General features: G+C 43.3%; 763 protein-coding genes, 18 tRNA genes and 3 pseudogenes (2 of these 784 running past the window's edge). 407 read left to right on the top strand and 377 right to left on the bottom strand.

Annotated elements, in window-relative coordinates; all coding sequences use genetic code 11:
* Together AVL57_RS04050 and AVL57_RS04060 are read left to right on the top strand one after the other, a co-directional pair.
* Window positions 1-454: the 3' portion of a fructose bisphosphate aldolase gene (locus tag AVL57_RS04050; protein WP_057793695.1), read on the top strand. Its footprint begins 446 nt before the window's first position; 454 of the gene's 900 nt are visible here — the last part of the coding sequence; its start codon lies off the left edge, out of view; the stop codon is at window positions 452-454.
* 437 nt (window positions 455-891) lie between these two features.
* A complete protein-coding gene (locus AVL57_RS04060; RefSeq protein ID WP_082604964.1) occupies window positions 892-3,012 on the top strand; it encodes an alpha/beta hydrolase family protein in 2,121 nt (706 codons plus the stop codon).
* A 113-nt stretch (window positions 3,013-3,125) separates the two neighbouring features.
* On the opposite strand, the gene ppx is transcribed toward AVL57_RS04060, so the two are convergent.
* The 3 genes from ppx to AVL57_RS04075 all read right to left on the bottom strand — a co-directional run bounded on the left by ppx (window position 3,126) and on the right by AVL57_RS04075 (window position 7,394).
* Window positions 3,126-4,655 carry an exopolyphosphatase gene (gene ppx / locus AVL57_RS04065; RefSeq protein ID WP_057796332.1) on the bottom strand — a complete coding sequence of 510 codons (1,530 nt, stop codon included), beginning with the start codon at window positions 4,653-4,655 and terminating at the stop codon, window positions 3,126-3,128.
* Window positions 4,656-4,678: 23 nt separating this feature from the next.
* Window positions 4,679-6,760, bottom strand: a complete 2,082-nt coding sequence (gene ppk1 / locus AVL57_RS04070) for a polyphosphate kinase 1 (protein WP_057793693.1) — start codon at window positions 6,758-6,760, stop codon at window positions 4,679-4,681.
* A gap of 127 nt (window positions 6,761-6,887) precedes the next feature.
* On the bottom strand, window positions 6,888-7,394 hold the full coding sequence (locus AVL57_RS04075) for a glycine cleavage system transcriptional repressor (protein ID WP_057793691.1): 507 nt from the start codon (window positions 7,392-7,394) through the stop codon (window positions 6,888-6,890).
* 250 nt (window positions 7,395-7,644) lie between these two features.
* Here AVL57_RS04075 and AVL57_RS04080 point away from each other — a divergent pair, with 250 nt between their 5' ends.
* From AVL57_RS04080 to AVL57_RS04100, 5 genes are all read left to right on the top strand, one after another.
* Window positions 7,645-9,828: an ABC transporter permease subunit gene (locus AVL57_RS04080; protein ID WP_057793689.1), complete on the top strand. Its 2,184-nt coding sequence runs from the start codon at window positions 7,645-7,647 to the stop codon at window positions 9,826-9,828.
* Window positions 9,821-11,398, top strand: a complete 1,578-nt coding sequence (gene pstA, locus AVL57_RS04085; RefSeq protein WP_061093574.1) for a phosphate ABC transporter permease PstA — start codon at window positions 9,821-9,823, stop codon at window positions 11,396-11,398. Before AVL57_RS04080 ends, pstA begins: the two co-directional genes overlap by 8 nt.
* Window positions 11,399-11,406: 8 nt before the next feature.
* Entirely contained in the window at window positions 11,407-12,213 is an 807-nt protein-coding gene (gene pstB, locus AVL57_RS04090) for a phosphate ABC transporter ATP-binding protein PstB (RefSeq protein WP_057793688.1), read from the top strand.
* Window positions 12,214-12,249: 36 nt separating this feature from the next.
* Window positions 12,250-12,966, top strand: coding sequence for a phosphate signaling complex protein PhoU (gene phoU, locus AVL57_RS04095; protein WP_013785311.1), 717 nt, complete (start codon window positions 12,250-12,252; stop codon window positions 12,964-12,966).
* 290 nt (window positions 12,967-13,256) lie between these two features.
* Window positions 13,257-14,525: an inorganic phosphate transporter gene (locus AVL57_RS04100; RefSeq protein ID WP_057793685.1), complete on the top strand. Its 1,269-nt coding sequence runs from the start codon at window positions 13,257-13,259 to the stop codon at window positions 14,523-14,525.
* Between the two features lie 118 nt (window positions 14,526-14,643).
* On the opposite strand, the gene AVL57_RS04105 is transcribed toward AVL57_RS04100, so the two are convergent.
* The gene (locus AVL57_RS04105; protein WP_057793683.1) at window positions 14,644-15,642 is read right to left on the bottom strand and encodes a universal stress protein; all 999 of its coding nucleotides are present in this window, start codon (window positions 15,640-15,642) and stop codon (window positions 14,644-14,646) included.
* 199 nt (window positions 15,643-15,841) lie between these two features.
* On the opposite strand from AVL57_RS04105, the gene AVL57_RS04110 reads away from it, so the two are divergent.
* From AVL57_RS04110 to AVL57_RS04125, 4 genes are all read left to right on the top strand, one after another.
* Window positions 15,842-16,750, top strand: coding sequence for a hydrogen peroxide-inducible genes activator (locus tag AVL57_RS04110; protein WP_057793681.1), 909 nt, complete (start codon window positions 15,842-15,844; stop codon window positions 16,748-16,750).
* A 92-nt stretch (window positions 16,751-16,842) separates the two neighbouring features.
* A complete protein-coding gene (locus AVL57_RS04115; protein ID WP_057793679.1) occupies window positions 16,843-17,373 on the top strand; it encodes an RNA polymerase sigma factor in 531 nt (176 codons plus the stop codon).
* On the top strand, window positions 17,374-18,096 hold the full coding sequence (locus AVL57_RS04120; protein WP_057793677.1) for a hypothetical protein: 723 nt from the start codon (window positions 17,374-17,376) through the stop codon (window positions 18,094-18,096).
* Window positions 18,097-18,112: 16 nt separating this feature from the next.
* The gene (locus AVL57_RS04125; RefSeq protein WP_057793675.1) at window positions 18,113-19,024 is read left to right on the top strand and encodes a hypothetical protein; all 912 of its coding nucleotides are present in this window, start codon (window positions 18,113-18,115) and stop codon (window positions 19,022-19,024) included.
* Between the two features lie 110 nt (window positions 19,025-19,134).
* On the opposite strand, the gene AVL57_RS04130 is transcribed toward AVL57_RS04125, so the two are convergent.
* The 7 genes from AVL57_RS04130 to AVL57_RS04160 all read right to left on the bottom strand — a co-directional run bounded on the left by AVL57_RS04130 (window position 19,135) and on the right by AVL57_RS04160 (window position 26,879).
* Window positions 19,135-19,650, bottom strand: coding sequence for a protein-tyrosine phosphatase family protein (locus tag AVL57_RS04130; RefSeq protein WP_057793673.1), 516 nt, complete (start codon window positions 19,648-19,650; stop codon window positions 19,135-19,137).
* Complete coding sequence (gene trhA, locus AVL57_RS04135; RefSeq protein WP_057793671.1) at window positions 19,647-20,282, bottom strand: PAQR family membrane homeostasis protein TrhA; 636 nt, start codon at window positions 20,280-20,282, stop codon at window positions 19,647-19,649. Before trhA ends, AVL57_RS04130 begins: the two co-directional genes overlap by 4 nt.
* 388 nt (window positions 20,283-20,670) lie before the next feature.
* Entirely contained in the window at window positions 20,671-22,275 is a 1,605-nt protein-coding gene (locus AVL57_RS04140) for a sensor domain-containing diguanylate cyclase (protein ID WP_057793669.1), read from the bottom strand.
* On the bottom strand, window positions 22,268-22,711 hold the full coding sequence (locus tag AVL57_RS04145; protein ID WP_057793667.1) for a hypothetical protein: 444 nt from the start codon (window positions 22,709-22,711) through the stop codon (window positions 22,268-22,270). The genes AVL57_RS04140 and AVL57_RS04145 overlap by 8 nt, the downstream gene beginning before the upstream one ends.
* Before the next feature lie 10 nt (window positions 22,712-22,721).
* Window positions 22,722-23,969 carry a hypothetical protein gene (locus tag AVL57_RS04150; RefSeq protein ID WP_057793665.1) on the bottom strand — a complete coding sequence of 416 codons (1,248 nt, stop codon included), beginning with the start codon at window positions 23,967-23,969 and terminating at the stop codon, window positions 22,722-22,724.
* A 244-nt stretch (window positions 23,970-24,213) separates the two neighbouring features.
* Complete coding sequence (locus AVL57_RS04155) at window positions 24,214-25,632, bottom strand: sugar porter family MFS transporter (protein ID WP_057793663.1); 1,419 nt, start codon at window positions 25,630-25,632, stop codon at window positions 24,214-24,216.
* A gap of 32 nt (window positions 25,633-25,664) precedes the next feature.
* A complete protein-coding gene (locus tag AVL57_RS04160; protein ID WP_057793661.1) occupies window positions 25,665-26,879 on the bottom strand; it encodes a XylR family transcriptional regulator in 1,215 nt (404 codons plus the stop codon).
* Between the two features lie 172 nt (window positions 26,880-27,051).
* Between AVL57_RS04160 and xylB the strand changes: the two genes are divergently transcribed.
* Window positions 27,052-28,512 (top strand): xylulokinase, encoded by a 1,461-nt coding sequence (gene xylB, locus AVL57_RS04165; RefSeq protein ID WP_057793659.1) that lies wholly within the window; start codon window positions 27,052-27,054, stop codon window positions 28,510-28,512.
* 71 nt (window positions 28,513-28,583) lie between these two features.
* A complete protein-coding gene (xylA, locus tag AVL57_RS04170; protein WP_057793657.1) occupies window positions 28,584-29,903 on the top strand; it encodes a xylose isomerase in 1,320 nt (439 codons plus the stop codon).
* A gap of 334 nt (window positions 29,904-30,237) precedes the next feature.
* Here the strand turns inward: xylA and AVL57_RS04175 are convergent, their stop codons facing one another.
* On the bottom strand, window positions 30,238-32,007 hold the full coding sequence (locus AVL57_RS04175) for a glycoside hydrolase family 9 protein (RefSeq protein ID WP_057793655.1): 1,770 nt from the start codon (window positions 32,005-32,007) through the stop codon (window positions 30,238-30,240).
* 241 nt (window positions 32,008-32,248) lie between these two features.
* Here AVL57_RS04175 and AVL57_RS04180 point away from each other — a divergent pair, with 241 nt between their 5' ends.
* The gene (locus tag AVL57_RS04180) at window positions 32,249-33,409 is read left to right on the top strand and encodes a helix-turn-helix domain-containing protein (RefSeq protein WP_057793653.1); all 1,161 of its coding nucleotides are present in this window, start codon (window positions 32,249-32,251) and stop codon (window positions 33,407-33,409) included.
* Between the two features lie 96 nt (window positions 33,410-33,505).
* On the opposite strand, the gene AVL57_RS04185 is transcribed toward AVL57_RS04180, so the two are convergent.
* Both AVL57_RS04185 and AVL57_RS04190 read right to left on the bottom strand, forming a co-directional pair.
* The gene (locus AVL57_RS04185) at window positions 33,506-35,011 is read right to left on the bottom strand and encodes a tryptophan halogenase family protein (protein ID WP_057793650.1); all 1,506 of its coding nucleotides are present in this window, start codon (window positions 35,009-35,011) and stop codon (window positions 33,506-33,508) included.
* A 63-nt stretch (window positions 35,012-35,074) separates the two neighbouring features.
* On the bottom strand, window positions 35,075-38,131 hold the full coding sequence (locus AVL57_RS04190; RefSeq protein WP_082604963.1) for a TonB-dependent receptor: 3,057 nt from the start codon (window positions 38,129-38,131) through the stop codon (window positions 35,075-35,077).
* Between the two features lie 464 nt (window positions 38,132-38,595).
* Between AVL57_RS04190 and AVL57_RS04195 the strand changes: the two genes are divergently transcribed.
* On the top strand, window positions 38,596-41,193 hold the full coding sequence (locus AVL57_RS04195) for a glycoside hydrolase family 3 C-terminal domain-containing protein (RefSeq protein ID WP_057793648.1): 2,598 nt from the start codon (window positions 38,596-38,598) through the stop codon (window positions 41,191-41,193).
* An 88-nt stretch (window positions 41,194-41,281) separates the two neighbouring features.
* On the opposite strand, the gene AVL57_RS04200 is transcribed toward AVL57_RS04195, so the two are convergent.
* The gene (locus AVL57_RS04200) at window positions 41,282-41,746 is read right to left on the bottom strand and encodes a MarR family winged helix-turn-helix transcriptional regulator (protein WP_057793646.1); all 465 of its coding nucleotides are present in this window, start codon (window positions 41,744-41,746) and stop codon (window positions 41,282-41,284) included.
* A gap of 201 nt (window positions 41,747-41,947) precedes the next feature.
* On the opposite strand from AVL57_RS04200, the gene AVL57_RS04205 reads away from it, so the two are divergent.
* From AVL57_RS04205 to AVL57_RS04215, 3 genes are all read left to right on the top strand, one after another.
* Complete coding sequence (locus AVL57_RS04205; RefSeq protein ID WP_057793643.1) at window positions 41,948-42,376, top strand: organic hydroperoxide resistance protein; 429 nt, start codon at window positions 41,948-41,950, stop codon at window positions 42,374-42,376.
* A gap of 168 nt (window positions 42,377-42,544) precedes the next feature.
* Complete coding sequence (locus tag AVL57_RS04210) at window positions 42,545-44,476, top strand: M1 family metallopeptidase (protein WP_057793641.1); 1,932 nt, start codon at window positions 42,545-42,547, stop codon at window positions 44,474-44,476.
* A gap of 137 nt (window positions 44,477-44,613) precedes the next feature.
* A complete protein-coding gene (locus AVL57_RS04215) occupies window positions 44,614-45,150 on the top strand; it encodes a peroxiredoxin-like family protein (protein ID WP_057793639.1) in 537 nt (178 codons plus the stop codon).
* Window positions 45,151-45,306: 156 nt separating this feature from the next.
* Here AVL57_RS04215 and AVL57_RS04220 read toward each other — a convergent pair whose 3' ends face one another.
* Window positions 45,307-45,912 (bottom strand): YigZ family protein, encoded by a 606-nt coding sequence (locus AVL57_RS04220; RefSeq protein ID WP_057793636.1) that lies wholly within the window; start codon window positions 45,910-45,912, stop codon window positions 45,307-45,309.
* An 88-nt stretch (window positions 45,913-46,000) separates the two neighbouring features.
* Complete coding sequence (locus AVL57_RS21530) at window positions 46,001-47,299, bottom strand: methyl-accepting chemotaxis protein (protein WP_057793634.1); 1,299 nt, start codon at window positions 47,297-47,299, stop codon at window positions 46,001-46,003.
* 187 nt (window positions 47,300-47,486) lie between these two features.
* Here AVL57_RS21530 and sbcD point away from each other — a divergent pair, with 187 nt between their 5' ends.
* The 3 genes from sbcD to AVL57_RS04240 all read left to right on the top strand — a co-directional run bounded on the left by sbcD (window position 47,487) and on the right by AVL57_RS04240 (window position 54,316).
* Complete coding sequence (gene sbcD / locus AVL57_RS04230) at window positions 47,487-48,776, top strand: exonuclease subunit SbcD (RefSeq protein ID WP_057793632.1); 1,290 nt, start codon at window positions 47,487-47,489, stop codon at window positions 48,774-48,776.
* Complete coding sequence (locus tag AVL57_RS04235; protein WP_057793630.1) at window positions 48,773-52,444, top strand: AAA family ATPase; 3,672 nt, start codon at window positions 48,773-48,775, stop codon at window positions 52,442-52,444. Before sbcD ends, AVL57_RS04235 begins: the two co-directional genes overlap by 4 nt.
* A gap of 240 nt (window positions 52,445-52,684) precedes the next feature.
* Window positions 52,685-54,316 carry a GGDEF domain-containing protein gene (locus AVL57_RS04240; protein ID WP_158443234.1) on the top strand — a complete coding sequence of 544 codons (1,632 nt, stop codon included), beginning with the start codon at window positions 52,685-52,687 and terminating at the stop codon, window positions 54,314-54,316.
* A 48-nt stretch (window positions 54,317-54,364) separates the two neighbouring features.
* On the opposite strand, the gene AVL57_RS04245 is transcribed toward AVL57_RS04240, so the two are convergent.
* Window positions 54,365-55,015, bottom strand: a complete 651-nt coding sequence (locus tag AVL57_RS04245) for a sulfotransferase family 2 domain-containing protein (protein ID WP_057793625.1) — start codon at window positions 55,013-55,015, stop codon at window positions 54,365-54,367.
* A gap of 291 nt (window positions 55,016-55,306) precedes the next feature.
* Between AVL57_RS04245 and AVL57_RS04250 the strand changes: the two genes are divergently transcribed.
* The 3 genes from AVL57_RS04250 to AVL57_RS04260 all read left to right on the top strand — a co-directional run bounded on the left by AVL57_RS04250 (window position 55,307) and on the right by AVL57_RS04260 (window position 59,171).
* The gene (locus tag AVL57_RS04250) at window positions 55,307-56,248 is read left to right on the top strand and encodes a glucosamine kinase nucleotide-binding domain-containing protein (RefSeq protein ID WP_061093575.1); all 942 of its coding nucleotides are present in this window, start codon (window positions 55,307-55,309) and stop codon (window positions 56,246-56,248) included.
* A complete protein-coding gene (gene nagA / locus AVL57_RS04255; protein WP_057793620.1) occupies window positions 56,248-57,369 on the top strand; it encodes an N-acetylglucosamine-6-phosphate deacetylase in 1,122 nt (373 codons plus the stop codon). Before AVL57_RS04250 ends, nagA begins: the two co-directional genes overlap by 1 nt.
* 98 nt (window positions 57,370-57,467) lie before the next feature.
* Window positions 57,468-59,171, top strand: a complete 1,704-nt coding sequence (locus AVL57_RS04260; RefSeq protein ID WP_057793618.1) for a patatin-like phospholipase family protein — start codon at window positions 57,468-57,470, stop codon at window positions 59,169-59,171.
* A gap of 115 nt (window positions 59,172-59,286) precedes the next feature.
* Here the strand turns inward: AVL57_RS04260 and AVL57_RS04265 are convergent, their stop codons facing one another.
* Complete coding sequence (locus AVL57_RS04265; protein ID WP_057793616.1) at window positions 59,287-60,879, bottom strand: ABC-F family ATPase; 1,593 nt, start codon at window positions 60,877-60,879, stop codon at window positions 59,287-59,289.
* Window positions 60,880-61,068: 189 nt separating this feature from the next.
* Window positions 61,069-62,979, bottom strand: a complete 1,911-nt coding sequence (locus AVL57_RS04270; RefSeq protein ID WP_082604961.1) for a metallophosphoesterase family protein — start codon at window positions 62,977-62,979, stop codon at window positions 61,069-61,071.
* Window positions 62,980-63,115: 136 nt separating this feature from the next.
* Between AVL57_RS04270 and AVL57_RS04275 the strand changes: the two genes are divergently transcribed.
* Together AVL57_RS04275 and AVL57_RS04280 are read left to right on the top strand one after the other, a co-directional pair.
* Window positions 63,116-64,240: a Ca2+-dependent phosphoinositide-specific phospholipase C gene (locus AVL57_RS04275; RefSeq protein ID WP_057793612.1), complete on the top strand. Its 1,125-nt coding sequence runs from the start codon at window positions 63,116-63,118 to the stop codon at window positions 64,238-64,240.
* Window positions 64,241-64,282: 42 nt separating this feature from the next.
* Complete coding sequence (locus AVL57_RS04280) at window positions 64,283-67,048, top strand: TonB-dependent receptor (protein ID WP_057793609.1); 2,766 nt, start codon at window positions 64,283-64,285, stop codon at window positions 67,046-67,048.
* Between the two features lie 75 nt (window positions 67,049-67,123).
* Here AVL57_RS04280 and AVL57_RS04285 read toward each other — a convergent pair whose 3' ends face one another.
* The 5 genes from AVL57_RS04285 to AVL57_RS04305 form a co-directional block, all read right to left on the bottom strand.
* Entirely contained in the window at window positions 67,124-70,033 is a 2,910-nt protein-coding gene (locus tag AVL57_RS04285) for a TonB-dependent receptor (protein ID WP_057793607.1), read from the bottom strand.
* Between the two features lie 119 nt (window positions 70,034-70,152).
* Window positions 70,153-71,148 (bottom strand): FecR family protein, encoded by a 996-nt coding sequence (locus AVL57_RS04290; RefSeq protein ID WP_057793605.1) that lies wholly within the window; start codon window positions 71,146-71,148, stop codon window positions 70,153-70,155.
* Between the two features lie 71 nt (window positions 71,149-71,219).
* Window positions 71,220-71,753, bottom strand: coding sequence for an RNA polymerase sigma factor (locus AVL57_RS04295; protein WP_057793603.1), 534 nt, complete (start codon window positions 71,751-71,753; stop codon window positions 71,220-71,222).
* Between the two features lie 130 nt (window positions 71,754-71,883).
* On the bottom strand, window positions 71,884-72,966 hold the full coding sequence (locus AVL57_RS04300; RefSeq protein ID WP_057793601.1) for a patatin-like phospholipase family protein: 1,083 nt from the start codon (window positions 72,964-72,966) through the stop codon (window positions 71,884-71,886).
* 103 nt (window positions 72,967-73,069) lie between these two features.
* A complete protein-coding gene (locus AVL57_RS04305) occupies window positions 73,070-73,945 on the bottom strand; it encodes a hypothetical protein (protein ID WP_057793599.1) in 876 nt (291 codons plus the stop codon).
* Window positions 73,946-74,173: 228 nt separating this feature from the next.
* Here AVL57_RS04305 and AVL57_RS04310 point away from each other — a divergent pair, with 228 nt between their 5' ends.
* Both AVL57_RS04310 and AVL57_RS04315 read left to right on the top strand, forming a co-directional pair.
* Window positions 74,174-74,545, top strand: coding sequence for a PA2779 family protein (locus tag AVL57_RS04310; protein ID WP_057796328.1), 372 nt, complete (start codon window positions 74,174-74,176; stop codon window positions 74,543-74,545).
* Window position 74,546: 1 nt separating this feature from the next.
* Window positions 74,547-75,485, top strand: coding sequence for a PA2778 family cysteine peptidase (locus tag AVL57_RS04315; RefSeq protein WP_057793597.1), 939 nt, complete (start codon window positions 74,547-74,549; stop codon window positions 75,483-75,485).
* Between the two features lie 86 nt (window positions 75,486-75,571).
* Here AVL57_RS04315 and AVL57_RS04320 read toward each other — a convergent pair whose 3' ends face one another.
* The 4 genes from AVL57_RS04320 to AVL57_RS04335 all read right to left on the bottom strand — a co-directional run bounded on the left by AVL57_RS04320 (window position 75,572) and on the right by AVL57_RS04335 (window position 81,639).
* Window positions 75,572-75,766: a hypothetical protein gene (locus AVL57_RS04320; protein WP_057793595.1), complete on the bottom strand. Its 195-nt coding sequence runs from the start codon at window positions 75,764-75,766 to the stop codon at window positions 75,572-75,574.
* A gap of 188 nt (window positions 75,767-75,954) precedes the next feature.
* Window positions 75,955-79,083 carry a TonB-dependent receptor gene (locus tag AVL57_RS04325; protein WP_057793593.1) on the bottom strand — a complete coding sequence of 1,043 codons (3,129 nt, stop codon included), beginning with the start codon at window positions 79,081-79,083 and terminating at the stop codon, window positions 75,955-75,957.
* Between the two features lie 460 nt (window positions 79,084-79,543).
* Window positions 79,544-81,064, bottom strand: a complete 1,521-nt coding sequence (locus AVL57_RS04330) for a type I restriction-modification system subunit M (RefSeq protein ID WP_057793591.1) — start codon at window positions 81,062-81,064, stop codon at window positions 79,544-79,546.
* Window positions 81,061-81,639 carry a restriction endonuclease subunit S gene (locus AVL57_RS04335; RefSeq protein ID WP_057793589.1) on the bottom strand — a complete coding sequence of 193 codons (579 nt, stop codon included), beginning with the start codon at window positions 81,637-81,639 and terminating at the stop codon, window positions 81,061-81,063. Before AVL57_RS04335 ends, AVL57_RS04330 begins: the two co-directional genes overlap by 4 nt.
* Window positions 81,640-82,534: 895 nt before the next feature.
* On the opposite strand from AVL57_RS04335, the gene AVL57_RS04345 reads away from it, so the two are divergent.
* The 5 genes from AVL57_RS04345 (at window position 82,535) to AVL57_RS04365 (ending at window position 85,046) form a co-directional block, all read left to right on the top strand.
* Window positions 82,535-82,912, top strand: coding sequence for a hypothetical protein (locus AVL57_RS04345; protein WP_057793585.1), 378 nt, complete (start codon window positions 82,535-82,537; stop codon window positions 82,910-82,912).
* Window positions 82,913-83,055: 143 nt separating this feature from the next.
* Entirely contained in the window at window positions 83,056-83,334 is a 279-nt protein-coding gene (locus AVL57_RS04350; RefSeq protein WP_057793582.1) for a DUF5681 domain-containing protein, read from the top strand.
* A gap of 352 nt (window positions 83,335-83,686) precedes the next feature.
* Window positions 83,687-83,914, top strand: a complete 228-nt coding sequence (locus tag AVL57_RS04355; protein WP_057793579.1) for a hypothetical protein — start codon at window positions 83,687-83,689, stop codon at window positions 83,912-83,914.
* Entirely contained in the window at window positions 83,904-84,131 is a 228-nt protein-coding gene (locus AVL57_RS04360) for a hypothetical protein (RefSeq protein ID WP_057793577.1), read from the top strand. Before AVL57_RS04355 ends, AVL57_RS04360 begins: the two co-directional genes overlap by 11 nt.
* A gap of 90 nt (window positions 84,132-84,221) precedes the next feature.
* Complete coding sequence (locus AVL57_RS04365; protein WP_057793575.1) at window positions 84,222-85,046, top strand: hypothetical protein; 825 nt, start codon at window positions 84,222-84,224, stop codon at window positions 85,044-85,046.
* A gap of 59 nt (window positions 85,047-85,105) precedes the next feature.
* On the opposite strand, the gene AVL57_RS04370 is transcribed toward AVL57_RS04365, so the two are convergent.
* Window positions 85,106-85,182 (bottom strand) — tRNA-Ile (locus tag AVL57_RS04370).
* 462 nt (window positions 85,183-85,644) lie between these two features.
* Here AVL57_RS04370 and AVL57_RS04375 point away from each other — a divergent pair.
* Window positions 85,645-86,472 carry an MbnP family protein gene (locus AVL57_RS04375; RefSeq protein WP_232363247.1) on the top strand — a complete coding sequence of 276 codons (828 nt, stop codon included), beginning with the start codon at window positions 85,645-85,647 and terminating at the stop codon, window positions 86,470-86,472.
* Between the two features lie 284 nt (window positions 86,473-86,756).
* Window positions 86,757-87,086, top strand: a complete 330-nt coding sequence (locus tag AVL57_RS04380; RefSeq protein ID WP_057793573.1) for a hypothetical protein — start codon at window positions 86,757-86,759, stop codon at window positions 87,084-87,086.
* Window positions 87,087-87,107: 21 nt separating this feature from the next.
* Here AVL57_RS04380 and AVL57_RS04385 read toward each other — a convergent pair whose 3' ends face one another.
* Window positions 87,108-87,767 carry a hypothetical protein gene (locus AVL57_RS04385; protein ID WP_057793571.1) on the bottom strand — a complete coding sequence of 220 codons (660 nt, stop codon included), beginning with the start codon at window positions 87,765-87,767 and terminating at the stop codon, window positions 87,108-87,110.
* A gap of 239 nt (window positions 87,768-88,006) precedes the next feature.
* On the opposite strand from AVL57_RS04385, the gene AVL57_RS04390 reads away from it, so the two are divergent.
* The 8 genes from AVL57_RS04390 to AVL57_RS04425 all read left to right on the top strand — a co-directional run bounded on the left by AVL57_RS04390 (window position 88,007) and on the right by AVL57_RS04425 (window position 95,016).
* A complete protein-coding gene (locus tag AVL57_RS04390) occupies window positions 88,007-88,339 on the top strand; it encodes a DUF3718 domain-containing protein (protein ID WP_057793570.1) in 333 nt (110 codons plus the stop codon).
* 360 nt (window positions 88,340-88,699) lie between these two features.
* Complete coding sequence (locus AVL57_RS04395; protein ID WP_057793568.1) at window positions 88,700-89,173, top strand: CidA/LrgA family protein; 474 nt, start codon at window positions 88,700-88,702, stop codon at window positions 89,171-89,173.
* Window positions 89,157-89,876 carry an LrgB family protein gene (locus AVL57_RS04400; RefSeq protein WP_057793566.1) on the top strand — a complete coding sequence of 240 codons (720 nt, stop codon included), beginning with the start codon at window positions 89,157-89,159 and terminating at the stop codon, window positions 89,874-89,876. The genes AVL57_RS04395 and AVL57_RS04400 overlap by 17 nt, the downstream gene beginning before the upstream one ends.
* A gap of 184 nt (window positions 89,877-90,060) precedes the next feature.
* Window positions 90,061-91,056 carry a response regulator gene (locus AVL57_RS04405; protein ID WP_057793564.1) on the top strand — a complete coding sequence of 332 codons (996 nt, stop codon included), beginning with the start codon at window positions 90,061-90,063 and terminating at the stop codon, window positions 91,054-91,056.
* Window positions 91,056-91,547: a PAS domain-containing protein gene (locus AVL57_RS04410; RefSeq protein WP_057793560.1), complete on the top strand. Its 492-nt coding sequence runs from the start codon at window positions 91,056-91,058 to the stop codon at window positions 91,545-91,547. Before AVL57_RS04405 ends, AVL57_RS04410 begins: the two co-directional genes overlap by 1 nt.
* A gap of 209 nt (window positions 91,548-91,756) precedes the next feature.
* Window positions 91,757-93,475: an Lcl C-terminal domain-containing protein gene (locus AVL57_RS04415; protein ID WP_232363291.1), complete on the top strand. Its 1,719-nt coding sequence runs from the start codon at window positions 91,757-91,759 to the stop codon at window positions 93,473-93,475.
* Between the two features lie 2 nt (window positions 93,476-93,477).
* Entirely contained in the window at window positions 93,478-94,005 is a 528-nt protein-coding gene (locus tag AVL57_RS04420) for an Lcl C-terminal domain-containing protein (RefSeq protein ID WP_057793558.1), read from the top strand.
* A gap of 201 nt (window positions 94,006-94,206) precedes the next feature.
* The gene (locus AVL57_RS04425; RefSeq protein ID WP_138118100.1) at window positions 94,207-95,016 is read left to right on the top strand and encodes a YggN family protein; all 810 of its coding nucleotides are present in this window, start codon (window positions 94,207-94,209) and stop codon (window positions 95,014-95,016) included.
* A gap of 50 nt (window positions 95,017-95,066) precedes the next feature.
* Here the strand turns inward: AVL57_RS04425 and hemW are convergent, their stop codons facing one another.
* From hemW to srmB, 3 genes are all read right to left on the bottom strand, one after another.
* Window positions 95,067-96,206: a radical SAM family heme chaperone HemW gene (hemW, locus tag AVL57_RS04430; protein ID WP_057793556.1), complete on the bottom strand. Its 1,140-nt coding sequence runs from the start codon at window positions 96,204-96,206 to the stop codon at window positions 95,067-95,069.
* Entirely contained in the window at window positions 96,199-96,801 is a 603-nt protein-coding gene (gene rdgB, locus AVL57_RS04435; RefSeq protein WP_057793554.1) for an RdgB/HAM1 family non-canonical purine NTP pyrophosphatase, read from the bottom strand. The genes hemW and rdgB overlap by 8 nt, the downstream gene beginning before the upstream one ends.
* A 231-nt stretch (window positions 96,802-97,032) precedes the next feature.
* Window positions 97,033-98,283, bottom strand: a complete 1,251-nt coding sequence (gene srmB, locus AVL57_RS04440; RefSeq protein WP_057793551.1) for an ATP-dependent RNA helicase SrmB — start codon at window positions 98,281-98,283, stop codon at window positions 97,033-97,035.
* Between the two features lie 99 nt (window positions 98,284-98,382).
* Between srmB and AVL57_RS21175 the strand changes: the two genes are divergently transcribed.
* The gene (locus tag AVL57_RS21175) at window positions 98,383-98,544 is read left to right on the top strand and encodes a hypothetical protein (RefSeq protein WP_156454869.1); all 162 of its coding nucleotides are present in this window, start codon (window positions 98,383-98,385) and stop codon (window positions 98,542-98,544) included.
* On the opposite strand, the gene AVL57_RS04445 is transcribed toward AVL57_RS21175, so the two are convergent.
* Window positions 98,533-99,708 carry a tRNA nucleotidyltransferase/poly(A) polymerase-related protein gene (locus AVL57_RS04445; RefSeq protein ID WP_057793550.1) on the bottom strand — a complete coding sequence of 392 codons (1,176 nt, stop codon included), beginning with the start codon at window positions 99,706-99,708 and terminating at the stop codon, window positions 98,533-98,535. The genes AVL57_RS21175 and AVL57_RS04445 overlap by 12 nt on opposite strands.
* Window positions 99,709-99,838: 130 nt before the next feature.
* Between AVL57_RS04445 and AVL57_RS04450 the strand changes: the two genes are divergently transcribed.
* Together AVL57_RS04450 and AVL57_RS04455 are read left to right on the top strand one after the other, a co-directional pair.
* On the top strand, window positions 99,839-100,750 hold the full coding sequence (locus AVL57_RS04450) for an ExeA family protein (RefSeq protein WP_057793548.1): 912 nt from the start codon (window positions 99,839-99,841) through the stop codon (window positions 100,748-100,750).
* Window positions 100,743-101,945 carry a general secretion pathway protein GspB gene (locus tag AVL57_RS04455; RefSeq protein ID WP_057793545.1) on the top strand — a complete coding sequence of 401 codons (1,203 nt, stop codon included), beginning with the start codon at window positions 100,743-100,745 and terminating at the stop codon, window positions 101,943-101,945. The genes AVL57_RS04450 and AVL57_RS04455 overlap by 8 nt, the downstream gene beginning before the upstream one ends.
* A 67-nt stretch (window positions 101,946-102,012) precedes the next feature.
* Here the strand turns inward: AVL57_RS04455 and AVL57_RS04460 are convergent, their stop codons facing one another.
* The 5 genes from AVL57_RS04460 to leuA all read right to left on the bottom strand — a co-directional run bounded on the left by AVL57_RS04460 (window position 102,013) and on the right by leuA (window position 108,069).
* Complete coding sequence (locus AVL57_RS04460; protein WP_057793543.1) at window positions 102,013-103,236, bottom strand: cyclic di-GMP phosphodiesterase; 1,224 nt, start codon at window positions 103,234-103,236, stop codon at window positions 102,013-102,015.
* A gap of 151 nt (window positions 103,237-103,387) precedes the next feature.
* Window positions 103,388-103,999, bottom strand: a complete 612-nt coding sequence (gene leuD, locus AVL57_RS04465; RefSeq protein ID WP_057793541.1) for a 3-isopropylmalate dehydratase small subunit — start codon at window positions 103,997-103,999, stop codon at window positions 103,388-103,390.
* Between the two features lie 3 nt (window positions 104,000-104,002).
* The gene (leuC, locus tag AVL57_RS04470) at window positions 104,003-105,403 is read right to left on the bottom strand and encodes a 3-isopropylmalate dehydratase large subunit (protein WP_057793539.1); all 1,401 of its coding nucleotides are present in this window, start codon (window positions 105,401-105,403) and stop codon (window positions 104,003-104,005) included.
* A gap of 8 nt (window positions 105,404-105,411) precedes the next feature.
* Window positions 105,412-106,509, bottom strand: a complete 1,098-nt coding sequence (gene leuB / locus AVL57_RS04475; RefSeq protein ID WP_057793537.1) for a 3-isopropylmalate dehydrogenase — start codon at window positions 106,507-106,509, stop codon at window positions 105,412-105,414.
* Complete coding sequence (gene leuA, locus AVL57_RS04480) at window positions 106,510-108,069, bottom strand: 2-isopropylmalate synthase (RefSeq protein ID WP_057793535.1); 1,560 nt, start codon at window positions 108,067-108,069, stop codon at window positions 106,510-106,512.
* A 503-nt stretch (window positions 108,070-108,572) separates the two neighbouring features.
* On the opposite strand from leuA, the gene AVL57_RS04485 reads away from it, so the two are divergent.
* Window positions 108,573-109,562, top strand: coding sequence for an alpha/beta fold hydrolase (locus AVL57_RS04485; protein ID WP_057793533.1), 990 nt, complete (start codon window positions 108,573-108,575; stop codon window positions 109,560-109,562).
* Between the two features lie 84 nt (window positions 109,563-109,646).
* Here the strand turns inward: AVL57_RS04485 and AVL57_RS04490 are convergent, their stop codons facing one another.
* Window positions 109,647-110,372 (bottom strand): hypothetical protein, encoded by a 726-nt coding sequence (locus AVL57_RS04490; protein WP_057793531.1) that lies wholly within the window; start codon window positions 110,370-110,372, stop codon window positions 109,647-109,649.
* A gap of 675 nt (window positions 110,373-111,047) precedes the next feature.
* Between AVL57_RS04490 and AVL57_RS04495 the strand changes: the two genes are divergently transcribed.
* Window positions 111,048-114,005 (top strand): TonB-dependent receptor, encoded by a 2,958-nt coding sequence (locus AVL57_RS04495; protein ID WP_057793530.1) that lies wholly within the window; start codon window positions 111,048-111,050, stop codon window positions 114,003-114,005.
* A gap of 352 nt (window positions 114,006-114,357) precedes the next feature.
* Here AVL57_RS04495 and eno read toward each other — a convergent pair whose 3' ends face one another.
* The 3 genes from eno to mutS form a co-directional block, all read right to left on the bottom strand.
* A complete protein-coding gene (gene eno / locus AVL57_RS04500) occupies window positions 114,358-115,650 on the bottom strand; it encodes a phosphopyruvate hydratase (protein WP_057793528.1) in 1,293 nt (430 codons plus the stop codon).
* 59 nt (window positions 115,651-115,709) lie between these two features.
* Window positions 115,710-117,341, bottom strand: coding sequence for a CTP synthase (pyrG, locus tag AVL57_RS04505; RefSeq protein WP_057793526.1), 1,632 nt, complete (start codon window positions 117,339-117,341; stop codon window positions 115,710-115,712).
* A 178-nt stretch (window positions 117,342-117,519) separates the two neighbouring features.
* A complete protein-coding gene (mutS, locus tag AVL57_RS04510; RefSeq protein ID WP_057793524.1) occupies window positions 117,520-120,165 on the bottom strand; it encodes a DNA mismatch repair protein MutS in 2,646 nt (881 codons plus the stop codon).
* A gap of 292 nt (window positions 120,166-120,457) precedes the next feature.
* Here mutS and AVL57_RS04515 point away from each other — a divergent pair, with 292 nt between their 5' ends.
* The 5 genes from AVL57_RS04515 (at window position 120,458) to AVL57_RS04535 (ending at window position 125,303) form a co-directional block, all read left to right on the top strand.
* Window positions 120,458-120,946 carry a CinA family protein gene (locus tag AVL57_RS04515; RefSeq protein ID WP_057793522.1) on the top strand — a complete coding sequence of 163 codons (489 nt, stop codon included), beginning with the start codon at window positions 120,458-120,460 and terminating at the stop codon, window positions 120,944-120,946.
* 254 nt (window positions 120,947-121,200) lie between these two features.
* The gene (gene recA / locus AVL57_RS04520; protein WP_057793520.1) at window positions 121,201-122,241 is read left to right on the top strand and encodes a recombinase RecA; all 1,041 of its coding nucleotides are present in this window, start codon (window positions 121,201-121,203) and stop codon (window positions 122,239-122,241) included.
* A gap of 221 nt (window positions 122,242-122,462) precedes the next feature.
* On the top strand, window positions 122,463-123,269 hold the full coding sequence (locus tag AVL57_RS04525) for an ABC transporter ATP-binding protein (protein ID WP_057793518.1): 807 nt from the start codon (window positions 122,463-122,465) through the stop codon (window positions 123,267-123,269).
* Complete coding sequence (locus tag AVL57_RS04530) at window positions 123,253-124,449, top strand: ABC transporter permease (RefSeq protein ID WP_057793516.1); 1,197 nt, start codon at window positions 123,253-123,255, stop codon at window positions 124,447-124,449. The genes AVL57_RS04525 and AVL57_RS04530 overlap by 17 nt, the downstream gene beginning before the upstream one ends.
* Before the next feature lie 101 nt (window positions 124,450-124,550).
* Window positions 124,551-125,303, top strand: coding sequence for a hypothetical protein (locus AVL57_RS04535; protein ID WP_057793513.1), 753 nt, complete (start codon window positions 124,551-124,553; stop codon window positions 125,301-125,303).
* Between the two features lie 6 nt (window positions 125,304-125,309).
* Here AVL57_RS04535 and AVL57_RS04540 read toward each other — a convergent pair whose 3' ends face one another.
* Both AVL57_RS04540 and fliK read right to left on the bottom strand, forming a co-directional pair.
* Window positions 125,310-125,621, bottom strand: a complete 312-nt coding sequence (locus AVL57_RS04540) for an EscU/YscU/HrcU family type III secretion system export apparatus switch protein (RefSeq protein WP_057793511.1) — start codon at window positions 125,619-125,621, stop codon at window positions 125,310-125,312.
* Complete coding sequence (gene fliK, locus AVL57_RS04545) at window positions 125,618-128,131, bottom strand: flagellar hook-length control protein FliK (protein ID WP_057793508.1); 2,514 nt, start codon at window positions 128,129-128,131, stop codon at window positions 125,618-125,620. The genes AVL57_RS04540 and fliK overlap by 4 nt, the downstream gene beginning before the upstream one ends.
* Window positions 128,132-128,315: 184 nt before the next feature.
* Here fliK and ccmA point away from each other — a divergent pair, with 184 nt between their 5' ends.
* Genes ccmA through AVL57_RS04595 form a run of 10 tightly spaced genes read left to right on the top strand, consistent with a single transcriptional unit; the run spans window position 128,316 to window position 136,496 of the window.
* Window positions 128,316-128,969, top strand: coding sequence for a cytochrome c biogenesis heme-transporting ATPase CcmA (ccmA, locus tag AVL57_RS04550; RefSeq protein ID WP_057793506.1), 654 nt, complete (start codon window positions 128,316-128,318; stop codon window positions 128,967-128,969).
* Window positions 128,966-129,634 (top strand): heme exporter protein CcmB, encoded by a 669-nt coding sequence (gene ccmB, locus AVL57_RS04555; protein WP_013785234.1) that lies wholly within the window; start codon window positions 128,966-128,968, stop codon window positions 129,632-129,634. The genes ccmA and ccmB overlap by 4 nt, the downstream gene beginning before the upstream one ends.
* The gene (locus AVL57_RS04560; protein ID WP_057793504.1) at window positions 129,634-130,383 is read left to right on the top strand and encodes a heme ABC transporter permease; all 750 of its coding nucleotides are present in this window, start codon (window positions 129,634-129,636) and stop codon (window positions 130,381-130,383) included. Before ccmB ends, AVL57_RS04560 begins: the two co-directional genes overlap by 1 nt.
* Window positions 130,383-130,598 carry a heme exporter protein CcmD gene (gene ccmD / locus AVL57_RS04565; protein WP_057793502.1) on the top strand — a complete coding sequence of 72 codons (216 nt, stop codon included), beginning with the start codon at window positions 130,383-130,385 and terminating at the stop codon, window positions 130,596-130,598. Before AVL57_RS04560 ends, ccmD begins: the two co-directional genes overlap by 1 nt.
* 35 nt (window positions 130,599-130,633) lie before the next feature.
* Window positions 130,634-131,188, top strand: coding sequence for a cytochrome c maturation protein CcmE (ccmE, locus tag AVL57_RS04570; RefSeq protein ID WP_057793500.1), 555 nt, complete (start codon window positions 130,634-130,636; stop codon window positions 131,186-131,188).
* 2 nt (window positions 131,189-131,190) lie between these two features.
* On the top strand, window positions 131,191-133,236 hold the full coding sequence (locus AVL57_RS04575) for a heme lyase CcmF/NrfE family subunit (RefSeq protein ID WP_057793498.1): 2,046 nt from the start codon (window positions 131,191-131,193) through the stop codon (window positions 133,234-133,236).
* Window positions 133,233-133,871, top strand: a complete 639-nt coding sequence (locus tag AVL57_RS04580; protein WP_057793496.1) for a redoxin family protein — start codon at window positions 133,233-133,235, stop codon at window positions 133,869-133,871. Before AVL57_RS04575 ends, AVL57_RS04580 begins: the two co-directional genes overlap by 4 nt.
* Window positions 133,868-134,311: a cytochrome c-type biogenesis protein gene (locus AVL57_RS04585; RefSeq protein ID WP_057793494.1), complete on the top strand. Its 444-nt coding sequence runs from the start codon at window positions 133,868-133,870 to the stop codon at window positions 134,309-134,311. Before AVL57_RS04580 ends, AVL57_RS04585 begins: the two co-directional genes overlap by 4 nt.
* A complete protein-coding gene (ccmI, locus tag AVL57_RS04590) occupies window positions 134,308-135,636 on the top strand; it encodes a c-type cytochrome biogenesis protein CcmI (RefSeq protein WP_057793491.1) in 1,329 nt (442 codons plus the stop codon). The genes AVL57_RS04585 and ccmI overlap by 4 nt, the downstream gene beginning before the upstream one ends.
* Window positions 135,636-136,496: an MlaA family lipoprotein gene (locus AVL57_RS04595; protein ID WP_082605058.1), complete on the top strand. Its 861-nt coding sequence runs from the start codon at window positions 135,636-135,638 to the stop codon at window positions 136,494-136,496. The genes ccmI and AVL57_RS04595 overlap by 1 nt, the downstream gene beginning before the upstream one ends.
* Before the next feature lie 151 nt (window positions 136,497-136,647).
* Here AVL57_RS04595 and galE read toward each other — a convergent pair whose 3' ends face one another.
* The 8 genes from galE to AVL57_RS04635 form a co-directional block, all read right to left on the bottom strand.
* Window positions 136,648-137,670, bottom strand: coding sequence for a UDP-glucose 4-epimerase GalE (gene galE, locus AVL57_RS04600; protein WP_057793487.1), 1,023 nt, complete (start codon window positions 137,668-137,670; stop codon window positions 136,648-136,650).
* A complete protein-coding gene (locus AVL57_RS04605) occupies window positions 137,667-137,969 on the bottom strand; it encodes a DUF6170 family protein (RefSeq protein ID WP_057796321.1) in 303 nt (100 codons plus the stop codon). Before AVL57_RS04605 ends, galE begins: the two co-directional genes overlap by 4 nt.
* 144 nt (window positions 137,970-138,113) lie before the next feature.
* Window positions 138,114-139,634, bottom strand: a complete 1,521-nt coding sequence (locus tag AVL57_RS04610; protein ID WP_057796319.1) for a peptide MFS transporter — start codon at window positions 139,632-139,634, stop codon at window positions 138,114-138,116.
* Between the two features lie 354 nt (window positions 139,635-139,988).
* The gene (locus AVL57_RS04615) at window positions 139,989-141,113 is read right to left on the bottom strand and encodes a KpsE/RkpR family capsule polysaccharide export protein (protein WP_057793485.1); all 1,125 of its coding nucleotides are present in this window, start codon (window positions 141,111-141,113) and stop codon (window positions 139,989-139,991) included.
* Window positions 141,114-141,124: 11 nt separating this feature from the next.
* A complete protein-coding gene (locus tag AVL57_RS04620; protein WP_057793484.1) occupies window positions 141,125-141,799 on the bottom strand; it encodes an ABC transporter ATP-binding protein in 675 nt (224 codons plus the stop codon).
* Window positions 141,796-142,575: an ABC transporter permease gene (locus AVL57_RS04625; protein WP_057793482.1), complete on the bottom strand. Its 780-nt coding sequence runs from the start codon at window positions 142,573-142,575 to the stop codon at window positions 141,796-141,798. The genes AVL57_RS04620 and AVL57_RS04625 overlap by 4 nt, the downstream gene beginning before the upstream one ends.
* Window positions 142,576-142,577: 2 nt before the next feature.
* Entirely contained in the window at window positions 142,578-144,398 is a 1,821-nt protein-coding gene (locus AVL57_RS04630) for a polysaccharide biosynthesis/export family protein (protein ID WP_057796317.1), read from the bottom strand.
* 7 nt (window positions 144,399-144,405) lie between these two features.
* Window positions 144,406-144,810, bottom strand: a complete 405-nt coding sequence (locus AVL57_RS04635; RefSeq protein WP_057793479.1) for a hypothetical protein — start codon at window positions 144,808-144,810, stop codon at window positions 144,406-144,408.
* Window positions 144,811-145,231: 421 nt separating this feature from the next.
* Between AVL57_RS04635 and wecA the strand changes: the two genes are divergently transcribed.
* The 4 genes from wecA (at window position 145,232) to galU (ending at window position 149,448) form a co-directional block, all read left to right on the top strand.
* Window positions 145,232-146,287: a UDP-N-acetylglucosamine--undecaprenyl-phosphate N-acetylglucosaminephosphotransferase gene (wecA, locus tag AVL57_RS04640; RefSeq protein ID WP_057793477.1), complete on the top strand. Its 1,056-nt coding sequence runs from the start codon at window positions 145,232-145,234 to the stop codon at window positions 146,285-146,287.
* A 128-nt stretch (window positions 146,288-146,415) separates the two neighbouring features.
* A complete protein-coding gene (locus AVL57_RS04645; RefSeq protein ID WP_057793475.1) occupies window positions 146,416-147,303 on the top strand; it encodes a glycosyltransferase in 888 nt (295 codons plus the stop codon).
* Window positions 147,300-148,169 (top strand): glycosyltransferase family 2 protein, encoded by an 870-nt coding sequence (locus tag AVL57_RS04650; protein WP_057793470.1) that lies wholly within the window; start codon window positions 147,300-147,302, stop codon window positions 148,167-148,169. The genes AVL57_RS04645 and AVL57_RS04650 overlap by 4 nt, the downstream gene beginning before the upstream one ends.
* Window positions 148,170-148,554: 385 nt before the next feature.
* Complete coding sequence (gene galU, locus AVL57_RS04655; RefSeq protein ID WP_013785214.1) at window positions 148,555-149,448, top strand: UTP--glucose-1-phosphate uridylyltransferase GalU; 894 nt, start codon at window positions 148,555-148,557, stop codon at window positions 149,446-149,448.
* Between the two features lie 95 nt (window positions 149,449-149,543).
* On the opposite strand, the gene AVL57_RS04660 is transcribed toward galU, so the two are convergent.
* From AVL57_RS04660 to queF, 7 genes are all read right to left on the bottom strand, one after another.
* Window positions 149,544-149,861 carry a ComEA family DNA-binding protein gene (locus AVL57_RS04660; RefSeq protein WP_057793468.1) on the bottom strand — a complete coding sequence of 106 codons (318 nt, stop codon included), beginning with the start codon at window positions 149,859-149,861 and terminating at the stop codon, window positions 149,544-149,546.
* Window positions 149,862-150,107: 246 nt separating this feature from the next.
* Entirely contained in the window at window positions 150,108-151,115 is a 1,008-nt protein-coding gene (locus AVL57_RS04665; protein WP_013785212.1) for an isocitrate dehydrogenase, read from the bottom strand.
* Window positions 151,116-151,316: 201 nt separating this feature from the next.
* On the bottom strand, window positions 151,317-153,023 hold the full coding sequence (locus AVL57_RS04670; RefSeq protein ID WP_138118094.1) for a histidine kinase: 1,707 nt from the start codon (window positions 153,021-153,023) through the stop codon (window positions 151,317-151,319).
* Complete coding sequence (locus AVL57_RS04675; RefSeq protein ID WP_013785210.1) at window positions 152,980-153,354, bottom strand: DUF3192 domain-containing protein; 375 nt, start codon at window positions 153,352-153,354, stop codon at window positions 152,980-152,982. The genes AVL57_RS04670 and AVL57_RS04675 overlap by 44 nt, the downstream gene beginning before the upstream one ends.
* 166 nt (window positions 153,355-153,520) lie before the next feature.
* Entirely contained in the window at window positions 153,521-154,879 is a 1,359-nt protein-coding gene (ppnN, locus tag AVL57_RS04680) for a nucleotide 5'-monophosphate nucleosidase PpnN (protein ID WP_057793464.1), read from the bottom strand.
* Window positions 154,880-154,881: 2 nt separating this feature from the next.
* Window positions 154,882-156,435: a GGDEF domain-containing protein gene (locus AVL57_RS04685; RefSeq protein WP_057793461.1), complete on the bottom strand. Its 1,554-nt coding sequence runs from the start codon at window positions 156,433-156,435 to the stop codon at window positions 154,882-154,884.
* Window positions 156,436-156,508: 73 nt separating this feature from the next.
* Window positions 156,509-157,360 carry an NADPH-dependent 7-cyano-7-deazaguanine reductase QueF gene (gene queF, locus AVL57_RS04690; protein ID WP_057793459.1) on the bottom strand — a complete coding sequence of 284 codons (852 nt, stop codon included), beginning with the start codon at window positions 157,358-157,360 and terminating at the stop codon, window positions 156,509-156,511.
* Between the two features lie 99 nt (window positions 157,361-157,459).
* On the opposite strand from queF, the gene syd reads away from it, so the two are divergent.
* Window positions 157,460-158,017 (top strand): SecY-interacting protein, encoded by a 558-nt coding sequence (gene syd / locus AVL57_RS04695; protein WP_057793457.1) that lies wholly within the window; start codon window positions 157,460-157,462, stop codon window positions 158,015-158,017.
* A 147-nt stretch (window positions 158,018-158,164) separates the two neighbouring features.
* Here syd and AVL57_RS04700 read toward each other — a convergent pair whose 3' ends face one another.
* Window positions 158,165-158,455, bottom strand: coding sequence for a hypothetical protein (locus AVL57_RS04700; protein ID WP_063458211.1), 291 nt, complete (start codon window positions 158,453-158,455; stop codon window positions 158,165-158,167).
* A 245-nt stretch (window positions 158,456-158,700) separates the two neighbouring features.
* On the opposite strand from AVL57_RS04700, the gene AVL57_RS04705 reads away from it, so the two are divergent.
* The 3 genes from AVL57_RS04705 (at window position 158,701) to AVL57_RS04715 (ending at window position 160,397) form a co-directional block, all read left to right on the top strand.
* Complete coding sequence (locus AVL57_RS04705) at window positions 158,701-159,066, top strand: DUF3192 domain-containing protein (protein WP_013785204.1); 366 nt, start codon at window positions 158,701-158,703, stop codon at window positions 159,064-159,066.
* A 108-nt stretch (window positions 159,067-159,174) separates the two neighbouring features.
* Window positions 159,175-159,900, top strand: a complete 726-nt coding sequence (locus AVL57_RS04710; protein ID WP_232363246.1) for a GNAT family N-acetyltransferase — start codon at window positions 159,175-159,177, stop codon at window positions 159,898-159,900.
* A 68-nt stretch (window positions 159,901-159,968) separates the two neighbouring features.
* Window positions 159,969-160,397, top strand: coding sequence for a GFA family protein (locus AVL57_RS04715; protein ID WP_057793452.1), 429 nt, complete (start codon window positions 159,969-159,971; stop codon window positions 160,395-160,397).
* A gap of 33 nt (window positions 160,398-160,430) precedes the next feature.
* On the opposite strand, the gene AVL57_RS04720 is transcribed toward AVL57_RS04715, so the two are convergent.
* Window positions 160,431-161,687 (bottom strand): Y-family DNA polymerase, encoded by a 1,257-nt coding sequence (locus AVL57_RS04720; RefSeq protein ID WP_057793450.1) that lies wholly within the window; start codon window positions 161,685-161,687, stop codon window positions 160,431-160,433.
* Window positions 161,687-162,100, bottom strand: a complete 414-nt coding sequence (locus tag AVL57_RS04725; RefSeq protein ID WP_057793447.1) for a LexA family protein — start codon at window positions 162,098-162,100, stop codon at window positions 161,687-161,689. The genes AVL57_RS04720 and AVL57_RS04725 overlap by 1 nt, the downstream gene beginning before the upstream one ends.
* Before the next feature lie 289 nt (window positions 162,101-162,389).
* Between AVL57_RS04725 and AVL57_RS04730 the strand changes: the two genes are divergently transcribed.
* Both AVL57_RS04730 and AVL57_RS04735 read left to right on the top strand, forming a co-directional pair.
* A complete protein-coding gene (locus AVL57_RS04730; RefSeq protein ID WP_057793446.1) occupies window positions 162,390-164,459 on the top strand; it encodes a S9 family peptidase in 2,070 nt (689 codons plus the stop codon).
* Between the two features lie 404 nt (window positions 164,460-164,863).
* Window positions 164,864-165,031 carry a hypothetical protein gene (locus AVL57_RS04735; protein ID WP_156454627.1) on the top strand — a complete coding sequence of 56 codons (168 nt, stop codon included), beginning with the start codon at window positions 164,864-164,866 and terminating at the stop codon, window positions 165,029-165,031.
* Between the two features lie 590 nt (window positions 165,032-165,621).
* Here AVL57_RS04735 and AVL57_RS04745 read toward each other — a convergent pair.
* Both AVL57_RS04745 and AVL57_RS04750 read right to left on the bottom strand, forming a co-directional pair.
* The gene (locus AVL57_RS04745; RefSeq protein ID WP_013785197.1) at window positions 165,622-165,927 is read right to left on the bottom strand and encodes a DUF3301 domain-containing protein; all 306 of its coding nucleotides are present in this window, start codon (window positions 165,925-165,927) and stop codon (window positions 165,622-165,624) included.
* A gap of 3 nt (window positions 165,928-165,930) precedes the next feature.
* The gene (locus tag AVL57_RS04750; RefSeq protein WP_057793440.1) at window positions 165,931-166,977 is read right to left on the bottom strand and encodes a DUF3549 family protein; all 1,047 of its coding nucleotides are present in this window, start codon (window positions 166,975-166,977) and stop codon (window positions 165,931-165,933) included.
* 162 nt (window positions 166,978-167,139) lie between these two features.
* On the opposite strand from AVL57_RS04750, the gene AVL57_RS04755 reads away from it, so the two are divergent.
* From AVL57_RS04755 to AVL57_RS04765, 3 genes are all read left to right on the top strand, one after another.
* The gene (locus tag AVL57_RS04755; protein WP_057793438.1) at window positions 167,140-167,463 is read left to right on the top strand and encodes a YqcC family protein; all 324 of its coding nucleotides are present in this window, start codon (window positions 167,140-167,142) and stop codon (window positions 167,461-167,463) included.
* A gap of 3 nt (window positions 167,464-167,466) precedes the next feature.
* Window positions 167,467-168,264: a tRNA pseudouridine(65) synthase TruC gene (truC, locus tag AVL57_RS04760; protein ID WP_057793436.1), complete on the top strand. Its 798-nt coding sequence runs from the start codon at window positions 167,467-167,469 to the stop codon at window positions 168,262-168,264.
* Window positions 168,265-168,333: 69 nt separating this feature from the next.
* On the top strand, window positions 168,334-168,783 hold the full coding sequence (locus AVL57_RS04765; RefSeq protein ID WP_057793434.1) for a flavodoxin: 450 nt from the start codon (window positions 168,334-168,336) through the stop codon (window positions 168,781-168,783).
* Window positions 168,784-168,867: 84 nt separating this feature from the next.
* Here AVL57_RS04765 and dapD read toward each other — a convergent pair whose 3' ends face one another.
* The 3 genes from dapD to map form a co-directional block, all read right to left on the bottom strand.
* On the bottom strand, window positions 168,868-169,692 hold the full coding sequence (gene dapD, locus AVL57_RS04770) for a 2,3,4,5-tetrahydropyridine-2,6-dicarboxylate N-succinyltransferase (protein WP_013785192.1): 825 nt from the start codon (window positions 169,690-169,692) through the stop codon (window positions 168,868-168,870).
* Window positions 169,689-172,340 (bottom strand): [protein-PII] uridylyltransferase, encoded by a 2,652-nt coding sequence (gene glnD, locus AVL57_RS04775; RefSeq protein WP_057793432.1) that lies wholly within the window; start codon window positions 172,338-172,340, stop codon window positions 169,689-169,691. Before glnD ends, dapD begins: the two co-directional genes overlap by 4 nt.
* Window positions 172,341-172,839: 499 nt before the next feature.
* A complete protein-coding gene (gene map / locus AVL57_RS04780; protein ID WP_057793431.1) occupies window positions 172,840-173,634 on the bottom strand; it encodes a type I methionyl aminopeptidase in 795 nt (264 codons plus the stop codon).
* 363 nt (window positions 173,635-173,997) lie between these two features.
* Here map and rpsB point away from each other — a divergent pair, with 363 nt between their 5' ends.
* The 17 genes from rpsB (at window position 173,998) to tilS (ending at window position 193,628) form a co-directional block, all read left to right on the top strand.
* On the top strand, window positions 173,998-174,729 hold the full coding sequence (rpsB, locus tag AVL57_RS04785) for a 30S ribosomal protein S2 (protein WP_013785189.1): 732 nt from the start codon (window positions 173,998-174,000) through the stop codon (window positions 174,727-174,729).
* 123 nt (window positions 174,730-174,852) lie between these two features.
* Window positions 174,853-175,725, top strand: coding sequence for a translation elongation factor Ts (gene tsf / locus AVL57_RS04790; RefSeq protein ID WP_013785188.1), 873 nt, complete (start codon window positions 174,853-174,855; stop codon window positions 175,723-175,725).
* A 241-nt stretch (window positions 175,726-175,966) separates the two neighbouring features.
* Window positions 175,967-176,704 (top strand): UMP kinase, encoded by a 738-nt coding sequence (pyrH, locus tag AVL57_RS04795; protein ID WP_013785187.1) that lies wholly within the window; start codon window positions 175,967-175,969, stop codon window positions 176,702-176,704.
* A 22-nt stretch (window positions 176,705-176,726) separates the two neighbouring features.
* Entirely contained in the window at window positions 176,727-177,284 is a 558-nt protein-coding gene (gene frr / locus AVL57_RS04800; RefSeq protein WP_013785186.1) for a ribosome recycling factor, read from the top strand.
* A gap of 8 nt (window positions 177,285-177,292) precedes the next feature.
* On the top strand, window positions 177,293-178,075 hold the full coding sequence (gene uppS, locus AVL57_RS04805; RefSeq protein ID WP_082604957.1) for a polyprenyl diphosphate synthase: 783 nt from the start codon (window positions 177,293-177,295) through the stop codon (window positions 178,073-178,075).
* A 54-nt stretch (window positions 178,076-178,129) separates the two neighbouring features.
* The gene (locus tag AVL57_RS04810) at window positions 178,130-178,993 is read left to right on the top strand and encodes a phosphatidate cytidylyltransferase (RefSeq protein ID WP_057793430.1); all 864 of its coding nucleotides are present in this window, start codon (window positions 178,130-178,132) and stop codon (window positions 178,991-178,993) included.
* The gene (gene ispC, locus AVL57_RS04815; protein ID WP_057793429.1) at window positions 178,993-180,180 is read left to right on the top strand and encodes a 1-deoxy-D-xylulose-5-phosphate reductoisomerase; all 1,188 of its coding nucleotides are present in this window, start codon (window positions 178,993-178,995) and stop codon (window positions 180,178-180,180) included. Before AVL57_RS04810 ends, ispC begins: the two co-directional genes overlap by 1 nt.
* Entirely contained in the window at window positions 180,174-181,526 is a 1,353-nt protein-coding gene (gene rseP, locus AVL57_RS04820) for a sigma E protease regulator RseP (protein ID WP_057793428.1), read from the top strand. The genes ispC and rseP overlap by 7 nt, the downstream gene beginning before the upstream one ends.
* Before the next feature lie 58 nt (window positions 181,527-181,584).
* Window positions 181,585-184,062, top strand: a complete 2,478-nt coding sequence (gene bamA / locus AVL57_RS04825) for an outer membrane protein assembly factor BamA (RefSeq protein WP_057793427.1) — start codon at window positions 181,585-181,587, stop codon at window positions 184,060-184,062.
* Between the two features lie 56 nt (window positions 184,063-184,118).
* A complete protein-coding gene (locus AVL57_RS04830; protein WP_013785180.1) occupies window positions 184,119-184,634 on the top strand; it encodes an OmpH family outer membrane protein in 516 nt (171 codons plus the stop codon).
* 174 nt (window positions 184,635-184,808) lie between these two features.
* Window positions 184,809-185,258 carry a 3-hydroxyacyl-ACP dehydratase FabZ gene (gene fabZ, locus AVL57_RS04835; RefSeq protein WP_013785179.1) on the top strand — a complete coding sequence of 150 codons (450 nt, stop codon included), beginning with the start codon at window positions 184,809-184,811 and terminating at the stop codon, window positions 185,256-185,258.
* A gap of 1 nt (window position 185,259) precedes the next feature.
* Window positions 185,260-186,030, top strand: a complete 771-nt coding sequence (gene lpxA / locus AVL57_RS04840) for an acyl-ACP--UDP-N-acetylglucosamine O-acyltransferase (RefSeq protein WP_013785178.1) — start codon at window positions 185,260-185,262, stop codon at window positions 186,028-186,030.
* A 15-nt stretch (window positions 186,031-186,045) separates the two neighbouring features.
* Window positions 186,046-187,194: a lipid-A-disaccharide synthase gene (lpxB, locus tag AVL57_RS04845; protein WP_057793425.1), complete on the top strand. Its 1,149-nt coding sequence runs from the start codon at window positions 186,046-186,048 to the stop codon at window positions 187,192-187,194.
* The gene (gene rnhB / locus AVL57_RS04850; RefSeq protein ID WP_057793423.1) at window positions 187,187-187,762 is read left to right on the top strand and encodes a ribonuclease HII; all 576 of its coding nucleotides are present in this window, start codon (window positions 187,187-187,189) and stop codon (window positions 187,760-187,762) included. Before lpxB ends, rnhB begins: the two co-directional genes overlap by 8 nt.
* Window positions 187,763-187,764: 2 nt before the next feature.
* The gene (dnaE, locus tag AVL57_RS04855; protein WP_082604956.1) at window positions 187,765-191,229 is read left to right on the top strand and encodes a DNA polymerase III subunit alpha; all 3,465 of its coding nucleotides are present in this window, start codon (window positions 187,765-187,767) and stop codon (window positions 191,227-191,229) included.
* A 68-nt stretch (window positions 191,230-191,297) separates the two neighbouring features.
* The gene (accA, locus tag AVL57_RS04860) at window positions 191,298-192,254 is read left to right on the top strand and encodes an acetyl-CoA carboxylase carboxyl transferase subunit alpha (protein ID WP_057793421.1); all 957 of its coding nucleotides are present in this window, start codon (window positions 191,298-191,300) and stop codon (window positions 192,252-192,254) included.
* 60 nt (window positions 192,255-192,314) lie between these two features.
* Window positions 192,315-193,628 carry a tRNA lysidine(34) synthetase TilS gene (gene tilS, locus AVL57_RS04865; protein WP_057793419.1) on the top strand — a complete coding sequence of 438 codons (1,314 nt, stop codon included), beginning with the start codon at window positions 192,315-192,317 and terminating at the stop codon, window positions 193,626-193,628.
* A 291-nt stretch (window positions 193,629-193,919) separates the two neighbouring features.
* Here the strand turns inward: tilS and AVL57_RS04870 are convergent, their stop codons facing one another.
* The gene (locus AVL57_RS04870; RefSeq protein ID WP_057793416.1) at window positions 193,920-194,819 is read right to left on the bottom strand and encodes a GGDEF domain-containing protein; all 900 of its coding nucleotides are present in this window, start codon (window positions 194,817-194,819) and stop codon (window positions 193,920-193,922) included.
* 261 nt (window positions 194,820-195,080) lie between these two features.
* Here AVL57_RS04870 and AVL57_RS04875 point away from each other — a divergent pair, with 261 nt between their 5' ends.
* A complete protein-coding gene (locus AVL57_RS04875; RefSeq protein WP_138118088.1) occupies window positions 195,081-197,048 on the top strand; it encodes a monovalent cation:proton antiporter family protein in 1,968 nt (655 codons plus the stop codon).
* Between the two features lie 94 nt (window positions 197,049-197,142).
* On the opposite strand, the gene AVL57_RS04880 is transcribed toward AVL57_RS04875, so the two are convergent.
* Complete coding sequence (locus tag AVL57_RS04880) at window positions 197,143-197,376, bottom strand: hypothetical protein (RefSeq protein ID WP_057793414.1); 234 nt, start codon at window positions 197,374-197,376, stop codon at window positions 197,143-197,145.
* Window positions 197,377-197,766: 390 nt separating this feature from the next.
* On the opposite strand from AVL57_RS04880, the gene tadA reads away from it, so the two are divergent.
* Window positions 197,767-198,309: a tRNA adenosine(34) deaminase TadA gene (gene tadA, locus AVL57_RS04885; protein ID WP_057793412.1), complete on the top strand. Its 543-nt coding sequence runs from the start codon at window positions 197,767-197,769 to the stop codon at window positions 198,307-198,309.
* Between the two features lie 283 nt (window positions 198,310-198,592).
* Here the strand turns inward: tadA and mltF are convergent, their stop codons facing one another.
* Entirely contained in the window at window positions 198,593-199,960 is a 1,368-nt protein-coding gene (gene mltF, locus AVL57_RS04890; protein ID WP_057793410.1) for a membrane-bound lytic murein transglycosylase MltF, read from the bottom strand.
* 176 nt (window positions 199,961-200,136) lie between these two features.
* Between mltF and purL the strand changes: the two genes are divergently transcribed.
* Entirely contained in the window at window positions 200,137-204,036 is a 3,900-nt protein-coding gene (gene purL, locus AVL57_RS04895; RefSeq protein ID WP_061093576.1) for a phosphoribosylformylglycinamidine synthase, read from the top strand.
* Between the two features lie 235 nt (window positions 204,037-204,271).
* Window positions 204,272-204,412 (top strand): hypothetical protein, encoded by a 141-nt coding sequence (locus tag AVL57_RS21285; protein WP_013785166.1) that lies wholly within the window; start codon window positions 204,272-204,274, stop codon window positions 204,410-204,412.
* Between the two features lie 91 nt (window positions 204,413-204,503).
* Here AVL57_RS21285 and smrA read toward each other — a convergent pair whose 3' ends face one another.
* Window positions 204,504-205,094: a DNA endonuclease SmrA gene (gene smrA, locus AVL57_RS04900; RefSeq protein WP_057793406.1), complete on the bottom strand. Its 591-nt coding sequence runs from the start codon at window positions 205,092-205,094 to the stop codon at window positions 204,504-204,506.
* Between the two features lie 305 nt (window positions 205,095-205,399).
* On the opposite strand from smrA, the gene AVL57_RS04905 reads away from it, so the two are divergent.
* Window positions 205,400-206,476 (top strand): transporter substrate-binding domain-containing protein, encoded by a 1,077-nt coding sequence (locus tag AVL57_RS04905; RefSeq protein WP_057793404.1) that lies wholly within the window; start codon window positions 205,400-205,402, stop codon window positions 206,474-206,476.
* A gap of 41 nt (window positions 206,477-206,517) precedes the next feature.
* Here the strand turns inward: AVL57_RS04905 and AVL57_RS04910 are convergent.
* The 5 genes and pseudogenes from AVL57_RS04910 to AVL57_RS04930 form a co-directional block, all read right to left on the bottom strand.
* Window positions 206,518-206,592, bottom strand: a tRNA-Arg gene (locus tag AVL57_RS04910).
* Between the two features lie 222 nt (window positions 206,593-206,814).
* A pseudogene (locus AVL57_RS21495) lies at window positions 206,815-223,101 on the bottom strand (BapA/Bap/LapF family large adhesin); the annotation flags it as partial.
* A gap of 752 nt (window positions 223,102-223,853) precedes the next feature.
* A complete protein-coding gene (locus tag AVL57_RS04920; RefSeq protein ID WP_057791739.1) occupies window positions 223,854-225,254 on the bottom strand; it encodes a DEAD/DEAH box helicase in 1,401 nt (466 codons plus the stop codon).
* Window positions 225,255-225,346: 92 nt separating this feature from the next.
* Window positions 225,347-226,003: a CoA transferase subunit B gene (locus AVL57_RS04925; protein ID WP_057791741.1), complete on the bottom strand. Its 657-nt coding sequence runs from the start codon at window positions 226,001-226,003 to the stop codon at window positions 225,347-225,349.
* Window positions 226,003-226,734 (bottom strand): CoA transferase subunit A, encoded by a 732-nt coding sequence (locus AVL57_RS04930; RefSeq protein ID WP_057791743.1) that lies wholly within the window; start codon window positions 226,732-226,734, stop codon window positions 226,003-226,005. Before AVL57_RS04930 ends, AVL57_RS04925 begins: the two co-directional genes overlap by 1 nt.
* A 205-nt stretch (window positions 226,735-226,939) precedes the next feature.
* Here AVL57_RS04930 and AVL57_RS04935 point away from each other — a divergent pair, with 205 nt between their 5' ends.
* A complete protein-coding gene (locus AVL57_RS04935; RefSeq protein WP_057791746.1) occupies window positions 226,940-227,827 on the top strand; it encodes a LysR family transcriptional regulator in 888 nt (295 codons plus the stop codon).
* 27 nt (window positions 227,828-227,854) lie between these two features.
* On the opposite strand, the gene AVL57_RS04940 is transcribed toward AVL57_RS04935, so the two are convergent.
* On the bottom strand, window positions 227,855-228,610 hold the full coding sequence (locus AVL57_RS04940) for a hypothetical protein (protein ID WP_057791748.1): 756 nt from the start codon (window positions 228,608-228,610) through the stop codon (window positions 227,855-227,857).
* A 72-nt stretch (window positions 228,611-228,682) separates the two neighbouring features.
* A complete protein-coding gene (locus tag AVL57_RS04945; protein ID WP_057791750.1) occupies window positions 228,683-229,384 on the bottom strand; it encodes a sensor histidine kinase in 702 nt (233 codons plus the stop codon).
* 245 nt (window positions 229,385-229,629) lie between these two features.
* Here AVL57_RS04945 and cysB point away from each other — a divergent pair, with 245 nt between their 5' ends.
* Window positions 229,630-230,604 (top strand): HTH-type transcriptional regulator CysB, encoded by a 975-nt coding sequence (gene cysB, locus AVL57_RS04950; RefSeq protein WP_013784052.1) that lies wholly within the window; start codon window positions 229,630-229,632, stop codon window positions 230,602-230,604.
* Between the two features lie 181 nt (window positions 230,605-230,785).
* Here the strand turns inward: cysB and AVL57_RS04955 are convergent, their stop codons facing one another.
* From AVL57_RS04955 to pabB, 3 genes are all read right to left on the bottom strand, one after another.
* Window positions 230,786-232,159 carry an L-serine ammonia-lyase gene (locus tag AVL57_RS04955; RefSeq protein ID WP_057791752.1) on the bottom strand — a complete coding sequence of 458 codons (1,374 nt, stop codon included), beginning with the start codon at window positions 232,157-232,159 and terminating at the stop codon, window positions 230,786-230,788.
* Window positions 232,160-232,331: 172 nt separating this feature from the next.
* Window positions 232,332-232,904, bottom strand: a complete 573-nt coding sequence (locus AVL57_RS04960) for a CoA pyrophosphatase (RefSeq protein ID WP_057791754.1) — start codon at window positions 232,902-232,904, stop codon at window positions 232,332-232,334.
* Window positions 232,891-234,396 (bottom strand): aminodeoxychorismate synthase component I, encoded by a 1,506-nt coding sequence (gene pabB, locus AVL57_RS04965; RefSeq protein ID WP_057791756.1) that lies wholly within the window; start codon window positions 234,394-234,396, stop codon window positions 232,891-232,893. Before pabB ends, AVL57_RS04960 begins: the two co-directional genes overlap by 14 nt.
* Window positions 234,397-234,659: 263 nt before the next feature.
* Between pabB and AVL57_RS04970 the strand changes: the two genes are divergently transcribed.
* Window positions 234,660-236,189, top strand: a complete 1,530-nt coding sequence (locus AVL57_RS04970; protein WP_057791758.1) for a fumarate hydratase — start codon at window positions 234,660-234,662, stop codon at window positions 236,187-236,189.
* Between the two features lie 83 nt (window positions 236,190-236,272).
* Window positions 236,273-237,664 carry a DNA recombination protein RmuC gene (rmuC, locus tag AVL57_RS04975; RefSeq protein WP_057791760.1) on the top strand — a complete coding sequence of 464 codons (1,392 nt, stop codon included), beginning with the start codon at window positions 236,273-236,275 and terminating at the stop codon, window positions 237,662-237,664.
* 116 nt (window positions 237,665-237,780) lie between these two features.
* Here rmuC and AVL57_RS04980 read toward each other — a convergent pair whose 3' ends face one another.
* Window positions 237,781-242,667 carry a S8 family serine peptidase gene (locus AVL57_RS04980; RefSeq protein ID WP_057791762.1) on the bottom strand — a complete coding sequence of 1,629 codons (4,887 nt, stop codon included), beginning with the start codon at window positions 242,665-242,667 and terminating at the stop codon, window positions 237,781-237,783.
* 514 nt (window positions 242,668-243,181) lie between these two features.
* Here AVL57_RS04980 and AVL57_RS04985 point away from each other — a divergent pair.
* The 28 genes from AVL57_RS04985 to rmf all read left to right on the top strand — a co-directional run bounded on the left by AVL57_RS04985 (window position 243,182) and on the right by rmf (window position 283,194).
* Window positions 243,182-244,369 carry a thiamine pyrophosphate-dependent dehydrogenase E1 component subunit alpha gene (locus AVL57_RS04985; RefSeq protein ID WP_061093577.1) on the top strand — a complete coding sequence of 396 codons (1,188 nt, stop codon included), beginning with the start codon at window positions 243,182-243,184 and terminating at the stop codon, window positions 244,367-244,369.
* Window positions 244,369-245,346, top strand: a complete 978-nt coding sequence (locus AVL57_RS04990; protein ID WP_057791764.1) for an alpha-ketoacid dehydrogenase subunit beta — start codon at window positions 244,369-244,371, stop codon at window positions 245,344-245,346. Before AVL57_RS04985 ends, AVL57_RS04990 begins: the two co-directional genes overlap by 1 nt.
* Before the next feature lie 15 nt (window positions 245,347-245,361).
* Entirely contained in the window at window positions 245,362-246,705 is a 1,344-nt protein-coding gene (locus AVL57_RS04995) for a 2-oxo acid dehydrogenase subunit E2 (RefSeq protein WP_057791766.1), read from the top strand.
* 268 nt (window positions 246,706-246,973) lie between these two features.
* The gene (locus AVL57_RS05000; protein ID WP_231751169.1) at window positions 246,974-247,849 is read left to right on the top strand and encodes a 23S rRNA (adenine(2030)-N(6))-methyltransferase RlmJ; all 876 of its coding nucleotides are present in this window, start codon (window positions 246,974-246,976) and stop codon (window positions 247,847-247,849) included.
* Between the two features lie 85 nt (window positions 247,850-247,934).
* A complete protein-coding gene (locus AVL57_RS05005; RefSeq protein WP_057791768.1) occupies window positions 247,935-249,842 on the top strand; it encodes a protein kinase domain-containing protein in 1,908 nt (635 codons plus the stop codon).
* Window positions 249,835-250,698: an acyl-CoA thioesterase II gene (gene tesB / locus AVL57_RS05010; RefSeq protein ID WP_057791770.1), complete on the top strand. Its 864-nt coding sequence runs from the start codon at window positions 249,835-249,837 to the stop codon at window positions 250,696-250,698. Before AVL57_RS05005 ends, tesB begins: the two co-directional genes overlap by 8 nt.
* A 53-nt stretch (window positions 250,699-250,751) precedes the next feature.
* Window positions 250,752-251,270 (top strand): gamma carbonic anhydrase family protein, encoded by a 519-nt coding sequence (locus tag AVL57_RS05015; protein ID WP_057791772.1) that lies wholly within the window; start codon window positions 250,752-250,754, stop codon window positions 251,268-251,270.
* Window positions 251,271-251,899: 629 nt separating this feature from the next.
* Window positions 251,900-253,021 carry a pyridoxal-phosphate-dependent aminotransferase family protein gene (locus AVL57_RS05020; RefSeq protein ID WP_197483366.1) on the top strand — a complete coding sequence of 374 codons (1,122 nt, stop codon included), beginning with the start codon at window positions 251,900-251,902 and terminating at the stop codon, window positions 253,019-253,021.
* 221 nt (window positions 253,022-253,242) lie between these two features.
* Window positions 253,243-253,977: an SIMPL domain-containing protein gene (locus AVL57_RS05025; protein ID WP_138118256.1), complete on the top strand. Its 735-nt coding sequence runs from the start codon at window positions 253,243-253,245 to the stop codon at window positions 253,975-253,977.
* A 12-nt stretch (window positions 253,978-253,989) separates the two neighbouring features.
* On the top strand, window positions 253,990-254,451 hold the full coding sequence (gene msrC, locus AVL57_RS05030; RefSeq protein ID WP_057791774.1) for a free L-methionine (R)-S-oxide reductase MsrC: 462 nt from the start codon (window positions 253,990-253,992) through the stop codon (window positions 254,449-254,451).
* The gene (locus AVL57_RS05035; protein WP_013784069.1) at window positions 254,448-254,738 is read left to right on the top strand and encodes a hypothetical protein; all 291 of its coding nucleotides are present in this window, start codon (window positions 254,448-254,450) and stop codon (window positions 254,736-254,738) included. The genes msrC and AVL57_RS05035 overlap by 4 nt, the downstream gene beginning before the upstream one ends.
* Before the next feature lie 17 nt (window positions 254,739-254,755).
* Window positions 254,756-255,427, top strand: a complete 672-nt coding sequence (gene proQ, locus AVL57_RS05040; protein ID WP_057796152.1) for an RNA chaperone ProQ — start codon at window positions 254,756-254,758, stop codon at window positions 255,425-255,427.
* 2 nt (window positions 255,428-255,429) lie between these two features.
* Window positions 255,430-257,469, top strand: coding sequence for a carboxy terminal-processing peptidase (gene prc, locus AVL57_RS05045; RefSeq protein ID WP_057791776.1), 2,040 nt, complete (start codon window positions 255,430-255,432; stop codon window positions 257,467-257,469).
* Between the two features lie 86 nt (window positions 257,470-257,555).
* The gene (locus tag AVL57_RS05050) at window positions 257,556-258,890 is read left to right on the top strand and encodes a sodium-dependent transporter (protein ID WP_057791778.1); all 1,335 of its coding nucleotides are present in this window, start codon (window positions 257,556-257,558) and stop codon (window positions 258,888-258,890) included.
* Between the two features lie 23 nt (window positions 258,891-258,913).
* On the top strand, window positions 258,914-260,395 hold the full coding sequence (nhaC, locus tag AVL57_RS05055) for a Na+/H+ antiporter NhaC (protein WP_082604918.1): 1,482 nt from the start codon (window positions 258,914-258,916) through the stop codon (window positions 260,393-260,395).
* A gap of 33 nt (window positions 260,396-260,428) precedes the next feature.
* Entirely contained in the window at window positions 260,429-263,077 is a 2,649-nt protein-coding gene (pepN, locus tag AVL57_RS05060) for an aminopeptidase N (RefSeq protein ID WP_057791782.1), read from the top strand.
* Window positions 263,055-263,297 carry a DUF2835 family protein gene (locus AVL57_RS05065; protein WP_057791783.1) on the top strand — a complete coding sequence of 81 codons (243 nt, stop codon included), beginning with the start codon at window positions 263,055-263,057 and terminating at the stop codon, window positions 263,295-263,297. Before pepN ends, AVL57_RS05065 begins: the two co-directional genes overlap by 23 nt.
* A gap of 256 nt (window positions 263,298-263,553) precedes the next feature.
* Entirely contained in the window at window positions 263,554-265,617 is a 2,064-nt protein-coding gene (locus tag AVL57_RS05070; RefSeq protein WP_057791786.1) for a DUF1302 domain-containing protein, read from the top strand.
* 12 nt (window positions 265,618-265,629) lie between these two features.
* Window positions 265,630-266,997, top strand: coding sequence for a DUF1329 domain-containing protein (locus tag AVL57_RS05075; RefSeq protein WP_057791789.1), 1,368 nt, complete (start codon window positions 265,630-265,632; stop codon window positions 266,995-266,997).
* 78 nt (window positions 266,998-267,075) lie between these two features.
* Window positions 267,076-268,122 carry a WD40/YVTN/BNR-like repeat-containing protein gene (locus AVL57_RS05080; protein WP_057791791.1) on the top strand — a complete coding sequence of 349 codons (1,047 nt, stop codon included), beginning with the start codon at window positions 267,076-267,078 and terminating at the stop codon, window positions 268,120-268,122.
* A gap of 15 nt (window positions 268,123-268,137) precedes the next feature.
* A complete protein-coding gene (locus AVL57_RS05085) occupies window positions 268,138-270,456 on the top strand; it encodes an efflux RND transporter permease subunit (protein ID WP_057791793.1) in 2,319 nt (772 codons plus the stop codon).
* 172 nt (window positions 270,457-270,628) lie between these two features.
* Window positions 270,629-275,467: an NAD-glutamate dehydrogenase gene (locus AVL57_RS05090; protein WP_057791795.1), complete on the top strand. Its 4,839-nt coding sequence runs from the start codon at window positions 270,629-270,631 to the stop codon at window positions 275,465-275,467.
* Window positions 275,468-275,544: 77 nt separating this feature from the next.
* Window positions 275,545-276,552: a quinone-dependent dihydroorotate dehydrogenase gene (pyrD, locus tag AVL57_RS05095; RefSeq protein ID WP_057796154.1), complete on the top strand. Its 1,008-nt coding sequence runs from the start codon at window positions 275,545-275,547 to the stop codon at window positions 276,550-276,552.
* Window positions 276,553-276,627: 75 nt separating this feature from the next.
* The gene (rlmKL, locus tag AVL57_RS05100) at window positions 276,628-278,769 is read left to right on the top strand and encodes a bifunctional 23S rRNA (guanine(2069)-N(7))-methyltransferase RlmK/23S rRNA (guanine(2445)-N(2))-methyltransferase RlmL (RefSeq protein ID WP_057791797.1); all 2,142 of its coding nucleotides are present in this window, start codon (window positions 276,628-276,630) and stop codon (window positions 278,767-278,769) included.
* Complete coding sequence (locus AVL57_RS05105) at window positions 278,766-278,999, top strand: glutaredoxin family protein (RefSeq protein WP_013784083.1); 234 nt, start codon at window positions 278,766-278,768, stop codon at window positions 278,997-278,999. The genes rlmKL and AVL57_RS05105 overlap by 4 nt, the downstream gene beginning before the upstream one ends.
* A complete protein-coding gene (uup, locus tag AVL57_RS05110; protein WP_057791799.1) occupies window positions 278,996-280,936 on the top strand; it encodes an ATP-binding cassette ATPase Uup in 1,941 nt (646 codons plus the stop codon). Before AVL57_RS05105 ends, uup begins: the two co-directional genes overlap by 4 nt.
* A gap of 12 nt (window positions 280,937-280,948) precedes the next feature.
* Window positions 280,949-282,715, top strand: a complete 1,767-nt coding sequence (locus AVL57_RS05115; RefSeq protein WP_057791801.1) for a DUF3466 family protein — start codon at window positions 280,949-280,951, stop codon at window positions 282,713-282,715.
* 302 nt (window positions 282,716-283,017) lie between these two features.
* Window positions 283,018-283,194, top strand: a complete 177-nt coding sequence (rmf, locus tag AVL57_RS05120; RefSeq protein ID WP_013784086.1) for a ribosome modulation factor — start codon at window positions 283,018-283,020, stop codon at window positions 283,192-283,194.
* A gap of 83 nt (window positions 283,195-283,277) precedes the next feature.
* On the opposite strand, the gene fabA is transcribed toward rmf, so the two are convergent.
* Complete coding sequence (gene fabA / locus AVL57_RS05125) at window positions 283,278-283,796, bottom strand: bifunctional 3-hydroxydecanoyl-ACP dehydratase/trans-2-decenoyl-ACP isomerase (protein ID WP_057791803.1); 519 nt, start codon at window positions 283,794-283,796, stop codon at window positions 283,278-283,280.
* 131 nt (window positions 283,797-283,927) lie between these two features.
* On the opposite strand from fabA, the gene AVL57_RS05130 reads away from it, so the two are divergent.
* The gene (locus AVL57_RS05130; protein WP_013784088.1) at window positions 283,928-284,203 is read left to right on the top strand and encodes a hypothetical protein; all 276 of its coding nucleotides are present in this window, start codon (window positions 283,928-283,930) and stop codon (window positions 284,201-284,203) included.
* 124 nt (window positions 284,204-284,327) lie between these two features.
* Here the strand turns inward: AVL57_RS05130 and AVL57_RS05135 are convergent, their stop codons facing one another.
* Entirely contained in the window at window positions 284,328-285,641 is a 1,314-nt protein-coding gene (locus tag AVL57_RS05135; protein ID WP_057791805.1) for a DASH family cryptochrome, read from the bottom strand.
* Between the two features lie 111 nt (window positions 285,642-285,752).
* On the opposite strand from AVL57_RS05135, the gene AVL57_RS05140 reads away from it, so the two are divergent.
* From AVL57_RS05140 to AVL57_RS05165, 7 genes are all read left to right on the top strand, one after another.
* Window positions 285,753-287,198 (top strand): cryptochrome/photolyase family protein, encoded by a 1,446-nt coding sequence (locus AVL57_RS05140; RefSeq protein WP_057791808.1) that lies wholly within the window; start codon window positions 285,753-285,755, stop codon window positions 287,196-287,198.
* A 7-nt stretch (window positions 287,199-287,205) separates the two neighbouring features.
* A complete protein-coding gene (locus AVL57_RS05145; protein ID WP_057791810.1) occupies window positions 287,206-288,744 on the top strand; it encodes a cryptochrome/photolyase family protein in 1,539 nt (512 codons plus the stop codon).
* The gene (locus tag AVL57_RS20980; protein ID WP_082604920.1) at window positions 288,731-288,868 is read left to right on the top strand and encodes a DUF2256 domain-containing protein; all 138 of its coding nucleotides are present in this window, start codon (window positions 288,731-288,733) and stop codon (window positions 288,866-288,868) included. The genes AVL57_RS05145 and AVL57_RS20980 overlap by 14 nt, the downstream gene beginning before the upstream one ends.
* Window positions 288,869-288,910: 42 nt before the next feature.
* The gene (locus tag AVL57_RS05150) at window positions 288,911-290,299 is read left to right on the top strand and encodes a DUF2254 domain-containing protein (protein WP_057791812.1); all 1,389 of its coding nucleotides are present in this window, start codon (window positions 288,911-288,913) and stop codon (window positions 290,297-290,299) included.
* A 96-nt stretch (window positions 290,300-290,395) separates the two neighbouring features.
* Window positions 290,396-290,743, top strand: coding sequence for a hypothetical protein (locus AVL57_RS05155; RefSeq protein ID WP_057791814.1), 348 nt, complete (start codon window positions 290,396-290,398; stop codon window positions 290,741-290,743).
* Window positions 290,744-292,081: 1,338 nt separating this feature from the next.
* The gene (locus AVL57_RS05160; protein WP_057791816.1) at window positions 292,082-293,206 is read left to right on the top strand and encodes a tyrosine-type recombinase/integrase; all 1,125 of its coding nucleotides are present in this window, start codon (window positions 292,082-292,084) and stop codon (window positions 293,204-293,206) included.
* A 306-nt stretch (window positions 293,207-293,512) separates the two neighbouring features.
* Window positions 293,513-293,869, top strand: coding sequence for a hypothetical protein (locus AVL57_RS05165; RefSeq protein ID WP_057791818.1), 357 nt, complete (start codon window positions 293,513-293,515; stop codon window positions 293,867-293,869).
* Between the two features lie 66 nt (window positions 293,870-293,935).
* Here the strand turns inward: AVL57_RS05165 and AVL57_RS05170 are convergent, their stop codons facing one another.
* Both AVL57_RS05170 and AVL57_RS05175 read right to left on the bottom strand, forming a co-directional pair.
* Window positions 293,936-294,292: a diacylglycerol kinase gene (locus AVL57_RS05170; protein ID WP_057791820.1), complete on the bottom strand. Its 357-nt coding sequence runs from the start codon at window positions 294,290-294,292 to the stop codon at window positions 293,936-293,938.
* 118 nt (window positions 294,293-294,410) lie between these two features.
* A complete protein-coding gene (locus AVL57_RS05175; RefSeq protein WP_057791822.1) occupies window positions 294,411-294,833 on the bottom strand; it encodes a universal stress protein in 423 nt (140 codons plus the stop codon).
* 136 nt (window positions 294,834-294,969) lie between these two features.
* On the opposite strand from AVL57_RS05175, the gene AVL57_RS05180 reads away from it, so the two are divergent.
* Complete coding sequence (locus AVL57_RS05180; RefSeq protein ID WP_057791824.1) at window positions 294,970-295,458, top strand: c-type cytochrome; 489 nt, start codon at window positions 294,970-294,972, stop codon at window positions 295,456-295,458.
* On the opposite strand, the gene AVL57_RS05185 is transcribed toward AVL57_RS05180, so the two are convergent.
* A complete protein-coding gene (locus AVL57_RS05185) occupies window positions 295,455-297,086 on the bottom strand; it encodes an FMN-binding glutamate synthase family protein (protein WP_057791826.1) in 1,632 nt (543 codons plus the stop codon). The two genes, AVL57_RS05180 and AVL57_RS05185, sit on opposite strands and share 4 nt — an antisense overlap.
* Before the next feature lie 320 nt (window positions 297,087-297,406).
* On the opposite strand from AVL57_RS05185, the gene AVL57_RS05190 reads away from it, so the two are divergent.
* The 3 genes from AVL57_RS05190 (at window position 297,407) to bfr (AVL57_RS05200) (ending at window position 300,061) form a co-directional block, all read left to right on the top strand.
* Window positions 297,407-298,981 (top strand): cation:proton antiporter domain-containing protein, encoded by a 1,575-nt coding sequence (locus tag AVL57_RS05190; RefSeq protein ID WP_057791829.1) that lies wholly within the window; start codon window positions 297,407-297,409, stop codon window positions 298,979-298,981.
* 136 nt (window positions 298,982-299,117) lie between these two features.
* Complete coding sequence (gene bfr, locus AVL57_RS05195; RefSeq protein WP_057791831.1) at window positions 299,118-299,594, top strand: bacterioferritin; 477 nt, start codon at window positions 299,118-299,120, stop codon at window positions 299,592-299,594.
* Window positions 299,594-300,061, top strand: a complete 468-nt coding sequence (gene bfr, locus AVL57_RS05200) for a bacterioferritin (protein WP_057791833.1) — start codon at window positions 299,594-299,596, stop codon at window positions 300,059-300,061. Before bfr (AVL57_RS05195) ends, bfr (AVL57_RS05200) begins: the two co-directional genes overlap by 1 nt.
* 6 nt (window positions 300,062-300,067) lie before the next feature.
* Here the strand turns inward: bfr (AVL57_RS05200) and AVL57_RS05205 are convergent, their stop codons facing one another.
* Complete coding sequence (locus AVL57_RS05205; RefSeq protein ID WP_057791836.1) at window positions 300,068-300,547, bottom strand: hypothetical protein; 480 nt, start codon at window positions 300,545-300,547, stop codon at window positions 300,068-300,070.
* A gap of 229 nt (window positions 300,548-300,776) precedes the next feature.
* Here AVL57_RS05205 and ccoN point away from each other — a divergent pair, with 229 nt between their 5' ends.
* The 12 genes from ccoN (at window position 300,777) to AVL57_RS05265 (ending at window position 311,791) form a co-directional block, all read left to right on the top strand.
* Window positions 300,777-302,210 carry a cytochrome-c oxidase, cbb3-type subunit I gene (gene ccoN / locus AVL57_RS05210; protein WP_013784112.1) on the top strand — a complete coding sequence of 478 codons (1,434 nt, stop codon included), beginning with the start codon at window positions 300,777-300,779 and terminating at the stop codon, window positions 302,208-302,210.
* A gap of 15 nt (window positions 302,211-302,225) precedes the next feature.
* Window positions 302,226-302,831, top strand: a complete 606-nt coding sequence (gene ccoO, locus AVL57_RS05215) for a cytochrome-c oxidase, cbb3-type subunit II (protein ID WP_013784113.1) — start codon at window positions 302,226-302,228, stop codon at window positions 302,829-302,831.
* Between the two features lies 1 nt (window position 302,832).
* The gene (locus tag AVL57_RS05220; RefSeq protein ID WP_013784114.1) at window positions 302,833-302,994 is read left to right on the top strand and encodes a cbb3-type cytochrome oxidase subunit 3; all 162 of its coding nucleotides are present in this window, start codon (window positions 302,833-302,835) and stop codon (window positions 302,992-302,994) included.
* Window positions 302,995-303,010: 16 nt separating this feature from the next.
* Entirely contained in the window at window positions 303,011-303,964 is a 954-nt protein-coding gene (gene ccoP, locus AVL57_RS05225) for a cytochrome-c oxidase, cbb3-type subunit III (RefSeq protein WP_057791838.1), read from the top strand.
* 137 nt (window positions 303,965-304,101) lie between these two features.
* Window positions 304,102-304,581, top strand: coding sequence for a FixH family protein (locus AVL57_RS05230; protein ID WP_057791840.1), 480 nt, complete (start codon window positions 304,102-304,104; stop codon window positions 304,579-304,581).
* Window positions 304,581-306,983, top strand: coding sequence for a heavy metal translocating P-type ATPase (locus AVL57_RS05235; RefSeq protein ID WP_057791842.1), 2,403 nt, complete (start codon window positions 304,581-304,583; stop codon window positions 306,981-306,983). Before AVL57_RS05230 ends, AVL57_RS05235 begins: the two co-directional genes overlap by 1 nt.
* A 1-nt stretch (window position 306,984) precedes the next feature.
* A complete protein-coding gene (ccoS, locus tag AVL57_RS05240; RefSeq protein WP_013784118.1) occupies window positions 306,985-307,200 on the top strand; it encodes a cbb3-type cytochrome oxidase assembly protein CcoS in 216 nt (71 codons plus the stop codon).
* Complete coding sequence (locus tag AVL57_RS05245; protein WP_057791844.1) at window positions 307,187-307,846, top strand: sulfite exporter TauE/SafE family protein; 660 nt, start codon at window positions 307,187-307,189, stop codon at window positions 307,844-307,846. Before ccoS ends, AVL57_RS05245 begins: the two co-directional genes overlap by 14 nt.
* 49 nt (window positions 307,847-307,895) lie before the next feature.
* A complete protein-coding gene (gene fnr / locus AVL57_RS05250; protein ID WP_057791847.1) occupies window positions 307,896-308,636 on the top strand; it encodes a fumarate/nitrate reduction transcriptional regulator Fnr in 741 nt (246 codons plus the stop codon).
* A 97-nt stretch (window positions 308,637-308,733) separates the two neighbouring features.
* A complete protein-coding gene (gene uspE, locus AVL57_RS05255) occupies window positions 308,734-309,657 on the top strand; it encodes a universal stress protein UspE (protein WP_057791849.1) in 924 nt (307 codons plus the stop codon).
* 190 nt (window positions 309,658-309,847) lie between these two features.
* Entirely contained in the window at window positions 309,848-310,789 is a 942-nt protein-coding gene (ttcA, locus tag AVL57_RS05260) for a tRNA 2-thiocytidine(32) synthetase TtcA (RefSeq protein WP_057791851.1), read from the top strand.
* Window positions 310,790-311,791 carry a patatin-like phospholipase family protein gene (locus AVL57_RS05265; RefSeq protein ID WP_057791853.1) on the top strand — a complete coding sequence of 334 codons (1,002 nt, stop codon included), beginning with the start codon at window positions 310,790-310,792 and terminating at the stop codon, window positions 311,789-311,791.
* Here the strand turns inward: AVL57_RS05265 and AVL57_RS05270 are convergent.
* From AVL57_RS05270 to AVL57_RS05305, 8 genes are all read right to left on the bottom strand, one after another.
* Window positions 311,783-312,418: a DUF2987 domain-containing protein gene (locus tag AVL57_RS05270; protein WP_057791855.1), complete on the bottom strand. Its 636-nt coding sequence runs from the start codon at window positions 312,416-312,418 to the stop codon at window positions 311,783-311,785. The genes AVL57_RS05265 and AVL57_RS05270 overlap by 9 nt on opposite strands.
* Window positions 312,415-313,206, bottom strand: a complete 792-nt coding sequence (locus AVL57_RS05275) for a glucosaminidase domain-containing protein (protein WP_057791857.1) — start codon at window positions 313,204-313,206, stop codon at window positions 312,415-312,417. Before AVL57_RS05275 ends, AVL57_RS05270 begins: the two co-directional genes overlap by 4 nt.
* The gene (locus tag AVL57_RS05280; protein WP_232363281.1) at window positions 313,199-313,960 is read right to left on the bottom strand and encodes a stress protein; all 762 of its coding nucleotides are present in this window, start codon (window positions 313,958-313,960) and stop codon (window positions 313,199-313,201) included. The genes AVL57_RS05275 and AVL57_RS05280 overlap by 8 nt, the downstream gene beginning before the upstream one ends.
* A 138-nt stretch (window positions 313,961-314,098) precedes the next feature.
* Window positions 314,099-314,791, bottom strand: coding sequence for a LysE family translocator (locus AVL57_RS05285; protein ID WP_057791860.1), 693 nt, complete (start codon window positions 314,789-314,791; stop codon window positions 314,099-314,101).
* Window positions 314,792-314,893: 102 nt separating this feature from the next.
* Complete coding sequence (gene cobB / locus AVL57_RS05290; RefSeq protein WP_057791862.1) at window positions 314,894-315,610, bottom strand: Sir2 family NAD+-dependent deacetylase; 717 nt, start codon at window positions 315,608-315,610, stop codon at window positions 314,894-314,896.
* 58 nt (window positions 315,611-315,668) lie between these two features.
* Window positions 315,669-316,493, bottom strand: coding sequence for a sulfurtransferase (locus AVL57_RS05295; RefSeq protein WP_057791864.1), 825 nt, complete (start codon window positions 316,491-316,493; stop codon window positions 315,669-315,671).
* A 77-nt stretch (window positions 316,494-316,570) separates the two neighbouring features.
* Window positions 316,571-317,065, bottom strand: a complete 495-nt coding sequence (gene tpx / locus AVL57_RS05300) for a thiol peroxidase (protein ID WP_057791866.1) — start codon at window positions 317,063-317,065, stop codon at window positions 316,571-316,573.
* A gap of 65 nt (window positions 317,066-317,130) precedes the next feature.
* Window positions 317,131-317,838 (bottom strand): tRNA-uridine aminocarboxypropyltransferase, encoded by a 708-nt coding sequence (locus tag AVL57_RS05305; protein WP_057791868.1) that lies wholly within the window; start codon window positions 317,836-317,838, stop codon window positions 317,131-317,133.
* A 310-nt stretch (window positions 317,839-318,148) separates the two neighbouring features.
* Between AVL57_RS05305 and AVL57_RS05310 the strand changes: the two genes are divergently transcribed.
* From AVL57_RS05310 to AVL57_RS05320, 3 genes are all read left to right on the top strand, one after another.
* A complete protein-coding gene (locus tag AVL57_RS05310) occupies window positions 318,149-319,279 on the top strand; it encodes a DUF2589 domain-containing protein (RefSeq protein ID WP_057791870.1) in 1,131 nt (376 codons plus the stop codon).
* 64 nt (window positions 319,280-319,343) lie between these two features.
* Window positions 319,344-320,021 (top strand): hypothetical protein, encoded by a 678-nt coding sequence (locus AVL57_RS05315; protein WP_061093578.1) that lies wholly within the window; start codon window positions 319,344-319,346, stop codon window positions 320,019-320,021.
* A 1-nt stretch (window position 320,022) separates the two neighbouring features.
* The gene (locus tag AVL57_RS05320; protein WP_057791875.1) at window positions 320,023-320,973 is read left to right on the top strand and encodes a DUF2589 domain-containing protein; all 951 of its coding nucleotides are present in this window, start codon (window positions 320,023-320,025) and stop codon (window positions 320,971-320,973) included.
* A gap of 574 nt (window positions 320,974-321,547) precedes the next feature.
* On the opposite strand, the gene AVL57_RS05330 is transcribed toward AVL57_RS05320, so the two are convergent.
* From AVL57_RS05330 to AVL57_RS05350, 4 genes are all read right to left on the bottom strand, one after another.
* Entirely contained in the window at window positions 321,548-322,336 is a 789-nt protein-coding gene (locus tag AVL57_RS05330) for a hypothetical protein (RefSeq protein ID WP_057791878.1), read from the bottom strand.
* A 986-nt stretch (window positions 322,337-323,322) separates the two neighbouring features.
* Window positions 323,323-326,256, bottom strand: a complete 2,934-nt coding sequence (locus tag AVL57_RS05335; RefSeq protein ID WP_057791880.1) for a DUF927 domain-containing protein — start codon at window positions 326,254-326,256, stop codon at window positions 323,323-323,325.
* A gap of 358 nt (window positions 326,257-326,614) precedes the next feature.
* Window positions 326,615-326,905, bottom strand: coding sequence for a hypothetical protein (locus AVL57_RS05345; protein ID WP_057791884.1), 291 nt, complete (start codon window positions 326,903-326,905; stop codon window positions 326,615-326,617).
* Window positions 326,905-327,129, bottom strand: coding sequence for a helix-turn-helix transcriptional regulator (locus AVL57_RS05350; RefSeq protein ID WP_057791886.1), 225 nt, complete (start codon window positions 327,127-327,129; stop codon window positions 326,905-326,907). Before AVL57_RS05350 ends, AVL57_RS05345 begins: the two co-directional genes overlap by 1 nt.
* A 357-nt stretch (window positions 327,130-327,486) precedes the next feature.
* Here AVL57_RS05350 and AVL57_RS21180 point away from each other — a divergent pair, with 357 nt between their 5' ends.
* Entirely contained in the window at window positions 327,487-327,702 is a 216-nt protein-coding gene (locus tag AVL57_RS21180; protein WP_138118254.1) for a hypothetical protein, read from the top strand.
* A 5-nt stretch (window positions 327,703-327,707) separates the two neighbouring features.
* Here AVL57_RS21180 and AVL57_RS05355 read toward each other — a convergent pair whose 3' ends face one another.
* The 16 genes and pseudogenes from AVL57_RS05355 to AVL57_RS05430 all read right to left on the bottom strand — a co-directional run bounded on the left by AVL57_RS05355 (window position 327,708) and on the right by AVL57_RS05430 (window position 344,234).
* On the bottom strand, window positions 327,708-329,039 hold the full coding sequence (locus tag AVL57_RS05355) for a hypothetical protein (RefSeq protein ID WP_057791888.1): 1,332 nt from the start codon (window positions 329,037-329,039) through the stop codon (window positions 327,708-327,710).
* 2 nt (window positions 329,040-329,041) lie between these two features.
* Window positions 329,042-330,052: a hypothetical protein gene (locus AVL57_RS05360; RefSeq protein WP_057791890.1), complete on the bottom strand. Its 1,011-nt coding sequence runs from the start codon at window positions 330,050-330,052 to the stop codon at window positions 329,042-329,044.
* Window positions 330,053-330,498: 446 nt separating this feature from the next.
* Window positions 330,499-331,383, bottom strand: a complete 885-nt coding sequence (locus AVL57_RS05365; protein ID WP_057791892.1) for a hypothetical protein — start codon at window positions 331,381-331,383, stop codon at window positions 330,499-330,501.
* Between the two features lie 89 nt (window positions 331,384-331,472).
* Window positions 331,473-331,937, bottom strand: coding sequence for a hypothetical protein (locus AVL57_RS05370; protein WP_057791895.1), 465 nt, complete (start codon window positions 331,935-331,937; stop codon window positions 331,473-331,475).
* Window positions 331,938-331,979: 42 nt separating this feature from the next.
* Complete coding sequence (locus tag AVL57_RS05375) at window positions 331,980-333,218, bottom strand: tyrosine-type recombinase/integrase (RefSeq protein ID WP_057791896.1); 1,239 nt, start codon at window positions 333,216-333,218, stop codon at window positions 331,980-331,982.
* A 217-nt stretch (window positions 333,219-333,435) separates the two neighbouring features.
* Window positions 333,436-333,522, bottom strand: a tRNA-Leu gene (locus AVL57_RS05380).
* Window positions 333,523-333,583: 61 nt separating this feature from the next.
* Window positions 333,584-333,657, bottom strand: a tRNA-Cys gene (locus AVL57_RS05385).
* A gap of 14 nt (window positions 333,658-333,671) precedes the next feature.
* Window positions 333,672-333,747: transfer RNA gene (locus tag AVL57_RS05390), tRNA-Gly, on the bottom strand.
* A gap of 151 nt (window positions 333,748-333,898) precedes the next feature.
* Window positions 333,899-334,477 (bottom strand): CDP-diacylglycerol--glycerol-3-phosphate 3-phosphatidyltransferase, encoded by a 579-nt coding sequence (gene pgsA, locus AVL57_RS05395; protein WP_057791898.1) that lies wholly within the window; start codon window positions 334,475-334,477, stop codon window positions 333,899-333,901.
* A gap of 114 nt (window positions 334,478-334,591) precedes the next feature.
* Window positions 334,592-336,409 carry an excinuclease ABC subunit UvrC gene (gene uvrC / locus AVL57_RS05400; RefSeq protein WP_057791900.1) on the bottom strand — a complete coding sequence of 606 codons (1,818 nt, stop codon included), beginning with the start codon at window positions 336,407-336,409 and terminating at the stop codon, window positions 334,592-334,594.
* Between the two features lie 6 nt (window positions 336,410-336,415).
* On the bottom strand, window positions 336,416-337,060 hold the full coding sequence (gene uvrY / locus AVL57_RS05405) for a UvrY/SirA/GacA family response regulator transcription factor (protein ID WP_057791901.1): 645 nt from the start codon (window positions 337,058-337,060) through the stop codon (window positions 336,416-336,418).
* 205 nt (window positions 337,061-337,265) lie between these two features.
* The gene (locus AVL57_RS05410; RefSeq protein WP_057791902.1) at window positions 337,266-337,991 is read right to left on the bottom strand and encodes a pirin family protein; all 726 of its coding nucleotides are present in this window, start codon (window positions 337,989-337,991) and stop codon (window positions 337,266-337,268) included.
* 263 nt (window positions 337,992-338,254) lie between these two features.
* On the bottom strand, window positions 338,255-339,688 hold the full coding sequence (locus tag AVL57_RS05415; protein ID WP_057791904.1) for an aminotransferase class I/II-fold pyridoxal phosphate-dependent enzyme: 1,434 nt from the start codon (window positions 339,686-339,688) through the stop codon (window positions 338,255-338,257).
* A 61-nt stretch (window positions 339,689-339,749) separates the two neighbouring features.
* On the bottom strand, window positions 339,750-341,852 hold the full coding sequence (gene ovoA, locus AVL57_RS05420) for a 5-histidylcysteine sulfoxide synthase (RefSeq protein ID WP_057791906.1): 2,103 nt from the start codon (window positions 341,850-341,852) through the stop codon (window positions 339,750-339,752).
* Between the two features lie 636 nt (window positions 341,853-342,488).
* Window positions 342,489-342,575, bottom strand: a tRNA-Ser gene (locus AVL57_RS05425).
* A gap of 192 nt (window positions 342,576-342,767) precedes the next feature.
* Window positions 342,768-344,234 (bottom strand): annotated as a pseudogene (locus tag AVL57_RS05430) (DUF3360 family protein).
* Between the two features lie 640 nt (window positions 344,235-344,874).
* Here AVL57_RS05430 and AVL57_RS05440 point away from each other — a divergent pair.
* Window positions 344,875-345,546, top strand: a complete 672-nt coding sequence (locus AVL57_RS05440) for a hypothetical protein (protein WP_057791907.1) — start codon at window positions 344,875-344,877, stop codon at window positions 345,544-345,546.
* A 4-nt stretch (window positions 345,547-345,550) separates the two neighbouring features.
* Here the strand turns inward: AVL57_RS05440 and AVL57_RS05445 are convergent, their stop codons facing one another.
* The 4 genes from AVL57_RS05445 to AVL57_RS05465 all read right to left on the bottom strand — a co-directional run bounded on the left by AVL57_RS05445 (window position 345,551) and on the right by AVL57_RS05465 (window position 349,776).
* On the bottom strand, window positions 345,551-346,582 hold the full coding sequence (locus tag AVL57_RS05445; protein WP_057791909.1) for an alpha/beta fold hydrolase: 1,032 nt from the start codon (window positions 346,580-346,582) through the stop codon (window positions 345,551-345,553).
* Between the two features lie 112 nt (window positions 346,583-346,694).
* Window positions 346,695-347,888, bottom strand: coding sequence for a sensor histidine kinase (locus AVL57_RS05450; protein WP_167542079.1), 1,194 nt, complete (start codon window positions 347,886-347,888; stop codon window positions 346,695-346,697).
* Between the two features lie 25 nt (window positions 347,889-347,913).
* On the bottom strand, window positions 347,914-348,603 hold the full coding sequence (locus AVL57_RS05455) for a response regulator transcription factor (RefSeq protein WP_057791912.1): 690 nt from the start codon (window positions 348,601-348,603) through the stop codon (window positions 347,914-347,916).
* 591 nt (window positions 348,604-349,194) lie between these two features.
* The gene (locus AVL57_RS05465) at window positions 349,195-349,776 is read right to left on the bottom strand and encodes a putative outer membrane beta-barrel protein (protein ID WP_057791916.1); all 582 of its coding nucleotides are present in this window, start codon (window positions 349,774-349,776) and stop codon (window positions 349,195-349,197) included.
* 205 nt (window positions 349,777-349,981) lie between these two features.
* Here AVL57_RS05465 and AVL57_RS05470 point away from each other — a divergent pair, with 205 nt between their 5' ends.
* On the top strand, window positions 349,982-351,136 hold the full coding sequence (locus tag AVL57_RS05470; RefSeq protein ID WP_063457309.1) for a serine hydrolase domain-containing protein: 1,155 nt from the start codon (window positions 349,982-349,984) through the stop codon (window positions 351,134-351,136).
* Between the two features lie 92 nt (window positions 351,137-351,228).
* Here AVL57_RS05470 and AVL57_RS05475 read toward each other — a convergent pair.
* A tRNA-Ser gene (locus AVL57_RS05475) sits at window positions 351,229-351,318 on the bottom strand.
* Between the two features lie 237 nt (window positions 351,319-351,555).
* On the opposite strand from AVL57_RS05475, the gene AVL57_RS05480 reads away from it, so the two are divergent.
* The 6 genes from AVL57_RS05480 (at window position 351,556) to AVL57_RS05505 (ending at window position 354,863) form a co-directional block, all read left to right on the top strand.
* Window positions 351,556-352,221 (top strand): Bax inhibitor-1/YccA family protein, encoded by a 666-nt coding sequence (locus tag AVL57_RS05480; protein WP_013784150.1) that lies wholly within the window; start codon window positions 351,556-351,558, stop codon window positions 352,219-352,221.
* A 114-nt stretch (window positions 352,222-352,335) separates the two neighbouring features.
* Window positions 352,336-352,725 (top strand): sulfurtransferase complex subunit TusD, encoded by a 390-nt coding sequence (tusD, locus tag AVL57_RS05485; RefSeq protein WP_057791920.1) that lies wholly within the window; start codon window positions 352,336-352,338, stop codon window positions 352,723-352,725.
* Complete coding sequence (locus AVL57_RS05490; protein WP_057791922.1) at window positions 352,725-353,087, top strand: DsrE family protein; 363 nt, start codon at window positions 352,725-352,727, stop codon at window positions 353,085-353,087. Before tusD ends, AVL57_RS05490 begins: the two co-directional genes overlap by 1 nt.
* On the top strand, window positions 353,087-353,446 hold the full coding sequence (locus AVL57_RS05495) for a DsrH/TusB family sulfur metabolism protein (protein WP_057791924.1): 360 nt from the start codon (window positions 353,087-353,089) through the stop codon (window positions 353,444-353,446). The genes AVL57_RS05490 and AVL57_RS05495 overlap by 1 nt, the downstream gene beginning before the upstream one ends.
* Before the next feature lie 190 nt (window positions 353,447-353,636).
* Window positions 353,637-353,984, top strand: coding sequence for a TusE/DsrC/DsvC family sulfur relay protein (locus AVL57_RS05500; RefSeq protein WP_057791926.1), 348 nt, complete (start codon window positions 353,637-353,639; stop codon window positions 353,982-353,984).
* A gap of 60 nt (window positions 353,985-354,044) precedes the next feature.
* Window positions 354,045-354,863 (top strand): HAD family hydrolase, encoded by an 819-nt coding sequence (locus AVL57_RS05505; RefSeq protein ID WP_057791928.1) that lies wholly within the window; start codon window positions 354,045-354,047, stop codon window positions 354,861-354,863.
* 202 nt (window positions 354,864-355,065) lie between these two features.
* Here the strand turns inward: AVL57_RS05505 and serS are convergent, their stop codons facing one another.
* The 6 genes from serS to lrp all read right to left on the bottom strand — a co-directional run bounded on the left by serS (window position 355,066) and on the right by lrp (window position 362,322).
* Entirely contained in the window at window positions 355,066-356,358 is a 1,293-nt protein-coding gene (gene serS / locus AVL57_RS05510) for a serine--tRNA ligase (protein ID WP_057791930.1), read from the bottom strand.
* A 10-nt stretch (window positions 356,359-356,368) separates the two neighbouring features.
* Window positions 356,369-356,752 carry a fluoride efflux transporter CrcB gene (gene crcB / locus AVL57_RS05515; protein WP_057791932.1) on the bottom strand — a complete coding sequence of 128 codons (384 nt, stop codon included), beginning with the start codon at window positions 356,750-356,752 and terminating at the stop codon, window positions 356,369-356,371.
* A gap of 5 nt (window positions 356,753-356,757) precedes the next feature.
* Window positions 356,758-358,092: a replication-associated recombination protein A gene (locus tag AVL57_RS05520; RefSeq protein ID WP_057791934.1), complete on the bottom strand. Its 1,335-nt coding sequence runs from the start codon at window positions 358,090-358,092 to the stop codon at window positions 356,758-356,760.
* 10 nt (window positions 358,093-358,102) lie between these two features.
* Window positions 358,103-358,903: an outer membrane lipoprotein periplasmic chaperone LolA gene (lolA, locus tag AVL57_RS05525; RefSeq protein ID WP_057791937.1), complete on the bottom strand. Its 801-nt coding sequence runs from the start codon at window positions 358,901-358,903 to the stop codon at window positions 358,103-358,105.
* A gap of 5 nt (window positions 358,904-358,908) precedes the next feature.
* The gene (locus tag AVL57_RS05530) at window positions 358,909-361,596 is read right to left on the bottom strand and encodes a DNA translocase FtsK (RefSeq protein WP_057791940.1); all 2,688 of its coding nucleotides are present in this window, start codon (window positions 361,594-361,596) and stop codon (window positions 358,909-358,911) included.
* Window positions 361,597-361,836: 240 nt separating this feature from the next.
* On the bottom strand, window positions 361,837-362,322 hold the full coding sequence (lrp, locus tag AVL57_RS05535) for a leucine-responsive transcriptional regulator Lrp (RefSeq protein WP_013784161.1): 486 nt from the start codon (window positions 362,320-362,322) through the stop codon (window positions 361,837-361,839).
* 146 nt (window positions 362,323-362,468) lie between these two features.
* Between lrp and ald the strand changes: the two genes are divergently transcribed.
* Window positions 362,469-363,599: an alanine dehydrogenase gene (ald, locus tag AVL57_RS05540; RefSeq protein WP_057791942.1), complete on the top strand. Its 1,131-nt coding sequence runs from the start codon at window positions 362,469-362,471 to the stop codon at window positions 363,597-363,599.
* A 130-nt stretch (window positions 363,600-363,729) separates the two neighbouring features.
* Here the strand turns inward: ald and pyrF are convergent, their stop codons facing one another.
* The 10 genes from pyrF to gyrA all read right to left on the bottom strand — a co-directional run bounded on the left by pyrF (window position 363,730) and on the right by gyrA (window position 376,595).
* Window positions 363,730-364,425 carry an orotidine-5'-phosphate decarboxylase gene (gene pyrF, locus AVL57_RS05545; RefSeq protein ID WP_057791944.1) on the bottom strand — a complete coding sequence of 232 codons (696 nt, stop codon included), beginning with the start codon at window positions 364,423-364,425 and terminating at the stop codon, window positions 363,730-363,732.
* Window positions 364,426-364,432: 7 nt separating this feature from the next.
* The gene (lapB, locus tag AVL57_RS05550; RefSeq protein ID WP_057791946.1) at window positions 364,433-365,602 is read right to left on the bottom strand and encodes a lipopolysaccharide assembly protein LapB; all 1,170 of its coding nucleotides are present in this window, start codon (window positions 365,600-365,602) and stop codon (window positions 364,433-364,435) included.
* Between the two features lies 1 nt (window position 365,603).
* On the bottom strand, window positions 365,604-365,861 hold the full coding sequence (locus AVL57_RS05555; protein ID WP_057791948.1) for a LapA family protein: 258 nt from the start codon (window positions 365,859-365,861) through the stop codon (window positions 365,604-365,606).
* Between the two features lie 95 nt (window positions 365,862-365,956).
* Complete coding sequence (locus AVL57_RS05560; RefSeq protein WP_057791950.1) at window positions 365,957-368,296, bottom strand: PilZ domain-containing protein; 2,340 nt, start codon at window positions 368,294-368,296, stop codon at window positions 365,957-365,959.
* A gap of 153 nt (window positions 368,297-368,449) precedes the next feature.
* Window positions 368,450-368,737, bottom strand: coding sequence for an integration host factor subunit beta (gene ihfB, locus AVL57_RS05565; protein WP_013784167.1), 288 nt, complete (start codon window positions 368,735-368,737; stop codon window positions 368,450-368,452).
* A gap of 76 nt (window positions 368,738-368,813) precedes the next feature.
* The gene (gene rpsA / locus AVL57_RS05570) at window positions 368,814-370,484 is read right to left on the bottom strand and encodes a 30S ribosomal protein S1 (RefSeq protein ID WP_013784168.1); all 1,671 of its coding nucleotides are present in this window, start codon (window positions 370,482-370,484) and stop codon (window positions 368,814-368,816) included.
* Window positions 370,485-370,605: 121 nt separating this feature from the next.
* On the bottom strand, window positions 370,606-371,277 hold the full coding sequence (gene cmk / locus AVL57_RS05575) for a (d)CMP kinase (protein WP_057791952.1): 672 nt from the start codon (window positions 371,275-371,277) through the stop codon (window positions 370,606-370,608).
* A 156-nt stretch (window positions 371,278-371,433) separates the two neighbouring features.
* The gene (gene aroA / locus AVL57_RS05580; RefSeq protein ID WP_057791953.1) at window positions 371,434-372,714 is read right to left on the bottom strand and encodes a 3-phosphoshikimate 1-carboxyvinyltransferase; all 1,281 of its coding nucleotides are present in this window, start codon (window positions 372,712-372,714) and stop codon (window positions 371,434-371,436) included.
* A gap of 2 nt (window positions 372,715-372,716) precedes the next feature.
* Window positions 372,717-373,802 (bottom strand): 3-phosphoserine/phosphohydroxythreonine transaminase, encoded by a 1,086-nt coding sequence (gene serC, locus AVL57_RS05585; RefSeq protein WP_057791955.1) that lies wholly within the window; start codon window positions 373,800-373,802, stop codon window positions 372,717-372,719.
* A 96-nt stretch (window positions 373,803-373,898) separates the two neighbouring features.
* Window positions 373,899-376,595 carry a DNA topoisomerase (ATP-hydrolyzing) subunit A gene (gene gyrA / locus AVL57_RS05590; protein WP_057791957.1) on the bottom strand — a complete coding sequence of 899 codons (2,697 nt, stop codon included), beginning with the start codon at window positions 376,593-376,595 and terminating at the stop codon, window positions 373,899-373,901.
* 410 nt (window positions 376,596-377,005) lie between these two features.
* Here gyrA and ubiG point away from each other — a divergent pair, with 410 nt between their 5' ends.
* The 4 genes from ubiG to yfaE all read left to right on the top strand — a co-directional run bounded on the left by ubiG (window position 377,006) and on the right by yfaE (window position 382,150).
* A complete protein-coding gene (gene ubiG, locus AVL57_RS05595) occupies window positions 377,006-377,710 on the top strand; it encodes a bifunctional 2-polyprenyl-6-hydroxyphenol methylase/3-demethylubiquinol 3-O-methyltransferase UbiG (RefSeq protein ID WP_057791959.1) in 705 nt (234 codons plus the stop codon).
* Window positions 377,711-378,264: 554 nt separating this feature from the next.
* Window positions 378,265-380,586 (top strand): class 1a ribonucleoside-diphosphate reductase subunit alpha, encoded by a 2,322-nt coding sequence (nrdA, locus tag AVL57_RS05600; RefSeq protein ID WP_057791960.1) that lies wholly within the window; start codon window positions 378,265-378,267, stop codon window positions 380,584-380,586.
* An 86-nt stretch (window positions 380,587-380,672) separates the two neighbouring features.
* Window positions 380,673-381,803: a class Ia ribonucleoside-diphosphate reductase subunit beta gene (gene nrdB / locus AVL57_RS05605; RefSeq protein WP_057791963.1), complete on the top strand. Its 1,131-nt coding sequence runs from the start codon at window positions 380,673-380,675 to the stop codon at window positions 381,801-381,803.
* A gap of 74 nt (window positions 381,804-381,877) precedes the next feature.
* Window positions 381,878-382,150 carry a class I ribonucleotide reductase maintenance protein YfaE gene (gene yfaE / locus AVL57_RS05610; RefSeq protein ID WP_057791965.1) on the top strand — a complete coding sequence of 91 codons (273 nt, stop codon included), beginning with the start codon at window positions 381,878-381,880 and terminating at the stop codon, window positions 382,148-382,150.
* 93 nt (window positions 382,151-382,243) lie between these two features.
* On the opposite strand, the gene AVL57_RS05615 is transcribed toward yfaE, so the two are convergent.
* From AVL57_RS05615 to AVL57_RS05630, 4 genes are all read right to left on the bottom strand, one after another.
* The gene (locus AVL57_RS05615) at window positions 382,244-383,731 is read right to left on the bottom strand and encodes a sensor histidine kinase (RefSeq protein WP_057791968.1); all 1,488 of its coding nucleotides are present in this window, start codon (window positions 383,729-383,731) and stop codon (window positions 382,244-382,246) included.
* A gap of 4 nt (window positions 383,732-383,735) precedes the next feature.
* Window positions 383,736-384,449 carry a winged helix-turn-helix domain-containing protein gene (locus tag AVL57_RS05620; protein WP_057791969.1) on the bottom strand — a complete coding sequence of 238 codons (714 nt, stop codon included), beginning with the start codon at window positions 384,447-384,449 and terminating at the stop codon, window positions 383,736-383,738.
* A 131-nt stretch (window positions 384,450-384,580) separates the two neighbouring features.
* Entirely contained in the window at window positions 384,581-385,303 is a 723-nt protein-coding gene (locus AVL57_RS05625; protein ID WP_057791971.1) for a spondin domain-containing protein, read from the bottom strand.
* Window positions 385,304-385,313: 10 nt separating this feature from the next.
* Window positions 385,314-386,018 carry a spondin domain-containing protein gene (locus AVL57_RS05630; RefSeq protein WP_057791978.1) on the bottom strand — a complete coding sequence of 235 codons (705 nt, stop codon included), beginning with the start codon at window positions 386,016-386,018 and terminating at the stop codon, window positions 385,314-385,316.
* Window positions 386,019-386,295: 277 nt separating this feature from the next.
* Between AVL57_RS05630 and AVL57_RS05635 the strand changes: the two genes are divergently transcribed.
* Window positions 386,296-388,272, top strand: coding sequence for an AsmA family protein (locus AVL57_RS05635; protein ID WP_057791981.1), 1,977 nt, complete (start codon window positions 386,296-386,298; stop codon window positions 388,270-388,272).
* 272 nt (window positions 388,273-388,544) lie between these two features.
* Here the strand turns inward: AVL57_RS05635 and AVL57_RS05640 are convergent, their stop codons facing one another.
* From AVL57_RS05640 to AVL57_RS05660, 5 genes are all read right to left on the bottom strand, one after another.
* The gene (locus tag AVL57_RS05640; RefSeq protein WP_082604922.1) at window positions 388,545-389,537 is read right to left on the bottom strand and encodes an NAD-dependent epimerase/dehydratase family protein; all 993 of its coding nucleotides are present in this window, start codon (window positions 389,535-389,537) and stop codon (window positions 388,545-388,547) included.
* A gap of 72 nt (window positions 389,538-389,609) precedes the next feature.
* Window positions 389,610-389,981, bottom strand: coding sequence for a MerR family transcriptional regulator (locus AVL57_RS05645; RefSeq protein ID WP_057791983.1), 372 nt, complete (start codon window positions 389,979-389,981; stop codon window positions 389,610-389,612).
* 99 nt (window positions 389,982-390,080) lie between these two features.
* Complete coding sequence (locus AVL57_RS05650) at window positions 390,081-390,770, bottom strand: hypothetical protein (RefSeq protein ID WP_057791985.1); 690 nt, start codon at window positions 390,768-390,770, stop codon at window positions 390,081-390,083.
* 80 nt (window positions 390,771-390,850) lie between these two features.
* A complete protein-coding gene (locus AVL57_RS05655) occupies window positions 390,851-391,405 on the bottom strand; it encodes a GNAT family N-acetyltransferase (RefSeq protein ID WP_057791987.1) in 555 nt (184 codons plus the stop codon).
* 427 nt (window positions 391,406-391,832) lie between these two features.
* Window positions 391,833-392,294 (bottom strand): hypothetical protein, encoded by a 462-nt coding sequence (locus AVL57_RS05660; RefSeq protein ID WP_057791989.1) that lies wholly within the window; start codon window positions 392,292-392,294, stop codon window positions 391,833-391,835.
* 142 nt (window positions 392,295-392,436) lie between these two features.
* Here AVL57_RS05660 and AVL57_RS21405 point away from each other — a divergent pair.
* A pseudogene (locus AVL57_RS21405) lies at window positions 392,437-392,633 on the top strand (IS110 family transposase); the annotation flags it as partial.
* 103 nt (window positions 392,634-392,736) lie between these two features.
* Here the strand turns inward: AVL57_RS21405 and AVL57_RS05665 are convergent.
* From AVL57_RS05665 to AVL57_RS05685, 5 genes are all read right to left on the bottom strand, one after another.
* Entirely contained in the window at window positions 392,737-393,339 is a 603-nt protein-coding gene (locus tag AVL57_RS05665; protein WP_057791991.1) for a class I SAM-dependent methyltransferase, read from the bottom strand.
* A gap of 160 nt (window positions 393,340-393,499) precedes the next feature.
* Window positions 393,500-394,015, bottom strand: a complete 516-nt coding sequence (locus AVL57_RS05670; RefSeq protein ID WP_057791993.1) for a hypothetical protein — start codon at window positions 394,013-394,015, stop codon at window positions 393,500-393,502.
* A gap of 302 nt (window positions 394,016-394,317) precedes the next feature.
* Complete coding sequence (locus AVL57_RS05675) at window positions 394,318-394,806, bottom strand: hypothetical protein (protein WP_057791995.1); 489 nt, start codon at window positions 394,804-394,806, stop codon at window positions 394,318-394,320.
* 222 nt (window positions 394,807-395,028) lie between these two features.
* Window positions 395,029-395,241: a hypothetical protein gene (locus tag AVL57_RS05680; protein WP_057791997.1), complete on the bottom strand. Its 213-nt coding sequence runs from the start codon at window positions 395,239-395,241 to the stop codon at window positions 395,029-395,031.
* An 88-nt stretch (window positions 395,242-395,329) separates the two neighbouring features.
* Window positions 395,330-395,989, bottom strand: a complete 660-nt coding sequence (locus AVL57_RS05685) for a hypothetical protein (protein ID WP_138118023.1) — start codon at window positions 395,987-395,989, stop codon at window positions 395,330-395,332.
* A gap of 126 nt (window positions 395,990-396,115) precedes the next feature.
* Between AVL57_RS05685 and AVL57_RS05690 the strand changes: the two genes are divergently transcribed.
* Window positions 396,116-397,270 (top strand): IS110 family RNA-guided transposase, encoded by a 1,155-nt coding sequence (locus AVL57_RS05690; RefSeq protein WP_057792000.1) that lies wholly within the window; start codon window positions 396,116-396,118, stop codon window positions 397,268-397,270.
* A 407-nt stretch (window positions 397,271-397,677) separates the two neighbouring features.
* On the opposite strand, the gene AVL57_RS05695 is transcribed toward AVL57_RS05690, so the two are convergent.
* The 5 genes from AVL57_RS05695 to AVL57_RS05715 form a co-directional block, all read right to left on the bottom strand.
* Complete coding sequence (locus AVL57_RS05695) at window positions 397,678-398,577, bottom strand: hypothetical protein (protein ID WP_138118025.1); 900 nt, start codon at window positions 398,575-398,577, stop codon at window positions 397,678-397,680.
* A gap of 101 nt (window positions 398,578-398,678) precedes the next feature.
* Window positions 398,679-399,800: a PIN domain-containing protein gene (locus AVL57_RS05700; RefSeq protein ID WP_057792005.1), complete on the bottom strand. Its 1,122-nt coding sequence runs from the start codon at window positions 399,798-399,800 to the stop codon at window positions 398,679-398,681.
* Between the two features lie 91 nt (window positions 399,801-399,891).
* A complete protein-coding gene (locus AVL57_RS05705) occupies window positions 399,892-400,380 on the bottom strand; it encodes a hypothetical protein (protein WP_057792007.1) in 489 nt (162 codons plus the stop codon).
* 124 nt (window positions 400,381-400,504) lie between these two features.
* On the bottom strand, window positions 400,505-400,963 hold the full coding sequence (locus AVL57_RS05710; protein ID WP_057792009.1) for a hypothetical protein: 459 nt from the start codon (window positions 400,961-400,963) through the stop codon (window positions 400,505-400,507).
* A 245-nt stretch (window positions 400,964-401,208) separates the two neighbouring features.
* A complete protein-coding gene (locus AVL57_RS05715) occupies window positions 401,209-402,381 on the bottom strand; it encodes a glutathione S-transferase (protein ID WP_057792011.1) in 1,173 nt (390 codons plus the stop codon).
* Between the two features lie 218 nt (window positions 402,382-402,599).
* Here AVL57_RS05715 and AVL57_RS05720 point away from each other — a divergent pair, with 218 nt between their 5' ends.
* Genes AVL57_RS05720 through AVL57_RS05735 form a run of 4 tightly spaced genes read left to right on the top strand, consistent with a single transcriptional unit; the run spans window position 402,600 to window position 408,280 of the window.
* Window positions 402,600-403,319 carry an ABC transporter ATP-binding protein gene (locus AVL57_RS05720; RefSeq protein ID WP_057792013.1) on the top strand — a complete coding sequence of 240 codons (720 nt, stop codon included), beginning with the start codon at window positions 402,600-402,602 and terminating at the stop codon, window positions 403,317-403,319.
* Entirely contained in the window at window positions 403,319-404,761 is a 1,443-nt protein-coding gene (locus AVL57_RS05725; protein WP_057792016.1) for an ABC transporter permease, read from the top strand. The genes AVL57_RS05720 and AVL57_RS05725 overlap by 1 nt, the downstream gene beginning before the upstream one ends.
* Window positions 404,758-406,083, top strand: coding sequence for a DUF3526 domain-containing protein (locus AVL57_RS05730; protein ID WP_057792018.1), 1,326 nt, complete (start codon window positions 404,758-404,760; stop codon window positions 406,081-406,083). The genes AVL57_RS05725 and AVL57_RS05730 overlap by 4 nt, the downstream gene beginning before the upstream one ends.
* Entirely contained in the window at window positions 406,073-408,280 is a 2,208-nt protein-coding gene (locus AVL57_RS05735; RefSeq protein WP_057792020.1) for a TonB-dependent siderophore receptor, read from the top strand. The genes AVL57_RS05730 and AVL57_RS05735 overlap by 11 nt, the downstream gene beginning before the upstream one ends.
* A 243-nt stretch (window positions 408,281-408,523) precedes the next feature.
* On the opposite strand, the gene AVL57_RS05740 is transcribed toward AVL57_RS05735, so the two are convergent.
* From AVL57_RS05740 to dapA, 5 genes are all read right to left on the bottom strand, one after another.
* A complete protein-coding gene (locus tag AVL57_RS05740; RefSeq protein WP_057792022.1) occupies window positions 408,524-408,847 on the bottom strand; it encodes a hypothetical protein in 324 nt (107 codons plus the stop codon).
* A 168-nt stretch (window positions 408,848-409,015) separates the two neighbouring features.
* Window positions 409,016-409,978, bottom strand: coding sequence for a DMT family transporter (locus AVL57_RS05745; RefSeq protein ID WP_057792024.1), 963 nt, complete (start codon window positions 409,976-409,978; stop codon window positions 409,016-409,018).
* 198 nt (window positions 409,979-410,176) lie between these two features.
* Window positions 410,177-410,890 carry a phosphoribosylaminoimidazolesuccinocarboxamide synthase gene (gene purC / locus AVL57_RS05750; RefSeq protein ID WP_057792026.1) on the bottom strand — a complete coding sequence of 238 codons (714 nt, stop codon included), beginning with the start codon at window positions 410,888-410,890 and terminating at the stop codon, window positions 410,177-410,179.
* A gap of 12 nt (window positions 410,891-410,902) precedes the next feature.
* Entirely contained in the window at window positions 410,903-412,006 is a 1,104-nt protein-coding gene (gene bamC, locus AVL57_RS05755) for an NlpB/DapX family lipoprotein (protein WP_057792028.1), read from the bottom strand.
* A gap of 12 nt (window positions 412,007-412,018) precedes the next feature.
* Window positions 412,019-412,903, bottom strand: coding sequence for a 4-hydroxy-tetrahydrodipicolinate synthase (gene dapA, locus AVL57_RS05760; RefSeq protein ID WP_057792030.1), 885 nt, complete (start codon window positions 412,901-412,903; stop codon window positions 412,019-412,021).
* Window positions 412,904-413,083: 180 nt separating this feature from the next.
* On the opposite strand from dapA, the gene AVL57_RS05765 reads away from it, so the two are divergent.
* Both AVL57_RS05765 and bcp read left to right on the top strand, forming a co-directional pair.
* The gene (locus AVL57_RS05765) at window positions 413,084-413,647 is read left to right on the top strand and encodes a glycine cleavage system transcriptional repressor (protein ID WP_057792032.1); all 564 of its coding nucleotides are present in this window, start codon (window positions 413,084-413,086) and stop codon (window positions 413,645-413,647) included.
* Entirely contained in the window at window positions 413,625-414,095 is a 471-nt protein-coding gene (gene bcp, locus AVL57_RS05770; protein WP_057792034.1) for a thioredoxin-dependent thiol peroxidase, read from the top strand. Before AVL57_RS05765 ends, bcp begins: the two co-directional genes overlap by 23 nt.
* Window positions 414,096-414,201: 106 nt before the next feature.
* On the opposite strand, the gene AVL57_RS05775 is transcribed toward bcp, so the two are convergent.
* Window positions 414,202-415,278, bottom strand: coding sequence for an AI-2E family transporter (locus AVL57_RS05775; protein WP_057792036.1), 1,077 nt, complete (start codon window positions 415,276-415,278; stop codon window positions 414,202-414,204).
* Window positions 415,279-415,558: 280 nt separating this feature from the next.
* Here AVL57_RS05775 and bepA point away from each other — a divergent pair, with 280 nt between their 5' ends.
* Window positions 415,559-417,028, top strand: coding sequence for a beta-barrel assembly-enhancing protease (gene bepA / locus AVL57_RS05780; RefSeq protein ID WP_061093579.1), 1,470 nt, complete (start codon window positions 415,559-415,561; stop codon window positions 417,026-417,028).
* Here the strand turns inward: bepA and AVL57_RS05785 are convergent.
* Window positions 417,023-417,550, bottom strand: coding sequence for a TlpA family protein disulfide reductase (locus tag AVL57_RS05785; RefSeq protein WP_232363282.1), 528 nt, complete (start codon window positions 417,548-417,550; stop codon window positions 417,023-417,025). The two genes, bepA and AVL57_RS05785, sit on opposite strands and share 6 nt — an antisense overlap.
* Window positions 417,551-417,885: 335 nt before the next feature.
* Between AVL57_RS05785 and arsC the strand changes: the two genes are divergently transcribed.
* Genes arsC through AVL57_RS05805 form a run of 4 tightly spaced genes read left to right on the top strand, consistent with a single transcriptional unit; the run spans window position 417,886 to window position 421,298 of the window.
* Window positions 417,886-418,239 (top strand): arsenate reductase (glutaredoxin), encoded by a 354-nt coding sequence (gene arsC / locus AVL57_RS05790; protein ID WP_057792040.1) that lies wholly within the window; start codon window positions 417,886-417,888, stop codon window positions 418,237-418,239.
* Window positions 418,239-418,970, top strand: coding sequence for an NAD(P)H-dependent oxidoreductase (locus AVL57_RS05795; RefSeq protein ID WP_057792041.1), 732 nt, complete (start codon window positions 418,239-418,241; stop codon window positions 418,968-418,970). Before arsC ends, AVL57_RS05795 begins: the two co-directional genes overlap by 1 nt.
* Window positions 418,960-419,379, top strand: coding sequence for a DUF2069 domain-containing protein (locus tag AVL57_RS05800; RefSeq protein ID WP_057792045.1), 420 nt, complete (start codon window positions 418,960-418,962; stop codon window positions 419,377-419,379). The genes AVL57_RS05795 and AVL57_RS05800 overlap by 11 nt, the downstream gene beginning before the upstream one ends.
* Window positions 419,380-419,381: 2 nt before the next feature.
* Window positions 419,382-421,298 carry a hypothetical protein gene (locus tag AVL57_RS05805; protein WP_057792047.1) on the top strand — a complete coding sequence of 639 codons (1,917 nt, stop codon included), beginning with the start codon at window positions 419,382-419,384 and terminating at the stop codon, window positions 421,296-421,298.
* 152 nt (window positions 421,299-421,450) lie between these two features.
* Here the strand turns inward: AVL57_RS05805 and hda are convergent, their stop codons facing one another.
* Window positions 421,451-422,185 carry a DnaA regulatory inactivator Hda gene (gene hda / locus AVL57_RS05810; protein ID WP_057796162.1) on the bottom strand — a complete coding sequence of 245 codons (735 nt, stop codon included), beginning with the start codon at window positions 422,183-422,185 and terminating at the stop codon, window positions 421,451-421,453.
* Window positions 422,186-422,195: 10 nt separating this feature from the next.
* Window positions 422,196-423,575, bottom strand: coding sequence for a DUF2066 domain-containing protein (locus AVL57_RS05815; RefSeq protein WP_057792049.1), 1,380 nt, complete (start codon window positions 423,573-423,575; stop codon window positions 422,196-422,198).
* 277 nt (window positions 423,576-423,852) lie between these two features.
* Between AVL57_RS05815 and purM the strand changes: the two genes are divergently transcribed.
* From purM to AVL57_RS05840, 5 genes are all read left to right on the top strand, one after another.
* A complete protein-coding gene (gene purM, locus AVL57_RS05820; RefSeq protein ID WP_057792051.1) occupies window positions 423,853-424,893 on the top strand; it encodes a phosphoribosylformylglycinamidine cyclo-ligase in 1,041 nt (346 codons plus the stop codon).
* A complete protein-coding gene (purN, locus tag AVL57_RS05825; protein WP_057792053.1) occupies window positions 424,890-425,540 on the top strand; it encodes a phosphoribosylglycinamide formyltransferase in 651 nt (216 codons plus the stop codon). The genes purM and purN overlap by 4 nt, the downstream gene beginning before the upstream one ends.
* Entirely contained in the window at window positions 425,500-426,243 is a 744-nt protein-coding gene (locus tag AVL57_RS05830; RefSeq protein ID WP_231751173.1) for a DUF3108 domain-containing protein, read from the top strand. The genes purN and AVL57_RS05830 overlap by 41 nt, the downstream gene beginning before the upstream one ends.
* A 299-nt stretch (window positions 426,244-426,542) precedes the next feature.
* Window positions 426,543-429,005: an acyl-CoA dehydrogenase FadE gene (fadE, locus tag AVL57_RS05835; RefSeq protein ID WP_057792058.1), complete on the top strand. Its 2,463-nt coding sequence runs from the start codon at window positions 426,543-426,545 to the stop codon at window positions 429,003-429,005.
* Window positions 429,006-429,123: 118 nt separating this feature from the next.
* A complete protein-coding gene (locus AVL57_RS05840) occupies window positions 429,124-429,672 on the top strand; it encodes a CAP domain-containing protein (protein WP_231518672.1) in 549 nt (182 codons plus the stop codon).
* A gap of 120 nt (window positions 429,673-429,792) precedes the next feature.
* Here AVL57_RS05840 and AVL57_RS05845 read toward each other — a convergent pair whose 3' ends face one another.
* Window positions 429,793-430,428 (bottom strand): response regulator transcription factor, encoded by a 636-nt coding sequence (locus tag AVL57_RS05845; RefSeq protein WP_057792062.1) that lies wholly within the window; start codon window positions 430,426-430,428, stop codon window positions 429,793-429,795.
* Between the two features lie 177 nt (window positions 430,429-430,605).
* Between AVL57_RS05845 and cmoA the strand changes: the two genes are divergently transcribed.
* The 8 genes from cmoA to AVL57_RS05885 all read left to right on the top strand — a co-directional run bounded on the left by cmoA (window position 430,606) and on the right by AVL57_RS05885 (window position 439,986).
* The gene (gene cmoA / locus AVL57_RS05850) at window positions 430,606-431,334 is read left to right on the top strand and encodes a carboxy-S-adenosyl-L-methionine synthase CmoA (RefSeq protein WP_057792064.1); all 729 of its coding nucleotides are present in this window, start codon (window positions 430,606-430,608) and stop codon (window positions 431,332-431,334) included.
* Window positions 431,335-431,466: 132 nt separating this feature from the next.
* A complete protein-coding gene (gene cmoB / locus AVL57_RS05855) occupies window positions 431,467-432,450 on the top strand; it encodes a tRNA 5-methoxyuridine(34)/uridine 5-oxyacetic acid(34) synthase CmoB (RefSeq protein ID WP_057792066.1) in 984 nt (327 codons plus the stop codon).
* A gap of 95 nt (window positions 432,451-432,545) precedes the next feature.
* Window positions 432,546-433,427 carry a kinase gene (locus tag AVL57_RS05860; RefSeq protein ID WP_057792068.1) on the top strand — a complete coding sequence of 294 codons (882 nt, stop codon included), beginning with the start codon at window positions 432,546-432,548 and terminating at the stop codon, window positions 433,425-433,427.
* Window positions 433,427-434,236: an HAD-IIB family hydrolase gene (locus tag AVL57_RS05865; protein WP_057792070.1), complete on the top strand. Its 810-nt coding sequence runs from the start codon at window positions 433,427-433,429 to the stop codon at window positions 434,234-434,236. Before AVL57_RS05860 ends, AVL57_RS05865 begins: the two co-directional genes overlap by 1 nt.
* Window positions 434,237-434,248: 12 nt before the next feature.
* A complete protein-coding gene (locus tag AVL57_RS05870; RefSeq protein WP_013784255.1) occupies window positions 434,249-435,472 on the top strand; it encodes a glycosyltransferase family protein in 1,224 nt (407 codons plus the stop codon).
* A 6-nt stretch (window positions 435,473-435,478) separates the two neighbouring features.
* Complete coding sequence (locus tag AVL57_RS05875; protein ID WP_057792072.1) at window positions 435,479-437,233, top strand: sugar phosphorylase; 1,755 nt, start codon at window positions 435,479-435,481, stop codon at window positions 437,231-437,233.
* A gap of 150 nt (window positions 437,234-437,383) precedes the next feature.
* Window positions 437,384-438,619 (top strand): molybdopterin molybdotransferase MoeA, encoded by a 1,236-nt coding sequence (gene moeA / locus AVL57_RS05880; RefSeq protein ID WP_057792074.1) that lies wholly within the window; start codon window positions 437,384-437,386, stop codon window positions 438,617-438,619.
* A 2-nt stretch (window positions 438,620-438,621) separates the two neighbouring features.
* The gene (locus tag AVL57_RS05885; RefSeq protein ID WP_082604926.1) at window positions 438,622-439,986 is read left to right on the top strand and encodes an MATE family efflux transporter; all 1,365 of its coding nucleotides are present in this window, start codon (window positions 438,622-438,624) and stop codon (window positions 439,984-439,986) included.
* 24 nt (window positions 439,987-440,010) lie between these two features.
* Here AVL57_RS05885 and AVL57_RS05890 read toward each other — a convergent pair whose 3' ends face one another.
* The 3 genes from AVL57_RS05890 to AVL57_RS05900 form a co-directional block, all read right to left on the bottom strand.
* Window positions 440,011-440,652 carry a nucleotidyltransferase family protein gene (locus AVL57_RS05890; protein ID WP_057792077.1) on the bottom strand — a complete coding sequence of 214 codons (642 nt, stop codon included), beginning with the start codon at window positions 440,650-440,652 and terminating at the stop codon, window positions 440,011-440,013.
* A 78-nt stretch (window positions 440,653-440,730) separates the two neighbouring features.
* The gene (locus AVL57_RS05895) at window positions 440,731-441,912 is read right to left on the bottom strand and encodes a vWA domain-containing protein (protein WP_057792079.1); all 1,182 of its coding nucleotides are present in this window, start codon (window positions 441,910-441,912) and stop codon (window positions 440,731-440,733) included.
* Entirely contained in the window at window positions 441,912-442,748 is an 837-nt protein-coding gene (locus AVL57_RS05900) for an AAA family ATPase (RefSeq protein WP_057796164.1), read from the bottom strand. The genes AVL57_RS05895 and AVL57_RS05900 overlap by 1 nt, the downstream gene beginning before the upstream one ends.
* A 201-nt stretch (window positions 442,749-442,949) precedes the next feature.
* Between AVL57_RS05900 and cysK the strand changes: the two genes are divergently transcribed.
* Complete coding sequence (gene cysK / locus AVL57_RS05905; protein ID WP_013784262.1) at window positions 442,950-443,915, top strand: cysteine synthase A; 966 nt, start codon at window positions 442,950-442,952, stop codon at window positions 443,913-443,915.
* Between the two features lie 308 nt (window positions 443,916-444,223).
* Window positions 444,224-444,682 (top strand): nuclear transport factor 2 family protein, encoded by a 459-nt coding sequence (locus tag AVL57_RS05910; RefSeq protein ID WP_057792082.1) that lies wholly within the window; start codon window positions 444,224-444,226, stop codon window positions 444,680-444,682.
* Between the two features lie 123 nt (window positions 444,683-444,805).
* Here the strand turns inward: AVL57_RS05910 and ggt are convergent, their stop codons facing one another.
* Window positions 444,806-446,563 carry a gamma-glutamyltransferase gene (gene ggt, locus AVL57_RS05915; RefSeq protein ID WP_057792084.1) on the bottom strand — a complete coding sequence of 586 codons (1,758 nt, stop codon included), beginning with the start codon at window positions 446,561-446,563 and terminating at the stop codon, window positions 444,806-444,808.
* A 15-nt stretch (window positions 446,564-446,578) separates the two neighbouring features.
* Window positions 446,579-447,343, bottom strand: coding sequence for an enoyl-CoA hydratase (locus tag AVL57_RS05920; RefSeq protein ID WP_057792086.1), 765 nt, complete (start codon window positions 447,341-447,343; stop codon window positions 446,579-446,581).
* A 142-nt stretch (window positions 447,344-447,485) separates the two neighbouring features.
* On the opposite strand from AVL57_RS05920, the gene rrtA reads away from it, so the two are divergent.
* The gene (rrtA, locus tag AVL57_RS05925; RefSeq protein WP_057796166.1) at window positions 447,486-448,070 is read left to right on the top strand and encodes a rhombosortase; all 585 of its coding nucleotides are present in this window, start codon (window positions 447,486-447,488) and stop codon (window positions 448,068-448,070) included.
* Window positions 448,071-448,159: 89 nt separating this feature from the next.
* Here rrtA and AVL57_RS05930 read toward each other — a convergent pair whose 3' ends face one another.
* From AVL57_RS05930 to AVL57_RS05945, 4 genes are all read right to left on the bottom strand, one after another.
* Window positions 448,160-450,697, bottom strand: coding sequence for a S9 family peptidase (locus AVL57_RS05930; RefSeq protein WP_057792088.1), 2,538 nt, complete (start codon window positions 450,695-450,697; stop codon window positions 448,160-448,162).
* A 252-nt stretch (window positions 450,698-450,949) separates the two neighbouring features.
* Window positions 450,950-451,558: an FMN-dependent NADH-azoreductase gene (locus tag AVL57_RS05935; protein ID WP_013784273.1), complete on the bottom strand. Its 609-nt coding sequence runs from the start codon at window positions 451,556-451,558 to the stop codon at window positions 450,950-450,952.
* Window positions 451,559-451,948: 390 nt separating this feature from the next.
* Window positions 451,949-453,202: a cystathionine gamma-synthase family protein gene (locus AVL57_RS05940; protein ID WP_057792090.1), complete on the bottom strand. Its 1,254-nt coding sequence runs from the start codon at window positions 453,200-453,202 to the stop codon at window positions 451,949-451,951.
* A 19-nt stretch (window positions 453,203-453,221) separates the two neighbouring features.
* A complete protein-coding gene (locus tag AVL57_RS05945) occupies window positions 453,222-453,827 on the bottom strand; it encodes a 1-acyl-sn-glycerol-3-phosphate acyltransferase (protein ID WP_057792092.1) in 606 nt (201 codons plus the stop codon).
* A 129-nt stretch (window positions 453,828-453,956) separates the two neighbouring features.
* Here AVL57_RS05945 and AVL57_RS05950 point away from each other — a divergent pair, with 129 nt between their 5' ends.
* Together AVL57_RS05950 and AVL57_RS05955 are read left to right on the top strand one after the other, a co-directional pair.
* Window positions 453,957-454,721 (top strand): NRDE family protein, encoded by a 765-nt coding sequence (locus AVL57_RS05950; protein ID WP_057796169.1) that lies wholly within the window; start codon window positions 453,957-453,959, stop codon window positions 454,719-454,721.
* Window positions 454,722-454,928: 207 nt separating this feature from the next.
* Window positions 454,929-456,119: an amino acid aminotransferase gene (locus tag AVL57_RS05955; protein ID WP_057792094.1), complete on the top strand. Its 1,191-nt coding sequence runs from the start codon at window positions 454,929-454,931 to the stop codon at window positions 456,117-456,119.
* A gap of 158 nt (window positions 456,120-456,277) precedes the next feature.
* On the opposite strand, the gene AVL57_RS05960 is transcribed toward AVL57_RS05955, so the two are convergent.
* The 4 genes from AVL57_RS05960 to AVL57_RS05975 form a co-directional block, all read right to left on the bottom strand.
* The gene (locus tag AVL57_RS05960) at window positions 456,278-456,727 is read right to left on the bottom strand and encodes a YaiI/YqxD family protein (protein WP_013784278.1); all 450 of its coding nucleotides are present in this window, start codon (window positions 456,725-456,727) and stop codon (window positions 456,278-456,280) included.
* A gap of 21 nt (window positions 456,728-456,748) precedes the next feature.
* On the bottom strand, window positions 456,749-457,510 hold the full coding sequence (locus AVL57_RS05965) for an SDR family oxidoreductase (RefSeq protein WP_057792096.1): 762 nt from the start codon (window positions 457,508-457,510) through the stop codon (window positions 456,749-456,751).
* A 76-nt stretch (window positions 457,511-457,586) separates the two neighbouring features.
* Window positions 457,587-458,351 carry an SDR family NAD(P)-dependent oxidoreductase gene (locus tag AVL57_RS05970; protein ID WP_057792099.1) on the bottom strand — a complete coding sequence of 255 codons (765 nt, stop codon included), beginning with the start codon at window positions 458,349-458,351 and terminating at the stop codon, window positions 457,587-457,589.
* 75 nt (window positions 458,352-458,426) lie between these two features.
* Window positions 458,427-460,229, bottom strand: coding sequence for an acyl-CoA dehydrogenase (locus AVL57_RS05975; protein WP_057796171.1), 1,803 nt, complete (start codon window positions 460,227-460,229; stop codon window positions 458,427-458,429).
* A 138-nt stretch (window positions 460,230-460,367) separates the two neighbouring features.
* On the opposite strand from AVL57_RS05975, the gene AVL57_RS05980 reads away from it, so the two are divergent.
* Both AVL57_RS05980 and AVL57_RS05985 read left to right on the top strand, forming a co-directional pair.
* Entirely contained in the window at window positions 460,368-461,357 is a 990-nt protein-coding gene (locus tag AVL57_RS05980; RefSeq protein ID WP_057792101.1) for a GlxA family transcriptional regulator, read from the top strand.
* Between the two features lie 122 nt (window positions 461,358-461,479).
* On the top strand, window positions 461,480-463,729 hold the full coding sequence (locus AVL57_RS05985; protein WP_057792102.1) for a TonB-dependent receptor: 2,250 nt from the start codon (window positions 461,480-461,482) through the stop codon (window positions 463,727-463,729).
* A 319-nt stretch (window positions 463,730-464,048) separates the two neighbouring features.
* Here AVL57_RS05985 and AVL57_RS05990 read toward each other — a convergent pair whose 3' ends face one another.
* The 3 genes from AVL57_RS05990 to AVL57_RS06000 form a co-directional block, all read right to left on the bottom strand.
* A complete protein-coding gene (locus AVL57_RS05990) occupies window positions 464,049-464,474 on the bottom strand; it encodes a hypothetical protein (protein ID WP_057792104.1) in 426 nt (141 codons plus the stop codon).
* A gap of 146 nt (window positions 464,475-464,620) precedes the next feature.
* On the bottom strand, window positions 464,621-467,770 hold the full coding sequence (locus tag AVL57_RS05995; protein ID WP_057792106.1) for an efflux RND transporter permease subunit: 3,150 nt from the start codon (window positions 467,768-467,770) through the stop codon (window positions 464,621-464,623).
* The gene (locus tag AVL57_RS06000) at window positions 467,770-469,026 is read right to left on the bottom strand and encodes an efflux RND transporter periplasmic adaptor subunit (protein WP_057792108.1); all 1,257 of its coding nucleotides are present in this window, start codon (window positions 469,024-469,026) and stop codon (window positions 467,770-467,772) included. Before AVL57_RS06000 ends, AVL57_RS05995 begins: the two co-directional genes overlap by 1 nt.
* A 361-nt stretch (window positions 469,027-469,387) precedes the next feature.
* Here AVL57_RS06000 and AVL57_RS06005 point away from each other — a divergent pair, with 361 nt between their 5' ends.
* Entirely contained in the window at window positions 469,388-469,696 is a 309-nt protein-coding gene (locus AVL57_RS06005; RefSeq protein ID WP_057792111.1) for an isoamylase early set domain-containing protein, read from the top strand.
* Between the two features lie 96 nt (window positions 469,697-469,792).
* On the opposite strand, the gene AVL57_RS06010 is transcribed toward AVL57_RS06005, so the two are convergent.
* The gene (locus tag AVL57_RS06010) at window positions 469,793-470,719 is read right to left on the bottom strand and encodes an electron transfer flavoprotein subunit alpha/FixB family protein (RefSeq protein WP_057792113.1); all 927 of its coding nucleotides are present in this window, start codon (window positions 470,717-470,719) and stop codon (window positions 469,793-469,795) included.
* The gene (locus AVL57_RS06015) at window positions 470,716-471,468 is read right to left on the bottom strand and encodes an electron transfer flavoprotein subunit beta/FixA family protein (RefSeq protein WP_057792115.1); all 753 of its coding nucleotides are present in this window, start codon (window positions 471,466-471,468) and stop codon (window positions 470,716-470,718) included. Before AVL57_RS06015 ends, AVL57_RS06010 begins: the two co-directional genes overlap by 4 nt.
* A gap of 365 nt (window positions 471,469-471,833) precedes the next feature.
* On the opposite strand from AVL57_RS06015, the gene AVL57_RS06020 reads away from it, so the two are divergent.
* The 5 genes from AVL57_RS06020 to fldA all read left to right on the top strand — a co-directional run bounded on the left by AVL57_RS06020 (window position 471,834) and on the right by fldA (window position 475,784).
* On the top strand, window positions 471,834-473,483 hold the full coding sequence (locus AVL57_RS06020) for an electron transfer flavoprotein-ubiquinone oxidoreductase (RefSeq protein ID WP_057792117.1): 1,650 nt from the start codon (window positions 471,834-471,836) through the stop codon (window positions 473,481-473,483).
* A gap of 114 nt (window positions 473,484-473,597) precedes the next feature.
* On the top strand, window positions 473,598-473,999 hold the full coding sequence (locus tag AVL57_RS06025; protein ID WP_057792120.1) for an H-NS histone family protein: 402 nt from the start codon (window positions 473,598-473,600) through the stop codon (window positions 473,997-473,999).
* A gap of 119 nt (window positions 474,000-474,118) precedes the next feature.
* Window positions 474,119-474,901: an alpha/beta fold hydrolase gene (locus AVL57_RS06030; RefSeq protein ID WP_057792122.1), complete on the top strand. Its 783-nt coding sequence runs from the start codon at window positions 474,119-474,121 to the stop codon at window positions 474,899-474,901.
* Between the two features lie 110 nt (window positions 474,902-475,011).
* On the top strand, window positions 475,012-475,230 hold the full coding sequence (locus tag AVL57_RS06035) for a DUF2788 domain-containing protein (protein ID WP_057792124.1): 219 nt from the start codon (window positions 475,012-475,014) through the stop codon (window positions 475,228-475,230).
* A gap of 29 nt (window positions 475,231-475,259) precedes the next feature.
* Complete coding sequence (gene fldA, locus AVL57_RS06040; RefSeq protein ID WP_013784294.1) at window positions 475,260-475,784, top strand: flavodoxin FldA; 525 nt, start codon at window positions 475,260-475,262, stop codon at window positions 475,782-475,784.
* Between the two features lie 96 nt (window positions 475,785-475,880).
* Here the strand turns inward: fldA and AVL57_RS06045 are convergent, their stop codons facing one another.
* Window positions 475,881-477,887 (bottom strand): methyl-accepting chemotaxis protein, encoded by a 2,007-nt coding sequence (locus tag AVL57_RS06045; RefSeq protein ID WP_057796173.1) that lies wholly within the window; start codon window positions 477,885-477,887, stop codon window positions 475,881-475,883.
* A 314-nt stretch (window positions 477,888-478,201) separates the two neighbouring features.
* On the opposite strand from AVL57_RS06045, the gene fur reads away from it, so the two are divergent.
* Complete coding sequence (gene fur, locus AVL57_RS06050; RefSeq protein WP_057792126.1) at window positions 478,202-478,627, top strand: ferric iron uptake transcriptional regulator; 426 nt, start codon at window positions 478,202-478,204, stop codon at window positions 478,625-478,627.
* A 301-nt stretch (window positions 478,628-478,928) separates the two neighbouring features.
* On the opposite strand, the gene AVL57_RS06055 is transcribed toward fur, so the two are convergent.
* On the bottom strand, window positions 478,929-480,269 hold the full coding sequence (locus tag AVL57_RS06055) for a GntP family permease (protein WP_057792128.1): 1,341 nt from the start codon (window positions 480,267-480,269) through the stop codon (window positions 478,929-478,931).
* A gap of 284 nt (window positions 480,270-480,553) precedes the next feature.
* Between AVL57_RS06055 and AVL57_RS06060 the strand changes: the two genes are divergently transcribed.
* Both AVL57_RS06060 and AVL57_RS06065 read left to right on the top strand, forming a co-directional pair.
* Window positions 480,554-481,147 carry a gluconokinase gene (locus AVL57_RS06060; protein ID WP_057792130.1) on the top strand — a complete coding sequence of 198 codons (594 nt, stop codon included), beginning with the start codon at window positions 480,554-480,556 and terminating at the stop codon, window positions 481,145-481,147.
* Between the two features lie 96 nt (window positions 481,148-481,243).
* Window positions 481,244-482,251 (top strand): LacI family DNA-binding transcriptional regulator, encoded by a 1,008-nt coding sequence (locus AVL57_RS06065; RefSeq protein WP_057792132.1) that lies wholly within the window; start codon window positions 481,244-481,246, stop codon window positions 482,249-482,251.
* Window positions 482,252-482,387: 136 nt separating this feature from the next.
* Here the strand turns inward: AVL57_RS06065 and AVL57_RS06070 are convergent, their stop codons facing one another.
* The 4 genes from AVL57_RS06070 to AVL57_RS06085 form a co-directional block, all read right to left on the bottom strand.
* On the bottom strand, window positions 482,388-483,254 hold the full coding sequence (locus AVL57_RS06070) for a D-amino acid aminotransferase (protein WP_057792133.1): 867 nt from the start codon (window positions 483,252-483,254) through the stop codon (window positions 482,388-482,390).
* A gap of 2 nt (window positions 483,255-483,256) precedes the next feature.
* Window positions 483,257-484,189, bottom strand: a complete 933-nt coding sequence (locus AVL57_RS06075; protein WP_057792135.1) for a 5-oxoprolinase subunit C family protein — start codon at window positions 484,187-484,189, stop codon at window positions 483,257-483,259.
* Window positions 484,179-484,883 (bottom strand): 5-oxoprolinase subunit B family protein, encoded by a 705-nt coding sequence (locus AVL57_RS06080; protein WP_057792137.1) that lies wholly within the window; start codon window positions 484,881-484,883, stop codon window positions 484,179-484,181. Before AVL57_RS06080 ends, AVL57_RS06075 begins: the two co-directional genes overlap by 11 nt.
* 111 nt (window positions 484,884-484,994) lie before the next feature.
* Window positions 484,995-485,723: a 5-oxoprolinase subunit PxpA gene (locus AVL57_RS06085; protein WP_057792138.1), complete on the bottom strand. Its 729-nt coding sequence runs from the start codon at window positions 485,721-485,723 to the stop codon at window positions 484,995-484,997.
* A 65-nt stretch (window positions 485,724-485,788) separates the two neighbouring features.
* On the opposite strand from AVL57_RS06085, the gene AVL57_RS06090 reads away from it, so the two are divergent.
* The 5 genes from AVL57_RS06090 to AVL57_RS06110 all read left to right on the top strand — a co-directional run bounded on the left by AVL57_RS06090 (window position 485,789) and on the right by AVL57_RS06110 (window position 494,834).
* The gene (locus tag AVL57_RS06090) at window positions 485,789-486,661 is read left to right on the top strand and encodes a CvfB family protein (protein ID WP_057792140.1); all 873 of its coding nucleotides are present in this window, start codon (window positions 485,789-485,791) and stop codon (window positions 486,659-486,661) included.
* Window positions 486,662-486,687: 26 nt separating this feature from the next.
* Entirely contained in the window at window positions 486,688-487,095 is a 408-nt protein-coding gene (locus AVL57_RS06095) for an OsmC family protein (RefSeq protein ID WP_057792142.1), read from the top strand.
* A gap of 193 nt (window positions 487,096-487,288) precedes the next feature.
* Window positions 487,289-488,365 carry an efflux RND transporter periplasmic adaptor subunit gene (locus AVL57_RS06100; protein WP_057792144.1) on the top strand — a complete coding sequence of 359 codons (1,077 nt, stop codon included), beginning with the start codon at window positions 487,289-487,291 and terminating at the stop codon, window positions 488,363-488,365.
* 24 nt (window positions 488,366-488,389) lie between these two features.
* Window positions 488,390-491,767 carry an efflux RND transporter permease subunit gene (locus AVL57_RS06105; RefSeq protein ID WP_057792146.1) on the top strand — a complete coding sequence of 1,126 codons (3,378 nt, stop codon included), beginning with the start codon at window positions 488,390-488,392 and terminating at the stop codon, window positions 491,765-491,767.
* Window positions 491,754-494,834: an efflux RND transporter permease subunit gene (locus AVL57_RS06110; RefSeq protein ID WP_057792148.1), complete on the top strand. Its 3,081-nt coding sequence runs from the start codon at window positions 491,754-491,756 to the stop codon at window positions 494,832-494,834. The genes AVL57_RS06105 and AVL57_RS06110 overlap by 14 nt, the downstream gene beginning before the upstream one ends.
* Window positions 494,835-494,951: 117 nt before the next feature.
* Here AVL57_RS06110 and AVL57_RS06115 read toward each other — a convergent pair whose 3' ends face one another.
* Entirely contained in the window at window positions 494,952-495,269 is a 318-nt protein-coding gene (locus AVL57_RS06115) for a DUF3718 domain-containing protein (protein ID WP_057792150.1), read from the bottom strand.
* A gap of 370 nt (window positions 495,270-495,639) precedes the next feature.
* Window positions 495,640-496,434 carry a DUF2189 domain-containing protein gene (locus AVL57_RS06120; RefSeq protein ID WP_057792152.1) on the bottom strand — a complete coding sequence of 265 codons (795 nt, stop codon included), beginning with the start codon at window positions 496,432-496,434 and terminating at the stop codon, window positions 495,640-495,642.
* A 362-nt stretch (window positions 496,435-496,796) separates the two neighbouring features.
* Here AVL57_RS06120 and AVL57_RS06125 point away from each other — a divergent pair, with 362 nt between their 5' ends.
* Genes AVL57_RS06125 through AVL57_RS06135 form a run of 3 tightly spaced genes read left to right on the top strand, consistent with a single transcriptional unit; the run spans window position 496,797 to window position 499,976 of the window.
* On the top strand, window positions 496,797-498,017 hold the full coding sequence (locus tag AVL57_RS06125; RefSeq protein ID WP_057792153.1) for a pyridoxal phosphate-dependent aminotransferase: 1,221 nt from the start codon (window positions 496,797-496,799) through the stop codon (window positions 498,015-498,017).
* A 1-nt stretch (window position 498,018) separates the two neighbouring features.
* Window positions 498,019-498,618 (top strand): 5'-deoxynucleotidase, encoded by a 600-nt coding sequence (gene yfbR / locus AVL57_RS06130; RefSeq protein ID WP_057792155.1) that lies wholly within the window; start codon window positions 498,019-498,021, stop codon window positions 498,616-498,618.
* Between the two features lie 14 nt (window positions 498,619-498,632).
* Window positions 498,633-499,976: an anti-phage deoxyguanosine triphosphatase gene (locus AVL57_RS06135; RefSeq protein ID WP_057792157.1), complete on the top strand. Its 1,344-nt coding sequence runs from the start codon at window positions 498,633-498,635 to the stop codon at window positions 499,974-499,976.
* A 42-nt stretch (window positions 499,977-500,018) separates the two neighbouring features.
* Here AVL57_RS06135 and AVL57_RS06140 read toward each other — a convergent pair whose 3' ends face one another.
* Window positions 500,019-501,068 carry an RDD family protein gene (locus AVL57_RS06140; protein ID WP_057792158.1) on the bottom strand — a complete coding sequence of 350 codons (1,050 nt, stop codon included), beginning with the start codon at window positions 501,066-501,068 and terminating at the stop codon, window positions 500,019-500,021.
* A 389-nt stretch (window positions 501,069-501,457) separates the two neighbouring features.
* On the opposite strand from AVL57_RS06140, the gene msrP reads away from it, so the two are divergent.
* Both msrP and msrQ read left to right on the top strand, forming a co-directional pair.
* Entirely contained in the window at window positions 501,458-502,468 is a 1,011-nt protein-coding gene (gene msrP, locus AVL57_RS06145) for a protein-methionine-sulfoxide reductase catalytic subunit MsrP (protein WP_057792160.1), read from the top strand.
* Window positions 502,468-503,124 (top strand): protein-methionine-sulfoxide reductase heme-binding subunit MsrQ, encoded by a 657-nt coding sequence (msrQ, locus tag AVL57_RS06150; RefSeq protein ID WP_057792162.1) that lies wholly within the window; start codon window positions 502,468-502,470, stop codon window positions 503,122-503,124. Before msrP ends, msrQ begins: the two co-directional genes overlap by 1 nt.
* A gap of 23 nt (window positions 503,125-503,147) precedes the next feature.
* On the opposite strand, the gene AVL57_RS06155 is transcribed toward msrQ, so the two are convergent.
* On the bottom strand, window positions 503,148-503,549 hold the full coding sequence (locus AVL57_RS06155) for a YqaA family protein (RefSeq protein WP_057792164.1): 402 nt from the start codon (window positions 503,547-503,549) through the stop codon (window positions 503,148-503,150).
* A 392-nt stretch (window positions 503,550-503,941) separates the two neighbouring features.
* Between AVL57_RS06155 and AVL57_RS06160 the strand changes: the two genes are divergently transcribed.
* The 4 genes from AVL57_RS06160 to AVL57_RS06175 all read left to right on the top strand — a co-directional run bounded on the left by AVL57_RS06160 (window position 503,942) and on the right by AVL57_RS06175 (window position 507,470).
* The gene (locus AVL57_RS06160) at window positions 503,942-504,370 is read left to right on the top strand and encodes a hypothetical protein (protein ID WP_041452892.1); all 429 of its coding nucleotides are present in this window, start codon (window positions 503,942-503,944) and stop codon (window positions 504,368-504,370) included.
* A 75-nt stretch (window positions 504,371-504,445) separates the two neighbouring features.
* Window positions 504,446-504,973, top strand: a complete 528-nt coding sequence (locus AVL57_RS06165) for a YchJ family protein (RefSeq protein WP_057792166.1) — start codon at window positions 504,446-504,448, stop codon at window positions 504,971-504,973.
* A gap of 465 nt (window positions 504,974-505,438) precedes the next feature.
* On the top strand, window positions 505,439-506,416 hold the full coding sequence (locus AVL57_RS06170; protein WP_057792168.1) for a DUF1852 domain-containing protein: 978 nt from the start codon (window positions 505,439-505,441) through the stop codon (window positions 506,414-506,416).
* Window positions 506,417-506,441: 25 nt separating this feature from the next.
* A complete protein-coding gene (locus AVL57_RS06175; protein ID WP_057792170.1) occupies window positions 506,442-507,470 on the top strand; it encodes a methionine synthase in 1,029 nt (342 codons plus the stop codon).
* Between the two features lie 79 nt (window positions 507,471-507,549).
* Here the strand turns inward: AVL57_RS06175 and AVL57_RS06180 are convergent, their stop codons facing one another.
* On the bottom strand, window positions 507,550-508,581 hold the full coding sequence (locus AVL57_RS06180) for a DUF4350 domain-containing protein (protein WP_057792172.1): 1,032 nt from the start codon (window positions 508,579-508,581) through the stop codon (window positions 507,550-507,552).
* A gap of 187 nt (window positions 508,582-508,768) precedes the next feature.
* Here AVL57_RS06180 and AVL57_RS06185 point away from each other — a divergent pair, with 187 nt between their 5' ends.
* Window positions 508,769-509,563 (top strand): hypothetical protein, encoded by a 795-nt coding sequence (locus tag AVL57_RS06185; RefSeq protein ID WP_057792174.1) that lies wholly within the window; start codon window positions 508,769-508,771, stop codon window positions 509,561-509,563.
* A gap of 86 nt (window positions 509,564-509,649) precedes the next feature.
* On the opposite strand, the gene AVL57_RS06190 is transcribed toward AVL57_RS06185, so the two are convergent.
* From AVL57_RS06190 to AVL57_RS06200, 3 genes are all read right to left on the bottom strand, one after another.
* Window positions 509,650-510,309: a YoaK family protein gene (locus AVL57_RS06190; RefSeq protein WP_057792176.1), complete on the bottom strand. Its 660-nt coding sequence runs from the start codon at window positions 510,307-510,309 to the stop codon at window positions 509,650-509,652.
* Between the two features lie 167 nt (window positions 510,310-510,476).
* Window positions 510,477-510,950 carry a LabA-like NYN domain-containing protein gene (locus tag AVL57_RS06195; RefSeq protein ID WP_057792178.1) on the bottom strand — a complete coding sequence of 158 codons (474 nt, stop codon included), beginning with the start codon at window positions 510,948-510,950 and terminating at the stop codon, window positions 510,477-510,479.
* A gap of 74 nt (window positions 510,951-511,024) precedes the next feature.
* Window positions 511,025-511,243, bottom strand: a complete 219-nt coding sequence (locus tag AVL57_RS06200; protein WP_057792179.1) for a VF530 family protein — start codon at window positions 511,241-511,243, stop codon at window positions 511,025-511,027.
* A 157-nt stretch (window positions 511,244-511,400) separates the two neighbouring features.
* Between AVL57_RS06200 and AVL57_RS06205 the strand changes: the two genes are divergently transcribed.
* The 3 genes from AVL57_RS06205 to AVL57_RS06215 are packed head-to-tail and all read left to right on the top strand — an operon-like array spanning window position 511,401 to window position 513,795.
* The gene (locus tag AVL57_RS06205; protein ID WP_082604927.1) at window positions 511,401-511,802 is read left to right on the top strand and encodes a DUF4870 domain-containing protein; all 402 of its coding nucleotides are present in this window, start codon (window positions 511,401-511,403) and stop codon (window positions 511,800-511,802) included.
* Between the two features lie 39 nt (window positions 511,803-511,841).
* Window positions 511,842-512,348 carry a GNAT family N-acetyltransferase gene (locus tag AVL57_RS06210; RefSeq protein ID WP_057792181.1) on the top strand — a complete coding sequence of 169 codons (507 nt, stop codon included), beginning with the start codon at window positions 511,842-511,844 and terminating at the stop codon, window positions 512,346-512,348.
* Window positions 512,349-512,364: 16 nt separating this feature from the next.
* Window positions 512,365-513,795 (top strand): ATP-binding cassette domain-containing protein, encoded by a 1,431-nt coding sequence (locus tag AVL57_RS06215; protein ID WP_057792183.1) that lies wholly within the window; start codon window positions 512,365-512,367, stop codon window positions 513,793-513,795.
* A gap of 94 nt (window positions 513,796-513,889) precedes the next feature.
* On the opposite strand, the gene AVL57_RS06220 is transcribed toward AVL57_RS06215, so the two are convergent.
* Window positions 513,890-514,183: a DUF1244 domain-containing protein gene (locus AVL57_RS06220; RefSeq protein WP_057792185.1), complete on the bottom strand. Its 294-nt coding sequence runs from the start codon at window positions 514,181-514,183 to the stop codon at window positions 513,890-513,892.
* Between the two features lie 133 nt (window positions 514,184-514,316).
* On the bottom strand, window positions 514,317-516,428 hold the full coding sequence (gene pnp, locus AVL57_RS06225; protein ID WP_057792187.1) for a polyribonucleotide nucleotidyltransferase: 2,112 nt from the start codon (window positions 516,426-516,428) through the stop codon (window positions 514,317-514,319).
* Between the two features lie 336 nt (window positions 516,429-516,764).
* Here pnp and AVL57_RS06230 point away from each other — a divergent pair, with 336 nt between their 5' ends.
* Window positions 516,765-517,325, top strand: a complete 561-nt coding sequence (locus AVL57_RS06230; RefSeq protein WP_057792189.1) for an HNH endonuclease — start codon at window positions 516,765-516,767, stop codon at window positions 517,323-517,325.
* Here the strand turns inward: AVL57_RS06230 and AVL57_RS06235 are convergent.
* The 5 genes from AVL57_RS06235 to AVL57_RS06255 all read right to left on the bottom strand — a co-directional run bounded on the left by AVL57_RS06235 (window position 517,308) and on the right by AVL57_RS06255 (window position 523,735).
* The gene (locus AVL57_RS06235; protein WP_057792191.1) at window positions 517,308-518,213 is read right to left on the bottom strand and encodes a mechanosensitive ion channel family protein; all 906 of its coding nucleotides are present in this window, start codon (window positions 518,211-518,213) and stop codon (window positions 517,308-517,310) included. The two genes, AVL57_RS06230 and AVL57_RS06235, sit on opposite strands and share 18 nt — an antisense overlap.
* A 175-nt stretch (window positions 518,214-518,388) precedes the next feature.
* Entirely contained in the window at window positions 518,389-519,636 is a 1,248-nt protein-coding gene (locus tag AVL57_RS06240) for a glutamate-5-semialdehyde dehydrogenase (RefSeq protein ID WP_057792193.1), read from the bottom strand.
* Entirely contained in the window at window positions 519,633-520,742 is a 1,110-nt protein-coding gene (proB, locus tag AVL57_RS06245; protein WP_057792195.1) for a glutamate 5-kinase, read from the bottom strand. The genes AVL57_RS06240 and proB overlap by 4 nt, the downstream gene beginning before the upstream one ends.
* Before the next feature lie 15 nt (window positions 520,743-520,757).
* Window positions 520,758-522,257 (bottom strand): sodium/proline symporter PutP, encoded by a 1,500-nt coding sequence (gene putP, locus AVL57_RS06250; protein WP_057792197.1) that lies wholly within the window; start codon window positions 522,255-522,257, stop codon window positions 520,758-520,760.
* A gap of 443 nt (window positions 522,258-522,700) precedes the next feature.
* A complete protein-coding gene (locus AVL57_RS06255; RefSeq protein WP_057792199.1) occupies window positions 522,701-523,735 on the bottom strand; it encodes a DNA topoisomerase IB in 1,035 nt (344 codons plus the stop codon).
* Window positions 523,736-524,340: 605 nt separating this feature from the next.
* Between AVL57_RS06255 and AVL57_RS06260 the strand changes: the two genes are divergently transcribed.
* A complete protein-coding gene (locus AVL57_RS06260) occupies window positions 524,341-524,892 on the top strand; it encodes a hypothetical protein (RefSeq protein ID WP_057792201.1) in 552 nt (183 codons plus the stop codon).
* Window positions 524,893-525,025: 133 nt separating this feature from the next.
* On the opposite strand, the gene AVL57_RS06265 is transcribed toward AVL57_RS06260, so the two are convergent.
* Complete coding sequence (locus AVL57_RS06265; protein ID WP_057792203.1) at window positions 525,026-525,565, bottom strand: DUF2878 domain-containing protein; 540 nt, start codon at window positions 525,563-525,565, stop codon at window positions 525,026-525,028.
* 219 nt (window positions 525,566-525,784) lie between these two features.
* Between AVL57_RS06265 and AVL57_RS06270 the strand changes: the two genes are divergently transcribed.
* Window positions 525,785-527,437 carry a diacylglycerol kinase family protein gene (locus tag AVL57_RS06270; RefSeq protein WP_057792205.1) on the top strand — a complete coding sequence of 551 codons (1,653 nt, stop codon included), beginning with the start codon at window positions 525,785-525,787 and terminating at the stop codon, window positions 527,435-527,437.
* A 210-nt stretch (window positions 527,438-527,647) separates the two neighbouring features.
* Window positions 527,648-528,091: a hemerythrin domain-containing protein gene (locus AVL57_RS06275; protein ID WP_057792207.1), complete on the top strand. Its 444-nt coding sequence runs from the start codon at window positions 527,648-527,650 to the stop codon at window positions 528,089-528,091.
* Between the two features lie 97 nt (window positions 528,092-528,188).
* Here AVL57_RS06275 and AVL57_RS20985 read toward each other — a convergent pair whose 3' ends face one another.
* The 9 genes from AVL57_RS20985 to rlmE all read right to left on the bottom strand — a co-directional run bounded on the left by AVL57_RS20985 (window position 528,189) and on the right by rlmE (window position 537,323).
* Window positions 528,189-528,347, bottom strand: coding sequence for a YqaE/Pmp3 family membrane protein (locus tag AVL57_RS20985; RefSeq protein ID WP_013784353.1), 159 nt, complete (start codon window positions 528,345-528,347; stop codon window positions 528,189-528,191).
* 130 nt (window positions 528,348-528,477) lie between these two features.
* Window positions 528,478-530,772 carry a bifunctional diguanylate cyclase/phosphodiesterase gene (locus AVL57_RS06280; RefSeq protein WP_057792209.1) on the bottom strand — a complete coding sequence of 765 codons (2,295 nt, stop codon included), beginning with the start codon at window positions 530,770-530,772 and terminating at the stop codon, window positions 528,478-528,480.
* A gap of 174 nt (window positions 530,773-530,946) precedes the next feature.
* A tRNA-Leu gene (locus tag AVL57_RS06285) sits at window positions 530,947-531,032 on the bottom strand.
* Between the two features lie 7 nt (window positions 531,033-531,039).
* The gene (gene secG, locus AVL57_RS06290; RefSeq protein ID WP_057792211.1) at window positions 531,040-531,489 is read right to left on the bottom strand and encodes a preprotein translocase subunit SecG; all 450 of its coding nucleotides are present in this window, start codon (window positions 531,487-531,489) and stop codon (window positions 531,040-531,042) included.
* A 10-nt stretch (window positions 531,490-531,499) separates the two neighbouring features.
* The gene (gene tpiA / locus AVL57_RS06295; RefSeq protein ID WP_082604928.1) at window positions 531,500-532,246 is read right to left on the bottom strand and encodes a triose-phosphate isomerase; all 747 of its coding nucleotides are present in this window, start codon (window positions 532,244-532,246) and stop codon (window positions 531,500-531,502) included.
* A gap of 95 nt (window positions 532,247-532,341) precedes the next feature.
* Window positions 532,342-533,685, bottom strand: coding sequence for a phosphoglucosamine mutase (gene glmM, locus AVL57_RS06300; RefSeq protein WP_057792213.1), 1,344 nt, complete (start codon window positions 533,683-533,685; stop codon window positions 532,342-532,344).
* Window positions 533,686-533,694: 9 nt separating this feature from the next.
* On the bottom strand, window positions 533,695-534,519 hold the full coding sequence (gene folP / locus AVL57_RS06305) for a dihydropteroate synthase (protein WP_057796179.1): 825 nt from the start codon (window positions 534,517-534,519) through the stop codon (window positions 533,695-533,697).
* A 117-nt stretch (window positions 534,520-534,636) separates the two neighbouring features.
* Window positions 534,637-536,583, bottom strand: coding sequence for an ATP-dependent zinc metalloprotease FtsH (ftsH, locus tag AVL57_RS06310; RefSeq protein ID WP_057792215.1), 1,947 nt, complete (start codon window positions 536,581-536,583; stop codon window positions 534,637-534,639).
* A gap of 110 nt (window positions 536,584-536,693) precedes the next feature.
* Complete coding sequence (rlmE, locus tag AVL57_RS06315; RefSeq protein ID WP_057792217.1) at window positions 536,694-537,323, bottom strand: 23S rRNA (uridine(2552)-2'-O)-methyltransferase RlmE; 630 nt, start codon at window positions 537,321-537,323, stop codon at window positions 536,694-536,696.
* A 95-nt stretch (window positions 537,324-537,418) separates the two neighbouring features.
* Between rlmE and yhbY the strand changes: the two genes are divergently transcribed.
* Together yhbY and AVL57_RS06325 are read left to right on the top strand one after the other, a co-directional pair.
* Window positions 537,419-537,712 carry a ribosome assembly RNA-binding protein YhbY gene (gene yhbY / locus AVL57_RS06320; protein ID WP_013784361.1) on the top strand — a complete coding sequence of 98 codons (294 nt, stop codon included), beginning with the start codon at window positions 537,419-537,421 and terminating at the stop codon, window positions 537,710-537,712.
* 137 nt (window positions 537,713-537,849) lie between these two features.
* Window positions 537,850-538,680 (top strand): 3-hydroxyacyl-CoA dehydrogenase, encoded by an 831-nt coding sequence (locus tag AVL57_RS06325; RefSeq protein ID WP_231701290.1) that lies wholly within the window; start codon window positions 537,850-537,852, stop codon window positions 538,678-538,680.
* Between the two features lie 77 nt (window positions 538,681-538,757).
* Here the strand turns inward: AVL57_RS06325 and AVL57_RS06330 are convergent, their stop codons facing one another.
* A complete protein-coding gene (locus AVL57_RS06330) occupies window positions 538,758-541,133 on the bottom strand; it encodes a Lon protease family protein (RefSeq protein WP_231518625.1) in 2,376 nt (791 codons plus the stop codon).
* Between the two features lie 408 nt (window positions 541,134-541,541).
* Between AVL57_RS06330 and leuS the strand changes: the two genes are divergently transcribed.
* The 13 genes from leuS to lipA all read left to right on the top strand — a co-directional run bounded on the left by leuS (window position 541,542) and on the right by lipA (window position 554,637).
* Window positions 541,542-544,145, top strand: coding sequence for a leucine--tRNA ligase (gene leuS, locus AVL57_RS06335; protein ID WP_057792221.1), 2,604 nt, complete (start codon window positions 541,542-541,544; stop codon window positions 544,143-544,145).
* Between the two features lies 1 nt (window position 544,146).
* On the top strand, window positions 544,147-544,668 hold the full coding sequence (locus AVL57_RS06340; RefSeq protein ID WP_057792223.1) for an LPS-assembly lipoprotein LptE: 522 nt from the start codon (window positions 544,147-544,149) through the stop codon (window positions 544,666-544,668).
* 2 nt (window positions 544,669-544,670) lie between these two features.
* On the top strand, window positions 544,671-545,699 hold the full coding sequence (gene holA, locus AVL57_RS06345; RefSeq protein ID WP_057792225.1) for a DNA polymerase III subunit delta: 1,029 nt from the start codon (window positions 544,671-544,673) through the stop codon (window positions 545,697-545,699).
* A gap of 4 nt (window positions 545,700-545,703) precedes the next feature.
* On the top strand, window positions 545,704-546,414 hold the full coding sequence (gene nadD / locus AVL57_RS06350) for a nicotinate (nicotinamide) nucleotide adenylyltransferase (RefSeq protein ID WP_082604929.1): 711 nt from the start codon (window positions 545,704-545,706) through the stop codon (window positions 546,412-546,414).
* Between the two features lie 8 nt (window positions 546,415-546,422).
* Window positions 546,423-546,740, top strand: a complete 318-nt coding sequence (rsfS, locus tag AVL57_RS06355; protein WP_013784368.1) for a ribosome silencing factor — start codon at window positions 546,423-546,425, stop codon at window positions 546,738-546,740.
* 78 nt (window positions 546,741-546,818) lie between these two features.
* Window positions 546,819-547,289 (top strand): 23S rRNA (pseudouridine(1915)-N(3))-methyltransferase RlmH, encoded by a 471-nt coding sequence (rlmH, locus tag AVL57_RS06360; protein ID WP_013784369.1) that lies wholly within the window; start codon window positions 546,819-546,821, stop codon window positions 547,287-547,289.
* 14 nt (window positions 547,290-547,303) lie between these two features.
* Entirely contained in the window at window positions 547,304-549,193 is a 1,890-nt protein-coding gene (gene mrdA, locus AVL57_RS06365; RefSeq protein WP_057792227.1) for a penicillin-binding protein 2, read from the top strand.
* Window positions 549,193-550,308 carry a rod shape-determining protein RodA gene (gene rodA, locus AVL57_RS06370; protein WP_057792230.1) on the top strand — a complete coding sequence of 372 codons (1,116 nt, stop codon included), beginning with the start codon at window positions 549,193-549,195 and terminating at the stop codon, window positions 550,306-550,308. Before mrdA ends, rodA begins: the two co-directional genes overlap by 1 nt.
* Window position 550,309: 1 nt before the next feature.
* Window positions 550,310-551,209 (top strand): septal ring lytic transglycosylase RlpA family protein, encoded by a 900-nt coding sequence (locus AVL57_RS06375; RefSeq protein WP_057792232.1) that lies wholly within the window; start codon window positions 550,310-550,312, stop codon window positions 551,207-551,209.
* Window positions 551,210-551,486: 277 nt separating this feature from the next.
* Complete coding sequence (locus AVL57_RS06380) at window positions 551,487-552,671, top strand: D-alanyl-D-alanine carboxypeptidase family protein (RefSeq protein ID WP_057792234.1); 1,185 nt, start codon at window positions 551,487-551,489, stop codon at window positions 552,669-552,671.
* Between the two features lie 90 nt (window positions 552,672-552,761).
* Complete coding sequence (gene ybeD, locus AVL57_RS06385) at window positions 552,762-553,025, top strand: DUF493 family protein YbeD (protein WP_057792236.1); 264 nt, start codon at window positions 552,762-552,764, stop codon at window positions 553,023-553,025.
* Window positions 553,026-553,682: a lipoyl(octanoyl) transferase LipB gene (lipB, locus tag AVL57_RS06390; RefSeq protein ID WP_057792238.1), complete on the top strand. Its 657-nt coding sequence runs from the start codon at window positions 553,026-553,028 to the stop codon at window positions 553,680-553,682.
* Window positions 553,675-554,637, top strand: a complete 963-nt coding sequence (lipA, locus tag AVL57_RS06395; RefSeq protein WP_057792240.1) for a lipoyl synthase — start codon at window positions 553,675-553,677, stop codon at window positions 554,635-554,637. Before lipB ends, lipA begins: the two co-directional genes overlap by 8 nt.
* 62 nt (window positions 554,638-554,699) lie before the next feature.
* On the opposite strand, the gene AVL57_RS06400 is transcribed toward lipA, so the two are convergent.
* Window positions 554,700-556,580, bottom strand: a complete 1,881-nt coding sequence (locus AVL57_RS06400; RefSeq protein ID WP_057792242.1) for a DUF885 domain-containing protein — start codon at window positions 556,578-556,580, stop codon at window positions 554,700-554,702.
* A gap of 164 nt (window positions 556,581-556,744) precedes the next feature.
* Between AVL57_RS06400 and ansA the strand changes: the two genes are divergently transcribed.
* Together ansA and AVL57_RS06410 are read left to right on the top strand one after the other, a co-directional pair.
* Window positions 556,745-557,752, top strand: a complete 1,008-nt coding sequence (ansA, locus tag AVL57_RS06405; RefSeq protein WP_057792244.1) for an asparaginase — start codon at window positions 556,745-556,747, stop codon at window positions 557,750-557,752.
* 9 nt (window positions 557,753-557,761) lie between these two features.
* On the top strand, window positions 557,762-558,604 hold the full coding sequence (locus tag AVL57_RS06410; protein ID WP_057792246.1) for a DUF2797 domain-containing protein: 843 nt from the start codon (window positions 557,762-557,764) through the stop codon (window positions 558,602-558,604).
* Window positions 558,605-558,808: 204 nt separating this feature from the next.
* On the opposite strand, the gene AVL57_RS06415 is transcribed toward AVL57_RS06410, so the two are convergent.
* Both AVL57_RS06415 and AVL57_RS06420 read right to left on the bottom strand, forming a co-directional pair.
* Entirely contained in the window at window positions 558,809-559,360 is a 552-nt protein-coding gene (locus AVL57_RS06415) for an NAD(P)H nitroreductase (RefSeq protein WP_057792248.1), read from the bottom strand.
* 94 nt (window positions 559,361-559,454) lie between these two features.
* Window positions 559,455-560,072, bottom strand: coding sequence for an HvfX family Cu-binding RiPP maturation protein (locus AVL57_RS06420; RefSeq protein ID WP_057792250.1), 618 nt, complete (start codon window positions 560,070-560,072; stop codon window positions 559,455-559,457).
* Window positions 560,073-560,132: 60 nt separating this feature from the next.
* Between AVL57_RS06420 and AVL57_RS06425 the strand changes: the two genes are divergently transcribed.
* The 3 genes from AVL57_RS06425 (at window position 560,133) to AVL57_RS06435 (ending at window position 562,841) form a co-directional block, all read left to right on the top strand.
* A complete protein-coding gene (locus AVL57_RS06425) occupies window positions 560,133-560,342 on the top strand; it encodes a hypothetical protein (protein WP_057792252.1) in 210 nt (69 codons plus the stop codon).
* Window positions 560,343-560,443: 101 nt separating this feature from the next.
* Window positions 560,444-562,309 (top strand): signal peptide peptidase SppA, encoded by a 1,866-nt coding sequence (gene sppA / locus AVL57_RS06430; protein ID WP_057792253.1) that lies wholly within the window; start codon window positions 560,444-560,446, stop codon window positions 562,307-562,309.
* 64 nt (window positions 562,310-562,373) lie between these two features.
* Window positions 562,374-562,841, top strand: a complete 468-nt coding sequence (locus AVL57_RS06435) for a SprT family zinc-dependent metalloprotease (protein WP_057792255.1) — start codon at window positions 562,374-562,376, stop codon at window positions 562,839-562,841.
* Between the two features lie 107 nt (window positions 562,842-562,948).
* On the opposite strand, the gene yfbV is transcribed toward AVL57_RS06435, so the two are convergent.
* On the bottom strand, window positions 562,949-563,398 hold the full coding sequence (gene yfbV, locus AVL57_RS06440; RefSeq protein ID WP_057792258.1) for a terminus macrodomain insulation protein YfbV: 450 nt from the start codon (window positions 563,396-563,398) through the stop codon (window positions 562,949-562,951).
* A 625-nt stretch (window positions 563,399-564,023) separates the two neighbouring features.
* Here yfbV and trxB point away from each other — a divergent pair.
* From trxB to infA, 4 genes are all read left to right on the top strand, one after another.
* Window positions 564,024-564,989, top strand: a complete 966-nt coding sequence (gene trxB / locus AVL57_RS06450; protein WP_057792262.1) for a thioredoxin-disulfide reductase — start codon at window positions 564,024-564,026, stop codon at window positions 564,987-564,989.
* Window positions 564,990-565,042: 53 nt separating this feature from the next.
* Entirely contained in the window at window positions 565,043-565,789 is a 747-nt protein-coding gene (aat, locus tag AVL57_RS06455) for a leucyl/phenylalanyl-tRNA--protein transferase (RefSeq protein WP_057792264.1), read from the top strand.
* A complete protein-coding gene (locus tag AVL57_RS06460; RefSeq protein ID WP_057792266.1) occupies window positions 565,786-566,499 on the top strand; it encodes an arginyltransferase in 714 nt (237 codons plus the stop codon). The genes aat and AVL57_RS06460 overlap by 4 nt, the downstream gene beginning before the upstream one ends.
* 75 nt (window positions 566,500-566,574) lie before the next feature.
* On the top strand, window positions 566,575-566,793 hold the full coding sequence (gene infA / locus AVL57_RS06465; protein ID WP_013784390.1) for a translation initiation factor IF-1: 219 nt from the start codon (window positions 566,575-566,577) through the stop codon (window positions 566,791-566,793).
* 379 nt (window positions 566,794-567,172) lie between these two features.
* Here infA and clpA read toward each other — a convergent pair whose 3' ends face one another.
* Window positions 567,173-569,449: an ATP-dependent Clp protease ATP-binding subunit ClpA gene (clpA, locus tag AVL57_RS06470; RefSeq protein ID WP_057792268.1), complete on the bottom strand. Its 2,277-nt coding sequence runs from the start codon at window positions 569,447-569,449 to the stop codon at window positions 567,173-567,175.
* Between the two features lie 24 nt (window positions 569,450-569,473).
* Window positions 569,474-569,794, bottom strand: a complete 321-nt coding sequence (gene clpS, locus AVL57_RS06475; protein ID WP_057792270.1) for an ATP-dependent Clp protease adapter ClpS — start codon at window positions 569,792-569,794, stop codon at window positions 569,474-569,476.
* Window positions 569,795-569,992: 198 nt separating this feature from the next.
* Between clpS and cspD the strand changes: the two genes are divergently transcribed.
* Window positions 569,993-570,211: a cold shock domain-containing protein CspD gene (gene cspD, locus AVL57_RS06480; protein WP_013784394.1), complete on the top strand. Its 219-nt coding sequence runs from the start codon at window positions 569,993-569,995 to the stop codon at window positions 570,209-570,211.
* Between the two features lie 408 nt (window positions 570,212-570,619).
* Here cspD and AVL57_RS06485 read toward each other — a convergent pair whose 3' ends face one another.
* Window positions 570,620-572,839, bottom strand: coding sequence for an NADP-dependent isocitrate dehydrogenase (locus AVL57_RS06485; protein ID WP_057792272.1), 2,220 nt, complete (start codon window positions 572,837-572,839; stop codon window positions 570,620-570,622).
* Window positions 572,840-573,262: 423 nt separating this feature from the next.
* Between AVL57_RS06485 and AVL57_RS06490 the strand changes: the two genes are divergently transcribed.
* The 7 genes from AVL57_RS06490 to AVL57_RS06520 all read left to right on the top strand — a co-directional run bounded on the left by AVL57_RS06490 (window position 573,263) and on the right by AVL57_RS06520 (window position 580,300).
* The gene (locus tag AVL57_RS06490; protein WP_057792274.1) at window positions 573,263-573,805 is read left to right on the top strand and encodes an rRNA large subunit pseudouridine synthase E; all 543 of its coding nucleotides are present in this window, start codon (window positions 573,263-573,265) and stop codon (window positions 573,803-573,805) included.
* 289 nt (window positions 573,806-574,094) lie between these two features.
* Window positions 574,095-575,222, top strand: coding sequence for a tRNA 2-thiouridine(34) synthase MnmA (gene mnmA / locus AVL57_RS06495; RefSeq protein WP_138118032.1), 1,128 nt, complete (start codon window positions 574,095-574,097; stop codon window positions 575,220-575,222).
* Complete coding sequence (gene hflD / locus AVL57_RS06500) at window positions 575,222-575,848, top strand: high frequency lysogenization protein HflD (RefSeq protein WP_057792276.1); 627 nt, start codon at window positions 575,222-575,224, stop codon at window positions 575,846-575,848. The genes mnmA and hflD overlap by 1 nt, the downstream gene beginning before the upstream one ends.
* A gap of 14 nt (window positions 575,849-575,862) precedes the next feature.
* Complete coding sequence (gene purB, locus AVL57_RS06505) at window positions 575,863-577,230, top strand: adenylosuccinate lyase (protein WP_057792278.1); 1,368 nt, start codon at window positions 575,863-575,865, stop codon at window positions 577,228-577,230.
* A gap of 68 nt (window positions 577,231-577,298) precedes the next feature.
* On the top strand, window positions 577,299-578,606 hold the full coding sequence (locus AVL57_RS06510) for an adenylate/guanylate cyclase domain-containing protein (RefSeq protein WP_057792280.1): 1,308 nt from the start codon (window positions 577,299-577,301) through the stop codon (window positions 578,604-578,606).
* 41 nt (window positions 578,607-578,647) lie between these two features.
* Complete coding sequence (locus tag AVL57_RS06515; protein WP_082604930.1) at window positions 578,648-579,823, top strand: JmjC domain-containing protein; 1,176 nt, start codon at window positions 578,648-578,650, stop codon at window positions 579,821-579,823.
* Between the two features lie 9 nt (window positions 579,824-579,832).
* Window positions 579,833-580,300, top strand: coding sequence for a GNAT family N-acetyltransferase (locus tag AVL57_RS06520; protein WP_057792284.1), 468 nt, complete (start codon window positions 579,833-579,835; stop codon window positions 580,298-580,300).
* A gap of 35 nt (window positions 580,301-580,335) precedes the next feature.
* On the opposite strand, the gene AVL57_RS06525 is transcribed toward AVL57_RS06520, so the two are convergent.
* Both AVL57_RS06525 and ydiJ read right to left on the bottom strand, forming a co-directional pair.
* A complete protein-coding gene (locus AVL57_RS06525) occupies window positions 580,336-580,758 on the bottom strand; it encodes a DUF4826 family protein (protein ID WP_057792286.1) in 423 nt (140 codons plus the stop codon).
* A 64-nt stretch (window positions 580,759-580,822) separates the two neighbouring features.
* A complete protein-coding gene (gene ydiJ / locus AVL57_RS06530; protein ID WP_057792288.1) occupies window positions 580,823-583,906 on the bottom strand; it encodes a D-2-hydroxyglutarate dehydrogenase YdiJ in 3,084 nt (1,027 codons plus the stop codon).
* Between the two features lie 254 nt (window positions 583,907-584,160).
* On the opposite strand from ydiJ, the gene ppnP reads away from it, so the two are divergent.
* The 5 genes from ppnP to AVL57_RS06555 all read left to right on the top strand — a co-directional run bounded on the left by ppnP (window position 584,161) and on the right by AVL57_RS06555 (window position 587,941).
* Window positions 584,161-584,445, top strand: a complete 285-nt coding sequence (ppnP, locus tag AVL57_RS06535; RefSeq protein WP_057792290.1) for a pyrimidine/purine nucleoside phosphorylase — start codon at window positions 584,161-584,163, stop codon at window positions 584,443-584,445.
* 581 nt (window positions 584,446-585,026) lie between these two features.
* Window positions 585,027-586,436 carry a serine hydrolase domain-containing protein gene (locus AVL57_RS06540; protein WP_057792292.1) on the top strand — a complete coding sequence of 470 codons (1,410 nt, stop codon included), beginning with the start codon at window positions 585,027-585,029 and terminating at the stop codon, window positions 586,434-586,436.
* A gap of 52 nt (window positions 586,437-586,488) precedes the next feature.
* Window positions 586,489-586,821 carry a hypothetical protein gene (locus tag AVL57_RS06545; protein ID WP_057792294.1) on the top strand — a complete coding sequence of 111 codons (333 nt, stop codon included), beginning with the start codon at window positions 586,489-586,491 and terminating at the stop codon, window positions 586,819-586,821.
* 44 nt (window positions 586,822-586,865) lie between these two features.
* On the top strand, window positions 586,866-587,420 hold the full coding sequence (locus AVL57_RS06550; RefSeq protein ID WP_197427695.1) for a hypothetical protein: 555 nt from the start codon (window positions 586,866-586,868) through the stop codon (window positions 587,418-587,420).
* Between the two features lie 113 nt (window positions 587,421-587,533).
* Window positions 587,534-587,941, top strand: coding sequence for a GNAT family N-acetyltransferase (locus AVL57_RS06555; RefSeq protein ID WP_057792296.1), 408 nt, complete (start codon window positions 587,534-587,536; stop codon window positions 587,939-587,941).
* A gap of 307 nt (window positions 587,942-588,248) precedes the next feature.
* On the opposite strand, the gene AVL57_RS06560 is transcribed toward AVL57_RS06555, so the two are convergent.
* Complete coding sequence (locus AVL57_RS06560; RefSeq protein WP_057792298.1) at window positions 588,249-588,530, bottom strand: type II toxin-antitoxin system RelE/ParE family toxin; 282 nt, start codon at window positions 588,528-588,530, stop codon at window positions 588,249-588,251.
* Window positions 588,527-588,811, bottom strand: a complete 285-nt coding sequence (locus AVL57_RS06565; RefSeq protein WP_057792300.1) for a type II toxin-antitoxin system RelB/DinJ family antitoxin — start codon at window positions 588,809-588,811, stop codon at window positions 588,527-588,529. The genes AVL57_RS06560 and AVL57_RS06565 overlap by 4 nt, the downstream gene beginning before the upstream one ends.
* Before the next feature lie 120 nt (window positions 588,812-588,931).
* Here AVL57_RS06565 and AVL57_RS06570 point away from each other — a divergent pair, with 120 nt between their 5' ends.
* The gene (locus AVL57_RS06570) at window positions 588,932-589,456 is read left to right on the top strand and encodes a YcxB family protein (RefSeq protein ID WP_057792301.1); all 525 of its coding nucleotides are present in this window, start codon (window positions 588,932-588,934) and stop codon (window positions 589,454-589,456) included.
* Window positions 589,457-589,570: 114 nt separating this feature from the next.
* Here the strand turns inward: AVL57_RS06570 and AVL57_RS06575 are convergent, their stop codons facing one another.
* The 3 genes from AVL57_RS06575 to AVL57_RS06585 are packed head-to-tail and all read right to left on the bottom strand — an operon-like array spanning window position 589,571 to window position 591,823.
* Entirely contained in the window at window positions 589,571-590,842 is a 1,272-nt protein-coding gene (locus AVL57_RS06575; protein ID WP_057792304.1) for a metallophosphoesterase, read from the bottom strand.
* Window positions 590,835-591,413: an HAAS signaling domain-containing protein gene (locus AVL57_RS06580; RefSeq protein WP_057792306.1), complete on the bottom strand. Its 579-nt coding sequence runs from the start codon at window positions 591,411-591,413 to the stop codon at window positions 590,835-590,837. Before AVL57_RS06580 ends, AVL57_RS06575 begins: the two co-directional genes overlap by 8 nt.
* A 5-nt stretch (window positions 591,414-591,418) precedes the next feature.
* Window positions 591,419-591,823, bottom strand: a complete 405-nt coding sequence (locus AVL57_RS06585; RefSeq protein ID WP_057792308.1) for a PadR family transcriptional regulator — start codon at window positions 591,821-591,823, stop codon at window positions 591,419-591,421.
* A gap of 619 nt (window positions 591,824-592,442) precedes the next feature.
* Here AVL57_RS06585 and AVL57_RS06590 point away from each other — a divergent pair.
* From AVL57_RS06590 to AVL57_RS06610, 5 genes are all read left to right on the top strand, one after another.
* Complete coding sequence (locus tag AVL57_RS06590; RefSeq protein ID WP_138118034.1) at window positions 592,443-592,673, top strand: hypothetical protein; 231 nt, start codon at window positions 592,443-592,445, stop codon at window positions 592,671-592,673.
* Between the two features lie 75 nt (window positions 592,674-592,748).
* Window positions 592,749-593,213, top strand: coding sequence for an energy transducer TonB (locus AVL57_RS06595; protein WP_057792312.1), 465 nt, complete (start codon window positions 592,749-592,751; stop codon window positions 593,211-593,213).
* Between the two features lie 54 nt (window positions 593,214-593,267).
* Window positions 593,268-593,861 carry a rod shape-determining protein gene (locus tag AVL57_RS06600; RefSeq protein ID WP_057792314.1) on the top strand — a complete coding sequence of 198 codons (594 nt, stop codon included), beginning with the start codon at window positions 593,268-593,270 and terminating at the stop codon, window positions 593,859-593,861.
* A gap of 89 nt (window positions 593,862-593,950) precedes the next feature.
* Window positions 593,951-594,280 carry a hypothetical protein gene (locus AVL57_RS06605; RefSeq protein WP_057792316.1) on the top strand — a complete coding sequence of 110 codons (330 nt, stop codon included), beginning with the start codon at window positions 593,951-593,953 and terminating at the stop codon, window positions 594,278-594,280.
* Window positions 594,281-594,403: 123 nt separating this feature from the next.
* Window positions 594,404-595,264, top strand: coding sequence for a PhzF family protein (locus AVL57_RS06610; RefSeq protein ID WP_057792318.1), 861 nt, complete (start codon window positions 594,404-594,406; stop codon window positions 595,262-595,264).
* Window positions 595,265-595,787: 523 nt separating this feature from the next.
* On the opposite strand, the gene AVL57_RS06620 is transcribed toward AVL57_RS06610, so the two are convergent.
* The 4 genes from AVL57_RS06620 to AVL57_RS06635 form a co-directional block, all read right to left on the bottom strand.
* Window positions 595,788-598,076 (bottom strand): polysaccharide lyase 6 family protein, encoded by a 2,289-nt coding sequence (locus AVL57_RS06620; protein WP_376738712.1) that lies wholly within the window; start codon window positions 598,074-598,076, stop codon window positions 595,788-595,790.
* A gap of 156 nt (window positions 598,077-598,232) precedes the next feature.
* Window positions 598,233-598,721, bottom strand: a complete 489-nt coding sequence (locus AVL57_RS06625) for a gluconokinase (RefSeq protein ID WP_057792322.1) — start codon at window positions 598,719-598,721, stop codon at window positions 598,233-598,235.
* Window positions 598,722-598,733: 12 nt separating this feature from the next.
* Window positions 598,734-599,978, bottom strand: coding sequence for an Nramp family divalent metal transporter (locus AVL57_RS06630; RefSeq protein WP_057792323.1), 1,245 nt, complete (start codon window positions 599,976-599,978; stop codon window positions 598,734-598,736).
* A 198-nt stretch (window positions 599,979-600,176) separates the two neighbouring features.
* Entirely contained in the window at window positions 600,177-600,944 is a 768-nt protein-coding gene (locus AVL57_RS06635; RefSeq protein ID WP_057792325.1) for an SDR family NAD(P)-dependent oxidoreductase, read from the bottom strand.
* Between the two features lie 760 nt (window positions 600,945-601,704).
* On the opposite strand from AVL57_RS06635, the gene AVL57_RS06640 reads away from it, so the two are divergent.
* From AVL57_RS06640 to AVL57_RS06670, 7 genes are all read left to right on the top strand, one after another.
* Entirely contained in the window at window positions 601,705-604,638 is a 2,934-nt protein-coding gene (locus AVL57_RS06640) for a TonB-dependent receptor (RefSeq protein ID WP_061093580.1), read from the top strand.
* Window positions 604,639-604,870: 232 nt separating this feature from the next.
* Window positions 604,871-606,049 carry a polysaccharide lyase family 7 protein gene (locus AVL57_RS06645; RefSeq protein ID WP_057792329.1) on the top strand — a complete coding sequence of 393 codons (1,179 nt, stop codon included), beginning with the start codon at window positions 604,871-604,873 and terminating at the stop codon, window positions 606,047-606,049.
* Between the two features lie 57 nt (window positions 606,050-606,106).
* Window positions 606,107-607,126, top strand: coding sequence for a LacI family DNA-binding transcriptional regulator (locus tag AVL57_RS06650; RefSeq protein ID WP_057792331.1), 1,020 nt, complete (start codon window positions 606,107-606,109; stop codon window positions 607,124-607,126).
* A gap of 150 nt (window positions 607,127-607,276) precedes the next feature.
* Window positions 607,277-608,209 (top strand): AEC family transporter, encoded by a 933-nt coding sequence (locus AVL57_RS06655; RefSeq protein ID WP_057792332.1) that lies wholly within the window; start codon window positions 607,277-607,279, stop codon window positions 608,207-608,209.
* Between the two features lie 144 nt (window positions 608,210-608,353).
* Window positions 608,354-608,569, top strand: coding sequence for a tellurium resistance protein TerC (locus AVL57_RS06660; protein WP_057792334.1), 216 nt, complete (start codon window positions 608,354-608,356; stop codon window positions 608,567-608,569).
* A 242-nt stretch (window positions 608,570-608,811) separates the two neighbouring features.
* Window positions 608,812-609,324, top strand: coding sequence for a (2Fe-2S)-binding protein (locus tag AVL57_RS06665; protein WP_057792336.1), 513 nt, complete (start codon window positions 608,812-608,814; stop codon window positions 609,322-609,324).
* On the top strand, window positions 609,321-611,576 hold the full coding sequence (locus AVL57_RS06670; RefSeq protein WP_057792338.1) for a xanthine dehydrogenase family protein molybdopterin-binding subunit: 2,256 nt from the start codon (window positions 609,321-609,323) through the stop codon (window positions 611,574-611,576). Before AVL57_RS06665 ends, AVL57_RS06670 begins: the two co-directional genes overlap by 4 nt.
* 135 nt (window positions 611,577-611,711) lie before the next feature.
* Here the strand turns inward: AVL57_RS06670 and ppsA are convergent, their stop codons facing one another.
* On the bottom strand, window positions 611,712-614,084 hold the full coding sequence (gene ppsA / locus AVL57_RS06675) for a phosphoenolpyruvate synthase (RefSeq protein ID WP_057796191.1): 2,373 nt from the start codon (window positions 614,082-614,084) through the stop codon (window positions 611,712-611,714).
* Window positions 614,085-614,355: 271 nt separating this feature from the next.
* Here ppsA and ppsR point away from each other — a divergent pair, with 271 nt between their 5' ends.
* The gene (ppsR, locus tag AVL57_RS06680) at window positions 614,356-615,168 is read left to right on the top strand and encodes a posphoenolpyruvate synthetase regulatory kinase/phosphorylase PpsR (protein ID WP_057792340.1); all 813 of its coding nucleotides are present in this window, start codon (window positions 614,356-614,358) and stop codon (window positions 615,166-615,168) included.
* Window positions 615,169-615,234: 66 nt separating this feature from the next.
* Here the strand turns inward: ppsR and AVL57_RS06685 are convergent, their stop codons facing one another.
* The 10 genes from AVL57_RS06685 to AVL57_RS06725 form a co-directional block, all read right to left on the bottom strand.
* On the bottom strand, window positions 615,235-615,450 hold the full coding sequence (locus AVL57_RS06685) for a hypothetical protein (RefSeq protein WP_057792341.1): 216 nt from the start codon (window positions 615,448-615,450) through the stop codon (window positions 615,235-615,237).
* A gap of 21 nt (window positions 615,451-615,471) precedes the next feature.
* Window positions 615,472-616,308, bottom strand: a complete 837-nt coding sequence (gene rhlP / locus AVL57_RS06690) for a rhombotarget lipoprotein (protein ID WP_057792343.1) — start codon at window positions 616,306-616,308, stop codon at window positions 615,472-615,474.
* A 185-nt stretch (window positions 616,309-616,493) separates the two neighbouring features.
* Window positions 616,494-616,880, bottom strand: a complete 387-nt coding sequence (locus AVL57_RS06695; RefSeq protein WP_057792345.1) for a tautomerase family protein — start codon at window positions 616,878-616,880, stop codon at window positions 616,494-616,496.
* A gap of 42 nt (window positions 616,881-616,922) precedes the next feature.
* Entirely contained in the window at window positions 616,923-618,143 is a 1,221-nt protein-coding gene (locus tag AVL57_RS06700) for an alpha/beta hydrolase-fold protein (RefSeq protein WP_057792347.1), read from the bottom strand.
* Window positions 618,144-618,228: 85 nt separating this feature from the next.
* The gene (locus AVL57_RS06705) at window positions 618,229-618,606 is read right to left on the bottom strand and encodes a DUF1294 domain-containing protein (protein ID WP_057792349.1); all 378 of its coding nucleotides are present in this window, start codon (window positions 618,604-618,606) and stop codon (window positions 618,229-618,231) included.
* Window positions 618,597-619,055, bottom strand: coding sequence for a methyltransferase family protein (locus AVL57_RS06710; RefSeq protein ID WP_057792351.1), 459 nt, complete (start codon window positions 619,053-619,055; stop codon window positions 618,597-618,599). The genes AVL57_RS06705 and AVL57_RS06710 overlap by 10 nt, the downstream gene beginning before the upstream one ends.
* A 90-nt stretch (window positions 619,056-619,145) precedes the next feature.
* On the bottom strand, window positions 619,146-619,655 hold the full coding sequence (locus AVL57_RS06715; RefSeq protein WP_200965819.1) for an RDD family protein: 510 nt from the start codon (window positions 619,653-619,655) through the stop codon (window positions 619,146-619,148).
* Between the two features lie 14 nt (window positions 619,656-619,669).
* Window positions 619,670-620,179 (bottom strand): M23 family metallopeptidase, encoded by a 510-nt coding sequence (locus AVL57_RS06720; RefSeq protein ID WP_057792353.1) that lies wholly within the window; start codon window positions 620,177-620,179, stop codon window positions 619,670-619,672.
* 118 nt (window positions 620,180-620,297) lie between these two features.
* Window positions 620,298-620,480, bottom strand: a complete 183-nt coding sequence (locus AVL57_RS21500; protein ID WP_082604931.1) for an SEC-C metal-binding domain-containing protein — start codon at window positions 620,478-620,480, stop codon at window positions 620,298-620,300.
* 110 nt (window positions 620,481-620,590) lie between these two features.
* Window positions 620,591-620,920: a hypothetical protein gene (locus AVL57_RS06725; RefSeq protein WP_057792355.1), complete on the bottom strand. Its 330-nt coding sequence runs from the start codon at window positions 620,918-620,920 to the stop codon at window positions 620,591-620,593.
* 309 nt (window positions 620,921-621,229) lie between these two features.
* On the opposite strand from AVL57_RS06725, the gene AVL57_RS06730 reads away from it, so the two are divergent.
* The 3 genes from AVL57_RS06730 (at window position 621,230) to AVL57_RS06740 (ending at window position 626,997) form a co-directional block, all read left to right on the top strand.
* Window positions 621,230-623,053 carry a M2 family metallopeptidase gene (locus AVL57_RS06730; RefSeq protein WP_057792357.1) on the top strand — a complete coding sequence of 608 codons (1,824 nt, stop codon included), beginning with the start codon at window positions 621,230-621,232 and terminating at the stop codon, window positions 623,051-623,053.
* A 162-nt stretch (window positions 623,054-623,215) separates the two neighbouring features.
* Window positions 623,216-626,179 carry a ligand-binding sensor domain-containing diguanylate cyclase gene (locus AVL57_RS06735; RefSeq protein ID WP_057792359.1) on the top strand — a complete coding sequence of 988 codons (2,964 nt, stop codon included), beginning with the start codon at window positions 623,216-623,218 and terminating at the stop codon, window positions 626,177-626,179.
* Window positions 626,180-626,361: 182 nt separating this feature from the next.
* Window positions 626,362-626,997 (top strand): SDR family oxidoreductase, encoded by a 636-nt coding sequence (locus AVL57_RS06740; RefSeq protein ID WP_057792361.1) that lies wholly within the window; start codon window positions 626,362-626,364, stop codon window positions 626,995-626,997.
* Window positions 626,998-627,178: 181 nt separating this feature from the next.
* Here the strand turns inward: AVL57_RS06740 and AVL57_RS06745 are convergent, their stop codons facing one another.
* From AVL57_RS06745 to yceD, 14 genes are all read right to left on the bottom strand, one after another.
* Complete coding sequence (locus tag AVL57_RS06745) at window positions 627,179-627,736, bottom strand: pyridoxamine 5'-phosphate oxidase family protein (RefSeq protein ID WP_057792364.1); 558 nt, start codon at window positions 627,734-627,736, stop codon at window positions 627,179-627,181.
* 19 nt (window positions 627,737-627,755) lie between these two features.
* The gene (locus AVL57_RS06750) at window positions 627,756-628,535 is read right to left on the bottom strand and encodes a TatD family hydrolase (RefSeq protein ID WP_057792366.1); all 780 of its coding nucleotides are present in this window, start codon (window positions 628,533-628,535) and stop codon (window positions 627,756-627,758) included.
* A 43-nt stretch (window positions 628,536-628,578) separates the two neighbouring features.
* Window positions 628,579-629,475, bottom strand: a complete 897-nt coding sequence (locus AVL57_RS06755) for a DNA polymerase III subunit delta' (protein WP_057792368.1) — start codon at window positions 629,473-629,475, stop codon at window positions 628,579-628,581.
* Window positions 629,475-630,092: a dTMP kinase gene (gene tmk / locus AVL57_RS06760; protein ID WP_057792370.1), complete on the bottom strand. Its 618-nt coding sequence runs from the start codon at window positions 630,090-630,092 to the stop codon at window positions 629,475-629,477. The genes AVL57_RS06755 and tmk overlap by 1 nt, the downstream gene beginning before the upstream one ends.
* Window positions 630,093-630,113: 21 nt before the next feature.
* Window positions 630,114-631,157: an endolytic transglycosylase MltG gene (mltG, locus tag AVL57_RS06765; protein WP_057792372.1), complete on the bottom strand. Its 1,044-nt coding sequence runs from the start codon at window positions 631,155-631,157 to the stop codon at window positions 630,114-630,116.
* Window positions 631,141-632,076, bottom strand: coding sequence for an aminodeoxychorismate lyase (gene pabC, locus AVL57_RS06770; RefSeq protein WP_057792374.1), 936 nt, complete (start codon window positions 632,074-632,076; stop codon window positions 631,141-631,143). The genes mltG and pabC overlap by 17 nt, the downstream gene beginning before the upstream one ends.
* Window positions 632,077-632,195: 119 nt before the next feature.
* Window positions 632,196-633,434 carry a beta-ketoacyl-ACP synthase II gene (fabF, locus tag AVL57_RS06775; RefSeq protein WP_057792376.1) on the bottom strand — a complete coding sequence of 413 codons (1,239 nt, stop codon included), beginning with the start codon at window positions 633,432-633,434 and terminating at the stop codon, window positions 632,196-632,198.
* An 86-nt stretch (window positions 633,435-633,520) separates the two neighbouring features.
* A complete protein-coding gene (acpP, locus tag AVL57_RS06780) occupies window positions 633,521-633,760 on the bottom strand; it encodes an acyl carrier protein (protein ID WP_013784457.1) in 240 nt (79 codons plus the stop codon).
* Window positions 633,761-633,959: 199 nt separating this feature from the next.
* Window positions 633,960-634,700, bottom strand: a complete 741-nt coding sequence (gene fabG / locus AVL57_RS06785; RefSeq protein WP_057792377.1) for a 3-oxoacyl-ACP reductase FabG — start codon at window positions 634,698-634,700, stop codon at window positions 633,960-633,962.
* 9 nt (window positions 634,701-634,709) lie between these two features.
* Entirely contained in the window at window positions 634,710-635,639 is a 930-nt protein-coding gene (fabD, locus tag AVL57_RS06790) for an ACP S-malonyltransferase (protein WP_057792379.1), read from the bottom strand.
* 72 nt (window positions 635,640-635,711) lie between these two features.
* Window positions 635,712-636,677, bottom strand: a complete 966-nt coding sequence (locus AVL57_RS06795) for a beta-ketoacyl-ACP synthase III (RefSeq protein WP_057792381.1) — start codon at window positions 636,675-636,677, stop codon at window positions 635,712-635,714.
* Window positions 636,674-637,699 (bottom strand): phosphate acyltransferase PlsX, encoded by a 1,026-nt coding sequence (plsX, locus tag AVL57_RS06800; RefSeq protein WP_057792382.1) that lies wholly within the window; start codon window positions 637,697-637,699, stop codon window positions 636,674-636,676. The genes AVL57_RS06795 and plsX overlap by 4 nt, the downstream gene beginning before the upstream one ends.
* A gap of 15 nt (window positions 637,700-637,714) precedes the next feature.
* Window positions 637,715-637,885, bottom strand: coding sequence for a 50S ribosomal protein L32 (gene rpmF, locus AVL57_RS06805; protein ID WP_013784462.1), 171 nt, complete (start codon window positions 637,883-637,885; stop codon window positions 637,715-637,717).
* A gap of 3 nt (window positions 637,886-637,888) precedes the next feature.
* Entirely contained in the window at window positions 637,889-638,422 is a 534-nt protein-coding gene (gene yceD / locus AVL57_RS06810) for a 23S rRNA accumulation protein YceD (protein ID WP_057792384.1), read from the bottom strand.
* 326 nt (window positions 638,423-638,748) lie between these two features.
* Between yceD and AVL57_RS06815 the strand changes: the two genes are divergently transcribed.
* On the top strand, window positions 638,749-639,396 hold the full coding sequence (locus tag AVL57_RS06815; RefSeq protein ID WP_057792386.1) for a Maf family protein: 648 nt from the start codon (window positions 638,749-638,751) through the stop codon (window positions 639,394-639,396).
* Between the two features lie 34 nt (window positions 639,397-639,430).
* On the opposite strand, the gene AVL57_RS06820 is transcribed toward AVL57_RS06815, so the two are convergent.
* Complete coding sequence (locus AVL57_RS06820) at window positions 639,431-640,078, bottom strand: HAD-IIIA family hydrolase (RefSeq protein ID WP_057792388.1); 648 nt, start codon at window positions 640,076-640,078, stop codon at window positions 639,431-639,433.
* 87 nt (window positions 640,079-640,165) lie between these two features.
* Window positions 640,166-641,110 carry a 23S rRNA pseudouridine(955/2504/2580) synthase RluC gene (rluC, locus tag AVL57_RS06825; protein WP_057796195.1) on the bottom strand — a complete coding sequence of 315 codons (945 nt, stop codon included), beginning with the start codon at window positions 641,108-641,110 and terminating at the stop codon, window positions 640,166-640,168.
* A gap of 703 nt (window positions 641,111-641,813) precedes the next feature.
* On the opposite strand from rluC, the gene rne reads away from it, so the two are divergent.
* Entirely contained in the window at window positions 641,814-645,113 is a 3,300-nt protein-coding gene (gene rne / locus AVL57_RS06830) for a ribonuclease E (RefSeq protein WP_082604932.1), read from the top strand.
* A 152-nt stretch (window positions 645,114-645,265) separates the two neighbouring features.
* Window positions 645,266-646,357: an oxidoreductase family protein gene (locus AVL57_RS06835; RefSeq protein WP_057792390.1), complete on the top strand. Its 1,092-nt coding sequence runs from the start codon at window positions 645,266-645,268 to the stop codon at window positions 646,355-646,357.
* On the opposite strand, the gene AVL57_RS06840 is transcribed toward AVL57_RS06835, so the two are convergent.
* The gene (locus AVL57_RS06840) at window positions 646,354-646,932 is read right to left on the bottom strand and encodes a TetR/AcrR family transcriptional regulator (protein ID WP_057792392.1); all 579 of its coding nucleotides are present in this window, start codon (window positions 646,930-646,932) and stop codon (window positions 646,354-646,356) included. The genes AVL57_RS06835 and AVL57_RS06840 overlap by 4 nt on opposite strands.
* A 228-nt stretch (window positions 646,933-647,160) precedes the next feature.
* On the opposite strand from AVL57_RS06840, the gene AVL57_RS06845 reads away from it, so the two are divergent.
* Window positions 647,161-647,931 (top strand): haloacid dehalogenase type II, encoded by a 771-nt coding sequence (locus tag AVL57_RS06845; RefSeq protein ID WP_171008953.1) that lies wholly within the window; start codon window positions 647,161-647,163, stop codon window positions 647,929-647,931.
* Between the two features lie 62 nt (window positions 647,932-647,993).
* On the opposite strand, the gene AVL57_RS06850 is transcribed toward AVL57_RS06845, so the two are convergent.
* On the bottom strand, window positions 647,994-648,452 hold the full coding sequence (locus AVL57_RS06850) for a GNAT family N-acetyltransferase (RefSeq protein ID WP_057792394.1): 459 nt from the start codon (window positions 648,450-648,452) through the stop codon (window positions 647,994-647,996).
* A 165-nt stretch (window positions 648,453-648,617) separates the two neighbouring features.
* On the opposite strand from AVL57_RS06850, the gene AVL57_RS06855 reads away from it, so the two are divergent.
* Window positions 648,618-648,845 (top strand): hypothetical protein, encoded by a 228-nt coding sequence (locus AVL57_RS06855; protein ID WP_057792396.1) that lies wholly within the window; start codon window positions 648,618-648,620, stop codon window positions 648,843-648,845.
* Between the two features lie 104 nt (window positions 648,846-648,949).
* On the opposite strand, the gene AVL57_RS06860 is transcribed toward AVL57_RS06855, so the two are convergent.
* Window positions 648,950-649,852, bottom strand: coding sequence for a LysR family transcriptional regulator (locus AVL57_RS06860; protein ID WP_063457120.1), 903 nt, complete (start codon window positions 649,850-649,852; stop codon window positions 648,950-648,952).
* A 153-nt stretch (window positions 649,853-650,005) separates the two neighbouring features.
* Between AVL57_RS06860 and AVL57_RS06865 the strand changes: the two genes are divergently transcribed.
* The 5 genes from AVL57_RS06865 to add all read left to right on the top strand — a co-directional run bounded on the left by AVL57_RS06865 (window position 650,006) and on the right by add (window position 655,839).
* Window positions 650,006-650,467, top strand: a complete 462-nt coding sequence (locus tag AVL57_RS06865; protein WP_082604933.1) for a nuclear transport factor 2 family protein — start codon at window positions 650,006-650,008, stop codon at window positions 650,465-650,467.
* An 11-nt stretch (window positions 650,468-650,478) separates the two neighbouring features.
* Complete coding sequence (locus tag AVL57_RS06870) at window positions 650,479-651,174, top strand: glutathione S-transferase family protein (protein ID WP_057792398.1); 696 nt, start codon at window positions 650,479-650,481, stop codon at window positions 651,172-651,174.
* Window positions 651,175-651,182: 8 nt separating this feature from the next.
* Window positions 651,183-652,190, top strand: coding sequence for a pyridoxamine 5'-phosphate oxidase family protein (locus tag AVL57_RS06875; protein ID WP_057792400.1), 1,008 nt, complete (start codon window positions 651,183-651,185; stop codon window positions 652,188-652,190).
* Between the two features lie 229 nt (window positions 652,191-652,419).
* A complete protein-coding gene (locus AVL57_RS06880; protein WP_156454870.1) occupies window positions 652,420-654,420 on the top strand; it encodes an SH3 domain-containing protein in 2,001 nt (666 codons plus the stop codon).
* 411 nt (window positions 654,421-654,831) lie between these two features.
* Complete coding sequence (add, locus tag AVL57_RS06885; protein WP_057792404.1) at window positions 654,832-655,839, top strand: adenosine deaminase; 1,008 nt, start codon at window positions 654,832-654,834, stop codon at window positions 655,837-655,839.
* 82 nt (window positions 655,840-655,921) lie between these two features.
* Here add and AVL57_RS06890 read toward each other — a convergent pair whose 3' ends face one another.
* The gene (locus AVL57_RS06890; RefSeq protein WP_057792406.1) at window positions 655,922-657,037 is read right to left on the bottom strand and encodes an MFS transporter; all 1,116 of its coding nucleotides are present in this window, start codon (window positions 657,035-657,037) and stop codon (window positions 655,922-655,924) included.
* Between the two features lie 127 nt (window positions 657,038-657,164).
* Between AVL57_RS06890 and AVL57_RS06895 the strand changes: the two genes are divergently transcribed.
* Window positions 657,165-658,052 carry a LysR family transcriptional regulator gene (locus tag AVL57_RS06895; RefSeq protein ID WP_057792407.1) on the top strand — a complete coding sequence of 296 codons (888 nt, stop codon included), beginning with the start codon at window positions 657,165-657,167 and terminating at the stop codon, window positions 658,050-658,052.
* A 129-nt stretch (window positions 658,053-658,181) separates the two neighbouring features.
* On the opposite strand, the gene AVL57_RS06900 is transcribed toward AVL57_RS06895, so the two are convergent.
* Window positions 658,182-658,733 (bottom strand): DUF2058 domain-containing protein, encoded by a 552-nt coding sequence (locus AVL57_RS06900; protein WP_057792409.1) that lies wholly within the window; start codon window positions 658,731-658,733, stop codon window positions 658,182-658,184.
* Window positions 658,734-658,746: 13 nt separating this feature from the next.
* Window positions 658,747-661,413 carry a type I DNA topoisomerase gene (gene topA / locus AVL57_RS06905; RefSeq protein WP_057792411.1) on the bottom strand — a complete coding sequence of 889 codons (2,667 nt, stop codon included), beginning with the start codon at window positions 661,411-661,413 and terminating at the stop codon, window positions 658,747-658,749.
* A 398-nt stretch (window positions 661,414-661,811) separates the two neighbouring features.
* Here topA and astB point away from each other — a divergent pair, with 398 nt between their 5' ends.
* A complete protein-coding gene (astB, locus tag AVL57_RS06910; protein WP_057792413.1) occupies window positions 661,812-663,152 on the top strand; it encodes an N-succinylarginine dihydrolase in 1,341 nt (446 codons plus the stop codon).
* Window positions 663,153-663,195: 43 nt separating this feature from the next.
* Here astB and AVL57_RS06915 read toward each other — a convergent pair whose 3' ends face one another.
* Window positions 663,196-665,403, bottom strand: coding sequence for an Ig-like domain-containing protein (locus AVL57_RS06915; RefSeq protein WP_057792415.1), 2,208 nt, complete (start codon window positions 665,401-665,403; stop codon window positions 663,196-663,198).
* Window positions 665,404-665,511: 108 nt separating this feature from the next.
* Here AVL57_RS06915 and AVL57_RS06920 point away from each other — a divergent pair, with 108 nt between their 5' ends.
* On the top strand, window positions 665,512-666,858 hold the full coding sequence (locus AVL57_RS06920; protein ID WP_057792417.1) for a dicarboxylate/amino acid:cation symporter: 1,347 nt from the start codon (window positions 665,512-665,514) through the stop codon (window positions 666,856-666,858).
* A 128-nt stretch (window positions 666,859-666,986) separates the two neighbouring features.
* Here the strand turns inward: AVL57_RS06920 and lolE are convergent, their stop codons facing one another.
* The 9 genes from lolE to dnaQ form a co-directional block, all read right to left on the bottom strand.
* A complete protein-coding gene (gene lolE / locus AVL57_RS06925) occupies window positions 666,987-668,213 on the bottom strand; it encodes a lipoprotein-releasing ABC transporter permease subunit LolE (RefSeq protein ID WP_057792420.1) in 1,227 nt (408 codons plus the stop codon).
* Window positions 668,213-668,908, bottom strand: a complete 696-nt coding sequence (gene lolD, locus AVL57_RS06930) for a lipoprotein-releasing ABC transporter ATP-binding protein LolD (RefSeq protein ID WP_057792422.1) — start codon at window positions 668,906-668,908, stop codon at window positions 668,213-668,215. Before lolD ends, lolE begins: the two co-directional genes overlap by 1 nt.
* Before the next feature lie 65 nt (window positions 668,909-668,973).
* The gene (locus AVL57_RS06935) at window positions 668,974-670,536 is read right to left on the bottom strand and encodes an EAL domain-containing protein (protein WP_057792424.1); all 1,563 of its coding nucleotides are present in this window, start codon (window positions 670,534-670,536) and stop codon (window positions 668,974-668,976) included.
* 494 nt (window positions 670,537-671,030) lie between these two features.
* Window positions 671,031-671,107 (bottom strand) — tRNA-Asp (locus tag AVL57_RS06940).
* Window positions 671,108-671,138: 31 nt separating this feature from the next.
* Window positions 671,139-671,215: transfer RNA gene (locus AVL57_RS06945), tRNA-Asp, on the bottom strand.
* A 33-nt stretch (window positions 671,216-671,248) separates the two neighbouring features.
* Window positions 671,249-671,325, bottom strand: a tRNA-Asp gene (locus AVL57_RS06950).
* Window positions 671,326-671,352: 27 nt separating this feature from the next.
* Window positions 671,353-671,429: transfer RNA gene (locus tag AVL57_RS06955), tRNA-Asp, on the bottom strand.
* Window positions 671,430-671,750: 321 nt separating this feature from the next.
* Complete coding sequence (locus AVL57_RS06960) at window positions 671,751-673,256, bottom strand: TIGR03503 family protein (RefSeq protein WP_057792426.1); 1,506 nt, start codon at window positions 673,254-673,256, stop codon at window positions 671,751-671,753.
* 90 nt (window positions 673,257-673,346) lie between these two features.
* Complete coding sequence (gene dnaQ, locus AVL57_RS06965; RefSeq protein WP_057792428.1) at window positions 673,347-674,069, bottom strand: DNA polymerase III subunit epsilon; 723 nt, start codon at window positions 674,067-674,069, stop codon at window positions 673,347-673,349.
* 103 nt (window positions 674,070-674,172) lie between these two features.
* Between dnaQ and rnhA the strand changes: the two genes are divergently transcribed.
* The gene (rnhA, locus tag AVL57_RS06970; protein ID WP_057792430.1) at window positions 674,173-674,640 is read left to right on the top strand and encodes a ribonuclease HI; all 468 of its coding nucleotides are present in this window, start codon (window positions 674,173-674,175) and stop codon (window positions 674,638-674,640) included.
* 129 nt (window positions 674,641-674,769) lie between these two features.
* On the opposite strand, the gene AVL57_RS06975 is transcribed toward rnhA, so the two are convergent.
* Window positions 674,770-675,747 (bottom strand): NAD(P)H-quinone oxidoreductase, encoded by a 978-nt coding sequence (locus AVL57_RS06975; protein WP_057792431.1) that lies wholly within the window; start codon window positions 675,745-675,747, stop codon window positions 674,770-674,772.
* Window positions 675,748-676,223: 476 nt separating this feature from the next.
* Here AVL57_RS06975 and AVL57_RS06980 point away from each other — a divergent pair, with 476 nt between their 5' ends.
* Window positions 676,224-677,417: a class I SAM-dependent rRNA methyltransferase gene (locus tag AVL57_RS06980; protein WP_057792433.1), complete on the top strand. Its 1,194-nt coding sequence runs from the start codon at window positions 676,224-676,226 to the stop codon at window positions 677,415-677,417.
* Window positions 677,418-677,610: 193 nt separating this feature from the next.
* On the opposite strand, the gene AVL57_RS06985 is transcribed toward AVL57_RS06980, so the two are convergent.
* The 6 genes from AVL57_RS06985 to AVL57_RS07010 all read right to left on the bottom strand — a co-directional run bounded on the left by AVL57_RS06985 (window position 677,611) and on the right by AVL57_RS07010 (window position 686,677).
* The gene (locus AVL57_RS06985) at window positions 677,611-677,865 is read right to left on the bottom strand and encodes a DUF2061 domain-containing protein (protein WP_057792435.1); all 255 of its coding nucleotides are present in this window, start codon (window positions 677,863-677,865) and stop codon (window positions 677,611-677,613) included.
* A 236-nt stretch (window positions 677,866-678,101) separates the two neighbouring features.
* Entirely contained in the window at window positions 678,102-678,404 is a 303-nt protein-coding gene (locus AVL57_RS06990) for a PilZ domain-containing protein (protein ID WP_057792437.1), read from the bottom strand.
* Between the two features lie 158 nt (window positions 678,405-678,562).
* Window positions 678,563-682,573, bottom strand: coding sequence for an ATP-dependent RNA helicase HrpA (gene hrpA, locus AVL57_RS06995; RefSeq protein WP_057792439.1), 4,011 nt, complete (start codon window positions 682,571-682,573; stop codon window positions 678,563-678,565).
* 397 nt (window positions 682,574-682,970) lie between these two features.
* Complete coding sequence (locus AVL57_RS07000; RefSeq protein WP_057796205.1) at window positions 682,971-684,284, bottom strand: Na+/H+ antiporter NhaC family protein; 1,314 nt, start codon at window positions 684,282-684,284, stop codon at window positions 682,971-682,973.
* A 231-nt stretch (window positions 684,285-684,515) separates the two neighbouring features.
* On the bottom strand, window positions 684,516-685,634 hold the full coding sequence (locus AVL57_RS07005) for a helix-turn-helix domain-containing protein (RefSeq protein ID WP_138118038.1): 1,119 nt from the start codon (window positions 685,632-685,634) through the stop codon (window positions 684,516-684,518).
* Complete coding sequence (locus AVL57_RS07010; protein ID WP_232363284.1) at window positions 685,634-686,677, bottom strand: GGDEF domain-containing protein; 1,044 nt, start codon at window positions 686,675-686,677, stop codon at window positions 685,634-685,636. Before AVL57_RS07010 ends, AVL57_RS07005 begins: the two co-directional genes overlap by 1 nt.
* Before the next feature lie 405 nt (window positions 686,678-687,082).
* Here AVL57_RS07010 and AVL57_RS07015 point away from each other — a divergent pair, with 405 nt between their 5' ends.
* From AVL57_RS07015 to AVL57_RS07025, 3 genes are all read left to right on the top strand, one after another.
* Entirely contained in the window at window positions 687,083-689,788 is a 2,706-nt protein-coding gene (locus tag AVL57_RS07015) for a TonB-dependent receptor (protein ID WP_057792443.1), read from the top strand.
* A gap of 144 nt (window positions 689,789-689,932) precedes the next feature.
* On the top strand, window positions 689,933-690,919 hold the full coding sequence (locus AVL57_RS07020; RefSeq protein WP_057792445.1) for a metallophosphoesterase: 987 nt from the start codon (window positions 689,933-689,935) through the stop codon (window positions 690,917-690,919).
* Entirely contained in the window at window positions 690,912-693,368 is a 2,457-nt protein-coding gene (locus AVL57_RS07025; protein WP_057792446.1) for a phytase, read from the top strand. Before AVL57_RS07020 ends, AVL57_RS07025 begins: the two co-directional genes overlap by 8 nt.
* Before the next feature lie 163 nt (window positions 693,369-693,531).
* Here the strand turns inward: AVL57_RS07025 and AVL57_RS07030 are convergent, their stop codons facing one another.
* Together AVL57_RS07030 and AVL57_RS07035 are read right to left on the bottom strand one after the other, a co-directional pair.
* Window positions 693,532-693,951, bottom strand: a complete 420-nt coding sequence (locus AVL57_RS07030; protein ID WP_057792448.1) for a CBS domain-containing protein — start codon at window positions 693,949-693,951, stop codon at window positions 693,532-693,534.
* Window positions 693,952-694,202: 251 nt separating this feature from the next.
* Window positions 694,203-697,862, bottom strand: a complete 3,660-nt coding sequence (locus AVL57_RS07035; RefSeq protein WP_158443230.1) for an ATP-binding protein — start codon at window positions 697,860-697,862, stop codon at window positions 694,203-694,205.
* A 166-nt stretch (window positions 697,863-698,028) separates the two neighbouring features.
* On the opposite strand from AVL57_RS07035, the gene sbcB reads away from it, so the two are divergent.
* Both sbcB and AVL57_RS07045 read left to right on the top strand, forming a co-directional pair.
* Window positions 698,029-699,462, top strand: a complete 1,434-nt coding sequence (sbcB, locus tag AVL57_RS07040; RefSeq protein WP_057792452.1) for an exodeoxyribonuclease I — start codon at window positions 698,029-698,031, stop codon at window positions 699,460-699,462.
* Between the two features lie 148 nt (window positions 699,463-699,610).
* Complete coding sequence (locus AVL57_RS07045; RefSeq protein WP_057792453.1) at window positions 699,611-701,266, top strand: FapA family protein; 1,656 nt, start codon at window positions 699,611-699,613, stop codon at window positions 701,264-701,266.
* 107 nt (window positions 701,267-701,373) lie between these two features.
* Here AVL57_RS07045 and AVL57_RS07050 read toward each other — a convergent pair whose 3' ends face one another.
* Together AVL57_RS07050 and AVL57_RS07055 are read right to left on the bottom strand one after the other, a co-directional pair.
* A complete protein-coding gene (locus AVL57_RS07050) occupies window positions 701,374-702,834 on the bottom strand; it encodes a diguanylate cyclase (protein WP_082604934.1) in 1,461 nt (486 codons plus the stop codon).
* Window positions 702,835-703,161: 327 nt separating this feature from the next.
* Window positions 703,162-704,337, bottom strand: a complete 1,176-nt coding sequence (locus AVL57_RS07055; protein ID WP_057792455.1) for a thiolase family protein — start codon at window positions 704,335-704,337, stop codon at window positions 703,162-703,164.
* 268 nt (window positions 704,338-704,605) lie between these two features.
* Here AVL57_RS07055 and AVL57_RS07060 point away from each other — a divergent pair, with 268 nt between their 5' ends.
* The 7 genes from AVL57_RS07060 to AVL57_RS07090 all read left to right on the top strand — a co-directional run bounded on the left by AVL57_RS07060 (window position 704,606) and on the right by AVL57_RS07090 (window position 712,979).
* Window positions 704,606-705,013, top strand: a complete 408-nt coding sequence (locus tag AVL57_RS07060) for a MerR family transcriptional regulator (protein ID WP_057792458.1) — start codon at window positions 704,606-704,608, stop codon at window positions 705,011-705,013.
* Window positions 705,010-706,179 carry an isovaleryl-CoA dehydrogenase gene (locus AVL57_RS07065; RefSeq protein ID WP_057792460.1) on the top strand — a complete coding sequence of 390 codons (1,170 nt, stop codon included), beginning with the start codon at window positions 705,010-705,012 and terminating at the stop codon, window positions 706,177-706,179. Before AVL57_RS07060 ends, AVL57_RS07065 begins: the two co-directional genes overlap by 4 nt.
* Window positions 706,180-706,254: 75 nt before the next feature.
* Window positions 706,255-707,862: a carboxyl transferase domain-containing protein gene (locus AVL57_RS07070; protein ID WP_057792461.1), complete on the top strand. Its 1,608-nt coding sequence runs from the start codon at window positions 706,255-706,257 to the stop codon at window positions 707,860-707,862.
* 16 nt (window positions 707,863-707,878) lie between these two features.
* Window positions 707,879-708,673: an enoyl-CoA hydratase/isomerase family protein gene (locus AVL57_RS07075; RefSeq protein WP_057792464.1), complete on the top strand. Its 795-nt coding sequence runs from the start codon at window positions 707,879-707,881 to the stop codon at window positions 708,671-708,673.
* Window positions 708,670-710,763, top strand: coding sequence for an acetyl/propionyl/methylcrotonyl-CoA carboxylase subunit alpha (locus tag AVL57_RS07080; protein WP_057792466.1), 2,094 nt, complete (start codon window positions 708,670-708,672; stop codon window positions 710,761-710,763). Before AVL57_RS07075 ends, AVL57_RS07080 begins: the two co-directional genes overlap by 4 nt.
* A gap of 14 nt (window positions 710,764-710,777) precedes the next feature.
* The gene (locus tag AVL57_RS07085) at window positions 710,778-711,722 is read left to right on the top strand and encodes a hydroxymethylglutaryl-CoA lyase (protein ID WP_057796209.1); all 945 of its coding nucleotides are present in this window, start codon (window positions 710,778-710,780) and stop codon (window positions 711,720-711,722) included.
* 276 nt (window positions 711,723-711,998) lie between these two features.
* The gene (locus AVL57_RS07090) at window positions 711,999-712,979 is read left to right on the top strand and encodes a hypothetical protein (protein WP_057792468.1); all 981 of its coding nucleotides are present in this window, start codon (window positions 711,999-712,001) and stop codon (window positions 712,977-712,979) included.
* Window positions 712,980-713,546: 567 nt separating this feature from the next.
* Here AVL57_RS07090 and AVL57_RS07095 read toward each other — a convergent pair.
* From AVL57_RS07095 to AVL57_RS07110, 4 genes are all read right to left on the bottom strand, one after another.
* Window positions 713,547-716,180: an EAL domain-containing protein gene (locus AVL57_RS07095; protein WP_057792469.1), complete on the bottom strand. Its 2,634-nt coding sequence runs from the start codon at window positions 716,178-716,180 to the stop codon at window positions 713,547-713,549.
* A gap of 115 nt (window positions 716,181-716,295) precedes the next feature.
* Window positions 716,296-717,456, bottom strand: coding sequence for an MFS transporter (locus AVL57_RS07100; RefSeq protein WP_057792471.1), 1,161 nt, complete (start codon window positions 717,454-717,456; stop codon window positions 716,296-716,298).
* Window positions 717,457-718,184: 728 nt separating this feature from the next.
* Window positions 718,185-718,718: an SRPBCC family protein gene (locus tag AVL57_RS07105; protein ID WP_057792473.1), complete on the bottom strand. Its 534-nt coding sequence runs from the start codon at window positions 718,716-718,718 to the stop codon at window positions 718,185-718,187.
* A gap of 44 nt (window positions 718,719-718,762) precedes the next feature.
* Window positions 718,763-719,734 (bottom strand): nucleoside hydrolase, encoded by a 972-nt coding sequence (locus tag AVL57_RS07110; protein WP_057792475.1) that lies wholly within the window; start codon window positions 719,732-719,734, stop codon window positions 718,763-718,765.
* Window positions 719,735-719,954: 220 nt separating this feature from the next.
* On the opposite strand from AVL57_RS07110, the gene glgC reads away from it, so the two are divergent.
* On the top strand, window positions 719,955-721,229 hold the full coding sequence (glgC, locus tag AVL57_RS07115) for a glucose-1-phosphate adenylyltransferase (RefSeq protein ID WP_057792477.1): 1,275 nt from the start codon (window positions 719,955-719,957) through the stop codon (window positions 721,227-721,229).
* Here glgC and AVL57_RS07120 read toward each other — a convergent pair.
* Together AVL57_RS07120 and AVL57_RS07125 are read right to left on the bottom strand one after the other, a co-directional pair.
* A complete protein-coding gene (locus AVL57_RS07120; RefSeq protein ID WP_057792478.1) occupies window positions 721,226-722,035 on the bottom strand; it encodes an alpha/beta fold hydrolase in 810 nt (269 codons plus the stop codon). The genes glgC and AVL57_RS07120 overlap by 4 nt on opposite strands.
* A gap of 122 nt (window positions 722,036-722,157) precedes the next feature.
* Window positions 722,158-723,477, bottom strand: a complete 1,320-nt coding sequence (locus AVL57_RS07125) for a spinster family MFS transporter (RefSeq protein ID WP_057792480.1) — start codon at window positions 723,475-723,477, stop codon at window positions 722,158-722,160.
* A 170-nt stretch (window positions 723,478-723,647) separates the two neighbouring features.
* Here AVL57_RS07125 and AVL57_RS07130 point away from each other — a divergent pair, with 170 nt between their 5' ends.
* Window positions 723,648-724,463 carry an acyl-CoA thioesterase gene (locus AVL57_RS07130; protein WP_057792482.1) on the top strand — a complete coding sequence of 272 codons (816 nt, stop codon included), beginning with the start codon at window positions 723,648-723,650 and terminating at the stop codon, window positions 724,461-724,463.
* Between the two features lie 199 nt (window positions 724,464-724,662).
* Here the strand turns inward: AVL57_RS07130 and AVL57_RS07135 are convergent, their stop codons facing one another.
* On the bottom strand, window positions 724,663-725,508 hold the full coding sequence (locus AVL57_RS07135) for an HDOD domain-containing protein (protein WP_057792484.1): 846 nt from the start codon (window positions 725,506-725,508) through the stop codon (window positions 724,663-724,665).
* Between the two features lie 362 nt (window positions 725,509-725,870).
* On the opposite strand from AVL57_RS07135, the gene AVL57_RS07140 reads away from it, so the two are divergent.
* Complete coding sequence (locus AVL57_RS07140; protein ID WP_057796211.1) at window positions 725,871-727,172, top strand: glycosyltransferase; 1,302 nt, start codon at window positions 725,871-725,873, stop codon at window positions 727,170-727,172.
* On the opposite strand, the gene AVL57_RS07145 is transcribed toward AVL57_RS07140, so the two are convergent.
* Together AVL57_RS07145 and AVL57_RS07150 are read right to left on the bottom strand one after the other, a co-directional pair.
* Window positions 727,167-727,532, bottom strand: a complete 366-nt coding sequence (locus tag AVL57_RS07145; protein ID WP_232363285.1) for a SufE family protein — start codon at window positions 727,530-727,532, stop codon at window positions 727,167-727,169. The two genes, AVL57_RS07140 and AVL57_RS07145, sit on opposite strands and share 6 nt — an antisense overlap.
* Before the next feature lie 97 nt (window positions 727,533-727,629).
* Complete coding sequence (locus AVL57_RS07150) at window positions 727,630-728,034, bottom strand: DUF2750 domain-containing protein (protein WP_057792488.1); 405 nt, start codon at window positions 728,032-728,034, stop codon at window positions 727,630-727,632.
* Between the two features lie 267 nt (window positions 728,035-728,301).
* Here AVL57_RS07150 and AVL57_RS07155 point away from each other — a divergent pair, with 267 nt between their 5' ends.
* The 3 genes from AVL57_RS07155 to AVL57_RS07165 are packed head-to-tail and all read left to right on the top strand — an operon-like array spanning window position 728,302 to window position 730,548.
* Complete coding sequence (locus AVL57_RS07155) at window positions 728,302-729,015, top strand: heme oxygenase-like domain-containing protein (RefSeq protein ID WP_057792490.1); 714 nt, start codon at window positions 728,302-728,304, stop codon at window positions 729,013-729,015.
* A gap of 49 nt (window positions 729,016-729,064) precedes the next feature.
* On the top strand, window positions 729,065-729,874 hold the full coding sequence (xthA, locus tag AVL57_RS07160; protein WP_057792491.1) for an exodeoxyribonuclease III: 810 nt from the start codon (window positions 729,065-729,067) through the stop codon (window positions 729,872-729,874).
* 32 nt (window positions 729,875-729,906) lie between these two features.
* On the top strand, window positions 729,907-730,548 hold the full coding sequence (locus tag AVL57_RS07165) for an energy-coupling factor ABC transporter permease (RefSeq protein ID WP_057792493.1): 642 nt from the start codon (window positions 729,907-729,909) through the stop codon (window positions 730,546-730,548).
* Between the two features lie 660 nt (window positions 730,549-731,208).
* Here AVL57_RS07165 and AVL57_RS07170 read toward each other — a convergent pair.
* Together AVL57_RS07170 and AVL57_RS07175 are read right to left on the bottom strand one after the other, a co-directional pair.
* Complete coding sequence (locus tag AVL57_RS07170; protein WP_057792497.1) at window positions 731,209-731,775, bottom strand: phosphoribosyltransferase; 567 nt, start codon at window positions 731,773-731,775, stop codon at window positions 731,209-731,211.
* Window positions 731,776-731,851: 76 nt separating this feature from the next.
* Window positions 731,852-733,066 carry a lipoprotein-releasing ABC transporter permease subunit gene (locus AVL57_RS07175; protein WP_057792499.1) on the bottom strand — a complete coding sequence of 405 codons (1,215 nt, stop codon included), beginning with the start codon at window positions 733,064-733,066 and terminating at the stop codon, window positions 731,852-731,854.
* A gap of 107 nt (window positions 733,067-733,173) precedes the next feature.
* Between AVL57_RS07175 and AVL57_RS07180 the strand changes: the two genes are divergently transcribed.
* The 4 genes from AVL57_RS07180 to AVL57_RS07195 all read left to right on the top strand — a co-directional run bounded on the left by AVL57_RS07180 (window position 733,174) and on the right by AVL57_RS07195 (window position 739,506).
* Complete coding sequence (locus AVL57_RS07180; RefSeq protein ID WP_057792501.1) at window positions 733,174-733,773, top strand: PilZ domain-containing protein; 600 nt, start codon at window positions 733,174-733,176, stop codon at window positions 733,771-733,773.
* Window positions 733,774-733,854: 81 nt separating this feature from the next.
* Window positions 733,855-737,361 (top strand): transcription-repair coupling factor, encoded by a 3,507-nt coding sequence (mfd, locus tag AVL57_RS07185; RefSeq protein WP_057792502.1) that lies wholly within the window; start codon window positions 733,855-733,857, stop codon window positions 737,359-737,361.
* A 1-nt stretch (window position 737,362) separates the two neighbouring features.
* The gene (locus AVL57_RS07190; RefSeq protein ID WP_057792504.1) at window positions 737,363-738,937 is read left to right on the top strand and encodes a CsiV family protein; all 1,575 of its coding nucleotides are present in this window, start codon (window positions 737,363-737,365) and stop codon (window positions 738,935-738,937) included.
* A gap of 53 nt (window positions 738,938-738,990) precedes the next feature.
* Window positions 738,991-739,506: a cob(I)yrinic acid a,c-diamide adenosyltransferase gene (locus tag AVL57_RS07195; protein ID WP_057792506.1), complete on the top strand. Its 516-nt coding sequence runs from the start codon at window positions 738,991-738,993 to the stop codon at window positions 739,504-739,506.
* 100 nt (window positions 739,507-739,606) lie between these two features.
* Here AVL57_RS07195 and AVL57_RS07200 read toward each other — a convergent pair whose 3' ends face one another.
* Window positions 739,607-740,998 (bottom strand): SLC13 family permease, encoded by a 1,392-nt coding sequence (locus AVL57_RS07200; RefSeq protein ID WP_057792508.1) that lies wholly within the window; start codon window positions 740,996-740,998, stop codon window positions 739,607-739,609.
* Window positions 740,985-742,043, bottom strand: coding sequence for a beta-N-acetylhexosaminidase (nagZ, locus tag AVL57_RS07205; RefSeq protein WP_057796213.1), 1,059 nt, complete (start codon window positions 742,041-742,043; stop codon window positions 740,985-740,987). Before nagZ ends, AVL57_RS07200 begins: the two co-directional genes overlap by 14 nt.
* A 98-nt stretch (window positions 742,044-742,141) precedes the next feature.
* On the opposite strand from nagZ, the gene AVL57_RS07210 reads away from it, so the two are divergent.
* Together AVL57_RS07210 and ybaK are read left to right on the top strand one after the other, a co-directional pair.
* Window positions 742,142-744,616: a penicillin acylase family protein gene (locus AVL57_RS07210; RefSeq protein ID WP_057792509.1), complete on the top strand. Its 2,475-nt coding sequence runs from the start codon at window positions 742,142-742,144 to the stop codon at window positions 744,614-744,616.
* A 4-nt stretch (window positions 744,617-744,620) separates the two neighbouring features.
* Complete coding sequence (gene ybaK, locus AVL57_RS07215) at window positions 744,621-745,091, top strand: Cys-tRNA(Pro) deacylase (protein ID WP_057792512.1); 471 nt, start codon at window positions 744,621-744,623, stop codon at window positions 745,089-745,091.
* Between the two features lie 62 nt (window positions 745,092-745,153).
* On the opposite strand, the gene AVL57_RS07220 is transcribed toward ybaK, so the two are convergent.
* The 4 genes from AVL57_RS07220 to pheS all read right to left on the bottom strand — a co-directional run bounded on the left by AVL57_RS07220 (window position 745,154) and on the right by pheS (window position 749,548).
* Window positions 745,154-745,744: a hypothetical protein gene (locus AVL57_RS07220; protein ID WP_057792514.1), complete on the bottom strand. Its 591-nt coding sequence runs from the start codon at window positions 745,742-745,744 to the stop codon at window positions 745,154-745,156.
* Between the two features lie 118 nt (window positions 745,745-745,862).
* Complete coding sequence (gene ihfA / locus AVL57_RS07225; RefSeq protein WP_013784550.1) at window positions 745,863-746,162, bottom strand: integration host factor subunit alpha; 300 nt, start codon at window positions 746,160-746,162, stop codon at window positions 745,863-745,865.
* Window positions 746,163-746,165: 3 nt separating this feature from the next.
* Window positions 746,166-748,553: a phenylalanine--tRNA ligase subunit beta gene (pheT, locus tag AVL57_RS07230; protein WP_057792515.1), complete on the bottom strand. Its 2,388-nt coding sequence runs from the start codon at window positions 748,551-748,553 to the stop codon at window positions 746,166-746,168.
* Between the two features lie 14 nt (window positions 748,554-748,567).
* Window positions 748,568-749,548, bottom strand: a complete 981-nt coding sequence (pheS, locus tag AVL57_RS07235; RefSeq protein ID WP_057792517.1) for a phenylalanine--tRNA ligase subunit alpha — start codon at window positions 749,546-749,548, stop codon at window positions 748,568-748,570.
* A gap of 350 nt (window positions 749,549-749,898) precedes the next feature.
* Here pheS and AVL57_RS07240 point away from each other — a divergent pair, with 350 nt between their 5' ends.
* From AVL57_RS07240 to AVL57_RS07260, 5 genes are all read left to right on the top strand, one after another.
* Window positions 749,899-750,687: a hypothetical protein gene (locus tag AVL57_RS07240; protein WP_057792519.1), complete on the top strand. Its 789-nt coding sequence runs from the start codon at window positions 749,899-749,901 to the stop codon at window positions 750,685-750,687.
* A gap of 389 nt (window positions 750,688-751,076) precedes the next feature.
* The gene (locus AVL57_RS07245; protein ID WP_138118042.1) at window positions 751,077-753,620 is read left to right on the top strand and encodes a right-handed parallel beta-helix repeat-containing protein; all 2,544 of its coding nucleotides are present in this window, start codon (window positions 751,077-751,079) and stop codon (window positions 753,618-753,620) included.
* Window positions 753,621-753,663: 43 nt separating this feature from the next.
* A complete protein-coding gene (locus tag AVL57_RS07250) occupies window positions 753,664-754,437 on the top strand; it encodes a sulfotransferase family 2 domain-containing protein (protein WP_057792521.1) in 774 nt (257 codons plus the stop codon).
* A 98-nt stretch (window positions 754,438-754,535) separates the two neighbouring features.
* Window positions 754,536-755,942 (top strand): mannose-1-phosphate guanylyltransferase/mannose-6-phosphate isomerase, encoded by a 1,407-nt coding sequence (locus tag AVL57_RS07255; RefSeq protein WP_057792523.1) that lies wholly within the window; start codon window positions 754,536-754,538, stop codon window positions 755,940-755,942.
* A 54-nt stretch (window positions 755,943-755,996) separates the two neighbouring features.
* Window positions 755,997-756,806 carry a polysaccharide pyruvyl transferase family protein gene (locus tag AVL57_RS07260; protein ID WP_057792525.1) on the top strand — a complete coding sequence of 270 codons (810 nt, stop codon included), beginning with the start codon at window positions 755,997-755,999 and terminating at the stop codon, window positions 756,804-756,806.
* 459 nt (window positions 756,807-757,265) lie between these two features.
* Here the strand turns inward: AVL57_RS07260 and AVL57_RS07265 are convergent, their stop codons facing one another.
* From AVL57_RS07265 to AVL57_RS07295, 7 genes are all read right to left on the bottom strand, one after another.
* Window positions 757,266-757,907, bottom strand: coding sequence for a hypothetical protein (locus tag AVL57_RS07265; RefSeq protein WP_057792527.1), 642 nt, complete (start codon window positions 757,905-757,907; stop codon window positions 757,266-757,268).
* Between the two features lie 162 nt (window positions 757,908-758,069).
* A complete protein-coding gene (locus tag AVL57_RS07270; protein ID WP_057792529.1) occupies window positions 758,070-759,506 on the bottom strand; it encodes an oligosaccharide flippase family protein in 1,437 nt (478 codons plus the stop codon).
* 16 nt (window positions 759,507-759,522) lie between these two features.
* The gene (locus AVL57_RS07275) at window positions 759,523-760,494 is read right to left on the bottom strand and encodes a glycosyltransferase family protein (protein WP_057792531.1); all 972 of its coding nucleotides are present in this window, start codon (window positions 760,492-760,494) and stop codon (window positions 759,523-759,525) included.
* 46 nt (window positions 760,495-760,540) lie between these two features.
* On the bottom strand, window positions 760,541-761,407 hold the full coding sequence (locus tag AVL57_RS07280) for a glycosyltransferase family 2 protein (RefSeq protein ID WP_232363286.1): 867 nt from the start codon (window positions 761,405-761,407) through the stop codon (window positions 760,541-760,543).
* On the bottom strand, window positions 761,404-762,516 hold the full coding sequence (locus tag AVL57_RS07285) for a glycosyltransferase family 4 protein (protein WP_057792533.1): 1,113 nt from the start codon (window positions 762,514-762,516) through the stop codon (window positions 761,404-761,406). The genes AVL57_RS07280 and AVL57_RS07285 overlap by 4 nt, the downstream gene beginning before the upstream one ends.
* Window positions 762,513-763,844: an O-antigen ligase family protein gene (locus AVL57_RS07290; RefSeq protein ID WP_057792535.1), complete on the bottom strand. Its 1,332-nt coding sequence runs from the start codon at window positions 763,842-763,844 to the stop codon at window positions 762,513-762,515. Before AVL57_RS07290 ends, AVL57_RS07285 begins: the two co-directional genes overlap by 4 nt.
* 6 nt (window positions 763,845-763,850) lie before the next feature.
* On the bottom strand, window positions 763,851-764,987 hold the full coding sequence (locus tag AVL57_RS07295) for a glycosyltransferase (protein ID WP_057792537.1): 1,137 nt from the start codon (window positions 764,985-764,987) through the stop codon (window positions 763,851-763,853).
* 505 nt (window positions 764,988-765,492) lie between these two features.
* On the opposite strand from AVL57_RS07295, the gene AVL57_RS07300 reads away from it, so the two are divergent.
* The 5 genes from AVL57_RS07300 to AVL57_RS07320 all read left to right on the top strand — a co-directional run bounded on the left by AVL57_RS07300 (window position 765,493) and on the right by AVL57_RS07320 (window position 770,777).
* The gene (locus AVL57_RS07300) at window positions 765,493-766,191 is read left to right on the top strand and encodes a transglutaminase-like cysteine peptidase (RefSeq protein WP_057792539.1); all 699 of its coding nucleotides are present in this window, start codon (window positions 765,493-765,495) and stop codon (window positions 766,189-766,191) included.
* Window positions 766,188-768,131, top strand: a complete 1,944-nt coding sequence (locus AVL57_RS07305; RefSeq protein ID WP_057792541.1) for a bifunctional diguanylate cyclase/phosphodiesterase — start codon at window positions 766,188-766,190, stop codon at window positions 768,129-768,131. Before AVL57_RS07300 ends, AVL57_RS07305 begins: the two co-directional genes overlap by 4 nt.
* A 105-nt stretch (window positions 768,132-768,236) precedes the next feature.
* Window positions 768,237-768,815 carry a hypothetical protein gene (locus tag AVL57_RS07310; RefSeq protein WP_057796216.1) on the top strand — a complete coding sequence of 193 codons (579 nt, stop codon included), beginning with the start codon at window positions 768,237-768,239 and terminating at the stop codon, window positions 768,813-768,815.
* Window positions 768,816-768,992: 177 nt separating this feature from the next.
* Window positions 768,993-770,282: an O-antigen ligase family protein gene (locus AVL57_RS07315; protein WP_231751178.1), complete on the top strand. Its 1,290-nt coding sequence runs from the start codon at window positions 768,993-768,995 to the stop codon at window positions 770,280-770,282.
* Between the two features lie 84 nt (window positions 770,283-770,366).
* On the top strand, window positions 770,367-770,777 hold the full coding sequence (locus AVL57_RS07320) for a hypothetical protein (RefSeq protein ID WP_057792545.1): 411 nt from the start codon (window positions 770,367-770,369) through the stop codon (window positions 770,775-770,777).
* 100 nt (window positions 770,778-770,877) lie between these two features.
* Here the strand turns inward: AVL57_RS07320 and AVL57_RS07325 are convergent, their stop codons facing one another.
* The 5 genes from AVL57_RS07325 to AVL57_RS07345 are packed head-to-tail and all read right to left on the bottom strand — an operon-like array spanning window position 770,878 to window position 776,343.
* Window positions 770,878-771,627: a VpsP family polysaccharide biosynthesis protein gene (locus tag AVL57_RS07325; RefSeq protein ID WP_057792547.1), complete on the bottom strand. Its 750-nt coding sequence runs from the start codon at window positions 771,625-771,627 to the stop codon at window positions 770,878-770,880.
* Complete coding sequence (locus AVL57_RS07330) at window positions 771,614-772,342, bottom strand: tyrosine-protein phosphatase (RefSeq protein WP_057792549.1); 729 nt, start codon at window positions 772,340-772,342, stop codon at window positions 771,614-771,616. The genes AVL57_RS07325 and AVL57_RS07330 overlap by 14 nt, the downstream gene beginning before the upstream one ends.
* 7 nt (window positions 772,343-772,349) lie before the next feature.
* Window positions 772,350-774,566 carry a GumC family protein gene (locus tag AVL57_RS07335; protein WP_057792551.1) on the bottom strand — a complete coding sequence of 739 codons (2,217 nt, stop codon included), beginning with the start codon at window positions 774,564-774,566 and terminating at the stop codon, window positions 772,350-772,352.
* A 29-nt stretch (window positions 774,567-774,595) separates the two neighbouring features.
* A complete protein-coding gene (locus AVL57_RS07340; RefSeq protein ID WP_057796218.1) occupies window positions 774,596-775,096 on the bottom strand; it encodes a polysaccharide biosynthesis/export family protein in 501 nt (166 codons plus the stop codon).
* A 44-nt stretch (window positions 775,097-775,140) separates the two neighbouring features.
* Window positions 775,141-776,343 carry an outer membrane beta-barrel protein gene (locus tag AVL57_RS07345; RefSeq protein ID WP_057792553.1) on the bottom strand — a complete coding sequence of 401 codons (1,203 nt, stop codon included), beginning with the start codon at window positions 776,341-776,343 and terminating at the stop codon, window positions 775,141-775,143.
* Between the two features lie 751 nt (window positions 776,344-777,094).
* Here AVL57_RS07345 and AVL57_RS07350 point away from each other — a divergent pair.
* The gene (locus AVL57_RS07350) at window positions 777,095-778,549 is read left to right on the top strand and encodes an undecaprenyl-phosphate glucose phosphotransferase (RefSeq protein WP_057792555.1); all 1,455 of its coding nucleotides are present in this window, start codon (window positions 777,095-777,097) and stop codon (window positions 778,547-778,549) included.
* A 243-nt stretch (window positions 778,550-778,792) separates the two neighbouring features.
* Entirely contained in the window at window positions 778,793-779,695 is a 903-nt protein-coding gene (locus AVL57_RS07355) for a hypothetical protein (RefSeq protein ID WP_057792557.1), read from the top strand.
* Window positions 779,696-779,885: 190 nt separating this feature from the next.
* On the opposite strand, the gene rplT is transcribed toward AVL57_RS07355, so the two are convergent.
* From rplT to thrS, 4 genes are all read right to left on the bottom strand, one after another.
* Window positions 779,886-780,242 carry a 50S ribosomal protein L20 gene (gene rplT, locus AVL57_RS07360; protein WP_013784592.1) on the bottom strand — a complete coding sequence of 119 codons (357 nt, stop codon included), beginning with the start codon at window positions 780,240-780,242 and terminating at the stop codon, window positions 779,886-779,888.
* 17 nt (window positions 780,243-780,259) lie between these two features.
* Entirely contained in the window at window positions 780,260-780,457 is a 198-nt protein-coding gene (gene rpmI / locus AVL57_RS07365; protein WP_012518091.1) for a 50S ribosomal protein L35, read from the bottom strand.
* A gap of 113 nt (window positions 780,458-780,570) precedes the next feature.
* Window positions 780,571-781,119, bottom strand: a complete 549-nt coding sequence (gene infC / locus AVL57_RS07370) for a translation initiation factor IF-3 (RefSeq protein ID WP_126873690.1) — start codon at window positions 781,117-781,119, stop codon at window positions 780,571-780,573.
* A gap of 98 nt (window positions 781,120-781,217) precedes the next feature.
* Entirely contained in the window at window positions 781,218-783,134 is a 1,917-nt protein-coding gene (gene thrS / locus AVL57_RS07375; RefSeq protein WP_057792559.1) for a threonine--tRNA ligase, read from the bottom strand.
* A gap of 81 nt (window positions 783,135-783,215) precedes the next feature.
* Here thrS and AVL57_RS07380 point away from each other — a divergent pair, with 81 nt between their 5' ends.
* The 3 genes from AVL57_RS07380 (at window position 783,216) to AVL57_RS07390 (ending at window position 785,744) form a co-directional block, all read left to right on the top strand.
* On the top strand, window positions 783,216-783,425 hold the full coding sequence (locus tag AVL57_RS07380; RefSeq protein ID WP_057792561.1) for a hypothetical protein: 210 nt from the start codon (window positions 783,216-783,218) through the stop codon (window positions 783,423-783,425).
* A 251-nt stretch (window positions 783,426-783,676) separates the two neighbouring features.
* The gene (locus tag AVL57_RS07385; protein WP_082605048.1) at window positions 783,677-784,540 is read left to right on the top strand and encodes an SDR family oxidoreductase; all 864 of its coding nucleotides are present in this window, start codon (window positions 783,677-783,679) and stop codon (window positions 784,538-784,540) included.
* Between the two features lie 22 nt (window positions 784,541-784,562).
* A complete protein-coding gene (locus AVL57_RS07390; RefSeq protein ID WP_167542081.1) occupies window positions 784,563-785,744 on the top strand; it encodes a DUF3080 family protein in 1,182 nt (393 codons plus the stop codon).
* Between the two features lie 124 nt (window positions 785,745-785,868).
* On the opposite strand, the gene AVL57_RS07395 is transcribed toward AVL57_RS07390, so the two are convergent.
* Complete coding sequence (locus AVL57_RS07395) at window positions 785,869-787,167, bottom strand: mechanosensitive ion channel family protein (RefSeq protein WP_057792565.1); 1,299 nt, start codon at window positions 787,165-787,167, stop codon at window positions 785,869-785,871.
* Window positions 787,168-787,319: 152 nt separating this feature from the next.
* The gene (locus AVL57_RS07400) at window positions 787,320-787,949 is read right to left on the bottom strand and encodes a CPBP family intramembrane glutamic endopeptidase (RefSeq protein WP_057792568.1); all 630 of its coding nucleotides are present in this window, start codon (window positions 787,947-787,949) and stop codon (window positions 787,320-787,322) included.
* 409 nt (window positions 787,950-788,358) lie between these two features.
* On the opposite strand from AVL57_RS07400, the gene AVL57_RS07405 reads away from it, so the two are divergent.
* From AVL57_RS07405 to AVL57_RS07460, 12 genes are all read left to right on the top strand, one after another.
* Complete coding sequence (locus AVL57_RS07405; protein ID WP_057792570.1) at window positions 788,359-789,216, top strand: MurR/RpiR family transcriptional regulator; 858 nt, start codon at window positions 788,359-788,361, stop codon at window positions 789,214-789,216.
* 195 nt (window positions 789,217-789,411) lie between these two features.
* Window positions 789,412-789,975, top strand: coding sequence for a DUF924 family protein (locus AVL57_RS07410; protein ID WP_057792572.1), 564 nt, complete (start codon window positions 789,412-789,414; stop codon window positions 789,973-789,975).
* A 180-nt stretch (window positions 789,976-790,155) separates the two neighbouring features.
* On the top strand, window positions 790,156-791,466 hold the full coding sequence (locus AVL57_RS07415) for an amidase (protein ID WP_057792573.1): 1,311 nt from the start codon (window positions 790,156-790,158) through the stop codon (window positions 791,464-791,466).
* A gap of 114 nt (window positions 791,467-791,580) precedes the next feature.
* Window positions 791,581-793,158, top strand: a complete 1,578-nt coding sequence (locus AVL57_RS07420; RefSeq protein ID WP_057792576.1) for a gamma-glutamyltransferase family protein — start codon at window positions 791,581-791,583, stop codon at window positions 793,156-793,158.
* A gap of 158 nt (window positions 793,159-793,316) precedes the next feature.
* Entirely contained in the window at window positions 793,317-794,135 is an 819-nt protein-coding gene (locus AVL57_RS07425; RefSeq protein WP_057792578.1) for a sulfite exporter TauE/SafE family protein, read from the top strand.
* Between the two features lie 9 nt (window positions 794,136-794,144).
* On the top strand, window positions 794,145-795,380 hold the full coding sequence (gene pucG / locus AVL57_RS07430) for a (S)-ureidoglycine--glyoxylate transaminase (protein ID WP_057792580.1): 1,236 nt from the start codon (window positions 794,145-794,147) through the stop codon (window positions 795,378-795,380).
* Window positions 795,373-796,605 carry an allantoate amidohydrolase gene (locus AVL57_RS07435; RefSeq protein ID WP_057792582.1) on the top strand — a complete coding sequence of 411 codons (1,233 nt, stop codon included), beginning with the start codon at window positions 795,373-795,375 and terminating at the stop codon, window positions 796,603-796,605. The genes pucG and AVL57_RS07435 overlap by 8 nt, the downstream gene beginning before the upstream one ends.
* A 75-nt stretch (window positions 796,606-796,680) precedes the next feature.
* A complete protein-coding gene (locus AVL57_RS07440; RefSeq protein WP_013784606.1) occupies window positions 796,681-797,046 on the top strand; it encodes an AraC family ligand binding domain-containing protein in 366 nt (121 codons plus the stop codon).
* 225 nt (window positions 797,047-797,271) lie between these two features.
* A complete protein-coding gene (locus AVL57_RS07445; protein ID WP_057792584.1) occupies window positions 797,272-798,729 on the top strand; it encodes an adenosine deaminase family protein in 1,458 nt (485 codons plus the stop codon).
* Window positions 798,730-798,731: 2 nt separating this feature from the next.
* On the top strand, window positions 798,732-800,117 hold the full coding sequence (locus AVL57_RS07450; RefSeq protein ID WP_057792586.1) for a uracil-xanthine permease family protein: 1,386 nt from the start codon (window positions 798,732-798,734) through the stop codon (window positions 800,115-800,117).
* 257 nt (window positions 800,118-800,374) lie between these two features.
* Window positions 800,375-802,804, top strand: a complete 2,430-nt coding sequence (locus AVL57_RS07455; protein WP_057792588.1) for a TonB-dependent siderophore receptor — start codon at window positions 800,375-800,377, stop codon at window positions 802,802-802,804.
* Window positions 802,805-802,899: 95 nt separating this feature from the next.
* Window positions 802,900-803,976, top strand: a complete 1,077-nt coding sequence (locus AVL57_RS07460) for a purine nucleoside permease (RefSeq protein ID WP_057792590.1) — start codon at window positions 802,900-802,902, stop codon at window positions 803,974-803,976.
* 44 nt (window positions 803,977-804,020) lie between these two features.
* On the opposite strand, the gene AVL57_RS07465 is transcribed toward AVL57_RS07460, so the two are convergent.
* The 3 genes from AVL57_RS07465 to AVL57_RS07475 all read right to left on the bottom strand — a co-directional run bounded on the left by AVL57_RS07465 (window position 804,021) and on the right by AVL57_RS07475 (window position 809,328).
* Window positions 804,021-806,033, bottom strand: a complete 2,013-nt coding sequence (locus AVL57_RS07465) for an ATP-binding protein (RefSeq protein WP_057792592.1) — start codon at window positions 806,031-806,033, stop codon at window positions 804,021-804,023.
* A gap of 144 nt (window positions 806,034-806,177) precedes the next feature.
* Window positions 806,178-807,095 (bottom strand): GGDEF domain-containing response regulator, encoded by a 918-nt coding sequence (locus tag AVL57_RS07470; RefSeq protein ID WP_057792594.1) that lies wholly within the window; start codon window positions 807,093-807,095, stop codon window positions 806,178-806,180.
* A gap of 124 nt (window positions 807,096-807,219) precedes the next feature.
* Complete coding sequence (locus AVL57_RS07475; protein WP_057792595.1) at window positions 807,220-809,328, bottom strand: GGDEF/EAL domain-containing response regulator; 2,109 nt, start codon at window positions 809,326-809,328, stop codon at window positions 807,220-807,222.
* Between the two features lie 358 nt (window positions 809,329-809,686).
* On the opposite strand from AVL57_RS07475, the gene AVL57_RS07480 reads away from it, so the two are divergent.
* On the top strand, window positions 809,687-810,037 hold the full coding sequence (locus AVL57_RS07480) for an Hpt domain-containing protein (protein ID WP_057792597.1): 351 nt from the start codon (window positions 809,687-809,689) through the stop codon (window positions 810,035-810,037).
* Window positions 810,038-810,077: 40 nt separating this feature from the next.
* On the opposite strand, the gene AVL57_RS07485 is transcribed toward AVL57_RS07480, so the two are convergent.
* Window positions 810,078-811,082, bottom strand: coding sequence for an adenosine deaminase (locus tag AVL57_RS07485; protein WP_057792599.1), 1,005 nt, complete (start codon window positions 811,080-811,082; stop codon window positions 810,078-810,080).
* A gap of 288 nt (window positions 811,083-811,370) precedes the next feature.
* Here AVL57_RS07485 and AVL57_RS07490 point away from each other — a divergent pair, with 288 nt between their 5' ends.
* Entirely contained in the window at window positions 811,371-812,702 is a 1,332-nt protein-coding gene (locus AVL57_RS07490; RefSeq protein WP_057792601.1) for an NCS2 family permease, read from the top strand.
* A 137-nt stretch (window positions 812,703-812,839) separates the two neighbouring features.
* On the opposite strand, the gene AVL57_RS07495 is transcribed toward AVL57_RS07490, so the two are convergent.
* The 3 genes from AVL57_RS07495 to AVL57_RS07505 are packed head-to-tail and all read right to left on the bottom strand — an operon-like array spanning window position 812,840 to window position 814,724.
* Entirely contained in the window at window positions 812,840-813,097 is a 258-nt protein-coding gene (locus AVL57_RS07495) for a hypothetical protein (RefSeq protein WP_057792604.1), read from the bottom strand.
* A 51-nt stretch (window positions 813,098-813,148) separates the two neighbouring features.
* On the bottom strand, window positions 813,149-814,075 hold the full coding sequence (gene puuE, locus AVL57_RS07500) for an allantoinase PuuE (RefSeq protein ID WP_057796222.1): 927 nt from the start codon (window positions 814,073-814,075) through the stop codon (window positions 813,149-813,151).
* Window positions 814,065-814,724 carry a TetR family transcriptional regulator C-terminal domain-containing protein gene (locus AVL57_RS07505; protein ID WP_057792606.1) on the bottom strand — a complete coding sequence of 220 codons (660 nt, stop codon included), beginning with the start codon at window positions 814,722-814,724 and terminating at the stop codon, window positions 814,065-814,067. Before AVL57_RS07505 ends, puuE begins: the two co-directional genes overlap by 11 nt.
* A 308-nt stretch (window positions 814,725-815,032) precedes the next feature.
* Between AVL57_RS07505 and xdhA the strand changes: the two genes are divergently transcribed.
* The 7 genes from xdhA to AVL57_RS07540 are packed head-to-tail and all read left to right on the top strand — an operon-like array spanning window position 815,033 to window position 823,103.
* A complete protein-coding gene (xdhA, locus tag AVL57_RS07510; RefSeq protein WP_057792608.1) occupies window positions 815,033-816,508 on the top strand; it encodes a xanthine dehydrogenase small subunit in 1,476 nt (491 codons plus the stop codon).
* Window positions 816,501-818,864, top strand: coding sequence for a xanthine dehydrogenase molybdopterin binding subunit (gene xdhB, locus AVL57_RS07515; RefSeq protein WP_057792609.1), 2,364 nt, complete (start codon window positions 816,501-816,503; stop codon window positions 818,862-818,864). Before xdhA ends, xdhB begins: the two co-directional genes overlap by 8 nt.
* Window positions 818,861-819,730, top strand: a complete 870-nt coding sequence (gene xdhC, locus AVL57_RS07520; protein ID WP_057792612.1) for a xanthine dehydrogenase accessory protein XdhC — start codon at window positions 818,861-818,863, stop codon at window positions 819,728-819,730. The genes xdhB and xdhC overlap by 4 nt, the downstream gene beginning before the upstream one ends.
* Complete coding sequence (gene uraD, locus AVL57_RS07525) at window positions 819,727-820,245, top strand: 2-oxo-4-hydroxy-4-carboxy-5-ureidoimidazoline decarboxylase (RefSeq protein WP_057792614.1); 519 nt, start codon at window positions 819,727-819,729, stop codon at window positions 820,243-820,245. Before xdhC ends, uraD begins: the two co-directional genes overlap by 4 nt.
* Window positions 820,245-820,565: a hydroxyisourate hydrolase gene (uraH, locus tag AVL57_RS07530; protein WP_057792616.1), complete on the top strand. Its 321-nt coding sequence runs from the start codon at window positions 820,245-820,247 to the stop codon at window positions 820,563-820,565. Before uraD ends, uraH begins: the two co-directional genes overlap by 1 nt.
* A 5-nt stretch (window positions 820,566-820,570) precedes the next feature.
* Window positions 820,571-821,887: a guanine deaminase gene (guaD, locus tag AVL57_RS07535; RefSeq protein WP_057792619.1), complete on the top strand. Its 1,317-nt coding sequence runs from the start codon at window positions 820,571-820,573 to the stop codon at window positions 821,885-821,887.
* On the top strand, window positions 821,874-823,103 hold the full coding sequence (locus AVL57_RS07540) for a urate hydroxylase PuuD (RefSeq protein ID WP_057792621.1): 1,230 nt from the start codon (window positions 821,874-821,876) through the stop codon (window positions 823,101-823,103). Before guaD ends, AVL57_RS07540 begins: the two co-directional genes overlap by 14 nt.
* A 90-nt stretch (window positions 823,104-823,193) precedes the next feature.
* Here the strand turns inward: AVL57_RS07540 and AVL57_RS07545 are convergent, their stop codons facing one another.
* Window positions 823,194-824,639 carry a GGDEF domain-containing protein gene (locus AVL57_RS07545; RefSeq protein ID WP_082604936.1) on the bottom strand — a complete coding sequence of 482 codons (1,446 nt, stop codon included), beginning with the start codon at window positions 824,637-824,639 and terminating at the stop codon, window positions 823,194-823,196.
* 340 nt (window positions 824,640-824,979) lie between these two features.
* Here AVL57_RS07545 and AVL57_RS07550 point away from each other — a divergent pair, with 340 nt between their 5' ends.
* Window positions 824,980-826,110 (top strand): MBL fold metallo-hydrolase, encoded by a 1,131-nt coding sequence (locus AVL57_RS07550; protein WP_171008956.1) that lies wholly within the window; start codon window positions 824,980-824,982, stop codon window positions 826,108-826,110.
* Between the two features lie 167 nt (window positions 826,111-826,277).
* Here the strand turns inward: AVL57_RS07550 and AVL57_RS07555 are convergent, their stop codons facing one another.
* Both AVL57_RS07555 and AVL57_RS07560 read right to left on the bottom strand, forming a co-directional pair.
* On the bottom strand, window positions 826,278-827,906 hold the full coding sequence (locus tag AVL57_RS07555) for an Aq_1262 family (lipo)protein (RefSeq protein ID WP_376738720.1): 1,629 nt from the start codon (window positions 827,904-827,906) through the stop codon (window positions 826,278-826,280).
* Window positions 827,907-828,008: 102 nt separating this feature from the next.
* On the bottom strand, window positions 828,009-829,874 hold the full coding sequence (locus tag AVL57_RS07560) for an alkaline phosphatase PhoX (protein WP_057792624.1): 1,866 nt from the start codon (window positions 829,872-829,874) through the stop codon (window positions 828,009-828,011).
* Between the two features lie 388 nt (window positions 829,875-830,262).
* Between AVL57_RS07560 and AVL57_RS07565 the strand changes: the two genes are divergently transcribed.
* Window positions 830,263-832,185, top strand: coding sequence for a tetratricopeptide repeat-containing diguanylate cyclase (locus AVL57_RS07565; protein ID WP_057796226.1), 1,923 nt, complete (start codon window positions 830,263-830,265; stop codon window positions 832,183-832,185).
* Window positions 832,186-832,195: 10 nt separating this feature from the next.
* On the opposite strand, the gene AVL57_RS07570 is transcribed toward AVL57_RS07565, so the two are convergent.
* Together AVL57_RS07570 and AVL57_RS07575 are read right to left on the bottom strand one after the other, a co-directional pair.
* A tRNA-Val gene (locus AVL57_RS07570) sits at window positions 832,196-832,272 on the bottom strand.
* 143 nt (window positions 832,273-832,415) lie between these two features.
* Window positions 832,416-833,498 (bottom strand): patatin-like phospholipase family protein, encoded by a 1,083-nt coding sequence (locus tag AVL57_RS07575; protein WP_082604939.1) that lies wholly within the window; start codon window positions 833,496-833,498, stop codon window positions 832,416-832,418.
* Window positions 833,499-833,755: 257 nt separating this feature from the next.
* On the opposite strand from AVL57_RS07575, the gene hmgA reads away from it, so the two are divergent.
* Both hmgA and hppD read left to right on the top strand, forming a co-directional pair.
* Window positions 833,756-835,057: a homogentisate 1,2-dioxygenase gene (gene hmgA / locus AVL57_RS07580; RefSeq protein ID WP_208858295.1), complete on the top strand. Its 1,302-nt coding sequence runs from the start codon at window positions 833,756-833,758 to the stop codon at window positions 835,055-835,057.
* Between the two features lie 320 nt (window positions 835,058-835,377).
* The gene (gene hppD / locus AVL57_RS07585; RefSeq protein ID WP_057792632.1) at window positions 835,378-836,454 is read left to right on the top strand and encodes a 4-hydroxyphenylpyruvate dioxygenase; all 1,077 of its coding nucleotides are present in this window, start codon (window positions 835,378-835,380) and stop codon (window positions 836,452-836,454) included.
* Between the two features lie 131 nt (window positions 836,455-836,585).
* Here hppD and AVL57_RS07590 read toward each other — a convergent pair whose 3' ends face one another.
* Window positions 836,586-836,951: a VOC family protein gene (locus AVL57_RS07590; RefSeq protein WP_057792634.1), complete on the bottom strand. Its 366-nt coding sequence runs from the start codon at window positions 836,949-836,951 to the stop codon at window positions 836,586-836,588.
* A gap of 404 nt (window positions 836,952-837,355) precedes the next feature.
* Here AVL57_RS07590 and AVL57_RS07595 point away from each other — a divergent pair, with 404 nt between their 5' ends.
* The 6 genes from AVL57_RS07595 to AVL57_RS07620 all read left to right on the top strand — a co-directional run bounded on the left by AVL57_RS07595 (window position 837,356) and on the right by AVL57_RS07620 (window position 840,761).
* A complete protein-coding gene (locus AVL57_RS07595; RefSeq protein ID WP_057792636.1) occupies window positions 837,356-837,745 on the top strand; it encodes an ACT domain-containing protein in 390 nt (129 codons plus the stop codon).
* Window positions 837,745-838,248, top strand: coding sequence for a PTS sugar transporter subunit IIA (locus AVL57_RS07600; RefSeq protein ID WP_057792639.1), 504 nt, complete (start codon window positions 837,745-837,747; stop codon window positions 838,246-838,248). The genes AVL57_RS07595 and AVL57_RS07600 overlap by 1 nt, the downstream gene beginning before the upstream one ends.
* Before the next feature lie 96 nt (window positions 838,249-838,344).
* Window positions 838,345-838,680, top strand: coding sequence for an ArsC family reductase (locus tag AVL57_RS07605; protein WP_057792640.1), 336 nt, complete (start codon window positions 838,345-838,347; stop codon window positions 838,678-838,680).
* Window positions 838,674-839,807, top strand: coding sequence for a succinyl-diaminopimelate desuccinylase (dapE, locus tag AVL57_RS07610; RefSeq protein WP_082604940.1), 1,134 nt, complete (start codon window positions 838,674-838,676; stop codon window positions 839,805-839,807). The genes AVL57_RS07605 and dapE overlap by 7 nt, the downstream gene beginning before the upstream one ends.
* Window positions 839,804-840,487: a M15 family metallopeptidase gene (locus AVL57_RS07615; RefSeq protein ID WP_057792642.1), complete on the top strand. Its 684-nt coding sequence runs from the start codon at window positions 839,804-839,806 to the stop codon at window positions 840,485-840,487. The genes dapE and AVL57_RS07615 overlap by 4 nt, the downstream gene beginning before the upstream one ends.
* A gap of 106 nt (window positions 840,488-840,593) precedes the next feature.
* A complete protein-coding gene (locus AVL57_RS07620; RefSeq protein WP_082605049.1) occupies window positions 840,594-840,761 on the top strand; it encodes a DUF2897 family protein in 168 nt (55 codons plus the stop codon).
* Window positions 840,762-840,890: 129 nt separating this feature from the next.
* Here AVL57_RS07620 and AVL57_RS07625 read toward each other — a convergent pair whose 3' ends face one another.
* The 7 genes from AVL57_RS07625 to seqA form a co-directional block, all read right to left on the bottom strand.
* Window positions 840,891-841,217 (bottom strand): heavy metal-binding domain-containing protein, encoded by a 327-nt coding sequence (locus tag AVL57_RS07625; RefSeq protein ID WP_013784663.1) that lies wholly within the window; start codon window positions 841,215-841,217, stop codon window positions 840,891-840,893.
* Between the two features lie 144 nt (window positions 841,218-841,361).
* Window positions 841,362-841,763 carry an HIT domain-containing protein gene (locus tag AVL57_RS07630; protein WP_057792646.1) on the bottom strand — a complete coding sequence of 134 codons (402 nt, stop codon included), beginning with the start codon at window positions 841,761-841,763 and terminating at the stop codon, window positions 841,362-841,364.
* Window positions 841,756-842,793: a succinylglutamate desuccinylase gene (gene astE, locus AVL57_RS07635; protein ID WP_057792647.1), complete on the bottom strand. Its 1,038-nt coding sequence runs from the start codon at window positions 842,791-842,793 to the stop codon at window positions 841,756-841,758. Before astE ends, AVL57_RS07630 begins: the two co-directional genes overlap by 8 nt.
* A gap of 91 nt (window positions 842,794-842,884) precedes the next feature.
* Window positions 842,885-844,186: a putative bifunctional diguanylate cyclase/phosphodiesterase gene (locus tag AVL57_RS07640; protein WP_057792649.1), complete on the bottom strand. Its 1,302-nt coding sequence runs from the start codon at window positions 844,184-844,186 to the stop codon at window positions 842,885-842,887.
* A 251-nt stretch (window positions 844,187-844,437) separates the two neighbouring features.
* Window positions 844,438-846,915 carry a glycogen/starch/alpha-glucan phosphorylase gene (locus tag AVL57_RS07645; protein ID WP_057792651.1) on the bottom strand — a complete coding sequence of 826 codons (2,478 nt, stop codon included), beginning with the start codon at window positions 846,913-846,915 and terminating at the stop codon, window positions 844,438-844,440.
* Between the two features lie 217 nt (window positions 846,916-847,132).
* The gene (gene pgm, locus AVL57_RS07650; protein WP_057792653.1) at window positions 847,133-848,785 is read right to left on the bottom strand and encodes a phosphoglucomutase (alpha-D-glucose-1,6-bisphosphate-dependent); all 1,653 of its coding nucleotides are present in this window, start codon (window positions 848,783-848,785) and stop codon (window positions 847,133-847,135) included.
* A gap of 27 nt (window positions 848,786-848,812) precedes the next feature.
* On the bottom strand, window positions 848,813-849,550 hold the full coding sequence (gene seqA / locus AVL57_RS07655) for a replication initiation negative regulator SeqA (RefSeq protein ID WP_057792655.1): 738 nt from the start codon (window positions 849,548-849,550) through the stop codon (window positions 848,813-848,815).
* A gap of 218 nt (window positions 849,551-849,768) precedes the next feature.
* Between seqA and AVL57_RS07660 the strand changes: the two genes are divergently transcribed.
* From AVL57_RS07660 to cynS, 6 genes are all read left to right on the top strand, one after another.
* Window positions 849,769-850,680, top strand: coding sequence for an AAA family ATPase (locus AVL57_RS07660; protein WP_057792657.1), 912 nt, complete (start codon window positions 849,769-849,771; stop codon window positions 850,678-850,680).
* A gap of 3 nt (window positions 850,681-850,683) precedes the next feature.
* Window positions 850,684-851,763 (top strand): DUF58 domain-containing protein, encoded by a 1,080-nt coding sequence (locus AVL57_RS07665; RefSeq protein ID WP_057792658.1) that lies wholly within the window; start codon window positions 850,684-850,686, stop codon window positions 851,761-851,763.
* On the top strand, window positions 851,760-853,787 hold the full coding sequence (locus AVL57_RS07670; protein ID WP_057792660.1) for a transglutaminase TgpA family protein: 2,028 nt from the start codon (window positions 851,760-851,762) through the stop codon (window positions 853,785-853,787). Before AVL57_RS07665 ends, AVL57_RS07670 begins: the two co-directional genes overlap by 4 nt.
* A 426-nt stretch (window positions 853,788-854,213) precedes the next feature.
* The gene (locus AVL57_RS07675; RefSeq protein ID WP_057792662.1) at window positions 854,214-855,062 is read left to right on the top strand and encodes a formate/nitrite transporter family protein; all 849 of its coding nucleotides are present in this window, start codon (window positions 854,214-854,216) and stop codon (window positions 855,060-855,062) included.
* A 44-nt stretch (window positions 855,063-855,106) separates the two neighbouring features.
* The gene (locus tag AVL57_RS07680) at window positions 855,107-856,930 is read left to right on the top strand and encodes a bifunctional protein-serine/threonine kinase/phosphatase (RefSeq protein ID WP_057792664.1); all 1,824 of its coding nucleotides are present in this window, start codon (window positions 855,107-855,109) and stop codon (window positions 856,928-856,930) included.
* A 39-nt stretch (window positions 856,931-856,969) separates the two neighbouring features.
* Window positions 856,970-857,419 (top strand): cyanase, encoded by a 450-nt coding sequence (gene cynS / locus AVL57_RS07685; protein ID WP_057792666.1) that lies wholly within the window; start codon window positions 856,970-856,972, stop codon window positions 857,417-857,419.
* Window positions 857,420-857,552: 133 nt separating this feature from the next.
* Here cynS and fusA read toward each other — a convergent pair whose 3' ends face one another.
* The 5 genes from fusA to AVL57_RS07710 all read right to left on the bottom strand — a co-directional run bounded on the left by fusA (window position 857,553) and on the right by AVL57_RS07710 (window position 863,021).
* The gene (gene fusA, locus AVL57_RS07690) at window positions 857,553-859,637 is read right to left on the bottom strand and encodes an elongation factor G (RefSeq protein WP_057792668.1); all 2,085 of its coding nucleotides are present in this window, start codon (window positions 859,635-859,637) and stop codon (window positions 857,553-857,555) included.
* A gap of 194 nt (window positions 859,638-859,831) precedes the next feature.
* Window positions 859,832-860,926, bottom strand: a complete 1,095-nt coding sequence (gene rlmM, locus AVL57_RS07695; RefSeq protein WP_057792670.1) for a 23S rRNA (cytidine(2498)-2'-O)-methyltransferase RlmM — start codon at window positions 860,924-860,926, stop codon at window positions 859,832-859,834.
* Entirely contained in the window at window positions 860,919-861,263 is a 345-nt protein-coding gene (locus AVL57_RS07700) for a DUF423 domain-containing protein (protein WP_057796232.1), read from the bottom strand. The genes rlmM and AVL57_RS07700 overlap by 8 nt, the downstream gene beginning before the upstream one ends.
* Window positions 861,264-861,428: 165 nt before the next feature.
* Window positions 861,429-862,097, bottom strand: a complete 669-nt coding sequence (locus tag AVL57_RS07705; RefSeq protein WP_376738713.1) for an alpha/beta family hydrolase — start codon at window positions 862,095-862,097, stop codon at window positions 861,429-861,431.
* Window positions 862,098-862,127: 30 nt separating this feature from the next.
* Entirely contained in the window at window positions 862,128-863,021 is an 894-nt protein-coding gene (locus AVL57_RS07710; RefSeq protein ID WP_057792672.1) for a transcriptional regulator GcvA, read from the bottom strand.
* Between the two features lie 228 nt (window positions 863,022-863,249).
* Here AVL57_RS07710 and AVL57_RS07715 point away from each other — a divergent pair, with 228 nt between their 5' ends.
* Complete coding sequence (locus tag AVL57_RS07715) at window positions 863,250-863,537, top strand: hypothetical protein (protein ID WP_057792674.1); 288 nt, start codon at window positions 863,250-863,252, stop codon at window positions 863,535-863,537.
* A 62-nt stretch (window positions 863,538-863,599) separates the two neighbouring features.
* Here AVL57_RS07715 and kdsA read toward each other — a convergent pair whose 3' ends face one another.
* The 6 genes from kdsA to hemA all read right to left on the bottom strand — a co-directional run bounded on the left by kdsA (window position 863,600) and on the right by hemA (window position 869,880).
* Window positions 863,600-864,454, bottom strand: coding sequence for a 3-deoxy-8-phosphooctulonate synthase (kdsA, locus tag AVL57_RS07720; protein WP_057792676.1), 855 nt, complete (start codon window positions 864,452-864,454; stop codon window positions 863,600-863,602).
* 24 nt (window positions 864,455-864,478) lie between these two features.
* Window positions 864,479-864,850 carry a SirB2 family protein gene (locus AVL57_RS07725; protein ID WP_057792678.1) on the bottom strand — a complete coding sequence of 124 codons (372 nt, stop codon included), beginning with the start codon at window positions 864,848-864,850 and terminating at the stop codon, window positions 864,479-864,481.
* 78 nt (window positions 864,851-864,928) lie between these two features.
* A complete protein-coding gene (locus tag AVL57_RS07730) occupies window positions 864,929-866,503 on the bottom strand; it encodes a DUF3369 domain-containing protein (protein WP_057792680.1) in 1,575 nt (524 codons plus the stop codon).
* A gap of 85 nt (window positions 866,504-866,588) precedes the next feature.
* Window positions 866,589-867,500: a peptide chain release factor N(5)-glutamine methyltransferase gene (gene prmC, locus AVL57_RS07735; RefSeq protein WP_057792682.1), complete on the bottom strand. Its 912-nt coding sequence runs from the start codon at window positions 867,498-867,500 to the stop codon at window positions 866,589-866,591.
* Window positions 867,501-867,504: 4 nt separating this feature from the next.
* Complete coding sequence (gene prfA / locus AVL57_RS07740) at window positions 867,505-868,590, bottom strand: peptide chain release factor 1 (protein ID WP_057792684.1); 1,086 nt, start codon at window positions 868,588-868,590, stop codon at window positions 867,505-867,507.
* A gap of 15 nt (window positions 868,591-868,605) precedes the next feature.
* Entirely contained in the window at window positions 868,606-869,880 is a 1,275-nt protein-coding gene (gene hemA / locus AVL57_RS07745; protein ID WP_057792686.1) for a glutamyl-tRNA reductase, read from the bottom strand.
* A gap of 114 nt (window positions 869,881-869,994) precedes the next feature.
* On the opposite strand from hemA, the gene lolB reads away from it, so the two are divergent.
* The 16 genes from lolB (at window position 869,995) to AVL57_RS07825 (ending at window position 882,835) form a co-directional block, all read left to right on the top strand.
* Window positions 869,995-870,615, top strand: coding sequence for a lipoprotein insertase outer membrane protein LolB (lolB, locus tag AVL57_RS07750; RefSeq protein ID WP_057792688.1), 621 nt, complete (start codon window positions 869,995-869,997; stop codon window positions 870,613-870,615).
* 13 nt (window positions 870,616-870,628) lie between these two features.
* Window positions 870,629-871,504: a 4-(cytidine 5'-diphospho)-2-C-methyl-D-erythritol kinase gene (gene ispE / locus AVL57_RS07755; RefSeq protein ID WP_057792690.1), complete on the top strand. Its 876-nt coding sequence runs from the start codon at window positions 870,629-870,631 to the stop codon at window positions 871,502-871,504.
* A 5-nt stretch (window positions 871,505-871,509) separates the two neighbouring features.
* A tRNA-Gln gene (locus AVL57_RS07760) sits at window positions 871,510-871,585 on the top strand.
* Between the two features lie 43 nt (window positions 871,586-871,628).
* A complete protein-coding gene (locus AVL57_RS07765) occupies window positions 871,629-872,567 on the top strand; it encodes a ribose-phosphate pyrophosphokinase (protein ID WP_208806010.1) in 939 nt (312 codons plus the stop codon).
* A gap of 276 nt (window positions 872,568-872,843) precedes the next feature.
* On the top strand, window positions 872,844-875,225 hold the full coding sequence (locus AVL57_RS07770) for a putative bifunctional diguanylate cyclase/phosphodiesterase (protein WP_057792693.1): 2,382 nt from the start codon (window positions 872,844-872,846) through the stop codon (window positions 875,223-875,225).
* Between the two features lie 72 nt (window positions 875,226-875,297).
* Entirely contained in the window at window positions 875,298-875,750 is a 453-nt protein-coding gene (locus AVL57_RS07775; protein WP_057792695.1) for a hypothetical protein, read from the top strand.
* A gap of 106 nt (window positions 875,751-875,856) precedes the next feature.
* Window positions 875,857-876,858 (top strand): NADPH-dependent aldehyde reductase Ahr, encoded by a 1,002-nt coding sequence (gene ahr / locus AVL57_RS07780; RefSeq protein ID WP_057792697.1) that lies wholly within the window; start codon window positions 875,857-875,859, stop codon window positions 876,856-876,858.
* A 205-nt stretch (window positions 876,859-877,063) separates the two neighbouring features.
* Complete coding sequence (locus AVL57_RS07785; RefSeq protein WP_057792698.1) at window positions 877,064-877,696, top strand: 50S ribosomal protein L25/general stress protein Ctc; 633 nt, start codon at window positions 877,064-877,066, stop codon at window positions 877,694-877,696.
* A 5-nt stretch (window positions 877,697-877,701) separates the two neighbouring features.
* On the top strand, window positions 877,702-878,283 hold the full coding sequence (gene pth, locus AVL57_RS07790) for an aminoacyl-tRNA hydrolase (protein ID WP_057792701.1): 582 nt from the start codon (window positions 877,702-877,704) through the stop codon (window positions 878,281-878,283).
* Between the two features lie 38 nt (window positions 878,284-878,321).
* Window positions 878,322-879,413: a redox-regulated ATPase YchF gene (ychF, locus tag AVL57_RS07795; RefSeq protein WP_057792703.1), complete on the top strand. Its 1,092-nt coding sequence runs from the start codon at window positions 878,322-878,324 to the stop codon at window positions 879,411-879,413.
* Between the two features lie 180 nt (window positions 879,414-879,593).
* A complete protein-coding gene (locus AVL57_RS07800) occupies window positions 879,594-880,556 on the top strand; it encodes a peptidylprolyl isomerase (RefSeq protein WP_231751179.1) in 963 nt (320 codons plus the stop codon).
* A gap of 171 nt (window positions 880,557-880,727) precedes the next feature.
* A tRNA-Met gene (locus AVL57_RS07805) sits at window positions 880,728-880,804 on the top strand.
* A gap of 39 nt (window positions 880,805-880,843) precedes the next feature.
* Window positions 880,844-880,928, top strand: a tRNA-Leu gene (locus AVL57_RS07810).
* A gap of 4 nt (window positions 880,929-880,932) precedes the next feature.
* Window positions 880,933-881,008, top strand: a tRNA-Gln gene (locus AVL57_RS07815).
* Window positions 881,009-881,049: 41 nt separating this feature from the next.
* Window positions 881,050-881,125, top strand: a tRNA-Gln gene (locus AVL57_RS07820).
* A gap of 306 nt (window positions 881,126-881,431) precedes the next feature.
* Window positions 881,432-882,835: an alanine/glycine:cation symporter family protein gene (locus AVL57_RS07825; RefSeq protein ID WP_057792705.1), complete on the top strand. Its 1,404-nt coding sequence runs from the start codon at window positions 881,432-881,434 to the stop codon at window positions 882,833-882,835.
* Between the two features lie 91 nt (window positions 882,836-882,926).
* Here AVL57_RS07825 and AVL57_RS07830 read toward each other — a convergent pair whose 3' ends face one another.
* The 3 genes from AVL57_RS07830 to AVL57_RS07835 all read right to left on the bottom strand — a co-directional run bounded on the left by AVL57_RS07830 (window position 882,927) and on the right by AVL57_RS07835 (window position 885,119).
* Entirely contained in the window at window positions 882,927-883,544 is a 618-nt protein-coding gene (locus AVL57_RS07830; protein WP_057792707.1) for a flavin reductase family protein, read from the bottom strand.
* A gap of 556 nt (window positions 883,545-884,100) precedes the next feature.
* Entirely contained in the window at window positions 884,101-884,274 is a 174-nt protein-coding gene (locus AVL57_RS21290; RefSeq protein WP_167347515.1) for a hypothetical protein, read from the bottom strand.
* Window positions 884,275-884,567: 293 nt separating this feature from the next.
* Window positions 884,568-885,119 (bottom strand): carboxymuconolactone decarboxylase family protein, encoded by a 552-nt coding sequence (locus tag AVL57_RS07835; RefSeq protein ID WP_057792709.1) that lies wholly within the window; start codon window positions 885,117-885,119, stop codon window positions 884,568-884,570.
* Window positions 885,120-885,275: 156 nt separating this feature from the next.
* Between AVL57_RS07835 and AVL57_RS07840 the strand changes: the two genes are divergently transcribed.
* Window positions 885,276-885,857 carry a TetR/AcrR family transcriptional regulator gene (locus AVL57_RS07840; RefSeq protein ID WP_057792711.1) on the top strand — a complete coding sequence of 194 codons (582 nt, stop codon included), beginning with the start codon at window positions 885,276-885,278 and terminating at the stop codon, window positions 885,855-885,857.
* Between the two features lie 476 nt (window positions 885,858-886,333).
* Here AVL57_RS07840 and AVL57_RS21295 read toward each other — a convergent pair whose 3' ends face one another.
* Window positions 886,334-886,510, bottom strand: a complete 177-nt coding sequence (locus AVL57_RS21295; RefSeq protein ID WP_167347516.1) for a hypothetical protein — start codon at window positions 886,508-886,510, stop codon at window positions 886,334-886,336.
* On the bottom strand, window positions 886,498-887,754 hold the full coding sequence (locus AVL57_RS07845; RefSeq protein ID WP_057792712.1) for an FAD-dependent monooxygenase: 1,257 nt from the start codon (window positions 887,752-887,754) through the stop codon (window positions 886,498-886,500). Before AVL57_RS07845 ends, AVL57_RS21295 begins: the two co-directional genes overlap by 13 nt.
* Before the next feature lie 352 nt (window positions 887,755-888,106).
* Between AVL57_RS07845 and miaB the strand changes: the two genes are divergently transcribed.
* The 5 genes from miaB (at window position 888,107) to lnt (ending at window position 893,639) form a co-directional block, all read left to right on the top strand.
* Complete coding sequence (miaB, locus tag AVL57_RS07850; protein WP_057792714.1) at window positions 888,107-889,540, top strand: tRNA (N6-isopentenyl adenosine(37)-C2)-methylthiotransferase MiaB; 1,434 nt, start codon at window positions 888,107-888,109, stop codon at window positions 889,538-889,540.
* A 26-nt stretch (window positions 889,541-889,566) separates the two neighbouring features.
* Window positions 889,567-890,679 (top strand): PhoH family protein, encoded by a 1,113-nt coding sequence (locus AVL57_RS07855; protein ID WP_057792716.1) that lies wholly within the window; start codon window positions 889,567-889,569, stop codon window positions 890,677-890,679.
* Window positions 890,676-891,143, top strand: coding sequence for an rRNA maturation RNase YbeY (ybeY, locus tag AVL57_RS07860; protein ID WP_057792718.1), 468 nt, complete (start codon window positions 890,676-890,678; stop codon window positions 891,141-891,143). Before AVL57_RS07855 ends, ybeY begins: the two co-directional genes overlap by 4 nt.
* A gap of 127 nt (window positions 891,144-891,270) precedes the next feature.
* Complete coding sequence (locus AVL57_RS07865) at window positions 891,271-892,128, top strand: CorC family transporter (protein ID WP_013784735.1); 858 nt, start codon at window positions 891,271-891,273, stop codon at window positions 892,126-892,128.
* 5 nt (window positions 892,129-892,133) lie between these two features.
* Entirely contained in the window at window positions 892,134-893,639 is a 1,506-nt protein-coding gene (gene lnt / locus AVL57_RS07870) for an apolipoprotein N-acyltransferase (protein WP_231751180.1), read from the top strand.
* Window positions 893,640-893,868: 229 nt separating this feature from the next.
* Here the strand turns inward: lnt and pta are convergent, their stop codons facing one another.
* Window positions 893,869-896,004: a phosphate acetyltransferase gene (gene pta / locus AVL57_RS07875; protein ID WP_057792720.1), complete on the bottom strand. Its 2,136-nt coding sequence runs from the start codon at window positions 896,002-896,004 to the stop codon at window positions 893,869-893,871.
* Window positions 896,005-896,068: 64 nt separating this feature from the next.
* Window positions 896,069-897,250 carry an acetate kinase gene (locus AVL57_RS07880; protein WP_057792722.1) on the bottom strand — a complete coding sequence of 394 codons (1,182 nt, stop codon included), beginning with the start codon at window positions 897,248-897,250 and terminating at the stop codon, window positions 896,069-896,071.
* Between the two features lie 524 nt (window positions 897,251-897,774).
* Here AVL57_RS07880 and AVL57_RS07885 point away from each other — a divergent pair.
* On the top strand, window positions 897,775-898,218 hold the full coding sequence (locus AVL57_RS07885) for an Hsp20 family protein (RefSeq protein WP_057792724.1): 444 nt from the start codon (window positions 897,775-897,777) through the stop codon (window positions 898,216-898,218).
* Window positions 898,219-898,319: 101 nt separating this feature from the next.
* Here AVL57_RS07885 and AVL57_RS07890 read toward each other — a convergent pair whose 3' ends face one another.
* From AVL57_RS07890 to dapB, 8 genes are all read right to left on the bottom strand, one after another.
* Window positions 898,320-898,709, bottom strand: a complete 390-nt coding sequence (locus tag AVL57_RS07890) for a DUF3224 domain-containing protein (RefSeq protein ID WP_057792725.1) — start codon at window positions 898,707-898,709, stop codon at window positions 898,320-898,322.
* Between the two features lie 145 nt (window positions 898,710-898,854).
* Entirely contained in the window at window positions 898,855-899,400 is a 546-nt protein-coding gene (locus tag AVL57_RS07895) for an NUDIX hydrolase (protein WP_057792727.1), read from the bottom strand.
* Between the two features lie 89 nt (window positions 899,401-899,489).
* A complete protein-coding gene (locus AVL57_RS07900; RefSeq protein WP_057792729.1) occupies window positions 899,490-901,355 on the bottom strand; it encodes a hypothetical protein in 1,866 nt (621 codons plus the stop codon).
* Window positions 901,356-901,544: 189 nt separating this feature from the next.
* The gene (locus AVL57_RS20995) at window positions 901,545-903,533 is read right to left on the bottom strand and encodes a methyl-accepting chemotaxis protein (RefSeq protein ID WP_063457187.1); all 1,989 of its coding nucleotides are present in this window, start codon (window positions 903,531-903,533) and stop codon (window positions 901,545-901,547) included.
* Window positions 903,534-903,834: 301 nt separating this feature from the next.
* On the bottom strand, window positions 903,835-904,311 hold the full coding sequence (gene greA / locus AVL57_RS07910; protein WP_057792731.1) for a transcription elongation factor GreA: 477 nt from the start codon (window positions 904,309-904,311) through the stop codon (window positions 903,835-903,837).
* A gap of 127 nt (window positions 904,312-904,438) precedes the next feature.
* Window positions 904,439-907,654 (bottom strand): carbamoyl-phosphate synthase large subunit, encoded by a 3,216-nt coding sequence (carB, locus tag AVL57_RS07915; RefSeq protein WP_057792733.1) that lies wholly within the window; start codon window positions 907,652-907,654, stop codon window positions 904,439-904,441.
* A gap of 13 nt (window positions 907,655-907,667) precedes the next feature.
* On the bottom strand, window positions 907,668-908,798 hold the full coding sequence (gene carA / locus AVL57_RS07920) for a glutamine-hydrolyzing carbamoyl-phosphate synthase small subunit (protein WP_057792735.1): 1,131 nt from the start codon (window positions 908,796-908,798) through the stop codon (window positions 907,668-907,670).
* Between the two features lie 343 nt (window positions 908,799-909,141).
* The gene (gene dapB / locus AVL57_RS07925; RefSeq protein WP_057792737.1) at window positions 909,142-909,942 is read right to left on the bottom strand and encodes a 4-hydroxy-tetrahydrodipicolinate reductase; all 801 of its coding nucleotides are present in this window, start codon (window positions 909,940-909,942) and stop codon (window positions 909,142-909,144) included.
* Window positions 909,943-910,185: 243 nt separating this feature from the next.
* Between dapB and AVL57_RS07930 the strand changes: the two genes are divergently transcribed.
* Window positions 910,186-910,866, top strand: coding sequence for a cytochrome b/b6 domain-containing protein (locus AVL57_RS07930; protein WP_057792739.1), 681 nt, complete (start codon window positions 910,186-910,188; stop codon window positions 910,864-910,866).
* 50 nt (window positions 910,867-910,916) lie between these two features.
* Here the strand turns inward: AVL57_RS07930 and AVL57_RS07935 are convergent, their stop codons facing one another.
* The 6 genes from AVL57_RS07935 to grpE form a co-directional block, all read right to left on the bottom strand.
* A complete protein-coding gene (locus AVL57_RS07935; protein WP_057792741.1) occupies window positions 910,917-912,809 on the bottom strand; it encodes a propionyl-CoA synthetase in 1,893 nt (630 codons plus the stop codon).
* Between the two features lie 198 nt (window positions 912,810-913,007).
* Window positions 913,008-915,563, bottom strand: coding sequence for a GGDEF domain-containing phosphodiesterase (locus tag AVL57_RS07940; protein ID WP_057792743.1), 2,556 nt, complete (start codon window positions 915,561-915,563; stop codon window positions 913,008-913,010).
* Between the two features lie 296 nt (window positions 915,564-915,859).
* A complete protein-coding gene (locus tag AVL57_RS07945; RefSeq protein WP_082604943.1) occupies window positions 915,860-916,360 on the bottom strand; it encodes a c-type cytochrome in 501 nt (166 codons plus the stop codon).
* A gap of 155 nt (window positions 916,361-916,515) precedes the next feature.
* Entirely contained in the window at window positions 916,516-917,652 is a 1,137-nt protein-coding gene (dnaJ, locus tag AVL57_RS07950) for a molecular chaperone DnaJ (protein WP_013784754.1), read from the bottom strand.
* A gap of 179 nt (window positions 917,653-917,831) precedes the next feature.
* Window positions 917,832-919,766: a molecular chaperone DnaK gene (dnaK, locus tag AVL57_RS07955; RefSeq protein ID WP_057792745.1), complete on the bottom strand. Its 1,935-nt coding sequence runs from the start codon at window positions 919,764-919,766 to the stop codon at window positions 917,832-917,834.
* Window positions 919,767-919,883: 117 nt separating this feature from the next.
* Window positions 919,884-920,504 (bottom strand): nucleotide exchange factor GrpE, encoded by a 621-nt coding sequence (grpE, locus tag AVL57_RS07960; RefSeq protein ID WP_057792747.1) that lies wholly within the window; start codon window positions 920,502-920,504, stop codon window positions 919,884-919,886.
* 239 nt (window positions 920,505-920,743) lie between these two features.
* Between grpE and AVL57_RS07965 the strand changes: the two genes are divergently transcribed.
* A protein-coding gene (locus tag AVL57_RS07965; protein ID WP_057792749.1) for a hybrid sensor histidine kinase/response regulator crosses the window boundary here: on the top strand, window positions 920,744-922,746 show its 5' portion. Its footprint extends 1,483 nt past the window's final position; the window shows 2,003 of its 3,486 coding nt (coding positions 1-2,003); it begins with the start codon at window positions 920,744-920,746; its stop codon lies beyond the right edge, outside the window.

Here is a 922,746-nt window from a genome sequence, read left to right on the forward strand (position 1 = left end):
ACTGGCAAATCATCAAGGTATCAAAGATGTAGTAGAGCAGCAGTTTGAAGTAGGTAAGCAAATTATCGCAGCAGGTTTAGTGCCTATCATTGAGCCTGAAGTGGATATTCATAGTCCTCAAAAAGCGGAAGCAGAAGCACTGCTTAAACTTGAAATTCTTACTCAGCTTAATTTGTTGAGCGAAGGCCAAGAAGTGATGTTAAAGCTAACACTGCCTAATGAAGCTAACTTCTATAAAGAGCTTGTTGATCATCCTCGTGTACTTAAAGTGGTAGCGTTGTCTGGCGGTTACAACCGTGAAGAAGCCAATGCGAAGCTTTCAGAAAACCAAGGCATTATCGCAAGTTTCTCAAGAGCGCTAACTGAAGGTGTTTCTGACAAACAGTCTGATGACGAGTTTGCAGCTACACTAGATGGTGCGATTGAAGGTATTTACCAAGCTTCAAAAGCATAAGCTTTATTATTGAAAGGGGCGCTGAGAGCGCCCTTTTTTGTTAGCTATCTCCATCCCCCCCTAATTGGTTAAAAATCACACCAAAACTACCCCAAATTCATCTTACAACCAGGTTTACTCACCGTTTATTTTTAAAACAGATGATTTATTCCGTAATACCAGTCCGCATAGATAATTACCCTCTCAGCGAGACTTAAAATGTTCGTAATCGCGGCGTGTTACCACAGGTATAGTGGTTCTACATCAAGGTAACATTAAACTCGCCCTTCGGGAAGGTCTGGCAAGCTTCCTAGCTTCATTCTGGAAATTTGAAAGGGAACAGCCATTCCTGTATTCCCACGCTTTGCTAGGAAACTTGCCAGCGCCTTCTGAGTGGGCGATTATCTATGCGGATTGGTATAGGATAAAGAAACACCAATAAAAATATCAGGGGTATCATGTTTTCAACTCAAATTGTAAGTTGTCAGCGAAGACGAGGTAGACGAGATTTTCGTGTTACAACAGGTTTAACCGTATTCTTTCTATGTATCTGTGCAGGCCTTTCATCATTCTCGTACGCTGATGATGTGAAGGAAGATACTGATAATGATATGTTTTTTCAATCTGAAGATATATTCGATTTAGAGTACGTGAGTGATGTACGGGTATCGCCCAATGGTAAACAAATCGCCTACGTTCGTCGTTCTAATGACATTATGACAGACAGCACACGCTCGAACATTTGGCTGGCGTCAGTGGATGGAAAGTCTCATCGCCCATTATTATCATCTAAGAAAAGTTACTATTCTCCAAGGTGGTCGCCAGATGGTAAGCGGCTCGCCTATTTGTCTAATGAAGAGGGCAAACCTCAGCTTTATGTGCGTTGGATGGATACGGGGCAAACGGCGCTAATCACCAATGTTACGTCATCCCTTGGCAATATCACCTGGTCTCCTAACGGTAAACATATCGCATTTACCATGAGTGTGGATGTTGAAGAAAAGCCCCTAAAAGTTAATTTGCCTAAGAAGCCAAAAGGCGCAAAGTGGGCGCCTAAATTTGAGTACATTACCAAAGCGCGTTATCAAGCTGACGGTAAGGGAATTTTAGAACCTGCTTATACGCATATATTTATTGTTTCAACTGATGGTGGCACGGCTCGGCAACTCACCTCTGGTAACTATCATCATAGGGGAGGTTTAAGCTTCTCTCCTGATTCGCAAAAAATATTCTTTGCGGCTAATCGCAGCGATAACTGGGAATATGAGCCGGTGGAATCCGATATCTTTACGGTAAATATGCAAGGTGTTATTGAGCAGCTTACCGACTTTAAAGGTACGGAGTCCGCTCCGGTAGTATCACCGAATGGAAAGTATGTGGCGTATTCACGTCGTAGTGACGATAAAGTCATGTATAAAAACCGCTATTTATACATCATGAATGCAGATGGTACTGAGCACAAAAACCTTACCGCTGATATCGATAATTCGGTGTCTAACTTTCAGTGGAAAGGTAACAAGAGTATCTACTTTCAGCAATCGGTACGCGGCCTCGCTCAAGTTGATGTTGTTACGCTATCTGGCAAAGTTAAATCTGTTGCCAAAGGCTTAGGGGGCACTACGTTAGGGCGCCCTTATGTATTTGGTATGTATCATGCTGCAGACAACGTAGTGGCTTATACCAAAGGGCGTACCGATCGCCCCGCAGATGTGTTTGTTACCACACGTAGCGAACAACAACTTACGTTTTTGAACGAAGATGCGCTAGGTCATAAGCAGCTTGGTGAAGTTAAAGAAATTATGTATCGCTCATCAATCGATGATGAGGAAATTCAAGGCTGGTATATCTTACCGCCTGATTACGATGAAACTAAAAAATACCCGCTTATTCTAGAGATTCACGGTGGACCAAACTTGGCGTACGGGCCGGTGTTCACTGCCGAGCTACAGCGTATGGCAGCAGAGGGCTATATTGTATTTTATGATAACCATCGCGGTAGTACAGGATACGGCGAGCGCTTTGCACTGCTATTGCAAGGTAAGTACAGTTCTAAGTACGATTTTGCAGACCATATGTCTGGCGTTGATGCTCTTATTGATAGAGGGCTAGTCGACCCTGAAAAGCTCTTTATTACAGGCGGCTCTGCAGGAGGAATAGCATCAGCTTATGCTATAGGGTTAACCAACCGCTTTAAAGCGGCTGTTGTTGCTAAGCCGGTTATTAACTGGCTTTCAAAGGTACTTACTGCTGACTCAGGGCTATATCAAATTCCTTTCCAGTTTCCCGCTAAACCATGGGAAAATATCGCGCATTACTGGCAGCGTTCGCCGCTTTCGTTAGTAGGAAATGTGACAACGCCAACCATGTTAATTACCGGCACAGAAGATAAGCGCACGCCTTCATCTGAAGCCGAGCAGTTTTACCAAGCGCTTAAGCTTCAAAAAGTGGATACGGTATTAGTGAAAGTGCCCGGCTCCCCCCATGGCATCGCTTCGAAACCTTCCCGAATGATAGGCAAGGTAGAGAATATATTGGCATGGTTTAAGAAGTATTCCGCCGAGCACAATGACGAGCATTAATTGATTGCACGCTTTTGTAAAACCTAAAGCGTAAAACGCAAAAAGGGAGCATTAATGCTCCCTTTTTATTCTTCGCAAACCGGCTTATTTGACAAAGATTATTTAAACGGGGTTTACTTAATAGAAAGCGTTAAGTCTAACGCTTTCCAATAGGCACTTTCTCGAACCAAGTCGGCTGCCAGAATAGGCTTTTCTTCCAACCAATCTTTAGGAAAAGTAAGGCTTAAGCCGCTCTTATCTACATCAATTTCTAGATTGGGCAAGAAGCCCTCTTGGCGTTTAATATTAAGCAACGCGCCAATGCGCAACAAGGCGATAAGCTTTTTAACCGCAGCTAAATCATACAAATTAAAATTAGGAAGGTCGTTAGCCCGTACTTTCTTTCTATGAAAGCGTACTAGGGTTGCCAATAATTCCTGTTGTTCTTGCGTAAAGCCAGGCATATCAACGTTAGCCAGAATATAGGCACTGTGGCGCTGTACACCCCGAGAGTTAATTTGAATACCCACTTCATGCAACAACGCCGCCCAACCCAGCATACTTTTGAAATCGTGATGTTTAAGTTTCCATGCCTTTTCAGCATGACTAAAGAGGTTAAGTGACGTGTTAAGCACAAGCGTGGCTTGTGCGGTATCAACATCGTAGCGAGTGGCCAAGCTGCTGGCAGTTCTGCCTCGTATATCGGCATGATGCAGCTCATCTTCCATCTGGTAAATCACCCCTTCACGCAAGGCGGCAGGGGAATAAACTAAGGTATCTATTTCTAGGGCTTTAAATACTGCAATTAAAATAGCCAAGCCGCCAGCAATAACCACGCGTCTATCTTCGGTTAAGTCCGGGTAGCTAAGCTTGTCGATATGGCCTGCACTAATAAACTGCTTCATTAGGTTACGTAGGCTTTTAAGCGTAACGGGTATATCGTGATCGTTGGGCTTATCTTGTTGACACAGCGTAAACAAAGAGCGGATCGTGCCCGATGTACCAATACATTGCACCCAACCTAGCTTGCGGTACTTATCTTGAATAAATTCCAGTTCTTGTTCAGCAGCAGTAATCGCCAGCTCAAAAGATTTGTTCTTTAAAGTCCCATCTGGGAAAAAGCGCTTGGTGTAGCTCACACAGCCCATTTGTAAGCTTCTACAAATAAGTGGGTTAAACCCTTCGCCAATGACAAATTCTGTAGAGCCACCGCCAATATCTACCACCAGCTGCTGACCATCAGCATGGTTGGTATGTGCTACGCCAGAGTATATCAAACGGGCTTCTTCTACCCCCGAAATAACTTCTACGGGGTAGGGCAGAATATCTTTTGCAGCATTAATGAAGTGGTGGGCGTTTTTTGCTTTGCGAAGCGTGTGGGTAGCGACAATACGCACCGAGTCGGGTTCAAAACCACGCAGGCTTTCAGCCACAATACGGAGCATTTTTAAGCCGCGCTCCATGGCTTCGTCCGACAGAATATTATCGTCGTCTAAGCCTTCAGCCAATCGCACTTTTTGCTTAACTCGATGCAGAATTTGCACAGACCCAGCAACAATACGCGCTACCACAAGGTGAAAGCTATTCGAGCCAATATCTAACGCGGCTACCTTATTAACCTCACGGCTTTCAACGGTATCAAAAACAGATTCATGCTGAGTCATTTCATGCTGAGTCATTTAGGGTTCTATTTTCCTGCTTCTTTTTCTTCTTCTTTCACAAGATAGTCGTAAATCTCTATCTGTGAACGTAATTTTTTACGATTGCCTCGGGCAACGTACTTGTTGCTTTGTTCCTTGTCAATCACTCTCGCTTTTAGCGTATCACGGAATTGTATGTCCATAATATCGACAATGCGCTGTTGCAGGTTTTTATCGTATATAGGGCAACCGACTTCAATGCGATTATCCATGTTACGGGTCATCCAGTCAGCAGATGAAATAAACACTTTCCTCTCGCCGCCGCCTTCAAATACCATCACCCTAGGGTGCTCTAAGAACCTATCGACAATAGAAATAATCTCGATGTTTTCGCTAATACCTCTTAAGCCCGGTATTAACGAACACATACCACGTACAATGCCGCGAATTTTCACCCCAGCTTGGCTGGCACGATACAAGTCATCCATCAATTCATTATCAACAAGGTTATTAATCTTGAAGGTGATTTGCGCAGGGCGGCCTTCTTTCAAGTGTTGAATTTCTTGACGAATAAGCGACTGAATACGGGTTCTGGCGTTTAAGGGGGAAATCTGCAAATGCTGGAATTTATACCGGCGGAAAGGGTATTGAATTAAATCGAACACGGCTACTGCTTCATTTGCTAACTCTTGGTTTCGCGTAAATAAGCTGTAATCGGTGTAGATTTTGGCGGTTTTTTCGTTGAAGTTCCCTGTGCCGAAATGCGCATAGTTAATCATCGCACCACGTTCTTCACGGGTGATCACGCAAAGCTTCGAGTGAATCTTTAATGTGGGCACGCCTAGAACCACGCGAATACCCGCATCAGTCATACGTTTCGACCACTCAATGTTGGCCTCTTCATCAAAACGGGCCCGAAGTTCAACGACTACGGTAACTTTCTTACCGTTATCTACCGCATCAATTAGCGAGTTGATAATACGAGAGTTGCTGGCCACACGATAAATATTAATGCGGATAACTTTTACGCTAGGGTCGAAGGCCGCTTGACGTACAAATTCGGTAACATGTAGAAATCGGTGATACGGGTAGTACAGCAGAATGTCGTGGGCGGTAATGGCATCGAATACCGTATTGAATTTAGAAAAGGCATTGCTGTCAATCGCCGGTAGTGGTGCGTGCTCTAAGTATTCGCGGCCCACATTTGGAAAACCAATGAAATCTTTAAAGTTACGATAGTGCCCCGCAGCATGCATGGTATCGAGTTTAGTTATACGTAAACGCTTGCGTAAGTCCTGCATCATATCTTCAGGCATGTCGTTATCATAGATAACCCGAACAGGCTCGGCAATTAAGCGCTGTTTCATGCTCTCAGACATTTTCTCAACATAACTTTCATCAATCTCGTCATTGATAGAGTACTCGGCGTCTCGAGTCATCTTGAATGAAAACGACTCTACCTCGTCGAATTTCACAAAGCCGCGGAAGATGTCTTCTAAGCAAAGCTGAATCATGTCATCCAGCATAATAATATGTTTTTTCTTTCGGCTTTTTTCCGGCGGAATAAGCATAAAGCGAGACATGTCAGATGTAGGCACCTGAATAACCGCATAGCGAGTATTGCGGTCTTTACGGCGCAGGGCGACATACAAATAGACAGATGTGCCATTTAGTCGGCTCAACAAATCCATCTTCTTATCAATAATAATAGGGGCAATATGGCGAAGCACCTTATTTACAAAGAAATTGCGCACCCACTGCTTTTGATAGTCATTTAATTCATGCTTTCGCAAAATGTGAATATTGTAACGTGCAAGCGCTTTCAATACGTCTTTGTGGATATGGTCGAACTTGTCGGAAAGTTGTACTACTTTTTGCTGGATAATAGCCATTAACGCTGTTTGTTTTTCAGCTTCTTCTTCGTTGCCATCATTTTGGGCAATAGTAATTTGGCGCTTCACGTCAGCAGCACGAACACGATAAAATTCGTCAAGATTGTTGGAGTAAATACCTAAGAACCGAATACGTTCTACAACAGGGTTGTTCTTATCAGCAGCTTCCTGCAAAACCCTTTCGTTAAATGCTAGCCAGCTAAGCTCTTTGGGATAATATAATTCTGGGTTATCCATAATTTATCGTTTTTTCACTTCTTAAAATGGCCAAAGACTGACATCAGTCAGTGACATTACTGTGACAACCCTTAGATATAATAGGGTTAATTCGTAGTCCTTTACCTCAACGAGGTGGTTCTAAACCTTACTGCTTGGCCTGTATATCCACTACCAAGTCGTTCGCCAACGATTCAAGGGCATCTTGCAGTGCATCGTCATCAAAATCTTCAGGTACTGCAATAACCGCATTGGCCTTAAAGATTAAACTTCCCCAGTTAGGCGCGCTTTCGCAACGTGATGAAAAGTTGAGGATGTTAAGGTTAAATTGGTTTAGCACTGAAGTTAGCTCTTGCACTATGCCTGCTTTGTCGTTGCCCATAACATCAACGGTTAGTTGGTTCGTTAATGTATTGCTCGCGGTATTAACTGCCACAGACTGAACAGACAAGTCGGAAATAGCGTTTAGAGCATCGACCAGTTTTTCGTTCTCGTCAGCGGGAACATGTACTTCAACAAAACCGGTAAACATGCCTGCCATATGCGCAAAGCTTGAACCTTGCCAATTGCCTTTGTGCTTGTAAATGCACTTAGCTAGCGCATCAACCAAACCCGGTTTGTCTTTACCCATAATACTGATAATGAGCGATTGCATGAGAAACTCCTATTTCAGAATCTGTAGAAATACGTTTGCTACTGTGGTTTTACGGTAATACCATAAGTCACACTGAAAAAACGCTACTGGTTAGTATTGCTAATAAAACTTGATAACAACAGTGGTTGAGGCAGCCTACTTTAGGCGTTATTCACCCGAATTAACCTAAAAGTTTTCGCTTGCTATTAGCATAACAAAACTTACACTGCTCACCAGTGTAATTTACACCTGATAATATTATTAAATAAGAATGACTTCCTATAGCGACAGCATCAATAGAAAACGCCAGCGCAACGATAGGTGGGGGCGGTATATCGTCACCGGCTTTGGTGGTTTGGTATTGCTGACGCTGGTTATCTTAATTTCGCACCTAGTCAGTCAGGCTTTACCCTTGGCGTTAGTGCCTAACATTGAGAAAGAGCACCAGTTCGCATTACCCCAAGGCAGCCATGTTGAAAACGCCGGCGATTTGCTTGGTGGCCAGTTAGTGGTAATTAGCGGCGAGGAATGCCGCTTTAGCTTATTTGGTTACAGCGATAATAATATCACTAAGCATCACGACTATATTCGCCCTTGTGATCATCAATTGTCGACCACCTCATTAATGGGCGAAAATGCAATTGTAGATATTTCCGCTGGTGGACAAGTTCGCGTGGTGCCCGTCAGGTCGTTAGCGTATCGCAGTGTATTGATTGCGAATAATTCAGATCCTATAGCTCAGTCTTCAAGCCTAGCATCCTCGACAATATCTTTTGCACTACCGAGCAAATATTGGTCACAAACTTCGTCCTGGCATTTTGCTTTGTCGTCTAAGTGGTCGGCAATAGCGTTACATACACCATCAGGTACTTTTATTCGCTGGGTTAATCAACTTAATCCCACGCAAATGATTGATAAGTTCTTTGCCAATGTCGATAAAGTACATTTGTTACCTGGTGCACAAATGATGTTGGTAGAAAAAGAAGCACATTTGTTCCTTTCACGTCTTTTTGAGGACGAATCAGAACTCTCGCTATTAACGTCTTTTAATAAGCCCAGCAGCCACGACACTTCTATTTTAAGCCTAGAAAAAGACAGAACCTTTTTCTTGCAAGATGGCGCTAGCCACGTTAGCCGGTGGGTAATACATCGCGATGCTAACAAGCTTGGCTTCATTGAAACTTACCAGTTCTCGTTAAATGTGGGCGAACGGTTGGTTGATATAAAAGAGCATGCCAGTATTAATGTGGTGGCAGCGCTTACTGATAAACATCGCCTACTATTTATCAATCGAGTATCAGGTGAAGTGGTCACAACCATTGATTTACCTGAACCTATACAGTCAGTTTCTTGGTTCGGTAACCGACTTTACGGCTACAATGATGACGCTATTTTCATTTGGCAGGCAAACCACCTAAGCGGTATTACGACGTGGCGCTCGCTATTTGCACCGCAACATTATGAAGGATATACCGATGTAGATACGGTGTGGCAAACCACAAACGCCACCGATTTCCAAGAAGCAAAGTTTAGCCTTACGCCATTAATAATAGGTAGCATGAAGGCATCACTACTGGCGTTATTTATTGCCATTCCGGTAGCAATCGGTGCAGCCATTTACACCGCCTTTTTTGCTAAAGAGCGACTTCGTCATGCCCTAAAACCCGCCATTGAGATGCTAGAAGCTGTCCCCAGTGTGCTTATTGGCTTTATCGCCGCCATTTGGCTATCACCCATGGCCGAACAATTTCTCTTCTCTTTTGCTTTTTTTCTTATTGTTATTCCATTTGTATTGATTGCAGTAGCCTTTGTTCAACGCCCCATTGCCGATCGCTTGCCGGCTAAAATTCGACATGGTGCTGAGTTAGGCTTTGCGATACTTGGCGTATTTATATTGGGTTATATAAGTGTGGTATGGGCGCCAGAGTGGTTCTTTAGCGTAATTAATGTAGATGGTTTTGACATGCTAGCCGCTGAGTCTGATAGCCCTATAGGTAAAACGACGATAGTTGTGGCGTTAGCGCTGGGCGTCGCTATTTCACCGAGTATTTACTCTATTGCTGAAGATGCCATAGGTGGTGTGCCCGATGAATTAAAGCATGCTTCGTTTGCGCTAGGGGCTACGCGGCTTCAAACCCTTAAACATGTGGTATTGCATGTCGCCTTTCCAGGTATTACGGCGGCGATTATGCTTGGATTTGGTCGCGCATTCGGGGAAACCATGATTGTACTTATGGTGACAGGGAACACGCCGATATCAAGTTGGGGCTTAATTGAAGGCTTACGTGCATTAACGGCCAACTTAGCCATTGAATTACCCGAAGCCGATGTATCATCGGCGCATTATCAAATTCTTTTCTTTACCGCTGGCATACTCTTTGTTTTTACTTTTGTTGTAAATACGATTGCTGAATTTACTCGTCAACGCCTACGCAGTAGATCTTATTATGAATAATATTTTCAATGGAGGCTTTAACGCCGTTCATCGCCAGTCGTTAGTTATATCGTTAACGGCGTTTTTGACGAGCTTGCTATTAATTGCTTTGGTCAGTGTGTTGTTCCTTATCACCTTTCGTGGCGGTGCGTATTTTTGGCCCGAGCCTATTTACAAGGTGACCTATAAAGTTGCTACAGCCAATGAAAGCGCTCAGTCCGACAGTAGGATGTTCGCTCAGCTTTATATGGCTGACGAAGATGAGCAAATCTATCAAGTTCACTTTGCTGACGAGCAAAGCCCGTATGGTTCACAAATGCAGTTGGCCAGCGCGCATATCATTAACAAAGAACTTGCTTATGGCAGTGCCGAAATAAAAGTTAAAGACGGGCGTTTCGTATTGGGGCAGCCTGAGTTTTTAACCACACCGGACAGCCGACGGGAAGACTTATCGCTATTTTCAGATATTCAAGACAGAGTATCCGCACTAAGTGCGCAAATTGAGAAAATCAGAAGCGAACGACTATCGCCCATTCATGAGTCGTTGGCATCACTAGATAGCAAAGGTGTGGATCAAAATGCGCCGGCAAGAAAGCGCTTAGAGACGCAGTTCGAACGCTGGCAGCACGAAGTTATTCACCTTGAGGAAGAGCGAGACGAATATGAACTCAGTGTTACTTTTGCCAATGCGCAAGCGTACGCTATTCGAGTGTCTGAAATTAAAAGCGTCGATTATGTAAGCCAGCTTAACTATTTTGAAAAGTGGCAGGTGGCATTGAGTCGTATCGCGACCTTCCTGACTGATTCGCCCAAACAGGCGAATACGTCTGGTGGGGTGTATCCCGCGCTATTTGGCACTGTGCTAATGGTATTTTTAATGACCATTATAGTGACGCCGTTTGGCGTGCTGGCAGCGATTTATTTAAGTGAATACGCTCCTGATACGCCGTTTACCACCGCCATAAGAATAAGCGTTAGCAATATGGCAGGCGTACCTTCCATTGTTTATGGGGTTTTTGGTTTAGGCTTTTTTGTTTATACCTTGGGCGGCAATATAGATGCACTTTTCTTTGCAGATAAATTGCCCGCACCCACCATGGGAACCCCGGGTGTGTTCTGGGCGAGTTTGACCATGGCTATTTTAACCTTGCCGGTCGTTATTGTTGCCACCGAAGAAGGCTTGCGACGAGTCCCCGAGGGGTTAAAACGGGGGAGTTATGCCCTTGGTGCCACCAAGGTTGAAACTATCGCTAAAACCATTCTGCCCATAGCGTCACCTGGAATAATGACAGGCGTTATATTAGCGATTGCTAGGGCGGCTGGTGAAGTCGCACCTTTAATGTTAGTTGGGGCGGTGAAATTTGCCCCAACGCTACCTATAGACGGTGAGTTCCCGTATCTGCATCTAGAACGGCAATTCATGCATTTGGGCGTACTCATTTATGATGGCGCTTTTCATAGTCATACTGATGCGAAGAACTCTTCAATGATGTTTGCCGCCTGCTTGCTGCTATTAATCGTGGTATTTGTATTGAATGTGCTTGCAGTTATACTAAGAACGCGGTTAAGAAAGCGCTATTTACAAGGGTAACCTTTTACATGCTGAAGTTGTTTGAACGCAATACGCTCAACGTGGCTGACATCACAGATGACACCACGGCTATCGATGTGCGTAACCTCAATTTATGGTTTGGAAATAAGCATGTGCTTAACGACATTTCAATGCGTATTCCAAAAAATAAGATCACCGCATTAATTGGCCAAAGTGGGTGCGGTAAATCTACCCTAGTAAACTGCTTTAACAGACTTAACGATTTGTACGATGGCTGCAAATACGAAGGCGAAATTATTATTGGTGGTCGCAATATCAATAGTAAAAAGGTGAACGTATCGCGGCTACGCACTCAAGTAGGTATGGTATTTCAGCGGCCTAACCCTTTTCCCATGAGCATTTACGATAATGTTTGTTACGGGCTTCGCTTGCAAGGTATTAAAACCCGACGCCACTTAGACGATGCGGTAGAAAGTGCGTTAAAAGAAGCTGCATTATGGGATGAAGTTAAAGACAGATTGTTTGAATCGGCTAACGCGTTATCTGGCGGTCAGCAGCAGCGCTTAGTTATTGCCAGAGCACTAGCCCTTAAACCCGATATTTTGTTACTAGATGAGCCTACCTCGGCGCTTGACCCATTAACGACCTTGTTTATTGAAGAATTAATGGCTGAGCTTAAGAAGCGTTGTACCATCGTGATTGTTACCCACAATATGCAGCAAGCCTCAAGGGTTTCAGATTACACGGCGTTCTTCCATCAGGGGCGATTGGTTGAATATGCAGACAGCGATTCGCTATTTACCATGCCAGAGAAGAAACAGACTGAAGATTATATTACTGGCCGCTATGGCTAACTAGCTAAAACAGCAGTAGCGAATAGGAGCGATACAATGCGTCAGGTTGCACTGAATACCCATATTTCCGGAACCTTTAATATCGAGTTAGAAAACTTAAGAAACTCGGTGTTAACCATGGGCGGCGAAGTAGAGCAGCAATTACTTGATACCTTGAAAGCACTCAAATTAAATCACCCTGGCTTGGCTGAAAAAGTAGTGTTGAATGACCTTAAGATTAATTCTATGGAAATTCAGATAGACGAAGAGTGTATTCGGATTATTGCCAAGCGCCATCCTACCGCAAGCGATCTTCGCTTAATCATGACCATATCTAAAGCCATCACTGACATTGAAAGAATGGGCGATGAAATAGAACGTATTGCTAAGCTGGTCACCCGCAACAAATTACCTAGCTCTGACACTATCAAAAGCAGCATGTTGTTAATCGGCGAGCGAGTAGCGGCGATGATGCGAGGTACTTTCGATGCGTTTGCACGTCAGGACGAAAGTGCGGCTTTGGCGGTGTATAAACAAGACAACCGAATAGACAGCGAATATAAACGCTTGCTCACTTACACCACCACAGAAATGGAAAAAACCACAGAAGATATGCAAGATTGGCTAGACGTATTGTGGGCCATGCGTTCATTAGAGCGTATTGGTGACAGGTGTAAAAACGTGTGCGAATACGTGGTTTATTTAACCAGAGGGACAGATGTAAGGCATACGCCGCTAGAAAACATTCACCAAAAGTTAGAAGATTTGAGTTAAAAATTGCTCAAAAACTGTCACAAAACCGCAATACTTGCCCAAATTATCATCGTATGAATTTAATTCCGTTGCGTTTTCTGTTTTTTCGTAGATTTTCACTATGGCTCTGCAGACGATTACGCTATCATGCGCCGCAGCAAAGTATAATTCGTGCAAAAAATAATCTAAGCCTTTGCTAAGAATCGTTTTGCCGTGTAACTATCATTTTTTGTCTACATCACAGCCGCACATTTGTCGGGTGATGTGGCAGTAGCTAGCTTAAATCGCGTAAAGATCAGGAGCGGTTATCCGTGGAATTTTTCGAGAGTTATGGTCTCATTCTTATTCTCCTTGCTGCCGGTGTCGGCTTCATTATGGCTTGGGGTATTGGTGCAAATGACGTCGCCAATGCAATGGGAACATCTGTTGGTTCTAAAGCGTTAACGATAAAACAGGCAATTGTCATTGCCATGGTTTTTGAATTCGCCGGAGCATACTTAGCGGGTGGGGAAGTTACTTCTACCATTCGTAAGGGTATTATTGATCCAGAGTATTTTTCTGCTATTCCTGAGTACCTTGTGCTCGGTATGATTTCTTCCTTGTTTGCAGCAGGTATCTGGTTAGCCTTTGCATCTTGGTTGGGATGGCCTGTATCTACCACTCACTCTATTATCGGCGCTATTATCGGTTTCACCGCAACTGGCGTAAGTATGGACGCGGTTGCATGGGGCAAAGTAGGTGGTATTGTTGGTAGTTGGGTAGTAACGCCTGCTATTTCGGGCATTATTGCTTACCTCATCTTCATGAGTGCCCATAAACTTATATTTGAAACCAAATCTCCGTTTGAAAATGCCAAGCGTTATGTTCCGTTTTATATGGCACTAGCAGGCTTCATTATGTCGCTAGTTACCATTAAAAAAGGGCTAAAGCACGTGGGCTTAGAAATGAGTGCCATGAACGGTTATATATTGGCTGTGGTTATCGCTATTATTTTGGCCATCATTGGTAAGTGGTTTATTGGTCGCATGAAGTTCAGTGGTTCAGAAGACGCTGATTTACAAGCTGCCAACGTAGAAAAAGTATTCGCCTTACTGATGGTAGTGACTGCCTGCTGTATGGCTTTTGCGCACGGCTCAAACGATGTTGCTAACGCTATTGGGCCATTGGCTGCGGTAGTGAGTGTTGTGACATCTGGCGGAGAAATTAATGCCAATGCTAACTTAGCATGGTGGATTTTACCTTTAGGTGGCTTGGGTATTGTGCTTGGTTTAGCCATATTCGGTCATCGCGTAATTAAAACTATTGGCCAAGGTATTACTCATCTTACGCCAAGCCGTGGTTTCGCCGCTGAATTAGCCGCCGCCACAACCGTAGTGATAGCGTCAGGCACAGGCCTTCCTATTTCGACTACGCAAACCTTGGTAGGTGCAGTTTTAGGAGTAGGGCTTGCTCGAGGCGTGTCTGCGCTTAATCTTGGGATAGTAAGAAATATCGTGGTGTCGTGGATTGTTACCCTGCCTGCAGGCGCTATCCTTTCTATTATTTTCTTCTTCGCACTAAAAGCAGCCTTCGGCGTTTAATTGCCTATTAAAGCTTGAAAACAAAAAACCGCGTTAAACGCGGTTTTTCGTTTTTAAATAACGCGTATTTTTAAATAGCGAGGTAGCCTGGGCTTATTGTATGTTTACTCTAAAGCATTTACTCTTCAGCTTGTTCAGGTTCATCAAGCTTGATGGGAGAGTCAAACCCTTCGGGCTTAATGCCTACCACGGCGCAGTTAAGTTGTTGAATAGTCTCTTCTGCCGTTCCGCCCATAATAAAGCCTGGAACCCCAATACGTGCCACCGTACCCATTACAATCACATCAGTGTTAAGTGATTTTGTGGTGGCCGCAATTTCTCTTCGAGGGTACCCATGCACGATATGCCTTTCAGGTTGCAAGAAATCGATAATGTCAGGGGCTAGCTCACTTTCTAATTCGCTCAATAACGATTCGAGGGCTAGCTCTCTTTCATCATGAATTTTTGCGAGATCGGTTTCCATTTGGTCGTTGTCTACACTAATAAAACCATCTCGTACAATGTTCTCAGGAACCGCATCAAAAACGTGCACAATATGAAGCTGGGCAAATTCCAACATGGCGATGCGGGCAGCATGGCGTAATATATCTAAATTCAGCTTTTTACGAATTGAGATTTCATGTTTAGGATAGTGGTAATTTAAATCCAGTGCCGCCACCACGTTTTTATATTGGCTACGGTTCTTCTTGCTTAACACCCAAACCGGACAAGGGCATTTACGAAACAAGCGTATATCTAGCCCTCCAAAGAGGCGGTCTAAAAAGCCCTCTTCACTTCGTTTAATAACCAAGTCGTAATTATGCCTTAGCACGTCGGTTACAATATCAATAAGTGGGTGTCCAATTTTAACCACAGTTTGCACAGGGTACTCTTTCGACCAAGTCTCTTCCTGCTCACTTAGCCAATGTTTAGCCTGAGACTCCATAGATTGGTGAGAGTCAATATAGGCAAATGACTCCATGACCATGTTGGCATTAGGCGGCAGAGCTTCTAATGTAAGCATGATAGTTAATGATGCTTGGTTGCTCTTTGCAATATGAATGGCCTGAGCAACCACATCGTCTTGTCGATGTGAGTCACTAAGTACACATAAAATATTAGTAAAATGGCTGTCCATAGAAATCCTTAGCTATTAATGCGCTATATGCTCTTATACTTCATCCTAACGCTTGAATTGCATGCTTGCTACCTTGAAAACATGATTTACATCATAACAAAGCTCGATTTCATAAAAGGGTAATAACCGTATTCTTATTGGGTCTTTGTAATCTTTGTGCTAGATTAAAACCTAATTTTCTAATCAGTAAAGAGTTGTTATGAAGTGGCCTAATCTCAAACACTTACATTACCTAGTTACCTTATATCAAGAGCAGCATTTTCACCGTGCTGCCCAGCGCTGTAATGTAAGCCAATCTACATTGAGCACGGCAATTCAAAACCTAGAAGAACATTTTGGTAGCCAGTTGCTTGAACGGGAACACAAGACTTTTGTGTTTACTTCTTTGGGGTTAGATATTGTTGAGCGAAGCAAGTTGTTGCTGCAAGAAGCCGGTGAGTTGGTGGAATACGCACAAAATGCGGGAAATTGGCAACGAGGCACACTCAAATTAGGGGTTATTCCTACCATCGCGCCCTTTTTGTTTGAAGGTATGCTGGGAGCATTTAACGCATTCTTGCCTGACATTAACGTAGAGATGCAAGAAGACACCACCGAAAAGCTGCTTCAGCAGTTAATCGATGGGCGATTAGATTTACTTATTTTAGCGTTACCGATGGAAACCCCAGGATGTAAGCAAATGGTATTGGGGCACGACCCGTTTCATCTTGTGGCCCATGAAGAAATGGCTGACAAACTGCCTGACCCCGTCGATATTTCTTCTTTACCTAAGAAGAGTATTTTCTTGCTTCAACAAGAGCACTGTATGACCGGCCACGCGGTAAGCGCATGTAACCTGCAACACAGCGACCAAATTAGCTCGGTAGCGGCCAGCAGTTTGTACACCTTGGTTCAGTTAGCAAACAGTAAAATGGGTTATACCTTCTTACCCGAGCTTGCCATTAATCAATCAATCTTGGCTCATACTCACCTAAAAAGCTTTGCTGCCGAAGAGCAAGGCTTCAGAGAAATAGGTTTAGTGTGGCGTTCAGGCACCACGCGTATGCAATTGTTCCGTCGTATTGGCGAAATTATCTCTCCACTTCTACCTGTCCCCACCCTTAAATAATGTTTTTGGCGAAAAAGTTTCAAACTTTTTCGCCCACTGCTTCGACTCTAAGAGTAGGGAATATAAAAAACACCTATATCGCGGGGAACGCAGTGTTCATAAAACGGGATGAAAAGCTCGTACAACAAGCATTAAAAGGCAATAGAAAAGCGTGGTTCACGCTTATTTCACGCTATGAAACGGCCATGTACCAATACGGTATTCGCATGACTGGAACTAGCCATGACGCCTCTGATTTGATGCAGGATATCTTTGTTTCGGTTTATCGAAGCCTAGCGAATTATCGCGGCGAAGGCACATTTAAGAGCTGGTTGTATCGAATAGCCCATTGCCGATGCATGGAGTTATACCGAAAGCGAAAAGCATTTACCGACATTGATGATATTCCAGAGCCTTTATGTGAAACATCATGCCCTGAAATGCAGCTTACTAGCGACCGTCAAAGTCGGGCGGTAACGCAAGCTATGCAAGCTTTGCCGTTGGCACAAAAAGCCGTGGTGGAGCTCAAATTCTTTGGGCAATTCACCTTTGAAGAAATTGCAGAGCAAATGGATATTTCGGTGAATACCGCCAAGTCGCGTTTGTATAGCGCACTAACCAAATTAAAGTTGGAGTTGGAATAAATGAATCAACCTGATCATACCAATGAAGCATTAATTATCGCGTGGGTAAATAACAGCCTTACCCAAGAGCAGAAAGCCACATTTACTAAAAAATACGCCCAAGATAGCGTGTTTGCGGCGGCGGCTGATAATGCCAGTTTACTGGCTGGCAGCGCCAGTGAATTTGTTGCACCGCCATTGCCTGATTGGAATAAAGCGCAGCTATTTCCGGCACAAGATAAATCTAGTTGGTTTCAGTGGCAAGGCTTTCCTGCACTGGCTTGTGCGCTATCAGCAGTTGCTATTGTATTAGTGTTTACGGGAATGCCTAATAAAGATAATGGGAAGTCTTTAGCGGCGCAGGCACCTAACAATGTGGATGCTGAGCAGCTATCGAACTTGGTTGCCGAACAAGTACGTGTGCAAGTGCAGCAGCAAGTAATTCAGCAGCGAGAAATGTACCAAGAAGCCAACCAAGTGTTATTTAAAGAATATGCACAATCACTTGCGGCACAGCAACAGCAGACGAGTGCCGATCTTACTCAGTATTTATTGGCCTCTAGTCGGGAGGCACGTAAGCAAGATTTTGCCGAGTTACTTCAATTTATTAACGATCAGCGTATTGATGATCAGCGATTTTACGCCCGTCAGTTCAGTAAATTACAAGATGAAATTGATGGCATAGGTATGGGGTATAGCGTTGTGCTTCCCAACTCGAATTCAGCGTCTTCAGAAGACGAATAACCAACAGGTAGCCCTTATGAAAAGACTATTATCTCTATGCTTACTCACCAGTGTTAGTGCGTTAGCTTTTGCGCAAAGTAACTCCACTTCGTATGCTTCATTGTCAGATGAATTGGAAATTATGTCGGGCGTAATGAACACCGCTTTTCGTCAAAACGCCAACCCGAAAGGGTGGCGGGTATCGCGACTAGAAAGCAGTTATCTGGCAGGGCAGGGGGCCGTGTTCACGGTATCTGTACGAGGCAAAAGTGCTGATTGGATCCGCGATATTGAAACCATGGTGGAAGGTATGCCAACCCCTCCAGCAGCACCGGTTGCTCCAGAAGGTGGCGGTATTGTTTTTGAGCTAAGCCGCGAATGGGAAGATTTTGCTGGTGAAGCAAGCCGTCGAATTGCTGAGGTTTTTGAAGATAATAATGACCAAATACGTGATATTCGCTCTCGCTCTAGAGAATTGGCATGGGAAACCCGCGAGCTAGAGCGCCGCAAGCGCGATATGTCTTTCGAATTACGACAAGCTGACGACAATAGAAAAGAAGCACTTCAAAAAGAAATGCAGGAACTCGAGTCATCTTTAGCATCTATAAATGCTCAGTCGGCGGAACTGGAAGAGGAAGCGCGTCAATTAGAAGGTGAGCAACAGGCGAAGCTAGCTAAACAAAAGGAGAGCCGTCAGCAAGCTTATCGTTCATTTTTGGCTAACTTTGAAGCCAGCATTGGCGGCACATTTTGCCGATTCGGCTCAGGACTTCGGGGGTTACCTGAAGGAGAGCACGTCAGCATGATATTAAAAGACTTTGAATACGGCGATGATAACAACAAACACGACCGAATTTATGTGTTTAGCAAAGCGAATATAAAAGCGTGTGTGCAAGAGCGGATTGATGCCGAAGCGCTATTGACCAGCGCCACTATCTACACGTTCTAACTGTAGCTTGGGCTATAGCTGTAAGAACTATAACGCTTAGGGCTAAAACCATAAGCTATAGCTTCGACATCGGCGCTTAATTAACAGCGCGAACTGAGTACAAAGCGTCATTAAGGGGCGGTATGACCAAGCTCTGCCGCCCATTGTAGTTCACCGCGCGACAACCCATTTGCCGAATTAGCTCCAAAGCTATGCAATGCGCTGTAGGCACTGTTTGAAGGCACACGGCAGTAATGACACAAGGCATAAAATAATAGGCTACAGCGATGCTGTGAACCATCACAGTGTAGATACACGCTGGCACCTTCAGTGAGCATTTGCGACAGTTCGTGTAAATATTGATGTAAGTGAACATCGTCGGTAGGTGATTCTGCGGAAGGGTGCAAAAAAGGCAACCATATCCATTCTAACCCGGCGGCTTTAGCACCATCGCGAATAATAGGGGCATCTTCCTCACCGGTTTGTACCGTGGCAAGGTGGGTAACACCCAGCCCTTTCAACCTAGCATAGGTATCTGATGTCGGTTTTTGTCCCAGACAGATTTTTCCCGCGCTAAGTGAAAACCACGCCAGAGAAGTTTGGCTACTTGACCCTTTAGATACAGATGATGATTCGATTTTATTCATACCACATAATAATATATTGAGAAGTAATGGCAGCTGCACCCGCCCAATACGAATACATGCCAGATAGCATGGGTGTATTTTACCTTTTTTGCCACATAAAAACACACTCCAAGGCTGAAGCATAAACCACCCGCGACCAGCAACCATAAACCAGCACCGGGTAGCGCAATATAAAGCGGGTAAATAAGGCCAATAGCAATCCACCCCATCAACAAATAAGTCATCACGGATATTTTTGGAAAACGGTGCTGCGCAACTAATTTAAAAGTCACGCCACCTAGTGCCAAACACCAAATTACCGCTGTCATAGTAATTCCGAGCACGCCTCCAATCGACACTAATAGTAAAGGTGTGTAAGTACCTGCTATCAACAAATATATTGCACTGTGGTCGAATAGTTTCAACCAACCCTTTGCTCTATGGTTCGATGTTGCATGGTAAAGGGTAGAGCTCAAAAACATAAGAATGAGTGTCGCGCCGTATATTGCGGCGGCGGTAATGGTTAGCGTGTTGTCTGCGCGGTAGAGTAAAAATACCATGCCTACTATGGCAGCAATAAACCCCACACCATGACTAATACTATTAAGCCATTCTTCCAATACAGAATAGGCTTTTGCCGTAATGCTTGTCATGACTTCCTCCAACTCTGTTTTAATCTAGCGCCCATAATGACACGTGCGTACTATTACTTATGTACTCATATTTTTGTATCTTGGCGCCTATCATTTATATAACGCAAATTCTTTCAGCGTACACTTGTTCGCTAAATTGTAACAGAAGCGTATTCAGCGAGTATGACAATTTTAAATGGCGCGATGATGAAAACGTGGTGTTTAGTATCTTAGATACTAAAAGTATCCGCCACATATCTCATAGCGTGTGAATAGCAAATAGCAAAAGTATTGAACGCAGAGTCTTGTTTAAATATTGAGGTTAGGTATTTAAGACAAGTATTTGAATTAGCTAATTGGGAGGCGGAGGAACACTATTGGTGAGGCGGTAAACTCAATTGGCTTCGCTTTACTGGTTATCGCTGCTGCTTAACCCCTCGGGGTCAGCAAAAATAAGATAGTTGTCTGGGGCAGCTACCTTATTTTGCTTGGCTTTATACATAGCGATATCTGCTAGCTTTATTAACGTATTCATGTTGCGACTCATGCGAGGGTAAAACGCCACCCCCACGCTCATAGAGACCACTGTGGGTGCAGTATCATCATTAAAATAAAACGGCTGCTTCACCCCTTCATTCACCTTTGATATGACTGTTTCAACAGACTTTTCGTCTTCAGCCTGTAAAAGCAGCACAAATTCATCGCCGCCCCAGCGAACCGCCACATCAACTTTGCGGATTTTTTCTCTTAATTGCTCAGATACAAAAATAAGCACTTCGTCGCCCGCATCGTGGCCGAAAATATCATTCACGGCTTTAAATCCGTTTAGGTCAATTAACGCTAGTGCAAAGTGGTGGCCTTTGCTCATCAGCTTAGCAATGAGCTTTTCACCACCATTTCGATTGTATATTCCGGTTAGTGAGTCGAAGTCCGCTTGCAATGCCAGCTTTTGCAGTTCACGTTTTCGAGTTGAAATATCATTGAAGGTAATTTGATAAAAACGCTCACCATCGTCAGTAATTAATGGGCTAGCAATCAACTGAACCCAAATGGCGGTTTTATTGGCTCCTGACTTCAATTTGAATTCGCCCGTGGCAAACTCGTTGCGTGAAAATGCCTCTAGAAGTGAGGTTTTTATTGCGACAGGGTTTTCAAATAACTCTTCTAATAGTTCGCCATAGTCCTGTTTTTCTTCAAGACCGATTTTTTCAACGAGGTCGATAAAAGCTTTATTCTTGAGTTCAATTATTCCACTTTCAGTCATTAACACCGTGGCTGACTTCGCATTTTCAAAAAGCATTCTAAAACGCATTTCCAAAAACTCAATTTCTTCTCTTAATTGCCGTTCTTGAGAAAACTGTTCTTCAACCTTGCCTAGCAGCTCATTGGTATCATGCACAAGTGCACCAATTTCACTGTCAGTGTGGTATTCAGGCACAGCAATACGCTGGGTTGTACCTGGTGTGATTTCATGTAGTGAACGCCCCACACGAAGCATGGGTGAAATGATGATGTAGTAAGTAATGATCAAGGCAACAATACCCACAACAAGCGCTTCTATGTATAGCGAATAGCTGTTGTCGGTACTGATTTTCTCGGCTTGCTGGATGATATGATCGAAGTTTGGGTAAATGTTAACTTCCGCTAACGATTCTTCAGGTATGAAAGGGTGTCGAACTAAAAATACCCGAGGCTCAGTGCCTTTGTTAATCGCATCGGTAACATTAAGCTGGTAATACAAAGCGTCACTTTTGATAGACGCTGCAAGAATTTTTTCACTCTTAACTAATCCGTTTATCGCCTCTTTGGCTAAATCTTCTTCTTCTAAAAATGAAGCTATGGACGCGGTTGCGCCAACGGTTCGATAGAGTTCTTCGATATCGTGGTTTGCTTCAGTGATCTCGTTCTCGTATGTGATGCGATAAAAAAACTCCGCGGTGGTAAGTACCACCAACATGGCGGCAGCCACCAAGAAAAGCGAAAAACGAAAACCTAAACCTCGAATATTAATCAAAGCGATACACTACCTTCATCTTGTCGGTAACAGACGACTCATAAATGTAAGCTAAGGCCGATTCATCCTTTTCGAGTCGCTGTTTAACGTCATCTATTGTCAGTTCGATTTCAGGTGGTTTAACCCGACCGGAAAACTTTAACCTAGCCCAATAGGCATTAACGCGAGCGGGGGGTAAGCCGACTAATGCCTTGTAAAATTGCGCTTTAAGTTTAGCTTCGAGTTCAATGTCGATGGGCGTAGCTTGTTTCCCATTGGGAAACGCAGAGTACTTGCCCATAAAAAGATTAATTAAGCCTTTTTTATCCAATACTTCCACATCGTTTTTTGGATTTGTAACGACGACAATCTTCTCTGATGTGTATGCAAAGCAAGTGAAGCTGTGTAATGCTATTAATGCAGTAAAGATGAGAGAGATGAGACGATAAAATTTCATATCCCCACCCCTAAAAACTAAAGTTTAGTGCGAGAAACAGGGTATGAGCAATGTTGTCTTCATCATCATCGACAACTAGTCCTTCTCGGGCTCTAAGGCCGCTTCCTCTTGCTTCTATATCGGTTCTTTCTACTTGCACTTTAAAGGCTAAATTTTCTTTTACATCCCAACGCCAGCCTAAGGAGAATGATTGTTGATAATGTGCCAAGGTACTGGCGACTTCTTCTACAAACACGGCTAACTCGGCTGTATTCGCATTAATCGGAAAGTTGGGCTGTTCTTCGCGTAAGAAATAGGCGTCTGTTTTTGCAAACGAATACAAGCCATAGAAGGTATGCGCACCATGGAAATAGCTTATATTTACAAATCCATTTAAAGAAGGCCTTAATGCAATTGAGTCAGAATCAATATGAGACAACTCGCCAGAGACTTCCCAGTCGCCTAAGAAGCGATTTAAATAAACAGAGGTGTATTGAATAGACGCACCGCGTAAGCTCAATGAATCTGCGAAGGCGGTGGCACCACTCCAGAACTGCTGTAACTGTTCCACGCCAGAGGTAACCAATGCTATATCTGCGTTATCATTTTCAGCTTCAATTCGTGTGTGTTTAAATGCAACACTCCAATCAAATGAGGCAAGTTCAATACCTACAGAGCGCAAATCATTAAAGATTACTGGGCTATAATCGTTTCTGGTATAGTCGCTTTCACCTTGGCCCCAGAAGGTTTTGATTTTTAAGTTAAAATCGCGATAGGGTTTGAGGTAGCTGATATCCGCTCCATCAAAACTTCTGGCTGGCACAATGCCATAAACTTCTGTAGGCACTTTTACCCAAGGATAAGCAATCGAGACGTCTCTGGTATCACTAAAGTGAAAGATATCGGCGGCAAGTCTTCCTGCTCTTAATTGCCACGAAGGCGTGATGCCGTATCTAAGAAAGGCCATTTGCGCAATTGAGTCTAGGTTTTGTTCATCTTGTTCTCGATAAACAAATTGGCCAACAAAATCGAGGTTAGCTGAAAAGCTGTAGTCGACTTGTAAGCCAATTAAACTCAAAGGTTTAAAGGCCAAACCGTCTTTTTTAGCTGATTCTGCTTGTGAGCGGTCGGTGCGGAATTGATAAGTCCGAGTATCGGCGGTTGCTGAAGCTAACGTCCCAAACCCGCTAATTTTGAGTTTTTCTTGTTCTGCTAAAACGCTAAAAGTTGTCAGCAAGCTCATCATTATTGCAATGAGAGAAAACTGCTTTTTTATCATTTATCTTTACCTTTATCTTGCCCATGTGGAAGATGGTTCTTGCGCACCCTGAAAGTTCTTAAATTTTAGTATTGTTGCTACTTCAAGCATAGTAAATAAACGAAAAAAAACGACTGATAAATCAGCCGTTTTTTTCTTACTTATATTATATTGTAAATATTAATAGACCAGATAAGGCGTATGAACTTACCAGTAGCGCCTTTTGTTCCTACAAAGGGCTTTGAATACACAGGCTCCGGAGCTGTTACCCTTTCATCTCCTCTAATTCTAAGCCCTTTGTTTCATACACATAGCGAAGGACGAAGCCGATAGAAAGCAGGGCAAAGAAAGCATACAGACCATAAGCACCCGCAAGCCCTATTCCTGCAAGAAGCATTGGGAAAGACCAGGTGATAACAAAATTAGTAAACCACTGCACTAACCCAGTTACGGCCAAGCCAGAGCCTCTTAGCTGGTTTGGGAACATTTCGCCTAGCATTACCCACATTACCGGGCCCCAAGAAAAGTTGAAGCAGAAAACATAAAGATTGGCAGCGATAAGTGCAACAGGCCCCCAGTCATTCAACGCCAACCTTCCATCAACATGTTGTTCTGAATTTAGGAACGCTAACGTTACCACGGCGAGAGACACTGTCATGCCTATAGAGCCCCACTTGAGCAAAGGTTTTCTTCCAATTTTGTCAATAACAGATAACGCCACAACACATGCAGCAATGCTGATAGCCCCGCTTATAACATTAATAAGTAGTGCATCTGCTTCTGAAAAGCCAACCGCTTGCCACAATACGGCTCCGTAATAGAAAACAACGTTTATGCCGACTAACTGTTGAAGTGCAGCTAGCCCAATCCCTACCCAAACGATTGGCCTTACTTTTCCAGAGTTTTTATCGATAAGGTCTTTTAATTGTGGTTTATGATCTTGCGACAAAGAGGCTTCAATTTCGGCCAGTTTATTTTGTCCACTAGCCCCATAAAGTTTGTGCAATACTTCGCTCGCTTGCGCTGTTTTTTTCTTAACCACTAAAAAGCGTGGGCTCTCTGGTATAAAAAGTAACATCAGGAAAAAAAGTAACGCTGGGATGATTTCCATCCAGAACATCCAACGCCAAGCTTCAAAGTTTAACCAAAGCACTTGCGTAGAGCCTGATGCATAGTCGGCAAGAAAATAGTTACTTAGAAAAGCAGCGAACAAGCCGCTAATAATGGCTATTTGTTGAATAGACGCAAGGGTACCGCGATACTTTGCCGGTGAGACTTCTGCAATGTAAGCCGGTGCCATGACTGACGCAGCCCCTACAGCAAGGCCTCCAATAATGCGAAATAAAACGAATTCTAACCCGCTGCCTGCTATGCCTGATCCCCAAGCGCTGATAAGGAAAAAGACTGCTGCGACAAGGAGCAATGACTTCCTTCCGTATCTATCGGCTAAGCGACCGGCAAAAAATGCACCTACTGCACACCCAAGTAGCATGCTGGATACATTAAATCCTGTACCGACGCTCTGTGATTGAAACGCTTCGCTTAGCCCATCAACTGTTCCGTTAATGACACCGCTATCGAACCCAAATAAAAAGCCCCCTATGGTAGCCACGATAGTAATAAATAGAACGAAGCCATTACCCGAGGCTTCGATAGGCAGGTCAATATTTGTTGTAGTGTCCATATTATTATTCTCTTTAAGGTGAGGTTCCGATTTCAAATGACTTTTATGACTGACGAGCGAGGCTCATCTTCAAAATGATTTGGCTGTGAATCTTGGCGGTACTCAACGGGGGTTTTATCAAAGTGCTTTCGAAATAAAGCATACATATACTGAACCGACGGGTAGCCGCATCGCTGCGCTATATCACCACTATTAGCATCAGTTTCTTTGAGCATTTGACATGCGCGGCTTAGTTTCTCGTTATGTATTTCTGTATGAATGCTGTGGCCTCTTTCTTCCCGAAATCGTGATTCTAAGTTAGATCTTGAGATGCCTACATGATCTAGCACCTGATCTACTTTAATTCCCTTACACGCATTCATGTGTATGAAATGGGATGCTTGCATCACAAGTGGATCTTTAATCGCTTTGAAGTCGGTAGACTGACGCTCTGCTACAGTTACAGGTGGCACTAGCAATTGCTTGTTTTTTATCAATCTTCCGTTTAATTGCTTGTGCAATAATCGTGCTGCCTGATACCCCATTTCCAAGCTGCCTTGCCGCACAGATGTTAAGCTAACTCGGCTTAAAAAACGTGTTAGTTCATCGTCGTCAATGCCTATGACGGCAAATCTTTCGGGAATAAGAAAGCCTAGGTGGTCGCACGCCTGAAGTAGGTGGCGCGCGCGGGAGTCTGTCACTGCCACTATACCGGTGGGTGAGGGCAGGCTTTTGAGCCAATCGGTTAGACGTTTCTGAGAATATTGCCACGTTTCGGCTCTCACTGCATGACCCCGATAGACATAGCATTCATAGCCATAATGTTTCGCGAGAGACAGCATGGCCTGCTCTCTTTCTTGTGCCCATCTTTGCTCTCTACTGATTGGCGAGCCGTAAAAGGCAAACCTTTCAATTCCCTTGTGCCGCAAATGATTGAAAGCCGCTTCCACTAAAGCGTAGTTATCTGTTGCTACATAGGGCACATTTGGATAGCTAGCGTCATCTTGGTAAGAGCCGCCTATCGCAACTACCGGTACTTTGGTATTACTCAGCGCTCGTTCGATAGCAGGGTTGTCAAAGTCTGCAATAACGCCGTCACCACTCCACTCATCAAAATGTTCTAGACGAGTTAAGAAGTCTTCTTCTAAATACAAATCCCAATCGGCATTTGATGATTGTAGGTAGCTTCCGATACCTTCAATTATCTGCCTATCAAATATCTTACTCGCATTTAAAAGCAGCGTAATACTGTGCGCTTTTTCGACCATGGTTCATTCCTGAATATAAACAAATTACGTAAAGCTAATTACGTTTATTGGTTTTAAATATACTAAACGAGTAAGTGGTAATTAACAAAACGATTACAAAATTTCATAATTGATATTGACGCTTTTAGTAATCAATATTTAACGCATAGCTTTATATAACCGCGGAAAGACTATGTACTTAGGAATAGATTTAGGCACATCCAGTGTAAAAACAGTGTTAATGGATGAGGCAGGGATAATTAAACTCTCAGTGAGCCGGCCTCTTAATATTTCTATGCCTAAACCATTGTGGTCAGAACAAGATGCTGGCGAATGGTGGCAGGCAACATGCGATTGTTTGGATGAGTTATCTAAACAGATTAAATTGTCTAACGTTAAATCAATAGGGTTAAGCGGACAGATGCATGGCGCAACACTGATTGACCAGTCAGGAAGCGTGCTAAGACCTGCAATTTTGTGGAACGACGGACGTTGCGTTGCCGAATGTGAGGAGCTAAGCAAGGCCGTTCCTGATTCAGCTATGCGCACCGGCAATATTATTATGGCTGGGTTCACTGCACCAAAACTGCTTTGGGTCAAAAAGTACGAACCCGAGGTATTTGCGAATGTAAGTAAAGTACTGCTACCCAAAGATTTTTTAAGGTATCAACTCTGCGGCGAACTTGCTTCTGATATGTCTGATGCTGCCGGCACCATGTGGTTGAATACCGAGACTCGTCAATGGGATGAAGTGTTACTAGCTGCATGTGGTCTTACTATTGATAACATGCCCGCACTTTTTGAAGGAAATGAAGTCACCGGCACACTGAAAGCTACACTGGCTAAGCGTTGGGGTATGCATGATGTCGTGATTGCAGGTGGCGCAGGGGACAATGCCGCAGGAGCGATAGGCTGTGGTATTTTCGAGCCCGGACATGCCATGTTGTCACTTGGAACCTCTGGGGTTTATTTCGCCGTTACCGACAGATTTTCAGTAAATACCGCTCAAGCTGTTCATAGTTTCTGTCATGCATTGCCAGACAGGTGGCACATGATGTCCGTCATGCTCAGTGCGGCAAGTTGTTTAGAATGGTATTGCACGCAAAGTGGCTACGAAGATGTAGCCGAAATGTTTTTAGACGTACAGAACAATACTTCCCACTTAGATCCTCAAATCCCACTATTTTTACCTTACTTAACGGGTGAAAGAACACCTCACAATAACCCAGCAGCAAAGGCCGCATTCTTCGGTGTATCTGTGTCGACTCGCCGTGTACATATGGCTCGCGCTGTTGTTGAAGGGGTATCAATGGCGCTTGCAGATGGCATTGATGCAGTACACCAAAGTGGCGTGACGACAACGTCTATTAGTCTCATTGGAGGGGGCGCTAAAAGTATATTCTGGCGACAGCTTCTCAGTGACATTAGTGGGTACGACTTAGAGTACCGAGAGGGTGGCGATGTAGGGCCAGCATTGGGCGCAGCACGATTAGCAAAGCTTGCTGCCAACCCAGATTTATCACCCAGTGATGTTTGTTTTAAGCCGCATCTTGAGGCGTCCTACACACCTCAGAAAGAAATTCACAATGCATACCTCATCAAGCGCCAAAAATTCAGAGAACTTTATTACGCAGTAGAGCCTTTTTTCTCGTAGCGACGCACGCAAGCCACGGAAAATTAAAATCCTATTGTCATTTATTACGCATTCTAGAGAAAGGAAAAAACATGAATAACTACTTCGAAAATATCCCAGCCATAAAATATGAGGGTGCAGAATCGACAAACCCTCTTGCCTTCAAGCACTATAATCCGAAAGAAGAGATTGGTGGGAAAACGATGGAAGAGCACCTGCGCTTTGCGGCGTGCTATTGGCATAATTTCTGTTGGGATGGCGCTGACGTATTTGGCGCTGGTACGTTCAATCGACCTTGGCTTGCAGCGGGCAATCCTATGGAGCGTGCCAAGCAAAAAGCCGATGTGGCCTTTTCTTTTTTTGAAAAGCTAGGCGCACCTTTCTACTGCTTTCACGATATTGATGTCGCACCTGAAGGTGAGTCAGTCAATGAATACATTCGCAATCTTTCAGAGATGACAGATGTGCTTGCGCGTAAGCAAGACGAGACGGGTATGAAGTTACTTTGGGGTACAGCAAATGTATTTAGCCACCCACGTTATATGTCTGGCGCTGCAACAAACCCGAACCCAGAAATATTCACTCGTGCCGCAACCCAAGTTTATCACGCCATGAATGCAACAAAGACGCTTGGCGGTGAGAACTATGTATTGTGGGGTGGTCGAGAGGGCTATGAAACACTGCTAAATACAGATCTTAAACGAGAACGTCAGCAATTTGGTCGCTTCATGAATATGGTTGTTGAGCATAAACACAAAATTGGTTTTAAAGGGCTATTGCTCATCGAGCCAAAGCCGCAGGAGCCTACTAAGCATCAGTACGACTACGATACGGCTACCGTACATGGGTTCTTAAAAGAGTTCGGGTTAGAGAAAGAGTTTGCGGTTAACATCGAAGCGAATCACGCCACACTTTCTGGGCATTCTTTCCACCACGAAATAGCGACAGCGTTTGCGCTAGATATTTTTGGTTCCATTGATGCGAACCGTGGTGATCCGCAATTGGGCTGGGACACCGATCAATTCCCTAACTCGGTAGAAGAAATGACTCTTATTTGCTACGAGATATTGAAAAATGGCGGCTACACATCAGGGGGCTTTAACTTCGATACCAAATTACGACGCCAAAGTTTAGATGCTGAAGATTTGTTTTTAGGCCATATAGGTGGCATGGACACCTGTGCGCTAGGTTTAAAGAAAGCCTATGAAATGCTTTCAAATGACATACTCTCAGAGAATGTGAAAAGTCGCTATGCTGAATGGGATTCAGCCTTGGGGCGTAACATTCTAGAAGGTAATATGTCTTTAGCATCCTTAGCTGAACATGCACAAACCAATGGATTAGAGCCTAAGCCGGTTTCTGGTAAACAAGAGGGCTTAGAGAATTACGTAAACCGAATTATTTATAAATAAATTGGTGTGAAAACGTAAAAAAGCTGCCAAATGGCAGCTTTTTTCTTTTAGACGAGAAGCCTTAGAAGAAAAACACTTAGCCTAGAACGGTTTATGACATGTTGTTCTAACCCATACTTACTACACCAATTAGAAACTCCTACCTAGTGGTACGCAGCCACTTGCGTCAACTCACCGTTGTTTAGGGCGTTTCATGCCAAAGCGCTTAATAACAAAACGCTTGATAATAGAGCTTAGTGCAAACCGCATTCACCAAATGAAGCACAAAAAGCGCAGCGGAATCGACATTCGATACCGTGCGCGTTCAGTTTGATTTAGGTATCACCAAGCAGGTCTACTGTGATAACGCGTTAATAGCACCTAGCACATATACCAAAGGGGCGTTCCAATTAATGGCAATCTCATTGGTAGAAAAGCTGCACCAATCGTCAATGTAGGAGTCTGCTGGTTTAAGGTAGGGGTAATCGCATTCATCTTGACGCCCGGCATGCGGACCACCTACCAGCATGCCGGGTATGGGCGCTATCACCCCATCGCTTGCTGATATGCGATGATGTGGCGACATAGGCGTGAGGCTTCCATAGCCCGTAACAAAGCTATAGCCGGTTGGGTTCATACCGAAAATATAAGAAATGCTGTCGTAGACGGCATCTTTATATTTAGCATTGCCGTTGAGTTCGTAGGCGGTTAATAGAATTAAGGCTTTATTCAGCAGCACACTATTACTCCCCCATACAAAATCATCTTCTTGCATTGGCACTAAATAAGGTGAAGTGGGTATCTGCTCGGTAATATTCTCTGCCAGCTTAATAAAAGCAGATTCTAGCCGAGCAAATTCTGAAACTGACAGCATATCCTGCGCATTCTTTAATAATGAAATGAGGCCTAATGTTTCAACATCGGCCCACCCAGGTACACCAAAATTCACTTCATTATCTATAATCGAGCTGAGGTAGAGGGTATTCCCTGTGGCAATAAATAACTCGGACGCCGCCCAGAAAAACTCGTCAACAAACTTGTCATCGCCATACTCGCCGCTTTGTACATCGTCAGGTTGAACATAACGAACATCTGGGTTGAGCACAGCCCATTGCCAAGCGGCTTCAGCCTGTAGTAACCATTGGTTGGCTATATTAGGTGCTAGGTCTTTATAAATACGGCTCGCCGTGGCCATGGTAGCGGCAAAATCTAACGTTGCGCTCGTCGATACACCAATCATAAAGCGCTGCGACTTATCTTCATGGGGCATCTCTATACCCGCCCATTCCAGCGTAGTGAGTTTGTGAAAGACAGCGCCGTCATGTCGCTGCATACTCGCCATCCAGTCTAGGTTCCATCGTAGTTCGTTTAGTAAATCGGCAACGTCATCACCTGATTCTGGGATAGCGACGTCTACTGCTTGATAGTATTGAGGGAAATGTTCGTAGGCAGCAAGTAGTGTGTAAGTCGCAATGCCAGCATTAACACTATATTTCCCGTAGTCGCCTGCATCATACCAGCCCTTTTCAGAGGACAAAGTGGTAAGAGCATCCATTGAAGAGGTAGTTGCAGAGTGGTGCACATTTACTTGAGTATCCGGATGACCAACTGGTCGTTTCCATTGCCCTGCATATTCTTCGCTTAGCGCCATACCAGAACGATTAAAATAGTAGGACTTTAATGCAGCGCGAAGGGCGTCGTCATAAATGGTTGGGCTTATTGAAAATGGCAAAGAGGGCGGTACACCTTCAACGTCTATGTAAAACTCTCCAACATCATCGAAGTCACTAAAACGGGCTAATTTTAAATATGGGTCATTACTGAGCTCCCACACCTTCAACTCTTCCAGCTCTCCTTGATAGACAATGTCATCGCTTGTTGCGCGTTTTATTACAAAGTTGCCTGATGTAGAGGTTGGCACTAGGGCATGCTTTTTCCCACTTGGCAGGTATCCCACCTGATTAAGTTTAATACTCAATGGTTTTTCTGAACGGGCTTGTTGAAATTTGGATTTGCGATTGTCATCTGAACATCCGGTCATAAATAAGCTAGTCAGACCTGCGAATAGCAAAAGTAAAAAGGTTCGGCTTTTAAAACGCAAACTAACAGATAAAAAACGATACATGAGAGACCCTAGTGTTATATAGTTTTTAGTTGTTACATTTTTGTCAAAATGCAAAGATATGTCGTCTTTCTAAAGGCAGTAAACGTAAAAATAAACGCTTGATACCTGTATTTAAACGAATTTAGTCATGTTTAGTTGAAGGCTAAGAAAAAACATTCTATTTACACGCTTTAGGTTAATTCGCTTCTTGCGTCACGGTATTGAACACGTTATAAAACAATAAAAAAGTGTTTGGTTATTAATGAAAGCCGTTTTATTTAACATACATGATCTGGTGTTGCTATTTACTGTTTTTCAGTGTCTCTTATTTGCTCTTTTCTTGGTAACACTTAAGCGTGGCAAAAGAAAAACACATTTATTGCTTGCCGCCTTTTTGCTTTCACAAGCTGCAATTCCTTTAGATAATCTCATCAACTTTGGTGAAATGTTCCGGTCTACGGCTTTGTCTTTTTCACCTAACCTATTCTACTCATTCGGGCTAGCTTACTGGGTTGAAGCGCCATTATTACTTTTTTACATTCGAAGCCTAATATACAAAGACTACCAATTTAGACGTTATGACCTGCTTTTCTTGCTGCCTTTCGTTGCCTATAGCATTTATTTCGCGAATACCTGGTGGCTAGAAGAAGAGTTAGTAAAAATTGCCGCATTGCAGGGAGATACCATTGCTAATACTCCATTCGAAGAACGGGCAATACATTTTTTCCGTGAAGCCTTTCGAGTGGCATGTGGCGTGCTGTGTTTAATAGAACTGAATAATTACCAGAAGCAGTTGAAACAACAAGTAGCAGAAACGGAGAGTGTCGATTTGACGTGGTTAAAAGCGCTGGTAGTGGGCTTTTTAATCGTCAGAGTTGTGGCAGTATTAACAGCGCTTGCCATTATCTCCGCGTATGAATTGGGAGTCTACATCGACCATGAATTTTTAGGCCTAAGTTCAAACTATGCTGTCTTGTTAATGATATCTGGATTGATATTCTTTAGTGCGGGGTATTCCACCATATTTAGAGGCATTGACAGTAAACTGACTCCTGCAGCGACAAAAGAAAAGCCGAAAATCGACCTTCGCCAGGTTGATAAAATTACCCGATATATGCGTTTGAATAAACCCTATTTAAACCATTTGCTAACATTAGAAAATCTTGCCAACCAGCTGGATATTCCACCACGGGTGCTGTCTCATATTATTAATCATCATTTTAATAAAAACTTTTTTGAGTTTATTAATCATTACCGAATAGAAGAGAGTAAATTGCTATTGGAAAGCGAGTCGAATCGCCGGGCGACTATGCTAGATATAATGGATTCTGCGGGCTTTAACAGTAAAGCTACGTTCAATACATTTTTTAAGAAATTGACGGAGAAAACACCTACTCAGTATCGAAAAGACTACTGGGAATAGACGGCAACACTTTCGTCGCTGCATAGCTAGGCAACTGAGCAGCATGGGTTAAGTGACATGAACGTCACTTGAACCATGCTACTTTGTCACTAACTGCTACTTTACATTAAGTTGTGCAATAAAGTGTGCATGTTCGGGAAGTAAAGACGCTGACTTATTTATTACACTTGCAATGTGGCTAAGTCGCTCATCAATTAATGAAGTACTCATTCTATCGACTAGCGGGTGGTATCCTTCACTTCGCAACCCTTGTCCATGCATAACGGCAAGCCAGGATGTCTCATTAAATAACTCATTGTCTATGCGGAAAATGCGGCCTGAGTCTTTGTACAATTGCACTTTTTGCTCCAACGACTCACTCAATGATATGTTGCGACAGTAACGCCAAAATTCACTATCGTTTCTTTCTGTTAAAGCATAGTGCAACACAATAAAGTCTCTAATCTGTTCAAACTCTTTTGTGGTTTGCCGGTTGTACATATCAATGTCACTTTGACAAAAACGGTTGCTAGGAAAGAGTGTCATCAATCGTGCTATCGCAGATTGGATCAAATGCAGTCCGGTAGACTCTAGTGGCTCAATAAATCCAGCTGATAGCCCTATACCTAAACAGTTTTTTATCCAACTTTGAGGACGCATTCCCGTTTTCCAAGCTAAGAAGTTGGGCTCAGCTAAAGGTTCTCCTTCTAATTGTGCCATCAGATCATCTAGCGCGGCTTCTTTTTCAGTAAATTTACTCGCGTACACATAACCATTTCCAATTCGATGTTGCAACGGAATTCGCCATGTCCAACCAGCGTTTTTTGCTGTTGATTGGGTGTAAGGTTTTAACATGCTATCGGCAGATTTACACGGGATAGCAATGGCACTATCACAGGGCAATAGGTCACTCCAATCATTAAATGTTGCGCCCATTTCTTTTTCCAAGAGCAAGCTTCGAAAACCACTACAATCAATATAAAACTCACCATCAATACAGTGCCCGTTCTGAAGCGTTAGCGTATTGATATGACCATTTGGGTGCTTGGAAACCGCTTCGACTTTGCCCTTGATATGCCGAACTCCGCGCTTTACTGCAAAGTCGCGTAAAAAGTTAGCGTATAAAGTACTGTCAAAATGATATGCATAGCTCATATTGGCTAGGGGAGAATTGTTCTGCGCATTAACCTTGCCAAACCGCCCACTTTTAGCCGCCATCGCTTCAATTGAATACGAACAAAGATCCCCACCCGCACCTTCATTGAATCGCTTGAGCCAAAAATGATGAAACGGCAATGCTTCCATGTTAATACCGAAGGTGCCGAAGGGATGAAAATAGGCGTGACCTTTGCGCTTCCAGTCTTTAAATTCGATACCGAGCTTGTAAGTCGCGTTAGTGGCACGGATAAAGTCCGCCTCATCGATACCCAAAATTCGGTTAAATAGCGTAATTTGAGGGATGGTCGCCTCACCCACAGACACCCCTTTAATGTCCTCGCTTTCAATAAGCGTGACACTATATTTTGAGAGGTCTAACACCTTGCTAAGTGTTGCTGCGGTCATCCAGCCTGCCGACCCGCCGCCTACAATCACGATAGACTTAATAGACATTGATTGAGACATAACTACCTCATAACGTTATAGGTATGCCACGTTTGTGACATACCTGATTTATTCTCAAAACGGTTAAAAGGTCCCTTTGGCGACCAAGCTTATTCGGCGGTCGTTAACAAACCACGACCGACCCACTTGATTCCCTTCTGCATCAACTTGCATAGAGGTACGAGTGACCGTATTGCTTAAATTCGTGCCCTGCAAACCCAATTCTATATTGTCTGAGAACCGGTAAAAAAACGAACCATCAAGCTGTCCATTTGCCTCATTGAAAATAGGAAGCTGAGTAATGACATCTTTTGTGGTTAACAGGTATTCGGAGCGCCAATTATAAGCTAGGCGAGCGTTAAACCCGTTCTTCTCATACATAGCAACAATGTTCACGTTGTCTTTGGAAAGCCCCTCAAGCGGTAAGTTATCAAAGGCAACGCCTTCCCCTTCAGAAGAGTCTGGCTTGTCTGGCGATAACCCAGGATTCGGTGAGCCCTCATCTTTCACATACGTGTAGTTAAATTGAAGTCCAAACCCACTCCACGCGCCAGGTAAAAAATCAAAAAACTGCTGATAAGCAATCTCCACACCTTTTACACTGCCTTCATCGCCATTAGTGGCGCCATCAACTTGAACGACTTGCGTCACGCCATTATTCTCATAAACGCGATCGGTGGAGCCGTTTATAAAGTAGTTACTTAAATCTTTATAAAAGAACGATGTGGTTAACGAGCCAACGGTTTCTGGAAAATACCATTCAAAAGCGAAGTCGTAGTTATTGGCTTCCATCGGCTTAAGAAAGGGGTTACCAGATTTTGCGGTATAGCGTTGGTATTGCGCACTGGTTATCTCTCTATCGTCGCCTTCACCTGAGTACTCAATCTGCAAATTATCGCCCTGTATTTCAACGTAATTGCGAAGGTTTCCAAGATCAGGCAGCGCAATGGCCTTAGAGTAACCAAAGCGCAATAGCATATCGTCGTTCAAATTCAGTTTGAGATTGAAGCTGGGTAGTAATTTACTGTAATCACTCACTGCTGTTTGTTCCGTTGAGGCAGCATTACCGAACGCGGCTTGATCAGATGGTAAAAAGTTTTCAGGATCATCATCTTGAACAGCTAGATTATCGGGGAATGTAATAAACCCATCCGTCTCATTTTCAATTTTAACGTAGCGTGCCCCCACATTACCGCTGAAAAAGAGCCCTTTAACTTCCCCCTCGAAATTACCTTGTATGAAAAAGGCGTTATTCGTTTCAGTAGTTTCGTTTATCTCATTGGGTAAAAAGTCACCTATAGCACCTGGTCTGCTTGCTAACGCTACCCAGCCTGGCATAAGGCTTGCGAATGTGGACTTGGCATCACGATAATTATCGGCAACCGACTCATTAGGAAAAAGAAAGGTATTGCCGCCAGGTGTCGTCAAAACACCCCCCCTTGCGAAGTCGTCGAATGACACGGCTTCGTATAAATCTCCTAGCCCTGCGCCAAGTTCATCACCTTGGGCATCGAACCAAGCATTGCCGTTCCCCGCCCACGCCTCAGACAACCAGCCCCAGTTAAATGTGGATTGGCGGGTGGTTTGTTGTCTTTTGGCATAACGGGTGCCCACTTTTACAGATGTAAATAAACCGTCTTCGAACGTATATTTAGCATCTAACGCTACGGCCGCTTCATCGCCCTCGTTGGCCGAAACATGGTCCATCGCACTGCGCCAAAAATAATTATAAGGGTTGGTGAAATGCGTTTCGTCGTTGGCGTTAGCGGGGTCGGTTAAAAATATATCAGGGGTGCTGTCTCCGTTATTGGTAATTCCAACCACGGTACGAGTGGCGCCCATTACCGAGAAATCAACAATATCTGAGGTTGACTCTACGTATTGCAAATCCGCGCTAAACGCCCACTCATCATTAGGGCGGTAGCGCACATTTAATCCAATATCATCTACCACGGAATGTTGCTCTCTGGCACGTGTAATCATTGCGTGTTGAGCACCGAAAATGCCGCCGGGCTGACGCTCGGCATCATTTCCTCTCCAACCCGCGTTAGACGTAATTAATCCCGATTCGAACAAACCCTGCTCGTCGATATCAAAAGTTGTACCCTCTGCTGGCACAAGGTCATTTATGACTGCATCATCTGCCAGTTCAATAGCGCGCTCGGTCCACGACAAAGATGAATCGGAGCGTATAAACTGTGCCGTAGCGAGTATGGTGTCATCTACGTTTTCCCATTGGAGCGCTGCTGCTAGCCCTTGACGCTCTCGAAGGTCTTGTTTCCGGGTTAAACGAGTGGTGCGAGGCACCATGACACTTTCGCCATCAACTAAGTGGTTTTGTGTTTCAAATCGCCCTACTTGGGTACCGTCCGATTGCGCTTTAAGTGTGGAATCTGAAAAGTTTAGCAGCAAGCCCCATTTGCCATAGTCACTTTCAAACACATCCGAATACAATGCAGAAAAGGTTGGGGTAGTTTTCTCGATAAAATCGCTATAGGTGGCATCGGCTGAAAACGCTAAAATACGCTTGTCACTATCAAAGGGTTTGCGAGTGATTAAATTTACGGTACCCGCAATACCTCCTTCAATCATCTCTGCCGATTGATTCTTATACAACTCTACGCCGCCCATTAATTCAGGAGGAACATCCTGAAAACTAAGTCCTCTTCCAGAGTCGGCAGTAAAGGTATCGCGACCGTTAAATTCACTTCTAGTGTGGGTTAACCCCCTGACCACAACGCCACTTCCTTCAACGCCGAAATGGTCTGGGTCGTTGGCGCCCGCAAAACGTTCAATGGAAACACCAGGTAATCGAACGATAGCTTCCAGCACACTCCTATCAGGCAATGCGCCAATATCCTTTGCTGATATTGCATCAAGAAAGGTATCACCGTAGCGCTTAAGTAATTGTGCGTCTGCTAAGTTTTCCTTTATACCTCGAACCTCAATGACCTCAACATCTTCTACGTCGTCGCCAGTCTGGTTTTTTTTAACGTCTTCTGAGGGTAAATTCGACTGCGCAAAAGCGAGTTGGGGTTGGAAAGCTAATAGCGTACTTAACAGGGCGCTGGATACAAGTGAGAGTTTAAAGCTAGGCTTTCTCACTGTATTAGTTATTGTTGATTTATTATGTGTTTTCATTTTTTTTCCCTAGTCACATTTCCAATAAACACCGAAGTGCTTAATCTCCATTTAAAAAATAACAACATAAATACAACAATTCGCCCAGCATAGTCGCGATTGGCTAATTTGAACGCAAAAATTTACACTAATGTAAGGTTTTGAATTTAAACTTATGATTTTATTAGTTTAAATTTTGGGTTTAAGTTTGTGTAAAACGCATAGATGAACGCCTTTAAAATTGATAGAGGCAATAAATAAACATATTTGTTACATTTATTTATCATTATGATGGGTTGGGAGTGCCGGTTTCATTGGGGTTGCAGCGTATAGGGCGCAACGTAGGTTTATTTATTGCGCTTTCTCGTAAAGTAGCAGTGAACTGAACGTTCAAATACGCAAAAGTGACATTGGTTTGACGATTTTTATTTTTCAAATGGTTAGCGTAATCATCCCTTAGGACAAGACATGAGACATTTAAATTCATGAATCGAATAATCAAAAAACTGCCTGAGCGAATTCTTATATCCGCCTGCTTTTTACTTACTTCCCACAGTCATGCTGAAACACTGCCATTTCAAAACCAATCGCTGCCGGTTGAGACTCGTGTCGCAGATTTAGTTGACCGCTTAACCTTGGAAGAGAAAGTGAGTCAATTATTTGATAAGTCAGCAGCAATAGAGCGCCTTGCCATTCCCGAATACTATTGGTGGAACGAAGCATTGCATGGGATAGCAAGAGCAGGTAAAGCAACCGTATTTCCTCAAGCTATTGGTATGGCGGCGACCTTTGACGAGCCTCTTATTTATCGTATAGCATCTACAATTTCAGATGAAGGGCGTGCTAAGCACCACGAGTTTTTACGAGAAGATACCAATGCAATGTACGGAGGCCTTACTTATTGGTCGCCTAATATTAATATTTTTCGCGATCCTAGATGGGGCAGAGGCCAAGAAACTTACGGAGAGGATCCGTTTCTAACTTCTCGAATGGCGGTCAATTTTGTAAAAGGCCTTGAAGGTCAGGATCCCACCTACCTTAAGTCGGTCGCCACGTTGAAGCATTATGCTGTTCATAGTGGCCCGGAAGTTTCTAGACACAGCGACGATTACGCAGCGTCTGAAAAAGATTTAACGGAAACCTACCTCAGAGCATTTGAAGACACGATTGCAGCTACAAATATATCATCTGTAATGTGCGCATATAACCGAGTTAATGGTTCGCCTGCTTGTGGTAGTGAAGCGCTTCTTCAAAATACGCTACGAGATAAATTTAATTTCTCCGGTTACGTTGTTTCAGATTGCGGCGCTATTGCTGATTTTTATGATGAAAATTCCCATCATGTAGTGGACAGCCCTGCTCAAGCAGCCGCGAGTGCCTTAAAATCAGGTACAGACTTAAATTGCGGAGACCATCACGGCAATACATTTAGCTATCTAATAGAAGCCGTGGCAGAAGATTTGGTAGAGGAAAGTGATATTGACCAAGCGCTTACCCGGCTACTTACTGCACGCATGAAACTGGGAATGTTTGATAACAGCAGTACACATGCATATACCAAAATGCCTATGTCAGTGGTTGGGTCGAAAAACCATCTTGAATTGGCACGAGAAGCGGCAGAGAAATCCATGGTTTTACTTAAAAACGATGGTGTGTTGCCTTTGAAACGCAATAGTAAAATAGCACTTATTGGGCCGAATGCTGACAATCCCGCCATACTTGTGGGTAATTATCATGGCACACCCGTGCAGCCGGTCACGCCGAAAGAAGCCTTTTCGCAGGCACTGCCTTCAAACCAAATTGGTTACGCGCCAGGAAGCAGTATAACTGAAAACATTTTTACGCATTTTAGTCCTGTCCCTTCCAGCGTTTTCACTCATGTAAATATGCAAGGCGAATCAAAACCAGGTTTAGTTGCTAAGTATTACCCATCGAGTCATTTCAATCTTCAGCCAAGCAAACGGCACGTTGAAATGAACATCAATTTGAAGAGCGAAGACATACCTTTCAACAAAGCATCAAATCAAGAATTTGCAGTGCGATGGACGGGAAAAATTACCCCTCAAGAATCTGGTAATTATTACTTTAAAATGAAAAATGTAGAGGTCTATCTAGACGGTGAGCTTACAGACGAAAGCCGCTATCTTGAAGCAGGCAGGTCTTATGACTTCAAAGCTGAATCACTTATTCGGCGTTTTTGGCACAGCAATGTGATTGAACCAGAGATCAGCTTCAACTGGTTAATAGAGGATAAAAATTTAGATAGTGAAGCGCTTAGGGTGGCAAAGGAATCTGATGTTATCGTATTTGTCGGGGGCATTAGCGCGGAATTGGAGGGGGAAGAAATGCCTCTTGAGATTGATGGGTTCTCCCATGGGGATAGAACGAATATCAAATTGCCCGAGAGCCAATCATCACTACTAAAAGCGCTTCATAAACTAGGCAAACCCATGGTTATGGTTAACATGAGCGGAAGCGCAATAGCGCTAAACTGGGAGGATAAAAACCTCAACGCTATTATTCAAGGCTTCTATCCTGGAGAGCAAACTGGGCCAGCACTACTGAACCTTCTTTATGGTGATACCAGTCCTTCCGGCCGACTACCGGTAACCTTTTATTCTTCGGTTGACGACTTACCGGACTTTAAAAATTACAATATGGTAAATCGAACCTATAAGTATTACGAGGGAACCCCGCTTTATCCATTTGGTTACGGTCTTAGCTATGCAGACTTCCGTTACGATAAGCTAAAGATCACTCGCTCTGAAAAGGGTCTTAATATTGCTACCACGTTATCTAATAAAAGTGATATCAGTGCTCAAGAAGTTGTTCAAGTTTATCTTGGAATGCCCGATGCACCCATTCGTACGCCTCAGCGAGAGTTGGTCGCCTTTAAGCGTGTAAACTTAGCGGGTGGGGAAAGTCAGTCAGTGAAGTTCACCATTAATGAATCGCAACTTGTTTATGTTGATGAGCAGGGGCAGCGCCAACCTTATAAGGGTAAATTACTCGTGACGCTTGGTGGAGGACAAGGTGTGAAACGTAGCGATAACGTTGTGCAACACAGCATTAATCTTCCCTAATATTATGTTCGTTCATCCATAGTAAATGGATGAGCGAGCATACTTGTTATATTGCAGCAGTCAGTGCCATAGTTATGGCACTGACTTTTTAATCAGCATTGAAGCACCCTTGTAGTTTGTCCATTAATACAATAAGTTGCTTTGCTTCAGCTTTCGACATGCCATCTAGTTTACATAACATTTGTGCGGGAACATCCCGTGCTATTATTTTGGCATCTTGCCCCGATTTTGACAGCATTACTCGGCGTACCCGTTTGTCCAGTTCATCTTTAACCACGCTTAACAGCCCTTTTTGCTCTAGTTTTTTTAAAATCAGCGTCATAGCACCGCCATCTATCACAGTTTTATCCAACAATTCTGCAATGGTGACGTTAGATTGTTCCCACAAGGCCATCATCACTACGTACTGTGGATACGTGATATCAAGGCTTTTAAGCAATGGGCGATAGGCACGAGTAAATGCATTAGACAGCGTGTAAAAGCGGTGGCACAACTGGCTTTCTAATTTAAGCGTATCGGGCGCAAGTTCATCAAGTTTAGCTTCATCAGACATGAGCGTTCCTAGAGGAGTTAAAAAGCATGAATAATATTTTGCATGCAAAGGACTTGATCTGCAAGCGGCATTGGTGTTAATTTAGTTTGTATGCAAAATAAGTTGCATTTACTTTCTATTAGATATTTTCATTACGCGATTTCATTACTGGGCTTCAATAAAGAATGCTCAAGTTGAGCGAAGCAAACGAGGATTTATACAATGCATACACTTCAACAAGTGGTTTATACCGGTACAGCAACTGCAACAGGTGGTCGTGAGGGAACAGCAAAATCAAGTGACGGAAGCTTAGATGTTACCCTTTCAACACCAAAAGCATTAGGTGGAGCGGGTGGCAATGGCACTAACCCAGAGCAAATGTTTGCAGCTGGCTATTCAGCGTGTTTCATTGGTGCACTAAAGCATGTTGCTGCGGCTGAAAAAATTAAATTGGGCAGCGATATAAGCGTAACTGGCGATGTATCTATTGGGCCTATCGAAGTCGGTTTTGCTATTGCAGTAAAACTAAGCGTCGATTTAGGTGATATGGAGAAATCTGTAGCAGAAAGCTTAGTGGCTAAAGCGCACCAAGTATGCCCATACTCAAATGCCACACGTGGCAATATTGATGTGCAAATTTCAGTAGCCTAGACATCTTAATACCTTTCTTCCGCTTGATCATCTGTGTAGCTGCAAAGGCAAGGGAAAGGGGGGAAACGTTAATTTAACCGCTGGTGTCGTTGCTTGTCGTTTTGGGCTTAAGCATTCAGGTACTTCTTTGTTATTATGAGTAAGACAGAAAAAATAACAGGAAGTATTATGAAGAATATAGGCTGGGTAGCCATTTGTGCGCCAATATTGTTTGCGTGTAGCGAACAACCCTCACAAGAACCGACAGCACCATCAGCGGTTTCTGATAGTGCCGATAGCAAAATTGCTGCCGAGAGCGCGGTATCTAAAGTAGATGTGCTCAGTGAAATAGAGGCGGGTAAAGATTACCACTCATTCGCCAATCCATCAGAAGTGCGAGTTACTCATTTAGATTTAGACTTAACTGCAGATTTTGAAACATCAACATTATCCGGCAGTGCTACGCTAACCGTTGAGCGCAGTGCACCTAACTTTAATGCGGTAGTTCTTGATACTCGTGCACTGAATATTACATCAGTTACGGTTGACGGCGATGCAGTGCCTTTTGATATGGGCGACACCGATCCTGAACTTGGCACGCCACTTTCTGTTGAATTACCTGAAGGAGCAGATAAGCTAACCATTGCCTATTCTACCTCGCCTGAAGCATCGGGTGTTCAGTGGTTAACGCCAGCACAAACCGCAGGAAAGCAACATCCTTTCTTGTTTACCCAAGCGCAAGCTATGCATGCAAGAAGCTTTATTCCACTGCAAGACTCTCCACAAGTACGGGTGACCTACACAGCCACCATACATACCCCTGAAGCTTTATTGGCAGTAATGAGTGCGTCTAACGATCCTACTACGGCTCGTGATGGTGAGTACTCGTTTACTATGCCGCAGCCTGTACCTTCGTACTTAATCGCATTAGCAATTGGTGATTTGAAATTTAAACCAATGGGCGAGCGCACGGGGGTTTATGCCGAACCTAGTATGTTAGACGCAGCGGCAAAAGAATTCGAAGATACCGAAGCCATGTTAGAAGTTACGGAAAAAACCTATGGCCCATATCAATGGGATCGTTACGACTTACTGATTTTACCGCCTTCTTTTCCCTTTGGCGGAATGGAAAACCCACGCTTATCATTTATTACCCCTACAGTGATCGCTGGGGATAAAAGCTTAGTGTCACTGATTGCGCATGAACTGGCGCATAGCTGGTCGGGCAATACGGTTACCAATGCCACGTGGCGCGATCTGTGGTTAAACGAAGGTTTCACCACCTATTTAACTTACCGTATTATGGAAATGATATACGGACACGACCGATTTAAAAAAGAAGCGGTTTTGGGATACCAAGATTTACAAAACGATATACAAGCCCTCAACGAAGAAGATGAAATTCTAGCTATCGATCTTCGCGGAAGAAATCCAGATGATGTTTTCTCAAATATTCCTTACGAAAAAGGCGCGCTCTTTTTACGTGAAATTGAAAACAAAATTGGTCGTGAAAATTTTGATGCGTTTTTAATGCAGTACTTTGAAGATTTCGCGTTTAAAAGCATTACCACTGATACGTTTTTAGCCTACCTGGATGAAACCTTGTTGGTGCAATACCCAGATAAGTTAAGCAAAGCACGCATTCAAAAATGGGTGTTTGAGCCTGGTATTCCTGAAGGGGCGCCTGTGCCAGAGTCGGATGCCTTTGATAAAATTGATACCACTCGTAAGGCTTGGTTAGCCGGTGAGGTAGAAGCGGCAAATATAGATACCGAGCAATGGACAGTGCATGAGTGGTTGTATTTCTTGAACAATATGCCAAAGGAACTATCCGCAGAGCAACTGGCTGCACTAGATGCTGCGTTCTCGTTGACCACCACGCAAAATAATGAAATAGCCCACAGTTGGTTGATGATTGCAGTGGCAAATGAGTACAAGCCGGCCTACGACCGATTGTACGAGTACCTAGTTAACATTGGTCGCAATAAGTTAGTTAAGCCGCTATATCGTTCGCTTTCTGCAACACCCGAAGGCAAAGCTTTTGCTAAACGTGCCTTTGAAGAAGCAAAGCCGGGTTATCACCCTTTAACCATTAGAGCCAACGAAGGCTTTGTGGAATAAAAGCGATCTTTACAAGCCTTAAGGCGTAGAACTAATTAGGTATCATCAGTAGCACTAACGGGATGGTTAGCGCTACTGATGACGCATATTACCGATGTAATTGGTTCATGTAGCTAATACGCAATTAAGGAGACTGTATGTATACGCAAAAACTACAACCTGATTCTTCATTTCCCGATGTGCAAGTAACGCTGAGCACCGGTGAGGTTGTTTCATTAAGCAACAAACGTGAAGGTTGTGATTGGAAGATGGTGGTTGTTTACCGTGGTAAGCACTGTCCTATCTGTACCAAGTATCTAAACGCGCTGGAAGACTACAAAGGGCGTTTGTTAGAGCTTGGCGTTGATGTCATAGCGGTATCAGCTGACAGTCAATCTCAGTTAAAAGAGCATCTTGAAGATTTATCGATTACGTTCCCTATTGCTTCGGGGTTAAGCGAAGAAGATATGAAAGGGCTAGGTTTATATATTTCTGTGCCTCGCAGCGAAAAGGAGACCGATCACAATTTCGCAGAGCCCGCGTTGTTTATTCTAAATCAAGATAACACTATTCAAATAAGTGAGTTGGCTAATGCGCCTTTTGTACGCCCTGATTTAGAGCAGCTGGTATCCGGTTTGGAATTCATTCGCAACCCAGAAAATGATTACCCAATTCGCGGCACCTTTAGTGGATAGCGCTAATGGTTAGCTCTGATGGATAGCATTATCAGATAGCAACATCGCTGCTTATATGAAATGTTTAGGAACAAGAAGCCCGCATAGCGGGCTTTTTTATGCTTGTCACAAATGCTCTTCATATATTCAAGAAAAGCACCGGGATACCAGTAATACTTAGATACTCTCAGGGCGAGTAAAATCGATCGCCATGGCAGCGGTTTTTTCTTGAAACTCATCAATGGCATGATTTGGCAATTGTACATTTACGGTAACGTGCTGTGCATAGTCACAACTGACTATCTTGCCTGAAAATTGTTCGCATAAATGTCGGACGAATTGCTCGTGCTTAAAGTCGATATCAATAGAGATATCATAAAGGCGCACTTCTTCTCGGGTGGGAAGTTGTTCCATAGCTTGCTGCGCTGAGGTTGAGTAAGCACGCACTAACCCACCTGCACCTAGTTTAATGCCACCAAAATAGCGGGTAACAATAATCATGACATCGCCCACCCCCTTGTGCTGTAGAACATTGAGAATGGGCTTTCCGGCCGTGCCACTTGGTTCGCCATCGTCAGCCATTGCTGCGCTTGATGGGGAGTGGGGATTGCCAAGTAAATACGCCCAACAATGGTGGCGAGCATCTGGATATTTTTGCTTCACATTTGCGAGGTGTGACATCGCGGCTTCGCGACTATCTGCAAAGGCGGCAAAGGCAATAAACTTACTTTTTTTAATCTCGTACAGGTTTTCAATCTGCTGAGCGGGGACGGGATATGACATGCCGCCATTGTACCTGAATTTCGCCTCTGGCTAAATACAGGTACAACAGCGTTTTGCGCTTTACTACTTTACTAGAAGCTACTTTGCATTAACGTAGAATGCCTGAAACCGTTTCTGATACGTTTGTCGCACCTTTAAGAATTTCATCCATCACACCTTGAACTTGGGTGATCTGTTGACTGTTAAGGTCTACGTTATCCTTCACAGTTGCCATCTTACTGGTAGACTTGTTTGCCAGTTTGCGGTTTTCAGCCACTACAGATTCAATTTCTACAGTTGAATCACTGGTACGCTGTGCTAGTTGGCGAACTTCGTCAGCAACTACAGCGAAACCACGACCTTGTTCCCCAGCTCGGGCTGCTTCAATAGCAGCGTTTAGAGCAAGAAGGTTAGTTTGATCTGCAATACCACTGATGGTGGTTACGATAGTTTCAATTTTAAGTGATTGCTCACTAAGTTCGTGCATCAATTTATTGGTTTGATCAACTTCATCTAGCGCCACTTGAAAAACATCAATACTACGTTGAAGCGATGACGCGCCGTCTGCGGCAATCTGTGAGGTTTCTTCTGCGGTAGATACGGCAAGTTCAGCAGCTTGTGAAATGGCGTGCTTTTCTTGAACTTGCGCTGTAACGTCCGATGCAAACTTGATAACTTTGACAACTTTACCAGTGCCATCAAACACGGGGTTATAAGTGGCTTCAAGCCATAATGTTTCTCTATCTGCGTTAATACGCTCAAAAGTGCCCGACGAGAACTGTCCACTAGCTAAAGATTGCCAAAATTGAGGATTGTTCTGATAGAAGTCTTCTTTACAGAACATACGATGGTGCTTGCCTTTAATTTCATCAAGACTGTATTTTACTGTCGCGGTGAAGTTTTCGTTGGCGGTAACAATGGTGCCATCTGGTTCAAACTCGATAACCGCCATCGACTTATTCAGTGCATCGGTGATCGCTCTACCAGAAAAAACAGCATTCTCTTGCTCGGTAACATCATGATAAATGGCGTTAATTTCAACACCTTCACCATTACGAACGCTAACATAGCTGGCTTTTAGCCATTTTGTTTCACCGGTCTCTGCTTTCATCGCAACGGTATTCGTGTAAGATCCACCGTTTAACAATGACTGCCAAAATAGACGATAATCGTTGTCGCTCTGAATACCTGGCACACGAAGATCTTTGTGGTTGAAAGAGGGCGTTCCTGTATTTGGGCGCGCTAAAATGTTTAAAAGCGGAGATGATGCGTATAAACAATCTCCTCTCTCAGAATACACTGCGTAAGCAAGGTTTTCTTTCAATGTACTTAGCGTTGTTGCTAAGCTGGTATTCTCGTCCGTGAGTGAGGAAACTTCCTTATTATATCGTGAACTAGATACAAACATGTTGGCTCCGTTACCTTCTAATAAAGTATGCTTATTATAGAGCGGTTATTTTTGCAGCGCTTTTAGACAATAGGCGCAATTGATGGGATTTTAGGTATGTAATTTAATACCAATTAGGTGAGGTTACTATTTTTTAATACTTGAGCCGTAATTAGTCCATTCTCAAACAAAATCAGAGTCAATTTACATGAAAGTTCTCCACACCTCAGATTGGCATTTAGGTCAAAGTTTCTTCACCAAAAGCCGTAAAAATGAACACGAGCAATTTTTTAAATGGCTACTTGGGGTGGTTGAGCAAGAAAACATAGATGCCGTTGTTGTGGCCGGCGATATTTTTGATACCGGCACACCGCCAAGTTATGCGCGGGAACTTTATCATCAACTTGTAGGTGACTTTCAGGGGGTGGGATGCACCTTGGTGGTGTTAGGCGGCAATCATGACTCGGTGTCGGTATTAAACGAAAGCAGGGAATTGTTGTCTTACCTAAACTGCCACGTTATTGCTAGTACCTATGGCAATACCGAAGCGCAAGTTTTACCCTTGCGCACCCGAGGTGGTGAAATAGGCGCAATATTGTGCGCTGTACCTTTTATTCGTGCTAGGGATGTTTTAAAAAGCGAGGCTGGGGAATCAGCGATTGAAAAACGTCAGGCGCTGGGCGAGGCCATTAAACAGCACTATGCCAATCTTTATCAAATTGCATTAGATAAACGCAGCGTGTTGAACGTCGATGTGCCCATTATTGCTACCGGACACTTAACGGCCCTTGGGGTAAGTCAAAGTGAAAGTGTGCGCGACATTTATATAGGAACGCTAGAAGGTTTTTCAGCTGAGGGGTTTCCTCCAGCAGATTATATCGCACTTGGGCACATTCACCGCCCACAAAAAGTGGCAGGCTGCGACCATATTCGATATTCCGGTTCGCCTATTCCGTTAAGCTTCGATGAACTGAAATCACAAAAACAGGTACTAATAGCCACATTCGACAACAAAACGTTAGTCGAAGTAGAAAGTAAGCCTATTCCTCGTTTTCAAGCGATGGCAGTGTTGCGAGGTAATTTAGAAGACATTGAGCTTGCCTTACAGCAAAACGAGGCGGTAAAAAGCGCAAGCGCTGAACACCCAGCTTGGCTGTGTATTGAAGTAGAAACTCAAGATTACTTAACCGACCTGCAACAGCGCATTCAAGCACTAATAGACGACAAGCCTGCCGAAATTTTGCAATTAAAGCGAATGCGAAAGCAAAGAGCCAGCGCTATTTCAGCAGAAGAAAACGTCAACTTAAGTGAGTTGTCTGTACGTGAGGTTTTTGATGCAAGACTATCGTTGGAAGCCTTTGAGTCTGACGAAGATAAACAACGCAAACAGCGAATTCAAACCCTGTTCGAACAGGTAGTAGACGATGTGCAGTTATCCCATGAGGGCAGCGAAGATGCAGTCGATGCCAATGCACAGGCGAATGAGGGGAACCTATGAAAATTCTTACCCTCAGGCTTAAAAATTTAAATGCCTTAAAAGGAGAGTGGAAGATAGATTTCACCCAATCTCCTTTCATCGACAACGGCTTGTTTGCCATTACCGGTCCTACTGGAGCGGGTAAAACAACGTTACTTGATGCTATTTGTTTAGCGCTCTATCACCAAACGCCACGCTTGGGCACTATTTCGGCCACCTCGAACGATATTATGACTCGCGGCACGTCAGAGTGCTTGGCAGAAGTTGAGTTCGATATAAAGGGCAAAGCGTATCGCGCATTTTGGAGTATGCGGCGCGCTAGAGGAAAAGCTGACGGCAATTTGCAATCTGCCGATGTGGAATTAGCAGAAGTAGAATCTGGTAAAGTATTGGCCACTCAGGTGAGACCTAAGAGCGAAGAGATAGAGCGCCTTACTGGGCTTAACTTTGCGCGCTTTACAAAATCGATGATGCTATCTCAAGGTGATTTCGCTGCCTTTTTAAATGCAAACGAAGGCGACAGGGCTGAATTACTAGAAGAGCTTACCGGCACTGAGATTTATGGCCAGTTATCTCAAGCAATTCACGAGAAATATAAAGCAGCAGAAACGACAAAACGGGAATTCAAGCTAAAGCTAGAGGGCGTAGCTTTGCTCAGTGAAGCGCAGCATAATGAACTTAGTGCGCAGCTGGACCAATTCAAAACCCAGCTCCTCACTATAAATACTGAGATTGTCTCGCTTCAAGAGCGACATCGATGGCAACAGGCGTGTGAGCAAAATCAACATGAGCTGACTAAGGCTAACGCGGCATTAGTTGAAGCGAATAGCGTTTATGAACAGGCGAAAGACGAATTAGCGCTATTAGTGGCCGGCGAGCCAGCTGAATTACTTCGTTTGCCTCATTCTGCGCTTAGTCAGCTTTGCGAAGATGTGCAACGTATTGCCAAAAATCTCACCTTGAAACAGCAGCAATTACCTGACCTGGAAAGCCAGCAGCAAACTCGGCAGGCCGAATTTGAAAACAGCGAAACGAACTTTGCGACTGCGAAAGCCCACCAACAGCGTTTTGAAACCTTGATCAATGAACAAATCATTCCGATTGATACTGAAATCAATAAGCTTTCTAATCGTATAGAGACAAACCAGCAGTCATTAGCGGATGCGAAATTTAAGCAGGGCAAGGCGCAAGAAAGTCATCAAGCATACTATGATGAACTTGAAGGTAAAAAGCGCATGCTAGATGAGCTAACCACCTACCTTAATGCTAATGCGGCAAATGGTAAAATGGCAGGTGAAATCAGTGGTTGGAAAGAAAAAGCGGCCCGTTTTAGCGATGACGAAAATACCCTTGCAGAATTAACCCAAAAAATAACAACAACGCAGCAGCTTAAAGACAGCGCTGAGGCTGACTTAACTGAGAAACAACACTACAAAACGAATGTGGTGTTGTTACATCAACAAAGCGCAGATAACGTTTCACAGTGTGAGGCTAACCTCAATCAACTACTTAGCAATGGCGACGCGGCCAGTGTTAATGCAGATATAACTGCGCTCAATAACAACTGGCCTGTTCTTGCTTCTTGCGAACAATGGCAGCGGCTTTATATCAGTCACACAAATAGCCATGCAGACAAAGCCAAAAGACTAACCACCTTGTTATCAAGTATTGAAACCCTTAAACAAGAGCGAGCAGAGTTAGCGGCAAGTTATAAAGCAACGCAAAGTCATTTAAAAGACGTTGAGTCGTTAATTAAGCTAGATGCTGAGCTTGCTCATTTGCGTCAAGCGCTCTCGCCAGGCGATGCGTGCCCCTTGTGCGGTGCAACTGAGCACGATGCTTCTTTAATGAATATCGATGTGCCCGAAACTATTGCTAAGCGCGACGAGTTAACCCGAACACTTGAGAATATTGAAAAGTTGGGTACGCAAAAGCGAGAGCAAATCAGTACCGCAGAGTTCGAAAAACAGCAGTGCGAGAAGGTGGTTGCAGAGGCAAAAACTGCCTTTTCTCAACTAGAAGCCGACTGGCAGCAGGCTATGTTAACGTTAAATGCGAGGGTTGAAATTTCAGATATTGAGTCATTTAACCAGCTTCAACTTAGCTGCAAAGAACGTCAATCTCGTTTAAGCGCACAGCTTAGTAATATACAAGCTAGCGAGGCTAAATTGGCCGATGCCAAAAACGATACGCTTTTGCATCAACAGCAAATAGACTCTATTAACAGTGAGATAGCGCTTTTAACAGCAAAAACATCGCAGCTGGAAGGGCAGCTACACGACTTAAACAATACAAAATCTAAAGTTGAAAGTGCACTTGTCAATAACCGTCGCACACTTATTAACGAGATTGAAAGGGTGGGGTTAACACCGGATGCAAACATAACTAAGTGGCTTACTCAAAAGCACAACGATGTGGAAGCGTTTCAAGAGAAAACCCATTTACACAATAGTTTGTCTCACGAGTTAAAAGCCCTTGAAAGCAAATTGGTTGAGCTAAGCGAAGCTAAAGCGTCTGCGGATAAAGAAACCCAGCTATACAGCACGCGTATTCAAGAGACTGAAGCGAAGCGCGAAGTGCTGCTTACTAAACGTCATGCTTTATTCCCCGAAGCAGATATCGGCGCTGCTAGACGTGAAATTCAAAACACCCTCTCGGCAAAAGAGCAGATATTTAAAAAATGTGATACTCACCTTCGTGAGGCGCAACGAGCGTTAGAAAATGCTACCGCCCAGTTAAAAGTACTTACTGTAGAATTAGAAGAGAAACAACAAGCCAAACAAGTGAAACAAGTCGCCTTCGATACCGCATTGCAGCAAAGCCCATTTGCTGATGAAACCGAGTTTTTAAATGCATTATTACCCTATGAGGAGCGCCAGCGTTTACTTCAAAAGAAACAGTTGATTGAGCGAGAGCAGCAGAATGCGCAGTTGTTACTGGGTAACGTCACGCAGAAGCACAACACTCTATTAGCACACGAACGCGCCTCTGAATGGCAACAATCGACTGTTGAAGCCACTCAGGTCAGCTTGAATCAAAAAGGTGAGGAAAAAGATCGGTTACTTGCACAACAAGGGCAACTATTTCAACAATTAGAGAGTAATAGGCAGGCGGTTGAAAAACAGCAAAGCTTAATCAATGAAATGCGTGAATTTGAAACTTCGTATGATGATATTACTTATCTACACTCGCTTATTGGTTCAGCCAGTGGAGATAAATTTAGGCGATTTGCGCAAGGTTTAACGCTAGATAATTTGGTTCGACTTGCCAATCAACAGCTCGATAGGTTGCACGGGCGGTATCAACTTACCCGCAACACAAAAGACAGTTTAGGTTTAAGTGTATTAGATACGTGGCAGGGTGATGTGGTACGAGATACTAAAACGCTATCAGGGGGCGAAAGTTTTCTGGTGAGTTTAGCGCTAGCGCTGGCACTGTCTGATTTAGTGAGCTTTAAAACAAGCATAGATTCTCTTTTCCTCGATGAAGGCTTTGGTACGCTAGATGCCGAAACCCTAGACGTAGCGTTAGATGCATTAGATAACCTAAATGCTAGCGGTAAAATGATTGGTGTTATTAGCCACATAGAAGCAATGAAAGAACGTATTCCTACCCAGCTGAAAGTCATAAAACGAAATGGAGTAGGGTTAAGTGCGCTGGAAAAATGTTACTCAGCGACAGAAATTTGACGGGAATTTGGCAGGTTTCATTTTTTGAAGCTACACTACATATAGCCTTTAGTGATTTATCGCATACAACACTGCGATCTCAAAGGTGATACCGACTACGCTGTGTTGTAATTTTAACGGCGCATATCGTTTAGTCAGGGTGATGTTTATAAGGTAATTACACGCAAAGTGGATCTTGCACAAGTACAGATTGTTGGGGGCGTGTAACCTTCCATGTGCGACCTGAATGCAAGATGGCGAGTGAAATTTCTGATTGCCGCTTTGTGTATTTTGATAAGTGAGAGTGTGTTCGCGTCGTGCGTTATTACCTCACCATTAAAAAGCAAAGTGGGCACACCTATACCAATGGTGAAAGGCGAGCAGCATTTAACACTAAACTGTGATTTAGCCCTCCCGCATATTTTTCATTTTCCTCGTAACTTTGTGAATAAAGCCGTGCTGTATCGGCTAGAGGCTGATGCTTCTAAAACAAATAGTCCTACACCAAATCATTCTGGAACATCCAGCTTCGAAACGGCCAGCTCCGAAAAAGAGAGCGCCGGAAGAAACAGCTTAGAAGCGCCCACGTTAACCCCGCCCATCGAGCTGCCTAGCGCGCGGCAAGCTTATATACTTCCCATCGGTGCGGCTTCATACATCTTAAAGGTGGATGCGCAATTCGCTAGGGCACTGTACCCGAGCTTATCCACAGTACCTGACTTCCACGCATTTAATACTATTCATACCTTAACGCTAAGTGCATTTGCTGGATTTTGCTTTGCGTTGGCTATCTATGTTGGGGTGTTGGGCAACAGTATGCGAAGTTTTGGGTTCTATTCTTACAGTTTTTACGTGGCAAGTGCGGCCATCTTTTTCTTGTTGCAAGAAGGCATTTTTTACGCCTTGTTACCCAATATACAGTTTCTAAATAGCGTACAGCTAAGTGTGCTTTTTGCTGGGCTAACCATTTTTGCTTCTTTGCGCTTTCTAGATCAATTACTCGATTTTAAAGCTATGCTAAAAAAGTGGCAACGCAGCACACTGCATGGTTTATCGCTAATAATATTAGTTTTGGTGAGCGTGCAGTTAGTGTTAAGTAGTGATGTGAGCATGATGGTAAACAAAGTCATGTCGAAACTCACTTTGGTTATCATGGCCGGTATTTTATCAGCAATACTTTATGCGGCGTATCATAAAGTACACTGCGCTAAACTAGTGTTACTGGGGGTCTCGACAATAATGCTGGCTATGCTCGCCAGGTTTTATTTGAAAGACTATAGTCCGTTCCTTCAGCGGTACGGGCTTATTATTGCCGTCACGATAGAAGCCTTGATATTTGCTTTTGCTGCCGCGCAAAAAGTGAAAAAGTTAGATGATGACAGAATGGCCGCGTTCAAACGGGCAGCTACCGACCCCTTGTGTCATATTCTTAATCGCGACGGATGGGAAGGGGCTGCAAAAATACTCTTAGATGAATTTAATCATCACGGTGGTTTCATAACCTTGATGTTCATTGACGTGGATAATTTTAAACGAATTAATGATTCGTTTGGGCATCAATCAGGCGACGATGTACTGCGTATTATTTCAAAAATTCTTAAAGGGCAATGCCGCGAGCAAGATGTGGTGGGAAGACTAGGGGGCGATGAGTTTGTAGTGCTAAGTTATTGCCACAGTTGTAGCCAATCTAAGCGTCTGGTAAAGCGTATTCAGCACAGGTTTAGTGACTTAGTTATACAAACGCTTAACGCACAAATTCCAGTTTCAGCCAGTGTTGGGGGCTTAATTATAGATATGCCTTGTAGCGACTTAGAGGCGTTACTCGACCAGGCTGATACACTGATGTACGAGCAAAAAAAGGCACATCAAAGTGCAATGACGCAGCCCATTTAAGCGGGGATTTAACGAAGAGTTTGCCTTAAAAAACTGTCGGTAATCAGATTAAAACGTATAGCCCAACAATTGAATATCTTGAGCGAAGTGGTTATCAACTAGAGCTTTAATTTTATCGGTGTAATACCCTTGATAGCTACTTCTATCAGTGGCTTTACGCTTGTGTGGAAGTATTGATGTGGGAATGGCTAGGTGTTCGCAAATTGCGTCGAAATCTTGCTGCAAATTCTCATAGTAACCAATAAAGTTAGTTAATAAATTGCCATGTAAATCTACAAGGTAATCGCTTTGCAATTGCAGAGAAGTGTCTATGTGGTATTGATACGCTCGTGCAGGATTAAATTTCCATTGCATGAAACTTGCGAAAGTTTCATGGCCTTCCATGACATGAGGACGTTCGCGCTTAATGTGATGATACGAGCTAACTTGCAAGTCCCACGGGTTTCTCACTACGGCAAACTTGTACAACCCATTAAAAAAATCTTCAGGTAACATTTCTTTTGCAGCAATAATACGCGAATGGCGAGGAAAGCGGCTACCAATCTTATGCCCACAAAGCTGACTCATTTTATTACTGATAAACTGTGCTGCGGCATAACGATGCCCCCAACGATACTGTGAAAGGGCATCACGAATACTCGTGCCACCCGTCTTGGCAATGTGTACAAAGAGAAACTGTTTACTGTGGGAAAGTAGCACCGGGTATTATCCTAGTCTTAGGTGATATAAGTATCGATACAGTGTGGCTGTTAAATGTGACAAGTATATGGATGCTTGGGTCATACCTACTATGGAATAGACGCTGCAAAGTTGCGAAATCGGTTGGCTTTTGCTTTTTGTCGGTTGAGAGTAAAGCTATGATAAAATACCGTTAAATGAAGCTATGACAAGGGTAGTGCGACACAGAAAATGAGTATGTACATAGCTTCAATGAGTACACCCTATTGCCACTAATGACAGCACGAAAACGAAAGTGAAAATGGAAATTAAATGGTAGATCAGAGTTATTATATTGGTGTGGATGGTGGCGGCACGCATTGCAGAGTGCAGTTAGAAGATAAGCAAGGTAACGTATTAAGTTGCGCCGAAGCTGGTCCTGCCAATATGATGACCAATGCTGCTGGCGCAATGCAGTCAATTATTAGCGCTAGTGAAAAAGCCATCAGCGCAATAAGTCGGCCCGCCAAATCGGCAATCAAGCTCAATCAAATACACCTAGCGGCAGGGCTTGCTGGCGCAAATATTCCCAGTGCGTTAAACGAGTTTTTAAATTTACACCACCCCTTTAAAAGCATTAACGTCATCAGTGATTTGCATGCCGCATGCCTTGGGGCGCATAACGGCCAATCAGGTGCATTGATTATCTGCGGTACTGGGTCAGCGGCTACGGTTTTTACTGGCTCCAGCACCAGTACTAATTCGCACCGGTTTAATGATAAGGGCGGTTATGGCCTTTCAATTAGCGACAATGCAAGTGGTGGTTGGTTAGGTCTTGAAGCGGTTAAGCAAAGCTTGTTGGTGTTCGATGAACTTATCCCTAAGAGCCTCTTATTTACATCAGTTTGTGATAGATTGGCCGTAACAAATGCACACCAATTGGTATCAAAAGTGGCGGGGTTTAAAGGGAAAGAGTTTGGTGCATTGGCACCATGTGTTGTGGCAGCCTACGAAAGAGGGTGCCCCGCAGCCAAGGTACTAATTGAACAAGGTGCTAGCTACCTCAATGGTGTTGGTGAAGCACTTACCTGCAATAGAATTGACGATAAAGCATTCTCCAATGATCAAGATTTGCCCCTTTGTTTAGTGGGTGGGCTAAGCCATGTGTATCAGCCACTATTAAGTGCTGGTCTTCAAGCTAGGCTAGTTGAACCTAAATCATCACCTCAAGCAGGGGTTATTCAATACGTAAAACAACAGGCAGCACTGGCTTAATGCAAACAATTACCGCACACAAAGTACTGACCACCTCAGGTATTAAGTTTAACAAGACGCTATGCATAGAACAGGGCGTGATTAAAAGCATTCGAGATGCCACAAAGCAAGAGCTTGCAAATGAGCGTGAAGGCACGCTTATACCTGGGTATGTTGATACCCAAGTCAATGGTGGTGGGGGAATACTGTTTAACCATACGCCCACGTACAATGCGTTAAAAACCATGGCGCATGCCCATTTGCAGTTCGGCACTACCAGTATGTTGCCTACGCTTATTACCGATAATGCGATTACTATGGCAAATGCCGCCGATGCAGTAAGTGAGGCCATTGCAGATAGTCATCCCACTATTGAAGGTATTCATTTTGAAGGGCCATTTTTGAGCACTGCGAAAAAAGGTGTGCATGAAGAAAGCTTTATTCGTACCCCTAGTGATAGTGAATTGGCGACCTTGTGCCGAAAGGATATTGGCAAGGTATTGCTAACAGTAGCACCTGAAAGCGTGAGCCTCAGTTTTATTAAAGAAATGGTGGCAGAAGGGATAGTGGTTGCACTGGGGCACACCAATGCTAGTTTCGAACAAGTGAGCGATGCGCTTAACGCTGGTGCGACAGGGTTCACTCATTTGTACAATGCGATGTCGGCATTTACATCGCGTGCGCCAGGCGCTGTGGGCGCAGCTTTGTTATTTGATAACGCGTATAGTGGGTTAATTGTGGATCATCACCACGTACACCCTAAAAGTGCCGAATTAGCCATAAAGGTTAAAGGCAAAGAAAAGATCATGCTTGTGACCGATGCCATGGCGCATGTGGGAAGCAACCTAGACACGCTTGCGTTTTTCAATACAGAAATTAAGCGTAGCGGCAGCAAACTCACTACGCCTGATGGCACATTGGCCGGCTCATGCCTAGACATGCATGGGGCCGTAATAAATACTTGTCATGATTTGAGCGTAAGTTTAACCGACGCAAGTGCAATGGCCAGTACTACGCCTGCCACCTTCATGGGAATGCAACAAAAACTAGGCAGTCTCGCAGCAGGGCAGTATGCGAATGTATTACTAGTAGATGACAATGTTAACTTGGTCGACATTTGGGTAAAAGGAAGGCTTCAATAACACAAGCTTCAAGGGTATATTACCCCAATGTGCTGTGGATCAGCGTTCTGAGACTGCCCTCTCGGTGATTCAAAAAATTGAATTTTCTGGAGAGTAACATGACCTACCGCGTTGCAATTGCCATTTCAGGCGCCGTTTCTTTGGGTTCATATGAAGCGGGTACGCTTTATGAAATAATAAAAGCGTTAAAAGAACATAACGAAAACCCTGCCAATCCAAAAATTGAAATAGATGTGCTTACTGGCGCTAGCGCGGGTGGCATGACCGCCGCAATGATAGCGCAAAAACTCTTATATGATGGGGATGCTTTATCGGGTGAAAACACCAACGTGGCTTACGAAGCATGGGTTAAGTCGGTTGATATCAACGGATTATTGACGCCCTTGCCGGGGGACAATGCCAAAAATTCACTCCTCTCAAATGGCTTTGTAAAAACCATAGCGGATAAGCTCATTAATAGCCGATACGTGAAATCATCCTCGCCTAGCGCTGCGCAAACACCGTTACCCCCACCGCTAGTGCAAACACCTCATGTGGCCAGTGCAACCTCTATCAGGTTGGGGTTGGCGATGTCTAACTTAAATGGCGTAGATTACGAGGTAGATACCTACGCATATTTAACGGAAACCTTGGGGAAAGGGAAGTTCACCCAAACACGCCATCAAGACAGATATACCGTCACGCTGGATAACACAACAGATAATCAGGCTGTTTGGAACGAGATCAGTGCAGCGGCGAGAGGATGCGGTGCCTTCCCAGTAGCGTTCTCTCCGGTATCGCTCACGCGTAACTGGATGCACGGCGATTACCGCGGCCGTGGCGCCGTTAAATTTGAAAACAGTACCTTTAGTTTTATGGATGGTGGTGCATTTAATAACTACCCTCTTGGTATGGCAGTATCTTTGGCTGAACAAAATGATACTAGCTATACCGACTACGAAAACCGCTTTTACTTTTACATTTCACCTAACCCTAGGGAAAGTGCTGCCAATCCAGAATTTGATGCTAGCACAGCATCCTTTGCTGACAGTGCCAAACAAATGCTCAATAGCGTGTTTCTACAAAGCGGGTTTCAAGAGTGGTTAATTCAAGAGAAAGATAACGAAAAAATTCTCAGGTTAGATAAACAAGCCGACACTTTACGCGAAAAATTATACACCACAAGCAGCGAAGAGGTGTTCGCAGAGCAAGCCATTATAGATTCAATGATTGGCTTGGTTTATGGCGCTAATGAAGCAGAATATGCCGCCGATGTTGCTCGACTGGCTACACAATATCGGGTTGATGTTGAAGAAAAACCGCTCCCGCCAAGCCATTTCAAACTATGGATAGATACGATTGCTGTACTAGAACATGCTGCGGGGCTGGGCCCAACCAATTTAAAAACTATCTATACTATTACAGCAAAAAAAGACGAGCTTAGCGGTGAGTTGCTTGGGGCATTTTTGGGCTTTTTTGACGAGCGCTTTCGGCAATATGATTACGAACGGGGCAGATTAAATGCCATGCTGACCATTAATGGAATATTAGATAAGCAGCGAGACGAAGCCGTAATTCAAAAGCAATTACCACTGAACATAGAAAAGCGTGATCATCATAGTATTCAACAGTTTTTAGATTCATCGCATTTAAATCATGCGTCTATGGCTGATGTGCAATACGAAAACAGGCAGTTGGCATACAAGCGCGTTAAAGCGCGCTTTTTTGCGTTTGCAAAAGACGCAGGTATAGCAAGTGTTGCACGCTTTTTTGCTTGGAATTTCATTGTTAGAAAAACGGTAAAAAAGGTATTGGTGTTATAGCTTAAAAGCCATTTTGACAGGTATTTCAAAGTATATTTAAGGCAATAAATTAAAAAGCCCAGCAAGGTGAATTTACCATGCTGGGCTTTAGCAATAATATTAACTATTCAAAGGATTACTTGCCTTCGCTATGCGCCAAGAACTCTTCGTAGTTACCTTCAAAGTGGTTAAGCTTATTATCTTTAATTTCGATGATTTGCGTGGCCAATGATGAAACAAACTCGCGGTCGTGGCTTACAAAAATAACCGTGCCGTCGAATTTATAAAGCCCGTTGTTTAGCGCTTCAATAGATTCCATATCCAAGTGGTTTGTTGGTTCATCCATGACCAATACGTTGATGTCTTGCAGCATTAGCTTACCGAACAACAAGCGGTTCTTTTCTCCACCAGAACAGACTGCTACCTTCTTGTTGAAGTCGTCTGAGCTAAACAATAAGCGGCCTAGCATACCACGAACTTGTAGGTCGTCGTGCTTAGGTAAGCGCCATTGACTCATCCAATCGAACAAGGTTAAATCGCAATCAAAGTCTTTGGTGCTATCTTGCGGAATATAACCAATCGCGGCGTTTTCTGCCCACTTAATAGTGCCGTGCTCTGGTGATAATTCATCAACTAAACATTTCAATAGCGTGGTTTTACCTGCGCCGTTTTCACCAATAATGGCAAGGCGTGAACCTGCTTCTAACAACAGGTTGGCGTTGTTAAATAATGGAAGTTCTGGGTAGCCATGACCTAAATCTTCTAGGGTAATTGCTAAGCGATGAAGCTTCTTATGTTGTTCGAACACAATGTAAGGCTTGCGACGGCTTGATGCTTTAACTTCAGCAAGCTCAATTTTTTCTAATCGCTTAGCACGAGACGTAGCCTGTTTTGCTTTAGAAGCATTTGCCGAGAAACGTGCCACGAACCCTTGAAGTTCTTCAATTTCAGCAGACTTTTTCGCGTTTTCATTAAGTAACTGCTCTTGAACAAGCATAGATGCCTCAATGAACGCATCGTAATTACCAGGGTAAACACGTAATTCACCGTAATCGATATCAGCCATATGAGTACATACTGAATTTAAGAAGTGACGATCGTGAGAAATAATCAACATGGTCGATTTACGCTTGTTAAGCTCATCGGCTAACCACGTAATGGTGTAAATATCCAAGTTGTTAGTTGGTTCGTCGAGCAACAAAATATCAGGATCGGCAAACAAGGCTTGTGCTAATAACACACGTACTTTTTTACCAGGCGCGACTTCTTTCATCAAACCAAAGTGATAATGCTCTTCAATGCCAGCAGCATTCAGAATGTCACCCGCGCGGGCTTCGGCGGTGTAGCCATCCATTTCAGCAAATTGAGTTTCTAAGTCGGCAACACGCATGCCGTCTTCTTCACTCATATCTAACTTGCTATAAATTTCATCACGTTCTTTTTTAACTTCCCATAATTCACGGTCACCCATGATCACGGCATCAACCACACTGAATTCTTCAAATGCGAATTGATCTTGGCTTAAGATACCTAATTTAGTACCTGGCGCCATGGAAACGTTACCCGCACTTGGGGTTAACTTACCGCTCAAAATTTTCATGAAGGTAGACTTGCCGCAACCGTTTGCGCCGATAAGGCCATAGCGGTTGCCGTTACCAAATTTGGCAGAGATATTTTCAAACAAGGGTGCAGAACCAAACTGCATGGTGATATTGGCGGTGGTAATCAAAACAGGTATCCAGCGGGTAAATCAGAAGAAAAAAGATAGCTTGTCGTTACACCCAAAATAGAGGTGCTACACGAGTAAGCTTTGGGCGCGCACTATAAGGAATTAAGGCTACTATGTCGAGGAAATTTTGAGCTATTAGGCTTATCTTCACATAAATGTAGTGAACAGTGTGTTTAAGGTTGACGATATCTATACGCCTTTGACGGTAACCTCAGTTCTGTCGATAGCCAAAGCGGCGTTATGCAACAGCGAGAGAAAACCTATGAGTAGGCGTTGCAGATCGTTTGCTATTGGTAAACTGCACCCTGTTAGCCGGTCTTCATTGAAGCCACTTATGTACCACTTTTCGCGCCCTGAAATATCGGCAAATGCGCCAGCATTCCGTAATTTATAATAATCGTAAGCTAGCACTAGTGCAGGTTGTGAAGTAATTTCAACAGGCAAGTCCTTTGTTAAATCGGGACACGGTGATTGGTTGATCACATCGCCAATTGTATGGTTTTTAATATAAGTGGAAAGCGCGTTTGGCCATTCATTCTCTACGTAACGCTGGCGCACGACCTCTTTTAAATGGTGCTCGGTAAAATCGAGATAGTGGGGCGACGTGAGTATATCTTTGTTCCATAGCGTTTGCCCGCCACGTTGTCGATACTGCCACTCTTTGTAATAAATAGGGAATAAACGGTCAAAATCTTCGACTTCGCGCTGAATAATAGTTTCTACCTTAGCGTGTTGGTCAGGTAATAAGGTTACTACACTGTAGCCAGGCTGATACGCTGCTAGCGATGGCACTTGAATGTTTACCAACCCCGTAGGATTCTCAGGTGGTGCAACATCATAAAGATGCATGTGGCCTGCCATGTGAAGTTTCAGGCCCGTCTCGTCTAGTGCTTCAGTGGTGGTGGGAAGCGGCATTCGTTTAAGCTGATTTGAGCTTTTACCAAACAGGCTTTCCAATTGTGATTGGGTGTTGTCGTAAAAGTCTGCCATGGGAAAATGGCTAAAGGCGATAAGTCTTTTATTGTTTGCTTTTGCCCGTTTAACGATGGTTGTTATCCACCGCAGTAACGCTGGTTTATAGGTCAATAAGGCGTTATAACCAGCGTTGCCAGAGCCCTTAAAATTTCCATCAGCGTACTGCCCCTTCGGAATATACACATTGGCATCGATAGCCAATAACCACACGTCTTTAATTGGCTCTACTAAGTAACTGGCGTCAGGCATAAAAATACACGATGCTTCATCGCACCACTGCCAACCTCGTTTTTCGTATTCAATACTGTCGAAGGGCGTTTCGTACAGCAAATCCTGTGTGTTCGCAGAAAAACCATGATTTTTAAGCGTTTGCATAATCTCTCGATAGCCCCACTCACGAATGTCATCCATACAGTGCCACGCACGGTTATTAATACAACGAATGTGATCTGGGCTATAAATAGCTGCTTCATTGCCTTTTGCTGCCAGAAAATCTGGTTTACCTCCTGGTCGTGTAAAAGGTCGCACAGGGTCGTGGTTACCGGTAATCGCAAAAAAACGCATGCCATAGCGCGTGTGGTATTCGTCTAAAATACGCGCAAGCGCTTTCACATTTGCTGGCTGCCCATCGTCAGAAAAGTCGCCGGGCAGGGCTACCAGTTTAATTCCGCGGTCGGCAATATCATCTAGTGCTGCACGAAACGCAAAATAGTTCTCATTGAATAAACGCGTAGACGTCAACTGTGACTGCATGCTGCGCATGAGCAACGGTGCTTGTGTCTCTGGGTCTTTTGGGAACTGGTTTGCTGACCCGGATTTTTGGCTACTCATACCTGAAGTGTTAGCGTCGAAAGAGGTTACATCTTGTGAACCATGGCCGAAAGCCAGTGTTGCTGGCGCAGCGTAAATGTCGTGTAAGTGCACATCGGCGATAAATGCGACCTCTGTGTTCGCGGCCTGTTTAAGTGCATTCTGCACGAGATTAGCGTCCAAATGCTCCTGCGCAGTTGCCTTACTGTAATTTATCAGCAAACACGCCATTACCAGCATGCCACAGGTACAGGTTTTGACTACGTGGTTCATTAAGCCGAATAACCCTATTCGCCATAGATGATATTGGTTCATATACACCTCATTTTTTATATCAATTAGATAAAGACGCAGCAGACAAATAAATGGGGACAGGTTGATGTTCAATGTCACAAAAGATTCATCGATAGTATGACATTTTTATTAAAATTAGGGGGTTAGCTGTTTTTTCATGTCCCCGCTCTTAGGTTATTTCCTTCTACCTCACATTGAAATTCAAGAGCAAAGAAAAATGTTGTTTTGGTTGTTACTTTGGTTGAGCACAGGTTTTGCCAGCGCAGCTGATTTTGATGAGAACCTACCCTTAAATCACTATCAATGGATAGGCTCGCATAACAGCTATAAGCGAGCGCTTCCCGATAGTGTTTATCAGCTTCTTAGTTTGAAAAATACGAACAAGGCCAACCAACTTAACTATGCCCACCTTTCGCTGAATGAGCAGTTATCTCTCGGTCTGCGTCAGCTAGAAATTGATGTGGTTAATGATCCCAGCGGTAATCAATATCAGCAGGTTGAGCTCGCATCCCGTCTAAATGAAAACTGGTTGTCTGCTCATGAGGTTAAACAGTTAGCAAAACCTGGTTTTAAAGTAATGCATATACCGCATGTCGATGTGATGACGCATTGCGCGACATTAAAAGTATGCTTGAAGCAGCTAAATGCTTGGTCTGCCTTCCACCCAGAACATTTTCCTATTGTCGTTATGATGAATGCGAAAGAAACGCAGCCCGATTTTTTGAAAAGTAACAAGCCGGTTCTTTTTGATGAAGCTGCCTTCGCTAGTTTAGATGAAGCTATACGCAGTGGTTTACCAGGTCGACTTGTTACCCCAGACGACATTCGAGGGAATGCAAAATCATTACAAAGTGTTATTACGAATAACGGTTGGCCCAGCGTTAAAGCGTTGCGTGGAAAATTCATATTTTTGTTCGATGGCAATGAAAAGCAGCTTGATAGATACACCCAAGGTCAAAATAACCTGAAGGGAAGAAGCATGTTTGCATCGTTTGAACCCGGACATCCTTCAGCGGCCATTATGATCCGCAACAACCCCATTAACCAACAACAAGACATTCGCCAGTTGGTGGAGTCTGGCTATTTGGTTCGTACCCGCGCGGATGCCAATTTATCGGCTTCTAATGAACAAAAAGCACTGCAACAAGATGCGGCATTTCAAAGCGGGGCACAACTTATCTCTACCGACTTTTATTCCCAGTCTCCCCAAGCAAAGCGCACCCAATACTCAGTGCATTTTGAACAAGGAAGATTGATGCGCACCAATCCAATTAACTACTAAAAATCGACATAATTTAAATCACTATTTTAAAAGGAATACACAATGCAAGCTTCATTCAAAAAGCACACTTTAGCACTGGCTGTGTTAAGTAGCGTAGGCGCGCTATCTTTTCCCACTTTTGCGCAAGAAGTACCACAAACTAATACCGCTGAAGACGATATTATTGAGCAAATCGTAGTGAGCGGTTTTCGTAGCTCTTTAATAAAAGCTAAAGATCTTAAGCGTGATGCGCTAGGGTCGCAAGATTCGATTGTGGCTGAGGATATTGCTGACTTCCCCGATTTGAACTTAGCAGAATCGTTGCAACGTATCCCAGGTGTAACAATTACGCGTGAGGCTGGTGAAGGGCGCCAAATTTCACTTCGTGGTCTGAATGCTGATTTCACTCAAGTACAGCTTAACGGTATGGAAGCGTTAGGTACGTCTTCATCTGCCATGGACAGCCGAGGTACCACCAACACCTCACGCTCGTTCGATTTTAATATTTTTGCGTCTGAGTTATTTAACCAAATTGATGTGAAAAAGTCGTACTCTGCTGACATGGACGAAGGGGGAATTGGTGGTACGGTAGCACTGCATACCGCAAAACCTTTTGATTACGAAGGTTTCAAAGGTGCACTTAGTGTACAGGCCGGACAAAATTCACTGACTGAAGATACGAGTCCCCGCGTGGCGGCGTTAGTATCAAATACCTGGGACAAGTTTGGGGCATTATTCTCTATTGCTTACAGCAAACGTGATACCAGTGAGCAAGGTTATAACACCTACCGTTGGCGGCCACGAACAGACCAAGGTTCAGATATTTCGGGCTTGTCAGAAGCCGACCAAGCGGCTGTAGAAAGTGGTGAGCTACGCTTCTCTCGCGGTAGTCGCTACTCGCAGTTTAATAGCGACCAAACACGGGTAGGCGCAACCGTGGCCTTACAGTATCGTCCAAGTAACGATTTATCATTCGGTCTTGATGCACTTTATGGAAAACTGGAGAGTGACAGGAAGGAGTATCATCTTCAAAGCCGAGGTTCTAGCTCTACGGCATTAGGGTGTACTGGCCCAGATTATAACGACGGAGCACGTTACTTCTGTTCAGAACTCGTAGATTTAGACTATAACGAAAACAACGAAGTTATATACTCGCAGTGGGCTAATGCAGCCTTGCATTCTGAAAGCCGCAGTCAAATAGCTGAGACAGAAATTACACAGGTTGTTTTAAATGCTGATTGGGTGGTGAGCTCTGATTTATCGCTTTCTGGTTTAATCGGCACAATGAGCAGTGATTACACCAGTAATAGCGCCAAAGTTTACTTAGAGTCTTTTGCTGACATGACAATTGATTATCGCGATGATCGTTTTTACGGTACTAACTCATATATTGGCGACTACGATCCGACAGACATTAACGAATTTCGCTATCACGAAATTGATCTTGCAGAAAACGAAGTTAATAACAGCTTCGATGTGGCTAAATTAGATGCCGATTATGCGTTAAATGATCAAAGCAGTTTGAAATTTGGTGTGTCAATGAAGCAGTTCGAACATGAAAGTGGCGATGTTCAAACGGCAAATGTATTGCGCAGCGAATGGCAAAGTGGTGAGATTTCAGACGTGGTTGATGCGAGCTATACGTTCATCAATGATAACCACGAGAAGCAAAATTGGTTAAGTGTTGATGTAGACGGTGTACTAGGCAGTTTTAGCGTTAACCGCGATTTAGCTGCATCGCAAACGCCAGATAAAGTAGAAGAAGAAACGCAAGCTGCTTATGCCGTGTATGAATTGGACATGCTACTGGGCGACAGCGAACTTCGTGCTAACGTAGGACTTCGTTATTACAATACGGAAATTAACTCTTCCGGCCTGGTCAATGGTACTGAGTACGTTACTGTAACACGAGAGTACGACGGTATATTGCCTGCGATGAATGTGGCGTGGTATGCCACAGATAATTTAGTCGTGCGTGCTAGTGCTGGTAAAAACCTAACGCGCCCTACATTGGGGAGTTTGTCAGTAAGCGGTACCGTAAACACAGATCCACTATCGGGTTCAAGTGGCCTTAATATTGGCGCTGGTAATCCCGCATTAGAGCCTTTTGAAACATTAAATATGGAAGTGGGACTAGAGTACTACTTCGATGAAGTAGGCTATGTTTCTGTTTCACACTTTCGTAAAGACATCGAGAACTTTATAGCGTCTACCACAGTAAGCATTCCTTATGGCGATACGGGCTACCCATTGGCGTTAATCGAAGGTGCGATTGATGAAGATGGCAACCCTCAAACCGCAGCAACCTTGTACAACTTCTCGCAACCGCAAAACCTTGATGATAGTGACTTTTCTGGATGGGAGTTTGGTGTTCAACGGGATTTTGATTTCCTGCCTGCGCCATTTGATAATTTTGGTGCTATTGCTAATTATACGTACGCCGATGGCGAATCGCTTCACAATATATTGGTTGATGGTGAAACAGTTCAGGTTTCGCGTCCTTTCTATGGGCTATCTGAGCATACTTACAACTTCACACTTTATTTTGAAACGGAAACTTGGGGAGCGCGAGTGTCTACCGCATACCGCGATGATTATTTAGTGACGGTTGAAACTTCAAGCTCCGATCAAGATGAAGCGGGCTTTCACGGCTCAACTTACTGGGACTTTTCGACATTTTACAATGTGAATGACGCATTAAAAGTGACACTGGAAGGGGTAAACCTAACTAATGAGCGGGAAGAGCAGTATTCAGACTCAGATGATCGTCTTTACAATACCACGGTAAGCGGAAGAACCTTTTACCTAGGCTTTACTTACGCGATGTAATTGTAAGCATAGTCATGCTGAGAAAGTATTAAAGGGCACCTTAGGGTGCCTTTTTCATACAGTGAGAGATGTTAACTAATGGCGGTAAGTCACACCAAGATAAACATTTCTTCCACTGAATGTGGTGTTGTAAGCACGATGTGTAGAATCAGAATACTGTTCTTCACGTTCGTTAGTCAGATTCGTCGCTTCGGCGCGCAATTCCCAATGTTCTCCTAAGTGGTAGGCGATAACGGCATCTAAATACATGCTTTTTTCAAACCCAGTTTCGTCTTCATCAATGATGGTTTCGTCACCGATGCGGGCTAAATAACTATCGCGGTAGGTCGCGGATAGCCTAGCACTCAATGCGTAACTTTCCCAATATGCGGTAACGTTGGCAAGCCAAGGTGATAAATAGGGAAGTGAGGTATACTGCAGCTTTTCGCCAGTGACGGAACTAAAATATTGTACGTGTCCTTGGGTGTAGCTTAGGTTGCTTATCACACCTATCTTGTATTCAGGGTGCGTAGGCCATGACGTTTCTAGCTGGTAACTGCCCTCCAATCCATACAACCACGCGTGCTGTGTGTTAGATGCGGTAATGCGTTTTACTAGTGTATCTGCATTTATGGTGTCGCCGGTCCAGTTTGTGTATTCAGGTGTGTTTGAAAACCGCATTGTTTCAGAGGTGTAAGCAATGTAGTTATCTAAATATTTGCTAAATGCTGATAGTGAAAACTGACTGACCCCATTTGTGTATTTTTCTAATGCAATGTCTAGGTTGTAAGAGGTATAAGGACGCAAGTTTTGGTTAAAACCATACAGAGAGTTAGTCTCAGGCAAATATTCTACAGGGCGCGTAATATCATTGAGTTGGGGCCGCCCCATGGTTCGGCTCAATGCCATTCTATATAGCGTATCTTGCTGCAACTCATAGGTAATATTCAATGATGGCAGCCAGTTAATGTAGTGTATATTGGGGATGCTACTTAACAGAGCATTTTCATTGTTAACGCGTGTGTGCTCATACTCTACTCGTAACCCACTGTTAACATGCCAACGGCCGACGTCATGCTGCCATTGCGTAAATAGGGCAATGCGGGACTCGGTAACGCTACTTTGGTAGTGTGAAGGGGGTTCATGAGTAATATGGTTTATATTTTGAAGCGCTTGGGTATTGGTAGGCAGATTGAAATAACGAAATACCTTGTTGGTATCAAGGGTTAACCAGTTTAATTTAGGATGTGTGGTAAGCGCTGTACCAAGGAACGCGGGAACCGTGCTATTAATGCTAGTTACATCATCGCTAGTGGTTTCTCCGGCTGGTATGTCGTTAAAGTGCGCTTCCCACTCTTTATCTAAAAAGTTTTGAATGTTAAGCAACTCTGATTTGTTTTCAAACCTGACGGCGTCCACTCCCCATTGCCATGTACTTGTTACTGATGGCTCGAAACTCAGCGTGTATTTGGCATTTATAAACTGGGTAGAGGTAAAGTATTGCTCACTATCCAACTCTTTCATTCGCCAAAAAGAGGGGGCGGTTAAATCGTCTGAGTAGGTTATATTGGCGAAGCGGCTATCTTGACGGTAGTCAATGACGACGTCGGTAACACCTTGCATATAGGCTTTATTGCTGGTGGGGATGTCGTAAGATGCCCCTTCCAAGCCAAGTAATAGATGGCCTTTCCAAGCACTGCTAATATCATGATGTGAGTTTAATACCCATTGGTTGTAGGTTGTGGAAACGTGTTGAAAACGACTTTCTGTGCCAACTTGGGCATGTTCGTACGCCGCATAGATCAATTCGTTTTTTTCGTTCACGTCGGCAGCAGTAATAACCGTTTCGCCCGCTACAATGGGAGTGGAATTTTTGCCTCTAGGGTAAAGGTGGTACTCAAAACGGTTTCCACTTAAGCTGCCATAGAGCCAGTCGAAGGTGGTGTGCTGATGGACCGTTTTGTATTCTATCGAGGCGCCCACACCGAGCCGTTTCATATCACTTTGCCATACCGAATAGCGATTTCCCCGTGGTACGCGATATTCGCCATTATTCCAAGCAGCAGTGAAATCTGGGTCCAGCTTAGAGGTATCAGCGCCATCGGGGGGGATTTCCCGCCAGCGGAAGGTATTTGCGCCCATTTCTTGTGATTCACGAAGCCCGTAACTTATTGAGAAAAGGGCTCCCCACTTATCGTTGGTTGAAGATACCATTGCCGAAAGCTTTTTCGACAAATGATCGCTAAATTGATTATTACCTAATTGTTGAGTAACACTCCAGTTTAATCCCGGATTGTCGAATGGATGTGCCGTTTCTAGCGCTGCAATACCCGCCATGCCACCAGAAGCTTGATTCGCCGAATAACTCTTAAGAACCTGTATTTCACTAAATAAATCAGTGGAAAACAAATTCAAATCAAAGGTTCTGTCTTGTTGTTTTTGTTGCCGACTGTCCATGGGAGAATCGTTGTTTGCCAACACTGGCATGCCATTTAATGTAACTAAGGTGAAATCGGGGTTGAGCCCGCGCAGCATTATTTGACGTCCTTCACCGGCTTCTCTGGTTATCGAAATACCGGATATACGCTGCATCGATTCGGCCAAATTACGATCGGGGTAGGTGGCAATGTCGTTAGACGCAATAACGTCAGATATGACTCGATTTTCCCGTTTTCGTTTGCCAGATATATTTAACGAGGCGCGTATACCGGTTACGGCTATTTCTTCAATTGCGATATCTGCAACAGGCGTTTCACGCTCTTGAATCAGCGTGAAACCGTGTGGTTGAATTAGGTAAGCATAGCCCGTGTCATGTAACAATAACGTTAGCGACGCCGCAAGAGTGTAGTGCCCTTCAATCTTTGGCGCCTCAATATTGGCAATATCTTGTTGATTAACCGCGAAAGGGCGATTGAATTGTGTAGCAAGTGCTTGCAGGCTTAGTACGAGCGGCTGGGGCTCAAGATATACCGGTTTTGTTTCTTCATTGGTTTGCGCTGCCCGCAAAGCGAAACTTGTTATGAAAAGTGCAGGTAAGCAGAGGCACCAGCATACAACGCTCATCCGTAATAGAGAGAAATATACCGTTGAAGCGTTATTCGCTCTCATCATCTATCAGTAAAACATTAGCGAGCAGTTTCGATTAAAACAAAGCGGTCCTGGTGCTCTTCTAAGATTAATCCTTGTGCGCTAGCTAACAATTTTAGTGCTGCTTCAGGTTCGGCTACGTTGAACCGTCCGGTTAGCAAAGCGTCTTTGTTAGCAGTGATTTCTACCGGTTTTTGTAAGTAGCGAGAAAAGCGCTCTACCGCAAGGTAGAGGGGTTCATTGAAAATATCTAGCCAGCCACTTCGCCATGCCGGTAATTGATCATCCACTAATCTAAAGGTTTGGCTCCAAAGGTTGTTCTCTAGCACAATACCTTCACCTTTAGTGAGGGTATGGGTTTTGTCTGCAATAATTTTCACAATACCATCATATACACGAATAACGGTCTTATCAGAGAGTTTGTCTATGTCAAAAGCAGTACCTACTACTTCTACTTTCACTTTGTCTACGCTGACGATAAACGGCCTAGATGGCTCGTGTGCTACATCAAAATAGGCCTGCCCTTTACGTAAGCTCACTTCACGTAAAGTGGCACTATGGTTAACATTTAAATGTGAGTCACCATTTAAGTACACCGCAGAACCGTCTTTAAGCACTTGAGAAATACGCTGAGCTTTGGGGGAAGATAGCTGCATGGTTTCTGATAATAGTGCCACGGTATCATCGGCGATGTTGTGTGAGGGTGTTGGCTGGTTTAATTTTAAAAACGCGACAAGAACGGCAACCACCACAATACTTGCAGCCATGGCCCAATAGTGAGTATGGGATGTGTGAGGTTTTTTGTTCAGTGCGCTATTGCGCTTCAGGTTAGACTGTTCGCGAAGATTAGCGGCAACGTTTATTGCTGCCATTGCAACTTCAGGCTGTCCGAATGCTTGTGCAATTCGTTGAAATGCAAGTTGATGCTGCTTGTCACTTAACCACACTGATAAGGCAATTTTGCCTTTTTCGTCTAATTCGTCGAAGCGATCAAACCAATCAGCTGCCTGGTCTAAATGCTCTTGTTGTTCCATCTATGCCTCTGTTACCCGTCTACTTATTAGTAGAGTGTTTGCCGCCTAAAGTGGGGACATTAATGAGTGGGTTAGTGATTGTTTTTTTCCCAACCTGCTGCTTCTAACTTTAACGTAAGTTCTACCATGGCGCGGGTGAGGTGTTTTTTAACGGCCTCTACACTTAAATTCAATGTGCAGGCTATTTCATCTCGGCTTAGGCCATCTACTCTTCGTAGTATAAACACTTCGCGTCGCAGTGGTGTCATATCCGCGAGTACTGTCTCGATAAAGGCGAGCTTCTGTGCATTGTGGTAGCTCTTTTCGGGGCTGTCATTTGCGGCTTCAAGTTCTTCGGTTTGCCAATCTACCGACGAAGGGAGTTTTTTGCGTTGGTGATCGTAAAGGACTGACTTCGACACCGTAATCATATAAGCAAGCGGATTGTCCAGTTCGGCGTATTGCGCGCTTTTGCTAGTTCTAAGCAGAGTTTCTTGCAGTACATCGTCAGCAACGATATTGTCGTTGGTTAGCCCACGAATAAATGCCCTCAACGCGTTGTACCGCTCGAGGCCTTCGTCTGCCGATAATATTTGCCAGTCTAATGTGTTGGGTGGTTGAGTCACAAAGCAACGTATTTACACAAATAATTTAACTAAGTGTATTGCACATATATTTCATTGATGTGACGACCTTTAAGTTACCTAAATACTAGATTTAGTGTGTGTTATTCATTGCGAATATCTCTAATCCGAATTAAGCAGACAGTTTGTGATGCTCACTTTGCGGTATTGCAGCGGTACTAGGTAATACGCTGGCTATATCAGATAATTTACTTTTCACATCGATATTAAGCGGCGTAGGCTTGGACGCTAATTGTTGCATTAAGTAACTTTTCCCAGCCGCTACACCCACCTTATAATCGTGGCGAAGATCACTATCCGCGCTACCGAGTAATTTGCTCTGTAATTTAGTGCCTGCGAAAATTTGAACAATCTCGGCATCCGCTGGAGGGTTAGCAATAAAGGCTAACTCTTGCTGATAAGCTTGTTCATGTTGAACTAAATAGTTAATCGTTTTTGGGCAGTGACCTGTTGCGCAAACTAATGATTTAAGCTTGTGTAACCATGCCGATTGCGCTTGAAAATTCACATCACCAGTACGAATAACCACAATTTTTCTAGCCCCGCGTTCATAAGCCTCACGCACAGGTAAAGGCGCACCTAAACCACCATCTAAATAGTAGTCGGATTCAGGTTGTGCCTGAGGAAGCTCTGTTGTTACGCTTTCATTAACCGACACCGCGTTATAGTCAGTAGTCAGCTTTACACCTTGTTTGTATAAGAAGGGCAGCGCACTCGAGGCTTTCAACAGTTCACGCCATTGATTACCATTGCCTTTCGGGCTTAAAAAGTATGGCTTACGATCACGAGAGTTTGTGGCGGTAATGAATAGCTCACGATCTCCTAGGCTTTCTTTTGCGGCCTTGAAATCTAAAATTCGGTTGGCTTCTTTCGTTTTGTCAAAATACCAATCTAAATCGACAATATGTTTGCCCACCAGTCCGCGACCTAACTGGAAGAAACGTTTGTGTCGAGATAAACCTCGAATTAATCGTTTGGCATAGCCTTTTTGCCGGGCTAAAAAGCTTGTTAAGTTCTGTGACCCTGCTGACGTTCCAATGAACATATCGAAAGGATCGTACCCTTCTTCTAGCCAGGCATCTAACACGCCAGCTGTGAAAATCCCTCGCTGCCCACCACCTTCAGCGATGAGTGCAAGTTTCGTGCGCTCGGTGGCATAAAGAGGAAAGGACGTGGGCGCAGCAGAGGAATTCATTTCATTACCTGTTTATTAAACCTGTTTAGTTGATTTAACTAATGTAACGAAAGGTGCAGCTGTTCGAAAATTGAAAGAATGAATCGGTGTGATAGGAAAAAACCTACAGGATGTTAGCTACCTGTTGCTGTATTGCTCGCTCGATTATCAGCTTCGAATTTACAGGAAGGTATTTTGTGTGTACCTCGATAAAAATTGGCTTTGTATAAATATTTTTTATCGCCGCGTTTACTTTCTCAATAAAGGCCAGTGCTTCTGGCGTTTTACCGCATATCACGTGGCCAGATACGAACTTTGGGTTGTTCGCAATAGCGTAACTTCTCATTTCAACGGGCTGGGTATTGCCAAATGATCTATTTAGTGATGCAGGGAATATAAGTGCAAAATCAGCTTTACCTGCTGAAATAATCTTTATAAAACGGCTAAAGAATGTAGGGTTGCTCAAAGCTATTACCTGACTCTCATCAATGTTGCTTAAGTCATTATCTACCCGCTCACCATAAGAATAGGTTTCTGGCAGCACAATAGCTGATGCGTTAAATGCATTTAAAGCCTTGTGAATGCTGACTACTTCGCCATTCTCGTTTAGTAATTCTGGAGCCAAAGGCGGAAGTGAGGCGAGCTGATACAGTTGTTGCGTTTGAAAGAAGTTTAGCGGCAAAGAAAAAGTATACTTCTTTTCTCGCTCGGCTGATTTTATCTTGTTGATCACACAAACAGATTCGCCATTATCTATCTGTTGGAATGAACGTTTAAGTGAGACTTCTAAAATAGGCTTGTCGTAGCCTATGGCATGAACCAATAATTGCGCGGTGTCTACACTGGCCGAAAAAGGGGAGTGTGGTTGATTAATTCTGCTTGTTAAATTGTGATCGTCAGTATGAAGCGTTATTGAAGATGTATTAATAACGTTTCCACTCACCAACCCTGAAATAAATAAGCTGAAAAAGAAAGTGGCCAAAAAGGCGAAAAAGCGCATAGAGAGAAAAGTTGGTTACTCTTAATTACTATGCGTGAAGGGTAAACCTATTTCACTATTTTTAAAATACTTGATAGTAAAGATATGGGGTTTATATACACCTAACTCCCCATCACATTAAATAAGGCCAAGCCGTTATTTTTCGAAATATGAACCGAAACTACCTGTTATATGTACGAAATGTAATGTTGTAGATTGTAAAAAGACAAAGGAAGCCTTATGAATTGTATGTCTAAATTATTGGTTGGCGCCGCGGCCGCTATCGTTGTTACCACGGGAACGGTGCAAGCTGAAGCAGTATCTTCTCACAATGTAATGCAGGCGCAAGCTCACGCGTACAACAAACAGCAACTTCTTGAAATGGTCAACCGTGCTGATGTGCAGGAAAAATTGGTAAGCTTAGGTGTATCACAGGGCGATGCTGTTTCTCGTATAAATGGTATGACTAACAGTGAAATAGCGCAGCTTAACAGCCAACTGAATGATGCACCTGCAGGTGGTGTAGTGGGTGCAGTAATGACGGTGCTAGCCATTATCGCAATTTTGGATTTAGTAGGTGTAACCGACGTATATCCCTTTATTCGTCCAATAAATAGTTAACATGAATTTTGATGTATTCTTCAAGGCCTGCTTTTTTGCAGGCTTTTTAATACTAAGCGGGTGCCAGGGAACGCCGCAGGCCGATCGTATCGCGCTACACCAACCTACTGGTGTGCCATTACGCCACACTATTGATAGGGTTCCGTTTTATGCTCAAGAACAGTTTTACTGTGGCCCCACCACATTATCTGAAGTATTCGAGTATTACGGCCACAGTGTCAGTGCGAATGACTTAGCGCCCCAAATATTTATTCCTGATAAAGAAGGCAGCTTACAGCTAGAAATGATTGCGGCAACGCGCCAGTATAATTTTTTACCTTATACCGAACGGGGTACGCTGACTAAATTAATGCAGTTAGTGAGTAGTGATATACCTGTCATTGTATTTCAAAACTTATCTATTCAACTGCTACCCCAATGGCACTATGCGGTAGTGACAGGTTTCGATTTAACCACACGCACAATAACCTTGCATACAGGCGTTACTCCCAACCACATGATGTCCTTCGAACTATTTGAAAAAACATGGGGTAGAGGAAATTATTGGCTACTTGCACCCGTTCCCTTGAATATAACCAGCGGTAGCATGAACCCGTTTACTTATGTCAGTGCTGCGTACGATATGCTAGAAGTGGGTAAAGGCGAGCAAGCTGCGGCTTTTTTACAAACTGCTACCAAGCAGTGGCCTAATCAATGGTTAGCCTATTTCTTATTAGGTAATTACTATTTAGAAGAACAGCCAGAGAAAGCGGTAGAATGGTTTGAGCAGGGGTATCAGGTAGGTCAAAATCAAGCAGCCTACATGAACAATTATGCTTACGCCCTTGCCAGAAGTGACAATCTAACGCGTGCGCTAACAGTCATTAATGAAGCCTTGTTGCGGTTTCCTGACGATGACAATGTAAAGAAAACCGCGTTAACCATAAAAGCAGATGAGTGACTACTGCCAGTAGTTGATTGTTATCTTTGGCTGATAATTAATTGCAAAGCGCACATGTTTTTAAACTCAAGCTTTTAAATCAGGCCCTAATGCATAATTGACCCAATAGCAGGTGATTCTTTGACTTTTGCTGCGCTATTGAGGTTACCTAATTCGCTAGCTTCTTCAACTAGTGCGGTCATCGCGTTAATGATATCAAGAAAATTGGAAAGCTGGTCATGAGACAAATCCTTAGATAGCGTTTCAATTTTACTAACAAGCTGTTTAGTGGGTAAGCGCATAGTGTCAAAATCTCGTTGTTTAGTGCGTATTACGCAGTTATTTGGTCAATACCTGCCCTTGAACTTTCAATTAGCTTGCCAACTTTTTTTGACGCAACCCTTACGATAAAAAGTGCATAGTTAATACAAAAAAGAAAAGCCAGCTGAATAGCAGCTGGCTTTATAGATGGGAACGCTAAGCTTAATAATTAGAAACTATATCTAACGCCTACTTTTATTCTCCAAGTCGACTGCTCTTCATCAAACGAATTATAGTTGCTGGTGTCAGTACCACCATAGGCTTCTGAGTAAACATACTGGCCCGCATCATTAATGTCATAATCGAACAATATTTGTTGTGGGTAGCTTAAATCATATACCTTACCCCAATCACTATTTAGCAGGTTGGCGAAGTTATCGATGTTCAGATAAATGCGCCCTTTATGGCCCTCAACAAAACCAGGGATTTCTTGCGAAATCGCCAAATCTACTGTGGTTATCCATGGTTGGGTCGATGAATATTTACTTACATAACCGCCAGCACTGCCGGCTACACCTGCTTGCTCAGCAATAGCCATGATTTCGTCGTAACTAAGGCCACTGGAGAAATCAATTGCTGCGTCGTTAGCACCCGATGGAATGTAAGGTAAATAAACGTCTGAATCGTCAAATTCAGACTGGTCACCCAACCCCCCGTCTTGGTATGCACCTAGTACCCAAGAGAAAGGCTGACCAGAACGGCGTTCAAAGAATAAATTAACGTTAGTGTTGTAGCCGTCGAAAAACTGGTGGGTGTAACCAAGATTCACTAGAAAACGGTGTTTGATTTCGTAATAAGCCGTGCCCACTAAAGGGTCGTTACGATTAACTGTAACTTCATACTGATAGTTGGATTCCGCCGTTGAACTTGTACCAGGGTTCACCTCAGTAATATCTTGATGAGTATAAGAGGTATTGAGGCTTAAACCGTTATCCCATTGCTTAGCCAGCGCAGTGGTAAATATAATGCTGCGGCCGCCATCATCAGAATTGGTTAGCTGTATATCGTAGTTATCTTCATATTCAGTACCATCATAAACGTTGTCCCAAATAATACGGCCATCTGGGGTACTGTTACCATTATCGATACGAGACAAGTCTTCCCAGTAAGCCGCATTTTGGCGGTCAACGTAAGTTAATTCAGTCGTCCACGCAAAGTTATCTCCTAGGGTAGGGATGTCGAAAGTGTAGTCTGCAGCAATCTGATAACGCCAGTCAGAAGGCAATTCAAAATCAGGATCGATTGAGTTAGTGCTTCCCGCTCCTTGCATTAACGCACTTTGTGCTTCAGTAGGAACTGAAGTGAAGTCTACCGAACTTGCGTCAAGGCTAGAAAAGGATACTGAGTCATTGGTTACACCATCGGTGGTGTATGCGTTAGAGATCCACACCAGTGGCATACCACCATAGAAACGGCCGGCACCACCTCGTAGAGTTAAGTCGTCATTGATATCCCAGTTAAAACTTACCCGAGGAAGGAAAATATCGAAGCCATCAAGATTTTCGGTATTAGTAAAGCCGTAAGTGTTGCTGAAGTTATCGTTTAGCTGAGGAGAATCTTCAACGGTAAGATATTCGTATCGCAAGCCTGCCGTAACAGTAAAGTCGTCGAATAACTCATACGTGGCATCGCCATAAAGCGAGTAAACAGTACTTTCAACATTATAGGCAAGATCTTCAACATCGTTGGTATACGCATTAGCGTATTCGAAATAATAAATTTCCTGATTAGCGAATGCCTCAGTATCATCAAAATACCACGTACCTAAAGAGTCTCGGCCGTAAAGATTGTAGTTCCATGTGTTTTCTATTTCGGTACCGAATTTGTACTCAATATCTCCCGCTAAATAAGTCGCGTGGAAGGCGAAGTTCCACACTTCATTTGCGAGGACATTGGCATGACGGTTCTCATCCGCCCCACCAACTATGCTGTAGCCACTGTCTGAACCCGCGGCAGTGTCGATATTGATTTCACCCCAATCGGAAGCTGTAACAGAAGCTTGCTCAAATTCTTTGTATGAAAGACTTACTTCTGTTTGAAGGTTATTTGACCAATCTGAATAAACGTGGGCAGTGTAATATGTATTTTTCTGCGCTAAGGTCCAAGCACTTGATGATAATAGGATAGTTTCTGAATCGTCGTTATAGTTTTGTGCTGCGGTATTTTCTTGATAGCTATAGGTAAAATCAGCACGGTGGTCGTTGTTAATATTCCAATCTAGTTTGATGAGATATTTTTCGTCTTCGTCTGCATCGGGTGCGCCTGCAATCGAATCTTCAAGGCCGTAAGTGTCACTGAGGGCAGAAATCACTTCTTCAGCCGCACTGACAAGTTCCGTAGGGTATGCAGAAGCGTTAAAGCCAGTATCAATTTCTTCTTCCCATTTTTCATAAGAACCAAAGAAGAAAAGCTTATCTTTTATTAACGGGCCACCTAATGTAAAGCCGTAAGACGATTCGTCGTTATCAACATCATAGTCGGTGTTGTAAAGTTTTGTGTCTTTTGCAGTACCAGAAAAAGGGACTTCTTCATAGAAAGCGGTACCATGAAATTCGTTGGTACCAGACTTGGTGACCACATTCACATTACCGCCACCAAACTTACCTGCACGAGCGCTGAAAGGCGTAAATTCGACAGAGACTTGGCTGATGGCGTCTAAGGATACCGGAGGACGTGACGTAGGATAGCCATTGCTCTGCAGGCCAAAGGTGTCGTTTACCCCTACACCATCAACAGTGAATGTGTTGTATTTAGGATTCGAGCCCGCAATACTTAACTCTTCACCATCAGCACTAACAACAGCTAGTGGGTTGGAACGAACAATATCTTTGATGTCGCGGTTAAAGGTGGGCATGTTTTCAATGGCAGATTCGCCAAACACTGAATTCGACCCGTTATTTGAGAAGAAGTCGCGAGTACCGGTAACCGTAACACGCTCTATATCTGAGACAGATTGAAGTGCTGCATCTAGTTCAAATGTGTCGTTTAGTTCTAAATACACACCTTCAATAACACGACTTTGGAACTTTTCTGACTCGACTACAATCATATAAGGACCACCAACACGTAAACCACGTGCTGAGAATGTTCCTTCTTCATTAACGGTTATCTCTTTTACCGTACCTGAGGGCTGGTGAATGATGGTAATAGCGCTGCCTACCGCGGGGTTACCTTGAGGACCCAATATGGTTCCTCGCATAGACGATGATTGACCAGTGGCTGCAACGGCTGTTGTTGCGACCCCAATAGACAATGCCACAGCCATCGCGATGCGATTGAACTGAATCTTATTATTCATGTGTGTCTCGTTGTAGATCAAGGTTGGGTTCTGTGCCCAGCTAGCCACGCATGCTGAAATGAGCACAGTCGTATTACTGCTGCCTAAGAAAGCGCAACTGTTGGCTTTATATATCTCTTAGTTATTTTTTACGGCTTAATTTTGATTTTTTAACCTTATGAAATAAAAGGTTATTTGAGCTTTTCGGGAGGGTTTGGGTCAATCGCTTTTACGTGTTTTTACATGCTTTACATGTATTTACTCAATGGCTAGGTTGAATTGCGTTAAACCTACAATACATGAGAGGAAATACGAGCTAACTAGTAAAGCCAGCTAATCGGTTGAAATCCGACTTCATTGCTTTTGGCATGAAGTCAAAAAGTGCTTTCACCCTAGCGGCGTTTTCTAGATCTTTGTGGGTCATCATCTGAATCGACCAGACTTTACTAGACAGATTTTCGTTTGAGTCGCTACCCAGCCCTTAGGCACCATAACCTAACTCCTGTAAGTAGCCTTTCATCTCTACTTCAAGCTGATTCAACTCTCTTTGTAGTTGTAAACGTTCAGCCTGCACAGCTACTAAGTCAATTTCAGCCACTTCTTCAAATGTATCCACATAACGAGGGATATTGAGATTAAAGTCATTTCTTTCTATTTCATCAAATGACGCTAAATAGGCATATTTATCAACGATCTCGCGGGTTTCATATGTGCCAATAATCTTCTGAATATTTTTTTCTGTAAGCTGGTTCTGGACTTTTCCTGGCTTAAACTCACGGCTAGCATCAATGAATAGTACATTCTCATCGGCTTTATCTTTTTTAAAAATTAGAATCACCGCAGGAATGCCTGTACCGAAGAATAGTTTTTCTGGTAGGCCAATAACTGCATCAAGTAAGTTTTCTTTTATGAGTTGTTTGCGGATCATACCTTCGCTTGCGCCTCTAAAAAGAACACCATGTGGAACTACAACCCCCATTCGGCCAGATTCAGGCTTTAACGTTTCTATCATATGGCTGATAAACGCATAGTCACCTTTAAGTCTTGGTGGAATACCTCTGTGAAAACGAGCAAATTTATCATTTGCTGCGTCTTCGTATCCCCAATTACTTAATGAGAATGGAGGGTTCGCAGCAACAACGTCAAAGTGCAATAATCCAGAACCGTCTTTATTAAGTAGCATTGGTTGGCGAATTGTATCTCCCCATACAATGTGGTGATTTTCCTCACCATGAAGGAACATATTCATCTTGGCAAGTGCCCAAGTAGAACCTAAAGCTTCTTGTCCAAAAAGCTCGTACTTGTGAGGGCCATTAAAGTTGCTTCGGATCATTCTTCCACACTTAATTAAAAGCGACCCTGATCCACATACTGGGTCACAAATTTGATCACCTTCTTGTGGAGCAAGTATTGCCGCTAACAGATCCGATATTTCTGGCGGGGTATAGTATTCACCTGCTGCCTTACCACCAATCTCAGCAAACTTCTTAATCAAGTATTCATAAGTGTTGCCAATAATATCATTTGAGCCGACTCGACTTGGGCGCAAGTCTAAAACCTCACTACCGAAGTCTTCTACTAAATGGCGAAGCCTTTCGTTCTTTTGCTTTTCGGAGCCTAGCTTGTCAATATTAAAACTGATGTCTTGGAAAACATTTTTTAACTTGTCTCCATTTGCTTTTTCTATGGCGAAAAGTGCTTGGTCGAAACGTTGTCCGCTTCCCGCTTCATGACGTTTTTCATATAAATCCCAAAAGCTTGCACCTTCAGGCAATACAAAACGTTGCTTTGTCATTATTTCATGAATTAAGTCAGGCTGATCACCATATTGTTCTAGTAACTTGTCGTATTCATCCCGGTAAACATCAGAAATAGACTTCAAGAAAAACATAGCCAATATTAAATCTCTATAGACTGAAGCATGGATTGCCCCTCTAAAGATATCGCAAGCAGCCCATACAGCTTTGTTAATTTCATCTTGGTTAATCTGAAGATGTCTCATTTAAGTTTACCTGTATACAGTTCTTCACATATACCCTGGCTCATAGTATCTCCATTGCTAATCAGTTGTTGATAAATTGCTCGCTGCTGGAACCAGTTAGATTGAATATTAGCAATTTTTTGTTGAACTCTTAGGTCAGGTAAACTCATTTCCATTTCACCCAAAATTTTGGAACTAATTTTGTTTATATTGGAACCTTCATTTTTGCTTTCAAAATAGCGCTTTCCAAATGTAGAATTCAAATACCAATTTAAATAATGAGGGCTGACCCTGTTTGGGTCACATGAAATAACCGCCACCTGGTTTGTTGTAACGGCACTATAATCTTTATCAAATACTGCTGATGAAAAAACAGGCCCTCTCAGTCTGATAAGTATTTCGCCTTTACTTATAATATGTTTGCTAGGGTCTGATTCAGGATTTACGACGGGCGGGGATAAATTACTATTTAAGCCTTCGGCGACTATGTCTTTCGCTTGAATCAAGGATACGATGCCTAATTCTCCCAAGTCATTGATAGCAGACTTGAAGGCCATACCTAATCGAATTTGTGTAAAATCTTTCAATTTTTCCATAGAGTTTTAAGGGGGATTACTCCCCCTTATCCTTAGAAACCGAAAAAGTCACTTGTTGCTCAAATTGAAACTCTCCAACACTACCGCTTGTGTGCCATTCAAACGAGATGTGCGGGATAGTTTGAAAAATACTTATAAAACAGGTATTTAAAATAAATCGCTTTAAGTACCTAGAATTTTTGTGTTTCTTTTGATATTTTGTGTCTTGCATAGGCTCACTCCTGTTAGTTAATGCGCCGTCTATAAATCACGAACTAAGTACCAGTTAGAACGTGATTTAATCCAAGTTAGTAGTACGGCGCTACTACTTAACTTGGTTGTAGATTAACCTCAAATATGACATATGACAAGTAGTAGAAGCCTACTATTTTTTATTGATCTTATATAGTTCCTCCCGAATCCTTTTATTATGATAGTTAAATCAACTAGTTATGGGTTGATTGTATTAAGAAGAAAATTTCAAAAAACTGCATTTTTTTGTTTAAACGTAAAATAATGAATGGATATTTGAGTTAAACTTGGCAAAGTTTTAATGCTAAGTTAGAGGATTCTTGGAAAATACGAACTAAAAGGATGCAAAAACTAATATTTGATTTATATAACCTAGTTAAATACTAATACCTACTATCCTTTATCAATTTGAAAACTCATTTAACCGCCTATTTCCAAATCAATTTCGGGAACTAATTCACCGACTTTACATTCTAGCGCTTTTGCGATCCTACATAATTTAATCACAGTCACATATACAGCGGGCTACATTGAAAGCGCCAAGGCTGCACTAGAGTTAGCTTATAAATCTCTTGGCGCGGTACATGGTGCGCGAACAAAAGTTAATGACAATTCTGCGTGGTCAAAAGAAAATCTAAGAACTTGCTGAGTTTGGTGAAAAAATATGGACAGAATTTTAGCCGTATTAGATAGCGCAAGAACAAAACTTGGATCTGGTATCAAAAGTGTCGAGCAGGCAATGAGCGAATCACTTGGCAAGCCTAATCCTGCACTAGCCCAAGAAATTAGAGCGCACATCAAAACTTTGGACAGAACGGCAATAGCTGAATTAGTGCAAAAGTTTTTTGCTGAAAAGAATTATGAAGTAGTGAATGCAATAATTGATGCACCAGCATTTTTGTCTGGGATTACTACAGAAGAACGTGAGAACTACAAACGCAAGCTACACGAGACTACTAACCCCGAGCTTGTTAAACGCGTAAAAGTTATGAAGTCTGCACTTTCTATTATGGAGAGTAGAGGCCCACTTGTCATGGTTTAAACTGAAAAGGCTATGGGCGCTGACTTTGACTTTATTAAAAAGGTACGTAGTGAAGAAAGTGCATCGCGACGCGCCCTGATTATTAAAGACCACGAAGAAAGCCAAGCCTGATCTATTGTTGATCTTTTCAGGAGGGGAAAATTATGTCAGAGCCAGCAGTAAGTGGAAGTAAAGCTTGGGTAAAAGGAATGAAGTCACTCAATCCAAATGGGCGTCCAAAGGGAATAGTAGATCGAAGAGCAAAGATTATCGAGAGCATGTTAACGGATGCATCGGATATAGTTGAAGCGGTAGTTGCCAAAGCAAAGAAGGGTGATGTGCAAGCTGCACACCTAATTATTTCGCGGGTATTACCCACATTAGCAGTGCAGAGCGAAAAGGTTGAGTTCGAGCTCGACACCGCTGTGCCTTTAGCGGAGTAAACGGAGCAAGTTTTAGCGGCAACCTCAAAGGGCATTTTGTCACCTGACAGTGCGCAGCGAATTATTCAGATCATTGGTGCACTTGGTGAAATCCGCCATCTTGAATATATTGAAGATCGTTTAGCTGCTCTGGAGGGCAATGCCAATGTCTAAGATCAATATAGAAGAACGCTTCATCATCCCGACAAACAAGATGAAAGAGTTTGCGCCAGTGTTATATAGATTTATACCACAGGACTTCTTTCGGCTGATTAAGTTCTACGATGATTGTGGTCAAATGTTTTGGCCACATGATAAGCATTAAAAGAATGCTCGCTGCCTTTTACTTCAAACAGGGCAGGGAGTATTTAATTTGGTATATGAGGACAAGATAGAAACGCTTTTTGATAACAGTGATAAGAATATTCCAGCTACCTGTATTCGCTGTGATGTGCCTGCAAATGAGCTGGCCAGTTTTATGGGACCAGAGCTTGGGATTGCCAGTTTTATTGCTGTTCGCCATCCACATCACAACCAGCGTGTTGAGATGCTATGTATGCTTGCTGATATTTACTTCCCGAGTAAAGATAATGCGGCATAGCTCGAAAGCGAAAGTGCTGCAACGGATTGCAGCACTTGAACAAAGTAGGACAAGGAAGACTAATAAGCCGATTGCGTTGTTTCCAGAACGAACACTTGTCGAACATTGGGGGCGTCATGCTGCGGCCATGCAAATAATCCTTAAACAGAATGTGATTGAAGCTACTCCACCGGACTACGGGGAGCTTCGAGTTGTAAAACTAATTCCTCACACCTAGCCTACCGCGTTAGCGAAACCCTTACTTGCAGATTCTTACCGTACATGGTTCACTTTCTCTTTCGAAAGCATTTAGTATGGAACCTCACGAATGGAGCAAGAAATAAGTAAGGAAATGATAGGATTGTATGGAGCTATTGGCGGTGCAGTTCTAACGCTAATAGGAACGATCATATCTCAAGTTCTAACTGTAATTAAAGACTACCAAGTTGCTAAATCAAATCGAGAAGATAAGAAGTCGGAAAGGGAATTCGAGAGAGGAAGTCGGGAGAAAGTTGAGTTAGTGGTAACCTTCCAAAAATGCCTATCATCTTTAGGGGTATTTATTCAGAAGGTAAGCTCGACACCAAATAAAGAACCAAGTTACTTCCAAGATGAAATAACAGCAGTTCAAAATAGCATATCCGAGTTGGCTGTGAAATTTATTGATAAAGACTTAGAAAATGACCTTATTAGTTTTATTCAGTTCCCGAGTGAAGATCATGCTATATATTTAAGAGGTCGAATTACTACTATTCTTGAAAACAATTCGGAAATCGGTGCTAAAGTTCTGTCATCCGCAAATGACAACGACCAACAAGATCAAACAGGATTTTCAGTACTAATAAGCTCTGCGTATCGGCAAAAGCATTTTGAACTGACTGGTGTAATGTTAGAAGGCAGAACAATCTTTAGTTACAAACCTGAAGCGCTAAGCCCTGAAGTTCGAAAGCTATTAGTGAAGGTATACTTTTTCGGAACAGAATTTGGGTTACGCAATCTTCAACCACTTTACGTTCCTGGCGGGCCAAATATCAAAATAGCTAAAACAGCATGGCACGCCGATTTTAATCCAGATGACAAAGATGCAGAGTTTATTTTTAATGAATGGATGAATGAATATAGGCGGGTCGAGGCTAGTTATACTTCGAAATGATAAAACTTTGAAACCGATAAATTAAAAAGCCCTAGACAGTAATGCCTAGGGCTTTAATTTGGTGGCCCAACCCTGACTTGAACAGGGGACCTGCCGATTATGAGTCGGATGCTCTAACCAACTGAGCTATTGGGCCGAAAACTTTTTATTTTACTTACAACAGGCTTACTCAATTTTCGAGTAGGTTTTTACTCTTTAGTAACCTATTGTTTTTAATCTATTTTATCTCTTTCTAAATGACCAGCGCAACTTATTATGAGTCGGATGCTCTAACCAACTGAGCTATGGGGCCATATTTGAAATGCGTTTGCATTAATACGCGAAACGTATCAATGAAAAGCGAGCGCAAGTATAAGCAGTTTTATTTGCCTTGTCACGCCTAGGGTTAGGCTTTGTGAACAGTTTGCTTTATTTTTGTTCAGCTTTGCACGCATTTGTGATGAATTTGCATTCTTATCACCTTCTTTATCTTAGTCGGTAACCTCAATCCTTGACGAGCCAGCCACATTGGCAGCACTATGAAGCTTAGCAATGGGTCTGTTGATGTTTAACACCGCTGGGCGAAGGGGGAAACCCCACTTGGCGGTGGCCCACGCACATGAAATTCAAACAGGAAGTACAAATAGAAATGAAAATGCACAGGCGTTTAGGTGTCATATTAGCGATTGTTTTAGGTTTGTCGGGCTGCGATAAGCTGGGCATGAGTGAACGTGAAGTGGGCGAGATCCCATTTACGCTTACGGGCATAGAGAATGGCGCATGCCCGTTAATGGTAAAAGTCGGGCCTACGAAATGGCAATTAGATTACTTTGGCTTTTATCTAACCAAACCTGAAGTGCGTATTGACGGCAAATGGCAGCGAGTATCATTTAAGCAAACGCAATGGCAAACCCAATCTACGGCGTTATTAAAGTTTCATACACTGTGTAGCGACCCACAAAATGCAAACAATAAAATTATTCTTGATGTTTCTGAAGGCCTTTTAAAACTGGCCACAAACCTTCGGTTTACGATGGGGCTTCCTTTTGATGTAAATCATACCGATCCATTAGCTCAGGCATCACCGTTAAGTGATGCCGGCATGTTTTTAAACAAACAGGCAGGACATCGTTTCTTACGTTTAGATTTATCTCACGCGGGGGCAAATGATAAACAGTGGCAGTATCATTTAGGCAGCGCTAATTGTGTGTCTGAATCCGTCGATACGGCGCCTGAAGCATCTTGTGCTTTTACAAACAGGGTAGAATTTATTTTACCGATGACTCAGCTCGACAGCGAGCTGGAACTTGAGATTTCGGTTTCGAATATACTCGCTCAGGTGGACCTTTTAGAAGCCGATAGCTGCGAATTTGGAAGCCCCGAAGCACCACCATGCAAGCAATTATTGCGTAACTTACTGAATAGACCATGGATAAAGTGGGATTAAACACATAGTAAGCGTTCAATGTAGACTTTCGGATACTAGAGAGGCAGGTCTTCGCAGGTCATAATAATGCTAGCGAATGGCTAACCTGAGTATTAGCTACGTGAAATAACATTTTTAATTGATGATAGATGCATTTATACGCGTGAACGTCGTTTTATGCTTATACTTTAAGTCGAGATAATAACCTATCGCCAATAGGTTATGCTGTGCACATAGTCTCAAAATTTGCTATCTTAATAAAATTGAAATTTTCCTGAACAGGGCGAACTGGCGCGGAGAAAAGAATGACAGAGAAGGCCTACCTGATAAGCGGTAGAAATACCATTATCCATAAAATTCGAAAATTAGACTTGTTAGTAACCAATGGCGACGATAATCCGCCCATTATTGTTACTTACAAAGGTATCAAGCAATACGAAGGGAAAATCCCTGACAACAAGCGCGATGCCAAAATGATGGACATGGAGCTTGTTGACATTACAACAGGAGATGTATTTGGTGATGAAAAAACCTTAGTCTTTATTCAAACCCTTAATGGGAAAGAATACAAAATCGATTACACAAAAATCGGTACCAGCATGTTCATCAAAATCCATCAAGATAGCATTTTCTAGTCATTAGAAATTATAGTGGGGTCAGCAAACCTGCCCCCAGTTATCTGCCAACTGCGTATTAAACCCCGCAATTGGCCGTGCTTCTCCCTTAAGTTGCACATAGCGCTGTTCAAATATTGAAAACCTACAAATATCTACCGGCGTGACTTCTGACGCGTTAACGCTATTGATAATACCTGCAGTTTCCAACCCCTCGGCAATGAGTTCGGAACAAAACCAACTACTGAAGTCTTCTTGGTTGTAACTGATGCTTCCTAAAATAGGGTGACTATCTAATGCGTCTACAGCGGAGCCGAAAAGTTGTAGTACATCATAAGCCTTCCCTTCTTGAGCAAACATGAAATTAAAGAATTCACGCTTGTTTTGCTCGAACATATTGCGAGCGGATTCACCTAACGGTAACCACCACATGTCGCCGTCGTAAGTATGCACCCGCTCACTTAATCGATTAGTCATCACGCCTTTTTTTCCTTCATAGACGGTAGCTTCCATAACTTGATTAAAGTATCGACCAGACGCTTCATCACGCATTTTGGTTTGCATAACAATGGCAATGTGCGTAACGGCTGAGCGGGTAGTTAACTTTGTCCAGCGAGAAAAAAGGCTATTTCCGCCAAAAGCGATAATATCGCCTGGGCGCATTTGTTCTCTAATATGATGGTATTTTTGCTGTTCTAACATGTTTACCTCCTTGTTTAATGACTGAGTGACTTGTATCAAAGTGTGTGCAACCCGCGACCAGTAAGCGTTTTAGTATGGTTAATTATCGGCTTTTATCGTCCGTTTATCGCTTGGTCTCACGTAATAGAGTTTTAACCTTTTTATAGCGCGAATGTCATATTTTTTCACTAGTTTATGCTCGCGAAGACAAAAGTAGTTGTCGACGCATCATTTAACTAATCTCATTTGAGGAACTTGATATGGATATGTCACGCCACGTTAGATTACCTGCTTTGTTTGGTCTTGGGCTCACACTTGCGCTATCTGCAAGCCTAGCCAATGCAAATGGGTATCCTGAAAGTACTGAAAAAGACCTTGTAGCAGTTTGTGAAGCGATAAAAGAAGATAATCGTTTAGCGTTGCACAAAGCAGTAAAACGCAGTCGTATTAGTTATAAAAATTTGCACAAAGGATTAGTGTGTAACGGCGAAGATATGCTTTCTTTCGCCCAGTCGCATAACGCGACGTCAACAGGCGATTATCTTGCACGTAGACTGAACGCTAATAAATCAGTCTTAACGGCGAAACGTTAATAGCAAGAAAATCAGACTTTATGATTGAATTTTAAATCCCTGGATTTGGAGCTACTGTTTTTCAGTAGCTCTTTTTTATTTAATGGTTTCGTAATCCATTAATAAAAGAGTAATACTTTTTCGCACATGCCCTCTACGCACAAATCCTCTAGGTATAAATCTAATGCGCACAACCCTAATGAGCATAATCCTAATGAGCATAGTCCGTCTATTACTGCCTGATTCAGCTTAGAGAGAAAAACCTCGATAAAGACCAATGTCTTACTAGCGTCCTATTCGTTCAGCCGATAGACTGTTTTCGGTAAGAGGGAAATGATTCTTCTACAGATTTACCGTGCTTTCAGGAGAACAATAAGTGTGATGGTTGGACTACAAAAATGGATAACCGGCGCGATATTAGTACTTGGGTGTTATTACCTCGGGACATGGCTGTCTTTCTCAACAGGACTGCCATTGCCTGGCGCGCTTACTGGCTTGCTCATTCTTCTGGCCGTGCTTTTTATCGTCCCTAAAGCAGAGCCTCTTGTAGCGCGTGCCGCTTCCCCCTTACTCAGTCATATGTCGGTGTTGTTTGTACCTGCGGTTCTTGGTGTTAGCGCATATTGGAAAGAGATAGCACAAAACGGGTGGGCTATTGGGATCGCCATCGTTTTCACTACCTGCATGAGCTTGGGGATTAGCGCTAAAATAGCCGAAAAGCTACTTGCCTCACGTCATGGGCACTTTTCGCAAGTACCTACCGACAAAAAAGTACCTGCCAACAAAAAAGTAGCTGAACAAGTCACCGAGCAACAGGACGTAAAAAAGGGAAGTGAAAATGATAGAGGCTATTAGAAATGCCACCACGCTTTCGGGTATTGCTTGGCTTGCAATTACGCTTCTTTTTTATTGGATTGGATTAGCGATAAATCGTAAATATTACCGTTACCCGATTTCTCACCCACTTATTTTTACGGCGCTAAGTGTAGGTTCGGTTGTGTATTTATCAAATACTGCTATGGCGCATTACCAGCAGTCTGCTAGCTTGCTACATTGGTTGTTAGGCCCTGTCACCGTCGCGTTGGCATTGCCGATTTACCGACAATGGCAACGCTTGCGTCACTATGGTTTACCTTTGCTGCTAAGCATTATGGCTGGCGGAATTGTAGCACCTATTTTGGCATGGGCAGCGCTGTGGGTATTCAACTCGCCAGTCAGTATTCAACTCACCATGTTAGCCAAGTCTATTACTACACCTCTAGCCATGGAAGCATCGGCTCAAATAGGTGGGATTCCAGCCCTTGCTGCTGTGTTTGTTATTACTACCGGTGTGGTGGGTGCCATTGCGGCAACAAGTGTTTTTCGTGTTTTTAAGGTATCCGATACTCAATCTCAAGGTGTTGCACTTGGGACTGTTGCCCATGCGGTAGGAACCGCGAAATCTCTACACATGGGCGATGAAGTGGCTGCCATGGCAACACTCGGTTTATGTGTGAACGGCATATTTACCGCTATTATTTTGCCATTATTATTTAGTTTTCTCTCACCATCGCTTTAATATTGACTACAATGGATAAAAGCATTTCATTCGAAAGTGCTATTGTTAGTTACGACGTGTCAGGTCAATATATGAACCGTCAAAATTTATCGCTTCAGTTCGAAGTATTAACGCCGATACAGTATTGATTACAACACATTGTAATTTTCACTGTTATCAAAAAGCTAGGTGGTAAGATTATTCAATGTTTTCTGTACTCGTCTGTGACGACTCATTAGTCGCTCGAAAACAAGTTGCAAAATGTTTGCCTCAGGACTGGGAAGTTGCTGTGCATTTTGCAAAGAATGGCCAGGAAGCTCTCGTCGCGCTTAAAGAAGGAAAAGGTGACTTACTGCTGCTTGATTTGAACATGCCTATACTTGATGGTTATGGCACGTTAGAAGCAATTAAAGCCGAAGGTTTGTCCACGAAGGTCATTGTAATTTCAGGCGATATTCAACCTGAAGCCTACGATAGAGTAACGGCCTTGGGGGCATTGGACTTTATCCGTAAGCCCGTATCGCCTCAAACGCTTGCTGAAGTACTCGATAAATTTGACATACTGCACAGTGAGCCAGAACCTGTTGTTGAAGCTGCCCCTTTAGATCCTGACATTCGTGACTGCTACCAAGAAATAACGAATATTGCCATGGGGCAAGCCGGTGACCACTTGGCGCGTATCATGAACGTGTTCGTTCGACTTCCTATTCCCAATGTAAACCTTATTGAAGTATCTGAATTGCACATGATGCTTTCAGATATTGAAAGCCATGAACAAGTTACCGCCGTGTGTCAGGGCTTTTTAGGGCCGGGCATCAGTGGCGAAGCCATTTGTATTTTAAGTGACTCAAGCTTTGAAGATGTGGCAAAAATTTTAAATGTGGAAGGCGAAGTGGATGATCAGCTTCAGCTAGAACTTTTAATGGATGCGGCAAGTATTCTTATTGGCACTTGCCTTACTGGACTAGCAGTGCAAATGGATGTTAACTTCAGCCAAGGTCATCCTATTGTTTTAGGGCAGCACAGAGCCATTACTGAAATTATCAGTATGAATCAGATTCGATGGAAAAGAACCCTCGCCATTGAGCTAAGCTATGGCTTAGAAGGTTACAACGTGCAATGTGATTTGATTTTGTTATTTACAGAAGAGTCGATGAAAATGATGAATTCGAAACTTGCCCACTTGTTGGAGGACTTCTAATGAGCCAGCATTTGGACGATTTACTCGAATTCCATTGGATGATGGATATGCTACAAACGGTTGATGTTGGCATCGTTGTGCTAAACCGACAGTTTAAAATTCAAGTCTGGAACGGCTTCATGGAAAGTCATAGTGGTATGTTGCCCAGTGACGTTCGTGATAAGTCGCTTTTTGATTTATTTCCTACCATTAAAGAAGACTGGTTTAAGCAAAAGTCTAAACCGGTATTTGAGCTAAAAACCAGAGCCTTTATGACCTGGGAACAGCGCCCTTATTTATTTAAGTTTCCTAACTACCGGCCGATTACAGGTAGTGAATCATTTATGTATCAAAACATCACACTGTCGCCATTAATATCGGCTACAGGAAATGTTGAGTACATCAGTATGATGATTTACGACATGACAGATGTTGCGGTTGGTAAAAAGCAACTTGAAGCCATACAAGTGCATATGACGGAAGCACAAGAGCGAAATCAGCTCGCCCGCTAATATCCACTTTAATCGCTACAAGTAACATGCGAACCAACCCTCCATTTTTTATTCGAGTTAATCGACACGTGGCCGTAGTTCTGCGTGTTGCCGGAGTCATTATGCGAACGTTTTTCCAGTTTCTACTCTCACCCTTTTTATGGCCTTTAGAGGCGAAAGCAAAAGCTATTGCTTCGACAAAGCATTCCATTCTAGTCGCTACGGTTTTTATGTTAGCAGCATGTGGCGGCGGAGGCGGTGATTCAGATAGCGGCAGTGGCGGTGGCAATAGTGACTTAGTGATTAACGCCGGTGACGATGCAACGGTTACCGAGGGGGCAAGCTATTCATTGAGTGCGGTAGTGAGCGGCGGGAACGAAGAGTATACCTATCGTTGGTCGGCATCGCCTTCATTGACAATCACGCACGAAGACACGAGCGATTCTGCTGCTAGCTTTGAAGCGCCAAGCGTATCTAGTGCCACCGAATATACTATTACGGTAACGGTGAACGACACGGGGGGCAACGAAGCTAGTGATTTAACGGTTATTACTGTAGTGCCGATTAATATAGCCCCAGAGGCGATTATTGAAGTACCTGAGTGGGATGGGCTAGACGCAAATAATTTCCCTGGTGGCGTAGAAGTTATTTTTGATGGTAGTAGCAGTACCGATGATGACGCCGCCGACGACAGTGCATCTATTTCTGATTACAGCTGGACGCAAACCGACGGCACTAATGTTATTACCGGTGAAGAAACGAATTTATCAACCCTTACTATCGTCACGCCTATTGCCAATGATGCGCAGACCCTAAGTTTCGAGCTAACAGTCACCGATAGTGAAGGTACCACCGACACGGAATCTGTCACTATTTTTGTGCAGTCAGAGTCAGACACGCTACCTGTGGTTGACGCAGGTTCTTCGCAAGGCGTTTTCAGCGGTGAAACTATTATACTAGATGGCGATGCCAGTACCAGTATTCCAAGCGCGTTACCTCTTACTTACGATTGGGAGCGTAGCAACAACGTATCTTCAACAACGCTACCTGTTAATGCAGCAGATGCAGCTACCTTAAGCCAAAACGTAGATATTCAAGCCATAGACGATGAAGATGACTTATCTACTTTTGCTATCGCGCCTGCGGTAACTGAATATACCGTAGTGGCTTACACATTAACTGTGACCGATGCCAACGGTAATCAAGTAGAAGACACCATTAATGTGGGCGTACGCCCCATGCCCACCCCGTTAATTAATGATACTGGCGTGTTGCAGCAAGCAACTAATAATGCGCTGACTGAAGCTCAACAAAATGAGTGGCCAGGTCAAGATGGTCAACGTGGTGCAGATGTTGTTGAGCAAAATGGATTAATTGAGAAAGCAGGAAGAGGCAAAGCGGGCTTCGATTATACCCGTTTGAATGCTAATGGTGATGAACAGGATGCCAGTGCAGATACGTGGTCATGCGTACGCGACAACGTAACGGGCTTAGTGTGGGAAGTGAAAACCGACGACGGCACACTGCAAGATAAAGACTACACTTATTCATGGTATAGCGACGATGTTAATGGTGGCTATGAAGGTGACTTAAGCGGTAGCGGTACGGTGTGCTCGCTGACTAGTTGTAATACGCAAGCCTATGTCACGGCACTTAATGCTCAAGGACTATGTGGGTTTTATGACTGGCGTATGCCAACTCATCAAGAGCTTTTCTCGCTCATGCATTTAGGCATCTCTGATAGCATGACCATTGATGAAGACTACTTTCCTTATACCGGTGTACTTTCAGCAAACCCAGTGTGGTACTGGACTTCTGTGCCTAGCGCTGACGGTGTAAACAGTGATGATGCGCAAAATGCATGGGCGCTGGATTTCGATTCTGGGGTAGATAACTTTTTAAATAAATCCTCGGCGGCAAAAGTGCGCTTAGTAAGAGCGGGGAGATAATCATGAAAATTTTAGCACCTGTATTAGCACCACTAGCAGCATCATTGATGTTAGTTTCTACTAGTTTGTCTGCACAAACCTGTTTGTCAGATGGGCTTGAAACCACACCGGATGAAGACTTTACCACCATCACCAGTAGTACGGTGTTACATGAGCCAACCGACTTGGTGTGGGAGCGCTGTGCAGAAGGCCAAACGTGGGACGGGTCTACCTGTGATGGCGAAGCGGTGAAGTACACGTGGCAGCAAGCCTTAAAATTAGCGCAAGCGGCCAGTGACGAAGACTTATTAGGCTGGCGACTTCCCAATGTTAAAGAACTTGCCACCATTGTTGAGCGTGATTGTGTACGCCCCGCTGTGAACAGCACTATGTTCCCCGAAACACCACCCGATGACTTCTGGACTTCTACTCCTTCAGTTGATGATCCTGATAGGGCTTGGGTAGTGGCTTTCTTCAATTCGAGCCATTCAATCAAAGAGAAAGATCGCTTTATTTACGTTAGATTGGTGCGAACGTACACAAACGATTAGCGAATAGGCGCAAACCTTCAGTTTATACTTTAGACTAGTGCTAAGGTTGTAAGGTAGGAAATGCGAAAGCGCGCACTTATAATGCGCGCTTTTCTTATTGCTAGCAGGCATCCATGTTTACCTTGATACTTCACCCTGATTTTTCGCAGTTTAGACTCATGTCACCTTCCTATTTGCGTGCAAGCTAGCCACAATAGTCTCATGAAATATTTTGAACGCCTTTTACTAGGTATTGTAAGCACCGTGCTACTTGTTGGGTGGGTTAAACCAGCCTCGGCAGAAATTGCGTGCAACATTGATTTTGCTTATGGCTTAGCTGTAAACGACACTCAACTTCGCGTTATGGAAAAGTCCCGCACACGGGTGCAAATTAACGATCAAACTCAGCTTTTTATTGATGGGCGTTGGCAGACCCTTTCCGCTGAACAAAGCGAGTGGTTAGGAGAGTACGCCCACGGTCTGCATTATGTGGTGCCTAAAATGATTGTTTTGGCTACCGAGGGTGTCGACTTAGCAGTAGATACTATTGAAAGTGTTTATCTAGGTTTAGTGGGAAGCGATCACGACAGCTACGAGCGCTTAAATAGCGCCATGAAGCGAGTAAAAGTAAGGGTTAAAGACAAGTTCCGTCATGCAAGTAATCACTATTTCATTGGCCCAGGATCGCTTGAAAGCGTGGACGATTTTGTTGATAGTGAGATTGAAGCCCAACTGGAAGAGGCTATTTCTACCTCGGTAGGTGGTATCTTGTCGGCTATTAGTGGTATTAATACCAACAGCGATGAAGTGAACAGTGAGAAGGTCGCTGAAATTACCCGTCAATTAGGCACGGTAGGTGAGCAGCTTGAAAGAGATATGAATAGCAAAGCAACCAGCCTGCGAAATAAAGCAGAGTGGATTTGTAACAAGCTAAAACGATTAGATGTTGCTGAAGAAAAGCTTCGCGCTTCAATTCCGGCACTGCAACCGTATAACCTCATTACTTCCCATTCCCCAGAAGAAACGGAATAGCAGGTAGCCTTGCGCTAGGCTCTGATAATTCAAGCCAACCCAAACCGTACTTATACAAAACAAGACAGTAACGTATTCAGGTAGCGCCTGCCTTTGGCGGTTACCTGCCAGTGGGTATCGGTAATATCGAGTAGCCCTTGGGTCTGTGCATCATCCAAAGCGTCTTGATATTCTTTTGTCAGTTCCACGCCAGTTAGTGCGGTGTAATCCTCAATAGGGCAGGGCTCTACCAATCTAAAGCGATTCATGAAGAATTCAAAAGGTAAGTCATCAGTTGGTACTTGAGTTTCAGTATCCAAGTAAGGGCGGGTTATTTCCATGTAGCCACGAGGATGTTTTATTTTGACTGTACGCGTAATAGTACCCGTGGCGATATCCGTAATCTTGCCGTGGGCACCGCAGCCTATTCCTAAGTAGTCTCCAAAGCGCCAGTAGTTAAGATTATGCTGACACTGATGTCCTGCTTTTGCGTAAGCAGAAATTTCGTATTGCTCGTAACCTGCCGCTTTTAAACGTGCATGCCCTTGTTCTTGAATATCCCACAAAATATCGTCATCGGGTAATTCAGGCGGGCGAGAATAAAAGGGGGTATTAGGCTCAATCGTTAGCTGATACCACGACAAATGATAGGGTGATAACGCTAAGGCTTTATCTACATCCGACATGGCATTTTCCACACTTTGCTCAGGCAAACCGTGCATCAAATCTAGATTAAACGTGGGTAGGCCAGCACTATGCGCTTGATTTATCGCCTCTATAGCTTGGGTATCGTCGTGAATGCGGCCAAGCACCTTTAAGTGGGCTGGCTGAAAGCTTTGTATACCTACAGATATGCGGTTTATACCGGCTTGATAGAATCCAGCAAAACGTCCACTTTCCACCGTGCCAGGGTTTGCTTCCATGGTAATCTCAGCATTATCCGCTAAGTTCACCCGCGTGCGAATACCGTTAATTAAGTCGCTCATCGCTTCGGCTGAAAATAAACTTGGGGTGCCCCCGCCTATGAAAATAGTTTCTATTGGCCTATCGCCAATGCGCTTAGCATCTATGGCCAAGTCATCCAGCAAGTGAGCCACGTACTCTTTTTCGGGCAGCGCAGACTTTAAACCGTGTGAATTAAAATCGCAGTAAGGGCATTTTTGTACGCACCAAGGAATGTGCACGTACAAACTTAGCGGAGGATTACGCAAAGGTGTTTCTCATCGTTTCTAATAATATAGCTAGGGCATTTCCGCGATGACTGATACGGTTCTTTTCAGTTTTATCTAATTGTGCGGCGGTACAATTGTGCGACGGCACCTTGAACACAGGATCGTAACCAAAGCCACCATCACCTTCACGGGTATCAAGAATTTCACCTTCCCATTTACCTTGGCTAACTAGCGGCACTGGGTCGCCAGCGTGGCGCATAAAAACCAATGTGCAAAAGAAGTGGGCTTTGCGATTATCAGAACTGGCTAAATCCAGTAATAACTTATCGATATTGTCGCTGTCGGTAGCATCTTCGCCAGCAAAACGAGCTGAATAAATGCCTGGTGCGCCGCCCAGAGCATCAACCACTAAACCCGAATCGTCAGCAATAGCAGGTAAACCTGTTACCTTGGCAGCATGTCGAGCTTTAATAATGGCATTCTCAACAAAGGTAGTGCCCGTTTCTGGCACGTCTTCCACGCCCAATTCCTTTTGCGCGATAACATCTACACCGTATTCAGCAAACAAGCTGGTGAACTCACGCACCTTGCCCTGATTACCAGACGCAAGCACTATCTTTTGAGGAAAAGTCATAAAAATACCTTAACAAATTTAATTTTTGGCTAGTTTGCTGATGCAGTATACCTAGGATTCACTGTCGCTGGACGATAACTAGTGCGGTCAAGTAGGTGTGTTGGCTGCGTAGCAAACCCTCCGCCGCATGGATGCGGCGGCGGAGCGTACAGGGACATATTTACCGCGTGTTTGTGGAGCAGCCAACACACCTGATTGGCCGTGTCAGCGTTACCATACCGTTGCATCGCGTTAGCGCTTTTTAGTGCGTACTTTGGTTTTGTTCTTTGGCTTCGCTTTAGACTTGGCTTTTGCTTTGTCTTTGGCCGTTAGCTTTTTCTTTCTTGGGCCAATCTTGGGAGCTTTATTTTGCGGACGAAGTTCTGCAATCACGCGTGCTTTGATAGGCTCTTCGGTGTAGCGTGCGGCTTTGGAGATAAATTCAAAGTCGTGGGCTTCTATCAGCGATATTGCAGTGCCTTTAGCGCCAGCACGGCCGGTACGGCCAATTCGATGAACATAGACATCGGCTTTACGTGGCATATCGAAGTTAATAACATGACTAACTTCAGGTACATCAATGCCTCGCGCAGCTACATCGGTGGCCAGTAATACTGGCACTTCGCCACTTTTAAAGCGCGTTAAGGCTGCCATACGTTTATCTTGTGGCATTTCGCCTTGTAACCAGCACACCATAATATCTTGCGATGCTAAGTAATCTTTTAGCATTTGTAGGCGTTCACGGGTTTTAACAAAAACAACCGTAGTAGTCGCTTGTTCTTTTAATATATGAACGAGCAATGCTTTTTTATGGTTCAAGTCATCAGCTAAGTGATACCACTGGTGAATTTTGTTCTTTTCTTTACGTGACGGAAACGCTTCAATCACTTCAGGATTTTGCAGAATGTCTTTGGCAAACTGACTTACACCACCGCCTTCTAACGTGGCAGAAAATAGCATGTTCTGTTTGCGCCAGCGGGCTTCACTCGCAATCTGGTTCACAATAGTGCGAAAACCCATATCTAGCATGCGGTCGGCTTCATCTAGTATAAGGCACTCGATGTCACGGCAATCGGCCATTTCATTTTGAATATGCTCGAACAGACGCCCTGGGGTCGCCACCAAAATATCGATGCTTTGGCTAAGGGTTTCTCTATCGGTACCGTAGTTAATACCACCAGTGATCACACCACTAACAATGTCAGTGTGCTTGGTTAACTCAATAGCTTGTTCATACACCTGAAGCGCAAGTTCGCGGGTAGGGGTAAGAATAAGAATGCGGGTTGAACCTGGTTGTTTACGCGGGTAGTCGAGTAAAAACTGACAAACAGGTAACAAGAACGCAGCGGTTTTTCCCGTGCCTGTGGGCGCAGAAGCTAAAATGTCGCGTCCGTCCATTGCATGAGGAATAACCAAAGATTGTACGCTGGTGGGGCTCTCGTAGCCCATATCCGCCACCGCGTGGCAGAGTTCTTCGTCTAATTCGAGATCTTCGAAAGTCATAGTATAAAAACGCTTATATTGAATGGGGCGTATTGTAGCATTTATGGTACAAAACGTAGAAAAAAAACACGTAATAGATAATTTACTGAAGTGTTTTGTGTGAACACCTCACAAATCCATGTTGAAAGCACCTTTTTAAAGCGCTATGAGAAACTAATTTATTACAGCGGGTGTTCAGTGCGCCTTATTGAAGGCGATTTACCTGTGCGATTTTCTCGTGCGACTAATAAAGGGAAAAACGTGATCGCCTTAGCACAGTAATGCGCTTATTTTCTCTAATTTAGCGTTGTTCAGTGCTTCGCGAATTTCTGGGCCTTTAAATCCTTGTGCAATAATGTGCTGAACATCCACTGCATTGGCGGCCACTAATGCCTGCGTTATCAAAGTTTCGCGCTCTGACCAATGTGATGAATTCATAGTGCCGGTCTGCTTCGGATCAGAAAATTGTAGTGCAATAGGCAGCAGGGCATTGAGAAAAAGCCTAAAGCGTTCAGGTCGTCGCCATGCATCGGTTTTATTAAACACAGTTAACAAGGTTTCGGCTTCTAGTTTGTCGTTATTAATAAGTGAAGCTTTGTGCTCACTCACCATTTCGGCAATGTCGCTTACCGTGTTCTGCACTTTCAATCGCTTACATAATTGCTGAACCTGTTTATGTGATAAGCCCGAACAAAGCGCAGCAAAACGCACTTCTATTGAGGCTGTATAATTGGCGCCCTGATTTTGAGGTTGAGTGCGTGTTTGAATTTGTTGAAGTGCCTGAATACCAGTATCAAAAGCGCTTTCAGACTCGCTAAGTTCTGCAAACCAGTCGTCTAAGCCGTGGCACGCTTTTAATGTTTTGAAAAATACTTCGGGCGTGGCTTCAAGCAAACTTCGCTTGGTTTCTTGCCATACTCTTTCTGCACTTAGGCTGGTTAACTCACCAGACTTGGCCATGGCGGTCATCAGGCTTAAGGTTTCTTCAGCAATGGTAAAGCCTAAATAGGCATAGCGGGTGGCAAAACGGGCTACGCGAAATACCCGCAAAGGGTCTTCACTGAAAGCCTCTGAAACATGACGAAGCACTTTATTTTGTAAATCTTGTTGGCCATGATAGGGGTCGATAAGTTCGCCGTCTTGGTCTCGAGCAATCGCATTTACAGTTAAGTCGCGGCGTTTTAAATCTTCTTCTAGTGTTACCGACGTAGAAGCATCACATTCAAAGCCAGTATAGCCGCTACCCATTTTACGCTCGGTACGGGCAAGTGCGTATTCTTCCGAGGTTTTAGGGTGTAAGAATACAGGAAAGTCTTTACCCACTTGCGTAAAGCCTTTAGCTAGCATTTGTGCCGGTGTTGCCCCTACCACCACATAATCACGTTCGGTAACTGTTCTCCCTAATAGGGTGTCGCGCACCGCGCCGCCAACTAAATAAACCTGCATGTAACCTCTATATCGTAAATTTTCTTAAGCCAATGGGTATTATTACAGAAGCAGTTTACATAAGCACACTTTGACTTCTGTTCACGCTCTGGTAGTTTAAATCGCGTTTTCAACTTCAACAGCGAATACCATGTATTTGAATTACTTTGGGTTAAGCGATAATCCGTTTTCAATCGCGCCAAACCCCGATTACCTCTATATGAGCCCGCGGCACAAAGAGGCGTTAGCGCACCTTACTTTCGGTTTAAGTGAAAGTGGCGGTTTTGTTATGCTTACCGGCGAGGTAGGTACAGGGAAAACCACGGTTTCTCGTAAGTTATTGCAACAGTTGCCCGATAACACCCAAGTAGCAATGATACTAAACCCAACGCTTTCTGCGCTGGAGTTGCTCGCCACTGTGTGCGATGAACTTGGTTTACAATACCAAGAAGAGAAAGCCAGTTTAAAATACTTTACCGACTTAATTTTATCTAAGCTTGCAGAAAATCACCAACAGGGTATGAATACCGTGTTAATGGTTGATGAAGCGCAGCATTTATTGCCGGAAGTATTGGAACAGTTACGGTTACTCACTAATTTAGAAACTAACCGTGAAAAGCTATTAAAAGTAGTATTAATTGGCCAGCCAGAATTACAGCAATTATTAAAGCGCAACGAGCTCAGACAGCTCGCACAGCGTATTACTGCGCGGTATCATTTACTGCCACTTACCGCGCCGGAAGTTAGTGCTTACATCGCACATAGATTAAGCGTAGCTCACGGAGATGTGAGTATTTTCAGCAAATCTACCTTGCGTGCAGTGCATCAAATAACGGGGGGGATTCCAAGGGTTATAAACCTGCTGTGCGATAGAGCGTTAACACTTTCTTTCACTAAACAACATGCGGTAGTGCAAAAGCCTATTTTTCTTGCCGCAGCACAGCAAATTCTTGGTGAAGATGTGGTAAGCCAGCGTATGCAGGGTAATCGCAAATGGTGGCTTTTCAGCGCATTTGTGGTGGCTGTGTTCTGTGGCTATGGTCTAGGGAGTTTATATGTCTAATATACTTAGTATTAATGACTTAAAGCCCGGCATGGTGATTGTTAGAATAACGCAACAGAACGGGCCGGTTAAAATTCGAAAGTCAGGCTTGGTATCTAGCGATGCTATGGTGCAAGGCTTAGCAGAAATGGGTGTTCAGGAAATAGAAATAGATCCTGACCAAACTGTAGAAATTGCGCCTTCAACTACAGCCGGAACTGGACATCGCACGCAAACCCAAGCGCTATTACGTGGTCAGCACGATACCAGCGCAAAGTTCGACAAAACGCTATCTGACCAATTTAATCGCAGTTTGTTTTTGCCTACTGTACAAGGGCTGCCTTCGGTGTGGAAGGTATACGGCAAAGAGCTTGCAACTTACTCGGCTATTGTTGCAGTTGGTTTATGCTTAGGGTTTCTGGTTGCTACGCGAGGTGAGTGGTGGCCTGCGGTTACGGCGTCGGTTGTGGAATCTATTCAACCTGAAGCCTCAACGGCGACGGATAGCTCGCTAATGGGTCAAAAAACGCTGACACAAACACCCTCACCGTTAACGGAACCCGGCAGCGGGCAAGGTAATGGACAAACAACAGCGCAAGCAACTATACCGCAGGAGGAGTCTAATGTACCTGAACAAGGAGCGACATCTAGCGCAAATTTACCTTCTGAAAAACCCGACTCGCAAAATGTTGGTTCAGATAACATAGCTCAGGCCTCTGGCGCTAATGCTAAACCAAACTTGCAAACTTTGTCTAAGCAAGCCACGGCAGAGGATGAAAATGGTTCTGAGGATACCTTCGATTTAGCAGCGGCTGAACAAGAAGGGCGTGTGCTTAATGCTCAAGGTGACCAAGAAGACAATAAAATTGAAGTATCACCAGAGCTATTAGCTCGCTTTAACCAAGCGGTGGCAGCACTGGATACCCAAGCCGAGAATGATGATTTTGAGCCAAAAACGAAAGTAACGGTACGAGATAACATTCAGCGTGTTGATCAATTGCCTGTGCGGCTACTAACGCGTTTGCCCTCTATGAATTTCAGTGCGCATATGTACGCATCTCGGCCTGATGATCGTTGGGTGCGAGTGAATGGCATACAAATGACTGAAGGCGATTGGATTGACGATAAAGTGCAAATTGTCAATATTGAAGCGCAGCAAGTGGTATTAGGTTTTGAAGAAGAACTTTTCACCATGGCGGCGCTTACTGACTGGTAATGGCAAAGGAAAAGCAACGGGTATTGAAGTGAAAATTAATACCCTTGGCTTATAGTCAGGATGCTAATTAGTCTGGCGCTTGGTTTACCAAAACATCTTGAAAGAAAGTCGACAAGTTCACGTTGAAATCATCGGGCCGTACGCCCGATACAATTTCGTCATCATTCGCACTTAAATCTAGTCGAGTAATATCGCCATATTGCTGCGAGGGGACACTATAAAATGTCATCACAATGGGGCTCATCGTGCTAAGTGGGTTTTGTTGGCTGACAATGGCAAGTTTTCCACTTTTTAGCCTAACAATTGAGCCTACCGGGTGCACCCCCATGCATGTAACAAACTGGCTAACTAAGGTTTGGTCGAGTCTGTCGTCTTCTGTTAGTCGTTTGAGTGCTTGTGTAGGGCTAATGCTTTCTTTATGGGGGCGGTTAGACACCATAGCATCGTAAGTATCAATAATGCCTGCAATGCGCGCAAATTCGGAAATTTCTATTTCTTTTAATGCATTAGGGTAACCGCTGCCGTCTATACGTTCGTGGTGTTGCGCGATAATCGATAACACTAAATCTGAAATCTCACCGCACTGCTGAACAAGCTCAACACCAATATCAACATGAGTTTTCATCACTTCCCAATCTGCCGCTGACAAATCCTCAACGTTGTTATGAACATCCATAGGTAAGGACGACATGCCAACATCCATTAACAAAGCCCCTAAACTCGCTTGGTCTATGGTTTCTCTGTCATAGCCTAGAAATTGGGTAAACATGCCCATTAAAATACTACAGTTGATGGAGTGTTCTAGCAGGTAAGCGTTGTTGTTTTTTATCAGGGTTAAGCAGGACAGGGCGTCTTTGTTATCAAATATACTATCGATAAGGCTTTGTGCTAGGTCTTTCACTAACTTTAAGTCGTTTACTGCACCGCGGTTAAGCGCTGATAAAAAGCCGTTTTGTATATTTACCGCATCAAAGTAAAGCCCGTTGGCTTCTTTCATTGCGTTTCGTGTAAGGCTGTTTTGCGCGATCTGTTGGCCTTTTTCTAGTTTAGTAGGCGCTTGAGTGCTTGCTTCTGGTGTGGAAAGTGGGACTGAATCGGTCGATGGTTCGTGATTAAGAGATTTCTCGAAGTCTACTTGAACAGTCTGTATCCCGCGAGATTTTAAGGTGTTGATAACCGTTTGGTGTTTTACAAGACCCTTTGAACGCATCCGTAAGCTGCCAGTTTGTTTAAGTACTTGGTTGATGTACATCCCTGGTTTGAGATCATCAATAGGTACTGCTTTCAGCATAAAGACTCCATTCAACTTTTTGAGCGATGTTAACTAGTTATTAAAGTTAGGCGAAGTAGGAGTACTTCGCCATTACTACGGGGCAAAATTGTGCCGAATTACACTAAAATTCAAACCTAGTGCTTAAAGCTTAGTATTTAATAGCCAGTATTTAAGCCCAAGCAGGTTGCTTTGCTTCATAAGCCGAAATTTTGTCGGTAAGCTCTAAGGTTTGACCAATAGCATCTAACCCTTTTAGCAAGTTAGTTTTATGATGATCGGCAATGTCGAAGCTAAAGCTAGTCTCAGCAAATGATACAGTTTGCTCTGGTAAGTTAACCGTAATTTCTAATGCAGGGTTAGCTTCAACTGCTGCAAATAACGCATCCATTTCGCTGCTGGCAAGCGCAACCGGTAATAATTGGTTATTAATGCAGTTACCATAAAAAATATCAGCATAACTGGTGGCAATAATGGTTTTAAAACCAAAATCGTTCAGCGACCATGGCGCATGTTCACGGCTAGAACCACAACCGAAGTTTTCTCGGGTAAGAAGAATACTTGCACCGGCAAACTCAGGTTTGTTCAATGAAAACTCTGGGTTAGGTACTTTTTCTTCTAAATCCAAATAACGCCAATCGTGGAACAAATGCTTTCCGTAGCCAGCGCGAGTTACACCGGTTAGAAACTGCTTAGGAATAATTTGGTCGGTATCGACGTTTGCTTGGTCTAGCGGTACAGCTGAACCTGTATGGGCGGTAAAACCTTGTGTTGAATCAGACATAGGTTACTCCTGAAAATCTCTAACATCGGCGAAACGGCCAGTAATAGCAGCTGCAGCAGCCATTGCAGGGCTTACCAAATGGGTACGTGCACCACGCCCCTGACGGCCTTCAAAATTTCGGTTACTGGTTGACGCACAGCGATCGCCAGCAACAAGTTTGTCGTCGTTCATACCCAAGCACATAGAGCAGCCAGGTAAACGCCATTCAAAGCCTGCATCAGTAAAGATTTTATCTAGCCCTTCTGCTTCAGCTTGTTTTTTCACATGACCTGAGCCTGGAACTACAATGGCGGTAACCGTATCGACTACTTTGCCGTTTTTGGCAATATGGGCAGCAGCACGTAAATCTTCAATACGACCATTGGTACAAGAACCAATAAATACGTGGTTTACGGCAACATCTGCAAGCTTATCGCCTGCTGATAATCCCATATAGCCCAAAGCTTTTTTGGCGCTTTCTTTTTCGATAGGATCAGAAAAGTCATCCGGACCCGGCACTGGAGTATCAACACCAATAACTTGGCCTGGGTTTGTGCCCCACGTTACTTGCGGTGCAATGTCGGCAGCCTCAAGTTCTACTACTGTGTCGAAGCTTGCGCCTTCTTCTGTGTAAAGGGTTTTCCAATAGGCTACTGCATCTTCCCAATTTTGGTCTTTTGGTGCGTATTCACGGCCTTTAAGGTATTCAAAAGTGGTGTCATCAGGGGCAATTAAGCCCGCTTTAGCGCCAGCTTCAATACTCATATTACACACAGTCATGCGTTCTTCCATGGTTAAACCAGAAATAGCTTCACCAGCGTATTCAATTACATGCCCAGTGGCCCCTGCGTGACCAATTCTGCCGATAATAGCTAGAATGATGTCTTTCGCAGTAATGCCCACAGGAAGCGCGCCATTAACCTTAATAAGCATGCTTTTCGCGCGGCTTTGCTTAAGGGTTTGCGTAGCTAATACGTGCTCTACTTGAGAGGTACCAATACCAAACGCTAGGGCACCGAATGCACCATGGGTGGCGGTGTGTGAATCACCACATACCACAGTCATGCCCGGTTGAATAAGACCTAGTTCAGGGCCCATAACATGCACGATACCTTGCTTTTGGTGACCCACAGGGAATAACTGAATACCGTGTTGTTCACAGTTGTTAGCAAGAGTATGAAGTTGAAGCGCATTTTGCGGTCCACATGCATCTATCGCCAACGAGCGAGTAGAGATACTGTGATCCATTGTACCTACAGTACGCTCAGGGCAACGTACTTTACGGCCTTTTTCATTTAAGCCAGCAAAAGCCTGAGGTGAAGTCACTTCGTGAATAAGGTGGCGATCGATATAAATTAAGCTGTCTTCGCCTAATTGATCGATAATATGTGCTTGCCACACTTTGTCGTATAAGGTCTTGGCCATGGTGTTAATTACTCCTGCGCCATTAATTGTTTTACTATCTCATCACCGACTTGAGAGGTGGTAGATGCGTTTTCTCGCTTATCATCAGGAAGAAGTTCGCCTGTAAGAACTCCCGCTTCTAATGTGGCAATAACCGCTTTTTCGATGGCATCGGCAGCATCAGTTAGGTTCATGCTGAAACGTAGCATCATGGCGGCAGAAAGCACCTGTGCAATAGGGTTAGCAATGCCTAAGCCTGCAATGTCAGGGGCAGAGCCACCTGCTGGCTCGTATAAACCAAAACCGTCTTCGTTCATGCTAGCTGAAGCCAATAAGCCCATTGAGCCCGTCATCATGGCACATTCATCAGAAACGATATCGCCGAACAAGTTAGAACACAGCATTACATCAAACTGCGCTGGGTTCTTCATGATTTGCATGGTCGCGTTATCAATGTAGATATGGTCAAGCTCTACGTCTGGGTAGTCTTTTGCTACTTCTTCAGTCACTTCACGCCACAAGCGGCTGGTAAGTAACACATTAGCTTTATCTACAGAGGTCACTTTACCGCGGCGTTTTTGCGCAGCTTCAAAAGCGGCAACGGCAATGCGGCGAATTTCACGTTTGCTGTAGCGCATAGTGTCAAAAGCGAACTCTTCTTCGCCTTCACCTTCGCGTCCTTTGGGCTGGCCAAAGTAAATACCGCTGGTAAGTTCACGCACTACCAATACATCTACGCCAGATTTAGCAATGTCTTCACGCAGTGGAGACAAGGCTTCTAACCCAGGATAAATACGGGCAGGGCGCAAGTTACTGAATAAATCAAAATGGCTACGCAATGTTAATAACGCGGCACGCTCTGGGCGCTGCTCTAGTGGTAAGGTGTCCCACTTAGGGCCGCCAATACTGCCAAATAAAATGGCATCGGCTTGCTCACAACCTAATAAGGTTTTTGAAGGAAGGGCTTCACCTTCAGTATCTATAGCGTAACCGCCGACAGGGTAAGCCGTGCGGTTAAATGCTACATTGAATTTTTTTTCTACCGCATCTAAGACCTTGTTGGCCTCTTGCATTACTTCTGGGCCTATACCGTCTCCGGCTAATACGGCAATTGAGAACTGGCTCATTTAAACTCCTGCAACGCGTTCTTGTTGATTTTTTTGCTGGTCAATTTGATCAGCTAAATAAGTGTTGTTTAATACAAAGATAAGGGCTTTAACACCTGCTTCAACAATATCGGTGGCAAGACCAATGCCGTGGAAACGACGCCCTTTATAAGTGGCGATTACACTCACTTGTGCTAGGGCATCGGCCCCTTCGCCTTTTGAATCTAATTTGAAGTCTACAACTTCAACATCTTCATGACCCAAGATAGCTCTAATCGCATTGTATGCGGCATCAACCGGACCATTACCAATACTAGATTGAATAATTTCTTCTTCGCCCACTTTTAATTTTACTGTAGCGCTTGGAATAATTTCGCGACCTGAACTGGCTTGCAAGTACATTAATTGATAATGCGCATGGTCATGCTTTTGCTTATCGAAGAACAACAAAGCTTCTAAGTCGTAATCGTAAACTTGGCCTTTTTTGTCGGCCAATTTTAAGAATGCGTCGTAAACCGCTTCCAAATCGTAATCTTCTACTTTGTAACCTAATTCGGTTAAGCGATGCTTAATTACGTGGCGACCTGAGCGAGACGTTAAGTTTAGGTTGTTTTTATTAATACCTACACTTTCAGGTGTCATGATCTCATAAGTATTTTGCGCTTTTAATACACCGTCTTGGTGAATACCCGATGAGTGACTAAATGCGTTCGCACCTACAATGGCTTTATTCGCTTGAACCGGCATATTACATAATTGGCTAACCAATTTAGAGGTGCGCGAAATTTCCTGTGAATTGATGTTTGTATTGATACCCAACATGGCTTGGCGGGTTTGCAAAATCATTGCAATTTCTTCTAGCGAAGCGTTACCGGCTCGTTCACCAATACCGTTAATAGTACATTCAACCTGACGAGCACCTTGCTCAACCGCGGCTAATGAGTTTGCAACGGCTAATCCTAAATCGTTGTGGCAGTGAACAGAAATCACCGCTTTATCAATATTTGGAACACGGTTAAACAATTGTTGAATAATACCGCCGAATTCCGTTGGCGTGGTGTAACCAACCGTATCAGGAATATTTACTGTGGTAGCACCTGCATTAATAGCAGCTTCTACCATGCGGCATAAGTAATCTATGTGGGTACGACCCGCATCTTCACATGAAAACTCTACGTCATCTGTGTATTTACGGGCATGTTTCACTGCCGCAACTGCCATATCTACTACTTCATCATGAGATTTTCGTAACTTGGCACCTACGTGAATTTCTGAAGTGGCGATAAAGGTGTGAATACGAAACTGCTCGGCTACACCAAGGGCTTGGCCGCAAGCATCAATATCTTTTCCCAACGCACGTGATAAACCGCATATAACCGAATTTTTAACTTCTTTTGCAATCATTTGTACCGAGCGAAAGTCGCCTGGTGATGAAACAGGGAAGCCTGCTTCAATGATATCAACACCTAAACGTTCGAGCGCTAGAGCGATCTGCAGCTTTTCTTTGGCACTTAAGCTTGCAGGTAAGGCCTGCTCACCGTCTCGCAATGTGGTATCAAAGATTTTCACTTGATTAGTCATAACGCTCTCTCGTTTATAAAAGTTAAAAAAAAACCCGTGCTAAGCACGGGTTTCTGTGTAATTAATCGCTGGTCGCAATCTACCCGTGCAGTCTTGCTGCCATAAGGAGTAGAGTTAGAAGAAAGCGATTGCGCATCATTTGCGTATTTTTCTTTGCCGACCAGTTGATAGCGACAATGTACCCATCCAGGCCTTTAAGGTCAACCTTTGATTCTAATAATGGGTATAAAATTTGGTTATAAATAATGGTTTTTTTAAAATAGGGTGTTTATCCTATTTTTTGGGATTATTTAATGTATATATTTCACCTGGTTTAAATTTAGCGGGTGAGGAGCTGGTCGTTAGGATATATATACTAATTTCATGAAATTGATAAAGCGCCAATATTGTCTATTTAGTTGCCAAATTGCGATGGAATAGCGAATTTCGCTGCTTAACAAAGGCGTATTGTTTCAGCGATTTTGATAGGGTAAATCACCTAATATCTTCTTGAGAGCAAAATGATGAAACGCGCTATTTTTTCTTTAGGTTTTTCGTTTCTTATCTTCACGTTTTCAACCATTGTTTTTGCAAAACCCTTTTCGAAAAATCTAACAGACTTCGAGTATCCTTTTGATGTTCACACCATGGCATTTGAATCTCAAGGGCAAGGGTTAGCCATGGCATACATGCATTTACCGGCAAAGGAAGGGCAACCCACAGTACTGTTGTTGCATGGTAAGAACTTTGCCAGTAGTTATTGGGAAACCACAGCCAATTGGCTGCATGAGCAAGGGTATGGAGTTGTCATCCCTGATCAAATTGGCTTTGGTAAATCAGATAAGCCAATTAATTATCAATATAGCTTTGCGGCACTAGCGAACAACACCAAACAGTTGCTGACATCACTAAATCTAGAAGATGTGATAGTGACAGGTCATTCGATGGGGGGCATGGTGGCGTCACGATTTGCGCTAAATTATCCTGAAAGTGTGAGCAAGCTCGTACTTATCAACCCCATTGGATTGGAAAATTATTTGCAGTATGTGGACTATAAAGATGTCGAATTTTTTCAGCAAAATGAGTTGAAGAAAACGCCTGAAAACATTGTTAATTACCAAAAGACAAACTATTACGATGGTGATTGGAATGACACCTATGCCTTTCATGCAAGCCATTTAATGGGATGGATTGAAGGTGATGATTGGCCCCAACTAGCCAAAGTGAGTGCGTTAACTTACGACATGATATTTACCCAGCCCGTTATAGAGGAGTTCGATAGATTCCAAGTACCGGTGACCTTAATTTTAGGCACAAGGGATAGAACTGGGCCCGGACGCGGCTGGAAAAAAGAAGGGGGTACGCGGGAGTTAGGTCGTTACGATAGACTTGGCGCTGAAGTTAAAGCCCGCAACAATGCCATAACGGTGAAAGAGCTTGACGGTTTAGGGCACTTACCACACATTGAGGGCTTCTCTCGCTTTATCAAATTGTACGAAGAAGCGCTGGATTAACTGCTCTTACAGGGTATCAATTCAAGGTAACTGTAGTTAATCAATACCGCTATACATTTGCATCGGATGCGCTGTAACTGATTACTAGGCTTGGCCTTTCAGCGTGAAATTCTTCCAGTTTATGTGAGTGGACAGACGCATTTCTCGCAATGAAAGTGCTCGAGGTGCCCCCTTCGATTTATGACGCCACATATGCCCACTGCACGCAGATGCCATAATTGCAGTTGTAGGTTTCAAAAGCTGTCGCTTTAATACCGCATTTGCATCGGTAAAGCTGGACGTGCCGAACCCTGCTTTGTGCTGACTTGTTTCAGCTTCCCTATGTGCCATCTCGCCATCAAAAGAAAACCATCCGTGTTTATTGGTATGAAGCGTGTTTGTGGCGTGATTCACGCTATCTATTGAGTCGAGCTCTATATGCATACCTTCTAACGTAGTTATGCAAATAGGTATAACCAAACCGTAATCTGCGTATTGACCATACCACGGACGTTTTTTATCAATAGGTTGGCTGTGCCCTGGGCACTTACCAGGTTGCTTAATAAACCAACTTCCATTGTGGGGATCAATATCTAGCGGTGAGTTATTGTCAATGAGGTATCGTGCCACACTTCGAATATGGTGGGTCAGGCCGGCTAATCTTCGGCGCAATATAGACACATTTGAGGGGCCTTTATGCGCTATGAGCAAAAGCTCTCTTTCATATAACGCAGTACAAATTTCAGTGAACTGCGGTTGTGCACCGCCGAGCTCGCCCGAATTACTAAAAAAACCTGATTGTGTGGAAGACGTATGTCCGTCGGATGCCATAATACTGGTAAGACAATAAAAAGACGCAATAAACCTACGTTAGCAGGATTTATGCTGGGTATCCAGAAACCCAATGCGACCAACCTATAAATTGAAGCATCTACTTTGGCGGTAAGAGAGCTCAAAGAGCATCACCGAGTTAACAGTCTTAAACGTGTTAAAAGGCTTTAATTTAATAAAATTAAGCTAACTCAAAAATATATTTAACTAGCTGACTGAAATAATGGCCATTAACATTTTACATTACCAATCTAGTGGCATCGAATATATTTATATAAGCAATTAGTATTACCACTTTTGAATTAGCCTTCATCTAGCGAAACAATACTAAAGAATAATCATTTAATTTACCTCACATTTTTTACTTAAAAAACAACAAAAAAATGCAGTTAATTAAAAGTAACTACTTGATAGTTATGCAGTATTGTATGGCTTTTGGGGTGGGGGTTTTTATTGGTTAGTTACGCTCTTGTTAATTGGCATTACAATTAGTGTTAATAATTCTGTGTTTTTAAGTGATCAAAGGTTGACCATTGTATGTTTTTCGTCTAGGTTTGTAATCATCTTGTAAATGAAGTGTATCTTTAATAGTGCAGGATGTAACCACACATAACTTAGCAACGCTGTTTTGAAAGCCTGAAGGCTCGGTTCAAAACGCTGCAAGAGGAAACACACATGGGACACAAATTATCTAAAATCACATTAGCGATGTTGTCTGCAACATCGTTGAGTTTTGCCACTTCTACCCTTGCTCAAGAAGCTCAACAAGAAGCCGAAAAAGACGTAGAAGTTATTCAGGTTTCTGGTATTCGCGCCTCGTTAGCCAGTGCTCTAAATGAAAAACGTTTTACAAACAATTTAGTAGAAGTCATTGAAGCTGAGGATATTGGTAAATTGCCTGACCAAAACTTAGCGGAAGTGTTAGAAAACATCACGGGTATTCAAATCACTCGTGAAGCAGGTGTTGGTACGGGTGTTCAAATCCGTGGTACAGATGCCAACCGAACAGAGATTAACGGCGTATCAACGGTAGGCTCAGGCGCAGGCCGAAGTGGTATCGATTTTGAAGATGTGTCAGCAGCAATCATTGCGGGCTTGGAAGTTACCAAGTCACCAGATGCGAAAACAATTGAAGGTTCTGTTGGTGGTACCATCAATCTTAAGACAATTCGTCCTCTACAATTGACTGAGCGATTGACGTCGATTCGTGTTCAAGGTGAAAACAGTAGTTTATCTACAGATAGCGGTTTCCAGCCTCGTCTTTCAGCGACTTTTGGTGATAACTGGGAAAACGACCACGGTAAATTTGGTGTTGTAGTGAGTGGTAGTTATTCAGAACAAGATGTATCTGCATTTAGACCACGTGCTGACCGAGATAACCTAATTGCTTCTGACAGCGGCGTAGCAAGTGCCCAGTCATTCGACTTCCTTCCCATTCAGTTTTTCGTACAAGATTACGACAACTACGAATATGAAACGAAAAACTTCGTAGGTACCTTTGAATGGCAGCCTAACGACAACACTAAGTTTTTCTTCGACGCCATCATTAATGACCAAGAACGTTTGCAAGAAAGTTCACGTGTTCAGGCATCAGGCGTAAGTGCACTTAACGATATTTCAGTACCTGATGCATTTGAAACGATTAACTTCGGTTCGTTAGGTGGTACTGATTTAGGTTCAATGCAGGCTGCGCTTCGCGGTGTTATTCCAGTGAATCTTGATAACGATGACGACGATCCTAACCTTCGTTTGTCGACCGATACAAACTCTCGTATTACAGAGAGCCAGATCTTTAGATTAGGTGGTGAATGGCAAGGCGAGAAATGGTTTGTAAGTGCTGAAGTTGCATCTTCATCTTCAGATACTACCACACCTAGCTTTAATACTACGCTTAACTTCATCAACCCTAATGCACCATTAGATGCTGGTGGCGGTAACGATAACAGTGTTCCGTTTGAATATGATTTATCTGGCGGCTCATTAGCGTTCGGTATTGCATCTGGTGCGGAATATGCGCCAACAGTAGAGCAGCTTTTAGACCCTTCAAATGTTGTTCTACGTGATGTAAACATTGGTAGAGATACCACTGAAAACTCAGAAGATGCGATTCGTTTTGACTTTTCATACTACGTAGACTCGATGATTACGTCAGTTGACTTTGGTTATCGCTATAACAAATCAACTAGCACCCGTGATGATGTTAGTACTAGCGTTGGTTTGAGAAGCATGGAAGACAGCCCTCGAGGCGATTTGTTCTCTGAATTGCTAGTCGCAGGACCTAACAACTTCAATGATGCGGATGGTCGCGAACTTTTCGTTCGAGACTTCTTAATCATTAATCCTGAATTAGTGGCTTCAGATCCAGATGGTGTTTTAGCTTCATTACAGCAAGCTATGGACGCACATGGCTCTACAGCTACATTAAACGCACCAACATCTAGCTCGTCTGGTTTCTTCGACATCGAAGAAGAAACACATGCTCTTTATGCGCAAGCGAACTTTGAATATGAAATGTTCCGCGGTAATTTCGGCGTACGTTATTTGCAAACAGACGTTACCTCTGTGGGTAACTCAATTACGGTAGACGGTGACGGAAACGAATTGGTATCGCAAGTAACTAATACCGGTGATTACGATTTCATTCTACCTCGCTTAAATATTGTTGCTGATGTGGCTGATGATGTTGTACTTCGCTTTGGTGCCGGTAAAGATATACGCCGTCCTAACTTTGATGACTTATCTACGTCAGTAACATTCAGTACCAGCCCTAACCCAAATGTGGCTATTGGTAACCCAGGGCTAGAGCCTGAAGAAGTAACATCTTTCGACTTAGCGGCTGAATGGTATTTTGCTGAAGCAAGTGTGTTAAGTGTTGGTATATTCCACAAAACACGTAAAGCATTGCACGTTGACCAAATCGTGAGCCCGTTTGAAGATCCGGTAACAGGTTATCGTGACTTAACCGACCCTTGTGAAGGTGGCGGTGTGTTTAACCCCATTGCTGATATCAACGTTTTTGGACCTGACCTAGGTACAGGTATTTGTGTCGGTACAGAGACTAAGATTAACGATGCTGGCGAAACTACGCAAAAAGGTATCGAAATTGCCGTTCAATATGACCTTTCAAGCTTTGAAAAAGAGCTAGGTTGGGCTTCAGGTTTCGGTGTACTTGCTAACTACACTATTCAAGAGTTTGACGGTGGTGATTCTGAAAATACAGCAACAAGTCGTGCGGCAAATGTATTCGCAGCCTCTACAGGTATTGATGATATTGAAGTGTCAGCAGTTCAAGGTCTACTGAACTTATCTGAAAATGCGTATAACTTCACCTTGTACTATGAGAAGTTTGGTTTATCGGCGCGTATGCGTTACACATGGCGTGAAGCGTATCGTTCGGATGACTTCGGTAGCACATCAAGCTTCCCTTGGGGCTTCCCAGTGGTTCAGGAAGATCGTGGTCAGCTTAATGCAAGTATTAACTACGACGTGAACGAAGACTTCAACATAGGTATTGAGGCGGTGAATATTACTGAATCAGAAGTTGAACAGTCTTGTATCAATGAAGGTGCGTTATTGTGCTTCCAAGGTCTTACCGACCGCCGAGTGACTTTAGGTGCTAACTACCGCTTCTAATTAGCGTAGCTTCACTAACAACACTAAATTAAAATACCCCAGCACGAGCTGGGGTATTTTTTTGTCTTAAATTAAGCTCGCTAGTCCTTAATCATTGTCATCTTTTTTGAATGGGGCGTTATTAAAAGGATGTTATTAAAAGGGCGTTATTGAGGGGGGGGGGGCTAGGGAAGGGGGGCTACTTAAGGGACGTGAGGGAAGGGCTTCAAACAGGCACAAAAAAGCTGCGTAAAGGTTATCCAAAATTATGGGTCTTTACGCAGCTTTTGATTAGATAAGTAACCAGTACACTTATATATTAAGCGCACTCTTGTCTCAAGTGCGCTCTTGTCTTAAGTGCACTATGAATAGGCTACTGACCTTTAATTTCAGAGCGACCTTTATAAGTTGCCGCATCACCCAAGGCTTCTTCAATGCGAAGAAGTTGGTTGTACTTAGCAACACGGTCAGAACGACACAGTGAACCAGTTTTGATTTGGCCAGCCGCAGTACCTACTGCTAAATCAGCAATAGTAGCGTCTTCAGTTTCACCTGAACGGTGAGAGATAACAGCAGTGAAGCCTGCATCCTTTGCCATCTTAATTGCGTTCAATGTTTCAGTCAGTGAACCAATTTGGTTGAACTTGATAAGAATTGAATTACCAATACCGTTATCAATACCACGCTTAAGAATTTTAGTGTTAGTTACAAACAAGTCGTCACCAACAAGTTGTACTTTTTCACCAATCTTATTGGTTAAGCTTGCCCAACCGTCCCAATCACTTTCGTCTAAGCCATCTTCAATAGACACAATAGGGTACTTGTCAGAAAGGTCGGCTAGGTAATCACCAAAGGCTTCAGAATCGAAGCTCTTGTCTTCACCAGACAAGACGTACTGGCCATCTTTGTAGAATTCAGATGCCGCACAATCTAGTGCAAGCGTAATATCTTCATTCATTTTGTAGCCAGCGTTTTCGACTGCTTGAACGATAACCGCTAGCGCTTCAGCGTTAGAGCTAAGGTTTGGTGCGAAACCACCTTCGTCACCAACGGCCGTGTTCAGGCCTTTAGCAGAAAGTACTTTCTTCAGTGAATGGAAAATTTCAGCACCCATGCGAAGGGCTTCTTTGAAGCTCTTTGCGCCTACTGGCTGTACCATGAATTCTTGAATATCTACGTTGTTGTCTGCGTGCTCGCCACCGTTGATGATGTTCATCATAGGTACTGGCATTGAGTATTGACCAGGAGTGCCGTTAAGATCTGCAATGTGCTCGTAAAGGGCAACGCCTTTTTCTAAAGCCGCTGCTTTAGCAACCGCTAGCGATACCGCTAGAATAGCATTTGCACCATGAGTTTCTTTATTTTCTGTGCCGTCTAGGTCAATCATGATAGCGTCGATATCAGCTTGCGCTAGTGCATCTTTACCTAAAAGCGCAGGTGCGATGGCATCGTTAATAGCGGCTACGGCTTTCATTACGCCTTTACCTAAATAACGAGACTTGTCACCGTCACGAAGTTCTAGTGCTTCTCGGCTACCGGTTGAAGCGCCAGATGGTGCCGCAGCACGACCCATAACGCCTGATTCTAAATACACGTCGGCTTCTACGGTAGGATTACCGCGTGAGTCCAGAATTTCGCGACCAATAATGCGACTAATTTTCGCCATGTTTTTTCCTTAACAATTGTTTGGGAACACAACGGGAGAAAGTGTTCCCTTATTAGAAATTAATGATTCTCTTTTTGATACTGTCCAGCAGCAGCGACAAACCCTTTAAATAATGGGTGTCCATCACGTGGGGTTGACGTAAACTCAGGGTGGAATTGACCCGCAATAAACCAAGGATGGTCAGGTATTTCTATTACTTCTACAAGTCGTTTATCAGTGGACAAACCACTTACCTTTAACCCTGCTGCTTCAATTTGTTCACGAAGGTTGTTATTTACCTCGTAGCGATGGCGGTGACGTTCATAAATTTCAGCACTGCCATACATTTCATGTACCTTAGTACCTTCAATTAAATGGCAAAGCTGACTACCTAAACGCATAGTGCCGCCTAAGTCTGAATTCTCGTTGCGAACTTCAGTGGTACCTGCTTCATCAAGCCATTCTGTAATTAAGCCAACGACAGGGTAAGGCGTTTCAGGATCAAACTCTGAGCTATTGGCATCTTCCATACCTGCTACATTACGAGCGAACTCAATGAGTGCTACTTGCATACCTAAACAAATACCTAAATAAGGCACTTTGTTTTCACGAGCATAACGTGCGGCGGCTATTTTGCCTTCGATACCGCGCTCACCAAAACCACCAGGCACTAATATAGCATCTAGTTTTTCTAGAATTTGTGGGCCCTTGCTTTCAACATCTTGCGAGTCGATATGGTGAATATTTACGGTTAAGCGGTTCTTCAAGCCTGCATGTTTAAGAGCTTCATTAACTGACTTATAAGCATCCGGTAATTCTACGTACTTACCAATCATACCGATATTAACTTCAGCAGTTGGGTTAGATTCTGCGTAAAGTACCTGTTCCCATTCTGATAGGTCGGCTTCTTTACAGTCTAAACCAAAACGGTCTACCACAAGCTGATCCATACCTTGCGCTTTAAGTGCAGCTGGAATGCGGTAGATGCTGTCTACGTCTTTAAGGGAAATAACCGATTTATCATTTACGTTAGTGAACAATGCAATTTTAGAACGCTCAGTTGATGGTAATGCACCTACAGAGCGGCACACTAGAATGTCTGGCTGAATACCAATCGAACGAAGCTCTTTCACTGAGTGCTGAGTTGGCTTAGTTTTTACTTCACCAGAAGCTGGCATGTAAGGCACTAAGGTTAAGTGCATGTACATGGCTTTTTCGCGGCCAAGCTCGGTACCAAGCTGACGGATTGCTTCTAAGAAAGGCTGTGATTCAATATCACCTACCGTTCCACCAATCTCAACAATAGCCACATCGTGACCTTCGGCGCCTTCAACCACACGACGTTTAATTTCGTTGGTAATGTGTGGGATGACCTGAATAGTGGCGCCTAAGTAGTCGCCTCGACGTTCACGTTTTAGTACTTCTTCGTATACCCGTCCGGTAGTGAAGTTATTACGCTTAGTCATTCGGGTGCGGATAAAACGCTCGTAGTGACCAAGATCCAGATCGGTTTCTGCGCCATCATCGGTAACAAATACTTCGCCATGTTGAATAGGGCTCATGGTGCCTGGGTCGACATTAATATACGGGTCGAGTTTTAACATGGTGACGGTGAGCCCGCGAGCTTCAAGAATTGCGGCTAACGACGCAGCGGCAATACCTTTACCTAGCGATGAAACTACACCACCGGTGACGAAAATATAATTTGTCATGCGAAACCTAGAACGTTGAGTTGTATTGGGTAAATATGAGTGTAGTTTAGGAACTAAACTACCCATACTTTGGACGGGATAATAGTATACGCAAGTTAGTGTGAGCAGACAATCTGTTTGCCCACACAATCGCTTCTTTTACCTATTTGAGCGCAGCTTTTGAGGCTAGCGCTTCTTTTTAGGACTGACTTAAACGCTTTAGCGTGTAAATGAGGTCTAGCGCTTGGCGTGGGGAAAGCTCATCCGGTGATAAGTTTTCCAACGCTTCAACAACCGGATGCGGTTTATCTGGGAACAACAGTTGAGACTGAGATTGAGATTGAGATTGTGATGGTGAAGTTGAAGATACAGCTGCTTTTTTACTGGTTGCTTTAGCGTGTTGCTTACCAGTTTTATCCGCAGTTTTAGATGACTTATCAGTAGTATTCCCAACACCGGATTCAGTTTCAGAGATAAGATGCGCGTTTTCCAAAATAGCGAGCTTTTGCTGCGCCGCTTTAATGACAGGTTTAGGCACACCCGCAAGCTGGGCAACCTGTAAACCGAAGCTCTTACTGGCCGCGCCATTTTGTACACTATGCATAAACCGGATGGTATCGTCGTGTTCTACTGCATCTAAATGCACATTAACCACGCTCTTTTCAGTATCTGGTAACTCGGTGAGCTCAAAATAGTGGGTTGCAAATAGGGTGTAAGCATTCAGCTTTTGAGCAAGATAGCTGGCGCATGCCCATGCCAATGACAAACCATCGTAAGTACTGGTGCCGCGGCCAATCTCATCCATTAAAACTAACGAATGCTCTGTGGCGTTGTGCAGAATGTTGGCAGTTTCTGTCATCTCTACCATAAAGGTTGAGCGACCAGAGGCTAAATCGTCAGATGCACCAATACGGGTAAAGATCCTGTCGATTTTACCAATATGGGCGTTTTGTGCGGGCACATAGCTGCCAATATAGGCTAGCAGCGCAATTAAGGCAGTTTGGCGCATATATGTTGATTTACCGCCCATGTTAGGGCCAGTAATAATAAGCATACGCTGGCATTCGTTAAGCGTTAATGGATTGGCAATGAAAGGGTCTTTCATAACCTGTTCCACCACAGGATGTCGGCCTTCTTCGTAGGTCAGTGCACTTTCCATACTTAACGTAGGGCGATGCCAATCAAGACTTAACGCGCGCTCGGCAAAACAGCATAGTACATCGAGTTTAGCCAGTGCTGCGGCGGTTTCAATTAGCGCATTCAAGCATGGTGCAATTTCATCGAAAAGCGCTTCATAAAGCTGTTTTTCAAGGGCTAGAGCACGGCCTTGGCTGGTTAGTACTTTATCTTCGTGCTCTTTTAGTTCAGGTGTAATAAAGCGTTCTGTATTTTTAAGGGTTTGCCTGCGAATATATTCGGCGGGTGCTTTGTCGCTATTAGCGCGGCTTATTTCGATAAAGAAACCATGAACCCGGTTGTAGCCTACTTTTAAGGTTGAAATTCCCGTGCGTTCACGTTCCCGTTGCTCCATGGCGTCGAGATAATCGGTAGCACCTTGAGACAGTTTTCGAAGCTCATCTAATTCACTATTAAAGCCTTCTGCAATAACGCCGCCATCGCGGATAACCACAGGCGGGTTATCGATAATCGCGTTATTTAATAAGGTTTGTAGCTCTGGGTAGGTACTGATGGCCAGTTTTAATTCATTAAGCTGTGCAACGTTATACGCCCCTAGCGCTTCTTGAAGGGCGGGCAGGGTATTCAGCGCGTTTTTGAGCCTTGCGAAATCCCTAGGCCTTGCTGAACGTAATGCCAACCGTGCCATTATGCGTTCAATATCACCAATGGTTTTTAAATGGCTGCGAATAGCTTCTGGCTCATTGTCGATTAGTGCTTCTATAGCATCTTGTCGGTTATGTAATTCGTGCTGGTCGGTGATAGGCGAATGAATATAGCGTTGTAATAACCGGCTACCCATAGCGGTAGTGGTCGTATCCATTACGCTAAACAGGGTATTTTCAATACCGCCGGCTAAATTGTGGGTAAGTTCTAAGTTTCTGCGGGTTGCAGCATCTAGCTGTACACGGCTGTCTTGTTGTTCTTTTTGAATGCGCCGAATATGAGGCAGCGCCGTACGCTGGGTATCTTTCACATATTGGAGTACACAACCCGCGGCGCCAATGCCTTTGGTTAAGTCTGACACGCCAAAGCCTGCAAGCTCTTTAGTTTGAAACTGAGCGGTTAATTGTTCGGTAGCGGTATCGATATCGAATTCCCACTCGGGACGCCGACGCAAACCTTTGCGCTGTTCTATCAGCGGTAAGCTTTCAAACCCTTCAGGGTAGAGCAGCTCAGCAGGGTTAATTCGTTGAAGTTCACCTAGCAAGGCATCGTCGGTGTCGCACTCAACCACTACAAAACGGCCACTGGTCACATCTAATGTCGCCACGCCATAATGCATACTGTGGCCGCATACTGCTGCTAATACATTATCGCGGCGTTCTTCTAATAAGGCTTCATCGGTAACCGTACCTGGGGTAACGATGCGCTGAACCTGACGTTCAACGGGGCCTTTACTGGTAGCAGGGTCGCCTACTTGTTCGCAAATGGCTACCGATTCGCCCATTTTTACCAAGCGGGCTAAGTAACTTTCCACTGCATGGTAAGGTACACCAGCCATGGGGATAGGATCGCCGCCGGATTTACCCCGTGCGGTTAACGATATATCAAGCAGTTCTGCGGCTTTCTTGGCATCATCGAAAAACAACTCGTAAAAGTCGCCCATACGGTAAAACATCAAAATGTTAGGGTGCTGCGCCTTTATCGTTAAATACTGGCGCATCATAGGAGTGTGTGATTCCAAAAAATGCCTCGTGCTTTTTTATTGCTGATACTTGCGATAACTCAATTTGTTATATTAACAGAAGAATTATTAACAGAAGAGTGATTAAAAGAGCAGGGGTGCTAAAATAATCGCTTTTCACGTTTGCTGAGTATTATTGATATGGGTACGGAATTTTCAACCATTTCCTGTTTTCATTAATAGATTGATAGCTGACGCCTGTTAGCACATCAGCACAGTTTAACGCCTTACGGCCAAAGCTGATAACAGTGCCGATAGCAATAAAAGGACATTCATGGTATCTGACAATACAACAGAGATGGTGACTGCGTTAGGTAATGCCCTTCGCCGCAAAAGCTGGACGGTCTCAAGCGCAGAATCTTGCACAGGGGGCGGAATTGCTTTCGCCTTTACCAGTATTGCTGGCAGTTCGGACTGGTTTAATCAAAGTTGGGTGACGTATTCAAACGACGCCAAAATGCGTGAGTTAGCCGTAAAACCAGAAACCTTAGATGCGTATGGTGCTGTGTCGTTGCAGACCGTTGAAGAGATGGCGGCGGGGGTTAAGCACAAAAGCGGCGCGAATGTCGTGGTAACCGTAAGCGGTATTGCAGGCCCTGGCGGGGGCAGCGAAGAAAAGCCCGTGGGTACGGTTTGGTTTGGATTTATTTGCGGTGAAAAGCAAGAAAACATCAAACAGGTTTTTGCTGGAGACCGCGAGGCCGTTCGCTTGCATGCGATAGAATTTGCTATTACTTACCTATTAGCGATGTTGGCTGACTGATTCGACGATCAGCCAAGAAGCATCCAATGAGAGCCCAATAAGCAAAATAAAATGAAAACTCAGGTTGAAACTGTATGCTTGTACAGTATAGAATGCACGCAACACTTGGTAAGGTGTCGGTAAGCAAATGTTGATGCAATAAATGTTAGCAGTGCTAGTGAAGGTTCTCTTAACGAAGTCTGCATCAATGAAGAAAGCTTCAACGAATACATTATCAATAAAGAATTTAACCGCTAATCCTAGAGGATATTGACGTGGACGATAACAGATCTAAAGCTTTAAGTGCCGCACTTGGGCAAATTGAAAAGCAGTTCGGCAAAGGCGCAATTATGCGTTTAGGCGACAACCAAGCGATGGACATTGAGGCTATCTCTACAGGTTCACTAACCATTGATATCGCTTTGGGCATAGGCGGCTTGCCATGCGGTCGTGTGGTAGAAATTTACGGACCAGAAGCATCGGGTAAAACGACACTTACCTTGCAGGTAATTGCAGAAGCGCAGAAAAATGGCAAAACCTGTGCCTTCGTAGATGCAGAGCACGCGCTAGACCCTATTTATGCATCAAAACTTGGTGTGAATATTGATGAGCTTCTAGTCTCTCAGCCTGATACGGGTGAACAAGCCCTTGAAATCTGTGACATGTTGGTTCGCTCTGGCGGTGTTGATGTAGTAATTGTTGATTCGGTTGCTGCCCTTACGCCAAAAGCAGAAATTGAAGGCGACATGGGTGACTCACACGTAGGTTTACAAGCACGATTAATGTCGCAAGCATTGCGTAAGCTTACAGGTAACATCAAGCGTTCAAATACCTTATGTATTTTCATTAACCAAATTCGTATGAAAATTGGTGTAATGTTCGGAAGCCCAGAAACAACAACAGGTGGTAACGCTCTTAAGTTCTACTCCTCAGTACGTTTAGATATCCGTCGTATTGGTGCGGTTAAAGAAGGCGATGAGGTGGTTGGTAATGAAACTCGCGTTAAAGTAGTGAAAAACAAAGTGGCACCGCCATTTAAGCAAGCTGAATTCATGATTCGCTATGGTGAAGGTATCAGTAAAGAAGCTGAACTTATCGACTTAGGTGTTAAGCAGAAATTGGTTGATAAAGCCGGTGCTTGGTACAGCTATAAAGGCGACCGAATTGGTCAGGGTAAAGCGAACGTAATGAAGTTCCTGAAAGAAAACCCAGCTATTGCCGATGAGATTGAAAAACAAATTCGCGCTGAGCTACTTTTACCTAAAACAGTGAAAGTAGAAGAAGCACCTGCTGCAGAAGATGATGCTCAGCAGTAACTCACAACGTACTATTTGTAATAGATAGTCGCGCTCTAGAGTTATCGAAAAGCCCACCAAATGGTGGGTTTTTTTGTGCTCGAAAAACATACTTCTTAACACTTTAATTCCATACTCTGCATTGAATTAAAATAAAAAAACAGTAAAGCTGTAATAAAAATAGAAAGGCAAAGACTAGTACGGTAAGCATTCGATTTAAATAATAAAAAAGGGAAGGGATAATGATTGAAATATCTAGTCTTGCTAAACGCTTTGAGGTGGATAACCCCAAAAAGCTAAGTGAGCAAGAGAAAAAGGATCCACGATTAAAAGGGCGCTACTTTCAATCAGTGAAAGATGTTTCGTTTTCATGTGGTCACGGAGAAGTTCTTGGTTTACTAGGGCCAAACGGCGCAGGAAAAACCACGACATTACGCATGCTTTCAACAGCACTTAAACCAGATAGCGGTACCGTGGTGATTGATGGCGAAGACGTGTTAGCCAACCCAATTATTGCGCGTAAAAAAATAGGGTTTCTGTCTAGCTCAACCGGCTTGTATGGCAGGCTGACTGGGCGGGAAAATATTGCTTATTTTGGCGAATTGCATGGTATTGATAAATCGACAATATCAGCACGTATTGAAGAAATGGCTGACTTACTTGATATGCAGAGCTTTTTGGACAGACGCGCAGAAAATTTTTCATCTGGCATGAAACAAAAAACAGCCATTGCCCGCGCTGTTATTCACGAACCTTCCTTAGTAGTGCTTGATGAGCCTACCACTGGTTTAGATATTATGGCTACGTCTACAGTCATGGACTTTATCCAACGACTTAAAGATAAAGGGACGCCGGTTATTTTTTCTACCCATCACTTAGATGAAGTTCAAATGCTTTGCGACCGAGTAACAGTGATTAATCAAGGCGAAACAGTATTCAACGATTCCCTTGCCGCCTTTAGTGCGCTATCGGGCGGACAAATGCATAAAAGTTTCTTACAAACATTAAAAATGGATATAGGGGAGGTGGGCAATGTGGTTAATCTTTAAAAAGGAATTCAAAGAGTTACTACGCGACCGCAAAACCATTATTTTTATGATTGTTCTGCCCTTGCTGCTTTTCCCATTGATTTTTGGTGTAGCGATGTTTTTCATGAATTCAGCCACTGAAAAAGCCGAAAACGTAGTATTGAAATATGCCATTGTGGGCGAGCAATATGCACCAGAGATGTCGAAGCAATTCGCTAGTGAAACCAATAAATTTACGGTGGTGGATATACAAGATGAAGCCGACTACGCCAAGCTCATTAAAAATGAAACGGTAGATTTTGTTTTGGTGATACCTGAAAGCTTCAATAGTGATGTGCTTGCTTCTGGACAGCATAAGCTTCAATTGTATTTGAATGATGCTGGGTTAAATAAAGTAATGGGGCGAGTCTCTGAAATTGTTGATATTCACACCAACGAATTTCAAAAGACAGCTTTTGCTAAATTAGGACTGGATGAAGCCCAGCAACAAGCGTTATTAGCGCCAATTGTGATTGAAAAAGAAAACATAGCGGATGATCGTGAAGTATGGGGCGAGCGATTAGGTGGGTTATTACCTTATTTTATTTTCATTTTATGCCTACAAGGTGCTATGGCACCAGCATCAGACTTAGGTGCGGGTGAAAAAGAGAGAGGGACGTTAGAGACGTTGTTGATATCGCCTATGGATCGCTACAAGCTTGTACTAGGTAAATTTTTGACCATCGGTATAGCGGGGCTAATTACTGCCCTTATCACCGTTTCCTCCATGGCCATATGGGGCATTGTCTTATCGCAAGGAATGGCGATTGAGTTTGTGGCTGAGGTGATGGCGATGATCGGCATTATTGATTTTGTGCTTATCTTTTTAATGCTAATACCGGTAGTGGCGATATTTGCCGCGGTCTTATTATCACTTTCTATTTATGCTCGCTCATTCAAAGAAGCACAAAGCTACATGGGGGCGCTGATTATGGTGGTAATTTTCCCTGTGCTGATTGCCATGATGCCTGGGGTTAAATTAGAGGGGGGTTGGATTTGGGTGCCGCTTACCAATGTCGCGTTAGCGATGAAAGAACTATTTAAAGGCACTATGGATTACTTTGCTCTGTTCGGCATATTTACATCTACAGTAGCCATCGCCGCAGCACTCATTGCATTTTGTGTGTATTGGTTTAATAAAGAGAAGGTACTATTTAGGTAACGTTTATAGTGTTTTAGCCTTATCTTGAACTTCATTGAGTTTTAAGTCAGTATGGATTTTAAACAATGATGTAATTGTATTGCTGATAGGATATCAAGCTAATGTCAATTAAAAGTAAAATAGATAAGGCGCTCTTAATTCTTAAACACCCGAGCGTATTGTTAGGAAAGCAAAATTATATTCTAATATTGAGTCATATGCGCAGTCGGTCTTCCCTATTGTCGCATGTACTTGGCAGTCATGATGAAGTGTGTGGGTATGGTGAACTTCACTATGACTATCCTAAAAAAAGTTCGCTTCTTAAAATGCACGTGGAATTGCTAAAAGACACTGGGCAATCAACTACGAAAGGCTTTTTTCTAGACAAATTGCTACATAACAGTTTTGTTGTTTCACATGATATTTTAAAAAGAAAGAATGTGTACATTTTAATTTTAGTTCGGGAACCAGAAGCAACAGTAAAAAGTATTGTTAAAATGGGAGAAGTTACTGGTGACGAAGGTTACCTAGATGTCGATGCTATGCTTAAATACTATACAAATCGACTCAATTACTTATACCAAATAGCTCAAAAATATGAAGGCGTTCTGATGATCGACTCTGATAATATTGTTGATTCTACATCTGAAACTTTAAATCGAATTAAAAATTGGTTGGGCCTGGGCGACGAATTAACCAGCTCATATAAAAAATTTAAGAAGACCGGGAGTGCTGGTCATGGTGACCCTTCATTGAACATATCTGCTGGTGAAATAATAAAAACGCAAAATGACTTAGCGTTGGAATTCGAACCCACTTTATTGAACAATGCCAAGGAAATTTACTCGAAAGTGATTGGGTTAAAAGCCTCTTGAAAAGACTTATAACTCATAATTTATATGCTTAACCACACCTTCCCACCCCGGCGGTATTTTTCCTTGTAGAACATAGGAATATGCTAGTAGCTCTGCAATAACAAAATATAACGATTCAGGTATATCTTGCCCCAAATCTAAGGTACTAAGCACTTCGCTAAGATAAGGGTCTTCATGGATAAGAATGCCTGACTCTTCAGCCATGGCGATAATCGCTTCTGCAAGGTCGCCGTAGCCTTTAGCGACAACTTTTGGGGCTGTTTTTTTATCGCCACCATCATATTTGAGCCCAATTGCACGCTTCGCTTTCTCACTCATACTCTTGTCTCAAAAATTTGATGCGGACGTTTATTTAATGTTTCAGGTATATGGCCTCGCTGAAAACTCATTTTCTCAACATTCAGTCCTAAATCCGCTAATCTTCGCTCTAAAAAAGGCAAGGTATCAGCAACCCGAGTCAGTACGGTTTCGTTGGAAGTATAAAGGTCAATAGTGATGGTATCGGTGTCTATCTTGGATTTAGCGAGTAGTTGGCCCGCATCACCAATATCTAGTTTCATGGTGACATTCCATAAACGTCGATCTCCGTCTTTACCCTCTTTTTCGTGTTGCCGGTCAGGCTCTCTTTGCACTAAAAGTTCTGCGGGTGCGTAATGTTGAGTCACAGAAGGTAATGCATAGAAAAAACTATCTTGCCCTTGAACCCGAGTTTCGGCCTGAGCGACTTTGCTGTGTTGATGGTTTGCCAATAAGGTTTTTAAATTAGCCAGTAAATTTGTGCGACTATCAAGATTGGCAACATCTTGGGCAACACGGCTAGAGAGGACAGTACCAGACGTATTCGTTATCGTTTTACTTATAATGCTATCCGGTGAATCAATTTGTGCTTTAAGAGAGGGTTGCTTTGATAGCGCTCTACCCGCCAATGATAACTGTAACAATGCCACCAAACCTTGCACAAAATTGGAAGCCGCAATTGGAGACGTTAAGGTTAGCGGCGTTACCGCGATAGCGGGGGCGTTGATTAACGCATGAATGCGCGAAGCTATAGATGCGTCGGCGTTATTTTGAGTCGCCTGGGTGTTATGTTGGGTATTTGGCGTTGAGGATTTTGTCTCTAAACCGTTTTTGTCTCCATCCTGTAAACTAGTTGCTTGAGTTGCTGTTTTATCACTTGATGGGGCTGTATTTGAAGGGAAACCAATGTTGTTGCCCTGTGTTGCATTTCCGCGAATGCCATTCCCCGACCCACCGAGCAAAGCGATTAGCTGAGAAATGCCTTTTCGCAAACTGGTATCAGCGTTACCTGTATTTATATCTCCGGCGCCTTTCTTAATGCCAGCAGTATCATCATTTGTAGAAGCGATACTCTCTTGGCTCGAATTAGATGAGGCCGATGTGGTAGTTGTATTAGCCGGTTGGGGGGAAGATAGTGGCTTAGCACTGGGTAATGCGTTGCTGTTTATTCCCGTAATTTGCTTAGCTATTTGATTTAATACGGCAGTGGTTTTATCGCTGCCTTCGACAGTCCCATTAAGTATAGCCGTTAACTGTGTTAGCGCTTGTTGGGTAGAACCTGTCTGGCTAAGCAAAGCGCGAGATAAAGTAATGATGGCTTTGTGAACATCAGTCCCTTGTATCAAAGCACTTTTGCCATCTACTGCGGTTGAGAATTCCGGCGATGATTTAATTGATGGAGAACTCGACGCTTGATTAGCATTATCTGCTTTTGCTCGTTGAACTAAATTGTCACTACCGTTTGCCGAAGTTTTTACTGTGGTATCAGACACAATGGAATTATTTCCAGCCGTTTTTTCAACCCCTTTTCCAATCCCTTTTCCAACTATTGCTCCCACAGGAATAGCTAAAGCGCTAAGTTTGGCGGCAAGTTGCTCTGAAGCCCTTGGAATGACAGTACTACCTTCAGGTGAAGGGAACTTCAATACTGCCTGACTGGCAGCGGAATACGATGTTAGTGTATTGCCCTTAAGACTAAGCATAGATACCTGCTGCAAGGTATTTTGTGTTTGAATATTCGGAAGTTGCTTAGCAATTGTATCTGGAACATTAGCGTTGCCTAGGTTGCCATGTCCGAAAGCGATACCTTGGAAGCGCAACGCATTGGTGATGACAGCCGAAACTTTGCTATCTGTTATCGATAAGGGGGCGGCTTGTAAAGTGGAAGCTGCTGATTGAGCACCCTGTGCCGCCAAGTATGTTTGTTTCGATGACGTTATTGCAACTGCTAATTTGCCCGTATCACCAGGCACCTGATTAAGTGACAGTGAAACCAGCTTGCCATTGTTTTTGATATCGCCACTCAATTGCGCTGCGGCGTCAGGCTTTAGTTGTAAGTTTAACTGCTGACCATCTGCTAGCGATAGACTCAGTTGATTATTCGTTAATTGTGTAACAGTTGCCTGCACATTAACGCGCATGTTCTGTTGTGGGGTCGGCATAGATGCCAACATTGTCGCTAACGAAAGTGAAAGGGTTTTAAGCTGCATCGCCGTAACTTGACTGGTACTCATTCCTGTTTCAGTGCTAATAAGGGCAGCTTGAGTTCCGCCGTTTTGACTGAAAGAGATCAACTGGGGGCGCTGTGGTGGCAGTAAATCTGCGCTTTTCAAAAGTGAAACTTGTGTTGCCGGTTGCCCTTGCGTTTGAATAGCAAGTATCTGTTCGGGCAATCGCGCCACGGTTACCTTCGCGGCGGTATCAAGCGCAGCAGCTTGGGATAAATTATTCAGCACAGATGCTGCCGACGATTTCGACCCTGAAGTATTCTGAGTAATATTTGAAAGCAGTGCGCTTAACTGTGATGTCATAACGAGCTTATCGGCAAGGTGAGCGACGAGTTTAATCGGTTATATGAAGTATAGGTAATAAGCGAGGCATATCACCGCGTTTGTGATTGAAGTAAATCATATTTAATCATAATTCGCGACTGCGAAAGAATCTTACTGTGATAAACTACGCCGGTTTTGAACAGTCAATAGTAAAGGAGCGTGCGTGTCCGGTTTATGTGCATCTGGACTAACTTGCATAAAACGCGATCGTGTTTTGTTTGACGATTTTTCGTTAAATCTTAATGCAGGGGAATTAGTATATTTGCGTGGGCCTAACGGTGCAGGCAAAACCAGCCTTTTGCGTATCCTTACTGGCTTGAGTTCGCCCGAACACGGTGACGTGACTTTCGACGGCGTGAATATCAATAGCAATCCTTCATTATATTATAAAAACCTTATTTATTTAGGCCACAAAAGTGCTTTGAACGGCGCTTTGTCTGCCATTGATAACTTACGCTTTTGGCTAGCGCAACACGGTATTCAAAATAAAGATCTGACCCAAGCATCTAATATCGATAACACTATTTACCGTGCTCTTGAAAACTTAGGGCTAGTTGGCCTTGAAGATGTGCCCGTCAGATTCTTATCTGCGGGACAACAACGTCGCGTTGCACTGAGTCGGCTTTGGCTCAAGCCTGCAGCGGTATGGATATTAGATGAACCTTTCACCGCCCTTGATACCGCTGGCGTAATATTACTTGAGCGAAAAATGAAACAGCATGTGGCTGATAGGGGCATGATTATTACCACATCCCACCAAGCACTGTCTTCTGAAGCGGGCACGCACCGCTGTGTTGATTTGGAGTACCGGTTTTGAATCCGTTGCTACTAGGTATATTCAAACGTGATATGCAGATTGCGTTTCAGCAAAAAGCTGAGCTGGTTCAACCCCTCATGTTTTTATTGATGGTGGTGACCCTATTTCCCTTGGGCGTAAGCCCTTCTCCTGAAACACTGCAACGTATTGGCCCAGGCGTTATCTGGATAGCGGCTATATTGTCATCCTTGTTAGGGATGGAACGTCTTTTTCGTGATGATTTTATTGATGGTTCATTAGAGCAATACACATTAAGTGGCATGTCACTGCCAGCCGTTGCTACGGTTAAAGTACTGGCACATTGGCTAGTGAGTTTCGTGCCCTTGTTAATATTGTCACCGTTGCTCGCGATGTTTTTAAACCTAAGCATGGATATGTTTATAGCATTAATGCTTACTTTGTTAATTGGCACACCTTTGCTGTCGTTAATAGGCGCCATTGCTGTAGGACTAACGGTTGGATTGGCGAGGGGCGGGCTACTTTTAGCACTACTTTTAATCCCTGTTTTTATTCCGTTACTGATTTTTGCCACGTCAGCTGTAGATTCTGCCGCACTGCAATTACCTTATCATCCCCAACTTGCTATTATTGGCGCCATGCTGTTATTGGCTGCTGCCGCTGCGCCGTTTGCCATAGCTTATTCTTTGAAAGTGAGTCAAAACTGATGTGGAAGTGGTTACATCCTTACGCTAAAACAGAAAATGCTTACCAATTGTGCGTGACCTTGCAACCTTGGTTGTGGGTAGGTGCATTGTTGTGCTTGTTAGTAGGTACGGTGTGGGGGCTAGCGTTTGCACCACAAGATTATCAACAAGGCGATTCGTTTCGCATTATCTACATTCATGTGCCAAGCGCCATGTTATCTATGGGCACTTATGTAGCGATGGCGATAGCAGCGTTGGTGGGTATGGTGTGGCAGTGGCGAACGGCTTATATGAGCATGATAGCCATGGCACCGGTAGGTGCAGTGATGACCTTTATTGCGTTATTTACCGGTGCCGCATGGGGTAAACCTATGTGGGGCGCTTGGTGGGTGTGGGATGCACGCCTTACTTCAGAACTTATTTTGTTATTTTTGTATATTGGTGTTATTGCGCTATACGGCGCCTTTGAAGATAAACAACAAGCGGGTAAAGCCGCAGGCGTGATGGCGTTAGTCGGTGTGGTGAATATTCCTATTATTCATTATTCCGTAGAGTGGTGGAATACCTTGCATCAAGGTGCCACCATCAGCAAATTTGATCAGCCTTCAATTGCGCCTGAAATGTTGTGGCCATTATTAATTAGCTTGTTAGGTTTTGCTTTTTTTATTGGGGCTGTGACCACAGTAAGGCTACGCAGCGAAATTGTGCGCCGTGAAATGCATCGTCCTTGGGTGCAAAAGTTAGCGCACGAAACAAGTGAGAATAGCTAATGCAGTTTGATTCTTTCTCAGCATTTTTAGAGATGGGAGGCTATGCCTTCTATGTCTGGTTATCTTTTGGTGTAACCTTTGGCGTAATGATACTACTAGTGGTATTAAGTTTCCGCCAACATAAAGGGTTACTGAAATCGGTTTTAAAAGAACAGCAGCGTCAGGTGCGAATTAAAGAAGCGAGAGAAAAATCACACGCTTCATCAGCACAGTAAGTTGTAGTCAGTAGTTTTTAAAGTGAGATAGTTGCATGAACCCTAGAAGAAAGCAGCGTTTGGCGGTAGTGGGTATTGTTGGGCTGTTAATTGCCAGCGCTATTGGCTTAATGCTTTATGCATTGAACGACAGTATCGATTTATTTTACACGCCAAGTGAAATTATTGAAGGTAAGCAAGGGCAAATGCCTCATGTTGGTCAACGTCTTCGTATTGGCGGCATGGTTGTGCCCGGTAGTGTGAGCCGCGACAGCAAAAGTTTAGCGGTTTCCTTTGACTTAATAGATACGGGGCCCATCGTTACTGTGACATACACAGGAATACTGCCTGACTTGTTTCGTGAAGGCCAAGGCATTGTGGCTACCGGTGTGCTTACTTCGGCAACAGAAATTACCGCGCAAGAAGTGCTGGCTAAGCATGATGAAGAATACATGCCACCTGAGTTGGCGGAAAAAATGAAGGGTATTAAGCATGAAAAGCCTGCCAATATGCCTGTTACCGATGCGTCATCTTCTTATCAATATGACGCGATACCAAATTCTAAATTCAAGCCAGAGTCAGAGCCAAAGTTTAAACCAGGAGCCCAGTAGTTATGGTACCTGAGATTGGGAATATCGCATTAACACTTGCTTTAGTGTTATCTATTTTGCTTGCAGTCTATCCGCTATGGGGGGCTCATCGTGGTCATGATACACTCATGGCTACCGCAAAACCCCTGGCTATCGGCTTGTTTGTGTTCACCCTTATTGCTTATCTGTGTTTAACCTACGCCTTCGTTACTGATGATTTTAGTGTCGAGTATGTGGCGCAGCATTCCAACAGCCAGCTTCCGCTTATTTACAAAATTACTGCAGTCTGGGGCGGCCATGAAGGCTCGTTTTTGCTGTGGGTATTGATGCTATCAATTTGGACCGTAGCAGTAGCGATATTTAGCCGAGGTATACCTCTAACGATGGTCGCAAGGGTGTTATCGGTTCTTGGAATGGTGGGTATTGGTTTTTATTTGTTTATGCTGCTTACTTCAAATCCTTTCAATAGCATGCTGCCGTTTTTTCCTGTCGATGGCCGTGACTTAAATCCGCTGCTGCAAGATTTCGGCATGATCATTCATCCACCAATGTTATACATGGGGTATGTTGGCTTCTCTGTCGCTTTCGCTTTTGCTATTTCAGCGTTGATTTCAGGCCAACTCGATTCTACGTGGGCTCGTTGGTCACGACCTTGGGTTATTGCTGCGTGGGCGTTTCTTACCGTAGGCATTGCCCTTGGTAGCTGGTGGGCTTACTACGAACTTGGCTGGGGTGGTTGGTGGTTCTGGGATCCTGTAGAAAATGCATCCTTTATGCCTTGGTTAGTGGGCACCGCACTGATGCACTCTTTGGCGGTCACAGAAAAGCGAAAAGCCTTTAAGTCGTGGACAGTGTTGCTGGCCATTGCGGCGTTTTCGCTAAGTTTGTTAGGAACGTTTTTAGTTCGCTCAGGGGTGATAGTTTCCGTCCACTCCTTTGCAAGCGATCCAACCCGTGGGCTATTTATACTCGGTATTCTTATCGTGCTAAGTGGTTTTGGCTTATTACTTTACGCCATGCGTGCGTCTGCATTAAAAAGCCCTGGTCGATATCAAGCCTTTTCCCGTGAAGTGTTATTAATGGGAAATAACGTATTCTTGTGTGCCGCGACGTTAGTAGTGCTACTAGGTACTTTATTGCCACTGGTTCATAAAGAACTAGGCTTAGGCAGTATTTCAGTAGGCGCGCCATTTTTTAACCAGATGTTTACGCTGTTAATTGTTCCGTTTGTATTGTTTTTGGGCTTAGGCCCGCTAACTCGCTGGAAACATCAAACCGCTGGTGCACTTAAAAACCAATTGTTGGTTGCCGCTGGTATTGCCATCAGTGCAGCGCTTTTGGTGAACTTCAGTTACGACACGCCTCAATACATGGGAATGCTAGGTATGATCCTCGTATTCTGGATTTTGGTTACCACAGTACAGGAAGTGCTTCAGCGGGTTAGCGCAAACCCAAGCAATGTTGGTACCTTTACAAAACTACGTAAGCTCACCCCAAGTCACTGGGGTATGGTATTAGGTCATATCGGCTTTGCCATCAGTATTATTGGTATCACTTTAGTGTCTAACTATGAGTTAGAACGGGATGTGCGAATGGAAGTGGGAGAAACAGTCGAGCTTGGCGGTTATGCTTTCACTTTTACCGATGTTAAGCCATTCCAAGGTCCAAACTACATCGCTGATGTAGGTGTGTTTGATGTGAACAAAGCGGATGAGTTTGTTGTACATTTAGAGCCAGAGAAGCGCATGTACACCGTTCAGCGTATGCCAATGACAGAAGCGGCTATCCACTCTACGGTGTCTCGAGATTTGTTTATTGCTATGGGCGAGCCCCTTGATGATGGAGCATGGGCAGTTCGTATTTACATTAAGCCGTTTGTAGTGTGGTTGTGGGCGGGCGCTGTGATTATGGCGATTGGCGGTATCTTCTCGATTAGTGATAAACGCTACCGCATGGCCAAGGTGAAAAAAGTATCGAAGGCTATCAATCTGATAACAGGAAAAGAAAGTTACTCTGAAGCAGATAAGAAAAATGCAAGTGATGCCGGTAGTCAGGAGGTCACACAATGAAAAAGGCACCTTTAGTTGTCATTCCATTGGTTCTGTTCTCGATGCTGGTGATTTTTTTGTTCCAAGGATTGTTTTCAGACCCACGAGAGCTAGATTCACAAGTTAAAGGTAAGCCACTGCCAGAATTTGCCTTACCCGACTTAATGCAGCCAGATACAACCTATACACCAGAGTCACTGAAAGGTGAGGTGACTATTGTGAATGTATGGGGAGTATGGTGCGTAACATGCGCGGTAGAAATGCCGTATCTAACTCAGCTTAAAAATGAGTTGGGCGTAAAGTTTGTGGGCTTATATTTTGATCAAGATCTTGACCCTGACTTCGGTACAAAAACGCTCACTCGAGTTCAACAAGAAGTGACCAGTATGCTAAGGCGTTACGGTAATCCTTATGCATTTAATATTTTTGATGTGTATCGCGATACGTCTTTAGATTTAGGGGTTACCGGTGCCCCAGAGCACTTCGTACTCGATGCCAACGGTGTTATTCGCATGCATCATATTGGTGACATTAATGAGCGTGTTTGGCAAAACAAGGTGGGCCCGCTTTATCAGCAGTTAGTGGCAGAGGCGAACGGTGAAACTAATATTGTTGTTGATAGTGATACTGATGATACAGGGAGAGTGGGGGAATGAAGCGTTTATTGGCCTGTTTGACCCTAATTATCGCTTTTTCTGTTTTTAGCGCTGAAGATAATTTTGCTTTTGATACACCCGCGCAACGTGCTCAATTTTTAAGTTTGACCGCCGAATTACGCTGCCCTATGTGCCAGAATCAGAATATTGCCGACAGCGACGCCATGATTGCCCACGATATGCGCCGTAAGGTTTACGCATTATTAAAAGAAGGTAAGTCAGAGCAGGAAGTCATTGATTTCATGAAAGCCCGTTACGGCGACTTTGTGCACTACCAGCCACCAGTAACGATTGCTACTATGTGGTTATGGGCTGCACCTGTATTGTTTGTGATTTTCGCACTTTTATTTGTAGTGCGCCGGAAATCTTCGACAGCCCCGCAGGATATCAAAGCCAAACTGGCTAAGGCAGATGCATTGCTTGAGCAGGAAAAAGAATGAGTTGGACCGAGTTTTATATTGTTGTTTCAGGGTTAATTACCTTAGTACTAATGCTATTGGCATTCCCCTGGCTTCGTAGAAAAAATCACGCTAAAGCTGATAGCCTAAGCAACACGCAAATTGTAAAGCAGCGGTTGCAAGAGCTTGAAAGAGAAGTGAAAGAAGGCTTAATCACCGAGCACGATATGCGTGTGGCGGTGGATGAATTAAAAGTCGCGCTGGTTGATGAAAGTAGTTTTGAATCTACTCGTACTGGTACTGCAAGTATTCCTTTGTTAGTTGGTGGCCTAGTTGCCGTCGTTGCCGGTGTGGTGGTATATGCTTCGGTAAATCAATTTAGCCAAGTGCAGCGTGCATCTGATGCTATTGTTGCGTTACCGGAATTAAGCGCACAATTAGCCAGTGGCAATGGAAGTGAATTGGGGCCTGAAGATGTAGTTAACTTGGCATTGGCTATTCGTCAGCGGTTACGAGAAGCACCTGAAGATGATACTGGCTGGTTAAATTTGGGCCGACTGATGTTAAGTTTAGGGCAAGAAGTGCAAGCAATTGAAGCGATAGATAAGGCCGTTGCACTAAAACCTGATAATACTCCCCATCAAATTACGTTAGCCCAAGCTTTGATGACCACGGGGGATGTGAATAACCTTAATCGCGCACAAGGTGTGTTATCAAGGTTATTACAAAGTACACCTGAAAATGATAATTTAGCGCTAATGATGGCGGTGGTGTCTGCGCAGTTAGGCGATTTAGAAAACCTAACTCGTTATTATGGGCAAGTAAAGGATAAGCTGCCCGCAGGAAACGATATTGGTCAGCGACTCGCCATGCGAGAGCAAGAACTTCAAGCTCTAGAAGGCCAAGTGCCAAATGGGCAAGTGTTAGACGTGCAAAAGGACGGGCTAGTTAACAATTCGCTAGATGATTCATCTGCTACGCAAACGCCTGCGACTGAAAATACATCTAGTGCGAAAACAGGTTTTAATATTACGGTAAATGTATCGGAGCAAGCGCGTTCAGCCTTACCTCAGTCTGGCTTTCTTATCGTGTTTGCGCAAGATGCAAACTCAGAAAACAGAATGCCTGCAGCCGTGGTTAAGATCCCGTTACAAGATTTTCCTGTCACTATTGCATTAGATACGGATAATGCAATGATGCCACAATACACGTTAGACTCACTGAGCAAAGTTACGCTTACTGCGCGTGTATCTGCCGATGGTGATGTGTCCGTATCACCCGGTGAGTGGGAAGGTAGTCAGGTTATCGAAGTGGCACCTCAAAATATGAAAAATATCAACGTAACGATAGAGAAGGAATTGTTGTGATTAAATTTTCAAAGTGGGGCTCGGTAACTGCGCTTGTGTTAGCGAGTTTGCTAGGCGGGTGTGCAACTCAGCAAGCTTCTCAACAAGTTGATCAAAATAATAATCAAGTACAAGATGCGGGCGACCCAAGGGATCCCCTAGAGCCAGTAAACCGTGTAATGTGGGACTTCAACTGGGAAGTGTTAGACGCATACATACTGCGCCCGATCACGGTAGGTTATGTCACGGTGATGCCTCATTTTGCACGTGTTGGCTTGTTCAACGCTGCTGAAAATCTGCAAGAGCCTGCAAACTTTATGAACAATATGTTTCAAGGCAAAGTGGACGACGGTATGGATAGCCTAGCCCGCTTTGTGCTTAATTCGACCGTGGGACTATTCGGCACTATTGATGTTGCTAACCATATAGGTATAACCAAAAAAGAAGAAGAATTTGGCGAAACCATGGGTAAATGGGGCGTAGGAACGGGACCATTCTTAATGTTACCTGCACTTGGTCCAAATGATCCTCGAAGCTTTTCCGGTAACGTTGTAGACGGTATGGTATACCCAATGGCAATTATTGATGGACAGTTTGCTATTGCACGGTATTTGGTATCCTTATTAGAGGGGCGTGCCTCACTGATTGACCAAGAGCAACAGCTAGAGCAGTCGGTAGATGATTATGCATTTGTAAAAAATGCTTATTTCGAAAACCTTGCGTTTAAAGTTACAGACGGTAAAAGTGGTGATAAGGCGATAGAAGAAGAACAGTTAGATGACTTCGCCGAGTTCGAAGCTATGCTTGAGTATGAAGAATTGGATGTTGAAGATGACTCTTCAACAGATGGCCCTGAAGAGGACGGCCCTCAAGGTCATTAACTCTTAGCTATTTAGCTTAGCTCTAGCTTGCAGCTAACTAAGCTAAATACCTAAAAGACAAAAGCCCCTGAACGAAAATTCGTTGAGGGGCTTTTTAGATTCTGCTCAGCGTATTGTTGTAAGCTGCCTCACTACATACACAATTGGCTAACTAACCTTTAGGGTAACCCTGAGGATTTTGTGATTGCCAATTCCATGTGTCTGCACACATAGCTTCTAAGCCTTTCTCAGCGTGCCAATTCAATTCGGTGGCTGCCTTAGTTGGGTCTGCGTAACAAGCAGCTACATCGCCACCACGGCGCGGTGCTATAGCATAAGGAATCGTTTTACCAGATGCCTTTTCAAAAGCTTTTATCATATCTAGCACTGAGTAACCTTGGCCGGTTCCCAAGTTGTATTTATCAAGACCCATATTTAAAGCAATTCTATCAATCGCTTTTAAGTGTCCATTAGCCAAGTCTTCTACGTGAATGTAATCACGTACGCCTGTACCATCATGGGTGTCGTAATCGTCACCAAATACACTAAGCTTTGCTAATTTCCCGGTAGCGACTTGTGATATATATGGCATAAGGTTGTTTGGAATACCGTTAGGATCTTCACCAATGCTGCCTGATGCGTGGGCGCCTACTGGGTTAAAGTAACGAAGTAGCACAATGTTCCATTCGCTGTCTGATACAAACAAATCAGCCAACACATGCTCTACCATTAACTTAGACATGCCGTAAGGGTTGGTTGGGTGTCCAGTCGCCATATCTTCCCGTAAAGGAAGGGCAGCAGGATCGCCATATACTGTGGCAGAAGAGCTAAACACAATGTTCTTAACATTGTGCTTTTGCATTGATTTACACAGGGTAAGCGTGCCATAAACGTTATTTTCGTAGTAAGACAGGGGCTGCTGAACCGATTCTCCTACAGCTTTTAAACCCGCGAAGTGAATTACTGCGTAAATGCTGTGCTCACTGAAAATACCATCAAGCACGGCAGTGTCGCGAATATCACCTTGAACGAAAGTGACCGATTTTCCCGAGATAGCCTCAACGCGTCTCAGTGACTCTGCACTCGAATTCGCCAAGTTGTCGAGGACAACAACGCTGTAATTTTGTTCGAGTAGTTGAAGTACAGTATGACTTCCAATGTATCCTGCGCCACCGGTAACCAAGATGGTTTTCATGCATGCTCCTTGTCTGAATTAGGTGCCAAATATTTAGCACATATAGAATGTTGTATCGGTTTAACTAATAGCGGGTAGAGAAGAAATACGAGTCCCGCCCACAACAGTGATGTCCAGTTCGATGCGGTTTGTAATATAAGCACAAAAGCGGGTATGAAAACCAGTAGCTTGAGCACGTTCATGAGTGTTTTTTCTGGAACGGTCATCCGCGATGCTGCTCTGTCTAAACGCTTAACGCGTTCGGTAAGAGGGAGACCCTTCAATTGAGGAATATTTCGGGTGGAAAAATAAAATTTCATAGCGTACTCAAATAAAAACCGCCGACACATATTGTGTAACGGCGGTTATTGTAGGTGATTGCAAGAAAGGTTAAAACCGCAATTGGTCTAATGAGTCCTTTTCAGCAGAATTTACTCACCTTTTTAATATTCTCATTAATTAAGCTAGGCCTTCGATTCAACGCCTGCTTTTTCCCAAAAACGCGATTTTAGGCTGAGTAAGGCAATCACAATACCGATAGCAATACTGAATAATGCGATTTGAAGGTAAAGGTTAGGCATTTCAGCTACATTCTCAGGATCAAAATTACCTGATAATAGTCCGGCAATAATGTTACCAATAGAGTAGGTTAAAACGAAAACCCCCATCATTTGACCCGCAAAGCGTTTGGGTGACAATTTACTTACCGCACTTAACGCAACAGGGCTTAAGCACAGTTCACCTACAGTATGCAAAAAGTAGGTAGTTACTAACCACATAGGAGCTACTTTTAAACCTTGTGCAGCGTACTGAGAGGCCATAAACATAACCAAAAAGCCTGTCGCCATAATGACAAGGCCAATCGCACATTTCAGCGTGTATGATGGGTCAATCATGCGCTTGGCAAGATTAATCCAAAGGGCAGCAAAGAAAGGCGAAAGAATAATAATAAATAAGGAGTTTGAAAGCTGAAACCAGACAGTAGGGATGGTAGAAAGTCCAAACCACGATGTGAAGATTGAACCGGCAGATAAAGCTCTATCTGTATAGTTCTGTGCAAATAAGTTCAATGAAGAGCCAGCCTGCTCAAAGCCAGACCAAAAACACGCAGAAGCCAAGCAAACTAAAAATAATGCCCACATGCGTCTTTTTTCATTATCGCTAAGCGCACCTTTAAAGTAGATAAAGCCAAAGTATAAGAAAAATACCGCGGTGAAAAATACCGCTACTTGCTGAGCAAGTAACAGAGGGTCAATAACAATTGTTCCCATGTGAGCAAGAACGATAACTACTACAGCTAAGGCTACGGTCGCGATAACTGCTGTCCACGCGGTTTTCTTAGCACTGCCGGTGTAGGGATTAGTTGGTGCAGTTGAATCTGAAGCTAACGACGAGTTAGTAAAGTAGTATTGAATGAGACCAATCGCCATACCAATAGCTGCCGCACCGAAGGCATAATCCCAGCCCCAGTTTTCTTGCAAGTAACCTGTTACTAAATAAGCGATAAGAGAACCAATGTTTATACCCATATAATAAAGGGCATAACCACTGTCTCTTCGAGCATCTTCATCGCCATATTGTTGTCCAACCATGGCTGAAATATTGGGTTTTAATAGACCAGTACCGGTTGCTACAAGAATTAGACCTACAAAGAATAAGTTCTGTAGGTCGATAGCAAGTACTACATGCCCTAAAAAGATAATAATACCGCCGTACCACACGGCCTTTTTGCCACCAATGAGGCGGTCAGATAACCAACCACCTGGTAAACCTAAAAAGTAAACTGCACCGGTATAGAGGCCATAGATTGCCCCAGCTGTTGCTACCGTAAAACCAAGCCCTTGTGTTTGTAGGCTGGCTGTCATAAATAAAACAAGAAGGGCACGCATACCGTAATAACTCATGCGCTCCCACATTTCTGTGAAAAACAGCGTTCGAAGGCCCCCTGGATGGCCGAAAAAGCTGGTGTCGTTAGATTTTTTTATAGTCACGTTATCATTCCATATTAATTATGGTTGTTATAGTAGAGCGCTTAATACATACGCTCTTTTGATATAGGTCCAATATAGGATAAGCCGTTATACTAAAGCTCGAGTGAAGACACAAGATTTGGACGTTAAACTCCACTTTTAAGACTGTCAAAAGCAAGTTTTGTTTGAAAATTGAGCGTTGTCGTTTAGGTTGTACTTTAGGAGTGTTATAGAGAGGCAGTTCAAATAATGAAAGAGAAAACAGCGTATTTTCTCCTGTTTACTTGAAAATTTGTATCGCACTTATATTACTAATCTTACTATGAACAGTTCTAAGTGCGATACAAATAAGTTTCTAGGTATTGACCCTTACAACTCTCTAATTGTGGCCAGTACAATTCGTATGATGCCATAAAGCAATAGAAGTATTACGCCAAATAAGACTAAGCTGTAAACGACCGTTGGATACTTATTATCATCTGGTAAGGTAGGCGACTCAATAGTCACCAAGTGTTGTAACTTTTGATAAGTTTCTACACGGGCATTTTCAAGAGTAATAAGTGAAGAAGAAAATGCCTGAATAGCCAACTGCAATTGAACCTGTAGGTTGCTGTATTGCGCCATTAGTTCACCGACAGAAAGGTCAGTGTCAGCGTTGTTTGGATCTGAAGTACTAATCTGCTCTTTGCGTTTATTGATTTCACGTTGCAACGCACCGATTTCTCGCTTGATATTAATCACCTCAGGTGCAGCATCAGACATCATGGTTGAAATGGTACTCAACTCTGCTTTCTTTTGTGCCAAGGTGGCTTCTAATGAAAACGCGATTTGCTGAAAAGCTGCGCCTTCCGCGGTGGGGTCCAGCACATTATATTTAGACTGAAAGCCTAAAATTTCTGTCTTAGCTTGTTGAAGTTTCTGCTCTACAATTTCGTGCTCGCCTTTAGCAAACGTCAGCTTCGATTTGGCCAGATTGTTGTTGATATTGTTTATGAACTCTTCCGCTTTTACTACGATAGCTCGGTTTATGACTTGGGCGAATTCGGGGTTAAACGCACGTGTGCGAAGAGAAATAACAGAAGAAGCTGAATCTACACTCACTTCTACGTGGTCTAAATAAAACTGATAGAAGCTTTCTTGTTTATGAGAACTTGATAGACCACTAAAAAAGTCGGCCTCGTCAGACATATAATGTTCTCTTAGGTTAATAGTTTCATCTAAGTACTTAATCATATCTGCAGATTTGATATAGGCTTCTACTAATTGACTTTCGTTGCTAAATCCACTGGAACCCATGCCTGCCGACATAAGTAATGAAGAAGGGTCAAAACTACTGCCGCCATCACTAGATTTTACGATTAACTGACTTTGACTCTCGTATTGAGGGGCTGCCCATACAATGAGATAGAAAGCATATAGAAACCAAGGTAGCACAAGCAAAAGAGTTTTGTGCTGTTTCATCAGGTCATTCAGTTTTGTAAGCGTTTTTTCCACGTTTGATAAACCTATTTTAACGATTTTTTATTGGCTGCATCTTGCGTATACACGTCAATGCCTTCTTCGAGATCAGCGTAATAAGATAATTTTCCGTCATCAATAATAACGGTAGATGTACAGAACTCTCGAATTTGATCAAGTTCATGACTTACCATGATAACCCCCGCCGTTTCACTTTTTTCTTTAAGTGACGCTCTGGCTTTTTTTCTAAACAATGGGTCGCCTACAGATGTGGCTTCATCTATAAGATAGATGTCGAAATCGATATTCATACAACAAGCAAACACAAACTTAGCCCGCATGCCTGAAGAGTAAGTGCGCACGGGTAAGTCAAAGCGCTTATCTAATTCAGCAAATGCTTGAACTTTTTCTTCGTATTCAGGCAACGACTTCACATTATTTATTCGTCCGATGAAGCGCGTATTTTCACGCCCTGTCATTTGTGGATGCACGCCAGTTTGAAGTGCTACCGGCCAAGACATCGCTTTATTAGTAAGTACGCGCCCCTTATCTGGGTATTCGCTTTTCGCTAACATACGAAACAAGGTTGATTTACCCGCGCCGTTTTTACCCAAGATGGCCACATTATTTTCAGTCGGGAAATCAAAATTGAGATTCTTAAAAATATATTGAGGCCCCATTTTGCTTGGATAGCTTTTTGTCACGTTTTCTAGTTTGATCATCGTGACAATACCTTTTTCCACGTAATGTGATAAAGAGAAAGGCTTAAGAATAAGAATACAAGGGTGATTTCTACCACAAAGCTAAAAGATACCCCTTTATGTCCGTAAGACTCAAAACAAGCATATCGGGCAAGCTCATTAAAATGCACAAGAGGATTCCAAGTGAAATATGGCCAGAGATATTCAGGCATATCTTGAAGGCTGAAAAATACACACGAGATAAACATCAAGGGACGTGTAAGCATTGACTTAATTTTGTCTACTTCAGGAACAAAAGCTTGCGCAATACCAAACACTAAGCCAATTGAAACAGAAAACAACCAAAGTAGGATATAAAGGGTGATCAACATCAGTGGATCATGAATCTCAAAGCCATCACCCAAAAGATAGAGTGCCAAAGCGAGTAGAGCGATAACTACGGTTTTTATTGATAATTCAACAAAGCCCGCAGTCACAACAGCTGCAAGCGGTTGAACCTGCCTGAAGGCATATAATGGTTTATTTCGTCGAATGGATGTTGATACCGACTGAAGGTTGGTAGTCAGTGTTTGGAGGCCGACTAACCCAATCATCATGAAAATGAAAAGTGGTATAGAGTGAACATCGTCGCCGCTTATCAAACCTCTTATAAAAGAAAGTGCAGCAATGAAAATAAAAGGTTCTATAAAGGCCCAGCTAAGACCAAATTTATCATTGAACTTGCTTTGAAACTCACGCAGGAAGAGTGCGAAAATCACACTTCTCCAAGCGTAAACTTGTTCTTTGAACGTTACCATAATTAATCTGTGGCTACGTTCGCAGCAATAGCGATTTGATACACGATTTGAGTAATATCTTTCACTGCTTGAAGCACTTTAGTATCAATGGCTGGCAGCACGATAATCTGGTCACCAGGTAATAAATGAGCACCACTGCCGTTAGCAGTTAAAATACCGTTATCGATATTGGCAAAAGCAACGTTCCCATTTTTGCGTACTATCAAAATACGCTCATCTTCAGCGCGTTCGGTGAAACCACCTGCCCATGCAATATAGTCTTCGGTATCTGCATCAGGATTAAAAACGACTGATTGAGGAAGTAAAACCTCACCACCAATATGAATAAGATCCGTAATTTCTGGGATCACAATAGTGTCATTTGGCTCTAAAAGAATGTTCGCAGTGTCGCCATTTTCAGACACAACCACTCGGCCTTGTGGTTCAACTTGGCGGGCTCTCGCAATAAAGTCAGCCACAAGTTGAGCTTCCTGTGCACGTATTGCTCCCTCACCTGTAGAACTGATGGGGGCAGTGTACATACTGCGCTCCAAACGCTCCAAACCTTGCTCAATAATCTCTTTTTGTTTTATCGCAACACTTTCTCGCAGAAGATAGATATTTTGCGTATCAGATAAGGTTGTGTCCGCTTCAATATGATCCAGCACATCAAGTAAACGTGTGCCCTTGTCTACCATCAATTGTGATGCACCTGAGAATGCGCCAGCTACGTTAATTCGATAGATTTGTGCTTCGTTGTCGGCCACGTACTCAACAGTGTCACCAGCCTTAAGCGGCAGAGCTTCAAAGTCGGCTAAGCTTAAGTAGCGTGCAAATTGCTTATTATCCCTAACGCCAGCGACTGATGCGTGAGAAGCAAACTCGCCAGGACGCGCAAAGTAGTTTACTACTTCACCGGTGAGTTCTTCGTCTGAAAACTCAAAGGTAAAACTGTTTCGAGCACCGGTTTCAACCACAATAGTATTGCCAATAGGGCGTACTAAAATGGTATCGCCATCTTTAAAAGAAATTTTTGGCAGTTTACCGTTTCTGAAAAATGCATATAAATCAGCGGTAGCTATAACTTCATTATTGCGAATAACATCAATTTTTCGGAAGCTGCCACGTTGAAAATCGATACCGCCGGCCCGTTTTAAATAATACAACACGCTGTCGGATGCTAGGCCCGCATATTGCCCTGGTCGTAATATTGGGCCAGAAACGTAAACTGCCACAGGCGTTGAAGTGAGTAGGTTGACGTATACATTTACATCGTTGGTATAGACCTGACGAATTTTACTACTTACTGTTTGGTTTACTGTACCCGCTGGCGTGTTAGCAACCCGAATTGGGCCAATATTGGGTATAAATATGTTGCCTTGATTATCAACAGTGGAAACATCTGAATAATTGATTGCACCCCAAAGCCATATAGAAATTTTATCCCCAGGGGCAACCAGATAGTTATCGTTTAATCCTGTGGTTCTCTCAGATTCGAAACCACCAAGAAATAAGTTCGCAGCAAACGGAGGGTTGGCCATTGCTTGTTGTTGCGGGAAAACACTTTCAATAGTCGGCTCGCCTGGAAGAGAAAGGCCACTTCTTGGCTGAGTGCTAAATTGCCCCATTGTATTTTGCGTGCTACCTGCGCCTGGCAATGTACGTTGGCTTTGAACGCTGAGAGGAGACACGCCGGCTGCAGCATTAGAGGTTGATGACGAGCCTGTCTGTTGGGCTCGTTGTCTTAGCTGTTCTATTTGCTCTGCACTCTGAGCATTCACCGTTTGAGAAAATAAACCGATTGAAAGTACAGCTGCGGCGGTAAAAGAAATTAAATTTAACAACTTCAACTTATTCTCCTCGTGATTGAGCCGAGGCTACTAATGGGCTCAAAATAGACCAAGCTCCGTCGCGTTTACAGACGATAAGCTTGTCTTTTGTATATTCGTTTTCGGGCTGGGTGGCAGAAAGCGTAGCTTGAAATCGAATGCAGTCGTTACCGGTTGCCGAGGTATACAATTTAGTCGCTTGGTAATCAATGCCTTCAAGCATAATCTGAATATTCTGCCCCTGACTAAACGATGAATTTAAATTTGGAATGCTTATTGCTACATCTTCTTCGGCAGACAAAGAGTATGCTAGCGATGCGTGTACTAGTGGAATATCGGCGGTTGTCGATTTAGGTACATTACTGCACGCCGCGAGCAAGCTGGTAAGCGCAACAAGTAAGAAAGCCCTTTTTTGCGTATTTAACATTGACTGTCATATCCATATAGCAATTTGGCGCTAGGATACCATAAGAATAAAAAAAAACATGCTTTCGTCACGCGTTCGGCGTGAATTGCAATTTGATGGATGCTTATTTGTTCTAAAGACAGTGCGCTTTAGGTGTGATGTATGAAATTTGTTCAAAGTATTGGTGCTTATAAGCCAGTATTCATTCTGTTACAAAAGTTTTTACTACTAAGGGTGGTTACAACAAAGAATGTTTATTATGATAAGGGAGTTTTTCCTATCCTGTTCAAATAAAAGAATGAAGCCCTCGGTAGGCCGTTAAAGGACGTTGTTTTAATATGGATACCAATTTGGTTCACATGTCACACTTTGGAAGAACACCAATCGGTGAAGCACTGATTTCTGGTGGTATGGGCCGTGGTGGCACGAGGTTTTGTTTAATATGTTAGCGTACCTGCAGTTTGTTCCTCTTTTTACTGCGTTTTTTGTAGCCCTTATTTTGTTGGTGGTGATGACACCGCTAGCACATCAATTCGGCTTGGTTGATCAGCCTAGTGCGAGAAAACGTCACGCGGGTATTATTCCATTGACCGGCGGGGTGGCTATTTTTATGGCGGTATTGGTCGCAAGTGTTGCTACTGATGTCTGGATGAAAAATAATCCTTTATTCTTTACTGCCTCGGCCTTTGTTGTGCTTCTCGGTATGCTTGATGACCGTTTCGATTTAAGCGCTAAAGGGCGTTTGATGTGCCAGTTTGGAGTGGCTTCAATTATGGCGTGGAGTGCGCAAAATTATGTCACGTCTTTAGGTAATATATTTGGTAATGGCGATATTGCACTAAATATTAGTGGGTATTTCTTTACTGTTGTCTGCGTGGTGGGTGTTATCAATGCTTTTAATATGATTGATGGCATCGATGGCCTTGCAGGGGGCATGAGCTTAGTTATTCTACTTACGTTAGCAGGGTTTCTAACTTTTACTGGCAACGGTGCTGCCATTATGGAGCCTTTAATTATAGTGGCTGCCATTGTACCATTTTTGGCCTTTAACTTAAGTTGGAAGGGCTTTAAAGGAAATAAAATATTTATGGGTGATGCGGGCAGTATGTTTGTGGGCCTAACAATTGTATGGTTGCTTGTCGACCATACTCAAGGTGCTAGTGCTGCATTTAGACCAATCACCGCCGTGTGGTTAGTTGGATTGCCGTTAATGGATATGGCGGCAATAATGTATCGCCGTGCACGTAAGGGGCAATCTATGCTTCGCCCAGATCGCCAGCATTTGCACAATATTTTTATGCGAGCAGGCTTATCGAGCCGTCAATCTCTCATTGCGATTTTGTGTATGGGCGCCTGTTATTGCGTAATTGGGATCCTGGGCGAAATATATCTTGTGCCTGAATACATCATGTTTTGGGGTTTTATTTGTCTACTTGTCTTGTATAGTATCGTCATTCAAAATATTTGGAGCGTGCTTCGCTTTATCAAAAAGCTTTAGCGTAATATTCCTAATGCGTTGATAAATTGAATGCTAGAACTAAATTTCGAACGCCGGTGTAATAAGATTAGAAAGCGCTTTTCTTTTACTTTTCCAATGTATCAACGCTTTAAAATTGGTAATTCTGTTTGGACTCAAACCTTTCAATTCTTCACAACAACTATAAAAACAAATGTGTTGAAACCTTGGTGGCCATGGCTGTCTATGGGGGCGACAAGGTTGAGTGGGTAGAACAAGCGATTGACAGTATACTCAATCAGACATATCGAGATTTTGTTTTTGTCATTGTGATTGACGGAGAAATTACCGTTAAGATGATGAATAAACTTAAAGATAAAGCCTTTTCCGATCATAGGGTTGTACTAGCCCAAAATGCGACTAAACCTGGTTTGGCCAGCTGCATGAACAAAGCGGCCGAATGGGGACTATCGTTGAGCCCTGCTTACTTCGTAAGAATGGATGCGGATGATATCTCCATTCCAAACCGACTCGCACGCCAAATAAGTTATTTACGTAAGCATGCCTATATATCAGTATTGGGATCGGCGCTAACTGAAATAAACGAGCACGGTAACAAAGTGGGCGCAAGAGTCATGCCTTCGTCTCACAAGCAAATTGTGAGTATATTGCCACGACGTTGCTCACTGAATCATCCTACCGTAGTAATACGTTACACGGTGTTTGAACAGGGCTATAGATACGATAGTAACCTAATGAACACTCAAGACTATTTTCTTTGGGTAACCTTGGCTTCTAACGGTTTTGTGTTTAGAAACCTCAAAGATCGTTTATTGAATTTCAGACGAGTAAACAACTTTTATAAGCGCAGAGGCTTTAGTAAATCACTCAACGAATTTAGAGCAAGGTTTAATGCCATGTTTAAACTAAAAAAGCTAACGCCTTACAATGCCGCATATGCATGTGGTGTACTAACGCTACGATTAATGCCTGGGAAAGTTGTTAAATTAGCATATAAACTCGATCGTCATTTATTGGATAGGTTTGGTAAACATTGAACTGTGGAATTGTCGTTGTACTTTATCACCCTGATATCCAACATGTGCAATCACTTATCGATGGGTTCATGGCCTGTGAATGGCCCATTGTATTAGTTGACAATTCTTCTGAAAAAACCGTCTTATCGCTTTCTTCTCACTGCAAATATTTCCATTACTCTGATAATGTAGGGATTGCCGAGGCTCAAAATATAGGCCTCGATTACCTATTTAAAAATGGTATGTCCCATGCGGTAGTGCTAGACCAAGATAGCCTATTTACAGCGAATATGGGGTTAGACTTACTAGCACAGTACCATGCGCTTGAGCAGTCTCATAAGATAGCGGCACTTGGCCCTTCAATACACTGTCAATTTACCGATAAACTTACCGTAGGGCGCGTGCAAAAGGGACGTCCAATCGATAGCCGGGTTAGAGAAGTAAAACAAATTATTGCGTCAGGTATGATGCTCTCTTCTTCTGCATTTTCCGTGGTAGGACATAAAGAAACAGGCCTCTTTATAGACGGTGTCGATCATGAATGGTGCTGGCGAGCCAATAAGCTCGGTTTTTCTATATTCCAGTCTTTATCAGTATGTATGCCGCACCGTCAAGGCGATGATCGTGTAAAGGTACTAGGCTTAACCTTCAAGCAAGGCGCACCAATTCGACTTTACTACCAAATGAGGAACGTATTACTCTTAGCTAGAAGGGGGTATGTACCACTTTATTGGAAGTGCCGTCATCTTCCCGCAATACCGCTACGATATATTGTTAATCGGTTCTACTTTCCTGATGGTAAGAAACGTGGGCATTATTTACTGAAAGGGCTAATTGACGGCATCAGTGCGAAGAAAGGAAAGATTCAAGAGCGTAGTGTAAAGTAGGCTTTAAGTTGATTATGCAATGGTTTTAGTTGGGCTTTTAAAAGCATTGCTTAATAAATGTAAAGTTTCACCAAAGATGTGCAAGTGATGAATGTTGGTGCATGTTGATGAGTTAAAAAGGGGCGCTGATTAGGCAAATTCTTTTATTTCAAAAACATTATTTTTCAATGGTATTACGCTGTTCATCACCAGTTGCACCTAGTGTGAATTGAAATATGTGCTTCACGATGAAGCTTTTTATTTTTTATAATAGAAATCATTGTGAAGTGAACTTTACGTTTTATTATAGCGTAACCGTTTCGAGCCAAAATGAAGTTGTTAGTATGGAATGTGGATTGCATACTTCATTTTAGGTTGAGGATTATCAGTACAAGGACATTAAATTATGAGTCAAGTAAAAAAAGCCGTTATTCCAGTAGCGGGTCTAGGCACCCGAATGCTTCCTGCTACAAAAGCAATTCCGAAGGAAATGCTTCCAGTGGTAGACAAGCCACTTATTCAGTATGTTGTGAAAGAATGTGTAGCAGCAGGGATCAAAGAAATCATATTGGTAACTCACGCTAGTAAAAACAGTATTGAAAACCACTTCGATACGTCTTTTGAGCTTGAAGCCACATTGGAAAAGCGTGTTAAGCGTCAGATACTTGAAGAAGTACAGTCAATTTGTCCGAAAGATGTCACCATCATGCATATACGCCAAGGTGTGGCAAATGGTCTAGGTCACGCTGTATTGTGTGCCCGTCCTATCATTGGTGATGCGCCTTTTGCGGTAGTATTGCCAGATGTTATCATTGACGATGCAGCAAGTGATCCGAAAAAAGATAACCTTGCGGACATGGTTGCTAAGTTTAATACCACTCGTGTTAGCCAAGTTATGGTAGAGCAAGTTCCTCAAGAAGATGTGACCAAATTTGGTATTGCTGACCTTGATGGCGCAGCGATTGAGCCTGGTGAGTCTGCTAAAATACACAAAATGGTAGAAAAGCCTGCTCTTGATGAAGCGCCGTCTGATTTAGCGGTTGTAGGTCGCTATGTGCTATCTGAGAAGATTTGGGACTTACTTGAGTTTACGCCTCCTGGTGCCGGCGATGAAATTCAACTTACAGATGCTATCGATGCATTAATGAAGGTTGAACAGGTTGACGCTTACTACATGAAAGGCAAGAGCCATGACTGTGGTAGTAAACTTGGTTACATGAAAGCCAACGTAGAGTACGCACTTAGACACCCAGCGTTAGGCCAAGAATTTAAAGAGTATATTGCTAGCCTTAGCATCTAAAATTACAGTATCTAACATTACAGCTATTTAAAAGCGCGCTTACGGCGCGCTTTTTTGTGCGTGTCTTCCAAACTGAGTAACACCAAGTGAATTATTCAGTCTTTTACTACAACATAACCTTGTAGCTTAGATAGCATCTTCTCACCAATTCCTTTTACTTCGGTTATTTGTGCGACTTCTAAAAACGGCCCAACATCTTGTCGGTACGCGATAATCGCTTTTGCCTTAGAAATACCTACACCAGGTAATGTTTGAAGCTCTTCAATACTAGCAACATTAAGGTCAATTTTTTTAGCGATACCAACACTTACCATTGATGATGAAGCATCATTATCTAATGGGGCAGCCGATATAGCCGGTGTGTAAATATATAGCGCAGATAAAACCATAAGGCTTGTTAATTGTCTTTTCATCGTCATTCCTTGTTTGAGATGTACACCATTTGTACAGCGTTGATGTTACCTACAGAGCCAAATATGAAAAGACCAGTTTTGGGACAGTTTTATCAAAGTGCCAACACTAGGTTGAGGCGTGCCTTCTTTTCTCTTTTCTTTTTTTGGGGGGGGAGGGAGAGGAAGCAGGGGAAGAACGTATGCAGTAAGAGACAGATACAAAAAAGCGGGCTTTAAGCCCGCTTTATCAATAACGTCTATTTAACCTTAAAGGCGGTCAATCAACGCTTGAGTAAATTCATTTGTACCGGCTTCACCACCAAGGTCGCGAGTAGTGCGGTCGCCAGTTTCGATAACGTCTTTTAAGGCGCTACGAATTTTTTCTGCTTTATCACCCATGTTCAAGTATTCAAGCATCTGAGCTGCAGCAAGAATAACTGATGTTGGGTTAGCCAAGTTCTTACCAGCAATATCAGGAGCAGAGCCGTGTACAGCTTCGAAAATAGCACAGTCTTCACCAATGTTAGCGCCAGGAGCCATACCAAGGCCGCCAACAAGTCCAGCACATAAGTCAGAAAGGATATCACCGAATAAATTAGTGGTAACAATCACGTCGAACTGGTGTGGGTTCATTACTAACTGCATGCACGTGTTATCTACAATCATTTCTGTAGATTCAATATCTGGGTAACGTTCGCCCACTTCACGAGCCACTTTCAAAAACAAACCTGAAGTAGACTTCAAGATATTAGCTTTGTGTACTGCTGTAACCTTTTTACGGCCTTCACGACGCGCTAACTCGTAAGCGAAAGTAACGATTTTTTCAGCGCCATCACGAGTAATTTTACTCATCGCTTCAGCTTCGTTACCGTCTTCAGAAACTACTTGTCCAAGTCCTGAATACATACCTTGAGTATTTTCACGCACGGTAATGATATCGATATCTTCGTAACGCGCTTTAGTGCCTTTGAACGAGATCACAGGGCGTAAGTTTGCGTAAAGTTTAAATTGCTTACGTAAGCTAACGTTAATTGATGTGAAACCTTCGCCAACTGGAGTAGTTAGTGGGCCTTTAAGTGCAACTTTATTTTTAGCAATAAGGTCAAGTGTTGCTTGTGGCAGAAGTTCACCATGCTCTTCAAGGGCAACTAAGCCTGCATCTGCGTAGTCATAGGCAAAATCACAGCCAACTTTATCTAAAATTTTAGTGGTTGCATCAATAATGTCTGGGCCAATGCCGTCACCGCGAATGACTGTAATGTGTTGCTGAGTCATGTGGAAGGATCCTCTGATAATTCTATTGTCAAAATCGTTAGGTTTACTACATTTTAGCTTAGCGAGTGAAACGCGCCAAAGAAGACCGCCTCATCTTTTTATTATTATGAAAATTAGGGGTAGTTTTTTGAAGCGGCGCTAAGCGGCGTATTTTATACGATAGCGGGGCTAAGTTATAGCCATTCGTAAAGATTAATTTTACTAGTGCAAATTAAGTGGGCAAAACAGATATTCGCCAAGTCTATCCATCACGTTGCGGATATCTTCACTTTTCAAGTTAACGCTTCTTACTAAGGTGTCGAAGGTATTATCTGTGGCTGCATCTCGTGCATTTGACGGGAACAAATACTCTCTGGCAAGGCCAAAAGCGAGTTGTAAAATAGCGTGTTCCTTCTTCAAAGATGCGGCGACCTCTGCGTGTCGTCTGCCTGACTGGTGAATTACCGCTCGCCATGTGGCACTTTGGTGCCAATTTCCAGCAAGTTCACCTGAAATAGCGTGCCATGAAGAAACGCTTTTAACCTTGAAGGCTTTGTCTATCTGAAAGTAGTCTTTTTGACTAACCGGTAGTTTCGTCGCTACTTTTAATCCTGGCAGTGTGAATAAGGGGGCACACAAAAATGTAGTCACTAGCGCGGCAGATTGAGGAGTAAATTTGGTTTTTGTTATTGATGCTAACTGCGCCGCAATACCACACGCCAAAGTGGTAAATTGTTTGCTGATGGCAAGCAATGGATATTGATGTTGGGTTAAGCGCTCTATTAACGCATGTTGTACCAGCATATCGCCCACTCGTTCCAAACCATAGGTTAGTATTGCTTGTTTGAGGCTCGTTACGGTGAGCTTAAGGCGATTGTCTAAGCTAGCAGTGGAAAGCAAGAATTGCTGGAAGCTGGGTACCTTCTCAACCTTCTGACATAAACTAGGTACATCCACATCAGTTTTTTGTAATTCATCAATAATCGCTATTAGGGCTGAGGGAGGGCGCTGAATAGGAAAGGTGGCGGGGTAAAAAGGCTGCTCTCCTTTCACGCTTCGGGCATTCTCACATGCTTGATATTGACCTGTGAATTCTTCAAAACTCAGATACAGGTCTTTGGGCGCCAAAAGTGCAGTGCGTTTAACCCATAGTATTTTCTCGTCTTCATTCCTACTAGGTGAATGCACAAGCGCATGCTGTTTTTGTATATCAATCACAATAGCGGGGTGCGCTTTTACGTACACTTTAGCCCCAGGCGAAGGTATTGAAATGAGTGATGCAATAGGATGCAGGAAAGTTCGTTGCATTGTAGGTACACGCTGAGCGATAAACGCCAGAAGACTCGACCTTGAGTGGGCTCCAGTACAATAAGAGAAAACACTGGTTATCAAACTTATGCGCTGCAAAGATGTTAATTTTGCTTCGCCAACATGCTTTATTGATTGTGAACTGAAAAGCACTTTTTGCAACGCAATAATTTGTCGCCACATGGTGAGATGATGGTCGTTGATGAACGCAAGCAGTGCTTTTTTCTGACTGATTGCCTCATCTTTTGATTTCTTGACTAATTTAGAAGAAGCTAGATTAGAAGCGACTAAATAATACGTAGCCAAGTGGGCCGCAATAATATGCTGTAAAAAGTGGTCGTTATAGTTATTGAGTTTGCCAAACAGTGCTAGGTTCAACATATGCCGGGTGAGAGTATCAATGTCACTCGTACACTTTTGAAGTGCTAAAGGAATAGCGGGGTGGGTTTGAGCAAATGAAAGTGTAAGCTTAGCTCGCTGAAGACAGGTATTAACAGTGTCTTGAGGCGATGAAGTCAGTGCAGGTAGCGAAAGCAGAGCGTCCGAAAGCTCAGAAGCATCATTGAGCTCCATTTGGCTAGCTTTGCTGGTAACTTGAATACGCCCCGTCGCCCCACGCAATTAATTTCTCATTTTCAAACAATAATGGCGTGCATTCGTCTTGCGTGGTTAAACCATCTGCACGAACGTGCTGTGTACGGTAAAACATCACTTGAATAGCATTTTCATTTTGTCGTTTGGCTTCGGTAATATCAGGCGAACCAAGCAAGGCCAGCACTTCCTCTCGGGTGCTACCCAGCTTTAATTTGGTAATTTGCACGCGGTTATATTCTTCGCGATCTTTCCAGTCCATATTTTCAGGTTTATCGGGATAAACTGAAATCACTAGAAATACAAAAGCTGCATACAATGCTATGCCAGCAAAAATGAGTCGAATTACCTTGGAGTTCATAACCCTAACTTTTCGTTTTTCTGCGCTAATATAAACAATTTACAACGTGTATATAGGTTACAAACTGTAATTTCGCAGTTCCTTTGTTTGAATAACTACTTAAGTCTACAGTGTACCGTAAAAAGTTCGTCGACGGTAAGTGTTAAACGTAAGGAAATGCGTCTAGTTATTTCTCAATTGTGTAGCAAGGTGTGTATGCAGAGCCGGGAAGCTTCATTCTTTGTTGAGAAACAAAAGATTCTAATAGTGTATCAACCCGTTCCATTAACTTGGCATCCCCTGTTAGCTTAAATGGTCCATGCTGTTTAATGTGCTGAATACCTTCCGCTTTGACGTTGCCCGCCACAATACCTGAGAATGCTTGCCTTAACGCTATTGCTAGGGAGGCATTGTCCTGATTATGATGTAAAGCTAAACCTGACATGGTTTGATGGGTAGGAATGAAGGGGCGCTGAAAATCTTCTTCTATTTTGAGTGACCAATTGAAACTATAGGCGTCGCCCATTGCTTCTCGGTACTTTTTAACTCGCCCAAGCCCAGTGCGCATAACCCGAGCTACTTCTTCAGGATCGTCAACAATGATCTGGTATTTGCTCTGTGCTTCTTTCCCTATCGTCGCACCGATGAATTCATCAATGGCTTCAAAGTAAGTCTCAGAACCCGCTGGACCGGTAAGGATGACAGGGAAGGGTTGCTGGGCATTTCGTTCATTCATTAAAATGCCAAGCAAATAAAGCAACTCTTCGGCAGTACCCACACCGCCAGGAAAAATCACAATGCCGTGGGCTAGGCGAACAAAGGCCTCAAGGCGCTTTTCAATATCTGGCATGATGACGAGTTCATTAACAATCGCATTGGGTGGCTCTGCTGCAATAATGCTAGGCTCAGAAATACCAATGTAACGGCCTGCCTTATATCGTTGTTTAGCATGCCCAATGGTGGCTCCTTTCATGGGGCCCTTCATTGCACCTGGTCCACAGCCTGTGCAAATGTTCATTTCTCTAAGCCCTAACTGGTACCCCACTTCTTTTGTATATTTATACTCAGTTAGATTAATAGAATGCCCGCCCCAGCACACCACAGTATTAAGGCTATCGTTTCCTTCAAGTGCCTTAGCATGACGTAACATGTCAAACACCATGTCGGTAATGCTCACACTATCGACAGGCGCACTTTTGTGGGTAAAAGCATACTTATTACCCATAAAAAGCAGGTCGCGAAGCACTGCAAAAATATGCTCATGCACACCTGTAACCAAGGTGCCATCAACAAAAGCCACTTCGGGTGGATTTACCAATTCAATTTTGACGCCACGCTCTCTTCGAACCAACTTGATATCAAAATTTTCGTAAGGCGCAAATAGCACTTCATAATCATCTTCATCGACACCACTATTGAGTACTGCTAAACAACAGTTTCGAAACATGCCGTAAAGTGCGCTATTTGTTGTATCTTGCAATTGAGCCACTTCAATTTGCGACAACTGACTCATCCAACCAACAGGATTTAACTGCACTTTCTTCATACTTATTCGTCTCTGTCAGTGATAACGCGATTTCGACCGCTATTTTTGGCTTGGTATAGCAAGTTATCAGCCCGTTCAAAAACGGCGTCTGGTGTGTCCCCTTTTTTGAAAAATGAAGCGCCAAATGATGCCGTTATGGTGACTTTTTCTTGCTTAAACTTAAACGGTAAAGAGGCGAGTTTAGTTCTCATGGTTTCAAGCAAACTGGTGACTTTTTGCTTATCCATACCTGGCAGAAGCAAAACAAATTCTTCACCGCCCCAACGCGCCATAAAGGTGTTCTTTGTTAGCTGCTGCTTAAGATTCTTTCCTACCACTTGTAGTGTTTTATCACCGGCAGCATGACCGAAACGGTCGTTGATTGACTTAAAGTGATCTATGTCGATGACGGCCACCGCTAAGTCATCACCGTTATCTTGCCAAAACTGAACCGCCTTTGATAACTTTTCATTGTAAGCTTGGCGATTGGGTAAGCGGGTAAGCGGGTCGGTTTGGCTGAGCATCATTTGTTCAGCTAGCTTCTTTTTATAGGTTTGCGTCTGTTTTTGAAGCTGCTCAATTCTGCTCTGCATTGAGCCAAGTAACCCCATTAAAGACTCTTGACCTTGAGAGTCTAGCTGCGCTTGTTCATTCAATGTACTGGCAATATTTTGAACACAGAATTGGGTGTGCTCTTTAAGTGATTCCAAAGAGTCGCTATGTGATACCGCCTCTTCAATACTTTCGATATGTGATTGCAATTGAGCATTACCAACTTGTCGCTGCTCAAACTGAGTGCGGCTATTGTCCATGCTAAGCTGAATGTCTCCGCCCATTTTGCCTAAGGAGTTATGCAAGCTTTGAATAACTTTGCCGGTTAAGCTGGCTTCAGCCATGGCGTCTTGCACTATCATTCGAAGAATAACAACACAGCTTTTAAGCAGTTGGTCTTCTGACATGCCTTCCGTTAGTTTTTTCTGTATATCAACCAATTGACTATCATCAGGTTGGCGTTGGGCGTAGCTGGCAATAAGTTGGTTTAGTTCCTCTAAAATAGACTTATAAAGCGGGTTTACCGTATTGTCTTTATTGCTTTCTTTACTATTTTCCAGTGCAGGTGCTTCACCTTTACTATTTTCAACCGCAGGCTCACTTGCTGCGCTACTCGCCAATGCTGCATGATGCAACTCAATAGCTTGCTGGAACAGCTTGTAAATACTAAAAATATCCCCAACCGGCTGGTTCAGGGTTATCAATTGCTGTGTAGCTCGCTTTTTAAGAGCTTCGTCTTCAAACACTGCTTTTTGAAGGCGCTTAGTTGCACTCTCTAGCAATGCGACGGTTTCAATACTGTATTTTTTTAATGTCAGTTCTTGGTGTTGAAGCGCGCTATTAAGCTTATTGATGCTCACCGTGGCAAGAGTAAAGTTTGGCGTACCAGACAAATGCCCTCTCAATATTTGTAGTTCACTATCAATTTTGTCGGAAAAACCTTCATAAAAGGCGGACAAGCGAACGATAAATTGTGAAAGTAGCGTATTGTGTTGCTTGTAAGTTTGAAGCTGTTTGGCGTCCATAATCGTTGTTTACTCAACCTTAGGTGAAGTCATCCTGCACATTTAGTGATTTGTATTAAATCTGTGCGCTAAATTACTGGCGAGCTTGCCTTTTATTTGCATAGGGCGTTTCAAAATTTGAACGGAAAGGATTAATGTCCAGTCCTCCTCGCCTAGTGTAACGTGCGCATACTGTCAACTTCTTAGGTTGGCAGTGTTGCATAATGTCACAATAAATACGCTCTACACACTGTTCATGAAACTCATTGTGTTGTCTGAAGCTAATCAAATATTTTAATAAGCCTTCATGATCTAAGCCGTTCCCTTCATAACGAATTTGCACGCTTGCCCAGTCAGGCTGACTGGTAATAAGGCAATTCGATTTAAGCAAATGGGAAACCAAGGTTTCAGCTTTTTTATCGCCCGTTACTTTTAATAGCGAAGTGTCAGGCTCGTAAGTTTCAACAGCGATATCAAGTTCATCAAGCAGTACACCTTCAAATTCTTTGAATGTGAGTGTATTGAATTGATTGGGAAGTGTTAAGTTAACCACCACGGGTTCACCCGCGCACTTTGATAGGTCTGATGCCAATGTGGCGCGCACATCTTCAGGGCTTTCAAAAGCGGTTTGATTGAAGCTGTTTAAATACAACTTGAATGATTTCGACTCTATGAGATTTGCAGAGGTGATAGGTACATAACATTCAAGCAAGGCTACGTTAGGCTTTCCCTTTTTGTTAAGCCAAGACAGCTCATACCCAGTCCATGTATCAATACCGGTAAAGGGCAGGGCATCAGCATTCAACGATAACGTATCTCGGCTTAAGCTACGGGGCACGCCCTGAAGTAGGTCGGGGTTGTAATGAAATTCATATTCAACCTGCTTCCCCAGTGAAAGATCTTTGGGGGCAGAAATAGAAATTCTATCGTTTACCTTCGAAGTCATATTTACCTATATATTTTAACCATTTTAGATGTGCCGTCTTACTTGAACTTGGCACCTTATACCTATAGTGTACCTCAAAAATATTGGTGTAACCCCATAATGGCCTTAACAATTAGTAACGAATTAACCCAACTTATCGGTGCATTCACTTCTCGCTACTCGGGCAGTGGTAGTCTGCTGACCACACCTTATGATAGTCAATGGCCCTCACCTTGCTACTTAAAGCAGGGAGATGAAGGAGAATTGGTACCGTGGGAGCCTAAGCGCCAAAGTGATAGTCAGCATTCAGCGCTAAGTTTTAAAAATGTCGAAGAGGCATTGGACATTACGCTGGACGCAGATTTTTGTCAGTTCTTTACTCAATTTTTCAGTAATAATTTACCGGTAGTAGCTGAGCATGGGTCTTGCGAGCTATTGCAAGTTTGGAATGAAGAAGACTTTGAGCGGCTTCAACAAAATTTAATTGGTCACCTGTTAATGAAAAAGAGGCTAAAACAAGAGCCCACACTCTTTTTTGCATTAACCGATGAAGATGATTTTGTTTTAAGTGTGTTAAATAGCACTGGAGAAGTGGTACTAGAACAAGTTGGAAGACCACCTAAAAAAGTTATTTCGCCAAGCCTACCGGAATTTATCGCCACGCTACGACCTGAATAAGTTCCTGTGTCATGCCGTTTAGAATAAACACGGCGTGTCGTTGCCAATATAGGTGGTGCTGAAGTAGGTGGCACTGAAGGCGAGCAGCGTCATATATCCATTAAGTGGTTTTGCTGTAATAAGAGATTATGCTCTATTAACAAGGGCTTACTTGATAGATGCCTCTAGCCGCTGCTGTAGCATCGTCATTTGCTGTTCAAGCACCGCAACCCGCTTTGAAAGCGACGCAATAGTTTCTACGTCCTTCCCGTTAATAGATGCGGGATCAGATGCACCATTGGCAGCATTGAAATGTTTAATAGCTTCAATAGCCTCTGTTACCGATGCTTTAAAAGGCGCTTTTGCTCTAAGTAGTGCAACAGAAGGCGACGTCCCTTTTTGCACCATTTGCTGACATACAATCATTAATTTCTGCAGATTATTATTTTGCAGTGACATTTCGTTGGCCAATAAATTACAAGACGTTCAGCTTATCCATTTCAGCTTGATTTCGCTAGGGTTTTTAACCAATAATTTGTGTCAAACTGACCATTAATTAATGTAATAAACCATGCTTTATGATTTTAATCATCACTGATTTAAAATAAATTCATTAAAAACAATACCTTAAATAGTTGGTCTCATTCTTGATTACCCTATTGCATATAACAAGACTATAAACGATAAAAATTAGAGGAAATCACATGAAATCGATTATCTTACCACTCGCGTTAGCGTCATCATTTTTACTTACCGGTTGCGTGGTATCGGTAGGTGGGGGAAGTGATAGCCATTACGGTACTGATGTAGAAGACCGAGAATACAATAACCGCAAACATATCTCGAACCTTGAAACAGGAATGAGCTATGAAAGCGTATTAAGAAAAATGGGTGTGGCTGATTTCAACGAGCTTTATGAAAAGCAAGACGGTACCTATCGCGTTTTGTTTTATCGTACACAAAGAACCATGGGTGATGGTATAACAACGAAAGATGAATGTACCCCAATAGTATTTAAAGATAGTGGCCTAGTAGGTTGGGGTGATAGCGCTTACCACCTAATGAATTGATGGTAACATTAATTTAACATCTTGGTGTTTTTACCGTAAAGTGACCATTAATTGGTCACTTTTTGCTTTCTGTGACTATAAATTCGTAGATTAATGAGGGCAGCACCCATGACAAACAACACGCTAACCGACAGCAAAGTGATGAATACACAAGGGGGTGATAATCCCATAGCCAACGAACCTAATGCTAATGAAGCATTGCAGCCACTTGTGTCTTCCCTTGAGGCTATTAAAGCAATTTACCTTGGCGTGGATGATTTGAAGGTTGCTGCCTCTATATTATTTAATGCGTACGTAGATGACCCACTTTTTACCGACATATTTCAAGCTGAAAAAGAAGGTTATGAGAGCCGGTTGCGTTCTGCTATCAGAGAAGAGTTAAACGCTTTTTGGGTAGCAGAACAGCCTATTGTTGGGTTGTTCGATGGCGAGCGACTACTCGCGGTTGCTTGCCTTACCGCGCCAGACGCTGCATTTGGTTCTGGGCGTTACTGGCATTGGCGTTTGCGTATGCTACTTACCGCTGGCCTTTTTGGCACAAAGCAAATGCTAGAAAAAGAAGAAAAAGTTCGCGCACTAGTCCCTGCGGTTAACTTTCATATGTTAAGTTTTATTGCCGTTCACCCTGATTATCAGCACCATGGGCTAGGTCATACACTATTGGGTGCTATCGACAGTGTGGTGGAAGAAGATGCTAAAAGTGAAGGGGTGGCCGTGTTTGTTACTATCGCGAAACATAAGCCCTTTTTTAATGATGATAGCTATGATGTGGTGGGAGAGCTAAGTCTATCTCACGTGAAAGGAGAGGTAATGTTTAGGCGAAAGGCAGCATAAATAGTCACAAAAAATTGAGTAAATTAGGTTAGAATTTCACGTCGTTTTATCAACAAGGAAGTACGCTGATGCTAAGCGCGCAAGGAACTTGCCTGTGTGGGGCTATTAACGTTGTTGCAGAGAACATTAATCCTAAATTCACTGTTTGCCATTGTGAGTCTTGCAGGCAGTGGGGCGGTTCGGCGCTGTTCGCATTACAATGCGGTACGCAGGTCAAATTCGAAGATACAACTTCTGCTGGTGATAACGTAAGCATTCATCAGTCGTCAGAATGGGCTTCTCGCGGTTTTTGTGGCAACTGTGGTTCCCATCTGTTTTATAGGCTCAATGAGACCGGCGAGTACAATATTCCTGTCGGTATATTTCAAGCACTAGATGGGTTAGAAATGGATATGCAGTACTTCAGCGATCAACGCCCACACTATTATTGCTTTTCTAATAAAACGAAAGAAATGACCAAAGCTGAAATCATGGCGTATTTTGCTCAAAAGTTTTAAGTTACTTGTAGGCAACGCAAGCTATCTGACATCTCAACATTTAATTCTTGGTATTTCTTCCCAGCGTGTAGTGGCTCTTTTCGTTAAAAAGTCCCTTTTCATGGCAAATTTTTGTTGAAAGCCCCTAGCGCCAAAATGCATCGTGTTTCTGCCGTACCTTGCATTGGTACTATCAAGTACAGCCATTAATGCTGCGTTATCCGTACTGGGCGAAAACAAATCGTCTTGGCGATTTGTCTCGTCGCGAATGTCCAACAGACCCACTCCCACTTTGTAATACCGCACTCCTGGAATAAACAGTTTATTGAGCGCTTCAGATGCTGCGTGAATAATATGCCGCGTATCATTGGTAGGCACAGCAAAGTTAGAAAGCGCCGATTGCTTTACATACCTGCCATCGTCATGAGGCGAATTTGCCGCAAAGAAGGTGGCGCTGTGAGCGAGGGAGTGTTGAGCGCGGAGCTTTTTAGTGGCTATTTCAGCGTGGGTTGCTAACGCTGCTCTTAATTCATCTTGTGTGGTCACTCTATTTCCAAAACTACGGGTGCTGTAAATTTCTTTTTTTGCAGGTCTTATTTCATCCCATGCCAGTCGTAATTCACCTTGAAGTTCTCTAACGGTGTTCTCTAGTACGATAGAGAAATACTTACGCATTTTAGCGGGGGATTGTTGTGACAGTGTGTAGGCATTATTAATGCCCATGGCCATCAATCGTTTTTCCAAACGCCCACCAATACCCCATACATCTGCTACTGCCATTCGGGATAATAATGCCTGCTTTTCCTGTGGCGTATTAATAACCGCTGAACCTCGAAAACCGTCTAGCTTTTTTGCAGCGTGATTAGCGGCTTTAGCAAGGGTTGGAGTGGGACCAAATCCAACACCCACGGGAAGCTTTACCTCGCGCCAAATGGTTTTTCTTATCTCATAGCCAAGGGCCAGCCATTCGCTATCATTTAGGCGTGGCGAAAAGCGCATGAAAGCTTCATCAATACTGTATTCGTGCAATTCATCACAGAATTGCGCCATCACAGAAAACATTTTTGAAGACACGTCTGCGTACAACTCATAGTTAGACGAGCACACAACAACCCCAGCTTTTTTGGCTTCCTCTTTGACCTGAAAGTAGGGAACGAACTTTTTAAACCCTAACCTTTTGGCAATAGGGCAGGCCGCGACCACACAGCCATCATTATTGCTCAAAACCATAACGGGTTTGTTTCGCAGGTTAGGGTTGTAGATTTTCTCTACTGATGCATACATGGACGTGACATCTACCAGCGCAAACACTACTCACCTCCTAGTCGGTGGGAAAGCTTTTTGTGAAGCCTAATAGAGCGCGTTACCACCCCCTCTATTGAAAACTCATCGCCTTCTTTTAAAAAGTAGGGTTTGTACAATGAGGATGAAGAGCGCAGGCAGCCGTGGCGTTTGTCTACACGCTTACACACGAACTCGCCGTTTAAGGTCGCCACAATAATGCACATGTCTGAAATGTCTTCAGCCCTTGAGACAATCAGCAGGTCGCCATCGTGAATGCCATCGTCCATCATCGACTTGCCTTGTGCGTAGCCAATGAAAGTAGCAGCCGGTTTATCGATAAGGAGGGAGTCTAGACTTAGGCCTAGCTCTGTATATTCTGCTGCTGGCGATTCGAAGCCTACGATGCCCGCTTGTGCAGTGATAGGGATAAATTTAAGCATACACTTCTAAAAAAGATACTGGTTATTTATACAGTATTCTAGTGAAGTCTTTTTCCGTGATCAATCAAAGCAACAAAAATACTTTGCTTTAGTGCGCTTGAAAACGCCTTGGCAATCATCATTCGAAATGAGGATCTCTTTCAGCTGCATGTGAAGCAAGCAAGGGATAACCAATAAGCTGATTCTGTAGGGTGATTTTTAAGCTATATTTATAATGCAAATACACAAGGACCAAGAGTGTTGTAAGCGGTATTGGGCCACTTTTAAATACCAAATTTAAGGGAACTCCATGAAAAAGCTATTATACGGTGCAATAATTATTAGCGGCCTAATTTCGATAGTCGCTTGTACAAATCAGACATTACAGTCCAAAAGCGCAAAAGTACTCTCAACTGAACTCAAAGCAGTTTCACCTTCACTAATTTCACGGCAAGTTTTGCTTGGAAACCCAAGTCGCTATCAGGGCAGAATTAGCCCAGATGGTAATAAAATGAGTTTCAGAGCGCCGGTCGAAGGCGTAATGAATCTTTGGGTGGCCGAACTCGGGGATATCGCTAACGCCAAGCCGATGACCCAAGATACAGGGCGCGGAATTCCCACTCATTTTTGGTCATTAGACAGTCGACAGATTTTTTTCACTCAAGACAAAAATGGTGATGAAAACTGGCATCTCTATCGAATTGATATTGATAGTGGCGAGATAGCAGATTTAACGCCCTATGATGGGGTACAAGCCGCCCAGATGAAACAAAGCGAACATCATCCGGGTGTAGTCATAGTAGGAATGAACGATCGCGATCCTAAGTGGCATGATATCTACAGCGTAAATGTGGCAACAGGTGAGCGTACGTTACTTGAGCAGAATGATGGCTATGGGTATTACGAACTAGACAATGACTTGACGATACGCCTTGCGGTAAAGTCCGCTGCAGATGGCTCAAATCAAGTGTTTAGCAGATCGAATAACAAATGGAACCTGTGGTTTAGTATTCCATTTTCAGATGTACAAACCACCACTATTCTTGGCTTTGATAATGAAAATCGCGGCATATATATGCTCGATACCCGAGAGCGTAATACCGCAGCTCTTGTGTATCTCCCAATAGGGCAAGATACGGTTGAAGTTATCGCCAGCGACGAAAAAGTAGATGTGTCTAATGTGTTATTTTCTCCTCGGGACCATCGACCTCTAGCGTATGCGTTAAATTACATTCGTCCTGTCTGGTACGCTATTGACGATACGTTTACCAAAAAGATCAGTCAATTAAACAGCCAACTTAGTGGTGGTTCCCAAGTGTTGGCACAAACATTAGATAACTCCCTCTGGACCGTATTTACCGATAACAGCAACCAGTCACCCGTCTACAAAGTATTTAACACCATAGAGGGCACATTAAACGATTTATTTATCACTCAACCAGAAATCGACACTCTTCCATTATCAACTATGCACGGCGTCGTTATCCCTTCTCGGGACAACTTAGACTTAGTGAGCTATTTGTCGTTGCCTTTGACTTCTGACCCAAATCAAGACGGTATAGCTGAACATGCTTCTCCAATGGTATTACTGGTCCATGGGGGTCCTTGGGCTCGGGATGAATTTGGTTTTGGTGCTATGCCCCAATGGTTAACCAATCGTGGCTATAGCGTTTTACAAGTTAACTTTCGCGGCTCGACAGGGTTCGGTAAAGACTTTTTAAATGCTGGGAATAAAGAATGGGCCGGCGCAATGCATGATGACTTAATCGATGCAAAAAATTGGGCGGTTTCCCGCGGTATAACAACAACAGATGAAGTGGCTATTATGGGAGGAAGTTATGGTGGCTATGCCACATTGACCGGCCTGACATTTACGCCTGACGCCTTTAAATGCGGAGTAGATATTGTTGGCCCGTCCAACTTAGAGACCTTACTTAATTCTATTCCCCCTTACTGGGAGAGTTTTCGCCAAATATTTTACCAGGCCATTGGCGATCCTAACACTGAAGAAGGTTTAGCCCTGTTAAAGTCACGTTCCCCCATCACTCATGTAGACAAAATCGTCAAACCCTTGCTTATAGGGCAAGGTGCAAACGACCCAAGGGTGAAACAAGCAGAATCTGACCAAATTGTAGATGCAATGAAAGAGCGCGATATTCCAGTCACTTATGTACTCTACCCTGATGAGGGACATGGTTTTAATAAGCCGGAAAATAACCTTTCATTTTTTGCCGTTACTGAAGCCTTTTTGGGCGCTTGTTTGGGAGGCAGGATAGAGCCCATAGGCGATGATTTCAGTAACTCAAGCATAGAAGTCATTCATGGTGCTGACTTCATACCCGGTTTAGCTGAGCATTTATCCACAATAAATAACGACTAAGCCTTTCCACAAAAGAGGAGTCTTCGCTCCTCTTTTCATGAGCGCTTAATTTTACGTGCAAACTAACTAAGCTCAATACTAAAGTGAGCCATGACTTTCTCATGTTGATGTAAATTTGTGCAATTCTTCTCTTGAACGAGATTCTCGTTTCGAATGACAGACGCCACAAAATTCGCAATTGGTCATAATGACGACAAGCTTTGTACGACATTTCCTACAAAAGTGTAGGAAATGTGGGTTTTTTTTCGTGGTTTATATCTAGACTAAAGTCTAATGCCATTGATTGTTATGGCTTTTTTATTTTTAGATCATATTAACTCCTTATTTTCTCCTTAATTTATTGTAATTCTGACTAGCGGGAATTCTTGGTAGGGATATTATTAATGGCGTCACAGGGAAACACGATGAGTCAGGATGATTTTAAGGACAACCTTGGACAACTTAAGGAAGAGAATCCCTTAACAGGAGTGAGGGGAGAGGGAAAAGCAGGAAGCATCACAGGGATGATTAGCGCACCGGACGTGCTCAAATGGAATTATCAAAGGGACCAGCAAGGAAAGCGTAAGCGATAAGGAATCGCAACAGGAAGTAGAAAGGATTTGGCGAAGGATCGTCATAAAAAGGAAAGATATAGGATATATCGTAAAGGAAAGCTTGGAAGGCTTAAGCAGGGATAGTTTGCGCAGGATGCGTAAAAGCAAGGCAGCTCAGGAACGAACGGACCGCTTATGGATTGAGCAAGTTGCACAGGATGTGTGATGTAGAAAGGATGAAAGGATAGGAACACCAGCTTTTGCTGGCAAGGAACAGCCTTAGGATGAGGCCCCCACGTGTAGGATAGGTGGGATGTTAAGGATAAATGGAAAGGGACTTACGCAAGGATGGGTAACTCGCACTGGAACACGCGAGAGAAGATGGAAAGGGGCGTATATGGATTTTAATCGGGAAGATTTTAGTCGCAAAGGAACGCAGAGAGGGAAACTCAAAATTCCAGGAAAAGGGGTAGCAGAGAGGCTACCCCTTTTTTTTTGCGTGATTTTTAGCATTACCACTAAAAACGTTAATTTTACTAGATGTTAACGTTACTAGACATCCACTGCTATACGGCACCGTTATCGTGTTTACGACTATTTTTATAGCGGGTGGCACAAGCCTGACAAACTTAATTTACCCTATGCGGTGGTAAAGTAGTTCTAATAATATGTTTACCTACCAATTCAACTTCTCCGCTGTATCTGTCTTCTCCATTGCCTGAAAACTCAAACACAAAAATGTTATGCCAATCGGGCTTGCTGTAGTTGAAGGTAATGCGGGTTTTGGCTCTGGCGATACTGAGCAGTTGCAGTTGATTGTTTTTACAATACTGGCGCAAGTAACTATCGGTAAATTCAGAAATACTTCGTATGCGCCAAAACTGAAAGGCGACAAAGCCCAAGCCTAACCATAACGTTAATTCAAGAAGCGTCATTCATTATCCCTTGGTTTGCGAGAACAAAGTACCAATTGCGCTGGCAAGTAAGTGACTGCGTTCTGGGGTTCTTAGTATGCCTAGCACTAATTCACGTAACTGGGGTACTTGAACAAGATCTGAGAAGAAGCCGCGGAATACTTCGCCATTGTAGTTTTCTTTGCTATCAACCTCGGCAACCGCTTCGAAAAATAGTAGCAATAATTTCTCGTCCATTTGTTGAAAATGGCGTGCGGCAATAACACTTAATATATCTAAGCGATTCAATTTCTTAGCTTCAAAGTGCGAAACTAATTGCGTATAGATAGTGTCGTTTTTGGTTTCACAAGATAAACCACGTAGCGCGGCCAAACTTATTTCATTGCCGTCTAACACCGAAAGCATGCATTGGTTAAGTGGCTCAGATACGGTGGCAACTTCGGCCATTTCCATAAAAGCCCGTTGAAACGGTTCAGCAAAAAGCGAAAAGTTACTGAGCACGCGGTCTTGCACTTCTTGCCCATTTTCCATGGTATCTAGCCGGGTAACTACATCCGCAATCCCTTGTAAGGGAATATTTTGCCAGTCAGCCACCTGAGGCGCTTTTACATAGGCAATAACGTGTTGTGCGCTGGCGCTAATAGGCTGGTTTAGCCTTGCACGAACCAGTGCATTAAATTGCGCAAGTAATGACTGCGCAGGCACAAAGGAATAGGGATTATCTGGCAATGTGTTGGCCGCTTCTGATTCGTCAGAAATTGATTGGCCTAGTGCATCAACGATAATTTGAAGGAAATGGTTTCGTGTAGCTGCAACAACCAACCCTTGCTCGTCCAGTGGCAATTTAATAAACCAAATATAGTGCTGGTTTGAGCTGTTCTTATTCCAAAAAACGATGCCGAACCACGCATGTTGCTGGCGAGGGAAGGGCGCAACGGTTGAGCCATTCTCAATATCCAAAAACGCCTGATTGTCCATTGCAGTGAGTCTTCGACCCATATCAAAAACAATATATTCTGTACCTGCATGCAATAAAAATTCGCTGATAGAGTTAATACTGTTTGCGTTCATTTCAGGCGTTCTCACTTCATAAAACTGATTTTAGGGCGCAAAGTTTAGCATATATTACCCGCCGACTGGCAAAGGCATTGTTCTTTTAAAGGCGCGAGCGGAATGCATGCTGCCTCTGGTATACTGCCGCTCTGATTTACATGGCAAGCCGTTAACCCTGTTATGACTATGAAGCTGATAGAAGAATTCGAGCATCATTTAAATGCGCTAGAAGCAGCGCTGCGCCAAACACAACGTTGGCCGAGCAAAGCACCTAGCGAAGCGCAATTAGCCAGTACTGCGCCTTTTGCTATTGATACCTTGTCTTTTTTCGAGTGGCTGGCCTATGTCTTTGTGCCTAAATGCCATCAGCTAATAGCAGTAGGCCAGTTACCAGGGAAGATGGCAATTTCGCCTGCAGCGCACATGTATGCACCAGACTGTCCCGAATCTATCCTAGTTCAGTTGCTTGCACTTGATAAACTGACCGAACGCAATAAGAAGTAAATTATGCCTGAAGAATTTCCATTTACCCAATGTGAAACCCCAAGTGAAAATGCTGGCAGTACGAGTGAGCAGTCATACCCACCACTCAATATTTTATATCAAGATGAGCATATCGTGGCCATCGATAAACCGCCTGGCTTATTAGTACACCGAAGTCCTATCGATAGGCATGAAACGCGTTTTGCGGTGCAGACCTTAAGGGATCAGCTTAACAAGCATGTATTCCCCGCTCACCGATTAGACAGACCTACATCTGGTGTACTCTTATTTAGCTTCGACAGTAAAACGGCAGCGCAGCTTGGCCAGCAGTTGATGAATAAGCAGGTACAAAAACAGTATCACGCTATTGTGCGTGGCTACGTAAAACACTCAGGGCTTATCGATTATGCGCTCAAATATCGCTACGATAAAATTGCCGATAAACATAAGCGCCCGCAACAGGCACCGCAACAAGCTACAACGGTATATGAAAGTTTAGCGAACTATGAGCTACCTTTCGCCGTAGGTAAATATGAAACCGCCCGCTATTCGTTGGTAAAGCTTTTGCCGTCCACAGGCCGTAAACATCAATTGCGGCGCCATATGGTGCATATTAGGCACCCAATATTAGGTGATACCACCCACGGGGACGGAAAACAGAACAAATTTTTGCAAACACACTTTAGTTTTCAAAATTTGGCCTTAAGTTGTACGCAGATGGGTTTTTATCACCCGATAACCGGAAAGTGGCTATCGGTGTCTGTTAGAATGCATTCGGAAATGCAACGAGTGTTAAATGCGTGGCAAGAATATCAGGTTTAAGGTTTGGGCCATGAAAGTGTGCTGCCTAACCGGGAAACCCATACGATTTGAAAAGATGATGAGGAAGTAATGGCAACATTAAAAATTTTTGCAGGTACCGTGTATGGTAATGCGCAACATGTAGCAGAGCAGGTTGAAGAAAATCTTGCAGAGCAAGGCGTAGATTGCGAGCTTGAGAGCGATCCTTCAGTAAGTGACTTTACCGATGCTGACGCTATCTTAATGATTACTTCTACGACTGGCCAAGGCGATGTTCCACCAAACTTGGAGTTTGTCTTCTCTGATTTGAAAGATGAGTTTCCATTGCTAAATGACAAACCTTTTGCTGTTGCTGCGCTAGGTGACAGTAGTTATGGGGAAAGCTTTTGTGGTGCAGGTCGTCAATTCAACGAGTTGTTGTTAGAGCTGCAAGGCAAAGCGGTAGCCGATATGCTAGAAGTGGATGCCCTTGAAACCCTTGAACCTGAAGCCATGGTTATTGAGTGGGTAAACAGTATTAAAGCGCAGTTAGGCGTGTAACGCGTTTCGAATCAAATCTCGAAAACAAAAAAGGGCGCTAAGCGCCCTTTTTTAATGCAAAACTTTTAATACGCAAATGCAGACTTATTCAACACCACGTAGTAGGGCATTAATACCTACTTTAGCACGGGTTTTAGCGTCTACTTTCTTCACGATAATGGCAGCGTATAGGCTGTATTTACCGTCTGGGCTTGGCATGTTACCAGAAACCACAACTGAACCCGCAGGTACGCGGCCATAGTGTACTTCGCCGGTTTCACGGTCATATATACGGGTGCTTTGGCTAATATAAACGCCCATTGAAATAACTGCGCCTTCTTCAACAATAACACCTTCAACAATTTCAGAGCGTGCGCCAATAAAGCAGTTATCTTCAATGATAGTAGGGTTCGCTTGAAGTGGCTCTAAAACACCACCAATGCCTACGCCGCCAGATAAGTGAACGTTCTTACCGATTTGTGCACAAGAACCAACCGTTGCCCATGTATCTACCATGGTGCCTTCATCAACAAATGCACCAATGTTTACGTACGAAGGCATAACAACCGCATTTTTACCAACGAAGGTACCTGTGCGGACTGCAGCAGGAGGCACAATACGCGCGCCATCATTAGCAAATTGTTCAGCAGTATAGTTGCTGTATTTCAAAGGCACTTTGTCGTAGTAACGGCTTTCAGCGCCTTCAATAACGTCGTTGTTGTGGAGGCGGAAGAAAAGCAAAACGGCTTTCTTTAACCACTGATGAACAACCCATTCGCCCGCGATTTTTTCAGCTACACGCGCTTTACCGCTATTAAGCAAAGCAATAGCATCGGCAACGGCTTGTTTCACTTCTGCTGGGGCAGAAGATGGGCTAATGTTGTCGCGGTTTTCGAAGGCGTCTTCAATAATGGCTTTCAATTCATTCATGGTATCGTGATATCTTCAAGTTGATCGAGTTTAAACAAAATGCGCTTTTTCAAGCTCACTTGTTGTTCTTGGGTTAATGCTTTGCCAGCATCATTACTGACAATAAATATATCTTCTGCGCGCTCGCCGATAGTCGCAATTTTTGCCAGCTTTAAGGTGACATTGGTATCAACAAAAGCATGGCCAATTTTAGCTAAAATGCCGGGCGCGTCTAGTGCTTCTAACTCAACGAGTGTCGCTTCATCGCTCACACCGAAAAAGCGTACTTTAGTAGGCACGTCTAGCTGTTTCATTTGTCGAGGTAGTTTACGCTTATTTTCGTGTGAACGGCCTGGTTTTTCAAGCTGGGTGCTAATCGCTTTTTCTAGCGATTGAATACGGGACTCGGATGTTAGCCTGGAACCATCATTTTCAAGCACCAACATACTGTCAAACACATAGCCATCGCGGGTTACGGTAACATGGGCGTCGTGAATAGAGCAATTACGACTGTCTAAAACGGAAGCTACTTGTGCAAACAAGGCTTTTCTATCTTTACCGAAAAGAAAAATTTCCGTGCCGCCTTTTGCACTGTTGTCATTGGCTTTAACGAGAAGCTGGTCGCTATCTGGTGTTAGCCAATCATCCTGAGCCTTAACTATTTCTTCGGTATGCCATGCAATTTGGGTGGGCTTGAATCGTACAAAATAGTCATCATCTAACCGCGCCCATAATCCATCAATGGATTCAGAGCTAATCCTGCGTTCATGCAGAATTTGTTGCGCTTGATATTTGTGAGTAGTCACTCGCTCACTTAATGTTACTTGGCACTGTAACCCGTTATCTAATGCTTTTTGCGTCATTAAATAAAGTTCTCTAAGCAGAGATGCTTTCCAATCATTCCACAAATTATCGTTGGTTGCCCGAATGTCTGCAAGGGTAAGGGTATAAAGTAAATTTAAGTGGTTGTGGCTTCTTACCGCGCCAGCAAATTCACTGATAACGTCTGGATCGTAAATGTCTCTGCGCTGCGCCACTACCGACATTAGCAGGTGGTTTTCCACTAGCCAGCTTATCATGGCCGCGTCGTTCGCCGGTACATCATGCTGTTCACAGAACTTAGCAACATCAATGGCGCCTAGCGTTGAGTGGTCGCCGTTACGACCTTTAGCGATATCGTGAAATATAGCAGCAATATACAATACTTCTGGCTTGTCTAGGTTGCGACAGATACGGCCACAGCGTGGAAAATCTTTGTTCTCTTTCGAGAAAAAATAATTCACGTGCTTCACTAAGCGGTGCGTATGTTCATCCACTGTGTAGGCGTGAAACAAATCAAATTGCATCATCCCTACAATGGCATCCCACTCAGGTAAGTAAGCTTGTAAAATGCCGTACTGATGCATAATGTCCCAACCAAAATTAAAAAAGTCGGGTTGTTTAAGCAAGACCATGAGCTTTTCACGGCAGGCGGGGCGCTCAACAAAGTAAGCATTCTCAAATGCACGATGTGCGTTTCTTATTTGGCGAATACAAGTGGTGCTTAAACCTTGAACTTCAGGGGTATTAGTGACCACATTTAAAAAGTCTAAAATGGCTTCTGGCGAAGAAAAAGCATTTTCATGGCGAGGCGAAATCATATTATCGAGTAATTCGAAATCTTCGTTAATAATCGCGGTACGCTGAACACTCTGATTAAGCATGTCATACTTGAACCGTTGCAAAAGCATTTGGTTCAATTCAGAAACTCGGGCAACGGTGCGGAAGAAGTCACGCATCATCTTTTCAACTGAACTTTTTCCTTCTTCTCCATACCCCAGCATGGCGGCAACATCAGGTTGGTAATCAAAAAGAAGGCGGTTTTCACTTCGCCCTGCAACCAAATGTAAGGCACAACGCATTTTCCACAAATGCATTCTACAGGTAATTAATTCGCTGTGTTCTTGCTCGGTAAAGTAGCCGTGCCCTACTAGGTTCCAGCCGTCATATTCTTTAAAGTGTTTTTTTGCCACCCAACCAATAGACTGGATATCCCTTAAACAGCCTGGGTTTTCTTTGATGTTAGGCTCTAGGTTGTACGCCGTACCGTTAAATTTAGCGTGACGTCGCTTTTGTTCATCGTACTTCGCCGAGAAAAACGCTTTACTCGACCAAGAATTTCGCCCGTTTACTTCATCCCACAGCTTTTCAAAAATAGATTCGCTGCCGCAAAGCAATCGACTTTCTACTAGGTTAGTAGCAATGGAAATATCATCTTTGGCAAGGCTAACGGTTTCTTTAATGGTACGCACCGACTGACCCACATCAAGCTTAATATCCCAAAGCAGCGTAATGAAGCGACTGACTTTTTCTTGGGTAGCGGGCTTAAGGTTTCGTTTGCTCACTATCAGTAAATCGATGTCAGAATAAGGTTGAAGGTGCCCCCGTCCATAGCCACCTACAGCACATAATGCTAATTCGCTTTCATTGTCTAAACCGTAGAGGTGCCACAAGTGACACAAAAGGGCGTCAACAAATTGAGCGCGGCCCGTGACAAGTTGGTTAACAGGAATACTATCGAATGACGCTTTTATCCATGCGTAGCTATCTTCCACACACGACTTGATGGCAACTAAGTCGTCAACCGACGTTATTTGATCAATATTTTTTATTAGGGATTGCAGCGTCAAATTACACCTTCTATGCGTACAGCTTTTTGAACACAATGAACCTTATCACGAAATGGAACGAAATCGCAGTGCCGATTAGTTGCATACTCAAGGTCATAATGTGAATAAATATACAAAAATGTTATAGGTATGCTGCCAGTGTAGGATGGAATAAGACGGCGCTATTCTCAAGACAGGCTATATGGTAGGTCGGAATAGGCAAAATGATAGTTCAAAACAGCCAATGCATTAGCTCAAAGTCACAGTACGGTGACTAGTATTTTGTTACTGTTTTAAAAACTCGCGAGGCACATTCGTAACCAGTAATAGTAGCCACAAATAATAAAAAGGAAATAGAAAGGAAAAAGAAAAGAAGGCGTAATAGAAGTAGAGAAACATATAGCAATCAAACAACGTTTACACTGCTATATGTTCAGGTATTCACGATACAAATAATAGGCAAAAAGTGCTTATCACGGTGCCTATCAAAACTAACTTATATTTATCAGTGTGCGAAAGTTTAGCTGTGCGAAATGACGCGTGGAAGGTCTTCTTCGTCACGCAAGGTTAGTACCTCTACACCGTCTTCGGTAACAAGCAAGGTATGCTCCCACTGTGCACTTAAACTTCTGTCTTTGGTTACCACTGTCCACTGATCAGGAAGAATTTTAGAATAACGCTTGCCGGCATTTACCATAGGTTCAATGGTAAAGCACATGCCTGCTTCAAGAACATCGCCGGTGCCAGGTTTGCCATAGTGCACTATTTGTGGCTCTTCGTGGAAGCTAGCACCTATACCATGGCCACAGTACTCGCGTACGATTGAATAGTTATGCGCTTCTGCGTGGGTTTGGCAGATGTGACCAATATCGCCTAACGTCATGCCTGGTTTAACTTGTTTTATTGCTTTGTATAAACATTCTTGCGTAACACGAGTTAAACGCTCAGCCAATATTGCAGGTTTACCGACAATGAACATCTTTGAAGTATCGCCATGATAGCCATCTTTAATCACGGTGACATCGATATTGATAACATCACCATCTTTCAATTTTTTATCAGACGGAATACCGTGGCAAATGCAATGGTTTACAGACGTACAAATTGATTTAGGGAATGGCGGGTGACCATAGTTTAATGGCGCAGGAATAGCTTGCTGCTCATTAACAATATAATCATGGCATATCGTATTTAACTCATCCGTGGTCACACCCTTTTTCACATAGGGGCCAATCATAGTGAGTACGTCGGCTGCTAGTTTTCCAGCAACGCGCATTTTTTCGATTTCTTCAGAGGTCTTAATAATAGCTGACACAGCGTCTCTCTATTCGTTTATTTAGGCCGTTACGCTACCGCTTGTAAAATAGGGCAGAGGTTAACGCGCAGAATATATCTATATATAGGTATATTTTAGCCATTAGGATTGAATGTGTATAGGGGCAGACTTAAAGAATGCAAGTAATGGCTAAACTGGCAGTAAAACTTGAGTGGATACGCTTAATATGGTATAAAGCGCGCGCCCTGACGGAATGCCCTCAAAAGCACTTGGTCAAAAGGGTAAATTAAATTTAATTAAAACACACATATACCAACACTGCGTATCGGGGTGTTCTACTTATTTGATAAGTGGGATCGATACAATGGGTATATGGAGGCCTAACCCCGAGAGGAAATTAAAATGGCAAATGTTTCTATGCGTGACATGCTGAAAGCCGGTGTGCATTTCGGTCACCAAACTCGTTACTGGAACCCTAAGATGAAACCTTACATCTTTGGCGCACGTAACAAAGTTCATATCATCAACCTTGAAAAAACAGTTCCACTTTTCAACAACGCTCTTAACTACCTATCAAGCGTAGCATCTAAGAAAGGGAAAATCCTTTTCGTAGGTACTAAGCGCGCTGCTGGCGATGCGGTAAAAGATGCAGCTGTTAAATGTGACCAGTTTTACGTTAACAAGCGTTGGTTAGGTGGTATGTTGACTAACTGGAAAACAGTTCGTCAATCAATCAAGCGTTTGAAAGAACTTGAGCAAAAAAGCCAAGACGGTACTTTCGAAAAGCTGACCAAAAAAGAAGCCCTAATGCTTCAGCGTGAAATGGAAAAGCTTGAAAACAGCCTTGGCGGTATCAAAGATATGGGCGGCTTGCCTGACGCTATCTTTGTAGTCGATGCAGACCACGAGCACATTGCTATCACAGAAGCACGCAACCTGGGTATTCCAGTTGTTGGTGTTGTGGATACTAACTCTAACCCAGATGGTGTTGATTACATCATTCCTGGTAACGATGATGCAATCCGCGCAGTTCAACTTTACTTGGATGCCGCTGCTAACGCTGTAATTTCTGGTCGCGAAAGCAACCTTGAAGCACAAGCAGAGCAAGACGACTTCGTAGAAGCAGCAGAGTAATTCTGTTCGCTTTACTGTCATATCAAAAGCATATGATAGTACAACAATACGAAACGTATTGAGAGGGGCGATAGCGCCCCTTTTACCTAACCGAATTTATATTTATTGCTGAGGAATTGAAAAATGGCAGTGACTGCAGCACTAGTTAAAGAACTGCGCGAGCGTACAGGCGCAGGTATGCTGGATTGTAAGAAAGCCCTGGTTGAAACGGATGGTGACATTGAGCTAGCCATTGAAAACATGCGTAAATCAGGCCAAGCGAAAGCAGCTAAAAAAGCAGGCCGTATCGCAGCTGAAGGTGTAATCCTTACTAAAGTTCAAGACGGTCGTGCGACTATGCTTGAAATCAACTGTGAAACAGATTTCGTAGCACGTGACGAAGGTTTCCTTAAGTTCGGTAACGAGTTGCTAGAAATAGCAGCAGCGAACAACATCAACGATATCGACACGTTGAATGCGTCTGAACTTAACGGTGCTAAAGTAAGCGATGTTCGTGACACATTAGTAGCGAAAATCGGTGAAAACATCTCTCCTCGTCGCGTTATTAACGTGGAAGGCGATACATTGGGTGCATACGTGCACGGCGGTCGTATCGGCGTAATCTCAATTCTTACTGGTGGCAGCGAAGAGTTGGCTAAAGACATTGCAATGCATGTTGCAGCGGCTAGCCCTCAGTTCGTTAAGCCTGAAAATGTTCCAGCTGAAGTTGTTGAGAAAGAGAAAGAAATCCAAATCGGTATTGCAATGCAGTCTGGTAAGCCAGCTGATATCGCAGAGAAGATGGTTGCAGGCCGCATGAAGAAGTTTACTGGTGAAGTAAGCTTGACTGGTCAGCCTTTCGTTAAAGATCCTTCAATCAGCGTTGCTGAGTTGCTTAAAAACAACTCTGCTGATGTTGTTAACTTCGTACGTTTCGAAGTTGGTGAAGGTATCGAGAAGAAAACTGAAGACTTCGCAGCAGAAGTTGCAGCACAAATGGAAGCGGCCAAGAAATAATTGGGCGTTTATCTTTTGCATTGTGCTAATGTCAGATAAACTACAAGGCACCTCTTCGGAGGTGCTTTTTTATAGCTAGTACCCGCGAGTTACAGTTTTGCTAAGATAGTTTAATTCGCAAAGCGGTAAAATCTTTAAACGTTTACGAAAGCACTTTGTCCTATTCTTTTTACCTGCAAAAGCAGTGTGCAAACAATAGAAAAGCATAAGACAAAATGGGTTTACGAGGACATATCGAATAATGAGTATCACACCGAAATCAGCATATCGACGCATTCTGTTAAAGCTAAGTGGCGAAGCCCTTATGGGCGAAGAAGGCTTTGGCATCGATCCTAAAGTACTTGACCGTATGGCCCAAGAAATCAAAGAACTTGTTGAACTAGGTGTTCAAGTAGGTTTGGTTATTGGTGGCGGTAACTTGTTCCGTGGCGAAGGGCTTGCCAAAGCGGGTATGAACCGCGTTGTAGGCGATCACATGGGTATGCTTGCTACCGTAATGAACGGATTAGCCATGCGTGATGCGCTACATCGTGCCTTTGTTAATGCGCGTATGATGTCTGCTATTCCATTAAATGGCGTGTGCGATGCTTACAATTGGGCAGAGGCGATTAGCTTATTAAAATCTGGCCGCGTGGTTATCTTTTCAGCGGGCACAGGTAATCCTTTCTTCACTACAGATTCAGCAGCATGTTTACGCGGAATCGAGATTGAAGCCGATGCCGTACTAAAAGCCACAAAAGTTGATGGCGTTTATAGCGATGATCCAGTTAAGAACCCAGACGCTACTTTATATGATCAACTTTCTTATCAAGAAGTACTTGAGAAAGAATTAAAAGTGATGGACCTGTCAGCGTTCACACTTGCTAGAGATCACAGCCTACCTATTCGTGTATTTAACATGAACGAAGCAGGTTGTTTGAAACGTGTTGTTATGGGTGAGCAAGTTGGCACCCTAATTTGTCACGCTGACAATAGTTAATTAAGAAAATAGGAAATATAACGTGATTGATGAAATTGAATTAGATGCGCAAGAGCGTATGGATAAAAGCATCAGTGCACTTAAAGGCCAGTTTAGCAAAATTCGCACAGGCCGTGCTCATCCAAGCTTATTAGATGGCATTATGGTACCTTACTACGGTACAGACACACCGCTTAAGCAAGTGGCTAACGTCATTGCGGAAGATAGCCGTACATTAGCACTGACTGTTTTTGATAAAAGTGCTATCCAAGCTGTTGAAAAAGCCATTATGCAGGCAGATTTAGGATTAAACCCTATGAGCGCTGGTGGTTCTATTCGTATTCCACTTCCTCCGCTTACCGAAGAGCGTCGTAAAGACCTTATTCGCGTAGTGCGCAATGAAGCAGAAAACGGTCGAGTTTCAATTCGAAACATCCGCCGAGATGCAAACAGCGACGTAAAAGAATTACTTAAAGAGAAAGAAATCAGCGAAGATGAAAGCCGCGCAGCGGAAGAAAATATTCAGTCTTTAACGAATGACTTCATTAAGAAAGTTGACGGCATGCTTGCTGTTAAAGAAAAAGAACTGATGGAAGTGTAACAAGTATTATGATTGGGAAGCGGTCAAACGCAGCCAAAACGACTGATACAGTAGGGCCAGCAACCGTTGCTGGCCCTAAACATGTTGCCATCATTATGGATGGCAATGGTCGTTGGGCGCAAAAGAAAGGGAAAATTCGTACCTTCGGGCACAAGGCAGGTGTTGAGTCTGTTCGAGCAGTGGTGCGCTTTGCTCGTCAAACTGGCATTGATTCTTTAACCTTGTTCGCTTTTTCAAGTGAAAACTGGAAGCGGCCTGAAGAAGAAGTCAGTGTATTGATGGAACTGTTCAATTTAGTATTAAACAGTGAAGCCAAACGACTCCATAAAAATGGCGTTCGCTTAAAAGTTATAGGCGATTTAAGTGCTTTTGATAGCAAGTTGGTTGGAAAAATCCGCAAAGCGGAAGAAATGACTTCTGGTAATAACGATCTTGTCCTCAATATCGCAGCCAATTACGGCGGCAGATGGGACATTGTTAATGCCGCTAGAGAAGTGGCTGAAAAAGTCAAGCAAGGTGAAATGTCGCTTCAAGACATCGATGAGGCAGTTTTTAATCAACATACCTCTACGGCAAGCCTTCCTGAACTCGATCTTCTTATACGCACAGGTGGTGAACACCGAATCAGCAACTTTTTATTATGGCAGTGTGCGTACGCCGAATTATATTTTACCGATGTGCTATGGCCAGACTTCAATGAAGATGTTTTTCAATTAGCCGTAGATGATTTTAATGTTCGCCAACGACGATTCGGTCTTACCGGTGAACAAATTGATACTGCCAGCAGCTAATTCTATGCAGGCAGGCATCAGGGCAGGCCTGAGCACAGGAGCCGAGAGCCAATTATGCTAAAACAAAGAATAATAACAGCGTTAATTCTCGCGCCTTTGGCGCTATTTTCCATACTGTTTCTGCCTATCTTCTGGTTTGAAATTGCGATTTCCGGTGTGGTTGCCATAGGGGCTTATGAATGGGCTAATATGTCCGGCATATGTGAGCGCCCTAAAAAAATACTCTTTATGGCAGCAGCATTCGCTATCTGCATCAGCTTATCTTTTATTGTCGATACCAGCGTTATTTGGTATCAAGGCCAGCTTCACGATTTATATCACGGTATTTTAGGTGTAGCGGTAGTGTGGTGGATAGTGTCTCTATTCATGGTGTTAGCCTATCCTAAATACACTAAGTTTTGGCGTGAAAGCCGCAGTGTACGTACCGTGTTCGGTTTACTGACCTTAATTCCAACTTGGGTGGCGGTGATTGCCCTTCGTACCAGCTTGCACGATGTCGACCCCTTTTATGGCGCATCACTTATCTTCTACGTGTTAGGTATTGTGTGGGCAGCAGATATAGGTGCTTTCTTCGTTGGCGTTAAATTTGGTCGCCACAAGCTGCGTCCTAATGTTTCTCCGGGTAAAAGCTTAGAAGGTCTTTTAGGTGGTATTGCTGCTTCATTTGCCATTATCGCTTTTGCTGCATTGCACTATCAAGTTGAGCCTTCTCGTATTTGGTTACACCTTATTATTGGTGGCGTTACCGTAGCGGTTTCTGCATTAGGTGATCTTAACGAAAGCATGCTAAAACGGTGCGCTGGCATTAAAGATAGTGGAAAAATCTTGCCTGGACACGGCGGGGTTTTAGACAGAATAGATAGCTTAACCGCTGCATTTCCAGTCTTTGCGTTCTGTTATGTAACGTGGATGGCGTGATGCAAACCGTTACTGTTTTAGGGGCAACTGGCTCTATTGGTTGTAATACCCTCGATGTTATTAATCGCCACCCTGAAAAATACCGCACTTTTGCCATCACCGGCAATGGCCAGCTTGAATTGCTCATGCAGCAAGCGCAAAAGTGTTCTCCTCGATTCGTAGTAGTGGCTGATGAAGCTAAGTACAAAGAGGCTTGCAGGCTGGCGGCAGAATACAACATTACCGCTGAAATACTTTGCGGCGCTAAAGCATTAGAAGACGTGTCTTGTGCAGCCGAAGTCGATACCGTGATGGCTGCCATAGTGGGGGCGGCAGGTTTGCTGCCTACATTAGCGGCGGTAAAAGCGGGCAAAAAGGTATTACTAGCAAATAAAGAAGCGCTAGTGATGTCCGGTGCGTTATTTATTGATGCTGCAACACAAAGCGATGCTGAAATTTTACCTATAGACAGTGAGCATAACGCTATCTTTCAATGCCTCCCTCAAGGTTACCAGTATGGAGAATTGGAAAAGGCGGGTATTAGTAAAATATTACTAACTGGCTCAGGGGGCCCTTTCAGAGAGCGTGATTTAAGTTCTTTCAACGCTATTACGATTGATGAAGCGAGTAGCCACCCTAACTGGTCTATGGGGCGTAAAATCACCATAGATTCAGCCACTATGATGAATAAGGGGCTTGAGTTTATTGAAGCCTGTTGGTTATTTGGTGCATCGCCAGACGATATTCAAGTAGTGGTTCATCCGCAAAGTTTTATTCATTCAATGGTGCAGTATATAGATGGTTCGGTCATCGCGCAGCTGGGTAATCCAGATATGCGTACGCCTATAGCGTACGGTCTTGCTTACCCATCTCGTATTGATGCTGGGGTGAAGCCATTGGACTTTTCTGACATGGCCAATTTCAGCTTTGAAACCCCTTGTTTTACACGCTATCCAAACTTAAAGTTAGCCATCGATGCATGCCGAGAAGGGCAAGCGGCTACCACCCGTCTGAATGCCGCTAATGAAATAGCGGTAGCCTCTTTCCTAGAGGGCAAAATAGGGTTTACGGATATAGCGGTCGTGAATGAAGAAACCTTAAACAAAATGGAACCGGTAACCGTTTCATCTATCCAACAAATCCTTGAACAGGATACTGCTGCCCGCGAGGTTGCAGGCCAAGTCATTAGAGGTAAGTTCACGTGTTAGGATTTTTATGGAGCTTAGGTGCATTCATTGTCGCGCTAGGTATTTTAGTGGCGGTACATGAGTGGGGCCACTTCTATATAGCGCGGCGTTGCGGTGTGCAAGTTGAGCGTTTTTCTATTGGTTTTGGCAAGCCGCTTTGGCGTAAAACCAGTAAAACTGGCACTGAGTATGTGATTGCTATGATCCCGCTTGGTGGTTATGTACGCATGCTTGATGGGCGAATTGACGATGTACCCCCAGAATTAGAACACAAAGCGTTTAACCATAAGCCGGTATTGCAGCGCATGGCCATTATTTTTGCTGGGCCTGGCGTGAATTTTATTTTTGCTGTGTTTGCATTGTGGTTGATGTTTTTAATTGGCCTACAAACCGTAAAACCCGTTATTGGTAATATTGAGCCTGAAAGTATCGCTGCTCAAGCAGGTATTGAGAAAGGCGATGAAGTCATTAAAGTAGGCTCCCGTAGTACTCCAGACTGGGAGGCGGTGAACCTTGAAGTGGTGTCTTATATTGGTCAAGAATCAGCGCTAGTTACTGTATTGACCCAAGATAAAACAGAAAAAGAAGTAACATTTACACTTGAGGGTTGGAACTTTGACCCTGATAGCGAGTCTCCTTTAAGCAGTCTAGGAATAACACCTTTTCGTCCTAATCCAACTTTGGAAGTGGGTTTTGTTGGAGAGGGCAGTGCAGCACAAGAGGCTGGTTTGCAGCCAGGTGATAAATTACTTGCTTTAAATGGTGATGAATTAACCACATGGCAGGCCTTAGTTGATGTGATTGTTGAAAGCCCCGGAGATTCGGTTGTATTGTCGATTGAAAGGGATGGACAACCCCAGCAACTGCGTGCAACGATAGCGCGCCGCGATACACCAGAAGGGCAAACTGGGTATTTAGGGGTTAGCCCAACGTTTGAAGCTTGGCCTGAAGGGTATGTGTTTACCCATCAATATGGCATAGTAGAGGCAGTTGGAAGAGCGCTAGATAAAACGTGGCGCTTAATGACACTCAGTGTTGAGATGATAGGCAAATTGGTTACCGGCGATGTGTCGGTGAAAAATTTAAGTGGTCCTATATCCATTGCTCAAGGAGCAGGTACCAGTGCCGGTTACGGCTTGGCTTACTTTTTGAGCTTTCTTGCCTTAATCAGTGTGAATTTAGGCATAATTAATTTACTACCCTTGCCCATGCTAGATGGTGGTCACCTGATGTTTTACATCGTGGAATGGCTTACCGGCAAGCCTGTGCCTGATGCGGTACAGGAGTGGGGTTACAGAATCGGTGGCGTGCTTCTGTTTATGATAATGGGTATCGCTATTATGAACGATATTGCTCGCATAGCCTGATGAAAGTCAGGAAACATAAAACAGCTAACATAAAACGCGGCCAGGAAAAGAAAAATAGATGAAGTTAAAACAGTTAGTAGCAGCCGGAGCCATTTTTTCCAGTGCTAGCTTTGCCAATGCTGCGGCGCAGAATAGTGAATTCGTTGTAGAAGACATTCGAGTAGAAGGTCTGCAGCGAGTTGCACTAGGTGCAGCCTTAACCTATTTGCCAGTTCAGGTTGGTGATGAGCTAAATACCTTCCGGGTAACTCAGCTTATCCGTTCTCTGTACTCATCAACGCATTTCGAAAATGTCGAAATTCTGCGTGACGGCAACACATTGGTAGTACGCGTAGCCGAACGCCCCACAATAAGTAACATTATTTTTGAGGGCAACGATGATATTAAAGATGAGCAACTCCAAGAAAGCTTAGACGGCAATGGCGTACGATTAGGTGAGCCTTTAGATAAGACCGTTCTAACGTCCATTGAAAATGGCTTGAAAGATTTCTTTTACAGTATTGGTAAATATAACGCTGACGTTACAGCGATTATTACACCGCTTCCTCGAAATCGTGTCGATTTGAAATTACTTTTCGAAGAAGGTGATGCGGCTAAAATTCAACAAATCAACATCGTTGGTAATGAGATTTTTACTGATGCTGAGTTGATGGATCAGTTTGAGCTGCAGTTTGATACACCATGGTGGGATTTCTTGTCAGAAACTCGCTATCAGCAACAAACGTTGCAAGGTGATATGGAATCACTACGTAACCACTATTTAGATCGTGGTTACCTCCGCTTCAATGTTGATTCTACACAAGTATCTATGACTCCTGAAAAGTCGGGCATTTACGTTGCAATGAACGTAAGTGAAGGCGAGCAATACACTATTTCAGAAGTGGAACTAGTGGGTGATGTGCTTGGACATGAAGAATATATTCAGCGTGTATTGCCACTTACGCCAGGTGAGCTTTATAACCAAGCTGAAGTGACTTACACAGAAGAGTTTATTAGTAAGTACCTTGGTCGATTTGGTTATGCTTATCCAACCGTGACCACAGTACCAAACATCAACGATGAAGATAAAACGGTTAAGCTGACACTGTCTGTAGACCCTGGCAAACGTATCTACGTTAAACGTATTAAGTTCAACGGTAACGTGGTTACTGCTGATAACGTGTTACGTCAGAACGTAAGCCAAATGGAAGGTACATGGTTATCAAATAACTTACTTGAGTCATCCAAGAACCAATTATCTCGTTTGACGTATATGGAAGAGGTTGAGTTTGAAACCATTCGAATTCCAGGCCAAGACGATCAAGTAGACGTTAACTTCAACGTTAAAGAGCAACCTTCTGGCTCATTTAACGCAGGTATCGGTTACGGTGACCAAACCAAGTTAAGCCTTCAAGCGGGTATCCAGCAAGATAACTTCCTGGGTACAGGTAAGCGTGTAGGCTTGAACTTAAGTACGGTTTCTTATCAACGTTCAGCACAAATCACGTATAACGACCCGTATTTTACTATTGATGGCATAAGCTTAGGTGGTTCATTAGGGTATAGTGAATTTGATGGCTCAGACTTTAACGTTATCCAGTACAACTCTAAGCAGTGGTCTGTAGGTGCAAATGTCGGTTATCCGATAAATGAATTTAACCGAATCAACTTCGGGCTAACGTACAGCAACGTAGAGCTTTATAACCGTGGTTATTATGAGCAAACGGAACAGTTTTATAATCAGTTCCTTGACGGAGATGATCCTGATGCGCCCATTAAATACCATAGCTATCTTGCCAGCGTAAGTTGGAGTCGTAGTACATTAAACCGTGGTTTATTCCCTACGGCTGGTTCGTCACAGCGTGCCTCATTTAGTATCACTACACCTAATTCAGATGTGAACTACTTCAAAACCTTGTTTGATGGGAAGTGGTATTTCCCACTGTCTAGAAATCAGCGTTGGTCAGTACTTGCAAGAATTAGAATGGGTTACGGTAACGGCTATGGCGATGTAGACGGTAACGAGCAAATATTGCCATTTACCGAAAACTTCACCGCAGGTGGTTCGGATTCACTTCGTGGATTTGAAAACAACACCGTAGGTCCGCGTGGTATCATTCGCTCGCCAAGTGGCTCTTTAACAGGCCCTGATGGCGAAGTGTACCCAACCGACCCTATTGATGATGTAATTACATTATCAAGCCGCAGCCTTGGTGGTAACGCTATGGCACTAGGTGGTCTTGAGTTAATTGTTCCCACACCTTTTGTGGAAGCAGATATGGATAACTCGGTACGAACCAGTCTATTTGTGGATGTGGGCAACGTGTGGGATACTGAGTTCGATTACGACCAATATAAAGACTTTAGTCAATCTAGTACTCAGTATGGTTCATTGATAGACTATTCTGATTGGTCACTGTATCGTAGTTCTGCTGGTATTTCGGTACAATGGATTTCACCAATGGGACCGATGGTATTTAGCTTCTCAAGAGCTATTCAAGAACGTGATGGTGATGATGCTAAATTCTTCACCTTTAATATCGGTCAAACATTCTAGAATATTAAACGGGGCCCTAGGCACCCAGATAAAAAGATGGATAAAAGGAGTTCCTTTTGAAACAGTTGGTTAAACATATTGTTGCAGGTGCAATGCTTGGTAGCGCACTAGTTAGTACTTCAGTAATGGCAGAGCAAAAAATTGCTGTTGTTGATGTTCAGGGCATTTTTCAAGCTATGCCTCAGGCTGCTGAAATCCAAAACGCCATTCAGGTGGAGTTTAAAGATCGCATCGAAGAAGTTAATCAACTTCAACGTGATGGTCAGTTCTTCGCAGAACGTCTTCAACGCGACGCAGCAACAATGAGCGCTCAAGAAAAGAAAGAGCTTGAGCAAAAAATGTTGGCTGTACGTGAAGAGTTAGCAGAAAAAGCACAACCGCTTAAGCAAAACATTCAGCGTCGTAGCAACGAAGAACAAAACAAATTATTCAGCCTTATCAAGCAAGCAATTGATTCAGTTGCCGCTAAACAAGGTTATGACATTGTACTTAACGCAACGGCAACGCCTTTCGTAAAAGAACAATACGACATGTCAGAGCAAGTATTAGAACAGGTTAGCAAAGTAAACTAAGGCAGTAATGCTTACAGTTTGTCGCTAATTTCATCAGACCAACGCCCGAAAGGGGTTGGTCTGATTTGTTTTTTGCGCCTAACAGCGTATGGTTGCCGCCGTTTTAGTAATTTACGGCGAGTTTGTGACCATGAAACAGTTTTTAGGTCATGCTTGCACTATAGGAGATAGTTTTTGACCACTTCACTCAATACCATAGAAATCCAGGAAATTCTGTCGTTACTTCCTCACAGATACCCGTTCCTGTTGGTTGATCGAGTAACAGACTACGTTCTGGGTGAATCAATTAAAGCATATAAAAATATCACTTTTAACGAGCCTTGCTTTACCGGGCACTTCCCAGGCCGCCCTATATTTCCAGGCGTGCTGATTCTAGAAGCCATGGCACAAGCCGCGGGCGTTCTTGGTTTTAAGACCATGGGCCAAAATGATAAATTGTATTTATATGCAGGAATTGACAACGCTCGATTTAAGCGTCCTGTTGTACCTGGAGACAAACTAGAGTTTGATGTTGCCTTGGTAAAAGAAAGACGGGGCATCTGGAAGTTTAAAGGCGTTGCAACTGTTGATGGCGAAAATGTATGTGTTGCAGAGTTTATGTGTGCAATGAGAGAGATGACCTAACGTGATCCATCCTACTGCGGTAATTTCAGATAAAGCATCTATTGGCGAAAACGTCACTATTGGTCCATTTTGCGTGATTGATGATGATGTGACGATTGGCGATGGCTGTGTATTGAAGTCCCATGTGGTCGTTCGCGGCACCACCCGCATTGGCAAGAATAATACTTTCTATCAATTTTCATCTATTGGTGAAGATTGCCAAGACAAAAAATATGCTGGTGAACCCACAAATTTAATTATTGGTGATGACAACGAGTTCCGTGAAGGCGTGACTGTGCATCGTGGCACCATTCAAGATAATAGCGAAACTATTATTGGTTCACGATGCTTGTTTATGGTTAATTCACACATTGCCCATGATTGTGTGTTAGGTAATGACATTATTTTAGCCAATAATGTGGCCGTTGCTGGGCATGTTCACATCGATGATTTCGTTATTGTGGGCGGTGCGGTTGGCATTCATCAATTTTGTAAAGTGGGTGCACATGCGTTCTTGGGCGCAGGCGGTATTATTCTTCGCGACACGCCTCCTTTTGTGATGGTGAGCGGCACTAAAAATATTCCTCAGGGCATTAACTCTGAAGGTTTGCGACGTCGCGGTTTTGATAAAGATGAAATTATGGCCATTAAACGGGCCTATAAAGTCATTTACCGTGAAGGCAATACGGTGGCTGAAGCCGTGGAGATACTTTCTTCGCAAGAAGCAAGTTCTAGCGGTGTTGCTCTCATGACTGAGTTCTTGAAGAACGCAGAGCGTGGCATCATTAGATAATATGAGCCTGCTATCATGAGTAAACCTTTACGTATCGCCATGGTGGCAGGCGAGCCATCAGGCGATGTACTCGCCGCTGGTATGGTTGGCGAATTAAAACGCTTATACCCTGATGCAATTATTGAGGGGATAGGCGGGCCTAATATGCAGGCTCAAGGTTTTCATAGCTTATTTGATATGGAAACCTTATCTGTAATGGGCTTAGTGGAAGTACTGTCCCATCTACCCGCTATTTTAAAAGTCAAAAAAGCGCTGCTCGCCCATTTCTCTAATAACCCGCCTGATATTTTTGTTGGCATAGATGCCCCTGATTTTAACCTTCGGGTAGAAAAAGAACTTAAAGCGAAGGGTATTAAAACCATTCATTACGTTAGCCCAACTATTTGGGCGTGGCGTGAAAAGCGGGTACATAAAATTGCCAAGGCGGCAGGGCGAGTGCTGGGCTTGTTTCCTTTCGAGCAGCAAGTTTATGATAAGTACGATGTACCTTATACCTTTGTTGGTCACACTATGGCAGATAGCATAGCGTTAACACCTGACCAACAAGCGTCTCGCAAAACGCTCAATCTACCTATCGATAAACCGGTTTTGGCGGTACTACCAGGTTCTCGCCGTGGTGAAGTCGATACGCTTCTGCCTATTTTTATTAAGACGATGGAAAAAATTGCCGCGCAAAGACCGGATGTTGAATTTGTGATCCCCGCTGCTAATACGCATCGTCTAGAACAAATTAATAGCATGTTGAAAGAGGCTAACAACGTAACTGAAAGGCTGCCTATTCACGTTACTGAGGGGACGTCTCGCGATGCCATGATTGCCAGTGATGTCATATTGCTCGCATCTGGCACGGCTACATTAGAAGCTATGCTGTGTAAACGCCCCATGGTAGTGGCGTATAAATTGTCGCCAATAACCTATAAAATTATGCAGCGTTTGTATAAAGCGCCTTTTTTCGCCTTACCTAATTTATTGGCTAATGAAGCGTTAGTACCAGAACTGCTTCAAGACGACGTCAACCCAGACACATTAAGCCAGCAAGCCCTAACTTATTTCGACAGTGACAACACTGACTTAATTTCCCGTTTCACCGACCTCCACCATACGCTAAAATGCAATGCTGATAAAACAGCAGCACAAGCTGTAGTGGAGGAATTGTTTGCATAAGTTAATAGCCGGCGTAGATGAAGTTGGAAGAGGCCCACTTGTTGGGGATGTGGTAACCGCCGCCGTTATACTCGACCCTGCCAACCCCATAGTAGGGTTAACCGACTCTAAAAAGCTCAGCGAAAAAAAACGTATTGCGTTAGCCGCTGAAATAAAAGCGAAAGCGCTTTATTGGCATATAGGGCGCGCCACACCAGAAGAAATCGACATCCTTAATATTCTCCATGCTACCATGTTAGCCATGAAGCGTGCTGTGGAAGGTTTAGCGGTAACGCCAGACTTTGTTCGGGTTGATGGTAATCGATTACCTGATTGGCCTTATGCTGCAGAAGCTGTGGTTAAGGGCGATAGCCTATACGCTGAAATTTCTGCCGCTTCCATCATTGCCAAAGTAGAACGTGACAACGATATGCTGGCATTGGATGAATTACATCCAGAATATGGTTTTGCTGGCCATAAAGGTTATCCTACAAAAGCGCATTTTGAAGCACTCGCCACCCATGGCGTGATTGATGGTTATCGCAAAAGCTTTAAACCAGTTAAGGCACTACTACAAGAGATTCAATAATTATGTCCTCGCCTTTTATTCATTTACGCGTACACAGCGATTATTCCATGATGGATGGGCTTAATAAGGTTAAGCCCATACTTGGCAAAGTATCCGAGTACAACATGCCTGCTGTGGCGATTACCGACCAAATGAATATGTGTGGTTTGGTAAAGTTTTATTCTGGCGCACATGGGCTTGGCATTAAACCTATTATTGGTACCGATTTCTGGGTGACCAATGAAGCCTTCGGCGATGAGCCGTTCCGTCTTACCTTGCTTGCGATGAATAACGAGGGCTATAAGAACATTACGGTTCTTATTTCTAAGGCCTACTTGCGAGGTCACGTTGCGCATAGAGCGGTTATCGATCAAGACTGGCTTATTGAACATGCAGAAGGCGTAATCATACTCTCTGGTGCTCAACTTGGGGATGTTGGTGTTGCACTTACTAAAAATAACACCAGCTTGTTGGCAGAATCATTGGCCTTCTATAAAACCCATTTCCCAGACCGTTTTTATCTTGAGCTTATTCGTACTGGTCGCCCTGGTGAAGAAGATTACTTACATCGCGCGGTAGAATGTGCCGAGCGAGAAGGCTTGCCTGTAGTGGCAACCAATGAAGTGTGCTTCATTAATAAAGAAGGTTTTGACGCGCATGAAATACGAGTATGTATTCATGATGGCTACACACTAGATGATACTCGTCGACCTAAGCGTTACAGCGACCAGCAATATCTTCGTACCAGCGAAGAAATGGTGGAGCTGTTCAGTGATATTCCTGAGGCCATAGAAAACACGGTTGAAATCGCTAAGCGATGCAACGTTACAGTACGATTAGATGAATACTTTTTGCCCCAGTTTCCTACTGGCGGCATGACCACTGAAGATTTTTTAGTAAAAGTGTCGGAAGAAGGGCTTGAGCGCCGTTTAGCGTTCCTGTTTCCTGATGAACAAGTACGGGCAGAAAAACGCCCCGAGTACGACGACAGGCTCCGTATCGAGTTAGAAGTAATCAACCAAATGGGTTTCCCTGGTTACTTCCTTATCGTAATGGAGTTCATTCAGTGGAGTAAGGACAACAATATTCCAGTAGGCCCAGGTCGTGGTTCTGGTGCGGGCTCTCTAGTGGCTTACGCATTAGATATTACCGACCTTGATCCCCTTGAATTCGACTTACTATTCGAACGATTCCTTAACCCAGAACGGGTATCAATGCCGGATTTCGATGTTGATTTCTGTATGGATAGACGTGATGAGGTTATCGACCACGTTGCCGAGCTGTATGGTCGTCAGGCGGTATCGCAGATTATTACCTTTGGTACCATGGCGGCAAAAGCCGTGGTGCGCGATGTGGGCCGAGTACTAGGTCACCCTTACGGTTTTGTCGATCGTATTTCAAAGCTTATCCCACCAGACCCTGGTATGACGCTTGAAAAGGCGTTTGCTGCCGAGCCTCGTTTGCCCGAAGTGTACGACCAAGACGAGGAGGTTAAAGATCTCATCGATATGGCGCGCATTTTAGAAGGCGTAACGCGAAATGCAGGTAAACACGCTGGTGGTGTAGTTATTGCGCCAACCACTATTACCGATTTTGCGCCGCTATACTGCGACGATGAAGGTAATAACCCTGTTACTCAGTTCGATAAAAACGATGTTGAAACCGCAGGGCTAGTTAAGTTCGACTTCCTTGGATTACGTACGCTAACCATTATCCAGTGGGCCATTGATATGGTGAAGGAAGGGAAGGGTATCGACATTGATATTACCTCTATTCCTTTGGCGGATGCAAAAAGCTTTCGTACCCTGCTAAATGCGGAAACTACCGCGGTGTTCCAGTTGGAATCCCGAGGTATGAAAGAGCTAATAAAACGTCTTAAGCCAGATAGTTTTGAAGATATTATCGCATTGGTAGCCCTATTTAGACCGGGTCCTTTGCAGTCGGGCATGGTAGATAACTTTATCGACCGTAAGCATGGCCGTGAAGCTATTTCTTATCCCGATGCTGAATACCAACACGAATGTTTGCAAGAAATTTTGGAGCCTACCTACGGCATTATCTTGTATCAAGAACAGGTAATGCAGATTGCGCAGGAAATGGCGGGCTATTCCCTAGGTGGCGCCGATTTGTTACGTCGTGCTATGGGTAAGAAAAAGCCAGAAGAAATGGCTAAGCAACGTGGCGCGTTCGCTGAAGGCTCGAAGAACAATAACATCGATCCAGATTTGGCGATGAAAATTTTCGACTTGGTAGAAAAATTCGCCGGCTACGGATTTAACAAATCTCACTCTGCTGCTTACGCCTTGGTGTCTTATCAAACTTTATGGTTGAAAGCCCATTATCCTGCTGAATTCATGGCCGCAGTAATGTCGGCCGATATGGATAATACCGATAAAATTGTTACCTTGGTTGATGAATGCAGTCGAATGGGTCTTGAGTTATTGCCCCCAGACTTAAACGCAGGTAAGCATAAGTTCACCGTCGATGAAAAAGGCAGAATTGTTTACGGCATTGGCGCCATTAAAGGGGTAGGTGAAGGCCCCATAGAAGCCATTATCGAAGCCAGAGAAAACCAAGGTGCGTTTAAAGATTTATTCGATTTTTGTGCAAAAATTGATATTAAGCGCGTTAATAAACGTGTACTGGAAAAACTAGTACTTGCCGGCGCGTTAGACAATTTAGGGCCTCACAGGGCTGCACTCATGGCATCTTTACCTGATGCTATCGCAGCCGCAGGGCAGCATGCCAAAGCGGAATCCTTTGGGCAGTCAGACATGTTCGGATTGCTAACGACTGAGCCTGATGAAGTAGAGCAAGCTTTTGCCGATGTGCCACTATGGCCAGAAAAAGTATGGTTAGAAGGTGAAAAAGATACCTTAGGTTTATACCTAACAGGGCACCCTATTAACCAGTACGTCGAAGAAATTAGGCATTACACTGATGGAAGGCTGGTTGACTTAAAACCCACAGGCAAAGAACAAATGGCCAATGCTGTTGGCTTAGTGCTTGGGGTTAGGGTAATGACCAATAAGCGAGGAAGACGTTGGGCTATTGTCACATTGGATGATAAAAGTGCGCGAATAGACGCTCGTTTTTTCCCAGATACCTTCGAACAGTATGAATCTATGCTAGAAACTGACAGAATATTGCTCATAAAGGGACAGGTCAGCTTTGATGATTTCTCTGGGGGCAATACAATCACCGCCCGTGATGTAATGGACATTGTTCAGGCACGGGAGAAAAACGCGAGAGCATTGGCGTTAAATGTTGAAACCCAGTTGCTTGAACCGAAAAAGATTAATCAAATGCAATCTATCTTGCAGGCCTTTAAAGGCGGAAGTTGCCCGGTGCATTTATTAGTAACCCATCCCGATGCAGAAGCACTGATTACGTGTGGTGCACGGTGGTTTGTTACACCAGAAGATCAACTTTTGCACGATCTCAAACAATGTTTGGGAGAAAAAGCCGTTTCAATCCTCTACCATTAATGGGTAGAGTTCGATAGATTGACTATCTCGCGTTGGCATTGACAAGCGCAGTACGAATAGGACATACAATGAGTATACAGTTTTTGGACTTTGAACAGCCGATAGCCGAATTAGAAGCAAAAATTGAAGAGCTTAGGTTGGTGAATCAAGGCGGTGAATTCGATGTTGGTATTGAAGAAGATATTAACAAGCTTCGCGGTAAAAGCGCTGAGCTAACGAAAAAGATTTTTTCTGACTTGGGCGCGTGGCAAGTATCGCAACTTGCTCGCCACCCTATGCGCCCATATACGCTAGACTACATTCCGCGTATTTTTACTGACTTTGACGAGTTGGCAGGTGATAGAGCTTTCGCTGATGACAAAGCCATTCTTGGTGGGCCAGCTATGTTAGATGGTCAACCTGTGATGGTGATTGGCCATCAAAAAGGGCGCGACACCAACGAAAAAATCAAGCGTAATTTTGGTATGCCTAAACCTGAAGGTTACCGCAAAGCACTACGGTTGATGAAAATGGCAGAGCGCTTTAATTTGCCAATTATTACTTTCATCGATACCCCAGGGGCTTACCCAGGTGTGGGCGCGGAAGAGCGCGGACAAAGTGAAGCCATTGCGAAAAACTTGTTTGAAATGGCTGAACTTACGGTGCCAATTATTTGTACCGTTATTGGTGAAGGTGGTTCAGGCGGCGCGCTTGCGATTGGTGTTGGCGATCGTGTGAACATGCTGCAATATTCAACTTACTCGGTTATTTCCCCTGAAGGTTGTGCGTCTATTTTGTGGAAAAGTGCAGAAAAAGCGCCATTAGCCGCAGAAGCAATGGGCGTAAGTGCAGGCCAGATTAAAGAGCTTGGGCTTATTAACAGTATTGTTGAAGAGCCACTAGGTGGCGCTCATCGTGATCATGCAAGCATGGCTGCGAACTTAAAAGCAGTACTTAAACAGCAACTAAGCCAACTTAAAACCTTAGACACGGCTGACTTGATGGAAGAACGTTATCAACGTCTTATGTCTTTCGGCTACTGCTAGGTAAACGCAGAAAGCTAGCAGAAAAAATAGTACAGTGAGTGTATCGAATGGGCATAGCAAGTGAGTGAGACTGTAAGTCACATCTGTGAGTCTATCACTACTGCACTTGCTAACACGTCATTTGAAGCGCCACCTCTTCTCGTTGTTGCTTACAGCGGAGGGGTGGACTCCTCCTTACTGCTGTATACCTTGCATGCCTTTCGCGAGCAAACCTCTACGGCTGTCCACGCCGTTCATGTACACCATGGATTGAGCGTTAATGCCGATACGTGGCTACGCCATTGCCAATCTGAATGCGATAAATTATCAATTCCGTTTAACCATTATCATGTTTCCGTTAAAAGTGGCGCTCGTAAGAGCCTTGAAGCTGAAGCCAGAGATGCCCGCTATAAGGTGCTACATGAGTTTTGCCATGCAAACAATGGCGTGCTTCTTTTAGGTCAACATGCTGAAGATCAGCTTGAAACCGTACTGTTACAGTTAAAGCGCGGTGCGGGGCCACAAGGGCTGTCAGGCATGGGAGCGCAACAATGGCGAAATGGGGTACTTACCCTTCGTCCCATGTTAGCACTTCAGAAAAACGATATTGTTGATGCCGCGAATCGCCTTGATTTGCAGTGGGTCAATGATGAGTCAAATGCCGATGATCGCTACGATCGTAATTTCCTTCGCAATCAGATTATTCCAGCGTTATCTGAGCGATGGCCTCAATTATCCAATACTGCACTAAGAAGTGCCCAGCTATGTGCCGAGCAAACAGCCTTAGTAACAGAGCAGGCTGAAATATATCTTAGTCAGTGCTTAGTGACAGATACTCAGCTAAAAGGCGCAGAGCTGCTTACCTTGTCTAAAAACTGGCAACGAGCCGTATTGCGCCAATGGTTTTCAAAACAATCAGCGTTGCTTCCCTCTCAAGCGCAACTAATGCAAATAGAAAATATGCTAATGGCGAAACAAGATGCTGCGCCTGAAGTGTCGTTTTCTTGGGGAAAAGTAGCAAGGTTTAATAGCGACCTTTATTGGTTACCAAAACCAAACACACAAATACCCCAATCCCTTGATGTAAGAGATACCGTCGACACTGAGTTATTTTGGTTGAGAGAGCCGCTAACACTCAGGGTGACAAATAAGCTGTCTGGCGCAGTAACCATTAAAATGGGCGTGAAGGGACTGCGTGTAAAGCCAAAAGGTGCACAGGTATCAAAGATACTTAAAGATTGGTTTAAACAGTGGAAGGTTCCTACGTGGGAAAGAGCCGAGGTGCCTATACTCTTTTTAGATGAAGAGGCGGTGGCGCTGGTAGTAAATCGAAAAGTCGTTATCTTGGAAACCATGCCACCGACGTTAGCTGTTGAAATAGTGGGTGTAGACTAAAGTCTATCTTTGTGAGTAATAAGGTGTCGGAGTAGGCAAATATTTGCCAGTGGGCAAAAGTAAGCTGTGACTTCATGGCAGCCGTGGCAAAACATGCTTATTTACTTAGGTATATTTATTATACCTAATATACGTAAAAAGCGTCGTCTCTACGCTACGATAACCACTGGGGTACTATTGTTATTTTTACTGAAGCACTGTCGCTAATTTCCGCCAACATTGCTAAAAACGCTCATAGTTAAAAACGCTACACAGGATACTTGATTCACTAAACTTGTGTGAACGGGTGGTTTAAGCGGCTAAGTAGCTATTTTTACCAGATTGCTTCACTTTGTATAACGCAGCATCGGCGCGGTCAAAAAGCTTACCGGTATCGTCACCCTCACGGTAAATAGCGCCACCTAAACTGCACGATACATTCATGCGTCTTAAGTAACTTGATTGGTTAATACTAAGCTGAATACGCGATGCGGCACATTCTAACTGAAATTGTGTTTGGCAATCTAAAAGGCAGCAGAACTCGTCGCCACCAAATCGAAATGCTTCATCTTCATCTCTTAGTACTTGTTGTAATTGAGACGCTACATGAACTAAAACGTTATCACCTTCTCGGTGTCCGTGGCTGTCATTAACCGATTTGAAATTATCTAAGTCTATGACAAGCAATGAAAAACCTTCCTCGTGACGCTGAGCCCATCCTAACTGACGTATTAGTGCCTGATCGAAGCCTGAGCGATTCCCCAAGCCAGTTAGCACGTCTTTAGTCGTCATCTGGTGTAGGCGTAAAAAAGATTGTGCTTGAGCGACTTGTTTAGCAAATAGTTCATGAAGTTGCTCTAGTGCATTTCGTTCAGAGAGAGAAAGCGGTACTGCAAAATAGTAATGCGCAGTGGCTTGTTTACCTTCCTGAGAGGTAACACCTGGCAATGGTATCGCCACAAGTGTTGACGATAGTTTGGCATTTCCGTATACCCAACGGGTGTCTAAATCCGATAAGCTTAAACCGGCCAATGAGAAAAAACCATTCAATTGGCGAAAGTAAATTTCACCAAGCTTTTCCAATTCCAGCGTAGACAAAATCTCGCTGATGAAGGAGGTTATTTCACTGGCAGATAACGCCTGACCCGTGCTAGCAGGAGGATAAAAATTGTCATGTTGTGTGCTATCGTAGATAGTAGTAGAGAAATCCACGGAAATGCCCCTTTAGCAATACGGAAAAATATACATAAGTGGAAAGTGTCAAAATTTGCCGCTTATGCTAATTTGTTAGTAGGTATTAGCAAGCTTAATGCCAATTTCTGCAATATTGCTTTGCGATATAGTCTACTAAAAATGTAGGGTCGCTAGGGCTGCTGTAATACTTTGATGTTCAGTCGTATTTTAATTTAGATGTGCGTAAGTTTAATCAGCGCGGAACATTAAAGCCTCAAATTAACGGTAGGGAGATGTGAAGTGAGTGCCGGTTTTTTGAACGTTATCGCGTTAATGTTTATTGCCGTTTGTAGCGTGGCTATTTTTAAGCGCATCCATTTACCGCCAATTTTAGCGTATTTATTTGCAGGTATATTAGCGGGCCCACAGCTCTTTGCGCTTTTCGCTCACCCTCAAGAAATGCATTTGCTGGCTGAAACTGGCATCGTTTTTTTGCTCTTCTCACTAGGGCTGGAATTTTCCCTACCAAAGCTAGTGGCCATGCGCTCATTAGTATTTGGCGTTGGGGTTGGTCAAATGCTGCTGACCACCGCTGTATTTACCAGCATTCCTTATTTATTCGGGTTACCTATCAGTGCTTCCATTATTATTGGTGGGGCGCTGGCTCTTAGCTCTACCGCTATAGTCATCAAACAAGCAACTGAAATGGGTATTCTCAATAACAGAAGAACTCAGCTGGCTGTTAGTATTCTGCTATTTCAAGACCTTGCCGTGGTTCCATTCCTTATTGCTATTCCCTTGCTTGCTCAAAGCGGCGAGGTGAGCATTGCGTTTGCCTTAGGTGAAGCCTTGTTAAAAGGTATATTTGTCATCGCGTTTTTAATGTCGGTAGGCAAGTGGGTGTTGCCTTGGGTCTTTAGAGAAATAGCCAAAACCCGCACCGATGAGCTCTTTGTTCTTACCACAATTTTAATCGCGCTATTGGCTGGCGGCCTAACCTATTACTTTGGGTTATCGATGGCGCTAGGGGCTTTCCTTGCGGGAATGATGCTAGGGGAGAGCCAATACAAATACCAACTTGAAGCCGATATTCGCCCCTTTCGCGATATTTTAATGGGATTGTTTTTCGTTACCGTTGGCATGCAGCTCGATATAAATGTGCTGTGGAGTAACTTCTTTACCATTGTTCTTGGCGTTGTTGGGCTGATGATTATCAAAATTCTTATGGTAAGAATGGCCGCTGCGTTTGTGAAAACTAATCCTCTGGATGCATGGTCGGCGGGTATTAAGTTATGTCAGATTGGCGAGTTTAGTTTCGTTATTGCTGCATTGGCGACCACTTATGGTGTGCTTACCACTGGGCAATCTTCTCTCATTGTGAGCATGGGGGTATTGAGCATGGCGCTAACGCCTTGGTTAATGAACAACAGTTTGGTATTTGCAAAGCGTATTGTGGCCAATAAGAGTGAAGACAATGCGCACAATACGTTAATAGTGGATAACGATTTAACCAACCATGTTGTGATTTGTGGCTTTGGCAGGGTGGGGCAATCGGTAGCTCGCATGCTGAAGATGGAAGGCATTGCATTTATAGCGATTGATATGGACCCGGTTCGTGTGCATGAAAGTAGGAACGCTGGTGAGCCAGTGCTGTTTGGCGATGCCAGTCAAAAAGACATTCTTAGTAGCGCCAATGTTGAAAAAGCAAAGCTTATCTTAGTCACCTTTGACCAACCTGATAAAGCAAAACAAGTTATTAGTGGCACCCATCAAATAGATAACACCGCAGATGTTATGGTGCGAACTAAGCGAGACTATCAGTTAGATGGTTTATATTCTGCGGGGGCAAATCAAGTCGTACCCGAGTTGCAAGAAGGTAGTTTGATGCTTATTTCTCAAGTACTGCATTACGCCGGTGTGCCCATGTCTCGAATCTTAAAGCGTGTTCGCGCGGAACGAAAAGGGCGATACGATCACTTGCATGGATTTTACCCAGGGGAAACCACAGAAATAAGCTATGGCACTGAGGATAAACTTGAATTTATTCATGCTGTAGTGCTGTCAGAGCATGCTGCATGTATGGGAAGTAAAATTAAAGATATCGACTTTGCCAGAATGCGGGTGAATGTGCGTGGATTAAGAAGAAATGGTACTGAAGTAAAAGACCCCGATCATGAAGCTGTGCTACAGCCCCATGATGTGCTCGTTATTGCCGGAAAACCTCGGCGCGTAGAACGCGCTGAGAGGAAATTACTGGAAGGCAGTTAGCCGCTCGTAAAATGCTTAAGACCGCTCTTGATGATTTACAGCAAGTGAAAGCATTCAGAAACAATCACTTAGAAAAAGTGTTTAACAAAAAAGCTTATGCAACTTTATCTTTTTCTAAGTCCGCAAACTGCTTTTTCAGATCGTATTTTTCATCGGTAACAATTTTTTCAAGTACAGAAACCCGTTCCTTGAGTGAAGCAATTTCAGATTGATAAGCTTCCGCTGCTTTATCTGACGCCTTATTTGATTTTTTAGTTTTTGATGAGCCTGTGATACTCACAATGGCCCAAGCGATAATCGCAACAATAAAAATAGCGGTCAGATTCATGGTACTTTCCCTTCAGTTTGTTTTAAATTGTTCTGCATTCAGTGTAGGTGAAAAATAATTTTCTTTCCTACAAACCAAGCTTACAAAGCGACTACGCTAAACATACTTTTTTCGTTACTATAGCGCTTATGAATACGCTTGTTGGGAAAAAAGTGTAAATAAATACGTAACTATGCATTAAAGCTTTTTGCCTACTTCATATAGAATAAGCGAATGGACATGCAGGTATTTACGTTAGCGCTCTGTAATTCGTAAGTATATCTATACCAAAGATAGCAAGATGACTGCCATTGTTGTAAATTCACTATGAATCAAAGGTTTATAGTAATTTATATTTATTGAATTATGCTGGTGAAAATCTAATTCACGAAAAATTAGTTAAATTAACGAATGAATGACGAAATTAACAATTCTAAACGCATGGTAAAGCATACAAAGTGGATGCAGCACGCCCTCAGCCTAGCGGATAAAGCAGAAGCAATGGGAGAGGTGCCGGTAGGTGCCTGTGTTGTACATAATGGTGAGTTGATTGGTGAAGGGTGGAATACGCCTATCACAGATAGCGATCCTTCCGCTCACGCGGAAATGAATGCAGTTAGAATGGCGGCAAAGCACTTACAAAACTACCGTACTACCGATGCCACGCTTTATGTCACGTTAGAGCCATGTTCGATGTGTGCAGGAATGTTGGTTCATGCCAGAATTAAGCGTGTGGTATTTGGTGCCAGCGATGCTAAGACAGGGGCAGCAGGGTCAGTGATGAACATTTTGCAGCATCCATCACTTAATCATCAGGTTGATGTGATACCCGGGGTGTTGGCCGACGACTGTGCTAATAAAATATCAGCATTTTTTAAACGTCGTCGGGCACAAATAAAGCTAGATAAAAAAGCCAAACAAGCGGCGCTTAAGCATTGCGGGTCAACTGAGTAAACAACTCACTGGTAACAAACAGCTTGCGGCGTTGTAGTACTTTTTGATGCGTTCTCTTTAACATCACTCTACGTCTATTATTATTTTTCAATTTTATTCCTTTCCTAAATAATTTGTTTCTTTTCATTTTACCCTCCTTGTTAATACAAATTGGGAAATTGAATAAGGCATATTTTCATTTCATAGTTTCTGCATTTATGCCTTAGCTAACCCACAGGCTAGTTACATTCAATGATACTGATCTTAGATGACATCATAATGACAAAATTCAATATGGCGCCAGCTAAATTCTTCCTTGTTCGTCTAGCCAAAGTAAACTGTCGTAATATCGACGAATATTATCAACATACTGAAGCGCTTCGTCGCCCCGAGCGTACCCATAACGCGTTGTTCTGTAGTACTTCTTTTGCCTTAGCTGTGGAAGCCGTTGTTTAACGTCTACCCATAAATCAGGGTTGCCCCCCTGACGCTCTGTAAGAATTCGGGCATCTTCTAAATGCCCTAGGCCGAGGTTATACGCCGCCATCGCCATCCAGGTTCTATCAGGATCCCCAATTCGTGCAGGAATCCTTCCTAATAAGCTGGCGAAGTAGCGAGAACCTCCGCGAATGCTTTGTTCTGCGTCGGTACGATCTTCTACATCCCAATCATTGGCCGTGTCCATGGTCAGCATCATTAAACCGCGAACGCCCGTGCGAGAAATTGCATCAGGATCCCAGTGACTTTCTTGGTAACTCATTGCGGCTAACAAGCGCCAATCCAAATCTCCAGCATATTGCTGAAACATACTTTTGTAGTCTTTTAATAGCGATTCGGCGGATTGATTAAATGCTCTACTATCAACGTAGTCAAATTGCCTAATGTGACCAAAATACTTTTCTTCTAAAACGGTAAACCAACCTGATTGATGTACGGTACCAAAGTATTCAATAATGGCGGCTTTAATTGAATCATCTAATTCAGGGTTTAGCGCCCATGCCATCGGCATTTCTTCTCGTACGGTCAATCCGACAGCCAAATTGGGGTGACGTCTTCGTTGCAGCGCAAGGCGATTGCTATCAGCAAGGGTATAGGCGATATCGCCGGTAGCGACTTTTTGCAGCAATTCCTCAGCATCAGAATCTTCCGTAGTGACTAACAGCGACTCACTCGTGTTGTTTAATACTGCAAGTAGCTGCGCCTGACTGCTCCCTGACACCGTTACGACAGGTTCTGCAAGGCTATTGAGTTCTCGAGGCCTTGTAGTGCCCGCGCGGTAAACCAAGTGTTGAGCAACAGTTTGATATGCAGGACCATATGTGAAGCGCATCAGTAAGGTATCGGTAACCGCGTCACCTGTGGCGACAATATCTAGGTTGCCTTCAGCAAGTTGCTCTAGCATCGCGTCGTAACTGTAGAAAGGATATAAGTCGAGCGTTACCCCGACATAATCTGAAAAGCCGGCAAGTAATTCATATTCAAAACCTTGCGGACCTTCGGCGCCATTATAATAAGTCGCCGCGCCATAAAGCGTGCCTACCTTTATTGAACCGCGCTCAATCAATGACAACAAAGCGTTCGGAACGGTGGGTGAACCACAACTTGTAGCGAAAAAGCATAATGCGATAAAAAAAGATGTTTTTAATCGCTTTTTGTATTGTTGTAACGGCATATACCTTTTCTTATTGTTGTAAATTGGGTCTTGGGAAAAAAAACTGCAACATAGCCTATGTTGAAGGTTACCAATAGAGTATAAATCCTCTATAATCCGCGCCGAAATATTCATCAATTACAGAGGCAACGCGTCCCATTGATGGTCGTTGTTTCTGAACAACCAGGTAAAGCAATATGTTGGTCCTTCGAGGCGCTCCCGCACTATCAGAGTTTCACCAAACTAAACTGATTGCAAAGCTGGGTCAATCCGGCATTAAGGTGAAAAACCTATATAGCGAATATATTCACCTTATCGATTCAGAAGGTGAACTCTCGCAGCAGCAATTAGAAATACTTAAAAAGCTGCTTACCTACGGGCCTGCCCGACAAACCCAAACGCCAACTGGCAATCTCTTCGTGGTAACACCCCGACCAGGTACCATCTCTCCTTGGTCTACCAAAGCAACTGATATCGCAAACAATTGTAGTCTGAACACGATTAATCGTATAGAGCGAGGCTGTGCTTTTTATATAGAAGCAGAACAACCGCTCAGCGATGCTGACTATAGTCTTGTTGCTGCCCACTTGCATGATCGCATGACTGAAACTGTTTTTCCTAATACCGCAGCGGCAGAAGTATTGTTTGCACATACCAAGGCGAAAACCTTTACATCAGTAGCGATACTCGAAGATGGCAAGCAAGCGCTTGTGGATGCCAATATTCAACTTGGTTTAGCACTGGCTGATGATGAAATAGAGTATTTATTCGAAAGCTTTACGCGTTTGGCGCGTAATCCTACCGACGTAGAGCTTTACATGTTTGCACAAGCGAACTCTGAACATTGCCGCCATAAGATTTTCAACGCCAGTTGGACAATCGACGGTCAAGAGCAAGAAAAATCCTTGTTCAAAATGATCAAGAACACATTTGAAGTGTTACCCGATCATGTTTATTCGGCCTATAAAGACAACGCTGCTGTTATGTCTGGATGGGAAGCAGGGCGTTTCTTCCCGAACCCACAAACGCATCAATATGAATACCATCATGAGAATATCGATATTCTGATGAAGGTAGAAACCCATAACCACCCAACCGCTATTTCACCTTTCCCAGGTGCGGCAACAGGCTCAGGTGGTGAAATTCGTGATGAAGGTGCTACCGGACGTGGTTCTAAGCCAAAAGCAGGTTTGGGTGGTTTTAGTGTGTCTAACTTACGTATTCCAGGATTAGAACAGCCGTGGGAAAAAGACTACGGTAAACCACAACGTATCGTGAGCGCGTTAGATATTATGCTAGATGGCCCACTAGGTGGCGCTGCATTTAACAATGAATTTGGTCGTCCGAATTTGCTTGGTTATTTCCGTACCTACGAGCAAGAAGTGAATAGCTTTAATGGCGTTGAAGTACGTGGTTACCACAAGCCTATTATGCTTGCTGGTGGCTTAGGTAATATTCGCCGTGAACATATTGAAAAAGGCGAAATTACTGTAGGTGCCAAACTTATCGTGCTTGGCGGCCCAGCCATGAATATCGGTCTTGGTGGGGGCGCAGCCTCTTCCATGGCATCGGGTCAGTCAAATGAAGATTTAGACTTTGCTTCGGTACAGCGTGAAAACCCAGAAATGGAGCGTCGTTGCCAAGAAGTTATTGATGCGTGCTGGCAGTTAGGTGATAACAATCCTATCCAGTTTATTCACGATGTGGGCGCGGGTGGTTTATCAAACGCGCTGCCTGAATTAGTTAACGATGGCGGACGTGGCGGTAAGTTTGAACTGCGTAATGTATTGTCTGACGAACCAGGTATGACACCACTAGAATTATGGTGTAACGAATCACAAGAACGTTACGTGATGTCAGTAGCACCAGAAAACATGCCGGTGTTTGAGGCGATTTGCGCCCGTGAACGCGCACCTTACGCTGTAGTAGGGGAAGCCACTGCTGAACAAGAATTGAATGTAAACGACAGCCAATTCGATAACCAGCCTATAGACATGCCCCTAGATGTGTTGCTTGGCAAACCGCCTAAAATGCATCGCGATGTGACAAGTAAACCATTAGAAACCACTAGCTTTAATGAAAGCGACATTACATTGGCCGATGCGGCAACACGTATATTGTCGCTACCTACTGTGGCGGAAAAAACTTTCCTTATTACTATTGGCGATCGCTCGGTAACAGGCTTGGTTAACCGAGACCAAATGGTTGGCCCTTGGCAAGTACCTGTAGCCGATGTGGCGGTTACCGCCACTGCTTTTGATACTTACCACGGTGAAGCCATGGCGATGGGTGAAAGAACCCCCGTTGCCTTGTTATCTCATGGTGCGTCAGCGCGTTTAGCCGTAGGTGAAGCGTTAACCAATATTGCCGCAGCGAACATTGGCGATTTAACCCGTATTAAGCTTTCAGCAAACTGGATGGCAGCGGCAGGTCACCCTGGTGAAGACGCTGGGTTGTATGAAGCGGTAAAGGCCGTGGGTGAAGAGCTTTGTCCTGAATTGGGATTAACCATTCCGGTAGGCAAAGACTCAATGTCGATGAAAACTGCATGGCAAGAGGAAGGCGAAGATAAAGCGGTAACATCACCGTTATCATTAGTGATTTCTGCTTTCGGTGCAGTAAAAGATATTCGTAAAACGGTCACACCAGAGCTTCGCACCGATAAGGGTGACAGCCAACTATTACTCATCGATTTAGGTGAAGGTAAGAACCGCCTTGGCGCGAGTTGTCTTTCACAAGTTTACGAGCAACTAGGTGATGCACCTGCAGATGTGGTTTGTGCGCAACGTTTGAAAGCCTTCTTCAATGCGGTACAAACGCTAATAGAGAAACAATTGGTAGTGGCTTACCACGACCGTTCTGATGGTGGACTATTCACCACGGTAGCTGAAATGGCCTTTGCCGGTAAAACCGGTGTAAGTGTTGCGCTAGACGGCATTTCAGGTTCAGAAGCGAGTTCAGACCTATCTGTGTTGTTTAACGAAGAGCTTGGTGGCGTACTTCAAGTGTTAGACAAAGACATAGAGAAGGTTAATGCGGTACTCGCGTCTTTCGATTTAACGGATGTTAGTCATTACATCGGTACGTTAAATACCTCTGATACTATCGAGTTTACCCGTGACAATGTGGCCGTGCTGAACGATAGTCGCGTAGCCATGCGAACTACGTGGGCACAAACCACCTTGGCGATGCAAAAGCTTCGCGATAACCCTGTATGTGCTGAACAAGAACATGCCGCTAAGCAAGATGCCGCCGATCCTGGCCTACATGCTGCGCTTACGTACGACGTAAATGAAGATATTGCTGCGCCATATATCGCGAAAGGTGTGCAGCCTAAAGTCGCCATTTTGCGTGAACAAGGCGTAAACTCGCACCTTGAAATGGCTGCTGCATTTAACCGCGCTGGTTTTAACGCTGTTGATGTACACATGAGCGATATCTTAGCCGGTAAAGTCACTCTTGATGACTTCGCCGGTTTAGCTGCTTGTGGTGGTTTTTCTTACGGTGATGTACTTGGAGCCGGTGAAGGGTGGGCGAAATCAATCTTGTTCAACGAGCTTGCACGGGATCAATTCGCTGCCTTCTTCGACCGTAACAGTACCTTTAGTCTAGGGGTTTGTAACGGCTGCCAAATGCTGTCTAACTTGAAGTCACTTATTCCTGGTACTGAACATTGGCCGCACTTTGTTGCTAACCAATCGGCACGTTTCGAAGCCCGTGTAGCCATGGTAGAAGTGACTAAATCTGCCTCTGTGTTGTTGCAAGACATGGCCGGTTCGCGCATGCCAATTGCTGTATCACACGGTGAAGGGCAAGCAGAGTTTGCAAGCGACAGCGCGCTTTCGTCTGTAGCATCGCAAGTGGCACTTCGTTATGTTGATAACTACGGCCAACCTACTATGCAATACCCAGCCAACCCGAATGGTTCGCCTGAAGGTATCACTGGGCTAACCTCTAGTGATGGACGAAGCACCATAATGATGCCGCACCCTGAGCGCGTGTTCAGAGCGGTGGCAAACTCATGGCGTCCAGACGATTGGCAAGAAGATGGTGCGTGGATGCGTATCTTTAGAAATGCCCGTCGTTTTGTAGGATAAAAACGCGCTTAAGCTTAGTAGAGGTAAGATGTTCTTATCTCTACTTTTTACTTAAATGAGCGTAAAGCGTGTCAATAGATTGGCAAAGTGTCAAAAAATTGTACTGAGGGCTTGTCTTCGATAAGTCACTGATCTATTGTAGTGCAATGCAGGGATTGCAGACAGGTTACAGGAGTTTGTTTTAAGGGTTGTACCAACAAAAAATATTGTTGGTGTTGATAACAAGAGACGACGAATGAATCGTTCATCAAAAGGGTTTGGCTTAACCGGAGTAGCCATAGCGGTTGTGCTGATGTTTGTTACTGCTGTTTTCAGCAGTTCAGCTAAATCTGCCGACGTTACTTCAACGCTAGTTGTGCAGTCTTCAGTTAAGTAGTCTGAAAGTGAAATTCTAACGCCAGTATCTGTCGTCAGATACTGGCGTTAATCACTCAGCTTTACCAATTCATTTTATAAATCTTGCGTTATTAGCCTTTCCTATTTTTCTCTCTGTTGATCAATTTCTGATCTGGGTGTTTCTTCAATAACACATATGTAGCTGCAAATCCGCCGTGCACAGGCTGCGCCGTGTGGTAAGCAATGACCTCTTCTAATTCAAGCAACCAGTGATTAACGAAACTTTTCTTATAAGCAGGAAAAGGTTTACTCTCTTCACCCTTGCCGTGCTTAATCAATAATGCCCTCACACCGCGTTTGTGTGAGTCGGTTATCGCTTTGTATAGTGCATCTCTACTTTGCTCAATCGTCATACCGCTTAGAGAAAGGGTTTCTTCTAATGGATATTTACCCATGCGTAATTTTTTAAACACACCATCTTGAATACCTGGTTGTTGGAATAAAATGAAATCGTCAGGCTTTACAGGTGTTACCCCATCTAGACTTAGCGGGCTTTTCAGCTTTTCCCTTTCACTGCGTTGACTTGCAGCTCGCCTCTTTTTTTCAGCTATCGCACTCTCTGTATCATGCAATAACGCTTTATTTGAAGGCTTAATGGGTTTTACATCTTGCATCTCAGCAAAGAACGAATGTAAATCATCATTTTTTTCAAAATCAGTCATAGTTTTCTCCCACACTCAGCGAAGCTTTTTTTTCATGCATGTATTCGCTACGCCAATACTACTTTTCAACGTTGACCTAAATAAGCACTGTTTTACTAAGAATCAATATGGGGCTGTTTGTTGAATATTCTACTCTCGTATACCATGGGTTTATCCTAAAAGTAGCATCATTTAAAAAGCCGAAGTCGAGATGGTTTTTTAATTATTGACGACTGAATCTTATACGTAGCTAATTTGACGATGGCTTACTATTAATGAAAGTGGCGTAAATACAGTTTAAATGTAAACAAATCACAGGGACAAGCATGAAAAAAATGCGTCGAATAATCACTATCTTAGTGTTTTGCTTAAGTGTCACCATGCCAAGTATTGCGCAAACCAATGATAATGAAATAAAACAGGTTATTGCTACGAAGGTCGCACCGCCGTTTGTCATCAAAAACGAAGATGGTTCTTTTGAAGGTATAAGTATTGCGCTTTGGGAGCGAATTGCAGAATTAACGGCTACCGATTATGCGTTGACCGAAGCGTCTTTGGTTGAGTTGGTGGCGGGAGTAGAAAACGGTCGTTTTGATGCGTCTGTTGCTGCGCTTACCGTCAATGCGCAACGAGAATCGGTCATTGATTTTACGCACCCTTTTTATACTACGGGATTAGCTATCGCCGTGCCTAGCGAAGGAAATCGGTGGATGTCAGCCGTTAAAGGTTTTTTCAGCTGGGAATTTTTAGTTGCACTATCAGCTTTGTGCGGGTTGCTACTGGCGGTAGGGGCTTTATTGTGGCTGTTTGAAAGAAAGCGCAACGCCGAGATGTTTGGCGGCTCAACGCAACAAGGTCTTGGCGCCAGCTTTTGGTGGGCGGCGGTGACAATGACCACAGTAGGGTATGGCGATAAGGCCCCTGTTACCTTTGGGGGGAGGGTAATCGGCTTCATTTGGATGTTCGCAGCCATCATTTTAATCAGTAGCTTTACCGCAGCCATTGCTACAAGCCTTACCGTAAGTCAGCTATCTTCAAGTGTTAAAGGGCTTGAGGACTTACCTAATGTGCGGGTCGGCACCTTGGCTAACTCTGCAAGTAGCGCATTTTTACAAAAAGAAAATATCGGATTTAAGCGGCTTGAAAGCGTTGAAGAAGGTTTGTCGCAATTGGCATCAGGTAAGCTAGATGCATTAGTTTACGATAAGCCCATTTTACAGTACTTAACTAAAAACAACTTTGGTGACAGTATTCTTATTTTACCCGAAGTCATTGAGCGTCAGGATTATGCTATTGCACTACCAGAAAACAGTGCACAAAGAGAAAAATTTAATACCGCGTTACTCAGAGTAATAGAGACGGACGAGTGGCAAGAGATATTGGATAATTATCTTGGGAAATAGCACCAAATAGGAATACATTCCGTGATTGCGGTTAAGCGTAGTGGCGTCCCCAGCTGGAATCGAACCAACATCTAAGCCTTAGGAGGGCCTTGTTTTATCCATTAAACTATGGGGACCTAACGTAGTGAGATCTTATTATACGTAGTTCCATCAAATACGAAACCTTTTGATTAATCAATGAGGTGCCGAAGGTTTCATGGTATAGGCTTTAAAATTTACCTGCTTGTTTGTCGTATAGAATCATTAGACGTTGTAAGCGGTGAGTATCGCAGCTTTCTAAATAAAAAAAGGCCCCGATACAGATGTATCAGGGCCTTTATCGTTAAGCCTCTTTTACATTAAATATCCGTTGTTGGGAATTTATCGATTGCCGTTTTTAGCACATCTGACTCCGTTGGAGTAGCAATGCCAATACTACCGTCATTCTCTTTAGCAGTATCACCAGACAGCTTCCCAGGCTCAGCTACCGATGTGCTATCGCTTTCAGAATCAGAAGGAATAGACTCTATCGACGGTAAAATCAAATCTTCTGGTGGAAGCTCAAGATCTACGGTATCAATCGTTACTTCGGTTTCCAGCCCGATGGTAACAATATCGTTTTCCTCTGGAAGGGTAATTATGTCTTCCGGCAATGTGCTCTCAGATGTCACCACTTGAGAATCAGTGTTTAACTCGACGGTTTGTTCAGACTGCGCACTAAATTCAACAACGTTAGGCGCTTTGGGTTCATCAGTTGCTTCCGTTTCTATACCTTGTGATGCACTTACCGACCCCGATGAACTATTTGCCATAGTTTCAGCTGAGTTACTTGTTTCTACTACTGCTACACCTTCACCAGATGCCGTCACAAACACGTTAAACTCAGCCTGTTCGACAGTACCATCTGGATACTCAATACGGTAAGTAAAGGTATCTGTTAAGGTTCCACCAAATACGGCTTGCGTATTGTCCGGGGTATAAGTGTACGCGCCCGTTTCGTCAATTTGCAGCGTGCCGTAAGCACCCACTAACGAGATGCCCCCCGTAGCGTTTTGGAAGTTTGTTCCATCAGTAGATACAGTTACATCGTATGTTGGGCCAAACAGTACATCGTTTTCGAACAGATTGCCCGTAGCGGTTTGTACTTCTTCAACAACAAATTGGTCTAAGAAGTAAACTGTTGAGCTTAAATCGACACTAACGCCACCAAGAGCACTGGCTAAACCTGTATCCACATCCATTGTCACTCGGTATTCACCTGCTGTAAGACCAAATGAAGTAAAGCTACCATTTCCGTCGAGGCCAAGCAGGCCTATCAACTGGTCACTGGAGAAGGTTTCAACAACTTCCCATGTGCCGTTATTGTTTCGCTCAATGAATAGGTCCAGTCCTGAGCCCAATGATAATAGATCGCCTCCATCCACTGTTAAGTTAAGATCCATAGTGGTATCCGTTGCCACTGTAAACGTGTTGCTTTGGGTATCTACAGTGGCAGGAATAACAATACCAAGAGCGCCAATCAGCCAAGTGTATTCAAGCGCCTCGGCTTCAGCATAACCAGTGCTACTAGCAAAATCATAAATGAGTTCAGCACGAGCCGAGTCCGCAGATACCCCTTGTCCTGATAGATTAAAGTTTAAGTTTGCGGTAGAGGTATTCGTACCATCTGAAATGGTGTAGCTAAAGCTATCTGTACTACCCAAGCCGTCGCGCACGCCGTTGGCTACATAGGTGTAGCTGCCGTCTTCAAAGATGGTGAGGTCACCATAGTCGCCTTCAATAGTTACGCCCGATAGCCCAGTACCCAATACAGTCACTGACTCACCATTAGTATGGGTAACTTGCGTCACTACGCCGCCCTCGGCAATGCTATCGGCTACATCGCCTGTATTAGCGGCATCAATAACATTACCTGATGTTGTCGTACTACCTTCAAACGCGTATTCAGTGAGTGTTGAAGTTATATCGGTAGACTGAAGCAAGGTAAGTGTATTGCTTAGCAATGCCGCTGCGACAGCATCTAACACGCTATCTGCAAGAAGACTTAACCCGAGACCGTTTAGACCATTAGTAATAGTGCTGACCAAGTCACCGGCACCTATTGTCTCTGTTGCACCTAAAGCTGGCTCTAGAATGAAGGTGCGTAAAACCGTACCTAAACCAAGCCCATTTAATATACTCGCGTTAGTGCCGTTTAGTGCGTCCTCAACAGCAGTTAACACTACCTCTTGGTTTTCTTCCCCAAGCACTACGCCGCCATCACCTAACTCTGTTAGCGTAATCGAGCCGTCGCTATTTTGGTCGAATAATGTTTCAAGGGCACTTTCATCATTGCGAACAACCACGGTGTAATCACCGGCAGGTAGCCCTGAGAATTTTGCAACCAGCGTATCGTCACCGGTTAGTCCGATAAGGTTTATACCTACCGCATCACCTATTAACGGATTGTCCGGCGTCATAGCTGTAGCAACCACGTTGCCATCTGCATCAATAATGTCAACACGATACGCATCGGCAACGGCAACCAGCGCTGTTTGGCTGACTTCGACTACCACTTCGCCAAAGAAACCAGCATCAACGGTAAGCGTTGTGCTAGCCTCTGGCGAACCTGCCACTGGTGAGCCTTCTGCTAAGCCTATCACCTGGAAGTCGCTGTCGGTAACTGGTGCATTTACAATGGCAGTTTGTGCGCCCAGTTCCATGTCATTATTATCTGTCTGTGCTACTACTGGAGGGAAGTCGCTGCCAGAAATGGTGATGGTAAGTGCCGCAATATCAGAGGTTGCACCGTCTGATAGGGTGTAGTTAAACACTTCATCTTGGCCGATTGCACTGCGATCGCCGTCGGCAGTGTAGGTATACGTACCGTCTGCAGCAATTTCTAGTACACCATAATTACCTTGAATAGTAACTGTACCTGTAGCAGGAACAGTAACGCTATCACCAGATGCATTGGTAACAAGCGTCACTTGCGCGCCGTCTAAGATAGTGTCCGCGCCCACGCCACTTAAATCACCATTAATTAGGTTACCTTGTGCCACTAAATCACCCGTATAAGTGTATTCCGTTAACGTGGTGGTAATGTCAGTGTCTTGTAAAAGGGTTAAGGTATTGCTAAGCAACGCATCGGCAACAACACTTAAAATATCATCAAGGAAGCCAGTTAAGCCAATTGCATCAAGAGGGGCGGTAAGTAAATTAACAAGCTGGCCTGCGCCAATTACTGTAGTCGTATCCAGAAGTGTCTCTAGTACTCCTCTTACTTGCGTGCCAACCGTACCAAGTGGAATACCTAAAACGCCGGTATTTAACGTTGCTTCGATAGTATCAAGAACTACCGCCTGATTGTCTGGCCCAAGTACCACGCCAGCTGTACCAAGCTCATCAAGGTCAATATCGTTACTGTTGTCATTGTCTAACAAATCTTCAAGTAAGTTCTCATCATTGCGAACCACCACACTGTAGTTGCCAGCATCAAGGCCTGCTAACGTGAACGAAATGGTCTCGTCGCCGGTAACATCAAAAATGTCTAGGCCACCGACATCGGCAAGTTGTGAATCTGCGCTTACTCCTTGGTAAACAAGCTGACCGCTCTCGTCATACACCTCAACAATGTAGGCATCGGCAACAGCAACCAGTGCTATTTGGTCAACCTCTACTAACACTTCACCTACATGGTTAGGGGAAACGGTAAAGGATGCACTTGCATCAACACCGCCTGTAGCTTCAACTAAGCCGATAACATCTACGTTGCTGGTGGTTTCTGGTGGGTTGACCGTGACCACAGGCTCGCCCATATCGACTCCGTTTCCATCATTAATGGCATCGAGGGCTTGTACAACCACATTTTGGCTCGCTGTGCTTGCCGAATTACCGGCGTCGTCGGTGACTGTTGCCACTACCGAATAGTTACCCGCTGGTAGCGTTGTACCTGTTAAATCCAGGCTCCAGTTGCCGCTGCCATCAATGGTGAGTTCAGAGTCAGTGCCAAAGGTATAGGACGTGCCATCAATAATGACAGTCAGAGTAGTATTGTCACCAAGGTCAACTGTTCCATTGAAAATTAGCGTGCTGTCGCTGGTTATAAAGTCTCCAGCCACCCCAGAGTCGTTTGAGATACTGTCGAACGTTACCGTTTGACCATTATTGTTTTCATCAATACTGGTATCGATAACAATTGAACCTGTAGCTGAGTCAGAATTACCCACGGCATCTGTAGCGGTAACCGTTGCCGTGTAATTACCTTCAGCAAGCAAGGCGACAATATTGTCAGCTAGTGTCCATGTGCCGTTACCATTGTTGGTAGCGGTGTAGTCGTTACCGTCAATGGTTACTACCACAACCGCATTGGTGTCGTTTACCGTACCGGTAAGTTCAGGCGTGGTGTCATTGGTGGTCAGATCGTTTATGGCTACCGTAGGCGCAGTGGTATCAACCACTACGGTACCTGTGTTGGTCACCGTGTTACCCGCGGCGTCTGTGACACTCACAGATGTTGGGTAACTACCCTCTGCGAGCGTGGCGACTACATCATCGGCTAGTTTCCATGTACCATCACCATTGTTGGTAGCGGTGTAATCATTGCCGTCAATCGTCACCACCACAATTGCATTCGGATCGTTCACTGTACCGGTAAGTTCAGGCGTGGTGTCATTGGTGGCCAAGTCGTTTATTGCAACCGTAGGCGCAGTGGTATCAATCACTACGGTACCTGTGTTGGTGCTGACGTTACCGTCAGGATCGGTTGCGGTAACGGTTGCGGTATAGCTGCCTTCGGCGAGCGTGGCGACTGCGTCATTAGCCAGCGTCCACGTGCCGTTACCGTTATTAGTGGCGGTGTAGTCGTTACCGTCGATAGTCACTACCAACCTGTCAGCGCTGGTGTCGTATCGTTGGTGGTTAAGTCATTAATTGCCACTACCGGCGCTACAGCATCTACGGTATCAGACGCAGATCCGCTGGTATTGCCCGCTTCATCTGTAGCCGTGGCCGTTACTACAACACCATCAGACAATGGTGTATCAGGCGTAACGCTCCAATTGCCGTCGCCATCCGCGATGACGGTGAAATCTGGCGTGCCGTCGCCGTCTATATCTACATTTACCGTTGCGCCCGCTTCTGCAGTGCCTGTGATCTCAGTGCCGTTACCGGCATCAACAGTTGGCGCTGTTGGTGCTGTGGTATCAACCACTACGGTACCGGTGTTGGTGCTGACGTTACCGTCAGGGTCGGTCGCCGTAACGGTTGCGGTATAGTTGCCTTCGGCGAGCGTGGCGACTGCGTCATTAGCCAGCGTCCACGTGCCGTTACCGTTATTAGTGGCGGTGTAGTCGTTACCGTCGATAGTCACTACCAAGTCAACGACTGGCGCCGCCGCGTCAACGGTGTCTGAGGCTGGGTTGCTAATGTTGCCCGCTGCGTCAGTTGCCGTTACGGTCACAATTACGCCATCGGAAAGTGGTGTATCAGGCGTAATACTCCAATTGCCGTCGCCATCAGCAATGACGGTGAAATCAGGCGTGCCGTCGCCATCCACGTCCACATTCACGGTTGCCCCTGCTTCGGCGGTACCAGTAATTTCGGTGCCGTTACCCGCATCTACAGTAGGGATCGCAGGTGATGTAGTATCAATCACTACCGTTCCTGAATTTGAACCCACATTGCCATCAGTATCCGTGGCAGTAACGGTTGCGGTATAGCTTCCATCTGCAAGTGCAGCCACTGCATCGTCAGCCAGTGTCCAAGTGCCATCACCGTTAATGGTGGCGGGGTAGTCGTTACCGTCGATAGTCAATACCACAACTGCGTTCGCATCATCAACCGTACCTGTCAGCGCTGGTGTAGTAGTCAACGACTGGCGCCGCCGCGTCAACGGTGTCTGAGGCTGGGTTGCTAATGTTGCCCGCTGCGTCAGTTGCCGTTACGGTCACAATTACGCCATCGGCCAGCGGTGTAGTGGGTGTTACTGACCAATTTCCATCGCCATCTGCGATGACGGTGAAGTCTGGCGTGCCGTCGCCATCCACGTCCACATTAACGGTTGCGCCTGCTTCAGCGGTACCGGTAATGTCTGTGCCGTTGCCAGCATCGACGGTAGGCGATGCTGGTGCAGTGGTATCAATCACCACAGTACCAGAGTTAGTTCCGGTGTTACCATCGGCATCAGTGGCAGTAACCGTAGCGGTATAGCTACCTTCAGCCAGCGCAGCTACTGCATCGTCAGCCAGTGTCCAGCTGCCATCACCATTGTTTGTCGCGGTATAGTCTGTACCGTTAATGGTAACGACCACGATGGCGGTTGGATCGTCTACCGAACCGGTAAGTGCAGGCGTTGTGTCGTTAGTCGTTAGGTCGTTAAAGGCAACGATTGGCGCAACAGCGTCTACTGTATCTGACGCTGGGCTACTCGTATTGCCAGCTTCATCGGTTGCTGTTGCCGTGACAACCACGCCATCTGCTAGCGGTGTACTGGGTGTTACTGACCAGTTACCATCGCCATCAGCAATAACCGTGAAATCAGGTATGCCATCACCGTCAACGTCTACGTTTACGACAGCGCCTGCTTCGGCTGTACCGGTAATTTCGGTACCATTGCCTGCATCAACAGTAGGCGCAGCAGGCGCAGTAGTATCGATAACTCCACCATTTTCGTTTGCAGTCGCCGTATTGCCCGAGGCATCAGTGGCAGTCGCAGTGACAGAATAATTACCTTCAGATAAGGCCGCTGGCACATCTACAGAGAAGGTGCCATTAGCTTGAACAATGGCGTCAAAGGTTTGCGTATTACCAGCATTATCAGTAACGCTGATGGATACGATGCTACCTGGCGCAATATCTGTAGTACCGGAAATGGTCGGTGTTGTGTCATTTCCTGTACCAAGCTGATCCAAGGTTAGGTTTGGTACGCTGGTGTCAATATTTCCGCTGGTAGTATCAGATGCTGAGTTTCCAGCGGCATCAGTGGCGGTAGCGCTAACATTGAAGTTACCGTCTGCCATTGCATTAGGCACATCGGCGCTGAAGTCTCCGTTACTATCGACAATAGCCGTAAATGTCTGTTCTGCTCCTGCGCTGTCGGTGACGGTTATGGTCACTGAACTACCTGGGCTTAAATCGGTGCTACCGGTGATCGTCGGCGTGGTATCGTTACCTGTGCCTTGTGCATCTAAGTTGATAGTCGGCGCGGTAGTGTCTACGCTACCGTTTGTTTCAGTGGCAGTAGTCTCATTACCTGCTGGGTCTTGGGCAACCGCTGTGACGGTATAGCCTCCTTCAGCCATTAGGTTAGGCACGTCGGCCGAGAAACTGCCGTCTCCCTGAACGGTTGCATCGAAGGTCTGGCTTACACCTGCGTTGTCCGTAACCGTAATCGTTACCGTAGCACCTGCAGGCAGGTCAGTATTACCTGATATCGTCGGCGTTGTGTCACTCTCTGAGTCTAACGCGTCTAACGATAGGCTAGGGGCTGTCGTATCAATAACGCCCGAATTGTCTACAGTACTGGTGCTATTACCCGCTTCATCACTCGCTGTTGCCTCAACACTGTATGCACCTTCTGCCAATGGCGCAGGCACATCCACTGTAAAGTTTCCATCTACATCAACCGTAGCTGTGAGGGTTTGAACATTTCCTGAGCTGTCAGTTACTACAAGAGTAACTTCACTACCCTGCGCTAGGTTTGTGCTACCAGATAGGGTAGGCGTTGTGTCATTGCCTTCCTCTAGTGGCGTTAAGGTTAGTGATGGTGCTGTAGTGTCTATGTTTCCTGTATCACCTGCTGTCGCTGTGTTGCCTGCTTCATCGCTAATAGTAGCGCTTACCGTGAAGTCGCCTTCAGCTAAATCGGTACCCGGGGAGATAGAGAAAGACCCATCGGCTAGTACAACAGCACTTAAGGTCTGGGTTGCACCAGCGCTATCCGTTACCAAAATAGTGACCACAGAGCCTGCAGGTTCATCGGTTGTACCGGTAATGAGTGGCGTCGCGTCGTTAGTGGTATCGGCAACATTTATAGTAAGTGTAGGTATTAGTGTATCGACTACACCTGTCTCGTTATCGGTTGTACTGTTACCTGCTGTATCAGTGGCGGTTGCTGAAACAGTGAAGTTTCCTTCAGCCATCGCCGCTGGTACGTCGGCAGAGAATACGCCGCCCGCGGCAACCAGTGCAGAGAACACTTGGGTATTACCCGCACTATCAACAACGGTTATTTGCACTGTAGAACCTTGAGGCAAATCTACAGTACCGCTAATGGTTGGTGTTGAATCGTTAACTGCGCCTGGCTCGTCCAGCGTAATAACAGGCGAAATCGTATCGATTACGCCGGTTTCAGCGTCGGACGCTGTATTGCCAGCTTCATCAACGACGGTAGCTTGAACTGTGTAGTTACCCTCTGCCATAGTGGCAGGTACTTCTACGCTAAAGGAGCCGTCGCTTTGTACGGTTGCTGATAAGGTTTGTACATTGCCAGCGTTATCGGTGACGGTAATTGAAACCGTGCTTCCAACAGGTTGATCGGTTGTACCGCTAATGGTTGGTGTTGCATCATTGCCAACACCTGGATCTTCCACATCAATAGCCGGGGATGTGGTATCTACCACACCGCCAGTTTCAGAGTCAGAACCCGTATTACCCGCACCGTCAGTCACCTCTGCGACAACGGTGTAGTTACCTTCTGCCAAATCAGCAGGCACGCTTGCACTAAAGGTGCCATCACCTTGTACTGCTGCAGTAAAGGTTTGAACTGCTCCAGCACTATCTGTTACTGTTAAAGTGACGGTGGAACCACCTGGCGCATTCGTTGTACCTGAAATAAGAGGTGTAGCGTCGTTTGTTCGACCAAGGGCATCTAACGTAATGTCCGGTGCGGTCGCATTAATATTGCCGCTATCAGCGACGGTCGTGCTATTGCCTGCAGCATCACTCGCACTGGCTGTTACATCGTAATCGCCATCAACAAGCGCGCTGGGTACTTCAACTGAGAAAGTGCCATCCGCGTTTACCGAAGCGGTAAGATTCTGTACATTACCGCCTGCATCGGTGACAACCAGTGTAATTGTTGCTCCCTCTGGAAGGTCAGTAGTACCGCTCAATATTGGCGTTACGTCATTACCGCTGGCCACTGGATCTAAGTTGATAACAGGTGGAGTGGTGTCAACTGTACCGTTGTTATCAACCGCTGTGTTTTGATTACCTGCATCATCAGTCGCCGTCACTTCTACGGTGTAATCGCCTTCTGCAAGGTCAACCGGCACATCAGCGCTAAAGCTGCCGTTCGCTTGAACGGTGGCTGTGAAGGTTTGCGTATTGCCCTGGTTGTCAGTCACGCTAATGCTTACAGTGTTGCCCGCAGCCAAGTCGGTGGTTCCCGATATAGTCGGTGTAGCGTCGTTGGTTAGACCTTGTGCGTCTAACGTTATGGTGGGGGCTGCTGTATCTATGATGCCGTTATTATCTATTGCGGTTGCTGAATTACCCGCATCGTCAGTCGCAGCGACGGTCACACTGAAACTGCCCTCAGCTAAATCGGCAGGAACATCAGCACTGTAAGTGCCATCGTTTTGAACGGTTGCTGTGAATGTTTGGGTATTTCCAGCGTTGTCTGTCACGCTTATGCTAACTGTGTCGCCAGCATTGAGGTCTGTGGTTCCAGAGATAGATGGCGTTGCATCATTGCCAAGCCCTTGTGTATCGATGGTTATCGATGGGGCTATGGTATCGATGTTTCCGTCATTTTCGGTTACTGATGCACTGTTGCCAGCGCCGTCAGTGGCGGTCGCAGTAACAGAATAGTCACCTTCAGGTAAGCTTGCAGGGACATCAGCTGTAAAGCTTCCATCGCCTTGCACTATGGCACTGAATGTCTGTGTGTTTCCAGCACTGTCAGTCACAGTTAGCGTTACAGTGCTACCTGGTGCTAAATCGGTATTACCTGAAATGGTTGGCGTGGTGTCGTTATCTGACTCTAATGGTTCAAGCGATAAGGTCGGCGCTGCTGAGTTTATATCGCCACTTACTGTATCTGTAGCGGTATTGCCTGCAGCATCAGTCGCGGTTGCAGTAACATCGAAGTTTCCGTCAACCATAGGATTAGGCACATCGGCACTGAAGTCGCCGTTACCATCTACGGTTGCAGTAAACGACTGCACAGTGCCAACACTGTCAGTTACTGTAATCGTCACCGTGCTGCCTGCATCCAAATCTGTGCTACCGCTAATAGTTGGTGTGTTATCGTTTCCTGTACCAAATGGATCTAAGGTAATCATTGGCGCGGTTGAATCGACGCTACCGCCAGTTTCAGAATCAGAACCTTGGTTGCCTGCAGCGTCTTGAGCGGTTGCGGTGACCGTATAGTCACCTTCAGCTAATGGTGAAGGTACATTGGCTGCAAAACTGCCGTCGGTTTGTACCGTAGCGGCAAAGGTTTGCGTATTACCCGCACTGTCGACCACCGTTAATGTAACAATGGCGCCAGCTGGAAGGTTTGTGGTGCCAGAAATAGTTGGCGTAGCGTTATTCTCTGGCGTTAATTCGTCAAGGTTTAGCTCAGGTGGCGTGATGTCGATATTCCCCGAATTATCGAGTCCCGAAGTACTATTGCCTGCTTCATCAGTGGCGGTAGCTTCAACACTGTACGAGCCTTCAGCCAGTGCCGCGGGTACGTCAACCGTAAAGTTCCCTGCAGCATCAACCGTTGCTGTAACCGTTTGAATGTTGCCTGCACTATCTGTGATAACCAAAGATACAACACTGCCTTCGGCTAGATCTGTACTACCCGAAATGGTTGGCGTTGTATCATTGCCTAATCCTTGAGGATCTAAGGTTAGGGTAGGTGCTGTGGTGTCGATGGTGCCCGTTGCATTGGCTGACGCACTGTTGCCAGCATCGTCGGTGGCCGTTGCGGTAACCGTATAGTCACCTTCGACCAGCGCAGCTGGCACATCTACAGTAAAGTTGCCGTTTGCATCAACCGTTGCAGTGACAGTTTGGATATTGCCAGCGTTGTCGGTAATCGAAACTGTTACAGTCTCACCTGCTGCTAGGTCCGTAGTACCTGAAATGGTAGGCGTAGTATCGTTATTTGAACCCAGCGCATCTAGCGAAATAACGGGGGCGACGGTATCGACGATACCGTTATTATCAGTGACAGATGCACTATTGCCGTTGCTGTCAGTAGCGGTAGCCGTTACTGAGTAATCGCCCTCGGCAAGAGGCGCGGGGACATCAGCACTAAAGTTACCGCTCGCATCAACTAGTGCAGCAAAGGTTTGCGTATTGCCAGCACTGTCAGTGACTGAAAGCGTAACGGTCGAACCGGCGGGTAGGTCAGTCGTACCCGATATGGTTGGTGTAGTATCGCTAACCGTAACTTGAGCATCTAGTGTCAGCGCAGGCGCGCTGGTATCTAGCGTACCGGTATCAGAGGTGGTAGTTGTATTACCCGCATCGTCTGAGGCACTTGCTGTTACCGTGTAGCTGCCGTCTGGTATAGCGTTTGGAACATCCGCGCTGAAGTCACCATTCGCGTCCACAATGGCGTCAAAGGTTTGTGTATTGCCTGCGCTATCAGTGATGGTTAACGTTACCGTGCTTCCCGTTGCTAAATCAGTGCTGCCCGATATGTTAGGCGTTTCATCGTTGCCTGTGCCTTGCGGGTTTAGCGAAAGTACAGGAGCAGTGGTGTCAATATTGCCACCGTCTTCAGATGCGGTTGTTGAATTACCTGCATCATCTGTTGCAGTAACTTCGACGCTGTAATCTCCTTCAGGCAGTGGAGACAATACCTCTGTTGCAAAGTTGCCGTCAGCATCAACCAATGCGTTAATGGTTTGCGTGTCACCATTGCTGTCAGTTACGGTGATCACAACGACAGAGCCTTCAGGTAAATCTGTATTACCTGAAATAACCGGCGTAGTGTCATTACCTGAATCTAACGGGTTAACGGTAACAATAGGCGCTTGTGTATCAATACTTCCATTTGTTTCGTTTGCCGTCGCGGTGTTGCCTTGTGCATCGCTTACTGTTGCCGTAACGGTAAAGTCGCCTTCAGCCAGAGCGCTAGGCACATCGGCACTGAATGTACCGTCTGCTTGCACGGCTGCTTGGAAACTTTGCGAGTTACCATTGGCATCTACCACAGTAATGGTAACCAGTGTGCCAGGTGCCACGTCGGTAGTACCTGTGATAGTTGGGGTAACATCGCTGGTAGCGCCTTGTGTATCAAGGGTTAACAGCGGCGCTTCGCTATCTACATTACCTGTTGTATTGGCATTCGCGGTATTGCCTGCACTGTCGGTTGCAGTGGCAGTCACAGTAAAGTCGCCGTCAGCTAGTGCGTTTGGCACATCTACGCTAAAGCTACCATTTGCATCGACCAAGGCATTGATAGTTTGCGTGTTTCCAGCGCTATCTGTTACGACAAGCGTAACCGTGTTTCCTTCAGGAAGGTCAGTGGTGCCTGAAAGCGTAGGTGTGGTGTCACCCGTGCTGCCAAGGTTTTCAAGGGTAAGCGTAGGCGCGGTAGTATCAATGGTGCCGCCATTATCGGTCACCGCTGTAGTATTGCCATCACCGTCGGTCGCACTGGCGGTTACTGTGTATGCTCCATCAGTCAGCGGGGTATTAACATCCACACTGAAGATTCCGCCGGTGCCTACCGTCGCGGTAATCGTTTGCGTGTTCCCTGCGCTATCCGTTACGGTCAAGGTTACCGTACTTCCTTCAGGTAAGCTTGTGGTGCCTGAAATAGTGGGCGTGCTGTCATTCGTTTCGCCTTGATCATCTAGCACTAACGTGGGTGCATTGGTGTTAATGTTACCAGTTTCGTTGTCTGTAACTTCATTGCCTGCCCCGTCTTCTGCCGAGGCAGTAACCGTGTAGTCTCCATCAGCGAGTTCTTGCGGTACGTCGACAGAGAAGTTGCCGTTAGCATCGACCAAGGTGTTGATAGTTTGCGTGTTACCTGCGCTATCAACGACCGTTAGCGAGATAACACTTCCTTCAGGCAGGTCGGTGCTGCCCGATAAAGTTGGTGTGGAATCGTTACCAGAACCCACTGGGTTTAAAGATAGCGATGGTGCGGTTGTATCTACAATGCCGCCGTTCTCTGTCACGCTCGCGGTATTACCATTGTCATCGACAGCGGTTGCTGTAACGGTGTAGTTACCTTCTGCCAATGCGCTAGGTACTTCAGCGTTAAAGTTTCCGTTTTCATCAACAAGGGTTTCAATGGTTTGCTGATTACCTAAGCTATCGGTGACAATCAGTGTTACCGTGCTACCTTGTGGTAAATCTGTCGTGCCACTAATTAGTGGCGTGATATCGTTGCCAATGTCTTGAGGGTCAAGCGATAGTGTTGGTGCTGCGGTATCAATATTGCCCTGTGTTGACGCAGAGTCTTGATTACCCGCATCGTCAGTGACTGTGGCGGTAACGGTAAAGTCACCGTCGGCAAGCTCTGCCGGCACGTCAACAGAGAAGGTACCGTCATTTTCGACAACAGTGTCAAAGGTTTGTGTATTTCCCGCACTGTCTGTAACAGTGATTGATACACTGCTACCTGGTGCCTGGTCTGTGTTACCTGAGATGGTTGGCGTAGTATCATTAGTACTGCCTTGTGCATCTAAATTAACCAGCGGCGATGTAATATCGATATTACCGCCAGTTTCCGTTGCTGTAGCGGTATTGCCGTTCGCATCGGTTGCCGTCGCCGTTACGCTATATTCACCTTCCGCTAAAGGATTGGGGACATCGGCATTAAAGTTGCCCGAACCGTCTACCGTTGCCGTAAATGTTTGCGTATTGCCAAGCGCATCGGTAACAGACAGTGTGACAGTGCTGCCAGCGGGTAAATCGGTAGTGCCGGAAATAGTGGGCGTGGTGTCGTTATCATCACCCAGTGGGTCAAGGGTTAAGCTTGGCGCATTGCTGTCCACGGTGCCAGTTTGTGAAGTCGAAGCACTATTACCCGCAGCATCGGTAGCTGTTGCTTCAACAGTGTAGTCGCCGTCAGCGAGTTCGGCAGGAACGTCTGCGCTAAATTCGCCGTTCGCGTCTACTGTGGCAGTAAAGGTTTGGCTGTTTCCAGCACTATCGGTAACGGTAAGTGTAACCGTGCTGCCCACTTCTAAGTTCGTTGAACCGCTAATTGAAGGTGTCGTGTCATTACCGGTGCCAAGTGGCTCTAGTGAAATGGTAGGTGCTTGCGTATCAATGTTGCCGCCATTTTCAGTAACGGTAGTTGTATTGCCTGCATCGTCTGTAGCACTGGCCTCTACGGTATATTCACCCTCAGTAAGCGGCGTTTGCACGTCGACGCTAAAATCACCGTTTTCATCAACGATGGCATCGATAGTTTGTGTGTTGCCAGCGCTGTCGGTCACCACAATGGTTACTGTTGAACCAGGTGGTAAATCGGTAGAGCCTGAAATCGTTGGCGTGGTGTCGCTAACGTCACTTTGCGGGTCTAGAGAAAGTACTGGTGCGGTAGTGTCTATGTTGCCACTGTTGTCGACAGCGGTGGTTGTATTACCCGCTGCATCAGTTGCTTCGACAGAAACCTCATAGTTGCCTTGTGCTAGCGCTTCTTCGACATCGGCGCTGAAATTACCATTTTCATCAACAAGGGCGGTAACAGTCTGCGTATTACCCTGGCTATCGGTAACGGTAATAACGACTTCGCTGCCTGCGGGCAAATCCGTATTACCTGAAATCGTTGGTGTTGTGTCGTTAGTATCCGTTTGCGGGTCGATATTCACAACCGGTGGGGTGGTATCAAGTACAGTAGTGGCCGTGGCGGTAGAGCTATTACCATTTTCGTCTGTCACCGTCACTTCAATCTCATATGCGCCCTCTTCAGAGCCAGGAGGGAATGCTACATTGAAGTTGCCATTCTCATCGGTTGTCCCCGTTATTGTCTGACTGTTGCCGTCGCTATCGGTGATAACAACCACAACCTCTGAATTAGGGGCGTCTGACGAACCCCCTATGCCTTCACTACCGTTGGTAGGAGAGCCGGTTTCAATAACGACGTTCGGACCTTGGGTATTAATAACTGCATCGATTGATACCGAAGTGGTGTTGCCCGCCACATCAGATACAGTAGCGGTTATCGTGAAGTCGCCGTTTGCGAGTGCTTGCGGCACTTCAGCACTAAAGCTACCGTCTTCTTGCACAATTGCAGTAATAGTTTGCGTAGTGCCATCTGAATGCACGATTTCTAGTGTTACTACTGCACCTGGTTCTGCGTCGGTGTCGCCAATTATCACTGGCGTGTCATCATTGGTTGAGCCAATAGGTTCGAGGCTAATGGATGGCGCCGTGGTGTCAATTTCGCCGGTTACTGTAGTGGTAGAGCTATTACCTGCCGGTGTCGTTACAGTAACATCTACCGTGTACTCACCTTCGCTAAGCTCCGCTGATACATCTTCGTTGAATGTGCCGTCTGCGCCTACAGTGGTAACTATCGTTTGTTCGTTACCCTCACTATCTGTAACGACAATGACGACTTCACTACCAGGAGGTGCATCAGTCTCACCAGACATGTTTGGCGTTGTATCGTTCGTCGGTGCAGGTTGATTTAGGGTCGTCGACGGGCTAGAAGAATCGTAATCGCCGCTAGTTGTTGCTTGCGCTATGTTACCCGCACCATCGGTCACCTCTGCAGTTACGCTGTATGTACCCTCAGCCACAGCATTTGGAACTTCAACGGTAAAAGTACCATCGGCTAGTACGGTGGTGGTAAAGGTTTGAGTAACGCCTGCACTATCGGTAACGTTAAGTGTTATTGTGCTTCCTGGTACCGCATCCGTTAAACCAGAAAGTGCGGGTGTAGCATCGCCATTTATTCCAGGGTCGTTTAATGAGATGGTTGGTGCAGTCACGTCGATAGCGCCCTGTGCTTCGGCACTGGCCGTATTTCCTGCTTCATCTGTCACGCTGGCGTTAACCGTAAATTCGCCTTCAGCTAATTCAGCCGGTACGTCTGCGCTGTAGGTTCCATCAGCTTGAACAATCGCAGTCACGGTTTGCGTGTTGCCCGCACTATCGGTGATGGTCAATGTAACCGTACTGCCAGGTGCGGCATCGGTTGTACCAGAAAGCGAAGGCGTAGTGTCGTTGTCAGTGCCTTGTGCATCTAACGCAATTGCCGGTGCAGTCGTGTCAATTTCGCCGGTATTTGCATCGGTTGCAGTATTGCCTGCGGCATCCGTAACCGTAGCTTCAACAGAATATTCACCTTCTGCTAATTCAAGGGGCAGATCTACAGAGAAGGTGCCGTCAGCTTGAACTGTGGTGGTAAGCGTTTGTACGTTACCGGCGCTATCAGTCACCGTTAGCGTTACGGTCGAACCAGGCGCAGCATCAGTGGTACCTGAAAGCGTAGGGGTAGTGTCGTTGTCAGTGCCTTGTGCATCTAACGAAATGGCCGGTGCAGTCGTGTCAATTTCGCCGGTATTTGCATCGGTTGCAGTATTGCCCGCCGCATCTGTAACGCTGGCTTCAACGGAATATTCTCCTTCCGCTAATTCAAGGGGCAGATCTACAGAGAAGGTACCGTCAGCTTGCACGGTGGTGGTAAGCGTTTGTACGTTACCGGCGCTATCAGTCACCGTTAGCGTTACGGTCGAACCTACCTTTTGGTTTGTTTAATAAAGATTCGACACCTTTATCAAACTGGGTAACTCTCATCTTTTCAAGTCGATGTGTCAGATCTGGTCGGAACTAATTCAAATAATCGTACCCAAAGTGCACGAATGCTTCTTTTGATTCCAATTTACACCAATAATTTGCACGGAGTACAGAGCGAAAAATATCTTCGATATTCTCGATATCGATCACTTGCCCATTGCTAATCGAGGATTGATTTGATGAATCTTCTAATTCACTAACTTGAAGAGATTCAATTTTATTCTCTTTAAGGAGCGATTTTAAGCTATAAATGTAGGCGCTTTAGGTAGTTACATAATCTTCAATACTAACTAATTGCCCAACATCGGAATATTCCGTCCATTCGTTAGCCAGGTATTCTCCATGCTCATTTCTACTTTCTGGATTGTACTTACTGAGTCTAAATTCCCTCATAGGCACCTAACAATTTACTAGACCCCAAAGCGGTCTGTCTAAACACACCAAACTGGTGTTTTTAATTCTATCCATATCGTCAGATTACTCTCTAACTTCTCTAAATAAAACAATAAATCAGAATGGTGTTTTTTGCTCATGAATTAAAAATACCAAAATGGTGCTTTAGGGGCGAGTGGTGTACTTTGCTCAAATGCTGCAACGTCTAATATAAGTTGATGGGCTTATCTGAATACAGAAAGCAAAAAAGGAGCCCTAAGGCTCCTTTTTAATAATATGAATCTTTAACCGAAGAATTATCCGATTCAAACTATACCTAGCTATTTTTATCGCTATTATCTAAATCTGTATCCACGCCGTCATCTAGGTTAACGCCGGTTTCAAATTCGGTATCGTCTTCAGGCTCAAGTTCTACTTTTCTTGGCTTACGTTTCACTGGCGCCATACCAATTTCAGTACCTGCCATGGTGTCCACACGGCGTACTTTTTTCGCAACAGCAGCTTCTGCACCATCTTGCTTACTGGCTTTGTTTTTCTGCGTATCTTGTTTAGGCGTAGGAGCTTTGATCCCTTTAAATTTAGCGGGTAGTGCCTCGTGAGCCTCACACTCCAGTTCATACTGTAAATGTGCCTTAAGCGCTATGAAGCTCTTCCAATCGCGAGGGCCAACAAATGAAGCGGCTTCGCCTTTTTGCCCAGCACGGCCAGTTCTACCAATACGGTGAATGTATTCATCGGCATTTTTCGGTAAATCAAAATTAATAACCAAACCAACTTTAGATAAATCTAAACCTCTTGATGCCACATCGGTAGTCACCAATACAGAATGTTGCCCGCGAGCGAACTCACTCATAATTGCAGCACGTTGATTTTGTGGTAAATCACCTCGTAAGGCGATGGCCTCAAGCTTGTCTTTGTTTAACATGGTGGTTAAACGGTCGGTATCTTCACGGGTTGCGGTAAATACAATTGCTTGATTATAAGTACGATTAGAAATTTCGTGATGAAGCAGGGCGTCTTTATGCTCGATATTATCGGCAAAGAAACATTGTTGCTGAATATCGCCATGATGTGCCGTTGAATCACCTACCGAAACTCGAACAGCAGCTTTAGTTAAACGCGCAGTCATGTAATTAAGTTCAATGCTATCTAATGTGGCAGAAAACAGCATTGTTTGGCGTTTACGGTGGTTTGCAAACTCATTAATCATGTTTAGCTGTTCTGAAAAGCCTAAATCTAGCATGCGGTCAGCTTCATCAAAAATAAGCAGTTCTAGGCCATTTAAAAATACACTTTTGTCTTTTAAATGGTCGGCCACTCGACCAGCAGTGCCCACAATAATATGTGGGTTTCGGCGAAGTGCTTTTACTTGGTCGTTATAGTTTTCACCACCTACAACAAGCGTACAGGCTAAGTTTAGGCCGGTACACATGGTTTTGGCTTCTATGAAAACTTGCTTCGCTAATTCGCGAGTAGGTGCAAGAATAAGAGCGCGGGGGTCTTGTCGACTTAATGCCTTTTGCGACATTAAACGATTAATGGCCGGAATTAAAAATGCGAGTGTCTTGCCCGATCCCGTTTTTGAAGAGGCGATAATATCTTTACCCTGAATAGCAGAAAGCATGCTTTTTTCCTGAATTTCAGTTAACTCGGTAAAGTTTCTACTTTCGAGTTTGGTAATGATTTTGTGATGAACGGGTAAGTCAGTAACTAGCAAGATTCGGCCTCATGAATAATAACGTCACGTATTATCCCTTAAAGGCCGATATTATGAAAGCTTGCTATGCGTTTACCTTGGCGAAAATGCAGTTAAACCTGCATTTCAGTCACATTTTGTGCTACAACCAGTTTGCCGCCCGTTTTTGCTTGTATATCTTCAACCGTTACACCTGGAGCGCGTTCTTTAAGTAAGAAGGCGCCATCAACTACTTCTAATACAGCAAGGTCGGTAATAATTCGGGTTATGCAATTTACACCGGTTAGCGGCAGGGTGCAGTCACTGAGTAGTTTTGGGTTGCCATGTTTATCGGTGTGGGTCATGGTTACAATAATGTTTTTAGCGCCTGCCACTAAGTCCATAGCGCCCCCCATACCTTTTACAAGTTTTCCGGGGATCATCCAGGACGCAATATTACCGTTTACGTCTACTTCAAATGCACCTAGCACGGTAAAATCAACGTGACCGCCACGGATCATGGCAAAGCTTTCCGCAGAGTTAAAAATTGAAGCTCCGGTAATGGCGGTAACGGTTTCTTTACCCGCGTTAATCATATCTGCATCTAGCTCATCTTCCTGAGGGTAGGGGCCCATCCCCAATAACCCATTTTCAGATTGAAGCATTACACTAATGCCATCAGGAACAAAACTGGCGGCTAACGTAGGAATACCTATTCCTAAATTGACATAATCACCATCTTTGAACTCTTGAGCCACACGCATTGCTATTTGATCTCGAGATAATGCCATTATTGTGACTCCTTTGCTGTGGTGCTATTTACCGTTTTCGCGACAACCTTACGTTCTATGCGCTTTTCAAATTCCCCTTTTATGACTCTATTTACATAAATGCCGGGCGTATGAATTTCGCTAGGGTTTAGCTCACCTGGTTCAACAATCTCTTCTGCTTCTACCACTGTAATAGCGCCAGCAGTGGCAGCCATAGGATTAAAGTTTTGAGCAGTGTGACGATAAACACAGTTTCCGTATCGGTCGGCTTTCCACGCTTTCACTATGGCAAAGTCGCCCGTAATGGCTTCTTCTAAGATATAAGGGCGGTCATTAAACGTTTTCACTTCCTTACCTTCGCCTACAGGCGTGCCATAGCCAGTAGCAGTATAAAAAGCGGGAATCCCTGCACCACCAGCACGCATCTTTTCGGCTAGCGTGCCTTGCGGCGTAAGTTCAACTTCAAGCTCTCCATTTAATAATTGCTTTTCAAACAGGGCGTTTTCACCTACGTAAGAAGACACCATTTTCTTAATTTGTTTGTCTTCCAGCAAGATGCCTAGTCCAAAACCATCTACACCACAGTTATTAGAAACCACAGTAAGGTCTTTAGTGCCCATGATTTTAACTTGAGCAATGAGTCCTTCTGGAATGCCACATAGTCCAAAACCACCAGCAATAACTGTCATACCATCGGTCAGCCCTTCCATGGCTTCTTGATAGGTAGTCACGACTTTGTCGAATCCCGACATGGTACTTCCCCTTAAATTAAGCATTGATAAAATGTGTTAAGTAAAAGTATCAACAATGTTATCAGTTATGTAAAATTGAATTAATCACTCAATTAATAAGTTTTATTTATTAATTGAGTTGTCGTTGATGGTTATTAGTTTTTCGGATTATGGGCAAGTCAATGTGTTGGCTACATTTCAAACATAGGGTGTGGGTCTTAGTTAAATGAATATTTCATACAGAAATTTGCAAGCTTTTATTCACGTAGCGCAATCAAGCACGTTTGCTGAGGCGGCTATTAAGCTTCACCTTACCCAGCCGGCACTTTCATCTGCAATAAAGAAAATGGAAGAACAGCTTGGCGGGAAATTGTTTAGTCGTAGCACCAGGCATGTGGCGTTAACCAAAGAAGGTGAAGCCTTATTGCCCAATGCCATTAGAATAATGCGGGACTGGGACGACACTTTTGGTGATATTCAGAACCTTTTCGCCATGGCAAAAGGGCGGCTAACCATTGCGGCTATGCCTTCCTTTGCAGAATCACATTTACCGCATTTACTTAAACGGTATCACCAACTTGCGCCTAATATTAATCTGCGAATTTTAGATGTGGTGATGGAGAACGTGATTTATGAAGTATCAGAGGGCAGAGCCGAGATGGGCTTCACCTTCGAACCGCAGCAAAATGAGGGGCTTATATTTACACCTCTTTTCGAGGATTGTTTTGTAGTGGTGGTAAACCCGCAGCATGAATTAGCAAAAGCGAAAACGGTTAGCTGGGAAGCATGTATCGAGCACCCTATGGTAATGATGAATAGAGGCTCTGCAGTAAGAATGTGGACTCAACAGAAAATAAGTACTGTGGGTGATGCGGTGATTGTTGCCGAAACGGGCCAGTTAGGTACCCTTGGTCAGCTGATTAAGCAGGGGTTAGGCATTGCTATTATGCCATCGTTGTGTATTTCATCAATGGAAAGCATTGGCCTAACCGTGCTTAATATGAAAGACGATCCCTTAGTGAAAAGGGTAGGTATGGTGAAAAACGCCAAGCGCGATATGTCAGTGGCTGGGCAAGCACTTTGGACTGACGTGTTACACCACTACCAAAGGTAGCGTATCAATCACTTGTGAACTAGCGCGTTACCATTTCTTCTTAGGCGCGAACAACTCGTCTAATTCATCACGCTCTTCTTCTTGTTTCTTCGCTCTATCTTGAGCGTTAACACTCTTAAGGTTGTTCTGAATTTCAGATAGCCATTCGTGCAGCGTGGCTAAGCGAGATTGTGTGTATTCATCTTGCTGATTTTGATTTTCTAATGCGGTTTTTGCTTTTTCGTAATACTGACGAGCTGAACCTAACATATTCGATTGCTGTGCAGCTCTGCCACGTTTAATTAGCGTTTCAACATTAACCTTAATTTGTAAGCGTTCTAATTGCTTGTCTTCATCATAAAACACTTTGCTTTCTACTTTGCCCTTACTGTGTTCTGAACGAAGTAGAATACGAAGCTTCTTAACAGCTTGAATATATTGAATAATAAGTTTGTCATTATCGGGTAATACGAATTCGTTTGCGTTGACAGCATCAGGGTTTTTGGTAGCAGATTTTTGCTCTGCATTGGCAAGCTTTTGTTTGGTTTCTGGCGTACCACCAAGTTCATTGACGGTTTTAAGCGCAGCTAACACTCGGTTGTCCATGATTTGTAACATGCGGCTCGAAATAGGCATGTTTGAACAAGCTAGAATAACATTCTCTGTTTCATCAATAACAGCACGTTGTTTAGCCAGATCTGCCCGACGTTCCGAGTCAGCCTTAGCGCGATGTTGCTGCATAGCATTTATAAAGATTGCTGCTATCAGTAATACAACAATCAGAATTATTATTATCATGTACATGCGCGTATTTCCGTTTATTACTTAATTCGAATTATATGTTGGCTTTCAATGCCAAACTATTATGCGTTAATGTTACGGTATTTTTACCCTAAATACACTTCCGCCAAGACTACCGCCATTACTTAAAGAAATCTCTCCTTGCAGTTGGCCTTGCGTGTGAGCCGATGCAATAAGTCTAGCAAAGAAAAGCCCTAACCCGGTCCTACCTTGACTAAGCTGAAAATCGGCTAAGTCTTCGTGACTTTTTTCAAGCATAGACGTTGGATAGCCGATACCATCATCTTCCACACAAATATGTAAGCAATCATCTTCAACCTGAGCTGAAATACAAATTTGAGAGGTTCCATACCGAAGGGCATTCACCAGCACGTCATTAATTAATAGGTATATAAGCTCTCTATCTAAATACCAACTTAAATCTAGGTCAACATTCGCATTAACCACAATTTCTTTTTGTTCAATGTAAATATTATTTGAGCCAACGACATCGTTTATTAAGTCACTGACGAAACACTCATCTACTGTTATCGGCAGACTTTCTAATTCTGCACGATAAAGTGATAAAATTTGTACTAGATTGGTATTGAGCCGCGATGCTTCATAATGCACATTAGCTACTTGCTCTCGTGCTTTACTGTTTTCAGGGGCTAAATCATTAGACAGATTTTCAATTGACTGGATAAGAAGAAACAGCGAATTTTTCATATCATGCACAGCAGCAGCTAGCACCGACGAAAAGTCGATAGGAGAGGTAAGTTGCTTTTTTTCACTCATATGAATAAAACCCGTTATTTTCCTTAAAATTGAAGGCGTTGGACCAATTAAAACATCTGTAAGGATAAAGGAAAACAATTATTCAGTAGGTAACCCATTTTCAGTATTACTTATTTAGCGCAAAATTACCTACTATTTTCTGGGTTAATCTGTCACTTTTGTAATAGCTTATCGTAATTATTAGTAGTTTTGGTTATAACGATAAGGTTATAGTACACAACTGGTTACAAGGAGCGATGTTTTACATGAAATTACAACAGCTACGTTACATAGTAGAAGTACTTAACAATAATCTGAATGTTTCTGCCACGGCAGAAAGTTTATATACCTCTCAGCCGGGCATTAGTAAGCAGGTGAGAATGCTAGAGGATGAGTTGGGTGTACAGATTTTTGGGCGTAGTGGTAAACATCTAACCCATGTTACTGATGCCGGAAACGATGTCATTAATATATCCCGCGAAATCCTGGCGAAAGTAGAAAGTATCAAAGCGGTGGCTCGAGAACATACGCTACCAGACCAAGGTAAGCTGAATATTGCGACTACGCACACACAAGCACGTTATGCACTGCCTGATGTAATTCAAGGTTTTATGAGCAAGTACCCGAAGGTGTCTTTACACATGCACCAAGGTACGCCATCGCAAATTAGTGATTTAGCCGCTAAGGGTGAAGCCGATTTTGCTATCGCTACGGAAGCTTTACATTTATACAACGATTTAGTGATGCTGCCTTGTTATCACTGGAATCGTAGTGTGATTGTGAATAAAGATCACCCTTTGTCGAAGAAAGGCTCTATCGATATCAGTGATATTGCCAAATATCCCCTCGTAACCTATGTATTTGGTTTCACTGGTCGCTCAGAATTAGACCAAGCGTTTGAACGAGCAGGCCTTACACCTAAAATTGTGTTCACTGCCACAGACGCCGACGTTATTAAAACTTATGTGCGATTAGGTGTTGGTATTGGCGTTATTGCTTCCATGGCGGTTAGCGATGAACTCGACTCAGATTTGGTGAAAATTGATGCAAGTCACTTATTCGATTACAGCACGACCAAAATTGGCTTTAGAAAAGGCTCTTTCCTACGAAGCTACATGTACGACTTTATCGAGCGCTTTGCTCCGCATTTAACAAAAGATAAAGTCGAAAAAGCCATGATGCTGAAAAACAATGACGAAGTAGAAAAGATGTTCAAAGGGGTAACCTTGCCGGTTAAATAGGCGAGTATAGCTTAACAGGCTAATGTAGCATTGAAGAGACAATTGGCTCAATTGGCTTGGCGGTTTGCGTATGAAAATACATGACAGCATAAAAAAGGCGATTTGCGGTGTTTTACATATAAACCCCAATCGCCTTTTTTGTATCTACTGGTGTGTCACATAAAGTGATGTCAGTTAACGGTTAGCATTCGATTATATTAACTGCTAGGCCGCCTCTGGCTGTTTCTTTGTACTTGGTCTTCATGTCGTTACCGGTATCGCGCATAGTTTTAATGACCTTATCTAACGACACCTTGTGCTCGCCGCTACCGCGCAGTGCTAGCCGTGAAGCGTTTATCGCCTTAATTGCACCCATAGCATTACGTTCAATACAAGGAACCTGTACTAAGCCGCCTACGGGGTCACAAGTTAACCCTAGGTTATGTTCCATACCAATTTCAGCGGCATTCTCTACTGCCGGTACAGTACCGCCCATAATCTCTGCCAGCGCGCCCGCAGCCATAGAGCATGCCACACCTACTTCACCCTGACAGCCCACTTCAGCACCAGAGATAGATGCATTCTCTTTGTACAAGATACCAATGGCTCCTGCGGTAAGTAAGAAGCGACTTGCCACTTCTTCATCCACTGGGCGAATAAATTTATCTACATAATGTAAAACCGCAGGAATAATACCGGCCGCGCCATTAGTAGGGGCAGTTACCACGCGGCCTCCTGCTGCATTTTCTTCATTTACCGCTAAGGCAAACAAGTTCACCCAGTCCATGGTTTGCATGGGGTCGGTGGTATGTTCGGTTTGAAGACGTCTATAAAGTGCAGGCGCACGGCGCACTACTTTAAGACCACCTGGCAATATGCCTTCACTGTCAATACCACGTTGCACACAGGCCTTCATTACTAACCATATTTCAAACAGCTTTTGTTTTACGGCATGAGCAGGTTGGAAAGTGGTTTCGTTTTTAAGCATAAGAGCGCTAATACTCAACCCATTATTTTTGCATTGTTCTAACAGCGCAGCGCCAGACTTAAAAGGAAAAGGTACAGTAGCTTGAACGGCACCTGCGTGAGCCTTAGTGGCATCAAAATCCTCTTCTTTTACGATAAAGCCGCCACCAATGCTGTAGTACGTTTGCTCGCACAGCAAAGTGTCGTTTTCGTATACGTAAAAGGTAAGCGCATTAGCATGTTTGGGAAGTGTTTTACGTCGGTGAAAGACAATCGCATTTTTGTTTGGAAACAAAATAGGCTTTTCGCCATTTAGGTACAGTAATTCTTGGTTTCTTACATCTTCTAGCAGTGGCTCTATTTTATTTACGTCAATGCTTTCAGGCATTTCACCAGATAATCCAAGGATCACGGCTTTACCTGTTCCATGACCTATACCGGTTTGACCTAAAGAACCAAACAATTCCACTTTAACTGAGGTGATTTTTGAAAACAGCGCTGTGTCTGTTGCTAGTGTTTTAGCGAATTCAGCACCCGCCCGCATGGGTCCAACGGTGTGTGAGCTTGAAGGGCCAATACCCACGCTAAACATATCAAAAACACTAATCATAAAATCTACACCAGTCTGAATTACTAATAAATAGATCATGCATGTAGACGGGCTTAACTACAATACAGAAAAGCTAATCAATTGATTAGAATTGCTAATGTGGTGTAAAGAAATATTTAATGGCACACACGTAAGGGCACGTTAGGGCAGGTGTGTTTAAGCGCTGGTAAGCTTAAGGATGAATATGGTGAGACAGGTTACGCAATATGGCAGCCGTAGCACCCCAAATCATATGTTCATTCCACGGAATAAAGTAGATAGGCGATGAACGCTTACCTTTGCGCGCGGTATGAATAAGGTGATTTTTGCGGTCCAGCACATGGGCTAAAGGAACCTCGAAAGCACTTTCTACTTCGTTAGGGTCGATAACAGGCGTAAAACTTGGTTCAACAAAACCCACAACCGGCGCTATTTGATAACCGCTTACTGTCCTGTAATTCGGCAACACCCCAATAATTTCTACGTTTTCAGAAGGCATGCCTATTTCTTCACGGGCTTCACGAAGCGCAGCGTCAAAAACGCTGTTGTCTACCTCATCTACTGCGCCACCGGGAAAACTAATTTGGCCTGGATGATGACGCAAATGATGCGCACGCTCTGTGAGTAAAACTGTCAGCTCACTACCATAGTCCATTAGCGGAATTAATACCGCAGCTGGTCTGCCTCGAGATTTAAGCGGGTAATCCGGCTCTCTGTGCGTTTGACGCAAATGATGAAATTGGCGGAGAAAATCAGCTCTGTTCACGGCCTACTCCAAAATGGGAGGTTAGCACTGGCAGAATTTTAGACACTTTATCCAAGGTTTCTTTGTACTCGTCATTAGCCACTGAATCTAAAACAATACCACCACCAGCCCAGCAATGCAGCTCGTTATTCTCCCCAAGCAGTGTTCGAATACAAATACTTGAGTCCATATCTTCACGAAAGCCCATATAAAATATGCTGCCGCAATAGATATTGCGTCTATGCACTTCAAGTTCGTCGATTATCTCCATCGCCCGAATTTTAGGTGCACCTGTAATAGAACCGCCAGGGAATGAGGAGGAAAGTAAATCTAATGGGGTCGCGTCGTCGTTAAGTTCGCCTACAACAGTGCTCACCAAGTGATGCACTGCTTCATAGCTCTCTAGCGCAAATAACTCAGGCACTTTCACTGAATGAGGCTTACAGTGCTTTGAAAGATCATTTCGCAGTAAATCAACAATCATAAGGTTTTCGGCTCGATCTTTTGAAGCAGTCAGCAAAGACTGAGCGCTTCGTGCATCTTCTGCTTCATCACTAAACCGTGGGCGAGTGCCTTTAATCGGTTTAGTTTCCACCACGCCCTGTTTCACGCTAATAAAGCGTTCAGGGGATATACTTAAAATAGTACTGTTTTTTAATTGAATGAATGCGGAAAAGGGCGCTTGGTTACTTTCACGCAGGGCGAGATAAGCTTGCCAACAATTGCCTGTATATGACGCTGAGAACCGCTGTGCCATGTTAACTTGATAACAATCGCCTGCCTTTAAATAGTCGTGAATTCGCTCAATACAGCCAATATAGGCTTCTTTAGTGAGGTTAGACTTCCATTCACTAGTTAAAGAAAACGACGTGTTGGCATCATCTTCACTTTGCTCTTTCTCATCATCGATAGAGACTAAACAGGCCTGGTTTGTATCATCAGCGCCCTCTGTAAGATCTGCATCAGAACTAGGCTGTGTGACAAAGTCAGGTGGGGTAGTTTCACCTTTTGCCGAACAAAAATATAGGGTGCCTGTTACCGTATCCTCAATTAACGAAGACAGGTATAGCCCTACGGAAAAATCGGGTGTGGTATAAGTTTGCGCAGCTTTCGCTGGAAGCTTTTCATAATACCGCCCAGCATCGTAGCCTGCAAAACCTGCTACGCCAACAATAAATGGCAGCTGACTGGCTAACGATTGACTAAGTTCATCTAACTCAAGGTTGGCCACAGAACCATGAAGGTAGTGCGTTACGGCTTCAAAAGGTAGAAGGTCGGTTGCAAATGGCTCATCACCAGCTAACTGCACTAAAGCCGCTTCGCCATGTTTGGCCGTTACGGTAGCGCTCGGTTCCCATACCATCACATTGTAACGACCATTGCTTTTTGTCGAGCCACAAGTATCAAGCAAAATGGCACCTGCGTTGTGGGCAACCTGCTCAAAAATGTCTATAAGACAAAGGGAAGGTGAGGTGCTGACTGGCGTAATGATAACTTGCGATGTTGCGGGCATTAAAAACTAACTCTATACATCAGGTTAAAAAGAATGTTGTTGGCATTGAAGCTGCGTTAAATGGCTACTGAACGGTTAATTTAACAGTATTCGCACGGTATCAAACAGCTAACGTTAGTAAAGCGCGTTAAATTTGACAGCACAAGTTTGTTTTATCGCAAAGCCTCACCCATATTTTACATGGTACGGTGCCAATAGATGCGCTAGTATACGCTTTTTTAGCAGGCTAAGACCACGAAAGCAAAATAAAAAAAGAGGATGTCATGACCGTTATCCGCCAACAGGACTTCATTGATAGCATTGAAGATTCCCTACAGTTTATCTCTTACTATCACCCGCTCGACTACGTTAAAGCCGTAGAAGCAGCGTATAACCGAGAAGAAAGCCAAGCAGCCAAAGATGCGATGGCACAAATCCTTATTAACTCTAGAATGTCAGCTGAAGGCAAACGTCCTTTGTGTCAAGACACCGGTATTGTGACCTGCTTTGTAAAAGTAGGCATGGGTGTTACATGGGATAAAACCGATATGACTGTGCAACAGATGGTTGATGAAGGTACTCGCCGCGCTTATCTAAATCCAGACAACCCATTACGCGCATCTATCGTTGCCGACCCCGCAGGCGCACGAACCAACACCAAAGACAACACACCGTCAGTTGTGCACATTGATATGGTGCCAGGTGAAAAAGTTGAAGTAATGATTGCGGCGAAAGGTGGCGGCTCGGAAAACAAATCTAAGATGGTAATGTTAAACCCCAGTGATGATATTGCTGATTGGGTAGTTAAAACGTTGCCAACCATGGGGGCTGGCTGGTGTCCACCTGGGATGTTAGGTATAGGCATTGGCGGTACCGCAGAAAAAGCAGCTGTACTTGCGAAAGAAAGCCTAATGGATCCGGTTGATATCCAAGAGCTTATTGCTCGCGGACCAGAAACCACAGATGAAAAGCTACGAGTTGAAATTTTCGAGCGCGTGAATCAATTGGGTATTGGTGCACAAGGTCTAGGTGGATTAACTACAGTAGTAGACGTTAAAATTATGTCTTTGCCTACCCATGCGGCATCTAAACCTGTGGCGATGATCCCTAACTGTGCAGCAACCCGACATGCACATTTTCATTTAGATGGCTCAGGTCCAGCCGAACTTACGCCACCTAAATTAGAAGATTGGCCAGAGGTAACGTGGGAAGTTAGTGAAAACACCCGTCGCGTTAACCTTAATGATGTTACTAAAGAAGACATTCAAGACTGGAAAGTGGGTGAAACGGTACTCCTTTCTGGAAAAATGTTGACTGGTCGTGATGCAGCGCACAAGCGTATTCAAACAATGCTTGATAACGGTGAAGGTTTACCAGAAGGCGTAGACTTAACCAACCGCTTTATTTACTACGTAGGCCCTGTTGATGCGGTTGGCGACGAAGTAGTAGGCCCAGCCGGTCCAACTACTGCCACTCGTATGGATAAATTCACTGACATGATGTTAGAGAAAACTGGCCTAATCGGTATGATTGGTAAAGCAGAGCGTGGCCCTGCGACGGTCAAATCTATTGCAAAGCATCAGTCAGTTTATTTAATGGCCGTAGGTGGTGCTGCGTACTTGGTTTCTAAAGCTATCAAGAAGTCACGGGTAGTGGCGTTTGAAGATTTAGGTATGGAAGCCATTTACGAATTTGACGTAGAAGATATGCCAGTTACGGTAGCAGTAGACAGCACGGGCGCAAATGCGCACGAAACTGGGCCTGCTATTTGGAAAGCAAAAATTGAAGATTTAGATAAAGCGTTATCTAAGTAATCATACATTTGTGATTAAAACAGGTGCCATTGGCACCTGTTTTTGTTTATAGTGCTGTATAAATTAACAGTGCGTGTGTTTTTATGTATTCCTTACCTGATTTTCCCCCCCAATATTTAAATGCTGGCTTCTTATTACTGGCGTTATTTTTTCTTGTTTTGCTAATAGTAACCCGAAGAACATTGAATCAGGCTCGCGATCAAGTGGCTGAAAAAAGTGATGCGTTACTTGTTCTGCACCAAGCCTCCAGCGAAACCCAAGAACGTATGGGCATGCTAGTTGAAAAATCACGTCAGTATGAGCAGCTATTAGCTGAGAAACACCAACTTAGTGAAACCTCGAGCGTACTGCAAAAAGAGTACAGTAAGTTGCAAGCGCAATATGAAGCGCAAAAAGCAAGGCTGGATGCGCTTATGCAGAATCATGAAGAAAAGCTTGCGTTAATGCATTCGTCAGAACAACGCTTACAAACCCAGTTTGAAAATTTAGCGAACAAAATTTTTGATGAGAAAAGCGCGACCTATCAGAGCCAAAGTAAGCATAATATTGAAGCGGTATTGGCGCCGTTTAAATCTCAATTAGATGGGTTCAAACAACAAATTTCAGAGCAACATATTCGTGAAGGGCAAGAACGCGCGTCGTTGAAAACAGAAATTTTAAGTTTAAAGGCGTTAAATCAGCGTATAACTGAAGAAGCCTCAGCGTTAACCAACGCCCTTAAAGGCGATAATAAAAAACAAGGCAATTGGGGCGAGGTAATTTTAGAGCGCATTCTTAAAGAATCAGGTCTTCGCGAAGGCCATGAATTTGAAACCCAAGTGTCGGCACAGTCTGAACAGGGTAGGCGACTGCAGCCAGATGTAGTGGTGCATTTACCCAATGACAAAGACGTGATTATCGATTCAAAAGTAAGCTTAGCGGCGTATGAACAATATTTTAACTGCGACGATGACAACAGCCGCAAACAGTATCTAAGTGCACACGTGGCATCCATCAAGGGCCATATTAAAGGGCTAGGCGCCAAAGAGTATCAATCCCTTAAAGGCTTGCGCACATTAGATTATGTTTTACTGTTCATTCCTATTGAGCCTGCGTTCTTGCTAGCCATTGAAGAAGAACCTGATCTTGTCTCCCTCGCGCTTAATCATAATATTATGCTAGTAAGCCCCACGAATTTGCTTGTGGCACTGCGTACCATCAACAATATTTGGCAATACGAGTACCAGAACCAAAACGCGCAGCTCATCGCAGAGCAAGCAGGAAAGCTTTACGACAAATTTGTAGGCTTTGTATCTGATATAGAAAAGATTGGTAAAGCGCTAGATACCGCCCACGGAAGTTACGATGCTGCAATGAATAAGCTTTCAAGTGGGCGTGGGAATTTAGTGCGGCAAGTTGAGAAGTTCAGAGAAATGGGTGTGCAGCCTAACAAGCGATTAGACGACACATTAACGAGATTGTCAGATGAAGAATAATGAAAGCGCGTCGTTGAGGTAGCGTTAACGTTAGCTGGGATTATTGAAACTTCAGATATAAAAAAGGCCGCTTAACAGCGGCCTTTTACGTTTAAGTAATATCTAAGCGATATCGCTTACTTCATTTTACGTCTACGTAGATATACAACTGGAACAAGTAGCAATGCTAACCAACCCATTGAACCACCGCTCTTATCAGTAACGCTTACGGTTACTGTTTCTGTTGTTGTATTTAAGCCATCAAATGCAACCACTTCAAACTGAACAGCAATAGTGCTATTCGTATTAGGCGCTGTAGTCGTTAGACTTGAGCCTGCGATGTCATTGATAGTGAATGTAACGTCATCACCTTCTGGGTCTGTTGCTGTAGCAGAAACAGTGATTGACTCACCTTCTTCAACAGTAAACGGAGCAGTGATGTTGATAACAGGTGGTAAGTTATCTTTTATCGTAACATTAGCTGTTGCCATTGAAGTGTTACCGTTACTATCAGTAGCAGTAAGCTCAAGCACAATTAGCGTATCTTCAGTTACTTCTGGAGCAACTAGGATAGCTTCTTCTATGCCAGCACCTGCAATGATAGCTGCTGGTCCTTCAACTTGCTTCCAAGTAATGTCCACAGCGTCGCCATTTGGCTCTTCTACTAGACCAGGTAAGTTCAACTCCATCAATTCAACAACTTCCAGTGTTGCCACTGTCATGCCGTCGATAGTAACAACAGGAGGACCTTCAACTTGTAAACCTTCGTAAGTTTCAGATACTGCAGACGCTGCACCAGGGATGTTAGTCACTTCTGACATCGCCATCATTTGAATAGCACCACCAGCATCATCAGCATTGACCATAACGGTGTAAGCTAATTGAGTAGGGCTGCTATCAACGTCGTCAAGATACATACAGATTTGCGTACCAGATACAATTTCTGTATCAAAGTTTGCATCAAAGAAGTCTTGGCTGTAAGGCGTATAGTAAGGTGCTTGACCTGTAGCGCCATCAATATCTTCGTAACCAATGGTCACAGGCAAAGTACTACCAAGTTGGTGTGTCACATTATCGTATGAGAATACGATGTTTGGCTGACCTTCAGCTGGCTCATTGAAGAAAACAATTTGGTAATCTGCAATATCAGCGAAATCTCCGCTAAGACCCCAGAATCTCATGTTATCCCATTCAATGATTGTGTAAGCAGCGCCAGCAGATGCGACAGACACACCTACGCCGTTAGCAACGTCAAATTCCTGGTCACGCCACAACGGAGCAATAACACCACTTGGATCTGCAACATCTGGAAGTCCTTGGTTCACCCAAGGTGATGTACCCAAACTATTACCGACTGTAACAAAACCATCATCAGTTACCGTTACTGCATCGTACATGGCACCAAGGAAGTAAGCAGGAAGTGAATACGTCCCATCTACGGTGTCGCCATCTAACGTATCATCTATACCAATACCAAAACCAGCTAGGTCGATGTATCCACCGCCTTGACCAAAGTCAGGGTTAGCACAGAATGCGTCAGTAGCATTAGTGGTAATTGCATAAGATGGAGTAGCACCAATTAGCGATTCTTGGGTAATAGACCAAGAAAGCGTATTTTCAGTGGCAACACCATCGTGAGACAGTGAACCTTCAACTAACGTAACGTTATCAGGAAGCGTTAGTGAAATTTCATAGTCGCGGTCTTCCGTTGTAAAGTTTGGAAGTACGTTTACATAGAAAGTCGCTTCCTCTCCCGGTAGAACACGCTCTTCAGACTCAGCAGTTACATAAACATCATCTTCAGCACGAACAATATCTACAGGAATAATGCCAAGGTTATCAACGTTATCAGCATCAGTACCCATTGAAACAGCACCAATGTAGATATCACCTTCAACCGCGTCTGACAAATCCCAAGTAAAACGTACGTCGAATTCAGTTAACTGAGGAATAGCTGAAGGAGCATCAATAGTTAGCCCTTCACCGGGCTGGTTATCAACCATGGCATGCGCTAATACAAAGCTATCTTCAAAACCTTCTTCATCAGACGATGCAGCCCAGTTTTGTACAATTACCCAGTAGCTTCCTGCTGCTGGCATTTCAACGCTTACATACTCTTCAGTTGCAGCAGTTGCGGCAATAGCAACCTCTTCATCTTCTTGAGGTATACCGTCTGCATTTGAGTCAAACAAAATGCGTAAATCTAGATCTGGCGACGTAGTATCCATGGTTGCTGCTACTAACCGAAGTGTACCTTCAGGTACTTCGATTTGCGTAATGTGCAAGCCATCTTCTAAATCATCTAGGTAGTCATTGTTGTCTGAATCTTGCGCAACCATACCTTCAACTTTCGTTGCTTTGGTTAGGCCGTAAGACGTAACCTGAAGATCAGTAATCTCAACTGCCATTACATCTTCAAGCAAGTACGAGTCTTGATTACGATGTGCTTCAAAGTCAATTTCATCAGGTAAGTTACCGTTAGAAGCGACAATTGAAACAGGAAGGTGTAAGTCTGGAGATGAACCAGAAACTAAGTTGATTTGACCAAACGACCAAACGTCACTTTCTGCACGGAATGCGTCAATCTCAATCGTTAACTCTTGAGATTGTCCAGCAGTTAAGTCGAAGGTAGCAGGTGTAACAGTAATGTCTAAACCATCTGAAATGGCAACACCGTCTACAGACCAAGAGCCGTCTTTAGTTGCTGTTACGGTACGAGTCCATGTGCAAGAACCTACACAGTTGTCGTCGGTAACAGAAGGTAGGTTAAGTGTACGAGGCTCACCACCTAGTGCTGGATCAGCAGAAGCATAATTTGCGTCTGTTTCATCCATAACTAAGCCAGATTGAACTGCTAGGTCTACTTCAATACGACCTGCGCCCATATCAAACCAATCTGCTGCGGTTTCACCATCTTCTTTAAGAACATCGGTGGTAGCCGTCATCATAAGAGCAGAACGGACTTGATCTGGTGTCCATGATGGTTTTTCATGACGTACAAGTGCAGCAGCACCTGCAACATGAGGGCCAGACATAGACGTACCTTGAAGGTAGGCATAATCAGCTGGTGCAGAACCTGTAGAATCTTGACCGTACTGTTCATCAGAGTAAGCAGCATAAATGCTAACGCCCGGCGCAGTTACCGACGGTGTTAGTGTGCTAATTGATGTATTAGGACCACGTGAAGAGAACTCAGCCATAATATCAGCCGCGTCGTCGTCCACTGTTAAAATGCCTTCCGATGCTGTGATAGTCGCAGTATGGCCTTCACCTTCTGCCAACCATGAACGCAGCATATCACCGTTTGTAGCATCAACGTGGATACCCGGAATAATATACGCATCGTTATTCACTGATGTTGCGCCGTCAGCAAGGTTTGCTAGAACGAAACCAGCAGCGCCGCCACTTGCAACGTTAGATGCTTTAGCTACACGAGCAATTGCACCACGGTCACAAACAACAATCTCACCTGCGAAAGTATTTTCAGGGAATGGCTCTAAACACTGTGCAGGGTCGCCATCAGGATCGTTTGCATTGGTGTAATCACCGGCATAAACGATTGAACCCGATATCGCGCCAGAGTTACTCTTACCAGCGATAGCACCTAACTCAGTTGCACCACCAGTGAAAGAGATTGATTTATCATACTCTACACTTCGACCGTGTGTAGAAGCAGCAACAACGGTAATCCACGGTGCGTGTTTCTCAGTTGTTTCTGGATCAGGGCCGCTATTACCCGCAGATTGAGCAATAAAAATGCCCGCGTTGCGTGCATTCAACCATGCTGCGTTAAGCGAACCACTCCAAGGGTAGCCACCACCTGAAATTGAGAAGTTAATAACATCAACAATACCTGATTCAACCGCGTCGTCTACCGCTGCAGCCATAGCCGCACCAGTACAACCTGCATAGGTATCACCAGTGTTACCAGGTTGACACACTTGATAAGAAATAATGTTTGAGTGAGGGGCTACACCTGAAATTTGACCAAAGGTGAAACCAGTTGCAACACCGTCACTTGCATTTACGTCAAATTCAGCGGTAACTTCACCAACATCAACAAGAACGTTACCAGCTGCAGTACTTGCAGTATGTGAACCGTGACCGTTGTAATCTTCACCAAAACGTATAGTACCGTCTTGTGGGAAGATAGTGTCGTCTGTGTATACGTCAGAGATAGACGGATAACTATAAATACCAATTAGTTTGTCATTACAACGAACTTCAGCTTCAACTGCACATTCACCTAAGTAAACATCGGCGCCAAGTGGGTTAGTATGATCGTAACCATCACCACCTACATCAGCAAAAGAAGGGTGGTCACTGTTGATACCAGTATCAAGTACTGCAACTACAACGCCTTCACCTTGACGACCTACGCCGCTTTCATTAGCTGTGCCGTCCCAAACTGCAGGAGCGCCAATTAAACTTGGTCCCGTGTCAGTATCAAGTTGATATACTTCATCACGTTCAACATTTTTAACGCCTGGCAAACGCGCTATAGCTTCTGCCTCAGCTGGCGATGCTTTTATCGCAATTGCGTTTAGTGCGTATTTATATTCTGCTATTGTTTCTAACGAACCTACAGCAGACTCTGCTTTAGCAATAACTTCTGCTTGTTTCTTCTCAAGGTAAGAGGCATAGGCTTTTACTTCTGGAAGAGAAGCGTCTAAGCGTTTGCTAGCAGACGAATTAGATCGTGTTACTGAAACTTGTTTTTTAAGTTGGGGGTTAGTGGCTTCTAAGCCTTCAACACCGCCATCGTAGCTCGCTACTGCGTCGTCAGAAAGATGTACAAAGTAAATGTAGTCTTTATTTTCGAGTCCTTTCTCAGCGGTGTAGAGTACTTTAGGTGTGGATACTGTTTTAGTGTTCTTGTACTTATTTATCGATGTCGCTTTAACTGCTTTGAGTTGATCAGCAGTTACAGAAAACGATTCTGTTGCAGATGATAGTTCTGCAGCAGAATGCATGGACATCGACATCAGTGCAGCAGATACAGCTAATGTCACTTTATTATTCACAGGTAACCTCCGTCGGCCTGTTTTTGGGATTTTCCCTGGATGGATGAAATTTCTTATTTTTATTGGCTTTGTTGATCCAATTTTTATTGTCATAACAATGACAATAATATTTCTAGCATAATTTTTTTCACTTTGTAATGAATATTAAACATTAATATGAATTACACATGTTGTTACATTTAGTCATACTTTTTCATTTGATCTTAGCTAAAAAAAGGGGGAGGAATTTGGCTACACAACAGTCAATTCGGTAGTTAAACACTTACCTCTATCTAAGAATCTCGCATACTCATTTACAAAACAAATTCGTATTTTTATCCTTCTATTAGCATCAATTTAACATTGCTGGTCAATATTAGGATATTAGTTCTATCAAAATAGGATATTAAGAATTTTTATCATATTTAGTTGATAAACCGCTGCACAAATAGCACAACGCCACCAACATACTTCTATTAGCATAATGACCATAGCAATCTCGCTTTCGAATCCTTCAAATTGCAGGGAGTTTATTGTGGAAGATAGAAATCATCTCGGAAAAATTAAAACAACAAACAGGGTTGAAGTTATCGGCAATGGGTTAATTGATATTCCCATGCTGCAATTGCTCAAACCAGATGGAAGTGAGCATGAAACTGCGCAACTTCCAGAGATTGACCAAACACTGGCGTTAAAAATTCACGACACCATGGAATACATCAGAATTCTCGATGAAAGAATGGTGGCAGCGCAGCGCCAAGGAAGAATTAGTTTTTATTTAGCAAGTACGGGTGAAGAAGCCGCAGCCGTTGCTAGCGCAGCTGCTTTATCGCCCAATGACATGATCATGAGCCAATATCGAGAGCAGGGTGCGCTGGCTTTCAGAGGCTATACAACTGATCAGTTTATGAATCAAATGTTCAGCAACAAAGCCGACCCTAATAAAGGGAGGCAGATGCCAATCCATTATGGTGATAAAGCCCTTAACTTTATGACTATTTCTTCCCCACTAGGTACGCAAATACCACAAGCATCAGGTTATGCCTATGGGCAAAAAATGGCAGGCAACGATGCCATTACTATTTGTTATTTTGGTGAAGGAGCTGCTTCAGAAGGCGATTTTCATGCTGGAGTGAATATGGCTGCTGTTCTCAATTGCCCGGTTATCTTTTTCTGCCGGAACAATGGCTATGCCATTTCAACGCCGTCGGAAGAACAATTTGCTGGAGATGGTATTGCATCACGTGGAATTGGCTACGGCGTGAAAACGATTCGGGTAGACGGTAACGACCCGCTAGCGGTGTTTGCTGCAACGCAGGAAGCACGCCGTATAGCGTTAGCAGAAATGTGTCCGGTACTGATAGAAGCGATGACCTACCGACTTGCGGCTCATTCTACGTCTGACGATCCTACGGGCTATCGTTCTAGAGATGAAGAAGATAAGTGGCGCGCAAAAGATCCAATCGCAAGAATGGCGAATTGGCTTACCCATAAGGGCTGGTTTGATGAAAAACAGAACAAAGCCAAAGTTGATAAAGCGCGTCAAGATGTACTCGCGGCGTTAAAAGTCAGTGAAACGGTTCCTATTTGCGGCATAGAGGAAATAGTTGAAGATGTGTACGACAGTGTACCCTGGCATCTACAAGATCAGCTGACTTCGTTAAAAGCACATATTAAACAATATCCTAAAAAATATCCTAAAACGTCTGGGAGTGTTCGCTAATGGCTAAAATGAACTTACTACAGGCAATTAATAATGCGTTAATTACCGCCATGACAGCGGAAGAAAAGGTCATGGTGTTTGGTGAAGACGTGGGCCATTTTGGTGGTGTATTTAGAGCGACCAGTCATCTACAAGAGAAATTTGGTAAAGGCAGATGTTTTAATACGCCGCTTACCGAGCAGGGCATCATTGGCTTTGCGAATGGGCTTGCATCACAAGGATCTTTCCCTGTTGCTGAAATTCAGTTTGGTGATTACATCTTTCCTGCGTTTGACCAAATCGTAAACGAAACGGCTAAGTGGCGTTATCGCTCAGGCGGACAATTTGATGTAGGCGGTCTTACCATTCGTACGCCCTATGGTGGTGGTATATCGGGTGGTCATTACCACAGCCAATCACCGGAGGCGTTTTTCGCCCACTGCGCAGGTTTGAAAGTGGTTATTCCACGAGACCCATACCAAGCGAAAGGACTGCTTTTAGCCTCTATTCGCGATAAAAACCCAGTACTTTTTCTTGAGCCAAAACGTTTATATCGCGCGTCTATTGCCGATGTACCTGAAGAAGATTATGAACTGCCACTTGGTAAAGCCGATTTAGTACAAGAAGGCTCTGATATCACCCTACTAGGGTGGGGTGCACAAATTGAGATATTGCAAAAAGCCGCTGAAATGGCGTTAGACGATGGCGTGTCTTGCGAAATTATAGACCTGCGCTCCATTTTACCTTGGGACGCCGAAGCCGTTATCAACTCGGTAATGAAAACCGGCCGATTGCTTATTAACCATGAAGCGCCACTTACCGGCGGCTTCGCCAGTGAAATTGCCGCGACTATACAAGAAAAATGCTTTTTGTATTTAGAAGCGCCTATTTCGCGTGTTTGTGGTTTAGATACACCTTATCCACTCGCTCATGAAACCGAATATATGCCTGATGAAACTAAAACGTACGAAGCTATTAAGCGCTCGTTACATTATTAAAAGGGAGCCAATAATATGAATATTGATTTTATTTTACCTGATATTGGCGAAGGTATTGTTGAGTGCGAAATCGTCAAATGGAACGTTAAAGAAGGTGATGTCATTGCTGAAGACCAAAGTGTAGTTGAAGTAATGACTGATAAGGCAGTGGTAGAAATTCCTGCTAAGCATTCAGGCACAGTACATAAGCTTTATTATAAGCAAGGCGATATTGCACAAGTGCATAGCCCATTATTTGCCCTTCATACAGATGAAAGTGCTAGCGAAGGTAATCAAAATAGCACCGATGACACAACGACTGATGCTGCAACTGATCAAGTAAGTAATGCAGAAAGAGTTAACGAAACTACTAGCCACAGTGCTTCACCGGTTAACGACAATACCAGTGAGCAGGGTAACCTAGCCATTAGTGATAAATGGCAAGACGGGGATTTTGAGCCTCCTATTGCTATACCGGGCAAAGTTTTGGCAAGCCCTGCAGTACGCCGTATTGCCAGAGAGCACGAGATTGATTTACTTGCTGTTGCTGGCAGTGGCAAAAAAGGCCGTATTTTAAAACATGATGTCAGCAACGTTTGTGCGAATACCGTTAGTGCGAGTAACGTTAGCACAAATAATGACGAACTCTCAGCTACGCCTAATCACGCGGGTGAATCAAGTTATACCGAAAAAGTGCGAGGCATTCGTGCGGCTATGGCAAAGCAAATGGTAGCGTCAGTAAATACCATTCCTCATTTTACGGTGAGCGATGAAATTAGAATGGATAAGCTAATTGCCTTGCGACAATCACTGAAGCCTATGTTTGAAGCAAAAGACGTAAAGCTTAGCTTTATGCCCTTTTTTGTAAAAGCATTGTCGTTGGCGTTAAAAGCGTTTCCTATCATTAACAGTCAATTAAACGAAGACGGTACTGAGCTTACTTATTTTAATCATCATAATATCGGCTTTGCCGTTGACGCTAAAATTGGCCTCTTGGTGCCTAATATTAAGGGCGTAGAAAATCTGTCTTTGTTCGACATAGCTCAGCAAATGCATACCACTATCGAGCAAGCTCGTGAAGGAAAATTGGGCGGTGACGCACTTAAAGGTGGCACTATCAGCATTTCAAATATTGGCGCTATTGGTGGTATTACGGCTACACCGGTTATCAACAAGCCTGAAACGGCTATTGTCGCGCTAGGTAAAACTCAAAAGCTTCCCCGTTTTGCCGCTGACGGTAGTGTTGAAGCGCAAAATATCATGATGGTGAATTGGTCTGGTGATCATCGTATTATTGATGGCGCTACTATGGTTCGCTTCAATAATTTGTGGTCTAGTTATATTGAAGAGCCAGAAACCATGCTAATGCATTTGAAATAGCGATAGGATTCTAATGTGGGCCGCAGGCCCACAGCCTAGTAATAGGCAAGTACGTTAATACAATTACGTTAAAATAAGTTCGTTAATTTAAGTAATCTAATACAAGTGCTTTAATAAGAACTGTGCGAACTACAGTGATTTAATCACGGGGCACTTTTAATAGTTCTTATTCACAGAGAGCTTATTTACACAGAACGGGCTGTCGGGCTTGTGTGGACGTTAGCCCAAGCGTTATTATTGACAGCTAAACTACATTTTCCTGCGCAGTATGCGCGTCAACTTATGGTATATCGTGCTTAGCTATCAACATGCATTTCATGCCGGCAACCATGCCGACGTTATTAAACACCTTTGTTGGATGGGCGTAATAAGCCATCTCAAGAAAAAAAATAAGCCTTTCACCCTTTATGATACGCATAGTGGGGCTGGGCTTTATCAACTTGATGATGCCTTAGCATCCAAAAATAAAGAGTATGAGTCTGGGGTAGACAAAGTAGCTAACATTTCTGCAAATTCACCTTTGCTGCAATCCTATTTGTCGCTATGTAACGGGTTTTTAAGTGATAGATGTTATCCAGGTTCACCGGCTATTAGTGCCAAGCTAAAACGTGATATCGATGTGCTGCATCTTATGGAGTTGCATCCTGCTGAACATGAAAAACTCGATGATGCCATGTGGCAGATTGGCGATAGCCAAAGCCATGTTCATCACAGAGATGGATATGAAGGATTAATTGCACTTACGCCACCTTCACCTAATCGTGGCGCGGTATTAATAGATCCGCCCTACGAAAAGGCTTCTGAATATCAAGATGTAGTCAGTGCTGTGAAGAAAGTATTAGCGCGTTGGCAGCAAGCACAAATAGTAGTGTGGTATCCGTTACTATCAGAGCGAGCGGGGGCTAAAAGTGGGGCCAGTCAGAAAATGTGCGAGTTGTTATCGGCACTAGGTAAGCCCTGTTTCACTATCGAGCTTACCGTTGAAGAAAATACCGCCGATGCTGGCATGTACGGTTCTGGCTTATGTGTCATCAATCCACCTTGGCAGCTTGATGTCAGTATGAGTGAAGCCCTTGATGAGATTACCCCGCTATTAGGAAGCGATGCTGCGTATACGTTGACATGGCTAACTACTGAAGAGTAATCCCTTTAGCGGACTCTTTTTAACGAAGAGCTAAAAACGATTTAAAGCACTCAAGCGTAAACAATCACAGAGGTAGGCAATTGGCATGTCTCAGATAAAAGGGTTAACGCATTTTTATATACCCGATGAGCAGTCTATTTATTTGCTCTCACATGCTGATGCCAAAAAACTTAAAGATTGGGTAGCACTGTGCATCGACCAATTGGCTAGTTTAGGCTACCGCAATATCTCGTTATTGGGAAAAGGGGCGTTTGGGTTTGCATTTGCAGGTACAGCGCCTAATCAAAATTTAAGCTCGAACTCAAGTTCAGATTCACGTGCTAATAGAAACCCAAACACACAAGAGCACGTCTTTAAGTTTTCTCGAATAAATCTTCCTCAGCATGTACAAGAACGGCTTGAGGAAGAAGCTTTCATGCTATCTCAAGTTTCCCATCCTTATGTGCCTGCATTGGTTGAATATCAGCAAATAGGTAAACAATCTATTTTGGTGATGGGCCGCGCCCCGGGCGATGATTTAGAAAAAGTCAGTTTAGCACGGGGGCCACTCCCGCCAAGGATCATCGTCAAAATAGCGGTACAGCTTGGCGAGTTGTTACAAGTATTTCGAGAGCACACTCAAAAAGGCAACGCCAAACCTATCGTTCATGGCGACATTAAACCTTCTAACTTGGTATGGGATGAACCTAAAGAGCGCATCGGGCTTATCGATTGGGGTTCATCCGTGTTTGCACAAGTAGACGAAAATGGTCAGTACACTAGTAACAATGTGATGGACTTGATGTCTAGCGAGCTTCATCAAACCAACGCCCGATTAGGTGATGTCTATTTCATTGGGGAAGAGCAGCTAAACGGTGCGCTATCATCCCCACGTTTCGATGAGCAAGGTATGGCAAGCACGCTATATGCTTTAGCGTCGGGGCAATCATGTCGGTATGGCCATCACGTTATTCGCCCTTCATCTCTTGGACTGCCAAAAATGTTAGCGAGCATTTTAGAATATATGCTTAGTGACGACCCCCAAAAAAGGCAACAAGGAGGAGACTACTTCTTCAATAACTTGCACGTGCTAAAACATATGGTGTTTTCAGAAGATGCAGTACCGCAGTATATACCCAGTATTCCTACTTGGATCACGCACTCGCAAGATGACATCGAAACCGTTGTTTATAGTTCTCGTAAATCTTATTTGCGCCAGCAATCTGCATTTGAAGATGCTTCATTACGTTATATCGATGATGCCCAGTTCGATCGGTACTACAAAAACTTTTTGCAAGGAATGGGCGATACCGAGAAAGCGTTTGTGTCGGCAATTAGTCGGCTAGGCCGTTATCCTGTTGTCGGCGGCATGGCAATTCGCTGGGAGCCTAACGGCGTTTATGTAGACTCCAGTTTAAATTTACACGATGCGGCATTAAAAACCGCCTTCGAACTTGCGGTTAACAATGTAATCAACCTTGCTCGCGCCATCCATAAACCAGGGGTATTTAAGTGTTGCATGTTTAACGCTAAAAACACGCTTCACATTGAGCGAGAAACCGAAAACGATGCTTTTTTACCAACACCGGAATGTGTAATACCGTTTGATTTATCCCGTGCCTCAGTGGCACAAGATGAATCCAGAACTCATTCTTACTTTGAAGATGGTGACGACCCAGACGAGCTTTTGAAGTTACCTGAGCCCATTATTGCTATTATCAAAGAGCTTAATACTATTCACCATACGGGCTGTATTATTTTTGAAGCTTTAAGTACTCATTTAAAGATTCATAGTTATTACACATTGCTCAATCATCACGAGAAAGAAAGATTTTCTGAATTATTAGCCAAGTTAGTGGAACATGTGCCGTCAATAAAAGGGCTAGGCATTTCAGGCTTTATGAAGTTACCCTATAAAGACACGCGATTTTTTGAGCACAGGGCGTATTTACCAGAAAAATACTACCCAAGAAACCCGAACGCTGAGCAACAAGAGAAAGAAAAGCATGCCTGAGGTTAAATTATCTTCGTTATTTGAGTTAGAGACTGTTGAAGCGGGTTTATATCGCGGACAAAGTTGGGATTTGGGCTTTCGTGCATTATTTGGCGGTCAAGTACTAGGGCAAGCGTTAGCTGCCGCTTATGAAACAGTAGATAAAGACCGTATAGCCCATTCATTTCATACTTACTTTTTGCTTCCTGGCGATGCAAAGAAACCTGTGGTCTACGATGTAGAAGTGGTACGAGATGGCCGTAGCTTTTCTGCCCGAAGAGTAAAAGCAATCCAAGATGGTCGAAACATCTTTTACATGACGGCGTCATTCCAAGTACCTGAAAAAGGTATGCATCATCAGCAAGCAGATATGCCTGACGTGCCGCCGCCAGAAGAAGTGCAGTCTGATATCGAGTTTTATGAAAAAAACTTCGACAAAATTGCCCGTCCTATGCGAGAAGCATTAAGTTATCATCGCCCGGTGGATATTCGTACTATAGGTGCGGCGAACTCCTATCAGTCTAATCGCCAACCCGCTAAGCGCTATATTTGGATGAAAGCAAGAAACGAGCTTGCACCTGAGATCACACTGCAACAAGCAGCGTTAGCGTATGCTTCTGATTACCATTTCTTAAGTACGTCATTACAGCCACACGGCATTTCAGTTACCGACAAATCGCTACGTATTGCGACTATTGACCATGCTATGTGGTTTCACCGCCCCGTTAATATGAATGAGTGGTTATTGTATGTAATGGAAAGTCCATTTAGTGGCGGAGCAAGAGGTTTGGTGAGAGGTCAGATCTTCACTCAACAAGGTGAGTTAGTAGCCTCTGCAACCCAAGAAGGCTTGATGCGACAAGTCGATGTCGACTAAATGACATTTTGTTGTGAGAGCACAGTTTTTTAAATTATGTACAAGGAACGCTTATGCAATATTCACTTGAAATGTTAACGCCTGAGTGTGATAGCACCAGTTATATTGCCCCCGGCGCACATGTTATTGGCAATGTGATATTAAAACCCCACAGCAGTGTATGGTTCAATGTGGTTATTCGCGCAGATATGGACGCGATTACGGTAGGAGAGCTTACTAACGTACAAGACGGGAGTGTGCTCCATACCGACTCCGGAATTCCTCTTACTTTAGGTAAAGGTGTAACCGTGGGCCATAAAGTTATGTTGCATGGCTGCACGGTAGGTGACTACTCTCTCATTGGCATTAATGCTGTAGTGTTAAATGGCGCGAAAATTGGGAAGTACTGCATTATTGGCGCAAATGCATTAATTACCGAAAATATGGAGATTCCAGACTACAGCTTAGTGGTGGGCTCGCCAGGAAAAGTGGTAAAGCAGCTTGATAGTAGTGTAGAGGAAAAGCTTCAAGCATCTGCTGCGCATTATGCGCACAATGCAACACATTATAATAAGCATCTTTCTGAGGTTTAATCAGTGTACACAAGCCTAATAATAATGTGCTCTATGGGATAATGGCTAACCGTTATTATCCCGTTTTTTCACTACTATCATTCATTATGCTCAAGACCATTCATCGTACCCTAGAATAACCTTTTCCCTCTTTGCGCCTACTGTTCCTCTTTATTTTCCCCACTATTTCAGCGCTATTGTGCACCGAAAATGCTGCGCTTTTCATAAAAAATGCCCAGAACATAGGTTCTGGGCATAGGGGAATGGCTCATTGCTGAGCCGTGCGCTAACTATTGCAAGGGAGAAGTGCATGCAAATTCTTTCAAACGGATAATAACTATAGTTCATATTTGTTTATTTTATAAACTAAACATTGTGAAATTTATTTTACAGACCCTCTAATCCAATTAAAATGAGAATAACCTTCGGATAATCATAGGCTTCATACTGGTCGGAGTTTCTGATCTATTCGATTTTTCTTTACCCTCATGATACCCACGGGTTATCCACATCTTACGCAAGCTCGACAAGATTATGGCGCAAGACGTTTCCATTCATATAAGTTATGTTCATAACAAGCTGTTGTACCCAGCCGTTAAGATTGTAAGAATGCAGATACGCTATTATTACTATTATTGCTAAGGACTGATATGCAAACGCACTCTACTTTTCTTCCGCCTGAGCGCACTTTAATGGGGCCTGGTCCTTCAGACGTGAACCCTCGTATTCTCAATGCAATTGCCAGACCGACTGTTGGTCATTTAGATCCGCTATTTATCGAGCTTATGGATGCGACCAAACAGCTTCTTCAATACGCATTTAAAACTGAAAATGCATTAACAATGCCTATTTCTGCGCCAGGTTCTGCGGGGATGGAAGCTTGTTTTGTTAACCTTGTTGAGCCCGGCGATAAAGTGTTGGTATGCATTAACGGCGTGTTCGGCAACCGTATGGTGGAAAATGTTGAACGCTGCGGTGGTCAAGCCATCGTAATTAAAAACGATTGGGGCAAGCAAACCGATTTAAACGCGGTAGAAGATGCACTTAAAAAAGATGCAGATATTAAAGTGCTTGCATTCGTACATGCAGAGACGTCAACCGGCGTGGAAAATGATGCAAAACATTTATGTGAACTTGCAAAACAGTACGACTGTTTATCGATAGTAGACGCCGTTACCTCTTTAGGCGGTATTGAGCTAGACGTAGATGGGTGGGGCATTGATGCCATTTATTCTGGCTCCCAAAAATGTTTAAGCTGCGTACCGGGTATTTCACCGGTATCCTTTAGTGACCGCGCAGTGCATGTTATTCAAAACCGCAAAACTAAAGTACAAAGCTGGTTTTTAGACATGAACTTAATTGTTGGCTATTGGGGGAAAGGGGCTAAGCGTGCTTATCACCATACTGCACCAGTAAACAGTATGTATGCATTTTATGAAGCCTTACTTATTTTAAAAGAAGAAGGCTTAGAAAACGCATGGCAACGTCATCAAGCCGGTCATAACGAGCTGGTGGCTGGACTAGAAGGCTTAGGTCTCTCGCTTGCCGTAGATGCCGAATATCGTCTCCCTCAACTTAATGTAGTCAATATTCCAGATGGTGTTAATGACGCTGAAGTTCGTTCAAGGTTACTTAACGATTTCAATTTAGAAATTGGTGCGGGTTTAGGCGAATTTGCAGGTAAAGTGTGGCGCATTGGATTAATGGGATATGCCTGTAAGCCTCGTAATATTGACCATTGCCTCACATCCTTACAAAAAGTATTGAAATAATAGACTGAAAATTGGTGCATAAACATTCATAAAATATAAAGTGGGCCATCGTGCCCACTTTTTATTTTTGCCCTTTAAAACAAAAAATAATGCTTTTTATTAAAACTCACGTATCAGTTAACTCGCCTGTTTTATGAATGATTTAGTTGCGGTTCATAATACGTTCACTTACCGTTACTTATGATTTGCCTGAATTAATGATAATGAACACGGAGTTTTGAATGAATTCAATCAGTAAACTAGCGGCGCCTTTAAAACGTATTAACGCACGCAAGCGCTTATCACCGATGGTATTATTAACGGGTATAGTTGCCACAATGCTAAGTACGGCATCAATGGCGCAACAACAGCTTATTCATGTACAAGGCACAGGCGCAATGTCAGTTACGCCTAATGCGTATTCAGTGACCTTTGTTATTGAAGAACAAGGCGAAACCGTTGGGAAGCTTAATACTGCCCTTGCGTCGGATTTACGATCTGTTGTTAGCTTTTTGCTAGAGCAGGGCATTGAACGTAACGACATTCAATCTATGCAGGTTCGTTTAACACCACGATACGTGAACAGTCCTAACGGCCGAGTGCAAGAAGGGTTTACCTTAAGTCGCGAAATATCAGTGACTGATTCCAATATTGAAAACTATGATAAAGTGTTGGACGGTGTACTAGGACGGGGTGTCGATCGTATTCAACAATTTTCGTTTGTTAGTACAACGCAAACCAACGCATACCAAACAGCTTTAGTCGCAGCGGTGAAAGATGCCAAGGCGCGAGCAGCACTTTTAGCGAAGGAATTAGGCGTTGAAGTGGGTGAAGTAGTTGCAATCTCTGAATCTGGTGGCAATATGCCCGTTCCAGTTATGCGCGCAGATGCGTTTGCTAAAGAAATGTCTGTTTCTTTACCAGGGCAAGAAACCGTTGAAGCGCGCATAAACGTTAGTTTTACTATTATTCAATAGCAGGGTAACCGTTTGAAAGAAGAACAATACGCCCAGTTAATAAGCCAGGCGAAAAGCCTGGTTGCTGGTGAGCACGATGTCATTGCCAACATGGCGAACATCAGTGCACTACTTTTTAACCATCTCGATAAGGTAAATTGGGCTGGTTTTTATTTTTATAAAGAAGCGCAATTAGTGTTAGGTCCTTTCCAAGGACAACCCGCTTGCATCCGTATTCCTATGGGGAAGGGGGTGTGTGGTACTGCCGCTGAAACCCGCACAGTTCAGCGCATTGCAGATGTTCATGCCTTCTCTGGCCACATTGCCTGCGACGCCGCTTCAAACTCCGAAATTGTCATTCCTCTTGTGGTAAATGGCGAACTAATTGGTGTTTTAGATATCGATAGCCCAGAATTTTCTCGTTTCGACGAGCAAGATGAGCTTGGGTTGTGTAAAATAGCCGATATACTTATTGAATCTCAGCAATCGTTATGAAATACAACGTTGACATCCATGTAGTACTATCTACTTATGAAGATATGGAAGACAATCATGATGACCCTGATGAAGCGTCAGAACGATTAAATTTCGTACTTCACGCAATTTATGATAGGGCCGATGAAGATATTGAAACTCATCGGCTTGAACAATTATTGCAACACGGTTGGGAGTCTTGGCAACAAGATAAACATTTATTAGAAATTGACGATGACGAATTACTCGATTGGGTTGACCACGCGCTGGCAACTTGGGATGATGAGAGTAATGAAGAAATCTCTTGAATAATTTAGAAAGTTTAATGGAATCACCAGAAAAGTTTACTAGCAGTAAGGAAGTTATCGCTTTCCTTTCCGAGACCTTCCCTAAATGCTTTAGTATTGAAGGCGAAGCCCTACCACTTAAGATTGGCATCTTTCAAGATCTAGCCCAGCGTTTAGAAAGCGAAGAACGAGTGAGTAAAACATTACTTCGCTCTACACTTCGCCACTATACAAACAGCTGGCGTTACCTCTACAGCATCAAAGAAGGCGCTAACCGTGTCGACTTAGATGGTGTTGAAGGGGAAACTATTGAGAAAGAGCATGCCGATCATGCACAGAAGCAGCTAGAAGAAAGCAAAGCGAAAGCCGCCGAAAAGCGTAAAGCTAAGCAAGCTCAGCAGCCTCAAAAGAAAGAAAAACGTCAATTTGCACGTCCGAAATCTTCTGGTTCGGCGCCTGCAGGCAGCAACAAAGAAGGCCAGCAGGGAACTAAACCGAAAATTCAGAGACCAAGTAAAACACCACCGGCTAAATTGACTGATGCCGATATGCAACAAGGTACGAACGTAACGGTTAAATTAGGTAAAACACCTATGCCAGCCGTTATCACCGAAATTGCCAAAGACGGTATTCATGTTCAGTTAGACTCAGGTATGGTGGTAAAAGTAAATGCAGATGCTTTACGTTTGGCACGCTCCAAGAGGTCGTAAATATGAAAGATATCCTTCGAATTTCCATTGCTAGTGCATTTCTTACCGTTGGGGTAGGCGCTGGTGCAGTCACCACAACCCCAGATGTTGAAGAGCTTCCCGTTCTTCAACAAGAGACACAGCATAGTGTTGCAGCAAAACGCGTCAGTGCGTTATTTACCCGCGCTCACTATAAAGAAATTTCGTTGGATGACGTGTTATCAGCACGTATCTATCAGCGCTTCATTGAATCTTTAGATCACAACAAACAAGTTCTTTTATTGTCTGATGTGGTGGGTTTCGAAAAATATCGAAACGCTTTCGATGATGCGTTGAGCAAGGGCAACCTTTCTGTCGCGTATGACATGTATAATGTAAGTGCGCAGCGTCGTATCGAACGCTACGAGTTTGCGTTAGCTATGCTAGAGAAAGGGCCTTTTGATTTTGAAAAAGCCGATGACAAATTTTATTACGATCGCGAAGAAGCCGAGTGGCCTACTAGCAAAGATGAGTTAGATGAGATTTGGCGTCAACGTGTTAAGTACGACGCATTAAATCTTATTCTTGCTGATAAAACGTGGGAAGAAGCAAAAGAGCTTCTTGAGAAACGCTACACACGTTCTATCAAGCGAACTAAACAAACCAAAAGCGAAGATGTATTTCAAATTGCTATGAATGCATTTGCGCGTACTATCGAAGCTCACACGAGTTATCTTTCACCACGCAACGCTGACCGATTCCAAATGGAAATGAATTTGGAATTTGAAGGTATTGGTGCGGTACTTCAAAGCGAAGAAGATTACACCGTAATTAAAAGCGTAGTGCCGGGCGGTCCTGCCGATGAATCTGGGGCGTTAAAGCCAGAAGATAGAATTGTTGGTGTGGCTCAAGAAGATGAAGAGTTTGTTGATGTAGTCGGCTGGCGTTTAGATGAAGTCGTAGAGCTTATCAAAGGGCCAAAGGGCAGCGCGGTACGCTTGCAAGTTCAAAAGGGCGCGACAGATGCGAAAACCATGTCTGTGGTTAGCCTTACTCGCGACAAAATTAAGCTTGAAGACCGAGCTGCACAATCTGAGGTTTACACGCCTGAAACTGGGCCTCACGCAAATGAGCCTTTAGGTGTTATTACTATTCCTAGTTTCTACAACAACCTACACGCCGATGTCGAAAAGGAAATAAACAGCCTTAAAGCACAGAACGTTAAAGGTATTATTGTAGATTTACGTGGCAATGGTGGTGGTTCTTTAACAGAAGCGACATTACTTACCGGTCTTTTCATTGAAAAAGGTCCAGTGGTGCAAATTCGTTACGGTCAAACTAAAGTTAGCGTTAATCGCGATACCGACGGAAAAGTATCTTACGATGGCCCGTTAACGGTTTTAGTAGACCGCTACAGTGCGTCGGCGTCAGAGATTTTCGCCGCTGCAATGCAAGATTATAACCGCGCGCTGATTATTGGTGAACAAACCTTCGGTAAAGGTACCGTTCAACAACACCGTGGTTTAGGTAAGATTTATGATTTGTACGACAACCCATTAGGTAGCGTGCAATTCACCATCGCTAAGTTCTATCGTATTGATGGTGGAAGTACGCAGCATAAAGGGGTAGTGCCTGATATTCTTTATCCTTCAGCAATTGAACCTGCTGACTGGGGTGAGAGCCAACAGGATAACGCATTACCTTGGGACAGCATTAACCGCGCAAATTACACTACATTTGCTGACGGCCAAGCTGCACTTGACGTATTAACGGCGAAACATAATAAACGTATTATGCAAGACCCTGAGTTTTCTTATATTCACGACGATATTGTCGAGTACAAAGAAAACAAAGATAAAAACTTTATTTCATTGGTAAAATCTGAACGTGAGTCAGATAAAAAAGAAGCTGAAGATAAAGCTCTCGAGAGAGCCAATGAACGTTTACAGCGTATGGGTAAAGAATTAGTTAAAACACTTGATGACCTACCTGAAGATATGGAAGAGTTAGATCCGTTCTTAGATGAAGCTGCCAACATTACTTTTGATATGATAGAAACCGGCAGATACGCAATAACACACTAAAGGTTGATGACAGGGGGCTGGTCAGTGGCCAGCCCTTTTTTTGTGTCTGATAAACCTAACAACAATAATAAATAAAGGGAAATCACATGGCTATCAGAGGCGAGTTTTCTTCTCGAATCGGGTTCGTGCTCGCAGCAGCGGGCTCAGCAGTTGGACTCGGTAATATTTGGGGGTTCCCCACCAAAGTAGCAACGAATGGAGGTGCTGCTTTTGTGCTTGTTTATTTACTTCTCGCGTTTGTTCTTGCATACCCCGTTCTCATGGCCGAGCTCATCATTGGACGAAGCTCTCGTTCTAACATGGTAGATGCGCTAGGCAATATTTCTGGTAACTTCATCGGTCGTGCAACCGGTATTTGGGGTTGCATAACAGTCTCACTTATCTTGGCGTTTTATGCCATCGTAGGCGGTTGGATGCTTGTCTATTTCGCAGATTCTGCTGTTAATATGGTGGGGTTACAGTCTGCAAGTGATTGGTTGTTAACATCTTCAGTTACGCGTAACGTTATTTTTTGCTTTATATTCATGGCGTTAACCGCTTTTATTGTTGTGGGTGGTGTGAAGTCGGGAATTGAGAAATGGTCAGTTAGGTTAATGCCTACATTGGTACTTCTTATCCTAGCCCTTATCGTCTATGTAAGTTTGCAACCTGGCGCCTCTGATGGTTGGAGCGCGTATTTGGTACCAGACTTTACCCGTATTCTTGACCCCGATTTGTTAATAGATGCCATGGGCCAAGCCTTTTTCTCCATGTCATTAGGTGTGGGTACCATGCTAGTTTACGGTTCATACCTAAGCAAAAAAGAAAATTTGCCCACCATTGGTGCTTCCGTTGCATTAGTGGATATCGGTGTTGCCGTTATTGCCGGCATGCTGATTATTCCGGCCATGTACGTTGCGCTGCACAATGGTGTAGAAATCTTTACGCCTGAGGGAGCCTTAATTCAAGGTGACTCGCTTATTTTCAAAGTGTTGCCAGCCTTGTTTGATACAATTGGCGGGGTAGGTGTGTTTGTTGCATTTACTTTCTTTGCGTTAATGGCGATAGCCGCTGTTACCTCTTCAATATCAATGCTTGAAGTGCCTGTGGCATATATGGTGGAAAGCAGGGGCTTGGTACGTAAAAAGGCGGTAGTGTTAATGGCAGCCATTATCTTTGTACTTAGCTGCATCATCATTCTTAATTTTAATGCACTGTTTGGGTTCGTTATTGCCCTTACCACTGAGTACAGTCAACCACTACTTGGCTTAGCGTTATGTATATTTGCCGGATGGGTGTGGCGCAGAGATGCCATTTTAGCTGAGCTTAAAGAAGGCGATGCAAACGCGGAGCAGGGTTTGTTTTGGAAGATTTGGCCTTGGTATGTACGCTTTGTTTGCCCGGTTATTATTGCGCTAATGTTTTACCGCTCAGTTTTTTGATTTAAGGCTTAAGAATAATAAAAATGACAACGACTAAAGAATTTAAAGAACCTTCATTATTTGACGCGCTTATTCCCATTGTAGCCCTTGTAGTTATGATGGGTAGTGCGGTTTATTTATTTGCTGATAATTCATCGTATGGGCCTAACCAAATTGCCTTATTACTGGCGATGGGTCTTGCCGCCATCATTGGCATGAAAAACGGGTACAGCTGGAAAACCATTGAAAAAGGCATTGTTGATGGAATCTCAATGTCGCTCGGTGCGTGCTTAATTCTATTGGCAGTAGGTTCGCTTATTGGTACTTGGATGTTAGCCGGTACAGTTCCTACGCTTATTTATTTTGGTCTAGAGCTATTAAACCCTTCATTCTTTTACGCTGCCGCGTGCTTAATTTGCGCCGTGGTTGCTATGAGTATCGGAAGTTCTTGGACTACCGCCGCTACAGTGGGTGTTGCATTGATGGGCGTGGCTGCAGGTATGGATATGTCTGCTGCGATTACCGCCGGTGCCGTTGTATCAGGTGCTTATTTCGGCGATAAAATTTCTCCGCTTTCTGAAACCACAAACTTAGCGCCCGCCGTGGCAGGTACCGATTTATTTGAACATATTCGCTACATGCTTTGGACTACCGTTCCTAGCTTTATTCTAGCGCTTATTTTGTTTGTAATATTGGGCTTTAGCGAAAGCGGTGATGCTAAAGCAGATCGCATCGAACAAATGCAGTTATTGTTAAATGAGTCTTTCGATCTAAGCTGGTATTTATTAGTCCCCCTTGTTGTATTGCTAACCCTTGCGGTTAAGAAAGTGCCAGCGTTTCCTGCTGTGTCTATTGGCGCATTATTAGGTGCAATATGGGCAGTGTTATTTCAAAGTGATGTAGTTGCTAGCATGGCAAGCCCTGACGACAGTGCCAGTATTGGTGCATTAAAAGTAGTTTGGACGGCCTTGTTTGACGGCGTGAGTTTCTCCACCCCTGATGAAAACTTGAATAGCTTGCTTTCACGTGGCGGTATGTCGTCTATGCTCAATACGATATGGTTAATTATTTGCGCTATGTCGTTTGGTGCGGTACTTGAAAGAGTAGGGCTATTAAAACGAGCAGTATCCGCTATTTTATTAGGTGCTAAGTCGGCCGGTGATATGGTAAGCAGAACTATTCTTACGTGTTTTGCGACCAACTTGGTAACGGCCGATCAGTATATCTCTATTGTGATGCCAGGGCGCATGTACAAAGAAGAGTATGAAAAGCGTGGTTTGCACCAACTAAATCTATCTAGAAGCCTTGAAGATGGCGGAACGTTAACATCGCCACTCATTCCTTGGAACACGTGTGGTGCCTACATGCACAGTGTGCTGTTGGTAAACCCATTCGACTATGTTTTCTATGCGTTCTTTAACGTAATAAACCCAATTCTTGCTATTATCTACGCTTACTTAGGAATTAAAATTCTTCGCCTAACACCTCCAGATTATGCAAAGCAACCTGGCGAAGCAAACCAATAATAGTTGCGTAGACTTTCTGTTTTAGGAGACTCTATGTCAGTTACAGCTAAACGCCGGGCGGATTATCTTCCGCCCGCTTTTTCTATCCCGTTAGTCGACCTGACTATTTCCTTACATCCCACAAAAACTGTGGTAAAGAGTAAACTTAGCGTTAAGCGCAGGCTTACTAAAGATTCGGTTAAAGACACAGAAAAAAATGACGGAAACAAAAGCCAGCCCCTCATCTTAGATGGGAATAAGCTGTCACTTGTTTCTGTTCATATTAACGGTACACCTTTTAGTGATTACACCTTAGATGATGAAACGTTAACGCTAAATGTAGATACCGATGATTTTGAATTAGAAATTGAAAACCACATCGACCCAGAAAACAACAAAGCACTAGAAGGCTTGTACCTTTCGGGCGGTGCTTACTGTACGCAATGTGAAGCAGAAGGCTTTAGGCGCATTACCTTTTTCCCAGACAGACCCGATGTATTGTCAGTCTATACGGTGAAAGTCATAGGGGATAAATCGTTCCCCATGCTGTTATCAAATGGTAACCCGATAGAACGTGGTGAAAACCCTGATGGTACGCACTTTGTTACGTGGCACGATCCTCACCCTAAACCCTGTTATTTATTTGCATTAGTGGCAGGCGACTTCGATTTATTAACCGACACCTATATCACCACCAGTGGTAAAGAAGTAGCGCTAGAGTTATATGTCGACAAAGGTAAGAAATCTCAGGGTACTTTTGCCTTAGCGTCGTTGAAGCGGGCCATGAAATGGGATGAAGACGTGTTCGGTTTGGAATACGACCTCGACATATACATGATTGTGGCGGTCGACTTCTTTAATATGGGCGCGATGGAAAACAAAGGCCTGAATGTATTTAACAGCAAATTTGTTCTGGCCGACCAAGACTCTGCGACTGATGATGATTTCTTTAATGTAGAAGCTGTTATCGCGCACGAATACTTCCACAACTGGACTGGTAACCGCGTAACGTGCAGAGACTGGTTCCAGCTCAGTCTAAAAGAAGGGCTAACAGTGTTTCGCGATCAGCAATTTAGTGCTGACATGACATCACCGCTAAGTAACCGTATTAAGCATGTACGTGTGATGCGCGAGCACCAGTTTGCAGAAGATGCCAGTGCAATGAGCCATCCTATTCGCCCTGAAGAAGTTATTGAGATGAATAACTTTTATACGGTGACGGTATACGATAAAGGCGCTGAAGTTATTCGCATGTTCCATACGCTATTAGGGCCGGAAGGTTTTAGGAAAGGAATGGATGAATACTTCCGTCGTCATGATGGCCAAGCAGTTACGTGCGATGATTTTGTTTCTGCCATGCAGTCAACTACGGAGTTAGATCTTACGCAGTTTTCTCGATGGTATAGTCAATCTGGTACACCGCAAGTATCCCTTGCTCACAATGTTACCAGCAATGAAACGGGTTATGTACATACCTTCACCGTAACGCAAAATACGCCTAGTACAGCAGACCAAAGCGAAAAGCTTCCTCTGTATATTCCTGTAGGTTTTGAGGTTATCGATGAAGACGGTAATCGATACCGTGATGATAGTGGCATGATTCAAAACGACTTACTCATTGTCGATGCACCTGAAATCACGATTACTATCACCTGTGATGCGAAGAAACTAACCCCAGTACTACTTGGTAACTTTTCTGCACCAGTAAAAGTACATAATGAGCTCGACACCGCTTCATTACTTACTATATTTGCCCACTCGCAAGATGCGTTTAATCGTTGGGATGCCATGCAGACTTTATATAACCGCTGCATCAGTGAGTTATATGAAAACCCTACTGCTACGATAGACAGTGGTATATGGGCGGGAATTCACGCGGCAATAGACAGCGAAATTGATAATATTGAGCTTTTGAGTGAATGCTTAGTGATACCTTCATTTGAAACCTTGTGTCAGTCTCGAAGCAATATTAGTGTGCAACCACTCATCGATGCACGAAAAGCGTTTTGTCGTCAGTTTTCTACCCAGTTGGAAGCAGTACTTCTAAATGCGTTTAACGGTATAGCCACTCAGGCCTATAGCTACCAGCAAGATGCAGTTAATGCTCGCCGCTGCAAAAATGTATTGTTGTCTCATTTGGCACGCTTACCTCAGCATAAAGACTTGGTGATATCGCAGTTCGATAAGGCCGACAACATGACCGACACTCTAGGTGCGCTTAAAGCAGCGCAATCACTACCGGCCGATGCCTTTGAAAGCTTAATGGCTAAGTTTGAAGAAAAATGGCGTCACGATCCGTTAGTGCTAGATAAATGGTTTGCCTTGCACGCAACTCAACCTCGTGAAGATATACTGGCTACTATCACTATGTTGAGCGAGCATCCTCAATTTAGTATGGGTAATCCTAATCGTGTTCGTTCACTTATTGGCAGTTTCGCTTTCTATAACAGCGAACGTTTCCATAACTTAGGTGGAGAAGGGTATAAGTTTGTTACCGATTACCTTATCAAGCTAGATGCCCTTAATCCTCAAGTTGCAGCACGAATTGTGACTCCACTGATCCAATGGCAAGGGTTTGCAGAACCCCATCAGGCATTGATGAAAGCACAGCTAGGTCGATTGTTAAATCATAAGGGCTTAAGCAAAGATGTGTTTGAGAAAGTGAGCAAAAGTTTGGCGTATGACAACCATTCAAGCCACTGATACCGTTTATTACTTTTCTGTTAATGTGCCTTACATTCAATGTGAGGCACTGTACTCTGGCGCTTTGCCTACCGTCGTTATGGTGGCGGAAAATGGCACCAGCGTACAAGTCCCCTCTACTAGAATAAAACAGTTCATTACCTCCCAAGGTGTTGTGGGGCGTTTTCGCATGATTGTAGACGCCAACAACAAAATTAAAGCCTTCGAACGCTTACGCTAAAGCCCTAAACCTTTACCTTTGGCTGCTTTTTGTGCATATATTTTTACGATTCCGCCAATTACTTACACCTTTCGGATAAGTTGCTTTTATAGTCCCCACAAAGCAATAACTATTTGATACGATTAATGTTGTAAATTTTGTTAACTGGTACGATTACTTCTTGCGAAAGTGGCAAAATGATGTAATCATTTTGTTAATCGTTATGGTTGATCACGATGTCACGCAGCCTTGTGCGTCGACTAGGGAGTATAAAAATATGATAAATAGGCCTCGCGCTTTTAAGATGTCACCTGTTGCTGTAGGTGTGCTAACCCTGTTGGGTGCTGCCGCACTTCCTGCTAATGCCGCTAATTGGCAAGTAGGTGATGTTAGCATTTCTCTTGATTCTACATTCACAGTGGCTACCAGTATCCGTACTGAGTCTAGAGATTACGATCTTATCGGAAATAGTAATCATGCACAGTTTGATTGGTCAGGCTATCACGCTGCATTCAATCCACTCTATCCTAGTAGCGACGTTTGGGCGTTAGCTGACGGCGGTTATTCAACCAATGGCGACTTAGGAAATTTATCTCATGATCCAGGTGATGCATTTGCAACACAAATTTCAGGAAACCATGAGCTAGATATTAATTTTGGCGATTTCGGTTTCTTCGCACGTGGTTTCTGGTTTTACGATTTTGAACAAATGGATGGTGACCGCCCTAATTCAAATGCTATCACCGGTGTTCAATACGATCACTGTCAAGATCCAGAAGCAGAAGATTTATTATGTACCGATGTGCGTCTTTATGATGCCTTCTTCTATGGCGATTGGTGGATTGGCGATAAGCCGTTAACCCTTCGTGTAGGTCGTCAAGTTATCAGTTGGGGTGAAAGTACTTTCATCCAACACGGTATCAATACCACAAACCCAGTAGACGTTACCCGTGCTCGTGCACCAGGTGCGGAACTTAAAGAAGTATTTATTCCAGTGGGTATGGTTTATGCCTCATTAGGACTAAGCGATACATTAAGTGTGTCGGGTTACTATCAATATGAATGGGAACGCAGTTGGTTACCTGTTTCTGGAAGTTACTTTGCTGGTAACGACTTTGCGGGCGAGGGCGGTCAGCGTCAAAACGTCCAGTTAGGTTTCAGTGGTAACCCTGATATCGATTTAGACCATTTGTTAACTGCACTTAACGGCTACGGCGATTTGTTGCGTGCTGGCGGAAATTCTGCAGATATTGCATCTGCGTACTTAGCGTACCCAACTAAAGTGGCTATTCGTGGCTATTCTGATGAAGCGCATAGAGATGCAGACGACCAAGGGCAATACGGTTTGCGTGTTACTTGGTTCGCTGAAGCGCTGAATGAATCTGAAATCAGTTTCTACCACATTAACTACCATAGCCAACGTCCACTTATCTCAGGTGTAACGTCTGACTTTACTTCAGAAGGTATTGCATCAGATTTGGCTTTCATTGCAACTAATGAAGTGACCCGCGATAACATTACGGAACTGGGTGCATTCACCAAATCTGAGTTTTATTATCCAGAAGATATTAAATTGTATGGCGTAAGCTTCAACACTAACGTTGGCACAACCGCTTTAGCCGGTGAATTTGCTTACCGTGTTGATGAACCTCTGCAAATCGACGATGTTGAACTACTCTATATGGGTATGCCTCAACAACTTGCTAATGCGGGTCTTCGCCCAGATTTAGACGGTATTTCTCAGTTAGGAAACATAGGTAGAGATGTTGGGCCAGGTGAAACCGCTGAAGGCTTCTTGTTCTCAGACACGTGGCAAATGCAGTTAACTGCTTCTCACGTTTACGGTCCTAAGTTTGGTGCTGATAACTTCGTACTGTTGGGTGAACTGGGTTATGTCAATATTGTTGATATGCCAGATCCCAATGTAATTCGCTTAAATGCGCCAGGTACAGCACGTACACCGTCGCTAGAACCTACGGCAAGCGGCAATAACCGTGAGGGTCTGCACATTGGCCTTTCCGATGGTCCAGAAACTAACCCATTCGCTACTGATGATGCATGGGGTTACCGACTACTGGCCGTTGCTGATTGGAACGATATTATGGCGGGCGTTAACCTTCGAGCTCGTGCTACGTTCTCTCACGATGTAGAGGGTACAACACCAGATCCTCTCTATGTTTTCACCGAAGATGTTAAATCTGCGGCACTGGCATTAACGTTCGACTACTTAAGCAAGTGGTCAGCAACAGCCTCTTATAGTGCATTCTGGGGCGGCGTTGGTACCACTAACGCATTGTCAGACAGAGATTTTATTTCGTTTAACATCAAGTATTCAATCTAAAGAGTGATGTATATGATTAGAAAAATAGGAATTATTGCAACAGCGCTTTCAATGGCTCTAACTGGTGCAAGTGTTCACGCTAAGGTTTCTGAAGAAGATGCCAAAAAACTAGGCGGTGAATTAACCCCAATGGGTGCTATACAAGCTGCGAATGCTGATGGAAGTATTCCAGCATGGACAGGTGGTATTACATCAGCACCTGAAGGTTATTCAGTAGGCGATCACCATCCAAACCCTTTTCCAGAAGATAAGGTGTTATTTGAGATAACGGCGTCGAACTATAAAGAATATGCTGATTTCCTTTCTGAAGGTCAGAAAAAGTTGTTCGAAGCGTACCCTGATACTTACCGCATGCCGGTATATCAAACCCGTCGTTCAGCATCTAATCCGCAAGCCATCTATGATGCGACTAAGGTTAATGCGACTAACGCAGAATTACTGGATGACGGAAACGGCATAAAAGGCGCTGTATTAGGTGTTCCTTTCCCAATGCCTCAAACAGGTATGGAAGCGATTTGGAACCACATCTTACGTTATCGCGGTGCTGCCGTAGAACGTAACGGTGGACAAGCTGCGGTGACAACATCTGGTGACTACAACGTTATCGGTTTTGATGAACAATTAATGATTAAGTATGCTGAAGAGGGTGCTACACCTGAAAAGCTAACTGAAGAAAATATCTTGTTCATGTTCAAGCAAAAAGTGACTAAGCCAGCACGTTTGGCAGGTACTGCTTTGCTAGTACACGAAACCGTAGACCAAGTTAAAGAGCCACGTAAAGCCTGGACCTATAACACGGGTCAGCGCCGTGTACGTTTAGCCCCTAACATTGCTTACGACACGCCAGGAACTGCGGCAGATGGTCTGCGTACTACCGATGACTTCGATATGTTTAACGGTTCTCCTAACCGTTACAACTGGAAACTTGTTGGTAAGCAAGAGATGTTTGTAGCCTATAACAACTATGCACTGCATTCAGATAACGTAAGTTACGATGAGATTCTTCATGCTAATCACGTTAACCCTGATTTAACCCGTTGGGAAAAGCACCGTGTTTGGGTGGTTGAAGCCACGTTGAAAGAAGGCTTCCGTCACATTTATCAAAAACGCGTATTCTTCATCGATGAAGACAGCTGGCAAATTCAAGTTGCTGATATGTATGATAATCGTGGCGAGTTGTACCGTGTTGGTGTAGCTTATGGAGTGAACTACTATGAAGTACCTACACAGTGGTCAACCCTAGATGCCTATTACGACTTAAACTCTCGCCGTTACTTGGCCATCGGTCTTGATAACGAAGAAGCCATGTATGACTTCTCGATTCGTCCAAGAGACGTAGAGTTTACGCCTCAGGCGTTACGACGAGAAGGTAAACGCTAAGCGTTTTGTGTTAAGACGGTTGGCAGTGCCAACCGTTTTTGTTTTCAGACAATTAAATTTTAGGGAGAATGGTTAATCATGAAAAAAACCATTGCAGCGTGCATAACTGCAGCACTCGCAGCAAATTACTCCGTAACTGCTTCAGCAGAAGATGCCTATATTGCACCCTTAGTTGAACAGTCAGTTTTGCTAGATATTGACGCTGATAAATTTGTCGTTGTTGTCGGAGAACGCGGTCATATTCTTATTTCAGAAGATGGAACGGCTTTTAATCAAGTTGCCGTGCCCACCCAAGCGACACTCACTGCAACGACTGTAGTGGGCGATAATATTTGGGCGGTAGGCCATGATGCCACCATCATTCACTCTTCAGACAAGGGCCAAAGCTGGGAAATCCAGAATGTTCAGCCCGAGCTTCAACGTCCATTTTTAGATGTACTTTTCTTTGATGAAAGTCACGGCATTGCTGCTGGCGCTTATGGCCTTTTCTACCGTACCACTGATGGCGGGAAAAGCTGGGAAACTGAGCGTCATGCTAGTTTACTAGACCCATACGATCGTGAATATTTGGAAAGCGTTAGAGAAGAAGACGAAGCGTTTTATCAGCAAGAATTAGAATCTATTTTACCTCATTTAAATCGTGTAACACGCGATGGCGAAAAGCTATACCTTGCTGGTGAAGCGGGTTTATTAGCTAGCAGCGACGATATGGGGAAAAACTGGGAACGTTTTGAAGTTGATTACACTGGCTCATTTTTCGATATTAGAGCGCTTGATGAATCAACGCTACTGGCTGTAGGTCTTCGCGGAAATATTTTTGTTTTGCGTGACCAAGGTGAATGGGAATACGTAAATTCTTGTTCAACCAGTACGTTAAATTCAATTTTACTGTCCGATAACGACACGGTGGTTGCCATGGGTAATAACGGTATGATGGTGTCAGCCACTCGTCCGCTTCCCGTCAGTAATCACGATCCATACGCAAACCCTGCAAACTGCGAGCCTGCAAAAGGTATTACAGTTACACAGGTTGAAGATAAAGCTGCCATGTTAAATGCCGTTAGCTTTAATGGCCACACCATAGCTGTTACCGCGAATGGTATAAAAACGCTAAATACAAAGTAGGGTGGTTTCGCTTTTATGACCCATTTCATTGAACATCTTGTTTTTTCTAACCGTAAATTGGTGGTAGCCCTTTTTGCTATCGCAACAGTATTTTTAGGCTTTCAAGCATCGCAAATGCGACTTGATGCCGGTTTTGAAAAAAATATTCCGCTTAATCATGAGTACATGAAAACCTATATTGAACATCGCCAAGATTTCGGTGGTGCGAACAATATCTTAGTTTCTGTTTGTGATAAGAACGACAATATATTCAATCAGAACTTTTTCGATACGTTAAAGAACGTACACGACCAACTATTTTTTATAAATGGTGTGAACCGTTCTCTTGTTATTTCACTGTTTTCTCCTTCTACCCGCTTTACTGAAATTGTAGAGGGTGGATTTGCTGGCGGGCCGGTTATTCCAGCAGACTTCAATTCAGCAAACCCAGCCGCGTTAGACTTAGTGGCTGCGAATATTGAAAAAGCCAATATTGTTGGTCGTCAGGTAGCCAGCGACTATAGCTGTGCCATGGTGACAGCGCAGTTACTGGATATCGACCCACAAACGGGTGAACCGTTAAATACACTTGCGTTAGCAGCTGAGCTTGAAGAGCAACTTCGCGGCGAGTATGAAAACGAAAATATTTCTATTCATATTATCGGCTTTGCCAAGATGATTGGTGATGTGGCCGATGGCGCGAAAGACGTATTGTTGTTTTTCGCTATTGCTATCGCAATAACAGCCATCATGGTGTACTTCTTCTCTCGCAGTATCATGCTGACTATATTGCCGTTACTGTGTTCTGTCATTGCCGTAATATGGCAGTTAGGTTTACTGACTTCGTTAGGCTTTGGAATGGATCCTATGTCCATCCTAGTGCCGTTCTTAGTTTTCGCTATTGGTGTAAGTCATGGCGTGCAAATGATTAACGCGGTAGAAAAACGTGCGGTAACAGGAATTGGTGCAAAACGTGCGTCTATGGCGGCGTTTAGAAGCTTGTTGGTACCAGGGGGCATAGCCTTACTTTCTGATACGGTCGGTTTCATGACCTTATTGGTTATCGATATAGGTATTATTCGTGAGCTAGCGATTACAGCAAGTATGGGTGTTGCGGTTATTATCTTAACCAACCTAATGCTGTTGCCGGTACTCATGAGCTTCTTAAAGCTTGATAAGAAGTACGTTGATAAGTTTGCAGGCAAAGAAAATAGTAACTCCCGCTTTTGGGCCATTATTTCTGCGTGTTCACGTAAAAAGCCAGCAGCCGTTATTTTAATTGTTACCGCCATCTTATTCGGTTTTGGGCACTATCAAGCACAAAACATGAAGATAGGTGATTTGCATGCAGGCGCACCGGCGCTTCATGAGTCTTCACGTTATAACCAAGATACCTTCTTGATTACCGACAAGTATGAAGTCACAGTAGATTACATTTCTATTTTGGTGGAAACCACGCCTGAAGCCTGTACGTCTCACAGCGTTATGAAAGCAATGGATGATTTCCAGTGGAAAATGGAGAACGTTCCAGGTGTGCAATCTGCTGTATCGTTAGCATCTGTAGCTAAGATAGTGAACGCGGGTTATAACGAAGGTAATGTTAAATGGCAGGTTCTACCTCGTAATCAACAAACCTTAGTACAAGCTATTTCTCGTGTGCCTACTTCATCTGGCCTATTAAATGGTGATTGTTCTGTCATGCCGATTATTCTGTTTATGGAAGATCACAAGGCAGAAACCATTTCTCGAGTGGTAGATGCAGTAAAAGACTTCCGTACTGAATATGAGACTGATGATATGTCGTTTAGTCTAGCGTCAGGTCCAGTAGGGGTTATGGCAGCGACAAACGAAGCGGTAGAGGCAGCACAAGATCCAATGATGGTTTACGTCTTTGGCGCTGTTATCGCCCTATGTTTAATTAGCTTCCGTTCTATACGTGCAACCTTAGTGGTAGTCATTCCGCTGTATGTTGTATCTGTATTAGCACAAGCGCTAATGACGTATCTGCAAATTGGTCTTACGGTATCAACCTTGCCGGTTATTGCGCTAGGGGTGGGGATAGGTGTTGACTATGGTATTTATATCTTATCGACGAAGAGCCTTATGCTTAAACAAGGTGCGACAGTACAAGAAGCTTACTTGGCTGCGCTAAAAGAGCGTGGTAGTGCGGTATTGTTTACCGGTATTACCTTGGCAATAGGTGTGAGTACCTGGGTATTCTCTTCACTTAAGTTCCAAATGGATATGGGTATTTTGTTGACCTTTATGTTCGTGGTGAATATGTTAGGTGCAATTATCGTACTTCCAGCACTGGCTAGATTCTTGTGGTGGAATCGAAACGACCCCGGTGCATAATATTTTTGCATAGCTAATCATAAAAAAGGGCCGTAAGGCCTTTTTTTATAGGCGTTTTTTGCATAGTTATCTATGCTGTTAATATAAGGTTAAAAAGGGGCTTTTAATACCTCTTAGTTTTAGCGAAAATAGCCACGCAACTTAGCACTTACGACATTTATAAGGTTAACTAATGACAGTCACCTCACAGCGACACTCAGTACTGCTAGATAATGTATTTGCACTCATTGAAAAAAAGGTGGATGCCCAGCAGAAGTCACTCGTGCAGCAATTCGGACGCCTGTTGTATAAAAATATCTCAAGTGATGACTTAGAAGATCGTAACGACAGCGATTTATATGGCGCCACTTTAAGCTTATGGAATGGGCTTGCTAAATTTGATAATTCAGCACCCTACATTCGAGTTTTCAACCCAGAAATAGCAAAACATGGTTGGCACTCAAGCCATACCATTGTTGAAATAATTGTTAGAGACATGCCGTTTCTCGTAGATTCGGTTCGTATGTCACTCAATCGATTAAATATTACTGCGCACTTATTTTTGCATAGCCCAATTGGAATAAAGCGAAATAATAAAAACCAAGTGGCGGAATTTGCAGAGCCTGGCAAGACGGTTGAAAATGCCAGAAAAGAAACAGTGATTTTTATCGAGGTTGACCATCAAAGTGCGAAAAAAGACATTGATGAATTAACTAAAGAATTACACTCAGTCGTAGACGAGGTATCGTTGGCGGTTAAAGACTGGCAAGAAATGACCACTAAGTTAGAAACGGTGGTTAAAGACAGTGCGAAACTAAACTGGCCCGTGTCTGCTGACGAAAAGAAACAAACTAAAGCATACTTACAATGGTTAAGCGATCACAACTTTACCATGATGGGTTATCGTTATTACGACGTGAAGGCCATAGAAGGCGATCATCGCTGGATACCGTCTAACGATACTAGTTTAGGTTTGTTAAAGAACTCTATTAACGACAGAGAGCGCCTCTTGTCGAAATTACCGGCCAGTGCAAGAGCAGAGGCGCTAAGTCAAAGTCCGTTGATTTTGACCAAAACTAACTCTCGTGCTCGTGTTCATCGTCCTGCTTATATGGATTATGTTGGCGTAAAAGCGTTTAACAAAGACGGGCAAGTTATCGGTGAGCACCGCTTCCTTGGCCTTTATTCTGCGTCTTTCTATAATCAAAGTGTGACGCAGCTTCCTATGTTGAGGGAAAAAATCCAGCGTATTTGCGATTTATCTGGCTATGAACCAGGTACCCATGCCTTTAAAGCCTTCGTTAATATTGTAGAAACCTATCCTCGTGATGAGTTACTGCAAACACCAGCGGAAGAGTTAGCGCAAATCGTGATGGGCATATTTCAAATGCAAGAGCGGGGTATTTCACGCTTATTTATTCGCAAAGATGTATTTGGGCGCTTCTTCTCGTGTATGGTATTTGTACCTCGTGAGCGTTATAACACACAATTACGAGTAGACACCCAAGAGCTACTAAAAGCTTCGTTAGGTGCTAAAGAAGAAGTTGAGTTTACTACGTTCTTTTCTGAATCTGTGTATGCACGCACGCATTACATTGCCAGGGTCAACGACAACAACGCGGAATTTGATGTGAAGGAAATAGAACGCAATATTATTGAGCTGACCAAAACATGGAGCGATCGATTAGCTTCATCTATTTCAGCGGCACACGGTGAAGCCCAAGGTAAAGCCCTTGAGCGTAAATATGGCAATGCGTTTTCACGTAGCTATATGGAACAGAACTTACCCGGTGATGCCCTAGTTGATATTGGCAAAATTGAACAGTTAGATGATGATCATACTCTGGACATGTTATTTTATCGTCCGCAAGAAGAGCAGTCTGACAGCCAAGTAGTAAAGCTTAAGTTATTCCATCGTGCTGAGCCGATCCATCTTTCTGACGTATTGCCTATGCTTGAAAACTTTGGTTTGCGCGTAATCGATGAAAGCCCGTACAAAATTACCTGCCCAGATGGTTTTAGAAACTGGGTGATGGACTTCACCATGTTACATAAAAGTGGCCAACACTTTGACATGGAGCGAGCTCAAACCCTATTCCAGGATGCCTTTGCGAAAGTATGGAATAACGACTTAGAAGACGATGCATTTAACCGCTTAATTTTGGGTGCTAATTTAACCGGTCGTAAAGTCACCATTTTACGTGCGTACGCAAAATACATGCGTCAAACCGGCAGCTCATTCAGTCGTGATTATATTGCGAATACTTTGGCGAATTACCCTGATATTGCCCGCTTGCTCGTGGAGTTTTTCGACCAGCGCATTAATCCGAAAAAGAAACGTAACGCGAAGAAAGAAGAAGCGTTACTTGAGAATATTAAGACTCAGTTAGACAGCGTTAGCAATTTAGATGATGACAGAATTATTCGTCGTTATTTAGATATGATGTCGGCTACCCTTCGTACCAACTTCTATCAGCCCGATGAGGCAGGCAATGAAAAATCTTATGTGTCTTTTAAGATGCTGCCTGAAATGATCCCTGATATGCCGTTACCTCTGCCTAAATTCGAAATTTTTGTGTATAGCCCACGTTTAGAGGGTGTGCATTTACGTGGCGGAAAGGTTGCCCGTGGCGGACTTCGTTGGTCAGATCGACAAGAAGATTTCCGAACTGAAATTTTAGGCTTAGTAAAAGCACAACAAGTAAAAAATACGGTGATTGTGCCAGTTGGCGCCAAAGGTGGATTTGTTTGTAAAAAACTGCCCGTTGGCGAGGGCAGAGAAGCCATTCAGGCTGAAGGACAAGCGTGCTATCGCACCTTTATCACCAGTTTGCTTGATATCACAGACAACATTGTAAACGGTGAAGTAGTGCCACCTAAAGATGTGGTGCGATTAGATGAAGATGACCCGTATTTGGTTGTGGCGGCCGATAAAGGCACAGCTACTTTCTCTGATATTGCTAACGGTATTGCTGATGAATTTGGCTTTTGGTTAGGAGATGCTTTTGCCTCAGGCGGCAGTGTAGGTTACGACCATAAGAAAATGGGTATTACTGCCCGTGGTGGATGGGAGTCTGTTAAACGTCACTTCCGTGAAATCGGTATCGATTGCCAAACTACAGAATTTACTGCAGTGGGTGTGGGTGATATGGCGGGTGACGTGTTTGGTAACGGCATGCTTTTATCTAAGCACACCAAGTTAATATCGGCATTTAACCATTTACATATTTTCTTCGATCCCGATCCAGATGCAGCTGCTAGTTACAAAGAGCGCGCTAGATTGTTCGAAAACCCACGATTAACTTGGGAAGATTACGATTCAAAATTGATTTCAAAAGGTGGCGGTATCTTCAGCCGTTCTGCGAAGTCGATTAAGCTCACACCAGAAATGAAAAAGTGGTTAGGCACACGTCAAATGTCGATGACGCCAAACGAACTTATCCATAATATTTTAAAAATGCCTGTGGACTTGCTTTGGAATGGTGGTATTGGAACTTACGTTAAGAGCTCAAAAGAGTCTCATGCAGATGTGGGCGACAGAGCCAATGACGACTTACGTTTAAATGGTAAAGACGTACAAGCTAAAATTGTAGGCGAGGGCGGTAACCTAGGCTTAACTCAGCTAGGGCGAATTGAATATGCAGCTTCCGGCGGCCGTGTAAACACTGACTTTATCGATAATGTAGGTGGTGTTGATTGTTCCGATAACGAAGTGAATATCAAAATCTTGCTTAACAGCGTGGTAAACGACGGCGAGCTTACGGTTAAACAGCGTAATAACTTACTGCACGAGATGACCGACGACGTATCCCGTATTGTGATTAAAGATTGTTATCGTCAAACTCAATCTATTTCGATTACAGAGATGTCAGGCGTAAGCTTATTGAAAGAACAGCTTCGCTTTATTCACGGGTTAGAGCGTGAAGGGCAACTTAATAGAGAGCTTGAGTTCATACCTAGCGATGATGAAATTTCCGATAGAGTGGCGTCAGACCGTGGTCTTACTCGACCTGAACTTAGTGTTTTGATTGCCTATGGAAAAATGGTGTTAAAAGATGCACTGAATATTCCAGAAATCACTGATAACCCTTACCACGGTAAATTGCTGCTTCAAGCTTTCCCTAAGGTGTTACGTGAAAAGTTCAGTACACATATGCAGCAGCATCCACTTAGAAGTGAAATTATTGCCACTAAATTAACTAATAATATGGTTAATGATATGGGCCTTAATTTTATGTTCCGTATTCAAGAAGAAACCGGCGCGAGCGTTGATGACATTGCCAATGCCTACGCGATTGTGCACGGTATTTTTGATATGGAAACGCTATGGAGTCGTATTGAAGACTTAGATAACGTTATTTCCGCTAAGCTACAGCTTAAGATGCTAGATGAAGCTCGCCGCATTATGCGCCGCGCGGCACGCTGGTATATTAGGCATGGTAATAAAGCCTTGTCGATTGAAGAGGCTATTGCGAGCTATCGTGAAACTTTCAATAACTTGTCTAAAAATCTACAGAACTATTTAGTAGAAGCTGAGTACTCACAGCTAGAAGAGAAAACAAGCACCTATGTGTCGCAAGATGTACCGAAGGATATTGCGTATCAAGTGGCGAGTTTCTCAAATATGTTTTCGAGTTTCGACCTAGCACACATTGTTGCAGCTGAAAAACATACCGTTGATGTTGTGGCTCGGTTGTACTTCCAGCTTGGCTCTAAACTTGAGTTGCATTGGTTCTTAGATCAAATTAACAATCAAGCCGTCAGCAACCATTGGCAAGCACTTGCCCGTGCTTCTTACCGGGAAGAATTGGATTGGCAGCAGCGTTCCATAGCCGCTAATCTTCTTCAAATAAACCCAGAGGCTAGCGATGCAGACAAAATTTTGGAAGATTGGATGCAGAGCAACCAAGTGTTGTTGAAACGCTGGTATCATATGATGTCAGAGTTTAAGACCAGCTCAACCCACGAATTTGCGAAATTTTCTGTCGCATTACGTGAATTGATGCTTTTAAGCGTGAAGTCTAGCCATTAGAATACACGCTATCAAAAATGACGAAGCCCTGTAAAACAGGGCTTTTTTATACCAAATACAAGCGAAAACAAACACCTATGCAATCATTAGTGCAAAAACTGTTGCTTCAATGCGAACCCGAGAAAAGCCATGATTTCACTATCAACTGGTTAAATAAAACGCAACACACGCCGTTGAAGTGGGCTTACAGCACCACAACAATTAAAAAGCCAGTCACGATTGCAGGTATAACCTTTGATAATCCTGTGGGTTTGGCAGCAGGTTTAGACAAGAACGGTGATTGTATAGATGCATTTGCCGAAATGGGTTTTGGTTTCGTAGAAATCGGTACGGTTACGCCTCGCCCACAAGTGGGTAACCCTAAGCCTCGGTTATTTCGAATTCCTGAAAAACAGGCCATCATTAACCGAATGGGCTTTAACAACAAAGGCGTTGACCACTTAGTTTCTCAAGTGAAAAAAGCCCAGTTTAAAGGGCCTATTGGCATCAACATTGGTAAAAATAAAGATACTGATGATGCTAAGGCACTTGATGATTATCTTATTTGTTTGAATAAGGTTTATCCGTACGCCAGTTATGTCACTATTAACATATCTTCACCCAATACCCCTGGTCTTAGGAACCTTCAATATGGTGAAGCGCTAGATACGTTATTGGTAGGCCTTAAAGCAGCGCAAGAAACCCTTACACAAACCCACGGCAAGTACGTACCACTATTTATAAAAATTGCACCAGATTTATCAGATGGTGAGATACAAAGTATTGCGCAATCGTTACTCGCCAGCAAAATGGATGGCGTTATTGCCACCAATACCACGCTTTCGCGAGACGCTGTTCAAGGGTTAAAGCATGCTGATGAAATGGGTGGTTTGAGCGGTTCTGTCTTAACCGACATGAGCCTGAACGTAACGAAAAAGCTATCTAGTGCCCTTGATAGAGCTATTCCTATCATAGGTGTGGGCGGTATCGATTCTCCTGAAACCGCAAAAGCACGTTTAGATGCAGGAGCATCACTAGTTCAGGTATACTCTGCATTCATCTATCAGGGTCCCGACCTCGTTAAACGCATTGTAAAAGCGCTATAATTAGCCAAAGCGACACATTACAGTTTTATACACTCAAGCGTGTGTCAATAAACACACGCTCTATCAGGTAATTGAATGAATACTATTCTGGCAACAACCAGCCGCGGTCTTGACGAACTCCTTAAGCAAGAAATACTCAATTTGTGCCCAGATGCAGAAATTAAACAGTCTCCGGGCATGTTGCAGTTTGAAGGAAGCAAAGAAGACGCTTATAAACTTTGTCTTTGGTCCCGTTTAGCCAACCGCGTTATTTGGATCTTAGGCACAGGAAAGGCAGGCAATGCTGAAGAGTTGTATAAGACAGCCATGGATATTGATTGGCAGATGCATATGGAATCTCGCCATACGTTGTCTGTGCAATTTATCGGTACTAACTACGAAATTAAGAACACCCAATTCGGTGCGGTAAGAATTAAAGATGCGATTGTTGATCAATTCGTAGAAGAAGGCCTAGCTCGCCCGTCGGTTGAGCGCAAAATGCCGGATTTCCCCGTGTACGCCAGACTTCAACGAGATAACGTGATTATTGGTCTTGATATGGCCGGTGCAAGTTTGCATCAACGTTCATATCGTCAAGAAACGGGTGATGCACCACTTAAAGAACATATTGCCTGCGCCATGTTAATGCGCAGTGGCTGGACTGAAAACATGGACAAGCCTTTGGCTGACATGATGTGCGGTTCGGGTACTATTGCAATAGAAGCGGCTTTCATGGCACGTAATATTGCCCCAGGCATAAAGCGTGAATATTGGGGCTTTAGTAAATGGCTAAGCCACGATGCCGCTTACTGGGATTCATTAGTCAATGATGCCATTGCGAATCAAATAGAAAGTAAAAGCGAAATTTTTGCTGCCGATTACAACCGCAGAATGATAGCCATAGCCAAAGACAACGCAGATTATGCGGGCGTATTTAACGATATTAAATTCAGCAACCAAGACGCGACTAAGTCGTCACCGCCAGTTGCGACGCCAGGTTATATGGTGTCTAACCCACCTTACGGCGAACGTTTGGGCGAGCTTACCGCACTTATTCCGCTTTTCAGCGAATGGGGCAAGCGCTTTAAAGAAGCATGGAAAGGTTGGCACGTTTCATTGCTTAGCAGTAACCGTGACTTATTGCGTGTGTTAAAGCTACGCGCAACCAAAGACTACGGCATGAACAACGGTAAACTAGAGTGCCGTTTAGTGAACTATGTGCTAAGCGAAGAGAACACAGTTCAGTTTACTGAAGATGCGTCGAACCACGAATTTGCCAATCGCTTAAAGAAAAATCTTAAGAAAATGAAGGGTTGGATCAACAAAGTTGATACTAATTGTTATCGTATTTACGATGCCGATTTGCCCGATTACAACGTGGCAATTGATAGGTACGGCGACTGGCTGGTAGTACAAGAATACGCTCCACCTAAAACCGTATCGGAAGACAAAGCCCGTAAACGCTTGCAAGAAGTACTACTTTATTTACCTACCGTTACCGGCGTATCGCCCAAGCAAATTGTGCTTAAAGTGCGAAGTCAGCAAAAGGGTACTAAGCAGTACGAAAAAATTAACCAGTCTGGCACCATGATGGAAGTGTACGAAAACGGTGCGCGCTTATTGGTGAACTTGACTGACTATTTAGATACTGGTTTGTTCTTAGATCATAGAAATACTCGTCAAAAAGTTATGCAGCTTGCCAAAGGTAAAGATGTGCTTAACTTATTTGCTTATACCGGCAGTGTGTCTGTGTTTGCAGCTAAAGGTGGCGCGAAATCGGTGACTACCGTTGATATGTCTAACACCTACCTTGATTGGGCGAAAAAGAATGTAGCGCTTAACAAACTAAATGGCCCACATGCTTTTGTTCAAGCGGACTGCACATCGTGGTTAAGCGATCATAAAGGTAAATACGATTTAATTTTTATCGATCCACCTTCATTTTCAAATTCTAAGCGTATGCAAAGCACATGGGATGTACAACGCGACCACGTTACTATGCTAACGAATGCCAGAAACTGCTTAAACGATGGCGGTACGTTAATTTTCTCTAACAATAAACGCGGGTTTAAGTTAGATGAAGAGGCGTTACAAGCCTTAGGTTTCAGTCTTGAAAATATAACCCAAGAAACCATACCCGAAGACTTTTCTCGCCGCGGAAACATTCACAAGTGCTGGATCTTGTCGTTATCGAGAGATGCTTTATCAAAAGAAGCATTATCAAGCGAAGCGTTATGAAAATAGTGTTTTACACGGGGCCGCAATGTAGTTTATGCGATTTAGCCGACATTGAGTTGGCTAATACGCAGCAGTTTTCTTCGTTAAACGTTGAAAAAGTAAATATTCGTAATAGCACCGATTTGTATCATTTATACGGTGCTCGCATTCCTGTTTTGAAACGGGAAGATAATGGCGCCGAAATTGGCTGGCCATTTGATACCAACGCATTGGAGACATTCTTACAGTGAGCATTTTGCAGTTAAAGAACATCACTGTTATCTACGGTAACCCCCCTTTATTAGATGGCGTTGAACTGATTGTTCAACCCAAAGAGCGTGTGTGTTTAGTAGGCCGAAATGGCAGTGGTAAATCTACCTTAATGAAGGTGATTTCAGGTGATGTGATTGCCGATGATGGACAGCGCATTATCGAAAGCGACACCATTATTGCTCGACTAGAGCAAGATCCGCCGCAAACCACAGACGTGACGCTTTTCGATTACGTTGCTGAAGGGTTAGCAGATGTAGGCGACACCATTAAAGCCTATCATCATCAGACCAAGCTAGTGGCTGAAGACCCTAGTGAAGCTAACTTAAATCGCCTTCAAACCTTGCAGGAAACGCTAGAAGCCCGTGATGCATGGCAATTTGAGCAGCAAATAGAACAAACTCTTACCATGCTCAAACTAGAGCCTGATATTTCATTGTCTACCTTATCAGGTGGTTGGCGCCGTAAGGCGGCACTTGCACGGGCGTTGGTTCGTTCACCCGATTTATTGTTATTAGACGAACCCACCAACCACTTAGATATTGAAATGATTCGTTGGTTGGAAAGTAGTTTATCTAACTATAACGGTGCCATTGTGTTTGTGAGCCACGATAGGGCGTTTATTCGTAATATGGCAACCCGTATTGTGGATTTAGACCGTGGCGGATTAACCAGTTACCCAGGTAACTACGAAACCTACTTAGAGAAAAAGCAGCAAGACCTTGAAGTTGAAGCTGCCCATAACGCCGAATTCGATAAGAAACTGGCGCAAGAAGAAGTATGGATCCGCCAAGGTATAAAAGCCCGTCGTACCCGTAATGAAGGCCGTGTACGTGCATTGAAGAAGCTCCGTGACGAGCGTAAAGCAAGGCGCGCAGTGCAAGGTAATGCGGTGGTAAACCAGCATCAAGGTGCACGCTCGGGCAAAATGGTGTTTGAAGTCACCGATTTAGATTACGCCATTGGTGGTAATCAAATTGTGAAGGGATTAAACCTTAATGTATTACGTGGCGATAAACTTGCTTTAGTCGGCCCTAATGGTAGCGGGAAAAGTACCCTGATTAAGTTGTTATTAGGTGAACTTACCCCAGATAAAGGTAACTGTAAGCAAGGCACTAATCTTGAAGTGGCTTATTTTGACCAACATCGCCATGGCTTAGATTTGGAACAAACAGTGATTGATGCTGTAGGTGACGGAAAACGTGACCTTATGGTTAACGGGCATCCAAGACACGTTATCAGCTATTTACAAGATTATTTGTTTTCACCTGAACGGGTGAATGCGCCGGTGAAGTCATTGTCTGGTGGTGAGAAGAACCGGCTAATGTTGGCCAAGCTAATGCTTAAGCCCAGCAACTTGCTTGTACTCGATGAGCCAACAAACGATCTTGATGTTGAAACGCTAGAGATGCTAGAAACCCTGTTAAATGAGTATGCTGGCACGGTTTTACTTGTAAGTCATGATAGAGAATTCGTTGATAACGTGGCCAATAGTTGCGTTGTCTTTGAAGGCGAGGGCTTTTTACGGGAGTTCATTGGTGGCTTTACAGATGTAGAGAGCTGGTACAAAGATCAGAATGCTAAACGTCAACAAGTGATTAAAGACGAAAAAGCCAAAGTAAAGAATGAAACTAATTTAAGTTCGAATAGTCCTAGTGCTAAGTCTTCTCCCCGTAAGACGAAAAAGTTATCATATAAAGATCAACGAGAACTTGAATCGCTGCCTGCAGATATTGAGCAGTATGAAAATGAATTAGCTGAAATGCAGTTGTTAGTTAACGACCCTGAATTCTTTAAAAAAGGGAACGATGAAACTGCAAAAACCTTAGCTCTGTTAGCAGAGAAAGAACAAGCCTTATCCCAGAAGTATGCGCGCTGGGATGAATTAGAAAGTATGCTGGAAGATAATCAGCAGTAAATAGGATTTTAGATGAAACGAACTCAGCTTGCCGTCGCCGTTCTGTTGGCAACAGGTAGTGTTTCGGCAGTGGCCGAAACCTACACCGTGACACCAATTCCTTTGCAGGATGTTGGTCAAAATACCTTCGCTCGTTCAATTGATAATACCGGCAAAATGTTATCAATGGTGCAGCTAGAATTTAACCCACCTGTTGATTTGGATCAGCTAGTCGATGACACCAGTTTCTTCACCACCTATTCTGGGACTCTTGAAGATGAAGATGATGCGCTACAAGGTGTATTTACTGACGCTGATTACACCTTAGTTGTCAACTTCCTTCTTTCAAACCAAGGTAGTTCTATAGGTCAAAAGCTCGCGAGCTTCAGAACCTATTCCACTGATACTACCGATATAGATTTGGTGCCTGGTTTAGATGAAGTTACTGATCAATTCGATGATTACACCCAGTCTGTAGAAGCTGGCGGCAGAGACAGCGTAAGTGGTAACTTTATTGTAGGTGATTCTCCAGGTGTTGTTGTTCTGGACGAATACGAGAACGAAGATGGCGACACCATCAATTACACTTACTCTGAGTTGCCACAACAAGCGTTTGTGCAAACCACAAGCGGAACTAAAATTATTCCAGCGGTTGATGATACCCTAGGTGGCTTTTCTTCAGCTCGCGCTGTGAATCAAAATCTACAGGTTGCTGGTTTCAGTACTGTTAGCTTTTTAGATACGGTTGAGGAAGCCATAGAAACCTGTGAAGACGATGAAACCCGTGGAGATATTCCCGAAGGACGATGTTATTACAGCATTTACGGTGGAGATTTCAACGTACCGCGTATTTCTAGTTACTTTGTGACGAACTCTACCAACTATTTACCTGCATTCGTACTTTCATCAGAAGTCAATGCCACTATTTGGCAGTTAGATGTTAACGGTGATGTAATAAGCACTGATACATTCCCATTGCTTTTCACACCTGAAGAAGACGACACCTCACATTATTTTTCTTATGCTTATGACATTAATGAGCAAGGTATTGCTGTAGGTGAAGCGTTAACGGGTGATGCCGTTACAATTACACGTCCTAACTCTTCGGGTTTGAATGAGAGCGAGCGTGTTGCTACCGTTTATAGAGACGGTGAAACACAGGAGCTACTTCCAAGAGAAGAAAACTTAATTAGCCAAGCAATGGCGATTAACGATAACAATTGGGTTACTGGTGCAGTGTTACGTGAATCGAGTGATATTGCGCGTTCACGTTTATTTGCTTACAACTTAGATACCACTGAGCAGTTATACCCAGACGGTTTCTTTGCGACCGCTGGTGTTCAAGCAAATGCCATCAATAATAATAATATTATTGTTGGTAAATCAGACTTCGATGCGACATCTGATACTGTTCGTGAAACTCATGCTTTCATGTTCAATATTGAAACTGAAGAGTTTCTAGATTTGAACGACTTAACGCCGTGCGACAGTGAATACACCTTGCTAGAAGCCATCGACATTAACGACAACGATGAAATTATTGCTAATGCTCGTGTTCGTTCCACCAGTAAGTACGTTACTGGTGCTGATGTGATTAGCTCAGAAGGTGAAACGATAGAAGTAGATGCTATTATTGCTGTTAAATTATCACCTACTGGTGGCGCTATCGACGATTGTAGTATTGATGACGACGGTGAGGAAGTTAATGATAACTTTGAGCGTAGCGGAGCTTCTACGAGCTTATTTGGCCTATTTACGCTAAGTTTATTAGCCATATTCCGTCGCAAGTTGAAGAAATAATCAATTCGTTTTTTTTATAGTTATATTTCAAAGGCCGCGAGTTTCTAGCGGCCTTTTTTATTGCTAAAGGATTTAAAAACTGAAATATATATGCCTAAAAAGTGTAATATAAAATTCATCGATATTTCATAACATTACTAAATGTCAATGCACTCTTTACAATAATTATGTTGAACCATTTGGCACATTGCACTATCACAGTAGTGTGCACAATGACTTTTCCGCCACTATCAATTTAAAAAGATGTATTGGGCCCGAGAGAGAATTTGTAGCACATCCTACAAAGTTAAAGAGGCTAATCAATGAAAAGACAAAAAAGAGATAAACTGACACGCGCCCATTCAAAAGGGTATCAAGCTGGTATTAGCGGTCGTTCAAAGGATATTTGTCCTTTTCAACAGAATGACGCTCGGTCTGAATGGTTAGGAGGCTGGCGCGAGGCGGTAGAAGACAGGCATGTAGGTCTTAGTGTCAAATAACGTCTTCTCTCTTACAAAGTGATTAAGCAATGAAAAAGCCCCATTTATGGGGCTTTTATCGTTTTTGAAGTGTGTCGGTTTTCTTAGAAGTTAGACGTGTCTTGGAACAAACCTACTTTAAGATCTTTCGCGACATAAATTTCTCTGCCATCTACTTCAACAGAACCATCTGCCATTCCCATGAAAAGCTTACGTTTGATAACACGCTTCATGGTAATTTTATAAGTAACCTTTTTGGCGGTAGGTAAAATTTGCCCTGTGAATTTAACTTCACCCACACCAAGAGCTCGGCCTTTACCTGGCCCATCACACCAGCCTAAGAAAAACCCGACCAATTGCCACATGGCATCTAAGCCCAAGCAACCAGGCATTACAGGGTCGCCTGGGAAGTGACAATCAAAAAACCAAAGGTCAGGCGTAATGTCTAACTCAGCAATTATTTCACCTTTTCCATGTTCACCGCCATCTTCAGTTATAGAAACGACACGATCCATCATCAACATGTTAGGGGCGGGTAGTTGGCTGTTACCAGGACCGAACATTTCACCGCGGCTACATGCTAATAAATCTTCTTTGTTAAAACTATTTTTTCTGTCTGACATTCCCAACTCGTTGTTTTTTAAATTCGCGGTGCTAATTTAGCGAACACTTGTACGCTAAACAACTCCGAACAGTCATTTTTCTAAATAAAAACGCGTGTTAAACTCGAACTACTAACGAGCTAGTGATTACTATGACAGAAAATACGAAAAACAGCACAATAAAAGAGAAGGCAAAAGCGAATGCTGATAAGCAACGCCGCTTTCGAGAACGTCAACGAGATGCAGGGAAAAAGCTTGTAAGAGGCTATGTTTCTCCAGAAGCTAAGCTTTGCTACGATGAAATACGAGAGAAAACAGGGTGGAGTGATAGTGAAGCCGTGTCTAACTCAGTACGTTTGATGTATGCGGCTTACAAATGCGGCCAAATTAAATTGCTTAATGAGTGGTTACGTAAAAACAACCGATAACCCATTTTTACTACCTTTAGCAGGGTTACACGTAACCGAAGCGGCAGAATTTAATGCTCGCAGGCTACGCATAACTTGAAAAGGAGCTGACTAATTGTGCATGTTATTGTGACAAGTAATGGCGTCAGCCTAGCCACTTTGCACAGAACTCACCATTGGGGTCGTAAATTTCGGTTTGCTTCTGCAAATTAAATTGCCGATTCTCACGAGGGTCTGTACCTACACCTGCCAAATAAAGCCAATTTCCCCAATTGCTAGCCACATCATAATCCAGCAATTGGCTTTCGAACCAAGCCGCGCCGTAGCGCCAATCTTGCCTGAGTTCATTCACAAAGCAACTTGCCACCAACTGTCGACCTCGATTAGACATATAACCCGTAACAGCCAGCTGGCGCATACACGCATCCACAATGGGATATCCCGTTTGCCCATTACACCAACTGACAAAGACTTGAGGGTCGTGGCTGGTATTTGGCATTTTTGATTTTATGCCATCGAATTGAAACCATTTAGGCCCAAACTTTTGTTGAAGCCAATAAAAATACTCACGCCAAAGCAACTCAAAATAAATCCAATAGGTTGAGTCATTCTTAACTACGTTTTGTTCGTACTTCTTCACTTCTTGAATGACATATCGTGCCGACAGCGCACCCGTGGCTAACCAAGGTGATAGTTTAGTGCTGTCACGCCAACTATCTAACGCATTTCGTGTTTCTTTATAACTAGCTGCCACTTTCCATTCGAACAAATAACTGTTTAAGTGAGAGTGTGCGGCCTCTTCGCCTCCAACGAATGTCCCTTCTGCTTGATTACGGGAAGGGCAACGGTTGAGCGTATATCGGCTTTTTGTGTCGATATATGGCGTGAAAGGGCTAGGCAATGCGGTTAAGGTCGCTACAGGGTCGCAAGGCTTTATTGCAGATTCTATTTTACGCTTAAAAGGGGTGAAGACATCTGGCATGACTTCAAGATTAAAAGGAAGGTCATCTTGATTAAACAGTGAGCTAGATTCGCCCAATACTATTTCTATATTGGGGAAAAAACGAGAAACAGCTTCGACTTCTCTGCGCTCGTTATAGCCGCCATGCGCGGTAACACCAAAGTGCGTATAGGCATTAGATGAAAGCAAAGACACAAGTAGTTCAGGTGTTTGGCCCTTTAAGGTCAAAATAGAGTGACCCAAAGCGCTCGCTTTTTCGTTTAATGCTTCTATTGTATCTATAAGAAAATTAAAACGATGTTCACCAACGGGTTGTATACCGTAGGAGTTCGGTACAAACCAGCTGTCATCAATAATATACAGCAGCGTTAATTCGTCTACCTGCTGACAAAGCGATGATAGCGCCACTTGGTCGTGAAAACGCAGATCGTGGCGAAACCAAAACAGGCCTCTAGTAGGTGTTGTTGAATCACGTATCACATGATTATCCAGTAACATAGGGTTCCCTCCCTTATACCTTTTTTTGGGGTAAACGGATCCTGCTTTCTGCGATTATCGTATCATACGCATGCGCAAGTGTTTATATATCGTTCAATAAAAGGGCTAACCGTGACAGTGCCAGTGTCGATAATGTGGTTCAGACAGGACCTTAGAGTAAAAGATAACCCCGCGTTAAATGCAGCCTGTGATGAGGGAAAAATAATCCCGATTTACATTTACGATGACAATGCACCTGATGGTAGAGCATTGGGAGGCGCAAGCAATTGGTGGTTACATCATTCGTTGAATTCATTGAACGACAGATTAAACGGTCATTTAAAAGTATTCAAAGGCGATCCTAAAGCGCTTATCCCCGCATTAATGGAAGCCTATGAAGCGAAAGGCATCTATTGGAATCGGTGTTATGAGCCTTGGCAAATTAATCGAGATAAAGCCATTAAAAAGCAGCTCTTAGATAATGAATTTGAGGCGCATAGTAGTAATGGTAGTTTGCTGTGGGAACCGATGAAGGTGCTAAAAAAAGACGGCACTCCATACCGAGTTTTCACCCCGTATTATCGAAAAGGTTGTTTAAACGTTGAGCCTCCACGCTACCCTCAGGCGCCGCCAGCTCGCATTACATACGCCGATGTGGATGATAGTAAGAACAGTAAAACTTACCGCCCTTGCGGTATAGATGCACTGAACTTACTTCCATCACTTGATTGGGACAGTGAATTTAAGAATCACTGGAAACCGGGTGAAGACGGTGCGGCTGACAATTTACAGAATTTCATTGAGCACTCTGCGCGTAAATATAAAGATGCGCGAGATATTCCATCAATGAATGGAACGTCTCATCTGTCACCTCATCTGCACTTTGGCGAGGTATCGCCTAATCAAGCGTGGTATGCCATTAAAGATAGATTTGAAACCACTGAAGATAAAAGCATAGACACGTACTTAAGTGAATTAGGCTGGCGCGAGTTCAGTTACTATTTGCTGTACCATTTTCCAACCATACCGAATAAAAACTTCAACGATAAGTTTGATAAATTCAATTGGCGACGTGATGCCAAATCTCTTAAAGCCTGGCAAAAAGGGCAAACCGGTATTCCTATTGTGGATGCGGGCATGCGCGAGTTATGGCAAACGGGGTATATGCACAATCGCGTTCGTATGATTGTAGGCTCGTTCTTAGTCAAAAACCTGCTTATAAGCTGGCACGAAGGCGAGCGCTGGTTTTGGGATTGCCTTGTAGACGCTGATTTAGCCAGCAATACCGCAGGTTGGCAATGGGTAGCAGGCACCGGCGCTGACGCTGCACCGTATTTCAGAATTTTTAACCCATTACTACAAGGCGAGAAATTCGATAAACAAGGCAAATACGTAAGAAAGTACTGCCCTGAACTTGCCGACCTTCCCGATAAGTACATACACAAACCTTGGGATGCACCACCGGTTATTGCTAAAGATGCTGGTGTCCATTTAGGTGATAATTATCCTAAACCCATTGTAGATTTAAAAGCATCGAGGCAGCGTGCCCTTGACGCATTTCAAGCTTTGAAAGAGTAGGGTACCCATGGCTTCTTTAATACTTATTTTAGGTGACCAGCTTACTCACAATTTGCCTGTACTAGAAAACGCGACAAAAACGAAAGACACCGTACTGATGGCCGAAGTGCGGGAAGAAGCTACCTACGTTAAGCATCATAAAAAGAAAATTGTTTTTCTTTTTAGTGCAATGCGGCATTTCGCAAAAGCATTAAAGGAAGACAATTTCAACGTTAGTTATATTGAATATAACGATGAAACAAATCAAGGTAGTTTGCTAGAACAGGTTAAACACGCGCTAGCACACGGTGAGTACGACAGTGTGAAAGTGACATCGCCGGGTGAATACCGCTTGCTAAAAAGCATGCAGCAATGGGAGCAAACCTTAGGTGTACCGGTCTGTATTATCAATGACTCTCGTTTTCTAGCTAGCCCTCAAGAATTTAGTGATTGGGCGAATGACAGAAAGCAATTGCGTATGGAGTTTTTCTATCGAGAGATGCGAAGAAAGCATGGCATCTTAATGGAAGATAAAAACCCTATTGGTGGGAAATGGAATTACGACTCTCAAAATCGTGAGCCCATGCCAGCAGGTACAAATGTGCCGACCCACACACAATTCAAAATAGATGCGATTACCCAAGACGTTATTGATTTAGTTGAAAACGAGTTCGGTGATCATTTTGGTGACATTAGTCCGTTTCATTTTGCCGTTACCCGTGACGATGCGCTTACGGTACTAAACGATTTTATTGAAGAACGCTTACCCCATTTTGGTCAATACCAAGATGCCATGGTTGAAGGTAAGCCGTGGTTGTATCATTCTCATATCGCCTTTTATTTAAACTGTGGTTTGTTAAGTCCTAAAGAAGCCATTAGTGCTGCGGAATCGGCTTATTACGCAGGCACGGCACCACTTAACTCGGTTGAAGGTTTTATACGCCAAATACTGGGGTGGCGAGAATTTGTGAGGGGGTTTTATTGGCACTTTATGCCTGGCCTTAAGAGCGATAATTATTTCAACAATGATCGTTCACTGCCTGATTTCTTTTGGGATGGGCAAACCAATATGAACTGCATGCGTCAATGCATAAAGGAAACTCAGGCAAATGCGTATGCTCACCACATTCAGCGATTAATGGTACTAGGCAACTTTTGTCTTTTAACCGGATTATCACCCGATGAGGTTCAGCAGTGGTACTTGTTGGTTTATGCCGATGCATATGAGTGGGTAGAACTGCCAAATGTAGCAGGCATGATTTTATACAGTGATGGCGGCCAGCTCGCGAGTAAGCCTTATGTCGCAAGTGGAAGTTACATTAATAAAATGTCGAACTACTGCAAAAACTGCGGATATCAAGTAAGTAAAAAGACTGGCCCGAAGGCATGCCCGTTTAATTACTTATACTGGCATTTCATTGATAAGCACAAAGAAAAATTAAGCGGCAACCCAAGAATGGCTATGATGTATAAAACCTATGGTCGAATGAAAGATGAAAACATCGATGCGATGAAAGACAGTGCGACCCTCTTTTTAACCAAATTATCCAAAAATGAAGAAGTCTGATCTACCAAGTAAAATGTGCCCTGTGTGCAACAGGCCTTTTACTTGGCGTAAGAAATGGGAGAAAAATTGGGATAATGTAGTTTACTGTTCTAAACGTTGTGCCGGTAACAAACGTATGAAATAGAAACTTCTGACTATAATTATAAAAAATAAAGGACACGAGTTCATGGATGCGCCTATTACGGTAGATAGATTGCGGTTTTTGCTATTTAGTTTGAAAGAGAAGCTATGGGTAAAGCCTTTATCATTATGCTTGTTGTCTATTGCTGCTGTTTTCGCTTCGAAACTGGCAGACGGTACGGCACTTGCGCAGCACCTTCCTACAGTTGAACAAGCCTCGGTTGAAACTTTGTTGTCCATTATGGCATCAAGCATGTTGGTCATAGCGACATTTTCAGCTGGCACTATGGTAAGTGCCTATTCATCTGCCAGTAGGTCATCCACGCCGCGTTCGGTGAGTTTAATCATCTCTGATGATGCCTCACAAAATGCACTGTCTACTTTTGTCGGCGCGTTTATCTTTAGCGTAGTCGCCATAACCGTCTCTAGTAACAACTTTTTCGAAGACGCTGGAATATTTCTTCTTTTTTGTCTTACCTGTTTAGTCTTTGCCATCGTCATTCTTACGTTTATCCGCTGGGTAGACAGTGTAGCCAGGCTAGGCCGTGTGGGTTCAACAGTACAAAAAGTTGAAGCTGCCGCAATGCGAGCCATTAATCATCGGTTGTCCACGCCACGACTCGGCGGTAAGCAGCAGCCAAAAAGCGTGAAAGAGCAGGGCGGTGATACCTCAAAATACCAAACCCTAACAACCGATAGCATTGGCTATGTTCAAATGGTTGATATGGCAAAAGTACAAGCCTGGGCTGAGGAACACGATACACAAGTACACATCGCCATGTTACCTGGGGAATTTTGTACACCCGATAGGCCGCTGTGCTATATAGAAAGCGTTAAGCAGAAACATTCCGTGGATAACAGCAAAAATAAAAGCAGTGACAAAGTTGACGGACAAAGTGATGGAAATGATGAGGGCAAAAGTAATGAGAAAATCGATAAAGCCGCACTACTTTCGGCATTTCAAATTGGAAGCGAACGGTCTTTTGAAGCCGACCCAAGATATGGCTTAGTGGTATTATCAGAAATAGCATCCCGTGCACTTTCGCCTTCGGTTAATGACCCGGGTACGGCCATTAGTATTCTTGGTAGTTATGCTCGGCTGTTTATTCAATGGGCGCAAAAAGAAGTTGAAAATGAAGCCGACGATATCAAATACCACAACGTAACCGTACCTAATATTAGCACTGAAGATATGTTTGATGACGCTTTTACTGGAGTTGCTCGAGATGGCGCATCTATGATTGAGGTTTCCATAAGAATGCAGAAAACCTTAGATGCCATTGCTAAAACTAGTAACGGTAAAGTCTCCACCGCAGCAACTGAACACGCCAAAACAGCCTATGAGCGCAGTATTAATGCATTAACCTATGAGGGCGATAAAGAAGCGTTAAATGCCATAGTGAACAAACTAAATCAAAAAAACTCTAATCCATAGAAATACTAATTTAAGCATTTAGTAATGTAATATTTAATTTCGAATAATATACTTTTAAATATGTGCACTGTATGAATCGGATTGAGGTGGTGTTTAATGAGCACAGAAGACGAAGGTAACAACCAACATATAGAAAACGTTATAGCATTTCCGACATGTTTAACAGCTGTAAGAAAAGTTATTACTACTTATATTACTAGCAAGCTAGTTGGCTGCCCGCAAAATTTAATAGATACCGCAATAGAAAATAGTATTAGCCACTATAAGCAGTTCGTACATAATGCGAATATTATCGAAAGTGTTGAAGTGTCTTTATCAGAAGATGACGTTATTTCACTGAATAAGAGCCTGACAAAAATTCAAAAAGAAAACCGCAAACAGCTGTTAAGAATGTTAGAGCGTATGATTGTGTTAGAAATAGAAAATGCCGCATTAAAGAATTAATACCATGAAGATCTTTCGTAAAACAACTTCCTTTACATATACTTTATAAGTACCTTTAATTTATAAAATCCTTCCTTCGTTTTGTTATCTATTGAAAATCAAATTTATCATTCTAGAAGTGCTTAACGAAATATCCATAACATACTAGCTTGCACACAGTGCGCGTATGCGAAAAGTTCGGCATACACCTCGCAAATCATCTCAGATTTTAATCTCACGCACGTCATAAAAACACATCTCATAACCACGCAATAACTGCATACGAAAATGTGTGTAAGCCATCACGCACGACAAACCGACCGAGAAGGCTGGCATCAACCACCCTAAACCCTCATATACTTAATTGCGCATAATGTATATTATGTTAAATAGAGTATTGATATAGCTAGGTAGGCAGGCGTGTTTGTAAGTCGATGTGTTCGCAACTCTGTATGTCGCGATAGCCGGCTTTGGGGCTGTTCCCTTCCCAAGGATTAGATATATTGAAGCGCTTTGTTTAAATTAATTAGGCATGCAATGAATACCATAATCTTAAAGGCAACAATTCGAAGCTTTACATGGTTGAAAGGCTCTATGTTAAATACATGAGTTGGCTATTATCACTATCAATTAAGATACTTTACGATTACGTTTAATCTATAAATTTACTGATAAGCTTTTGATTAAGGTTCTAAGTAAGGCTTGTTAGTTAATTATACAGGAAGATCGTATGAGTCTTTCCGTTGGTATGCTTTGTAACCTTAAATTGATTTGGTGAACAGATGTTGTGAGCAATATGAGATTCAAGCCTTTGCAGCTGACAACTTAATTAGCTAATTCTTTACTGATTATTCTTTATAAAAAATAGACGCCTAACCTATTTTTATAATTAAATTCTTACTTAGTAATAAGTGTGCAGTTAAATCTTCAATATAGTTTTATAAGAGAAATCTTTATCTTTAAAAACTAGCGATATAAACCATTTGAGATTTTAGGTAGGACTTTAGTTAATGCTGCTATTTTAATAAACACTAAATCCAGTGCTTAAAATATTCATTATTTAGACTAAGTTTAGGCAAAAGGAATTGGAAAATCAGCTAATCTAAATGCGCTTCTACGTGAAATCTGAGCGCATAATAGAGGTATATACCGTTAAATTTTACGTAGCGCACGTTCAATAAATAACCGATTAGATCGATAAAAGGTCACTAATACTGTTAAAGCTGTATATAAAAACAGTATACATGTGTAGAATTGGGCTGATACAAGGCTATCTAAGTAAATTCACGCATGATAACTGTAATTATCATGCGTGAATTTAACTGCCTTAATTAATCATAATAACAATGAGTTAGTTAGATGTCGTCTATATTCAGTCCTGGTTCAAATACCCAACTATCAATCGTCGATCGTGACAGTGCTAGTAGCGAACGAGCTGAATATGTTGATGCGTATTTTCGTGACATTTTCACGAAGCTACCGCGTAATACACAACGCGCTTATATTAGTGATTTTAACGACTTCGCTATCTTTTGCCAGTCTGAAGGTATTGATAGCTTTAGTAATGATTTCTCTCATAATGAACATGCAATCAAACGCTATGTGGAAGAACTCTGTAAGTCTCCCCTCGCCTACAGAACTATTAAGCGGCGCCTGTCAGCGCTTAGTAAATTTTTGGGTATTGCAAAGCTTCCAAATCCTATCATCCAATCTGTTTATCTTCGAGATTTCGTTCGACTCTCGCTTATTGAAAATCGTAAATTTCAACTCAGTCATAACCAAGCCGTTCCCCTTACTATCGATTTACTGGATGAGATAAACAATAAGATTATTCCAGACACCTTGTTAGAGATGCGTGACTTAACCATCATGAACTTAATGTTTGATGCTCTCTTACGAGCTGATGAGTTAGTGCGTGTTTGTGCTGAACATATCAGTAGACGCAACAATGCATTATTGGTGGTTACGTCAAAGTCTGACCAAAGCGGTAAGGGTTCTCATAGATTTATTTCTACTAGCACTATTAACATGGTGGATGAGTACATTGCTGAGGCTAATTTTGATGTGAAGTTGCAAAGTGAACGACTTACCGATGATCCTCGTCGTATAAACAAAGGTATATTGTTCCGCCGTGTTTCTAACCGTGGCCATGCACTTTTACCTTTTGACGAGCAGCCTAATACGCATCATCATTCAGCGGCTCATTCACCGGTATATGATCCTGCTTTGCAATCAATCTTAGATTATTCGAGTGTCTATCGGATATGGAAACGAATTGCTGCTCGTGCAGGAATAAAAGAAAACATTACACCTCATAGTGGCCGAGTTGGTGGCGCGGTTTCACTTGCTGAGAATGGTGCCACATTGCCAGAGCTTCAATTGGCTGGGGGCTGGCAATCGCCTGAAATGCCAGGTCACTATACACAACAAGCTAACGTTAAACGTGGTGGAATGGCCAAGTTATCAGAAAAATTCAAACGTTAATTTATGTTTTCGCCTAATACTTGTTACTTGATATAAGATTTATCTCATTATTCTGGTTAACAGTAGAATTTGTTAGTGACGAGCGAAACATTTATAAGTAACTGATATAATTAAATTTATTGCACCTCTTGAGTTACGCGTAACTTTTCAGTGCTCATTTCCTCCTTTTTCCTTTTCTTTTGCCCTTATTTTACCCACCTCTCCTCCCTATTTTTGCTTTCTTTTATCTTGTTTGTTTTCAACAATTGAACCCATTTATCGAATGGTTTCGTACCAACTAATATAGGTACTAAAAAAGGAAATGTTATGTCTAATGGTATTAACGCCTCACACGGTAAAACAATTGCTGAACTCGTCATCCCATCTAAAACCTGGTCTCTACACCCAGAGAAAAAACCTGCATTCACTACAGTTGACGAAGCCATTGATTATTTTGCTGACAACAATGAGCCTCTTTATATTAAGGTGCCATTTGTAGGTGAAGATGATGATGTATTGGTTCATGTCAATTCTAGCGGAGAAGATGTGGTGTTTACTATTTCCGATTTGAATCACGGCGGTGAAAGTCGTGTTGATGCATCTCACCTTAAGAATTTGAGCAGCTCTGTGGTGGAGTTAATCGAGCAATGTTACGACGGTAAGAAAAGTCCCGAGACCATGTAATAGGGTAATAGGTTAGCCATCTTTTGTAATTTAACGTATGGCTTTGGAAGTCTTCGTTTAGTATTATTACAGTAAGATGATTCCCCATGTTACTAACGCCAATATCAAGCTGATAAATACTGCGGCCGACCCTATGTCTTTGGCCTTCCCTATCAGTTCGTGCATATCAGTACTTACATGATCAGATAATTTTTCTACAGCGGTGTTAAGTAATTCGGTAATAAGCACTATAAACAGCGAAAAGAGTAACAGTACTCTTTCGCTGTTTGTTACATCTAGTATGAACACAATGGGAATTAAAAGCGCCATTGCTACAATTTCTTGTCTAACTGCAGCTTCACTCGAAAATGCCGCTTTTATTCCTCGACAGGAGTAGATAGTTGCAAAATACAAACGAGTGAAACCTGAGCGCTTTGGTGGCATAACATCACAGTGTTTTAAGTCATTATTCTTAAACACTAACTTATTTAAATGACAGATATGTTACGTGTGTTTCAGCGCTAGTATTAAGCTCTCTCGCTATATACTCGCTATACATTTGCTATATTTTTACCGCCAACACATCTCTTTTCACACCATGTAGTACAGCATTGGCCGTAGAGCCAAGCAAAAGGCGAAGCCCGCTTTGTCCATGTGTGCCTATCACAATAAGATCAGCGTTAAGCTTTTCTGCTAAGTGATGTATTTCATCAGCAGGTGAACCAATTTCAACATTTAAATTGCTCGTTGGAATATCGTTGATTGCCGCAATGTCTTTCAGTTTTGTCATTGCTTGATCTTGCACGTCTTGTGAATAATCACGCTCCAAAAACAACCCGTAGGGTTCAACGTTTGTTTGTGGAAATGCCACATAGAGTAAATGAACGTTCTTTGGATCTGGGGCTACCCGCAATGCTCTCGACAAAATTTGGGTATAGTCTGAAAACACATCAACAGGTACTAAAACAGTGGTGTAATCGTTCATCAGTTCATTCCATTATTGGGAGTGGATAATCACAATATAGTTAACTTCTGTTCACAATTCTTTGATTGAAATCAATTCACGGTTCTAGATTTGCACCATAATAAAAATTCAAAGTAATAAAGTTGGAGTCGTGAACATGGCAAAGCTTACTTCTGTATTACCGTTTGTTGCGCTGTTATTGACAGGATGTGATTTAGGACCTGAGTCGCCTCGTGGATTTAGCTTACCTGAGGGGAACGCTGATGCTGGAAAAGTGGCATTTCAAAAATACCAGTGCACTGATTGTCATCAAATAGAAGGTATAACCATGCCAGATGACCATGCCTATCTTGTTCCAAAACCTATACCTTTAGGAGGAAGCAGCGGTAGGATCACCACGTACGGTGAATTGGTCACCAGCGTAATAAACCCCTCACACAAACTAACACGCAGGCAGCCCGTTAGCATGACTTCCGTAGATGGAGAGTCTCGCATGCGCAACATGAACAATGTACTTACGGTTCAAGAACTCATTGATTTAGTTGCTTATTTACAACCTAAATATAAAGTAGTTCCCTATAGAACGTCTGAGTATCGGTTGTACCAATTACGCATGCCAGAACAAGATAGTCAGGGCGAAAATTAAGACACTGATTTCGTTTCTTCTTCGATTTCAGCCAACAAGCTGCATGGCATAAAGCTATCAGAATTAGCTTCTTTAACGTGCAGCTTAAATCGCTCAGGAATATCATCACCCAACAGTGTTCCGGTTTTCACTAGCGGAAAGATTTCGTCGTACCGAGCGATACTTGCTTGATTGACACGTCTAAATATATGTGTGCGATTTAATTCCGTTGTACTCACATGCCCTGTTGAAGACAGCATATCCATTAATGCATGCAGTGTCTTTTTGTGAAAGCGATACACTCGCTCTGATTTATCTGTTACGTCTAGCCCTTTAGTAAGTTTTGGATCTTGCGTTGCCACGCCGGTTGGGCATTTATTAGTGTTACATGAAAGCGACTGCACACAGCCAAGCGCCAACATCATACCTCTTGCGCTATTACAAATATCCGCGCCTAAACTTAAGTTTTTAACCAATTGAAATGCAGAAATTATTTTTCCCGATGCAATGATTTTAATTTCTTTTCTTAAGTCGAAGCCAATTAAACAGTCATCTACAAAAGCCAAGGCTTCTCTAAGCGGAAACCCAATTGAATTTGTATACTCTAATGGCGCAGCGCCTGTACCGCCCTCTCCTCCATCAACGGTGATAAAATCGGGTGTAATACCGGTTTCTACCATTGCTTTACACATGGCGATAAATTCACTTTTTCGGCCTAAAGCTAGTTTAATGCCAATGGGCTTACCACCACTTAGATCGCGAAGCTTTTGTATATAATCGATCATCTCTAACGGCGTAGAGAAGGCGCTATGGCGTGGCGGAGAGTCTACCTGAGTACCTGGTTCTACCCCTCTAATCTTAGCGATTTCCGGTGTGTTTTTATAAGCGGGTAATATACCGCCGTGGCCTGGTTTTGCGCCTTGGCTTAATTTTATTTCAATCATTTTAACTTGCGGCAAACAGGCTTTTTCTTTAAACAGATCGGCATCAAACTTTCCGTCTTTAGTTCGGCATCCAAAATAACCAGTACCAATTTGCCAAACAATGTCGCCACCGTTTTCTTCATGGTAAGGTGTTAAACCTCCTTCTCCGGTATTGTGGAAAAAATTACCTTTTTTAGCGCCTTTGTTGAGCGCCAATATGGCATTTTTAGACAGGCTGCCGAAGCTCATCGCACTAATATTAAGAATGCTTGCATGATATGGTTGCTTACAGTCTTTGCCACCAATCGTTACTCTTGGATCGTGGTTCATTTCATCAATATCACGGGCCGATAATGAGTGCCCTATCCATTCATAACCATCGTCGTAAGTATTTAATTGGGTGCCAAAAGGAATAGTTTCTCTGCTGTCTTTCGCTCGTTGGTACACAATAGAGCGAAACATACGGGAAATAGGCGTACCGCCAGTATCTGATTCTAAAACATACTGCTGTATAAAAGGCCGCAGTGATTCAACGGTCCAGCGAGTTCTGCCAATTAACGGGAAGTTTTTTAGGATCGCATGTTTATTCTGGACTGTATCGAAGATTGCTAAGACGAGTAACAACACGGTTAATAATAGAAACCACCACGCGGGATGCCAGTAAAAGCCTACCAGTAAGTTAAAAATAAATAATGCCGTTAAGGTTCCTAAGATTTGATTTCGCATAGCTACTCCATGTGTGATTATCAGTTTTTACTGTTCCAACACAATTTTGGGTTTTATTAGGCGGTACATTTACTTATTACTATATCTTTAATTAATAAAACCTACAGCGATATAAACGCAACATAATGGTATCTACCTTTTACCATTCGCTCATGTTCCATTACATGCTAATCTAAAGACTTCTATATACATCAGCGTGTTGAGCACTTTTAATGATCGCCGCTAACTTATGTAAAAATGTAAGGTAGGAATGTCATGGCTAAAACGGACTACAAACATTCCTATTTGTACTAACTAATCGAAATGGTGAAAGGTAATTCATGGAGTATGCATTTCTTCTGTTCGCATTTGTTTGCGGTTTAACGGTTAAACTTATTGGGATCCCCCCGTTAGTAGGTTACTTGGTCGCGGGCTTCTTACTAAATTTCTCAGGCTACACACTCACTGGTGATCTTACCAAGATAGCCAACTTGGGCATTACCATTATGTTGTTCACTATCGGTTTAAAATTGAACGTTCGCGACTTAAGTAAACGTGAAGTGTGGGCCGGTAGTATTTCGCACACCCTTATTTGGGTGGGAATTGTTACTTGTGGTGTGTATGGCATAGCTGCCGTTGCCAGCCAATATATAGAAGGATTAACGTGGCAAAGCGCTACGCTGATTGCCTTTGCGTTAAGCTTCAGCAGTACGGTTTGTGTTATTAAGGTGCTAGAAGAAAGCGGTGAAAGTAAAACCCGTCATGGTCGCCTTGCCATTGGCATTTTGGTTATGCAAGACGTGTTTGCTGTTATATTTTTAGTGGCTGCCACAGGCAAACTGCCCTCGGTATGGGCACTTGGGCTACTGGCTCTTATTCCCGCTATGCCGCTTATTAACCGTGTTATCAATAAGTCAGGTCACGGAGAGTTACTACCCCTTACTGGATTTATTCTTGCGTTAGGTGGTTATCACTTATTCGAGCTAGTGAATATCAAAGGTGACTTGGGCGCACTGATATTTGGCATTATGTTAGCGCAACATGAAAAAGCCAGCGAACTTGCTAAGTCGTTACTCAGTTTTAAAGACTTATTCTTGATTGGCTTTTTCCTTACCATCGGGCTAACCGCACTTCCTGATTTCAATATGATTATTATTGCGTTGGTGTTCTGTTTATTTATCCCTATAAAGGCAGCATTATTCTTTGGCTTATTTACGTCGCTACGATTACGAGGCAGAACGTCTTATTTAAGCAGCCTTGTACTGTCTAATTTCAGTGAATTTGGTCTTATTGTCGGCGCGCTTGCCGTATCGCTGGGTTTACTGGCTGAAAGCTGGTTGGTAGTCATTGCGCTTTCACTGTCTGTCTCGTTCGTTATTACCAGTGTGTTGTACCGCACCTCGCATTCTCAGTATCACAAATATAAAGACACCATTAAACGTTACGAAAAGAACCGTCGTCTTAAAGAAGACATTTACCCTACTTTGCACAAAGCAGAATTTTTAGTGCTGGGAATGGGACGTGTTGGGCAAGGTGCGTTTAATGCGCTGTCTAAACTTGCTGATGTAAGCGTATGGGGTATGGACGCCGACAGAGTGAAAGTAAAACAACTTGCCAGTGAAGGATTAAATGTTATTTGCGGCGACGGTGAAGATGTTGATTTATGGGACAACCTTGAAATTAAAAACGTTCATTTAATTCTGTTAGCCCTACCTTCTATACAAGATGCAATCAATATTACTCGCCAATTAAGAAACGCGGGTTACACCGGTAAAGTAGCGGCAATCGCCCGGTATGAAGATGAAGTGAATTATTTATTAGAACAAGGCGTAGATAAAGTATTTAACTTTTTCACCGAAGCGGGTTTAGGTTTTGCCGAAGAAAGTTTAGCCTATGCAAATACGCAACAAGAGTAGCTGGCTATTCTTAATGCAAACAAAGGATGAAGTGATAACCATTTCCATTTGTATGCCATTGTTTTTAAAGTAATTTTTTGACATTTTTGCGTTTCCGTTCTACACTAGCTTCATATTCTTAATTAAGGTTCTTACTATGCAAGGTGACAAACAAGTCGTCGCAAAGCTGAATGATGTACTCACTAGTGAGTTAACGTCTATAAATCAGTACTTTCTGCATGCACGTATGTTCAAAAATTGGGGCTTACAAGAGCTCAATGAAAAGAACTACAAAAAATCGATTAAAGACATGAAGCAAGCAGATGAGTTGATTGAGCGCATTCTATTTTTAGAAGGGTTACCTAACCTTCAAGCGTTGGGCAAGCTTTACATTGGCGAAGATACTGAGGAAATGCTGAGCTGCGATGCCAGATTCCAAAAAGAACAGCTGCCACTGTTACGTGAAGCTATCGCACTATGCGAAGAAAAGCAGGATTACGTTACACGGGATATCCTCGAATCAATTTTAGAGTATGAAGAAGATCATTTAGATTGGATTGAAACTCAAGAATATCAAATTGGCGCTATGGGTATTGAAAACTACCTTCAGGCGCAAGTAATGGGAGATGACTAATGAAAGGTAATCAAACCATCATTAAAGGTCTAAACGAGCTACTTTCATACGAATTAGCAGCGATGGATCAATACTTCATTCATTCACAAATGTATTTGGATTGGGGTCTTACTAAGCTTTATGAGCGTATCGACCACGAATTTGACGATGAGCGTGGCCACGCCACTAAACTTATCGAGCGTATGCTGTTTTTAGAAGGCGTACCTGACATGGTCACACGAACTGGTTTTAAAGTAGGTTCAGATGTACCTGAAATGCTTGAAAGCGACCTTCGTGTTGAATATGAGGTAGATGCAAAACTTAAAGAAGTCATCGCGTTATGTGAGTCTGAAAAAGACTATGTAACACGTGATATCTTAGTAGTACTACTTGACGATACCGAGCGCGACCATGCGCATTGGTTAGAACAACAACTTGGCCTAGTTAAACGCCTTGGTTTGTCTAACTATTTGCAATCTCAGATGTAATTCATACTACATTCTCGTTTCGAAGTTCAGGTAGCTTGGTGCTGCCTGCCCTTCTATATTTAACCGCAATTGCCACCTCATTGCCGATTCGTTACAGCTTCCTAACATAAACCAGCCTGACCACTCTCCATTGTTTTTATTTTCAAGTAATACGGGCACTTTTCCCATGTACATGTTTACGCCTTCAATCCAGGCACTTTCTATTTTTGTTCCGACAGGCAAATCTAGAACTAAGGTAATAGAGGTTTCAGGTTCTACTTTCTGTGAAAATTCCGCATAGGCGTGTCTGCCGTGTATTAAAAATTCACAGTGCTCGTTGACAAATGTACAGCTCTCTCCTATTTCATTTAAGGAGCTTGAAGAAGGCGTAGCGGACATTTGGTATTGATGCACTGCAAATACACATACTGCAACGACAAAAATGCAAAGGGGGGCAAGCCACTCTTGTGAATAAAATGATCTCTTTTTGTTACTGTTTTTTAGCATTTCTTAAATTTTGTATATTTCTTCATTGATGGAGATCAAGCTCAGGTAGTTTATGGTATCTTTTTGTAATTAAAAACCTTATCATCCGCGTACCAACTGGCTTGGAGACTATAATTATTACTCTTTCCGAGCTCGGTGTGAAGCGTTATTCCGTTGCTTTCGCATGTCTAGACCGTACTTGAACGGCTGTTGGAGACCATAGTTCATTTGAAGTGGAAGATTCATTAAAATGAGTGAAATAAGCCAAGCACAACCTGACTACAATTATAAAGTAGTTAGGCAATTTACCATTATGACCATAGTCTGGGGTATCATTGGTATGGGCCTAGGGGTATTTATTGCCGCGCAATTATTTGCACCTATGCTTAACTTTGACACACCATGGCTAACATTCTCGCGTCTGCGTCCTTTGCATACCAATGCCGTTATTTTTGCCTTCGGCGGCTGTGCTTTGTTCGCGACGTCATACTACATCGTTCAGCGTACCTCACAGGTTAGACTGTTCAGTGACAAACTTGCTGCATTTACGTTTTGGGGCTGGCAAGCCGTTATCGTATTAGCGGTAGTTTCTCTACCTTTAGGTTTAACCAGCTCGAAAGAATACGCTGAACTAGAATGGCCAATCGACATACTGATTACGCTGGTCTGGCTCGCTTATATCATTAACTTCTTCGGAACCCTAGTTATCCGAAAAGTGTCGCATATTTATGTTGCGAACTGGTTCTTAGGGGCGTTCATGCTTACCGTTGCTGTATTGCACATTGGTAATAGCATGGCCATTCCGGTGTCTTTCACTAAGTCTTACTCATTGTATGCAGGCGCAGTAGACGCCATGATGCAGTGGTGGTATGGCCATAACGCAGTAGGTTTCTTCCTAACTGCTGGCTTCTTAGGCATGATGTATTACTTCGTTCCTAAGCAAGCAGGTCGCCCAGTTTACTCGTACAGATTATCTATTGTTCACTTTTGGGCATTGATTTCATTGTACATTTGGGCTGGTCCTCACCACTTACATTATACTGCCCTACCCGATTGGACACAGTCGCTAGGTATGGTGATGTCTATCATTCTATTTGTTCCTTCTTGGGGCGGAATGATAAACGGTATAATGACGCTATCTGGTGCATGGCATAAATTGCGTACTGACCCTGTATTACGTTTCTTAATTGTTTCATTGTCTTTCTATGGTATGTCTACCTTTGAAGGCCCAATGATGGCAATTAAAACAGTTAACGCATTGTCTCACTACACAGATTGGACTATCGGCCACGTACACTCAGGTGCACTAGGTTGGGTAGCCATGGTATCAATTGGTTCTATTTACCACTTAATACCTATTCTGTTTGGTCAGCCAGCGATGTACAGCACACGTCTTGTTAATGTTCACTTTTGGTTAGCAACAATTGGTGTAGTGCTTTATATCGTAGCAATGTGGATGTCAGGTGTTCTTCAAGGGCTAATGTGGCGTGCAGTAAATGCTGACGGTACATTAACGTATAGCTTTGTAGAATCGCTTGAAGCGTCTAAACCTTTCTATGTGGTTCGTTTCATTGGTGGTTGTTTCGTGGTTACCGGCATGCTTATCATGGCTTATAACACATGGAAAACCGTTCGTGCCCCTAAAGGTAGTATCGCTGCTGATGTTACAACTCAGCCAGCGTAATAAGGAGACGACATAATGAAAAACCCACATGAGTTAATTGAAAAAAATGTCGGCCTGTTAACCGTGCTAATCCTTGTTGCGATTAGCTTCGGTGCCATGGTTCAAATTACGCCGCTGATGTTTCAGCAGCAGACAATGGAACCGGTAACAGGCTTACGCCCTTATACAGCATTAGAATTAGAAGGCCGTGATATCTATATCCGTGAAGGATGTGTTGGTTGTCATAGTCAAATGATTCGTCCGTTCCGTGCCGAAACAGAACGTTACGGCCACTACAGTGTTGCTGGTGAGTCAGTATGGGAACACCCTTTCCTTTGGGGTTCTAAGCGTACTGGTCCTGACCTAGCACGTGTTGGTGGGCGTTACAGTGATGAATGGCATCGTGTTCACCTGCTTAATCCGCGTAACGTGGTACCTGAGTCGAACATGCCTGGTTTCCCATGGCTTGCAGAAAACAAACTTGACGGTAAGTTAACCGCCAAGAAGATGGAAGTTTTCCAAGGCTTTGGCGTACCGTATACCGACGAAGATGTCGCGGGAGCACAAGCGGCAGTACAGGGTAAATCTGAAATGGAAGCCCTTATTGCATATTTACAATCTCTTGGCACACATTTGAAATAATATGGATCAAGGAATAGTAGGTAGCATTTTTACTGTCATCGTCTTTGTTAGTTTCATTGGCATAGTTTGGTGGGCTTTTAGTAGCCGCAACAAGCAAAAGTTTGATGAAGCGGCGAATTTGCCTTTCGCAGACGAAGACAAAGAAAAATCAAAAGAAGATTAGCAGGAGTCTCGAACTTATGAGTATGTTTTGGACAATTTGGATTTCAGTGATAACCCTAGGGTTAATCATTGGTTGCTATTTCCTTCTGCGCTGGTGTTTGTCCAATCAAACAGGCGTGCCAGAGGGAGAATCAATGGGGCATGAATTTGACGGCATCGAGGAGTTGAATAACAACCTTCCTCGCTGGTGGACAATCATGTTCTACATGACAATCATTTGGGGTTTTATCTATCTTGCCCTTTATCCTGGATTGGGTTCGTACGAAGGCTTATTTGGCTGGAAGAGCTCAAACCAAGGCATATTGACGCTTGAAGAATCGGCGCAAGCGCGTGTTGATGCAAAAGAGCAAGGCAAGTTTGTAGAATACGATCGTGAATTGGATTATGCGGCTGAAAAGTTCGACCCAATTTTTGAAGCGTATGCACAAATTCCTGTTGAGGAGCTAGCAAAAGACCCTGAAGCGAACAAAGTGGGACAGCGTTTGTTTATGCAAAACTGCTCTCAGTGTCATGGTTCTGATGCTCGTGGCCAAAACGGCGGTTTCCCCAACCTCACTGATAACGATTGGTTATACGGTGGTTCGGGTGCAAAAATTGTTGAAACCTTAACATTAGGCCGTAAAGCCGCTATGCCTGCATGGATAGATGTCATGGGTGAGAAAGGCATCGAAGAAGTTGTTGAGTACGCATTAAGCCTAAGCGGGCGTGATGTTGACCAGCAACTTGCTGATGCAGGTAAAGTTCGCTTTGCTGCATGTGCTGCTTGTCATGGTATGGACGGTAAAGGTAACCAAGCACTTGGTGCGCCTAACCTGACTGACAACATTTGGTTATATGGCGGAAGCCATCGTGCGGTTACTGAAACGTTAACCTACGGCCGAAATGGTGTTATGCCTTCATTCAAGAAAACTTTGGGTGATGACAAAATCCACGTTGTTGCATCGTACGTTTATAGTCTTTCTAACGACTAAATTCGTATAACCAACAATAATGCTAAAAAGCCTCGTTATCACGGGGCTTTTTTTATGAGAAAATAACCTTATTCAACTGGATGCCATATCTTTCCTATCGCGCCGGTTTTCCTGTAGTAAACGAGTTGAAATAATTAATGAATACACCTTGGTATAAACAATTCTGGCCCTGGTTCCTTATTGCCGTTCCCTTAATTACATTAGTAATGGGTGGCGTGTTATTGAAACTGGCTATTTCAACTGAAGATAGCTTAGTGGTAGACGATTACTACAAAGAAGGTAAAGCCATCAATGCACGGCTAGATAAAGAAGCCATCGCAAAACGCAAAAATATTACAACAGACTTAACCATTACCGATGGCAGTATCTCTGTAAAGTTTCATTCTGGTATTCCAGCAGAAGGAAACGCTCTTAAACTGAATTTTTACCATGTAACCATGGAAGAACGTGATGCGAGTGTATTATTAAGTCGTGATGCGAATGGTATTTACCGCGGCTTTGTTGAAAAAGACCTAACGGGTAAATGGCAGGTCTCGCTTTCTCCTGTTGATGATAGTTGGAAAGTACAAAATACGCTTCAACTTCCCTACTCTGGCGCCATCAAGTTTAACCCGTAATGAGCGAGAATCTTTGTTTCCATTGCGCGTTACCTAACGATGCAACACACAAATACGAAGCAGTAATATTAGGTGAAACTAGGCAGCTATGCTGCCCTGGTTGCCAAGCCGTTGCGCAAGCCATCGTTGATAATGGCTTGGAAGACTACTATCAGTTTCGTACTGAGCCGGCGCAAAAATCTGACGACGGTATTTTAGAAAGCCTATCTGCGCTCAACGTTTATGACGACCCAGCTCTTCAAGAAGAGTTTGTTTTCGATGAAGGCCAACACAAACAAATACAGCTAACCCTTGAAGGCATTACTTGTGCCGCGTGTGGTTGGTTGATTGAAAAACAACTGTCTAAAGTTGCAGGCATTGCCCAAGTAGCCGTAAATGTTCAAGAGCGCCGCGCATTAATAACCTGGGAACCCAGTGTTATTAAACTTAGCCAAATACTCACCACATTAAAACGCATAGGGTATGTTGGTTCACCGTTTCACCCCGATGAACATGAAGCTAGCTATAAACGTGAGCAAAAGTCGTTTATTAAAAAGTTAGGTTTAGCCGGCATTATGACCATGCAGGTGATGATGTTAATGGCCGGGCTTTACTTCGATTGGTTTGGTGCCATTGAACAAGAAACCCGTCAATACTTCTATTGGGTAGCACTTACCCTTACCACACCCGTTGTCGTCTATTCAGGTAGCGCGTTCTATTTAGGTGCTTTAAAGGCCATAAGCGCAAGAACCGTAAATATGGACGTGCCTGTAACCCTTGCTGTATTTGGTACCTACTTTGCGGGTTTACGTTCGACCTTGCTAGAGCAAGGTGAAGTGTATTTTGAATCTATCTGCATGTTTATCTTTTTACTGCTTTTAAGCCGGTTTTTGGAACATAGAAGCAGGCACCGAGCGGCGCAAATTTCGGCTAACATGATGCAGTATATTCCTGTCTCTGCATCAAAAATTGAAAGTGACGGCAGCATTGCTCAGTGTTTGGCGAAGCTTTTAGTGCCTAATGATGTGGTACTAGTAAAACCCGGTGAGACCATTCCTGTGGATGGTATTGTGCTAGATGGCACTGCCGCGGTTGATGAATCTATGTTAACTGGAGAATTTAACCCGGTTAGCAAATCGGCCAGCCATTTAGTATATGGCGGTACGGTAAATCAAGATGGCACATTAACGGTTAAAGTGACTCAAAGCTTAAAGCATGCTTTGGTCAATCAAATAGTACGCTTGCAAGCTAGCGCGATGGCAAGCAAGCCAAAAGCGGCTCAAATTGCCGATAACTTTTCTCGTTATTTTGTGTTCTCGGTGCTGCTTATATCTGCACTTACCTATGGTTATTGGACTTTTGCTGGTAGTGAAGACGCTTTTTGGATCACCATCTCTGTACTAGTGGCAACCTGCCCCTGTGCGCTAGGCTTAGCCACACCTTCAGCGTTAACTTGCGCTATGGCTAAGCTGAATCGTCAGGGCATTTTATTAAAGCGTGCTGACGCGTTAGAGCAGCTTACCGATATTGATACCATCGCTCTTGATAAAACCGGCACACTGACAGAAGGTAAGTTCTCGCTACAACAGCGCTGGTTTGCTAAAGGCGTAGATCCGGTGCAGGTAATGGCGCTTACCGCTTTGTTAGAGTCTCGTTCTGAACACCCTATTGCTCGAGCCTTTGATAACGAAGCTGTTGAGTCACAGAACAAAACCCCAACTAATAAAATTAATGGATTTACGGTTACACCTGGTGGCGGCATTAGTGGTGAGATAAACAATGTAGTTTTTACTATGGGCTCAGCCGTATTTTGTAACTTATCAACTACCTCAAAAGTAGATATACCGGCAAACGTGTTTTTGTGTGCTGATGGTGTATTAATGGCCGCGTTCTGCGTAAATGATAGTTTGCGTCAAGATGCCTTAGCCACGCTCACCGCATTGGATGAACATCAACTCGTGGTACTAAGTGGCGATACTCAGACAAACGTTGATACACTTACTGCAGGCTTACCGATTAACATAGCAAAAGGTGGCTTGTCGCCAGAGCAAAAGTATTCTCAAGTGCATACTTTGCAAAAGCAAGGTCGCAAAGTCATGATGATGGGCGACGGTATAAATGATGCCCCTGTTCTTGCTAGCGCTGATGTGGCAGTTGCCGTAGGAAATGCCACCGATGTAGCGAAAACAGCTGCCGATGTTATTTTGCTAGGAGACAGCCTGCTGTCGGTACCCACCTTATTTTTAGTGGCCCAACAAGCAAAGCGTAAAATTCAGCAAAACATCGCATGGTCGGTAGGTTACAATATTATTATTCTCCCCTTTGCGGTATCGGGGTTACTCTCTCCCTGGATGGCCGTGGTTGGCATGTCGCTCAGTAGTATTATTGTGGTCACCAATTCAACTAGGTTATTAAGTAAATAATATGAGCATCATTTACGTATTAATTCCCATCGCTATCATCATTGTTGCGTTGGCGCTGGTTATCTTTTTCTGGGCAGTGAAAACTAACCAGTTTGAAGATCTCGACCGACAGGGCTATAGCATTTTGTTTGATGATGATTTGTCAGGTGATGAAAAGAAACTAGCCGAGCAACGTAAGCAGTTGCAACAACGCAAAGAAACTGATGACAGAGATTAATATATTCTCTGCCTTTTTCATTGGTATTGCGGGCGGTGTGCATTGCGTAGGCATGTGCGGCGGCATTGTTGCTGCACTTCGTACAGTAACACCAAGTAATGAAGCCGCTTTGCCTTACACTCTTGCTTATAATTTTGGTCGTATAATCAGCTACACCCTAGCCGGCGCTATTACAGGCGCTGTTGGCCAAATGGCCACCGAATTTGTACCTATCGCTAAACCTGTTTTGTCTTTGATTAGTGGCATTATGCTGCTGCTTTTAGCCTGTTACTTGGGTAAGTGGTGGCAGGGCATAAATTACATTGAAGCAATGGGACGCGGATTATTTAAAGCCATTCAGCCCCTATCTAAACGCTTTCTTCCGTTCAAAAGTCCAGCCTATGCGCTGCCTTACGGTTTTATATGGGGCTGGCTTCCCTGCGGATTAGTTTATTCAACACTGACATGGTCGTTAGCTTCAGGTTCGGCCGTTGATGGCGCAGCTATTATGCTATTTTTTGGATTAGGTACCCTGCCCACCTTGCTAGCAGCAAGCGCGGGTAGTCAGTACCTTATAGCCGGTTTTAGGCACCACGTGGTAAGGCAATGCTTTTCAGGAATATTGGCTATTTACGCGCTCTTTTTAATTTATGCAGCAATTTCATAAACAAAAGAGTAAGATTATAGTAAGTCGACACTATTTATAGTTTGAACCTATGAGCAAAGGAAGCCAATTCTCAATTCATTGTCAAAATTGCAGTTTCAGCCATTTGTGTTTGCCCGTTGCGCTAAACAAGACTGAAATTGAATCTTTAGATGATATTATTGAGCGAAAGAAACCTCTCCACAAGAGCGACTTACTGGTAAAGTCAGGAGATACATTTAACTCTCTTTACGCAGTCCGCACAGGCTCTTTTAAGTCTTTCGTCACCAATTCAGATGGTGAAGAGCAGATTACAGGTTTTCACTTTCCTGGCGATATTATCGGCTTTGACGCCTTACGGGAAAACAAGCATCAAAGTTATGCTCAGGCATTAGAAACTGCGATGGTGTGCGAATTGCCCTACGAAACGTTAGATGAGATGTCAGTTCAATTCCCCAAGTTAAGACATCAAATAATGAGTTTTATGAGTGCAGAAATTAAACAAGATCATGATCTCATGATGTTGCTTAACAAGCGCTCAGCAGAAGAACGTTTATTGTATTTCCTCTCACAGCTTTCTCAACGTTTCGAAGAGCGTGGATTTTCAAACAAAGAATTTCACCTTACGATGACGCGAAATGAAATTGGAAACTACCTTGGTTTAACTATTGAAACCATTAGCCGCCTACTAAGCCGTTTTCAAAAAGAAAATATTATTCAGGTGGACGGTAAACTCATTACTATTTTAGATTTTGATGAGATGTCGCAACGTTTAACGTCTGTGGTTGCACCTAATATTGCCTGTAATAGCTAATCTTTAAAGCTTTTGATCTAAAACAAGTTACGTAATAGCAAATAGGTATTACACTTAAATTGTAGCAACCAAAATTCTAAAAATGTTTGGAGGGGTTATGATTAAGTATGAACGTATTTTAGCGGTCATTGAAGCCGATAGTGATACTCAACCTGCGCTTAGCCGTGCATACGAACTTGCCAAAAAGACAGGGGCTTCTGTCACCGCTATGCTGGTGGTTTACGATTTATCTTATGATATGACTACCATGCTCAGCCCTGATGATCGCGAAGCAATGCGCGATGCGGTTACCAAAGAACATGCGGGTTGGTTACGTAAAACCCTTAGTGATTTAGGGTTTGAAAAAACCGATATTGTTGTTGAATGGAACAACCGCGCCTTTGAAGCTGTCGTGCATTACGTAATAGATAACAATATAGACTTGGTTGTTAAAGCAACCAAACGCCATGACGATTTAGCTTCTGTTATTTTCACTCCAACAGACTGGCACCTACTTAGAAAGTGCCCCTCCCCCGTATTATTAGTTAAAGATCATGAATGGCCTGACAATGGTGAAATTATTGCCGCGGTAAATGTAGGTAGTGAAGACGACGAACATGCGCTACTTAACGACAAAATCACCGTTATTGCTAACGATTATGCCGCGCTACTCAGTGGCAACGTAAATCTGGTTAACAGCTATCCTGCTACACCGCTTAACATCGCGATTGAAGTTCCTGAATTCGACCCCGATACGTACAACAACGCCGTAAAGCACCATCACGAACTTGAGATGAACAAACACAGCGAAAAGTATGCTATTGATAGCGAGCGCTGTTACGTTAAAGAAGGCCTACCTGAAAAAGTCATTCCAAGAATAGCCAAAGATATAGATGCAGAACTTGTGATCATAGGTACGGTTGGTCGAGTAGGTATTTCTGCGGCCCTTATAGGTAACACTGCTGAACATGTTATAGATGAACTGGTGTGTGATGTACTGGCAATAAAACCAGACGGTTTTATTTCGCCTCTTTCACGTTAGTTCTAACACGTTCGAACACAGCCTGTTGGCGCGGTTTGCTAGCGCAGCTTTATAGCCTTAACCACTATCGGGTTATAGCCGCATTTGTTCGCAGCGAGTGCCAACAAGATACAAAAAATCTTAACCTCGCACATTCAATTTTATTTCATTACTGTATAATAGCTTTTTTCGCAGTAACCAAGCTATTGATATGACCAGTGCAGGCACAAACCGTGCGGACGCTCCGTTAACCGCGTCTCAAAACAAACAAAAATACAGCTTTAACAAGCTACAAAAACGACTTCGTCGAAATGTAGGCAAAGCGATTGCTGATTTCGGCATGATTGAAAACAACGATAAAGTAATGGTGTGCTTGTCTGGCGGCAAAGACAGTTACGCTATGCTTGATATTCTTATGTTTTTAAAGCGCATTGCGCCAATTAATTTTGACATTATTGCGGTTAACCTTGATCAAAAGCAGCCAGGATTTCCAGAGCACGTACTTCCTGAATACCTTGAAAGTGTAGGTGTAGAGTACAAAATTGTAGAAGAAGACACCTACTCTATTGTTATGGATAAAGTGCCTGAAGGTAAAACCACGTGCTCACTTTGTTCTCGATTACGTCGCGGTATTTTATACAGCACGGCCAAAAAGTTAGGTGCAACTAAAATTGCCCTTGGCCATCACCGTGACGACATGCTAGAAACGTTCTTTTTAAACATGTTCCATGGCGGTAAGCTTAAATCAATGCCACCAAAGCTGGTTAGCGATAATGGTGAGCATATTGTGATCAGGCCCCTTGCTTATTGCACTGAAAAAGACATTCAGCGTTATTCTGATGCCGTAGAATTTCCTATTATTCCTTGCAACTTGTGCGGGTCTCAAGAGAATTTGCAGCGTCAGAACGTAAAGGCCATGCTACAAGATTGGGATCGCCGTTTCCCTGGGCGTATTGAGTCAATGTTCAGTGCGCTTCAAAATGTGGCGCCGTCACATTTGGTCGACAAGAATTTGCACGACTTTAAAAGCATCTCTACACAGAACGGTCCAGTGGAAGATGGTGATATTGGTTTCGATCCGCCCAGCTTCGAGTCACCCAGTGATCCTACTGACGACACGGTTCAAGTTATCAATTTGATGGAATCAAACTAAATGAAAATTGGTCTAGCATTAGGTGCGGGTGCTGCAAGAGGTTGGACCCACATTGGTATTATTCAAGCATTAGAAAAGCTGGGTATTAAAATTGACGTGGTGGCAGGTTGCTCTATCGGTGCCTATGTTGGTGCTGCCTATGCCAGTGGCAAATTAGAAGGCCTTAAAGAGTGGTCTTGTTCTTTGTCAGATTGGCAGGTGCTTGCTCTGATGGGCGTTGGTTTACGTAGAGGCGGCATTGCCAGCGGGCAAAAAGTGTTTGATAAACTTGCCAGCGAATTTTGTGCCCCAACCTACGAAGCAATGGAAAAGCCGTTTGCTTCAGTGGCTACCGATTTGTACACAGGTCGTGAGGTAGTGTTTAGTTCCGGCGAGATTGGCAATACCATTCAAGCTTCGTGTGCTATTCCTGCTCTATTTGCCCCTGTAGCCCATGGCGATCGTTGGTTAGTAGATGGAGCGGTAGTTAATCCGGTGCCAGTTAACCTTTGTCGCCAGCTTGGTGCCGATTTTGTTATTGCCGTGAACCTCAATGCTGATTTCAGGCCCCTTAGGCTTGAGAAATTACGACTAGATCACGAAGAGAATCAAAGAAAAACTGAAGACTTCTTCACTAAAAGCCAAAACGTGCTTAAGCAGTGGTTCTCACCTGATAGTAAAGAAAAAGAAGAGAGTGAAACCGATAGTAAACATAGCGAGCAAAACGAAGGTATTGCTAGCGACGCTATTGAAGCCATAGAAGAAACGATTTCGCCGCCGCCAAATAAAGTCCCTAGAGGCAACCCTCCAGGAATTTTAAGTGTGATGAGTAGTTCGCTTGAGATACTACAAGCAAGGGTGACACGTTCACGTTTGGCGGGCGATCCGCCAGATATTCTTATCGAACCCCAACTCACCGACGTGGGTATTATGGAATTTCACCGTGCACAAGAGCTATGTGAAAAGGGTGAACAAACTATCACCCGCATTGCTGAGCAAATTAAGTATCAGCTATTAGCTTGATGCCATCGCGGTAACACGAAGTGGGGCTCTCGGTAAGGTGAGCCCTTTATTTTCGTTAATTTCACTTTGTTCTAAGTGGAGTATGCCGTTATTAATATGCAGGCCTTCTGGGGTAATATAATCCAGATTTTTATCATCAAATTGCAGCATCAACCCTTTCACCGTTGGCATTAAGAACGATAAAAAGCTGCCCATTTCATTAAAAAAAGCCTCATATTGGCCATAAATAAAATTCAGCTCTTCTTTTGTATAACTGGCGGTTAGATAGCTGCTTTTTGTTTCTAATTGCACCGACATATCACACACATTAGCCGCTTCCGTTAAATCTATTCGCACGTATGCATTTGCTAATTTTAATGCTTTTTCGGTAGGTACAGTAAATCGATACTCATCGCTAACTACTAATGGAATAGTTTGTTTGTCCGTCACTATTTCCGCATTATTGATTTCACATAAGCGCCCTTCACCAACACGCAAAAATCCAAAAGCGAACTGCAATGCTTGAGTATCTTCGTTATCCAGTTTTTTCACATGACTATAAAAACGGCTGTATTCTACATTCACCATTTCGGCAGCAACACTTGTGGTGAGTAAGGCGCCAATCAGCGCGCTAGCTATACGTTTCATTCAGTTAAGAACTCCTGGTTAAACCGGATCATGGTTTGTAATTCGTCTACATAGGCCGCGCCACGCTCAGAGTAGTTCATTAACCCCTCTGCCAGGGCTACGCCAGTAATGGGGATTTGATTTGCCCTCAATCGCTCTCTAATTTCTCGTAAATCGGTGTAGGCATCGTGTCTATTAAGATTACGCATATAAGTATAGGTAGCACGAGAAAGACTAGAAAACTTGGCAACCTCGTGCGTTGCGCCGGCATTTCGTTTACCTGGTACAAAGCCACAGCCTTTCACAAAACACCAAATGCCAAAGAAGTTATAGCCTTTTCTGGCAAAACGACTGGTGCCCCATGCTGATTCATTCGCTGCTTGGACCAGCACTAGTTCAGCAGGCAAAATATCAATTTTATGTAGCAATGCAAGCAAGCGAGATGTTAGTGGTTGTTCCGCCTTTACCCGGTATTCAGTTTGTAGCCATTCGAGGCGGCTAATATCATCATCGGTTAGCGGCTCTTCGTTTAAAGCCTTACGATACAAGGTTTGTATATAGTGTCTAAGGGTAAGTAAATACGCATTTTGTTTTTCAACTTCAGGGCGTAAATAATCAAAAAAGGCCGTCTTCTTTTCTTTAACGTCGGTGTAAGCAGAAAAATCGGGAACAGGCTTAGTCGCTTCAGGTGTTTCAGGAATGTCTAAAATATCGGGTTCGCGCTTAGTTAGTATCAGCGCGTTAATGACTATGACTGCTAGTACAGCAATAGTAATTAAAACAATTTTTAGGGTTTCCCGTTTATGCATCGAAACTCGACTCATTCGTTTTATTTTGAACAGTGTGGCTTGGTGTTGGTTCGCCCTCTTCACCAATCATCTCTTCATACAACAAACCTAGCATACTGAAATACAGGGGTAGAACCCATACAAGAGACAAGCCTAACGTTAACGGAACTGTGATAAATAATATAATGAAGACAGCAAAAACGCCGGTTAATGGTGCCCAGTATGCATTAAATACACGGCACGATAAGATAATAGCGCGTAGCGGCGTTAACGATTTATCGGCAACTAGCATCAGTGAAAATGAGGTCGCCATCCATAAATAAACACCTGGGGCGAATAACAATACCAAGCCAATTTGTACCACTATGCCATTCACAAGCTGTGTAAGCGCTAATGCGAATATTAAAGACACGTAGCTGAAAATAGAAAATACCGTGGTCTTTTGACCTCTGGCATGGCTTACCCCCATCATGTACAACCCGCCAATAAGCGGCGCAACAATGAAAATAGCGACAATTTCAATTAACGATTGGTGTTCAAAAACAAAGGTGCCATCGTCATTAAAAATGATGAACTTCTGAGCAACAAACCCAAGTACGACAAACGTAAGAAATAAAACCAATGATGCTTGGAATAGGCTTGAAAAATTTGCTTTCACCAAACCATTAGCGCGGGAAAACAACGATTTAATATCGAAATCGTACTGCTTTGAAAGTGTTCTTTCTAGCTTGCTTGATGGCTGGTTATCTTTAAAAGGCATTTTATTATCTGCCACACGTTCCTCTACTGCTGCTATCGAATTTAACCGCCGCATTATACATAAATATGGCGGTTAACCCCAATAACCACGCATTAGTTGATTAAATGTAATGCCTAGTGATTAGTTTTGAAAAATTGAGCTCTTAGGAAAATACTAGCCCAAAACTAATTTTGCGGCCAAACCAACCAATAAAACACCCATCGCGCGGTCGAGCCAATACCCTTTCTTACCAATAAGTTGAGCAATTTTACTGGTACTCAGTAAGTAGGATAAAAAACAAAACCAAAGCCCTGTTGCGATAGCTAAATAAATGCCATAGCCAAGTTTGATTGAAAAAGGCGTGTCGATATCAATAATAGCGGTGAAAAGTGATAAAAAGAACAAGGTCGCCTTAGGGTTTAAACCATTCGTCAAAAAGCCAATCCAAAGTGCTTTTTGAGCAGAAATTTGTGGGCTAGCTTTTATGTTATTAGCTGCCTTGGTGTTAGCGAGCCTGTTTTTATCAGAATTATCTACTTTATTACTTACCTCAGCCTCACCTTCTACTGGTGGTTGGCTAGGCCCGCTTTTTAGTGCGCCATACGCAAGATATAAAAGATAACCTGCAGCAAGATAACTAAAGGTTTTAAACAGCCATGGCGTGGTGGCAATAACCACACTTAACCCCACTAATGAATACCCAACGTGCAGCAAAATTGCGAGTCCAATTCCAATGCTAGTATAAATAGCAATACGGCGACCGTAAGCGAGACTGTTTCGAACCACTACGGCAAAGTCAGGGCCTGGGCTAGCCACGGCAACAAGGTGTACTAGGGCAATGGTCAAAAATTCATTAAGGTAAGGCATGGGTTATTTCTATTACTCTGTATTTTTAAGCGCTCAGTTTACGTGAGCTTATAAGCTAGTGAATAGTCTTTAGCGGTTTTTATCATTAAATCATCGGTTTATCTACAAATCATATTCTTCAATTAACCGAGCGACAAACTCTGGAACTATTTTAGTGGCACTACCGCTAATAGATTCATCGAATAACCAGTTGTTCGCACTGGGCTCTAGGTTCAGTTCGATACACTTAGCACCAGAATCCTTCGCATTAATCACAAATCCAGCTGCAGGGTAAACATTACCTGAGGTTCCAATGGCTATAAAGATATCGGCATTAGCAATATCTTGGGAAATCTCATCCATAAACAAGGGCATTTCACCAAACCACACAATGTCTGGTCGCAAAGTTGTAGTATTACAGCAAGCACAAACAGACAGGCTATCAAATGCCGTATTGCATTCAAAAGTATTATTTGTAGTTACACAACGGCTAGACAGTAATTTTCCATGCATATGAAAAATACGTTCACTACCCGCACGTTCATGCAAATCGTCCACGTTTTGTGTAACCAACGTAAGTTGGCCTTTTAATGCGCGTTCAAGTGTTGCTAGCGCTTTATGGGCTGCATTAGGCATAACCGAAGTGTTGGTGAGTTGCAGCCTTCGTTCATTGTAAAATCGATATACAAGTTCAGGGTTTCGTGCAAAAGCTTCGGGCGTTGCCACGTCTTCAACACTGTGCTCTTCCCATAATCCGTTGTTATCCCGAAATGTTTTTAATCCAGATTCAGCTGAAATTCCTGCACCAGTTAATATTACAACGCGAGGGGGTGTATTCATAAGCTCAATTCCTTTGAAATATATACACTTAACACGACTACCTTAACTTATACGAAGGTTAATCTTTCACTACTGGATAGGTTGCATTTGCCCCCCATTCAGACCAAGAACCGTCGTAAATAGCAACATCACTTGCACCACACATGAGTGCAGCGACGCCAATAATACACGCCGTAACCCCTGAGCCACAGGTACAGATAATTGGCTTCGACAAATCAATGTCGGTGTTGGCAAAAACACCTTTTAATTCTTCAACGCTTAAGAAAAAGCCATTATCTAACAGCGCTGTGAATGGAAGATTGTAAGCACCTGGCATATGCCCAGAACGAACCCCAGGGCGAGGCTCTGCCACTTTTCCGTAAAACCGAGCTTCACTTCTGGCGTCTACCAGTTGAGCATCGGTATTAATCGCTTGAATAACCGCTGAGCTATTGACGAACCATTTGCTCTGCGCATTACTTTCATACTTAAAATGTGAGGGAATTCGTTGTTCGGATACCGGTAAACTTTTTTCTTCCCAGGCTACTTGGCCGCCATTTAACAATTTTACGTTCTCATGCCCCATGGCCTTAAGCATCCACCAAACACGAGGAGCGCTGTACATGCCTCGGGTGTCGTAAACCACAACAGACGACATTTCGGTCAAACCTTGGCGGCCTAAGTACAATGCAAAGTCAGATGCCTGCGGCATACTATGAGGGAAACCCGTAGTGTGATCACTACCCTCGCCGTCTAAATCTATATCCACAGAATTGGGCAGCACCATGGCATCACGAGAATCAGGCGTTTTGGTTACAGGATCGTCCATAACCGCACGCACTAAAATGATGGGTTCATCTTGTAGTTGCGTGGCAAGCTGTTGAACATTAACTAACATCGACATATCACCCTCTCCATTGAAATGCCCACGTAACGCAGTGGGCATTACTGGTTTGAGCTATTTACGCTTTACACGCTTAATTACAAAGCAGCCATTGCTGAATCGTAGTTTGGTTCTTCAGTGGTTTCAGCCACTTGCTCGGTATAAAGTACCTTACCGTCGGTATCAATCACAACTACTGTTCGTGATAGCAGACCAGTTAGTGGCATTGAAGTAAACGCAACACCATAGTCGTCACCAAAGCTTGTACGGAAAGTAGAACCGGTAATAACATTTTCAATACCTTCAGCACCACAGAAGCGGCCAGCTGCAAACGGTAAGTCGGCAGATACACAAATAACTTGCGTATTGTCTAGACCAGCGGCTTGTTCATTGAATTTACGCACTGACGTTGCACATGTACCCGTATCCACAGAAGGGAAAATGTTAAGAATAACGCGTTTACCCTTAAGATCAGCGAGGGTTACTTCACCTAAATCCGCTTTAACTAATGTGAAGTCTGGGGCTTGCTGCCCAACTTCTGGAAGCGAACCTACAGTTGAAACTGAATTACCTTGAAACGTAACTGTTGCCATGTTTTTCTCCTTGGGTTTTGATTGCTTAACCTTATAGTTAAGCGCGAATGCACGCAAGACAAGGGTTACTTAACTTGCGCCTTTGCAAATTCAATTTTGTGACTTAAATGGGGCTTCCCTTTTAAGTATTGATGTCGAAAAATACTGAAGTATTTAGCTAGCGCCGTAGCCGCTTCAACCTCACCTGCCAAATCTAACACGTTTATTCCCACCTCTGCAGTGCAATGCTGGAATTCTCGCGTAGATTCACGCAACAAGTAATTCGATGATATTTCAGGGGATACACCCAGTACCGGAAACGTATCAAGGTACGGGCTTTTGCCAAACATCTTTCGTGCTTCACGCCACGTACCGTCTAAAAAAATAAACAACGGAATTTTGTTTGTTTTAGGTTCTGGCTTGGGTATGCAGCGTTCTGGCTCAGCATACTCATGGGGAAATATAATAATGGGTTGGTATTTAGGGTTGTTGAGCAACGCCAGTAAATTTGGTTCAGGCTCTGTTCTGTGCCATACAAACGCGTAATTTTCTGCTACTACATCCGCAATTAACCTTCCTGTGTTGGTAGGCTTGTAGTACTCGCCCTTATACATGATGAAGAGTACCGCACAGGATGCTTGTGGTTCAGGCTTATCGGCACAAATACAAGCATTTACCGGCAACAAACAAATATCGCAACGGATAACTTTACTACCACGGGCATTGAATGCTCGCTTGGCGCGTTTAAGCTCAGACGTTCTAAGCGCTAAAATAGAATTAATATGTGGAAGCACGCAGTAAACTCAATCAGATTAGGACGATATGGTAGCACAGAGCGTGACTTAGCGTTGCCTCTTATAACGCGAAAACCCTTTAACTCATATTGCCATTTCATCATTTTCTACGTTCCGAAACAAAATTCCTAAAGTTTTAGAATAATTAACTTCCCCGAAAACAATTCATAAAACAGCGCGTTATGTAAACGGAAGGTTAACGGAAGGTTGGCGAATTTCATTGAATCTATGGTTATTGTGAATTTGTAATATTTTAACGAATGCTGTGTACAAGTTTTCCATAACCTTAATAAAATTTTGGAGAATTGAAATGGCTATAGATGTAACCCCTAATACCGTCGCAACCAATGCACTTCAAGCACTGGATTTTAGTTCACTTATAGGCGGGCCGATGGACGCAATAATCAAAGCTCAAGCTCTGGCAGCGAAAACCACCTATGAATTTATAAATGAAGTCTGTTTGACTATTGACCCCGATACAAACGAAAAGAAGCCGGTGAACGTCGTATTTACCTATAATAATAACGGCCAAGAAGCCACATTAACGGTTCCTTTACTTGTTATTTTAACCATCCCTAGTATTGAAGTTTCAGAGTTTACGATTGATTTCATCGCAAACATATCTGCTGGTTCGTCATCTACTGAAGAAACTAGCTCAGACACTGAACTGGGAGTTGATGCATCAGCAGAAGCATCACTGGGTATAGGCCCGTTCAGTATTAAGGTTAAGGCAGAAGCTAATTATTCATCAAAACAGCATTCTAAAGCTGCACAAGAGTCAAAGTACTCGGTTGAGTATACGATGAATGTAAATGTTAAAGGTGGCCAATCAGGCATGCCTACAGGCCTTCAAACAGTGCTTAATATCTTACAAGGTAGTGCAACAACAGTTGGAGTCGATGAGCAGGTATTAATTACCCCTGCCAATCTGAATATTGACAGAACGTCAAATGGGACTATCCAAGTCACCATGACCGACACACAAGGGCGAAATGTTAAATCAGGTAAAGTTACCATTACTCCCGTCGGTGAAAACCCTTTCGAGTCAATTACCTTAATTAAGGGGAATGATCAGGAAGAATTACAAGCTGAAGTAAATAACTTGGTAAGTGGTAAAAGACTAAATGTTACCAAGGACTTGATTAAAGCATTTAGGCGCAGAGATACAGGTCCTGAGACAAATGATGCAGATGCAGTCACAGGTTATACAAACAGGAAAGGCGTAGTTCAATTCCTTGTTACATTGTCAGAAAACGCGGTTGATTCTCAGGGAAAACTGAAAATAGAAGCGATGGTACCTATCGCAAATTCTGACAAGACTGAGCAAGAGATCATTGATTACACATACACTGTGGTCACAAACACTGACCCTGTCGTTGAGGTAGAGGATGCCCTACCTCAAGGAACAAAAACGAGCTCAAAAGGCAAAGCTAAAGGATAAATATGCAGTGAAACATTGATACGTTAATTAAGTTTAAATTCCTACTTACTAGGGGGGAGCAATTATGTCGGACCTTTTGGAATCTGTTCTATCTTCGATATTGATAGATATGATCAACGCTCAAAACCAAGCTAATATTCGTTCGGCAGACATTGCCGAAAGTTATGTTGGATTGAATCGTAAGCATGAACTACTTCAGTACTTTGATGTACCCACAGCGAATATAAAATCCTTTGATTTCGAGCTTAAATTTGGGCTTGAACAAACAGATTCACTAATCGGTGATGGTATGAGCAAAGAATTGAGTGAATTGATTCATTCTGAGATACAGACGTTTATTCAATCGTCATTGCAACATCACCAACTTCCAATTGAAGATGCTGATGCATTAAAAGCATTCATTTCATCAATTTGGAAGCGTGATGAGACAATCCCCCCTGCTTCTTTAAAATTTCAAAATAACAAAAAGTTAATTGACGATATTCGACAGTTTATTAAATCGCTACAGCAATTAGTTCATGATTTTAGCGAGTCGAAACCACTATTAGAAGTAAACGAATCTAATTCAGGTCTAAAGGCGTTACTTACTATCAGCGACCTTAATTCATATAACGATGACATACTCTGCTCAATCAATGTGAAAGCAGAAGTAGCCGGCATGAAAGCTGGATATGCAGATAAGGTAGGTGCTGAGGGTGGTGACGAAAATTCAAAACGAAAAATATTCTTAGCAGGTACCTAATATGGACAATTATACCGAAGAGACTGTTATGTCGAATCTTTTCACTTTTGAGAAATTAGTCGAGTTTCCATTAACTTCGATTATTGAGTCGAGTGCTAACGGAAACAATACAACGCTAAATTTCTTGAATGAGTACTGCTTCGCAAACACGAATGGAAAACGCGAAGCTGTTAAATTTGTCTTTTACTATGATTATGTAAAAGGTGGAGCTGCTCAAACAATGCGGGTTGAAATACCTATCATATCCTTGATCACCATACCCTATTACACCATCAACTCAGCCCAATTCGAAATGGGCATTAACATACTAAGTTGGGTCGATGTATCGAGTAAAACATGGGAGCAAGCGGATGAAAGTAAAAATGATAAAAAGTTGTTAGCTATGTTAGGGCCGTATGAATCTTCATCGTCTAAAGTAGACGCTCGGTCTGTTGAATCAACGCAGTACAGTAAAGTTAATACCAACATGAAGGTGAAAATGGATGTCGTTTCGTCAGATTTACCATCAGGAATTTTACAACTACTGAATGTATCTAGCCAAGGGGTCGAAGGACATATTGCTTATGACTTAAAAATCAAGTCGAACACTTCTAGGCTATTAATGGATAAGGAGGCGGTTCCACTATCGTTAACATTAGTGAAAAACAATGATGAGTTTAATGACAGCGCATCTGAAAGTGATGATATTGGTTTAGTGCCATTAACGGTAACCTTAGTTCCAAATGAAAAAGTAGAGTTAGAAAAGGCTTTCGACAAGAAAATCACCGTTGACAGCGGAGACATCGTGGGAAGTAGCTCTATAGAAAAAGTGCAAGTTCTCACTAACACGAGTGGAGAAATAAAAGTTACGTTTCATCCTACCCTCAAAGAAGTAACAAACGGATTTATAAACGTATCAAGCCCATTAACGTCTAATATTAAAATTTACTTTAGGATATTAAATCATGATTAATACTCAAAATACAGCACCCGGCATACCATGTCCCACAGAATCCTGTGGCCACAATATAAAGGTTTCACTACAAGATCTGCTTTTTCAGAAGATAGTAAAATGCCCTCACTGTTTAGTAGAACTAACAATGAATAGAGAAGCATCTAAAGAAACGATATCCGCCATGGCAGAGCTACATAATGCGTTGGAAAGTGCCGAAGCGGCCAAAACGTTTGCAGGCAATCCTGTACGCCACCCTTAAACTAAATAAATCTGTTTCGGTTTTTCTGAAAATACTATTTTAGACACAGAATAGCGCATTAATATCAGTGCAAAATAATTTATCGAGGTTTTGTAATACAGATAACTGCACGGAAGAAAAAGCTGAAATTGTTTTGAAATTGAACTTTAAATAAATGGTGCCCGGGGCCGAAGTTAAAAAACAAACCTAATAAAATGATTTAATTAGTTATTTTAAAGAACCTTAATCATTTATAGCACCAAATGTAGCACCATAAATTCAACCTAGCACCCTTCAAAACAAGTAAGCACTAACGTGATTCCGTTATTCTAAATTAATCTAAAAACTTTCACTTTAGGCAAGTGAAATAGAGTAGCCGATTATATTCAGAAGGCCACATTTACTACAGGTGAATGTATTACCGTGCTTAATATCTCGCTGCCAGATAGAAACGGGATTAAGACAATCCTTTTTGGCGCACATCCCACTTACTTTATCTGGCTTAAAGCTGAGCTGGTGGTTTACAGGATCAAATGTAATGTCGTATGAGGCTGAACATTTCGAATTTGAGCAATGGAGATTGAACTCCCCGACTGTATACACCGGCTCACAACCAACTTGCTCACCACACTTTTTACAATCAAAAGTGAAAAGACCTGCTTTTGGTACAAGTTTGGCGATACTGCTGTTAATTACTTCATCCAATAAGATGCTTAGCTTACCCAACGATTTATTAACGCTGGTGGTATTAAGAAAGACAGGTTCTAAATCGGTGTTAAAGCTAGCGTGAAGATAAGAACCTATCTTATGGTAATGCTTACTAAGTTCTTTTCGCGATAGAACACGTTCAGTCTCATCCATTAAAATGTCGTTCTCGTCTTCCTTACTGGCCATAGTGAGCCTAACCCCTTTGTCAGCATATGGCGCAATCTCAAGCAAACGTTTAATAAGTCTGCTTGGCTGCCATTCTTTGAGGTCATCAGTAGACAGTAAGCTTTTGTAACACCATGCCCTTTCGTATATCAAACATTCAAGGCACTGCCTAAGTTCGAGGGCCGCATACCGTAATACCTCTTCGCTATTAGACGGTAACATGGCATTAGCGCGAATTAAGCAGCCCCGTGCTACATCCCTATAGTTCATGGTAAACCCCTTCTAAATTTGCACTATCGTTTCTAAATTTGCACTTTACTTTAGGCGTCAACCAAGAGTGCAAACGTTTTATTTAGCTGATAAATATACAGTTATTTCTATTATTTGCACTATTTGCACTTTCTGCAGTCGAAATATGCCTATCTAACCCCGTGCCCCTTAACCTTTTGCTTTCACGCGAAGAGAAACCCGATTCGACACACTGTATTTTGGTCTTGCTGTATTGGGTATGAACAACGATAACGAGGTAAAACACAGTTACCTTTTGGGTAATATTTATTAATTAGGTTTGGTATACAATACCTTAGTGCAAACGTTCAATTTTATGGGGAGATATACCCACCGTTAATTAGAACCAAAGCTTACAACTCAGACTAAGTATGGATTCACATATCATTTAAACTAATGATTTAATTGAATTTATCTTAAGCACAATACAACCCCCCTTCGAAAATTTCTATAGCTGTTAAAGAAACGCGGTCCCGTGTGCCGTATAACCCCCCCTCTCCAAAAGGACCCGTGAAAAAGCATAGGCAAATATCATAGTGAGGTGAGTTCTTTGCTTAAGGTCATGGTGGTGGGTGTACACCATTGCACCTCACTCGAGTGAAGCCTGTTTAGAAGTCTTTACAACTGAAAGCGCGTTATGCCCTGTTGCGCTGGGTAGAAGGGAGGAACACCCGACCTAGTAAAATAGAGTGCAAATAGTGCAAATAGTGCAAACGGGAGTTGTAACCCTATGTTTATAAGTACTTATTTAGAATTTGCACTACTGCAAACGGCTATAAACAAAGTGCAAATAGGTACTACATAGTGCAAATTTAATAAGATAAATGGCGTGTTATAGGTGCTTACAGAGAAAGAAATGAGCAGTTGGAGTAATGGGTTTAGGTGGTTAATCAGATGCAACAATACTAAACCTGTATATCTAAACAGGCTTAGTATATTAGGCATCATCCATTGATATATACACATAATCAGGCTGACTTAGCTTGTTCAGCATCGTGCTGATCACTATCGCTTAAAGTCATTCTGTCTACAGCTTCAAAGAGTGAGGAAGCCTTGAACTTAATTACCTGTTGAGACTTACCACCAGCATTGGGTAAAGCTTCAGAGGTGTTAAGCTTCTTACGTTCTAGCTCTGACGGTCTGAGTATAGAAACGCTTAAATCTCTAAGCAGTCGAGCGGCCCTCTTCCCGTCAAAGCCTTTACACATAACATCCATAAATATGTCTTTGTACACGTAATACATATGGTCTGTAGTAGCGTCTTTATCAGGGAGTCTAGTGGTAATTTGCTCTCTATAGCCCCATGTTTCCAATTTGGCTGGTACATGCTCATCAATAATCATAGGGTCTTTGGCCCCGCTTCTATCCCACCGTTTAAAGTGCTTTTCACCGTAAAGCTTTATTTGCTTCGCCAGGTGATTAAGAAGCTGTATCTCTTCAACGTTCCCAGTACCACCCCGAATATCTACCCACATTCTGAACAACGATATAGCCGATTGAATAGAATGTCCCTCGCTCCATCCAGTAATGCCAAAAGTGGAGGCAAGTTCACCAGCTAACCCCACCAGCGCAAACTTCTGAAAGGCCCTTACCGCTTGTCCACCAGCATCATTACCAAGCACCCGTTCTCTGTACGTTGCAATCTCTGCATGATGTACTTTGATTAGTTCGCCTAAGTCGGTACTGGTCAATTGCTTGATAAACTCTAAGAACGGTTCACCGTGGTACTTTTCACACGCCTTGTTTAAGTGGTCAGACAATGCAGCACCGTTAATAAAGTTATGTGTATCGGTGTATATGCCATTACGCTTTTTAAGTGCTTCGTCTTCGTGCTGAGAAGCTGGCAGAGAAAGAAAACGCATATGGACACCACCGTTAACCGTTTTGCCAATGCTGCCTAAGTAGTCATCAATAGTCTTTTCACCGTTTGATAAGAATGCCAGGTTCCAACGTTGTGTTTTCTTCTTGGCATAGTCAGGGCCAGAGCGGTTCTTTCCTTTACCGTTACCCACCATGTATATGATCCCCTCAATAGTAAGGGGGTTAGCTTCGTTCAGCTCATCGAGCGCCAATAGCATGTCTGAGTGCAGAGCTGCGGTATCTTCTAAAGCGTTATCAGTGGTACGCCATGAGCCTTTAAATTCACTAGGTTTACCATACACAGAGCAAGCAACATTCATTAACGTAGATTTGCCTAACGAACTATCTCCATAGAAGTGGAAGCCTACATTTTCAGAAAACCCCATCAAGCTGACTAGGGGGCCAGTAAAGGCCAGAGACACAGCAAGAGTAAGTAAGGGGTTTCCTTCGCAATATGCCCCTATCTCACGCTGCCATTCTGATATAGTGCCAGCGGTCTTTAATTTACAATCACGTGCGTTTTCGTTGTCGTAGAGAAGGGGTGACACTGTTTCACCTATTGTTTGGTCTGGCAAAATGAAAGCGTTTTTATGCCAACCTAATTTTTTAACTAACCCTACTCTATTGGTTATGTCAGGGCAGTTAAGGTAATCAATGAGTTTTCCTTTCTCTTGAGAGCGTGGCTCTATATGAAGCCCTTCGGAAAGCAATTGTTTTCTAATGTCTGAACCACCATCAGTAGCAAACAAGCGTTTAGGAATATTTAAGCGCTTCTCTTGGCCGTCATAGTCTTTAAAGCGTACAAGTACCCCCCAATCTTGACCAGAACCACCAGCATCACGGGTTAGGGCTAGTAGCTCTAAAGGGGCACAAATTCGCTTGTATATCTCATTACCTTTATCGTCAGACTTGTAAAACGCTTCTACGCCGTTATCCGTTAATTTAAAGCCCTGAGGTACGTTAGGCTTAATATCGCTAGGGGTGTGTGTAACCGCCTCTTTTATGAATAGTTCACCACTTTTCTTTAACGCTTCTAAGTGTGCCGCCCCCCAACCTAGTTCGAGCGCGTCTGCGGCATCTGCTTTATCGGGCCACGTGCAATTTTCACCAAATAAAGGGCCTCCTTCGCTTTCAGAAAGAGGGGTTTTAGCTAGGCTTTCTAAATTAATAATTCGAATGCTTGCTGCATCTAGTGATGTGAGTAAGTTCTTAAGCTCTTTAGCGCACTTAATACCGGCATTATCATTATCAGGCCATATGATTACATTACGCTTAGCCAACGGTTTAAATTCGGCCTTACTGATAGACTTAGAGCCATTAGGCCACGTCATACAAACACAGCTAGGGAACAATGCTTTTGCCGCGTCTGCGGCCTTCTCACCCTCTGTAAGAACTACTGTGGCTTTAGGGCGCTTGGCTAGTTCGTGTAATCCGTACAATGGGCGGTTTATTTTTGGCATAGACCATCGCCACTTGATTTCACCAGTGTCACGGTTTCTATATAAGGCTAACGGAGCAAATACTTTTTCTCTTTTGTTGTCTATCTGTTTATCAAAGCGCAGCACTTTAAGAATGAGCTGATTGTTAGCGTCCCTGTATTCCCATGTAAAAGTAGGTAAGCCGTGCTTTAGGTGTTTTTTAAAGCAACGTTTAACAAATTCAGGGGGCACAGGCGTTACGTGTAACCATTCCTCACCATTCTTACGGGCATTTGTAGCGCTTTCGCTGGTCTTTAGTGCAACTCTATTACCATAGTTGAGTAAGTCGCTAAGCTCTTTGAATGCTTCGCCTTGCGGCTTGTTTGTAACATATGCCACCAGAGATATAACGTCTTGCCCTTTCGCTTCGCTATCTGCAAAGTCAGCCCAAACACCTGTATTGGTATTAATGCTGAATGAACCAGATTTATTGTCTGCTCTTCTTGGGTTTAATGGCTTGTACTCGTGGCCCTCATGCTTTCCGTTAGGTAAGTAATGATGTAATACGCTATCAATATTACTCAACGCATACTCATTTAGGCCTTTAAAATCTAACTTACCCATTAATACCTCTTCTTACTGCAAGACTTAGCTTTGTTTATTCTGCTCATTGATTGCGATTTCACATGAGCTGAGAAAAGGGCCACAGGCTTTTGGGGTTTTCGTTTTTTTGCTTTAAAGGTTAGCCAATGCACCACACACGTAGCACCACTAGGTAAGTTGATAACCTCCCTAGGCAACTGTTTGATTTCGGTTACTGGTGGATAGCAGAGGTATATTAAGTTGTTAACTGTGAATTGCTCTATAGGCTGACGGGCCACACGCAACACTTCAAGAAAACCGAGTACTCTATGCTCACTATCCCCAATGATATAAACATGATCAGGTTTGAGGTGTTCTTTACTTGTTAGCTCTCGTAATTTCATAGGTCTAACCCCATTTGCTTAGCTTTGTTGCTTACAGAAAGGAGGTTGAAAGTTTCGGGGATTTCGTACACCAGGCATTTACCACCGTTATCCAATGAATGATGTTTAAACGTGAAGTGAAGCTCTAAGTTACTAGAGGGGGCATATTCCAAATAATAGCCTTCGTTCGCTGTTTCCTTTACTTCGCACGGGCCAGTACCGCGAGCAGCTCGAAAGCCTATAACTTGATTTACAGTAGAACCCAGAAAATAGAAGTGATCAGGCTTATACGGGATTGTCTTTTGCATTACTGTCCCCGTGATATTGCAATACGTTCAGCTTTCCATTGATTGATTTCAGAAAGTAGCCAGCCGCTAGCTCTACCGCCTAGGCTTATAGGAGAAGGAAACTGTGATTGTTTTATCAGTAGGTATATTGTGCTTTTTTTTAAGCCAGTGGTTCTTTCAACCTCTGGCATTCTCAGAATTGGGTCATCTGTTATAGGGGTATATGCGTTTGCGGTGTTAGTCATTCCAAATATCTCCACTTAAGACCAAATTGTTTAGAGTGGAAATATTAAATAAAACCAAAACGCCTAATAAGTGGGGATAAATAGGCAAAAACAGAATTAACCCCCTAGGGGGATTTTAAGACAATTCAAAGAAAATCCCCCTATTACATTGAGGTCCATCTTTTGTGCGCGTCAATTAAGTCAGCCGAAAGACCTCTAATTGACTTAGTATCTTCCTCACTATAAAAAATGTAAGAAAGACCCTGTGACAGTGGTGAGAAGGATACTTTGCTTTCACGCATTGCTAGGGCGGACATTGACTTAGAGCCAGCATTCGTGGAAATTAGTGAAGATATATTACGGCAACACTAAGGTACTATGCGTGATTTGTTGACCTTCCAGAAAACAGGAAGAGTACTCACATTTGGAAGTAATCAAAAGTATGCGTCTATCACCAATTCGGTAGAGAAGAAGACGGCATACCTGTACGCCATTCTGAGGATTAACAATAGAACCGTGGAAAGAGGCAGACGAGACTTGAACTATCAATCTTTATTTATAAGCAATAACTTAGTGGCTCGTCATCCAGATTAAAACGGTTACATCATTTTCGAGACTATATACACCCCCCAGATAATAGCGCACACAGACAACAAAATAATACAATAAACTGAGTGACTTAAGAAAGAGTTACTCTCATCAAACCTTTTTTCAATTACTTTGCTATCAAAAACCTCATTTAACTCAGACTCGTGAAGTATGTTGCGATATCTTTTCTTCAAAATATCTAAATTTTCTAGAAGGTTTAACTTAGATTTATTTAATGCATTGTGTGAAAACTGAAGGTAAACAAAAGAAAACCCGATGAACAAACTTCCAAGAGTAGCAGCTTCAGCGGTGAACAGTTGACTGCTCATTTTGAATACGATTTTGCCGAGGACTATAGTAAATACATATGTAGCTAGGCCTGCAGCGACCTTTTGGTAGTTTTTTTGCTGTTCTTCAAACCTATCGGATGCTTTATTCAATAGATCATTCATGAGTTCAACAGTTTTATTCTTAACCTCAATATACTGTTTTATGTTTTCTCTGAGATAAATCTGATAGTTCGAGTGAAGGACTTTAATTAAATCTGAGTCGAAAACATCTGACAATCTGTCCGAAGTTTTCACAGATATTATGTTCCTAAGTAGACCTAGTCTTGTGCTGAAGTTGTTATCAATAAAAATTAAATTATAAATGTCAAATACGTCTTTGTGACATTTGGAGTATTCCGTATCGTCGGTAGTTGAAAGCTCGACCCTTGCATAGCCTTCGAAAATATATGAAGCCCGTGACTTTTCTAGAGAAAAACTGGACGATATAGAGAGAAGACAATACTTGGCAGTTAAGACTTTAAAAAAATCGCTAGTGACACCTTCAAACTTGTCTGAAAGGTAATTCGAATGCTCAGGTAAAAAATCATTGTTTTTTATAGCGTCAGGAAGGTGACTTTGAAGATTGTAATTCTGTTTTACATCTGAAAGGCTCACGGAGACCGTTGGTGTGATAACTTGCCCTGAACTTCCAAGAATATTGTTAAGCATACTTATCTGAAGGAAGATATCTTCGGGTAAGTTCTCTTTGAAGCTATGCATATCAAAAATTTTTAAGCACTTTGCATTTTTTTTACTTAGCTCAATCTTGATTACATATTTATCGCTATTGTCTTTCGCAGAGTGAAAGACATTGTATTCATTTATTAAAGATTTGATATCATCAACTGTTTCGACGCAGGCACTATGGTTCATAATCTGTATTAAGATATCTGCATCATTGAAAAATTCTATCGCAGATTCTACAAAATGTAAGTCTTTTTCCAGTAACTCATCATCTATATCTTTGATAAAAAAACGGAAATCATCAATTGTTTCTTTTGACTCAATATTCATAACTAAAAATCGATATTCTTAAAGTCTTTTGGAACAGTGCTGGACTCTATAACTACATAATTTTTATTATTTTTATGGGTTTTATAAACGTTAGAAGTACCTGAATTTGTGACGATTACCACATCATTATCTAAAGGGTATTTCCTTCTAGCTCTCGCACTTACTTCCTTTTTATCAATAGCGAATGTTCCATCAAATTTATCTAATGCTTTCAATTTTAATAGTTTTAATTTCAAATCATTTAAGTCGAGAGCTTCGCTACTGGCTTGATATTTTTCTGTTAACGTTTCTACTAATTCATCAAAGTTAAAATTTTCATTTCCCTTGAAATAACCAATTAGACAGTCTCTTATATCTACGTGGTCGTCTTTAGAAATATCCCTTATGTAAGATATTTTAGAATCGATTAATTTGAATGCTGTATCGGTATTTATTGAATTGTTGCGAGTGAATTTGCACTCCAAAAATTCAGAGTGCCAAAAAGCAGGTATTATCCCATTCGTACCATATAGAGTAATTAAATCGCTACACTGGTTATCTACTACCTCAATAAAGCAAGTACGTAACACGGCTTTCTTTGTTGGAAGCCCGAGCTCTAAAAGAAAAGTTTTTCTTTCTAGATAACTGGAAAACTCAATCTTTGCTGCCAAGATGAACGTGTCTCTCATCCTTTTCACTTTGGCTATAATGAGGTTTCCTGCAGTAATTTTTTTATCTAGATGCTGTATTTTCTTATTGGTTGATTTTTCCGCAACTAATAGTTGCCTTGCTAGTTCGTCTAATTTATCCAATGAGTTCGTTTCTGCCAGTTCATCGAAAGCTTGCTTCGCGTAGGATGATTTTTCAAAAACAGCTTTTCTAGATGATTCGTTCACTGATGTGTTGTGAGCCATTGAGTTTATGAACATCTGCAACTGGCCATCTTTTATTGAAGAAATATCAACTTTGTGTGATGTGTCTTCATCAACGTCAATGTCATACACAGCGTACGCAACTATTTTTTGATCACTCATTAATTTTCCTTATTATTCTATCCATCTTCCATAAATTTCCGAATCATTGCCCAACTGGCATGACCCATTTGTTTTGCCACTCACATCGTTTTTTGCCAATTGAAAGATGCATGAAGCATAAATATGTAGAGTATCACATGGATATCTATACAGTAACTTAGCTCTTTTTAGTGCAGGTTTCCAGACGTATTTCTAATCCGTCTGCTCATTTGTACTCTTTCATGGTTTTGGGGTCAATAAATACTAGCCTACAATCAAGGGAGCTCACAGAATGGTAAGGCTAGATGCCGAACAATTAACTATAAAACACCCCAAACCTAGACTAATTCCCTTCTATAGCCTGACATACTTGTCGGGCTATAGAAAATCACCTAAACCTATATCACTAGTACATAGTGCCAGCCGTTTGTAGGGTAGGTTGAGCTTTATTTAAACCAGTTTTTCTTTCAAGTTTTGGCATTCGTAAGATAGCGTAATCTTTTGTGTGACCCTATCAAATCAGCCGTAAGGTCTCTAACTGACTTGGTGTCTACCTCACTAAAGAAAGTATCGGAAAGTCGCTTTACGCGGTCGATATGAGCCTTATTTGTTAAATTAAGCAGGCAGTAAGTGACATAGCGAATAAAATAGGCCCTTGGCGCGTTAACGTCATTGGGTTTTTTAAGAGTGATTTCGGGCCAAAAAGGTTTATAGGTATATTGTAAGTTTTCCCACGGTTTGATTGGCTCAAACTCTACATCTACTTGTGTAAGCCTGTCTAAATCCCACATAAAGCCACTTGTGGAATAGAATACCCTTTCGTGTATTTCGCTTTTTAAACTATTCGCCTCTTCTCTATTCGTTATATGAAAATCAATAAGCCACGCTAGGTCTTTGTATAGGTTAAATACTCTTTCGTCAGATACTGATTGCAAGTCGCTTCCAGATAAAAGGGCTGCGAGTTTTTGTGACGTTTGAGCCACATCAGTTTTCCACTTTTGCCTATCCTTTGCTGTTAGCTTGCCTTGGGGGTTATCAGGTCCTAAATACCCCATTACAATCACAGCAAGTAAGTCTGAAGCTGAGTAGTCGCTACAGGATATAGCATCTTTCCAGATATAAGCATTATCAGAGTTATTATAAAAGAGCCTAGGAATGTCGCTAATAGCTTGTGAAGCGCGCTTAGCCCTATCAATAAGTAAACTAAGATATTCACGGCTACCTTCGCTTTGTGTCGTGGCTAATTCATTATTAAGCCTTTGTATGCTTCTGGCCTTGTGTTGTAAATCAGGAAGAATTTCATTTTCCCACGATGAGAATGCTTCATCTAATGAACCAAGCATTTTTGTCATACCGTACCCCTACGGAATCCCATAACGAGGAACTGGCACAGGTGATTGGGGTCACTTTTCGGGAGCTACCCTAGCGCCAGTTTATAAAACTATACTGCTGAAAGCTTTAGCACCGTATTGTCATAGTCAATGTGCTTATGTATCTGCGCACAGTATTCATGCGTCGTATCAGAAAGTTGAGAACTGACGTTGTAACAAGCACTTCTAAAAACTTGAAACTCACGTGGGGCATTATTTATTGAAAATATACTGCTTTCTAAAAGATCGAGTGTCTCGTCCTCAAAAGCAATTAATGCGGATTTTGTTCTAACAATTGCCCCTAAGTCTTTTGCTAAATCTCCACTGCCTACGCTTTCGAGTTGAGTCAATATTTCTCTAAATGCAGGAAGTGTGAGACTTAATGCTTCTGACAGGGTTTTAGACTGAATGTCTGAGTAGCCTCTCCCTCCGTCGATCACAACGCTTAGTGTATTGTATATTCCTGTGAATATGTGAAATTGACTTTCATGCACTCCTGAAGCCAAGTAACCTTTCAATCTATTTTCGAGTTTCATACCTATTCCTATAGTGAGTTCTTCGACCCTGCACAACACATATCAGGCTTGTTTTACAAAAATGGGAGTAACGTTACCGTTATTCTTGAGACTAGCTAAGTAATCGCTCCACCATTGCATCATTTCTTTGCGTTCGTCTAAGTAACGAGCATGGTGAGTATAAGCAGCTCTAACACCGTTTCTTTCCATATGTGAAAGCTGACGCTCTATTGCATCAGGGTTAAAGCCTGTTTCATTCAGTATTGAGGACGCTGTAGCACGGAAGCCATGAGGGTTAGCCTTGCTCTTGCCTTTGGTTTTACCATCGTAACCCATGCGAAAAATAGCCATTCGCATAGTGTTATCAGACATTTGTTTGAACCTATCTCTTTCAGAAGGAAAAACAAACTCAAAACGAGCGCTAAACGGCTTGGTACTTTCTAATACTTCAAGTGCTTGCCTAGAAAGTGGCACAATGTGATCAGACTTCATTTTCATTCTATGCGCTGGTATTCGCCACAACTTTTCTTCTAAGTCGAATTCATCCCAACGAGCACCGGCTAATTCACCAGGTCTAACAAAAGTGTGTACTAATAGTTCAATAGCCAGTTTGGTGAGCAAGCGGCCTTGCTGGTGGTACGCATCTAACTCACGTAGAAACTGAGGTAATTCTTCCCTTGGTAAAGAGGCCCTGTGCGAGGTTTTACGCTTTTCCAGTATTCCGGATAGCTCAGAAGCAGGGTTATGGAGTAAAACGCCAGTCTGTACAGCGAATCGACAAACGCGCCTTATATCTTGAAGTACTCTTTGTGCCACATCGAGCGCCCCACGGGCTTCTATTTTCTGAACGGTTCTGATTATGTCTTGTGGTGTGATTTCGCCAATAGGCCGCTTACCTAGCGTCTTTAACGCATTATCATTTAAACGAGTCCAAATACGGGCGGCATGGCCCTCGCTCCACTGGCCCTTTTGCTTATTCCACCAAAGCCGTGCTTGTGTGTTAAACAGTTCTATATCGCTTACAGAAGAAAGGTGCTTCTTTTCCTGCTTTCTAGCGCTAGGGTCAACATCATCCCTTAATTGTCTTCTAGCTTCTGAAACTGCTTCTCGTGCATCCTTTAAAGACACTTCTGGGTAGACTCCAATTGCCAATGTCTTTTGTTTACCCTGAAAACGATATTTAAGACGCCAGTATTTAGAGCCATTCTTTTTCACGAGCAAGCGCAGGCCCTTCTCATCGGTAAGCCAAATATCCTTTGTGCTTGCTTGAGCTTGTTTTATTTGAATGTCTGTTAAGGGCATGTGGTGCTACCTATCGTCTGATTAATCGACTGGTGCTACCAACATGCATACTTGCTGGTGCTATTTAGTCGTAATTGAATCTGTGTAGCACCGAATGTAGCACCATGTGCTTAGGGATGACAATAGACTACATTGGACGTAGTAAGACACAAAGGCCTGATAAACAGTAGGAATAAAGCTTAAAATTGACTGATATGGAGTGTGTTAAAACATGAAATGGTGCCCGGGGCCGGACTTGAACCGGCACGTCATTACTGACGAGGGATTTTAAATCCCTTGTGTCTACCAATTTCACCACCCGGGCATCGGGGTAACCTTTCGGTTGGGGTGTCAGGTGTAGAAACCTGTTTTGCATTAAAGCATTATGGAGGCGGAACCCGGAGTCGAACCGAGATCCACGGATTTGCAATCCGCTGCATAGCCATTCTGCCATTCCGCCGTAATACTAGACTTTGGAGCGGGAAACGAGATTCGAACTCGCGACCCCGACCTTGGCAAGGTCGTGCTCTACCAACTGAGCTATTCCCGCATTTAAAGTCTTACATTTCGTTTCGTTGTTGCCGTCTCGAAATGTGCGGTGAATTCTACCTGTAACGCTGAAAGTGTCAATACGAAAAACAAGGAAATATGCATTTTTGTGATCGTTTGCTACATTTTTATTCACATTGCTCAATAGACGATCAAATCTTATCTTTTAAACCCGCACTTAGGTGTGGCCACGCAGCACGTGAGTAGATAATCATTGACCAAATTGACAGCACTGCAGCGATATAAAGTAAAATATGTCCTAAGGTTACCCAATAAAGTGGAATGCCCATAAACGACTCAAGCCCAGACAATAAACCAATAATGGCTAACATTTGTGCAGTTGTTTTTGCTTTGCCAATAAATGACACTTTTACCGCTTCCCTTACGCCATTTTGTCCCATCCACTCTCTAAGCGCTGAAACGTAGATTTCTCGTACTAATAGTGCAATGGCTGGAATGGTTATCCATAAACTGCCATAACTGTGGGTAATCATTAATAGTGCCGCCCCAACAATGAGCTTATCGGCAACAGGATCGAGGAAAGCACCAAAAGGCGTAGATTGTTCAAGTTTTCTGGCTAGGTAACCATCGAACCAATCGGTGATAGCTGCAAGCCAGAAAATAAATGCGCCAGCTTCGTGGGCCCAACGCCAATCAAGAAAATAAACACCAACAAACACAGGAATAAGGATTACTCTGAATAGAGTAATTAAATTTGGAACCGTCCACATAAATACATCTCAAAATTTTCGCCTATCATAGGCAGGTTTAGCGCGGCTTTTCTTAAGCCTTCAATTTTTAACAGATTACCGCAATTTACGTATTAATGCGCGTATTGGATGAGATTAAAGATGAAGATGGTCATATATGGTGTCAGCTAACTCTTTGCTAATACCTGGTACGCTGGCAATTTCGTCCTTACTGGCCTTTTTAAGCCCTTGCAGCCCGCCCATGTATTTCAACAATGTTTGCCGACGTTTAGCCCCTACCCCAGGTATGGTTTCTAAACTTGAAGTGGTTTTTACCTTTTGGCGGCGGTTTCTATGCCCTGTAATAGCAAAGCGGTGAGATTCATCTCTAATATGCTGAATAAGATGCAATGCGGGTGAGTGGCTATCCATAGGCACTGTGTCGTGGCTATCGGCCAATATAATAGTTTCTAACCCTGGCTTACGGGTGGTGCCTTTCGCCACCCCTAATAACATAGGCTTTTTATCATGAGGCCAATCTTCGAAAAACGTTTCGGCCTGAGACAACTGGCCTTTGCCGCCATCAATAAGCAGCAAATCTGGGATCTTTTGTACTTCTTTAACCGATTTATAACGACGCTTAAGGGCTTGTGCCATGGCAGCGTAGTCATCGCCAGGCGTAATACCTTCAATATTATAACGACGGTAATCGCTTTTAAGTGGCCCTTCACGATTAAACACCACGCAGGATGCCACCGTTTGTTCGCCTGAGGTATGGCTTATATCGAAACACTCCATACGCTGCAATGGTGCATCTAATTCAAGCGCCGTTTCTAAATCAAGATAACGGGCAAACACTGATTTTTGTTCGCCATACTGGGCTTCTAGTGCAGTTTCTGCATTGGCCTGCGCCAACTCTAGGTAGCGACGTTTCTCTTCACGTGCTCCTTTGAAGAAATTTACACGGTAGCCAGCTTCACCGCTAAGTAAATCGGCAATGGCTTCTTCATCAGACAACGCACTGGCAAATACCATTTGTTTAGGTATAAGTTTGTTGCCCGCTAAATAAAACTGCAATAAGAAGGATTCGAAAATTTCTTGTTCATCAGCCGTATTCGGTACTTTAGGGAAAAACGCTTTGCTGCCCAAAAGCTGGCTGTCACGGATAAACATCACCTGTATACACGCCATATTGCCTTTTACTGCAAAACCAAACACATCCATTTCGTCTTGGGTACCGGCTACCCATTGGCGCTCTTGTACTTTGCGAAGTGTATTAATTTGGTCGCGATAACGGGCTGCCGCTTCAAAGTTTAATGCTTCACTGGCCTTTTCCATTTTATCCACCAAGGTACCAATAACTTGTTGATTTTTACCTTTAAGGAATAGCCTGGCGAGGTCTATCTGCTCGTTATATTCTTCGTCGCTAACGTATCCTTCAACACAAGGCGCACTGCAGCGTTGCATTTGGTATTGCAAACAGGGGCGACTTCTTGCGCGATAGTAACTGTCTTCACACTGACGTACTGGAAAAATACGCTGCATAGAACGCAAACTTTCCCGAACTGCACCCGCACTAGGATAAGGACCGAAGTATTCCCCCTTTTTCTTTTGGGGGCCACGGTGAAACGATAGGCGTGGGTGTTGGTGATCAGATAAGAATATAAAGGGGTAGGATTTATCGTCACGCATGACCACGTTATAACGCGGCTTGTATTTCTTAATGAAGTTGTTTTCTAGCAAAAACGCTTCTGTCTCGCTGTTTACAACAGTGACATCCATATTGGCAATTTGCATTACCAATGAGCGTGTTTTCGCATTATCGACATTCATTCGAAAATAGCTGGAAACACGTTTTTTAAGGTTCTTTGCTTTACCTACATAAATCACTTCTTCCTGGGCGTTATACATTCTGTATACGCCAGGCTGAGAAGTTAAATTCTTGAGAAACGCTGCGGAATCAAATGCAGACATACAAGCCTAAAGCAAATTCGAATCGATGAGTTTGTGGCGCAGCGCTAAGTGGGATAATTCCACATCAGTGGTTACGCCTAACTTTTCAAACATACGATAACGGTATGTATTGACGGTTTTTGCGTTAATGCTTAGTTCAGTAGCAATATCAGGTACACGTTTGCCCTTGGTCAGGCGAAGCGCAATACTTAACTCTCTATCTGATAAATCATTGAACGGGTTGTCTGAATTTGGGGAAAGCTTATCGATGGCAATGCTGTTCGCAACTTCACTGTCGATATACTTTTGCCCAGCAACCACTTTATGAATGGCTCGAATAACTTCTTCAGGCTCAGCGTCTTTAGTTAAAAAACCAAATGCGCCTGCATTCATCACCTGCATAGGAATTGGGCTTTCTTTATGCATAGATAAACATATCACGCGGGTGTTCTCTGACATCCGCACAATGCGCTTGGTAGCTTCTAGCCCGCCAATGCCGGGCATATTCACGTCCATGAGTACCACATCTGGGGCGTTTTTTCGACACAGCTGTACGGCATCTTCGCCATTTTTAGCTTCAGCTATAATTGAAAAATCTACGACATCTTCCAGAATTCGGCGGATCCCTCTTCTGACCAAATCATGGTCATCTGCTAGGATTATTTTTATCACATGTATCTCACTGACTACGGTTTGCTTTCAAACAGAAAAGATCCGTAACCGTGGTTAACTCCACCAGTTACTTACCAATCATGCGTTTGTATCATACCACGACTACCGACTAGGTAAACTTTTCAGTGTAAATTTGTAGTAAGGAGATGTATAAAAACAATCGTTAACGGGTCAAATTGATCAATAAAGATACAGCTCGTACATATTAGCGAATAGCAGGTAAATCAAACCACAGTGCAAGCACATCATCATTGGCTAAAACCACTACTTTCTGTTGAGCTCCTAACCCAATAGCATCGCCTTTCGTTAAGGTTGTCATTTTATCCGACTTTATATCGTTAACCGTTATTTCCCCTTTTACAATGTGCAAATAGCCTGCCCCCAAGGTTGCTGTAGATTCAACGGTTAAGTCAAAACTTTCCCCTTGGCTAAGAGCCAGTTTACTAATACGCGCTTCCTGATTGATTTTTAACGAGCCGTCTTGCCCAGACTCACTAACAAGCAGCTCTAATCCATTTTTATCACTGACCGACTTTTGTAAATACGCAGGCTGAACACCGGTAACGTTGGGCTCAATCCAAATTTGAATAAAATTAACTTCTTCACATTCAGATGCATTCATCTCAGAATGCCGAATGCCCTTTCCTGCACTCATCACTTGAATATCACCAGCAGGGATAACATAGTCGTTCCCTGTGCTGTCTTTATGTTTAAGCGCACCGCTTACCACAAAAGAGATAATTTCCATGTCACGATGTCCATGGGTTTCAAAGCCTTTACCCGCCTGTACGATATCGTCGTTAAATACCCTTAATGCAGAGAAACCCATATGATTGGCATCATAATACTGACCGAATGAAAAGCTATGTTTGCTATTTAGCCAACCAAGATTGACGTTACCCCTTTCACTACCTTTGCGAATGTATTGCATATTTAAATCCTTATATCGAGTTTTACATCCAAGCACCATTAGGGCGCTTGTATTCGATAATTAACTTTCAATACACAATATTGTAGTACCTAACCTGCGGGATAAAATTAGCTAAATTAGCACCTTTCATTCGTTTTTAGAGAATGAATAGATTGGGGGAAAGCCTACGCTCACATAAATTTGGCTTAGGTGAGGGGTCGTACTTAACACGGTATTAATAACCCTTTGCGTAAAACTACGACTACGTTAAAAGCGATAACTTATTAAGAAAACAATCTTAGTAACGCTGTTTTTATTGTACTGGGATGGCATGCCAAATTAAGGCGCAAATAACCTGGAGCGTTAAAGCTTGCTCCATCTACACCAATAACACCTCGCTTACAGACTTCAATGAAGGTGTCATTAACAAAGCGTTGGTTCAAATTCAGCCATAAGAAATAACCGGCTTCTCCCAGCGTATAGGGTGTTGTCGGGCTAAGTACATTTATTAACGCTTGCGCGTACTGTCGATTAAACGCAATAGCCTTTAGCACACACGCCAACCAATCATCAGCTTTTTCGTAAGCCGCAATGAGTGCAACTTTTGCTACGGGTGACGCTTCAAGATGGCAGCTGTCTATTTCTCGGGCAAACTTATCCCGCAATTCATCATTTGCGATAATGGCGTACGACGCAGCGGGTATGGCCGATAAATTAAATGCTTTACCAGCACTGTTTATTCGAATAATTGTGTCTTGCGCAAATTGGCTATCTATCGCAAACGGTTTAATGGCACACGTATTATTCCCATGATGCGCAGTATTCTTGGTGTTGCTCCTAGTATTAGCAGCAGAATTATTAGCCGTTGTTTCGGTATCAACGAAGCCGAACTCACTGTGCACTTCATCTAGAATTAGCGTGATATTGTGAGTTTCACAAAAGCGAGCAATTTCATGCTGAAGCGGTTCACTAAGCACTGTGCCGGTGGGGTTATTTGGGTGACAAAGCACAAAGGCAGTACTACCTGCATCTAGCAGCGCAGTTATATTTCTGTCTAAATCGGTTTCTTTAATACTAATGTCATCAACACTAACATCAACCACCTTTAGCCCTTGCGCTGTAATTCGTTCTCGAAGGGGGCCATACGTAGGCGATAGCACCATAACTTTATCGCCTTTGGTCGTGTTCACCTTTAAAGCGGTATCGACTGCCGCCATGACACTTGCCGTACTCACTACCGAATTGGCAGCAATGTCTGCACCTTGCTTAGCGTAACGCGCTGCCACTACTTCACAAATATCAACTGACTGATAGCCATAATGCGAAGATACAAATGCCGATATAGCATGAGCGATGTGTTTTGATGGCGCTGTGTCCATATCAGCTATCCACATGCTTACTGCGTTTTCTGGAGCATGAGGGAAGCGAGATGAAAGAGACGAAAACTTTAGACGGTTGCTCGCTTGAGCATCGCCATAGTCGACGCTTAAATTGACGTTGCCATTGGCGTTGTCATTGGCGTTGTCATTGGCGTCATGTTTATCTTCAGTGTTACCGTGACAGAAAGGCGTGTTCCACAGCGTTGAAAATGCACTAATTTCCTCAGAAAACAGGTTGTCGATATCGTCAACCTGTCGTTTCAACGCTGCGTTTGCTTTTAAGCTGCTGCCTTCTATTTGTTCGGCGTCAGCCACAGCGCCTTCCTTGAGTGCTTTCATTAATTACCTTAATTAGCTGTTGGCATAGAACACAAAGCTCAAACGCTGTACACGCAAAATACTATCGCTTTTTAAACACGTTAAATTCAGACAGTGTATGCTGGAATTTACGCTTTGTTTCACGAATAACAAAAGGTATTTCAGTGGGCGTCCCTACTCGCTCAAAGCTTTCTTTAAGGGTTGCTTCCAGCGCTTCGGTAGATGTTAGGGTTTCACCATTTTCATCTTTGTAACCCCCTAACCATTCACTACGCTCTGTGTATTCTTCTAACCACGTAAATGGTGAAGCTATTACCAGCAAGCCGCCAGCATTAAGCCTTGCAGTAACATCGTTCAACACCTTCTTAGGGCTATACACTCTATCAAGCAAGTTACCCATAAAGATTAAATCGTAGCCTGTAAATTGAGGTTTTAAATTACACGCGTCGCCTTGGGCAAAGTGTACTTTATCTGCACTCTCTGCTAAGCCCATGTTGCTTAACTTACGCGCTTTAAATGACGTAAGTTCGCCCTCTTCGATTAGGTTATAGCGAATTTCACCACGTTCTTGCATGGCAACGGCGGTTTTAATAAACCGAGCAGAAAAATCGATACCATCAACGTGATCAAAATAGGTAGCCAATTCAAACGACGACCGCCCTACCGCACAACCTAAGTCTAGCGCTTTGCCGCCTTTGCTTTCTTCAGGCATGTGTCTTAAACAAAAATGCGCACTCGCTTTTGCGAAGTTTTCTACATTGAAGTAAGTGTCACCGTAGTGGAATTCACTGTATTGTGATACCTGTGTATCGCTTTCGTAATCCAAATCATTTACCTGTATGGGTAGCGCAGCTTCTACATAGCGAAAGCCTGCATGTTGAAAGAAGTGACGGCGAAACGCATAACGGCTTTGTGCCATTGCCTCGTTCCCCGTAGATATCCAGCTTCCGCCTTTAATAAGGTTGTGTTTGTTGTCGAAGGTAGGCGTGGTGAAATCGTCGTACAGTGGGTGCACTTTAAACCCATCAAAGGGGTAAATTGGCGTTTCAGTCCACTGCCATACGTTACCCACTACATCGTAAAAATCACCGCTTTGGTTAACATCAACCGGTTCACTAGAAGCATACTTGCTTAATGCAATGTTGTAGCCCTCTGAATAGGAGTTTTCAGTAACGCCTGCAAACTCACGTAAACGTAGCCATTCATCTTCAGTTGGAAGACGAATTAACGAACCCGTTTGCTCACTTTTATAATTACAGAAGGCTTTCGCTTCGTGATAATTCACATCTACAGGCCAGCTAAGTGGTAATGGAAAAACTTCTAGCATACTGCGGTACAAATAACCGTTATCAGTCTTTACCCAAAAAGTCGGGTGAACTGCTTTTGTGTACTCGCGCCACTTGTTGCCTTCTTCCTCCCAATATTCTGGGTTTTCATACCCGCCCGCTTCAACAAACGCTAAGAACTCGCCATTGCTAACAACAAATTGACTCGCTTTAAATTCCGTAACGCTCGCTTGATGGTGACCATATTCGTTGTCCCACCCATACTGGGCGTCGTTCCATTGTTTGTTACATGTTACGTCGCCATTTGGCACATCAATTAATGTATTGGTAGGTGCAGTAGATGAAACCTTACATCTAGGCCAACTTTCGTTGTCGGGCTTCACCTGGCTAATGGGGAGTTGACGGATAAGTACCGAAGATGTTTCTAAATGAATGCGTTCATGTTCAATACCCATCACTAGTGGCCACATTGGGCTCTCCCAATTAACAGGCATACTAAAATTGAGGGTTTCAATTACCGATAGCACGAGATCGCGCACTTGGCGGCGGTATTGACGCACTTCATCCACAGACGGCCATGCGTAGTTTTCGTCGTTGAGATCATCCCAGCTCATTTCGTCTACACCAATGGCAAACAACGACTCGAATCTCGGGTTGATACGCTCAGTAATGGTTTTGGCCAGAATAAGCTTATTGATAAAAAAAGTAGCGGTATGGCCAAAATAAAAGATTAGTGGATGGCGAAGCTTTTCAGCACGCTGAAAATAGGCTTCATCGCTTGCTAGGCAAGTAAATAGGTTTTCGTAAGTATCAAACGAATCTGTAAAATACGCTTTAATTTCCTCACGCTTTTGCTCAACACTACCCTGACTCAAATTGAGCGTACTCATAGCCTGCATATCAATCCTCTATATTTATTCTTTTTCGTCAGTGGGTGTAACGGGTTGTCGCTGCGTTTCACTTGCACTTTCGTTTTAAGCATTAGCACTGTAATGAGTAATAACCTATATATATCACTTACTATACACCTTAATTGCAATTGGACATTAGAGTGAAGCCCTGACCACACATCTGCAATCTAATCTATATCTACAAGATTCAACAAGTGTACCTATATACAACGGCCATAATATACAAAGCTAATGGTTAATCGTTTTTATCAGAATTATATGACCAGCATGCGACTGACTCGTGAGCTTTTCTTAATTTCTCACTTTGTTTTATTAATGTTGGTCAGCCGAACACAGTAGCCATAATGAATGTAGTAATTTTATAAGAGCTTATTACAAACTATAGACAGAGGAAGATCAGAAAAACTTTCAAGGAGTTGCAGTACTTTTTTACCGCCATGGTTGTTTGTTAATGCTTATACTAACGCAGTGGTGCTACCTAGTTGCTAGAACGCCCCCTATCCTTAATTTTAGTTTTAGAATCATGAATTTTATTTAATTAAACATTCACGAAAGTATACGCAGTTCAGCACTGCTTGATCTGATATAAATACACTTTATTTTAGGCATAAAAAAACCCGCAGCATTGTGCGGGTTTCTAGAGATTCGAACCCCCGGAAGGTTTGACCCTTCGCCTGATTTCAAGTCAGGTGCATTAAACCGAGCTCTGCCACCTCTCCAAGTGCTGCGTATCTTAATGATTTAATTTTTTCTGTAAAGTACTAATTTCAATAAAATCAATCAAGTGACTATTTGATAAACAAAATGAAGAACAATGCGAAAAAATGCTTACTTTTTTGGCTAAAAAGCGTGAGACACAATTTGTGGCACACACTTTCGCACCTAAAAGTAATTGAAAATCGCCTACAGTCGAAACGTCTCCATAATTGCAGGTACGCCAGGGAACATGCCAATTAAGGCCATTACGGTACATAGCACAATAAACGTAATACCGGGTATTAACCACCTACCCGCCTTACCCAGTTCACCAGCACGCTCTTTACAACCAACTAACCCCAAGTTATCAAGAAGCATGGTGAACGATCAACCAAACACAGGGTTAACCAGTACTGATGAAATAACCACTAATGCTGCAGATTGTGTTGTTTTACCTTCTCGTGTCATTTGCATACCCGCTTCCATCAGCGGTAAAAATACACCTACTATCAGCGCAACACATAATACCGGCGGCCAAATCGCAAGATCCATTGGATAACCCCAAATGGCAGCAACCACACACAATAGGCCTGTTACTATCGCACCGCCTGGAATAGGCCTACGCGCAATTGAGGCTGGAATAATGTAAGTTCCCCACGACGAAGCAATATTGCCCCCGCCAAGTAAACTGCCCACTGCTTGGCGGCTTGACGCTGCAATCATAGTATCGTCGATGTTCATGTGCGCTTTTTCACTGTTCTTCGGGTAACTTAACTTCTGGAAAACCTGATGCCCAAGAAAATCAGGAGACCACATAGACACCGCCAATACCGCAAAAGGCAATACCGCAATAAAATGAGACCAATCAGGAAACCCTAGTTGCCAACCTGTATTTTCACCCCACCAATAGGCAGGGTTTAAATTTGGCATACCAGGCGAGGTCGTAAATTCAAATGGTGCGCCTAGCGCAAAAGCAATCACTGCTGCCATGACTGCACCTAAAGGAATAGCCAACCAACGCTTTTGAATATGCTCCAACCATGCGTACATCAAAATAGTGGCTACAATTACCACAAAGGCTAAATAAGCCATGTCGAAACTCTCTGCCCATGCAAACAGTTTTTTCACTTGCCCGGTAATACCGATAAAGCCTAAATACAGTAAGAGACCGCCACAAACCCCATTACTGGTTAACTTGGCGAGTACACTACCGCCTTTGGTAATCCCCAATAAAAAACCAAAGAAGCCAATTAGTAGCCCAAGCGCCATAGGATGACCGCCCGACGCAACAATCAGTGGCACCAAAGGTAATAACGGACCATGAGTACCCGCTAAATTTGCTGATGGGTTAAAAAAGCCAGATATCAATACGACAAAAAGCACAGCAGCAATGAGCAGTTCAAATCGAACGTTTTCTACTACAAATTCCGGTGATAACCCAAGCGGTGCAGCAAAGGCACCTACAACGGCCGCCACCATTACAATTTTACCTATTGTTGCCGCCATACCTGGTGCGCAGTCTTCCCACTCTACACGGTAGTCCCTACCTGGAAGGTTGAGTCGCCAGCGCTTTGGGGCGATGATCTGTAACTCGTGGTTTAAATAATCTTCTCTTGACTGAAATGTATTGCTTGGCTTGTGAAGTTTTTGATAAGAATCGCTTTCTTGAGACACTTTACACCTTACGATTGCTGGAAGAATCGCAAGGCTATACCTGTTAATAGCGTGTAACAATGCGACTGTGGTCTTACACGCAAGCTGATATGGCATTTATTTTAAGCATAAAAAAACCCGCAACAATGTGCGGGTTCTCAGGATTCGAACCCCCGGAAGGTTTGACCCTTCGCCTGATTTCAAGTCAGGTGCATTAAACCGAGCTCTGCCACCTCTCCAAGTGCTGCGTATCTTAATGATATTTTTGAGCGTGTAAAGTGCAAATCTAAATAAAGTGCGCCAAGTGGCGAATAGATAAACAAAATGCAGTGCCAAGGTTATATTTCATACAAAACATATTCGCTTTCTGCCCCTTCAGTCACTTATTACACAGCGCGGATCGGTAAAGTTTAACTCCACTGACTGCGTAAAATAACCATGACTGCCCCCCACTCTTTGAACCCTCGCGCTAATTATGCTTTTACCTAAATATTTATTGCACCAGAAATAGCAGATTTTTTCACCCTACATTGACCATACAAGCACTACTATAAAACGTTCTGATTAAAAAACTTCCTTATATTAAACGATGTTTTGCTAATATTGCATTGTTGAAAACAACCTCATCAACTGGTGAGGTTTTATAGTTGGCAAAACAAAAATGAGAAAAAAACAATTTCATGGCGCTATCGCTTCTTTTATTTGTGCTACAAGCTTTATTCTTGGCTTGTGCCTCATATTTATCATTGCGCCCGACTTTAATGATGGGCCGGATCAACGCTTACGCACCCTTAATAACTTTAGTGAATTAATGCAAGTTTGGTATTTCTTGGTTTATGTTGTGTTTGGAATAAGCGTTCTAGTACTTAGCGTTTCATTATTAGAAAATCAAACGCGAGAGCACAGTGTACTTCAGCAAATTACGATGCTAATGAGCTATCTTTGGTCATGTTACATATTCGCCAGCGGTTTTATCGCCATTCTTTCGGTAGAGTTTCTATTTGGTGAAAATTTTAAACTGGGAACAGCTGTAGTTGATTTGTGGCGAGATATATATGCGATTCAAATGGGCTTAGGGGAAGGCTCTGAATGGGTAGGAGCAATCTGGGTCATGTTGATCAATACTTGTTTGCTGAAAGAACAAAGATTAAGTAAAAATCTTGTTCTCTTTGGCTATATTATCAGTTTTTTCGGTTTTTTAACGCTTATACCAAGTCTTAAGGAAATTGGCGCAGTATTTGGGTTATTGCAGATAATTTGGTTCATACTTGTAGGTTCGATGTTGCTACATGAGAGGCGCGAGTCACAACAACATGTAACCATCGACATTTAACAGTTTAGAAATTCGCTCTCACCCAAGCAGTCGCTTTCGCAATGGCTTGAGGATTAGATAATATGCTCATGTGATCAGCATGTTTAATTAATTCAACAGAGCCTAAAGCACTATTCTCAAGAATAAAGTTCGGGTATGCGCTCGCCAAAAAAACTTCATCTTCTTGTCCTATAATCGCTATTAATGGCTGAGGTATATTGAGCAGTGCTTTATCGGTTGTGTCTGGCCTGTTAGGTTGAGCAGACATAATTGAAGAATAACTATAAGCCATCATATGTGGTCGAAAATTAAAATACATAATAGTTAATGAGTCTAAATGATTAATTCCTATAGTGTTTAACATCAATAGCCCAATCATTCTTGTCTTATTGAAAAAAATTGGCGAATTGCCCGCCATATCTCCACTCGCTTTACGCTGTGTAGGGCCTTCGCCAAAATTAGGAGCAAACAATAAGTATCCGTCTACGTCTGGTTTATTATCTGTCAACGCGTAACGCATAGTAATACCGCCCCCCATTGAGTAACCACCAATAATGATATGACGATATGGACCTTTTGAGGACACGTTAGCTTTTGACGTTAAGTATAAAAGGATATCTTCTAAATCATCCTCATATTGGCCAATGTAAGCAACATCGAAGTTGTTTCCTTGAGAAAACCCGTGTCCCCTCAGATCGGGTAATAATATTTGAGCCCCTGTTGCCTCATGCAACTGCGTTGCAGTATTTATTAATGTTTGATGAGTGGATGCTATTCCATGTATTAACACGATAACGCGCTGAGAATCTGGCCCAATCTTACGCAAATAGAGCGACGTACCATCTCTAGCGGCCACTGTCATATACTGCCCATCAAAATTCAATGGTTCATTATGATTTGCATTATTTACATCATGATGAATCAAGCTAAACGGAAGCTTACTGGGCCAAAATATTAGGCTAAAACTGATGGTTAAATAGCTAAGTAATATACAGCTAAAAACAATGCTACTTTTTACAATTTTTTTCGACAGTGTTGATGTGTTTTTTACCTTCATGACTGCTCCTATTTGATTGAATGTTGATTACGCGAAGAGGCCTAGATCAAAATATTCATTAGGAGTTTAAGTGGAAATAGGTGAAGCAAAGGTAAAATTTAAACCGAAATGGCTAGGTAATGGTTGAAATAGCGACCCTGTAGATACGGTCTGCTTGCTCAACCTTGACGCTCCACCCCATTTCTTCAACGATGCGTTTCACAAGGTATTGACCATGACCTAACCCTTGATAATAAGGACGTTCTTGTGTCGCTTCCAGTGAATTTTCAAACATGAGTTCATGCCCTGAAGAACGGATTGTCATAGCTTTACCATTTCCATGGTAGAGCCCATTGTTTACAAGGTTTTGGCAGAGCAAACCCAGCAAAAGCTCATTGCCAATGGCCCGCATTTTAGGACAAACTGCAATGAGAGCATTAAAAGAAAAGTCGGGGTATAGATGGTAAACCTTCAGTACAGTTTTCTCGATAATCGGTAAGACGCTAAATTCTGTAAATTCCAAATTTTCTTGCCTGGCTAGTGCTAAAAGTATTTCAACGGTCTGTTCAAGTTCATTGGCAGATTGTTTTAATAGATTGTGCTCAGCGTGACTACCCACCTTTGCATTGTTAAGTGTTAATGTATTTTTAATTAAAGTGATGGGAGTACGTAACTCATGGCTAACGTCGCGAGTAAAATTTCGTTCCCGTTCCAATAATATTTGAATCTCGTCATAAGACTCAGCAAGCGCTTTGGCAAGTTTTCCAATTTCATCTGATCTATCTAAACCAAACATAGATGCTACGGCGACATTTCTTTCAGATTTAAAGTCAACATTAGTGCGCCTGTTTTCAACACTTTTAGTCAATTGCTCTACAGGGCGCGAAAGCCATTTAGACAGATACCAGGAGCTCAATAAGCATAGAATAAATGCACTTCCAGAAATACTATAAAGAAATAAAGACTTATATTGGCTTAGGTGTTGATTCGCAGAAAAAGAATTTATGTTCATCAGTAACAGTTGGGGGCTTTGCTCAATCGTAAATACTCTAAAAACAAACTGTTGATTGTCTTTTGTTTCAAAACTTCCGCTACGCGCATTGCCAACTGCCGTAATTATCTCATTGGGAACCGACTCCATATTGGAATATAAAACTGAGTTTAGTATTGTTGGCATTAACAAAGGGTTGGTGATTGCTGTTAAGCGGTGTTCCTCTTGTGCAAGCACAGATTGATAGGCGTTAGCTTCGGCAATTTCTATTAATATAGTTGAAAAGCGTATGAAAAAAATACAGATGATTAATGATAAACAAGTAAACGCAACCATTAGTCTATTTTGTAAGCTTGTAAACCTAATCATCTATACCCTTTAACTGATAGCCAATATTGCTGATTGTGTGGAGGATAGGTTTTCCCGTTACTTGTTCAGTTGCTTTTCTTAGCGCATAAATGTGTGATTTCAGCGCATTGCTTTCAGGGGGATCATTACCCCAAACATGCTCAATCAATTCAGAGCGACTGACAGGGTAAGGCATTTCACTTAATAGCTTATGTAAAAGCTTAAACCCCACCTTCGTTACTTTTATATTTTCACTACTCCACAACACCTCAAACGACCTAGTGTCGAGAGATAACGCCCCATGGGAAACCACAGTATTTTGATGCAACTCAGACCTTCTTGACATCGCTTCGCATCGCAAAACCAGTTCTCTTAAATCAAAAGGCTTAGTAAGATAATCATCAGCACCTTTTCTAAAGCCTTTGACTTTATCCTCAAAAGCATCCCTAGCAGTAAGCATCAATATTGGTATGTTGGCGCTAGCGTGACGCTTAACGTCTTCACATACTCGTAAGCCGTCAGTGTCAGGTAAATTTAAGTCTAAAATAACAACGTCGAACGTATGCTCTAATGCTAATTTTACTCCTAACTTACCGGTTGACGCATAATCTACGTCCCACTCATGACTTTGAAAAAAAGTGATAATTTGATTCGCTATTGCTTGGTTGTCTTCAACAAGAAGCACGCGCAATTTACGCTTCATACAGATCTCCCTTTGCATAAAAACTGTGATAAAGCTGATTAAGTCAGCTTTATTAATCCAAAATTGTACTAAATAGCTTACTTATTGAAGGTGATGTGAAGGTGAAATTTACTCTTTTACAACACTTCACTCCAAATTTACTTAACAGTACTGATGATTGTTAGTTCATTCAATAAACCAAGTAACAACGCGCATCAAATAAAAAGTTACATGAAGCGAGAGAATTTATTTTAGCTCAGAGATATTAGCGTCTGCCTTAACAGCAGAAAACACAAGATTATATTGTTTTTTAACTGTTTCTTCTAAGCACAACTCAATCTTTTACACAATATGAAGCTGTTGAACAGGTTCAGTTTAACAACCAGATGAAATTTAAATCAGCTGAGGAATTGATAGATAAGGTTAGTCGTAACTACGTAGAAATTGATAAAGTGAGCATTATTATCAGCAACTTAGAAAGTGTTAAACATCATAAAGCGTTCGCGAACGTAAAACGTCGGCAGGACGTTTACAACCTTTATAAACAAAGCCAAACTTCGTTTTTACAGCGAAGTCGGCCTTCAGTATTTTAATTTGAGCGTAATTACCCGATTAGAATGCGTATCTTATACTCATGTTTACGATTTCTTGGTCAGAGTATTTCGTGTATTCAATGCCCCCTATAACCCCCAAAAGGTCGTATAAAGCACCAAACCTATATGCTTTTTGGTCGGCGTCACCATCCCAATTTTGTACTTCGACACCACCAAAAACCTCTACGTTTTCGGTTAATTGATAGCGAACGTTTGTAGCGGCGCTAAAAAAATCTGTGTCAGCGCTTGCTGAATCACTATCGCGGGTGCCCGTCATATCAAAATTACCCAAACCCACTCTGTAATCAAGTGTCAGACGGGGTGAAATATTATGGATGTATCCAACCGAGAACTGCCGTTGCAATACATCAAGCTTGAACCCATCATGAGAATCTGAAGAGTCCGTATGCTTATATTCAACAAAAAAGCCATACCCCACCTCACCACTTGCTCTGAGTTCATATCCATTCAAATTAAATGGTTCAAGATCGGCTAATTCTGTTTTTACAAAACTCGCCTGCAGGAAACTATAAGAAGGTTGAACTGCATGTGCGAAACCGCAACACGATAAGCACAAGGTAGGGAGAATAAGTTTATACATGTTTGTCCTTTATAGGTTTATTTAAACGACCTAAAGGCTAGCAACTCGATGGTGAATTGAAGGTGAAAGCACTATCGGAAAAAAAAACAAGTCAAACTTTATTATCCATATTCGTTCACCCTTATTTCACTTTGCATATTTTAGTATTCGCTTACTAGGAAACGGTACATTACTTATGAGGCTATAAAATATGACAGGCAGAAAAATGTTACAAAAAACGATGATCGCAAGTGTTGTATGTTTAGGTTTAGCGGCTTGCGGATCAAGTAGCAATTCAACAGAACCAACTTTACCCAGCCCACAACCTGCTCCAAACGTTGATTATCAGGAAATGCTAGAAGTGGCAGTAAATTCTGGTGTGCCCGGGGTTATAATGGCAATTGAAAGCCCAGAAATTAACTTTACTGGGGCCGCTGGGGTTGCCGATATTGACACTCAAGCACCTATGCAAACGTATCATCAAATGCCAACGGGAAGTTCAGGTAAAAAGGCCACGGCCTTATTAGTTGCTATGCTACACGAAGAAGGCATGCTGGATATGGACGACCTAATATCAACATGGTTGCCCACGACTATTTTGTCTCGTATTGAAAATAGCGAGAGCATGACCCTTCGACAGTTATTAAACCACACTACTGGTGTTTGGGATTACTTAGATGACGGTAGTTCAGACGAATGGTTTGAAGCTATTATTGATGATCCTACATCAGTCAAAACTGATATTTTTGCTTTGCAGTTTGCACTTGATCAGCCAGCATACTTTGCCCCTGGCGAGGCCTTTTACTATTCCAATACTGGTTATTTATTAGCAGGTCTAATTCTTGATGAGGTACTAGGCGAGCATCACCATACCGCCATGCGCGAGCGTTTATTTATAGGTTTGGGGATGAACAATACTTATTATAATGGCCTAGAAAAGGACAAGGGCAGCATTATTTCGGGGTACGCAGAATTTGATGATGAAATTGAAAATACGAAATTCATTTACGAAAACATCGGTGTTGCTGATGCACCATTAGTGTCTACAGTGGAAGATATGTCACTTTTATTGCGAGCCATCGTGAGTGAAAACTCGCCCCTTGATTCCGCAATAACGGAACATTTGCTTGCCAGTGATCGTCTTGTTCAAGTTAACAGTGAAACGCAATACGGCTTGGGGATATTTTATCAAAACATTAATGGTAAAGACGTGTATCATCATGGCGGCGGCGATCCTGGTTATATTACCGAAAACTATTATGTCGCAGACAGCGATCTCACATTAACCGTATTTTTTAACTGCAGTGGCTATGAAGATTGCCAAGCTCCAGCTGCAAACTTTATGAATAGTGTACTTGAAACTATTTTCGAGGATAACTAGAAAGGCTAGCTAGCCTTTCATCGAAGGCTGGGGCTCCCCCGCGTTGCCACATCAGTCTTTCTTTTACCCATAAAAAAACCCGCAACAATGTGCGGGTGAGGGAGGGATTCGAACCCCCGGAAGGTTTGACCCTTCGCCTGATTTCAAGTCAGGTGCATTAAACCGAGCTCTGCCACCTCTCCAAGTGCTGCGTATCATAATGATATTTTTATGACTGTAAAGTAAAAATTAAAAAAAACAGGTTAAGTGATGGCATTTCAGACAATTAGTGCGCTAATTGCGCGGTTGACACGTAATTCATACTTACTAACACTATTTTCATTTGAAACTACTTGAAAATGGGAACTAAAACCCATACAACATACACTAATAGTTAGTTTACCATTTTGGTTAAAGACATAGTCCTTTTGGAGGAAACAATGGATCAACGTTCGATGTATTCAAGTGCATCTCAACCATCAGTGTTGCAAACAAACAAGGTTTTGCGCAACACCTATATGCTGCTTGCGATGACACTAGCGTTCAGTGCGGTTTGTGCTGGTGTTGCCATGGCTGTAGGTATTTCCCCTATGATGTCATTAGGCATGACCATTGGTGCATTCATCACTTTATTTGTTGTACAAAAGAAAGCTGAATCAGCTTCAGGTATTTATTGGGTATTCTTGTTCACCGGTTTAATGGGTGCTTCATTAGGTTACACGCTTAACTTTTACTTAGGTGTAGCGGGCCCAGGCTTAATCATGGAAGCGTTAGGTGCTACTGCGTTAGTATTCTTCGCCCTTTCTGGTTATGCACTTACCACCAAAAAAGACTTCTCATTTATGGGTGGCTTCTTGGTAGTAGGCTTAGTTGTAGTGATTGTAGCGGCCATCGCGAATATGTTTTTCGCAGTACCTGCGGTAAGCTTGGCAATTAGCGCAGCTATCGTGTTTATTATGTCTGGTTTCATCTTGTTTGATACAAGCCGTATCATCAACGGTGGCGAGACGAATTACATCCGCGCAACAGTTTCTTTGTATTTGAACATTTATAACTTGTTCACGTCTATGCTTCACCTTTTAGGTGCATTTGGCGGCGACGACTAAGTTTAACGTTAGCGTAAAAGAAGACACCCCGTTACTGGGGTGTTTTTGTTTCTACAGCGCAGTTTTTATTGCTAGGTTTAACATTAGTTTTATCACTAACCATATTTTAGAGTAATGGCACACTATTCAATTTTAGTAACAAGCTCCCCTTACGAAGGTCAACATGCACAGCGTGCGGTTGCCTTTATCAAAAGTGCAATTTCACAAGGGCATACTGTAAATAACATCTTCTTTTATGGTCAAGGTGTGCACCATGCTAATGGCTTCATGGTAGAAGTGGGTGATGAATTCTATCCACTTAAAGCATGGCAAGCGCTCAAAAACGAGCATAATATTTCCTTACTGCTTTGTATTACTGCCGCGATTAAACGCGGAGTCATTGGCGAGCAGGAAGCCGCTAGCGCTGGCGTATCCGCTGCTAACGTGGCAGATGGGTTCGAACAAGCAGGTTTAGGTGAGTTTTTTACTGCGCTTCACGACTGCGATAAGGTGGTACAGTTTTAATGGCTACTTTACTCATTCGATTTACTCAAGCTCCTTATCAATCTAGCGCCAGTCAAGATGGGTTAGACTTTGCACTAGCTGCCACCAACTATGGCCATGAGGTTATTGTGTTGTTCGAACATCAAGGTGTGTTGCAGCTCAATAAGACTGAATCTGTGCGTGGAACAAAAAACCACAGCAAGCGGTTAGGTTCCCTACCCTTTTTCGATATTGAAGAATGTTACGTTTGCGAAGAAAGTTTAAAACTGTCGCTTCTAAATAACGACAAACATGAATTAATAGCGCAATTAGACGCCTCACTATTATCAATTGATGAAAAGCTTGCACTGAGTGAGCGCGTTGACCACGTGGTGACCTTCTAATGCTCTTTATTGTAAAATCTTATCCGTTAAAGGCTGTAGCCATTAAAACCCTTCAGCAGGCGTTTAGAAGAGCTGATTCTGACCAAGCGCTAGTTTTGATAGACGACGGTGTGTATTACGCCCAACAGACTGACGGCGATTTAGTGAACATAATAGATGCAAGTGAAAATTTGCGCAGGTCAGCAACTAATATGTTTGCTTTACAAGAAGATATGGCGCTACGCGGTATAAGCGATAGTGTGAGTAAAAAGCTTGACCATGATGCAAGTAGTGAACACGATACTTCTTCTATTACACCAGTATCGTTGGATGCGTTTGTAGCACTGACTGATACTTTTTATCCTATTGTGTACTTATAGATGGACTTATAATTGATTTCTAAGGCCGTTGTTCTAAGCAAATCAGCTAGGCTGTTACCATACGCTATTTACTTAGCTAGTTATCTTCTAACGTCTAGGTTTTCACCTGTAAAGCATTTGCGCCTATACAGCTGCAACACCTAACATCGACATTCACAATACTCAATGCGTCAATTACAGAGCTTTATTAATGACCCAAGAACAGTTTCATTTTGAATTTAACGGCACAGACATTCCTACTGACAAAGCAGGCTATCTGCTTGATCACACTTTGTGGAATGAAGATATGGTGCCAACACTAGCTGCAAACGAAAACATTACGCTTAGTGAGCCTCATTGGGAAGTTATTCGGTTTGTACGTCATTTCTATGAAGAGTTTGAAACTAGCCCTGCTATTCGCGCTCTGGTTAAAGCAATGGCCGCTAAATATGGACCAGAGAAAGGTAACAGTCGTTATTTGCAACGGTTGTTCCCTAAAGGGCCAGCTAAGCAAGCCACCAAACTTGCTGGGTTGCCAAAGCCGGCTAAATGCCTGTAAAACCTATTTCAGTAAGAGCACGTGCTTAGGCACTAATTAAGACCTAATGAGGAGCTGTACATGGATCTTATCTTTTTCGATTTAGACGGGACGCTATTAAACAGCGAATCGCAAATATCAAACTACACCCGCGAAACGTTAGCCCTGCTCCAACAAAACGGCATTGCATATACAGTGGCAACTGGCAGAACCATGCTGTCAGCTAACAGCATTATTGCAGAAGATAACTTTCTTCTACCCCATATTTACAACAACGGTGTGGCTATATGGGATCCCACTGCCAATTCATTAACCCTTGAAAATCTAGTTAATGGTAATGAACTCGAATTCATCATTAATCTTGCCCATCAAAATGATATCACGCCTTTTGTTAATGTGATTGAAGGCACGTCTCATATTGTTCATCACCCAGCACCGAAACACCCAATAGAACAAAATTTATTAGATAAGTATTTTAAGAAAACTAACGCAGTACTTCGCCCGTTAAGCCAGCTTTCCCTTTCAGCTAAAATAACCAACATCAGTATGATTGGTGACAATACAAGGGTTAGAAATATGTACAAAACAATCAACGAAGTTGAAAACCTTATTGCGTATTCAGGGCCAGCAATTGAAGGGCAATCTTTTAGCTGGATGGATATTCACCACCGTGCGGCCAGCAAAGGCAGTGCGGTTATGAATTTGAAACAGAAACTTGGCGCGACCAATGTTATTTGTTTTGGCGACAGCGACAACGATTTAAGCATGTTCGAATTAGCAAACGAATGTTACGCCCCCGACAACGCTAAGCCGGTTATCAAAAGCGCGGCCAGTGAAGTGATTGGGCATCATAATGAAGATGGTGTAGCACGCTTTCTGAGGCAGCGATTTTCACTGTAAGTCACAAGCAAGCGACAAACACTAAACGCTCTGCTTTTTGCTGCTAGGCATTTACCATTTACTAATAGATATAGGCCAATAGAGAGTTAGTTTTTCCCCACATACAAATAAGCTCGCAGATTCAACATCTACGAGCTTATCATCAGCAACTAAATACGTAATGTAAGTCCAGCGCTAGATTTGTAATAAATTAGCTTGAGAGCTAAGCCTTTATCACTTCTACACCGTTCATGTACGGTACTAGGGCTTTAGGTATCGTTACACTGCCATCAGCCTGTTGGTAGTTTTCTAAAATAGCCACCAATGTACGGCCAACTGCCAAACCAGAACCATTCAATGTATGAAGTAATTCAGGCTTGTTTGTTTCTGGGTTTCTGAAACGCCCTTGCATACGTCTAGCCTGAAAATCTACCATGTTTGAGCATGATGAGATTTCACGATACGTGTTTTGTGCTGGCAACCATACTTCTAAATCATAAGTTTTACATGCGCCAAAGCCCATGTCGCCAGTACAAAGCAATACTTTACGGTATGGCAATTCAAGCTTCTGCAAAATGGTTTCAGCGTGCTGAGTAAGTTCTTCTAATGCGTCGAAGCTATCTTCAGGCTTCACTAGCTGTACAAGTTCAACTTTGTCGAACTGATGCTGACGAATCAAACCACGGGTATCACGGCCATACGAGCCTGCTTCTGAACGAAAACAAGGCGTATGCGCGGTCATCTTAACCGGTAGCGACTTCTCATCTAGAATTTCATCACGGGCGATGTTGGTTAGCGGTACTTCTGCAGTTGGAATAAGTGAAAGCCCTTGGCCTTCTTCCGTTGCTGGCTGAGTATGAAATAAGTCTTCACCAAATTTAGGTAATTGACCTGTGCCATAAAGGCTGTCAGCGTTTACCAAAAACGGGACATACATTTCATCATAACCGTGCTCGTTGGTGTGAACATCTAACATGAACTGGGCAATGGCGCGGTTTAAACGAGCCATCTCACGGCGCATCACTACAAAACGGCTACCTGTTAATTTAGTTGCCGTAGCAAAATCTAAGCTATTATTTAGCCCTTCACCAATATCAACGTGGTCTTTCACTTCAAAATCGAAAGTACGTGGCTCACCCCAACGTGAAATCTCAACGTTGTCGTCTTCGTCTTTACCTTCAGGTACCGACTCATGTGGCAAGTTAGGAATGCCTTGGGTAAATGCAGTGATTTCATCAAGCAATACGGTTAGTTCAGCTTTAGCTGCATCTAAGTCATCGCCTAATTTGCCCACTTCTGCCAACAAAGGCGCAATATCTTCGCCTTGAGACTTAGCTTTACCAATGGACTTACTTCGAACGTTACGTTCGTTCTGCAGATCCTGTGTTTTGGACTGAAGTGTTTTTCTTTTTTCTTCTAGCGAGTTAAATGTAGCTACATCGAGGTTATAACCACGGGCAGCCAAACGCTTGGCAGTTTCTTCTATATCGCTTCGTAAACACTTTGGATCTAACATGTGTTCCTACTTATCCTTTCATGAGTTCAATAGCCAGCCAACCTGCTAATAAGCAAGCGCCGACGTTGAGGAATATATTAGCAATGGCTTTTAACCACAGCTCGTTTTCTAATAATGTGAGCGTTTCCACAGAGAATGTTGAAAATGTGGTAAACGCGCCTAACAGCCCTACCCCAATTAATGCTCGGTAAGGAGAGTCAGTTAATTCGTTGCGCTCAATAAAGCCATACAGGGTAACTAAGGCAAATGAACCAACAACGTTAACCGCTAGTGTACCAAAGGGCATATTTTTTCCAAACCAAGAATCTATGGTTGTGGTACAAAAATAACGCAAGCAAGCCCCAACTGCACCGCCTGCTGCAATATAGCAGTATAAAATAACGCCTTGAGGCACAATGTTCACCGTTTTTGATTATTACGCGCACTCTGCGCGTGTTCATTGAGATTATCTAAATAGTCACGTTTTGCCTTAAGCGCTTTTTCTAACCCACGTTCGTTAGGCTCGTATAAGCGAGTACCTGCAATGCTATCAGGCAAATACACTTCACCTGCCGCGAAAGCATTTGCTTCGTTATGCGCATACCGATAACCATCACCATGACCTAAGTCTTTCATTAATTCAGTGGGGGCGTTACGTAAATGCATGGGCACAGGTGCATCTGATGTTTGTCTTGCTAATGCTTTTGCTTGACTAAACGCCATATAAACAGCATTACTTTTTGCCGCCAATGCACAATAAACAGCCGCTTGTGCAATTGCACGCTCACCTTCAGCTGGCCCAACGCGATGATAGGTATCCCACGCGTTTATGCATAACTGCATAGCTCTGGGGTCGGCATTACCAATATCTTCCGATGCAATTGCCAATAACCTTCTTGCCACATACAGCGCATCACCGCCACCGTCTAATATACGTGCGTACCAATATAGCGCAGCATCAGGATCTGAACCCCGTACCGACTTATGAAACGCAGATATTAGGTCGTAAAATGTATCACCTTTATTGTCGTAGCTGGCAATTTTTTCGCCTACGGCTTGTTCAATATCGGCAATAGAAATAACACTGTTCTCAGTAAAGTCAGCGGCTAGCTCTAAATAAGTGAGTAACCTGCGGCCATCACCGCCACACAAACCTAACAAGGCGTTACTAGCATCTTCCTCAATACTTAACTGTCGTGAACCTAACCCTTTTTCTTCATCGGTTAGTGCCCGTTGCATTAATTCAGCAAGTGCATCTTGTTCTAATGCTTTAAGTACGTAAACCCGTACACGAGAAAGCAGTGCGTTGTTCAATTCAAAAGAAGGGTTTTCAGTGGTTGCACCTATGAAAGTAACAGTGCCCGACTCTACAAAAGGTAAAAAAGCGTCTTGTTGGCTTTTGTTGAACCTGTGTACTTCATCTACAAATAATAAAGTACGTTGGTTATAGCGGGAGTTTTCTTTCGCGGTATCCATTGCCGCGCGAATATCTTTCACCCCAGAGGTTACCGCCGAAATGCGAATAACCGAGGCATTGGTATATGTGGCAATAAGCTCTGCTAAGGTTGTTTTACCCGTACCAGGTGGGCCCCATAAAATCATAGAATGGCAGTGGCCCGCTTCTAGCATTTTACGTAGCGGTTTGTTAGCGCCTAATAGGTGCGACTGGCCGGCATACTCATCTATGGTCACCGGCCGCATTTTGGCTGCTAGTGGCGCAAAAGGTTCAAGCGGTTCTTTGTTATCGTTAATCATCTATTCTTAGCTATCGCTGATCATCAATAATATAGCTTTGCGGCACGTCTACAGAGAAAAGATTGTCTTTAGCAGTATCAATAGCAAAATCTAAATCTTGCTTGCTAAACACTAACGCACTGGTTTGATCTTGTGCATCAAGCATATCTAACGTCGACAGAATACCGTCGCTGTTGAACCCTAATGTCAGTGACTTTATTTGACCATCTGTCGATTTAGGCACAATTTGGTATTGCTCTAACGTTGAGCTGGCTTTCGCGTCGTCAAGCTTGCTGATCACAAAACTGTCCCAAGTTTCATCGTCGTTAGCCGTTAATAAAACAATAGGGTTGTCTTTAATCGCTTGGTCTTGCGAAATAATAGTGACCTGCTCAACAAAGGTATCAATATTCCATACCGCTTCACCATCGGCAATAAGCAAAGTCTCATCAGGAAACGTGGTTTCCCAGCGAAGCTTATTCGGGCGCATCATGGTTAATGTACCCTGGGCTTCATGAACAATATTGCCTTGGGCATCGGTTACCGTTTGATTAAAAGCGGCTTGGTATTGCTGTAATCCATGTAGGCGTTTTTTCAAAAGTACATTTGCACTATCTGCTGCATCAGCGGCTTTTGAAACGTCTTTAGCACTGTGAGCGGTAAATTTAGGCTTTGTTGCAGAACCTACCACCACAGTGGCATCGCTATTGGTTTTTGGCGCATCGCTAGTTATATTAGCGCTAGTTAAATTAGCGCTGGCAATCTGCATTGCAGATAAGCTCAACGGCGCCGTTAACGCCATTGCCATCATAATAGGTACTACTTTATTCATTGTTGTTAATCCTTAGGCGCTGGCGGAGCTAATACTTCGCGGTTGCCGTTGTGACCCTGTGCACTTACGACGCCACTAGATTCCATTTGTTCCACTAATCGTGCTGCGCGATTGTAACCAATTCTGAATTTGCGTTGCACACTAGAGACACTTGCTCTTCTTGTTTCGGTAACAAAGGCTACGGCTTCATCGTAAAATGCATCGAATTCTTGATCTTCACCTTCGGCTTGTTCACCCGGTAAAAGTACCTCGGCAGACGCTTCGCCATTTAATATCTCATCAATATATTTAGGTGCGCCTCTACGTTTCCAATCTGCCACTACGGCGTGAACCTCGTGATCGTCCACGAACGCGCCGTGCACACGCGTTGGAACTGGGCTACCTGGTGGCAAGTACAACATATCACCCATGCCTAGCAGTGCTTCAGCACCTTGTTGGTCTAAAATGGTACGTGAATCAATTTTACTAGAAACTTGGAATGCAATACGCGTCGGAATATTCGCTTTAATTAAGCCGGTAATAACATCTACCGAAGGACGTTGCGTGGCGAGTACCAAATGAATACCTGCCGCACGGGCCTTTTGTGCAATACGAGCAATAAGCTCTTCCACTTTTTTACCAACAATCATCATCATGTCGGCGAATTCATCTACCACAACTACAATGGCAGGCAGTTTTTCTAAATCAGGTGCATGAGGCTCCATGCTTTCTTCACTCTTCCACAACGGATCTTGAATAGGCGTGCCAGCGGCAATCGCTTCTTCCACTTTTGCGTTGTAGCCTTTTAGGTTTCTTACCCCCAAGGCGCTCATTAAGCGATAACGACGCTCCATCTCACCTACACACCAACGAAGGGCGTTAGCCGCTTCTTTCATGTCGGTAACCACTTCGGCAAGCAAATGCGGAATACCTTCATATACCGATAGCTCAAGCATTTTCGGGTCTATCATGATCATACGTACATCTTCTGGCGTGCTCTTATACAGCAAGCTTAAGATCATAACGTTAACACCAACCGACTTACCTGAACCGGTAGTACCCGCCACCAATAAGTGAGGCATTTTAGCCAAATCCACTATCACAGGCTTACCAGAAATATCCGCACCTAATACCATGGTAAGCGGTGAACTATTACGCTGGAAGGCATCACCACCAATCACTTCACTCAAACGTACCATTTCACGCTTTTTGTTTGGAAGCTCAAGGCCTATAACGGATTTACCCGGTATAACTTCTACCACACGTACTGATATTGCCGACATGGCGCGAGCCAAATCTTTAGACAACCCCGTAATTTTGCTTACTTTCACACCTGGTGCTAAATCTAGCTCGAAACGTGTAATAACAGGGCCTGGGTATACACCCACTACATTGGCTTCTATATTAAAGTCAGCCAGTTTCTCTTCAACTAGCCTAGATATACCGTCAATCTCTTCTTGTGTAAGCGGGTTTTCATGTTTATCCGCTCGTTCCAGTAGGTCAAACGAAGGCATGGCGGTAATAGGTTCGCTCCCCTCCCCTTCATGACGAGTAATGGATTTTGCACCCATCGCCACTGGCGTGAATGGTTGATGTACCGGTTTTGGCGCTGGTGCTGATTCAGGAGCCGGCGCCGGCGCTGACTGCGGCTCTGGCGTCTCTATATTAACAGGCTCAGCAGTTTGTTGTGCCTCAGTCGCTGGCGCTTCAGTTAACGTATCGGTTTGCGACATGTCGAAGGTTGGTTCAATCATTTCATCAGACTGTGATTTAGCGATCTGATGATTCTCTACTACCTCATCTTTGCTAGAAGGCTTGGCTTCTTTCACTTTATTGTGCACAGCTTCGCGCATACCCGATAACGAAAAGCTCGACTTAGGTTTGTTTTCGCTTTCAGTCTTAGCTGGCGTGTGGCTCTGAGTTTCAAAAGGCGGTACGTCATCTTCGTCAAACACATCATCTGGAATGCCAAATGATGGTTCACTGCGCTCAGCCTTAGGTGGCGGCGTAAAAACGGGTTCAGGCGTTTCGGCGGGCTCTGCACGCATGCTGGTGATATCTAATTCGTCATTTTCAGGCTTTGCACTGCGAGAAGGTAACGCAAGCCTTGGCATATCTAGGGCGAGTGCTTGTTGTGGTATCGACACACATTTGCGCCCAAACCAAAGTGTCATTTCACCTAGTCTGTCCACAATACTTAACCAGCTAATGCCCGTTAATAAGGTAAAGCCGGTGCAGAAAAAGCACAGAAGCAACAAAATAGTGCCTGCGATATTAAAGTACGGCACAAGGGCTGAACTAATAACATCGCCCACGAAGCCGCCGGCAGAAAAGTTGTAAATGTCGTCAAAATTTATACTGGCAATGCCCGTGGCACCTAGTGCCATCAATAAACCACCAATAATGCGCAAACCTATTGTGAGGTAATCGAACTCTTCTAGTGCTTTAATGTGCTGGAATAAGAACCAACCTAAAAAGGCTGCTCCAAAAGGAAGGAGATAAGCTAAGAAGCCAAAAGAGAAAAGCAATAAATCGGCACTCCACGCGCCGGTAGAGCCTACCCAGTTATGTACGTCTAATTGCAAGCCGGCTTGGCTCCAGCCTGGGTCGCCCGGGTGGAAAGATACTAATGCCAGCAATAAGAAAAAGGCGAAGACACAGGCTATAATCATGCCGGCTTCCCAAATTCGCTGAATCCCTGTTAATTGCGTCATAACCCTAAATCACTTATTAATCTAAATTGATGTTTCGATGTTGTGATAATTCTATCGATAAAGAAGAATACAAATGCAGTGCCAATATTATCGTAATGTTTTCAATAAGTAATTTATTAATAAGGTGTATTACAAACCTGTTTACTTACACCCACTGTTGCGAGTCAAATTCACACTAACAATAACCACTGTATTTTTGCACAGCCTATCACAAATGCCCTCAATTGAGCCATGCTTTCATTACTTCAAATTAATCCGAAGTGATGTTGTACTTTTCACTTCTTCCATTACCACATAGGTTCGTGACTCACTCACCCCAGGAAGGCGCAGCAAGGTGTCACCTAACAATCTACGATAGCTAGACATGTCTGCAACCCGTGCTTTTAGCAAGAAATCAAAATCCCCGGAGACCAGATGGCATTCTTGTATATCGTCATGAAGCCTAACCGCCGCAGAAAATTCTGCGAAGATATCTACCGACGTCTTCGTTAACGTTATTTCTACAAAAACAAGCATGGCAGCGCCTAGCTTTTCCGGATCAACCACGGCATGGTAGCCTTTTATATAGCCTTGGCTCTCTAAACGCTTAACCCGCTCTAAACAGGGACTAGGGCTCAAACCCACGTCTTTAGCCAATTCCACGTTTGATATGCGCCCGTTTTTTTGTAGCGAAATCAGTATATTCCTGTCTATTCGGTCAAGATGTTTTGGAGTTTTTACCAGCATATTTTATTCCGACTTAATCACACAAAGCCAGATTATATGCTGCAACTTATTTTTTTTCAGCACATAGTTCGCTTTTATCTACCGTATACTGAATCAAATAATAATCGGCAAGTGAGCCACTGGGCTAATCAATTAGAGGAAAAGTTATGTTAATCGGTGTACCAAAAGAAATTAAGAACCATGAATATCGCGTTGGCTTAACGCCTGCGGCAGTAAAAGAGTTTACCAGTCATGGTCATTCAGTGTTAATTGAGACGCTGGCCGGTGATGCAATTGGTTTTACCGATGAAATGTACGTTGAAGCTGGTGCTTCTATCGCATCTACTGCTGAGCAAGTTTTTGCTGAAGCAGAAATGATTATTAAAGTAAAAGAGCCACAAACGAATGAATGTAAAATGCTTCGTAAAGGCCAAACCCTTTACACTTACCTTCATTTGGCACCAGATCCTACTCAGACAGAGCTTCTTATTGCTTCTGGCGCAACCTGTATCGCTTATGAAACCGTAACCGACGACCGTGGTGGTTTGCCACTATTAGCGCCAATGAGCGAAGTGGCTGGCCGTATGTCAGTTCAAGCTGGTGCACATTACCTAGAAAAAGCGCATGGCGGCAGCGGTACATTATTGGGCGGCGTTCCTGGAGTAGCACCGGGTAAAGTACTTATTATTGGTGGTGGTGTTGTAGGTACGCAAGCCGCTAAAATGGCCTTAGGCCTTGGCGCAGACGTTACTATTCTAGACCGTTCACTTCCTCGCCTTCGTCAGTTAGATGACATTTTTAATGGCCAAGTTAAAACAGTTTACTCTACCGTTGATGCGATTGAACATTATTCGTCAAAAGCTGATCTTGTTGTTGGCGCAGTACTTATTCCTGGCGCAGCAGCACCTAAGCTACTTAACCGCGAACAAATTGCGGCTATGAAGCCAGGCTCTGTATTGGTTGATGTTGCTATCGACCAAGGTGGTTGTTTTGAAACGTCTAAAGCCACTACCCACCAAGACCCTGTATACATCATCGACGACGTAGTGCATTACTGTGTTGCGAATATGCCAGGTGGTGTTGCACGTACCTCTACTATGGCCCTTAACAATGCGACTCTACCGTTTGGTTTAGCGTTGGCGAATAAAGGTCCGGCTAAAGCTATGCTTGAAGATAAGCACTTATTGAACGGCCTTAACGTTCATGAAGGCAAAGTGACCTACAAAGCAGTTGTTGACGCATTAGGTGAAAAGTTGGGTTTAACTTACACCCCTGCTGAAGAAGCACTAAACGCTTAAGTTATTCTTGATTCTGCTAGTGCAGTAATAAAAAGCACTAGCAAGTAAAAACGCCCAGTTAGTGGTTTGCATATTGAATGCGTTCACTACTGGGCGTTTTTTTGTGTGTATTTTTTTGGTTTTTGGGCAATTAGCTGATTGACGCGTTTACCTGCTTTAACACTTCCATAGGTTCGCTAGCTTGCGTGATTGGTCGTCCCATCACTAAGTAGCTTACACCACTGTCTATTGCTTCTGGTGGGGTCATTACACGCTTTTGATCGCCAGCATCACTGCCCTTAGGACGAATGCCTGGCGTCACCAACAAAAAGTCTTCGCCAATTTCATTGCGTAGCATTACCGCTTCTTTAGCAGAACACACCACGCCATCTAAACCCGCTTGGGCTGTTAACGACGCTAAGCGTAATACTTGTTGCTCTGGCGTTACATTGTCAATTACACCACTTAGCTGCGATTGATCCATACTGGTTAGCACAGTAACCGCAATTAATTTGGTTTCAGGTCGGCTACTTTGTGCAATGCCTTCTTTAGCAGCCTGCATCATTGGAAGTCCACCACTGGCGTGCACGTTTACCATCCACACACCGAGTTCAGCAGCCGCTTTGCACGCCTTACCCACGGTGTTTGGAATATCGTGAAATTTCAAATCAAGAAAAACGTCGAAGCCTTTAGCCACTAAAGATTTTACAAATTCAGGGCCAAATAAGGTGAACATTTCTTTGCCCACTTTAACTTTACACAGGTTGGGATCTAATTGGTCTACAAACGAAAGTGCTTGTTCTTGGTTGTCATAGTCGAGTGCAACAATAACGCGAGGTTCTTGCATGGTGAAGTTATTCTCCGTCTAGCCCTTTTATCGGTTTTACTACGCCCCATTTTTTGCATGAAGGACATAGCCAGTAGAGTTTACGCCCAGAAAATCCGCAGCTATGGCAGCGGTATTTAGGACGTTGCAACATTTGCTTCTCTACTAATTCTTTTAGTATACGTAAACTCTCTGCAGAGGTCTTATCGTCTAATTGGTCGATATATAAACCCATTAGGGTTTTAAAACCACGCATGGTTGGGCGTTTACGTAGTTGTTCTAATAAATAATCTGCTGCTTGAGTGGTATCGCCTTTTTTAAGCAATACATCCACCATGGCAAGGTACGAGGTTGCACACTCTTGCCAGTGGGCTTCTAAGCTTTCGGCAAAATTATCCCAATCTCCAGTTTCTTCCGCTATTTTTTCTAAACTGGGCACCGCTTCACTGAACCAATTGATATCACGCTCGGCCACTTGTACAAAATAAGCCCGTGCGTCGCTGTAGCGTTGTTGTTGAAGTGCAAGCTGCCCGAGCATTAACCAAGGTCTTACAGCATGCTCATCGGCATTAACGGCCTTTTGAAGTAATGATAACGCAGAGCCTTGATCATCGTCTTTTAGTTTCGCTACCGCATGCTCACAATAGAAATGCGCTAAACGTTCACACACATCATCGTTGTCGCCATGGCATTCCACCATGCGCTCGGCAAGTTCAATGGCTCTGTCCCACTCTTTAGTGGTTTGATAAATACTAAATAACTGTGTTTGCGCTACCAGATAGTGTTTGTCGCTATTGAGTAGTTGAAGAAAAGCATTTTCAGCCCGTTCTAAGAAACCGGCATGGGTGTAATCATGGCCAAGTTCTTTTAACGCACTCTCGCGTTGCGTAGGTTGCAGCTCGTCTCGGCTTACAAGGTTTTGGTGAACCTTAATGGCTCTGTCTATTTCGCCGCGGTGGCGAAAAAAGCTGCCCATTGCAATATGGGTTTCAACCGTGTCGCTGTTCACATTAATCATTTTGATTAATGTGTCTACCGCTTTGTCGGGCTGATCGGAAAGGAGGAAGTTCAAGCCTTTATAGTAATGCTTAGAAAGAATACTAGACTGTTTCCGTTGTGCTTGGCGAACACTGTTACGGCCCATAATCCATCCGTAACCTGCTGCAACAGGCAAAAGTAAAAACAGCAGTTCGAGCATATTAGTGTTCTTTTTTCAGGCTATTGATTTTTGAATTCGCCGACAACAACTGAACGCGTAAACGTAACCAACTTGCTGACATAATAAGTATCCCTACTAACACACCCAAAGAAAGCGCAATCGCAATTAGGGTGGAAACCCGCATGTTAGCTTGAGCAATAAGATAGTTAACGGTGATATAGGCTTCATTTTGTGTGCCAATGACAAAAGCAAATGTCAGTAATATCAAAATGGCGAGTATTGTGAGGATCCCTTTCAAGACCAAACCCTTCTTGTACGTAATTAATAAAGAATAGCAAAATGCAGCAAGAGATAACACCAAAACCCAAGGTTTTAGTTGAACTTACGTTAGTATCACGCCGTGGCTTCATCTTCAGATAAAGGGCGCTCTTGCTTTGCAATTAATTTGGCCATCACCAAGTCGTGATGCAATGCAGACATATTAGTCACAAAAATACAGTGTGTATAGCCAGCTTGCATGGTTTCTAATTTATCGTACATTGCCTTATCAAGTTTCGACAGCTGTGCTAAACGTTTCTTCGTAAGCGGTGTGGTAGCGCCATAACAGCGTATGGCCGTTACATTGGTGGCACTCACCTGCACTTTTTCTTCTTCTAACTGATTTTGAATTTGCGTGCGCAATTTCGAATAAAGAAAATCGCTTTCTTTTATGTATACCAAGCGATTGTCGCTTTTACGTACACAATGCACCACAAGGTTGTTTTCAACGTCGCCTTTGAACATGGCTTCAAGCATCATCGATTTAGGCTTGGCCACTGCTTTATCGGCAAAAAAACCATGTAATGGAATAATGTTTGCGGTACGAGAAAATGGGTATAAATCGTCAGACGAATCGCTTTGGTAAACGGTTTTAAGTCTATCCAAAATGTGCCTATTCATTACGCAAAGCACAGCAAGCGAAGGCATATGGCGTACTGCTAATTCCCAAATAAATCGGTGAGTAGAGCGTTGAATACGGGCTATGTCTCTAATTTTGAAATACGCGGTATTTTCTTCAACCATGGCATCAACGCTTGCCCCAGCTTTAGATTTTTTCACATCTTCTAAACAAAGGCGTACAACGCCCGACGTAGCGTCGTAATGAACAACCTTATATTTCTCGTTTTTGATTTTAAGGTCGGGGACTGATACCCGCACTTCACTTTGTAGTTCAGTGCCCGGGGCAACCATTAACTTCATGCCATTGGCAGACAAATCGGCAACGCGAGCATCAATTGAAGACAGCAGCCCTACTTTTATCATAGCTGCTTTGTCGATGATATAACGGGTTTCAGAGCGCCTATCAAGGTCATCTTCCATCACGAAATCAATAGACCAGTTATCGCCAGAAGCCCGCAGTGTTTTCGATAAAGGCTTAAAATCACACTTCTCGCTAAGAGTTAAGTTAGTAAGGTACATAGAAATATCACGGCAGTACATTACATGGCTTAACGCAGCAAGATGCTCAAACTCTTTGCTGGGAATATCATGAATAGCGAATGCTTTTACTTTGTCTTCACGGCTCACATCTTCTAAACGGCATTGCGTGCAAGTAAATTCACCACTTTTAACCAGTAGATAAATAATGGCATTGAGTTGTCCAAGCTCTACTAATTGGCGATGGGTTGCCGTGATGGTAATTGCACCGCTTTTAGTTTTAATAACCCCATGAAAAATAAACGCTTCATTGTACTTTTTTAGTTCTTGAACCAGATTTTCAAAATGCGCTTTGTCTTGCAGGCTAGCCAGTAATTTTTCTGAATTATTATTATCGACATTCGCTTTAGTAAATAGCGCAATAATGGGTTTAAGAGATTTTTGATGGGCAGAAAGAAACACCGGCAACCATGGGCTGTTTTCTAAAATTCGGTCTCGCTCAAGGTCTTGCATTGCCCTTTCAATTTCTAAGTCTCGCTGCAAGGGCTGTTTATACGAGGTGCCTTTAATATAGCGTTTTAAATTGTTAAGCAGGCTAAGATCGGTTTCAGATGAAATAGTAAAAAATGATTCGTACTTACCTAAGTGCTTATTGTATTTAATGGCATCGAGTTCGTAGGTAATTTCTGTCGGTTCAGTGGTTAAGCCCATCACTTCCGGTATAACGAAGGTAACAATATCACCGGTGGTCACGTTTGGCGGTCGTTTCGTTTCTACAGCAATACCCGTAAATGACAGCGAACTAACCGTACAATGCCTGCCCTTTTCAAAATCTACAGAAGATACGGTGAAGTTAGGTCTAACGGCAATATCATCACCAAAATCGATGTCAGTAAATGATTGGCTTTCAACATTGAATGCTTCAACAATTTTCTTAAATTGATCACGCTTGATTTGCGTTTGATAAAAGTCGGAGTTCATTACCGATTCAAACACGCCTACCGTATATCGCTCTTGATATAAGGCGGTTTCATTTTGAAGGATTTTAGCGCCCACTTTGTCTAAGCGCATGGGAATACCAAAATGCTTAAACTTCATAACAGGGAATTTGGCAAATGCAGAATTATCCGCGGATGCATCAGTTAAAGACGTAAGTCTAACAACTTCCTCTTTAATGATTTTGCGGATATTGCCTGGGAGCCGTTTTGAAAATTTATTGATACCTTCCAATAAGCGATTTTGTTGCTCGTAGGGGATCAAGGCACGAATAAGCGGCTGATACTGCTTTATAATTTGTTGTTCTTCGCCGGCCGACATTGGTACACCATGCACCGTATTTAATTAGCTACAATCTATTCAGATTTGAAAACAAAATCTGCATCTAAGTATCAATTTAAACCTAAGTTACGAATATACCAAATTTTTTTCCATTAGATATAAAAAAACCGCAACAAGTGCGGTTTTTTTTATTTAAGCTATGGAGGCGTCTACTCTTTCTCGAAGCTCTTTACCAGGCTTAAAGTGAGGGACATATTTGCCATCTAACTCTACTGTTTCGCCAGTTTTTGGGTTACGTCCCACGCGCGGAGCGCGGTAATGTAATGAAAAACTACCGAATCCTCGAATTTCAATCCTATCCCCTTTTTGAAGGGTCTGGGCCATCTGTTCAAGAAGTTCTTTAATTGCCAGTTCAAGATCTTTCGCAGGAATTTGACGCGCTTGATCCGCGAGCCGTTCAATTAATTCAGACTTGGTCATACAAACCTCGTTTCAATATTATAGTTAAACAGCTACTGCGAACAAGGGAGTGCTAGGCACTCCCACATATAGCTTATTATTCGCCTTTAGCAGCTTTAAATGCTTCTGCCATTGCGCTAGCAAAACCAGCATCTTCTTGCTGATTAACCTTGTCGATAGCTTCTTTTTCGTCAGCCTGATCTTTTGCTTTCACAGATAGGTTAACGGTGCGGTTTTTACGGTCAACGCCCATAAATTTCGCTTCGATGCTGTCGCCAACGTTTGCAGCTTCAGTTGCGTCTTCAATACGGTCAACAGATAAATCTGCAACGCGGATGTAGCCATCAACTTCTTCAGAAAGGTTAACTGTAACGCCTTTAGCGTCAACTTCAGTAACCGTACCTACAACGATAGCACCTTTCTTGTTATCTGTCAGATACTTGTTGAAAGGGTCTTCTTCGATTTGCTTAACGCCAAGAGAGATACGCTCACGCTCTGGGTCAACTTGAAGAACAACAGCTGAGATTTCGTCGCCTTTCTTATAGTCACGAACAGCGTCTTCACCAGACTTGTTCCAGCTAATGTCAGAAAGGTGAACTAGACCGTCGATGCCGCCGTCAAGGCCGATGAAGATACCGAAGTCAGTAATTGACTTGATCTTACCAGACACTTTGTCACCTTTTTCGTGTGACTTAGCGAAAGTTTCCCAAGGGTTGTCGATGCACTGTTTAAGGCCTAGAGAAATACGACGACGTTCTTCGTCGATTTCAAGAACCATAACGTCAACTGTGTCACCTAGGTTAACAACCTTAGATGGGTGGATGTTCTTGTTAGTCCAATCCATTTCAGAAACGTGTACAAGACCTTCAACGCCGTCTTCGATTTCAACGAAGCAGCCGTAATCGGTAAGATTCGTAACCTGACCAGAGATCTTAGTACCTTCTGGGTAACGTGAAGCAATTTCTTGCCATGGATCGTTGCCCATTTGCTTCATGCCAAGAGAAACACGTTGCTTCTCTTTATCGAACTTAAGTACTTTAACGTTGATTTCGTCACCAACATTTACGATTTCACTTGGGTGCTTAACGCGCTTCCAAGCCATATCTGTAATGTGTAGTAGACCGTCTACGCCACCAAGGTCAACGAATGCTCCGTAATCAGTAAGGTTCTTAACGATACCTTTGATTTCGTGGCCTTCTTCAAGGTTAGCAAGAAGAGATTCGCGCTCTGCGCTGCTTTCTGCTTCAATAACGGCACGACGTGAAACAACAACGTTGTTACGCTTAGCGTCAAGTTTGATAACTTTAAATTCTAGCTCTTTGCCTTCAAGGTGAGTTGTGTCACGTACTGGACGTACGTCAACCAATGAACCAGGAAGGAACGCGCGCACTGTGTTAACTTCAACAGTGAAACCGCCTTTAACTTTACCGTTGATAATACCTTTAATGGTAACTTTATCATCGTAAGCTTTTTCCAGCTCAACCCACGCTTCGTGACGCTTCGCTTTTTCGCGAGAAAGGATTGTTTCACCGAAACCATCTTCTACTGCGTCAAGGGCTACGTCTACTTCGTCGCCGATAGCAATTTCAAGCTCGCCTTCAGCGTTTTTAAATTGGTCAGCTGGGATAGCACTTTCTGATTTCAAGCCTGCATCAACAAGAACGATGTCTTTGTCGATAGAAACTACAGTACCTTTTACAATTGAACCTGGACGTGTTTCTAGTTCTTGTAAGCTTTCTTCAAAAAGTTGTGCAAAATTTTCAGTCATAAGGTTTAAATTAACTTTAAGTTGATATCCACGCTTCAAATCCGGATAACGTGGGGTTATTAGTAAAAGCCGCCACTCCCTGTGGTAGCACTGCTTTGAATACCTTAAAAACTCACCTTACTTAAAGGCGCGAATTGATGATATCCATCGCTTTTTCAAAGACTTGGTCAATATCCAAATCAGTTGAGTCTATAATTACCGCATCTTGTGCCGGTACCAATGGAGCGACTGAACGTTGTGTATCTCGCTCATCTCTCGCCTTGATATCGGTTAAAAGGCGCGCAATATTAACATCCATACCTTTAGCTTTCAACTGGCTATAGCGACGTTCGGCACGGGCTTCAGCGCTAGCAGTAAGAAATAACTTCACCTGCGCGTCTGGGAAAACTACCGTACCCATGTCTCTACCATCTGCAACAAGGCCGGGATCTTGTTGAAAAGCTCGCTGGCGTCGAAGCAATGCTTCACGAACGCGAGGTAACGCAGCAACCTTCGATGCAACACTACCTACATCTTCAGTACGAATGTCGTCAGTAACGTCTTCGCCTTCCAAAATAACGCGTGTGGTGTCTTTGTCAGTTTCAAAACTTACATCAAGACCGGTTGCTAACGGAACAACACATTCTTCATCGTCGCACGGCAAGTCGTGGTGAAGCGCAGCAACAGCAAGCACACGATAAATCGCGCCGCTATCTAAAAAGTGCCAACCAAGCTTCTTTGCGAGTAAGCTACTTAACGTTCCCTTACCTGCACCGCTGGGACCGTCAACCGTGACTACGGGTGTAGAATGCATACCTGCTCCAGAATTTATAAAATACGTAAAAATCGCGCGCAATTATACGCGTTAAGTAGAGATAAGCAATGCCATCGAACGTTGATGGCATTGTACATAAGGATAAATTTCGTTTGAAAATAATATGCTATGAACGAAATAAGGTCTTTCTACAGACTAAGAATAGAGTGTGGCAAACCGTGTGAAGTAATCAGGGAAAGTTTTTCGGGTACAACCTGGGTCGTTAATGGTTACCGGCGTATCACTGAGCGCCACTAACGAAAAGCACATAGCAATGCGATGATCGTTATAGGTATCAATGGCCGCATGCTTTAACGAATCCGTTGGCCATACTTTAATATAGTCATGCCCTTCTTCTACTTCTGCACCCAACTTTCTAAGTTCAGTGGCCATGGCGTTTAAACGGTCAGTTTCTTTTACCCGCCAGTTATAAATATTAGTAATACTGGTTGGCCCTTCGGCAAATAGTGCAGTAGTGGCAATGGTCATGGCCGCATCAGGAATATGGTTCATGTCCATGTCTACACCCTTAAGTGGTGCCCCTGTTACTTCCACATACTCATCATGCCAAGTGATTTTTGCACCCATGGCTTCAAGCACATCGGCAAAACGAATGTCACCTTGAATGCTATTTTGGCCAATACCGGTTACGCGTACCGTGCCGCCTTTAATGGCGCCGGCTGCAAGGAAGTAAGAAGCCGATGAAGCATCACCTTCCACCATAAATTTACCCGGCGAACGATATGATTGCCCTGCAGATATGGTGAATGTTTGATAGTTATCATTGTTTACTTCAACACCAAACTTCGCCATGGTATCTAAGGTAATATCGATATACGGTTTTGACACTAATTCGCCTTTAATGCGAATGGTCACGTCACCTGTAAACAATGGTGCAGACATTAAAAGTGCAGTTAAAAACTGACTAGATACACTACCGTCTACTTCCATTTCGCCGCCGCATAAAGTCTTACCTTTAATTTGTAGCGGTGGAAAACCGTCGTTTTTAAGATATTCAATGTCTGCGTTACCCATTAGTAATGCATCAACCAAATCGCCTATAGGACGCTCTTCCATTCGCGGCTCACCGGTAAGTACGACTTGTACATTACTGGCGGCTAATGCAGCGCATAATGGGCGCATTGCCGTGCCCGCGTTACCCAAGAAAAGCTCTAGTGGCTCGGCAACTGTAAATGCCCCGCCGTTACCCACCACTTTGCAGCAGGTTTTATCTTCACTTAGTGAATACGTTACGCCAAGCTTAGTTAGCGCATTTAGCATATGCTCAATATCTTCACTATCAAGCAAGTTTGTTAGTTCGGTTTCGCCTTCAGCTAAAGCAGCAAGCAATAACGCTCGGTTCGACAGGCTTTTAGACCCAGGAACGTTTACTGTCCCCGATACTTTGCTAATAGGTTCTAATGTTAACTGTTCCATGACTACCCGTTTACTCGTTCAAATTCACGCATAAATTCTACTAACGCCATCACCCCTTCAACAGGCATAGCGTTATAAATGCTGGCACGCATCCCGCCTACAGAGCGGTGGCCTTTTAGTGCCATTAAACCAGCGTCTTGTGCTTGGCTTAAAAACAGCGCGTCTAATTCAGGGTTAACCAACTGAAACGGTACGTTCATTTTAGAACGGTTGTCTGGATGTACTTGGCTAGCATAAAAATCAGAGCTGTCGATAGCAGAATACAACAGAGACGCTTTTTCACTGTTGCGTTTTGCCATGGCATCAACGCCACCCATCTCTTTAAGCCATTCAAACACTAACCCCGCCAAGTACCACGAGAACGTAGGTGGCGTGTTGTACATTGAATCAGCTTTAGCTGCTAATGCGTAGTCGAAAATTGACGGTGTTTCTTTGCGAGCTTTGCCCACTAAGTCTTCACGAACAATCACTACCGATAAACCGCTTGGGCCAATATTTTTCTGCGCACCGGCGTAAATAAGACCGTGTTTAGCAACATCAATAGGCTGAGACAAAATGGTAGACGACATATCAGAAACCAGTGGCACATCACCAGACTCCGGTAACCAATCGTAAGCGATACCGTCAACGGTTTCGTTTGGACAGAAATGGTAATACGCTGCAGATTGGTCTACATTGGCAAGCGATGGTTGAGGCATGTAATGCAAACCATCTTTTTTAGTAAGCTCACCAACTACCACAGCGTTGTTGTATTTAGCTGCTTCGCTTACCGCACCATCAGACCAAGATCCACTCACCAAGTGAAGGCTGGTATCTGACGCAGACGATAAGTTAAGGGGAACCGCTGCAAATTGACCACGTCCACCGCCGTGGGTGAAAAGAACATGGTAATTTTTAGGAACCGAGAGTAAGTCGCGCAAATCTTGTTCAGCTTTGGCTGCTATCTCGATGAAATCTTTTCCGCGGTGGCTGACTTCCATTACCGAGCAACCTGAGTCGCGCCAGTTAGTAAATTCAGCTTGTGCTTTTTGCATTACGGCTTCAGGCAACTTTGCCGGGCCAGCGCTAAAATTGAAAACCTCTTTCATTGCGTTTTTCAACACCTATAAAATAACAAGCGGCCTAAGCCGCTTGTAATAAAGAACACCGATAACTGCCCGCTTTTAAATTAAGCGGGCAATACCCTACTCTTCTGTCGTTGAGCTGTCGCCGTCTTGTGCAGCGTTTTCTTCTTGCTCAATAGGTTCTTCTATAGCGATTGGATTGCCATCTTCATCTAGCTCTAGCAATTCTTCAACTACTTCTTCTATACGTTGTAAGCCAACAACATGCTCGTTCTCAACAGTGCGGATAAGACGAACACCTTGGGTATTCCTTCCTACTACTGAAACTTCGCCAACGCGGGTACGTACTAGGGTACCTTGGTCAGAAATAAGCATAATTTCATTGGATTCATCAACTTGAACCGCGCCAACCACTTTACCATTACGCTCAGAAACCTTAATAGATACTACACCTTGTGTAGCACGGCTCTTCGCTGGGTAATCTTCAAGTGGCGTACGTTTACCAAAACCGTTCTCTGTGGCAGTAAGGATAGGACCATCACCACGAGGTACAATTAGAGAAACAACGCGTTGGTCGTCTTGTAATCTGATACCACGAACACCCGTAGCAGTTCGGCCCATTGGACGTAGTGCGAGTAGTTCTTCACCAGTTTCAGGATCTAACTTAACGTTACCTGTTTCGCTATCACGAAGTTTTTCGTTAAAGCGAACCACTTTACCTGCGTCTGAGAACAACATAATGTCGTCGTCACCATGGGTAATGTCAACACCAATTAGTTCATCACCTTCGTTCAAGTTAACGGCAATAATACCGCTTGAACGTGGACGTGAATAAAGGCTTAAATCTGTTTTCTTCACTGTACCGTTAGCCGTAGCCATTAATACAAACTTACCTTCTTCAAATTCTTTGATAGGTAAAATTGCAGTAATACGCTCGTTATCTTCTAAAGGAAGAATATTCACAATTGGACGGCCACGGGCATTACGGCTCGCGAACGGCAATTGATAAACTTTCAGCCAGTACAAACGGCCACGGGTTGAGAAACAAAGAATGTGGTCATGGGTATTGGCCACCAATAGTTTCTCAATGAAGTCTTCGTCTTTCATCTTAGTTGCCGATTTACCACGGCCACCACGACGCTGCGCTTCATAATCGTTTAGTTTTTGATACTTCACATAGCCTTCACGAGACAAGGTAACGACAACGTCTTCTTGTTCAATCAGGTCTTCAATATCAATATCGTGACTAGCAGCAGTAATTTCAGTACGGCGCTCGTCACCAAATTCGTCACGAATTTTTTCAAGCTCTTCTTCAATCACTTCCATTAATCGCTCTGGGCTATTAAGGATGTGAAGTAGTTCAGCAATAACGTCTAGAAGCTGTTTATATTCTTCAAGAATTTTTTCGTGCTCAAGACCAGTAAGTCTATGCAGACGAAGGTCTAGAATTGCTTGTGCTTGTTGTTCAGTAAGGAAGTATTGTCCATCACGAATACCAAACTCAGGCATTAACCAATCTGGACGTGCAGCATCATCACCTGCACGTTCAAGCATTTGCGATACATCGCCTAAATCCCAACCTTGTGCAACTAATGCTTTTTTCGCATCAGCAGGGCCAGGAGAGGCTTTAATTAGCTCAATGATTGGATCGATGTTGGCTAGCGCAATAGCTAGACCTTCAAGGATGTGCGCACGATCGCGGGCTTTACGTAGTTCAAATACGGTTCTACGGGTTACTACTTCACGGCGATGTAGAATAAAGGCTTCTAAGGTCTCTTTTAAGTTAAAGACTTTAGGTTGGCCGTTATCTAACGCAACCATGTTAATACCGAATACTGTTTGTAGCTGAGTATTGGCATATAAATGGTTAAGTAGTACTTCCGCTGATTCGTTACGTTTTACTTCAACAACAATACGCATACCGTCTTTATCAGACTCGTCACGTAGTGCAGAGATACCTTCGATACGCTTCTCTTTAACTAGCTCAGCAATTTTTTCAATTAGGCGAGCTTTGTTAACTTGGTACGGAATTTCGTTGATGATAATGGTTTCTTTACCGTTATCTTCCGTTTCAATTTCCGCTTTGGCGCGCATGTATATTTTGCCGCGACCAGTACGGTAAGCGTCATCAATACCTTTACGGCCACTGATCATAGCGGCAGTTGGGAAATCAGGACCAGGGATATGAAGCATTAAGTCATCAATCGTAATTGATGGGTCTTTAATAAGGGCAATACAGCCGTTAATAACTTCAGTTAAGTTATGTGGCGGAATGTTAGTTGCCATACCTACCGCGATACCAGAAGAACCGTTTACCAATAAGTTAGGAACCTTAGTAGGTAACACTTCTGGAATGTGTTCAGTACCATCGTAGTTAGGTACGAAGTCGACGGTTTCTTTATCGAGGTCGGCAAGAAGTTCGTGGGCAATTTTTGCCATACGTATTTCGGTATAACGCATCGCAGCGGCTGAATCGCCATCTACCGAACCAAAGTTACCTTGGCCGTCTACCAACATGTAGCGAAGCGAGAATGGCTGGGCCATACGTACAATAGTATCGTATACCGCAGAATCACCATGTGGGTGATACTTACCAATTACATCACCTACCACACGGGCAGATTTCTTGTATGGTTTATTGAAGTCGTTTTTAAGTTCGTTCATTGCGAACAACACACGGCGGTGTACAGGCTTCAAACCATCTCTTACGTCAGGCAATGCTCGCCCGACAATAACGCTCATCGCGTAATCGAGATAGGAGTTCTTTAACTCTTCCTCAATATTAACGGGGAGGATTTCGTTAGCGTTATCAGACATAAACTGCTTAATCCCTTTATTTCGGTTTGTTCTGCATTATCTATCTAGCTCAATCTACACAATATAGAGAAGCAAACGATAGATTTGCATTGTTATTATGGGGTCATAATCTTGCTTCGAGTGTAACACTTGATGACACATTTATGTAGCGCTTAATTGCCCTTCCTTACGTACTCGTCAACAAGCGATTATTTTTCGTTCAAGCAGACACGCTAAACCGCATTCGAGTTCCAAAAACGATGCCTTAACGCTGGTTTTGCGTTATGTTACTGCTCTTATATAGGTAGTGTTTAATTAATCGCAGATAGCTTCTATCTGTACAGCGGCATCAGTCATGCGGGTTCTTTTGCAAAATCGGTTCTCTATATCAGTGCAAAATAATAAGCTGGCGCAGAAAGGAAAAAATATAAATGACAAACGTTGATGAGCAGGAAATTGATAAGTTTTCAGAGTTAGCCTCACGATGGTGGGATCCTGAAGGTGAGTTCAAACCTCTACATTTAATTAACCCACTTCGTTTAGATTTTATTAATCAACACAGTAACGGCTTGTTTAACAAAAAAGTCGTAGATATTGGTTGTGGCGGCGGCATATTAGCAGAGTCGATGGCGAAAGCCGGTGCTGAAGTTGTGGGCCTAGATATGGCAAGTGCATCATTAGAAATTGCCAAGCTTCACGGTTTAGAGTCGGGCATTAACGTTGAGTACCACTGCGTGACCGCTGAATCATTCGCAGACAGTCATGCTGGTGAGTTCGATGTAGTTACCTGTATGGAAATGCTAGAGCATGTGCCAGATCCCGCTTCGGTAGTGCGAGCTTGCGCTAAATTGGTTAAGCCTGGCGGGCATGTTTTCTTCTCTACATTAAATCGAAATATAAAGTCTTATTTAATGGGGATCGTTGGCGCTGAGTATTTATTAAAGCTTGTTCCAAAAGGCACTCACGATCATTCTCGATTCATTAAACCTTCTGAACTCATGCAGATGACAGATGAGGCTGGTTTGTTACCACGAGATATGACCGGCTTACATATGGACCCAGTTTCCCAAGGTTTTTATCTGTCTGACCGGAATGTGGATGTTAACTACCTACTATATACGGTGTCGCAAGATTAATTAGCACTACATATTGGGGCTTGTTGATAATTTCAACACCACATATCGTGTTTAGGTGTTAAGTACGATATTAAGTTAAATTATTTTAAGCCTCGATCATTTTTTCGAATAGTACTTGCAATCACTATATTTAAGGCTTGTAGAAAGCTAAAAAGTTAGTCACTACTAACCTAAAATCCGTGCCAGTTTAAGTGGTCGTTTAAGCACCAGATATTGGGTTGCATTGTGACGCAAACCTCACTATCTTGTGTTTAATCCAACGCGGGATCCCAAAGCGATTTTTGGGGTAACATTGAGATCGACAACGATCCTTTCACTGCGTTTTTTCGGATGATCAGACAAAACATACTATTAATGAAAAGAATTCAGCGGCTCCTCTCAAACTTATGCGCTAATAAGTTTAGGGTTGGTCGTGATTAGTTGTGTAAATCGCGCAAATGGTCTTACGCAGATGTATTACTTCGCAGTGAAACAACTAACCTAAAAAAGAATACACATTATAACAGGGTGATATACCCACGCCTCGCGCGCTAACAGACAACGGCCAGAGTAACATGAATAATAGTTTATCCGTCACCAAGCGAAATGGTGAGCAAGAATCCATCGACTTAGAAAAAATTCATAAGGTGGTGACATGGGCTGCAAAAGGACTTGAGAACGTCTCAGTTTCACAAGTTGAAATTAAAGCTCAAATTCAGTTTTTCGACGGTATCAATACCAGCGAAATTCACGAAACCCTTATCAAATCAGCAGCTGACTTAATTTCTACAGACGCGCCTGATTACCAATACTTGGCAGCTCGCCTTGCTATTTTCCACCTTCGCAAGAAAGCCTACGGTCAGTTCGAGCCCCCTGCACTGTTTAACCATGTCACTAACATGGTTGAGATGGGCAAATACGATAAGCATTTAATTGAAGATTATACTGCTGAAGAATTTGCCGAGATGGATACCTACATCGATCATTGGCGCGACATGAACTTCAGCTACGCCGCCGTTAAGCAGCTTGAAGGTAAATACCTGGTTCAAAACCGTGTAACCGGTGAAATTTACGAAAGTGCCCAGTTCCTTTATATTTTGGTAGCAGCGTGTCTGTTCGCTAACTACCCGAAAGATACCCGTATGAGCTATATTCGTCGTTTCTACGATGCTGCTTCTACGTTTAAGTTATCACTACCTACGCCTATTATGTCTGGTGTACGTACCCCTACTCGTCAATTTAGCTCGTGTGTATTAATTGAAACTGGCGACAGCCTTGATTCAATCAACGCCACGGCTAGCGCTATCGTTAAATACGTAAGCCAGCGAGCTGGTATCGGTGTGAATGCTGGCCGTATTCGCGCATTAGGTAGCCCTATTCGCGGCGGTGAAGCTTTCCACACGGGTTGTATTCCATTCTATAAATACTTCCAAACAGCGGTTAAAAGCTGTTCTCAGGGCGGTGTTCGCGGTGGCGCAGCTACCTTGTTCTACCCGCTATGGCATATGGAAGTTGAATCGTTATTAGTGCTTAAGAACAACCGTGGTGTTGAAGAAAACCGTGTTCGTCACTTAGACTACGGCGTACAGTTCAACAAACTCATGTATCAACGCATGATGAAAGATGACTATATTTCACTATTTAGTCCATCTGACGTACCTGGTCTTTACGATGCTTTCTTTGCTGATCAACAAAAGTTCGAGCGTTTGTATGTTCAATACGAAAACGACGACAACATTCGCAAGAAGCGCATTAAAGCCATGGAGCTTTTCAGCTTGTTCATGCAAGAGCGTGCAAGCACAGGTCGTATTTACCTTCAAAACGTTGACCACTGTAATACTCACAGCCCGTTCAACCCTGAAGTAGCACCTGTACGTCAAAGTAACCTTTGTCTTGAAATTGCACTACCTACTAAGCCGTTGCAGCACGTTAACGACGAAGAAGGTGAAATTGCCCTTTGTACGCTGTCTGCTTTCAACTTAGGCGCCATTAAGTCGCTAGACGAATTTGAAGAGTTGTCAGACCTTGCAGTACGTGCGCTTGATAACCTACTCGATTACCAAGACTACCCAGTTCCAGCGGCATACAATGCCACTATGGGTCGCAGAACCTTAGGTGTGGGTGTTATCAACTTCGCTTACTACTTAGCGAAAAATGGTGTGAAATATTCAGACCATAGCGCTAATGGTCTTGTTCACCGCACGTTTGAAGCAATGCAGTATTACCTACTGAAAGCATCAAACAATCTTGCAAAAGAAAAAGGCGCGTGTCCTAAGTTTAACGAAACCACTTATTCGCAAGGCATTATGCCTATCGATAGCTACAAGAAAGATCTTGATGGCGTATGTAACGAGCCTCTTCATTACGATTGGGATGCGCTTCGTGAAGAAATTAAGACTCACGGTTTACGTAACTCTACCTTGTCTGCGTTAATGCCTTCTGAGACATCTTCTCAGATTTCAAACGCAACCAACGGTATTGAGCCGCCACGTGGCTTTATTAGTATTAAATCAAGTAAAGACGGTGTGCTTAAGCAAGTAGTACCAGAGTACGAGCGCTTAAGAGATAAGTACGAATTGTTGTGGGACATTCCTTCGAACGATGGTTACTTACAGCTAGTAGGTATTATGCAGAAGTTTATCGACCAAACTATCTCTGCTAACACCAACTACGATCCTAGCCGTTATGACGGTAACAAGGTTCCTATGAAGCTGTTACTGAAAGACCTATTAACAACCTACAAACTGGGTGTGAAAACCCTGTATTACCACAACACACGCGATGGTGCGACAGACGCTTCAGCATTAGAAGTTAAAGCCAATGAGCCGTTACCTCGTCAAGAAGAAGTGGTTATAGAAGAAGACGATGATTGTGCAGGCGGTGCGTGCAAAATTTAGCACGCACTCGCTTTTGCGAAATCGGTATCGCAGCAAGAACATAAATAATAAAACGCGTTTATCATTAAGTTTTTAGTTAGGCACTCATGAAATATACTACGTTTAATCAGCAAAGTACCAACCCATTGGTTGAACCTATGTTTTTCGGTAATCCGGTGAATGTAGCCCGTTACGACCAACAAAAGCATGCCATTTTCGAAAAGCTTATTGAAAAGCAGATTAGCTTTTTCTGGCGCCCTGAGGAAGTAGATGTATCTCGCGATCGAGTTGATTTTCAAAAATTAACCGACCCTGAAAAGCACATCTTTATTTCAAACTTGAAATACCAAACCCTATTAGACTCGGTACAAGGCCGCAGCCCTAATATTGCCTTTCTACCTATCATCTCGTTGCCTGAGCTTGAGACCTGGGTGGAAACATGGTCTTTCTTTGAAACCATTCACTCTCGCTCTTACACGCACATTTTGCGCAACCTGTTTTCAGATCCTAGCGATATTTTTGAAGACATTGTGGTTAACGATGAAATTAAGCGCCGTGCCGCCGACATTTCGAAGTACTACGACGACCTTATTTTTGCCACTCAATTATGGCAAACGCAAGGTGAAGGTGTGCACACAGTTGATGGCGTGCCTCATACCATCAACATGTACGAACTAAAGAAAAAACTGTATTTGTGCATGAACTCAGTAAATGCCTTAGAAGCAATTCGTTTCTACGTGTCGTTTGCTTGTACGTTTGCTTTTGCGGAACGCAAGTTGATGGAAGGTAATTCAAAAATTATCCGCCTGATTGCCCGCGATGAAAACCTGCATTTGTCTTCTACCCAACATATTTTAAATTTGTGGGCACGAAGCAAAGACGATCCTGAAATGGCGCAAATTGCAGAAGACTGCAAAGAAGAAGCACGCGCTATTTTCATGAACGCGGTTGAGCAAGAAAAAGAATGGGCTGATTACCTATTCAAAACCGGCTCTATGATTGGCCTTAACAAAGAAATCCTTTGTTCTTACGTTGAATATATTGCGAATCAACGTATGACGGCAATTGGTCTAGATGCGCCATTTGAAATCAGCAGTAACCCTCTACCGTGGATGAATAACTACCTTAACTCTGACAACGTTCAGGTTGCACCACAAGAGTCTGAAATTAGTTCTTATTTGGTTGGTCAAATTGACTCTGCCGTTAGTGAAGACGATTTTGCTGATTTCGAGCTCTAGCGCGAAGCTAATTTCGAGCGCTAACGCTTACAAAGCACGCAGAGAAAAAACGCCGGAATCAACACCGAAAAATAATGAGCAATAATGATAAAACACTCCGCATCGACGTTGTCGATGTGGGGTGTATTTCTTCTCCCCCTGATACTACGCTTCTTACCGCCCTTGAAGCCGCTAACATCAATATTCACTACCATTGCCGTGAAGGCTTTTGCGGTGCGTGTAGAACTAAGCTGATTGAAGGCGAAGTAGAATACACTACCGATCCCCTCGCCTTTATTGATGATGACGAAATTCTTCCATGCTGCTGCGTAGCCTTATGCCCGCTTAAAATCAAAGTACCGTTATAATCCACGCACCGTTGTATTTAACCTACCGTTGTATTTAACCTACCGTTGTATTTAACCTACCGTTATAATTAACCTACCGATACAAATTTAACTTTAATGGCTGTTCGCTAACGTAAGTTCAAAGCTGAAACACGTGCCCTTCCCTAATTGACTCTCTACTCGCAAATCTGAATTAAGCAGTGTCATAAGCTTTTTGCAAATAGCCAAACCTAAACCTGCGTGGCTACAGGTGTCTTTTTCTGTATTACTGGCCTGATACCTAGCATCAAAAATATAGGCAATTTCTTTATCGCTAATACCAATGCCAGTATCACGAATATCTACTCTTAGCTTATCGTTGTGTAGCACCACAGCAAGGTCTATGCTGCCATCTGCTGGGGTGTGGCGAATAGCATTGGCAATAAGATTCGTAAGCACACGCTCAAGTTTACCAATATCAGCAAACACGTAGTATTCAAAGTGGTCGGGAATAACTTTAATGGCGATATTTTTCTGTTTGGCTTCAAGCTCAAATTTTGCCGCTACGTCGTGCAGCAATTCGCCTAGCGGGAAAGACTCTTGATGCAAGGTAACTTGTCCGCCTTCTAAATACGCTAGCTCGAATATTTGATCGATAAGATGCTTTAAATTTTTCGCATTTTTTAAAGAGATATCTACAAAGTGCCTTCTATCTTCTTTAGACAAGCTATCTTCATTTAGCGCAAGCGTTTCAATGTAACCTTGAAGACTAGCCAAAGGAGTGCGAAGGTCGTGAGATAAGTCGGCCAACAATACTCTGCGCTGGCTATCAATTTTATTAAGCTGGTCGAACTGGTTGTCTATATGGGTAAGCATGTCGGTAAATGCACTGCCCAAACGGTCTATCTCGTTGGCACTGTTTCTGTTCCATTTAGCCAAGTGAGGGGGCAATTTTTCACGATGAAAATCAGCTTCACGCACGCTGTCCATATCATCGCTTAAGCGCCTTAATGGCGTGGTAAAATATTTAAATAACACAAGAAGGGCCAACAATAATAAAAACAAACCAACAAACATGAACAACGCCACTTCGCGCATGCTCTGGCTGTTTTGTAAATTCGCGATAATAGAATCGTAACGCTCACCACCAATAATAACGTAAAGGTAGCCCTGCAACTTCTCATTGTTATAAACCGGTGCTGCCGAAAATATTTTTTGCAGGCCAATATTTCTTGGGTCGTCGCCTTCAATAGGAAAATCGCGATCGGTATTAATCAGTTGTTTTATCGGCGCGATATCCACCGACGTAGCTTTTACTTTGCCAGGTTCAGCTGAATACGTGAGTATGGTGCCCTCAGGGTCTAAATAATAAAACTCGAAGCTTGGCCCTAGTATCATTAACGTATGAAAAAGATTTCCAAGGGCTTCATAATCGTATACGCCTTCTTTTAGCAGCGGATTATCGCTAACCAAGTGTTCGGCCAACCCGATATGCAGTTTTTGTTCAGCTTCTTGTTGAGTACGCTTTTGCAATAAATTTGTGGAGTAAAAACAGGCAATCATCACCACCATAAATACGCCAACCAAGCACGCAGCAAGGCGAGGATAAAAGCCAAATTTCATGGGGTTAAACTCCTTGAGGATTAAATTTATACCCTACGCCCCAAACGGTTTGTACGATTTGAGGTGCAGTAGCATCGTTTTCTAATTTTGAACGCAACCGATTAATGTGCGAGTTCACCGTGTGCTCGTATCCACTATGGTGATAGCCCCACACCGACTCTAATAACTGACTACGACTAAACACTTGTCCAGGGTGGCTGGCCAAATGATGAAGCAGTTCAAATTCAGTGGCGGTTAGTACCAGTTCTTCATCAGATAGAAACACCTGATGGTTCCGTTGATCGATAGTTAATCGGCCTAGTGTTAACGGTGTATCTGCTTGTGGTTGAGTCGCTTGAGTTTGTTGCACCACATGATATTTTCGAAGCTGAGAACGCACCCTTGCTTGCAGCTCCCTTACGCTAAAAGGTTTTGTCATGTAATCATCAGCGCCAAGCTCTAACCCCAAGACCCTATCGGTTTCAGAGGTTTTCGAGGTAAGCATAATAATGCTTTGCATAGGTAAGGCATCGCGCACCTTCCTACATATATCTAGGCCACTCATACTAGGTAGCATTACATCCAGAATCACAATGGCGTATTCATCAGATAACGCGCATTCCAGTGCTATTTTTCCGTCAGTTTGATGTTCTATTTCAACACCTAGTTCTAACAGATTAACCCGCATTAAATTGGCGATATCTTGGTCGTCTTCAACGATTAATATTTTGTCGGTCATTTTTTGGGAAAGCCACAGTTCAAAAACTAATAGAACGATGGAAAAGCGTTAATCTTTCACAAGATTAACGCTTTTTATTTACTTACCCGTTAAATTAGACTTTTGTCTAATGCGAGGGGCATAGCTGCTCATTACTCTGTTCGCGTAATTTGAATACGAATAACAGGGTTATCGAACTTGTGTTCAACCGTTAGCGCAGAGCTTGAAAGCCCATCGTCAGCGCTAACCACACCAGGGTGCATAGAGATAAACCCTGTGTCGTCACGACTTGGGCTAAAGCCCTCTCCGTTTGCGGCAGGCCCTGGTACTGTTGTTGCACTTTCAGTGTTTGCTTCTGTACCAGCGTCATAAGCTGGACGCGTAGTGGTATAAGTAGCACCCACTTCAAGGTTCGCTAAGCTCCAACTATTGATACCGGTAAAGGCATCGTTGGTATTGCCCAACATAGCGGCAATAGTAAGGTTAGCGTCTGTGATATCGTTAATCGATACACTAATGGTTTGTGAATCGCCTGGGGTAATTGGGCCAACACCGCCAGCACTTGCATCACCTAGCATTAAAAAGTCGGCAGAATCACCTTGTTCAGCAATACGCTCTAACTCGACCGATGCGACTGCACCTACTTCCCACAACGTACCTTCGCTATGCAGCACTACCGCGGGCGGTGATACTGGCTGACCATTCGTTAAATTGGTCACGGTTACATCGTAAGATACCGGCACTGGATCTGGAATTTCAGCTGGCACTTCTACTTCGACTATTACTTCACGGGTATCGTCATCGCCACACGCCGCAAGCAAAAAGGGTAAAGTAAGTACCAATGCTTTTTTATAATGTTTGGCTAAATATTGCATAACAGCCTCCTTATCGTACGGTTACTGTTACTTTAGCTACTGGGTTCAACCAACGATGAACGGCATTATCTACATCACTTGCACCTTCCGTTAACGAGTCGTCACCAATGTTACCGCGGTGAATATGTACGGTAGCGTTAGTATCTGCGCCCGCTACACCGGTTCCACCTGTGCCTAACATAGGATCTAGTGGTGGTGGTACTGGCATACCCGCCATACCTGGTTCACCGCTTCCACGAAGTTCGTCATTCGCTTCTGTTCCCGCATCGTAGGCATTTACGTAAACCGTATATGTGCCAGCTTCCGTTGGAATTGCCCAGTTATCTAATCCAATGAAGCCATCATTAGAAGGTAAAATCATAGCAACCACAGACAACACAACGTTGTCGTCAGCTGTCATTAAATCGGCTGAGGTAGACATGGTTGGCGCTAAAAGCCCGCCTGCTGGGTTAGCAATAACGTCTGCACCAATAGCGGTACCAATGGTAGCAATACCGTCTAGGCTGCCGCCTTCGGCCATCATTTGAATTTCAGTACTGGCAGCTTCACCCACTTCAAACAAACTAGCATCGGCAGTGTGCGCTACAGCAGCAATAGGTGTGAAGTACAACCCATGAGTTAAGTTTTGTATTTCTACTGTTATATCAGCAGCGAAACTTTGTTGGCTTGCGAACGCAAGCAATGCCGCTGCAGAAATTTTATTAAATCGCTTCATGATGTTTCCTTAGTAATGAATGAGTGTTAACGCCCTAACAATACTGAAAGAAAGATGTCACGAAAGTATCCAGAAAATGGGACAAAAATGTTCTGATGGCATAACAGGTTTGTAAAAAGTGGTACCTATATGTTGCAGACTTTTGATGAAAATAGAATATGAAGTGTATGGGCTAGAGATATTTTTTAACTTGCCATCCTGTTTACAATATCTAAAATGAATCTTTACTAATATTTACAAAACGATAAAAAACCGCAAATCAGAAAAGGAAGTCTACGTGAAGTACGCCTCTATTAATTATAAAACTCCCTTATTTTCTTTATTAACCCTTTCGCTCATCAGTGCCTGTGGTGGCGGAGGGGGTGGTTCAGACCCAGTTACTCCTCCGGTTCAGGTTACGCCCCCTGTTAGTCTTGCTGGCTATGCAGATGCAGCAAGTGGTATCAGCTTGTCTTCAGTAGATAGTTTGGTACAAATTAGCTTTTTAGCTCATAACACGTTGTTTACCACAGCGCACATTAGCGCTAACAGAGAAGGAAGTTGTTTTAATGGAGGTGTTTACGAACAAACGCTCACCGATAACGACGATAACGCTGTGATTTCAGCCGGTGACCAGGTAACGGTCACCTATAGAGAATGTTACTCTGACAATTTAAATAGTGTTGCTGAAGGCACTGTTCGTTATGACGTAACAGCATTGAATGAACAATCGGATTACGACATTACTATTGATGCCAGTTCATTAACGGTAGATGAAAGCATAAACCTGGTAGGTTCGCTACGTGTGAACTATCAGCGTGAAGAAACTCAGTCTGTTATGACCGTAACGACATCTACTGGAATTGATGTTGACATAAACGGTGACACAATCATCACACTTAGTAATATGGAAATTGTGAAGCGTGAAGACTTTGCAGAAGCGCAATATAGCGTGAGTGTAGATGGTGATATTAGGGATGAAGCCTTAGACGGAACATACTCACTGAGTCAAGTTACCCCGTTTTCTGGTTATTTTGACGAGTTCCCTAATGAAGGTGAAATGACTATATCAACAAGCGGAACTGAAAGTATAACAGTGACGGCCAACTTTGTTGAAGACTCAGCGTTATACGATGTTGAATACAAAGACGATTCTTTTTCGCTGTCTTGGGACAGTACAATTGATGGCGCGATAACCGGATTAAATGCTCAACGTAGCTCATATATATACGAGTTTCGTTCAGATAATTTTGATCTAGTATCAGTTCTAGATACAAATACGCTAACAAATTATGGTCTTAATGACAGCTACCAGTTGGTATTTTCAAGACCTGTCGAGTCATTTGTAGCGTCTTACGGTGAAATGGCTTTTCAAGCTGAAGACTGGCCCTTCGATAAGGTACTGGCTAGCGTTGAGATTAATGGCGCTCTCGTTACCATTACCCCAGAAGAAAGCCTGATGGCCGATACGTATTACGATGTATCGAGCTTTATAGTTACAAGCTTTAACCAACATAACTATGATATGTACGTACCTTCGGTGCATACCCGTGACGACATTATTCCGGTGGTAACCTCGCAAACTCATCTCTATCGATTTAACGATACACCTACGTTAAGTGCAGAAGATACAGGTAATAATACCAACGGTGAACTTACCTATCAGTGGCAAGAGTTAAGTGATTCAGGTGTTGTATTTGAAACACCAAACGCGGCTAGCACAACATTTACAGTGCCAGAAACTGCTGACAGTGAGCTTACTATCGAAGTTGTTATTACTTCGGAATACGGATATAGCGTAAATGAAAAAGTGGTTCTAGAGTACGTTGATCCATTTGGTACAATCCTAAGCTTCGATAGCCCAGAGGGTGATTTTGTTGGTGGCGGCGAACAGCGCTTGTTCACTGAAAGTGAGGGTGTATTCACCTTCATCAGCCCTGAAGATGCACCTAATTACTTATCGGTAGACTATCAAACCGACGATTGGTGGACGTTAGATCTTGCCGCTCCCACTGATGAAGTATTAGGTGTTGGCGTATATGAAGGTGCAACCAGATGGCCATTTCAATCCCCTACGGGCCCAGGCCTAGATTTCTCGGGCGCGAGCAGAGGCTGCAATAGATTAAGCGGAAGATTTGAAATACTGGAACTAAGTTACGATGAAAGTGGCAATGTAGAAAGCCTAGCCGTGAACTTTGAGCAAAACTGTGAAGAAACGATGCCTACTCTAAAAGGACTAGTTCGCCACAATAGTAGCGTGCCGTTGAATCAATAAGTGTGAGATTCGCTTTAAATTAAACTATATAAGCCCCTTTCATTAGGGGCTTTTTTTTGCCATCAAAAATACCTAGCTTGCAAAAAGCTTAAATTGTGATTCGCAATATAGTGCCGAAACAAGCCATTACTATGGCAGTTTAAATAAATGAGAACACGATAAGATAACAAGTGTTTTATAAGGAAAGCTCCACGGTGACTCCGCTGCTGTGCATTAAATTTGTTTTATTAATTATAGTGTAACAACAATTTGTAGAGGAATTATGGAGAAGGTCATAATTTGCTTTCGCGCCCGTTTAAATATTCAAATACATCGCGCAGCGCTTCTGATGGTGAGCGAGGCTCGTATCCCAGTTCATTGTGTGCTTTCGTTATCTCATACTCCTGCCTGATGCCATAGAATAAAGCCACTTGGCTTCTAATAAGCTCTGCGGGTTTATCTGTCACCTTAGCTGCCAGCTCTGCGCACAAGGCAATAAAATATATTACCCACTTTGGTAGGCGTGCTGGAACTTTTAAGTTAATTCCCGCTGATTGGGCAGCTTTGTATATTTCAGTAAGTGACGAAGAGTTGTTATTAGCCAATATGTACCGGTTACCAGAACTTCCTTTCGTAGTAGCAGCAACTACGCCTTTTGCCACATCGCGAACATCAACGAAATTAAAGAAAAAATGAGGGTCTATTAGAAGCTTATTGGTTCTAATGGTTTCAATAAACTGCATAGTGTCTGTGAGTCGATTAGCATGAGGACCAATCATTGCAGAAGGTAGAACGGAAACCATCCAAAGATTATACTTTTTTGCCAACTCCCACGCTTTTTGCTCTGACTTTATTTTAGAGTTGTAATAGGCGTTGTTAGATAACGTGTTCCAACTATTTTCGTTTAAATAGCTTCCATCATGGCCAACAGCCGCAACCGAGCTAACATAAACCACTTTTTTCACATTGGCTTCGGCCGCCGCTTTAAGGACAATTTCAGTCCCTTTTACATTCGGCTCGACGATTTCAGTAGTAGGATCTTTAGCCCAATGTTTAAATACCGCGGCAACATGATATAAAATATCGACACCTTCCAGGGCTTTTCTCATTGCGTCTATATCTTGCATTTCGGTATAGACGACTTGGCAGTTCAAGTGGAAAAAATCATCCGCATTTTGGACATCACGCATCCCTGCCCTTACCGTTTCGCCTTGCGCTATAAGCGCTCTAACTACATTTCCTCCTAAATGACCGTTCGCCCCTGTTACCAAACATACATTAGACATCTTGTATTCACCTATAAAGTTATTAAGTGACAAGACTATAAACTCTCCCCCTAGGGGAACAGTCAAGGGCTTTTAATTGTTTGGGTTGTTAAGCGGAAATTGATCAATCAGTTCTTGTTTTAATGACCCTAGCTCAACATCTAGTTGTTTGGCTTTTTCAATCTCGATTCTAATTTGCTTCTGCTTTTGCTCTACGGCATCTATCGCCACTTCAACCGGAAAGCGATTTTCTTTGGCCTTTGCCTCAATCATTGGCAGTAGTTCCGAAAGTTTAAAACCCAGAGATTGCGCTTTTTTTATCATCGAGATTATTACGACGTGATGCTTATCGTAAATGCGGTACTTTCCTAATCTAGACACCTTCGTCAACAACCCTAGCGCTTCGTAGTGATGAATTGCTTTTTTTGATGCGCCAGTAAGTTTTGAAACCTCTCCTATATACATGTTTTTCAATCCTAATGGGTGTAACGCTGACGAAATTGGCATATTGAAGCGAAATGAATAAGGCCACGTGTTAGTGCGGCAGAGAAATTAGGCGACAAGTTATGTTGCATCGACACCAGGATAACCAATTTCTAAAATGTCTTTATCTAGCTGTTTTAATGTTACTTCAGAGTTTACTTCTTTAACCAACTCATCAGTTAAAGGTAAGTGATTATAAAACTTTGCAATAGTTGCAACATCTAAATCTACCTCATAGTACTCTAGAGCAAATACCCTATATGTTTCAGGGTTACAGTCAAAGATTTCTAAAAGATACTCTGAACCATCAGGATCTTCGTCAACTGCAAATTCGAAGTCACCCTTACCCCAAAAGTCTGCCGTGTGAAGTTTCCAAATACAGAACGAAATATTGTCCATAGAGAAAGCAGGCTCTTTAGACGCAGCAATAAATTCAGATGGCAACCCTTTTAATAAATCTGGCCATGGAACTTGACCATCAGTACTCCAAGATGACATTGCAGATTCATGATCAAAACCTTTAACAAAGCAGCCATCTTGAGTGAACAGTACAAAGAAATCATCACCGCAGCCATTTCTCATCGAACCCATTTGTTCATTATCGCCCCAATTTGAGTTGAACGAATAAAAACGTTCATCCCATTCAGGGGACATTATTGCATCTAGCATTGCCAGCGATTGAAGTAGCTTTTTTAACGCTAATACTTCTGGCATTGAGTTTAAATTTTTAGTTGATATAGCATCCAATGCAGGAGACTCCATTTGCAACATAACGCTTCTACAAGCGGGCAAAAGCCAACTGTATTTTGCCTTACTGAATTAATTTTTTATGTGTACGGAAAAGTTAAAACTTATAAAATTTTAGTGATCTCTGGCTTGATAAATAAACCTAGGACCCTTCCGAAAAGGTTTTTGTACATATACTCTATTTCTTTTTTAGAAATACCTGAACCATATATTAACATCTCAAGATTTTCGCCTGGCTCTTTAACTGTAAAACCTGAAGGTAAAAAACCATTGCTCTCATAAAATTCTTTACGTTTAACTCTTTGTTGATAATTACTTGCCTGTTTATCTATGACCTCAATGTTTAAAACTATCCTTTTACCTAAATGTTCATTTTTTAAGGATTCCAGTACTTGACTACCAAAGCCTTTTGAACGGCAAGATTCTAATATTGCAATTGATTGGATAAATACAATATCTTCATATTCTGTTATGTGAATAAGACCAATCCACATATCTTCTGTATGCAAAGCACTAAAACCTAACTTTCCATTCCTCAACTGATACTTGAGAAACCATTTAGGCACTTTCCTCGCTTCGGGGAATGCTTCTTTATAAAGATCTATTACCTTAATATAATTAGCGTTACTACTACTTATAGGTAAGAACGTGATGCTCATAGGGAGTACTCATAACACCGCAGTAAGCGGCTGATAATAGTTGGCTAAAATGGAAAGGAACGAACACAGCCTACTATCATGCGTCCGCCCATAACTTGTTTGTTAGTTTATCGCTTACCCGCAGACCTTTTTACTTTCAAAAGGAATGTTCTTATGACCTAAATATTGTTGAAGCTCACGTCTAGTTTTATCTCCCGCAGTATCGCCATATAAAAAGAAAGACGTTAGCGTTTGTTAACCATACCTGGATTTGTACAACAAACTTATATCAAATACTCTTTTTTGGAGCCATAGTGACTGAATTAATTCTCTAGACTCTTTTTACTTAATACTTTCAAGAGCCTCTAGATAAATAAATGAATCTACTTCTTTCATCCTAAACTCGTCTCAATGAGCGAAGCAAAGGATATTATGTTTTTGTAATATTTCATTGTGTAAATATCAAAAGAGGAAGATCACCAGCCTGTTTAGGAACCGTTACAGGGCCAATTACTAGTTCACCAGTATTTTTATCAACTACTGAAAAATTCACTTTAGTCCAACTATGTTCGCCAAGTTTAATTTGATACTCTGCGGTAGTATCAAAAGATGCTTTAATTGGAGCTTCGGCATGATTGGCACCTTCGTTGTAACATATACTTATTAGCCTCTCTCCAAGTGCAACTCTTGTAGGTTTATCAAATGAGTAACTATTCTGAAAAGCCCCATCGACACGACACAGGTAAATTTTTTCATGACCTTTACCTAGAAATTTTCCGGGACTTTCTTCACCTAAAAAAATAACACTAGGTTCTGATTCTGGTGGCTGTGAATATAAATTTGCATTTCTACCAGTAGAAGAGCAACCAAGCAGCAATGTGGAGAGAGTAAAAATAACTAAAAATTTCATCTGATTTTTCCTGAAATATAGACACAATGACTCCCTGTGAAATGCTAGCCTCCGCATTCTCTTGGGTTAGCTTAAAAAGCCACCGGAACGCAGCACGGAATCATGATTAGTTTGCTTAAGACTAAATCATTTGGAGGCTAGTATGAACAAACATAACATGATTTTTATCGGGTTGGATACGAATAGAGAACTTCACACGAGGTTGCCTATTGTGAAGAGCAGCGTGGAGCACCCCCAGTTCACTTCGGACGTATTCCCTCGTTTAAGGTCAATGTGAAAAAGCTGCTCCGTCAGTTTGAATCTCAATATCCTGGCGCAACACTTCACGTTATTTATGAAGACACAGCCGACTGGTCGAAGAAACACCAACGCCTAAAACAGCGGCGCGCGTTAGTTCGTCCAGCCCGCAGGGCGATGCTGCCTTTGCTTGTGAGGTGATGTGCTAGTACTTTTGCAAAACAATACGCGCCCACTTTACATTCTCTTTATTTGGCAAGATGCTGGATTTATCTTGCACTTCGAAAATGCACACGAAACCATGCTTTTCAAATTGTTGAATAGTGAATTTCGTGTCTGTCGGATAGACCCTTGACCCTAAACCAGCAGGCCCATTTCTGAGTGATATGGCACATCTCCCTCCTTTTTTAATTAGTACGGAGAGACGAATTACCGCCGTTTCCCTTTCAGTGCTATCAATATGGTGCCATACCCCATCAATGAGAACAAAATCGAATTGATCTGTGCCCGCATTTAAGCATGCCATATCAGGAAAGCTACCTTTAAGCCAGGTGATTGATGCGCTTTTATATCTCTTTCTTGCAGCACTCAAGAATTCTGGCATGGGCTCTACAGCTGTAACAGTAAAACCCTCTTGAGCTAATGCTGCTGCATTTTGGCCAGCGCCGGAACCTGCATCTAATATACGAGCAGGTTTAGATGGTAGAAACGCGATAAAATCTTTGCAGACTTCAAAGAAATCTAAGTCTTGGCTGACCTCAATGAAGCGTGAAACAAATTTTTCGTAGCCTTCAGTTCCTGCCACCATGTTTTCACCTAACTCTTAAAAAACTAAAAAAGACATGCATAATTCGCTTCTGCTTTTATCTAACCATCAACTAAAAAGAAGCGTTTACCTAGACAATTGGCGACAAATATAGCCTTCGTAAAACCAGCTTTAACTTCCCAAAGATGCCTGTCTTGTTAAGTTACCTGTTTAGACGGTATAAGCCAGATTCATTAACCCACTTTTCGATTTTTTCTGCATGTTTAGGATTACGTAAGTAGAAAACATTAGTGTCGTCCCAACTTTCAAAGTACACAGCTTCCAACTCAGGTAGCACCACTTTATAAAAATGACTACTACCTACATTGTGTGGGGCGCACATTAGGTAAGCTTCTTTAGCAGCATCCGAGGTAAATTTGCGAAATTGTGGTTTTGCTGAACTCCAACGTCCTTTAAATGTAAAGTTTAGAACTTCAGTATTTTCGATTAGCTTCTTCGCAAATTTAACGAACTTTAAATCTCTACTGAGTTGCTCCTCTTCAGAAACATCAGATAAATATTTAATTGAGTCTTCTGCTCCCAGCCAACGGTCGAAAACTGAAACTGCCATGTAAGTATATTCATCTGTATCATCTACAGCATACAACTTACCAAGATCAGGATACTTTTCTCGCAACTCTATTTGAGATTGTTTATCCAATGCCAGAAATTTACGCATATTTTACCTTGGTAACTTAGACACAATGACTCCCTATGAAATGCTAACCTCCGCATTTTCGTGGGTTAGCTGAAAGCCACCGGAACGCCGGCCGGAACCATAATTAGTTTGCTTAAGACTATATCATTTGGAGGCTAGCATGAATAAACATAGCATGATTTTTACCGGATTGGATACGCGTAAAGAGTTTCAAGAATTTGATTAATAAGAAGAGCAACTAGCTGCGATAACTATTCAATTGTGGCCGTAACCAGATATGCCTGTCTTGTTTAATCTGTTTAGCCCCTAATTTAGTTCCCTTGTTAGCTACCGGCTAATTCAACTACCTCAATAGAAACAGTTCCTAATAGTACTAAACCCCATAAAAAAGAAAAAAAGCCTATTGTACCAAGGATAACAATAAGTCCCCTGAGCGCTGACAAAGTCGTATTCCCAGTTATTTGATCATCACTTAGAGGGAGTCTGCCATCCCAATTTTTATTGATATAAAAACCTTGAATGAGCAATGTGTAATAGCAGACTGAAAATGCAACAATTGTGAATAGCAGCAGTCCCCATGAGATCTTCAAATCCTGTAATATTGAAGTAGTTACTTGGGGAGAATCTTGTTTTAAAAAAAGGCTCATTGAAATAGTCAACGCACCACCAGTAAACAGCAATACTGTTTTCGTGAAAAGGTCAATCCTTTGTCTAAAATCTATACGAAATCCACTCTTTCGTTCTAGGTACTTGTGGTGATCTTCTGGAGATATTTTTCGACGCTCCTCGCCACGTATATTATTTGCTTCCATGATTTAATATTCCCTGTAAGTAGCTAACTTTTAAATAAGGGGCGCAGGCATGTGGGTCATAATGGCGAAGCCGCCCCGCATGTATGCGTCCCAGCCCGCGCAGCGGGTGAACTTAATTTTTAACTCAACAAGACAGGCATAATACAAAAACACAAAACTGTCCCTTATTACACTTTCTTTAATCTGTATGGCTATTCAAACTGGTAAACGAGTCAATCAGAGTCAGACTAAAAAGAAGCGTTTACCTAGACAATTTGCGACGAATATAGCCTTCGTAAAGTCAGCTTTAACTTCCCAAAGATACCTGTCTTGTTTAGGATTCAGTTCATCAATTTTTGCGCCTATGTAGGTTCCACCGTCTGCCCCTTTTGAATAGGCAGATTGAAGATCATCAATCTCATTCTTTAATAATCTGATGAAGCTCTCAGAGTTCATTGGTTTCCCTATACACATAACACCTTACATAAGCGGTTTGGTGGCGCTCTTCCACCAAATCCGTCTTATGTATTTGTTAGGCGAATAATTACTCATTTACTTCTTCTTTGCTCTTTGATTTTTTGAATTCCCGATACTGTGGTAAGAGCAATTTGAAGTATGCGTCCATAATCAAGTTTCTGCTAATTGCCTCATAGAATGACCTGAGAATCACATCAGGTACAGTTCCTTCAAAATCATCTCTTTTGACCACTTCTGTTCCAATTTTTCGATATTCGGAAGACCAGCCTTCAGGCTTATGTGAAAACAAGGCTCTCGCTGATAATTGCTCGTTTGGATTGAGAAAAGCAGATTTCACCACAACTCTATTGTCCCCAACTAATTCGACAATGCTATTAGGGTCATCTAAGTGGTGATTAGCATCGAAGAAATTTGCGCTGATTGTTTTTCCATTTGTCTCAACAATGAAAGGCACTTCTATATCTTCTAATGGAACATTTCCAGAATTAAGCAATTTAAAGTCCATCATATATAAGCTCGTTACTTCTGCACCAGACACAGTTATTTTCACTTCATCGTTAATTTCATCACCTATTGCTATTAATTGTGTTGGCTTCGTGCCTAGCAGAGTCAACTGATTTTTTTCACGATTTTTTCTAGCTACATAAATTGCAAATATGCCTGAGACAATTGCGCCTACTAGCGCTCCACCTAGGGCAAATAAGCCATTCATTATTTCATTACTCAATGCTGTCTCCTTATTCGCCTAGACACAATGACTCCCTGTGAAATGCTAGCCTCCGCATTTTCGTGGGTTAACTGAAAGCCAGTGCCATAATTAGTTTGCTTAAGACTAGATCATTTGGAGGCTAGCATGAACAAACATAGCATGATTTTTATCGGGCTGGATACGCATAAAGAGTTTCATGAGGTTGCTTATTGTGAAGAGCAGCGTGGAGCGACGCCCGTTCATTATGGTCGTATTCCCTCGTCTAAGGTCAGTGTCAAAAAGCTGCTCCGTCAGTTTGAATCTAAATTTCCTGGCGCAACACTGCACGTGGTTTATGTAGCTGGACCGTGTGGTTATTGGATTTATCGGCTGATTACGAGCTTGGGACATTGTTGCTATGTCGTGGCTCCATCTCTTATCCCCAAAAAGCCAGGAGTGCGAATTAAAACCGACCGACGGGATGCGCTTAAACTCGTTAGGGCACTAAAGTCTGAAGACCTTACACCCATCTATGTGCCCGAGCCGGAAGATGAAGCTGTGCGGGATTTATCCCGAGCTCGAGAAGCTGCAATGAAGGATTTAAAAGAAGCGAAGTACCAGCTTAAAGCCTTACTTTTGCGCAACAACATACGCTATGAAGGCACTGCCAACTGGTCGAAGAAACACCTTCGCTGGCTCACAGAATTGATATTGCCTCATCCAGCTCAGCAAATTGTTTTACAGGAACAGCTACAAACCATTGAAGAACGTATTAGGCGATTAGAACGTTTGGAAAATGAATTAACTCACCACGTTCACCAGTGGCGTTATTATCCGGTAGTGAAAGCCATTCAGGCGATGCGTGGCGTTCGATTGTTAGTAGCTGTTGGTGTAGTGGCGGAACTTGGTGATTTACATCGCTTCGATCATCCAAGAAAACTCATGGCATATTTAGGTTTAGTCCCCAGTGAACAATCATCAGGTGGAAAGCGACACTTAGGTGCTATTACTAAAGCGGGAAATGGCCGAGCACGGCGTTTGCTGATTGAAGGTGCGCACAGCTATCGGTATCCAGCGAATGTCTCTACCGAATTACAGTTAAGGCAAGAAGGCTTACCCAAAGACATCGTCGATATTGCTTGGAAAGCGCAATTGCGTCTGTGCAAACGCAATCAGCGTATGAGTAAAAAAGGTAAACACTACAATTTAATCATTACGGCGATTGCCAGGGAAATGGCGGCTTACATCTGGGCCATTGCGAAGGAAGTGGTACTTACACCGGTTAATCCAAAATTACGGTTAAGTAGAGTACCTGCATGATAAACGAGTTTGAGCTAATGCATTCGGATCGGGCCGCGGGATGTGGCACAACCTACGAGGGCGTTATGATGGCAATCACTTAACGGTGATTGATCTACGAGCATAGACTGATGAGAAGGTGACCACGGCGAAGTGAGTAAGGTAGGCGCTGTTCACTGAAAGGTGAATAATCCACGAATACCAGCATGAAAACCGACGACATTACTGCCTCATCCGGTGCGTTAGCTCATTTATTTTGAATAAAAAAAGAATACTAATTATGGGCTGAAAGAGTGTCAGGGAAGCACTAGTTCAGGGTTGACAAAGGGAGTCATACCAACGCCTCGTTAAGAGGCAATAAAACAGTTGGCTAAAATTAGCGACAAAGGAGCAAAAACCAACTGTTTTTTGTCCTTTTAAGCGACTTTTTATAAGCAATCTCCACTAATGTAGCGTTTACTATTGTTAGTTATTCCCTTGTTTTTGTTGATTAAGTTTAATCTGACATTATCCCAATCAAGCAGAAGGGGAACTTTGGTTTCAACGTCACCTAATGGGTCGTCTGAATCAACGCTATAAGCATAAATCCCTAATGCATTGTTGTCATTAACAGCCTTATACTCTGAAATTACATTCTCAATACAATTACGTGACTCTTTTAAATTCTCTTCTATTAGGGCTCTAATTTCACTATGAATTAAGCTTAACTTCTCAATATATTTACGAATAGATTTAGTCAGGTTTATTTTATCGGTACACTCAGAAAAAACAGGTCTTTTAGAAAACTTAGGGTCTTGTCCTAGCTCTTCACGAGTTGAATAAATTTTTATACCATTTTTCATTAATCGTGAATCACCTTCTCCTTCCCAATTGCTGGGTAGTGAGAATGAATGTATAGCTAAACCACAATGTTGAACGTAATTTCTTAAGTTCTCCATAAATCTATATTCAAAGTGATTGTCATACTCACGGCTGAAGTAATTCAAAGCGGTATTTGAAAAATTATCATTATTAAAATCACATAAGCGTACTTGTCTTTGCATTTGATCATAATAAAGCTTCGTGGAAGTTAATAGGTTAACTATTCTACGATTTAAAATGGTGCTTATTTGATAAAAGTCATCATATGACTCTTTATTAAGTACGACCTGCTCAGTAATTTGAAGCAAAAGTTCTTTTTCAAATTCCAAATAATTTGAAATCATTAGATCATACTTTTCTTCGATTGCTTTTGCCGCAACCATTGAACGCTGTGATTTCTGCAATAGCGCAAAGTGTGAGGCTTCAATAGGTAATATTGCTGTTTTACCTAGAATAAATTGTTTCACGAAATATTTCATTTAGCGCCAAACTTCCTTATTGCTTATAACGCCGCGCTCTGCGGCAAATTTGGAGCGCAGAGGAAAATTTGTCCGAAAGCAGCGCCTTGTTAGCACAGCTCAATATCAGTTACCTCATCAATTTTGAAGCCATCATCTACCATGCTCTCAAATAGCTCATCCATATTGATATTGTCTCTATCAATTGTTATTGAGACCAAACCTGAAACACACAACTCAAACTCTTCTTCGGCCTCGAAATAGTGATCATTATGGTCTGATACGGAAGCTACATGTTCTCTCTCTGGATCCATACAGTAATAGTCTGGCTTGAATATATAGTAATCCGCTAGAACAGTAATTCTCAATTTGAACGGAATTCCAAACTGACCGTTTCCGTAATATCCTATCTCAGAAAAGTCCAATTCAATATCTTCCGCTTCACCATAGCTATTTATAGTCGCTTCATGATTATCATCTGGTATTGATGGATCGGAGAATGTTTCCCAAACTATGGACTCGCCAATATTGCTTGAAAGAAAATATTGTATCTCAGAGCTTTCGCTCTCAAACTTTTGAATTGCGGCAATTAATGGGCCGATGCTATCTATTAAATCAACCTCTTTTAATTCATTTTGAATTAAATCGCTTTCTATGAAATCAGAAAGGCTTTCATAAGTATTAATATTCTCTTCATTGGTAAAAGCTTCGTTAACTTTTTTATCTCCTGCCACCACATGAATTGGATTATGATCTTCACGCAATTTAAGAATCGATTGAACTATAAAACTATCGGGGATATCCTCACGGTTCTTTACTGATTTTAGTGGTGGCTTTCCTTGAAAGTACGCCTCCAAGGCCTGATTTGCCTGATCTAAGCATAATGGATGTACTTTTGCCCCAATGCTGTCAGCCCATTTGGTTATTTGGCTCTCTGCACTAGATAGAATTTTCTCTGACTCACCTTCAAGCTCGGCTTTAGCTGAAGCTAACCTTTCTAGAATATCTTCGTCTAGAAGTTTTCTAGACAAACCTGCCAATCCAGAGACGGCTTTCACCAAGTCTTTAGAGTAGATATCTCTTTGCTGAGTCTGAAATTCACGCAAAACAACATAAGGGACATGAAGGCAAAGCAAGCCAGCTTTTGAAAGTTTTTCAAGTGCTCTGAAATGTAAATTATCTCTTGCTGGGTTGTTTCGATAAATGTTTGTATCCAAAACTATATGAATCAAATTCTACTCTCCATAGTAGTGCTAACGCTTTACATATGGGGATTTTAGGAGCGCTTTTTCAGCGAGTAAAATTCCCACCATAATGCACTTGTTATAACCCGAATGCCCTATACCAAATATAGAGGATAACAAGAACAATAATTGCAGCTGAAACTATCTTATATGCTGCCTTTTTGGCGTTTGTATTGGTTATTTCTTCAAACTTTTTATCTATCCACTCAAACTTATTTTCAATTGATGACGCCACCAGCATTATTAGCGCGATAGACAACACTATAATTAATGTGCCTTCTACGTTGAATTCGCGTTTTTGCACCATTAAGGCAATTATTATTGTTATAAAAACACCATGTGCATAAGACAATATTTCACCTAACCATTTGTACCCTTTTTTAACATCTTTAGCCTGCATGCCAAGTAAGACTAGTGACAATAGTAAAGTCACAAAGCCACTTGATATGTATAGTGGTTTAGATATAAAGCCTTCTAGAGCCTTTTCATATTCTGGTAAAGCACAAATTGATATTACTAAAATACTGAGTAAGAATATTATTGGTGTTTTGAAGTTAATTCCTGACACAACATCTCCATAGGGTTATAACGCTAAGCTTTGGGGCGCTAGCACGTGGGCTAAAATCCGAACGAAGTGAGTCAGCCCACGTGTTAGCGTCCCAGCGACCGAAGGGAGTGCCAACAGCGTTTTGTTATAGCTCAGGTTTAGGAGCACTCAGATTTGCTTTACACGATGGGCACTCCCATTTATAACTAGCAGCAGATGAATGGCTAGTTGCAATAACAAATCCCGTCTTGTGATGAAGGCTCACTAGTATATTGTCAACCTCAAAGCATCTTGTACACCACGGGCCATCCCCAATAAATTCGCTTTCATTTTCTTTAGGGTATAAAACATTACCTTTTTTGACGATCTTATTTTTTAAGTCAGTCAATTGATGTAGAGCATTAATTTGTTGTCTTAAATCTACGATCTCTTCCTGAGCTTCAACAAATTGAAGTTTAGCAGTTGCTAAATTTTCCGTGATTTCGGCAAGCTTGAGCTTCATCTGAGCTTTTTCTAATGAAGAAGATGCATTTTGAATTTCTTTAGTGATATCTATTGCTGCTTTAAGAGCCCCAAGACCAGCACTTATTGAATTTATATCCATAGCATAAAAACTCCTTTTATGAGCTATAACAGCTTATTATATGGAAAAATTCCTTTATACAAGATAAAATCTTTCCGTACATAATTTCCCTAATAAACAAACTTTCGCACGAAAATAGCCTATTATCAATCTATTACACTCCAACCATCCAAAGGCACTCCCCACATTCCGGAATAATTCCTTTTTATTTCCAACAACGCCCAAAACACGGCCAACTGTATAAAAACACACCCCACCAACATCCCTCAACCCAACTCAAACACCAATCTATTCCCCTCAAAAGCAACCCGGTCTTTCACGTCAAGCTGCATATATTCCAATCCCCCAACTTCTTCTAACAAGCTCGTTAATTCCAGGCTTGGCTCTTCAATACTATTAAACACATCCAACACTCGTTGTAATTTGTATTGATGGAAGCTCGATATAAAACGTTGCTCTTCTACATTACCTGTTTCGCCCCGCCCTATTTTAAAACTGTGCTGCCCTATTGTTCTTGGGATAAAGTGCGATGTATTTTCATTACTCGCATTCTTTTCTCGCCAACCAGTTAACGCTTCTGAGGTGCTTTTCAACACCGGCCATTGCTGAGTGAACATGTCTTTTAATAACGGCAATAAGGTTGCGGGTATTTCGTCGTTATCTAAAAAATTAGGGTTGTTGATATCGTTACTAGCAGAGGTAGTTGCTTGCTGTGCAGTACCTGGGTTATTCATTCGTTTAACCCACGCGGCTACATTGGGTGCTAGCTTATCCATTAACTGCTTGGGTACAGGGTCACGGTACAAGTGGGCATATAATGGGCCTAGTAAACCAAAGTCGCCAGTGCAGGGTTTATCGCCCAACAAGTACTTATGGGTGGCGAAATGTTCGTTTAAATAGTGCAGAACGGTGTTTTCATACCAGTCTTCAATATAGGGAATGCTTTTTTCGGTAATACCTAACAAAGGCACAAACCCTTGGAACTTTTTGGCTAGCTTTTTCCCAAAATACGCTTTAATAATTTTTGGTGCTTTAGGGGTAACTACTTGCCCGAATTCTTCATATATAAAAGGAAAGTTATCTTTATTCCAGCGGTAGTGCATGGCGGGAATAACCAGCCATTCATCGCCCCATAAAGCGAACAGTTCGCTTACAAGTTGCTGCGCGGGTGTGGTAGGTACAATCGATAACTTAGATCCGCTTGAAGGAGGCGATGTCTGCGCTTCAAAGTAATCAATAATGCGGGCGGTATCTTGTAGGTATTCACCTGACAGGGTTTTAACCACCGGAATAAAGGTAACACCGGTTTTCGGGCGAATAATTTTTTTGTATACCGATAAGGTAGATAATACCTCGGTAAAAGGCAGTTGCTTATACTTAAGGTAAGCGCGAATTTTACCTGTATACAAAGACACTTCAGAACCATACAAAATATACACTGCAACACACTCTTAAACGCTGAATACAAACCAGATTAATACGCAAGTAATGTTCACGTCTATTGAATGCCTATTTTGTTAAATGATATAGCACCATAACAACTGCTATTTGATTGCCTACCTGTTAGCCAACTACACCGAAAAAAGCAAAAAATATTTCACATCGCAATTGTTACAATATAACATATCACCAAATTTAGACTTTATTCCGCAAATCAATGACATCAAAATCTGTAATCAGCGCTAGTGAATTATCGGTACGTATAAATCAACGTACTATTCTTGATAACCTTAATTTTGAAGTAGGCAAAGGTGAAGTGTTTGCCCTTCTTGGTGGAAACGGTGCGGGTAAATCCACAACCCTTAAAACCTTTTTAGGGTTAATGAAACCTAGTATTGGCACAGCTTCTGTTATGGGCATGTCGGTAGCAGAAAACACCAACGAAGTGCAAAAGTCGGTGGCTTATTTGCCTGAATCGGTAACACTTTATGGTCATCTTTCTGGATATGAAAATATTCGCTACTTTTTGTCGGTAGCCGGTGTCGAAAAAACTGACGATGCTATTCATGAAGCGCTTAAGAAAGTGGCATTGCAAGAGAATGCGTGGCACAACACTTTGTCGAACTACTCAAAAGGAATGAGGCAAAAAACAGCTATTGCATTAGCCATTCTACGTAATGCCCCAGTGCTGTTTTTAGATGAACCAACTTCTGGTCTCGATCCTGCCGCTATTGATGAATTTAATACGTTAGTGTCTGAGTTAGCAAACAACGGTGCCACCATATTTATGGTAACCCACGATGTGTATGGCGCTTGTCAGGTTGCCCACCGCATTGTGCTATTAAGCAACGGCAAGCTTACGGGTTCGTTCGAACGCGCGGGCGATACACCTATCGATACAGAAGCCGTTCACGCTGCCTTTGCAGGGCGCAAGTAATGATTGATCAAACCATAAAAACAATTTGTGCTGAGCAGTGGCGTTATTGGCTGCGAACTAAGGTTGCCACTACGGTGTTAATTTTGGGCAGTGTACTTACGTTAACTGCGCTTGTTATTAATACCTTTCATATTGAAGAAGCAGCGCACGCCAGAGAACACCTTCAAGGTGAAGCTGAGCAACGCTTCTTATCGCAACCTGATAAACACCCGCACCGCATGGTGCATTACGGGCATTATGTATTTCGTACACCTACGCCGCTTAGCGTAATAGAACCTGGCGTAGATACCTACACAGGTAACGCTATTTTCTTAGAAGGCCACAGGCAAAACAGTGCCATGTTTGCCCAGCAGCGCGAGTCTGCAGGACTTACTCGCTTTAGTAGCTTAACGCCAAGCTTTTTAGCATTAGTGTTGGCACCACTATTTATTATTCTGATTGGCTACGGCAGCGTGTCACGAGAACGTGAAGCAGGCACGCTAACCTTATTACTTACCCAAGGCGCTAGCCGCTGGCAATTGGTGTTAGGAAAGCTAGTGGCATTAATGCTAGCTAGCAGTATTTTCTTACTGCCATTGCTATTGGCCTGCTTGTATGTCGCTTTTTCTAATGAAAGCGCGTTAGTGGTAACGCTTTTCTGCTTAGGTTACGCACTTTATTTCTTGTTATGGGCCGTGGTGGTTACCGCCTGCTCAACGTTGTTTGAAAAAAGCAGCGCTAGCTTTACCGTGCTTATTGTTATTTGGATGAGCGCTTGCATATTGCTACCTAGAATGGGCAGCAGTGTCGCTACCAGTGTCGAGCCTTCTATCGGTAAGTTAGAAGCCGACTTTAAAGTAGAAGAAAAGCTTCGAAGCTTAGGCGATGGTCACGATGTTAACGATCCTGCTTTCGTTACGCTTAAACAAGACCTACTAGATAAATACAACGTCGATTCTGTAGACGACTTACCCGTGAACTTCAGAGGCATAGTGGCGCAATATTCTGAACAGCGCCAGGCCGTTGTGATTAACGAATTTGCTGAAAGCCGCATGCAAGAAGAGCTAGCGCAAGCGCGCATTGCTAGGCAGTTTGGTTGGCTTTCGCCTACCGTTGCACTGCGATCATTTTCAACTTTGCTTGCAGGCACAAGTATTGAAACCCATCACCGCTTTTTACGTGAAGCCGAAATTCTACGTATGCAGTTTGTACAAGGCTTGAATAAAGTGCATGTAGAAAAGCTTGATTACAAACTGGATATGAACCGCAATTCAAGCGAAGAAGCCGCAGACAAAGCGGTAGTTGAAGCCAGCAACTGGGCAGTATTATCGGAATTTAGTTTTGAACCCGAAGCACCCATGGCCCGCTTAAGCAGTGCCGCCATGTATTGTTTACAACTTCTTCTTTGGGTGGGTGTTGCTGTACTACTTCTTAAGCTTGCAGTAAGGAGGCTAAACCCATGATGCGGTTTAACGATATTAAACGCGAAGCAGGGTTTGTGTTTGCCCATCGCCAATTCAAACTGACTTTGTTAGTAGTGTTTCTATTAAGTACAGCGGCCTTGTGGTCGGGTCATGCGGAAATGCAGGCACAACAAGCCACCATTGAACGCCTATTGGAAAAAGACACTCAAGAGCGTGAAGCGGTACTTAACCATCAGTCTAGTTACGGCATGGTGGCCTATTACGCATTTCACCTAACCTATGCGCCGCCTTCTCCCCTAGCCTTTGCGGTAGTTGGCGAACGTGATGTGTTTCCGTGGAAGCATCGTGTACGCATGTTGGCCCTTGAAGGCCAAATATATGAAAGCGATACCGACAATCCTGAATTAGCGTTTTTAGGGCGTTTCGATTTTGCCTTTGTGGTAAGCGTACTGCTACCGCTATTTATTATTTTGTTGCTGTACGATTTAAAAGCTAAAGAACGTGAAGCAAGACGCTTCGACTTACTTAACGTTACAGCGCGTAATAGCCATGCGGTATGGACATCTCGTACCCTAGTTACGCTGGTTCCGTTAGCTTTAGTTACTCTGCTTCCTTTTGTGGCCTTTGCGATTGTGAATGGCGCATCGCTAAGTTCTATCTTGTTAGCCTGCGTTATTGTACTGGGTACTATAAGTGTGTGGTCTGCCATTGTATTAGCCATTGGCGCAGCACAACGTTTTGCGAAATACAGTGCCACTCATCTTGCGTCGTTAATGTTAGGCGTATGGCTTATTACTACCGTCATCGTGCCGGTTACCGGTCATACCGTTATTAATGCTGCGGTTGAAACCCCTGAAGGTGGCGACATTGTGCTTACACAGCGTGAAGCGGTAAATGGTGCATGGGATAAGCCCGTTGAGGAAACGTGGGAGAAGTTTATTGAAACTCACCCACAGTGGGCTGATTACACGGCTTACGATCCTAAGCGTGATGGCTCGTTTAACTGGAAATGGTACTTCGCGTTTCAACAAGTTGGCGATGAAAGTGCAAGCGAACTTTCTAACGCGTATCAGCAATCTACTATTCGAAAAAATCAGCTGGCGGGCTATGTGTCTTTGCTATCCCCTTCGTTGCTAACTCAGCGTTTGTTATCGAACACCGCAAGCACCAACGTGCAATCAATGATTGATTATGAAAATAAGGTGCGCGCTTTTCATGCTTCGTTGCGCGAATTTTACTACCAACAACTTTTTGCAGCGCCTGAGTTTTCAAAATCAAGCCTTAAGCGCTTACCGCAATTCACTACAACTTCACAATTTACTACACCAATGAACACACAGGAAAACACCAATGAAAAATAACTGGGTGAAATCTACACTCGCCATCAGTATTGCTGCATTTTTTAATGCGCCAGTGCTTGCTCAAAATGATGCTCAAGCAAAAGCACAGAGCGAAGAAGAGAAAGTAGAAAAAATTACGGTGCATGGCATGCATCGCGCTTATCAAGGGGCGTTTGAATACAAAGAAGTGCCAGCCGCTGCACAAGATATTGATCTTGGCTTAATTAGTGATACAGGTGCCATAAACTTAAATGACGCGCTAGATCTGTCTGCGTCAGTAGCAAGGCAGAATAACTTTGGTGGGCTGTGGAATAGTTTTGCCATTCGTGGTTTTTCTGGTGATGAAAACTTACCTAGTGGTTTCTTGGTAAATGGTTTTAATGCTGGCCGTGGCTTTGGTGGCCCTCGTGATTTAGCTGGTATCGACCATGTGGAAGTATTAAAAGGCCCTAAAGCGGCTTTGTTTGGCCGTGGCGAACCTGGCGGCGCAGTAAACTTAGTGACTAAGCGTCCACAGTTTTTTACTGGTGGCGAGGTAAAAGCCACTTATGGAAGTTGGGAACAAGTACGCGTGGAAGCTGACATACAAACCGTAACGGGCGCTAATGACAGCATTGGTGTACGCGTTGTGGGCTTTTACGAGGATGCTGAAAGCTTTAGAGATACCGTAGAAACTGAAAAGGTCGGCTTTTATCCTTCTGTTACGTGGGAATTTTCAGCAGATACCCGTATTACCTACGAACTTGAATATACCAAGCAAGAAATCCCCTTCGACCGTGGTGTAATTGCGGTAGACGGTAAGTTAGGCATTCAGCCTATTGAAACTTTTGTGGGCGACCCTAATGGCGATAGAATTACTACCGACGTGGTTGGGCACCAACTTGAGATTTCTCATGAGCTTAACGACGACTGGAACCTTTTGGTAGGTGCAGGCCTGCGAGACACTACCTTTGAAGGTAATGCGCTTGAAACTAACTTTGGCGGCCGCCAAACGTTGTTTATCGACCCAGATCAAACGTTACTGTCTCGCTTTAAGCGCTATCGCGATTTTGAAACCGATTATATGGTAGTGCGCGGCGAAATTGCTGGTGAGTTTGATACAGGCTCAGTTAGTCATCGCGTTATTATTGGTGGTGATTACGATAAGTTTGAAAACGATCAAGTTATCTTGCGCTACCGCCCACCCTTTTTCTCGGACGACACCGACATTAACGATTTGGATTTAAGCCAATATCTTGTTGTAGATATTCTTAACCCAGATTACTCGCCTTTGGCTGATGTTGAGTTGTCTGATAATCTTGATCGCCTAGAAACGCAAGAAGCTTGGGGTATGTACATTCAAGACCAAGTAAACATTACCGATAAATTTCAAGTGCGCTTTGGTGGCCGAATTGACAAATTCGAACAAGAAATCCAGAACCGCTTAAGCGATCCGGTTTCTGTAACATCGCAAGATGATACTCAATTTTCGCCTCAGTTAGGTGCAGTGTATTTGCTTGACGACAGCATCAGCTTTTACGCAACTTACGGTGAAGGCTTCCGTCAGCTAACGGGTTCTGATTATGCGGGTAACCCGTTTGAACCAAACCAATCTGAATCTACTGAAGTAGGTGTTAAAACCGATTTAACGTCATTCTTTGACGATGTACGCGGCGATATCACCTTATCTATCTTCAACATTGAGCAAACCAATATTTTAGTGTTCGATAGCAGTGATGAAGCATCTGACGGTTTCTTTTTAACCCCTGGCGGCGAAGCACGTAGTCGTGGTGTAGAACTTGATATTAACGCTGAGTTTGGCAATGGCATTGCCTTGTGGGTGTCTTACGCTTATATCGATGCAGAAAGTACTAACGATGCAGCAGATGCTAACTTTGTGGCCGCAATTGAAGCCGGCGATCCGCTTATTAACGTTCCTGAAAATCAGCTTAGCGTTCAAGTAGGCAAAAGCCTTACGGTTTCAGATATGCCGGTACGCCTAGGTACAGGCTTGTTGTACGTAGATGAGCGTTTAGGGCAAACCGCAACAGACTTCTATTTGCCTAGCTACACTACCGTACGTGCGTTCGCGCAAATTGAACCAGTTGAAAACTTAGTGGTACGTGCAGAAGTAGACAACCTTTTCGACAAAGAGCATTACACCAACTCTTTTGCTGACGTATGGGTTGAGCCTGGTGCACCACGCCGCTTTAGAGTTTCAGCGTCTTACCGTTTCTAGGCTTTGTAGTAGAAAACTAGAAAAGATGGCTGTAATGGAAAATAGTCATGGCGTGTTGTTAACTCAACCGCTATGACGTAGCGGCTCTTGTAATTGCCCTTGTAATAGCCCTTATAACAGCCCCGTCAGTTGATGAATGACGTAGATAAGCTTTGTTTCGCTCATGCTTTTCTACGTCATTTTTTTATGTGTTGAAAGCCTTGCTTATCGACTTAGGTTACCGAATTAAGTTATCGAGTTAAGTTATCGACTGGGCGTAGATTGCACTTTTAAGTTGAAGTCTTTACCAATGCCTTCGATAATTCGGGTTAAACCTACTATTTCGCCCTCGTCGTCGTTATTCCAATTGCAAGTAAGGGTACTGGTTCCTTTTCGAAGTTTACCCTGCCAACTGTCACGACTTACATCTAAGTCGCCAGGGGCGTCGGTTAACTCCCACCCTTCATCTTTAAACTGAAAAACAATGGTAGCAAATCTTTCTGTAGGGATAGCCTCAATAATCTTCAAGTCTTTACGCTGAAATTTAGAGGCAGTTAGTGCACGTCGGATGTTAGTAAATAAGCCCACGTTAGTCCTTTATAGTAATGGTCGGGGCTTCGCCTTGTACTTACAAACCCCGTTCATCGGTATCTATATTTAACTACTTTTTAACCTATTTTGCCAACTACGCCATATTGGGCTCATTTGGACGTTGGTTAAGCGGGTGTGCTTTTTAAGCGAAAGCACTTCGCTTCGCTAGGCTTTGCGCATTTTAATAACCAACCAAATACCGCCCAATGTCATTAAAGAGGCAATCATTATTTGCAAGCTAATAGCTTCAGCAAGAAACGCCCAGCCCATCAGCGTGGCAATTACCGGTACGCTTAACTGAACGGTGGCAGCGGTTGTCGATTGAATTAACGGTAGCGCCTTGTACCAAATTGCATAGCCGCAACCAGAGGCCACTATCCCAGACGCCAGCGCATAAAACACGCCTTCGTTGCTCCACTGCCATGTACTGGTTACCCATAACCACATCACTAAAGGTAGGGTAAGTAAAGTGGCATATAAAAAGTTACCTGCACTCAGCAATAAGGGCGCGTTACTCTTTTTACCTAATAAGGAATAAAATCCCCATGCAATTCCTGCGCTTACCATTAACAGTGCTGAAAACAGCGGCGGCGCGCTTGCACCGGGTAGCAACAAGATAACTAAGCCTGCAAAAGCCAGTAAAAAACCTAACCACTGAAATGCAGCAAAGCGTTCGCCTTTTAGCAACCCCACTGAAATCATTGTGAGTTGCACTGCGCCAAATAAAAGCAGTGCGCCTGTACCCGTCGACATTGAGATATAGGCATAAGAAAATGCGATAGCATAAACAAATAGGCTTAACGCCCCTGCTATTGATGCTTGTTGTTTAATGGCCGCTATTGCACTGGTGTTCGTCGCCGCGCTGTTTGTGCCCGCCGCAGCGCTCTTGATATTAACCGCAGCACCTTCTGTTCCCGAAGCGCTTTGCTCACTTTTGTTACTCGCTAACAATGAACGGCGCGCAGTAAAAGCGACCAAAAGTGTTAAACACAATGCCCCACTGGCTAAGCGTATTGTGGTGAAAAGGCCTGGGTCGATATCGGTATTGGCCAGTGCCATACGGCATAACAACGAATTGGCAGCAAACGCCAGCATGGCAATACACACTAATCCGTATGGGTTACCCATTCATTTTCTCCAACAGCGTATTCATAAAAGCCCTTTTAGAAGGTTGATAATTTTACTAGGTTATTTCGTGCACGTAGCCACATGTAAAAAATACACAAAGCTCTGTTTAATCAAGGCTTTGTAATTTACCTTTTTACAGGCAAAAGAAAAGGACCGCAATGGGTCCTTTTTTCTTTCAATCTTTACACTAACATGCCGTTACAGTGAAACACCTAAGCGTTCTGCAACTTCAATGTAAGTTTCAACCACTGAGCCTAGGCCTTGTCTGAAACGGTCTTTATCCATCTTCTTGCGGGTTTCTTTGTCCCACAAGCGGCAACCGTCAGGTGTAAATTCATCACCTAAAACAATGTTGCCTTCAGGATCAACACCGAATTCAAGTTTGTAATCTACTAGCAACATGCCTGCTTCATCAAACAGCGATTTAAGCACAGCATTTACTTTAAACGTTAACGACTTCATTTCAGCAATTTGTGCTTCTGTCGCCCAGCCAAATGACACAATGTGATAATCGTTAATCATAGGATCGTGCAGTGCGTCGTTTTTAAGGAAGAATTCAAACACAGGCGGCGCCAACGTTTGCCCTTCTTCTACACCAAGACGACGAACCAAAGAGCCTGCCGCTAGGTTACGAACAACACATTCCACTGGGATCATGTCTAGCTTTTTAACTAAGGATTCAGTGTCAGAAAGCAAAGCTTCTACTTGCGTAGCAATACCCGCTTCTTCAAGTTTGGTCATAATAAAATGGTTGAACTTGTTATTCACTTCGCCTTTACGGTCTAGCTGTTCAATTTTTTCACCATCGAAAGCTGATGTGTCGTTTCTGAAATGCAGAATTAACTTATCGCTATCATCGGTAAAATACACAGTTTTTGCTTTACCGCGGTAAAGCTCGTCACGTTTTTCCATTCTCAGTCTCAATTATATATCAAGGTTATCTTCTGACATGACCTCGGCAAATGCGCCGTATAGGTCTGAAACCTGATTGGCTTCAAAAGGTTCGCTTTCATTATTCATGAAAGTCACTGAACTGCGTTTCTCACCGGCACGTGAAACTTTTAAACGGTAGTCACCTTTTTCAAGTAACTCATTGTCGCTGGAGAACAAGCCGCCCCACCAACCCGTGTCACTACCATTATAGGAAACAAACAGTAGGCCGTTAGATTTGTCTAAATCTTTAACGTCGAAACCAAGTTTACGCAATACCAATAACATACGTGGCCATACCACATCGTATTGTGCATCAACCATAAATGCTGGGTTGCCGTCATCATTAAAGCCCATTTCGGTATTTAGGCCTTGGCGAATACGTGCAATTCGGCGTGTTTCTTGTAATTGAATCTGGTATTCGTAATGACCAATCACTTGGTTAAGTACGTCTACTTCCTCGCGGCGCTCTTGCATGCTTGAAATTTCTGCAACAACATCGTCACCCGTGGTGGCCATATAGTCTTTTAAGTCAACAGAAAGCGCGGCAGATCTACCGTGAGGTTTTACGTCAAGAACGAATTCAAAGCGGCGTCCAACTTCACTTTCAGTGCTGGTCCATTTGTACCAAGGGCTATCCACTTCTTTTTTGATAATCATCCAATCAGTGTTTAGCACTTGCTGCTCTGGATCAAAGAAATCTACGCCAATGCCTTGTTCGTCTAGGAAGCTTAACAAAGAATTCCAAACTGCTTGGCTTAATGGTTGGCTATCATCAACTTGGTCGAACCAAATTGTTGCTGTGCTTTTACCTTCTTCTACGTGCGAGCCCGTAACAAGAGGCAATACCAACGCAGGAGACTGAACAAGCAATTTCTTGCCAACAAGACTTTCATCTACCCTTTCGTCTAGTTCAGGTACCGCAAACTCTCTAGAAAAAGCTGGTGCATCTAAGTCGGTAGGAACTTGTACTTGCTTTTGTTCTTTTGTTTCTAAGTACTTGTACGTTCCTGAAGCCGTCTTTCTATCTGTTTGGCTTGAACAACCTGCAAGTGCGATTACTACCATCGAACTCACTATAGCCAGCGTTCTATTCATCTGTGTTCCTTATTAACCCGAAATCAATGCGTATTTTTGTAATAGTTCTTCGATATGTTTTTGGCTTACAAGTTCCGGTAAAACCATAGGTAATCGCATTTGTGCACTTTCCATCATGCCCATTTTGTATAAAGCCCACTTAGGAATAACTGGATTAGGCTCGATAAATAGCGCGGTGTGAAGCAATTCGATGCTTTCATCTATAGTGCGACATTTATCAAAATCTTTTGCTAAAGCGGCTTCACACATTTGTGCAATGGCCTTTGGAACCACGTTTGCTGTCACAGAAATAACACCATGACCGCCTTCACACATAAATTCACAACTTGAGCCGTCATCGCCGCTTAATAAAACGAAGTCTGAAGGGACAAGTGCTTGTGTTGCTTTAAGGCGAGCAATATCACCGGTTGCGTCTTTTAATCCAACAATGTTTTTGTGAGATGAAAGTTCTGCAACGGTTTCAGGTAGCATGTCAGCAACGGTTCTACCTGGTACGTTGTATAACAACACAGGTAAATCGCTGGCATCAGCAATGGCGTTGAAGTGTGCCACCATGCCTGCTTGCTGAGGCTTGTTATAATAAGGGACTACGCTTAAGAAGCCGTCGATACCGGCGGCACCCAATTGTTGGGTAAGAAAAATCGCTTCAGCAGTTGAGTTTGCGCCACTACCTGCAATAACAGGAATAGCGCCAGACACCATAGCAACGGTCTCTTTAACTACGTTTACGTGTTCATCAAACGGTAAGGTGGCCGACTCGCCAGTGGTGCCAACAGACACAATACCATGTGTGCCTTGTTCAACATGAAAGCGCACTAGCTTCTCAAGTGACTTGTAATCGATGTCGCCGTTTTCAAACATCGGCGTGACGAGTGCTACGTAACTACCAGTAAACATAATCTCTCCGCAAAATATGAGCGCACATGGTAAATATGTCGGTAGCTAAACACAAGCTATCTCACGCCTAAATACCAAGAATTTGACAATAATCTGCATCAATACTACAAAAAGCCGCTGGTACTAAAAAAAAACTCTATGCTACCATCACGTCATACGTTTCTTGTGATGCAGGTTTTAATGTCTCAGCACCAACTGATTGTTACCATTTTAGGTTCAGATAAAACGGGTATATTAAGTGAAATTGCGACCACAGTTTCTGCAGCGCAGTGCAACATTCTAGACAGTCGACAAGCTATTTATGGTCAAGAGTTCTCACTTACTATGATTTTAGAAGGCTCGCAGTCAGCCATCACCCGCGCTGAGTGTACCGTGCCCCCTCTTTGTCAGCGACTCGATCTGCTTTCTATGATGAAACGTACCAGTCACCACGAGAAGCAAAATCTCGATCACTTATTTCACGTTGAGTTCAGCGGCGAAGATACTGCTGGCCTTATAAAAGCAGTAACAGGCTTTTTCGCAAAACGTAATGCGTCAATTAGTGCATTTAGACAAGCCACCTTTAAAGCGGCCGAGTGTAAAAACGAATGTATGCGATGCAAATTCGTTGTGAACATGCCCGCATCTGAAGATTTTGCTGCCCTAGAATCAGAACTAACCGCGTTATTTGAAGAGCTCAACGTAACCGGAAAAGTTGTAGATAAACATATTAAGGAATCTAATGAACACGCTTCAAGCTGGTGATAAAGCACCACAGTTTTCACTTCAAAACCAAAACGATGAAACCATTTCGTTATCAGATTACCTAGGCAAAAAAGTACTGGTTTACTTTTACCCTAAAGCGATGACCCCAGGCTGTACCGTTCAAGCGCAAGGCTTGCGCGACAGCAAAGAGGCATTAGGCGGCTTGAACGTAGAAGTTATGGGTATCAGCCCTGATGCGGTTAAACGCTTGCCAAAGTTCGCTGAAAAAGAAAGCCTGAATTTTACTTTGTTGTCTGACGAAGACCACGCGGTAGCAGATGCTTTTGGCGTATGGGGCTTGAAAAAGTTCATGGGTAAAGAGTATGACGGCATTCACCGCTTGAGCTTTTTAGTAGACGAAAACGGTGTTATCGAACACGTTTTCAATAAGTTTAAAACCAAAGAGCATCACACAGTGGTGTTAGATTACTTAGCAGATAACAAGTAACTCACTTCACGCTTATTTGTTAGAAACGAAAAAGGGCGATAGTTCACACTACCGCCCTTTTTCGTTTCGCTGGTTATTGGTTTTATTGCCTGTTTAGCTTAATGCGCTATTCGCTTTCAGCCACAGGTAATCCCGCAGGATTGCTCGACCACGCGGTTATTACTGCTTTTACTAATGTGGCCAAGGGTATGGCAAAGAAAACGCCCCAGAAGCCCCATAGACCGCCAAATACCAGCACTGCAATAATGATATACAGTGGGTGCAAGCTTACTGCTTCAGAGAAAAGCAAAGGCACCAGTAAGTTTCCATCTAGTGCCTGAATAATTGAATAGGCAATAAATAGGTACCAGAAGTCAGGCGTTAAACCCCATTGAAATAGCGCAACTATGGCAACAGGAATGGTGACTACCGCAGCGCCAATGTAAGGAATCAACACCGAAATTCCCACCAATACGCCAAGTAATATAGCGTATCGTAAATCCATAAAGGCAAAAGTTACGCATGACACTAAGCTAACAATCACAATTTCTATCACTTTGCCGCGAATATAATTGGCAATTTGTGAATTCATTTCATGGCCAACTTGCGTAATTAATCGGCGCTCTTTGGGCAACAAATTAGAAATACTTTCTAAAAAATACATTTTGTCTTTGAGCATGAAAAACACCATTAAAGGCACAAGCACCGCATAAACTAATAGCGCAGCCACATTGGCAATATTACTAAAAGACGCTGATATTAACGTTTCGCCTACGCCAACAAGTTTGTCGTTTAGCCCTTCCATCATTTGATGAATTTGATAAACCTGCACATAGTCTGGGTATTTTTCTGGCAAGGTTAAGATCCAATCTTGGGCCTTTTGCCATATTAACGGGGTTTCTTGAATAAGATTAATGCTTTGCCGGGTAACAATGGGCACTAAACCAATTAGCATGAAAATGACAAGGGTAATAAACCCCATTAATACGATGCCGCAAGCAATAGCGCGGCTTACGCCGAATCTAACAAGGTGGGTAACCGGCCAATCAAGTAAATAAGCTACAATCGCTGCCACTAAAACAGGCATGATAAGCTCGCCCCACAAGAGCAGCGCGGCGGTGGTAATTAGTATTAGAATAAGCAGCATGGCTGCATCAGGATCGGAAAATTTGCGTCGGTACCAGCGACCAAACACACTGATCATAAAAGCTTCCTGAGAAATTTTAAGAATAGGATACGCATCATAGTGTAAAGACTTAGCATCGGGCAATACACTTTCTATTTAAATCAATCTGGTAAGACGATTTAATAAGCAATATTCGAATCAAATGCCACGCTAATGGTTAATGTCAGATTTACACTAAAACTGGCATAAACGTACTTATCTAGGCAGAATGATAAAATTCATAATAAATAATTGAAACTGAAACGGTACTTTGGTGCTCTAATACGTATTCCAGTATTGTTCAGTAAATCACAGGTACATGAAGAAAAGGTTATCTCAAAAACTCTTGGTGCTGTCTTTCCTTATTACAGCTAGCTTGTCGAGTATTGCGCAAAGCGTGAGTTACACGAATAAAAATGCGCTGCCTGAAATTGGCGTAGTGGCGTCTGACGCCATTTCTTTAGACAAAGAAATGATTGTTGGCGATGCAGTTATGCGTCAAATGCGTGGGCAAAGCCCGCTAATAGCCGATCCTGTTTTAGATGAATACCTACAAGATTTAGGTAACCGCTTAGTCATTCATGCCGAAAATGCCAAATTCCCATTTCGTTTTTTCTGGGTAGATAACGATGCGATTAACGCCTTCGCTTTCTTTGGGGGGCATATAGGTGTTCATACTGGCCTTATGCGCAGAGCAAACACTGAAAGTGAATTGGCCTCGGTGCTGGCTCATGAAATCTCTCACGTTACACAACGGCATATCGCTCGAAGTATGCAAGCGCAACAACGTTCATCGCCCTTGGCTATTGCTTCGCTTATTGGTGGCGTATTAATAGCCATGGCAAACCCCCAAGCGGGTATGGCGGCAATGCAAGCTGGCCAAGCGGCTTCTGTACAAATGCAAATTGACTACACCCGTTCTAACGAGCAAGAGGCTGACCGCATTGGTATTGCTATGTTGTCTCGTGCTGGGTTCGATGCCAACGGCGCTGCAGACTTCTTTTCAATTATGGCTGAAGAATATCGAAACGTTTCACGCCCGCCAGCGCGTTTATTAACTCACCCATTAACTGAGTCTCGTATAGCCGATGCCCGTTCTCGTGCAGACGACTACCCTTCTCGCTTTGTTCCGGTAAGTAAACAGTTTGAGTTGGCTAAAGCCCGCATCATGGCTAGGTACTCATTCGAACCCGATTATGCGGTAGAGTATTTTACCGCGCAGGTAGATAAAGAGGCTTATCGAGTAAGAGAAGCATCGCTTTACGCCTTAGCATTGGCATATATGCGAACCGAAGAGTACGACAAAGCCCAAGACATCGTTATGGGTGAGTTGTTACGCAAAGATAGCGGCAACCTGTTTTATCTAGACGCCGCAACAGATATTTATATTGCTAAGGGCGAGCCTTTAAAGGCAGTAGAAATGTTGTCACCTTTTGTAGAGAACAGCCCGCGCAATCAAGTATTGGCGCTTAACCAAGCAAATGCCATGATAAGTGCTAGCCGTTACGATGATGCAATTAGTTTGCTAAAAGACTTTTTATTGGTGAACGACGAATACCAAATTGCGCATCAGTTGATGTCTGAAGCGTACCAAAAAGCGAAGCGCTTTTCGCAAATGCACCAAAGTAAGGCAGAAGTGTATGCCTTGTATGGCGCCTATACCCGCGCAGTGGATGAACTGCAGTATGCTTATAACTTTGCGAAAGACGACGACCATCTTCAAAAGCAACGTATTAGGGCAAGAATAAAGCAATTTAGAGATCAAGAAGAGCGGTTGCAGCGCCTATAACGCCTGTGCCTGTAACTCTGCTATTTTGTCTTTTAACATATCAGCAGTTACCTCACCTAAAATCTCGGCTTGAACCTGACCTTGCGGGCCCACAATGTAAGTCGCCGGTAAATACGGCGGCTTCGTAATGGGAAGTCGCGTTTCCTCATTAGCCATAATCAAATTCAGCGTAATGTCGAACTTATCTGCCATGGCCTGCAAATCGCCTTTAGGTAATACGTCGTAGTTAATGGCGAATAACGAAGTGTTTGGCGGGAGGTTGTCGCCTAAATGGTGTAACTCAGGCATTTCTCTTAAACAAGGGGCACACCACGGGGCGAAGTAATTAATTATTACCCAATTGCCCTCTAAATCTCGCCACTTATATTCGCCGCCTTGTAAAGTTTCAAAGTCGGTCTGATTGTACTTATAAAACCACACTCCAGCTGTTGCTGAAAGTAACATCACCAATATAATCAACAGCCCTTGCTTCACAGCGTTCGTCATTTTTAGCGTACCTTTTTTGCCATACTTTTTTGCCATACTTTTTTGCCATAAGAACAGCGTTGTTATTAATAAAGACAATATAAACAACAACGGTGTGAAAACATGCCTTGCTGCGTATTTAATAGCAAGTATTTTCATGTGTTTGCAAATGGGTTTCCCTTTCTACCTGCTCAATTTCAAGGGCGACATTTGTAGCGTGCAGTTTGCACATGCAGGGTTAATTGCTTAGCATCAGCGTTAATTTATTAGCCCTAAACACCAATATTAATGCGCTTTTATCATTAATAAGGGCTTAGCACCTTGAAAAACACCTTCAAACAAGCAATAGTCAGCGCCAAAATTTGGCAATGATTTAACGATGAGGCGACATTATGTCTTCGGTTACTATTTTACATAACCCGCGCTGCTCTAAAAGCCGCCAAACCTTAGCACTACTCGAAGAAAAAGGTATATCGCCTACGGTAGTAGAATACTTAAAAACGCCACTGAGCATCGATGAACTTAAAACCTTGTTTGGGCAACTTAACGTAGAGAATGTGCGAGACATGATGCGCACGAAAGAAGATGCCTATAAAGCTGCAGCATTAGGTGGCGCAGATATTACCGATGAACAGCTTTTTGCCGCCATGGTAGAACACCCTAAGTTAATTGAACGCCCTGTTGTTATTAGTAACGATAGTGCGCGTATTGGAAGACCGCCAGAGGCCGTGTTGGAAATCGTATAATGGGCCCTATTTTAGTTCTTTATTACAGCCGCCATGGCAGCACCAAAAGATTAGCCGATGCTATAGCCCAAGGGGCAATGGCTGAACTATCAAGCTTGGAAGCCAATGCGGCGTCATCTTCTACTGGTGAATCATTTGTGCGACCAGAAGTTATTGTTCGCAGTGTGGCAAGCCTAAACCCGAGTTCAAATGGCGCCAGTTCGAAAGAGCCTGGCTTAAATAGTCAGGGCTCAGGGGAAGAGAGCACCAACGTCAGTGTGGAAGAATCAAACCCTAACGCAGCCCCCACGGTTACCTTACAAGAACTCGAACGATGTAGTGCGCTTGCGCTAGGAAGCCCTACGCGATTTGGTAATATGGCAGCGCCAGTAAAGTACTTTTTAGACAGCACCAGTAGCCAGTGGCTAAAAGGATCGCTAATTAATAAGCCAGCGTGTGTTTTCACATCAAGTTCTTCCATGCATGGCGGTCAAGAATCAACGCTGCTTTCCATGATGATCCCATTATTCCACCACGGCATGGTGATGTGCGGCCTGCCCTACAGCGAGCCAGCGCTTCATGAAACTCGCAGCGGTGGAAGTCCTTACGGTGTGAGTCACGTCGCACTCGACAACGCAGTCACACTCACTGAAGATGAAAAATCTTTATGTATTGCTCAAGGTAAACGTCTGGCAAATTTAGCCAATGCTTTGTGGCATGCGAATAACCCGGAGACAACACATGGCGCCTAACACTCGCTTTTACCGTTATTTGGCACTTGGTTGTCATACCCTCTTAATAGCGTGGATTATTGCGTGGCAGTTTTTTCTTAATAAAACGCTAACGTACTCGCCAATCTTTATTACACTGGTTTATTTAGTGCCGTTACTTTTACCTTACAAGGGAATTATACAAGGCAAGCCGTATACTCACGCTTGGGCAAATTTCGTGGTACTGTTTTATTTAATGCACGGTTGTACGGTGGCTTATGCGGTGCCTGAAGAGCGCTGGTATGCTGCAATTGAAATTCTGCTTTGTGTTGGAATGTTCGTTGGTTGCAGCGCGTTTGCTCGTAAACGTGGACGTGAATTAGGCCTTGGATTAAAGAAACTTAAACAAGTTATGCAAGAAGAAAAGGCGCATTTCGAACAAGGGGAATAACGATGAAGTGGCTACTACCGATTTCACTGTTGGCATTATATGGATGCGGCGGTTCAACAGGAGATAGCAACACCACTACACCTACCCCATCTTCGCCACCCAACCTAACAATACAGGGCGCCAGCGAAATCATTGCTGGCGACTCTGCCGATTTTGCCGTTGCCGCCCCATCGGGCACATTTATAACTAGTGTGAATTGGACGGTAAGTGCAACTAGCGCTAGCACACAAGCAAACAATATAACTCCTCTTGCATCACATACCCAAGCCATAGGTTTCGATGCTATGGCGGCCGGCGAATACCTTGTTTCAGTTACTGCCACTTTTTCTAGTGCCGATTCTTTAACCGAAATAACCTTAACCGACGAGCTTAGCCTTACCGTTATTGAAGGCCAGCCCCCTGGCGCTACTTTACGTTTAGGTCACGAAGCCAGCGAAGGGGGCCGCGTTTCACTGCACGTAGATAACAACAGCTTGAAAACCGTAACCGACATTACGTGGGAACAGTTATCAGGGGCATCAATACCCGCTTTTACCTTTGATGACGGCGATTTTTCTTATAACCTTTATTTTCAAGCGCCACAAGTAAGCGCCGACAGCATTGCTGAAATTCAAGCTACGCTGACTTTCGATGATGGCTCGGTTGCGATCGATACGGTTCAAGTGTTGATAAAAAACATCAATATAGATTCAGATGCGTATTTCGTTGACGACTCAGGCAGTAATCCTGAAACCGTGACGTCGCACATGCTAGCGTATCGCCCGAATAGCCCTTATGCCGCAGCGCTAGACGCTTGCGTATACAACAATGAGCTAACATCCAGCTGCACATTTGCGCAACTTCCCCTTATTGGCCAACAGACCGAATCCCCTACTATCGATGATATTTTAGATAGAACCTATGTGTCACATCCATGGATGGGAGAGGCATTCGAGCAGTTTCTACAAACATCTAACAGCAGTGACGATTTGCTACAAATGCTAAGAGCTACCAGTGCGGTTGTCATTTCTTACGATATTCGCCCCTCATTTTATTGGGCAGTGACTGGTGCTATTTACCTTGATGCAAATAACTTTTGGCGCAGCCCTGAAGAAAGAGACACCATTAATACTCAACCCGATTACCGTAGCGGTTTTGGTAGTGATTTAGATTTTTCTATTTTTTGGCGATACGTAAAAGACGCAGCCTATTACTATCCACAAACTGGCTTGGCAGCGTCAGCAAGGGCAACCCGTACTCAACAAGGTGTCGATGCCGCACTAACATGGTTGATGTACCACGAGCTCGCCCATGCGAATGATTTCTTCGACTATACAACCTGGTCGTCCTTATCTAACAGTAATACCCCTCTAAATTACGTTAATAACAACGCGCCTTTATCTACTGGCCTTGAAAACACCTTGCCACTTACCTCATCCGAACTACATGCGCTGGCGCAGGTACGCTATGGGGGTGATGATGCCAACAGTACACAGCGCGCTTATTCAGCAGGTCAAGTTGCCAACTGGTTTGCTAGCGACGGCGCAGTTACTTTTTATTCCTATTACACCGAAAGAGAAGATTTCGCTAATTTGGTCGAGCGTTTCATGATGCTTTATCGAATGGACGCCAGTGCGGATGTGGCCATATTTTCAGGTGATGCGGTAGACGATGGTTCATACGATGTCACTTGGGGGCAACGGGATCGTATTAACGATAGCAACCTGCAATTACGGGTAGATTATGCGGTTAGCCGTGTATTACCCGAGCTCGATATTCCGGCCATTCAAGCTGCCATGCCAACGCCAACTTTGTTTCCTGCCGACAGCACTTGGTTTAATACGGTAGATTTAGACAATGAAGAAAGTGTGCAGCTTACAGGCGATGAAAAAAAAGCGATTATAGAAGCGCAAGAGAAGCTTGAAGAGCGTTTATTTTAGTTTTTAACTAAGCGCTTTTTAGTATGGTTGTTCAATCTGTTTTTTTGGGGGCTGTGCTATCACGGAAGCGCTGTAGCAGGCAAAGTTGGCGTATTGAAAACTAGCGGATTGGAAATTAGTGGATTGGAATTAGCGCAATTGGTAATTAGAAATTAAAGCCCGAGCTCCCGCTTAACCATTGCCACAGAAAGCTTTTTTTGCTCCTGCAATGAACGAGTATCAAGTCTGGCTAATAAGCTTAACAAGCTTCGTAAATCTCGGTCGCTGTGGTGCAACAAAAACTGTAATGCCTGTTCTGACAACCGCAATCCTCGTTGATTAGCACGCAATCGCACCACTTCCTTACGCGACTCATCATTAAGCGCTGTTAAATGATAAATGACTCCCCATGCAAGCCTAGAGCTTAAATCTGGCAATTGAAATGCTGGGTGTGAAGGCCCGTGTTGACTACCGCCCACAATGAGTGCGTGAGGGTTTTCTATCACCCGATTGAAAAGATCGAATAAGGCTTCTTCCCATCGTGGGTGACCAGCAATGGCATGCATATTATCTAAACAGATAACCGAGAGATTTTCTAACCCATCAAAAATATCAAAAGACCACTGGGCATGATGATTCAAATTTAAATAAAGGTGATTTACGTTTTGCTGCGCCAGTTGATGACACAAGGCATAAAGTAAATGGCTTTTACCCAAGCCCTGCCCACCTAACAATGTAACTAATGGCAGATGTAATGCAGAAAGCGAGGCTAAAGACGGCGCATCGTGCCATGCAGGCATAGCACTTGGAATACCCTTAAGCAACGCCACCACTTCTTGGTTTCCCGTATCAACAAAACTGTCGAACGTTTCATCTGTGGGTAGCGTTACAGGGAGAGTTAGCTGCATAGCAAAAGGGTCATTCATTCCAGTAAAAGGTATATCCTTCTACCACTTGACCAAAGGCATCGGTGACAGGCCTAAGTTTAGATTCAAGCCTTACAGTGTTGAGTAAATCCTCTGGCGTACCAAGCAAAGTTAAATTGTAAGTAGCTACGGAACCGGTTTGCCCAGTTAACATAGCTTCTTCTATTACGCTTAAGCTTTTTAAATACGTATTAGCGTTAGCGTATTTTTTTAATGAGTCTAAATTGGCAACCGACACAGATATTTGCACTCGCTCTGCATCTACTGCTCCGGGGATCACTGCATATTGTGAAGATAAGTAGTTGGCATAAGCATCAACCAACTGTTGAGTAAGTGATGTAGGTTCGTCGGCAAAAATGGAACCGTAGCTGACCTTACCATTACCCACAAACACCCAATCAAGTGCATATTCACCTTCTTGTGCTTTTTGTGCATATTGGGTGAATTCGTCCATCGTGAAAGGCGGCATGTCTTGCGCTTCATTCATCATTGCAGCTGTGGCTGTTACTTCATCGCCTGCAAGGCTAGCTTGTTGTTCTTCGTTTGTCTGCAGATTCACGCCGTTACTCATGCCATCACTTACGTCGCCAGTCACGCTATTAACGTCACTTAAATCTAGTTGACCGCTTGGCGGTTGTTCTGCAGCGCTGGCCTCACCTGTACGCTTATCTTGAATACTACCATCCTGATAAGCATTGGACGAAGCAGGCAAACCTTCAGGGATAGACGGCATTTCGCCAGGAGCATTTTTATACAAACGAGCGCCAATAATATTATCAACACCATAACGCTGTGATGATGCCGTTAATGACTGAACGAACCTACCCCACACATCGTAAATTGAAATATTGGCAGAGTCGGTTAAATCCATTAACGGCAGGCTTACCGGTACACCGCGGGTTTTGGCGGTGTTAACCAACATTTCCCCTACCGGTGTTGGTGAACTTTCATCTAAAATAATGCGTTCGTTGTCGTCGGTTTCTGTGGCCAACCACACAATGGTTTCTGGTCTACGCTCGCCCCACAAAGGTAGGCCTTCACGTTTCATCAGTTCGGTCAGCTTAGTTTTGTCAAACTCTGCAACATAAAAGGTTTCGTTGCCTGAATAAGAAAAGCGGTACGAGCGAAGGTAAGCTTCTGGCTTTCTAAGTGCTGCCCTTACACCAGGGTTCTGCAGCACCGTGGTATTACCTGACACCTTCACCATCACTTGGGTTAAGGCTTCTTTTACCGCGTTGGCTTGTGTTTTTTGACTCTGATCACTAACAGGTATCTGTGCTTCATTAACCACCACGTGCTGCGTAGCATGGGCACTCATTGTGCACACCGCTATTGCCAAACCTACACCGCGAATTAATTGTTGCTGAAACATACGCCTAATTTTCCTGTTCCGATAAGAAATCAATTTCTTCACTACTCCACTACAACGCCAAAAGATCGTTGCCCGCTATTCTCTGTCATATTCGCGTTTATTTCATCTATAAATACAAAAAACGAAGTTTGAAGCAGCTAAAAAATGTATTTCATACTCAAATTACACTTTTTTCACATGATCTGCCCCTTATCCGCCTTAGTCAATTGGACTTGTGGTGACTTACTGGTAGAATCCGCGTTTTTCTACCTCTTACTCTTAGTTCTAGGGCGCAAACGTGAGCGAAAATAAAACCTCTCTTAGTTATAAAGATGCTGGTGTCGATATTGATGCGGGAAACCAACTTGTCGACCGTATTAAATCCGTTACTAAAAGGACTCACCGTCCGGAAGTAAAAGGAAACCTTGGTGGGTTTGGCGCATTATGTTCGCTTCCAACGAAATACAAGAACCCTTTATTGGTTTCTGGAACCGATGGCGTGGGCACTAAACTTCGTGTTGCTATGGACGCGAACCGTCACGACGGTGTGGGTATTGACCTTGTAGCCATGTGCGTTAACGACCTTATCGTGCAAGGTGCAGAGCCGCTGTTTTTCTTAGACTATTACGCTACTGGCAAACTAGATGTTGATGTTGCTGCATCGGTAGTTACCGGTATTGGTAATGGTTGTGAGCAAGCAGGATGTGCCCTAATCGGTGGTGAAACCGCTGAGATGCCAGGCATGTACCACGGCGGCGATTACGATATTGCAGGTTTCTGCGTTGGTGTAGTTGAAGCTGATAAAGTTATCGACGGCACTAAAGTAAAGCCTGGCCAGAAACTTATCGCGCTAGGGTCATCAGGTCCTCACTCTAACGGTTACTCACTCGTTCGTAAGATTTTAGAAGTGAGCAACGCCGACGTAAATCAAGATTTAGACGGCAAGCCGCTTATCGAGCATTTACTTGAGCCTACCCGCATTTATGTGAAATCTGTCTTAGCATTGCTTGAGAAAGTTGAAGTTAGCGCTATTTCGCACATTACTGGCGGCGGTTTCTGGGAAAACATCCCTCGAGTATTACCTGATGATGCAAAAGTGGTTATTGACGAGAAGAGCTGGCAGTGGCCTTCAGTATTTAGCTGGCTGCAAGAGAACGGTAACGTTACTCGTCACGAAATGTACCGTACGTTTAACTGTGGTGTTGGCCTAGTTATCGTTGTTGATGAAGCCGACGTAGATACCACTATTGCAACGTTGAAAGAACACGGTGAAAATGCCTGGTTAATTGGTGATATTCAAGCCAAGGACGGTGAGCAGCAAGTAGAGATAAACGCGTGAGCACTCCATCAACCAAACTTTGCGTTTTAATTTCAGGTAACGGCAGTAACTTACAAGCCATTATTGATAATATCAGCGCTGAAAAGCTCGACGCTGAAATCTGTGGTGTTATTAGTAACCGCCCAAATGCGTACGGTTTAACCCGTGCGCAAGAAGCCGGTATTAAGGCAATTAGCCTAGACCACATGCAGCATGACAGTCGCGAAAGCTACGACAAGGCATTGCAAGCTGAAATTGAATCATTAAACCCAGACTATATTGTACTTGCTGGCTTCATGCGTATCCTAACGCCTGAGTTTGTAAATACTTTTTCTGGAAAATTAGTGAACATTCATCCATCTTTGTTGCCCAAATACAAAGGGTTGAATACGCATCAGCAAGCCATCGATAACGGCGACGAAGAACACGGCGTAAGCGTGCACTTTGTGACGCCTGAGTTAGATGGCGGCCCAGTCATTATTCAAAGCCGCGTGCCGGTTTTCGAAGATGACACTGCGGTAGACTTAGCAGATCGTGTTCAAGAACAGGAGCGTCGCATATACCCATTAGTGCTTTCTTGGTTCAGTGCGGGGCGACTTAAGATGGTAAATAATAAGGCTATCCTAGATGAGCAAGAACTCCCAGAATCGGGTTATGCAAACGAGTAAACGCCGTTTTGTAGCAGCAATATTAATGGCTTTTGTGGGCGCCAGCGCCCACGCGGCCGATGCAACAGAGAGTAAACTTCAACCCTACGAGGCAGTTTATACTGCTTACAAGTGGGGCGATGATGTGGGCGAAGCTCGCATTAAGCTTGAAGCGTTAAGCAATACACAATATTCCCTCACCTACTCTTCCAAAGTTTCTAAATTCTTTTTATCTGACAAACGCTATGAGCATTCAATTTTTAAAGTAGAAGACAGTAGCGTTTTACCTATCGAGTATCATTATACTCGCACCGGTACAGGGCCAGATAAAAAGCTCACTGTTAACTTCAATACCGATAACGGCGGCAAAATAGCGATAGAAAATGGCGACGAGTTTGTTTGGAACGGTCAGTTCGACAACCAAATCTACCGCGTAGACCTTGCGAATCAATTAGCATCTGGCGAAACCAACCTGACTTACGACTTTGTTAATTATCGTGGTGAGTTACGTACCTACGGTGTAGAAGTAGTTGGTAATGAAAATTTATCATTACCTTATGGTGATTTCGACACGGTGAAAGTGAAACTTATTCGTGATTCTAAAACTCGCGAAACCTTTGCGTGGTTTGCTCCATCATTAAACTATACCCTAGTGCGATTGCAGCAATTTAAAGACGGTGAAGAGCAAGGCGACATTAAGCTGAAGTCTTACACCAGCGAGTAAATTTAAGTTACACCTTCAATCGGCGGGGATCTCCCCGCCTATTTTCCTTTTCTATTTTCATTATTTGACCGTTTTACCCAACCTAGCTGCTAGCCCATAGCTATAGCGTTCTAGCGCAAACTATAAGCGTTAGTTTTAATGCAAAATTCATGTAAAAATCTTGATCTTTGGGCCATTAAATAATAGGTTTAACCCATGCTGGTCTGACCTCAAATTTATCGTTGCGCAGAATCTTGCGCAATGAACCAAAATAAGAGGAACGATTAGCGTTACATTTAACGCCTTCTCAGGAGCGAAGTATGGCAGATTTTATTTGGTTTTTACTGGTAGTGTTAGCCTTGGCTGTTGCCAGCTATCAACGTACCAGCTTAGTAACAGCAGTGTGTATTGCTGGTGGAGTCATGATTTTAGGGACTCTATTTGGTGATATTGGTTTACTTGGTTGGATTGTATTCCTAGCGCTTACGCTGCCGTTTACCCTTTCTAATATTCGTCAGCAACACATCACTAAGAAATTATTAGCATTTTACCGAAAGGTAATGCCAGAAATGTCCAGCACCGAACAAGAAGCAATCGATGCAGGTACAGTATGGTGGGACGGCGATATTTTCAGTGGTAAGCCTGATTGGGAAAAACTTCATCGAATTCCGAAAGGTCGTTTAACGGCTGAGGAACAAGCGTTCCTAGACGGGCCGGTTGAAGAAGTATGTTCAATGGTAGATGAATGGCAAATTAACCATAAAGATGCCGATTTATCGCCTGAAATCTGGGCATACCTGAAAGAACATAAGTTCTTTGCCATGATCATTAAAAAAGAATACGGCGGCCTAGCGTTCTCAGCGTTCGCACAGTCTCGCGTTCTTCAAAAGCTTGCTGGTGTTAGCGCAGTACTTTCAAGTACCGTTGGTGTTCCTAACTCGTTAGGCCCAGGCGAACTACTTCAGCACTATGGAACAAAAGAACAACAAGACCATTACTTACCTCGCCTAGCGGCAGGTCAAGAGGTTCCTTGTTTTGCATTAACTGGCCCTGAAGCAGGTTCAGATGCTGGCGCTATTCCTGATGTCGGTGTGGTATGTAAGGGCGACTGGAACGGTGAAGAAGTGCTAGGTATGCGCCTAACATTTGATAAGCGTTACATTACCCTTGCACCAGTGGCAACAGTAATTGGTCTGGCGTTTAAGCTTCAAGACCCAGACGGTTTGTTAAGTGACAATAAAGAGCCTGGTATTACTTGTGCACTTATTCCACGCGATACCAAGGGTTTAGAAATTGGCCGTCGTCACTTCCCGCTGAATACGCCTTTCCAAAATGGTCCTATTCGCGGAAACGACATTTTCGTTCCAATCGATTACATTATTGGTGGCCCTTCAATGGCTGGTAGAGGCTGGCGTATGCTGGTTGAGTGTTTGTCAGTAGGTCGTTGTATTACCCTACCGTCTTCTGCTGCAGGTGGTGCTAAGTCTGTATCATTGGCAACGGGTGCGTACGCACGTATTCGCCGTCAGTTCCGTATGCCTGTTGGTCATATGGAAGGTGTAGAAGAAATGCTAGCTCGTATCGGCGGGAATGCTTACTTGATGGATGGCGTAACCCGCTTTTCAACAGTAGGTGTAGATTTGGGTGAGAAGCCGTCTGTTATATCGGCAATCTGTAAATACCACCTTACTGAAAAGATGCGTCAAGTCATTAACGACTCTATGGACGTTCATGGCGGTAAAGGCGTAATGCTTGGGCCAAATAACTATTTGGGTCGTGGTTACCAAGGTGTACCGGTTTCAATTACCGTTGAAGGCGCTAACATTCTTACTCGTAACATGATGATATTCGGTCAAGGCGCAATGCGCTGCCACCCTTTCGTATTGAAAGAAATTCAAGCAGCGTCAATTGAAGATAAGAAAGAAAGCATTGCCGCGTTCGATAAAGCCGTATTTGGGCATATTGGTTTTGCCATTTCAAATACTGTTCGTAGTGTTTGGTTTTCACTAACTAGTGGCGTATTCAGCAGTGCACCATTTACTGACGAAACCGCTCACTACTATAAGCTGTTACAAGGTTACAGTGCTAACTTAGCGCTACTTACCGATGTTTCTATGGGTGTGTTAGGCGGCGACTTAAAACGTCGCGAGCGCTTGTCTGCACGCCTAGGTGATATCTTAAGTGGTCTGTACCTAGGTAGTACTACATTGAAGCGTTTTGACGAAGATGGTCGTTTAAAAGAAGATTTACCGCTACTTCATTGGGCAATGCAAAACACCTTGCATGACATTGAAACCGCTATTGATGACTTCTTAGCGAACTTCCCTAACAAAGCCATTGGTGTGGTACTTCGTGGTCTTGTTATTCCGTTTGGTCGTCGTGTTGGTAAGCCTTCTGATAAAACCGAGCATGCTATTGCGCAAATGCTACAAACCCCTTGTAGCGCACGTAGCCGCTTAGGTTATGGTCAGTACCTAGCCCGTGTAGAAGGTAACTTGTTCGGTGACTTAGAACAGACCCTTGATGACGTATTAGCAGCCGAGCCAATCTTCGAACGCATTTGCAAACATAAGAAAGCGAAACTGCCTTTCACACGTTTAGCGGCGTTAGCGGACGATGCGCTAAGTGAAGACATTATTAATGAAGAAGAAGCTGATTTACTTCGCCGTACAGAAGCAGGTAGACTAAGAACCATTAATGTTGACGATTTTGACCACGAAGAATTAGTGGCTAAAGTGAACTCTTCTAGCGAAACAAAGAAACGAGGAGGCAAAGCTGCTTAGCTTAATCCCCCCTAAAAAGGGCCGCTTCGGCGGCCTTTTTTTATGCATCAAATCCACTGCTATTTTATGGTTAGCTTTGTTACTGACTGCCCCTGCTCATGCTGAATCGCAGTACCCAATGGTTACATTACCTTCTGACACCTTTCAATGTGGTAATTCAGAACAAGCCCAAAAACTGGCTCGGCTTATTGTGAATGATAAAAACCAAGCGCGCCCCCAAATGCACTGTAACCCCACCCTGGTTGCCATTGCTGAGCAAAAGGCAAAAGACATGGCAGAAGAAGGCTTAGTGTCGCATTTCTTAAATGGCAGCCCTAACACCCGCTTGCGAAACGCAGGGTTAACACTTCCTTCCTATTACGGCGATGCTATGAGTAATCAGGTTGAGGCGTTGGCTGGCGGCTATCAGACCGCAAAAAAGGTGTGGCACGCATTAAAAAGCTCGTTCTCTCATAAACAACATTTGCTGGGTGAAATTCCTTTTTATGCTGAGCAAAATGAAATTGGCGTCGCCTTTTTTAAAGATTATAAAACGCCACACGTAGAATACTGGGCGATTTATATCACTAAACTAAGTGGTGATGCGCAACAAACACCATTCAGTGAAGTTCCCGATAAGGGGCTCGGCATTGTTACCGAAAATGGTGAAATTGCCCCAATGCAATAGTGAACTATCACTTTTGAACATGGTGGCAATGGCAGCAGAAACAAAAAAACCGGTGTTATTTAAAACACCGGCTTTCATGAATTTGTAGGACTTATTTATAACCCTAGCCAGGCCGAAGCTTTAGCTAAGTTGAAGCTTATCCATTAACAACACCGCTTGCGTACGAGTGTTAATTTCAAGTTTACGAAGTATTGCGCTGATGTGCGCCTTAATAGTCGCTTCTGTTACATTCATTTCGTGAGCAATTTGCTTGTTCATTAAGCCTGCACGTAGGAATGACAATACTTGAATTTGTTTAGGCGTAAGCTCTCTGAATCGTTGAAGCAACAACTTCAATTCATCGTCTACTTTATCAAGCTCTTCTTCCATACCTTCAGGAAGCCATTTTTTACCCGCAATGATATCAACAATGGCTTGCGCCATTTCGCGTGTTGCTGACACCTTAGGGATAAAGCCTTGAGCACCTAAGCTCATTACTTGTGCAACCACTTCTACCGTGTCGCTACCAGACACTACGCCGATAGGAATATTAGGATATTGTTCACGCAAAGTAATGATGCCATTAAAATATTCACCGCCTGGCATATTTAAATCAAGTAAGACTAACTCTATGCCATCGTATTCATTTAAAATGGCCAGCGCAGCATCAAGGCTTCCAGCTTCAAGAATCTGCGCGTTTTCAAAATAAGGGCCTAGTGCTCCGCTGAGTGCTTCGCGAAACAATGGATGATCATCTGCTACAAGAATTCTTGTCATTAGCGTTGTTGCTTCCTTTAGTTCTTATATCTCTAGGTTAATACTTTCGATTTAATTCTAAAAGCCCTATTCGTAAAAAAATCACCGCTTTATTTGATTTTTTTAATGTTTTCCATTGGCATTTCCGTTTGTGAGGGTAAAATTGCCGACCAAATTCCCGCTAGCTGAGTACATTTTGTGCAAAAACACGACAGACTTTATGCAAACCCTCTTAAAAAGGTAGCAGACTTTACATTCGATGAGTCAGTAGTTGACGTTTTTCCCGATATGATTCAACGCTCGGTGCCGGGTTATGAAACTATTGTCCATACTATTGGTGAATTGGCCAAAACAAAAGTACAACCAAATACGAGGGTGTACGACCTTGGTTGTTCATTAGGTGCAGCAAGTTTTTCAATTGCACGGGCCACTCAAGATGTGCCGTGTGAAATAATTGGTATAGACAGTTCGGACGCCATGGTTGACCGTTGCAGACGAATGGTTCAAGCCTTCAACTTACCAAACCCAATTAACATTGTTCAGCAAAATGCCCAAGATACCCAAATAGAAAATGCGTCTATGGTAGTTATGAATTTCACATTACAGTTCATTCCGCCAGCTGACAGAGAAGCGTTACTGAAACAAATCTACGATGGTTTAAATGATGGAGGCGTGTTAATTCTTTCAGAAAAAATTAAACACCCCACCATGGCAGGTAATGAACTATTGATAGACTTACACCACCAATTTAAGCGTGACAATGGTTACAGCGAATTGGAAGTAAGCCAAAAACGAGCAGCAATTGAAAAGGTCATGCTGACCGATACCTTTAGCGAACACGAAACCCGATTAAAATCAGTTGGCTTCAAGGATGTGGTGATGTGGTTTAAGTGCTTTAACTTTACATCGCTGGTTGCAATAAAGTAGTTGGCGTTTAGGTAAAGTGGGTACTAATACCCCACGACACTTATAATTAGCATCCAGTTACTTAGTATTAAGAATATTGTGAATCACATTTAAAAACACTGTGACTCACAATTAAGAACACCGAGAAGAAATATGACGAAACCAGAATCAGCGTGGTTTAACGACTGCTACAAATCTATTTTAGATACGCCTTTAGCCCATTGGCTACAAACACTACCGGCGCAAATGAATGAATGGCAAAAAAGTCAAAAACACGGTGAATTCGACAAATGGTGTCGTCTACTTGCAAAAATTCCAACGACCACACCATCGTCCATACAACTTGTTGATGAAGTTCGAGTGGGTACAGCGGGTGATATAGACCAATATGCCCAAAAGAAAATCTTAGGCTTACTGCAACAGTTTATGCCGTGGCGCAAAGGCCCTTTCCATATACACGACATTCACGTTAATACCGAATGGCGTTCTGATTGGAAGTGGGACAGGGTTGCCCCGCATATATCGCCACTTAAAAACAGAACCGTACTTGATGTGGGCTGTGGCAGCGGCTACCACATGTGGCGCATGCTAGGAAATGATGCGTCTCGCGTGGTAGGTATCGACCCCACCCAGCTTTTTCTTATTCAATTTCAGGCTATCAAACACTTTATACCTGACAATCGCATTCACTTCTTACCGCTAGGTATTGAGCAGATGCAGCCGTTGAATGCGTTTGATACCGTTTTTTCTATGGGTGTTCTGTATCACCGTAAAGATCCTATCCAATTTCTTACCCAGCTTAAGCATCAACTGAGAAAAGGCGGTGAACTGGTATTAGAAACGCTAGTGGTAGATGGCGATGCGCAAACCGTGTTAATGGCAGGCGAACGCTATGCTCAAATGCGAAACGTGTGGTTTTTACCTAGCACAGATGCGTTAACAGTGTGGCTAGAGCGACTTGGGTTTGAAAACATTCGCGTGGTTGATAAGAACTTCACCACTCTGGATGAACAACGTGCTACTGAATGGATTGAAGGCCAGTCATTGAAAGATTTTCTCGACCCTGAAGATATTACTCGCACCATAGAGGGGTATCCTGCACCACAACGAGCCGTGATTGTCGCGAATCGTAAATAAGTTCAGCCCCATGTAATGCAACGGTGATGTTGGCATAAATGTTGTAACCTATATTCCCCATGATGTACGTATTCTGCATTTAATAGGGTTGTAACATGGACATACATGGGTTTTTAAAGACACATCAGCTACCAAGTACGTATGCGGACACTGCACAAAAATGGTTCATCCCATTATGCGAACGGCTAGTTAAGCACCAAGAGAGTGCAGGAGATTCAAGTAAAGCCCCATTGGTGGTCGGAATTAACGGCTGCCAAGGTTCGGGTAAATCTACGCTAACTGATTTTATAAGCGCATATTTAACCAGCATTTATTCCAAAAAAGTGGTTTGTCTTTCTATTGATGACTTTTATTTAGACAAATCGCAGCGAAATGCGCTGTCGATAAAAGTTCACCCACTTCTTGCAACCAGAGGTGTGCCAGGTACACACAATATGCCGCTAGCGCTTGATACGTTTAAGCAGCTCAAAGGCAGTGATCAAGTAGCCCTTCCCCGTTTCAATAAAGCCATAGACAACCCCTTTCCTGTTAATCAGTGGCCCGTTATTTCTGCGCCACCAGATATCATTATTTTGGAGGGATGGTGCGTTGGTGTAACACCACAAAACGCTGCCGACATGAAGCAACCCATAAATAGTTTAGAAGAAAACCAAGATCCACTTGGTATTTGGCGTTCGTTTGTTAATACTGAATTATCAAATGACTACCAAAGCTTGTTTGATCAAATCGATTATCGGGTTATGTTAAAAGCGCCCTCGTTTGAATGTGTTTATCGCTGGCGGTTAGAGCAAGAACATAAACTTGCTGTAGCAACCCAGGGGGCTTCTACGGGGGTGATGTCCGATGAACAGGTCGCGCAGTTTATTCAGAATTACCAACGACTAACCGAACATGCACTTAAAACATTGCCAACAAAGTGTGACACTGTGTATTCGCTAGATGAAACAAGAACGATAACAGGCGAGGAAGTAAAGTAATGACAAGAACGCTAGTTTTCACCGATATGGACGGCACGCTGTTAGACCACCATACTTACTCCTTTGAGGCGGCGAAACCTGCTTTAACAGCGTTAGAGTCACGAGATATCCCCGTTATTCCAACTACCAGTAAAACGTTTGCCGAGCTACAGCCTTTACGGGAGCAAATTGGCCTTAACGGACCATTTATCATTGAAAATGGTGCAGCCATCTTCATTCCTCATGGTTTTTTCAAAAAGAAACCTAGTGGAACCGTATGGGTAGATGGTTACTGGTGTAAATCGTTTATATCCAATAAAAACTACTGGATAAAGCTCCTAGATAAAATCAAAGCGGATTTTGAAGGTGAGTTCAAACAGTTTTCGCAAATGAGTTTAGAAGAAATTCAAAGCAGTACAGGCTTAGATGAAGCATCTGCAGCCTTAGCAGCTAAGCGTCAATTTGGCGAACCTGTGCTTTGGACAGGGTCTGATGAAAACAAACAGAAATTTATTGCTGCAGTTAAAGAGCGTGGCGCCTATCCTCTAGAAGGCGGGCGATTTATCCACGTCTCTGGCAATTGCGACAAAGGCCAAGCGCTTAAATGGCTTGCGGCTGAATACCAAAGACAACATGAATGTCATGTTAAAACCGTTGCTCTAGGCGATGGTAAAAACGATATTGCTATGCTGGAAGCAGCACATATCGCTATACGAATTTTATCTCCGGTAAATCCTCCGCCTTCCGTTAAAAAAGACGAGGTTTATACCAGCACGTTGCATGGCCCAGAAGGCTGGAACGAAATGCTAACTCAATTGCTATCCCTATAATCAGGAGGACACATGGCTGATTTTTATCAAAACGGTGTGGTTACAACTTTACATAATCTTTCTCGTAGACCAACAGAGGAACTAGAAGCCGAATTACTCCGCTTTTCACAGAAACGCCCCATGGCACTTATCTTGCCATCTCTTTTTTCAGAACTAGAAGGTGATGCCTTACCTCATATTGTTGATGAATTAACAGGCGTACCTTATTTATCTGAAATAGTCATTGGTCTGGATAGAGCCGATATGGCGCAGTACAAACATGCGCTTAAGTTTTTCGACAAATTACCTCAGCATCATCGCGTGTTGTGGAACGACGGCCCTCGCTTGAAAGCCCTTGATGAAGAACTACAATCAAAAGGTCTTGCCCCTAAAGAACTAGGTAAAGGCCGTAATGTTTGGTATTGCATGGGCTATGTTTTAGCATCAAACCGTGCTGAGTCTGTTGCTCTGCATGATTGCGATATTGTGACTTACAACAAAGACTTATTGGCGAAGCTTATTTACCCAGTCGCGAACCCGAACTTTAACTATGAGTTCTGTAAGGGTTATTACGCCCGTGTAGCGAACGGTAAAATTAATGGCCGAGTATCACGTTTGTTAGTGACGCCGTTATTACGCGCACTTAAGCGCATTATGGGCGATAACGAATATTTGGAATTTATGGACAGCTTCCGCTATCCATTAGCGGGTGAGTTCTCATTCCGACGCGATGTATTAAACGATATTCGCATTCCAAGTGACTGGGGCCTAGAAATTGGCGTGTTGTCTGAAATGCATCGTAACTATTCGCACAACCGTCTTTGCCAAGCCGACATTTGTGATATTTACGATCACAAACACCAAGATTTGTCGCTTAACGATGAACATGGTGGCTTATCTAAAATGTCTATCGACATTACTAAGGCCATCTTCAGAAAACTTGCTACCCAAGGCTATACCTTTAGTAACGAGATGTTCCGCTCAATCAAAGCGACCTATTTTAGGATTGCACTAGACTTCATTGAGACCTATCACAACGACGCAGTAATGAACGGTCTAACTCTTGATATTCACAGTGAAGAAAAAGCAGTTGAAATGTTCGCCAGTAACATTATGAAAGCTGGTCAGAACTTCTTAGAAAACCCAATGGAAACCCCTTTCATTCCAAGTTGGAACCGAGTAACCAGCGCTGTGCCAGATATTCTCGAGCGCTTGCTGGAGGCCGTTGAAGCTGACACCGCAGAATTTATGGAGTAATAGACAATGACATGGCAAGTACTCCATGACAAAGTGAAGCACCATCTAGAATATATCTATGCGGACGTGCCCCTTGAGCATTCATTAGAAAGCTTAACCATGTCTTTAATGGAGACTATGGGCATTAAGCCTGATGAAGATGTTTCGCTTCCTCAATCCCATTCTAATTATTGGGACGAGGAAGACATCATCATGATCACCTATGGCGATAGCGTTATTGATGGCGACGAGCGACCGCTCGTTACCCTCAATCGTTTTTTAAATCGTTATAGTAAGAACACCATCAATAATGTGCATATTCTGCCTTTCTTTCCATACAGTTCAGACGATGGCTTTTCGGTCATCGACTATTCAAGTGTGAATGAGGCCTTAGGCAGTTGGGACGATATTGAAGCCATTGCGAAAGACTACGGGTTAATGACTGACTTGGTCATTAACCACTGTTCTGCGCGCAGTGTATGGTTCGATAATTTCATCAAAGGCGAAGGTCCTGGTTCAGATTTCTTTTTTACTGGGGATCCAGCGGATGATTTGTCTATCGTCACTCGCCCTAGGGTTTCGCCGCTATTGCGTGAAACAGAAACCAAAGATGGCACTAAACATGTCTGGTGTACTTTTAGTCACGACCAAGTCGATTTTGATTTCAGGAATCCTAAGGTACTTCTTACGTTCATTGATATCATTCGTTTGTATATCGACAAGGGCGCAAAAATATTCCGCTTAGATGCCGTGGCGTTTTTGTGGAAAATTGTGGGCACCAACTGTATTAACCTTCCTCAAACTCATGAGGTTATTAGGTTAATTCGTACCCTGATTGAACATGTCGACCCGTCTATTATTATCATTACTGAAACCAATATTCCTAACCGGGAAAATTTGACCTATTTCGGTAATGCTAACGAAGCTCATGCTATTTATAACTTTTCATTACCGCCGTTATTGGTAAATACCTTGGTGACCGGTAATTGTAAGTACTTAAAAAGTTGGATGATGAGCATGCCACCAGCGCAAAACGGTACGGCCTACTTTAACTTCATTGCATCGCACGATGGGATTGGCCTTCGCCCTGCCGAAGGGTTGTTAGATGACGAAGAAATTTCAGAACTTGTGCATACCATGCAAAACTTTGGTGGCAAAATTTCGTGGCGTGCGTCTGATCATGGCCAACAAAAGCCTTATGAAATAAACATTACGTTATTTGATGCGTTACAGGGAACGACAAAAGGTCCTGATAAATGGCAAATAGACAGATTCATCTGTGCACATGCCATTATGCTGGGAATGGAAGGTATTCCAGGCATTTATATTCATAGTTTATTAGGTACATCTAACGACTATGAAAAAGTGGCTAATACAGGTCAAAATCGTTCGATTAACCGCAGACGTTGGGATTTCAAAGAGCTCGAAGCTTTGCTTGATTCGCCCTACTCTCAGCACCATAAAGTATTGACGCGATTGTCTCAATTAATTCGAATTCGTAAAGCGCAGCCTGCATTCCACCCGAATGCCACACAGTTTACGCTACAGCTTAATGAAAATATTTTCGGTTATTGGCGACAAAGCTTAGACAGAAAGCAAAGTATCTTCTGCATTAGTAATGTATCGGATGAAGAGCAAACTATTTTACTGTCAGATATCAACCTAATTGGTACTGATAACTGGATAGATCTTGTGACTCGCCAACAAATTGCTTTGTCGGATGCCTTTTTGCAATTGAAACCCTATCAAGTGCTCTGGATTAGCAACCAAGACTTTGAGTAACGTTAGTTTCTTGAGCTTTCCACTCACCTCTTCCAAACGGCGCTTACAGCGCCGTTTTTATTATAATTTCTTTATCGTCATTGCCTAATACATTGGTTTATTGACTGATTTAGGTGATAATCCTCACCCTCAAATTAGGGAGTGGTTTTCATGTCTTCAAAATGGTTATCGTTAGAACACGCATTAGAAAAAGCGATTGATGCAACTAGCACCTTAGGTGAATCTGAAACCATTGCGTTGAGCCATGCCCTAGGAAGAATTACCGCCTCTGAAGTACACGCTACACTATCTGTCCCACCGTGGGATAATTCGGCAATGGATGGCTTCGCTATTAATGCAGATAGTAGCCAACCAAACACGCTTATGCCTATTCAAGGTACGATTACCGCTGGCATGGCCGCAGACGAACCATTAAAACCTGGTCATGCCATCAAGATAATGACAGGTGCACCAGTCCCCCAAGGTGCCGACGCTGTAGTCATGGTTGAAAATACATTTACTGAAGGCAATCACGTAAGTATTAATAGGCAGCACTCTTGTGGTGAAAATATTCGCAACAAAGAAGCAGATATTCAAATTGGACAGTCACTAGTAAATCAAGGCGTTCGATTACAGCCACAGCACCTTATGTTGTTGTCTTCACAGGGGCTAACCACGGTTGAAGTAGTGAAACAAGTTAAGGTAGGTGTGGTTGCCACAGGTTCTGAACTGGCGCAACCCGGCGAACCTTGCTTACCCACACAAATATACGAGTCGAACCGTATTGGTGTGAGTGCCTTACTTTCAGAATTGGGCGTGGAAATTATCGATTTCGGCATAGTGAAAGACGACGAACAATCACTCACCGCTTTGTTTAAAGAAGCCAGTGAGCAAGTAGATGTGATGGTCAGTAGTGGCGGCGTATCTGTTGGCGACGCCGATTACGTGAAAGATGTAATAGATACGCTAGGCAGTATCGACTTTTGGAAAGTCGCCATTAAGCCGGGAAAACCTTTTGCCTTAGGCCACATTGGTAACACCTTGTTTTGTGGTCTGCCTGGTAACCCTGTTTCAGCCTTTGTGACCGCCAAACTTCTTGTTACGCCGTTAATTAGAAAAATGCAGGGTGAACGCCACGTTCGTAAGCCGCTAACCGTTAATGCCACAGTAACATGTGACATTAAACGTCGTGCTGGCCGACGAGATTTTCAGCGCGCCACGATGACCTACGATGAAAATTTCAATCTTCTCGTAACGCCGTTTCGCACACAAAGCTCTGGTGTTATGACGTCTATTACCGCAGCAAATTGTTTAATGATAATTCACGAAGATATTAGTCATGTTGAAAAAGGCACTACCTTGCCTGTTATCCCTTTTGACTTACTTTCACCTGAATCGGATTTGTAACCTTGAAGAACAAACGTTATTTACTTGAAGGTAGAGATATAATAAAGCTGGCTTGGCCATTATTAATTGCGCAAATCACCCAAATGCTAATGGGCGTAAGCGATACGATTATGGCGGGACGTTATAGCGCCACTGATATGGCAGCGGTGGCCCTGGGTTTTAGTATTACCGTGCCCTTATTATGCTTTATACAAGGTATTGCACTTGCCTTACCGCCGATTATTTCAAGGCTTCAAGGTACAAAAGACATAACTGGCATTGCCAATGCCAGTCAACAAGCAGGCTACTTAGTGTGTTTCGTTGGTTTAGCGGTAGCCACCCTTATTCCCTTTGCCGGCAACATCGTCTCGTTATTCCCTATGGCAGATGAGCTTCATACCATTACCGTAGATTATGTCGTTTATGTGCTGTGTGCCATGCCGGGTTTTGCGCTTTATCAGTGGTTACGGAATTACTGTGAAGGGTTAGGTAAAACCAAGCCCACTATGTTAATTACCGTTATAGGTTTAATGGCTAATATTATTGGTAACTACCTGTTCATTTACGGTGTGGGCCCTATTCCTGCTTTTGGTGGCGCAGGTTGTGGTGTAGCAACAGCCATTGTTATTTATACCATGCTAATTGCTACTTTCATTTACGTACGATTTAGCCCAGCACTAAAAAAATACCAACTATTCGATACGTACTACAAGCCGTCTGTGGTGGCCATAAAGCGTACCTTTAAGCTTGGCCTTCCTATCGCCATGACATTGCTGTTTGAAGTGACCTTATTTGCTGTAGTGGCATTGTTACTAGCGCCCTTTGGCTCAACAACCGTTGCCGCACACCAAGTTGCCCTTAATTTCTCAGCGCTTATGTTTATGATACCCATGAGTATTGGTATGGCAGCGTCTATTCGAATTGGTTATCGCATAGGGCAAGATAATAGACGGCAAGCTAAAATTGCCGCTCAGTGTTCCATTTTAATTGGGTTTGTTACCGCAGCCTGTACTGCAACCTTCACGCTAAGTGCCAAAGCATTCATCATTGGGCTTTATACTAGCGACGATGCAGTTTACCAAATGGCGAATGCGCTGCTTATTTATGCGGCTATTTTTCAACTTTCAGACGCTATACAAGTAATATCAGCCAATGCCTTACGTGGATACAAAGACACGACTGCCATGTTTATTATTACATTTGTGTCTTACTGGTTAATTGGCCTGCCCACCGGCGTAATATTAGGCCGTACTGATTGGGTAACCGCAGAGCCTATGTCTGCTGGCGGTTTTTGGATTGGGTTTATTGTGGGGTTAAGTGCAGCAGCCATTATGCTAGGCGCAAGACTTTATTATATTCAGCGGCCAAACTACCGCTACGCTACCTAGTTTTATAAATACTATGACTATCGATTACACGTCTGTGTTCCGATAGGCTTCCCAATCACTAGGTGCATCAATATCAAATGCAGATTCGGGGTGATTTACCCCAATGGCCTGCCCTTTATTTTTCCAATTTTCTATCACTTTCTTAGCCCCTTTATCACCGCTTAATGCCAGTAAGCTGTCGAATGCCGCTTTTGGAAAAATGGCAGGCACTGTTGCTTTCGTTTCAAGAACGCGGTTATACCACTGACTGAAGATGATGTGATTGGGGTTTGATGGTAACTCGTTAATTAATGCTTGCAGTGTGGTAGTGGTGACACTGGCTAAGTCTGCTAAGTGCACTAACACATGGGTGTACTGGTGGTCGTTTGCTTGCATAGCATTGCTAATGCCACAGCAAATACTCGAAGCGATGCCTTCATGCCACGACGGGTTGTAACACACCTTAACACTATTGCTATCTTGCACTGCGTTGGCCGTAATTAAATCAGCAATATCGCTGTGCCAACGGCCGGTTACCACGTAAGTAGCGTCAAGGTGAAGTGCTTGTAACTGCTGCAAAGCGTATTGGATTAACGGCAACCCACTGTAATGTGGGGAAAGTAACTTGTTACTGCCGTAACGCTTACTTTCCCCACCCGCCAAAAGTATGCTTGCAATCTTAATCATGCTTACTCATGTTAATTTACCGTATTTGCTGCATTAACTGTATTCACCAGTTCTCACGCTTGCGAAACTAAACAAGATCTAACGTGAACGACTGAGCTCTTTGATGGCTTGGGTTAGCCCTTCAAGAGTTAGCCCGTACATTCTGTCTTCAACAATCTCTTTAATAATTGAAATAGACGAATAATAAGGCCAATAGTTCTCAGCTTGTGGATTTAACCATACCGCTTTATTAAAATGGTTCAGTATACGGCCCAGCCACGCACTACCCGGCTCTTCGTTCCAATGCTCAACACTTCCACCAGGATAAGTAATCTCATAAGGCCCCATGGTGGCATCGCCAACAAAAATGACTTTATAGTCTTTACCGTACCGATGAATAATATCGTGAACCGATACCCGTTCTTTTTCGCGTCGCAGGTTATCTTTCCATACCTCTTCATACACGCAGTTATGAAAGTAGAAGTACTCGAGGTATTTGAACTCACTCTGCACTGCGGAGAAAAGCTCTTGGGTAGTTTTAACATAAGGATCCATAGAACCACCCACATCAAAAAACATTAACACCTTAACCGCGTTATGGCGCTCGGGCGACATGTGTATATCTAACATGCCGCCTTTTTTAGCCGTTTCACCAATGGTCGTGGCCACATCCAGTTCTTCACTTGCACCGGTTCTGGCGAACTTACGTAATTTACGCAAAGCCACTTTAATATTTCGTGTACCTAGCTCTACGTCGGCAGATAAATTTTTAAACTCGCGTTTGTCCCATACTTTTACCGCAGAGTTACGACGATTGCCTTTTTGACCAATACGAATACCTTCAGGGTTGTCGCCATAAGCGCCGAAGGGAGACGTTCCACCTGTACCCACCCACTTATTACCACCTTGATGTCGCTTTTCTTGCTCTTCAAGGCGCTTTTTAAGGGTATCCATTAAGGCTTCTAAGCCACCAGATTGGCGCAGTGCTTCACGCTCTTCTGCGCTTAAGGTTTTCTCAATTTGCTTACGTAACCATTCTTCGGGAATTTCTTTACCGAATAAATCGATAGATTCCACCCCTTCGAAGTAATCGGCAAATGCTCTGTCGAATTTATCGTATTGAGATTCATCTTTCACCATGATGGTTCGAGACAAACTATAAAAGCCTTCTAAATCTGCATAAACAATATGCTTTTCCAAGGCGTGGAGTAAATCAAGTAGCTCTCGCAAGCTTACCTTTACTTGATATTTTCGCAGCGTGAAAAAGAATTGAATAAGCATTAGCGGCGGGCCATAAATACCAATTTTTCGAACAAGTGAATATCTTGCTCGTTTTTAAGTAATGCACCGTACAGTGGTGGAATTGCGGCTTTACCGTCTTTAGATTGCAAGGCTTCAGGTGGAATGTCTTCAGCCACCAGCAGTTTCAACCAGTCGATAAGTTCTGATGTAGACGGTTTTTTCTTAAGCCCAGGTACGTCTCTAATCTCAAAGAAAGCTTTTAATGCTTCATCAAGCAGCTTTTTCTTTAAGTCAGGGAAATGCACATCTACGATTTGCTGCATTTCTTCAGGCGTAGGAAATTTAATATAATGGAAGAAACAACGACGCAGAAAGGCGTCTGGCAGCTCTTTTTCATTATTTGACGTGATAATAACAATGGGGCGTACTTTTGCTACCACGCGCTCTTGAGTTTCATAGACAAAGAACTCCATCTTATCGAGCTCAAGCAATAAATCGTTTGGAAACTCAATATCCGCTTTGTCTATTTCATCAATTAATAAAATAGGACGGTTGCCCGCTTCAAATGCCTGCCACAGTTTCCCTTTAACAATGTAATTGCCGATATCATGAACACGATCGTCACCCAGCTGTGAATCACGAAGACGCGATACTGCATCGTATTCGTACAAGCCTTGTTGTGCCTTTGTAGTAGATTTGATGTGCCACTGAATTAAATCGGTTCCAAGACTGGCGGCTAATTCTTCAGCCAACATGGTTTTACCGGTGCCCGGCTCACCCTTTATGAGCAGTGGACGCTCTAGCGTAATGGCGGCATTCACGGCAAGTTGCAAATCTTTTGTAGCGATATAATTCGACGTTCCACTAAAAGCCATTTTGGTTTTACCTCTTTCGTTCTGATTCGTCATGTAAAATAACAATAACATATAGCGAAAAAGCACTTTGCATTTTCACGTTTGGGACCAATGATATAGGGGTATGACGAAATCCCCTAATTCAGGCTATGAATTATTAACTATTATAAAGGTCGTACAGATCACGACTGCTGGGATTTCCTAACTAGGTAAGGATTAATAATGCAAGTATTTGACGACAACTCTCTATCTATTGGCCGCACGCCTCTAGTTAAATTAAACCGCGTTACTTCTGGTAACGTTTACGCAAAGGTTGAATCTCGTAACCCTAGCTTTAGCGTTAAGTGCCGTATTGGCGCCAATATGATTTGGGATGCCGAAAAACGTGGCGTGCTTACCCAAGGTAAGGAAATTGTAGAGCCTACCAGTGGTAACACAGGTATTGCCCTTGCGTTCGTTGCCGCATCTCGTGGTTACAAACTTACGCTTACCATGCCTAGCAGCATGAGCTTGGAGCGCAGAAAGCTATTAAAAGCCCTTGGTGCAAGCTTAGTATTAACTGAAGCGCCAAAAGGCATGAAAGGTGCGGTTGCCGCAGCACAAGAAATTGTGGCATCGGATCCTGAAAAGTACGTTTTACTTCAGCAGTTCGATAACCCTGCCAACCCTGCTATTCATGAAAAGACCACGGGTCCTGAAATTTGGAATGACACCGACGGTAAAGTAGATGCATTCGTGGCAGGCGTTGGTACAGGCGGAACCATTACTGGTGTTAGCCGTTACCTCAAAAACACCCAAGGTAAAGCTATTACCTCTATTGCGGTAGAGCCTACTGATTCGCCGGTTATTACCCAAGCGATGAATGGCGAAGAACTAACACCAGGACCACACAAAATTCAAGGTATTGGTGCAGGCTTCATTCCAGGTAACTTGGACTTAAGCTTGATTGACGAAGTTGAGCAAGTAACCAACGATGAATGTATGGAAATGGCGCATCGCTTGATGACCGAAGAAGGTATTCTTGCCGGTATTTCTTCTGGTGCAGCAGTAGTGGCAGCAAAACGTTTTGCTGAGCGTCCAGAGAATAAAGACAAAATTGTGGTAGTACTGCTAGCCAGTGGTACCGAGCGTTACCTAAGTAGCCCATTATTTGCGGGCGCATTTGGCGACCAAGAAGAAACACAGTAATTAACTCTAGCAACCCGTTGGGCGGGTACGAGTAAAGTGACAAAACGAGGCTTCGGCCTCGTTTTTTGTTTTAAGATCTCCCTTTAAAGGAATACTTTTATATCATCGCTATACTTTTTTTTAGCAAAATAGAACTTAAAACCGTTCATCTCAACTATCTTTATCTCAAGGTAGTAATTTAATAGATTCGTTAAAGAAATGAGTGAATGTTATTCGAAAGATTAAGACTTATTGGCTTGCGTCTCATCGGATGAGCCACGATAATATTCGCGATCATTTTCCTTTATCTTATTTGAGGTTTTTCATTAATGCGCCCTTTTCGTTTTGGTTTGTATGCCGTTTTGCTTAGCGTGCTTTGTTTAGCAGGGTGTGAAGAAAAAGAAGAAGGAATGGGTCGCTACGGTATGCTAGCCGACAGTACGCCAGAATATTCGGCAGTGACGTTTCTAAAAAGCGTTTATGAAGATGATAATCTTGATGTTGCGATTAGCCTGTCGTCCGATCGTTTGGCTAGGATTCTGACCAATTACCACAGCAATAGAAACGTACAGCGTCATCTATTGAATTTAAAATACGACACTGTAATCATTACTCCGCAAAGCGGCAACAGTGTTGGGCGCTCTGAGTTTTCAAAAAAAGCAACGGTAACCGTATTTTTAAGTGGTATGTACGATGACGATAAAATTGAAGACTTGCGCAGCTTAGATCTTATTAAAGAAGATGGTGTGTGGAAAGTATCTCAAATTCACCCAGACCATTTTATGTAATAAAAAAGGCTGTTCGAATATATGATTCGAACAGCCTGTTGGTATTTGGCTATGGTGCTAAAATAGTACTATATGCGTAGCTTGGATTTAGTCGCTTGAGTTTAATAGCTTAAACTAACTCGCTTAACGCCCTACCGCAACGCCTTCACGTCTTGGATCCGCACCGCCAATAATCTTACCCGACTTAATTTGAATACCGTGTAAACCACTGTTTAAGTCGACAACCTTTACATTATGCCCTAACGCTTTTAACGGCGCTTCGAGTTCAGCAATAGGCGTTCCTTTTTCAAGGGCGGTGTAATCATTTCGGTTCGTGATTTTAGGTAAATTAATAGCCTGTTGGATGTCTAATCCAAAATCCAGTACGCCCACTAACGTTTGCGCCACGTAACTTACAATACGAGAGCCACCAGGAGAGCCTACTACCACTTCCAGCTCACCTTCCTTGTCGAATACCATTGTTGGGCTCATCGCGCTTCGTGGGCGCTTACCTGGCTCAACACGGTTAGGGACAGGGAAACGATTCTGGGTAGGTGAAAACGAAAAGTCGGTTAATTGGTTATTTAGCAAGAAACCACCAACCATTAAACCCGAACCAAACATAAATTCGATACTTGTGGTCATCGACACCGCATTGCCTTCTTTATCGACAATAGAGAAGTGCGATGTATTTGGCTGTTCCATGTTACTGCCAAGACTAATATTGGCATCGCCGTAAGGGTTGCCCGCACGCACACGTCGCCACTTCTTATCTGGTGCAATACCTTCAGCGCGGCGGTGTAAATACGCAGTGTTAATCATGGCTGCAAACGGTAGGTTGGTAAAATCACTATCCGCTATGTATTTTTCTCTGTCGGCGTAGGCCAGCGCGCTTGATTGAGTAAAAACGTTTGCGAATTCTACAGAATCAGGCGTGAAGGAAGAAAAATCCTGCCCTTCTAGCATTTTGAGAATTTGGTACACGTTAATACCGCCCGAACTTGGCGGTGCCATGCCACAAATCTGTTTTTCACGATACAAGCCACACACTGGTTCACGTTGAATAGGTTCGTAGGCGGCCAAGTCTTCTGTCGTCATTTGACCTGGGTTGATTGATGCAGAATTCACCGTTTTAACGATTTTTTCTGCTAATTCGCCTTTATACAGATAATCAGTACCGTTTGCGGCAAGACCTTTCAACGTTTTAGCCAGTTGCTTGTTCTTACGTATCGCGCCTTCTTTTAACGGAAGCCCTGCAGGAAAGAAATACGTAGAACTGGTTGGAAACGTTTTTAAACCTGGGTGGTAGTCAAGGGCAATAAGTTTAGCTAGTCGTGGAGATACACGAAACCCTTCGGTTGCCGTTTTAATAGTATCGTCAAACAGTGTATTCCACGGCAAGTTGCCGAATTCACTTTGTGCAGTTTCTAGCGCTTTAATCGCACCAGGCACACCTACCGATTTTCCGCCTACTACGGCATCCAGCCAACGCATAGGCTTGTTGCCTTCCATAAACCAATGGGCGTTTACGGCTGCAGGCGCGGTTTCTCTGCCATCAAAGGTGTGCAGCACTTTATTTTTGTTGTCCCAATACAATATAAACGCGCCGCCACCAATACCAGAGGACTGTGGTTCAACAAGTGATAACATTGATTGCACTGCAACGGCAGCATCAATGGCGCTTCCACCTTTCGCCAATATGTTTTTGCCTGCCCATGAAGCGTATGGGTTAGCCGCTACCACCATGTAATCTTCAGCAGCAAAGGCTTTTTTATCCACGTATCCAGTGGCCGCCTCTGGCTCCCCTACTTCTCTTACTTGTTGTGCATTAGCAGACACCAACAGGCAGCTTGAAACTGCAATGGCTAAAAACGATGAACTAAACCATGAACCACGTTTCAAAATATGACTTCCTCTTTATTTAAATTTCTCCGGATTGATCGGACGTTTTGACAAAAACGCATCAAACGCTTCACGCGCTGCCTCTGAATCCATAGCTTGACCAAACACATCGAATTCAATATCCATATAATGATGGGTAGATTCCACATCATTCTTTAACAGTGATTTGGTTTGCATCAATGCAAATGAGGGCTTTGCCACCAGCTTTTTACATACCGATGCCACTTTTTCGGTTAACACCTCGGCAGAATAGCTACCAGTAATTAACCCAAACTGACAGGCATCTTCTGTGCCAAATGGTTCGCCTAACATCAGCCACTCACTGGCTTTTACATGTCCTGCCAGTTTCGGAAGAAGATAACTTGAAGCAAATTCAGGAACAAGGCCTAAGTTGATGAATGGTAGAACAAATCGGGTGTTTGTCTCAGCGTAGATAAAATCACAATGTAAAAGCATAGTCGTGCCTATACCTACAGCCATGCCATGTACTTGAGCCACCACCGGCACTTTGCAATTTATTAGCCCGCGCATAAATGCCGCCGATTCATTAACATCATCCCCTTCTTTGCGCCCTGCAAAATCACTAATGTCGTTACCTGAAGTGAAGCAGTCCCCTTCACCACGAAACAGCACTGTCTTAATGCTATCGTCATTTTCAATACTAAATAATGCATCAGCCATGGCCTGATACATTTCTCGGGTTAAGGCGTTTTTCTTCTCTGGGCGATTGATGGTGATCGTTAAGATCCCGTTTTTCTTTTCACTTAAAATTAGAGACATCTGTCACCTCTTGATATTTTTATGATTGTTATATAGGTGGAAGCCGACGAAAAAAGCAATTTTACCGATAACGCTTTCCACCCTACTGGCAATTTTATGTATCATACCCAGCACACACGGATTACTAAAATAAATAACAATGATGATGTCACTACCGGTCTCACCTAAGTATAGCGTAGGCCCACTTATTTTAGCGCTTTGCGCTATCGTCGCTTTTTTCTTAGAACCCCTCTCTGGTGAGTGGTTAGCTTACGATCGTTTCGCCATTCAAGGGCTAGAAACCTGGCGCTTATTGTCTGGCAATATTGTACATACCAATGGGTATCACCTGTTGCTGAATTTATCAGGCCTTACCCTACTGTGGGCGCTACACGGCGAACATTACCGAATAGGTCGGTTCTTAAAAGTATTTGTATGGTGCAGCTTAGGCACAAGTGCTGGCCTTTACCTGTTTTCTGAAGATCTTATTTGGTATGCAGGGTTATCTGGTGCGCTACACGGTATTTTTGTATGGGGCGCATTAATGGATATTATGAATAAGATGCGCTCTGGCTGGATTTTACTGGGCGGAGTTGCGCTAAAAGTGGTTTATGAGCAAATATCGGGCAGTAGTGCGCAGGTGGCTGCACTGATTGACGCCAAAGTCGCCATTGATTCGCACTTATTCGGTGCGGTAAGTGGATTGATCATTTTCACGCTTATGTGGTTAACCGCTAAAAAACGATGAATATTCAGTTGCCCGTGTTTATTCCGGGTTAAAATAAAAACGCCCCTGTATAGGGGCGTTTTTTTATCTTTATAACCAGCCTTAACTAACTACAAGTTCTCTTCGAACAACTTATAGATTCGGCGGTATTCGTCTAACCAAGAACTTGGTTGTACAAAACCATGTGGCTCTACAGGGTAAATAGCCGTTTCAAAGTCTTCTTTTTCTAGCTCAATTAAGCGCTGTACTAGTCGAACCGTGTCGTGGAAAAATACATTGTCATCAACCATAGGTGCGTTAATTAACAGTGGCTTCTCTAGCCCTTCTGCAAAATAGATAGGTGAACTGCGCTCATAAGCAATAGGGTCTACATCTGGGGTGTTCAGGATATTAGACGTATACCCAATATTATAGTGCGCCCAATCGGTAACTGGGCGAAGCGCTGCACCAGCTGCAAAAAGATCCGGTGCGTTAAACATAGACATAAAGGTTAAGAAGCCGCCATAAGAGCCTCCATACGTACCTATTCTTTTGCGATCCACATTAGCGTTTTCTACTAACCAATTAACACCATCACGTAAATCTTGTACTTCAGGCGTACCCATGTTGCGGTATATGGCGGTACGCCAGTCGCGCCCGTAACCAGCCGAGGCACGGTAGTCCATATCAAGTACCACATACCCTTGTTGCACTAGCATGCTATTAAACATGTATTCTCTGAAATACAAAGACCATCCTAAATGGGCATTCTGCAAATAACCTGCACCGTGATTAAAGACTACTGCTTTAAGCGGCTTGTCTGCTTGATAATCTTTCGGTAAGTAAACGCGGGCATAAATAGGCGCATCGGTGTGACTAGATGGAATGGCCACCACGTTAGGCACTGCCCAAGGTATTGCGGTAAACGCGTCGCTTACCGTATCGGTAATTTTAGTCGCTGATTGTGTGCTATCTACTGCTTTAACATAAAGCTCAGGAGGGCGAGACACTTTACCGTGGCTTAACACTAATGTGGTGTTATCTGGGCTAAGTTCATACTCTGTTAAACCGTTAAGATTGGTTAGCGCTTCTACTTCGCCGCCTGCTGTCTTAACGCGATAAACTTCGAAAATGCCAGGGTGTTTACTGTTCGCGGTAAAGTACATCCACATGTCATCATTAGACAACGTAGGGCTATCAGTAATGAACGTACCTTGGGTTAAGGCTTTTGGGGATTGTCCTGGTACTTGCGTATAAAGGTGCGCATAGCCTGAGTGCTCAGACTGATAGTACAGGGTTTCGCTGTTATTAAACCAACCAAAGCTGTTAAAACGATAGTTTACCCATGCATCATCATGTAAGCGATGTTGGTTCACTAAACGTTGGTTATCTAGGTCTACCGTGGCAATCCAGCGGTCTTTGTTGTCCCACGCTTCCACCATTACCGCAACTTGCTCACCGTCTTTGTGCCAGCTGATAGAAGGCTTTTGCCAGTTCCAGCTAGACAGCAAGGTAATAGGTCTTGGTAAACGATTCACGTCGTAACGTTCGCCTTTAGCTTCTGCATTTTCAGCCTTCACGTCGGCTAATACATCGTCGTTATAACCAGGTAAGCTAAAGTAGTTTAGTAGTGACTTTTCACCACTTGCTAAGTCTAAAAGCCAAAGTTGATGATTAATCGGTTCAGCATCGGCTACTTTTCTACGTACAGGCTTGCTCGCGATGCGGCTGTCTTCCTGAATGTAGTGCGGCATAATGTCACTATCATCTCGGGAAGGCGTATCAGGCGTAGTCGCCACAATGGCGAAATTACCTTTCGGAGATACACTCACGCCCACCAACTTATGGGTTTTATCAAAATAAAACGCATCAGGTGCAATACTGGTGTTGTTTGCCGCTAGGGTGTTTTGTGCGTTCGCTTTGGCTTCACGGTTTTTAAGCTTTTTAGCAATATATTGAATTAATGATTGCTGCTGCTCGGCAATATAATCTTTTGGCGCTGCTACGGCTTCTGGTTCATCACTGAATGACCAACTTACCAATTCTTCTCTGCTACCGTTAGTTAGGTCTATGGCAATGGCGCTATTGCCACTTAATGCCATTAAACGTCCATCAGTCATAAAAGATAATGATGATAGAAAACTACCACCACGGGTAAGTTGCACAACTTCATTATTGGTGAATTGCACGTATACGCTGTCTTTAAATCGATAAGCAATGACACCGTCTTCACGCTCTACCCGCTCATCGTATTTATATTGGTGTAATTGAGATAATGGAGCTTTTACACTTTTATCTGCCGCATTAAGACTCGCTATATAAACATCTTTTAGCTTGCTGTTAGGTTGTTCTCTTTCGTAAACAATGTGGCTACCATCAATTGACCACCCCATATTGGTCGGCGCTCGGCCCAACCATTGTGGGTCTGCCATAATTTGTTTTAAGGTAATCTCACCGTTTTCTGAATACTGTACAGGGCCCTGCTCAATGTCGGGAGTGTAGGAAGCAATTGGCTCATTACGGATACTTTTAGGTGCCCTAGATGAAAGGGTGTCACTTTGGGCGGAGCTTCTTTTAGCGTTTAATTCAGTAGTTGAATCTGTATTGGCGCATCCGCTAAGCAGGAGCGTAATACTAGAAGCTAAAACAAGGGAAGAAAATTTCTGCATAATAACGACTTTATTTTTTAGTTATGCCCACATTATACCCAGAGAATCGAGCAATTGACTATTAGGCTGTAAATCCTAAGTGGAAATTACTCAATTCGACAAATCCCTGATATAAAAACCACTGATAAAAATCTCTGAATAAAAAGCCGCGCATAAAAAAGCCCCGCATAATATGCGGGGCAATCAAGCACACTCAACTTGGAACACACTTTAGCTCAAACGCACTCATTGCGTTTTGCTAACTGCATAGATTTAGTCAGCGACTTTTTGGGTTAGTTCAATTATTTTACCCTTCGCATTAGCGATACTTTCATTAGCACTGTCTTCACCCATACTAAGTCCTTCTGCATAAACAAATTTCACGTCAGTAATACCGATGAAATTTAAAAAGTGAGTTAAGTATGGTGTTTGTGTATCGTAATCACCGCCTTCGTAAACGCCGCCTCGACTAGCAAATACCTTCGCTTGCTTGCCTTCAAGCAAACCTACCGGCCCAGTTTCAGTATATTTAAAGGTAATACCCGCCCGTGCAATACGGTCGAAATAGGCTTTAAGTGAAGAAGGAATACCGAAGTTGTACATAGGAACTGCTAGCACAATTTCATCTGCCGCTTGAAGTTGTGCAACGAGGTCATCGGAAACCGCAGCTAAACGCTTTTGTGAAGAAGTACGCTCGCTAGCGTCTGTCATCCACGCTTGCATTTCTTCACCGGTTAGATGTGCCAACGCTAGTTCTGCTACATCAACTTTTGTAACCGATGTTTCGCTGCCCTCACGTGACTGAAGATAATAGTCAGCGAGCTCGGTTGATTTACTGTTTTCGCCATTAAGGCTTGAATACACAACAAGAATAGACGTCATTACATTTCTCCTATTAATTTAATGTGTAAATAATAAAAGACTGTAAATCGAATATATATTAGGAAAATACCCACCTATCGTTCGAATTTAATTGATGAATGACCCGTGTTATAGAATTCATTAGCGTAATATGACTAACAGGAATACGGAACGGTAAATTAGACATTGCATGGTTGGAGGGATTTAAATGGAAAGAAAGGGCAAGAAGCTGATCCTCTCACTGCTAACCCAGAATCAATCGAGTTTGCCACAACACAACTAAGAGAATTAATGCGATGAAAAGGATCTAGCTACTTCTTGCAGAATTGATAATAACACCACTTTTTGTTCGTTACTGCTCCGATGACGAACAAAAAGTGAAATTGACGTTAAATCAATGAAACAGAGAATTTATTCTGCTGCATATTTGCGGTCGAAGGCATTCGTAAAATCATTAATAAGATCGTCGGTATCTTCAATACCTACCGATATTCTTATCATGGTATCTGAAACGCCCATAGCTTCCCGCTCTTCTGCTGTATTTTCAAAGTAAATCGTTGGAGCAACAGGCAACGCCAGCGTACGGTTATCACCTAAGTGCGTAGCGCAAATTACCAACTCTAGGGCATTTAAGAATTGAACTGGGTCAATATCATCAACAAGGGTAAAGCTAAGAATAGCGCCATAGCCTCTTTTTAACTGCTCTCGCGCCATAAAGTGCTGCGGGTGACTAGCCAGCCCAGGATAAAATACCTGTTTTACTTTGGGGTGGTTATCTAAAAACATAGCGAGCTTTTGTGAATTCTCACATGCTCGAGCTAAGCGCAAGCTTAACGTTTCCATACCTAACGCAATGGCGGTTGCAGACTGAGGGGCCAGTGTGGCGCCTAAATCTCGTAACCCTTTTTTCTTAATTTGTGTTAAACCCCATTGGGCTTCATCGGCAACTTGGTAAGCACTTTTAATGTTTCCAAAGCCTTTCCAATTGAACAGGCCGGTATCAATAACAGCACCGCCCAACACATTACCATGACCAGAAATGTATTTGGTCAGTGAGCAAAATATTAACGAGGCTTTTAGTTCTTTGGCGTAAAAAAGCGGTGGCGGTGTCATGGTGTTATCAACCATAAACAAGATATTACGCTCTTCGCAGTACTGACCGATAGCACGTAGGTCGGCAACTTGGGTTACCGGGTTGGCTACCGTTTCAGTATAGACCCCTTTCGTGTTAGGTAAATAAGCTTCTTTAACGTTTTGGATATCCGTTACATCAGCAAAGGTAATCTGAACACCATAATCGGCAAGCGTATCGAAGAAGCTTCGCGTATTCCCAAACAGATATTGGCTAACGATAAGGTGATCGCCAGCTTTTAAAAGCGAAAACAAGGTACTGCTAATGGCAGACATTCCTGTTGAGAAGCATAAAGCCCCAAAGCCGCCCTCAAGGTCGTTAAGCATATTTTGCAATGCGGCAACCGACGGAGATGATGAGCGCGAATATACGTGAGCTGCACGTTTGCCCTGAAAAGCATCAATGATACCTTGGGCATCAGAAAATTCGAAAAGTACAGAATTAGAAGTGCTGGTATGCACGCCGCCATGCTCTGGAGTATTGAGCAAACGATCTGCGTGAACCTGCCGGGTTGTAAATCCCTGTTTTGACACGGGTGAACGCTCCGTTACGTTAGCTGGTTATACAGTTTTTTGGATAATGGGCGCAAACGTTAGCATAAAACGCATAAATAGTTTGCATTTGTTCTTCAATATCGTCGATTTGGTTAATAATTGGACCAAGTACAACGGTTTTCTTGGCGTAATCAAGCCCTAGCAGCTGAATGGGAATATTGGCCTCTTTAGCAATGTACATAAAACCGGTTTTCCAAGGAAATACGCCTTTTCGTGTCCCTTCTGGTGCCAAGGCCAATACTACTTCTTCGCTGTCTTGTATCTGACGTACGATATTATTCACCACCCCATGTGCTTTACTTCGCTCTATGGGTATGCCGCCAAGTTTCCTCACAATATAGCCTAAAGGGGGTGTAAAAATGGTGTGTTTGCCAAAAAAGTTAACCTTAATTCTTAACGCAAATACCACCAGTATGCCAATAAAAAAGTCCCAGTTTGAAGTGTGTGGCGCTACCGCTAATATCACTTTTCTATCGTTGATGAGTTTGCCTTCTATTCGCCATCCCCGTTTAGTTAAAATAAAACTGCCGCAGGCGCTTAGCCAATGTGGCCATTTGCGTGGTAACTTATTGCCCACTAACTGATGATGAATCGTTTTTTTCATTCTTGTTATTCTCTTACTACGTTTTAGCGGGTAAGCATAAAAAAGTTAGCGGCAATCCACCACCTTTACATGATATTGAATGCGGTTACCGTGTTCATTATTCACAACAGTCAGCGAGTAAAGTTGTATATGTGCATATTGTTTATTGCAGTAGACCAAAGTCAGGAATTCCCTTTGGTTATTGCGGCAAATAGAGATGAATTTCACGCTAGACCCACTGCTGTGTCTGGGTTTTGGAATAATCACCCACATGTGCTTGCAGGCCATGATTTACAGGCTCACGGCACTTGGATGGGGGTTACGCGTAACGGGAAAGTGGCCGCCTTAACCAATATTAGAGCTCCTGAGACGATAAAAACCGATGCTATTTCTCGCGGCGGCTTAGTGGCAGATTGGCTTATTGATGAAGCAATGAAACAGCCCACCTACCTTAACGTTTTACGTGCAAACCGGCACCAGTATAATGGCTATAATTTGGTTTATGGTGATGTAAAATCACTCGCGGTGTACAACAACTTCGAAGACACCCACGCTACGTTAACCCAAGGAGTTTACGGTTTATCCAACGCTAACTTAACGACACCTTGGCCGAAAGTCACCAAAGGAATAGCGTCGTTAACCGATTACGTGAGCCAAAATAATCAGCTTGATACTGAGGCACTTTTCGCCATTTTAAAAGACGAAGACAAAGCATCTGATCATACGCTGCCTAACACAGGCATTGGGTATGAATGGGAAAAACGTTTGTCGTCTATTTTTATCCAATCACCAGAATATGGTACTCGTACTTCTACTCTGCTTCTTGTAAATAGCCACCAACAAATACATTGGTATGAACGTACTTTTAATACGCGCGGTGATGTAGTGGGCAACCAACATTTTATTATCGGTTAAGTCGTGTTCTGCCTAGCACTACACACATAGGCGCCAGTGACGCGCATCTGAAGAGTATTAACTGACACGTAATTTTGTGATGTGTATTTCGTTTTACACCACAAATACCAATTTAATGACATATTTTCTACTATAAAGGGTCGTTTTTTCTACCATCGGTGGCATAATGCGTGCCTGCTATTTTTTGCATTGCAACGAGGAAATATCGTGTTTGAAGTATTACCCCATCTCGCCCCAGACCCAATACTTGGTTTGTCAGCTGCTTATCGTGAAGATTTAAATTCTCATAAAATCGACTTAGGTGTCGGTGTTTATAAAGATGAGCAAGGTAATACCCCTATTCTTACTAGCGTAGCGAAAGCGCAACAACTGTTGTTAGAACGTGAAACCAGCAAAACCTATATTACGCCGCAAGGTAATCAGGGTTACATCGACAACATGCTTACTTTGCTTTTAGGCAAGAGCAGCCCTGTATTACTTGCTGACCGTGTTGCCGCGGTTCAAGCGCCAGGTGGTTGTGGTGCACTTCGCATTCTTTCAGAATTACTGGTTCGTTGTAACGAGAACGCTAAAGTATGGGTAAGCGACCCAACATGGGCCAACCACATTCCATTAATTGGCTCGGCTGGTCTTAAAATTGAAACCTACCCGTACTTCGATAAAGCGTCTGCTAGCATTCGCTTCGATGCCATGATGGATACCCTTCGCGGTGCAGCGAAAGGCGATATCGTGTTACTTCACGGTTGCTGCCACAACCCAACGGGTGCAGATTTAACGAATGCACAGTGGGACGAAGTACTAGCGGTTGCTAAAGAGCGTGAGTTCCTACCTTTCATTGATGTGGCTTACTTAGGTTTCGGTGAAGGCTTAGATGAAGATGCGTATGGCCTTCGTCTATTGGTTGAAAACCTACCAGAAGTGATTGTTGCGGCATCTTGCTCTAAAAACTTCGGTTTATACCGTGAGCGTGTTGGTCTTGCTGCCATCATTACTGCTGATACCAGCACACGCAAAATTGCTCAAGGCCAAATTCAATCTATTGCTCGTGGTATTTACTCTATGCCACCTAGCTACGGCGGTGCGTTGGTTGATATTATCTTGTCTGACGAAGCGCTTAATCAAGAATGGGTAAATGAAGTAGATGAAATGCGTAACCGTATGAAGTCTCTACGTGCCATGCTGGTTAAGAATCTTCACGACAATGGTTCGCCAAAAGACTTCAGCTTCGTTAACGATCAGAAAGGCATGTTCTCGTTCTTGTGTATTACACCAGAGCAAGTACGTGAAGTGCGCGAAAAGCATAGTGTTTATTTCGTTGACTCTAGCCGCGTGAACATTGCGGGTATTAACTCAGAGAACGTTGAAACATTAGCGAAAGCCTTAGTCTCAGTATTGTAAGAACTCGGTATTATAAGACTCAGTACGGTAAGCTTTACCTCATAAATACAAAAGGGCTGCGTGAAAACGCAGCCCTTTTTTGATTCGGTGTAGTTATTAGGTGCACTTATTAGGTGTAGTTATTAGGTGTACTTATTAACGCTATGACTAACTCATCGTTAGCGCGTGCCTGCGGTAATCATCCTATCTAACGCATTGGCGAAATTCTGTTTGTCTCGCTGAGAGAATGCTTTAGGCCCGCCCGTGTGTTCACCACTTGAGCGCATAGTATCCATAAAATCTCGCATAGTGAGCGCGGCGCGGATGGACGACTTGTCGTACTCATCGCCTCGTGTATTCATAGCTTTGGCGTTCTTAGCCAAAATATCGGCCGCCAAAGGAATATCTCCGGTTATCACTAAATCACCGGCTTCTATCTTTTCAACAATGTAATCATCTGCTGCATCAAAACCAGAGGGCACGATAGTAAGGGTAATGTGTTTATCTGGTGGAACAGACATAGAATGATTGGCAACTAAAGACAAAGGCAGACCGGTACGTCGGGCTGCCTTAAAAAGAATGTCTTTAATCACACTGGGACACGCATCTGCGTCAACCCATATATGCATGGTAAAATCTCGTTAGCGTTTTTACGCTAGCATACCACCATCAACCACCACTGTCGTGCCTGTGGTGTAGCTAGATGCGTCAGATACTAAGTACAATACCGTACCTGCCATTTCATCCGGATCGGCAACACGGCCTAGTGGGATCACTTTAAGCGCGTGCTTTAAAATTTGATCGTTTGAAGTAAGTGCTGAAGCAAACTTGGTATCGGTCAAACCTGGTAATAGCGCGTTAACACGTATATTTAAGCTACCGCACTCTTTTGCGAATGATTTCGTCATGCTGATAACCGCGGCTTTCGTAATAGAGTAAATACCCTGCATGTCACCCGGTGTTACACCATTAACTGACGCTGTATTAAGGATGACACCGCCGCCCTGCTCTTTCATCATTTTGCCCGCTTCAATAGACATAAAGAAGTAACCACGAATGTTCACATCTACTGTCTTGTCGTAAGCACCTAAATCGGTATCTAGGATATGGCCAAAGTACGGATTAGCTGCGGCATTGTTCACTAAAATATCTAGCTTACCGAAGTCGCTTTTAATCGCAGCAAATGCGTTCGTAATTTGCTCCATATCGCCAACATGACATGCAAGTGCTGTTGCTTTACCACCTGCATCGCGAATTGACGAGGCAACCGCTTCACAGCCATCAATTTTACGGCTAGAAACGATAACGTGTGCGCCATATTGTGCCAACAAACGGGCGATCGATTCGCCAATACCGCGGCTAGCACCTGTTACTAACGCTACCTTGCCAGTTAAATCGAATAAGTTTTTCATAATAGTTTTCCCTTTGTAAATCTGTCGCGCTCTTATCTAACGCAAGAACTTTTATCAAACGCATGAAATTGAGTGTTTAAGCCAACATGCCGCCATCAAGTACTACCGATTGCCCTGTCATGAATGAAGATTCGTCACTGCACAACCATGCTATCGCATTCGCTATTTCTTCAGGTTTACCTAAACGCTTCATTGGGTTTGCACCTACCATGGCTTTTTGTCCGCGCTCGTCTAATTTAGACAGCACGCCCTGCACCATCGGCGTATCAACAAAGCTTGGGCACACCGCATTAATGCGAATATTCGCACGGGCATATTCCACCGCTGCCGATTTAGTTAGGCCAATAACACCGTGTTTAGATGCACTGTAAGCACTGATCATAGGCGCCGAGCGTAAGCCCGCCACTGACGCTATATTGATAATATGACCACCACCATTGACCGTCATATGTTTAAGCGCATTTTTCATGCAATACCACACGCCCGCTAGATTCACCTGAATGTTCTTCATGAACATGGCATCGTCTACTTCAGTAAGGGGTGCTGGAAAATGGTCTATACCCGCGTTATTAATGATTACGTCGAGTTTAGCTTGCTGTGAAAACGCCGCTTCAAACATGGCATTCACTTCATCGGGCTCAGTAACATCCACTTTTACTGCATAGGCATTACCGCCCGCTTCTTTGAGCTCATGCACTAAAGCTTCAGCAGCTTCTATATTCAAATCGGCAACACCGACCAATGCCCCGCGCTCACATAAGGTCTTGGCCGAAGCCGCGCCAATACCTGAACCGCCACCGGTGATAAGGATATGTTTCCCTTCTACGTTTGATGCCACCATTGTTATTGCCCTACCTTAATGTTTACTGCTATTTGCCGTTGTTGATTTGTCATTTTTATGTCCTTTAAGCCGGTATTAGAAATAACTGGCTTTCACATTTTCACAAGTTGGTTCTTGTGACGTAATGACTTCTATATCGCGTTTTACTAGCGGTAATTCCCAATTAAGGAAGTATTCAGCTGCTGCCATTTTTCCTTCATAGAAATCGCCGTCTTGGCCACTTGCGCCGTTAAGCAATGCTTGCTCGGCAACATTTGCTTGGCGTAACCATATCCAACTCACTACGCAGGCCGAAAATACATTCAAAAAGCAGCTTGCGTTGGTAAGTAACACGGCTTGTTTGTCTGAACGTAAGTCACCAGCCGCTTGCTGAATAAGTCCGCCAAGTTGATCAAGATAAGGTTTAAGTTTCGCCGCTAACACTTGAGCCCGCGGTGTTGTAGCCGCTTTCATGTCGCCAGATACACGTGCGAGTAACACTTGAAGCCCTTTTCCTTCGCTTTGCCATAATTTACGACCGAGTAAATCTAGCGCTTGAATACCGTTTGTACCTTCATGAATAGGGTTCAAACGGTTATCACGCCAGCACTGCTCTACGGGGTATTCACGGGTATAACCAGCGCCACCTAGAATTTGGATGGCTAAGTCGTTAGCTTTAGGGCCAAATTCAGAAGGCCACGCTTTAAATACTGGGGTAAGTAGCTCGAGCAATTGGGAAATTTCGGTACGTTTCGCGGTGTCTTCTTCCGTTTCTAACGCATCAATTAAGGTACTACCGTATAAACAAAGTGCCATGCCGCCTTCACAATACGACTTCTGCGCTAACAACATGCGACGCACGTCACCATGGTTAATAATTGGCGTAGCCTCATCTTCTGGGGCTAATTTTGGCGCTGCACGGCCTTGAGTTCTGTCTTTTGCATACTCAAGAGAATAGCGATAGCCGCGATAACCAATCATAGCAGCACCGTAACCTACACCAATACGCGCCTCGTTCATCATCATAAACATATAACGCAAGCCTTGGTGCGGCTCACCCACTAGGTAACCATGACAATCACCGTTCTCACCAAACGTAAGCGCGGTAGAAGTCGTCCCGCGATAACCCATCTTGTGTATTAGCCCAGCTAGCGTAACGTCGTTACGGGGGCCTGGGTTGCCGTCTTCATCTAAACGGTACTTAGGGACAACAAATAACGAAATACCTTTTACGCCCGCAGGACCGCCTGGAATTTTCGCTAAGACCAAATGAACAATGTTGTCCGATAATTCGTGTTCGCCAGCAGAGATATAAAGCTTGCTGCCCTTCACGCGATACGTACCATCTTCGTTAAGGGTCGCCGACGTGCGAATATCTGCTAGTCCAGAGCCGGCATGAGGCTCAGTTAATGCCATAGTGCCGGTAAAATCACCTGTGAGCATTTTAGGCAAAAAGGCTTGCTTGGTTTCTTCGTTGGCAAAATGCTTAACCACATTTGCGGCGGCAGCAGTAAGAAAAGGATACGCAGTAGTGGAAGGGTTGGCGGCTAAGAAGTAACCAGCACATGCATTCATAATGGTAACGGGTAACTGCATTCCGCCATCTTCGTAATCGAAGTGACCCGCAATAAAGCCCGACTCACGATAAGTATCAAAGGCTTTTTTAACCTCACCTATCATGGTGACCTTTTTGCCATCGAAAGTAGGCTCATCTTTATCGGCGATAGCGTTATGAGGTAGAAACAGCTCTTCAGCCATTTTTTCTGCCATATCAATAACGGCATTAAACGTTTCAACGTTATGTTCCTCAAAACGGGCCTTTTCACACAAAGACTGGGTATTTAATACTTCGTAAAGTTGGAATTGCATTTCCCGACGGGGAATAAGTTGGTCAGCCATAATAAAGTCCATGAGCAAATTGTTAATGCATTGTGTCATATTCGTTATCATGCCATTATTGTCATTTATGACACAATCATGGCCATTTACGCCAACAATCACTGTTAGTTATCGTATCTAATAAACTGTATTATTTTTATGAATAAACCACCTTTCGTCGTTACCGTATTAGGGTTTGATCAAGCACTGGCTTCTGCCATCACTGGCGCACTCGATGTATTCGCGTTCGCTGGCATCAGTTGGCAGCGCATTCATAACCAGCCCACCACCCCTAAATTCAAAGTTCAGCTAGCGAGTTTCCATGGCAAACCTTTTCACTGTACTAACCAGTTACTACTCACCCCTAACATTGCCATTGAGGATGTCACCGAAACCCACATCTTGCTGATCCCCACTATTGGCGGCGATATCGATACGGTTTTACAAGAAAACGCGAATCAACTTGTGCATATTAAGCGACTGCAAAAGCAAGGGGCAGATATTGCGGGTAACTGCACAGGGACTTTCTTATTAGCAGAGTCAGGATTACTCGATAACAAAGTTGCCACTACCCATTGGGGGTACGCAGATAAGTTTCGCTCTCGATACCCTGCTGTTAATTTGCAATCTGAAAAGATGGTAACTGAACAAGATGCTATTTTTTGTGCAGGTGGCGGTATGGCGTGGATAGATTTGGCCATTTTGCTCATAGAACGCTATTGCGGTCATCAAGTGGCGAGCGATACTGCTAAGTCACATGTGCTCGACTTTTCTCGGCCTAACCAAACGGTGTATGCAAGCAGTCGGCAACACAAATTCCATCAAGATAAAGATGTTTTGGCGGTGCAAAATTACTTGGAAGATCATTTTACAAAACGGCTCACGCTGAAACATGTGGCTCATGAACACAATATGACTGAACGCACATTAATAAGGCGTTTCAAGCAAGCCTGTGCAATAACGCCTATCCAATATCTACAAGGTTTACGATTAGAACAAGCAAGAAAAATTTTAGAAACGTCTATGTCTCCTCTTGAATCAATTGTTAATAGTGTGGGCTATGAAGACCTCAGTTCTTTCACCCGGCTTTTCAAAAAGAATACCGGTTTATCGCCTTCACAGTACCGCGCCAAGTTCATAAGAAAATAATTATTTACAACAAAGATAAGTTTTTGTTACTTAGTTTGTGTAAAATGCCACGCCGCGTACAGACCGCTTTTTCTGTACCAAAAAACACTACAAAAGTATAATCTAAAACTCTTGGTGGACACATGAGAACACATAAACTTGCCTCACTGGCGCTTGCAGTTAGTGCAGCGTTCAGTACTTCTATCGTTGCTCAAGAAGCAGAAACAATACAAAAGAAAGAAACTGCGCTTGAACAAATTACCGTAACGGCTCAAAAACGTACCCAGTCAATACAGGAAGTGCCTATTTCTGTAGCGACCCTAAGTGGCGAAAAGTTTGAAAGCTTGTTTTCAGGTGGTGAAGATATCCTTGCATTGGCTGTTCGCGTGCCTGGTCTTTACGCTGAATCGTCAAACGGTCGCGTAGCACCACGTTTTTATATTCGTGGCCTAGGTAACACTGACTTTGACTTGGCTGCCTCGCAGCCTGTTTCTATTATCATGGATGAAGTGGTAATGGAAAATGTGGTACTGAAAAGCTTCCCACTTTTTGATGTTCAACAAGTTGAAGTATTACGTGGCCCACAAGGAACCTTGTTTGGCCGTAACACGACAGCCGGTATCATTAAGTTCGATACAGTAAAACCTACGCAAGATTTAGAAGGTTACGCTAAGGCCGGTTTTGGTTCTTATGGCACCATGAACTTCGAAGGTGCTATTAGTGGCGGTTTAACTGATGAGCTATCAGCCCGTTTATCATTGTTATCGCAAGAGCGTGATGATTACATCGACAATGCTTTTACCGGCGAAAACGATGCGATTGGTGGCTTTGATGAAAAAGCATACCGTTTACAGCTTCTTTGGGAGCCGTCAGACGATTTCTCAGCTCTATTAAATGTTCACGGCAGAGAATTAGATGGCACAGCTTCAATTTTCCGCGCTAACGTTTTCGATGTTGGCAGCAATAACCTAAATGCAAATTACGACCGAGATACCATTTATTATGATGGTGATATCGACGGCAACGGTGCTGACAATAACCCTCAAGAATATGACGGTTTCGGCGCATCACTAAAACTTGAATACGATATGGATGATGTGACATTCACGTCAATCTCAGCAATGGAGACTGCTGAAGGTTCGAGCCTTGGTGACATTGATGGTGGTTTCAACAACGCTGATGGCACATCTGGCCCAGGCTTCATTCCATTTTCTGCTGTTACTCAAGATAATCTAGACGACCTTGAGCAATATACACAGGAATTCCGTTTATCAAGCAACACCACAGACGCGATGAACTGGCAATTAGGCGCATTCTATTATGATGCGTCTTTCAACGTGACTAGTGTTGATGGTTTCTTTGGAGCAACTACCGTTTACCATGAAAACAGAACATGGGCGGTATTTGGTCAAACTTCTTACCAAGTTAATGAGAAGCTAAATATTACCGGTGGTCTTCGTTATACCCATGACGAGAAATCATTGATTGTTGGCGATCAAAACGTAGATGGCTTCGCTGTTGTTATTGGTGCAGCTAGCCTACAAGATTATGATCCAATCAACGTTGATGATGGGCAAACCAGTTTCGAACTTAGCGCTAACTACCGTATCACAGACGATATGTCTGCTTACGCTCGCTACTCAAATGGTTTCCGTGCTCAAACTATTCAAGGTCGCGATGTAGCGTTTGAAAGCTCACCATCTGTGGCTGACGCTGAAACTATTAACTCTTATGAGGTTGGTTTTAAATCTGATTTGCTAGATGGAACACTTCGCCTGAACGGTGCAGCGTTCTACTACACGGTTGATGATATGCAACTGTCAGCCATTGGTGGTGGTAACAACTTTACCGCACTCGTCAATGCAGATGAAGGCGAAGCCTACGGTTTTGAAATTGACTCTCAATGGTTAGCTACTGATGAACTAACCTTTACTGCTGGCTATAGCTATAACCATACCGAAATTAAAGATGACACATTGACGGTTGGCGGTTGTGGTTCTTGTACCATTACTGATCCAGTAGCAGATGATGGTAACTACATTGTGAACGGTAACCCGTTCCCACAAGCGCCAGAGTCAATCTTTAACTTTACCGCACGCTACACTGTGCCTATGGGCGACAACGGTGAATTCTTCGTATTTACCGATTGGGCATTCCAAGGTGAAACTAACATCTTCTTATATGAGTCTGTAGAGTTCCAAACAGACGACAACTTTGAAGGAGGCTTGCGCATAGGTTACGAAAACTTTGAGCATAACTACACAGTAGCCTTGTTTGGTCGTAACATTACCGATGAAGATAACGTTAAAGGGGCTATCGACTTTAACAACCTTACCGGTATTGTGAACGAGCCACGTATTCTTGGTGTTGAAGTGAAGTACTCTTTCTACTAAGCACTACCTTGATTTAGGTTGAAAGTGCAGATCTAGCCTGCACTTTTGTTCTTAGCCTTATCAAGTACTGCATTTAAGAATGATAAACATAAAAAAGCGAAGGTGTCGTTTTAACGCCCCTTCGCTTTTTTGTTCTCTATTTTTAGCTTATGCCTTTGGCCTTTCATCTTTATCTTATATTTCGCCAGTTTGCCCTTGCCCATTAGCACGTTTGGCCGTTACTAGTTAGTGACTTAGTGACACTTGCCTTAAGTCATTGATGCCATAGCTCTACACTTTAGCTACACACTTTAGCTACACACTTTAGCTACACAAGTGATTAGGCCGCAAATTGCTCAGTCTGCGCCCACTCTCTGTCTTTTTGTTGCCTGTTCTGCTGTAGCATTCCTTGGGATGCCTTTTCACTCAGGCCCTTTTCTTCCAAGAGAAGACGCTGCAACTTTCGGCAAACATTCACCATACGAGACAACTTAGTAAAATAAACCTGCTCTATTAATTCACCTTTTTCATTAAACATGAAACTGGCTAACTTGCAGTTTTTGTGGGGCAAATAAAAATGATGGATTGTGAACCGACGAGATACAGGCGCGCCCATCACTTTTTGATACATACAAAAAGGCAACGAGTCCGCCCGTTTATCACCACCAAATAAATACGTTAAGCGCTGGAACTTATCTTGCCCTGGCGAAGATAATATTCCGAACTTTTCAATAAGTTGATCAACTGCTTTAACACCTGTAGTCATCGCGTTCACCCATTCACTGTTTATTTGTACAGTATATGGCAAATCGTACAAAATGCAAACAAAAACACCGCATTGGCGAACCAATGCGGTGTTTTTATAATCCGTATAGCGAACTAGACGGGAGTTTTTGAATTTATTAGCCCGTGTTACTGTTGCTCTATCGATGCAGAACCTACTGATTCAGTATGCTTTCTACCTTTGAATACATTTTTAATGTCGTTCAATATTAGGTACAAGGCCGGTACTAATAGCAGAGTAATAACCGTTGCAAACAAAATGCCGAACGCCAATGAAATTGCCATAGGAATAACAATTTGTGCCTGAAGACTTCGCTCAAATACAATTGGCATTAGCCCCATAAAGGTGGTTAACGACGTTAATATAATTGCGCGGAAACGCTGGGTACCTGCGCTAATTGCTGCGCGCATTAATGAATGGCCTTCTTGGCGGGCACGGTTAACAAAGTCCACCATAATCAAGCTGTCGTTAACCACAACACCTGATAACGCAATAATGCCGCAAATCGACAGCACACTCACCGCCATGCCTAATACTAGGTGCCCAATAATGGCACCCACCACACCAAAAGGTATGACTGACATGATGATAAATGGTTGGCTGTAAGATTTAAGAGGAATTGCCAATAGCGCGTAAATCGCAAATAAGGCAAACAACAAGCCCTGCGCCAAACTCATCATAGCGTCAGCTTGTTCTTTTGCGTTTCCTTGTAACTGGAAATCAACTTTAGGGTAGCGTGCCAACAAATCAGGCATGACAGAGTCGATAACCTCACCTGTAATTTCAGACGGATCCATTAATGCCTTGTCTACCACAGCAGTTACCGTAACAGAACGGCTGCCATCTACACGAATGATAGAATCAAAGCCTTCGCCCACGGTGAAGCTAGCCACTTGCTGGAAAGGTATCTCTTGTCCGTTTGGCGCACGAATACGCATATTTTCTAAATGCTCAATTGAGCTACGCTCTGCTCTTGGGTAACGCACCATGACTTTAATTTCTTCATCGTCACGTTGAATACGCTGTACTTCCGCACCGTAAAAGCCAAAACGTACTTGCTGCCCAAGTTGTTGTAGCGTAATACCTAATGCATCGGCTTGAGGTTTCAATGCTAATTGAATCTCTTCACTACCACCTGAGAAGGTATCGTTAATGTCGGTTACACCATCGTAACCCGACAAGATGCTTTTTAGTTCATCACTTACGGCTCTTAACGACCTAATATCACCAGAACTAAATTCGAAGCTAAGATCAGCACCACCACCTGGGCCACCAGGGGCGCCAATACTGAACGTCTTAACGCCTGGAATTTCAGACATTTCATCACGCCACAACTGATGAATTTCATAATCGGCCATGGTACGAGTTTCACCTTTGGTCAGTTCGGCGAACACCTCCCCGCCCAAGTCACCGTTATCAAACGCCATGGAATGTTTAATTACACCTTCACCAGTATCGTCACGCACCTTTTCATCCATACGCATCATGCCTTCACGTAATGCTGTAAGCACTTCGTCTCGCTGTTTTAGCGAAGAGCCTGGCTCTAACTCAAAACTTGCAAACATGAAGTCGCTAGGAATACTGGGGAAGAAAACAAATCGAACAATGCCGCCACCAAACAAACCAATAGTAAGGATTAGCATGGCTAAGAAAACGGATACCGTGGTGTAACGGTTACGTATGGTCTTTTCTAAAAATGGCGCGTAAACATTGTGTATGAAACGCTTAATACCTTCACTGAAAAAGTCTCTAAACTTTTGAAGTTTATTTGCCTTCGCAGGATCGTAAGGCTTTAGTTTCATATGCACTAAATGTGCAGGCAAAATAAGCTTCGACTCAATTAATGAAAACACCAAACAAATGATCACCACTAGCCCAATGGTTTTCCAAATAACACCAAAGGGACCAGATACCATTAGCATAGGAGAGAATGCCGCTATGGTAGTAAGCACCCCAAAGGTGGCTGGCATAGCCACTTTCTTAACACCAGCAATCACGTTTTCAGTGCTGTGCCCTTTTTGATCAATTTCGGAATAGGCCGATTCTCCCATTATGATGGCATCGTCCACCACTATTCCAAGCACCAAAATAAAGGCAAATAAACTCAGCATATTGATAGACACACCAAGCATATCGATAGGCATAACCAGTAGCGTACCCAAAAAACACACAGGCAAGCCAACGATAACCCAGAACGCCAGCTTTATTCTTAAGAACAACGACAGTACCAAGAACACCAACAAGCCACCAAAAAACATATTTTCTAGCATCATGTTCAATCTATCCGCTAGATAAAACGAACTATCTCCCCATGTGTCGGCGGAAATATGAGCTGGAAAGTCATTCTTTTTCTCGTCGATGTAGCCGTTTACTTGTTCTGATATCTCTAATGCATTTTGATCACCCACCGCTTGCACACGAAGGCTAACCGCTGGCTTTCCATCGAATAATGCATATTGGTTGTTCTCAATAAAACCATCATTTATATAAGCAACATCGCCTAACGTTACCCGTGTACCATCAGAATTGGTAACCAACACTATTTGAGAGAAATCCCAACCCGTGTAAGCCTGCCCTTTGGTTCTAAGCAGAATGTCACCATTTTCTGTACGAATAGAACCACCAGGTAAATCGATACTCGATTGACTTAAACGACTAACCGCGTCGGCAAAAGTCAGGTTATATTTTTGTAAGTCGACCTCAGACAGTTCAACCGAAATTTCGTAGTCTCTGGCACCAACAACTTGCACACTCGAAATACCGGGAAGGTTTGCAACATCATCGCGAATGTCTTTTGCAAACTCTTTTAGTTCACGTTCACTGGCATCGCCAAACACAGATATCCAAATAACATCTTGCTGAATTTTTTGGCGATAGATAACCGGCTTTTCTGTATCGGCTGGGAAAAGAGGTATGGCATCAACTTGCACCTTCACTTCATCAAGTAAAGATTGGATATCGTAATCTTCTTCAACTTGAATGCTCACCGTACCCATCCCCTCTACCGCAGTAGAGGTGACTTGTTTAATGCCTTCTAAATTCTTAATCGACTCTTCTATCTTGAGAATTACGCCCTCTTCTACTTCTTGAGGCGCAGCACCCAAATACGGTACGCGAACGTTGATGATATCTATTTCAAAACTAGGGAAAACTTGCTTTTGAATACTAAAGGCACCAAATAGCCCGCCAACGATTAACAACCACATCAACAGGTTTGCCGCAACACTGTTGCGCGCAAACCAAGCGATTAACCCTTTTTCCGTATCAATTTGACTCATTACTTACCCCCAGAAGAAGCAGGGCTAGTTACAGTAGTATCGTCTTTAACGTCTACTGATTGAGTGTCTGACTCTTTATCGTTCTCTGCTTCTGGTGGCATGGCAGGCTCATCACCTGGAAGTCTGACTTTCATACCATTATAAGGATTTGGAACTGCGCTGGTCACCACTAACGCGCCACTGTTTAAGCCACTGCCAATGAAGGCTTCATCTGCCGTGGTACGTACTACGTCTACCGGTACAATTTCAATTTCGCGGTTATCATTTACGGTGAGCACTGTGTTATCAAGGCGCAATATCGAGCGCGGCAATACGGTTAAGTCTTGCTTTTGATGAGAAACAATTTTGGCTTGAACGAACTGACCAAAACGAAGTGGCGCATTATCACCACCGTTAAATTGATAAGGGTCTTTAACTTCAACCACGGCATAAAGAACACGGCTTCCAGAATCCAAAATACCTTCTGAGCGAACTAACTTACCTGTCCAAGTTCTATTTTTGCCGCCTACTGTCGCGTTTAACGTCACGTCAGATTGATTGCTTGATTGGTTACCAATATCAACAAACATTAAGTCTTTGTCGGTGATGGGTAAGCGTACCTCTGCAGTGTCAGTTGAATAAACGGTGCTTACCGTGGCCCCTGCTGATACAAATTGACCCAAATCGATGTTTCGCTCAACTACAATGCCATTGTAGGGCGCTCTAATTAATGTGCGGTCAAGGTTACGGTTGGCACGCTCTAATTTTGCCTCTGAAGCTTTAACATTTGCCTGCTCTTTTGCTAGTTGAGGCTTACGCAAACCTAGCTCTGGCGGCACAACACTGCTGACTGAACGCCATTCTTGTTCTGCTACCTTGCCTCTTGCTAGTTCTTCTTCAAGAGCAGCACGAGCTTGAGCTAGTTCGGCTTCGGCCAACTTTACTTCGGTGCGGTAGTCATCTTGTTCAAGGGTGATTAGCACATCCCCCTTTTGGAACATACCCCCAACAATGAATTTATCAGACAAACTCACGACGCGGCCGCTAACTTGTGCGCTAAGTGATGTTTTGTTGCGAGGTACTACGTTGCCCTGTGAGTCAACCACAAAGCTAACAGGTTGGTATTCCATTGGTTTGGCATCAACAAGGAAGGCTTGCGTTTCAACGGGGATTTGCTCTGGCGGCTTACGAGAGGAAATCATAATTGCCGCAATAACAAACGCGACCAGAATGATGATAAGAGGTATACCGCTTTTGATCCAAATGGAGTTTTTCATTATTTTCCCTATAAAACGTAGTACTGATGCTTAACCTTTGAACCGAGACTCACCTATTTGCATAAGTGAAATGTGTCTGGCGAACAATGGGTTAAAGCTATACGTGATTTATTATTTTTTTATTGGTTCTAGTGTAATGTGTTTCAACGTGAAGCGCTTGTCTTCGTTTGTTAAAAATTGTGAATTATTCAACTAATTATTGCGCTACTCAACGTAATATAAAAAAATCCGCCTAGAATTAAAATGTAAGATTGCCAAATGAGCAATAATCGTTGATTATTTAAACACCTGCACACTTGCAGGAAAAGTTGCACTTATCGATGCAACAACGAATTTGTTACGCTAAAAGGGATGACCTGTCATGAGCCTAAAAAAGCAATACCTGAAATCTAAACCCGTTTGTAAAGTAACATTCCGCCTTTCCGCTGAAGAAGCAAAAAATGCTGACGAAGCTAGCCTTGTGGGCGACTTTACCGAGTGGGACAAGCAACCTCTGACGATGAAAAAACTAAAGAGCGGCGATTTTACGCTGACTATTAACCTAGAAACTGATCATGAGTACCAATTTCGCTATCTACTCGATGGTGATATGTGGGAAAACGATTGGGCCGCCGATGCTTATCTCCCTTCTAGCATTGGAAGTGAAGATAATTCTGTGGTTCGTGTTTAACACTGCCCTCGTCAGCGGTTTCTAACTGTTTATACGAGCATTAAAAAAGGCTGCGTTTAAAGGCAGCCTTTTTTGACTTTGATAAAAGCGTTGTATTTACAGTGTGTTTTCTAGTTCAGGCAACACATCAAACAAGTCACCCACCAAGCCGTAATCTGCAACTTGGAAAATAGGCGCTTCTTCGTCTTTGTTAATAGCAACAATGACTTTAGAGTCTTTCATACCGGCAAGGTGCTGAATGGCACCTGAAATACCTACGGCAATATATAGCTGCGGTGCAACGATTTTACCCGTTTGACCTACCTGCATGTCATTCGGTACGAAGCCCGCATCAACTGCAGCACGTGATGCACCAATAGCAGCACCTAGCTTGTCAGCAATACCTTCAAGTAACTTGAAGTTTTCACCGTTTTGCATACCACGACCACCAGAAATAACCACTTCAGCAGCGGTCAACTCAGGGCGCTCTGACTCAGTAAGCTCTTCAGATACAAAGCTAGATTTTTCGCTTACTTTAACCACATCTAGTGTCGTTACTTCAGCGCTTCCGCCTGTAGTTGCAGCATCAAAAGAAGCGGCACGTACGGTAATCACCTTTTTGCTATCAGACGATTGTACTGTCGCAATAGCGTTACCAGCATAAATAGGTCTAATAAAGGTATCTTCGCTTTCAACACCAATGATGTCAGAAATTTGAGCAACATCTAAAAGTGCAGCAACACGAGGCATGAAGTTCTTACCTGTTGTAGTAGCTGCGGCTAATAAATGACTGTAATCATCAGCAAGTGATAACACTAAATCAGCTACGTTTTCAGCAAGCTGGTATTTGTACACTGCATTGTCGATAAGCAATACTTTGCTTACACCTTCAATTTTTGCAGCACTGTCAGCAACGGCCTGACAACCTTCACCCGCTACAAGCACGTGAATATCGCCACCCATTTTCGCTGCAGCATGAACCATTTTTGCAGTTTCCGACTTCAAACTAGCATTGTCGTGCTCGGCATATACAAGAACTGTCATGAGATCACCTTTGCTTCATTCTTAAGTTTTTCCACCAACTCTGCAACATCCGCAACTTTCACTCCACCTTCACGTTGAGGTGGCGGTGTTACTTTGAGCACTTTGACGTTAGATTCAAGTGCCACACCAAAGTCGGCAGCTGATTTAACATCTAGCGGCTTACGTTTCGCTTTCATAATGTTTGGTAGCGAAGCATAGCGTGGTTCATTCAAACGTAAATCGGTCGTTACAACGGCTGGCAACGTTAAGGCTACCGTTTGTAAACCTCCATCTACTTCACGGGTAACGTTGACGCTTGTTCCATCTACCGCTACTTCTGATGCAAAGGTGCCTTGAGGCATACCGGTTAATGCAGCAAGCATTTGTCCGGTTTGGTTGTTGTCTGAATCGATACTTTGTTTACCCAATACCACCAACTGAGGCTGTTCTTCTTCAACAACTTTAGCAAGCAATTTAGCCACTTGAAGAGAATCTAGGTTTTGGTCTGTATCAATTTGAATACCGCGGTCGGCGCCTAGTGCTAACGCAGTACGAATTTGTTCTTGGCAGCTTTTATCGCCAATAGAAACCACAATGATTTCTGTCGCTATCCCTTTCTCTTTTAGTCTTACTGCTTCTTCAACAGCAATTTCGCAAAAAGGGTTAATGGCCATTTTAGCGTTAGTAAGATCGACGCCAGAGTTATCGGCCTTCACTCTTACTTTAACGTTGTAATCGATCGCGCGTTTGACCGGGACGAGTATTTTCATATTTACCTCAATTGTTGAGTTCGTCGGTGTATGTTGCTATTCCATGCTAAAAAGCAGTTAAGAAAACAGCGTTACTTCACCACGCATTCTGAAACTTAAACAATGTGCTTTACGCTAACTTTGCGTAGCGGCGAAGACATTTTCAAAAGGCTAGACCCAAAATATCATTAACACCGCGTTTACTTGCACAGTATTTGTGCTGCTAGTTAACGTTAACGTAAACTCCCTGCAATGTACTTACTGTTGACGTAAACGTCAACCTAGATTACCTTTCAGGGCGACAATTAATTTACATGTTTTTGACACATCGCATTATTTGTTTCATCAATAGTGCACTATAAAAAACCGAACATAAGGAGCCACCCGTGGAACGAGAATCGATGGAGTTTGACGTAGTCATCGTCGGTGCCGGCCCAGCTGGACTATCAACCGCCTGCAAGCTTATGCAGCTTGCCAATGAAAACAACCAAGAACTCATGGTCTGTGTTGTCGAAAAAGGCTCTGAAGTGGGTGCACATATTCTCTCAGGTGCGGTATTTGAGCCTAGAGCAATGAACGAACTTTTTCCAGATTGGAAGGAAAAAGGCGCACCTTTGAACACCCCAGTGACCGAAGATCATATTTATTTATTGAATAGTGAATCATCATCAAAACGCCTACCAAACGCAATTACCCCTAAAACCATGCATAACGATGGTAACTATATTGTGTCGATGGGTAATGTCTGTCGCTGGTTAGCTGAGCAAGCGGAACAACTCGGTGTGGAAGTTTTTCCAGGCTTTGCGGCTTCAGAGGTCATTTATAATGACGACGGCAGTGTTGGTGGTGTACTAACAGGCGACATGGGTGTTGGCGTAGATGGACAACCAAAAGATGGCTATATGCCAGGTATGGAACTTCGTGCGAAATACACGGTATTTGCTGAAGGTTGCCGTGGGCATTTAGGTAAAGACCTTATCGAGCACTTTTCGCTTGATAAAGACGCCTCGCCTCAACATTACGCAATAGGCTTTAAAGAGATTTGGGATATCGACCCTGCTAAGCATCAACCTGGATTAGTAGTACACAGTGCTGGTTGGCCGCTAAACGACGCAACTGGCGGTAGCTATTTATATCACGCAGAAGATAATCAGGTATTTGTAGGTCTTATTGTTGATTTGAACTACAGCAACCCATACTTGAGCCCGTTTGATGAATTCCAGCAGTTAAAGCATCACCCTGTGTTTAAACAATATTTGGAAGGCGGTAAGCGTGTTTCTTACGGAGCCCGTGCTATTGCAAAAGGTGGTTTTAATTCTTTACCTAAAATGACGTTTCCGGGTGGAATATTAGTAGGTTGTGAAGCAGGGACACTTAACTTTGCTAAAATTAAAGGCAACCATACAGCCATGAAATCAGGCATGTTAGCTGCTGAATCAATTATTGAAGCATTAGCGAAAGATGTCGAGGTACCTGAAAGTGAATTAACTAGCTATACCGATAAATTTAAAAATTCGTGGGTATATGATGAATTATTCCGTTCACGTAATTTCGGACCCGCTATTCATAAATTAGGTAATTTCTGGGGTGGCGCATTTAATACCCTAGAGCAGAACTTCTTTAATGGTAATTTGTTTTTCACTATGAAAGACGAACATAAAGATTATGCCCAACTTGATTTGGCTTCTGATGCAAAAGAAATTGCCTATCCTAAACCGGATGGCGTTTTAAGTTTTGATAAACTTTCTTCGGTATTTTTATCAAACACCAATCATGAAGAAGAGCAGCCTTGTCATTTACAATTAAAAGATGCCTCTATTCCTTTAGAAGTAAACTTCCCTAAATACGCAGAGCCTGCGCAGCGCTACTGCCCCGCCGGTGTTTACGAAATAATTGAAGAAGAAGGGTCTAAACGTTTTCAAATTAATGCGCAAAACTGTGTGCATTGTAAAACCTGCGATATTAAAGATCCTTCACAAAATATTCGTTGGGTTGTGCCTGAAGGTGCCGGTGGTCCAAATTACCCGAACATGTAATTTAAAGCCATTTATCTTAAAAAATTAAAAAGCGGACTTTCTCCGCTTTTTTTTTGTGCTAAATTTAATTATGATTCGCCCGAAAAATCCACTACGAAACGCTAAGGTTATTAAATGAACGAATTTTTAGATATTTTAACCCATGGAAGACGTTTACAAGGTGCTGTAAAGGAATTAAGCATTCAAGAGCTAGAAACTGTGCAAGAAAAACTTGCAAACATTATTGATAAAAGAAAAGAAAAAGCGCTTGAAGAAGAAAAAATCGGTCAAGAAAAACGCGCCAAGCTTGAAGAAATCAAAAAACAAATGGAAGAAGCGGGTTTAAACTTCGAAGACTTACAATCATTAAATGAAGACACTCCTAAAAAGGTGGGTAAAAAGCGTCCAGTTAAATACAAATTAACGGATAGCGAAGGTGTTACCCACCCTTGGACAGGCATTGGTCGTATGCCTCGCGTATACAAAGAAGCACTTGAAAGCGGAAAGTCGTTGGAAGACTATTCAGTAAACGCGTAGTGTTAATGCTATAAAGTGGGTTAGCAGTGAGTTAGTTTACTGCTAACCACCCTATCTCTTGTCATTTTTAAATTTCCCCCCACTACTAGTCTTAATTACTATTTTTAATAGGGTATAAAGTGTCTTTGCATTTCAAATTATCCGAAGCCCAGAAAAATTCACCATGGCTAGTGTTAGTTCATGGTTTGTTTGGTAGTGCTGACAATTTAGCAGGCGTTAAGCGCCATTTCGAAAGCACTTATAATATTATTAGTATAGATTTACCTGATCATGGGCAATCCCCTTGGACTGACGGATTTACGTTGGAAGCCGCAGTAACGGGAATCGTTGAAATACTCGATAATAACCAGGTTGATAAAGCTGCCTTTTTAGGGCATTCCTTAGGCGGTAAAGTGGTAATGCAATTTGCGTTATTAAACCCTGACCGTGTTAGCCATTTAATAGTGGCAGATATTGCCCCCGTCAAATATTCACATAGTCATCAAGCGGTGTTTGATGGCCTCAAAAACGTTCCTCTAGACACGATAAGTGATAGGAAAGAGGCACAAACCGCTCTTTCTGAATATGTTAAAGAACCTGGTGTACAGCAGTTCTTACTTAAAAGCTTATACCAAACTGAAAACAGCGAGTGGCAATGGCGCTTTAATGTTGATGGATTAATTGAAAGTTATTCACGAATACTTGATTGGCCTCAAAGTAATTTGACCTTTGAAGGGATAACCTTGTTTATTAAAGGAGCCGAGTCGGATTACATTAATAATTCTTATAGGAAGGAAATTGCAAAATACTTTCCTCGTGCCAAGGCTCACATTATTGAGGGTACAGGGCACTGGCTACATGCTGAGAAACCAAGTATTTTTAATGCAATTGTGGCTCGCACATTAGAAAAGGCAACAAGTTAACGCCATCTAAGATGCGAATGACTATTATTACTTTTTTTTGACCCTTTTTGACTCTGCTAGGCGTATATACTGTGATATAGTTGCGCCAGATTTTTTCCAATAAAGACACTATGCTTGCAGAAAACTTTGAGCTAATTGAAACCATCATGCTGTACGGCGGTTTATTTATACTATTTGTATTGATGAGCTTTGCGGTACACGATGTCCTATCGAAAAATAATGTGCCGTTAATTGGGCGTGTTGTGACCTATGGGGTATTAGGCTTAGGGGCCATTGGTTTCCTAGCAAAGGGAATCATTGAATGGTTCTGGCTAAGCACAGGTGTATAGTAACTAGTAACGAATAATAGAGGTTTGATATGGCAAGCGTTGGCCTGTTTTTCGGAAGTGACACCGGTAATACCGAACATGTTGCGAAAATGATCCAGAAGGAACTGGGTAAACAGCTAATTGATGTAAAAGACATTGCCAAGAGCAGCAAAGAAGATATAGCAGAGTTTGATTTGCTTATTTTCGGGATCCCTACTTGGTACTACGGTGAAGCGCAGTGTGACTGGGATGATTTCTTCCCAGAACTAGAAGACATTGATTTTACCGACAAGCTCGTGGCTATTTTTGGCTGTGGCGATCAGGAAGACTATGCAGAATACTTCCTTGACGCTATGGGTATGGTTCGCGATATCGTTGAAGGCCGTGGCGCCATCTTAGTAGGACAATGGCCTACCGAGAGTTACGATTTCGAAGCATCTAAAGGTATGGCAGACGACAATCACTTTGTGGGCTTAGGTATTGATGAAGACCGTCAGCCAGAGCTTACCGAGTCGCGTGTTAAGTCATGGTGTAAGCAAATTCACGACGAACTGTGTTTGTCTGAGCTAGCCTAATTCATCAGCTTCATGCCTATGAGTAATAAAAACGCCGCTTATATTAGCGGCGTTTTTGTTGGCGTATTTTAAATAACTCTTAAATACTCGACAGGGTTAAAGCTGAAAACGCTCTACCGCTCTTCTAAGGCTGTCAGTTTGAGCATCTAGCATCATAGTCGACTCATTGGCTTGACGGGTACTTTGGGCACTAGAATCAGCCAATGTAACAATGGTATTCAAGCTAGACGCAACATCTGCAAGCAATACATCTTGCTGCTGGGTATCTGAAACAATATGCTCATTTATCTGACTTAAACGAGCAATAATTTCTCGAATACTTTCAACCTGCTGCGACACCTGTTGGGTAATTTCTACCCCTTCCTGGGCTTGTTCCCTACCCGCGTTTATCGCTTTCACCGCCTTCTCGGCATCTTTTTGAAGATTGCCAATCATAGACTCAATTTCTTCTGTCGAGTTATGCGTACGGTTTGCCAAGGTGCGCACTTCATCGGCTACCACAGCGAAGCCTCTGCCTTGCTCTCCTGCTCTAGCTGCTTCAATCGCGGCGTTAAGCGCCAACAAGTTAGTTTGCTCAGCAATGGTTTTAATTACATCCAGTATGCTGCCAATACTGCGTGAGTGTCCATCTAATCGATTTATAATATCTGCGGACTCTTCAGCCTGACGGGCTTGACTGTTTACTTGATTGCGGTTTTGGACAACCAGCACACTAATTTCTTCGCTTTGAGCGGTTACCGTATGCAGTGCTTCCATGGCATCATTTATCTGCCTCAAATTGCTACGGCTTGTATTTTGAACATCCTGGGTATTGGTAGAAATCACCGTTACCTGTTTACGTTGTTCATCCACTCCTTGTAAGCTCTTTTCACCTAATGCGACACTCTCTTTAGTAATGGTAATTAAGCGTTTTTCTTGCTCTAAAATATTCCCTACTAACTCTCGCAAGCTATTGGTTAAGCTATTCACTTTAACAGAAAGCGCAGTAAACTCATCATTCCCTATTTCAGGCAGCGTGTGACTTAAATCCCCTTTACTTAGTTGAGTTAACCCTTCATTAATTCTTCCAAGAGGTGTAGAGATACTGCGTGTTGCTAGAACAGCTAACGTAATTGCTGCAATCAGGCCGATAACGGCCACAATAAAGTTTTTGACTAAGTTGGTTTGCACTGATTCAAGAATAGCATTTTGCCCTTGAATAGATTCAGACTGCACACTATCAAACAGTGTATTAATGCTGCTTAACGCTAACTGCAAGGCCGTTAATGCTTCATCCTTTTTTACCTGTGCTAAGGCGATTTCATTTAATTTTTTTTGTTGCAATGCAATTAAACCACTAGCGCCATTAACGTTCTCGGTGACTAACGCAAATTGCTCGTTAAAAGCGGCGACCGTGCCCCCATCATCAATATCAAGTATAAGGCGATTTATGTAATCTTTATCTACCGTAATATTACTAATTTGATATTTTATATCGTCAATAATATTGGCGGTGTCTTGTTCGTCCTCACTGGCAGCTAGTTCGCTGAACGAATCAGTGGTTGTGAGCAGCTTATTGTCAATATTAGTACCTGCACCAATCAAAGTGTCTAGGCTTGGACTATCTGAATCTAAGTAGGACAAATCTAGCATTAAAGCGCTTGCTTCATCTGCTGCGCTTAATACCTCATTTAGTTTGTCCTCTAACGCGCTTTCCAACGCCATTCGCTTCGCTAAGGCGGTATACATACCATGACTGTTTGCTACGTAAGCTAAGCTTGCCTCTACTGCTTCTACCGCAATGGAATTGCCTGGAAGAATAATGGTTAGGTTATCGAGATCGGCAACAAACTCATTCGACAAAGATTCGAACTCTTTTTGATTTTGAGACAAAGCGGCAGGCGTATTTTCGTGAAAACCATTTGCTGTAACGACAGATAACGACAGGATCTCGGTTTTCACTTTAAGCATACTGGTTTGGGCTGGCATTTTGCGTTCAACCACGTCTTCTGCTGAACCCCTAATGTCGTTTAAACCGAAATAAGAAAGAATACTTGTGAGAAGTAACAAACAACCAAAAAGGCCAAAACCGATTTTTATTTTATTTATAACTGTTAATTGCATTGGCATAGTTCAAGGTACGCGATGAAATCTACGTACCAACCTCGTTTTACCATTATTGCAACAAGTTTAACAGAATGTTAAAAATATGCACTTTAAGTTTAGATAGATATCATTAATTATTAACAATAACTGGCACTTACAAACTGGTCTGTCCTCAAAAAATAAAATAGTCAGCAGCAAGCTACTTCGGTCAAAATTATTAATTCGTTCGAATTTCCATCGTACCGCACAAGAAACAGTAGTTTTACTTTTAAATCCTGACGAGTTACCTATAATAGCTCCATTGATAAACATCTCGTTCTCAGTAGGTTGTAATGGATCAGAATAAAGAACTTAAAAAAGCAGGTTTAAAAGTAACCCTGCCACGTCTCAAGATTTTGCAAATTTTGCAAGAACCTCAAAATCAACACATCAGTGCCGAGGACGTGTATAAGATTCTGATCGAACAGGAAGAAGAGATTGGTCTTGCAACAGTGTATCGCGTGTTAAACCAATTCGATGATGCGGGTATATTGAATCGCCATCACTTTGAAGGCGGCAAATCAGTTTTTGAAATAAGCCACAAAGAACATCACGATCACTTAGTATGTCTTAAATGCGGCAAGGTAATTGAGTTTGAAGACGATATTATCGAACAGCGCCAAGACATGATTGCGAAAAAACATAATATTAAGCTTACCCACCATAGTCTGTACCTTTATGGTGAATGTACAGATGGCAATTGCGAAGGTAACGACTAATTATCGCAACATAATTAATTTTGCATATCAATAAGGCCCTTCAATGTAAATTGAAGGGCCTTTTTAGTTTGAAGAATTACATCGCATTGTGTCGTACCAATTTCGCCTCAACTAGGTTAGAGCTTTAATCATCATTTAAATTGCTACCCATTACAGCGAGTTTGTTCAATACCGTGGTCTACCCCATCGGATAAAAAACATTCTTTTTAAAAAAACCGGTTTCCTGAACAAATGCAGAAATAGTCCATATCCCCCCCCCTTTAAGACAGGTTGGGTATTTGTATTTATTGATGAGTGAGTATTAGACGAACATGGCTAAGAGGAGTGTTAGCATCAGCCCGACAACGCCAATGATAGTTGCCATGCAGGTCCAAGAAATTAAGGTATTTTTTACTGAGATATCGAAATATCGGTTAATGATCCAAAACCCCGTATCGTTTACGTGAGACATAGCTGTTGCACCAGCAGCGATAGAGATGGTCATTAGCGCTAATAAAGACGGTGATAACGACAGTGCATTTACCACGGGTGCCATCAGACCTGCAGCCGTTAACATTGCAACCGTTGCCGAGCCTTGAATGATTCTTACAGAAATGGCAATAAGAAACCCAGCCATAAGCGGTGGTAAGGGTGAAAGCGCCACCACATCAGCAAAAGCTTGTCCTGCCCCCGAATCGATTAATACTTGTTTAAACATACCACCCGCACCTGTCACTAATATCACAAGTGCTACTGGCTCTAACCCTTTCGATGCCACATTTCTCACTTGATCTGCACTTAAGCCTTGGTTTTTACCCAGCCACTTAAAACATGCCAAAGTCGCGATGGTGAGTGCGATAAATGGATGTCCAACAAAAATAAATACCTGTTTTACTATTCCGTCGGCTAACACAAATTTAGCAATTGACCCGATGAGGATCACTACCAGAGGAAAGAATAACAATGCGGCCACTAATGAAAACGAGGGCAATGCTTCTACTGGCCTAGCCTCGATATTTCTAATATGTTCCGGCACTGGCACGTAGATTTTTTTGGCGATATACGATGCGTAAATTGGGCCAGCAATACAGGCACATGGCACACCAACAATAAAACCAAATAAAATCACTAGGCCTATATCAGCATTCAAAATAGACGCCACGGCAACTGGCCCAGGCGTGGGGGGAATAAAGGCATGGGTAACCGCAAGCCCAGCAGCTAAAGGAATGCCATAATAAATTAATGACTTACCGGTTTTTTGCGCCATTGAGTATATCAAGGGCATTAATATAATGAGTCCTACCTCAAAAAACACAGGTATCGCCACAAGGAAACCGGTTATTACCAGTGCCCATTGGCTATTTTTTTCACCGAACTTCTGTTTGATGGTTAGCGCCAGTCTATCCACACCACCCGACTCTTCTAAGAATTGCCCGAACATTGCGCCTAGCCCCACTATGGTGGCAACAAATCCAAGGGTATTTCCCATACCGGTTTGCATTGAATTGAGCACTTCTGTGGCGTCCATTCCCGTGCCTAATCCTACAAAAGCTGCTGCAATAATAATGGCAATAAATGCATGTACTTTTTTAGCAATAACCAAATAGGCAAGCAGCACAATGCTGATGATGGCGAAAAAAAGAAGTGAAAAAGTATCTGACATGTTTCTTCCCTATAAACCTGCACTTAAGTCCGTACTTGAACCTGCAATTAGCGGCACGTAAAAATCTGAGGTACACGATTATAATTTTTATTATTTAGTAAACAGAGAACACCTCTGGCAACCCGTTGTTATTCCACGCAACGCTACGTTAACAAATTGTTTATTCGCCGTAACAATATTATAAAGAAATCTTGAACGCAACCGGTTTCCGAATTATGCTTATTTTAAATTAATCAATGTAGTGTCGGGCTCATTGCTTAGCATTGAATCAAAAAGGTAGATGAATGACTGCAAATACCGTTTTCTTTATTACTGGGGTTTCAGGCACAGGGAAATCTACCATCGGCGAGCGTGTAGCTTCTCAACTGGGACTCGTTTTTGAGGAAGGTGATAGTTATCACCCTGCCGCTAGCGTAGAAAAAATGTCTGCTGGTATTCCGTTAGAAGATGCTGACAGATGGGACTGGCTAACCCATTTGAATAAAATTGCCAAAGATCATTTGGCAAATAATCAAAGCGCTATTATTTCTTGTTCAGCGCTTAAAGCATCCTACCGAGCCAGACTATGTGAAGGCATGGGTGAAGGCATGGGTGAAGGGCTAACAGGAAAACTAGCTGAAGAGAAAACAAGTCCATTAGCTAAAGGCGTTCAATCAAATGTAAGGTTCATCTACTTACATGGCTCTACCGATACCATTGGCCAGAGGCTTAAACAAAGACAGCATTTTTTTGTGGGCGATGATATGCTCAAAAGTCAGTTTTCTACCCTTGAGGTACCCACTAAAGATGAGGCTTTCTTTGTAGACGTGACACAAAGTGTCGATGAGGTAGTGGCTACCTGTAAAACGTTTATAAGCTCAGTGACAGAGGCGACATAACCCAAAAATTAAAGTCCCTTTTATACAGCCGTATAGCGCCCTCATCACGGCTTAAAATGTAAACTGCGCACAAGTAATAAAAATTGAATATACCCTATGAAAAATATAAAAAAACGTACAACCATTTCAGATATCGCAGCACATTTAGGTATTCACAAAACTACGGTTTCCCGCGCACTTAAAGATTCAAGTAGTATTTCTAAAGCGTTATCGCTGAAAATAAAGAAAGCGGCTAAGGACTTAAATTACATCCCCAACCGTGCAGCACAAAGTTTATCTATTCAAAACAATAAAACGATTGCGTTACTACTCCCTTCATTTGGAAACAATGTTTTTAATGATGTAGTTTCAGGCGTGAAAGCCGTTGCTGATGAACTTGGCTATGCATTAATGATTGGTGACGCTACCTATTCAGAATTAGGAGAGGAACGTATTGTTGAATCTTATATTCAACAAGCGGTTTCAGGTTTTATTCTCACTTCTAGTCGCCACACCGACGAAACCATAAAAATGTTAAAAACCACCGATGCACCGGTGGCGGAAATTATGGATATGTCGGATTCTACTTTTGATATCAACTATGGTGTAGATCATTTCAATGCGGGAAAAGAAATGACTGACTATTTAGTAAACGTAAAGGGCAGAAAGAAAATTGCTTTTTGTTCATTGCTGCTTGATTGGCGTGCTGTACTTAGAAAACGAGGCTGGGAGCAAGCCCTTCATAATGCACAGTTGCAAGATGATATGTGCCTTCAGTCACGTGCTGATGCCTCATTTCAAGCGGGCGCTGAATTGCTAGTGGAATCGCTTCACAAATGGCCAGACTTAGATGCCATATTTTTTGTTAGTGATGAACTTGCAGCCGGAGCTGTAATGGAATGCAATCGCCGGGGGATCAAACCGGGAAAAGACATTGATATATGTGGTTTCAACGATTTGAGCTTTGCGAAAGCTATTTACCCTTCCCTTACCACGGTATCCACACCAAGAAGGGAGATGGCTGAATTAGCCACCCGTTCATTGATATCAGTTATTGAAGGTAAAAGTGTAAGCGAAACAAGTAAAGTGTTTCCTTACCATATTAAAATTAGGGAAACCGCCTAGGCATTTTGCCTGCTTGCGCTTCCCTACCCTTCATTTTACAGCAGTGTTACAGGCTTAGATTCAGGCTTCAAACATCAAGCGTTTCGTTTTAAGCCCTAAGTTTGAGCTTTTAACGTAAGTTTTTTAACTCTGTTACCTAAGCCTCAAACTTATAATTGTGATAAGCCTTTATGGCTTTTTCCCACATCTGCCCTACTTCACCAATACCAATGGTTTTACCATCAACTTCAATTACAGGGGCAATTTCTTTGCTTGAAGATGTTAACCACACTTCGTCTGCATTGAATAAATCTTCCGTGGTGAACCACTTTTCTTCTACTACCAAGCCCGCTTGTTTAAATGCTTCTAACGCTATTTGGCGGGTGATCCCGGGTAAAAGTTGGTTATCTAAAGGTGGGGTGAAAATAGCATTATCTTTTACCATGAAAACGTTACATGAACTTGCCTCAGTGATAATACCGTCACTATTGTGCAAAATAGTTTCTTGCACACCACTTTCTACCCCCGCTTGAAAGTGCATGACATTACCTAACAATGACGTTGATTTGATATGGCATCGCTGCCAACGCTTATCTTCTTCAAGCGCTACTTTGAACGGTTTAACTTTATCTGCTTCTAGCGGTTGAGCGGGTGCAATTTCAAATGCAAAACCAAATACGGTGGGCGTAATATTTTGCGGGTAGGCATGATAACGCTTGGTGTCCGTGCCTCTACTAATATGAAAATACACGCCAATATTTCCGCTTGGAAAATGGCTGGCATTGGCGTCAATAAGCCCATCTAAGTTTTGCTGCCACTGCTTTGCACTATAAGGGTTAGTGATAGAAATTGCAGCTAATCCATCGCGCATTCTGCTTAAGTGCCCTGTCATGCCCACTGCCTTCCCATGATAAGTGGGTATCACTTCATAAATGCCATCCCCGAACAAAAAGCCTCGGTCCATGGGGGATATTTTAGCTTCTGATAACGGCATGAATTCGCCGTTTAAAAATGCAATGGTCACTCTTATTCTCCTGTAAGGCGAAGTCGTTTTTGCCAATTCAATAAAAATGCGGCGCGAGCATCGTCGTAGTGCTGACTTATGAAAGTAACAGTCTCCCCCGGCACCGCTTGTGCTAAACGATTAACATCAAGCAAACTTACACTGCCAAGCTTGGGGTAGCCTCCTAAGGTTTGTCTATCTCGCATCATCACAATAGGTTGTCCATCGGGCGGAATTTGCATCGCGCCAATGTGTATTGCTTCTGAGCGCATTTTAGTAATGTGGCTATGTATGGGGGCACCAGACAATCGATAGCCCATACGATTAATATTGGTTGTTACCGTGTAATCATTTAAAAACAACCGCCCTTTTTCAGAAGCGTTAAATTTGTCTTCTTGGTAACCAAGAATTAACGATATGGGTTGGTTCAAGTCGTAACGCGGCCAGTGCTTCGATGCCAGCGCTCTGTGAGCGCTTCGTAATGCTGGGGTTTCAATATCGATAGCATCGCCAACCCCTAACGGTGCACCTTTGTTTTCAAGGCCGCCTATCCCCTCGCGCAAAACCGTGCACGCACTGCCTAAAGGTAATGGCACTTGCCACCGCCCTTGTATAGCTAGATAGGCTTTGCTGCCCATGTGTTCACTGTCGATGGATACCCTATCACCAGCTTTAACAAAGATGGTTTCAAATGGGGAAACCGATTGACCATTGACCAAGCAAACCACATTGCGACCGGTAGCCGCCAACTGCCCGTTGGTATCAAATACAAATACTGCGCAGCCTATAATTTCAATACAAGGCGTATTTTCTTGGTTACCAGCTAGATAATTCGCCCACCAATATGCTTCTTCATCCATTGGGCCTGACTGACAAAAGCCTTGATGCTGTTTACCTTGCCGACCGCTGTCGATAATTAGGCTCAGCAAACCGTTCTGTTCAACACTAACCTTCATGCAAGTCTCTAAATTCCTGTTCTGAAATAGGTGCGAACTTTACATTATCACCTACTTTTAAAAGCGCGTTATGGCTAGTATCAACTAAGTTTAGTGGGCATAGACCCAACAAGTGCCAGCCACCAGGCGATGACGAGGGGTAAATAGCGGTTTGCGCATCGGCAATGGCAACCGCCCCTTTTGGTACCTGCTTTCGTGGCGTTTCTAATCTAGCGCAGTGCAAGGTAGCGGGCACGTTCCCCATATAAGCAAAGCCCGGCGCGAAGCCTACAGCGTAAACTTTGTAAGTCATGCTGATGTGAGCATCAATAATATCCTGCTCGCTTAAGCCCGTTTTCTGACTAACCAACGCTAAGTCGTTAGCCGTTTCTGCGCCGTACCACACGGGTATTTCATGAGTTTTCACACTAACACCGTCAGTACCATTTATCCTTATCTTTGGATCTTGCGCTGCCAGTGAGCGAAGCATCTGATAAACATAATGGCTATCCACTTTGTGGGCATCAAAAACCAGCAGCAACGAATCGTATGCCGGCACGCATTCTTTTAGCCATGGAAACGCCAAGTTCGTAATGGCATGCAACCAATGCTGACATCGCGCATTGGCAGCATCTACCGTGTCGCCCGCGAAATACAAAAGTATGGCATCTAAACCAGCAGGTACAATCTGCTTAATATCCCCAAAGGGATGCATAGTAATATCCTTAATAAAAAGGGTGAAATTGTGGCGATGTTAAGGCATTTGCGTGATTTATTAAGTAAAGAATGAATACGCTTAGCGCTATTGCTTATGCCTTCATGCCGTCTATTTCATGCATACACGAATTTGTTGCGCAATTTCAACTGCACCGGCAGTATCGCCATGCACGCACAGTGTGTCAGCCTGTAATGGCAATCTTTGCCCGCTAACAGTAATGACTTCCCCATCTTCAATCAAAAGCTTTGCTTGCGTTAACGCTTCTGCGGCAGTTAACACCGCGCCTTCTTGTGAGCGGGGCTGCAAAAAACCTTCATCGGTATAACGACGGTCGGAAAACGCTTCGAATATTAGCGACAATCCATATTCTTGCGCTTCAAGCAACAGCGCTTCATTGTGCGCATGAGATTGCACCATCAGCCCCAAGCGACCTTTATTAATACTACCCACAGCTTGCATAACTGCAGTGCGCACTTGAGGGTCAAGCATCATATCGTTGTATAACGCACCATGGGGTTTCACATAACTCACTGGCACGCCAACGATACTGGCCATGCCCATCAATGCACTTACTTGATATTGAACACAGGCTATCAGTTCTTTTATTGGCATAGCGAGACTTCGACGTCCAAACCCTTGTAAATCGGGATAAGAAGGATGCGCGCCTATTTCTACATTACTGTTTTTTGCCAGATACAAAGCTTGTTTCATCACCACGGGATCGCCAGCATGAAAGCCGCACGCAATGTTAGCTTGGTCTATAAATTTCATAATGTCGGCATCTACAGGCATTTGCCATGCACCGAAACTTTCACCTAAATCGCAATTTAACTTCATAAGTGTTTAGCTCTTAACCTCAATCCGATATCATGTTACCTGTTCTTTTTTAAAAGTCAGTGTTAATGATAAATATTGGAAAAATTAATACATTAAAAGTGGTAGCGGAATATCCGTTCGGCTATGCATTAGCGCCACTTACCGATAATGTAGATTCAACCGACTACAGTAGTGAAGATATGCCTACTGTAACCTTACCTCACGATGAAGTAACCACACCGCTGGAAGTGGAACAAACCTTAGATGTGTTTGTGGCTACCGATCAGCGCGGCGATTTGTTTGCTACCTTGAAGCCACCGCGCATACAAGTAGGTGAAACCAAGGTACTTAAAGCGGTCTCTGCTACACACTTTGGTGCTTTCTTCGACTGGGGCTTAGAGAACGACTTACTCATACCCGCCGATTATCAAGAATCGCCTATCGATCCCGGTATGTATTACGTTGTTCACGCTTTCTTTGATGAAAAAACAAATCGAATTTTAGGGGCAACCCGTTTGCATTACTTCCTTAAAGAAGGCAGCGCCTATCTTAGTGAAGGTGAAAATGTAAGTTGCTTAGTTTATGCCAAGTCTGACTTAGGCTTTAAAGTGGTATTGAACGAAAGAGCCTTGGGCCTAATATTTCATAGTGATGCATTTAAACCGCTTAAAGTAGGGCAATCTACTGATGGCGTAGTTAAAACCATCCGTGAAGATGGCAAGATTGACGTGGTGTTACAACGTCATGATAAGGAAACTCGTGATGCCTTGCAGCAAGCCATCTTAGATGATTTGGAAGCCCACGGTGGTATTTCAACACTCACGGATAAAAGTCCGCCCGATGCTATTTACCAGCATTTTAATGTGAGTAAAGCCGCGTATAAAAAAGCATTAGGCGCGTTGTATAAGCAAAAGAAAATCACCATTGGCGCAGACGCCGTTCGTCTCACCCAATCGTAAGTAGGAAGTAATAGGTAGGAAGTACAATGAAAGCACAAGTTTCATGGGATAAAGACCTCACTTTCACCGGTACAACAGACAGTGGGTATAAAACCGTCATGGACGGTAGTGGAAATGCGGTATCACCAATGGAATCAGTATTGATGGCCGTTGGCGCATGTTCCAGTATTGATGTGGTAGACATCCTTAAGAAAGGTCGTCACGAAATTGAAAGCTGTGAATGCGAATTAGAAGCCGATCGTGCTGATGACGCCCCACGGGTGTTTACAAAAATTCATGCTCACTACACAGTGGTAGCAAGCAGCGTGACCGAGAAAGCATTAGCACGTGCGGTACAACTTTCTACTGAAAAGTATTGCTCAGTAATGTTGATGCTAACCGGCAATGTGGAGATCACCACCAGCTATACTTTAGTTGAATCCACACAGAATTAGGCTAATACACCATCTATTAGTGTAAAGGGCTATCAGTGATTGATGGCCCTTTTTTATTTCCTCACCAAAACCAAGCTAACCACCTGATTATTAACATATAAATATCTTCTTACATTTACTGGCATGGTTGCTGCTGTATGTTGCTAATAAGCTAATAATCTAATAATTAACGACAACAATCAGGTATTTGACCATGGACGCTTCGTTTAACACTCTTCGCACACTGTCCCTTACGGGCGGCATACTCTCATTATCTTTGCTACTAGGTGCGTGTACCGACGCCGATGCTATAAACCCCACAGAAGAAATTTCTGAAGCGGTGATAGCCATTCCGGTAGAAGCCGCTGCAGTAACCAATGGTTCAATTAGCTCTACTTATACAACCACCGCCATTCTGGAAGCGAGAGAAGAAGCGTTTGTGGTTGCAAGAGCGTCAGGCATTATTGAACAGATAGTGGTAGAAGAAGGTGACTACGTTGAAAAAGGCCAAATTCTGGCGCAATTAGATAAACGCAGATATGAACTTAACCTTGCTAAGGCAAAGGCAGATTTAACCGGTTTAGAGCGAGAGTTAGATAAAGTAAACAAAGTTTATTCTAAAAACCTTATCAGTGTAGATACCTACGACAAACTGACTGCTCAATATGAATCTGCCCAAGCGTCGGTTCATCTTGCTGAATTAGATTTAAAAGAAACCACCATTACTGCCCCCATCAGCGGTTTTATTGCTTCTCGAAATGCAAAAGTAGGAAACCTAACGGAATCTTTCCAGCGTGAGCGCATGTTCCATATTGTGCAACAGCAGAATTTACAAGGTGTGGTGTATTTACCTGAGAATGAATTGCAAAATGTGGCGGTAGGTCAACCCGCAACTCTTATTGTTGCTGCACTAGGTAATAAATCGTTAACTGCATCTGTCGAGCGAATTAGCCCTGTTATTGATGCTGCCACTGGCACATTCAAAGTGACCCTTGCGGTGCCAAATGAAAAACACGTATTAAAAGCGGGCATGTTTACCGACGTGGCGCTCGAATATGCACTCCACAATAGCGCTACGCTACTTCCACGTCGTGCCCTTATCACGATGGACAATCAACATAGCGTCTTTGTTGTTAAAGACAACATAGCCACAAAAGTCGACATTGTTACCGGCTTTGAACAAGACGAAATGATTGAAGTGTTAAGCGGGCTTCAAGGTGACGAGAAAGTCGTTACCGCTGGACACCAAAACTTAAAAGACCAAGCCCCTGTAGATGTAGTCAACGGCTAAGCCCGCTATAAGAAGGAAAATACCATGCGTATTGTTGATATAGCGGTTAAACGCCCGGTTGCCGTGTCTATGTTTACTTTTGCTGTGCTGTTGTTTGGTATGGTTTCATTAGGTCGATTATCAGTTAATTTACTGCCCGACCTCTCCTACCCCACGTTAACTATTCGAACCGATTATACGGGAGCTGCCCCAGGCGAAGTGGAACAACTTGTCTCTAAGCCTATTGAAGAAGCTATTGGCGTAGTAAAAGGGGTAAGAAAAGTCACCTCTACTTCACGTGCCGGTCAATCAGACGTGGTAATGGCGTTTAGATGGGGCACCGACATGGATTTCGCGAGCTTAGAAGTACGGGAAAAACTTGATGTACTTCAACTCCCTCTCGATATTGAGAAGCCTCGCCTGTTGCGCTTTAACCCAAGTTTAGATCCAGTCATCAAGCTGGGGCTTACTGAAGATGTGCTCTCGGGGCAACTGTCTACCGCCCAAATGAAAAGGCTACGGTTATACGGCGAGCAGCAAGTGAAACGGGCCCTCGAATCTGTTGAAGGTGTTGCCGCTGTGCGTGTTGGCGGTGGTCTTGAAAACGAAGTGCACATTCTTATCGACCAACGTAAAGCCAGTCAGTTATCTATCCCTATTACTCGTATTATCGATCGCATTAAAGCCGAAAATGTAAATGCTGCGGGTGGTCGTATTGAAGGCGATGCTCAAGCATTCTTAGTGCGCACTCTGAATCAATTTGAAAACCTAACAGAGATTGAAAACCTTTTTATTGGCCGTTTCGAAGATAGAAATATTCAATTGAAAGATGTCGCTACTGTAGAAAGTGCGTATAAAGATCGTAGTGTGGTAACTCGCTTCAATGGTAATGAAGGGGTTGAGATTGCGATATACAAAGAAGGCGATGCGAATGCGGTTGATGTAGCAAAGAAAATAGCTTCTCGTCTTAGTGAAATTGAAAATGACATTCCTGCGAATTACACACTGACGCAAATATACGATCAGAGTGTATTTATTAAGCAAGCCATTGATAATGTTAAATCTGCAGCAATAATGGGCGGTCTGCTTGCTATGTTAGTGCTGTACCTATTCCTTAGAGATTTTTGGACTACAGTTATCATCTCTGTATCAATTCCAGTATCGGTTATTGCCACCTTTAATCTAATGTACGCCAATGATATCAGCCTAAATATGATGAGTTTAGGGGGAATTGCGTTGGCTGTGGGTTTGCTTGTCGACAACAGTATTGTGGTGTTAGAAAACATCGACCGCCATAAAAAGCGTAAGCAAGCCAAGCTGGCAAACGATACTGTTGCTGATAATGATACTATTAGTGCAAACGCCTTAACTGATGATCCAGCTGCATCGGGCACTAAGGAAGTATCAGGCGCCATTGTCGCTTCTACATTAACCACAATGGCCGTTTTTGTGCCGCTTATTTTTGTAGAAGGCATTGCAGGCCAACTGTTTAAAGATCAAGCCCTCACCGTAAGCTTTGCACTTGCCGCCTCGTTGGTTGTGGCACTTACCCTTATTCCCGCCATGGCACGAAGAAAGCAAAAAACAAAGCTTGCTCACGAAGATACTTTTTTATCGCCCGCCAAAACCCGCCCCACTAGCTTGCTAGGGAAAATTGGCTATTTTATAAAATGGCCTTTTTCAATGATACTTCGCTTTGTGTTTGTGTATTTGCCTGCTGCGCTAATTACCTTAGTAATTGGTGCATGGCATATTCTTGCAAAGGGCTTGTCGCTATTATTTACGCCCTTGGTGTGGGTATTTAATAAGGGCTTTAATGGCCTGGAGAAAGCATATCACGGTGCCCTAATTGCTAGCTTAAAGGCCAGAACGCTTGTGGTCGTAGTAGCCTTAGTGTCAGCGGCTGGTGCACTACTTCTTGTTCCTAAATTAGGTATGGAGCTTATTCCTACGATGTCGCAAGGTGAATTCTCGGTAGATATTACTCTACCAGCGGGAACACCACTGAGTACGACAGATGCGACATTATCAAACTTATCGGCAATAGCAGCGGCAGATTCAAACGTAGCAAGAACTTACGCTATGTCGGGTACCGGAAGTTTGATTAGTGCCGCGCCTAGCCAAGGGGGCGATCATTGGGGAAGACTCAATATTGTAATGAACCCTAATGCTGATACCAGCGCGAGCGAAAACACAAATGCGAGTAGCAATATGGATAAGGTAAAGGCCGCTCTACGCGATGCACTTAACCGTTACCCTAATGTTCAAGCTACCTTTACTGAGCCTGAACTTTTTACATTTGCTTCGCCTATTCAAGTTGAAGTGAGTGGTTATGATTTACGCCAACTTCAAACCTATAGCGATAAAATTGCCCACGAATTAGGTACACACGATAACTTCACCGATATTGCTACCAGTATTCGTGAAGGTAACCCAGAACTAAAAATTGAGTTTCATCATGCCAAGTTATCTCGTTTAGGCCTTGATGCTGCCACGGTGTCGTCTTTAATTGCAGCTAAAATTGGTGGCCGAGTTGCCACACAATATAGCCTTGAAGATAGAAAAGTTGATGTACTGGTAAGAACCAAAGACAGCCAGCGCGACAACATAAACGATGTACGCGCCATTGTCGTAAACCCTGATTCATCACAACCTACTCCCCTTGGTGCCGTTGCCGATGTTTACATGAGCGTTGGCCCCAGTGAAATTACGCGCATTGGCCAACAGCGAGTAGCATTAATTTCAGCCAATTTAGCAAAAGGGAAGCTGGATGAAGCTGTTTCCTTAGTCAATAAGGTGTTGGACAACACGCAACTTCCCTTGTCGATGGATGCAACGGTGACTGGGCAAAGTGAAGATATGCAAGATAGCTTTAGGTCGCTGCAATTTGCCTTAGCGCTGGCTATTTTTATGGTGTACTTGGTGATGGCGTCGCAATTTGAATCACTACTGCATCCACTGCTTATACTGTTTGCGGTTCCCTTAGCTGGTGCGGGTTCGGTGTATGGCCTATGGCTTACCAATACGCCATTAAACGTGGTGGTGTTCATTGGGCTTATTATGCTGTGCGGTATAGTGGTTAACAACGCCATTGTGCTGGTCGATCGCATTAACCAATTGCGTGCTAACGGCATGGAAAAAACCGCAGCCATCATCGATGCAGGAAAAACCCGTTTACGCCCCATTGTGATGACAACCCTTACCACCATTTTAGGCTTGATGCCCATGGCATTCGGATTGGGTGAAGGCGCTGAAATACGCACACCTATGGCCATTACCGTAATCTTCGGATTGCTATTTTCTAGCTTGCTTACCCTAATACTGCTGCCGGTGCTTTATAGCCTTTTCGATAAAAAGGCATCAACCGTGGTTGTTAAAAATCAAGACTCAGCGGTTTCGGGAGGTACGTATGAAAACGCCTAATGAAGGTACGATAAAGGGTATTGGCGCATCATTAGCACGCTTTGCATTAAACCGCCCGGTGACCATAGGCATGGTGTTTATCTCCATGCTGCTGTTCGGCGCAGTATCTGGAAAGTTACTGCCACTAGAAAAATTCCCTGGCATCGATATTCCTGAAATGGTGGTTGAGGTTCCCTACCCCGATGCCACGCCGGTAGAAATTGAAACCATGATCACGCGTCCGGTGGAAGAAGCCATCGCCACCATGTCGGGTATTAAGCGATTACGGGCAAGGTCGTATGAAAACAAAGCGGAAATAATCGTTGAGTTTGATTGGGATGAGAACCTTAAAGCCAAAAGTGTAGAAGCTAGAGAAAAAATTGATGCTATCCGTCACTTGCTTCCTGCAGATGTAGAGCGTGTCATGGTGTACAAGTTCAACACCAATGATATGCCTATTTTCCAGCTACGGGTATCGAGCGATCGTGATTTATCGCTCGCGTATGACTTACTAGAGCGCAACTTAAAGCGCCCTATTGAGCGTGTAGCAGGCGTATCTAAGGTTGAACTCTACGGCACACTTAAAAGGCAAATTACTATTCGGTTAGATCCGAAATTAATGACCGCCTATCAAGTTGATGTCACTGCCTTAGGGCAAAAGCTGCAAGACGCCAACTTTTCGTTAACCGCAGGCTATATGTACGACAACGGCGAGAAAATACTGGTTAATCCCGTTGGGGAATTTACCGACATGGCCGATTTCGAAAACATGTGGGTATCACCCAATGTGCGACTGTCCGATATTGCCACCATCAATTTCGAATTGCCGGAGCAAAGCGAAGGTCGTCACCTAGATAGAACCTTTGCAGTAGGCTTTAATATTTTCAGAGAGTCTGGCAGTAACTTAGTTGAGGTCTCATCTGCCGTGATGGAGGTGATAGAGGAAGCCAAGTCTGACCCTGCGTTTACCGGTATTAACTTGTTTGTTATGGACGATGTGGCAAAAAGTGTAACCTCGTCACTGTCTGATTTACTAAGTGCTGGGTTGTTAGGCGCATTACTTTCTATCGTGGTGCTGTATTTATTTTTACGCCAACTGACTACGACATTAATTGTGGTACTTTCGGTCCCCTTCTCCATTTGCATCACTTTAGGGGTAATGTACTTATTGGGCTACACCCTAAATATTTTATCCTTAATGGGGTTAATGTTAGCGGTGGGGATGTTGGTTGATAATGCGGTGGTTATTACCGAAAGTATCTTTCAAGAACGACAGCAAGATAACAACATTAGCCGCGCCACCCAGCGTGGGGTTAACAATGTTAGCTTGGCGGTTATTGCAGGAACCGCCACAACGGCCATTGTATTTTTACCCAATATTGTTGGAGTGAAAATTGACGTCACGATATTTTTAGAGCACGTCGCCATCGCCATTTGTATCTCGCTTTTCGCCTCGTTATTTATTGCTAAAACCTTGATCCCTTTGCTGACTACAAAAATAGCGATTCCCGAAGCTAAGGAAAACAGTACTCCAGGCTATATTTCGAGATATGGTCGAATTCTGTCGTGGGTAATGGTAAATCAAGGAAAAACATCACTGATTGCTTTGGGTATTTTGCTCTCTACTATCATTCCTATGCAGGTCGTCACCTCTGATGATGAAGGTAACGATAACCAAGAACGTATATGGCTTAATTATCACGTTACTCAAAACTACACCCTTGATGAAGTAGAAAAAACGGTGGATAAAATGGAGGCGTTTTTATATGAAAACCAAGAACGCTTCCATATCAAGCAGGTTTATACCTACTTCACACCAGGTCATGCGGTAAGTGGAATAACGTTAAACGACGATCTTCCTGTCAGTCTAGGGGCTATTAAAGAAGATATTCGGGAAAACATGCCTGCCTTCGTAAGAGCTCGCCCCTCATTTCAATGGGACAGTGGCAATGGTGGAGGTGTACGCATTACCTTGTTGGGTGAATCTTCAGATACCCTACTAGAAATCTCAGAGCGTCTGATTCCTATACTTGCCAATATTGACGGACTTACTGACGTAAAAGCTGATACTGGCTCTAAACGTGACGAGCTTCAAATTCGAATAGATAGAGAAAAAGCAAACCGCTTAGGTATTCAGGTGAGTGACGTCGCCCAGCTTGTGGCTACTGCACTACGAGGTGCTAATTTACGTACATTTAGGTATGGTGATGCGGGTGAAGTTAATGTTCAACTTCGCTATGGCAGCGATGTTCAAAAATCCTTGGATGCACTTAAGCATATCAATATTGGTTTCAATCAAGAGCGGGCAATTACCCTTGCTATGGTGGCAGACTTTTCGGTTGTGCAGCAACTTTCGCAAATTAATCGAAGTTACCGACAAACGGCGTTAGATATTGGTGCCAATTTACAAGACGATGCCACCATAGAAGACGCGAAAGTACGTATTCAACAAGCCCTAGCGCACATAGAGTTACCTACTGGTTACCAGTGGACGCTTGATGGCAGTTTTTCACGTCAAGATGAGGCTAACGGGGTGATGCAAATGAATATGCTGCTCGCCTTGTGCATGATATATGTGGTGATGGCTGCGCTATTTGAATCGCTAGTACTTCCTACCTCGGTAATTACGTCGCTACTCTTTTCATTTACCGGCGTCTTTTGGGCGTTTATGGTCACGGGGACACCCATGTCGGTAATGGGCATGATAGGTATGCTAATTCTTATGGGAATTGTCGTGAATAACGGTATTGTTTTGGTTGATAGAATTAACCAGTTGGTGAATGAGGGAATAACCCTTTACGACGCGGTTGTGCAAGGGGCACAATCTCGTATTAGACCCATTCTGATGACAGTGGCTACAACCGTACTCGGCCTAGTACCGCTGGCAATGGGTGCAACAAGAATAGGTGGCGACGGACCGCCTTATTCGCCAATGGCAATTGCCATTATTGGTGGGCTAGTGTTCTCCACCATGACCAGTTTATTTTTGGTGCCGCTTGCTTATGTGTTACTACTGAAACTGCGGTTTAATACTCAGCGAATGATAGTGAACGGGCAAGCTAGAATAGCTAAACTTATTAAAATTTGAGTAGAGTAGTTGCAATGACTAAGCCGTAAATAGTGTAAAAACATTACTTACGTAGCGGGTGTTTCTGCTGATAAAAACGTAACAGCGCAGCCACCCGCTAACTTAGTAAACGCACAATTAACTACGTGACGTTAGGTATTCGTGAACTGAGTTGGCATCACGCTCAACAGAGAACTTAATTAAGTTAACACCGTTACATGTTAAACCGTCTTCTGCAGTAACCATGCGTAATACTTCACGTTGGCTAGCGCCAATACGACCTACGTTGCGGGCAAGGTTTGAACGCAATACTTTAATATCATCAAGTACAACCGCTTTACAGAAACCAGAAAATTGTGTTTCGCCTACAAAACGAACGTCTTTTTCTGGGGCAGCGTTAGCGTTAACAGCAAAAGCTAGTGCAGCAGTAGCCGCTAAAGTTTTAAGTAATTTCATCATTAGATCCTCAAAGGTTTTGGCAAACTCATTAAAAGCAGTACAAGGAAGGTGTTCCCTGAGTGCCCTTTATTTATGACCTAAAATGGAAATTAATGCTGTTTAAAGATTGTATAAGGTGAGTAAACTAACGGTAAATCAGAATGTTACTAAGTCTTTAACAAACTATACGCCTGATTTATATAGACTTATTAGTTTGGATTATAACGGTTCGTTATAGGTGAGGAGTTTTTACTATTAAAAAGGTCTAATACTTTCGTCTATCACTGTACGAAAAAAAGCCTTTTGTATGAAATTTTCACAAAAAAAGACGGATTAACTTGATGTAATCAGGTCAAGCCGCCTTATTTTGTTGTAATAAAACTACATTTTAATCATATTTTCTTGCGCGTTTTGTAGAAATGGCGTCAATGTAAGCATGCCATGATGCATATCCGATAAGTGGCATTAATATGATAAAGCCGACGAACCCGGTAACAAAACCAATAGCGACTGCCGTAAATATAATTGCACCCCATATAAGCATGGGAACTTTGTTTACCCATACTGCGTTAACACTAGTCAGTAACGCCGTGGCCAAATCGACTTTTCGTTCCATTAATATAGGTTGAGTGAACGCAGTCACAAATAACATGGCTAAGGTGAAACCCGCACCGACTATTGAACCCAGTACCAGAAATGGCATCAAACTCTCAAGGGTGGTTTCAATGTTCGAAGGGTACAATGCGTGAATAAGTGATGCTACACGTAGCCAAAAAATCATCATCACCATTAGCAATATGCCAAACCCCCACTCATTCACAGCGTTTCTTCGCATCGCTCGCAATGAATGCATAAAGGTAGGCTTGTGCCCTTTCTCCAACTCCCAGCTTACATCATATAAACCTGCAGCTAAGAAAGGACCAATCAACATGAAACACACAATGGCAGGCATTATCACTAGATGCCAACCTGTCATTTCTACCAAGTACATTATGAACCAAGGGATCACGGCAAACATAACACCATACACCGCGGTTAAAATAGGTGTACGCATTGCGTCACGTAAACCAAGTGAGAGCCATTTTATAGGATCGCCTATATCGAGTTCCTTACAAGGGATCACCCTTGCAATACCACTTTGAGTTATCGCATTTTCTGGGGTTTCTTTAAAATGGTGCGACATAATGAGAACTACCTCTGCTATTACACGTAAAAGGTGTTGGCGCGCCCATCCTAATGCGCCGTACTTATACGATAGGACGATTCACTTAATTTTACAATTAATTAACAAGATTTTAGCGTTTTTGATAAGTTTTTATTTCTAATTGGCTGTTAATTGGTGACTTTAATTTATGAAGTTTTTTTTAATATTGTGTTTAACGATCAATTTTTAGGTGTTTTCAGTCAGTTTTATGATGTAAACCACAATTAGCCGTACACTTTTCAACCAAATCGAAATATTTTTCACGTTTAGCGCTAAATTAGGCTTCGCAAGGGTATGTGGTTTACGTTAACCTCAAGGTCTGTAAATTAACCAGATAGACCATGAAAACTGTATCTCGCTCACACAAATTAGATAACGTTTGTTATGACATTCGCGGCCCCATTGCGGCACAAGCTAAAAAAATGGAAGATGAAGGCCACCGTATTTTAAAACTAAATATTGGTAACCCTGCCCCATTTGGCTTTGAAGCCCCCGACGATATTCTTAAAGACGTTATTCATAACCTGCCCACTTCTCAAGGATATTCAGATTCAACGGGAATTTACGCAGCACGTGTGGCCGTCATGCAGTACTACCAGCAGCGCAACATTCAGCATATTCGTGTAGACGATGTATACATTGGTAACGGCGTTAGCGAATTGATAATGATGGCCATGCAAGCGCTACTTAATCATGGCGACGAAGTACTGATCCCGAGCCCTGATTATCCACTGTGGACCGCCGCTGTAAGTTTGTCATCAGGCTCTCCAGTACATTATCGTTGTGATGAACAAGCTGGCTGGTTCCCTGACTTAGACGACATCAAAAGCAAAATCACCAGCAAGACACGGGCTATTGTATTAATTAATCCCAATAACCCTACTGGCGCTGTTTACGATAAAGCCTTGTTGCAAGACGTAGTCAATTTGGCAAGAGAACATGGCTTGGTTGTTTTCAGTGATGAAATTTACGATAAAATTCTATACGACGATGCCGAACATACCTGTATTGCCTCTCTTGCTGACGATGTATTTTTCGTTACCTTTGGTGGCCTGTCTAAAAACTACCGCGTAGCAGGGTTTCGCTCTGGTTGGCTAGTGGTAAGCGGCAACAAACGCCTAGCAAAAGATTATATTGAAGGCTTAAATATTCTTTCTTCAATGCGAATGTGTGCAAACGTGCCTTGCCAAAGTGCAATTCAAACGGCGTTAGGTGGGTATCAGAGCATTAATGACCTAGTGAAAGACACGGGTCGTCTGCGTATTCAGCGTGATGTTGCGGTAGACATGCTTAACAGTATTGATGGAATACACTGCGTTAAACCCAAAGGCGCGATGTATTGTTTTGCCCGAGTTGATGAGAAAAAATTCAACATAAACAATGATGAGCAGATGATTTTAGATTTGCTCCGCGCTGAAAAGATTCTATTAGTACACGGTAAAGCGTTTAATCTGACTGACGGCGTTTATTTCCGTTTAGTGTTTTTACCGCATAGTGATGTGCTAGTTCCGGCGCTTCACCGTATAGGTAACTTCTTTCAACACTATCAACAAGGCGCTTAATGTGTCAGATAAAAGTCATTTTTTTGCTCACCTTGCCCGATTAAAGCTTATTAATCGCTGGCCACTTATGCACAATGTACGTACTGAAAACGTTCAGGAGCATAGCTTACAAGTGGCCATGGTGGCTCACGCCCTCGCCTTAATAAAGAACAAGTTTTTTGGCGGAACATTAAATGCAGAACGCATCGCCACTATCGCCATGTTTCACGATGTGTCTGAAGTGCTAACGGGCGATTTACCAACACCGGTAAAATACTATAATCCAGACATCAAGCACGAATACAAAAAGATTGAAAAGATAGCCGAAAATATTTTAATCGACATGGCACCAGACGCATTCAAAGAAGATTACGCTTCACTTATTGATGCTAATTTTCATACTGAAGAAGAAGCTTTTATTGTTAAAGCTGCCGATGTGCTGTGTGCCTACTTGAAAACTTTAGAAGAACTTTCAGCAGGAAACCAAGAATTCAAACTGGCTAAAAAGCGGTTAGATAAGATTTTAAAAGAATATCACTCAGATGAAGTCGATTATTTCTTAACCCGCTATGTACCTAGCTTTTCGCTTAGCTTAGACGAAATTACCCAGGAAGAAATTTAAAAAAGGAACACACTGTGACAGTACAAAAGTGGGAACAAGAATTACACGCACGCAGACTGCCGCGCAGTGTTTCTCGAGATGGTGATCATCGTAATCCCTACCAGCGAGATAAAGCTCGCGTACTGCACAGTGCCGCTTTTCGACGTTTACAAGCCAAAACCCAAGTATTAGGTGTTGGCCTAAGTGACTTTTATCGCACTCGTCTTACTCATTCTTTAGAGGCTGCGCAAATAGGCACTGGCATTACCGCCCAATTAATCGGTAAGTTTCCAGATATCGCCAGCAAATTAGCCCTTGATGCCACGCTTATTGAAACCCTATGCTTGGCTCATGATATCGGCCACCCGCCATTTGGTCACGGTGGTGAAATTGCCCTTCATTATATGATGCACGAACATGGCGGCTTTGAAGGCAACGGCCAAACTTTTCGCATAATTACTCAATTAGAGCCCTACACCGCCGAACATGGCATGAACCTATGCCGCCGAAGTGTACTGGGCCTTGTAAAGTACCCTAATTTTATTGATTCTTTAACAGCCCCTAAGGTTTACGGTGAACGCCCCGCTTCATTACGCCAAGTAAAAGCCAGCCAGTGGCATCCCCCTAAAGGCTTGTTTCGCTGTGACGAACCTTTATTCGATTGGTTACTAGCGCCGTTTAGCGCCTCTGACAAAGACAGGTTAATGTCTTTCAATCAGTTTGATACCAAGCACAGTAAAACCCGCTTTAAGTCGTTTGATTGCTCAATTATGGAACTTGCGGATGATATTGCCTACGGCATCCACGATTTAGAAGATGCGATTGTGATGGATATGGTGAATCGACAAGATTTTATTAGTGATGTCACCGTTCCGCTAAAAACACTAGAGATAAAATGGTTGTCAGATAACATTGATGAACTTACCGATAAGCTTTTCAGCAAAGCTCATCACGAGCGTAAAAACGCCATTGGTGCTCTGGTAAACAGTTTTATTACGGCCATAGAAATAGCCGATGTAGAAGGCTTTGAGCATCCACTGCTTGCTTATAATGCCAAAATGCCTACCGACTTTGAAAGTGGCTTAGAACTATTTAAGCGTTTTGTGTATAAAAAAGTGATTCGTCGCCCTGATGTACAACAGCTTGAATATAAAGGTCAAATGGTAGTAATGGAGCTACTAGAAGCCTTTAGTTCTGATCCCGAACGCTTATTGCCAGAAAACACGCAAGAGCGCTGGTTGAAAGCATGCGAACAAAGCAACGGCATGCGAGTGCTTGCTGATTATATTTCCGGTATGACAGATGAGTTTGCCTCACGGTTATATGGAACACTTTTTTCCCCTCGACAAGGTGGTATTCAAGACAGCTTCCATATTTAGCGTTAGATGTGGAATAAGGTTATTAAGGTATGTTGCGCAAGGCTAATCTTTAACCGCATCAGCAACAGTTTTTGCAGTTACAACTTGGTTCACGCTCCCTTGAATAACTACGGTGGCTGATATTTTATCCTGAATGGCCTGTCTGTTTGGATCCCAGTAAACCTGTAAAAAGCCTAATAGCCCCGTCGCAAAACCGGCTCCGTAGCCGCCGTACCGGCCAAAGCAATCAAGCATGCCAAGTGGCTCTCCGCTTAGCGAAACCACGCGAATATTACATACTTTTTTACCTGGAGTTTGTCCGCGCCAAAGTAACGAGAACAAGGTAAAGTAAACAGCAGCCCAACCAAAACCTAGACCTAAGTCTTGTATAATGCCTTTGCCCCACTGCAAAATACTGGTTACAGGTGTTGTGTTGCTTTCATTGGTAACTTCGTCCGAAATGCTCTCTGGCGCTAAATCTAAATTTTTAACACCATCACCTGCTGCTATAGCTTCACCATCTGCTATGACCATTAAGTGCAAAAGCGCTCGAGTAACTTGACTATTTCCAACGTCTTCAATTTCAGCAAGCTCAGGCAATTGAGTAACTAATTTAGCACTAGCAGCACTTTGGCAGATATCATCGCAGTTTTTATCGTCGTCTGTTTGCGCTAAATATGTGCGTATTATTGATTTATCATGCTCACTTAACTCCTCTTTTTGTTCTGCTTTGTTTATTTGTGTTCCTTGTATGGTGCTATCGCCTTCAAAGAAGTCTATTGCTAACGAGAGTACCGTTAGCGAGCTTACAAATAAAAAGCTTGCTGCAAAAAGCTTTAGGGCTCTGCGCCAAAACGACGACATTTTAGGAAGGTATTGTTGTGCTGTGCCTTTATAAAAAGCCATAGCAGCAACAAAGGCAATTAACGTTGCGCTAAGCTTTGCAGCCATAAATATTAAAATGACATCAATAACCATTGCCATCGCGCGTTTAACAGGTGGGGCCAAAGGAATACCTAATAGCGCTTGGTCAACTTTGAAGGCATACGGGGTGATCACATCTCTGGTTTCAGAATCTGATAACGCTAACTGCTCTATTTCGTCGGCTTTCATTTTTATACTTGTTATTACAATGAGTAAACCACTTAAGTTACGCGCTTTTCATTTTTAGCTCAAGCTAAAGCTATTGATTACTAAGCATAAAAAGGCATAATGAGTTTAATTGGTATCACTTATTACCATAGTGTCTCATTGTGTTCTTTTTAATTCATGAAATTTTATTCTTATTAAATGGGTCTTTATTTATACGCGTCGAATCTGTAGTTACTTATTTATAAAATTCGCGTGTGTAATACCGTGTAATACTGCACGTGTAATACATGGTGCAATCTTAAAACCTTGCCTTCACGTAAGTAGTGTAACCTCGGTGCCTTCGCGCGAAGTCGGCGTAACCTACTTTTCAGTTTTAATGTCTAAGCGCGCTCAATAATTATGGTGTAAGTATGTCTAAACCGTTCAAGCCTTCAGTAAAGCTAACCGACAATCATGTAACCCATGAAAATGTTTACCTTAATCGTCGTACGTTACTAAAGTCTCTTGGCTTTGTCGGTGCTTCCGCGTTGCTTTCAAACTCTGCAAATGCAGCGGGGTGGTTTTGGGAAGACGATGAAGAACAAGCCGCGGCATTCAAAACCCAAGCGCTTAAATTTAGTCAGCCTGAAAAGTACCAAATTAGCGAAACCCAAACCCCAGAATCCAAAGCGATTTCTTATAATAACTTTTATGAGTTTGGCACTGCCAAAGATGAGCCGGTTAAAAACGCGCAAGAATTCGATACATCTGAGTGGACATTAAAAGTCGATGGGCTGGTGAACAAACCACTCACGCTGAATCTTGATGATCTAACGAAACGTTTTCCACTTGAAGAGCGAATCTATCGTCTTCGCTGTGTAGAAGCCTGGTCTATGGTTATTCCTTGGATTGGTTATGAGTTAGGCGCTTTGTTAAAAGCGGCTGATCCTCTTTCGTCAGCTAAATATGTGGCCTTTGAAACCTTATACGAGCCCAAGCAAATGCCAGGTCAGCGAAACCGCTTCCTTGGTGGTGGAATTGAATACCCTTATGTTGAAGGTCTGCGTTTAGATGAAGCTATGCACCCACTTACCCTAATGTCGGTAGGGTTGTATGGTAAAACCCTTCCGCCACAAAATGGCGCGCCTGTTCGTTTAGTGGTGCCATGGAAATACGGTTTTAAAAGTATTAAGTCGATTGTGCGCATTCGATTGACCGATAAACAGCCCCCTACTACGTGGAACCGTTTAGCGTCTAACGAATATGGCTTTTACGCTAATGTGAACCCAGATGTATCACACCCTCGTTGGAGCCAAGCTAGCGAACGCCGTATTACCACCGGTGGCTTGCTATCACGTAATAGAATACCTACCGAAATGTACAATGGTTACAGCGAAGTGGCGCCGCTTTATGCCAACATGGATTTAAGCCGTCACTTCTAATGAAATTATTTAAAAAACCAGTTCGTGTTTCAAATTTAGCTCGCAGGTCATTAAAAGGTGTCATTCACTTACTGGCACTTGGGTATCTCGTTGGCCTTTTTTACGCGGGCGTAACCGATAATTTGGGCCCCGATCCTGTTGATACCTTGCTGAATGAAACCGGTATATGGGCAATACACCTTTTGCTTATTACGCTGATGTTGAGTCCATTAGCAAAAATACTGCCTAGCCCTGAGCCAATTAAGTTTAGGCGAATGCTAGGGATATATAGCTTTGTCTATGCGTTGTCACATTTTGCGACTTACATTCTATTCGAATTGCAACTGGACATGAGTTTGATTGCTACCGAGCTGGTTAAGCGCCCCTATATTGTAGTAGGGCTAGCCGCCTTGCTTTTACTCTTCGTATTAACAATAACGTCTTTTCAAAAAATACGTCGAAGCATGGGTAAGCGTTGGCAGGTTTTACACAACAGTATTTATTTGATAGTACCTTTGGCGTTGCTTCATTTTTCGTGGTCACAAAAAACAATATGGCAAGAACCCATATGGTATTGGCTGTTTGCCTTTGTATTGTTATTCAACCGAATTAAAGGATTGGTGACTACAGCGCTTAAAAAGCATTCTCGCAGTAAAAATCGGAAACACGCGACTTAGGTTTAACGCGTGCTCGGGTGGCATTAGCGAGTGATAAAAAATAACAGCGCGGCATATCGCGCTGTTTTGCTAATTCCTACTATCAATACGAAAAACCAAAAACGCGTACGTAAGGTACCGGCTAACAGAGTTAATGGGTCGCCAATGACTGGCACCCAGGCCAATAGTAAAGACCATTTCCCCCATTTCCTATACATGACTTCGGCCCGCATAAAGGTAACGTGGGAAACGCGCAGTAATTTAGTTGCTACCAATTGGCCGTAGCGAAAGCCCAATACGTAATTGACGATTGAGCCCAATATATTGCCTAAAGATGCAACGACTAGTAAAACTAATGCAGAAGAACCGCTTAGCGCCAAGGTGGTTAATACAAGCTCAGAACTTAAAGGTAATATTGTGGCGGCAAGAAATGCTGAAACAAACATACCTATATACCCTAGTGTTATTAAACTGCTCACCGAAAATTACGCCTTATTTTTTGCTGCTAGGTTCACCCCGACGTGTTTAACCTAGTGAAATTCTGTGCGGCTGTAGTTTACCTAAGTCACAAAGTTAGTCATTAAGTTTGCTTACCTATTGATGGCAGTACTCTTGACCTCTAGCAGCTATGCACTGAAGACATTGATATTGCGACATTTATGCGCAAATAACTCCCCCTCGTTAAATCGCAATTTCAATTCAAAAGTATTTAAGAAGTAAGCATTGTGTGAAAAAAACACAATTTAATGCTTGCAATCCTTTTAACTTAAAACTACTGTATACACATACACACTGTATATATAGCCAGTCAAAAGATAACTTACGAAAAGGTAACGCTATGAACACTTCACCAATTGCACGTTTACAGGCATTACGTACCTCAGTGACCAATAAGTCTGTTTCAAGCACCGCTATTTCTAACGTTGTACAACTCCCCTTACCTTTCGAAGGTTATCCAGGCGAAGGGAAAGGTGGCACAAGTAAAGGTTGGAATTATCTATTAGCCGATTCAGTGTCATTTTCAAAAGAAGTCGACCACGCCATTCGTATTCAAAAACCTGAAAAGGAAAAAATGCCAGAGTGGATAAGCAAGCTAATAACCGGCGGTCAGTGTAAAACACTGTATGTTGAAAATATTGATTTAGATTTACAGCCTACCGACAGTGATATGATCAGAAAGCTTTGCGAACTTTATTCAGTATGTCTGGTAAATGTAAGAGTGGATTCAGCTTTAAATGAAGGCAACCTTGCAGTAGGACCATGGTAATTCGCTTAATTTACCGTTAGCATTGCGCCCGCGTATGTATTCAATAGCGCCCTACTGACTTGGTTGTAAAAAATTATGCGATGTTATTGCTGTTCAAATTTACCATTTTCTTCATGTTGTGAACCTTTTTTGAAAGGGCAAGCTAAACCACAAACTGCTGCTCAGTTAATGCGGTCTCGTTTTTCTGCCTATGCCAGTAAGCAATTCGAATATGTACTGGCTACCTACACAAAGGAGCGTCAACCTGAATTAAGTGTTGATGAATTGACTGCTAATGCAGCTAATGCCACGTGGTTTGCACTGGAAGTGGGTGAAACTGAAAATGTTTCTCTTATTGCCCAAGCTGAAGGGGTGGCTGAGGTCGCAACACAAAATAATGAAGGGGCGACAGATACTGTCGATTTCACCGCTTATTATTTTGAAAACAAAAATCTTTATCAGTTACATGAAACTTCGAACTTTATTGTTGAAGATGGCCAGTGGCGCTACCACGACGGTATACTTCACGATGATTGCGGCAAGGTAAAATACGGTCGTAACTTACCCTGCCTTTGCGGTAGCGGGAAAAAATTTAAGCAATGCTGTGCAACGAAATCACGGTAGTGGCTGCTTAAGCACCGGAGTGGTCACCTAAGCCGCGTTGCAGCCCATTCAGCGTTAATTCAAAACGTTGTTTCCAGCTGATTAGCTGGCACCTCATTTTATTTAATGATATCCAAAGCCTGAAGCAATTGAACCTGTTAGCTCGGGACTTTAGACCGTTTAATTCCATTCTTTTTATTCAAAGTTTTCACCTTTTATATCGCTTCGTACAAGTAGATTGCTTCTACGGCTGAACAATTATAAATATTTTAAAATTGAAAGTCATGAGTAAATCTCATCGATTTATGAAATTAAATCATTTTTATTCATCAATAAATCTGCGTATAAAACCCACTCTGCTCGACACAACTAATGTATTGCATTCGTTTTTAATTAGCCGCTACGGGCTTAATTGGAAAATACAGAACAGTTGTACTGAGCAAAAAAATTTGGGTTTATGTTTACACTATGGAATGTCAGATCACCATGAATAACACTTTTACTTTTTCGCTTAAGCGCGTTTGTTTCGATGAGAATTACCGTCCATCTGACAACACGCGTATCACTACTAATTTTGCCAACTTAGCAAGAGGTAATCGACGCCAAGATAATCTTCGAAACGCATTACAGATGATAGACAATCGTTTCAATGCACTAGCGTATTGGGACAATGTTAACGGCGATCGTTATTCGGCAAAGCTTGAAATCATTTCGGTTGATATTGACGTTGAAGGTAACGGTTGTACCTTCCCCACCATTGAAATACTAAAAACAAATATTCTTGATCGCAAAACCAATACAACCATCGAAGGAATTGTGGGGAACAATTTCTCGTCTTATGTTCGAGACTACGATTTTAGCGTGCTCTTATCTGAGCACAATAAAAACCAAACCCAATTTAGCATTCCGAATAATTTTGGTGATTTACACGGGAAGTTGTTTAAAGCATTCGTAAATTCAGACGTTTACAAAGAAAACTTCAGTAAATCGCCTGTTATTTGCCTAAGTGTTTCTGAAAACAAAACTTATCAAAGAACTGAAAATCAGCACCCTGTATTAGGTTTTGAGTATCTACCTGATGGCTCGTCGTTAACCGAGCAGTATTTCCAAAAAATGGGGCTACAGGTTCGCTATTTTATGCCACCTAACAGCGTTGCACCTTTGGCATTCTATCATTTTGGCGATCTACTAAACGATTACACCAATCTCGAGTTGATAAGCACGATTAGCACCATGGAAACCTTCCAAAAGATTTATCGCCCTGAGATTTATAACGCTAATGCGGTCGCCGGTAGAGTGTATCAACCAAACTTGAAACACCAAGATCACTCACTCACACAAATAGAGTATGACCGAGAAGAACGTAATCACTTAGCGGCTCAACAAGGTAAATTTGTTGAAGAGAATTTCATCAAGCCTTACCACAATATTCTTCAACAGTGGTCTGCAAACTGCGCCCTTTAACTCATTCAAACGTGTAGTACATATTATGAAAAAATTATTACCTACTTCTATTGCCGGCAGCTTACCTAAGCCTTCATGGTTGGCGCAGCCTGAAACACTATGGTCACCTTGGAAATTAAACGGTGAGGAACTGATCCAGGGTAAACAAGATGCGTTACGCTTGTCGTTACTTAACCAGCGACAATCAGGTGTTGATATTATCAGCGATGGTGAACAAACTCGCCAACACTTCGTCACCACCTTTATCGAGCATTTGAATGGCGTTGATTTTGAGCAGCGTAAAACGGTAAAAATTCGCGATAGATACGATGCCAGTGTGCCTATGGTAGTAGGTGAAGTAACTCGCCAAAAAGCTGTTTTTGTTAATGACGCTAAATTTTTGCGCCAACAAACTGATCAACCGATTAAATGGGCTCTTCCTGGCCCCATGACCATGGTAGATACCCTTTATGACAGTCATTATAAAAGTCGCGAAAAGCTCGCATGGGAATTTGCGAAAATATTAAACCAAGAAGCCAAAGAGTTGGAAGCTGCAGGGGTTGATATTATTCAGTTTGACGAACCTGCATTTAATGTCTTTTTCGATGAAGTGAATGATTGGGGTATAGCGGCACTTGAACGTGCTGCTGAGGGGCTTAAGTGTGAAACTGCCGTTCATATTTGCTATGGCTATGGCATTAAAGCCAACACCGACTGGAAAAAATCATTGGGCGCTGAGTGGAGGCAATACGAAGAGATTTTTCCAAAACTTCAATCGTCTTCCATCGACCTAATTTCACTAGAGTGTCAAAACTCGCGTGTTCCCATGGAATTGATTGAGCTCCTTCGTGGCAAAAAAGTCATGGTTGGTGCCATTGATGTAGCGACCAATGCTATTGAAACACCAGAAGACGTAGCTAACACGCTCAGAAAGGCCTTACAGTTTGTTGATGCCGATAAACTATACCCTTGCACTAACTGTGGCATGGTGCCGTTGTCGCAACATGTAACACGCGGAAAACTTAACGCGTTGAGTGCAGGTGCTGAAATTATTAGGCAAGAACTGACGCGTTAATGGTAACGTCCTCATTGCTATTACAGAGCTGACACTAAGTTTGCATTTACGCTTACTCAACCTAGTTTGTCAGCTCTGCTTAGCCCGCTAGCCAATGAATAACATTAAGTAAAAAACGTTCGTTTTGCTGAGCTCCTATCGACCTCATACCATGCTTCTTACCTGTTCGAGTATCGATTTGAGAAGAAAACATCATGCCTTCAGAAAACACCGCAACGCGCCCCTTACCCAATTCCAACAAGGCACCTTGACTCCAGCCTTCGATAGCTCTTCGAGGCGTGCTTGACGTTATTTCAAAAGGAACTTCTGGCTCAATAGATACCGCATGTGGCCCAAGGGTTAACAATGAAGTGGCCGCTTCTGGTGGTAAAAAGGCAGCGCCGCCAAATGTTTTAACTTGAGTCACTTCTTTAGTGTGAAACTGACTGTTTAATACTGATGTAAACGCGCCATTTTGACTTTCTTGCATAAAAACGGGAAGTTCGACATGGTTTGGGGGTTTGGCTCTAGGGTTGTCCTCAGAGTTGGCTTTGGCGCTAGAATCATCGTGTGCATGGCTTTCTGCATAGCTTACTGTATGGCTCCCTAGGGTACCCGTTGCTTTGTTAAACAGTGTTGCCTTAACGTGGCCATTGGTAAACGTGAAGCCCAGCGCTGTTGCTAGGCTATCAATCACTTTAGGAAAAGGTGCGTGATCAGCAATAAGAAAAAGAGAACCGCCGTTACGTACCCACTCAACCACATCAGTCACTTCCTCATTAGTTAGCGCTTGGTTAAACGGGGGTTGCCAGTTGCTTCGCTTTTTATCAAGGGCGTTGGCGATAACAAGAATATCTACATTTTTAAGGGCCTGTTGGCTGAAACTTACCTTGTTTGATTCAACCGTAACTCCGTCGCTGAGCAACACCTGGGCAAAGGGTTTGAAGCGATTATTAATGTTAAGAAAATTGTGGTGAGCTTCATCAACCAACACTACTGGGCTGACATTTGCGGTGTAAGTCGCTGTTCGCCTGTAGGGTTCAAATGTCGCGTCTGCTTGCTGAGGGCTGTCAGTGCACGAAACCACTAAAAGCACATTGAAAAGAATAGCTATTCTCGCCATAGCTCTCATTAACACGTCCTTATGGATTGCTTCTAAAGTAAAAAGAATAAAATAAAGCTAAATATTTCATAGCATTAAAGTCATTTCCGACTGTAATTAGATTATTTTACAATCGTTTTGTAATTTTTATTTTTTACCCGTGACTATAGCTTTGAAGGTTAATTAATAATCACCAAAGCATACACAGGGATTCACAATGACGGCACAAACTTCAGTAAATCAAAATGAGTTAGCGTTACAAGCCACTGATTCATACCAAAACGATGCTTGTGGAAACAGTACTTATGGAAAAAAAAGCAACGCGACTAGTACCTACAAGAATCATAAAGCGCATTTAAATACCAATGTGTGGTTCAAACAAGGTTGGCAGCTATTTAAGCAGGCCCCTTTTTCGTTATTTGCTCTTATGTTGAGTCCGTTAATTATTGAAGGTCTGCTGCAGCTACTAGCTGGCCCCATAGCGCTAGTTCTATCAAAATGGATAATGGTGCCAGTTATTGGCGCTACTTGGCTTTGCATTCATAACTTGGCAACAAAAGGAAAAGTATGGTCATTCTCTGCAATAAGCAATGCATCATGGGGAAAATTTTTACTTATTAGCCCTCTCCTTTTGCTCCCTTTTTTAAGTCAGCTTATGTTTTCTTGGTTATTACTTGGAAGTAGCGGTGTAGATTTACTTTTATTCCAACAGTTTATTGATATAAGCGCACATACATTAGGCTTAATATTCTCATCGGCAGTCCCACTCATTATGTTATTGCTTTTTGTTGCGCCACTAATGCTAATAGCTAAGCGTTCTTTCAAACAAAGCATGACAACAACCTTTTCGATTGTTTCTGCGCAGCCTACATCTTTCGCCATATTGTTCGCACTAAACACCTTGGTTATTTACTTTGCGCCCCACACCTTTGGTTTGTCTGTATTACTTGCAAGCCCAGTGATAGCTTGTATCCACTATGGCGCTGTTAAGGCACATCTAAGCCATATTTAAATGATAAATAGCCTTTAAATTTAACCAACAAAAAGGCCGCTAACATCAGCGGCCTTTTTTAACGTTTACCATTGCCAATGTTTCGCTCATGCCGCTTTTCGTAAATACACGCTATAAATCACCGCAATCATTAGGCATACGCTAGCTGGCGCGATAAGCGAGAAAAACTGAAACATGCCAAACAGAATAGCGCCCGCTGTGCCACCAAAGATGAAACCGGTAATAATGAGTAAGAATAGCTTGGCTTTTCTGGTATCTAGCTTTTCCCCTCGGCATAATGCGCCAAGCATAATACCTAAATCGGTGAAAATACCGGTAACGTGAGTGGTTCGAATAATGGCGCCGCTATAGGTTGTAGCTAACGCATTTTGAAGCCCGCAGGCCGCCGATGCAAAAAAATGGCCAACAAACTGTTCGTTATACAAAAACGCCAGTGCAACAAGCAATAAAAGCGCCTCTATCACAAGGGCAGTGTCGTAATGTCGCCCGAGCTTCAATATAAAACCATGCAGTAAGAATCCTGCGATGGAAGCGCCAGCAAGGAAGGAAAGCAAAACGCCTACAAGATGAAATGCATTTTGCAAAGAGCCTTGATAAACACCAGCACCTAACAAAGTTGCAGTACCTGATAGGTGCGATACAGATTGATGGTCAAAACCAAGCAGCCCAATCGCATTCACATAACCCGCCACCAGCGCTAAAATAAACGCACCGAATTCTACCCACTTAGGTAGCTGTGAAATCATGATTCCTAGCCTTGTTCGTATACAGATATGCCAAGCATACTCGCAACAACACAGAATCAATCTGACCAATATCAATAAAAGTCGTCATAATAGACGCTTATGTGTCTATCAGCAGCAATGACATAGTTTAAAACTCATAGCTTTAACACATGACATAAATACATAGATTAGCGCAGTAATAAATCGCCTTGTACAGGAACGTATTTACTGGCGGCCTTTATGAGAGAAACAGAAGTGAGTTCTTGAACGCCATACACTTCTACCTCTTTACCTTTGTCTACTAGCTTACTGGCCAGCAAATCAAAGTCGCCATCGCCTGTGGCAAATACAATGGTTTCAGCTAATCCAGCGTACTCCATAGCATCAATGGTAATGCCTACATCCCAATCGCCTTTCGCTGAACCGTCGGCACGCTGAATGAATGGTTTTAACTTCACTTCAAAGCCAATACCACGCAGGATATTTTGAAACTCTCGCTGCTTTGAATCACCGCGCTCAACAGCATACGCCACCGCTTTCACAACGTTTCGACCTTCGGTAGCAGAGCGCCAGAATTGATTGTAATCAAAATTGCACTTGTGAATTTGTCGGGTGGTGTAGTAAATATTCTGGACGTCGACGAAAAGCGCAACGTTATCCATGGTTATTCCTTATGATAGCGAGAAGGCTTAGCCTTTTGGGTATTAATGACTAGCATGCCTTTAGCTCGAGTAAATTAGCTAAATGTACGAATATATAAAGCTTCAACTTTGTCTCTCGCCCACTGAGTTTTGCGCAAAAATTTCAGTGAAGATTTAACAGAAGGGTCGTTGTTAAAACAGTTCACCCTAATTTCTGCGTACAAGCCTTCCCATTGATAATGCTCAACGAGACGAACAAGGATTTTCTCAAGGGTAAGCCCGTGAAGAGGATTGTTTGGCTGCTGTTGGTTCATAATGCTAATTCCGAATAGAAACAAATACGTATCGCGATTAATCAGCTCGCTAGTACGTTGATTTTGTTATTTTAACAGAGTATGTTGGCATTCCCTTCGAAAAATTCGAAGTAACTAACGTAAGCCTTCATATAACCGATAAAACAAGGAAAGTTGAATGAGTGACAACATGAATAACAACCAAGACATCAGCAAAGAAAATGAGAGTATTCAAGAGTATTGGGGGATGCCCCTGAACACCTATTGTATGCTGATTCACCTTAGTCAGTTGACCAGTATTATAGTGCCTGGTTTAGGCTTAATTTTGCCTATCGTTATGTGGGCTGTAAATAAAGACAAGCACCAAGATATTGATATGCATGGAAAGGTAACCGTTAATTGGTTAATCAGCTTATTTATTTACTCGCTTATTTGTGGCCTACTCACGTTAATCATTATTGGTATGTTTGGGTTAATAATACTCGCTATACTGAACTTTATTTTTGCTATTGTTGCAGCAATAAAAGCCAATAAGGGCGAATTATGGGTATACCCTCTGAGTATTACGTTTCTAAAATAACGCTTAACAACCACTCAAATTGGTCAAATAACGTTAAATATGAACATTAAACATGACGACCTTAGCAGCGGCGATGTTATCGCCCTGCTAGAAGAGCATTTAAGAGACATGCACGCCACTTCTCCTCCAGAAAGCGTGCATGCCTTAGATGTTACAGCGTTAAAGTCACCTGACATTACCTTCTTTAGCGCATGGCAAGGCGACGTTGTAGCTGGCTGTGTCGCTATAAGAAAATTAAGCAACACTGAAGCTGAATTGAAATCTATGCGAACTGTTGCAGCTTTTCGTAATAAAGGCGTAGCAACACAGTTGCTAACCTTTGTGATTAAATTCGCTATAACGAACGGTTACCGCACGTTAAGCTTGGAGACTGGCACACAAGACTATTTCAAAGCCGCTCGGCAGTTATATGCCAAAAACGGTTTTAAAGACTGCGAGCCTTTTGGCAATTATCAGCTTGATCCTAATAGCCATTTTATGACCAAACCGTTAGTTAACATTGACATATCCCCGTCATCCCCGCCAAAATGCTTTAATACTGGCTAACTGATACGTCTACATTTTGACCACGCTATCGCTACACAACCATCAAGTAAAATTAGAAAACAACTTCACCACCCCTGCATTTACTTTTACCGTTAATCAAGGTGAGCATGTACTTATTGCGGGGCGAAACCGTGCTGGGAAATCCTTGCTTATTGCGGCATTAGCCGGTCGTGGTAGGCCGCTAGCAGGTTCACGCACATGTGAAGTATCAGTTGCTGAAGTGAGCGTAGCGGTTCAGCAAGCGCTCATTCTTGAAGAAAAACAAAAAGACAGTGCCGATCTGCTTGATATTGTGGCCGAGCCTACCCTAGTACATGAGCTTTTAAGTCAAGCGAACCCTGACTACATACAACACAGCGCATACGAAGCTTTATCTGCAGCGCTGCAGGTTACGCATTTACTCAATACTGCCTTTCTTTCCCTGTCTACAGGTGAAACACGCAAAGTACTTTTGTTATTAGCTTGGGTGAGCAATGCCGATGTCATTTTAATTGATGAGCCTTTTGAAGGGTTAGATAAAGAAGCACGGGCGCGTTTTAACACTTTCTTAAGTCAACAAACTCAGTCCACCTTAGTGATTACCGCCAACACAGTGCGTGACGTGCCTAATGTGGCCTGTAAATTAGTCTTGGTTGATGCGCTAACTATTGTATCGTCTAGCGACGACAGCATGGCACCTGAAGCGCTAGTTACCCATTTATCGTCGTGGTTTAGCTTAAGTACCGCTGAGCCCACGTTGCCGCCAAGCACTGAAACGTCTACAACCTTTCTCAAAGATGAGCCGCTTATTGCACTTCGAAATGGGTTTGTTAAGTATGACGACACTACCGTATTTAAAGATTTAGATTTTATGGTTTATCCTGGTCAGCATTGGCAAATATCTGGGCCTAACGGTTCGGGGAAAACCTGCCTACTTACTATGATCACAGGCGATAACCCTCACTGCTACACCAATGATTTGACTTTGTTTGGAATAAAACGAGGCTCTGGTGAAAGTATATGGGATATAAAGCAACACATTGGCATTATGTCGAACGCACTGCATATGCAGTATCGGGTAAATTGCAGCGCTCATAATGTTGTAACCTCTGGTTTTTACGACAGCATCGGCCTTTATACCACGCCTACCAATGCTGAAAATGCGATTGCTGATGCATGGCTTGATGTTATTGGCTTTACCGATAACAAACACACACCTTTTAATAACTTCTCGTTTGGTGAACAGCGTTTGTTACTTATTGTGCGCGCCATGGTGAAACACCCTGCGTTGTTAATACTTGATGAACCCTGCAACGGGCTAGATGATATTAATCGCACCAATGTGCTGGCACTAATTAAGCTATTAGCTGTTTCTACCCATACCACCCTGCTCTATGTTACTCACATAGCCGATGAGGCAATTGAGGGCATTGATAACTTGCTTGATATGCGAGATTACCAAGGCTAATTTGCTTTTGTTAATGTCGCGTTTTGATATGACTTCCGTGAAACAGTTTGCCTCTTTATAAATAATAAACCCAGCTTTTAGCTGGGTTTATTATTTATTTCTTTTGACGTGCTGCTAGTTTTTCTAGCTGTTCATCACTGGCCGGTAGTTGGTGGTTTTCTTTCCACTCGGAATACGGCATTTTATACACGACTTCGCGTGCAGCATCATAATCGATGTCTTCACCCTGCTCTGCAGCGGCAGATGAATACCATTTCGCAAGACAGTTACGACAAAAATCAGCCAAAATCATCAGGTCGATATTTTGTGCATCTTTGTTGGCGTCTAAATGATCAACCAAACGGCGAAACACGGCGGCTTCTATTTCAGTTTGCGTTTGCTTTTCCATGTTGCTCCTTTCTTTAAAAACAAAAAAGGGAGCTAAGCTCCCTTTTCTAATTTTCTATATCTGTCTTAAATCTGCTTCTTGCTATGGTGCTTTGGCTAAAGCCTAAGCCACAGCAAGGTAGCAAATAAAAACCTTACTCTGCGTCGTCAGACTTAGGAGCAGGCTTTTCAAGTAACTCTTTAATGCTTAGACGTACACGGTTTTGACGGTCAATTTCCATCACTTTCACGTCAATCATCGCACCTTCAGTAAGGTAGTCAGTTACTTTGTTAACACGCTCGTGAGCGATTTGAGAAATATGTACTAGGCCTTCTTTGCCTGGTAATACTTCAACAAACGCACCGAAATCTACGATACGGGTAATCTTACCGTGGTAAGTTTTGCCCACTTCGATTTCAGCAGTCACTTGCTCAATCTTGCTGATAGCAATATCGGCTTTAGCACGCTCAGTTGCAAAGATTTTGATAGTACCATCGTCTTCAATTTCGATGTTGGTATCAGATTCTTCAGTAATTGAACGAATCATCGCGCCGCCTTTACCGATAACATCGCGGATCTTGTCCTGATCGATTTTAACTGTGTAAATGCGTGGAGCGAATTCGCTAAGCTCTTCGCGGTGACCGCCAATAGCTTCGTCCATTACGTTAAGAATATGCAAACGTGCTTCTTTTGCCTGTTTAAGGGCAATTTGCATGATCTCTTTAGTAATACCTTCAATTTTGATATCCATCTGCAATGCAGTGATACCGCCAGTAGTACCAGCAACTTTAAAGTCCATGTCACCAAGGTGATCTTCGTCACCAAGGATGTCTGAAAGTACAACGAAGTTTTCGTCGCTTTTCACTAGACCCATTGCAATACCAGCAACTGAAGCTTTAATTGGTACACCTGCATCCATAAGCGCAAGTGAAGTACCACATACAGAAGCCATTGAAGATGAACCGTTTGATTCTGTAATTTCAGAAACAATACGTACTACGTACGGGAATTCTTCTTCGCTTGGCATTACCGCTTGAATACCACGCTTCGCCAAACGACCGTGACCAATTTCACGACGCTTTGGAGAACCAATCATACCGGTTTCACCAACACAGTATGGAGGGAAGTTATAATGAAGCATGAAGCGGCTGTCACGACGGCCTTGAAGCTCGTCAATCATCTGCGCGTCACGTTCTGTACCTAAAGTAGCAGCAACGATTGCTTGAGTTTCACCACGAGTGAAAACAGCAGAACCGTGAGTACGTGGTAAAATGCCCGTTGCAACGTCTAGCGCACGAATCATCTTAGGATCACGACCGTCGATGCGAGGCTCGCCAGCAAGGATGCGTGAACGAACTACGTCAGACTCAAGATCATGAAGAAGGTTTGATACTTCTTTCTTGTCTTGGGTTTCGTCTTCAGCAAGGATGGCATCACGCGCTTTTTCAGTTGCAGCAGTTACTGCATCTTTACGAGCAAGCTTGTCAGAGATTTGGTAAGCAGCAACCATTTCAGCTTCAGCTAGTGCTTTCACTTTATTTTTAAGGGTTGTATTTTCTGCTTCTGGTTTCCAGTCCCACTTGTCGATACTAACGTTAGCAGCAAATTCTTTAACTGCGGTTACTACCGTCTGTAGTTGTTCGTGACCGAACATTACTGCGCCAAGCATAACGTCTTCAGAAAGCACATCGGCTTCTGATTCAACCATTAATACCGCGCCTTCAGTACCAGCAACAACAAGATCTAGATCGCTGTCAGCTTGTTCTTCAACACGAGTATTTAGAATGTATTCGCCGTCAGTGTAACCAACGCGTGCTGCACCAATTGGACCATTAAATGGAATACCAGAAATGGCTAGTGCTGCTGAAGTACCAATCATAGAGATGATATCAGTTGGGATATCTGGGTTAGCAGACATTACCGTGATAACAACTTGTACTTCGTTTTTAAACCCTTCAGGGAATAATGGACGGATTGGACGGTCAATCAAACGAGCTGTAAGGGTTTCGCCTTCAGAAGGACGACCTTCACGCTTGAAGAAACCACCAGGGATTTTACCCGCAGCATATGTTTTTTCTTGATAGTTTACTGTTAGTGGGAAGAAATCTTGATCTGCTTTCGCTTCTTTCTTACCTACAACGGTAACTAATACAGCGGTGTCATCCATACTTGCCATGACGGCTGCTGTGGCCTGACGAGCGATAACGCCCGTTTCTAGTGTTACAGTATGCTGTCCATACTGAAATGATTTAGTAATAGGAGTCACTATTTGTCCTTTAATTTCAATCTTATTTATCGCTTATAATCGCGGTGCATAGTATAGCGATGAACTAACGCTAATACCATTAACAAATTTTCTATTCGTAGAATTCGTTGCGGTTTGTGGCTATTTCGCACACATCACGTATTCACTGTGATTAACCCACTACACAATGTAGTTCACATTGACCAAATAAGCGCACAAATACTCACCGTTACGTAAATATCACCATAACCAGATGAAATTTGTATGAATACGCTCAAATTGTATGTATTTTCATCATAATGACACAAAACCTCGTATGCTATAACTAAACCTACACGGTGCGCTAAGGGGAATGTAATGCTAGTACTTAGACTAAATAAAGCTGGCATGCCACAGGAATGGATCCATGTTGAGCAAGCGGCAAAACTCTATTGTCAGGAAAAGGTATTATTCGAATTAGGTAGCGATGCCATTACGCTTAAAGGTGGCTGGGATCATGATGGCCATCAAAGTCAGTTAACCTTGTCGAGTATCATTGCTTGCGATGGCAAGGTAACGGATTTAAGTGGCAAGATAGCATTAACCAATCGGTATCTGTTTAGGCGAGATAATTATTTGTGCCTTTACTGCGGCCACCGCTTCTCACCAAGCCTACTAACCCGTGATCATATTATTCCACGCTCACGGGGTGGCAAAGATAGCTGGACTAACGTGGCGACATCTTGTCAGCGCTGCAACCATGCAAAGGCGGCCAAAACCCCAGAAGAAGCCGGAATGCCTTTGCTCGCTGTACCCTTCAGGCCAAACGTTTATGAAAGATTCTATTTGGTTAACCGTCGGATATTAGCCGATCAAATGGAATTTTTAAAAGGCCACTTTACTGATAAACGAGATTGGCACTTAAACGGTTTCCCCTAGCGATTGAGAGCTAGAGGAGGTATTTGGCGGACAGGCACTTTTTTCCAATGCTTCAAACCACAGGCTTAACCAATCTGAACACATTTTGTGTTCAAGTTCGTGTGCCTCTGCTGTTGGGCAAAACAAACTAACTTTTACGACGACTTTAGCCAGCTCATTGGTTTTGATTTCAACTTCAGGGTCTATTTGAATAAAGTCTTGTTCTAAGTGACGCTCAATAAGACCTTTGTAGCGCTCTGCTACATCACGAAAGTATTCACAGTGGGCATGAGCACTAGCTCTAAATGCCGGTAATAAGCTGTAGGCATTTACGGTTGGTTCATTAACAATATTAAACGAGTGCAATTTATAACGACGTAAGAAGTTTAGATTACGCACTGTCTGGGTAACTAATTGGCTGTTCGGTACGTAAACGTGTTTACCAGTATAATTAAAGGTTTCAGGGTCAACTTCTAACAAGGCGGTTTTTGCCCAATCCATTTCCACTACTTCACCGATTACATTATTCATTTGGATCCAATCCCCTACCCTAAATGGCCGTGCGCCTAGATAGTAAATGAAGCCCATAAAACATTGAATGAATTCGCGGGTAGCTAACACAATGGCTACCATGAAAGCGGCAATTGAAATGGCAAGATTTTGAATTTCAGACGACCACACCATCATCAGCAATACAATAATGAATGCATTGCCTAACTGCTCCAAAATATTAATTTGGTTCCGTCGGTCTTCCCCTTTGCGAGAACTACGACGCTTAATTAACCTTAGAGTGCCCTTTTTAAAGAAGTGCAGTATCACTACTAAAAAAAGTGAAGCTAATAGTTTGTAATCCAATACAAATTCAACAAAGTTGTGCCACATTTGTATTGGGTCAATCACTATTTCCATGTAGGTGCTCCAGATAACCGTTTGATAGAAAATAAAAAAGCGCTGAAAATTCAGCGCCTTTATTATGAAGCATGCCAATGATGGGCACAATGCCGACCAGTGGGAATATTCCCATCCAATGACCGAAACTTAGTGCGCTTTGTATGAATTTACTTCATGTTAGTTCTCTAATCGCTTATTCGCGAATCTGGCCAACACCGTTTACAAGATACTTTTCAGACGTTAGCGATTCTAACCCCATTGGCCCATAGGCATGAAGCTTAGTAGTCGCGATACCAATTTCAGCACCTAATCCAAGTTGGCTACCATCAGAGAAACGTGAAGATGCATTTACCATTACAACACTAGCATCCACAGCACGCTGGAATTTCTTCGCGCTATCTTCGTTTTCTGTACAGATAACTTCAGTATGGTTACTACCAAAATCGGCAATATGAGATATAGCACCAGCAAAGTCATCGACTACACGAATAGCGATTTCTAGACCTAAGTACTCTTCACCGTAAGCGTCTTCGCTAATAACATCAGCGTTGTTAAAGTACTGAGCGCCTTTTTCATTTACATGTACTGTTACCTTGTGTTGCTCGAAAGCTTCCGCAACACGAGGTAGGAAGTCGCCCGCGATAGCTTGATGCACCACTAAGCCTTCAAGCGCATTACATACGCCGGTACGTTGGGTTTTACCATTTAGCAAGATAGCCAATGCTTTGTCTAAATCAGCGTCTTTATCTACGTATAAATGGCACACACCTTTAAAATGCTGAATAACAGGCACTTTAGAGTGTTCAGTCACGTAATTAATTAACCCTTCACCGCCGCGTGGAATAATAACGTCAATGTAGTCGCGTTGTTCCATAAGCTCTTGCATAAGGGCACGATCTGGGTTTGGCACTACCGTAACGAGTGCTCTTGGCAAACCGTGCTTTTCAAGCACGTCTTGCATCAGTCCTGCGATGGTTAGACTGGTGTCTAGCGCTTCTTTTCCCCCACGCAAAATAACACCGTTACCTGATTTAAAACATAGTGCGCCGGCGTCTGCTGTTACATTAGGGCGTGCTTCATAAATCATGCACACAACACCTAATGGAATTCGCATCTTTTTAATTTCGATACCGTTTGGACGGGTGCCAATTACGCGCTCACGACCAACAGGATCGTCAAGACTAATAATAACTTCAATCCCTTCAGCCATAGATTCTATGCGGGCATCGTCTAAAATTAAACGGTCAATCATAGCGTCATCTAAGTTATTTTCCCTAGCTCGCGCCACTTCTTTTTCGTTAACCGCTTTAATAGCGTCTTTATTTCCACGAATGGCCGCAGCCATATCTTTTAACACCGCATTTTTTTCCGCTTCATCTAAGATGGCAAGTGTTTGTGCTGCTTGTTTCGCTTGTTTTGCTAATTCTGTAATAATGCTCATTCTTTCTCCAAATTTGCTACATGCTGATCAGAAATAATAGGGCCAGTTTTATCTTCAAATTCACTGGCGAAGTCATCATTTTCTTGATTCGCGATAAAATTCAGTAAACAGCTACTGTAGTTTGATTTCGCTTTAACGAGCTTAGTTCCGTCAGCTTTTCTTACCAAAATGGTATCGCCCACTGAGAACTCGCCTTTCACATCAACTATTTCGCTGCTAGTAAGTTGTTCACTGTCGTTTTCCAGTGAAGAATCAAAATCTCCGTCAACTATCACTTCGCCCTGCGCGTTCGAGGTATGGCGCATCCAATGCACGTTTTCTAGCATTGGTTTATCGTAAGGGCTAAAGTGTGTGCCTGGGTTTTTACCCGCAAGCAACATATTAAATGACAGCTCGGTAAAGCCGTTAATAATATATGTATCTATACCATGCGAAACTGCTTTTTCAGCCGCTTCAATTTTGGTGCGCATACCACCGGTGCCAACACCCCCTTCTGCTGCGCCACCAGCCATGGCATAAATGCTGGCGTCTATGGTATCAACTTCTTTAAGCAGCTCTGCGTCGTCGTGGTCATGAGGGTTTTTATTATACAAACCGTCAATATCCGAACAAATAATAAGTGCATCTGCGTCAGCCGCTGCTGCCACCATAGCGGATAAGTTATCGTTATCGCCTACTTTTAGTTTGTCGGTGGTTACCGTATCGTTTTCGTTAACGATAGGCAGCACATTATGCTCTAACAGACTGAAAATAGTTTCTCGAATACTAACGTAGCGCTCTCTATCACGCAGGTCAGCATGGGTTAACAGCATTTGCGCTGATGGAAAGTCGAACAACCTATCCCAGGTAGCAATCATTTCTGTTTGCCCTGCTGCAGCCATTGCCTTTTTAACAGCAATGTTCGATTTTTCATGGTCGGGGAACAAATGTGCCCCAGCGGCGACTGAACCTGAAGACACTAACACTACCTGTGTTCCATTTGCCCGACAACGCACGATGAACTGGGCAATACTTAGCAAGTAGTGGCTGCTGCACCCTTGCTTGTTCGGCGAGATTAGTGCACTGCCTACTTTAATGACCACGCGTTTCCAATTGGGATGACTCATAATATTTCATTCACCTTAAGATTGTTGATCTGCTAATTGCTGGTTAGTTGCTCTAAATAAGCGCTGAACATTTTCAGACGGCGCAGCACCTGCGCGCGATACCAACCAAAGGGTTGCGGTACTTACCGCAAAACCAGGAATAATTTCATAAATAACACTGCTTAACGTTTTACCGTTAGCCAAAACGGGGGCGTATATCCAAAACAGGACAGTAACTGCACCACTGACAATGCCGGCCAATGCCGCATTTTGCGTCAAATCCTTTTTGTACAAACTAAACAGTACCAATGGGCCAAATGCGGCACCAAAGCCAGCCCAAGCATTACTGACTAAAGAAAGAATGGAATTTGATGAATCCATTGCCAATAGCAATGCCACAACGGCTACGCCCGCTACGCCAACTCTTCCGATGGTCACTGTTTCTTTTTCGCTGATGTCTTTTTTCGCTACAACACGGTAAATATCTTCGGTTAACGAGCTAGCCGATACCAACAATTGAGACGAAATAGTACTCATGATGGCAGCTAAAATAGCAGCCATTAAAAAGCCACTAATGAGAGGATGAAATAGCAATTGAGAAAAAACGATGAAGATTGTCTCAGCGTCGTCCACTCTCAAATTGAATTGATTTACATACGCTATTCCCACAAAACCTGTTGCTAATGCTCCAAGTATAGTAACTAGCATCCAAGACATACCAATATTTCGTGCAGTACTTACCGATTTAACATCGCGAATTGCCATAAAGCGCACAATGATATGAGGCTGACCAAAATAGCCAAGTCCCCACCCAAGGCTTGAAAGCAAGCCCACAAGCGTGAGAGCGCCCCATGAATCAGTAAAGTTCGGTACAGATTCATACGCGGCTGCCGTCATTTGGTTTACACCATCAAACTCGGTAAAGGCCACAACCGGAACAAGTACAAGGGCAATAAACATAATACAACCTTGCACAAAATCGGTAAGACTAACGGCTAAGAACCCACCCAATAAGGTATACGAAACAACAACGCCCAATGTGATAAACAGACCAAGCTGATAATCAACTGAGAACGCGCTTTCAAAAAGCTTTCCTCCTGCTACTAACCCTGCAGAAGTATATAAAGTAAAGAATAAGACAATGATGACAGCTGAAACGATGCGTACGTTTGCTTTGGGGTTGTCGAAGCGCTTTGCGAAGAATTCCGGCACGGTTAACGAATCATCGGCAACTTCGGTGTAAACACGAAGTTTGGGAGCAACCAATATATAGTTTGCTAATGCCCCTGCGACAAGACCAATAGCAATATAAACTGCGTCGAACCCGGTTAAGAACATTGCCCCTGGCAATCCCATCAACATCCAACCTGACATGTCAGACGCGCCCGCTGAAAGTGCGGTAACTTGGGGACTAACCTTTCTACCACCTAGAATGTAACCTGAAATGTCACTGGTGGATTGACGATATGCAAAAAGACCTATACCTAACATCGCTAGAAAATAGATTGCCAGCGATATGTAACTTTCAATTGGCATAATGTGAGATTGCTCTCCTATGTTAGTTAAAATTACATCGTTCAGATGCTAGAAGGACAATGTATTCCCTCGAAGGGCGATACAAGATTTAAAGCCTAAATAACACGCATAATTTGTTTCCGACTTTGGCCTTAGGCCAAACTCAGAACCAAACATTTAAATTGAACAATAATGATTAGAGCTCTAATTATATAAGTATCAACGTTGTGATTTCAAGTTTAAATAGTAGCCAATTTAATATGAAGTCTATTTGCTATGTGAATATAGACTTAAAGGTTTCACAAGCAATACCGCGTTACACAATGAATACAAATTACTGACTATTATGAAATTTAATGCGGAATAACCACTTCGTGAAACGCAGCAATTTATGCTGCAACTCGCTTAACTATTACACTATTAGTATCAATAGAAGCATTTATTATTAAAAGTTAATCTAGTTGTCACTCAGATGAAATAATCGACAACAAAAGCTTTTCAGTGCTTAAATCTCGCTCAATGGGATCGCAAAGTTGCTCATTGCCCTGCGCTAGGGTCTTCAACAAGTTTTCGAACGTACTTTTCTCGTTAAACACAGAATATAACTTCGGGTGAATGTAATACTGCCTGCAAACAGAAGGAGTATTTCCTAGCATTTTAGACACATGTGAACTCAACGAGTTTGGCCACTTACGGTTACGTCCTTCTCGCAAGTACCTGTCTACGTCTGGGAAGCTTTGCAGCGCAAAACGACTAGCTGCCCAAGTTCGAAAATCTTTGCAGCTAAAATTGTCGCCTAAATGCTCGTGAATGAATGCATTTACATCTTCACTATGGATATCACACCAAGAGCCGTCAGCTAGCTGATACCGAAATAAGCTGTAACCCTGAAGCTGAGTGCATTCACACACTAACGAGGCTAATAAGGGATCGTCAATTGTAATGGTGCGTCGCTTACTGTGTTTACCAGAATATTCAAGAGACACTTTTTCTACCGTTGCTTCTTGAACATGTTTGCGGCGAAGTGTAGTTAAGCCGTAGGTTTTATTTTCTTTGCTGTACTGAGGGTTGCCTATCCTTACGCCAGTGTAATCTAATAACAGGCACACCAAGGCTGATGCCCGTTCTATTGTCCACTGCTCGCCATTGACGAGTGTTCTGCAATATTCTCGAAATTCAGGTACTTTCTGACCGAATACTGTCAAACGTTTGAATTTTTCCGCCTGTTGCTGTTTATGCCAATCTGGATGATAAAGGTATTGTTTTCGCCCTTTAGCATCGAGGCCAATGGCTTGAATACTTGCCTTAGGGTCACGACTAATGGTGACGCTTTTCCAGTTAGGAGGAATGGCAAGTGATTTGATTCTACGCAGCACACGCTGGCCTGCTACCTTTCGACCGCTGGTATATCGATAATAGGCACCTTTGCCGCAAGGAATGCGCTTAATTGTTAGGTGCGGATGAGGCGTACCCCCATCAACGATTTGCCCTATAGTCACGTGAACTCCTTTTATAATATTTTTTATCGCAAACTTACATCAAGGCTGCTTAATAGCGTGGCAACTTCTACTCGTCATTTTGAATGCTAAAGAAAGATGCAAGTTACGTGCATGTTAATGCACCCACTTAAAACCTGTTTCCCATTTCGATGAAGACAGTTCGATTAAGAAAATATTTTTATTGTTTTCATACGATTAGCGGCGCGCTTTGACTTTAGGGTTAACATCCGGCGGCATTATTTTAATAAGTAGTAGGGCTACCAATAAAAGATACATATACAGACTGAGACAAATTTTCATACTGTGAGTAAATATGAAACATAGTGGAAATGTCATCTATAGACCTAAGATAACCATCTGCTAAATGAACTTAAGTTAACATTCTAGAATTTCGTACATTACATATAAAAATCATAGCGTTACAGATAAAAGGAGCACTTGAAATGTATGTAGACTAAAGTTTAATCCGTCAGCGGAACGCATTTTGAATGGTTATGAATGAATATTTGTAAATTCGCTTAATAGTTATGAATTTACCCGCCTTTAACACATTTCGTTAAAGGGTACCGCTGAGGTATACATCGACCGGGTTTATCGGAGAAGTTATGCAAACTGCTAATCATGAAAATCTTCGCGCATCTCTAGCGCCAAATGACCAAATTCAAGTTGCTGCGATATTTGAAGACAAGTTGTCGGCAAAAAAAACCATACAACAACTGGCAAATTCCACTGATGTCAGTACTGATCAAGTGGCTTTCATCGACGCAAGCGATACTGCGATGAGTGAAAAGCTAGAACAAGAGAGTAAAAGTATCGGCAAAAACCTGTGGCACTCACACTTAATGCTCGGTGGAGTCGGCTTTCTTGTAGGGATGCTAGCGGCGTTTCTTTTAGTCTCGTTTGGCCCTGAATTAACGAAGCAAAATCCATTGTTTACCTACATCGCTTTAATAAGCCCAGGTATTTTTACTGGTTTATTTGTTGCAGGCTTGGTTGGTCTTCGCCCGGACCGTTCAGAAATAGTGCAGGCGGTAAGACATGCAATTAGAAGAAATAATGTGGCCGTGGTTATTAACTTGAAAAAGACTCAATCAGCGTCAGACATTGCATCGTTTTTGCATTCGCGAAGTAAGAATGTGGTTGAAGCGGTACGCTAGTACGGTTTAAACCAATATTAGCAGCCGACTCCCTTTAACCGCAGGTTAAGGGAGTTGCTAGATTCATACCTCTCCACATTAATCTTTCGCTTTTGACTTTTCGTTTTGATTGCTGCTTGTTGGTCTGGGCCTATCACGCTGAATTTTGGCCATCATCAGCCGTTAACTTTTTCGCGAGTAAAAAACACGCTGGAAATACTACACCCCATACAATAGCTAATATACCCACAGTAACGAGTGGTGAATATCCAAAGGTGACCGCACCAAACTTCTGACCACCAAAGTAACTTAACGGAGCGAACACAGCACCGGCTGCCATCGCAAGTAATGGCTTATCAGCAAACGCACTCAAACTATGTTGTATTGACCCACCTAGTGCGGCCCAAAGGCACACCAACCAAATAGGTATTATCCAATGAGAAGCACCACCGCTAAGCCAAGCGCCAGGCTCAAAACCAAATACCCCTGTTAGCATCAACAGTGAGTCGACCGAGGTGCCTAGCAATAAAACTGCTATCATTATTTTACTATCTGACTTTCGCAGTGGTGAGTAAATAAGCCACGCGAGCAGTAAACCTACAACTAAGAAAGTACTTTGATATAAAACCACTAACCACCAAATGGTTTGAAACCATAGAAAGTTTACCAATTTGATAGTGAAACTGTTCGACATTGAATTCGCCTGTTTATGAATGTACTTACTACAGTGAAAAATTAGAAGGCTTTAATACGCCACTATTTATCACTCAGTTCAGTTATAAAGTTTTAATAAAACGTAATTTTTGGTGATTAATTTCATTCTAACTTCATAGTTGCCTATTAGTAATAAACAAAAATAGCGTAACCACTGTATAAATGAATTAAATCTTTGAACAAAGGAAATGTGAACAGTATGAAGATGGTTAAATATTATGTACTCGGCGCAATTTTAGCACTTATGCTAACTTGGTTTAGCCCAACATTGTGGCTCTCTGTCATTTTTGCTTGGATCAGCTTTTCGCTGATTGCAGTGAGTAGCGCCTACTTGCTTAACTACCCTGCATTGTTCAGAAAACGCGAAGATGGTTCAATTCCTATCTACATACGTTGGGTTTTTGTTCCATTTTTATTGGGAAGCTGGTTGTATAATGAGTATGCAAGGCGTACAGATAAGGTACCTCCGTTTCAAAGAATTGATGACCAGCTTTATTTAGGTTGTCGCATGTCTTCTCAGCATGTGGATATGCTTAAAAACAACAATATTAATGCTATTTTAGACGTTACTGCAGAATTTGATGGTTTAGATTGGACTGCCTATCAGTTAGATTTTGATTATTTGAACATTCCAGTTCTTGATCATACCAGCCCCACCCAAGAACAACTTACCCTTGCGATTAATTGGTTAGATCAACAACTCGTTGAAGGTAAAAATGTTGTTGTGCATTGCGCACTGGGTAGAGGTCGTTCTGTATTAGTGCTAGCCGCCTACCTGCTGGCTAGGGATCCTTCGTTATCCATTTTAGATGCGATGGATAAAATTCAAGCGGTTCGTTCAACAGCAAGACTCAACAAACATCAGTTAGCAGCACTTGAAAAAATAAAGAATGGCGGAAGCTTGTCATTGACTAAGCGCCTTACTCTTATTGCCAACCCTGTTGCTGGAGGAGGTAAATGGGAAGTTGAAAAGGCGGATATTCTTTCAAGACTAAACGAAAAGTTTAAAGTTACCGTTAAAGAAACAACAGCTGAAGTTAACGGTGAAGTATTGGCTAAAGAAGCCTTAGTCGACGGGGCGCAAATTATTGTCGCCTGTGGAGGCGACGGCACCATTACCGAAGTGGCCAATGCCCTTACCGATAAAAACGTCACACTTGGGGTTATTCCACTTGGTACTGCCAATGCGCTGTGTCAGGTGCTCCATGGTTATGCCAGTAAAATTGTTCCCATCAGTACAGCGTGTGACATCATCATTAACGGCAAAACTGCAGATATCGATACTGCCCAGTGTAATGGCCGAATGATGTTACTAGTTGCTGCGGTCGGGTTTGAAGAGCATATGATTTCCGCCGCGGATCGAGGCGAGAAAGACTCGGGTGGACAGTTTGCCTACCTTAAGGGGCTATGGGAAGCCATAGGGAAAAATGACAATCTTAGCTTTCAAGTAAAGTTTGATGAAGAAGAAGCCCAGTACTTAGATACACCAAGCTTAGTGATAGCTAATGCCGCGCCAATTACCACCGCACTTGCTCAAGGTGGAAATCTACCTGATGTTACTGATGGTAAATTAGATATCACCTGGCTAACTCCACAAGATTCTTCTGACCGACAACTACTCTCATTGGCAGAGCTTGTTTTTGGGCCTGAAGAATATAAAACCAGTTCAGACAGTATCAGGCACAAACAAACCCCATCAATATCCCTTCATTTTGATGAAGAAGTATCTTATGCGGTTGATGGTGAGATTTTCAGTGCACGTGAAATCAGTATCACAACACACCCTGCAAGTCTTCGGGTATTGACTGGCATAGACCATGTGCAAAATAACAGTCAATCCGCTGCAGAATAGCCATAGGTAAAGATTACCGCAGACCCTATGTAAGAAATGCATTATTTAAGCGGTTACTTATGTATTGTAATAATAAGTAATCGCTAAAAGCTGCATTTACAATGACTTAGTGAACTTAATATAGTGGAACGCTTCTCGCATTAGCTAAACGTGTAAAGTGTAAAGTGCTTTTTACGCAACATTTTAGTTTAACTAGTTGAGGGATTACCGATGAAGATTTTCGAAGCGTTACGCCAAGACCATGAGAAACAAAGGCTGTTACTTAAAATTCTCGCTGAGACCAGTGGAGACACAGCTGCACGCAGAGAGTATTACCAAGAGCTTAAAAACCAGCTTGAAAGTCATGCTGTTGCAGAGGAGCGCCATTTTTATTCTCCTCTCCTCAAAAAAGATGACGCTGTAGATCTAACCCGTCACGGTATTGCAGAGCATCATGAAATTGATGAGCTCATTGAAAAACTGGATGAGACCAAAATGGACTCCCCAGGATGGTTACGTCACTTAAAAACTCTTCAGGAAAAAGTTGAGCACCACCTTGCTGATGAAGAGCAAGAGTTTTTCCAAGTCGCTGGTCGACTTCTCAACGAGTCTCAAAAGAATAAGCTTGCCGACTCTTATCAAGAAGAAATGGCAAAAGAACTCGCGCCTCACTAGGCGTGAGTTTTACATGAACCTTACAGATACAAAAAAGGCCAGTCATAGACTGGCCTTTCTTTTAATCTTTGGTTTTACTAAAACTTAGTAAAATAAACTATCGTTTAGCAATAATGTACACGGCGTGGATAACACCGGGAAAATAGCCAAACAATGTTAGAAGGATGTTTATCCAAAACTGAGCGCCAATACCAACTTGTAAGAACACGCCTAGAGGAGGCAGTAAAATTGAAAGTATAATGCGAATAATGTCCATAATAATATCCTTGTTTTTGAAGTAATTTCACAGTTTACCCACTCTAACTGCAATTTCTTACGTTTTTGAGCAGGCTTTGATTTTATAATGCATATATACTGCCAACAATAAGGAATTTAATGGTTCACGTCTATTCACCTAAAGGTGAATTTTCTAACCACTCTTCTAGCGCATCCTTCGCTAATGGTCGGCTAATGAAGAAACCTTGTGCAATATCACAGCCCCACTCTTTCAAAATATTTAGCGATATCTCGTCTTCTACCCCTTCAGCCACCACTTTCAAATCAAATGCAGAAGCTAATCCCAGCACGGTATGAACTATTTGCTTATCGTTGTCATCGGTTGCTAACGACAAAATAAAGCTTTTATCAATTTTGATGGTATCTACAGGCAGGTTTTTCAAATACGCAAGCGATGAATAGCCAGTGCCAAAGTCGTCGATTGCAAAGTGAAACCCCCTACTGGTCAATGAGTTCAAGTTTTCAATAGCCAGCGATGCATCGGCTACCAAATCACTTTCTGTTATTTCTAGCTCTAGCGCATCGGGTGAAAGTGCCGCATCAGTAAGCATAGAAACCAATTTATCCAGTAACGGCTTATTTTGAATATCTTGGGTTGATAAATTCATCGCTACCGTAAAGCCATAGCCTTTCTGCCTGAAGTACGATAAATCAGCAATGGTTTGCTGCATAACCCAAGTCGTGACTTGCTCAATTAGAGCTGCCTGTTCAGCAATAGTAATAAATTCATCTGGTGGTACGAAGCCAAGGGTTTCGTTATTCCACCTTATTAGCGCTTCCATACTGCATACTTTCATCGTGCTGAGATCAATTTTTGGTTGATACACCATAGAAAGCTCACTTTGATTGCTAGAAAGCGCGCGCTTAAGCTCGGTGGTAATGGTTAAACGCCTAACGTACTTAGCCTCAAGTTCGGGCCGATAGTGAACACACCATGCATTAGAATGAATAGCTTCGTCGGTAACAATATTAACTTTACGAAATAGCTCTTCTGAGTTGGTAGCATCCTGAGGACAAGACACCACGGCCATCGCTACCTTAACTGGGATCGAAATTAAGTTACTTTCGACGGGCTGCTCTAAAATGTGTTTCAGTGTTTCTATTTGGTTTTCGTCTAACGCCGTATCGGTAATATAGAGAATTTCTCCCCCCGCTAAACGTGCAGAGGTGCCAGGCCAGCGAAGCAAGCGCGTAGCGAGTGCCTTGAGCGTGTTGTCACCGTTGGAATACCCATAAAGGTCGTTAGTGGTTCTAAAGCCAATAATCGTAATAGCAACAACCTGCAAGGTTACGTTTTCAGACATTTTTCCATCAAAATACCCTTCCACGTAATTTCGATTAAACAAACCGGTTAGCACATCATGTTGCGCTTGATACCGAATGTGATTTTCTCGGTGCTGAATGCTCTCTTGCATGCTATCCACTGCCGAAGCCAGCTCACTAATTTCTCGAAGTTTAGCGGGTTCATTTAGTGTAGCGCCATATTCTCCTCCAGCTACGCGGTTAACGGCTTCCACAAGATTAGAAACAGAACTACTCACATTTCTAGCCAGTAGCATTGAGAACCCCAACGCCACCAGAACCGCAACTAGGGTTAACACGAGAATACTTAATTGGATGTCAGTAAACGCCTGAAAGGCATCTGATACATCAACGGCAATAGTAATGCGTACAGGAAGTTCCGACATCGACACTAGGCTAACTTCACGGCTAATGTAGGTGTTTTTTTGCTTGAATGTAACATCAACCCAAGAAGGCGTAGGATCACTTGTTAAAACTGATTCTACTTGCTCTGGCGAAAGTGTTGATGCAATGGGCATATTGTCAGTGACATTGGTGATAATAATTTCAGCATCAACAAGATTTTTTAATTCTTGTAGTAATGTTTCGTCAAACTCCACACCGATAATCATGTAATAGCGTAATGTGGGAATCTCTACTTTATAGAGGTTTAATTGAATTAATGAGTCGTTAATAAGGAAAAAGCCGCTTTCATAGCCTTTCGCAACCAAAGCGGTGCTCGCCTCTAAGGTTTCCCCTGGTTTAAACAAGGCACTATGAGATGCAACAATGGTGTGATCTAAATTCACTAATGCAATGACATTGGAATTAATACGCGACGCATAACTTTCTAAAGCAGTTTGTATAGAAGGTAAATCTGCAGTTCCCACGGCTTGGCGAAAGTCGTAGGAGCGAAGTAGTACGTTAGATACATTTTTTATAATGGCTTGGCGATCTTCAATCAGCCTATGCAGTACCTTTTCAGTAACAGCGATATCTTGGCTAATATTTTGTTTTACTAAGTTGTTAGCTGACTTCCAAACCCCTGCAACAATGAGGAGTGAGGCTATAAAAATCCCGCCAAGGAGGGTTCTAAAAAGACTTTGTCGAAGTGATATTTGCAACCTACCGCTCCCAGCGCACCGTTCTATACATAATACGTACATTCACTTTTTCTAATTGAGTTAGTAGCATAGCCCAAATACCGCAATACTAATAGTCGCTAGGTTGGTGTAATTCCTCATTTTGTAAAAAATTTACAGACACAAAAAAACCGGCTAAAAGCCGGTTTTTAAAGTTGGTGCGGAAAGCGGGACTTGAACCCGCACGAGCTATGCTCACCACCCCCTCAAGATGGCGTGTCTACCAATTCCACCACTTCCGCAAAAATCTTAGTTAGGTACGTCTGAATCGTCAGCGTTAGCCTTAGGTACATCACCTTCGGTGACTTCAGCATTAGAAGCGTCACCCATTGGAATGTCATTCTCCGTTGCTGCATCTTCTGCAGGCGAATCCATAACAGGAACGTCCATATCAGCTGGCGCTTGTATTGGTGCTTCAACAGCCGCTGGTACTTCTAAATTATCCCACTCGTCTTCTGCACTTTCGCGGTTTGCTGTCATCGCGCCTAATGTAAGGCTGATAAAGAAGAACAAGCCTGCAAGAATGGCTGTAGTACGAGTCATGAAGTTACCAGAACCACCTGAACCGAAAACCGTATTTGAGCCGCCGCTACCAAAAGAAGCGCCCATATCTGCACCTTTACCCTGTTGAATAAGAACAAAACCAATCAACAGCAATGCAACAATTAAATATGCTACCAGTAGCACTTCGTAAACCATAATTACCTCGTCAGTTTGCCGCTTGGCAAATTGAAATAAAATCTTCTGTCTTTAAGCTGGCGCCACCAATGAGGCCACCATCTACGTCTTGTTGTGCAAACAATGTTTTAGCGTTATCTGCTTTAACACTGCCGCCGTATAAAATTCGTAACCCTTGAGCAAGCTCTGCGTCTACTTTTGCAAAGTATCCACGAATAAATTCATGTACGTCTTGCGCTTGTTCAGGTGAAGCTGTCTTTCCAGTACCTATCGCCCAAACAGGCTCGTAAGCAAGTACCGATTTAGAAAGCTCTTCAACGGTTAAACCGTCGACTAATGCATCAAGTTGTTCGCCAATAAAAGACTCAACCTGACCACTTTCTCTAATATCAAGTGACTCACCCACGCAAATAATTGGGGTTAATCCACTTGCAATTGATTTCTTTGCTTTCTTGGCCACTAAGCTATTGCTTTCGCCGTGGTCGTCTCTTCTCTCTGAGTGCCCTACTATGGCGTACGTACAACCAAGTTCACTGAGCATGTCAGCGGAAAGGTCACCCGTGTGAGCGCCATTATCAAGATGACTAACATCTTGACCACCCAGCGCAAAAGCTTGAGTAGAAAAGGCTGAAAGATATAAAGCAGGAGGACAAATAACTACGTCAACATTAACAAGTGCATTATTTTCAAATGCATCGTTGAACGTAGTGACTAGAGAACGATTACCGTTCATTTTCCAATTGCCCGCTACCAGCGGCTTTCTTTTATTGTTATTCACAATGCAGACCTTAGCCCTGTCTTAAAGCGGGCGTGATATTAACGATTTCAGTAAAAATATACAAGTATAAAACGCGAAATTTCCAGTTCTGCCAACTAATTGGCGACTTTACGAACAGTTTCAGCAATATGCTCTGCCCACTTGGAAGAATGCCCTTCATTATCAGACTCTACCATAACGCGAATAAGAGGTTCGGTTCCGCTTTTACGTAATAAAACGCGGCCTTTCTTACCTAATGCAGCCTCTGCTTCTTGTTTAGCGCCTTGCACATCAGCGTGGGCTAGATAATCTTGACTAGCATCTTGATAACGCACGTTGACTAAACACTGAGGATACATATCAAAGCCATTACTTAAATCGTGTAAATCTAAGTCTGAGCGTAACATTGCAGCGATAACTTGTAAGCCAGCAATAATGCCGTCGCCGGTAGAAGAGGTGGCCAAATTCAGAATGTGACCCGAGTTCTCACCACCAATTGCCCAGCCTTTTTGCTGGAGCATTTCCATGACATAGCGGTCCCCTACTTTGCTTCGTGCAAAAGGAACGCCTAGCTTGCTAAAGGCGATCTCTAAACCAAGGTTGCTCATTAATGTGCCTACAACACCGCCTTGCATACGACCATTTTTAAGTGCATCGCGAGCAATCATATATACAATTTGGTCGCCATCTATCACATTGCCTAAATGGTCAACCATCATGATACGGTCGCCGTCACCATCTAAAGCAAATCCAAGATGTGCGTTGGTTTCTTTTACTTTCTCAACGATTGCGTCCATCGAAGTGGCGCCAACGCCTTCATTAATATTTAAACCATTTGGCGCGGTACCAATTTCAACTACCGTAGCACCAAGCTCGCGCAATACATTCGGCGCTATATGATAAGTAGCGCCGTGTGCGCAATCTACTACTATTTTTAAACCGGTAAGAGATAAGTCAGACGGGAAACTACCTTTACAAAATTCAATATAGCGGCCAGCAGCATCGTTAATTCTGGTCGCCTTTCCTAACTTGTCAGAAGCAACGCATGTCATTGGCTTATCAAGCATGTCTTCTATAGCCAGTTCAATATCATCGTCTAGCTTATAACCATCCGCTGAGAAAAACTTAATCCCATTATCGTAATAAGGATTATGAGAAGCACTAATGACAATACCAGCTTCTGAACGAAATGTTTTCGTTAGGTAAGCAATAGCCGGTGTAGGCATAGGACCAAGCAAGCCACTATCAATACCTGCAGCAGATAAGCCTGCCTCTAAAGAAGACTCTAGCATGTAGCCAGATATACGGGTGTCTTTGCCAATAAGTACTTTATTAGTGCCTCGTCCGGCAAGCACTTTCCCTGCTGCCCAACCAAGCTTAATGACAAATTCGGGATTAATATTACTTTCGCCCACTTTACCGCGTATGCCATCAGTGCCGAAATATTTACGCTGCCCCATGAAGGTTCCTTATTCTATTGTTGTTAGCATATTAACAATGTTAACTGCGTCCGCCGTTTCCTGTACATCGTGAACGCGGATAATATGCGCACCTTGCTGTGCTGCAATTGTAGCGAGGGTAATACTTCCCGCCAAGCGTTCATCCACATTTCTATTTAACAAATTGCCAATCATTGATTTACGAGACATACCCACTAGCACCGGATAGCCCAGCGCCATTATGCTTGGGAGGTGTTTAACCAGTGCATAGTTATGTTCAAGGGTTTTACCAAAACCGTAACCAGGGTCGAACAAAATTTGCTCTTTTTTAATACCAGCCTCTATGCACTTAGATGCTCTTGCTAATAAAAATTGTTTAACGTCAGCCACAACATCTTTGTAATGGGGCTGCTGTTGCATATCTTTAGGCTGCCCTTGCATGTGCATTAAACACACAGGCACATTCGCATTTGCCGCTGCCGTTAGCGCACCAGGTTCTTGCAAGGCTCTTACATCATTAATTAGCCCTGCCCCAGCTTGCACAGCCTGGTTCATTACCTCAGCTTTACTGGTATCTACTGAAATAATGCAATCGGTATTGGCACGTAAAGCTTCAATTACCGGAATAACGCGGTCTAGTTCTTCATCAAGTGAAACTGCTGCTGCGCCTGGTCGAGTTGACTCACCGCCTACATCAATTAACGTGGCACCTTGAGATAGCATCTGTTCAGCATGTTTTACCGCATTTTCAAGAAGCGTATGTTTACCGCCGTCAGAAAATGAGTCGGGTGTTACATTTAAGATGCCCATAACTTGCGGTCGGGATAAGTCTAATTTGTGGGAGGAGAACTGCATTTGCTTACTCTTTAAATCAATCAGCCAGCACGGCGTGGTATCGGTCATTTGAAATTATTACTGCACAAATAAAAAACGCCAGAAATACTGGCGTTTTATAAACTTTAAAAGCTACGTTTAGCTTGGTAAGTCACCTGGTTTACCAACAGACGGCTTATCAACACCATCGTTAGTAATTTCTCCTTCGCGAGTAGGCTTACCGCCACTTGGCTTGTCGCCATCAGAAGGACGACGATCATCCCAATCTGCAGGAGGACGAACTTCGCGACGTTCCATCAAATCATCAACTTGCTTCGCGTCGATAGTCTCGTACTTCATTAACGCATCTTTCATGGCTTCCAGGATATCCGCGTTATCTTTTAAGATCTTTTCAGCTCGAGCGTAGTTGCGATTGATGATGTCTTTAACTTCTTCATCGATTGCTAAAGCAGTTTGGTTTGACATTCTGATTGAGCTAGATGAAGAACGACCTAAGAACACCTCGCCTTCTTCCTCTGCGTATAGCAATGGTCCCATCTTGCTCGACAAGCCCCATTGCGTCACCATTTTTCGCGCAATATCGGATGCACGCTCAATATCGTTTGAAGCGCCAGTAGTTACGCCTGCTTCGCCTAAGGTCATTTCTTCAGCAATACGTCCACCATACAAACTAGAAATCATACTTTCTAAATGCTGTTTACTGTGGCTGTACTTGTCTTGTTCTGGAAGATACATAGTTACACCCAGGGCACGACCACGAGGAATAATAGAAACCTTGTAAACAGGATCATGTTCTGGAACCAAGCGACCAACTATTGCATGTCCTGCTTCGTGGTAAGCCGTGTTGGTCTTTTCTTCCTCAGTCATCACCATAGACTTACGCTCAGAGCCCATCATGATTTTGTCTTTCGCTTTCTCGAATTCTTCCATCGCTACTAAACGTTTATTACCACGTGCAGCGAATAAAGCAGCTTCGTTGACTAAGTTAGCTAAGTCGGCACCGGAGAAACCTGGTGTTCCACGGGCAATAACACTTGCTTCAACGTTATCGGCCACAGGCACTTTGCGCATATGCACTTTAAGAATCTGTTCACGACCACGGATGTCAGGTAAACCAACAACCACTTGACGGTCAAAACGACCTGGGCGTAACAATGCAGGGTCTAATACGTCTGGACGGTTAGTCGCGGCAATAACAATAATGCCTTCATGACCTTCAAATCCATCCATTTCAACAAGCATCTGGTTAAGTGTTTGTTCACGTTCATCGTGACCACCACCTAAACCTGCGCCACGTTGACGACCTACCGCATCAATTTCATCGATGAAAATGATACAGGGAGCGGCTTTTTTCGCTTGTTCGAACATGTCACGAACACGCGAGGCACCAACACCAACAAACATTTCTACGAAGTCTGAACCTGAAATGGTAAAGAAAGGTACTTTTGCTTCACCAGCAATCGCTTTAGCAAGCAACGTTTTACCCGTTCCAGGAGGACCTACCATCAGTACGCCTTTAGGAATTTTACCGCCTAATTTTTGGAACTTAGATGGGTCACGTAAGAAGTCTACCAATTCAGACACATCTTCTTTTGCTTCGTCACAACCTGCAACATCAGCAAATGTGGTTTTGATTTGGTCTTCACCTAACAGGCGAGCTTTGCTTTTGCCGAAAGACATTGCGCCGCGACCACCGCCACCTTGCATTTGACGCATGAAGAATATCCATACACCAATGAGCAGAAGCATTGGGAACCAAGAAATGAAAATAGATGTGAGAAATGATTGTTCTTCTGGCGGCTCACCGTAAACGCGTACATCGTTTTTAACCAAGTCAGAAACTAACTTGTCGTCAAAATACGGTACGTACGTTTGGAATGTTTCGCCTGAACGTCGGGTACCACGAATTTCGCCGCTATTATTAATGCGAACTTCACGGATATTACCCTGCTCAGCTTCTCTTAAAAAAGTTGTGTAATCGGTCTGTGTTTTCGAAGATTCACTAGGTGAAAAGCTCTGAAATACAGACATCAACACAACGGCGATAACCAACCATAAGATTAAATTTTTTGCCATATCGCTCAATGCTACTAACCTCTAAAAATCCGAAAGAATATGCTTGTGAAAGATAAAACCTCGAGTGCTTTCCTTACACACATAAACTTTCGCAACGAAAATCGCTTACTCAAAGCGTACTACACTTTGTACCCAAGAGCCACCAAATACACTTCACGAGACCGTGAACGCGATGAGTCTGGCTTACGTGTTTTTATGGTTGTGAACGCGTCACGTAATGCACGCAGGTATGCATCAAAACCTTCCCCTTGGAAGACTTTGATAACAAAACTGCCACCTGGTTTGAGTACTTGATGACACATATCTAGCGCCAGTTCACACAAGTACATCGAGCCAGCTTGGTCTACTGATGCATTTCCAGACAGGTTCGGTGCCATATCAGACAACACTATATCTACGGTGTTCCCACCAATTCTGTTCAATAACGCATTCAAAACAGCTTCATCTCTGAAGTCACCCTGCAAAAAATCAACACCAACAATAGAATCCATCGGTAAAATATCGCATGCGATAACTTGCCCATTGTCTCCTACCAGTTCAGAAGCGAGTTGAGACCAGCCTCCTGGCGCAGCACCAAGGTCAACTACTGTGTTGCCTGTGCTGATAAGTTTGTCTTTTTGCTGAATTTCTTCCAATTTGAAGAAGGCGCGCGATCGCTTACCCTGCTTCTGTGCTTTTTGCACATAATGGTCGTTAAAATGTTCTGTTAACCAGCGTTTACTACTGGCAGAGTGCTTCTTTTTTGTCATTCCAATACATTGTCATTAGGATTGTAGAGAAGATGGCGTTAGAATACGTTAATTCAAGCTTAAATTTATAGATTAATTGTAAGAAAATTGACTACATGAAACTTTCAAATAAACAGAAACAATTTTTAAAAGGCCTAGCGCACCCGTTAAAGCCTATCGTACAGCTAGGTTCAAACGGCCTTACTGAAGGTGTTGTTGCGGAAATCGACAATGCATTAAATTTCCATGAACTGATTAAAGTTAAAGTTCCAACTGATGATCGTGAAGAAAAATCGCTCATTATGGATGCGATTGTTCGCGAAACTAAATCAGAAAAGCTACAAGTAATTGGACATACGCTAATTCTTTACCGTCCGAGTGAAGAGCGTAAAATTCAGTTGCCAAAGTAAGTCATACCATGGTGCCGGTTTTTGCTGGCACCATAGTTTTCGTGCCGTATTACCGTTAATATTATGTTAATAACCATAATAATGTCGTTGTGGACATAAATTAACAAAAAATAATATGGAACCTACGCGGAAATCCTATGACAGAAACAAATACTAACCCCGACTCACTTCATACTACTTATTTAAAACAAAAGCCGCTTAAAAACCGCACCGCAATAGTTACTGGTGGATGCTCTGGTCTTGGTCATGCTACTGCCATTGCACTTCGTGCAGCTGGTGCCAATGTATGTTTACTCGATCTTAATGAAGAAATGGGTAAACAACGGGTTGAAGAACTCGATGCTGAACATACGCTGTTTGTTAAGGTTGATGTAAGAAGCGAAGATGACATTACCCATGCTATCGATAAATGCATTGCTCGCTTTTCCACGCTTTCTCTGTGCGTAAACTGCGCCGGCATTGCCCCAGCAAAACGTTTATTGGACCGAGATGGTAATCCAGCCCCCTTAGGTGACTTTCAAAACACAATTGATATTAACTTAGTGGGAAGTTTCAATGTGGCGCGCCTTGTAGCTGCAGCCATGGCGAAGCAAGTACCATTGAATGAGGAAGGCGAACGTGGTGTTATTATTAATACTGCCTCTGTGGCTGGATATGAAGGGCAGATTGGTCAAACCGCTTATGCAGCAAGCAAAGGCGGCATTGTTGCGCTTACTCTGCCCATGGCAAGAGACCTTGCACCGCTAGGCATTCGGGTTAACACTATTGCTCCTGGGGTTATGGGAACACCTATGCTGCTTTCTATGCCAGAAAAAGTACAAGACGCCCTTTCTGCTAACGTTCAGTTTCCAAAACGCTTAGGCTTACCGGAAGAGTTCGGCAAATTGGTGCTGCATATTGCCGAAAATAATTATTTAAATGGCGAGACCATTCGTTTAGATGGCGGCTTGAGAATGCCGCCAAAATAATTGGCTGTATTGGCTATAACACGAGAGAGCATCACAATGATGCTCTCTTTTACGAATAGCCCTTTTTACGAAAGCCCTTATTCGCCGTCGCCACCATTTACCATGAGTGCAATATTATATAAACGATTCACTGCATGATAGTTAATGGTGTTTTTCGGGTAACGACCTCGGCTACTTAATGTACCGGCGTCTTGCCCCATTAATACAGCTAAAGCGTCATCTACCGTTTCTACTGTATGAATGTGGAACAAGCCTTTTTTCACCGCATCTATTACCGTGGCATCTAACACGAGGTTAATCGCATTCGATTTAGGAATGACCACACCTTGCGTACCGGTTAGGCCGCGGTGCTGACACAAGTCGAAAAAGCCTTCTATTTTTTCATTCACGCCACCCACCGCTTGCACTTCACCGTATTGGTTAATGGAACCTGTAATAGCAAGCGTCTGCACACATGGAATTTCGGTTAGCGCAGAAATTAATGCGACTAATTCGCCTAATGACGCACTATCACCATCAATGTGCCCATAGGATTGCTCCAAGGCAATATTGGCAGATAAGGTTAGTGGAAAATGTTGGGCATATTTATAACCCAAATACCCTGTTAACAGCATCACGCCTTTGGAGTGAATGGGTTGCCCTAGCTCTACTTCACGTTCAATATCAACTACACCACTTGCACCTGCAAATACCGTTGAGGTAATGCGCGCAGGGGTACCAAAGGCGGTATCGCCAATATCTAGCACCGTAAGCCCATTCACTTTACCTATGGCTTTGCCGTCGGTAGCAATAAGAACATGCCCTTCTTTAATATCATTCAGTAGGGTTTGGCTTACTCGCCCTGTTCTGCGTTTTTTGGCGCTCAGCGCAGTGCGTAAATGATCAAGCTCTAGGGTTTCGCCGCCTGACTTTACACAAAAATAATGGGCTTCGTTTACCAGTTCAATCACTTCGGCAAAATGCGCCGAGAGCTTTTCTTGGTGTTCAGCCATGCGCAGTGAATATTCAACTAACCGGCACATGGCATTAGCGGTAATACCGGTTAAATTAAGCGCCAGTATATGTTTGCGCACCTTTCCCACAAAATCGAACAAAGCTTGTCGAGTTACCTGAATTTCTAAATCGAAATCGACCAGTACACGAAATAGCTCATCGAATTCATCATCGTAATCTTGCAAGGTGTAATACAAGTCTCGCGACCCTAACAGCACTATCTTTACGTTCAAATCGATAGGTTGAGGGTTTAACGTAATTGCGTTTACCATACCAACATCTTGCTGGGGTAAATCCATTTTCAAGCGACCTGATTTCGCCGCAAGTTTTAGGGTATCCCACACATAGGGCTGTTCTATTAACTGATCCACATCAAGCAGCAAATAACCGCCATTGGCACGATGTAAAGCACCAGGGCGAATCATTCGGTAATTTGTGTAAACACTGCCATGAATATTAGTGTATTCAATTTTCCCGAACAGGTTTTGATAAGTTGGGTTTGGCTCGTAAATTACCGGCGCCGAGTCATCTAAACGATTTGCGACCAGTACATTAGGCAAAAATTGCTCTTCTAAGAATAAACGTTTATCGAAATCATCATTTTTTTCGTCTTTTTGCTCTTCAGCCAAAATAAGTAAAATAGCATTCACGAGTGCGGTTTTAAGCTGCTTTAAATATTTTAAAATACCTAAATCTGACGCGTATTTGTGCTCAAGCACTTTTAATAGCGGCTTAATGCCCTGCTCGGCAGTTTGCTTATCTAGCTCACGCAAGCGCTCTGAATTTTCACGCTTCCAAGAGGGCAAACTTAATAAACTTTCACTTAGTCTATTTTCTAGCTCGTCTATCAAGTTATAAAAGAATTGGCGTTTTTCATCGCTAGCGGTCGCAAATTCAGCATCACTGATGGGTTTGCCATCAACAATAGGTGAAAACGTAATGGTGCCCCCATCTTCACTCATGGCAACATCATTAGCTTTTGCAAAACGTTCTACCGCATCAATAGCGCTATCGTATTTTTGATCGAACTCGCGAGAAATACTGGTTCTACGGCGCTGGTAACCAGGGTTATCAAATGCCACTGGAAAGGTATCAAGCACATCATCAATTAAATTAGTAATGTCTTTTTGAAATGCTTTGCCACCACCAGGGGGAAAACGAAGGGCTACGGGTTCGCGCTCTTCATCAAAATTATTGATATAACACCAATCATCAGGTGCAGGCAGTACGGCGACTTGGCGTTCAATGTAATCCTTTACCAATGTAAAGCGACCCGTAGCCGGTTCACCCATTACATAAAGATTATAACCTTTCGCGTTAATGCCAAGACCGAAAGTTAACGCTTCTCGCGCGCGCTCCTGACCTATAAAAGTGGCATTTAGAGCTTCATCGTCTTTTAAGGCAGCATTCACTGCTTTTCGATTAATGGTCGGAGTTAGGTCAATTGGATCTAGGGCCATAGTGGTGCTTTCGCCTGGCATAGTGTTCTGTTTATTGTGCTTTAGGGTAAGTGAAACCCTATTTAACTAGTGTGTCAAACCCTTATGCTGTAAAGCACTGTTTCAAGCCTCTAATCGATGAATTAACGAACAATCCTAGCAATTCATTTTTATGTGCTAAACCACTATGAAGCGAAACCTTTGCCAATACGCTTACTTTTTCAACAAGTAGTGGTAAAAAAGTCGTGCTAACCTAGCACTAGCTATTGAGGCTAAGTGTAGCGCTGGGTTATTCTATGCGGCTACATGCAAGTTAAACCTGCAATATTGTGATTCAGCCTAACGGCGACTCACTTCCCCATAATGAAATTTTCTAGGGGGCAGGTTTCATGAACGTTTTAACTCTAATAATGCGGAAGCCTAAGTTTCATGGCCGAAAATCAGTACAACCCGAAAGATATAGAACAACGTGTTCAGCAATACTGGGAAGAAAATAACTCATTTCAAGCAAATGACGATGTAGAAAAAGAGAAGTTCTACTGTCTCTCTATGTTCCCCTACCCAAGTGGTCGCTTGCATATGGGTCACGTGCGTAACTACACCATTGGTGATGTTATTAGCCGCTATCAGCGCATGCAGGGTAAAAACGTTCTACAACCTATGGGTTGGGATGCTTTCGGTCTTCCAGCAGAAAACGCCGCTATTAATAATAATACTGCGCCTGCGAATTGGACCTACTCCAATATTGATTACATGAAAACACAGCTTCGCTCTTTGGGTTTCGGTTACGACTGGGATCGCGAAGTCACTACCTGTAAACCAGATTACTACCGCTGGGAACAATGGTTCTTCACTCGTCTTTATGAAAAAGGCTTGGTATATAAGAAGAACTCAACGGTTAACTGGGATCCGGTAGACCAAACCGTATTGGCTAACGAACAAGTTATTGACGGTCGTGGTTGGCGTTCAGGTGCATTAGTGGAACAAAAAGAAATTCCACAGTGGTTCATCAAAATTACCGACTACGCCGAAGAGTTATTAACCGACTTAGAACAGCTTGAAGAATGGCCTGATCAAGTACGTGCCATGCAGGCAAACTGGATTGGTCGCTCTGAAGGGGTAGACATTACCTTTAACTTAGGTAAAAACGGCAGCGATATAAACGAATTAACCGTTTACACCACTCGCCCAGATACATTCTACGGCGTAACCTACGTGGCAGTGGCTGCGCAGCACCCATTAGCTGAATTTGCAGCAAAATCGAATGCTGAACTAGCCTCATTTATTGACGAGTGCAAAAACACCAAAGTAGCCGAAGCAGAGTTGGCGACTATGGAGAAAAAAGGCTGCGATACGGGCATTCAAGCAGTACATCCTTTAACGGGTGAACTACTTCCTGTTTGGGTAGCTAACTTCGTATTGATGGATTACGGCTCAGGCGCAGTAATGGCAGTACCTGGTCACGATCAACGCGATTGGGAATTTGCGACTAAATATGGCTTAACCATTAAGCAAGTTATCGCGCCTAATGCAGATGCAAAAGAAGAATGTGATTTGACTGCTTCTGCGTATACCGAAAAAGGCACGTTAATAAATTCTGAAAAATTCGATGGTCTAGCGTTTGACGATGCGTTTAATGACATCGCAACCGCACTTGAAGAAAAAGGCTTTGGTAAGCGCAAAGTAAACTACCGTTTACGAGATTGGGGCGTAAGCCGTCAGCGTTACTGGGGCTCACCTATTCCAATGCTTAACTTGGAAAATGGCGAGTCGGTTCCGGTACCAGAAAGTGAATTGCCGGTTGTACTTCCAGAAGACGTTGAAATGAACGGTGTTACGTCGCCGATTAAAGCAGATCCTGAGTGGGCAAAAACCACTTACAACGGTGAGTCTGCCCTTCGTGAAACCGATACCTTCGATACCTTTATGGAATCGTCGTGGTACTACGCGCGCTATGCAAGCGCCACAAATCACGATGCCATGCTAGACCCAACTTCATCAAACTACTGGCTACCGGTGGATCAGTACATTGGTGGAATCGAGCATGCCATCTTGCATTTATTGTACTCTCGCTTCTTCCACAAACTATTACGTGACGAAGGCTTGGTAAATTCTGATGAGCCGTTTAAGCGTTTACTATGCCAAGGCATGGTACTAGCAGATTCTTATTACCGTGAAGACAGTGCGGGTAAGAAAACGTGGTTCTCACCTACCGAAGTGTCTACCGAGAAAGACGAAAAAGGCCGTATTGTAAAAGCATGGCTAACTGCCGATGGTGAAGCCGTTATTCACGGCGGCATGACGAAGATGTCGAAGTCGAAAAACAACGGTATTGATCCACAAGAAGTTATCGACCTATATGGTGCCGATACGGTACGTTTATTTACCATGTTCGCTGCGCCTCCTGAGCAAACACTAGAGTGGGTAGATTCAGGTGTAGAAGGTGCTAACCGTTTCTTACGTCGTATTTGGAAGTTAGTTACCGAGCACGTTGAAAAAGGCGCTCCCGTTGCCCTTGATGCAAAAGCGCTAAATAAAAATCAGCAAGCGTTACGCCGTGAAGTACATAAGACCATTGAAAAAGTGTCTGATGACTTAGGTCGTCGCCAAACGTTCAATACTGCTATCGCTGCAATTATGGAATTATTGAACCATCTTCAAAAAGCACCACAAGAAGATGCGCAAGATATTGCCATTATGCGTGAAGCAGCAGAGTCATTAGTCTTGCTACTTAACCCTATTACCCCACACATTTCTCATGAATTGTGGAAAGTATTGGGTAAGACAAATGATATCGACCATGCGCCTTGGCCTGAAGCCGACAAAGCGGCATTGGTTGAAGACGAAAAGCTTATTATCGTGCAAGTTAACGGTAAGGTTCGCGCTAAAATGACCGTGGCTGCTGACGCCAGCAAAGAAGCCATAGAAGAAGCGGCAAAAGCTCAAGATAACGTGCAGCCGTTTATTGAAGGTAAAACAATACGTAAAGTTATTGTAGTACCAGGAAAACTTGTCAACATAGTGGCTAACTAATATGCGCCGTTTACTCCGTTACACAGTGGTATTGAGTGCACTTGTTGCACTTGGCGGTTGTGGATTTCATTTAAGAAGTGCGCCTAGCCTTCCAGAAAATGTAAAATCAGTGCTTATTAACAGTGCTCGCGCTCATGCACCGCTTGCAAGAGCGCTTCATGACCGCCTTACCGTGTACGGGTTAAATGGCGTTTACCAACAAGATACTGCGTCGTCAACCGACGGCGTATCTTTGTATTTACTGCCCGAAAAATTAGAGCGCAGACTGCTTTCGGTTTACGCTTCGGGTCAAGTTGCTGAATACGAACTAATTTATACCGTACGTTATCGGGTGCAATTCCCTGACGAAGAAGCCATTATGGCTACCTTCAATGTAATGCGTGATTATCAAGATGACCCCGATCAAGTATTGGCAAAATCAAGAGAGCTAGAATTAGTACTTGATGAAATGCGTGCCGAGGCAGCAGACATTATTATCCGTAGGCTTTCAAGCCAAGCCTCTGCCGCTAAGCTGATTGATTAAGTATGCAACTCTACCCAAACCAATTTCCCAGCGAGATAGGTAAAGGATTAGCATCCTGTTACTTGGTATTTGGTGATGAGCCTCAGCAAAAATTTGAGGTGATAGAGCAAATCCGTACCACGGCAAAAGCCAATGGTTTTGATGAGCGCACAGTGCTTGTGGCCGACACCGGTTTTTCATGGAATCAGCTACTTGAAGCAACACAAAGCATGTCGTTGTTTTCAAACCAACAGTTTATTGAATTAGAACTTCCCACAGGCAAGCCCGGCGCTGAAGGCAGCAAAATGCTGCAAGAAGTCGCCAAAGGGTTAACCCGAGACACCTTGCTGCTAATTCACGGCCCAAAAATTGGCAAAGATGTTCAGCGTGGCAAGTGGTTTAAAGTACTCGATGAAATGGGCGTTTCTGTTCTGTGCTATCCCTTAGAAGGTAGACAACTCACTGCATGGCTGAGCAATCAAGTAAAACAACATCAGCTGACTATTAATGCTGCTGGAATGAAAATGATTGCCGATTTTTGCGAAGGGAATCTGTTAGCAGCAAAACAAGAAATTGATAAACTTGCCCTACTTTACCCGCAGCAGCCTGTGTCTGAAGCGCAAATTGAGCGAGCGATGGTCGACCAATCTCGCTACAACGTGTTTCAGTTAGTGGATGTTATGCTAAGCGGCGACGCCAATCGCTGCGTGAAAATGCTTTACCGCCTAGAAAGTGAAGGACTAGAGCCAAACATTATTATTTGGGCGCTCATTCGTGAGTGGGAGGTATTATGGAAATTGAAAAGTGCTGCCGCTAATGGTGAAGCAATTCAATGGCAAAAGTTTGGCATTTGGCGTAACAGGCAAGGCTTCTATCAAAGTGCGTTGAATCGCCTTAGCATAGAGCAGCTACTACAAATTCAGGATGCCCTTACCCAGGCAGATTTAGCGTTTAAACAAAATGTTATTTCACGCCCCTTCGTAAAGCTTTGCCATTTATGCATGATGTTTATGGCAATGGGTATTTTTCACCTTCCTTTGATGGAAGCTTAAGTTCTTGGCTATTTGCGCTATTTTAGGGGGCACTTTTAACCCGCCCCATTTAGGCCACGTATCTCCTGCGCTTCATTTACTGTCAGAATTAAATATTGATGCATTAGGTTTAATGCCCTGTAAACTTGCGCCGCATAAAGCAGTGGCTGTTAGCGAAAAGCATCGCGTCAACATGGTGAAACTGTGTTGTGAGCAAGATAAACGCTTGTATCCAGAGCTTATCGAACTCTCGCTTGCCTCGCCGTCTTACACGGTAAAAACCCTTCGTGCATTAAAAGAAAGAGACAATAAGACAATCTGTTTTTTCATTGGCGCCGATTCCCTGTATAATCTTAAGTCTTGGTTTGAGTGGGAGCGTTTGCTTGATTTCTGTCACCTAGTGGTAATGCGTCGCGACAGCGATACGTTTACACCACCCGATGACTTAGTTGAGTGGTTAAAAGCCAACAAAACAGAGGACGTTCTGCAACTACATGCTCAGCCTAATGGCTTAGTATTTCTTGCGGATACCCCATTACACCCTGTTTCATCAACGCAATTGCGCAGCGCCGTTCAAACGAACGCATCATCGACATTGCAAGAAACACATTTGAACGAAACAGCATTGCATGACGCAAAGTTTCAAGCCACGAAATTAATAGCAAAGTGGCTGCCTAAGGCAGTCGCAGACTATATTCATACACATCGGTTATACCAAGAATTATCAAATAAGTGAGGAAACACTTGGAGAGTCAACAACTCAAGCAGTTCGTAAAAGATAAAGTAGACGACATGAAAGGCCGCGATATTATAGAACTGGATGTTCGTGGCAAATCAACCATTACCGACACCATGATTATTTGCTCTGGTAACTCAAAGCGCCATGTTGTTGCTATTGCTGAAAATGTAATAGTAGAAGCTAAAAGCGCAGACGAAGCACCAACAAGCGTTGAAGGCAAAGAAACTGGCGAATGGGTATTAGTAGATTTCGGCGACGTTATTTTGCATGTGATGCAAGATGAAACCCGCGATTTCTATCAGTTAGAGAAGCTGTGGTCATAACAAAGCCAACCGCAGACTTATAAGAAAGGCTGCGGTCAACTTTGTTGGTAGTTTGATGTACTAAAGGATTTACCCACTGTGCGTATACAAATTGTCGCCGTAGGTACAAAAATGCCCGCCTGGGTCACCACAGGGGTAGATGAATTCCTTCGCCGTTTCCCCGCCGATTTACCGGTAAGTTTCACCGAAATTCCCGCTGGTAAACGAGGCAAAAATGCCGATATTAAACGCATTTTAGAAAAAGAAGGCGAACAAATGCTCGCCGCTATTCCTAAAGGGAACCGTGTAGTGACGTTGGAAGTCACCGGTAAACCTTGGGACACCCCCACATTAGCCAAACAGTTAGATAATTGGAAAATGGATGGCCGAGACGTCAGTCTTTTGATTGGTGGACCTGAAGGTTTAGCGCCTGAATGTATTGCGGTGTCTGAACAAAAATGGTCACTGTCGGCACTTACCCTACCTCACCCACTTGTAAGAATTATTCTTTCTGAAAGTTTATACCGCGCTTGGTCTGTTACTCAGAACCACCCGTATCATCGCGAGTGAGAGAATAGCCTTTTATGCATCGCAAGCGCCAAGCAATTCGAGACCACTCGGCCGAAGCAAACTTATTTGCAAGACGTGCGTCTATCGCCTTTATTATTGTTGTAATGATGTTAGGCGTGGTGCTGAATAACCTTTATTCCCTGCAAGTTGAACAACACGACGTTTACCAAACCCGTTCAAACGGAAATCGCATCAAGGTGTTACCTGTTGCGCCAAACCGTGGGTTAATTTACGACAGAAACGGCATATTGCTTGCGGAAAACCGTCCCGTGTTTAGCTTAGAGATCACGCCTGAGCAAACCAATGATTTAGACGCCACCTTAGATGGCTTAACCCAATTGATGGGTATCACCCCAGAAGAACGTGAAAGCTTTAATAGCAGCTTAAAAGGCCAACGACGCTTTAAACCTATTGCCCTTCGTACCAAATTATCTGAAGTAGATGTTGCGCTCTTTTCTGCCAGCAAACATTTATACCCAGGGGTACAAATTGAAGCGCGACTAGCGCGTCATTACCCCTATAAAGAAGCCCTTACTCATGTATTGGGTTATGTGGCGCGCATCAATAAGAAAGACCTTCAAAAGCTAGTAGAAGCGGGGCAAGAAGATAACTATGCCGCCACCCACGATATTGGCAAACTAGGGGTAGAAAAATACCACGAAGAGCTATTACACGGTTCAGTCGGTTACCAACAAGTGGAGGTGAACAATCAAGGCCGAATAATTCGTGTGTTAAACGTCGACCCACCTGTGCCTGGAAAAGACATTGTATTAAATATCGACCTTTCGCTACAACTTGCTACCCAGCAAGCACTGGAAGGTCAGCGCGGCGCGGTCATTGTAAGTGATATAAAAACAGGGGGGATATTGGCGCTATTTTCAAACCCTAGTTACGACCCGAATTTGTTTGTGCATGGTATCAGCAGAAAGAACTACGCTGCCCTGCTTAACTCCCCTGATCGCCCACTAATAAACCGCGCCACTCAAGGTCAATATCCACCAGCATCCACTATTAAACCGCACCTTGGCTTAATTGGACTTGAAGAAGGGATTATTACCGAAGAATATACTATTCAAGATAATGGCCGCTATCAATTACCCAATGTATCGCACACTTGGCGAGACTGGCGGAAGTGGGGCCACGGCGAAGTAGATATCGCCAAAGCAATAGAAGTATCCTGCGATATCTATTACTACGACTTAGCTTATAAGCTGGGTATAGATAAAATCAGTGAGTCTATGTACGAATTTGGGTTTGGTGATTTTACCGGCATCGACTTATATGAAGAGTCTGACGCGAATATGCCTAGCCGGGGCTGGAAGCGTGCGAGATTTAACCAGCCTTGGTATATCGGTGACACCATTCCTGTAGGTATAGGGCAAGGATTTTGGTCTACTACTCCTATTCAGTTATCGCACTCAGTGAACACCTTGGTTAATCGGGGCGAGCGTATTATTCCGCAAATTATTCGCGGGTTCATGCATGAAGATAGCTCTGTAGAAATTATTCCACTTAAAACTCTTCGGCCTATCGAGATTAAAAATCAACATAATGTCGATATTATTCTGAATGCTATGCACGACGTAGTGCATGGTAAAGAAGGTGGCGCTCGCCATACCTTTGCTGATGCTCCCTATCAGTCTGCAGGAAAAACCGGTACTGCACAGTTATTTTCTGTGGGGCAAGATGAAAAATACGATGCTGAAAAAATTGATGAACGTTTGCGAGACAATGCCATGTATGTGGGCTTTGCTCCTTTTGAAAACCCAGAGATTTCAGTGACGGTCGTGCTTGAAAACGCCGGTGGTGGTAGTAAAAATGCCGCTCCCGTAGCCAAAAAAATCATGGACTTCTATTTTCGTGATCGGGTTTTCGACACCGAAATTAGCAAGGTTGACGAATAATGAAAAAGAACACGCTCAACCCAAATAAAACCAGTTTCTTACAGCGTATCCATATTGATGGCTGGCTGTTTTTGAGCCTGTTAGTGCTTATGTCAGTGGGGCTAGTAACCCTGTATTCCGCGTCAGGACAAGACACCGGACAAGTAGAACGCCAAATTACGCGCTTAGCACTGAGTGTGGCCGTTATGTTAGGTATTGCGCAAATTCCCCCTGGCGCATTTCGCCGGCTGTCGACTTACGCTTATATTGCCGGGCTGTTAATGCTTATCGCGGTATTGTTATTTGGTGATATGGGTAAAGGCGCCCAACGCTGGCTCGACTTAAAGTTTATACGTTTTCAACCTTCAGAGTTAATGAAGCTTGCCGTGCCTATGATGGTTGCCTGGTATATTAGCCAGTTTACGCTGCCCCCTCGTACCATGAATATTGTGGTGGGATTTTTAATGGTCGCTATTCCAACGGTGCTTATTGCCAAACAGCCGGACTTAGGGACATCCCTGCTTATTGCTAGCTCGGGGATCTTCGCTATTTTCCTTGCCGGTATGAGTTGGCGGCTTATCGGTTTTGTTGCTCTGTTGCTAGGTGGTTTCGCGCCCATTATGTGGTTCTTTTTAATGGCAGAATATCAAAAGCAACGGGTGTTGACTTTTTTAAACCCAGAGAGCGATCCACTCGGTTCGGGTTACCATATTATTCAGTCGAAAATTGCCATAGGTTCTGGTGGTGTAGATGGAAAAGGCTGGTTGCAGGGCACCCAATCACAATTAGAATTCTTACCCGAACGGCACACCGACTTTATTTTTTCTGTTTTCAGCGAAGAATTTGGGCTCACAGGAGTTATTGTTTTATTAATCATTTACCTTTGCGTTATTTTACGTGGGCTTATTATTGCCAGTCGCGCTCAAGACGCCTACTCTAAATTACTGGCAGGCAGTATTACCTTAACCTTCTTCGTTTATGTATTTGTGAACATGGGGATGGTATCTGGATTACTTCCTGTTGTAGGGGTGCCACTACCTTTAGTGAGTTATGGTGGCACTTCCATGGTGACATTAATGGCAGGCTTTGGCATGCTAATGTCTATTGCCACTCAAAAACGACTAATGTCTAGATAATATGCGCACACTACTGTTGATACTGTTTGCTTCATTCATACTCGCTGCGTGTAAATCAGCGCCTAGTGGCCGCTATACTCAACATCAAGATACTGCGCCGAACCATGTGGCAAAAGTGCCTGAAACCTTGGATGCGGTCCCTAAATATGAAGCATATAGAATGTTTAACAGCCGCCCTTATAAAGTGCTCGGCAAACATTATACGCCGCTTACGTCTGGCAAAGGGTTCGAAGAAGTAGGTTACGCCAGTTGGTATGGTCAAAAGTTTCACGGCCATTTAACCTCAAATGGTGAAACCTACAACATGTTCGCCATGTCGGCTGCCCACAAAACCTTACCGCTTCCCTCTTACGTACGCGTGACGAACTTAGATAACGACAAGCAAGCGATTGTGCGAGTGAATGATCGTGGCCCTTTTCACGATAATCGCATCATCGATTTGTCTTATGCTGCGGCGGTAAAATTGGGTTATCACAACAAAGGCACGGCAAAAGTTAAAATTGAAGTCATTCACTTCGACCCCGAAAATAACGTTACGGTTGGCGTAAACCCAACGGTAACTTACGATGAATACATTGGCATTGCTCCCCTTCCCTCAGCACCAATATCATCAGACGTGGCTGCGAATGCGTCTGTACAAAGCGATAACCTTCAACAAACGTCAATTTCACTAGACGGTTACTTTATTCAAGTGGCAGCGCTATCGAATCAGAAAAAAGCAGAGTCTATTTCGAACGTACTTTCGGCGCTTTATCAGGTGCCAACACACATGCCAGTGGTAGGCAATGTGTATAAACTTCAACTTGGCCCTATTGAAGATGAAGCCCTTGCCCACGAATTGCTAGAACAACTTAAACAAAACGGCTACCCACAAGCTTACAAGATAAAACAAACCTTGTAGCCGTCCGTCCCCAAAAGCCCCATTCAAAAAAGCGCCCGTTCAAAAAACCGTCACAACTGTGGCGACAATGTGGCGAAACGCGTTTCAAATCTGTTATTTATGGCGCTTTTTCGTTGTTTCGTAGCCTAATCTCTATTAACAGCTAAACTTTTTGGTTTAACCCTAGTCGAACTATGCGCCTTACGTTAGAATTCTAAACTAAGTAGTAGTAATAACTGTATAGCGTGCCTGCTGTGCAGTTTTAAACGGATAATAAACGGTCAAAGAAAATAAAATCATGCTCAGAATAATTCAACGCGCTAAACCGTCTTTTCTCTCCTTCGCTTTTATGCTTTTCAGTGCGCTAGCACTGTCAGCTAATGCAGCAGTGGTTACTCCACCCGCTCCATCTGTAGCGGCAGGAGGCTTTCTTTTAACCGACTTTGAAACCGGACACGTTATCGCGTCGAAAAACGCAGACATGCAATTGGCACCTGCCAGCTTAACTAAAATCATGACCATTTATGTTATTGGTAAAGAACTGCAAGCCGGTAATATTAGCCTTTCTGACGAAGTAACCATTTCTGAAAATGCATGGGCCAAAAAATTTCCAGATTCTTCAAAAATGTTCATCGAAGTGGGTACACAAGTTACGGTAAGCGATTTATTACGCGGAATTGTAGTGCAGTCAGGTAACGATGCTTGCGTAGCGATGGCTGAGCACGTTGCTGGTTCTCAAGCAGCATTTGCAAGCATGATGAACGCACATGCCCAAGCACTTGGTATGACAGGCTCCCATTTTGTGAATGCACACGGTCTTCACGATCCTGACCACTACACTACGCCTCGTGATATGTCGTTAGTGTCTCGTGCATTAATTGCTGAAACTCCTGAAATGTACAAAATTTACAGCGAAAAAGAATTTACATTTAATGGCATCAAGCAATATAACCGTAACAGCCTATTATGGGACAAAAGCTTAAACGTTGATGGCATTAAAACTGGCCATACGTCAGACGCGGGTTACAGCCTTATTACTTCTGCCTCACAAGGCGACATGCGCTTAATCTCTGTAGTTATGGGTACAGATAGTGAAAGAGCCCGTAAGGTTGAAAACAAGAAGCTACTTAAATATGGTTTCCGCTTTTATGAAACGCTAACGCCTTACCACGCTGGCGATAGTTTTGTAGCACACCGCATTTATATGGGCGATAGAGAAACCGTAGACCTTGGAATTAACCAATCTACCCCCATTACCATTCCACGCGGCCAAGCGGCTAACTTAGAAGCCAATTTTGAACTAGATAAAAAACTAGAAGCGCCACTGGCTAAAGGCCAAGTTGTCGGCACACTTTTCCTTCAACTCGAAGGCGAAGATGTAGCCAGCTACCCCCTTGTCACTTTGCAAGAAGTGAAAGAAGGCAGCATGTTTAACCGCATTAAAGATTACATTATGCTGCAACTGGGCTTCGACGAAGCGTAACATAACGCATCGCTACACTAGTTCAAGGGCGGCCTGATTGGTATAATCGGGCCGTTTTTGTATTTAATGATTGTATAAAAAGGATATCGCATGAATACCCGTTTCGATGAACTTCTAGATTTTCCAACAAATCAAACATTTAAAGTAATGGGCATTGCTCATGACGATTTACCGAATCACGTAATTGAGTGCTTACAGCAGCACGCGCCAGGTGATTATTCACCCGCAGTGAAGCCAAGTAGCAAAGGTAATTACCATTCTGTATCGGTAAGTGTACGAGTGACCAGCAAAGAGCATATGGAAACTATCTACACTGAACTTGCTAAGTTAGAACTTGTAAGAGTCGTACTATAAGTGAGCACCCTAACCGACTCTGTCATTATTCGGCAACTGGGCAGACAAAGCTACGAGCCCACATGGGCTGCCATGAAAACGTTCACGGATGAGCGTGACGATACGACTGAAGATGAAATTTGGCTGGTTGAGCACGACCCTGTATTCACACAAGGTCAAGCAGGCAAGGCTGAACACATCTTAATGCCCGGTGACATTCCCGTGGTTCAAGTCGACAGAGGCGGTCAAGTAACCTACCACGGTCCAGGCCAGCAGGTTATTTATCTTCTTATTAATATTCGAAGACGCAAGCTTGGTGTACGTCACTTAGTGACTGCGATGGAAGACGCTGTGGTAAGCTTGATGGCCAAGTACGGTGTTACCGCCTACCCCAAACCCGATGCGCCAGGGGTTTATGTAGATGAGAAAAAAGTCTGCTCATTAGGGTTAAGAATTCGTCACGGTTGCTCATTTCATGGTTTGGCATTAAATGTTAATATGGACTTGTCACCGTTTCAGCGCATTAACCCATGTGGTTATGCAGGTATGGAAATGATTGATACCGCCAGTCTGAATGGCCCTGATTCGATAAGTGTTGCCGGTGAGTTTCTTACCGACTTACTACTTGAAGCGCTTTCCATTACGGAAAAACGACATAAAGAAGGTTTTGATGAGTAACGCACGACCTGTAGCTGGAGTTAAACTCCGCGACGACGAAAAAGTAAAACACATTCCTGTCACCATTATTCCTACTGAAAAGGAAGAAATGCTGCGCAAGCCTTCGTGGATCAAAATTAAGCTGCCACGCAGCACAGATAAAATTGACCACATTAAGAAGACATTAAGAAAGAATAAACTGCATTCTGTGTGCGAAGAAGCCAGCTGCCCTAACTTAGCTGAGTGCTTCAACCATGGTACGGCAACCTTTATGATTCTGGGTGACATTTGCACCCGTCGTTGTCCGTTCTGTGATGTTGCCCACGGTAAGCCGCTACCGCCAAGCGCGGAAGAGCCAGAAAAGCTAGCGAAGACCATTGCTGAAATGAATCTTCGTTACGTGGTAATTACCTCGGTGGACCGCGATGACTTGCGTGACGGTGGTGCACAACATTTCGTTGATTGTATCAACGCTATTCGCGAGCACAGCCCTACTACCACTATTGAAGTGCTAGTACCGGATTTCCGTGGCCGTATGGATCGCGCATTAGAAATTTTCAAGAATGGTGTTCCTGATGTGTTTAATCACAACTTAGAAACCATTCCGCGTTTATACCGCGAGTGCCGCCCTGGTGCTAACTACCAGTGGTCACTAGACTTACTTAAGAAGTTCAAAGCCCAGCATCCTGATATTAAAACCAAATCTGGCTTGATGATGGGCATGGGCGAAGAAAACGTTGAAATTGAAGGCGTTCTTCGTGATCTACGTGCTCATGACGTGGACATGTTGACATTAGGCCAATATTTGCAGCCAAGTCGTCATCATTTCCCCGTTAAACGTTATGTTCACCCTGATGAATTTGATGCTCTAGGCGCTTACGCCAAAGACATTGGCTTTACCCATGCAGCCAGTGGCCCTATGGTACGCTCTAGTTACCATGCTGACCAACAGGCAGCAGGTAAAGAAGTTAAATAAGTATAAAAAAAGCGGCTTTCACAGCCGCTTTTTTATTTGTGTTTACTTAGCCAGTGACCAACTTACTCGCCTTGGCTTTTGGATTTTACGTCGTCTATCCACATCGACATTTTCTCACTCAAGATAGGCATTGGCATTGCCCCATCGGTCAGTATATTGCTGTGGAACGCTTTAATGTCGAAGTCCTCACCTAAGGCTTCAGTGGCTTGATTACGCAAATGTCTGATATGACGCTCACCCACTTTATACGCTAGCGCTTGACCGGGAATAGAAATATAACGCTCTACCTCTGCAACCGCATCAGACTCAGCCATCGACGAATTCTCAAGCATATACGCAATAGCCTTCTCACGGCTCCAGCCCTTGGCATGCAGCCCAGTATCAACCACTAAACGCATGGCACGAAGCTGTTCATCGTTCAAGCGCCCGTACCACATGTAAGGGTCGGTAAACATACCCAGCTCTTTTCCTAAGCTTTCCGCATACAAAGCCCAGCCTTCACTGAACACGGTATAGCCGTTGAATTTTCTAAACAAAGGTAAGCCTTCCACTTCTTGCTGAATAGCAATTTGGAAGTGGTGACCAGGCGCGGCCTCATGAATACTTAAGGTTTCCAAACTAAACTTAGGTTGGGCTTTAAGGTCACGGGTGTTGATATAGAAAATACCAGGTCTACTGCCATCTGGCGCTGGAGACATGTAACTGGCTGCAGCCGAAGACGCTTCTCTATAAGGTTCTACTGCTTTTACAATATAATCGGCTTTCGGGAATACGCTGAAAAGCGTTGGTAAGCGGGCGTCTATATCCGTTTTTACATCGGTGTACGCTTTAATTAGCGCTTCATCAGACTCAAAGTAGAATTTATCGTCGGTACGAAGATGATCGAAAAACGCTGCTAAATCTCCTTCAAAGCCTACGGTTTGTTTAACCGCTTTCATTTCACCTAATATGCGCGACACTTCAGATAACCCAAACTCATGCACTTCATCGGCACTTAGCGGCAAGGTAGTGTTATCTTTAATTTTATATTCGTACCAGGCTTTTCCATTTGGTAAGTCTGAGTACCCTACAGTAGCGCGGGTGTGAGGCAAATATTCTTCTACTACGAAGTCGTGCAGTTTTTGATACGAAGGCACAATCATTTCAGTAATCATTCCTTCGTAGGCAGCGGCTAAGCGCGCTTTTTCATCGTCGCTAATATCTTCGTTTTTCTCAAGCTGATTAACGGGTCCGTAGAACACACTCTCAGAAGCTTTCTTCACTATATGAGCACTTAATTGCGGTACCATTTTCTCGGTGATAGCAGTAGGTAAGACAACCCCTTCCTCAATCCCTTTTTTCATATACAGGATTACACTATCGATAAATTCGACGTAGCCTTTAGTACGTGAAATGAAGTTTTCATAGTCTTTTACCGTAGCGAACGGCTGCGCAGATTGGCCAGATCCCAGCATGGGGAAAAAAGTATGCACGCCATACATTTGATTAATTGGCATGTACTGGCTACCAAACTGATAACCCGCAATAGCATGTTCTCTGTCACTTTTGAAAATATGGTAGCTGATCCAGTCTTGCCCACTAAGTTTAGACGCATCAATAGCATTAATGGCTGCTAAATAGGTTTGCTCATGAGCCTTTGATTTAGCAATAACCGCCTCACTTAACGGCTCGTTAAATTTATCGTTGTAATCGCTTACGCCATAAAATGTTGCCATCACAGGGTTTTGTTCTAACGACTCGTTGAAAAATTTAAGCGTTAGGGCTGCTAATTTTTCCGCCTCTGTTTTATTTGCTTTAACGTCTGTGATGTCTTTGACTTCACTAACCGCAGTCTGCAATTGTGTAGAAACCGTCGTACCATCTTGCTGATGCGCTGCGGCTGGTAAAGCCATTAAGGCGCTCACGATGGCAGCATTGAGTAAACTTATCTTCATTGTCTTCATTATTAAAAATAACCTGTCGTGTATTTATTATTAATTTACCGCCTAATATTGCCTGTTACCGCCTATTGATTACAAGGTTTTTGCGCGAACAGGATGACTTTACTTTGCGGGCTGTTAGAATGCCGTCATTCTGCCTAAACCCACATAAGAAGTGAGGTTACGCAATGCGTAAACATATCTATATTGCCTATACAGGCGGCACCATCGGAATGAAGCCATCAGATCATGGTTATATTCCAGCAGCAGGCTTCCTTGGCGATACATTGAATGACATGCCGGAGTTTCATCGCAGTGAAATGCCATTATTCACACTGCATGAGTACGATAACCTGATAGATTCATCGGATATGGATCCTTCTGACTGGCAACGCATTGCCGACGACATTGCAGAAAACTACGATAAATACGACGGTTTCATCATCTTGCATGGCACAGATACCATGGCGTATACCGCTTCGGCACTGAGTTTCATGCTGGAAGATTTAACCAAGCCTGTGATTGTTACTGGGTCGCAAATTCCTCTTGCAGAGCTGCGTTCTGACGGCCAAGTTAATCTATTAAACGCGCTTTATGTTGCCGCTAATTTCCCTATTGCAGAAGTGGGTTTGTTTTTTAATAACCGCTTATTACGGGGAAATCGCAGTCGTAAGGTAGATGCTGATGGGTTTAGCGCCTTCGATTCACCCAACTTCCCCCCCCTTCTTGAAGCCGGTATTAACATACGCGTTAAAGCCGGTGAACTTGCTAAAGAGTCGGATAAACCCCTTAAGGTTTCCAGTGTAAAAGCCCAGCCTATTGGTATGGTGAGCTTGTACCCTGGCATATCCTCAGAAGTCCTTAAAAACACCCTACAACAACCTGTTAATGCACTTATTTTATTAAGCTACGGCGTAGGTAATGCACCACAAAGCCCCGCGCTTATTGCCCAATTAGAGTACGCACGAGACAGACAAATACCGGTTCTTAACTGCACCCAATGTATGCGCGGTCGCGTGAATATGGGCGGATATGCCACAGGGCATGGTTTGCAGGAAGTGGGCGTGTTGTCTGGCAGCGATATGACCCCGGAAGCCGCATTGGCAAAATTGCATTATTTATTAAGTAAGAATCTGCCGTTTGAAACCATTAAAGCCAAGCTGACCCAGAATCTCTGCGGCGAGCTTAGCGAATAGGAATACACCATGACCACATCTTTTAGCGGTGCGCTTAGAAAAATGCACACGCATGCTGACGACAACAATACGGTTAACTACCAGCTTCCTATTGGGGAACATAAGGTCGATATAAACCCCGTTATCGGACAGAAGGTTTCTCTTGATTTTACGGGCGACATTAACTGCGTACATTGTAATAGAAAGACCAAGAAGAGCTTTAGTCAAGGCTATTGCTACCCTTGCTTAATTTCATTAGCTCAGTGCGATAGCTGTATAATCAAACCTGAAAAATGTCATTACCATGAAGGAACATGCCGAGAACCCCAATGGGGCGAAGAGCACTGCTTTAGCGAGCATTTTGTATACCTAGCTAACACTGGTAATGTAAAAGTGGGTATAACTCGCCACGTTACTGATGGCGTATCTTCTCGTTGGATGGATCAGGGCGCTACCCAAGCCACCGTCATGCTACGGGTAACAGATCGGCTCACTAGTGGCTTAGTGGAAATGCTTTGCAAAGAACATATTGGCGATAAAACCAATTGGCGCACTATGTTGAAAAGTGCGCCAGATCAGGTTGATTTACTTGAGCTTAAAGCCACTATATTGTCGAAAATTGCTGATGGAATAGCAGAAATTCAGCAGACAAAAGGGATACAAGCGGTATCTGAAGCCGATGGTGAAGTGCATAACATTCATTACCCGGTTGATACTTACCCTGAAAAAATTAAATCGATTAACTTAGATAAGACGCCAGAATTTGAAGGCGTGCTTACTGGGATTAAAGGGCAATATTGGATGCTAGATGGCGACCGTGTTATCAATATCCGTAAATATGCCGGCTACAATGTTAATCTGCATGTAGGATAAAATCTGGCTTAAAATGTAATGCCGAGCTCTCACGCTCAATCCGCGCAGATAAAATTACCTTATCTGCGCGGTTAGCTTTCTGCCTAAGCTTGTAAAGAAAAGCTTGATGCATTAACCCTGTAAAAACCAATAACATGGGCGTGAAGCTGGAGCCCATCTCTCAAGTGCCCAGCTCGCAAATGACTAGCACGCCAATACTGAAAGTTAGCGCCAGTATTCGAAGTAGTCAGAAGTATCACGTTCTGGTTTTGGCGCAGGTTCAAACGCCGGCGTACCTAAATATAAAAAACCAACAATTTCGTCATCATCGCTTAAATCAAAACCACGCTTTACCGTATCACATTGGGCATAACTTCCCGTTCTCCACATACCATTGAACCCTTGGGCTACCGCAGCCATTTGCATTGCCATTACCCCGCAAGACGCTGATGCAATTTGCTCTACGCGGGGCACTTTTTCATGCTCAACATGTTTAGCTATGGCCACCACAACCATAGGCGCTCGATGTGGTAACTGCACTGCCCGTTCAATTTCTTTTTGAGATTTATCGTTTTCGATAGCAGATTGCTCGTATAAGCTGCCTAGTTTATCTAAACCTTTTCCTTCACAAACAATAAAACGCCACGGTGTTAAACACGCATGATCGGGGGCACGAAGTGCAGCTTGCATGATGTTTTCAAGCGCTTCACCTGACGGCGCAGGCGCATTGAGTCTAGGTTGAGAGCTTCTGTTGAGCAGTAACGTAAGTGCATCCATTTCTGTATCCTATTATCGAACAAAGCGTTATAGGAAGATCCTACGTTCTATAATGAGAAAAGACCAGCATAGCTGGTCTATTTTAGGGGGCGAATTACCTCAAGCCGTTATCGCGCAATTTAGGGCGAAAGAAATAATCAATACTTACATAGCGACCACCACCATAGAAAAATAACACCAGTAACATGACAAAATAGGTAGCACCGAATTCAATACCGTTGTTTAGCACGACCAAACTGCCACTGGAAGTAAGCCAATCGTAGTTTCCATGGGTTTGCAGTAAAGATTTTGCAGCACTTAGCTTCTCAGGAGCTGCCATCACACTGTCGTTCATCAAAATAGTGCCATCGGCTAACCAAGATGATGCATCAGCAATGGCCAACCACCCATTGTCGATGTGCACAGTAAATATGGCCACCAACATGGTTACCATTAACGGAATAGCGACTAAGCGTGTAAGCAAACCAAATAGTAAAAATATACCACCGACTAACTCAGCTGCCGTGGCCAAAAATGCAAGCACAAGCGGGAATGGCAAGCCCAGTCCGTAGTCTTCATTACCAAACCAATCAACGATGGACGAAAAGCTACTCGCTTTATTCCAACCAGCCTGAATCATTACAGGGGCTAAATAAAGCCTTAACAACAGCAATGGTACTCCATCCGCCACACTTAGTTTTTTAAATAGGTTCGCGTATAATTGCTTTATCATTATTAAGAGCCTCGTTATTGGGACTTCGTTTTTAACGTCTTGTTATAGGAACGTGATGAAGTGAATAAACTTTCACTTAACAATAGAAAACAACCTCAAGGAACGCAAAAATCATCACCGCTTAAGCGGTTATTCGTTCGTGGGCACAAAAAAGTAGGTTATAAAAAAACCACTGGCGACTTGATGATGCAGCTAAGCGCGAATGATCATAAGCACATCGCTGAAGTGATTGCACAATGGCTCACAGATGACGAGAATGCCCATAAGTGAGTGACTTTGCGGTACAATCACAAACAATTACAAATAAGTTAGCGATCTAGTTTCGATTCGGTAACATAATAGAGTTAAACAAACAGAAGGTAATGTAATTTATGGCTGCCAAAGGAAACTGGACTAAATCCTTATTTATTGGCCTGTGGACGGTTTTAAACTTCACCCGTAAGCTTTTTTTCAATGTCATTTTTCTGGTGATTTTTGTTGGCATAATCATTGCGATTACCTCTCAAGAAGACGACCAACTTACGGTAAAAGCGAATAGTGCGCTTTTACTCACCTTGAACGGACAACTCGTTATTGAAAAAGAAAGTGTCGATCCGTTTGAACAGTTTTTACAAGATGCCATGGGTTCAGAGCCTGATAATCCAGAAGTACTTGTGCGTGATGTGGTAAAAGTTATTGAAAACGCTAAGCAAGACCGACGAATTAAGGCATTGGTTTTAGACCTTCAAGGTTTATCTGGCGGCGGTTTGGACAAACTTCGCACGGTAGCGCGAGCCATCAACGATTTTAAAACCTCTGAAAAACCTGTGTACGCCATTGGTGATTATTACACTAAAGAGCAGTACTACCTTGCAGCTCATGCGAATCACGTTTATCTCAATCCTATGGGTTCATTACTGCTAGATGGCTATGGTCGTTATGGCATGTATTTCAAAGATTTCTTGGAAAAGCTTAAAGTGACTACGCATATTTTCCGTGTAGGTACTTATAAGTCTGCCGTAGAACCGCTTATTCGCAACGATATGTCTGAAGCAGCTAAAGAAGCTGAGCGTAAATGGTTAGACGGTTACTGGCAGCAATATAAAGAAGACGTTGCCGCTGCCCGTGGCATTCCGCTTTCCAACTTTGATGAAACACTAGAAGGCTTGTTGGCTAAGTTTGAGCAAGCTGGTGGTGATTTTGCCAATTACGCCTTACAAAATAATTGGGTAGATGCACTAAAAACCCGCGAAGACGTACGTGTAGAACTTACTGGCCTTGTGGGCGAAAACGAAGACAATCACGGTGTTAACGTAACTAACTTTAACACCTACTTAAAAGTCGTTAATCCTCCCCTACCGTCTATCAACAGTGACATCGACCAAGTTGCGATTGTAGTAGCGAAGGGCACTATTTTAAACGGCAATCAAAAAGCTGGCACCATTGGCGGCGACAGTACCGCACGTTTACTGCGCAAAGCACGTTTAGATGAAAACGTGAAAGCGGTAGTACTGCAAATAGATTCGCCAGGGGGCAGCACGTTAGGTTCAGAGATTATCCGCCAAGAAGTACTTGAGTTGAAAAATGCTGGTAAACCGGTTGTGGTTTCTATGAGCACATATGCAGCATCAGGCGGCTACTGGATTGCAGCAAACGCCGACCGTATCTTTGCTAGCCCAAGCACTATTACTGGATCTATCGGGGTATTCGGAATGTTTATGACGTACGAAAACTCGCTTGATTACTTAGGCATTCACAGTGATGGCGTTGGCTCGAATGAGCTAGCAGGCTTTTCTGCAGTACGCCCTCTCGCGCCAGAATTTGGCCAAATTTTGCAACGCAACGTTGAAACGAGTTACGGCAACTTCTTATCTTTAGTATCGAACGCTCGAGATATGACGGTAGATGAAGTAGATGAAGTTGCACAAGGTCGTGTATGGATTGGCACCGATGCCTTAGAGCTAGGATTAGTTGATGAACTGGGCACATTAGAAGACGCAGTTAATGCGGCGGCAGAATTCGCTGCACTAGATAACTACGACACTTTCTATGTTCAGCGTACACTTTCAGCACAAGAGCTGTTTTGGAAAGAGTTCTTTGGTCAAGCCTTTACGTTTGTTGGAAAGTGGCAGTTTGCTAATTCAGACTCTGCGCTAATTAATGAATTTAAACGAGTGCTTGGCGAGTTCGATATCTTTAACGAACTGAACGACCCTATGGGTACTTATATTCTTTGCTTGCAGTGCCAAGTAGAGTAATTAATAACTTTGGTAAGGTACTACCATAGCAAGCCATGATTTAACCTCTCTACAGCGTCAGCATATTGCTGATGCTGTAGAAGGCTGCTACCAACGCGCTGATAAATATTTTAAGCGCACATTCCCCCGCCCTGCGCTTACCTTTAGACGCTCTGGTAAAAATGCAGGCACCGCGTTTTTGCAACAAAATCGCATTAATTTGCACCCCGAACTATTCAAACAGAATGAACACGAATTCATAGTAGATGTTATTCCTCATGAAGTGAGTCATTTGCTTACTTGGCAATTGTTCAAGAAGGTAAAGCCCCACGGCGTGGAATGGCAAGCCATCATGATTGATGTATTTCACCGTCCGGCTAACGCAACCCACAGTTTTGATATTGAAGGTGTTATTGGCAAGCAGTTCAGCTATGCCTGCCTTTGCAGTTCACACCAGCTGACAATAAGACGACATAATAAAATTTTGAAAGGGGCGCAGTACAAGTGTCGAAAATGCAATGGCGTGCTGATAGAAGAGAAATCGGTAAGTTAGCGGTTTAGTTCGTTCGTTTCTTACTTATTTAGTTCGTTTAATAGTTACTTAGGTAATTAACCCGCTAGCTAGCAAACATGCCAGGCACAGCAAAACCTAACTGAGTTTTAACGGAACCAATGTTTAGTAAATACGTTATCTAAATCGTTAAAAGCGGTTTTGAGTAACGCCGCAAGCTCTTTATATTTCGGTTTCGATTTAACCGACGATACGTTGCAACCTTCCGATCGCATTTTACTGTGAATATCTTGATACCAGCTGTTTAATTGCGGCGGTAAGTATTGGTTTGAACGATGACCCAACCACAATAACCCTTGTAGCGGAATGCTTAAAAAGAAAGCACCTATGGTGATGGTTTGCGGAATATAGTCTGTGCCCATGTTCTGAAGTAACAATGCACACGAAAGTATTGCCGCAGGCGGCATAGTTTTGATAGCAAAACGCGTGGCCGCAACTACCCGGCATTCAGGAAAGTAGGCATACAGTTCTTTTTTGACAGGCCAGGTTTTCATGTAGTGCTGGCCATCTTTTAGCATTGTAATCACAGACTGTGACATAAACCACCTCGTTTCACTTCAGTAAATAGCGCACTCTGGAAGCCTTATCCTTGCTATTCAATAGCCAGTTAGCGCCGCTTTAACGCCGGATTGGCTCGTGATTATAACAAGTATAAACATCATGCTTATTTAAACGCTGTTTTTGCAAAAAAGCTCAGTGATAACACTAATGCTTAATTATAAGCCCAATACTTAGCGTTAACATACATAGCGTTAATATGGTGCCAAACACTGATTCCTAAAGCACAGATTTAACGTATTGCTACAACCTGAATTGTAATACGAATTACGCCTAATACAACGCAAGTTCGTCGCAATAATGCTGCTTTTCATTATAAATAATTTAAAAACAGCATTAATTACCTAATTAATGCTAGCCAATCACATCCGATGGGTGACTTTTCATCATCATGAAGGCATCATAATGCCCTTCTTTCAATGCTATTTTCCGAAGGTATCGTGTTTTTCGAAGGTATTGGCCGATTAGCAGTTGAAAAAGCAAGGTTCAGTCCTTACCTAGCTACCTATAGCGACAGTTGGCTACCGCGACAGACAGTTAGCGAGCTTCGTTTCAAAATTATAGCAGAATTCAGCCCGGATAAATGGGCATTAGTTGGAGATACAAATGGCAGATAACAGACATGTTCGCCTACTTATTTTAGGATCGGGCCCAGCAGGCTACTCAGCGGCAGTATATGCAGCTAGAGCAAATCTAGAACCTGTGCTTTTAACGGGGATCCAGCAAGGCGGACAGCTTACTACGACCACAGAAGTAGAAAACTGGCCAGGCGATCCTGAAGGACTTACGGGTCCTGACCTTATGGTTCGTATGCAAAAGCATGCAGAGAAGTTCGATACTGAAATTATCTTCGACCATATTAACAAGACAGACTTAACTAAGCGTCCTTTCACCCTTTATGGTGACAGTGGCACGTACACGTGTGACGCTTTAATTATTGCCACAGGTGCATCTGCTAAATATCTTGGTATGGAATCTGAGCAAGCGTTTATGGGTAAAGGGGTTTCGGCCTGTGCTACTTGTGACGGCTTTTTCTATCGTAACCAAAAAGTAGCGGTCATTGGCGGTGGTAATACAGCTGTTGAAGAAGCCTTGTATTTATCTAACATTGCATCTGAAGTTCACGTTGTGCATCGTCGTGATACTTTCCGTAGTGAAAAAATTCTTGAGCAGCGTCTTCGCGACAAAGCTGAAAATGGCAACGTGGTATTACATTTAGACCGTACCCTTGATGAAGTCATGGGGGACGAAATGGGTGTGACGAAAATTCGCATTAAAGAAACCGATGGCGAAGCAACCGAAGAGCTTGATGTAATGGGTCTTTTCGTGGCAATTGGTCACAAGCCAAATACTGACATTTTTGCTGAACAGCTTGAAATGAAAGACGGCTACATTGTGGTAAATAGCGGCCTACATGGCAATGCTACACAAACCAGTGTTGAAGGTGTATTTGCGGCCGGTGATGTGAGCGATCATATTTATCGTCAAGCAATAACGTCTGCTGGAACCGGCTGTATGGCCGCGTTAGATGCAGAAAAATACCTTGATGGCTTTATGCCTGAGCAAGGCTAAGCCTTGTTTGATTTCAAGCCCTGTAAATACCAGGGCTTGATGTCTTTTCTTTTATGATAGCGCTGCCTTATTTAGACATTGATACACCCTTCCCCCCTGTATCTGAAGCACTTGACGATCCAAACGGCCTACTAGCCTTTGGCGCAGATCTTAGTGCCCAGCGTCTTTTTTCGGCCTATTCTAGCGGTATATTCCCCTGGTTTAGCGATGATGAACCCTTGTTGTGGTGGTCACCTAATCCACGCTCTATTATCGAATTAGATGAGTTTGTTTGCTCAAAAAGTTTACGCAAACTAGCGCGGCAGAAGCGCTACAAGGTTACGTTGAATAACGCTTTCGATTCTGTGATTAATGCCTGTGCCAATATTCCACGAAAGAATCCAAATTCACAGGCGCCCAGTCAAGACACTTGGATAACTGAAGACATGCAAAAAGCTTACAGTTATTTACATCAGCTTGGGTTGGCTCATTCTGTTGAAGTGTGGGATGGTGAAGTGTTGGTAGGAGGTTTATACGGCGTAGGTGTAGGGAAAGTGTATTGCGGTGAGTCTATGTTTCACAAACAAAGCAATACCTCTAAGTTGGCTATGCTAGCGTTAGTTGAGCACATGAAACGTAACAAGATGGCATTCATTGATTGTCAGTTGCCAACGGATCATCTTAGCTCGCTAGGTGCAAAAACTATTTTCCGTAACGAATTTATTGAAAAACTGCAGACTAGCAACCACACTCTAACCGAAGAAGGCTCTCTAACTACCGACTACATGCATCAGTGGCATCCGCAGGTTATTACACCGTGAGATTTGGAATTACGCAATCTTTTGATTGTAGCTATTTGCCCAATCAACAAGAACAATTACTGGTTTATGCCGAATCAGATAACCAGCTTGCGTGGCGTTACGGCCAACTTATTCAAGTAGGGTTTAGACGCAGTGGCGAACAAATCTACCGCCCACACTGCCCAGACTGCCATGCCTGTGAATCGGTGAGAGTACCTGTGGCCACGTTTCGCCCTTCTAAAAGTCAAAAGCGCATTCTTAATCGCAATCAACATTTTGTGGTAACCAGTGCAAAAAGCGCCAATCATTTGTATTACCCGTTGTACGAGAAATACATTTGCGCCCGTCACACCGATGGCAGCATGTACCCGCCTTCTAGCGAACAGTTTGAAAACTTTATCTTGTGCGAATGGAAACGCCCACAATTTATTGAAGCCTACGATGGCGATACGTTAATTGCGGTTGCAGTAACAGACACCATCGACAATGGTGAAGAGCATCAAGCCTTATCGGCACTTTATACTTTTTACGATCCTGATTATCACTCATCGTCTCTTGGGACGTGGATGATCATGATGCAAATCGAGCAGGCAAAGCAACAAGAACGAGATTTTGTCTACTTGGGATATTACGTAGAAGAATGCCAAAAAATGTCTTATAAGCACAATTTTTTCCCTTATGAGCAATTTTCTGGCAACAAATGGCACCGTTTTGATAAAAAACCTGCTTAATCGCTTTACACGCAAGGCAAGATTGGTTAATGTCTGCGCGGCAAAAAATTTGAATTACTGAGGTAACTGCTTTACATGGCAAAAGAAGATTGTATTGAAATGGAAGGTACGGTTCAAGACACCCTACCTAATACTATGTTCCGTGTTGAACTAGAGAATGGTCACGTAGTGACAGCACACATTTCTGGTAAGATGCGTAAAAACTATATCCGAATTCTTACTGGCGATAAGGTCACTGTTGAGATGACTCCTTATGACCTAACAAAAGGTCGTATCATTTATCGCGCCAGATAATGAGCCATTAAGCGGTCAACGCATTCCCAAAAAAGCCCAATGTAATCCATTGGGCTTTTTTGTATGTGTTTAGTTTAAGGCCTGCGATGGTATTTAACGATGTCCTTGCGCCTGGGGTTAGCGCCTTGGGGTTAGCGCCTAAGGTTAGCGCTTGTGTTTGGCGCTTAGTGTTAAGCATTTGGTGCTTGGCGTTTGAAATTGAACACTGTGCATCAACATGTAATGAATCTACTTACTAAGCCCAAGTTTATCGAGTTTGGGGTTCTACGTTTAAAGGCTCGAAAGTTTTATTATAAAAGACACAAAAAAATGCCACACCTTTTCAGGTGCAGCATTTTTAATCGACATCAAACGTCTAGTACAATAAGTTCGCTAGGTGTTAGCTAGACTCTGTTTCTTCCTTAACTGCATCAACGCCTGAATATTCAAACTCCAACTTATCGTCGTTCAAATCTACTTTAACGTCGCCGCCTTTAGTTAATTCACCAAACAGCAATTCATTCGCTAGCTCTTTCTTAATCTCTTCTTTGATTAAGCGAGACATAGGACGTGCACCCATGGACTTGTCGTAGCCCTTCTCGGCTAAATAAGCTCTAGCTGCGGGGGTAACCTCTAAAGATACACCTTTAACGTCCAGCTGCGCCTGAAGCTCAATAATGAACTTATCGACAACCTGCAAGATAACCTCAGCATCAAGGTGATTAAACCAGATAATACCGTCTAAGCGGTTTCTGAATTCAGGGGTAAACACCTTATTGATTTCAGATAGCGCATCGTGGCTATGATCTTGCTGTTTAAAGCCAATAGACTTGCGCACCGTTTCCTGCACACCCGCATTGGTCGTCATTACCAATACTACATTTCTGAAGTCTACTTTACGGCCATTGTTGTCGGTAAGCGTACCGTGATCCATTACCTGCAACAGAATGTTGTAGATATCACTGTGCGCTTTCTCAATTTCATCTAGCAGTACCACAGAGTATGGGTTTTTAATCACAGCATCGGTTAACAATCCACCTTGCTCAAAACCAACATAACCTGGAGGTGCACCAATTAAACGACTAACCGCGTGGCGCTCCATGTACTCAGACATATCGAAACGAACCAACTCAACGCCCATAATTTTAGCGAGTTGCTGCGTAACTTCGGTTTTACCAACTCCCGTAGGCCCTGCAAACAAGAAACTACCAATAGGCTTTTCTTCAGCACCTAACCCAGAACGGGACAGCAATATAGCGTCGTTAAGCGTCTCTATGGCCTTGTCTTGACCAAACACCATCATTTTAAGGTTGCGGCCAAGGTTCTTAAGTACTTCTTTGTCAGACGCTGACACAGACTTTTCAGGGATTCGGGCCATTTTCGCAATAATCTGCTCAATATCCCCTACCCCAATCGTTTTCTTACGTTTCGATTGTGGCAACAAGCGCTGGCTTGCACCTGCTTCGTCCATCACGTCAATAGCTTTATCCGGCAGATGGCGTTCGTTAATGTACTTAGCCGATAGTTCAGCTGCCGCCTGAATAGCTTTTTGCGTGTAGCGTACGTTGTGATGATCTTCATATCGGCTTTTAAGGCCAAGTAGAATTTTGGTGGTATCACTAACGCTTGGCTCAGTCACATCCACTTTTTGGAAACGACGGGCCAAGGCTCTGTCTTTTTCAAAAATACCTTGGTATTCCTGATAAGTTGTCGAGCCAATACAACGAAGTTCACCGCTTGAAAGCTTAGGCTTCAGCAAGTTAGATGCATCCATAACACCTCCCGATGCTGCACCAGCACCAATGATGGTATGAATTTCATCAATAAACAAAATAGCGTCTTCGTCTTTCGACAATTCTTTCAATATCGCTTTTAAGCGTTTCTCGAAATCACCACGGTATTTAGTACCGGCTAGCAGGCCACCTAAATCTAGCGAGTAAACGGTACTGTTACTGATAACCTCGGGCACGTCTTCGTTTACAATGCGATAAGCCAACCCTTCAGCAATAGCGGTTTTACCTACGCCAGCTTCACCCACCAATAGCGGGTTATTCTTTCTACGACGACATAAAATCTGAATGGTGCGCTCTACTTCTTTATCGCGTCCAATTAATGGGTCTACTTTGCCTTCTTTGGCATGGCGATTTAAATCGGTAGCGTACTTACTTAATGCCGAACCACTTTCTTCCGCACCATCACCTTCTTCACCAGAGTCTGAATTAATGGGTGCGTCATCTTCGGCTTTACTTACACCGTGACTAATAAAGTTAACGATATCTAAGCGGGTTACATCAGACTTTTTAAGAATGAATACGGCTTGAGACTCTTGCTCACTGAAAATAGCGACTAGTACATTGGCACCAGTGACTTCTTCTTTACCAGATGATTGCACATGGAAGACTGCACGTTGGAGCACGCGCTGAAAACCTAAGGTAGGCTGGGTTTCTCGTTCGTTCATTTGCTCGTCAAGAATCAACGGGGTAGTGTCTTTAACGAAAGAGATCAGCTCACTTTTAATTGCTTCAATATCCGCACCACAGGCATGCAGTGCTTCACGGGCTGCCGAGTTATCAAGTAGCGCCAGCAATAAATGCTCGACCGTCATAAACTCATGGCGGTGTTCTCTGGCAAATACAAACGCATCATTCAACGTTTGTTCTAATTCTTTATTTAACATATCGCTCGCCCTCTACAAATTGACTTACGCCTGTTCCATAGTACACATAAGCGGATGACTGTGCTTACGTGCATACTGATTCACCTGCATCACCTTGGTTTCTGCTATCTCAGCAGTAAAAATGCCACAAACCGCCTTACCTTGGTAGTGTACTGTTAGCATTATTTGATGCGCTTTCTCAGCATCCATATTAAAAAATTGTATGAGCACTTCAATTACAAAATCCATTGGCGTGTAATCGTCGTTGTTCAACAACACTTTATACATTGGCGGCGGCTGCGTTTTTTGGCGCTGCGCGTCTTTGAGTTTTTCCCTTTCGATGCTAATGGCGTTGTCTCTACTCATAATTAATAATAGTGCTTTGTTGGCAGATGTCTCACTAACTTTAGGATAAAATTAATTCACATTTGCTCTTGACATAATATGGTTAAAAAATCTACATTTTAGAGGTGACGTTGTTGTTTTCAAAACACGTCACACTGCCTTCAATTATATTGTGGGGGCATAATCGTGTTAGTTCAAGGATTAAGAGGAAGTCGAAGTATGGCGATTGGCAAAGTTAAATGGTTTAACAACGCGAAAGGATTTGGTTTTATTGTACCTGAAGATGGTGGCGAAGATATTTTCGCACACTACTCAACCATCCAAATGGAAGGATATCGCTCACTTAAAGCTGGTCAAGAAGTCACGTATGACGTGCAACAGGGCCCTAAAGGCTTACACGCCGAAAACATAGGCTTTAAAGAAGAACCAGAGCGTTAAGTAACACAAAAAAATTCTACAGAAGCCTGTTGCTGCTACCTAAGGCAGCAGTGGGTTTTTTCTTAGGGAGTCGACAATCGTTCACTCTCATAGAGATGTATGGCCTACTCTTTTTATTAAATTTTATTTATTTCCTCGCAACACTTCTTTTAATTATTACTTATTTTTAAATAATCTGAGCTTAAATTAGATAATTTACTTTTCTGCTTTCCTATATTTTTAGATTAAATTGCGCTAACCAGTAAAAAACTAAAATTTATAAGCATAAAGCTAAGTAACTATTCTGGAAATTTTCACCAGTAGTTTTTTTAAATTTTAATTAATATAAAAAAAAGCGACCCTGACTATTTGGTCAGGGGCGCTTTTACAAATTAGGTTACTAAAATATCAGCAGCCTATTTAGTTTTATTAAGCGTTAAGAATCGCTTTCAACGTTTCACTAGGTGACATAGTCGCTTCTAGTTTCGCTGAATCAGGGTAATAGTAACCACCGATATCTTGAGGCTTACCTTGAGATTCATCAATCTCAGTAATGATAGTATCGATTTTAGCCGACAATTCGTCATATACCGCTTTAAACTGCGCCGCTAAATCAGCGTCTTCAGTTTGGTTTGCCACTTCTTCTGCCCAGTACAAACCAAGATAAACGTGGCTACCACGGTTATCTAATTGGCCCGCTTTACGCATTGGTGACTTACCATTGTTAAGCAATGTTTCAGTCGCTTTGTCTAACGCAGTAGCGATAATTTTTGCTTTCTTGTTGTCGTGCTTAATAGCAACGTCTTCAAGTGAAACCGCTAACGCTAAGAACTCACCCAGTGAATCCCAACGAAGGTGACCTTCTTCAACAAACTGTTGAACGTGCTTAGGTGCACTACCACCAGCGCCAGTTTCATACAAACCGCCGCCTGCCATTAGAGGCACAATTGAAAGCATTTTAGCACTGGTGCCAAGCTCAAGAATTGGGAACAAGTCAGTTAGGTAATCACGTAGAACGTTACCGGTTACTGAGATAGTGTCTAGGCCGCGAATTGCACGTTCCATGCTGAAACGGATAGCGCGAACAGGGGCCATGATTGAAATATCTAAACCTGACGTATCGTGGTCTTTCAAGTAAGTTTCTACTTTAGTGATTAGCTGTGCATCGTGAGCACGCTCATCATCTAACCAAAATACTGCAGGCATACCAGATTGGCGTGCACGAGTAACCGCTAGTTTAACCCAGTCTTGAATAGGTGCGTCTTTCACCTGACACATACGCCAGATATCGCCTTCTTCAACAGCATGTTCCATCAATACGTTACCGTCTTGATCAACAACTTGTACCGTACCGTCAGCTTCCATTTCAAACGTTTTATCGTGTGAACCGTATTCTTCCGCTTTCTGTGCCATTAAACCAACGTTAGGTACTGTACCCATTGTTGTTGGATCGAATGCACCATGGGTTTTACAGAAGTTGATTACTTCTTGGTAAATAGTCGCGTACGTGCTTTCAGGAATAACCGCTTTCGTATCGTGCGACTTTCCATCCGGTCCCCACATTTGACCAGAATTACGGATCATTGCAGGCATAGAAGCATCTACAATTACGTCACTTGGTACGTGTAGGTTAGAAATACCTTTGTCTGAGTTCACCATTGCGATAGGTGGACGGTCGGCATAACAAGCATTGATGTCTTTTTGAATTTCAGAACGCTGAGATTCAGGAAGGCTAGCAATTTTATCGTATACACTACCAAGACCGTTGTTAGCGTTAACGCCTAGTTCTTCAAAAAGGTCGCCCCATTTTTCAAACAAGTCTTTGTAGAATACTTTAACGCAGTGACCAAATACGATGGGGTGAGATACCTTCATCATTGTCGCTTTAACATGTAACGAGAACAAAACGCCTGTGTTTTTCGCATCTTCGATTTGTTCTTCAAAGAATTCACACAGTGCTTTTTTGCTCATGTACATTGCATCGATAACTTCACCAGCAAGTAAATTCACCTTAGGCTTAAGGGTTTTCTTGCTACCGTCACTACCGGTAAATTCAATGCTTACATAGCCTTCTTTTTCAACGGTTACTGATTTTTCACCTGAGTAGAAGTCGCCGCCGCGCATGTGCGCTACGTGAGTGCGAGATGCTTGTGACCACTCGCCCATTGAATGCGGGTGCTTACGGGCAAAGTTCTTAACCGCAGTAGGTGCACGGCGATCTGAGTTACCTTCACGTAATACAGGGTTTACTGCACTACCTAGTACCTTGCCATAACGCTCACGAATCTCTTGATCTTCGTCAGTTTTAGGCGAGTCTGGGAAAGCTGGTACGTTAAAACCTTTTTCGTTTAGCTCGGCGATAGTGGCGCGTAACTGAGGAATAGACGCACTAACGTTTGGTAATTTAATGATGTTAGCTTCAGGATCTTGCGTCATCGCACCAAGTTCAGATAACGTATCAGGTACACGTTGCTCTTCAGAAAGAAACTCGGGGAAAGTAGCCAAAACGCGGGCTGCAAGAGAGATATCACTTAGCTCTACTTCAACATCGGCAGCACTAGCAAACTTCTTAATAATAGGAAGCAACGAGTACGTCGCCAGCATTGGCGCTTCATCTGTTTTAGTATAGATGATCTTAGACTTGGTCATTATGTACCTCAATGTTATCGGTAGCGTACTACCGTTTTAGTCCATTAGTCGCACTAACTCAAAGCATGTGAAAAGCCTTCGGTCACTACGATACGTAATTGATGTTTTATGTTCTGTTGCACTTAACAGCAGAACCACTTGTTGTTTTCGTCCTCGTGCTGAGATTAGCGCAACCTTCATGCACTCAACACGAATGGGCAGTCTGTTATTTTTATAACTGCGAACATTAGTATAAGGTCGAAACTTTTAGTTACAAGTCATACCATTGTCTTAACCGACGACTTGCCTGAATTTCGCCGAATTTCCCGCACATTTTTATGCCCTTTATTGTTTTAGCTTTGTCTTACTCGGGCAGTTTTTCGCGCATTGTGGTAGGCTTTTGCGATAGAAGGCATCCTAAGAATAAGAGTAATTATTCACACCATGGCAAACGAAAGCAAAATCGTACTTTTCAACAAACCTTTTCAAGTACTGTCTCAATTTACTGATGCAGACGGTCGAGAAACCCTTAAAGATTATATTGATGTACCAGGGGTATATGCTGCCGGTCGACTAGACAGAGATTCCGAAGGGTTATTGGTGCTGACTAACGACGGAAAGCTACAACATAAATTGGCACACCCCGAGGCCAAAACCAGTAAAACCTACTGGGTACAAGTAGAAGGCATTCCTAATGAGGCTGCGCTAGACGCCTTGCGTAACGGGGTAGAGCTTAAAGACGGCATGACCAAACCAGCCAAAGTTGTAGCTATAGATCCTCCTGAATTATGGGACAGAAACCCGCCAGTTCGTTTTCGTCAAGCTATCCCGACTAGCTGGTTATCTATCACAATCAGTGAAGGCAGGAACCGCCAAGTTAGGCGTATGACCGCCCACATTGGTTTTCCTACATTGCGTTTGGTGCGCTATCGCGTGGGCAACTGGACCATTGATGGTATCGATAATGGCAAATACGTTTGTTTCTAAAAGTATGCATCAACACATTGCCGATTTCACCAAACGCTAACTAGAGTATGGCTCATTTTATAGACCGCTATAACGATGAAAGTAAACGACTATTGCGTTCATTATTAGTTATAGCTTTTTGGTTTATTGAATATAGAAATTTCACGCTTGAAATACACTTTTAAACGACCAATTTACTCATCCCGACAACAAAATTTGTCGAGAAAGCAAAACGATTGAACACAATCGCTTTATTATGTGAATTGGTGGGCTTTATCTGGTAAAATCCGCCACCCTGAAATCAACCTAAATGAGTGTTATCTACGTTGTGACTGATATTGAATCAAACGCGAGCCAAAAAGTAATCGTCGGAATGTCCGGCGGCGTCGACTCTTCCGTTTCTGCCTACTTGTTATTACAGCAAGGCTATCAGGTGGAAGGCTTGTTCATGAAGAACTGGGAAGAAGATGATAATGATGAATATTGCTTAGCCGCCGAAGATTTAAAAGATGCACAAGCCGTAGCTGACAAATTAGGTATTGAGCTTCACACCATCAATTTTGCCGCTGAATACTGGGATAACGTATTTGAGTATTTCCTAGAAGAATATAAGGCAGGCAGAACCCCCAACCCCGATATTATGTGCAACAAGGAAATTAAGTTTAAAGCGTTCCTTGAATTTGCTGCTGAAGACTTGGGGGCAGACTATATTGCTACCGGTCATTATGTTCGCCGCCGCCATCAAGATGGCAAGTGGCAGCTATTGCGCGGGTTGGATGAAAATAAAGATCAAAGTTACTTCCTGTACACACTAGGTGAAGAACACGTCGCGAAAACCTTGTTCCCCGTGGGAGACATTGAAAAGCCCTTAGTACGCAAAATTGCTGAAGAACAAGGACTAATCACCCACGACAAAAAGGATTCCACCGGCATCTGTTTTATTGGTGAGCGTAAATTCAAAGACTTTTTAGGCCGCTACTTACCCGCCCAACCTGGTATTATTGAAACCGCGGAAGGGGAAGAAATTGGTAAGCACGAAGGCTTGATGTATCACACTTTAGGCCAGCGTAAAGGGCTACACATTGGTGGCCACGCGAAGTACGGCGAAGAACCTTGGTATGTGGTAGATAAAGACGTAGCACGCAATGTATTAATTGTAGGCCAAGGGGCCGACCACCCTCGCCTATACTCAAAAGGCTTGGTGGCAAAACAACTGCATTGGGTAGACCGCACTGCTATTACAGAGCCTATGCGCGCTGTGGTTAAAACTCGCTATCGTCAAACTGATATTCCCTGCGCAATTGCACCAATTAATGATGATATGATTGAAGTCATTTTTGACGAACCGCAAAAAGCGGTTACACCTGGTCAATCTGCCGTTTTCTACCTAGATGAAGTGTGTTTAGGCGGCGGAATTATTGAGAGCTATATTCGTTAATGTTAGATACCGACGTAGAAAATAATTTAGCCTTGGCTGGTGTTTGCCAGTCGGCGGCACTTGTGCAAAGCCTTGCAAGAAAAGGCACGGCAAACGACGAAGCGGTAGAAGCGAGTCTTTCCAGTATATTGGTTACCGACCCTGAAAACCCACAGCAAGTGTTCGGCAAGTTAAGCAACCTTGAGGTTGGATATAAAACCTTATTCGCACAGTTATCAGATAAACAACAGAACAAAGACACCGAGCTGACCCGTTATATTGCCAGCATTCTTGGTCTTGAAAGAAAACTCGCACGTAAACCTGCCGCCATGAAAGAGCTGGCAGAGCGTATTTCTCACGTGCAGCGCCAGCTGGCGCACGTAGACTTTCAAAGTCCGCAAATAGTGTCGTCTTTGGCCAGTATATACAGCGATATTATTAGTCCATTAGCACCGCGCATTCAAATAGCGGGTAATCCGGATCATCTTGGCCAACCGGCTACGCAACACAAAGTTCGAGCTATATTACTTGCAGGCGTGCGCGCCGCGGTAATGTGGCGTCAAATGGGTGGTAAACGTCGGAACATTTTGTTTCGCAGAAAACAAATTTTAAATAGCGCTGTAAAGGCGCTCAGGCTGATAAACTAGTTAAGGAGCTGAAGGTGGAACTGAGTCAGTTAACTGCAATTTCCCCTGTCGATGGTCGATATGCTGGAAAAAGCGTAGAATTACGTAGTATTTTTTCAGAATACGGCTTACTGAAATACCGTGTTGAAGTGGAAGTACGTTGGCTGCAAATGCTATCGGCGAACACCAAAATTGAAGAAGTTCCTGCGTTTTCTGATACCTCAAACGCATTATTAGATTCTATTGTGGCTAACTTTAGCGTTGATGATGCCATGCGCATTAAAGACATTGAGCGCACCACCAATCACGATGTTAAAGCGGTTGAATACTTTCTAAAAGAGCAAGTGGCTAGCAACAGCGAATTATCTGCTGTAAATGAGTTTATTCACTTTGCATGTACGTCTGAAGATATTAACAACCTTTCTCACGGCCTTATGCTTACCGAAGCCCGTGACACTGTGCTGCTGCCTTACTGCGACAAGCTTATTGATGCCCTTATTGCTCTTGCCAAGGAATACCAACATATTCCAATGATGGCACGTACACACGGTCAACCCGCCTCTCCTTCTACCATGGGTAAGGAAATGGCAAACGTGGCAATGCGTTTGAAGCGTCAACGGGCGCAAATTGCTAACGTTGAAATTTTAGGCAAAATTAATGGTGCTGTAGGTAACTACAATGCCCATTTATCTGCTTACGCCGATGTAGATTGGCACAGTGAGTCTGAAAAGTTTGTTACATCACTAGGCTTATCGTGGAACCCATACACCACGCAAATTGAACCGCATGATTATATTGCTGAGTTGTTCGATGCAGTAGCCCGCTTTAATACCATTCTTATCGATTTCGATCGTGATGTGTGGGGTTACATTGCCCTAGGCCACTTTAAGCAAAAAACCATTGCCGGTGAAATTGGTTCTTCAACCATGCCGCATAAAGTTAACCCTATCGATTTTGAAAACTCGGAAGGTAACTTAGGCCTAGCCAACGCTATCTTTAATCACTTGGCCGCTAAGCTTCCTATTTCTCGCTGGCAGCGTGATTTAACCGACTCTACCGTACTTCGTAACTTAGGTGTGGGTGTGGGTTATGCGGTTATCGCTTATCAAGCTACCCTTAAAGGCATTAGCAAGTTGGAAGTTAACGAGCAAAGCTTGTTGAATGAACTTGATAACAACTGGGAACTACTTGCAGAGCCAATTCAAACGGTAATGCGTCGTTACGGTATTGAAAAGCCTTACGAGAAGTTGAAAGAGTTAACCCGTGGTAAAAAGGTTAACGCTGAAATCGTGGCTGAATTTATCGATAACTTAGACATGCCAGAAGCAGCAAAAGCTGACCTTAAAGCATTAACACCAGCTAGCTACATTGGTGATGCAATCAGGCTAGTAGATCAGTTATAAAGGCATCGCCTTTTCCATACACTTAAAAACGCGGCTAGTCCGCGTTTTTTTATGATTGGGATTTAGGCATGCTGACACACAAAACATTTCACTCAAAAGCGGCAGTACTTCACACAACTGCGCGCTTTTTTGCTCTGTGCTTATTGTTACAGTCACCGTTATTAATGGCCTATGCTCAAGATAGCGCGAATCACATAGCACTGTGGTGGAATCTGACCTTTCATATTCTTTGTGCGTTCACCGTTCTATACCTTTGTCACAAAGGCCAGCCCTCACATGCTCGCACACTGCTGATTACCAGTTATTACAGCTATATTGTGCTAGCAACTTTACTGTGGCGTGGCGACGTGTACATTCAGCACTTTTTATTAATTGGCTGCTTATGCTGCGTGGGGCTATTTAGCCAGCATGAACAACGCCCACGACTCTATTGGGGGTTGCTTTTCGCTTTAACATTCTGTGTTATTGACGGCCTATTTAGCTACTCGCTTCACGGTTGGCAGGGCGCTATTCGTCGCAGCAACAGTATTACCCTAACCCTAGCCAGCGTGGGACTTATACTGACCTTGCATGCCCATAGCCGGCGCCACCTTCATCACCTTGCAGTGAACTACCGTCATACACGGCAATTATTGATAAAAGCAACCCCTGCCGCCAAGCTTACAAGCGCTTTTACTCCCCCTTTGAGCCATGTTCCGAATACTCCTTTAAGTAGGTTTTCAAGTAGTGCATCAACAGGCTTTTCGACCGGGCTAATGCGGCAAAGCTTCTCCTCGGCCTGTGTGTTATTTGCAGATATAAAAGGTTATCAAACACTGGCCCCCTTGTTTGGAGAACAAAAAGTGATAGAGGCATTGGATGCCTTTTACAGCCAAATTGATGTGTTAGCCGCTGCCAATAAAATGTACCCAGTAAAAACGAATGGCGATGAATACATGGCGGTTAGCGAACTGTGTATGTTTCCTCCTTTAAGTGCTTCAAATGGCGAACAAAAAGGCGAACAAAAAAGTGCACATCATATAAATAACGGCGTGTTGTTTGCGCTTGCTGTTACCGCCACCTTTAAAATCTTTGCGTTAAAAGAAGGTTGGCCTTGCCAAATTCGTATCGGCGTTGCAGCAGGCCCTGTTACTGCTGGCATGCCTAGAAGACAGCACGGCATTTTCGATGTATGGGGTAATACGGTTAATTTGGCATCTATGCTAGAACAACATTGCAAAGGGAATGCTGTTACCGTTTGCGATAGTACATTTCCTCATTTAACCGCTGAAACCCAAGCTAAATTCTGCCCCATTTTAATTGATAGCAAAATTGGTGAATTGGCCGCCTTCGAGCACCGGCTTACTGACACACACTACGCTAGTAACCCTTTATAGAATAAACGATAATACCCCCATAGATGCGTGGAGATTACTTAATGAAAGAATTCGATATAGAACATTTTCTATTTCATTATTGGCAACAAAAGCCTGTTGTATTACGTGGCTTTTTTCAAGATTTTGAAGATCCTATCGATGAGCACGATTTGGCAGGCTTAGCCCAAGAAGAAGAAATAGATAGCCGACTACTAAGCTTTGAGAATACCAGTGGCAACCCAGCGGATGGCACAGGCGAATGGAAAGTTCATCAAGGGCCAATTCATGATTTTGAAGCCGTTTGCGAAGGTGCATGGACACTACTTGTACAAAGTGTAGACAGGTACGTACATGACGTAGCTGACATTCTTGAACCCTTCCGCTTTCTTCCAAATTGGCGTCTAGACGACCTAATGGTAAGTTTTGCCACTAAAAATGCAGGTGTTGGCGCGCATATCGACCAATACGATGTATTTTTGGTGCAGGGAAAGGGTCAGCGTCGTTGGCGCGTAGGTAAGCCTGGAGAATACAAAGAAGTATTCCCACACCCTAAACTTCGTCAAATTGAAGGCTTCGACCCTATTATTGATGAAGTACTAAACCCAGGTGACGTACTGTATATTCCGCCGGGTTGGCCTCATGATGGCAAAGCATTGGAAGACTGCTTAACCTACTCTGTAGGCTTTCGTGCCCCTGAAACCGCACAATTAGCTGATAGCCTGTCCTTGATGTTGGAAACAAGCGACATTAACCTGCGATTTACCGACGCAGGTAGAACATTATCGACGACTTCGGCAGTGGTTGAATCTAGTGATATTGCCGCGTTAAAGCAACAGCTCATCACAGCGATTAATTCCGATGACTTCACCCATGCATTGCTTGAATCGCTCAGTGAACAAGGCCTTCCAGAGTATCCACCTGAGTATTTATATACTGATAGCCAAATAGCCGCTGGATTTGAAGAAGGTGTAGAGTTTGCTCCAGCACCGGGAGTAAGAGCACTAATAGCGACGAATGTTGTTAATGCTGAAATTACATCCCCTTCTAGCGATTGTCGTTATTTCTATGTGAACGGCGAACGTTTCAGTTATAACAAAGAAGATGAGCAATGGGTGCAGCTTTTAGTGAACAACGACGTACTATTTGCCGATATCCTGCCTGATCTCCCCTCTTTTGCGTTTTTAGCAACATTAACTACACTTATAAACAAGGGTTACTGGGAATGGATAGAAGCGTAACGCAACCACATGGCTTATACGATAGAGAACGTCGATTGGGCAAAGGATAAGCATCGACTTAAAGCAATTAGGGAAGATGTATTCGTTTTGGAATGGCGAGTACCTCAAGACAGTGAGTTTGATGAGCGCGATGCCAGCGCTTTTCACGTGCTGCTTTTGGAAGAAGGTAAAGACGCCAACGTACCTATTGCAACGGGAAGATTAACCCAGTGTGGGGAAATTGGCAGAATTGCAGTGAAACGCGGTTACCGAAATATGGCTATCTATCGCGCTCTATTTGCCGCACTAATAGAAGTTGCTAACCACCATCACGTCACTATATTAAAAGTAAGCTGTAGCCTTGATAGTGTGTCATACCATCAAGGCTTAGGCTTCAAACCCGAAGGACAAGTATTCATGGATGGGGGCGTAGCACGTCAACGCATGCAATGCCCTGTAGAGCGTTTTCCATTTCCCGATGTTTCACAAATGCATTAGCTATTCATTAACAGCGGAAGCCACTAAATGTTAGCTTAAACGCCTTGCCACAGTTCATCTTGGTTTTGTATGGCGTGCAACCCCTCTGCTCTACTTTCTAATAATTCCGCATATTCCAACGATGTCGCATCTGCCCCCTCGGAAGCGCGTAAATTTGCCGCCTTTAACTGCCATGCCATTGCAAAATGCTTAATTACATCGCGAGCAGTAGCAGCCGTAGACTCAGCAATGTAGTCAGTAGGTAAATCACCACTCATTACCCAATACATCGCATTGTTGGTGTCTTTTATCTTCCATACCGCCAAGTAAGGTACTAGGTAGCGGCTTTCATTTGTCACGACTGATTCAAAAAGCACACCATTTTCAGCCAGGTGTTTATTGGCTTTTTGAAATTGCTCACGCACCCATTCACTGCGCTGCTGATCGGTCATTTCATTTTGAGGTGTATTGTCTGTCATATTATTCTCTAATCTATTTCGTTTTATTTTTAGTTTTTACGTAGTCGGTTGATGTTGGTCAATACTATGAAACACAAGCCAGCAGCCCCTGTAAAGGGTGCTTCGGCTTAAACTGCTCTATACGAGCGACCTGACTTCGACAAGAATAGCCAGTGGCAAGAATAGCATCTGCAGGGTAGCGTTTAACCGCTTGCTCCCAACTTAACCCATAAATGGCTAACGACTTTTCTTTTTGATCGGCTTCATGGCCGTAAGTTCCCGCCATGCCGCAACAGCCTACCGCCACAATATCAACTGGCTGATTCACTTTAGCAAACAAACCCTGCCATTGCTTTTCAGATGCGGGCAACGCCGTTTTTTCTGTACAGTGACTTAGCAGTGCTAGTGGCTGAGCTGAAGGCTGTTTTGAAGGCTGCGCTGAAGGCTCACTCGCACTTGCACTCTTGCTTTTCGCTTGCCACACGTCACTAGGTACCGTTTCAAGCCATTCATGCACTGCTAGCACATGAAAATCGCCGCGGGCTTTACCCAAGGTTTTGGTGTATTCATCACGATAAACCAATACCAAAGATGCATCTACACCCACCATAGGAATGTTTAACTGCGCCACTTCATTTAAAAAGCCTGCGGTATTTTTTGCGGTTTTCGCGAATTTGGCTAAAAAGCCTTTTACATGTTCAGGTTTGCCATTTGGTTTAAACGGTAACATTACCGGTGTAAAGCCAAGGGCATTCACTAAGGCAACAAAGTCTTCAACCACACTCGCATCATAGTAACTGGTGAAAGGGTCTTGCACTATCAACACTGTCTTTTGCTTTTCTGCAGCACTTAGTGTTGATAGCGCATCGTGGTTATAACTAGCCACTTTCCCTTTTACTCTGTTTGCCAACGTAGGTTCAGATAAAATAGGCGTGTCTACATAACCAATGGTTTTCTCAATACCGTCTTGCATCCATTTTCGTTTCAAAAACAGATTAACCATAGGCGAGAACTTCGCCATAATCGGCGCCATGCGTTCAATATTGCCCACTAAGTGGTCTTTCATTGGGCGCATGTAGCGCTGGTAATAAATAGACAAAAACTTCGACCTAAAATCAGGCACATCTACTTTCACCGGGCATTGGCTTGAGCACGACTTACAAGCTAAACAACCATTCATGGCGTCTAACACTTCGTGAGAAAAATCGTCTTGTTTGTTGCGGCTGTTGCTAAAGCGTTGCCACCAGGATGTGTCGAATTGATCGGCACTCAAGGTTTTCGTATCTACCCCATCTTTAGCAAGCAAGCGTATCCACTCACGAATAAGGCCAGCACGGCCTTTCGGGCTATGACGTCTATCGCGAGTTACCTTACTTGAAGGGCACATAGGCGACGTAGTGTCGTAATTAAAGCATAAGCCATTACCATTACATTCCATGGCAGGCGCAAAGGCTGCTTTAAACGTAACCGGAATAGTTCTATCGAATGTCGCGCGTTTGGTATCGCTTACCTTTACCAAGCTTTCAGTGCTATCTAACGGTGTACACACCTTTCCTGGGTTCATTTTATTAAGCGGGTCAAACGCGCTTTTTATTTTACGCAACTCGGTAAATAACATGTCACCAAAAAAGGCAGGGCCGTATTCGCTGCGGTAACCTTTACCGTGCTCGCCCCACATCAAGCCGCCATACTTAGCAACTAGCGCTACCACTTCATCTGATATTTGATGCATCAACTTTTCTTGTTCAACATCACACAAATCAAGGGCTGGCCGTACGTGTAACACACCTGCATCAACGTGACCAAACATACCGTACTTTAAACCGTGGCTGTCTAGCAGAGCTCTAAACTCCATTATGAAGTCGGCCAAGTTTTCAGGGGGCACTGCGGTGTCTTCAGCAAAGGCGATAGGCTTTTGCACCCCTTTGGTTTTACCCAACAGGCCCACCGACTTTTTACGCATAGCGTATATTTTACCAATGTCCGCTTTATCAAACGTAACCTGATAACCAATTACCCCGCCCTCGCCTGTTTCAGCAGCGGCGGTAAGCCTAGCTTCTAGCTCGGCTATACGAGTGCGAATTTCTTCTTCATCGTTACTGTTGTACTCCACCATATTTAAGCCCAACATTTCCTTGTGAGGAACGTCGGTAATTAAATCGGCGATGGAGTGCCAAATAATATCGGTTTTGGCCAAATTAAGAACTTTCGAGTCTACCGTTTCAACAGATGTGGCATTCGCTTTTACCATTTCAGGAGCATGACGAAGTGCCGATTCAAAGGTATCGTACTTAATATTAACGAGAGCTTTGTGCTTCGCGATAGGCGTTAGTGAAAGCTTAGCTTCGGCCACCATTGCAAGCGAGCCTTCAGCGCCGGTAATCAAACGGCTTACATCAATAAGCTGCTCTGTATCGTTATAAGCGTGTTCTAAATCGTAACCGGTTAAAAAGCGGTTTAAACGGGGGAATTTTTCAATAATGGCTTCGCGCTTGTCTACGCAAGTCGCTAACACTTGGCGCAGAATACCCGCATAGGCGCTGCTATCTGCGTTTGTGTCGGCTATTTTTTTTGCTTCTTGCACACTTATTGGCGTGGTGCTTAATACTTCACCGTTAGCCAGTACAGAAGTTAAGCCTAATACATGGTCGCTGGTTTTACCGTAAACCAACGAGCCCTGCCCAGAAGCATCGGTACTAATCATTCCACCTACGGTAGCGCGGTTGCTGGTAGAAAGATCGGGCGAGAAGAAAAAACCATGTGGGCGAAGTGCGTCATTCAGTGCATCTTTCACTACACCAGATTGAACTTTAACCCATTGTTCTTCAACGTTGATTTCCAGAATTTTATTCATGTAGCGCGACATATCAACCACAATGCCGTCGGTTAAGCTTTGACCATTAGTGCCTGTGCCGCCACCACGAGCCGAGAACTTCACTAGCGGGTGGTCGTTAACCAGCTTTCCCAATACTTGTAAATCGGCAACGCTTTTAGGAAATACCACAGCTTGAGGGAGTTTTTGATATACCGAATTATCGGTGGCCACAGCAAGACGGCTGGCATAGCTGTACTCAACATCGCCGGTAAAAGCGGTACTAGCAAGCTGTTCTAGGTATGTCTGATAATGTGTTAAAAGACTCTGCTGGGGCACCACACGTGGCAAACTCATTGTGCTCAATTGCTGTAAAACCTCTAGAAATGCGTTCTGCGGCTAGTATAACCACAGCGCTTGCGAGTCTCTAGCCAATTACACATATTTCATGTGGTTTTAATGACTAATTTTGCACTTTATATAACAGGAAGTGTTTTTATGGCGTGTATTTTTAACCAATTAGAATATCTTAGAAAATCACAAGTTAGCCATTCACTTATAAATATTGCACAATGCCCGCTCTTCTATTCTCGATAAAAGGAAAGCAGTTTATGTCTTTTACAGTAAACAGTTATTTTGATGACAAGGTTCGTTCAATTGCATTTGAGTCGGCAAGTGGCCCATGTACTTCAGGCGTAATGGCGCCAGGTGAATACACCTTCAACACCAGTCAGCACGAAGTAATGAAAGTAATGGAAGGCGAAATGACCGTTAAGCTTCCTGGCTCAAGCGACTGGCAGTCTTTCAAAACGGGCACAGAATTTACCATAGACGCTAACTTGTCTTTCGATGTAAAAATTGAAACGCCTACTGCTTACCTTTGCTTTTATAGCTAGTATTGATTTATAAGCTTACAGAAGTTTTTAGCTTAGGATTACCTGACGCTGCGCTTGTGTTTTTATACAGGCGGCAGCGTTGGGTAGATTCGATACAAGTACGTTGAGTGTTGCCTTACCCTCTTTATCCTCTGTCGCTTTGTTTATTTGCTCATAGCGATTTCATATCTATCACTGAACTCTGCCACCATTACGTCAAATATTTAATCATTAAAACCGCTATTGATTAAAGAATAGTAGTTCCGTTGGCGCGCCTCTCGCTCTATTAATGCTATGTCGCTTTTACTTTGCTTACACTTCACCTCCCCGCTTTGTTTTTAAGTTCATTTCGTGCCTTTAAGTTAGGTTAAAATCATTACTATAAAAACAAGCAAATGAGTGAAACGCACCTTTACTCCCTAACATACCGTTTTGATACTTTTAACTCATGAGCAGAAAGCACCATTCTGATTTATTGTTTTATTTTCGGGAGTTAGCGGGTAATCTGACAATATGGATAAAATTAAAAAAACCATAACAGTGTGTTTAGACAGACCGGATTGGGGTCTAGTTAACTGTTATGACAGAAAGGATTCCGCCAAATGGTTCGAAATTTAGTTTTAATCTTTCTTTTATTCTTTGCCAGTTATTCACTGGCTTTCGACAGTGAAGATATGGGGGAAGATAAATCTGCTAGTCTAGCAATGATTGGAGACAACATCGCAATGCAATACCAGCAGATGGGCTGGTTTTCCGGCGGCCTACTGATAACTAAAGATAATGAAGTAGTGTTTGCGTCATCTTATGGCTTTCAGAATACCGAAGAAAGAATAAAAAACAGCACTCAAAGTCGCTTTAATCTTGGCTCAATCATGAAAGACTTTACCAAGGTCTTGATCTTGCAGCAGGTTGAGGCAGGCAAATTAAAGTTAAGTGATAAACTAGTTGCTTTCGAGTTGGGGTTCAAACAACCTGATGCTGACAAAATCACAATTGAACACCTACTAAATCATAGTGCTGGTTTTGCTGATATCTTTGTGGCCGAATATCGTCAGAATCAACTTGCATTTGATACTCTAGACAAGAAAATAAAAATATTGATAGAAAGCCCCCTCTTATTCACACCTGGGACTGATCGTAAATATTCAAACTATGGGTATGTGGTATTAGGAGTGATTCTTGAGAAAGTAACTGGAAAGTCATTCGAGGCACTACTCAAAAACAATATCTTCAATCGTGTTGAGATGACTTCAACGACTTTCAGGCCGGTTAATTCTCATGAATATCAATCAATCCGATATACATACCAGCATAATGGCAAGCTGAGGAAGGTCGGTGTTACTGAACACCCTAGTCCCGATGGCGGCATTGAATCGACGGTTGTGGATGTGCAACGATTTTATCGAGCGTTATTCTATAGTAATAAGTTATTGAAAAACTCAGACGCAATTAATCGCCAATTATTTGCAATGGACGACTCCCATTGGGGTGCATATGGCGGTGGTCAGGGCGTCAGTGCAGCCGTGGAAGTCGATTTGGATACTGGCTATGAAATAGTCGTTCTGGCAAACACAGATCACTTAGTTGCTGAGCGCATTTCCGGTAGAATATACTCTTACATCAAAAATGGTGAGTATCAGCCAATCAGACAATTGGAAAAAAACTTTGCCTTTGAGTACTACCAATCAAAAGGAAAACAGCAATTCTATAAACACTTCAAACAGGTTTATAACGACAGTGGGTATAGTCGATTCATCGGCAGAATAATTAATGAAGCAGGAATGGAACTACTTAATACAAAATCATGGACAGAGGCATTTGATATGTTCGAATATCTCGTTTCACTGTTCCCCAATGCACCGCAGGCCTACGACAGTTTGGCATTTGCCTATTTATCGAAAGGAGATAGAGAGGCTGCGAAAAGTACTTTTAGTAAATCTCTAACTATTGATGCCAGTTTTAAAAGTGATTACGTGAGTGATAATTACGGTCATAACAATACGCTTAAGTAAGGACAGGCTAACGCCTGCCTCTTAGCTTTGCGTTATATTCTCGGAGAAATATTTGAATAAGTTTTGTAGTTTCAGTTTTACAGTGCTCCTGTGCTCTCAACTTTTGGGGTGTGCAAGTCAGAACTCGAAGGATGTTGCCGATGATGTATTGTCGGGTATAGACTCACTAGCTCTAAAGGCATCAAAATGCATAAATTCAAAATCACAAAAAGGCTTGGATTGCATTGAATTTGCTGACGCATATAAAAATGGCGGTTTCGATAACATAAAAGCATTTAAAGATAATTTACCCGAGATCTATAAAAAAGATTTAGATGCAGGTCTAAATGCAACAGAGAAGCTCAATATCATTATAAGTGCAGTGGTATTTTTAAGTCGAACATAACAAGCCAATAAACTCACTCACTTCGTTCGCTGGGACGCATACACGTGGGGTGGCTTCGCCATTATGCCCCACATGCCTGCGCCCCTTATTTAAAAGTTAGCCCCCATATGACATCACTGCTTTTTTTATTCACTTTACTTACATGGAATGTAGCTTTGGCAGAAACACAATACACATATGATATACAGCATGCGGGCTATGACTTCGATCAGTACGACTTAAAAGGAATCGCAACCTACGATTTATTTTTAAGTGAATTTAATAACTTTCCGTGGCAAGAAGAGGTAGGTCAAAGTAACGGTGGAAGCGAAGCAACGATTTCTGTTAAAAACAAATCAGCTAATGTTGATTTGTTTGTCTCGGTGGTGGGCAAGCCCAACGAATTCGCTTATCTAATCGGAATAGTGGAGCCCACAGTAAAAAAGACTCTTTTCGGATTTGGTAAAGAGAAACAGATTCGTTGGTTAAAAATCTATTTGACGGAAGATGCTTTAGAAGTAAAAGAAGCCTTTCAGTTGTTTTTTGAAAATAAATACTCCAGTCTAAAAGGTAAACTAAATAATTTGCCATTGTTCTTGGAACAAGAGGCTGTGAAGTAAAGTGCTAACAATCAAATGTTGGGGACACAAACACGTGGGCCGTGCTTCGCAGTACAGCCCACGTGTTTGCGCCGCCAAATTAGGGCGTTAGGGCAAAAGGACTGTTCCCACCAATGATTATTTTGAAAGAAGAACCGCCAAACGCGATTGATTTTGTTTCACTAAGAAAAGCCATTGGCTGGAAAAATCCTGAGTTGCTATTCGTTGAACGCAGCATAGATTCTTCTTTATTTTGGGTTTCATTGTACCTAGATAATGAACTCGTTGGTTGTGGCCGAGTGATTGGTGACAATTCTATGTTCTTTTATATCCAAGACATCATTGTTCACCCAAAACATCAAAAACTTGGCCTAGGGTCTAAAATAATGCAGTCTATTAATAACTACCTAACTTTAAACTGCCCACCGGGGTCAACTATTGGACTTTTTTCAGCATACGGAAAAGAAAAGTTCTATGAAAAATTTGGGTTTCAATCACGAACTGGTGAAACGCTTGGCTTTGGCATGTGTAGGTTTATCTAGCCAAAGCCCTAACAAAGCGCTGTTGCCACTCACTCCGTTCGCTGGGACAGTAACGCGGCGGCACTTCGCGATTATGCCGCTACCACGAAGGGAAGTACGGCGCTGAGTTCTTTTACCCTAAAAGTGCGGTCAATACAGATAAGTCGACCTGGAAAAAGTTTTCATTTTCGAAAGTTAAAAGTTTCAAAGACTGAATCTCCAGCCTACTAAAGCTATCGTAGGGACTGTGGTTGAACGCTCCATTTTGGGGTGGCTAAGCAACTTTACTCCAAAACTACACTTCACAGAATTTCCTGTTACAGCGGCGTTAGTTACCTACAGGAAATTTTTGCTTTTGGTGTAAAACTCGAAGAATGTGAATGATTTCATCTTTAATGAAATATGAAACTATCATTGAGACTTCAGGGGTTATTAATAACCTTCCCGGTATACCTTCTCTCTCAACTCCCATTAGAGGTTGTTGATGCAAGTTTTCGACTTTTTTTTCAATTGTTGCATCAGCTTTTTCTGCTGCTAATGGGTTAAATTCGTATAAAAATTCGAAAATAGCTTCACGATCGTTCAGTGAATTTTTTTCCCAAACGATCATTTTCTGGCTTTATTCCTAATTCTCATTTTTCGAGCTTCCATGTCCAAGTTAGCCTCTTCATGGCTGACAAACTCACTCTGCCCACTTTCTAACTTATTAAACGCAGCATTAACCTCTTCAGTAAGCCACTGATCATGAGTTATTATTTTGCGTTGCTGTGCAGCAAGTTCTTCAGTAAGCTCTCTACAAGCGTCACTTAGCGTACGCCCTTGGCTCTCAGCCATTGTCTGAGCCAAGCGTTTAGTTTCTTCATCAACTCTAAATTGTATGCGAGTATCCATGGTAAACTCCCTCAACGTGTACACACAAATGTTAGCACGCGTGTTAGGTTTACGGCAACTAACAAACCACTCATAAAACCCGTTTTGCGAGATGGGAATTTGTACTTACAAGGATGGTATATGAAATACATAGTGACTTTTGATGTGGACAAAGGCGCTTATTTAAAATTCCTTAACTTCACGGTCAAGCGAGCATGCCAAACCCAAAGTCAGTTTAAAGCTTTTGCCATTAATTTAGTTGCTTGGCTATTTATCACCGTATTTTTCATGTTCATTTTCCAATCCTTCACGTCAAAAGTATCTAGCATAGATTTGAGTTCGGCGCTTGTTGGTGCATTACCATTTTGTCTTATTATTGGCTATTCAATGTACGCGAATTTCAAAGCTAGGAAGTTCAGCATTCCCAATAAGCAGGGCATTATTCTGGGTGCAAAGTCTATTGAACTCACGCCTGAAGGGATTACAGAAACTAGCGCCGTTTCAAAGTGCCACTATTCTTGGAGCTGTGTAGAAGAAGTAACAGAAAATTCCGGTGACTATTATATATTTCTCGATAAGATGTTCGCTCTTATAATTCCAAGCAGTGCATTTGTCTCCCAGGGATCAATAGAGCAATTTAAAAGTTATATAAACAAGTATGTATAAACAAAAGCGTACTGGTCGATGAAAACAGTGAAGTGGATATAGCGACGCAAACAGTGAAAATAAAGTAAGAGCACGTTAAACGCTAAAACGGTACTCTGACTTTTTCCCAAATACTTATAAAGCTATTCTTTCACCGGTTTCAGTTAGCCGATAAAAGTTACCCTTTTCTATCAACAATCCCTCAGAATGTTTTGTTGGAAAGCTTCCACGATAATCATCAGGATGTTTCACATCAATAGCAAACACGCGGCCGTCAAACTGTTTATTTACCCTAAACTGTAAGGTATGCCCTACCGTTACTGATAGTGCGTCGAACTTATCTAATGTTTTATGTACAGAGGTATTACTTACATCACCTTTGAAATACCCTCGATACCACGCTAACCCGGTCTCAGTTGAAATTAACGCTTCCGTTACCTTATCGGCTACACCGGGAAAATACATTTGTCGGTAATAGGCTTTAGCCTTAGTGTTTATCTGTTGCAAACTTAAATCAAGGTTCGCCATATCTTCATGAATACCACCATGTACAAATAAATGGCCGTTTATTTTTTCAATAGTATTTTTACTGGCAAGCCAACGCCCTATGTACGAATTGTGGCTGAATAAATCGGCCTGGGTTTTGCCAAGCAAGCCCGCAATGGGAATATACTTATTAGCCGCAGATTTAAAATTGCCTTGAAGGTTTTTAAGCTCGTGATTACCAATAATGTAATGCACCACCCCGCCCGCTTTTTGGGCTTCTTGCTCTAGCTTATAAATGAACCAGAGCAATTGAGTAGTAGAAAACCCTCTGTCTACCATGTCGCCCACTAGCACTAAATGGCCTTCACCAAATTGCCATTCAAGGTTTGAATTAATAACGTTATGGGTAATAAGGAAATCACGGAAGGTTTTGTAATTCCCTTCTAAGTCGGATATTGCCAAAATAGGTGCATTGCTTTCATATACCGACGCTGTATTGGTGTTCAGTGCGTTTAATGGCTTTAAATTGAAGGTGAACGTGGCATCTTCTAAAGCAAAATAAACCTCAAGGGGCTCTGCTGTTTTATCTGTTAAAGGCACATGGCGCTTTTCTATAAAGAAGTTGTCTTCTCGGCTTCCCCGAATGTAATTTATTTCAACAGAAGTATCCCCATTGCCAGAGCCCTTAACATCTGCGCCTGTTACATCAGAGCTTGCTACATCAGAGCTTAACGTCGTTTTATTCGTGAAAAATACAAACGGCCCTTCCCCACCAACTTTATAGGCCAATGGCGCATCGCCCATATTGATAGAGCCATGCTGACTTATTAAGACACCCACGCCAATAACGGCCAATACAAGAGAAACAAGCAGAAAATGCCCTAGTGATTTAGCTAAACGTTTCGCTGCACGTTTAAGCATAATGATAGCCAACAGCAAACCGTTTAAGCAAAGCCAGAATGCGGTACGTAAGTAAGCTGATCGCGTAGGCACTTACCAACGCCACCGGCGTTATCCACAAGCCTGAGATAGTAGTGTCGCTATGCGCCAGTATAGGATTACTTAAAAAGCCAATAGCAACAGAGTTCCCCTCAGCTTCTACCCAAAAAGCAATGCCGTTAGGCAACAACAGGTTCGCAAATGCCAATACAACCAACGCTAAACCTGTACCATAGCCAAAGGCCAACATGCCCCAGTACAAGGTTTTCGACAGCCCTTTGGTGACCGATGCTAATGGGCGAAATCCTTTTGGTGGCGGCGTACCTTGTTGAATATGACTTACGTAGTTTTCGGCAAGTACTCTAGGCGCACCAAGGCCAGCTAAGATACCTTCAATATCGGCCTCTTTTCCGGCCATTTCCTGCTGATCGATAACGTCATAAATATGAGATTCAATTTCTTTAATCACTTCAGCCGCATCTTCAGAACTTAACGAGGCCAAATAACGGTTAAAGCTTTTTAGGTAGTTGCTTATTTGTTCCCTTCCACTCATTGTGCTTATCCTTTTCTTTTTCCAGTTTCTTTGCCGTTGTCTGTGCTGTTATTCGCGCCACTTTTTGAATCTGCTAACAACGATTCCATATCAACTACCGAACGCTTCCACCGCGCGCGCAGAACATGTAATCGTTCAAGACCACTGTCGGTGAGTGAATAATACTTTCGTGGGCGCACTTCACCCTCTTGGTGCCATTTTGCATTAAGCACCCCTTCTCGCTTAAGCCTGTCTAGCAGTGGGTAAAGCGTACCTTCACTAATCACCATGGTTTCAAAGCCATGTAGGTAATTGAGTATCGCCAGCCCGTACTTTTCTTCACCTGCGACAGCCGCAAGCACCGCCAGCTCTAAAGTGCCTTTACGTAGTTGAGCATCCCACTTCGCGCTTAGATTTGCAGTTTCTGTCATGACCTTCCAGCTAGGTTAAACTTATTACTATGTAATACATAGTATAATTTATAGCATAGTAAACAACCAAAATACAACTTACGCTTTTAACGGTTCGTTTTGGTTTTTTAATTTGTGAGCGAAGAGCAACAATTTAATTTGTTGTTTAATTTTGAGAAGTTGGAGGGTAATCTGAATTTATTGATTACAGTGTTGAACTCAGAATGATGTGTTTAGATAGGTCGGTTTAGAGGTCTAGTTAGCTGTAATGCACTTTAATAAGAACAATATAAGCATCGAGCACTGAACCCTATTTAAGGTTGCTGACAAGATGTAAAAAAGGATTTTTATCAAAATGAAAATGGTCAAATTTGCAGCGTTAACTTTAATTGCTATCATTATTGCATTAGCACTTTCTTATGAAAAAATTATCACCGGCATACTATTGCCTCAATATATTGACTGGGCGCATGAATTGGTAGCCAGGTAGGTTGTTGCGAAGTTAACACACAACTAGCTAATTATGTGCAAAGACTGAAGCTTTGTTCAGTCTCTATTCGCTGCAAAAAATTTTAGCCAAGCGTTATCATCCATAATTGAAAAGTTATGTACTTAAATACAATCTAAGGAAAAAATCAGTATGACTAAAAGGAATAAAATAGGGACTTGGTCAATGTTAGTTATTGCTTTCGTAGTTTTTATGGCAGCTGTGTTTGTGCTTGGTTCAACAATTGGCTCGATGTATGTATTAGGGTCATTTGAACTGTCGTTCCTTGAAGTCGGAATCATTTGTGGTGGAATAACATCTATATCTGTTTTTGTACGCTGCGTTAAACAACTGAAAAGTAACTCTGAATTAGCAAGTACATAAGCAAAAAAGTACCCAACGCTGCGTGCATAGGGACATTCTAAACAAGCAGGATGTTAGAGCTACAAGGAGTTATCAATGAGAAAATTAGTTTCATTATCAATCCTAAGTGTTTTTGTGATGTCTTGTGCATCGCTTAAGCCCAACGAAACTACCCAAGCTTTTGCTGAAGAACCTATTCGGTATATAGATTTAACTGCAGACAGTAAAATGGATTTAATCGAGAGGTATTGGGTCGTAATAAAAAGTGCAGACCCCAAGTACCCCGTTGATGCTGCTAGAAGAGGCTTGTCTGGCTGTGTTGATTTTATTGTAGCAATTGATAGTAACGGAACACTAAGTGGGTTTAAAATTAAAAAATCATACCCTGAAGGTGTATTTGACAAATCTGCGGCGGCAGCATTAAACAGGTGGAAGTGGTCAGCATCAAAAGACAATATTGAAAACACACCGGTACTAACCACAACCCAATTGAACTTTATGGTTAGCAATTCTAAAAATAAAGCTGAAACAGAAAAGCAATGCGACTTTTCTCATATATGAACAAGTAATTTAGATATTAAGAATCACTCACCCATCCGAACTAAGGAACATAGGATGTTTCCAAATTTACGTTCAAAATTTGCGTCAGTCATGTATGTGCAAATTTGGGAGCATCGATTAAAAGTCACTGATACTGCAACGCGCGAATCTTTTGATGATTACCCCGCTATAGTCATTAAAACTAACGATAAAGGTGAGAAGCTGATTTCAGGTGTTGGTAAAGAAGCGAGTGAGAAGCTTCAACACAATGAAATTGCCATTAATCCATTTTCCCACCCTAGAGTACTTTTCTCAGACTTCTATGTAGGCGAAAAACTACTGCAACACACATTCAAGCATTTAAGTAATAATAAAGTGTTACGGCCAAGGCCTAAGGTTATTATCCACCCGATGGAAAAAACTGAAGGTGGCCTCACTATGATTGAAAAGCGAGCATTCAAAGAGTCAGCGATTGGTGCAGGCGCAATAGCAGTAAAGATTCATTCGGGCTTCAAATTACGTTTAGAAACAATGAACTTTGACGAACTAGAAGATGACGATAAACCTACAATACAAAGTAGTTCACCACCATCAAAGTTGGCTAGCTATGGCGGATTTGTCTTTTACATTGTAATGTTAACTTTAGCTGTTTGGTATTTAGGCAAATGAACTAGATTAATTGGACCAAAGCGGGTTGGGATACTTTGAATTTTATAAATTAACACTTATCCCATTCACTAAAGGAAAATGACAACCGGATGGAATATCTCTATTTAGTAGCACTGCTTATATTTCTGTTTACTTTTTTTATGTGGAGGTCTCCACGCCTAAATAATCCAGAGCATGTATTGCAAGAGGTTGGTGATGACGTGCTCATTCTTCACACTCCTTTAGCACGACTTTGGCCATCTCAGGGTAAGCGAATAAAAAAACATAAGGCGGCGCGTATTCAAAAAGCGGGCAATATTGTTACGTTGTTTAGTCACAGCTCAAATGCTATCGATATCACCCTCTCACAAAAACACAGTGCTCTAGTGTTTGACCGTGCTTGTTTGTTGTTTCCAAGTGCTGAGAAAGGCATTGTTTAATGTGGATAACTACTAGCTGAAACTGGTAAGGACGCAGAGAGAAAAACTTCAACATTATCGATGTTGCAGTAAATCATTTCTCACCGCCCTCTTTTGCCAACCCTATCATTACGAGGAATTGTCATGAAAGTCTCTGTTGAAATAGTAAATGCATTTATTGACGGTGACACAGGTGGAAATTCAGCCGGTGTGGTTTTAAATGCGAACGCTTTAACCGCGCAGCAGAAGCTACACGTGGCGCAAAAAGTGGGGCTATCTGAAACTGCCTTTGTTTCTCGCTCAGACGTTGCCACTATAAAGCTGGAGTTTTTCACCCCAGTACAGCAAATTGCGCATTGCGGCCATGCCACCATAGCAACGTTTAGCAGAATGAGTGAGCTTGGTCTTGTTCAAAATGGGCGGATGTCGAAAGAGACAGTAGATGGCGTGAGAGAAATAATTATTGATGGTTCAATGGCATTTATGGAGCAGTCACCGCCGACCTACACCGATGTATTAGATACCGAAGAAGTTCGAGCTGCACTTAATCTTTCAAGCGATGTGCTGCTCGACTCAGTAACTATTGTAAATACGGGGAATGCTTTTTTACTTGTGCCCCTTCAAAATGCGTCTTCTGTCGCTGAGATACACCCTAATCAAGCCCTTATTAATGAAATAAGCGAACAATACGATTTGATAGGTTTTTATGTGTTTTCAAGAGATACCGAAGTTGACGGACGTCACGCTGGCGCTAGAATGTTTGCACCACGCTATGGGATAGACGAAGAATCTGCAACCGGCATGGCTGCTGGCCCTTTAGCTTGCTATCTTCATGACCGCCAAGGACTCGAAGATACGACATTACTGATTGAGCAAGGCCATTTAATGGACCCACCATCGCCCAGCGTAATAAATGTTAATTTACAGTTGGTTAATGGTAGCATCAGTCGTTTAATGGCTGGTGGCGTTGGCCGCTCCATTCGACAGGTTGAAATAGAAATTTAAGCATGCCGATTTATTGTCGTAAACAGGGATAGTGGCGTACGTTCTGTGCTTCGCACGATAGCTCGAAGGTTTTTACCCAATAGTGCTGAAAAATCTAATCCAAATGTTAGCTCTTATTGCTCGTCAGCGCCTTTTCTTTCAACGTGTCATCTATAAGATTTTTAGCCGCTATACAGCTCGCTAACGTACTTATGACGAATGTCATCTCTCTTGCATTCTCTATTCCGGCAACTAGGTACCAAACACAAAACATGATGGCACTTAAAACAAAGTGCGTTGCAACAAATTTTAAATATAGCTTTTTCATAGAATTATCAATTAAGGAATACGGGCACGGGTCTTGGGATTAGTGAGTTAGCGTCAAAATCATTTTAAGCGATGAGATTTACTTTTCCTACTGAACTGAGTATCGGTTTTAATGCACGAAACCAAATTTTTTGCATAAAAAAACTCGGCACTTAATGCCGAGTTCATATTATTCACGTAAACGTTTATTCAACGTTTTACACCACGCCAAACGCTTTTAGTACGTCACGTTTTTCACTTCAAAACTATCGCTATTTGATTGTATCTTAGGCGTATTTTTCATAGTGACATTTTCAATCAAAGTTATAGGCTCACCATTGGTTAAATAGAGCGAAATAGGCGCGCTATCAACCCACGTTGAATCGCTAACATGGAGGTTCTGTACACCATGAAAATACATAGAAGCGCCAGTTCTATGGGTTGAACCTTTACCTACATTGTTTAGCGTATTGTTAGTTATAGTTACCGCTGGGCCAAAAGTACTTTCGTCAAAGCCGCCGCGGTAAATGGTTACCACTTCTTCTTTGATGTCTTTAAACGTATTACCCGATAGGGTTAAGTTTTCTACACTGTAAACCCCTAAGTCGTCCGTCTCTTTGTTTAGCGACAGCACTGCACCCGTGATGTTTTCCATATGGGAGTTCTTAATATCGATGTAGTCGGCAAAAGTACCAGGGTGCGCTTTAAAGAAGTAGAAGTAGCCGTTGATATCTAAATCGGTCACCTTCACGTTTTCGACCGACAACGCATAGTTAATATTCATAGAAGAACGGCTGGTTCTAATAATGCTATTTCCTTTGTAATCTGGTGATGCTGCGCCATCAAACCATAAGTTTTCAACTTCAAGCGCGCCGCCGTTTTCAATTACAATAAAGCTTGGTTTTTCAGAACGAATAACGGGCTTATCGCCCTGCTCGGCCATAATAGTGATAGGGTGATTAACCGTGGCAAAGCGCGTTAGTAAATACTCTCCACCATTTTCAAGCACTAGAATATCGCCAGGCTTACTTGCAACAAGGGCGTTAGCAAGTGTATCCATACCCGGTTTAACCGCAATTTTACTGCCGCTTTTAAAGGGTATTTGGCTTTCGTTTTTCGCATAAAAACGGGCACCGGTGTCTTCCTTAGTGACAGGCAGTTTTACTTCACCAAAATCGATGTTGTCTAGCAATGCTTTTTCAGGTACCCACAAGCCATTACTGTTTTTGCTTACCTTATAAGGTACTTTTTCAAACCCTGAAGAAAGCAGGTTACTGGCATCTTCATTTAACACATTGCCTTTAAAGGTAATGCCAGAAACATCACTGAATACGGTAATTGGGTTAAGGTTTTGCTTACCCAATATAATGTTATTTTGCATTTCTGTAGTGGTAGGCGGTGCTGAACGCTCTTCATCTGCCCCTGCGCCAAGCTGAATATAGTCACTATCAATAACCACGTTATTGTTCATTGCAGATTCAATAACAGGGTCGTAGCGGTTTGGCGGCGAATTCGGTACGCCATTCATGATCACCAGCGCACCACGAAAACGACGCCCCGTTAAGCCATACATGTAGTTATTACTCACGGTTTGGTGTTCGTTAATAATGCGTATACCACCCGTATTTGGCTTTCTATTGCCTAAAAAGTAGTTGTTTTCTACCGTCGTGTAATGGCCATGGCGCATAGTCAGGGTGCCTTGGGCTTCAAAAAACACGTTTCCTTTGAAAGTATTGCCACTCGACTTATTCGAAATAATTTCGTGTTCGCCGTTGGTTCTATCAAAGTAGTTATACTGCACTAGTGTGTTAGCGTACTCTCTTGAAAAATGGCTAGTACCTATGCGTAAGGTTTCGCCGCCATTGGCACCAAGTACTTGTCGTGGGCCAAAGTAGTTGTATTCAATAGTATGATAATTTTTGCGACTGCCTTCAGAGTTCATACGTACCGCAACGGTTACGCCCCGGTTACGTTTGTTGATGAACGAGTTATGGTCGATACGATTATGTTTGCCATAAATGGCTAACCACAAATCAGAGAGTTGGCGCTCTGGGTGACTGAAGTTATCAATTACCACGTTCGTTAATCGGGAATGGTTTGCTAATTCATCTGGCGAAGTGCGAAATGCAATTACCTCGCCCGTAGGCGTATGACCATCGGTAAACACTAGCCCTTCTATTACAAGGTATTCACCTGAAACACTTAAGTTCGACAGGCCAGTTATTTTTACTTCACCAGGGGTTTGAGCTTTTAGTGTAATGGGGTTGTCTTCAGTGCCCTTCCCCTTTAATACCAGCTCTACGTCATGCCATTCTCCATTTGCCATCACTATGGTATCGCCTGCTTTCGCTTGGGTTACAGCACTGTTGAATTCATCGATGTTCTTCACCATTTGTGCAGATGCAAATGAGTGAACGCAGAATAAAACCACTAAGCCAAATAGCTTAGCCGCGCTACTTTTTCGAGCTAGTTGCGGTACAACTTTTTGTAAGGCACTAACCTGTAATGCGAATACGCCTTTCATCATAAAAACTCCATCTTGACGGCGCATTATTTGCTGCGCCATTAAATTTGTTTACTTCTATTTGCTATGCGTTGTGTTACCACTTACAGCCGTAAATTTGTTTATGAATTTAATGATGCAAGTCACTCACCTTCATGCCATAGCGTGTTAACGTTATGCCTATGTAGTTTGAACATATGCCGTGGCGTCTTTAATAATGTCATCCAATGTTGCTGACACATCTACCTTCAAGCCGTAAGTGGGCATTTCAAAGGTTTGCAATTGATTTTCTAGCAGACGGCCGTCGAAAAAGTGATTTTCCCGTGCAGAGAGTCTGGCGCTTAATAACCCGTAACTACCTGTAAGCACCACCCATTCAATAGGAAGTGTGTCATTCGCGCTCAATACGTTTCGGTAGCTTTCTTTTAGTGCTGAACACGCTAGCACAACCCCTTTTTGTTGTTCGTAGCGAGCAAGTTCCCCCGCTAAGGTTTGCAACCACGGCCATCTATCATCATCGGTTAGCGGGATCCCGCTTTGCATTTTTGCTTTATTAACTTCAGGGTGAAAATCGTCTGCATCAATAAACGGCAAGCTCAGTTGCTTACTTAATGCCTGCCCTACGGTCGACTTTCCGGTACCCGATACACCCGCCACTACAATAATCATTGCCACTACCCTTTAAAGTTGTTCAACAATGGCAATTACACCATTGGCAGAAATAACAATGGCAAACAGCAGTGCTAGCCCTAACATTATGTTAAGAAATTTGCCTGGCGCATGTTCTTTCATAAGCTCTCGTTTGTTTATTACCACTAGAATGCCAATGATGACTAAGGGCAACACGAACACGTTAAACACCTGAGAAAGAATTTGCCCTTTAATGGGATTGAACCCAAATACGGGAATGATCAGCGCCACTAAACAGGCTATACCGGTAATAGTTTTAAATTGAGTAGATTTGGTGTCTAGCTTTCCTGAGCGGTAATCAGCGATTAACAAGGGAGCAATAAGCAGACAAGGAAATACCGAAGATAAGCCCGCGGCCAACGTGCCAAAGAAAAATACCGTTAGCGCCGTTTTACCTGCTATAGGTTCAAGGGCGTTCACCATGTCGAGTACATGGGTAATCTTTTTACCTTCGTGGTATAACGCGCCATGAGCAACGGCCATTACCGATGCACTAATTACAAACACTAAAAACGCTGCCACAAAAGCGTCTTTCTTCTGCTGCTTTTGGTTCTCCATACCCCAGCCTTTACCCTGGATAAACAGTGGGCGAGATAAAAATGTAGCGGCTGCCATAGTGGTGCCTACGAAGGCGGCCACCATCATTTTTCCGCCTTCTACATCAGGTATTGAAGGAACAAAGCCCGCTGCCACTTCTGCGGGCATGGGATGTACTACCAATAACGAAAACACAAATGAAATACCCATGCAGGATACAAACATAACCAGAATTTTTTCAAACAACGAGTACTTACCAATCAGCATAATGGCGTACATAATACTAATGACACTTACTGCTATGGCTAACACCAACTCGTATTTGTAAGCGTTAAGGGATGGAGAATACAACGCCAGCATTTCAAAAATAATGTTAGATGATATGCCGAGAATGCCCATTAATGAGTTCCACTGGCCAAAGGTAACGCCCGCAATAATGAGTATGGCGATAGGTCGCCCAAATTTAAGATGCTTTTTAAAGCTATAAAGCGCAGTTTCACCGGTAACAATGGCGTAATTACCAAATGCATAGATAAGTGCCCCTGAAAATAGGCAACTTAGGAACAACACCCATAGCAAAGACATGCCATAGGTACTGCCCGCTACTATCATAGACGTAACGCTACCTGTACCTATGGTGTACCCTATTGCAAAGAAGGCTGGCCCAAAGGCCATTATTTTTTTTATTATCGACGACATCTCGTTACCTCTGTCATTCTGACAATGTTAGTTATAGCAAACCTGCGGTTATGGCTTATGCAAAAAGGCCTGACGATACCAACCTTTACAGTCGTATTTTTAAACCTAGCGTTTAGGCTTGCCTAGGCCTGTTTTTTACATGAGCCTGATACCTGAGCTCTATATCTGAGCTCTATATCTGAGCTCTATACCAGCCCTCTAGGCCATGTATACGCCGCCGTTAATATCTAACGTCGCACCAGTGATAAACCCGTTGTATTCAGAGGCAAAGAAGGCTACCGCTCGGGCCACATCCATTGGGTTGCCTGCCCGTTTTAATGGTATTTCACTGATGGTTTTATTCGCCGATTCATCGGTGGTGTGGGTAGCATGAAAACGTGTGCCTAAGATCAACCCCGGCGTTACCGTGTTGACGCGAATACCGTCGCCAGCTAATTCAGCGGCTAATGAACGGCTAAAAGTAAGCACCGCACCTTTCGATGTGGAATAGGCGAGAGACCCGCCGTGCCCGCCTTTTCGGCCTGCAAGTGAAGACAAATTCACAATAGATGCACCCTCATCAGCGCGTTTTAGCATAGGTAAGAGTGCACGGGTAACCATCATCATAGAGGTCACATTAACCGCCATCACTTGTTCCCAAAAGTCATTTTTAATATCACTTAAGGTGTGTCGCTCAACCAAGTCGCCGGTATTGTTTACCAATATATCAAGCGTAGACGTTAAATTAGCCACTTCGTTAGCGAAGGTATTAACCGTGTCTTCTTTGGTTAAGTCGGCTTGAAGCGGAATAATCTCCCCAACACCAGACTCCAGCACTTCTTGCTGAAGCTCTTCAACTGCGTGTTTCGAGCTATAGTAATGCACAAAAACGGTCGCACCTTGTGCCGCAAGTTCAGAAGAAATAGCGCCGCCAATACCACTGGCACCACCGGTTACCAATACTCGCTTTCCAGTTAACGTATTCACACCAAAACCCTCTATATAATTGAAAATCAGTTAACAAATTCACAGATAACGTTTTGTGCATTTTCGCTAAGGCAATGATGTCGCAAGTCGAAAACCAGCAATAGTTTCTGTGAAGTATGTTTTACACCCCGTTAAGTTCATTATTTAAAATAATCAAACAAAACCGGTTTAGTTTTGCCAACAAGCTAACATAGAAGTGAGTGATGTCAACGCAAAAATAACAACTTAACATACAATTCACACTCATTAAATTAACAAGCCGCCAATTAAAAACGACTTTAATACCTATATATTTCAGCGCTTTATCCTTTATAAAGTTTTACCCAAATGCTAGATGTAAAAAATACCGACTGTTATTCTGCTCTACAGCCTTACTCACACTCTCGCCCAGTAGCACCGATTTATTCAAGTCTTTACAATCTGGTTTCTGATTAAACGATATAGATTTACCTTAAAACTCGCCCGGCCCTTTATTTTAAAAAGACTGTAAGCGTTTTTTATCGGCCTGAGTGAATAAATTTAGTACTTTTGGATAATTTTTTGTTGACGAAAAGCGATGCAAATGTAACCTTATTGTTAATATTCCGGTCTCAGAAGTTCTTTTGAAATAAAAAACTAAACCGGTTTAGTGTTATAGGGAAAAGCAAGTAGAGCGAATAAACATTGCCTGATTAATAAGACAAGCCGTCACTTCACAAGAGAATTTAATAATAATTTATGTTTGTGAGGTACTTAGCTGAACAGCTTTTGGAGAAGCAAAATGAACAACAAATTATCAAAACTTACGGTTGCCATTTTATCCGCCACCACAGTGGGTTTTTCTGTGCCCAGTTTTGCGCAAGAAGAACAGGACACACAAACACCCGATTCATTAGAAGTTATTGAAGTTCGCGGTATTGCTAGCAGTATTGCGGAGTCGGCGCGTTTAAAACGTTACGATTCTCGTATTGTGGATGCCATAGTAGCAGAAGACATTGGTAAGCTGCCCGACAACAACATTGCTGAAGCGCTGCAACGTATTACGGGTGTGTCTATTAGCCGTGACTTTGGTGTGGGTGAATCAGTGACTATTCGCGGTATTTCTCAAAACCGTGTTGAATTAAATGGTCGTTCTACGTCAGGCAGTGGCCGTGGTGGTATTAGCCTAGATGACTTCCCTTCTAGTTTTCTAAAAACCGTTGAAGTGGTTAAGTCCCCTACCCCTGAAATGATTGAAGGCGCACTTGGCGGTACTATCAATATGACAACCGTGCGCCCATTAGAGCTTGAAGAGCCTTTGGTCGCCATTACGCTAGATGGTGAATACGCCGATAAAGCAGAAAACTGGGCGCCTATGTTTACTGGTGCCGCTGGCAGAAACTGGGACTTGGGCGACGCTGGTACCTTTGGGGCTTCTGTGGTGATGTCTTATCAAGATCGCACCTTAAGACGAGATGAGTTTTTTAATTTAGTGACTCCAACAGAACTCGATTTAGATGGCGACGGTAACAGCGACTCTGCCAACACGCCTAGCGGCAACTACCTTGTACGTAGCCAAAATACCGTAGAGCAAAAAACTGAACAGCGTGAACGTACCGCTTACGGTTTGTCACTTCAGTGGGCCCCAAAAGATACTGACGCTTTTATTTACCTAGATGTTAATGCCACCGATCTTGACGGTGGACAAGAAGCTTACTCGGTATTAAATGACAGCAAAGACTATTCTGACTTGGTGTTAGATGATGCCTACGATGACGCACAAGGCCAACTGCAAAGCTTTGGCTCGGGTAGCGCGTTTGTACAGCCAAAGACATGGGCCGACTTTACCACCAACGACTCTATGTCAAATGCCTTGGGTGGCGAGTGGTTTATAACTGACAAACTAAAAATTTCAGGCGAAGTCGCTTATACCAAATCTGAAAGCCTTCGCACCAATTCTGAGTTTAACTTACGCCCTATCTCGCGCTCACAGTATGAAGAAGACGGTACCATTACCGAAAACTTATTCACCATTACCATGACCCAAGATGGCGACCAAGTACCTGGCATTGCCTTTTCGGATGAAGACGCATTGTTAGACCCAAGCAATCTGGCTATCCGTCAATTTACCCATCAGCGTTATTATGAAGAAAACGAAGAAACTGCTATTCGGTTTGACGTGGAATACATCGAGCCTTTTTCAGGCTTAGACTTCCTTACCAAAATTAAGGCAGGTATTCGCACTACTGACAGAGACTATGAGCTAGACCGTTACGACTTACGCAATAATGGTAGTGAGCTTAAAAACTTACAAACCAGTGTGTCGTACGATGGCGTTGTCAGACCTACTTGGGTAGATGAATTTGACGCTGCATTTGGTGGGTTCAAAGAAATTAACCACAGTAACACCTTCGACCAATCAGGCATTTCGGGTAATAACGCCCTAACCCATTATTATGTTTATGATGGTGCTGAGCTTGCCTACAATATTAATGGTACATACGACCGCGTGAAACAAATGCTGGATGGTAGTAGCCATGAACTTACTGGTACACTTGATGACAATATGGTTCGCAATACGGGCTCATATGCGCAAATAAGCGAAGAAACCCAAGCGTTATATACCCAGTTTCATTTAGATTTCGGCGACCTTACCGCTGTGGTAGGTGCTCGCTATGTTCAAACCGATTTAACATCGAATACGTTTGATCAAACCGGTAGCTACGATTATTCAGACTTTCTTCCAAGTATAAACGCCACCTACTCTTTAACCGACGATACCATTTTACGTTTTGCTGCCGCGAAAGTAATGCGTCGCCCTGAGTTTGGAGAGCTTAGCCCTGCTATTAGTGTCGATAACTCACTCGTTACCGGTACCCAAGGTTCTTATCAACTAGACCCCTACCGTATTACCCAATACGACTTATCTGCTGAGCATTACTTTGGTGAAGGAGGCATGGTTTCTGCCGCTATTTTTTATAAAGATGTAGAGTCATTTACGGTAGCTAGTAGCTCTTGTATGGCTGATAGCAACACGGTAACAGGCCAAAACGTAACCGAGTACGTGAACGTGAACGTGTGTTTGCTAGATACCGCAGGGGTAAGTCAAGCTGATGTGAACTACGTCAGTGGGGATCAAGACCTTGCGTATGTTGAAGCGCAACGCGACGCTGGCTTAACGGGTATTGTCATCGATACGGACGTTAACGGCGGCAGTGGCGAAGTAGCAGGTATTGAACTTGCCTACCAACAACAGTTTAGTTTCCTGCCAGGTATGTGGTCTGGGCTTGGTATTAGCACCAACTACACATATGCAGACAGTGAGCAGCCTGATGGTAACCCATTGTTAGACATTTCAAACCATACTTTCAATGGTCAGGTTTACTGGGAAAATGCCGGTTTTCAAGTACGTCTTGCCTACAACTGGCGCGATAAATACTTAGACACGCAAGATGAAAAGCGTGTACGTCCTGTTGGTGCACTCGCAACAGGTGTGTATAACCGCACAAACCCTGAAGAAGCTTTCTTCGACCCTACATTGGGTAATAACTACCGTGAAGCACGGGGCCAGTTCGACTTTTCGGCCAGCTACGATGTTAACGAGCATATAACGGTTGTGGCTAACGCGGTTAACTTAACCGGTGAGCCTATTGTACAAGTGACCGAACTAGACAGCATTTGGCAGTACAGTGAATCGGATAGACGCTTTACCTTAGGCGTAAGAGCGCGCTGGTAGGATTATAAAGTAGCCTACTTGCTAGGCTACTTTAATAAAGCGGTTCGTCTAAGCCTGTTTGTCTAAGCTTATATGACTAGGCCTACTTGAATAGGCCTATGTGAGTAACGCTATAAGAATAAAGCTAGTCGACCCAATTGCAATGCCCTACTTTCGCCGCAGTGCATGCTGCGGCACATTTTTTCATTATTCATTACTTTTTCTTTTGACGATGCCCGTTAGGAGCGCATTCATGACTGACGCTAAACCTATTTATTTGGCCGGCTTAGCCGTGCTTTCTTTAATTGCTGGGTGTAATGATACACAAAACGATAAGCAGAACGATACGCAAACATCATCAAACAGCAAAACAGCAACAGAGGCCAATATGGAGACAATGGACGAGCTCGCGAATGCTGCCGACGAGACAAAGTTGGCAATCAAAGTCCCTGGCGACGTGTTCGATCTTTCTCCTTGGAATATTCTCTTACCATTAGATAGAGACGGTGATGGGAAGGCCGACAGAATTGAAAATAAAGACTTACCGCGTTTCCACGTGGATGAATTCTTTTACTTAGATGACAATAACAACATGGTATTTGCCGCGGCTAATAAAGCATTTACCTCTCCCACGTCTACCAATACCCGCAGCGAACTTCGCCAAGTTTATGCCGATGAAAACGGTAATGTTCCTAGCTTAGAAAACCCCGCAAATTACTTTGCATTGGCATCAAATCCTGAAGCAGATAAATTCGCCGCCATTGGTGCACGAATGGAAGCCACACTTAAAGTAGATCATGTTTCTACTAACGCTAAATATCATGACAAGCCACCCGCCTATTCTGTTGTAGTAGGCCAAATTCATGCGGGTAAATTAGACGAACTTCGTAACAATGAATCAGGGTTTGGCTGGGGGAACGAGCCACTTAAAATTTATTATAAAAAGTATCCAAATCACGATACTGGTACCGTGTTTTGGAACTACGAACTGAATTTACCCGAAAATAACCCTAAACGTACCGACATTGCTTACCCTGTGTGGGGCGATGGCTGGCACGACAGTAGTAATCCAGGTGAAAACGGTATCGCCCTTGGTGAATCTTTCAGTTATGAGATTAATGTTTACGGCGATACAATGTACTTAACCTTTACTGCAGATAATCACCCGACGGTTAAACATCAGATTAATTTAGCCAATAATGTTGATGCCAATGGATTTATAGATGACTATGATGACCCTGTGGCTTACAAGAACGATTGGCTGTTCTTTAAAGCTGGCGCGTATAACCAGTGCAGTACGAAGGATGCCCCAACATTTCGCTACCCTGCTTGCCCGGGTACTGGCGATTGGGAAACCGATAAAAAAGCAGGTAACTACACCCGTGTGTCCTTCTCTCATTTGCAGGTAGGCGATGCTATTGAAGTGAAATAGCTACCGAGGATTTGGCGATTCAAATACTCCATTAACGCCTTTAGTAAGAGAATAATAATGAATAAGAGTAAAGTTAGACTGATTGATGTGGCTGAGAAAGCCGGCGTATCTAAAAGTACCGCGTCGCAATTTTTGAACGGCCGCTTTGATTTTATGTCGTTCGACACCCGTTTACGGTTACAAAAAGCGGTAGAGGAACTAAATTACGTTCCTAATAATATTGCTCGCAGCCTGAAAACCAATAAGACTAAAACCCTTGGTGTTATCGTTAGAGACATTGCTAGCTATTACACCAGCCAAACTATACGCGGTATGGACGATTACTGTAAAAGTCATGGCTACGACTTGTTCATTTATAATTCGGACTTTGAACCAAAAACTGAAAAAAACGCGCTGACTACGCTGTGTCAGTTAAACGTAGACGGCGCAATTATTGCCTCTTGCGGTAACAACGCAAAGCTAATAGAAGACATTTCAAACAACACCATGCCGATGGTGCAGTTTCAGTTAGAACATGACGACTGTGACACAGGCATTGTGGTCGCTGATTACAAACGTGCCTCTTTTGATGCCACTGAATACCTTATTAACTTGGGCCACAAGCATATCTGTTTTGTAACCCAGAAATTCGAATCAGTTAAGTCTCGCCAAGAGAAATACCAGGGGTTTGTAGATGCACATACAAAACATAATATTCCCGTTGATGAAGCCCTGACTATTCATTGGAGTCGGCAAGAAGGTTTGCATCGCTCCCCTATTGAGATGCTGAAATCAGACAATCCGCCAACCGCTTTCTTTACTCAGCAAATTGCAATAACCATTGATGTATTAAAAGAATTAGAAGCGGCTAGCGTTCCTATTCCGCAAGATGTTTCTTTACTTGGGTTTGAGGAAATTCCTATGGCTGAATTTTTTAAGGTGCCTATTACCGTAATAAAACAGCAACCTTACGAATTAGGCGGCGAAGCAGCGCGCATGTTAATGAATAAAATCAACAACCCAAAATCGGTAAATACCCGCATGCTGGTGCCCTGCTCATTGGTCGAGCGTTCATCTTGCGCAGCGCCCAAGGCTTAGGCTTTTGAATCTTTCATTTTGAACAAGGCGGCGTAGTCCATCGCACTGAAAAGAGTGAATTTTTATTTTCACGCTGCCGACTCAATCTCGATTAAGTTTGGTACAGTATTGCCTATCTACTGAATTTAGTATTTTTATCGACTAACTCCCATGCTTTCATTTATTACCAGTACCCTAGTGCCTGTTTTAATCCTACTTTTAATGGGCTGGGTGTTTTTTCGCATCCGCTGGTTAAATGAGGCCTTTATCGAATCGGGTTCAAAGTTAGTCTTCAACGTTGCCCTACCCGCACTACTTTTTCTATCTATTAGCCAGTCAGACTTTTCAAACGCTGCTAACTTTACCCTTATCACTATTGGAATAAGTGGTTCGGTACTAATGTGCGCGGTATTAATGCTATTAGTGCATTTCACGGTGAACCCTCAAAATGCTCGCGGGGTGGTAGTGCAAGGTGGTTTTAGGGCTAACATGGGTATTATTGGCTTAGCATATTGCGCGAATACATACGGGCAAGAGGGCTTAGCGGCGGCATCGGTTTATATGGGCTGTATTACTATTTTGTACAATGTTATGTCAGTGTTTGTACTTAACTTCTATCAGGTAGGTTTTACGGCGCCTATGAATCAAATTAAAGGCATTGCACGCAACCCCCTTATTATTTCGATTGTTGCAGCATTACCATTTTCTTATTTTCAATGGTCATTACCCGAGGTGGCATTAAGAACAGGCGAATACTTTGCCCAGCTTACCCTGCCCTTAGCCCTTATTTGTACTGGCGCATCGCTGCAGTTTCGTTCTTTTTCTAGCGACTGGTATAACATTGCGCTAGCTACAATAAGTAAATGTATTGTCTACCCCGCCTTACTGGTGGGTATGGCGTATTTAGCTGGCTTTAGGGGCATGGAGTTAGGCATAGTGTTATTGCTATCTATTGCCCCGACAGCCGCAGCCAGTTACGTGATGGTAAGAAACTTAGGGGGCGATCATCGTTTGGCGGCCAGTATCATTGCCCTAAGCACGTTAATATCACTGCCTATTACTGCCATTGGTTTCGGCAGCTTGGCCATGCTGGGGCTTGTTTAAGAGTACTAAGTAGCGGCGCTAGGCAAACCTTTGCTCATACGAATTTAATCGCGTTATACACTTGTTTACACTTTTCTGGTTGGCAACGTTTAAGAATTGAACCACAATGCAGGTAGTTGTTTTCAATCAGCTGGAAAAGTAATCGTGAAAATTGTTCGATTAACCCTTGGTGGCATTCTTTTTATCGGCGGCATTATTTTAACCCTATTACCAGGCTCAATTCTTTTGGTAATAGGTGGTTTGGTTTTGCTAAGCTACGATTGGCCTCGTGCTCGTGGATGGCTCAAAATAAGTCAAAACATGATGACCTCAAGCGCGAGAAGAATAGACCGCGTATTATTAATGCGTAAATTTCGCTAAGCTGTTACTGCGTAATTTGCGCTTTTCCCCCCTGTCATCGCACATCGTAAACCATTAATCTGAAGTTTCAGTATAACCTTCATAGTCATGTTATTTTTATACGCTAAACTCGTTACGAGTATAGAATTTAACGACACGATTAATAACACCTTATAAAAATCAAAAAACCTTTCATTTATTCAAACAGGCAACGTAAGGCATTCGACTGACCATCGAACACTTACGACAATGGAGACAAGACCATGATTACGTTTACCGTTAACGGTGAAACACGTGAATTTGCGGGCGATCCTACCACTCCCGTACTTTGGTACTTACGTGACGAATTACATCTAACTGGCCCTAAATTTGGCTGCGGCATGGCACAATGTGGCGCTTGCACAGTACATATTAACGGCGTAGCACAGCGCTCTTGCGTATTGCCTGTTTCTGCCGTTTCAGGCAGTAAAATAACCACTATTGAGGGCTTGAGCAAAGACGGTGAACATCCTGTTCAACAAGCATGGGTTGAACATAAAGTACCTCAATGTGGATACTGTCAGTGCGGCCAAATGATGCAAGCCGCCAGCTTATTAGCAAGTAACCCTACCCCTAGCGATGAAGAAATTGTGCAAGGTATGTCAGGCAATATCTGTCGTTGTGGTACTTACCCCCGTATTCACAAAGCCATAAAGTCAGCAGCAAAAACCATGGCTGGCGTAGAATATTATGTGCCTGATACGCTTGCCTCTGAGACAGCGGGAGAAGAAGCATGAGCAAGTATTTTGACTTAACTCGTCGCAGCTTCTTAAAGTCATCGGCTACCGCTGGCGCTCTTGTACTAGGTACATACTTTATGGGTGCGGCACCACGCGCTATGGCTGGTGTTTTAGCGAAACCGTCTGAGTCAGCCAAAATGGCTAACTTATTCGTGTCACTTCGACCCGATGGTATTGTTGAAATTACGTGTCACCGCTCTGAAATGGGCCAACAAATTCGTACCGCATTGGCGCAAATTGTGGCCGATGAGATGGAAGCCTCATGGGATAAAGTGGTGGTTATCCAAGGTAAAGGCGATCCGAAATACGGCGATCAAAATACCGATGGTTCACGCAGTATTCGTTACAATATGCAGCGTCTTCGTGAAATGGGTGCAAGTGTTCGCCACCTTATGCAGCAAGCTGCTGCAACCCGTTGGGATGTCCCCTTCGATTCTTGTTCGGCAGTACAGCATGTGGTTACCCATACCTCGGGTAAAACCCTTACCTATGCTGAGCTGGTAGACGATGCATTAAAAATTACTCCGCCAGAACTCGATCGCATTACCCTAAAAGAACGCAGTGAGTGGCGTTACATCAATACCGCCATGGCGCACATCGATTTAAAAGACATTGTTACCGGCAAAGCGACCTTTGCTGCTGATGTACTTGAGCCCAAAGCATTAATTGCCGTGGTAGTTCGTCCACCGGTTGTTGGCGGAAAAGTGAAAAGCTTCGATGCAAAAGCAGTTAAAGCGATTGATGGCGTGGTAGATGTTGTGGAAATTCCTGCGGCGAAAGGCGCACCACAGTTTCAACCTAAAGGCGGTATTGCCATTATTGCCAACAATACTTGGGCTGCCATCAAAGGCCGCCGCGCCCTTACCGTAAGCTGGGATGATGGTAAAAACGGTGATTATAACTCTGAAGCCTTTAAAGCAAGCTTGCTAGAGACGGTATCGACGCCACAAAAGTCGGTACGCGCGAAAGGTGATGCAGCCAATGTGCTCGCCAATGCAAGCGATAAACTGGTTGCCGATTATTATGTACCACATTTAGCACAAGCCCCAATGGAGCCACCCTGCGCCACGGCAATGTATTATAAAGACCGTGTTGATGTGTGGGCAGCTACGCAGAACCCGCAGGCCGATATGGAAACCGTAGGGGCAATGGTTGGTATGCCGAAAGAACAGATCAATGTTCACGTCACCATGCTAGGTGGTGGTTTTGGTCGTAAATCGAAACCCGACTTTTCTGCGGAAGCGGCCTACCTTTCAATGAAGACTGGCAAGCCTATTCGCGTGCAATGGACACGTGAAGACGACATTCAACATGGTTTCTACCATGCTGTATCAGCCCAGCACATTGAAGCCTCTTTAGATGAAAACGGCGGTATTGATGCTTACTTGCACCGTACGGCGTTTTCACCTATTGCGTCTACGTTCCAACAAGATGCTACCGCGCCGTTCAGCTTCGAGCTTCGTTTAGGCTTTACTGATAACCCTATCAATACCCCTAATATGAAACTAGAAAGTGGTGAAGCACCTGCAAAAGCGCGTATAGGCTGGATGCGTTCGGTGTCTAATATCTTCCACGCATTCGCTATTCAGTCTTTCATTGCTGAAGCGGCGCACAAAGCCGGTCGCGATCAAAAAGACTACTTGCTTGAAACTATTGGCCCGGATCGCATTGTTGATGTCACTGAGCAAAATGCAGAGTACGACAACTACGGCGCCGATAAAGACGCTTATCCGCTCGATATTGGTCGCCTACGTAAGGCGATTGAAAAAGTGGCTGATATGAGTGGCTGGGGCCGAGAATTACCAAAAGGTAGAGGCCTTGGTATTGCAGCGCACAGAAGTTTCTTGACCTATGTGGCTACTGTGGTTGAAGTAGAAGTGTCTGATGCGGGCGATCTTAAGATTATCAAATCGTGGGCCAGCATTGATGCAGGTACTGTGGTAAACACCGACACGGTGAAAAACCAGGTACAAGGTGGTTCCATCTTCGGTATTACTGCTGCCATTAGTGACGGTATTACCTTTGATAAAGGCCGTGCTCAGCAAAGTAACTTCCATGACTACCGCGTACCGCGTATGAGTGATGCGCCAATAGAAATCGACGTTGAGATTATCCCAAGCGATGCACCACCAGCGGGTGTGGGTGAGCCAGCAACACCGGTTTATGCGCCTGCCTTGTGTAACGCCATTTTTGCTGCTTGCGGTAAGCGCATTAGACAATTACCTATTGGTAACCAGTTAAAAGCCTAAAACGGGCTTAGGCTGGTCCAAGGCTAATAGCTTCATGTGAGCGTATAAAGCACAAAAAAGACGCACTAAAAAAGCCGCTTAGATTGAAAAATCTAAGCGGCTTTTTAATAAATAACGTGTTGCTAAGTTAGCTTTTTAGCCGTGCTTTTCAGCAAGGTACAACCAGGTTTCAACTACCGTATCTGGGTTAAGCGATACTGAATCGATACCTTCTTCTACCAACCAGGCTGCAAAGTCTTCGTGATCTGATGGGCCTTGACCACAAATACCAACGTATTTGCCACGTTTCTTCGCCGCTTGAATAGCCATTGATAACAAGGCTTTCACCGCAGGATCTCGTTCGTCAAACAAGTGAGCAATAACGCCACTGTCGCGGTCTAACCCAAGGGTTAACTGAGTTAAGTCATTCGAACCAATTGAGAAGCCATCGAAAATATCTAAGAACTGGTCAGCTAGTAAGGCATTAGAAGGTAATTCACACATCATGATAACGCGCAAACCGTCTTCGCCTTTCTTGAGGCCCTGCTCTTCTAATAGCTCGATAACCTTACGGCCTTCTTCGAGGGTACGTACGAAGGGGATCATGATCTCAACGTTGGTTAAGCCCATGTTGTTACGAACCCGTTTAATTGCTTCACATTCTAAGGCGAAACAGTCGCGGAAATCTTCCGAGATATAACGGCTTGCACCACGGAAACCAAGCATTGGGTTTTCTTCATCTGGCTCGTACTGGTAGCCGCCAACTAAGTTGTAGTATTCGTTAGACTTAAAGTCAGACATACGAACAATGACTTTCTCAGGCGAGAACGCAGCACCAATAGTAGAAATACCTTCAACCAACTTTTCAATGTAGAACTCAGTAGGCGACTCGTAACCGGCCATCATGTCGCCAATTTCTTCTTTAAGCTCAGCAGGCTGGCTGTCGAAGTTAAGTAGCGCTTTAGGATGCACGCCAATCATGCGGTTAATAATAAACTCTAAACGCGCAAGACCAACACCCGCGTTCGGCAAACGGGCGAAATCGAATGCGCGGTCTGGGTTACCCACGTTCATCATCACTTTTAATGGTAAATCAGGCATAGAGTCGATACGTGACGTAACAACGTCAAACTCTAGTTCTGCACCGTAGATGTAACCTGTATCACCTTCCGCACAAGACACGGTAATTTTATCGCCGTTCTCGATGCTGTCGGTGGCGTTTCCGCACCCTACTACTGCTGGGATACCTAACTCACGAGCAATAATGGCTGCGTGACATGTACGGCCACCTCGGTTAGTGACAATGGCAGACGCCTTTTTCATGATAGGCTCCCAATCTGGGTCTGTCATGTCAGTCACTAGCACATCACCGGCTTGAATTTTGTCCATCTCTTCAATGGAACCTAATACCTTGGCAACACCTGCACCAATTTTATGACCAATGGCACGGCCTTCACATACAATATTGCTTTGGCCTTTAAGTTGGAAACGCTCAATGCTTTGTGAATCTTCACGGCTTCGAACCGTTTCAGGGCGCGCTTGAACAATATATAGCTTGCCGTCTACGCCATCTTTAGCCCATTCGATATCCATAGGACGATCGTAGTGCTTTTCAATAATTTGCGCTTGCTTCGCCAGCTCCATCACTTCTTCATCATTCAACGAGAAGGCTTTGCTTTCAGTGCTGTCAATATCAACGATAGACACTTGCTTGCCGTGTGCTTCATCGTCAGAGTAAATCATCTTAACTAGCTTGCTGCCTAAGTTACGGCGAACAATGGCGGGAAGCCCTTTATCAAGGGTTGGTTTGTGTACGTAAAATTCATCTGGGTTTACCGCACCCTGCACTACCATTTCACCCAAGCCGTATGAACTGGTAATAAATACCACGTCTTCAAAGCCCGACTCAGTGTCGATAGTAAACATAACGCCCGACGAAGAAATATCGCTTCGTACCATGCGCTGAATACCAGCCGACAATGCTACGCCTTTATGGTCGTAACCTTGGTGTACACGATAAGAAATAGCACGGTCGTTAAATAGCGAGGCGAATACGTGTTTAATGGCAACTAATACAGACTCGTAACCTTTCACGTTTAGGAAAGTTTCTTGCTGACCTGCAAACGAAGCATCAGGCATGTCTTCTGCAGTAGCTGATGAACGAACCGCAAATGAAGCTTCATCACCTGCATCACCCTGTAATTTCACAAACGCTTCTTTAATTGCTTCTTCTAGTTCAGGTTGAAACGGGGTGTCGATGATCCATTGACGAATATCTTTGCCCGCTTCATTAAGCGCACTAATATCTTCAACATCAAGTGTATCTAGTACGTTATGAATTTTTGCTTCTAGACCGCTTTGCTCTAGAAATTCATTAAAAGCCTCTGCAGTTGTGGCGAAACCTCCCGGTACTTGTACACCGGCGTTAGCTAGGTTAGAAATCATCTCGCCTAAAGATGCATTTTTGCCGCCAACGCGACCTACATCATTCATGCCCAGTTCTTGATACCAAAGTACGAATTCTTTCACTGCCGAAGCCTCCAGCTTATTTTTGAGTAGGGTATAAGCAATGGCGGGCCACATGCCCAACATTGGTAAAATACGTGTCGACTGCGTAGATCCAAACGCGCTTAATGCTTATTAATATTAACGAGTGCCAAGTAAAGCAGGCTTGCGTTACATCAAGTCATCATTAATAACCATATAGCTTTTCGACGAAATCATCTTAGAATGGGGGAAATCGGAAAGTAAACTCTTTATTACTTTTGTAATAAAATTACGACAATGTTAAGGATTTGTTGTGCGCACAGCTTTTTATATTTCAGATGGTACTGCCATTACTTCAGAGGTGTTTGGCCACGCCCTGCTGTCTTTGTTCCCTGTTGAATTCAATCACAATACCATTCCTTTTGTTGAAACTGAGGAAGAAGCCAACAAGGTTTTAGATAAAATATCTGAAAGTTTTCAAGACACAGGAGAAAGGCCGCTCGTTTTTTATACAATTGTGAATGTAGATGTTCGCAAGATAATTTCAAAATCAGTTGGTATTAACTACAATTTCCTCGATCAGTTCGTAGCGCCTCTCGAAAAAGTGCTTGGTGTGCCCTCAAAACCAGAAAAACATCGCACTCACAGCATTCATGAAACCACGTACGACATTCGTATTGAAGCGGTTAACTATGCCTTAGCCAACGATGACGGTTCTAACCTGAAAGATTACGACGAGGCCGACATTATTTTAGTGGGCGTATCTCGCTCGGGTAAAACTCCCACTAGCTTATACTTAGCCCTGCAATTTGGTATTAAAGCGGCAAACTACCCGTTCACCGAGGATGACATGGGCGACATGCTTAAATTGCCCACGGCCCTTCGCCGTTATAAAGACAAACTTTTTGGCTTAACGATTCAGCCAGAACGATTACATCAAATTCGTTCTGAACGAAAAGCGAATAGCCGCTATGCGTCATTACAGCAGTGTAGAATGGAACTACGAGAAGTAGAGAACTTGTACCGAAAGGAAAAAATTCCGTTCTTAAACAGTACCAAATATTCCATAGAAGAGATTTCGGCCAAAATTCTTGCGGAGACAGGGTTGAAGCGCAGAAAGTATTAAGGTGGGGCGTATTGTGGAGGGGGCGTACTAAGCTAGCACCCCACTTCCCTACCCTAATCCCGCTTGTTAATGCCAGCCTGCTACGAGGCTGGCCCAATAAAAAGTCAGTGTCATTGCCCCAATGGCAATTAACCCACCTAGGTAATACAACGCGTGGGTGTAATCGAACTTAACCGAGGTATTAGTTTGCTGGTTTAAAAACGCAATCAATTGTTCAAACTGCTCAGATGAAAGAATATTGGCGCTTACTGCGTCTTTAAGGTTTTGCTTAGTGACGTTCAATCTGCACTCCTTGCCAGCGTATTAACGCACAGTCATTTTTCTAAATAACATGACACATAGGAAGAGTAAGCAATAAACATGAAGTGAGCCGCCACTATAGCCTGCTCTGTGTTCAACATTTGCAATTTTTTCTTCTTTTACTCTGGTTTTAAATCGCGCAAGTTCGGCATCTAGGTTGGTAGACATATCATCAACCGCAATACCAAAACCTTCTAATGATTTTTCGGCCAGCGTATTGTCAATACCTACCGCGGTGGTGCGTTTCTCAAGTTTGCTTACACCAGGTGCTCTGAAAAGCATCTTTTTACTTTTAATATCGAATACAGCGGTATCGACAAAGGTCTGCACCGTATTTTCGTTACCAGGAATCACGTACATACCAACGATGGTCCAATACAGTAATGCCGCGTTATTTTCGAGTGACTGAGTTACTTGGTCGTAAGACACTAACGCCATTACATCAACGTCATATAAACGCCCTACTTGTTCCAACGTAGCAAACCCTTCTCCCCCGCTTAAATACTCACTAGGAATAATTTCAATGCGATCGATATATTCGTATTGAAGAAAAGACTGCTTCACGTTTTCAAGAAGCTCCACTTGGTCTTTCCCATGTAGGCCATCTCGTTGCCAATTACTTGAAGGAACAAATGCAAGCCCCACCTTTACCGGTAATTGTAAGGTGGGAATTTCAGGCTGGTGCTTAACGCGGCTTTCTTCATCAGGATAAAGAAAGTCCATCAAACTACTAGATTGAGCTTGTTTACCTGTATTGTTACTTACTATTGCACTGCATGCAGTAAGTAACATTGCCCCTAAGATAGCCCCTAACATTGTTATTAATATTTTTGTTTTCATCGACAACCCTTTATGTACTACTCAAACCACGTTATAAGCTAATCGCCGCCTATCGTGTACTTCATCAACACTAGTGCTTCAAATTACCCAGTATTTCAAACAAATACAATACGGACGCGAACTCACCTAATGTAGATGTAGTTGTAATCTCAGTTGTAGGTAAAAATGTATGTGATGCCCCAACCTTATACATCAACGTTATATTTTAAATCTGACGCCTCATCACCAGTTATGCCACGAAAACCCCATTGGTACTTTTCTTGTTCTTTAATGGTTATTTCAATATCGATAGGGTTAATACCTAAAGCAGATTCTATTTCTTTGAAAAGCGCTTTAATCAGTGCTTTTTGGGTTTCAGGTTTGCGACCCTTCATCATGTTAATTTCGATAACGGTATAGCAATCTGTTCTACCGCCAGGGTAGAAAAAGTCTTCTTTGGCTAGGGGAATAAAACGGTGGGCCCGTTTATCCTCAGGCATGCCTAAAACAGATTGCATACAGCCATGTATCACTTCAGACAGTTGGCTTTTTATTGGGTTTAAGTGCTTATCAATCCCATAAATAACTATCACAACAATATCCTTTATAAATTCTTTTCGAGAAAGCAAAAAATGCTAAAGATTCTTGTCCTGAATCTTTGTGAGTAAGTTTGCATGGCGAGTTTTATAGGCACCGTTTTCTACATTTTCGACCACGCTTTTCTGTATGGCAAGCGACCTCATTTCTAATGCTTTTTGCAAATCACCACTCGCTTCAAATCCATCCGCTAAGCTGTCGTAGGCATCCGCTTTGTAAGGATAGCTTTCAACATTGCTTTGAAATATCGCAATAGCCGTTGAATAGTCTTTTTCAGATAATGCTTTGTATCCCACACTGTTAATGGCGCGATAGCTGGGCTTAATGTCATAACCGTACATTTCAGACTGCGCTTTATAAAACTGCTTTATTGCAGGTATCCCGCCGCTTAAGACTTCATTTGATGGTTGCAACGATTTGTACAGATTCTGATAAGCCAACGAATGCCCAGCAAGCGCGGTGGTATTGTGGCCTTCTGAGGTATCTAAATCTGTGTTGTAATTAAACCCTTTTCGCTTATGAGTGTTTAGCAATTCGATATAGCGCTGGTAAGACGTTAGCATGTGGCCGCCTTCGCTGCCCATATTGATATACAAATAGTTGTTCAATTCAGAAGTATCTGAAAAGAAGGTTTCGGCGTCGTCAAAGATAACCTGTTCTTGCCACCATAAACTTGGGCTGAACGCAAAGTGAGCTTGGAATAAATGGGGTCTAGACTGCAAGGCATACACCGACAATAACCCACCTAAAGAATGCCCTGAAATTATTTTGAAGTTGTTGGCGCGATAGTTTTTGTTAATGTAGGGCACAAGCTCTTTCTCAATAAAATCAAGAAAGTTATCGGCTCCCCCGGATCTTCCCCACTCGTTGTAGTTCGCATCATATGTTGGAGTGAAGTCTCTTGAGCGATGAGTATTTGCTATAGCAACAACAATCATTTCTTGCGCCATATTAGATTGATTGAGCAAGTCTAACGTGCCGACTGCATGAGCAAAATTTCTCTGACCATCAAGTAAATAAAGTACCGGATAATGTAATTGAGATTCTAATTGCTCACGCGTTGTTGATAGCGGCTTACTTGTTGAATGACTATTTGAGAGGTAGTAACTATTGGGTAGATGTATGAACAATTCACGTTCTTCATCGAGTATTTCAGAATGAATACTTAAGTGCGTAGCTTCTCCCCGTACCTTTGAATACGAGTAAGAAGGAACCAAAATAAGTAAAAAGACAGCTATCGTAATGGCATGTTTTAGCACGGTATAATCCTTTATTTATTAGTTTTAGTTCGTGATTAACTTTTAATCTTACCCGTTCAATGCCAGCAACAAAAGAACCTATACATTAAGCAAAAATTCCATTCATTAAGTGCTTACCTTGTTCACTAAAAAGCCAAATAAACGCAGTTAAATTTACGACAACTGTAGCCCAATAGGTTCGCTTAAATGAAACTTTCGCCGACTTATGCCTTAACTTTCTTTGCGCATAATAAGCGCCAGGCCAGCCTCCCAGTAGACTCAAAACGTGAAGGCGAATTTCTGGTATACGCCATTTACCATTGCGTGCAGCCGATTTATCAAAAGCGTACATAGCAAAAGTAATAACGCTGGTGGTGATATAAAGATATACCACCTCTATTGGCAATAAATTCAGAAACGTTACTATAATTAACGTGGTACAAAATGTAAGCGTGATGAATATGCCGAATTTGCTTACAGCCATCTGCGAACCGTTTTCATATATTCGGTATAGCTGGCGCCAAACTTATCGGTTAGAAATGCCTCTTCAGGTGTTATCTGGTACTTATTCATGTACCACACAAATAACACAATGAAGAGAATATTAAGCGGGTTGGATGTGTAAAGCCCAATACCAACCAAACACAGAAGCATACCTACATACATAGGGTTTCTGCTGTATTGATACACACCTGAAGTCACCAAACTAACCACACGATCTGTTTTTATAGGGTTCACGGAAGTTTTGTGTTTTTTAAACGAAGTAACCCCCAGTAAAGCGAACCCTACCCCCAGCAATACACAGAGTATTAGCGACTGTATCTTGAAGGGGTGATAAACACTCAAGAAACCTGCAACCTTGGTTGTCACCCACATTAAAATAACCGCTATGAAAAAGACAACAACTGGCGGGATTTTTTGCTCAAGCTTCATCGAACTTCCTTGTGGCTAATACGTAATTTAAAAGCAGCCGTGCGAGTATATTAGCTATACCCATGGCCTCGCTCGCACAAATATCTATCGTTACTTTTTGTCAAAGCGTACCGGCTCAACACCTTTATTTTTAGGTCGAATAACAACCGTGCTAGCCATTTTGTCATGCCATCCTTGTTTTTTGGTATCCCATAATACCCATAAAAAGCCTAAGCCTAGGGGTAAAATAGAAACGTAATACCCTATATAGCGAATTATAGACTGGCGTATCGTGGGCGCACTTCCCGTTTTAGCATCAAGGACCTTTACTTTAAGCACCATTTTGCCTGGGGTGGCCGATTTATATACCCAAAATAATATTGTGGAGATTAAAGGTAGAACATAACTAATTAAGACATCAAATATACCTACAACAGTGTCTTCAGCGGTCCAATATCCCTTGCCATAAATTAGATGCAGTAGTGGAAAGGTTACCGCTAATAAAAGTAATGTATCAATAATTGATGCGCCAAATCTGATCCCAAAACCTGCATACACATGATCTTCTTCGTATTCTGTTTTATATTCAGCGCCAGTATCTGAGAGGCCCGTATTACTCATTTATATCTCCATTTTCAATCAGCTGCGCTTAGGTACAATATTGGATCTAAATAATGCGCTTTCTTGCTCCCTTGCGTCGACTCGTCGGCAAGCCAAAAATGGGGAAACAGCGCCACAATGCTGTAATGAAGATGGGGCGCTTTTCCTTGAGCATTGCCTGTTGAGCCCACTGTACCAATTTTCGAACCACTAAAAAGCAGTGAAATGCCATCAACATCTATTGAATCAAGATGCGCATAGTAATGCAGCCGCCACTTAGGCCCCAAGGCAAGTACTATATTGCCGCCTTTAGGCTTTTGACCTTGATAGAGGATAAGTTGATGTGTGGTTGCCAGCACCGAGGTGCCTTTCTGAGCAAAGATATCGATACCTTTATGGACCCCCGAACTGCCCCAGGGTTCATACCAAAAGGTGTCTTTGTTCCAATCAGCGGAACTGGCGTTGTCTACGGGAATAATTCGCGGCTCTGGTATAACAAAGCCAAGCAGTATCACTACGCATAGCCCCAACAAAATCCATCTCATTATTGAACCTTATGAACCCAGTAGCTGGTAAGTGTTGTTATGCGTTGAGGTCTGCAATCGAACTTCCACTTACTCATAGTCGCACACTAGGCTCTATTAATAGTTGAAAAACGATGAATTAGTTCTTACCGCAGCACTTCTTAAATTTAACTTCACTACCGCAGTGACAAGGATCGTTGCGACCGATCTTTGGTGTCGAACGAGTAATTGGGCTTTTGGGCGGGCAACAACTTGTGTTAGTACAACCCGTGCTAGACTCTTCAAAGGTACTAGCGCTATGCTTATTTGTATTGTCAGTCATCACTACTCTAATTTTTAATGTTGGAAAACACAGATTTTATCAAATTTGCGAGAAATATTCATACAGACATAAACCAGCACAGCCCTGAAATGCTCGACCCACTTTTGTCATTAAAGATCGTTACTCGCTGCTGCGTATGAGAATACTAGCTTGCAGTTAATATGCTTTAGCATCTTGTTGACCGAAGTAGGAACATCAACGATGTTGGTGTCTTTACTGCTAAGCACCGATAAAAAAATATCGCAGTTGGAAAGTGCAATTTGTTGACGTTCGAAGAAAATCATCAATGGATCAAAGATATCTTCGGTAAGTGGAATTGTTCCCACATAACAATTTTTGTCTTCAACATAGCGAGCAGATGAATTCGCAACCTCTCTTTCTAACGTGTGGGCTTGCAATTTATTGAGCGATAGAAACCTAAAGCTAACCTCTACATTCATTTAAATTCCTGAAATTACCGTTGGCTTATAACACGTAGTCAACTGACAGCGGCGTTTTGCCTGCTAAGGTGGAAAAACAAAGGTTACCTTCTGCCCTCTTAAATTAAAACAAAATTTCACATGGTAAATACGGCTTATCAGTCAATATCTAGAATTAGCTGTAGCAGGCTAAGCCTTTACACTAGCTAAATGGAAACATCGCTTTTTGTTGCAAATTTGTTTTACAAAGCGTACTAGTCACTCCAAAATATAACGCTAGAATATATGTACTCCCCAATACATAAAAACAACAACGACAAGAGCAAACTTATGTTTTCAACTAAACGCACTATCGTCGCAGCACTAGTTAGCATTACGCTAATAGGTTGCGGTGAAGCCACTAGCAAAACTGAAACAACACCTGCGGCACCTACCGCGCAAGATGCGCAAGAATTTCTTATTAATGCGCAAAACGATATTAGTAAAATGCAGGTACCAGCCGCTCATGCCGAGTGGAGTTACGCTACTAACATCAATTTTGATACCGCCGCAGTAAGTGCCTATTTCAATGAAGTACTGTCCACCAAAGTAGCTGTGTTAGCCAAAGAAGCGGCTAAATTTAACGATGTTGAAGTTGATGAAGATACCCGTCGTCAACTTAACCTGCTTAAAAACGGGCTGACCATGCCACCTCCTTCAGATCCGGCGAAAGCAGAACAACTTGCTAAAATTGGTTCTGAGCTAAGTGCAATGTATGGTTCCGGCCAGTACTGCATGGAAGACGGCACCTGTAAAAGCTTGGTAGAAATGAGCAGTGAAATGGCGACTATTCGCGATGCCGACACCTTACTAGAGTACTGGAAAGGTTGGCGCGAAGTGTCTGTGCCTATGAAGCCGCTGTATGAACAACAGGTAAATTTGGCTAACGAAGGTGCTGCTGAATTAGGCTTTCAAAATGTGAGCGAACTATGGCGCGGTAAATACGATATGCCAGCCGACGACTTCCCGAAAGAACTTGATAGGTTGTGGGGACAAGTTGCGCCTTTCTACGAATCGCTGCACTGCCACGTTCGTGCTAAGTTAGGTGAGCATTATGGTGAAGAATTGGTTCCTCAAGACCAACCAATTCCAGCACACTTGTTAGGCAATATGTGGGCGCAAACCTGGGGCAACGTTTACGATATCGTGAAGCCTGAACAAGAAATGTCAGTACCCGATGTTACCTCATCGCTCGTGGCTCAGGGCTATGATGAAATAAAAATGGTAAAACAGGCTGAATCTTTCTTTTCGTCATTGGGCTTTGCGCCGCTGCCTGATACGTTTTGGGAGCGCTCTATGTTCCAAAAACCTGAAGGCCGCGACGCACAGTGTCACGCTTCAGCATGGGACTTAGATGACAAAGACGATTTACGTATTAAGATGTGTATTCAAAAAACGGGGGAAGAGTTTAACGTTATTCATCATGAACTGGGCCACAACTATTACCAACGTGCTTATAAAGACCAGCCTTTGTTGTATCGCGGTTCAGCTAACGATGGCTTCCATGAAGCGATTGGCGACACCATTGCCTTGTCGATTACCCCTAAGTACTTAAAAGAAATTGGTTTGATTGACGAGATCCCAGATGCGTCTAACGACATAGGCATGCTAATGCAGGTGGCGCTAGATAAAATTGCCTTTATTCCATTTGGTTTGATGGTGGATCAATGGCGCTGGAAAGTGATGGCCGGTGAAGTATCGCCTGAGCAATACAATACACTTTGGTGGGAATTAAGAGAAAAGTACCAAGGTGTAAAAGCACCGATAGACAGGCCTGCAGATGCGTTTGACCCAGGCGCTAAATATCATGTTCCGGCTAACGTGCCCTACACTCGCTACTTCTTAGCGCATATTTTGCAATTCCAGTTCCATAAAGCCTTGTGTGACATTGCCGGTGACGAAGGCCCACTTAATCGCTGTTCTATTTATAACAGTGAAGAAGCGGGTACCGCGCTAAACGCCATGCTTGAAATGGGCGTAAGTGAACCATGGCAAAAAGCGTTAGAAACTCTTACTGGCTCACCTGAAATGGATGCAAGTACCATTGCTGACTACTTTGCACCGCTAAAAACGTGGTTAGATGAGCAAAATGCGACGCGTCAGTGTGGATGGTAATTTTTTAGCCAACTAAATGATTTAATAGTAGAACCTCGTTAATCGAGGTTCTTTTTTTTCAGCACTTATATCTTGTTCGTGCAAAATTAATACTTATGTCCCATTTTTACTAGACTGACCCTAGTATATCGTAGCGCTTGATCCTTATTCCTGAGCGTATTTATGAAGTTTGTAGTGGTAAGATTTCTGGTTACCGCCACTATGTTATTACCTATCGTTTTTTCTTTGGTAGCCACATCTCGTGCTGCTGACTTTCCCCTGCCCGTGTTTAAAAGCTTCTCAATCGAAGAAGGCTTATCGCAAGTATCGGTTTTAGATATTGCAGAAGATAAAGACGGTTATATCTGGCTGGCAACCCAGTCGGGGATCGACAGGTTTGATGGAAACGAATTTAAGCATTTTGGTAAATGGCAAGAGACTGAGTCTGATGGGCTCAACACCGTTACTACTTTTCAAATTGAACCTTCGTTAGACAAAGAATATCTATGGGTTGGCTCTATTGCAGGCGTTAGCAAGTTTCATATTGCAACGGAAACATTCGAACACTTCCCTATATCGGTTTCCAGCAAAATAAAAGCCGGCTTAATCAAACGCATAAAAATCGATAAGAGTGGTAACGTTTGGGTGATCAGTGGTCGCGCGCTTTATCGCTTTTCAACGCTACTGAACAAATTGGTTCAAGTTGCAGTCCTAGATAATGTGACCAGTACACTTACCGACATCGTAATTGATGGAAATAGTCACGTTTGGCTTAGCTCAACATCGGGATTATACAAGCTTAATTCCGCTTTCAATACCTTAGAGCTTCAGCAACTGGCGGGTACAAACTTAACCTTGATGGCACTGGCTGCTGACGAGAGTTTATGGATTGGATCTGGCTCTAACGGTCTGTGTCGTTACCCTTTGTTTGCTAGCAATGATTTTTCCGTGTCCACCTGTTTTGATGAAAGCAGCGGCCTTTCATCTAATGATGTGCTAAGCGTGTTGTTTCAGCGCAACGACAATATTTGGATTGCCACCAGCGGCGGAGTAAACATCATTCCTGCTAAAGAAGCATCTGAGATTGTGTCGTTATCGGTTTCTCAATCGAAACTCGCAAATAATTACATTACATCGCTGTATCAAACGGAAGCTGGCGCCATTGTGGCGGGGTCGCGCGATAATGGGTTTTCTATTCACAACCCTGTACTGTCGAACTTTTCAACCAGCGCAGCTATTGGTAACAATATCTCTGGTATTGCTACCCATTCCGATAACGCCTTATGGCTTGCTACAGAAGAGAACCTTTGGCATTACAATTATCATTCTGGCAAGGTCAGCGGACCCTATACCTCGATGATTGAGTCCGAAGGTAAGTTATCTTCAAACAAGCTTTTAACAGTACATTACGATAAGCAGTCAGACTCAGTTTGGCTATCTACTCGCGCGGGGCTTGCCAAATTAAATACTGCCAGTGAACAACTAGATTTGGTGGCATTGAAGGGCAAGGCTGGTTATACCCTCAACGTGGATGCCGATGGTGATGTTTGGTACGGCGGCTACAGCGATGGTGTTTTTGTGTATCGCCCTTCCGAGAACCGAGTCATTCGCCAATGGCCAATCTCACTTACCACTCGTATTGTGTTTGAAAATAACGAGAGCGCATGGCTGGCCAGCATATCGGGCCTATATTTTGCCAACAAATTTACGGGTGAAATACGCAATATAGGTGAAAGTAACACTAATTTCCCTAAAGACGCAGTAGTGACTTGGGTTTCTCGGTCTATACGTGGCGGCTATTGGATTGGCACCCAGGCAAACGGCATCTATTTTATGGCGGTTGAGGATAACGAGATTTCCTCGGTGTCTTTTTCCCAGATAGAAGCAGACAGTTACTTAAGTAACATCTCAGTTGGCGCTATCATTGAAGATCAAGAAAACGAGCTATGGGTCTCCACAACGGTAGGTATAGCCCATATCGATTCTACCCTGTCATCCGTTTCATATTTTGGGGCACAAAATGGTGTTAGTGAAGCGGGCTACTACATAGGCGCCGCCGTGAAAACCACGGGCGACACTATATTTATGGGTAGCCCAAAGGGTCTCACTCGCTTCAAGCCCACTGATATTAAACAACAGCCTTGGTCGCCTAAAGTTAATATATCGCATATTGAAATTATTAATGAGCAAAGCAGTGGGTCAGAAAACCTCTACCCGAATACCAATATTGAAGAATTGGTACTTAGTTCAAACAATGTTTCCTTTTCTGTAGAATTTGCGGCACTCGATTTTACACGTGCTAACGAAGTAAGTTATGCCTACTTATTATCTGGGTTTGATAATAAGTGGCGCTTTACGGATCATCGCCGCCGCGCGGTTACCTACACGAATTTAGACCCCGGGAATTACACGCTTATTATTCGAGCGATGAACAAAGAAAAAGTGTGGAGCCCAAATGAAGCCACGCTCCAAATCAGGATTGTTCCCCCATGGTGGGATAAACCTGTATGGCGAAGTGCCATTTTTTTATCGGCTTTTCTGCTTTTAACGCTACTTGTATGGTGGCGTATTCAAACCCTTAAAAACCGTTCGGTTGCGCTAGCAAAAATAGTAGAAGAAAAAACCAAAGATCTTGAAGACGTGGTAGAAAAATTAACACAATTATCGAGTCAAGATTCGTTAACCGGATTGAAAAATAGGCGCTACTTTACCTGCCGAGCTCACGAGGCTTGGGACAGTTACGAGCGTTACGCACAAGCCTTTTCATTACTTATTGTGGATATTGATTGGTTTAAACGAATTAACGACACCTACGGTCATCATGTTGGCGATCTTATATTGGTTAAAATAGCTGAACTGCTTCGTACGAACTTGAGAAATTCTGACGTTATTTGTCGTTGGGGTGGCGAAGAGTTTCTGATCCTACTGCCCGAGCTTAACGTGCATGAATGCTATTGGGTAGGTGAAAAATTGAGAAAAGCTGTTGAGAAAACGTCATTTCATTGCGAAGGACATGATGTAAATGTGACGATTACCGCAGGAATTGCAGATATTCGTGAAAGCGATAGCGTAGAGCAATGCATACACGCTGCTGATAAAAGACTTTACAGAGGTAAAGTTGAGGGGCGTAATGCTGTTGTAAAATAGCGCGATATTAACCTGCTGCTTTAGCCCTTATTTTCACTCGTTTTGTTAACCACTCTGCTGCCTAGTAATCAATTTACGCCCTTACGCTGACCAGCGCAGTATGATGAAACTCATCGTACAGTGTGATCGAAATTCCCTCCCACGCTTATGAATAACCATATTCAATCATGGAGGTAACATTTATGGCTAAGGTTCTTGTCATTGGCGCATCAGGCCAAATTGGTAAACAGGCTACTGGGAAATTACTTGAAGCAGGTCACCACGTGGTGGCCCCTGTGCGAAGCCCTGAGAAGCTAGACGATTTTGAAAACGACAACCTCGTAGTGAAAGAGCAAGATCTTGAAAAAGACTTCTCTGAGCATTTCGAGGGTGCAGATTGTGTGGTATTCGTTGCGGGCAGCGGCGGTAATTCGGGCGATGATAAAACGCTTCTTATCGACCTATGGGCTGCGCGAAACGCGGCAAACTATGCCAAGGCAGCTAACACCCCTAAATTTGTGATGGTAAGTTCTATAGGTGCTGGCGATCCAGACGCAGTAAGCTCTAGCATTAAGCCTTATTTAGTTGCTAAGCATATGGCTGACGAGCATTTAATGAATAGTGGCGTGCCTTATATCATTTTGCGCCCAGGTACTTTGTTAAACGAGCCAGGTACGCATTTGGTGTCTACTGATATGCCAGACAACCAAGACGATGCTGTTATTCCTAGAGAAGATGTGGCTACAGCTATTGTGGAGGCAGTTAATCGCAGCGACACAAGTAATGTGACGACTTATCTGTTTAAAGGCGATACGCCAATCTCGAAAATCTTTGAGTAAGTAAATATAAGTAAGCTACAAAAGCTAACGGTCAAATTAAAAACGCCAGCAATTTTGCTGGCGTTTTTTATTATTTTGATTTAACTCTGTTTGTTCAATGTGCTGCTTAAGCTCAATGTGCTGCTTAAGCTCAGTGTGCTGCTTAAGCTCAGTGCGCTGCGCTAGCATTCAATGTACTGCGTTAGGGAACAATAGACTGGCTAATCCAGTTACCCATTTCGTCACGACGATGTAACTCGCGATACTGTGGATTACCACGCAAATTCAAATAGTCCACATTGAAGATGTCTAACAAAATTACGCAAAAATGTTCAGGGGCCACAGAATAGTCACCTGCAATCTGAAGCGGTAAGCCATTGTTTCGTGGCGTGCCTGGCTCGCCCCATAGAAACTGCTTCTTACCCGCATCAGACAATTTTGCCCAATGCGCCTCTATTATTGGCCTATCTTCGCTTTCGGTCACTATAGTCGCATTTACACTAAATCGATACTGCTCACGAGTTTTAGAAAAATACCAACAGCCCTGCGCTTTCGCCTGCTGCGACAATTGGTTGTATTTTTCGGTACGGGTATCTGAAATAACAATTAATTTGTTGTCGTCACTTAAGCCTCGGTACACCACGGTTCTGCAGTATGGCACACCGTCTTTGTCTGCGGTTGCCAACTGAAAATAACGGCTCTCAGGCATGCTTCTGCTAGCGTGTAAGCTTTTTGTTAACCCTGTACGCCACTGCGGCATTTTTAAACTCTCCGGTCGCTTAAGCGGCTTTACGTTGGGCAAGTGAAAACAAAGTGTAGAAATTTTCAGTGGTAATACGCGCTAATTCTTTCACCGATATACCTTTTAGTTCGGCAATAAATTCCGCGACTTCTACCACATAACCCGGCTGGTTTTGTTTACCTCTGTGGGGTACTGGGGCTAGCCAAGGGGAATCGGTTTCAATCAATAATCGCTCAAGAGGAACCGCTTTTACAACGTCTTGTAATTCACTGGCAGATTTAAACGTGACGATGCCAGAAATAGAGATGTAGAAATCCATTTCAATGGCGGCCTGCGCCATTTCAAGGGACTCGGTAAAGCAATGCAGCACGCCTTTTGTATGGCTAGCTTTATGCTCGCGCAGCAAACTAATGGTGTCGTCACGGGCATCACGAGTATGAATAATTAGCGGCTTTTTCGTTTCATTGGCGACTTTAATATGATCAACAAACGAGGTTAGCTGAACCTCTTTGCTTTCAGGGCTATAAAAATAGTCTAAGCCTGTTTCACCAATCGCTACTACCGCATCGTCTTGCGCTTTTTCAAGTAACTCATGGTAAGTACATGCATCTTCTTGGTGAAGAGGGTGTACGCCACAAGAGACAGAGACATCAGCGAAGTCTTTTACGGTTTCTAACATGCTGTCGTAATCGCTCACCGATACGCACACACATAAAAAGTGCTCTACACCGCGAGTGCGCGCAAAGTTTAGAGTTTCTGCCAATTCTTCTGGCGATTGCTTTAATCTGTCTAAATGACAATGTGAATCTACGAACAAAATATACCTATCTTTTTTACGGCTAACCCACTAACAACGTGGCCTAGCGCTGAAATTGTTTTAAAATACTGACCAACACCATGGATTTATTCACCCCTGGGTGCTGTAAGGTTTTAACTGCCTCTACGCAGGCGCGATAACGCGCGTAATCTTGCACTTGTTGGCGTTCTACATACGCTTTATGGGCCATATGTTGGCACCACGTTGCTACCTGAACAGCATCACTTTGCCATTTATTAGCAAGAGCTAAAAGCTGCTGACTTCCTGAACTAGCAAGTAATGCGCCCATACCGTCAGTGAAGGTACGATAATTAAAATCGCTTTCGCTATTAAGTGCAGCTTCTAAACGAAGTGGCGCGTAACCATAGGCTTCTAATAACGCTTCACTGGCATCTTGTACGCCTTGTTGCTGTAAATAGGCCAAACTACTTTGCACATCAGGCAAACCCAGCGAATGTTTTTCACATCGGCTCAATATGGTAGGCATTATTCTGTTCAGGCTGTCAGTGATTAGCAGCAAGTATGTATTATTGGTGGGCTCTTCTAAGGTTTTCAAGAGTGCGTTAGCCGCGGCCTCTGTCATGCTATCGGCCACAGGGATCACCAGTACCTTATTGCCACCCATTTGCGCCGTACCACTTAACTTGGCAATACCTTCTCGAATTTTATCCACGCCCAACTGCTTTTCGCTTTCTAGCACGTAAAAATCGGGGTGATTGCCAGCAAGGCGCAAATGACAGCTTTGGCATGCGTTACACGCACCTTGCGGTGTTGGTTTTTTACACAAAAGGGTGTCCGACAGCCCTGCAACCAGCTTCGCTTTACCAATACCTTTAGCGCCAATAAATAACAGCGCATGATGCAGCTTGTTATTAAAATAGCGTACAAGCAATTCGTTATAGGTATCAGAGAACCAAGGTAGCATTTGCCCAGATTGCATTAAGAAAGATACTCCTGCACGGCTGTGATCACGTCTTTATGCACATCTTCCATAGCTTGCATGGCATTAATCACTACAATACTGTCATCTTGTGCTGCTAGGCTTAAATACCGTTCACGGGTACGCTCAAAAAAAGCCAAGCCTGCTTGTTCAATACGATCAAGCTCTCCCCTGCCCCTAGCGCGCTCTAAGCCGATGGCTGGCTCAACGTCTAGGTACAAGGTTAAATTAGGTTTAAAACCGTTAAGTGCTATTTTGCTAATGGCACTCATGGTATCAGCACTCACGCCACGACCACCGCCTTGATAGGCTTGTGAAGACAAATCGTGCCTGTCACCGACTACCCACTTCCCTGCATCTAACGCTGGAAGTATACGGTTAGTTAATAACTGCACTCGCGCCGCATACATCAACAGTAATTCTGTTTCTTCGGCTACGGTCTCGTTCCAGTCGTGTTTAACGCACTCGCGAATGGCCTCAGCCATAGGCGTACCGCCTGGCTCGCGTGTTTGCTCAACCGCAATATCTGCATCTTGCAATTGCTTTACTATAAGCCCAATCACTGAACTTTTTCCGGCCCCTTCAAGGCCCTCTACTACAATAAACTTTCCGTTCATAATTATTCGTTGTTGGACTTTTTATTTTCTATTTAACTGATATTTTCGCACAGCCGCATTATGAGCAGCTAGCGAAGACGAAAATTCGTGGCTACCATCACCCCTAGCAACAAAATACAAAGCATCGGTTTCCATCGGGTTTAATGCAGCCCAAATGGCTTCTTTACCCGCCATCGCGATAGGCGTGGGCGGCAAACCTTTAATAGTATACGTGTTGTAAGGTGTGGGCGTTCGAAGGTGCTTACGGGTAATATTACCATCATACGCATCACCAATGCCGTAAATTACGGTGGGATCCGTTTGTAAACGCATATTCTTACGTAGGCGGTTCACAAACACGCCCGCAATTTTGGTTCGCTCTGCGCTCACCGCGGTTTCTTTTTCAATAATACTTGCCAATATTAGGGCGTCGTACGGTGAGTTCAATGGCAAATCTGCTTGCCGTTGCTGCCACTGGGTTTCAACATAATCTAACATAGCCTTGTGGGCACGTTTTAAAATGCTACTGGCCGCAGTATTCGCGGTAAAAAAATACGTGTCGGCTAAAAATAAACCTTCGGCGCTGCTAGCGTCATTCACCCACGGCGTTAAAGCTGCCTTTTCCTCGCTTAACTGGCTTGTGGTTTTAATCGTCTGTTCAACCTGCTCGAAGGTGACGTCGTTGATAAGCTCAGATTGCGCGTTTAGCGTAACCAACCACTCTTTTAGTGTAAGCCCTTCTACCAAGCTCACCGCAAAATAATGCTCTTCGCCACGGCTTAATGTGGCAAACACTTCGCGCAATGATTGCCCAGGTGTTAAACGGTATGTACCCGATTTCACATGGGTATTGGGCGCAAAGAATTTAAGCCAAAGCTTGGTGGCTAATTCAGGGCTATCGATTAAATCCAGCGCCCGAAGCTCCCTTACCACTTTATATCCGCTACTGCCCTTTTCTACCGTATAAAGCTGGGGTTGAGAAATCGACAAGGGCGATGAAGCTTGCCCATTTACATATAAAACGCCAAAGGTAATTGCACCCACTACAAGCGCCAGCATTATCCCAATGCTAATAACTATTCGCATGATCTTCCTGAATTTTATCTAATACTAACCTAGCGAGGGTCTTTGCCCCTTCATGAGACGCATTAAATGCTAACTCATCGCCAGTTTTTCCGTTGTTTAGCACAACGTTATTAACGGGTATTACGCCCATTAAGGCATTGGTGATCACTAGAGCCTTGGCATTGGCTACATCAGCCAGAGTGTATTCGCCCTCGTGAACGACCAAGGCGTTATCGCTTATGTCGCTGCCTTTTGACGAGCTTGGTTGTAACATACTTAATATACACTGACGCACAACACCATTTACACCGCAGTTGTTTACCTTAGGCGTGTGCCAACCGCTGTCAGTTTGAAAAAATACGTTACCAGCACTGGCCTCAATAACGCGCCCTTGCGTGTCGAACACTAAGGCATCATCGGCATTGGCCGCAATAATTTCACGCTTAACCAATACCTGCTCTAACCGGTTCATATGTTTAATGCCACCAAGTAAAGGCTGTATTGCCAGGGGTGTTTTCGCGTTTATAAGGGTTAAACCACTAGCGGCAAGGTCAGAATAATGTGCCGGATACACATGGGTGGAGAACCGAACAATGGCCGGCGCTTGGCTATCTCGTGCATATCCACGACCGCCCTCTCCTGAAGATACATGGATCTTCATTACCTTTTTAATGTTGGGATGTTCAAGTGATGCAGTAAGCGAACTCACATACTCATCAATAGCCTGTATCAGTGCAGCCATGTCGAGGGAAATGGCTAACGCTTTGGCATCATGATTTAGCCTAGCAAGATGAAAAGACAGTAGCTCTACTTTTCCATGGCTAACGCACATGGTAGTAAAAACGCCATCACCATAGTTCAGTGCCCTGTCGTTTAAGGCAATTGCATCGGAAGATGAAGGGGTTGACGATGTGGTGTCGGTGTTTGCGACTATTTTCACAACTAGCTCTAATAATTAACGTCTGCCGTGCAGTATACCAAGTTGTTGTGCGCAAACAAGAAAGGCAGCTTGCGCTGCCTTTAATCAATAACTAGGGGTGTCCAAACGATTGTTTGGGCTTAAATTCGTTTGAAAATAAGCGAACCGTTAGTACCACCAAAGCCAAATGAATTACACAGCGCATAGTCTGAAGTAAACATTTTTGCTTTATTTGCTACGAAGTCTAAATCGCATCCTTCGCTTGGCTCATCCAAATTAATCGTTGGCGGTGCCATTTTGTCACGTAGTGCCAATATGGTGAAAATAGCTTCTACAGAGCCTGCTGCACCAAGTAAATGACCAGTCATCGACTTAGTAGAGCTCACTAGCATGTTGTGCGCATGTTCGTTGAACACGCGTTTAACCGCTGCAACTTCAGCAATATCACCCGCTGGTGTTGATGTTCCGTGAGCATTAACGTAACCAATTTCACTGCTTTCAATTTTTGCATCGCGAATAGCGTTACTCATTGAAGCCGCCGCACCTTCACCGTCAGCAGGTGGTGATGTCATATGATAGGCGTCGCCACTCATACCAAAACCAACAAGTTCAGCGTAAATGGTTGCACCACGAGCCTTCGCCGCTTCGTATTCTTCTAGCATTACTACACCAGCGCCTTCGCCCATGACGAAACCGTCACGATCTTTATCCCAAGGGCGACTAGCGCCTTGAGGATCGTCGTTTCGAGCAGACAATGCACGTGCCGCAGCAAAACCAGCAATACCTAATGGGGTAATAGACGCTTCTGAACCGCCTGCAAGCATGGCATCTGCATCGTCATACGCGATAGTACGCGCAGCAATACCTATGTTATGCACACCAGTGGTACATGCCGTCACCACGTTTAGGTTTGGCCCTTTAAGCCCTTCCATGATAGACAAAAAGCCAGAAATCATGTTGGTGATAGTGGAAGGTACAAAAAATGGAGAAACGCGCTTAGGACCACTATTCATTAATTTGGTGTGGTTTTGTTCAATTTGCTCTAGCCCACCGATGCCTGAACCAATAGCTACACCTACTCGGTGTGCATTTTCTTCAGTTATCGTTAAGCCCGAATCAGCCATAGCCTGTTTACCCGCTGCAATACCCAGCTGAATAAACCTGTCCATTTTCTTCGTTTCTTTTTTTTCTATATATTCCTGCGGGTCGAAGTTATCAACTTGACCTGCGAAACGGGTGGAATAGTCACTGCAATCAAAATGGGTGATTTCACCAATACCGCTTTCGCCTGCTAACAGACGACGCCAAGTCTCATCTACAGAAAGACCCAAAGGTGAAAGCATGCCAAGACCAGTAACCACTACGCGACGTTTTGTCACAAAAAGCCCTCGCATTGGAACCAATAAGGTGGGAATACAAAAACGGCTCTAAAGAGAGCCGTTTTTTAATTTACTATAACGAAGACTTAAGCGTCTTTGTTAGCATTGATGTAATCAATCGCTGACTGAACAGTAGTAATTTTTTCTGCTTCTTCGTCAGGAATTTCAGTATCGAATTCTTCTTCTAACGCCATTACTAGCTCAACAGTGTCAAGTGAGTCTGCGCCCAAATCATCAACGAATGAAGCTTCAGCTTTTACTTCTTCTTCTTTTACGCCAAGTTGTTCAATGATAATTTTCTTAACGCGTTCTTCAATGTTACTCATAATTCTAGGTTTCCCTTAAACGTCACTAGATAGTCAAAGTGCCGCTAGTTTATTTTGCAAGGTACAAGCTTGCAAGCACCAGTTTAAACAAACTTTCTGGTCAAACCAGCGACATCCCAAATTCTTAATGTTCTATTTTTACATCCAAGTTCGGGGAAAATCCACCCCAAACACAGTTAAATTCACAATTTTCGTGAATTTAACCCATATACATACCACCGTTTACATGGATAGTTTCGCCTGTAATATAGGCTGCACCGCTGCTCACTAAAAAGGCAACAGTGGCTGCTATTTCATCAGGTTCACCTAAACGGTTAGCAGGAATATCTTTAAAAATTGCGCTTTTTTGATCGTCCGTCAATGATTTTGTCATGTCAGTATCGATAAAACCAGGCGCAACAACGTTAATAGTTATACCACGAGAAGCCACTTCACGTGCCATAGATTTCGAAAAACCAATAACACCTGCTTTCGCTGCTGCGTAGTTTGCTTGCCCAGCATTACCCGAACTACCCACCACAGAACCGATATTTACGATACGACCAAAGCGTTTCTTCATCATACCGCGAAGTACCGCTTTTGACAGCGTAAAAATGGCTGTAAGGTTGGTATTAATGATGTCTTGCCATTCGTCATCTTTCATACGCATTAACAAGTTATCACGGGTAATACCTGCATTATTAACCAAAATATCAATGCCACCGAAGGTGTCATTAATTTCCTTGATTATAGCATCTATACTGTCTTTATCGGTAACATTTAGTGCAATACCTTTGCCACCAAATTCAGATAAGTATTCAGTAATTGCACTTGCACCACTGTCACTTGTAGCAGTGCCCACAACCGTAGCACCCTGCGCTGCAAGCTGACTAGCAATAGCCTTACCAATGCCTCGGCTTGCGCCTGTTACCAGTGCTACTTTGCCTTCTAACTGACTCATAGCGTTTCCTTATTGTTTTAATGCTTCCACACTTTCGGGCGTGTTTACAGCAATGGATTCTAAACTTTTATTAATGCGTTTATTTAATCCTGTAAGTACCTTACCTGGGCCTACCTCAATGATGCGTTCAACACCTGCGGCAGCCAAGTACTCAACGGTACGCGTCCACTGAACAGGGCAATATAATTGGCGTACCAACGCACTTTTTATTGATGCACCGTCAGTTTCAATGGTCACATCAACATTATTAATGATATTGATTGCAGGGGTATGAACGTTTAATGTCGCCAGCGCGTCTTCTAATTTGTCAGCAGCAGGGCGCATAAGTTCGCAATGCGAAGGCACACTTACCGCTAGTGGAAGCGCTCGCTTAGCACCCGCTTCTTTACATGCAGCAGCAGCTTGCTCAGCGGCCACTTTTTCGCCCGCAATTACCACTTGACCTGGCGAGTTAAAATTAACCGGAGACACTACATCACCTGTGGCAATCGCCGTTTGGTGGCACACATTAGCAATGGTGTTGTCATCTAAACCAATAATGGCATACATAGCACCGGCACCCGCAGGCACCGCCTCTTGCATATATTGTCCACGAGCTTCAACCAGCTTTATCGCATCGGCGAATGACATGGCACCGCCACACACTAACGCAGAATATTCACCTAGACTATGACCCGCTAAGTAGCTCACTTCAATGCCTTGAGCTTCTAGTACGCGCCAAGTGGCAACACTACCTGCAAGCAAAGCGGGCTGAGTGATATGGGTTTCGTTCAGTTTCCCATCGGCGTCATTTTGTACCAGATCCCAAAGATCGTAACCTAATACGTCTGAAGCCTCTTTGAAGGTATCTAAAACCGAAGGATAGCTGTCGGCCAACTCTTTAAGCATGCCCACTGATTGTGAGCCCTGCCCAGGAAAGACGCAGGCTGTTTTTGTCATTGTTGTTCCTTATATTTTTTATAAACAACGGGTTTTTGAATGCAACGAATTCAATAAAATTAATAGAAGAAACTAGTATCGTACCAGCGCAGATGCCCACGCAAAACCGCCGCCGAATGCTTCTAATAATAAATGTTGCCCACGCTGAATACGACCATCGCGAATAGCGGTGTCTAGTGCTGTGGGTACTGTGGCAGCCGAGGTATTACCGTATTTCTCTAACGTCACCACCACTTGTTCTAACGACATATCTAGTTTTTTTGCTGTCGCTTTGATAATTCTGAAATTCGCTTGATGAGGCACTAGCCAATCCAGATCAGATTTTTGCATATTGTTGGCCGCAAGGGTTTGCTCAACCACTTCAGACAATTTGTTCACGGCAACTTTGAAAACTTCGTTTCCGCGCATCACGCCCCAGTTTTCGTGAACCGATGCTTCATCACCACGGGTTGGGTTACCAACGTAAAGTAAATCGCCGTAAGAGCCATCAGCGTTAATGTGAGTTGATAAAATACCCGGCTCATCACTGGCTTCTATAATAGTGGCACCGGCAGCATCGCCAAATAAAATGACCATAGTGCGGTCTTCAGGCGCTATCAGGCGACTAAGACAATCTGTACCTATAACTAAGATACGCTTGGCCATGCCTGATTTGATGTATTGGTCGGCCACACTTAATGCGTAGCAATAACCTGCACAAGCAGCAGCCACATCAAATGCAGGAATACCGTTAATACCTAAAATGCGCTGGATTTCACAGGCAGTACTAGGAAGTGCATAGCGTCCGCTAGTAGTAGCACACACTATCATGTCAATTGATTGAGGGTCGATGCCTGCCATCTCTATGGCTTTTTTACTTGCCTCTGCCCCCATGGTCGCAGCGGTTTCTTCGGCACCTATAATTCGGCGTTCTTTAATACCGGTTCTATCAGTGATCCATTCATCACTGGTATCAACCATAACTTCCAAATCGGCATTGGTTCGTATATCACTAGGGTAATAACTTCCGGTACCGATAAATCGAGAATATTTGCTCAAAGCTGCTCCAATAAAACCGTTTCTATCTTCGTTTTTATCTTGTCTGGAACTCGCATCTTTGCTTCTTTCATTGCTTGCACAATGGCGTAATAAAAGGCGTCTTTAGATGCATTTCCATGACTCTTGATAACAATGCCGCGCAATCCTATCAGACTCGCACCATTATACTGGTCGGGGTTCACGCTGTTATAGATAGATTTGAGCAATGGAAAAGCAATTTTGGCCATTAGCCGCGTATAAAAGTTCTTTTGTGACTGGCGCTTCACTTCGTTGATAACCAACTTAGCCAGTCCTTCACTAGATTTAAGCGCAACATTGCCGGTAAAACCATCAGTCACCACCACATCGGCTTTGTCGGTAAAGATGTCGTCACCTTCTACATAACCAATATAGTTAATACCTGGTGCATCTTTGAAGAGTTGATCGGCTAACTTTACGTACGCATTCCCTTTTATATCTTCTTCGCCCACGTTTAGTAACGCAACACGAGGAGAAGGAATGCCTGCTGCTTCTTGCGCTAACACCGATCCCATCACACCATACTGAAATAGAATTTCAGGCGTGCAATTAACATTCGCGCCTAAATCGAGCAAGAAAACATTATGATGACTCGCGGTGGGCATCATGCTGATAAGCGCAGGTCTATCAATACCCGATAAGGTTTTTAGTAAGTAAAACGATAAGGTTAACAACGCACCTGTATTGCCTGCACTTACGCACGCATCGGCTTCGTTGCTTTGAACATATTCAATCACACGACGCATTGAAGAGCGTTTTTTATTTCGTAACGCAGAGGTAGGCGCCTCACCCATTTCAACCACTTGGTCGCAATGAGATACAGTTACCCGACTTCGTTGAGAAGCAGTGAGATTTTGAATTGCTGGGGAAATAACGGCTTGGTCGCCGCATAGCAAAAAATGAACGTCAGAATGAAGTTCAATGGCTTTTACAGCCGCAGAGAGGATAACAGGGGGACCATGATCGCCCCCCATGATATCTAACGCGATGGTTAGCTTAGACAAAATGTAGACGCCGTATTACGCGCCGACTACTTTATTGCCTTTATAGTAACCGTCAGCTGTCACGTGGTGACGACGGTGTGTTTCACCCGACGTTGGGTCGACAGACAAAGTCGACGCAGTCAATGCATCGTGTGAACGACGCATACCACGCTTAGAGCGCGTTTTACGATTTTTTTGTACAGCCATAACTTACTCCTGGTCTCGCTTAAGTTCTTTCAAAACCGCGAAAGGGTTTTCTCGCTCTTGTTCCGGTTCAATCTTTCCAAATGACATATCATCTTTTTTCACTGAGCACTCCTCCTCTGCATGAAGGGGTACGATGGGCAAAGATAAAAGTAACTCGTCTTCAAATATCTGAAGCAGATTAACTTCTCCGTGGTCGTTGACCTCTACCGGTTCGTAAGCCTCGGGTATTGGATCTTCTTCATTTCGTTCTTCTCCCTGCACTGGAGTAAAACAAAAATCCACATCAAGTGTGGTATCAAATTCACCATTACACCGCTGGCAGAGAAGTGTTACCTGAGTGCCTAAATGGCCGTGAAATACAGTAAGACCCTGCTCGTCTTTTTTGAACTGCACATCAACGTCCACATATTCACTACATCGGACAACAGCCCCACTTAATCGTTCCATATCTTCAGACACAAGAACACCCCGATAATCGGAACGTTTCATAGCGCTGCTGGTCGGTTCGACCGTATGAGGGAGTTTCACTTTCTGCATAGGGCGCGCATTCTATAGATTCCACATCCCACTGTCAAAGATTTAATGGGCGTTTTTGTATAATAATTTAGCGATTTTGTACTTCTTTTCATAAACCGAATTTTAAGGGAATAGCACCAAATAACAAGTAAAAAGAACATGATGAGTCTAAAACATAGGGCGGTTGGCAAAATAGCGTATTGTTGAAAATACCCAAGTTGGCAAACGGGATTACGCTCGTTTATTAAAACACGCTATATTTAGGGTGAGTTGTGATTACTCTTTAGAGGATACGCAACGCGTAATTCGGTTAATTAACACTTAATGTAAGATTGAGGTTTTGTAGTATGACCACACTCGTTCTAGCTTCATCATCGAAGTACCGCCAGCAATTATTGTCGAATATTGGCATTCAAGCTGAAATAAGCAAACCAGATATAGATGAGACTCCCCTACCCGATGAAACACCCCTTGCGTTGTGCAAACGTTTAGCGTTCGAAAAAGCAAAAAAAATTGCCCAACAACAGCCGGGGAGAATTGTAATTGGAAGTGATCAAGTTGCTTCTGTAGAAGGACCTGATGGCAAGGTCATATTAGGCAAGCCCGGCACAGTTGAAAATGCTGTAGCGCAATTAAAAATGTGCCAGGGAAAATCGGTGTATTTCTACACTGCGATAAGTCTGTGTAAAGCAGAAGACGATGAAGACCTACCCGATATTCTTACCAGTAATTTAGACACCATTACCCGAGCCGAAGAAACCTGTGTGTATTTTCGTAGCCATAAAGAAGCGCAGCTACGCGCTTATGTTGAAGCCGAAATGCCACTTGATTGCGCGGGGAGCTTCAAATGTGAAGGCATGGGTGCCTTATTGTTCGAACGAATTACCAGCCGCGATCCTAATACTTTAATAGGGCTTCCCGTGATGCTGCTGCATAATATGTTAGACAAACATTTTAATATCGATTTGCTAGACCTAGCTACTGCCAAAGCCTAGCGGTTGAAGATTTGCTTTGCTATAGAACGCTAAACTAGCGAAGCAAAAATTGCTGAAGTTCACCAATGGAATGCACAATGGTTTCGGGCGCCAATGCTTCAAGGTGAACTTGTGCGTGCACTCCATATGAAACCCCTATTCTGCGCATACCAATAGATTTCGCCATTTGCATATCGTAGGTGGTGTCGCCAATCATAACCGCATCTTGGGCACTGATTTTTAGCTCGTCTAAAATTTGCAGTAACATGTCAGGTGACGGTTTCGACTGGGCATCGTCAGCGCACCGTGATGCACTGAAAAAGTGGCCAGTTTCGGTTTGCGACCATGCCCGATCAAGACCTCTACGCGCTTTCCCTGTTGCTACAGCAAGGGTAGCCCCCTCTGCTTTTAATGCTGACAACAATTCTTGTACACCATTAAATAACGGACATGGCGTAGCGTCATGGCTGACGAAGGCCTCTTTATAAGCCAGTACTAAACGCTCAGCTAGGGCGTCATCATCAATATCAAATAACTGCTTAATTGCGGGTTTTAAGCTAATACCAATAATGTGACTCACCGCATCAGCACTAGGAACAAGCATGTCACAGTGTTTTGCTGCTATCTGCATACAGTTGATAATTTTATCGGCAGAGTCCATTAAGGTGCCGTCCCAATCAAAAATAACCAACTTATAGGGCATAGTTACCGCGTTCCTTGTGTATCAGAGAATTTATATAAATAAATAGAACTTAATTAATAAGTAAATTTACCGAATACCCTAAAAGCCTTATGACAACGCTTTTAAGGTATTGGTTAACGTGGCATCTAACGGTGCGGTAAATTTAACCCGCTCTTCTGTGCCAGGATGAATTAGCGAAATGCTATGTGCGTGCAAAAACAAGCGGTTTAACCCTTTTTGACGCATAGACTCATCAAACTCGGCATCACCGTATTTAGGGTCGCAAGCAATAGGATGCTCAGCGTGTAAACAGTGAACTCGGATTTGGTGGGTTCTACCTGTAATAGGTGAAGCTTCTACCAAAGTGGCGGTGTCGAATTTTTGCAATATGCGGTAACGGGTTTCGGATGGCTTGCCATCTTCACTCACGCTCACCATGCGTTCACCAGACTGCAACACATTCTTACGAAGTGGCGCTTTTACTTTAAAACGGTTTTCAGGCCACTGCCCTGCCACTAATGCTTGGTAGCGCTTATCCATTTTACCGGTACGCAACTGCTCATGCATATGACGAAGCGCCGAACGTTTCTTAGCAATTAAAATACAGCCAGAGGTGTCTCTGTCTAAACGGTGCACCAATTCCATAAAATTAGCATCGGGGCGCAGTGCGCGTAAGCCTTCAATGAGACCAAAGCTCAAACCACTGCCACCATGAACAGCAATGCCTGAAGGTTTATTAATTACAATAATGCGCTCGTCTTCAAACAATATTTGAGATTCTAGCGCTGCAATTTTATCGAGTTTGGGCGATGGGCCTGGTGTTCCTTCTGATACACGTACAGGCGGAATACGCACTACATCATCGGCAACGAGTTTATATTCGGGTTTTACTCTACCCTTATTTACGCGCACTTCACCTTTACGCAAGATGCGATAAATCATACTTTTGGGCACGCCTTTTAATTGGGTGCGCAAAAAATTGTCTACACGTTGCCCTGCTAAATCGGGTTCAACGGTAACGAAACGGACTGATTGTTGGGTTTGTTCTTTCATAGACTTCATTATAACGCAATGCAAAAGCAGACCGATACAGAAACTTTGATGTGCCTTAAAAATAAAACCCTTTGACTACTTTTGATACTAAACGAGCATTTAGCACAGAAAAACCGCATTATCTGGGCTTATTTACCCCTCACGCCTTGCTTAATTTGAACCTTTGATGCCATAATAAAAACTGTATTTTACGCGGCCAAATCATGCCGGTGAAAAACAACATTTAACATAGTGAGCATTTAGAGCTGGTTAATTCGTTACCCGCTTATTTCGCCACTTTTGTTATCCATAAGAACAGCGTCACGTTCCAATTGCATTATTCAATAAACACGCAATTTTATATCTGGAACGAGAATTATAGAGGCAACGACTACACTGCCGTTAGATAATTCAGATGCTGTTTGCGAACATAAAATAAGTTCGCCGTTTAGCTAACAGAATTGAATTGACAAACAAGCGCCAGCCTAAGAGCGGTGTTTGTTAAAAAGATAGATAGAGATAAGGGTATGTCGCTCCCGACATTCTTAAGAACAATATAAAACGCGGAACGAGTAACGAAAAACGTTACATGCCACGTAAGTTCAAGGATAATGCGGCGTTACAACAAGGTCCCCGTACAATCGTGAGATTGCGCGGTGAGTGTTTGTACATGTCACTTTAATTTTGTATCTGGACGGCTGTATTAAAAACAGAGTTAGATACAATGAAAAGAATGTTAATTAATGCAACTCAATTAGAAGAGTTGCGTGTTGCCCTTGTTGATGGGCAGCGGTTATACGATTTGGACATCGAAAGTCCTGGGCACGAACAGAAAAAAGCAAACATTTACAAAGGTAAAATAACCCGCGTTGAGCCAAGCCTCGAAGCGGCATTCGTAGACTACGGCGCAGATCGCCACGGTTTCCTACCTCTTAAAGAAATCGCTCGCACTTACTTCCCCAAAGGCTATCGTTTCGAAGGCCGCCCAAACATCAAAGATGTCATTAAGGAAGGCCAAGAAGTTATCATTCAGATTGATAAAGAAGAACGTGGTCAAAAAGGCGCAGCGCTTACTACTTTCTTATCACTCGCAGGTAGCTACCTAGTATTAATGCCTAACAACCCTCGTGCCGGCGGTATTTCTCGTCGTATCGAAGGTGATGAGCGTACAGAACTTAAAGAATCTTTGAACAAACTAGACCTGCCTGATGGCATGGGCTTAATTGTTCGTACCGCAGGCGTAGGGAAATCTTACGAAGAATTAGAGTGGGACTTAAAAGTACTACTTACCCATTGGGAAGCAATTTCTAAAGTGGCTGAAGAGCGTGAAGCGCCCTTCTTAATTCACCAAGAAAGTAACGTAATTGTACGTGCAATTCGTGACTATTTACGTCGCGATATTGGTGAAATCTTAATTGATAAAACAAGCATCTACGAACAAGCATTGCAGCACATCCAACTTGTGCGCCCTGACTTTGCCAACCGCGTGAAACTTTATCGTGGCGAAGTACCTTTGTTCAGTCATTATCAAATTGAGAGCCAAATTGAGTCGGCCTTCCAACGTGAAGTTCGCTTACCTTCTGGTGGTTCAATTGTTATCGACCCTACTGAAGCACTTACCTCTATTGATATCAACTCTGCCCGTGCAACAAAAGGCGGTGATATTGAAGAAACAGCACTAAATACGAACCTTGAAGCAGCTGACGAAATTGCTCGTCAACTTCGTTTACGCGACTTAGGTGGCTTGGTTGTTATCGACTTTATCGATATGACCCCAGTACGTCACCAACGTGAAGTTGAAAACCGCATGAAAGACGCGGTTCGCAGCGATCGCGCTCGCGTTCAGCTAGGCCGTATCTCTCGCTTTGGCTTGCTGGAAATGTCACGTCAGCGTTTACGCCCATCATTGGGTGATTCAGCGCACCATGTGTGCCCTCGCTGTTCAGGTCACGGCACCATTCGTGGTACCGAGTCATTAGCACTGTCTATTTTGCGTATTCTTGAAGAAGAAAGCATTAAAGAAAACACAGGCCAAATTGAAGCACAGCTTCCTGTATCAGTAGCAACCTATTTGCTTAACGAAAAGCGTAAAGCGATTCAAAGCTTAGAAAAGCGCCATGGCGTTAACTTATTGCTTATCCCTAACGCCAACCTTGAAACACCTCACTACCAAGTAACACGCCGCCGTCCAGATGATATTCTAGATGATGCAAGCTACGAAGTAGAGTTGATGCCAACGGTTGAAACGGAAACTGAAACCACAACTTCAGCGCCGGTTAAACGTGAAGAGCCAGCATTAAAAGGGCTAGTTGCTCCTACCGCTGCGCCAGTTGTTGCACCTAAAGCAGAAGCACCTGAAGCTAAAGCTGAAAGCTCACCCTCACTCTTTGCCCGCATTGGTAAATGGTTAGGTGATGTACTTGGCGGTGAAGACGAAAAAGCAAAGGCAGAAGCTGAAGCAAAAGAAAAAGAAAAGCAGAAGCAATCTGAAGGTCGCAACAACCGTGGCGGCAATCAGTCTCGCAACCGCAATGGCGATGATCGTCGTCGCAAACCAAGAAAGAACACTCGTCGTAACCAGCCTCAAAACAAAGATGGTGAACAAGAACAGCGTACGCCACGTTCTGAGCAAGACGACAAGCCACGCGCGAGTAATAACAAAGGCCGTAAGCCTCGTAAACCTCGTGACGAGACTCAGAAACTTAAGCAAGAGCAAAGTAGAGATAACACCCAAGACGAAGCGCCTAAGACACAAGATAACAAGTCTCAAGATGCTAAGCCTCAAGAAGCGCAGAAGAAACAAGAAGTGGCTGAGCGCCGCAAACGCAGAGATACTCGTCGCAGCGTACGTGTGAAAAAAGATGACAATACTCAGTCAAATGAAGCACCGGCTAGCAAACCAGTTAAATCTCTTGCCGTTGAGAAACCTAAACCTGCTAAAGCAGCGCCTGCTGAAACTGAAGAAGTTAATACTGCGCCAGTTCAATCAACTGATGCACCAGCAGCTTCTGGATCAGCAGCACCAGTAGCGCAAGCCTCTCAACCAGCTGAAGTTAAGTCGACCACTGAACAAGATGCTCAATCTTCTTCAGAGCAAGCGAACAACGACACTGATGAAAATGGTCAAAAACGCGAAAGCCGTGGCCGTTCACGTCGTTCTCCTCGTCATGTTCGTGCTGCTGGTCAGCGCCGTAAGAAGGAAGCGCAGCAGTCTAATGATGACAACAGCGCTCCGGTAGATGAACAGTCAACTGCAAACGTTGAAACTACGCCTTCACAAGAAGCACCTGCTGCCGACGTGAGTAAATCAGCACCTCGTGCAGAAGATACTCAAGCGGCAATGCCAGGTAAACTTGAGGCAGATACTGCGCATACTCAAAACGAGAATGCCCAGCCAGCTACTGTTGATACCGCTGCCGAAAATGCTGAAGCGCCTACTGTTGCTAAGACAGAAGACACTCAAGCCACTAAGCCTGGTGTATTAGCCCCATCGGAAGAAAAGGCAGCGCCTGCGACAACAGAAACTGCAACCGCTAAGCCAGAAGCTCCAAAAGCTGAAACAGCATCTGAAGTCGTTCAAGACGAAATGCAGTTCGAGTTAGCTTCGCCAAAAAGTGAAGCGGATGCGCCTAAGCCAGCTAAAGCTGAAGTTACTCCTGCACCTGTCGCCGAAGCTGCACCTAAACAGGTTGAAATAAACCTAGGTGACGATTCGGCTAAAGCAGCAAGTGAAACTAAAACTAAGCCTGTGCCAAAAGCGAACCTTAAGAAAGCGAAAGCTGCGGTAACTAAGCCTATTACTACAGGTGCACCTGCTAGCAGCCGTGGCCGCATTAATGCATCTGCGCCAATGGCAGCACCTGCATCGGTTGATGATACTTTCAATGACGTAGCGCTTACCGCTAAGTCTGATGATAGCCGCCCAGCCATTGTAGTATCGGGTAGAAGCGCAGCTATTGCGAAAGCAAGTGCCGCTGCATCAGCACCAACAACACTCCCAGCCAGTGTTGATGAAAACGCCTAAGCGTGACTAGCAAAGCCCTAGTTACTGATAACGATAGTCACTGCTGACTATCGTTATTACTAGGAACTAAGGTTGCTAATAAACGATAAGAAGCCGCTTAATTGCGGCTTTTTTATTGGTTGATTATATTATTGCACTGTGGGAGTAAGGCAATGGATAAAGTTAAACCCAGCTTGATTGATTGGTTAGCAAGAGCAACCAATAAAGAGGTGCACTCCCCATTGCTTATTCAGTCACTCTGGAGTGGTTATGGCGCGTGCTTTCGCGCTACTTTGTTTGATAACGCTGATAACTCCTTAACACCTGTAGTGGCGAAGTGCGTTCAACCTTCTTTAGAGATCAGCCACCCTAAAGGATGGCAAAGCAATACCAGTCATCTTAGAAAATGCCGTTCATTTGAGGTAGAGCACTACTTTTACACCCAATTGCAACCTAGCACTAATGCAAACTGCTTAACTCCTACGTGCTTAGCAGCCGCTAGCGAAACCAGCGTCACTTCAAATACACCTGCAAATTCCGCGGCTAATCTAGACGCCAAGGCAGTCATTAACGTAGATAATAATTTAGAGTCTAGTGGTGATAACAATAGCAGTGCACATATCTTAGTGATGGGCGATCTGGTTGACGCGGGATACACCCAATGTGCAACCTCGCTAAGTGTTAAACAAGCGCAGTCGGTATTGCGTTGGCTGGCAGCATTTCATGCCCGCTTTATGGGCATTGTTGATCCCCATGTTTGGCCAGAGGGCACTTACTGGCATTTGAGTACGAGGCAAGACGAATGGCAAGCTATGGAAGATAGCCCTTTAAAAAAAGAAGCCAACAGATTGTCGACCCAGCTTTCATCAGCACGGTTTCAAACCTTATTGCACGGCGATGCCAAGGTTGCGAACTTTTGCTTTACGCCTGATTTTAGCCAATGCGCTGGTGTGGATTTTCAATACACGGGGTTAGGAGTAGGAATGAAAGACGTGGCTTATTTTATTGGCAGCGCGTTAAGTGAAAGCGATCAACGAGCCCATACTACTAGCTGCTTAGATTATTATTTCGATTGCCTTGGCTCTCAGCTAATAGGCACACAATACGAATTTCAATATCCTGAAATAGAACAGGAATGGCGAGCGCTATACCCCACTGCTTGCGCTGATTTTAATCGGTTCTTAGCGGGTTGGAGCCCCGACCACTGGAAAATAAACGGTGAATTGACGAGGCAAACCAATATCGCCTTGGCAACATTAATTTAGTGTTTTTTCCAAGGTAACCAGGGTAAACTCAGCCTCAGGCTTTCAAGTACATCAGCCTCATTTGGCTGCTGATAGCCGTAAACCCGAATACCAAAAATAGCCATCATGACCGATGTGGCATACACTTCACTCAGCGCTTCACCATATTCGCTAGCAATCGCTAGTTTGTATTGGGCTTTAGTTCGGCTTAAGCAGCTACCAGCGAGCTCTGCCAGTTTAGGTTCGGTGCTGGTAAGTTCCAATTGGGTTTTAATGATAAAGCAGCTTGCATATTCTTTTTGGGTGTAGTCTTTCTGCCCTCTTGCGGCCACCATGTCGGTCAGCAGCATAATAATGCCCTCGCCTGCTCCATGCGCCATTGCTCGCTTCATTTTGTCAGCACTACGCTGTGCGTACCGGTCCAGGCTTGCAATAAACAACTGCTCTTTGTTACCAAAGCTATTATATAAACTACCAGGCTTTAATCCTGTGGTGCTGGTGACGTCTTGCATTGACGTACCATGGTAGCCTTGTTGCCAAAACAGCATAATGGTTTTATCCAAAATGCTGTTTTTATCGAATTGTGCTTTAGCCATCACGAGAGCCTTTCGTTCGTTTATTCTCTATTTATCTGTTTTACATCATAACAATTTTGAACAAACACTCAAAAAGTTATTGAACACTAGTGCAAAGTCCTTTATCGTTTTGAGCAATCATTCAAAATGTAAGCACCTATTTTTAGGTCTCTACTTTTAGATCCTCCGTCAAACTAGCGCCTATTATTCATTCGCTTACTTAGCCTACTCATTAAAAAAGGACATCCTATGAAACGATTTATTACTGCGGCACTTCTCATATTGCCGTTATTTTCAAGCTATGCTCAACAGCCTGCTGACACCACAATGGAAAAGGCTAAGCCTGTACCTCCTAAAGTTATTTTCTTCGATGTAAATGAAACCTTGCTCGACCTTACTGCAATGCGCAGCTCCGTAGGCGAAGCGCTAGGAGGCCGTAATGAGTTACTACCTTTGTGGTTTTCAACTATGCTTCATCACTCGCTGGTAGACTCTACCACCCAGCGTTTTCACACTTTCGGTGAAATTGGTGTGGCGTCGTTACTAATGGTGGCTGAAATAGAAGGTATTTCGCTAACCCAAGAACAAGCTAAAACCGCTATTGTTACCCCACTACGTAGTTTGCCGCCTCATGCAGATGTACGTAGTGGCTTACAAGCGTTGAAAGATAAAGGTTATACACTGGTAAGCTTGACCAACTCTTCTAACCAAGGTGTGTATACCCAGTTCAAGAATGCTGACTTGCTTGAATTTTTTGAACACCGCTTAAGTGTTGAAGATATCAATCTATACAAACCTGATCTTCGCACTTACGCATGGGCCGCTGAAAAAATGGGGATTAAACCTGAAGATGCCATGCTGGTTGCAGCACATGGTTGGGATATCGCTGGCGCTAAACAAGCCGGTTGGCAAGCTGCCTTTATTGCCCGCCCAGGAAAGGTATTGTATCCACTGGCTATTGCGCCAGATTACAACGTGAATGACTTAAACGAGTTGGTTGAAATGCTTCCTAAGCAATAACGGTTACCGGTATTTTTAAGGGCTGGTGTTTACCAGCCCTTATTCCTTTAGCAGTACTTGAATCAAGCTACTGCTTTACGCTTCATATCTACGTGGGGTATATCATCTTCTAAATACATTTGAGAGGTTTGCACAAAACCAAATTTACGATAAAAGGCTAACAAGTATTCTTGTGCACCAATTTCAATATCTTCTTTCGGCCACAAGTTTTCACACTGTTTGATAGCCTCAGTTAACAAACTTTTCCCTGCACCATTACCTCTGAAATCTGCATGGGTAGCCACTCTGCCAATACTGACGCCAGGATAACTAACTCCCGCAGGTATTAAACGCGCATAAGCGACTAACATGTCGCCGTTAAAACCCAATAAATGTCGCGTATCGCTATGTCTGTCTTTTTCATCAAGCTCAGGGTATGGGCATGTTTGCTCTACCACAAATACGTCTACTCGAAGTTTCATAAGCTCGAATAACTGATGGGTATTGAGCTGGCTAAATGTTAAAACTTTCCAAGAAATCATAAGGCTGGTTATTCACTCTTTATTTATGGGGCTATTTTTATCAAACCTGCATGAAGATAGCACTAAAAAATGAACGGATAAATCAATGAACCAAATGGGATTTGTGCCGTCAGAACAATTATCTATAAACCATGAGACTGGCACTTCTCTTATTAAAGGTAATTTATGTTTAACAGCAAACTCGCGTCCTTCGCTTTAGTGGTAACTGTATCCCCGTTATTATTCGCCTGCACATCGCAAGATTTATACGAGGCCACGCAAGAGAACCGCCTTCAAGAATGCCGTAAACTCTATGGCGCACAACGAGAAGAGTGCGAAGCTCAATATCAAAAGAGCTATGACACCTACGAGCGAGAGAGAAATGAGGTTATTAACAAGGGCAAGCAAAAGTAACTTATCAATCGTTATTCAAACGTTAGGTGTAACGCTTTTGAAAAGCGTTGTGCAGATTTCGTATGATCAACTTATTGAACAGCTTGTTAAATATCAACGCGAGATTACGAATTCAAGTACACGTCTTTTGCTAGGGCACTTTTGACATACTCTACGAATTTCTTCACTTTTTCTAGGTTATGACGGCCTTCAAGACTGACCACCTGTATAGGTAACTTAACATCGTTAAACTCATCTAACACACTGACTAATTCGCCCTTCTCTATCGCATCTGCAACTTGGTACGACATAAGACGAGTTATACCTAATCCAGATTTTGCAGCGCTAATTGTTGAACGATTTTGGTTACACTCAAATCTAGGCTGTAACCGAATTGCTACCGTTTTGCCGTTGCGCTTAAAATTCCACACCGGCGGTTCAGTAAAGTCACTTGGGTACAGCAAGGTATGATGTTTTAAATCTTCTGGCGTGCTCAACGTTGGGGCATTAGCTAGATATTCTGCTGAGGCCACGGTTACCTTTCTTACATACCCCACCGTACTGGCATATAACCCAGAATCTTTAGGCTTACTAATTCTTATCGCCACATCAATATTTGTATCGAGTAAATCAACGATGTTGTCGTACATATAGCCATGCACATTCACTTCAGGGAAGTCTCGTAAAAACTGAACAATAATTGGCGTGATGTAAAGCTCACCAAATAAAACCGGCGCCGTCACACTCAGCGTGCCCTTCGGCAATAGCTGAACCCCCGCAATGGCGGCCTCACTTTGCGCAATATCTGCCAGGATTCTGTGTACGTCATTAAGATATTGTATGCCCGCTTCGGTTAAACGAATACGACGTGTAGTACGATGAAATAATCGTGTGTTCAACTGAGCTTCTAGGGTAGCGATAGCCCGCGTTACCGCCGGAGGCGACATCGACAACTGCTCTGCAGCGTTTACAAAACTACCAAGCTTGGCGACTTCAGCAAATACTGACATTGCTTGTATTCTATCCATAACGGGCTATTTGCTCTTTGCTAACGGGTTTAGCTAACTAGTCTACACACTTTATTGTTTCAAAAAATGAAATTATAAATTTCAAAATTGAGTAATTATTTATTTTTATCAAGCAATCATACTAACTGCAACTTAAATCACTAGGATGAGCTTGTGAGACCTCCACTTCCCCCTTTTACAAATGACACCGCTATTGAAAAAATTCGTATGGCAGAAGATGCTTGGAATAGTCGTTCGCCTAAGCGAGTTGCAGCAGCATATACGCCGGATTGTCAGTGGCGAAATCGTGCTGAGTTTATTACCGGAACAGCGCAAATTGAGGCCTTTTTAGCACGAAAATGGGCGCGAGAACTTAATTATAAGTTGGTTAAAGAGCTGTGGGCATACACTGAAAACCGTATTGCGGTGCGTTTTGCCTATGAATATCAAGATGACTCAGGTCAATGGTTTCGGGCTTATGGTAACGAAAATTGGGAGTTCAACCCAGAAGGGTTGATGCAGCGCCGAATTGCCAGCATTAACGACCACACCATAACTGACAACGAACGTAAGCTGACTTGGGAGGGCGATAGCCGCCCACTAGACTTCCCAGGGCTTACGGCACTTGGTTTATAAGGCGAATATCAATGACTTCATTATCTGCAAATGCGCTTAGCAACACACAAAAAAATAACGCGATTATTCACTATAGAAACCCGAAATCTGGCCACTGTCACAAGGTAGAGTTGTTTATGTCTCTGCTCGGTATTAGTTACCATAATCATAATCTTGATATGGTAAACGGCGCGCATAAATCTGCCGAATTTATTACTAAGAACCCTTTTGGACAGGTGCCAGTGATTGTTGATGGTGAACACACCGTTTCAGACTCCAATGCCATTATTGTTTATTTAGCAGATACTTACGGCAGTGATTACCCTTGGATGGGTACGACAGCAATTGAAAAAGCCAATGTTCAACGCTGGCTTTCGGTAGCTGCCGGCGAGCTCGCCAAAGGCCCTGCAGCGCTTCGTCTTGAATATGTATTTGGTGCCAATATCGACGTACCCACCGCACTAGCAACCACTGAAACCTTGCTACAAGTGATGGAGGATACCCTATCCGGCCCCACATCACGCATCGAATCAAGCACCAAAGCATACTTGGCTACCGAGAGGCTGACTCTTGCTGATATCGCCATGTACAGCTACATTGCCCACGCGCCTGAAGGTGGGGTTTCATTGCACCCTTACCCCGCCATTCAATCTTGGATAAACCGTATTGAATCGCTGGATAATTTTATCCCTATGGCAAATTCCGCTACAGCGGATTACAGACTTTAAGGTTCGTTATGAACAGTATCAATACAAGTGCCTTTCACACTGAGGAATATCGCATTCAGCAACGTTTAGGCGTTGCTGAGGGTATCGGTGAACAGACGAAAGGCTTTATTCGCCCCTTTATGCCAGAACAGCACCGTGCGTTTTTTTGCAGTAGCCCGTTTATGGTGGCTGGTGTAGTAGATAGTCATGGTCATCCTTGGGCGATACCATTTTGGGGCGAACATACTAATGTTGACGATCATCACTATATTGAGTCGCCATCGCCCACTCAGCTTTCTTTGGCCTTAAGCGACAATGTAGGCTGGTTAATCAATGATGCCGCACAGTTAGATGTGAATACTGGCAGTAAAATTGCGCTGCTTGGGTTACAGCTAAGTACCCGCCGCCGTAATAGGCTTAACGGACTAATACTTCATAATCGGGGCGGTGTTATACGAGTGCAAGTAGAACAAAGTTATGGAAACTGTCCTCAGTATATACATCCCCGAGATACCTTGCCCCGTGATGTTGCGCCCGCACTGCCTGCCAGCTCAATCACAAATTCAAACGTTAAGGGTCAGTATGCCCAATCTAACGGGTTAACGAAGAAAGATGCTTTGCTAGTAGCTCAGGCTGACACATTTTATATTGCTTCGCGGCATAGTAAATTTACCGCCGATCCCCGCCATGGACTAGATGTATCGCATCGAGGCGGAAAGAATGGTTTTATCAAAGTAGACGGAGATACCCTGTTATTTCCCGACTTTAGCGGAAATAAGTTTTTTAATACCCTCGGCAACATCGAATCAGATGGGCGGGTTGGCTTATGCTTTGTTGATGATAACAATGGAGATATCTTGCTCGTCAATGGCAAAGCATCCATTTTGTGGTCTCACCCTAAACTAGCAGCTTTTACTGGCGCAGAGCGATTTGTACAAGTAGTAATTCAGAACGTTACCCGAGTGTTCGCTATTTACCCTTTCAAGCACCCTATCATTGAGCGGTCAATTCACACAGAGCATACCGGCGCGTGGTGAAACTTTCGTTGTCACGACGTCAAGTCAGGTAGATTAATTTAGGAGGCTGAAACGACCGAATTATGCGCGATTTGGGGAAGGACGATATTTTTCTATTTTGTTTAAATAAGTGGATAACTAAAACATAATCAAGAACCACTTTATGAAAATCAGCGGTATTTTTCGCAAAGCAATATTCACCATCACAACCATTTTGATAGCGTCTTGTTCGTCGAACAATGCATCGCAAATGAAAAATCTTTCATCACTTAGCACAAAAACTCAATTTCAATATGCTAATGAAAAGCTTCCTCATAAAGAGCTGCAGGTTATCTTTCAACTTACGAAGGATAAAATTGACGTCGTCGATATATCAGCTAAGAAAATAAGTCGGCAAGCACTAGTAAAGCTACTAAAGCAAAATGAAGGGAAAAATATAGCGAATGGGGATACGTTTATTGATTGTGTAGTGCTAACACATACCAATCGTTCAAAACCATGCTTTACCGATGCCAAAAAGAACATACCTGAAAACTCGGTATTTCACGATTCAGAAGTATCTGGCGGCATGGTGCTTATGACGGTACTTGTTCCCTACATTGTTGTAGGGGCAGCTTCTGACGGCGACTTTTATGTGAACAATAAAATTGATAATGAATTATTAAATCGTGTTGGCGCAACAATAAAAAGTGACATATTCACCACAAAAAATGAAATTCATGATGCGTTAACTAATAATGCCATCACCACTTTTACTAAAAATGTAAAGCCATACATGAGTTTGATTGATCATGACTTCTTGATAAAAGCAATTAATAGCGCACAAAGCATAGAAAAGCTTGAAAGTATAAAGCGATTATTAAGTGACGATAATTATTACGGGTTTGTCGTGAAATCACCTGTCGTCAACCAACGAAATCGGCCTTCTACTAAAGGAAAAATAATCAATAAGCACAAGAAAGGTACGCTCATCATATCCGAAAAGATAGAAGATGGCTGGGTTTATAACGGCGAAGGTTGGATTTATAAAAAGATTTTGTTATCACGGCTTGCTGACGCGCAAAAAGCGATTTCATATCGAGAAAATAACTTAAGACTAAATCAACGCTACGCTGGCCTAGTTTCCGGTTCATCCGTGGCCTCAATTAATAAAGTTTTGAATAACAAAGAACACCTTGCTGGTATTCCCCAAGACAAAATAAACAAGCTCAAGGCCAAACGCTACGCTCTGCTTGATGAGGCTGACTTCAAAGCGGCTAAACAGAAAAATACTGTAGCAGGATTCGATCGCTACCTCGCACAACATAAAAAGGGGGCGTACCGAAACGAGGCATTACTCGCAAAAAAAGCAATTTTTGTCAGCCAAGCGTCATTTGATGGATATATGAATGCATTTGCACTAACAAAAAAACGCAGCTTTCTAGCGTTAGCGAAAAACGCAATTGTGAATTCTAATGAAAGTGTGCATGTAAATCGACAACTTCTAGATACGTATTTCGAAGCGCAAATCAAACATAAAAATTCTATATCTGAGTTTGCTGGCCTACTTGATAAAATAAACGATGCAAGCATAAACGACTACTCAAAAAAATTGTTGAAATTATCGGGAATTAACACAAGCTTCAGAACCGATAACTATTTAGAATCAATAGAATATCAATACATTTTGCAATACTTCACACCTCAATTAAACGTTAACTACCATCACAAGTATCTGAACTTGGACTTAACTTATCCTGACATTAATATCAGGATAAAAGAAGATGCTAATTGCGATTTTAAAGAAACCAAAAATGGCGTACGAAATAGAGGTTTCTTGGAATCGTTAGTGACCTTAAATGGTGACGATAAAGTGGCTTACACCTATGACGTTTTCAATTGTAAACTTGGTCGAAATGAACTTACATCGGTCAAAAAGCTATTACATGACCTACCTTACTATGCTGATTTTAGCGCTTCGACTTTATCAAAAAGCTGGGAAGCAACAGAAACAACAAGCAGTTACACTTACTCAACCGAAACCAAAAGCACTTCTTTTTCGTCGCAATTAGCTGATTGGAAGTATACGGTAAAATGTACTGGTACAACTTTCTCAGGCACGCCCCCCCGCACATATTCTGGGCTCATTATAAATAGCACCCATTCTGATGCCTATCTTACAGCTCAAAAAGTGCAATCAGATATGGACTGTAATGATCGCTTTGGAAGTAGGTATATCGGCGAGGGCTATCTTGATATGGAAATACAATAGCGAATTTCACAAGAGAAGGTCTGCTATGCCGCAGGCCTTCTTGCATAATTGCAAATGAAAACCCTGCACTAACTCGATGCACCTGCCACTTATTGTCGCGTGACACCATTAACGCAAAAACACCGCCTTGCTATTTAAGCACCTTATTTTCTTAACATTTGCCATTAAACACTTACACATGAAGGTAAACTGGAATCATATTTTATCTATTATAATTAATAACTTAAGCTTTTTTAAAATTACAATGCGTTTGAACTAAGGCGTATTTATTGCATTATTTATTGCATTAGAAGCCAGTGCTTTAGATCTAGCGTTACTCTTAAGCCTGTACTACACAGCGTTTTGCGCCAGCTGTATTGATAACTGAGCACGTTTTCCGTCTGATATCCAATAAAAATAACACGAGGCCACATGCAAGAATTCATACAAAAAATGCCAAAAGCCGAACTCCATGTTCATATTGAAGGCACATTAGAGCCTGAGCTAAGCTTTGCATTAGCACAGAAGAATGGCGTAAGCCTGAGTGCAGAAACCCCAGAGCAAATGATAGCCGCTTATAACTTTCATGATCTCCCCTCTTTTTTAGATATTTATTACGCAGGGATGAGTGTATTAATTGAAGAAGAAGACTTTTACGCGCTTACCATGGCTTATTTTGAAAAAGCAGCGGCGCAGCACATTGTGTATGTGGAACTCTTTTTCGACCCACAAGCTCATACGTCCCGAGGCGTAGCATTCGATACTGTAATTGAAGGTATCTATCGCGCACAACAGGATGCTAATACCAAGCTAGGTGTACAAAGCAATCTTATACTGTGTTTCCTTCGTGATATGTCGGCCGACTCGGCCATGGAGCATCTAATCATGGCTGAGCCACATCTTAATAAACTTATTGGTGTAGGCTTAGATTCAGATGAACATAAGAACCCGCCTTCTAAGTTTGCCGCTGTGTTTGCCAAAGCCCGTGAGTGGGGATTAAAACTTACCATGCATTGCGATGTGAACCAGCAAGATACCCTAGAGCATATTCGCCAGGTGCTAGAAGACATTGATGTAGACAGAATAGATCACGGCGTGAATATTTTAGCCTCAGACGCGTTATGCGAATTAGTGAAGCAAAAAAATATTGGTTTAACGGTTTGCCCTGTGTCGAATCAATTCGTGGTGCAATCACTCACCTCAATTGAAATTAAAGACATGCTTAAACGCGGGTTAATGCCAACGATCAACTCGGACGACCCTTCTTATTTTCGGGCATATTTAAATGAAAACCTCATTGCGCTTCAGCAAGAAGGAGGATTTAGTGAAGATGAGCTAAGCACTTTAGTGGCGAACAGCTTCAAAGCAAGCTGGCTAAGTACGCCTGAAAAAGAGCAATATTTAGCGGGGCTCAATGATTATTTAGCCAAATGTGCTTAGTGGGTACGATTGTTGTAGTTATTTAGCTTTCTGAGTAAGTAAACAGTGCCAACACTGTTTACTTACTTTTTAAGTCATCTAACTACGCTTTTGTTTTCATCACGTAAACCGAACACAGAACGGCAATGGCCCCGCATACTGTAAATACACCACTGTCAGTCACAGGTAAAAACTCGAGTGCCGACGTTAAAAACTGACCCGAGAATACCGCCATAGCAAACCACGCTAAGTTCCTGCCCATATTCGTATCAGAGCTACGCTCAACGGTGGCATGATTAAGTAGTGGTATAGAGAACCCGAAGCCCGTACCTGCAAATAGCGACGCCACTACAAGTAAACTCGTGGATTCAGCAATAGCGAAGATTGCGTGGGCTGCTGCAAAGCTTATAAAAGCTAAAAATAACGTTACTTTCTCAGATTTAGCATTAACGATATGTGGCATAACCAACGCGGATAAAACAGCCATTAATGAAATAAAAGACAGTAAATAGCCCGTTTCGGCTTCGCTGTAACCTAAATCGCCAAGATGACTCGGCAGCGTTATAAACATACTAAAAAACAGTGACATGGCTAATACGGCATTAATTAAGACAGACCGTAAGCTTTCATTAATTTGACCACTTTCGCTAAGGGTAACAGGCTGAGTTTCTGGCTCTTTACGCGGGATGCTAATCGCGGTCAGCACCAAACAAACCAATGCCAGCCCGTAGAGCAAGAACGGCGCTCTCCAATCAATTTCACTTAACAGGCCACCTAAGAACAGTATTATTACGCCGCCTAGCTCAATGGCCATACCCTGTTTAGCAATGACAGAAAGTCTAGCTTTGCCGTGATACCACTGTGAAATAATCGCGGTGCCTGACGCCATCACTCCTGCAGCAAATCCACCTAATAGAATTCGGTCAATACTTACCCATAACGGGCCGTATACCCAAATACCCCCAATACCTAACAGTAAGTATCCCCACAAAGCTATGACTAAGGTTTTGCGAGCCCCAATACTATCAATGAGCTTTCCAAAAAATGCTGCAAATAGAATAGCGCCTAATGCTGGCAAGGTGATGAGCAAGGGTGCAAATTTACTCACACCTAAGGCAGGTGCAATAGAGTTTAATCCAGGCGCTAGTACCGCCCCAACCATAATGGTTAACATTGAAATCACTAGTAAAGTGATTTCTCCAAAACGTGATAACTGCATAAAACCCCATTGAAACTAAATTAACTCGGCTTGTATTTTACGCATTGGCAAGCTATCCGTTAAATGATAATTTTACGCACCTTTAATGCATATTCAGCATTAATCTAACAGTGCGAGCCCAGCTTTTATGAATCTAAAGCACATGTACACCTTTGTTGAAGTAGCTCAATGCAAAAGCTTTTCGTTAGCGGCCACGCGTTTACACACTGTTCAAAGTGCGGTTAGCCGCCATATTAATGCACTAGAGTCATCCCTAAACGTTAAGCTTTTTGAACGTACTACTCGTTATGTGGAGTTAACTGCACCTGGAAAAGTATTTCTTCGACATGTTGAAGATATCTTAACCCATTACCAACAAGCACAATATGAAACTCAGCGCGTTGCGAACGGTAAACAAGGGTTACTGCGTATTGGTTACTTAAGCTCAGCCTGTGCGCATTTTATGCCCGATTTATTAAAACGCTTCTCGCTAAGTGAGCCACTCATTGACGTACAAATATTTGAAATGACTGCCGCACAACAGCTAGAAGCCTTTAGTGAAGGGAGAATAGATATAGGCTTTTCACGGCCTATCGATGGCGGCTATAGTGGTTTAATCAATCATCAACATTTAACGGATGATCCTATTGTTCTTGTGGTGTCTGAAGCGCATCCATTGTCAAAGAATAGCAGTGTAAATTTGGCTGATTTAGCGCCTTATTCCCTCACTCTATTTGCCAGAGAACAAGCATCCAGCTTATTTGATGCCATTATTAGTGCTTTCCACCGCGTGAAAGTACAGCCTAAAGTGAGTAGTGAGCCCGGTAGTATGCAAGCGCTGCTAACTCACATAGCCAGTACGCAACATGTTGCGTTAGTACCTTGCTGCATTAAGAATTTACAGACACAAGGCTGTACGTTTATATCGCTTACTATGCCGCTGTCCGTGCCCCTAGAGATGCACTGGCAAGCTAACGGCGTACCGGTGACTGAAACATGGTTAAGTTGGTGTACTAGTCAAACACTGGCATTTTAAGGATGGTGATAAACCATGAAGTTGAATAGCTATAACAATGGAATGAAAATCGAAGAGGAACAGGAGACAGAAAAATGACGTGAAAAAGAATTTCACGTCATTTTATTTCGATACAAGGCCTGGATTTCGTTACCAGGTCAGATCATCTGGAATGTCGTAGTCGGCATACCAATCATCTTGTGCTTCTTCTTTACCGTCATTGTCGCTGGTGTCTAAGTCGGCACGGTAAATAATAAAGCTATCGTCACGCTGCGCAATTTTATCCGCTACAGGCGTAGGCACTAGCTCATAAGCATCACCTAAAATCACCACGGTTAAGCGACCTTTAGTCACTTGCTTGTGCATTTCGGCACTAACATACATACGTTTCACGACATTATCGTGAGTGAAATTCAGTACGGTATCGCCTTTTCGCGGCTGTTTATTCACATCAATGAGCTGGCGCACTTGCGCAGCAATAGAGCGCTTTTCACGCTCTTGTTGTTGCAACTGATTCAGCTCACGTGAGCGGGCTTTCTTTTCTTCAGCGGCTTTCTGAGCAGCAATAGTCGCTTCATCCACCACGCCTTGGTTGTTCTTTGTTTTTTGTTTATTCTTTTTGCGCTTTTCAGCACGCGCCTGCTTAGCAGAACCTTTGTCTGCTATGCCGGCTTTTAATAACTGTTCTTGTAACGAGGCCATATATTAAATCTCTTTATTTCTTCTTGGCTTTCGCTTTGGTTTTAGCTGCAGGTTTACTGGCGGCTTGTGTTTCCCACTTACCGTCGTTATACCATGCTGACCAACCTGTGGCTTTACCCGCTTCATTTTCCGACATCACATACTGCTGCTTGGTCTTACGACTATAGCGAACAATGGCAAGGTTACCTTCCGGATCTTTTTGCGGTGCATCGGCTAGGTAATAGAATTTTTCAGATATTCTATCTCTAAAGCGCGCTAGTTCTTCCACTTTTGGTGCACGAGTTTCCCGAGATTTAGGGAAGTTATGTGCGGCCATGAAAATACCTGAAGCGCCATCGCGTAGTACAAAATGCGCATCGGACTTTTCACAAGGCAGCTCTGGTAAATCTACCGGATCTTCTTTAGGTGGTGCAGCCTCGCCGTTACGTAATAACTTACGCGTGTTTTTACATTCTTCGTTAGTACAGCCGAAGTATTTACCAAAGCGCCCGTTTTTCAGTTCCATGTCACTGCCACACTTATCACATTCGATAATGGGGCCGTCGTAACCTTTAATCTTGAACGTACCGGTTTCAACTAAGGTACCTTCACAGGTGGGTGTATTACCACACACATGCAGCTTACGGGTTTCGTCCACTAAGTAGCTGTCCATGGCAGTACTGCATATTGGACAACGCTTCTTAGCACGCAACGCCTCGGTTTCTAATTCTTCCTCGTCATCTACCTTCACCACTTCATCACCTGGGGTCAGGTTCATGGTGTTAGTGCAACGTTCTTTTGGCGGTAAATTGTAACCAGAACACCCAAGGAATACGCCGGTAGACGCCGTACGCACGTTCATTTCACGTCCGCACTTGTCACATGTAATACCCGACGGAATGGCTTGATTAAGGCGCATTCCGCCTTCTTCAGGGGCTTTTTCGGCATTCAGCAACTTGCCGTAAAAATCGCTGTAGAACAGATTGAGTACGTCTTTCCAATCTTTGTTACCTTCCGCTATATCATCAAGCTGTTGCTCCATGTTGGCGGTAAAGTCGAAACTCATTAGGTCGTCAAAGTTTTCCATCAAACGATCGTTAACGATTTCACCCATTTTTTCAGCATAAAAACGCTTATTTTCAAGGCGAACATAACCGCGATCTTGAATGGTCGAAATAATACTTGCGTAAGTTGAAGGTCGGCCGATGCCTCGTTTTTCCAGCTCTTTTACCAAAGACGCTTCGTTAAAACGCGCCACTGGTTTAGTGAAGTGCTGCTTAGGATCAAGTGCATTTAAGTTTAATACATCGCCTTTTTGAACATCAGGCAGCATCAACTCTTCTTCGCCTTTTTTGCGAAGCTGTGGTTGAACACGTGTCCAGCCATCAAACTTTAACACACGGCCTTTGGCTGTTAACTCGTAATTGTTTGCACCTACTCTAATGGTGGTAGCATCATATTTAGCTGGTGTCATTTGACACGCAACAAACTGGCGCCAAATAAGCTCGTATAAACGCTGAGCATCCCGTTCCATATCGCCTAAATGCGCAGCATTTACCTTAACACTTGAAGGACGAATGGCTTCGTGCGCCTCTTGCGCTCCTTCTTTACTGCCATAGCGATTCGGCGATTCTGGTAGGTATTTGCTCCCAAAATTGTCTTCGATATATGCGCGGCAATTATCAAGCGCTTCTTGGCTCAAGTTCGTTGAGTCAGTACGCATATAAGTGATGTAACCCGCTTCATACAAGCGCTGCGCCATCATCATGGTTTTCTTAACACCAAAACCTAAACGAGTACTCGCAGCTTGCTGCAGCGTTGAAGTAATAAACGGAGCTGAAGGTCGGCTAGACGTAGGCTTAGATTCACGGCTTTCAACTAAGTACTTAGCGCCATTTAAATCTTCTAATGCTTTGTCTGCTTGCGCTTTATTAACCGGTTTGAACGCTTTACCTTCGTGCTTGGCTACCAACATACGTAGCGCCGCTTTTTGCTCGCTGGTTAAGTCGGCGTGAATATCCCAAAACTCTTCTGGAACAAACGCTTTAATCTCGCGCTCACGATCTACCACTAGGCGAACAGCAACCGATTGAACACGGCCTGCAGATAAGCCACGTGCTATCTTTTTCCATAGCAATGGCGACACCATAAAGCCAACAACGCGGTCTAGGAAACGTCTAGCTTGCTGTGCATTTACACGAGCAACGTTAACTTCGCCTGGGTCTGAGAAGGCTTCTTGAATGGCGTTTTTAGTAATTTCGTTAAACACCACACGCTGATAGGTTTTGCCTTTACTGCCCAGCAATTCTTGTAAATGCCACGCGATAGCTTCCCCTTCTCTATCCAAATCCGTTGCGAGATAGATAGTGTCAGCGTCTTTGGCCAAGCGTTTAAGCTCGTTAACCACTTTTTCTTTACCCTGTAAAACCTGATAGTGGGCTTTCCAGTTTTGTTCTGGGTCTACACCCATGCGGTCAACAAGTTTTAAATATTCATGTCTGCGAAGATATTCTTGTTTGTCTTCTTCGCTATAAGTTTTGAGTTCTTTCGCTGGCTTTTTGGGCTCAACTTTACCCAATGCCTTCGTAGGCAGATCGCGAACATGGCCGACAGAACTTTTTACGATAAAATCTTTACCAAGATATTTATTTATCGTTTTCGCTTTGGCTGGCGACTCGACTATGACTAGAGATTTTGCCATATAATTGAATTAAACCTATTGATTCTAAAGGACTATTTTAGTCATTCTCAAAGATAAAGGGCCCGTAGACTGTGCCATTGCGGTGCCCGTGCTTTTTTAACATATATCGACAAAGTGAATGGAAAACAAGATCTTCTTAATAGTTATTCTTCCCATTGCTTCAATCGCGTGCAATTCCTGTTCACTTTTCAACCACCTTGATTGGCAAGGCGCATAAAAACCGTATAATGCCAGCCATTATGCCTTTGCGCCTAGTAATTAACAGGCATTTATTATGCTTATTAATCCACGGCTAACAAAAAATGAGGCGTTAGCTTCTCTGTAAATACACCCAAAATCTTGGGTTGTGCATTTATAGGGTAGCGGTCAAACGCTCAAACACCAAATAGAGGGAAAGTATGAAGCAATTTGAAGTTAACTTTGATGGGCTTGTCGGCCCAACCCACAACTACGCCGGACTCTCGTTCGGTAATGTTGCTTCTCTGAACAATGCCAATGCAGTTAGTAGCCCTAAGCAAGCGGCTAAACAAGGTTTACTGAAAATGAAAGCCTTGTCTGACATGGGCATGATGCAAGGTGTACTTGCCCCTCAAGAACGCCCAGATATAGCTGCATTACGTCGACTCGGCTTTTCTGGTTCAGATGCCAGAGTGCTAGAAAGCGCTGCAAAGCAATCTAGAGAGATTTTTCTAGCATGTTGCTCTGCATCAAGCATGTGGACAGCAAACGCCGCCACGGTCTCTCCAAGCGCTGATACAGCTGATGGCCGCGTGCATTTTACACCTGCAAACCTAACAAACAAGTTTCATCGTTCGTTAGAGCCACAAGTGACAGGCAATATTTTAAAAGCGACCTTCGCAAATGAAAAACACTTTGCCCACCACTTACACCTGCCAGATAACGAACATTTTGGAGACGAAGGCGCAGCAAACCACACTCGTTTGTGTTCAGATTACAGCCATGCAGGGGTAGAACTCTTCGTATACGGCCGTCACGCTTTCGACCCAAGTAAACCAGCGCCCACTAAATTTCCTGCCCGCCAAACATTAGAAGCATGCCAGGCTGTGGCGCGCTTGCATGGGTTAAGCGAAGAAGGCGTGGTGTACATGCAGCAAAACCCTGATGTTATCGACCAAGGGGTTTTCCATAATGACGTAATCGCCGTGGGCAACCAGAACGTGTTGTTCTACCATGACCAAGCTTTTTATAAAAAAGAAACGGGGCTAAAAGAATTACAAACTAAGTTTGGTGATACTCCACTTCATCTTATTGAAGTTCCGACTGACGAAGTATCAGTTCAAGATGCTATTAAAACTTATCTTTTCAATACCCAAATTATCACCTTACCTAATGGTGACATGACGATTATTGCGCCTACCGACTGTGAAGAAAACGATGCAGTTAAGCGTTATTTAGACAAGCTAGTTACTTTGGGCACGCCGATAAAATCGGTAAACTATTTTGATGTTAAGCAAAGTATGCGTAATGGTGGCGGCCCCGCGTGCTTGCGTTTACGTGTAGCTATGAACGACCAAGAGCTTGATGCGGTAAATCCCGCGACTTTAATTAACGATCTTCAGTTTGCACGTCTTAACAAATGGGTAGATAAACACTACCGTGATGTACTCGCTGAAGACGATTTACGCGATCCTCAATTGCTTATTGAATCGCGTACAGCGCTAGATGAACTTACCCAGCTATTAAAGCTTGGCTCTGTATATCCATTCCAACAAGGTTAGTATTGTTTTAATTATAAAAAAGCCGGCTTACGCCGGCTTTTTGTTAGTTGAATGTAGTACAGTCCGGTACAGAACCGAATGGATTTGCAGGTAGCCCAGCGCCTTCATTAGTCAAGTCATCAGAAGAAACGCCTAATCGATAATAATGATCTTGGCTCGCTTCACTTCCAGTTGATTGACCGAAAATCGTAATAACCATGTCGTACCAATAACCGTAATTTGCCGGATAACGATACTCTAACTCAGCTTGTCCGTTTTCGTCGGTTATACTTGTATCAGCAAAAGTCAACGTTCCTACAATACCAGGAGTTAGGAATTCATCACCATTTGTATCTTCTCCTACATCAAGAATACCATTGCCATTAATGTCTTCGTTATTACACTCAACTGTTACGTCAGGCTTGTAAATAGACTCGTCTTCATCCCAATACCAATCCCCTTTTAAGAATGTCCCCCCTAAAACACGCTTTACTGGTGTAGCAGATGCGGTTAACTCAACGCCACTAACAGGCTGTCCTGCTGAATCAGAAACAAACACAGCAAAGCGTTTTAGGTAAGTGGTTGAATCAGGCTCTTCAATTTCGTTACCAGTGCCAATGGAGATATCAAATGCTCTGTCACCTACTGTCATATACACTTCATCAGTAATTGTTTCATCGCTTGCTACAGAAGCACGAACAATAACCGCATCTTCACTTGAAGGTGCGCCTGAAGTAAATACCGTAGAGGCAATACCACTGCTGTCGGTGGTCGATTGAGAAGGTGAAATAGAACCTGTAGATACGTCATCTACATTAAAGTTAACCACGGTATTTTTTACTAAGTTACCTGAAGGGTCTCTAACAACTGCAGTAATGGTACTTGTTTGACCATCAGGTCCGATAATATCTGGTGTTGCATCTGCAATCAAAGTAGCAGGCTCAACCGCGACAAATTCTACTTGCGTCACCGCATTCACCGTAGACTCATTACCCGCTTCAGTTCCTGTGGCAGTAATAGAAGCAAAACCGGCATTGTCAGACTCTATTGAGATAGAGGCAATACCGTCAGCATCGGTTGTTACAAGCGCTGCGCCAATAATCTCTCCGCGAGAAGTACTAAATGTTACGTTATTACCAACAGCTGGAGTACCATCTTGTAGCCATTGAACACTGATTGTGGCTGCTTCATTCAATGATATTTCTTCATCCGGCACTACCACAAAACTAAATTCGTCTTGTTGAACCTCTAATTCAAATTCTACTGACGCATTAAGCGACGAAGCTGTAATGGTATCTTCACCAGATGTGGTTGCCGTGTAAGTAATGGTAGCTTGTCCATCAGCCCCTGTATTAACTGAGGTTTCACTGAGTGTACCGTTCTCTGCTTCTAATAGGATAGTTTGATTAACAATGGCTACCCCATCAGAATCTTGTACACGTAGCGTATATTCGGCAGTGTCATTCAATATGACTGAGTTTGCGCCATTAATCGTCACCTCTGTGCCGGTGATCAAAATATCAACGGTTTTAACTAATGCGCCGGTTTGAGCCGTTAGGGTTACCGTGCGGTTCGACGCATCATTTTGAGTAGAGACTAATGCTCTGGCAGTACCATCGGCGGTAGTGGTAGATTGCGTTAATTGCAATTCAACACCGGCTTCATTACTAGCAGAGAAGTTAACGACAACCCCTTCCATCAAAACACTTTGTTCGTTTTTAATTAATGCAATGAGCTCAATGTCATCTGAACCGCTGGAGGCAAGCTGAACCGCGCTTGCATAAAATTGTAATGACGCAGGTTCTTCACTAACCGTAGGAGCTCCAACGGCTGAAAAAGTAGTAGAGCCGCTTTCACCACTGCTCAAGCTACCTGTGATTTCACCATCACCTGAGGCAGTACTGGCATTAATAGCTATTCTTGCTATCCCGCTGTCATCGGTTCGCGCTGTACCGGTATCGTTCCCGAACACGGCTAGTTCGGTATTACTTACTGCGAACGTAACGAGTTGGTCGGCTTGGGCTACACCGTCAGTGTCAGTAACAGTGGCAATAACGGTAAGAGAATTGTCGGAGGTTAGGTTGCGGTCAGTTTCACCGCTGGCGTTTTGAACGGTTAATACGATATTAACAGTAGCAGAGGAACCACTGCCATCATCTGATCCATCGCTATCATCTCTAGAGACTGAATCGCCTCCTCCGCACGCTGTTAGTATAAATATTGCACTAAATAGCCAGAGTGTCTTAGACAAGACTCGCGTAATTTGTCGCATAATTCGTTCCTGAACCTCTATAAATGACAATTGGGTCGTTTTTTATGTTTTAAAATCAATAGAATCTGTCACACTAAATAAAAATATAAAAATGTACAGGGAATTTTAATGTCTCAATCTGCACATAAATTTAGTTTAACCACCAGAATCTTTATCGGCATGATTGCCGGTATCGTGATAGGTGTGCTTCTTCAAATATTATTCGATGATAGCGGAGATTTCACTTTTTCGGTATTTGGTTTCCAGTTCTCTGCGTATAGCATTTTTGTAGATGGTATATTTTCTACCCTTGGGCAGATTTTTATCGCTAGTTTAAAGATGTTGGTGGTGCCATTAGTATTTGTTTCGCTTATTTGCGGTACCAGTACACTTTCCGACCCAAGTAAATTAGGTCGTTTAGGCGCAAAGTCTGTTGGGCTGTATATTGTCACGACTGCAATAGCAATCACACTGGCAATGAGTATGGCTTTACTTATTTCACCAGGAGAAGGCTTAAATCTAACGACTGAAACGTCTTTTGAAGCGAAGACTGCACCAAGTCTTGGTGACGTTATCGTTAATATGTTTCCTAGTAACCCTATTAATTCGATGGCGCAAGGCAACATGCTTCAAATCATCGTATTTGCGGTGTTATTCGGTATTTCAATGGCGATGACTGGCGAAGCAGGCAAGCGAGTCAGTGCGTTTTTCGAAGATATCAACACGGTTATTATGCGCCTTGTAACTATCATCATGAACCTAGCGCCTTACGGTGTGTTTGTGTTGATGGCTAAACTCTTCTCTACTATTGGTGGCGACACTATCTTTAGCTTGGCCAAATACTTCTTCTTGGTATTTGGTGTGCTTATCATTCATGGATTAGTGACCTACTCAATATTGCTCAAACTATTGAGCGGCTTGAGCCCAGTTGTGCTGCTGAAAAAAATGCGCGATGCAGCCTTGTTTGCATTTAGTACCTCAAGCAGTAGCGCTACGTTACCAGTCACCATGGAAACGGCGCGAAACAAACTGGGTATCAACAATTCAGTCGCGTCTTTCACCCTGCCTTTAGGGGCCACTATCAATATGGATGGCACCGCGATTATGCAGGGCGTGGCTACCGTATTTATCGCACAAGTTTATGGCGTTGATTTAAGTTTAGGCGACTACATGATGGTGGTGTTAACCGCTACCCTAGCCTCTATCGGTACGGCTGGTGTGCCAGGGGTAGGCTTAATCATGCTTGCCATGGTATTGCAACAAGTTAACCTACCTGTTGAAGGAATAGCACTGATTATTGGTGTCGACCGCTTACTTGATATGACCCGTACTGCGGTAAATATCACAGGTGACTGTATGGTGTCATGCGTAGTCGCGAAAAGCGAAGGTGGACTTGATGAAGATGTTTATTACGACGAACATGCCGGTGAAAAAGAAGAAGACGTGAATTTCAACGAGTTTGATAAGAACGCCTAATCCCCTCTTGTCTTTTGAACATGATAAAAGGGTTAGCATTGCTAACCCTTTTTTAATGCCTGTTGGCCATTGCGTTCCCCAATAGGAACGCGCTTTAGAAGTGCAGAGCACTGACAAGCTAAGTACATTCAGTGAAGGGATTGAGAGGGAGACACTTTCGTCGCTTTATGGGCGGGGTACCAAGTTGCTAATACGGACATGATGATGGCGACCACACAGGTGACTACCACGTCTTGCCACATAAGTGCAGAAGGTAAGAAATCGATAAAATAGATATCACCTGATAGCACTTCTACCCCAAAAACACCCTCTAAGAACTTCACAATACGTGAAAGATTAGGGGCAATAATAACAGCAAGGGTTACCCCTACTACTATACCAATGAGTCCATTCAGCACACCTTGGAACATAAACGTGCGCCGAATTAGTGTGTCGGTCGCCCCCATAGTTTTTAAGATAGCGATGGCAGGTTGTTTTTCTCGTACCGCCATCACTAATGACGACACAATGTTAAAACACGCCACGGCAATCACCAGTACCAATGCAATATACACAACGGTGCGAACGAGCTGAATGTCATTGTACAAATGGCCTTGGGTACGGGTCCAATCTGACATATAGACCGCTTGAGGGTAGCTATAACCTATATCTCGCATGGTGATATAGGCCGAAAATGGATCGTGTAATGTGAAGCGCATACCCAATGCTTGGCCATCTATGCCAGCGGCCGCGGAAGCTTTCGCAAGGTGCATTAACCCCAATTGATTATCTAGCTCGCCGCCAACATGCATGAAGCCTGCGACGGTTAACGTTATTGATGTAGGTGCGCTAAAGCGTAAATCTTTCGTGGTGACGGGAATAAGCGCCTGTACGGTATCACCCACCACAATATTAAGTTTGTTGGCAATCCCCTTACCTATCAGCACACCGTCGCTGTTTAGCGCGAAGTTCTGCCAATGTTCGTCCGTTACTTGCCGGCTAAAAGTGTTTTGCGCGTCTGCCGCTATGCCCGTCAATGAAATCGCCTTTAACTCACCTTTGAATTGCAACATGCCGGTAAGCTCGGTGTAAGGCTCAACCTTAGCAATTCTGGGGTCTTGATTAAGTCGATACAGCTGCGCATCTAAGTTCTCAATGCCCGTCTTGTCGGTGCTATACAATTCGCCGTGAGGAATAACGGTTAAAATACGCTGCGTTAATTCTCGCTCAAAACCATTCATTACACTTAGTAAGATAATTAACACGAAACAGCCAAGACCTATGCCTACGGTAGACGACATAGAAATGAATGAGATGAAACGATTTTGGACTTTGGCTCGACGAAATCGTTTAGCAAGTTGCCATGCCAGCGCCACTACGATTGTTCCTCAGTTGCGGCGTTTAGTAATTCACCGTCTTTAATACGAAGTACTCTGTCCATACGATTAGCAAGCGTAATATCGTGCGTTACCACAACAAAAGCCGTTTGTTTTTGCTCACTTAAGCGTTTCAACAACTGATAAATCTGTTCACCTGTGGTGGCATCTAAATTACCGGTTGGTTCGTCAGCAAGAACAACCGATGGAGATGTGACCAATGCGCGGGCAATGGCTACCCGTTGACGTTCGCCGCCTGAGAGCGCGCTAGGTAAATGATCTGCACGGTGAGAAAGCCCTACGTCGTTAAGTAAGGCGTTTGCTTTTGCATTAGCGGTAGTAGCACTCTCGCCGCCAATTCGAAGAGGCATGGCAACGTTTTCAAGCGCAGTAAATTCACCAAGCAAATGATGGAATTGATAAATAAACCCCATTTCCTTGTTTCGCAAGGCGGCAAGCTGTTTAGCGTTTAAGTGTGTAAGTGACTCACCTTTGAACCACACTTCACCGCTTGTGGGCGTGTCTAAACCGCCAAGCAAGTGCAGCAGGGTACTTTTTCCTGAACCAGAGCTACCTAAAATGGCAACATGCTCACTCGCATTGATAGAAAGTGAAATGTTATTAAGGACAGGCGTACTATTCTCGCCTTCTTGATAAATTTTACAGATTTTGCGGCAATGTAATACGTCCTGCATGCAGCCGTTCTTCGTCTTTTAACAATAACTGCATGGTATCGCGGAACGACTGGCAGGCCAACCGATTAATGGGTTTGGGACGACAGCTCAATGGTATTTGCTAAATTCTCAACCGTTTGCGGTTTACCAAATAACCATCCTTGACCGTACTCCACATTCATATTCACGAGCTCCTGACACTGCTCGGTGTTTTCAACACCTTCCGCAATCAATGTCACTCTTAATTCGTCGGCAATACTGACAATGTGGGGAATTAAAGAGGAACGAATACTATGATCCTCCATGTCCATCACGAAACTACGATCGATCTTCAGGAATTCACATTTAAGAGATTTAAGTTGGCTAAGGTTCGAATACCCTACCCCAAAATCGTCTATGGCCATCCAAAAACCTCTGCTTTTGAGGGCTTTTATATGTTTAACCGCACTGCCTGTGGCAAGTTGCTCATCTTCGGTTATCTCAAGAACCAATTTAAAATTCTTGTCATTCATAGTGAGCACCCAGTCTAAGTCGAGCAACTCATCTTTCATAAAGTCTGACGGAAACAGGTTAAATGAAACTTTAAAGCCTTCTGGAATATCCTTGTTCTCATTAAGGGCAATCATTGCCGATTCAATCATGACCGTAGTGAACTCCCATGTTTTACCTAACTCTTTGACTTGAGGTATAAATTCGTCAGGGTAAATTGGACCAAACTCATCTTCGAATCGGCTCAATACTTCACAGCCAACTACTTCACCAGACTTTAATATTACGAATGGCTGGTACAAACAATAAAACTTACCCGATTTAAGCCCACGACTTATACGCGACTCTAATGAACGTCTGCGTCTTAAGTAATTAAATGTAAGCATATGAGATAGCGCCGCCGTCATTAACATGACACAAACGAACAACACTAGTTTGCCTTTATGAGTATTAAAAATTCGGCCTTGGTCGGATACTACGCTCAAACAAGTGGAAGAATAATACTTATCACACTTGATTAAACTTAGAGAGAAGTAACTAGTATCAAGTTTTGCGATACCTCCGCCCGCGCTCTGTGGCATTAAAGAGGCGTTTCCCGCCATATGAAATAGCTCATCTGCTTTGTAAAAGAGCGCCCAATCCTGACTAAAGTTTAGGCCAATTACTGCATCCATATCTAATACAGCATTGTATCGTCCACGCTTTGCAATAGTGCCTTTCGACTGGTTGTCAAATAGCTCTAACGGCGTATTAATCCAAAACGCATCACCCAAAGAAGTGACAAAATCTGGGATTGCTTCGTCTATGGGCTGCTTTAATAGCCCAAGATAGGTACTGCACAATAACTTTCCATCACCAAAGAAACCAATTTCTTTCACAAAACGAGAGCGAAATAAAGTGCGTCGCATTTCGTTTAAATTGTCTTCACTGCAGGAGTAATAGGGAGAGGCGTTCAAATAATCTAATGCGGTCTCGGCATCTTTAAACACCATGTTCACGTTTGATAATATATCTTTTGCTCGGTCTTTTTCATGTTCTTTTATAACTGAGAACATTAATAGGCCAAGCGCGGCGCTAACAAGAACAACAGACAAAAACGATACGGCGATGGCTTTAAGATTGTCAGCTAGTAGAAATTTTTTATGCTCACTATTGCTCATTCGTACCACATAAAATTAAGACATATTATTGTGCGTGTACACTTCAAAATAGTCGAAAATTTGATTATTAGAATAATACTTTAGATGCATTTAAGCATTGCAGAAGATTGAGTTAAGTCAATGAACTGAAGAGAATAAAATTATCTAGCGTTGAAGTGATATGCAGCCACAATACCACTTAAAATATGCGGTTTGCTGCGGTAGCTAATTATTCAGCTGGCTAACAATTATGTGCAATCAAAGGGCATTCACAGCCGATATGGGAAAAGGCTATTGTGAGGCTAACTAGAAACCAAAGGTGGATAATACTGCAAGAAAAAAAAGGAGAAGCTAGGTAGTGAAAAACTAGGTAGAGAGAAACTGGGTAGAAAAAAGATGAAACGACAGCTGATAATAAGCAAAAAATAGTAGTCGGAAAAAGTATAACGTTGATAAAGAGGTTTTATCAGTGCGCAGTTGAACCTGCAAGGTAGTAGTAAATGCTTTCCCGAAAATGGCGGAGCGGACGGGACTCGAACCCGCGACCCCCGGCGTGACAGGCCGGTATTCTAACCAACTGAACTACCGCTCCGCATAATGGGAAAGTGTGCTATTTCGATAAGTGGCGGAGCGGACGGGACTCGAACCCGCGACCCCCGGCGTGACAGGCCGGTATTCTAACCAACTGAACTACCGCTCCACATCATCGAAGAGACACTTTGTTATAACTAAATGGCGGAGCGGACGGGACTCGAACCCGCGACCCCCGGCGTGACAGGCCGGTATTCTAACCAACTGAACTACCGCTCCGTGGCCTTTTAGTTATATCATTGAAAGTGGCGGAGCGGACGGGACTCGAACCCGCGACCCCCGGCGTGACAGGCCGGTATTCTAACCAACTGAACTACCGCTCCACAATTTCAATGTTATCAGTGAGTTAGTTGGGTTGTTAAAACCCCTTGCCCTCACTGCGGCGCAGATAATACGGTTTAGACCTTACAGAGTCAATGCTTTTTATTAATAAAATTGTCATCTGGGCACTGTTTGCGCGATAAATAAACACAATGTTGAAATATAATTCAATCAGGCGGGAATTCGTACACCTAAAACTAGCATACTATTCCCACAGGCCACGCTCACCTTAGGATGGCTAACTTGAACTTTTGTATTAGTAACGAGAAAAAGTACTCCCGGTAGGGCGATATAGCGCTATTTATGTGCCCTATTTATTGCCCCTACTCTGCCGGTTTCGATTTCTTAAACTTTGCCAGTAACTTTTTAAAGCCCTTGGGTTCATTATCAAGAGATAAGTCAGATTCAGACACCACTTTCTTTTTGGCTTTTTTATTTTCATTTTTTGTGGCTACTTTTGCAGATGCAGGACCACTGGCCTTTCTTCTTTTTAAGATAATAATAACGGCAGCAACAACACCTATTAAAATAATCGTGCCATTCATCGCGACAATAATCAGGGTTAGCGTACCTGAATCCATTCCATCATCTTCATTTTGCGATTGTGAAGGGTTTTGTGTGTTTTCTTGATTAGGTGATGTTGAACCTTCTCCCATGGCAAGCGGATCTTCACTGCCATCAACAATAGGATCTTCGCCGTCAATAAGCGGGTCTATCACTTCTGGTTCAGGTGCTTCAGCCAAAAAGGTATATTCAGGCACATCCAGAATAAAGTCTCGGCCTTCCGATGTTGTGCCATAAGCGGTTAGTTTAACGCGATAAACTCCTTCTTCGTACGCCACAATAAGATGTTCTCGCACGCCATCACCGCCCTCGGTTAACGAGAAGTTTTGAATATCTGCGTTTGGAAATCTAATTTTACCGTCTATGAGAAGTGACTCTATATTGACTAGTTCGCGGTTCACATCAATGAGCAGTGTGTGATACCCATCTCCCGTGCCATCGGTAGGGTCTAGTTCAACGTCTACATAAACAGGGTTGTTGTGCAGGATAATAGGTGCACCAATTTGCTCTCGCGTGAACATTGGCGTGTCTACCCGATACACAGGCTGCCATTTGCCCGCCGCCACTTTTAAATTAAATTGGCCAGTGAACACACCATCCGAAGGACGCTCATCCATGCCCCGGCCGTTATCTTCAAACTTTGCTATTTCTGCATCGTTGGCCCCGAAGTTGTCGTAATTGGGGTCATTGGCACTTTCAAACTCAATAGATAACTCCACGACATCACGAAACTGTTTGTTATCTATTTTTTCGCCACCGTTGGTTAGGTAAGCCGTAGATTTTAATATTTCGCCCGAAAAGAGAATACTGGGAAGCGGTGTGGCGTGAAGTTTAATATCAGAAATAACCATAACCCGACTGGCAGGGTTAACCTGACCTACCGCCTGCCAAGGGCCAGGCATAGGGTTCTCAATGGTGATCATATCGAAGGTGTCAGCATCAAACCACTTAACGAATGCCTCGTCTACCCGGCCTTGAAATAGCTTTGAACCATCGGGGCGGACTAATACTACGGGGGCAGAACCGTATTCGCGAAAGAAAATCATAGAGACCTCTTTCACGTTGTAATCAATACGAAAACGATTCTGTAATAATTTAATCGAGTTCTCGTATTCATCCCCCAAGTCAGTAATAGGAGAAGGCGCAGCGTCGGCTTGCGTATCCGATGTCGACGGAGCAGTCAACGAAGTATCTTGTGAAAATACCGTTGAAGCACATCCCAATAGGCACAACGCCAACACTAGTTTCATCACGCCTATTCTCACTGTTGCCCGCTCCTTTGGAAATGTATTCTAAAATATGGTTAGGTATGGCTAGCACCTAAGGCTATAGACGATAACTTGCACCTAGCTTAGTTATGCATCGGTTTGCTCTTGCTCTGGGCGCCACAAACATTTACCCCCCGCTTTTTCTACGATATCTAAACGAGATTCATGCTGTGCTAATTCATCGGCGTTAGCCTTGATAACCTTTAATTTATTTCCATTTCGGTTCAAACGACGAAGTGCATCTGATTGGGTTTCGCCGCTGCCTTTCGAGGCCAAATTAAGTTTAGTTTGCCCACCTGTCATTAGCAGGTAAACATCAGCTAAAATTTCAGCATCCAGCAGTGCGCCGTGAAGCTCACGGTGGCTGTTGTCTATGCCGTAACGCTTACACAACGCATCTAGGTTGTTCTTTTGCCCTGGGTGCATTTTTCGTGCGACCGCCAAGGTATCAAGAACACTACAAATATCTTTGGTGATAACGCCACGGGTTTTCGGTTCCATTCCGAACTCATGATCCATAAAGCCCACATCGAAGGGCGCATTGTGGATAACAAGCTGAGCGCCGCGAATAAAATTCACAAAGTCTTCGGCCACATCTCTAAATGTAGGTTTGTCGGTTAAGAACTCATTGGTAATACCGTGAACATCAATGGCCTCTTGTTCTATTTGGCGGCCAGGATTAATGTATACATGAAAGTGATTGCCAGTAAGTTTGCGGTTAACCAGCTCAACACACCCAATTTCAATCACTCGGTGACCTTCTTTAGGGTCGATACCTGTAGTTTCTGTATCTAGTACAATCTGACGCATGATTCCTCTAATCTTACCTTTTGTTTTTTGATAGTATATCAACCCCTTCGCCACAGGCTAAGGGAAAAGCGAAATATGAAAGTAAATAATTTAAGGACACCCAGTGGCTCAAAAAACCATTCACATTTTTACTGATGGCTCATGCCTTGGAAACCCAGGCCCTGGCGGCTATGGCGCTGTACTCGTTTATAACAGTCACCGCAAAGAGCTTAGCGGCGGGTTTGCCCATACCACGAATAATCGTATGGAATTAATGGCTCCTATTGAAGCATTAAACAGCTTAACTGAGCCCTGCAATGTGGAATTAACGACAGACAGCCAGTATGTGAAAAACGGTATCAATCAATGGATCCACAACTGGCGTAAGAACGGCTGGCGTACTTCAGACAAAAAAGCGGTGAAAAATGCCGACCTTTGGAAACGCCTTGATGAAGCGGTTAGCAAGCATAAAATTAACTGGCATTGGGTGAAGGGCCACTCGGGTCACCCTGAAAATGAACGCTGTGATGACCTTGCGCGCGGCGCGGCAGAAGCCAAGCCAACAACGCCAGACAGCGGCTTCATAGGCTAATAACTTTACGCCTAATAGCTTTAACGCTTTAAAGCGTTAATGATGTTTCAAAAAGAAAAGGCGGCACCGCCTTTTCTTTTGTAACGTCAAACTCTGCCTATTCTTTTGCTTCTACTTAACACTCAGCAATTACCACTCTACAATTATTTTGCCCTGTGTGTCGTTACCCTCTAAACGTGCGTGAGATTTCGCGACATCATCAATTGCGTATACTGTATCAATGTTTACGCTAAGCTCGCCTGAGGTAAACGCGGGTAAACAGGTTGTCGAAAAATCACTAATAAGCGCACTTTTATATTCATCCGTTCTGTTGCGTAACGTAGTGCCTTGTATTCTGGCTCGTTTACCCAACATTAATGCCATATCGAGATTGTCGGCATAACGTCCCGCTAACATGGCAAGGTAAACCACAATGCCGTCGCGCTTTAGTATTTGAAGGTTCCGATTTAAGTAATCGCCACCTACCATATCAAGCACCATATTGACGCCTTCTGGCCAACTCGCTTTTATTTCTTCAGCAAAGTTTTTATCTTTGTAATTTATCAGTAAGTTAGCGCCGTTTTGTTTGCACTGAGCTAACTTTTCTTGGGATGACGCGGTAACTGCACTTTCTACTCCCCAATAATGACAAAGCTGAGTGGCGGCTAGCCCCACACCACTGGCACCACCGTGAATGAGTACCCGCTCTGCCGGTTTTACATTGGAGATTAAGCGCAAACACTGAAATGCAGTAAGAAACACCTCAGCAAGTCCGGCCGCCGTGCTATACGCCATATTTTCTGGAACCCGCATTAAATGATGCGGATTAACAGCAACTTGTTGTGCATAGCCGCCGCCAGCAACTAACCCAAAGACCTTATCGCCGACTTTCCACTCACTTACTGTAGCACCAACCTCAATAACCTCACCGGCTACTTCCAGCCCCAGAATCTCACTTTCGCCGGGAGGGGGTGGATAGTGTCCTTGTCGTTGTAGTGTATCGGCACGATTCACACCAAAAGCGTGTACCTGCAATAACACTTTATCGTCGGTAAGTACGGGGGCATCAACCTCTGCTATTGTGAGGCCTTCAGGAGCACAGCCTTTTTCGAAGTTTACAAATTGCATTAGTATCCTCTTTTTTGAACTTTCACAGCAGGTGCAGTGTTTGTGCACATTAGTGATTACATGAAAAACACGTCAACCTATGACTACGTGGGCGATACGTTTTGGTGCATAATTGCGTTGGTATTTTTAGCATCATAACCCTAGCGCTTAACTTGTTGTGCTAAATTTGGTTTAAAACACTGTAACCTAAGGTTATTACAACAAAACTCATGATTACCAAGAGTTTGCCATAACGCCGTGTTTAATCTAACGGCTGCGCTTGCCCAACAAACTTACTTTCATACTGCGTATAATACTTAACTTCAACACGGTAAACTTGCTAATCATTCGCATAGCTACCGCTTTGTCGCTATACTTCGCACCGCCGCTTACGTGTGGTTGCAAGGGCCGTTTATTAGCTAAAGGCTTTTAACCCAGCTAAAGGCTTACCTACGCAACCCCACTTCCTAGCTAATTCAAGAAATAGAGTACGTTTCATGTCATCACAAGTTATATTGCATCCTAATAGAGATAAATCCCTTCGTCGTCGCCATCCTTGGGTGTTTGAAAGCGCCGTGGCAGAACTAAAAGGTAGAGGGCGCAGTGGTGACACCGTTGATGTATTCGATTCAGAAGGTGACTGGTTAGGTCGCGGCGCCTACTCCCCTACTTCGCAAATTCGAGTGCGCATGTGGACCTTTAGCAAAGAAGAAAGCATTGATAACGCGTTTTTTCTACGCCGCATGGAAATAGCGCTTAAATTAAGAACCCGTTTATTTGACCCCGAAGTTACCAATGCTTTTCGTTGGATAGCGTCTGAAAGTGATGGCCTTCCTGGCGTTACCATAGATTTGTATGACAACGTAGCCGTACTGCAATTGCTGAGCGCGGGCGCTGAAAAACACCGTGATAAAATTGTGTGGGCAATAAACAAGTTGAAGCCCGGTACTCATGTTTACGAGCGAAGCGATGTGGATGTGCGCAAAAAAGAAGGCCTAGAGCCAGTAACCGGCGTGGTGAGCGGCGAACCTCCCATGCAAGTTACAGTAAAAGAGAATGGGCTTTCTATTATTGTTGATATAGAGAACGGCCACAAAACGGGCTTTTATCTTGATCAGCGAGATAGCCGTGCTGCCGCTGCACATTATGCCAGAGACGCTGACGTGCTTAACTGCTTTAGCTATACCGGTACCTTTTCCTGCTATGCACTACAAGGCGGCGCTAAATCGGTCACCAATGTGGATGTTTCTCAGCCAGCCCTCGACCTTGCTAAGCAACACGTTGCGATAAATGGGCTAGATGAAAGCAAAAGTCATTACGTTAAAAAAGATGTGTTTAAGCAATTGCGTGAATATCATGAACGAGGCGATCAGTTTGATATGGTTATCCTCGATCCACCCAAGTTCATCGACAACAAAGCATCACTTACTCGTGCCGCTCGTGGCTATAAAGATATTAACTTGTATGGTATTCATGCGGTGAGAAATGGTGGATTACTACTTACTTTTAGCTGCTCTGGCTTGATGCCAGCCGATCTTTTCCAAAAAATAGTGGCTGATGCCGCATTAGATGCCGGAAGAACCATTAAGATTATTGCTCGACTGAATCAAGCCACCGATCACCCGGTAATTGGCAGTTACCCTGAAGGATATTACTTAAAAGGTTTAGTTTGCGAAGTAACTGACCTGTAATATCAGTCGTACTTTTACAACTCATTTAATACCTGTAAAAGATAAGCAAACAAGCTGATTAATACAGGCTTTTTGTTTAATTCATTTAGCATAAAAAAGTGGCGCTAAGGTTTTATTAAGTGTAATTAAACTTAACTCACCGTTAGCGCCACATTCTTCGAAAATTCAAATAAGAGGCAAACTTAGCAAACGCTTATGATGCCAATGTCATCTCATTTGAAGCAAAAGTCTGCTCAGGACGACTACTTAGTTGCTGCTCGCTATCTTGGTCTTTAGACTGGCTCTCAAATTTCTTCCAGACTCGCTCGTGGAAATAAAAAACTACAGTATTCACAGCTGGCTCAACTAAGGCTACTGCCCCACCCACTACTGCACTACCGGTTAATAAGTATGCCACTGTAAAAGCGACGGTGAAGTGCATGCACGCAAAAGTAATTGTCTTTTTCATAATGATTTACCTAATAAGTTTGTCTCGAATCGTTAATGAGAATTATTATCGATTAGAGCTATTAAAGACAATTGATTTTTACGAAGGATGCCATCGACTTATTCGATTTCACTACTATGAAAGCGTTGATATGAAAAAAGTAGGTTTGTAGGTTTTAGCATAGGCTATGCCTGACTCACGAAAGAGTTCGTGAGTCATAATAAATAAGCTTAGGCTTGCGAAGGCCCTTATACAGCTTATTTCATTTCTGAGATTTCAACCCCAATCAAACAGCTAGATTCTGTGTCTGGCTCACAGCGAACCACAGTAGCAATAGCTGCTAATGAAGGCACTTGAGAGCTTGGAGAATCGATAGCAACACTAACTTGCGTACCAATTTCTAATGAGGGTTCATCAACTTCCAAAGACATGCCCGTTGCGCTGATGTCCTTACACATCGCTTGCATAGTGCGGCTCGATTCATCATCAGTAACCTGTAACTGACAAGGCGAATTAACCATCATCCTGAAAAAGTTTCGCTTATCGTCGTATCCCAACATTTCTACATCTCCGCTACGTATTCAAACCACATGTTGCTCTACCTGTTATAGGGCGAGGTAGGCCGCTTGTCAATCAGACTGACCAAGAATTGTCCGATTATATTTAGAAAATTATTTCCTGTTATTTGGGAAATTAAACAAGGTGCTTAGTTTTCTACTTAGAAATCAGCTAAAAACAGTGAGATACGCTTTGCCGATATGGGGTAAGCCGTACCTAATGCTTGCGCAAATAAAGACACCCTTAATTCTTCAATCATCCAACGTGCATCCAATAACGCTTGTGGTACTTTGCCTTTCGGGTATTTACCACAGGCTTTTTCCCACTCACTGACCGCCTTTTCTACCGTGAGCTGATGCATTCGGTCTTTGTTCGGATCAATCGGTAGCTTTTCTAAACGACGAGATAACCCTTTAATATAACGGTTCCAATCGTTAAGTCGTGCTTCACCAATATCAGATACAAAGCCTGGGAACACCAAGCTTGAAAGATGCCCTTTGCAATCGCCCAATGCGTTTATCATGTTGAGGGGCACATTACCTTTCATTTGCTTTTGACATTGATGTGCAAGGGTTAAGCCCTGCTCTACCTGCTTAGCTATTTCTAGTACTTTGTCGTTAATTTCTGCCCGCACGATATCTACGCAGGTATCAAAATCAGCCTTGTTACGAATTTCAGTATTGTGCTTTTCACAGTATTCCCCCACCAGCGCGTCTATACCGGCAAAAATACAATCATCAATAAGCGCTTTAATTTGCCCAAACGGATTGAAGTAAAGCCCCAACTTAGCTTTATTGGGCAGCTTACTCTGTAAGTAATTAAGTGGCGACGGCATGGCGTTTTTTATCAACACGTTCACACCTTTTCGGTGCATAGATTGCGCTTTTTCAGGCTCGTCGATAAGCGCAATATCTACCTTATCGCCCTTTTCTACCAATGCAGGGAAAGCTTGCACTTCAAAGCCCCCCATCTTTTGCGCAAAGGTAGTCGGCAGTGTGTCGAAATCCCAGCTTTCGATACCACTTCGCTCAAGTTCCGGCGTGGCCGCTTTTTCAAAAGTTTCTTTCACTTGCCCAGCACATTGCAGTTTTAGGGCGTGTAGGTCGTCAGAACGGGCGATTGTGTCGCCTTTATCGTTCACTACCGTAAAGTGCATGATTAGGTGTCTGTCAAGCTGCGACAAGTTCCACTCGTCTTCTTCTACGGTGATACCTGTCATCTTACGAAGCTTGGCAGTTACGGCCTCTACAAGACTAATTGGACGGCCGTTTTTATCCGTCTCGCTGATATCGGCAATACAGGCATCAGCAAAGTTGGGCGCAGGTACAAAGTTGCGGCGCAAACGCTTTGGCAAGGTTCTGATCATCGATACTATACGTTCATGCCTTAGCCCTGCTACTTGCCAATCAAAGCCAATGTTTTCTACTTGATTGAGTACTGGCAAAGGAATAATCACACTAACACCATCATCATCCGCATTCGGCTCAAAATGATAACGCAGTCCCATGGTGATGTTTCCCTGTCTCCACGCATCAGGAAACGCATTCTCTATAGCTTGGCCAGGCTGTTGGCGATATACGTCATCTTCGGTAAAAGTAAGTACGTCGCTTATTTTTTTGGCACCCGACTTTTCTCCGCCCGCTTGTTTAGCGAAGGCTTCTTGGTTTTTGTACCATTTCTTAAACGCCGCTTCGTTGTTCGCTTCTACAGGAATACGGGAGGCGTAAAAACGTACCAATTCGTCGTCATCAACCAAAAGATCTCTGCGTCGGGTCTTTTGTTCAAACTCATCGGCTTGCTCGAGTAACGCCTGGTTTTCTTTTAAGAAACCAAAGTTAAGCCGTGTATTACCCTCAACTAAGCCTTCACGAATAAAGAGTTCATGACATACTGGTGGATCAATTAAGCTATACACTTTGGCTCGTTTCATCACGATGGGTAAGCCAAACAGCGTCACTTTTTCAAACGCGATAACCGCGCCACGCTTTTTAGACCAATGGGGCTCTGAATAGCTGTGTTGACTAACATGTCCTGCTAATGACTCAATCCACGCGGGGTCAATTTTCGCCACCATGCGTGCAAATAATTTAGAGGTTTCTACTAATTCCGCCGCCATTACCCATTTAGGCTGTGACTTAGAAAGACCAGAACCTGGAAATATCATAAAGCGGGTATTGCGCGAGCCTAAGTATTCTCTGTCTTTATCTTTAAAACCAATATGCGATAGCAATCCACTTGCAATGGCTTCGTGAATAGCTTGATAATCTGGCTCGTTTTTCACAATTCCAAAGCCAAGTTCTGCCACCGACTTTTTCAGTTGGCTAACAATGTCTTGCCATTCGCGCATACGCAAATAGTTGATAAATTGGCTCTTACACCATTTGCGCAGATGATTCTGGCTTAATTCATTTTGCTGCGCTTTAAACGCATCCCACAGGTTATACAAACTAATAAAGTCTGAATCTTTATCGGTAAATTCGCTGTGCTTTTCATCTGCTTGTTGGCGTTTGTCTTGTGGTCGCTCACGAGGGTCTTGAATAGATAGCCCTGCCGCAATTACCATCACTTCCATCAACGCATTGGTACGCTGCGCTTCTACTACCATACGGGCGTAGCGCGGGTCGATAGGTAAGCGGGCAATCTGCCTGCCCATTTTGGTAAGCTGCATGCGGCCTTTTTGTTTCACGATGGCCTGAATTTCTTCTAGTAATCTAAAGCCGTCGTTGATGTTGCGGTTATCTGGCGGCTGAACAAACGGAAAATCGGCAATATCCCCTAACCCCAACGCAAGCATTTGCAAAATAACCGAGGCCAAATTAGTACGCAGTATTTCTGGGTCGGTAAATTCAGGGCGGCCGAGATAATCATCTTCACTATACAAACGAATACAAATACCGTCTGACACACGCCCGCATCGCCCAGCCCGCTGATTTGCAGACGCCTGCGATATAGCTTCTATAGGCAACCGCTGTACTTTACTGCGTGCGCTGTAGCGTGAAATACGGGCCACGCCTGGGTCGATTACATACTTAATGCCCGGCACCGTTAATGAGGTTTCTGCCACGTTGGTAGACAGCACAATGCGCCTACCGGTGTGAGACTGGAAAATACGATTTTGTTCAGCGGCGGAAAGCCGCGCATACAAAGGCACAATTTCGGTGTTTCGGTATTGCCTGCGCATTAAGGCGTCTTGGGTGTCACGAATTTCCCGCTCACCACTTAAGAACACTAAAATATCGCCCGGCTTCTCGGTTAATAGCTCATCTACCGCACCTACAATGGCATCGGTTTGGTCAGTATCGTTCTCATTGTCTTCAGGGCTGTGGTAGCGAATTTCTACCGGATACGTACGCCCACTCACTTCAATAATAGGCGCGTTATTAAAGTGCTTCGAGAAACGTTCAGGGTCGATAGTGGCCGAGGTGATAATCAGTTTAAGTTCAGGGCGCTTGTCTAATAGCTGCCTTAAATAACCCAGTAAGAAGTCGATGTTTAAGCTGCGTTCGTGGGCTTCATCAATAATAATGGTGTCGTATTGATTTAAAAAACGGTCGTTTTGCATTTCTGCCAGCAACATACCGTCTGTCATTAATTTTACGTAGCTTCGCTCACTTACCTGATCGCTAAAGCGAATTTTAAAACCAACCTTTTCACCTAAGGGGGTATTGAGCTCTTCAGCAATACGAGTAGCTACACTGCGTGCAGCCAATCGACGTGGCTGAGTATGGGCAATCATGCCACTAACACCACGGCCAAGCTCTAAGCATATTTTCGGTAACTGGGTAGTCTTACCCGAGCCGGTTTCACCTGCAACAATCACCACCTGATTCGCGGCAATCGCGGCTTTTATGTCGTCTTTTTTATCGCTCACCGGCAACGGCGGATAGGTAACTTCTGGTAAATTTTTCAGCCTAAACGCACGCTTATCTTTTGATGCTTGAATATCGTTCGCAAGTTTCTCGTATCGAGTGGCTAATTTAGTTTGCGGGTTATCGACAGAAGCATCGCTGTTATTTTCCTTTGCATTTTCACCACTATTAAGCTGCTTCGCGAACTGCTGAATGCGCCGTTTTAATGGGAATTTATCCGCCGAAAGACAATCATCGAGTTGTGTATAAAGCGGTTTAATCTGAAAAGCGACAAGCGACGAAGGCGCGTTAGGTGAAGACAATTTACCATCCTACTTTTTGATACGAACTGTACTATCTGTACTATCTGTACTTACGGTACTTGTTAGCGAAACGAACTGTTGGCCATTGCTGTTAAAACAGCTTGTATCTTTATATACGGCTAAACAGCGGAGGTCGATCCTAGAAGAAGTTGCATCAAATTTCCACCGCTAATCACCGTAGCATGTAGCATAGTGATACGAACCAGATATTTACCCTATTAGAATAACAACGAAGCGATGTTTATTTGCGTTAATTGCCAATGTATCCATCGCTATTGCCGCAGGTATTAACAAGTGGTTTGAGTTACCAATTGTTAATACCCCTAGGCGAAGATAGGTAATAGGTATTCAATGCCGAATATTAATTTGTACTGAACACAACAACGTTGAATAAGCGCTATTTCACGGCGGCCGATGCGCCTGTTAATTCATCGTCAATTTTCTGTTCAAACGTAGGGAAATTGAACCATATAGCCAGTAAGCCAAACACAAAAATAAGCATGGGGTACCAGCAGTATGGTGTAATGGCTAGTGGTGAAATGCCTACTACGGCAGCAGCACTTAATAACTGCGCACCATAAGGCACTAGCCCTTGAAAGCTGCACGAGAAAATATCGAGTAGCGATGCAGTACGGCGAGGATCCACGCCATACTTTTCATTTAAATCGCTCGCAATGGGCCCTGCTGTCACAATCGCAATAGTATTGTTAGCAGTAGTAATATCTAAAAAGCTGACCAAGCCAGCAATACTAAACTCTGCGCCCTTTTTGCTAGTAACACGTTTGGTTAAACGGTTAATCAGCCAAGTAATTCCGCCGTTCGCGTGCATTAAAGCCACAATACCGCCAATAGTAATGGCAATCATGGCTAAGTCTTGCATCCATCCCATGCCTTTTTGAATGCTATGCATCATGGTAAGCACGGTGAAACTACCTTGAAGCAATCCAACCACACAGGCACTGGCGATACCCACTGCCAACACAGTAATAACGTTAAAACCGGTTAACGCAAAACCAATAATGAATAAGTACGGCAATATGCGCCATACATCGTAATCTTTGGTTTCAATAAGCTCTGAGGTATCTACATCAACAAAGACTAACAGCAGCACCATGGTGACTAGGCAAGCTGGTAACGCTACCATCAAGTTTGCACGAAATTTATCTTTAAGCTGTACACCTTGGGTTCGGGTGGCCGCAATTGTGGTGTCTGATACAAACGACAAGTTATCACCAAACATAGCGCCCCCTACTACTACGCCAAGGGCTAGCTCAACCGGTAAGCCTAAGCTATTTGCCAGCCCTGCCCCTATGGGTGAAAGCGCAGTGATGGTGCCCATAGAGGTGCCCATGGCAAACGAGATAAAACAGCAAATCAAAAATAGTCCGGGCAATATCATGGCCGTGGGAACAAATTGTAGTGCCATATTTACCGTCGCATCTCGCGCACCAATATCGATAGTGACCGCGTAAAAAGCGCCAGCAAGAAGGAATATCAGCACCAGTAGAATAATATTTTTATCGCCGCCGCCTTTGCAAAACGTTTGTACTTTTTCTGAGAAGCTTATCTTTTCGCCTTTAGGGTTTAGGCATAGGCCGTAACCAGCACTAATAAAGAACGCCACCAATATAGGCATAGCGGTAATATCGTTAGTAATTAGGCCTGTAGCTACCACTAGAACAACAAATAATAAAATGGGTGTTAGACCCATTGGGTTTGACTTAGGTTGGCTACTTGAATTTGATTGCTGCACAGAAAACTCAACTTCTTTAATCAGATTGGGCACGGCGAATAGCCGACGATTATTATATCTATAAGGCGTTTACGTAGGAATGACTAAAAATAAACGAGTTCAGATTAGCGCGCTTACATTTACAGGCAATTAGACAATTACGCAAAACAAGTGAAAGGATAAAAGGTTTTGCACCCAATGCAAAGTAAATTAACGAGCACGCAGCTCACTTGGGGTTAAGCCGGTTAACCGTTTTATTGCACGGCGAAAGTTAGGCAGGTCGGAAAAGGCCATTTGAGAGGCGCTTTGTTCGTTGTTTAGTTTTCTAAGCGCCAGTAATACGATAGCTTGTTGCCGCCGAGCTTCTTCGCTTAAGCCCCGGTATGTGTAATTGTGATCGGTCAGCTTTCGTTTTAACGTTGCGGTACTGCACCCTAAGCTTTCAGCTAAATCTGCCAACCCTTTTTGCGGTTCACGTAAGGTCTTACTTCTTACATAGTCGAGTAAGCTCAAGTTTGATGTGGCTTCGCGTGAAGTTTGGAGTAAGGTTTGGGGTTGCTGATACGCCAAACCTCTCTCTGTCTCGCCTAGAGCTTCGCCAAAAGCATCGCCTGTTTTATCATCGGCAAAAGGGAAAGGAATAGTCATACATGATTTGGGTAGGGTTATAGACATCAACGGTGCATTGAAAGTAACCCGAAGCCCTAGGTAAGTTTCGAAATCTTGAACATTGCGTGGTCTATCAGAATCTATTGTAAAGCCTAAAGGTAAACGGGTGCCTGTCCACTGTTTAAGTAAGGCGACCAGCATGGACAAATACAACTGGGCAATAAACGGCCAAAGCTTGTGGCTGCCTCTTTTTTCACACCCCATGGTGTCTTGTAACACCCAAATGTATTTGTCTTGTAGCACAAAGCGCTTAAAAGATACCAAAGGAACACTCTCCCACCGTATTGCCGAAAGTACTTCAATCGCCTGCTCAAGATTTTGGCTATCTTTAATGTTGGCTATGTCTTCACGTAGCCATACACCACCTAAGCTTTTACCTATCAAAAAGCTAACATCGTTACCTTGGCATTGACTTCTTACGTTAGAAAGTAAGGCAATACATTGCTTGGCGCTAATGCGGGTATCCATCGTGAGGCTATCGTCAAAAATGCCCGTACCACGAAGTATTTTGTCTTTACTTGCTCCGCGGGGAATGGCAACGTCCAGCACCGCATGGACAAGGTGATACGCGGGTATCACCTTGTCCAACTTAGTCACTGGTGCAGGGGAAAGTTCTGGCCCTTGTGTTAGCCCTTGTGTAGCCATTGAGCAAGCTATCACTATGCCGCGTTCCTGCTACCGGGTTTAGAACCGAGCTTGGTTCCGGGTTTAGAACCGGGCTTCGAACCGGGCTTCGAACCGGGCTTAGTTCCGAGATTACTGCCCTTGTAGCTCCCTTCATCGCCAACCTTATCGCCTTCGTTCCTGCCGGCGTCTTCAAGTTGAAGTAGCAAATGCTGCAAGGTATCGGTGAGCGAATCTCCCTGACTAAGCGGCGCAACCACTGCTCGCGCACTAGTATAAATGGCGGCAGTGTCTTCTTTATAGCGAAATGCCACATGACTAATACTTGCTCTAACTTCCTTTACAATATCTTGTGCTTCGGCTTCATTCACATTGGGCAGTAACAACGCGAATCTATCGCCGGCATATCGACAAGCTAAATCTTGTTGTCTGAGGTTCATTACCACCAGCTGCGCAACTTCGTGCAAATATCGGTCGCCTTCGGCCTGCCCATAGCACTGATTAAAATAAGAAAATTCATTAATATCGATGATGGCCACATAACCGTTATGTCCAGATGCTTGCAAGGCGGTAACCCGTGATTGCCAGTAATCGCCTCGATACAATTGAGTGATAGGATCGATTTCTTGGTGGTCTCGGTAGTCCCACTCTCGGCGGCGAAGCTGCAAATTGATTGCACGCTGTTCTAAATGCCACAAGTAAAGCGCCGCTGTCATAATGATCATGCCAATAGCTGCGGGTATCGACTCAATCATGCTAAGCCACACGGCAGAGTCGGGGTAACGCAAAAACTCATCAAGCAAGTCAAGTGTCATTGAAAATAAGAAAAACACTAAGCCCATAATTAACAAGCTGGTGACCTTACCCGGCGGCCGACTGGCCAACACCGCGACAATCCACCCTAGCGTTAGCAGTACTACACTGCCCTCACCCACAATATCTAGCCCAGATATAATGGCGAGCGGCTTGGGGTTGCCAAAGGTCAGGCTCAATGAGCTTGCCAGTGCACAAGTAGCAAAAGTAAAGAACAGCCAGCCTTTATGGTGACCAAACTGCGTGGCATTTCGTAACGTAAACATGATGTAGCACTCTCATGGGTAGCAAACTGTGCTTTCCCTGCAATTACGAATAAAAGTAATTGGGGACAAGCAGTAGGACAAGACTCAGGAAATATCCCATTTTTAACCTGATTGTCGAGGGTCAGTTTGGCTCACCAATGTGACAAATTGGTGGCAGTGCGGCTTTGAATTTAAAAATAACAATAAAATAATTAAACTTATTAGTAAGTTACTAACGGGTCAATTTAGCTCACCTTTCTTTGAATCTGTTCATATTCGCCATTTCTGCCGGCGTTGATAGTGTTCTCGTCATGTAACTGTCATATCCAATTTTTACCTTACATTCTTGCCGTACGTTTTGCCGTATTTTTTACCATTTTTGGGCATCACACATTGTTCACTGCACACACTACTCATGGATTAAGAATGAAAATTAAAACCCGTTATTCTACGTTACGCATTGCCTGCATTGCTGCGCTTGGCCTTTCACTGTCTCATCAAGCTTTAGCCGCTAATGGCGCCATTACGGGTACGCTCAACGACGCCGCTGAAGCGCGCGTATACGTAGGCGCTAAAGTTCGACTGGTAGAGCTGAACCTAATCACTGAATCTCGTCGCGACGGTAGCTTTCGCTTCTCGGGTGTACCAGCGGGCACCTATACCTTAGAGGTTTCTTATTTAGGTGAAGAAACGGTAACGCAGAAAGTCACAGTAAAGGATGATGCCACCGTACGCACTGCAATTGAGGTGGGTGAAGGTGACGAACTTGAAGAATTACTAGTATTAGGGCAACGCAGTAGCCAAGCCAGCGCCATAAACCAACAGCGGGTATCTAATCGCATATCTAATGTGGTCTCTGCCGATGCCATAGGCCAATTTCCCGATCAAAACGCCGCTGAGTCATTGCAACGTTTACCAGGCTTGTCGATAGAGCGAGACCAAGGCGAAGGCCGATTTGTGGGTATTCGCGGTATCGATCCAAACTTAAACAACGTGACGATTAACGGCCTTAACATTCCTTCGCCTGAATCTGGTGTACGCTCGGTGGCTTTAGATGTTATACCTTCCGAACTAATTCAAACTCTTGAAGTATCGAAGTCGGTCACCCCTGACATGGACGGTGATGCTATTGGTGGCTCTGTTGAAGTAACCAGTGTTAGCGCCTTCGACAAACAACAAGACACAGCCAGTATTACCGTACAAGGTAGCCAAAACGATTTGCGTGATGAAGTTAGCCCTAAGGTTTCAGGTACCATTACACAAAAGCTATCACCAGATTGGGGCGTAGCAGCAGCCTTGTCTTACTTTGACCGAGACTTTGGTTCAGATAACGTAGAAAGCAACGGCGATGATGAAGTAGAACAACGCCAATACACCATTACCCGTGAACGTTTAGGGGCAGCGGTTAACCTTGATTACCGCCCAGATTTTAATAACCAGTATTACCTTCGCACGCTTTACAGTGAATTTTCAGACGAAGAATACCGGTTAAGCAACACCTTCACGCTAGACGGTGAAGACTCAGAAATTGAGCGTGGCAGTAAAGACAGAAAAGAAACCCAAAGTATTTTTACCGTTGCCCTTGGCGGTGAACATCAATTACAAACTTGGAAAGCCGACTGGCAATTAGGTTTTGCCAAATCTGACGAAGATGAACCAGACGCGCTCTACTATAACTTTGTGACAGAAAACGACAGTATTGATGCCAACTTAAACACTATTCGCCCTGCCATAACACAAGATGCTGATGCAGTAGATTTATCAACCTATGAGCTTGATGAAATTGCATTTGAAGACAATTACACCAAAGACACTGAAACCAGCTTTAAACTCGATTTCGCTCGCCCAGTCAACTTTGGCAGTTATATAGGTGAGTTAAAATTAGGGACTAAGTACCGTAGCCGTGAAAAAGACAGAGACAGCAGCATCTTCATTTACGATGGAGATTTCGACAACATAGACCCGTCAGATTTTGGTGATAGCTCACCAGACTATTCATTGGGTGATTTTGGCCCAGGGTTGTCTCGTTCAACTATGCGTGATTATTTTGACACCAACCGCACGGCACTAGAATTGGCTGAACTTGATTCAGAAATTGAATCTAACGGTGCCACCTACGTTAACGAAGAAGACATCTTTGCCGCTTATATTATGGGTAGTGTTGATATTGATAAGCTTCATATTGTGGCTGGTGTACGCTACGAGCGCACTGATTTCAGTACCTCAGGTATGCGTGTTGAGCTTATTGAAAATGAAGAAACCGATGTGGAAGATGTGGTAAACACGGTTTGGGAAGCTGAGCGTGATTACGATCATTGGTTACCTAGCATCAATGCGCGCTACGCTTTTTCAGATAAGCTTCAACTTCGCGCCGCTTATACCCAAACTATTTCACGGCCTAAATTTGAAGATGTAGCAGCGTTTCAAATTCTCGAAAGCAAAACCGAAGAAGATGACGGCGTTTTTGTTACCGAGCGTGAAGCAGAAGTGGGCAACCCAGAGCTTCAACCTTACGAAGCACAAAACCTTGATGTGTCTTTAGAGTATTACCCTGGTGATATTGGCGTACTGTCAGCCGGTTATTTCTACAAAGATATTGATAACTTTGTAGTGTATGCCGATGTAGCAGGCACAGAAGGTTGGGAAGACTACGATGAAGCTATTCAAGCAATTAACGGTGAGAGCGCCAGCTTACACGGGCTAGAATTGTCGTGGGTTAAAGCATTCAATAACGGCTTTTTAGTGGCAGCAAACGCAACCTTCACAGATTCAGACGCTACCACCATTTTAGATGGTGAAAAGTTTGAAACCCAATTGCCAAATCAGTCTGACACCATTGGAAACCTAACCTTTGGTTACGAAGCCAATGACTTTAGTCTGCGTTTAGCCATGACGTATAAAAGTGAAAACTTTGAAGAGATTGACGGTGACATGCTGCGCTTTGAAGATGAACATGCCCAGTTAGACTTTACTGCTAAGTATTTCATTAACGATGATATGCAGGTGTATTTCAACGCTATCAATATTAATAACGAACCATTTTATAATTACTTCGACTCGCGCACTAACAACGCACAATTTGAAGAATATGGCCGCACCTTTGAACTAGGTTTTACATGGCAAATGCGCTAATTAGCGCATTGTTTAATCCGTATTGTAAAACGATGTTCACGTTAAACCATAACGGTTGAACAATAACGTTAAACCCTAAAACGTCATACACCAGCGTTTAAAAAATGGGCGCGCTACAAGCGCGCCCTTATTAGAGATAAATTCATGCGCGTACTACTGCTTCTTTTTGCCTTTTTATCACTTACATGCGAAGGGCAAACCACATCACACGATTACTACCAACAACACCACATTAATAATCTTGAAGTTCAAGATAATGCGTTTAACTTTTTAGTGGTGGGCGACTGGGGCCGCAACGGCCATTTTTATCAACGAGACGTAGCCAAATGGATGGACATTGCCAGCTACCAGCTTGATGCTGAATTCATCGCCACCACAGGCGATAATTTTTATGATAACGGAGTTGCTTCAGTAGAAGATCCCTATTGGCGAACATCTTATGAAGATATTTACCACCAGCCCCACTTATTCGTTGATTGGCACCCCGTGCTAGGCAACCATGATTATCGCGGCAATTGGCAAGCACAAATAGACTACAGCAAAGTGAGTCGACGTTGGGAAATGCCAGCGCAGTATTATAGCAAAACCGTAAAGTTAGAAGATGATACTACTGCGCTTATTCTGTTTATTGATACTAACCCGCTTAACCCAGATTACGCTACCGAGGCGAAATACCACCAAGCATTTGCTCAAGGCTCAACAAAGCAATTAGCTTGGATAAACACCATGCTTTCAAACAGTAATGCTAAATGGAACATTGTGATTGGTCATCATCCACTGTACTCAAGTGGAAAGCGTTATGGCACTACCAGTGCTATTAAAAATGTACTAGAGCCAATATTGCACCAGCACGACGTAGACGCCTACATCGCAGGGCACGAACATGATTTGCAGCACAACCAGTTACCTGACGATGCTTTAGTACACATTGTATCTGGCGGAGGCTCAGAAGTGCGCCCCGTAGGAAATTATGCCTTCACCCGTTTTGCAAAATCCACAGGTGGTTTTGTGGCAGTCAGTTTAACCGGTCGCGAGCTTCGTTTTACCTTTATTGACCATAACGGGGAGGTCATCTATCAACATAATGTACAAAAGCCTAACGCTGTAACAAAAGGAACTGGCAATGAATAAAGTGAAGAACAAACTTACTAAAGTTGCCATAAAAACAAGTCAATTAGGCTTTTGCTTGGCGGTTATGGCAGGCGCTAATGCAATTGCATCAAGCTCAGCTGACCTCACACTAGCAAATACAGGCGCTGGTATTACTACTGAGTCAGAAACGACATACGAACTAAACGGCAGAACAATAAGCGTAACAATTAGTGAAACTAATGGCTTAACAGTATCTGATAGCAAGAATATGCTAGCGTCGCAAAAAGGCCACTTTGTTACAGCTGGAAGTTACCTTGTTTCTAACGAATCAGTAGGTGAATCAAGCGCCGAGGTGGCAAGTACCACTAGTGCCTATATTCAAACCTTAGTGTTTGAAATTAACAGCCAACAAATACGTAGCTACACGATAGGCATTAAAAACGCCCCAAACCACGCCATCAGCATTACCCAAACATCAGCGACTGACGTGAAAGATTCCGAAGCCTTGTGTAGCGCCAAGATAGACGGCAAGTTACAGTTCATCAATATAGATGCGTTGGGTATGCTCACCCAATATTTGGCAATACCGGATAAAAGCGGTAGCGCGCTCACGGTACATCCTTTACGTACATTGGCGATTGGCCCTGGTATAAAAAGCTGTGCGCTTGGGGTGAGCTACCACGCGTCTAATTACACAACTTCGGACTACAACGCTTCTGACTACGGTGTACCTGTTGAAGGAACTTCTCACGCAAGAACAAAACATGTTAAGCAAACTATTTATTTAGCTGACGAATACGCCGGTGTTTGGGCCATGCCTGCAGATGAAGAAGCTGAGGTCGAGCGCACGCTCATTTTCAACCAGCCTGACACGCCGGTAGAAGGTGTTGCCACCCTTAATGGGTTCGAGGCACACAAGGAGGTTCCCGCCGGTTCAGGTACAAATCGCCCAATTACAAACAGCTCGGCTGCAAATAGCACACCTACAACAATTCTAGGAACACAAGGCACGGTTACCGCTTGGGTAAGCCCAGAACACAGTGGCCTGTGGCTTCACAATACGTGCGCCACGAGCTTCTTTGATTTTGATCAAGACATTGCTCCAGAAGATATCTCGCTGTTGGTAACAGGCGATACGGTTCACGCCAACATCTACGATGACCACTCAGGCAGCACACTCACCACCAACATCACCCACGCCATTGCAACAATAAACAGCTGCCACACAAACCAGGAATCTCTTATCAAGACACCCTCGTCTTTTAACGAAAGGTCTTTTAACGAGACACCCATGTTAAAAGACACAGACCTCACTACAGAGACACCCACCCAAAATGGTGATGTATCCACTAACATCACTAACGAGACACCCATCTTTTCTGCTATAGAACTGCAGCCCATTTATGAAACCGATGTAGTAGAAAATTATGGCGATGCAGCAGATGATCCTGCTATTTGGATAAACAAAAACGACCCAGCTAAAAGCGTGGTGATTGGCACTAACAAAAAAGGCAGCTTAAATACCTATAATTTACAAGGTGAGTTAGTTGCATCCCACAAGGTAGGGCGAGTAAATAATGTGGGCGTGGCATACGATTGGGCGCCACAACACGATATCGCCGTGGCGAGTAATCGAAGCAGTAATAGCATGTCGGTCTTTTTTATCGATAAGAAAACGGGCGAGCTAACCTTTAATACCAACATCCCTACCCCGCTAAACGATATATATGGGTTGTGCGTATTTTCAGTAAATAATCACACCCAAGTATTAGTGAATAGCACAGATGGCCGATACTTACGCTATTTATTGAACTCGCCAACTGATGTAAATAATAACGCCATCGCGAAAACTAACTCCCATACCAACCCTGTGAGCAGTGCTGAAAAAGCAGATCCTTCTCAGATTTCTGCCACCTTAATTCACGACTTTGAATTACCGTCCCAACCGGAAGGGTGCGTTGTGGACACTACCGCGCAAATAGCCTACTTGGGAGAAGAAGGTGCTGGCATATGGGCGTTGGATGTTTCTGAAATAAAAACAATGCCTTCATCAACGCTCGCTAAAGCTGTAAACAAGCATGCTTCAATCAAGTTAGATAACAAGACACCCATGTTTATTATTCCGATTGAATCACCAGTTACCGCTGATATTGAAGGTTTGTCGTTATTTGATGTAGACGGTGTACGCTATTTAATTGCTTCTAGCCAAGGCAATAATCAATACGCTGTGTATGAAAGCGAGGCACCCTATAAATTGGTGGGTATGATAAGCATTGGTCCAAATTATGATAAAGGCATTGATGGCGTGTCGGAAACTGATGGGCTTGAAACCACAAACGCCAATCTGGGCGGACCATTTAAAAATGGGCTATTGGTGGTGCAAGATGGAAGAAATGTTATGCCTAGCCAAAGGCAGAACTTTAAGTTAGTGACAGGAGATGACTTAGCTGATGCAATTCGCACTCATGTGAGCAATCGTAATCAGTAAGCGACTGTTCTTGAACATTACAATGTAAACATTTTTCATAGCCAATGCCTATTACTACGTTAGAAAAATAGCATGGAAAGAAGAATTTGAGTTGTAAAACAAAAGGGTAAGCGGATTGGCTTACCCTTTTTACTTTTGAAATACTTAAACAACACTTCAAACGCTAGCTAGCGTGCTGATAGCCCGATCGAAGTTGTACGTCTATTGCTCGAAGCACTGCCGTTCGGTTAATACTTCCAACCAATACCCCATCGTCATCAACCACAGGGTAAACGCGAGGCTTATCTTTAATAAGTAATTGTGCCAGTTCTATTACCGACAGATACGGTTTAATAACCACAACCGGTGCTTTCATTATTTCAGCTACACGGCAAATCTGCTCTCGGTAGTAACTTGACGCTATCATTTGAGCAATGCAATCTTGCTCAGACAAAAAACCAATCACCTTACCCTTAATATCAATTACTGGGCCTCCACTTTGCCCGCAAGCCAACAAAGCCTCAACGGCTTCGGCCACTGTCATATCCCCATTTAGTTTCACGGGGTGAGTATTCATATAATCACTGACTAGCAACGATTCCATATTTCTCTCCCAGCCGTGGCGTCTTTTATAGTTTTATACAGCGTGAAGACGAAACGGCACTGCTTGTTATAGTAATGATGTAACGCAATGTTATTTTTTTGTAATCAAATTATTTTGTTACGCTTTAAGCCTAGTAGACTATGGCTATGACAGCTACTTTTTCTATTCGATTTTACTCACTAAAACTGGATTTTAAGCAGCTGTTTAAAGCAAATTGCGCACTTACCACAAATGTCACATAGCACACTGAATTAGGCTGCCTTTAACTCATTCAAAAATACGGCTATCTCGTTAATGGCATCTGGCAATACATTGTCTATTTCCAGCAACTTTTCATCCTTGGCGAGTCGCTCAATATCACTAAAACGACGTTGCACCATCACAGCGCCAATATCACCCGCCATTCCTTTAATGGTATGAGACACCAGTTTAATTTTAGAGACATCTTTGTCGTTTACAGCAGCTTTAATTTCGTCACATTTGCTAGGCACACTTTCAATAAACATTTCACATATTTTATCGAATAAAACCTGGTTATTCGCCAACCGTGACAAGGCGCGTGACTTTTCCCAAACGGGTGCATCACTTCCTTCTGACGAAGAGGGTGTCATATGTGAGATAGATATCACAGGTGTTGATGGTGCCGATACTGAGGAGGGCGAGGAAAGCGAGGAAGATAAACAAGATGGAGAAACTGGAGAAGACTCCGTAAAGCCCGATGACGCCGCCAAAGCGGGACGCTCACTTGCATATTCGCCATGCGCTACTTGTGTATCGCCCAGTACCGATTTACCTAGAAATTGGGGGCTGTACGCAGACTGGATCCAATTGATAATTTTAGGCTCTACCATGCTTGCCACTATAGGTTTGGTGACATAGTCACTCATGCCTGCTGCAATGCACTTTTCCTTTTCCCCTAACATCGCATTGGCTGTCATAGCAATAATAGGAATTTGCTGATGTACCTGCCCTGCGCGGCCATCTCGAATAGCGCTAGTACAACTATATCCATCCATTATGGGCATTTGGCAGTCCATCAAAATACAATGAAGATAGTGCCCTTCTTTTTCGCATTCCCTAACAATATCTAACGCCTGTTCACCGTTGCTGGCAGTTTTCACCGAAACGGGCAAATTATCAAGTACCCCTTTCGCCACTTCTATATTGATAGCGTTGTCATCCACTATAAGCACATGAGCCCCAGCAATACTCTCTTTTTCTATATCCGTCGCATTCGATTCTACGTGATGTGTAGGTTGATTTTCTATTAACTCCGAAGAAGCGCTATCAACGACTTTTAAGAATTCAGATTTCAGCAAGGGTTTTGTTAAAATAGCCGGGGTAAAGTTAGCGTAATATGTGGTTTGCTTTCCAATGCTTTGCAACATACAGATGCGTGGAATGGATATTTGCTTCGCCAAGTTTTCCCAATTTTCGTCTACTACCGACAATATGGGGTTATTGTAATCGGTGACGATGACATCAATGGTTTCCCAAGGAACCTCTTCGAAAGACACGGTGTCGGTATAGGTTTCTACACTGCTACCACCTTCGCTAGTGATTAAGTTATTAATGTTTTGTGCAAGCGGTGGATACTGAGCAAATACAGCTAAACGCAAACCGTCCATTTTATTAGATAACGCCAAGCTTTGCTGACTATCAGCGGAAGTAACATCATCTACTGCAACCCAAAATGAAAAGACACTTCCTTGGCCTTGTGTGGAAGAAAAATCGATATCTCCGCCCAATAAAACACTGAGCTGTTTACATATAGATAAACCCAATCCTGTGCCACCAAATCGTGTAGCAACAGAAGCATCTGCTTGGGTAAACGCTGTGAAAAGCTTTGACTGGTGCTCCTTTGCAATGCCAATACCCGTGTCGGTTATCGACACATGAAGCTGCACTTTGCCCTCGTCACTGCCTTTAAGTGATGCAGTAAGCGCCACATGCCCCCGTTCGGTAAATTTGACGGCATTATTCACCAAGTTACTAATAATTTGAGAAACACGATGTGGATCTGACACCAAGGTTTCAGCTTTTAACCCTGTGGTATCGACAAGAAACTCTAAACCCTTGTTGTGGGCTCGTACCGCCAATGATGAAGATAATGTTTCTATTAATTGCACAGGGTTAAACGCTTGCACGTTTAAATCTAATTTCCCGGCTTCAATTTTCGACATATCTAGTATGTCATTAATTAACACACTCAAATTGTTACAACTTACATCCATCATAGCCGCGAGCTGTTCCGCTTTAGAAGAAAGAGGCTGACGTTTCAACAAATTAAGCGACCCAACTATACCGTTTAAAGGGGTCCGCATTTCATGACTGATGCTTGAGATAAACGCACTTTTTACCTGACTAGCTTGTTGCGCTTCATCCCGTGCTTCTGCTAGTTGCTTAGTGCGACTTTGCACCTTTTCTTCAAGTTCTAGATTATTTTTCTCGATGGCCCTTTGGGTATTACGTTCTTCAGTGATGTCTCGTAAAACCACTGCCACGCCTGAGTATTGACCTTGCTCCCCCCATATGGGAGACACAGTAACCGCTAAGCAATTCTCAATACCTGACGTTTGTTTATATAAAATTTCATCCTGAAAGTAGCCGGTTCGTGCTACCTCAGCATTTAAGTATTTATCCCAAGATATGGGGCGTATCGACGCAAACGCACCATAGTGATGCCCTAATATGGTCGAACTGGGCAGTCTGAATAATCGCTCTGCGGCCATGTTCCAGCTTTTTACTATGCCCGCAATATCCATACTGACTATAGCGTCACTTGACCCTGCCACAATGGCTGCCGACTCACCGCGAGCTTCTGCCAGTTCATAGCTCTTTTTAGCACTACGATGAAAAAATAGTAATACCGCTGCGAACAAGATAGACATTGCCAACAGAAAACCGTAAACCGCCAATCGCCTGTCGTTCATTAAACTGACAATAGTTTTTGCAGGAAGCGCAAGATGCACGTAAATAAATTTGGGGCTCGGTGAACTACTTACAATGACTCTTCGACTTGCGATGTATATCTCACTCTTGTTTCCATCAATGCTATTTTTTAACAAACGAGCCCCTTCATATAAGGGCGATGAAAATTCAGTGTGCCATGTTTCTTCAGGTGAAAGGTCTTTACTATAACTAAAGTTTTTTTCTGGATGGTAGATGAAATAGCCTTCTTCATCAGTAAGGTAAAGTTCTTGTGGCGACATTGCGAATTGCTTCATACCAACTAACGCTATAGCAGTATTGACGTTCATAATGATAAAACCGAACCGTTCACCACTCCCTCTAAAGATAGGTAAGGATAGACGGATCACAGGTTTATAAGGAAACTCGACTTTGCCGTATTCTTTATTGAGACTAATACCAGACATGTACAGTTCGTTTCGAGATAACTTTGCGCTTTCTTGGTAATAGTCTCTTTCGCTCTTCTTTTGAAGGTCAACGCTGTGTACTGCTGCTATTTTTAGACCATCTCTTTCAACTCGCACTACTTCTTGACCATTGTCTTCAACGCTAATAATTCGAAGTTGATCAACTTCTTCGTTATTTTCTATAAAGGCGATAAAAATTGTCTCTAAACGCTTTTTCCACAGCGCGAAGCTGGTGTTTTCTTTGGGATCCACGCCATCATTCTCAATTGCGCGTGGAATACCTGATATCGGCGGCGTGGCGTGTAGAAATTTTAAATTATCGGCATATTGGGCGGCTTGGCGTTGGGTAAAGCCCTCTATTTCACTTGTTCGATGATTTAACTCGGATGACACATCATCTAAAACGCTTTGCGAAAGATTACTTTCAAATAAAAGGGCCACAACCATGGTAACTAAAATTGCCCCAATAACAGCGAAGCCCAGCATTTTTTGGGAATACTTTGCTCCCAGTTTCTGTTTTATAACCGCTGCCAAGGTGAAATACATTCCAATTATCTGATATACATTAAAAACTAGTTTCAGATTTACAGATTAGCAAGTTATAGATTAAATTCGTTTTGAATAGCTAGGTTTGGTATTCAAACCCACGCAGTGTACACTGCCAGCATGATGACACTTATTCAAAAATGTAACCTAGAACATGCACGAACCTAGCTTTCTTTGGTACGATTTCGAAACGTTCGGTACCAGTGGTCAAAAAGATTTACCTTGTCAGTTCGCCGCTATTAGAACCGATCTGGATTTTAATATTATTGGTAAGCCCATTAATATCATGAGCGCCATCGCTAACGATTACTTGCCCCACCCTGAAGCCTGTTTGGTTACCGGCATTACGCCTCAACAAACCTTACGTGACGGCTCGAACGAAGCTGATTTTGCCAAACGTATTTATGAAGAAATGTCGACCCCCAACACCTGTAGTTTGGGGTTTAATAGCATACGCTTCGATGATGAAGTCGCTCGTTTCTTGTTTTACCGAAACTTCTATGACCCTTATTCCAGAGAATGGCGAAATGGAAATAGCCGATGGGATATTATAGATTTAGCGCGAGCATGCTATGCACTTCGCCCTGATGGCATAAACTGGCCAGCTCGTGAAGATGGTACGCCTAGCTTCAAGCTAGAACACTTAACCAAAGAAAACGGCATAAGTCATGAGAACGCTCACGATGCATTAAGTGACGTTCACGCCACTATCGCCTTAGCAAAGCTCATTAAAGAAAAGCAGCCTAGATTATTCGAATACGCTTATTCGCTTCGTAGTAAGCATAATGTGGCTAACCAGTTTGATTTAACTAAGCCTTCCGTTTTGTTGCATATTTCAGCTAAGTTGCCTGCTAGCCAAGGGTGTTGTACGTGGATAATGCCTGTTGCTAAACACCCTACCAACAGTAACGCAATTATTGCCGTAGACTTGTCAAAGCCTATCGATAGCTTACTTAACGATTCTCCTGAAGAGATAAAAGCCAAACTTTACGCGCGCTATGAGCCTGGCAGTGATGCCAATAGTTTGCGCCCTGGGTTGAAGCTCATTCATATTAACCGCTCTCCTTTTGTGACTACTGCAAAAGCAATGACAGAAGATAACGCGCATAGATTAGGGTTAGACAGAGATGCCTGCCTTGAAAATTACCGTATTTTGGCGCAAGAGCGTGACTTAGGCATGAAGTTGTCAAAAGTGTATGAAAACGACGCAGATGATAAAGAGCAAGATATCGATCATGCCCTTTATAGCGGAGGTTTTTTAAGTACTGAAGATCGCCATTGGTGCGATAAAGTACTGGAATCAAGCCCAGAACAACTTGGCGCCTTATCTGAAGACACTCAGCATGTAGGCCTTAGGGCTTTATTGTTTAGATATAGAGCGCGTAATTACCCGTCAACACTTACCTATGATGAAACGCTGAAGTGGCAACGACATCGACAAGAGCGTTTAACCGACTCCACTTCACCAGCATCGATTACGCTTGAGCATTATATGAGCACGTTAGAACGCCTTGCCCATGAACATGTTGATAATCCCGAAAAACAAGCGATATTAAGAGCATTATTTCAATATGCCGAAAACCTTTGACGAGACGCAACGAATCGCATTACATTAAACTTATGTCTAATGCATTATTGTAATCACAATAATGCATAAACACGCTTAAGTCTGCAGCGTTAAGGTCGATATTGACTATAGAAAAGTAAGCAAGACGGCTCAAAGGATGAATGTAGTAATGAACGGCGTAACCATAAGCTTTGATAAAACAAGAACTCATATAAACCTGACGCTAAACCCTTCAGAGTTTTCTAAAGAAATAGATATACGCCAAGTAAAAGCCGAGTTAGAAGCCGGTGAAACTAAACGGTTATACGTTTCAGATGCGGCTTTAAAATCGGCTTGTGATACTGCTAATCATTACTTTAAAACCGGTGATAACACCTTGGTCCAAGAGCGAGTTGGAGAGAGAAGGAACGCTGAAATAGAGTTTCGTATTCCTGAAGACGCAATGACAGCTAACCTTGTGATCACGTCACCTTACGGTGGTAAATCTCCCACGTTAAACACCATCAAGTCTTTAGCCTTTAAAAATAATATCCATCGAGGTCTTGGCACACGAGTTATCGAAGCCATGTTGATGGAAGCGCGAAAATCACCTCCAGGCACTGTTATTGAGCGTACCGTAGCGAAAGGCCTACCTGCTAGAAATGGCCGTTCTTCTCGATTTATTCCTTTAGTGCCTAATGCACTTGAACGTATATTAAAACCGCAAACCAATGAAGGTGAGCGGGTTGATATGCGAAACCTAGGTGAGGTTATCTGCGTCAAAGTAGACACACCCGTACTTCGCAGAACTGAGCCTACCCTAGGCAGAAGTGGCTTCGATGTGCGCGGTAGCAAGCTACCTCCTGTTCCTGGTGAATGGATAGAGTTTCGCAAAGGCACTGGTACCGTTCAGGCCGATGACGATCAAAATTTATTGGTGTCATCCATTGCAGGTATGCCTAAATACCAAGACCAAACCATGAATATCGACGATACCTATATATGTAACGGAGTAAATGTGGGTACAGGTCACGTAAATTATGAAGGCGCAGTGCTGGTCAATGGCGACGTGACGGAAAAAATGCAAATAAAAGCAGAAGGCGACGTTACCATAAACGGTTTTGTAGAGTCTGCTCACATTGAATCTGGTGGCGATATTATTATCACCGAAGGTGCTATGGGGAAAGTAAATGACAGTGCGGGTGAATTCAACTGCCACCTTATAGCGAAAGGCAGTATTCACGTTCAGCATGGTCAAGGTATCGAAATTCAGTGTTCGGGCAACATTACTGTTGGCCGTCAATTAGCTTACAGTAAGCTCCACTGTGGTGGTGCAGTTATTGTGGGTCAAATAGACAAGCCAATGGGTAACTTGTTTGCTTGCGATATCGTAAGCCAAGATAGAATAGAGGCTGGCACCCTTGGTGCGGTATCTGGCAGTATGCTTAAAGTTGATTTTAGCCCAGGCTTTGCACAACTACTTGAACGCAAAGATGCGTTAGATGAGCTTGTTCGCCAACTTCGCGAAAACAACAGCAAGCACAAAGAAAAAATTGATATTTTGAAAAGTAAAAAAGTGCCTAAAGAACTTAAAACAAAAGTGACTGAAGCCCTTGAAATGTTCAATAACGAAAATGCATTGCTTGATTGGATTGAAATGAAAGTGCTAGAAATTAACGATGCGAAAATTCAGTACCAACAAGATATCAAGCTAATTGCCAATAAGAAGCTCTACCCTGGTGTAACAGCCAAATTGAACAATCGTAATTGGCGCTCAGAGCGTGAGTATGAAAGAGCCCACATTCATTATGATTCTCATCAATGGCATTACGAACCTATCATCTAAACTGCTATTATTTCTAAAAAATAAGACGCTAATACCTAAGACGCTAGGCAAGATGTAAAGAGTATTAGCGTTTATTGAAGCAGGCTGAACGGCGTTTTCATTGCACGTTAGTCTGCTACTGATACCTTTGCGATCCCCAACCTTTTTGAGTGATACAAGGCTTTCGTTGTGCGCTCAAGCCAATCGGTGAAGTTTTCACTTTCTTTTAGTTCAGCTAAGCCCGCACTAACTTGCATTTTCGTATTGTTGTTAAGCACGTCTTGATCGATACATTCCACTAATCGGTCAGCGAGAACCCGCCCCGCATCTAAGGCAGTTTGTGGGCATAAAATGATAAACTGCTCACCGGTGAAGCGTGACACAATGTCTACTTCTCTTACGGTCGCAAGACATTGAGACGCTACCTGCTTTAAAATATTTTCTCTATCGAACTCACTTAATTCACCCCGACAATCACGTTTAACCTCAATCTCCACAACAATTAACGATGCGGTAGTATGAAAACGGTGGAAGCGAGAAATTTCTTCTTCTGCTTTTTGAATCATGTGATTGCGATTATAAAGCCCAGTCAACGTATCGTGGGCTGACAAAAATTCTAGGGTTCGATTTCGGTCTAGCAAAGTAGTTTGCAACGATTCTATTTCATCATTCTTCTGCTTCGTTAAACGTTTAAATTGTGAAACGGTTCTATTGCGCCACACTAAGCAAACAATGGCCAGTAGTACGAAACACGTAGTTACTACTAGTTTGAAGTAATCCCGCTCATAACGAACCTGAACGTTATTCCACTGCTTATAAATATCAACCTTTCGGTTCTCTGGAATGGTTGCAATGGCAGTATTTAAAATAGGAATAATATCGCGAGAAGATTTGTTAACGCCGAATGCAAGTGAGTCGAACGGTTCGGCATACCCAACAATACTCACGTTATCTATTTTTTGATTATTGATATGCGTGTTCACACTTAATAATGAGCCCACCATAACGTCGATGTCCCCCCTTGCCAGTTCAGCAAGCCCTTCACTTTCCGTCTGCACTAGCTTGAGTCTTAACTCTGGATAATGCCTAGATATGTATTCTACTTGCCTGTACCCCTTCACGACCCCAACGGTTCTGTGGCCAATGCCTGCGTAACCTTGCAAAATAGGCGTGCCTGAGCGGGCAACTAAAATATTAGGTGCTTCAAAGTATGGCGCAGAGAAATCGAGAAACTGTTTTCTAAAGTCAGAAACATTCAGCATAGAGATGACCTGGCAGGTACCTTGCTGTACGTACGCCAAACTTTGTTCCCATGATTGAGTTGGCACAAGCTTGAAGGTTAAGCCAGAAAGCTCAGAAATAGTCTGAATGTAGTCGGCAGAAATACCAACATGATTATTATTTCGTATAGCTTCGTAAGGTGCCCAGTCGGGATCAACACAATACGTCACCTCACGAGGAGCCGTGTTATTCATCGATTGTGGTTGAGAAACGTTCTGTTGAAGCGCTTGTGCTGCTAATTCCACTGAGTAAGGAAGCGTAAGCAAAATTGCTAAGAAGACAAGGCGTAAACACCTGAAAGAAATCAAAAAGACCACCTAAATACAAATACGTAAAATGCGAAAAATCGCATACCAGAGTATCTAACTTAGCGCCTGCAAATGCAACATCGGTCTAAACTAAAAAATCACGATACCAGCACATTCAGCCAAAATTTAGGCAATGTACCTGCCATTTCGCTTCATAGTTACTAAATGCCAAGATAACAGATTAAAATTTCGACATTTTTAAATAAGAAAATGAACCTATTAGCGACACAGAGTGAACGCTTCTAGAATAATTAGAACACAAATGGCACCGGTTTGCGGTGCCATTTGCTAATAAGTCATGCTTTTTTTGATGTCAATCAAGCTTGATTATAGCATTTCAACAGCAAGTGCTACGCCTTCCCCACCACCAATACATAAAGAGGCGATGCCTTTTTTCGCTTTCTTTTGGTTAAGCGCGTGCAGCAAGGTAACCAGAATTCGCGCACCCGAGGCACCAATGGGGTGGCCAAGTGCACATGCGCCACCTTTCACATTCACTCTTCGCTCGTCTAATCCCAGTTTTTGAACAGCCAGCATTGTTACCATGGCAAAGGCTTCGTTAATTTCGAACAGGTCGACCTCGTCTTTAGACCAACCTGCTTTTGAGAGCACATTTTCCATCGCACCAACCGGTGCTACCGTGAAATTTTCTGGCTCTATAGAATGCGTAGCATGCGCCACCACTTTTGCAAGCGGCGTTAATCCCAGCGCTTGCGCTTTAGATTCGCTCATCACTAATAAAGCCGCTGCGCCATCTGATATAGAGCTAGAATTTGCTGCGGTTACCGTGCCATCCTTTTTAAACGCTGGGCGAAGTGATGGTATTTTTTCTGGCCGCGCAGACCCTGGGCCTTCATCAGTATCAACGACCACATCGCCTTTACGACCAGAAATAGTCACGTTTACGATTTCGTCTTTGAAACTGCCGCTGTTAATCGCTTCATTGGCTTTTGAAAGCGAGTTCAGAGCAAATTCATCCATTTGAGTACGCGTAATATTTTCAGCATCGGCAGTATCTTGGGCAAAACATCCCATCGCCTTTCCGTCGTAGGCATTTTCAAGGCCATCTAGCATCATATGGTCGAGTACTTGTCCGTGCCCCATGCGATAGCCTGTTCTTGCCTTTGGCAACATATAAGGCGCATTGCTCATGCTTTCGAACCCACCAGCGACAACCACTTCAGCACTACCCGCCTTAATTAGATCGTGAGCCAGCATTACCGCTTTCAAACCAGAACCACAAACTTTATTAATGGTTGTTACGCCTGCGCTAAGAGGAAGACCTGCGCCTAACGATGCCTGACGAGCTGGAGCTTGACCTAAGCCAGCAGGCAGAACACACCCCATAATAACTTCATCAACTTGGTTTACATCGAATGTGTCGCACACCGACTTAATGGCAGTGGCACCTAGTTCGGTGGCTGCTACCCCAGACAGACTACCATTGAAGCCTCCCATTGGTGTGCGCTTCGCTGCTACTATCACTACTGTTTCACTACTCATCACTTGAACTCCTAACCACTTGTAATTTATGGAATAATATTCAACTAACTTTACTTTCGTATAAAAATGTAGACACCCATGTTTAGATAAGCGAACTATCTCACATATGAAAAATTGACGTTAGCAAAATGTTACTTTACCTTAACGTAAAAGGTAATTAACGTTAACGTAAACCTCAATATATTTAGTGTCAAGAAACCCCTTCCATTCAGGGAGAGTCTTTTTGTAAAGAGCATAAGACATAGACATAAGACCAAAGGTACGTGTTATGAATAACAACGAGAAAGAGTCGGTATTCGCTATAGGTGAACTGGCAAGAGAGTTCGATATAACTCACCGATCCATTCGCTTTTATGAAGAGCAAGGGCTGCTTAGCCCCAAGCGTACCGGGCAAAACCGTGTGTATGACAACAAAGATAGAGTGAGATTAATGCTCATTCTTAGAGGGAAGCGATTGGGGTTTTCCCTAGCAGAAGTTAAAACCTTATTTGAGATGTACGACACCAACGCCAATTCCGCCGTTCAGCTAGGCACTATGTTAGAAATGACCGCACAAAAACGGGCTGTACTTCATCAGCAACTTGAAGATATTCAAAGCCTGATGCAAGAACTCGATGAAGTAGAAGCACGATGCCGTGAAGAGCTAGCGGAATTAGAACAAGGAAAAATTGCATGAATACCTCTTACCCTACACTGAACTTTGATCTTGGCGAAGATATTGATTTATTGCGCGACCAAGTCTTTCAATTTGCACAAAATGAAATTGCACCCTTAGCGGAAGAAGCCGACGCTAATAATCAATTCCCCAATGCATTATGGCCCAAGCTGGGTGAAATGGGTTTATTGGGTGTTACGGTATCAGAGCAATATGGCGGCGCCGATATGGGTTATTTAGCCCATACCATAGCAATGGAAGAAGTGAGCCGAGCATCCGCGGGAATTGGCCTGAGCTATGGTGCTCATTCTAATTTATGTGTAAACCAGATTTTTAGAAACGGAAACGACGAACAGCGAGAGAAATACCTGCCCAAGTTAGTGTCTGGTGAGCACATTGGTGCGTTAGCCATGAGTGAGCCAAATGCGGGTTCAGATGTAGTGAGTATGAAATTACGTGCTGAAAAGCGCGGTGATAAATACATCTTAAACGGCAACAAAATGTGGATCACCAATGGTCCAGATGCCCATACCTTTGTCATTTACGCAAAAACAGACCCACAGGCTGGGCCTAAGGGCATTACGGCATTTATTGTGGAACGTGATTTTCCTGGCTTTACCCGCGCACAAAAACTCGACAAATTAGGCATGCGTTCTTCAAACACCTGTGAACTTGTTTTTCAAGACTGTGAAGTACCTGCTACAAATATTCTAGGTAAGGAAGGCGAAGGCGTACGGGTATTAATGAGTGGGCTAGATTACGAGCGCTTAGTATTGTCAGGCGGCCCTTTGGGCATTATGCAGGCCTGCATGGACGTGGTTGTACCCTATATTCATGACCGAGAACAATTCGGCCAATCTATTGGTCAATTTCAACTTGTTCAGGGCAAAGTTGCTGATATGTATACGCAAATGAACGCCGCCAGAGCGTATGTGTATACCGTTGCAAAATCTTGTGACCGCGGTGATACCACCCGAAAAGACGCTGCAGGTGCCATTTTATATTCTGCAGAATTAGCCACCAAGATGGCCTTAGACGCTATTCAGCTTTTAGGTGGCAACGGTTATATCAACGAGTATTCCACCGGCAGATTATTAAGAGATGCCAAATTATATGAAATTGGTGCGGGTACCTCAGAAATTCGCAGAATGCTTATTGGCCGCGAGCTGTTTAACGAATCAAAATAAACACGCGCTCACATTTAACGACAGACTGCGCAGTCTTAGTCATTTTTAAGCTGCGCTGAACAATCAGGAGGGGGTATGCCCGTTCTACGTTCAAAGATAAATACTAAATCAGACACCTTTGTTGCCAACGCGCAGCATATGCAAGCACAAGTAAACGACTTGGTTGCAAAAATAGAACAAGTTTCAATGGGTGGCGGTGCACAAGCTGCCCAGCGCCATCAAGCGCGTGGAAAATTACTTCCCCGAGATCGCATTAACGCCTTAATTGACGACAACACACCCTTTTTAGAAATAGGCCAATTGGCGGCGTGGGAAGTGTACGATGATTATGTACCTTGCGCAGGTGTAGTAGCCGGTATTGGTTGCGTGTCGGGCATTGAATGCATGATAGTGGCTAATGATGCCACGGTAAAAGGCGGCAGTTACTACCCGCTTACCGTGAAAAAACATTTACGGGCACAAACTATTGCAGAAGAAAACAACCTTCCCTGTATTTACTTGGTAGATTCAGGTGGTGCCAACCTACCCTATCAAGATGAAGTGTTTCCTGACAAAGAACACTTTGGCCGCATTTTCTTTAACCAAGCCAATATGTCGGCAAAGAATATTCCGCAAATTGCGGTGGTGATGGGGTCATGCACAGCTGGCGGTGCATACGTACCCGCCATGGCGGACGAAAGCATCATTGTGAAAGAACAAGCCACCATCTTTTTAGGTGGACCGCCCCTAGTGAAGGCCGCGACTGGTGAAGTGGTAAGCGCCGAAGAGCTTGGCGGTGGTGATGTGCATACCCGTATTTCAGGGGTAGCAGACCAATTAGCTAATAACGATCATCACGCGCTATCTCTTGCTAGAAATGCGATATCTAGGCTTAACCGTACTAAAAATGTCGCGTTAGATGTGGCAGAGCCAAAGCCTCCACGTTTCGATGCCAAAGAGATTTACGGTATTGTGCCTGCCGATTCAAAGCAGACTTACGACGTAAGAGAAATTATCGCTCGGGTAGTCGATGATTCAGACTTTGATGAGTTCAAGCCTTTATATGGCACTACATTAGTATGTGGTTTTGCGCGCATCTTCGGCTATCCAGTAGGCATCATCGGCAATAATGGCATTTTATTCGGCGAAAGCGCGCTTAAAGGTGCACACTTTGTTGAATTGTGTGCAATGCGTAAGATACCCCTTGTATTTTTACAAAATATCACCGGTTTTATGGTGGGAAAACAGTACGAACATGGCGGGATAGCTAAACACGGAGCCAAAATGGTGACCGCCGTTGCGTGTGCCCAAGTACCAAAAATTACCATTTTAATTGGCGGTAGTTTTGGTGCAGGAAACTACGGCATGTGTGGCCGTGGGTACGACCCCAGGTTCTTATTCATGTGGCCTAATGCCCGCATATCAGTAATGGGCGGCGAGCAAGCCGCTGGGGTATTGGCGCAAGTAAAACGCGATCAAAAAGAACGTGCCGGCGAAACCTGGACCGATGAACAAGAACACGCCATCAAACAACCGGTTATCGATACCTACGAGAAACAAGGACATCCATATTATGCCTCGGCCAGATTATGGGACGACGGCGTGATTGACCCTGCTGACACCCGCACGGTGTTAGGTCTATCGTTATCTGCGGCATTAAATCAACCTATACCAGACACCCGCTTCGGTGTCTTTCGTATGTAGTTTGAGGGATATTATTATGGAACAAGCAGTTACTTATCACGTAGACGAAAGAAATGTTGTCCTTATTACGCTAAACCGTGCTGACAAACACAATGCATTTAACGATGACATGATTGCCACCTTAACCGAGCTATTTACGCGTGCTGGTAACGACAGTAGTGTTCGCGCCGTTGTTTTACAAGGTGAAGGCAAGAGCTTTAGTGCAGGTGCCGATCTAGAGTGGATGAAGCGCATGGCTGGATACGATGAAGCCAAAAATCACGCCGACGCTATGGCGCTGGCTACCATGCTGCACACCTTGTACACCTTACCAAAGCCTACGATTGCTCGCGTGCAAGGGGCAGCTTTTGGCGGCGCGGTAGGCCTTATCGCCTGCTGCGACATTGCCATTGGTAGCAAATTAAGTAAGTTTTGTTTAAGCGAAGTAAAGATAGGCCTTATTCCCGCTACTATCAGCCCTTACGTAATAGAAGCCATGGGCGCACGTGTGTGTAGACGCTATTTTCAAACTGCAGAAGTCTTTTCAGCACGGCGAGCACGGAGGCTAGGACTGCTTAGCGAATCGGTAACCGAAGATGAACTTGATAGCACAATAGACGACATTATCACCCAAATTTTGAAAAATGGACCGATAGCGGTATCGCATGCAAAAGCGTTAGTGCAAGAGGTTGCCGGTGCGCCTATTAATGCTGAATTGCTTGATGATACAAGCAAACAAATTGCCAAAATAAGAACCTCGAAAGAAGGACAAGAAGGCTTGGGGGCTTTTATTGAAAAACGTACCCCAGCGTGGCAGGAGAAACTAGCATGATTAAAAAGTTACTGATTGCCAATCGCGGCGAAATTGCATGCCGAGTGATGCGTACAGCTAAAGCCATGGGTATACAAACGGTGGCGGTTTATTCAGACGCCGACGCAAAAGCCTTGCATGTTTTACAAGCCGATGAAGCGGTTTATTTAGGCCCTGCTCCCTCTAAAGATAGCTATTTGCGCGGTACTGCAATTATTGAATATGCCAAGAAGCTTGGTGTAGATGCCATTCATCCGGGCTATGGCTTTTTATCTGAAAATGCCGAATTTGCTAAAGCGTGTGCCACGCACGATATTATATTCGTGGGCCCACCGGCGTCTGCCATAGAAGCTATGGGGTCTAAATCGGCAGCAAAGAAAATTATGGAAAGTGCAGGCGTGCCTTTGGTGCCAGGTTATCACGGCGATGACCAAGACGAAGCGACCTTGAAGCAAGCTAGCGATGCCATGGGCTACCCAGTGTTGCTTAAAGCTGCTGCCGGCGGCGGTGGTAAAGGTATGCGCCAAGTGTGGAAAGAAAGTGAGTTTTCGGCCGCGTTAAGTGCAGCTAAAAGAGAGTCGATGGCCAGCTTTGGCGACGAGCATATGCTGGTTGAAAAGTACCTCACTCGCCCTCGCCATGTTGAGATACAAGTTTTCTGTGACACCCATGGTAATGGTGTTTACCTGTTTGAACGTGATTGTTCAGTGCAGCGCCGTCACCAAAAGGTAATAGAAGAAGCACCAGCGCCTAATTTTCCTGCCAATATTCGCCAGCAAATGGGCGAAGCCGCCCTTCAAGCAGCCAAAGCGATTAATTATGTAGGTGCGGGAACCGTTGAGTTCTTGTATGACGAAGACGGCTCGTTCTATTTCATGGAAATGAATACTCGCTTGCAAGTTGAGCACCCTGTAACAGAAATGATTACCGGTGAAGATTTGGTTCGTTGGCAGCTTGATGTAGCAGAAGGTAAAGCGCTACCTAAGTCTCAGTCAGAATTAACATTAACGGGACACGCATTCGAAGCACGCATTTACGCCGAAGATCCTAACAACGATTTTCTGCCCGCCAGCGGTACGCTCTCGCTTATCAAGACACCCACGCTATCAACCTCGACTTCCTATCAAAATAGCCAGTCGCTTAACGAGACACCCACGTTATCTAGCCAAAGTTCAGTGAGTAAAGTACGGATTGATACCGGCGTGCAGCAAGGTGACGACATCAGTGTTTATTACGACCCAATGATATCTAAGCTTGTCGTTTGGGGTGAAAACAGAGATGCGGCTTTAAAACAGTTAGTTAGTGCGCTTAAGCAGTATCACATTGACGGAGTAACCACGAATATAGATTTTCTTATCGACGTGGCTTCAAGTGCGCCTTTCAGTAACGCTGAACTAACCACAACTTTCATTGATAAACACGCTGACACTTTGTTCAACAACCAGAGCCAATCCGTAGATGCCGAGCTTCCTGCCATTGCACTTTTGTCTGTACTTTCACGCAATCAAGGTACAGCGAAGATTGGTTCACTACCCTCCCCCTGGGGAACTATAGGCTCATGGCGCCCCAACATGGGATATCAAGAATCCCTGTCCGTTATGGTGAATGATGAAGTTCACTCACTCACAATAAGACATATAGCCGAGTCAGATAATACTCTGAATCAAAAGGCCATTTCTCTTAAGGTGAGAAAAGATAGCGAAAGCATTGAGGTAACGGGTCATATTGTTGGTGATAAGTTAATTGCTTCTGTAGAGGGTGTAAGGCGTACATATCATTTTTCGAACAATGAAGGGCAATTTGGCTTGTTTGGTCAAGATTCGCCCTGTCACTTCAAGGTCTTAGCGCCTGATATGGGAGATGATGATGACAACCATAATGGTGCAAGCTTAGATGCACCAATGAATGGTACCGTAGTGGCTCATTTGGTTGAGATTGGTGATAGCGTTAAAAAAGATGCCCCCTTACTTATTATGGAAGCCATGAAAATGGAGCATAGTATTACTGCCCCTTGCGACGGTGTGGTGCGTGGCTACTTTTATCAACCTGGTGAGTTGGTCGATGGCGGCTCAGTGCTGATTGATTTCGATTCTGACTCAAAAGGTGAATGAGCGTGGAAAAGTCTATGAAGACACCCATCGTAAATTCGGTCACTAACCCTACTACTCACTTTCCTTCGAAAGTGAGTATCGTGGAAGTTGGTGCCCGTGATGGGCTGCAAAATGAAAAGGCGATTCTTAGCGCTAAAGACAAAATACACCTCGTCAATTTACTTAATGCAAGTGGTTTGAAACGTATTGAAGCTGGCAGCTTTGTGTCTCCCAAGTGGGTTCCCCAAATGGCAGATTCTGACGAAGTATTCAAAGGAATTAGCCGGGTAAAAGAGGTTATCTATTCAGCCTTAACCCCAAACCTAAAAGGGTTTGAAGCTGCGTTGGCTGTTGGCGTCGATGAAGTTGCTATTTTTGGCGCTGCGTCTGAGTCTTTTTCCCAAAAGAATATAAACTGCTCAATCAGTGAAAGCTTGAAAAGATTCGAGCCTGTCATTGCAGCTGCAAACACGCATAAAATTCCAGTTAGAGGCTACGTGTCTTGTGTGATGGGCTGCCCTTATGAAGGAGAAATCCCCAGCGAGTCGGTGGCACTAGTTTCAAAGACGTTACATGATATGGGTTGCTACGAAATTTCACTTGGCGACACCATTGGAACCGGCACTGCGGCATCTACGGCTCGTTTACTCGAGCACGTTTGCCAGCATGTACCAGTTGCAGATTTAGCCGTTCATTTTCACGACACCTATGGCCAAGCACTAGTCAATATCTACACCGCATTACTATATGGTATATCGAATATAGACAGCGCGGTTGCTGGGCTTGGGGGCTGCCCATATGCTAAAGGTGCCAGCGGAAACGTAGCGACGGAAGACGTACTGTATATGCTCAATGGACTTGGAATTGAAACTGACGTGAGTATGGAAAAGCTGCTTATAGCTACTGAATTTATCTCTTCTGTGTTGAACAGGAAACCAGTGTCTAAAGTAGCTAATGCATTGCTTGCCAAGAAAAATTAATTTCAGATTCTCTAGGGCTAAGTGCTCACAACATGATAACTGATAACTAGACACCCATCATTAGAATGAGAGTGTTTTATCAAGACACTCATTGATAACTAGACACCCATCGTTAGAATGAAGGGGTTCTATCAAGACACCCATAGTAAAAGTCCACTAACCAAACACCCGCAATAAAATAGAGAGTTAATTCGATTAATTCACGCCTAAAATACAGGTTCATTAATGGTTATTGATTGCTAGCATGGTTCAATATGAAATTACTGGATATTAACCGTGCCGCAATCAAGACGCAGCCAAATTAGCCTTGCTGATACACCCTATTATCACTGCGTTTCACGCTGCGTCAGACAATGCTACCTATGCGGTGTTGATCAACTCTCAGGAAAAAGCTTCGAGCATCGAAGAGGCTGGGTCGAGCGTCGCTTACTAGAGTTAGCTTCGGTGTACTCTATTGATATTTGTGCCTATGCGGTAATGAGTAATCACGTTCATGTGGTACTGCACGTTGATATAAAAAGTGCCAATTCTTGGAGCTTAGAACAAGTGCTAACCCAATGGCACCGTATCCATAAAGGTACCCTGCTTACCCAAAGGTATCTCAAGGGTGAGCGTCTCTCGGGTGCAGAAATAAAAGCAGTAACCGATACCGCTGAAGTTTACCGCCGGCGCCTGTATGACATTAGTTGGTTTATGCGAAACCTCAATGAATTCATTGCTAGGGCAGCTAATACAGAGGACGAGTGCACAGGGCGATTTTGGGAAGGTAGATTTAAATCTCAAGCTTTATTGAATGAAAGCGCCCTACTTTCCTGTATGGCCTATGTAGACCTAAACCCCGTTAGAGCCAATATAGCGACAACCCCCGAAAACTCTAGGTACACCAGTATTTACTCACGTTTACAGGCATTGAAAGGCAATTCGAAGATTTCTGCATTACTACCCTTTTCAGGGGAACGCAATCAACGCAATATCAAAGAAATACCTATTAGACTGACTGATTACCTTGAACTCGTTGATACAACGGGAAGGATCATTCGTGATGACAAACCTGGATATATTCACAGCAATTGCGCCCCAATATTATCTCGGTTGGGGATAAGTCAGGTTCACTGGCAGGCACTTACTTCCCACTTTGAAAAGCTGTTTAGTTATGCGGCAGGTTGTGAAATTACAATGAGGGGATTTAAGCAAAATACCAACAGGCAGCGCGCAAGGGGGATGAAAAACGCAAAATTACTTTCCTGCGCCTGTTAATACCCACCTTCTATTCTGTGGTATAAATTAGGTGGCAAAAAAACCTTATTGAACTATCCGAATTTATCTTAAAAAGCTAATACCTAACCCTTTCTTAGCCATAATGCTGCCGCTTTATAAGCCACTTTTCAGACCAGCTAAGTAGACTTGTCATATGCACATATATTTACTGAGCAAAGTACTTGGTGAATTTCTAATTCTGCGCGGCTAACAGAATTATAATGACACCCACTGTATCTTTGTGCGGAATTATCGAGTGGAGTTATCGAGACACCCACCGCATCTACTCGAGTAAGAATGGGACTCAAACCTACATTAAGGTGGGTGTCCTTCGAATCTTGCTTACTACTTCTGTTTAAATTTAAACATGGGTGTCTTGATAAAATTTGGGTGTCTTAATAAAATTAGGTAGCCTTATAAATTAAAATCACCCTAATCGCGTTCTTATGATGGATGTCCTGTTAATGCCTTCTTATGATGGGTGTCCTGTTAATGCCTTCTTATGATGGGTGTCCTGTTAATGCCTTCTTATGATGGGTGTCTTGAAAACTAGTAATAACTCTCTGCTCAAGCAAGTTCCCGATTACCGCTCAACGCCAACCATGCCTCGTTAGCTTCCCAAGTAGTTAGCCATTGAGAAACTTTATTGGCCGGCATAGGCTTGGCTATGCCATAGCCTTGCGCTAACTCACAACCCAAGCGGACAAGGGCAACGCCGTGCTCAACCGACTCTACGCCTTCCGCAATTACATCTCGTTTAAATGTCTTTGCCAACCCAACCACACCTTCAACAATCGCTAAGTCATCAGTGTCATCTAGCATATCTCGTACAAAGCTTTGATCAATTTTGATCAAGTAAGCTGGCAAACGCTTCAGATAAGTAAGTGATGAGTAACCAGTACCAAAATCATCTAAAGCAAAGCTCACCCCTAAATCGTGACACGCATTCATTGTTGAAGATACTTGGAAAGTATCTTGCAGCGCACTAGTTTCCAGAATCTCTAGCTCTAAATAGCCAGGGTCTACATCAGGGTGAGCCGCCAACAGTGCTTCTAGCCGAGAGGTAAAGTTGTCCTGCTGCAATTGATGTGCGCTAATATTCACACTTACGGGTAATGAAATACCGCTTTTCTGCCAGCACGCAATTTGTGTCAAAGCCGCATCAATAACCCATTCTCCCACTTGCAAGCTGACACCGTGACCTTCAATAACAGGCAAGAAATCTAGCGGAGGAATTAGACCACTTTCGGGATGCTCCCAGCGGATCAAAGCTTCTACGCCAATGACTTCACCAGAACTCATATTCACCTTGGGCTGGTAATGTAAGACAAATTCATTTCGTTCCAGGGCAACGCGCACATTATCAATGCTTTTATTATAAGTATTAATCGCGTTATCTTGTTCTAAGTCGAACTGGTGATATCGGTTCTTACCTCCTTGCTTTGCAACGTACATGGCTTGGTCCGCATGCCGTATTAACTGATCAGCATCTACGTTATCTTGAGGAAAGACAGTGACTCCAATACTCGCTGATACTTGCATAACCGCATCGGCAACATTGACTGGTGCAGAGGCAGATTTAAGAAGTCGATTTAAAACATGCTCACAGTCACTGAACTCATTCAGGTTAACCATGATTATAATAAATTCGTCTCCGCCAATACGTGCAATGGTATCACCTGCTCTCAAGCTAGCTTTTAAGCCACTAGAGACCTCAACCAAAAACTGGTCACCTATGTTATGTCCGTAGTTATCGTTAATCGCTTTAAAACCATCTAAATCCATGAATGCGACAGCTAATGAATTTTGTTGTAACTGACTGTGTTTAATGGCTTGATTAAGGCGCTTAGCAAGCAAAACTCTGTTAGGTAAATTGGTCAGCAAGTCATAATGTGCTATCCGTTCTAACTTGCCTTCATTGAGCTTAATTTCTGATATATCGGTTGAAAGCGAAACATAGTGTTGAACCTGACCCTCCTCGTTTTTAACTGCACTGATTGTGACCATTTCAGGGTAAATTTCACCGTCCTTACGACGATTCCAAATCTCCCCTCTCCAGTTTCCATCAGTGTTAAGCGTATTCCACATGTTTTCATAAAACTGTGCAGCGTGACGACCCGATTGAAGAATTTTAGGGTTTTTCCCCAGTACTTCCGATTTGCTGTAGCCGGTGATACGGCACAGCGTATCATTCACTTCAACAATCGTGGCTGAGGCGTCGGTAATAATTATGCCTTCGTTCGCATGAGTGAAAACGCTGGCAGCTCGCTTTAATGTTTCTTCAAAACGATTTTTTTCGATAGCGATACTCGCTAAACTGGCAGTCTGCTCAATTAGCGCAAGATCAGCGTCACAGGGGTAATTAATACTAGCGTGATAAATGGCAAAAGTACCAAGCACTGCACCTTGTGTAGAACGAATGGGTTCAGACCAGCAGGCACCTAAATTAGCGCGCTCAGCTAACGCTTTAAAATTTTTCCAGTAAGGGTGTGTTTGAATATCTGCAACGATGACACGTTCGTTAATAAACGCTGCTGTGCCGCAAGAACCTACGCCACTACCTATTTCAACGCCATCGATAGCATCGACATAAAACTTTGGAAGACTTGCTCCAGTTCCACTACGTAAATGAATCCCAGACTCATCGAGAAGTAAGATACTGCACATCATTTCCGGATTGTTAAGCTCAACCACACTGACAATCGCGTTCAAGACCACTTTTAGAGGCTCTCCGTTGGTGATGAGCTCTAACACTTCACTACGAGTGGTTTCTCTTAACTCATTCTGCCTGCGTTTGGTCACATCACGAATTACACCAACAATAAAACGCCTGTTGTTGCGGTCGATAAATCGGCTCAATTTAGCCAGTAATACACTTACTTTATTACCTTTTCCTTTCAGGGTTTGCTCTATAACTTTATCTTTCCCAGAATCTAACACTTGCTTGTCGCTCTGCGCTAGATTCACCAATTCTTGTGGGTAGATTTTATCGGAGAAAGTTTTTCCAATAAGCTTTTTTCGAGTAACGTTCACAAGCTCACAAAAAGCATTGTTAGCAACTAAAAGCTTACCCTCTCCGTCTTTTATAAATACGGGGTCAACTGATATATCTAAAAACGCGTTAAGATAACCCTCTAATTCCTCAGGATCCTTAACTGGCAAGCCTGCCGATTCATTTTGTAGTTGGTATTTATAAGACATACTTGAAACCAAACTTGATTACTAAAGCCAAGTTCGCCCAATATCGACTGAGATATAAACTGGGCTCCAGAAAAGCAATCACAGTAATTCGCACAGCGTTTAACCTCCGATTCGCTTATTTTTCTTTTGGTAATATAAGCGTAGTACAAATCGCCACGGTCAGCATCGCTGCCATGATATACACCACTGAAAAGTCGATGAATGACGATACAATCGCGTAAACCCCACCAAACCCAAGCAAAATAAGACCTATAGCTGTGTTTGAAAAACCAACTAACTCAGTCCTGTCTTGCCCTTCTTTAATATCCAAGCTATAAGTTTTTCGCCCTGTTCGCACGCCAGCATGTGCAATTGAGAGAATAAAAAACAAACCTGCAGACAGCCACACACTTTCAGGCTCCATAGCAAGTAAGCCAACACAGGCGATTAAAGCCAAGACTCCTGACAATTGGAGGGTGAATCGAGCACTCTTATCTGCAATCTTTCCCCATAGAAACGAAGAAAGCATTGACGCTAGGGCTTGTGCAGCAAGATAAAAAGGAAGCAACGATTTCGCGTTTTGCGAACTTTCTAACATGAAATATGGCGCGACTAGCGCAGAGTGAACAAACAACCCCCGAACAAAAACGAATCGATACACTGTGTTGTCAAAACGCCAGTTAAACAACGACTTATTTTGAGACTCTTCTATTTCAACATGGGTTTTTATCGAAAACATTAAAAATAGCGTGATACAAAATGCAAGTGCTGATGAGGCTAATAAAATGAAGATTGAATAACCTTCAAGCTCTCTTTCAAAATACACGAGAGGAACTGCAGCGCATAATGTCATCACACCGGACGCCGTAGATGCTAAACCAACTAACTTACCTCGTTCACCTTTTTGACTAATGTCTGCTTCCATATCTTTTACGGTAAGTGAGCTTGCAGAGCGGCCTAAACTTAGAAACACCAGTGATGCGAGTATAATTAACCCCGCCACAAAACCTTCAGTGACAACTGCGGCAGCTAACATTGTACATATAGCCGAGATTTGTATGGCCATACCTAGCCGCCAAACATGGTGCCTAGCGCTTTTTTTGCGTAAATACACACCAATTAACGCTTGGGGCAACAATGCACCAGATTCGCGAATTGGCACCAACCACATCACCATCCAGCTAGGAGCCCCCAGGGAGATTAGTAGTGCAGGCAATGTGGTTTTTGCAGATGCTAATAAGTCGGCTAATTTATTAAAAGCTAGACCCACTATTAGGCGGCGTTTATTTCCCAACATGTTCTTTCCCAACATGAATTAACACAATTACGATTGTTGCTGTATAACAAACCAACCGCCGATTACTTTAGCGTTACTTAACAGACTTTGTACGAAAATAGCTCAAAACTTGATCACGCGGTTTTAAGGCGCAACATATTTTATTAACACACTGAATAACCTAAACAATTAGGCCAATTTTAAATATCAATTTAATCGAGACACCCACCTTAAACAGCCTTAGCGAGACACCCACCTTAAACTAACTCTCCCACAACTCACACAACTACAATCATCAGGGTTTCATTAGAACTTCGCTTTACATGCTTTACGCTAGCATGGGTGTCTCTGTAAAACATTATAGAGTGAACGATAACGTGGGTGTCCCAGTAACATTCAAAATCATGGGTGTCTTCATAACGCGGTACGCAAGCGTGGGTGTCTTGGTAACTCTTCTGGGGCAACTTCCTAATCATGGGTGTCTCTGTAAAAAAATTATCGAGTGAACGATAACGTGGGTGTCTTGGTAACATGGATGTCTTGATAACGCGCTTGGTAACAGGCTTTAAATCATGGGTGTCTTGATAACACCATCTAGCTTCACTTTATATTTCATTCATTTGAACTTCTATTGCCCAAAATGAAAAAAGCCAAGTACGCTTTGGAAAATATCCATACAAGCTAACTTGGCTTGGTCTGTAGTGAAAAATATTGGCGCTTTTGTACCAAGCAAAAGCTTACCTAGGTGACTAGCCTTTGTTTTCCACTACGGTTTTTAAATTTTCTAATCCCATCTCGAAATCTGGGCCTATCATGCCGTCCATCATCAGTACAAAGTAGCGACTGATGATGTTGTTACCCACGTCACCTGAGTCAACCCACGTCACTTTAGTAGCCTCACCAGCAGGCGATATTACTAATGATCCTGTCGAACCCATTTCCCATTCTGGGAAAGCCAATGAGTAAACCACCTTTTTATTGTGTTCTAAGTCGGTAATTTTCATCTCCCCATTACCTTCCGTCACGCTTTTCCAAGATGACATCATTCCAATAGCTCTATCTGGCCCAGAGTAATCGATTTCCATACTAGGGTCCCGTTGAAACCAAACGCCCCAGTTTTGCCATGCCCGCAAATCGACGACATCGGGATAAATTTCTTCAGGTTGTGCATTAATCAAAATGCTTCTTTCAACTTTGTATTGCTGTGGAAGGAACAGCCCAACCACAACTACCAAAGCGATCAGTACGCCCACACCTAAAACTATCTTCTTTAAAGCTGCCATCTAAAACTCCATGATAATCACATAGGATTAGAAATATATAACAATTATTTAACAAATGGCACTGGTGATTGACAAAACTCTCCGCTTAAATAGTGAATTACCATTTCGCGGACATAATCAGCATCAACGCTTGCCACCCAAGAAATTGAACTCCCCGTTTCGTCACAGGGGTAGGTATGGCCTGCATTCGGCGTTGTTGTACTAACCGCAACCTGACCGGTTTCAATACGCAGCTTGGTATCTGGTAAGGCTAATACACAGGTTGAAAGAATATCCCATAAAAAATACGTAAACTCATAAGAGGGAATAGACGTCACCGTTGACGCCCAAAATTGCCCAGACAGGTCTGAAACCGGCGTATTTTTTACAGCAAGTTGCTGCAAAAAATCCCAACTAACAGGCAAATCGTTGGTGGCATCTAAAGGCACTAGCAGCAAATTTACGCCACTATCTACCAATACTTTAGTGGCCTTAGGATCCCAATAGGCATTCCATTCCGCTGAACCGTCATGATCATGCATAGCCACATTACCTTTGACCTTTACGGCACCTCCCATCCACACCACTTTTTGTACCTTATCTACAAGGTTTGGGCTTTGCGTTAACGCGGCGGCTAAGTTGGTAGCCGGGCCTGTCATTAAAACGGTAACAGGCTCAGCAGCATGAGTTAATGCACTATGCATCCATTCATGCGCGGCCTTGCTTTCAACCTTCACGTCATCGTGAGATGTACGCAGCATGGTGGGGGTAGCATGGCACATTTTAGGTTGAGCGCGCCATTCAGGCGGAAATGGATTGGGGCCTGTTAACTGCCCTACACTTACAGGAATATGGGAATTACCCGTTAATGAAAGGATTTTGCGAGTACTCAGCAAAGCATCATCTGGGTAACAGTCGGCCGGCGTAATGGTTACACCCACTACATTTATATTAGGTAAACGCAGCAAAAGTATTAGCGATAATAAATCGTCAATGCCACCATCGTGGTCAAAAATAACTGGGGTAGTAGAAGACATAAAATATCCCTTAAGAAAAAATAACGTTTTTTTTACATAGTTCAGCAAAACGCCGTGGCATTATATTTATTCTTGTGTAATATGAAGTTAGGTTATCATAAAACCTAATTTCCAGGGCAATATTCTACTTACTACGCCCTAGTGCAATCGGTATGAATTACGGTTTTTACACATTCATCGACACCGCAAGATTGTGTCTCAAAAAATGGAGAACGAGGACATGGCAGATCAGAGTTCACGCTATATTAGTAATCTGACTCGCGATACCTACGCACTAATATTAGCCGGAGGAAGGGGCTCACGTTTACATGAATTAACAACGTGGCGCGCAAAACCTGCACTCTATTTTGGCGGTAAGTTTAGAATTATCGATTTTCCGCTATCTAATTGTATTAACTCAGGCATTAGACGTGTTGGCGTAGTAACCCAGTACAAGTCTCATTCATTAATAAGACATTTAGTACGCGGCTGGGGACACTTCAAGAAGGAACTCGGTGAGTCAGTAGAAATACTACCTGCTTCTCAGCGATTCTCTGATAGCTGGTATGAAGGTACCGCCGATGCAGTATTCCAAAATATCGACATTATTCGAGACGAACTGCCCAAGTACGTAATGATTTTATCTGGCGACCATATCTATCGCATGGATTACGGTACTATGTTAGCGCGTCATGTTGAAAGTGGCGCAAAAATGACCGTGTCATGTATGTCGGTTCCAATCGAAGAAGCTGCTGGTTCATTTGGTGTGATGTCGATCGATGAAAATTATCGTATTAATGGTTTTGCAGAAAAACCTGAACATCCGGCTCCCCTACCAGGCGATGACAGTCGCTGCCTAGCATCAATGGGCAACTATGTTTTCGATACTGAGTTTTTATTCGAACAATTACGAAGAGACGCTGCAACCTCTGGCTCACAGCGTGATTTTGGTAAAGACATTATCCCATCAATTATCAAAGATCACCCCGTGTATGCGTTTGAATTTGAAAGCACTGGTGGTGGCGATGCCTATTGGCGTGATGTAGGTACCATTGATTCATTTTGGGAAGCCAATATGGAGATGGTGGCACCGGTTCCACAGCTTAATTTGTACGATCAAAAATGGCCCATCTGGACCTACCAAGAACAATTGCCACCTGCAAAATTTGTGTGGGAAGATCACGACAGGCGCGGGGAAGCGATTAATTCGGTTGTGTCTGGCGGCTGTATTATTTCTGGTTCAACCCTACGCGGCACAATTTGCTTCTCGAACGTAAGGGTACACTCGTACGGCCTTATAGAAGATGCGGTAATTTTGCCTGATGTAGAAATTATGCGTCATTGTAAGCTAAGAAAAGTACTGCTTGATAGAGGTTGTGTTATTCCAGAAGGCACCGTTATTGGTTACAACCACGATGATGATAGAGCACGAGGATTCCGCGTTTCTGAAAAAGGCGTGGTGTTAGTTACAAGAGAAATGCTAGGCCAACCTGTTGGCGGCCTATCTCCTACCTAAAGCGAGTTATTCCATTTTGAAATGGTGGTTGAAATAAGTTCAGCCACTGCTTCAGGATGTTCTAACGGGAACATATGCCCACCTTTAAATTCAGTATGATCAATGTTGTTATGCTGAATTAACCTATCATACATAGCCGGTCTACACACCGCACCATCTTTAGCCGTAACCAGCAATGCTGGGCACTTCAACTTGCCTTTATACTTACCTAAATTATGCGGCACATTGCGAAATAATGACGCTTCTACCTCGGCATTGAATGTTAACGATGTCAGCTCGCCTTTGGTGTGTGTCACATGCTTAACATAATCACGAATACATCGCTTATCCATATTACGAAACAGCGCTTTTCCTTGAAAGTACGCTTCCATATCAGTATGAGATGGCCATTGTGTATTTCGCGTTTCAGCTAACTTCGCAGGGGTTAATTTGTTGATTAAAGGTGTCTTTTTCGCAAACCGAAAAAAGTAACTCATGGGGCCCATCACTAACGGAGGGTCAAGCATGATAAGTCCTCGAAACAAGCTGGGCTCTTCGCAGGCTGCCATATAAGAAATTACCGCACCAAAGGAGTGCCCTACCGCATAAACACCTCTACTGTCAGTGTTTTCGACTTTTACGTGTTTTATAAGCTCATTAACTTGATTGCGCCAATTAGCATTCACTGGCAATTGAGGATCGTGGCCAAACCGGTCGACATGAAGACGGTGAAAGTGCTCAGGTAATGAAGAAAAAAGCGCGTTGTAACTACCAGCAGGAAATCCATTTGCATGGGCAAAGTGAAAACTAATATCGGTTTTCGACAATGAAATACTCCTTCACGAAAAGCGGTGTCAAAGCTATACATAACGATAGCAAAGCGGGAAAAGTAAGGGCTGGTAAACCAGCCCTTAATCAAAACAACATGTTATTTATGAAGAAGATAGTACTACAGCCCTCTCGACTCTGCCATCTCCCAATCTTTAACAATTTTAGTACTGGTCCATAAGAACACGATAATCGAAAGCGCATAGGGCACAATCAAATACAGTAAAGATTGACGCAGAGCTTCAACTTCACCCAATGAAGGCACTAACGCTTGGCTAATGATGCCGGTTATTGTTGGTCCGCCGCCCAGTGCAATAATATTCAATACAAAGAAAAATAATGCCGTAGACATAGCACGAACATTGATAGGTGCAAGGGTTTGCGCCATGGCAAAACTGGGACCTAAATACGAACCACTGGTAAACAGTAAGAAGGTCATTAACCCTACCGACAACCATAAGTCGTTAACTTGAAGCGAGAAATACAACGCTGGTACACCAATAATGAGCGCAATAGCAGGTAGCAAGGCATATGCTTTCTTGTTTTGTTTGCCCCATCTATCGGCGATATAACCGCCAAGCCACACGCCTAATGCATAAGCAGAACCATTAATAATACCAAACGCAATTAGCAACTGCGTAATATCTAGCCCAGCAAAGGCACGTACATAATAATCGATGATCCAAGTCGAAATGGCATAGTTACCGAACGAGCCAAAGGAAATACCTAAGGCCATTCCCCACCACGTAGGTATTTTCAACAAGGTTTTGAGCGACGCTGAAACACTCGGTTTTTCAGCGTCTTCAGTTTGTACTGACTCGGTACGTTTTGGCTCTTTTACCGTAAATTTCAGCAATAGTGCTAATAACACGCCCGGTAATCCCACACTTATCATTACGGTACGCCAATCAGCTGATCCGCCTTGCAAGAAAAACGCAGAAGCAAAGAATGCCAACATCACGCCAAACGGAATACCGAGTGAGTAAACCGCTAGTGCGCCTGCACGTTTTTCTTTAGGAAATAGGTCGGAAATAATACTGTGTGAAGGTGGGCTCCCCCCTGCTTCACCAATACCCACCCCAATTCTGGCAAGGGCCAGTTGCGTGTAGTTCATGGCAAGCCCCGAAGCTGCGGTAAAGCCGCTCCATAGGGTGAGCGAGATAGCAATAATATTTACGCGACTATAGCGATCAGCAAGCCACGCAATAGGAATGCCCACCACGGTATAAAGAATAGCGAAATAAACGCCCTTTAATAAGCCTAACTGCGCATCATCTAAACCCAAATCAGCTTTAATGAATGGAGAAAGGATGCCTATGATCTGTCTATCAATAAAATTAAATGCATAAACCAGCGTTAGTATCACTAACACGTAATTTCTGTAGGCGCGGGAAGTATCCGCTTTCTCTACTGGTGCCGTTTGAACCTGACTGTGGGCCATATCATTCCCTTTAAATTCAATGAAAACTCAGTCTACGCGGCAGGTTAAAAGATTGACAACTTATTGTTACTTATTTGTAAATATAAAAAGGAATGTTAGCCTAGGCTTTCTGTTAGCTTGAGCTTAAGGTAGGATATCAACACCCTTACTCATCAGACCAGACAAACAGCATGACGGTAGACGAGCTTTTAACTCTTTCTTCTTTAGAGGCACTTTCTGACAATGAATGGAAAGTAGATAACCTCATTATTCCCAGCATTTGGGCTCAAGGGCGTACAGCATTCGGCGGTATTTCAGCAGGTATGGCGTACAGCGCTATTCGTCAAAAAGTCAGTGAGGAACGCGTGCTGCGTTCATTTACAACTAACTTTGTTGGCCCGCTCTCGCCAGACATCCCATTTACCATTGAAGTAACCTTATTGCGTGAGGGCAAAAACGTATCTCAATATACCGCCCATGCAAAGCAAAATGGTAAAAGTTGTGTATTCGTTCAAGCCTGTTTTGGTATTGGCAGAAAATCAGGTATTAAGGTAGAAAATAAAGACACCCATGAAATGCCGGTGCCCACCAAAGGCAAATTCATACCGCAAATTCCAAAAGTTACGCCTAAGTTTTTACGTCATTTCGATTTAGCCATCGATAAAGGGGGTATTCCCTTCACCCGTAAAAAAACCAGCGTTTACCACGGACACATGCGCTTTAAAAAGCCACCAGCGAAAATCACCGACGCACATATCATTACCATGATTGATGCTTGGCCGCCTACGCTGTTACAAATGATGAAATTGCCTGCTCCAGCAAGTACTGTTAGTTGGAATCTGGAGTTTATACACCCGCATAAGCAGGTAGACCCTACCGACTGGTTTGCTTACCAAGCACATACCCGTCAGGCGGAGGATGGCTACGGCCACACAGAAGCCACTATTTGGGATAAAGACAATGAAGTCGTTGCGATAAGTCGCCAAACCGTGGCAATTTTCGATTAATCGAACCGTGATTATTGAACGGGTTATTGGCTAGAAAACCTTTAGTAGTCGAAGCTTAATGAGAAGTCTTTAGCCAGTAAGTGGTTATCCAAAAGGTACTTATTAAGAAAGTATTTAGTAAGAAAAGGTTTGGCTACAAAGGCACCAAGAATTAGATATCAAATAAGGGCGTACTGCATAAATAGTACGCCCTTTTTCATTAATAAAGCATAAAGGCATTCGGATTGAATAAGGAGATAACAGAAATACACTGCAGGTTAGTAATATCTAAAGCATCTTCTAAGTCGTCACGATTAAGCGACAGGCTTTCATGCAATTCAGGTTTTAAGTTATTGTAGCTGGGATAAATTTCTGAATTTACGTTGTCTAGCGCCAAAACGTATGACAACTGAAGTATTTGCTCTTCATATTCTGAAGTATTGCTACTATCACCGTGTATTTTCGCAATAGGCTTGTATATGGTTTCAGGGATACCCCACTCTTTGATGATCCCCGCCGACACATTCGTAAAAGTATAACCCAACACGCCAGCTTGCAGTTCAGCTGGGCTTACTCTTGCGTTAAACGCCTGACAACGTTTTGCGCTATCTGGCAACGTGGCAACAACTACTAATTCACCAATATTATGCAGTAAACCTGCAACAAATAAGCGTTCCGGCTCTCTAATATTTCGCATTTCAGCAAAGTACTTTGCTAGAAGACCGCAAGAAACACTTTGCTCCCAAAATTTATCTAAGTCGATAACTTGGCCATCGACCTCTTTGAATGCTTGGCTAACGCCAAATGCAAGAGCGAGGTCGTAGGTTGAGCGCGTACCCACTACTTGTAGCGCTTTAGTAATCGTGTCTATTTTATTCGGAAAGCGGTACAACGCCGAATTCGCCACCCTTAAAAGCTGCGTGGCTAACGAAGGATCAAAAGAGATGATGTCGGCAATATCGTCAATATTAGATGCCCCATCATCCATGCAAGCTTTTAAACGCGTTACCGAGTCGGGCAGCACAAACAATGTGCTCGCGTTACTAATGATATCTTGTAAGGTCATTTAGGTATACGCTCCTGATATAACCTACTCTATTTAGAAGGGTGACGTGTAACAATCACGCCAAGAAATAAAAACTGTAACTATCAAACAATATTAGCTTTTTCACTGATAGCTACATTATAGCGCGATTATTTAGCCTAGCTAATCGGAATTCATTATCTTTCGTATAGTATGCAATAAATTAACATACATTTAATGCAACCCTGATAGGGGTAACCACCAATAATCAGGTAATTTCGAGAATCTCTATCGATGATAGAGTTTCATTTTCTTTATTTCCTGCTGTGCTACTATTTCGCGCTTTACACATTCAAGCACAGGTATTTATGTTAGAGGGAATGTCACAAGGCATGTCACAGGGCATAATGCAGGTTGTAGTCGTTGGCTATGTGTGGCCTGAACCCAACTCCTCCGCCGCAGGCCAAAATATGCTGGCTCTGATTAATCAGTTTCTAAGCCACGGCCATAATGTAACTTTCATGACCGCTGCCGCTGACAGTATCCACAAAGCTGACCTAGATAACATAGGCGTTAGTAGTGAAGCGGTTGCACTTAATTGCAGCAGTTTTAATGAACGCATAGCGAAGCTGTGCCCTGATGTGGTTATTTTTGACCGGTATATGACCGAAGAACAGTTTTCTTGGCGAGTAAAAGACGCCTGCCCTTCTGCAATTCGTGTACTAAACACAGAAGACTTGCACAGCTTGCGACAAGCTAGGCACGATGCCGTTAAAGCACAAGATAATGCACTGCGAGCATCCAAAGAAACTGTAGCCTCTTATGATGTAACGCCAATTGCCGGCGCCGCGAAAGAGGCTGATTACAATACGCCTTTAGCTCAGCGAGAAATTGCCGCTATTTTACGTTGCGATCTTACGTTGGTCATTTCTCGCAAAGAATACACACTACTTACCAAGCATTACCAGGTTCCTGCAAAACAGCTTTATTACCATCCGCTCAATGTAGCGACAGTAGAAGGCAACGCTCCAGATTTTGAAAAACGCACCGACATTGTCACTATTGGCAATTTTCGTCATGCGCCAAATTGGGATGCAGTATTACAGCTAAAGCAAACCGTTTGGCCAGCTATTAAAAAGGTACTTCCTCAAGCAAATTTACATATTTATGGTGCTTACCCGCCTAAAAAAGCAACGCAGTTGCATAATCCAAAGAGTGGGTTTTACTTAGATGGTTGGGCTGAAAATGCACACGATGTGATTGCTAACGCTCGGCTGCTTATAGCGCCGCTGCGCTTTGGTGCGGGTATTAAAGGCAAAATACTCGAAGCTATGCGATGTGGAACCCCTACCCTCACTACCTGGGTTGGCGCTGAAGGTATTGCAGAAGAAACAGGGAATAGTGCTACGCAGCCTACGTGGGCTGGCGCCATTTGCGATACGGCAGAAGATTTCGCGAATCACGCCATTAAGCTTTATAACAGCGAAGAGGATTGGTCGTCAGCAAGTCAGTTAGGGCTAGTGTTGTTAAGCACTTTTGAAAATGACAAAGAAAGCGAGCGCTTAGCCGAACGGATTGCCAGTATAGCTAAAGATGTAGATGCCCATCGCAAGACCTTGTTTTTACAGGGGCTGCTGTGGCATCAAACCTTGAATGCAAGTAAATATATGTCGCAGTGGATTGAAGCTAAAAACCAAATTTTATAGCGTATTTAAGCGTCGTAAAACACTCAATATACCATTGCCTCTAGACTGACTTAAATGACGCTGCAAATTACACGCGTTCATATATTGCTCAAAGTCATAAGCCTTTCTTTGTTCATCGGAAAGGCTATTCGCTTTTTCTAACAGTACCGCCAGTACGCCGCGAATAATCTTGCTGGGCGAATAAGCCGCAATAACAAGTTCGCTAGTGTCTGGTGAATACAAACACGCTACCCACACTTTACTTTCACAAGCCGGTACTAATGCATCTTCAGTGCGCGCAGACTCTGGTAAAGCAACCAGCTTCTTGCCCGCCAGCATAATGGCTCGGGTGGCACCATCCCAGCCTTTAGCTGTAGCCACGGATTGCCCCAAGGGCAACAGGTGCGTAGATTCAGTCATTACTTAAGTTACAGCGGTGGATGTCACAATCAGTCATTCGGAAAACTGAGTCCAACAGTTAAGCGCTTGCATCTGCGCTGAATTCTGCACTTAGCTCTTCTGCTGTCATGACTAAGTTTTCGGCATCGGCAGAGGTAGGAAACATAACCAACTCCACGCCATTTTTAGTTAAACCAGGTAGCCAAGTTTCGGTAAATTCATCGAATGGCACTGCCACACAAGTACCTGTAATTTGATTCTCGTCCAACCACGCTTGCGCTAAGTTATTGTGAGGAAAAACGGGCAGTCGGGTAATGTCGTTGTCTTCCAGCATGACAAAGCCTTCTGTACCTTGGATTAGCCAAATTTCTTTCGCTTTGGGTACGTAGCTGATCACTAGCATTTGTCGGTCTTCAGCAGACAAGCTTTTAGCCTGCGCTAGCACAGTGTCGTTCAGGGTGGCGGTTACAGTATCTGGAAACACAAAAAATCACCTTATATTTAAGAGGCGCCAAGTATACCCTTTGCAAGCTGCTCCGCCAAATACCATTCTTATAATTCAGGGAACATTCAAGTTGAAAATATTCCCCGCGACTAATACTATTGCGGGCTATATTATGTAACCTGATCTTCTGTTTTTAGATTAGGTCGCAAAACGCACTCCACATGCTTCTTGTCCGTTAGCAATCTGCATTTCTTGGTAGTACATTACATCCGCCTTCTATTAATAAAACGTAAAGCTTAAAACTTCATGCAAAACTTATTTAGCGATTTAAAAACAAAAACTCATAACAAACATGAAGCGCTAGAGCACAGTGCGCCCTTTGCACTTTTTCATAATATGATGGGTGATAATGGCAATGAAAATCATGAAGCTCATCGTAAAAATTACTATAACGTACTTTGCGTTATGCGAGAATTCCACCAGCGTTGCAAGTCAGTCATTAACTATGCAACTGAGAAATACCCTTCGCTTCAAGCTTTAGCAAATCAGTTTGAAGCTCAAGCAGTGATAACTGCGCTTGATAATGACTTAGCAGAGTTAAATTCAGTTAATGCCAAGGGTATGGCTGAATTGCAAAGCGTAGACTTACCTAGTTTCGAAACAGCGCTTTCTGCTGCCATTTCCGCAATGTATGTGTGGTTAGGATCGTCTATGGGCGCCAATATTATTAGCCGCAGGCTCAATAAAACAGATTATGGCTTTCCGACAAATTACTATCAATCTATGGCCAAACAAGCCAAAGCTTGGCCCGAATTTAAGCAAGAAGTAGCACGTTTATTGCCTGTACTGATTGAGGCTAGTTATGTTGAAAATGAGTTAGAGAGCCTGGCCGAAAAAGAGTTAGAGAACCACAACGGCGAAACGTTAAGCGTTGCAATTATCAATGATGCAAATCTTTGGTTTGAGCATCTAATTTTGCTAGGAAAAAGTACAAGTTTGCCACCACAAACATTAAGTTAAACTCAGCATTCTGTTAGTATTCATCAATTCCGTTTTTTAAGAAGCTCTTATGAAAGTAATCTCATTTAATATCAATGGCATTCGCGCCCGTCTTCATCAACTTCAAGCATTAATAGATGCACATCAGCCTGACATTATTGGCCTGCAGGAAATAAAAGTTCACAACGAACAGTTTCCTGTCGAAGCAGTTGAAGCGATGGGTTATCACGTTTATTTTCATGGTCAGAAGAGTCACTACGGTGTGGCCTTTTTAGCGAAAAAAGAGCCTGAGTCAGTGCTTATGGGCTTTCCTACCGATGAAGAAGATGCACAGCGTCGCATGATCATATTGAAAACCACTGACAGCGACGGCCAGCCCGTTACCGTATTAAATGGCTACTTCCCGCAAGACGAAAACGAAAAGCACGAAACCAAATATCCAGCAAAACGTAAGTTTTATAAAGATCTGATGACTTACCTAGACACCCACCATACGCCAGATGAAAATGTCATTGTAATGGGCGATGTGAACATCTCCCATACCGATTCAGATATTGGAATTGGCGAAGAAAATAAAAAGCGCTGGTTGCGCACCGGCAAATGTAGCTTTTTACCCGAAGAAAGAGTGTGGTTGAACACACTGATGGATTGGGGTTTTGAAGACAGCTTTAGAACATTGAACCCTGATACAACCGACAGATACTCGTGGTTCGATTATCGTTCAAAAGGTTTTAATGATAATCGTGGGCTTCGTATTGATCTTATTTTAGCTACCCCATCTATGCATAACAGATTGAGTGATGCCGGAATAGATTATGAACTTCGCGGCATTGAGAAACCATCTGATCATGCGCCTATTTGGGCTACTTACAGTAAATAATAAATGTTCCGTAATTATCAATCGGAGTGTATGTGACAACGTTACAGTGGCTTGGCCTTATTTTATATTGCTTAACTCTTGTTGGGGTAATTAAACAAATTTCTGTTGTAGGCCTAATGGGTGATAAACACCAACAGCACCTGCTATTTGGTAGTGCCGCTGCGTTATTCGCGTTTTGGATTTTCAAAGTAGGTATTTTTGAAGGGCTAGATGTTCACTTTGTTGGTTTAAGTGTGGTTACGCTTATGCTCGGGTTTCGTTACGCAATTCTAGCTGGAACCCTTGCCCTGTTGGGAGCTACTGCCGCTGGTTTTGCACAATGGCAAACATTAGGAATCAATGGTGTATTGGGAGTAATGCTGCCTGTCGCGGTCACCTACTTTGTATATTTAGTTTCATTTCACCACCTGCCCCGCCAACTGTTCGTTTATATTTTTGTGTGCGCTTTCTTTCCAGGCGCACTCAGCATCGCCCTTAAAACAGGCACACTAGCGGGCTACTATTTTGTTGAAGGCATTTACACGTGGGACGTCATTTTCGACAACTTCGTACTGCTTATTCCACTTTTGGTATTTCCAGAAGCCCTGCTTAACGGTATGGCCATCACCCTACTCGTCATCTATCAACCCACTTGGGTTTACACATTCCACGACAAGTTTTATCTCGACAACTAAGCGAGAGCCTTAATAATAACCTTAAACAAGACACCCACGTTTATTTCAGCTTCAATGATATAGAGACACCCACCTTTGTGGCTCAAGTAGTTTACGTAGGATTTACGTGGACACCCACGCTAATTAACGTGCAGTTAATATGAGCATTTCCAGTATTTCCCCGCAACTTACCAATCCCGCCTTAATGAGACACCCATGTTTTTTTCACATCATAGTTATGAACAAAGTTATGAGGACACCCACGTTTGTAGGCCTAAAAATAAGAAGGAATAAGAAGGACACCCACCCTATATTGATGAGTATAAAGGTGGGTGACCGATTAACTCTGGTTTCGGATAGACATGAGTGTCTTGATAAAAGAGTATCGAATTAACATGGGTGTCTTGATAAGAGAATACCGAATTAGCATGGGTGTCTTGATAAAAGAATACCGAAATAGCATGGGTGTCTTGATAAGAGAATACCGAAATAACATGGGTGTCTTGATAAGAGAATACCGAAATAACATGGGTGTCTTGATAAGAGAATACCGAATTAATGTGGGTTTCTTGATAATTAACATGGGTGTCTCGTTAATTGCATCTCGTTAATTGCAGGCACAAAAAAACCGCCTGGTTGGCGGTTTTTTATGGGTGTTTTTGTAACAGCTAGCGCGTGCGCTTACTTTTTGTCGAACAAGATATCCATTACATCGGCTAGTTCGCCTTTGCCTTCGCGGATTTCTTCTTCGCTCAAACCAGCGATTTCATGTGGGAATACTAACCACTCGTCACTTTCGTTCACAAAGTAATCAGGCACTATGTCAGTAGTGTTGTTCTGAGGCTTGTACCAAGGGCATGCAATACGAATGTCTTTTGGCATATTCAAACGCATCAGTTTGCGAATTTGCTGAATAAGCGCATCAACACTACGGCCTGAATCGAAAACATCATCAACAATAAGTAGCTTGTGTTCTGCATCAGCGTTTTCCACTAAGTAGTGTAAACCGTGAACACGAATTTCTTTAGATTGCTTATTAATGCCATAGTAAGAAGAAGTACGTACCGCAATGTGGTCGGTAGAATAGTCTTTAAACTCAAAATATTCTTGTACCGCTATGCCGATAGGTGCACCACCGCGCCAAATACCAATGATGAAATCGGGGCGAAACCCGTCATCATACACCTTTGCTGCTAAACGAAAGGAATCCTGAAGCAACGCTTGCGAGGTGATAAAATTCTTGTTCATGACGTCTCACTGGCCGAAATTTAAAGTCCGCGATTATAGTGAATTTCGCCGCGATTTGCACGGCAATTTAACTATCTTATTCGTTTTGAAGTGCTTGCGAAGGTTGCGTTTTCATGGCACGCCTAGCAGGGTAAATACTCGCCACAATACAAAGTAACAATGAAAATAGCGTGACAGAAACAATTTGCAGCCAGTGCATATCAATAGGTAGCCCCTGCCCGTCTGACGACAACGCAATAGGCACATTAAGCAAACTCATCACAGGGTTTAACAGTAAAGTAATAGCCACACCTGCAACTAATCCAATACCTGCGCCCTTTACGCCATTAAACAGCCCATTCAATACAAATACCGTCATAATGGTGCTTGGTAGCATGCCTTGGGTTTGCAATACCGCAATATCGCCCTGCTTTTCCGACACCACCATCACCAAAGACGAAACCAAATTAAACGCTGCCACAGCAATAATTAACAGCAGCATTAAGAACATCATGTTCTTTTCCATTTTTACTGCATCGAACAAGGGCCCTTGGCGCTCGCGCCAGGTACGTACAGGTAAATCCGCGTCAACAATAGGTTTGAGCGTGTCTTGATACAAAAAGGCATCGTCTAAGAATAATCTGGTAGCCGTGTTCTTGCCCGATACATCTCGTAATAACCGGTTCACATCATCAAGCTGCATATAAATAACTTTGTCATCCATTTGCGAGCCCATGTCGAACACACCTGAAATAGTGACCAACCGCTGGCTTGGCATACGGCCAAATGGAGTGTACACGCTGGCACCAGCCACCATTACCCGAAGTTTGTCGCCGGCCCGCACATTCAATTGCATAGAAAGGGCACGGCCAATAATAGCGTTGTAACTACCTGCCGTTAGGCTATCAAAACTACCCTGTTGCATTTCGTGGGCTACCATAGTGTGCTGCGTCATGCTATCCGCTTGCACGCCATGTAACTGTACACCACGTAAGTCTGAGCGAGACTGCACTACTGCTTCGGCTTCTCGAAAAGGCATGCTTGCCACCACATTAGGCAAGCCCATTACAAAGCTTTCTTCAACAGGCGCATTAATTTCAATATGAGGCACTATGCCCAAAATGCGCTGCTTTAACTGGGCTTCAAAGCCATTCATAACAGAAAGCACAATAATAAGCGCAGTAAGGCCAAGGGCAATACCAGCAACAGAAAAACGATTGATAAAGGAAACAAAGCTATTTTGGCTAGACGACTGCGCCGGGCCAGATTTCGCATACCGATAAGCAATAAAAGCGGGAAGAGGGAAATACATAATGCGCGCTTAGTCCAAAGGTGTGATGACGGGGCAATCTCAAAATAGTAAAGTGCGTATACTACGTGTAAGCTACTGGCCGTACAAGATAAGTGGCGGGAGATATGATGGAAAACCTAAGCCTAGAAGAAAAAAAAGCCCAGTTCGATGAGTATTTCTCTATTCAGCACAGCGTTAATATTAACGTGAAACCACTCGCTGAAGGTGAATCCGTGCCTTCTGAAGCGGGTTTAGAGCAAGCCATGCCCTACGCGTTTCGTGTAGCCAGCGAAATGGCTAGCATTGAAGCTCAAGCACTTCGCCCGTTGCGCCATTTAAGCGACCATGCTGAATCGTTGGCTGAATATCTAAATCACCAAGCCCGCAAAATAGATTTGATGATGTCATTTATTTTGCACCAGCAAGATGAACCAGATCATCGTTTTAGCACAATAAAGCTCGGTGGCGGGGGCGTAATTATTAAAAGCCCAACCGCTATGAACATCGGCAGCCAAGCTGAACTTAAGTTATTTCTTGATACAGAAGCGGCCGCCATATTTTGCTATGGAGAAGTTATTACTTGCGAGAACGTCGAGGATAGCTACCATATAGCTTTTGTTTTCAATAGCATCCGCGAGCAAGATCAAGAATTGCTTGTTCGAGCCAGCTTGCATTTGCAAACGCAGCAACTTAAAAAGCGCGCGCAAGATAAGGCTTCCGGAGCCTAGTACTAAAAAAGCCATACAACAAAAGTCAGAAAACAGAAGCAAGCAACACACTTAAACCGAATAAGTAGTTTATAGGACGACATGACAGCAACTCTTTTATCTTTGCCTTTGCCGACCCAGAAAAAATCCGCCTCTGTGCAAGACCACAAGCAATGGGGTCAGTTACAAGGCAGCAGCGCCGCACTGTGCATCACTCAAGCACAAGCCCAATACAACGGCCCTATTGTGCTGGTAACAGCCGACACACCTTCGGCGCTAAAACTAGAAAAAGAGTTGGCGTTTTTTATGCCCAGCAATAAAGCTGAGCAACCAAATGTACCTATTACGGTATTTCCCGATTGGGAAACCCTGCCCTACGATTCGTTTTCTCCACACCAAGATATTGTCTCGCAGCGCTTAGAAACTTTATTTCGCTTTACCCAGCAGGTAAATGGTATTTTCATTGTGCCGGTAAACACCTTGATGCAACGTTTGGCACCTACCGACTACCTCGCAAAATATTTGTTGATGCTGAATAAGGGAGACACCCTTGATAGAGACCAATTCAGACGCAACTTAGAACAAGCGGGCTACTTACACGTAAGCCAGGTAATGAGCCACAGTGAATTTTCGGTGCGCGGTAGCATTATCGATTTATTCCCCATGGGTAGCGACAAGCCGTTTCGTATTGATTTGTTCGACGACGAAGTAGACTCTATTCGCTTTTTCGATACCGAAACCCAACGGTCTGGCGATGCGGTTGAAAAAATAAAGCTGTTGCCCGCACGGGAATTCCCTACCGACAAAGAATCTATTACCCTTTTCCGTCAGCGCTTTTTAGAAAAGTTCGATGCGAACAACGCCTCAGAATCGGTGTTTTCTCAAGTCACAAAAGGCACCATGCCAAGCGGCGTTGAATATTACTTGCCGCTGTTTTTTGATAAAACCGCTACCTTGTTTGATTACCTGCACCCCAAAAGTGTGCTGTTGTTACACGGTGACGTACAAGATGCCAGCGAGTTTTTCTGGGCAGACATTCAAGAGCGTTACGAACAACACAGATACAACCCAGCAAGGCCTTTACTGCCACCTGAAGATTTATTTTTACCTATAAATACCTTGTTCGGCGAAATTAAACAGTGGCCGCGTGTATCCCTGTCAAAAGAAATCATTGAAGAAAAGCCGGGCAGTTTCAACTTAGGCTGCGATAAGCTTGACGATATTGCTATTAACACCCAAAAGAAAGTACCGGCTGAACAATTAATTGCCACGGTGAACAATGCCAAAAAGCGCGGTGCTAAAGTGCTATTTTGCGCAGAAACCCAAGGCCGCCGTGAAGGGCTGCTTACCGTATTACAAAAGGCGGGCATTAAGCCCAAAGCGGCTGAATCGTTCAACTCGTTTGTTAGTGCCAGCGATAACATTGGTATTACCGTAGGCATGGTTGAAAATAGCTTTAACTGGCGAAGTGATAGTGGCGAATTGCTGTTTATCACCGAAACCGAGCTATTAGGCCATAAAGTAAGCCAGCGTAGGCTTCGCGATAAGCGTACGGCTACCGACGAAAGTGCCATTATTCGCAACTTGGCTGAGCTTACTACCGGTCAGCCCGTTGTGCATTTAGATCATGGTGTGGGCCGTTACATTGGCATGCAAACCCTAGATGCAGGCGGCGTTACCACTGAATACTTGTGCATTGAATACGCCAAGCAAGCCAAGCTGTATGTGCCCGTAGCGTCATTACACCTAATTTCAAGGTACACGGGCGGCGATGCCGATCACGCACCGCTTAATTCACTTGGCACTGATGCATGGAGCAAAGCTAAACAAAAAGCGGCTGAAAAAGTACGCGATGTGGCCGCTGAATTACTTGATGTATACGCACGACGTGCCGCAAAGCCAGGCTTTGCTTACAATATTGATTGGGACGACTACCAAAAATTCTCCGACAGCTTCCCGTTTGAAGAAACGCCGGATCAGGCACAAGCTATTGCGGCGGTTATTCATGACATGGGTAGCCCACAAGCCATGGACAGATTGGTATGCGGTGACGTAGGTTTCGGTAAAACCGAAGTCGCCATGCGTGCGGCATTCTTAGCCGCGAACCAAGGCAAACAAGTGGCTATTTTGGTGCCCACTACCCTACTTGCCCAACAGCATCACGAGAACTTTAAAGATAGATTCGCCGCATGGCCGTTTGAAATTGAAGTCATGAGTCGATTCGTTAGCGCTAAAGGCCAAAAAGAAACCATGCAGCGCCTTGCCGATGGCAAGGTAGATATTGTAGTAGGCACGCATAAGTTGCTGTCGAACGATATTAAATTCAGCGACTTAGGCTTAGTGATCATTGATGAAGAGCATCGCTTCGGGGTGCGTCAAAAAGAGAAGCTAAAATCCCTTCGCGCCGATGTAGATATTCTTACCCTTACCGCTACGCCTATTCCTAGAACCCTGAATATGGCTATGTCGGGTATGCGTGACTTATCGATTATTGCTACCGCGCCAGCAAGACGTTTATCAATTAAAACCTTTGTACAACAACGCAATAAAGCCATCATTCGTGAAGCTATAATGCGTGAAATTTTACGTGGTGGGCAGGTGTACTTCCTTCACAACGAAGTAGATACCATAGCCAGAACTGCCGAAGAAATTGCCGAAATTGTACCTGAAGCGCGTATTGCCATGGGCCACGGCCAAATGCGCGAACGCGAACTTGAAAATGTAATGAGCGACTTCTACCACCAGCGCTACAACGTGTTGGTGTGTACCACCATTATTGAAACCGGTATTGATGTACCCAGTGCTAATACCATCATAATGGACAGAGCCGATCACTTAGGCCTAGCCCAATTGCACCAATTGCGTGGCCGTGTGGGGCGTTCACACCACCAAGCCTACGCTTATTTACTTACGCCGCATCCTAAGCGTATGACCAAAGACGCAGCTAAGCGACTAGACGCTATTTCTAAACTTGAAGATTTAGGGGCAGGTTTTGCGCTAGCCACCCACGACCTTGAAATTCGTGGCGCAGGTGAACTATTGGGCGATGACCAGTCTGGCCAAATTGCCAGTATCGGATTTAGCCTTTACATGGATATGCTAGATAGAGCGGTAACATCACTAAAAGAAGGCAAAGAGCCTTCGCTAGACGATGCCATGGCAGGCCACACAGAAGTTGAGCTTCGTATTCCTGCCCTTCTGCCTGATGACTATATTGCTGACGTAAACACTAGGTTATCGCTATATAAACGCTTAGCCAGCTGTAAAAACCAAGACGATATAGACGAATTCCAAGTAGAATGTATCGACCGCTTCGGTTTATTGCCTGAACCCGCTAAAAACTTAGTAGAAGTGGCGGAAATAAAAATAAAAGCAGAAGCTATAGGCGTGCTTAAAGTAGACTTGTCAGCACAAGGCGGTACCATAGAGTTTACAGATACCACCAAGGTTGACCCTGGCTATATTATTCAGCTTGTACAAACCAAGCCAAATACTTTCAAATTTGAAGGCAGCCAGAAACTACGATTAGTAAAACAGACTGATACCGCAAAAGCGCGCATTGCGTTTATTAGCGATATCATTGCCGACCTTGCAAAGGAGTCGCGATAACATGAGGTTTTTTCGTTGGAGCCCACTACTTGCTGTATTGGCTTCTACCCCGTTGTTGGCAGATGACGACTGGTGGTTTGATGTTGAAGTTATTGTTTTTGAAAGAAAGGTGGCAATGTCTGCCCTTGAAGAGCAGTTCGACTTAGCTGATTCCCTTGCAGTTCCTGCCACAGATGCCGATGTGATAGGTGCGGTTATAACCCCTGATATCAGCATGCTTAAACAAGGCATTGCAGTTTGTGGTGAAACCAACACCCTTGAATGGCCTGAATTCGATTATTTCGCTAATGTTTCTGGTGAAATGAATAGGCCATCTGGCTCGCTGGCCGCAGGCCAAATAGCTGGGCAAGCCTCTAGCCAATTAACTGGGCAAGCCTCGAACACAAAGTCTGGTGCGGCCTACTCAAATCAAACTCAATCTACTCGAACTAACTTCGCCGATGAACTGAGCTCTCAGGCATTAAATGATGACTTATCAAATGATGGCTTATCTCCAGAAGAAATAGCCGCTCATTGGGTTGCGTTTTTAGGGTTAGATGAAATTGAAACCATTAGGGTACCGAACCAGCCGTATTGTGTGGTGCATAAGCCTTGGTTGAGTTATTACGATAGTAAATGGCATATTCATCGCCCAGACAACCGCTTACCAGCCCCTAAAGAGCTACCTATCACTCCTGAAGGTAACGATTGGCCATACGCTAGCCACGCCCATTTATTAACGAAGAATGCTCAAGAGATGTCGTCGTTGTCGCGACAAATTAGACAAAACCGCGACCTCACTCGCTTGTTACATGTTACTTGGCGTCAGCCTGTAAAATTCGGTAAAGACAAAGCCTTTAACGTTCGCCTTTTTGCCGGTAATAACTTTTCAGATGAGTTTGACCAAGACGGCGTTCAGCGCCCACCGCAGCCACCTTTGCGCTTTGGCAGTGCTACGTCGTTGACGGTAAATCAAAGCTCAAGCGAACTTGATGAAAACAGCTTCGATGAAAACAGCTATCAGAATTTGGAAGACAAAATCCAGCGCCTTGATGCCAGCTCTGCCGGCGGATTGAACGAAAGCCAGGATTACACCCAGCAGCTTTCATCAAACATAGACAGCACCGAAACCATGACAAGTGACTTCTTTTACGATTTAGATGCACGGCTTGCTAGCCCTGTGCCCATATTGTTTAAAGATTTACTAGCGTTAGACAACGCAGATGTTATCGACGATGCCGATGAAAGCAATATAAGTGCGGCATTTCGTGCGCCTATTTGGAAAGTAGACGGCAACATGAAGGTATTTTTAAAATACATAAACCGTGTGCCTTATTTGCATATCGACAGCGAGCTTTTCTATCGCCAGCCTATTCCTGTTGAAGGCCAAACGGCAACAAACTCGACAAGCGCTATTAGTAGCCTAAACAGCAGCAATGTTTCCGCCAACGCTACGCCGGAATATCAGTTAGTGTCGTTACCCTTTAGTGAACAGCGCCGTGTAATAAGTAACCAGCTTCATTACTTTGATCACCCCCTGTTTGGCATGGTGGTGCAAATTCGCCGTTACAAACGCCCTAGCGCGCCCGAAGAATAAGTTTTTGTAGACAACGCTTGTGAAAAGTAAAAACCCAAGGACTAAATACCAGCATGAAAATTTATACCCGTTCCGGTGACAAAGGCAGTACGCAGATATATGCCGATAAGCCAGTAAGAGTAGAAAAAGACGATGCGGTAGTACAAAGCTACGGTGATATTGATGAACTAAACAGTCACTTGGGTTTGTTGGCCGCTATGGTAGCCGTGCATCTAAAAGAAGACATTTATACTATTCAGCGCAACCTGTTTCAGGCAGGTTTTGCTATTTCAGCTAGCTCTACCTTAACGCAAGACGATGTTGTTAAGCTTGAAAGTGATATTGATAAAATGACAGCCACACTGGGCCCGCAAACTACCTTTGTACTACCTGGCGGCAGTAAAGCGGCTGCCCAAAGCCATGTATGCCGTGCAGTATGCCGACGAGCCGAGCGTGCGGTTATAGTGCTTACCAAGCACTACGATGTACCTGCCGTAGTGCCTGCTTACTTAAACCGGTTGTCTGACTACTTGTTTACCTTCGCCCGCTTCTTAAATGCCGAAGCCGGTTTTGATGAAGTGGCCGTATAAGCACGGCTAACGCCTCACGGCATTCAGGTAAGTGAAATTTACGCTAACTAAACGCTAATAAATAGTCGCTAAATAACGCTTACCTGTACAGATAAGAAAACTAGGTGCGCGTTAATAGCACACCAGCGGTAACCACAAATGCCACTATAATATTCAGCACTACGCCCTCGCGTACCATGGTTTTCACCGTAAGCTCACCGCTGCTATACACAATGGCGTTTACCGGTGTTGCCACTGGCATCATAAACGCGCAACTGGCACTAATAGCGGCTGGCATCATAAGAATAAGCGGGTCTACATTTATGGCCACAGCGGCACTGGCCAAAATAGGCATCAATAACGTGGCCGTGGCTGTATTTGAAGTAATTTCAGTTACAAAACTTACCGATAAGCACAGCACTAGTACCAACAAGAACAGCGGTAACACCGCTAGCCCGGTTAAGCCCTGCCCTAGCAATTCACTTAAGCCCGACGCCGTGAAGGCTTGCGCCAAACAAATACCCCCAGCAAACACCAACAACATTCCCCAAGGAATTTGCTGAGCGGTGTTCCAGTCGAGCAAGTAGCCTTGTTTGCTGCCCGTAGCAGTAGGCTCGCGTTCACCATTAGGAATAACACACATTAGCACTACCCCCGCCAATGCGATGGTACTGTCACCCACAAAATCCATACCGAACCATGCCGTCCAATAAGGCCTGAACACCCACGCCATGGCCACAAAAGTAAACACGCCCAGCACACGTGCCTCTGCACTTCGCCAAGGGCCAACATCGGGTAACCCACCGGTCTTCTCGCCTTTTAAATGCCGAGTTAGCCACAGCGCCATTAGCGGCAATGCCACCAACACAATAGGCACACCGGTTTTCATCCAGTTAATAAAGCTAATTTCTGTGCCCGTAGTTTGCTGATACACGCTCATGAAAATAATGTTGGGCGGCGTACCAATAGGCGTACCTACACCGCCCACGCTAGCGGCGTAAGCAATACCCAGTAACACGGCTACACCTAGTTTAGGCGAATTAGATGCATGAATAATGGCAAGCGCAATGGGCAGTAACATTAGCGTGGTGGCGGTGTTAGAAATCCACATACTTAAAATAGCTGAGGTAAACATAAAACCAAATACCAGCCTGCGGGCACTGTTCGCACCGGTTAGCCGAATAAGGTACACCGCTAAACGTTGATGAACGCCAGATTTTTCTAGCGATTTAGACAACATAAAAGCGCCCATCAGTAACAAGATAACGTGGTTACCTAATGCCGATGCTGCGTCTTGATAGCTAATAACCCCCGCCATAGGAAAGGCGAAGAAAGGAATGAGTGCGGGCAGCGCAATGTGCAGAGCTTCGGTAACCCACAACATGGCCACCAGCACGGTAATGGCCGCACTAATGGCCATAATATGTGACAGGCCTACAAACAACAGCACTCCATACAGAGCAACTGCGCTAACGAAGGATATTATTATTAGTTTCGGTTTAACCGATTCCATAGCGCGACAACACCTTTAATGCGTTTTTATAAGCTGCACTGGCATGCACAGCTGGTTTGCGCCCGTAAAGTGAGGTTAAAGCCTCGAAAGAGTCTGTTGAATGGGGCAGCGCATCTAAAATAGATTCCGCCCCTTTCGGGTTGTTACATGCCAATACCATATGGCAACCTGCTGATAATGCCGCTTGGGCACGATCGACATAATTTCCGGCAACACTGGCACCGTGCATAGACAGGTCATCAGAGAACACTGCACCGTTAAAGCCCAAGTCTTGCTTTAATATTTTTTGTAACCAGTGTTCGGAAAAACCGGCTGGCTTGCTATCAACTTGAGAATAAATAACGTGCGCTGGCATTACACCATCTAGCAACTGTTTAGAAATTAATCTTTCAAAAACAACCATATCAGTTTGTTTAATTTCTTCAAGGGGTCTTTCGTCTATAGGCAATGCCACATGAGAATCGGGAGCCACACTGCCATGCCCCGGAAAATGTTTTCCAATAGCTGGCATGTTTGCAACTTGCAAGCCTTCTATTAGCGCACTGGCAAGTGGAATAACCTTTTCTGCAGTTTCGGCAAATGCCCTGTCGCCAATCACTTGCGATACACCGTTAATATCAAGCACAGGGGCAAAACTAAAATCGATATCTATCTGTTTTAGCTCATGGGCCATAATGGTGCCGCACGCTTTAGCTAACTCTAGTGTGGCTTGGTTGACTACAGTCTCTTCTACGTCCTGCTCTTCTTCGGGTAACTCGGTCCAGTGAATATCTTTACCCGCAGCTTGCGCCTGTACCAACCCCGTTAACTTGCCCATAGCGGGTAACTTGGTAAACCCTTCACGAAAACGTTGAACCCTGCCACCTTCGTGATCTACCGCTATTAACAAAGGCCTATTGGCACTTTCTCGAATTTCTTTTACTAACTGAGTAAGTTGCTCGCAATCGTAAAAATTACGGCTAAAAAGTATGACGCCGCCCACCACAGGATGTGCTAGTTTTTCTTTCTCTTCAGGCAATAAACGCTCTGCCTGACAGTCAAGCATTAACGGGCCCATAGTGTTTCTCGCAAACGTGTCATAAAACATCACTTCAAATTTGTAGATAGTGTGGTTAGGATAGAGAAAAAAATGGAGTAATACACGTGTTAAATTGGATTAAGTGGTTGGTTTTAGGTGCAATTGCATTAGTCGTTTTAGCACTAGGTGGCGTTTATATGGCGTTGCACCTTAGTTTACCCACATTAGACGGTAACCACGCCTCGTCTCGCATTACCGCGCCCGCTACCCTTGCCCGCGACAATATGGGCCACGCCGTAATTAACGCGCAAGACAAATTCGATGCCGCATATGCCCTAGGCTTTGCCCACGGCCAAGACCGCTTCTTTCAAATGGACTTACAACGCAGAAGTGCATCGGGCCGGTTGGCTGAATGGGTAGGCGATGTTGCGCTAGAGATTGATAAAAACGCCCGCTTCCACCTGTTCTCAAAACGCGCTGTAAAAGTTTTCGACAGCCTACCATTAACCCAAAAGCAACTGCTGGTAAGTTATTCTCATGGCGTAAATGCCGCGCTAGACGAATACACCGTGCCGCCCTTCGAATATATTGCAGCAGGGTTAACACTTTCACCTTGGCAACCCACCGATAGTATTTTGGTAGCCTTCAGCATGTATTTAGATTTACAAGGCGGGCAAATTGAAATCGACTTGGCGCGCACAGCACTAAAAGAAACTTACGGTACGCCGCTATATAACTTCATCACCCAGCCTAGCCGTTATCAAGCCGCCTTAGATGGCAGTGAGTTGGCGCTTTATCATGCCGACGTACCGCCTTACCCCATATTGCCAGAGCCTACTTCATCGGAGTCTACTCCGTCTGAACCTGTTTCCCCCGAGCCTAGTTCAACTGATTCAGTATCAGGTGGCGATAATATTCATTCTGTGGCACCTATTACGACAGAAATATCACTACAAACCTACAACGCTGAAGAACTGCCTGATATAGGCAGTAACAATTGGGCAGTAACCGGTAACCTTACAGCCACAGGAAGCGGTTTACTGGCTAACGACATGCACCTAGGCTTGCGCGTTCCTATTATTTGGTACCGTACTCAGCTTAATTACAAAGACGCCCCCCGCGCTACAATAAGCGAAGCGTATCAAAGCCCTGACGTGTCGGCCGTAAGTTCATCGGTTACGAGCGTGTCGGTAACGGGGGTTTCACTTCCCGGCTTGCCTGGCGTAATTGTTGGCACTAACAACAAAGTGGCTTGGGGCTTCACGAATGCCAACCTAGACAACCTTGATTGGATAGCCCTTGCCGACGACACACCTACTCAAATGGTAGATGAAGTCATAGTAAGTAAAGAGGTATCGCATACTTACACGTTAGAGCTTAGCGAGTACGGCCCCGTTAAACACGTTAACGGTAAACGTTACGCATTAAATTGGGTGGCACATCATCCTTTTGCGGTTAACCTTGCCATTGTTAATTTAGGTACCGCCAATACCGTTGACGACGCTATAGAAGTAGGCAAAGACATTGCTATACCTACGCAAAACATGGTGATAGTAGATAATTCTGGCAGCGCAGCATGGTTACCCGGCGGCGCAGTAATGAACAGAGAACAAGCTTCATTTACTGCCATAGACGAAAACACCGTTACCCCAACCGCCCCAACTCGCACCACTAATCTACCAGTAGTGAAAAACCCAAGCAGCAACAGAATATGGACAGCCAATGCGCGGGTAATTTCCGCCGATGACGTGGCAAGATTAGGTGATGGTGGCTATGCCCTGGGTGCTAGAGGCCAGCAAATAAGAGATCGCCTTTTCGAAAAAGACACATTCAATGAAAACGATTTTTATGCTATTCAGTTAGACAATCACGCGCAATTTTTGCTTCCGTGGCAGCAGCTATTATCGGGCTTGTTATTAAACGATAATATCGAATTTAAGGCCGACCTAGCCTACTTACGTAAATGGGGGGAATGCGCGTGCGAAGACTCTGTAGGTTACACCCTAGTAAAGCATTTTCGCAAAGAAGTGGTAAGCCAATTGTTTGGTAAGATACTCACTAGCATCGATAACCAAGGCGTACAAAGCCGTTCGTTACTTCGCGGCATCGAGCCTGCCGTTTGGCAACTTATTCACACCCAGCCCGATAGCTGGCTACCTGAAGGTACTGAATCTTTTGATGATTTACTTGTAGATGCCTACCGCCGCGCAAAGCATACACTATTAGATGAATACTCGCCGATTGAAGCCAATATGGAAGACTTACGTTGGGGCAGTGTTAATGCACTTACCGTGAAGCACCCGTTCTCAAAACAAATTCCCTTTGTGGGGCACAAGCTCAATATGGATACGGTAGAAGGGTTTGGCGATACCTACATGCCAGCAGTACAGTCTGCTACTTTTGGGGCTTCTGAACGCTTTTTTGTTAGCCCCGGCCATTTAGATGATGCCATTCTAACGCTACCTGGTGCGCAGTCGGGCCATCCTTTATCGCCCTTCTTTAAAACTGGGTTTAGCGACTACGCCACACAAGCGGCTACTCCATTACTGCCAGGTAAAATTATACACCTACGCCAATGGTATCCGAAGGACGAAGGATAAACCGATGACGCCCGCTATTACCCTATTAAAGAATAAGCGTATTGCCCATACTATTTTAAAATACCATCACGATAGCAATGCGCCCTCTTATGGATTAGAAGCAGCCGATAAACTAAACCTTAACCCTAGTTCGGTTTTTAAAACGCTAGTGGTAAGTGATGAAACCAATAAATTGGCTGTAGCGCTAGTGCCAGTAAACACCACGCTAAGCGAAAAAAAGCTGGCAAAGGTATTGGGCGTTAAAAAAATTACCATGGCACCTAGCGATACCGTGGTTGCTAGTACTGGCTATTTATTGGGAGGGGTAAGCCCATTAGGGCAGAAAAAGCGCCTAGCAACCGTGTTGCATGAAAGCGCGTTAGCACACGAGGTTATTTACGTAAGTGCAGGTAAACGGGGTTTAGAGCTAGAAATAACACCACAACACATTCTTAGCTTAACGCAAGCTAAGGCAGCAGAGATTGCGGCCAGCTAACAAAATCAGGCTTTAGCTTTCTTATAGCGCTTTTTTGGTTTCCGCTAAGCCTTTTTTTTTGCTTATTTAGGCTGGTCGATACTTAGCGACAGCGAATCACCTTCAGCACGTGCTAGCCAGCGTTGTTTCGCTTCATTCAATGCCGCTTCACTTGGGGGCGTTGTACCTGATAGGGCTGACGCCATTTGAATAATGATGGCGTCACGCTTTTCAAGCAAGGCTTCAGTGCGATCGAATAAATCATACGCTTCAGGGTATTCTTCTTTTAAATTTCCCATGTCTTTAAGCGCATAATAACGCGCCTCAAACGCTTCATTAAAAAGCTGTCGTTTAGCGTTAAACACCACGTAATCGTGGGCCTGCTGCGAGCCTAAGTATTCAATATGAGTTTGCGCTAAATAACCAGCTTCAGCCACCACTTGTGCTTGTTCCATCCACGTATTAATGGCTTCTTCGTCGCCATTTCTAACGGCCTCTTTAACACCCGCTTGTAAATCACTAGCGTGAAGAATTTCCATTAGGGTGATAACAGGAACTTGCGCCGATGCTTGATCGCGCTGATTAGTATCTTCCGCTAAATAAACAAACCAACCTGCAACAGCAAAAACAATACACATAAAAACGGCAGCAATAATGAGAAGCGCTTTAACCACACTTTCCTCCAGACATAGTGAAAAGAAACGCAGCAACAAGGTTACTGGTTTTTAAAAAGGCAATACAAAAAAGAGCGAGTTGCCCCGCTCTTTCATAAGTATTGTAACGACCGGTAGATTACTGGTCGATAGGTGAAGAGTTTTCTACGCGACTCTTCAATTTCTGACCCGGGCGGAAAGTTACCACCCGACGCGCTTTAATTGGAATGTCTTCACCGGTTTTAGGGTTCCGGCCCGGACGTTCATTTTTATCACGCAAGTCGAAGTTGCCAAAACCTGACAGTTTTACTTGCTCACCAGCTTCTAAAGCGCCTTTTATCTCTTCGAAAAAAAGCTCTACCAGATCTTTAGCATCACGTTTATTAATGCCCAACTTTTCGAATAGGTGTTCAGCCATCTCGGCTTTGGTCAATGCCATAGTTTACTCTCTTAACGCGGCCTCAAACTCAGATTCCAGACCTTTAACCACAGTATCTACAGCCTGCTGAATTTCAGCTTCTTCCAAGGTTTTTTCCGGATCTTGTAAGTGAAGTGACAATGCAAGGCTCTTGTAACCAGGTTCAATTCCCTTGCCTTTGTACACGTCAAACAAGTTTAAGCCAACTAGTTGATTTACGCCAATTTCTTCTATGTAAGAAAGAATATTTCCTACACTCACTTCATCTTTCACCGTAATAGCGATATCACGGCGGTTCGATGGGAAGCGCGATACAGGCGCGGCAGACGGTAATTTGCGTGCGATAACAGCTTCAACTTCAAGCTCGAACACAAACACTCGACCATTAACACCCAATAACTTTGTAAACTGAGGGTGTATAGCACCAATATAGCCAACTTCTTCATCATTAAGCAAAATTTTTGCAGTCATACCCGGATGCAACGCACTATGCTGGGCACTTACAAAACTAAACTCACCGGTTTTACCGGTTAGCGCTAGTAAAGCCTCTACATCTGCTTTTGCATCGAAGAAATCAACTGGGTTGTCGCCTAAATCCCAGTGCTCTTCGTTACGACGCCCTGCTACTACACCACCAATAACCTGCTGTTGCAATACACCATTAGACGTATCTTGTTGAGGAATAAAGCGTAATCCTGTTTCAAAAAGACGTACTCTGCCCTGCTGACGCTTTTGGTTGTAAGCAGTAGCCCCCAATAAACCAGGCCACAAGCTAACACGCATCACAGACATGTCTGATGAAATAGGATGCGGCAATACCATGCTCTTCGCATCAGGAAATAGCGCGTTTTGTATTTTAGGGTCGACAAACGAGTATGTTATCGCTTCATTATAGCCACGGCTTAATAATAACGACTTCATTGTGTTAATCGGCAACACCGCTTCTTGTGAAGGCAACATAGATAACGCAGCAGTTGGCGCAACATGTGGAATGTTGTTATAGCCATACACACGTGCTACTTCTTCTATCAAGTCTTCTTCAATAGCAATGTCGAAACGATAACTTGGCGCCTTCGCTTCCCAACCTTCATTGGTTTGGACAACGTTTAAGCCAAGACGTTCAAGAATTTCAAGCACTTGAGCGTCGTCTATGGTTATACCTAACACACGTGCTAAACGATCACGTCGTAGTAAAACACTGGCTTGTTTAGGCAGTTTGTCTTCTTCACACGCTTCAACAACCGGGCCTGCTTCACCACCGCATATCTCTAGAATAAGGGCAGTAGCACGCTCCATGGCGTTACGCTGAAGTTGTGAATCTACGCCACGCTCATAACGGTGCGACGCATCGGTATGTAAACCATACTGACGTGCGCGGCCCATAATGGCATCGCGGCTGAAAAAGGCACTTTCTAGCAAGATATCTTTGGTTTCTGCATTTACACCTGAATGTAAACCACCAAAAATACCCGCCATAGCAAGGGCTTTGTTGTCGTCAGCAATCACTAACGTATCGTCGTTAAGCTTAGCTTCTGTTTCATCAAGCAAGGTAAGGGTTTCACCCTTATTTGCCATACGCACGTTTACACTGCCTTCAATTGAAGCAAGGTTAAACGCGTGCATTGGCTGGCCAAGCTCTAACAAAATAAAGTTAGTAACATCAACAATAGGGTCGATGCTGCGAATACCACAGCGGCGAAGCTTTTCGCTTAACCATAACGGCGTAGCAGCAGTTACGTTCACATTACGCAGCACTCGGCCTACATAACGTGGGCACGCTTCAGGAGCGCTCAAGTTAATTGCAATGCTGTCGTCAATGGTAGCAGCCACAGGGCTAATGGCCGGTTCGCACACATCTAAGTTGTTCAACACACCCACTTCGCGGGCAATGCCACGAATACCCAAGCAGTCTGCTCGGTTCGGGGTTAAATCAACTTCAATAGAGGTATCGTCTAGGTCTAGGTAATCACGAATATTAGTGCCTACTGGGGCATCGGCTGGCAATTCAATAATACCATCGTGATCGTCGCTAATACCTAGCTCGGAAAAACTGCACAACATGCCCATAGAAGGCTCGCCGCGCAATTTCGCTTTTTTAATTTTAAAGTTACCCGGTAGCACCGCGCCTACAACAGCAACAGCAACTTTAATACCTGCACGGCAGTTAGGCGCTCCACAAACAATATCGCGAAGCTCGCCATCACCTACGTTTACTTTGGTAACACGTAATTTATCAGCATTCGGGTGCTGGCCACATTCAACCACTTCCCCAACCAATACGCCGCTGAATTCACCGGCAACAGGTTCAACACCATCAACTTCAAGGCCAGCCATGCTTAACTGTTCAGACAGTTCGTTAGCCGACAAAGCAGGGTTAACCCATTCTCTTAACCACTTTTCACTGAATTTCATGCTTACTCTCTGCCTTAGTTGAACTGTTTAAGGAAACGAAGATCGTTTTCAAAAAACGAACGCAAATCATTCACGCCGTAGCGCAACATGGTTAAACGCTCTACGCCCATACCAAAGGCAAAGCCAGTGTATTCTTCAGGGTCGATATTTACCGCTTTAAGTACATTAGGATGTACCATGCCGCAGCCTAGTACTTCTAACCACTGGCCGTTTTTACCCATAACATCTACTTCGGCAGATGGCTCGGTAAACGGGAAGTAAGACGGACGAAAACGCACTTCAAGCGACTCTTCAAAAAAGTGATTCAAGAAGTCGTGCAAAATACCTTTAAGGTCGGTAAAGCTTACGTTTTTGTCTACCATCAAACCTTCAACCTGATGGAACATAGGCGTGTGGGTTTGGTCGTAATCGTTACGATAAACACGCCCAGGCGAGATGATACGCAGCGGCGGCTTTTCAGCTTCCATAGTACGAATTTGCACGCCCGAGGTTTGGGTACGCAGCATCATGTCTGGATTGAAATAGAAAGTGTCGTGGTCGGCACGGGCTGGGTGATTAGCCGGAATATTCAAAGCGTCGAAGTTATGAAAACCGTCTTCAATTTCAGGGCCGGTTTTAACTGCAAAACCAAGCTCTCCGAAGAAAGATTCAATACGCGCGATGGTACGGCTAACCGGATGCAAGTTGCCCGGCGCTTCAGTGCGGCCCGGTAACGAAACATCAATGGCTTCTTCAGCAAGCTTCTTGTTTAGCTCTTCACTGCGCAAGGCTTCGCCTTTCGCTGAAATAGCTTGCTGAATTTGCTGTTTGGCCACGTTAATTTTCTGACCAGCCGCTGGGCGTTCTTCGTTAGATAACTTGCCAAGCCCTTTAAGTAAGTCGGTAAGTTTACCTTTCTTACCCATGAATTCGACCCTAACTTGGTCTAGAGTGGCTGCATCTTGTGCAGCGTCAATCAGTTCTTTTGCCTGATTGATAATAGCGTCAAGCTCCATGTTTTCCTCAATTGACATGATGACTGGATAACCACGGTGCACTATGCATAGCTTTACAACATAGCCCTATAAAAGGCTAACTATAGTGCGTGAATTTGTGGCTTGCCTGAATAAAGGCGACAGTTTACACGACTGATAGACATAACCGCTACCCTATATGGCTGATATTGGCAGATTTTTGTACCAAGCTAGGGTAAAAGTTGTTGAATGAGGGGCTTGCTTAGGTGGCAAACAAGACTTTAGGTAGTTTTTAAATTGGTTAAATAAACAATAGAACAAATTTCATACTGGGCTTATTATAAATTCTGCAGTTATCAAAAACCCTTCATTTTGCGTAAAAAGGAACTTTTATGCTTATTAAGATAGCAGCTGTACTCATACTATTTATTTCTTACAACGCGCACTCTGCGTTCATGCAATTTAACTTCACAGGCTTTGTTTCTAGTATAGAAAACAACGCAAATTCTGAGTTTGACGAAGCCAGTTTGCTTAACCAGCCTATAAGCGGTTCGTTTACATTAGACTTATCAAGAGAAGTACGCGGCCGGCTTGAAACCGGTTGGTACTGGTGGGGGCAAGTAGAATATGGCTTACCCGTACTGACTTCACAATTAAACCTGGGTAGCACCACTTACACACTAGCCAATCAAGGCATTTACAACGCTTTTGAGGATGACTTCTTTCCTGAAGAGCACATTGAAATGTACAACGGCCCTGATTACGATGGCGGCCCTATTGGAGACGGTGAATCTTTTGGCGATTTTGCGAGGTTTACAGAAACGACACCCCAGGGCGAGACAAACTTAACCTACGATTTAAGCATTTATTTTTTCGATTTAATTAATGACTTCCTGGTATTTAGTGAAGAAACTGAACTATTCGACAAGCAACCCGACTTTTCGCAGCCATTTTCGTGGGTTGACGTAGACTTTACTGACGATAACCAGAAAGGTAGTGGCACCCTTCGCGTAAGAGAAAACTTTTACCCTGCCGCTGGCGGCTTCGAGCGCAATATTGATTCCACACTAGGTTTTACATTGGCTAGTGTTAATGCAGTTAGGGTGAACTCGCCAAGTACGTGGGTGATTATGATCATTTTTTGTGGTTTGCTTATAAGAAAACGCGTGACTGTTAAATAAAACATTTATAAATTCAATTGGTAGTTCGAACACACCTCTCTCTCGCAAGTTTCTGGTAGTGCGACAGTTTGAGAACTTTAGCTTGAGTCAGGTGTGCATGTCGCCCGTCTGGATGATGAAGCCATCATTTTTGCGCATCCTGAGTGTTAATTTCCCACCTTATCAGATGTAATTTTTGGTAGAACCAGCCTTAGATAATGCTAATGCATAAAAATGAAAAATAATAAAATAGTTATATAAAAACGAAGTTAGCAATTTTTTTGTTCCGACTAATCGCTTGTGTAGTTTAAATCGTATTACTAGACTATAAGTCTCTTCCGTAAAAATACGGTTATTCACGCCAGAACACCTGTATTTTTTCTTTTTCGACTCAGCCTAAGGATTTTCTCATGGAATCCCTTTCTATGCGTTACAGACAGCTATTCTCTTTATTTATTATAGCGTTGGTGGTGGTACTAGCATCTTGCTCAGTGTCGAATCACCCTCAAAAAAGTAACTCCGTTGACAACCAATTGGGAGCGGTAATTCAAGCTCAGCTTGCTGCGAGCAAAGCGAGTAATGAAACCGACTTAACTACTGCCCTATCAAGAATGAAGATGTCGAAGTCGGCTAAAGTAATTATCTCGAGACACAACGATAATATTATTCACTTATATAAAACAGGAACATTATTGCTAGTTGTACAGAACAAATATCGGGGAAATGAAATTTCAGAGAAATTGGCTTATATGGATGATACACCTTCGTCAATTTCAACCCTTGTCTCTTTGTTCCCAATAGATGCGTATAGAATTCTGACTTACGCGAGTGCAAAGAATCTAATTGACGAAAGTAGCCTGTTAGCAATCGCGGTTGAAAATAAACTAGACCCAACAATTGTATTGGATGCTTCTGCCACAGGCATGGAAAATAGTGCCACCCCACTTATACACTCAGTTGGCCTAGTAATTTACGGGCAAGACGAGGATAGTACGAGTGAAGTAAAATACAGAAAAGTTGGCGATAATAAATGGCTTCCAGCATTAGAGCTTGCATGGGAGCCGATATACGGTGCACTTTCAGGAAGCATTGTACATCTAGAGCCAGATACCCAATATGAGGTTGAAATAGTAGTAACTGATTACCTCGAAACTAAAAAACAGTACTTTTTCGATTTTAAAACGCGCCCTGATTCTCCCCCGATAGATCCTGAGAAAATTTATTACCTTTCTGAAATATACAACGGAGGTCAATTAGATTTAGAAGCACTAAATATACACGGCGATGAGAACGGTTACGCAAAAATTATTGGTGACGGTCCGGTTATAGCTGCTTCTGACGAGTTCCTGTCGGCTGTAAACATCGGCTCCCAAGCTTACATTATGCTTGAAAATCTCACTATTAAAGGTGGGCAAAGATATGGGGTTTACTCAGATAAAACTCATCATATATGGATCAAAGGCTGTGACATATCTGAGTATGGAAATGTAGCAAATGATTATAGAGGTGGTATTGGTTATAAGTCTGTCGAAAGCACTTCACCTATTAATTACGACTCAGGAATTTACTTAGAAAAAACAGGGGTATCAGTAATTGAAGACTGCATTATTGAGAACCCAAATGGTAAAGCGAATCACTGGGGCTTTGGCCACCCCAAAGGGCCAAATGCTCTACAGATTTACGCATACCACCCAGAAGAAGTTTACCGTGGACAGATAATTGTAAGAAATAACCGCTTCTTCGGCACCGACTCAAACAGGTTCAATGACGTAATTGAAGGTCGAAAAAATGCATATAGAACTGGTGGGTTTGTACGTGACTCCGCTATATATGGGAATTATTTAGCGTACGCAAATGATGATCTGATTGAAATAGATGGCGGCCAACGGAACGTATTAGTTTATGAAAATGAGATGACACAGGGCTATGTTGGCATAAGTATTGCTCCTAATATGCTAGGGCCGAGCTATGTTTTTCACAACTACATACATGATTTGGGTGATGAAACTGGTAAAGAGTGGGCAGCCATAAAAGCAGGGGGGTTGCTGTCAAAGCCAGCCGGAAAAACTTATATACTTGAAAACTATATTATTACTGATAGAAACGGGATAGCGGCCTCAAGTGTGAGCAGTGACAGCACCTTTTGGGTAGAAGCGACCAATAATATAATAATCAATAGATTATTTAATAATGCTGTTGGACTTGGGATTTTCGATAAAGAAAAATCACCCCTGTCGCAATTTACAAACAATGTTATCTTTAATACCAAAATAGGTAGACCAAACTTAGATGTAGCGTCCGATAGCTTACTTACCCACCCATTAACTACCGACACGGTCTTTAATTACGGGCTGAAAAATGAGCCGAGCATCGCACTGCCTATCTCTGATTCACATTTGGTGCCTAACTTTAGTCGATTATCGGATAATAATTCACCTGGCACGCCGCTTGCCTTTAATATTCAAATTAAAGAAGAACAGCTTTCGTCATTTGATAACCAAACTCAATATGGCAATGTAGATGTAGAGAATGAATCTAGTATCAGACTCAGTGGGAATATTTGGTATAAGCTCCCGTTAGAATATGTTATCGAAGATGACACTATATTGTCTTTAAATTATGAGATTATCGGTGAAGCTGAAATTGTTGGTATTGCACTAGAAACAAATAATTCACTTACCGCCTCCAAAGTTATTAGACTTAGTGGTTCACAACAATATGGAAATAATCTGACTCAATTAGTTGGGTACGATAACTACGGGGAAATTACTATAGAAGCTGGTAAATACCATTTAGGGAAAATCAACTATATCGTGTTTATATTGGATAACGATATAGAACAAGAAGAGAATAACAGCTCGGTTACATTCTCAGAGTTGAGAATAAGTAAAAAAATTGTTGGTATGAATAATACCGATGAAGACAAAGATATCGTAATCGGGTTAACTAACTAGATAAAATTTAAATAAAAGCAATGCACTTAAAGGTAAAGCATAAATGCGAAATTTAATAAAACAAAATGCTGAAAGTTTTCTATCACGTTACCCAAAAGTCTTTTTTTGTCATATACCCAAATGTGCAGGGGTGTCACTATCGAACGCAATTCACGCTTCTTTATACCCTAGTATTTTTAAAGCTACTAGGATAAGTAGCCATATAGATCTTAAAGCTAGCAAAATAAGTGCACAACTATTAGATATAGATATGATTATGGCCCGAGAAGTGCAGCTGGCTTTTCATCTTAGCGACAAGTACAAACGATTTACGACAGGTCATTGTAGAGCGAGACCTGAAATCGTTGATAACTTCAGTGATACTTGGAATTTTGTAACTATCCTACGAGACCCTAACAAAAGATTTGTATCTGAGTTTGTTTACAACAAATACAAAGAATCTGATTGGATGAGGCATAGTGATGAAATAGAGGATTATCTATCGTCTGCTGCAGCACTGCATTCTGCAACCACATACGCCAGATATTTTTCGAAATATAATAATGCCGAAGAAATTTTTGCTAACGAAGACGAAGCTATTACCTCCGCTATTACTAACTTGAAGAGTTTTGCTGTATCTGGAACTCTAGAAAAGTTAGACGAGTGGCAAAACAAATTTAACTCACATTTTCAGACAAGAATAAAAATAGATAGTAAAAATTCTAGTCCCAATAAGACAGAATCATCAAACCTGTATGAAAATAAAGATATAATGAGTAAAATTCAAAATATTAGTAGGATAGATTACGCAATATATAGCTCTCTTGTTAACGCGTAGCTATGAAGTGTTTTTATTAAAAGTTCAATATCTTCCTCGAACACTTCATAATATTGGTAAAACATTCAGTTAATACTCTCTAAATAGGAAATCTATCAATGAAACCAGTCATTTTAGCTGGCGGCACAGGAAGCCGTTTGTGGCCGAAGTCTCGTGCGGCGCTACCAAAACAATTTTTGTCGTTAACATCAGCCAATACGATGTTACAAGATACTGTTACTCGTTTAGGTGACAAGCCCACAGAAGCGCCTGTATTTATTTGTAACGAAGCACATAGATTTCTCGTTGCGGAGCAATTAAGACAAAAGAGCATCATCCATGGCGGGATTCTTCTGGAGCCTGTCGGTAGGAATACGGCGCCGGCAATAGCTTTAGCTGCAATACACGCAATAAAAGCTGGTGAAGACCCGACCCTACTCGTTCTAGCCGCAGACCACTTAATACAAGATAACGAAGCTTTTCATTCTGCCATAAATCAAGCCGAAAAACTTGCAGAAACAGGGAAACTAGTAACGTTTGGAATAGTTCCTACTATACCTCATACTGGCTTCGGCTATATCAAATCTGGAAGTTCACTAGAACTAGGCTTCGAAGTAGAAAGCTTCGTAGAGAAGCCAGAATTATCTATAGCTAAAGAATATATTTCATCCGGTAACTACTACTGGAATAGTGGTATGTTCATGTTCAAAGCGAGTAGATATTTAGAAGAGTTGGAAAAATACAGCCCAGAAATTTTAGAAGTCTGTAAGCAAGCAATTGAATCTGAAACTCCCGATTTAGACTTTATCAGAGTCGATAAAGATATTTTTTCTAACTGTAAAGACGACTCAATTGACTATGCCGTGATGGAAAAAACAACTAGCGCTGCCATGGTACCTTTAGACGCTGGTTGGTCTGACGTGGGAAGTTGGACTTCACTGTGGGAAACCGCTAAAAAAGACGAAAATGGTAATGCTACTATCGGCGATACTATCTTGGAAAACACCACAAATAGTTACGTTAACTCTGAGCAGCGACTAGTAGCAGTCATTGGCTTGGATGATGTAATTGTAGTCGAAACTAAAGACGCAGTAATGGTTGCGCATAAAAATGATGCTCAAAGTATTAAGAATGTAGTCAGTAAACTAAAATCTGACAAACGTCCCGAATTTGAGTTTCACCGTGAAGTATTTAGGCCTTGGGGTAGCTACGATTCAATCGACAACGGATCGCGATTTCAAGTTAAACGAATCACTGTTAAACCCGGCGAGAAACTATCGGTGCAAATGCACCATCACAGAGCAGAGCATTGGATAGTCGTTTCTGGTAGCGCAAACGTCACCATAGACGACAAAACCAAATTAGTGACTGAAAACGAATCTGTCTATATTCCAATAGGTTCCGTCCACGCGCTTGAGAACCCCGGCAAAATCCCGTTAGAGCTTATTGAGGTCCAGTCAGGCGCTTACTTAGGTGAAGATGACATTGTTCGTTTTTCAGATAGATATGGAAGAACAGCGAAGTAACCACCGTTACAAGGTTTAGTAAAATCGTAAAACGGATTTAATTAAGGAATATAAGTGTTTAAACGTATAAAAGGTAGCCCAAAAGTCGAAAGTGCTCTGAAACTACAGAACAAGGTGTATTTCTGGAACCCTAAAGACAAGAAGCCCAACATCGGAGACTATTTGGCATATGAAACAGTTTTATATGCCTTAAACCTTAGAGATAAACATCCACTAGATATTGATACAGGTAAAATATTGTCCATTGGATCGGTACTTCATTTTGCGAATGATAATGATGTGATTTGGGGTACAGGAAGAAACGGAAAAATTGATGAAAATAAACATACCTTCTCTAAATTAGATGTGAGAAGTGTACGTGGCCCTTTGACCAAAGAGTACCTAGAATCTAAGAATATAGAGGTGCCTGAGGTATTTGGTGACCCTGGTATACTAGCACCATTCCTTTACCCTAAAGACCTGTTGAATACAGTAGGAAAGCAACGCAAAAACGGGATTGCCGTAATTCCACAATTAAATGATGACTTCAAAATTTATAGTGCTTACGAGAGTCAACTTGTTTCACCAAGGCAGCTACCCGCAAACTTTATCTCTCAAATATGCAATGCTGAGAAAGTAATTACGAGTAGTCTACATGGAATTGTTCTGGCAGAAGCATTTGGCATACCAGCAGTGTTTTACGACTCAGGTAGTGGGGAAAACATATTCAAATATAACGATTATTATCAGGGTACTGGCCGGAAAGATTTTGCGATAGGAAAGTCTATAGAGGAATGTTTAGACCTTACTACACAGCCAATTCCTGACCTCCATGAACGTCAATTGGCACTTTTTGCAAGTTTTCCATTCGATCGCTTTCAGTAAAAATACTAAAATTACTTTAGTAAAACCAGTAAGTCTGTTACTGGTTTTACCTTCTACTGTTGCCTTAATACTTCCCACTTTACCCCGACACACTAGCCTGTATTTAAACAGGCTAAAACTTCCTCATTAGTTCCTCAAGATTTAATGATTCAAAATAAAAATATTAGGGCTTAGTTATTTTACAGCTTATCTAAGCTCTAATCATTTTTAGCGATAAAAGTACAACCTGAATATCTTTTCCGCTGGCGAATTTTTAATAGAATAACATCGTGCATTTTTAGTCGACGAAGCAATATTGTAATATCTTAATTTTCTGAATGGGGAACGGGAATGGAAAATAATTCTGTAGGTAAAATAGCAAAGACAAATACGTTATTTCGATTAGCCACAAAAAAAAACCACTTGCCAACTAGGGGCAAGTGGTTTTTATTACCGAATAGGATTTTACATAAAAGATAATTAAACCGCTTTACGTGCTCTTGAGGCGCCAAGTAATAATACTGAAGCAAACATCAACCCCAATACGCCTGGTTCACTCACTGTGGCTACAGGAGCTGAAGGTGCCGCAGTAGGAGCAAAGCTACTATCTGTAGTAGATATACTGTATAGCGACTGGCCGTCAACACCATTTTGATCTTGGTCGTTAATGAAAACCAAATAGTTGAATGTGCCAGTTAAATAGTTGCCCAAGTCGACTGTAAAAGTAACCGTAGAACCTTCTGTTGTGTAAGTATTGAAATCCTGAACACCGAAAGTTTGGCTTCCAGCTAACTGAAAATACCTATCACCGCCATTGTTATAATCGGCTGCCGTATCAAAAATAGTATCATTATCAAAACCGAAACCGTGTAATTCACCGATTGATGATGAAGAAAACGTAATTTCCAAGATAGTGCTGCTATCGATTACATAAGGACCGTTAAAAGCAACCCAATTGTTCCCGAACATATCAAGTGTTGTACTATCAGAGCTCGCAGTCACTGTACCATCGGTAAACTGATTACCATAATTTACGAACGGCTGACTCATATCCAACGTAATTACACTTGCGTTACTGCTAAAGCTGAATACAGCTAGAGCCATCAATAAATACTTTTTCATTTCAAATCCTAAATTGACTACCAATACAAACCTATCAAAGCAAATACCTTGCCAAAAAACAAAAAGCCTTAATATTCATAGGCTTGAAGCTTGGTGAGATTATAAAACCATCTATAAACGTCAAGCTTGTAAAATATACTGACACTTGAAATTAAAAAGGCTTTATTGATTTTTTTTCAGTAAACCAACTACTTCACCCACGCTACTTCTAAAGAAAATCATAATCATGATAGCGTAAGTTAATCCACCAACACAAACGAGCGCAAGTAGATCAAAAATCAAAGGGATACTATATAAATCCAAGTACACTTCAGCAACCTTTATAGCCGTTATCATAACGAAGCTTGAAATTATTGATGGTAAACAGAGTTTAATCATCTTTCCTAGTTCAATGTCGTAGTGCTTCTTAACTACACTTACAATAATAGGCATTATTAAATAAGAGGCTACAGTCATTGAAATAAGCATAACTTCGACACCGAACCAAACTGTACAACCTGAAACTAGGACACTTCCAATGACGCTTATAAGCTTCAACCGCAGGGCATCTTTAGTTTTTCCTTCAGATATCAACAAGTTAGGTAAAAACCATGTGAGGGTTTGAGCTATTATCATTGATGTTGTAATTTGAAGGAATATAGCACTCTCTGAGAATTTCGCACCAAAAGATAGGAGTATGAACTTCTCACTAACTGCACCTAGCCCCAGAAAACTCGGTATAACTACCAATGAGGTGAAATGCAGCACTTTATAGAAAGCTGCAACTTTTTTTTCACTCGCAACGCGTGACATCGAAGGTACTATCATCTTATTAATTGAAGTAATCGATAATTGGCTAAGAACTTCGGTTCCTTTTTTCGAAACAGAAATTAATGCGAACTTTTCTGCCCCTAACACTAAACCCACATATAAATTTGATGCCTTTCCGTGCAAAAAGTTAACCACCGCAATAGCAAATAAGGGTAAACAGAAAGAAGTAATTTCATTTAAATGTGAACGCTCTATACTAAGTGAGACCTTTAACTTTGCCTTAGTAAAAAACCAGATAAGCACCACAGTATGTTGAGTTATTTTACCGACAACTACTGACCAAAGCCCTATTCCATTATATGCTAAAGTAATAGTTAACAGGCCTGAAAACACCGCAGCGCTTCCTTTTATTGTTGTAATCTCCTTGTTAAGAAAGTCCCTTTCCATTTTTGCAGAAAAAATAGATTGAAGGCCTACAAGTATTGGTAAAATAGAAAGAGACAATATTACCAAGGCGGCAAGCTTCGAATGGGTATAAAAAGCAACTCCCCCACCAATTAGACCTAGTAAAAATGTAAGTACTACTGAAGCCGAAAGAACAAATGTAAATACACTCGAAAAATAACTTAAATCCCATTCTTTACGTTGGATTAAATTTTGGTTTACTCCAACATTTGTCAACATGTTTGCAAATTCAACTATCAGCAAACAAAAAGTGAGAACTCCGAACTCTTCAAGAGTAAGTAATCTTGCCAGATACATATAAACGAATAGATCTATGAAGCTTATAGTAAAAGTTCGTACAACGTTCCACAGCGAGCCCGTGAGTGTTTTCTTTTTAACGTTCAACTTAATTTTTCCGAAATCAGTCTAAGATTTTAGCCCAACAGGACTGAAGGTTAGCTCTAGAGTAGTTAGCCAGCGAGCTTTCAATAACACGGCTTCTGTCTATATATATTTCTTGGAGATAAAGTGGATTAAGCTCAGCGAAATCGACCACATTTACAAAGTTATGTCTCTCTGATTTTGCAAGTGCAAATCGAGACTGTTTAGTAAGTACATTACAGCCATAAGATATTGCGTGATAGAAAGTACCTGAAGAAATCATACTTTCATCTTCGTGAGGTAGGATTATGAAGTCTGTGCACTCAAGTAAATTTTCTAATTCACTGTCAGAAACAAAACCGTTCACCCAAGTTGCATTAAGTTTTCTTCGTATTATGATCTGCATCAGTTCGGAAGCATATGATAAATCCACACATTTCCCTCTAATGATTAACTCTATTTCAGGCGGCCATTCTTCTAGTAGTGTGTGTAAACCTTTGTATTTTTTTACTGCTCCGAAAAATAGAACTTTTTTTGCTTTATTCGTAGGAGTATTTTGAACAACACTAACTTTACTACTTAGCTCTTCATCCGCTAAATAAAGTGGATGAATGATACTCGAGCCACCTAAATACGATTCCAAGTATACTTTCTCAAATTGGAAAAATTTTAAGAAAAAGCAGATTATATTATAGTAAAACAAACTTCCAACCGAGTTATGAGGCTTAAAATTATGTTTTATCCATACCCTTTTGGAGGAAAAAATTGGCGACAATCCAATTAAAATTAGAAATTTAACGGTTATTAAAAAAGCTTTGAGTTTCCCTATATCTTTTCGATAGGGTTGATCCTCTACCCAGTTTAAAACTAATGGAGTTCTGTTTTTAAGATTAGAAATGATATTTTTTAATGAAAACTTGACCGGTTTGTAACCAATTTTTTCCAAAGTATTTTTGTTTATTTCAATAAATTGGTTACTGTGTGTGATTGGTTCAAAAAAAATTTTTTTCATTATATATTAATACTTACCAATTGTTGTAGAACATGTCAGTGTAAAATTAAATATCCATAGGAGTGTTTAGTAATTTACGCTTGATTGCAGCAATGAAGAAAACTATTGTCGCTCGTATTCCGGCCATTTCAATAGCTTTTTTTACCCATAACACCTTAGCGTTTTTATGTTTTAAAGAGAACAAAATTTGTTCGCAAACGCGCTTCTTAAACCAGTATTCACCGAGAAAAATTTTATGTTTGTAAGCTGAACCTAGCCTTTTATCGATATCAGTAGGTTTCATTTTACGTACTTTTGCACCAATACCATCTTCATTTTGAAATCTATACAGAAAAATGGGGGTTGGCACGTTTACAAACGTCACACCTAACTGGAACAGTCGAACGTACATGTCCCAATCTTGCCCATTATTCAACGACTCATCAAAAGTGTTTTGCAGTAATAGTTCACGTTTCGCACTAAAGCCGCTCATTCCACAATAGGTATTTCCTCGCAACAATGAAGACTTGGTAACTGATGTATCTTTATTAACTACTACTACTTCCTCTTTGCCTAGCTGCTTAAAGCCAGAAACACAAGCATCTGCACCCTTTAGGTACTTTTCATTTAAAGTAGTTAAATATTCCGGTAACCAAATATCATCGTCATCAAGAAAGGCAATGATATCGCCACTGGAATATTCAACGCCTAAATTCCTGGCTTTATTCGCACCACATGAAACACTTTGCCTATAATACTTTGCATTCAATGAACTAATAGCAGGCATTACGCTTTCATACGAACAGCTTGAATTGTCGTCAATAATAATAACTTCATGCGGCGAACAACTTTGGCTTTTAATACCATCTAGGGCTTCTAATAAGCAATCGGGGCGATTATAGGTGGTTATTACTACTGAGATTTTCAAACTCATTGGTTATCACCTTTTTTGCCAGTCATTTTAATCAGTGAAATAGTATTTTCCGCAATCCTGTCCCAATTGAATTCATATAAAAATGCATTTTGATCTAAGTCTAAATTTAGGGAATCTAAACTTGTTATCTTTTCAGATAATGCTGATGTATCGCCAACGGGAAAGTAACTGTCTTCAGGGGCTTCAATATCTTTATTCGGTAGTATGTCACTTAACAAAACTGGCGCACCCGCACTTATGGCTTCTAAAGCTACAATAGGTAAGCCTTCGTGGTATGAAGGCAGAACGAATACTTTCGCATGTTTATATAATGCTTTTAACTCATCACCCGATCTTCGCCCAGCGAAAATTATATTTTCGCTTGCTTCACCCACCAAAGAAGAAGCATATTCATCTTGGTGATCGGCTTTACCCACAATCACAAGTTTTAAATGGGTACTTGAAGCCTTATAAGCGGTAACAAGATCGTGAAATCCCTTCTCGGGTACTAACCTGCCTACTGTCAGAATATAATTTTGTGAAGATAAAGATAGTTCTTTCGGAAGCGCACTTGCATCTATTGCCCCGGTAAAGGATGGAAGCATTCCATTTGGTACATAACTAATTTTATCGGCTTGCTTCGGAAATTGTACTTTTAATCTTTCAGTAAGTGTTTTACCTACTACAAACATTTTATTAGAAAAAAGCACACCCATTTTTTCGCCAGTTTTAAGTATGAACTTTGCCAGTCCGTTCCATTTTTGCCTGTCGTAGTCGGCACCATGATGGGTAACTACTACTTTCATTCCTAGCAATCTAGCCAGTGGGGTAAACAAAGCGGGGCCAATAGCATGAAGATGAATCACATCTGGATGTACAAATAGCCTAGCGTATAAAATAGCAAAGAAAGTATGCATAAACGTTTCTAAAAATTTATGTTGTAACGTCCATACACTTATTACGTTAACGCCTTTATAAGTATACTTTTTCTGGTTCACATAAGGAGAACGTGCAATTACTGTAACCGATACACCACTTTCAACCATACGAGGGTACAACTGTTGACAATGGGACTCTATTCCCCCCATTACATCAGGTATTCCACGCAAACCTATTGCACATATCTTCATATTACCTCACGAACCTCATGATTTGCTTTTCTGTCATTTACTTTAGAAAGAACTGTTTTCTTAGAAGTTGCTGTTGAAAACACTACGCCTATCAAAATGGCAAAAAATACTAACCCTTCAATATTCCACAATGGCATGGTTGCCATATTCATGATTAAAAAACCTACAATAGAGAAGGCAACTATTTTAGATAGCCCCTTATTGGCAATTTTGAGAGCTTGTAGCAAACAATTTACGCACATAAAAATAAACGCAGTGAAGCCCAAAATACCGTATTCATACAAGTTTGAAACGTAAGTATTATGCGCGTATTTCGCAAACACACCTTTCCAAGAATCAGGCCCAAACCCCACCAATTGGTTTAACAAATTTGCATTTGCAAATGCGTCTATATATTGGCTCCAGATAAACACGCGGGCCGACATAATGTCTTTTTCTGACTCGCTAAAATAAATTGGTGCTTTAAAAATGATATCTAAATTACTGACTAATAAGCCAACGTCTGCAAAGCGCTCACGCATCGTAAAAGAAAGCAACATAAAAGCGGTAACTAAAAACATGATTACAATAGTTAATACCGGCGCTTTCTGAGATGGCTTTAACCTTTGCTCAACCAAGGTAAAATAAAATACCGCAGCAATCGGCAATATAGTTAAAATAGCGGTTCGATAGTTAACTAAAACAAGAAGAAAAATAGATAGTGTAAACAAGCTGGTCCTAAAGCGAATAGAATTTCTTTCTGTAAGACCTACAACAAATACAAAGCTAACAATTATCATAGAAAAAGCTGCTTCATGGTTGTAACCACCAATATAACTTGTGGATCCATCCGCCTCTGCCGCTTTTGCTTGGCCCAATAATATCGATAATATTTGAAGCGTTACCGGCATTACAAACGCCACCAACAACTTCTTAAATGTTTCATTCTGTCCTTGGCTGCGTATAGATAAAAACAATGCACCTGCCAACACTAAGAAATAACACCATTTAACTAGTACATTTATGGTGCCTGGTATTTGCATATTCACGAAACCACTTACCGCAATAGCAGTAAAAAACACATAAAAAGGAAATAGTTTTTTTAGCGTAAAAACAGCCGTTGGAATAAGCAATAAGCCTAACCCTGCTACGCCTATACTACCCAATGCATTAATTGAAAAACCAGCCACTAAAGACGGGTACGTAATAGTGTGAAATGCAGATAGGAAGTAACGTAACCATATTGCACAAATAGCAAAGGCTAAATACTTGTTGCAGTTACCGGTAATGGTTCTATAAACCATTATTAGGCTTACCACCCCTACCAGTAGTTTGATTGCTTCAAACATAATTAATTAGTCATCTTTTTCTAGAATGGCACTTACACGCTTATGAAAAGCTGCATAAGAAAACTGCTGCGCACACGCTTGGCTTTTTTCTACATAACGCATTCTGTTAGCGCTACCTTTGAATAACACCAATGCATCGGCAACACCTTGGGCGTTATTTAACTCACACAGTATGCCATTCTTTTCTTCGCTGGCTCCAGAAACTTGGTAAGGGTATTGTTCAGCAATAATTTCAGCCGGGCCCGATTCACAATTTGTCGCAATTACCGGTTTATCTAAACACATAGCTTCCACTATGGCATTGGGAAAACCTTCTGCGTTGCTGGTTGAAACAAAGTATTCTGCTTTGGCCACGTAAGGGTATGGGTTTGGTTTAAAACCTAAGAAATGTACTCTATCTGCTATGCCTAATGTTTTTGCTAGCGCTTTAAGCGTGGCTTCTTCATCACCCACACCTAAAATAACCAAATCTTCAACAATGTTGGCTTTAGCATAAGCATTTAATAATAATGAAAAGTTTTTGTTTTTAACTAACCGCCCTACCCCAATAATGTATGGTGCTTTAGGAATGTCGGTTACCTCTTCACTCGCAAGTTCATGAAGCTGGGCAATATCGTACGGGTTATATAAAAGGGAAATTTTAGGTTCAGGCACCGCATAATTTTCAACTAAATCGGCTTTTACGCCCTCAGACACCGCTACAACATTGTTAGCCCGCTTATACAAAAGCTTAACTAAAAATCGGCTTATAGCATCTTTTAAACCGCCTGATAAATGGCTAGTGGTATTCACTCGCTCGCTAATAATGGCGCGGTAACCTAACGATTTTGCTATAGCAATGTTTAAAAAATTGCTACGAGTTAAAAAGCTGAAACATATTTGCGGGTTTAAGGTTTTAAGCAATGGTTTTAGCTGTTGATAACCGGCTTTAAGGCTGCCATTACTAGTAAGCACCGTTTTAGTAACATATGGTGGGCACTGCTGGCTTTCTTCAAGGGTATCTAACAGTACAAGGTGAACAGGTACGTTTGCGCGGGAAAAGTAATCTTCCATAATTGCTAGCAACTTTGCCATTACCCTTTCAGCGCCGCCGCCTTCAAGGGAATTAATTATAAATACCACTGGGCGGTTACTTTTCAGCATGAAACGTCATTTTCCTTGTCTTTAGACTAAATGCTAAAGGTAAGTTTAGCACAGCTCAAAATTGGTTTTGTAGTAAAATTACAACATTACAACTAGTAACACTTTTGCTCTATTGTGAATAACTGGTGCGAATCTCTAGTGCGAACACTAGAGGTTTGGGTTAAAACCTAACTGTTTGTGCAGCTGTTTCTTTGTAAGCTATCTTTTAAGCTGACTTATTAACTATATTCGCATAGTAGTAATTAATGTTCAGGCTATATACGGTTACTATTATTGTATGCGGCTACTATAAATTTTATTCACAATGCCATTCATGAAACATGCCAAATATAAGTGCTAACTATTACATCAACGATACTACGTTGAAAACACTTCCAACTTTTCTGTAAGTTTGACATTATCAATTTACTGCCACATTTTTAATATACTATGAAGTGGTTAACTTTTTTTTACAGTTACTTTTTAGTGAATTCGTTTCACTTAGGTGCATTAAGGCTCAATTGGCATGGCAACTCGCAACGCGTGTAAAAATTACCGCCGAACCTGTATTTATGCTCTAACGGGGTTGCTTTTTAGTGCGGCATCGTATGTTGTTGCACAACAAAAAAATATATTCACCCCAGCAGTTTATAGCCGAGTTGAAGCGCTGTTTGGTAAAAATGCCTCTTCTGATGTAGCAAAGTGGCGACAATTAGTTACCAACAGTCAGAACGAAGATATTGATGAAAAGCTTTATCAAGTTAACCGTTTTTTCAATCGGTTTGAATTTGTGGACGACCTGAAGCATTGGCGTCAACCCGATTACTGGGCCACGCCTATTGAATTTATTGCAACAGGTGCGGGCGATTGTGAAGATTATTCTATTGCTAAGTACTTTTCGTTAATAGAACTTGGCATTCCTGAATCGCAACTTCGCCTTATGTACGTTACCGCGTTAGAATTGAACCAACCCCATATGGTATTAGCCTATTATCCAAGCCCTACCTCTATTCCATTAGTGCTTGATAATATTAACCGCCGTATACTACCTGCAAATAAGCGACGTGATCTTGCGCCCGTGTACAGTTTTAATGGTGAAGGTCTTTGGGCTGCAAAGTCTATGGGAACAGGCAGAAAATTAAGAGGCAGCGGCCCCATGAAAATGTGGGACGACATGATAGATCGTTTAAACAGCGTAATGCTCGGAGATACACAAGAACAATGAAATTATCTACCCAACTAAGCGTTAGCTTGCTAATTTTTTTACTGGCCGTGTTCGCCGGTTCTTTTTTTATTAACGTAAAAATGACCAAAGAATATGTGAATGAACAATTGGCTACCCATGCACAAGACACCGCCACCTCTTTAGGTTTGGCTATGGCGCCTTATCTGTCGCAAGAAAATGGCCAAGCAGTGGCTGAAACTATGGTAAATGCCATATTCGACAGAGGTTACTATCAAACAATTTCGTTAAAAGATGCCAATGGCGAAACGCTCATTATTAGGCAAAACCCGAATAAAATAGACACAGTACCGAATTGGTTTACGGAAGCGGTGCATGTAACCCCTCCTGTAAAAGATACCGAGCTTAACGATGGCTGGACAATCGCGGGGCAGCTTTCAGTGCAAAGCCACCCAGGCCTTGCCAACGAAAAGCTTTGGGATAGCATTACGCAAAGTGCACTAATGTTTTTAATTGCTTTTGTAATTGCTTACTTAGTGCTGTTGGTAATTATTCGTCAAATTACTAAACCTCTGGAAATAGTAACTGAAAAAATTGGCGATATTCAAAACCAAAAATTCTCAGAAATTGATTATCAACCTTTCACCAAAGAGTTTTCTTTTATTACGCTAGCCGTTAATAAGCTGTCTAGAGCAGTAGAAAGTATGTTTAAAGAACTTACTGCACGCGCCGAACAGTTTAAGGCCATTGCTTATGGCGACAGCCTAACAGGCCTTTCTAACAGAAATGCCTTCAATCGACACATGAACGCACTATTAAGTGGCACGGCTACGGTAGAAGAAGGTTATGTGGTATTAGTTAGGTTAACGCAGCTAGCACGGGTAAATAACCTGCTCGGCGGTGCCGAGGGTGATGAATATGTAAGTGCGGCTGCAAAAAAACTGAAACTGGCGGTAATGCAATTTCCAGATAAAGTGACGTTATTTAGAGTGTCGGGTTCTGATTTTGCCTTATTAATGGAAGCTGTATCGCAACAAGAATGCGAAAAAAGACTTAAAAGCCTTGCCGATGAAATCAACAAAATAGATTTTCTTAAAGATGGCGACAAAACTGCCTGGATTGGTGCCGCTAAATATTCAAGTGAAAATAGCTTTTCCGAAGTGATGGAAAAAGCGGATAGCGCTCTGCTGGCGGCAACGAAGCTAGACAGAGGCTGGCAGTTTGCTTCAGAGCTTACGTACATACATAGCAATACTGAATGGCGCGAAAGGCTAAACAACATATTATTACAGCAGTATGCCGACATTTTAATTCAGCCAATTTTTAGTACCGAAAACAAAGCGCCTTGTTACTACGAAGGTTTCGCGCGCTTTAAAGATGTGTCAACCAACACCGATATTCCTATGTCGCAGCTAATACCTGCGTCAGAGCGGCTTCACTTAATACCCCAAGTAGATAGGCTTGTAACATCTTTAGTGGTTAGTAAATTAATGGCATCGCCACATACTGTGGCAGTGAATATTGCTACTGCATCAATTGCAAATGCCGACTTTTGCCAATGGCTAAGTAGTTACCTTATTGAAAACAAATCGTTATGCGACAGATTAGCCTTTGAAATTGAAGATTCAGCTATTATTTATTACCGTGAAGCAACCCTTAAATTCTGTGAAATGGTTAAACGTGCAGGTTGCACGATTACTATTGAACATTTTGGCGACAATCTTGCATCATTAAGTGGGTTAAGGGCTATTCAGCCCGACTTTGTAAAAATATCCGGCAAATTGACCAAGGATATTCATGAAGACAAAGACAATCAGCTATTTGTTAGCAGCCTAGTAAGTATTGCTAATGGGTTACAAATTAAGGTTATTGCAGAGCTGGTTGAAAGCGAACTTGAAAGTAATGCGCTTAATAAGCTGCAGGTTGTTTATCAGCAAGGCTATCACTTTGCCAAGCCTACAGCGTGGCGCTTGGGTAACTAACCTAAGCGACCACTTTAGGCAGCAAATAAAGCTAAGACAAGGGGCGTACATTTGGTATACAATACTTAATGTATGCAAACAGATTTTTTTGAAGTAGGAACTATTATGCGTAATAGAGTTATTTTTTCTTTAGTAATGAGTGTGCTTATTGCTATTTCGCCAGTGGCTATTGCGCAAGAAAGTGCAGGTAGCGTTCCAGGTTTGCAAATTAGAAACCAGTTATTAACCGTTATTGATAATGGTACTCCTGCTGAAGAAGCGTCGGTTACCGTTAGTAACGATGTGCTTGCGAATGGCAGTGTTGCTATTCCGGCTGAAAGCTTGCCTTTTTTACAGACTAACCAAGCTACGTTTGAAAGCATGGTAGGTTTATTGGTAGATAACGCAACTGGGTTTGAATTAGCCATTGCTGGTTTTGGTGCATTACCAGAACAGTCATCAGAAGTGGTTACCATTGCGATGATTATGTTTCCAGAAGATGCCAACGAAATTTATAACGTTGCATTGCAAACGGGCGTAATTAGTGCCGAAGACGCATTGTTAGCCGCAATTAATGCAGGCATCGATACCTCTACCCTTACTGCTACTGCGGCGGGTGCTGCTGGCAACGACGTATCACCACTAGGTGTGGGCACGGGTGCTGCTGGTGCGGGCGGTGGCGATACTACTGTTTCAGCGAACTAAATTATATTGTAATTAAACTCTGTGTTAGCGATCGTTAGTGGTAGTAATAAATGGCGATATTAAATGCTGAGTGTTAATAATAGAAAAACCGAAAAGCTTCTTTTCGGTTTTCTTTTATTTACCCTTTTTTGGCTGCCTATCCCTTTAGGGGCCAATCGACCATGGGCTTGGGCCCTTATGCAAATTTCTATTTTTTGTATAAGCGCATCATTAATGGCCTTTCACTTTCGCACCGTTACTGTTGTAGTTCGCCAATATCGTGTTTTCGTTCTGCTATGGGTTTTGTTTCTTGCTTGGCAGCTACTTAACTTAATTCCCCTACCCACTTCACTTGTTTCCAGCCTACGCCCAGAAAAGCTATTACCCGAATACGCAAATGTACCAACTGGTGCTAGTTGGCTGCCTCTTAGTTTCGATGTAGGTCAAAGCCAAATTGTTTTTTTGAAATCGCTTTGCTATTGCTTGTTGTTTTTCTGTGTATTGGCATTGGTACGCTCTACATCTCGGCTGAAATTTGTATTAATAACAATTAGTGCAAGCGGTATATTTCAGGCTATTTATGGGTCGCTTGAGGTGTTATCGGGTATTGAGTACAGCCTAGTGTTCAAACAATCTGTTACCCACATTGCTACCGGCAGTTTTATTTATAAAAACCATTTTGCTAACTACTTATTGCTTTCTTTAAGCGCGGCACTAGGCTATTTAATAGCAAGTTTAGGCGAAGACGATGGCTTGTCGAAAAGAGAAAGATTGCGGCGGTGGCTAAAGTTTTGGCTAGGTAATAAAGTGCTGTTTCGTATTGGTATTATTATCATGGTTATTGCATTAGTAATGTCGCGTTCAAGAATGGGGAATACGGCATTTTTTGTTAGCATGACTATAACCGCAGCCCTAGGTTTGTGGTATTTCAAGCCTAGACAAAAAAGCTATGTCGCCTTGTTTATAAGCATGCTAGTTATCGACATTATGATTGTAAGTAGTGTATTTGGTTTAAACGAAGTGAAGCAACGCCTTGAACAAACCGATTTAACCAATGAAAGCCGAGACGAAGTAGTTACCGACGTACTGCCCTTGTTATCGGAATACCCGCTAATTGGTACAGGTGGGGGAACCTTCTATACAGTTTACCCTCAACTTCAAAGTGAGAGTATTCAACACTTTTACGATCATGCTCATAATGAATATTTGCAGTTTAGTATTGAGTTTGGCGTTATTGGCGCACTACTTATGGGCGTATTTGTACTGTTTTGCGGCATAAATGCATTCAAAGCTTTTCAGCAGCGCCACCACCCTCTGCCACGCGGTGCGGCATTTGCGTGTTTTATGGCAATTATTGGTATGGCAATGCACAGTAGCGTAGACTTTCCCTTACAGGCTCCGGCTAACAGTGCGATATTTATTACGTTGCTGGCATTAGGGGCAATGAGTAATCGTATTCGGGTTCGCAAATCAACAACGCGCAAATGAACCTCATGTAATTAGGTGCTACAAAGCCCCTAATTAAGGTTTATGTATGCATTCACTTATGAAGAACATTATGGATAGTGCAACGTGGTTTTAAAAGTTAATCACCCCATTCAGGAAGAACCCAACGTTAAGCATATGCTAGAAAGGATGCCCAAGCATGTGGCCAACTCTTTTAGTGAAGAACAGCTTACCCATATTAATACCGCATTAGCAGGCAGGCGTTGGGGTAAACATAAATTAGATTTAAGGGGCACCCTGGGTATTGGCCACAGCCGTTTTTATTTTGTGCTTTTAGGTGGCAAAGATAAACGAGACCCTTCCCGCATAGAAAGCAAAATTGGCCAACTTACTTTGGCGTTTGGTTTCACCCTATTTATTTTATTTTCACTGCTTGTAGGTATGGTTTTGCTGTACATACTGAAATCGTGGCTGGGCATTAATTTGTTCGAAAACTTTTCGCTAGGATTGTGGGATTGGCTTAAAGCTACGTTTTAAGCAAAGGCATTATAAAAATAGTTTAAACATCGCTATGCAAAGCTAATGAAAATGCGAGTAACAGCATGCTTCTAACGGTAAGAGATTAACGTAAATACTGCTAGTTGTACGTGATGCAGTTGGGAATGCGTTTTCTTACTGGGTAAGAAGCCAAGCGCATCCATCTGCATGCGGGCTCTTCTGCGTTGTATTTAACTATACTTTGAACAATTGCTTCTCTGCTATGGGGGTTTGCCAACCCTAATTTCATATGATGTTTTAATGGTTGAATAACGTTAATGTACTCAGGCGATCGTGCCGAAAAATTGGCTAAGCCATACTCCACTATAAATTTGTGTACTACGGCGTCTTGTGGGCCTGTCTGAGCCGCTTTATTCATATATTGATAGAAAGTATCGTCTACTTCATTAAGCTTCCATTTAACCGACGCTAAGCCTATCCAACTAGCTGGCCAAAGTGGCCGTAGCGATAAACTCTGCTGGTAATTGGAAAAGGCCAGTTTCAAACTATTCGTTTTGTTACTGTCAGAAGCGCTTTGAGCCGCGCTTTGAGAAACAAAGGCTTGCCACTCATAAAGCTGCCCGCGCATTTGATAATACAATGCGTTATTTGGAAACATGGAAATGGCAGAATCTATTTTGGTGATAGCATCACTTACTTTGCTTTGTGTAACCAGTTCAGGTTTACTTTGCCATGCTTCTAACTGGTTGTTTACACGATAGTAATAGTTACCCGATACAAAAAACTGAGCACTCCATATTACCCCCCAGGCGGCGGTAATAAAAAACACGGTACGCACAACACGTTTTATCAATAATTGATTGTTGTTGTATACGTTAGATAAGGTCACTACTTGCCCCTACTATCTTACCCGGTGTAGTGACGAAAACTTGCTGGGCGTAGGCCGCGTCTAACGCCGATACCACTGCAAATGCTTCGCCCATATCGTTAGGTCTGCGAACAGTATCGTGGGTATCAGAAGCCACTACATGAAAACTTTTATTGGCAAGTAGCGTTAGCGCAAAGTTCTGCACTGGCTCACCGAATCGGCCTGTAAGTGCGCCAGCCGTTACTTGAAACCAGCACCCTATGCGCCGCAACCAGTCAAACTTATGTTGCTCGCGTAGCAATTCTCGATTTCGTTCTGGGTGTGCAATAAGCGGCTGTACGTTGTTTTTCAATAACCACTTAATTAGCGGTTCTAGCCCAGATGGTATATGACTATGAGGCATTTCAAGCAGCATCACCTTTTTACCATCAATATCACCTAAAAACGGAACGGCGTTTTGCTTTATCCAAATAGGAATGTGTTCTGACACGCGAAGCTCTGCCGCGTAAGACAATTTAAGAGGAATATGTTGGCGTTGAAGTTCAAGCACCAGTTCATTGTACGCGTTTTCAATAATAGCAGGGGTATTATCGAAAAACCCAGGGTGAATATGGGGGGTACAAACTAAGTGCGTAACACCGCACTCAAGCGTTTGTTTGGCCATGTCAATCGACATGGCCATGGTTCTGGCACCATCATCAATACCAGGTAATATATGACTGTGAAGGTCTATCAATTAATTTTTAGCTGTCCTTATGACTAGTATAATCATACTGATCATAAAACCCGCCGTACCTCTGTGCTACATCAGACTTTCGTAAGTCTACTTGATTTAGCACTACCCCATCAAGACGATGTCCAACTTGTAAGAAACGAGACAACCCAGTATTGATCACTTTCTCGCTAGTACTGTCGGCGCGAACCACGTAAATAATTGAGTCGCACGAGTTAGCAATAACCATTGAATCACTTACTGCTTGGGTAGGCGCAGTATCAACTACCACATATTTATATTGGGTCTTTAATACTTTAATAAGTTCATCGAAGCCTTTGTCGGCTAACAACTCTTGCGGGTTAGAAGGTATGGTACCGGCAGAAAGAATATCAATATTTGCTTGTTCATCACGAACCAAACATTCATCAAAACTGTGGGTTTTAAGAATAAGGTTAGCTACACCAGGCTGATAATTTGGAATATTAAACTGCTTACCAATACTTGGGCGGCGTAAATCAGCATCTATCAATATGGTCTTATCTAATTGCCCTAACGCGAACGCAAGGTTAATAGATACGGTAGTTTTACCTTCTTTAGGCACGCTAGAGGTAACCATAATAGCTTGGTTGTCTTTATCTAAATTCAATAACGACAAACTAGTACGTAAGGTTCTAACCGACTCGGCAAACTGATGTTTTTTACCGTCAAAATAAGTACGAATAGGTAAATTGGTTTTCTTCTTATGGGCCAGCCATGGAATTAATCCCAACATACGCTGGCCTAACTTACGCTCTACATCTTCTACCGAGCGGATACCGCTATTAAGCGTTTCCATGGTAATGGCTAAAAACACGCCAAAACCAATACTGAATACGAAAGCTGCACCAATCAGCAATTTTTTGTTTGGTTCAGAAGGCTGTGATGGCACCACGGCGCTATCTAAAACTCTGGCGTTAGCCGATTCAAAGCCGCCCAACTCATCGGTTTCTTTCAATCGAGTAAAGAATGAATTATACAGTTGCTGGTTAATATCAACATCGCGCTGAAGCGCTTTGCGCTCATTATCTAACGCAGATAAGCCACGGAATTCTGCTTTCGCTATTTCTACCTCTTGTTGTAACTGCGCTACGCGCTGCTCTGAAACTTGGTATTGGGTAGTAATACTGGAAATAAGGTCGCGAGTTTGCGTATTTAAAGTTTCACGAATTGATGAAAGCTCGGCATTTGCCGCAATCATTTTCGGGTGTTTAGGGCCGTACACTTTGCTAAGTTCAGACACGCGAGTCATGGCTTTAGCTTCGTCGCGGCGCACCCCTTGAATGGTAGGATGATTCAGTACTTCTGGCAATCTTGCAATATCATCAAGGGTAACGTTATTGCGTGTTTGTCTGTATATAACCGCATTTAATTTTAGTGCAGTTTGTGCATCAAGCAGTTGTGAACTCAAACGCTCTAGTTCGTCAGCAGCAAGGCCTACTACACCGTCGATGTTTACCACTTGGTTGCGTTCATAAAACTGCGACAAATTCTTTTCAGCAATATCGAGTTTATCTTTCAAACCTTCTAAGCTTTCAGTAAGAAACGACGTTGCTTTAGCAGTCATATCAAGCTTTGCTTGAAGGTAGTTTTCAATGTAAACATCGGCAATAGTATCGGCAATTTCCGCCGACAACGAAGCAGATTCAGTGGTTACTGAAATCTTCATTACCTGCGTGTTGTCTACCATACTAACTTCTACGGCGCGCATTAACCTGAACACGGCCGAACGTTTTTTTGCCGCGATAATTTGTGCTTCGGTACGCTCAACCACTTCTTCTTGAGGAAGAAATGGCAGCATATCTTTAGCGCTATCTAAAAGCGAATCTACAATACCAGGGCCTTCTTCAGGCGGCATGAATTTATCGTTTAAGTGTAAGTTCATGCCCTCTACGGTACGCTCTGCTATTTGGCGCGAGCGTAGTATTTCGTATTGGGTTTGCATGTAATCTTTACGCTTAGTATCTAAGCCATACACTTCTTCAATTGACACCACATTTGCATTTTCTGAATCTACCAATATGGTGGTAGACGACGTGTAAAGTGGCGTCATACGCATTACCAGCAAAGCCACTAAAATGGTAAACGCAATAGCTAATGAAACAATACGGAAAGCGTAGCGTTTCAGAATTCCAAGGTAGTGTGCAATATCGATAGTTTCGCTATCTAGCACACCATGATTCACATCATCCCTATTAATTACTGCCATGTTGTTTTTATATCCTGAAATTCTGTTAATTAGAAAAAGCGTTGATTTACGGTAATGATGTCACCGGGCTGAATCATGTCGCTTACCGTAACGGTAAAGCTGCGTGATGTGCCATCTTTTTCTCGAACTATAGTTATTTTGTCTCTTGCTGCTCGTTCGGTATAACCGCCAGCTAACGCAGCGGCTTTGTTTACCGACAAACCAGGCTGGTAAGGGTAACCACCTGGGCGTTTAACTTCACCGTCTATAAAGAAGGGGCGGTAGTCTATAATAGTCACCGATACCGACGGGTTTACTAAGTAATCCCCTTTTAAGCCTTCATAAATAAGCTGTTCTACTTCGCCTAAGGTTAACCCTACTAATTTTACTTCACCCATAAACGGGTAGTTAATAGTGCCAACATCGGGCAAACGCACTTCCATCGACAAATCGTCTTGGCCAAATACGTTAATACTTACTCTGTCACCTGAGCCCAATTGATAGCGGCTCATACTCAAATTACCTTCTTGTGCTATAGCATTGAACGACATCACTACAACAAAAAGGAATGCGAAAATACTGTTTACACATTGCTTCACAGGCTAACCTCAGCAGATAAACCAATTACACTTCTGTCGTAACCAATAGTATCTCGGTTACTGTCTCTGTCATTTAGTGTGTAATACAAAGAAAAGCTTAAGTAACGACGTGCTTGATAATTTAATGCAGCGGTATAACGCATTAAATCATCTTCACGATTGGCAATGCCTTCGTCATCTAGCACATATTCATCTGTTAACTTGCTAATGCTTGTGGATGTACTTAAGCGCTGTAGCCATTCATGTTCCCAAGAGGCGGTATAATCGCGGCCTCGAATGAAGTTACCTTCACCGTTAGTTTCACGAGTATCTGCACTGGTTGCAAATCGAAACGTTGAATAGGTAACAGGTTGCCATTCAACACCCGCTTCCCAATCTACGCCATAGAAAGTACTACGAGTTGCAGACTCAAAATCTTTTTCTGTGTAACCCACTTTCGCAAAACCCGTAGTGGCTGCCGTACTTTCCCACGTAATACCACCTAATACACGTAACGTGTCGCTATCAAGACTAGAAGCTGCCGATAATTGACGGTCGTAACGAGTATATGTATTGGTAACGTCAATCACTAACGCGGTAGAAGGCGCTATTTTGTAGGCGAATTCAGCGCCTACTTTGTTTTTAGCGCGGTCGCGAAGTAGGTAAGCTTGCTCTTCTCGGTCGTAATCTAATGTTTCTCGGTTTGCCTTAAGGGTTAGCATGCCGTTTGACGTTAACGCACCGTAACTGTACTCAGCACCAGCGTATATACTCTTAAAAGTATCAGGCGAAGTAATATCATCGCCAGCCCCAAGTGAAAAACCGGTACCGCGATCTTCATGTCCATCTTCATATTGCGCAGTTCCACTTAGGCGATGACGACTATTTAGTTCGTATTCACCGGTAGCTTCAACAAAATGGTCAGTGTAGTCATCTGCGCTGCTTGAAAAGTACACACCGCGTTCTAAGCGGTATCCAAATTGGACGGGGTTACCATCAATTTCGGTTGCCGCAATAATTTCTGGCGAAAGCGTTGCGCGCCAGCTGTAAATTTTAGGTTCACCATCACGAGCATAAGCTACGTTATCAACATAGCTCATAGATGAATTAAACGTGGGGATAATGTCGAATTGGCCTGCTTCAATACGGCCAGCCTCTTGTGCATTCGATATGGCGCTAATTACCGACAGTGCAACAAGGCTTGTTGTCCTTTTAAACATACTCGCTCCTAAAATTTTTTTGGTCTTCTATGGGTAAACGTTGGGATAAAACAGTGCAACATCAGCTTGCTTGCTCAAAAAAACAACACCGACCACATTTATTTAACCGATTTAAGTGTGAAATTCATAATCTTTGCACTATATGCCATCTGGCATGCTAATACCGTGCCATGCGCTGTAATGAGAAATTAAATGAAAAATAATTGAAAATTTTCGTTACTTTCTATCAGCATCAATCAACACGTACGTATCTACTAAACAATCACCGTATATATTTCAAAACCTACCCATCACCACTACTAGCATAGCGAATGAATATTGCAGCAATGTGTCTAGATTAAGGGCTTACCTGTAAGTTGAGGCAACTTTTCAACCCCGTTAGAACAAAATTTTCAGGTTGAAAGTTAATAGATTTATGGCACGCAGTATAAAGATAATTAACCATCTTACAATATCATTTAAATAATTGCTTTCAATAGTTTTGTAATAAAATTACAACTTGCTTATACTACTATAGTTAAGCTGAAAGAGTGGTAATATCGCTTAGTTAGCTTTTTGTAAGCTTGGCGTGGTTAACCTCCTCTTCCTGTTTTCAATTTTATTTTTCAAGAGCTTTCCGGTACACATTTTGCTTTAGCTTTAATACCAGCTTAAAAAGTAATTTAAGCTAAAGCTTATAATAAACGCAGTGGTCTTTTGCTTTATTGACAATTGAAGTCGGCGTGAACTTTTATTTCTTAGAGATACTTACATGGATAATAAAGTAGCACCTAACCAAGTCCTCAAATCTCACGAGGTTGAACCCAATGCTTCTGGCGGGCTTATCGTTAGGAACCAAAGTGGTTTCTCAACCATATATAGGCTTATTGATTTATGCTTAGTGACCTTACTTTATTACGCTTCAGCGTTTTATTACCATAGCCCAGTAACCGCTGGCAGCCTTCTATTTCTTTTTGTCTTTGTTATTAGTTTCCAACTATCTGGTGAATTTGTAGAGCTCTACCGTTCTTGGCGTGGCCACAGAACGAATGAAATGCTTCGTGCAGCTGCTATAGCGTGGGCCCTTAGCATGTTGTCTACCACCGCTTTCGGGTTCTTTTTCTTTGGCGATCTAAGAATTACGCCTCCTGGCGTTTTATTATGGGCTGCATCTTCATTCGTTGTTGTACTTGCTTGGCGCTACGTAATGCGAAAATTTCTTTTTCGCCTTCGCCGCAGCGGATTAAACTCAAGAAAATCGATTGTCATTGGTGCAAGTCAATTGGGTTACAATATGGCCAATCAAATCGTTTCAAATGAACATTTAGGCATTCGCTTTTTAGGAATGTTTGACGATAGAAGTGAAGACAGATTGCCTCATGAGTTTAGAAACCAAGTATTAGGCAATATTGAGTCGGCCATTGAAATGGCTAAGCGCAATGAAGTGGATTACATATATATAGCTCTGCCAATGAGTGCAGAGAGCCGTATTCGCCACATTCTTGAAAAATGCAGCGACACAACGGCTAACGTTTATATTATTCCTAATTTCTTTATGTACAACCTGCTAAATGCCCGCTGGCAGTCGATTGGTTCTGTACAAGCGTTAAGTGTGTACGACACCCCATTCCAAGGTGCTAGCGACATTTTAAAACGCTTTGAAGACATTGTATTAAGTATTCTAATTTTAATCATGCTGGCTATCCCAATGTTGGGCATTGCTGCAGCGGTAAAGCTTACCTCTAAGGGCCCTGTCATTTTCAAACAAAAGCGTTACGGGTTAGATGGAAAGCAGATTACCGTTTACAAATTTCGCTCTATGACTACGCAAGATAACGGTGCTGTGGTTAAACAAGCCACTAAGAATGATGCTCGCTTAACTAAAATTGGTGGTTTTTTGCGACGCTCTTCTATTGATGAACTGCCACAGTTTATTAATGTGCTACAAGGCAGAATGTCGATTGTTGGCCCCCGCCCTCATGCCGTAGCGCACAACGAAGAATACCGTAAGCTTATTACTGGTTATATGCTTCGCCATAAGGTGAAGCCTGGTATTACCGGTTGGGCGCAAGTTAATGGCTTACGTGGCGAAACAGAGACAGTGAATAAAATGGTACAACGGGTAGAGTACGATTTAGATTATATTCACCGCTGGTCTGTTTGGTTCGATATTAAAATTGTCTTTATGACGGTATTTGGTGGGTTAGCGAATAAGAACGCTTACTAACACTATCAGTTTAAATTTGGTGAGTTCCAAGTTTATCAGTTCAAGACTGTAAAATTTTGATACACCTAATCTAAGCCTCAACACCACGTGTTGAGGCTTTTTTGTTTCTGTTGACGATATATTTAAATACATGAGGTACTTGCCAGTTCATTCTTCAACGTACTATTGGAGGCCATTTTAATTGTAGTTTTACGCTCCTTGAGTGTATAAATAAGTGACACCCATTACATTTTAAGGCACTTAATGAAGTACCTATTACTGGTTAGTACGTCATTTTTACTCACTGCTTGTTACTTATTACCTACACAAACTCCATCACCTTGGTTAGTAATTGATACGTTTAATAAGGAATCGCTAAATGGTTGGCAATTAGCCGATACGCAAAATGACACTAAACCTTATGTAGAGAACGCCCAAGTAACTGAAATTAAATTTCACGAGCCTCGGGCAGATTCAGGCGCAACCTTAGGCAAAGGTACCGATACAAACACTTCCCCTACTCTACCCAATGCTAACAACGGCTATTTAATTAAAAAGCCTGCAGCTGACGGCATTGTGGGAAATAGAAAAGCCCTAAGCTTCAAAGCACTACCTGTACCTGTAAACGTGGGCGATACCTATACGTTTTATACCAAAATTCGAGTTGAGCGATTTCCTAACAACCATGCCTTTGGCATTAGCAACATGCACCCTGCCGACATAATTAAACATGGTTACAACGCGTTTGAACCTACCCTAAGAGTTACCGATAAGTACGAATCGAACGGGTATAAGAACGACGGTAGCTTAATGGTAAAAATAGACAGTACAGATAAATACCGCCAATACGCCAGTGTAAAAAATGCTGACAATAAAGTGTCACAGCCTCTTACGGTGGGCGAATGGTACGAAATTTGGTATGTGGTTAATAACGCCACGGTCGAAAATGGTGGGCAAGTTTATAGTGTGTACGTGAAAGGTGGCGAGTTCAGCCAGCAAACCTTAGCGTATGAAAATGCTAATTTTAGAATGAAACGAGAACTGCCACTTATTTACTTTTTGGCTAACAGCAATACAGGGCCAATTAATAAACCATACGGTAATGGCGGCTTGGCTTATGATGATATTTATATGAGTGAGGGTGTGAATTTGTCTACACCCTATTAAGTGCGTGTGAGAGCCGTGAGCTAATCGCTGTTTAAAACCGCTTGGCTCTTTTCTGTTTTTGGTTTCCCGTTTTGGGGGCCGCGCTGTGTACGAATAGTGCAGTTAACAAAAAACTAAACGCCAGAAACGAAAAAAGGCGAGCATCCTGCTCGCCTTTTTCCGAAAGAACTTAAACTTAATTAGTTAATAATTAAGCTAATGCGCCTTTAGCCGCATCGACTAGTGCGCTGAAAGCCGCTTTGTCATGTACAGCGATGTCGGCAAGGATCTTACGATCGATTTCAACAGACGCTTTTTTCAAACCGTTAATGAAACGGCTGTATGACATACCATTTTGACGTGCAGCAGCATTAATACGTGCAATCCACAATTGACGGAATTGACGCTTGCGCTGACGACGGTCACGGTAAGCATATTGACCAGCTTTAGTTACGGCTTGTACCGCTACGCGATAAACACGTGAACGAGCACCGTAATAACCTTTTGCCTGCTTGAGGACTTTTTTGTGACGTGCACGTGCTACCGTGCCGCGTTTTACTCTAGCCATTAATCAGTCTCCTAAGTCTATACGTACGGCAACATGCGCTGAACCAATTTGGTATCAGAATCATGAACCAGTTTCTTGCCACGAAGGTGACGTTTACGCTTAGAGCTCTTCTTAGTCAGAATGTGACGTAAGTGAGACTGTTTGCTTTTAAAGCGGCCAGAACCCGTTTTCTTAAAACGTTTGGCGGCACCGCTTACAGTTTTCATTTTAGGCATTGCTAAAACTCCGCATTGTTAGTATCGACGCTGGGTATGCAGTTACCGGTTGTCGGTTAATGTTTAGCCGCAGGGTGTTTTGAGATTGCAGTACCTCAAAAACTTTTAGACCACTACGACTTCTTAGTTGGGGCTAGCACCATGATCATTTGGCGGCCTTCCACACGACGTGGGAAAGACTCGCACACAGCAATCTCTTCTAAATCCGCTTTAACACGGTTTAGTAGTTCAATACCGATCTCTTGGTGCGCCATTTCACGACCGCGGAAGCGGATCGTAACTTTGGCTTTATCACCACCTTCAAGAAAGCGACGCAGGTTGCGCAGTTTTACCTGGTAATCGCCTTCATCAGTGCCAGGGCGGAACTTAATCTCCTTGACCTGAATTTGCTTCTGTTTTTTCTTCTGCTCTTTTTGAGCTTTACTTTTTTCAAAGAGGAATTTGCCATAGTCCATAACTTTACAGACTGGCGGCTCAGCATTCGGACTGATTTCTACTAGATCAAGACTGGCTTCTTCAGCAAGTTTCGTCGCTTCTGCTAACGTCACAATGCCGGCTTGCTCACCGTCTTTGCCAATTAAGCGTACTTCTTTGGCTTTAATTTCATCGTTTATGCGGGCTTTGTCGCCCTGAGCCTTGTTATTAGCGCCTTTAATGTGCATTCCTCCAAACATTTAATTCTTCTGTTTGCTCATCATCTGTCTTTAATTCAGTACTGATAAGCAAACACCGTCGTGTAGTATACACGAAAACCCTCAAACTATTTAATGGTCTTTTCTGCCACTTCCTGATTTGCCATGGCAATAAAAGCTTCTAGGCTCATTTTGCCTAGGTCGTCACCGCGTCGTGAGCGTACTGCTACTTCGCCAGCTTCCATTTCTTTATCGCCTACAACTAACATATAAGGAACACGCTTGAGAGTGTGCTCGCGGATTTTAAAGCCAATCTTCTCATTTCTCAAGTCCGACTTTGCTCTAAATCCACTTTTTTGCAGTTTTTTTGCACATTCTTGTGCATATTCACCCTGACTATCGGTAATATTTAGAATTACCACCTGCTGAGGCGCTAACCAAAGCGGGAAAAGTCCGGCGAATTCCTCAGTAAGAATACCGATAAATCTTTCTAGTGAACCTAAAATAGCTCTGTGGATCATTACTGGCACTTTACGTTCGCCGTCTTCAGCTACGTAAGTAGACCCTAAACGACCCGGCATAGAGAAATCTAGCTGAACCGTTCCACACTGCCATGCTCTGTCTAAGCAATCATGAAGGGTAAATTCAATTTTAGGCCCGTAGAACGCGCCTTCACCTGGCAAATAACTAAACTCAATATTTTTCTTATTAAGTGCTTCTGCCAATGCCGCTTCAGATTTATCCCAAATTTCATCACTGCCTACTCGGCTTTCTGGGCGAGTAGAAAGTTTTACCACGATTTTTTCAAAACCAAAGGTATTGTACGCATCGTAAACCATGTCGATACAGCTACCTACTTCATCGAGTATCTGTTCTTCGGTACAAAATACGTGTGCATCGTCTTGGGTAAACCCACGTACGCGCATTAACCCATGTAAGCCACCTGATGGTTCATTACGGTGACAACAACCAAACTCAGCCATACGCAACGGAAGGTCGCGGTAAGACTTTAAGCCTTGGTTAAATATTTGAACGTGACCTGGGCAGTTCATTGGTTTAATGGCGTATTCACGTTTTTCAGATTCAGTGGTAAACATGGCATCGCCAAATTTGTCCCAGTGACCTGATTTTTCCCACAACGAACGGTCCATCATTAGTGGGCCTTTTACTTCGCCGTAGTCATACTCACGCAATTTACCGCGGATAAACTTTTCTAACTCTGTGTAGATAGACCAACCATCGTTGTGCCAAAACACCATGCCCGGCGCTTCATCTTGGAAGTGGAACAAGTCTAGTGTTTTACCAATTTTACGGTGATCACGTTTTTCAGCTTCTTCTAAGCGCTGCAAATAAGCTTTAAGTTGCTTTTTATCAGCCCATGCTGTGCCGTAAATACGCTGCAACATTTTATTGTCGCTGTCGCCACGCCAGTAAGCGCCGGCTACTTTCATAAGTTTGAAGTTTTGGCAGAATTTCATGTTAGGCACGTGAGGGCCTCGGCACATGTCTACGTATTCTTCATGGTGGTACAACCCTGGACGATCATCATGACTGATGTTCTCGTCTAGAATTTCCATTTTATAAGTTTCACCGCGTGCTTCGAATGCATCACGGGCTTCTTGCCAGCTAACTTTGTTTTTAACAACGTTATAGTTAGTTTTAGCTAGTTGAAGCATACGCTTTTCAAGCTTTTGAATATCTTCCTGGGTTAGGCTTTCTTCCATATCAACATCGTAGTAAAAACCGTTGTCGATAGTAGGCCCAATTGCCATTTTGGTGTTTGGCCAAAGTTGCTTAATAGCATGGCCTAACAAATGCGCGCAGCTGTGGCGAAGAATTTCTAAACCAGCTTCGTCTTTTGCGGTAATGATTTGTAGCTGAGCGTCTGACTCAATAAGGTCTACTGCGTCTACCAATTCGCCATTTACTTTACCGGCAATGGTAGCTTTCGCTAAGCCTGGGCCAATATCGTTGGCAACATCTAATACAGAAACTGATTGGTCGAAAGCGCGCTGGCTTCCATCAGGAAGGGTAATTACTGGCATGATATGTCCTTTACAGTGGTGACGCCTACTCTGCGCCACTTGCAACTTTAAATTTAAAAACACCTATTGGGTGTTAAAGCGATGTCGTTATGTTCATTGTTTGCGCAGTATTCGCGCTACTCGCATTATGAACAATATAACTTTGATGACCGTTTACTCTTTGCCGACTTCCATACTTGGGCCGGCCGTATAAACGATAATCGATGGGCGATTATAACGACTGAAAACGCACTTGCAATGGGTAAGGGTATTTTCAATGCCTTGCTAGCCACATTTCGTGCATTTGAGTAAAAACATTTTGTGAATTTCACCTGTTTTTACCTGAAACCTTACTTATTCTTATCTTTAAATTATTGGAAATGCTGTCAAACTTATACCAACACGCTTGTGCAAGTAGACCCATACAAAAACTAACACTGTGCAAAAACTAACGCTGTGCAAAAAATTAGTACCGTGCAAAATTTGATACCGAATAAAAACACCGAACAACGGAGTAGTGCCTGCCAATGCCTAACGAACAAAAACGTGCCAACAACCACACTATGAATGAAGAAGCCGCTAATGCAGACACTGCTACCGACTTAGCGTTTCAGGAAAGCCCACCGGTTGCACTGATAACTGGTGCAGCGAAACGCATTGGTGCCACTATGGCAAAAACCCTTCACAGTGCTGGTTATCGCGTAATTGTGCACTACGGCCATTCAGCACAAGACGCTAACGCATTGGTGAATTCGTTAAATAACATTAGGGCTAATAGTGCTATTTGTTTGCAGGCAGACTTGTGTAAATTAGAGGATATTACTCGCTTAGCTGAACAAGCCACTGCGCCAGATGCTTTTTCATTGGGTAGTAGCACAGTGCATGCACTAGGTTCAGATTCGGATTCAAGCGTGCAGCCTGCAAATCGTATAGACGTATTAATTAATAATGCCTCTAGCTTTTACCCTACCCCCCTTGGCGATATTTCTGCCAATGACTGGCAAAGCTTAGTGGGCAGCAACGTACAAGGCCCCTTGTTTTTATCGCAAGCGTTGTGGCCTGCCTTAAAAGCGAGTCATGGCTGTATTATTAATATGGTTGATATGCACATAGACCGCCCACTGCCACATCATACGGTATACGGCCTTGCTAAAACTGCATTGGCATCTATTACACGTTCACTGGCGGTTGAAATGGCACCAGAGGTGCGGGTAAACGGCATTGCTCCCGGCGCCATTTTGTGGCCTGAAAGAGAATTAGAGCACGATCAAAAACAGCGGTTATTAGACAGTATTCCACTAGGCGGACTTGGCTCCCCTGAAGATATTGCAAACACGGCAACATTTCTAATTTCAGCTAAGTATATTACTGGGCAAATTATTTATGTGGATGGTGGCCGAAGCCTACACACGAATGCGTCGGCATAGGTATATTAATGTGGTGAACACCATGCGACTAGCAGGCATTGTGATAGCAGTTGGCTTTTTACAAGGGTGTTTTGGTGCGCCTAGCATTGATGACACCATGGATGAGTACACCACCCGCTTGTTTAGGGTGTTAGATAAGCCGTTGTCAGAGAACGAGCCGCCTTTAACCGCGAGACGCAATCTTGTTCTGCCTTCTCAAACCTACCCAACACTTTTTGAACTTGGCAACAACGTCACCACGTTGAATATTAATATACGAGAATTCTACGCCATACAAGATTGCGAGCTTGGCCGAATAGTGGCTGAAAGAAACACCGCATTGGGTAAAACACAATTACCTTCACAGCGTTTACAGTACGAACATCGCGTACTAAACGCATTGGCAAATTGCGAAGCAAGATTAAAGGCTACTGATAACCCTATAGCTAGTACCGTGGCTGAATGGCGTAAACAAAAGCAAGCTCAATATCAGAGCGTATGGGCAAACGTAGTTCAAACTAGTACCGAAATGAAACTAGGGTTAAGCATGGCGGGCGCGCCATTACAGGCAAGTGAAAATAAAGATGCCAAGGCATCGGTTAATGCACTTAACTTTATCAATGGCTTAGCAAAAACATTGAAGCATGAAAGTGTGGTTGAAGGTAAGCTTCAAGCGACTAGTGAAAGCGTAGGCGATGGTAGCGTTGCTAGTGCTAGTTTTGAAGATGCTAGTTTTGAAGGCGCTAACATTGTTGAAAAGACTAATGATGTTAACGTTGAAGTTAGCGCGAGCGACAGCGGCGAGCTTGAGCAACAATTACAGATTATTGCGTCTTCCCGGCTTCCGGCAAAGCTATGGCAAACACAAGCTATATTGCACAACCGTTTAGTTTCACTGAACCAAGTGTTAGCGCCTGCGCTAAACAGCGTACAGTGCAAAAATGGGGTAACAAGCGACAAAGCCACCATTCTTCGAAATGTGTTTTACTTGTACTTTATAGAAGAAATTCAGCCCATTGCGAGCACGCTAAATAGTTACCACTACCAGCTACAACCTTTATGGAAACAATGGGCAGAAAACGCCGCGTTAAGCGCCCCCTTTAAAGCGCACATACGCACCCACGCTATTGATAATTTTGTACAATACAGTGCCAGAATGAAAGCCCACGTTTCCTTATGGCAAGACTTTCTAGGGCGCTGCAATTTATCACCCACCGCGCCCTAGCTTTACTTATCACATGTGTGGCAGGTTCAGATTAACCTGGCATTATTTAATGTGCATAGCTTAGCCAATACGGCTAAACGTTATGAACGTTCAACACCCTTGTACTGACGGTATCTTCAGTAAGCTAAAGAATATTTTCACCGCTTTCAGGGTCGCGGGCTTTCTTCGCTTGCTCTCTAATATCTTCGGCCTCACTGCTAACGTCTTCGTTTTCATTTTCGTTTTCGTTTTCGTTTTCAAGCGCTGAATTAGCGCTATTATCCGATGTATTGGTCTGCGATTTAGATGCGGCAAGACTCGATGAAGACCCATTATTCTCTGCAGGTTTACCTGTTATTTCTAAGGCTGGCTTTTTGGTGCCTGATAATTCGGTATTTTTACTTTCACAAAAGGGTTTATTTAGCGACGTGAAACCGCTGGCTTCATTGACTGTATCTTCTTTACTAACCGATTGATTAGACACTATGGCTAACCCATTGGGGAAAACACGTTCGCGGGCATCATCTGGCATACTAATATTTTCTTCAGTGAAACGGCCTACAATTTGGCGCATAAGCAGCGACGACATTTTAAGCACGCTGGTGTCTTCAACATTAACCCAAAAATACACTTTTAAGTTGTAAGTGGATGCCCCCAAATTATCTATTAACACTTGGGGTTCAGGATCTTTAAGTACCTTTGCATGGCTCGATATTATTTCAACTGCCAAATTCTGTGCATTACGAATATCGGCGTCGTACCCTACTCCCAATACAAAATGACCGCGCATAAGTGGGTTGGCGGTTAGGTTTTTAATCACCCCTTTGTAAATTGTCGCGTTAGGTATTTGAATATGATTGCCGTCGAAATCGACCATGGTAGTGGCACGCGACGTTACCTTTTGAATAATGCCCGTAAACTCGTTTATCTCAACAATATCGCCTATTCGAAATGGCCTTTGAATGGTAAGCAATAAACTAGAAATAAAGTTTTCGGCAATATCACGAAAGGCAAAACCAAGAATTAACCCTACTACGCCAGTTCCGCTTATAACCGCCACCGCAAAGCCCGTTAAACCTGCCATAAACAAGAATAAATACACCCCAAGCAATATAATAACTAAGCTAATAGAGCGTTGCGCTACCGACTTAATTAGCGGAGTCAGCGAAGAGAAAGAAAACGGCTTAAGCAGCAACCGGGATAGCGGGCCCGCTGCAATAATAAACAGCGCCATAATTAACAAGCCTACACCAAGGCCGGGTAAGCGATACAAAAAACCATGCCATAAATCTAATAGCACCGATTGGGCTTCGGTAAAGTTTTCTACCCCAGAGGAAGGCGCAACTGTATCTGCTGCCAATAAAGCCAGGGGCAATATGTTTGCTAGTGCGAAATGTGATAGATCTAAATTGAAAAACGCTGTTAGGGAATTGATGATGCTCACCTTCGCTCCTTGAAATGAGGTTACTTACCACGGATGAAGCCAAACAATATAGTTTCACCAAGTTAACTTATAACTAATACTACTTAGCATATTTACAGATAGGATACGCATAGGCTTATGTACTGGTTTACACTTTCATGCACTGATTTACGCTATGGTCCAGCTACCACCAAATATGAGCCCAAGCCAATGGTGAATAAAAAGCTTCCCCAAATAGCATGTTCTATTACCACTATGGGTGTTGAATTTGTTTGCATGTAACGATAGCCAAATATAGCACCACCAAACCACGATATAACCACCGCCACCCAATTTCCGTAAATCAGATGCGCCAAACCGAATACGAAGGTACTTAAAATCCAACGCGCATTACGTGAAGGTAGAATGCGTTTATATCGATGGAAAAAGAAAGTTCTAAAAATAATTTCTTGGGGAATAACCGACACCACGGGGTACACCAATAAGGTGACTACCCACATCCATGGCTCGTTAATCGGCCAATGTAAAAAAAGCTCAGGCTTAATGAGATAAACACACAGCGCAAGCAAACTTGCCCATGGTAAAAAAAGCTTAAGAGTACTTTTTAAATGACGCCCGTAATCTTCCCAATGCCATAGTCGAATTCGTTGGAATTGTTTGTCGGCCAGTAGCACACATAAACAAAACAAGCACACGATCGCTAAAATAGGCATAAGCCAGTCGGCAACGTGGTTAATCCAGTAAAGAACGGCAATGGGCAGTGCAACGAACAAGATGATCAATTCAGACCATAGCTTTACCACGAACAACCCCTACTTAATTGCAAATTGATGACAGAAATGTGAATTTAAAAAGATAATGAAATTATAGTGCCAATTCGCATAGAAGTCTTACGTTGCGGCGTTATACATTAGGCGTAAATAAGTAAGTTACCAAAACGCAGCGTGTTTTTTGAATTTCTGACAGTGGAATAAAGTGTGAGAATAGAACATGATGGCACGTGACATAGTATGTGACGAACGTACGGCGGTTACGTTTTGCTTATTAACAGGCAATAAACGCTCACTTCGTGTGTATAAATAACACACAAATAAGCACTGTTGCTGAAATATATTCCTTCACGATATTGTTGTTATTTGCTAAAAAGCATCAATATAGTGCAAACCTATAAGAACGCGACACCCACCACTGAGCAGTTGAAGATTATCCCCTATGGCCAAAAATTCGAACGATGTTATTAAGCAAATAGAGAAGCATTACGCGTCTTTATCGCCTTCAGGCCAAACTATTGCTCAGTATTTACAGCGCAATCCTATTGCGGTTGTTACTCAATCAACGTCTCATATTGCTGAACAAACCAACACCTCGAAAGCCACGGTAAGTCGCTTTTTTCGTCAGCTTGGTTTTGAGTCGCATCAAGAAGCAAAAAATACGTTGCTTACCCTACGCGAACAGGGCGTGCCTGTTAGCCCTAGCACCACAGCGGTTCTTCAGCACGAACAAGAATTGAATAATATTTCGCAAACCTTCGACAATATTGATATTGCTACCCTTACTGCCATTGCTGAAAAGCTGGCAAACGCGCAACAAATTACACTTATCGGGTTTAGAAACGCTTATCCATTAGCGCTGCATTTTCGCCAACAACTTAAGCAAATTCGCACCTCGGTAAGGCTTTTGCCTCAACCTGGGCAAACCTTAGGGGAAGATTTAGTCGATTTAGGTAAAGATGATGTAGTGGTCTTGTTTGGGTTTCGTAGGCGCACTCGCCAGTTTAAACATGTGTTACATACCCTATCTCATTGCCAAACCATTCTTATCACCGACCCTACCGGGCAAGTATACCGAGATAACGTAAAGCATTTATTGGTATGTCATTTAGGCAATCATTTAAGTTCACAGGTAGATAACTACGCACCATTCGACAGTTATGCTGCCCCAATGAGCTTGGTTTCTACCCTATGTAACTTTACGTATTCTGCCTTGGGCGACAGCGCATCAAAGCGTGTTAAGGCCATTACTAGCCTGTATGGCGACCTGGATGAATTAGAGCCTTCCGAGCGAAAGTAGTATGTAAAGTACGATTTCAAATAACATGTAAAGTAATATTAACTACTTTTAATTGGTTGCTTTTTAAGCAAGAATGGTAGATCGAATTATTAAATAAGCACGTATAACAATTCGTGTTGCCACATGAGATACAAAGAGACAACTGCGCTGTTCTCCCGTAAAAAAGGCAACTAAGCATTTGATGTTGGAGTTGAAATGGATAAATCCCACCTTGTTATAGAAGAGTCTAGCAGAGTTTTAGAATTTTGGTTTAATGAACTAACCCCTTCCCAGTGGTTTACTCAAGATTCCGCTCTTGATCGTACTATCGCATCGCAATTTTTAACCTTGCACCGCGCTGCATCACAAGGTGAACTATGGCCTTGGCGAGCTACGCCTACAGGCCGGTTAGCGGAAATTTTATTGCTAGATCAGTTTTCACGAAATATATACCGAGACACTCCTCACGCTTTCTCGCAAGATCCCATGGCTTTAGTATTGGCCCAAGAAGCGGTGAGTGTTGAGGCCGATAAAACCCTTACGCCTCAGCAATGTATATTTTTGTACATGCCATTTATGCATAGCGAATCTTTGGCTATACATGATGTTGCACTTCAACTTTTTGCGGTTCCAGGGTTAGAACAGCAGTACGATTACGAGTTGAAACACTTTCGCATTATTGAGCAATTTGGCCGTTATCCTCACCGAAACTTAGTGTTAGGCAGAACAAGCACTAAAGAAGAGGAATTATTCCTCAGTCAATCTGGTAGCCGGTTCTAGTGCATATATCTCACTGCATATCACACAGTGCCTATAGCTCATCGCTTATATTGCACATATTGCACATATTGCATATAACACGCCAGTTGCATATAACACGCCAGTAACAAACGTTTCACTTGACAACAAAGAGAAACGATTGTTTCATGGAGGTATATTTTTAACTATTGCGAATGTGCCGTGTCTTCTCCTTTTGTTTCGATCCCTGCTGACAATAAAATAAACGCTGAAAGCGCTTCAGATTCTAGACCAGATTCTGCGGTAGCCAGTGCCACACCAACAGCTGGCGAACTAACGGGTATGAGCTTGAAAGGCTATGCTTTAGCGGTAAAAGACTTATTTCACATTAAAGGGCTACCAACCGCAGCCGGGAATCCCGATTGGTTGGCAACGCATTCTGTGCCAACGGCCACCAATAGCACAGTTGAAAAATTACTTGATGCAGGCGCGACATTTAAAGGTAAAACAATTACCGATGAACTGGCTTATAGCCTTCACGGTCAAAATAAACATTACCCGCAGCTGGTTAACCCCATTGCACCTGCGCACATTCCTGGCGGTTCATCTTCAGGTTCAGCCGTTGCTGTGTCGGCACATTTAGCTGATATTGGTTTGGGTACAGACACAGGTGGCTCTATTCGCGTTCCTGCCAGCTATCAAGGGTTGTGGGGGCTGCGTACTACCCATAATGCTATACCGTGTGACAACATGGTGGCGTTGGCACCGTCTTTCGACACCATAGGTTGGATGACTCGCGATCTCGACACCCTAGAGAAAGTCAGCCAAGTTTGTTTAGTTGATGCTCCGCAAAAAGAATTGGCTTCACCGCAAAACGAAAACGGTGCAGATAAAACCGACGTAGCCAACAGTGACTCAAATACAAGCTTAGTACGAATTGGTGCCGTTCAACACTTGCTACAAAGTGCTAAACACGGTGTTTTGGCCACAAAATGGTTAGAAACACTTAATGAAAAAGCAGACAGCGGAAATGCGGGTTTTACTATTACCCCGATTACCGAACACGAATTAGATTTATCGGCACTGAATACTGCCGCGACTTTTCGCGTATTACAAGGCGCTGAAATTTGGCAACAACATGGCCAGTGGATAACAGAAACATCCCCTGACATTGCTCACGATATAATGCTTCGACTAAATTGGTGCGAAACGATTTCTGAACAAGAAGTTGAAGAAGCCAAGAAGCAGCAAGTGGCGTTTCAAGAATACATCAATAGCTTATTTGAAACTGTAGACGTATTGTTGATACCCACTACTCCCGGCATTGCACCACGGTGCGATGCTGACGAAGAAACACTAGCGAACGATAGGAACGCCCTGCTTGCACTTACCTCAATTGCAGGTTTAGCAGAGCTTCCACAAATTCATATGCCGCTATTTACCCTACAAAATGCTCCATGTGGTTTATCACTGGTAGGCAAAAAAGGCAGCGATCTTGCACTTATTAAGTTAGCAAAAATACTGACAGCCTAATGGCATAGGCCCACACTGACGTAGTCACTATGAAGTAGAATGACGTGATCAATGGGGGGCTTAGCGCAGATACAAGATCGCACTTGCCAAATAACAAATGGATAAACAAAGACAATGAGTGAAAAACATAACATAGGCTTCACAGCCCCTCACTTTGCGGCATCGCAAGTGGGTTTACATATTTTAGAAAAAGGCGGCACCGCAGTTGAAGCAATGGTGGCCGCAGCAGCTTCTATTGCTGTTGAATACCCTCACATGAATGGTATGGGTGGCGACGGATTTTGGCTAATTAGTGAGCCTGGCAAAGCCCCTATTGGCATTGATGCCTCAGGCGTTGCAGCTTTAGGTGCCACCCCTGAGTTTTATAAAGACGAAAGCGCGATACCAAGCCGTGGCGGAAAATCAGCCCTTACTATGGCCGGTGCTGTTGCAGGTTGGAATGAAGCATTAAAAATAAGCCACCAGTGGCAAGACGGCCTATCGCTTAATACGTTGTTTGATACCGCCATTAGCCAGGCGAATTGGGGTATCGAAGTTACGCAAAGCTTAGTAGACGCCAGTAATAAAACCTTTGACGATTTAGCCGGCGACCCGAATTTTGATCAGTTCTTAATTAAGGGCAAAGCACTTAAAAAAGGCAAAATTCTTAAACTGACGGCATTGTCTAAAACACTTAGCCACTTAGCGAAAGCAGGGCTTGATGACTTTTATCATGGCGAACTCGCTAGCAAACTGGCTACCGACTTGGAAGCCGCTGGTTCACCTATTCGTATTGAAGACTTTAACCAATACAAAGCACAAATTGTGGAGCCGCTTTCGGTTACCACTAGCAAAGGCACCTTGTATAACTTGCCTGCGCCTACCCAAGGTGTGGCGTCGTTAATTATTTTAGCGCTTTACGACAAGGTGCAGCACTTAGGCGCTTCCGATGCCGACATGGTGCACTTATTAATTGAATGCACTAAACAGGCGTTTATTGCACGAAATGCGAACGTTACCGACCCTTCACGTACGCCGGTTGATTTAGCGAGCTTGCTCACCGATGCGTCACTTGATGAAATGGTTAAACACATTTCGATAGATAAAGCGCAGCCGTGGCCGCATGTCGCGAAACCAGGCGATACCATTTGGATGGGTGCGTGCGACAGCGAAGGTCGAATGGTAAGTTACATTCAATCGCTCTATTGGGAATTTGGTTCAGGCATTGTTAGCCCACAAACAGGCATTGTTTGGAATAACCGAGGCACTTCGTTCTCGTTAGACCCAGCTAGCAACCAATACTTAAAGCCTGGGTTAAAGCCGTTCCATACGCTTAACCCCGCGTTTGCCGATTTAGCAGATGGGCGCAGAATGAGTTACGGCACCATGGGCGGTGAAGGTCAGCCACAAACACAAGCTGCCCTATTTGCTCGCCATATTTATCACAACCAGCCAATTGATAAAGCCATTGCCCTTGGCCGCTGGTTACTAGGCCGTACTTGGGGCGATGAAAGTAACAACTTAAAAGCCGAGCGTGACTTAGCTGAGTATGTAGGCGAAAGCCTTATTGCCCGAGGCCACGATATGGTGACTGTCGACCCTTGTAACGAACTGATGGGCCATGCGGGCGCGGTTATTCGCACGCCTACTGGTGCAGTCAGCGCAGCAAGCGATCCACGAAGCGACGGTAAAGCTTTTACCGATAAGATCTAACAACAAAAATTACCCCAAGCCGTTTTATCGGTGTGTTGCTTTTGGCTTATTTTTAAAGGACGTCCACCCCTTTTTAAGTAAGTCAGAGCAACCCACCATAATTTACGTTGGGCGTAAATTTATTAGTAAGCACACTTTCACAACGAGATCCTTAATTTATGCAGTTTTTACTCGATAACATGACGGTAATATTATCGTTAATTGGTACAGGCGTGTTCGCCGGATTACTGGCTGGCCTGTTAGGTGTAGGCGGCGGTATTGTTATAGTGCCTGTTCTGTTTTTCTTATTTCAAGCGCTAGGTGTATCGGCTGAAAGTGCAATGGTGATTGCAACTGCAACATCACTTGCCACTATTGTGCCCACGTCTATTAGCTCTATTCGCGCTCACCACAGTAAAGGCAATGTAGATTTTGCCCTACTAAAAGCATGGGCTGTGTTTATCCTAATAGGTGTATTAGCCGGAAGTTACTTAGTAACGGTACTAGACGCTAACTTCCTAACCTTGATGTTCGGTGTTATTGCCACCTTGTCTGCTATCAACATGTTAGTTGGCAAAAAAGATGCATTATTTAACAGCCTACCAGGACGCGTTGGACAGTCTATTATGGCGGCGTGTATTGGCTTTTTCAGTTCTATGGTTGGTATAGGTGGCGGCACGCTTACCGTACCTACTCTTACTTTTTGTAACTATCCGGCGCACAGAGCAGTAGGTACCGCAGCCGCTGTGGGCCTAATTATATCGCTGCCTGCTGCCATTACCCTTTTATTTGTAGGTACTACGCCTGTTGATGCGCCGTTTGCGACCTACGGTTACGTTAACCTACTTGGTTTTGCGTGTATTGTTCCGCTAACGGTCATTTTTGCGCCCATTGGTGCAAGCATTGCCAATAAGTTAGACGCGGGCCTACTTAAGAAAATTTTCGCTGTTGTTCTCATCATTACTGGCCTGCGCATGCTTGCGCAGGTGTTTATTTAGGAGCCTATTATGACTGGTTTTGCACCATTAACACCTCCACCACGCCTTTTAATGGGCCCAGGCCCTATTAATTGCTATCCACGTGTATTGTCTGCCATGTCTACACAACTGGTTGGCCAATACGACCCAGTAATGACAGGCTACATGAATGAAACCATGGCGCTGTACCGCACGTTATTTAATACCGAAAACCAACAAACTATGTTGATTGACGGTACGTCGCGCGCAGGTATTGAAGCGGTTTTAGTGTCGGCTATCGAACCGGGCGATAAGGTGCTAGTGCCTATCTTCGGGCGTTTTGGTCACCTACTCGCTGAAATTGCAGAACGTGCCGACGCTGAAGTTCACACCATTGAAGTGCCGTGGGGTGAAGTATTTAAGCCTGAGCAAATTGAAGCGGCCATTAAGAAAGTTCAGCCTAAGCTGTTAGCCATAGTACAAGGCGATACGTCTACCACCATGTTTCAACCGCTTGAAGATATTGGTGCCATTTGTGAAGCCAACGATGTGCTGTTCTACTGCGATGCAACTGCTTCGGTTGGTGGCAACCCTCTGGAAGTAGACAAATGGAAGTTGGATGCAGTTTCAGTTGGCCTACAAAAATGTTTAGGCGGCCCATCAGGCAGTGCGCCTATAACCATGAGCCAAAAGTTCGTAGATGTAGTGCGTACTCGACATCATGTAGAAGCAGGTATTCGCGATGCACATCATGAAAGTGCCCGTGGCCCAAAAATTCGTTCTAACTATTTCGACCTTGGCATGATCATGGATTACTGGGGTGATGAACGCTTAAATCACCACACCGAGGCCGCAACTATGCTTTATTGCGCCCGTGAATGCGCCATTTTACATCTTGAAGAAGGCCAACAAAACGTTATCGCTCGCCATAAAGTGGCTGGCGATGCCATGCTAGCTGGTGTACAAGCTTTAGGGCTTACGCCTTTTGGCGACCTTGCTAACAAAATGAGCAATGTAGTAGGCGTAGTTATTCCTGATGGCGTGCACGGCGAGCAAGTGCGTGAAGATTTATTACTTCGATTCAACATTGAAATTGGCACCAGCTTTGGCCCTCTTAAAGGTAAAATTTGGCGTATAGGCACCATGGGTTATAACGCTCGCCAAGACGCCGTGTTGCATACTCTTCAGTCGCTTGAAACTGTATTACGCAAGCAAGGTATGTCGTTACCGGCTGGCGCTGGCGTAGACGCTGCACTTGCTGTGTACTCGGGAGCCATGAATGTCTGAGTTTTCTGATGCAGCCGCGCTAGTAATGGCGCGCTGTGAAGCACTAGGTTCATTAAGCCAAAACCCTACCTGCTTAGACAGGCGCTATTTAACCGAACAACACAAGCTGGCCAATCAACTTACCTCGGGTTGGATGATAGAAGCCGGCATGACGACCTGGCAAGACAGCGTAGGTAATATTTGGGGCCGCTATACATCAGCCGTGCCTAACGCGCCTCGCTTAATTATTGGCAGCCACTTAGACACTGTGCCAAATGGCGGAAAATACGACGGCATGCTAGGTGTGGTTGCCCCTGTGACGTTAATGGCCATATTCAGCGGCGAAGGTCGACAGTTCCCTTTCCATATCGATATTGTTGGCTTTTGTGATGAAGAAGGCACGCGCTTTGGCACTACGCTATTGGGTAGCCGTGCGTTAACGGGCAAATGGCAAGACGAATGGCGTAGGCTAAAAGACGAAGATGGCATTTCGCTAGAAGATGCGATGAAAAACTTTGGGCTAGATTTTGATGCTATTAACAGCGCCACCATTGCACAAACCGACTTGCTGGGTTACTTAGAACTGCATATTGAGCAAGGTCCAGTGTTAGAGCAAGAGAACTTACCTGTAGGGGTGGTAAACGCAATTGCCGGAGCAAAACGTTTTTCACTCACTGTGACTGGTATGGCAGGCCATGCCGGTACAGTGCCAATGTCGATGCGCCATGATGCTTTGTGTGCCAGCGCCGAAATGATTTTAGCGGTAGAGTCTATTAGTCAGCAGCGTCCAGGCGTTGTGGCTACCGTGGGTAAAATTGAGAACGCCCCTAATGGCGTTAATGTGATTTCAGGCCGGTGCCAATTCTCTTTAGATATTCGCAGTGAAGAAGACACGTTGAGAGAAGCCGCATTGGCAGAGATTTTGCAGAAAATCAACGACATTGCTGTACTACGCAATGTGGAATTAAAAACAGAGCAAACGCACAGTGCGCCAGCGGTTCATTGTGATAGTGCGCTTCAAAATACATTGCTTAAAGGGGTAACTGAAGCTGGGATAGAACCCAAAGTACTGGCCTCGGGTGCAGGGCATGATGCAATGGCAATGGCTGAAATATGCCCTGTTGCTATGCTATTCACACGCTGTAAGGGTGGTATTAGTCACCATCCGGCTGAGTCTATCACCACAGATGATGTTGCCGCTAGCTTAGCGGTAATGCACCACAGTCTTCGCACGTTAAAGTACTAGGGATTAGCTTTCTGCCTACAAAAGATTCACGTTTAAGCATGATTCGTTAAATGATAAGAAACAGGTATTAGTAAGATGAAGATAGCAAGGATATATAACGACGATGAAGGCAAGAGCCACTTTGGTGAAATCGATATTCCACTGAAGGATGGCGGGCCCATAGGTTTGTTGTCAGAAAAGTTCGGGGCCGACAAAATCATTTTTAGGGAAACCCCTGCAGACTATGACTTTAAATGGCACCCTGCACCAGCACGCCAGCTTTTGTTTATCTTAAAAGGCCGCGCAGAGTTTACGGTTTCTAACGGCGAACGCCATGTGTTTGGTTCTGGTGATGTTATCTTGCTGGAAGATACTGAAGGTGAAGGTCACTGCTCGAAAGCCATGTATAACGAAGTGCGTCATTCTATCTTTGTTACGCTAGATGAAGGTGTTGAATTCTAATAGCTTTCATCGCCTTGCTGTTAGTTTGAGCGCGTCATATTGGCGCGCTTTTCGTTTTAAGGCACCAACTTGGTGCGTGCCACACTTAAACCTTTATTCTTCCCGAGTTCATTTTAACTAAAAATATCTGGTAATCATTAAGTTACCCTTCTTATTGAGCATAGACTAACTGGTCAGCTTCTTGCAATCCACCCGCATTATAATTTTAATTATTCTGTAGTACTCATGCGTTTGCGACTTACCATTTTACCTTTCTATCTTGTTCTATTTATCTCTCTTACCAGTTTGGCTTATAAAAGCGTTGCCGCTTCAAGTGCGGTTGCTGATTCTTCATTTTCTATGTCGTTGTGGTTTGAAAATTTCAAAAAAACCGCCACACCTCGCCAGATGTATCAATTTTTACAAGCCATGCCCAAAGGAGGTGAACTACATCACCACTTGTCGGGTTCAGGGTTTAGCGAATGGTGGTATGAACTGGGGGCAGATCCTACAAAAAATGGTGGTTATACCTATTACACTCAGGTGAGCGATAAAAAGTGCCAATCAGATAAACAAAGCGCACTGCGCTTTCACACCATCAGCGAAACCACGTGGATAACTCTTCCTGATTGTCTGCAACAAAATTATACCGAGTTAGCGCTACTTAACGAAAATCAGAAACAAGATTTTATGGACAGTATTCGCTTGCATACGCCCTCAGAAGGGCGAGAAGAATTCTTTTCCACCCACTGGCAACGCCTAAACGAGTTAACCGCTAACCCCACGTTAGTGTCGAAAATTCTGCTTCTTAATATGCAGGCCTATCAAGCAGAAAACCTGCAATATTTAGAAACCCAACTAAATGTACGCTATGCAAAAAAACCGGATGGCAGCCCTTATACGCCTGATGAAGCTCTGGCAATTTATACTCATGTACTCACTAGCGAAGAAGCGATAGCAACGGGCGTAACCGTTCGTTTTCAGTACGCTTTAGTGCGCTTTTTACCCGACGCTGAAGCTCAATTGGAATGGATTTATAGCTTTGTCGATAAACACAGAGAGATATATGTGGGTATCAACTTGGTGGGTAGAGAGGATGACATGCGCGGGCAACCAAAACGCTTCGCTTCAACCCTTCGCTCACTACGGGCTAAATACCCTAAAATTTTGTTGGCCTTTCATGCGGGCGAATCAGAAACTGCTGACTCAAACGTGCGCGATACGTTATTACTTGGTGCAGAACGAATTGGGCACGGGTTAAATACCATATTCGACCCAGATACCTTGCTGCAAATGAGAAACAGCCACTACCTTATAGAAATTAACCTTATTTCCAATCTATTGTTGGAATATGTACCCAGCTTTGACGCCCACCCGTTTCCAGAATACTTGCGAACTGGTATTCCTACCGCACTGTCTACCGATGACAGAGGCATGTTCGACTCCACTTTAACCGATGAGTTTTATATTGCGGTAACCGAATTCAACTTAAGTTGGGAAGAAGTACTCACATTAGGTACCAACAGTTTGCAGTACAGCTTTTTACAACCGGATGTAAAAGCACAGCAACTTGCTTTGTACCATCAGCGGGTGGCTGAATTTGAAAATCAAGTTGCATTAGATACTGTGCCTACCCAAACCCCAGCGTTTCGCGCATTCATCTGTAAGTTTGAAAGCGAACTGTGCAGCGGCGATAAGGAATAATCATGCAAGAAAAACATCAAGACTTACTTTATAGCCTGCACGATAAACCCAATGCGGTAGCGTGCTTGACCGCCGCATTTCAGCATATGCTTGCTAGCTTTATAGGAGTTATAACACCAACGTTAATTATCTCTGCCACTTTAGGGCTTACCGAGCATACGGCATATCTTATTTGTATGGCGCTTTTTGTTAGTGGCGTGGGCACCTTTATTCAAACTAAGAAAATCGGCCCCGTAGGCAGTGGCTTAGTAGCAATTCAAGGCACCAGCTTTGCGTTTATTAGTGCGTTACTTTTGGCTGGAATGAAAGTAAAAAATGAAGGTGGAAGCAGCGAAGAAATTTTGTCACTTCTTTTTGGCCTTACGTTAGCGGGCGCGGTGGTTGAGGTGGTATTTAGTTTATTCGTTACCCAGCTAAAGCGCATTATCACACCACTAACTACTGGCATTGTTATTACCGCCATTGGGTTATCACTCATTAACGTAGGAATGACCGATTTAGCCGGTGGGTTTAACGCTGAATCTTTTGCGAGTTTAGACAATTTAGGCTTAGGGGTAAGCGTTTTACTGATTATTGTATTTTTAAATGCATCGAATAATCATTGGGTACGACTATCGGCCATTTTTGTAGGCATGACGGTGGGCACAGGTTATGTGTGGGTAACCAAGGGGTTAGACTTTTCCCACTTAACTACCCTACCCGCTATTGCGATTCCACAGCCCTTCGCGTTTGGCATTAGCTTCGACATTACCTTGTTTTTACCCATTGCGCTTATCTACTTATTTACCGCAATTGAAACTGCGGGCGACTTAACCGCTAATAGCCTGTTTTGCAAAGAACCCGTGTCAGGCCCGCTTTACTTATCGCGTATCAAGGGGGGTATTTTAGGGGATGGACTAAATTCTATGATTGCAGGCGCTTTCAACACCTTTCCAAACACCACTTTTGGTCAAAACAATGGGGTTATTCAGCTTACTGGTATTGCGAGTAGAAAGGTGGGCTTCTTTGTAGCAGGCATGTTTGTTTTCGTTGGCCTGTTTCCAGCAGTGGGAGGCGTGCTACAAGCAATACCTAAGCCGGTGTTAGGTGGGGCAACACTAGTGATGTTTGCGATGGTGGCTGTGGGTGGTTTAAAGCTACTTGCCAGCTACGCGTTAGATAGAAGAAGTAGCTTAATTACCGCGTGTGCATTAGGCATGAGTATTGGTGTAATGATGGTACCAAGTGCACTATCTCAGCTTCCTACTTGGTTGGAAAACGTTTTACTCTCTCCTGTTACGTCTGCCGGGCTTACCGCTATCATTTTAGATCTCACTTTACCCAGTGCACCGCAAACAACACCGCAGGAAGCATCTGAATCAGCGCCAAAAACACAAGGTGAAGTATAAAGGGCAAAATTGGTGCAAAGCCCACATGAAATATCACAATGCTGGTGCAAAGAACCACCAGCTTTGTGCCACTTCACATTTTAGTAACATCAACGTGTTTACCCCATCATAAAAAGTTCAATTAAATCATAAATTTAAATTTATTTAATTTCCTGACCAACTGGACAAGAAGCTGGCACTCATTGTGCTTTTACCCAGACAGAAAAATAAAAAAGTATAAAAGGCCTTTTTAAAGGCTATTAAAAATAGAGGAAACCATGATTAACACTACATTCAAACTAAACCCATTCGCCCGTGCGCTGGCATTCGGTCTGACGTTGTCAGTGCCTTCAATTGCGCTTGCACAAGACGCTGAATCTGCGCCGAAAGACGCTGACGTTGAAAAAATTGAAGTAACAGGGTCACTGGGCAGTTTGCCTGGTCAAGATGTTGAATCAGTTTTTGGTTTTGGAAAATCAATTCTTGAAACGCCACGTTCTGCGTCAACTATTTCACAAGAGCAAATGGAGCGTTTTAACGTTTCAGACATTGATGAATTAGTAGCATTTGCCCCTGGTACATTTACCCAGTCTTTCTTTGGTGTTGCAGGCTCGCTTGACGTACGTGGTACGCCTGGTGAAACCTACTTCCGTGGCGTGAAACGCTTAGACAACCCGGGTAACTACCCTACCCCAATTGGTGCTTCAAGCCGAATTGATATTGTACGTGGCCCAGCTTCTCCTATTTACGGCCCGTCTAAAATTGGTGGTTACTTAAACTTTAACCCTAAATCTGCACGTGCTTCTTCTGGTCAATATTTAGAAAAGCCTGAAGGTGCAATCTCTTATACTACGGGTTCGTGGGACAAGAGTGTGTTAACGGCAGAAGTAGGTGGTCCAGCGCAAGTTGGCGACAAAACAGTAGGGTATTACCTGTACGGTGAAGTTGAAAACTCAGATAGCTATTACGAAAATACGCAAACTGATCAAACCATTCTGCAAGCCGCGTTCAACATCGACATTACTGATAATCTTCGTGTTGAATTTGGTGGTATGTACCACGATTACGACGGCAACCAAGTTGCTGGTTGGAACCGCTTAACGCAAGAACTTATCGATGATGGCACTTATATTACCGGTACTGCTCAATCGCTTGATACTGACGGCGACGGTTCAATTAGTCATGAAGAGTATGGTGCAGTAAATATTGCAGGTAACAGCTTTTTCTACGTGCCTGGCGCTGCATTTACTGATGACGAAGCAACTGCTTTAATGGCACTAGAAAATGTTGGAACTACCACATTAAGCGGCAGCCAAGTATTGGTTGCTCCAGATGACCAACTTGGTAACGAAGCCATTACGTTCTACTTCGATACTATTTATTACGCAGACAACTGGGAAATTCGTAACCAGTTCTTCTACGATTCATACGATAATATCAATGAAAATGCGTACGGTTTCTCTCAGTTCCATGACAGCTGGGTTATTGAAGATAAAATTGTTTTCGCGACAGAATATGAAAACGATAGCTTGTTAGCACAGTTCCAAATTTCACCGTCAATTCGCTACACCGATTTTCTACACGGTGATGACTTTACCTATGAGTACTTTAACCGTCGTGATTTAACCATGGCTTCCTCAGCATTAGACCGACGTTTACTGTCTACTCGCTCAGGCATGAACTATGACAACTACGATGAAGGTAATTACCTTGATTTAGGTATTGGTGCAATGACTGATCTTACCTGGGACTGGGGATTAAACCTTGTACTAGGTGTACGTTATGACACTATTGATATTGAAACGACTTCACGTCAGGACTTATTGTTACCGGGTGCTCGCATTGAAGGCAATGAAGGTACACCAGTTTCTGCTGAAGACACCGTAGGTGGATGGTCTTGGAACACCAGTATTTCTTACGAACTTCCGTTTGGCTTAATTCCTTATATCACCGCGGCTGAGCAAGCAACAATTGTTGCAGGTCAGGGTGCTGAAATTGGCGTAGGTCAATTAGAAGATGGTGCGTTTGATACGTCTGAACTTTTCGAGTTTGGTATTAAGGGTTCATTACTAGATGACACCCTTTACTTTGCACTTTCATCATTTGAAATGGAAAGAACCGACTTCAGCAGCCAAAACACGGTAACGAACAACACCACCAACAACAAAGGTACTGAGTTCGAACTACGCTGGGTAGTGAACGAAAACCTTGTTATGTCGGCTGGTTACACGAATATTAAAGTTATTAACCTTACTGCACTAGAAAATGGTAGCCAATTTGGTTTCCTAGGTGCTGAAGATTTAACTAGCCTTACCGATCCTTCATTGGTATTCGGTGGCAACGTGATTGGCTTGAACTTAATTGGTGAAGGTTTTGCTAACACTGATGCACGTAAAGCAGGTATTCCTGAAAACGTGTACACAGTAACCGCCACTTACGACTTCCAAAACGGCTATGCAGCTAACGTGAGTGTTGTTGACGTTGAAGAAGTAGCATCTGGTTTCTCTGCTTCGGTAATGCTTCCTGCTTACACGTTAGTGAACGCAGGTGTGTCTTACCAAGCTGATGATTGGTCTGTTAACTTCACCGTTAAAAACTTAACGGATGAGCGTTATTTCCGTGCTAACTTCCCTGACTTGTTCGGTAGCCAGGTTGTATTGCCTGAATTACCACGTCATTGGAGCGCGAAGTTCGCTTATAAGTTCTAAGCTACTGAAATATAAGTTGTTGTAATATAAATAATGTAAAGGTAAATCTACCCTCGTAGATTTACCTTTTTTTATACCTAAGAGGACAATTATTAATGCGCTATTTTGCTAATGCTATTCTCGCCCTTTCTTTTTTCGCTTCTTCTGGGCACTGCGCTGAAACCACTCCCCCTATTGAAATCAAAGCTGTTGTGGTGGCCATGTTCGAAATTGGCGAAGACGAAGGCGACAAAGCGGGTGAGTTCCAACTGTGGAAAAAGAACCAAAACCTTTCAACACGCTATGCTCTTCCTCATGGGCATCACGATATTTTTGTGAATGAAGACACAGGTGTAATGGGTATTGTAACGGGCATGGGTATCGCCCGTGCTTCTGCCGCTATAATGGCATTAGGACTAGACCCTAGATTCGATTTAACGCATGCTTACTGGCTTGTAGCGGGTATTGCCGGCATGGATCCCGCTGATGGGACGATAGGCTCAGCCGTGTGGACTGACTATGTAGTTGATGGCGACCTTGCCCATCAAATTGATGCACGTGAAATCCCAAGCGATTGGAAAACCGGTTATTTCCCCCTTTTCACTCATTCACCTTACGCTAACGCAGCGTCAGTAAACCCCGAAAAAGCGCCTAACGGTGAAGTTTATATTTTAAATGCGAGTTTAAGAGATTGGGCGTACAACCTAACGAAAGATACGGCGCTACCTAACACTCCCGCTATGGATAAGTTACGTGCTACCTACACGGGATACCCTAAAGCTCTTGCCGCCCCGACTATTATGACAGGCTCACATCTATCGGCGTCTACATTTTGGCATGGCGCATTGTTAAACGACTGGGCTAACGACTGGGTTAACTATTGGACCAAAAGTAAAGGCAACTTTGTTACCTCAGGCATGGAAGATTCAGCCACCTTACAAGCGCTTACTTACCTAGACAATGCTAAATTGGTTGATAAAGACCGCGTACTGATTCTTCGTACTGCCAGTAACTTCACCATGCAGCCAGCTGGGTTAACGGCAGCCAAAAACTTAGAGCTAGAAAGCTCAGGGGAAGGCTACGCAGCACTTCAATCGGCTGTAGAAGCCGCTTACGCTGTAGGCTCGGTGGTTATTGAGGAAATTACCACAAACTGGGATACGGTGAAAACTGACATTCCTGTTAAGCAATAGCGAACTGTAAATGTTCGCTAACTTGTGACAGCGGGCTCCCGCTGTCACTGATGCATTTCTAGAGACTTACTCAACAAGACTTTCTTGAGTTCTAAGGCAACATTGCGTTGATCGACAGGTTTACACAAAAACGCCGACATCCCCGCCTCTTTACACGCTTTTCTGTCTTCTTCTGACGTATTGGCCGTTACTGCTACAATACTACCTTGGCTGTGCATCAACCCTTCTTCATGTATGACTTTAGTGGCTGATATGCCATCGAGCACTGGCATTGCACAATCCATGAAAATAAGATCGTAGTCCTTTTCTCTGGCTTTTTGTATCGCCACTTCACCATCTTCAGCTTCATCGGCAATGAAATTGTATTTTTCCAACATGGAGGCAAGCACGATGCGGTTAATATCATTATCGTCTACCACCAGAATAGACAAAGGGATAGTGAGTAAACTTGATGATAGAGCATCGGAGTGTTCAAGCAGGCCTTGTTTAACATCAGTAAGGGCCACAGGAAGGACAATATCAAAGCTAGTGCCTACATTCATTTCAGAACGAAGCTCTATCTCGCCATCCATTTTCTCAACTAACTGCTTTACGATAGAAAGCCCTAAACCTGTTCCACTGCCTTTAATGGCCGATTGCTTTTGCCCTTGTATGAAAGGCGTGAATAACGAACCTTTAGTTGCCTCATCCATTCCCTCACCAGTGTCTTCGATGGAAATAAGCAAGTTAGGCACATTGAACGCTTCTCTTAGCGTTAATTGTATGGAAATGTGCCCTCGTGAAGTAAACTTAATGGCGTTGCTCAATAATCTGGAAATAATCTGCCCTATTCGATTGGCATCACCATTTATATAGGTATTCTCAGGGAACGACAGCACCGCAAATAAACGAAGGCCTTTTTCTTTGCACAAGGGTTTAAATACATCAATCAGCTCTTCTGCCATTGCCCGCACGCAGAAGTCATTTTTTTTCAGTACAAGTTCACCACTGGAAATTTCGGTGTAGTCTAAAACATCGTCTATAAGCAACAATAAACGGTCGGCGCTCTTAAGCGCTAAATCAGTTTTACGCTCTCGAATATTCACTCGCTGCTCGAACTTTATGGCCTGTAGCATACCCGTAATACCATTAAGCGGCGTTCTCAGTTCATGGCTGATACGAGATAACAAATGACCTCGCTCTTTAAACGCCGCTTCTGCATCTTTTTGTCTATCCTCTAGCTCCAAGCGAAGCTTTACCGATTTATCAACATTTTGAAACGTACCAAAAAGCCGAACACATTGGCCTTCAAACATTTCAACCATACCGTGATTTTCGACCCATACAGAATTTCCCTTTGCAGTAATTATCTGCAAGGTAACGGTCCATGGTTCGCCTGTTTGTATCGCGTGATTTACCAATCTTGTGATTTCATCGCGATCTGCCCCCTCTTTATAAAACTCGATGGCAGAGCCTAGCTCTGGCGCATAGTGTTGAGGCACTTCATGAATAACACGGGTTTGAGAAGACCAAAAAAGCGCGTTCTCGACGATATCAACTTCCCACACACCTATATTTGCCACTGACTGCAGCTTTGCAAACAACTCAGCATGCTTTATTGAATTATCGTCAGCACCACGTTCTTTTTGTAAAACGCTTTCTAACCAGTTATCAAGTAGAGACAACTTTCCTTTATCGTAAGAAGATTCTATATCTTCCACACTGTTTACCAGTATTAATATAACGTGATAGTTACCAACACGGTGAACGCGACCAATAATGAAGTCTTTTGCCGATAAGTTTTGTTTCGCCCACAGATTAACCTCAGTGCAGCTTTCTAACTGGCTGGAAGGAAGAGAAGCTATATCAACAGGAAAAGGGGGCAATAGTGATTGATTGGGAGCTAGAGAGGCATCTGCTTTGGCAATAACATCGATATGTTCACAAGTAACATGCAAGAGTATGCCTTGCTGCATGGATAATATGTCGCAACCAGACTTAAGTACTTTTTCAAAGTTAAGTACCGTTGAAGAAACGGAAATAGGGTACTGTTCTTTACTATTGAATTGTTGAGACATAGCAAACCGCCATTAAAATCAAGAAGCCCTCTAAGGGAAAGAGGAGCCACTACAGTTTTTACACTGCTCCATTACGGCAATGATAGTGGTTGTTGCAAATAAAAAAAATTAAACAATAGGCTATTATTCTAAGGGAGAAGCGGTTTAACCTATGGCGCGATTACGCCCAGACTCTTTGGCTTCAAAGAGAAAAATATCAGCAGATTCGATAAGTGAAGATACGCCCGTGTCCTGTAATTCAACGGCAGATCTGACAGCATAGCCCGCGCTAAGGCTTAGCATTCCACCTTTACCGGCATAATGCGTAATGCTTTCACTTCTTATTGCAGCCACAATATCTTCTGCAATTTTCTTTACTCCATTCAAATCGGTATAAGGTAATACCAACATAAATTCTTCACCACCAAATCGAATGGCAGCATCTTTAGGGCGTCGAGCATGTTCAGCTATAAGCTCTGACACTTTTTGAAGGCAGATATCACCTTGAAGGTGGCCATAGTTATCGTTGTAGAGTTTAAAAAAATCAATATCAATCATGATGACACCTACGGTGCTATGGTCGCGAGCAACTTGCTTTACTAATAATGGAATTTCATTACTCAAGTACATTCGGTTGTATAGACCTGTTAACTGATCGTGAAAGGTCATTTTTTTAAGTAGTTCTGTGCGTAGCTTACCTTGTAAGTGGTTTTTTATGCGATGCACAAGTGTAGAGGCGGTAACTGGTTTTAAAACAAAATCTGAAGCCCCCACTTCCCAACACATATTTTCAGTTTCAACATCAATAGTAGAAGTAACAAAAACAACAGGTATGTGAGCAGTATCAGCGCTGTCTTTTAAGGTTCGACAAACCGTAAGCCCGTCAATATCAGGCATATTCATATCTAACAGAATGAGATCGGGCTTATGGGTAACACACTGGCCAATTGCCTCTTTGCCGCTTGCAGCAGAAATACAAGTAACGAAAGGCTCGAGTATTGAGGTTAAAAGCATCCTGCTAATAGGCTCATCGTCGACTATGAGTACTTTGCATGCCGAGTATGGTTTTAGTTCTAACTGCATAAATTTAACAAGACTATCTTAAGAGGTTGAGGGGCAGATCGTAGTATCGCTATACTACAGTAACACTTAAAAAATATTAACCAAAAAAAGAAACTTCCATCTTTTCAGGTTTTTAAATTTGTTATTACATGGTTAGCGATGTTTGATTTAAAAATCGTGCGGTGAATTCATCTTCTGATATAGGTTTACACATGTAGTAACCTTGGCCATATTCACAGCCCAACTGCCTCAGCGAGTGAAACTGCAATTCGGTTTCAAGCCCTTCTGCCACCAGTATCATGTTAAGACAATTAGCGAGGCGAACAATAGCCGTAACAATATCGAGCGCCTGGGGTTCGTGATCCATATCTTTTACAAAAGAGCGGTCAATTTTAAGTACGTTTAAAGGAAACTGACGTAAGTAAGATAAACTTGAATAGCCAGTGCCAAAGTCATCTAGTGCTAGTGAAAGCCCCAACGAGGAAAGCGCGAGTAACATTTTTCGCGTTTGGTCAAAATCGTCCATTAATGCAGATTCGGTTACCTCTAACTCTAACAGCCTTGGGTCAATTCCAGACGAAACAATCACTTCCTCAACTTCTTTAGCAAAGCAAGGGTTTGCTATTTGCAGGGCTGACACATTAACTGCAATTACAAGCGGTTTATTTGCTTCAACACACTTAGCAATAAACTCACAGCTTTTTACCAAAACTTGCTTACCTAACCGATGAATCAACCCTGTTTCTTCAGACAAAGGAATAAATTCATCCGGTGAGATTGTATTGCCATCCTCGTCGATGATTCTAACAAGGCTTTCCGCGCCAACGACCTTGTTCAAATTTAAATCGTATTTAGGTTGGAAAAATACCGCCAAGCTGTTGTTATCAAGTGCGCTACGAAGCTTTACTTCGGTTTCAACACGCTTGCGCATGGCCAGTTGAAGATCTTTCGAGAAGAAGCTGAACTTGTCTTTACCTGTGGCTTTTGCGCGATACATGGCGGTGTCTGAGTGACGCATCATTTCTTCTGCGCTAGAGGCATCTTGAGGATACAAGCTTATGCCAATACTCAAACTTAGTTGGTGATGCCGGCCATTAATGTGAATAGGCTCCCTTGCACTTTGCAAGCAACTCATTGCCACCCCATCGGCACTTAAACCACTACCTACATGGGTCAACAAACATGCAAACTCATCACCGCCCACCCTTGCCAGCGTTGCTGACGCACCGCATGCTTGTTGAAGGCGTTTTGATATAGACAATATAATGGAGTCGCCGACTTTGTGCCCTAGCGCATCGTTCAAATATTTAAAATTATCAATGTCTATGAGTAACAAGGCGACACTATGCTGCGCTTTGTCGGTACGATTAATAGACTGAACAATTCTGTCATGCAATAGCACGCGATTAGGTAAGCCAGTGAGTTGGTCGTGGTTAGTGACATGGGCCATTTGAACGGCCATTGCCACCGTTTCAGACACATCTTGAAACACCACAACGGCCCCTCTAACATTGCCTTGCGTATCCAAAATTGGAGATGCCGTATCTTCTACCCTGCACTCTTCACCTTGCTTGCTCACTAACTTTACGTTAAACGCCATTGCAACAGGTCGCTTAACCTTCATGGTGTATAACGCAGGATTAATCATTACTGCATTCGTAGTGTCGTCTCGTAACTCCATGATGTCATCAACCATGCGCCCGCATGCTTCAAATTCATTAAAGCCCGTTAAGCGCTGAGCAACCGGGTTAATAAACGTTACGATACCTTCTGCATTTGTGGCGATAACCCCATCAGCGATAGCATTAAGCGTAATGTTTAGCTGCTCTTTTTCTTCAAGAATTCTTTCGTTGTAAATAGCTAGCTGTGATTTTTGACGTTGAATTAAAAGGTGATTCTTTACCCGCATCCTGCAAATTTCGATATCAATAGGTTTCGCAATAAAATCAATAGCACCCAATGCAAGCGCTTTTCGCTCATTTTCACTGTCGGTAAATGATGTAACGAAAAGTATCGGTATTTCTCGTAAGCCTAAATCCGCCTTCACCGCTCTGCAGATGTCGAAACCTGAGCGCTTGGGCATACTGATATCAAGAATAATTAAGTCGGGTTTGTGTGTTTCAATAAGATGAAGGGCTTCTACACTGTCGCTGGTACTAATTACGTTCGCTAAGCTACTTACCGCTGACTCTAAAATGACGATATTGACGGGTTCGTCATCAACAATAAGCACATTTTGCGCACGCATATCCATAGCTGTCGTTTTTCCTCTCAACTTTTTCTTTAAACCTTTCCAATACCAAGTATCGACCACGCCATCTTTTTCGTTATTAGCCTTTAGTATATATTCAGCTAAACTTATATTATTGGTAATTTGAATGCAGATTTTAGTAAGCAGGTTTTACTGACAAGCCAATGCCATAAAAGGTGCCACAAGAGATGCCATACGATAAATGCCACAGAACGTTAAAACACAATTTAAATGTGACTTAAATTAAACAGGCGAAACCATCCTGTAAATGGGTTCACAATTAAATTTATTTGATATACAGTTTTGCGAGTAAACTACCTACTTGCACTTTCCACATGGTTTATAAGGCAAAGATATCGTTATGAATTTTGATAGTACCTCGCTATGGCAACATGAAAAAGCTTTACAACGCTTAGCGGGAAACCACGCGCTGTTGAAACGCGTAGTTGAAATGTTTATTAATCAAATCGATGAAAAATATTTATCGCTTATTACTGCGCTTTCAAATAAAGAGCGAGAAGAAGTTCGCTTTATTAGCCACGCTATTAAAGGTGTTTCAGGTGATGTGGGTGCCGAACTGTTGCGTCACAAAGCTTCATCTATTGAAATATTATCTGCATCCGATAATTGGGATGAAATTGAAGTACAGGTTAACGGGTTAGCAGAAGTGATTGATGCCACTAAATCTGAAATGGTTGCCGCCCACGCATAAATGCTATAACAAGCTAAGATACAATGAGCGGCATATCAGCTTAGCTTGTTAAAGCATGTATGTGATCAATGTGTTGTTGCTTAATGTCATCCGGTAAAAAACTCGCCTCGAAACTATTAATAGCCAGTTGCTTCACGTGTGCTTCTGTTACAGGTAGCGCATCACACAAGGCTTTATAATTATCATTTAAAAACCCACCAAAATACGTTGGGTCGTCTGAATTCACCGTAACCATCAAGCCCTCATCAAGAAGCGATAATATATTGTGTTTGGCTAAGTCATCTACCACACACAACTTCAAATTACTTAATGGACACACGGTTAAAGGAATTTGATTGGCCTTAATATAAGCCATCAATTTATCGTCTTCTTGGCACCGTACGCCATGGTCAATCCGGTCTACGTTAAGCAAGTCTAGTGCTTCCCAAATGTATTCTGGCGGTCCCTCTTCACCGGCATGAGCGACTATTTTAAAGCCCAACGCTCGCGCTTCTTGAAACACCCGTTCGAATTTAGACGGTGGGTGACCCAATTCAGAACTGTCTAAGCCAACCGCATCTATTACACTGTAATAAGGCTTGGCAGCTTCAAGCGTAGCGAAGGCGTCGCTTTCTGGTAAATGCCTTAAGAAAGACATAATTAAGTAACTAGAAATACCATACTGCCTTTGTGCATCTTTCATAGCCCGCAAAAAACCGGGCATGAATACATCAAATCCTATACCTCTTGCGGTATGGGTTTGTGGGTCAAACATGATTTCGGTGTGAACCACATTGTCTTCATGACATCGGGTGAAATACGCCCACATTAACGCGTAAAAATCATCTTCATCAATGAGCACGCCCGCACCGGCGTAATATATATCAAGGAAGCTTTGCAAGTTAGTAAATTGATAGGCGGCAGCTATCTCTTCAATGCTTTTATATGGCAACGTGATACTATGTTTACTTGCCAGGTGCCACATAAGCTCAGGTGTTAGGCTGCCTTCTATATGTAAGTGCAGTTCAGCCTTCGGGAGTTTTTGAATTATTGTTGATAGCGACATGGCCCCTCACAGTTAGAAGTGCACCATTTTGATGCATTTTGATCTTAATTAGTGCGCAACTTCTTTTCTAGCGTTGATTTAGTCAGGCGTTGTTATAACGCTTCCGATGTGAAATACACGGTTTTTAAAACCTTTATTAGTTAATTTCACTGGCGTACCACTGACTTTGCGTATTCTGGCTATGATTACCGTAGCACAAAACGCACCAACAAACTGACTAAGTGGTCAAGTTTTTGCTTCATGCAACATCAAATAATGATAAATGACTCAACGCATAGAGAAATCTACATGTCCAATAACGTATTAGAGCGCCTGTTTAAGCTTCAGGCGCATGGAACCACAATAAAAACAGAAGTGGTAGCGGGGCTAACTACTTTCGCCGCCATGTCATATATCTTAGTGGTAAACCCAGGGATCCTTGGTTTAAGTGGCATGCCTATCGAAGGATTAATCACGGTAACCGCGTTAGCTGCCTGTTTGGGTACTTTACTGATGGCGTTTATGACTAACTATCCCATTGCGCTTGCGCCTGGTATGGGGTTGAACGCTTTTTTTGCTTTTACTATTTGTTTGTCGAGAGAAATTCCTTGGGAAGCAGCCTTAGGAATTGTGTTTTGGAACGGTATTTTATTTTTGCTTCTTTCCCTAACTGGGGTTAGGACAAAAGTAGCCGAATCTATTCCCCCTGCCCTGAAAATTGGTGTGCAATGCGGCATAGGATTATTCATTGCTTTTATCGGCCTTAAAAATGCTGGGCTAATTGTAGATAACCCAGCTACTTTCGTGAGCCTTGGTGATTTATCTAACCCTGCGGTGATGCTGGCTTTACTAGGCATCATTTTTACCATTGTTATGGTAGTAAAAAAGGTGACCGGCGGTATTCTTATTTCTATCGTATTGCTTACCGTTATTGGTGCGTTTGTGCCCACAGAAAACGGCATGTTAACCGCAACCCCTGAAGCCATTATTGGCTTACCAGAACCTATATCAAACACCTTTATGGCAATGGACTTTTGGTACCCTATTGATCATATCGCTGAAACATGGGACCTAATATTTGCGCTTATGTTCGTGAATATGTTCGACACCATCGGGACCTTAATTGGGGTTTCTCGCCGTGCGAACCTGCTAGATAAAAACGGAAAATTACCTAAGATTGGCCCTGCTATGACTGCAGATGCTTCTGCCAGTGTGGTAGGTGCGTTTATTGGTACATCACCGGTCACCAGCTATGTTGAGTCTGCTACTGGGGCATCAGCCGGTGGTAGAACAGGGTTAACCGCGGTGGTCGTTGCGCTGTGCTTTGTTTTAGCTTTATTCCTTACGCCACTAATGAAGGTCATTCCGTTGATGGCAACAACCCCTGCCCTCATTATGGTGGGTATATTAATGATGGAAGCCATACGTCAGATAGATTTCGACGATTTAGGCGCCCTTGCTACCGCAACAGTTGCGCTAATAGCTATGCCCCTTACTTTTAGTATTAGCGAAGGCATTGCCCTTGGCTTTATTACCTATGTGGGTATTAAGATGGGAACCGGTAAATTCAAAGAAGTGAGCGGCTTAACCTACGCATTGGCGGGTGTGTTTATACTGCGCTATATATTTGACCTAAAATAGTACACACAGCCCTATGCTTAGCATATAAAAAAACGGTGAAGATAATCTTCACCGTTTTTTTGTGCTTAACCTAAATTCGTTAATCTATCTAAATTATCTAAACTACTTAGGCTAAACGTAGATCGCGCTTGCTAATCCTACTCTAAACCATCGTAGCTAAAGGTAACGGCTTTATCGCCCATAAAGACTATCTTTACGTGTTTCGCTTCTTCGTTACCCCAAACGCACGACACTGCGCCCATGGTTTTTGCGCAATTATCTGCAGCCCCTATCACCGATGATACTTCATCTTGAGACATACCCATTTTTAGTTTGTCGTAGTTTTCTTTATTTAGCTTCGAACAGCCCGTTAACACGAGCGCTGTTAATAAACATAAGGCAATTTTTACTTTCATTTTTATTTCTCCAGTTTATATAGCGTAGCTTGCTTCTTATAGCTTTACACTTTACTGGGATTTTTCAACTAAAGGATGTTCGGCTAGCCAATGGCGCGCAATGTCTTCACGGGTAGCAAGCCACACTTTGTCGTGAGATTGCACGTATTCTATAAAACGTTTTAATGCTGCCATTCTGGCCGGGCGCCCTAAAATACGGCAATGCATGCCTATTGATAGCATTTTAGGCGCTTCACTGCCCTCGTCGTACAACACATCAAACGCGTCTTTTAGATATTGAAAGAATTGCTCGCCACTATTAAAACCTTGTGGCGCAGCAAAGCGCATATCATTGGTATCTAGCGTGTAGGGCACCATTAAAAGAGGTTTGCTGTAATGATTATCAAAATAGGGTAAATCATCGGCATAAGAGTCGGCGCAGTAAAGTATGTCATCACGCTCAGCTATTAATTTGAGTGTGTTAGGGCTGGTACGCCCCGTATACCAGCCAACCGGCTTCTTGCCAGTAAGCTGCTCATGCAAAATGATAGCGTCATCTATTTCTTTGCGTTCAGTCTCTTCATCCATATCTTGATAGTGGACCCAACGCATGGCGTGACTAGCAATTTCCCATTTGGCATCTAACATGGCTTGTACGGCATCTGGATGACGCTGCATGGCCATAGTGACACCAAACACCGTTACCGGAATATTGTAGCTGGTGAGTAAACGATGAAGTCGCCAGAACCCTGCTCGACTCCCGTATTCGTAAATAGACTCCATACTAAGATGTCTGTCATTAAATGCTTGTGCACCAATAATTTCAGACAAAAAGGTTTCAGAGTGCTCATCACCATGAAGCACGCAGTTTTCACCACCTTCTTCATAATTCAATACAAACTGGAGGGCAATTTTAGCGCCGTTCGGCCAGTTTGCTTTAGGTACATCAGCCCCGTAACCAATAAGATCGCGAGGGTAAGTATGGGAATTATTCGACATCAACATTCTCAATATAACGACTTGGCACTGGCAGGTTGCAACCTCCTAGCACCAATTGAATTAACTGGCGTGTGGCCGTTTCAAAATCGGCCTTAATCATTTTACGACCACGAAGACGGGTAATTTGAGCAGAGAAGTCTGCATAATGCTGGGTACTGGCCCAAATGGTGTAAAGTAAGTATTCGCCATCAAGCTGAGGGAGTTTGCCTACTTTAATCCACTGGTCGATAAGCGCTAAGCGCCCTTCCATCCATTTGGCATGTTCTTCATCAAAGTAACCGGTTAAGTTCTGCGCACCGTTAATAATTTCCATCGCAAATATTTTAGAAGCTTGGGGATGGGTGCGAGATACTTCCATTTTTTCTGTAATGTACGCCGCTAACACTTCAGCAGGATCGTCATCTACAGTGGCTCTGTCGAAATGGGAATTCCACAACGACAATGTTTCTTCTAACACTGCCACATACAATTCTTGCTTCGTTTTAAAATAATAAAGCACATTGGTTTTAGGCAGGTTCGCTTCATCTGCAATTTTTTGAACCGCCGTACCTTTAAAGCCGAACTGGGCGAAACATTTTTCAGCAGCTTGCAGTATGTTTCTTTTATTTGTGGCGCCTACGCCTGCGTCCGTGTCTCTTAATTTGGTCATCGCTATTTTTTTATCCTTCACTACACATCTGGCATCCGTTTGTATTACGTTATCACGGTTTTAGAATAAAACAGAAAACGTAAACACTATACGTTACCTCTACTTAACTTTGTGTTCTCTATATTCAACCTTGCACGATTCTTGCCTGTATTACACCGACAAGTATGCAGTTTTGCTTACCAGATCAGGGGCTATTCTCAGGGAAGCCTTTTTTTTAAAGCAATTATTTGACCAAATGGTCTACTTTTCTATCAAGAATACCGCTATATTAATGGATATATCAATGAAAATAGTGATGAGGTGCGGGTATGATTCGCTTTCTTATTAATCAACAACTCGTTGAATTGGACGATACCCGGGCTGACCTGACGTTACTCCAGTTCTTACGCGAGCACAGAAAACTTACCGGTACTAAAGAAGGCTGTGCTGCAGGCGATTGCGGTGCATGTACCGTAGTGATTGCCGAGCCTACCCAACAGTTCGATGGGTTGCATTACCGTACGGTAAACAGTTGTATCACCTTGATGTCGGCTGTACATGGCAAACAACTCATTGCCGTAGAACATTTAACTCAAGACAATACATTACACCCTGTACAACAAGCACTTATAGACTTTCATGGTTCTCAGTGCGGCTTCTGTACGCCAGGGTTTATTATGTCTATGTTTGCTTTATATCATCAAGATGGCACGCCAAATCGAGATGATGTGTTACATGCGCTATCGGGCAACTTATGCCGCTGTACCGGCTATCGCCCTATTATTGATGCAGCATTATCTGTGTGTGGGAACACGCCTGATGACACCTTCGCGCGTAACGAATCATCAACGCTAAGTTCGTTAAAGCAACTAGCTGGAACGTCAGTACTTGGCACCAATAATTTACTCGTTCCAGATTCTCGCGCTGCGTTGGCCAGTGCTATCGCTCAGCACCCAGATGCGCTCTTGGTAGCAGGCAGCACCGATTTAAGCTTGATGTTTACTCAACAATTGAAAGACGTGAGCACGCTAATTAGTTTAAGTGGCGTAAAATCACTAAATGGATGCACTACAGATGAGCATTCGATCACCTTTGGTGCAGCCACACCACTTAGCGATTTGACGCAACCTTTGCTAGGGCATTTCCCACAATTGGCAGAATTAATCACTCGCTTTGCTTCGTTGCCAATACGCAACCAAGCCACTTTGGGTGGTAATGTAGCTAACGCTTCACCTATTGGCGATATGCCGCCGGTACTGCTAGCCCTGAACGCGGTATTACATATAGATAACGGAACACAAACGCGCACTGTTCCTGTAAACGCTTTTTTTACCGGCTATCGCCAAACGGCCCTACAAAAAGGCGAATGGTTATCTGCCATTGAAATTCCTTACCTAACAGCAAATGAGTTAGTGGCCGCGTACAAAATTTCAAAACGTATGGAAGATGATATTTCTGCCGTGTGTGCCGTGTTCAAAGTAACCTTGAATGAAGGCAAAGTGGAAGATGTTAGCACAGGGTTTGGCGGTGTTGCCGCAACCCCTGCTAGCTGCGAAGCACTGAATAGCGCATTAAGTGGTAAACAATGGGCAAGTAGCGAATGCTTAAATATTGGTAAGCAAATTTTAAGCGAAGCGTTTTCACCAATTGATGATGTGAGAGCTAGCGCAGAATATCGTAAAACTGTACTGGCTAATTTATGGCATCGGTTCTGGCTAGAGCATCAAAACGCTAGCCAAACTGGCAGTGCTACAAGCAGCCATGCAAGCAATAAAATTGAAACTCGGGTGGTGCAACATGCGTAAACTTATCGATAGCGCAAAAGACTCAGCCTCAACTCAGGTTGTTCATACGTCGGTAAAGCATGAGAGCGCTGCAAGGCAGGTTTCTGGTAGTGCGAAATATATTGACGATTTGGTAGAGCCGCAAGGCACGCTTTACGCCGCAATAGGCACAAGCCAGTGCGCGGCAGGTATTATTGAATCTATGGATTTATCTGCCGTACGCGCAAGCGAAGGTGTGGTAGATGTTATCACCATCGATGATGTGCCTGGCCATAAAGACATTGGGCCGGTTTTTGAAGGCGATCCGCTCCTTGCTAATGGCGAAGTGAAATTTTACGGTCAGCCTTATTTTGCTGTACTTGCTACATCGGTACATTTAGCCCGTAAAGCGGCATTAAAAGGTAACATTAAGGTTATTCCTACGGCAGCGGTATTTACCACCGAAGAAGCACACAAACATGAACGTTTTGTGCGCCCTACTCATAGGTTCGGCCAAGGTGATGCAGATACCCAACTTGCCGCTGCACCTTTACGCTGTAAAGGAAACCTTTCTATTGGCGGCCAAGAGCATATGTATCTTGAAGGGCAAGTGTCGCTAGCTATTCCTGACGAAGATGGACGCATGAAGGTGTATACCTCAAGCCAACATCCTAGTGAAGTGCAAAAACTAGTGGCCGAAGTGCTCAATATTAAGCTGCATCATGTGATGGTAGATATGCGCCGCATGGGTGGCGGGTTTGGTGGTAAAGAAACCCAAGCTGCTCAGTGGGCTTGTTTAGCATCTTTGTTAGCTTCTCGCAATCAGTGTGCAGTGAAGTGTCGTTTACCTCGCAGTACTGATATGCACGTAACAGGTAAACGCCATCCTTTCGATAACAGCTTCGAAGTAGGCTTCAATGAAAACGGTAAAATTGTTGCCACAAAAGTAGATATTAATGGCAATTGTGGGCATTCGCCTGACTTGTCTGACGCTATTGTCGACAGAGCTATGTTTCATGCCGATAACGGCTACTTTTTAGGTGCAAGCAACATTGTAGGTCATCGCCTGCAAACTAACATGGTATCGCACACGGCTTACCGTGGCTTTGGCGGCCCGCAAGGAATGATCATGGCAGAAGCTATGATGGACGCCATGGCACGCAAACTAGAAGTAGATCCGCTAACCGTACGTAAACAAAATTTATACGGGCCGGAAACTGGCACTACTACCCCTTATGGAATGGAAGTAGAACATAACTTACTGCCCGAAATGATAGCGAAACTAGAAAAAGACACCGACTACTGGGCACGTAGGGACGAGATTACCGAGTTTAACCGCAACAGCCCTGTGATTAAAAAGGGCCTTGCGCTAACGCCTGTTAAGTTTGGTATTTCCTTTACCGCAAAGCACTTGAACCAAGCGGGCGCGCTGGTACACATTTATACCGACGGTAGCATTCAAGTGAATCATGGCGGCACCGAAATGGGCCAAGGCTTACACACCAAAATTGCCCAAATTGCGGCGAATGAATTCGGTGTGTCGATGGACATGATAGAAGTGACTGCCACCCGTACCGACAAAGTACCGAACACGTCACCAACCGCGGCGTCGAGCGGCACAGACCTAAACGGTAAAGCCGTTCAAAATGCCTGTATTACCTTGAAGGAACGCTTAGCGCTATGCTTTGCTACCGAGCTAGGTATGCCAGAGCAAGCCGAAAAGGTCCAGTTTACTGCAGGTAATCTTGTATTAGGCGAACATCAAAAAGCGTTTAGCGATTTAGTTCAGGTGGCGTATTTCGACCGCGTGTCTTTATCAGCTAATGGATTCTATAAAACGCCGAAACTGCATTACAATCGTGAAACTGGCGATGGCCGACCGTTTTTTTACTTCTCTTATGGCGTGTCGGTTAGTGAAGTGTCTATTGATACCCTAAGTGGTGAGTACTCGGTTGATAAAGTAGACGTTCTGCACGATGTGGGTAATAGCTTGAACCCCGCCATTGATATTGGCCAAATAGAAGGTGCTTTCATTCAAGGCATGGGCTGGTTGACTACAGAAGAACTGGTTTGGAATAACGATGGTCGCTTAACCAGTGAAAACATGGCTACGTATAAAATTCCTGCTATTGGCGATACTCCTAAGCATTTTGATGTGAAACTTTTTGGCAGAGAAAACGCGGAAGACAGTATTTACCATTCAAAAGCGGTAGGTGAGCCTCCGTTCATGTTAGCGATTTCGGTATGGTGTGCTTTGAAAGATGCTATTTCAAGTATTTCTGGTTACAGCCAAGATCCACAATTAGATACGCCAGCAACACCAGAACGCGTATTAAATGCAGTAATGCAATTGCAACAAGCCGTACATGTGCAGAACGCGCAACAGGAACACCAATGAAAGCGAGTACCTGGTATGAGGCAGTAGCGCAGTGTCAGCAAGACGGTGCGCCTTACGTTATTGTAACGGTTATTAGTATTGCTGGCTCTACTCCACGTGAAGCCGGTAGCAAAATGGTGGTTACCGATGCACAAAGCATTGATACGATTGGCGGCGGGCATTTAGAGTTCGACGCTATTAAAACCGCTAGAGAGATGCTAAGTACTGGAACTGGTTCTGTTGGCGAGCAGGGTAAAAATAATGCGAGTACCGAAATACGTTCATACCCCCTTAGCAGTAAGCTAGGGCAATGCTGTGGCGGTGCGGTTAAAGTGTTGTTTGAAGTCTGCAATCGCCATGCGCAGCACATCGCAATTTTTGGCGCAGGGCATGTGGCAAAAGCGCTGGTTCCTATTTTGGCGCAACTTCCCCTTCGCATTTCGTGGATTGATAGCCGTGAAGATTTGTTCAGCCACCCGCTGCCAGCAAACGTTAAAAAGGTGGTAGAAGAAGCACCAGAAACGGAAGTGCGTGGGCTTGAAGAGAACACCTGGTTGGTAATATTGACCCACGACCATCAACTCGATTACCGCATTACCGAGCAAGCCTTGAAATACCCTGCGTTGCCTTTTGTGGGGCTTATTGGTTCACAAACTAAAGCCAAGCGTTTCATTACTAAATTAGAACACCGTGGTTTTAATGAAAGTGATCTAGCGCGATTAGCAACCCCTATTGGTGATACTTCAATACCCGGCAAGCGTCCTATTGAAGTGGCGGTGTCTATTGCTTCACAAATTATTCAACGTTTACACGCCAGTGAAGACAATAATCAAGATACTGCTGTTACTAAAGCCGCGACATTTAAAAATAAGGAACATAATGTATGACCTTAAACGAACTTAATACTCTTTCGGCCAGCACTGCTACCGATTGGTTTCAACAAACCTGCGCAGCACAGTCGTGGATTTACAGCATGGTTAACGGCCGCCCTTTTGGCACCATCAACGATGTAAAAGAATATGCAAAAACCGCATGGTCAAAATGTGGCAACGAAGACTTTTTAGAGGCATTCACCGCTCATCCTATGATTGGTGATGTAGATTCGTTACGTAAAAAGTTTGCCAATACGAAAACCATAGCCAGTGGCGAGCAATCAGGCACTGCCGGTGCATCAGAAGCTACGCTGCTTACGCTAAAAGAAGCCAATCAAGCGTATCTTGAAAAGCACGGTTTTATTTTCATCATTTGTGCCACCGGGCTATCTGCTGAAGCAATGCTTAGCGCCTTGCAAGCACGATTACCAAACAGCACCGATGAAGAAATTCGTAACGCTGCCCAAGAACAAATTAAAATTACCCTGTTACGCATAGACAAAGCGTTAGCTGCCAAGGACGAACATTAATGAATACCTTATCTAGTCATGTATTAGACACTACATCGGGCAAACCTGTTGAAGGCATTGCACTTACCCTTACCTTGCCTAATGGCGACGTACTTACCGGTAAAACCGATAACGATGGACGTTTCAATCAATGGGGTCAGAAATTCGAAGCGGGTGTGTATACACTGCGTTTTCATAGCCATGACTACTTAATTGCCACCCATGGAAAGAGCTTTTACCCGCATATAGATATTGCGTTTGAACTTGAGAGTAATGGCGGTCATTACCATGTGCCTTTACTTATCTCTCCTTTTGGCTTCAGCAGTTACAGAGGCAGCTAATTATAATGCAGCTTTTTCGTGCGAATATTGCACACTTCCCAACGCCTAGTACTGTGTCATCTTCTTTTGCTGAAGATATTGCCATTATCCACGATGGTGGATTAGTGATAGAGGGCAAAAAAATTATCGCAACCGGCTCGTTCACAAGCATGCGTGAGCAATACCCTAATGCCGTGCTGCATGATCATAAAGACAGCTGGATTTTACCTGGGCTAATAGACAGCCATTTGCACTACCCTCAAACTGAAAGCATTGCCAGTTATGGCGAACAACTATTAAGTTGGTTGGAAAACTATACATTTCCTACCGAAAAACAGTTTGCTAACGTGGAACATGCCCAGAAAATTGCCAAGGTCTTTTTGCAACAGTTATTGAAAAATGGCACAACCACTGGCTTTGTTTTTTCTTCGGTTCACCAAGGGTGTTGTAACGCCCTGTTTAGTGCTGCCAGTGAAATAGACATGGCGATAGTGGCAGGTAAAGTGTGTATGGACAGAAACTGCCCTGCTGACTTGCAAGACTGCCCAGACACCGCACAAAAGGACAGCGCCATATTAATTGAAAAATGGCATAACACAGGCCGAAATCGCTATGCGATTACGCCTCGGTTTGCGCCAACCAGCTCTGAAGCGCAGTTGGCGGCATTGGGCGAATTAGCAACCCAATACAAAGATGTATTTGTGCAAACCCATTTATCAGAAAATGTAGATGAAATTGCATGGGTTAAAACCTTGTTCCCGAAGGCATCTGGTTATTTAGATGTGTACGACAAGTACAACTTGGTGCGCCCCCGCGCTGTGTTTGGCCATGGTATTCATCTTTCTAGCGAAGAATGGCAGCGTTTAGGCGAAGCAGAGGCTACTTTGGCGTTTTGCCCCACATCTAACCTATTTTTAGGTAGCGGGCTGTTTGATTTGCAAACCGCAAAAGCAAACAATGTGCATGTTGCACTGGCCACTGATGTTGGCGCAGGTACGAGTTTTAGTATGTTAAAAACCTATGGCGATGCCTATAAGGTTAGCCAGTTGCGTCAGGCGCCTATCGATCCTATCGAAGGGTTTTACTTAATGACCCAAGGCGCTGCGGTAGCACATAAACTTGATGACGAAATTGGAAACCTAAATCCGAATACGGTTGCCGATTTTATCATTGTAACGCCCCGTTACGATGAACTCATGGAATTACGAATTAAGCCCAATGCAGAATTTGACGATGTCTTTTTTGCACTTAGTATTTTGGGCGACGACCGCGCTATTGCAGAAACCTGGATAAGCGGTCAATGTTGTTATAATAAGAAGGAAACACACTATGCCATGGCTTGATTGGATAAGCTTATTTGTTCGCTGGTTTCACGTTATTGCCGGCGTGGCGTGGATTGGCGCATCGTTTTATTTTGTCTGGTTAGACAATAATTTGCGCACCCCACCTAAGTGGAAAGAAGATAAAGGCATAAAAGGCGATTTATGGGCTATACATGGCGGTGGCTTTTATGAAGTGGCTAAGTATGCTTATGGCCCAGAAAAAATGCCTGAAACCTTGCATTGGTTCAAATGGGAAGCCTATACCACTTGGCTTTCGGGCTTTGCACTTCTGATTATTGTGTATTACTTTGGCGCTTCGGCGTACTTGATTGACCCTCAAGTTAACGATATGTCGCCCACGATGGCGATATCTTTAGGTCTTGGACTTATTTTTGGTGGCATTGCCATCTACGAATTTGCCTGCAGAAGCCCGCTAGCTAAATACCCTATCGTGTTTGCATTATGTTTAGTTACCCTTATTTGCGTAGTGACCTACCTGTCAACACAATGGTTTAGTGGTCGCGGTGCTTACATTCATGTAGGTGCGTTAATTGGTACCATTATGGTGGGTAATGTATTTTTCAACATAATGCCAAACCAACGTAAAATGGTAGCTGCAGTACAAGCGAAAGAAAGTATCGACCCTCAATGGGGTGCGGGCGCTAAATTACGTTCGATGCACAATAACTACTTCACCTTGCCGTTATTGTTCATCATGATTTCCAATCACTACCCTATGACCTATCAGCATGAGCAAAATTGGTTGGTACTTATAGCGTTAATGGCGGCTGCCGCTTGGATAAGACACTTCTTCAACTTACGTCATGTAGGCAAGACTAAACCATCAATATTAGTCACAGGTGCTATTGCCATGCTTGCGATTGCCCTTTGGGTTTCATGGCCGCAAACGCCAGCAAATGTTGAGGTAACTGGCTCTGGCAATGGATCTGGCAACGAAAATGTGGCTGTGGTAACTGATGAACGCGTGGCCCAGCTTGTGAATACCCATTGTGTGGGCTGTCATTCACGTACCCCTACTGATGATATATTCAAAGTAGCGCCGTTAGGAGTGGTATTAGATAGCTGGGAAGATATAAGCCGTTATGCGCCTCAGTTAGTAAGACGCACTACCGTAACCAAAGACATGCCATTTTTAAATAAAACCGGCATGACGGATGAGGAACGGGCTGAAATAGCGGCGTGGTTTGCCACGACGCACGCGAAGAAAGAAAACTAAACGCTGATAGGGCAATTTAACGTTGCCCTTCATGTTATCGCGTGCCGTTGCACTGCTTTTAGCTTAATTGGGTGAGAGCATGCCATCACCCTAACCCACATTTTGCGCGCCAGTATGTTTTTTATGCTGGCGTTTTTGTTTATACATTGCTTCATCTGCTGCATCTACCCAGTTTTGAGCGGTAACGATATCTGAATCCCACGTACGCCAACCCAAGCTAAAAGACATAGAGGTTCCGGTTCTGGGAATAGTCGTGCTATCGCTTTTAATCTCACTGTTCTCTCTACTGCCTTGGGTAACGCCGGTTTCTGCTATTTCATCTTTAATTTCACCATCTGTTTCGCTGGTAATTTCACTGGCAGTTTCGTCGGCAATCTCTGTGCCAAATTCAATGTAGAATGAGGTTTCTGCTAAGCGGTTAAAAAACACCTCTGCGTCGGTGTCATCTGAACCAAATAAAAGCACTACGAATTCATCCCCCCCTAAACGAGCAAAGCGATCGGTCTCACGTAGGGTATTTTTCATAATTTCTGAGAAGCCCACCAATGCTTTATCTCCAGCTTTATGACCAAAGGTGTCATTGATTTTTTTGAAGTCGTTAAGGTCGATGAATACAAGCGTTGAAGGTTGTTGACCACGGTTCATTCGTTGTATTTCTCTATCTAGCTGAATAAACATTTCTCGTCTATTTGAAATCCCAGTGAGTGGATCTGTTTTAGAAAGGTATTCTAATTTAGAAATTGCTTCTAACAATGCTTGCTGTTGCTCTTTCTCATAAGAAACATCGTCAGCGGTGCCTACCACCAGTATCTGTTGATCGTTTTCATCAAACAGTGGCATACCTCTATCGTGAATATACTTTATCTCACCCGTACTTTTTTTGATGCGATATTGTAAATCCCAGCTTTCTAGCGGTTTCACTTTATAAGCCTTTTCTACTAGCAAGCGATCGTCTTCATGCACATAAGACAAAAATGCATCGGGCTTGGCGTGCAATTCATATTCATCACGCCCGTAAATATTACGATACCCCTCGTTAATGTAATGAATTCGGGTTAATTCTGGATTCGCTACCCACACAAAAGTATGCGCAGAAAAAGCGGCTACTATCTTGCTGAACAGCGCTTCTGCTTTATAGAGCTCAGATTCGATGCGCTTCTTATCATCGATATCTTCAACAACCGAAATAAAATAATCAGGCTCACCGTGCACATCGCGAACTAGGGTAACCGTTAACTTTGCCCAAACGTTATGACCTTTAGCGTGAATGTATTTTTTCTCTATGCTGTAGGTATCTATTTCGCCACGAAGTACTTGATGAAGAAGATATAAATCCTCTTGAACATGTGAGGGTTCTGTAATGTTCTGAAAAGACATTGTGACAAGTGTGGCACTTTCATAACCTAAAAAGTCACTAAGCTTACTATTCACACGGATAAGATCGCCGTGCTGGCTAACATGCGCTAACCCCACGCCACATTGCTCAAATGTTTTTTCGAAAATATCCTTTTCTCTTTCTAGCTCCGAGCTATCCATTCATTACCTACTACCTACGATTTCAATTCAAACCTTCAGTGTAGTCAAAAATTTTAGACTAGGATGAAATATGAAGCCTTTTAGGCTAATAGCTTATATTTTTTGGCCAGTAAGGAGCTATTTCATTTGCCCTTCAATAACCAGCCTTTTGCAACGAAATAAAAATAGCCAGTCAGAGCGTTAATATTGCGTTACTCACTTTAAGGTTAAATAAAAAAGGCATGACAAAATTGCACTGACCAGTTTACTTTTTCCAAAAACACACTAAACTACACCGTGTAGTTTACTTTAATTAAGCTTTTATATGGTTCGAAATTTTTTCACTCTAGGGTTCATACTAATGATTAGCACTAACGCATTGGCGAACAACGGTGTACAAGCAACGATATCTGACGGCAAATTTCAAAATACTGAAATAGAGTATAAGACTGAGTTGTCATCGATTTGGAGCTTTACCAAAGCTTACCTTACCGATGATCGCGAATCGGCAGTACCTGATTTCCCCATCCCCGTTATGCCGGTTACCCGTGATGCTCTACTGAACCTAGACCATGATGCTGTTATTCGGTTAGGTCACTCCAGTTTATTGCTTAAAATTGACGGTGAGTTTGTACTGTTAGACCCCGTATTTAGTGAACGTGCCTTCGCCGTAGAATGGCTTGGCCCTAAGCGTTTTCACGACACCCCTATCAGTATCGACGAATTACCATTTATTAAAACAGTTATTATTAGCCATGATCATTACGACCATTTGGACAAAGCGGCAATTAAAAAGCTCGCTCATATTACAGAGACATTTGTCACTCCCCTTAAGGTAGGAAACCACTTACGGGATTGGGGCGTGCCTGATAAGCAAATTGTCGAGCTAAATTGGTGGCAAAGCACCACGGTGTCATCAATGACATTTACGGCTACTCCTTCCCAGCATTTCTCTGGCCGCGGGCTGTTTGATAAAGACAAAACCCTCTGGGCAAGCTGGGTAATAAAAGGCGAAAACACCAATCTATTTTTCAGTGGCGACTCTGGCTATTTCAGCGGCTTTAAAGAAATTGGCGAGCGCTTCGGTCCATTTGATTTAACCCTAATGGAAACCGGTGCCTACAACCACATGTGGACAGAAATTCACATGTTACCTGAGCAAAGCTTGCAAGCGCATATTGATGTGAAGGGGCACGTTATGATGCCTATCCACAATAGTACGTTTGATTTAGCATTACACAATTGGTTTGAGCCTTTAGAAAAGATTACCCAACTTGCTAATGAAAGGCAGATAACAGTTTCTACCCCTAAATTTGGCGAAGTGGTTAATATCAATCAATTGCCTAAACCACTAGATAGTATTAACGAGCGCAATTGTGCTAACGAAGTGAGCTCTGCGACTACTGAAACAGATTTAGAAACGGCGACGGAAACTAGCGCAGAAACAACTAGCGAAGCACCTCGCCCTTGGTGGTATCCACCAATGATGTAGCCCTTGGGCCAAAAATGAGCTAGCGCCTGAGCCAAAAATGGCCCACAAAAACCCTCGAAAGGTTCTTTAGTAGGCCTCATAAAAATCGCAAAAAGATACCGAAAATATTATAAAAAAGCTCGCCGCATTACTGCGGTGAGCTTACTTTTAACAAGAAGTTTTTAGCCTCACTGCCCTGCCACTTCTTCCGTCTCTTTCGCATTCCAGTTTAGACGCATGTCCCATTTAAAGCGGTGTTCTGGCTTCAATGGTGGTTGTGCAGCATCAATATGGCTTAACACATTGGTGGCCTCTGTGAGAGTCGCATCACGACCAAATAAGTAGCTTTGCTCTTGTACAATGGTTAAGTAAGCTTTGTTTAATGCTAATGCGCGTTCGGGGCTTGGCGTTATCAGTTCATAAACAGACGCTGCTTTACTTACTTTTTCAGCGTTTACCATGCCGTTATCATTAAACCACTTCGCTAGCATTTCGCCGTTTTGACGAAATTCATCGCCCCCGCCTACACGCTGCATGTAAGTAAGAAACTCACCTTGCTCTTCGTTTATATTAGGCACATCTTCCATGTCGTGCAGGTTGATATATCCCCAACCATTGCTTCCTGGCACTTTACGCGCAAAAGAGAAGGTTTGATCGAATGTAGAACCAACGGTTTTATGGCATCCATTACAAAACGCGAGTTCTTGATCATGCTGTGCACGTAACTCACCTTGCTCATTTTCAATAAAGCCATTAATAGTCCAGCCAAAACCGTTTTCAATCCCCTGTTCACCTAAATAGCGAGTTTGGGGAAGGTTCTCGAAATGTTTGTCTTTCGCTTCTGCATAATAAGCTGAAGCTAGGCTTTCGCGGCTTCTAAAGCGGTGTTTTTGCATATAGCGCACCTCTTTCATACGCTCAGCATTGTATATATTGCCGTTCTCATCAACACCAATGTAACGTACGGTGTGCAAAAACTCGGTGCCTTCTGGGAACAACATATGCGCTAGTTCAACATCAGCGGCATCGCCAATATAGTTTGGCTGGCGCACCATGGTGGTGACTTGTTCACTTAATGAATTGTCACCGTTTATATCAAGGCCCAATGCTTTTTCATTAATTCCCGGTACTGGTAAGGTATCGACTTCTTTTAGTGCCATTTCTACTAGGGTTAAGTTCGCTAGGTAGACATCACGGCTGTATTGTCCTTTATGCTGCTGAAAGGCTTGTGGCAGTCGAATCATCGCATCGCCCGTTGAACCATTGGTGGGCCAAAAGGTACTGGGGAAAGGTTTATAGTTATACGAAACCCAACGGCTATTATCTTTCGCGAGCCCGTCTTCATCAAACGCAGCCGCGCCAGCACTTAAATTTTCGATATGCATATAACTTGGAATAGTGCTATCGCCCTCAATGGCCGAGGTGTAATTATCTTGGGTTATGTATTTTAAAATGGCATCGTCTTTTATGCCCGCTATTAATTCTCGTCTATCAATAAATAGATTTTTCCAGCTGTTGGTTAGCCCAACATCTGAGAATTCATAATTACCTTGCAGTGTGCCGTCACCCATTTGATTAGGGCGTTTTTCGCCGCGATCATAACTTTGATGACACGCATAGCACGGGTTATTTTCACCTTGAGTTTTGGTATAGCACTGAGGCGGGATAACCGATTCAGGATTATAAACTTCGTTATGCTCGATATAGGCTAACGCCGGAATGGCATCACCTTCTTGGTAAGGGTATGTATTCGTTTGTTCTGCTAATACGGCTTCAACTTGCTGGGCAGGTGAACACGCAAACAATAAAGGCAGCATAGAAAGTGCTAATAAAGGGAGTAATCTAATGGGTATTTTCATAATAGTAACAACGACAAAATCCGGGCACAGATGTGCCCGGATGAATTAAAAGGAAAAAACTTACTTATCTGCTGGCTCGTACATCCACAGCGTATTGTTTTCCTGGAAACCGTCTTCACCGATAAGAATACGGCCGTCGTTCATCACCACTACGTTATCAGGTTGAGACAGCTGTTCTACATCACAACGCTCTGCTCCAGTGAGGCTTGAACGGAACGTACCACCCATCACAACAGGCTCGATGCGCGTAATGTCATAGCCAGCTTCAAGACGTGCACGGTAAACACCACCACAGTCTTTAACGCGAGCTGAAAGTTGAATATCACCTTCGTCATCAACCATCGTGTTATCTAGGTCAGCAATGCCAATATAAAGGTAAGCATTTTCAACCACTTCCCCATCAATGGTGTCAGTGCCTTCCACGGCTTCTTCGGCGCGTTTAAGGTTAATTGAAATCCCTTCAAGCTTACGCCATTCAGCAGTAGCTCCTTTAGCACGAGCAGCTGCACGTGATTCTAAAAACGCAACACGGTCGTCCATTGGCTCGCCCGCAGTTTGACTGCTTCCGCCATTTTCAACTGTAGGGTAAGTTGCATCGCCATTTGCCCACGCTTCTACATCAGCCATCGTAATGTAAGAGCTTTGGCCTTCTACATAGTCGTCGGTGCCAATGCCGTTGTATTCATCAACCCATGCACGAATAGTCATGTTGTCGCCGCTGGCAAGTTCAACCCACTCAACCGCAAAGCCTGTGGTTGCAGGGTCGTTTTGGCCAATATCTTGGGTTAACTTAGCGCCATATAGGGTACCCGCTGAAAGGTCTTCAGCAGTCGTCGCAACAAATTTAAACAACACACCGCCGGTATCATCTTGCGAAAGATAAACGGTTTTTCCATCAGGCATTACTGTTGAGTTTTCATGCTCGTAGCGCCCCATGGTTAAGTGCTTAACAATAACTGGCTCATCAGCAAGCGGCTCGGTTACTTCGGCAATGTAACCATAGTTATAAGGGTTTGACGCATCAGGTGCAGTCATTTGCCACATACGACCAAGGCGTGCGTCAGTCGCTACCGCTTCTGGGTTATTCCAGCTTGGTGATGTGGTCGAATCTACAGCAGAATCTACTACCCATTCTTCAGAGGTTAACGGGGTATTCCACGGTGACATTGAACCAAAACAGTTTGCCGCTGTGCCCCATACTGGCGAGAAATCAAGCATCATGGCTTCGGTAACTTGCCACATGCCAAAGTCATCTTTTTCAACTTTCATTCGGCTCATGCCGCCTGGAAGTTCTTCCCAGTTAGAGAACAAGTAGCCTTCGCCAGTATCGGTTGAAATGAAGCCATTAAAGTCTGGCATATCGTTTTCTAAAACAAGCTCTTCACCATCTAGGGTATAGATGTGGCCTAGGCCTTCTGGTAATTCAGTACCGAAGGTGTCGCCCGTTTGACCAAGTACTTGATACTGACCAATGGCAGAAACTACCACTTCTTTTTCTTCATCAGTAGCAGGTACAGGTGAGTTAGGAAGCGTAACCGGTAAATTATTGAAGTTAGCACCGGCTAATACACCTACCGTCCCTGTATTAATAGGCATAGCGTTAACGTCATTAGTGACTGAGTTAGTGCCTGAAGGATGTTGAACGTTGAAGAAAAGGTCGCCTTCGTCGGTCAAGAAGATACCAGTGACCTCTGAGCCCAGTGGGACAGTAGCAATACGGGTTAATGTTCCCGCTGTATCGCCGTCTTCGCCTTTATCACCTTGCTCTCCCTGCTCACCTTGTTCGCCAACAGGGCCTTGCTCGCCGACTGCCCCAGCAACACCATCTTCTCCATCATCACCTTCTAATGAACAAGCAGAAATGCCAAAGGCTACCGCTAAAGCTAGCGCCGAATATTTTAAATCGCGTAAACGTTCAATTTTCATCAACTATCCTTTTTTATAATCGTTAGGTTGAGACGGAACAACTTTATTCATCTCTGAAATGGTCTTAGCGGCAAACATAGTGATGGAGTTATGTGACTGATGGGTGACACATTATTTACATAAAATTGAAGCTTTCTTGACAGTGGCCAAGTTGCCCAACTAGGTATATAGCAGCAAACGTGAGGACTGATGAATGCGAAGAAATCATGTTACTTATAGCGTTCACATTACAAACTAGGTATGTAAATTAACAACCATGATGTAAACAATATCTTTTCATTGAGAATCAATTAAGTAAGTATATTTTTGTAAGCGTCAGTCATTAACTTTTCGGCTAATGCTATAGTGTTAGGAGAAGTAAATATTTACTGGTTTAAAAGTGACAATTATCGATAAAAATGCGCAAAAAAAAGGGATTTTAAAGGCGGGATGGCTTAATGCTTTGGCGATCTTATTCTTTGTGTGCGTAACTCAAACTAGCCTTGCATACGAGAGCGCTTCAAATCCATTTTTAGACGTTCCTGATCGTGAGAGTACACGCAGGATTATTAATGATATTAGACAGTACAAACTTGATTACCTGCGCAATAAAGAAAAGCTAGAAAGTGCATTTCAAATAAGCAAAGAGCAAGACTGGGAACATCTTCATCTAGAAGCTGCAGCGCTATATTCTGAACTCCTCTTTAGGCAAGAAAAATACGCCGAGTTGACGGCTCATTTATCGCACTATCTACATCAAGACGAACTGCTAAAGCGAAAAGATATTCATCTACTTTTTTTAGAGACAAAGCTTAAGTCTTTAACCAGATTAGACGATCCCACTCCTGCAAAAGCGCTTTCTAAAACATTAGAAACGCAAATCTCGCAACACTCTATAAATGAAAAAATTATTATTCTTCGCGCTTTAGCTTATTACTACACGGCTGATGATGCATTGAGAAAAACGCTGAGTGCAGCCTTAGAAGGCCTTGAATTAGCAATGAAAAATGACGACATTGCTTCACAGGGCTACTTTTACAGAAAGATAGCAGATGCCTATGGGTACTTAGAGGAAGATGAAGACAAAGCGGTAAGTTACGCGAAAAAGGCGGTAGAGACATTCGAGAAAACAAATGATGGGCTTTTTACTGCAAAGGCGTATTGGAGCCTAGGTAATATACTTCTTGAGACTGGCGATTCACAAAATGCTTTAGTCTATCTAAACAAAGCGTTAGCCTACTTTAAAGACGTTAATATGAACAAGGGGCTCGCTTTTGCCCAATACTCAATTGCAAACACGCAATTTCTTCAGGCTAATTACGATAGAGCTTTAACATTAGCAAAAGAAAATATCGAACTTGCTCTCACTGCGGGCATTGGTGATATGCATCTTGCGTCTATGATTTTGCTGTCCAATATTTATATAAAACAGGGCTTTTTAGATAAAGCAGAGCAAGTGAATGACGAGGTTTATTTACTGGTAGATAATTTTAGTCGCAGTATTTATAAAGCGAGTTTTTTCAGTGAGCGCTATACGTTAAAGCGAGAACTTAACCGCATTGAAGAGGCATTTGATGCCATAGAAAAAAAGCTTTTTTATACAGAAAAACACTTTGAGGCCACCAGCGAAAGCAACATTAAAGCCTTGCAGGTAAAGTTTGAAGTAAAGGAGAAAGAAGACACCATTCGTAAGTTAGAATATCAAAAAGATATTAGTAACCTTCAAGCTAAAGAAGAGTACCAACAAAAAATCATTTGGCGGCTGAGTGCCACTATTGCCTCTATTTTAGTTCTGGTGATTCTACTTCTGTTTTATCGACAAGCCTTACAACGGAAAAAATATCATCGTATGGCCTCCACAGATTACCTTACGAATTGTTTCAATCGCAGGGGTATATTGAATACGGCTAACACTAAACTCGCACAACAAAAAATGACTATCGCCATTGTTGATTTAGATTACTTTAAAAAAATCAACGATGAGTATGGCCACGATGTGGGTGATTTAGTGCTAATTGCCTTTGCTAAAGCCGCGAAGGAAACACTGTCTAAAGGTGATGAGTTTGGCCGATATGGTGGAGAGGAATGGTTATTTGTTTTAAATTCGTCGGACGAAAAAGTGGTTAGAGATACATTTGAAAAAGTGGCAGCAACCTATCAAAAGTACTGCAACGACATTGATGCCCTTGAAGAAAACTTAAGCATGACATTTAGCGTAGGAGTATCTCTTGGGGATAAATCTACCAGAACATTAGATACGTTAATTAAGCGTGCGGACAGCATGCTTTATGAAGCTAAAGAAAACGGTAGAAATCAGGTAATAATAAACTGAATAAAACAAGTGGTGCGACTACCCTGATTCGAACAGGGGACCTCTACCATGTCAAGGTAGCGCTCTAACCAACTGAGCTATAGTCGCAAATATGCTTCGGCAGAACTGCCTGAAGGACGGCGAGCATAATAGCGATGCGCAGTGCGTCCTGCAAGCATATTTTGTGTTTAAGATGTGTGTTTGATTGATTTGCCACCATTTATTGAAAAAGTGCGCATATTTACACCGAATTAAACGTTCTGGCGCTGCACAAATGGCAACGGTTTGATTTTATCAACAATACTGCCATCACTCGCTATCTTCATAAAGTACTCCCCTAACCTGTCGGTTTCTTGTAATACCGTTTGCCAATATTTAATACGGGTAGTGGCATCAAGTTGCTCAAAATCTTTCCGATCTGGAATTTTACCGTATGGCAGGCTTGCAACGAACTCGGCAGATGGCACAAGCATGACCACATTGTCGTAACTATTTTGATGTGCAACGCGACGTTTTAAGCCTTTGTCGAACCACCCCGGAATAGGCTTAGGATAAAAATGTGGATACAGCACCAAGCCCTTTTCAGGGCCAAACTCTAGGTCAAAATGATAATCAACAATACCGCCATCGCGATACATAGCTTGCGGGGCACCTGCAATATCTCGAATTCCTTCAAGTACAACAGGAATAGCGCCAGAGGCAAGCAGTGCATTGTGGATATTTTCGTTATTCAATTCGTAATGTTCAGTGGGAAGTTGGTAAGGATCTTTTACTGAAAACTCAGTATTAGGTGAAGAAAAAATACAGCGTGTGTAGTACCTACCTAAGTTTTTTCGCGTAATCGCGTTAGCCGCAGCACTCATGGCAAGACCCGATAATTGCGAAAATTTATGTTCGCGACGGGTAGCCCCTAAACATTTGGCCACAAAGATGTGCGCTTTAAATCGCTTGTTTGCCAAGACTTCCTTTTTTCCTTCACTATTTACCATTTCTTCTACTAATGCTTCGGCCTTGCGGGTTATTTCCGCAGGTGTAGGCTTATCACTATAGGTAGTAGTTGAATAGGAAGTGGCTAGCCGATTTATGGCAGAAAGCGGGTCGTTTTGTACTGCGCAGATAGCCCTGAAAGCCCCCGCAGAAGATCCTATAACATGTATTTGATGATCGACATTTTTGAACCACTCTGGAAACAGTACTCTGTCTAATCCTGCCAATGAAAACCATTTTGGACCGCCTGAAGCGCCGAGAAAATAACTAAATATTTCAGGGTGAAAGCCTTGTTGCTTAATGGTATTCATTGCCCCATTGCCGGCATAAATTTCTAGCGGTGCCACGTGTTGTCTCTATTATCATGTTTGCGCCTAATTTATCAGTAAAAGCCGTAAAATCAATGGGCCGTCCATCACCTTTATGAAACCACTACTATAAGTGGGCACTTATGTAGGAAGTTGCCGCCTGTGTAAACAAATCATCACACATCACCATTTCATTGTAATCCTATCGACACCACACAATTGATTTACTTATTATTAATATTTACGCTACATAAATAGTCGCGTTAAGCATCAGTAGTATTTGAAAGGTGGGTATGGTGAATCAACTAACTTATTTATCGGGTTTTAATAATGAGCATGAAACTGAAGCCTTACCCAATGCACTGCCCAAGGGGCAATTTAGTCCACAGAAAGTCAATTATAAACTTTATGCAGAGCAGTTCAGTACCAGCGCTTTTACCGCACCTAGAGCCGAAAACAGACGTACTTGGACTTATCGCATACGGCCTTCTGTCGCTATGGGTGATTTTTCACCTTATAAGAACACGCAGCTTAAAACTGGGCCACAAAGCAATTCGCCATGCCCTCCCAATGTGATGCGTTGGAACCCCTTACCCTTGCCCAATGAAAGTAGCAGCATAGATTTTATTGAAGGTTTAGTGACCATAGCTACAAATGGCGATGCTAATCAGCAAACTGGTATGGGCATTCACTGCTACAGTGCGAATTCGGCTATGGGAAATAGAGTTTTTTACTCATCCGACGGTGAGATGTTGTTCGTGCCACAGCATGGAAACATGGAAGTAAAAACTGAGTTCGGCAAATTACACCTATCCGCGGGTGAAATTATGGTAATTCCTCGTGGGGTACGTTTTAGTATTACTCCTATTGATGGCGCCATTCGTGGGTATATTTGTGAAAACTATGGGCAGTCATTCGTTTTACCAGAACGCGGCCCCGTAGGCGCAAATGGGTTTGCTAATCAAAGAGACTTTTTGTACCCCACTGCGTGGTTCGAGGATGTAGACACGCCCCACGTCATCATTAACAAGTTTTGTGGCCATTTATACCAAGCACCACTTTCACATTCGCCCTTTGATGTAGTGGCTTGGGTGGGAAATTCAGCGCCTTACAAATATGATCTTAAAAGTTTTAATGTGATCAATACCGTCAGTTTTGACCATCCTGATCCTTCCATATTTACGGTACTCACCTCGCCTTCTGAACTTGAAGGTACTGCCAATGTTGATTTTGTCATTTTCCCCCCACGATGGATGGTGGCCGAGAACACTTTCCGCCCGCCTTATTTCCATAGAAATGTGATGAGTGAGTTTATGGGCTTAATTGAAGGCAGTTACGATGCCAAAGAAAAAGGGTTCATCCCTGGCGGTATGAGTTTGCATAATTGCTTTACACCTCATGGCCCCGAAGCCTCTGTGTTCGAAGCCGCATCAAATGCCGAGCTAACTCCCCAGAAATATGAAAATACACTGGCGTTCATGTTTGAATCTCGCTTTCCTATCGCTCCCACTGAGTTTGCACTGAGTACCCCGCTTCGCCAAACTGACTATATCGATTGTTGGAATGGGATAACCAAGCATTTCGACGGCAAAATGTAGGCACCTAACTGGTGGGTGTTTTCTTTAAATGTACTTATAAATGAACATCACCCTGCCGCCCTTAAATAAAAATAAAACATTTAAATACATATATTTATATATTTCAAAACCACTTGAAATTGCGTTTTATCGTAGCTGAAAACTAAACGTTACACTTAAAACGTAGCAGCATCTCGCGTCATATCTTAACAGTCTATTGCCCTTATATTTACCTCGCTATTACAATCAAATCTTCTATTTATAATCGCCTTTGCATGGGTTCAATAACAAAAACGAGTTAACTAACGCAAAGGCACTGACTTCAGTAAGCGAGAAAGAAAATGGCAGACGTATTTGAAAACCCAATTGGGTTAGATGGTTTTGAGTTTTTAGAATTTACCGCGCCGAAAAAAGGTTTATTGGAGCCTATGTTTGAAGCTATGGGGTTCACCCGAGTAGCAAGGCACAAATCAAAAGATGTAGAGCTGTGGCGCCAAGGCGATATTAACCTTTTAAGTAATTATGAAAAAAACTGTCACGCTTCTTACTATGCCGAAGAGCACGGCCCTTCAGCGTGTGGCATGGCCTTTCGCGTTAAAGACTCTCAGCACGCGTACTCTGAGGTACTAAAGCGCGGCGCACAGCCTATGGACACCCACACAGGCCCTATGGAACTGAAACTACCAGCTATTAGAGGTATCGGTGGTGCGATGCTTTACTTAATCGATCGCTATCAAGGTGAAAACACCATTTATGACATCGATTTTACTTGGATTGAAGGTGTAGACAGACATCCTGTAGGGTGTGGCTTTCATACGCTAGATCACCTTACCCACAACGTGTATCGCGGACGAATGAACCATTGGGCAAAATTCTACGAATCGTTATTTAACTTTCGCGAAATTCGCTACTTTGACATTAAGGGTGAGTACACTGGACTACTGTCTAAAGCCATGACTGCACCTGATGGAAAAATTCGTATTCCGCTCAATGAAGAAGCGGTTGGCGGTGGCGGTCAAATTGAAGAATTCTTAATGCAATATAATGGCGAAGGTATCCAGCATATTGCCTTTGCCTGTGACGACCTTATCAGCTGCTTAGATAAACTTAAGGCCAAGGGCATGAAGTTTATGACCCCACCTCCTGATACTTATTACGACATGTTAGAAGAGCGCTTACCCGGCCACGGTGAGCCAGTTGGTGAATTTAAACAACGAGGTATTCTGCTAGACGGTACCACTGAGGGCGAATCTCCTCGTTTACTACTGCAAATTTTCTCAGAAACTGTTTTTGGCCCGGTATTTTTCGAGTTTATTCAGCGCAAAGAAGATGATGGATTTGGAGAAGGTAACTTTAAAGCGTTATTTGAATCGATTGAACGGGATCAGGTAAATCGCGGCGTGTTAAGTAAGAAGTAGCCCAACGCTTTCTTACCGATTTACACATAATGGCATTAGTGGTGTCAGCCCCCTTAGCTACAGGCTGACACCACCTGTGTATTGGTGACATATCCTTATTTTATTCCTGTCTTATCCTCGCCATACGTATATCAATCTGCGCCTTGTTCATAAAGCGCACAACACGCCCCTGATGGGTCTTTTATAATGCAAAATCGTGAAGTGCCATGGTGACGAATGTCCCCAATTTGCTCTCCACCAGCACTTTTAGACGCAGCTAATGCTGCGTCTAAGTCGGCTACCGTGAAATACGGTACCCAACCGCCAGGAATATTGCTATTGCAGCCTCGCTTATGGCATATACCGCCAGCTGGGCTTCCGTCTTCTTTCATCATGACATAATCGTTATAGCCACCCATGTCGAAGGCTTCTTTTTTCCATCCCATCACATTGACGTAAAAATTAGCTAATTGGTCAGCGTCATCGGTGGTGATATCCATCCATAAACTATCGCTCATTTCATTCCCCTTTTGAGGTTTGGCATTAGTAGGCTATCAATTGCGTATTTAAAACTTAGTAGTCGTTGATAATTGCACAGCCATTGATAAAAAACCACGTAGCGATCGGCTTTATTACGTTGGATAAAAGACACCAGTGTCAAGACAAGAAATTGCAAAATAAGCAGAACAATTTTTAAATATGTATAGACAGAGGCTGTGGAAAATGCTTGTGAATAGGTAAATGTTATCCACTGACTATTGTTTGTACAGTTTATTTTATTGTTTATTTTCATGGGGTTAAACAAAAGCCCCAAACTACTCAACAAACTTATCCACAGATTAAGTGGATAACACGTAGCACTTAACCACAGATAGTGTTTTAATGTGGATACTTTGATTGAAACCTTTTTTTCCGGTTATTCATGCCAAAACAAACACTCGCAGTGCTTCCTCAACCATTTACGATCCACAGCCTAGATGGCGACAGTGCAATTCCTGCAAATGTACTTCAAAGCCCACTTTTTTTCTTAGGCAAAACAGAAGATGAATTGTCTATTGTTATCCCATCGACTGTGGATGTAGATTCACTTGATTCTGACGAAGGCTGGCGCGCACTTGAACTGCTCGGCCCATTGCATTTATCTATGGTAGGTATTATGGCGCAAATTGGCGCTGTACTTGCCGCCGTAAAAGTTTCTATTTTTGTGGTGTCGACGTTCGAAACCGACTTTTTCCTAGTAAAAGAAAATAAACTTGTTGATGCAACAAAGGCATTAAAAGATGCAGGCTATACGGTTCTTGAGGGCAAGTAGTGTTGATAGAAAAGCAACTCACCGCGCCTCCTGAGCAATTTAAAAAAGCCATTCCTATTACATCACCGGTTTCAGGCCAATGTATTTTATTGCAACACGTTAATGATGACTTAATAAATGTTGGTGCATGGGGGCCGGGTTTAGCGCTTGTTACTGCTTCAAGTAAAGTGGTATCCCCCTTTAATGCAACAGTAATGAAAATAGATCCTCTCGACTATTCAATTGAAATTAAATCTTCTTTTGGGCTTAAATGTCGAATCAAATATGGTTTACACACCCAAATGCTGTGCGGGGCGCAGTTTTTAACCCCGTTAAAACAAGGCCAGCAGATTCAAGCCGGCGCTATGTTATTTAGTGTAAATTCTGCGTGGCTAAAACAACAAGGCGTGGAAAATATTTGTATAATAACCCTATTAAATGCCAAAGCCTTATTAGGCGTTTTACCTACGCATCAAAAATTTGTTGATGCAGGTAGCGACACGCTGTTAACCCTGTATATTTAGACAAATTCGAACCCTTTTTGAAAATGTATAATAACGCGCTTATTATGCACCTATACTAACTTCACGCTGTAACGGAGTATCCTTTTGAGTACAACAATGTATGGCATCGCAAATTGCGACACGATTAAAAAAGCCAAGAAATGGTTAGCTGAGAACAACATCGAATTTACTTTTCACGACTATAGAAAAGACGGCATAGACACTGGATTTCTTGCCGACGCTGAAGCCAAACTTGGCTATGAAGTGATGTTGAACAAACGTGGTACTACCTTTCGCCAACTTGATGACAGTGATAAAACAGATATCACCCGCGAAAAAGCGTTAGCTTTGTTATTGGAACACCCTGCGATGGTGAAGCGCCCTATATTAAATCATAACGGCACGTTTCACATTGGCTTTAAACCTGCGCAGTATGAGGAAATATTTTGTTAAACGATAACGTAATAGACATTGCTAAGAACCTAATGAATAGGCGTTCGGTTACCCCCGAGGATGAGGGCTGCCAAGAAGCCATGAAAGACTTCTTAGGTGCCTTAGGGTTTAACAATGAAACCATGGTATTTGACGATACCACCAACCTTTGGTCTCGCCGTGGCAGCGAAGGTCCAGTTTTTTGCTTTGCTGGTCACACCGACGTGGTGCCTAGTGGCCCAGAAAGCGCATGGAAAACTCCGCCTTTTACGGCTACTGAAGTAGACGGGTATTTACATGGCCGTGGTGCTGCCGATATGAAGGGTAGCTTAGCCGCAATGTTAGTGGCAACGCGTCAATTCGTGGCCGACTACCCTGATCATAAAGGTAGTATCGCGTATCTTATTACCAGCGACGAAGAAGGCCCGTTTATTAACGGTACTACTCGTGTCATTGATACGCTTGAAGCGCGAAACGAAAAAATTACTTGGTGCTTAGTGGGCGAACCATCTTCTACGGATGAAGTGGGCGATATAGTCAAAAATGGCCGCCGTGGATCATTAACTGGCGATCTCACTGTTAAAGGTATTCAAGGCCATGTTGCCTACCCACATTTAGCTAAAAACCCGGTTCACTGTGCCACACCTGCATTAACTGAATTGGCACAGTCTCATTGGGACAACGGCAACGAGTTTTTCCCGCCCACCAGCTTTCAAATTTCAAACATAAATGGCGGCACTGGCGCAGGTAATGTAATCCCTGGCGAACTTCAAGTGTGCTTTAACTTCCGGTTTTCAACCGAAGTAACAGATCAAGAGCTAATTAAGCGTGTTACAACTATCTTGGATAAACACGAACTTGACTACGAAATAAAGTGGACGTTTAACGGACAACCTTTTTTAACCGATTCAGGCCCCCTGCTGACTGCCACTGAAAAAGCGATTGCCGATGTACGTGGTAAGCCTACTATTTTATCTACCGCAGGCGGCACATCTGACGGGCGCTTTATCGCACCAACAGGAGCACAAGTTATTGAACTTGGACCAGTAAACGCCACCATACATAAAATAGATGAATGCGTGAAAATGAGTGACTTAGAGTCTTTAAGCGACATGTACTACGGTATTTTGGTCAATCTACTCGCATGAACCCCGCTATCTGGTTAGGGCAAGACAATCCTCACCTTGTTGATGCAGGAAATGGACATTTCCTGCATGCTAACGTGTTACCCGCTTTTGTTAATATGCAACAAGCTGCCCGCCACGATGGTATAGATTTATGCTTAGTGAGTAGCTTTCGTCAGTTTGATAAACAGTGCGCTATTTGGAATAGAAAATGGTGCGGCGAAGCGGCGCTGTTAGATGGCAAAGGTACCGCATTAAACCCAAATACACTATCGGACGTAGAAAAACTACATGCAATTCTGATGTGGTCAGCGTTGCCTGGCGGTAGTCGACATCATTGGGGGAGTGACTTTGATGTGTATGACAAGCACGCGGTTGAACAATGGGACGGTAAGTTTTCATTGGTTGACAGTGAATACCGTGAAGGCGGGCCTTGCTTTGCTCTGGCTAAATGGCTTGAAGCGAACATGCGCACTTTTGGTTTCTTTCGCCCGTTTAGTGAAGATAAAGGAGGCGTTGCGTGTGAGCTTTGGCACCTGAGCCATAAGGGGGTTGCCACTGAATTTGAACAGGCGCTTTCGCTGACAGCACTGACTGGTGCTATTGAATGCAGCAGCATTGAAGGTAAAGCCGTTGTGCTTGAGCACATTGATGAAATTTACTTTCGCTACGTGTTAAATCAAGGTACGGCGTGGGAGCGCTAAGCTCATACATTATTGTATACATGAGGCTCATACAGAGCTGTATGCACGTCAAAGTATGAAGAAGCGCATATAGAAGCTTAAGAAAGAATAACTCATGGAGACAGGGATGAATACGCTTTGGGTCGTCATTATTATCGTTATTGTATTGGGCGTGGTCGTTGGCAATATTACGCTGTTAAAATACAGTGCTAAATTTAAATTCCCAACGCCGCTTAAAAAGAACGACGATAAGCAAAAGAAGAATGGGTTTGAAGATGAAGAGGACGACTGGTAAAACAGTCGCCCTGCTGAAAGGGTATCCATATTCAATCTGCGTATTTTGAGATTGAACGGGGCTGGGCTTGAACTCGGATCTGGGCTAAAACGAATCAGACCTTAAATTCGTTTTAGCCTATCGGCTACTTTATAGCGGCGACGTTTTTACTGCAGTACCGCTAATACTCACCATCAACATACTGCCTTTGTCACCAATAACTTGGTAATCAAGATCTATTCCCACGACCGCGTTAGCACCCATGCTACGTGCCTCATGTTCAAGCTCAGTAAACGCTAGTTTTCTTGCCCGCGTTAACTCTTCTTCATATGAACCAGAACGGCCACCTACAATGTCACGAATAGAGGCAAATAAATCTTTGACTATGTTAGCGCCCATTACGGCTTCGCCGACCACAATGCCATAGTAGGCTTCAATTTTTTGGCCTTCCAAAGTAGGCGTAGTTGAAATTATCATGGGTTGCTCCTTGCTGAGTTGTTATGAAAATTGAGTTTATATTTTGGTCTTATAGTAGACCCTAAGTTATTCGCTGAAGTGCTATTCACGACAGTGCTAGTCGCCTAGTACACAATTAATCTAGCACACGGTTACCCTAGCCTATCAAGACAATGCCTGTTTCAGCTCATCTACCAATTCAGCCCCTTTATCTTCAGGGTAAGCCACAACGGCTTGTGCGCCCCAAATTGGCTTTGGCCATGCGATATCACTTTTATACCGTGCTACATGGTGAATGTGCAACTGACTAACCACATTACCAAGTGCTGCTACGTTTAATTTATCTGGTGAAAATTTCGATTGTAGCAAACGGCTCACCTGTGCCGATTCACTTAGATATTGTTGTTGCTGCGCGTCAGTCAATTCAATGATTTCAGTTACCCCGTCTACACGAGGCACTAATATTAACCATGGAAACTGGCTGTCATTCATCAGTAATACGCGGCATAAGGGTAAATCGTGAACGAAGAACGTATCAGCCTCTAGTCTTGCATCTAATTTAAACACTGAGTTTCTCCAGCTTTGTAGGTACAACCGTTAATAAAGCGCGCTGCCCTATTGCCACATTCGCATTGGGAAACACTATGGCTTCTCCGTCTTGCTGTGCAGTGTAGGTAGCGCCGGTTTCAGTAGCCAATACCGTACCTTTAGCATAATCGGTAAAATTAGGCGTATCGTCATCGAAATGCAATGTAAAATCGTCTTGATGGCGATTGATAACTTGGTTCACCCGATAAATATCTAGCGAATCGATATCTACGTCAGGCCTAAAGTCATCGTCACAAATAAGTGCGGTAATGGATTGTTTTGCTGCTTCAAAACGGCTCATGTCGTTTTGACCAAATGGCTGCACTTTACCCAATTCAACGGTAAAGGCATGCGCTTGATGCTGCACAGAAGAAGAGTAGCTAAACGTTGTGGTCGCTGACTCAGATAGCAAGATAGTTTGAATACCGCACGCGGCTAAAAATCCAAGCTGGCTTTTACTGTGTGCTTTGCCATGTAAATACGGGTACACCGCAAACTTTTCATTTTTAGACTCTCGAATAGCCGTATGTAAGTCATAGTGATATTTCTCATCATCAGGACGTACAACAGCGAAGAAATCCGTTATCGCGTCTTCTAACGCTTTAGCGCGTTTGCGCTCGCTGTTGTTGCACCCTTCTCCTTTCGAATGCTCGCCATTAAACAACCGGTTCATGTTTTCTTCTACAAACCTTTCGGCAATATCCATGGCGGGTAAGTTACCAAACAGGAAAAGCACCCGATGACTAAGCGTTATTTTACCGGTAAGAATATGCTGTACCAGCTCGTCGCATATTTCGATAGGGGCAGTTTCATTTCCATGAACCCCACTTGATAACACAACATGCTTATTGACAGACGCTTTCGGCGTTGGCGTGAAGGCGATAATACCCGGGGCGGTAATAGCAACGTCAGTACCATTGTCTAACGTAAATTGAATTGAAGAAGTAAATAACTCAGGTTGAGTTCTAGACAAAGAAAGAAAATTTCCTTGTTCGATAAGTTGTTGCATACATAAACCAGAAGTAGCTCGAATAGCACTAGTTTAGCGATTCAGCCAAGCGAATGCACGTAATGCCACTTGCAAACAGGGGGTATTTTACTTACGCACGTAAAGGAGAGTTACCGACAATAATTTCTTGCTGCGCTAGAGTAATAAAGTCATTTAGCGGAATGGCTTTTGAAAACAAGTACCCCTGCCCTATGGTTACACCCACTTCTCGAAGTATGTGCAGTTGGGCGATAGTTTCTACGCCTTCGGCAATTACATCGCAGTTCTTTGCATTACCGATGATTTTGGCAGCTTCGATAATAGCGCGATTAACAGGATGTTTAGCTAATTCTATAACAAAAGTTTTATCTATTTTAAGGGCGCTTAAATCAAGATCTCGGATATAAGCGAGGTTAGAGTAACCTTTACCAAAGTCATCCACCGAAATTGCAACGCCTAGAGCGCGAAGCTCATCAAGTTGTTTTTTCACCATAAGAGAATTAGACAAGGCTACATCTTCGGTCAGCTCTAACTCTATGCGAGTAAGCGGCATGGCGTAAGACTTACTTAGCATCTTCAATGAGGGTATAAGATGATTATCATACAACTGAGTGGGCGATATATTAACGGATAAGGTTAGCGATAGTCGGTGAAAATCAAAATCAACTAAACTTCTAAACGCTTGCTCTAACGTCCAATAGCCCAGCTCATTCATCATGTTATATGATTCTGCCGCTTCAATAAGCGGGCCAGGAAATAACACGCCGTCTAACGGGTGATTCCAGCGAAGTAAGCACTCAGCACCTATAACTTCAAGGGTTTGCAGGTTAACTTTAGGCTGATAATAAAGCTCTAATTCATTTTGCGATAAGGCGCGCTTCAAATCAGCTTTTAATGCAAGGCTACGACCTGTGTCTGTTTTGTCTTGCATATTATAAAGGCAAAAGTTTTCGTACTTATTTTCTTTTGCTTGCTTTAATGCGGCTTCACCACGAGACACAAAAGCCGTAATTTCAAAGGCTTGACTATCTGATGTCACCACACCCACATTGAAATCTGCAATGAATGCATGATCATCATGATGCATGGGTGTTTTGAAGTGTTCTATGAGTCGTTCGAACATATCTCGCATTTGACTGGCACTTCGCATGCCGGGAAATGCGATACCAAATACATCACCACTAATTCTGCCAAGGCGGATATCGCCTCCAAATAGAGATTGAATGCGGTTAGCAATCTCTAGTAGAAACCTGTCACCAATATTGATACCTAAGCTGGTGGTTACATCTGAAAAACGGACTACATCCACTAACATTAGTGATAATGATGGATGCAATACACCACACTTCGAAACTGTGTCGATAAACGCAAATCGATTAGGAAGTGTAGCCAGCGAATTATGATGTTGGCTCATGACGGTTTCCTTGCACTAAACGGCGGCTAGGTGCTTAAAATAAGCAAGCAGTAGTTCAACACGACTTACCACTAAGCGCAACGGGCTATAAGTATGTAAATCGACACCTAATTATAGATTGCAGACCTTTTTTCTTTTGACTCGGCTACTTATTGATTTTTAATTTATTTTTGGCTTAAGCGGATAAATATATCACAACAAAAAGCCCGGAAAGCTTAGCATTTCCGGGCTTTTTTTGAGACTAGTTGAGACTAGTTTTCAATTTTACACGGTGAAAGTTTCCAAATACGTTCTACATAATCTTTAATTGAACGGTCTGAGGTAAACTTACCCATTTTAGCGGTATTGATAATTGCCATTTTAGCCCAGCGCGCTTTGTCGCGGTACGCCTCATCAATAGCAATTTGTGCATCACAATAACTGCGGAAGTCAGCAAGCACCATGTATTGGTCGCCATGATCTAGCAAGCTTTGCTTAATAGATACTAAAGCACCTGGTTTGCCCGGGGTGAAATAATCGGTTTCAAGCCAATCTAGTACCGCTTTAATTTCAGGGTCGCGGTAGTAGTAATCATAAGGCTTGTAGCCTTTCTCTTTCAGTTCATGAACCTCTTCAACGGTTAGTCCGAAGATAAAGATATTGTCGTCGCCTACTTCTTCAGCAATTTCTACGTTTGCCCCATCAAGGGTACCAACGGTTATTGCGCCGTTCAGTGCCAACTTCATGTTACCGGTACCTGACGCTTCTTTACCTGCAGTACTAATTTGCTCAGACACATCTGAAGCTGGGATCATTTTCTCAGCAAGAGACACGCGGTAGTTCGGCAAGAACACCACTTTAATCTTGTTGTTTACTCGTGGATCGTTATTGATTTTATCTGCCACTTTGTTGATGGCATAGATAATATCTTTCGCTAACTTGTAACCCGGTGCAGCTTTCGCTCCGAAAATGAATACGCGAGGCACCATATCGTAATCAGGGTTTTCAAGCAGTCGACGATACAAGGCCATAATATGAAGCAAGTTCAAGTGCTGACGCTTGTATTCGTGAAGGCGTTTAATTTGCACATCAAAAATAGCATTAACGTCTACTTCAATGTCTAACGACTCGCGAATTTCGTCAGCAAGTAGTTGCTTGTTGTTTAGCTTCACTTGCATGAATTGCTTTTGGAATGCCTTGTTATCGGCGTACTTTTCTAGCGCTTCTAGTTTGTATAAGTCTTTCGGCCAATCTGAGCCAATTTTCTTATCAATCAGCTTAGAAAGTTCCGGATTACATGCCTTCAACCAACGACGTGGCGTAATACCATTCGTAACATTAGTTAATTTGCCTGGCCACAATGCATCGAACTCTGGGAACAAATCAGACTTCACAAGGCGAGAGTGCATTTCAGCTACGCCGTTAACCGCGAAAGAACCAATTACCGATAAATGGCCCATACGTACCATCTTCTCGTTACCTTCTTCTATAATAGAAAGCTTCGCTTTAATGCGGTTATCGCTTGGCCATTTTTTATCGACTTCAGCCATGAATCTATGGTTAATTTCATAGATGATTTCCAAATGGCGCGGTAGGATTTTTTCAATCATACGTGCGGGCCATTTTTCTAGGGCTTCAGGTAATAATGTGTGGTTAGTGTAAGCAAACACTTTGGTGCTGATACCCCATGCTTGATCCCAATCTAATTCAGCGCGGTCTACTAAAATACGCATAAGTTCAGGAATAGCGATGGCTGGGTGTGTGTCATTTAATTGAATAACAACCTGATCAGCAAAACGGCTCCAGTCATCACCGTGGGCACGCTTGTAACGACGAATGATGTCTTTTAGTGAACACGAGCAGAAGAAGTATTGCTGAATTAAACGAAGCTCTTTACCCGCTTCAGTTTCGTCGTTCGGATAAAGTACTTTTGAAATGGTTTCTGCTTGTACGTTTTCACGCTGCGCATCTACATAACCACCAGCGTTAAATACATCCCAGTTAAAATAATCAGATGAATCTGACTGCCACAAACGCAATACGTTTACGGTTTTACCTTCATAGCCAACAACAGGAATATCCCAAGGGATCCCTTTTACAATTGAGCCAGGGTGCCATTCTTTTTGGATACGGCCGCTTTCGCCGTATTTGGTTTCAACATAACCAAATAATGGCACTTCTTGAATTGACTCTGGGCGGCAAATTTCCCACGGGTTACCGTAATCGCGCCAGCTATCTGGGCGTTCTATTTGCGCGCCACTCTTAATTTCTTGACGGAAAAGACCATGCTCATAATGAATACCATAACCAATTGCAGGCAATTCCATAGTGGCAAGTGAGTCGATAAAGCACGCTGCTAAGCGGCCTAGCCCGCCGTTACCGAGTGCCATGTCTGGCTCTTCTTCCATGATGTCGGTAATTTCAACACCAAGTTCTTTTAACGCGCCACTAGCCACATCAAACAAACCTAAGTTTTGAAGGTTGTTCGACAACAATCTGCCCATTAAGAATTCGGCAGAAAAATAATGTACTGCACGAGTATCATTGAAGTAGTGACTTTTTTGGGTTTTGCGAAGGCCTTCAAGTACCTGAGCCTGAATGGCTGCACAGGTGGCTTTCCACCATGCGTGGTTGTTAGCCTTATTTTCATCCGTACCTAGCGTACAGTGAAGGTGCTTAACAATAGCAGCTTTAAATTCTGCCTTGTCTAGCGGTGAAGAGGGTTGCGTTTTGGCAGCTTTTGCGTTCATTTTGCGTCTCACTCTGGTTGATGTGTGCAAAGGCACACTCAATGTGTAATTTAATTACAGAAAAAATCAACGATATGAGAGCAATATAGCAGTGCTTAAACGATTATGTTGTGATAATTTTGTTAAAATAACAAAAAACCGGATGAAAACGTATGCAATCATCCGGAATTTAACTTTTTAGTAACAATGACCAGCTTTGGCTGATTATTTTTTAATCTTACTTGATGATTTTCCCTACTAGCGCTTCCGCTTCTTTAATCAATTCTTGTAAGTGAGTTTCACCTTTAAAGCTTTCTGCATAAATTTTGTAGATTTGCTCTGTTCCAGAAGGGCGTGCTGCAAACCAACCATTTTCAGTCGAAACCTTTACCCCACCAATAGCGGCATTGTTTCCAGGCGCGTGGGTTTGTACGGCGGTAATGGGTTCTCCAGCTAATGTATCGCTGGTGACTACCGAAGCATCCATAGCCGATAGCTTCTGCTTTTGCTCTAAGGTAGCAGCCACATCTACGCGGTTATAAACCGGCGATGAAAATTGCTCAGTTAATGCCTGATAGTGTTCACCTGGATCTTTCTTAGTAACCGCAAGAATTTCAGCAGCTAACAAACACAAAATAAAGCCGTCTTTATCAGTAGCCCAGGTTTCGCCATCACGTTGTAAGAAAATACCACCGGCACTTTCTTCACCGGCAAAACCAATTTCACTATTAGATAACCCCTCTACGAACCACTTAAAACCTACTGGCATTTCAGCAAGCGGTTTGTTTAAGCTATTCGCCACGCGGTCAATCATGCTGCTTGAAACCAGTGTTTTACCGATTTTAAGTGACGCTGGCCATTGTGGTCTGTGGGTATATAAGTATTGAATTGCCACCGCAAGATAGTGATTAGGGTTCATTAAACCTGCGCTCTTACACACAATACCGTGGCGATCGAAATCTGGGTCGTTGCCCCATGCTAGGTCGAAATCATCTTTTAATTCAATTAATCCCGCCATGGCGAAAGCACTTGAACAGTCCATGCGTAGTTTGCCGTCTTTATCGCGACGCATGAATCCAAATTGAGGGTCGACAGCAGGGTTTACCACCGTAATGTCCAATCCGTACTTTTCAGCAATACGTGACCAATAGCCAATACCTGCACCGCCAAGAGGATCGGTACCTAATTTCAGGCCAGCGTTAGCAATAGCCTGCATATCGATAACCTGAGCTAGGTCATCAATGTAAGGTTCCATGAAATCTTCTTCGCGAACTAAATTTTTGGCTCTTACCGAACGAATATCGATGCGTTTAACGTCTTTATTACCTTCGGCAATAAGCTCATTCGCTCGGTTTTGAATTTTCGTAGTAACGTCGCTATCTGCCGGGCCGCCATGAGGAGGGTTGTATTTAAAGCCTCCATCTTCAGGTGGGTTATGTGATGGGGTTATTACTACCCCGTCAGACTTAGCCGCCGCGCTTTCACGGTTATAACGAATAATAGTGCGGGAAATTACCGGCGTGGGGGTATAGCCCAAACTTTCGTTGTCGCTTCGCTGAATAACCACATCAACACCGTTGGCACTGAGCACTTCAATGGCGGTGATCATGGCAGGTTCAGACAATGCATGGGTATCTTTACCTATAAATAGCGGGCCGGTAATATCTTCTGCTTCACGATATTCAACCAGTGCTTGGCAGATTGCACTAATATGGGTATCGGTAAAAGTATAATTTGACGCCGATCCTCTGTGCCCTGAAGTACCAAAACTTACTGCTTCAGTAGGGGCAGCGGCGTCTGGTTTGTAGCTGTAATATTGGCTAACAAGTTGTGCCACATTAATCAGTTGTTCAGGTGCAGCTGGCTTACCAGCCTGCGGATGTAAAGCCATGAAAAGTCCTTATTTTAAGTTAAGCGTTTATTTGCCCTCTGGGGCGAATCGACTTACTACCGTTTCGACGACATCGGGCTGATACCCTAATGTACGCAAAACTTGTTCCAGCATGTTTACTTTCTTCGCGGTATTGTTGTTGGTGACTACCCAAAATGGGCTATCTGGAATGGCTTTCGGATTAGTACTGCTGCCATTTTCTAACAACGCCTCTTTGCTTGTAGCAAAATAGGTACGATTTTTACCAATAATCGATTTAACATTTTCAAAGGTATCGCTATTTAACTTATGCGCAGCACTTAGAATAAATAAGAACTGGTCGACACGTTTGGTAAATGTTGATAACGCATCTTTAGATACCATACCCACAATATCATCTTTATTGTGATTTTCTATTTCAGTCACCACTGGCGCGGCTACGTCTTTCTTAACAGGCGCTTTGGCAGGGGGTGTTGATTTTGCAGCAGCTGATTTCGTCACTGCCGCTTTGGCAGCCGTTGTTTTAGGTGCCGCTTTAGTCACCGGTTTAGTGGCGGGCTTCGCTTCTACTTTTTGCGCCGAAGCGGCAGCAGTAGTGGCAGTAGCAACCGGTGCTGGCGTCGTTTGTACCGACTCATCAGGTTGGGAGGCATTGCTTGCACCCTTTATTTCACCATCTTCAGGCAATAAAAGCCTACGTAAAATTTCTGATGCGCTTTCGCCTATATGTTTTGTTTGGCTGGCGATAAAGGCATACAAATCATCATCTATTTCAATGCTTTTCATAACTACTTCCTTAACAAGATGCCCCATTATAGACAACCGATACGCACAGCGCAGCACTATTTCTAACCTAGCCCGAAATTCGTTAAAACCAACAGTAAAATGATGCTTTTAAGGTGTTAAATAACCATGCCCATACCTTTGTATGGGAACCAACTGCTATTTCAGTACTTTAGTTGCTACTATCAATGTATAAGGGGTTTAAAAGGTAACGTTTTATCATGCGAAAAGAGATTCAATTAGTGCATGACGCGCTAAGTCAGAAGATTATTGGCAAATCTGAACAGCTAAAACTCGCGGTGACGTGTTTACTTGCTCATGGTCATCTCCTTATTGAAGATTTACCAGGCATGGGTAAAACCACACTTTCTCACGCACTTTCCCATGTATTTGGACTTCAATATTCGCGAATTCAATTTACGTCAGACTTACTCCCATCAGACATGCTTGGCGTGAATGTTTATCAAAGTCACAATGGTGAATTTCAATTTAGGCACGGCCCCATATTTAGCCAAGTTATTCTTGCCGATGAGCTAAACCGAGCAAGCCCTAAAACACAAAGCGCCTTGTTAGAGGCGATGGAAGAACGCCAAGTGAGTATTGATGGCACCACCCACGCGCTACCTTCGCCCTTCTTTGTTATTGGCACTCAAAACCCGGGTTATCAATCTGGCACCTATCCGCTGCCTGAATCACAACTAGACCGCTTTTTTATGCGTATATCACTAGGCTTTCCTAATTGGGAAGCCGAAAAAGCCATGCTGCAGCAATCAACCGACGTTCAGCAGCAGACAGTGTCATGTTTATCGCAGACAGATTTGATCACGATGCAAGATGCGGTTACCCATGTGCACGTTAGCGATGATGTGATTAATTATATATTGCGATTAGTGACAGAGAGTCGCCTACAAGGGCGCTACCCTACCCCATTATCGCCACGGGCTAGCCGAGCTTTGTTGCAGGCAGCCAAAGCTTGGGCTTATATGCACGATAGAGTCTTTGTTACTCCAGATGATGTGCAAGCTATTTTCATTGCCGTTACAGAGCATAGGCTTAGTGCAAATACCCATGAACATACGGGCCCGTCATTAAGTCAGCACTTGTTGGATAGTATCGATCCGCTGGCGGCGTAATCCATGTTTAAAAAGGTATTACACAAGCCTTGGCTTGCTTGGCTAGATAAACGTATTCCGCCTAATCCTTCACATGCACTGAATATGCGTTCGGTGTTTATTTTACCAAGCCGTTTTGGCTGGGGATTTATCGTGATGTGTATGTGCTTGTTTCTATTAGGCACTAACTATCAAAATAACCTCATGTTGTTATTAAGCTATTTGTTACTTAGCGTAATGTTACTGACGTTGTTTTACAGCTATCAAAATTTTGCGGCTATTGCCCTTAGTGTGTCGCCTCCAAAATCCGTTTTTGCCAATACGTCAGCACACCTTACTCTCGATCGGGTTAAGCACTCCAACTACCAAACCAAACCTGAAGGTTTATTGCAGATCCAGTGGCTTCAATTCCCGAAGCTCAAAGATACAACCTCAATAACCTTTGATATTGGTAATCAAGAACAACGACTGACTATTCCGTTGTTACTTCATACTAGAGGTGAGCACAAACTACCCCGTATAACGTTAAAAAGTGCCTACCCCTTCGGGTTATATAATTGCTGGACTCACCTAGATTTCGACGTAAAGGTTATGGCATATCCAGAGCCTAAAGCTGGGAAACTTGGTGAAGTGGTTCACCACACGCAAGACACTGCTGGAAGCAAAGAAGATGAGCGACAAGGTAATGAGGACTTTTTTGCCCTTACCGATTTCATTGAAGGCGAACCATTAAATCGGGTAGCGTGGAAACAGGTCGCTAAAACGGGAAACTGGGTGGTAAAGCAGTTTAGTGAACACAGAAGTGATGACGTGTATTTGAGCTTACCGACTAACATTCCACTAGAAGAAGGATTAAGTGCATTAACCCAAAAAATAGTGTCGATGCAATCGCAAGGTGTGCACTATGGTTTAAAACTAGGTAGTACAACTTTTACGCCCAATAATTCTATTGCACACATGCATCAATGCTTAAGTGCACTGGCGACTTACCCCAACACACCTTTTGCGGTCAGCCATGCTTCTGCCACTCCAGCTGCCGCGCCCTCGGCCACATTGGCAGCCCAAGTCGCAGATAATAGCGTCTCGAAAGGCTTTAGCAAATGAACAATAAAGCAAATATGCTGCTAGCCACCTGCTTTATGGTATTAACGCTTAGCCTTCTTACCCCATTACTAACTTGGGTGGTATTGCTCGCCATATGCGCGGTTATTATGCAAAGCGCATTGTATTTTAGGTGGCAAGAATATAACCCAAGTAGCCGCACCGTAAATTTGTTAGCGGTACTGTCCTTAATAGCGCTAGGTTGGTTCGGTTTTTCTATTGGTTTACTCAATAGCATGATTAATCTTTTAGTCATCGCCTGCTCATTGAAGCTTATGCTGCTTTCAAGAACAAAAGATTTTTTACAGCTTTTCTGCTCCTGCATATTTCTTGTGGGCTGCGGTTTTATTTTTGCGTTAGGTATAGAGGCATGGGTAGGTTATGTTGCGGTAATTGTTCTTTTGTTTACTGCATTATCATTGGTATACGCCCCCGCTAGAAGCTTTAGGGTGTCTATGCGTAAATCGGCGATAATACTGCTGCAAGCATTTCCTTTGGCTGCACTGTTATTTGTAGTTATGCCGCAGCTTCCACCTTTATGGCAAATGCCGACGTCTAAATCGAATGAAACGGGTTTATCAGACTCGGTCACGCCAGGAGATATTGCTTCACTGGCGAGATCGTCCGATTTAGCTTTCACTGCAACCTTTGAGCAAAGCCCGCCTTTGGCCGAACAGCGATATTGGCGCGCCATGACGATGGAAGCCTTTGATGGTAAAACGTGGACAATTAGCCCAAGACGAAAACAAGCTGAAGCACAGCTTAAAACCATGGGTCGAAGTCTTGCGGCGCCCTCACCTAATGGATCACTAACACCCTCAGAAAACTATCAGTTGATTGTAGAGCCAAACAATCAGCGCTGGCTTTATTCTCTTGATGTGTCGGCTGAAAACACAGATTTAGACAACCCTGAGATGTGGCGTCAGTTTAATTATGCATTACGAGCAGCACGTCCAATTGTAGGTAAGCGAGCGTTCTATTTAAGCTACTTTCCAGATACACCACTTGTCAGTGAGATATATGATTTTGATTATCAGCTTAATATTCAATACCCAATAGACAGTAATCTACGTACTCAAGCGTGGGTAAAGCAGCTAACGGCAAATGCAAAAAGCGAGCAAAGTATTGCCGAAGATATTTTACGTCACTTTAAAACCGGTGGGTTTAGTTACACCCTACAACCTAACGCTATGCCGAACTCGCCTATAGACACCTTTATGTTTGAAGCAAAGGCAGGATTTTGTGCCCACTATGCCAGCGCCATGGTGTTTGCCCTTCGGGTTGCGGGTATTCCTGCTCGTATGGTGACAGGTTATCAAGGTGGTGAGTTATTAAGTGATAACGTAATACAAGTTCGCCAATATGATGCCCACGCTTGGGTAGAAGCGTTAATAGACGGCGTTTGGGTGTCGTACGATCCTACCAGTATGGTGGCACCATCACGCATTACCTTTGGGTTAGAACAAGCGTTAGCCGATTTTAACGAAACCCGAAATGAAGGCATGTTTAAAGACTTAGGTTCTGCTGAACTATTTTTATCTATCAGAGGGTGGTTTCGCCAACTGGATTATCAGTGGAGTAGACTAGTACTGGGTTTTGATAATCAAACACAAACTGATTTATTAAAAAAGCTTCTTGGCGATTTAACCTCTCAAAAAATGACGCTCTTCTTTTTAAGCGTACTTGGAATAGTGAGTATTTTTTTGCTGGTGTTGTTCTTCCCTGTTAGAAGAAGGTCGACCCTGCCTAAACATCAACGCATTTATTTAAACGCCGTTGAGTTGGTGTCGAATTTCACTGAGATAGCGAGAAAGAATAAAGGAAGCACTGCCTACTTCAAACAAGTGAAACCTTTTTTACCAGTACATGCAGCGTCGCTATTTGGCACGCTTACTCAAGATTTTGAACATGCACAATATCAAGGTGCCACAGACGGAGGTCGCGATGGCCAAAAGCAAAAAGAACGTACTATGGCAGATACACTTGCTGCGTTACAAAAAGACTTAAAACGAACAAAAGCTAATTAACGCAGTGTATTGGTTCACTATAGTGCCCGCTTTAGTGCCCACTATAGTGAACAGTGAAAAATGCGGAAGTACATTTTGGTTTAATATCCACCAATTCAGTGCATCTTAGCACTTTACTTGCACCATTGTGGTTTGAAGCTGATCATTTCAGTAATACATTAGCTTAACTGAATAATATTAAGATATTGATTTTATACAATTTTAAATAAAATCGCCTTTTTGGCACTATTCTCGCTAATCATTTAATAGTACGAGTCGGTTTATAAACTGGCTAACACAATCTATCGAATTGGATAAAGACGTCCACAACCTTCTTTGGAAACAGGGAATGGTGTGGACGTTTTTTTTTGTTCGTTTGTTCTATCGATGAAAGCAGTGATGTGGCTCGTTATTTTAAATATAAATTACAAATCAGGGTGATTAATTATGGCTTATTTACTTCCCGCCGAGTTTGCTACGAAAATGGTAGATGCCGGTGAATCTAAAATCTACATGTCTACACGCGATACACTTATTCGTGCGTTTATGGCTGGTGCAATATTAGCGCTAGCCGCCGTATTCGCCATTACTATTGCCGTACAAACAGGCATCTTCTTGCTGGGTGCGGTATTGTTCCCGGTCGGCTTTTGTATGCTGTATTTAATGGGATTCGATCTGCTAACCGGCGTATTTGTACTTACTCCACTTGCGTGGCTTGCTAAGCGTCCCGGTGTTACCCCTAAACAAATTTTACGTAACTGGGGTCTAGTGTTTTTAGGTAACTTTGGTGGTGCACTAACTGTTGCCTTTATGATGTCTTTCATTTTCACCATGGGTTACAACGTAGATGGTGGCGCTATTGCTGCTAAAGTGGCTAGCATTGGTGAAGCAAGAACATTAGGTTACGCCGAACATGGTACTGCAGGTTGGTTTACCATTTTTATTCGCGGCATGCTATGTAACTGGATGGTATCGCTAGGTGTAGTTGGCGCTATGATCTCTACTCATGTAAGTGGAAAAGTACTGGCCATGTGGATGCCTATTATGCTGTTCTTTTTCATGGGCTTCGAGCACTCTGTTGTTAACATGTTCTTATTCCCATTCGGTCTTATCATGGGTGGTGAATTCTCTATCATGGATTACTTCGTATGGAACGAAATTCCAACAGCCCTTGGTAACCTAGTGGGTGGTTTAGCGTTTACTGGTTTAACTATCTACAGTACACACGTTAAAACTGCACCTAAGCGTAAAATCGCTGTTGCTGAAAAAGCACCAGCTAAAGTCGCTGCAGTATAATTTATTAAGCCCGATACGCTTCCTCTGTATCGGGCTTTTTTCTTATGCAGATACAGTCTTTATCACTTCACTATAGCGAATGTAGCAGCGCTGGCGTTAAGCCTATAAATCAAGACGCTTGCGATGCATTTATTCCCGCTAACACTAGCCCAGCATTAACATTAAAAGGCGCCGCCTTTGCGCTTGCCGATGGCATAAGTAGCAGTACTGTTAGCCAAATAGCCAGTGATTTAGCGATTAAAGATTTTATAAAACAATACTTTTGTACCCCTGAAACTTGGGGAGTAGCGCAAAGCGCTAAAACTGTTATACAAAGTATTAATGCCTCTTTATATACCAAAACCCAGCAAAGCCCTTTTTGCTATACCCCTGATAAGGGCTATGTATGCACTTTTTCAGCGGTTATCGTTAAAGGCGATACGGCACATATATTCCATGTGGGTGATGCTAGAGTGTGTTTGTACACTGATGAAAAGCTGCAAATACTTACCCAATCTCATCGAGTGAACCACTCACAATACGAATCTTACCTCGCTAACGCACTGGGCGTGCATGCTAATGTCGACATCGATTACCTTACGGTACCGTTAAAAGCAGGCGACACCCTTATTCTAATGACAGATGGCGTTTATGAGTATGTTTCTTCCCTCGCGATTGCTTCACTGATATCGACGGTGCACGCATCTGAGAATGACGCTTCTGTTCATGACAATTCTATTCAAAACAGTTCAATTCAAAAAAATCCTACTCGGAACAAGAAGGGCACACCTCTCGCGCAGCGCCTGGTAGATTTGGCGCTAGGAAACGACAGCGATGACAATGTTTCTTGCCAATGTATAACGGTAGCGAGCGTGGGCGATGGCAAGTTCTTAACACCGGAATATGCGGTTGATGAAACGTCACTTCCTATTATTAAGCAGTTAACTGTAGGGGAGATAATAGATGGCTACCGCATTGAACGACAGCTATACCAATCGGCTAGAAGCCATGTTTTCTTAGCGTGGGATGAAAATACCAAAGCACATATCGTTATTAAAATACCGTCTACTGAACTGGCACAAGACAGCCACTACCTTGAGCACTTTGCATTAGAAGAATGGCTAGCACGGCGAATTAAATCTAACCACGTGATTAATGTACCTGCCCGTACGAAGCCGCCTTCATGTATGTATACCATTAGCGAATATATTGAGGGGCAGAACTTAACGCAGTGGCTAACCGACAACCCTAAGCCAGATGTTGAAAAAGTACGAAGTATTATTGAGCAGGTAGCCCAAGGTTTAATGGCTATGCATCGAGAAGGGCTGCTTCATCAAGATATTCGCCCTGAAAACATCATGATTGAAGCGTCAGGTAACTGCAAAATAATAGATTTAGGTTCGGCACGTGTTGCAGGTATTAGTGACGCATTATTTGAACATGAAAGTGACATTATGGGCACGGCAGCGTATGTTGCCCCTGAATATTTCCTAGGCGATAATGGCTGTGATCAATCTGACCTTTATTCCCTTGCCGTTCTAACCTATTACTTACTCAGCGACCGTTTTCCCTATGGAACACAGGTGGCCAAAACCCGTACCGTTGCAGCGCAGCACAAACTCAAATACCAATCGGTACTTGATGATAGACGCCCCATCCCCGCATGGATAGATGCAACGTTGAAGCGCGCGTTACAGCCTAACCCTGAAAAGCGTTTTACCAGCTTATCTGAGTTTACCTATCATCTTCGCCAGCCTAGCCCCGCTTTTCTTAATCGCGTGACAGCCCCGTTAATACAACGTCATCCGCTCAAATTTTGGCAAGGATTATCCCTGCTGTTAGTTATTAGCAATTTAGTTACCTTCTTACTGCTTTTTGGCAGTCACTAATTACAATTAATAACCTGTATCACTGAAAAAGGAAATGCAATGATTACCAATCGAACTCAAGTTACCGACATGATCCAGTCTTCAAAAATTTCTAAAGGCATTAAATGGAGTGAGATTGCCCACGCTGTTGGGCAGTCAAAAGAATGGAGTACCGCTGCGTGCCTAGGCCAAATGGCCATGACTAAAGCGCAAGCCACTGCCGTGGGCGAAATGCTTGAATTAAGTGATGAAGCCATTGCTTGGTTACAAATTGCGCCTTACAAAGGTTCGTTGCCTACCGAAGTGCCCACCGATCCGCTTATCTACCGCTGGTACGAATTAGTCAGTGTTTACGGTACAACACTAAAAGAACTTATTCACGAAGAATTTGGTGACGGCATTATGAGCGCTATTGATTTTTCAATGGACTTGCAGCGCGAGAACGACCCGAAAGGTGACCGCGTAAGTGTGGTGATGTCTGGAAAGTTCCTACCGTACAAGATGTATTAATTAGCCAACGCACTATCTGAAGTAGTCCAAACAGGTATAAGTGCTTAGTTACAAAAAAGCCCGTTAGATAAATCTAACGGGCTTTTATATTTTTAAAAGCATTAATAAGCGCTAGCGCTTATCGAGCAGCCAATTACTTAGCTGCTTTACGTGCTTTAGCTTCTTCCATTACTTTGTCAGCTACGTTTTGTGGACAAGCTGCGTAGTGTGAGAACTCCATAGAGAACTGACCACGACCAGATGTCATTGTACGTAGTGAACCGATGTAACCGAACATTTCTGATAACGGAACGTCTGCTTTAATGCGAACGCCAGTTAAACCAGCTTCTTGGTCGCTTAGCATACCACGACGACGGTTAAGGTCACCAATTACGTCACCAACGTGATCTTCCGGCGTGAATACGTCAACTTTCATGATTGGCTCAAGAAGTTGTGCACCCGCTTTAGGAATAGATTGACGGAAAGCGCCTTTAGCAGCAATTTCGAACGCGATTGCAGATGAATCTACTGCGTGGAAACCACCATCAAAAAGTTCAACTTCAACGTCTAGTACTGGGAAGCCAGCTAGAACACCTTCGCCCATCATTGACTTAAAGCCTTTCTCTACTGCAGGCCAGAATTCTTTCGGTACGTTACCACCAACAACAGATGATGTGAACGTAAAGCCAGAACCAGCTTCGCCAGGCTTGATGCGGTAGTCGATTTTACCGAACTGACCAGAACCACCAGATTGTTTCTTATGCGTGTAGCTATCTTCAATTTCTTGAGTGATAGTTTCACGGTAAGCAACTTGAGGTTGACCAACAATAAGGTCTACACCGTAAGTACGCTTAAGAATATCTACTTTGATGTCTAAGTGAAGCTCACCCATACCTTTAAGGATGGTTTCGCCTGAATCTTCATCAGTTTCAACTTGGAAAGAAGGATCTTCTGCAATCATTTTACCGATAGCGATACCCATCTTCTCGTTTCCGCCTTTATCTTTAGGCTGAACAGCAATCGAGATTACTGGAGTTGGGAAAACCATTGGCTCAAGTGTTACTGGATCTTTCGGATCACATAATGTGTGACCAGTTTGTACGTTCTTCATGCCTACGATAGCAATGATGTCACCCGCTTGCGCGCTAGATAACTCAATACGTTCGTCAGCTTGCATCTCAACCATACGGCCAACACGCTCAGTTTTACCAGTGAATGAGTTAAGGATGGTGTCACCCTTATTCAATTTACCAGAATAGATACGTACGAATGTTAGTGCACCGAAACGGTCATCCATGATCTTAAATGCTAACGCTTTAAACGTTTCATCAGCAGATACGATTGCATGTTCACCATTTTCGTTACCTTCTTCGTCCATTAGAGGCTGAGGATCAACTTCTGTAGGAGACGGTAAGTAATCAACAACAGCGTCAAGTACTAGTTGAACACCTTTGTTTTTGAATGCAGAACCACAGAACGTAGGGAAGAAAGCAAGGTCACGTGTACCTTTACGGATACAACGCTTGATGTCTTCAACCGAAGGTGTTTCACCTTCCATGTACGCTTCCATTAGGTCATCGTCTTGCTCTACAGCAGTTTCGATAAGCATTTCATGGTATTCATCAACTTTGTCTACCATGTCTGCAGGAATATCTTTGATTTCGTAGTTTTCAGGAAGACCAGTGTCGTCCCAAACGTATGCTTGTTTAGTCAATACGTCTACTACACCTACGAAGTCATCTTCGATACCAATTGGCAACGTCATGATTAGAGGTACAGCACCAAGTACTTTACGTACTTGCTCAGTTACACGGTAAAAATCAGCACCCATACGGTCTAATTTGTTTACGAATATAATACGTGCAACTTCTGATTCGTTAGCATAACGCCAGTTAGTTTCTGATTGCGGTTCAACACCACCAGAACCACAGAATACACCGATACCGCCGTCTAATACTTTTAATGAACGGTAAACTTCAACTGTAAAGTCAACGTGTCCAGGAGTATCGATAACGTTGAAGCGGTGATCTTTCCAGAAACAGCTTACTGCTGCCGACTGGATAGTAATACCACGCTCAGCTTCTTGTTCCATGAAGTCAGTAGTTGACTCACCGTCGTGTACTTCACCGGTTTTATGGATTTTACCAGTAAGCTTCAAAATACGTTCTGTAGTGGTAGTTTTACCCGCGTCTACGTGGGCGAAAATACCAATGTTTCTGTAAAGGGATAAGTCTGACATTAGTTCACTTTCATTGATTCAGAGTAAAAAAACGGCCGGATTATAAAGGATTTCTGTACAAGAGATACACCTTTATTTAGCACAAACTCTGAAAACGTTTGTGAAAAACCGAGCCACCATTAATTTTTTATTTAAATATCAATAATATAAAAATTTAAGATATTTTTTTAAAAATAACAAAAACACACCTCGTTTCACGAAGTGCGTACAATCGTTACTGTAACTTCATCTCTGTCATGATAGAGATGTCTTACCTTGACAGTGAATGCATCGTCTAACGCATCCAATCTGGTCATTAACGTCGACATGGCCTCTATAACGGTTTCATATCGTCGTTTCATGGGTAGCTTTAAATTAAACACTGCGTGAGTGGCCCAATGTTTTACCAACCAGTCACCCATCAGCTTTGCTACCCGATCGGGTTGCTCTATCATATCACACACAAGTAAATCTACACGACCAAATTGTGGTCTATAAGTAAACCCGTCTGCAGCATGGTGTTCAACAAGCCCTGTGTTCATTAAGCTTTCTGCAATAGCGCCATTATCAATTGCTTCTACGTACATTTCACGTTTCACTAATTGATAGGTCCAGCCACCGGGGCACGCGCCTAAATCAACAGCTCTGCCACCGGCTCTTAACACCAATCGTTGCTCTTCGGCGCTTAACATATTCACCAAGGCGTCTTCCAATTTAAGGGTTGAGCGGCTTGGCGAATCAGAAGGGAACTTTAATCGGCAAATGCCCAAATGGTCACTAGAGCGATAACCAGCCAAACTATAGCCGATATAGCAGGTTTCAAAAGATTCAAAGAAAACATGCAGTTTAGGCTTAGTATCGTTTTCCTTAGGCGATAACCAACCCTTCTTTCTTAATGCCTGACGAAGAGGAACGGTAAACTTCCTACAAAATTTCGCAAGGGTTTTGCCATCTTCCGTATCTGGGTATTCCACGTCGATAGCGCCGAATATACCATGTGCGCCAGTGAGTTCCTCTAGCGATACATCTTCTAGCGCCTCGAGCACTTGCCCTACTCTATCGTCTTTTTCTATTTCATTTAGGGTAGCGAATACCCCAATTAATTGACGAGGGAATATAGACTCACTCACCGCAAATAACGAAAGAGCGTTGCCCAAGCTTGTTTTGTCGTACAAATGGTAATGCACAAAGCCCGTGTTCGATTTTGATACCGGATAGCCAAAGAGTTCTTTTTCGCCATATCGGGTAGCCAATTCATTTGCCGTGTCGTTCTCATAGCCGGGGCGACAATAAGCCAAAATGCTAGTCATTAGATTTTCCCTTACTGGTCTTTCCATTAACGATGGCGATGGCCAATGCTATCCAGCCGATAATAAAACATAGGCCGCCCAAAGGCGTTATGGGGCCAAATAACCCGTTACCGGTTATTGCTAATAAATACAAACTGCCACTGAACAGCGCACAGCCAATTACATAAAGTGCTGCTACCGCATTAAGCCATTTAGGCGAAACGTATGCCGATAAAGCAGGCAGCGCTATAATGGCTAAACCATGATACATCTGGTAGCGAACACCAATTTCAAATGTTGCAAGTGCTGATGGTGACAATATCGCCTTTAGGCCATGAGCACCAAAAGCGCCTAGCATTACCGCGGTAGCCGCCAAAAGGATGCCAGCACAAAGCCAGACTTTATTTAGGCTCTGGCTATCGTTTAGCCCCTTATTAACAAACCCTGCGTTATCTATTGGCTTATTCAAAGCAGCTACCCATGACATTGAGTGAGAGTAAAACCGAAGGTAATTGGTGATTCATTATGTATTTACGCGTGCCTTTATGAAATCAGCGGTCGATTTAGCCGCGCATTCTATATGGGTCTCTAACGTAAAGCCACTTTGCTTTCTAGGTTTAAAACTGTGATCGCCGTCAGTGAGGTAAGAAACCGCAATTGCACTAGATAAAGAATAGGCACTCACCTCATCTTTCGTTCCAAAGGTATCACGCTCGCCTTGCAGTATAAGCAGCGGCTTATTGAGTGCTTCTAAATGGGCGGTTCTGAGCTTTTCTGGCTTACCTGGAGGATGAAATGGATAACCGAATGCTATAGCGCCTATTATTGATTCAGCATCATCAAGCACCATGGTCGCCATTCGTCCTCCCATGGATTTGCCACCAATAAATGTTGGTACGCTAGTTTGGGTTTTAGCCACCTCATCAATAAGCGCAGTAAAGTGTGCGAGTAACTTTTCAGCTTTGTCTGGCGGCCTACGCTTCCCCGTTTCTATCATGGTTTGCATATAGGGAAAGTTAAATAAAACTACTTCAATATTTTGACTAGTTAACTGCGAAGCCATTGCTTGCATAAAATCATGATGCTTACCCGCACCCGCGCCGTGCGCAAAAATAAGACGTGCTATAGGTGCTTTGTTCTTTTCATCGGTATTTACAGGGTGAATTTCAATATCAAACATCGATTGACTCATTATCTGTGTTCGTTTTATTTCTGTGATGCATCACTCTTGCTCTTCTTCTACTAAGCCTAAGATCCATTCTCTGAAAGCAGCAATTTTTCCTAACTCAGCTTGAGATTCTTCGCACACCAAATAAAAGGCATCACGACTTTCTACTTTCTCTTCAAAAGGCATGATTAATCGGCCTGCATCTAATTCCGGTCGAGCAAGCACCGTATTACCTAATGCAATCCCCTGCCCCAACGCGGCCGCTTGCAGAACCAACATAGAGTGACTGAACACTGGACCTTGATTTACATTCACGCCCAATACGCCAACATGTTTGAGCCAGTTTTTCCACGCTGCGCGACTTAAGTCATGAAGCAGCACATGATGACGTAAATCTGCCAGGCTGGTTAATGGCTTAGGACCATTGAAAAGCATTGGGGAACATAAGGGGGTCAAAAACTCACGGTGCAGCTTGTCTGCTTGCAACCCACTCCAGCGGCCTTTGCCGTAGTAAATAGCAACATCTACGTCGTCGTCCAAAAAGCCTTCATCAAAATCTACTGCCTTAATTCTTACGTCTATGTCAGGTTGCGCCACACTAAACTGACTAATTCGAGGCACTAACCATTGGCTAGCAAAACTCGGCGGCATGGCCACAGTTATGGCTCCTTTACTGCCTCTTGCCAGTAACCTTTCTGTGGCTTCTTGTAAGTTTTTAAAGATGTCCTTTAACTCAAGGAAATAGGCTTGGCCTTCTTCTGTCAAAAGCAAGGTTCTGTTACGACGAATGAATAACTTCATCGATAAGAATTCTTCAAGCGCTTTTATTTGATGACTAACCGCAGCTTGCGTAACAAAAAGCTCATCCGCCGCTTTAGTGAAACTCAAATGCCGGGCAGCCGCTTCAAAGGCTTTTAAGGCATTTAGAGGAGGAAGACGTCGATGCATGTTAAGAAATAAACCCTGTGTGACCTACTCATACTATAGTAGCAGCTAACTCATTAGTTTTACTAATGACAACCCATACTTTTACTCGTTTTATTTTTGCGCGAATTTTGGCTACTATTTGCGCGAACTTTGAAAAGAGGTACGAATATCAACTCTTTACAAAGCCTACTTGTTAAACAATTTAACAAGTAGAAACATATTTTTAAATTATTTTTATTAGGTGTGAAAATGAAAAAATTACTACTAGCTAGTGTGTCTGTAATGGCTTTTGCAAGCGCTGCTGCGAATGCTAACGTACAACCAGAAAAGATCAATCTTCAATCATTAATTACTACTGCAATGACCAGCGTAAACATGGCAGACGTATTGCCTGAGAACGACGCTCACATTGTTGTTAAAAAGCAGTCAGTTGCATTATTGGCAGAAGAGACGCAAATCGCGTTGCATAAGAACTTACTTGCCATGGCGAAAGAAAAAAATAAAGAATCTACTGTATTAGTTGCTGAAAGCGAGTAATACACGCCCACACCTGATACGCATGCCGGTGCGACGCACCGGCATTCGCCATCAGACCTGGCCTAGGTATTACTGGTATCTAACGGCTCAAACCCTTTAACCAATTCATCCAACGCTTTCATCTGCGCTAAATATGGCTCAAGTTTTGCCAATGGCAACGCACATGGACCATCACATTTTGCTTCATCCGGATTAGGATGTGCTTCAATAAACAATCCTGCAAGGCCCAACGCCATTCCGCTTCGCGCTAATTGTGCCGCTTGAGCACGACGACCATCTGCTGATGTTGCTCTGCCTCCTGGCATTTGCAGCGCATGGGTAGCATCAAATATTACCGGTGCGTAGGATTTCATTGCATCCATGCCCAGCATATCAACCACCAGATTGTTATATCCAAAGCTACTGCCACGTTCACATAAAATGACTTTATCGTTACCCGCTTCGCCTAATTTAGTAATGATATGACGCATTTCATGAGGCGCTAGAAATTGCGGCTTCTTCACATTAATTACGCTACCGGTTTTAGCCATAGCAACCACCAAATCAGTTTGACGGGCTAAAAACGCTGGAAGTTGGATCACATCTACAACGTCAGCAACAGGTGCGGCTTGATGAGGCTCATGAACATCGGTAATTAATGGCACATTGAAAGTAGATTTAATTTCTTCGAATATACGCAGGCCCTCTTCCATACCTGGACCGCGATAAGACGTTACCGATGAGCGGTTCGCTTTATCAAATGAAGCTTTAAAAACATAAGGAATACCCAACTTTTGGGTAACTTCAACATAATGCTCAGCAATGCGCATGGCAAGATCGCGAGACTCTAATACATTCATTCCGCCAAAAAGCACGAAAGGTAGGTGATTAGCAACTTCTACATCGCCAACACGAATGATCTGTTGAGATTCAGACATAATTAATTCGTTATCCGTTAATTTCTAGAATAAGGGTTGTTTGGTAACCGCTACCATCGCAGTTGTCATCAGTACCACGAGCGCGGCAATGAAAAAAGCCCAGCGGCCCACGGTGGTTTTTGCTTTTTTAAGCGCAAATAAACCAAGCACGATGTAAGCGATAACACCAGCCAACTTGAATGTGAGCCATGCATTTACAATGGGATATTGAGACAAGATCACACATAGCCACACAGCACTGGCTAATAAAATGGTATCAATAATATGAGGAACAATTTTGACCCACTTTTTTGCTAAAATTGAGGCGTCGAATTGTGACCAGATAAAGCGAAAAATAAACAGTAAAATACTTAGTCCGACTGCGGTTAAGTGCAGATGTTTCGCCATCATATACATACAATAATTCCTATCGTTCTTAAGTTTTGATTATGTAGTTATTCGTTATTGTACGTTATTTACTGGCATTCGACTAAGTTAAACATACTCACGAATATCAGGGTGCTGATGTTGAATAGCCATGAATTTTTCAATGTGGGTCAACAAGTAATCAACTAGTTGAGGGTCGAAATGCCGTCCTCTTTCTTCATTGATAACCTTTTCAACCTTGTCTAATGGCCAAGCAGTTTTATAGGGGCGAGTATTAATTAACGCATCAAACACATCTAACAAGGTTGCTATGCGACTTTGCAGCAAGATATCTCTTCCTTGTAGACCTTCAGGATAGCCTTTGCCATCCCATCGTTCATGATGTTGGCGTGCTAGCGTTGCGGCAAGCTGAATAGTGGGCCTAGAAGAGTCTTTTAAAATCTGATAACCAAATTCGGCATGCTGACGAATGGCAAAAATTTCATCTTCCGTTAAGGGCTCTGTTTTACGTAAAATAGTGACAGGTACCCGAGAATTACCAACGTCATGAAGAGGTATTGCATGCTTAAGTAACCGCACATCGTTTTCACTCATGCCTATGCCACAGCCCATAATCTCTGCCATCGCACTCATTCGCACAATATGGTTACTGCCCTGTCCGTCATGCTCCATGGCTCTACCTAAGCGCTCGATAATTTCTCTTTGCGTATTTTCTACGTCAATGGTTTTGAGCACATTATCGAACGCTAGTTGAACACTGTTCGAAAACCGTCTCACCAAGTGCTTGTCATTTTCGCCAATACGACGAGGTAAGCCGGATAAATACAACAAAGCACCGTTTTGCGTTTTACTATTGCAATAAGCCACTACGTGGTCTTCTGCGTACACGATTTCGCGTTCGCGCATTGCGCGCTTGCACAGTTCATATTCTTCAGGTGACACGGCATCTTTTAATAGCACACCTTCTTTATCTGAATATTCACCGTTGCCGGCGAAAACGTATAGCTCATTGAGATCGAGTGTATTAGTAGGATTAGGTGATGCATCGGGTGTGGCAGCTACGGCCGTGGTAATGTAGGCTGCATCTTTCGAACAGCCTAAAATAGACGCCAGTTGCTGAATAATGCCTTGCATGAATTTTTCTAGCGAGTTGGAAGAAAACAAATCTACAGACGCATCTATGATTTTTTCTAAGCCTGCACGGCTCTCTTCAATCACAATGATATCGCGATAAGAGCGCAGCGCCGCAATAATAACAGTGAATAGCTTTTGTGCGGTTAGTTCAGTTTTAGATTTATAGTCATTGATGTCGTAATTAATAATGACATCTTTTTCAGGCGCTTGGCCTGGCTGACCGGTACGCAGAATAATACGGGTAAAGTGATTATCGAGTTCGTTACGAACATACTCTGCAACTAGCAAGCCCGCATCGTCACTTTCCATAACCACATCAAGTAGTACCACTGCAATATCATCATGCTCTCTGAAACAGCGTTTTGCTTCATCACCACTATAAGCACTGATAAATTCGAGGGTTTTGCCATTTAAGAAAAAGTCGTTGAGTGCCAATTTTGTGATGGCATGAACTTCTGGCTCATCATCAACAATGAGAATTTTCCACGTACCTAACTCTTCTACTACATCATCTTCATCGTCTTCGATGAAAAGTAAATCGTCACTCATCTATAACTTCCTGTTCCTCAAATGCTTTTAAAATACTAATGCAATACGTATTTTTAGCAAGTCCCTAAATATAAGTAACAAATTCTTAACGTGTTGTAGATAGGTAACCGTAAGTGACTCGGTCATTCCCGCCATAGTCCCTTTCTGTGCAAACATTCACAAAGCCTTGGGCTTTTAACAGGTCGCCAACTGCTTTTGCTTGGTCGAAACCATGCTCGAAAGCCAGTAAGCCACCTTCAAATAAATGGGTGGGTGCAAGTGCGATAATATGCCTTATGTCATCAAGCCCATCTGTACCCGAGGTAAGCGCTGATGCAGGTTCAAAGCGCACATCACCTTGCTGAAGAAAAGGACTGGATATTTCTATATAAGGTGGATTAGAAACAATAACGTGAAATTTTTCGCCCGCTAAATTATCGAACCAACTGCTTTGCTTAAACTGTGCATTAGTAATGTGATTAAGTGCTGCATTGCTAGTGGCGAGTTGAACAGCTTCATGTAGTAAATCTATACCCGTAACATTTGCATTGGGCAATTCAGAGGCCAGCGCAAGGGCAATCGCACCTGTGCCTGTGCCTAAATCACAAACGGTTAGTTCACTCTTAACTGGCTCACTGCTTACTGGCTTAGCGCTTTCTTGCTTATTATGTACAAGCGCACTGGCAAACTGCGCCGACGCGATACATGCTAGAGTTTGCTCTACCAATACTTCTGTATCGGGCCGAGGAATAAGGGTATGGGGCGAGGTGGCTAAATGTAAGGTCCAAAAGTCACGGCTACCGGTTAGGTAAGCCACAGGAATACCTTGGACGCGTTTGGCTACCAGAGTTTTAAAATGAGATAACTCGTCAGCGCTTAACCTTTTGTCTGGCCATGTAAATAGATAAACCTGAGTTTTATCTATTACATGGCTTAACAGCACTTTTGCATCAACAGCTGGCGATTCGCTTTCGCATAACTCGGCTATCGCCCACGCTAATGCTGCGTCTATACGCATGCTATTATTCGTCTGACAACGAGGCTAATAAGTCAGCTTGGTGCTCTTGCATGATAGGGTCGAGAAGCTGCTTCAAATCACCTTCTATCACTTCATCTAAACGATAAATGGTTAGGTTGATGCGGTGATCGGTTACACGGCCTTGCGGGAAGTTATAAGTACGGATACGCTCTGAACGATCACCACTGCCTACTAGGCTCTTACGAGTAGATGCTTCTTCTGCCGCACGCTTTTCTTCTTCAATGTTATTCAATCGAGCTTGCAATACTGACATGGCTTTTGCACGGTTTTTGTGTTGCGAACGCTCATCCTGACACTCAACCACTAACCCTGATGGTAAGTGAGTAATTCGAATAGCAGAGTCGGTCTTGTTAACGTGCTGACCACCGGCACCAGATGCTCTAAAGGTATCGATGCGAAGGTCCGCTGGGTTAATATCAATGGCTTCTGATTCTGGAATTTCAGGCAATACGGCAACCGTACACGCAGAGGTATGTATACGGCCTTGTGATTCTGTATCGGGTACACGCTGAACACGGTGGCCGCCAGATTCAAATTTTAAAATACCGTAAACACCATCACCACTAATATTCGCGACAACTTCTTTATAGCCGCCGTGCTCACCCTCATTGGCGTTAATTAACTCTACGCGCCAACCTTTAGTTTCAGCGTATCGGCTGTACATGCGGAATAAGTCGCCTGCAAATATAGCGGCTTCATCTCCACCTGCACCGGCACGCACTTCTAAGAAGCAGTTGCTGTCATCGTTGGGATCTTTAGGTAACAATAAAACCTGAAGCTCAGTTTCTAAGCGTTCAATATCCGCTTTCGCAATTTTTAATTCTTCTTGCGCCATTTCACGCATCTCTGCGTCATCTTCTTTCAACATTTCATTCGCTGAATCAAGATTTTCTTGCGCTTGTTGGTATGCATTAAAACCAGCAACTACGCTCTCTAGCTGGCTAAACTCTTTTGACAAATTACGAAACTTATCTTGATTGCCGATTACTTGTGGGTCGCCTAATAAGGCCTGCACTTCTTCGAAGCGTTCCACTAAGTTTTCGAGTTTTCTGACAACCGAGTCTTTCATATTTTTATGTTTACCTTATTTTTTGATATCTGACGTAGTGTCAGATAACGATAATGCTTGCCCCAACCACCGGCTCAGCGCTGGGTCATCATGCATGGCAGCTTCTCTAAGTGCCAGCGTTGTGGGGTGCAGCAATGTATTGGTTAGCTTGTAGGCCATTTCACTCAGTACCGTTTCGGCATCTTTGCCTTCGGTTAACTGTGCCAGTGCTTTCTCTACTGCGTCGTCACGCTGTTCCATGCCCTTTTGACGATATTGCCTAACTAAATCTATAGATTGTTGAGACTGCTTCCAGATCATGTAATCGCCAGCTTGCTTTTCAATTAGCTTTTCAGCTTCAAGAGCCGCTTGCTCACGATTTTGTAAATTCTTTTGAACGATGTGCTGTAAATCATCTACGGTATATAAGTAGGCATCACCCAATTCGTTCACTTGGGCTTCAATATCCCGAGGAACCGCTAAATCTACCAAGAACATGGGCATATTTCTGCGTTGTTTCAACGCCTTCTCTACCATGCCCTTGCCTATTAAGGGTAGCTGACTCGCCGTAGAGCTGATAACTATATCGAAATCTTTTAGATGTTCCGGTACTTGAGACAGCGTAAATACACTGGCATCCAAGGTTTCGGCCAAGGCTTCAGCACGTGAAATAGTCCGGTTGGCCACCGCTAAGCAACTTACGCCTTGCTCTTTTAAATGCTGTGCCACTAACTCAATAGTTTCACCCGCACCCACCAACAAAACCGAGCGCTTAGGTAGCTCAGCAAATATATGCTTGGCTAATTGAACTGCAGCATAAGCTACACTGACGGCATTCGCGCCAATTTCAGTTTCGCTACGAACTCGCTTTGCAACAGAAAAGGTGTGCTGAAATAGTTTATCAAACTCGGTATTAATCATACCTGAGTGTTTGGCATCGCCAAAGGCTTGCTTTACTTGCCCTAATATCTGCGGCTCGCCAAGAATAAGGGAATCTAACCCACTTGCCACCCGCATAATATGTTTTACCGCATCATCTGCAGCAAGCACATAACTGTTGTTAGCAATTTCATCAACCTCAACATGGTGGAAGTTTGATAACCACTCTAATAATGCAGTAGCACTTTCATGCTGGGTGTTCACGTACAGCTCTGTGCGATTGCACGTTGATACAATCACCGACTCATCAACCCCGTCTACCTTTCTTAATGACGCAAGTGCTTCCACCAGAGAGTCTGGTGTAAAAGCCACTTTTTCACGCAATGCGACAGGGGCGGTTTTGTGATTAATACCAAGGGCGAGTAGAGTCATTCAAATCTGTGCTGGCAACGTCGGACGCGCATTGTACGAAAAACCCAAAATGATTGAAAGTGTTGGTAGAACTGTGTTCACATAAAGTATGAACTTTACCTAAGACGATACCCAATGATTCGCTTCGTTTTTATACTTTTACTGGTTAACCTACTTATCAGCGCCTGTACCATACTACCTGATGGTCCTGAAAGCGCCGTAAACCTTAGTGCCCAGCTTAAAAAGGTGGCACAAGTTGATGCCTGGCAATTGCGCGGAAAAATAGCTTTTAGGCAGGAAAAAGAAGGGGCTAGCGCTAACCTCTTGTGGAAAACCGATGATGCCGATTTTCATTTCCGATTAACCAATTTACTTGGTGTAACTATGGTTGATTTGAACGTAAATGGTGATAAAGCGATTTTAGAAGCGGGTAATGACGTATATGAAGACGCCGACCCCGAACCTTTAATTTATTATACCACTGGCATGGATATCCCCGTTGAACCCTTACTTTCGTGGATTAAAGGGCTTCCTCTTGCTGATGATAAATTTACCCTTACCGACAAGGGGCTACTTAATACGCTTGAAAGCAACTGTAGTGCATGTAAGGGCTGGCAAGTCAGTTATGCGAACTATGGCAATGTGGCTACTCCCGAAGGCAATAATGTGTGGCTGCCCCATTCAATTAACTTGGTTCAACCCAATCCGCCTTCAACAACGCTAAAAATAAAAATATATGAATGGACGCTGCTTTAGTGAGAAACCTAACATGACAAACTTAGATTGGTGGCCTTCTCCTGCCAAACTTAATCTTTTTCTGCATATTAACGGTCGTTACCCTAATGGCTATCACCAATTGCAAAGCTTATTTCAAATGCTTGATTACGGCGACAAGCTAGCTTTTGACATTAATGATTCAGGTATAATTTCTATGGCTACCCCTCTACAAGGGGTAAAAGATGAAGATAACCTTATTGTGCGTGCCGCTAAGCTGCTGGCTGAACATACTCATATTCATAAAGGTGTTAGCATTAGTTTAGAAAAATGTTTGCCCATGGGCGGCGGTATTGGGGGCGGTTCATCGAATGCTGCCACCACCCTAGTCGCACTGAATCATTTATGGGGCGTAAAGTTATCTGAAGACGAACTTGCTGAGCTAGGGCTTAAATTAGGTGCAGATGTACCTATATTTGTTCGTGGTCTTACTGCTTTCGCATCAGGCGTAGGTGAAGAAATTACCCCTGCCCCGCAAGAAGAAAAGTGGTATCTGGTGGCAAACCCCAATGTGCATATTAGTACCGCCGAAGTATTTACAGCTGAACAATTGACCAGAAATACACCAATTATGCAGTGGGAAGACTATCAATTTGAAGAAACTCGCAATGATTGTCAGCAATTAGTCGTTAATCGCTATCCCGAAGTTGCAAATTTATTACAGTGGTTGGTACACTACGCACCGTCGCGAATGACGGGCACAGGTGCCTGCGTATTTGCCACCTTTTCTGACGAAGTTTCAGCCGTAAAAGTTAAGGCTCAATTGCCCGATACTTGGCAAAGTTTTGTTGCAAAAGGTGTGAATCGCTCACCGCTATTACAAAAATTAAAAAAATCAGAGCACGTGTACGCCACATCGGACAAGAAATAAAAAATTGGGGTATAGCCAAGTTGGTAAGGCAGCGGGTTTTGATCCCGCCATTCGTAGGTTCGAGTCCTGCTACCCCAGCCAAACCTCTTTTATCAACGCACTGAGGAACCCACTTGTGCCAGATATGAAGCTCTTTGCAGGTAATGCCGTACCAGAACTTGCCCAGAAAGTCGCCGATCGCCTTTACACCAAACTCGGAAACGCCAAAGTAGGCCGTTTCAGTGATGGTGAAATTAGCGTAGAAATTCATGAAAACGTCCGTGGTTCGGACGTTTTTATTATCCAATCAACCTGTGCCCCCACAAATGACAACCTAATGGAATTGATCGTGATGATCGACGCTTTGCGCCGTGCATCAGCAGGTCGTATTACTGCGGTAATTCCATACTTTGGTTATGCGCGTCAAGACCGTCGCGTTCGTTCAGCCCGGGTACCAATTACTGCAAAGGTTGTCGCAGACTTTCTTTCTAACGTTGGTGTAGATAGAGTACTTACTATCGACTTGCACGCCGAGCAGATTCAAGGTTTCTTCGATGTACCTGTAGATAACGCGTTCGGAACGCCTATCTTGTTGGCCGATATGGTTCAACGTGATTTCGCCGATCCGGTTGTGGTATCTCCAGATATTGGTGGTGTTGTTCGAGCTCGTGCTACTGCTAAGCTACTTAACGACGCTGACCTTGCCATTATCGACAAACGCCGCCCTAAAGCGAACGTTGCTCAGGTAATGAACATCATCGGTGACGTTAATGACCGCGACTGTATTATTGTGGATGACATGATTGATACTGGCGGTACATTGGCTAAAGCCGCTGAAGCATTGAAAAGCCATGGTGCACGTAATGTTTATGCTTACGCCACTCATGCGATTTTCTCTGGTAACGCAGCACAAAACCTAAAAGAATCAGTCATTGATGAAATTATCATTACCGATTCTATTCCACTTAGTGCAGATATGCAGAAGATTGGAAAAGTGAAACAACTTACCTTGTCTGAAATGCTCGCTGAAACGATTCGTCGTATCAGTAACGAAGAGTCTATTTCAGCTATGTTTGAGTACTAGCCTCTAGTTATAGCCGCAAGAACTCAACTTAAATTTTCGCCGTAGTTTTTACGACGCGGCGAAAATTCACTTCTTAAAAGGGCCTATGGGCCCTTTTTTTTAGCTCGAATCTTAATAATGCCTCCCTATATTTCCCTCAATACTTAACATTAAGAATAATAGACGGAGCAACCAATATAGCTCACTATTCGTTCGGTAAAATAAAAGATAAAAACTAAATAATTATCGTGATTGAACTCTGTCGAGTGAAACCAGCTTTCTAAAGGAGTAGAATGAGTGATAGGTAAACATATATTTAAGTTACCTGTATTCTTATATTGGTTGAGGCAGTATTGGGGCGATCCTGATGCGCCATCAGACATCGCTCGTCACTATCGTGCACGCCAAATTGATTCCATTGCTCGGCAATTACCCCTCGCCAGTATAGCGACCTGTTTTGTGGTGTTTTTGTGTGTTGCTTTCGCAAGAAATAATATTAACCATGATTTTTTAATGACGTGGGCGGGTACGCTCATCATCATTGCCTGTGGAGATCTTATTGCTTGGTATCTTCTCTTACATAGCAATATTGGCAATAGCGGCGCTAAACGAGTCGTCCTCATTTTAGCGCTAATGCTAGGGTTAGCTGCCCTACTCTATGCGCAAATGATCGTAGCCTTAATAGGCGCCCTAGATTTCTCAGGCCAACTCGTATTAGTAGCGATAGGTGCAGGTTTCATTTCCACTGGAGCTTGGCAGTTTGCCTCACTACCAGCCGCCTCGCTGCTTTGGATATTGGGTCTTACACTAGGGACCTCTATCGGTTTTTACATAAATTACGGCACTGAATACCTATTCCTCTCATCCTTGCTGGTAGTTTACTGGGCCTACTTGTCATGTGCAGCCATGGTAACGTCGAAACGGTTTGTTTTAGGTTTAGTTGCCGAAACTGCCATAGAGCAACAACGACAAGTGGTGGGCTTATTACTAAAAGATTTTGAAGAAAATGCCAGTGATTGGCTGTGGGAAATAGATACGCTTGGTTGCCTTAGACATGTTTCCTCACGAATGGAAAGCGTATTTGGTAAAGACATTACTCACCTTTCGGGTCGTCACTTTGTGAGTTTGCTTCGTGAAATATCTCCTTCAGGAAGTGAGACACAACTGACTCAATTGGGAACAAAGTTTGAGTCAAATGAACCTTTCACTTTCCAAAATATTGCAATTCAAAATAGCAGTAGTACAAGATGGTGGTCTTTAACTGCGCAGCCACTTAATAACAATAATGGCGAAGTAATAGGCTGGCGCGGAGTAGGCACGGATGTAACCGAAGCGTTATTAAGAGAACAAGAAATGACGCACTTAGCGAATGTCGATTCGTTAACAGGGCTTGCGAATCGCCATGCGTTTGGCCATACCCTTTCGAATTGCTTCATTGAAGGAGCAGAACTAAGTTGTAACATTACACTTTTAACGCTGGATATAGACAATTTTAAAGCGGTTAATGACACATTGGGACATTTAGCCGGAGATGAACTTTTAAAGGAGGTGGCCTCTCGCTTCCAAAAACTAACTCCCGATGACGTTTTGTTAGTAAGATTAGGTGGCGATGAGTTTGCGTGGGTATTCCCACACTGTATATCCCCTTTACAGGCCACACTTTTTGGCGAAAAGATTCACGAATCACTAGCTATTCCTTGGCTTCACCAAGAGCATTCTTTTAATTTAGGGGCTAGCATTGGTGTAGCTAATGCGCCTATGGATGGCGCGTCACCCGTATCACTTCAGCGTGCTAGTGACATGGCGTTGTACTCAGCAAAGGCTAGTGGTAAAAATAGACTGTGCTTTTATGATCCCAAACTTGATGAATATGCCATGCTCAGACTGGCATTACTTAATGACTTTCGAAAAAGCTTCGCTAACCATGACTTTGTTGTGTTATATCAACCTCAAATACGATTCAGCGACAATGCTTTAATCGGGTTTGAAGCCCTAGTGCGATGGCATCACCCTGAAAGAGGCATAGTGTCACCTATCGAGTTTATTCATTTAATTGAAGAAAACGGGATGATAATCCCTCTTGGGAAGTGGGTGCTAAATCAGGCCTGTAAAGATGCAATGACTTGGAGTGCACCGTTACAAATTGCGGTTAACGTGTCGCCAGTTCAAATAGAGCGTTCAAATATGCTCCTGACGGTAGCGTCAACACTGGAAAACACAGAGTTACCGGCATCTCGCTTGGAACTAGAACTTACCGAGTCATCTTTGATGTGCGATGGCGATAATACCATCAATTTATTAAATGAACTCCGTCAACAGGGGGTTAAAATAGCGCTCGATGATTTTGGTACAGGTTACTCTTCATTGTCATATCTTCAGCGCTTTCCTTTCGACAAGCTTAAAGTAGACCGAAGTTTTGTTATTGCTGCATCAAATCATACTAATAGCGATGGCAAATCTGATGCTAAGTCTATATTAAGTGCAATACTTCAGTTAGCCCAAGTGTTGAACCTAGAAACCATTGCTGAAGGCGTGGAAACTCAAGAAGTGGGTACTCTCCTCCACGAGCTTGGTTTTGAAAATGCCCAGGGCTATTTCTATGGACGCCCCATGACTGCCGATCAAGCTAAGCAATTGATCATCGATTGGCCACATAATATTGAACAAAACAATAGTTAACGGGTCTTCCATTCATCTCCTTTTCGGATTACCTTCATGGGTAAATACGGGAAGTTATAAAAAGGAAAACAAATGAAATTTACTCGTTCACTATCTATCTTCACTGGTTTAGCTTTGCTATTAACAGTATCAGCGTGCTCTGACGACGAGCCCAATGCTGATATTAAAAAAGACATGACTATGACTGAAAAAGACTCTAAAAAGCCATCTAATGATTTGATTGCTAAAACCGCAGAACAAAAACGTCTTAGTGCTTCCGATGCACCTAGTGAAGTTACCCTAACCGGCACTATTGTGTACAAAGAAATGGAAGGTGGCTTCTATGCCTTTATCGCAGAAAACGGCGAGCGCTACACACTTCGAAAACTGGATAAGAAATTTCATAGAAATGGCCTGATCGTGAAGGTTACCGGTATGCCTATGCCTGACGTCATGACTATCACACAATACGGCACCGTGTTGCAGGTTAAAAGTGTTGAAATACTCGACGCTAGCAGAGTGATAGGAAACGCATCTTCTCACTAAGCATACTTCGACTAAGTGTTGCTTTGCTGGGCTTGAAACAGGGAACGGTGATCGATTACGGCTAACTACGCCGTACAAACACCACTGTTAATAGTAGGAGTAACAAATGATTAATGCATACGCAGCAAAAGAGCCAGGCGGAAAACTGGAAAAGTTTGAATATGATCCTGGCGAATTAGCCTCTCATGATGTTGAGATAGACGTAGAGAGCTGCGGTATTTGTCATAGTGACTTAAGCATGTTGGATAATGAATGGGGTATAAGTGAGTACCCTTTCGTTCCAGGCCATGAAGTAGTAGGAAAAATAAGTGCGATAGGCGATCACGTTACCTCGTTAAAAGTAGGTCAACGAGTGGGCCTAGGATGGCATGCTGGCTATTGTAATAGCTGCGGTACCTGTGAATCTGGCGATCAAAATTTATGTTCTAATGCCACTATGACTATTGGTGGCCGCCACGGTGGTTTTGCCGATAAAGTTCGTGCTCAAGCCACAGCAGTAGTTCCTATTCCTGACGGCGTAGACCCTCAAAGTGCTGGGCCATTATTTTGTGGCGGCATCACAGTATTTAATCCTCTCATTCAATTTGATATCAAGCCCACTTCCGTGGTTGGCGTGGTAGGGATTGGCGGCTTAGGTCACTTAGCATTGCAGTTTTTAAATGCCTGGGGGTGTAAGGTTGTTGCTTTCACGTCCAGTGAGTCGAAGAAAAAAGAAGCGTTAGAGCTTGGTGCTCATGAAACCTTAAATAGCCGTGATGAAGAGGAACTCAAAGCCGCTGCAGGTAAGTTTGACCTTATTATTTCTACCGTGAATGTGAAGCTTGATTGGAACTTATACCTATCGACATTAGCGCCTAAAGGCCGTTTACACTTTGTTGGCGCAACCTTAGAGCCATTAGATATAGGCGCGTTTAACCTTATTGGAGGCCAGCGCTCGGTTTCAGGTTCTCCGGTAGGTAGCCCAGCAACCATTAAAACCATGCTGGATTTTGCGGCACTGCATGATATTGCTCCTGTTACCGAAACGTTTAAATTCGATGAAGTTAACGAAGCAGTACAACGGCTTCGTGATGGTAAAGCTCACTATCGTGTGGTGTTAACCAAATAGGCTGTACTTTACTGCTAAGTAAAGCCTCACCAATACATAAACATATGCCAAGTAAAATTTGTATGTTATAGGTCTCGGTGTTAGAATTCGCCGCCCTCAAAATTTGAGGCGGCGATTGTTGCTTACAAATTGTAACTGCAACGCCCTATAACGTAGGTTCTGGTCGCAAGAACTTACATTCTTAATTTTTTATTGGAGACATATAATGTCTAAAGCAATTTTTACTCTGGACGCTACTGTACGTACAGACCTAGGGAAAGGTGCGAGCCGCCGCCTACGTCGTGAAGACAAGCTTCCTGGTATCATCTACGGTGGTGAAGAAGCACCAGTGTCGATTACTCTTGAGCACAACAAAGTAAACAACGCCGCTGATTTTGAAGCGTTCTACTCTCACGTTCTTACTTTGAACGTAGACGGAAAAGCTGTTGAAGTACTTGTTAAAGACATGCAACGTCACGCTTTCAAGCCTCGTATTCTTCACGTTGACTTCCAGCGCGTAATCGCAGGTCAAGAGTTACACACTAACGTACCTCTTCACTTCATCAACGAAGACAAGTCTGCAGCAATCAAAGCTGGCGGTATCGCTGAGCACCACGTAAACGAAATCGAAATTACGTGTCTGCCTAAAGATCTTCCAGAATTCATCGAAGTAGATATTGCTAACGTTGAAATGGATTCTACTCTTCACTTGTCTGACCTTACGCTACCTGCTGGTATCACGTCTGTTGAGCTTGGAAAAGACGACGAGACGCATGACCTTGCAGTAGTAACTGTTAAGCCTGCTCCTAAAGCAGCTGAAGCAGAAGAAGGCGACGAAGAAGCAGCTTCTGAGGAATAATCAGCTTGGCTGATATCCGACTTATCGTGGGCCTGGGAAATCCAGGCCCCGAATATGATAATACCCGACACAATGCCGGTGAATGGTTTCTAAACCAACTTGCCGACACCTTCAATACCCCGCTAAAACCAGAATCCAAATTCTTCGGTAAAACAGCCCGCGTTACAATTGCTGGTCAAGATGTGCGTTTGCTCTACCCCACCACTTTTATGAATAAAAGCGGCCAAGCAGTAGCGGCATTAGCCAATTTCTACCGTATTGAACCCGAACAAATTTTAGTGGCCTTTGATGAACTTGACTTACCTCCTGGTGTAGCAAAATACAAAGTAGGCGGTAGCTCTAGTCAAAATGGTATTAGAGATATTGTGGCAAAATTGGGTAACAATAAAGACTTCTTACGCTTGCGTATTGGTATTGGACATCCGGGTCACAAAAGCCGTGTTACCGGACATGTATTAGGTAAGCCACCCGCTGACGAAAAAATGGCCATAGAAAGTGCTATTGACGAAGCTGTGCGTTGTACTGAAATACTCCTTAAGAACGACCTTAAGCAAGCGCAAAATCGGCTACACTCCTTTAAGGCGTGAGCCTAAGCTAGCACTAATTCCAGACAAGGATCCCTATCATGGGTTTTAAATGCGGTATTGTTGGACTACCAAACGTAGGTAAATCAACACTCTTTAATGCACTGACAAAAGCAGGTATTGAAGCGGCAAACTTCCCTTTTTGTACCATAGAGCCCAACACAGGCGTTGTACCTGTACCGGATCTTCGCTTGGACAAACTGGCTGAAATTGTAAACCCTCAGCGTGTTATTCCAACGACGATGGAATTCGTTGATATTGCAGGTTTGGTTGAAGGCGCTTCAAAAGGTGAAGGTTTAGGCAATAAATTCCTAGCTAACATCCGAGAAACCGATGCGATTGGCCACGTGGTTCGCTGTTTCGATAACGAAAACATTGTTCACGTTGCAGGTAAAGTTAACCCACAAGACGATATTGATATTATTAATACCGAGCTTGCGCTTTCAGACTTAGAAACCACAGAAAAAGCCCTACACCGTGTTGCTAAACGCGCTAAAGGTGGCGATTCTGATGCTAAGTATGAGCTTAAAGTATTAGAAAAGATTAAGCCTCACTTAGATGAAGGTTTATTACTTCGTTCTTTAGAACTGACTAAAGAAGAGCACGCTGCAATCAGCTACATGAATATGCTTACCCTTAAGCCAACCATGTACATTGCAAACGTTGACGAAGACGGTTTCGAAAATAACCCATACTTAGACAAAGTACGCGCTATCGCTGAAGGCGAAAATGCCGTAGTTGTTGCAGTATGTGCGGCTATCGAGTCTGATATTGCTGAGCTTGAAGATGACGAGCGTGAAGAATTCATGCAAGACATGGGGCTTGAAGAGCCAGGTCTTAACCGTGTTATTCGTGCTGGCTATAACTTGCTTACGCTTCAAACCTACTTCACGGCAGGTGTTAAAGAAGTACGTGCATGGACCTTTCCTGAAGGCTCAACTGCACCACAAGCAGCAGGTAAGATTCACACAGACTTCGAGAAAGGCTTTATTCGTGCCGAAATCGTCAGCTACGATCACTTTGTTGAATTCAACGGTGAACAAGGCGCGAAAGATGCCGGTAAGTGGCGCTTAGAAGGTAAAGAATACATTGTTAAAGATGGCGATGTTATTCACTTTAGATTTAACGTGTAATAAGCAATATAGCCTAGGCTAGCGCTTATTTTAACGTACAAAGAACCACCCTTATGGGTGGTTTTTTTTGCCTGTAAAATTAGTTGTTGATTTACCAGCCAGTGAGTCGTTATTTTAAACACATAAAAAGACACTCATAACAGTGCTTATAATAAGATTTTCATTAGGGCTTACAATAAAATGATAAAAAACCTCTTACATTCACTTTCAGTACCTTCACAGATTTCAGCACTGGTAGTTTCGCTTTGTGTGGCATTTTTAGGTTTAAGCAGCGTTTCATCAATCGCGCACGCAGAAGATCATGAGAAAAGCCATGAGGCCACTCAGATAAAAGAAAAACTCTTGTTGGATACCGACATCACCAATAAATGGTACAAGGTGCCCACTAAACATACCGTTACGCTTGAAACACACTATGGTGATGTAGTCATCGCGCTTAATCCCGCTTTAGCCCCCCATCATGTAAAACGATTCCGTAAGCTAATTAAAACTGACTTTTATCAACAGGAGTACTTCTATCGCGTGGTAGATGGCTTTGTAGCACAAGGAGGGAGTAATGAAAGCCATGAGCCCTCGCCAGAAACAAGTAATCTTCAAGCAGAGTTTATTGCCCCTCTGTCAGCTTCTGCTGTAGTAATTGAAGAAAACGACATGTTCGCCCCTGCTACAGGTTTTCTAAATGGCTTTCCTGTGGGAATGGACAAGGCGCGCAATGAAATGTGGGCGCTTCACTGCCCTGGCACTGTCGCTTTTGCCCGTAATAGTGAAAAGGACACAGCCAGTACCGAGTTTTATATTGTGATTGGGCAAGCCCCAAGACATTTAGATAGAAATATGTCTGTTATTGGGCGTGTGCTTGATGGAATGGACGTATTGCAGCAATTACCAAGGGGTCCAATAGAGAATAGCGGCGTTATTGAAGTACCTTCAGATAAGAGCCAAATAAAAAATAGTGCCCTTGGGAACAAAGATACGTCAGGTAAACAGTATTATATTCAGCTTCCATCCCACCCCGAATACCAAAAACGTATGAAAACTGGGCAAACACTCGATAATTCTTTCTTTCATGATAAAATTTATAGTCCAAGACCGATAGACGTTTGCTATTACCAGACTAAAACTTCATCAACACCATGGAATTAAGTTTAGGTTTATTGGCGAAATTTGATTAAATTCGCTGCACTTTGACTAGATTTTAGACCTGAACGCACAGATATTAGCCACTTAGAAAAAGTTCGTAAAAAAGGGGTTGACGGTCGCCAGTCATATCCGCATAATACGCGCCACTTCCTGAGAGGGAAAAGAAAAGCCGGAGGCTATGTAGCTCAGTTGGTTAGAGCACATCACTCATAATGATGGGGTCGCAAGTTCGAATCTCGCCATAGCCACCAATTTTCTTTTTATCTAACTTCTCTAGAGGTTCTGACTGTGCGGGAGTGGTGGAATTGGTAGACACGCTGGATTTAGGTTCCAGTGCTTCACGGCGTGAGAGTTCAAGTCTCTCCTTCCGCACCACAGTTGGGGTATAGCCAAGTTGGTAAGGCAGCGGGTTTTGATCCCGCCATTCGTAGGTTCGAGTCCTGCTACCCCAGCCATTTTTTCCTAGTAATTGCGCTTTTGCTGCGTGGTTATCACTTGGGGTATAGCCAAGTTGGTAAGGCAGCGGGTTTTGATCCCGCCATTCGTAGGTTCGAGTCCTGCTACCCCAGCCATACATAAGAAACCGGTCCTTCGACCGGTTTTTTGTTTTCTGCATCAATAAAGTTGTAATCTAACTACTTATTCCCTCTTCACTCTTTTTTTCCACATGCTACTATATTTGCTTACTGTGTCTTTTGAGCGCTTTCCTGCAAGATACTTTCTTCTACGGTGCTTTTGTTAAGGTGCTTTCCATTGAAGTGCTTTAGATTAAATGTGCTCAAGATTTAGATATTAGCCTTTTAAGGTATTCGTCTTTACGCGAATAACAGCCTCTTTAGAATTTCTACGAGTCTCACAACAAAAACAAAGGAAAACGCGTGATATACGACTTTGTCTCGGCGGTGAATAACGTCTTATGGGGTAACGGCCAAGTATTAATTATAATGCTATTGGCGTGTGGTATTTGGTTTACCGTTAAATTAGGTGGTGTTCAATTACGTCATTTTGGTCACATGTTTTCCTTATTGAAAGGAAGCAATAAATCCTCGAAAGAAGGTATTAGTTCTTTTCAGGCATTATGTACCAGTCTATCTGCACGCGTAGGTACGGGTAATTTAGCTGGCGTAGCGGTGGCTATTTCTTTAGGTGGCTCGGGCGCTATATTCTGGATGTGGATGATTGCCATATTAGGTATGGCCACAGGCTTCGCAGAAAGTGTACTTGGCCAGCTTTATAAAGTACGCGACGAAAACGGTGAGTTTCGTGGCGGCCCTGCGTATTACATTAAACAAGGTTTAAATAAAACCTGGTTAGCAGTCGCCTTTTCTTTGTGCCTTTTCTTCGGTTATGGATTTGTGTTTAGTGCCGTGCAAGCAAATACTATCACTGATGCGCTAAACAACGCTTACCAATTCCCCAGCGAATACACGGGCATAGCCATTATTGCTCTAGCCTCTTTAATAGTAATAGGTGGCTTACGGGGTATTGCCAGGTTTGCTGAATTTGTTGTGCCTTTTATGGGTATTGGTTATGTTTTAGTGGCATTAGGAATTACCTTTATCAACATCTCAGAACTTCCTGCTATGCTGATGGATATCATTAAGTCTGCATTCGGATTACAAGAAGCAGGCGCTGGCGCATTAGGTGCGGCCATTAAAAATGGTATTCAACGAGGATTATATTCAAACGAAGCCGGAAGTGGCTCTGTGCCCCATGCTGCGGCCAGTGCGGTGCCAAACCCTAACCACCCAGTGTCGCAAGGCTATATTCAAATGCTGGGCGTGTTTTTAGATACTATGGTGCTGTGTACCTCTACCGCGTTTATTATTCTGCTTGCAGGCGGGTCTAGCTCCGACCAAATGGAAGGGATCAGATTAACCCAAGACGCAATGAGCAGCCATTTAGGTGAAGGGGGCACCGACTTTGTTGCCGCCGCTATTAGCTTATTCGCCTTCACATCGGTTGTGGCTAACTATGCCTACGGCGAAAGTAACTTACACATGTTCAAACTTGATAACCGTGCTGGCCGAGCCGCCTACACAATAGGTTACTTGGGTATGATTTACTGGGGTGCTCAAGCAGCTATGCCGCAAGTATGGGCCATGGCCGATATGGCATTAGGACTAATGACCGTTATCAATATCACCGCCATTGTGTGGATGACGCCTACCATCGTGTCTATCAGCAAAGATTACTTTGCTAAACGGGATAGTGGCGAAAAAGTAGAATATAAAACCGGAGACTGTGAAATTCAGGGTAAATCTGAAGACGGTATCTGGTAAGCCTTACAGATAAAAACAAAGCTAAAGCAGTGGCAACTTTTTAAGAAGTTTATAAATCGTCGCCACTGCTTTTTTATCGCTACGGCTATATTTATTTTGGCCTGAACAGCTCAAACATATTGCTACTGTCTACCGTAAAATAATCCCCCGCTCCGCCACCGCGCATAACAGGTTCAGCTCTCAAGGTTTTATACACACCCGCTTCAATCATGTTTTTTTGTATATGCACACCCACAACTTCACCCATTACAAACCAACTTTCACACAAACCGCCTTCCGCATTTTTTAGCTGTACGATATCGGTAAGCTTGCACTCCATACTAACAGGGCTTAATTTCACTCTAGGCACATCAACAATGTGAGAAGCTACGGTATCTAAAGCAGCAAACGCGAACTCATCTTCATCGGCTGCTAATGGTGCACTGGTTTGGTTCATAGCCTCTACCAATGGCTTGCTTACAAGGTTCCAACAAAACTCACCAGTCGCTTTGATATTTTTAAGTGAATCTTTATCACCTACGCTAGAAAAACCGATGATAGGTGGCGTGTAATTAAGCGCGTTGAAAAAACTATAAGGCGCTAGGTTTAGCTTACCTTCTTTACTTTTAGACGAAATCCAACCAATGGGCCTAGGCGCAATAATGGCGTTGAAAGGATCGTGGGCTAGACCATGCCCTACTTTAGGTTCGTAGAAGTGAATATCAGACAAGAATTTTCCTTAGCAATCATGGTGGTTAATTAACTAACTTTTTTATCATTGTGAGTATAGCGGCTAAGGTGTTTAAATTGCAGTAGTGAGTTTAGGCTGGTTGTAAGTTTAGGCTAGCTGGGAGTTTAAGTTAGTTGTGAGTTTGGCTAACTAGCATAACTTAGCAGGCGTAATCATTTCATTATTTCGATGTGGTTAGTGTTGGTTTGCCATTCAGATGAATCGCTGAAATGTTAAATCATTAAGCAATAAACCATCACATACAAAAAACGGCGTTAAGCCATGCTTATACGCCGTTTTTTATTTTTATGAATTAAGAAAACAAACTATTTTTTCTTCGCTTTTTTAAGTTCTTTCTTAAGCTTTTTAAGCTTACCTTCTTGCTTAGAAATTTTAGCTTTAGTTACTTTGATTTCTTGTTTAACTTTCTTAGCTTTAGCCATTGGAAATATCCTTTTATTGCTATTGGTTATTGAGTGAGGAATGCTAGGCAATATACGCTCACTTGATGTAATCACTGCTTAAAGAGAAAATGCATTATTTGTTTCGCAAACTACTAATCCGAAGACTTCGCTTTTTGCGCTTCAGTGAATTCTTTAATAAACCGCCTGATCTCTCTTGCCGCTGTAGTATCAAGCTCTTCACAGAGATGAATAAAGTCGGCACGCTCCTGGTCGTTAATGCGAATAATCAGCTGACTATTCTTTTTTTTATTCTTTTTCTTATCCAACGTGAGTCCTCATCAAGAACAGCAGTATCTGTAAATGCCAGCCCGTAAATGCCGATAGATACCAGATCATGCGTTATATGACTATACATCATATAGCACTTGTATATACATTTTCAACATTTACTACTGTTGTATGGCACCTTTGTTTAACTGATATAGCAAAAAACGAGAAAACTAGGCGTAAAAAAACGGCCTATGATAAACAAAGGCCGTTTCTTGTATGCGTATGTTCTACATTAACTTTCGTAAAACCATAGCTGTTTTTACCACGGGTGGAAGGTTTGTCCTCTACCTTACTTCGGTTCCCAAGCAAACGATTTGAATGCGTCGTCTACAGGGGTATCAGCTAGGTGGTTTGTGTAGTTGCTCATCACTTTTTGCGCTAAAATTAGAATAATTTCTAATAGTTGCTTGTGCGCATAACCCGCATCATAAAACGCTTTAAGTTGTGCATCATCGATGTGACCACGACCACGCGTTACTGCTAATACGGTATCTTTCAATGTGTTTAGCTTGGCATCAGAAAGGGTTTCGTCGTTGCGTAACTCTTCAATTAGCTCATCACTTACTTTCATGCTTTTAGCAATACCCGTATGCGCTGGTACGCAGTAATGACACGCATGCTCTACGTTAACCGCTTGCCATACTACAGTAAGCTCTTCTGCATTGAATGAGGTATCTTGTGCCAAACCGTGAAGTACTTGATAACCTTCAAGCAACGTTGGCGCTTCCGCCATTACTGCATGCAAGTTAGGGATCATACCGAAAGCTTTTTGAGAATTCTCAAGAAGTGGTTTAGCTGCTTCTGGTGCGCTATCTGCTGTGTGTAATGTAAAATCGCTCATGTCACTCTCCTATTGATGTGAACTGAAAACCAGTAACTAAAATTGATAATAAATACTGATTACGTTTTGATGTAATACAATATAGGTTTACTTGAACACTTGTTCAAGTCATAATTGAACAAGTGTTCAAAACATTCGAATATAAGGTATACCAGAATGAAATATGTAGAGTCTGAAGTGATTGAGAAGGCCACCACGCTTTTTTGGCAAAAAGGCTTTCAGGCCGCTGGTATGCGCGACATTCAACAAGCCTTAGATATGCGACCAGGTAGTATTTACGCGCGTTTTAAAAGTAAAGAAGGTTTGTTCCAACTGGTAGTGGAAAAGTATGTAGCCCACACTCAGCAGAAACTCAGCACCGTAATTGGTGCTGATACTCCTCTTGATGCCTTGCGTGCATTTTTTGTCAACGAGCTTATTAATCCTGAAGAAATACGCTTTCAGCGCCAATGCTTATTGATTAAGTCTATTACCGAATTAGAAATGTTGGGTGAAAACGGGAAACAGTCTGTACTTGATGGCATGAGTACCTTAAAAACTTGCTTCAAATCGATTGTAAAAAAGGCCGTTCAAACTAACTCATTACCTTCGAGTACACCCGTTGATAAAGCCGCAGATTGGTTACAAAACCAATTTGTAGGGCTTCGTACTTTTGCCTTAATGCAGAGCGACAATCTCGCCATTGAATCTATGATTGATAAAGTACTCATCGACCTTAAGACATCTTGGCCTGAGTAATTGGTGCAGAAGGTGGGCTTTTATTAGAAACTTTCCACTGTATAAATTTGGTGGCAGAGTACTTTTGGGTGGGCTTATCACGTACTTCTGAATGTTAGCTTTTCGCTTGGTGAATCAGAGGCGTTGGGAGAGCTTGTATTCGCAACTTTCCTCAGTAGAATTCTGCGGCAGACTGCCTATCGACGGGCTTATCGGGGATTTTTTACTGCTGACTCTTCGCTCGATGTATCTAGAGAGTCGGGAGAGTGTGCATTAGAAACCTTCCACAGCATGGATGCTGTGGCAGAGCGCCCATGGATGGGTTTACCGCGCGTTTCTGAATGTTAGCTTTTCGCACGTTGTATCTGAGGCATTGGGAGAGCTTGCATTAGAAACCTTCCACAGCATGGAGGCTGTGGCAGAGCGCCCATGGATGGGTTTACCGCGCGTTTCTAATGCAAGCTTTCCCAAGGGCCACCATCATTCGAGCCGAACAACTAACTAAACATCATGCGCAGAAGTTGTGCTACCAGTAATATGCCCATTAGCGGCCATATCCACTTAGACCATTTGGCGGTGTCTTCATCACTAATGCGCATTTTAGAGCGTTCGATAAGTGGTATCACTATGAAAAGTGCGCCGAACAGTACGGCAAGTATTATTAAAACTTCCATTCTCGCATTCCTATCGCATATTTAAGTACTTCCCGCTTGGCTGGCTCAAACTGCTGAGCTACAGAAAGTATTTGGTTTCTTAACCATTTAATGGGGCCGATATCGTTACTAAACAAGCCGTAGAAACCATCCATAGCAGACATCATTAGCCCGTTATCACGCTGGCGCGGTTTTTCGTAGCTTGTTATTAAGCGCTTTTTAAACTCTAGCGATGTTAAATCGGTACCTTCGGCAGTCACCGCCAATAAGGTTTCAACATCTCTAAACCCTAAATTAACACCCTGCCCGGCTAATGGATTAATAGTATGCGCTGCATCGCCTACCAAAATAACGCCGTCGGTAATATAACGGCTTGCATGTGCTCGGGTTAACGGAAATGTGGCTTTATCAATTACCGTGAAGTCGTTACCGTTTTTTAAAAGCTCGTTGGGAAAGGCCTCTATAATGGCTTGCTTTAATTGTGCGGCGTTAAGGGTTGATATACGTTTGAGTTCATCGGGTGAGTCGTACCAAACTAGCGAGGCGTAATTGTTGAACATTGGCAAAAAGGCTTTAGGGCCATCAGGTGTAAATTCTTGCCATGTAATGGCATCAACCGAATTTACCATTTCAACCGTAATGCCCATAGCTTGTTGACTATATTGCCAACCAGATACGCCAATATTCGCAGCTTGCCTAACTTGCGAGGCCGCACCATCGGCACCTATTAACCACTTTGCGTGAATAGTTTCGCCGTTATCAAGACTAAGGGTGGCGGCATGGTTTCTTGAAACATCAGAATCGACCGAGCTATTAACCGAGCTATTAACCGAGCCATCCACCGAACTATTGCCTAGCGTGATATCGGTAACTTTACAGCCAGCAAACCAGGTAACGTTATCAAATGCCTGCAAGGCTTGATGACACCCCAATTGTAATAATCGGTTTTCAACAAAAAAACCTAACTGGGGCACGTCGATACTTTGTGCGGTAAAGTCTGTTCGATGGGCAGGGTCGTCCCATACACTTAAGCCGGTATAGGGTTTAACGCGCATTGCTTGAATATAGTCCCACGCGCCTAATGACGTTAACAAGGAAACGGACGCATCACTAATGGCTGATACTCTTAAGTCTGGCTTACTGGATTCGTCAAAGCCCTTGGGCAAATGGGGTTCAATAATAGCCACGCGGTATTGCTGTTTAGCTAAACCTAATGCAAGCGCAGCCCCCACCATGCCACCACCATTTATACAAAAATCATACATAATATAAATCTCTTTTACTGACCCAATAGCTTACTCGCTTTGCACTAATAAATAATACGAATGTGAGCCCAAATACGTTCGCCTTTTTAATTTACTAATATCTTCTGCTTCATGCTTTATATCCGCCACACCGCCCTTGCACAATGGCAGTGCATTAAATTCCGGCGAATGTGGGTGAATACACTGGGCATTCGGCGTTATAACAGGTAAAATACGCGGCTATTTTGAACATCTTCCCAAAACTGCAGTGGCAGGCTTTGCCAGAAATTACACCTAACCTAGTTAGCGTGTGGCATTTTCAACCGCCAGTCAATTGCTTACGGGAACTCTATCAGGTTATCGACTAGTTGTTATGACTAAAAAGCTGTATATCAAAACCTGGGGCTGCCAAATGAACGAGTATGACTCGGAGAAAATGGCAGACTTACTCGACTCTACTCATGGCTACTCTGCAGCAGAAACTGCGGAAGAAGCCGATGTTATCTTGCTTAACACCTGCTCTATTCGTGAGAAGGCGCAGGAAAAAGTGTTCCACCAGCTAGGTCGTTGGAAGAACCTTAAGCAAGATAAGCCCGAGCTTATTATTGGCGTGGGCGGATGCGTAGCTTCTCAAGAAGGTAGCGTTATTCGCCAGCGAGCCCCTTATGTTGATTTAGTATTCGGCCCGCAAACCTTGCATCGTTTGCCCGAAATGATTAACCAACTTAAAGGCGGCGAAAAGTCGGTTATCGACGTGAGCTTCCCTGAAATTGAAAAGTTCGACCGTATGCCTGAGCCTCGTGCTGAAGGCCCAACGGCGTTTGTTTCTATTATGGAAGGCTGTTCTAAGTACTGTACATTCTGCGTAGTACCTTATACCCGTGGTGAAGAAGTAAGCCGTCCGGTAGACGACGTATTGCTTGAAATTGCTCAGCTAGCCGGTCAAGGCGTTCGTGAAGTTAACTTGCTTGGCCAAAACGTAAATGCGTTTCGTGGTGAAAACCACGATGGCACCGTGTGTCGCTTTGCCGAGTTATTAGAACTTGTTGCAGCTATCGACGGTATCGACAGAATTCGTTATACCACGTCACATCCGGTTGAATTTACCGATGATATTATTGACGTGTATGCCACTATTCCTGAACTTGTTGATCATCTTCACTTGCCTGTACAAAGTGGTTCAGATCGTATTCTTAACTTAATGAAACGTGGTCATACCGCCATTGAGTATAAGTCTAAAATTCGTAAGCTTCGTAAAGTTCGCCCTAACATTAGTATGTCGAGCGACTTTATTATTGGTTTCCCTGGTGAAACCGATGCTGACTTTGAAGCCACAATGGACCTTATTCAGGCAATTGATTACGACCTAAGTTTTAGCTTCATTTACAGTGCACGCCCTGGTACACCTGCAGCAGACGCAGTAGACGATGTAACCGAAGACGCGAAGAAACAGCGCCTGTACTTGTTGCAACAACGTATAAACCAACAAGCGTTACGCATTGCCCGTAACATGGTAGATACCGAGCAGCGTATTTTGGTTGAAGGCCCTTCAAAGAAAAATCCTATGGAGCTTTCCGGCCGTACTGAAAATAACCGCGTAGTAAACTTCGAAGGCACGCCGGATATGATTGGTGAATTCGTAGACGTGAAAGTGACAGACGTATTCTCTAATTCATTACGTGGCGACGTTATTCGCCGTGAAGATGAAATGGGCTTGCGTGTTGCCGTTTCGCCCCAATCTATTATGGCTAAGCACGAGGCTGATTTGCCTGACGCGATAGGCGTAGGTCAATTCAACCCAGCATAAATAGTAAAAGTGAGGAATACAGTAGTTTGAGTACATTGGTAAGTAATGAATTTGATTTGGAACCGGCAGACACAAAACGTTTGTCCAATTTATGTGGGCCGTTTAACGACAACATTAAGCAAATAGAGCGCAGGTTGGGAGTAGAAATTACTTACCGAAATAATGCGTTTAAGGTGCTAGGTGAGCCACGCCAAATTCAGAGCGCCACTGAATTACTTAAACAGCTGTATGTAGAAACTCAGCCAGTAAAAGGCCGCTTGCCTGAACTTGAACCTGAGCAAGTGCATTTGGCTATTCAACAGGCCGCGGCTTTAGAGCAAGATACAGGGTCAGGCGCTGGCGATTTCGGTAAAGAAGTACACATTCGTACAAAACGTGGTGTAATTAAGCCTCGTAATCCGAATCAAGCTCAGTATGTGGCTAATGTTCTAAACTACGACATCACCTTTGGTGTAGGCCCTGCTGGTACTGGTAAAACGTATTTGGCCGTTGCTGCAGCCGTTGACGCGTTAGAACGTCAAGAAATACGTAGAATACTATTAACTCGTCCTGCTGTTGAAGCGGGTGAGAAGCTAGGCTTTTTGCCGGGCGACCTTTCACAGAAAGTCGACCCTTACCTACGCCCACTTTACGACGCCTTGTTTGAAATGTTGGGTTTTGAAAAAGTAGAAAAGCTAATGGAACGCAATGTGATAGAAGTTGCCCCCTTAGCTTATATGCGTGGTCGTACTCTAAACGATGCTTTTATTATTTTGGATGAGAGTCAAAATACCACGGTTGAGCAAATGAAAATGTTCTTAACCCGTATTGGCTTTAATTCAAAAGCGGTGATCACCGGTGATATCACTCAAGTAGATTTGCCACGTGGTGCCCGTTCAGGTTTACGCCACGCTATTGAAGTATTGGATAATGTTGACGATATTTCGTTTAACTTTTTCAACGCTGAAGATGTGGTAAGACACCCTGTAGTTGCCCGAATCGTGCGTGCTTATGAGCATTATGACGCCGAGCAAGAGCGTGTTCGCAAAGAGAAGAAAGAAGAAGCCCTTCGTCTTCAACGTGAACAAGCTGATGCTAATGCCTTATCTGGCAGTTCATCTAATAGCACATCTGTACAACAAAATAGCGATGCCAAGTGATAGCCATTGTAGATTACCAGCAAGCCTACGAAGCTGACGAGGAAATGGCTAAGGCCATTCCCTCTGCTGAACAAGTTGAAGCGTGGGCTAATGCGGTACTTGCGGCCGAAAACACGGGCGAGCAAGAAGTTACCGTACGCTTCACCGATGATGAAGAGTCACAAACACTAAACCATGAATACAGAGGTAAAGATAAGCCCACTAATGTGCTGTCTTTTCCCTTTGAAGTTCCACCAGGCATTGAAATGAACTTGCTTGGCGATTTGGTTATTTGTGTACCTGTGATCATGCGTGAAGCGCAAGAGCAAGACAAAACACCCACCAACCACTATGCCCATATGGTCATTCACGGAATATTACATCTTCTGGGATACGATCACATAGACGATGCAGATGCTGACATTATGGAAGCAAAAGAAATTCGTATATTGGCATCTTTAAATATTGGTAATCCTTATCAATAAAACCCAATAGCGCCAACAAGTTACACTTGGGTAGTTGCGTAATTTACGTGCAAATAAACAATAAAGCATTGACGCCCCTCCCCAAGACATTTAACGTTGACGTTGTATCAATAAATTAGCGGACATTATGAGCGACGATAATCCTCACTCTACCAACGGCTCCCAAGGAAAAAGTTGGTTAGACAAACTTAAACTTTCTATCTCTGGCGAGCCGAGAAGCAAACAAGAACTGGTTGAAGTTATTACTGAAGCCGAGCAGAACGAAATCATCGATCCCCAAACCCGGGAGATGATTGAAGGTGTAATAGGTGTCAACGAAATGCGAGTTAGGGATATTATGATCCCACGCGCGCAAATGACTACCATAGACGTTGAAAAAAACGTTGATGAATTCCTACCTGTTGTGTTGGAATCAGCCCACTCCCGCTTCCCCGTTATTAGTGAAGATAAAGATCATATTGAAGGCATATTGCTTGCAAAAGACTTACTGAGCTATGCGTTTAATCCAGAAAAAAGTCTTAATTTACGCGATATCTTGCGCCCTGCCGTGATTGTGCCGGAAAGTAAGCGTGTAGATGTGCTGCTGAAAGAATTTCGCCAACAACGCTATCACATGGCCATTGTTGTGGATGAATACGGCGGTGTATCTGGCCTTGTTACCATCGAAGATATACTAGAGATTATTGTCGGTGAAATTGAAGACGAATACGATACCGAAGAAGACGGTACCGATGATATTCGCCCACTGAACAAATCGACCTATTCAGTTAAAGCGTTAACGCCTGTTGACGAATTTAATGCCTTCTTTGAAACCAAATTCAGCGAAGAAGAAGCCGATACCATAGGCGGTATTGTGCTTAAAGCGTTCGGGCACATGCCTGAAACGAACGATGAAGTTACCATTGGTGATATTCACTTTAAGGTAACCAACTCTGATAAACGCCGTCTTATACACCTGAAAGTGTCGGTGGCCTCTCTGGAGTAACTCCGTTGAAACGGTTCATTCCTTATTTACTGCTTTTACTAAGCGGCGCTAGCTTAACGCTGGCGTTTGCCCCCTTTGGTATCTGGCCACTTGTTATCCCCGCGTTTGCATTGGGTATCCGGCAAGTAATGAAACTTACGCATCGCCCTTTTTTAGCTGGTTGGTTGTTCGGGCTAGGCTGGTTTGGAGCAGGTATTAGTTGGGTACATGTAAGCATTGCCGATTTCGGTGGCTTACCGCTAATTGCATCCATAGGCCTCATGGTTTTATTATGTAGTTACCTTGCGTTGTTTCCGGCGCTTGCGTTTAAGCTTACCGCTCGCTATTTCCCTCATCGTCTTTGGCCATTGGCTTTGCCTTTTTTCTGGGTATTCGCCGAATGGTTACGCAGTTGGTTATTAAGCGGGTTTCCGTGGCTGTCGTTAGGCTATAGCCAAATCGATAGTGCTCTAGTGGGTTGGGCACCAATCATTGGTGAAACCGGCATAACAGCCTTGCTAGTTATTGGTGCGAGCTTGTTTGCCGTTGCGCATACTAAACGGCATTTCACCGGCGCGGTTGTGGTTAGCTTAGCTTTATATATTAGTGGGTTTGTTGCCAATCAGCATACATGGGTTGCCCCTAAGCAGCAGTATAACGTTGCGATGGCGCAAGGTAATATTGCACAGTCTTTGCGATGGGTGCCTGAACAAGACGCCCCTACTATGGACCGTTATTTAAATCTTACGGAACCGCTGTGGGATAACGACCTGATAATTTGGCCTGAAGCAGCGGTACCAAAATTAGAGCCACTTGCGTTAGATTATTTAACACAAGTCAATGCTCGCGCCTTTGCTGAAGATACCGCGCTTATCACAGGTATTGTTAATTTTAATTGGGAAACCGATGAGGCGTGGAACAATTTGATCGTACTGGGTAAAAGAACCCCCGATTCTACAACGCCAGACTATCAGTACTTCCATAACAATCGTTTCGCTAAGCACCATTTACTACCCATTGGTGAATTTGTGCCTTTTGAAGACTGGTTGCGTCCGTTAGCGCCTTTGTTCGATTTGCCCATGTCTTCCTTTGCGAGAGGTGATTTTCAGCAAGCTAATCTTGTTGCCAACGGTATACATTTGGCGCCGGCAATATGCTTTGAAATTGCTTTCCCAAGGCAAGTAGCCGCGAATATCTACAATGCTACAGACATGATTATTACGGTAAGTAATGATGCGTGGTTTGGCCATTCTCATGGCCCAGCGCAGCATTTAGACATTGCTCGAATGCGTGCCGTCGAGTTTGGCCGCCCCGTGGTACGTGCCACCAATAATGGCATCACCGCCTTTATTAACCACAAAGGCAATATAACCGCACGATTACCTCAATTTGAAGCGGCCAGTTTAACTGCCCCAGTGTTGGCAACCTCTGGTTTTACGCCCTATTACCTGATTCAAGATATAGGCGTGTGGGTGCTGGTATTGGTATTTTTCTTTATTGCGCTGAGGTTAAGAAAGCGTTCGAAGGATTAGTAGATACGCCATGCGCTAATCGTCCAGTTTTGATTTAGTCGGTAAGTTAAGTGGACGAACTAAAATTGAAACATAAAAAACGGCGCTTCATGCGCCGTTTTTGTACGTGTAACTAACTAGTTTTCATAGTAGTAGACTAATAGATACAGCCTTGAGCTGAATAGACAGCCTTGAGCTAACTGATTTATGAGCTAACTCAAGCAGCCTCAAGCTAATACACAGCCCCTAACTAATTCGCAGCCTGAATAGCAGTTAACGCAATAGTAAACACAATATCATCTACCAACGCCCCACGGCTTAAGTCATTGACGGGTTTGCGCATACCTTGAAGCATTGGCCCAATACACACCAAATCGAAACTACGCTGTACCGCTTTGTAAGTGGTGTTCCCGGTGTTTAAATCTGGGAACACAAATACGTTCGCTTTACCTGCAACAGGGCTGTTTGGCGCTTTACTGCGCCCTACACTTTCAATGGCAGCAGCGTCGTATTGAAGCGGCCCATCAATCAGCAAATCTGGACGAAGTTTTTGTGCAATCTCGGTAGCTTCACGCACCTTTTCAACATCACTGCCAGCACCAGATGTACCAGTAGAATAACTGATCATGGCCACTCTTGGTTCAATACCAAACATCTGCGCCGAAGTAGCAGACTGAATAGCAATATCCGCCAGCTGCTGGGCGTTAGGATCTGGGTTTATCGCGCAATCGCCATAAACCAAGACTTGGTCGGGCAATAGCATAAAAAATACCGACGATACTAATGATGCATTTTCTGCTGTTTTGATTAACTGCAATGCTGGGCGAATGGTATTTGCTGTAGTGTGAACGGCGCCAGATACCAAACCATCAACATCACCTTGCTGCAACATCATAGTACCTAGGGTAACGTTGTCTTGTAGCAGCTCGCGGGCAACCACATCAGTAACACCTTTGTGACCGCGAAGCTTAACTAACCCAGCCACATAATCTTCTTGAATTGCAGCAGGTGAAACAATCTCTACGCCTTCCCCCAATACCACACCTTGTTGCTGCGCCACACGTTGAATTTCGTTTTCATCACCAATTAGTACAGGGCGCGCTAGCCCCCGTTTTGCACATATAGCGGCGGCTGCCACAGTACGGGGTTCATTACCTTCAGGCAGTACCACTCGTTTATTAACTTGGCGCGCACGATTGGTTAAATAATAGCGGAATGCAGACGGAGAAAGTTTCTTTTGACGAGATACTTTTTCGGTAAGCGAAGCTACCCATTTAGCGTCTAAACTTTCAGCCGCATGCACCATCACTTTTTCGATACGCTGACTATCATCTACCGGCACTTCTTGATTGAACGCGTGCAGATTCTGTGCGGTTTGCCACGTATTAGTATTAACTAGCATGACAGGCAAGCCGGTCTCCAGTGCTTGGCTGCATAAATGCTTTATATTTTCATCTGGCTGGTAGCCGCCGGTTAATAGCAATGCGCCTAATTTGGTACCATTTAACGCTGCTAAACAACAAGAAACAAACACATCACCTCTATCACCAGACATCACTTGCAGTGCACCAGGCTTTAACGTGTGCGTCATGTTATGAATTTCACGGGCAGCAAAGGTAACGCTACTTAATCTACGTGAAGCAATATTGCCTTCGTTAATTAATGTGGCGTTTAAGTGCTTGGCAATATCGATAGCGCGGGGAGACATAAGCTCTGCATTCCAATCAATATTTCCCAACAGATTTAAGCCTTTTGCAAATATAGGCAGCTCACGCAACGCTTTGCTGCGTGTTTCATCGTGCTCTGGCGCTTCTAGCACACTTAAATCGGTACGTAGTTGGCCATGTTCGTCGTAGGGCGCGTTTACTTTGTTAAATATACAACCTACTACCTTTTTACTTTTATGGCCGCCGTAAGCGTCTACCACAATTTCAAGTCGATGGTTAATATCAACAGGATCATCGTTTCCTGGCACGCAAACAAACACTATATCGGCATCTAACGCGCGACTAATTTCAAGATTCAGACGCTCTGCGTAGGGATGATGGCGGGTTGTTACCAAGCCTTCGATAACGGCTACTGCATCGGGTTCTTGATGTGCTTCAAAGCGCTCTATAATCTCTTCAAGTAATTCATCAGTATTGTCGCTACTGATCATTCGCTCGACTACATTCAAATCGAACGGCGCTATAGGCTTAACACTACAGTGGTGGCTAATAATAGCTGTAGAGCGCTCTTCACCGGTATCGCCTCTTCGAGGCTGTGCTACAGGTTTAAAAAAATTCAGTTTAATGGCTTGTTCTTCTAATGCACGAACTAGCCCAATGCTGACAGTAGTTAACCCTACGCTAGTGCCAACAGGGATCAGCATAATACGGCGTGACATAATTGCTCCTAAAGCAAAGACAATTTACGCGAAAACAATTTACGCAAAAGTTTATCCAAAAAAACTAGGCAAATTTCGCAGCTTCGGCGGCGATAACCCACTCTTCATTAGTGGGTACGATTAAAACAGGTTTGGTGGATGAAGAAGACGCTATATTTCCTTTTGCACCAAAACGCATAGCCTGGTTACTTTGCTCATCAACCGTAAAGCCAAGGTGAGAAAAATAACCCATGGTTGTGGCGCGAATGTACGATGAATTTTCACCAATACCACCGGTAAACACTACAGCATCTAATGACGGCACCGCTATCATGTAACTAGATATATACTTGGCTAAGCGATAACAGAACATTTCAAGGGCTAATAATGCGCCTTCATGCCCCGCTTCAGCCGCTTCTTCTAGCGTACGACAATCGTTGCTTAGCCCAGAAATACCGGCAAGGCCTGATTCTTTGTTAATTAGTGCGTTGATTTCAGCAGCAGACTTCCCTAGCTTTTCTTGTAACGTTCCAGGAAGGCTAGGGTCGATATCGCCGCAGCGTGTTCCCATCATTAACCCTTCAAGCGGCGTAAACCCCATGCTGGTATCTACCGCTACCCCTTTTTCAATAGCAGTAACACTGCAACCATTTCCTAAGTGAGCACTAATAATACTGGTTTGTTCAACCGGCTTATTAAGCAATTGCGCAGTGCTATCTAGAATGAACTTGTGGCTAGTGCCATGGAAGCCATACTTACGCACGCCATGCTGCTCGTACAAAACCTTAGGCAGTGCATACATATAGGCACGTTTAGGCATTTGCTGGAAAAAAGAAGTATCGAACACAATGACATGAGGTAAATCTGGATACGCGGCTTGGGCAGTGGTAATCCCTTTTAGATTTGCCAGGTTATGTAACGGCGCCATACTCGCATATTCTTCTACCGAGGCTAATACGCTATCGTCGACTAACGCTGCTTCTTTGAAGCGCTCACCACCGTGAACAACTCGATGACCCAAAGCAATTGGATTAACACCTGTACTAGCAATTATGTTTTGAATTGCTGCCAACGCTTCTGCATGAGAGGCATTAGCCGGTAAGGTTTGCTTTTCTTTTTGACCGTTTAATTTAAACGATATGCTTGCGTCATCATTCCCTAAGCTTTCTGCAATACCACTTAGGCCAGCTTCACCTGTGTCGGCATCGATAATAGCGAATTTAACTGACGAACTACCGCAATTTAAAACAATAACTTCTTTTTTCATTCGATTTCTTGAGTTTGATTAAGTAACAAAAAGAACGCTAAGTGTAGCATTTTTGTACATAAATGCTTACTTAATACTCTTTCAAGTAGATGGTTATATTACTATCCCATAAAACCCAAATACAATTAATTATCATTTAGTTCAGTAATTAATGAAGGTCAGCGTCGTTTGAGTGCATACGAAAGCTTGCTGTTGATTTGATGGTTCTTTTAATGAAAGGAACAAACTAAGGAAAGGAAAATTTAGTGGATAGTACAACCTTACGCTAACCACTTGATTTATTAAAATTCGGTCGCACTTACCTGTTTGCGGTAACTAATAATACATAGTGTTGACGCCGGTAAAAACTAAGGTGCTTTTACATTTCAAAATAAATTTTAAAATTTTTGAAAAAAAACCTTGAAAAGAATTTGAGCCACCCTATATCTATTATGTCGACGCTGAAAGCTCAGGTTGACAACACCGCCGCCGAATAGTCGGGGCGAATTATTTTTAACATATTGCTAAATTAATAGGATATGACTATGCGTACTATCGATCTATCTCCACTTTACCGTTCATTTATTGGTTCTGACCACTTAGCTTCACTTGTTGATGCTGCTTCTCGTGCTGAAAAACAAAGTACTTACCCCCCTTACAACATTGAATTGCTTGGCGATGATAAATATCGCGTCACAATGGCGATTGCGGGTTTCAGTAAAGATGACGTATCCATTGAAGTTCAAGAAAACACCCTAGTGATAACAGGTACACGTAAGCCGGAGGAAAAAGAATCCGCCGAACGTAAGTTCCTTCATAAAGGAATATCCGAGCGTAATTTCGAAAGAAAATTTCAGCTTGGCGACCATGTGAAAGTGTTAGCTGCTGATATGGAAAATGGGTTATTGCACATCGATATGGAGCGTGTCATACCCGAAGCTAAAAAACCTCGTCAAATTGAGATTGGTTCTCGATTAATAGAGAGTTAAAAAAAGCTTTTAAAAATCGTTTCCCTGGTTTTGGACGGCGCTGAAAAGCGCCGTTTTTTCGTTTACACCTAATGTGTAAGAAATAAGGTTATCTGTAAGAGTTATTCGGTAAGATTAATTGTGTAGTTCGCTTTACCGCCTTCAGCAGACTCGAAGGTTCCTAAAATATTGCAATTAGAAAGTTCACCCGTAGCACTGCCTTCAATTGATGAAAAGTTGCTACTGGCAATGCCATTCACAAATTTTCCATCATGTTTAAATGAAATTGTGCCTCGACGACCGTCTATAACCCCTACAAAACTCTCGAATCCAACGAATAGCGCTAACATTGATGTCTGATATGACATGAGAAATTCAACGTCGCTTTGCCCCGCCATGCTGCCTTCATAAGCCTGTGTAATGCTAGCATGGGTTTGCTTAACACCTTCTCGTTTTTCACTTAGTATATTTTCATCCCACCCCGTAATGGAAAATTGCCCATTGCAGTTCATTGTTTGCTCCAAAGAAAAAGTGTGGTCACACAATACAAGTGAGTTCGATACCGTTCAACATAAAATTGTTACACACTGTTACAACCAATAATCAGAGTGTTACAACCAATAATCATAGTGTTACAACCAATAATCATAGTGTTAACTAAATAAATCCTTTTAAGCGGGCAAGTCCGAACGCATTGCAGGTAGATGCATCTTTAATCGAGCCTTGAGCTATCATTGATTCTAATTCTTTTAAATGAACAGGTATGATTTTTAAATCCTCCTCCTCTACGTCTAACTTCTGCTCTCCCTGCGTTAAACCTTTCGCGACGAATATATGATAACCCTGATTGCAAAAGCCATAGGCAAGGTATTGAAAGCCTACATAATGCATTTCGCTGGCTGTAAACCCAGTTTCTTCTTTTAATTCGCCGGCGGCTAGTAATTTAGGATCGGCATCGGGGTTGTCTTCCCAAGCACCTTGTGGAAATTCTAGCAATCGCTGTTCTACCGTGTACCGGTATTGTTCAACTAAATAAACAATATCACCATCGATGGGAAGAATAATCGCAAAATCTGGCTTTTCAACAACACCGTAAATACCTTCGTTTCCACTTGCACGACGAATTTTATCTTCACGCACTTTTAGCCATTTATTTTCATAAACCACTTTTGACGAAAGCGTTTCAATATCCTTATCCGACATAATAGTGCCCTTCAGTAAGCCTTAAAAAGTTAGTGTACAAGCGCCTAAAGCAAGGAGCAAATCCGTCCACCGGCGAATAAAACTAAATATTAGCTTTTATTTTCATCGTCTTCATCTGCATTATTACGCAAGAAACCGGCAGCGTCTTCTTCCTGTTCAAGGGTAATTTTGCTTTGAGGAGTGTCATTATGGCTTCGGGTTTGCTGATTTACCTGATGAATGGTTCCAGCATTGGCTAGATCGGCCTCATTGGTAATAGACGCGATGGTTTCACGCCCGCGCAAGAATGCTTTAATCTCAGTGACAATCTCGCCAAGCTCGGCATCATTTTTATTCATTCCCATAATGAAACGTGGCGATTCTAAGTTGTTCATACCGCTTGTGGCAAAAATAGAAGTGTTGATCCTGCTGGTGATGATCCAAGGGGTAATACTACTTCGCACCACAACATTTTCGGACCGTGTAGAGTCATGAATAGCCATGCCTGTAGATACACGAGACTCTGTATAGGTACCTTCCGTTTTCATAAACATAAGCAAGGATGAAAATGTCATTTCACCCCAAAACATGTGAGACGCTTTGTTCATCACATTAGCAGCACCGCGAACCGTTAACCACGCAAACACTAACCAAATGAGATTGTTGCCCATCGTAATTGCAGTATTGACTTGCGCGTCGGTGTTTACGCCTTGCCGAATAACTAAATCGAGAACTTCAGCAAGCTGCAACCCGCCCACATAAAATAAAATTGCGGCTGCGACCACGGCGACTTGCGCCACAGCAGTGAGAGCCATTTTCTTTTTCTCTGGCAAGGTCACACCGTCGGTTAATGTAGGCTGAGTTTCTATTAGTAACTCACCCTCAAAACTACCTTTACCTTCTGCTTGCTCTTTTAGTCTAGGATCGAAATCGGCATAAATACGATTTGGTACTTCACGGTATCTTCGGTTCGCAAGCACGATATTTTCAATATTGATGAAGATTTCATTCGGGTGAACCGACTCCTGCATATTGGCGCGAAATTCACTGACTTCCGTTTTAGGTGTAACCTGCCCCATTCGTTTGTAAAGTAGCGGCATAATTAACGCCATCACAGCAATGACGCAAACAAGCAGTAAGGCTAAGTTTGCCCAAGCGCTAAATAGTGGGAATGTATTTGCCCAAGCCTGTACTTTATCGATATCGCGACCTACTAGCTCATCTAAAAACACACCCGCTCCTAACGGAACCACTATCGCTAGACCAATAATCACCCCTAGCGACAAACTGCTTGCTTTCGCAAGTTGTGAGTTACCTTCGTTGTGAATACCTTTTGCGGTAGAGCCCCAATTTGCTATTAAGTACACAAGAAGCAAAATTGAGAGTAGAGGCATCACCAATACTTTAGCCACCTCACCCGCTAAGCCGTTACTTACCAAAAAGTAGACAATAGCGAATGCAAGCAGCGCAACAAGAAAGGTTACCGCCATGGCAATAATTTCTTGAGATAAATGGCGCAAAGGAAACGGCAGGAAAGTAAGTTTTGGCAATACGCTATGCACTAATCTGGCTAGCCAACCGCGGGGCTCTTCAAACGTAGTGTTGCGACGCCCCATTAACATAGCGTGTAGGCTTTCTTTAGAATACAGCAGGGATTTTTGTTCTGCTTGTGCTGCATCTTGTTCGGAAACCGAGTGGTTATACGCAAGAGATGTTGGCACAGTTCGCCCTACAAAAAATCGCATGAGCTGCAAAATACCCACCGCGCAATGTTTAATGCCTGATACGATCAGTACAAAAGCGACACCTAATAAGGTGTAGCCACGAACTTTGTTTTCGGCAAATAGCTCAGGTACACCTGCTACTGCATAAATGGCTAACGCGAGCACCAAGCCGCCGCCTACTGCGCGGAATAACCCTTCTTTTTTGAATGGGTTGGCTATGCCTAACGTCTGTGAACCAAAATCATAGGCCATTGGAAAAATCCCTGTTAAATAAAAAGCTTATGCAGAATAAACTTTGACTGGGGGTTAGGCAATGAAAAGTCTTAGCGAGATTGTAAAGGATTGATAGTTAAGCGCGAGGCAGACACTTAAAATGAGAGAACCAACATGAGTGTGTGTCCAACTTTAACGTCAGATTGCTTAGCCCCATTGTTTTAATAGTTAATCATTATCCACTTTAAACCCATCTATTGTGCGTTGAAGAAGAAGGTTGTTTTCTTTCATCTCGCCGGATAATTTAGACAAACGAGTGGCTATATTCACTTCATGACGGGCCGCCTCTTCAACATTCACCACATCTTGAGCTATGACTGAGGTAGTAGCCGACTGCTGCTGCGCCGAAGATGACATGGTATTAGCCATGCCTTCAACATTGGTTGCAGCTTCTTTTACTTTTTCAGCGGTAAAACGGCCTTCGTTGGTTACTTCCATAGAATTTGAGATAGAGGCCACGTTTTTATTAATATCCGCGACCACTACTACACTGGCATTTTTTAAATTAGACAACAAACTCGATATTTTGTCGGAAGAAGCCCGGCTGCTTTGCGCTAGCTTTCTTACTTCATCAGCAACAACAGCGAAACCTCTGCCATGCTCGCCAGCCCGCGCGGCTTCGATTGCTGCATTTAACGCCAATAAATTGGTTTGATCAGAAAGTGTATTAATGGTGTCGAGAATAGAGCCAATTTCTGTGACTTGCTGTTCCATATCGGCAGCATTTTGCTGTACACCTTTGATATCATCAGACAGTACTTCCATACTATGACGAATATTATCGTTCGCGGTTAGCGACTGTTCAGCTAAACTGTCTAACTGCTTACTGGCGCTTAACGTATCTACCGCCGCTTTAGCAATTTCACTGCTAGTCGCGGCCACTTGTTCAATAGCTGAAGCAATATTCGCAGTAAGTTGCTGGGTTTTTTCCGCATCATCCAGCATTTCACTACTAGAGTCTTCTAATTGATTGGAAAGCCTGGAGCTTGTGAGAATAGATTCGCCTAAGCCACGCAAAAGATCCCGCAGAGCTAAAATGGTGGCATTTACTGAGCGGGATATGTCACCTAGTTCGTTCTTCGTGCTCATTGATAAATCAATAGTGAGGTCACCCTCTTTCGCTATTTTATCTAGGTTCGTCACCAACTTGTTTAACTGTTGAGTAATGATCCCAATCAACGTGCGATATATAACAACAATAATCAGCGTGAGTACCACAATGGCTACGAATGTAATGACTAAGTTTGTGTTAGCCCTACTCGCTTTCGAATTAACGCTGCTTACCACGTAATCAAACCGCTCACCTAACAACCCAGCAATGCCGCCTATTTGCTTTGTGGCTAATGCAAACCATTCTGAATTTGTGGGTAGTGAGGAGAATGCAGGGTTATCAGAGGTGGCGTCATCCACAATTTGATTAATTTCATTGCTTGTAGAACTGTTCAATAGGGTTTGCAATCCAGTTAATGCATCGCCCTTTAAATTCAGCTTGAGCTTTTCTTCTATGTATTTGGTTTCGTTGGTATAGGCTAACACTTGCTGCCTGACCGGACCTGAAATGCTCCTTGATGCCAAAACCGCATTCATTTTACCTCGTCGCTGCCCCATTTTTTCTTTTGCTTGCGCAAACAACAGTGCCTGTGACAGCGCCTGTTTAGCGTCAGGAGCATTAACTAGCATTGTTAGCGCATTGGTGGCATTTAACACGCGTTTATTAAGGTTGCTATAGAAAGAAAAAGCATTTTTCCCATTTAACTCGTCTACCTGCTGTCTAATTTCACCTTTGTTTTTCATTAATGTATATACGGGTGAAAGAATAACGTTAATTGTCGATGAATTTTTCCAGTCCGACGCGACTATACTTTTTACATTATCAATTGCAGCATCGGCCTTTTTTCTTTGGTTTACTACTTTGTTTCGCGATGCATCATTTGGGTTACCTAAAAAGCCAGCCGTTAACCCCCGTTCAACCGCGTGATGATGAGCCACCCGTTCTACGGCTGTTATTATGGTCACTAGTTTAATATCTCTTTGTGCAGAAGAGAGTAGTTCTCTAGAGGAACTTATGTCTTTGTAGGCCAGAAACACGATTGATATAAACAAGCAGGCCGTACCTAAAATGGCAAGCTGCAACACCGATAGTTTTTTCAATACCATAACGAAGACAGCCTTATAAAAAGTGGATAACGTTGTTACAAAATTCAATAAGTGCGTTGTAAGCAACAACAGCAATCAATATCGCTATGGCCAATAAATGCATACGCTATTAACAGTAGTCTATTACCTGTGACTTTCACCTTTATCAATTAGTGTAAGGTTTTCATCATGGCAGGCTGATGGCCGTTTTTCACAAGGGAAAGAGATTTAAAAATTAAAGAGTGGTAAAAGAGGAATTGGTCTTAGTGGTGTATTTTGTATTAAATCAAACCAGTGGCGAGCGCCACTGGTTTGCGGTGTATCAGATATATTCAACTTCGATAATTTCTACTTCAACACTACCAGCTGGCGTTTGAATAGTAACCATATCATCAATCTCTTTACCAATAAGACCGCGAGCAATAGGTGAATTTACCGAAATACGGTTTTTCTTAATATCCGCTTCGTCGTCGCCTACAATGCGATACGTGGTTTCTTCGTCGGTATCAACGTTCAAAATGGTCACAGTAGTGCCGAAAATCACCTTACCTGTATTCTCCATTTTGGTGACATCGATAATTTGTGCGTTCGACAACTTACCTTCAATATCTTGAATACGGCCTTCGCAGAAACTTTGCTGTTCACGGGCGGCATGATATTCAGCATTTTCTTTTAAATCGCCGTGCTCGCGAGCTTCAGCAATAGACTGAATAATACGCGGGCGAGTTTTTGTTTTAAGTTCGTTTAGTTCGTCGCGCAGAAGCTGTGCGCCGTGCGCGGTCATTGGATACTGACTCATGAATACAGTCTCGACTGGCTAGTTGATTTTAAACAGAAAAAAGTGCGCCTTCCGGCGCACTTTTGATTTGGTTCACATAAGTGTCATATACACAGGATACCGCGTATCCCATGTAATGTCATCAGTGTTAGAGTCTTGCGTGAAGCTCTTGTACTGAAGCAACCTTGTCACGATCGTCTGCTGACTTCGCACGAATAGTGGCAAAAGCAGCATTCATTGTGGTGGTGTAGGTAACCTTATTCAACAATGCTTCTCGGCGAATATAAACCGAGTCGGTAATCGCTTGGCGACCTTCCGTTGTATTGATGATATAGGCGTACTCACCGTTTTTGATAGAATCCACAATGTTAGGACGACCTTCAGACAGCTTATTCACTACTGAACAAGCAATGCCGGCATCATAAAGGGTGGTCGCTGTACCGCGAGTCGCTTCAATGCTAAACCCAGCACCGTTCAATGCCTTAGCTAATTCGATAATTTTGTTCTTATCGTTATTACGCACAGAGATTAACGCTTTACCTGATTTAGGTAATGGCGCGCCTGCACCTAAGTTAGCTTTAGCATACGCTTCTTCGAAGGTATCACCCACACCCATCACTTCACCAGTAGAGCGCATTTCTGGGCCTAGTAGTGGATCAACACCTTGGAATTTAGCAAATGGCAATACCACTTCTTTTACAGAGTAGAACGGAGGAATAATTTCTGTCGTAACACCCTGCTCTGCCAAGCTAACACCCGCCATGGCGCGCGCAGCAACTTTAGCAAGTGGAACACCTGTGGCTTTCGACACAAACGGCACTGTACGTGCAGCACGTGGGTTAACCTCAATTAAGTACACTTCGCCATCTTTTACCGCGAATTGTGTATTCATTAGGCCAACTACACCAAGTTCAAGCGCCATGGCTTTCACTTGTTCACGCATAGTGTCTTGAATCTCTTTACTTAAAGAGTGTGGTGGTAATGAACAGGCTGAGTCACCAGAGTGTACACCGGCTTGCTCAATATGTTCCATGATACCGCCAATCACGACTTCTTTACCGTCACAAATTGCATCGATATCGACTTCAATTGCGTCATCTAAGAAACGGTCTAGCAATACAGGAGAATCGTTAGAAACCTTCACCGCTTCCGTTAGGTAGCGTTTTAAGTCTTTAAGGTCGTAAACAATTTCCATCGCGCGACCACCTAGTACGTACGAAGGACGTACTACAAGTGGGAAGCCAATACCGTCAGCCATTGCAAGGGCTTGCTCAATGTTGGTCACTGTCGCATTCGCAGGCTGTTTAAGGCCTAGCTTGTTTACCATTTGCTGGAAACGTTCACGATCTTCTGCTCTATCGATAGCTTCAGGCGACGTACCAATAATAGGTACTCCAGCAGCTTCAAGGGCGCGTGCTAATTTGAGCGGCGTTTGGCCACCGTATTGAACTATCACGCCTTTTGGCTTCTCTTTAGCCACAATCTCAAGCACGTCTTCAAGCGTAACTGGTTCGAAGTACAAGCGATCAGATGTGTCATAGTCGGTAGAAACCGTTTCAGGGTTACAGTTAACCATAATGGTTTCGTAACCATCTTCACGCATTGAAAGCGCCGCGTGAACACAACAGTAATCAAACTCAATACCTTGGCCGATACGGTTTGGACCGCCGCCTAACACCATAATCTTATCGTTGTCAGTGGGGTCAGCTTCACACTCTTCATCGTAGGTTGAATACATGTAAGCTGTGCTGGTAGAAAACTCTGCCGCACAAGTATCAACACGTTTATACACTGGCGTCACACCAAAGCCGCGACGGGTTTCACGAATGTCACCTTCCGCCACTTTCGTTAGCTCTGCTAAGCGAGAGTCAGAGAAACCTTTGCGCTTAAGTTTGCGCATAAGATCTTCATCAATACCGTGCAAGCCGCACTCAGCAACCTGAGCTTCAAGTTGAATAAGCTCTTCAAGCTGAACTAAGTACCAACGGTCAACGTTGGTGAGGGTAAAGACTTCATCAACGGTCATGCCCATGCGGAACGCATCGCCAATATACCAAATACGCTCAGCACCAGGCTCTCGTAGTTCGTAAATAACTTTGTTGCGTGCTTCAGGGTCTTCTAAATCGACCATTGAGTTTAAGCCATTAGCGCCAACCTCAAGGCCACGAAGTGCTTTTTGTAATGACTCTTGTTGGTTACGACCAATCGCCATCACTTCGCCCACTGATTTCATTTGCGTGGTAAGACGATCGTTCGCACCAGCAAATTTTTCAAAGTTAAAGCGAGGAATTTTTGTGACTACGTAATCGATTGAAGGCTCAAACGATGCCGGTGTTAAACCACCAGTAATATCGTTAGCAAGCTCATCAAGGGTGTAACCAATGGCTAACTTGGCAGCTACTTTGGCAATTGGGAAACCTGTGGCTTTTGATGCTAATGCAGATGAACGCGATACACGCGGGTTCATCTCGATGATCACCATACGGCCTGTGTTTGGATCTACACCGAACTGAACGTTCGAGCCACCGGTTTCAACACCGATTTCACGCAATACTGCCATAGCGGCATTACGCATTAGCTGGAATTCTTTGTCAGTAAGGGTTTGCGCTGGCGCTACTGTGATTGAATCACCAGTATGTACACCCATGGCATCGAAGTTTTCAATAGTACACACGATAATGCAGTTATCTGCACGGTCGCGAACCACTTCCATCTCGTATTCTTTCCAACCAATTAACGACTCATCAATGAGTAGTTCTTTGGTAGGTGACAGGTCGAGACCACGGCCACAAATCTCGTTAAATTCGTCAATATTGTATGCAATACCGCCGCCACTTCCACCCATGGTGAATGACGGACGAATAATACATGGAAAGCCAATGCGCGTTAACACATCGTGGGCTTGATCCATGCTCTGTGCAATCTCAGCACGTGGGCATTCAAGACCAATGTTTTTCATTGCCTTGTCGAAGCGCTCACGGTTTTCCGCTTTATCGATAGCATCAGCCGTTGCACCAATAAGTTCAACATTGAACTCTTTCAATACACCGTGATGATCCAAATCGAGCGCGCAGTTAAGCGCGGTTTGTCCGCCCATGGTTGGCAGAATAGCGTCCGGACGCTCTTTTTCAATAATTTTGCGTACCACTTCCCAATGAATTGGCTCGATGTATGTTGCATCGGCCATTTCTGGATCGGTCATGATAGTGGCGGGATTCGAGTTAACCAGAATTACGCGATAACCTTCTTCGCGTAGCGCTTTACATGCTTGAGCGCCTGAATAATCAAACTCGCAGGCCTGGCCAATGACAATAGGGCCAGCACCTATGATGAGAATACTTTTTATGTCGGTACGTTTTGGCATAGCGGGCTCGTTCCTACTGCTTGTGTTGTTCGATTAATTCAATGAAGTGGTCGAATAGCGGCGCAGCTTCGTGCGGTCCTGGGCTTGCTTCTGGGTGCCCTTGAAAACTAAACGCTGGCTTATCGGTACGATGAATACCTTGTAACGACTTATCGAACAACGAAACATGCGTTACTTCTAAATTAGAAGGAAGGCTTGATTCATCTACAGCGAAGCCATGGTTTTGACTGGTGATCATAACCACATTACGTTTTAAGTCTTTCACTGGGTGGTTAGCACCATGGTGACCAAACTTCATTTTCACCGTAGTAGCACCACTGGCTAGGGCAAGTAGCTGATGACCTAAACAGATACCAAACACTGGCAAACCTGTCTCAACGATAGTTTTAATCGCTGATATGGCATAATCACATGGCTCAGGATCACCAGGGCCGTTAGATAAGAACACCCCATCAGGCTGCATAGCTAAAACTTCTTCAGCAGGCGTTTGTGCTGGTACCAAGGTAACGCGACAACCACGGTCTGCAAGCAAACGTAAAATGTTGCTCTTAACCCCGTAATCGTAAGCGACTACATGATATTTGCTATCGGCTGGAGTGATATACCCTTCGCCTAACTTCCAACTGCCTTCAGTCCAGGTTTTTGGCTCAGTAATGCTCACTACTTTCGCCAAGTCCATGCCTTTCAAGCCAGGATAATCTTTTGCTTGTGCTAACGCGCTCGCTTCATCTAACTCATCAGTACAAACGATGCAGCCGTTTTGCGCGCCTTTATCACGTAAAATACGTGTTAAACGACGAGTGTCGATATCGGCTATACCTACAACGCCTTTAGCTTTGAGATATTCAGATAACGTTTGTTGTTGACGGAAATTACTAGCAACAAGGGGTAAGTCACGAATGATAAGACCTTTAGACCAGATTTTATCTGCTTCAACGTCTTCTTCGTTAATACCGGTATTGCCAATATGTGGATAAGTAAGGGTAATGATTTGTTCAGCGTAGGATGGGTCAGTGATGATTTCTTGATAGCCTGTCATTGAAGTATTAAAAACAACTTCACCAACGGCAGTGCCTTGCGCACCTATCGCCGTTCCTTTAAAGACAGAACCATCCTCTAACACCAAAAGGGCAGAATTAGCCAAGTCAACCTCCAGATTAAGGATAACTATGTGTTTGAACAGAATTTCTGTCCAAACCCCACAAAAAATGAGAGTACTGGTTTAACAGCGCTCATTTTACGATCTTTGCAGCTAATAAAACCGTGTTCTACAGCCAGTTTTATAGCTTTAGAATACGAAATTCGGGCAAATTCCGGCGAGTATACATGACTGACTAAAAATGTCTAATTTAAATATTAAAAATTATTAAAATAACCACTTAAACTCATTTACCTAGTATAACCGCCAAAACCACCACTTATTAACATGCAGTATTTTCACTTAAGTCGCTGTTAAAATTAAAAAACACCGCTACAGTGTTAGGCTTCTACTTTAAATCTAAGACATCCACCATTGAATATAACCCTGCCGGCTTACCGTGAAGCCACTGGGCTGCATGCACCGCGCCTTTTGCAAACGTTAAACGACTCGATGCTTTATGAGTTATTTCTAAACGCTCACCAATATCGGCAAACAATGCGGTGTGCTCACCGACAATATCGCCTGCGCGAACAGTAGCAAAACCGATAGTACCTTGGTCACGCTCAGGCTCTTTGCCTTCACGGCCATAAACAGCACAGGTTTTAAGGTCACGACCTAGCTCATCGGCAATCGCTTCACCAATGGCCATGGCGGTGCCTGAAGGCGCATCTTGTTTGAATCTATGGTGGGCTTCAGTAATTTCTATATCAGCCGTGTTACCTAACGCCCTCGCGGCTTGTCGAACTAATGACAACATGAGGTTAACGCCCACGCTGTAGTTAGCCGCAAATACAATGGGAATGGTTTTAGCCGCTTCATCTAGCGCAGCCAACTGACTTCCACTTAGCCCAGTAGTACCAATGACCACTGGCATATTATTGGCCACACACCATGCAATGTTACTTTCAAATACCACTGGCAACGTAAAATCAATCATTACATCGGCGTGAGATTGGGTTAACGCAGACATGCCTAAGCAATCAATTGGTTTTTTACCAATACCAGCCAGTTCGCCTACATTCATACCAACCCAAGGAGAATCATCGCGCACCGTAGCAACACTTAATTCTGCATTCTCGTTTTGATCTAGTGCTTCAATAAGCACCCGACCCATGCGCCCATTAGCGCCAAATAAACCTACTTTCATTTACGTTATTCTTTTCCTTTAACAGTAAACGCATTTTGCCAAATGCAGTTACTATTGCAACGAGATAAGCTTAAATATTACCGATAATTGAAAAATTGCAGCATTAATACAAAAAAGGTGGGCAACCTATCGTTTTTAACGGTAAAAATAGCTAGCATGAAAGTAAGTGGGTTTACCCCAAGACCTAAATAACGTTTAAATTAAGGTTTATTGAACTACTTCAAAACACATAGGCAGAATAATATGCGTCAACAGCTTATATGGGATCTCCCCACCCGGCTTTTCCACTGGTTACTGGTTGTAAGTATTGCAGCACAATATGTTACCGCTGAGTGGATGGACGATGCGACTCAATGGCATTTCTATATTGGCTACTTTACCTTGGGGCTTTTGGTATTTAGGTTGGTGTGGGGAGTTATAGGTCCAACTTATGCCCGCTTTAGTCAATTTGTGAAAGGGCCAAGTGCGGTAATAGGGTATTTGCGTACACTGTTTGATAAAAACAGTGCCGCCGTGGCAGGCCACAATCCTCTTGGCGGCTGGTTTGTCGTGGTAATGCTTTTACTCTTAATGGTGCAAGCGGTAAGTGGACTATTCATGACCGACGATATTTTTCTAGATGGCCCCTATCGCCATCTAGTTAGCAATAACACGTTGGATCTGATGAATACCTTACACCACCTTGCCTTCGACATTTTACTGTGGGTAATAGGCTTACATGTTGCCGCCATTGGGTTTTATGCCGTGTATAAAAAGCAGAAACTTGTGCCCCCTATGTTTCATGGCAAAAAAGACACCAACGACAAGCCCATTCCTTCATCTCGTCTTTGGCTTGCGCTGGCGATTGCACTAGTAACAGCAGCTGCGCTTTATTACGCGATAGAAATTGCGCCACCTACACCTGAAGTAGAAGAGTACTTTTAACTGCCTGTATAGCTAACTATGTAACTGACTATGCACTTGATATATAAGGCTTAGCGTTCAACTAAGCCTTTGTGTTTCATTAAATCGGCAATCTCTGTCACACTGGCTGGGTCGTCAATGGTAGAGGGTATATTTATTGGCTCATCGGCGGCGATTTGTCTTAAAAGCTTACGCAGTATTTTTCCTGATCGAGTTTTTGGTAAACGGTTAACAATAACGGCACGCTTAAAGCTAGCCACCGGCCCTATCGTATTTCTTACTTTAGCAATGAGCTCTTGCTCAAAGGCTGCCTCATCTACTTGAACGCCATCTTTGAGTAGCACTAACCCTACGGGAATTTGCCCTTTCAGCACGTCAGCCACTCCAATGACACTGCACTCAGCCACGGCATTGTGTGAAGCCAATACTTCTTCCATTTCCCCTGTTGATAACCGGTGCCCCGCCACGTTAATGACGTCGTCGGTTCTGCCCATAATGAACACAAATCCTTCTTCATCTATATACCCATTGTCACCTGTGCTGTAATAGCCTTCGAATTCCTGCAAATACCCTTGGGTGAAACGTTTATGGTCACGCCAAATAGTCGTTAAACACCCGGGAGGTAACGGCAAAGAAATAGCAATGGCCCCTTTTTCACCCGTTGCAACCGGCTCACCGTTAGCGGCCAAAACTCTCACATTAAAACCTGGTGTGGGAACACTTGATGAACCGGGTTTAGTACTGAGTGCTTCAATACCAATAGGGTTTGAACAAATGGGCCATCCGGTTTCAGTTTGCCACCAATGGTCAACTACTGGCTTACCGGTTTTTTCTACTGTCCAGTGATATGTGGGAGGATCTAATCGCTCACCGGCCATAAATATAGTACGCAAGCTACTTAGGTCGTAACGGGCGATGCAATTAGCTTCAGGATCTTCTTTCCTAATCGCTCTGAATGCGGTTGGCGCAGCAAACAATACATTAATTTTATGCTGCTCTACCATACGCCAGAAAGCGCCAGCATCTGGTGTGCCTACAGGTTTGCCTTCAAACATCACAGTAGTCGCGCCTTTTATGAGCGGCCCATAAACAATGTAAGAGTGCCCGACTACCCACCCCACATCCGACGCGGCCCAAAAAACATCACCTTGATCAATACCGTAAATGGCTTGCATAGAATAATTAAGCGCTACCGCATGGCCACCATTGTCACGAACAACCCCTTTAGGTTTACCTGTTGTGCCCGAAGTATACAAAATGTAAAGGGGGTCGGTAGCGTCTACCGGCGTGCATGATACTGGCTCACTGGCATTACATAATGCTTGCCAGTCATGATCAAAATCATCAACAAGAGAAGCGTTGAGCTGCTGGCGTTGATAAACAACACAGCCTACGGGTTTATGGCGAGCAAGGGCGATAGCGTCATCAACCATTGGCTTGTAAGGCAGTAGCTTTTTACCTTCTATACCACACGACGCTGTAATAATAAGCGCAGGTTCGGCATCATCAATTCTGACCGCTAATTCACTGGCAGCAAAGCCACCGAATACCACCGAGTGAATGGCCCCTATTCTTGCTACCGCTAACATTGCCACCGCCGCTTGCGGGATCATCGGCATGTAGACAATTACCGTATCGCCTTTCGTCACACCAAGGCTGGTGAGCGCGCCCGCTAACGTGGCTACTTCATTAAGTAGGGTATTATAAGTCCAGGTTTCTTGCGTATTTGTAACCGGTGAGTCGTAAATTAACGCTGCAGCGTCGCCGCGCCCAGCATTTACATGATGGTCTAATGCTAAGTAACTGGTATTAAGCTTTCCCCCTTTAAACCATTGAGGGTAACCATTGGTATTTTCGCTTAATGCCGTTTGAGGAGGGGTGAACCAGTCGAGATGCTGTGCTTTGTCTAGCCAAAATGCTTCTGGGTTATCAATTGACGCCTGATATTCTTGATGATAATTCATGACCGTTTCCGCAATAGAGTATTACTTTACCCTACTTCAAAAACATGAATTTATCGTATAAGACTTCAGGCTTACGTTAATTAAACCACTGTATAAATTGAAGTTATTTCTTTTATATTAGCGTTAGCCGCATCAGTAATTTGGTGTTTGTGACCAAAAGTACTGGGCTTAATCTGGTTTGCTTTAATCAGATGCACACTATTTTACTGGTAATTTTGCTCGCCAATCTCTGACATTAAGGGGCTTGTCTAAAAAGTACCCTTGAAAAACATGACAACCACGCTTTATCGCATCGTTAAATTGCGTATTATTTTCTATTCCTTCTGCCACTGTTCTTAATTCGAAGATTTTTGCGATATCGAAAATACTGTTTAGCAGCGGGCTTTGCGCCCCATTCTCGCCTTCTTCATCGATAAAGTGCCTATCAAGTTTCACTTCTTTTATACATAGGTCGCGAAGGTAACTTAAATTTAAATTCCCACTACCAAAATGATCTATGGAGAATGACACCCCTTTATCGGCTAGCTCTTTCATTGAAGTACGCACCAAAGCAAAACTTCCAATAAGTGCGGCTTCTCTAAGTTCAATGGTAAGGCTCCCATTAGGAATATTCCAATGGGCGATCACGGCTAGCATTTTTTCGCTAAAGTCGGCTCTAGCCATATGTTTAGCACTTATATTAATTGAAAGCCGTGTTCTCAAACCGCTTTTATTACACTCGTATAATAGCTTTCCACATTCATTCATCACCCATTGACCAATTTCAACTATGGCATCACTCTCTTCTGCAATAGGAATAAACTCAGCGGGGGTAATTAAGCCTAATTGGGGGTGCTGCCAACGAACCAATGCTTCAGCACACACCATACTACCATCACTTTCATATTGTGGTTGTAACTCTATGAAGAGCTCATGATTACTGACTGCAGCACCAAGAGACTGGCGTATGAAATTGTACCTGTCATAACCCACACTAGAAGCACTATGAAAAACCACTGGGGCATTCACTTGGTCTTCGCTGAGTTGGTTATACCCATCCCCAAGCATATGCCTGACTTTCGTCACGCTGGTCTCCATACCTTTTAGTTGGCAAATAGTTACCACGGCATAAATTTTATGGGGGCTGTTGTGCAAGGTAATGTCGCTACACACTTCATCGGTAAATTGCTGGCGAACTGCATCTATAGCGTGTCGTGCGTCTATATCTTCTTCGATGATGATGTCTTCGTATAGCAAATAGAAGCTGTTTTCGGCGCCTTTGAAAACAACGAAAGGTTTAGAAAATGTTCGAGTGAGCCTAGAGGCAAGAATACGCATAACATAATCGGCGGTAGGCTGACCAAACGCCTGCTTATACTGACTTATATTGTCGATAACTATTTGCGCGCAGTAAATATCTGCGTAGGTTACCCCCGCTTTTCGAATAACACACTTCAAGCCTTTTTCGAACAATTTAGCGTTTGGCAATTGAGTGATGTTGTCATAGTAAGCGGCTTGATAAACTTGGTCTGCTAATTGTTTTCGAACACTCATATCCCGAAATACCAATACTATCCGCTTTTGCATATCAAAATGAAAAGAAGATAATGAAATATCAACGGGTATCAGGCCGCCATTTTTATGGCTAACCAAATGATTTTCTGGGGAAGCTTTAGCGGTTTTCCTGCCTCCTTCCATAAACGTTTTCAGATATTCTTTGGTATTTTGTGATTCAACTTTGGGCACCAAAATAAAGATATCTTGCCCTATAAGCTCATCAGCATCGTAACCTAACACGTGCTCAACCGTATTGTTGGCTGTGATCACAGTGCCCTCTTCATCAATGGTCACAAGCGCATCAGAAATACTGTCTAAAATTGTAGAAAGGTATTCCGTGTAGTTATGTTGTGTATCGGATAAACGTTTATGTTCCGTTATATCCTGCACAGAGCCATAAATCCTATACACCTTATCTTGGTGCGAGCTAGTAACCTCTGACTGAGGTGTGCCCGTCATTTTCAACCAGCGCCGATAACCCTCTGCATTGATGTACTCTACCTCTAATGCAAAAGTGGACAGTGACTTTATTGCTGCTTTCATTGCTTTGGTAATTTTTTCGCGGCTCACTTGTGGGAAGTTGGCTAAAGCTCGCTCTACCGTGATATCTCTTCCCGGCGTAACACCAAACAATAAGTAGGTTTCTCGTGTCCACGAGACAAGGCCTGCATGTATATCTAATTCCCAGCCACCAACATGAGAGATGCGCCCAATTTCATTAAGCAACTGAATTTTTTCGGCGAGTTTGTCGGTAAAAGGATGTTGAATAAGTTTATATTGAAGACTGAGTTCTATTTGCTGACGGGCTATACTAGCGTAGTGCTTTTGATGACTCGTTAATTGATGACAACGCAGCACAATCAGAACGGCCCCGATAATATTACCTTGAAAATCTTTTATTCCACCTACAATCACATTTTGGCTGCTACAAATGGTTAGCGCCTCTGGCCATTCAAAATCACAGCCTGGTAATGTGGCACTCATTTCTGTCATCGATAACAGAAGCTGAGCATGTTTGGGCATGACCAGTGACTGTTTCTCAGAATCGGAATTATTGTCATCGCAGCACAGTATATCCACGCAAGTGGCAGTAGGAGATAACGAAACAAGCAAGACAGCGGTAGCTTCTGTATTTACCCTGGCTTCACTCAACCGCGAGGTAACCTCTGGCAAACTACTATCTTGTAAAGAGCCCAACAATCCGTCGTGAAGCTGCATTTTAGGTGAACTCCAATCCATCTTAAGATGGTTATAGTGCGATCATTTGTCGTTAATTATTTGCTTATCAACTTCACTGCTCAAGCAAAAATCATGATCATTATTTAGTCAACAATAGAGAATTTTTACTCTTTTTTCCAGCACATTTGCACTAAGAAGTGAGCATTCGTTTAGTATATAAAGAGGATTTATGAGCGAGCATGAATGATATGTATATATGCAGCTAGAGGCATGGAGGTAAGGAGGTAAGGAAATAACAGCGCACGAACTACATGCGCTGTGAATAACTAAAACGGTTAGTCTTTTTTGTAGTCATCATGACAAGACTTACAGCTTGCTCCCACTTTGCCAATCGCACCGCGATAAGCACTTTCATCGCCTGCTTTCACTGCAGCTTGTAAGCCCATTGACGCTTCTTTTAATGCGGCAATTTTAGATTCTACATCGGAGAAATTTTCCCACATTGCGTCTTTTGCGCCTGTGTCTACATCAAACTTACGGGTATCAACAGATAAGTAATCACTCATCATATCCGCAAGTTGCTCTAATCGCACCCCATTGGTCATCATCACAGACTCATCAAAAGGTAGCGCTCCTTTTGCCATGCCGCCCAACGGCCCCATGTTGCTGCGTACCAATTGGAATATCGCTTGACGGTATTGGGTCGCCGCTTTCGCATGCTTTTCTGACGAGGCTTCTGATGTTTCCGTCGCCGCAATTGCTCCACCAGCTAAACACGTTGCTAAAGCTGCGGTAGCTAATGTGGTCTTGATTGTCTTTCCTAGAATATTTTTCATAGTTATCGCCATGCCTGTTCGATTGTGTTGGTCTGTTTTCTATCCTGACGAATACCCACCTTTTGCGCAAGGTTTTAACCTGTAAATTTTGTGTTTTTTCTTTATTTTAGGCAAAAAAAAGCCCTCATATGAGGGCTTTATAATTTTGATACGATTTAGTTAGTTAAATCATCGAAAAACTTTTTCACACCGTCAAAGAAGCCTTGTGCTTTTGGACTGTGTTTACTTGATGCTTTGCCCATCGATTCTTCTAGCTCTTGTAGCAATTCCTTTTGACGTGATGACAAGCTAACCGGTGTTTCCACCACAACTTTACACATCAAATCGCCAACTGCGCCGCTTCGAACCGATTTAACGCCTTTACCGCGTAAACGGAACATACGTCCTGTTTGGGTTTCAGGGCTAATCTTAAGTTTCACTTTGCCATCTAGCGTAGGTACTTCTAACTCACCACCTAGGGCTGCTGTAGTGAAACTTAATGGCACTTCACAGTACAAGTTGTTACCGTCACGCTGGAAGATTTTATGATCACGCACATGTACTTGAACATACAAGTCACCTGCCGGTGCACCATTCTCTCCCGCTTCGCCTTCGCCAGATAAACGAATACGATCGCCGGTATCAACACCTGATGGAATCTTGACATTAAGGGTTTTGGTTTTTTCTTTACGACCATGGCCATGACAGCTGTTACATGGATCTTCAATAATCTTGCCTTTACCTGAACAGGTTGGGCAAGTTTGTTGAACCGCAAAGAAGCCTTGGCGCATTTGCACCTGACCGTTACCATGACAGGTTGGACACGTTTTAGGCGTTGAGCCTTTCTTCGCACCAGAACCGTCACACACTTCACATTCAACCAGTGTAGGCACGCGAATATCTACGCTTTTGCCACGTACCGCTTCTTCAAGCGATAACTCTAGGTTGTAGCGAAGGTCTGAGCCTTGACGAGCACGTGATTGACGACCGCCGCGAGCACCGCCGCCGCCGAAAATATCACCAAATACATCGCCAAAGATATCACCGAAGTCGCCACCACCACCAAAGCCAGCGCCACCGCGATTAGGATCTACACCAGCGTGGCCATACTGATCGTAAGCGGCACGCTTTTGCGCATCGTTTAATACTTCGTAGGCTTCCTGGATTTCCTTGAATTTAACTTCAAGGGCTTTATCGCCCTGCGTGCGGTCTGGGTGATATTTCATCGCTAGCTTTTTATACGCTTTTTTAATTTCGCGTTCGCCAGCGCCTTTATCTACCCCAAGCACTTCGTAGTAGTCACGTTTCGACATAGTGTTTACTTATCCTACCTATTATTATCACAAGCACGTTGTTCGAGCACATTTTCGCCCTTGTGAAACTACATTTGTTATCGTGTTTTATTACACGACAAAGGCGCAACAAGTGAACCTGATGCGCCTTAACTGCCAAAGTCAGCTCAACTTACGTTGAGCTTATCGCAACAGCTTGCTTACTTTTTATCTTCGTCTTTGACTTCTTCAAACTCAGCGTCAACAACGTCATCATCAGCTTGGCCAGATGCTTGTTGCTCTGCACCTTCGGCGCCTGCTTCACCGGCCGCACCTGCTTGCTGTGCTTGAGCCGCTTCCATCAACTTGCTAGACGCTTGAATTAATTCTTGCGTTTTCGCTTCGATGTCTGCTTTATCTTCGCCTTTAACCGCTGTTTCAAGCGCGCTAACAGCTTCTTCGATTGGCGCTTTATCTTCTGCACTTAGTGCATCACCAACTTCTTCAAGCTGCTTGCGAGTAGCGTGAATCATGCCGTCAGCTTGGTTTCGAGCTTGAATTAGCTCTTCAAACTTAGCATCAGACTCTTTATTCGCTTCTGCATCAGCAACCATCTTCTCGACTTCTTCATCGCTTAAGCCTGAAGACGCTTTGATTGTAATCTTCTGCTCTTTACCTGTGTCTTTATCTTTCGCAGACACATGTAGGATACCATCCGCATCTAAGTCGAAGGTTACTTCGATTTGAGGGGTACCACGAGAAGCAGGACGAATACCTTCAAGGTTGAACTGACCTAGTGATTTGTTACCGCTAGATTGCTTACGCTCACCCTGTAGTACGTGTACTGTTACCGCAGATTGGTTGTCTTCAGCAGTAGAGAAAGTTTGCGACTTCTTCGTTGGAATAGTCGTGTTCTTCTCAATAAGTGCTGTCATCACGCCGCCCATGGTTTCGATACCAAGAGACAGTGGAGTTACGTCAAGAAGTAGTACGTCTTTAACGTCACCAGAAAGTACACCACCTTGAATTGCTGCACCAACGGCTACGGCTTCATCAGGGTTAACGTCTTTACGTGGCTCTTTACCGAAGAATTCAGTAACTAGCTTCTGTACCAGTGGCATACGTGTCTGACCACCAACCAAGATAATATCGTTGATATCGCCTACTGATAAATCAGAGTCTGCCAATGCTTGCTTAAGCGGGTTAAGCGTGTTTTTAACAAGCTCTTCAACCAAAGACTCAAGTTTTGCACGGGTTAGTTTAATCGCTAAGTGCTTAGGACCTGAACCGTCTGCTGTGATGTATGGCAAGTTAACTTCAGTTTGCTGTGAAGAAGAAAGCTCAATTTTCGCTTTCTCACCGGCTTCTTTAAGACGCTGCATAGCAAGCGGATCTTTACGTAAGTCGATGCCTTGATCTTTCTTGAATTCGTCAACAAGGTAGTTAATAACACGATTATCGAAATCTTCACCACCAAGGTGAGTATCACCATTAGTTGCTAGTACTTCAAACGTGTGCTCGCCGTCTACTTCATCAATTTCGATGATAGAGATATCGAATGTACCACCACCAAGATCGTATACCGCAACAACGTTATCGCCTTGCTTTTTGTCCATACCGTACGCTAACGCAGCCGCAGTTGGCTCGTTGATAATACGTTTAACTTCTAGACCAGCAATACGACCCGCATCTTTCGTTGCTTGACGCTGTGAGTCGTTAAAGTAAGCAGGAACAGTAATTACTGCGCCAGTTACTTCTTCGCCAAGATAATCTTCAGCGGTTTTCTTCATTTTCTTAAGTACTTCAGCAGAAACTTGAGGAGGCGCCATTTTCTCGCCTTTCGCTTCTACCCATGCATCACCGTTGTCTGCACCTACAATTTTGTAAGGCATGATGTCGATATCGCGTTGTACTTCTTTATCTTGAAAACGACGACCAATTAAGCGTTTAATCGCGAAAAGCGTGTTTTCAGGATTTGTTACCGCTTGGCGCTTAGCAGATTGACCTACTAAAGTTTCGCCGTCGTTTGTGTAAGCAATGATTGATGGCGTTGTACGATCGCCTTCCGCGTTTTCAAGTACGCGAGGTTTGTCGCCGTCTAGCACTGCGACACATGAATTCGTTGTACCTAAATCGATACCAATGATTCTACCCATTACGTGTCTCCAAAAATTTATTTAATCTACAATTTTAGTGGGGTTATTCCGCACTATTTTCAATAGTTGTCAGTAAAAAAACTGACATTTTTGTGTAATTTAAGCCGCAATACGTATTTACGCTTGCGTATCTACACCACCGCTAGGCGCTCTCGAAACCATAACCATGGCTGGGCGCAACAAACGGCCATTAATTTGATACCCTTTCTGCATAACCGCCATTACCGTATTCGGCGCGTGGTCTGCACTTTCTTGCATCGACATAGCTTGGTGCAAGTCAGGGTTAAAGATTTCACCCTGCGGATCAATAAGGCTCAATCCAAATTTCTCAATAGTGCTTAAGAAACTTTTGTGTGTCATTTCCACACCTTCAAGCAACGGCTTAACCGCTTCGTTTTCGCCATCGGTTAATTCGATAGCGCGCTCAAGGTTATCAACAACAGGAAGAAGCTCGCCCGCAAAACGCTCTAATGCAAATTTACGTGCTTTTTCTACTTCCATTTCAGCTCGGCGGCGGGCGTTTTCCACATCAGCACGGGCACGTAATACGCTATCTTGCTGTTCTTTAATGGTTGCCTGTGCTTCTGAAAGTGCTGTTTCTAGCTCATAGATGCGCTGTGTTGCATCTGATTCAGCTTCTGGTGAAGATTGCTCTTCTTGTATCACTTCAGCATCTTGTACGGTTTCGTCTACGCCAGAAACTTCTTGCTCTGCCTGCACGTCGCGGTTATCGCTCATGCTTTCCTCCAAACGTTAATGTCTATACTGCATAAACCCATGAATGACTCGTACTCAATCATAGGCAATGTCTGTGTTGGGATTAATTATGGGGCTGCTTTAACCGCCTTCAAGGGTAACCACACTATTTTTATGGTTTGTTTTTAAGTTTTTTTTAATAGATCAATAAATGCGAGCTACACACCCACTCATTGTAAAAAACATGTTAACTTTGACAGGTATTGTATAAGGGAATCTTGATGCTCAGTATTTGGACCGTAGGAACGGTAGTAGCCCTTTATTTGCTCGCATTATTTGCCATTGCCTTCTGGGGCGATAAACGGCTACGTGATAATCAACAACACCCAATTTTATATAGCTTGGGGTTAGGGGTTCACTGCACCTCCTGGGCGTTCTTTGGCACGACATCGCAAGCCGCTGAATATGGCTGGGCGGTTATACCTACCTATATGGGTATTATTCTTACCATGGCATTCGCCTTTCCTGTGGTATTACACATAAGCCGATTGTGTCAGCAACACAATATCAGCTCATTGGCCGACTTAATTGGCCTTAAATATCAGCATTCACACCTTATTGCCGCGTTAGTCACCTTGTTATGCTTTATTGGTGTTATTCCTTACATTGCCTTGCAGTTAGACGCCATCACAAAAAGCATTAACCTCATTACGCCCGATACTCAGCATTCAACGCAAAACGTGAGTTTATATGTAGCGGGGCTAATGGCTATTTTTGCCATTGTATTTGGTACACGCACTCTCAACCTTACCGACAAACACCCAGGTTTATTGCTTAGTATTGCGTTCGAATCGGTGGTGAAGCTTGTCGCTTTATGGGTGGTAGGTATATTTGTTTGTTTTTACTTGTTTGATGGCGTGCTTGATTTAGTCACGCAAGCGGCCAGCAGCGACGCTGCTCGCGGTGTTATTTATGCCGACAGGGCACCATGGGTATATTTATCCCACGTGCTTTTAGGTGTGTGCTCTATGTTTGTATTACCGCGTCAATTTCACATGAATTTCGTTGAATTAAACGGCGAAGGAGAGCTTCGCACTGCACGTTGGCTATTTCCCTTGTACTTATTGGGTATGACGGTTTTTCTTATTCCCCTGGCATTGGCGGGTAAAGTGTTACTGCCACAAAGCATCAATTCCGATGCGTATGTATTGGCTCTTCCTTTGTACGCAGAAAATATGTCTGTTTCTATCATCGCTTTTATTGGGGGTTTGTCGGCTACCACCAGCATGGTTATTGTGGCAACGCTTGCCCTTGGCATCATGATAGCCAACAACTTAGTTACTCCATTGTGGTTAAAGCTGCGTTTGCGCGCCGAACCTAATCACACCCTGCAGCCCAGTAAAATTTTAACTATTCGCCGCCTTACCGTATTGGTGGTGTTATCGGTGGCACTTTGGTATCACTTAAATGTTAGCCAATCGGCGCCATTAGTAAAAAGCGGTATTATTGCCATTGCCTTATTAGGCCAGTGCTTGCCTGTACTTATGTTCGGTATATATTGGCAACGAAGCACTAAATCTGCCGCCGTATGGGCGCTGCTAGCTGGCTTTAGTTTTTGGGTAGTGTATTTGCTATACCCCAGCATAATGTCGAGCTATTATTTTTATAGCCCACCTTCTGATGCCGAACTTGGAATGGGGTTCGCTTATTCATTGTTAGCGAACTGCGTTACCTTCATTGTGGTTTCTTACATTACTTTTAAGCGCCCGCTTCATGGCATTGAACAGGAAACGCCTGCATCACCTGCTTTTGCCATTCGCATTAAAGATTTAACGGCGTTAACCCAGCGTGTACTCGACCCCAGTGTTCACCAGGCGTTAGTAAATCAATTGTCTGTGAGTATCTCCGATGCTAATGCTAATTCTGGTTACGCTAACCATACCCTACTGCAGCGCACAGAAAAATTGCTTAGCGCTCAAGTAGGTACCCCAAGTGCCCGCATATTGCTAGGCGCTATTACTGAAACTAAAAACGAGACCTTGCCTGAACTGGTAGATTGGGTGGAAGAAGCATCACAATCTTTTCAGTTTAATCATGAAGTACTGCAATCGTCGGTACAAAATATTGAACAAGGCATTAGCGTATTAGATGAAAAGCTGCAGTTATTAGCGTGGAATGAGCGATATATTGAAATGTTCAATTACCCACGGTCATTCCTTAAAACCGGTATGTCGATTGAAAGTATTCTTGCTTACAACGCTCAGCGAGGGCTATTCGGTAACGC

Origin of the sequence: Alteromonas stellipolaris (assembly GCF_001562115.1) — a bacterium.
GTDB classification, from domain to species: domain Bacteria; phylum Pseudomonadota; class Gammaproteobacteria; order Enterobacterales; family Alteromonadaceae; genus Alteromonas; species Alteromonas stellipolaris.

Coding starts and splice junctions, on each gene's coding strand:
- AVL57_RS04060 (WP_082604964.1), top strand. CDS start 892: ATGTTTTCAACTCAAATTGTAAGTTGTCAGCGAAGACGAGGTAGACGA.
- ppx (WP_057796332.1), bottom strand. CDS start 4,655: ATGACTCAGCATGAATCTGTTTTTGATACCGTTGAAAGCCGTGAGGTT.
- ppk1 (WP_057793693.1), bottom strand. CDS start 6,760: ATGGATAACCCAGAATTATATTATCCCAAAGAGCTTAGCTGGCTAGCA.
- AVL57_RS04075 (WP_057793691.1), bottom strand. CDS start 7,394: ATGCAATCGCTCATTATCAGTATTATGGGTAAAGACAAACCGGGTTTG.
- AVL57_RS04080 (WP_057793689.1), top strand. CDS start 7,645: ATGACTTCCTATAGCGACAGCATCAATAGAAAACGCCAGCGCAACGAT.
- pstA (WP_061093574.1), top strand. CDS start 9,821: ATGAATAATATTTTCAATGGAGGCTTTAACGCCGTTCATCGCCAGTCG.
- pstB (WP_057793688.1), top strand. CDS start 11,407: ATGCTGAAGTTGTTTGAACGCAATACGCTCAACGTGGCTGACATCACA.
- phoU (WP_013785311.1), top strand. CDS start 12,250: ATGCGTCAGGTTGCACTGAATACCCATATTTCCGGAACCTTTAATATC.
- AVL57_RS04105 (WP_057793683.1), bottom strand. CDS start 15,642: ATGGACAGCCATTTTACTAATATTTTATGTGTACTTAGTGACTCACAT.
- AVL57_RS04110 (WP_057793681.1), top strand. CDS start 15,842: ATGAAGTGGCCTAATCTCAAACACTTACATTACCTAGTTACCTTATAT.
- AVL57_RS04120 (WP_057793677.1), top strand. CDS start 17,374: ATGAATCAACCTGATCATACCAATGAAGCATTAATTATCGCGTGGGTA.
- AVL57_RS04125 (WP_057793675.1), top strand. CDS start 18,113: ATGAAAAGACTATTATCTCTATGCTTACTCACCAGTGTTAGTGCGTTA.
- AVL57_RS04130 (WP_057793673.1), bottom strand. CDS start 19,650: ATGAATAAAATCGAATCATCATCTGTATCTAAAGGGTCAAGTAGCCAA.
- trhA (WP_057793671.1), bottom strand. CDS start 20,282: ATGACAAGCATTACGGCAAAAGCCTATTCTGTATTGGAAGAATGGCTT.
- AVL57_RS04145 (WP_057793667.1), bottom strand. CDS start 22,711: ATGAAATTTTATCGTCTCATCTCTCTCATCTTTACTGCATTAATAGCA.
- AVL57_RS04150 (WP_057793665.1), bottom strand. CDS start 23,969: ATGATAAAAAAGCAGTTTTCTCTCATTGCAATAATGATGAGCTTGCTG.
- AVL57_RS04155 (WP_057793663.1), bottom strand. CDS start 25,632: ATGGACACTACAACAAATATTGACCTGCCTATCGAAGCCTCGGGTAAT.
- AVL57_RS04160 (WP_057793661.1), bottom strand. CDS start 26,879: ATGGTCGAAAAAGCGCACAGTATTACGCTGCTTTTAAATGCGAGTAAG.
- xylB (WP_057793659.1), top strand. CDS start 27,052: ATGTACTTAGGAATAGATTTAGGCACATCCAGTGTAAAAACAGTGTTA.
- xylA (WP_057793657.1), top strand. CDS start 28,584: ATGAATAACTACTTCGAAAATATCCCAGCCATAAAATATGAGGGTGCA.
- AVL57_RS04175 (WP_057793655.1), bottom strand. CDS start 32,007: ATGTATCGTTTTTTATCTGTTAGTTTGCGTTTTAAAAGCCGAACCTTT.
- AVL57_RS04180 (WP_057793653.1), top strand. CDS start 32,249: ATGAAAGCCGTTTTATTTAACATACATGATCTGGTGTTGCTATTTACT.
- AVL57_RS04185 (WP_057793650.1), bottom strand. CDS start 35,011: ATGTCTCAATCAATGTCTATTAAGTCTATCGTGATTGTAGGCGGCGGG.
- AVL57_RS04190 (WP_082604963.1), bottom strand. CDS start 38,131: ATGAAAACACATAATAAATCAACAATAACTAATACAGTGAGAAAGCCT.
- AVL57_RS04195 (WP_057793648.1), top strand. CDS start 38,596: ATGAATCGAATAATCAAAAAACTGCCTGAGCGAATTCTTATATCCGCC.
- AVL57_RS04200 (WP_057793646.1), bottom strand. CDS start 41,746: ATGTCTGATGAAGCTAAACTTGATGAACTTGCGCCCGATACGCTTAAA.
- AVL57_RS04205 (WP_057793643.1), top strand. CDS start 41,948: ATGCATACACTTCAACAAGTGGTTTATACCGGTACAGCAACTGCAACA.
- AVL57_RS04210 (WP_057793641.1), top strand. CDS start 42,545: ATGAAGAATATAGGCTGGGTAGCCATTTGTGCGCCAATATTGTTTGCG.
- AVL57_RS04215 (WP_057793639.1), top strand. CDS start 44,614: ATGTATACGCAAAAACTACAACCTGATTCTTCATTTCCCGATGTGCAA.
- AVL57_RS04220 (WP_057793636.1), bottom strand. CDS start 45,912: ATGTCATATCCCGTCCCCGCTCAGCAGATTGAAAACCTGTACGAGATT.
- AVL57_RS21530 (WP_057793634.1), bottom strand. CDS start 47,299: ATGTTTGTATCTAGTTCACGATATAATAAGGAAGTTTCCTCACTCACG.
- sbcD (WP_057793632.1), top strand. CDS start 47,487: ATGAAAGTTCTCCACACCTCAGATTGGCATTTAGGTCAAAGTTTCTTC.
- AVL57_RS04235 (WP_057793630.1), top strand. CDS start 48,773: ATGAAAATTCTTACCCTCAGGCTTAAAAATTTAAATGCCTTAAAAGGA.
- AVL57_RS04250 (WP_061093575.1), top strand. CDS start 55,307: ATGGTAGATCAGAGTTATTATATTGGTGTGGATGGTGGCGGCACGCAT.
- nagA (WP_057793620.1), top strand. CDS start 56,248: ATGCAAACAATTACCGCACACAAAGTACTGACCACCTCAGGTATTAAG.
- AVL57_RS04260 (WP_057793618.1), top strand. CDS start 57,468: ATGACCTACCGCGTTGCAATTGCCATTTCAGGCGCCGTTTCTTTGGGT.
- AVL57_RS04270 (WP_082604961.1), bottom strand. CDS start 62,979: ATGAACCAATATCATCTATGGCGAATAGGGTTATTCGGCTTAATGAAC.
- AVL57_RS04275 (WP_057793612.1), top strand. CDS start 63,116: ATGTCCCCGCTCTTAGGTTATTTCCTTCTACCTCACATTGAAATTCAA.
- AVL57_RS04280 (WP_057793609.1), top strand. CDS start 64,283: ATGCAAGCTTCATTCAAAAAGCACACTTTAGCACTGGCTGTGTTAAGT.
- AVL57_RS04290 (WP_057793605.1), bottom strand. CDS start 71,148: ATGGAACAACAAGAGCATTTAGACCAGGCAGCTGATTGGTTTGATCGC.
- AVL57_RS04300 (WP_057793601.1), bottom strand. CDS start 72,966: ATGAATTCCTCTGCTGCGCCCACGTCCTTTCCTCTTTATGCCACCGAG.
- AVL57_RS04305 (WP_057793599.1), bottom strand. CDS start 73,945: ATGCGCTTTTTCGCCTTTTTGGCCACTTTCTTTTTCAGCTTATTTATT.
- AVL57_RS04310 (WP_057796328.1), top strand. CDS start 74,174: ATGTCTAAATTATTGGTTGGCGCCGCGGCCGCTATCGTTGTTACCACG.
- AVL57_RS04315 (WP_057793597.1), top strand. CDS start 74,547: ATGAATTTTGATGTATTCTTCAAGGCCTGCTTTTTTGCAGGCTTTTTA.
- AVL57_RS04320 (WP_057793595.1), bottom strand. CDS start 75,766: ATGCGCTTACCCACTAAACAGCTTGTTAGTAAAATTGAAACGCTATCT.
- AVL57_RS04325 (WP_057793593.1), bottom strand. CDS start 79,083: ATGAATAATAAGATTCAGTTCAATCGCATCGCGATGGCTGTGGCATTG.
- AVL57_RS04330 (WP_057793591.1), bottom strand. CDS start 81,064: ATGAGACATCTTCAGATTAACCAAGATGAAATTAACAAAGCTGTATGG.
- AVL57_RS04335 (WP_057793589.1), bottom strand. CDS start 81,639: ATGGAAAAATTGAAAGATTTTACACAAATTCGATTAGGTATGGCCTTC.
- AVL57_RS04345 (WP_057793585.1), top strand. CDS start 82,535: ATGGACAGAATTTTAGCCGTATTAGATAGCGCAAGAACAAAACTTGGA.
- AVL57_RS04350 (WP_057793582.1), top strand. CDS start 83,056: ATGTCAGAGCCAGCAGTAAGTGGAAGTAAAGCTTGGGTAAAAGGAATG.
- AVL57_RS04360 (WP_057793577.1), top strand. CDS start 83,904: ATGCGGCATAGCTCGAAAGCGAAAGTGCTGCAACGGATTGCAGCACTT.
- AVL57_RS04365 (WP_057793575.1), top strand. CDS start 84,222: ATGGAGCAAGAAATAAGTAAGGAAATGATAGGATTGTATGGAGCTATT.
- AVL57_RS04375 (WP_232363247.1), top strand. CDS start 85,645: ATGAAATTCAAACAGGAAGTACAAATAGAAATGAAAATGCACAGGCGT.
- AVL57_RS04380 (WP_057793573.1), top strand. CDS start 86,757: ATGACAGAGAAGGCCTACCTGATAAGCGGTAGAAATACCATTATCCAT.
- AVL57_RS04385 (WP_057793571.1), bottom strand. CDS start 87,767: ATGTTAGAACAGCAAAAATACCATCATATTAGAGAACAAATGCGCCCA.
- AVL57_RS04390 (WP_057793570.1), top strand. CDS start 88,007: ATGGATATGTCACGCCACGTTAGATTACCTGCTTTGTTTGGTCTTGGG.
- AVL57_RS04395 (WP_057793568.1), top strand. CDS start 88,700: ATGGTTGGACTACAAAAATGGATAACCGGCGCGATATTAGTACTTGGG.
- AVL57_RS04400 (WP_057793566.1), top strand. CDS start 89,157: ATGATAGAGGCTATTAGAAATGCCACCACGCTTTCGGGTATTGCTTGG.
- AVL57_RS04405 (WP_057793564.1), top strand. CDS start 90,061: ATGTTTTCTGTACTCGTCTGTGACGACTCATTAGTCGCTCGAAAACAA.
- AVL57_RS04410 (WP_057793560.1), top strand. CDS start 91,056: ATGAGCCAGCATTTGGACGATTTACTCGAATTCCATTGGATGATGGAT.
- AVL57_RS04415 (WP_232363291.1), top strand. CDS start 91,757: ATGTTAGCAGCATGTGGCGGCGGAGGCGGTGATTCAGATAGCGGCAGT.
- AVL57_RS04420 (WP_057793558.1), top strand. CDS start 93,478: ATGAAAATTTTAGCACCTGTATTAGCACCACTAGCAGCATCATTGATG.
- AVL57_RS04425 (WP_138118100.1), top strand. CDS start 94,207: ATGAAATATTTTGAACGCCTTTTACTAGGTATTGTAAGCACCGTGCTA.
- rdgB (WP_057793554.1), bottom strand. CDS start 96,801: ATGACTTTTCCTCAAAAGATAGTGCTTGCGTCTGGTAATCAGGGCAAG.
- srmB (WP_057793551.1), bottom strand. CDS start 98,283: ATGACTTTCGAAGATCTCGAATTAGACGAAGAACTCTGCCACGCGGTG.
- AVL57_RS04445 (WP_057793550.1), bottom strand. CDS start 99,708: ATGCAGGTTTATTTAGTTGGCGGCGCGGTGCGCGACACCCTATTAGGG.
- AVL57_RS04450 (WP_057793548.1), top strand. CDS start 99,839: ATGTATTTGAATTACTTTGGGTTAAGCGATAATCCGTTTTCAATCGCG.
- AVL57_RS04455 (WP_057793545.1), top strand. CDS start 100,743: ATGTCTAATATACTTAGTATTAATGACTTAAAGCCCGGCATGGTGATT.
- AVL57_RS04460 (WP_057793543.1), bottom strand. CDS start 103,236: ATGCTGAAAGCAGTACCTATTGATGATCTCAAACCAGGGATGTACATC.
- leuD (WP_057793541.1), bottom strand. CDS start 103,999: ATGTCTGATTCAACACAAGGTTTTACCGCCCATACAGGTTCAGCTGTA.
- leuC (WP_057793539.1), bottom strand. CDS start 105,403: ATGGCCAAGACCTTATACGACAAAGTGTGGCAAGCACATATTATCGAT.
- leuB (WP_057793537.1), bottom strand. CDS start 106,509: ATGAGCCAGTTCTCAATTGCCGTATTAGCCGGAGACGGTATAGGCCCA.
- leuA (WP_057793535.1), bottom strand. CDS start 108,069: ATGACTAATCAAGTGAAAATCTTTGATACCACATTGCGAGACGGTGAG.
- AVL57_RS04485 (WP_057793533.1), top strand. CDS start 108,573: ATGAAACGCGCTATTTTTTCTTTAGGTTTTTCGTTTCTTATCTTCACG.
- AVL57_RS04490 (WP_057793531.1), bottom strand. CDS start 110,372: ATGGCATCCGACGGACATACGTCTTCCACACAATCAGGTTTTTTTAGT.
- AVL57_RS04495 (WP_057793530.1), top strand. CDS start 111,048: ATGGGACACAAATTATCTAAAATCACATTAGCGATGTTGTCTGCAACA.
- eno (WP_057793528.1), bottom strand. CDS start 115,650: ATGGCGAAAATTAGTCGCATTATTGGTCGCGAAATTCTGGACTCACGC.
- pyrG (WP_057793526.1), bottom strand. CDS start 117,341: ATGACAAATTATATTTTCGTCACCGGTGGTGTAGTTTCATCGCTAGGT.
- mutS (WP_057793524.1), bottom strand. CDS start 120,165: ATGATGCGCCAGTATTTAACGATAAAGGCGCAGCACCCTAACATTTTG.
- AVL57_RS04515 (WP_057793522.1), top strand. CDS start 120,458: ATGGTATCTGACAATACAACAGAGATGGTGACTGCGTTAGGTAATGCC.
- AVL57_RS04525 (WP_057793518.1), top strand. CDS start 122,463: ATGATTGAAATATCTAGTCTTGCTAAACGCTTTGAGGTGGATAACCCC.
- AVL57_RS04530 (WP_057793516.1), top strand. CDS start 123,253: ATGTGGTTAATCTTTAAAAAGGAATTCAAAGAGTTACTACGCGACCGC.
- AVL57_RS04535 (WP_057793513.1), top strand. CDS start 124,551: ATGTCAATTAAAAGTAAAATAGATAAGGCGCTCTTAATTCTTAAACAC.
- AVL57_RS04540 (WP_057793511.1), bottom strand. CDS start 125,621: ATGAGTGAGAAAGCGAAGCGTGCAATTGGGCTCAAATATGATGGTGGC.
- fliK (WP_057793508.1), bottom strand. CDS start 128,131: ATGACATCACAGTTAAGCGCACTGCTTTCAAATATTACTCAGAATACT.
- AVL57_RS04560 (WP_057793504.1), top strand. CDS start 129,634: ATGTGGAAGTGGTTACATCCTTACGCTAAAACAGAAAATGCTTACCAA.
- ccmD (WP_057793502.1), top strand. CDS start 130,383: ATGCAGTTTGATTCTTTCTCAGCATTTTTAGAGATGGGAGGCTATGCC.
- ccmE (WP_057793500.1), top strand. CDS start 130,634: ATGAACCCTAGAAGAAAGCAGCGTTTGGCGGTAGTGGGTATTGTTGGG.
- AVL57_RS04575 (WP_057793498.1), top strand. CDS start 131,191: ATGGTACCTGAGATTGGGAATATCGCATTAACACTTGCTTTAGTGTTA.
- AVL57_RS04580 (WP_057793496.1), top strand. CDS start 133,233: ATGAAAAAGGCACCTTTAGTTGTCATTCCATTGGTTCTGTTCTCGATG.
- AVL57_RS04585 (WP_057793494.1), top strand. CDS start 133,868: ATGAAGCGTTTATTGGCCTGTTTGACCCTAATTATCGCTTTTTCTGTT.
- ccmI (WP_057793491.1), top strand. CDS start 134,308: ATGAGTTGGACCGAGTTTTATATTGTTGTTTCAGGGTTAATTACCTTA.
- galE (WP_057793487.1), bottom strand. CDS start 137,670: ATGAAAACCATCTTGGTTACCGGTGGCGCAGGATACATTGGAAGTCAT.
- AVL57_RS04605 (WP_057796321.1), bottom strand. CDS start 137,969: ATGAAATTTTATTTTTCCACCCGAAATATTCCTCAATTGAAGGGTCTC.
- AVL57_RS04620 (WP_057793484.1), bottom strand. CDS start 141,799: ATGATCAAACTAGAAAACGTGACAAAAAGCTATCCAAGCAAAATGGGG.
- AVL57_RS04625 (WP_057793482.1), bottom strand. CDS start 142,575: ATGGTAACGTTCAAAGAACAAGTTTACGCTTGGAGAAGTGTGATTTTC.
- AVL57_RS04635 (WP_057793479.1), bottom strand. CDS start 144,810: ATGTTAAATACGCAAAAAAGGGCTTTCTTACTTGTTGCGCTTACCAGC.
- wecA (WP_057793477.1), top strand. CDS start 145,232: ATGTTAGCGTACCTGCAGTTTGTTCCTCTTTTTACTGCGTTTTTTGTA.
- galU (WP_013785214.1), top strand. CDS start 148,555: ATGAGTCAAGTAAAAAAAGCCGTTATTCCAGTAGCGGGTCTAGGCACC.
- AVL57_RS04660 (WP_057793468.1), bottom strand. CDS start 149,861: ATGAAAAGACAATTAACAAGCCTTATGGTTTTATCTGCGCTATATATT.
- AVL57_RS04665 (WP_013785212.1), bottom strand. CDS start 151,115: ATGACTCAGCAACACATTACAGTCATTCGCGGTGACGGCATTGGCCCA.
- AVL57_RS04675 (WP_013785210.1), bottom strand. CDS start 153,354: ATGAACTCCAAGGTAATTCGACTCATTTTTGCTGGCATAGCATTGTAT.
- ppnN (WP_057793464.1), bottom strand. CDS start 154,879: ATGAAGAAAGTGCAGTTAAATCCTGTTGGTTGGATGAGTCAGTTGTCG.
- AVL57_RS04685 (WP_057793461.1), bottom strand. CDS start 156,435: ATGGACGCCAAACAGCTTCAAACTTACAAGCAACACAATACGCTACTT.
- queF (WP_057793459.1), bottom strand. CDS start 157,360: ATGACTTCGAAGGTAAACGATAGAATTTCTATTTCTGCCCCCAAAGAT.
- syd (WP_057793457.1), top strand. CDS start 157,460: ATGGCCTTAACAATTAGTAACGAATTAACCCAACTTATCGGTGCATTC.
- AVL57_RS04700 (WP_063458211.1), bottom strand. CDS start 158,455: ATGTCACTGCAAAATAATAATCTGCAGAAATTAATGATTGTATGTCAG.
- AVL57_RS04705 (WP_013785204.1), top strand. CDS start 158,701: ATGAAATCGATTATCTTACCACTCGCGTTAGCGTCATCATTTTTACTT.
- AVL57_RS04710 (WP_232363246.1), top strand. CDS start 159,175: ATGACAAACAACACGCTAACCGACAGCAAAGTGATGAATACACAAGGG.
- AVL57_RS04715 (WP_057793452.1), top strand. CDS start 159,969: ATGCTAAGCGCGCAAGGAACTTGCCTGTGTGGGGCTATTAACGTTGTT.
- AVL57_RS04725 (WP_057793447.1), bottom strand. CDS start 162,100: ATGCTTAAATTTATCCCTATCACTGCACAAGCGGGCATCGTAGGCTTC.
- AVL57_RS04730 (WP_057793446.1), top strand. CDS start 162,390: ATGAAAAAGCTATTATACGGTGCAATAATTATTAGCGGCCTAATTTCG.
- AVL57_RS04735 (WP_156454627.1), top strand. CDS start 164,864: ATGAGTCAGGATGATTTTAAGGACAACCTTGGACAACTTAAGGAAGAG.
- AVL57_RS04745 (WP_013785197.1), bottom strand. CDS start 165,927: ATGACGCTTCTTGAATTAACGTTATGGTTAGGCTTGGGCTTTGTCGCC.
- AVL57_RS04750 (WP_057793440.1), bottom strand. CDS start 166,977: ATGAACGCAAACAGTATTAACTCTATCAGCGAATTTTTATTGCATGCA.
- AVL57_RS04755 (WP_057793438.1), top strand. CDS start 167,140: ATGACTATGAAGCTGATAGAAGAATTCGAGCATCATTTAAATGCGCTA.
- truC (WP_057793436.1), top strand. CDS start 167,467: ATGCCTGAAGAATTTCCATTTACCCAATGTGAAACCCCAAGTGAAAAT.
- AVL57_RS04765 (WP_057793434.1), top strand. CDS start 168,334: ATGGCAACATTAAAAATTTTTGCAGGTACCGTGTATGGTAATGCGCAA.
- dapD (WP_013785192.1), bottom strand. CDS start 169,692: ATGAATGAATTGAAAGCCATTATTGAAGACGCCTTCGAAAACCGCGAC.
- rpsB (WP_013785189.1), top strand. CDS start 173,998: ATGGCAAATGTTTCTATGCGTGACATGCTGAAAGCCGGTGTGCATTTC.
- tsf (WP_013785188.1), top strand. CDS start 174,853: ATGGCAGTGACTGCAGCACTAGTTAAAGAACTGCGCGAGCGTACAGGC.
- pyrH (WP_013785187.1), top strand. CDS start 175,967: ATGAGTATCACACCGAAATCAGCATATCGACGCATTCTGTTAAAGCTA.
- uppS (WP_082604957.1), top strand. CDS start 177,293: ATGATTGGGAAGCGGTCAAACGCAGCCAAAACGACTGATACAGTAGGG.
- AVL57_RS04810 (WP_057793430.1), top strand. CDS start 178,130: ATGCTAAAACAAAGAATAATAACAGCGTTAATTCTCGCGCCTTTGGCG.
- ispC (WP_057793429.1), top strand. CDS start 178,993: ATGCAAACCGTTACTGTTTTAGGGGCAACTGGCTCTATTGGTTGTAAT.
- bamA (WP_057793427.1), top strand. CDS start 181,585: ATGAAGTTAAAACAGTTAGTAGCAGCCGGAGCCATTTTTTCCAGTGCT.
- lpxB (WP_057793425.1), top strand. CDS start 186,046: ATGAGTAAACCTTTACGTATCGCCATGGTGGCAGGCGAGCCATCAGGC.
- dnaE (WP_082604956.1), top strand. CDS start 187,765: ATGTCCTCGCCTTTTATTCATTTACGCGTACACAGCGATTATTCCATG.
- accA (WP_057793421.1), top strand. CDS start 191,298: ATGAGTATACAGTTTTTGGACTTTGAACAGCCGATAGCCGAATTAGAA.
- AVL57_RS04880 (WP_057793414.1), bottom strand. CDS start 197,376: ATGAATCTGACCGCTATTTTTATTGTTGCGATTATCGCTTGGGCCATT.
- tadA (WP_057793412.1), top strand. CDS start 197,767: ATGAATGACGAAATTAACAATTCTAAACGCATGGTAAAGCATACAAAG.
- mltF (WP_057793410.1), bottom strand. CDS start 199,960: ATGCCGTTACAACAATACAAAAAGCGATTAAAAACATCTTTTTTTATC.
- purL (WP_061093576.1), top strand. CDS start 200,137: ATGTTGGTCCTTCGAGGCGCTCCCGCACTATCAGAGTTTCACCAAACT.
- AVL57_RS21285 (WP_013785166.1), top strand. CDS start 204,272: ATGAATCGTTCATCAAAAGGGTTTGGCTTAACCGGAGTAGCCATAGCG.
- smrA (WP_057793406.1), bottom strand. CDS start 205,094: ATGACTGATTTTGAAAAAAATGATGATTTACATTCGTTCTTTGCTGAG.
- AVL57_RS04905 (WP_057793404.1), top strand. CDS start 205,400: ATGAAAAAAATGCGTCGAATAATCACTATCTTAGTGTTTTGCTTAAGT.
- AVL57_RS04925 (WP_057791741.1), bottom strand. CDS start 226,003: ATGGCATTATCTCGAGATCAAATAGCAATGCGTGTGGCTCAAGAGTTC.
- AVL57_RS04930 (WP_057791743.1), bottom strand. CDS start 226,734: ATGTCGGGATTCGACAAAGTCGTGACTACCTATCAAGAAGCCATGGAA.
- AVL57_RS04935 (WP_057791746.1), top strand. CDS start 226,940: ATGAATATTTCATACAGAAATTTGCAAGCTTTTATTCACGTAGCGCAA.
- AVL57_RS04940 (WP_057791748.1), bottom strand. CDS start 228,610: ATGTACATGATAATAATAATTCTGATTGTTGTATTACTGATAGCAGCA.
- AVL57_RS04945 (WP_057791750.1), bottom strand. CDS start 229,384: ATGAGTGAAAAAAAGCAACTTACCTCTCCTATCGACTTTTCGTCGGTG.
- cysB (WP_013784052.1), top strand. CDS start 229,630: ATGAAATTACAACAGCTACGTTACATAGTAGAAGTACTTAACAATAAT.
- AVL57_RS04955 (WP_057791752.1), bottom strand. CDS start 232,159: ATGATTAGTGTTTTTGATATGTTTAGCGTGGGTATTGGCCCTTCAAGC.
- pabB (WP_057791756.1), bottom strand. CDS start 234,396: ATGCCCGCAACATCGCAAGTTATCATTACGCCAGTCAGCACCTCACCT.
- AVL57_RS04970 (WP_057791758.1), top strand. CDS start 234,660: ATGACCGTTATCCGCCAACAGGACTTCATTGATAGCATTGAAGATTCC.
- rmuC (WP_057791760.1), top strand. CDS start 236,273: ATGTATTCCTTACCTGATTTTCCCCCCCAATATTTAAATGCTGGCTTC.
- AVL57_RS04990 (WP_057791764.1), top strand. CDS start 244,369: ATGGCTAAAATGAACTTACTACAGGCAATTAATAATGCGTTAATTACC.
- AVL57_RS04995 (WP_057791766.1), top strand. CDS start 245,362: ATGAATATTGATTTTATTTTACCTGATATTGGCGAAGGTATTGTTGAG.
- AVL57_RS05000 (WP_231751169.1), top strand. CDS start 246,974: ATGCGCGTCAACTTATGGTATATCGTGCTTAGCTATCAACATGCATTT.
- AVL57_RS05005 (WP_057791768.1), top strand. CDS start 247,935: ATGTCTCAGATAAAAGGGTTAACGCATTTTTATATACCCGATGAGCAG.
- tesB (WP_057791770.1), top strand. CDS start 249,835: ATGCCTGAGGTTAAATTATCTTCGTTATTTGAGTTAGAGACTGTTGAA.
- AVL57_RS05015 (WP_057791772.1), top strand. CDS start 250,752: ATGCAATATTCACTTGAAATGTTAACGCCTGAGTGTGATAGCACCAGT.
- AVL57_RS05020 (WP_197483366.1), top strand. CDS start 251,900: ATGCAAACGCACTCTACTTTTCTTCCGCCTGAGCGCACTTTAATGGGG.
- AVL57_RS05025 (WP_138118256.1), top strand. CDS start 253,243: ATGAATTCAATCAGTAAACTAGCGGCGCCTTTAAAACGTATTAACGCA.
- AVL57_RS05035 (WP_013784069.1), top strand. CDS start 254,448: ATGAAATACAACGTTGACATCCATGTAGTACTATCTACTTATGAAGAT.
- proQ (WP_057796152.1), top strand. CDS start 254,756: ATGGAATCACCAGAAAAGTTTACTAGCAGTAAGGAAGTTATCGCTTTC.
- prc (WP_057791776.1), top strand. CDS start 255,430: ATGAAAGATATCCTTCGAATTTCCATTGCTAGTGCATTTCTTACCGTT.
- AVL57_RS05050 (WP_057791778.1), top strand. CDS start 257,556: ATGGCTATCAGAGGCGAGTTTTCTTCTCGAATCGGGTTCGTGCTCGCA.
- nhaC (WP_082604918.1), top strand. CDS start 258,914: ATGACAACGACTAAAGAATTTAAAGAACCTTCATTATTTGACGCGCTT.
- pepN (WP_057791782.1), top strand. CDS start 260,429: ATGTCAGTTACAGCTAAACGCCGGGCGGATTATCTTCCGCCCGCTTTT.
- AVL57_RS05065 (WP_057791783.1), top strand. CDS start 263,055: ATGACAACCATTCAAGCCACTGATACCGTTTATTACTTTTCTGTTAAT.
- AVL57_RS05070 (WP_057791786.1), top strand. CDS start 263,554: ATGATAAATAGGCCTCGCGCTTTTAAGATGTCACCTGTTGCTGTAGGT.
- AVL57_RS05075 (WP_057791789.1), top strand. CDS start 265,630: ATGATTAGAAAAATAGGAATTATTGCAACAGCGCTTTCAATGGCTCTA.
- AVL57_RS05080 (WP_057791791.1), top strand. CDS start 267,076: ATGAAAAAAACCATTGCAGCGTGCATAACTGCAGCACTCGCAGCAAAT.
- AVL57_RS05085 (WP_057791793.1), top strand. CDS start 268,138: ATGACCCATTTCATTGAACATCTTGTTTTTTCTAACCGTAAATTGGTG.
- AVL57_RS05090 (WP_057791795.1), top strand. CDS start 270,629: ATGACAGTCACCTCACAGCGACACTCAGTACTGCTAGATAATGTATTT.
- pyrD (WP_057796154.1), top strand. CDS start 275,545: ATGCAATCATTAGTGCAAAAACTGTTGCTTCAATGCGAACCCGAGAAA.
- rlmKL (WP_057791797.1), top strand. CDS start 276,628: ATGAATACTATTCTGGCAACAACCAGCCGCGGTCTTGACGAACTCCTT.
- AVL57_RS05105 (WP_013784083.1), top strand. CDS start 278,766: ATGAAAATAGTGTTTTACACGGGGCCGCAATGTAGTTTATGCGATTTA.
- AVL57_RS05115 (WP_057791801.1), top strand. CDS start 280,949: ATGAAACGAACTCAGCTTGCCGTCGCCGTTCTGTTGGCAACAGGTAGT.
- rmf (WP_013784086.1), top strand. CDS start 283,018: ATGAAAAGACAAAAAAGAGATAAACTGACACGCGCCCATTCAAAAGGG.
- fabA (WP_057791803.1), bottom strand. CDS start 283,796: ATGTCAGACAGAAAAAATAGTTTTAACAAAGAAGATTTATTAGCATGT.
- AVL57_RS05130 (WP_013784088.1), top strand. CDS start 283,928: ATGACAGAAAATACGAAAAACAGCACAATAAAAGAGAAGGCAAAAGCG.
- AVL57_RS05135 (WP_057791805.1), bottom strand. CDS start 285,641: ATGTTACTGGATAATCATGTGATACGTGATTCAACAACACCTACTAGA.
- AVL57_RS05145 (WP_057791810.1), top strand. CDS start 287,206: ATGGCTTCTTTAATACTTATTTTAGGTGACCAGCTTACTCACAATTTG.
- AVL57_RS20980 (WP_082604920.1), top strand. CDS start 288,731: ATGAAGAAGTCTGATCTACCAAGTAAAATGTGCCCTGTGTGCAACAGG.
- AVL57_RS05150 (WP_057791812.1), top strand. CDS start 288,911: ATGGATGCGCCTATTACGGTAGATAGATTGCGGTTTTTGCTATTTAGT.
- AVL57_RS05155 (WP_057791814.1), top strand. CDS start 290,396: ATGAGCACAGAAGACGAAGGTAACAACCAACATATAGAAAACGTTATA.
- AVL57_RS05160 (WP_057791816.1), top strand. CDS start 292,082: ATGTCGTCTATATTCAGTCCTGGTTCAAATACCCAACTATCAATCGTC.
- AVL57_RS05165 (WP_057791818.1), top strand. CDS start 293,513: ATGTCTAATGGTATTAACGCCTCACACGGTAAAACAATTGCTGAACTC.
- AVL57_RS05170 (WP_057791820.1), bottom strand. CDS start 294,292: ATGCCACCAAAGCGCTCAGGTTTCACTCGTTTGTATTTTGCAACTATC.
- AVL57_RS05175 (WP_057791822.1), bottom strand. CDS start 294,833: ATGAACGATTACACCACTGTTTTAGTACCTGTTGATGTGTTTTCAGAC.
- AVL57_RS05180 (WP_057791824.1), top strand. CDS start 294,970: ATGGCAAAGCTTACTTCTGTATTACCGTTTGTTGCGCTGTTATTGACA.
- AVL57_RS05185 (WP_057791826.1), bottom strand. CDS start 297,086: ATGCGAAATCAAATCTTAGGAACCTTAACGGCATTATTTATTTTTAAC.
- AVL57_RS05190 (WP_057791829.1), top strand. CDS start 297,407: ATGGAGTATGCATTTCTTCTGTTCGCATTTGTTTGCGGTTTAACGGTT.
- bfr (WP_057791831.1), top strand. CDS start 299,118: ATGCAAGGTGACAAACAAGTCGTCGCAAAGCTGAATGATGTACTCACT.
- bfr (WP_057791833.1), top strand. CDS start 299,594: ATGAAAGGTAATCAAACCATCATTAAAGGTCTAAACGAGCTACTTTCA.
- AVL57_RS05205 (WP_057791836.1), bottom strand. CDS start 300,547: ATGCTAAAAAACAGTAACAAAAAGAGATCATTTTATTCACAAGAGTGG.
- ccoN (WP_013784112.1), top strand. CDS start 300,777: ATGAGTGAAATAAGCCAAGCACAACCTGACTACAATTATAAAGTAGTT.
- ccoO (WP_013784113.1), top strand. CDS start 302,226: ATGAAAAACCCACATGAGTTAATTGAAAAAAATGTCGGCCTGTTAACC.
- AVL57_RS05220 (WP_013784114.1), top strand. CDS start 302,833: ATGGATCAAGGAATAGTAGGTAGCATTTTTACTGTCATCGTCTTTGTT.
- ccoP (WP_057791838.1), top strand. CDS start 303,011: ATGAGTATGTTTTGGACAATTTGGATTTCAGTGATAACCCTAGGGTTA.
- AVL57_RS05230 (WP_057791840.1), top strand. CDS start 304,102: ATGAATACACCTTGGTATAAACAATTCTGGCCCTGGTTCCTTATTGCC.
- AVL57_RS05235 (WP_057791842.1), top strand. CDS start 304,581: ATGAGCGAGAATCTTTGTTTCCATTGCGCGTTACCTAACGATGCAACA.
- ccoS (WP_013784118.1), top strand. CDS start 306,985: ATGAGCATCATTTACGTATTAATTCCCATCGCTATCATCATTGTTGCG.
- AVL57_RS05245 (WP_057791844.1), top strand. CDS start 307,187: ATGACAGAGATTAATATATTCTCTGCCTTTTTCATTGGTATTGCGGGC.
- fnr (WP_057791847.1), top strand. CDS start 307,896: ATGAGCAAAGGAAGCCAATTCTCAATTCATTGTCAAAATTGCAGTTTC.
- uspE (WP_057791849.1), top strand. CDS start 308,734: ATGATTAAGTATGAACGTATTTTAGCGGTCATTGAAGCCGATAGTGAT.
- ttcA (WP_057791851.1), top strand. CDS start 309,848: ATGACCAGTGCAGGCACAAACCGTGCGGACGCTCCGTTAACCGCGTCT.
- AVL57_RS05265 (WP_057791853.1), top strand. CDS start 310,790: ATGAAAATTGGTCTAGCATTAGGTGCGGGTGCTGCAAGAGGTTGGACC.
- AVL57_RS05270 (WP_057791855.1), bottom strand. CDS start 312,418: ATGAAACGTATAGCTAGCGCGCTGATTGGCGCCTTACTCACCACAAGT.
- AVL57_RS05275 (WP_057791857.1), bottom strand. CDS start 313,206: ATGCATAAACGGGAAACCCTAAAAATTGTTTTAATTACTATTGCTGTA.
- AVL57_RS05285 (WP_057791860.1), bottom strand. CDS start 314,791: ATGCCTTACCTTAATGAATTTTTGACCATTGCCCTAGTACACCTTGTT.
- cobB (WP_057791862.1), bottom strand. CDS start 315,610: ATGAATACACCCCCTCGCGTTGTAATATTAACTGGTGCAGGAATTTCA.
- AVL57_RS05295 (WP_057791864.1), bottom strand. CDS start 316,493: ATGTCGATGTTAGTTAATGTTCAACAGCTTGCCACGCAACTACAAGAT.
- tpx (WP_057791866.1), bottom strand. CDS start 317,065: ATGGCAACAGTTACGTTTCAAGGTAATTCAGTTTCAACTGTAGGTTCG.
- AVL57_RS05310 (WP_057791870.1), top strand. CDS start 318,149: ATGGCTATAGATGTAACCCCTAATACCGTCGCAACCAATGCACTTCAA.
- AVL57_RS05315 (WP_061093578.1), top strand. CDS start 319,344: ATGTCGGACCTTTTGGAATCTGTTCTATCTTCGATATTGATAGATATG.
- AVL57_RS05320 (WP_057791875.1), top strand. CDS start 320,023: ATGGACAATTATACCGAAGAGACTGTTATGTCGAATCTTTTCACTTTT.
- AVL57_RS05330 (WP_057791878.1), bottom strand. CDS start 322,336: ATGAACTATAGGGATGTAGCACGGGGCTGCTTAATTCGCGCTAATGCC.
- AVL57_RS05335 (WP_057791880.1), bottom strand. CDS start 326,256: ATGGGTAAGTTAGATTTTAAAGGCCTAAATGAGTATGCGTTGAGTAAT.
- AVL57_RS05345 (WP_057791884.1), bottom strand. CDS start 326,905: ATGCAAAAGACAATCCCGTATAAGCCTGATCACTTCTATTTTCTGGGT.
- AVL57_RS05350 (WP_057791886.1), bottom strand. CDS start 327,129: ATGACTAACACCGCAAACGCATATACCCCTATAACAGATGACCCAATT.
- AVL57_RS21180 (WP_138118254.1), top strand. CDS start 327,487: ATGCGTGATTTGTTGACCTTCCAGAAAACAGGAAGAGTACTCACATTT.
- AVL57_RS05355 (WP_057791888.1), bottom strand. CDS start 329,039: ATGAATATTGAGTCAAAAGAAACAATTGATGATTTCCGTTTTTTTATC.
- AVL57_RS05360 (WP_057791890.1), bottom strand. CDS start 330,052: ATGAGTGATCAAAAAATAGTTGCGTACGCTGTGTATGACATTGACGTT.
- AVL57_RS05365 (WP_057791892.1), bottom strand. CDS start 331,383: ATGACAAAAATGCTTGGTTCATTAGATGAAGCATTCTCATCGTGGGAA.
- AVL57_RS05370 (WP_057791895.1), bottom strand. CDS start 331,937: ATGAAACTCGAAAATAGATTGAAAGGTTACTTGGCTTCAGGAGTGCAT.
- AVL57_RS05375 (WP_057791896.1), bottom strand. CDS start 333,218: ATGCCCTTAACAGACATTCAAATAAAACAAGCTCAAGCAAGCACAAAG.
- pgsA (WP_057791898.1), bottom strand. CDS start 334,477: ATGTGGACGGTTCCAAATTTAATTACTCTATTCAGAGTAATCCTTATT.
- uvrC (WP_057791900.1), bottom strand. CDS start 336,409: ATGTCTGCATTTGATTCCGCAGCGTTTCTCAAGAATTTAACTTCTCAG.
- AVL57_RS05410 (WP_057791902.1), bottom strand. CDS start 337,991: ATGCAATACATTCGCAAAGGTAGTGAAAGGGGTAACGTCAATCTTGGT.
- AVL57_RS05415 (WP_057791904.1), bottom strand. CDS start 339,688: ATGAAAGCACTCAAGGAAGGCGCTGTGGCTGACGCCGAACAAATAGAA.
- ovoA (WP_057791906.1), bottom strand. CDS start 341,852: ATGCAGGCTATGAGTACGCTCAATTTGAGTCAGGGTAGTGTTGAGCAA.
- AVL57_RS05440 (WP_057791907.1), top strand. CDS start 344,875: ATGAGAAAAAAACAATTTCATGGCGCTATCGCTTCTTTTATTTGTGCT.
- AVL57_RS05445 (WP_057791909.1), bottom strand. CDS start 346,582: ATGAAGGTAAAAAACACATCAACACTGTCGAAAAAAATTGTAAAAAGT.
- AVL57_RS05450 (WP_167542079.1), bottom strand. CDS start 347,888: ATGGTTGCGTTTACTTGTTTATCATTAATCATCTGTATTTTTTTCATA.
- AVL57_RS05455 (WP_057791912.1), bottom strand. CDS start 348,603: ATGAAGCGTAAATTGCGCGTGCTTCTTGTTGAAGACAACCAAGCAATA.
- AVL57_RS05465 (WP_057791916.1), bottom strand. CDS start 349,776: ATGTATAAACTTATTCTCCCTACCTTGTGCTTATCGTGTTGCGGTTTC.
- AVL57_RS05470 (WP_063457309.1), top strand. CDS start 349,982: ATGTTACAAAAAACGATGATCGCAAGTGTTGTATGTTTAGGTTTAGCG.
- AVL57_RS05480 (WP_013784150.1), top strand. CDS start 351,556: ATGGATCAACGTTCGATGTATTCAAGTGCATCTCAACCATCAGTGTTG.
- tusD (WP_057791920.1), top strand. CDS start 352,336: ATGGCACACTATTCAATTTTAGTAACAAGCTCCCCTTACGAAGGTCAA.
- AVL57_RS05490 (WP_057791922.1), top strand. CDS start 352,725: ATGGCTACTTTACTCATTCGATTTACTCAAGCTCCTTATCAATCTAGC.
- AVL57_RS05495 (WP_057791924.1), top strand. CDS start 353,087: ATGCTCTTTATTGTAAAATCTTATCCGTTAAAGGCTGTAGCCATTAAA.
- AVL57_RS05500 (WP_057791926.1), top strand. CDS start 353,637: ATGACCCAAGAACAGTTTCATTTTGAATTTAACGGCACAGACATTCCT.
- AVL57_RS05505 (WP_057791928.1), top strand. CDS start 354,045: ATGGATCTTATCTTTTTCGATTTAGACGGGACGCTATTAAACAGCGAA.
- serS (WP_057791930.1), bottom strand. CDS start 356,358: ATGTTAGATCCAAAGTGTTTACGAAGCGATATAGAAGAAACTGCCAAG.
- AVL57_RS05520 (WP_057791934.1), bottom strand. CDS start 358,092: ATGATTAACGATAACAAAGAACCGCTTGAACCTTTTGCGCCACTAGCA.
- lolA (WP_057791937.1), bottom strand. CDS start 358,903: ATGAATAAAGTAGTACCTATTATGATGGCAATGGCGTTAACGGCGCCG.
- AVL57_RS05530 (WP_057791940.1), bottom strand. CDS start 361,596: ATGACGCAATTAACAGGGATTCAGCGAATTTGGGAAGCCGGCATGATT.
- lrp (WP_013784161.1), bottom strand. CDS start 362,322: ATGCTGGTAAAAACTCCAAAACATCTTGACCGAATAGACAGGAATATA.
- ald (WP_057791942.1), top strand. CDS start 362,469: ATGTTAATCGGTGTACCAAAAGAAATTAAGAACCATGAATATCGCGTT.
- pyrF (WP_057791944.1), bottom strand. CDS start 364,425: ATGCAAGAACCTCGCGTTATTGTTGCACTCGACTATGACAACCAAGAA.
- lapB (WP_057791946.1), bottom strand. CDS start 365,602: ATGCTCGAACTGCTGTTTTTACTTTTGCCTGTTGCAGCAGGTTACGGA.
- AVL57_RS05560 (WP_057791950.1), bottom strand. CDS start 368,296: ATGTCGGCCGGCGAAGAACAACAAATTATAAAGCAGTATCAGCCGCTT.
- ihfB (WP_013784167.1), bottom strand. CDS start 368,737: ATGACCAAGTCTGAATTAATTGAACGGCTCGCGGATCAAGCGCGTCAA.
- rpsA (WP_013784168.1), bottom strand. CDS start 370,484: ATGACTGAAAATTTTGCACAACTTTTTGAAGAAAGCTTACAAGAACTA.
- cmk (WP_057791952.1), bottom strand. CDS start 371,277: ATGCATTCTACACCCGTAGTCACGGTTGACGGTCCCAGCGGTGCAGGT.
- aroA (WP_057791953.1), bottom strand. CDS start 372,714: ATGGAACAGTTAACATTAGAACCTATTAGCAAAGTATCGGGGACAGTA.
- serC (WP_057791955.1), bottom strand. CDS start 373,802: ATGAAAGAGGTTTTCAATTTTAGCGCTGGCCCGGCAAAGTTGCCTGAA.
- gyrA (WP_057791957.1), bottom strand. CDS start 376,595: ATGTCTGATAACGCTAACGAAATCCTCCCCGTTAATATTGAGGAAGAG.
- ubiG (WP_057791959.1), top strand. CDS start 377,006: ATGACAAACGTTGATGAGCAGGAAATTGATAAGTTTTCAGAGTTAGCC.
- nrdA (WP_057791960.1), top strand. CDS start 378,265: ATGAATAATAGTTTATCCGTCACCAAGCGAAATGGTGAGCAAGAATCC.
- nrdB (WP_057791963.1), top strand. CDS start 380,673: ATGAAATATACTACGTTTAATCAGCAAAGTACCAACCCATTGGTTGAA.
- yfaE (WP_057791965.1), top strand. CDS start 381,878: ATGAGCAATAATGATAAAACACTCCGCATCGACGTTGTCGATGTGGGG.
- AVL57_RS05615 (WP_057791968.1), bottom strand. CDS start 383,731: ATGAAATTTGGCTTTTATCCTCGCCTTGCTGCGTGCTTGGTTGGCGTA.
- AVL57_RS05620 (WP_057791969.1), bottom strand. CDS start 384,449: ATGACCGACAAAATATTAATCGTTGAAGACGACCAAGATATCGCCAAT.
- AVL57_RS05625 (WP_057791971.1), bottom strand. CDS start 385,303: ATGCAATATTTAGCCAAACATTATAAAAAAGCATTGGTACTTACTTTA.
- AVL57_RS05630 (WP_057791978.1), bottom strand. CDS start 386,018: ATGAAGCGATTTAATAAAATTTCTGCAGCGGCATTGCTTGCGTTCGCA.
- AVL57_RS05640 (WP_082604922.1), bottom strand. CDS start 389,537: ATGTCTAATGTATGTTTGGTAACAGGGGCGAACGGTCATTTAGGAGGA.
- AVL57_RS05645 (WP_057791983.1), bottom strand. CDS start 389,981: ATGTATATAGGAGAGGTTTCAAAACTTACTGGCGCATCAAAAAAAGCA.
- AVL57_RS05650 (WP_057791985.1), bottom strand. CDS start 390,770: ATGTTGCAAATGGAGTCTCCTGCATTGGATGCTATATCAACTAAAAAT.
- AVL57_RS05655 (WP_057791987.1), bottom strand. CDS start 391,405: ATGAGCATCACGTTCTTACCTATAAGTAGTAGTAACGCTAATTATATT.
- AVL57_RS05660 (WP_057791989.1), bottom strand. CDS start 392,294: ATGAAATTTTTAGTTATTTTTACTCTCTCCACATTGCTGCTTGGTTGC.
- AVL57_RS05665 (WP_057791991.1), bottom strand. CDS start 393,339: ATGGTGGCAGGAACTGAAGGCTACGAAAAATTTGTTTCACGCTTCATT.
- AVL57_RS05670 (WP_057791993.1), bottom strand. CDS start 394,015: ATGCGTAAATTTCTGGCATTGGATAAACAATCTCAAATAGAGTTGCGA.
- AVL57_RS05675 (WP_057791995.1), bottom strand. CDS start 394,806: ATGGAAGCAAATAATATACGTGGCGAGGAGCGTCGAAAAATATCTCCA.
- AVL57_RS05680 (WP_057791997.1), bottom strand. CDS start 395,241: ATGAACTCTGAGAGCTTCATCAGATTATTAAAGAATGAGATTGATGAT.
- AVL57_RS05690 (WP_057792000.1), top strand. CDS start 396,116: ATGAACAAACATAGCATGATTTTTATCGGGCTGGATACGCATAAAGAG.
- AVL57_RS05710 (WP_057792009.1), bottom strand. CDS start 400,963: ATGGATATAAATTCAATAAGTGCTGGTCTTGGGGCTCTTAAAGCAGCA.
- AVL57_RS05720 (WP_057792013.1), top strand. CDS start 402,600: ATGACATCAAAATCTGTAATCAGCGCTAGTGAATTATCGGTACGTATA.
- AVL57_RS05725 (WP_057792016.1), top strand. CDS start 403,319: ATGATTGATCAAACCATAAAAACAATTTGTGCTGAGCAGTGGCGTTAT.
- AVL57_RS05730 (WP_057792018.1), top strand. CDS start 404,758: ATGATGCGGTTTAACGATATTAAACGCGAAGCAGGGTTTGTGTTTGCC.
- AVL57_RS05735 (WP_057792020.1), top strand. CDS start 406,073: ATGAAAAATAACTGGGTGAAATCTACACTCGCCATCAGTATTGCTGCA.
- AVL57_RS05745 (WP_057792024.1), bottom strand. CDS start 409,978: ATGGGTAACCCATACGGATTAGTGTGTATTGCCATGCTGGCGTTTGCT.
- purC (WP_057792026.1), bottom strand. CDS start 410,890: ATGGAAAAACGTGACGAGCTTTACCGCGGTAAAGCAAAAACTGTGTAT.
- bamC (WP_057792028.1), bottom strand. CDS start 412,006: ATGAATAGAACGCTGGCTATAGTGAGTTCGATGGTAGTAATCGCACTT.
- dapA (WP_057792030.1), bottom strand. CDS start 412,903: ATGTTTACTGGTAGTTACGTAGCACTCGTCACGCCGATGTTTGAAAAC.
- AVL57_RS05765 (WP_057792032.1), top strand. CDS start 413,084: ATGTCTCAGCACCAACTGATTGTTACCATTTTAGGTTCAGATAAAACG.
- bcp (WP_057792034.1), top strand. CDS start 413,625: ATGAACACGCTTCAAGCTGGTGATAAAGCACCACAGTTTTCACTTCAA.
- AVL57_RS05775 (WP_057792036.1), bottom strand. CDS start 415,278: ATGATCAGTGTGTTTGGTCGCTGGTACCGACGCAAATTTTCCGATCCT.
- bepA (WP_061093579.1), top strand. CDS start 415,559: ATGAAGAAAAGGTTATCTCAAAAACTCTTGGTGCTGTCTTTCCTTATT.
- AVL57_RS05785 (WP_232363282.1), bottom strand. CDS start 417,550: ATGGCAAAAAAGTATGGCAAAAAAGGTACGCTAAAAATGACGAACGCT.
- arsC (WP_057792040.1), top strand. CDS start 417,886: ATGTCTTCGGTTACTATTTTACATAACCCGCGCTGCTCTAAAAGCCGC.
- AVL57_RS05795 (WP_057792041.1), top strand. CDS start 418,239: ATGGGCCCTATTTTAGTTCTTTATTACAGCCGCCATGGCAGCACCAAA.
- AVL57_RS05800 (WP_057792045.1), top strand. CDS start 418,960: ATGGCGCCTAACACTCGCTTTTACCGTTATTTGGCACTTGGTTGTCAT.
- AVL57_RS05805 (WP_057792047.1), top strand. CDS start 419,382: ATGAAGTGGCTACTACCGATTTCACTGTTGGCATTATATGGATGCGGC.
- hda (WP_057796162.1), bottom strand. CDS start 422,185: ATGCAGCTAACTCTCCCTGTAACGCTACCCACAGATGAAACGTTCGAC.
- AVL57_RS05815 (WP_057792049.1), bottom strand. CDS start 423,575: ATGTTTCAGCAACAATTAATTCGCGGTGTAGGTTTGGCAATAGCGGTG.
- AVL57_RS05830 (WP_231751173.1), top strand. CDS start 425,500: ATGAGCAAGAACTCCCAGAATCGGGTTATGCAAACGAGTAAACGCCGT.
- fadE (WP_057792058.1), top strand. CDS start 426,543: ATGGCAGATTTTATTTGGTTTTTACTGGTAGTGTTAGCCTTGGCTGTT.
- AVL57_RS05840 (WP_231518672.1), top strand. CDS start 429,124: ATGGTTACATTACCTTCTGACACCTTTCAATGTGGTAATTCAGAACAA.
- AVL57_RS05845 (WP_057792062.1), bottom strand. CDS start 430,428: ATGACAAGAATTCTTGTAGCAGATGATCATCCATTGTTTCGCGAAGCA.
- cmoB (WP_057792066.1), top strand. CDS start 431,467: ATGACGAAACCAGAATCAGCGTGGTTTAACGACTGCTACAAATCTATT.
- AVL57_RS05860 (WP_057792068.1), top strand. CDS start 432,546: ATGGACATACATGGGTTTTTAAAGACACATCAGCTACCAAGTACGTAT.
- AVL57_RS05865 (WP_057792070.1), top strand. CDS start 433,427: ATGACAAGAACGCTAGTTTTCACCGATATGGACGGCACGCTGTTAGAC.
- AVL57_RS05870 (WP_013784255.1), top strand. CDS start 434,249: ATGGCTGATTTTTATCAAAACGGTGTGGTTACAACTTTACATAATCTT.
- AVL57_RS05875 (WP_057792072.1), top strand. CDS start 435,479: ATGACATGGCAAGTACTCCATGACAAAGTGAAGCACCATCTAGAATAT.
- moeA (WP_057792074.1), top strand. CDS start 437,384: ATGTCTTCAAAATGGTTATCGTTAGAACACGCATTAGAAAAAGCGATT.
- AVL57_RS05890 (WP_057792077.1), bottom strand. CDS start 440,652: ATGATTAAGATTGCAAGCATACTTTTGGCGGGTGGGGAAAGTAAGCGT.
- AVL57_RS05895 (WP_057792079.1), bottom strand. CDS start 441,912: ATGCTTATTCAATTCTTTTTCACGCTGCGAAAATATCAAGTAAAGGTA.
- AVL57_RS05900 (WP_057796164.1), bottom strand. CDS start 442,748: ATGGCTTTTAGTGGAACGTCGAATTATATCGCTACAAAAGATTTGCAA.
- cysK (WP_013784262.1), top strand. CDS start 442,950: ATGCAAGTATTTGACGACAACTCTCTATCTATTGGCCGCACGCCTCTA.
- AVL57_RS05910 (WP_057792082.1), top strand. CDS start 444,224: ATGCGCCCTTTTCGTTTTGGTTTGTATGCCGTTTTGCTTAGCGTGCTT.
- AVL57_RS05920 (WP_057792086.1), bottom strand. CDS start 447,343: ATGTCTCTAATTTTAAGTGAAAAGAAAAACGGGATCTTAACGATCACC.
- rrtA (WP_057796166.1), top strand. CDS start 447,486: ATGATGTCACTACCGGTCTCACCTAAGTATAGCGTAGGCCCACTTATT.
- AVL57_RS05930 (WP_057792088.1), bottom strand. CDS start 450,697: ATGCAGAAATTTTCTTCCCTTGTTTTAGCTTCTAGTATTACGCTCCTG.
- AVL57_RS05935 (WP_013784273.1), bottom strand. CDS start 451,558: ATGACGTCTATTCTTGTTGTGTATTCAAGCCTTAATGGCGAAAACAGT.
- AVL57_RS05945 (WP_057792092.1), bottom strand. CDS start 453,827: ATGAAAAAAACGATTCATCATCAGTTAGTGGGCAATAAGTTACCACGC.
- AVL57_RS05950 (WP_057796169.1), top strand. CDS start 453,957: ATGTGCATATTGTTTATTGCAGTAGACCAAAGTCAGGAATTCCCTTTG.
- AVL57_RS05960 (WP_013784278.1), bottom strand. CDS start 456,727: ATGCATATATGGGTTGACGCAGATGCGTGTCCCAGTGTGATTAAAGAC.
- AVL57_RS05965 (WP_057792096.1), bottom strand. CDS start 457,510: ATGAAAAACTTATTCGATTTAACTGGCAAGGTAGCGTTAGTAACAGGT.
- AVL57_RS05970 (WP_057792099.1), bottom strand. CDS start 458,351: ATGGTGGCATCAAACGTAGAAGGGAAACATATCCTTATCACCGGTGGC.
- AVL57_RS05975 (WP_057796171.1), bottom strand. CDS start 460,229: ATGGCTGACCAACTTATTCCCCGTCGGGAAATGCAATTCCAACTTTAC.
- AVL57_RS05980 (WP_057792101.1), top strand. CDS start 460,368: ATGAATAAACCACCTTTCGTCGTTACCGTATTAGGGTTTGATCAAGCA.
- AVL57_RS05985 (WP_057792102.1), top strand. CDS start 461,480: ATGAGAACACATAAACTTGCCTCACTGGCGCTTGCAGTTAGTGCAGCG.
- AVL57_RS05990 (WP_057792104.1), bottom strand. CDS start 464,474: ATGACTACAGGTGTTAAAGCAGTTGATCAACTTATTGAAAAGTTCGGA.
- AVL57_RS05995 (WP_057792106.1), bottom strand. CDS start 467,770: ATGAGTCAAATTGATACGGAAAAAGGGTTAATCGCTTGGTTTGCGCGC.
- AVL57_RS06000 (WP_057792108.1), bottom strand. CDS start 469,026: ATGAAAAACTCCATTTGGATCAAAAGCGGTATACCTCTTATCATCATT.
- AVL57_RS06005 (WP_057792111.1), top strand. CDS start 469,388: ATGAGCCTAAAAAAGCAATACCTGAAATCTAAACCCGTTTGTAAAGTA.
- AVL57_RS06010 (WP_057792113.1), bottom strand. CDS start 470,719: ATGACAGTTCTTGTATATGCCGAGCACGACAATGCTAGTTTGAAGTCG.
- AVL57_RS06015 (WP_057792115.1), bottom strand. CDS start 471,468: ATGAAAATACTCGTCCCGGTCAAACGCGCGATCGATTACAACGTTAAA.
- AVL57_RS06025 (WP_057792120.1), top strand. CDS start 473,598: ATGAACGAATTTTTAGATATTTTAACCCATGGAAGACGTTTACAAGGT.
- AVL57_RS06035 (WP_057792124.1), top strand. CDS start 475,012: ATGCTTGCAGAAAACTTTGAGCTAATTGAAACCATCATGCTGTACGGC.
- fldA (WP_013784294.1), top strand. CDS start 475,260: ATGGCAAGCGTTGGCCTGTTTTTCGGAAGTGACACCGGTAATACCGAA.
- AVL57_RS06045 (WP_057796173.1), bottom strand. CDS start 477,887: ATGCAATTAACAGTTATAAATAAAATAAAAATCGGTTTTGGCCTTTTT.
- fur (WP_057792126.1), top strand. CDS start 478,202: ATGGATCAGAATAAAGAACTTAAAAAAGCAGGTTTAAAAGTAACCCTG.
- AVL57_RS06055 (WP_057792128.1), bottom strand. CDS start 480,269: ATGTCAGATACTTTTTCACTTCTTTTTTTCGCCATCATCAGCATTGTG.
- AVL57_RS06060 (WP_057792130.1), top strand. CDS start 480,554: ATGACTGCAAATACCGTTTTCTTTATTACTGGGGTTTCAGGCACAGGG.
- AVL57_RS06065 (WP_057792132.1), top strand. CDS start 481,244: ATGAAAAATATAAAAAAACGTACAACCATTTCAGATATCGCAGCACAT.
- AVL57_RS06075 (WP_057792135.1), bottom strand. CDS start 484,189: ATGAAGGTTAGTGTTGAACAGAACGGTTTGCTGAGCCTAATTATCGAC.
- AVL57_RS06080 (WP_057792137.1), bottom strand. CDS start 484,883: ATGCATCCCTTTGGGGATATTAAGCAGATTGTACCTGCTGGTTTAGAT.
- AVL57_RS06085 (WP_057792138.1), bottom strand. CDS start 485,723: ATGAAGTTAAATTGCGATTTAGGTGAAAGTTTCGGTGCATGGCAAATG.
- AVL57_RS06090 (WP_057792140.1), top strand. CDS start 485,789: ATGATAAATATTGGAAAAATTAATACATTAAAAGTGGTAGCGGAATAT.
- AVL57_RS06095 (WP_057792142.1), top strand. CDS start 486,688: ATGAAAGCACAAGTTTCATGGGATAAAGACCTCACTTTCACCGGTACA.
- AVL57_RS06100 (WP_057792144.1), top strand. CDS start 487,289: ATGGACGCTTCGTTTAACACTCTTCGCACACTGTCCCTTACGGGCGGC.
- AVL57_RS06105 (WP_057792146.1), top strand. CDS start 488,390: ATGCGTATTGTTGATATAGCGGTTAAACGCCCGGTTGCCGTGTCTATG.
- AVL57_RS06110 (WP_057792148.1), top strand. CDS start 491,754: ATGAAAACGCCTAATGAAGGTACGATAAAGGGTATTGGCGCATCATTA.
- AVL57_RS06115 (WP_057792150.1), bottom strand. CDS start 495,269: ATGAAATTACTTAAAACTTTAGCGGCTACTGCTGCACTAGCTTTTGCT.
- AVL57_RS06120 (WP_057792152.1), bottom strand. CDS start 496,434: ATGTCGCACCATTTTAAAGAAACCCCAGAAAATGCGATAACTCAAAGT.
- AVL57_RS06125 (WP_057792153.1), top strand. CDS start 496,797: ATGAAAACTGTATCTCGCTCACACAAATTAGATAACGTTTGTTATGAC.
- AVL57_RS06140 (WP_057792158.1), bottom strand. CDS start 501,068: ATGAAAGCCGACGAAATAGAGCAGTTAGCGTTATCAGATTCTGAAACC.
- msrP (WP_057792160.1), top strand. CDS start 501,458: ATGTCTAAACCGTTCAAGCCTTCAGTAAAGCTAACCGACAATCATGTA.
- msrQ (WP_057792162.1), top strand. CDS start 502,468: ATGAAATTATTTAAAAAACCAGTTCGTGTTTCAAATTTAGCTCGCAGG.
- AVL57_RS06155 (WP_057792164.1), bottom strand. CDS start 503,549: ATGTTTGTTTCAGCATTTCTTGCCGCCACAATATTACCTTTAAGTTCT.
- AVL57_RS06160 (WP_041452892.1), top strand. CDS start 503,942: ATGAACACTTCACCAATTGCACGTTTACAGGCATTACGTACCTCAGTG.
- AVL57_RS06165 (WP_057792166.1), top strand. CDS start 504,446: ATGCGATGTTATTGCTGTTCAAATTTACCATTTTCTTCATGTTGTGAA.
- AVL57_RS06170 (WP_057792168.1), top strand. CDS start 505,439: ATGAATAACACTTTTACTTTTTCGCTTAAGCGCGTTTGTTTCGATGAG.
- AVL57_RS06175 (WP_057792170.1), top strand. CDS start 506,442: ATGAAAAAATTATTACCTACTTCTATTGCCGGCAGCTTACCTAAGCCT.
- AVL57_RS06180 (WP_057792172.1), bottom strand. CDS start 508,581: ATGAGAGCTATGGCGAGAATAGCTATTCTTTTCAATGTGCTTTTAGTG.
- AVL57_RS06185 (WP_057792174.1), top strand. CDS start 508,769: ATGACGGCACAAACTTCAGTAAATCAAAATGAGTTAGCGTTACAAGCC.
- AVL57_RS06190 (WP_057792176.1), bottom strand. CDS start 510,309: ATGATTTCACAGCTACCTAAGTGGGTAGAATTCGGTGCGTTTATTTTA.
- AVL57_RS06195 (WP_057792178.1), bottom strand. CDS start 510,950: ATGGATAACGTTGCGCTTTTCGTCGACGTCCAGAATATTTACTACACC.
- AVL57_RS06200 (WP_057792179.1), bottom strand. CDS start 511,243: ATGAACCAACAGCAGCCAAACAATCCTCTTCACGGGCTTACCCTTGAG.
- AVL57_RS06205 (WP_082604927.1), top strand. CDS start 511,401: ATGAGTGACAACATGAATAACAACCAAGACATCAGCAAAGAAAATGAG.
- AVL57_RS06210 (WP_057792181.1), top strand. CDS start 511,842: ATGAACATTAAACATGACGACCTTAGCAGCGGCGATGTTATCGCCCTG.
- AVL57_RS06220 (WP_057792185.1), bottom strand. CDS start 514,183: ATGGAAAAGCAAACGCAAACTGAAATAGAAGCCGCCGTGTTTCGCCGT.
- AVL57_RS06230 (WP_057792189.1), top strand. CDS start 516,765: ATGCTAGTACTTAGACTAAATAAAGCTGGCATGCCACAGGAATGGATC.
- AVL57_RS06235 (WP_057792191.1), bottom strand. CDS start 518,213: ATGGAAATAGTGATTGACCCAATACAAATGTGGCACAACTTTGTTGAA.
- AVL57_RS06240 (WP_057792193.1), bottom strand. CDS start 519,636: ATGAGCATTATTACAGAATTAGCAAAACAAGCGAAACAAGCAGCACAA.
- proB (WP_057792195.1), bottom strand. CDS start 520,742: ATGAGTCATCCCAATTGGAAACGCGTGGTCATTAAAGTAGGCAGTGCA.
- putP (WP_057792197.1), bottom strand. CDS start 522,257: ATGCCAATTGAAAGTTACATATCGCTGGCAATCTATTTTCTAGCGATG.
- AVL57_RS06260 (WP_057792201.1), top strand. CDS start 524,341: ATGCAAACTGCTAATCATGAAAATCTTCGCGCATCTCTAGCGCCAAAT.
- AVL57_RS06265 (WP_057792203.1), bottom strand. CDS start 525,565: ATGTCGAACAGTTTCACTATCAAATTGGTAAACTTTCTATGGTTTCAA.
- AVL57_RS06270 (WP_057792205.1), top strand. CDS start 525,785: ATGAAGATGGTTAAATATTATGTACTCGGCGCAATTTTAGCACTTATG.
- AVL57_RS06275 (WP_057792207.1), top strand. CDS start 527,648: ATGAAGATTTTCGAAGCGTTACGCCAAGACCATGAGAAACAAAGGCTG.
- AVL57_RS20985 (WP_013784353.1), bottom strand. CDS start 528,347: ATGGACATTATTCGCATTATACTTTCAATTTTACTGCCTCCTCTAGGC.
- secG (WP_057792211.1), bottom strand. CDS start 531,489: ATGGTTTACGAAGTGCTACTGGTAGCATATTTAATTGTTGCATTGCTG.
- glmM (WP_057792213.1), bottom strand. CDS start 533,685: ATGGGGCAGCGTAAATATTTCGGCACTGATGGCATACGCGGTAAAGTG.
- folP (WP_057796179.1), bottom strand. CDS start 534,519: ATGCAGTTCTCCTCCCACAAATTAGACTTATCCCGACCGCAAGTTATG.
- rlmE (WP_057792217.1), bottom strand. CDS start 537,323: ATGACAAAAAAGAAGCACTCTGCCAGTAGTAAACGCTGGTTAACAGAA.
- yhbY (WP_013784361.1), top strand. CDS start 537,419: ATGAAACTTTCAAATAAACAGAAACAATTTTTAAAAGGCCTAGCGCAC.
- AVL57_RS06325 (WP_231701290.1), top strand. CDS start 537,850: ATGACAGAAACAAATACTAACCCCGACTCACTTCATACTACTTATTTA.
- AVL57_RS06330 (WP_231518625.1), bottom strand. CDS start 541,133: ATGGCCCTAGATCCAATTGACCTAACTCCGACCATTAATCGAAAAGCA.
- leuS (WP_057792221.1), top strand. CDS start 541,542: ATGGCCGAAAATCAGTACAACCCGAAAGATATAGAACAACGTGTTCAG.
- AVL57_RS06340 (WP_057792223.1), top strand. CDS start 544,147: ATGCGCCGTTTACTCCGTTACACAGTGGTATTGAGTGCACTTGTTGCA.
- holA (WP_057792225.1), top strand. CDS start 544,671: ATGCAACTCTACCCAAACCAATTTCCCAGCGAGATAGGTAAAGGATTA.
- mrdA (WP_057792227.1), top strand. CDS start 547,304: ATGCATCGCAAGCGCCAAGCAATTCGAGACCACTCGGCCGAAGCAAAC.
- rodA (WP_057792230.1), top strand. CDS start 549,193: ATGAAAAAGAACACGCTCAACCCAAATAAAACCAGTTTCTTACAGCGT.
- AVL57_RS06375 (WP_057792232.1), top strand. CDS start 550,310: ATGCGCACACTACTGTTGATACTGTTTGCTTCATTCATACTCGCTGCG.
- AVL57_RS06380 (WP_057792234.1), top strand. CDS start 551,487: ATGCTCAGAATAATTCAACGCGCTAAACCGTCTTTTCTCTCCTTCGCT.
- ybeD (WP_057792236.1), top strand. CDS start 552,762: ATGAATACCCGTTTCGATGAACTTCTAGATTTTCCAACAAATCAAACA.
- lipA (WP_057792240.1), top strand. CDS start 553,675: ATGAGTAACGCACGACCTGTAGCTGGAGTTAAACTCCGCGACGACGAA.
- AVL57_RS06400 (WP_057792242.1), bottom strand. CDS start 556,580: ATGAAGACAATGAAGATAAGTTTACTCAATGCTGCCATCGTGAGCGCC.
- ansA (WP_057792244.1), top strand. CDS start 556,745: ATGCGTAAACATATCTATATTGCCTATACAGGCGGCACCATCGGAATG.
- AVL57_RS06410 (WP_057792246.1), top strand. CDS start 557,762: ATGACCACATCTTTTAGCGGTGCGCTTAGAAAAATGCACACGCATGCT.
- AVL57_RS06415 (WP_057792248.1), bottom strand. CDS start 559,360: ATGGATGCACTTACGTTACTGCTCAACAGAAGCTCTCAACCTAGACTC.
- AVL57_RS06420 (WP_057792250.1), bottom strand. CDS start 560,072: ATGATAAAGCAATTATACGCGAACCTATTTAAAAAACTAAGTGTGGCG.
- sppA (WP_057792253.1), top strand. CDS start 560,444: ATGGCTGCCAAAGGAAACTGGACTAAATCCTTATTTATTGGCCTGTGG.
- yfbV (WP_057792258.1), bottom strand. CDS start 563,398: ATGTCACAGTCTGTGATTACAATGCTAAAAGATGGCCAGCACTACATG.
- trxB (WP_057792262.1), top strand. CDS start 564,024: ATGGCAGATAACAGACATGTTCGCCTACTTATTTTAGGATCGGGCCCA.
- aat (WP_057792264.1), top strand. CDS start 565,043: ATGATAGCGCTGCCTTATTTAGACATTGATACACCCTTCCCCCCTGTA.
- infA (WP_013784390.1), top strand. CDS start 566,575: ATGGCAAAAGAAGATTGTATTGAAATGGAAGGTACGGTTCAAGACACC.
- clpA (WP_057792268.1), bottom strand. CDS start 569,449: ATGTTAAATAAAGAATTAGAACAAACGTTGAATGATGCGTTTGTATTT.
- clpS (WP_057792270.1), bottom strand. CDS start 569,794: ATGAGTAGAGACAACGCCATTAGCATCGAAAGGGAAAAACTCAAAGAC.
- cspD (WP_013784394.1), top strand. CDS start 569,993: ATGGCGATTGGCAAAGTTAAATGGTTTAACAACGCGAAAGGATTTGGT.
- AVL57_RS06485 (WP_057792272.1), bottom strand. CDS start 572,839: ATGACCAAGTCTAAGATCATCTATACTAAAACAGATGAAGCGCCAATG.
- AVL57_RS06490 (WP_057792274.1), top strand. CDS start 573,263: ATGGCAAACGAAAGCAAAATCGTACTTTTCAACAAACCTTTTCAAGTA.
- mnmA (WP_138118032.1), top strand. CDS start 574,095: ATGAGTGTTATCTACGTTGTGACTGATATTGAATCAAACGCGAGCCAA.
- hflD (WP_057792276.1), top strand. CDS start 575,222: ATGTTAGATACCGACGTAGAAAATAATTTAGCCTTGGCTGGTGTTTGC.
- AVL57_RS06510 (WP_057792280.1), top strand. CDS start 577,299: ATGCTGACACACAAAACATTTCACTCAAAAGCGGCAGTACTTCACACA.
- AVL57_RS06515 (WP_082604930.1), top strand. CDS start 578,648: ATGAAAGAATTCGATATAGAACATTTTCTATTTCATTATTGGCAACAA.
- AVL57_RS06520 (WP_057792284.1), top strand. CDS start 579,833: ATGGCTTATACGATAGAGAACGTCGATTGGGCAAAGGATAAGCATCGA.
- AVL57_RS06525 (WP_057792286.1), bottom strand. CDS start 580,758: ATGACAGACAATACACCTCAAAATGAAATGACCGATCAGCAGCGCAGT.
- ydiJ (WP_057792288.1), bottom strand. CDS start 583,906: ATGAGTTTGCCACGTGTGGTGCCCCAGCAGAGTCTTTTAACACATTAT.
- ppnP (WP_057792290.1), top strand. CDS start 584,161: ATGTCTTTTACAGTAAACAGTTATTTTGATGACAAGGTTCGTTCAATT.
- AVL57_RS06540 (WP_057792292.1), top strand. CDS start 585,027: ATGGTTCGAAATTTAGTTTTAATCTTTCTTTTATTCTTTGCCAGTTAT.
- AVL57_RS06555 (WP_057792296.1), top strand. CDS start 587,534: ATGATTATTTTGAAAGAAGAACCGCCAAACGCGATTGATTTTGTTTCA.
- AVL57_RS06560 (WP_057792298.1), bottom strand. CDS start 588,530: ATGATCGTTTGGGAAAAAAATTCACTGAACGATCGTGAAGCTATTTTC.
- AVL57_RS06565 (WP_057792300.1), bottom strand. CDS start 588,811: ATGGATACTCGCATACAATTTAGAGTTGATGAAGAAACTAAACGCTTG.
- AVL57_RS06570 (WP_057792301.1), top strand. CDS start 588,932: ATGAAATACATAGTGACTTTTGATGTGGACAAAGGCGCTTATTTAAAA.
- AVL57_RS06575 (WP_057792304.1), bottom strand. CDS start 590,842: ATGCTTAAACGTGCAGCGAAACGTTTAGCTAAATCACTAGGGCATTTT.
- AVL57_RS06580 (WP_057792306.1), bottom strand. CDS start 591,413: ATGAGTGGAAGGGAACAAATAAGCAACTACCTAAAAAGCTTTAACCGT.
- AVL57_RS06585 (WP_057792308.1), bottom strand. CDS start 591,823: ATGACAGAAACTGCAAATCTAAGCGCGAAGTGGGATGCTCAACTACGT.
- AVL57_RS06590 (WP_138118034.1), top strand. CDS start 592,443: ATGACTAAAAGGAATAAAATAGGGACTTGGTCAATGTTAGTTATTGCT.
- AVL57_RS06595 (WP_057792312.1), top strand. CDS start 592,749: ATGAGAAAATTAGTTTCATTATCAATCCTAAGTGTTTTTGTGATGTCT.
- AVL57_RS06600 (WP_057792314.1), top strand. CDS start 593,268: ATGTTTCCAAATTTACGTTCAAAATTTGCGTCAGTCATGTATGTGCAA.
- AVL57_RS06605 (WP_057792316.1), top strand. CDS start 593,951: ATGGAATATCTCTATTTAGTAGCACTGCTTATATTTCTGTTTACTTTT.
- AVL57_RS06610 (WP_057792318.1), top strand. CDS start 594,404: ATGAAAGTCTCTGTTGAAATAGTAAATGCATTTATTGACGGTGACACA.
- AVL57_RS06620 (WP_376738712.1), bottom strand. CDS start 598,076: ATGATGAAAGGCGTATTCGCATTACAGGTTAGTGCCTTACAAAAAGTT.
- AVL57_RS06625 (WP_057792322.1), bottom strand. CDS start 598,721: ATGATTATTGTAGTGGCGGGTGTATCGGGTACCGGAAAGTCGACCGTA.
- AVL57_RS06630 (WP_057792323.1), bottom strand. CDS start 599,978: ATGTCGTCGATAATAAAAAAAATAATGGCCTTTGGGCCAGCCTTCTTT.
- AVL57_RS06640 (WP_061093580.1), top strand. CDS start 601,705: ATGAACAACAAATTATCAAAACTTACGGTTGCCATTTTATCCGCCACC.
- AVL57_RS06645 (WP_057792329.1), top strand. CDS start 604,871: ATGACTGACGCTAAACCTATTTATTTGGCCGGCTTAGCCGTGCTTTCT.
- AVL57_RS06650 (WP_057792331.1), top strand. CDS start 606,107: ATGAATAAGAGTAAAGTTAGACTGATTGATGTGGCTGAGAAAGCCGGC.
- AVL57_RS06655 (WP_057792332.1), top strand. CDS start 607,277: ATGCTTTCATTTATTACCAGTACCCTAGTGCCTGTTTTAATCCTACTT.
- AVL57_RS06665 (WP_057792336.1), top strand. CDS start 608,812: ATGATTACGTTTACCGTTAACGGTGAAACACGTGAATTTGCGGGCGAT.
- AVL57_RS06670 (WP_057792338.1), top strand. CDS start 609,321: ATGAGCAAGTATTTTGACTTAACTCGTCGCAGCTTCTTAAAGTCATCG.
- rhlP (WP_057792343.1), bottom strand. CDS start 616,308: ATGAAAACAAAAATATTAATAACAATGTTAGGGGCTATCTTAGGGGCA.
- AVL57_RS06705 (WP_057792349.1), bottom strand. CDS start 618,606: ATGGCTGTAAGCAAATTCGGCATATTCATCACGCTTACATTTTGTACC.
- AVL57_RS06710 (WP_057792351.1), bottom strand. CDS start 619,055: ATGAAGCTTGAGCAAAAAATCCCGCCAGTTGTTGTCTTTTTCATAGCG.
- AVL57_RS06715 (WP_200965819.1), bottom strand. CDS start 619,655: ATGAGTAATACGGGCCTCTCAGATACTGGCGCTGAATATAAAACAGAA.
- AVL57_RS06720 (WP_057792353.1), bottom strand. CDS start 620,179: ATGAGATGGATTTTGTTGGGGCTATGCGTAGTGATACTGCTTGGCTTT.
- AVL57_RS21500 (WP_082604931.1), bottom strand. CDS start 620,480: ATGACTGACAATACAAATAAGCATAGCGCTAGTACCTTTGAAGAGTCT.
- AVL57_RS06725 (WP_057792355.1), bottom strand. CDS start 620,920: ATGAATGTAGAGGTTAGCTTTAGGTTTCTATCGCTCAATAAATTGCAA.
- AVL57_RS06730 (WP_057792357.1), top strand. CDS start 621,230: ATGTTTTCAACTAAACGCACTATCGTCGCAGCACTAGTTAGCATTACG.
- AVL57_RS06735 (WP_057792359.1), top strand. CDS start 623,216: ATGAAGTTTGTAGTGGTAAGATTTCTGGTTACCGCCACTATGTTATTA.
- AVL57_RS06740 (WP_057792361.1), top strand. CDS start 626,362: ATGGCTAAGGTTCTTGTCATTGGCGCATCAGGCCAAATTGGTAAACAG.
- AVL57_RS06745 (WP_057792364.1), bottom strand. CDS start 627,736: ATGCCGCAGTGGCGTACAGGGTTAACAAAAAGCTTACACGCTAGCAGA.
- AVL57_RS06755 (WP_057792368.1), bottom strand. CDS start 629,475: ATGCAATCTGGGCAAATGCTACCTTGGTTCTCTGATACCTATAACGAA.
- tmk (WP_057792370.1), bottom strand. CDS start 630,092: ATGAACGGAAAGTTTATTGTAGTAGAGGGCCTTGAAGGGGCCGGAAAA.
- mltG (WP_057792372.1), bottom strand. CDS start 631,157: ATGCGAATAGTTATTAGCATTGGGATAATGCTGGCGCTTGTAGTGGGT.
- acpP (WP_013784457.1), bottom strand. CDS start 633,760: ATGAGTAACATTGAAGAACGCGTTAAGAAAATTATCATTGAACAACTT.
- fabG (WP_057792377.1), bottom strand. CDS start 634,700: ATGAGTCAGTTAGAAGGCAAAGTAGCACTGGTAACAGGCGCAAGCCGA.
- fabD (WP_057792379.1), bottom strand. CDS start 635,639: ATGACAAAAACAGCCTGCGTCTTTCCTGGGCAGGGCTCACAATCAGTG.
- rpmF (WP_013784462.1), bottom strand. CDS start 637,885: ATGGCTGTACAAAAAAATCGTAAAACGCGCTCTAAGCGTGGTATGCGT.
- yceD (WP_057792384.1), bottom strand. CDS start 638,422: ATGCAGAAAGTGAAACTCCCTCATACGGTCGAACCGACCAGCAGCGCT.
- AVL57_RS06815 (WP_057792386.1), top strand. CDS start 638,749: ATGACCACACTCGTTCTAGCTTCATCATCGAAGTACCGCCAGCAATTA.
- AVL57_RS06820 (WP_057792388.1), bottom strand. CDS start 640,078: ATGCCCTATAAGTTGGTTATTTTTGATTGGGACGGCACCTTAATGGAC.
- rluC (WP_057796195.1), bottom strand. CDS start 641,110: ATGAAAGAACAAACCCAACAATCAGTCCGTTTCGTTACCGTTGAACCC.
- rne (WP_082604932.1), top strand. CDS start 641,814: ATGAAAAGAATGTTAATTAATGCAACTCAATTAGAAGAGTTGCGTGTT.
- AVL57_RS06835 (WP_057792390.1), top strand. CDS start 645,266: ATGGATAAAGTTAAACCCAGCTTGATTGATTGGTTAGCAAGAGCAACC.
- AVL57_RS06840 (WP_057792392.1), bottom strand. CDS start 646,932: ATGGCTAAAGCACAATTCGATAAAAACAGCATTTTGGATAAAACCATT.
- AVL57_RS06845 (WP_171008953.1), top strand. CDS start 647,161: ATGAAACGATTTATTACTGCGGCACTTCTCATATTGCCGTTATTTTCA.
- AVL57_RS06850 (WP_057792394.1), bottom strand. CDS start 648,452: ATGATTTCTTGGAAAGTTTTAACATTTAGCCAGCTCAATACCCATCAG.
- AVL57_RS06855 (WP_057792396.1), top strand. CDS start 648,618: ATGTTTAACAGCAAACTCGCGTCCTTCGCTTTAGTGGTAACTGTATCC.
- AVL57_RS06860 (WP_063457120.1), bottom strand. CDS start 649,852: ATGGATAGAATACAAGCAATGTCAGTATTTGCTGAAGTCGCCAAGCTT.
- AVL57_RS06870 (WP_057792398.1), top strand. CDS start 650,479: ATGACTTCATTATCTGCAAATGCGCTTAGCAACACACAAAAAAATAAC.
- AVL57_RS06875 (WP_057792400.1), top strand. CDS start 651,183: ATGAACAGTATCAATACAAGTGCCTTTCACACTGAGGAATATCGCATT.
- AVL57_RS06880 (WP_156454870.1), top strand. CDS start 652,420: ATGAAAAATCTTTCATCACTTAGCACAAAAACTCAATTTCAATATGCT.
- add (WP_057792404.1), top strand. CDS start 654,832: ATGCAAGAATTCATACAAAAAATGCCAAAAGCCGAACTCCATGTTCAT.
- AVL57_RS06890 (WP_057792406.1), bottom strand. CDS start 657,037: ATGCAGTTATCACGTTTTGGAGAAATCACTTTACTAGTGATTTCAATG.
- AVL57_RS06895 (WP_057792407.1), top strand. CDS start 657,165: ATGAATCTAAAGCACATGTACACCTTTGTTGAAGTAGCTCAATGCAAA.
- AVL57_RS06900 (WP_057792409.1), bottom strand. CDS start 658,733: ATGGCCTCGTTACAAGAACAGTTATTAAAAGCCGGCATAGCAGACAAA.
- topA (WP_057792411.1), bottom strand. CDS start 661,413: ATGGCAAAATCTCTAGTCATAGTCGAGTCGCCAGCCAAAGCGAAAACG.
- astB (WP_057792413.1), top strand. CDS start 661,812: ATGAAGCAATTTGAAGTTAACTTTGATGGGCTTGTCGGCCCAACCCAC.
- AVL57_RS06915 (WP_057792415.1), bottom strand. CDS start 665,403: ATGCGACAAATTACGCGAGTCTTGTCTAAGACACTCTGGCTATTTAGT.
- AVL57_RS06920 (WP_057792417.1), top strand. CDS start 665,512: ATGTCTCAATCTGCACATAAATTTAGTTTAACCACCAGAATCTTTATC.
- lolD (WP_057792422.1), bottom strand. CDS start 668,908: ATGCAGGACGTATTACATTGCCGCAAAATCTGTAAAATTTATCAAGAA.
- AVL57_RS06935 (WP_057792424.1), bottom strand. CDS start 670,536: ATGAGCAATAGTGAGCATAAAAAATTTCTACTAGCTGACAATCTTAAA.
- dnaQ (WP_057792428.1), bottom strand. CDS start 674,069: ATGCGTCAGATTGTACTAGATACAGAAACTACAGGTATCGACCCTAAA.
- AVL57_RS06975 (WP_057792431.1), bottom strand. CDS start 675,747: ATGCAATTTGTAAACTTCGAAAAAGGCTGTGCTCCTGAAGGCCTCACA.
- AVL57_RS06980 (WP_057792433.1), top strand. CDS start 676,224: ATGTCATCACAAGTTATATTGCATCCTAATAGAGATAAATCCCTTCGT.
- AVL57_RS06985 (WP_057792435.1), bottom strand. CDS start 677,865: ATGAAAAAGACAATTACTTTTGCGTGCATGCACTTCACCGTCGCTTTT.
- AVL57_RS06990 (WP_057792437.1), bottom strand. CDS start 678,404: ATGTTGGGATACGACGATAAGCGAAACTTTTTCAGGATGATGGTTAAT.
- AVL57_RS07000 (WP_057796205.1), bottom strand. CDS start 684,284: ATGGGTCTAACACCCATTTTATTATTTGTTGTTCTAGTGGTAGCTACA.
- AVL57_RS07010 (WP_232363284.1), bottom strand. CDS start 686,677: ATGTTTACGTTACGAAATGCCACGCAGTTTGGTCACCATAAAGGCTGG.
- AVL57_RS07015 (WP_057792443.1), top strand. CDS start 687,083: ATGAAAATTAAAACCCGTTATTCTACGTTACGCATTGCCTGCATTGCT.
- AVL57_RS07020 (WP_057792445.1), top strand. CDS start 689,933: ATGCGCGTACTACTGCTTCTTTTTGCCTTTTTATCACTTACATGCGAA.
- AVL57_RS07025 (WP_057792446.1), top strand. CDS start 690,912: ATGAATAAAGTGAAGAACAAACTTACTAAAGTTGCCATAAAAACAAGT.
- AVL57_RS07030 (WP_057792448.1), bottom strand. CDS start 693,951: ATGGAATCGTTGCTAGTCAGTGATTATATGAATACTCACCCCGTGAAA.
- sbcB (WP_057792452.1), top strand. CDS start 698,029: ATGCACGAACCTAGCTTTCTTTGGTACGATTTCGAAACGTTCGGTACC.
- AVL57_RS07045 (WP_057792453.1), top strand. CDS start 699,611: ATGAACGGCGTAACCATAAGCTTTGATAAAACAAGAACTCATATAAAC.
- AVL57_RS07055 (WP_057792455.1), bottom strand. CDS start 704,337: ATGAGTAGTGAAACAGTAGTGATAGTAGCAGCGAAGCGCACACCAATG.
- AVL57_RS07060 (WP_057792458.1), top strand. CDS start 704,606: ATGAATAACAACGAGAAAGAGTCGGTATTCGCTATAGGTGAACTGGCA.
- AVL57_RS07065 (WP_057792460.1), top strand. CDS start 705,010: ATGAATACCTCTTACCCTACACTGAACTTTGATCTTGGCGAAGATATT.
- AVL57_RS07070 (WP_057792461.1), top strand. CDS start 706,255: ATGCCCGTTCTACGTTCAAAGATAAATACTAAATCAGACACCTTTGTT.
- AVL57_RS07075 (WP_057792464.1), top strand. CDS start 707,879: ATGGAACAAGCAGTTACTTATCACGTAGACGAAAGAAATGTTGTCCTT.
- AVL57_RS07080 (WP_057792466.1), top strand. CDS start 708,670: ATGATTAAAAAGTTACTGATTGCCAATCGCGGCGAAATTGCATGCCGA.
- AVL57_RS07085 (WP_057796209.1), top strand. CDS start 710,778: ATGAAGACACCCATCGTAAATTCGGTCACTAACCCTACTACTCACTTT.
- AVL57_RS07095 (WP_057792469.1), bottom strand. CDS start 716,180: ATGTCTTATAAATACCAACTACAAAATGAATCGGCAGGCTTGCCAGTT.
- AVL57_RS07100 (WP_057792471.1), bottom strand. CDS start 717,456: ATGTTGGGAAATAAACGCCGCCTAATAGTGGGTCTAGCTTTTAATAAA.
- AVL57_RS07105 (WP_057792473.1), bottom strand. CDS start 718,718: ATGGCAGCTTTAAAGAAGATAGTTTTAGGTGTGGGCGTACTGATCGCT.
- AVL57_RS07110 (WP_057792475.1), bottom strand. CDS start 719,734: ATGTCTTCTACTACCCCAGTTATTTTTGACCACGATGGTGGCATTGAC.
- glgC (WP_057792477.1), top strand. CDS start 719,955: ATGGCAGATCAGAGTTCACGCTATATTAGTAATCTGACTCGCGATACC.
- AVL57_RS07125 (WP_057792480.1), bottom strand. CDS start 723,477: ATGGCCCACAGTCAGGTTCAAACGGCACCAGTAGAGAAAGCGGATACT.
- AVL57_RS07130 (WP_057792482.1), top strand. CDS start 723,648: ATGACGGTAGACGAGCTTTTAACTCTTTCTTCTTTAGAGGCACTTTCT.
- AVL57_RS07135 (WP_057792484.1), bottom strand. CDS start 725,508: ATGACCTTACAAGATATCATTAGTAACGCGAGCACATTGTTTGTGCTG.
- AVL57_RS07155 (WP_057792490.1), top strand. CDS start 728,302: ATGCAAAACTTATTTAGCGATTTAAAAACAAAAACTCATAACAAACAT.
- xthA (WP_057792491.1), top strand. CDS start 729,065: ATGAAAGTAATCTCATTTAATATCAATGGCATTCGCGCCCGTCTTCAT.
- AVL57_RS07170 (WP_057792497.1), bottom strand. CDS start 731,775: ATGAACAAGAATTTTATCACCTCGCAAGCGTTGCTTCAGGATTCCTTT.
- AVL57_RS07175 (WP_057792499.1), bottom strand. CDS start 733,066: ATGTATTTCCCTCTTCCCGCTTTTATTGCTTATCGGTATGCGAAATCT.
- AVL57_RS07180 (WP_057792501.1), top strand. CDS start 733,174: ATGGAAAACCTAAGCCTAGAAGAAAAAAAAGCCCAGTTCGATGAGTAT.
- mfd (WP_057792502.1), top strand. CDS start 733,855: ATGACAGCAACTCTTTTATCTTTGCCTTTGCCGACCCAGAAAAAATCC.
- AVL57_RS07190 (WP_057792504.1), top strand. CDS start 737,363: ATGAGGTTTTTTCGTTGGAGCCCACTACTTGCTGTATTGGCTTCTACC.
- AVL57_RS07195 (WP_057792506.1), top strand. CDS start 738,991: ATGAAAATTTATACCCGTTCCGGTGACAAAGGCAGTACGCAGATATAT.
- AVL57_RS07200 (WP_057792508.1), bottom strand. CDS start 740,998: ATGGAATCGGTTAAACCGAAACTAATAATAATATCCTTCGTTAGCGCA.
- nagZ (WP_057796213.1), bottom strand. CDS start 742,043: ATGCTTGACTGTCAGGCAGAGCGTTTATTGCCTGAAGAGAAAGAAAAA.
- ybaK (WP_057792512.1), top strand. CDS start 744,621: ATGACGCCCGCTATTACCCTATTAAAGAATAAGCGTATTGCCCATACT.
- ihfA (WP_013784550.1), bottom strand. CDS start 746,162: ATGGCATTGACCAAAGCCGAGATGGCTGAACACCTATTCGAAAAGTTG.
- pheT (WP_057792515.1), bottom strand. CDS start 748,553: ATGAAATTCAGTGAAAAGTGGTTAAGAGAATGGGTTAACCCTGCTTTG.
- pheS (WP_057792517.1), bottom strand. CDS start 749,548: ATGGAGCTTGACGCTATTATCAATCAGGCAAAAGAACTGATTGACGCT.
- AVL57_RS07240 (WP_057792519.1), top strand. CDS start 749,899: ATGCTTATTAAGATAGCAGCTGTACTCATACTATTTATTTCTTACAAC.
- AVL57_RS07245 (WP_138118042.1), top strand. CDS start 751,077: ATGGAATCCCTTTCTATGCGTTACAGACAGCTATTCTCTTTATTTATT.
- AVL57_RS07250 (WP_057792521.1), top strand. CDS start 753,664: ATGCGAAATTTAATAAAACAAAATGCTGAAAGTTTTCTATCACGTTAC.
- AVL57_RS07255 (WP_057792523.1), top strand. CDS start 754,536: ATGAAACCAGTCATTTTAGCTGGCGGCACAGGAAGCCGTTTGTGGCCG.
- AVL57_RS07265 (WP_057792527.1), bottom strand. CDS start 757,907: ATGAAAAAGTATTTATTGATGGCTCTAGCTGTATTCAGCTTTAGCAGT.
- AVL57_RS07275 (WP_057792531.1), bottom strand. CDS start 760,494: ATGAAAAAAATTTTTTTTGAACCAATCACACACAGTAACCAATTTATT.
- AVL57_RS07280 (WP_232363286.1), bottom strand. CDS start 761,407: ATGAGTTTGAAAATCTCAGTAGTAATAACCACCTATAATCGCCCCGAT.
- AVL57_RS07285 (WP_057792533.1), bottom strand. CDS start 762,516: ATGAAGATATGTGCAATAGGTTTGCGTGGAATACCTGATGTAATGGGG.
- AVL57_RS07290 (WP_057792535.1), bottom strand. CDS start 763,844: ATGTTTGAAGCAATCAAACTACTGGTAGGGGTGGTAAGCCTAATAATG.
- AVL57_RS07295 (WP_057792537.1), bottom strand. CDS start 764,987: ATGCTGAAAAGTAACCGCCCAGTGGTATTTATAATTAATTCCCTTGAA.
- AVL57_RS07300 (WP_057792539.1), top strand. CDS start 765,493: ATGGCAACTCGCAACGCGTGTAAAAATTACCGCCGAACCTGTATTTAT.
- AVL57_RS07305 (WP_057792541.1), top strand. CDS start 766,188: ATGAAATTATCTACCCAACTAAGCGTTAGCTTGCTAATTTTTTTACTG.
- AVL57_RS07310 (WP_057796216.1), top strand. CDS start 768,237: ATGCGTAATAGAGTTATTTTTTCTTTAGTAATGAGTGTGCTTATTGCT.
- AVL57_RS07315 (WP_231751178.1), top strand. CDS start 768,993: ATGCAAATTTCTATTTTTTGTATAAGCGCATCATTAATGGCCTTTCAC.
- AVL57_RS07335 (WP_057792551.1), bottom strand. CDS start 774,566: ATGGCAGTAATTAATAGGGATGATGTGAATCATGGTGTGCTAGATAGC.
- AVL57_RS07340 (WP_057796218.1), bottom strand. CDS start 775,096: ATGTCGTTCAATGCTATAGCACAAGAAGGTAATTTGAGTATGAGCCGC.
- AVL57_RS07345 (WP_057792553.1), bottom strand. CDS start 776,343: ATGTTTAAAAGGACAACAAGCCTTGTTGCACTGTCGGTAATTAGCGCC.
- AVL57_RS07350 (WP_057792555.1), top strand. CDS start 777,095: ATGGATAATAAAGTAGCACCTAACCAAGTCCTCAAATCTCACGAGGTT.
- AVL57_RS07355 (WP_057792557.1), top strand. CDS start 778,793: ATGAAGTACCTATTACTGGTTAGTACGTCATTTTTACTCACTGCTTGT.
- rplT (WP_013784592.1), bottom strand. CDS start 780,242: ATGGCTAGAGTAAAACGCGGCACGGTAGCACGTGCACGTCACAAAAAA.
- rpmI (WP_012518091.1), bottom strand. CDS start 780,457: ATGCCTAAAATGAAAACTGTAAGCGGTGCCGCCAAACGTTTTAAGAAA.
- infC (WP_126873690.1), bottom strand. CDS start 781,119: ATGCACATTAAAGGCGCTAATAACAAGGCTCAGGGCGACAAAGCCCGC.
- thrS (WP_057792559.1), bottom strand. CDS start 783,134: ATGCCAGTAATTACCCTTCCTGATGGAAGCCAGCGCGCTTTCGACCAA.
- AVL57_RS07380 (WP_057792561.1), top strand. CDS start 783,216: ATGTCGTTATGTTCATTGTTTGCGCAGTATTCGCGCTACTCGCATTAT.
- AVL57_RS07385 (WP_082605048.1), top strand. CDS start 783,677: ATGAATGAAGAAGCCGCTAATGCAGACACTGCTACCGACTTAGCGTTT.
- AVL57_RS07390 (WP_167542081.1), top strand. CDS start 784,563: ATGCGACTAGCAGGCATTGTGATAGCAGTTGGCTTTTTACAAGGGTGT.
- AVL57_RS07405 (WP_057792570.1), top strand. CDS start 788,359: ATGGCCAAAAATTCGAACGATGTTATTAAGCAAATAGAGAAGCATTAC.
- AVL57_RS07410 (WP_057792572.1), top strand. CDS start 789,412: ATGGATAAATCCCACCTTGTTATAGAAGAGTCTAGCAGAGTTTTAGAA.
- AVL57_RS07420 (WP_057792576.1), top strand. CDS start 791,581: ATGAGTGAAAAACATAACATAGGCTTCACAGCCCCTCACTTTGCGGCA.
- AVL57_RS07425 (WP_057792578.1), top strand. CDS start 793,317: ATGCAGTTTTTACTCGATAACATGACGGTAATATTATCGTTAATTGGT.
- pucG (WP_057792580.1), top strand. CDS start 794,145: ATGACTGGTTTTGCACCATTAACACCTCCACCACGCCTTTTAATGGGC.
- AVL57_RS07435 (WP_057792582.1), top strand. CDS start 795,373: ATGTCTGAGTTTTCTGATGCAGCCGCGCTAGTAATGGCGCGCTGTGAA.
- AVL57_RS07440 (WP_013784606.1), top strand. CDS start 796,681: ATGAAGATAGCAAGGATATATAACGACGATGAAGGCAAGAGCCACTTT.
- AVL57_RS07445 (WP_057792584.1), top strand. CDS start 797,272: ATGCGTTTGCGACTTACCATTTTACCTTTCTATCTTGTTCTATTTATC.
- AVL57_RS07450 (WP_057792586.1), top strand. CDS start 798,732: ATGCAAGAAAAACATCAAGACTTACTTTATAGCCTGCACGATAAACCC.
- AVL57_RS07455 (WP_057792588.1), top strand. CDS start 800,375: ATGATTAACACTACATTCAAACTAAACCCATTCGCCCGTGCGCTGGCA.
- AVL57_RS07460 (WP_057792590.1), top strand. CDS start 802,900: ATGCGCTATTTTGCTAATGCTATTCTCGCCCTTTCTTTTTTCGCTTCT.
- AVL57_RS07465 (WP_057792592.1), bottom strand. CDS start 806,033: ATGTCTCAACAATTCAATAGTAAAGAACAGTACCCTATTTCCGTTTCT.
- AVL57_RS07470 (WP_057792594.1), bottom strand. CDS start 807,095: ATGCAGTTAGAACTAAAACCATACTCGGCATGCAAAGTACTCATAGTC.
- AVL57_RS07475 (WP_057792595.1), bottom strand. CDS start 809,328: ATGGATATGCGTGCGCAAAATGTGCTTATTGTTGATGACGAACCCGTC.
- AVL57_RS07480 (WP_057792597.1), top strand. CDS start 809,687: ATGAATTTTGATAGTACCTCGCTATGGCAACATGAAAAAGCTTTACAA.
- AVL57_RS07485 (WP_057792599.1), bottom strand. CDS start 811,082: ATGTCGCTATCAACAATAATTCAAAAACTCCCGAAGGCTGAACTGCAC.
- AVL57_RS07490 (WP_057792601.1), top strand. CDS start 811,371: ATGTCCAATAACGTATTAGAGCGCCTGTTTAAGCTTCAGGCGCATGGA.
- AVL57_RS07495 (WP_057792604.1), bottom strand. CDS start 813,097: ATGAAAGTAAAAATTGCCTTATGTTTATTAACAGCGCTCGTGTTAACG.
- puuE (WP_057796222.1), bottom strand. CDS start 814,075: ATGTCGAATAATTCCCATACTTACCCTCGCGATCTTATTGGTTACGGG.
- AVL57_RS07505 (WP_057792606.1), bottom strand. CDS start 814,724: ATGACCAAATTAAGAGACACGGACGCAGGCGTAGGCGCCACAAATAAA.
- xdhA (WP_057792608.1), top strand. CDS start 815,033: ATGATTCGCTTTCTTATTAATCAACAACTCGTTGAATTGGACGATACC.
- xdhB (WP_057792609.1), top strand. CDS start 816,501: ATGCGTAAACTTATCGATAGCGCAAAAGACTCAGCCTCAACTCAGGTT.
- xdhC (WP_057792612.1), top strand. CDS start 818,861: ATGAAAGCGAGTACCTGGTATGAGGCAGTAGCGCAGTGTCAGCAAGAC.
- uraD (WP_057792614.1), top strand. CDS start 819,727: ATGACCTTAAACGAACTTAATACTCTTTCGGCCAGCACTGCTACCGAT.
- uraH (WP_057792616.1), top strand. CDS start 820,245: ATGAATACCTTATCTAGTCATGTATTAGACACTACATCGGGCAAACCT.
- guaD (WP_057792619.1), top strand. CDS start 820,571: ATGCAGCTTTTTCGTGCGAATATTGCACACTTCCCAACGCCTAGTACT.
- AVL57_RS07540 (WP_057792621.1), top strand. CDS start 821,874: ATGCCATGGCTTGATTGGATAAGCTTATTTGTTCGCTGGTTTCACGTT.
- AVL57_RS07545 (WP_082604936.1), bottom strand. CDS start 824,639: ATGGATAGCTCGGAGCTAGAAAGAGAAAAGGATATTTTCGAAAAAACA.
- AVL57_RS07550 (WP_171008956.1), top strand. CDS start 824,980: ATGATTAGCACTAACGCATTGGCGAACAACGGTGTACAAGCAACGATA.
- AVL57_RS07555 (WP_376738720.1), bottom strand. CDS start 827,906: ATGCTGCCTTTATTGTTTGCGTGTTCACCTGCCCAGCAAGTTGAAGCC.
- AVL57_RS07560 (WP_057792624.1), bottom strand. CDS start 829,874: ATGAAAATTGAACGTTTACGCGATTTAAAATATTCGGCGCTAGCTTTA.
- hppD (WP_057792632.1), top strand. CDS start 835,378: ATGGCAGACGTATTTGAAAACCCAATTGGGTTAGATGGTTTTGAGTTT.
- AVL57_RS07590 (WP_057792634.1), bottom strand. CDS start 836,951: ATGAGCGATAGTTTATGGATGGATATCACCACCGATGACGCTGACCAA.
- AVL57_RS07595 (WP_057792636.1), top strand. CDS start 837,356: ATGCCAAAACAAACACTCGCAGTGCTTCCTCAACCATTTACGATCCAC.
- AVL57_RS07605 (WP_057792640.1), top strand. CDS start 838,345: ATGTATGGCATCGCAAATTGCGACACGATTAAAAAAGCCAAGAAATGG.
- AVL57_RS07615 (WP_057792642.1), top strand. CDS start 839,804: ATGAACCCCGCTATCTGGTTAGGGCAAGACAATCCTCACCTTGTTGAT.
- AVL57_RS07620 (WP_082605049.1), top strand. CDS start 840,594: ATGAATACGCTTTGGGTCGTCATTATTATCGTTATTGTATTGGGCGTG.
- AVL57_RS07625 (WP_013784663.1), bottom strand. CDS start 841,217: ATGATAATTTCAACTACGCCTACTTTGGAAGGCCAAAAAATTGAAGCC.
- astE (WP_057792647.1), bottom strand. CDS start 842,793: ATGCAACAACTTATCGAACAAGGAAATTTTCTTTCTTTGTCTAGAACT.
- AVL57_RS07640 (WP_057792649.1), bottom strand. CDS start 844,186: ATGAGCCAACATCATAATTCGCTGGCTACACTTCCTAATCGATTTGCG.
- AVL57_RS07645 (WP_057792651.1), bottom strand. CDS start 846,915: ATGAACGCAAAAGCTGCCAAAACGCAACCCTCTTCACCGCTAGACAAG.
- pgm (WP_057792653.1), bottom strand. CDS start 848,785: ATGGCTTTACATCCGCAGGCTGGTAAGCCAGCTGCACCTGAACAACTG.
- seqA (WP_057792655.1), bottom strand. CDS start 849,550: ATGAAAAGCATTGAAATAGATGATGATTTGTATGCCTTTATCGCCAGC.
- AVL57_RS07660 (WP_057792657.1), top strand. CDS start 849,769: ATGCGAAAAGAGATTCAATTAGTGCATGACGCGCTAAGTCAGAAGATT.
- AVL57_RS07665 (WP_057792658.1), top strand. CDS start 850,684: ATGTTTAAAAAGGTATTACACAAGCCTTGGCTTGCTTGGCTAGATAAA.
- AVL57_RS07670 (WP_057792660.1), top strand. CDS start 851,760: ATGAACAATAAAGCAAATATGCTGCTAGCCACCTGCTTTATGGTATTA.
- AVL57_RS07675 (WP_057792662.1), top strand. CDS start 854,214: ATGGCTTATTTACTTCCCGCCGAGTTTGCTACGAAAATGGTAGATGCC.
- AVL57_RS07680 (WP_057792664.1), top strand. CDS start 855,107: ATGCAGATACAGTCTTTATCACTTCACTATAGCGAATGTAGCAGCGCT.
- cynS (WP_057792666.1), top strand. CDS start 856,970: ATGATTACCAATCGAACTCAAGTTACCGACATGATCCAGTCTTCAAAA.
- fusA (WP_057792668.1), bottom strand. CDS start 859,637: ATGTCAGACTTATCCCTTTACAGAAACATTGGTATTTTCGCCCACGTA.
- rlmM (WP_057792670.1), bottom strand. CDS start 860,926: ATGACTAGCATTTTGGCTTATTGTCGCCCCGGCTATGAGAACGACACG.
- AVL57_RS07700 (WP_057796232.1), bottom strand. CDS start 861,263: ATGCTAGGCGCTTTTGGTGCTCATGGCCTAAAGGCGATATTGTCACCA.
- AVL57_RS07705 (WP_376738713.1), bottom strand. CDS start 862,097: ATGAGTCAATCGATGTTTGATATTGAAATTCACCCTGTAAATACCGAT.
- AVL57_RS07710 (WP_057792672.1), bottom strand. CDS start 863,021: ATGCATCGACGTCTTCCTCCTCTAAATGCCTTAAAAGCCTTTGAAGCG.
- AVL57_RS07715 (WP_057792674.1), top strand. CDS start 863,250: ATGAAAAAATTACTACTAGCTAGTGTGTCTGTAATGGCTTTTGCAAGC.
- kdsA (WP_057792676.1), bottom strand. CDS start 864,454: ATGTCTGAATCTCAACAGATCATTCGTGTTGGCGATGTAGAAGTTGCT.
- AVL57_RS07725 (WP_057792678.1), bottom strand. CDS start 864,850: ATGTATATGATGGCGAAACATCTGCACTTAACCGCAGTCGGACTAAGT.
- AVL57_RS07730 (WP_057792680.1), bottom strand. CDS start 866,503: ATGAGTGACGATTTACTTTTCATCGAAGACGATGAAGATGATGTAGTA.
- prmC (WP_057792682.1), bottom strand. CDS start 867,500: ATGCGTATAGACGCAGCATTAGCGTGGGCGATAGCCGAGTTATGCGAA.
- prfA (WP_057792684.1), bottom strand. CDS start 868,590: ATGAAAGACTCGGTTGTCAGAAAACTCGAAAACTTAGTGGAACGCTTC.
- hemA (WP_057792686.1), bottom strand. CDS start 869,880: ATGACTCTACTCGCCCTTGGTATTAATCACAAAACCGCCCCTGTCGCA.
- lolB (WP_057792688.1), top strand. CDS start 869,995: ATGATTCGCTTCGTTTTTATACTTTTACTGGTTAACCTACTTATCAGC.
- ispE (WP_057792690.1), top strand. CDS start 870,629: ATGACAAACTTAGATTGGTGGCCTTCTCCTGCCAAACTTAATCTTTTT.
- AVL57_RS07765 (WP_208806010.1), top strand. CDS start 871,629: ATGAAGCTCTTTGCAGGTAATGCCGTACCAGAACTTGCCCAGAAAGTC.
- AVL57_RS07775 (WP_057792695.1), top strand. CDS start 875,298: ATGAAATTTACTCGTTCACTATCTATCTTCACTGGTTTAGCTTTGCTA.
- ahr (WP_057792697.1), top strand. CDS start 875,857: ATGATTAATGCATACGCAGCAAAAGAGCCAGGCGGAAAACTGGAAAAG.
- AVL57_RS07785 (WP_057792698.1), top strand. CDS start 877,064: ATGTCTAAAGCAATTTTTACTCTGGACGCTACTGTACGTACAGACCTA.
- ychF (WP_057792703.1), top strand. CDS start 878,322: ATGGGTTTTAAATGCGGTATTGTTGGACTACCAAACGTAGGTAAATCA.
- AVL57_RS07800 (WP_231751179.1), top strand. CDS start 879,594: ATGATAAAAAACCTCTTACATTCACTTTCAGTACCTTCACAGATTTCA.
- AVL57_RS07835 (WP_057792709.1), bottom strand. CDS start 885,119: ATGAGCGATTTTACATTACACACAGCAGATAGCGCACCAGAAGCAGCT.
- AVL57_RS07840 (WP_057792711.1), top strand. CDS start 885,276: ATGAAATATGTAGAGTCTGAAGTGATTGAGAAGGCCACCACGCTTTTT.
- AVL57_RS21295 (WP_167347516.1), bottom strand. CDS start 886,510: ATGGAAGTTTTAATAATACTTGCCGTACTGTTCGGCGCACTTTTCATA.
- AVL57_RS07845 (WP_057792712.1), bottom strand. CDS start 887,754: ATGTATGATTTTTGTATAAATGGTGGTGGCATGGTGGGGGCTGCGCTT.
- miaB (WP_057792714.1), top strand. CDS start 888,107: ATGACTAAAAAGCTGTATATCAAAACCTGGGGCTGCCAAATGAACGAG.
- AVL57_RS07865 (WP_013784735.1), top strand. CDS start 891,271: ATGAGCGACGATAATCCTCACTCTACCAACGGCTCCCAAGGAAAAAGT.
- pta (WP_057792720.1), bottom strand. CDS start 896,004: ATGTCACGCCGTATTATGCTGATCCCTGTTGGCACTAGCGTAGGGTTA.
- AVL57_RS07880 (WP_057792722.1), bottom strand. CDS start 897,250: ATGAAAAAAGAAGTTATTGTTTTAAATTGCGGTAGTTCGTCAGTTAAA.
- AVL57_RS07885 (WP_057792724.1), top strand. CDS start 897,775: ATGCGTACTATCGATCTATCTCCACTTTACCGTTCATTTATTGGTTCT.
- AVL57_RS07890 (WP_057792725.1), bottom strand. CDS start 898,709: ATGAACTGCAATGGGCAATTTTCCATTACGGGGTGGGATGAAAATATA.
- AVL57_RS07895 (WP_057792727.1), bottom strand. CDS start 899,400: ATGTCGGATAAGGATATTGAAACGCTTTCGTCAAAAGTGGTTTATGAA.
- AVL57_RS07900 (WP_057792729.1), bottom strand. CDS start 901,355: ATGGCCTATGATTTTGGTTCACAGACGTTAGGCATAGCCAACCCATTC.
- AVL57_RS20995 (WP_063457187.1), bottom strand. CDS start 903,533: ATGGTATTGAAAAAACTATCGGTGTTGCAGCTTGCCATTTTAGGTACG.
- greA (WP_057792731.1), bottom strand. CDS start 904,311: ATGAGTCAGTATCCAATGACCGCGCACGGCGCACAGCTTCTGCGCGAC.
- carB (WP_057792733.1), bottom strand. CDS start 907,654: ATGCCAAAACGTACCGACATAAAAAGTATTCTCATCATAGGTGCTGGC.
- dapB (WP_057792737.1), bottom strand. CDS start 909,942: ATGAAAGTAGGTTTATTTGGCGCTAATGGGCGCATGGGTCGGGTGCTT.
- AVL57_RS07930 (WP_057792739.1), top strand. CDS start 910,186: ATGCGTCAACAGCTTATATGGGATCTCCCCACCCGGCTTTTCCACTGG.
- AVL57_RS07935 (WP_057792741.1), bottom strand. CDS start 912,809: ATGAATTATCATCAAGAATATCAGGCGTCAATTGATAACCCAGAAGCA.
- AVL57_RS07940 (WP_057792743.1), bottom strand. CDS start 915,563: ATGCAGCTTCACGACGGATTGTTGGGCTCTTTACAAGATAGTAGTTTG.
- AVL57_RS07945 (WP_082604943.1), bottom strand. CDS start 916,360: ATGAAAAATATTCTAGGAAAGACAATCAAGACCACATTAGCTACCGCA.
- dnaJ (WP_013784754.1), bottom strand. CDS start 917,652: ATGTCGAAACGTGACTACTACGAAGTGCTTGGGGTAGATAAAGGCGCT.
- dnaK (WP_057792745.1), bottom strand. CDS start 919,766: ATGGGTAGAATCATTGGTATCGATTTAGGTACAACGAATTCATGTGTC.
- grpE (WP_057792747.1), bottom strand. CDS start 920,504: ATGAGCGATAACCGCGACGTGCAGGCAGAGCAAGAAGTTTCTGGCGTA.